The sequence below is a fragment of the Microbacterium sp. SLBN-146 genome (assembly GCF_006715145.1).
In the GTDB taxonomy this organism is placed as follows: Bacteria; Actinomycetota; Actinomycetes; order Actinomycetales; family Microbacteriaceae; genus Microbacterium.
In genome coordinates, this window is record NZ_VFMR01000001.1 from 747,533 (window position 1) to 1,670,278 (window position 922,746).

A 922,746-nucleotide genomic window follows, 5' to 3' on the forward strand; every position below is an offset into this window, starting at 1 on the left:
GACGGGCTTCCTCGGCCCGAACGGCGCGGGCAAGACGACGGCGTTGCGCATCCTGCTGGGTCTCGTGCGGTCCACCGACGGGACCGCGACGATCGGCGGGAAGCCGTACGCGAAGCTCGAACGGCCGCTCCAGACGGTGGGCGCCGTGCTCGAGGCATCCAGTTTCCACCCCGGCCGGACGGCCGCTTCTCACTTGCGGGTCTACGCCCGCGCGGCGTCGATCTCGAACGCGCGCGTCGATGACGTCCTGAACCTCGTCGGGCTCGCGGATGCCGCAGGCCGTAAGGTCGGCGGGTTCTCGCTCGGCATGCGCCAGCGCCTCGGCGTCGCGTACGCACTGCTGGGCGACCCCGGCGTCCTCGTGCTCGACGAGCCGTCCAACGGCCTCGACCCCGAAGGCATCCGCTGGATGCGCGGGTTCCTCCAGCAGCTCGCGCGCGAGGGGCGGACGGTTCTCGTCTCGTCGCATCTTCTGACGGAGATCCAGCAGACGGTCGACTCGCTCGTCATCATCGCGCGCGGGCGGCGCGTCTTCCAGGGCGGCATCGAGGACCTCGTCGATCCGTCCGAGTATGCGACGGTCGTCGACGCTCCGGATCGGGCGGCGCTCACGACGGCGCTCGCGGATGCCGACATCGCCTTCGAAGTACTCAGGTCGGGCATGACGGTGCGGGGCGTCGATCCCGTCGCCGTCGGGAAGGTGGCCGCGGACGCCGGCATCGCCCTCTCGACCCTGCAGCGGCGCGGCCCTGCGCTCGAAGAGGTGTTCCTCGAGCTCGTGAGCGGCGCACGCGTGCACGCCAGCGCGGAGGACGGCTACGTTGCAACCCCGACGGCGGTCGCGGAAGACGCGGAACCCGAGGCGGAGACCGCACCGGAGCCCGAGACCGCTGCCGAGGCGGATCCCGAGGCCGGGGCTGCGCCGGTATCCGAGGTCGCCACGGAGCCCGAGGCCGCTGCCGAGGCGGATCCCGAAGCCGCTGCGGAGCCCGAGGGAGACGCCGCTGCGGATCCCGAAGCCGAGGTCGCGGCGGAGCTCGCGGGGGAACCGGACATCGACGAAGAGCCGGCGCGCCCCGCTTTCACGGTCGCGAGCACCGGCGTCATCGACATCGTGCCGCTCGAAGCCGAAGAGGCATCCCGGCACGACCATCCTGATGACCCGGATACGCCGGAGGATGCCGACCCCGACGTCGAGCAGATCGGTGAGATCGACGAGGAACTCTCCTCCGCCGTCGACCACGATGCCCGCGAGGGAGGTGACGCGCGATGAGCCTCGTCGCTGCGACCAGGTCCGAGTCCGCCAAGCAGTTCTCGACGTCGATGTGGTGGCTGCTGGCCATCATCCTCGTCGTCTACGTCGCCTTCACGTCCGCCGCCCTCGGGTTCGCGATCGGCGGCGCCGCGACGGGCGCCTTCGGATCGGGTGACGCGATTCCTCTTCCCGAGACCGGCATCGCTGCGGCGCTCTACAGCACCGCGACGTCGGTCGGCTACGTCTTCCCGCTCCTCATCGGGACGCTCATCGTCACGGCCGAGTTCCGGCACAAGACCCTCACGCCGACGTTCCTGGCGGTACCGCGTCGAGGAGTCGTCCTGGCGGCGAAGCTCGCGGTCGGGGCATTCCTGGGCGTCATCTTCGGCGTCCTGGGGATCGTTGCGTCGGTGGGTCCCGCGGCCGGATTCCTCTCGGGGTTCGGCCTCGACACCGAGCTGACCTCGTCCGACACGTGGGCGATGCTCGCCCGCATGCTCATCGCGTTCGTCCTCTGGGTCCTCATCGGCGTCGGTGTCGGCGCACTCGTGCGCAATCAGGTCGGCGCCGTCGTGGGGGTCCTCGTCTTCACGCAGTTCGTCGAGCCGATCGTGCGGACAGCCGCGGCCTACATCGACGGTCTCGGGGATGTCGTCGCGTACCTGCCGGGAGCTGCGAGCGACGCGCTCGTGGGCGGCAGCATCTTCAGTGTCGCGATGCCGACGGGTTCCGACCCGATCGAGTGGTGGGTCGGCGGCGTCGTGCTGCTGGCCTACGCCGTCGTGATCCTCGTGCTGGGCTACCTCACGAGCTGGCGACGCGACGTCAGCTGAGCCGGATCAGCTCTAGACCGGTCAGCTCAGAGCGGGGCGGGTGCCGCGACGGGCGCGGCCACGCCGCGGGGCGGCGTCGAGGTCGGTCTCGGTGGGGTTCGGCACCGAGATCGCACCTGTTTCGGCGGCGATCTCGACGACATCGGTCGCCGTGTCGCTCGCGTCGACGCGAAGCGCCTGCACCAGCGCGAGCCCGTTGCGGGTCGTCAGCACGACGCGATCGAACTCGTCGTGTCCATCGAGGTCGATGACGACCGCGGGGCGCCGACGGCGGACGATCACGAAGTCCGACGCTCCCGCCGACTTCCAGGTGCCCATCGCGATGACACCGCGGACGTGCGTCCCCGGGCTCGGAACGCCGCGCAACCACGTCCACGCGTCGTCGACGAGCTGCACCTTGGAGACGAGAGTGCGGTCGAGGAGCACATTCCCCTTGTGGAATGACAACCGACGCTCGACACCCGACAGCGCGACTTCGAGTCGCGTCGAGTCGAGCAGCAGGGTCACCATGCGTCCAGTCTGCCAGCGCCGCGACCCCGCCCGCGGCACCGTTTGCTTACAGTGGCGCAACGATCCATGGCCCTCGGCCGCGCGCACCGATGCGAGACTGGTCGGGTGACGCTGATCGAGCCTGCCTCGACCCGACGAGTCGACCTCGTCGCGGCGATGGAGCGTGCCGCGAGCGGCGATCGACTCTCGGCCGATGAGGCCGAGGTGCTGCTCGAGGCCCGGGGCGACGACCTCGAGCAGCTTCTCGCCCTCGCCTCCGCGTCGCGCGACGCCGGGGCCGCGGCATCCGGTCGCTCCGGCGTCATCACGTATTCGCGCAAGGTATTCGTGCCGCTCACGACCCTGTGCCGCGACCGCTGCCACTACTGCATCTTCGTCGACACCCCGGGCCAGCTGCTCACGATGCACAAGCCGCTGTACATGACGCCCGAGCAGGTTCTCGCCGTCGCACGGCAGGGCGCCGCGCTGGGCTGCAAGGAAGCTCTCCTGACGCTCGGCGATCGTCCGGAGGACCGCTGGCCGCAGGCGCGCGCATGGCTCGACGAGCACGGCTACGCCTCGACGATCGACTACGTCGCCGCGATGGCGCGCCTCATCACCGCCGAAACAGGACTCCTCGCGCATGCCAACCCCGGCGTCATGACGTTCGACGAACTCACGATGCTCCGCGACACGGCTCCGTCGATGGGGATGATGCTCGAAACGACGTCCCGGCGCCTCTACGAGGAGCCCGGGCAGGTGCACTACGGCTCGCCCGACAAGGATCCGGACGTGCGGCTCGCGGTGATCGACGACGCCGGACGCGCGCGCGTCCCCTTCACGACGGGCATCCTCGTCGGAATCGGCGAGACGCTCCGCGACCGCGCGGAGTCGCTCGTGGCGCTGCGGGAGGCCCACGAACGTCACGGTCACGTGCAGGAAGTCATCGTCCAGAACTTCCGCGCGAAGCCGCGAACGGCGATGCAGTCCGCTCCGGATGCCGCGCTCCTCGAGTACATCGCGGCGGTCGCCGTTGCACGGCTCGTGCTCGGACCCGCGATGCGGATCCAGGTGCCGCCGAACCTCTCGGATGCCACAGAGCTCGAGCTTCTCGTCCGCGCGGGGGCCGACGACTGGGGCGGGGTGTCACCCCTCACGGCCGATCACGTCAACCCGGAGCGCCCGTGGCCGCACATCGACGAGCTCGCGGCGCAGACGGCGGCGCTGGGCTTCACGCTCGTCGAGCGTCTGACGGCCCACCCCGAGTACATCCGCGCGCCGGAGACCTGGCTCGCGCCTCCGATGCAGGCCCCGGTGGCGGCCCTCGCCGACCCCGCAACCGGCTGGGCCCGCACGCCCCCTCCCTCTTCGCCCTCCCCCGCCTCCCCACCCTCCCGCCCTCTCTCCCGTCGAGACACCGGGTTGTCGCCGAGCGACCCCGTCATTGCCGCAATTGACGGGGTGTCTCGGCGAGATCGCGGAGTCTCGACGAACACCGACTCGACGAACACCGACTCGGCGGGTGCCGCGCGCGTCGTGCCGGGCGGGGTGCGGAGGCTCGCGGAGGTCGCGGCGGGCGACCCGCACGCGCTCGACGACGGCGAGTGGGAGCTGTTGCTGCGCGCGACGGGGCGGGATCTCGACGCCCTCGCCGACACGGCGGACAGCGTGCGGCGCTACACGGTCGGCGAGGCGGTCAGCATCGTCGTGAACCGCAACCTGACGTCGTCGGGATTCCGCGGGGCGGGTGCCGTCGCACCCGAGGAGTTCGACCTCGACGATGTCGCCGCCATCGCCGCCGACGCGCACGCGCTCGGCGCCTCGGAGGTGTGCGTGCAGGGACTCCTGCCCCCGTCGGAGTCTCCGGAGGCGTATCTCGACATCGCGCGGGCCGTGAAGACGGCGGCCCGCGGCATCCATCTCCACGCGTATCGTCCGCAGGACGTCCGCGACCTCGCCGACCGCGCGGGTCTCGGACTCGCGGATGCCCTCGCGGCGCTCCGCGATGCCGGAGTCGACACCGTGCCCGGCACGGGGGTCAAGGTGCTGAGCGAACGCGTGCGCGCGCTCATCGCGCCGACCGATCTCGGCATCGACGCGTGGATCGACGGCATCACGGCCGCCCACCGCGCCGGGTTCCGCTCGACGAGCGTGCTGTTCTACGGCCACGTCGAGACGGCGACCGAGCGGATCGCGCATCTGCGGCGACTGCGTGAGATCCAGGACGCAACGCGCGGTTTCACCGAGTTCGTGCCGATCCCCCTCCCCGGCGCGGACGGCGGAGTGCCGCTCGTCGAAGGACGCGACGCCGTCGACGAGCACCGCGCGATGGTCGCCGTTTCGCGACTCCTCCTGACGGGGAGCATCCCCCACATCCAGATCCCGTGGACGCGCGTCGGTCGCGACACCGCCGCTGTGCTCCTCCAGTCCGGCGGCGACGACCTCGGCGGGACGCTCCTCGACGGTCGCGTGCGCCCCGCCGCGGGGATCGAGCACGGTCTCGAGCTTCCCCTAACGGATGCCGCGGCCATCGCCAAGCGCCTCTTCCGCCCCTTCCGCGTGCGCACGACCGACTACGCCAGCCGCGCCGTCCCGGCCGGCGTCGCCGGCGAGGAGGGCGCGCGATGACGCGGGTCGACGTCGCGATCGTCGGCGCCGGCTTCGCAGGAATCGGGATGGCGATGGCCCTGCGTCGTGCGGGCATCGAGTCGTTCGTCGTGCTCGAGCGCGCGGCATCCGTCGGGGGGACGTGGCGGGACAACACGTATCCGGGGATCGCGTGCGATGTCCCGAGCCACCTCTACGGCTTCGCAGCGCACCCCAACCCCGACTGGTCGGGCCTCTACGCCCGCGGCGACGAGATCCGCGGCTACCTCGAGCGGGTCGCGGAGGCCGAAGGCATCTCGCCGCGCTTCGACACGCCCCTCCTCTCCGCACGGTGGGACGAAGCCGGCGACGTGTGGCGTCTCGAGACGGGCGGCCCCGCGCCCGATGCCATCGAGGCGGAGGTCCTCGTCCTCGCGTGCGGGCGGCTCACCGAGCCGTCGATTCCCGACGTCCCCGGACTCGAGTCGTTTCCCGGCCCGCTCTTCCACTCCGCGCGCTGGAATCACGACGCGGCCCTCGCCGGCAGGCGGATCGGCGTCGTCGGCACGGGGGCCTCGGCCGTCCAGCTCGTCCCCGAGCTCGCCAGGATCGCCGACGTCACGCTGTTCCAGCGCACGCCGGCGTGGATCGTTCCGCGCCGCGCGCACGCCTACTCGTCCGAGGACCGTGCCCGCTTCGCCGCGAGCCCCGATGAACTCCTCCGCCTCCGCGTGGCGCTCAACGCGGAGGGCGAGGAGAGGTTCGCGTCGCGATCGGGCGATCCGGATGCCGCGGGCCGAGCGACCGCGGAGGCCCGCGCTCACCTCGAGTCGCACATCAGCGACCCCGTGCTCCGCGCACAGCTCACGCCGGACTACGCGTTCGGGTGCAAGCGCGTTCTGCTGTCGGACGACTTCTACCCCGCCCTCGCGAGCAGCCGCGTCCGCCTGGAGCCCTCGGCCCTCTCGGCGGTGGAGGGGGCGACGCTCGTCGCCGCGAGCGGTGCGCGCCACGAGGTCGACGCCCTCGTGCTCGCGACCGGCTTCGCTTCGACCCGTCAGCCCTACGCGGATCTCGTCCACGGCGAGTCGGGAACGCTCGCGGAGCACTGGTCGGGCGGCATGACGTCGTTCGGCTCGACCGTCGTGAGCGGGTTCCCCAACCTCTTCGTGCTCAACGGTCCCAATGCGTCGCTCGGCCATTCGTCGTCGGTCCTCATGATCGAGGAGCAGGCCGAGTACGCCGTCCGGGTCCTCGCGCGCCGCGAGGGCGTCCTCCGTGTCGATCCTGCCGCCGAGCGCGCCTACAGCGCCGAGATCGATCGGGCGGCCGCCTCGACGCCGTGGCTCACGGGCGGGTGCCGGAACTGGTACGTCGACGAGCGCACCGGACGGCTCGCGCTCCTCTGGCCGGGCACCGTCACGGCCTTCCACGACCGACTCGCCGGGGCCGACGGCTCCGAGTTCCTCCCCGCCCCCGTGAAGAGAGGCCCGTCATGACGAACGACACCATCCGATTCGGCTACAAAGCGTCCGCCGAGCAGTTCGGTCCCGCAGAGCTGACCGACCTCGCGGTCTTGGCGGAGGAGGTCGGTTTCGATTCGGTCTTCATCTCGGACCACTTCCAGCCCTGGATGCACGAAGGTGGGCACGCCCCCGCCGCGCTGCCGCTCCTCGGCGCGATGGGCGCGCGGACGTCGCGCGTTCTGCTGGGGACGTCGGTGCTGACGCCGACGTTCCGCTATCACCCCGCCGTCATCGCGCAGGCCTTCGCAACGCTCGGCGTCATGTTCCCGGGGCGCGTCATCCTCGGCGTCGGAACCGGCGAAGCTCTCAACGAAGTGACGCTCGGGCTCGACTGGCCGGAAGCACCCGAGCGATTCCAGCGGCTCAAGGAGTCGATCGCCCTCATCGAGAAGCTGTGGGAGGACGAGCGCGTCACGTTCGACGGCACCTACTACTCCGTGAAGGATGCCACGGTGTACGACCGTCCCTCGCAGAAGGTGCCGATCTACATCGGTGCGGCGGGTCCGGCTGCCACGCGCCTCGCGGGACGGATCGCCGACGGCTTCATCACGACGAGCGGCAAGCCCGAGACGCTGTACACCGAGACGCTCCTCCCCGCGCTCCACGAAGGCCTGGAGAAGGCGGGACGCGCCGCCGACGCGATCGACACCCTCATCGAGGTCAAGGTCTCGTACCATCCCGACGAGCAGACCGCGCTCGAGAAGACGCGCTTCTGGGCGCCCCTCGCCCTCTCGGCCGAGGAGAAGATGGGCATCCACGACCCGATCGAGATGCAGCGGCGCGCCGCGGAGCTCCCGATCGAGCGCGCGGCATCCCGCTTCATCGTCTCGACCGATCCGGAGGAGCACGTCGAGCGCATCGCACGCTACGTCGAGCTCGGGTTCCGCCACCTGGTCTTCCACGACCCCGGGCACGACCAGGAGGAGTTCCTCCGCACGTACGGCGAAGAGATCCTCCCCCGCCTCCGGGCGCGGTTCGGCGAGTGACGGCAGCCTGGACGGTCATCGTCCCCGTCAAGGACCCCACGCGCGGCAAGTCTCGCCTGTCGGTCGCGGGGATCGACCGCGCCCGCCTCGCGCGGGCGATCGCCCTCGACACGATCGCGGCGGCAGCGGCGTGCCCCCTCGTCGAGACCGTCGTCATCGTGGGTGACGACGGCGGGCTGGTCCTCGCGGCCCTCGACCTTCCGGGCCTGAGGTTCGTCCCCGAGGGCGACGCACGCGGACTCGACGACGCGGTCGCGATGGCCGCCGGACCGTATGAACGGATGCCGCGGGCCGCGCTCCTCGGAGATCTCCCCGCCTTGCGCTCGGCCGACCTCGCGGAGGCGCTCGAGCGCGCAGCATCCGTCGATCGTGCCGTCGTCGCCGACACGGAAGGCACGGGCTCGACCCTCGTGACCGCCGCGGCGGGCGTCGCATGGCGCTCGTCGTTCGGCGAGGGTTCGTTCGCACGGCACGTCGCCCTCGGTTGCGTCGCGGTGGACATCGACGCGGGATCGACGCTCCGGCGCGACGTCGACACGGTCGACCAGCTCGACGCCGCGACGCTGCTGGGCCTCGGGCCGCGCACCTCCGCGGAACTCGGACGACAGGAGGCCCCGGCATGACGAACGACCCGACGACCGGCCCGAGTGCCGTGCGTGTGTATCGCGGCATCCGCTTCGCCGAACCGCCCGTCGGTGATCTGCGCTGGCAGGCTCCCGTCCCGCTCGCCGGGGAGCCCGACCCCCGCAACGCGTTCGGCCCCGCCGCGCCTCAGCACCTCAACCCGCTCATCGACCTCGGCGCCGGAGCGACGCAGAGCGAGGACTGCCTCACGCTGAACGTGTGGAGTCCCGAGAGCGCCACGTCGCAGCATCCGCTCCCCGTCATGGTGTGGGTGCACGGTGGCGCCTACGCCTTCGGCGGCGCGCGCTCCCCGTCCTACGACGGAACGCTCTTGGCGCAGGACGACGTCGTGGTCGTGACGATCAACTACCGCCTCGGGGCCCTGGGATGGCTCGATCTCCCCGAGCTCGGACCGTCGAATCTGGGCCTGCGAGACGTCCTGTGCGCACTGGGCTGGGTGCGCGAGCACATCGGCGACTACGGCGGCGACCCGTCCAACGTCACGGTGTTCGGCGAGTCGGCGGGGGGCGGCATCGTGACGTCCCTCCTGACGTCTCCCGCAGCGGCCGGGCTCTTCGATGCGGCGATCGCCGAGTCCTCGCCCGCAACGACGGTCTCGTCTCGAGCCATGGGAGCCGAGGTCGCCGAACGGCTCCTCGAGGCGCTGGGTGCGACGGCGAGCGACTTGAGGACGGTCGGAACCGATCGGCTCGTCGCGGCAGCCGCGCAGGTCTTCGTGAGCGTCCCCACGGCTCATCCCGGGCATCTCGCGTGGGCGCCGACGATCGGCGACGACCTTCTCTCGGCTGACCCGGCCACGATCCTCGCGGCGGGCAAGGGGCTGGCCGTCCCACTCCTCCTCGGCACGAATCGTGACGAGGCCCATGCCTTCGCGCACAGCAAGAGTCCGCTCCTCCCCGTCGGCCCGGAAGGCCTCGCAGCCCTCTTCGCCGAAGTGCGCGACGCCCATCCCGAGGACGCGATTCCCGATCTTCCGCACGGACGACGGGCGGACCTCGAGGAAGCGACGCAGGCGAGCTTCCGGATGCCGGCCGTCTGGATCGCCGAAGGACACGGCGAGACGGCCCCGACGCACCTCTATCGCTTCGACCACGCGACGCCGATGCTCCGCGTCATCGGGCTGGGCGCCGCGCACGCGACCGAGGTGCCCTACGTGTTCGGCACGTTCGGCGTGCATCCGCACGACCCGACGCTCAAGCTCGGGGGGCACGCCGAGGCCATCCGGATCTCTGCGCGAGTCCGCGCCCGCTGGACGGGTTTCGCGCGGAACCGTTCCCCTGAGGCACCAGGCGCACCGGAATGGCCCGCCTACCGGCGTACGACGCGGTCGAGCCTCGTGATCGACGTCCACGATCGCGTCGCCGACGACCTCGACGGCCCGACCCGCACCGCGTGGGGCGACACCGTCCTCGACGTCGTCACGTAGCCGCGAGCCGCGATCCCCGAGCCGCTGAGCCCCTGAGCCGCGAGGCGACACGCCCCGAGCGAACCACTAATCCGCGAACGTACGCGGCGTATCGACTCGGACGCGCCGTGTCGTTTCGGGCGCGCGTCGAACGCGGTCAGGCGGTGAGGGCGGCTTCGGCGAGCGCTGTTGAAGCGGCGGCGTCGGTCATCCACAGGGGCACCACGACGGGGCGGATGCCGAGGGCCTCGACGGCGGAGGCGGAGGCCGCGTCCTCCTCGGCGAGGAGCCACGCGTCGAGGAGACCGTCCGCCGCACGTGCGCCGTAGTGTGCGGCGACACCCGACGACGACGTGTCGACGCCGATCGCCGTGAGACAGACGTCTGCCATGCCCCGCACGACGCGTCCGCCGATGATGGGGGACACCCCGACGACGCGCGCGTCGGTCGCGCGGAGCGCCTCGCGGATGCCGGGGACGGCGAGGATCGGGCCGATCGAGACGACGGGATTGGACGGGGCGATCAGCACGACGTCGGCGCCCCGGATCGCCTCCACGACACCGGGTGCCGGGGTCGCGGCATCCACCCCGGGATTCTCGAACGCGATCGGCTCGAGCGTCGCACGGTGACGCGTCCACCACTCCTGGAAGTGCAGCCGCTCACCGTCACGGACGACGACGTGCGTATCGACCTCGGCGTCGGTCATGGGAAGGAGGGTCGCCCCCAGGTCCCACCGGCGCGACAGCCCCGCGACGACCTGTGACGGAGTGAGGCCTTCGCGGAGCCACCCCGTACGGGCGAGGTGGGTTCCGAGGTCGAGGTCGCCGAGGGTGAACCAGGGCCACCCCGCCCCGTAGGCCTGCACCTCGTGGTGGACGCGCTCGGAGTCGCCCGTGCGACCCCATCCGCGCTGCGTGTCGTTGACGCCGGCGAGCGCGTAGAGGATCGAGTCGACGTCGGGCTGGAGACGGATGCCGGTGAGCCAGAGATCGTCGCCCGTGTTCACGACGATCGTGGCCGGCGCCTCACCGCGCGACGCGAGTGCGGAGCGCACCCCCAACGAGAAGCGGGCACCGCCCACACCGCCCGCGAGGACGACGACACGAGGTGTCACTGTCACGGCGGCGATCAGTCGTTGTCGGGACGGATCGCGCGGAACACTCCCGTGCGCGGCGCGAACTCGTCAGCAGCGTGCGGCAGCGGGAAGCGGGCGACGGCGTCGATGAGGGCATCGACGGTCTGAGTCTCGGCCACGACGTCGACGGGGAGGCCCGCACGTCGTGCGTCCTTCGCCGTCCGCGGACCGATCGCCGCGATGACGGTCGCCTCGGGGATCTCGGTGAACTGCTGCCTCACCTGTTCCGCGACGGATCCGCTCGTCACGAGGATCGCGTTGATGCGACCCGACCGGACATCGCCCGCGATGCGGTCCGTCACGGGCACTCCGACGGTGCGGTAGGCCACGACGCTGCGGACACGATGACCCGCGTCGGTGAGCATGCGCGTCAGCACCGGCTTGGCGATCTCGCTCCGGAGGGCCAGGATGTCGCGCGGCTCCGGTTCGAGGCCGATGAGCTGCTCGGCCATCCCCGCTGCGGAGTTGTCTTCGTCGGGCACGAGATCGACGCGATAGCCGACGGCGAGGAGAGCAGCGGCCGTCGTCTCGCCCACCGCCGCGACCTTCGTGTTGGCGGGGATGACGGCACGGTACGCGTACAGCACATCGACCGTCGTGGCACTCGTGACGGTGAGCCATTCGAACCGACCCGCGGCGAGATCGGCGAGCGACTCGTCCAGTGTCGCCTGGTCGTTCGTCGGGGCGAAGTTGATGAGCGGGGCGATGACGGGAGTGGCACCCTGACGACGCAGGGTCGCTGCCACGCCATCACCCCACGGGCCTCCGCGAGGGACGAGCACACGCCATCCTGCGAGTGGCTTGTCCGGGGAGGACGAAGGGGTTGTGTTCATTGAGGGTCGACTCTCGTGTGGCTCGGTCGGCCGCCCAGACGTCGAGCAGCCGATGCGCGAATGAATCGGGCTCGCGCCATCGGCAGCATCCGCTCCATTGCACTGCCTGATCCCTGAGCATACCCCTCGAATCGCCGCCGACGTTCGGCGCGTCGGGGATGACGGACCAGGTCAGCGCGTGTAAAGGCGGACGAATCCCCAGACGGCGCCACCGACGGCGACGGCCACCGTGACGACGGCCACGGCGGTCGCCGCGGGGTTCCGCCGCGAGAACGCCCTCGCTTGGGCGACCTTCTCATCGACGGCACGCGAGAACCTCCGCGGCACGTTCGCCTTGTCTTCGATGGCCGCCAGCGCGGCCTTCAGCTCGGCGCGTGCCTTCTCGACGGGATCGTCGATTCCGAGGGGCACTCCGGTACGGGGCACGGGAACGGGCGCGTCAGAATTCATCGCGCACCTCCTTGACATCCTGGGCGATCGACTGGACGGGATTCTGCGTCTTGCCGATCCGTTTGAAGCGCATGACGCCGAGGAGCGCGAAGACCGCGACGAGGAGGAGCAGAGCCACGACCACGACGAGCGACGCGAGCCAGGCGGGCCACCATGACGACAGCCCGATGATCACGAACGCGAGAAGCGCGGGGATCGTCCAGAAGAGGAAGAAGAGGGCTGCGGCGAGCCAGCCGGCGCCGACCCCCGCATCCTTCGCCGTACGCGCCACCCACGCCTTGCCGGCGTTCACCTCGGCGATGACGAGGTTGCGGATGAGTTCGGGGATTTCGCCGATCAGCGTGAAGAGGCTGTCGTCGGCGCGATCGCGGAAACCGCGCGGAGTCGTCATGTCACGCCCCACCGCGACCGTCGGCGGCCTCGGTCGCAGCCTCGTCGACGGCGTCCTTGACGGCGTTGGCGGACTTCTTCGCGGCCTGCGTCGACTTCTTCGCGGCCTTCTCGATGTCGGCGACGCTGTCTTCACCCGTCTTGATCGCCGCGTCGAGCTTCTGGCCCGGGGTGTCCTTCGACGAAACAGCCTTCGTGACCTTGACGGCGGAGTCCCAGAGCGTGCTCGGAAGCGCCATGGCGGCGGACTTCGCGAAGTCGGTCGCCTTGGAGACCTGCTTCTGAACGGGGTCGGCGTTCCAGACCTTCATCCACTGCGTTTTGATCTGCTCGTAGCGCTCGCGACCTGCGCGTGTGCCGAGGACGTATCCCACGGCGATTCCGACGACGAGTCCTGCTTTGCCCCTCATGGAGTCCCCTCACGTTCAGTGGTGCGCTGCTGACTGGTCCCAGGGTAGTCCTGTATGCCGTTGCGGTTATCCACCCTTGACATCGGCCCCCGCGCCGCGTTCACTGTGCGGGCGTCGACCCGAAAAGCGCGTGACGGCGGATCCGCTCGGCGGTGTCGACGGCATCCGGAACGACGTTGGCGAGTCCACTGCCGCTGATCCAGGCCCCCGTGACCTCGAGCCCGCCGACGCGGCGGACGGCATCCCGCGCCGCACGCCCGCGCGCGACGCCCCCGAGAGCCGAGGGCGGACCGGCGGTCACGTATCGATCGGTGCGGGCATCGACGACGCGGTCCCCGAGCTCGAGCCCGAAGGCGGAGGATGCCGCTGCCACGGCGGCCTCGACGGCTGCCTCGGGCGCACCGTCCGCGAAGTGGACCTTGAGGAGATGCCGACCCGCTCCGAGGTGCTCCGCGAGCCAGGGCCAGCGGGCCGAGCAATGCACGACCGCTGTCGCGGCTCCCGTTCCGGGGATCGCGTAGACGGACCCGCCACGAGGATGCTCGTCCAGCCTCTCGTCGTCGACGAGAAGCGTCACGACGTCGAGGATGCCGTCGCCCGCAGGCATCGCCTCGAGGCTCGGGACGTGCGGCGTCAGCACCTCGCGGGCAGCCGGCTCATCCGTCGCGACCACGACGTAGGTGGCCGGGAGGAGCTCTTCCTCCTCTCCCCCCGCGGCGCGCACCGTCCATGCGTCCGCGTGCGGAGCGAGCGTCGTGACGCGTGCGGAGGTCAGGAACCGCACACCCAGGTCGTCGGCTCGCGCGCGAAGCGCCTCGACGAGCTGGTCCATGCCACCCCGGAGGGCCTCGACGCGTGACCCGCCGGACCGCTGCGACCGCACCTGCGCGACTCCGCCCGCGAGCGAACCCGTGCGCGTGAGCGCCGTGCTGAGTCCGGGAGCCGCGTATTCGACGTCGACCTCCGCGGGAAAGAGCCCATGTCGTCCCCTCGTGAGGGGAGCGACGAGTCGATCGGCGACGCGATCGCCCATACGCCCCCGGACGAGGCGATCGAGATTGCGCTCCTGGCCGATCGTGAGGGGTGGTCGCAGACGGTCGAGGTACGCGCGCCACGCGCCGCTCCATCCGATGATGCGGCGCACCGCGGCATCCCACGGATTGGCGGGGATGCCGAGAACGGTCTCCGCCGGGAGCGGCACAGGACCCCCGGGGAGCCCCGACAGCCACGCCGGGAGCGGGTCCTCTCGCGTGACGGCACCGCCCAGCCCGAGTTCGTCGACGAGGTGGCCGACGCCCCCTCCGGCCGTGGACCAGCCGTCGGCGCCCAGGTCGATACGCGTCCCTCCGAGATCTGCGGAACGGACCGTACCCCCCAGCTCCGGACGAGCTTCGACGAGCGTCACGGGCAGGCCGACCTTCGCGCATTCGAGGGCGACGACGAGTCCCGCGATCCCGCCGCCGACCACGACGACAGGCGTCTCACGGGCCTTCTCGGCGAGGGACTCGACGGATTCAGGTTCGCTCACGTCTCCATCCTCGCGCGGCACGGCTCCGGTGGGAAACTGGACGCATGGCACTGCACATCACCGGAGACCCCGCCGCGGACGACCTGCTCACCCACGATCCGCTCGCCCTCCTCATCGGCATGCTCCTCGACCAGCAGGTCGCGATGGAAACCGCCTTCGCGGGTCCGCTCAAGATCCGCGAGCGGACCGGATCGATGGATGCCGCGACCCTCGCCGGCTACGACCCCGACGCGTTCGCCGCGGCGTTCAAGACGACACCGGCGGTCCACCGCTACCCGGGATCGATGGCGTCGCGCGTGCAGGCACTGTGCTCCGCGATCGTCGAGGACTGGGGCGGCGACGCCGCCGCGATCTGGACGCGCGACGACCCCGACGGGCCCACCGTCCTGAAGCGGCTCAAGGCGCTCCCGGGCTTCGGTGAGCAGAAGGCGAAGATCTTCCTCGCGCTCCTCGGCAAGCAGTACGGCTTCACGGGCGACGGATGGCGCGCGGCATCCGGATCCTACGGAGACGAGGGGTCGTTCCGCAGCGTCGCCGACATCGTCTCGCCCGAATCCCTCGCGAAGGTCCGCGCCTTCAAGCAGGAGATGAAGAAGCAGGCCAAGGCCTGATCAGGACGCTCACGCCCCCTTGAGACGCTCCGCGAAGAACGCGGTGAGCTCGGCGAGCGGAACGCGCTCCTGCGACATCGTGTCGCGATCGCGCACCGTCACGGCGTCGTCGTCGAGCGAATCGAAGTCGACCGTGACGCAGAACGGGGTGCCGATCTCGTCCTGGCGACGGTAGCGTCGACCGATCGCACCGGCGTCGTCGAAGTCGATGTTCCAGCCGTGCGAGCGGAGCTCGTCGGCGAGTCCGCGCGCGAGGGGGGAGAGACGTTCGTTCCGCGAGAGCGGAAGCACGGCGACCTTGACGGGAGCGAGGCGCGGGTCGAGCTTGAGCACCGTGCGGGTGTCGGTGCCGCCCTTCGCGTTCGGCGCCTCCTCCTCGTGATAGGCGTCGACGAGGAAGGCCATCATGGCGCGCGTGAGTCCGAACGACGGCTCGATGACGTACGGGATGTAGCGCTCACCCGAGGCCTGGTCGAAGAAGCTGAGGCTCTGCCCCGATGCGTCGCTGTGGCTCTTGAGGTCGTAGTCGGTGCGGTTGGCGACGCCCATGAGCTCGCCCCACTCCTTGCCGGCGAAACCGAACCGGTACTCGACATCGATCGTGCCGGCCGAATAGTGCGCGCGGTCCTCCTCGGGAACGTCGAAGCGACGCAGGTTCGCGGGGTCGACGCCCAGCTCGATGAACCAGTTCCAGCACGCCTCGACCCAGTGGTCGAACCACTCGCCGGCCTCGGCGGGCGGCGAGAAGAACTCGATCTCCATCTGCTCGAACTCGCGCGTGCGGAAGATGAAGTTGCCGGGCGTGATCTCGTTGCGGAATGCCTTGCCGACCTGGCCGACACCGAACGGCGGCTTCTTGCGGCTCGCGGTGAGGACGTTGCCGAAGTTGATGAAGATGCCCTGTGCCGTCTCGGGGCGCAGGAAGTACAGGCCGCTCTCGTCGTCGACGACGCCGAGGTATGTCTTCACGAGGCCTGAGAAGGCCTTGGGCTCGGTGTACTGGCCCTTCGTGCCGCAGTTCGGGCACGGGACGTCGGCGAGGCCGTTCTCGGCGGGACGCCCCTTGCGGGCTTCGAAGTCTTCGATGAGGTTGTCGGCGCGGAAGCGCTTGTGGCAGTGCAGGCACTCGACGAGCGGGTCGGTGAACGTCGCGACGTGACCCGAGGCCTCCCACACGCGCTTGGGGAGGATGATCGACGAGTCGAGTCCGACCATGTCGCCGCGGCCGCGCACGAACGTCTGCCACCACTGGCGGCGGATGTTCTCCTTGAGCTCCGTACCGAGGGGGCCGTAGTCCCACGCGGAACGGGATCCGCCGTAGATCTCACCGGCCTGGAAGACGAACCCGCGGTGGCGGGCGAGGGCGATGACTTTGTCGAGGCGAGACTGCTCGGCCACGGTGGCTCCAATGGTCGGGAGGGCGCGATACGCGGGGGAGGTCGGGGCCCGGTTCCGGCAGGATTCCCCTCCGGATGCCGCGGCCCACGGCATCCGTCGATTCTAGCCGTGCGGGGCTGCCGGTCGTCGCCTCACGGGGCGCGGGTCACGCGCACCACTCGGTCACCCACGACAGGATGCGGGCGCGCATCTCGGGCGATGCCGCGACCTCGACCTCGCCGGGCTCCCCGTCGAGCTCCACTTCGACGGTGAAGACCGTGCCGCGCTTGTCCTCCTGCACGACGTGGGGATCGCAGCGGGCGGGCACGATCGGAAGTGCCGTGACGACCGATCCCATGGAGCCCTCGTCGACACGCAGTCCGAGCGCCAGCGCGTCTCCCGCGGCATCCGTGCCCTCGAACATGAGGAGGTTCGTGGGCTGAATCGCCACCACGGTCGCCGTGGCGCGCCCCGTCGGTGCGATGGCCAGGTCGAGCTCTGCGGGCTGACCGGGAGGCGACGGGCGGAACGAGCGGACATCGACATGCGCGGCATCCGCGAGGCGCTCGGCCCGGCACTCGCGGTCGTGGAGCGGCGCGATGACATCGAGTAGATCGTCGACGGGAGCCTCGACGATGTCGCCGGATGCCGCGAGTTCGAGCCGCGCCGTCGGGGCACCGTCGATCGAATCGCACGCCATGCGGGGGAGCACGACGCGGATGTCGACCGTCGCGCCGGGACGGACGGTCGTCGTGCGGTCGAGGTCGGTGCGGGTCGCGGCATCCGCGAACCTGGCGTCGACGATCTCGACCGCGCCGATCTCGACGGATTCCGTCGACCCGTTGACGATCCGCACTTGGGCTTCACCCGCGGCGACGTCGGAGCGCAGCTGGATGAGCCCGACGTCGATCCCGTCGGGGAGTGCCGCGGGTGTCGCCGCAGCGCCCTGGCCTGCCGGGGCCACCGTGCACCCCGCGAGCGCCGCCGCCGTGAGGAGGATCGCAGCGGTGCGCACGACGCGGCTCGTCCTCGCTCGGAGGACGCGGCGCGGGGGCGACGGCATCGGGACTACCGGCGGATCACGTCGCGAGCGACGGTGAAGTCTTCGAGGGCGACGGGGTCGATGTCGACGCCCAGGCCGGGTCCGGTGGGCACGCGGACGTGACCGTCCTCCAGAACCGCCGGCTCGGTGACGATGTCACGGAGATAGAAGCGATCGGACGCCGAGACGTCTCCCGGGAGGGTGAAGCCGGGAAGTGCCGCGAGCGCCGCGTTCGCCGCGCGGCCGATGCCCGTCTCGAGCATTCCGCCGCACCAGACGGGAATGCCCGCGTCGCGGCACAGGTCGTGGATCGCGAGGGCCTCAAGGTAGCCGCCGACGCGTCCTGCCTTGATGTTGATGACGGATGCCGCGCCGAGCGCGAGCGCGTCGGTCGCGGCCTTGGCCGACGTGATCGACTCGTCGAGGCACACGGGCGTCGTCAGCCGCGTCGCGAGCGTCGCGTGGTCGACGAGGTCGTCCTCCTGGAGGGGCTGCTCGATGAGGAGCAGATCGAAGCGATCGAGCTCGGCGAGGGTGTCGACATCGGCGAGGGTGTACGCGGAGTTCGCGTCGACCTGGAGGGGGATCGCGCCGAATGCGTCACGCACGGCGGCGGTGTCGCCGACGTCGCGCCCGGGTTTGATCTTGATCTTGATGCGGACGTAGCCCTCGTCGAGGTAGCCGCCCACGTTCTCGACGAGGGCCGCGGGGTCGCGCTGGATGCCGACGGAGACGCCCGAGGGCACGCGGTCGCGGACAGCGCCGAGGTACTCCCCGAGCGGTCGCCCCTGGGCGCGGAGCGCGGCGTCGAGGACCGCGAGCTCGAGACCCGCCTTCGCCATCCGATGCCCTTTGAAGGGTTCGAGGATCGTGGCGACCTCTTCGGGCGCGACCGAGCCGCGGTCGAGGAGGGCGGGGCCGAAGAAGCGCAGCGCGACGTCCCACGCGCCCTGCGTGTACTCGCTCGAGTACAGCGGATCGGCCTGCGTGACGATTTCGCCCCACCCGCCGCCATCGGATGTCAGCGCACGGACGACGATGACCTCGCGCACCGACTCCGTGCCGAACGACGTCGTGAACGGGGCGACGAGCGGCACGTGCAGAACGCGGAACTCGAACCCCTCGAGGGTGACCGGTGCGGCGGGAGAGGCGATCGGCATGCCCCTCAGGCTACGCCGCGACCGAGAGCGCCCGCAGGACCGTCGCGCCGGGTTCAGACGATGACGCGGCGCGCGGTGCGGGGATCGGCGGGCTGGAACGTCGCTCGTGCGGCGTGCGGGCGCAGGCTGCGCGGCAGACGCTCCGCCTTCGGTGCGTGCGCGTGCGCTCTCGCCGCGGCGAGCCCGTGCAGCAGTTCCTCGATAACTTCGCGCATCGCGCTCTCCTCCCGTGCTTTCGCAGGAAGGGAGCGCGGAGGCTCGCGCCTGATACGTCGGCGCGGTCGTCGCGGTCGTCGGATTGGGGCGCGACCCGTCGCTTGGGGCGCGATCCGTCGCTCGGGGCGCGGAAAACCCGCCCCACGCCGCCACACCGCGCCCCGCGAGAGCGCGGGAGGGGAACGCACCGGCACTGCCGGATCGCCCGGCAACGGTCGTGGCTCCGCGAACCACGGATTGAGGCGCGATCCGTCGCTCGGGGCGCGACCCGTCGCATGGGGCGCCATCCGTCGCTCGGGGCGCGGAAAGCCCGCCCCACGCCGCCACACCGCGCCCCGCGATAGCGCGGGAGGGGAACGCACCGGCACTGCCGGATCGCCCGGCAACGGTCGTGGCTCCGCGAACCACGGATTGGGGCGCGATCCGTCGCTCGGTACACCATCCGCCGCTTGGGGCGCGACCCGTCGCTTGGGGCGCCATCCGTCGCTCGGGGCGCGGAAAGCCCGCCCCACGCCGACAGACCGCGCCCCGCGATAGCGGCACACGCCCGAAGGAGGGACCACAGCACGCACGGCGTATCGAGACCACTCCGTGATGGAAGGTCGGATCTCGATACGCGCTTGCGGCACTCCCCGATCAGCGGTGAGGGCGCAGGGCGGCCGGCGCGGGCCAGGGCAGGTGGATGCGAGTCACGGGGACGTCGATCGCACCGAAGTCGTCCGTGTGCACGACGATACGACCCGCGGTTTCCGCGCCGTCGGGAGGAATGACCTCGGCGATGCGGACACGGAGTGGCGCGGCATCCGTTCTGTCGAGCATCCACACGTCCGAGAGCCACGCCAGTCCGCCCGCTTCGAGGACCTCTTCGGCGTCGAGCCAGTCCATCGGAGCGCTCGCTTCGCGCCCGAGGAGGTCGACCGCGACCCAGTCGTCACCCTCGGGTCGGATCCATCCGAGCAGCTCACGGTCGTCGCGACGGTGCGGGATCCAGTCAGCTCCGATCACGGCACCACGGTAGTCGTCGTGCGGGGTGATCGTCACGCGGGGAGCTCGGCGTATGCCCGCACGGGGAACGTGCCGAACCCTTCGACCGCCGGCGGCGCCGCCGTGAAGCGGGCTCCCTGTGCCGGGACATCCCCGAGGCGCGTCAGGTGCTCGACGACGTGGACTCCCGCCGCGAGGAGGAGCGAGTGCGCAGGGCGCTCCCCACCCGACTGCGTGTCGTCGATGTTGACCGAGTCGATGCCGACGAGCTGCGCCCCGGCCTCGATGAGCCACTCAGCTCCCTCGCGCGTCAAGAACGGAGCATCCGTGCCGTACTCGGGAGTGCCGAACAGGCGATCCCACCCCGTGTGGAGGAGCACGGCAGCACCACGGACGTCGCGATTCTCGAACGCCTCGGCACGGATGCCACGGGCCCCGGCGTCCGACACATCCGCGAGGTGGAAGACCTCGGCCCGCAGCCCGACGAGCGTCCCGAGGTCGAGCCCCGCGAGATCGGGGCCGTCGGCGTAGCGGTGGTAGGGGCTGTCGAGGTACGTGCCGGTATTGCCGATCATCGTGATGACGTCCATCGCGAACTCGGTTCCCGGCGCGTACGCCCCACGAGAGGCCGCGCGCGTCAAGTGGGGCGTGATCGACGGCGCGGGGAGACCCGGGTAGGTGACGAGGCCGGCGCGGATGGGGTGGCTGAGGTCGACGATGCGGGTCGCCGGGCGGGGCGAGGGGTCGGGCATGCCCGTCAGCGTACGAGGACGCCCGCGACCCCGACGCCCTCCGTCGGAGATTGGCGGGAATGTCGGGCTGGATCGGCAGGAATCCTCCGATGATGGGCCGGACCTCCGACCGCGTGCGGAGAGATGTCGCGCGGCTACGGGCGGACGAGGAGGTAGCCGCGCTCGTCGTCGAAGCCGCCGATCACGAGGCCGTCGGCGAGCCCCGCGAGCACCGCGTCGCGCACGCGGCGGCGCCATGCCGCGGCATCCTCGGGCGCGGTCGCCCGGAGAGCGGCGATGTCTGCGGGGATCTCGACGGACGTCACGACGCGGTCGGGCGCGGGAGTCGGTGCGGCCGGAGCGGCGAGCGCCCACGACACCATGATGCGGTCGGTCTCGTCGCCGCGGTTGACCCCGTCGTCCATTGCGCCGTAGTGATCGACGAGATACTCGGTCGCACGCGCGCCGAGGACGCGCAGGTTGAAGTGGGCGTTGTGCGCGATGAGCGGGTCGAACGTCCACGTGATGTGGCCGACGCCGCGGGCGAGGGCCCACTCGCGCTGGTGCTGCTTCAGCATCCGCCCGAGGCCCTTGCTCTGCATCCCCGGAAGGACGCCCGTGATGTGGCTGTGCATCGAACGCGCGGACGGTTCGGCGAAGAACGCGACGGATGCGCCCACCATGCGCTCGCCGCTCCAGAGGCCGACGGCGTAGTTGCCCGAGTGGGCGAGCGCACGCAGCAGGTTGGGTGGCATCCCGGAGCGGTCGCCTCCCCAGACTTCCGACAGCACGTTCGATGCCATGAACACGTCGTCGATCGCGTCAAGCGGTCGGACCTCGATGTCTGCGGAGTCCATGTGCCCAGTTTCCCACTCCGACCCCGGGGTGTCCGAACGGCGATAGCCTCGATCAAGTGAACCGGGACGAGGACGCGCGCAGACGACTCACCCGGATGCCACGGCAGGGCGCCATCGTTGCGGTGCTCGCCCTCGCGGGGCTGGCGTCGTCGTTCATGTTCACGCTCGTCGTGCCGATCCAGTCGAAGCTGCCGGAGCTGCTCGACGCGAGCCGCGAGGATACGGCGTGGGTCGTGACGTCGACGCTCGTGGCGGCAGCCGTCGTGACACCCATCTCGGGCCGGCTCGGCGACATGTACGGCAAGCGGCGCATCGTGCTGTGGCTCGTCGCGCTCCTCATCCTCGGGTCGGTCATCGCCGCGGTCTCCCCCGGAATCGTGGGAGTCATCGTCGGCCGCACCCTCCAGGGTGCCGTGACGGGCGTCATTCCGCTCGGGATCTCGATCCTCCGCGACGTGCTGCACGAGGATCGCGTGGACTCCGCCATCGCGCTCATCAGCGCGACGCTCGGCGTCGGCGGTGCATTGGGCCTTCCCATCAGCGCGCTCATCACGGAGCGGAGCGACTGGCACCTGCTGTTCTGGGTCGCCGCCGCCCTCGGGGTCATCGTCTTCATCCTCGTCCTGTGGATCGTGCCGGTGAGCGTCCTGCGCACGGCAGGGCGCTTCGACTACATCGGCGCCGCGGGGCTCGCCGTCGGACTCGTCGGCATCCTCCTTGCGGTCTCCCGCGGCAACGAGTGGGGCTGGACGTCACCGGCCGTGCTCGCGTGCGGACTCGGCGGACTCGTCGTTCTGCTCGTCTGGGCGTGGTACGAGCTGCGGCTCGCGGAGCCGCTGCTCGACCTGCGCGTCGCGGCGCGGCCCGCTGTCCTGTTGACGAACATCGCCTCGATCGCGATGGGCTTCGCACTCTTCTCGTCGAACGTCAGCTATCCGCAGATGCTCGAGCTCCCCGTCGCGACGGGCGGATTCGGGCTATCGCTCCTGGCGGCGAGCTTCGTCGTGATGCCCGCGGGACTCGTCATGATGGTGCTCTCTCCTTTCTCTGGTCGCCTCGCCCGCACCGTCGGACCCAAGCTCCTCCTCGTCCTCGGGGCGATCGCACTCGTCGTCGCCTACGGCTTCACGCTCCTGTGGTCGTCGGAGGTATGGCACCTCGTCGTCGCGAACCTCATCATCGGCGTCGGGATCGGGTTCGGGTACGCCGCAATGCCGATGCTCATCATGCGCTCCGTGCCGCAGACCGAAACGGGGGCATCGAACGGTTTGAACGCGCTCTTCCGCTCGCTCGGCACGAGCACGGCGGCAGCCGTCATCGGTGCGGTGCTCGCGACGTACACGATCGATTTCGAGGGCACCGCGGTGCCCTCCGGAACGGCATTCCAACTCTCCTTCGTCCTGGGCGGCGCGGCCGCGCTTGCGGCACTCGTGATCGCGCTCTTCATCCCGTCCCGGCGCGACGAGCACGAGCGGCATCCGTCTCTTCCGAAATAGTCCGCGCGCGGTGAGCCGCCCACTACTCTGAGCGCATGAACGTCAGCGACGACAACGAGCCGGAGCAGGTTCCCGTCGGACCTCCCGACGGCGCGACAGCGGCAGGCGACCCGCGCTCGACGACGACGACAGGCCGTGTCGCCGCCGCGGAGAGCGGAACGGATGCCGCCGCGACGGCGGCTCCGCGTGGGGCGGGCGACGCGGACACCCGATTCTTCGGTCAGCCGTTCGCGCTCGCACACGTCTTCGGCGTCGAGATGTGGGAGCGGTTCAGCTTCTACGGCATGCAGGGAATCCTGCTGATCTACATGTACTTCTCCGTCGCGCAGGGCGGGCTGGGCATCGATCAGACGATCGCCGCGGGAATCCTGGGCGCGTACGGCGGCACCGTCTACTTGTCGACGATCCTCGGCGCATGGATCGCGGACCGCGTGCTCGGCTCGGAGCGGGTGCTGTTCTTCAGCGCCATCGTCATCATGGCGGGGCACATCGCGCTCGCGATCCTGCCGAGTGTGTGGGGCCTCGGCGTGGGTCTCATCCTCGTCGCACTTGGTTCGGGGGGACTCAAGGCCAACGCGACCTCGGTCGTGGGCACGCTGTATACCCCGCAGGATCCGAGACGGGATGCCGGCTTCTCGCTCTTCTACCTCGGTATCAACCTTGGCGCGTTCCTCGGTCCGCTCCTGACGGGTCTGCTGCAGGACAACCTCGGCTTCCACTGGGGATTCGGGCTCGCGGCGGTCGGGATGGCGATCGGCCTGATCCAGTACTCGTTCGGACGCAAGCACCTGCCCGCTGAGGCGCGGGAGGTGCCGAATCCCCTCCCCCGTTCGCGGCGGGGCACGATGATCGGCATCGCTGCGGGTGGGGTGGTTCTGCTCGTCACCCTCGTGCTCCTCGGGGTGATCCGCGCGGACAACCTCGCGGTGATCGTCATCATCGTGACGCTGGGAGCGGCCATCGCCTACTTCATCGTCATCACGTCGTCGTCCGGCGTGACGCCGACGGAGCGCTCCCGCGTCTTCAGCTTCATCCCGCTCCTGATCGTCAACGTCGGCTTCTGGTCGCTGTACCAGCAGCAGTTCACGGTGCTGACGATCTATTCGGATGAGCGCCTGAACCGCGACATCTTCGGGTGGGAGATGCCGATCCCCTGGGTCAACTCGATCAATCCGATCTTCGTCATCATCCTGTCGGGGGTGTTCGCCGCGATCTGGACGAAGCTCGGAACCCGTCAGCCCTCGACGCCGATCAAGTTCGCGCTCGGCGCGATCATCATGGGGGTTGCGTTCCTGCTCTTCCTGCCGTGGGCGAATGGTCCCGCGAACTCGACACCGCTCCTCGCGATCGTCGGCATCCTTCTCGTCTTCACGATCGCCGAGCTCTTCATCTCGCCCGTGGGACTGTCGGCCTCGACGAAGCTGGCGCCGGCGCGCTTCCACACCCAGATGGTCGCCCTGTACTTCCTCTCCGTCGCGTTGGGAACGTCCATCGCCGGATGGCTCGCGGGATACTACGACCCCACCAACGAGGTGCCGTACTTCACGATCCTCGGCTTCATCGCGATCGGACTCGGTCTGGCGATGGTGGCCGCCGTCAAACCCGTGCTCGCTCTCATGCGCGGCGTGCGATAGGACCGCACTCACTCTCCGGCCGCCCGACGCTGCAGCGCATCACGCAGACGCGACGGTGACTTCGTCGTGGGTCGCCATCGCCCCGTCGCATCCCACCAGTGCGGACCGCGCACCTCGGGCACGCCGTCTCTGACGCGGATCTCCCACCCACTCGTGTCGAGTGTGCGATGGTGCCCCCAGCACAGGGCGACACCGTTGTCGGTGTGCGTCGGACCCCCACGAGAATGCTCCTCGACGTGATGCAGTTCGCACCATTCGAAGGGGACATGGCACCCCGGAATGAGGCAGCCGCCATCGCGCAGCCCGATCGCTCGTCGCTGGTGATGGTTGAAGACCCGATCCTGAATCTCGATCGCGACGATCCGGCCGTTGTCTGCCGTGACGACACGCTCGACGGCACCCGTGCAGGCGATGTGCCGCGCGACGGCGAGGGAGACCGGCTCGCTGGATCCGCCCAGCGTCGCACCGCCACGCCCGCGAACCAGGTCGGCTTCGCGCACCGAGACGATGAGCGTCGGCGCCGCCCCACCCAGAGTGGGGAGCATGCCCGATCCGGCGACCCGCATGAGGATTGCCGCGAGCGCATCGTGCTGCTTCTGGGGGCGAGTGCGGATGTCGGCAGCAGCTTCACTCGCCGCGTCGAGTTCGTCCGCACCCGCTTCGGCGTCGTCACCGGAGTCCACGAACCGCGGCCCCGTCACCGGCACCCCGTCGACCTTGGGGTTGAGGAGCGCGTCGAACCCGCGCTGCAGCTGCTCCGCGACCTCGGGCAGAAGGTTGCCTCGGATGGGAACGAGTCCGTCGCGACGCATCCCGAGAGTCAGCCCGCGCTTGCGGAGCGCCCGCGTCTCACGCGGCTCGGCGCCGTCTTGATCGAGGTGCATCTCCCACACGAGCGCCATCGTTCGGAGGTCGTCGGCATTCGCCGGCGGCGCACCGTCGGCCCCCTCACCGCGCGCGCAGGCCGCGAGCTCTTCATCCGCTGCGAGGATGCCCGCACGCCCCGCCGGACACCCCCGAAGTACGTGGGCGACAGCAACGAGGCCATCGACGCCGACGTGCCCTGCGGCGAGCGCCGCGCGCATGTGAGGAAGCTCTGCCGGCAGCCTCTCCCCCGAACTCGGCGCGACATCTTCTCGAACGGCGCGAGCAGCCGCGAGGATGTCGCCCGCGGATCGCCGGGACACACGCGTCGCACGCTGGACGAGTTCGGCGACGGACGCGCACCCTCGTCGCGTCTCGGGCCGATCGGCATGCGGCGCGGCTGCCGATCGCTCCGCGAGCTGAGCCGCCGACTCGACCAAGATGGCCTCCGCCCACCGCAGGATCCGCGCCCCTTGGACCAGGGCGGCGACGACCTCGTCATCTGCAGAGGTCGCCAGCGCACGTTCGCCGAGCATGGGTCCGACGACATCGCCGAGCGCATCGCCCAGACGGGCGAGGGAGTCGACGAAGGTGCTCATAGGGCCCATTCTGCTCTGGGCCACCGACATTGAAGTCCCAGATCAACGTCGAGAAATGTCCCCTGTTCAAACTCCCCGAACAGGGTCGCCTGGGGAGGAGAAGACGCACCCTCGAGCGACGAAGTCCACGGCGTCGGACCATGCGCGGCATCCGTCATGCGACCGCTCGACGACCTCGTCACGGTTCCCGGAGTCGGCGACCACACGACGAACGTCGAGTGACCGGCGATGCGCCCGGTCTGCGGCATCCGTCACGACACGGCAGAATCGAGGGATGGCCGCGCCCACGTCACCGCACCTCCACGCCGATCACGCCTGCCTCATCGTGCACGGCAACGACAAGCCGGGGATCGTCGCGGCGGTGTCGGCGCTCATCACCAGGAACGGCGGCAACATCGTCGCGTTCGACCAGTACTCGGACGACCCGACGGGCGGTGCCTACTTCCAGCGCGTCGTCTTCCACCGCCCCGGACTCGACGCGGTGCTGCCCACGATCGAGGCGGATCTCGCCGAGACCCTCGGTCGGGGCTTCGATCTCGAGTGGTCGATCACCGACCAGTCCGTACCGAAGCGCATGGCGATCCTCGCGTCGAAGCAGGACCACTGCCTCCTCGACCTGCTGTGGCGGCACCGCCGCGGAGACCTCCCCGTCACGATCCCGATGGTCATCTCGAACCACACGACGGCCGCCGACGACGTACGGTCGTTCGGCGTCCCGTTCTTCCACATCCCCTCTGTCTCGGGACCGGACAAGTCGGCATCCGAGGCCGAGATCCTCAAGCTGCTCGTCGGAAACGTCGACTTCGTCGTGCTCGCCCGCTATATGCAGATCCTGTCGCCGGAATTCCTCGATGCGCTCGGAGTTCCCGTCATCAACATCCACCACTCCTTCCTTCCCGCGTTCATCGGAGCGGAGCCGTACAAGAAGGCCAAGGAGCGGGGTGTCAAGCTCATCGGCGCGACGTCGCACTACGTCACGAGCGACCTCGATGAGGGTCCGATCATCGATCAGGACACCATCCGGGTCACGCACGCCGACACCGTTCCCGAGCTCGCCCGCCGGGGCGCCGACGTCGAGCGCCAGGTCCTCTCGCGTGCCGTGCTCTGGCACGCGCAGGACCGCGTCATCCGTCACGGCAACCACACGATCGTCTTCTAGCCCGACCCTGGATGCCGAGAAGACCCCAACTGCTCTCCGCCGGCACGAAACGCAGCAGTCCGAGTCTTCTCGACGGAAAGGGCCGCGGGCGCGCAGGCTGCCGAGAAGACTCGAACTGCTCTGAACGGCCGCGAAACGCAGCGGTCTGAGTCTTTTCGGCGGGTGCGGGCCGAGCCGGCGGGTGCGGGCCGAGCCCGCGGACGGACCCCGACCCGGCGGATGTACGCCGGCCGGTGGGAGACCGTCCGCGTCAGTGCACGTACTCCATCAGGTCGACGCCGAGAACACGGAATGCGTCGTGCGCGCGCAGCCGATGCGAGACCGTGAGGTCGTCGAAGCACACGATGAGCGCATACGCCACGCCCGCGCGGGGTCCCGCGATGACACCGGCCTCGCCGCGGACGCCCCTGTCGCGGCCCGTCTTGTTCACGAACAGCAGCCCGTGCTGATCGTTCTCGTGCGAGAACGGATCGAGCCCCGTCGCGGATGCCACGAGTGAGAGGTCGTGGTTGAGGCTCAGCCACTCCGCCACCTGGGCGCTGACGGCAGGCGACACGACCTGGGAGTTCACGAGCGACGCGAACACCTGCGCCATCTCGCGAGCCGTCCCGAGCGCGAAGTGCGGCGCATCGTCGGGTCCGCGATCGTCGCGGAACCGATCGAGGAGCGCGGACTGCGCGAGTCCGAGGCTCTCGATGCGAGCACGAACGGCGGGAAGCCCCACCCGCTCGAGGAGCGCATTGGCGGCCAGGGTGTCGCCCGCGGCAGCCGTCAGCACCGCGAGGTCGGACACCGGCAATGCGGGTGCGGCGAGGTGCTGCCAGACGCCACCGAGGGACACGTCGGCGACATCGGACCGTTCGACGATCTCGAGCGGATCGAGCCGCCCCTCGTCGAACGCCGCCGCGACCTCGATGAGCAACGGCACGACCCCGAGGCCCGCGACCGGCAGGGTGACGAAATCGTCGCCGTCGAGCACCGAAACGTCTCGGTCGAGGTCCGTGACGCGCACCGAGACCTTCGCCCCGGTCCTCGCGAGTTCATCGAGCGCCGTCAGCGTCGATGTGAACGACCTGCGTCCGGCCGCCGCCCTCCGCGGCAGTCGTCGGCTGCTGCGTCGCGTCCCCCGAAGCGACTCAGCATCCCTCTGCGGCTCAGGCGGGATGCCCACGACTAGGGTTCCTTCCGATGGGGGGTCGGGGTCGGGAAGCCCCAGGTCACCAGATCGTGACGCGAGCCTCCTTGTCGAGCCACAGCTCGTCGGACTCGGTCACACCAAAGGCATCGTAGAACGCATCGACGTTCCGCACGATCTGGTTACACCGGAATTCATTGGGCGAGTGCGGGTCGATCGTGAGGAGCCGGATCGTCTCGGCGTCGCGGCCCTTCTGCTGCCAGATCTGCCCCCACGACAGCAGCACGCGCTGGATGCCCGTGAATCCGTCGATCTCCGGCGCCGGCTCTCCGCCCAGCGAGAGTTCGTAGGCGCGCAGAGCGATTCCGAGGCCACCGAGATCGCCGATGTTCTCGCCGATCGTGAGGGCGCCATTCACGGTGTATTCATCGGAAAGTCCCCGCGGCGTGAGCGCGTTGTACTGGGCGATGAGGGAGGCCGTCCGCTCTTCGAACGCTGCACGGTCCTCATCGGTCCACCAGTCGCGGAGCGACCCGTCACCGTCGAAGCGACTCCCCTGATCGTCGAAGCCGTGGCCGATCTCGTGGCCGATGACGGCGCCGATCCCTCCATAGTTGGCGGCCGCATCACGCGCGGCGTCGAAGAACGGGTACTGCAGGATGGCGGCGGGGAACACGATCTCGTTCATGAGCGGGTTGTAGTACGCGTTGACCGTCTGCGGAGTCATGTACCACTCGTCGCGATCGATCGGCTGGCCGACCTTCGCCAGCTGCCGGTCGTGCTCGTGCACGTGCGCACGGCGGACGTTCCCGATGAGGTCCGCCGCATCGATCTCGAGTGTCGAGTAGTCCTTCCACTTCACGGGGTAGCCGATCTTCGGCGTGAAGGCGTCGAGCTTCGCGAGCGCCCGCTGCCGGGTCTCCGGGCTCATCCACTCGAGGTCGGTGATGGACTGCCGGTATGCCTCGATGAGGTTCGCGACGAGTTCGTCCATCGCTTCCTTCGCCGCCGGCGGGAAGTGACGCTCGACATACACGCGCCCGATCGCCTCGCCCATCGCGGCTTCGGCGAGTCCGACGCCCCGCTTCCAGCGCTCGCGGTTGACGGGGACGCCCGTGAGCTGCGTGCCGTAGAACGAGAAGTTCTCGTCGACGAACTCGTCGGGGAGGAACGGAGCGGCGCCGTGGACGATCGCAAAGCGCAGCCATGCCTTCCAGTCGGCGAGTCGATCCTCGGTGAGGAGGCCCCCGAGCCCTTGGATGAAGCTCGGCTGGTAGACGTTGACCTCGGCGAACGCGTCGGCGTGCCCCGGCGCGACGGCGTCGAGCCACGGCTGGAGGTCGACACCCACGAGCTCCTGCACCTCGGCCCACGTCTTCAGGTTGTAGGTCGCGACGGCATCCCGGCTCTTGACGTTGTCCCAGTGGTGGGTCGCGAGCTCGGTCTCGAGCGCGAGGATGCGGTCGGCGGATGCTTCGGCGTCGGCCACTCCGGCGAGCTCGAGGATGCGATGGACGTGACCGCGGAAGGCCGTTCGCGTCGACTCGAAGCTCTCGAGGCGGTAGTAGCTCTCGTCGGGGAGTGACAGCCCGCCCTGGATGAGGAACGGCACGTACCGCTGCGGTCTTCCCGGGTCGGGCTCGATGTACAGGTGGAAGAGCCCTGCGACGCCGTCACGCTCGAGCTCTCCGACGGTGCGCAGGAGCGACGGAACGGAGTCGATCGCGTCGACCTTCTCGAGCTGGTCCGCGAGCGGGGTCGCTCCGCGTGCCGCGATGCCCTCGGTGTCCATGAAGCTCGTGTAGAGGTCGCCGATCTTGCGCGTCTCAGTGCCGTGCTCGGCGCCCTGCGCCTCCTCGACGATCGCGTGGACGTCCTTCTCGGCCTGCTCGGCGATGAGATGGAAGGAGCCCCAGCGCGCCTTGTCCTCCGGGATCTCCGTGCGATCGAGCCACGCACCGTTGACGTAGCGGAACAGATCGTCCTGCGGGCGGATGTCGGTGCTGAGCTCGTCGAGTGCGAGTCCGGACGGAAGGGCTTCAGTCATGCGATACAGGATAAGCGCCGCCACCGACGCGGGCGTCGCAGGCCCCGCCTAGCATCGAGGAGTGACCGATCGCCCCGAGACGCTCAACCGCAGCATCCTGCGACTCGCGGTCCCGGCGCTCGGTGCGCTCATCGCCGAACCGCTCTTCCTCATCGTCGATGCCGCCATGGTCGGCCACCTCGGCGTCGTCCCGCTCGCGGGCCTCGGTATCGCGTCGGCGGTGCTCCAGACGATCGTCGGCCTCATGATCTTCCTCGCGTACTCCACGACGCCGGCCGTCGCGCGGCGGTTCGGATCGGGCGATCCTTCGCGCGCCGTGTCGGTCGGCATCGACGGCATGTGGCTCGCCCTCGCGGTCGGGGCCGTGCTCGCCGTCAGCGGGTGGTTCGCCTCGCCCGCACTGGTCTCGCTCTTCGGCGCGACACCCGATGTCGCCGAGCAAGCCGAGATCTATCTGAGCCTGTCGATGTGGGGACTCCCGGCCATGCTCATCGTCTTCGCGGCGACGGGACTCCTCCGGGGCATGCAGGACACCGTGACACCCCTCTGGGTCGCAGGCGTCGGCTTCGGCGCCAACATCCTGCTCAACTGGCTCTTCATCTACGGCCTCGGGTGGGGGATCGCGGGCTCCGCCGCCGGCACGGTGGTCGCGCAGTGGGGAATGGTCGGCGCCTTCGTGATCGTGATCGGCCGTCTCGCGCGGCGCCACACGGCATCCATCCGCCCGCAACGCGAGGGCGTCACGGGATCGGCGCGCGCGGGCGTGTGGCTCCTGCTGCGGACGGTCTCGCTCCGCGTCGCCCTCCTCGCGACCGTCGGCGTCGCAACGGCACTCGGCACGGAGGAGCTGGCCGGATGGCAAGTGGCGTTCACCCTGTTCTCGACGGCCGCGTTCGCTCTCGACGCGCTCGCGATCGCGGCGCAGGCGCTCGTCGGTCGAGGGCTCGGGGCAGAGGACCAGCCGTTCGTGCGGCGGGTGCTTCGCCGCACCCTCGCCTGGGGACTCTGGTTCGGCGTGGCGGTCGGAGCTCTCATCGCCGCGTTCTCGGGCGTGCTGGGCCTCGTCTTCACGGGTGATCCGGCGCTCGCGGCCCTCGTCATGCCCGCCCTGCTCGTCCTCGCGATCGCCCAGCCCGTGTGCGGCGCCGTCTTCGTGCTCGACGGCGTCCTGATCGGCGCGGGCGACGCGAAGTACCTGGCACTCGCGGGTGCCCTCAACCTCGTGCCGTTCATCCCGGCGCTCGCCCTGGTCGCCGCCCTCCACCCGCCGGGCGCCCAGGGGCTCGCGTGGCTCGCGGTGGCGTTCTTCGGCGTCTACATGCTCGCGCGGTTCGCGACCCTCGGCTGGCGTATCCGTGGGACGGCGTGGCTCTCGGCGGGCTCATGACCTCACGCCCAGCGACGGCACCACTCGTACATGACGACGGCGGCGGCCGCTGACGCATTGATCGACCGGGTGGATCCGTACTGCGTGATCTCCACGATTCCGGATGCCGCGGCGACGGCCTCGCGCGACAGACCGGGGCCTTCCTGGCCGAACAGCAGCACGCAGCGCTCTGGCAGATCGGCATCCGGAAGAGGCTTCGAGCCCTCGACGTTGTCGACCGCGACGATCGGGAGCCCCGCGGCATCCGCCCACGCCACGAAGGCTGCGACGTCTTCATGGTGCCGCACGTGCTGGTACCTGTCGGTGACCATCGCGCCGCGGCGGTTCCAGCGGCGCTTCCCGACGATGTGGACCTCGGCCGCGAGGAACGCGTTGGCGCTGCGCACGATGGAGCCGATGTTCATGTCGTGCTGCCAGTTCTCGATCGCGACGTGGAACGGATGCCGCCGCGTATCGAGGTCGGCGACGATGGCCTCCATCGTCCAGTAGCGGTACTCGTCGACGACATTGCGGGCGTCGCCCGCCGCGAGCAGCTCCGGGTCGTAGCGCGGGTCGGTCGGCGGGTCGCCCTCCCAGGGGCCCACCCCGTGCGGCGGATTCGCGCCGGGATCGGCGGCATCTCCCGGCTCGACGTTCCCGGGCTCGACGTTCTCGGGCTCGACGTTCCCGGGCTCGTCGGAGGCGGGCTGCGCGGACTCTGTCACGCGGTCAGGCTACCCGGACGCAGCGACCGCGGCGCTCCGGCACCTCCCGGTACCCTGGGCGCGTGGCATCCCCCGCTGTCGACGACTATCTCAAGACGATCTACCACCGCACCGAGTGGCAGGACGAGCGCATCACGCCGTCGCAGCTCGCCTCCGAACTCGGACTTGCCCCCTCGAGCGTGACCGAGATGGTGCAGAAGCTCGCGGCACAGGGACTCGTCAGCCACCGCCCATACGGACCCGTCGCCCTCACCGAGAAGGGGCACCGGCGCGCCGCCGCGATCATCCGCCGCCATCGCCTCATCGAGACGTGGCTCGTGCGCGAGTTCGGCTACGCGTGGGACGAGGTTCACGATGAGGCCGAGGTCTTGGAGCACGCGATCAGCGACCGGCTTCTCGAGGGGATCGACGAGCGCCTCGGCCGACCCCGGTTCGATCCGCACGGCGACGCTATTCCGGATGCCGCGGGCCACGTCGACCGCGAACCGTTCGTGCTCCTCGCCGACGCCGCACCCGGGCACGTCGGCCGCGTCCTGCGCGTCAGCGATCGCGACCCCGACATCCTGCGTGCCGTCGAGAGCGCGGGGGTCACGGTCGGAGCCCGCGTCGTCGTCACGGACCCCGCGACACTCCACCTCGACGACGTCGTCGCGACCCTTCCCCCCGGCGCCGCGACGACGATCTGGCTCACCGCCTGACGCTCCCGGGCACTCGGCCACCCCCTCGCTCCCCTGCCCCCGGCCCGCGTCGGCCCCTCCTCGCGCGCCGCGCCAGCCGCGCGCCGCGCTGCGCCGGCCGCGGGCCGCGCTGCGCCGGCAGCTTGCCGAGAAGACGCGAAACGTCGCGGAATCCCGGGAGAACGCGCAGTCTGCGTCTTCTCGGCAGCCTGGCACCCACCCCGCGGCTGGCGCCCACCCCGCGGCTGGCGCTCGATCCCGGGCAGCGGCATCGCGGCATCCGGGCATCCCCCACGCCGAAACCGGGTACCTCGCCGAAACCCAGCCGCACACCACCCTGCCTCGGCGAAACCCGCGGTCTCGGCGCGCGACACCGCGGCCGCCCGCGGTGCGCTCGCCGAAAAGACGCGAAACGTCGCACGAACCGGCGAAAACGCGCAGTCTGCGTCTTCTCGGCACCCCGGCCCCGGCACCCGGCCCCGGCAACCCGGCCTCGGCACCCCGGCACCGGCACCCCGCCCCGGGCCCCGGCCCCGCGACGCGCGGGGTCAGGGCCAGTGGACGCCGGTGGCCTCCTCCGCGACGGTCCACAGGCGGCGGGCGATGTCGGGGTCGCGCGTGATGCGGGCGGGGGTCGCGCGACGAGGCGTGCCGTGCAGCGCGAAGCGCGGCCCCCAGAACGTGCCGCTCTCCACGCCCGCGCCGGCGAGCGCGTGCACGAGCGGGAGCGCGCCCTCCTCCTTCGACTGCGTGACGGGCGCCTGCAGATTGTCGGCGAAGCGGCCCACCTTCGACGGCTCGTTGACGCCGGCGATGCCGACCGTCCGTCCGCTCGTCGAGTACCCCGGGTGCGCCACGACGCTCGCGACGGGGATGCGCGCTGCCCGGAGCCGCCGATCCGCCTCGAGCCCGAGCGCGGTCGTCGCGACCTTCGACTGGACATAGGCGCGCCACGCGGAGTATCCCTCCGTGAGCTGCGGATCGACGGGGTTGTAGGGCGTGAGCGACGTCGACATGCTGCCGAGCCACACCATACGGCCGAGTGCCGCCGCGAGCGGGACGAGCAGCTCCCCCGCGAGCGCGAAATGTCCGAGCACGTTCGTCGCGAAGACGATCTCGTGTCCGTCGGCCGTCGTCTCCCTGCGTGACGGCGGATGGACGATTCCCGCGTTCAGGAGGAGGCCGTCGATCTTGCCCCACCCGCGGACCGTCGCCGCCGCCGCTCGGACCGAGCCCAGGTTGCTCGTGTCGAGCAGCAGGGTCTCCAACTGCTCGAGAGCGAGACCGGGCACCCGTCGACGTACGGCCGCCCGTGCTGTCGCCAGGCGATTCGGGTTGCGCCCCGTCATGACGACGCGGGCACCTGCGCGCACGAGGTGCTCCGTCGAGAAGTACCCGAGACCCGCGTTCGACCCCGTGATGAGGTACGTGCGGCCGGTGAGGTCGGGAAGGCTCCAGGCGGCTCGTGGCACGGGTTCGACGATACGCCCGCGCGCGACGATCACCGTGCGCGACGTGCGGCGATGTCGGCCGACCCCGCTAGGCTCGTCGCATGCGCACGCGCGCCGATATCGAATGCTGGCTGACCGACATGGACGGCGTGCTCGTCCACGAGAACACGCCGATCCCGGGTGCCGCGGCGCTCCTCGAGCATTGGCGCGATACGGGCACTCCGTTCCTCGTGTTGACGAACAACTCGATCTTCACTCCGCGCGACCTCTCTGCGCGGCTCCGCGCGTCGGGTCTCGTGGTGCCCGAGCAGTCGATCTGGACGTCGGCGCTCGCGACGGCCGACTTCCTGCGCAGCCAGATGCCCGGCGGCACGGCCTTCGTCATCGGAGAGGCGGGGCTCACGACGGCGCTTCACGAAGCCGGTTTCATCATGACCGAGAGCGACCCCGACTACGTCGTCGTCGGCGAGACACGCAATTACTCCTTCGAAGCCATCACGAAGGCGATCCGGTTCATCGGCGCGGGTGCGCGTTTCATCGCGACGAATCCGGATGCCACGGGCCCGTCGACCGAGGGAGTCCTCCCGGCGACCGGTGCGATCTCGGCGCTCATCACGAAGGCGACCGGGCGTGAGCCGTACGTCGTCGGCAAGCCGAACCCCATGATGTTCCGCTCGGCGCTCAACCGCATCGGGGCGCACTCCGAGACGACCGGGATGATCGGCGACCGCATGGACACGGATGTCGTCGCCGGCATCGAGGCGGGACTCCACACCGTCCTCGTTCTCACCGGCATCAGTGATGTCGCCGAGATCCAGCGCTACCCCTTCCGACCCGACGAAGTGCTCGGCTCGGTCGCCGATCTCCTCCCGTCGACCGAGGCCGAGACCGAGTTCGCGGAAGTCCTCTAGTGGGCGTGCTCGACGACGGCGAGAAGGTCGTGGCGCCGGATGCCGCGACATGGCGCGCGTGGCTCGAGGCGAACCACCGCACAGCACCCGGCGCCTGGCTCGTCCGTCCTCGCCCCGGCGCTGCCATCGAACTCGTCGCCTACGAGGACGCGATCGTGCACGCCCTGTGCTTCGGATGGATCGACGGCCCCGTCCGCACCTTCGACGAGACGACGGGAGGGTTGTGGTTCGCGCCGCGCCGACCCTCGAGCGGGTGGGCGGCGACGAACAAGGCGCGCCTCCAGCGGATCGAGGCCGAGGGGCTCATGACAGAGGCGGGGTGGCGCGCCGTCGAGGTCGCCAAGGCCAACGGCTCTTGGACGATCCTCGACAACGCCGAGGCGGGAATCGAACCCGACGACCTCGCGGCGGCGCTCGACGCCGACCCTGCCGCGCGCACCGCGTGGGATGCCTTCCCCAAGTCGACGCGCAAGCTCGGCATCACGAACGTGGATTCCGCTCGCCGGCCAGAGACGCGCGCGGCGCGGATCGCGAAGCTCGTCGCGGATGCCGCAAGAGGGGTCCGCCCGTGATCAGTCCGTTCGAGCAGACGCTTCTCTTCGCGACGACGATCGTGATCCTGTCGGGCACACTCGTGGTGTTCGCGTGGCAGTGGTGGCGCAACCGCGGCCGCGACGAGGACTGATCTCGCGTCAAGCGGTCCGGGCCAGGACGCCGCGCGCGGCGCGTTCTCCCGACCCCAGCGCTCCCTGGATCGACGGAGTGTCGCGGTGGTCGCCCGCGACGTGCAGTCCGTCGCCGAGGTGGGAGGGCGACGGCCGCTTCAGCGGCGGCGGGAGCGCGGGGAGGGCGTGTGGCAGATCGTCGCGACGCAGCAGCTCCCACGTCGCGGCATCCCTCCCCCACAGCCCCACGAGCTGGTCGCGGACGTCGCGGTGCGTCGCGGACGACGACGGCCCGAGCAGGCACGTCGCCTGCACGAGGTGGCGCCCCACCGGAGCGTACGACGGAGCGCTGAGCGACATCGCGAGCGTGTTGACGATCGGCCCGTCGGCCGTGCCGTCGAGCGTCAGGAGGGCGGAATCGGGCGGGGATTCGGCCGCGAACCACCACGTCTGAAGGCCCCTCGTCGGCGGCGGATCGAGCGGCGTGAATCGTGCGATCGTCTCGGGCCCGACGGCGACGACGACGTCCCTGGCACGCATCGCCCCCTCGCCGCGAACGGTGACTTCCCACTGCCCTCCTCGGCGCCGGAGCTTCCGTACTCGGCGGTCGAGCCGGATGTCCGCACCTGCCGCGGCCCCCCGGCGCGCGAGTTGGGCGGGAAGCGCCGCGATGCCGTGGGTGGGAACCCCCGGACGCGCACGCGCGAAGAGCCTCATGAGCAGAAGAACGTAGGAGTTCGATGTCTCCCCCGTATCGTCGGCGAGCACGCCGGACAGGAACGGTCGGAGCAGTTCGTCGCGGATCGGACCGTCGAGTCCCGCGGCATCCCACGCCTCCGCAAAGGTCGCGTCGGCGCCTGCCGTCATCGCGTGCGGCCGGACGGCGGGCGCGAGCCAGCGCAGCAGCGCACGAACCGACGCGGGCGTCACGAGTCCGCTTCCGAGCGTCGCGGGGATGAGCTGAGGATGCCGCAGCGGATGCGCGAGCGTCACGGCACCGGCCCCACGGTGCACACGCACCCCGACGGGGAAGGGCCGGAGCCCCAGCTCCGACACGTCGGCCGATGTCCGCAGTGCGGGGTAGGCGGGGTTGAGCACCTGGAAACCCCGGTCGAGGAGGAACCCGTCGACCCTGTCGGTGCGCTGGCGCCCGCCGACCCGCGACGACTCCTCGAGCACGACGACGTCGCGGCCGGCGCGCGCGAGCTCGAGCGCGCACCGAAGTCCCGCGAGCCCTGCGCCCACCACGATGACGTCGTGCGTCTGCATGCCCAGAGCCTACGAGACCTTCGCCTAGGAGACCTTCGCCGACGAGACCCTCGCGACGGTACGCTGGCGCAAGACGCCCCTGGCGGGAATGAGGACAGGATGCCGGCACGACAGGCTGTTGCGACGATCGTCGCCTCCGACGCCGTCACGAAGCTGGACGCACTCGACGTGCTCTCGCGCGTCACCGGGTCGCCGGTCGAGGGTGCGAGAACCCCGTCGCCGCGCGTGTCGCTCGGCCCCGGCGCATGGGCCCAGGTCGACATCCCCAAGTTCGGCGAGCCGCCGCCCCTCGCGATCGACGTCTTCGTCGAGGGCGACGAGAGCGACGCCCAGCGTCACGCCCTCGCTCTCGCCGAGCGGTTGCGCGCCGAGGCGGGCTGGTCGGTCCTCCCCGCTTTCGCGGTCGCCTGACGCGCGTCCTACTGCGCGTCGAGGCCGAGGTCGTCGAGGTCGACGGCGGCGAGCCACACGAGCCCTTCGGCTTCGACAGCCGCCTGCGCGCCGGTCTTGCGGTCGACGATGACGGCGACGGCGACGGGTTCGGCCCCCTCGCGGCGCAGCGCCTCGACCGCCTTGAGCGCCGACTGGCCCGTCGTCGACGTGTCTTCGACGACGACGACGCGCTTGCCCGCGACATCGGCTCCCTCGACCTGGCGGCCTCGGCCGTGGTCCTTCGGCTCCTTGCGCACGACGAAGGCGTCGAGCGGGCGGTGCGTCCGCGACGACTCGTGCATGATGGCGTTCGCGATCGGGTCGGCGCCGAGCGTCAACCCTCCGACGGCGACGATGTCGTCGACGCCGCGGATCAGGTCGAGCATGATGCGGCCGATCGCGGGGGCCGCACGATGGTCGAGCGTCAGCTTGCGCATGTCGACGTAATAGGTCGCCTGCTTCCCCGACGAGAGGGTGAAGTCGCCGTGGAACACCGCCTCGTCCTCGATGAGGGCGATGAGGTACTGGCGGTCTGCTTCGAGCTCGGGCGTCGAGGACACGGTCATGCCTGCGAGTCTATTCAGGAGCGGATGCCGCGGCATCCCTGTGTCCACCGTCGCCTCTACGCTGGAGTCCATGCGTCTGGCCACCTGGAACGTCAACTCGATCCGAGCCCGCGTCGACCGCATCGTCGACTTCGCGGTGCGAGAGCACATCGACGTGCTCGCGATGCAGGAGATCAAGTGCAAGGTCGAGCAGTTTCCGTTCGACCGGTTCGAAGAGGCGGGTTTCCACGTCGAGGCGCACGGGTTCTCGCAATGGAACGGCGTCGCGATCGCGAGCCGTGAGCCGATCACCGATGTGCGCACGTCCTTCCCCGGCATGCCCGGGTTCGCGAAAGGCCACGAGGGTCCCGACGCCCCCCAGGAGGCGCGGGCGATCGGCGCGACGATCGGCGGCGTCGAGGTGTGGAGCCTCTACGTGCCCAACGGCCGTTCGCTCGGCGATCCGCATTATTTCTACAAGCTCGACTGGCTCGCCGCACTGACCGGCTACACGCAGGAGAGCCTCGCGCAGAACCCCGATCTCGCCCTCGCGCTCGTGGGCGACTTCAACATCGCGCCGACGGATGCCGACAACGGCGATCCGACCGTCGTGCAGGGCTTCGCGACCCACGTCTCGCCGCCCGAGCGCGAGGCGTACGGTGCGCTTCTGTCTGCCGGAGTGGAAGACGTCGTGCGCCCGCTCGTGCCGACGGGCTTCACGTACTGGGACTACAAGCAGCTGCGGTTCCCCCGCAACGAGGGCATGCGCATCGACTTCATCCTCGGCTCGCACGCGCTCGCCGAAGCCGTCACGGGGGCGACGATCCACCGCAACGAGCGGAAGGGCGAAGCGCCCAGCGATCACGTGCCGGTCGTCGTCGACCTCGACCTGACGGGCGACGACGATGATGACCGCCCCATGATCTTCTAGCGGCGCGTCCCCACCCGCGCGGCCCCGTCGACACCGGGCGTCGAGACCGGGTGTTCCGCCGAACCCGGGCGGTACGCAGCCCGGTCTCGGCGAGATCCCCGGTTTCGGCGGCGCATCCGGCACGCACCCGCGCGCCGTCTACTCCGGTTCGGGGGTGCAGCCGGCGGGCTCGGAGTTGCCGCTGATCGCGAAGTCGTCGCACGTGAGGAAGTGGGGGTGGTTGATCCCGAGGAAGAGCGCACCGACGGCGACCCCCAGCACGACGACCGCGATCAACCACTTCGTGCGGCGCCGCGTCTCGGCCGCGAAGTCGGGCCACACGATGCGCACGAGCACCCAGAGGGTGAAGGGGATGCCGACGAGGACCGCCGCGAGCGCGAAGAGGTCCACGATCGCCACCGCGAGATCGGTCGTCTCGTCTTCGACGACGAAGTTGAGGAAGATCCACAGTGACGGCAGCAGGAGAAGCATCGCCCGCACGAGACGCCCACCGATCGGCTTGCGCTCGACCAGCACGAAGACGAAGGCCGCCGTCGATGCCGCCCACAGCGCCAGGATGTCGTCGAAGAAGATCTCCTGCCACGCGCCGAGGGTGAACGCCGGCCACCAGACGATGGCGGCCATGCCGACCATGACGACACCGACGGGAACGTCCCGGCGACGCTTCTCTTCGACAGCGGATACCTCGGTCACAGCCGCACGCTAGCGTGGGCCGTCGCGGCATCCGTGTTCCCACGCCGCGTCAGCCGTCTCGGTCGACGGCCTCCATGTCGCCCGTGATCGGGCTTCCCGCCGGCGCGTACCGCAGCTGCACGACGCCCCCGTCGCCGCTGATCGGCGGCTCGACGAGGCGGAGTCGGGCGGGGGTCGCGGCATCCGGGAACACTCTCTTGCCCTCACCCAGGACGACGGGATACACCCAGAGCCGGAGTTCGTCGTAGAGCTCCCGCGCGAGGAGCGTTTGGACGAGGTCGACGCTGCCGACCACATGGACCTCGGCGTGCCGGTGCCGCAGGGCTTCGACCTCGTGGCCGATGTCATCACCGATCCGCGTCGTGCCGGACCACTCGGGCTCGAATGCCCGGCGCGATGCGACGTACTTGGGCACGGCGTCGAACGTACGCCCGATGAGCCCGGCTGGACCGTCGGTGTGCTGCGGCCAGTACGCCGCGAAGATGTCGTAGGTCCGGTGGCCGAGCAGCAACGCGTCCATCGAGTGGATGTAGGCGTCGACCTGCTCGCCGACCATCGCATCGGGGATGGGAGCCTGCCATCCGCCCCACGGGAATCCGTTCGACGGGTCTTCGTCGGGTCCCCCGGGCGCCTGCGCCACGCCGTCGAGCGTCGTGAACAGGTCGATGACGATGCGTCCGCGTGCCATGGCTCCTCCTCGCCCCGACGATAGGCGTGAGGGCGTGCCGGAACAAGCGTCTCCACCCCCAGACGGATGCCGCGTGGCCGACGCCTGCGTACCGTGGAGGCATGATCGACTCATCGCCGCCGCTGCGCGCGCGCACACCGGTCACTCGTGACGGTCTCCGTGCCGACGTGTGGCTCGCGGGAGGCCTCCTCGTCGGCGCGATCCTCAGCACGGCGCTCGGCTCGGTCGCAGGGCTCTACGGCGAGGACACCCCCGGAATGGAGTGGGGCCTCCTCTACGCGGTCGGTCTGACCGTTCCCCTCGCCTTCCGTCGCCGGGCGCCGGTCATCGCGGCGGTCACGGTCGCGGTCGCGTTCTTCATCGCCGTGTCGTTCCGCATCCCCGAGGTGTACGTCGGCAACATCGCGCTGTTCATCGCCCTCTACACGGTCGGCGCGTGGGTCGACGATCGGCGCAGGGCGACGATCGTCCGCGTCTCGATCATCGTGGCGATGTTCGTCTGGCTGCTCGTGACGATGTTCCAGTCCGCCACGTCGCCCGACGACGACGGACTGTCCCGAGTCGGACTCTTCTCACCGTTCGTCGCGTTCATGCTGATGCAGCTCCTGGTCAACGTCGCGTTCTTCGCCGGCGCTTACTACATGGGTGATCGCGCGCACGTCGCCGCGCTCGAGCGCGCGGCACTGGAGGAGCGGACACGCGAGCTCGAAGCGGCTCGCGACCTTGCCGCGGCGCAGGCCGTCACTCTGGACCGCGTCCGGATCGCACGCGAACTGCACGACGTCGTCGCCCACCACGTCTCGGCGATGGGCGTACAGGCGGGGGCGGCCCGCGCGGTGCTGGAGAAGGATCCGGATGCCGCGCGCACCGCGCTCGCGGGTATCGAGGCGTCGGCGCGGTCGGCCCTCACCGACCTGCGCCAGCTGCTCGAGACCCTGCGCGAGCCCGGCGGTGAGCCGACAGAGGGGTCGACGCTGCGCCTCGACGACATCGGGTCGCTCGTAGCGCACGCGAACGAGAACGGCCTCCCCACGACGTTCACAGTCGTCGGCGCCCCTGTCGACCTTCCCGAGGTCGTGCAGGTCAACCTCTATCGCATCACCCAGGAAGCGCTCACGAACGCCCGGCGGCACAGCGGGCCCGACGCGACGGCCGACGTGCGCGTGCGGTACGGCACGGACATCGAGCTCGAGATCGTCAGCAGCGGCCGCAACACGTCATCGGGGACCCGCACGGGGCTCGGCATCGTCGGAATGCGCGAGCGCGCGGCCGCGTCGGGCGGTCGCATCGAGATCGGTCCCCGCACGCGCGGCGGGTTCCTCGTGCGCGTGAAGGTTCCCGCTCCCGCGGCGGTGCTCGCGTGAGCCCGATCCGCGTCCTCCTCGTCGATGACCACGCGGTCATGCGGGCGGGCTTCCGGATGATCCTCGAAGCGCAGGAGGACATCGAGGTCGTCGGCGAGGCGGCCGACGGTGAGGCGTCTGTCGCCGCGGCATCCGCCCTCCGCCCGGACGTGATCTGCATGGACGTTCAGATGCCGGTCCTCGACGGAATCGAGGCGACCCGCCGGATCGTCGCCGACCCCGCACTGACCGCCGCCGTCGTGATCGTGACGACCTTCGACCGCGACGACTACCTGTTCGAGGCCCTTTCGGCAGGAGCGAGCGGCTTCCTCCTCAAGAACGCCGGTCCGGAAGAGCTCGTGACGGCCGTACGGGTCGCGGCGGCCGGCGACGCCCTCCTGGCACCCGAGGTCACACGGCGGGTGATCGAGCGGTTCGCGGGGCAGCATCCCGCCTCCCCCGCGTCGTCGGCGGCGAGTCCGTCGGCCGCGCGCACGACGACCGGCGCCATCGCCGCCCCGCTCACCGACCGTGAAGAGGAAGTGCTGCGGCTCGTCGCACAGGCGATGAGCAACGCCGAGATCGCGCAGCGCCTCTACATCGGGGAGGCGACCGTCAAGACGCACGTGTCGAACATCCTGCAGAAGCTCGGGGCGAGGGACCGCGTCGCCGCCGTCGTCTACGCACACCAGCACGGCCTCGCCTGAGGCTGATCCCTCGGCGAGGCCGTGCGACGTGATGGAGTGACGAACCTGGGTCAGGCCGAGACGGGCACCCGTGCGTAGCGGTCGACGAGCGTCCCGAAGGCCTCGAGGTAGCCGACGAGGAACTCGGCCATCTGGTCGTCGGTCACTTCTCCCGTGTCGGTGAAGACACCGGGGAGGGACTGGATGTACGCCTCGGGCTGCCCGAGGGTCGGAGCGTTGTAGTGGCTCAGGATCGCCTTGAGGTGCTGCTGCGCCGCGGCCGTCCCGATCGGGCCACCGGAGGTTCCGATGACGGCGGTCGGCTTGCCGTTGAAGGAACCCTGACCCCACGGGCGCGCCGACCAGTCGAGGGCGTTCTTGAGGACGCCGGGGATCGAGCGGCTGTACTCGGGCGTCACGATGATGACACCGTCGACGTCGTCGATGGCCTGCTTGAAGTCACGCGCGACCTGCGGGAAGTCGGCATCGAAGTCCTGCGAGTAGAAGGGCAGATCCTTGATCGGGATCTCCACGAGCGTCGTGCCCTCGGGAGCCAGACGCTCGAGCGCCTTGGCGAGTCGCCGGTTGATCGACGTCGACGAGATGCTGCCGACGATGTAGCCGATGGTGCGGTCGGTCATGTGCGTTCCTCACGTGAAATGAAAGGCGTCCCCGGCGGGGACCACCGTGGACGTTCCACCGGTGTCAAGGAACCGTGTCAGCGGTCTATTCCCGCGCATAGAGTCTTCCCAGGTAACCTCGTCTCCCCCGCGAGGTGGAGAGGGCAAGACCCGCCCTGAGGGGGATGCCGCGACCCGCACCCCTCCGTAGCGTCGATGTCATGGACCACAGGAGGATCGCATGCTGACTCTGACCGGCATCACGAAGAGCTACGGCGGACGCCGCGTGCTCGACGACATCGGCTTCGACGTCCGCCCGGGGCGCCTGACGGGCTTCGTCGGCGGCAACGGAGCGGGCAAGACGACGACGATGCGCATCATCCTCGGGGTGCTCGCGAAAGACGACGGCGTCGTCGCGCTCGACGGAGCGGCCGTCACGGCCGCCGACCGGCGTTCGTTCGGGTACATGCCCGAAGAGCGGGGCCTGTACCCGAAGATGAAGGTGCTCGACCAGGTCGTCTACCTCGCACGCCTGCACGGGTTCTCGAAGTCCGACGCGACGGAGCGCGCGCGTGCACTGCTCGAGGAACTCGGCCTCGGCGAGCGCCTCGGCGACAACATCGAGACACTGTCGCTCGGAAACCAGCAGCGCGCGCAGATCGCCGCCGCCCTCGTCCACGATCCGAAGGTGCTGATCCTCGACGAGCCGTTCTCGGGTCTCGATCCGCTCGCCGTCGATGTCGTCGCGACCGTTCTGCAGCAGCGGGCAGCCGACGGAGCCTCGGTCCTCTTCTCCTCGCACCAGCTCGATGTCGTCGAGCGGCTGTGCGACGACCTCGTCATCATCGCCGGTGGAACGATCCGGGCGGCCGGCCCGCGTGACGAACTGCGAGCGCAGCACTCGAACCGTCGCTACGAGCTCGTTTCGACGGGCGACGCCGGCTGGCTCCGTGACGAGCCGGGCGTCGACGTGCACGACTTCGACGGGGGCTATGCCCTGTTCGACGTCGATTCCGACGAGACGGCGCAGCGGATCCTCCGTCGTGCCGTCGAGCAGGGAGACGTCGCGAGCTTCTCGCCGCAGCATCCGTCCCTCGCCCAGATCTTCAAGGAGGTCATCCAGTGAGCACCCTCACGACACCGGCCCGCCGCACGCAGGGGCCTGCCGCCCCCAACTTCGCTCAGAGCACGTGGCTCGTCGCCGAACGAGAGATCGGCTCGAAGCTGCGCAGCAAGTCGTTCCTCATCTCCTTCGGCATCCTTTTCGGGATCGCCCTCATCGGCGTCGTCTGGGCCGGCTTCGCGGCGGGGAACACCTCCGGCACGCCGGTCGCCGTCACGTCCGATGCGCAGCAGCTGCTGCCATCGACGGCGGGACTCGAGATCACGGAGGTGTCCGACCGCGCTGCGGCGGAAGACCTCGTGACGGCGGGCGACGTCGATCTCGCGATCGTCGGCGACTCCGCCTCCCCGACGGGGTTCACCGTCATCGCCGAGAGCGACGTCTCCTCGACCGTGCTGCTCGGACTGTCCGTCCCGCCGACCGTCGAGCTGCTCGATCCCGCGGGAGCATGGAACTTCGTCGGCTACATCGTCGCGATCGGCTTCGGGTTCGTCTTCCTCCTGTCGGCGCAGATGTTCGGCTCGACGATCGCGCAGAGCGTCGTCGAAGAGAAGCAGACGCGCGTCGTGGAGCTCCTCATCTCGGCGATCCCGACCCGCGCCCTTCTGGCCGGCAAGGTCATCGGGAACACCGTGCTCGCGATGGGTCAGATCCTCATCCTGGCGGCGATCATCGTCGTCGGTCTCACCGTCACGGGTCAGACCGAACTCCTCCAGGGCATCGGAGCGCCGATCATCTGGTTCGCGATCTTCTTCCTCTTCGGGTTCATCCTGCTCGCGGCGCTCTTCGCCGCGGCTGCCGCGATGGTCTCGCGGCAGGAGGACATCGGATCGACGACGGGCCCGCTCATCCTCCTGATCATGGCGCCGTACTTCCTCGTCATCTTCCTGTGGAACAACGCGACGGTCCTGACCGTCATGTCGTACGTGCCGTTCTCGGCTCCCGTCGGCATGCCGATGCGCCTCTTCCTGGGGCAGGCGGAGTGGTGGGAGCCGCTGCTCTCGCTCGCCATCCTGTTCGTCACGTGCATCGCCGCGATCCTCATCGGAGCGAAGATCTACGACAACTCCCTCCTGCGGATGGGCGCGCGCGTCAAGCTCATGGACGCTCTGCGCGGCTGAGCCGCGGCATCCGTCCCGGCTCTGCCGCGGCATCCGTCGAGAACCCGCGATCTCGCCGAGACTCCCCGTTGTGCGCGGTGTGCAACGGGGAGTCTCGGCGAGACTCCGGGTTCTCGACGGGTCAGGGTTCTCGACGGGTCAGGACTCGAGGACGGCGAGGACGTTGCCCGCGGGATCGCGGAACCAGGCGATCGGGGGGCCGCCGACCTCGCGGACGATGCCCTTCGAGTCGGAGGGGAACTCGTCATCCCCGTAGATCTTCGTCTGCACGCCCTTCGCGTTGAGGGCGTCCACGGCGGCGTCGATGTCGTCGACGGGGAAGTTCAGGATCGTGAAGCTCGCGGGCTCGTGGTTCGGCTTCCCGTAGATGAGGATGTGCCCTCCCGACGAGAGTCGCAGCTCGAGGAAGCCCATCTCGTTGTCGTGGACGTCGAGCTCGAGCGTGTCGCGATAGAACGTGCGCGCCGCATCGATGTCATCGACGGAGAAACCCCCGAAGGCGCGGTCGGTATCGAACATGGACGGACCTCCCGATCGTGGAGTCTCCAGCATCCGCCGATCTCCGCGCGATGTCGAGGGGGTGGAAGCTTCAGCGCTCGACGAGGATGCCGTCGGCATCGGCCCACACGTGCAGGCCAGGAGCGAAGACCACGCCCGCGATCGTGACCGGCACATCGACCTCGCCAACACCCGCCTTGGCGCTCTTGCGCGGATTCGAGCCCAGCGCCTTGATGCCGAGGTCGAGACGCGCGAGCGCCTCGCGGTCGCGGATCGCCCCGTTCACGATGATCCCGGCCCACCCGTTCTCGACCGCGGAAGCCGCGATGAGATCGCCGACGAGCGCGGACTCGAGCGACCCACCGCCGTCGACGACGAGGACGGCGCCGTGTCCGGGCGACGAGAGCACCGACTTGACGAGGGCGTTGTCGCGGTGACAGCGGACGGTGCGCACGGGCCCGTCGAACGCCGCGCGTCCGCCGAGGTCCTGGAATTGCCGCGCGACCGAATCGAGTTCTTCGCCGCGCTCGTCGTACAGGTCTGCCGTCGCGATCGTCATGCACCCACGCTACGCGGGCACGGCTCGCGGCGACGGGACAATAGACGTCTTGTCATACGTGCGCCAGTACGAGCGCGAAAGGCCCGAACGCGCCTATCGTGAAGCATGGTCCCGAGCATCCTGTCCATCGGCACGGCGGTGCCGCCGACGAGTCTGCGCCAAGACGACGTCCGCGACATGTTCGCGAGCCAACCCGGTCTGAGCCGGAGAGCCCAGCGACTCATCTTCGCCGCCTTCGAGGCCTCCGCGATCGATACTCGCCATACCGTGCTTCCGGAGCTCGCCGGTGACGCACCCGGGGGCCTCCGCGTGCGGGCCGACGGTGGCGCGCTCCTCGCCCCTCGGACGGGGGCTCGCAACGACGAGTATCGCCGGAGCGCACCCGCCCTCTTCGCCGCCGCATCTTCGCAGGCGCTGTCTCGCGCGGGTATGAGCCGCGCGGCCGTGACCCACGTCGTGACCGTCTCCTGCACGGGCCTCTACGCCCCGGGACCCGACGTCGACCTGATCCGCGACCTCGGCTTGAGCGCCGGTGTGCAGCGGTTCCACCTGGGCTTCATCGGATGCGCCGCCGCCATGCCCGCGTTGCGGCTCGCGGGCCACATCGCCGCGAGCGACCCGACAGCCGTCGTCCTCGTCGCGACGGCGGAGCTCTGTTCGCTCCACTTGCGGAGTTCGGAGGACCCGGAGCAGATCGTCGCGGCATCCGTCTTCGCCGATGGCGCCGCCGCCGTGATCGTGACGGCAGACCCGACCCATGAGGACCGCGAACGTCTCGAACTCGACGGATTCCAGACCAGGCTCCTCCCCGAAGGCGCGCAGGACATGCAGTGGATCATCGGCGACACGGGCTTCGAGATGACCCTCACGGCGCAGGTTCCGCGCCTGGTCGGCGCCCACGCCCGCGCGGCGCTCGACGGTCTCCTCGGTGGTGAGACCCCGATCGACGCGTGGGCCGTGCACCCCGGCGGTCGCAGCATCCTGGATCGCGTCGAGGCGGCTCTCGACGCACCGCAGGATGCTCTCGCCGTCTCGCGCGACGTGCTCCGCACCTACGGGAACATGTCCAGCGCCACCGTGCTCTTCGTCATCGACGAACTGTGGAGGAACGGCGTCGCCGACAACGACCGGATCGGCGCTGTCGCGTTCGGGCCGGGGCTCACCGTCGAGTCAGCGCGGCTCGTCCGGCGAGAGGGGGTCGTTGCGGCGACGCCCGTCGCCGTTTCGACCGAGAGCGGCGCGCGCGTGCGCCCCATCGAGCGCGAGACGATCCCCGGATGATCACGGCGACGCGCCTCGACCTGAGCCGACGGGACCCTGACCTCCGCGAGCTCATGGACGACCCCGCGTGCGATCCGCGGCGACTCGCGGCCACCTACGCGCGGTTCGGCGTCGTCAACCGCCTCGTCTCGGCGTGGGGGCGCGTCTATCGTCAACTCCTGCGCCCCGAGCTGCAGCGCCTCGGGCGCCCCGCCCGCGTCCTCGACCTCGGATCGGGGGGCGGGGACGTCGTCCGGCGCCTCGCGACGCTCGCGCGAGCCGACGGACTCCAGGTCACGTGGACCGGCGCCGACCCCGACCCGCGCGCGCTCGACGCCGCGCAGCGCACCTCGACACCCGGCGTCGCGTTCGTGCAAGCGACGTCGTCCGAACTCCGTCATGCGGGCGAGCGGTTCGACGCGGTCCTCTCCAACCACGTGCTGCACCATCTCGACGACGACGAGCTCCAGGTCTTCGCCGCCGACTCGCTCGCTGTGTCGACGGGCCCCGTCCTCCACGGCGACATCGCGCGCAGCGCAGGCGCCTACGGACTGTACGCCGTCGGGATCACTCCCCTCGCGCCCGGCACCTTCCTCCGGACCGACGGGCTCCGCTCCATCCGCCGCAGCTACACGCCCGCCGAGCTACAGCCCGTTCTGGGATCGGACTGGCGCGTCGAGAGCCCCGCAGCCTTCCGCCTGCTCGCAGTCGGGAGGGGCCGTGGCTGACGTCACCGTCATCGGAGCGGGGCCGGTCGGCCTGCTGCTCGCGGGACAGTTGAGCCGGGCCGGCGTCGAGGTCGAGCTGCTCGAACGCCGGCCGTCGGCATCGGCGGGCTCGCGTGCGATCGGCGTGCACGCCCCCGCCCTCGCCGCCCTCGAGCCGTCGGGCGTGACCGAGCGTCTCCTCGAACGGGCGACGCGCGTGGGGCGCGGCGAAGCCCGTTCCGCGGGTCGCGTCCTCGGCGCCGTGCGGTTCGATCGGCTGTCCGCGCGCTTCCCGTTCGTCGCGACCATCCCGCAGGCGGCAACGGAGGCAGTCCTCGCCGCGGACGCGCCGGAACCGACCCGCAGTGCGCTCGTGTCGGCCGTCCTCCCTCGCGGCGATCGCGTCGTCGTGCGGGCGGGCGTGTCGGGCTTCGTGACGGAGCGCGAGAGCCCGATCGTCGTTGTCGCGTCGGGCACCGGCGGGCGCGACCTCGTCTATCGCGACAGCGCGGCGCGTGTGCGCACGTATCCCGACCGGTATGTCATGTCGGATGCCGCGACCCCGCCCTCCGCCGACGATGAGGTCGCCGTCGTGCACCTCGATGCGGCGGGCGTCCTGGAATCGTTCCCCCTGTGGGATGGACAACGACGATTCGTCGCGTGGGATGCGCCCGACGCCGACCCCGATCCGTCGGCGCGCGTCGATCGGCTCCGCACCGCCGTCGCCGCGCGGGGCTATGACGCGAGCGGGATCAGCGAGGCGTCGGGCTTCGGCGTGCGGAGGTTCGTCGCGCCGCGCCTGCGGAACGGCCGGATCTTCACGATCGGCGACGTCGCCCACGAAGTGAGCCCTATCGGCGGACAGGGGATGAACCTCGGGTTCCTGGATGCCGCGACCCTCGCTCCTCTTCTCATCGAGTGGATCCGGACGGGCACCGCCCCCGACGCAGCGCTCGACGACTGGGAACGGCGCCGCGTGGCATCCGCACGGACCGCCGCCCGCCTCGCAACGGCCAATACGGCGCTCGGGCGTCGGCTGGGTCGCGCGGCCGACGGCGTGCGGCGAACGATCGTGCGCGCCATGCTCGCTCCGCCGATGGGCGGGGTGTTCGCCCGCGCGTACGCGATGGGCTTCGACCGCGACGCAGGCTGACGCTCGACGGAGCGTCAGGCGGCGAGCGCCGAACCCGAGGCGACGAGCTGCGCTGCGAGCAGCAGGGCCGCGCCCATGACGAGGCGGAAGAGGATGCGCCCGGGCGGACGCACAAGCGCGCGGATGACGGTGACGACCGCGACTGCGACGACACCGGTGAAGAAGATCCATGACAGGGGTGGGATCGTGCTGATGTCGCCGTCAGTCGGACCCAGCAGCACGGCGACGGCGCCGCCGACGACCGCGATCGCTGCCATCGTCGCGGAGACGCGGCCCCCGAGCCGGTGCGGGAGGCCGCGGATCCCCGTGCGCGCGTCGTCGTCGAGGTCGGGGAGGACGTTCGTGAGGTGGACGGCGGCGCCGAACGCCGCGCCCGCGATCCACGCCCACCCGGCGGCGACGGCCGGGTCGGGCGCCGAGAGCGTCGCGAGAGAGGGGAAGGCGCCGAAGCTCAGCAGGAACGGAACGATCGACGCGGACGTCGCTTTGAGCCCCGCGTTGTACGACCAGGCCGAGCCCAGGACGAGGGCGTGGAGCGCCAGCATCCGCCACCCGAGCGGTGCCGAGAGCAGGAGCGCGGCAGCGAGCGCCGTGAAGGCCGCGGACGAGGCCTGGCCGACGCGGATGTCTCCGCGGGCGATCGGCTTGTCGCGGCGTCCGACGGCGTGATCACGTACCGCGTCGAAGGCGTCGTTGGAGATGCCGACCGACAACTGACCCGCGAAGACCGCGAGCGTCAACAGCACGAGCCGCCACGCCTCGAGCGACACGGCGAGTCCGAGCGCGAGGGCGAGGGCCGACACGACGAGCGTCGGTCCCGGATGGGAAGCCCCCCACAGCCCTCGCACGATGCCCACCCTCGATGTTCTCACCCCCGCCCCCCGCCGGGCCCCGTCCGACCCGGTCCGGCGCTCGGGGTCCCGCCCCCCGTCCGCCCCGGGCGCGGGCGCGGGGTCCCACGGCATCCCGGCCTCTCTTCGCCGAAAAGACCCGAACCGCGGCTTCTAGGGCCGAACTCGCGCAGTTCGCGTCTTCTCGGCCACTACGGACAGACCCCGCGACGGATCGACCCCTCCTCGCCGAAAAGACCCGAACCGCTGATCTCGGGGTCGAAATCTCGCAGTTCGGGTCTTCTCGGCGCACCGGGGGCAGGGATGCCGCGGGGGTCAGTCCTCGACGATCTCGGCGTCGACGACGTCCTCGTCGAGGTCGGCGGGCGCCTCGCCGTCGCTCGTCAGCACGAGCGACGAGCCGTCGAGCGCGACGTCGACGCGCACGACGTCGCCATCGCGGACCGCCCCTCCGAGGATCGCCATCGCGAGACGATCCTGGATCTCGGACTGGATGAGGCGCCGCAGGGGCCGCGCACCGTACAGCGGGTCGTAGCCGCGTTCGGCGAGCCACGCGCGAGCATCCGGTGTGACGGCGAGCGTGAGACGACGATCCTTCAGACGACGCTGGAGCGCATAGACCGACAGCTCGACGATCTGGGCGAGATCGTCCTCGGTGAGCGCGTGGAAGATCACGGTGTCATCGAGCCGATTGACGAACTCGGGCCGGAACGCCTGCCGCACGAGGGCGCGCACCTGCTCGGTCTTCTGCTCGATCGACAGCGTCGGATCGATGAGGATCGGCGAGCCGAGGTTCGACGTCAGGATCAGGATGACGTTCGTGAAGTCGACCGTCCGACCCTGCCCGTCGGTGAGGCGCCCGTCGTCCATCACCTGGAGCAGCACGTCGAACACCTCGGGATGCGCCTTCTCGACCTCGTCGAGCAGGACGACCGAGTACGGACGCCGCCGCACGGCCTCCGTCAACTGGCCACCCTGCTCGTATCCGACGTAGCCCGGAGGGGCGCCGACGAGACGTGCGACGGAGTGCTTCTCGCCGTACTCCGACATGTCGATCCGCACCATGGCGTGCTCGTCGTCGAACAGGAACTCGGCGAGCGCCTTCGCCAGCTCGGTCTTGCCGACACCCGTAGGCCCCAGGAAGAGGAACGAGCCTGTCGGGCGATTCGGGTCGCTGATCCCGGCGCGCGAGCGGCGCACGGCATCCGCGACCGTCTTGACGGCTTCCTTCTGCCCGATGAGCCTCTTGCCGAGTTCCGCCTCGAGGTGCAGGAGCTTCTCGGTCTCTCCCTGCAGGAGCCGTCCGACCGGGATGCCCGTCCACGCGGCGATGACCTTCGCGATGTCCTCATCGGTCACCTGGTCGCCGACCATGCGATCGCCCGCCGTCTCGGCCTTCTCCGCCTCGATGAGGCGCCGCTCGAGCGCGGGGATCTCGGCGTACAGCAGTCGCGACGCCTTCTCGAGGTTGCCTTCGCGCTGCGCACGATCGGCGTCGATGCGCGCGGCATCCAGTTGCGTCTTGAGGTCGCCGACGAGGTTGAGCGACGCACGCTCCTCCTCCCACCGGTGCTGGAGCTCGCCCAGACGCTCCTGCTCGTCGGCGAGCATCTCACGCAGCGCCGCGAGGCGCTCCTTCGAGGCGTCGTCCTTCTCGCGCTTGAGCGCCATCTCTTCGAGCTTCAGGCGATCGACGTGCCGGCGCAGCTCGTCGATCACGAGCGGCGCGGAGTCGATCTCCATCCGCAGACGCGACGCTGCTTCGTCGATGAGGTCGATCGCCTTATCGGGAAGCTGTCTGCTCGGGATGTACCGGTGAGAGAGGGATGCCGCGGCCACCAGGGCACCGTCGGCGATCGCCACCTTGTGGTGCGCCTCGTAGCGTTCCTTGAGTCCGCGGAGGATCGCGATCGTGTCCTCGACGCTTGGTTCGCCGACGTACACCTGCTGGAAGCGGCGCTCCAGCGCGGCATCCTTCTCGATGAACTCGCGGTACTCGTCGAGCGTCGTCGCGCCGATGAGGCGCAGTTCGCCGCGCGCAAGCATGGGCTTGAGCATGTTGGATGCCGCAACGGAGCCCTCTCCGCCTCCCGCGCCCATGAGGACGTGCAACTCGTCGATGAACGTGATGATGCGGCCCTCGGACTCGGTGATCTCCTTGAGGACGCTCTTGAGCCGTTCCTCGAACTGACCGCGGTACATGGCACCCGCGACGAGCGCGGAGATGTCGAGGGTGACGAGTTCCTTGTTCTTGAGGGATTCGGCGACGTCACCCGCGACGATGCGCTGCGCGAGGCCTTCGACGACGGCCGTCTTGCCGACGCCGGGCTCGCCGATGAGGACGGGGTTGTTCTTCGTGCGGCGTGTGAGGACCTGGCTGACCCGCCTGATCTCGCTGTCGCGACCGATGACGGGATCGAGCTTGCCCTGTCGGGCACGGTCGGTGAGGTTGATGCCGAACTGTTCGAGGGGGCTTTGCTGCTCCTCCTGTCCGGGCTGGGGCTGAGCGTTCATGTGGACTCCTGAAATCTATGCGGCTAAAACTTGAGCCGTGTTGACTCAAGTTTACCAGCGACCTTCAGTTCCGTCCAGGCCCCCGCTCATGCGACCGGAACGAGCTCCGAGGCGTTCTCCCTCTCTTCGCGCGTGCAGCAGAACCGCGCGCGGTATGCCGTCGGGGTCGTGCCGAGAACACGCGTGAAGTTCTGCCGGAGCACGGCCGCCGACCCGAATCCGCATTCGTAGGCGATGCGATCCAGCCCCAGATCGGTCTTCTCGAGCAGTCGCTGCGCGTGCAGGATCCGCTGCCGCGCCAGCCAGGCCGCCGGAGTGGCTCCGAAGTCGGCCTTGAAGCGACGGGCGAACGTGCGCGGCGACATGTGCGCCTTCGCCGCGAGCTGATCGACCGTGAGATCGAGGCGGAGGTTCTCCAGCATCCAGTCGCTCACGGGAGCGAGCGACAACGACGTCACGCGCGGGAGCGGCGAATCGATGAACTGCGCCTGTCCACCATCGCGCTGAGGTGGCACGACCATGCGGCGGGCGATGCGGTTCGTCATCTCCGCACCGAGCTCCTGCCGGAGGAGGTGGAGGCACGCATCGAGCCCCGCGGCTGTGCCGGCGCTCGTGATGATGCGGCCGTCCTGCACGTAGAGGACATCGGGGTCGACGTCGACCGCGGGATACATCGCCGCCATCTTGTCGGTGTACATCCAGTGCGTCGTGGCGCGGCGTCCGTCGAGCACACCCGCCGCGGCGAGGACGAACGATCCACTGCAGACGCTCAGCACCCACGCACCGCGGTCGACGGCATCGCGCACGACGTCGAGCACACGTTCATCGGCGTGTTCCCATGACTCGCTCGGTGTGGGCGACACGACGACGAGGTCCGCTTCGTAGGCGAACGACAGGTCGGCGTCGACGTTGATCGAGAACCCCATCCTGGACGACACGGCGCCCGGCTCTGGGGTGACGATGCGGAAGTCGAAGTTCGGGATGCCGTCGGAAGACCGATCGAGCCCGAAGGCCTCGCATGCGACGCCGAACTCGAAGGGGGCGAACCCCGGCTGGACGATGCAGGCGACGGTCTTCATGTCGGCTCCTCATGGCAGTATTCGTGCGATCTATGTCCATCCTGCCAGTCGTGGCAGCTTTAACGCAAGCGTAGCGTTTCTGCCATGTTTCTCATGATCGTCATTTCAGCCCTCGCGGCCCTCGCGGTCGCCTCCACCCTCAACGCCGTGTCGCGGGACGGGTACCGTCGGGTGCCGACCGACCGCTCACGCCTCCCCTGACCCGCGCTTCGAGCCTCGGCATCCGCTCACTTGTCGCGAATGGCGGTTCGCGGCGCGCGCAGGCCGCCATTCAAGACAAGCGAGCGGGGTCAGCGGCGAACGCGGTCGTACACCTCGACCATGGCCGCGGTGCGCGATGACTGGCGGAAGCGCTCGCGGATCGTCGGATTGACGGCGACCGCGGTCCCGGACTCGAGATCGGATGCCGCGCGCCGAAGCGCTGCGGCAAGGGCGGCGACCGAGTCGTCCGCCGCGGCGGGCGCGCGATCGACATCGCCTCCGACGGCCCAGAAGCCGGACTCGAGCTCTCTCGCGAGGTCGGGGTCGCTCACGACGGACGGGGTCCCGAGAGACGCCGCCTCGAAGATCGTCATGCCCTGGGTCTCGAATCCGATCGACGTCTGCACGACGGCGTCCGCACGGCGGATGCGACGGAGCGTCTCGGCGTACGGCATCCGCCCCGCGAAGCGGACGGCCGCCCGCGGGTTCGAACGCGCCACGAAACGGCGGGCGGCCCGAAGCTGGCCCCCACCTCCGATGATCTCCACCTCCGCGTCGATACCCGACGCGGCGACCGCCTCGAGGAACGGCATCAATCTCTTCTCGGGGCTCATCCGCCCGAGCCACACGAAGCGCGGTATGCCCGCACGGTCCGGCGCGGCATCCGACAACACGTCTTCGAGCACATCGTCGTCGAGACCGTTCCAGATGACGTCGACCGACCCGCCGACCGCACGCGGCACAACCCCGTGCGCCTCGAGCCGCCGTGCGAAATGGGTCGACGGAGCCGTGACAGCGTCGGACCCCGCGGCGAGGCGACGGAGGTAGGCCCATCCGTCCGACCCGGGTGAGGATGCGGCGATCGCGCGCCGCTCCCACGCATTGAGCGCGCGGAGCACCTGCCGGGGGAAGGGGGCGGTCGCCTCGATCCCGACATCGACACGGTTGTGCATCGTGTGGACGACGGGAAGCGCATGGCGCCGCGCGAACCGGTGGCCCGTGAACGCCCCCCAGAAGTCCGCCTGCACATGGACGACATCAACGTGTCCGCGCGCGGCGATGGCGGCATCCACCCAGCGGTCCGTGCGGCGGCCCGGCCACGACAGCGAGTACTCGCGATCGAGCGTGATGGGGATGGATGGCGTATCGAGGTAGCCGGCGTCCGCTGCCGCGGCTCGGGCCCGCGACCCGTGGATCGCAGGCGCGACGATCGTGACCGTGTGGCCCGCCTTCTCGAGGAACCGGCGCTGGAGACGCATCGAGACCTGCGCACCGCCGAGCGTCTCGAGATGCTGGTCGCCGAACATCACGACGTGCACGACGTCACTCCGGCAGGGGTTCGTCGCGGTAGAGCGCTTCGAAGGTGGAGAGCGTCCGCTGGATATCGTGCACCTTGACGCCGTCGAGTGACGCTTGCTGCATGCGACGACGCTCTTCGGGAGTCTGCGTGAGCACGGTCGTCAACTTGGCCGCCAAGTCGTCCACGTCGCCCGGCTCGAACAGGTAGCCGTTCTCGCCGTCGTGGACGAGGTGCGGAAGCGCGACGGCATCGGCCGCGACGATGGGGAGGCCCGACGCCATGGCCTCCATCGTGGCGATCGACTGGAGCTCGGCGATCGAGGCGATCGCGAAGACGCTCGCGCGGGTGAGGTGTCCGCGGAGTTCCTCGTCGGACGTCCGGCCGTGGAACGTGACGCGGTCCTGCAGCCCGAGCTCGGCCGTGAGGCGCTCCAGGTTGCGCTGCTGATCGCCCTTCCCCACGACATCGAACGTCACGTCGAGGGCGGGATCGAGCTTCGTCAACGCCCGCAAGATGACATCGATCTGCTTCTCGGTCGTGAGGCGCCCCACGAAGACGATCCGGTGCGCGTCGCGCGGCGAGAAGTCGGCCGTGTAGTTGCGCGCATCGATGCCGCACGAGATGGGGATGACGTTCTCTATCGAGATGGTCGACTCCAGGAAGTCCGCCGCGCGGCGCGTCGGGGTCGTGACGGCACGCATCATGTCGAAGGTGCGCTTCGCGTCATCCCAGGCGAGCTTGACGACCACTTTGTCGAGGAACGGCGGAAGGGTCGTGAAGTCGACGACGTTCTCGGCCATGACGTGGTTCGTGGCGATCATCGGGATGCCGCGTTTCCGCGCCTCGCGCGCCAGCCCCCTCCCGATCACGATGTGCGACTGGATGTGCACGACGTCGGGCTTCACCTCGTCGAGTGTCCGACGCGCGTAGTGCTTCGACATCCATGGGAGCACGAAGGTGAGCCAGTCGTGCGGGAGATACCGCCACGCCGGCAGCCGGTGCATCGTCATCGGCTGCCCCTCGACGACCTCCGTGAACGTCCCGTGCTGGGAGTGCGTGGCGCTCGGGGCCATGACGTGCACGTCGTGACCCCGTTCGACGAGCCCCGCCGCGAGCCGCTCCGTGAATCGCGCAGCGCCGTTGACGTGCGGCAGGAAGGTGTCGGAGCCGATGAGGATCTTCAGCGGACGATGACCATCGGACGTGTTCGCCTGGCCGGGGACGGCGGGCGAATCGTCGGGCGTCGCGGGATCGGTCACGGGGAATTGCGGCCTGTCTGTGCGGCGGATCGGTGCGCGAGAGAGTGGTCGCGCGCCGCACCCCACTGTACCCGAGCACGTCTTTCGCCCCGCCGAACGCGCCCGCCTACCCTGGAGTCATGTCTCGACTGCAGGCCGATGCCGACACAGCGCTCTGGGTTCCCGTGACCACATCGCTGGGGTGGCGCGGACGCCGTCACCGCAAAGCGGCGATCCGGATGCTGCTGTCCCAGGCGAACCGCGCGATGGGAGCCGACGAACGGCCTGGAAGCGGGTTCGCGGCGTGGGCGATGAGTCAGGTGACCCCGCTCCTCATGAAGCGCGCCGCGGGACGCGTGCTCGTCTGGGTGTGGAAAGCCGACCCCGAGCTGGTCGTCGTAATGGCGCAGATACAGGAGGCGACCTCGCAGCTCCGCGCGGCGCGGGCGATGATGCCGATCGAGTACGACGACACGGAGTCCTTCCGCGGAACGTACCTGGGCGTCGGAGAGAAGCTCGCGATGCCGCTGCCGCCCGACCCGCGCACACCTCCGTTCGTGACGTACACGTGGGACACGGGGGCGCAGTTCGTGACCATCACGGCGGTCTGCGCGGACCGCGAGCGGTTCGGCCTCGTCATCGGCTCGATCGACGACCTCGCCCGCACGGTGCGCGTCGTCGACGACCTCACTGTGGGCGAAGGCCCCGAGACGCTCCGCCTCGGCCCCGCGTAGCCGCTGCGTTCCGGCATCCGCTCACTTGTCTCAAAGGGCGACCTCCGCGCCGCGGAGCCCGCCATTTGGGACAAGTGAACCGTGCGAGGCACGCGGGTCTGGCGCGGGGCGGCTGTGCGCGTCATGATGGCGGTGCCACTGCAATGCGGGAGCCGCTTTCCTGCATCCGGAAAGGGATGGTCATGGCTGAATTCCGTTACGGACCCGTCGAGCTGTACCTCGTCGGTTTCGAAGGCGAGCGCCCCGATGCCGGGACGATCGCCGCACTCGCCGAACTCCTCGAAGGCGGGCTGATCCGTCTACTGGATCTCGTCGTCATCTCGAAGGATGCCGACGGCGATGTCACCGTCACCGAGATCGAGGACGACGACTTTCCCCTCGACCTGCACGAGATCGGAATCGTGGGCGACGAGGACGTCGCGGAGCTTGCGGAGTTGGTACCGCCCGGCGGATCGGCCGTTCTCGCGGCCCTCGAACTCGCCTACGCGCGTCGCCTCGCCCAGAGCATCTCCGCTTCGGGCGCCGTCGTACTCAGCATGGAGCGGATCCCCGCTCCGATCGTCAATGCCGTCATCGATCTCGTCGACGACACCGAGGAGGAGAACTCATGATCAGAAGGATGGGACGCCCGGGGCTTCTCGGGCTCGCCGCACGGACGGCCGTCGTCGCGGGCACGGCGTCGGCGGTCTCGGGAGCGGTGTCCAACAATCAGCAGAAGAAGGCGCAGGCTCAGTACGAGCAGGAGCAGTACCAGGCCGCGCAGCAACAGGCCCAGATCGACGCCGCCGCGCAGGCCGCAGCCGCGCAGTATGCGCCCCCGGCTCCGGCCGCGCCCCCCGCCGCGCCGGCGCCGACTGGCGGCGTGGACCTCGTCGCCGAACTTCAGAAGCTCGCCGCCCTCAAGGAGGCGGGCATCCTCGACGACGCCGAGTTCGCCGCTGCGAAGGCCAAGCTCCTCGCCTGAGCGCTACCGACAAGACCCGAACTGTCGTGTGTCGTGTCGCGCGACGACAGTTCGGGTCTTTTCGGCGTCAGGGGTGGGCGACCTCGGCGGGCGCGGAATCGGTCGACGCCTCTTCGGCGTCGAGGTCTTGTGCAGCCTGCTCGAACTGCGACTGGTAGAGCCGCCAGTAGGCACCGCGCGCCGCGATGAGCTCGTCGTGCGAGCCCTTCTCGACGATGTCACCGTGCTCCATCACGAGGATGAGGTCGGCATCGCGGATCGTCGAGAGTCGGTGCGCGATGACGAACGACGTGCGCCCCTGACGCAGGAGGTTCATCGCCTGCTGCAGGAGCAGCTCCGTGCGCGTGTCGACCGAGGACGTCGCCTCGTCGAGAATCAGCGCCGACGGCTGCGCGATGAAGGCGCGCGCGATCGTGATGAGCTGCTTCTCGCCGGCCGAGACATTCGAGGCGTCCTCGTCGAGCACGGTGTCGTACCCGTCGGGCAGCGAGTGGACGAAGCGGTCCACTCGGGTCGCCGTCGCGGCGGCGATGATCTCGTCATCGGTCGCCGATTCGCGCCCATAGCGGATGTTGTCGCGGATCGTGCCGGCGAAGAGCCAGGGATCCTGCAACACCATGCCGGTGCGCGAGCGCACATCGTCGCGAGTGAGCTCGGCGATGTTCTGCCCGTCGAGCAGAATGCGTCCGCCGTCGAGTTCGTAGAACCGCATGATGAGGTTCACGAGCGTCGTCTTGCCCGCCCCCGTCGGCCCGACGATCGCGACCGTCTGGCCGGGCTCGACCCGGAACGACAGGTCGGTGATGAGCGGACGCTCCGGCGTGTACGAGAACTTGACGTGCTCGAACTCGATGACGCCGTCACCGTCGACGGGCTCGGGAGCATCCGGCGAGTCGGCCTCCTGCTCCTCCGCGTCGAGCAGCTCGAAGACGCGCTCGGCCGATGCGACTCCCGACTGCACGACAGCGGCCATCCCGCCCAGCTGCGACAGCGGCTGCGTGAACTGCTGGGAGTACTGGATGAACGCCTGCACATCGCCGAGTCGCAGTTGCCCTCCCGCGACCATGACCCCACCGAGCACCGCGATGCCGACGTACGTGAGGTTTCCGATGAAGGTCATGCCCGGCATGATGACGTTCGAGAGGAATTGAGCCCGGAAGCTCGCCTGGAAGAGCTCCTCATTCTCGGCCTCGAACTTCTCGCGCGAGTCCTTCTCACGTCCGTACACCTTGACCAGCGCATGCCCGGAGAAGGACTCCTCGACTCGCGCATTCAGCATGCCGACCTTGCGCCACTGGATGCCGAACGCCTTCTGCGACTTGGGCCCGATGACACCGAAGATGACCGCCATGAGCGGCAGCGACACGAGCGCGACGAGCGCCAGCTGCCACGAGATCGAGAACATCATGAACAGCACACCGATCACCGTCAGCACGGAGGTCAGCGCCGACGAGAGCGACTGCTGCATCGTCTGGGTGATGTTGTCGATGTCGTTCGTGACGCGCGAGATGAGGTCGCCGCGCTGCACCCTGTCGAAGTACGACAGCGGCAGACGGTTGATCTTCACCTCGACGTCTTGGCGGAGGCGCCACATCGTGCGCACCATGATGACGTTGATGACGTAGCCCTGGATCCAGCTGAGAAGCGAAGATCCCACGTAGATCGCCAGGACGGCGACGATCACCATGCGGAGGGCATCGAAGTCGACTCCCGCTCCGACGGTGAAGTCGTTCATCGCGCCGACGACGTTGGCGAAGTCGGTCTGCCCCGCGGCTTCGAGCGCCGCCACGACGTCGGCCTGCGACGTGCCCGCGGGGAACTGCTGGCCGAGGCCGGCCGAGACGGCGCCCTCGAAGATGAGGTTGGTCGCCTCGCCGAGGATCTTCGGGGCGATGACCGCCAGGACGACACCGATCGCCCCGAGGACGGACACGATCGTGAAGGCGACGGCGTGGGGCTTGAGCAGGCCGATGAGGCGCCCGAAGCTCTTGCCGAAGTCGGTCGCCTTGCCCGGCTTGACGCTGTCCCAGTCGCCGGAACTCTGGCGCGCCTGCTCTGCCAGCTCGAGTTCGAGCTGCTCTTGTTCGGTGAGGGTGTCGGGAGTGCTCATGCCTGCACCGCCAGCTGCGAGTCGACGATCTCTCGATAGGTGGGACTCGACTCGATCAGCTCCTCGTGGGTGCCGAGTCCGACCATCCGGCCGTCTTCGAGCACGACGATGCGATCGGCCTCGGTGATCGTCGACACGCGTTGGGCGACGACGATCTTCGTCACGTGGGGCAGTTCGCGCCAGAGAGCCTGACGCAAGCGGGCATCCGTCGTGAGATCGAGGGCCGAGAAGGAGTCGTCGAACACGAGGACGTCGGGCTGATGCACGATCGCGCGGGCGATCGCGAGGCGCTGGCGTTGGCCGCCCGACACGTTCGTTCCACCCTGTGCGATGCGCGCCTCGAGCTGTCCCTCCATCTCTTCGACGAAGTCGCGGCCCTGGGCGATCTCGAGAGCGGCCCACAGCTCCTCGTCGGTTGCGTCCTCACGCCCGAAGCGCAGATTGGAGGCCACGGTTCCCGAGAAGAGGAACGGGCGTTGCGGCACGAGACCGATCCCCTTCCACAGCAGATCGAGGTCGGCTTCTCGCACGTCGACCCCGCCGACGAGCACGGCTCCTGCCGTCACGTCGAAGAGGCGCGGGATGAGCGAGATGAGCGTCGTCTTGCCGGCGCCGGTCGAACCCACGACGGCGACGGTCTCACCGGGTGCGGCGTCGAACGTGATTCCCTGGAGCACGGGCGACTCCGCCCCCGGGTACGTGAACTCGGCGTCGCGGAACTGCACCGCACCGCGCGCGGGGAAATCGGTCACGGGATTCTCCGCGCGGACCAGCGTGGACTCGCTCGCGAGCACCTCGCCGATGCGCTCCGCCGACACGGCGGCCCGCGGGATCATGATGACCATGAAGCTCGCCATGAGGACACCCATGAGGATCTGGGCGATGTACTGCATGAAGGCGAAGAGCGTGCCGATCTCGATGCTCCCCTGATCGACCTCGATGCCGCCGAACCAGATGACTCCGACGACCGTGACGTTGAGCACGAGCATCGCGAGGGGGAAGAGCAGGACGAAGAGCGAGCCGACTTTGCGGCCGACGATCATGATGTCGGTGTTGGCGACACCGAACCGCTCCTCTTCGATGTCTTCGCGCACGAAGGCGCGCACGACACGGACGCCCGTGAGCTGCTCGCGCAGCACACGGTTGACGGCGTCGAGCTTCTTCTGGAACTGACGGAAGAGCGGCACCATGCGGCTCACGACGAGCAGCACCATGACGAGGAGCAGCGGCACCGCGACGGCGATCAACCAGCCGAGGCCGAGATCCTGACGCAGCGCCATGATGACTCCGCCGATCGCGAGGAGCGGCGCCGTGACGAGCATCGTCGAGCCCATCATCGCGAGCATCTGCACCTGCTGCACGTCGTTCGTGTTGCGCGTGATGAGCGAGCCGGGCCCGAAGGCCGACACCTCTCGCTCGGAGAAGGCGCTCACCTTTTCGTAGATGTCGCGGCGGATGTCACGGCCGGCCGCCATGGATGCGCGGGCCGCGAAGTAGGTCGCGATGATGGCCGCGACGATCTGGCCGAGCGAGATCACGAGCATGAGGGCGCCGGTCGACCAGATGTAGGGAATATCACCCCGCGAGACACCCTGATCGATGATGTCGGCGTTGAGCCGGGGGAGATACAGCGTTGCGACAGCCGAGGCGATCTGGAACACCAGAAGCGCGCCGAGCAGCCACCGATAGGGCTTGAGGTAGCGGAAGAGGAGTCTGCCGAGCACGGGTTCTCCAAAGCGGATCGAACGATGTGGTGATGTGCCCCGGAAGCGGGGTCCGCGAGAGCGGTTGACGAAGAGCGCACTTCAGGCTACGACCACCCGCCGACACTCGGGTCGCCGGATCCCTACGCCGAGAGCGAATCCGGCGACGCGCGCACGGCGGTATCGCCCGACAGCCACCGCAGCCAGCGGGCATCAGGGTCGCCTTCGAGCACGAGCGATCGCACGAGCAGCGTCAACGGGATCGAGAGGATCGCTCCGAGCGGCCCGATGATGAACGTCCAGAAGACGACCGAGAAGAAGCTCAGCGTGAGGCTCAGGCTGACGGCGTCACTGACGAACTTCGGCTGGATGAGCACCTGCAGCGTGACATTGACGACGCAGTAGATCGCGACCACGACGAGCATGAGCGGCCATCCGCCGACGACGAGGGCGAGGACGGCGGGTGGGATGAGGCCGAGGACGAACCCGATGTTGGGGACGAAGTTCGTCACGAACGCCAGGATGGCCCACACGACGGGCGCCGGGACCCCGAGCGCCCAGAGAGCGAGCCCGTCGATGACCGCGACGACCGCACCGAACGCCGCGTTGACGACGTAGTAGCGGCGCACCCCCGTGTTGTACGCGCGGAACCGCTCGACGGTCGGGCGGATGGAACGCCCGAGCGACGCCTCCGCACGGGAGTACCGCGCGCCGTCCGCCGCCATGAAGATGACGTACGCCAGGACGAAGAAGAAGGCCGTCAGCACGCCGAGGGCCGTGCCGCCGAAGGATGCCACGAGCGACGCGATCGTCGACGGCTCGAGGATCGAGCCCGCGGCATCCGCTGCTTCCTGATCGAGTCCCACCGACTGCAACCAGCCCACGATGCCCTCCGCCGTCGCCCGCAAATCGTCGGCGACGTCGGCGACGAGCCGCACGAACTGCGTGCCTGCGAACCACAGCAGCAGCACGAGCGCGGCGAGGATCAGGTAGGCCAGCACGATGACGGCCGTCGTGGCAGCCCAGCGTGGCCACCCTCGCTTCTCGAGAGGATGCCGGAGCGGATGGCAGATGATGACGATCACGGCGCCGAGCGCGAGCGGTCCGACGAGCTCGCGCGCCGCGGAGACGCCGGCCAGCACGACGACCGCAAGGGCGAGTCCGAGCAGCACGCGCAGCATCGGCGACAGCACGGGCGGCGCGGGGACCGGCTCCGGCCGTCTCATGGGGCGTCCCCGGTCTCGACGTTCTCGGGCGCGGATCGGGAGGCTCCGCGGCGCGGCACCAGCGGGACCGGTACGGAAGGCGCCTGCGCCACCCGCTCGACGACAGACGAGGAGATGGTCGCGACGATGAGTCCCACCAGGACTACACCGCCCGCCATGAGGACCACGGCAGCCGTCCGCCCCGGGATCGTGACGGGCACGAAGTCGCCGTAGCCCACCGTCGTGACGGTGCAGAACGCCCACCACACGGCGTCGCCGAAGCTGTCGATCGAGGCGCCCGGTGCATCTCGCTCGAACTGGAGCACAACCAGCGAGATGTACCAGATGAGCAGAAGGGCCGATCCGACACCGTAGATGAGGAGCCGCGCGCGGAGGGTCGACCCCGCTGAACGCCGGAATGCGGCGAGTCGTGTCGAGGCATCCAGGAGGCGGACGGGCCGGAGGGCGGGGACGAGCACCATCCCCAACGACACCAGATGTGCACGGAACCACGCCCCGCGCGGCCGCGACAACGCCAATCGCACGAGGTAGTCGACGACGAACATGATCCACGTGAACGCGATGATCGCCGTGGTCAGCCCCGCGAACGGCCCGCGCACATTGCCGACGACGTGGATCGTATACGTGATGAGGAACAGCAGCGCGGCGATCGTGAGCGGCCAGTACATCGCCGACGACCACCGATGGGTCGCCGCCGTCTCGCCGGGCTTCATCGTCCGCTGCGGCTGGCTCTCGTCCCGCACAGGCGCGGGTGTCTCATCCGTCACGGTCGAACTCTAGAGCGACGGCGGCGTCGCGCCTCCGAGCCTCGCCGAGCGGGCGTCAGCCCTCGGTCTCCGTGTCGATCTGGAGCGCGGAGGCGTTGCGGATGAACACGATGATCCAGCTGAAGACGAGGATGCCGGCGACGAGCTCGACCGCCGTGAGGGTGTAGTACCCGACGGCGAAGAAGATCGCCAGCACCAGGATCACGGCGATGAACACGCCGCCGAGCAGGAGGAAGACGCGCGGCATGCCCGGGATCCAGCGGTGTAGGCGGACCACGAGGACGCCGAAGGCGACGACCATCCCCGAAGCGACCGCCGTGTGGATGGCGAAATACCTGTCGACGGGGAACACGCCGACGAGGCCGAGGAAGATCCCGACGACGATGAGGCATGTCCGCACGCGTCCGATTCCGACCGGATTGCTCGTCGGGATCCCGGTCGTCGCATAGCGGGACAGCGTCGTCACGATGATGCCGGCGACGATGAGCGTCAGGTTGAAGGCGAGGGAGGAGAGGTCGTCGTTCATCCCGAGGGCGCTGAGGTTGTCCTTCCACCACAGCGGGTCGCTGGCCGTGAGCATGCTCGCGACGATCCCCTCCACGAGGAAGACGGCGAGGACGACCGCGAGCAGCTGCAGGTCCATGTGGGAGGCCGAGTAGGACACGACGTACGCCGTCACGGCGCCGACCGTGCCCGCGATGAGGATCAGAGGAAGAGCGAAGACCTCGGCGCCGATGAAGCCGCGTTCGAGGATGTCGGCGAAGAGCGTCCAAGTGAGCAGCGCGATGATCCCGTGCGCGAGGGCGAGCGCAGCGATGTCGACGACGTCCAGCACGCGAAGTCGCCTGCCGCCCCACACGGCCCAGCGCCCGCCGACGAAGGCGAGGATGCCGACGACGGCGGCGGCGATGGCCGCGAACTGACCGAGTGACCCCGGTCCCGCGATCGGTGCGTCCTGGAACCGGAACACGAGAATCGCGGCGACGCCCACGAGGACGAAGGCGGCAGCGCCCACACCGAGGGCGAGCGACTCGCGTGAGCGTTCGCTCGTTTCGACGGAGGACGCGGGAGTGTCGAGGGTGCCCACAGCCCCGAGGGTACTGCGCGCCGCGGGGTGGAGACAGACGACGATCCGTGCGCCACAATGACGGCATGTCGACACCTTCCGCCTTGACCTTCGCGGAGTCCTGGTCTGCACCGCCAACGATGGCGGCGCGGACAGCCGAAGGGCGCCTCACCCGCCAGCGCGTCGCGCGGTCCACCCTCTCGTGGCTCACGACGACGGACCGCGACCCCCTGAGCATCCTCGAACGACAGAACGCGACGCGCGTGCCCGAACTGATTCCGCTGCGCACCGAGCGGATGGCCGCGAGCCCGTTCGCGTTCTATCGCGGGACGGCTGCGCTCCAGGCCGCCGACCTCGCGCGCGACCCCCATTCGGGGATCCTCGTACCGTCCTGCGGTGACGCTCACGTCGCGAACTTCGGCTTCTACGCGTCGCCGCAGCGCACGCTCGTCTTCGACCTCAACGACTTCGACGAAGCGGCGTGGGCACCGTGGGAGTGGGATGTCAAGCGGCTCATCACGAGCATCGTGATCGGGGGACAGGCGACATCCCGGGACGAGGAGGTCGTGAGGGATGCCGCGCTCGCGGCCGTCCGAACCTACGCGCGCGCCATGGCCGCGCACGCCACGGCCAGTCCCCTGACGCGGTTCTTCGACCACTACGACGTCTCAGCCGCGGCCAGCTCGGCCGACAAGGAGACGCGCGCGGTGCTGCGCGAGGCGATGCGCGATGCGGAGAAGCGCACGGGCGACCGCGCGATGCGCAAGCTGACGGAGACGGAGCCCGGCGGACGTCACGTCTTCGTCGAGCATCCCCCCACGATGGTGCACGCGGATGACGCCGTCGAAGCGCGGCTCCGTCAGAACGTCGTGCAGTACGCGGCATCCGTCAACATCGACATCCGGATGCTCCTCACCCACTACACGGTCTCGGACATCGCCCGCCGTGTCGTCGGCGTCGGAAGCGTCGGGACGCTCTGCACTCTCGTCCTGATGCAGGACGGTGACGGGAACGCGATGGTCCTCCAGGGCAAACAGGCCAATCAGAGCGTCCTCGTGGAGTATGGCGGCATCGTTCAGCCCGAGGCCTTCACGACCTTCGTCGGCAACCACGGCGAGGGTGGGCGCGTCGTGGCGATGCAGCGCATTCTGCAGGCGGTGTCCGATCCGTTCCTCGGGCACCTGCAGGCGTATGCGGGTGACTTCTACGTGCGTCAGTTCCACGACATGAAGGGTGGCATCGACCTCGAGCAGCTCGAGGATCGCCCGTTCCGCGTCTACGCCGAGTCGTGCGCCGCCGTCCTGGCGCGCGCCCATGCGCAGTCCCCCAACGCTGCGGTCGTGGCGGGCTACATCGGCAACGGTCGTGTCATCGGCGAAGCGCTGCTGGAATGGGCGAACGCCTACGCCGCGCTCTCCCGCCAGGACTACGAGGCTTTCGTCTCGGCATCCGCCTGATCAGTCCTCGTCGACATCGTCCTGTGCGACATCGTCCTGTGCGACAGGATGCCGCGGCCGCCACACGACGATGTCGGTCGCGCGGCGGGCGCGCGCGCCGTGGCGCAGCGTGACGACGGCGCCTGTCGACCCGGCGGCGAAGACGCGGGCCCCGGGACGACGCTCGAGTTCGGCACGGACACGGTCCTCGAGGTCGCGGACGCGCAGGTGGAGATCGCGTACGCGCGCCTCGAGTTCGAGGATGCGCACGATGGCGGGGAGTCCGATTCCCTCCGCCGACATGCGTGCCACCTCGCGTAACTGCTGGACGTGCCGGAGCGAGTATCGCCGCGACCCGCCCTGCGTCCGAGCGGGAACGACGAGACCCATCCGGTCGTACTGACGGAGCGTCTGCGGGTGCATGCCGGTCAGTTCAGCGGCGACGGCGATCGCGAAGATCGGGGCGTCCTCGTCCAGATCGTCGGTCGTCATCGTTCTCACCTCCTCGTCAGCCGCGCGCCTTGGCCATGAGCTCCGCGCGCGGGTTCTCCTTCGGTTCGAGCGACTGGAACTTCTCGAGCGCTTCTCGCGCCGCGTCGTCGAGGTGCGCCGGCACCGCGACCTGGACTTCGGCGAGAAGGTCGCCCGTGCCCTTCTTCGTCTCGACGCCGCGGCCCTTCACACGGAGCACACGGCCCGACGGCGTTCCGGGTGCGACGCGGAGCTTGACGGGCTCGCCGCCGAGGGTCGGAACCTCGATCGTCGCGCCGAGCGCCGCCTCTGTGAACGTGACGGGAACTTTGACGCGTAGGTTGAGGCCCTCGCGCTCGAAGACGGGATGCGGCCGCACCGTGATCTGCACGACGATGTCGCCCTGCTCGCCGCCGTCGGGCGACGGGCGCCCGCGTCCGCGCAGGCGGATCTTCTGCCCATCGGACACCCCTGCGGGGATCTTGACCTTGAAGGGCCGACCGTCCTCGCCCTGAAGCGTGATCGTCTCGCCCTTGGTCGCCGTGAGGAAATCGATGGTCGTGCGTGCGGTCACATCCGCACCGCGCGTCGGTCCGCCGTACCCGCGGAATCCGCCCGTCGTCTGCCCGAACCGCCCGGAGCCGAATCCACCGCCGCCGCTCTGCCCGAACATCGAGAAGATGTCGTCGAAGTCCTCGGCCGACGCGTACCGTCCGCCCCCGCGACCCTGGCTGAACTGCGAGAAGACGTCCTCGAAACCGCCGGCGCTCTGGCCGCCCGCCGTGAAGCGCGCGCCCGAGCCCATCGCTCTGATCTGGTCGTACTCCGCCCGCTGCTCGGTGTCGCTCAGCACGGCGTACGCCTCGCTGATCTCCTTGAACTTGGCCTCCGCGGTGGCATCACCCTGGTTGGAATCGGGGTGGTACTGCCGCGCGAGCTTGCGGTACGTCTTCTTGAGGTCGGCGTCCGAGACGTCTTTGGAAACTCCGAGGACCTTGTAGAAGTCCTTGTCGAACCAGTCCTGACTTGCCATGGATGCCTCCTCCTGCCCTACTCGGCCGGAACGGCGACGACGACCTTGGCCGGCCGCAGTTCGACATCGCCCAGGCGGTAGCCCACCTCGACGACTTCGAGCACGACCGTCTCGGTCTGGCCGGGGGTCGGCACCTGGAAGATGGCCTCGTGCTGCTGGGGGTCGAAGGCGTCTCCCGCGGTACCGTACGCGGTCACTCCGAGCTTCGCGGCGGATGCGCGGACCTTGCCTGCGATCGCTGCGAACGGCGTGCCCTCTTCGAGGTCGCCGTGCTTCTCGGCCCGGTCGAGGTCGTCGAGCACCGGCAGGAGGCTGCGTGCCGCTTCGCCCTTCGCGCGGGCGATCTCGATCTCGCGCTGCTCTTCCGTGCGGCGACGGTAGTTCGCGTATTCGGCGGTGAGCCGCTTCAGGTCGGCGAGGTAACCCGCCGCCTCGGGCGGAAGGTCGACCGCGTCGTCGCCCGTGAGAGCGTCGTCGGTCTGGTCCGCGCCGAGGATGTCGTCGACCGTCAGGTCGTCCTGGTGCGACGCGGGGTCGGAGACGTGCGCCTCCGACCCCTCGTCGTCCGGACGGACCTCGTCGTTTCCGAAGTCCTTCTCGGTCATGTCCTACTTCTTCTCTTCCTCGTCGTCGACGACCTCGGCATCGATGACGTCCTCCTCGGGGTTCGGCACGTCGCCGTTGCCCGGGTCGGCCACCGTCGGGTCGCCCTGCTCGCCTGCCGACTGCTGCGACGCGTAGATCGCCTCGCCCAGCTGCTGCTGGCTCTGGCTCAGCTTGTCGTACGCGGTCTTGACCGCGTCGTCGTCGTCGCCGGCGAGCGCCGTCTTGAGAGCGTCGACATCACCCTGAACGGAGGCCTTGACCTCTTCGGGGAGCTTGTCGTCGTTGTCCTTGATGAGCTTCTCGATCGAGTACGCGAGCGTCTCGGCCTGGTTGCGCACTTCGGCGGCCTCGCGACGCTTCTTGTCTTCGGCGGCGTGCTCCTCGGCCTCGCGCACCATCCGCTCGATGTCGTCCTTCGCGAGCGACGAGCCGCCCGTGATGGTCATCGACTGCTCCTTGCCGGTGCCCTTGTCCTTCGCGGAGACGTGGACGATGCCGTTCGCGTCGATGTCGAAGGTGACCTCGACCTGCGGGATGCCGCGGGGCGCGGGTGCGATGCCCGTGAGCTCGAAGGTGCCCAGCGGCTTGTTGTCGCGCGTGAACTCGCGCTCGCCCTGGAAGACCTGGATCGCGACCGACGGCTGGTTGTCGTCGGCGGTCGTGAAGGTCTCGCTGCGCTTCGTGGGGATGGCGGTGTTGCGCTCGATGAGCTTCGTCATGATGCCGCCCTTGGTCTCGATGCCGAGGCTCAGGGGGGTGACGTCGATGAGGAGGACGTCCTTGCGCTCGCCCTTGAGGACGCCGGCCTGCAGGGCTGCGCCCACGGCCACGACCTCATCGGGGTTGACGCCCTTGTTGGCGTCCTTGCCGGTCTCGCGCTTGACGAGCTCCGCGACCGCCGGCATACGAGTGGAACCACCGACGAGCACGATGTGGTCGATGTCGGCGACCTTGATGCCCGCTTCTCGGATGACGTCCTCGAAGGGCTTCTTGGTGCGGTCGAGGAGGTCCTTCGTCAGGTCCTCGAACTTCGCGCGCGTGACCGTCTCGCTCAGCGACACGGGGCCGCTGTCCGTCAGCGACAGGTAAGGGAGGTTGACGCTCGTCGAAGTCGACGAGGACAGTTCCTTCTTCGCCTGCTCCGCGGCCTCCTTGAGGCGCTGCAGCGCGATCTTGTCACCCGACACGTCGACACCCGTCGTGTCCTTGAACTGCTTGATGAAGTAGTCGACGAGGCGCTGGTCCCAGTCGTCTCCACCGAGGCGGTTGTCACCGGCGGTCGAGCGCACCTGGATGGTCGAGAAGTCGTCGTCCTTGCCCACTTCGAGCAGGGAGACATCGAACGTTCCGCCACCGAGGTCGAACACGAGGATGAGCTCGTCTTCCTTGCCCTTGTCGAGGCCGTACGCGAGGGCTGCGGCCGTCGGCTCGTTGATGATGCGCAGGACGTTGAGGCCTGCGATCTCTCCGGCCTCCTTCGTGGCCTGACGCTCGGCGTCGTTGAAGTACGCCGGGACGGTGATGACGGCGTCGGTCACGGTGTCGCCCAGGTACTCCTCGGCGTCACGCTTGAGCTTCTGGAGGATGCGCGCGGAGATCTCCTGCGGCGTCCACTTCTTGCCGTCGACCTCGAAGGTCCAGTCGGTGCCCATGTGGCGCTTGACGGACGCGACCGTGCGGTCGACGTTGGTGACGGCCTGGCGCTTCGCGGTCTCGCCGACCAGCACCTCGCCGTCCTTCGTGAACGCGACGACCGACGGGGTCGTGCGGAAGCCCTCGGCGTTGGCGATGACCTTCGGCTCGCCACCCTCGAGGACGCTCACGACGGAGTTCGTCGTCCCGAGGTCGATTCCCACAGCACGTGCCATGTGTTTCTCTCCTTCTGTCTGGGCCGTGACGGATGCCGCGGCCCGAGGTGTCAGCGCAACGGGTTCGTTGCGAAAGTCGTGGCGGCTCGCACTTGAGCCGTGATGACTCAAGGCTAACGCGGCATCCCGGATCCTGTCAATTCAAACTTGATATGAATTGGCTCAACTTTCCATTCCGCGCACGATCCGCGACGTCGGAGTACCGTGAACGGAGCCGCAACGGCGCGGCCGCCCGGGCTGGGGCCCAGGGGCGCAGAAACCCGATGTTCATCGAAGGGTCGTACCGTGACGAACATGTCGCATCCCGAACACCCGTCCGTGACGCCGCCCCCGGCCACCGCCGACAGCGGTGCCGTCCCGGTCATGGGACTCGATCTGCGTGACAACACCCCGGCACCGCGCTCGACGATCTTCTCGTGGGCGCTCTGGGACTGGGCGACACAGCCGTTCAACACCGTGATCCTCACGTTCATCTTCACGGCGCTCTACCTCACGACGGAGGCGTTCCTTCCCGCCGACGTCGCCTCGCTCGCTGAGAACGACCCCACGCGGCTCGCCGCCGAGGCAGGACTCGCATCGGGACTCGGCTGGGGCACGACGATCGCGGGCGTGCTCATCCTGCTCATCGCGCCGGTCCTCGGTCAGCAGGCCGACGCGGCCGGCCGACAGAAGCTGTGGCTCGGGATCGGCACGGGAGCCCTCATCCTGTGCATGTTCGGACTCTGGTTCGTCGAGCCGACTCCCACGCTCTTCTGGCTCGGCGTGGCTCTCATCTCAGCGGGGACCGTCTTCAGCGAGATCGCCGGAGTCAACTACAACGCGATGCTCATCGGGATCGCGACGCCGAAGACGATCGGCCGCGTGTCAGGTCTCGGGTGGGGCTTCGGCTACCTCGGCGGCATCGTCGCCCTCGTCCTCGTCGTCGTGTTCTACATGTCGGACTGGTTCGGTCTGAGCGAAGAGGGCGGACTGCCGTTCCGCATCATCGCCGTCGGGTGCGCGCTCTGGGCGATCGTCTTCGCCCTACCGATCTTCTTCCGGGTCCCCGAGCCGTCTCTCGGTCGACCGGAGCGGCGCGCCGGGATCTTCCGCGCGTACGGTCTCCTCGTCCGGGACGTCGTGGGGCTCTACCGCAACCCGGGGTCGCGCCCGACGTTCTGGTTCCTCCTCGCGAGCGCCGTCTTCCGTGACGGACTCAGCGGCGTCTTCACCTTCGGCGCCATTATCGCCGGCCAGGTGTTCGGGTTCAGCTTCATCGAGCTCGTCATCTTCGGCATCGCCGCGAACCTCATCGCGGGGATCTCCACGCTCCTCGCGGGTCGCCTTGACGATCGCCTCGGTCCGAAGACGATCATCATGTTCTCACTCGGCGCCATGATCGTCGCGGGCGTCGGCGTCTTCCTTCTCGTCGATGCCGGCACCGTCGTCTTCTGGGTCGGTGGGCTTCTGCTGTGCGCCTTCGTCGGTCCTGCGCAGGCGTCGTCGCGATCCTTCCTCGCGCGAGTGACCCCCGCCGGTCGCGAGGGTGAGATCTTCGGCCTGTACGCCACGACGGGGCGCGCCGCGAGTTGGATGGCCTCGCTCCTGTGGGCGGTGCTGATCACCCTCACGGCGACGACCGCATACGGCATCCTCGGGATCGTCCTCGTTCTCGCCCTCGGCCTCGCGCTCCTCATCCCCGTGAAGGCCCCCCCGCGTATCGCCGCCTAGGAACCCGCCCGCGCTGGGTCGCCGCCCCGGTGCCGCCCACCCGCGTGCCGCCCGCCCGTGTGCCGAGAAGACCCAGACTGCTGCGAACACGCCGAAATTGCAGCAGTTCAGGTCTTCTCGCCCGGCCGGTGCCCGACTCCGCGTGCCAGCCCGCGCCGTGCCAGCCCGCGCCGTGCCGCCCCGCGCCCTGTCGGTCCGAGCCGGGTCGTCGCCGGCTACCGAGAAGACCCATACTGCTGCGAACGCGCCCGAATTGCAGCAGTTCGGGTCTTCTCGCCCTGGGGTGGGGTCCGACGTCGCAGCGGCCTTCGGCGCCGAGAAGACGCCAAACGCTCGCGCGAGGCCCGATTTCGAGCGGTTCGGGTCTTCTCGGCGTGAGGGGGTCCGGCGTCAGCGGGGGCGGGGCCAGGAGGCCGCGAGCTTGGCGAGGAGGCGTGCCAGTTCGTCGGCCTCTACCGGCGTGAAGTCGGCGAGCGCCGCTCCCACCGCCTCGACGCGGGCGCCGCGGGCCTGCGAGACGACGGCCCTGCCGGCATCCGTCAGCACGATGTCGGTGCGCCGCGCGTCCGCGGCATTCGCCTCACGACGCACATGCCCCTCGGCCACGGCGGCCTGGACGAGACGGCTCGCGCGCGGCTGATCGACGCCGATCCGCTCCGCGAGCTCCGAGACCGAGAGTGGGGCGGATGCCGCGGCGAGAGCCTCGAGCAGACGAAAGCGCGCCGCGAATCGCGCCATCGGACCGTGCTCGCCCCACTTGCCGCCGAAGGGACCGCGTCCGCCGTGCGGGCCACCGTGCTCGCCATGACCGCCGGCACCCCAGGGCCCTCCGCGCCCGGGACTGCCCGGATGCGCCCAGGGTGGCGAGCCGGCACCCGGCGATGGGCGCGGGCCGCGCAGCTGCGCGAGGGCGGCGGCGATGCGCTCGGACGGAAGCGCGGCATCCTTTTCGGTCACTTCGTCAGGATACATGCCACTTGACATGCTTCCCGATTGCATGTCACACTGCATGTGCATGTCAGGCGACATGTAAATACTCGGATCCCCCCGGATCCCACGAAAGGACTTCACATGACCACCGAGAACGCACCACACACACCGCCCCAGCGGCCACTCGGCTCCTGGCTTCGCGTCGTCGACGGACTCATCTCCGCCGAGTTCGCTGAGGCCTTCGCCGCCGAGGGCATCGACCGCCGCGACTGGATGCTGCTGAGCGTCATGGCCGGCGAGGCCGACGTCCCTCCCTTCGCGGCGAAGCTCGCTCGTCGCGGCAAGAGACTGCGCCGCCTCGAGGAACGAGGGTGGGCCTCCGAGCAGTCGGACGGCACCTGGACCCTCACCGATGAAGGCCGCCAGGCGAAGGAGCGCCTCGGCGCGATCCTCGACGGCATCCGCCAGCGCGTCGCGGGAGCCGTGTCTCCCGAGGACTTCGCCACGACGATGGCCTCACTCGAGGCGATCGCCCGCGAACTCGGCGGCGACGACCCCGACGCCCACGCATGGCGAGGCGGACGCGGCTTCGGCCGCCGCTTCGGTCACCGCGGCGCGCCCCGTTTCGAGCACGACGGACCCGGCCCGTTCGGACCAGGCCCGTTCGGACCCGGCCCGTTCGGACCCCGCCACCGGCGTGGGCACGCACCGTTCGGGCACGACGATTTCGACGTTTCGGACGGTCGGCGGTTCCGCCCCGGCCCGCACGGTCGCCGCTGCCGCAGCGAGCATGCGCACGGCCGGCCCGAGCACGCGACCGAGCACGCCTACGAGCGCGGGTTCGAAGCAGGGCTCGCCCACGGACGCAGCGCGTAGCCGCGGCATCCACACATCCCGAGGAGGGGCGTCGCGTGACAGCGGCGTCCCTCCTCTGCGTCGTGCTCGCGACTCAGCGCAGCGGGTCGCGCCCATCGTCGTCGGTCGACCGGTCCGGAACATCCGCGACGTCGCCGGTCGGCACACCACCGGGCTCGGCGTTCGCGGCATCCAGTGCGGCCCGTGTGGCCCGACGCGACGGCTGGTCGCCGACCACCGGCACAGCTGCTGTCGGGGGGTCGTTCCGCAGGCCGATGCTCCGGCCGAGGCGGCGCAGCCACGACGGTTCGTGGATCACGCCCTCCTCGGCAGGCGCCTCCACTTCGAGTCCGTAGTACTCGCCGATCTGATCGACCAGCTGGGCGCGCGCCGCACGATCGTACGCCCGCCGCTCGCGACTGAACGCGACGACCGTCGACCAGCACATGAGCAGCATGATGACGCTGAAGGGCAGGGCGATGATGATCGCCGCGGTCTGGAGAGCCTGCAGCCCTCCCGTCAGCAGGAGCGCCACGGCGAGCACGGCCGTCGCGAGCGTGAAGAACACACGTACCCACTTGCGCGGATTGATCTGCCCGCCCGTCGCGATCATGCCCATCACGAGCGCACCCGAGTCCGACGACGTGATGAAGAAGATCGTGATGAGGAGGATGACGCCGATCGTGAGCACGGGTGTCCCCGGGATGTACTCGAGCAGCTGGAACAGCGACGTGTTGAGGTCGACAGTGCCCTCGGGCGTCGTCATCGACCCCGGCTGGGTCAGCTCGAGGTAGAGCGCCGAACCGCCCAGGACGGCGAACCACAGGATCGTGATGAGGGTCGGAACGATGATGACGCCCATCACGAACTGGCGGACGGTGCGTCCGCGCGAGATGCGGGCGATGAAGATCCCGACGAAGGGTGCCCACGAGATCCACCACCCCCAGTAGAACGACGTCCATGCGGCCTGCCACTCTTCGCCCGCGGCTCCCTGGAAGGCGCTCACGTTGAACGAGAGCCCGATGAATCCCTGGATGTAGTTGCCGATCGATTGCACCCACTCGCGCAGGAGGAACTCGGTCTGGCCGAAGATCAGGAGGTAGAGCACGAGGAGCCCTGCCAGGACCAGGTTGATCGAGGAGAGCCACTTCATGCCCTTCGTGACCCCCGACAGCACCGACATCAGCACGAAGACGGTGATGACCGAGATGATGCCGATCTGCACCGGCTCGGAGGGTTCGAGGATGCCGGCCGAGTCGAGGCCCGCGCTGATCTGAAGGACACCGAGGCCGAGCGATGTCGCGACGCCGAACAGTGTGCCGACGAGCGCAACGACGTCGATCGCATTCCCCCACCCGCCGCGGACGCGCTTGCCGAGGAGAGGTTCCAAGGCCCAGCGGATCGAGATCGGGCGTTTCCGCCGATGGATCGCGTAGGCGAGGCCGAGGCCGACGACGACGTAGATCGACCAGGCCTGAACGCCCCAGTGCAGGTAGGTCTGGCTGAGGGCCGCCTGCGCGAGCTGCTCGGGCGTACCTGTCAGTCCGGGGCGCGGGGTGACGAAGTGGCTGAGGGGTTCACTGACCCCATAGAAGACGAGTCCGATACCCATGCCCGCGGCGAACAGCAGCGAGAACCACGCGCCGAGCGAGAACTCGGGCTTGTCGTCGTCGGCACCGAGGCGGATGTCGCCGAAGCGGCTGAATCCGATCGCGAGCGCGAAGACGACGAAGAAGGCCGCGATGAGCACGTAGTACCAGTTGAACGCGTTGACGATCGAGGTCTGGATCGCATCGAACGCGGCCTCGGCGGCGCTGGGCGCGAGGAGCGCGAACGCGCTGAACGCCACGACGATCACCGCTGCGGGCCAGAAGACCCACCTCTTGATCGTGCTCTTCGGTTGCGGGCTTGTGGGTGTCGCGGAATCCGCGCTCGCCGTCGTAGCCATGCCTTTCACCCTAGCGACGCCCACGACGGCGTCCCGGGTGGCGACGGATCAGCCCCCGAGCGAGCCGGAGTCCGTCGCAGCGACATCCGTGCGATGGAAGTTCATGAACGAGCGGGATGCCGTCGGGCCCCGCTGCCCCTGATAGCGGTTGCTGTAGGGGCCGGTTCCGTAGGGGTTCTCGGTGGGCGAGGTGAGGCGGAAGAAGCACAGCTGGCCGATCTTCATCCCCGGCCACAGCTTGATCGGAAGGGTAGCCACGTTCGAGAGCTCGAGCGTCACGTGGCCTGAGAAGCCCGGATCGATGAAGCCGGCCGTCGAATGGGTGAGGAGGCCGAGACGTCCGAGCGAGGACTTCCCTTCGAGGCGCGCGGCGACATCGTCGGGCAGCGTGACCTGCTCGTAGGTCGACCCAAGAACGAACTCCCCGGGGTGCAGGATGAACGGCTCGGCGGGTTCGACCTCGATGAGGTGCGTCAGCTCGGGCTGATCCTCGGCGGGGTCGATGAACGGGTACTTGTGGTTGTCGAACAGCCGGAAGTACCTGTCGAGGCGCACGTCGATGCTCGACGGTTGCACCATCGCCGGGTCGTAGGGTTCGAGGCCGATCCGTCCGGCGTCGAGTTCGAGTTTGATGTCGCGATCCGAGAGCAGCACGAGTCCAGACTAGGGCGATCGGATGCCGCCGACACCGGCCTTTGTTATGCTGGCGTCACCGCGGGGATGTAGTTCAATGGCAGAACTTCAGCTTCCCAAGCTGATAGCGCGGGTTCGATTCCCGTCATCCCCTCCATCGCCCTCGTCATCGCGCCCGTCCAGTGGTATACCTGCTGTCGGGGGAGCTTCTTCAGGGGTGAGGCTCACGTGTTCACGACAGTTCTTCACTACGACTTCGGGGCCCAGGCTGCAGCCATCGACGTGAGCGGCCGTAACGTCCACGGCGTTTCGACGGGTCTCTCCTTCGCGCCCGACGCTCAGGCGCCGGAGCGCGGAGCGGCCGTCTTCGGGCAGCCGGGAAGCAGGATCCGGACCATCACGCGCGAGCCCTTCCGCAGGCTCACCGCGCTGAAGATCGAGGCGACCGTCTTCCTCGAATCGACGGGCGCGCGCCAGAACCTCGTCGAGGGTTACCTCTCGTTCGCGTTCTACGTCAGCCCGTCAGGCGCGCTCGTCGGCACAGCTCGCGCACCGGAGAGCGCGGGAGGCGCCTGGCGCGGGATCGACAGCGTCGCGAACAGCCCCGATGGAGTCGCGCGCACCGTCCCCTTCGGCCGGTGGTGCACGCTGACGTACATCCACGACGGCTACACGAACCTGGTGCTTCTGATCGACGGTCAGCCGGTGGCGACGACCGACTCGGCGCCGGCGCCGCTCCAGACGGTGGGATGGCGCGGCGTCCACATCGGCAATTGGCCGGATGCCGATCGATTCACGCTCCGGGGCAGCGTCGGGGCGGTTCGCCTGTGGAGGTGGGATCCCTCGAGCGTCGGCAAACAGTTCGCCACGCGTCCGCTCGCACCGTGCTGGGCCGACGTGGGAAAGGCCATCAACGTCGCCGGGGCCGATCGCAAGCGTCTCGCGGCGCTCTACCGGTGCGTCATCGAGAACCAGCAGCGGGTCATCGCGATGATCCGCCGTCGGCCCGACGGACGTGAGCTCGTACGCGGCTTCGCGGAGCGGTATCGCGAGCTGTGGGCAGCGGGGAACATCGGCGGCGCCGAAATGGGCGAGCTGCTCGAGCATCTCCTGGGTGAACTGAGCCCCGACGAACGAGCAGCCTACGACCGCGCGATCAGCGCGATGTCCGACTGCCTGGCGGCTATCGAGTGGGATACCTCTCACGTCGATGCGATCGACATCGGGACGTGCGACCCGGATTTCGTGGAGTACATCCGCACGTTCTCGAAGATGGTGGAGGCGTGATCATGGCTCTCACGACCGAGCAGAAGCTCCAGTTGATCGAGGCGTACGCCCCGGTGCTGATCTTCCACCCCGACGAGACCTACGTTCCGATCAAGCCGCAGCTCTTCCTCGAGGGCAGCGCGCTGTGGAGAGTCTCGCCGACCGACGACGACAAGGCGCACTGGGGCAAGCCGGCCGTGCACGGCGAGACCTTTCCCAGGGTCGCGAACATCCCCCAGCGGGGCATCAGCCTCGACCCGGGCGCTGACGTGGAGGGCGCGTCCGACGTCGACGGCGACGGCGTGCCGGATTGGTACCTGGGGCACAAACAGGGGGACCAGATCCTGACTTACCTCATCGGCACGGAAGGTACCGAGAACTTCCTCGAGCACGGCTCCTGGATGCACGCGACCGAGGTCACGAAGGACTCCGACAACCGTCTCGCCGACATCGACGGTGCGGCAGCCCGGTGGAAAGAACTTCCGATGTCCTTCGAGCGCACGATGACCGATTGGTATCACGCCGACGTGAGCGAACCGTCGGACATCGAGCGCCTCCTACTGTCCTTCGGCGCCTCGGGAGGAGACGCGGTCGACACTTTGCGCAGGCTGCTGGGCGAGATCTGGGTGGTCTGGTACTACTTCTTCTACCCCGCGCACGAGGGCACTCTGCGGCGATGCGAGTTCTTCCTGGACGGCGGTCATGTCTCCAGCACAGAGGGTGACTGGCACGCGATCGCGGTCGTCGTGCCCCGGCCGTTGACGCTCCCCTGGGAGGCGCCGGGGAACCCCTTCCCGGATCCGAGCCACGTCGGATACAGCGCGCGCCTTCGAGGAGTGAGCAAGTACCTCACTCCCGACCTCGCGACGACCGGGATGTTCATCCGCGAATGGAAGGATGCTTCTCGCCTCGGCCTGCACCCTCGCGCGTTCGTGGCGAAGGGGTACCACAACAACCATCCGCAGCCGGGGTCGCAGCCGCCCGCCAACTTCGAGCTCCTCGGCGTTCCCGTCGAGGAGCTCGGATGCGGACTCCTCGAGTCGTTGCAGGACGTCAAGGAGGACGTCGAGGATTTCATCGACGACCTCGGAGACTTCGCGGAAGGAGCGGGTATCACGATCGCGAAAGCGGTCGCAGGCGCGAGCATCGGCGCCGGATTCCTGGGGATCGGGGCGGCTCTCGGTGCCGCAGCCGGGCTCGCCGCCGGTATCGCGGAAGCACTCGCCGGAAGCGACGACGACGATCGCCCGACTCCCGAGGAGATCGCCGCCGCCGAAGAGGAGCACGCACCGGATCGGGAAGCGGGCTACGGGACCGTCCTCGCACCGGAGGGGCTCGCGGACCCGCTGACGCAAATTCCTCGCGAGTCGGCGACCGAGATCCGACGCTGGCTCGGACCCCCCTCCGCGCGGCTCATCGACTACTCCACGCAACTGTGGTGGCCGAGCAACGACGTCCGCCCGGGCTTCGAGGGGCGCTGGGGCGTCCGCGTGACGGACGACCCCCACGATCTGCGATCGGGGCGCAAGTTCCCCGCGTTCGGCCTGGCTCTCATGAACGACCTCGCGATCGGCTTCGCGAAGCTCCACGGCTGACTGCGCGACGAAAGACGGGCTCGGCCGCGGCGATCTCTTCGTCCGTGGCGATCCGGAACGCCCCGGCTGCTTCCGTCTGCACCTCGCGGCGCCCTTGACCGCGGGTGGCGACGAGGCTCGCGGCGACGGAGACCCCGATGATCGTCGCGACGACGGCCAAGCTGAGCGTCGTCGGGATGTAGAAGACGTCGAGGAGAAGCATCTTGACGCCCACCCAGATCAGGACGAATGCGAGACCGACCTTCAGGTAGACGAAGCGGTGGATGAGGTCGGCGAGGAGGAAGTACATCGCTCGGAGTCCCAGGATCGCGAAGGCGTTGGCGGTGAACACGAGGAACGGCTCGCTCGTCACGGCGAAGATCGCGGGGATCGAGTCGACGGCGAAGATGATGTCCGTGATCTCGACGAGCACGAGCACGGCGAGCAGCGGCGTGGCGACGACGATTCCGGCCTCCCGGATGAGGAACTTCTGTCCGTGATACGCGTCGGTCATCGGGACGAAGCGGCGGAACGCCTTGAGGATCCGCGACTTCTCCGGGTGGACGTGGTCGTTGCGGGAGCGGAACATCCGCCAGCCCGTGTAGATGAGGAACGCCGCGAAGACGTACAGGATCCACGAGAAGTTCTCGATCAGCGTCGCACCGGCGGCGATGAAGATGCCCCGGAACACGAGCGCCCCGAGGACGCCGAGGAACAGCACGCGGTGCTGGTACTCGCGGGGTACGGCGAACGCCGCGAAGATGATCGCCCACACGAAGACGTTGTCGACGGCGAGCGACTTCTCGATCAGGTAGCCGGCGAAGTACTGCTGTCCGAACTCCGCACCCCAGAGCGACCAGACCAGGATGCCGAAGCCGACGCCGAACGCGACCCACACGATCGACCAGACAGCGGCCTCACGGACACCGATGACATGCGCTTTACGATGCGCGATGAGGTCGACGGCGAGCATCAGGAGGATGACCCCGAGGACAGCGAACCACGCCCACAACGGAACGTTCATGACAAAGACCTCCACGAAGATTCGTGAAGGTCTCATCGGCTCCCGGTCTCAACGACTCGAGTGCCCCGCGCACCGGGTCCCCCAGCGGGACCGTCCTGACGATGCGGAGCGAGGATTACTCCCCTTCGAAAGACATTAAACATGTGAAGCATGCTTCACGTCAAGTCGACGTCCGCCCCGTGAAGATCTAGTGGATGTCCAGCAGAGCGCGGATCAGGTCATCCACCGTGTGCGCCGCGTTCGAGGGGTGTCGGAGCGGCTTCTCCGGGTGCACGACGTAGTGATTGCGCCGTCCGCGCTTCTCGCGCTCGAGGTAACCGGCATCCTCCAGATCGTTGAGGATCGTGACGGCCGAGCGGGTCGAGATCTCGACCTTCTCGGCGATGTGCCGCACGGTGGCGTCGTTGTTCGCCGCGACGGCGAGGAGCACGTGCGCGTGATGGGTCAGGAACGTCCACTGGGCCACTCGCCCATCTTCCCAGCCCTCAGAGGACGAGCGCGAGCCAGATGAAGAACGGTATGCCGACGGTCAGGTTGACGGGGAAGGTGACGCCGAGGCTCGCCGCGAGCGGGTACGCGAGGTTCGCCTCAGGAAGTGACATGCGAACCGCCGCGGGGGCTGCGATATAGGACGCGCTCGCGCAGAGGACTCCGAGGACGGCAGCTCCTCCCGTGTCGAGTCCCGCGAACGTGCCCGTGACGACCGCTGCGGATCCGACGACGAGCGGAAAGAGGATCGCGAACGTGACGAGACCGACCGCACCGGTGCGGAGAGCTCCGAACTGCCGGGCGGCATCGATGCCGAGCGCGAGGAGGAACAGCACGAGGGCACCCCGGAAGGCGTCACCGAAGAACGGTTCGACGCCGGCGTACCCCGCCTCGCCGATCAGCGCGCCCATCACGAGGCCGCCGACGAGGAGGAGGATCGACTTGCCCGTGAGGATCTCGTGCACGGTGGCTCCCCACTTCGCATGGCGAGCGGTGTGACGACGGGCCAGCAGCAGGCCGATCAGGATGCCGGGAACCTCGAGCACCGTCAGTATGGTCGCGGCGTATCCCGGCACGGCGATCTGAGCTGATTCGAGAGCGACGATCGCGGCGGTGAAGGTCACCAACGACGTCGACCCGTAGTGGGCGGCCACCGATCCGCGATCCACGGGCCCCAGCGGCGTCAGCACGCGCAGGGCGAGGTAAGCGAGGACGGGAGTTCCGAGTCCGAACGCGATGGCGAGACCGAGAGGCACCGCGAGCGCGGCGGGATCGGTGCCCGCAAGCGCCACTCCGCCCTTCAGGCCGATCGCGAGAAGCAGGTAGATCGACAGCGCCTGCGTCATCGCGTCGGGCACCTTGAGGTCCGATCGCACGGCGACGGCCAGAACGCCCAACACGAAGGCGAGCACCGGCGCGCTCAGCAGGTTGGTCATCGCCGACGAAGCATCCATTCGCTCTCCTCAATGCATGAAGTCAAGTTCACCCATCGAAGAATACATGAAACTTACTTCACCCAATGCGGAGCGCGACAGGCGCCCACTCCCGCCTCGCAGGCACGACGAATACCGCCCGGGTCGGGCACCTCGGGGTCGGTCAGCCGCCGATCCCGACCGAGCGCGACAGGCGCGCGATCTCGTCGGCGCTGAGCTCGAGCTCCACGGCTTTCGCGGAATCCTGGATGGACTCCGCGCGACGCGCACCGGGGATCGGGATGACGTGCGGATCGAGCGCCAGCTCCCACGCCAGCACGATCTGCTGCGGGCTCACGCCGTGGTCTTCACCGACCTCGCGGAAGTCCGAGAAGCGGTCGCCGACACTCCGCGCGCCGCCGCCTGTCCCGCCGAGCGGACTCCACGGCAGGAACGCGATGTCGCGCTCCGCGCAGTACTGCAGCTCCCCGATGCTGCCCGGATGCCGCGGGGAGAACTCGTTCTGCACGCTCGCGAGATTGCCTGCGCCGAGAACCTGTTCGGCGATCTCGATCTCCTCGACGCTCGCGTTCGAGATGCCGACGGAGCGGATGAGGCCCTCCTGCTGGAGGGCCGCGAGCGTCGCCATGACCTCGCCGTAGATCATCCACCGGTCCGGCCGGTGGTACTGGTACAGCTCGATGACGTCGACACCCAGGTTCTCCATCGATGCTTCGACGGCAGCGCGAAGGTAGACGGCAGAGCCGTCGCGTCCCCAGATCTCACCCTCGCTGCGCGTGATGCCACCCTTCGTGGCGACGAGGATGCCGGAGCTGTCCCCGCTCCACGTGCGGAGCGCTTCTGCGACGATCCGCTCGTTGTGGCCCATCTGATTCCATGCGGGTGCGTAGCAGTCCGCCGTATCGATGAAGGTGACTCCCGCGTCGAGCGCGGCCTGCACGGTGGCGACGGCGTCCTCGTGCGACGGTGTCTCTTTGTCATTGTTCATCGACAGCGGCATGGCGCCGAGCCCGATCGCCGATACCTGCCGCCCCGCGAGTGTGCGCTGCTTCATGTGGCCTCCTTGCCGTCGAGTACTTCCAGCCTGCCAGGTCTGCGGGCGCGTGGGACGGGGGTGGACAGCGGCAGATGAAGGACCCGACCGCGGGGGCGCGTCACTCAGCCGGGGGCGTGCAGACCGCCTCGGCGGCGATCGAGTCGTGGAACTGCTGCGGCGTCCAGGGGAGACCAGCCTCGGGGGCGACCTGTCCGCTCGCGGCGGGCGCCTTCGAGGCGATGGCCGCCATCTCCCACGCGAGGTTGCCCGCGGGGGAGGCCCCGTTCGCGGAGTTGTTCAGCACGACGACAACCGTCAGACCGGATTCCGTATCGGAGAAGGCCGCGGTGGCGTATCCGGGGACCGTGCCGTAATTGCCGACGAGGGACCCGAAGAGCACTGCGCCACCGGCCGCGTTCATCCATGAGGGGGCGTCCTGGAAGAACGGCTTCGGGTCGGAGAACCGATCGTCGGCGAAGGCGGACGGCGTCGTGATCCCCGCGGCGAGCGCCTGGGCGTATCTGCCCAGGTCGTGCACGGTCGACACGACCCCCGAGTCGGTGTATCCGATGCTCGCCGACATCGTGGTGACGTCGAGGGGTGCGGCGCAGTTCATCGTCCCGTCTTCTCCGGGAACGGACTTCTGACCGGTGAGTGTGCCGCCGGCACCTTCCGGCGCCGCCGCCTTACCGGACGGCAGCCGGGTGCCGGTCAGTCCGAGCGGTTCGGCGATGTACTCGCGGATCAGGACCGCCGCGCGGTCGCCCATCGCGCGCTCGAGCGCGAGCCCGAGGAGCACGTAGCCGGTGTCGGTGGGGCGGTAGGCGACGCCGGGCTCCGAGACCCGCGGTTGCCCGAGGCCGTAGCTGGCGAGCTCGCGGGGGTTCCACGACCGGGCAGGATTGCTCGTCCACAGCGGGCTCAGCTGGGTCGCGTACGTGCCGATTCCCGACGTACCATCGCACAACTGCTGCAGCGTCACATCGTCGAGATCGGCGACTCCCGAAACCCACTGCGAGACCGGATCGTCGAGCTCGACGAGCCCGTCGGCGGCTGCCCGGTAGAGCAGGTCGCAGGTCATCGGACGTGTGACCTGCGCGGCCCGGAACGCCATGTCGGCGGTGACAGCAGCACCGCCGGGAGTCTGCGTGCCGAGACCCGCGACCCACGAACCGCTCCAGGGTGCCCACACCCCGACGATCGCGCCGGATGATCCCGTCGCGCCCATCGCGTGCGTGACGGCAGCCTCGAGCTGGGTCTGCGTCTCCTCGGGAAACGCTCCCTCGACCTGCGTGCGCTGGTCGATGTCGCCATCCGGCGAACCCGTGCACGCCGCGAGCGCCAACGCAGACGCGAGGGCGACAGCGATCGTCGCGGCGATCCGCCGCCGTGCGGTGCCTCGCCGCATGATCACCCCCCGATGATGGTCTGAACGATTCAAACACACACAGATCACGACAGTGTCACGGCCGACCGTACGCTGGACGATCATGACGCATATCTTCGACGACGCCGTCCGCTCCGCGGTCCTCGGTCACATGAACGACGACCACACCGACGACAACCTCCTCATCGCACGCGCCTTCGGTCAGGATGCCGCGGCTCGGAGCTCGACGATGACGGGCTTCGACGGCGACGGCGGCGACTGGTCCGTCGAGAGCGCCGAGGGTGTCGCGAGCGAGCTCCGCGTGCCGTGGCCCGGGGGCCCCATCAGCGAGCGGGCGGAGGTGCGTCGAGAGATCGTCGCCCTCTACGACGAGGCGTGCGCGCGGCTCGGGATCGAGCCACGCCCGCACGCGTGAGGTCGCGGCATCCGCCGGCGAGAAGTCGGAGTAGGTTAGGGTTCCCTAAGTCCTCTATGCTGTGAGCCATGAGCGATCTCATCCCCTTCTCGACCGCCCTCCGCGAGCGCTCCTCGAACGCCCACGCGGGCAGCGAGCACGCCGGCTTCATGGCCGACCTCGTCAAGGGCGAGGGAACCCGCGAGGACTACATCGCGCTGGTCGCCCAGCACTGGTACATCTACGAGGCTCTCGAGCGCACGGCTGAGCTGATGCGCCGCGACCCCGTGGCATCCGTCTTCATCACCGACAAGCTCACGCGGCTGCCCGCGCTCGAGGCCGACCTGGAGTTCCTCGTCGGACCCGACTGGCGCGACCGCATCGCGCCGCTGCCGACGACCCGCCGCTACGTCGACCGCATCAATGAGGTCGGGGCGACGTGGGCTGGCGGGTTCGTCGCACATCACTACACGCGGTACCTCGGCGACCTGTCGGGCGGCCTCTTCATCGGGCGCCTGATGGCCCGCCGGTTCGGCTTCGAGACGAACGGCATCGGCTTCTACGTCTTCGACGACATCGCCGACCCGAAGGCGTTCAAGGACGTGTACCGCGAGCAGCTCGATGCCGCCCCGTGGGATGCCGCGGAGCAAGACCGCATCATCGAGGAAGTCCTCCTGGCCTACCAGTTCAACACCGACCTCTTCGAGGACCTCTCCGCCGCCAAGTCGGCCTCCGCCGTCGCCTGACGCCCCCACCGCCCGCTGCCGCGCCCGCGCCCGTGCCGCGGCTATCGGGCCCCTCCGCGATGCCGGGCCGCTCCGCGACTGCCGGGCCCTTCCGCGACTGCCGGGCCCCCGCTCGCGGCGGAGACGTCCGTTCGCCGAGAAGACCCAAACCGCTGGGTTTCGAGGCCTAATCGAGCAGTTCGGGTCTTTTCGGCGGAGAGGGCCTGCCCCACCCCGGTGCTCGTCCCTCCCGCGAGAAGACCCAAACCGCCGGAATTCGACCCAGAGGCGAGCAGTTCGGGTCTTCTCGGCAGACGGGGCCCGGGCGGCGGAGGGGGCCGGGGTCAGCGGGAGGGGGGGAGTTCGGGGGTAGAGGCACGGCTGCGGACCGCGGCCATGAAGCGGCGGACGTCGCCGTCGACGCGGATGTCGCTGGGGCGGAGCGGACGCGTCAGGTAGAGGCCATCAAGGGACGTGAGGCGCGACAGCGCGACGTACGTCTGCCCGGGAGCGAAGGCGCCCGACCCGAGATCGACGATGGCGCGGTCGTACGTCTTGCCCTGCGACTTGTGGATCGTCACCGCCCACGCCAGCCGCAGGGGGAACTGCGTGAACTCCGCCACGATGTCGCGCGTGAGCGAACGGGAGCCGGGATCGTACGCGTAGCGGTACTTCTCCCACACCGCCGGCTCGACCTCGACCTCGTCGCCATCCACGTCGACACGGACGGTGCCGCCCGCGATGCGCGTCACGCGTCCGATCGTGCCGTTGACCCAGCGCGGTGGATCGGGGAAGCCGCCCCGGTCGTTGCGCAGGAACATCACCTGAGCGCCCACCTTGAGCTTCAGCTCCGGGTCGGCGGGGTACGCGGCATCCCCCCGCCCGAAGTCGCCGCTCACCTCCGCCATCGCCGTCTGCTCCCGGCCCTTGAGCGCCTCGAGGTGACGACGATTGATGCCGTTGACGATGTCGTTGCGCGTCGCGAGCGTGATGATCGGAGTCTCATCGTCGTCCGAGGGGTCGGGGGGCGTCCGCGCACCGGCGTCGTTGAGCGCCTGGGCGATATCTGCGGTGACGATCCCGTGACGGACGGCGTTGAGCATCGCCTTGAAGTCGGTATCGGACTGCCGGTGGATGTCGACGAGCTCGCGGATGTGCAGGTCGGCACCGTGACGCCCCAGGTCGATGAGCCCGTCCGCGGCCGGCTCGGCCCCGGCCCACACGTGGGCGTCGAAGAACCAGAACGACCGGTAGTGGTCCTGGACGTACCGCAGCTCGTCGCCCTTCGGCGGAACCGGCGCGAGCTGATACGGGTCTCCGAACATGACGATCTGGACTCCCCCGAACGGCTCCGACCGACGGCCGCGCGCGATGCGCAAGGACCGGTCGATCGCATCCATGAGGTCGGCGTTGACCATCGAGATCTCGTCGATGACGAGCGTCTCGATCGCGTTGAGGATCTTTCGCGTGGCATCCGTCTGCTTCTCGTCGGTCGTGCCGATGAGACCGATCGGCAGCCGGAAGAGCGAGTGGATGGTCTGGCCCTCTACGTTGAGCGCCGCGACGCCCGTCGGCGCACACACGGCGATCTGCTTGGAGGTATGCCATGCCAGGTGCTGGAGCAGCGTCGACTTTCCCGTGCCCGCGCGGCCCGTGACGAAGACATGCTCGTTAGTGTCCTCGATGAGCCGGTACAGCGCCTCCTGCTCGGCGGAGAGAGAGGGCATGGTCACCGATTCATGCTAACGAGCGGATGCCGCGGCCCGGCCACCCGCGCGGAGTTCGGGCGACACGATGTCGCCCGGCGTCGACGGGTTCTGAGCGGCACGGGGGAGATTCGTAGACTGGGACGGTGGACCAAGGGGCGGGGGACCAGGGCGCGGACGGCCGCACGGCTCTGTCCGCACTGCCCTCGGCGGCTCCTCCCGTTTCGGCGCCGCGAGCGCTGACACCCCCGCCGCGACGCGCAGGGCTCGCCCTCGACATGACGATGCTCGCGATCGTCGGTGTGCTGCTCATCGCTGCCGTGGCCGCGACGGTGGCGACGCTGTACCGCGAGGTGTACTCTCCGTCGGCCTTCGTCGAGCGCTACCTGTCGATGCTCAGCGATGGCCGCGCCGCCGAAGCGCTCGCCCTTCCGGGGGTGACGGTCGACTCGGCCGACCTGGACGCCGCGGGACTCCCCGCGTACGCGTCGGATGCCTTGCTCCGCCGCGCAGCCCTCGCCTCGCTGACCGACATCGACACCGTCACCGAGGTGGTCCAAGACGCCGTCACGCTCGTCACGGTGACTTATCGGGCGGGGAACGTCGAGGGCCAGACGACGTTCGAGGTCGCGCAGGACGGCATGATCGGTCTCGCCCCGACCTGGCGCTTCGCGACGTCGCCGCTCGCCGTCGTGGATCTCGTCGTCCGCGGGTCGATGAAGTTCGCCGTCAACGGGTTCGAGATCGACAAGAGACAGGTGTCTCCCGACGGCGCCGACGCCGATCCGCTCGCCCCGCTGGCTCTTCTCGTCTTCTCCCCCGGCCTCTACTCCGTTTCGGTCGACACGGCGATCTCGGCCAGCCCGGGCGTCGCGGTCCTGTCCGACAGCCCCTTCGCGTCGGTGCCCGTCGACCTGCAGGCCGAGCCGACGCCCGAGTTCGTCGATGTCGTCCAGACTCGCGTCGACGAGTTCCTCGCGCAGTGTGCGACGCAGGAGGTTCTGCAGCCGACGGCCTGCCCGTTCGGGTTCCTCGTTCAGGATCGGCTCGCGTCGACGCCCCGCTGGTCGATCGTGGACCAGCCCGTCGTGACGGTCGTTCCGGACGGTTCGGGATGGGCCATCCCGGCGACCGAAGCGACGGCGCGGATCGATGTCGAGATCCGGTCCCTCTTCGACGGGTCCGTCAGTACCGTGAGCGAAGACGTGCCGTTCGTGCTGACCGGCAAGATCGCGATCCTTCCGGACGGTACGGCGACGATCACGGTCGGCGGTCCCGACGGCAGATGACGGATGCCGCGGCATCCGCCCTGCTCAGCGAACCTGACGTGCGTCCTGCTCGGCGATCTCCGCGAGCCGGGCGTTGTACTCCTCGAGCTCGGCGTCGCCGGTGCGGTCCGCGTGGCGGTCACGTCGCTTCTGGATCCGCTCGTCGGAGCGACTCCACTGGACCGCGACGACGATCGCGAGGATCAGCGTCGGGATCTCGCCGACCGACCACGCGACGCCGCCGCCGACGTACTGGTCCTCGAGCGGTGTCGCGCCCCACGTGCGCCCCATCGAACCGAACCACTCGGCGACCATGAGCCCGGACTGCATCATGATCGCGATGCCGAAGAACGCGTGCATCGCCATGACGCCGATGAGAAGCAGGAGCCGGCCCGCGTAGGGCAGCCGCCACGCGACGGGATCGATGCCGATGAGCGTCAACACGAAGAGGTATCCCGTGAGCAGGAAGTGCGCGACCATCCACTCGTGGCCCAGGTGATCGTAGAGCGACCACCGGAAGAGGTCGGTGTAGTAGAAGACCCAGAGCGACCCGATGAAGAGCCCCGCTGCGATGAACGGGTTCGTGAGCACGCGCGCAACGGGTGAGTGGACGGCCCAGAGGATCCACTCGCGACCACCGCGCGTCCCGTCGTCCCGCTTGCGGATGGCGCGCGCGGCGAGCGTGACGGGCGCCCCGACGACGAGGAGCGCCGGGATCGCCATGCTCAGGAGCATGTGGCCGATCATGTGGATGCTGAAGAGGTAGTCCTGGTAGACGTTGACGGGTCCGGCGGTGACCCACAGCAGCAGGAGCAGTCCTGCCGTCCAGGAGATTCCGCGGAGCACGGGCCAGCGGTCTCCGCGCGTGCGGAGGCGCGCGAAGCCGACCCAGTAGAAGAACAGACCGAATCCGACGGCGAACGCCCAGATGAGGTCGACGTTCCACGACGTGAACCACCGTTCGAGCGTCAGTTCGGGTGGCAAGGGTGCGCCCGTGAGCACTTCGGCGGGAGTGGGGACGGGCGGAAGCGTCCTCGCGACGGGCGGGGGCGTGCGGGCGAGTGCCGCGGCGGCGCCGCTCGCGATTCCCATCAGGGCGAGCTCGAAGGCGATGAGGCCCCAGAAGACGCGTGACTGCGCGTCTTGCCGCATCCGACCGATGAGGCGCCGCCGGTACATGGCCCCCAGGGCCCCGATCAGGACGAGCGCGACGACCTTCACGATGAGGATGACACCGTAGGGCGACGCGAGCGCCGAGAGGTTCAGAAGTCCGAGTGCCGCCCGCACGGTGCCGCTGATGGCGACGACGAGGAACGCGACGAGCGCGATGCTCGAGTAGCGTTCGAGCATCGCGGCGACGGACCCGCGGTCGAGGAGCGGACGGACCAGCACGACGAGGATCAGTCCACCGAGCCAGACGGCCGCCGCGATGATGTGGATGATGAGGGCGGTCATCGCCTCGTGGTGGAACGCCTCTTCGCCGGAGTGACCCTGCGTGCCCATCGGCACGAGCGAGGCGATGGCGAGCAGCGCGATGAGGAACGTCGGCGTCCAGCTCCGGACGGCGAAGGTCAGCACGGTCAGGATCGCCGCGGCGACGGTCGTGATGAGCCACACACGCCCGACCTCGGTCTCGACGAGGAATCGACCGAGCTGCGCGCCGAACTCGGGGCCCGCGTCGAGTGCGGGGTTGAACGCGTCGACGAACGTGAGGAAGCCCGTCGTCGCCGCCGACACCGTGAAGACGGCAGCAGAGACGGATGCCGCATCGAGCGCCGTGTCGAACGATCGCTCTCCTGCCTTGAGGGTGAACAGCGCCGTCACGAGGACGCCGACGACACCCGCGGCGGAGATGTTGACGAAGAGCTTCGCGATGGGAAGACCCCACCGGGCGAAGGGCCCGGGGTCGGCGATCGCGAGCGGATCGGCACCCCCGCCGAAAAAGAGCCCCCAGACGATCGCCGCGAGCGCGGCCACGACAAGGATCGTCGGGCCGGCGGCCCGCAGGAGGCGGGGGTTCACTCCTCTACCTTATTGGGCAAGGAGAAGGGGGATGCCGCGCATTCGCGGCATCCCCCTGTCAGACCTGAGGGTCGTTACTTGACCGCTGCCTTGAGCTTCGAGCCGGCGGTGACCTTGACGCGCTTGCCCGCGGGGATCTTGATCTCTTCGCCCGTCTGCGGGTTGCGGCCCGTGCGAGCCGACGTCTCGACCTGCTCGAACGAGATCCAGCCGGGGATCGAGACCTTGCTGCCCTTGGCGACGGCCTCCGAGACGGTCGAGAAGAGCGAGTCGAGCACGCCCGAAACGGCGGCCTGGCTCTGGCCGGTTGCGCTGGCGATGCTCGCGACGAGCTCGGTCTTGGTGATGGACTTGTCAGCCATTGGGTTGTCCTCCAAGGCGGCAGGTGCGCCGCCCCTATTGCTGGGACCGGTTGGCGAACGCCCCCCGGCTGGTCGGATCGACCGCCTCGACTATAGCCAGGATCCGCGGAATTCCGCGGATTTCCGACCACATTCGGCGTCATTGCACGGCGTGTCGGGGGCGGATGTGACAAAAGGGGCCCGTGTGAACCCTCCGCGCGGCATCCGACTCACGACCTGCTCGTCGCACCCGCGACCCGACTGCCGCGTCGAGACCGGGCATCTCGCCGAGACACAGCAGCACGCAGCCCTGTTTCGGCGGGATCCTCGGTCTCGGCGATGGATGTGCCCGCACGGGGATGCAGAACGGCCCGGGGTTCCGAAGAACCCCGGGCCGTTCCTGTGCTGTGGTGCTTACCAGCTCGACTTGGTCACACCGGGGAGCTCCCCACGGTGGGCCATGTCACGGAAGCGGACACGCGAGATGCCGAACTTCGTCAGGACACCGCGCGGGCGGCCGTCGATGACGTCACGCGAACGCAGACGCACGGGCGACGCGTTGCGGGGCAGCTTCTGGAGGCCGACGCGAGCGGCTTCGCGCTCTTCGTCGGTCGAGGTCGGCGAAACGAGCGCCTTCTTCAGCTCTGCACGCTTCGCGGCGTAGCGGTCGACGACCACCTGGCGCTGCTGGTTGCGCGCGATCTTGCTCTTCTTGGCCATGCTTAGCGCTCCTCTCGGAAGTCGACGTGCTTGCGGATGACCGGGTCGTACTTCTTCAGCACGATGCGGTCGGGGTTGTTGCGGCGGTTCTTGCGCGTCACGTAGGTGTACCCCGTGCCGGCGGTCGAGCGCAGCTTGATGATCGGACGGACGTCCTGTGCTTTCTTCGCCATTAGAGCTTCACACCCTTCGCGAGGAGGTCCTTGACGACGGACTCGATGCCGCGAGCGTCGATCACCTTGATGCCCTTGGCGGACACGTTGAGCGTGATCTTACGACCGAGCGACGGGACGAAGTACGTCTTCTTCTGCACGTTCGGGTCGAAGCGGCGCTTCGTCCGGCGGTGCGAGTGCGAGATGTTGTGACCGAAGCCGGGAACTGCTCCAGTCACCTGGCACACTGCTGCCATAGTGATGTCTCCTTAGTACCGTGGAGCCGGACGGCCCCACCCAAGATCCCTTGTCTGCACCCGCGTTTCATGCACCCATTTCAGGGTGAAATGAGGGGAGCGGATACGAACTGCGTGCTGGAGTGCGCGCAGACAAAGAGTCAGTCTAGCACGGCGGTGCTCGCGGCTTCGGCGCCGCGGCCCCAACGGAAGGGCGAGACGGTCGGGTCGCCCTCGATCCAGAAGCGCCAGGGGAAGACAGCGGTGCCGGCCGTCCCCGCGACACCCACGCGGGGCCCCGCCGCGATCGCCGCGTGGGGCTCGTCCCGCAGCCAGAGACGCGCGACCGCGCCGTCCTGCGCGGACCCGTCGACGGCGTCGAGCCCGTCGTGGATCGGATGCCGCAAGCCGACCGCCGACCCGAGTCGCCCCGGGCCGCGCGCGAGCTCGCGCGGTGTGCGAGCGGTCGGACGGCGGCGGAACGCGGCATCCGTCCCTTCGACGATCTCGCCCGCCCGCAGGAGCACACCACCGGCCGTGCCGGCGGGACCGCACACGATGTTGACGCACGAGTGGATGCCGTGACTGAGGTACACGTACAGGTGTCCGGGGTCGCCCCACATCGTCGCGTTGCGCGGGGTCGGCCCCATGCGGGCGTGGGAGCCCGGATCCGCCACGGTGCCCGTGCCGCGTCCGTGGTAGGCCTCGACCTCGGTCAGCCGCACGGCGACCTCGTCGCCGTCGACGATCGTGCGCAGGATGCCGCCGAGGAGGAGAGGTGCGACGTCGACGGGGAGCGCCGCCAGCTCGGGCCGGCGAGCGGGATGAAGGCTCATCCCGGGGGGACCCGGCACCACGAGATGTCGAAGCCCGCGAGCGCCGTCACCTGTTCACCCGTCGCGATGTCGACGACGCGCGTCTCGAGGCGTTCCGGCAAGGGCATCGTGTAGCCGTCGTAGGCGTTGTCGACGGCACCCGGTGCGACGAGGAGGGCCGCGTAGCGTCCGCTCGGCGCGACGCACGTCTGTACGAGCGCGTCGGCGGGGTCGATGTCGGCGACGACGGAGTCCGTGCCGTCGTCCGCCACGTACGCGACGGTGATGCCGAGCGCGCGGACGCCGCTCTCGTCGAGCTGCACGATCGTTCGGAGCGTCCCGCCGCCCGGGACGGGGACGACGTCGCTCGGGATGCCGATGTCGGCGGTGGGCTCCACGAGAGGAGACTCCGACCCGTCGGTCAGGTCGATCACCGTGAGCGACTCGAGTCGCTCGACGATCGCCGAGGTGCCCGCGATCCCGTCGATCGCGAGCGCCGTCCCGAGGAGCGTCGCCGCGCCGCCGTCGGCGCCTGTCAGCAGGAGTGACCCGTCGAAGCCGAGCAACAGGATGCTGTTGGTGTCGGGCACGAAGCGCCAGTCGGCGATGCGGGGATCGGAGCCCTCGACCTCGATCGGCGTCGGTGTGGCATCCGGTTGCGATGCAGAGGCCGTGAAGAGCGCGCTCTCGAGGCCGCCGTCCTCGCCCAGGTCGGCATCCGTGAAGGTGTAGCCGATGGTCTCTCCCCGATCGGCGGCCTGGAGTCCCGTGATGGTCCCCTCGTCGCCCGGCAGCGGCAGCTCGCGCGCCCCGCCGCCCGCGAGGTCCGTCACGATGAGCGCAGGACGATCGTCCTCTCTCACCGACACGACGAGATGGGATGCCGTCGCCCGGAAGTCCTCGATGTGGGGATGCGTGAAGACGGGGGTCGCCGACTCCCCCTCGAGGTCGGTGCGGAAGATCGTGTCGCCGTCGGCCGTCGCCCGCTGCAGCAGGTGGAGCTCGAGAGCGGGGGTCTCGAAGGTCTCGACGACCGCGGTCTCCGGTCCTCCGCCGAGGCCCTGGAGACCCTCGATCGACACCGTGTACCGCGTCTCGTCCCAGAGCGGCAGCGCGAAGCGGATTCCGACGCTCCGCCCCGACGTGTCGACGGCGAACGGAACAGCGGGTTCGACCGTGACCTGCGACGCATCCACGGGCGCGAGAGACTGCGTCGTCGTCACGATGAGCCGTGAGCCGGATGCCGTGACGGCGGCCTCCGGATCGACCTGGACACCCGTGATGCGCGGACCCTGAATGACGCCGATCGCCGCAGCCCCGGCGCCGACGAGCGCGAGCGAGAGCGCCACGAGGCCGAGCGTCGTGAGGAACGCGCGACCGCGGCGGGCACGAGAACGCCCCCGACGAGTGTCAGTACTCATAGGGGTCACCGGGCTCGTCGATCTCGGCGATCTCGTCCGCCGAGATCGACAGGCGTCCGTCCTGCGTCGCGCGGACCGTGCCGGTCACCGTCACCCACTGGCCCGTGTCGGCAGCGGCGGCGGTCCCCCCGTCGACGGACACCGGCACGCTGGCCGACTGCGCATCGATGACGCAGTGCGTGATGACGAGCCGCGTCAGGGCGAATCCGTCGTCGCCCGGAGTCACGAAGCCCGTGAGCGTGACGGGCGTGCCGTCGAACGCGTCGGGATTCGTCGCAGTCGCGAAGACGGCAGACCACTCCCCCACGCCGAATTCCGCCGTGTCACCGGTCGTCGCAAGGCTCACGACGTCCGCGCCGGCGAAGAGGGGCGGCGCCCCGACGTCGCGCGACATCGCGAGTTCCGCGCTGAGCGAAGCGGGCGGGAGGACGAGCGTGAGGACGGCGATCCCGGATGCCGCGACTCCGCCGACGACGGTCGCGGCAACGCCGAACGGACTGAGCCGGTGGTGGTCGTGGGGGGTGGCGTGGTCGTGGTGGGTGGCAGCCGCGTGGGGCGTCGCGGCCGCGGCATCCGGTGTCGCGACGGGCACGATGTCGTGACCGTGGTCGGCCTCGGCCCCGAGCGGCAGAGCGAAGGTCGCGATCGTCCCGATGAGGATCACGACGGACATGCCGACGGCGAACCACGCCGACGAGGGGTTGATGTAGAGGGCGAGTCGGTCGGTGACCGTCAGGACGATCGTCACGACCGCGATGATCGAGGCGAGCCCGACCCCGAGCCAGCGGGTGCCGAGAGAGCGAGTGCGCGAGTCAGCCAATGAGGTTCACCACCGCTCCGATCGCGAACGCCGACAGCACGACGATGACGACGATCCCCGCGAGGGCGCGCGTCGTGAAGGTCGTGCGCAGGAGGGCGAGCATCTTGACGTCGACGAGCGGGCCGACGAGGAGGAACGCGATGAGCGAGCCCGGCGTGAACGTCGACGCGAACGAGAGCGCGAAGAACGAGTCGACGTTCGAGCAGATCGAGACGATCATCGCCAGGGCGATCATCGCGACGATCGACAGGGCGGGGTTCGACCCGATCGCGACGAGCGCCTCACGCGGCACGAGCACCTGCACGGCGCCGGCGAGGGCCGATCCGATGATGAGCGCCGGCATGACGGCGCGGAGTTCGACGACGAACTGCGCGAGGGTGCGACGCGTCTTGCCGTTCCTGCCGCCGCCCTGCTCCGCCTGTTCGAGCGAGAGGGCGCACGTGTCGCGGAAGCGGTCGGTGAGGAGGGCGTCGGGCGAGGGATGCCGCGAGTACAGCCATCCGATGAGGTTCGCGATCGCGTAGCCGCCGAGGAGGCGGGCCACGAGGATGCCGTCGTCGAAACCGAACGCCTGGTGCGTCGTGATGATGACGATGGGGTTCACGATGGGAGCCGCGATGAGGAACGTCATCGTCTCGGACACGCTGAAGCCGCGCATGAGGAGGCCTCGTGCGAAGGGCACATTGCCGCACTCGCAGACTGGGACGAGCATCCCGAGGAGCGACAGCACGGCGCGGCGCGCCCACGCGCGTCGGGGGAGCCACCGCTCGATGACGCCGGGCGGAATCCACACCTGCACGACGATCGACAGCACGACGCCGAGGGCGACGAAGGGAAGGGATTCGATCAGGACGCTGACCGCGAGCGTCAGTCCGTCCTGCGCGCGGGTGGGGAGGGATGCCGGGAAGAGCGTCGGCGCGAAGGCGTCGATGGCGAAAAGCGCCGCGACGATGGCCGCGCCCACGCCCATCCACAGCAGGGCGCGCGCCCGCGCGGATGGCCGGGGTTCGGCATCCGGTGCGGACGGACTCCGTCGGCGCGAGGCGCGCGGCGCCGACGCGAGGGTGTCAGTCCCCGGCACGCTCACGGTTCCGGGACGTGCAGGCGGCGCACAGTCCGAAGATGTCGACGACGTGCTCGGCCTCGGTGAAGCCGTTCCGCTCGGCGGTGCGGCGGGCCCAGGCCTCGACCTCGTCGGCCTCGATCTCGACCGTGAGGCCGCACGAGCGGCAGATGAGGTGGTGGTGGTGTCCGGTCGTGGAGCAGGCCCGGTAGAGCGCTTCACCCTCGGGGCTCTGCAATGAGTCGGCCTCACCGACCGTGGCGAGTCCCGCGAGGGCCCGATAGACGGTGGCGAGTCCGATGCCCGTGTTCTCGTCGCGAAGGGTGGCGTGCAGCGTCTGGGCGCTCACGAACCCGGACGCATCGGCCAGGGCCTCGCGCACGCGTTCGCGCTGCCACGTGTTTCGCTGGGCCATGCCGGGGAGTCTACCGGCGCGCGCTGGACGCCGCCCGGGAGCCGCCCCCGCGGCATCCGCCCCACCGCAGCCGCCGAGCCCGAGCCCCAGGTGCCGAGCCCGATGCCCCCGGCGCCGAACCCCAGGCGCCGCGCTGGGCCCGATGCCCCAGGCGCCGAACCCCAGGTGCCGAGGCCCAGGTGCCGAGAAGACCCGAACCGTCGAAAGTCGCGCCGGATCGCAGCAGTTTGGGTCTTCTCGGCGGAAGGGGGGCCGAGCGGACGCGGGCGGACGAGGGGCCGAGCAGACGCGGGCGGACGCTCCCTCGCCGCCGACTCGCCCAGGTGCCGAGAAGACCCGAACGGTCGAGGATCGCGCCCGATCGCAGCAGTTTGGGTCTTCTCGGCGGACGGGGGCCGAGCAGACGGGGGCGGACGCTCCCAGGAGCCGCGGGTCAGGGGGTGCGGGTGACGCGGCCCTGGCGGGAGCCGACGATGCGGCAGACGAGGTAGATCGCGAAGGAGATCGTCGTGATGTAGGGGCTGACGGGGAGCGTCCCCATGATCGCCAGAAGGATGCCGCCGACGGCCGACACCAGACCGAAGGATGCCGCCAGGACCGGCACCGCGACGGGTCCCGACGCGATGCGCATCGCCGCGGCGGCCGGCGTGACGAGAAGCGCCATCACGAGGAGCGCGCCGATGATGTGGACGCTCACCGCGACCATGAGCCCGAGGAGCAGCATGAACCCGAGCGACACCGCCGTCGTCGGCACGCCGCGCGCCGCCGCCGACTGCGGGTCGAGCGAATCGAACCGCAACGGACGCCAGATGACGAGGATGCCGATGAGGACGAACGCGCTGATGCCGATGAGCCACCCGAGCTGCGCCGTCTGCACCGACACGATCTGCCCCGTGAGAAGACTGAATCGGTTGGCACTTCGACCGTCGTAGAGCGACAGGAACAGGATGCCGAGACCCAGACCGAACGGCATCAGGACGCCGATGATCGAGTTGCGATCGCGGGCACGAGCTCCGAGCCAGCCGATGATCGCGGCGGCGATGAGCGAGCCGACGATCGAGCCCGTCACGACGTCGACGCCGATCAGGAGCGCCGCTGCAGCCCCCGCGAACGAGAGCTCGCTGATCCCGTGGACGGCGAAGGCCATGTCTCGCTGCATGACGAAGACGCCGATGAGCCCGCCGACGAGCCCGAGCACGGCCCCCGCGATGACGGAGTTCATGACGAGCGCGAGGATGTCGGCGTAGTCGGGGAGGCTGCCGAACATCGCGTCGGCGATGTCCGCCCAGTTCATGCGTGCTCCTCGTCGTGATGGTGGTGCGAAGTCTCCGCGTCGGGAGCGCCGACGACGACGAGCCGATCTCCGGCCCGCAGCACGAAGACGTGTGCGCCGTACAGATCGGTGAGGACGTCCGAGCGCAGGACGTCGACGGGCTTGCCGAGCATGAAGCGGCCGTTGGCGATGTAGAGGATGCGGTCGACCTTGCCCAGCAGGGGGTTGATGTCGTGCGTGACGAGGAGCACGGCGGCATCCGTCTCTTTGCGATGCCGTTCGAGAAGCCCGATGATCGCCTGCTGGTTCGCGAGGTCGAGACTCGTCAGTGGCTCGTCGCAGAGGAGGAGCCGCGGGTTGTCGGCGAGCGCCTGCCCGACCCGGAGCCGCTGCTGCTCGCCGCCCGACAGCACTCCGACCGGACGATCGGCGAACTCGCGCGCGCCGACCGCGTCGACGAGGGCGTCGATCCTCGCCCGGTCGCCCCGGCGCGGGAACGGGAACCCGAAGCGGTGACCGTCGACGCCGAGGGCGACGAGGTCGCGGCCGCGCAATGACGTCTCGCGGGCGAGCGGGCGCTGCTGGGGGATGTATCCGACGTGCCGGTTGCCGCGGTGGCGCACCTCGTCGCCGAGCACGCTGATCGAGCCGGCGCTTAGGTCTTCGAGACCGAGGATTGCCCGGAGGAGCGTCGTCTTGCCGGTTCCGCTGGGTCCGAGGATCGCGATGAGCTCACCGGGCTCCACCTCGAGATCGAGACCCGACCACAGTTCGCGCCCACCCCGGCGCAGCGCCGCGTCACGGATGACGAGCGGAGACGTCACCCCTCCAGGGCGCTCTCGAGCGCCTCGATGTTCGACTGCATCCACGAGAGGTAAGTCTGGCCCTCGGGGAGCGTCTCTGCGAACTCCACGACCGGAATCGACTGCGCCTCGGCGTCGTCCAGGATGGCGGTCGTCTCGGCGCCGCCCGTCTGCGAGTTCGTCACGACGACCTTCACGGTGCCACCGTTCAGGAGGTCGAGCGCTTCGAGGAGCGTCGCGGCGGGTACGTCCTGGCCCTCCTCGACGGCTTCCGTGAAGGCCCCGGGGGCGACGTTGACGAGGCCCGCGGCCGAGGTCAGGTAGAGCGGAACGGGCTCGGTCACGAAGATCTCGGTGCTGCCGTAGTCGGCGTCGAGGCTCGCGAGCGACGCCTCGAGTTCTTCGATGCCCGCCTCGAACTCCGCGAGGTTCGCCGTGAACGTCTCTGCGCTGTCGGGAGCGAGCTCCGTCAGCTCTTCGGCGATGGCCTCCGCGACGTGGACGACCGTGTGCGGGTCGTACCAGACGTGCTCGTTGAAGCCCTCGACGTGTCCGTGGTCGCCGTGATCGTGGTCGTGATCGTCACCCTCGTCGGCGTGGTCATCGTCGGCGGCCGGGGTCGCGGCATCCGCCTCGTCGTTACCCTCCTCTTCGTGGCCCTCGTTCTCGGGCCAATCGTGCGAGTATTCCGCCGCCGTGATGACGTGCGCCGTCGATCCGCTCGACTCGATGAGCGCATCGACGAACGAGTCGTAGCCGCCGCCGTTCTCGACGATCAGGTCGGCGCGCGAGATGAGGAGCTGATCCTGCGCGCTCGGCTCGAACGAGTGCGGGTCCTGCGACGCCGACGCGACGATCGACGTCACATCGACAGCGTCGCCGCCGATCGCTTCGACGATCTGCCCGTACACATTGGTGGACGCAACAACCGTGACGCGGTCGTCTCCCGGCGCATCGGTCTCGCTGCTATCGGATGCGGACGCGCAGCCGGCGAGAGCAAGAACGGATGCCGCACCGAGAGCGGCAGGAAGGAGGAGACGTCGGGATGCCATAGGCCCAGGCTACCGCGAGTGATAATCGTTCTCAAACCGGCGTGGCGGAGGCTCGAAGGCCTATCCGCCGAACTCGCCCATCGTGATGAGCGGTGTCTGGTTCACGTTGCAAGTGCGGCTGATCTCGGCCATGATCTCGTACCCGGCCGCGGTGATCGCATGACCGACCTGCCGGCCGGGATCGCTGACGACGGACTCGAGCGCCCCGAACTGCTCACGGAGCTCGGACTCTGCGTCTTCGACCAGTGCGCGGAGCCGCGGCTCGGCGCCAGCAATACGCGCAGCCCACTCGTCGGCATCAATGGCCTCGTAGTAGGTGTAGCCCATGTCGGCATTGGACAACTCGCTAGATACGGAGGCGAAGGCTTCGCAGTCTGCCTCGATGGCCGCGTCGTAGGGAAACTCTTCGGCCGAGAACGTGGGCGTCGCTGTCCAGGCGACGTCGTCCGGAAGAGTAACGCCGAGCGTATGCCCCGTCCGGTCGGTGATCGGCCAGGCGAGTGTGGTCGCTCCTTCGCACGAGCCCTCGACTTGCGCTTGTCCGAGCGCCATCGAGTCTCCGACCTCGACGTAGAACGTCGCCCCACCGGAGCATTCGAATTCGATAGCGATCGATCTCGCCCCTTCGGCGAGCGCAAAGTCGACGCCGGGATACGTGGTCGGTCCCACTCCCGACACGGTCTCGCCCTTCTCGAAGGACACCGTGCTCGGTGACTCCGTAGGCGTGCTCGAGGCCGCCGGGGCCGCATCGCCGTTCGACGTACAGGCGCTGAGAAGCAGGATGAGCGCTGTCGCACCGACGGCCAGGACCCCCTGCGGTGCGTAACCGACTCGTTCTCGTCTCCTCATGGCGGCAGCCCGGCCCTCTCGTCGCATCAGCGGGGAGTCGACGGGACACCCCGCCTACTATGTAGTCGTCTGGGGAGGGCGATTCCTTACAGGTGCGGCACGATCGTGACCTTCAACCCGTCGCAGGCCCCGAGCGATCCGGGCCGCCAAGCGCGCCAGCCGGGATGCAAGCATGGGGTGATGGACTCCACTGCACCGATGGACGAATGGCCGCAGATCGGGCGTGTCGAGGTCGAACCGGGATCTCTCGACGGACCGGGCGTCGCGCTCACAGTGCTCGCGACGGAACTCGACATCGACATCGACGAGAGCACCAGAGGCGAAGTTCCGGCTGACGGCTGGCGCGTCATTCGTCGACACCCCGAGGGTGGGGTCATGTTCGCCGCCCCTGTCTCCGCCGACCGAACGCGTTGGCACGTCGGGTCGGCGAGGCCAGGCACCTCCCAGACGTTTCACGTGAGCCCGGAACCAGAGCGACTGCGTCCCAGTCGCGCCGATCGCCGCGGTGGCCTCGTGCTGAAGTGGGCGCCGCACATGGTCGACACCGGCATTCCCGACGATTTCGTCGTTGAAGTCGTCAATGAGGGGGATGCGACGTGGTGGCCGGACGGCGACAGCTTCCACGTCGTCGGCGTGTTCACCGAGCCGGGTCGGTCCGACTTCTCCTTCGGCTGGGCGGGCATGCACCGCGACGGCGGGGTGCCACTGCGTCCGGGTGAGTACGCGCGCATGCGCGTCGACGTCAACAGCGGCGTGTGGGAAAACATCGAGCCGGGTACGTACAACGTGCAGGCGGTCCTCGTCGACCTCGGCATTCGAGCCGACCCGCCACTGACCGTCACCCTCACGAAAGACGCGATCGCGGCCCGGCGCCACCGGCATCCATCACGCCGCTCGGCGCGTGACGAGCGACGGATGATCGAGCACGACATCCAACGGCTGCACGCGATCACCCTCGCGGCAGAGTCGCTCGACATCGTCCTCGCCGCCGTCCGGGATGCGGAATCGGCCGATGATGCGGCCACCGCTCTCGCGACGGCCCTGGACTGCGACCAGGATGTGGCCCGCCTCATCGTCTCCTCGCCGCTCAGTAAGTTCAACGCGGTCAGCCGCGACAGGACCGCCCAGCGGATCGCCCAAGCCCAGCGCCGGATCGACGCTCTCTAGCGCGGCGACCCCGCGGCATCCCTCACACGGGTTCCGTCGTGCGGATGAGTCCGCAGTTCACGCACGACCACGCCACGAGGAACCGCTCGTCATCGAGGATCTCGAACCGCAACGGGTCGCCGCACGTCGGGCAATGCAGCGGGTACTCCATCCGTGCCATCACCCCGCCACCCTACGTCCGCCGCGGCATCCCGTGGCGCTCCGGGGACAGCTCCTCGGCGCGAGACTGCACCTTCCGGCCGAGGCTGCACTCTGAGCCCCCACTCTCGGCCGGAGGATGCAGTCTCGCGGACGCCCGCCCCCTGAGCCCGCAGTCTCGGCCGCAAGGTGCAGTCTCGCGGACGCCCGCCCCCCGCGCCCGCACTCTCGGCCGGAGGATGCAGTCTCGCGGAGAAGTGCCAGACGGCGGACGCCGGGCCCCGCGCGGGCCCGGCGCGGCCCGGCGCCGGGGTCAGTCCAACAACAGCGCGGGTTCCTCGAGCACCGAGGCGATGTCCGCGATGAAGCGCGAGACGCCGTCGCCGTCGACGACGCGGTGGTCGAACGACCCCGACACCGTCGTGACCCAGCGGGGGCGCACTTCACCGTCGACGACCCACGGCTTCTGACGGATCGCGCCGAGTGCCACGATGCCGACCTCGCCCGGATTGATGATCGGCGTTCCGGCATCCACGCCGAACACTCCGATGTTCGTGATCGTGATCGTGCCGCCCGACTGGTCCGCGGGCGTCGTCTTGCCCTCGCGCGCCGTGAGCGTGAGCTTCTCGAGCGCGCGGGCGAGTTCGCGGGTGTTGAGGGCCTGCGCGTCCTTGATGTTCGGCACGAGGAGGCCCCGCGGGGTCGCGGCGGCGATCCCGAGATTGACATAGTGGCGCACACGGATCTGCGCCCCCTCGTCGGAGTCGATCCAGGCCGCATTCACCATCGGCGTGCGCCGGACGGCCCAGATGACGGCGCGCGCCATGATCAGCAGCGGCGACACCTTGACGTCGGCGAAGTCGGGCGAGGACTTGAGGCGCTTGACGAGCTCCATCGTCCGCGACGCATCGACGTCGACCCACACCGACACGTGCGGGGCCGTGTAGGCGCTCGACGTCATGGCGCTCGCGGTCGCCTTGCGCACACCCTTGACGGCGATCGTCTCCTCGCGGGCCTCGTCGACAGGCGCGGATGCCGCGGCGGGAGGCGCCGCGACGGGAATCGTCTCCTCGCGCACGTCGCTCCACTCCGGGGTCTCGATGTTCCGGAAGACGGACGCCTGCGAGGCGTGCTTCATGACGTCGTCGCGCGTCACCTCTCGCGAAGGGCCGCTGGGCACGACGTCGGCGAGGTCGACCCCGAGGTCGCGGGCGAGCTTGCGGATGGGAGGCTTCGCGACGACACCGACCGACGAGCCGACGCGCTCCTCCGCGACCCGCGCCGGGTCGACCTTCTTGCGCCGCGACGTCACCTGCCCGCCCGTCCCGTAGCCGACGAGGACGGCGCCGCCGTCGTCCGCGGCGTCGGCGCCGGGCGCACCGTGCTCGGACTGCCCGACGGTCGCGGGTGCGGCGGCCGCGGCATCCGCGATCGTGATGATGGGTGCTCCGACGTTGACGGTGTCACCCTCGGCGACGAGGAGCGAGCCGACCGTGCCGCCGAAGGGCGACGGGAGTTCGACGAGCGACTTCGCCGTCTCGATCTCGACGAGCACGTCGTTGACGGCCACGGTGTCACCCGGAGCCACGCGCCAGGACACGATCTCAGCTTCGGTGAGGCCCTCGCCGACATCGGGGAGGACGAACGTCTGGGTGCTCATGGGAGCTCCTTCGTGATCAGTACGCCAGAGCGCGGTCGACCGCCTCGAGGATGCGATCGGCATCCGGGAGGTAGGTGCCCTCGAGCTTCGCGGGCGGGAAGGGCGTGTCGAGGCCCGACACGCGCAGCACGGGGGCCTCGAGGGCGTAGAAGGCCTTCTCCATGACGGTCGCCGCGACCTCGGAGCCGAGCGACGTGAAGCCCGGGGCCTCCTGTGCGTAGACCATGCGCCCCGTCCGACGGACGGAGTCGAGGATCGGGCCGTAGTCGACGGGCGACAGCGAGCGGAGGTCGACGACCTCGCACGATGTCCCCTCCGACTCGGCGAGCGCCGCGGCCTGGAGGAGCGTCGTCACCATCGCGCCGTGTCCGACGAGGGTGACGTCGGTGCCGCGGCGGACGAGGCGCGACGCGTGGAGCGGAACCGCACGCGCCTCGGTGTCGACCTCGCCCTTCTGCCAGTACTTCGCCTTGGGCTCGAGGAAGATGACGGGGTCTCGCGACTCGATCGCATCCTGGATCATCCAGTACGCGTCGTTGGGCGTCGAGGGCGACACGACCCGGAGGCCCGGCGTGTGGGTGAAGTACGCTTCGGGGCTCTCCTGGTGGTGCTCGACGGCGCCGATGTGACCGCCGTAGGGGATCCGGATGACGACGGGAAGCGACAGCGACCCCTCGTGCCGGTTGGTGAGCTTCGCGAGCTGCGTCGTGATCTGGTCGAACGCGGGGAAGACGAACCCATCGAACTGGATCTCGATGACGGGACGGAAGCCCGCCATCGCGAGACCGATCGCCGTGCCGACGATGCCGGATTCGGCGAGCGGCGTGTCCAGCACGCGCTGGGGGCCGAAGTCGGCGAGGAGTCCTTCGGTGACACGGAAGACGCCGCCGAGACGGCCGATGTCCTCTCCCATCATGAGGACGCGGTCGCTGTTCGTCATCGCCGCGCGCAGACCGGCGTTGAGCGCCTTGCTGAACGGCATGGTGGTGATGTCGCTCACGATGCGCCTCCCTCGAAGGATGCCTCGTAAGACGCGAGCCACGCGCGCTGCTCGTCGATGAGGGGATGCGGTTCGCTGTAGACGTGGTCGAAGATGAGGTCGGTCTCGATGCCGCCGAGCGCGGTCGTCCGGACCCGGACGTCCTCCGCGGTCGCGGCCGCTTCGGCGTCGACGTCGGCGAAGAAGGCCGCGGACGCGCCGCGTCCCTCGAGGTAGACGCGCATCCGGGTGATCGGGTCGCGCTCCGCCCACGAGGTCTCCTGCGCGGAAGTGCGGTACTTGGTGGGATCGTCGCTCGTCGTGTGCGCGCCCATCCGGTACGTCAACGCCTCGATCGCGCGCGGTCCGAGACCGGAGCGCGCTTCGTCGAGCGCCGTCCGCGTGACGGCGTAGCTCGCGAGCACGTCGTTGCCGTCGATCTGGATGCTCGGCATGCCGTAGCCCTCCGCGCGACGAGCAAGCGGCACGGGTGACTGCGTCGACACGGGCACGGAGATCGCCCACTGGTTGTTCTGCAGGAAGAAGACCTCGGGCGTGCGGTAGCTCGCGGCGAAGACCATCGCCTCGTGGACGTCTCCCTGGCTCGACGCTCCGTCGCCGTAGTAGACGATGACGGCTTCGTCGCGCTCGGGGTCGCCCGTGCCGCAGCGCTTGTCGAATACGAGTCCCATGCCGAAGCCCGTCGCGTGCAGCGTCTGCGCGCCGAGCACCAGGGTGTACAGGTGGGTGTTCCCGTTCTTCGGATCGGACGGATTCCATCCGCCGTGCGTGAGCCCGCGCATGAGTCGGAGGATGTCGACGGGGTCCACTCCGCGGATCTTGGTCACGACGTGCTCGCGGTACGACGGGAAGATGTGGTCCTGGCTCCGAGCCGCGCGGGCCGAGCCGACCTGAGCGGCCTCCTGACCGTAGCTCGGTGGCCACAGCGCGAGCTGGCCCTGCCGCTGCAGGTTGGTCGCCTGACGGTCGAACGCCCGGATCACCGCCATGTCGCGGTAGAGACCTTCGATCTCGCTGTCGGGGAGCGCCTCGATGAGCGGAAGGTACTGCTCGGCAGCGGGGCTCGGAGCGAAGGTGCCGTCGGCGGCGAGGACGCGCACGACACCCGGCTCCTCGGCGAGAGTCGGCTCGTCGGCCAGTTCTTCGAACGGGGTCACCGTTCTACGCTAGCCGTCGGCCGGAATGGCCTTCTGGGAGGTCGTTCACAACGGATGCCGCGATCCGTAGGACCTTCTCGACAGACTCCTCTTCGCCGACCGAGATACGGATGCCGTCTCCCGCAAAGGGCCGCACGATGATCCCGGCCGCGTCGAACGCCTCGGCGAGCGCCATCGTCTCGTGTCCCGCGGGCAGCCAGACGAAGTTCCCCTGCGCCTGTGGGACGGCCCATCCGGCATCGCGGAGGCTCGCGGCGAGCCGGTCCCGCCGCTCGGCGATGACGCTCACGCGCTCGCGGAGCGCGTCTTCCACGTCGAGGCTCGCGAGCGCGGCTTCTTCGGCCTGGGCCGTGACCGAGAGCGGGATCGCGGTGCTGCGGGCAGCGTCGAGAAGGCGCGGGTGTCCGATCGCGTAGCCGACACGAAGTCCCGCGAGTCCGAACGCCTTCGAGAACGTCCGCAGCACGACGACGTTCGGGCGCCCGGCGTTGCCGAGGACGTACATTCCGTCGACGGCGTCCGGGTCGGTCACGAACTCCGCGTACGCCTCGTCGAGGATCACGAGAACGTCGGCGGGCACGTCGGCGACGAACGCGTCGAACTCGGCCTGCGTGACGATGGGCCCCGTCGGGTTGTTGGGGCTGCACACGATGATCGCGCGCGTGCGTTCCGTGATGGCGCGGGCCATCGCGGGAAGGTCGTGGCGCGCGTCCGGCGTGAGCGGCACGTGGACGGCCGTCGCGCCCGCAACGACCGCGAGCCACGGGTAGGCCTCGAAGGAGCGCCACGCGTAGATGACCTCGTCAGCCGGACCCGCCGTCGCCTGGACGAGTTGCGCGAGGATCGCGACACTCCCCGATCCGACGTGCACGGAGTCGGCCGTGACACCGAAGCGCTCCGCGAGGCGCGCGCGCAGGCGTCCCGCCGAGGCATCCGGATACCGGTTGAAGGATGCCGCGGCCGTGACCGCCTCGACGACGCCGGGCAGCGGATCGAAAGGGTTCTCGTTGCTCGACAACTTGAAGGCGTCGGCCCCCGCCTGCTTTCCCTGCTTGTACGGGGGCAGCGCGGCGATCTCGGGCCGCACACGGATGGGGATGTCGGAGGCTTCGGTCACGACCCGAGTCTACGAGCGGGAACGGATGCCACGTCAGCGGGTTGCCGGCGATCGTCGATACCGATCTGGTATCGCGGTACCATTCTGGTATGGCCATGACCCTGCGGATTCCCGAAGAGCTCGACCGTCAGCTCGAAGAGATCGCCGCGGCCGAGCACGTCTCGAAGCACACGCTGTTGTTGCAGGCTGCGCAGCAGATCGTCGATCGACGCGAACGTCGAGCGCAGATCGCCGGCGCCGTCGATTTCGTGCTCTCGCACGACGCGGTGCTCCTCGAGCGACTCGCCGACGCGTGACGCAGTATCTGACCCTCGACGACGCGCTCCATGTGACGAGCGTCTTCGGATTCCACGTTCGGGATGCGGGGCTCCTGTCATCCGCGCTGGCCCGCCCGGCGGCGTCGATGTTCGGAGACGAGGCCTATCCGACGATCGATGGCAAGGCCGCGGCCCTGCTGGAGTCGCTTCTGCGCAACCACGCTCTCGTCGATGGGAACAAGCGCACAGGCTGGACGCTCATGGTCGCCTTCCTCTGGATCAACGGGGGGGTTCACGAGTTCGACACCGACGGCGCTTTCGACCTGATCGTCGGCATCGCTGAGGGCCGCATCGATCTGGAGACGACAGCCGCCGCGATCGCGGCACACCGCGCGGCCCGTCTGAACTGACGCACCGACCGCCGGCTTCGTCGCTGTCAATCCGTTTCGTCGGCGAACTTCGCGTGGAAGACTCCCGGTATGCGATTCATCGTCCGTGTCGTCGTCAACGCCTTCGCCATCTGGGTCGTGACCCTGATTCCCGCCCTGCAGGTGTCGGTCATCGCCTTCGCCCCCGGCGAGACGCTCCAGCTCGTGCTGACGCTCCTCCTCGTCGCGCTCATCTTCGCGCTCGTCAACACGATCATCGGCACCGTCTTGAAGGTGCTCGCGTTCCCGCTCTACATCATCACTCTCGGTCTCATCGGGTTGATCATCAACGCCTTCCTCCTGTGGCTGACGGGCTGGATCACGTCGTTCTGGGACTGGGGTCTGCGCGTCGAGAGCTTCTGGTGGGGCGTTGTGGCGGCGCTCATCATCTCGCTCATCAACTGGGTGTTCGGGATCCTGCTCCGCCCGAAGACGAAAGACTGACACCCGGCACACGCTCGGCGCCGTACTCGGTGACCTCGACCCGGGTCGCCGAGGCGAGGTCGTCGAGAACGGCGCGCACCGCATCGACCCGCGGATCGGTCGAGTCGTCGACGAGCGCGGCGGTCTCGATGTAGCTCTCGAGTGCGTGCGGACCCGGGCCCCCGGCAACGCCGGTGGGATCGTAGGTCGACCGCTCGACGACGATGCTGCCGGGCGCTCCGACGCCCGCCGCGTGCCCTCCTCCCGCGAGCGCGGCGACGGCGTCGTCGGTGTGGCGCATCGAGACGGCCAGGGTCCCGTCGCCGACGTCGGCCTCGACGGGCGAGCCGAGCGAGACGAGGGTCTGGACGTCGAAGGGTCCGTCGAGCGCGAGGTGCGCCGTGATCATCGCGCCCTGCGAATGGCCGAAGGCATGGACGGTGTCGCCCGGACGCGCTCCCGCATCCTCGAGCGCCGCGACTGTCGCCTGGTACGACGCCGACTTGCGTCCGAGGACGAGATCGGAGTTCGATGCCATGTCCCACGCTTCGCGTCCACCGACGTCGGCGGACCTCGTTCCTGAGACGTACACCGCGAACTGCGCGGTGCCGTCGCGCGAGACGTATTTCTCCACGCGGACACGACTGTCACCCGCCCCCGGCATCCGCGAGGCTGCCGACGCGAGGCTCGTCGGGGCGGACCCTGCACGCGTGGGAGCGACGGGATGCACGACGACCTCGTCGCGACCCGGCGCGAGCGTCGCGTTCTGCGGAAGCCGCCCCCACCCGCCGATGCCGACAGCCGTCGCGGCGACGATCGTGCCGAGCCCGCCGACCGCGCCGCCCACGACACCCCCGACATCGGCGATGGTCCGCCCCCACGGCCCGACCTTCTCGAGGATCTCGAGGAGGCCTCCGGCGTCCATCCCCGTCTCGGTCGCGGACCGGACGAGGTCCGAGGGCCACATGATCGTCCGCTCGAGCTCGAGGATGCGGGCCGCCTCCATCGCGTCGGGGAACTCGCGCATGAGCTCCGTACGGTGCCGCTGGATGCGGGCGGCCGAGACTCCATCGCCCGCATTCACGGCGGCGGCATGCTGCGCGTTGAGTTCGACGAGTTCGTAGACACCTGCGGCTTCGCGCAGACTTCCGGCGATCATCGTCGCGTCGGCCATCGACTCCGAAAGACGCGTCGACAGAACGGATGCCGCGCTCACGGCCCCCGCCGCGACATCGCGTTCCACGAAGAGCATGTTGTGCAGCGATCCGAGCCGATGCGCGATGGCTTCGAGACCGGCGGCGGCGGTCACGAAGCGCGCGGCGGTCATGCGCAGCGTGTCGGTGTCGACCGCGATCGCGCCGCCACCGCGGATTTCGAGATCGTCGCTCACGAGCAGCTCGTCTCGACACGCGAGTGAGCGACGGCTCGCGCCTGGACCGACTCGATGCGCGCGACCTCGGCAAGGTCGGCGAGCCGCGCGATCGACTGCGCCCACGCCTCAGCGCGCTCGTGGAAGACGGTCGCCGCCGGTGCCTGCCAGTCTGTGCCCGCCGCAATCCCGCGGGCTTCGTGCGCGGCGGCGACGAGGCGCTCCGTCAGCCCGCCGAGTTCGCGGATGACGACGTCGAGCTCCGGGGTGTAGCGGGGCGCACAGAGGGTGTCGAACGGCATGCCCCTATCGTGGGCGCGCACATCGACGGCGCGGCATCCGTTCGTCACATCTGTGAACGGATGCCGCGCCGCGACGATCTGGGGAGGAATCCCCGATCAGTTGAGCGTGAACGTGTACGTCTGCGTGTTGCCCGCGACGTCGTAGACGACGAGCGTATTGACGCCGCGCACTCCACCGAAGACGCCCGGCTTGATGAAGTTGATGTCCGACCAGGTGTTGTTGGTCAGGTCCTTCAGCTTGCCGTTGAGCGTGACCTTGTCGATCTTGCCCGCGTCGTAGAGCTTGAAGCTCACGAGGTCGTAGGTCTCGCCCGTCTTGACCGTGAACGACGAGCCCGTCTTGACCGTCGCCGTCGGCTTGACCAGGTCGGGCGCCTTCAGGTTCAAGCCGACCACGATCGGATCGTGGTCGCTCGACCGATACGCGTCCGGCGCATAGAGCGCGTCCTGCGCGGGGGCCTTGAACGACATGTCGTAGTCGATGAGGCTCGGCTCGTCGGCGTTCACGTTCCACACGGCGGCGCCGGCGACCTCACCCAGGATCGCGGAACCCGCGAGGGCGTGATCGAGCGACCCCAGCATCCCGTCGAAGATGTAGGTGTACGAGTCGTCGTCGGCCAGGTCGGTGTACCCGGCCGCGTAGAGCGCCTGCATGGGGTCCTCCTGCGCGTAGGCGTTGAGGTCGCCGAGGATGAGCTCGCGCCCCGCGCCCTGACCCGTCGGGTCGGTCGCGAGCCACGACGCGAGCGCTGTCGCGGCCTGCGTGCGCACGCCGTTGCAGTTGCCCTGCCCGTTCGGGTCGGTCGGGTCGCCGACCGCGTTGCAGTCGGATCCCTTCGACTTGAGGTGGTTGACGACGACCGTGAACGTCGCGCCGCGTGCGTCCTTGAAGCTCTGCGTGAGCCCGGGACGGTTGAAGGCGTCGAGCCAACGTGCATCCTTCGACTGATCCATCAGCTGGAAGGCGCCGACGGGCGTGACCGACGCGGGCTTGTAGAGGAGCGCCGTCGTGATGGCGTCACCCCCGATGACGCCCGTCTCGACGTAGTCGTAGACATCGCTGCCCAGCCGCGCGTTGAGCGCGTCGGTGAGGGTCGCGACCGCCGTGCCGTTGTTCTCGATCTCGATGAGCCCGAACACGTCGGCGTCGATCTCGGCGAGTGCCGTGACGATCTTCGCCTCCTGCCGTTCGAACTCGACGGCGTCGTTCGCTCCGCGCGCGTCGGGTCCCGTCAGGGTCGTGAAGTAGTTGAGCACGTTGAAGCTCGCGACCGTGAGGGCACCGGCGACCTGCGGGGCGGGCGCGCGCGGGTTGCCGACCTCGACCTCCGCGCCCTGGGTCGGCTGGATCCCCCAGGTGTCGAAGCGGTAATCGAGGACGCCCGTCGTGTCCGTCACGAGGTCGCCGCTGCGGAACAGATTCGCGAGCGTGAACTCCTGGCCGTTCGGATGGATCGCAGGGTCGGGGTTCTGGTTGCTCCGGCCGTCGTCGACCGTGATCGATTCGACGAGGTTCTTCTCGGCGAGCGCGATCGCTTCAGCGGATCCCGCGTCGTAGAGCTGCGTCGGTTGGAACTGGCGACCGAGCGTCAGCGTGATCGTGCCGAAACGGCCGAACTCGAAGGTCTCGCCGACCGCGAGCTGTTGCGGCAGCGTCACACGCATGCCCTCGAGGGCTTCGCGCTGCTCGGTCGTCGCGGGAAGCGTCAGCTCGGTGGCTGCGGGCAGCGCCGCCCCGGTGGTGCAGACCTCTACGTCGGCGAGGCGGACCTGCGTCATGCCGAACGCCTCTTCTGCCGTGCCCGCGACGCTGACCACGTCTCCGAGGCTCACCTCGGCGCCGCCCGGCGCGTAGACGAAGACCGCGTCAGACGTCGCAGGGTTGCCGTCACCGGCATCCTGCACGTAGTAGCCGTCGAAACCACCCGACTGGAAGTCGCCGACGACGGTGCCCTCGATGAGAACCGTCGACCCGGCGACGGGAGTCGTGGCGCCGGAGCCCTGGACCGATCCGATCGTGACGGGCTGCGCGTTGCAATCGGCGGCGCCTTCGCCCGGGCCCTCGGGCTCGAGCGTGAGAGCGTTGGGCGCGCCGGGGGTGTTGACGGCCTCGCCCGTGGCGAGCGTGCCCGTGAAGCCGTCGATGCCCGCGAGGTCGAAGTCGTTCCGGGTCCAGTCGGACGTCGCGTCGGTGTCGACGCCGTCGGGGATGCGGGACGCGCCCCCGGGCGCGAAGGACAGTCCGTCGTAGGCGACGCCGAGCGTCACGGTGCCGTAGGTGCGGTCGCCCGCGCCGCCGTCGTTGACGGCGACCGAGTCGACGATCTCGAAGCCGAGACCCTCGTCGATGACGCCGTCGTCGTTCGCGTCGATGTCGGAGCCCGCCGCGGGGATCGTCCCCGTGACGAGGAGGAGGCTCAGGGTGCCGTTCTCGAGAGTGTTGGCGGGGAGCTCGAGGAGCGAGCGGCCCGTGGCATCCGGTGCCGGGAAGGTGAGGACGTTGTCGACGACACCGAAGACGGGCGCATCGCCCTCGATGCCGAGGAGGGCGTAGCCGGAGAGGTCGCTCACGCCCCGCGCGAGCAGCTCGACGTACTCGACGTCGGTACCCGCGGTGGAGGCCGAGAACTCGTTGATCACGACGGACGGCTCGACGTCACCGCAGTCGGCGGTGTGGGTTCCGATCCCGTCGAACGTGTCGGTTGCGAAGCCGTCCCATTCGGATGCCGGGTCGAAGGCGTCCGAGCCGCTGGGGTCGCCCGCGCAGACGTCCGCCTGACGACGCAGCGTGTTGTCGGCCGTCGACACGAGGCCCGTGCCCCACTCCGTGCCCGGGTCGAACCCGATCTGCCCGAAGACGTCGATGAGGACGCCCCCCTTGACGAGCGCGATGGCGTCGTCGCCGTTGAACCAGCCGGCGCCGTTCGTCTGGTCGGCCGCCTCGAGGAGCACGGCGTTCGCGGAGGACTGGGCGACGACGTGGACGTCTCCGGAGGCGACGGTCCCCGTGAGGGTGATCGTGAGCCCCGCGTTGACGCCGCCGTTGAAGAAGTACTGCAGCGCGTAGCCGCCCGCCGAGAGGTCGACCGGAGCGCCCGTGCCGTTGTAGATCTCGACGGCCTTGTTGTTGGACGAGCCCTCGACGACCTCGCTCAGGAACAAGTCGGACGGCGGTTCGGCCGAAGCGGCCGGCGCGACGCCGAGAAGAGCGACCGCCGTGACGGCTGCGACGGCGAGAGCGGACGATCGAAGCGGCAGGCGCACGAGTACCTCCATCGGGACAGGCGAAGGCGGCCTTGCGGCCCCCGGGGTTCTCCACGCTAGGCGAGGTCACCGACACGCGGAAGCCCTGTAAGCGACGAACGGGTTAACTCTCACTGGTCGCGACGGACGACGCGCGCCATGATGGAACCCATGACCGCGACCGCCGTGGATCCGTTCCGCGTCGTGTTCGTCTGCACCGGGAACATCTGTCGTTCGCCGATGGCCGAGGTCGTCTTCCGCTCCTTCGCGGATACTGCGGGACTCGGCTCGCGCGTCGTATCCACGAGCGCCGGCACAGGCGACTGGCACGTGGGTGAGCAGGCCGACCGCCGCACCCTCGACGCGCTCGCGCGCCGGGGATACGACGGAGCCCGCCACCGCGCGCGCCAGTTCACGCTGACGGATTTCGCGACGAACGACCTGGTCGTGGCGCTCGATCGCAGCCACGAGCGGATCCTGCGCGGCTGGGCACGCGACGAGGCCGACGCCGACCGGATCGCCCTCCTGATGCCGTTCGACACGAACGCCGGAGCCGTCGACGTCCCCGACCCGTACTACGCCGGCGCCGGGATGTTCGACGAGGTGCTCGCTATGATCGAGAGCGCAAGCCGGGCGCTCTTCCGGCAACTCGAACCCGCGATCCGCCCGGTGGCATAGACGCCGGCATCCGGCTCGCGCTCCGAACGGGAGTTCCGTGACGTCTCTGCCTCCCCAGCCGCTCAGCCCTCTCGACGGCCGCTACCGCGCCGCCGTCTCGGGCCTCGCCGACTACCTCTCCGAGGCGGGCCTGAACCGCGCTCGCGTCGAGGTCGAGGTCGAGTGGCTCATCGCCCTCACCGACCGGTCGCTCTTCGGGACGACGCCCCTGTCCGACGGCGACAAGACGCGGCTGAGGGCTCTGTACGTCGACTTCGGTCAGGACGAGATCGACTGGCTCGCCGCGAAGGAAGCGGTCACACGCCACGACGTCAAGGCCATCGAGTACCTCGTCCGCGACCGGCTGACGACCCTGGGGCTCGACGGCATTGCCGAGCTCACGCACTTCGCCGCGACGAGCGAGGACATCAACTCCGCGTCCTATGGCCTGACGGTGAAGCGCGCCGTCGAGCGCGTGTGGCTGCCGAAGCTCCGCTCCGTCATCGAGAAGCTGCGCGGCCTCGCGATCGAACACCGGGATGCCGCGATGCTGTCGCGCACGCACGGTCAGCCGGCGACCCCCTCGACGATGGGCAAGGAGCTCGCCGTCTTCGCGTGGCGCCTCGAGCGCGTCGCCGCGCAGATCGAGGGCGGCGAGTATCTCGCGAAGTTCTCCGGCGCGACCGGCACGTGGTCGGCGCACCTCGCCGCGGAGCCGTCGGTCGACTGGCCCGAACTCTCGCGGGGGTTCATCGAGGGCCTCGGGATCGGGTTCAACGTCCTCACGACGCAGATCGAGTCGCACGACTGGCAGGTCGAGCTCTACGATCGGGCGCGGCATGCCGGTGGCATCCTGCACAATCTCGCGACGGATGTCTGGACGTACATCTCTCTCGGCTTCTTCTCGCAGATCCCCGTCGCCGGTGCGACCGGGTCGTCGACCATGCCGCACAAGATCAACCCGATCCGGTTCGAGAACGCGGAGGCGAACCTCGAGATCGCCGGGGGGCTGTTCGCGACGCTCGCCTCGACCCTCGTGACATCGCGGATGCAGCGCGACCTCACCGACTCGACGACGCAGCGCAACATCGGCGTCGCGTTCGGTCATTCGCTCCTCGCGCTCGACAACCTCGAGCGTGGCCTCGGCGAGATCTCGCTCGCGCAGCCGGTTCTCGACGCCGACCTCGATGCCAACTGGGAAGTGCTCGCCGAGGCCATCCAGACCGTCGTTCGCGCCGAGATCGCGGCGGGTCGGTCGCGGATCACCGACCCGTACGCGCTCCTGAAGGACCTCACGCGCGGCCGCCGCGTCGGCGGACCCGAACTCGCCGAGTTCGTTCGCGGACTCGACATCGGGGATGCCGCGAAGGAGCGCCTCCTCGCTCTCACGCCCGCGACCTACACGGGCCTCGCTTCGCGTCTCGTCGACGAACTCGGCTGACCCGGCCCCGCGGCGGATCCGGTCCCCGGCGCGGCCCCTCGCTGCCGCGCCGCGCTGCGCGCAGGCCCGCGCCGGGCCGGTATAGGCCGCGAGACTGCACCGTCCGGCCGAGACCGCGGCCCCAGCGTGCAGTCTCGGCCGCAAGGTGCAGTCTCACGGCCCCGCGGTCAGGCGGCTCACGGCTAGGCGGCTCGCAGGCCCAGACCGGATGCCACGCAGCCGCACACCGCACTGCCGGAGCCGTCGCCCGCGGCCGACGCCCGCGAGACTGCATCCTCCGGCCGAGACCGTGGCCCCGCAGCGCAGTCTCGGCCGCAAGGTGCAGTCTCACGGTCAGGCGGCTCGCCGCGACCGGACCGGATGCCACGCAGCCGCACACCGCACTGCCGGAGCCGTCGCCCGCGGCCGACGCCCGCGAGACTGCATCCTCCGGCCGAGACCGCGGCCCCGCAGTGCAGTCTCGGCCGCAAGGTGCAGTCTCACGGTCAGACGGTCAGGCGCTCAGGCGGCGCACGGTCAGGCGGGCGCGCAGCCTCGCGGACCCGCGGGACCGCGGTCAGGTGCGGGGTGCGGCGGGGCCGGAGGCCGTGGCATCCGGGGTTTCGGGCTCGTCGTCAACGAGAACCGGGCGATCCACGGTCTTCGTGACCTGGGCGGGGTCGACCGCGAGCAGAAGCAGGGCGACGACGACGAGCACGACGATGAACGTCACGCCCGCCACGACGGCGGCGACGACGAGCGCGCGTTCGGACTGACCCTCGAACCGCTGCTGGAAGAAGCCCATCGAGATGAGCGTCACGATGCCTGCGAACAGGGCGGAGCCGAAGGCGAGCCCGAGCAGCTGCACGGGCTTCATGAGGTCGCGACGGGTGGGGCGGTCGGTCACGCGGATTCCTTCGTGGGGGCGTCGGCCTGCGACGCGGGAGCGGTCCGCGGAGAGAAGCCCGCGATGCCGAGGTAGACGGCGACGATCGCGGCGTAGGCTCCGAAGAGACCGACGGCGATCGTGATGCCCGTGAGCGTGTAGGTCGCGTCGGCCTCTTCGATCGTGTAGTCGAGCGCGTAGCCCGGCTGGACGAGAAGAAGACCGAGGGCCAGGACGAGTCCGACGGCGCCGATGACGATCGCATCGCGCGCTTCACCGCGGGGCATGAGGGTGCGCGGCGTCCCGTCGCTCCAGGGGGCCACCTCGCCGGGTCGAACCGCCACCGTGCGCGGACGAGCGGAACGGATGCCGACGATCCCCGCGACGAGCTCGATCACGCCGGCGATGACCGCCCACGTGATGACGACCGCGAAGAACCCGATCGTCTCGCGCACGGGCCCGAGACCGCTCACCATGCCCGCGCCCACGGTCACGATCCCGAGCAGGACCGCGGGCCAGCGGACGCCTGCCGGGTACACGAGCCACACGGAGAGGAGGAGCACGAGACCCGTCGCGATCGCGAAGCCGCTGAACACCGCGAGACCGACCGCCGCCGAATGATCGGGTGAGAACGTGATCATGACCGCCGCGATCGCCGCGAACGCGGCACGCGCGAGCTGCACGTGGCGCACCTCGAAAGTGCGGGCGGAAGGAGCTGAGGTCACGGAGATTCCTGCAGAAGCGGTTCGCGGGAAACGCGAAGAGGACGACCCCATTCTAGATCGCACGCCTGAACGGTCCCTCCGCTGCCGTTCCGCGGTCACGGATGAGGCGAGGAACGATCAGGACGAGCACCACCATCGCGACCAGCTCGACGAGGGTCTGCGTCACGACGACGAGCGGCGCGAGCGGTTCCGGAAGCGCGAGCGCGAGAGGAAGCACGACGAGAGAGTTGCGCGTCGTCCCGCTGAAGACGACCGCCCTCGTCGCGGGAACGTCGAGGCGTGCCGTGCGCGCAGCGAGCGCGGCGACCGACACCGCGACGAGCACGAAGGCGACGAAGACCAGCGCGACGGGCGCGAGTCGCGCGAGCTGACCGCCGACAGCGGAGACCTGCGACGCGACGACGACGGCGAGCGTCGCCATCATGAGCGGCACCATGACGACGGATGCCACGGCGACGATCCGCCGCGCGAAGTCGACACGCCGCGCCCACGCCTGCGTCGCGGCGGCGAGCGCGAGGGGAAGGACGACGAGGAGGAGGAACGCCTCCACGAACGGGCGGGCGTCGAAGGAGGTCAGGACGTCGGGTCCTGCCATGAGCCAGAGGTAGCCCGGGAGCAGGGCGATCTGCAGCAGCATGAGGAGAGGCGTCGCGGCGAGCAGTCGTTCCCGGTCGCCCCCCGCGATCCCCGTGAAGACGACGACATAGTCGATGCACGGCGCCAGGAGGACGAGCAGGACGCCGATGAGGAGCGCGGCATCGTGGGCGACCACGCGCGAGAGCGCCCAGACGATGAGCGGCACGAGCACGAAGTTGACCACCAGGACGACGGTGATGAACCTCCCATCGCGCACGGCGCGGACGACGCGCGCGAACGGCACTCCGAGAAAGGTCGCATAAAGGAGGAGCGCCAGAATCGGGGTGATGGCGTGCTCGAGGGGCAGCGCGGCATCCGGAGCGGCGAAGCCGAACACGGCCGCGACGGCGATCGCTCCCAGGTAGAGCGCGACCTGATGCCGCTCAGCCCCGTCCGCCCAACCCGGGCCGCGCCGCGTCATGCCGCGGGGAAGATCTGGCCTATCGGCTCCCGCTTCTCGGCTTGGAAGCGGTCCTCCGTCCGGCCGCGGGCCCAATACCCCGAGATCGACACCTGGCCGCGATCGAGTCCGCGGTCGTCGAACAGTGCGCCGCGGAGAGCCTTCATCGACTCTCGCTCCCCGTGAGCGAAGACGTCGACGTGACCGTCACGCCACGCCAGTTCGCGGACGGCGGCGGCGAGGCGTCCGGGCTCGTGCGACGGATCGACGATCCAATGCACCTCGACCCCCTCGGGCCCGGCGAGTCGAAGGATCGCCTCGTCGGACTCGACCTCGATGAGCGCGGTGCCCACGGCGTCGGCGGGCAAGGCATCAAGCGCCGCCGAGATGGCCGGGACGGCGGAGAGGTCGCCGATGAAGAGGTGCCACGCGGCATCCGGATTCGGCCGATACCCGCCACCCGGACCCATGAAGCCGATACGGGCGCCGGGCTGGACGGATGCCGCCCACGGCCCCGCGAGTCCGTCGTCGCCGTGCACGACGAAGTCGATGTCGAGCGTCTGCGCCTGCCGGTCGACGTGACGGAGGGTGTAGGTGCGGGTCACGGGGTGGCCGTCGGGGTCCGTGAACTTGAGCTTGACGTACTTGTCGGTTTCGTCGCGGTCCTCGAACTGCGCGAAGCCCGCACCCCCGAGCCGGACGCGTACGAGCTCCGGGCTCAGTCGCTCGACGGAGATCACCTCGAGTTCGACGACAGGACGGGGTGCGCGGGGAGCGGTACGAGAGGAAAGGGCCACGCATCAACGCTACTCGGCACGCCAGAGCCGGAGGCCGTCGCGAGACGCGTCGAGACCGGGGGATCGGCGATCCCTGGGTGAGCGCTCCCTGAACGCGCGCGGCGGATCCGATGAGCATGGGATGCAGCAGCCACGACAACCGCCGGAGCCCCCGGCATCCGAGGAGGAGACCATGCCGAAGAAGCCGATCGACATCGCCGTGCCCGACCTGACCGGAAAGCGCGCCCTTGTGACGGGTGCGAGTGACGGCGTCGGCGTGCACATCGCGATGCGCCTCGCACGCGCGGGCGCCGAGATCCTCATGCCCGTGCGCAATCCGGAGAAAGGGAAGGCGGCGGTCGAGCGCATTCGCGACGCCGTCCCGACGGCCCAGCTCGAGCTGCGGTCGCTCGACCTGTCGTCGCTCGCCTCGGTCGCCGCTCTCGCCGACGAGCTCCTCGACGAGAGCCGACCGATCCACGTGCAGATCAACAATGCCGGGCTCATGACGCCTCCCACGCGGCACGTCACCGCCGACGGCTTCGAGCTCCAGTTCGCCACCAACCACCTCGGCCACTTCGCGCTGACGACACGGATCCTTCCGCTCCTTCGCGCGGGCAGCGCCCACGTCGTGAGCCAGGTGAGCATCGCCGCGAACTCGGGGGCCGTCAACTGGGATGACCTGTCGTGGGAGAACGGATACCGTGCGGGGAACGCCTACAGCTCGTCGAAGATCGCGCAGGGGCTCTTCGCGATGGAACTTCATCGCCGGAGCCTCGAGGGCGGGTGGGGCCTCCGCAGCAACCTGTCGCACCCCGGCATCACCCCCACGAACCTGCTCGCCGCGCAGCCGCAGGCGGGGAGGGATGCCCCGACCCGCGCCTTCCGCGTCATCACGGCACTGTCGCGTCGTGGCATCCTGGTCGGCACGCCCGAATCGGCGGCGCTTCCCGCCGTCTACGCAGCGACGCACGCTGCCGCGAAGGGCGGACACCTCTATGGCCCCAACGGGTTCCAGCACCTCGGCGGTCCGCCCGCCGAGCAGAAGCTCTACTCGCGGCTGGAGAGCGCGTCGGAGGGGCAGCGAATCTGGGACATCTCCGAGGCGCTGACCGGCGTGCACGTCGCGTAGTCACGACACCCAGGGATGGACGATCCCTTGCATCCACGGCGAACGGATCGGAGACTCAGCGCATGGACCGGACACAGCTCGCCGACTTCCTCCGCCGCCGGCGGGAGTCGCTGCAGCCCGAAGACGTCGGCCTCGCGCGAGGTCCCCGTCGCCGCACGGCGGGGCTCAGGCGCGAGGAGGTCGCCGCACTGTCGGACATGTCGGTCGACTACTACAGCCGTCTCGAGCAGCAGCGAGGGCCGCAGCCGTCGGAACAGATGCTGGCCGCGATCGCCCGCGGGCTCCGGCTGACGATCGAGGAGCGCGACCACCTCTTCCGTCTCGCCGGGCACACGGCTCCCGTGCGCGCCGATCGCGGCGACCACGTCTCGCCGGGCATGATGCGGATCCTCGACCGGCTCGCCGACACCCCCGCGCAGGTCATGACGGTCCTCGGTGAGACGCTCGTACAGACGCCGGCCGCGCGGGCGCTGTTCGGCGACGAGACCCGGTACCAGGGCATGATGCGAAGCATCGGATACCGGTGGTTCATGGATCCGAGCGTGCGAAGCGTGTACCCCGACGATGACCACGAGATCCACTCGCGCGGGTTCACGGCGGACATTCGTACGGTCTACGCGATGCAGGGAGCCCGATCCCGAGCCGGCGCGATCGTCCACCGGCTCCTCGAGGAGAGCCCGGAGTTCACGCGCATCTGGGAAGACCACGAAGTGCGCACGGGTCATGCGCGGGAGAAGCGGCTGCAGCATCCCGAAGTCGGCGTCATGCACCTGCAGTGCCAGGTCATGATCGACCCGGAGCAGGGGCAGTCGCTCCTCGTCCTCACGGCGACACCCGGCACGGAGGACGACGACAAGCTGCAGCTGCTGTCGGTGCTCGGCACCCAGCGGGTGACGTAGCGCGCTGTCACCGGTGCTCGAGACCGGCGGCTTCGCCGACGCCGAGCGGCACGCGGCCCGGTCTCGGCGGTATCCCCGGTTTCGGCGTCGTGCGATGCGGGCGTCAGTCCGGCGTGCGCAGGCGCAGCGGGACCCGCGGAAGCCAGCCGGCGACGCCGAGCAGCGCGAGCACGAGCACGAGCTGGGCCGTCCCGGTCGCGAAGTACAGATCCTGCAGGAAGGACGATCCGGCGATCATGGCCGTCTCGACGTAGATCCAGATCATGACGCCGAACCCGGCGACGGCCGTCCACAGGAGCGCCGACTCGCGCCTCGCCAGCAGGAGGACGGTCGCGAGGGTCTGCGTGCCGCCCAGGACGAGGAGCAGGATGAGCCCCGGGATCAGGAACGACGTGAAGACCCCCGAGTCGAGGAACGTCGTCGGCATGCCGAGCCCGTTGGTCGCGAGGAGGCCGATCCCGCCCGCGAGCGCAGACACGGCCTGAAACGCGGTGACGCCGACGAGCGACCAGTACGCCACCGATCGGATGCGTCGAATCCGGATGCCGGGGACAGTCGAGGCCGTCGGCACGGGCGCTGCCGCCCTCGCGCTCGTGGTCATGGCGCTTCCTTTCGTCCGATCCAGTACACGCCGGCGTCGCCTCCGCGAAGAGGGCGAAAGTCCCGCGGGTATCTGGCGGAGGATGCGGGAGCGCAGGACAATGGAGTCGTCATCGCGACGGGCGATGGCGCAGGACGTGAGCGAGGCCGACGAATGCCCGAGACTCCAGCGATGCTGCCGTCCGACCTGCCGGTCGAGGTGGCTCTGGACCGCGCGACGGGACCCCGCCGCGCCGAGGCCGAGGAGCTCCTCACGCTCTACCGCGAGCTCACGGGCGAGGAGCCCGTCGTCTGGGCCGGTCGCATCATCGGTTTCGGCGAGCACGAGTACCAGTACGAGTCTGGCTGGAGTGGCCGGTCCCCCCTGCTGTCGTTCGCGCCCGGCGCGAAGCACCACACGATCTATCTCGCGCATGACTTCTCCGAACGGTGGCCCGAACTCACCGCGCGGCTGGGGCCGCACCGGGCCAGCAAGGTCTGCCTCTACCTCACTCGACTCACGGCGGTCGATCGGGACGCCCTCCGGACGCTCCTCGAGAACACGCTCGCCGAGGCGAGGGCGCACGCGCGCTGACGCATGTACCGCCACCGGACTGCGCACCGATCGGTCAGGATCGGAGAAGCGTCCGGTCGCTCGGTCGCCGTACCGTGGCATCCGTGCAGGATATGCCTGCCGACGGAAGGAGGACGGGATGGCCGGCGGACTGTCCAAGGGGGAACGCGACGCCGTCAAGCAGCGCGCGAAGGAACTTCGAGCCCAGGAGAAGGCGGGGAAGAACCGCGAGGCCGGCACGAAGGCCGTCCTCGAAGCGATCGCGGCGCTGGGAGACGACGACAGGGCGCTCGCCGAGGGCCTCCACGACATCGTGTCGGACGTCGCACCGCACCTCGTCCCGAAGACCTATTACGGGATGCCGGGATACGCGAACTCCGACGGCAAGATCGTCGTCTTCCTGCAGCCCGCGGGCAAGTTCAAGACCCGCTACTCGACGGTGGGTTTCGAGGGGACGGCCCAGCTCGACGACGGCGACATGTGGCCGACCGCGTTCGCTCTGCTGAAGCTCACGCCGGCGACGAAGAAGCAGCTCACGGAGCTCGTACGTCGCGCCGCTCCCGCGGACGCGGATGCCGCGGCATCCTGACGGCAGTCCGGGTCACGGCGCGATTCCCCCTCGCGACGCAGCGCGTCGGGGGCACAGTGGCGACCTGAGTCCCTGGTCGGCGTGACTCGGAACCCCGAGTGTGGAAGGGGCCGCGAAAGTGGCCGTCTTCACAGAAGGGGAACACCGTCATGTCCAATCCAGAACCCGTCCGCACGAGCGAGGCGTCGCCCGCTCCGCGCCCGGCGCCGTCGTCCGTGCCCCTGTCGGCACCGCTGTACGGAACGACGCCCGGACCAGCGTGGTCACGATTCTGGCGGAAGTACGCCACGTTCGACGGGCGCGCCAGCCGAAGCGAGTTCTGGTGGGCGTGCCTCGTCCTCGCTGTCATTCACGCTTTCGTGGTCGCCATCGCGTACGTCATCGCGGGCATCGACGCCCAGCCGGCGGGAATCATGGGCGCCACGGCGATCTACGGGGTGCTGGGTCTGTGGGGGCTCGTCATCCTGATTCCGTCCCTTGCGGTGGCGGCACGCAGGCTGCACGACGCGAACCTCAGCGGCGCGTGGCTGTTCGTCCTTCTGGTTCCCGTTGTCGGATTGATCATCCTGATCTTCCTGCTCGCGCGTGAATCCCGCCCCGAGGGAGCACACTTCGACCGCGGCACGGCCTAGGCGACCCCGCGGTTAGACTCGTCCGGATCCAGCGAGCAGAGCGAGGGAAACGGACAGCGACATGACGCGGCGGGAACGAAAGATCCTGGCGTCGCTGACCCACCTCGTCCGGTCGGAGAGATCGTCGGAGTCCCTCACGGCGGTGCTGCCGGTCGTCGATGATCGACTCGCGGTCCGGATCCTCGACCTCGCGGTTCGGATCGGCGAGACGATGCTCGTCGCCGGCGCCAACGCGAGCGAAGTGACGACGACGATCGTGCGCGTCGCGGGCATCTACGGGCTGGATCCCGTCCACGTCGACGTCACGTACAACTCGATCACGGCCGCCCATCACCGGAGCGGGGCCGCCCATCCGGTCACGCTGCTGCGCGTCGTCCGCGGTTCCTCGCCCGATCACTCACGGCTCCAGCGCCTTCAGGCACTCGTCGTGTCGATCGGTGGAGGACTCGATCTGGATGCCGCGACGGAGAGCTACCGCAGTATCCGCCGCACGCCTTTCCGCTACCGTCCTTCCGTCGTGATCGGCTCGCAGGCGCTCCTCGCAGTCGGCGTCGCCGTCATGTTCGGCGGCAACTGGCTCGTGATGGTGCTCGCGTTCGTCGCCGCCGCGCTCGCTGCTCTGACGCAATTCGGGCTCGCCCGCGCGCAGGTGCCGTACTTCTTCAGCCAGATCGCCGGCGCCTTCGTGCTGACGGTCATCGCGGCGCTCTCGCCGCTTCTCCGGGCGACGGGATGGGATGCCGCCCTCGAGCTGCGGCCCACGGTCATCGTGGCATCCGGTGTCGTGCTGATGCTGGCGGGACTCACCGTCGTCGGCGCCGCCCAGGACGCCATCGACGGCTTCGCCCTCACAGCGATGGGGCGCATCCTCGAACTCATGACGCACACTCTCGGCGTCGTCCTCGGGATCCTCGCCGGCTTGGAGACCGCACGGGTGCTCGGACTGGCGATGGCTCCCCCGAGCGAGGCACTGCCCCTCGGGCCTGTGCCCCTCCAATTCCTCGGCGCTGCCCTCATCGCCGTGTCGGTGGCGATCTTCAACGGGGCCGGTGCGCGGGTCATCGTCGTCAGTGCCGCCCTGAGCCTCGTCGCGTGGCTCGTCTATCTGCTCGCTGCGCAGGTGGGCTTCGAGGTCGCGGCGGCGAGCGGGCTGGGAGCCTTCGCGGGGAGCTTCGTCGGCACCCTCGTGGCCTACCGCCTGCATGTGCCGTCGGTGGCGATCACGACGGCCGCGATCCTGCCGATGGTGCCCGGTGCCGCCGTGTTCCGGGGCCTGCTCAGCATCGTCGAATCCGGTGACAGCTCACCCTTGCTTCTGGGCGGGTTCACGATCCTCGCGGGCGCGGGCATCATCGGGGTGAGCCTCGCGGTCGGGGCGTCGCTCGGGATCTATCTGGGTCAGCCCGTGCGCGCCTCGCTCGGCGGCGTGGCACGGGCACGAGCCCGTCTGCTGCGTTAGCGCCCGGTCGCAGAGCTGCGTCGATGCCTCCGCGCGACGCGGGATGGTACCTTCATCCCCCGCGCAGCGGAAGGACTCGCCCGATGCTGCGAGGGCACGGAGACTGGATGCATGGACCACGCCAGCGACCATGAAGCCAGCGACCGGCAACTCACCGAGGAACAAGCCCACGAGCGAGCGGATCTCGACAGTGTCGTCTCGCGCGTCTCGGATCGTTTCCCGACGGTCGACCGCGAACGGGTCGAGTCGGTCGTCGATGACGAGGCGGCGCAGCTCGAGGATGCGCGCGTGCGCGACTACATCCCGGTCCTCGTCGAACACGAGGCGGTGGATCGTCTGCGCCAGGAGGCCGATCCGGTCTCGCTCGTGAAGCGTCAGACGGATGACACCGACGACGAGCCGCAGGATGGCGACGGCCGAGACCACGACCCCGCGCTCCGCCCCGAGCGAGAGGGAGCGCAGACGGACACCGCCGCCTCGGCGGGCCCCCTCCTCGGCGGGCTCCGCGGCGGCGACTGACCGACCGGCACGCCCGCATCAGGGGAGCCAGCCCCCGTCCCCGGGCGGCTCGGCGACGTCGAAGACCGCCTGCGCGAACGCGTGCGGCGCTTCAGCGGGCAGGTGATGCCCGGCATGCGCGACCTGGCGATGTTCCCAGGGGCCGTCGAAGCGGTGCGCGTACGGCGAGCCATCGGTTGCGGGAAAGTTGCCGTCAGCGGTTCCGTCCATCGTGATGGTGGGAACGGAGATGACGGGCTGCGTCGCGAGGTGTGCCTCGAGCGGTTCGTAGCGGGGCGAACCGGCCGCGAGTCCGAGCCGGTGGCGGTAGGAGTGGACGACGACATCGACATAGTCCGGGTTGTCGAAGGATGCCGCCGCCCGCGCGAGCACCTCGCCGTCGAAAGCCCATTCGGGCGAGTTGTGGCGCCAGATGACCTCTGCGATCTCACGGGCGTTGGCACGCAGGCCGGCTGTGCCGCGCTGCGTCGCGAAGTACCAGAAGTACCAGAGTCCTGCTTCGAGGTCAGGGCGCGCGGGCATCGCGGCTGCCGCGATGTCCTGGATCAGGTAGCCGTTGACCGACACGAGACCCGAGATCCTGTCGGGCCAGAGGGCGGCGACGACGCACGCCGCCCTGCCACCCCAGTCGTATCCGGCCAGGATCGGTTCTTCGAGCCCGAGAGCGTCGATGAACGCGAGAACGTCTGCCCCCAGCGCGGCCTGCTGCCCCGAGCGCGTCGCTTCGGGGTCGAGGAACCGCGTCGGTCCGTGGCCGCGCAGGTGCGGCACGAGAACGCGGAACCCGGCGTCCACGAGGAGCGGAACGACGTCGACATAACTGTGCACGTCGTAGGGGAAGCCGTGCAGGAGGACGACGGGTTCCGCCCCGGGATCTCCACGATCGAGGTAGCCGACGCTGAGCTCACCGGCATCCACAGTGCGTACGTCGAGCTGGAACGGGTTCATGAGTCCTCCGACGTGGCGCGCACCGCGCCCGCTGCCTCGACGATGATCTCGGCGACGGCGCGGGGCTGCGAGACAGAGATGGCATGCGACGCCCCCGTGACCTCACGGGTCGCACGAGCAGCGGCGCGTTCTGCGCCGGCGCGGTGCACCGCGACGGGGATGTTCAGATCCTGGTCGCCGAACACGTGCCACGACGGGATGTCCTTCCACGCCGGGCGGTCGGTGGGCAGTGGCTCGGTGAGCGCAGCTTGGGTGATGGGTCGCTGCGTCGCGCTCATGAGAGCCGCCTCCGCGGCGGGAACGTCGGCCGCGAACTGGTGCGGGAACAGCTCCGCGCGGATCGCGAACTCCGTTCCCCCATCGGCGAGCGGGTAGGCGGCGAGCGCATCTCCGAGGGTGCTGCCGGGGGCACTTCCCGACAGCTCGAACGCGGTCTGGCCGGTCTCGGGGACGAAGGCGGCGACATACACGAGTCCGACCACGGCGTGGTTGTGGGATGCAGCCTCGGTGATGACGAGTCCTCCATAGGAGTGGCCGACGAGGAGGACGGGGCCATCGACCGACGAGATGACCGCGCGGATGTAGGCGGCATCGGAGGCGACCCCGCGGAGCGGGTTGGCGGCGGCGACCACGGACATCCCTCGCTCCTGCAGGTGCGCGATGACGCCGTTCCACGATGCGGATTCGGCGAAGGCGCCGTGGACGAGGACGACGGTGGGCTGGGGCTCGGTCATGATCGTTGCTTCTTTCTGGAGAGTTGGGCGGTGGTGAGGTGGTGCTGTCAGAGATGACCGGAGGCGGACGCCCGGTGTGACGTTGACGCGTCTTTCGCTGGTGCGGTCACAGATCGCGTGGCCGCTCGGTCTCTTCTGGTGAGCGCGGGCCGCACGACCGCGCGAGCGGCACCGTCGAGCATCGGAGAGCACATGCGAATCGTCGTCATCGGAGGAACCGGCCTGATCGGAGCGCGGCTCGTGGACCAATTGCGGCGGCGCGGGCGTGAGGTCCGCGCCGCCGCCCGGTCGACGGGCGTGAACTCCTTCACAGCGGAGGGACTGGCGGAGGCGTTGACGGGCGCCGACGTCGTCGTGGACGTGTCGAACTCGTCCTACGTCGACGAAGCAGCTGCACGCGAGTTCTTCTACGCCTCGACGCTGAACCTGCTCACATACGGAGCCGCGGCAGGAGTTTCGCACCACGTGGCTCTGAGCGTCGTGGGGACCGATCGCCTGGCGCGAGCCGAAGGAGGCTACTTTCGGGCCAAGGCGTCGCAGGAAGCCTTGATTCGGGCATCGGGCCGGCCCTTCACGATCGTCCATGTCACCCAGTTCTTCGAGTTCGTCAGGAGCATCACGGGACACGCGATGCGCGGCGGCGCGGCTCACGTTCCCGATGTCCTCATCCAGCCCATGGCCGCCGACGATGTCGCTTCCGCTGTCGCGCGTGTCGCTCTCGGCGAGCCGCTGCAGCGGATGGTCGAGTTCGGTGGTCCCGAGATCTTCGATCTGCCGGACCTCGCGCGCCGTGAACTGAGGTGGACGGACGACGCCCGCGACGTCGTCGCCGATCCTCTCGCCACGTACTTCGGGTCACGGCTCGACGTCGGCGACCTCCTGCCCGCACCCGACGCGACGATCGCGCCGACCCGTCTGCATGATTGGCGCGTCGGCTCCTCCCGTGTGCTGTGGTCGGCCGACGCGCAGTCGGCTGTTCAGCCCGTCCGTTCCCCCGCGATCGAGCCGACGACGTGACGGGGCATCGTGGGCTCGGGGCGACGGGACTAGCCTTCGAGAAGGAGAGCGACATGGAACCGGATCCACTCGAGGTCTTCACCCCGCTCCGGGGCCGGCTGTTCGGCGTGGCTTACCGCATCATCGGCAGCGCCGCGGAGGCCGAGGACGTCGTGCAGGAGACCTGGCTGCGCTGGCAGCTCTGCGATCGGGCAGCCGTGCGTGAGCCGATTGCCTTCCTCATGACCGCTGCGACACGGATCTCCATCAACGTGCTGCAGAGCGCCCGAGTGCGCCGCGAGACCTACATCGGGCCGTGGCTGCCGAGCCCCGTCGACACCAGTTCCGACCCGACTCTCGGTGCGGAGCGCAGCGAGGCGCTTCATCTTGCGACGCTCATGCTGATGGAGCGCCTCACCCCCGCTGAGCGGGCGGCGTACGTCCTGCGCGAGGCCTTCGACTACCCCTATGCGAGGATCGCGGAAATCGTCGACACGACCGAGGTCGCGTCGCGGCAACTGGTGAGCCGCGCCCGCAAACACCTCACGTCGACAACGAAGCGAGAAGCCAGCCGTGAGCATCACCAGCGCTTCTTCTCCGCCTTCCTGGATGCCGCGCGTCGCGGCGATGCGAGCCGTCTCGAGGCGCTTCTCGCCTCGGATGCCGTCAACCACACCGACGGCGGGGGCGTCGTCGAGCACACGGCGCGCCGCAGCATCCTCGGTCGCGACAAGCTCGTGCGGTTCTTCTGCGGTTTCGCCGAACGGTTCCGCTTCTGGGATGACCTGGAGGTGCGAAAGATCGAGGCGAACGGACGCGAGAGCGCGCTCCTCATTCGCGACGGACGTGCGTATGCACTCGTGTCCGTCGAGGTCGGCGAGGACTCCATCGATCAGATCCTGTGGGTGATGAACCCGGCCAAGCTCTCCGAGATCGCGGAGCGGCATCACGTCGCCATCGGCTGAGTGGCCGATGCCGGACCTCGAGGTCGAGCGGTGGTACCGCCCGTGCCGGTCGGCACGGACCCGAACTGCACGCCGCACCAGGAACGCCGTCCTGCGGTTGCGCGATGCGTTGCACACGTGCGATGTCGGTGCATTGCGGAGGCTGCTGCATCCGCGTGTCTCCCTCGTGATCGACGGCGGCGGGATTCTCCCTGCGCCCGCGCACGCTGTGACAGGCGGCGTCGCCGTCACAAGGGCTCTCGTTCAGGCCATCGCCGGCGTCCCCCGGGCATCGATCGAGGAGGCGCACGTCAACGGGCAGAGCGGACTCACGCTCCGCGTAGCAGGAAGGGTCATCGCCGTGATGGGGATCGGCGTGCGCGGGCAGCGGATCCATCAGATATGGCTCATCGCGAATCCGGTGAAGCTCACCGACTGGAATCGGCCCTGAGTTCGCGGGGTCGTCACAGGCGACGACGCCATCCGGTCTTCCTGGTAGAGCGTGCCGACACGAGGCGCGCGACCTCATCGAAAGGCACGAACATGGCAAGAATCGTCGTCATCGGCGGCACGGGGCTCATCGGATCGAAGGTCGTGGCGAAGCTGACCGCGCAGGGACACGACGTCGTCGCCGCCTCACCGGCGACAGGCGTGAACAGCATCACGAATGAGGGAGTCGCCGATGCCCTCGTCGGCGCGAACGTGGTGGTCGACGTGTCCAACTCACCGTCCTTCGAAGAGAGCGACGTGATGGAGTTCTTCACCACCTCCACCACCAATCTGCTCGCCGCCGAACACGAGGCGGGAGTCGCACACCACGTCGCCCTCACGATCGTCGGTACGAATCGGCCGCAGCGCATCCCCTACTTCCGGGCCAAGACCGCTCAAGAGAAGCTCATCCGCGACTCGGGAATCGGCTTCTCCCTCGTGCATGCGACGCAGTTCTTCGAGTTCGTCGGGAGCATCGCCGACATCTCCACGGACGGTCTCACCGTCACCCTTCCGGGCGCGCTCATCCAGCCGATGGCTGCTGACGACGTCGCAACGGCCGTGAGCGACGCGGCCGGTGGCGGACCGGTCGGCGACATCGAGGTGGCGGGGCCGGAGCGGTTCGGTCTCGACGAGTTCGTCCGCCGCGGTCTCACCTTCCGAGGCGACCCGCGCACGGTCGTCCGCGACGACGATGCCCCCTACTACGGCGCGAGGATCGAGGAGCGCACGCTCATCCCCGTCGACGGTGCGCGCATCTTCGAGACCCGCCTCGACGAGTGGCTCCCCCTCAACCCGCCTCGGACGTAGCAGCGCGAAGCGCCGCGATCCGGCGGGTCAGGAACCGGCGCTCGGGATCGGACGGCGCGAGTTCGAGTGCGCGCGTGTAGTGCGCGAGAGCCTCGGCCTCCTGCCCGCAGCGGCGGAGAAGGTCTGCGCGCGTCGCGTGGAACAGGTGGTATCCGCTGAGCCGGGCGTCGTCGATGCCGTCGAGCACGACGAGCCCGGCCTCAGGACCCCGTGCGAACCCGACCGCGACCGCACGGTTCAGTTCGATCACAGGAGACGGCGAGACGCGGGCGAGTCTCGCGTAGAGTTCCGCGATCCGTTCGAAGTCGGTCGACTCCGCCGACGGGGCGGTCGCGTGGTGCTTCGCGATCTCGGCCTGCAGGCGGTAGGGGCCGGCGACCCCGTCGAAGCGTCGTCGCGCCGACTCGGATGCCGCGAGCGTCGCAACACCGGCGCCGATCAGCGTGGCATCCCACCGTCGCCGATCCTGATCGTCCATGAGCACGAGCTCGCCGTGCGCATCGAGGCGTGCCGCTGCGCGCGAGTGCTGGAACTGCATGAGTGCGAGGAGCCCGAGGACTTCAGGCAGGAGCGGCGAGTCGGACATGAGCGACGCGACGAGCCGCGTGAGCCGGATCGCGTCATCGGCCAGCGAGACGCGTATGAGTTCGGCGCTGCCCGAGTACCCCTCCGTGAAGAGGAGGTACAGCACCGACAGGACGCCGTCGGTGCGTTCGGGGAGTCGTTCGGGACCGGGCACGCGGTAGGGGATCCCCGCCTCACGGATCCGAGCCCGGGCCCGAACGAGTCTCTTCTGCATCGCGGACTCCGCCACGAGGAATGCGCGTGCGATCTCGCTCACATCGAGGCCGACGACCGTTCGGAGCGTCAGCGCGACACGCGCCTCGAGGGAGAGCGCCGGGTGGCAGCACGTGAAGATCAATCGGAGCCGGTCGTCGTCGAAGACGCCGTCCGCCGGCTCCTCCCCGGGGGCACCGAGCGACCGTGCGCGCTCTTCCGCGAGGTCCACGATCACCTCGACGGCCGCCTTGCCGGCCGCCGTGCGCTCGGTCGCCCGTCGCCGCAGGGCATCCACGGCGGCATTGCGCGCCGCCGTCGTGAGCCACGCGGCCGGGTTGTCCGGGATGCCACGCCGCCGCCACGCCGTCAGGGCGTGGGCTACGGCATCCTGGAGCGCATCCTCGGCGAGCTCCCAATCCCCGGTTCGACGGATGAGCGTCGCGACGATACGGAGCCGTTCGTCGGCGACCGCCGAGGCGAGCACGTCGCTCACCTCGGTGGCCGTCGGCAGAACCGTCATCGAGTCACTCGAACGGCCAGACAGGCCGCACCTCGACACGCCCGAACCGAGCCATCGGGTGCTTCGAGGCGATGTCGACGGCCTCGTCGAGATCGGCGACGTCGATGAGGTCGAAGCCGGCGATCCACTCCTTCGTCTCGGTGAAGGGACCGTCGGTGAGGATCGTGCGGCCGTCACGCACGGTGACCGTCGTGGCATCCGTCGGCGGACGAAGTCGGTTGCCGACTCTCGCAGCGCCGCGGCTCTCGACATCGGCCGACCACTCCTCGATGTTGTCCTCCTCGGGCACGTACTCGGGCGCGGCAGGGTCGCTGACGATGAAAAGCAGATACTCCATGGGTGTCCTCCTCTGGAAACCGTTCTTGTCAGGACGACGGATGAGATGAGCCCGGGAGGACACTCACCCGTCGAATTTCTCCCAATTGCCCTCGGAGACCACAGACGCGACGCCGTCGACGATCGAGATCGCCGTCTGCTCGTCGATCGCGTACGCGGGGCCAGGCATCTGCTCAGCCCACCGGCGTGCCCGCTCGGTCGTGTTGCCCGTCCATCCGGGGTAGTCGAGGTGGGGGAAGATCGAGAAGTCCACGACTCCGAGCGTTTCGTCGGTGCCGTCGGGCTGCCAGTCGACGAACTCGCGGCCGATCCGCGGCGTCATGACCATGCTCCCCGCGCTGACACCGACCCACACGGTCTCGTCCAGCGTGGGGATGAGGTCGGCGAGGCCGGACTCCCGCATCCAGCGCGCGAGATAGACGGCTTCGCCCCCGTCGACCAGAAGCACGTCGGCCTCGCGAACCCACGGAACCCACCGCTCTTCGCCGATGCTCGGGAGCGCCGTCAGTTCGAGCAGCCCGATGGATTTCCAGCCCAGTTCCGTCAGTCCCGTCTGCCCCTCCCACCGGCCGGCCACCGTCTTCCATACCGTCTCGGGCGTGCACATGGGCTGACCCCACTGCGCCGTGACGATGAGGAGCGCGCGGCAGTCGGCGATCGGTTTGCCGAGAAGGTCGACGAGCGTGCGACGGATGCTGTCGTTCGTGATGCCGCCGGAGGTGAGGAGGAGCTTCATCGTGTGCCTTCGCGCGTCGGTGGACTGCCAGTAGGGGCGAAGCTAACAGAACCCACCGACGTCGTCGATGGCGGCGGTTGAGGTTCGGCGATGATGGACGAGATCCCCGCATCCTGTTCCGAGGAGGACGCATGAGCGACATCCGAGACCGCACCGACGAGGTCGTCATCTCCCCCGCCGCGCTCGCGGCGGCGCTCGGTAGCGAGGCGCCTCCCGTCGTGCTCGACGTCAGGTGGCGCCTCGACCGACCGGACCGGCGCAGCGATCACGCGAGCGGACACATTCCAGGCGCCGTATACGTCGACCTCGACCACGATCTCGCCGATCACGGTGCGCCTGCGACGGAGGGCCGTCATCCCCTTCCTTCGACCGCACACCTCCAAGCGGCGGCGCGATCGTGGGGGATCTCCGAGGGCGACGCGGTCGTCGTCGCCGACGACCTCAACGGCATGTCGGCGGCGCGGGCGTGGTGGCTGCTGCGTGCAGCGGGTCTCGCGGACGTGCGCATCCTCGACGGCGGCCTGAGCGCATGGCGCGCCGCCGGGCTCCCGCTCGAGGAGGGCAGCGTCGTCCCGGTCCCCGGCGATGTCGTGCTCACGTCGGGCGCGCTTCCCACGGTGGATCTCGACGAGGTCGCCGCCTTCGCGGCATCCGGCATGCTGATCGACGCCCGCGCGAGCGAACGCTACCGCGGTGACGTCGAACCCATCGATCCCCGCGCGGGCCACATCCCGGGTGCCGTCAATCGACCGACGACCCAGAACGTCGTCGCGGGTGCGGGATTCAAGCCCGCCGCGGAGCTTCGTGCGGAGTTCGAAGCGCTCGGCGTCCGGACAGATGTGCCGACGGCGGTGTACTGCGGATCGGGCGTCACCGCCGCACACCAGATCGCGGCGCTCACGATCGCCGGATTCGATGCGGCGCTGTTCCCCGGTTCGTGGAGCCAGTGGTCGAACCATCCGGATCGCCCCGTCGCCACGGGAGACTGACGCCGCGCGCACGCGGCCGATCGCGAACGCTCAGGATGCCAGCTTCCGCAGCGCGCCGCCCTTGTGCGTCGCCCGCGCACCCGTCTTCTCCGACTCCACCAGGTAGGCAGGATCCTCGGTCGATGCCGTGAATTTCTGACCGTCGAACTCGAAGTCGGCGGTCTTCTTCTCGACGATCGATCCTCGCGTGCGTCCCTGCGACGTGTTCCAGCTGACCCGATCGCCTTTCGCCAGATCCTTCGCCATGGCGCCATCCTCTCGCTCGATGCGGACATCGTCTCCGAGCGACGGCATGGCTGTCTCGGGGTTGACAGCCTCGTACATCCGCGCGCACTCGCTTGACATGGATACCCCTGGGGGTATTCTTGTGTCATCACTTCCGCGAAAGAGGACGACATGCTGCTGGAGCGCTTCTACGACGATGACCTCGCTCAGGCGAGCTACGTGATCGGATGCCAGGCCACAGGCGAAGCCATCGTGGTCGACGCGCGCCGTGACGTGCAGATCTACCTCGACGCCGTCGCGAAGCACGGCATGCGCATCGTGGCGGTGACCGAGACGCACATCCACGCCGACTACCTGTCAGGAACGCGGGAGTTGGCGGGCGCGACCGGTGCCGCCATCCATGTCTCCGGGGAGGGAGGGCCCGACTGGCAGTACGGCTTCGATGCGAATCTGCTGCGCGACGGTGATGTCCTCACCGTCGGCAACATCCGCGTTCAGGCCCGCCACACTCCCGGCCACACGCCCGAACACCTCGCCTTCCTCGTGACCGACGGGGCGTTCGCCGACGAGCCCGGATACATGCTGTCGGGAGACTTCGTCTTCGTCGGCGACCTCGGCCGACCCGACCTGCTGGACGAAGCGGCCGGCGGGAAGAACACGCGGTTCCAAGGAGCCCAGGATCTGTTCGACAGCCTCCGGCGTGTGCTCCTCGAGCTCCCGGACCACGTGCAGATCCATCCCGCGCACGGAGCCGGGAGCGCGTGCGGCAAGGCTCTCGGTGCGATCGCGTCGACGACGGTGGGATACGAGCGTCTGCACGCGTGGTGGGGTCCCTACCTTGCCGCCGACGATCGTGACGGGTTCGTCGCGGAGCTTCTGGACGGTCAGCCCGACGCCCACGCGTACTTCGCGCGCATGAAGCGCGAGAACCGCGATGGTCCCGCGGTCCTCGGGACTCTCCCCGCGTTGCGCGAGCTCGGACCCGCCGAGACCCTGACACTGATCAGCGCCGACGAGGCGGTCTTCGTCGACACCCGCGAACCCGACTCGGTGCGGGCGGGAACACTCCCCGGAGCCTTGGCGATCCCCGCGGTCGGGAAGACGGCGATGTGGGGCGCGTGGGCGCTCGACCCCGAGCGCGAGAAGCGGCCGCTCATCCTCCTGGCCCGCGATGAGGCACAGGCAGAGGGCATCCGCGCACACCTGATCCGGGTGGGGATCGACGCGTATGCGGGGTATCTCACCGACCTCGGGTCGCTCCCCACGGTTTCCTCCGCGAGCGTGACGCCGCAGGCCGTGAGCGAACTCGATGACGTGTTCGTGGTCGACGTCCGTGAAGCGAGCGAGTACGCCGCCGGGCATGTTCCGGGGGCGACCCGGATCGGGGCGGGACGAATCCTGTGGGAGACCGATCGGCTCCCCACGGATCGCACGATCGTCACGTACTGCCAGAGCGGTGCCCGCAACATCGTCGTGAGCCAGGCGCTGCGTCGCGCTGGCATCCCGGTCGTCGAACTCGCGGGCAGCTACGCCGGCTGGGTAGACGCTCAGGCGTCGGCCGGCGCCAGGCGTGGCCTGACCCCTCGATCTCAGAACCGCAGGAAACGGAGAAGATATGTGTGCACGGGTGACGTGTGACCAGTGCGGCAAGGCGACCTGGGAGGGTTGCGGCCAGCACGTCGAAGAAGCCCTCGACGGAGTGCCGGCCGACCAGCGATGCCCGGGGCACCCCCGTGCCGCGGCGTAGTGGCGTGAACGAAACAGCGAAGGCCACGGGCCTCGAGATCGTTCAGTAGACGCATGCCTTCCACACTCGAGAGCACCGCTGGACGGTCGGTGCCTCACGACAGTGACGCGCAGAAGCGGATCTCGCACCGCTTGCGACGAGCTCGGGGTCAGCTGGATGCCGTCATCGCCGCCGTCGAGGCGAATGATCCCTGCCGTGACGTCGTCACTCAACTGGCGGCCGTCACGAGCGCGCTCAATCGAGCGGGCTTCACGATCGTCTCCACAGCGATGAAGGAGTGCCTTGCGACTCCCGAAGACTCTCGGACCGACACCGACCCGACCCCCGAAGAGATCGAGAAGCTCTTCATGATGCTCGCGTGACGCGAGCGACCAGAAGGAAAACCCATGTGTTACCCAGCGACATGCAAGAAGTGCGGCAAGGCGACCTGGAAGGGCTGCGGCCAGCACGTCGACCAGGTGATGAGGGGCGTTCCGTCGTCTCAGCGGTGCACGGGGCACGCGAACGAACCTTCGACGGGATTCTTCGCGCGTCTCTTCGGTCAGTGAGCGGAACGGTCAGGCGGAACTGCGGAACGGGCGAGAGTGAGAGTCAGGCGAGGGTGAGGAAGAGTTTCTCGAGTTCCTCTTGCGTGAGCGATTCGCTCTCGGGATCGACGATGCAGTTGCGCATGGCCGTCGCGACGATCGCGTAACCGGCACGATCGAGGGCCTTCGACACCGCGGCGAGTTGGATCACGACGTCGCGACAGTCGGCCCCGGAGTCGACGGCCGTCACGACAGCGGCGAGCTGACCCTGAGCGCGCCGCAACCTGTTCACGATCTTCCGCTGCTGCGCCGCAAGTTCGGCTTCGCGCTCGACAGCGTCTTGAACCTGTACCGAATCGGTCATCGCGGCGTCCTCCTATCGGGGACTGCCATTCTCCCACGCTTCGGATACCCCTAGGGGTAGCGCAGGCTCGCCATGACGGGGCCGTCAGAAGGGTGCAGCGTGGTTGGCGTCGACACCGGTGCCAGTGCCGGTGTGGGTGGTTTTGTCGGGTGTGGTGTCCCGGAAGACGGGGACGCGGCGTTCGGGGGGAACGAGGTATCGTCGCCCGGCAGGGGAGGTCCACTCCACCACACCCCCACTGTCAGGAACCTGCCGCAACCCCCACCCACCGTGGTGTTTCACCCGATGATGCCCCTTGCACAACGGGGCCAGATTCTTCAGCGACGTGTGCCCGCCGTGTTCCCACGCGACCGTGTGATCGATCTCACACCGTGACGCGGGAACCCCGCACCCCGGCGCCATACACCGATCCGCCCGCCACCTCACCAACCGCCGCAACGACGCTGGCGGGGTGTACCGGTCACGGCCCACCGAGAGCACCATCCCCGTCTCCGGATGCGTGAGCACCCGCATCCACTGCCCGTCCCCACCGCAGAGTTCCCGGGCGCGGGCGATCGGGATCGGACCGAACCCCTCCACCACCGCCGGATCACACCCCGCACCGGCCACCCCGGCATCATCGGCCTGCAACAACGCCACCGCGGGAACGGTGACGACCACCGACGCCCGGATCCCTCGTGAGGAGTCGGGATGCGACGACACGACCCCGTCGATCAGCAGGTCGGCGACCACATCCGCGCGCACCTGATCCAGACTCCGCGTCTCCCCCTCCCCGGTGAGGATCGTCTTCGCGATCGCCGTCACCCGGGTCTGGATCGCATGCGCCTCGACCGTCGGACCATACACATGGATCCACGACATCCCGTCCCCCTCGTGCTCCACCCACACCCGCCGACGCGCCAACGCCTCCTCCTGCCGCGCAGCCAACGTCACCACCCGGGCAGTATCGATCAGCGTCCGAAGCTTCCGGCGGAACACCCCCACCGGCTCCCCCTCCGCCAACACCAACGCCTCCCCCGCCAGCTCGTCCCGCACCCCGGGTTCCAGCTCGTCCACCCCCGTGACCAGCACCTCGACATGCCGCTCCGTGATCCGCGCCTCCCGCAACGCCACCCACACCTCCGGGTACCGGTTCACCACCGCCTCCGCCAGCCCGATCAGCCTCCCCGCCGCATGCTCCGTGATCCGCAACGCCCCCGCCAACTCCAGCCGCAACCCCCGCAACACCACATCCGTCAACACCCGCCCCGCAGCACCCGCCCGCGCGAGATGAAAATCACGCAACTCATCCACCCGCAACAACCGCTCCGCCGCGAACCCCGCCATCACCCCATCCAGATCCTGCACAACCTCCAACGGACCAGGAACCGGCCAATCCAGAACAGTAGGGTCGTCGTACATACCCCGACAGTAGAACAAACCTCCGACACTCCCCCGGCCACCCCAACACACATCCACAGGACCGAAGCGCCGAAGTGGGGCGTGTCAGAAGGGGAGTGTCAGAGGGGGGTCGCGAGACCTTCGATGACCTCGGCGTGGGGCAGCTCGGCGAGCACGCGACCCGGCAAGAAGAGTTTCGCGCCCCGGATACCCGCCCCGATGATGATCCTCGGCAGGACCGCGACCCGCGCGTCGACGAACAGACGCCACTCTTCAGGAAGACCGAGCGGTGTGATCCCGCCGAACTCCATGCCCGACATGGCCACCGCGTCGTTCATCGGAGCAAAGCTCGCCTTCTTCGCTCCGAGGAGCCGGCGGACGGTGCCGTTCACGTCGGCGCGCGTGGTCGCGAGCACGACACACGCCGCGAAGGTCGTGACGTCGCCCCGTGTTCCCGCGACGACGAGGCAGTTCGCCGAGGCATCCAGCGGCTGGTCGTACTCCGCGCAGAACGCGGCGGTCTCGGCGAGCGCGGGGTCGACGGGCGCCACCTCGATCTGCGCCGCGCTTTCGGCAGGAAGGGATGCCAGGGCTGTCACGACCGGCATCGCCAACAGGTCGAGGTGTCCCAGGACGGGTGTCAGGGTGAGCGTGCTCATCAGCTCGATTCGGTCGGCTCCGGCTCGGGCGTCGCAGAGACCTTCGCGGCTGCTGCTCCCCCCTTGGTCGGCGCGGTGTCGGCGATCCCCGCTCCGATTCCGCGGCCCACGGCCTGACCCTGGATGATCGCGGCGAGGTCGAGACCCGTCGCGGATTCGACGCTGTCGAAGACCGAACGCAGCGCTTTGGCGCTGTCTCCGCCGACGACGCTGCTGGCTCCGTCTTCGGCGCTGCCGCCGATGATCGAGACGTTCCCGATCGTCGCGTAGCCCTTGGCGAACTCGGCCATGATCGAGGGCAGCACGTCGAGGACACGCTGCGAGAGGAAGGCCTCCTGGTTCGACGCGATCGCCTCGGCTTCGGCCTCGAGCGCGCTCGCCCGGGCTTCACCTTCGGCGCGGATCGCGTCAGCCTCAGCCTGCGCACGCAGGCGTCGAGCGGATGCCTCCGCGTCGGCGAGCGAGCGCAGTGCCGCCGCTTCACCGGCAGCCTTGGCCTCGGCGGCCGCCGCTTCCCCGGCTGCGCGAGCCTTGTCGGCTTCCGCCTGCTGCTCGGCGATGCGCGTGCGCGCTTCGGCCTGCTTGACCTGCTCGATCGCGCCAGCCTCGGCAGCGCGCTCACGCGTGTAGAGCTCCGCCTGCGCGCGGGTCTCAGCCTCGTAGCGCTGGGCGTCGGCGACACGCTTGATGTCGGCATCGAGCTGCGCCTGCTTGTTCTCGGCTTGCTGCTGGAGAACGGCCTGTTCGGCCTGCGCACGTGCGAGGTACTCCGCCTGCTCCGCTTCGGCTCGCGCGCGGCCGACCCCGGCGTCGGCGTTGGCGGTGTTGGTGTCGAGTGCCGTCTGCTCGACGAGGTTGGACTCCTGGTTGGTGATGACCTTCTGGTTGATCGCGCGATCCGCGTTGGTCTGCGCGATCTCGGCCGCCTGCCGCTTCGCCTGGATCTCCGGGGCACCGAGCGACTGGATGTAGCCGACGGCATCCGTAATGCCCTTGATCTGGAAGGAATCGAGGATGAGGCCCTGCTCGGCGAGCTCCTGCGAGACGTCGGCTGCGATCTGGTCGGAGAACTTCTTGCGCTCGCGCATGAGTTCGACAACGGACAGCGTGGCCACGATGCCACGGAGCGCGCCCTCGAGCTGCTCGGTCGTGAACTGCTCGATCGCCGAGTCCTGGGAAGCGAAGCGTTCAGCCGCACGGCGAACGAACAACGGGTCGGAGCCGATCTTCACGATCGCGACGCCGTCGACGTTGAGCGTGACATTGTCGAGCGACTGCGCCTCGGCGTTCAGCGACACCTGCCGCGAGCGCAACGAGATGATCTCGTGACGCTGCGTGATCGGATTGACGAGCGACTTGCCGTTGACGATCACCGTGACCGGCGACTCCGACATCTCGGATCGACTGGATCCGTCGGCGTCGAGGATGGTGCTCTGCACCTTCTGCTTGCGCCCCGAGATCACGAGCGCTTCGTCAGCACGTGCGACCTTGATCCAGCTCCGTGCGAACAGCAGAACGATCAATCCCACGACGACAGCGGCCACGACCGCGATACCGACGATGATCAGGATGCCAACGGCTCCGGCGATCTCCATGGGCGACTCCTCCTCCATCAGGGCCACGGCCGTGTGCGGTCGCCCACCTCCACACTGCCAGATGTGAGATGCGCACGCCCATCGCCTTCCAGGGCTGTGGACGAACGGTCTCGACGGGCGGAGTCCTCAGGCTTCGGCCGAGGGCTGCGGCATCCGCCTCTCGATGACGTACATCACGGCGATCGAGACCATCGCGACAGCCGCGAGAAGGATGGTGAGCACCGCGAGTCCTTCGAAGAGGTTCCACTCGGCGAAGACACCACCGAGGATGTTGCCCAGGAGGTAGCCGGCACCCACGACCACCGAATAGACACCCATGATGAGGCCGCGGTTCTCGCGGAATTCGGAGGAGATGTCACTCAAGTGGGTGAGAGCGGCCGGAGTGAAGCCGGCCTCGAGGAACACCCCGATCAGCACGAGAGGCAACGCCACCCAGAGGGAGACTCCACGGTTGGCGAGCAGGAGGCCCACCGACGCGAGGACCGCGCCGAACACCGTCACGAACAGAGTCGGCACGGTCGGCAGCTTTCCGATGAAGAACGCCCATGCGACGATGCAGAGGCTGAAGACGAGCACGTAGATGCCCAGCACCGCCGACAGCCCCGCCTCGTTGTCTGCGAAGGCCCCGGGGAAGAGTTGGCCGGGCGCACGCTGCTCGCCGGCGAGGACGAACGTGATCTGCGACGTGACCCAGGTTCCGAGGATCGCGTTCACGGCGATCCACGCGGGGAGGAACGCGATAAGGCGCGGCTGGGCGAGCACCCGGATGCGGTCGCCCACGCTCGCCCGTTTCAGCACCGGATGCGCACCCGCGGTCGGGCGCACGAAGAGGAGCACGAGAAGCGCCGCGATGACGTAGACGCCGGCGAGCGCGACGAACGACCAGAGACCGAGCGCTCCATAGAGCAACGGTCCCGCGACAGCTCCCAGCGCGATGCCGCCCGACGATGACAGCTCGTAGAGGCTCGTCACGCGCCCGCGCCGCATCCTGTCGTCGTCGCTCGCGTCGGCGAGGAGGCCCAGCGTCGCGGGTGCCGAGATCGCCGCGCCGGCTCCGTCGAGGAGGCGCGCCGTCCCCACGATCACCACGACGAGGACGATCGACGGCGCTGCCGCGACGAGCGAGGCACCCGGCGTGATCAGGATCCCCGCCGCGGCCAGCAGCGGCGCAGCGATGAGAAACACGCGACGTCCGCGACGGTCACTGGCAGAGCCGGCGATCGGGGCCAGGACAAGCTCGGCGAGGAAGCTCACACCCGACAGCACTCCCAGCAGGAGCGCCCCCACGGGAGCGCCCTCACGGGAGAGGTCGACGAAGTACGCGCCGAGCGCGAGTGCACCCGCAGCCGAGGCGCTCCGCAACAGCAGCTGGGCGACGATGACCGCACCGGTGCCGCGGCCGGCGATGCGTGAGTTCTGTGCGGATGCCACGATCTCACCCTCCCATCGAACGGTCGTCTTAGGCCTGACGGATCCACGACTGTATCCGCGGGTTAGAATCGCGTCACGCGCGCACCCCCCGCGCCGCTGAGTGGTTCGAGGAGCACGGCCATCGACGATCACCTCCCACCCGCGTCTCGCCCATCGGATCGGGACTCCCATCGCTGATGGCGCCGGGGTCGCGCCCCGGACCCGAGCCTCGGACGTGTGGTCGACCGTCACACGCCTGATCCACATCTCACGCCCCGTGCTGTGGATCAACACGATCGGGACGGGCGTGCTCGGCATGTGGCTCACGGGCCAGCTGCTCGACGTTCAGGCCATCCCGATCATCCTGTGGCTCACGCTTCCCTTCAATCTCCTGATCTACGGCGTCAACGACATCTACGACCAGGACACCGATGCGCTCAATCCTCGAAAGGGGTCGATCGAGGGTGCCCGGATCACGCCGAACGAGGTGCGGCTGATCCTGTGGGCCGTCGCACTGACGAACGTGCCGTTCCTCGTGTACTTCGTCGTCGCGCTCCCACCGATGGCGATCGCCCTCATCCTGCTCTACACGGCCGTCTTCGTCTTCTACTCCGCCCCTCCGCTGCACTTCAAGAGACGCCCGTTCCTCGACTCGCTGAGCAACGCCGCCTACGGCCTGCCCTTGCTGATCGTCCCGGTGGCACTCGACGCTCCACCCGTGTGGCCTGCTGTCGTCGGACTGCTCACCTGGAGCGTCGCCAAGCACGCCTTCGATGCCGTGCAGGACATCGAGGAAGATCGCGAGGCGGGCATCACGACGACGGCCGTCCTGCTCGGCCCACGCAGGACCGCGATCTGGAGTGCGGCGTGGTGGCTCGCGTCGACCGTGCTGTTCGCGCTCGTCAGCATCCCCGTCGCCGCAGTGAACCTCGCGATCGCGGGCGTACTGGTCGTCTGGCTGCTCGTCCGACCGACCCCCGCGACAGGGCGACGCCTCTACCCGCTGTCGGTCGCCTTCCCCTACATCGCGGGCTCCGTGGCGAGCGGGCTCCTCCTCGCCGCGATGTTCCTCGGGATCTACCCGTGAGCCGGATCGTCGTCGTCGGGGCGGGCCTCGGCGGTCTCGCGGCATCCACGCTTCTGGCCCACGCGGGGCATCGCGTCACGCTGCTCGAGGCCGGGCCGACCGTGGGTGGAAAAAGCCGGCGTCTCGACGTCTACGGCGAGCGCATCGACACGGGTCCGTCGATCGTGACCTTCCCCGGCGTCTGGGAGGGGCTGCTGCGCCGGCTCGATGACGGGCCCCGCTCGATCGCCGGCGTCGCCGAGCTCGAGCTCGTGCGCCTTCCCGAAGTCGGCCGCTACTACTACCGGAGAGAGGAGACGTCGCTGCCGGTCGCGCCGGATCACCCGTGGTATCCGGCGTGGAAACGCTTCAGCGACCTGCACGCCCCCCTCGCCGACGACGTCACGGCGCTGCTCGTCGCCGACCCGCTCGACCGCGCGTCACTTCCGGCACTGCGGCGACTGCTCGCCGTCTACGGCCCTCGACTGAGCACACGCGCGTACCTCGACAGTCTCACGTGGCTGCCGGAGGGCCTCCGCGAGATCATCGCCATCCACACCCTCAACGCCGGAGTCTCCCCCGCCCGCACACCCGCCCTCTACGCGAGCATGCCCGCGATCATGGCGGAGACCGGTGCGTGGGTGCCGCGCGGGGGCGTGTACGAGGTCGTCCTCGCCCTCCAGCGACTCGCGGATGCCGCTGGCGTCGACGTGCGCACGGAGGAGGCCGTGACCCGGCTCGAACGAGGGCGGGTCACCACGACGCAGGGCGTGCACCACGCCGACCTCGTCGTGAGTGCGGTGGATGCCGAACGGCTCACCTCCCTTCTGGGACACACCCGCCCGCGGCGTTCTGACCGCACCCTCTCGTGCTCCGCCATCGCCGTCTACGGGGTGCTCGAGGAGCCGCTCCCGGACGACATCGCCGCACACAGCGTCATCCTTCCCACCAAGCCTGACGCGCTTCATCGGAGCCTCGGCGCCGGCGACGAGCCCGCCGACACGATGACCTTCGTCAACCACTACCGCGCGGGCGAGATCTATCCGAACGACCGCAGCACTCTCGGCATCCTGCTCACCGCCCCTGCTGACGGGCAGGAGTACACGCTCGATCACCCGTTCGTTCGCCGCGAGATCGCGCGCGCCTCGACCGTGATGGGGATGGATGCTCCGTTCACCGACGCCATGATCGACACCGTCGTGCTCGACCCGCGGTACTACGGGTCGTTCGGCGAACCACACGGTGCTCTGTACGGGACGGCACGTCCCCTGTGGATGAGCGGACCTCTCCACACGCCGGCCCACCACGACCTCCGGACGCCCTGGCTCTGGCGGGTCGGGGCCTCGGTGCACCCCGGCGGAGGCATCCCCGCTGTCATCGGCGGCGCGATGATGGTCACGCGGAAGCTGCTGTCGAAGCATCCTGCTGAGCGGAAGAGCGATCGGTCGTGATCGTCCGCGTGTCCGAAGCCCGCGTCCTGCCGGACCGCGGCGAAGAGTTCCTCGAGGCACTTCGCGCGCTCGTCGCCGAGTTCCCGGCACGATACGAGGGACTCGTCTCCCACGAGATCCTGATCGACGCCGCCGATTCGACCCGCGTCCAGTACGTCAGCCGATGGGTCGACGAGTCTGCTCTCGTGCGGTTCGCCGGCGAGAACTGGGCCGTGGACCCCGTGACCTTTCCTGAGGAGGAGAGCTACCTCACCGCGCCCCTCACGCTGCGCCATTTCGTCGTATGAGTGAGGCGGGTGCGAGGCTCCGGCGCCTGGTCATCGTGCTCGGCGATCAACTCGATCCAGAAGCGAGCGCTTTCGACGATTTCGATCCGCAGCTCGACGCTGTGTGGATGGCCGAAGTCGACGAGGAGTCGACGCACGTGTGGAGCAGCAAGCCCCGCACGGCGCTGTTCCTGGCGGCGATGCGGCATTTCGCGCGGGACCTCGAGGCGATGGGGCGAACCGTGCACTACACACGGCTCGATTCCCCCGGCACTCGGGGGAGCCTCGCTGCGCAGCTCGCCGCCGACATCGAACGCCTGCGGCCGCACGGACTCGTCATGACGGCGCCCGGAGAATGGCGGGTCCTCCAGGCGCTGCGCGACGTGGCCGCAGCATCAGATCTGCCCTTGGAGATCCGTGAGGACCGCCACTTCTTCTGCACCGTCGCGGAGTTCAGGGACCACGCCGCGGGTCGCTCGACACTGCGGATGGAGTACTTCTATCGCGAGATGCGGCGCCGGCACGGCATCCTGCTCGCCCCGGACGGCGAGCCGGAGGGCGGCTCGTGGAACTACGACGCCGACAACCGCGCGCCCTTCCCGCGGCAAGGACCCGGTCTGGTTCCCCCGCGCGCCGCGTTCGCGCCGGACGACATCACGCGCGAGGTGCTCGAGCTCGTCGAGGAGCGGTTCGCCGACCATCCCGGGTCGCTCGGCACGTTCGCGTGGCCCGTGACCCGCGACCAAGCGCTCGAGTCGCTCCGGCTGTTCATCGAGGAGCGCCTGCCGCAGTTCGGCGTCGCCCAGGACGCGATGTGGCCCGGTGAGCCGTGGCTCTGGCACGCGCACCTCTCCGCCGCCATGAACCTCAAACTCCTGCATCCGCGCGAGGTCGTGGCCGCGGCGGAGGCCGCGTATCGCGAGGGCCGAGCGCCGCTCGCATCCGTCGAGGGCTTCGTCCGGCAGATCCTAGGCTGGCGGGAGTACGTGCGCGGCGTGTACTGGACGCAGATGCCGGGATACCTGGGGCGCAATGCCCTCGAGGCGCACGAGCCCTTGCCGGACTGGTACTGGACGGGCGACACACCCATGTCGTGCCTGCAGGATGCCATCGGGACGACCCTCGAGAACGGGTACGCGCACCACATCCAGCGCCTCATGGTGACGGGGCTCTACGCGCTGCTGCTCGGCGTCGAACCGCGGGAACTGCACTCCTGGTACCTCGCCGTATACGTGGATGCCGTCGAGTGGGTCGAGCTTCCCAACACGCTCGGGATGAGCCAGTACGCCGACGGCGGTCTCCTCGGCAGCAAGCCTTACGTGGCATCCGGCAAGTACATCGACCGCATGAGCCCGTACTGCCGCACGTGTCCGTTCGACCCGGCGAAACGGATCGGCGATGACGCGTGCCCCTTCACGACCCTGTACTGGGACTTCCTGATGCGGCACGAACAGGCGATGGCCGCCAATCCGCGGATGGTGCTGCAGGTGCGCAACGTCGGTCGGATCGACGAAGACGAGCGGGCCGCGATCTCGCGACGCGCGACCGCGATCCGATCGGGCACGATCAGCCCTGAGTAGAGGCCACGTGGTGACAGCACGCGGGCACGCCGAGAAGCCTCAGCGCTTCGAGTCCGGCCGTGTCGACCTGACCGGATGCCGCGGCGAAGGCCTCGAGGTCGATGCGAGCGCCGCTCAGCCACGTGCCCTGCACGCCGATCGCACCGAGCGTCGCGGGATCGACCGTGAACGGATCGGCGTCGAGCGCGACGAGATCCGCGAGCTTGCCGGGTTCGAGCGACCCGACGTCGGAATCGGTACCCAACGCGAAGGCGGCATTGATCGTCTGTGCGGCGAGCGCCTCTTCGAGCGTCGTCGCTTGGTCCGCGCCCCGTATCGCTCCGCTCGACGTCCGCCTCGTGACGGCGGTCTGGATGTTGAGGAGAGGAGTGGGCGGACTCACGCTGCCGTCGTTGTGGAAGGACGGATGCACGCCCGCGTCGAAGGCGTCGCGGAATCGCTGCCACTCCGCCCCGATCGCGGTGTCGAACATCTGGCCGTCGAGCAGGTCGCCCCAGTAGTAGAACTGGAACGGCCCCATTGACGCGACGACGCCGAGATCGGCCATCCGGTGGAACTGGTCGTGACGCGCGCCGCCGATGTGTTCGACACGCCACCGGTGGTCGGTGTGCGTGAGGTCGTGTTTGTCGAGTGCCCGGCTGAAGGCATCCAGCACGATGTCGAGTCCGATGTCGCCGTTGACGTGGAAGGCCATCTGCCAGCCCTCTCCGGCATGCGCGTCGAGCAGACTGTCGAGCTGTGCCCTCGTGTAGTTCATCGGCTTCTGGCCGGTGACACCCGTGGGGATGCCGGCGGCCCGCGTCGCAGCCGTGTCGAGGTACGGCTCCGACATCGCGATGTTGCCCACCCACGGCGACCCATCCGCCCAGAGCTTGATGCCCTGCTTGTGCAGCATCGTCGAGGGGACCGACGACGTGAAGGGATCTCCGCAGTCCGCCTCGGTGGACATGTGGTACAGCGTGATCCGCAGCGGAGAGCTCGGCAGCGAGGCCAGCGTCTCGTACGCCTGCTTGAGCGGTGTCTTGTACGTGTGCTCGGATGTCGAGGTGATGCCGGCATTCGCCATCAGCATGTAGTACTCGACGGCGCCCTGAAGCGGCGACGTGCTCGCGGCGATCGCGTTCAGCACCGGGGCTGCGAGTGCCATCGCCGCGGGGACCTCGGTCGCACGGCCGTCGAGCGCGCCGTCCGGCAGGCGTCCGAAGAATCCGCCGACGGGATCACTGGGCGGATTCTCGATCCAGCCGAGCTTTCGCATGACCGCGGAAGTGACGTACGACGTATGTCCGGAATTGCCGAACACGAGGACGAGTCGATCGCCGAAGATCGCGTCCAGCACCGCCGCGGTGGGCTCTTCGTGCTGCTGCAGCAATCCGTCGAAGCCGAAGAACGACAGCGGAGACCCAGCATCCGTTTCGGCGATGGCCTTGTCGAAGACGGCGAGCACGTCGTTCCACGTGGGTGCGAACCACGGCGCGATCCAGTAGGCGGGATACATCGTCGCCATACCGCTCAGCACGGGATGCGAGTGGGAGTCGATGAAGCCGGGAAGGAGGCACGCGGCGCCGGAGTCTTCCACCGCGGCATCGGGGAGCGCCGCCCGGCACTCGTCGAGCGAGCCCACCGCGACGATCCGCTCGTCCCTGACCGCGATCGCTTCGGCTCGGGGCCGACCGGGATCCATCGTGATGATCGTGCCGGCGGTGAGGATGCGCTCGTTGGGCATGGTCACACTCGACCACATCCCGCACACGCGAGCAAATGTCGGCCGTCAGCGATTCGAGTAGGCCCGGTTCGGGTCAGTCGTCGACGCGGGAGTGCTCGCCGAGGCGATGCCACGCACGGTTGTGGTGGACGAGTGCGTCGCCGGCCGCGCCGGGTGAGACGTCGCGTGCGATGTGAGATTGCAGCGCGTGCGCTGCGATGACCATGGAGGTCCCCGCATCCATGCGATTGACGACGGCGCAGCGAACCCACGCGCGCACGTCGCAGTAGACGGGCTCGCCGGTGACAAGTCGCGACCACTGGGTCTTGTCGGCGAAACGATCGATACCGCTCGTCGCACCGAGCTTCGCCACCTCGAGGTCGTGCGCGTCGAGAAGGTGCACGATGACCGTCTCGGCGCGGGACAGCACGTCAGCCGCCGACGACAGCGTCGAGATCGAGAAGATGAGCAAGGGAGGTTCGGCGCTCACTGACGACACGGAGGTCGCGGTCAGCGCGACGGGACCGCTGCCGGCGTCGGCCGTGATGACGGCAACACCCGCGGGGTGTCCGCGGAACAGCGCCTTGAAGTCGTCGGGCGAGAGGCTCGAGGGCAGACCTCGCTCGCCAGCCGCGACCGGCTCTACGGCACGCACAGCTGCCGACGGATGATCGGAACTACTCACCGGTCACCTCCTCACGAACGATTCTCGTTCCCGCGCTGAGCGCGCTCAACTTGGCCAGCGCGACGTCACGGGGGAATGGTGCCATGCCGCAGTTCGTGCTGGGAACGAGTTTATCCGCGTCCACGAACTGAAGGGCCGTGCGGAGGGTGTCGGCTACCTCCTCCGGGGACTCGATCGTCTCGCTCGCGACGTCGATCGCCCCGAGCATGACCTTCTTTCCGCGGACCAGCTCGATGAGGTCCATCGGCACATGGGAGTGGTGGCTCTCCAACGAGACGATGTCGATCGAGGAGCTCTGCAGAAGAGGGAACGACTCCTCGTACTGTCGCCACTGCGATCCGAGGGTCGCTTTCCAGTCGGTGTTCGCTTTGATGCCGTAGCCGTAGCAGATGTGCACGGCTGTCTCGGCGCGCAGGCCCTCGGCCGCTCGCTCCAGCGCCGCGATCCCCCAGTCCTTCACTTCGTCGAAGAAGACGTTGAAGGACGGCTCGTCGAACTGGATGATGTCGACTCCCGCTGCTTCGAGCTCTCTCGCCTCCTGGTTGAGGATCGTCGCGAACTCCATCGCGAGCTCTTCGCGGCTCCGGTAGTGGGCGTCGTAGAGCGTGTCGACCATCGTCATCGGACCAGGGAGAGTCCATTTGATCGGACGATCGGTGGATGCGCGGAGGAACCTCGCATCGTCGACGAAGACGGGCTGCTCGCGACTGACCGACCCGACGACGGTCGGCACGCTCGCGTCGTAGCGGTTTCGGATGCGAACGGTCTCGCGCCGCTCGAAGTCGACACCGCTGAGGTGCTCGATGAAGGTCGTGACGAAGTGCTGTCGGCTCTGCTCGCCGTCACTGAGGATGTCGATGCCGCGGTTGCTCTGCTCTTGGACGGCGATCCGCAGAGCATCCCGCTTGCCCTCCCGCAACGCGTCGCCCTCGAGCTTCCAGGGGGACCAGAGCTTCTCGGGCTCCGCGAGCCACGACGGCTTGGGAAGGCTCCCGACGATCGCGGTCGGCAGGAGCGTCGGGGCGGTCGCCGAATGGCCGCCGGTCATGCGACGCGAGCGGGGTAGCCCGCCGACCATCGGGCGAGGACGTCCTTGTGCGGAGCGATGAAGTGCTCTTCCGTGTACTTTCCCTGGATCGTCGCGAGCTGGCTGCGCTCGACCCGGTCGTACTCGATCTCGGTGCGGGAACAGTCCGATGCCCCGAGGCTCGGCCGGTAGACGGCGGGGGCGGCGGAGTTCGCGTTGTAGATCTCGGGGCGGTAGATCTTCTGGAATGTCTCCATCGTGCTGATCGTGCCGATGAGCTGAAGGTTCGAGTAGTCGTTGAGCAGGTCGCCGCGGAAGTAGAACGCGAGCGGTGCCACGCTGCCGCGTGGCATGAAGTAGCGAACCTTCAGCCCCATCTTCGCGAAGTACTGATCCGTCAGCGAGTACTCGTCCTGCTGGTACTCGACGCCGAGAACCGGGTGGTGGTTCGACGTGCGGTGGTAGGTCTTGCTCGTCGAGACGCTGATGCAGATCACGGGCGGCTGCGAGAAGCGCTCCGTGTAGGCGTCGGAGTCGAGAAAGTGCTGGAACAGCCGACCGTGCAGGTCGCCGAAGTCGTCGGGAATGGCTGGTCCGTTGGCGCCGGCACCCGCCGCCGGGAGCACGACGCTGAAGTCGTAGTCGCGGACGTAGGAGGAGAAGTTGTTCCCCACGATCCCGGCGTGGCGGACGCCGGTCCACAGGTCGACGATGCGGGTGTCGAGGATCTCGAGCAGGGGGAACTCCCGATCCGCGTCGCCCGAGGTGAAGTTCAGATGCGCCGAAACGATCTCGAGTTCAACGGCGTAGCGGTCTCCGCTCGGATTGTCCCAGTGCGCCAAGTCGTTGAAGCGACGCGTGATCATCGTCAGGGCGTTGCGGAGGTTCTCCTGACGGCGGTCACCGCGTGCCAGATTGGCGAAGTTCGTCGTGATCCGCGAACCCTCCGACGGCGAGTAGTCCTCGTTGAACGGGGTGGTGGTGATGCTGAACGTGAACTCGTCCGTCATGGTGGCCAATCAGATGAGGGCCGGTACGACCTTCGGAAGTGGATGGATCCATCGTGCAGGCGGCGACGAGGTATCGGGTAACTCCCCGTAACTATGCTCGGGTATAGCATTTGCCTATGCCACAGGGTCCGAGCAGCCTCACGTTGCAGCAGCTTCGCTACTTCGTCGAGGTTGCTGCTGAGGGGTCCATCTCCGGCGCGGCAGACCTGCTCTACGTCGCCCAGCCGACTATGTCGGCGGCGATGAAGGACCTCGAGGCGCGGGTGGGACGCGCGCTCCTCGTACGTTCGGCCCGCGGAGTCACCCTCACGGCCGACGGCATCGAGTTCCTCGGATACGCACGACAGGTCGTCGAGCAAGCGGCGCTCCTCGAGCAGCGCTATCTGGATCGACCACCGTCTCGACGTCTGCTCGGGGTGTCGGCGCAGCACTACTCGTTCGCGGTCGACGCGTTCGTCCGGATGGTCAAAGCCGCGGATGCCGCCGAGTACGAGTTCTCGCTCCGTGAGACCCGCACGTGGGACATCATCGAGGATGTCCGGACGCTCCGCAGCGAGATCGGCATCCTGTACCGGAACGACTTCAACGGCAGGGTCATCGACAAGCTGCTCCGCGACTCCGGTCTCGCGTTCCGCCCGCTGTTCCTCGCCGAGCCGCACATCTTCATCTCCCGGCAGAACCCTCTCGCCCGTCGCGATGGTGCGACTCTCGACGATCTCGCGGAGCTTCCCCGACTCACATTCGATCAGGGCACGAACAACTCGTTCTACTTCGCCGAGGAGATCCTCTCCACCCTGTCGAGCGCGCGGGAGATCCGAGTGTCCGACCGCGCCACGATCTTCAATCTCATGATCGGACTGGGCGGCTACACCATCTCGACGGGCATCATCAGCGAGGAACTCGATCCCGAGATCGTCGCGATCCCGCTCGACGTCGACGAACGCATCGAGATCGGCTGGATCGACCACGCCGCCATCCCGCTCACGGACCAGGCCCAGCGCTACCTCGCCGAGGTGCGCGCGGTCGTCACCGAGTTCGACGTCGCACTGATCGATGAGGTCCCCAGCGGAGACCGCCTCATCGCGGCATCCACAGAATCGCAGCGAGTTGCGATCGAATGACCTCCTTGACGTCACCGGGGCTGTCGCGAAGGTGCAGCGTCGCCGTCATCGTGACGTGGATGATCGATGTGATGACGCGCGCAAGGGTGGCCCGCGCATCCGGATCGACGTCGGGGACCGCACGCAGGAGCTCGGCGATGGACGCCTCCAACCGCCATGCCTCCGCGAGTCCCGCGCTTCGGTGCTCCTCGCCGGGGTCGCCGAAGATCAACTCGTGCAAGTAGAGGCGACCGTTCTCGGGCTGTTCGCGCACGCAGTCGATGACGGGCGCCAGGAGTGCCATGACGGCATCCTCCGCTGACGCGCCTCTCGCTGACAGCGCTCCGGACGTCACGAGGCCGTCATCGATGGCCGTTCGGAACTTCTCGTTCTGCACCATGATGAGCAGCTCCGCCTTGCTCGCCGCGTAGCGGAACAGCGTCCCGATGGCGACGTCCGCGCGGTCGGAGACCTCCCGCGTCGTGACGCCACCCACCCCCCGTTCCGCGAAGAGCGACCGTGCCGCCTCCATGATGCGGCGACGCTTATCGGCCATGGCCCTCTCGCGCCGACCGACGCGGCCGGGTTCCTGATTCATGTCGCCCCCTTGACAAATTAAATGAGTCGACTCAGTATTGAGCTTACTCGCAGATTTCGAGATTCGCACCCGCCCTCGACGGACGGACGACAGGAGCAGAGATGACCCCGGCAGCGCACAGCAACCATGTCGCGACCTCGTTCGTCGACGCTGCGACGCAGTTCGCACGGGTCGACGGCGCACACATCGCCTACCGCGAGGTCGGATCGGGCCCTGGGCTACCGCTCGTCGCTCTCATGCATCTCGGCGGCAATCTGGATGCGTGGGATCCCGAGGTCATCGACGCGCTCGCGCACGAGCGGCGCGTCATCGTGCTCGGCTACCGCGGCGTGGGTCGATCGACCGGCCGGGTGCGGCACAGCCTCGAGGACATGGCCCGCGACGCCGTTTCCGCCGTGCGCGCACTCGGACTCCGCCGCATCGATCTCTTCGGCCTCTCGATGGGGGGCATGGTCGCCCAGGCAATGGTCGAGCAGGAGCCCGACCTGGTGGACCACCTCGTGATGTCCGGAACGGGCCCCCGGGGCGGCGAAGGTCTTACGCGGATGACGGGCGTCATGCTCCGCGGTATCGCGCGCAGCGTCGTGACAGCGCGTCCCGCGACCTCCGTCCTCTTCTTCACCCGCACCGCCGAAGGACAACGCGCCGCCGCCGCCTATCAGGGCCGGTTGAAGCGCCGACGCGCGGACCGCGACTCGGCCGTCACGCCGGGCGTCATGCGCGCGCAACTCCGCGCCGTCGCGCGTTGGGGAGCAGAGCCTCGCACGGTCGACGTGGAGACGGACACGCCTTCGCTCACCTTCCACGGCGTTGACGACATCCTCGTCCCGCCGGTCAACGCGATGCAGTTGCGTCAGACGTTCTCCGCCATCGACATCCTGACGTTTCCGGATGCCGGACATGGTGTCGTTTCGCAGCACCGCGACGTCGTGACGCGCCGCATCCAGTCCTTCCTGCGCGTCTGACGCAGGACCCACACACCTCATCCAGAACAGGAAGTCGCGACATGCGTGCATTCATCATCGACGGGTACAAGAAGCCCCTCCACGAAGCGGACGTCGCCGAGCCGACCGTGGGTCCGAACGACGTGCTGATCTCGGTCGCCGCCGCCGGCATCAACGGCCTCGACGAGCGGATCCGCACGGGAGAGTTCAAGGCGTTCCTCCCCTACCGGCCGCCGCTCACGCTGGGCCACGACGTCGCCGGGACGGTGATCCGCGTCGGCTCGCAGGTCCGTTCGTTCACGCCCGGCGACGAGGTGTTCGCCCGGCCTCGCGATCATCGGATCGGCACGTTCGCGGAACGCATCGCCGTCGACCAGGCCGATGTCGCGCGCGCGCCCTCGTCGGTCAGTGTCCTCGAGGCGGCATCCCTTCCCCTCGTCGCGCTCACCGCGTGGCAGGCCCTCGTCGAGAAGGGCGGCGTGACGGCGGGCCAGAAGGTCCTCATCCACGGCGGCGCCGGCGGTGTCGGAACGATCGCGATCCAGCTGGCGAAGCATCTCGGCGCGGAGGTCGCGACAACGGCCTCGGCGAGGAACGCGGAGTTCGTGCGGTCACTCGGCGCCGACGTCGTCATCGACTACGCGAGCCAGGACTTCTCCGAAGAGCTGTCGGGGTACGACTTCGTGCTCGACAGCCTCGGAGGCGAGAACCTCACGAAGTCGCTGCGTGTGCTGCGTGCAGGCGGGATGGCCGTCGGAATCTCCGGCCCGCCGACGCCCGCATTCGCAGAAGAGATCGGTCTGAACCCCGTTCTTCGCATCGCGATGAGCGCATTGAGTCGCAAGGTCCGCCGGCAGGCGAAGAAGCTCGGCGTCACCTACGAGTTCCTCTTCATGCGCGCCGACGGCGAGCAGCTGCGAGCGATCGCCGAGCTCGTGGATGCCGGTGCGATCCGTCCGATCGTCGGCGCCACGTACACCTTCGACGAAGCGCCGGAGGCTCTCGAGGCGCAGCACCGCGGCGGCATCCGTGGAAAGTCCGTCCTGCTGGGCGCGTGACCGCCCCTCTGCTCATTCCGCTCGGTACTCAACCTCAAAGGACACCCCTCATGAACGAATCCATCATCACCTCGTACGCCCAGGCCCCCGCGAAGACCGTCAGAGTCGGTCGGGACACCTTCGCCTATCGCGAGCTCGGACCGAAGGAGGAGATCCCCGTCGTCTTCTTCGTCCACCTCGCTGCGACGCTCGACAACTGGGACCCCCGCATCATCGACGCGATCGCGAAGACTCGTCATGTCATCACGTTCGACCAGCTGGGTGTCGGGGCATCGAGCGGCCGCGTCCCGGACACCCTCGAAGACGCCGCCGACGACGCCTACCGGTTCATCGTGGACGGTCTCGGCTATACGAAGATCGACGTGTTCTCGTTCTCCATGGGCGGGATGATCGCGCAGGACCTCGTCGTGAAGCACCCCGATCTCGTGCGGGGCCTCATCCTCACCGGTACAGGGCCGCGTGGCGGTGAAGACATGGACAAGGTCGTCGGCACGACCTACTGGGACATCTTCCGCTCGGTGATCACGCGCTCCGACCCGAAGGAGTTCCTCTTCTTCAACCGCGATGCCGAAGGCAAGAAGGCCGGCAAGGAGTTCGTCGAGCGGCTCAAGGAGCGCACCATCGACCGAGACAAGGCGATCTCCAACAAGGCGTTCAGCACGCAGCTGAAGGCGATCGTCAGATTCGGCCGCTCCGCGCCGTCCGACCTCTCGGTGATCACGTCACCGACGCTCATTGCCAACGGCGACAACGACCGGATGGTGCCGAGCAATCTCTCCGAAGACCTCCACCGCCGCATCGCCGACTCCGAGCTGATCATCTACCCGAACTCAGGCCATGGGGGGATCTTCCAGTACTGGGAGAAGTTCGCACCTGTCGCCGCGAACTTCCTCAACGACGTCCGCGGCTGACCTTCCACCCTCGAAGGTCACGATCACGAGCCGGAATTGTCGGGCTGAGGCGACGAGCGCGGCGCGATAACGAGGCAAGTGCTGGATGCGGTGGCCAGCACCCGGCCCTCGGCATCACGGATGTCGGCCTCGGCGAATGTCGCGCTGCGTCCTCGGCGCGTGACCCACCCGTGCGCCGTGACCGGCCCCGTGTCGGCGCTGAGAGGGCGCAGGAACGACACCTTGATCTCGAGACTCGTGTATCCGACGCCGGCTGGCAGGGTCGAGTGCACGGCGCATCCACAGGCCGAGTCGAGCACCGTTGCGAAGAACCCCCCGTGGATCGACCCGATCGGGTTGTAATGCGACTCGTCGGGGACTGCCGTCATCACGACGTCGCCGTCCGCGACACTCACGAACTCGAGCCCCACATGGCTGCTGATCGGGGGTGCAGGATGCCGCCCGTCGATGATCGCTTGCAACTGCTCGAGACCCGATGAGGCGAACGGTGCCCGAGCATCGCGGCTCGGAACGTCGTAGTGCAGCGTGCGCGTCCGCGCCGTCGAAACCGTCTGATCGGCCATGCCCGTTCGCTATCCGTTCTGATCGTGTGCCAGCACCGCTTCGACCTGCGTGCGGACGACCGCGAGGATGTCGTCGACGGTCGTCTCGGCCGTAGGTGCGGATGCCATCGCCACCAGCAGCCCGGACGAGATCATGCGCGCCAGGACGCCGGCATCCGCCTCGCTGCGTCCGGCGCGGGTGACGATGAGTTCCGTGAGGGTGTGCTCGGTTTCACCGACGACGCGAAGCGCCTCGGCGTGATGCTGCTCGCCCGCATCACCGAAGATCATCTCCCGCAGGTAGGTGCGGCCGTTGTCGACCTGCGTCCGGTTGCACGCGACGACCGGTGCGAGGAGCGCCATGACTCCGTCGACCGCTCCGGACGTGGCAGCGGCGGCGCTGCGGCCTTCGTCGAGGGCGCGGACGTAGTGAGCGTTCTGCACGAGGAGGAGCAGCTCCCCCTTGGTCTTGGCATAGAGGAAGAGTGTGCCCGTGCCGATATCGGCAGCGTCGGCGATCTCCTGCGTCGTGACATCGTCGACGCCACGCTCGGCGAACAGAGCGCCGGCAGCGGCGACGATGCGCTCGAGCTTCTCCTGCTTGTTCCGCTCGCGGCGACCAACGGGCGGTGACGTCACCGACATCTCGCTCCTCCCGGAATCGATCATGAGTGGCCTCGGTTATGAGCGTAGTCACTGCATGATGGGGTGTGGTTCATTCTCCCATCTCCGACCCGGTGACGACCCGCTGAGGGCACTCTGCGGCCACCCGAATACCCACTCACGGCCAATCACAGATAAGAAGAGAGCGACACGCATGACCTCACTCAACGGAGCAATCGTCCTCGTCACCGGCGCGAACGGCGGCATCGGTACTCACTTCGTGCGCGAGGCGCTCGCGCGCGGAGCGGCGAAGGTATACGCCACGGCTCGTACCCCCCGTGAGTGGGACGACGAGCGCGTCGTCACCCTGCCGCTCGACGTGACGGATGCCGCGTCGATCGACGCCGTCGTCGCGGCAGCGCCCGACGTCACGATCCTGATCAACAACGCGGGCACGTCGCCCGCGAGCTTCGGCATCCTCAACCACACCGATGACGAGATCCGCAGCAACATCGAGACGAACTTCGTCGGACCGCTCATGCTCGCGCGTGCGTACGCGCCGCTGCTGTCAGCACAGCCTGGTGAGACCGCCATCATCGACATCCACTCCGCGATGTCCTGGTTCGCCGTCGGCGGGATCTACTCGGCGACGAAAGCCGCCCTCTGGTCGGCGACGAACTCGATGCGCATCGAGCTGCACCCCGCGGGCGTGCAGGTCGTGGGAGTCCACGTGGGCTGGGTCGACACCGCGATGGCCGCGGGATCCACCGACGCGAAGCTCGACCCCGCCGTGCTCGTCGCGAAGGTTCTCGACGCCACTGAAGCGGGCGAGTACGAGGTGCTGGCCGATGAGACGTCGGTGCAGCTGAAGGCGGCGCTGTCCGGCCCGATCGAGGCGCTGTACCCGCAGCTCGCGAAGTAGGCGTACGCCGCTTCGACAAGCGCTAGGTGCCCACGTACTCCTGCCGGACAGCGCCTCGCGTGGCGATCTCGATGAACTCGGCGGCGCACTGATCTCGGCGACACAACTAGCCGAAGTCGCCAGGGGCCATGTCGGTGAAGCGGGAGAAGTGTCCCTGGAAGGCGACGGTGATCGTGTCGGTGGGGCCGTTGCGGTGCTTGGCCACGATGAGGTCGGCTTCGCCGGCCCGGGGGCTGTCCTTCTCGTAGGCAGCCTCACGGTGAAGGAGCACGACCATGTCGGCATCCTGCTCGATCGAGCCGGACTCACGGAGGTCTGACAGGGCGGGCTTCTTGTCGGAGCGCTGCTCGGCACCACGGTTCAGCTGCGACAGCGCGACAACGGGAACGCCGAGCTCCTTCGCGAGCAGCTTGAGCGCACGCGAGAACTCCGATACCTCTTGCTGGCGCGACTCGACGCGCTTTCCTGACGTCATGAGCTGGAGGTAGTCGATGACGACCATCTTGAGGCCGACGCGCTGCTTGAGTCGACGGCACTTGGCGCGGATCTCGACGAGCGTCATGTTGGGCGAGTCGTCGATATAGAGAGGCGCGTCGTTGATGCGACCGCGGGTCGCGGCGATCGTCGTCCAGTCGCGCGAGTCGAGCGTGCCCTTGCGCATCGCCTGAAGCGGGATCGCGCCCTCGGCGCTCATGAGACGCATCGCGATTTCGCTGCGACCCATCTCGAGCGAGAAGAAGATCGTCGGCATGTCGTGCTTGATGGCAGCGGAGCGCGCGAAGTCGAGCGCGAGCGTCGACTTACCCATGGCAGGACGCGCGGCGATGATGATCATCTGGCCCGGGTGGAGGCCGTTGGTGAGCTGGTCGAGTCCGCCGAACCCCGTGGGGATGCCGGTCATCTGACCGTCGCGGCCACGCGCGGCCTCGATCTCGTCGACGGCTGCATCGACCGCGATCGTGAGGGGGACGTAGTCTTCAGCCGCCTCGGCGCCGGTGACAGAGTAGATCTCGGCCTGCGCGTTGTTGACGACGTCGACGGCTTCGCCCTGACCCGAGTAGCCCATCTGCACGATGCGCGTGCCCGCCTGGACGAGTCGGCGAAGGAGCGCCCGCTCCGAGACGATCGTCGCGTAGTAGCCCGCGTTCGCCGCCGTCGGCACGATCGACGTGAGGGTGTGGAGGTAGTCGGCGCCACCCGCGCGCTGGAGCTCGCCCGTCTTGATGAGCTCGTCGGTCACGGCGACGACGTCGGTCGGCTCACCGTGCGAGTAGAGCGTGAGGATCGCTTCGAAGATCAGCTCGTGCTTCGGGATGTAGAAGTCAGGGCCGCGCAGCGTCTCGATGACATCGGCGACGGCGTCTTTCGAGAGCAGCATGCCGCCGAGCGTGCTCTGCTCGGCGAGGAAGTCGTGCGGGGGTGTGCGCTCGTGCTCGCGGGGTGCTCCTAGTCGGTCTTCGGAGATGTCTGCGATCGACATGCACCTGCCCCTTTCCGCGCGAATGCGCGCTCCCCCGACTGGACGACGACCACGCTATGGACGGGTTCCGACACCCGCAAACCAGCCTGTGGATAACGCTGTGGAGAGATTGCGGGAAACGCCGCGCAGGCTGTGAGCAAAGGGTGTGGAGAACTTCTGGGGATGACTTCGGATCAGAAGTTTATTCTGTATCTGACCGGGTCATTTTTTCCACACAGCCTGTGGATGGAGATGTGGTTGAAGTGCGTGTTGAAGGTTGCGGATGCTACGTGAGGTTGTCCACAGTTTGGGGGACAACGTGATATGCGCCGAGTGCTTCGCCGCCACGAACACCCCTAGACAAGCCCCCGACATAGGTCTAACGTGCCTTCCACCAGGCACATCACGGACGTTCAACCGAACGTGCGAAAGACGTTCATCATCTTGGGAGACGAACGTGGAGATCGCTACCTGGCGTGGGTTGAGAGTTTTCGCACGCCTCGCGTTGTGCGGCATCGTCGCCGTATTCGCCTTCGTGGCGCTCTCGCTCCTGCTCGGACCCTCCACCGCTCACGCCAGCGATGACGATGGCGACCGCCCCGGACTTCTCGGTGCGGTCACCAATGTTCTCGACGGCGCGACCGACGTCGTCGGAACCACCGTGACCGAGGTCACCTCCGTCGCGACAACGACCGTCGAGAAGGTCGTCGCCGTCGCGCCGGCTCCCGTGCAGCCGCCCGTCACCGCGGTCACCGAGGTCGTCACCACCGTTACGGCTCCTGTCAGCGACGTCGTCTCCAGCGGCGTCGTCACCACCGTCACCGAGCCGGTCGTCAGAGCCGTGACCGAGATCCCCGTCGTCGGCGATGTCGTCACCGGTCTCGGAGCGGACGATCTCATCGCCGAGGTCGGAAAGACGGTCGACACGACGCTCGAGACGGTTGTAGACGCGATCGATGAGGCGGGCGCTGCGGTCGGGTCGCCGACGCCGACCGCTCCGCTGATCCCTCTTCCTCCGCTCCCACTGCCGTCCCCGACCCACGACATCGGCCTCGACATCGACCTCGCGGACCTCGGCCCAGCGGTCAGCGCCGCGAGCCTCACGTCGCCCTCTGCGGTCGCCGCAGCTCGCGTCTGGGCCTGGACTCCTGCGGCATCCCTTCCGTCGCTGCACGCGCTCGCACAGGCGGCGCCGACAGCCTCTTCCGCCGTCACGGCACCCGCGGAGCGCTCGGGGAGTGCTCCACCCTTCAGCGGGCCGTGTGCGACGCCGACGTCATCTCTCGGATCCGGTGGTTCGGGTTCCGGTGCCTGGGCGCTTGCCGCCTTCCTTCCCCTCGTCGCTCACCGTGCCTGGGTGCGACGTGCGGGACCGAAGGACGACGACGTGCCGGCATCACCCGCTCCCTCCCACGACGTCTCCCCTGACTGAGTGAGCCTCGGTCGCCCTCGCGGCGACAGAGACTCTCGCGCGCTCTCGCGCGCACTTCACTCACTCTCTGAAGGGGAAAGACCATGAACACATTCGCAAAGCGCGCCCTGTGGGGCACGCTCTTCGCGGGCGGCATCACGCTGCTCGGCGCAGCCGCCGGCGCGAGCGCGGCGGACACGACAGGGGACGAGGGCCTGCTGTCGGGTACGCAGGCTCTGCTGAACGTCTCCGTGCCCGTCTCCATCGACGGCACGTCCGTTTCGCTGCTCGGCGACGCGACGAGCGAGGCGTCGGCCCCACCGGCGGCACCCGCTCCGGCAGCGCCTGCACCCGCCGCAGCGCCCGTCACGAGCGGAGACGACAGCGTCGGCTCCGGCTCGCAGGCGATCGTCTCGGTCGACATTCCGGTGACGATCGGCGGCAACGCCGTGTCGGTCGTCGGCGATTCGTCGTCCGAGTCTCCTGCCGCCCCGGCTGAACCGGCGCCCCCGGCTGAGCCGGCAGCACCTGCGCCGTCCACCTCGGGCGACGACGGAGTCGGGTCGGGCACGCAGGCGGTCGTTCCGGTCGCCGTGCCCATCACGGTGGGCGGTAACGCGATCTCGGTGCTCGGCGACAGCCAGTCGACGGATGCCGCGACCTCCGCCACACCGACGACCGCCGCCCCCGCGGCGACAGACGCCGGGACGTCGGGCGACGACGGGATCCTCGGTGGCAGCCAGATCGTGGCACCCGTCACCGCTCCGATCGCGGTGACCGGGAACGCCATCTCCGTGATCGGCGACAGCTCGTCCGAGGGCGCGACGACGATACCGGGCGCATCGGCTCCCGGTGGCACTGACGGCGCGTCGACGACCGGCGATGACGGGATCCTCGGCGGGACACAGGTTGTCGCGCCGATCACGGCTCCCATCGCGGCAGGCGGCAACGCCATCTCGGTCATCGGGGACAGCACGTCGACCGGTGCAGGGTCAGCGGCTCCCAGCGGTCCCGGCGCAGGCCTCGGCCTGCCCGTGACGTCGGGCGATGACGGCATCCTCGGTGGCAGCCAGATCGCGCTGCCGGTCGCCGTTCCCATCGACCTCGGCGGCAACGCCATCTCGGTCATCGGCGACAGCACGACGACAACGCCGTCCGCGGGCGACCCCGGTACCCCCGGAACCCCTGGTACGCCTGGTACGCCTGGTACGCCTGGTACGCCTGGTACCCCGGGTACGCCTGGTACCCCCGGAACCCCGGGTACGCCCGGCACGCCGGGAACGGACGGAACCTCGGCCGTCGTGGCCGGCAGCGGAAACGCGGTCGTCGGCTCACCCGCCGGTGCGCGCGTCACGGCTCTCGCCGACACGGGCCTCGAGGCCACGCTGCTGCCGCTCGCCGCGGGCGCGATCACACTGCTGATCGCGGGAGGCTTCGCCCTCCGTGCACGCCGCAAGGCGTGACGCTCGGATGACCGTGGAGTCTCGCACCGTGCCTGGCACGGGACTCCACGGTCGCCGAACGACGGATGCCGCGAACCCGAAGGTCCGCGGCATCCGTTCGCCCTCGTGAGGGCTGAGCCTTATTTGGCTGCGACCACCTGAAGCGTGATCACGGCGGTGAGGTCGTCACGAAGACGGATCGTCGCCTCGTGCTCGCCCACCGACTTGATCGGCGAGGTGATGTGGATCTTGCGCTTGTCGAGGTCGCCCAGACCGGCGGCCTTCACGGCGTCGGCGACGTCGACCGTCTTGACCGAACCGAACAGGCGACCTTCGGCGCCCGCCTTGACGGCGAGGCGCACCTTGTTGCTCTCGAGGGAGTTCTTGAGCGCCACGGCCTCTTCGTGGTCGTGGATCGCACGCGACTCGCGAGCGGCGCGAATCGACGCCACCTGCTTTTCGCCGCCACGCGACCACGCCACAGCGAAGCCCTGAGGGATGAGGTAGTTGCGGGCGTACCCGTTCTTGACCTCGATGACGTCACCGGCGCTTCCGAGCCCGGCGACCTCGTTCGTGAGAATCAGCTTTGCCATCGGATGCTCCTTAGCGGCCGGCGCCGGCGTAGGGGAGCAGAGCCATCTCGCGTGCGTTCTTGATCGCACGGGCGATGAGGCGCTGTTCCTGAACGGAGACACCAGTGATACGACGGGCGCGGATCTTGCCACGCTCCGAGATGAACTTGCGAAGAGTTGCGACGTCCTTGTAGTCGATGACGCCGACACGGATCGCCTTCGCGGGGGCAGCGTTCTTCGCGCCCTTCCGCGGCTTCCGACGATCGCCGGTTGCCTTTCCAGCCATGATTTTTCCTTAATGAAGAAGAAGTGGGATGCCGGGTGTTCCGGCCTTCTGAAGGGGGAGGGTCTCGATACGCCCGCTGCGCGGGCTACTCGACCTTGACCCGAGTCGCATCAACGCGGCTGCGCCGCGGTGATCCGCCTCGCGTCAAAACGGCGTGTCGTCGCCGTACGACGTTCCGGGCGCTGCCCAGGCGTCGCCGCCGGCAGCATTCGAGGAGGAGCCGGGCGTCGACCACGGCTCGTCGGCGACCTGCGCGGGTCGCGCCTGTCCACCTCCGCCGCCGAAGCTTCCGCCTCCACCGCCGCCACCACTGGCAGCACGCGTGACCTGAGCGGTCGCGTAACGGAGCGAGGGGCCGATTTCGTCGACCTCGAGCTCGATCGCGGTGCGGTTGTTGCCTTCGCGATCCTGGTAGCTGCGCTGCTTGAGGCGGCCGGTCGCGATGACCCGCATGCCCTTCGTCAGCGATCCGGCCACGTGCTCGGCGAACTCGCGCCACACGCTCGCGCGGAGGAACAGCGCTTCGCCGTCCTTCCACTCGTTGGCCTGACGGTCGAAGTTGCGCGGCGTCGACGCGATCGTGAAGTTCGCGACGGGCAGTCCGTTCTGCGTGTACCGCAGCTCGGGATCAGCCGTGAGGTTTCCCACGACGGTGATGATCGTCTCGCCGGCCATCGCCCTTACGCCTTCGCTGCCTTGGCCTCAGCGGCTTCGCGACGAGCAGGGGCAGCAGCCTTGCGGGCCGCCTTCTCCTCGGAGCGCTTCGCCTCGGCGGCCACCAGAGCGATCGCCTCTTCAGCGCGGAGCACCTTGGTGCGCATGATCGACTCGTTCAGCTTCAGCTGACGGTCGAGTTCCTGCGTGGCAGCGCTCGTGGCGGTGAAGTTGACGACGGCGTAGATGCCTTCGGTCTTCTTCTGGATCTCGTAAGCGAGACGGCGGCGACCCCAGATGTCGATGTTCTCGATCGTGCCACCATCGTTCGTGATGACCTTCAAGAACTTGTCGAGGTTCGGAGCGACCTGGCGCTCGTCGATCTCGGGGCTGAGGATCACCATGAGCTCGTACTGGTGAGAGTGCGTCACTGACCCACCTCCTTCGGACTAGAACGGCTGCAGGGCATTTCCCCGCAGCAGGAGGGTGTGTATGCACGTCATCCGGCTTCCAGCGCGTCGGGCGCATGCGGACAACCCTCCTATGGTACCGGAAGCCGCACGCCACCGCGATTCGGCGCCGAATCGGTCAGCGGAAGGCGCTGAGCCCGGTCAGGTGCTGGCCGAGGATGAGTGTGTGGACCTCGTCGGTGCCCTCGTACGTGCGGACCGATTCGAGGTTCGCCGCATGCCGGATCGGTGAGTGCGCCAGCAGCACGCCGTCGCCCCCGAGGATCGTCCGCGCCGTCCGGGCGATCTCGATCGCCTCACGCACGTTGTTGAGCTTGCCGAGTGAGATCTGCTCGGGCCGGAGGCTCCCGGCATCCTTGAGCCTGCCGAGGTGCAGCGCGAGCAGCGCGCCCTTCTGCAGCTCGAGCGTCATGTCGACGAGCTTCTGCTGCGTCAATTGAAAGCCCGCGATGGGCGTTCCGAACTGCTCGCGGGCAAGGGCGTGGCGGAGTGCGTCCTCGTAGCTGTCGCGTCCGGCACCGAGCGCGCCCCACACGATGCCGTACCGTGCGTCGTTGAGCGCCGAGAAGGGACCGCGCAGTCCGCGCGCGTCCGGCAGCATCGCCGAGGCGGGCAGGCGCACCCCGTCGAACCGCACGTCGCACTGCACTGAGGCGCGCATTGATCCCTTGGGTCCGAGCACGACCGCCTCGAACCCGCGAGAATCCGTCGGCACGAGGAAGCCGCGGACACCCTCGTGCGTCTGCGCCCATACGACCGCGATCTGAGCGATCGACGCGAGTCCGATCCAGCGCTTCTCGCCCGTCAGGATCCAATCGTCGCCGTCGCGCTGGGCGTAGGTCTTCATGCTCGACGGGTCGGATCCCGCGCCCGGCTCGGTGAGGGCGAAACTCCCGATCGCCTCGCCGCTCGCGAGCTGCGGCAGCCAGTCGTTCTTCTGCTCGTCGCTCCCCCAGCGGTGGATCGAGCCCATCGCGAGCGAGCCCTGCACAGAGACGAGCGTCCGCAGACCCGAGTAGCCCGCCTCGAGCTCGAGCGCAGCGAGACCGTACTCGACGGCGGTGCCCCCGGGGCATCCGTACCCGTTCAGACTCATCCCGAGCACCCCGAGCTGTCCGAGCGCCGGCACGATCTCGCGCGGGAACCAGCCGCGGTCGAACCAGTCCGCGATGTGGGGGCGGATCTCGGCGTCGACGAAGCGGCGCACACGATCGCGCACGGCACGCTCTCCATCCGAGAGCAGCGCGTCGATCCCCAAGACATCGGATGCCGCGCGCAGAGCCTCGAGGTCGTCCGTATCGTGCGCGCCGGTCATGGTCGCCTCCTCATCGAGTGGGCGCCGAGGTGCGGCATCCCTTCGTCGATTCTGCCTCCCGGTAGCGTGGTCGTGCACGAGAGGGGGATGCATGAGCGGGATGCCACGATCAGCCACGCCGTTCGACGCGCGGCCTCTCACCGAGCCGGTCGACCGTGCCGCCGTTCAGGCTTTCACCCGCCACTTGCGTGCCAACGGGATGCTCGGGAGCACGTCTGCCGCGACCGTCATCGGCATCGTCGTCGGTGTCTTCGTCGGAGGCGTCGTCCTCACGATGTTCGGCACATTCGGCGCGGTCGTGCTGTCGGCGATCGGCTCGTCGGGGGCGCCGGCATGGCTCCTCCTGCTCATCGGGTTCGTCCTCTTCCTCGTCTTCGCCGGCATTCTGACGCTCATCGGGTTCGTCGTGGTGCGCGCCGTCAGAGGAAGCGGGGTCCGCCGCTACCGCCTCGACCGCTTCGCCCGGGCCAACGGCATGACGTACCTCCCGGGGATCTCGAACCCCAGCCTTCCGGGGATGATCTTCGACATCGGCTCGTCTCGCCAATCGCTCGACCTGGTGCGTGGCACGAGCCCGCGGTTCGTCGAGTTCGCCAACTACCGCTTCACGACGGGTTCGGGCAAGAACTCGACGACCCACGAATGGGGCTACGTCGCGGTCAAGCTCGACGTGCCGCTGCCGCACATCGTGCTCGACGCCCTCGGCAACAACAGCTTCTTCGGCTCCAACCTGCCCGTGTCGTTCGGCAAGGATCAGCGGCTGAGCCTCGAGGGCGACTTCGACCGCTACTTCACGCTCTCGTGCCCCAAGGGATACGAGCGCGACGCCCTCTATCTCTTCACGCCCGACATCATGGCGCGCTTCATCGACAACGCCGCGGCCCTCGACGTCGAGATCGTCGACGACTGGCTCTTCCTGTACGCCAAGACCGACTTCTCGACGCTCAACCCCGCCGTGTGGGCGTGGCTCTTCTCCGTCGTCGGCGCGCTCCTCGACAAGCTCGCGCAGTGGGAACGCTGGCGCGACGAACGCCTCGAGTCCGAGCGCCGTGCGGCCGCGGCGCTCCCCGCCGGCGAACAGGGCGTCCCGTTCGTCGCGCCCGTGGAAGCGCTGCGGCCACCGCCCGGAGTCGCGGCCCCCGGACGGCGATTGCGTCGCGGCATCCCGTGGTGGGCGATCGTCGTCGGAGCCGTCGTGGTCGCCGCGTGGGTGCTTCCGCAGTTCCTTGGCCTGTTGTTCGCGGCGTTCGGTCCCTGAGCCCGGCGCCGCCGGGGAGCGTGGTCAGCGGAGGCCGAAGGCGGTCAGTTCGGCGTCGTCGAGCATGCGCGAACGGATGAGGAAACGCATCCCCGTCGGACCCTCGACCGAGAACCCCGCACCGCGGCCGGGCACGACGTCGATCGTGAGGTGCGTGTACTTCCAGTACTCGAACTGCGCCTCCGAGATGAAGACCTCGATGGGGTCGTCGAGTCCGACGTCAAGGGTGCCGAGGTGCACGTCCGACGGGCCCGTGAGGAACATGCCGACGGGGTAGCACATGGGTGCGCTCCCGTCGCAGCATCCGCCCGACTGGTGGAACATGAGCGGTCCGTGCTGCGCCGTGAGCTCGCGCAGCAGCGCCGCCGCGGCATCCGTCACCGCCACCCGGCTGTGGGTGTCCGTGTGATCCATGGCCCTCTCCGTCCTGTCTCTCATCCCCCACGCCCGCCCGCACGCCCGCCCGCACGACCGCCCCGCGCCCGCCCCCGCGCCCCGCCCCCTCGCCGAGCACGCTCCCCTCGCCGAGACTGCATCCTCCGGCCGAGACTGCGGCGTGCGCGTGCAGTCTCGGCCGCGAGGTGCGGTCTCGCCGGCGACGGCGGCGGGCCCGGTGGCGGATGCCGCGAGCCCGGCGCCCCGGGAAGGTCCGCGCCGCTCAGAAGAAGCCCATGGGACCTTCCGCGTACGAGACGAGGAGGTTCTTCGTCTGCTGGTAGTGCTCGAGCATCTTCAGGTGGTTCTCGCGGCCGATGCCGGACTGCTTGTATCCGCCGAAGGCCGCGTGCGCGGGGTACTGGTGGTACGTGTTCGTCCACACACGGCCGGCTTCGATCGCGCGTCCGGCACGGTACGCCGTGTCACCCAAGCGGCTCCAGACGCCGGCGCCGAGTCCGTACAGGGTGTCGTTGGCGATCGAGATGGCGTCGTCGAAGTCGTCGAACGACGTCACCGAGACGACCGGCCCGAAGATCTCCTCCTGGAAGATCCGCATGTCGTTCGTTCCCTCGAAGACCGTCGGGGCGACGTAGTAGCCGCCCGACAGCTCGCCCCCGAGGTCGACGCGCTCGCCGCCCGCGAGCAGCTTCGCACCACCCTGCTTGCCGATGTCGATGTACGACAGGATCTTCTCGAGCTGATCGTTGGATGCCTGTGCGCCGATCATCGTCGCGGGGTCGAGCGGGTTCCCCTGCACGATCTTCGAGACGCGGTCGAGACCGTCGCCGAGGAACCGATCGTAGATCGACCGCTGGATGAGGGCGCGCGAGGGGCACGTGCAGACCTCGCCCTGATTGAGCGCGAAGAACGTGAACCCCTCGAGCGCCTTGTCGTAGTAGTCGTCGTTGTCGCGCGCAACGTCTTCGAAGAAGACGTTCGCCGACTTGCCCCCCAGCTCGAGGGTCACGGGGATGAGGTTCTGCGACGCGTACTGCATGATCAGGCGGCCCGTCGTGGTCTCACCCGTGAAGGCGACCTTGCGGATGCGCTTGTGCTGAGCGAGCGGCGCACCCGCCTCGATACCGAAGCCGTTGACGATGTTGACGACGCCCGCCGGCAACAGGTCGCCGATGATGTCGAAGAGGAAGAGGATCGACGCCGGCGTCTGCTCGGCGGGCTTCATGACGACGCAGTTGCCGGCGGCGAGCGCGGGGGCGAGCTTCCACGTCGCCATGAGGATCGGGAAGTTCCAGGGGATGATCTGCCCGACGACTCCGAGCGGCTCGTGGAAGTGGTACGCGACGGTCTCTTCGTCGAGCTGGCTGAGCGATCCCTCCTGTGCACGGAGCACGCCCGCGAAGTAGCGGAAGTGGTCGACCGCGAGCGGAATGTCGGCGGCGAGGGTCTCGCGGACGGGCTTTCCGTTCTCCCACGTCTCGGCGACGGCGATCCGTTCGAGATTCGCTTCGATCCGATCGGCGATCTTGTTGAGGATGTTGGCGCGCTCGGTCGGGCTCGTCCGCTTCCACGACTCGAAGGCCTTCCACGCGACGTCGACGGCGCGGTCGATGTCCTCCACTGTGCCCCGCCCGACCTCGGTGAAGGGCTTCCCCGTGACCGGGGTGATGTTCTCGAAGTACTGCCCCTTGACGGGCTCGACGAACTCGCCGCCGATGTAGTGGCCGTACCGGGAGCGGTACTCGGCAACGGCTCCGCGCTGTCCCGGCGCTGCGTAGACGCTGGATACGCCCTCTTCCACGATGGTCATGCTGGTCTCCTTCGACGCTGGCGCGACATCCCTCGTCGCGATGCGTCGACGGTAGGCGGCGGAACGTTGCATCCTGTTGCATCCGCATGCCGCACACCTGAGGGGATCCGCGATGCTGAGGACGGATGCCGCGCGAAGGCCCTCGCGAACGCCGATCTCCTCAGTACTGCGCGTCAGTCCGCGGCATCGAGCCGCTCGATCCGCGCCACGAGACCCGCGCGCTTCGGCGAGCGCGGCGGCAGCATCGAGAGACACAGCCGCAGCAGGTCGATGTCGTCGGACGCGGCGTCCGTCTCGGCGAACGCCAGCAGGACGTCGACGGATGCCTCGGCCATGAGCGCCTCGCGAAGGCCCGTGCGCACGGTGTCGCGGAACTCCTCGACGCCCGGCGCGGTCGAGTCGGGGAGGACCTCCCCGCGGTAGGCGGCGAGCGCGACGCGGTGGGCGCCCCGGTCGAGGAGCGACAGCACGTGGTGCGCGTCGGTCTCGAGCGCGGCGGTGAGGCGGTAGGGGCGGGATGCCGGTACGAGCTGCGGCGCGGACTTCTCGAGGACCCTGCGGAGTCGCACGAGTTCGGGTCGCAGGGTGTCGACGGCCGCGGCATCCCCGTAGACGAGCTCGCCCAGGCGCTCTGCCGACAGACCCTGGCGGTGCACGGCGAGCATGAGGAGGATCTCGGCGTGCCGCGTGCCGAGCTCTGTCACCGTCTCGACCTCGGTGCCCGCGAGCTCGAGGAGAGCGCGGTCACGACCGAGGACGCGGAGCGTCGCGCGCGCGGACTCGACACGACGAGGGGTCCGCCGGCGCGGCGGCGTGCTGGCCCGTGCACGCAGCCGGGACACGAGCAGCTCCCCTTCGATCGCGCGTGCCGTCGCGTCGACGAGCAGCTGCGCCTGGGGCGTCACGGCCTCCGCGCCTCCCGTGACGTCGATGACTCCGAGGAGCCGGCGCGTTTCGGGGTCGTGGACGGGCGCCGCCGTGCAGGACCACGGCTGCACGAGCCGATTGAAGTGCTCCGCGCCCCGGATCTGCACCGAACGGCCCACGGCGATCGCCGTCCCCGGGGCCGACGTGCCGATGGCCTCCTCCGACCAGTTCGTTCCGGGGACGAAACCCATGTCGCCGGTCAGGTTCCGGATGCCGCGGTCTCCCTCTACCCAGAGCAGTCGGCCCGCGGCATCCCCCACCGCCACGACGACACCGGAGTCATCGGCGCCGCCGGGGAGGAGGAGCGTCCGGATCATCTCGATCGTGCTCGCGAGGGGATGCTCACGGCGGTAGGCGTCGAGCGCGTCGTCGCCGAGCTCGAGCGGCGGAAGCCCTTCGGCACCGACGAGCGAGGCGAGCGATCGGCGCCACGACTCGCGGACGAGGGCCCGGACGTCGAGCAGCCGGTGGTCGCTCGCATTGCCCGCGAGCAGCTCGTCGTGCGCGCGCTCGATCAGCAGGCGCGAGTCCTCGGGCGAGGCGTCGCGTCGCACAGACCAGGACGACGGCATGCTGCTCCGATCGACATCGAGGAGCCTGCGACCAGTGTAGGTCCGCCCCTCCTCTTTTCGTCGAGACTCCGGGTTGTCGCCGACCCACCCCGTTACGTGCGCGCAACAACGGGGTCTCTGGGCGACAACCCGGAGTCTCGACAGAAATGAAGAGGGGCCCGAGCCAGCGGCCCGGACCCCTCTGCGACCAGAAGGTCAGTTCAGTGTGAACGTGTAGGTCTGGGTGTTGCCCGCGACGTCGTAGACGACGAGGGTGTTCAGGCCCTGCACGGCACCGAACGTCGGCGGCTTGATGAAGTTGACATCGGACCACTGGTTGTTCGACAGGTCCTTGACCTTGCCGTTCAGCGTCACCTTGTCGATCTTCTGCGCGTCGTACAGCTTGAACGAGATCATGTCGTACGACTCACCCGTCTTCACCGTGAACGACGACCCGTCCTTGACCGTCGCGGAGGGCTTGGTCGCATCGATCGAGAACGCGAACGTTCCCGTCTGCGCGACGTTGCCCGCGAGGTCCGACGCGTTGTACTTCACCGTGTACGCACCGTCGGGCAGAGTCACGGATGCCGTGTGCGTCGCCGCCTTGGCTCCGTTCGCCGCCGTCTGGGTCGACTTGACCAGCTTTCCGTCCTTGTAGATGTTCGCGACGACGCGGTTGAGGCCGCGGTCGTCGGTGGCATCGACCTGGATGTTCAGGACCGGGAAGGGACCAGCCGTCGTCGGCGCCACGAGCGTCGCGACCGGCTTGATCTTGTCGGCCGGGACGGGCACGGGCGTTCCCTCGAGGGCACCCCAGTGGATCGCGCGGGCGATGTCGCTGAATGCGCCGACCGGGTGGTTGCGGTACGTCGGCGTCGAGCCGAAGACGAAGGCCTTCGACCCGGTCGGTCCGACCGCCGAGAACGCGGACGGCTTGCCCGCGGCATCGGCCTGCGAACGACCCGCCGACGCAGCCCAGTGGCCCGAAACGAACGGGTCCGACGCGGCGTAGGACTGCTCGACGACCGCGTTGGGTCCGAGGTTCGAGAACCACGAGAACGGCGATCCGAAGACGGTGTCCTGCGGGTAGTCGCCCAGGACGCCGTCCGCGGGCGTGTCGACCCGGCTGATGCCGTTCGATCCGCTCGTGCCCGACGTCGTCGAGGCGGTCGTGATGCCGAAGCCGTTCACGAACGTCGCGGCGGCGGAGCCGACACCCACGACGGGCTTGCCCGTTGCGAGGTAGGCCTCGACCGCGGCCCGACCGGCAGCCTGCGCCGCCGAGAAGGTGAGGTTTCCGCCCACGTACAGGACATCCACCGTCGACAGGTCGACGGCGCCCGACGTGATCGTCGCGCTCGTGACGGGCTGCAGGTCACGGAAGCCCATCTTGGTGAGGGCGTCCACGACGTCGGCCGAGCCGACGTAGCCGACCTTGACTGGCTTGAGCGCCGTCGATTCCTCGTAGGCGAGCGCGAGACCGTCGGTCGCGACGAAGTCGACGCCGTAGATGTCGGCGACGGCCGTCGCGGCGGCGTACGTCGCGGCATCCGGTCCGAGGATGATCGTTCCGTCAGCGAGCTGCGACAGCGCGACGCCCTCACCGAGCAGTTCGTTGACCGCCTGGTAATCGGCGAGACCGCGCGGCTCGAAGGACAGGTACGTTCCCGCCGCGGGGATGGACCCCGTGAGCGACGCATCCGTGACCGTCTCGAGAGCGGTCGTGGGAGCGGCATCCGTCGTCGAACCGATCGAGACCACGTCGGCACCCCACAGGAGCGCGAGGCTCCACGCGGAGATGTCGTACATGTCGGGCACGCGCTCGGAGATGTCGCTTCCCTCATCGAGAAGGACGTTGGCGAGGCCGCGCAGCGGCTGGTGCATGTCGACGTAGTACGACCCGGCGGGGTACGTCACGTCGCCCACCGTGAACGGAGCCGTGGTCTTGTCGACCTCGATGTCGTTCACGAGGAGCGCCTGCACGAGCGTTTCGGCGTCAGACGTCGAGCGCTGCGTGTCGTCGGCCGGGATGACGTAGGCACGCGGGTACTCCGCGTTGTAGACGTCGGCCTCGTTCCAGATCTCGACCCATTCGGTCGGGACGCCGGGTGCGAGGTCTTCTGCGGAGATGTCGGCGGGGATGACGACGCTCGGCTCACCGGCGAGACCGCGACGGAAGATCTCGATCTGGTTCTCGAGAAGCGCACCGCGGTGCTCCTGGACGTAGTCCGACACCGTGTCGATGACGATCTCGGCGACCTCGATGTTGATCTTCGCGCGAGCCGGCTGGTCACCGCTGCGGCCGAGGGGCAGCTCGACGGTGTTGGTGACGGCGCCCTGGTACGCGACGTACTGCGGAGCGAAGATCGGGGGCCAGTCATCCCAGCCCGCACGGATGTCGCGGTAGGGGATCTTGATGAAGCCTGTGTTGGTCGTCGTCGTGGCGCCGGTCTCGCGGTTGAGGTACGTGTTTCCGGGGATGTTCGCGGCGACGACGTTCTTCTCGATCTCGAGGGCTGTCGCGTAGGCGTGCGGCACGAACAGGTCGTACTCGTAGTTCTCACCGTGCGGGGGACCACAGGGCTCGACCTGGAGCACGTTGGTGTATCCGTGCAGGTCGATGAAGTAGGTCGGCTGCAGGACGCTCGCGAGGTCGCGCACGATCATGGCCTCGGCCGTCGCACCCGTGATGAGGTCGCGGTTCGGGTCGTAGCCGTTGACCGTTCCGCGCTGGCCGAGAGCACGACCGTCGGGGTTGTTGGTGACGGTGAAGTAGAGGCGGTTGTCGGACAGGAGCTCGCCGATGGCGGGGTCGGTGCTCGTCGCGAGATCCTCGATGTAGTTGAGGGTCGCGTCGGTGCCCTCCCACTCGTTGCCGTGGATGTTGCCGTTGTACCAGATCGGCACCTTGTAGCCGGCCTGGAGAGCCTCATCGGATGCCGCGGCAGCCGGCTCGTACTTGACCTTGTTGCGCCACGCCGTCTGCTGCGCGACCTCGGCGGCCGTCTCGGGCTCGGTCACGGTCACGAGGTAGATGTCACGGCCCTGGAAGGACTTTCCGACGACCTGCGCGGAAACGCGGTCGCTCTCGTCCATCAGGTCGTTGATGAAGGGGGCGATCTCGTCGTACGGCATGACGCCACGGGCGATCGATGCGTCGGTGGGCAGATCGGGGAAGACCGTCAGCTCGGGCTGCGTCGGGTACTGCGTCGGCATCTGGATGTACGGCGATGCGGGCCGCACGATGTCGAGGGCGGGCGGTTCGACGGCGGCGGTGGCGGGCGTCGCCACGAGTGCCGTCGTCAGGACCACGGCGCACGCGCCGAGTCCTGCGATTGTGCGTCTGAGCACGGGAACTCCGTTCGGGGGGATCGGACGGCGCGATGGAGCACGGGTGTGTCGCCGCGACGTGTGCCGGCGAGGATCATTCCTCACCGGCATCCGGGTTCGGATTTCTCGCCACAGTATCGAAGGGCGTGTTACGAGGACCAGCCCCAAAATTACGAACAGATGACGCGGCGACGGGGCAGAGTGCCCGACATCGATTTCATCCCGTGTGCATCATGCGCGTCGAAGCGGCGGTCAGGTCGCGGGCTCGAGGTTCTCCGATGCCCATGCGCCCAGCTGGTCGAGGATGGGGAGGAGCCTCTCGCCCGCTTCGGAAAGACGGTACGACACGCCGACGGGCGGCCCCGGCTCGACCGAACGCACGACGATGCCCGCGTGGGCGAGTTCGGCAAGGCGATCCGACAGCACGGCGTCGCTGATGCCGGGAACGGCCCGACGCAGACCCACGAATGTCGCCGCCGCCGTGCCGAGGGCCGACACGATCATGCCGTTCCAGCGCTTGCCGAGTACCGAGAACGCGAGCGTCACCGCAGCGTCGCACGCGCTGCGCTGCTCGTCGATGTCGGCCACCGCTCCATCGTACCCGTGCTACTCTCACCAGAGCCGCTTTGCTTTTCATAGCGACTCTTCTTTCACGATCGGAGCGTCATGTCCCTCTTCCGTCTCGATGCCAGCATCCTCCCCGCGACGTCCGCCAGCCGGTCGCTCGCCGACCTCGTCGAGGCGGAGTGGGTCACCGCGCATCCGGCCGCGTCGATCGTGCGACGCGACCTCTCCCTCGAGCCCGTGCCGGCGACAGCGTGGGCCGACGTCGTGACCTCCGGGTTCGTCGAGGATGCCGACCGCACCGAACGGCAGCGCGCCGCGCGCACCCTCGCGACGACGATCGCCGAGGAACTCGTGTCCGCCGAGGCGCTCTTGTTCGCCGTACCCCTCTATAACTACGGCGTCTCGCAGCACTTCAAGACCTGGTTCGATCTCGCCTACACAGACCCGCGCATCGATCCGCAGGGAACGGCGCTGCGTGGAAAGCCCGCGACGCTCGTCACGGTCCTCGGGGGCAACTACGCTCCTGGCACGCCGAAGGAAGGCTGGGACCACTCCACCGCGTGGCTCCGCCGTGTGCTCGCCGATGTCTGGGGACTCGATCTGCGCGTCGTCGAACGGCCGTTCACCCTCGTGGGCGTCAATCCCGCGCTGGATTCGTTCGCCGACGCGGCCTCGGTGCTCAAGCAGGGCGCCGAGGCGGACGCGCGCCGCTACGGACAGGAGATCGCGGCGCTGCGCCGCTCCGCCTGACTCAGCCGCGCGCCGCCCACCACTCGCGCAGGCGGCGTTCCGCCTCGTCGGGGCCGAGGATGCCCTCGTCGAGGCGGAGGTCCAGCAGGAACCGATACGCCTCACCGACCACCCTGCCCGGCTTGACGCCCAGAATCTCCTGGATGCGGTTGCCGTCGATCTCCGGGCGGATCGAGTTGAGCTCCTCTTGCGCCGCGAGCTCGTCGATCCGCCGTTCGATATCGTCGTAGGCCCCCGCGAGGCGCGCCGCCTTCCGGCGATTGCGGGTCGTCACGTCGGCGCGTGTGAGGATGTGCAGCCGCTCGAGTTCGTCTCCGGCGTCGCGCACATAGCGCCGCACGGCCGAGTCGGTCCATGCCCCCTCGGCGTACCCGAAGAACCGCAGGTGCTGCTCGATGAGCTGCGTGACGCTCCCGATCGTGTCGGAGTCGAACCGCAGAGCCTGCAGGCGCTTGCGGGCCAGGCGCGCACCCTTGACGTCGTGGTGGTGGAACGTCACCCCGCCGCCGGGTTCCAGCCGCCGCGTCGCGGGCTTGCCGATGTCGTGGAGGAGAGCTGCCAATCGCAAGGGCACATCGGGGCCCGAACCGGGATGCCGCGTCTGCTCCAGCTCGATCGCCTGCCGCAGCACCGTGAGCGAATGCTCGTAGACGTCCTTGTGATGGTGGTGCTCGTCGACTTCGAGCCGCAGCGCGGGCACTTCGGGCAGGAACTCCTCCATGAGACCCGTCTCGACGAGCAGACGGATGCCACGCAGCGGATCGCGCGTCTGGAGGAGGCGCACGAGCTCCGCCTGGACCCTCTCGGGACTCACGATCGCGAGGGTCGATCGCAGTTCCGCTATCGCCGTGACCGTCGGCGGGTCGACCTCGAACTCGAGCTGCGACGAGAAGCGTGCGGCCCGCAGCATCCGAAGAGGATCATCGCCGAAGCTGATCCGCGGGTCGGCGGGGGTCCGCAGCACGCCGCGGACGAGGTCCTCGACTCCCCCCGTCGGATCGACGAGCGTTCGCGCCGGAACGCGCAGCGCCATCGCATTGACGGTGAAATCCCGGCGCACGAGGTCGCCCTCGATCGTGTCGCCGAACTCGACGGTGGGCTTGCGGGTGACGCCGTCGTAGCTGTCGGCCCGGTAAGTCGTGATCTCGACCTGTTCGCCCGCTACCTTCGCCCCGATCGTGCCGAATGCGCGCCCGATGTCCCAGTGCGCCGTCGAGATCGGCTTCACGATGCGCAGGATGTCGTCGGGCCGGGCATCGGTCGTGAAGTCGAGGTCGTTCGTCACCCGGCCGAGCAGCGCGTCGCGCACGGGCCCGCCGACGATCGCGAGGTCGAAGCCCGCATCGGCGAACGCGTGAGCGAGCGTCGCGACGACGGGTGACTCGGCGAGCGCGCCGAGGCGCGCGATGCCCTCGGCCATGTTGAGCATGACGTCGAGCCTACCGAGCAGAGCCGGGCGCCCGTGTGCGGGCGGTGGCCCGCCCGGACTATGCGAAACGCAGGAACCCCGTGAAGAGGAGCTCGCGCGCGCGCGGCAGCAGGTCGTCGCGCAGCGCTCCCGCGTCGACCTCGAGCAGGTGGGCGATCGCGTCGACGAGGACTCCCACCGTGAGATCGCCGTCGCACGCGCCGACGAGCGCTGCCAGGCCCGGATCGACCGACAGCGAGCGGGCGAGCCCACCCCCCTGCCGGAGTTCGATGACGGTCGGCGCCTCGGCGCCGGGGAGCTGGTGGCGGGCCTCGGTCACATCGGGTGAGACGAGGAGGACGGATGCCGCGAGCCCTTCGTCGTCCAGCACCTCCAGCCGATCGTGGTCGGCGAGCGCGTGAGCCAGATGATCGCCGAGTCCACCTTCGGGGAGCGACTGCGGCATCCGTTCGTATCGCGACAGGGTCGGCCCACCGGACTCGGGCCGCCGGAGAAGGATGTAGCCGAAGCCGATGGCCGTGACGTCGCGGGAGGCGAAGTCGTCGAGCCACGCGTCGATGAGCGCCGCGAAGCCCGGCGTCCCCGGCAGCGTGCCGCCGTCGCGAACCCAGAGCTCGGCGTACGCCAGCGGGTCGAGCAGATCGCGCTCGATGACCCACGCATCGAGCGGAACCTCGGATCCGGCCACCCACTCGCGGACGCGGTCGAGTCCGTCGAGGCCCCCGCGGCTCTCCCAATTGCCGAGCAGTTGGGCGATCCCGCCCGGTGCGAGGTGCCTCCCGACATCCGCCACGACACGCGCGACGAGATCGTCGCCCGCGAATCCGCCGTCCCGGTACTCGTAGTGCGGCACGCCCGCGACACGCGGGGTGATGACGAACGGGGGGTTCGACGCGATGCGGTCGAAGACTTCACCGCGCACCGGGTCGAAAAGGCTCCCGTGGCGCGTCTCGATCCCGTCGATCCCGTTGAGGAGGGCGTTCAGTTGCGTGAACCGCAGAGCTCGCTGCGAGACGTCGGTCGCCACCACCCGGCCGACGTCGCGCCGCGCTCGCAGCGCCTGTATTCCGCACCCCGTGCCGATATCCAGGCCGCGGGCTGCGCGAGTCGGGACCTGGAGCGATGCGAGGGTCAGGGAGGCCCCACCCACCCCGAGCACGTGATCCTCGGGCAGGGGACCGCCGAGCGCGGACTCGTCGAGGTCACTCGCGATCCACCATTCGCCTTCACCGTGCGCGTCGGCGAAGGACTGGGGCCGCACGAGCGCCTGAGGAACGACGACGTCGTCGCGGCGGACGAGTCCCAGCGCCTCGAGCCCCTCGGATCCTGTGCGCGGCAGAGCGAGATCGACGGATGCCGCGGACTGCGGCATCCCGAGCACGAGGAGACGCCCGACAACGGCGAGCGGGTCGTCGCGGCCGTCGAGCGCACGGCGCGCGGGCGAGGGAAGCCCGTGAGCCAGCGCACGGTCGGCCGTGTCACCCCACGCCTCCCGCAGGGCGCGCGACGTGAAGTCCGCCGCTCGCAGATCGGCAGCGAGAGACAGGCAGAGGGACGCGTCGGGGCACGGCAGAGGGCGATCGGTCACCGCACCATTCAACCGCGGGCCGTCGGCATGCTCAGAGAGTCGGACCGTAGAATCGCCGACGAGTGCGGTCGCCCATCGCACAGGAGCGAAGAACCAGAACCATGACCGTGCCCCCGCTGCGAACGACCACGCGTCGGCGCCTCGCCTCGCGGCTCCTCGCGATCCTGGCGGCGTCGGCGCTCGCGACGGGACTTGCGGGGGGAGCTGCCGCGGCATCCGTCACCCCCTCCCCGACACCCACGGCAGACGTGTCGACGGGAACGACGGAGTTCACGCTCGCACCGATCCGCAACGGCATCCTCACTCCTGGCGAAGCGCTCACCACGTCGGTGACGCTCGAGAACGGGACGGCCCTCACCGTCGCCCGCACCGACGTGAGCCTCGAGCTCGGAACGAGCGCGCTCGCCGACCGCGGTCGCCTCACCGCGTGGTTGGCCGGGGATGTCGCGGGAGTCGACCTGCAGCCCGCGGGCTCGGCATCGATCGATCCCGTCGCGCCCGGCGAAACCCGGACCGCCTCGATCCTGGTGCCCCAGGACGCGCCGATCCTCACGGCACTCACGCCCGGTGTGTACCCGATCGTCGCGACCTACACCTCCGACGACGGTCCCGTCCGATCGACGAGCGTCATCGTCGTGCCCCGTGGCGACCAGCCATTCGGCGTCGGAGTCGTCGTACCGATCACGGCCGACCCCATCACGGAAGGACTCCTCACGTCGGAGGAGCTCGCGGTCCTGACGGGCGAAGACGGCGAACTGACGACACAGCTCGACGGTGTCGAGCTCACGAGCGCGATCCTCGCGGTGGATCCTGCGATCGTCGCCGCGATCCGTGTGCTCGGAACCGCTGCACCCGCCTCCGCGAGGGTCTGGCTCGAGCGCCTCGAGTCGATGCCGAACACGCGGTTCTCGCTGCAGTTCGGCGACGCCGATCCCGCCGTCCAGGTCGAGGCCGGTCTCGCGCAGCCCGTCGGACCGCTCTCGCTCGACTCCTACCTCCGCGTCGCCGACTTCCCCGCGACCCCGACACCGACCCCCACGGCGACCTCGACTCCCCCCGCGGCCTCCGAGACGTCCCCGTTCCCGCCGCTCGCGGACCTCCTCGACACGGAGGCGTCGCGCGACGCGGTCTACTGGCCCGCCGTGGCCTCGGTGACACCGGCGGCCGTCGCGGCCCTCGGCGCCGTCTCCAGCGAAGACGCGCCGCTCACCCTCGTGCCCTCGACGTCCGCGTCGACGGGAGGCGCGCGAGCCGTCGCGGGCGACGCGGGCGTGCTGGTGTACGACGCCGACGTTTCGCGCGCACTGACCGCCGCGTCATCCGTCGGTGAATCGGCGCTCCGGGCCGCCCCCCTGGCCGCAGCGAGCGGATACCTGTCGTTCGCGAGCATCGAGGCCGGCGAATCGCCCATCCTCGCGGCGATCGACAGAGGTACCGATCGGTCGTACATCGGTCTCCAGACCGCCATCGCCGCGGCGGCCGAGTACCCCGGGGCCACGACGCACTCCCTTTCAACACTGTCCGCGGGGACTCCGCGCGACGTCACGATCGCGGACGCCGCGGCACCCGAGGAACGCGTTGCGGATGCCCAGGCCCTCTTCGGCGACGAAGGCGCGATCGCGAGCTTCGCGACGATCCTCGACGACCCCACTCTCCTCACGGGACCCGAGCGCGCCCGCATCCTGCAGCTGCTCGCCGTGGGGTGGGCCACCCGGCCGGATGACGCGAGAAGCGCTGTCGCGGAGCACCGTATTGACACGCAGGAGACCCTCGACTCCGTCGCCCTCCTGCCACCCACGACCATCAACCTGTTCGCCGCGGGCGCCGGGCTTCCCTTCACGGTGCGCAACGACCTGCCGTACGCCGTCAATCTCGTGCTCTATGCAACGCCGGACGACCTGCGCCTCGGGGTGCGCCGCGCCAACGAGATCGTGGCGACACCACAGAGCAACACGCGCGTCGAAGTGCCCGTCGAGGCCCGCGTCGGGAACGGTGAAGTGACGCTCGGCCTGCAACTGCGGAGCCCGTCATTCGTCGGGATCGGACCTGCCCAGTCCGTCGACATCAACGTGCGCGCCGAATGGGAAACCGTCGGCATCGTCGTCCTGTCGGTCCTCGTCGGCGGCCTCCTCCTGCTCGGGATCCTCCGGACGGTGTTCCGCGCGCGCGCCCGCCGTCGCGCGCCGAACGATGAGGATGCCGACGCCCCGACGACCCCGGAGGATCCGACGTGAGCGGGGTCGGACGCGCGAGCATCCTGATCGGTGCGGGAACCATCGCGTCACGCTTGACGGGTCTCATCCGCACCATCGTGCTCGTCACGGTGCTCGGAGCCTTCGCGAGTCGCGCGGGTGACGCGTTCACCGTCGCCAATCAGCTCCCCAACACGATCTACGAGATCATCTCGTACGGCCTGCTCACCGCCGTCATCGTGCCCCAGATCGTCAAGGCCAGTGCGCACGCCGACGAGGGCCGCACCTTCATCTCGAAGCTCTTCACGCTGGGCACCGTCGTACTGCTCATCACGGCCGCCGTCGCCACCGTGTGCGCCCCACTCCTCGTCGAGCTCTTCGCTCCGAGGTTCAGCCCCGATCAGAAGGCCTTGGCGACGGCGATCGCCTACTGGTGCCTGCCGCAGATCTTCTTCTACGGCATGTACGCCCTCATGGGCGAGGCGCTCAACGCCCGCAAGGTCTACGGACCGTTCACGTGGGCCCCCATCGTCAACAACGTCGTCTCCATCATCGGGTTCGGCCTCATCGGGATCTTCTTCGGCACCGACCTGACCGACGTGATGGACTGGACGTCCGGGATGATCGCCGCCCTCGGCGCCACCGCCACGGGCGGCATCATCGTGCAGGCACTCGTGCTGCTGCTGTTCTGGCGGCGAACCGGCCTGCACCTGCGGCCGGACTTCCGCTGGCGCGGTGTCGGCCTCGGCGACGTCGGACGGCTCGCAGGCTGGACGTTCGCGATGGTTCTCGTCCGCACCGCCGCGGGCATCGTCCAGACGCAGGTCGTGTCGGATGCGTCGGGTGATGGCGCCTCCGCGTTCGCCATGGCCAACGCGTGGCTCGTCTTCATGCTCCCCTATTCCGTCATCGTCGTCTCGATCGGTACGCCCTACTTCACGCGGCTCGCCGAACACGCGCAGGGCGGCCGCCACGACGAAGTGAAGACAGACCTCTCGGCAAGCATCCGTGTGACGGGGATGCTCATCACGATCGCCGCCGCCGCGCTCATCGTCGCCGCAGTCCCCGCGACACGCGTCTTCGTCAACAGCGACGACCACGCCGTCGACGCCGCGCCCGTGCTTGTGGCCTACCTTCTCGGACTCATTCCCCTCTCGATCCTGTTCGTCGTGCAGCGCGCTTTCTACGCGTACGACGACACTCGGACCCCGTTCATCTTCACGGTCGTGCAGTGCGTCCTGTTCGTCGGACTCATCCTCGCGGCGCAGGCGTTCCTCCCCCTCGACCAGCTCGCGGCAGGCGTCGCGCTCGGGCAATCGTTCGCGACACTCGTGCAGGTTGTCATCGCAACGGTGCTCCTCCGTCGCCGGCTCGGAAGCCTCGGGATCCGTTCGTGGTTCGTCGCGTACGCGCGGTTCATCGTCGCCGCCCTCCCCGCCGCGGCAGCGGGATGGCTCACCTTCGAGCTCCTCGGAGGCGTCGACGGGTGGACGGTCTCCGACAAGCTCTTCGGCGCGATCGGAACCGCGATCATCGGTGCCGTCGCGTTCGCGGTCTATCTCGGCGTCCTCGCTCTTCTGCGCGCTCCCGAGCTCAGTCCCGTCATGGCGCTGGTGCGACGGATGCTCCCTGGTCGGGGTTGACACGCAGGCCCCGGGCCGCGGAATGCCCCGCGATTACCATGTGTTAAGGAAGACAGCGGATGCTGGAGCAACCGCAATCGAAAAGGAGTTCTCGTGCGTCACACCATCATCATCGGCTCGGGCCCTGCGGGGTATACGGCGGCGATCTACGCGGCGCGCGCCAACCTCGAGCCGCTCGTGATCGCAAGCTCGGTCGAGGCCGGCGGTGAGCTCATGAACACGACCGAGGTCGAGAACTTCCCCGGCTTCCCCGAAGCGATCATGGGTCCCGACCTGATGACCAAGATGCAAGAGCAGGCCGAGCGCTTCGGCACCGAGGTGCTCTACGACGACGTCGTCTCGCTCGACCTCGACGGACCCGTCAAGCGCGTGACGCTCGGCTCCGGCGCCGTCCACGAGGCATCCTCCCTTGTCTTCGCGACGGGATCCGCGCACCGCAAGATCGGTATCGAGGGCGAAGAACGCCTCTCCGGCCGTGGAGTGTCGTACTGCGCGACGTGTGACGGCTTCTTCTTCCGCGAGCGCGTCATCGCGGTCGTCGGCGGCGGAGACTCGGCGATGGAGGAGGCGACGTTCCTCACGAAGTTCGCCTCCAAGGTCTATGTCATCCACCGCCGCGACGAGCTGCGTGCGTCGAAGATCATGCAGGAGCGCGCGTTCAACAACGAGAAGATCGAGTTCGTGTGGAACAGCGAGGTCATCGATGTCACGGGTGAGGACGCCGTTTCGGGTCTCGTTCTGCGCGACACGGTCGACGGCTCCGAGCGTGAACTCGCTGTCGACGGGCTTTTCGTCGCGATCGGCAACGACCCGCGCACGCATCTCGTCCACGGCAAGCTCGATCTGACGCCCGAAGGCACGGTCTGGGTCGACGGTCGCTCGTCGCGCACGTCGGTGCCGGGTGTCTTCGCCGCGGGCGACGTCATCGACCCCACCTACCGTCAGGCCGTCACCGCTGCTGGCAGTGGAACCGTCGCCGCACTGGACGTCGAGCACTATCTCGCCGCCCTCGGTGAGGCCGGCGAGCCGGCTCCCGACGCGGCCGAGATCGACGGGCTCCCCGAGGTCGACGCCGCCTGACGAGGAACAATCCGAGTGCATTCCGCGTTCGGATCTGCAGAGACTACCCAACGAAGGAGACTGACATGACTGCCAAGGCGACAACTTCGGCCACGTGGGAGCAAGACGTGCTCCAGGCTGAGGGACCCGTGCTCGTGGACTTCTGGGCTGCGTGGTGCGGACCGTGTCGCATGGTCGCGCCTGTGCTCGATGAGATCCAGGCCGAGAACCCCGAGAAGATCACGGTCCTGAAGCTCAACGTCGACGAGAACCCCGACCTCGCGATGAAGTACCAGATCACCTCCATCCCCGCGATGAAGGTGTTCAACAAGGGCCAGGTCGAGACAACCATCATCGGCGCCAAGCCGAAGTACGCTCTCGAGAAGGACCTCGCCGCATACATCGGCTGATCCGACCACAGATTTCGCCCCGCTGACTTTTTCCTGGTCAGCGGGGCTTTCTGTTGTTCAGGAGGCGTCGACCCGGACCGTCGCGTCCCACCGACGATGGGTATTCGCTTCACCGAGCAGACGCCAGACGGCTTCGGTCAGCTCGGGATAGTCGAGCGAGATCTGCCGTAGGACGCGGTAGTGGCGCGAAGCCGTCGGCCGCGAACCACCGTTCGCCGCGATGTTCTCTGCGCGCAACGTGAAGACCACGAGTTCGTCGACCGTGGGGAGGTCCTCCATGAAGTCCCAGGGGTCTTCACCGGCTCGCAAGCGCTCCGCGATCAAGACGGAGAGTTCGTCCGTCGCTTCGGCGCGGAGCAGCTCGAGGCTGGCTCGCCGCCGCGGCATCCGGTCGTCGTTCGTCACCATTCCAGCGTACGACGATCGCGACGCTCGGGCTCCGATCGCGACGGGGTTCACGCCGATCCGTAGCCCGTTTCGCCGATCTCGTCGAGAATCCGATTGAGATCCTGGATGCTTGCGAAGTCGATGCTGATCTGGCCTTTTCTCGCCGTCAGAGCGATGCGAACGCGGGTGTTGAGCCGATCCCCGAGCCGTTCGGCGACGTCGTCGAGGTGCGCGCGGCGTGCGCCCGGCTGCGGCTTCGGAGCTCGAGTGCCACCGGCATCCGGCGCCTTCGACGCGGCCTCCGCGGCGCGCACCGAGAGGTCTTCGTTGACGATCTTGTCGGCCAGGCGCTGCATGGCATCGACATCCTCGAGCGACAGGATGGCTCGGGCGTGACCCGCGGACAGCACACCCGCGGCGACTCGCTGCTGCACCGGAACCGGGAGCTTGAGGAGTCGGATGGTATTGCTGATCTGCGGACGTGATCGACCGATACGGCTCGCGAGTTCCTCTTGAGTGATGCCGAAATCTTCGAGCAGCTGCTGATAGGCCGACGCCTCTTCGAGGGGGTTGAGCTGCGATCGGTGCAGGTTCTCGAGCAGTGCGTCACGGAGCAGGTTCTCGTCGGACGTCTCGCGAACCACCGCGGGGATGGAGTCGAGTCCTGCCTCGCGCGCGGCTCGGGTCCGGCGCTCACCCATGATGAGCTCGTACGTCCCCTCCCCTGTGTCGCGGACGACGACCGGCTGGAGGACACCGAACTCGCGCACGCTGTGAACGAGCTCGGCGAGGTCGTCAGCATCGAAGTTGGTGCGGGGCTGGCGCGGATTCGGCACGATCGTGTGCGGATCGATGTGCACGAGCCGGGCACCGGGGACCGCGACGAGGTCTTCGACCGGTGCGGCCGACTCGGTCGCTGTAGCATCCGTGCCTGAGGCGTCGCTCTCGCTCCGGGAGAAGAAGACGTCCGCGGGTCGCGCCTCCGTCGTCTCGCTCGTCGGGATGAGGGCGCCGATTCCACGGCCTAGACCTGTGCGCTTGGCCATCAGGAGTGTCCTTCGTTCTGCGGCGCACTCTCGCGCCGGATGATCTCGACAGCGGCCTCGCGATAGGCGACGGCGCCGGCCGACTGCCCATCGTAGGCGATGACCGTCTGCCCGAAACTCGGCGCTTCTGATACGCGCACTGATCGGGGAATGACCGTTGCCAGCACCTCGTTCGGGAAGTGCTCCCGCACCTCCTCAGCCACTTGCTGCGCGAGGCGCGTGCGCCCGTCGTACATCGTGAGCATGATCGTGGAGAGGTGAAGACGCGGATTGAGGTGCTTCTGGATCATTCCGACCGTGCCGAGGAGTTGGCTCAGTCCTTCCAGCGCGTAGTACTCGCACTGGATGGGGATCAACAACTCTGTGGCCGCCGCGAAGGCGTTGATCGTCAGGAGTCCGAGGGACGGCGGGCAGTCGATCAGCACATAGTCGAGATGATGCTCTCCGCTGTCGAGATACGCGTCGAGCGCGGTGCGCAGGCGGTGTTCCCGTGCGACCTGCGAGACGAGCTCGATCTCGGCACCCGCAAGGTGGATCGTGCTCGGGGCGCAGAGCAGATTCGGTGACTCTGGGCTCGTCTGAATGATGTCAGTGAGAGGGAAATCGTCGATCAAGACGTCGTAGATGCTGGGAATGTCGGCGGTGTGGGGGACTCCGAGCGCTGTTGAGGCATTCCCCTGCGGGTCGAGATCGATCACGAGCACACGGGCCCCGACGGATGCCAGCGCGGCTGCGAGATTCACGGTCGTCGTGGTCTTTCCCACGCCGCCCTTCTGATTCGAGACAGTCAGCACGCGCGTCCGTCCCGACAGCTCGACGTCTGCACTCTCTAGCGCGCGTCGTCGGGCGGAGAGGTCCGCGAGTTCGCGGGCGATGGGCGAGTCCTCGAAAGAAGGAGATGACACCGCCACCGGTTCTTCAGGATGTTCCACGTGAAACGGCTCTCCTGCATTTCGTCGGACGTCATCTTCTACTCTACCCGCGGCCACCGACCCCGCTTCCCCTCGCAGGCCTCGATGCCCGCTCCGCGCTCCTGAACCCCCGACAGCGCCCCCGCTGATCGAGTAGGCGGCACAGCCGCCGTATCGAGATCCCTCGTCCCACGCACCGTTTCACGTGAAACACTCCCGCGCTCCTCGACCACTGTTAGCATTCCCGCTGATCGAGTAGGCGGCACAGCCGCCGTATCGAGATCCCAACCCACGTCCTCGCACCGTTCCACGAGAAACGCTCCCGCGCTCCTCGACCACTGTTAGCATTCCCGCTGATCGAGTAGGCGGCACAGCCGCCGTATCGAGATCCCCCGCCCCGCGCGCTACCAAGGTTCCGACGTGTCGCTCCACCGCTTTCGAGCCAGTGGAGCGAGTAGCTCCGGACGCCCCTTCACCAGCGCGAGCCGCTTCGCTCGACCCCATCCCTGCACTTGCTTCTCACGGCGATAGGCGTCATCAACCCTCAAGAACTCCTCGCTATAGAGAAGCCGAACCGGGAGGCGGGAGCGTGTGTACAGCGAACCCTCACCCGCTTGATGTTGATTCAGTCGTCGTTGCAGATCGAGCGTGCTTCCCACGTAGAGCGAACGATCACGGCACTCGAGGATGTACATGTACGGCATACCAACGAGTGTTGCCGCGAAGACCAGTGGAGGGAGCCCATTCCTGCGCAAACTGGGGGGAACTGCACTGAACCGATGAGTTGGGGAGGAGGCATCGGTGGGAGGGTCTCGATACGCGCTACGCGCTACTCGACCACCGGTAACGTCCCGCTGATCGAGTAGGCGCACAGCCGCCGTATCGAGATCCCCCGCGCGAGCCCCGCGCAGGTCTCGATACGCGCTGCGCGCTACTCGACCACCGGTAACGTCCCGCTGATCGAGTAGGCGGCACCGCCGCCGTATCGAAATCCACCCGCCGGCTCCACGCAAGTCTCGATACGCGCTGCGCGCTACTCGACCACCGGTGACGTCCCGCTGATCGAGTAGGCGGCGCAGCCGCCGTATCGAGATCGCCCCACGAGCCCCGCGCAGGTCTCGATACGCGCTCCGCGCTACTCGACCACCGGTAACGTCCCGCTGATCGAGTAGGCGGCACAGCCGCCGTATCGAAATACGAACCCATGTCCACGCACCGTTTCACGTGAAACACTCGCCGGATCCACGCGCGGGTCTCGATACGCGCTTCGCGCTACTCGACCACCGGAGAGGCGGAGGAGCCACCGTATCGAGAGCCACCGGGAAGGCCTCGCGATCGGGAAGGCCGGACCGGCCTCGAGAAATCCGGCCGGACGGATGGAGCGTCAGCGGACGGTGGCGCGGAAGACGCGAGTGGGTTCGGCCAGCAGATCTGCTCCGACGATCTCTACTCGGGCATCAGTGACCTTGAAACGGCGAAGCTGCTTTTCGGCATTCTCGATCTCGGCCGCGACAGACGCGCCCTTCAGCAGGATCAGCTCACCTCCGTCGCGAACTAGAGGAGCTGTGATGGGCACGAGTGTCCGTAGCGCGCTCACCGCGCGGGCCGTGACTGCGTCGAAGACCGGACCACCCGTCCACTCCTCGCCGCGCATCCGCACAATCTCGACATTGTCCAGGGAAAGGTCTTCGGCTTGCTCGGACAGCCAAGCCACACGGCGTTCCATGGGTTCGATCAACACGAACTCGACGTCGGGACGAGCGATTGCGAGGACGAGCCCCGGCAATCCCGCACCAGAGCCGATATCGGCAACGCGGCCAGAGAAGAGAGGTGCGACGACAGCACTATTGAGGATGTGTCGCGTCCACAGGCGGGCGGGTTCGAGGGGGCCGATGAGCCCACGCTCTTCGCCATGTCGTCCCAGCGCACGCGCGAACGCCCGCGCTCGCTCGATCTGGTCGCCGAAGATGATGGATGCAACATCCGGTTCGTCTTCGATCGACGGAAGAGCCTCAGCCACGTTCGAAGTGTTTCACGTGAAACGTCACGCGCGACGAATGACCGTGTGCCGGTCAGCACCTTCGCCGTATGACTCCGACACGTATCCACGGTCAGCGACAACGTCGTGGACGAGCTTCCGCTCGTAACTCGACATCGCAGGCAGGGAGGCCTGCGACGCGCCTTCCTTGATCCGCTCGATTGCACGATCGACGAGAACCTCCAGCTGGCGCTGGCGCGTGTCGCGTGACCCGCCCACGTCGAGGATGAGACGGGAGAAGCGACCACTCTTCGTCTGCACGGCGATGCGAGTCAGTTCCTGCAGCGCCTGGACCGTATCCGGGTTCGCGAGCAGGTCGACAGAACCATCTTCCGGTGGCTCGACAGAGACGTACGCGCGTCCACCACGAACATCGAGTGTCAGATCACCGTCGATATCGGCGATATCGAGCAGACCCTCGATGAAGTCCGCGGCGAAATCACCCTCCTGCTCGAGCTGCTCGACAGTCGCGACCTCGCGCTCGGGGCGCTGGTCCGTCGTGTCCACATCGTGGGTCGTGCTCATATCTGTCCTCTAGTCACTGATGATTCGGGGGATGTCGCGGGCCAGGCCGCTGATCGGAGCAGTCCGATCAGCGAGGCGTGGGACCGCCTGCATCCGGCTTCTTCTGTGGTCCTGGCGCACCGCCGGGCGTCCCGGTAGGCCGCTGTCCCGACTTCTTGGCTCGCTGCTTGCCCACCGGCTGCTGGCGCTTGGGCGCAGCTGCCTTTGCACGCTCCGCCTCTTCGAGGAGACGCTGCTGCTCCGCCTGGTACTTCTCCATCGGAACGACCTTGCCCGACGAGTCGATCGCCTTGCCCTTGCGAGCGAGGCGCTCCTCGCGGGCCTTCGCCGCGTCCGACCCGGGGGTGGGCATCTCGCGGATGACGAGGAACTGCTGACCCATCGTCCAGAGGTTGGAGACGAACCAGTAGATGACGACGCCGAGCGGGAAGAAGACACCCGAGAAGACGAAGGCGAACGGCAGCACCCAGAGCATGATCTTCTGCATCTGGTACGCCTGGCCGGTCTTGGCCTCGGGGGAGAGGTTCTTCGAGATGATCTGCAGCTGTGTGAAGAACTGCGACAGGATCATCAGAACGACGAGTGCGAGAAGAATGACGATCGCGACGACGTTGTTGCTCTCGAACGCGTTGATCAGAGTCTCGTGCAATGACGCGACGCCGAAGAGCTTCGCGTCGTAGAACTGCTGCGTGAGCTCCGCGTTGAGGAGTCCGACTCCGCCGATCCCTGCGGTCGCGTGTCGCGTCACATCGTTCAGCACGCTGAAGAGCGCGAAGAAGACGGGCATCTGGACGAGGAGCGGCAGACAGCTCGACACGGGAGTCGTCCCGTGCTTCTTATACAGCGCCATCGTCTCGCGGCTCATCGCCTCACGAGACAGCTGATCACGCTTGCCGCGGTACTTCTCCTGAACTTTTCGCAGTTCAGGAGCGATTTCCATCATCTTACGCTGGCTCTTGATCTGCCGAACGAAGAGCGGGATCATCGCGGAGCGGACGACGATCACGAGGCCGACGATCGCGAGGACCCAGGTCAGACCGTCAGCCGGCGAGAATCCGATCGCGGTGAAGAGCCAGTGCCATCCGACCAGCACCATCTCGACGAGCCACTTCAGAGGCCACAGGATGGTGCCGATGAGGTCGAAACCGCCACCGGAGGGCGCCGGGGCCGGCGTCGAGGAGAGCAAGAGATCCATCTGAAGGATCAGTCCTTTCGAGTGGAGGCTGGGACGACGAAGCCGTGCGACGTCAGCCCGTGCCGGAAGTGCTCATGAGGTGGGACGTCGTCGACGCCGCCGACGGCCCACGGATGACACCGGGCGAGTCGAGCGGCGGTGAGTGCCGCGCCCTTGATCGCCCCGTGTTGCTGTACTGCCCCGACGGCGTACGCCGAGCAGGAGGGAAAGTACTTGCAGACGTCGCCGTACATCGGCGAGATCGTCGCACGGTAACCATGGAGGAACCCGAGGACGAGGTTGCGAGGGAGGAGCGGAGCTGCACGCAGCACATCGGATGCGTCGAGGTGGTCCTCACCACGGGCGTAAGACGGGAGGACGCTCATGCCGCGGCCCTCTGTGAAAGGCAGCGCGTGACTTCGGCCCGCAACTCTGCGAAATCGACCGAACCTGCACCGGGGAGCGCGCGGATGACGATGTCGACGCCGGGCCGGACATCATTCAAGGATTCGGCGCACACGGCCTTGAGTCTGCGACGGACCGTGTTGCGTACCACTGCGCCCCCCACCTGACGACTGACGATGAAGCCGAAGCGAGTCGGGCGATCCTCCACCGAAGATGTCACGTAGGTGACGGTGTGAGAACCGGCACAACGTCGTCCCCGACGGACAGCGGCCTTATAGTCCGCTCCGCGGGTGAGTCGGTTCGGCCTCGCCAGCACCGGCCTGGGTTCAGGCCGAGAGCTCGGTGCGGCCCTTGGCGCGGCGAGCCGCCAGGATGCCGCGACCGGCGCGGGTGCGCATACGTGCGCGGAAACCGTGCTTCTTGGCACGACGACGGTTGTTGGGCTGGAACGTGCGCTTGCTCATGAGATCACTCCGGATGAGATGTCTGCGGATTCACGTACCCGAAGACGACGATGAGGGGACCGCCCAAAGGGCATAAGTCAACCGACTAAGGCTACGTCGAGACGGCGAAGAACTCAAACCGGAACCACGGGGCGGGCATTATGCACAGCCGCCGGGCTCGGGCCTGGCAATGACACGCCGCACATGCCTACAGTGGAGTTTGCTCCCGAGACCCGTGCTGACTAGCGTGTCTCCGGCAGTTATCCACAGGCTACGCGCGGCGACACCGCGGCATCCGTGGGATTCATCGAGACCCGGGGGGGCCATGTCAGCGCACGATCATCCGGATGTTCCCATCTGGGCAGCCGTGCTGGACGCCCTCCGCACCGACGATCGCGTGACCCCGCAGCTCGAAGGGTTCCTCAACCTCGCTGTCCCGCAGGGGGTCATGGGCGGAACGCTCTACCTCGACGTTCCGAACGATCTCACCGCTGCGCAGATCAACAAGCGGATGCGCACGCCGATCCTCGAGGCCATCGCGACTGCCTCCCCGGATGGCGAAGTCACGGGTCTGCGCGTCGTCGTCAACCCCGAGCTGATCGACGCGCATCTGACTGCTCCCATCCCCGTCCAGGATGTGCACGCGCCGGCCGGGCCGAGCCTCAATCCCTCGATGATGAGGTCCCCGATCGAGGATTCCACCGAATCCTCTCCCGTCATTCAGCGCAGCGACACTCGCCTCAATCCCAAGTACACGTTCGACAACTTCGTCATCGGCCAATCGAACAGGTTCGCCCATGCCGCAGCGGTCGCGGTCGCCGAAGCACCTGCCAAGGCGTACAACCCGCTCTTCGTCTACGGAGATTCCGGACTCGGGAAGACCCACCTGCTGCACGCCATCGGCGACTACGCCATCAGCCTCTACGCCGGAATCAAAGTCCGGTACGTCTCGAGCGAAGAGTTCACGAACGACTTCATCAACTCGATCGCCAACAACCGCGGTTCTGCCTTCCAGGCGCGCTACCGCGACGTCGACATCCTCCTGATCGACGACATCCAGTTCCTGCAGGGTCGTGCCGAGACGCAAGAGGCGTTCTTCCACACCTTCAACACGCTGCACGACCACGACAAGCAGGTCGTCATCACGAGCGACGTGCCGCCCAAGCATCTGACGGGCTTCGAGGACCGCATGCGCAGCCGGTTCGAGTGGGGCCTCATCACCGACGTCCAGGCGCCCGACCTCGAGACGCGCATCGCGATCCTCCGAAAGAAGGCGCAGTCCGAGCGACTTCACATCCCCGACGAGGTGCTCGAGTACATCGCGACCGTCGTCTCCTCGAATATCCGCGAACTCGAGGGCGCTCTCATCCGTGTGTCCGCGTTCGCGAGTTTGAACCGTTCGACACTCGACATGTCGCTCGCTCAGACCGTGCTGCGCGACATCGTCGATCAGGACGAGGCCAACGTCATCTCGCCGACCGACATCATCACTGCGACCGCAGGCTACTTCAAGCTCACCGTCGACGATCTCTACGGTTCGAGCAGGTCGCAGTCCATCGCCACGGCTCGACAGATCGCGATGTATCTCTGCCGCGAGCGGACGAGTCTCTCACTGCCCAAGATCGGTCAGCTCTTCGGAAATCGCGACCACACGACCGTCATGTACGCGTACAAGAAGATCAGTGAGCTCATGAAAGAGCGTCGGTCGATCTACAACCAAGTCTCCGAGATCACGGCGCAACTGGGTCGCAACGGCCGCTGAACCTTCCTCCGACCCGCAGATGCAGCCAGCGGGACATATGCCTCGGCGCGAGCTTGACAGAGCCGCCCCGGAGGCCTCATCATGCGCAGTCTCCACAGTGTGGATAACTTGTGGATAACTTGTCGTCGCTCTGCGCGGATTGTGAAGAGAAGCCGGATGCCTGTGGACGAGTCGGTGAACTCCGGATGGACCGCGTCGTCAACTCACGACGTCATCCGCAGCCGCTCCACAACTCACACGCGTGTAGTTCCCATGTCCGGTCAGGTATCCACCGACTTATCCACAGATTCCACAGGCGTTAACACCATGACAGAGAACTATTACTTTGAATCCCGATCCGATGACCTTCTCGTGGAGAACCGAATGACAGGTCGGATCTGGCGAGAATCGGCAGGGGCACTAGCATGAGTACTCCCAGCCCGATGTCAAGGGAGCATTCGTGAAGTTCCACGTCAATCGCGATGTGTTCAGCGAGGCCGTGTCGTTCGTCGTCAAGCTCCTCCCGCAGCGCAACCCGCAGCCGATCCTGGCCGGTGTGCTCATCGAGGCGACGGACGCCGGCCTGTCGCTGTCAGCGTTCGACTACGAAGCCTCTGCTCGAACCACCATCGAGGCGACGGTCGACGATCCCGGCACGATCCTCGTGCACGGACGCCTGCTCTCGGACATCGCGAGCCGCCTCCCCAACGCTCCCATCCAGATCGAGGTCGATGAAGATGGCGGCATTCTGCTGTCATGCGGCTCGGCCCGATTCACGCTGTCGTCGATGCCGGTGCAGGAATACCCCGCGATTCCCGAAGTGACCGGCGACTCGGGCGTGGTTCCCGCCGAGGACTTCGCGACGGCGATCGCACAGGTCGCGTTCGCGGCATCCCGCGACGACGTCACGCCGGTCCTCACCGGTGTGCAGCTCGAGGTCACGGGAACGAGCCTGAGCCTCGTTGCGACCGACCGTTATCGCGTGGCGCTCCGCGAGATCCCGTGGGATGGCGGATCGACGGCATCCGACGAGACCATGACGGCACTCGTCCCGGCACGCACGCTGACCGAGGTCGGCAAGACGTTCGCCCACGGTGGCGACATCAAGGTCGCCTTCTCGGGAACCGGCGATCGCGAGATCATCGCCTTCACGGCGGGCAACAAGACGGTGACGTCGCTGCTGATCAAGGGCAACTTCCCGCCCGTGCGGCGACTTTTCCCCGAGGCCACCGAGCACCACGCTGTCGTGAACACGGCGGAGTTGGCCGAAGCGGTCCGTCGCGTCTCGCTCGTTCTCGACCGTTCGGCCCCCCTGCGATTCACGTTCACGACGGATGCCGTGTCGATGGACGCGTCGGGCACCGAACAGGCGCGGGCTTCGGAGTCCGTCGATGCGCACCTCGTGGGCGAGGACGTCACTCTCGGCCTCAACCCGCAGTATCTGCTCGAGTCGCTCGGCGCCGTCCGCAGCGAGTTCGCTCGCATCACCTTCACGTCGAGCGAGAATGCGAACAAGCTCAGCCCGGTGCTCGTGACACCTCAGACGTCGGTCGACAAGGCCGGGTCCGATTCGTTCAAGTACCTTCTCCAGCCCAACCTTCTTCTGCGTTGAACCGACTGCGGCTGTCATGAGCCGCTGTCGGTGCGTCCGATTAGGCTGACCCGGTGATCGTGGAGCACCTGAGCCTTGTCGACTTCCGCAACTATGCGGTTGCCGAGGTCGGGCTCACGGCTGGTCCGAACGTCTTCGTGGGTCGCAACGGACAGGGCAAGACGAATCTCGCGGAAGGCATCGCGTTCTTCGCGACGCTCGGATCACATCGCGTGTCGACCGATGCGCCGATGGTGAAGGACGGTGCGGATGCTGCGATCCTCCGCACCCGCCTGGCCCATGGCGATCGACGGGTGCTACTCGAAGCGCAGATCAACAGGCAGGGGTCCAACAAGGCTCGCGTGAACGGGTCGCCCGTCAAGCCCTCGGAACTGCCCCGTTTCGCACACGTCGTGCTCTTCGCCCCGGAAGATCTGCAGATCGTGCGCGGCGACCCTTCTTCACGCCGTCGCTTCGTCGACCAGTTGCTGGGTCAGCGGGCTCCACGGCTCTCAGGAGTCATGGCCGACTACGACCGTGTGCTCAAGCAGCGCAATGCGCTGCTCAAATCGGCGCGCGCACGGGGAGTGCGCGGCGACTCCCTCTCGACCCTCGACGTCTGGGATGAGAAGCTCGTCTTTCTGGGTTCCGAGTTGATCCGTGCCCGGCTCGCGCTCGCCGATGACCTGCGATCACCGCTCGCCGAGGCGTATACGGCGATCGCGGGAGCGGACCACAGCCCGGAGGTCGAATGGTCCCTGTCGATTCGCGGCGCAGACCCGGAAGAAGGCGTCGCCGGCGCGGCATCCGATGTCGTCTCCCCTTCGATCGACGAAGAATTCCGCGCAGCACTCGCCGACCGTCGGAACACGGAACTCGATCGCGGTCTCACGCTCGTCGGGCCGCATCGTGACGATCTCGTCCTGCGGGTCCGCGGCCTTCCGGTGAAGGGCTACGCCTCGCACGGCGAATCGTGGTCGGTCGCGCTCTCGCTGAGGCTGGCTTCGGCTGAACTCCTCCGGTCCGAATCGATGCTGGGCGACCCCGTGCTGATCCTGGACGACGTCTTCGCCGAGCTCGATGTCGATCGTCGCGCACGCTTGGCCACTCTCTCATCGGGGTACGAGCAGGTCGTCGTGACCGCTGCCGTCGAGGCGGATGTGCCTGACGGACTCAGAGCGAGGATCGTGCGTGTCGAGTCGGGTCGCATTATCGACGCCGATGAGCCCGCGACCACCGGGGGTGTCGTCCATGACTGAGGGGAGAGGGCCGGCCGACATTCCCGAGACCGTTGCGACGTACCTCCGTCTGCGCGGACTCGAGCCCTCCGCGCGCACGTTCCGACGCAAGCGCCGCCGGGCGGTCGACGATGAGAACGCCCCCTTCGCTCCCGGCCGAGACCCGCATGGCGTCGGCGATGTACTCGCCACACTGACGCGCGAAGCGGGGTGGGACCCACAACTCGCCCGCGAAGACGTCGTGCGTGCGTGGGACGAAGTGGCCGGCGCCGACACCGCTCAGCACACACGTCCCGTCGCCTTCCAGGACGGGACACTCACGGTCCAGGCCGACTCGACGGCGTGGGCCAAGCAGCTGCAACTCATGCGCGCGCACATCCTCTCCGAGATCGTCCGTCGCTACCCCGAAGCGGGCGTCAAGACCATCCGCTTCTTGGGACCGGACGTTCCCTCTTGGAAATGGGGCCCCAGAACGATTCCAGGCCGCGGTCCGCGCGATACCTACGGCTGACCCACCCCTGCGGTCATCCCGCCGCATTTCCGCGCGCTACAGGCGCGTAGAGCAGACGCGGGCGACGCGAAGCCGATAGACTGTCTAGGTCCTCGAATACCTATCTGGAGCGCCGAGAAACCTATGACGTCAGACATTCCCGAGAGCGTTCCGGAAGAGACCGCACAGGCTGCGGCACCGCATGAGAAGACCCCGGGCGAATACGGAGCCGACGAGATTCAGGTCCTCGAGGGACTCGAGGCGGTGCGCAAGCGCCCCGGCATGTACATCGGGTCGACCGGCCCTCGCGGTCTCCACCACCTCGTCTACGAGATCGTCGACAACTCCGTCGACGAGGCGCTCGCCGGGTACTGCGACACGATCATCGTGACGATCCTCCCCGACGGTGCCGTTCGAGTGATCGACAACGGTCGCGGTATCCCCGTCGACATGCACCGTACCGAGGGGAAGTCCACGGTCGAGGTCGTCCTGACGGTCCTCCATGCCGGTGGAAAGTTCGGAGGCGGCGGCTACGCCGTCTCGGGTGGCCTGCACGGTGTCGGTTCGTCCGTCGTGAACGCGCTTTCGACGCGCCTCGAGGTCGAGGTCAAGCGTCAGGGATACGTCTGGCGCCAGTCGTACCGCGACGGCGGCATCCCCCAGGCGCCGCTCGAGCGTGCGGAGGAGTCGACCGAGACCGGCACGACGATCACGTTCTGGCCGGACCCGGCGATTTTCGAGAGCGTCGACTTTGACTACGACACTCTCCGCACTCGCTTCCAGCAGATGGCGTTCCTCAACAAGGGGCTCCGCATCGACCTTCGCGACGAGCGTCCCGACTCGGCCTTCGAGGCCGAGACCGAACCGGGTGAGGTCGTCCTGCAGCAGCCGAACGACAGCTATTTGTATGAGCGCGGTCTCGTCGACTACGTCGAGTACCTCAACCTCGTCCGCAAGGCGGAGCACGTCAACGACGAGGTCATCGCGTTCGAGTCGGAAGACACCGACCGCAAGATCGCTCTCGAAGTGGCCATGCAGTGGACGACGGGGTACACCGAGAACGTCTTCACCTACGCCAACACGATCAACACGCATGAGGGCGGGACCCACGAAGAAGGTTTCCGGGCGGCGCTGACGACACTCGTCAACAAGTACGCACGCGCCCAGAGCCTGCTCAAGGACAAGGACGAGAACCTCTCGGGCGACGACGTCCGCGAGGGACTCACCGCCGTACTCTCGGTCAAGCTGTCCGAGCCCCAGTTCGAGGGTCAGACGAAGACCAAGCTCGGCAACACCGAGGCGAAGGCCTTCGTGCAGAAGGTCGTGGGCGACCAGCTCGGCGATTGGTTCAACCGCAATCCCGTCCAGGCGAAGAACGTCGTGCGGAAGGCGATCGATGCGGCGACCGCGAGGCTGGCGGCGAGAAAGGCGCGCGAGACCGCTCGTCGTAAGAGCGTCTTCGAGTCGGCCGCGATGCCGGACAAGCTCAAGGACTGCACGTCGAAGGATCCCTCGATCAGCGAGATCTTCCTCGTCGAGGGTGACTCGGCCGGCGGCTCCGCCGTCCAGGGTCGCGACCCTCACACGCAGGCGATCCTGGCTCTCCGGGGCAAGATCCTCAACGTCGAGCGGGCGCGGCTGGACCGTGCGCTCGGCAACAAGGAAGTCCAGGCGATGATCTCGGCTTTCGGCACGGGCATCGGCGAAGAGTTCGACATCGGAAAGGCGCGGTATCACAAGATCGTCCTGATGGCGGATGCCGATGTCGACGGCCAGCACATCACGACGCTCCTGCTGACGATGCTGTTCCGCTACATGCGCGGACTCATCGAGGCCGGATTCGTCTACCTCGCGCAGCCTCCCCTGTACCGGCTGAAGTGGTCGAACTCGCCCCACGAGTACGTCTTCAGCGATCGCGAACGCGACGCGCTTCTCGCTGACGGCCTGGCATCCGGAAAGCGGATCCCGAAGGACAACAGCGTCCAGCGCTACAAGGGTCTCGGCGAGATGAACGCCAAGGAGCTGTGGGAGACGACCATGGATCCCGAGACCCGCACGCTCAAGCAGGTGACGATCGACGACGCGGCGGCAGCCGATGAGATCTTCACGATCCTCATGGGCGAGGACGTCGAGTCGCGCCGTGGGTTCATCCAACGCAACGCCAAAGACGTCCGCTTCCTCGACATCTGACTCCGGCCTTCGCCGCACGTCGACTACGCAGAACTGAGAGAACATGGCTGACGAAGAACGCCCCGAGCCGGTCCCGCACAACCACGGTCATATCGACCAGGTCGACCTCCAGTCCGAGATGCAGCGGAGCTATCTCGACTACGCGATGAGTGTCATCGTCGGCCGTGCGCTCCCCGACGTTCGTGATGGATTGAAGCCCGTCCACCGTCGTGTCATCTACGGCATGTACGACGGCGGGTTCCGCCCCGACAAGTCGTTCTCGAAGTGCGCTCGCGTCGTCGGCGAGGTCATGGGTCAGTACCACCCGCACGGAGACTCGCCGATCTACGACGCTCTCGTGCGTCTCGTTCAGCCGTGGTCGCTGCGCTATCCGCTGGCGCTCGGCCAGGGCAACTTCGGTTCGCCGGGAAACCAGGGCGCGGCCGCACCCCGCTACACCGAGACCAAGATGGCTCCCCTCGCGCTCGAGATGGTGCGCGACATCGAAGAGGAGACCGTCAACTTCCAGGACAACTACGACGGGCAGACCCAGGAGCCGACGGTCCTCCCCGCTCGTTTCCCCAACCTCCTCGTCAACGGATCGGTCGGTATCGCGGTCGGTATGGCGACCAACATCCCGCCCCACAACCTCCGCGAGGTGGCTGCCGGTGCTCTGTGGGCTCTGGAGAACCCGGATGCCACGAAGGAGGAGCTGCTCGACGCGCTCCTCGAGCGGATCCCGGGGCCCGACTTCCCCACCGCCGCGCAGATCCTCGGCACGAAGGGGATCAAGGAGGCCTATCGCACGGGCCGCGGCTCCATCACGATGCGGGCCGTCGTCAACATCGAGGAGATCCAGGGCCGCACGTGCCTCGTGATCACCGAACTGCCGTACCAGGTCAACCCCGACAACGTCGCGGTCAAGATCAGCGACCTCGCACGCGAGGGCAAGATCACCGGCATCGCGGACATCCGCGACGAGACGTCGGACCGGACGGGTCAGCGCCTTGTCATCGTGCTCAAGCGCGACGCCGTTGCGAAGGTCGTCCTCAACAACCTGTACAAGCACACGCAGCTGCAGGACAACTTCGGCGCGAACATGCTCGCGATCGTCGACGGCGTCCCGCGGACACTCCCCCTCGACGGATTCATCTCGCACTGGATCGATCACCAGATCGAGGTCATCGTCCGCCGGACGACGTATCGCCTGCGCGAGGCCGAGAAGCGCATGCACATTCTGCGCGGCTACCTCAAGGCGCTCGACGCGCTCGACGAGGTCATCGCGCTCATCCGTCGCTCTCCGACGGTCGACGAAGCGCGCGAAGGGCTCAAGTCGCTCCTCGACGTCGACGATCGTCAGGCGACCGCGATCCTCGACATGCAGCTGCGCCGGCTCGCGGCCCTCGAGCGGCAGAAGCTGCTCGACGAAGCGACCGAGCTCGAGGCTCGTATCGAGGACTTCAAAGACATCCTGGCCAAGCCGGGTCGTCAGCGCACGATCATCCACGAAGAGCTGACGGGGATCGTCGACCGGTTCGGCGACGATCGCCGCACCCAGATCCTCCCGGGCTACGACGGTGACATGTCGGTCGAAGACCTCATCCCCGAAGAGGAGATGGTCGTCACCGTCACGCGCGACGGCTACGTCAAGCGGACGCGCAGCGACCACTATCGTTCGCAGCATCGCGGAGGCAAGGGCGTGCGAGGGGCGCAACTGCGCGCCGACGACGTCGTCGAGCACTTCTTCGTCACGACGACGCACCACTGGCTGCTGTTCTTCACGACGAAGGGCCGCGTCTACCGGGCGAAGACGTACGAGATCGCCGAGGCCGGGCGCGACGCGAAGGGTCAGCACGTCGCGAACCTGCTCGCGCTTCAGCCCGACGAGGAGATCGCGCAGATCCTCGACATCCGCGACTACAGCGTCGCCACCTACCTCGTGCTCGCCACGCGCGCGGGTCTCGTCAAGAAGACGCGCCTGGAGGAGTACGACACCAACCGTCAGGGCGGGATCATCGCGATCAAGCTCCGGTCGGACGACGCCGAGTCCGACGATGACGACGCGGATGTCGCGGGCTCGGACGAGCTCGTGAGTGCGCTGCTCGTCGACGAGGGCGATGACATCCTCCTCATCAGCCGGCGAGGGATGTCGCTGCGCTTCTCTGCGACCGACGGAGCACTCCGCCCGATGGGCCGGTCGACCTCGGGTGTCAAGGGAATGTCCTTCCGAGAGGGAGACAGCCTGCTCTCGGCATCCGTCGCTCGAGACGACGCGTTCGTGTTCATCGTGACCGAGGGCGGCTACGCGAAGCGCACGGCTGTCGACCAGTATCGCGTGCAGAGTCGTGGCGGTCTGGGCATCAAGGTGGCCAAGCTCAACGAGGATCGAGGGGTTCTCGCGGGCGGTCTGATCGTGTCGGACGACGACGAGGTCTTGGTGGTTCTTGCCAGCGGCAAGGTGGTACGCTCTGCCGTGGCCGAGGTCCCAGCCAAGGGTCGCGACACCATGGGTGTCGTTTTCGCCCGCCCCGACGACGACGATCGCATCCTTGCGATCGCTCGGAACGGTGAGCGTGGGATCACCGAGGCGGTTGACGCAGAATCGGCCACAGAGCCCGCCGACGGGCCCTCCCCCGAGACCCCCGAAGAGAGTGTTGACGCATGAGTACGGTAGCCGACAAGCTCGCCCGGAAGTCCACGCAACGTTCGAGCGCGAAGCAGGTCCGCCTGCGGCTCGTCTACATCGACTTCTGGTCCGCTGTGAAGCTGTCCTTCCTCGCGGCCATCGCCGTCGCGGTCGTGACGGTCGTGTCGTTCGTGCTGATCTTCTTCATCGTCGACCTGACGGGTCTCATCGACCGCGCGGACGAGTTCTTCGCGGGCTTCTCGGACGGCAGCTTCCTGCTGTCGCAGTTCGTGAGCCTGCCGCAGGTGCTCGCCTTCTCGGCAATCGTCGCGATCCTCAATCTCGTGGTCGTGACGGTGCTCGGTGCGGTCATGGCGGGGATCTACAACCTCGCGGTGAAGGTGACGGGCGGACTGCTCGTCGGCTTCACATCCAACTAGCTCCGAGGCGCCCGACCCGATTCGTGAAAACGGCCGGGAGTCGGGTAAAGTCTTGGAGGTTGACGGCGCACAGCAGCGTCGAAACGGGGCTATAGCTCAGGCGGTTAGAGCGCTTCACTGATAATGAAGAGGTCCCAGGTTCAAGTCCTGGTAGCCCCACTCCCGTTTCCGGGGCCTTAGCTCAGTTGGTAGAGCGCCTGCTTTGCAAGCAGGATGTCAGGAGTTCGAATCTCCTAGGCTCCACATCATTTCGTGAAGATCTTGAAAGCCGACTCGGTGATCAGAACGGCAGATTCTGCGCGCCTGGCGGGGCGATGAGGATGCCGGTGATCTTGCCCGTTCCGTTGTACGCGATGCGCCCGATCCACTCACCGGCTTCATGGCGGAGGGTCGTCTGAACGATCGCGCCCGTGCTCAGGTGTCGATTCAGGAACTTGCTGACAGTCGTCGTTCCGTCTGGCGTCTGAACCGTCGCGTCGGTACAGGCCTCGAGAGTGCCCGAGTCCTCGACGACGTTGCTCCACACCCGCATGAGCGTCCGCTTGCTCAGCGCACGGGCGCAGGTATAGGTCATGTGCGTCCGCACGGCGTCGTAGTCGCCGGCATCCAGACTCTGAAAGACCGTACTCGTGCGATCGACCAGATCGATCACCTGCTGCGACATAAGCTCCCCTTCATTCTGATGACCGAACCGCTTGAACGCGGCCTGGCGACTGACGCCGAGTGCATCGCCGATCGATTGCCAAGACACCCCGCGGGCATGCGCTCCCCGTACCAGTTCGTGCAGACGCTCCCGGGAACGTCGAGCCAACTCGTCAGCATCCCGAATCGACGTGATGTCGTCGGATGCTGCCGCGGAATCCAGCTCGATCCTTGCGGCGAGATCGGCCAGCGTGAGTTTCCTCCGGGAAGCCGAATCGTCCATGGCTCGAGACTAGAAGGCCGATGTGTGAGTGTCAACCACAGGATGACATTCACATTTCCGGTCTGGTCCCTTCCGTCGCATCCAGACGATCGTCTATCCCCGGTTAGGGTGGAGCATGGACATGAGGGTCGCCGCGTACGCGATCATCGTCGATGACGACGAGAGACTGCTGCTGGCACGGTGGATCGAGGGGCGACGCGCCGCATGGACGCTTCCTGGCGGGGGGCTCGAGGCCGGCGAAGACCCGGAGGTCGCCGTCCGTCGCGAGGTTCGTGAGGAGACCGGGTACAAGGTCGTCGTCGAGGAGCTGCTCGGCATCCACTCGCGCGTCATTCCGGGGTCGGCCAGGATCACGGCATCCGTCGAACCCCTGCACACCCTCAGGATCGTCTACCGTGCTCGCGTGTCGGGCGGAAGCCTGCGGAACGAGCGGAACGGATCGACCGACAGGGCCGACTGGTTCACGCGTGACGCGGTGCGCGAGTTGCAGCGCGTCAAACTCGTCGACATCGGTCTCGAAATGGCCGGCATCGCCTGATCGACCCACCCCGAGCCGGGGTCCGCCGATTGGGGCGCGCGTTGTCGCCTCGGGGCGCGGATTGTGCGCCCCGCGCATCAGATTGCGCCCCGACCCGTGGCATCCGTCGGGACCGTTCGAATGAGCACCGGATCGCGAGTGGGGCGCGGCTTGAGTCGGTGGGGCGTGCTCCGCGCTGTCGGGGCGTGGATTAAGCGCCCCGAGCGACGGATCGCGCCCCGTGCCGCACGGCGAGAGGTGCCCGAGGGTCAGATCGCGCCCCGACCCGTGGCATCCGTCTCGGGACGGTTCGAAGGAGCACCGGATCGCGAGTGGGGCGCGGTTTGAGCGGGTGGGGCGTGTTGCGCGCTGTCGGGGCGTGGGTTACGCGCCCCGAGCGACGGATCGCGCCCCGTGCCGCACGGCGAGAGCTCCCGGGCGACGGATCGCGCCCCGCGCCGCATGGCGCCGGGGCGCGGCGCCTGAGTTAGCTGGCGTCCTGCGAGATGTCGGCGACCGTCGCGCCGAAGGCGGCGATGAGGGCGTCGGCGTCGACGAAGAGACTGTAGCCGTGCGCGCCGGCACCCATGGCGATGCGCTGCCCCACGATGCGCTCGTCGGCGTAGACGGGCCACCCGCCATCGGCGCCGATCGGCACGATGGTGCCCCGCTCGTAGCCGGTTGCGGCCAGCGCGCGCTCCGCATCGGGGAACTGAAGCTTGTTCACGCCCACGACGGCGCGCAACTTCGCCCACGAGATCGCGCGGTCCCCGGGCACGAGAGCGAACAAGTATGTGTCGTCGCTGCGCTTGACGACGAGCGTCTTGACGATGTCCGCCGGCTGCAGGCCGAGGAGCGCGGCTGCTTCGGCGAGACTGTTCGCCGCCGGGCGCTCTTTCAGCTCGATCTCGAGCCCGAGCGCCGCGGCGGCGTTCCTTACGCGTGAAAGGGGATCAGGCATCCGGTGCGCGCAGCGGGTCGTCCGCCACCCACAGCTCGTCGTCCGCGCGAAGCGTCTGCCAGGCGGCGTAGAGAACACCCGCCGCCGCGACGGCTCCGAGGATGATGGCGATGACACCGCCGGCACCCATGCCCTTGCGCTGCGGCTCGGGGATGGCCGAGGACAGCTTGCGGGTGACCGACTTGGCGTACTTGTCGGCCTTTTTCGAGTACTTCGATGCGTCGGGGAGCGAGAAGCCGCGACCCGCGGCGAACCGCTGACGGGTCTCGTTCGCGGCATCCCACGCTGACAGAGCGGTACCGACGACCACACCCGTCGCGGGAACGATGTTCTTCTCGAGCACGTGCTTGGACGCCTTGACACTGCGGTCGACGTAAGGCGCGGCGTACTTCTCGTACGTGGCCTGCACCTGCGGGCCGACCTGCTCACGGCCGAAGTTGCCGAGCTGACGGCTCGCCTCGCGAGCGACGTGCGCCGCCTCGCCGACGAGTACCTGCTGCGATTCCCACAGGGCGTTGGCCTGCGACTGAAGCTTGCGGAGTTCCTTCTTGCGCTTGCGGCTGAGGCTCACGGGGCCCTCCCTCTCGACGGGGTCGGTGATTCACCCCATCTTGCCAGACGGCAACGGCTGCAGAGGGAAGGGTTGCTGAGATCTCTGCGAGAATGTAAGACATGCCTCAGCACACAGCCGTCGCCACGATCCACACCAACCACGGCGACATCCTCGTCAACCTCTACGGCGACCACGCGCCGCGGACGGTCAAGAACTTCATCGGACTTTCGGACGGCTCGGGCGAATGGACGGACCCCGCCACCGGCAAGCCCGGCGAGGGCCCCCTCTACAACGGCGTGATCTTCCACCGCATCATCCCCGGCTTCATGATCCAGGGCGGAGACCCCCTCGGTCAGGGCACGGGCGGCCCCGGATACAACTTCAACGACGAGATCAGCCCGGAGCTCACCTTCGCCGAGCCCTACAAGCTCGCCATGGCGAACGCGGGCCTGCGCCGTAACGCGATCACCGGCAAGGCCGAGGGCACCAACGGCTCCCAGTTCTTCATCACGACCGACCCGACGCCGTGGCTGCAGGGCAAGCACACGATCTTCGGCGACGTCGTCGACGCCGACTCCCGCGCCGTCGTCGACGCGATCGCGTCCGTGCCCACGGCGGCGGGCGACCGACCCGTCGAGCCGGTCGTCATCGAGTCGATCGACATCGCGACGGTCTGAACCGCCGCTTCCCGTGACCACGGCGGACTTCGCGCGCAACCGCGACAACTTCTGCTACCGGCATCCCGACCGGCAGAGCTTCGTGCTGTGCCAGCGGTGCCTGCGGACGATCTGCCCGGAGTGCCAGACGCCCGCCGCGGTGGGCGTCGTCTGTCCCGAGTGCATGAAGGAGCAGCGGTCGTCGCAGACGAACGCGCAGAAGAAGGCGGAGCGACGCTGGGCGCGCTCGCGGCCCGTCGTCGTGAGTGATGCACGGCCGCTCGCGACGTACGCCATCATCGGCATCACGGCGCTCGTGTACATCGTGACGCTCATTCCCGGATTCGGGCGCACCGTCGAGAGCGCGCTGATGTTCTGGGCGCCCGCGCTCTATCCCCCGCTCACGGGAACCTTCGAGCCGTGGCGTCTGCTGAGCGTCTCGCTCGTGCACTCCGGCATCTGGCACATCGCGCTGAATATGCTGGCGCTTCTGCTCATCGGACGAAGTCTCGAGCCCCTGCTCGGTCGCTGGCGATTCGTCGCTCTCTACCTTCTCAGTACGCTCGGCGGTTCGGTCGCCGTGACGCTCCTGTCGTTCGGTACTCCCGTCGTGGGTGCATCGGGGGCGATCTTCGGCCTCTTCGGGGCGCTCATCGTGATCGGTCGACACATCGGGGCCAACATCGCCGGCATCGCGGTCGTGCTGGCGATCAACCTCGCGATCGGCTTCATACCGGGCTTCAACGTGTCGTGGCAGGCACACGTCGGCGGACTCGTCGTCGGAGTCATCGTCGGCTTCATCTTCACGCGCACGCGCGCGACGAGCCAGCGGAAGCTTCAGATCGCGCTGTTGATCGCGACAGGAGTCGGACTCGTGGCGCTTCTCGCGATTCCCGTGTTCACGGTGCTACCGGCGTACGCCGTCTGAGTTATCCACAGGTTCATCCACAGGTGGGGATGAATTACACGGGTGTTGTTCGGTGTCGGATGCCGCGGCTCAGCGCCAGCGCGTCGTCATCAAGAACCCGACGAAGGCGATGCCGAAACCGACCACGAGGTTCCACCCGCCGATACCCGGAATGGGCCACTGCTGGTTGCTGAGGTAAAAGACGAGCACCCACGCGAGTCCGATGAGCATGAGCCCGAGCATGATGGGCTTGAACCACACGGGATTCGGGGCTGCTTCGCCTTCTGCGCGCTCGATCATCGCGTCGTCATCTTTGCCGGGTCTCGCCATGCAAGCATTGTAGCCGCCGGGGTGGTCCATCGAAGAACTGCCAGCGGTGCCACAGCCTGGCATCACTAGAATCGGCCCGTGGAGAAGCTGGCTGGTGTCGACGCGGGGGGCTCTGCCGCCCTGCGATCGCGTTCGCGTCCCCGGCGGCGCGTCTCCGTTCTGGGCGTGATCGGCGAACTGCTCATCACCGCCGGTGTCATCACGCTCCTGTACGTCGTGTGGCAGCTCTGGGTGGGCGATCTCATCTACGGAGCACAGCGTTTCGCCGAGAGCGAGGAGCGCTCGCAGCAGTGGGCCCAGGAGTACGTTCCTCCCGCCGCGACGCCCGACGCGGAAACGGAGCCGGCGACGGTCGAGCCGGTGGCGCTCCCGGAACCCGCCGACGCCGAGGTGTTCGGCATCATGCGCATTCCGCGTTTCGGTGCCGACTACTCGTTCGACATCGCAGGTGGCGTCACGCGTGCGCGGACCCTCGACCCCATCGGCGTCGGCCACTACCCCGGAACGTCGATGCCCGGCCAGACCGGCAACTTCGCCCTCGCGGCGCATCGGACGACGTGGGGTGCACCGTTCAACCGCATCGCCGAACTCCGCATCGGCGACCCCATCGTGGTCGAGACCCCCAATGGCTGGTACACCTACCGATTCCGGACGCTCGAGTACGTGACACCCGATGAGGTCGACGTCCTCCAGCCCGTGCCGCAGGCAGTGGGTGTCGAAGCGGGCTCGCGCTACATCACCCTCACGAGCTGCAGTCCGATGTTCTCGATGGCGGAGCGCATCGTCGCCTACGGTGTCTTCGACTCCTACACTCCCCGCGGAGCCGGGCCCCCGGCATCCTTGACGGAGGGCATCTGATGTACGGCGCACTCTGGCGCGTTCTCCCCGGCCCCTGGTGGGTGCGGGTCTTCATCCTGCTCGTGCTCATCGCTGCCGTTCTCTACGGCCTGCTCTTCTACGCGTTTCCGTGGGTGAGCGAGTTCGTCAACCCGCAAGAGGTTACTGTCGAATGACGGGATGCCGCGGCATCCTCGTCGTCGACAACCACGACAGTTTCGTCCACACCCTCATCGCCTATCTGACGCAGCTCGGCGCCGAGACCGACATCGTCGAGGCCGATGCGATCAGCGACCCGATCGCCGAGATCGCGCCGTACCGGGGCGTGCTCGTATCGCCCGGTCCCGGAACACCCCGCGACGCGGGCGCGTCGGTCGAGGTCGTCCGTGCGGCCGCGAAGCTGGGTACTCCCCTGCTCGGCGTATGCCTCGGGCACCAGGCCATCGCGGAGGCATTCGGCGGAACCGTATCGCACGCCCCCGAGCTGATGCACGGGATGACCTCGACCGTCCACCACGACGGGTCAGCGCTCTACAGCGGCCTGCCGCAACCTTTCACGGCGACGCGGTATCACTCGCTTGCGATCGTGCCGGAGTCGATGCCCGCGGTGCTGCGCGTCACGAGCCGCACCGACTCGGGTGTCGTCATGGGGATCGAGCACCGGACCGAGCGGATCGTCGGCGTACAGTTCCACCCGGAGAGCGTGCTCACCGAGGGAGGCCACCGTCTGCTCGGCAACTGGCTGCAGAGCGTCGGCTACGAGGATGCCGCATCCATCGGGGCCGCGCTGCGTCCCTGATCAGGGATCCATCGCCGATCAGGGAGCGCCCGAGCAGTAGACGAGCGTGATCGCCGAGAGGATCGGGACATCGCCCGGTGGAAGCGACTGGGAACGCACCGTCGGAGGGTCGTCCGCCGCGCACCCGGGATCTTCCTGGGCCGTCACGGTGAGTCCGTCCGCCTCCAACTGCCGCGTCGCGGCGTCGATCGTGAAGCCGGTCACATCGTTGATCGTGACGCGACCCGAGGCGACGACGAGATTCACGGCCGTGCCCTTGGGAATCTCGGCGTCGGCGCGTTGATCCGCGGACAGGACGGTGCCCCCGGCGATCTGCGCGTCGTTCCGCTGCGTGATGAGACCGAGAGAGAGCCCCGCCGCTTCGAGCGCTTGCGCCGCGGCATCCTGACTCAGTCCTTCGAGAACGGGGACCGTCGACAGCTCCTGGCCCGTCGACACGTAGACACGGATCTCCTGCTCGGGGGTCACCGACTCCCCCGCGGGCGGGTCGGTGCGAATGACGTTCCCCACTGCGACGTCGGCGTTCGCCTCGTCGAGGCGGCGCGAGAGAAGGTCTTCTTCACCGAGCTCCTGCGCGGCGCGCTCGTACGTCATGCCGCTCACGTCGGGGACGATCCGCGCGATCGACGGCACGTCACCGCCGTCGGGACGAATCGTCAGCACCCAGAACAGCACGGCTGCCAGGAGGACCGCGAGGAGCGCGACCCCCGACCAGATCCACGCGACGGGCGGCCCGGACTGGGTGCGCTTCATCGTCGTGTCGGTGCTCAGCTGCCGCAGCGATCGGGCGGTCTCCGCCGCCTGGCGCGGGTTGGGACCGTAGAGCTCGCTCGTGAGCGCCGACACCTGACGCTTCGTCGGGGGCCTGCCGTCGATCGTGGCGTCGAGCGACTCGCGGAACGACGCAGCGTCCTGATAGCGCTGGAACGGGTCCTTCGCGAGAGCACGGAGCGCGACGGCATCCAACGCACGGGGGACCGTCTCGTTGATCTCCGACGGCGGGAGGGGTGCTTCGCTGACGTGCTGATACGCCACGGCGACGGGCGACTCTCCGCGGAACGGCGTGCGTCCGGCGAGGAGCTCGTACAGCACGACGCCCGCGGAGTACAGGTCGGCACGGGCATCGACCGGTTCGCCCTTGGCCTGCTCGGGCGAGAAGTACGCCGCCGTCCCGAGGATCGCGGTCGTCTCCGCGACGGTGGACGAGCCGTCCGACACGGCGCGCGCGATGCCGAAGTCCATGACCTTGATCTGGCCCGCGTCAGTGACCATGACGTTGCCGGGCTTGATGTCGCGGTGGACGACACCGGCGCGGTGGGAGTACTCGAGTGCTTCGAGGATGCCGTCGACATAGCGCACGGCCTCGGTGACCGGGACGGGCCCGTCGGAGATGATGTCCTTCAGGAGGCGGCCCTTGACGAGCTCCATCACGATGTACGGAACCGCACGGACGGAGCCGTCGGGCTGTGTCTCGCTGTCTTCGCCGGCGTCGTAGACGCGCACGATCGTGGGGTGGGCCATGCGCGACGCTGCCTGCGCCTCGAGACGGAACCTCGTGCGGAAAGCGTTGTCGCTCGCGAGATCGCGATCGAGCACCTTGATGGCGACGTCGCGACCGAGCGTCACGTCGTAGCCACGATAGACACTCGCCATGCCGCCGCGACCGATGAGCTCATCGACGCGATAGCGCCCTGACAGGACGCGCGGTTCAGCAGACACTTCACTCCCTGCGTTGGACCTCCCGAAAGCCTAACCGAGGCAGGCTGGGAGACCCGTCAGGGCGTCGCGCCCGGCGTCGGCGTCGAGGGCGGCTGGGGTGCCGCCTCGATCGGTGCGTTGGCCTCACCGGACGCTCCGCTGGTGCGTTCGCCCGCCGTTCCACCCGAGCACGTCACCGTGTACGTCACGATGAGCGCCTGGCCGGCAGAACCGGTCACCTGCACCTCGGCGGTGCGATCGTTGGCGCCGAAAGCCGCCGTGGACTGACCCGTCGAGGGGAATACGCCCTGCGTCACAGTGAACTGGAACGCGCTGACGCTTCCGGTACCGGACGGGCACGAGTATCCGTCCCATCCGATCTGGACCGTGCCACCCGCCTGCGGCGTTCCCGTGATGCGGGGGGCCGCCGGCTGGGGCATCTCGACCTGGCCGGCGTAGTGCGTCAGGTTGATGATCGTGCCCTTCGGCACGTTGCCCGTTGGGTCGACGCTGTAGATGAGGCCTTCGCTCTCGGGGTTCGGTGCGGCGTCGCCGGCGACACAGCTCGCGCCGAGCTCGAGAGCATCGAGCTTCGCGGATGCCGCCGTGCAGTCCAGTCCCTCGAACTCGGATGCCACGACGTTGGCCGTCGTCGGTGTCGGGCTCGGGGTGTCGGTCTGCGTCCGCGACGGCGTGCCGGACGGCGTCGTCGGGTCGGGGTCGGGACTCTGGTTCCCGAAGATCGCCCAGAGCGATCCCGCGAGGACGATGACGAGCAGTGCGATGAGGGCGATGAGCGGCCACGTCCAGGGACTGCGCTTGCGCTTGGGCTCCTCGTCGACCGGTTCGCCGTCGGCCGGCACGTCGGCGGGAGCCGTCAGCAGCCTCGTGGCCGCCGACGTGTCGGCACCCTGGAGGAGCTGCGTCATGTCATCGGCCGTGGCGGTGCCCGCCGCGATGGCGGGAACGGCAGCCGCTGCCGCTGCGAGGTCTCCGCGACGCAGCGCCGAGGCGGCGCGCGCGACGGCCGCAGCCGACGCGGGCCGGTCCTCGGGCTTCTTGGCGATCATCGCCATCACGAGGTTCTGCACGGGGACCGCGACCGTCGGGGGCAGCGGAGGTGCCGTGTCGTTGATCTGCGCCATCGCGATCGCGACCTGCGACTCGCCCGTGAACGGACGCTTGCCCGCGAGGCACTCGTACGCGACGATGCCGAGCGAGTACGTGTCTGTCGCGGGGGATGCCGGGTGCCCCGACGCCTGCTCGGGCGACAGGTACTGCACGGTCCCCATCACCTGACCGGTCGCCGTGAGCGGAACCTGGTCGGCGATGCGGGCGATGCCGAAGTCGGTGATCTTGACCCGACCATCCGGAGTGATCAGGAGGTTTCCGGGCTTGATGTCGCGATGCACGAGACCGGCCGCGTGTGCGGCCTGGAGCGCGGCGGACGTCTGGGCGACGATGTCGAGGGTCTTGTCGGTCGACAGAGCCCCATCGCGCTCGAGGATCGTCGACAACGCCTCGCCGGGCACGAGCTCCATCACGAGGAACGCGCTGCCGTTCTCCTCGCCGTAGTCGAAGACACTCGCGATGCCCTCGTGGTTGACGAGTGCCGCGTGCCGCGCCTCCGCGCGGAATCGCTCGAGGAACCCGGGGTCCCCCATGTACTCGTCCTTGAGGATCTTGATGGCCACGGTCCGTCCGATGACGTGGTCCGTGGCTTCCCACACCTCGCCCATACCGCCGATCGCAATACGCGAATCAAGCTCGTAACGGCCGCCGAAGGTCACACCTTGCGTCGGTCTCATCTGCCCAGCACCGCCTCCATGACCTTCTTCGCGATCGGGGCGGCGATTGCGCCTCCGCTTCCCGACTGTCCTTGTCCGCCGCCGTCTTCCACAACGACGGCCACCGCGACCTGCGGGTCGTCAGCGGGGGCGAAGCCCGTGAACCACAGTGAATAGGGGTCAGACCCGTTCTCCGCGGTGCCGGTCTTTCCCGCTACCTGGACGCCGTCTATTCTTGCACCGCTCGCGACGCCGTTACTGACATTGGCAACCATCATGGCGACAAGCTCCTCTGCAAGGTCCTCGTCCAGGGCACGTCCGTACTCGGTGTTCTCGAACACCTGCTGCACGGACAGGTCGGGTCCGATCACACGATCGACCATACGGGGGTTCATGACGACGCCTTCGTTGGCGATACCGGCCGACACCATCGCCATCTGGAGAGGCGTCGCCGTCACCCGGCCCTGACCGAATCCGGTGAGGGCCGTCTGCGCGGCATCGAGCGCCCGCGGGTCGTCGGCGTTGGGCGGGTAGCTCGACGGCGTCGACACGAGCGGCGTCTGGAACGACGTGTTGAAGCCGTACTTCTCGGCTTCCGTCCGGATGACCTCGTCGCCCAGCTCCGCGGCGAGTTCGGCGAACGGGATGTTGCAGCTGAGGCGGAGCGCATCCGCGATCGTCACCGTCTCGCCTTCACCGCAAGTGCCGCCGGAAGCATTCCGGATCGTCGTGGACGTTCCCGGCAGCTGATACGAGCCGGGGTTGGGGAGCGTGGAGGCGGGCGTGTAGTCGCCCGAGGCGAGGGCCGCGGATGCGACGACGAGCTTGAACGTCGACCCGGGAGGGTTGAGGTCTCCGGCGATCGCGCGGTTCGAGAGCGGCTTCGCGGCATCCGCCAGCAGGGCCGCCTCGGCGGCGTTGACCTCGTCGACATTGTGCGAGGCGAGGAGGTTCGTGTCGTAGCTCGGACTCGTGACGAGAGCCAGGATGCGACCCGTCGCGGGCTCGATCGCGACGACGCCGCCCTGAAGGCCCTGCATCGCGTCGAACGCCGCCTGCTGGACGTCGCGATCCACCGAGAGGACGATGTCGGACCCGCGTGGCGGCTGACCCGAGAGGATCCGGTCGATGCGAGACAGGAACTGGGAGCTGGCGGTGCCGCTCAGCTCTTGGTTCATCGCCGACTCGATCCCGGTCGCGGACCCCAGCACGGGGTTGATGTAGCCGGTCACGGGCGCCCACATCTCGGCATCCGTGTACACGCGCTGCCAGCTGTAGAGATCGTTCGACGGGACGGACGACGCGATAGCCGACCCGCTTGCGATGATCGCGCCACGCTGCACCTCGTACGAGTCGTAGAGCGCGCGACGATTCTCCGGGTTGTCGGCGAGGGCGTCGGCCTGGACGACCTGGATCCAGCTCGTCGAGGCGAACAGGCCCATGAACATCAGCAGCATGATGATGCTGAGCCGGCGGAGCTCTTTCGTCACAGGGAGCACCTCCTCGGGACGCGGGTGGGACGTGTCATCCGATCACCACCCGGGGTCGCGAGCGGACGGCGTCGGAGACGCGCAGCAGGATCGCCACGATGATCCAGTTCGCGATGAGCGAGGAGCCACCCGCCGCGAGGAAAGGCGTCGTGAGGCCCGTCAGCGGGATGAGACGCGTGACGCCGCCCACCATGATGAAGACTTGGAGGGCGATCGTGAACGACAGGCCGACGGCGAGGAGCTTGCCGAAGTCGTCTTGTCCTGCAAGACCGATCCGGATGCCGCGGCTCGTGAACACCATGTAGAGGCAGAGGATCGCGAAGACGCCGACGAGCCCGAGCTCCTCGCCGAGGGCGGGGAGGATGTAGTCGCTCTCGGCGACCGGCGTCAGATACGGCCGACCCTGCCCGAGCCCCGTGCCGATGAGTCCGCCCTGCGCGAGTCCGAAGATGCCCGCGACGAGCTGGAAGCTCGAGTTGTCCATCAGGTCGGGATTGAAAGCGTCCAGCCAGATCGTGAAGCGCTCGCCGACGTAGGGAAGCACGCGCGAGGCGAGGAACGCCCCCGCACCGACGAGGACGACGCCGATGAGGACCCAGCTCGTCTTGCCGGTCGCGACATAGAGCATCGCGACGAACATGCCGAAGATGAGGAGCCCCGTGCCGAGGTCGCGCTGCATGACGATGATGCCGAGCGAGATGAGCCAGAGCACGAGCAGCGGCCCGAGTTCGCGGGCTCGCGGCCACGTCATCCCGAGGAAGCGCGTGCCCACGGAGGAGAGGCTCTCGCGCGTGCGGACGAGGTATCCCGCGAAGAAGATCGCCAGGCAGATCTTGGCCAGTTCACCCGGTTGGAACGTGAAGAAGCCCACGTCGACCCAGACGTCCGCGTTCCCTCCGGCGCTCAGCCCGGGGATGACGGGAAGGATCAGCAGCAGGATCGCGACGAAACCGAAGATGTAGGTGTAGCGGAAGAGGACGCGGTAGTTCCGCAGCGTCATGACGACGACGATCGCGAGCACGATCGCGATGGCGGCCCACGCGAGCTGGCGTGTCGAGAACGCATCCCACCCGTGGCGGTCGCGGGCGAGATCGAGGCGATAGATCATCGCGAGCCCGAGACCCGTCAGGATCGTGCCGATCGGCACGACGAACGGGTCGGCATCGCGCGCGACGAGCCGCAGGACGATGTGGAGCGCGATGACGAGGGCGGAGAGTCCGCCGCAGTAGATGAGGAACGTCGGCTCGATGGCGTCGATCGCGCCGAGCTGGACGAGGGCGATCGCCGAGCCGTTGATGAGGAAGGCGAAGAGGAGCAGTCCCAGCTCGCGGTTGCGCTGCGTCTGCGGAACACGGATGCGGCGAAGAGCGCGAAGGACCGCGGTGTCGGCGGCGACGGCCTGAGTATCGGCGGCCATGGCTCACCCCCCTCCCGATTCGGCGATGGTGGTCACGATGTCACGAGCACCCTGCAAGGAATCTGCGGACAGCGTCTGCTCGACGCGCTGGCGCGTGAATTCGGACAGCGAGTCCAGCGGGATTCCCGTGTCCTCATAGACGTCCGACAGCGGGAAAGGACCGATGCTCTGCTGGATGCCACGGAAGATCACGACCGTGTCGTCGTCGGCTCCGACGTAGAAGCGCGTCTGCGTCAACTGGTATCCGCCGAACACCGCGGCCGCGAGGAGGCCGATCACGAGGATGAAGCCGACGATCCAGCCGATGCGCCGACGTCGCGCGCGTCGATGGTCCTCTTCGATGAGCTCCTCGAGGAACTCCGCGGCGGGCTCGAAGTGTGTCGGCTCGTTGGCCGCCTGACGGTTCGGGTGGAGCCAGCTGGTGCGTCCGGGCCGGGCGGCGGGCACCTCGACGCCGAGGGGCGTGGAGGCGGACCCGACGATCGTGGGCGTGCCGGAGAAGAGCGGATGCTGACCCCCGACGTCGACGAGCACGATCGTCACGTTGTCGGGCGCACCGCCGTCGAGTGCCTGCTTGAGCAGCTGGTCGGCCGTGCGACCGGGGGCGAGCCCCGCGCCGAGGGTCTTGGCGGTGTGGGGGTCGTCGACGACGCCCGAGAGACCGTCCGAGCACAGGAGCCACCGGTCACCCGGCTGCGTCGGCATGATGAAGGTGTCGAGTTCGGGATCCGCGTCCATGTCGCCCAGCACGCGCATGAGCACGGACCGTCGCGGGTGGTAGCGGGCTTCCTCGGGGGTGATGCGGCCGGAGTCCACGAGTCGCTGCACGAACGTGTGGTCGGTCGTGATCTGTGTCAGGGCGTCGTCGCGGTAGAGGTAGATCCGGGAATCGCCGATGTGGGCGATGACGGCGTAGTCGTCGACCATGACGAGAGCGCTGACCGTCGTGCCCATCCCGGCGAGCTCGGGGCGGACGTGAACCGTCTCGATGAGGTCGCCCGCCGTGTCGGTGATGGCGTCGCGGAGCGCCCGCTCGGCTTCCGACGGCGACGTGAAGGGCTGATCGACGCTCTCGAGCCGCGTGACCGCGAGACTCGATGCGACGTCACCGCCGGCGTGCCCGCCCATGCCGTCGGCGACGACGAACAGGTTCGATCCGGCGTATCCGGAGTCCTGATTGTTGGAGCGGACCTTGCCGGTATGCGATATCGCGACGCTCGAACCCTGGAAGACCATACGGGAGGGACTACTTCCGCAGCTCGAACGTCGTCGCGCCGACCTTGATCGGTGCGCCGAGGGTGATCGGGACCGGGGAAGCGACGCGAACACCGTCGTGCCATGTGCCGTTCGTCGAGTCGAGGTCCTGCAGCATCCACTGGTCGCCCCACAGCACGAGGCGCGCGTGATGACTCGAGGTGTAGTCGTCGCGCACGACGAGGCCCGACTCGCTCGAGCGTCCGATCGTGAGGGGTTCGCTTCCGAGCGGAAGCTCGAGCCCCGCCTTGGGGCCGCTCGTGATGACGATGCGGGATGCGGTCGCGGTCGTCGCGGGACCGCCGGCGGGCTCTGCCTTGGGCGGCACGGGGGCCGTCGCGCGCGGAGGCGTCGCGGGTGAGGGAGCGGGCACAGGCGCCGGCGCTCCGGCGGCGGCCGCTTCGGGCATCTTCCTGACCTTCACGCCGAACAGGTCGGCGCGCAGCGAGTAGACGATGGCGAAGACGAAGAACCACAGCAGCAGCAGGAAGCCGATGCGCAAGAGGAGCAGGGTCAGTTCGCTCGTCACGGAAGCGGTCCCTGCTCTCGGATGTCGAATGCGCGCGTCGCGTCGGCGGCGGGCATCGTGGGGGTCGGGGGAGTCGTCTGCGGGACGATGCGGAAGACGATGTTCGTGCGCCCGATCGTCACGGTCGAGTCCGGCGCGAGCGGCGCCTCTGTGACCTTACGCCCATTCAGCTGCGTGCCGTTGGTCGATTTCATGTCGCGCACCATGGCGCGCTCGCCGTCCCACAGGATCTCGACGTGGCGTCGGCTCGTGCCGGCATCCGAGATCGTGATGTCGGCATCGCTCCCGCGACCGATGACCGTCCGCGACTTCGTCAGCGGGTGGCGCTTCCCCTCGACATCGACGACGCCCCGCCACGCGACGCGCCCCTGGGCCGTCGACGACTCGATCCGGAGCGTCCCCGTCGACTGCTGCGTGTCGCGGACGATCCCGATCGTGACGGGTCCTGCGAACGAGTACCCCTGCTGCTTCGCGTGCTTCTGCACGAGCGTGTGGAGCTCATCGCCGAGCGTCTCGCCGAGCGTCGCCATCTTGTCGTCATCGGCGGGCGACAGGTGCACCGTGAAGGTGTTCGGCGCGAGAATGCGGTCGCGGCTGACCACGGCAGCCTTCTTGTCGAGCTCGCTGCGCAGGGCGGATGCGATCTCGACGGGCTGGATACCGCTGCGGAAGGTCTTCGCGAACGCGCTGTTCACAGCGCGCTCGAGACTCTTCTCGAAGCTGTCAAGTAGTCCCACGGAGCTCCTCAGAGGGGGGTGCCTGGTCTGCTACATGCTAATTGCACAGACTGGGGGTACCGAGAACTGCGTCGACTTCGTTGCGATTCCGCCGCTCGGCAGCCCCGTGATATCCTCGCCAGGTTGAGTTCTGCGGCATCCTGCGTGCCGTGACTCGCGCGAGTGGCGGAATAGGCAGACGCGCTGGCTTCAGGTGCCAGTGCCCGAAAGGGCGTGGGGGTTCAACTCCCCCCTCGCGCACAGCGACGAAAACCCCCGACCTGGGACACCCAGGCCGGGGGTTTTTCGTGCGCCCGGCCGCTGTCCCGGGTGCTGTACCGGGCGACCGGATCGCCGAGACCGGGGGTTGTGCCGAGACCGGGCGGTGTGCGGCCCTGTCTCGGCGAAGTGCCCGGTCTCGGCGGCGCGAACGGGATGCCGCGGCGACCCGGATGCTACGCGGTGAGGCGCGGGTAGTCGGTGTAGCCCTCGGCGGTCGGGCCGTAGAACGTGCGGGCGTCGGGCTCGTTCTCGGGGTGTCCGCCCTGCCAGCGCGCGACGAGGTCGGGGTTGGCGATAAGTGCGCGGCCGACGGCGACGGCATCCGCATGCTGCGAGTCGATGAGGCTCATGGCCTCATCGCGCGTGGCTCTGAGACACGCGGCGGCGACGATGTCCTGAAACCAGACACCCCTCGCGCACAGCATCGATGAGACGGCGCAGCGAAGGTGCTGGTGGATGCCGCCCCGGGGCTTCACGGCCTGCGGGTGAATACGGATGCGGCGAGTCCCTGAGTATCCAGTTCTGTCCGCTCGCGGGTCAGCCAAGGGGACAGTCAGGCTGAGCGGAGTAACTCACCGTCCGCAAAGTATCGCGCGTGAGTCTTCATCAGCGTCTCGATGGAGTCGCTGTTCAGCGACGCGATTTCCCAATCTGGGTCCACTCGCTCTGCTTCGAGCTCGAATCGAAGCAGCAACGCACGACGATGGCCGTCCTCGCCGGAGAACTCGTGGACGCGGTACCGCCCGCTAGGCCGGTGGTACTCGACGACGAATCCAGGCATCGTTCAACCCTTCTCACGCACGGTACGGAACTGATCGTGAATCGCCACGAGCTGGCGCTTCATCTCACCCTCGCTTCTGACGTAATCATTCCATGTTACGTCGAGGGTGTCGCGGAGCTCTTCAGCACTGCGGAATTGCCCTCTGCGCTCGAGGTCTTCAGCGATCAGACGTCCCCGGGCCATACGGTTGCGGGCTTCCTCCGCTTCGGAGATGGCATTCGTCGAAACATACTGCAGCGTCTCGACGATCGTGCGCTCCATCCCACCGTCTGGGAGTACGCCGTAACGTATATCGCGCCCGATTAAGTCAGCTGCTGCTTCATAGGCGTTCGCCCATGCCCCCTGCATGTGGGTTCGAACCTGCACTTCGACGCGCACCGGCAGTCTCAACCAGAGGTGTACCGCTCTGTAGCCACTGTGCGGTGTCGCGCGCAGGTCCTTGAGGCTGTTCTCATCATGACCGTAGAAGCCCAGGATCGTGCGCGCAACTGCGTCCTGCTCATCCAGCGACATCTCCGCTTCGAAACGTACGCCCGCGACATCCTGCACTGAAGGCAGAGGTGTCCCTTTGTCACGTTGCAGCTTGTCGCGCAGGGTGTCGATCGTTTTGGCCCGCGACGTGATTTCCCACTGGCGATCACCCAGGAGTGGTGTCCAATCGAGGGCGCTAATGTCCTTCTGAACCTGCGCGGCGACCTCGTTGTACCACAGCATGACCTCCGTGTAAGCCGGCAGGTTCGGCGGCGGCTCAGTTCGTTCCCGGAGATGTCGACTCAAGTTCTTGAGCTGGTTGGAGGACCAGGGACAGTCGAACATAGTCGAAACAGTAGCCAACAGTGGCGACATGGGTGGGTCTCGCGACCCGGATGCTACGCGGTGAGGCGCGGGTAGTCGGTGTAGCCCTCGGCGGTCGGGCCGTAGAACGTGCGGGCGTCGGGCTCGTTCTCGGGGTGTCCGCCCTGCCAGCGCGCGACGAGGTCGGGGTTGGCGATGAGTGCGCGGCCGACGGCGACGGCATCCGCGTGCTGCGAGTCGATGAGGCTCATGGCCTCATCGCGCGTGGTCACGCGGCCGAAGCCGGAGTTCGCGATGAACGGCGCTCCCATGCGGCGCCGGATCGTCTGCACGAGCTCTCCCTCGGGATCGGAGTGCAGCACGCTGAGGTAGGCGACGCCGAGCGGCGCGAGGGCATCGGCGAGAGCGGAGTACGTCGCGGCGACGTCGGCGGCATCCGTCTCGAGCGCTCCCTGGATGTTGTGCGCCGGCGACAGGCGCAGGCCGACGCGGGCGGCGCCGATCTCGTCCGCGACGGCGCGCACGACCTCGACGACGAAACGGATCCGGTTCTCGGGCGAACCGCCGTACTCGTCTTCTCGAGTGTTGGATGCCGGGGAGAGGAACTGGTGCAGGAGGTAGCCGTTCGCCCCGTGCAGCTCGATGCCGTCCATCCCCGCGTCGATGGCGTTGCGAGCCGCCGTGACGAACTCGTCGCGGATGACGGGCAACTCCTCGGTCGTGAGAGCGTGCGGAACAGGGAACGGCTGCTTGCCGTCGCGGAGCGTCCGCACCTCGGCGTCGATCGCGAGAGCGCTCGGCGCGACGACGCGACGGCCACCGTTGATACCCGGGTGCGTGACGCGGCCGCCGTTCATGACCTGCATCACGATGTGGCCGCCCGCCGCGTGCACGGCGTCGGCGACGCGACGCCATCCCGCGATCTGCTCCGCCGTGACGATGCCGGGCTGGCCGACGAACGCCTGCGATTCGAAGCTGGGGTACGTGCCCTCCGTGACGAGGAGCCCCGTGCTGGCGCGCTGCGCGTAGTACTCGACGAGCAGATCGTTGGGGATCCCCGATTCGCCCGCTCGCGTTCGTGTGAGCGGCGCCATCACCACCCTGTTCTTCAGCTCGATGTCGCCGAGGGAAACGGGGGAGAACAGGTCCATGCGGAGGAAGGCCTTTCGTGAGGGAACTGTGACGCCAACTCCCCCGCCCCGCGACCTATTCCGGTTCAGTACCCGTCGAGCGCAGGAAGCAGGGCATAGACGACCTCTTCCGCGTCGCGATCCAGACCGGGGGCGAAAACCGAGGCGCGCGACACCTCCGTGAAGCCGTTGCGCTCCAGCACCGCGATCGCGGCGCCGTTATGAGCAGCGACGCGAGCGAAGAGCGGGCGATCCGGTTCGTGCGACACGAGGATCCGCAGCGCCTCCGTCGCGATGCCGCGTCCCCGTGCGTGCCGCGTGAGCCACAGCGTGACCTCGCGATCCTCCTCGACGGGGAAGGCGACGGCGGTGCCGGCGAACCCGCCGTCCTCCGTCACGACCGTGAAGCGGACGCCGTCAGCCGCACGTTCGCGCTGAATCCATGCCTCGAACTCATCGCGCTGGTCGGGATGCTGCGCCGTGAACGCCGCGAGCTCGATCGCCTCGCGATCGCGCAACATCTCGAAGATCGCGTCGAGGTCGTCGTCGTCGAGTTCACGCAGTTCGATGTGTCCCACGAGCCCCACGCTACTCATGAAGAAACCCGAGATGAAGTCGCATGACGACACCCCTGGCGTGGAGGCGCCGGAGCGGTAGAGTAGGGGCGCCGCGCAGCGCGCGGCATATCCGGGGGGATCCGTCGACGCCCGGGCTTTGAGCTCCGCTCGGCCCGGGCGTCCGATGGGCCGGCGTGTTCGGGAAGTGAACGGTGCGGCGCGTCAGCCGAGAGCATCGACGACCGCCGCACGTCGCTGCGGATGCGTCTGCGTCGTGTCATTCCACACATGAGTCATGCGGTCGCGTCCGAAAGCGGTCCAGCCTGGATGGCCCGTCCTGGCGAACGCGACCCACGCGGCGTGCATGTCATGGGCGAGCGCCGTCGGCGCGTCGGGCCCACTCAGACGGAGGGCTTCCTCGTCATCGAGGTTGTCGAACGCGAAGGCGATCTCGAGGGCGTGGGCGGCACGGAGATCCCGGATGGGACTCGGCCAGGCGAACTCGTAGACGTACGTCGGTGCGCGTCGGGACCGCGCAAGACGCGTCGCGGGCGCGCGCAGGATCTTGTCGGTGAGGAGCTGACCGACGACTTCGCCGGGCGATGCCTCCGGGAGTGCCCGTCGCGCGGCTCGGGCCGCGCGTTCGGGGATCCGCAGGACACGGCGTGCGAGCCACGCCTTGACGGGACCGATCTCGGCGATCGCGGCGGGAGTGAGCCACAGACGGTACTCATCGGTGTTCGTCCCGATGAGGATCGGCACCTCGGCCTCGACGAGAGCAGCGTCCGGACTCGTGGGGAGCGACGCGGGGTCGATCGCGAGGGCGAAGCCCGGGCTGCCCCTGAGCGGCGAGGACCCGGCGGCGATCTCGGACCGCGCGCGGAGGAGCTCGTCCGGCGGGATGCGGGCGAACGCTTCGCGCGTCGCCGGGATGCCCAGCCGTTCGGCGATGGCATCGGATGCGCGACGCGCCTTCTTCTCCGTCGACGCTTCCAGCGGACCCGATTGGATGATCGCACCCGCGACGAGAGCGCGCGACGCGGGTCGGGCGACGAGCGCTGCGACCAGCGCGCCACCCGCGGACTCACCCATGAGCGTGATGCGCGAGGGGTCTCCGCCGAATGCGGCGATCTCGCGGTACACCCACTCGAGCGCGAAGGCGACATCGAGGAGGCCGAGATTCCTGGGCGCGCCGTCGAGCACGCTGAAGCCCTCGACGCCGAGCCGGTAGTTGGCGGAGACGAAGACGACGCCGTCGCGGGCGAAGGTCGTGCCGTCGTATCCCGACTGAGCGGATGTGCCGCGCTCGAGGGCTCCGCCGTGGAGCCAGAGGATGACCGGCGCAGGCCGGGCCGCGGCATCCGTCGGCGACCACACGTTGACCGTCAGCACGTCGTCGCCCTCGATCACGGGACACGTGAGAAGCTCACCGAGCTCTCCGCGGTACGGCGACTGCGGTGCCGTCGGGCCGAAGTCGAGCGCCGGACGCACGCCTTCCCACGCGTCCACCCGTTCGGGAGCGGCGAAGCGACGCGGCCCGACGGGCGGTGCGGCGAACGGGATGCCCCGGAAGCGATCGATCCCGCCGGCACGGATGCCGCGGAGCATCCCCGTGGTGATGTCGACCTGCACGCTCTCGGACGTGTCGGCGATGGGAGCGGAGGGACGGGCCATGTCTCATTGTCGCCCGATTGAGGCATTCGAGAGCCGTGTCGGCAAAGCAACGTTTGTGTCACCATTCCGTGATCTCCCTCGATGCCCGTCCACGGCTTTGGCTAGCGTGATAGGCGACTCGCGTACGTGGCGCGGGCACCGCAAGGAACGGCATTTCATGAGCACGCAGGGCACTGTCAAGTGGTTCAACTCGGAGAAGGGCTTCGGCTTCATCGCCCCCGACGAAGGTGGCGCTGACGTCTTCGCGCACTACTCCGCGATCCAGGCGGGCGGCTACCGCTCGCTCGAGGAGAACCAGCGCGTCGAGTTCGAGATCGCGCAGGGGCCGAAGGGCCTCCAGGCGGAGAACATCCGCCCCGTCTGATCAGCGAGCGTGGTGCGGCTGCGGTCGCACCACGCTGTGCCTGTCAGTCGCGGTCTCCCCGGACCAACTCCAGTCCCGCGCCTGCGAACTGTCGCAGCGTCGCGTCGGGCAGGAACGCGCGCGTGAGACCGGCACCGATGCGGGTGAGATCGCTCTCGTCGCGGAACAAGAGGTACATCGTCTCGTAGCGCGGGTGGAACTTCTCCTTGAAGCGGTGGAGCGACCGGAAGCCGTACACGGGCTCGAGGATCTCGGCCATCCGATCGGACAAGGCGGCGATGGCGCCGCCGTCCTCGGGATAGTCGTGGGTCAGTGGCGCACCCGAGAGAGACATGATCTCAGCGCCCTCTTCGGAGAACTGCTTCGCGGACGACCCGATGAGGAACTCCATCACGGGTCCGAATCCGCCTTCGCGGCGACGCATGAGGTCGAGCGTCCAGCCGCGAACCTCGCCGTCGCCTCCGTAGACGGGGAGCCACGACAGGAACCCGTCGATGTCGCCCTGCGGAGAGATCGCGAGGGCGATGCGCACTTCGGGGTCCTGCGCTTCCGTGAGGGTTCCCAGGGTGAAGCCCATCTCGGGCAGACCCTTGTCTCCGACCCACATCTCCGAGATCGCGCGCAGCTGCTGCTGGATGCCCCAGGGCTCATCCTTCAGTCGCGTGAGCCGGAACGTCATCTCCTCGCGCCCCGCGCGATTGAGCGACGTGCGGACGGCACCCCACGCTTTTCCCGTGAACGCGAGGCCGGGTAGGTCGACGATCGTGTCGTCGGCGACGATGATGCTCCGCCATCCCTCCGGCACCGCGGCCTTCGTGGCATCCCCTGCGCTGAAGAAGCAGGGTACGAGACCCGCCGTCTCGGCGGCGGTGATGAACTCGCGGACGCTCTCGGCACGGGATGCCGCGGGCCCGAGCGGATCCGCGAGGGCGAGGGCCACGCCCGCCCGGCGCTGGTAGGCGACGATCCCCTGGCTCGTGCGGGCGTAACTGTTGCCGTCCCACGTCGTCATCCACGACAGGGTGCCGCCGCCGTCGCTTCGGATGAGGGCCTTCACGTCGTCGAGCGTCGGCGGAGGCGGTGATCCGATCGCCGAGCGTCGTCGTGATCGGAAAGCACCACGCACCCGCACGAGGTAGATGAGGAGCAAGGACCACAGCACGCCACTCGCGAGGACGAGCTCCGACTCGACATCGATGACCCCTTCGATCTGCGCTTGCGTCGCGATGATGAGGATGACGAGGACGAGTGCACCGGTGAGGATGTTGAGGCCTGCGAGCACGATGCTGAGGATCCATGCCCAGCGGCGCCCGAGAAGCAGGTGTCGAGCGAGGACGGCGATGATCAGCACGTCGATCGCGACGTCGACGATGCTGCCGGCGGTCGGCTCGGTGTCTCCGAACGGACCCGTCGTGGGGACGATGGCCGTGATGATCTCGGTGACGCCGAGAGCGGCGATCGCGACGAAGGCCACGAGGCGCTGCTCCCGGACCGTCTGACGCTCGAGTCGCAGCGATCGGTCGATGAAGAGGACGAGCAGGACTGCGTAGACGTGCTCGAGATCGGCGAGGGCTCCCCAGAAGAGCATCGCGATGAAGACAAAGGCGAGGAGGACCAGCCACGCGCGGACCCGCCACGGTGCGACGAAGAGGCCGACCGCCGCGGCGATGCAGGCCATCGTTCCGCCCGATGCTCCCACGTCGAGTGCAGCGGCCTGCGTCTGCGCCCATCCCCACGACGAGACGAACGACAGCACCCACAGCGTGAGCGCCGACGCGAAGATCGCGAACAGCTGGCCGATCCAGAAATAGAGGAGTGCGACGCGCGTGCCGCGGCGGAACTCGAGATACGCCATCCCCGCGAAGCTCGCGATCGTGAAGACGTAGACGAAGGGTTCGGCGACGAAGAACGTCCCCGTGATGACGGTCCACCACCGGCCCTCGCTGAGTGCGGGGAGACCGTACGCGACGACCTCGAACGCGGGCGAGTCCCGGAAGGGCATCCACAACCCGGCCCAGACGACGCCCACGATCAGAACGAGGACGACGAGGATCAGCGTCGCGGGGATCCTCCGCACGACTCCCGCGAAGAGGTGAGGGGCGCGGGTGCGATGCTCGGCCATGCGTTCACGATAGCGAGCGCCGCCCGAATCACGTTCCCGGCATGCGGTCGTGATGCGCGAGCGCCTCCGCGTCCTCGGCATCCCGACGGGCCCGCCGCGCGGCGTCGAGGGCGGCGACAGGGTCGCCCTCCTGTCGCGCACGGGCGAGCTCCTCCTGCGCCGAGAGAAGTCGTGCGCGCGCATCGGCGCCGACGCGGGCATGCGCGAGGGCCGTCTCGGCGCGGGCGAGCGCTCCGCGCGCTGCCGCGAGCGTTCCGGGGAGCGCCGTGCGCGCACCACGCAAGCGCTGCTGGGCGGTCAGGGCGTCGCCGAGGGCGAAGTCGAGGCGGTCGCGAAGGCGCGCGATGGCATCGACCGTACGAGTCGGGCGGGCCGCGGCATCCGCTTCCAGGTTCGTGAGCGCCCGGTCGATCTCGCGCAGCTCGGTCCCCAGCCGCGTCGCGGCGTCGGCGTCCAGCTGCACACGCGTCGTCAGGGCGGAACGCACGGCGGCGCGTGCCGCCTCGAACTCCGCGGGCACGGCGAGAGCGGCCTGGGTCACGAGGCGATGGGCTTCTTCCAGCGTGCGCGCGTCGCCCTCGGCCTGCCGGAGGGATCGTTCGGCATCCGCAAGATCCCCGAGAGCGGATCGCGACGGGTCTTTCGCGTGCGCCTCGGCGCGGGAGAGAAGTCGATCCGCTTCGTCGAGCTCGTTCGCCGCCGACCGCGCGGCTCGAGCCGCGGCATCCCATTCCTCGTGTGCGAACCGCGACGAGAGCTCGGCCACGAGCGCGTCGGAGTCGCCCATCGATGCACGCACACGCGCGAGCCGTTCGCGCGCCGCAGCGACCTGCGTCGCCGCCGAGACGTTCTCGCGCACCCAGGCGTCGTGCTCGGCGCGCGCCTTCGCGATGAGCGCGAGCGCGTCTTCCGAGCGCTTCGTGATGCGCTGCGCGTTCCGACGGACGTCGTCGGGCACGGCATCCGTCTCGTCCAGGGTGCGGTACTCGCCGAACGAGGCGTCGCGCACGCGCTGCGCCGTGAGCCGGGCGCGGCGGAGCGACGTGGGTGCCCCTCCGCCGTACAGCGCGCCGGACAGTCCGATTTCGAGATCGAGCTCTGCCACCGCGTCGTCGAGCCGGACGAGGCTCGCCCCGGCGTTCTCACGAGCCGTGGTCGCCGCCGCACGGGCCTTCGGCGAGCGGCGCGCGCGACGGAGGGCCCACAGTCCCGCGAGCGCGAGGAGCGCGGCGATTCCGAAGACGATCGCCGCCGGCACGACCCAGTCGAGGATCGCGGCTCGGTCGTCAGGCATCGGGGTCTTCCACCAGCAGCAGCGCCTCGAGCTCGGCGGCCGTACTCACCGCCGCCGCGGCACCGTCGGCCTCGTGCGGCCAGCTGAAGCCCCAGCGCACGAAGATCACCGGCACGCCGTGGACGGCGCCGCCGTCGATGTCGTGGTGGCGGTCACCGATGAGGACCGGTCTGCTCGTGTCGACTCCCGCCGCCTCGAGGCGACGGAGCGCTTCACCGACGATCTCTGCCTTCGACGCGAGCGTCCGCTCGTCGGGCGTCGCACCCACGAGGGTGATGAAGTCGTCGGTCAGTCCGAAGTGCTTCATCAGCTCGACGACCTGTACTTCGGGCTTCGACGATGCGGTCGCCTGCGGGATGCCGGCTGCCGCGACCTTCGAGATGATGTCTGCCACCCCGGGGAAGAGCTTGGCGCCCGTCGTGAAGCCCTCCTGCTTGCCGAGCGCGCGGTAGAACGCGACGGCGTCGGCGGACTCTTCGGGCGACATGCCGACATTCGCCTGGAACGAGTCGAACTGCGGCGGTCCGATCCAGTGCGCGAGCTCGCTGCGCACGGGCGCCTTCTTGCCGAAGTGCTCGAGTGTGACCGTCAGCCGGTGAAGGATGCCGTCGGACGCATCCACGATGGTGCCGTCGACGTCCCACAGAATGCAGGTCCATGCAGAGCGGTGGGGCATGACACAAGCCTATGCGGCGGCGGGAGCCGAGCCCTGCGTCAGAACAGTCGCGGCGCGCCCGACTCGACGCCCTTCATGCCGTCGTAGTCGAGCGTCACACAGCGGATTCCGCGATCGGTCGCCAAGACACGCGCCTGCGGCTTGATCTCCTGCGCGGCGAAGACGCCGGTCACGGGCGCGAGATGCGGGTCGCGCGAAAGCAGCTGAAGATAGCGCGTGAGCTGCTCGACGCCGTCGATGTCGCCGCGGCGTTTCACCTCCACGGCGATCGTCCCGCCGGCGGGGTCGCGCAGCAGGAGGTCGACGGGTCCGATCGCGGTCGGGAACTCCCGGCGGACGAGCGTGAGTCCGTCGCCGATGACGTCGACCTGCTCGGCAAGGAGGCGCTGCAGGTCGGCCTCGACGCCATCCTTCTGCAGTCCCGGATCGACGCCGAGCTCGTGCTGCGAGTCGTGGAGGATCTCGTAGATCCGCACGAGGAGCGCATCGCCCGTCTTCGCGTGGGTGACGCGCCAGTGCGCGATGACGCCGGCTGACGCGGACTCGTCGTCGGGAGCCTCGACCTCGAGACGGCACGGGGGGCTCATCCAGTTGAGGGGTTTGTACGACCCGCCGTCGGAGTGGACGAGCAGCGACCCGTCGCCCTTGTGCACGAGCAGTCGCGTGGCGAGGGGGAGATGCGCGTTGAGTCGACCCGTGTAGTCGACGGAGCAGCGGGCGATGACGAGTCTCACCGGTCGAGCCTAACGTCGAGCCGAGCGGCTCTCGCTCAGTGCTCGCCCGGGTGCCCCGCGCCGACCTTCGAGCCGGCGATCGGCTTGGCGGCGCCCGAGGCGAGGCCCGAGAGGGCGATGAGCACGACGAGGATCCAGAGCGTCGGCAGCAGTCCGACCTGGTGGCTGACCCAGCCGAGGACAGGAGGCCCGCAGAGGAACGCGATGTAGCCGATCGTGGCGGCAGCGCTGACGGATGCCGCGGCGCGGGCCGGGTCGTCGGCGGCCGCCGACATGCCGAGCGGGAATCCGAGCGACGCGCCGATTCCCCAGAACGCGACACCGACGAGAGCGAGCGGGAGGTTCGGAGCAAGGATGAAGAGCACGAGGCCGCCGCTCGCGGCGATCGCGAGGACGCGGAGGGTCCAGACGCGGCCGAAGCGATCGACGATCGGGCCTCCGATCGCTCGCACGACGGTCATCGCGATCGAGAACACGGTCAGCGCGATCGCTCCCTGCGCCTCCGTGCCGTCGTGACCGTCGACGACGGCGAGGGGGAGCCAGTCATTGGCGCCGCCCTCGGCGAACGCCATGCCGAGCATGATGACGCCGATGAAGTAGATGCGAGGTTCGCGCCAGACGCGAAGCGCCTCGATGAACTTCTCGCGCCGGGTGATGGCGGAGTCGCCGGGCTGGGGATCGTCGACCGTCTCGCGGTTCGGCACGGAACGCACGGCGACCGCTCCGAGGATGATGACGATCACTCCGATCGACCAGAGGTGAGGGCCCACGCCGATCTGCCACGCCGCCATCGCGACACCGATCCCCGCGCCGGCAACAGTCCCGAGGCTGAAGAGCGCGTGGAAGAGCGGCATCATCGTCTTGCCGATCGCCTGCTCGTTCGCGGCGCCCTCGACGTTCATCATGATGTCGGTGATCGCCAGGCCCATCCCCATGAGCGCCAGACCGACCGCCGTGAGTGCGTAGGACGGGACCGCGTCGGCACCGAAACCGACGATCCCGATCCCGATCCCGAAGGTCGCCAGGCTCATGAGCATGCCGATGCGTGCTCCCCAGCGAACGAGGATGAGATTCGCCAGCGAGAGGCCTATGACCGAGGCCGCGCCCGAGATGAAGAGCAGGATGCCGAGCTGGAAGTCGTTGATGTCGAGGTTGACCTTCACGGCGGGGATGCGCGAAGCCCAGCTCGCGAAGCCGATGCCGGTCGCGAGGAAGATGGCGAAGATCGCGTTGCGCCACCGCACGATCTGGCTCCGGGTGAGGGTCTCCTGCATGATGCACAGCGTATCGAATCGATTCGACACGGGCAAACGGCCTGGGTTACGATCATCACGTCATGAGCACGCGCCGGGCGACCATCTCCGACGTCGCGCGCGAGGCCGGAGTCTCGCCGTCGACGGCGTCCGTCGTTTTCAGCGGCAAGACGCCCGTCTCTGATGCCACGCGTGAGCGTGTGCGCGCCGCCGCGGCATCCCTCGGGTACACCGGTCCCGATCCGCGCGCCGCGTCGCTTCGCACGGGCCGATCGGGGATCGTCGGTGTGGTCTTCGAAGAGCATCTGGGACGAGCGTTCCTCGATCCCGTCAAGACACTCATGATGGACGGGCTCGCCGATGCGGTCGCGCCGCTCGGCGCGGGACTGCTCCTTCTGCGCGACGACGCCGCGATCGACGGCGCCCCCACCCTGACCACCGCGCCCATCGACGCCGCCGTCCTCATCGGTTGCAGCGGACTGCTGCGCGAATCGCTCGATGCCGTGAGGTCGCGCGGCATCCCCGTCGTCGTCATCGAGGGCGATGCCGGTCCTGACATCCCGCGCATCGGGCTCGACAACCGTGAGGCGCAGCGGCAGGCGGCCCGTCACCTGCGGGCGCTCGGGCACACCGATGTCACGATCGTGACCCTCCCGGTGCGCAGCGGGTGGAAGCGCGGGTGGATTCCCGATCGGGCCGTGATCGGCGTCGACGTCACGAGGGATCGACTGGCGGGTGCACGAGACGTCTTCCCGGATGCCGCAGCCTTCGCCGCAGAGGCGAGCTCGATCGACGAGGGGCTGGCGGCGGGCAGGGTGCTGTTCGCGGATCCGGCACGGCGCCCGACGGCTGTCATCGCGCAGAGCGATCTGCTCGCAGCGGGCGTCCTCCGGGCAGCGCAGGAGGCAGGGCTCCGCATCCCCGACGACGTCAGCATCACGGGTTTCGACGGCATCGTCGTCGACGGGCTCGCCCCGTACACGCTCACGACGCTCGTGCAGCCCGCGACCGAGAAGGGCCGCGCCGCGGGCGCCGCCGTCGCCGCGATGCTCGAGGGACAGGACGCGGCATCCCTCCAGTTCACGTCCACGTTCCGTGAGGGCGATACGACCGGAGCGCCGCCTTCGCCCCGGTAGACTCATAGCTCACACCCTGATCGCCCGAGCCGCCTGCGTGAGCACACGGCCGACGACCTAGAGGAGGCCGCTCATGCTGGTCCTCCTCGCCGCGTTCGGAATCGTCCCGATCCTGCTCCCGTGGCTCGCCCACAGGATCGGGCCGCGCGTCTTCACGGTCGCTGCGATCCTCCCGGCCATCGCTTTCGTTCACGCCGCGATCCAGACGCCGCTCGTTCTGGCGGCGAACATTCCGTTCGAGGCATTCAACTGGATCGCGCCCCTCGGCATCGAACTGTCGATGCGCATGGACACGCTGTCGTGGCTCATGACGCTCATCGTCACGGGTGTCGGCGCGCTCGTCATGCTCTACTGCCGCTGGTACTTCGCGGGTAAGACGGAAGGCCTCGCGCAGTTCTCGGCCGTCCTCCTCGCCTTCGCCGGTGCGATGTACGGACTCGTCCTCACCGACGACCTGGTCGTCCTCGTGATGTTCTGGGAACTCACGAGCGTCCTCTCATATCTGCTCATCGGCTACTACAACAAGCGCGCTGCCAGCCGTCGTGCGGCTCTCCAGGCTCTCCTCGTGACGACGCTCGGCGGACTCGTCATGCTCATCGGCGTCGTACTGCTCGTCGTCGACACGGGCACCTCGAGCATCTCCCTGATGCTCGCTGAAGCACCGACGGGTCCCGTCGTGGATGCCGCACTCGTCCTCCTGCTCGTCGGCGCGCTCAGCAAGTCGGCGATCTTCCCCTTCCACTTCTGGCTGCCTGGCGCCATGGCCGCCCCCACGCCCGTCAGCGCCTACCTCCACGCCGCCGCGATGGTGAAGGCCGGCATCTATCTCATCGCGCGTTTCGCCCCGATCTTCGCGCTCGCTCCCACGTGGCGTCCGATCGTGATCGGGCTCGGCGTCTTCACGATGCTGCTCGGCGGACTCCAGGCCCTCCGCGAGACCGACCTCAAGCGCATCCTCGCGTTCGGCACGGTCAGTCAGCTCGGCATGCTCACGGTCGTTCTGGGATACGGCACGCGGGATGCCGCGCTCGCCGGCCTCGCGCTCCTCCTCAGCCACGCTCTCTTCAAGTCGGCGCTCTTCCTCGTCGTCGGCATCATCGACCGACAGCTGTCGACGCGCGACATCCGTGAACTCAGCGGAGTGGGACGGCAGGCCCCGACGATCGCCGTCCTCTCGACGGTCGCGATCGCGTCGATGATCGGCATCATCCCCACGATCGGGTGGGTGGCGAAGGAAGGCACTCTCGCGGCGCTCTTGCATGACGCCGAGGGCGGCGCGGCGTGGGGGATCGTCGCGCTGATCGGCATCGCCCTCGGCTCGGTCCTCACCGCCGCCTACGGCATCCGCTTCATCTGGGGCGCGTTCTGGACGAAGCGCGACGCCGACGGAGCGCCGGTCGCCGCGACCGAGTGGCCTGATCCGCCCCTCGGATTCATCCTGGCCCCCGCGCTCCTCGCCGCCCTCTCGCTTGCGGCCGGGTTCGCAGCGCCCTGGCTCGACACGGCCTTCGCGACCTATGCGGACACCGCGCCGGTGGCGAGCCCCGGCGTCCCCGCCCCCGAGTATCCGGGCTACCTCTCGCTCTGGCACGGCTTCGAACCCGCCCTCTTCATCTCCCTCGGCTCGATCGCCCTGGGTGTGCTGGTCTTCTGGCTCACCCGCACGCGGGCGCCGCGCCGGCTGGCATCCTTCACGGCATCCGATGTCTACAATGCGACGCTCCGTGCCGTCGCGCGCCTGGCCGTCGTGACCACGAGCCTCACGCAGCGAGGATCGCTCCCGGTCTATGTCGGAACGATCTTCGTGGTGTTCGTCACGGCGGAGGCGACAGCCCTCATCATGGGCGGGCACTGGGTCGTCGACATCGCCGGATGGCACACCCCGATGCAGCTCGTCGTCGCACCCATCATGATCGCCGCGGGGATCGTGGCGGTGCGCGCGCGCAAGCGCTACACGGGGGTCGTCCTGGTGTCGGTCACCGGTCTCGGGATGGTCTTGCTCTTCGCCACGAGCGGCGCGCCCGACCTGGCCGTGACGCAAGTGCTCATCGAGACCGTCACCCTCGTGGCGTTCGCTCTGGTTCTTCGTCGGATTCCTTCCCGCATGGGCGAGCACAACGCCTCGGTCGCCCCCGTCGCCCGCGCCGTGCTCGGCGCCGCCGTCGGTGTGACGATGGCCTTCGTCGCCCTTGTCGCGACGGGCGCACGCGTCGCCGAGCCCATCTCGGAACGCTTCCCCGAGCTCGCCTACGAGATCGGGCACGGCAAGAACGTCGTCAACGTCGCGCTCGTCGACATCCGCGGCTGGGACACGATGGGCGAGCTCTCGGTGCTCATCCTCGCCGCGACGGGCGTCGCCTCGCTCGTCTTCGTCACGCACCGCGCCGACACGCTGTCGAGGTTCAACGCGTTGCCCACGGGCGCGACCCGCAACCGGCGCGTGCTGGTGGAGACCTCCGACGGCCTGCGGCAGCGGGACGACGCGACGGGCAGCGGCCGGACCGCGTGGCTCGTCGGCGGTCAGCGCGTTCGACCCGAGAACCGATCGATCGTCCTCGAAGTCGTCGTGCGGATCCTGTTCCACTCGATCATCGTCGTGTCGCTCTACCTGCTCTTCGCCGGCCACAACCTTCCGGGTGGCGGGTTCGCCGGCGGACTCGTGGCGGGAATGGCGCTCGTCATGCGCTACATCGCGGGAGGCCGCTACGAACTCGGCGCCGCGGCGCCCACGGATGCCGGACGCCTCCTCGGAGTCGGCATGTCCATCGCCGTCGCCTGCGCGATCGTGCCCCTCTTCTTCGGCGCCGCTCCGCTGACGAGCGACTTCATCGAAGGTGAGCTCCCCATCCTCGGCCACGTCGAGTTCGTCTCTTCCACTCTCTTCGACATCGGCGTCTACCTCGTCGTCATCGGACTCGTCCTCGATGTTCTCCGAAGCCTGGGCGCCGAAGTCGACCGCCAGGCGCAAGAGCTCCGCACGCGGGGGGTGAGCACGCGATGAACGTGTCGCTCGTCCTGATCATCATCATGGCCGTGCTCTTCGCGTGCGGCGTCTACGCGATGCTCGAGCGCAGCCTCACTCGCGTCCTCATCGGATTCCTGCTCCTCGGCAACGCCGCAAACCTCCTCCTGCTGATCGTCATGGGCCGGCCCGGCATCGCCCCCTTCTACGGGGCCGGCGAGTCCGAGGACATGTCCGATCCGCTGCCGCAAGCGCTCACGCTCACCGCCATCGTCATCACGTTCGCCGTGTCGGCGTTCCTCCTCGCCCTGATCTACCGGTCCTGGCAGCTCGGGCAGGCCGACACTGTCGAGGACGACGAGGCGGATGCCGCGGTCCGGGCCCGGTCGACCGCGTCGGAAGACGTCATGGACGACGAGACCGAGATCGAAGACGAAGACGACGACGTCACGACCGACTTCGTCGGCCTCGCGACCGCGCCGATCACCGTGCTCGGCAGCCGCGATCTCTCGTCGCTCCGCGACGACGCACCCGTCGACCGCCCGCGATCCTCCGAGGACCGGCCGAAAGCGGGTGAGGACTCATGAGCGCGCTCGTTCCGCTCCTCGTCACCCTCCCGCTCCTCGGCGCCGCCATCGCGCTCATCGCCGGTCGTCATCGCCGCACGCAGGTCGCCGTGTCGATCACGACGCTGACCGTCGTGTTCATCATCGCCGCGGTCCTGCTGTGGGCGGTGGACGGGAGCAACGAGGCGCTCGCCGTCTCGGTCGGCGGCTGGCCGATCCCGTTCGGCATCATCCTCTACGTCGACCGGCTCGCGGCGCTCCTCGTGCTGGTCTCGAGCCTCGTGCTTCTCGCGGTTCTTCTGTTCTCGGTGGGGCAGGGCGCCGCGGACGGCGACGACGACACACCGGTCTCGATCTTCCACCCGACCTACCTCATCCTCGCGGCCGGCATCTTCAATGCGTTCATCGCGGGTGATCTGTTCAATCTGTACGTCGGGTTCGAGATCCTCCTCGTCGCGTCGTACGTCCTCATCACCCTCGGATCGACGGAGTCGCGGATCCGCGCGGGCGTCATCTACATCGTCGTGTCGCTCGTGTCATCGATCCTGTTCCTCGCGGCGATCGCGATGATCTACGGCGCCCTCGGCACGGTCAACATCGTGCAGATCTCGCAGCGCATGGACGAGCTGCCGCAGGAGACCCAGCTCGTCCTGCACCTGATGCTGCTTCTCGCTTTCGCGATCAAGGCCGCTGTCTTCCCGCTGTCCTTCTGGCTCCCCGACTCCTATCCGACTGCTCCTGCCCCCGTCACGGCCGTCTTCGCCGGTTTGCTGACCAAGGTCGGCGTCTACGCGATGATCCGCACCGAGACGGAGATGTTCCTCGACAACGACGTGAACTTCCTCCTGCTCATCGTCGCGGTCGCAACGATGATCGTGGGGGTGCTCGGCGCGCTCGCGCAGGCCGAGCTGAAACGCATCCTGTCCTTCACGCTGGTGAGCCATATCGGCTACATGGTCTTCGGGCTCGCGATAGCGACACCCGCCGCGATCGGCGCGACCATCTACTACATGGTCCACCACATCGTCGTGCAGACGACCCTGTTCCTCGCGGTCGGACTCATCGAGCGACGAGCCGGGAGCACGTCGATCCTCCGGGTCAAGGGACTCATGCGCGCGGCACCCGTGATCGCGATCCTGTACTTCATTCCGGCGATCAATCTCGGCGGCCTGCCACCCTTCTCCGGGTTCATCGGCAAGTACGCGCTGTTCGACGCCGCCGCCGAAGTGGGCACGCCCATCATGATGGTCCTCATCGTCGCGGGTGTCGTCACATCGCTCCTGACGCTCTACGCCCTCATGCGCGCGTGGAACCTCGCTTTCTGGCGAGAGGAGGACGACTCGGCCGAGACCGAGGCGCGCATCTCGTACCTCGGCGACGCGCCGGCTGCCGCGGTGGAGACCGAGCGTCGTGTCATCCCGAAGATCATGACGGCGGCGACCGCAGGGATGGTGGGCGTCACGGTGGCCCTCACGGTGTTCGCCGGACCGCTCTACGAGGTGTGTGAGCGAATCGGTGCGGCGCTCCTCGAACCCGTGACTCTCGTCCAGCTGCAGGGGGAGGTCGAGCCGTGAGCCCCGACTCCCGCCCCGCGACGTTCTTCGCTCAGCTGTGGCGCCAGCTTCCGTTCTTCCTCTGGCTCGTGGCGTTGTGGATGCTGCTGTGGGGGCAGTTCACGTGGCTCGCATTCCTCACGGGTGTCGGCATCGCGATCTTCGTGACGCGTGTCTACCGTCTCCCGCCCGTCGATCTCTCGGGCCGCGTGAACCTCTGGTGGGGGACGGTCTTCATCGTCAGCTTCATCCTCGCCCTCGTGCGCGGTTCGCTCCTCGTCGCGTGGCAGGTGATCGACCCGCGGTCGCGGCCCGTCAATTCGATCATCGCCGTGCAGTTGCGCACCGATGACGACCTCATCATGACGCACACCGCCGTGACGGCCTCGCTCATCCCGGGGTCCCTCCTGATCGAGGCCGATCGGGCGCGCCGCATCATCTACCTCCACGTGATCGGCGCATCGACGGCGGAGGAAGTGGAGGCGCAGCGCAAAGCGGTGCTCGGCTGGGAAGCCAGGATCGTCCGGGCTGTCGGCTCGAAGGCGCAGCTCGAGATCATCAGGCGCGCCACAGTGGATACGCCGCGGCAGGGGGGCGCGCCGGTATGAGCTTCCTTCTGATCGTCATCTACACCGTCTTCGCCGTGGCCGCGCTGCTGACGATGTGGCGGATCTTCGTCGGGCCCTCGATCCTCGACCGGGTCGTGGCATCCGATGTCCTGCTGACGCTCGTGCTCTGCGTCCTGGGTGCGGAGATGGCGATCAACCAGCACACGCGTTCCTTGCCGGCCATGCTCGTCATCGCCGCGATCGGCGTTTTCGGCTCCATCTCGATCGCCCGTTTCGTGGCGAGACGGGACAACAACGAACAATGAACCTTCTCGCTCTCACGGTCCTGATGACGGATGCCGGCTGGACGGAGCCCGATGTCGACTCCTGGATCGATCTCGTCGCCGGAATCCTGATCCTGATCGGCGCGCTGTTGTGCTTGACGGCGGCGATCGGTCTGCTGCGCTTCACCGATGTGCCGACCCGCTTGCACGCCGCGACGAAGCCTCAGGTTCTCGGACTCATCCTGATCTGCCTCGCCGTCGCACTGTCGTTGCGGACGTGGCCCGTCGTCGCCTTCCTCGTCCCCGTCGTGCTGATCCAACTCGCGACGGCGCCGCTCTCCGCCCACATGATCGGGCGCCAGGCCTACCGCAACGGCACGATCGCGGAGCGCTCGCTCTACGTCGACGAGCTCGCCGACTCCCAGCGCACCCCACCCGCCGCCGGCGGATGACCCCTCGCTCCGGCGCCCCGCGCGGGGCCGATCCCCGGTGTGCCGGGCACCTCGGGTGGGGTCGGTCCCCTGTGTGCCGGGCGCCTCGGGTGGGGTCCCCTGTGTGCCGAGCGTCGGGTGGGGGGCGACCTCGGCGGACGGGGGGGCGAACGCGCGCGGGGTGACTGCGGCGGGGTCAGCCGGCGGGGGTGAGAGTGAGAGTGTGGGTGGCCGCGTCAGTCACGGCGTCGGGTGAGAAAGCCCACGGGGTGAGGTTGACGGCCTGCCAGTCCGCGGTCTGGTCGACGTAGTTGGGATGGAACGTGTGCCCGCTCGCACCGGTCAGATGGTTCCAGCGTGACGCGTCGAAGTCGGCGAGGTCCACGACCATCCGCATGGACGGCACCGTCACGGTCGCGAGATCGCCGCCGATGTCCCACCCGGTCGCATTGACGACGGACGAACCGCCGCCCACCGGATACGGACCACGGTTGAAGAGCATCTCGATCGGAGCGATCCCCGACGACCCGAAGGTGTCGCTGCGCAGCGGCAGGGCGTGCAGCGAGCCCCAGTTCCAGCGCGCGAGATTGTCGCCCTGCATCGCGGCGAGACGGTCGTAGGCCTCCGACGCCGTCCGCTCGAGCATCGCATCGCGACCCGAGACGTCGAGCCCGCCGTTGGACCACCACGGCGACGACGCCTCCTGCAGCAGCTCGTCGACGAGGAGGAAGAGGCGTCCCTGATCCGTCGTGGGAGCCGGATCCTCGCGCCCCCGCACGAACAGATTCTGCACGAGCTCGTCCCACAGCACGTTCGCGTAGGCCGCGGCAGGCGAGCCCGCATCGTTCTGCGCGTCCCAGGATCGCAGCAGCTCCAGCGCGGCATCCGGACCCTGACGGCCCGTGTGGATGTCGACGAAGGATGCCGCGAGTCGCCGCCCCATGTGGAACTCGTTGTCGGCCTGGATGTCCCGCATGTCGTCGATCGTGAGCGGACCTCGCGCCGCCTTCCGCTCGATCAGGTCGACGATCCGCGCGGCCCTCCACCCGTAGTCCCAATCGCGGGTCAGGAAATACGGATAGTCGGGGCCGACGACGGCGTTGTTGGCCGTGACGATGTAGCCCTCGGGGGGATTGAGCACGACGGGCAGTTCTTCGAAGGGGATGAAGCCCTGCCAGTCGTACGCGGAGTCCCATCCGGGCTGGGGCAGCCACCCGTCTCCCGCGCCGCGGATCGGGAGCTTGCCCGGCGTCTGGTAGCCGATGTTCCCGTCCACGTCGGCGTAGACGAGGTTCTGCGCCGGAACATCGAAGAGCGACGCGGCATACCGGAAGTCATCGAAGTCTTGCGCGACGTTGAGGGCGAAGACCGCCGACGCCGTCGTGCCGGGGGAGAGGGCCGTCCACTTGAGGCTCACGGCGTACTCGCCCGCCGGGGCGTCTCCCGTGCCGGGCGGCGGGTCGTCGGCGATCGCGGTGTAGTCGTCGGCGAGGCCTGACACGATCGGTCCGTTCGACGTCTCGCGGACGACGAGTTCGACATCGTCGCCGCCCGCCACGACGAGGCTCTCGGTCCGCTCCTCGAGGGGCTGGAGCTCGCCGTCCCGCCAGTACGCGTCGCCCTCGATCTTCTCGACGTAGAGATCTGCGACATCGGTCGTGAGGTTCGTGAAACCCCACGCGATGCGGTCATTGTGGCCGATGATGACGCCGGGGACTCCCGAGAACCCGAAGCCCGCGACATCGAAGGCGCAGTCGCTCGTCACCGCGCGACACCTCAGGCCGATCTGGTGCCAGACGCTCGGCAGCGCAGCACCCAGGTGCGGATCGTTGGCGAGCAGCGGCATCCCGGTCTCTGTCAGGTCGCCCGAGACGACCCAGGAGTTGGAACCGATTCCCTCACCGGCACCGCCGAGCAGCGCGCTCGCCGCCTCCACGACCCCGTCGACCTCCGTCCACTCGATCGATGCGGGCACGGCCTCGGCGTCGCCGGGATCCTCCGTCGCCGTGCCCAGGTCGGGGACGTCGGAGATCGTCGGCACGATGACGGGATTGGTGTCGAAAGGGTACTCCGGGTACAGCGCCCCGAGCTCGTCCGCGCCGAGGTCCGTTGCGAGGAGGGCGCGCTGCGTCTCTTCCTCGAGGTTCGAGCGGAGGTCCCATGCCATGGCCTTGAGCCACGCGACCGAGTCGGCAGGCGACCACGGCTCGATCTCGTAGTCACCGTTCTGCAGGCCGAGCACGGCGTACTCGAACGACGCGTCGGCACCGGTGTTCTCGGCGAGGTAGGCGTTCACCCCATCGGCGTAGGCGTCGTAGTAGGCCCGGGTCGTCGCGTCGAGGGCCGCCACCTCCTCCTCGGCGATCTCACGCCAGCCGAGTGTGCGCAGGAAGGCGTCCGTACCGAGCTGCGATTCGCCGAAGATCTCGGAAAGCCTCCCGCTCGTGACGTGTCGTCGGAAGTCCATCTCCCAGAATCGATCCTGCGCGTGGACGTAGCCCTGGGCGAAGAACAGGTCGTCAGTGGTGTCGGCTGTGATGACGGGGATGCCGAGCTCGTCGCGTTCGACCGTGACGTCCGACGCGAGCCCATCCACGGCGATCGATCCCTCGAGCTGGGGGAAGGATCGCTGGATCGTGTACACGACGAAGCCGGCCGCGATGAGCGCGACGACGACGAACCCGACGAAGACGCTGTATGCCGTGAGGCCGATGATGCGACCGCGAGAGCGCGCGCGGACCGGAGGCTCGGGTGAGGCGTCGGATTCCTTCGTCATCGAAGGCCTTTCAGAGCGGAAGCACGCAGAACCCAGTGCCATGCACAGTGATCCGCGGTGTCGCTGTTCGGGTCAGCGCCACCGTGTGATCGTAACCCCTGAAGGTGCCTCAGTCGGTGCCGAGATCGAACGCGGATGCCTCGTTCGCGGCATCCGTCGCGTCGGCAAGCTCTTCGCGCTCGACGTCGAAGGGGGCAGCGTGGCCCGTGATCTCGCCCGACTCGCCCGCGTGCACGCGTCCGACGAGCTCGCCCGTCGCACCGCCGAGGAGACCCATCCCCGCGTACTGCTCGAGCCGCGCCCGCGAGTCGGCGATGTCGAGGTTGCGCATCGTGAGCTGACCGATGCGGTCGGTGGGACCGAACGCGGCATCCCCGACCCGTTCCATCGAGAGCTTCTCGGGCGAGTAGGACATGCCCGTCGCCGAGGTGTCGACGATCGTCCAGTCGTCGCCGCGCCGCAGCCGCAACGTGACGGTTCCCGTGATCGTCGACCCGACCCACTTCTGAATCGACTCGCGCAGCATGAGCGACTGCGGCTCGAGCCAGCGCCCCTCGTACATGAGCCTTCCGAGTCGGCGGCCCTGCTCGTGATACGTCGCGAGGGTGTCTTCGTTGAGGATGCTGTTGACCAGACGCTCGTAGGCGATGAACAGCAGCGCCATTCCCGGCGCCTCGTAGATGCCGCGGGACTTCGCCTCGATGATGCGGTTCTCGATCTGGTCGCTCATGCCGAGCCCGTGCCGACCACCGATGCGGTTCGCCTCGAAGACGAGGGCCACGGGGTCGGTGAACTCGACGCCGTTCAGCGCGACGGGGCGTCCTCGATCGAACGTGACCGTGACGTCCTCCGTCGCGATCTCGACCGACGGGTCCCAGTACTTGACGCCCATGATCGGTTCGACGGTCTCGAGGGAGACGTCGAGGTGCTCGAGCGTCTTGGCCTCGTGCGTCGCGCCCCAGATGTTGGCATCCGTCGAATACGCCTTCTCGACGGAGTCGCGGTAGGGGAAACCGTGCGCGACGAGCCACTCGCTCATCTCGGTGCGACCGCCGAGTTCGGTCACGAAGTCGGCGTCGAGCCAGGGCTTGTAGATGCGCAGCGCCGGGTTCGCGAGCAGGCCGTAGCGGTAGAACCGCTCGATGTCGTTGCCCTTGTAGGTCGATCCGTCGCCCCAGATGTCGACGCCGTCTTCCTTCATGGCGCGAACGAGGAGCGTTCCGGTCACGGCGCGGCCCAGAGGTGTGGTGTTGAAGTACGTCTTGCCGCCCGAGCGGATGTGGAACGCGCCGCACGCGAGGGCGACGAACCCTTCCTCGACGAGGGCGGTCTTGCAGTCGACGAGGCGTGCGACCTCGGCGCCGTACTCGAGGGCGCGGCCGGGGATCGCTTCGATGTCGTCTTCGTCGGGCTGTCCGAGGTCACCCGTATAGGTGCAGGGAACGGCGCCCTTGTCGCGCATCCACGCGACGGCGACGGAGGTGTCCAGTCCTCCCGAGAAGGCGATGCCGATGCGCTCGCCGACGGGCAGGGACTGAAGGACCTTGGACATGCCCTCGATTCTAGTGACCCGCCCCGACCCCGCCGTTCCGGGGCGCCGGTGCCCCGCGGCGTGCCGTCGTGCCCCCCGCGACATCCGCGGCATCCGCCGCATCCGCCATTCGCCGAGAAGACGCGAAACGTCGGGTCGGGGCTCGGGAGGGAGCAGTTCGGGTCTTCTCGGCGGATCGACGTCCGGGTCGAGCGCGCAGGCCGGGGTCCGGCGGAAGCCGGGGCGGGGTCAGGGGAGGGCGATGCCGGTGATCGTGACGGGGGATGCCGGGGGGCCGTCGCCCGCGCCACCCTCAGCGCCCTCGGCGGCGATCGCCTGCACGGCCTCGAGTCCCTCGGGCGACAGTTCGCCGAAGACCGTGTACGACGGCGGCAGAGGGGTGTCTTCGTAGACGAGGAAGAACTGCGAGCCGTTGGTGTCGGGCCCTGCGTTGGCCATCGCGACGGTGCCGGCGGGGTAGGTCTCGGTGCCGTCGAGCTCGTCGGCGTAGCTGTAGCCGGGTCCGCCCATGCCCGTGCCCGACGGGTCGCCGCACTGCAGCACGAAGATCCCCTCGGTCGTCAGGCGATGGCAGGGGGAGTCGTCGTAGTAGCCCTGCTCGGCGAGCGAGACGAAGCTCCCGACGGTGCACGGTGTGCGATCTCCGTCGAGCGTCATCGGGATGTCGCCGGCCGAGGTCTGCAGCGTCGCTTCGACGACGCCCGACACCTCGGCGGACGGGAACTCCACGTCGCGCACGCCGCCGGCGCTCTCGACGTACTCGCATCCGGATGCCGCGGCGTCACCGCTCGGAGTCGACTCGGGCGAGCCGCCGCTCGCACACCCCGCGAGCAGCGAGACGGTCAGGAGGAGGAGAGGAACGGCAGTCAGACGCAGGCGCACCCGTCCAGGGTAGGCGATGCGGCGAGCGCGTTCCGCACGGTCGTGGTCGCTACTCCACCGGCGGAGCGAAGCGCGGGTCGTCGACCTCGTCGTCGGCTCGCTTGTTCTCGCGGGAACGGCCGACCCACACGACGAACGCGCCCACGGCGACGATCCCGGCCGCGATGCAGACGATGTAGATCGACACTCCGACGAAGCCGTTCTCGAAGTTGTGGGGATCGAGGAACGGATACGGATACCACCACGGGTTGCCGCTCGCCGGCGCCGTGATGAACGGAGCGCGCACGAGCGTGTAGACGACCCACACGATCGGATAGACGGCGATGATCCCGACCGAGCTCCACGCCAGTCCGCGCCGCTTGGGAGCGAGGAAGAGGTCGGCCAGCATCACGACCGGGATGACGACGTGCAGAACCTCGTTCGACCACGGGACCGTCGAGCCCTGGTCGAGCTGGATCCCACGCAACAGGGTGTTGTAGACGACCCCCGTGATCACCATGTAGGTGGTGACGGATGCCAGGAGCACGGCGTACCACCGCGGTTCGACGATGACGCCGCGTCCGGGACCCAGCGTCCAGATCGCTCCCACCGCGAGGACGATGGCCGCGAGGAGGTTCGACTGGATCGTGAAGTAGCTGAGGAAGTTCGTCACGACCGTCGGGATGTCGCCCGCGTAGGCAGTCGTGGCCTCCGCCGCGAGCCCGACGGTGCGCAGGAGTTGCGCGACGATCGCCGCGACTCCCAGTGCGGCGGCGGCGAGCCGCACGATCGACCAGATCACGGACCACACGGGCGAGCGCTGCATGCGCTCACCTTAGCGGCGTGTCCGACCACGGTCGTAGACTCCGCGGTGTGACACGCTTCCTCGACCTCGCCGACCCGTCCTTCGACGTCACGTCCGACGTCGTGCACGCGGCGCGCGAGGAGCGGTGGTACGCCGAAACTCCCTACGGCTGGGCCGTCCTCCGGTACGAAGAGGGACAAGCGATCCTCAAGGACCGTCGCTTCCAGCAGGGCAACGCGCGATGGCCCGAGCAGAACGGCATCCACGACGGACCGTGGGCGCAGTGGTGGGGTGAGACGCTGCTGAGCATCGAGGGTCAAGACCATCTGCGGCTTCGTCGCCTTCTCGGGCCGGCATTCCGCAGCCGTGCGATCGAGGCGATGCGGCCGCGGTTCCAAGCGCTCGCGAACGAGCTGATCGATCAGTTCGCCCCGCGCGGCCATGTCGAGTTCGTGTCGGAGTTCGCCGAGCCGTACGCCTCGCGGATCCTCTGCATGCTGCTGGGGCTCCCCGACGAGGAGTGGCCCGCCGTCGCGCACTGGGCCGACGACCTGGGCAAGTCGTTCGGCATCAACGTCGCGCACGACCTGCCGCGCATCGAAGCGGCGCTCGAAGGACTCTCGGGCTACATCGACGACGTCATCGCCGACCGGCGTGAGCACCCGCAGGACGACCTTGTCACGACGCTCCTCCAGGCGCACGACGAGGATGACGCCCTCACGGCACGAGAGCTGAGTGTGAGCCTCGTCTTCCTCGCGTTCGCGGGGATGGAGACGACCCGCAATCAGCTCGGGCTCGCGCTGCAGACGCTCCTCGCGCATCCCGATCAGTGGGCGTTGCTCGCGAAGCATCCGGAGCTCGGCGGAACCGCCGTCGAAGAAGTGATGCGCGTCAACCCGACGGTCACGTGGGTGACGCGCGAGGCCATCGAAGACGTCGAGCTGGAAGGTCTGCATGTTCCTCGCGGCGGCATCGTGCAGGTTCTCTCGCACGCGGCGGGCACGGATCCGCGAGCGATGGGCGATGACGCGGGCTTCGACATCACGGTCGAGCATCGCCCTCTGCACAGCGGGTTCGGCGGCGGTGCCCACCACTGCCTCGGCCACTTCGTCGCGCGCACCGACATGAGTGTCGCGCTGCCGCTTCTCGCCGCGCGCATGCCTGACGCCGTCGCCGACGGCCCGGGGGAGTGGCTCCCGGTCTCGGGCAACACGGGACCCGTACGCTTCCCGATCCGTTTCACCCCGGGACGTTGATACGGACGCCGTCGAGACGGGCGTCGATAGGATGGGGTGTAGCCGTACGACAACGGGGGAGTAGCCCATGCCAGGCATCGTGATCGTCGGAGTCCAGTGGGGAGACGAGGGCAAAGGCAAGGCCACCGATCTTCTCGGCGACCGCACCGACTGGGTCGTCAAGTTCAACGGCGGCAACAACGCCGGCCACACGGTTGTGATCGGCAACGAGAAGTATGCGCTGCACCTTCTCCCCTCCGGCATCCTGTCGCCGGGCGTCAACGCCGTCATCGGCAACGGCGTCGTCGTGGATCTCGAGGTGCTCTTCAACGAGCTCGAGGCGCTCAACGCCCGCGGCCTCGACACGTCGCGCTTGAAGATCAGCGCCAACGCCCACCTCATCACGCAGTATCACCGCACGCTCGACAAGGTCACCGAGCGATTCCTGGGAAAGCGTCAGATCGGCACGACAGGGCGCGGCATCGGACCCGCCTACGCCGACAAGATCAACCGCGTCGGCATCCGTGTGCAAGACCTCTTCGACGAGAACATCCTGCGCCAGAAGGTCGAGGGTGCGCTCGAGCAGAAGAACCACCTGCTCGTGAAGGTCTTCAACCGCCGGTCCATCACGTGCGACGAGATCGTCGACGACCTGCTGTCGTACGCCGAGAGGCTGCGTCCCATGGTCGCCGACACGTCACTCCTCCTGAACGACGCCCTGGATGCCGGTGAGGTCGTCGTCTTCGAAGGCGGCCAGGCGACGATGCTCGACGTCGACCACGGCACGTATCCGTTCGTGACGTCGTCGTCGGCGACGGCGGGCGGCGCGGCGACCGGCGCGGGTGTGGGCCCGAACCGCCTCGACCGGATCGTCGGCATCGTGAAGGCGTACACGACGCGCGTCGGGTCGGGTCCGTTCCCGACCGAGCTCTTCGACGATCAGGGCGAGTGGCTGCGTTCGCGCGGTTTCGAGTTCGGCACGACGACGGGACGTCCGCGCCGCGTCGGCTGGTACGACGCGCCCATCACGCGCTACGCGACACGCATCAACGGCATCACCGACCTCGTGCTGACGAAGCTCGACATCCTCACGGGCCTCGATCAGGTGCCCGTGTGCGTCGCGTACGACGTCGACGGCGTCCGCTTCGACGAAGTTCCGGTCAATCAGTCGGACTTCCACCACGCCAAGCCCATCCTCGAGTACCTGCCCGGCTGGAAGCAGGACATCTCGGGGGCGCGCACCTTCGAGGATCTGCCGCTCGAGGCGCAGGACTACGTGCTCACGCTCGAAGCGATGAGCGGCACGCGCATCTCGGTGATCGGTGTCGGTCCGGCCCGCGACGCCGTCATCGTGCGTCACGACCTCGTGGACTGATGCGCTCCCTCGGCAGCGACGTGCGATGAGGTTCCTTCTCGGCGGGTACACCGCCGACATGGACGGGTCTGCCGACGGCATCGGGATGCTGCTCGCCGGTGCCGCCGACGATCATCTCGCGGGCGGTCCGCTGGGCTTCACCGGCCCGGTCGCGCGTGCCGATTCGCCGTCGTGGCTGTCGCGGCATCCATCCCTCGACGTCATCTACGCGGCGCTCGAAGGGCGCGGGGCCGTCCAGGCATTCCGACGCACGGGCGACGCCGCGTACGTCGCGCTCGGAGCGCCGGTCGAGGTGGGCGAGTCGCCCTGCCACGTCGCCGTGGCACCCAGCGGCGCGGCGATCATCGCGAGCTGCTGGGGCGATGGCCGGGTCGTGCGAATGCCGCTCGACGCCGCGGGGCGCCCGCATTCGCCGGTGGCGTTGGCGGCGGTGGGTTCGGACGGGACGGATGCCGCTGAGCAGCCCGGCATCGACCTGGGAGCGGCGGCACGGGCCTTGCGCGCAGCGGTCGGTGACGAGTTCTCGCACCTCGTGCCGGCGTACGACGAGGAGCCGGTCGCGGCTCCTGCCGCGGGTGAGCAGAAGGCGCGGAGCTCGCGCGCTCATCAGACCATCGCGTTGCCTGGCGGGGTGTTCGCGACGACGGATCCAGGCCTCGATCTCGTGCGTTTCTGGCGTTCGGAGGGTGACCGGATGCTCCCGGCTCCCGCGCTCGAACTGCCGCGGGGGACCGGTCCCCGACACATGGTGTGGCACCCCAGTGGGCACTTGTACGTCGTGACCGAGGCCTCGTGCGAGGTGTACGTGCTCGCGTGGAGCGCCCCGGCGCGGTCGTGGCATATCGTCAGCGCGAGTGCCGTTGGTCCGACCCTGTCGACGGATGCCGCGGCGGAGATCGCCCCGTCGCGAGACGCCGAGTTCGTCTACGTCGGTGTCCGTGGCAGCAACACGATCTCGACTCTCCGCGTGCGCGAGGGCGGCGCAAGACTCGATCCCGTCGCGCTGTCCGACGCGGGCGTCGACTGGCCCCGGCATCACGTCGTGGTGCGCGACACGCTCCTCGTCGCGGGCCAGCGCTCCGACGAGGTCGCGTCGCTCACGCTCGACGACCGCACGGGAGTCCCCGGCCGCGTCCGCTTCCGCACTTCCGCGCCGTCCCCGACCTGCATCCTCCCCCTCGCCTGACGCCGTCCGGGAGAGCCGGACCCCCTCCTGCCGAGAAGACCCAAACCGTTCGATTTCGCGGCTCATCCTCGCAGTTCGGGTCGTCTCGGCATCCTGTTGCTCGGCTCCCGGGGGCTCGGCTCCCGAGAGCGCGGCTCCCGGCGGACGGGACGGGGAACCTAGACCTTGGCGTCTTGGCGGGGGATGAAGACCTGCTTGATGATCAGGAGGATGGATGCCGTGACGGGCACCGCGATGAGGGCGCCGAGGAGTCCGAGCAGCGTTCCGCCGATGAGGGCACCGATCACGACGAGGGAGCCGGGGATCGAGATCGCCTTGCTCATGACCCTCGGCGTGATCACGTACGCCTCGATCTGGATGTACACCAGGTAGGCGAGTCCGAAGACGAGCGCCGCGACCGGACTCGTGAACAGCGCGAGGACCGTACCGAAGATCCAGTACAGCACCGGACCGACCAACGGGATGATCGTGATCACGAAGGCCAGAACGCCCATGAGCAGCGGGAACGGCAGCCCCAGGAACAGGTGCAGGAGGAACGCGACGATCGAGTTGAAGAACGCGAGCACCACCATGCCCATGAGGTAGCTGCCGACCGAATCCGTGATCTGGTTCGTCATCTCGCGGACCTTGACGCGGTTCCGCGCCGGGGCGAACTGCGTGAGCGCGACCTTGATCGAGGGGAGCGACGCGACGAAGTACAGCGTCAGCACCACGACGATGAGGCCGCCCGAGATCGCCGTCGCGATCCCCGCACCGACGCGGAGGAGACCGCCCGAGATCGCCGCGATATTGGCGGGGTTGGTGATGAAGGTCTGCAGGTCGGTCACGAGCGTCCCCAGCCCGTCGCCGAAGATCCCCTCGAGCCAGTGGAAGAAGTCGGTCTGCTGGAAGCTGCTGATCGTGCCCGGCAGCGACGTGACGAACGCGGTGATCTGCTCGATCAGCGTCGGAACGACGAGCCACAGCAGCCCGATGAGGATCACACCGAAGGTGAAGAAGACGATCACGATCGCCCAGGGCCGCTTCACCTTGCGTCGTTCGATCCACTTCAGGACGGGGTCGAGCCCGAGCGCCGCGAACATCGCCAGCGCGATGTAGATGAGCACTGTCGCGATGTTGCTGATCGCGAGCCCGAGGAGCAGCGCGGCGAGACCGCCGAGCGTCAAGAGGAATCCGGCCCCGAACGGCGAATTGAGAGTCGCCCAGAAGGTGCGGGATGCCGGGGCCTCGCCCGACCGGACGGCGACGGCATCGGGCACTGTCTCACCGGGTATCGCCTCGACCCCGGACGAGGAAGGGGGCGTGGAGTCCTGCGGGGCGTCGCTCATGGCTCACACTCTAGGGCCGCGCGGCTCGCGACATCAGCAGCGCTCCTCACGAAGACGTCGCGATAAAGTCGAGCCATGAGCGAGGAAGACCCGATCAAGACTCTCCATCGGCTGCGCAGCAGTATCGACAACGTGGATGCTGCGCTCATCTTCTTGCTGGCTGAGCGGTTCAAGTGCACGAAACAGGTCGGAGAGCTCAAGGCGGAGCATGGGATGCCGGCTTCCGACCCTCCTCGTGAGGAGCAGCAGGTCGCCCGCCTGCGAACGCTCGCAGAAGACGCCGACCTGGATCCCGCTTTCGCGGAGAAGTGGTTCAACTTCGTCGTCGCCGAGGTCATCCGTCACCACGCGGAGGCGGCCGACGGGCGCTGATGCGCCTCGCCGGCCGCGCCGCGGCATCCGCTACGGTGTCGCTCTCCGGAGCGTCAGGTAGCTGATCGCGGCGAGCACCGCGCCGACCAGCAGACCCCAGAGGGCGAGCCCGAACGCGCCCTGCACAGTGATCCACGTGGCGACCTCGCCCCACACCTCGAGCCGCGTCACGAGGAAGACGAACCCGACGAGCACGAGTCCCAGCGCGACGAGGACGACGGTGAGCCAGAGCGTCCCGAAGCGCTTGAACAACGTGGCCGCCCAGAACCCGACGAGGAAGAACATCAGCGCGATGACGAAGTACACGAAGCCCGCCGCGAGCGGCCCGCGCTCCCAGATCCAGTCGAGATAGAAGAAGTAGCCGTTGATGCCGTAGCCGTTCGTGGCCTGCTCGATGAGCCCTCCGATCACGAAGATGACCGCGAGCATCGCGGCGGTGGAGATCGCGGCGAGGAGAGTTCCGAGGTAGAACTCCCGGCGCGTCACACTCATCGCCTGCGAGAAGGGGAACGTCATCGTGAGCGATTGGACGCCGACCCACAGGAAGTACCACAGCGGTGCTTGCGATCCGCCGCCGACCTTCGGTCCGTCGAAGGGGATCATCCAGAAGATCAGGATGCTGAGGACCAACGATCCGACCAGCACCAGCAGCGGCACCCAGATGTAGGTCTGCTTGTTGACGAACTGCATACGGACGACATTGAGCGTGCGGCTCATCGGAGTGCTCCTTCGTCGATCGCGGGAGAGGGCGTAGCCGCGTGCTGCGTCGTGCGCACGATGAGCTGCTGCAGGGAGACGGGGGCGACGTCGAGCCCCGCGGTCGCGAGTCGCTCGTGGTCGGCTGCGCTGAGGGCCCCGAGGACGGTGACCGACGAGACGCGGCCGAGGCTCTCGCGGTGGATGACTTCGCGTCCCGCCACGAAGGCGTCGACGGCCGCGGAGTCGCCCACGATGTTCGCGGCGCGGTTCCTCACGGCATCCGTCTCTTCGTCCATGATGATCCGCCCCCGGTCGATCACGAGGACGCGCTCGATGAGGTTGGACACCTCGTCGATGAGGTGGCTCGAGAGGAGGATGGTCCGGGGATGCTCCGCATAGTCCTCGAGGAGCCGGTCGTAGAAGATCTGACGAGCGACCGCATCGAGCCCCAGGTACGGCTCGTCGAAGAACGTGATCTCGGCGCGTGCGGCGAGGCCGATGATGACGCCGACGGCCGAGAGCTGGCCGCGGGAGAGCTTCTTGATCGTCTTCTTCGTCGGAAGCTGGAACTCGTCGATGAGCTGGTCGGCGAGATCCTGGTTCCAGTGCGGGAAGAACAGCCGTGCGGACCGGAAGGCGTGGCGTGGAGTCGCGTCATCCGGATACTTCTGGCTCTCTCGCACGAAGCACATCCGCTGGAGGATCCGCGCATTCTCGTACGGGTGCCCGCCGAAGACGCGCACGTCTCCGGACGTGGCGAAGTTCTGGGCCGTCAGGATGGACATGACGGTCGTCTTGCCGGCGCCGTTCCGTCCGAGCAGGCCGTAGATCGTGTTCTCCTCGATCGAGAAGCTCACGTCATCGACGGCGAGAGTGTCGCGGTAGCGCTTGGTGAGGTTCTTCACCTCGATCACGCTGGTCATCGTGGGGTTCCTTCCGTGTCGTCTGTTGCCGTCATCGCCGCGCGGTGGCGGATCAGACGTGCGAGGTCGTCGGGGCCGAGTCCGATCGTGCGGGCCTCGGCGAGGAGCGGGTCGAGGTAGCGCTCGGCGAATGCCGCGCGCCGTTCTCCCATAAGGAGTTCGCGAGCACCGGATGCCACGAACATCCCGATCCCGCGGCGTTTGTAGAGCACGCCCTTGTCGACGAGCATGGATACCCCTTTCGCCGCTGTCGCGGGGTTGATGCGATAGAACGCGGCCAGTTCGTTCGTCGACGGCGCTCGCGATTCTTCCGCGAGGCTGCCGTCGATGATCGACTCCTCGACGCTTTCCGCGATCTGGAGGAAGAGCGCTCGGCCTTCTTCGATCACACTCCACCGCTTCCCTGGTTCATTACTTGACTAACTAACCATGCAACACGAACGGGATCCCTGTCAAGCACTGCGATCGGCCGATGTGTGGCGCTCCCGAGGATCACGCGAGGTTTTGTGTTCGCCGAGAAGTCTCGGTAACGTGCCCCGGGGCTTCGGCCCAACGATCGACCAGTCCGCGACCGCCGCGCATGTCATAGGGACCCTGCGGTGGGCGTACGGTCGACGGTCTAGGCGACGGACCCGATGTGTGTCGCCGCAGCGCTGCGACCCGAGTTCTCGGACTCGCGGGCGTGCCGTCAGGATCGTCACCCGGGCGTAACCGATGTCAAGACGCGTGCCGCGCGTCGACGGAGGCCAAGCACGTGACCACCACCGCACCCGACGTCATCCCTGCCGTCGAAGCGAAGAACCTCTACAAGGTCTTCGGCCGAAACCCGAGGGATGCCGTGACACGCCTGAAGGCCGGCGAGAGTCGCGACCAGGTTCGAGACGCCGGCACGGCCGCCGTCATCGACGCGAGCTTCAGCGTCGCACCCGGCGAGATCTTCGTCATCATGGGCCTCTCCGGTTCGGGAAAGTCGACCGTGATCCGGATGCTCAACGGTCTCCACGACGCGACGGCGGGATCGATCACGCTGCAAGGCGACTCAGTCACCGATACCGCCGCGGGACGCCTGCGTGACCTCCGCCGCGATCGCGTCTCGATGGTCTTCCAGCACTTCGCGCTTCTGCCGCACCGGACCGTCGCCGCCAACGTCGCCTATCCGCTCGAGCTTCGCGGCGTCGGTAAAGCCGAGCGTGAGGCCAAGGCAGCCGAGATCCTCGAGCTCGTCGGACTGACGGGCTGGGGCGACAAGCTCCCCTCGGCACTCTCGGGTGGCATGCAGCAGCGCGTCGGCATCGCACGAGCGCTCGCCGCCGACACCGACATCCTGCTCATGGACGAAGCCTTCAGCGCGCTCGACCCTCTCATCCGACGAGAGATGCAGGAGCAGCTTCTCGAGCTGCAGGCGAAGCTCGAGAAGACGATCGTGTTCATCACCCACGATCTCAACGAGGCGATGTTCCTCGGCGATCGCATCGCCGTCATGCGCGACGGCCGCATCGTGCAGGTGGGAACCCCGGAGGACATCCTCACGGATCCCGCGAACGACTACGTCGAGCAGTTCGTTCAGGATGTCGACCGCGCCCGCGTGCTCACCGCGGCGAACGTCATGGAGCATCCCCGTCCCGTCATCACCGAGACCTCCGGGCCTCGCGCGGCGCTGCGACTCATGCGGGATGCCTTCACGTCGGCCGCCTACGTCGTGTCGCGCGACCGGCGACTCCTCGGCGTCGTCAGTGACCGCGATGCCATCGGACTCGTCCGGAAGGGCGAGCGCTCCCTCGCGTCGGCGATCCGACGTGCTCCGCAGAGCGTCCGTGAGGACGAGATCCTCATGAACCTCTTCATCCCTGCCGTGGAATCGCCGCTCCCGCTCGCGGTCACCGACGCCGATGAACGTCTCGTCGGCGTCATCCCCCGTGTCACGCTGCTCGCGGCGCTCGGGCCCGGCCCGGGAGCCACGGGCGAGATCGCGATCCCCGTTCACCCCGTTCCGGCGACGGAGATCGACGAGGTCCTCGCCGTCTTCCCGGACGCTTCCCACGCCGAGGAGGTGCGCTGATGGAGGACTTCCGCATCCCGATCGGTGAATGGGTCGACAGCGGTGTCCGCTGGGTCCGCGACAACTTCGACGGGTTCTTCGACCTCGTCACGATGATCGTCCGCTTCCTCGTCGACGGGCTCGCCGACACGCTGATCGCGATTCCCGTCCCTCTCGCGATCGTGCTCTTCGCGCTCATCGGATGGGTCGTCCGGTCGTGGCAGATGGCCGTGGGGACGGCGCTGACATTCACGTTGATCGTCGCGATGGACCTTTGGGTTCCGTCGATGGAGACGCTCTCGCTCGTCCTCATCGCCACGATCGTGGCCGTCGCGATCGCCATCCCCCTCGGCATCTGGGCCGCGCGCAACGACACCGTGAGCGCCATCGTGAAGCCGGTCCTCGACTTCATGCAGACGATGCCCGGCTTCGTCTACCTCATCCCCGTCATCACGTTCTTCAGCATCGGCGTCGTTCCCGGCGTCGTCGCGACCGTCATCTTCGCGCTGCCGCCGGGCGTGCGCCTGACGGAGCTCGGCATCCGGGGAGTGGATGCCGAGACGGTCGAGGCGGGGCAGGCCTTCGGCGCCAAGCCGGGGCAGATCCTCCGCGGCATCCAGTTGCCCCTCGCCCTCCCCACGATCATGGCCGGCGTCAACCAGGTCATCATGCTGGCACTGTCGATGGCCGTCCTCGCCGGATTCGTCGGCGCGGACGGGCTCGGCAAGATCGTCGTGCAGTCGGTCTCGTCGGCACGGTTGGCGATCGGCGTCGAGGCCGGTCTCGCGGTCGTCATCATCGCCGTCTACCTCGATCGTGTCACGGCCGCCCTCGGGAGCCGTGCCGACTATCCCTCGTCGCTCCGGGCCGTTCTGGGCCGTCGGCGCGGGATGCAGAACACGACATCGCCGGAGTCGTCCTCATCGGGCGACGACGGCACAGACTCGCCGGAGCCGCTCGACGCGGCAGCGGCGACGCAGCGGGCGCGAGCCTTCTGAACCGGCGGCGCGCCCCGGCGTGCCGCTCACACCAAGAGAAATACGCAACCGAGTGACGACATACGCAAAGGAAGACATCACATGAACAAGCGACACCTCACCGGCATCCTCGCGATCGGCGCCGCAGCAACGCTGACGCTCGCGGGCTGCGCCGGTTCCGACGACAACGGCGGCGACACGGGCGGCGACGCGTCGGCCGCGACGTGCGACACGATCACGCTCGGCTTCCTTCCCTCGTGGACGGACGGCCTGAGCACGGCGTACCTGCTGGAGAACCAGCTCGAGAAGCTCGGCTACACGGTCGAGATGGAGACCCTGACAGAGGCGGGCCCCCTCTACACGGGTCTCGCGCAGGGCGACGTCGACATCTACCCGTCGGCATGGCCTGAGCTCACCCACGCGTCCTACATGGACGAGTTCGGCGACTCGATCGAAGACCTCGGCGCCTACTACGACAACGCGAAGCTGACGATCGCCGTCCCGAGCTACGTCGACATCGACTCGATCGAAGACCTCGTCGGCCAGGCCGACCGCTTCGACGGTCGCATCGTGGGCATCGAGCCCGGCGCGGGCCTGACGGCGCAGACGCAGGACAGCATGATCCCCGAGTACGGCCTGGACGGCGAGTACGAACTGCTGACCTCGTCGACGGCAGCGATGCTCACGGAGCTCGACAACGCCATCGCGGCGCAGGAAGACATCGTCGTGACGCTGTGGCGTCCGTTCTGGGCAAACGACGCCTATGACGTCAAGGACCTCGAAGACCCGCGCGGTGCGATGGGCGAGCCCGAGGCGCTGCACTTCCTCGGCACCGACGGCTTCTCGGACCGGTGTGCCGACGCCGCGGACCTGATCGCCGGCATCCAGCTCGACGACGCCCAGTACGGCTCGCTCGAGGACATGGTCGTGAACGAGTACGGCGAGGGTCGCGAGGCCGAGGCCGTCGAGGCCTGGATCGCGGAGAACCCCGAGGCGTTCGACACGATCGTCACCGACTGACGCGATCATAGCCCCGTTCGGGGCTCAGTCCGGCCGACCGGGGCGTGCAGTTCGCGCCCCGGTCGGCCGTTTCGCGCCCCGAAGCGCGGTGTCAGGAGGCGGGATCGCGACGGATGCCGGGGGCCGGGGCCTTGCGCGCGGGGACCGGCCACGGATCGGCATTCGGCGCCGGCGGCGGTGTCGTCGACGGCGGTGCTGCGGAGGGAGCTGCCGTGGTCGGCGCGGGCGTCGAGGGCGCCGGGGTCGAGGACGCCGGGGTCGCGGCATCCGTCTTCTCGGGTCCCGACCCGGACGCCGATCCCGACCCTGGAGCGAGCTCGAGGGCGACCTGCGTCTCGAGGACCTCGATCGCGTCGTCCGACAGGGCGATGAGCCCGTCGAGCTCCTCGCGCACGCGGCGATAGGCGACCTGCCGCTCGGCGGGCGTCGCGGCCTGGTCGATCGCGATCGACAGGAGCTGCTTCGCCGTGTCGAGACGCTTGCGCTCGGCCTCGGTGAAGCTCGAGTCCTTGAGGCGTCGCGCGTCGCGCTCGGCGACGTCGAAGGCGACCTCGTAGTCGACCACGGCGTTGCGGTACTCGCTGAGCTGCTCCGCCGTCAGCCTCGCCTTCGGCGACGCCGGACGCAAGCCGTCGGCAATGCGCTGCGCGCGGAGGAAAGCGGCCGTCAGCGGCTGGCGGCCGTCGCTCATGGCCGGGAAGGCGATGAGCTTCGCGACGTCGAGCTCGTAGTCGAGCCAGCGCGCGGTGACGGCGTCATGCGTCGCGAAGAGCTTCGCGAGCTGCGATGCGTGGGACTCCGTGGCATCGGATGCCGCGGGCGCGACCGCCGGCCGGGATGCGGCTTTGATCGCGCTCTTGGCCTGCAGGATCTCGAGCCGCTGGCGATGCCGCCGTTTGGCGTTCCGTTCCCAGGCCTTGCCGATTCCGCTCGAGATGCCGATGACTCCTGCGCCGAGCGGGAAGATCAGCCACCAATAGTCTTGCCACAGCTCAAGGAACACCGGATCCACGTGACGAGCCTACTCAGGCGCCGGGAGCGGTGCCGGGGCGCGACGTCCGGCTCGGGACCGGCCACACCGGAGCAGTGCGCTCGTCACGCGCCGACGCGCGCGGCGTCCCCGGCGGTGTGACGGGCCGCGCAGCGGGAGGAGCTGCAACAGGACGCAACCGTGCCGACGCGCGGGCCGCAGCCGCCGCGGCCCTCCGTGCAGACGCCTCGGCCGTCGCGAACGTCTCCGCGAGCACCTCGATCGACTTGCGGTACGCGACGAACTCCTCCGGGCGGACAGCAGCCTTGACCGACGCAGGCCGCCAGCGGTGCGCTTCGCTCTGGGCGCGCAGGAACGCCAGCGTGTCCGGATGCTGCGCGTCGCTCATCTGCGGATAGGCGAGCACGAGCGCGGCATCCGTCTCATACGCGAGCCAGCGCGCCGTGACTTCGTCGTGGGCGTGCATGAGCTTCTCGATGGGAAGCTCGGCATCGCGCGTCCGCGCGACGAGACCCGCCTGAACAGCCTTGACCCGCGTACGGGCGGCACGAAGAAGCAGCACGGCATCGCGCTGGGCCTGCTTGGCCTGCTGGAGCGCGCGCTTCGCGTCGGGGACGCTCGGCACGCCGGCGACGGCGCGGCCACGGTGGGCTTGCGCTGTCTGCACCTGCGCGAGCGCGGCGCGGACGTTGGCTTTCGCCGTGAGGGAATCGCGGTATGCCAGTTGGGCTTCGTGCCGCGCGGCATCCAGTTCGAGTCGTCGTGCGCGACGAGGATTCTTCGTGATCACGGCGTAGCCCACCCCTCCGGCGCCGAGTGAGGCCGGAGCGATCCACCAGAAGTCCATGACGAACGCGAGGAGCGGCTCCACTCTTCGATGCTAACCGCGGATGCTCCGTGCTGTCCTGCGCGTTAGCCGCATCTCGATACAGCGCTGCGCGCCACTCGATGACCGGAGGGGCGCTTCGCGCCGCGACTAACCGCATCTCGATACGGCGCTGCGCGCCACTCGATGACCGGGTCGGGCGCTCCGCGCCGACTAACCGAAGAGGAGGGCGAAGACCGTCGCGCCGCCGCCGACGAGGATGAGCGAGACGATGACGACCCACGCCACGATCCGGATGCGCTTCTGACGCGTTTCGCTGTAGACCCCGTACTCTTCGTCGTCGCTCATGCGCCCAGCCTAGACCTGGCCCTCCGACACGATCTCGCCGAACGCGGCGGGGAGTGTCGCGGTCGACAGTCCGCGCAGTTCGCTCAACGGCAGCGTGAAGAGACCCTGGACTTCGAGCGACGGCTCAGCGTCATCCGACGCGGCATCCGTCACACCGATCCGCAAGACGGGGTACCCGCGTCCTTCGCAGAGTCCGCGGAACTTGACATCGTCTTCGCGGGGGACCGACACGATGACACGGCCCGTCGATTCGGAGAACAGCGCCGTCGCGGCATCCACGCCGTCACGCTCGAGGATCTCGTTGAGCCACACGCGCGCACCGACGCCGAAGCGCAGGACGCTCTCGGCCAGTGCCTGTGCGAGCCCGCCGGAGGAGAGGTCGTGCGCGCTCGCGATGAGCGACTGCTGCGACCCCGCGTGGATGAGCTCGGCGAGCTTCCGCTCCTGCCCGAGGTCGACCGCAGGGGGACGACCGCCGAGGTGTCCGTGGATCGTGCCCGCCCACTGCGACCCGCTGAGCTCCGTGGCCGTGACGCCGAGCAGGTAGATGTTGTCGCCGGCATCCTGCCATCCCGACGGGATGCGGCGGGCGACGTCGTCGATGATCCCGAGGACACCCACGACGGGCGTCGGGAAGATGGGCTGGTCGCCCGTCTGGTTGTAGAACGAGACGTTGCCGCCCGTGACGGGGACACCCAGCTCGAGGCACGCGTCGGAGAGTCCCTCGACGGCCTGCGAGAACTGCCACATGACCTCGGGGTTCTCGGGGCTGCCGAAGTTGAGGCAATCGGTGACGGCGGTCGGCACCGCGCCTGTGACGGCGACGTTGCGGTAGGCCTCGGCGAGAGCGAGCCGCGAGCCCTCGTACGGGTCGAGCTGGCAGAAGCGGCTGTTGCAGTCGGTCGCGATCGCGAAGCCCAGGCCCGAGTTCTCGTCGACGCGGATCATGCCCGCATCGTCGGGGAAGGCGAGGGCCGTGTTGCCGAGCACGTAGTAGTCGTACTGGTTGGTGACCCAGGAGGTGTCGGCGAGATTGGGACTCGCGACGAGCTGCGTGAACTGCGTGCGTAGCGTCTCGGCGTCGTTCGCGCGGGGAAGGGCGGATGCCGAGTCCTCGCGGAGCGCGTCGATCCACGTCGGGTAGGCGACGGGACGCTCGTAGACGGGGCCGTCGACGGCGACCGTCGAGGGGTCGACGTTGACGATCTCTTCGCCGTGCCAGAAGATCTGCAGACGGCCGTCACCCGTGACCTCGCCGAGGACGCTCGTCTCGACGTCCCACTTTCCGACGACGGCGAGGAAGTCGTCGAGCTTCTCGGGCGCGACGATCGCCATCATGCGCTCCTGGCTCTCGCTCATGAGGATCTCCTCGGGCGTGAGCGACGGGTCGCGCAGCAGCACGTTCTCGAGGTCGACGCGCATGCCCGAGCCGCCGTTCGCGGCGAGTTCGCTCGTCGCGCAGGAGATGCCCGCAGCCCCGAGGTCCTGGATCGCCTCGACGAGCTCGTCGCGGTACAGCTCGAGGCAGCACTCGATGAGCACCTTCTCGGCGAACGGGTCGCCGACCTGGACGGCAGGACGCTTCGTGGGTCCGCCGTCGGCGAAGGTGTCGGATGCCAGGATCGAGGCACCGCCGATGCCGTCGCCGCCCGTGCGGGCTCCGAACAGCACGACCTTGTTGCCGGCGCCGGTCGCGTTGGCGAGCTTGAGGTCTTCGTGCCGCAGGACGCCGACCGCGAGGGCGTTGACGAGGGGGTTGCCCTGGTAGACGGCGTCGAACACCGTCTCGCCGCCGATGTTCGGCAGGCCCAGGCAGTTGCCGTAGAACGAGATGCCCGAGACGACGCCGTGCACGACGCGCGCCGTGTCGGGGTTGTCGATCGCGCCGAAGCGGAGCTGATCCATGACGGCGACGGGACGCGCGCCCATCGAGATGATGTCGCGGACGATGCCGCCGATCCCGGTCGCAGCGCCCTGGAACGGCTCGATGTAGCTCGGGTGGTTGTGCGACTCCACCTTGAACGTGACCGCCCAGCCCTCGCCGATGTCGACGACGCCGGCGTTCTGGCCCATGCCGACCATGAGGCGCGTCTTCATCTCGTCGGAGACCTTCTGCCCGAACTGGCGCAGGTAGATCTTGCTCGACTTGTACGAGCAGTGCTCGCTCCACATGACGGAGTACATCGCCAGCTCGCCCGACGTGGGGCGGCGGCCGAGGATCTCGCGGATCTTCGCGTACTCGTCATCCTTGAGTCCGAGCGCCCCGTAGGGCTGCTCCTTCTCAGGGGTCGCGACGGCGTTCTCGACGGTGTCGGCGAGGGAACGCGCGACAGAAGCCGGGGAAGAAGAGGTGGTCATGCGGCTGAGCTCCAAGATCGCGGGCGCCGGACAGGCCAAGTCTAGTTGCGCGGCGGAGGGGCGTGTATCGGATGCCGGTGAGCGTCCTCTTCCCTCGTGGAGCCGCCGCCCGTGCGGTCCGAATGGAGGATCTCATGACTCGACGACTCAGCCGCCGCTCCCGCTCCGCCCGTCGGGGTGTCGCGCCGGTCGCCGTGCTTGCGGCGGCGGCGATGTGCGTCATCGCGGTGCCTGCCGCGGCATCCGATACCGATGATGAGCACGTGCTCTGGCCCTTCGTCTGTTCCGTCGACGGGGTGTGCCTCGCGATGACAGCGACGCTGGCTGATTCTGACGGTGACGGCATCGTCGACATCGACGAAGAGGTCCTCGGCACGGACCTGTCCGCTGCCGCCAGCGCACCTCGCGTCGAGGAGCTCGTCTCCGTCGTGGGGAAGGGAGCGCTGCCTTCGTTCGAGATGGGATTCTCGGAGGTCATCGTGATCCCGGAGACCCTGCCCGACGGCACGCGGCTCGTCCCCGAAGGACCGTCTGCCGGCCGCGAGTCGACGCTCGCGCGCCTGGGGATCGACGAGTCGGTGCTCAAGGGCTTCGGTCTCGACGTACCAGGGGGATTCGCCGTCGATTCCGTACTGGGTGCTCTCGGGATCACGCTCGGCAAGGACGGTCGCCCGGTCAAGAAGGAGGGATCGCCGGTCGGCAAGCGGATCGGCGGAGTCGGCGTCGGTGAGATCTCGCAGGAGAAGGACGGCCCTGACATGGGCGACCAGCCCGCCTTCGGAACGGATCGCAACGGAGGGGCGGACACGGCGAAGACGCTCGGCCAGCGTGCGTACGAACTCTTCTTCGGGCCGGACAAGAAGAGCGATCCGCCGAAGGGCGGCGCGGACGGCGGCGTTGATGGGGGCACCGACGCGCCGAAGAAGCTCACAACCGGAGACGAGGGCAACGTCGTGCTGCCCCTCACGGCGGAGGACATGGATCGGGCGCTCGCGAAGCTCGGCTTCGACAAGACGCCGGTTCAGGACGATCCGAAGGTCGCGCCAGACATCGCGGGAGTGGACCTCAATCCTCGGCGCACGGTCATCCTCGTCGTCGATCCTGAGCCGTCGGAGCGGTTCCAGAGCCTCTTGAAGATCGTGCTCACGACGCCGAACCCCGAGAACCCCGCCGACCGCAACACCAACTTCGGCCCCGGCGGTGGCCTGCTGACGGGCGTCGTCCCCGACTCGGCCTGGCCGAAGGCGTAGCGCCATCCGCCCGCCGAATCGGCACGCCCACCCGCCGAGAAGACCCGAACCGTCGAGTTTTCGGCTCGTCGGCGGGCAGTTCGGGTCTTCTTGCCGCAGAACGAGCAGTTCGGGACTTCTCGGCGGAATGGGGACCGGCTCTAGGCTGGAGGGTGTGACCGGAACGTCTTCGCAGTCGATCTTTCAGGTGCGCCTCGGGTGGGGAGGCGCGGGGCTCGAGGGGCTCGCGGCGGCTCCCGTCGTCGTGATCGTCGACGCGATCGGGACGGCCGATGACCTCGTGGCGCGGGCTGTCGCGCTGCCGCATCGACCCGTCGTGTTCGCCGGCTCGCTCCGCAACGCGACGGCCACGGCGAAGGCCGCGTACGACGTCCAGATCGACTCGGGCGACCGCACGGCGATCAACCTCGTTCTCGTGGGCGATGACGGATGCTTCGCCGTCGAGGACTATCTCGCGGCGGGTGCGATCAGCGACGCGCTCACGCAACTCGGCATCGACCACTCCGCACCCGATGTGGCGGTCGCGGCGGAGGGATTCCGCGCCCTCACGCGGGCGCTCACGCACCTGCTCTCGGCCAGCGCATCGGGACTCGCGCTCGCCGAAGCGGGTCGGCGCGCCGACGTGAAAGCGGCCGCAGCTCTCGACGCCGAGACCGAGGCCACCCGCGTCGACGCCTGAGCCGACCTCGCGAGGCTACCGCGCGGCGACGACCTGGCGCTTCGACGAGATGACGCCGGTGTCGAAGCCCGCGAGGTGAAGCCCGCCGTGGAAGCGCGCATGCTCGATCTTGATGCAGCGGTCCATGACGACCTCGAGCCCGGCCGCCTCCGCGATGGCCGCAGCCTCCTCGTTCCACGAGCCGAGCTGCAGCCACAGCGCCTTCGCGCCGACCGCGACCGCCTCGCGTGCGACGCCGGGCAGATCGGCATCCTTGCGGAACACATCGACGATGTCGGGGACGACGGGAAGATCGGCCAGTGACGCGTACGCCTTGTGCCCGAGGATCTCGTCGGCGCGCGGATTGACGAAGTAGACGTCGTACGGCGAGCTCGACAGCAGGTAGGTCCCGACGAAGTAGCTCGCCCGAGCGGGATTGTCGGAGGCGCCCACGATCGCGACGGACGTCGCGCGGCGGAGGAGTCCGAGCCGCGCCGGCGCATTCGGACTCTGCCACGTGCGGTCACCCCCGGCGGCATCCGTCTGCGGGATCGGAAGCGCGCACGCGTCGGCGGGCTCGGGTGCGGGAATGGTGCACGAGTCGCTCATCGCTGCTCTCCTGTCGCGAGGGTGAGGGCCTGATCGAGATCCCACAGGATGTCCTCGGGATCTTCCAGCCCCACGGAGATCCGGATGAGGTCGGCGGGAACGCCCGCTGCGTCGAGCTGCGCGGGTGTCAGCTGCTGGTGCGTCGTCGACGCGGGATGGATCACGAGCGTCCGCGCGTCGCCGATGTTGGCGAGGTGGCTCGCCAACTGCAGCGACTCGATGACCTTCTCGCCGGTCGCGCGAGCGGCCTGGAGGCGCTCCTCGTCCGATCCGAAGTCGCCCGAAGGACGCACGCCGAAGGCGAAGACCGATCCAGGACCGAGCGGAAGGTACTTCTGGGCACGTTCCTGGTGCGGGTGGCCTTCGAGTCCCGCCCACGTGACGAACGAGACGCGCGGGTCGTTCGCGAGCCATTCCGCGACGACGCGCGCGTTCGCGATGTGCGCGTCGATCCGCTGCGGAAGCGTCTCGACGCCCTGCAGCAGGTTGAAGGCGGACTGCGGGCTGAGCGAGGGTCCGATGTCGCGCAGCTGCTCGGTGCGGAGCTTCGTGAGGAAGCCGTACTCGCCGAAGTTGTCCCACCAGCGGATGCCGCCGTAGGACTCGACCGGCTCCGTCATCGACGGGAACTTGCCGTTGCCCCAGTTGAACGTTCCCGCCTCGACGACGATGCCGCCGAGCGTCGTGCCGTGGCCCCCGAGGAACTTCGTGACGGAATGGATGACGATGTCCGCACCGTGCTCGATCGGTCGGGCGAGGTAGGGGGTCGCGAGCGTCGAGTCGACGACGAGCGGGATGCCGGCGTCGTGCGCGACGGCGGCGAGGCCTTCGATGTCGGCGATCTCACCACCCGGGTTGCCGATCATCTCGACGTAGAGCACCTTCGTGTTGGCGCGGATGGCCTTGCGGAACTCCTCGGGATCGGAGCTCGCGACGAACGTCGTGTCGACGCCGAACCGCCGCAGCGTCACATCGAGCTGCGTCACGGTTCCGCCGTAGAGCTGCGCCGACGCGACGATGTGGTCGCCCTGGCCGACGAGGGCGGCGAACGTGATGAACTCGGCCGACATGCCGCTGGCCGTCGCGACCGCGCCGATGCCGCCCTCGAGCGACGCGAGGCGCTCTTCCAGGGCGGCGACCGTCGGGTTGCCGATGCGCGAGTAGATGTTGCCGTACTTCTGCAGGGCGAAGAGGTTCGCGGCATCCTTCGCGCTGTCGAAGACGAACGACGTCGTCTGGTAGATCGGCACGGCGCGCGCGCCCGTCGCCGCGTCGGGTGTTCCACCCGCGTGGAGGGCTCGGGTGCGGAACCCGAACTGGTGCTCGCTCATGTCGTCTCCTTCTGTCGGGCCACGCGGACGGCTTCTCGCACGCCGTCGACGGCCCAGGGGTTCTGCAAGCTGGTGGTGTCGCCGAGCGCGTCGCCCTGCCACAGCTGCGCCAGCAGCCGCCGCAGGATCTTGCCTGACCGGGTCTTCGGCAGCTCCGGCACGCGCACGATGATCTTGGGTTTCGCAATCGGCCCGATGTCTCGCGCGACCTGCGCACGAAGCTCATCGTGGTCGGCTGCACCTGCCGCACCGTCGACGACGAATGCGGCGACGGCGTGGCCGGTCAGGGGATCGGCGATTCCCGTCACGCCGGCTTCGCCGACAGCCGGATGCGCCACGAGCGACGACTCTATCTCGATCGTCGAGAGGCGGTGGCCCGAGACGTTCACGACGTCGTCGAGGCGTCCGAGGATCCAGATGTACCCGTCGGCGTCGATCGTGGCGCCGTCGCCGGCGACGTAATAGCCGCCGTGCTCGCCGTGACCCGCGAAGGGAGCCCAGTACGAATCGCGGTACCGGAGCGGATCGCCCCACACGGTGCGTGCCATGCCCGGCCACGGGCGGCGCGCGACGAGGGTGCCCGAGCGTCCGGGGGCGACGGGTTCGCCGCGCTCGTCGACGACGGCCATGTCGATGCCCGGAAGCGCCACGGTCGCCGAGCCGGGCTTGAGCGTCGTGACGCCCGGGAGTGGTGCGATCATCGCGGCGCCCGTCTCGGACTGCCACCACGTGTCGACGACGGGTGTCTCATCGCGCCCGAAGTTGCGGCGGAACCAGACCCAGGCCTCCGGATTGATCGCTTCGCCGACGGTGCCGAGAAGACGGATGCTGGACAGGTCGTGCCCCGCCGGGAGGTCGTCGCCGAACCACGTCATGAACGTTCGGATGAGCGTGGGAGCCGTGTAGTAGACCGTCACGCCGTACCGTTCGATGATCTCGAGGTGCCGTTCGCGGTTCGGGGCATCGGGGGTGCCCTCGTAGATGACCTGCGTCAGTCCGTTCGAGAGCGGTCCGTAGATCTCGTACGTGTGGGCCGTGACCCATGCGAGGTCGGCCGTGCACCAGTGCACGTCATCGGGCTTCGCGTCGAAGTGCGCCCAGTGCGCCCAGCTCGCGTGCGTCAGGTATCCGCCGGAGGTGTGCACGAGGCCCTTGGGCTTTCCCGTCGTTCCCGAGGTGTAGATGATGAAGAGCGGATGCTCGGAGTCGAACGCCTGCGGATCGTGTGTGTCCGGCTGTGTGTCGATCGCTTCGTGCCACCAAACATCGCGCCCTTCCGTCCACGCGATGTCCTGGCCGGTGCGTCGCACGACGAGCACGTGCTCCAGTGCCGGAAGGTCGGCGGCCGCGATGTCGGCGGCCGACTTGACCTCCACCTGACGGCCGCGGCGGCTCTGGCCGTCTGTCGTGACGAGGAGCTTCGCGCCGGTGTCCTCGAGACGGAAGCGCACGGCCTCGGCCGAGAAGCCTCCGAAGACGAGCGAGTGCACGGCGCCGATCCGCGCGCACGCCAGGGCGATCACGACGGTCTCGATGAGCACGGGGAGGTAGACGACGACACGGTCCCCGGGGCCGATGCCGAGAGCCGTGAGTCCGTTCGCGGCGCGCGCGACGCGGCGCTGCAGGTCTTCGTACGTGACGGCGGTGCGGTCGCCGGGCTCGCCCTCGAAGTGCAGAGCCACCTTCTCGCCGCGGCCCGCCTCGACGTGGCGGTCGACGCAGTTGACGGCGACGTTGAGCCTGCCGCCGTCGAACCACGTCGCCTTCGGCACGGTCAGTCCCTCGGGACCCTCCACGGGCGGCGACCAGGTGTGCGCCGTGTGCCACGGCTCTGCCCAGTCGAGACGCTCGGCCGCCCGCTCCCAGAAACCGATCGGGTCTGCGTTGGCGGTGGCGTAGACCGAATCGTCGACGTTCGCCTGGGCGGCGAACGTCGCGGGCGCGGGAAAGGTGCGCGACTCGCCGAGGCGCGCTTCTTCTGTCACAGCCACCGCTTCAGCACCGCCCGTTCGAACAGCACCAGGATGCCGTTCGTGATCGTGCCGAGGAGCGCCAGGAGGACGATCGCCAGGATGATGCGGTCGAGTCGTCCGGTGGTCTGCGAGTCGCTCAGCATCCATCCAAGACCCATCGAGGCGCCGAGGAGTTCCGCCGCGACGAGGAACAGCCACGCCTGCGCAAGCCCGAGACGCAACCCCGAGACCACGGAGGGGACGACGGCGGGCAGCTGGACCGTGCGGAAGAGCGACCAGCCGCGCAGTCCGAAGGTGCGCCCGGCCTCGACGAGGTGCGGATCCACGTGCCGCAACGCGTCGGCCACCGTCGTGTAGACGGGGAAGAAGGCGCCGATCGCGATGAGCGTGATCTTCGACTCCTCGCCGACGTGCAGCCACAGGATGAGGAGGGGCACCCACGCGAGCGACGGCACGGCGCGAAGTGCCACGAGGATCGGGGCGAACAGGACGTTGCCCGCGCGCGAGAGCCCGACGATCGCCGCGAAAGCGAGCGCGATGATCGTTCCGAAGAGGAAGCCGATGAAGACGCGCTGCACAGAGATCGCGATGTGCAGCCAGAGTTCGCCGCGTTCGATGAGCTCGACGGCGGCTTCGACGACCGAGATCGGCGGAGGAAGCAGGTACGGCGGGACGATTCCTGTCGTCGTGACGACCTGCCACGCCGTGAGGATGACGAGCGGTACGAGGAATCCGCCCGCGATCTTCACCGACGTACGCGACCACAGGGGCGTTCGCTGTTGCGCGGCCGCCCCTGTGGTCGTGGTGGTGTTCGAGGTCACTCGGTCGCCTTCTCCGCGAAGTCGCTGAAGACGATGCTCGCGATCGCGTCGTCGACGGACTGCTGACCGCCCTGGACGTCGCCGGACTCGACGATGACCGGCGCGATCGTTTCGAGGACGGCGATCTGCGCGTCTCCGGGAACGCCTGAGACGTCGAGATTCGAGCGCTCGGTGATGACGGTGCGGGCGACCTCGATGTCGATCGAGGCGGCGTCGGCGAGAAGCTGGGCCAGCTCCTCGGGGTTCTCCAGAGCCCAGACGCGCGCCTCTTCGTAGGCGTCGACGACGACCTGCGCGACATCCGCGTGGTTCTCGATGAAGTCCTCGGTCGCGTTGAGGAAGCCGTACGTGTTGAAGTCGACGTTGCGGTAAATGAGCTTCGCCCCCGACTCGACCTCGGCAGCCGCCATGATCGGGTCGAGCCCCGCCCAGGCCTGCACCGAACCGCCCTCGAGGAGTGCGCGACCGTCGGCGTGCTGGACGTTCTGCACCTCGACGTCGTCGATCGTGAGGCCCGCCTCGCCGAGCGCCTGGAGCAGGAAGAAGTAGGGGTCGGTGCCCTTGGTCGCGGCGACCGAGGTGCCCGCGAGTTCGGAGACCTCGGTGATCTCGCTGTCCGCACCCACCACGATGGCCGACCACTCGGGCTGCGAGTAGATGTCGATGACCTTGATGGGGGAGCCGTTCGCGCGAGCCAGCAGGGCCGCCGAGCCCGCCGTCGAACCGACGTCGATCGCTCCCGAGCGCAGGAGTTCGTTGGCCTTGTTGCTTCCGGCGGACTGCAGCCACTCGACCGTGACGGAGTCGCCGAGCGCCTCTTCGATGAGTCCCTGGTCCTTCACGACGAGGCTCAGCGGGTTGTACGTCGCCCAATCGAGCGACAGCTCGGCCGTCGACCACTCACTGCCCTCGCTCGCGCCGGAGTCGCCCGCGGCGGCGTTCTCACCCTGAACGCATCCGGTCATGACGAGGGTCATCGTGCCCGCGACGGCGACAGCAGCGGTGATTCGTCTGGCGAGGGTGTTCATGCGTTCTCCTTGGTGGTGGTCTTGTGTACGCCGAGCCCGTCGAGCAGGCTCGCGCGAAGGTCGGTGAAGCTGCGGGCGCCGCGGTCTCGCGGGCGGGTGCTGGGCACGGAGACGAAGCGGCCGATCGAGCCGGTCGCGCGGCGCCCGTCGCCCTCGGCACCCGGCACGGCCTCGTGCGTGCTCGCGCGCCCGAGGGCCCCGAGGCCGGAGGAGGATCCGAGCGCCACGACCTTGGCGCGTGGCCGGTCGGGCTCCGTCTGCGCGGCCTGCAGATTGCGCAGCATCAGAACGTGATCGGCGAGGTACAGGGCTTCTTCGACGTCGTGCGTGACGAGCACGATCGTCGTCGGCTGCGCGCGATGGATGTCGAGGAGCAGGTCGTGCATCTTGAGCCGCGTGAGCGCGTCGAGGGCGCCGAACGGCTCGTCGAGCAGCAGCACGCGCGGGCTCCGAGCGAGGGCGCGGGCGAGCGACGCACGCTGGGCCATCCCGCCCGACACTTCACGCGGACGCTGCGTCGCTGCATGGGTGAGGCCGACGAGTTCGAGGAGCTCAGACACGCGATCCTTCGCCGCGCGACCGCGGACTCCGTGGGGCAGGCCGAGCGCGACGTTCTGCGCGATCGTGCGCCACGGCAGCAGGCGCGGTTCTTGGAACGCGATGGCGGTGGAGTCGTCGTGCGCGTGCACCTCTTCGCCGTCGAGCCTGATCGTGCCCGCGGTGGGGGAGTCGAGTCCGCCGATCAGTCGGAGCAGCGTCGACTTGCCGCATCCCGACGGCCCGACGACGGCGATGATCTCGCCGGGCGTCACGTCGAGGCTCAAGCCCTGCAGGACGGTGCGCGGCCCCTCCTTCGTCGTGAAGGTGCGCTCGACGTCGACAACCTGCACGCCGGCGGCGGGCACGCGCGTCAGGACGTCGATCTGTTCGGGCATACCCCCCAGCTTGGGCAGGTGGTGTGGCGCGACAAAGTCCGGCGTAACGAAACGACGCAGTTGCCCACGGGGTTGACGTGAACAACGAAACTGTATAACTCAAATCGCGAAAACAGCGGGCGAAATTTGCGAAGATCGGATAGGGTCGACTTCTGTACCAACAGGTCGCGCGCTCTGGAGTCACCACCGCGCACGTTCCCAGAAAGCGAGCCCCATGTCTCAGGAGATCCACGCCGACATCGCCATCATCGGAGGCGGGGTCGGAGGCGTCTCGGCAGCACTGGCTGCGCTCCAGGCGGGTCGCTCTGTCGTCATGACCGAATCGACAGCCTGGCTCGGGGGGCAGCTCACGAGTCAGCTCGTACCGTCGGACGAGCATCACTTCATCGAAGACACCGGCGCGAACCGCAGCTACCGCCACTTCCGAACCGTGTTGCGCGACTTCTATAGGAATCACTTCCCGCTCACGCCCGAGGCTGCTGCCGACCAGCACCTCAACCCGGGCGCGGGGTGGGTGACCCCGCTGTCCGTCGATCCGCGAGTGATCGTCGCCGTCATCGACGACATGCTCTTGCCGTATCGGATGAATGGACAGCTCACCGTCCTGATGGGCGTCGAGCCGGTCGCCGCCTCCACGGACGGCGACATCATCACCTCCGTGACGGTTCGGGGCGTCCACGACGGGGGAGAGACGATCGTCACTGGCGTGTACTTCCTCGACGCGACCGAACTCGGCGACCTTCTCGAACTCGGCGGCGTAGAGCATGTGAGCGGTCGCGAGGCGAGGGATCAGACGGGCGAGCCCAACGCGGCCCTCACCGCGGATCCGACGGACATGCAGAGCGTCACGTGGTGCTTCGCGGTCGATCACATCGACGGCGGTGACTTCACCATCGACAAGCCCGCATCGTACGAGCGGCATGTGGCATGGTCGCCCGCGCATCGCCACGGGCTTCCCGTCCTCGACTTCCGCGCCAACGTGAATCCCGATGGAACCGCGCGGAGGACCTGGCGTCTCGACGTCAATGCAGACGACGACCCCTTCGCGATCGATCTCGATCACCGCCACATGGGGCCGGCCCCGGACTTGTGGACCTATCGGCGGATCGCGGCGCGCCGTCAGTTCCGCGAGGGATACATCCCCAGCGACATCACCATCGTCAACTGGCCGATGAACGACTACGTCGGCGGCCCGCTGTTCGGAGTCGCGGATGCGGCCGAGCATTGGCGTGAGTCCAAGGAGCTGGCGAAGTCTCTGCTCTATTGGCTGCAGACCGAGGCTCCTCGACCTGACGGCGGCACGGGATGGCCGGGCCTCCGCCTGCGCCCCGACGTCGCAGGCACGCAGGACGGGTTCGCCATGATGCCGTACATCCGGGAGTCGCGCCGCATCCTCGCGCTGCGCACCATCGTCGAGCAGGACGTCTCGGCCACGATCCGAGGAGATCGGGGCGCGGAGCACTATCCGGATACCGTGGGCACCGGCCATTACTACTGGATCGACCGGCATCCGAGCACCCGCGGCACGCTGTGGCTCGGCGACATTCCGCATCCGTTCGAGATCCCGCTTTCGGCCCTGATTCCTCGCCGCGTACGCAATCTTCTTCCCGCGTGCAAGAACATCGGCACGACGCAGATCACCAACGGGTGCTACCGCCTGCACCCTGTGGAGTGGAGCATCGGAGAAGCCGCGGGCGCGCTCGTCGCGTACTGCCTCGCGGAGCGCACGGAGCCCCACGCCGTTGCGGGCGAGCCTGCGCGGCTCGCCGCGTTCCAGCATCACCTCGAAGGTCGTGGCGTGCAGCTGAGGTGGCCGGAAGGAATGCTCTGGGCTGCAGGTCCGGACGCCGAGCACTTCGAAGAGGTGCGCAAGTAGACGGCGGAGATTCGCGAGAACGGCATCGGTTCTGACGGGAACGATCCCCTAAACTGAGCGGCGGCAGGGAAGGTCTCATGCCCAAGTCGAGGGGTCAGGCGACGATGAGCCGTACACGCGGTCCCAGCATGGCTGAGGTCGCCGAGCTCGCCGGGGTATCGATCTCGACCGTCTCCAAGGTCGCGAACGGCGGCAGCGACGTCGGAGAGGCGACGCGCGCCCGCGTCGCGGAGATTCTCCAAAGCAGCCAGTATGTGCCTCGACGTAAGCGCAAGACTCCGCCCACGGTCACCATCCTGGTGCGGGCGATCCCGATGTCGACGAACGTGGAATTCCTGGCCGGGGCGCTCGCCGAAGCTCAAAAGCAGGGCATCCAGATCTCGCTCGTGCAGCACGGGGACAACGACCCTGAAGACGACTGGCTCGAGCAGTTCACTCCGCGAGTTACACGCGCGGTCATCGCCCTGAGCTCTGCCTTGAGCATCGATCAGCAGAAGCAGCTCGAGGCACAAGGCGTTCCCCTCGTCGTCGTGTATCCGCGCGACACCGCCAATCTCGGTGCTCCCAGCGTCGGAGCTGCAGACTGGGCCGGAGGGGTGAATGCCGCGAAGCATCTCATCGAGCTGGGCCACCGTCGTATCGCCATGCTCGCGGGTCCGGAGGACACGCTCGTCGCGCGGGCCCGGCTCTCGGGCTTCCGGGATGCCCTCGACGAGGCGAAGATCCCTGTCGATCCTGCACTCGTCGTGCCGGGAACCTTCGACTACGACGCGGGTGTGAGCCAGGCCCGGAACGTGCTCACTTTGGACGACCGGCCGACGGCGATCTTCGCCGCGAGCGATCGACAGGCGATGGGAGCGATCGAGGCGGCTCGGCAACTGGGCCTACGCGTTCCCGAGGATGTCAGTGTCATCGGATTCGACAATCTCGCGGCAGCGTCGATGACCTCGCCGCCGCTGACGACGATCGCCCAGCCGCTGGCGGAGATGGGCGCCGTTGCCGTGACCATGGCTCTCGCACTCATCGAGAATCGGCCGCTGGTGAGCCGCGACGCCGTCCTCGCGACGTCGATCGTCGTGCGGGGCTCCACCGCCGCGCCTCCCCGCCCGTAACCTGCGTCGGTCCGACCGGGACCGGTCAGTGCCACGCGTCGTCGCGCCGGTCTGCGCGTTCGCGGTATGAGCGGCGAACACACTCTCACGGGCACCTCATCCGCCGCGCAGCGTATCGACGCGCGCTGTTACGAAAGTATCGTAAAACCGGTGTGGAAAATCCCGAGAATTTGTATTGCTACTTTCGCGAACGTGATCTAGGCTCGCCGTGAGCGCATCCGAAGCGCCGTCCGTCACGACGGACGAAACACAGCAACATCGGTCCGAAGGAGAATCGTGAGGAAGATCAAGCCCATCGCGGTGGTGCTCGGAGCAGGCCTGGCCATTGCCCTGGCCGGATGCTCGGGAACGTCCGCCCCGGCCGAGGAAGGTCCGGTCGATCTCACGATGACGATCTGGTCGGCCAACGAGAACCACCTCGCACTGTTCAACGAGATCGGGGAGGCCTACGTCGCAGCCAATCCCGAGACCGTCTCCTCGGTGACGTTCGAGACGCTCAGCGGGGACTATCTCACCGCGCTCACGACGCAGATCGCCGGGGGAGACACACCTGACCTCGCGTGGATTCCCGAGGCCAACGGCAAGCAGTTCGTCGAAAGCGGAGTGCTCTACCCGCTGAGCCCGGCGCTCGAGGCCGCAGACGGTTACGACATCGGCGATCTCATCCCGGGCGCGATGGAGCGGTGGAGCGCCGATGACGAGGTCTTCGCCTACCCCTTCTCGAATAGCCCCTTCGGTATGTATGTCAACCGCGGACTGGTGGATGCCGCTGGGCTCGAGCAGCCGAGCGCCCTCGTCGACGAAGGCGAATGGACCTGGGACGCAGCGGCGGAGATCGCCGCTGCGGCATCAGCGCAGGCCGGCGATGGTGTGGGCCCGATCATGTTCCCGCAAGGCAATCGACCCGACGTCGCCTGGGACAATCTGAGCACTGTCTGGACCGGGTGGGGCGCGCAGCCGTGGAGCTCCGACGGAGCGACGTGCGAGTTCACGAGCCCCGAGATGAGTGATGCGTTGCAGTGGTACAACGACGCGATCTACGAGCAGTCGGCATTCGTGAAGCCGGGCGAGACATTCGACTTCAACTCCGGCGGTGCCGTCATGATGACCGCGCAGCTCAGCGCGTCCGGGGCGATCGATCCGGCGATGGAATGGGACTTCCTGCCTCTGCCTGACGGGCCCGCCGGCCCCTCTGGTGCCGTGGGCCAGGCCGGGATCGGAGTCATCGCGAAGAGCGAGCACCCTGAGGCGGCAGCCGACTTCCTCGCCTACTTCACCAACCCGGAGAACTCGGCCAAGCTCGCTCAGTTCTTCCCGCCGCCGCGTGAGTCGTTGCTCACCCTCGAGACGTTCGCGCAGGCCGCACCCGCGATCAAGCCCGAAGACGTCCAGCGCACCATCATCGATGTCGTGCCGAACGCTCAGATCAAGGCGCCGCATGCGAACATGAGCAGCATCGCTCCGCTGGTGCAGACGGCCTTCGATGCGCTGTGGATGCCGGATGCTGATGTCGCAGCCGTGACGACGGACATCTGCGAGCAGATCACCCCCCTCCTCGAAGGCTGAGCAGGGATTGTCGATGACGTCGGTCAATCGTGCGGTCGCTGCGGTGAAACCTCACCGCGGCGGCCGCCCCACGGATGCGAAGAGTCAACCTCGGGCCGGTGATCCTTCCGGCACGTTCCGGCGGCAGCGAAAGTTCCCCGAGGCGCACATCGGACTCGCCTTCGTGTCTCCGATGGTGATCGGCGTCATCGTGCTCTGCCTCATCCCCTTCATCTCGGTGATCTGGTACAGCCTCCATGACTGGGACGTCTTCACCGGATCGTTCGAGTTCATCGGGCTGGGCAACTACGCGCGGCTCGTGAACGACGCGGTCGCCGCGAAGTCTCTGGGTGTCACAGGGCTGTTCATGGCCACGCTGATGATCGTGAACATCGTGCTCGCGATGCTCTTGGCGCTCCTGGTGAACCAGCGTCTCCGAGGCGTCAGCGCCTTCCGCGCGATCTACTTCGCGCCCGTCGTGGTTGCGGTTGTCGCTTGGGTCATCATCTGGCAGTTCCTCCTCGCCTCCAACGGCGGAATCAACGGCTTCCTCGCCATGGTGGGGGTCGAAGGCCCGAACTGGCTGCGGGATCCGAACACCGCACTGTACGCCGTGGTCATCGTCCAGGTGTTCAAGGGCGTCGGCATGAACATGGTCCTGTTTCTGGCGGCCCTGCAGGGTGTTCCGTCCGAGCTCAAAGAGGCTGCGCGCATCGACGGCGCAAGCAACTGGCGGATCTTCTGGTCGGTCGTCTTGCCGATGCTGTCGCCGACTCTGCTGCTCGTGATGATCCTCACCTCGATCGGAGCGCTCGATGTCTTCGCGCCGATTCAGGTGCTCACTCAGGGCGGACCCAGCAACTCGACCCTCGTCCTCTCGTACTACATGTACCAGACCGCATTCGAGCGGCAGGACTTCGGCTACGGCAGCACTCTCGGAGTCGTTCTCTTCGTCATCGTGCTGGCGCTGACGGCAGTGCAGTGGCGACTGCGAAAGGTATGGGTCCACGATGAAGTCTGAGGCGCCCACGGTGGTGAACCCGTCACGCACTGCCGCACTCCCGCCGCCGACGGTACCCCCGCTCCGATCGAAACGTCCTCCTCGGAGCCTGACGTCGCAGCAGTACCGAGTGCGATCACGCACATCCAAGGCGGTGCTCTATGTCCTTCTCGTCGTCGCGGCGATCCCGTTCATCTACCCGATCCTGTGGATGGTCTTCTCGTCCTTCAAGCCTGCAAGCGAGATCTTCGCCGTTCCGCCCCGTCTGCTGCCCGATCGGTGGACGCTGGATGCCTGGCCGAAAGTCTTCACGGAGAACCCCTTCCTCCAGCAGTACGCCAACTCGCTCTACATCGCCGTCGTCGTCACCTTGCTCACGATCGTGGTGGCCGCGCTCGCGGGCTACGCCTTCGCTCGGATCCGCTTCCCGTTCGCGGGAGGTTTGTTCCTCCTGCTGCTGTCGGGAATGATGCTGCCGCCGGAGGTCACCGTGATCCCCATCTTTCGATGGGCGAGTGATCTGGGCCTCATCGACACCCATTGGCCCCTCATCCTCCTTCCGGTCTTCGGCTCCGGCGGAATCGTCGCGACATTCGTCTTCCGCCAGTTCTTCCTCGGGCTCCCCGCGGAGATCGAGGAGGCAGCGAGACTCGACGGGCTCGGCCGGCTGCAGATCTTCTGGCGCATCGCCATGCCGCTTGCCGGCCCGGCGATCGCCACCGTCGCGATCCTCCAGTTCCTGAAGTCGTTCAACACCTATTTCGAAGCGCTGATCTTCTTGAAGACGCCGGAGATGCTGACCGTGGGTGTCGGACTCACGCGATACCAGGACATGTACGGCGAACCCATGTGGAGCACCCAGCTCGCGGCGACGACGCTCACGGTCATACCCATGCTCATCGTCTTCCTCTTCGCCCAGCGTCAGTTCGTCGAGAGCCTCTCGCGGACCGGACTCAAGTAGCCCTACAGGAGGTATCGGAGCCATGCTTCGCACACAGGATCTCGGCGGAGCGTGGACGCTTCGAGTCGATCCGGAAGGTCCGTCCGACCTGAGCCCGCAGGCGGAAGCGCTCGTCGGGCAGGACATCCCGGCCACCGTGCCGGGGGCTGTCCATGCGGATCTGCTGGAGGCTGGCCTCATCCTGGATCCGAACCTCGACGCCAACGAGCTTGTCGTCGCCTGGGTCGGTCGCGCGGACTGGATTCTCACCCGCACTCTGCCCCCGTTCGTCGACGACGCGGAGCGCACCGATCTCGTGTTCGACGGTGTCGACACCGTTGCGAGGATCGAGCTCGATGGCAGGGAGGTCGGCGCGACGCGCAACATGCACCGCCGGTACCGCTTCGATGTGACCGAGACTGCTCGCAGCGCGAGTTCACTCGCACTGCACTTCACATCGGCATACACCGAGGCAGAGCGCGTGGAAGCAGCGCTCGGCACCCGCCCGAACTCCTACTATCCCGAGCCGTTCAACTTCCTGAGGAAGATGGCGTGCAGTTTCGGGTGGGACTGGGGGCTCACCCTCGTCACGGCGGGTGTCTGGCGTGGTGCGCGGCTCGAGTCATGGAGCACGGCGCGCATCGCCGAGTTGAGGCCTCTGACCGACTTCGATGGCACGACGGGAACGCTTTCCCTGCATGTCGAGATCGAGCGCACCGAGCGAGGTCGCGATCACGACATCGACCTCGTGGTTCGCATCGCAGACATCGAGACGGTCGTGCGTGTGAAGACCGGTCGGGGAGACGTCGTCGTCGACATCGAGGTGGACGGGGCCGTCCCGTGGAACCCTCGCGGCTACGGCGATCCTCATCTGTACGCTCTCGACGTGACGCTGCGCGACGGCGATGACATCCTGGACTCGCGGTCGACCCGGGTGGGCTTCCGGCGCATCGAACTCGACCGGTCGCCTGACGCGTCAGGCACGCGGTTCACCTTCGCGATCAATGGGACACCCGTCTTCATCAAGGGCGTCAACTGGATTCCCGAAAGCGTCCTGCCGGGCACGCTCTCGCGCTCTGACTATGCGCGGCGGCTGGCTCAGGCCCGTGACGCGAACGTGAACTTCGTGCGCGTCTGGGGCGGCGGCATTTACGAGAGCGACGACTTCTACGACATCTGCGACGAACAGGGCATCCTCGTCTGGCAGGACTTCCTCTTCTCATGCGCGGCGTACCCCGAGGAGGAGCCGATCCGGTCCGAGGTTCTCGCGGAAGCGCGTGACAACGTCAGTCGCCTTGCCGGACACCCCAGCCTGATCCTCTGGAACGGCAACAACGAGAACCTGTGGTTGCACGAAGAGAAGAACTGGGCAGATATGGAGGGCGGGACTCTCACGTGGGGCGAGCGCTACTATCGCGAGTGGCTGCCGGAGATCGTCGCGGAACTCGACCCCTCCCGTCCGTATTCGGCGGGTAGTCCGTGGTCGGGGAGCTGGGTCCACCATCCCAACGATCCGGATCACGAGACGATGCACTCGTGGGAGGTCTGGAACGAAGTCGACTATGTGGACTACCGGACCACGCGACCGCGCTTCATGGCGGAGTTCGGATGGCAGTCCCCGCCGGCGTGGCGAACGCTGCGTGATGCGATCAGCGATGATCCGCTCGCGCCTGACTCTCCCGGTGTCCTCCACCACCAGAAGGCGGAGGACGGCAATGGCAAGCTCGCGCGAGGCATCGCACGTCACCTTCCCGAGCCGGCATCTTTCGACGCGTGGCACTATCTCGCGCAGCTGACGCAGGTGGAGGCGGTGACGACCGGCATCCGTCACTGGCGATCGTCCTGGCCGCACACGGCGGGGGCTGTCGTGTGGCAGCTCAACGACCTCTGGCCCGTCACCTCTTGGGCGGCGATCGATGGCGCTGGGCGCCTCAAGCCGCTCTACTTCGCCCTGCGCGACACCTTCGCCGACCGCATCCTGACGATCGAGCCGCATCAGGACGATCTCGTTCTGCACGTCGTCAACGACACGGACCACGATTGGGATGCGACGGTGACACTCACGAGGATCGACACTTCCGGACGAATTCTCGCGGAGCAGATCACCTCCACGACCGTCCCCCTGCGCTCGGTTGGTGCGGTCGCCCTCACCCCCGCCCTGACGGCCTTCGGCCCCTCCCGTGGCGAACTCATCGTGGCGGATGCGGGCGGCAGGCGTGCCTACTGGTGGGATGCCGACCCGAAGGACCTTCCACTTGCGCAGACGAACGAGACGATCGACGTCATGAGCGTGGCCGACGGTCTGGAGATCACGGTCGTGGCGCGCGAGGTCCTGCGGGGCGTGCTCGTGCAGCCGGATCGCATCCATCCTGAGGCGACGGTCGACCGGGGATTCCAGACTCTGCTTCCCGGGGAGTCCGCCACCTTCCGCGTGCACTGTCCTGACGTGCTCTCTGCCGAGTCGGTTCACGCGCCCTACGTCGTCACCCATCTGGATGCCGTCCTGAGAGAGAACGAGCCTCCCCCCGGCTCGTGAGCGAAAGATCACCTATGCGAGTGGCCATCGCGATCGATCTGGGCGGTACGAAGGTCGAAGCGGCCGTGGTCGACGGCTGCGGTGCCGTCGTGGAGGGCTCTCGAGCGCGGTCCGAAACCGGACCTCGCTCAGACCACACGAGCCTCGGCCGAGCGATCACGTCCGTCCTCGACCATGCGGCGCGGCACGTGCCTCGTGGCGCGACGGTCGAGGGTGTCGGCGTGGGGAGTGCGGGCCCGCTGGATGCCGTGCGCGGAACCGTATCCCCGCTGAACATGCCCCGCGCCCGAACGTTCCCGATCGTCGACGTCGTCCGTGCGACGTTGCCTGACAACCTCGCCGCTGGGCGTGTGGAGCTGGCCCTCGACGGCTTGTGCATCGCGCTTGCGGAGCATTGGCTGGGTGCGGGGCGTGACAATGACACCATGCTCGGGATGGTCGTCTCCACGGGAATCGGGGGAGGGATCATCACGCGTTCCGGGCCGATACTCGGAGGCACCGGCAATGGTGGGCACATCGGGCAGATCGAAGTGGCGGGATTCACCCCGGCCGGCGTCCACGGGCTCGATGCGACGGTGGAGCGGATCGCGAGCGGCCCGAACATCGTTCGGTGGGCGCGAGCACAGGGCTGGACCGGACAGACGGGAACTGATCTCGGTGCATCGTATGCCGCCGGAGATCTCATCGCTGTGCGTGCAGTTCGGCGCAGCGCCGCTGCGGTCGGTGCGGCCGTCGCATCCGCAGCGGCGCTTCTCGACATCGACGTCGTCGTCATCGGCGGTGGCTTCGCCGGGGTCTCATCCGACTACATCGATCTCGTACGCGAGGCACGCGATTCGTCGGCGGCGTACCCGTTCCTCAGCAGATCGCAGATCTTCCGGGCTCGGCTCGGCCGTGACAGCCCGCTCGTCGGTGCCGCCAAGCTCGTCCTGTAGCCGTCTTTGCTCGTTCAGAGGATGAGAAATGGGGCGGTGAGCCGGCTTTCCGGCCACCGCCCCATCTCTCGAACTCAGTTGAGCGTGAATGTGTAGGTCCGCGTGTTGCCCGCGACGTCGTGCACCGTCATCGTGTTGACACCGGCGACTGCGCCGAACATACCGGGAGTGATGAAGTTGACGTCCGACCACGCGTCGTCCGTCAGATTCTTCACGGTGCCGTTCAGAACGACTCGATCGATCTTCTGCGCGTCGAACAGTTTGAACGAGATGATCTCGTACGAGTCGCCCGTCTGCACGGTGTATCGCGCGCCCGACTTGATCGTTGCGGTCGGCTTCGTCGAATCGGTCGTGAACCCGAACGTCTGCGTCTCAGCGACATTGCCCGCCAGGTCATGAGCCGTGTACTGCAGCGTGTATGAACCATCGGGCAGCACGATCGTTGCCGTGTGAGTCGCGGACGTGGCGCCCGATGCCGCAGTCTGGGTCGACTCGACCAGTGCGCCGGCTTCGTCGTAGACATCAGCCACAATCTTCGCGAGCCCCGCTTCGTCGCTCGCTTCGATGATCGGAGTGAAGACGGAGAACGGTCCGTGCGCCGTCGGAGATGTGAGGCGCACCTCCGGAGGCCGAGTGTCGGTCACTCGAGCGGGGACCTGGAGCTCGCCATCCTCGGACTTCGCGCCGAAGGAGTCTCGCGCGCTGAAGTTGATCCTGACCGCCTCGGTACCCGGCACCTCGAACGGACCCGTGTAGGTCACGAAACGCCCGCCATTGATCGTGTAGCCGAAGTTCGCGATCGTCGCGGTTCCGAACGGCTGGGCGGACAGGGTGACAGTCCGGCCCGACACCGAGCCGCTGACGGTCGGTGCGCGATGCGCCTCCGGCGGGTCGCACGAGAGCGGATCGTCGACGTTGGGCGTGGCACGGAACCAGTGGAACGCGGCGGGGATCTCCGCGATCTCTGCCGTGCTGCGCGCTGCACCGAGCCCGATGGTCGTCGGGGCGAGGGCAGCCGTCTCGATCGGCTGACCGAGCTTGAGGAACTCGCGTCCGTCCGTCGACAACGACGCCGTGATGAACTCGCCGTTGTTGGTCAGGCGCAGCCAGACCCGATCTCCCGCGGTGTCTCCGGGGAAGTACGCGTCCTGCCAGACCCAGGTGTTGAAGCGGTCGACGTTGTCCTTCTTCCACGTGAAGTCGAACCGCAACTGGAAAGCCTCGCCACCCTGACGCGCCCACCCGAAGACGGCCCGTGCGTTGTTGCGGTCATCGCGGTGCAGGAAGAGACCCGCCTGCTGGTGGATCTGCGTCGGGTTGAACTCGAGCTCCGTCGTGTACTCCCACGTCTGTCCGACGGGCAGCTGCTGACGCACGGTCGGTGCGCGACCGAAGTTCGTCGTCGTCGCGACGGCCGTGTCGAGGACGAGCGCCCCGTCTTCGAGGCGTGGGCTGTCCGTCGTCCCGCCCACGGTGGTCCACTGGTCTCCCAGGGTCGTAGCCTCGAACTCATCCGATCCGGCCGCCTGGCACTGTTCGTACATGGGGTCGAAGGGCCGGGCGTTGAGCGGGTCGCGCACTCCGTCGGGATCGAGCACCGCGTGGAAGATCGTGGTGTGGCTGCGAACACCCGCCTCGTAGAACATGTGGGTCTTGCCGTCATGCTCGATGATTCGCGGAGACGACGACCGACCCGCCTCGGGCGGCACGACATCGGGAACGTACAGCACCTCGGTGTCGCCGTACGAGCGCAGGTTCTCGTCGACCCGCTTGGCGAAGATCTTCCCCACGCTTCCATGGAAGAGTACGTAGTTGCGACCGTCGTACTGCCAGAAGCCGGAGGGCGCAATGTTCGGGCCGGTCACGACGTTGGGCTCGGCGACCCAACCCGATCGCGGCTCCCAGCTGATGCCGTCGTGGGAGACCGCGAGGCCTACTCGCCGAGTGTTGTCGCGATCGTTGACCATGAAGTACTGGGCCCAGGCGTATCCGCGGACATCCGATGCCGGGTTATCCACCTCCGGGTTGGCGAAGACGCGACCGTAGGAGACCTCCGAGGAGTTCTGGCCGAACATAGAGGTGGTCATGATGACGTCGCCGTAATCGAAGTTGACCCCGTCATCACTGGTTGCGTAGCGACTGGTGGTGTTCTCGCCGTGGAAGTACATGACGATCTTGTCGAGGTCCTCGTTGTAGATGACATCGGCTGCGGCGACGTGGGAGACGTCGTAGTGCGGCTCCCACGTGTTCGTCACGATGGGGTTGTCCCGATAGAACGTCCACGGACCGTCGAGCGAGTCGGAGTACATCAGGTTGATACCGCCCGGGTTGTCGTGCGGTCCGAAGTAGAAGTACCACTCGCCCAGCGGATCGTCGAGGTACTTCCCGGCGTGGAAGATCGTGGGGAAGATGTACTCCTTCGTCGGGTTCCATGTTTCGGTCGTCAGCGGATCGATGATCGGACCTGTCGAGGTGAAGATCGGCAGATCATCCCCGTCCGGGTCGGCGGTAGACGCCTGAGCCGCACTCGTCCCCGACAGCACTAAAGCGACGGCGACGGCGACGGCGGCACAGCGAGAACGCAGTGACATGTCAACTCCCTTGTTGGGGGCATTCGGGCGATGCCCGGTGCCCGCGGTGCAGCCCAGGCTACTGAGAGCCGATAGTTTCGTCCACTATTCGCGCGAAAACAATCAATAGATCGCGCGAAACATGACGAAAGTTAATCTGATACTTAGGTCGGAACCGCAGAGCTCGCGTCGTTGCTGGGGCCTGCGCACCGTCGACCCCAGCGGAAGGAACGATGTCGAGGTCGTGCCGGTCTCTTGGCCTGCAATCGTGTCCGCGGTGCTACCGCCGCGCCACCGCCAGCACGGCCTCGACAGCGGCGGACGGCGAGCCGTGAAAGGCCGGACCGTGTCCGGGAAGCACCCACTCGGCGTCGAGATCCGCGATGCGTGCGAGTGAGGCGAGCGCCTCGGCGGGGTCGTCGGTGAACGGCGCGGGGCCGGGACCCGTGCGACCCGTCAGCACGTGTCGTGTGGTGAGGGCATCACCCACGAAGACGGCGCGTGCGAGGGGAGAGAAGACGGCGACGCTTCCGGGGGAGTGTCCGGGCATGCTGATCACTCGAGGGCGACCCGGGAGGTTCAGCTCGTCGCCGTCGGCGACCTCGTGCACCTCGGTGAGCCATTGAGGCCGCATTCCCTTGCGGATGCCGTATGCGGCGAAGCGCAGCAATGGCCCCACGCGCACGCGCCCCATTGCCGTCTTCGGCTTCTCGCCCCCGCGGGCGCGATCGGCATCGGCGGCGTGCACGAAGACCGGGACGCCGTTCTCGCGACGGAGGCGCTCGGCGAAACCGACGTGGTCGCTGTCGCCGTGCGTGAGGATGACGCCGCGGATGTCGTCGAGCGTCCGGCCGATCAGGTCCAGCTCTCGTTCGAGGTCGGCGTACAGGCCCGGCAGGCCCGCGTCGACGAGGGTGATGCCGTCGGGGGTGACGATGAGGTACGCGGCGACGATGTCGTTGCCGATGCGGTGGAGCGACGGTGTGAGTCTCATGGCGAGCCCTTCATCAGGATGGCTACGAACATTAGCTATGATAGCTTACATCCATAGCCATGGGAGGGATCATGCCGACACCGGAGAGAACGTCACTCGGCGAGATCGTCGACGCGGCGGGACGCCTGCTCGAATCGGGCGGCGTTGCGGCCGTCACGATGCAGGCCGTCGCGCAGGCGGTCGGTGTGAAGGCGCCGTCGCTGTACAAGCGCGTGCGGGATCGCGAGACGCTCCTGGGTCTCGTCGGGGGTGCCGCAGCTGCCGACCTGACGCGTCGTCTGGGTGAGGCATCCGGACGACTCGCCGACCTGCTCCTCGCTTTTCGACGTTTCGGGCGCGAGCGACCGGAGTCATTCCGCCTGCTGTTCACCACCCTGGTGGATGCCGAGCAGCTCGCGGCGACGAGCGCGCCGGTGCTGCGCGCCACCGCGGCTGCCGTCGGACCTGACCACGCTCTGGATGCCGCGCGGCTGCTGACGGCGTGGGCGACGGGGTTCGTCACGATGGAGCTCGCGGGGGCCTTCCGTCTCGGCGGTGATCTCGACGACGCCTACGCCTACGGCATCGCCCACCTCGTGGGCTCTCTCCTGCCCGAGCGAGAGCCCGAAGGTCGGTCGGTCCCGACGTGACTCAGATGTCGGAGAAGTCGTTGGCGGGTGCCGAAAGGCGGGAGACCGTGTCGCCTGTGAAGCCGAGGTCGACGTACAGGACTCCCGCGGAGCCGACGCGGCACAGTGACTGGGTGTCAGGCGCCTCCTCCAGCTGGAGGGCGAGGGAGTCGCTCTTGCCATCTTCGTCGCCGTCGTAGCTGCAGAGTTCGACAGCGCACGCACATAGGTGTTGTCGCCTCGGCATCCGAGTGCTAACGTGCAACCAAATGGTTGCATATCAGGAGCTCAGCGATGTCGAGATCGACCGCGTCTTCCAGGCGTTTGCGGATGCCACGCGACGCGACATCCTCCGACGCACGATCGCGGGTGAACTGTCGATCTCGGTGCTCGCCGCCGACTACGACATGTCGTTCGCGGCGGTGCAGAAACACGTCTCGGTTCTCGAGGCGGCGCAGCTCATCGTCAAGCGCGCCGAGGGCCGCGAGCGTCTTGTCCGGGCGGATCCGAACATGATCGCCCGAGCCCGCGCGCTGCTCGCCCGGTATGAAGAACTCTGGCGTCAGCGGATCGACCGCCTCGATGCCCTCCTCGCGGAGACCCCCGACCCCCCACGACCCACCGACCCCACGCCAGAAGGAGCATGACAATGCCTGTCACCGATGTCACCACCGATCCCGAAGCGCTCACGATGACCCTGACCGCCGACTTCGCGGCACCCGTCGACCGCCTCTGGTCGGTCTTCACCGATCCGCGCCAGCTCGAGCGCTTCTGGGGCCCGCCCGGATGGCCCTCGACGTTCTCGTCGTTCGACTTCACGGTCGGCGGGCGGGCGAACTATTACATGACCGGCCCACGCGGAGAGATCGGTGGCGGCACATGGGAGTTCATCGAGATCGATCCGTCATCGTCGTTCGCGGTGCTCGATGCCTTCGCGGATGAGGAAGGAAACCCCTCGACCGATATGCCGGCGAGCCGCATGGTCTTCGCGTTCGAATCGACTCCCGAAGGATCACGACTCCGCAGCACGACGTACTTCGCCTCGGCCGAGGCGCTCGAGCAGCTCGTCGGCATGGGAATGGTCGAGGGCGCGACGATGGCGATGGGACAGCTCGACCGTGTCCTCGAAGGACTCCGCGCCTACGCGCAGGGCAAGGGCACGCAGGTCGAACTCCTCGACGACACGCACGTGCGGGTCACACGCCTCATCGAAGGGCCGATCGACCTTGTCTGGCGTGCACACCAGGAGCCCGAACTGCTCCGCCAATGGATGCTCGGGCCCGACGGATGGCGCATGTCGGTGTGCGATGTCGACCCTTCGGTCGGCGGCCGATACCAGTACACGTGGGAGCCCGTCGGTGACACCGAGGGCGAGCCGTTCGGGTTCGACGGCGAAACGCTCGTCTCCGAGCCACCGCGCCGCGCCGTGACGACGGAGCACATGACGGGCACCGACTTCCCCTCGACGCTCAACGATCTGAGCCTCTATGAAGAGGACGGCGCGACGCTCATCACGCTCCTCATCGAGTACCCCGACAAGGAGACTCGCGACATGGTCCTCGCGACAGGCATGACCGACGGCATGGAAGCGAGCTACGCGCGCCTCGAGCGCGAACTCATCCCCGCGTGATCTCACATCGTAGGGCTGCGGGGTGACGGCATCCCGCGGCCCTACGATGAGGGCGTGGATTTCTCCTTCGCCTTCACTCCCGACCTCATCGCCGTCTTCCTGACGCTCTTCGTGCTCGAGGTCGTGCTGGGGGTCGACAACGTCATCTTCATCTCGATCCTCGCCTCGAAGCTCCCCAAGGAGCAGCAGGCGAAGGCACGTAATCTCGGGCTCACGCTCGCGATGCTCATGCGCGTCATCCTGGTCCTCTTCGCCGGCTGGATCATCACCCTGAAGGACGACGTCGTCACCCTCTTCGGGATGGGGTTCTCGGTCAAGGACTTCATCCTGATCGCGGGCGGGCTCTTCCTCGTCTACAAGGCCGTGACCGAGATCCATCACAAGCTCGAGGGCTCCGAAGAAGAGCACGGCGGCGGCGGACGCAAGGCGATCACGTTCGGATCGGTCATCACGCAGATCCTCATCCTCGACCTCGTGTTCTCGCTCGACTCGGTGATCACCGCCGTCGGCATGACCGAGAACCTCATCGTCATCATCACGGTCGTCGTCTTGGCCTTCGGGATCATGCTCTTCGCTGCGCGCTTCATCTTCGCGTTCGTCAACAACCACCCGACGGTGAAGATGCTGGCGCTGGCGTTCCTCATGCTGATCGGTGTGTTCCTCATCGCCGAGGGCTTCGGCATCAAAATCGACAAGGCGCTCATCTACGCGCCGATGGCCTTCGCGATCCTCGTCGAGGCACTCAACCTCATCTACGCGTCGCGCAAGGCGAAGCGCGAGAGCAAGCGTCGGAATGCGGTGCAGCTGCGGCCGCAGTACCCCGACGTCGACGAGTCGGTCGCCGTCGCTGCGGCGCTGTCGAAGGATCCCACGTCTGGTTCTGTCGGACTCTCCCGCAAGCCGGTCGCGGGCGACGCTCCCGTGGGCGAAGAACGCCACGGGCTGGGCTGAGCGTCGGGGTCAGCGGTCGGTGCCGAGCCGCGTGAACGGACGGGCGTTCGTCGCGGCGAGGGCGTCGTAGGACTCGCGCCTCCCCACGTGGTGCGACGGGCGGCGGTGGGAGCGAGCGTCGATGGGGCAGGCATGACAGCCATCGTGCGCCGGAGCGAGACGGCCGGAGTCGACCCTGACGGAATCCGCACGGCTGCCGCCCGAATTCTCACGGGATCCGTTCGTAGAGGGTGCCGCCCGTTGCAATGTCGGGTGATCGGTGGAACTCGTGTGAGCTCGTCAGACGACAGCGCTTGGCCGGCTGCCACGCGTCGAGGACGAACCGGTAGCCCGGCGCGGGGAGACGCGGAGTGAGGATCCTTCCGAATAGGTTCGCCTGTCCCAGGACGATGAGGACCCGCCTGCGCTCCAACAGTGAGCAGTCCTAGCCGTCGAGGACGAGGCGATAGCCCATGCCCTGCTCGGTGAGGAGGTGCACGGGCATGCTCGGCGATACTTCGAGCTTCTTCCGCAGCTGCGACATGTACAGCCGCAGGTATCCGGAGTCGCTCACCTGATCGGTGCCCCAGATCTCCTTCAACAGCGTCTGCCGCGTCACGAGGCTCCCCGGATTGCGGGCGAGGAACTCCAGCATCCGCCATTCGGTCGGCGTGAGGTGCACGGGCTGACCGCCGCGGCGCACGGTCTTGGTCGCCAGGTCGATCTCGACATCGCCGAACGCGACGAGAGGGTCGGAGACGGATGACGCCGCACGCCTGCCGAGCGCGCGCAGTCGTGCGAGCAGCTCGTCGATCTGGAAGGGCTTCGTGACGTAGTCGTCTGCTCCCGCGTCGAGCGCATCGACCTTGTCCGCCGACCCGGTCCGGCCCGAGACGACGATGATCGGGGCATCCGTCCAGCCTCGGAGCGCCTCGATGACCCGCATGCCGTCGAGTCGCGGCATCCCCAGATCGACCATGACGACATCGGGATGCTCCTTGGCGGCCAGCGCGATGGCCGCCGCGCCGTCGGGGGCGGCCACGACGGTGTACCCGTGGGCTGCGAGCGTGATGCGCAGCGCGCGCACGAGCTGCGGGTCGTCGTCGGCGACGAGGATCTTCATGCGGTGACCTCCGTGGCGGACTCCCGATACTCCGGCGCATCGCCGGCGACGGCAAGGGCGATGACCATCGTGAGGCCACCACCCGGGGTGTCCTCAGGGGTCAACGTACCGCCCATTCCCTCGGTGAAGCCGCGCGAGAGCGCGAGGCCGAGGCCGAGACCCGTCGTGTTGTCGCTGTCGCCCAGGCGTTGGAAGGGCGAGAACATGTCGTCCCGTCGCTCTTGTGGCACGCCGGCACCGCGATCGGCGATGCGGATCTGAGCCGTTCCGCCGAGCCGACTCGTCGACACGAGCACCCGCGCGTCGTCGGGGCTGTGACGCTGCGCGTTCGTGAGGACGTTCACGAGAACCCTCTGGAGGAGGACGGGATCAGCCATCACGGGCGGCAGGTCGGGGTCCAGTGCGAGCTCGACGTCGTCGGGTCCGAGCCCGAGCTCGTCGAGCGCCGCCAGCACGCAGCCTGCCATGTCGACAGGTGACAGCGACACGGCCAGCACACCCGCTTCCACGCGGCTGACGTCGAGCAGGTCGGTGACGAGGGCGGTCAGAGTCGCGAGGCTCTCGTCGGCCGTCGCGAGAAGCTCTTCACGATCGGATGCCGACAGCTCGAGGCCTGCGGCGCGGAGCCCTCCGATCGCGGCAACCGCTGCCGCGAGCGGACGCCGTAGGTCGTGGCTGACCGCCGAGAGCAGTGCGGAGCGCACTTGGTCCGTCTCGGCAAGAGCGTCCGCCTCGCGGGCTGTCGCGGTCAGATCGGTGTGCTCGAGCGCTGCGGAGAGCTGGGCGGCGATCGCATCGACGAGCCGGCGGTCGGAGGCATCCAGTGTCTTTCCGTGCAGCTCCAGCACGGCGCGGGGGGTCGTGCCGGGAGGGCCGACCTGGATGGCTTCGAAGGCGCCGCCGCGAACCGGCTCACCGTCGACCGCCAGGATGTCGCCGTCGGCGCCGACGAGCCGTACTCCTGCGAGACCGAGCGATTCGCGCGTCCGGTTGATCATTGCCGGGAGCGCGCTCTCGCCGCGCAGGACGGAGCCCGCGACCGTCGCCAGCAGGTCGGATTCAGCCGCGGAACGCCGCGCCATGCGGGCGGCGCGTGCGGCGCGGTCCACGACGAAGCTGACCAAGACGGCGATCACGACGTAGAGCGCCAGCGCCCACGCGTTGCGGGGATCGGAGATGGTGACGGTGTAGAACGGGTCGACGAAGAAGAAGTTGAGCGTGAGTCCCGACATGACGGCGGCGAAGAGGGCGGGCCAGATGCCGCCGACGAGCGCGACGAGCACGACGAGCAGCTGATACCCGAGCACGTCCGTCGTGATCGTGTCCTCCGTGCGGATCGACACGAGCAGCCACGTGAGGAGCGGTCCCGCGGCGAGGGCGAGCGCGAAGCCCAGGAGCCGCCGCTTGACGCTCAGCGCGCCCCCGGACAGACGAGGGAGCGTCAGTCCGCCGGCCGACGCGTGCGTCACGATATGCACGTCGATGTCGCCTGACTCGCGGATGACGGTCGCGCCGATGCCCGGGCCCGTGAACGCGGCGGCGAACCGGCCGCGACGACTGACGCCGATGACGAGCTGCGTCGCATTGACCGACCGCGCGAAGTCGACGAGTGCGCGGGGCACGTCGTCACCGACGACCTGGTGGTAGGTGCCGCCGAGAGATTCCACGAGCGCCCGCTGCGCCGCGAGCGCTCCGGGGCTCCCCATCCGCAGGCCGTCCTGCGTCGAGACGTGCACGGCGAGGAGCTCGCCGCCGGCCGACCGCGCGGCGATCCGAGCGCCGCGGCGCAGCAGCGTCTCTCCCTCGGGGCCACCCGTGAGGGCGACGACGACACGCTCGCGCGCCTGCCACGTGCCCTCGATGCCGTGCTCGGCCCGGTACGCCTTGAGCGCGCTGTCGACCTCGTCGGCGAGCCACAGGAGCGCGAGTTCGCGGAGGGCTGTCAGGTTCCCGAGGCGGAAGTAGTTCGACAACGCCGCATCGACGCGTTCGGCCGGGTAGACCGACCCCGCCGAGAGGCGATCCCGCAACGATTGCGGTGCAAGATCGATCACTTCGATCTGATCGGCGCCGCGGACGACGGCATCCGGAATCGTCTCTCGCTGCGCGACACCCGTGATCTGCTCCACGACGTCGTTGAGCGACTCGATGTGCTGCACGTTGACGGTCGTGACGACGTCGATCCCCGCGTCGAGCAGTTCGTCGACGTCTTGCCAGCGCTTGGCATTGCGCGAACCGGGGACATTGGTGTGCGCGAGTTCGTCGACGAGGGCGATCGTGGGGTGCCGTTCGAGCACGGCATCCACATCCATCTCGGTGAGGGCGACACCGCGATGCGTGACGTGCAGGCGCGGAATGAGCGGGAGCCCCTCCAGCATCGCCGCGGTTGCCGCACGCCCGTGCGTCTCGACGACGGCGACGACGACATCGACCCCGTCGCCGAGCAGTCGCTTGCCCTCTTCGAGCATCTCGTAGGTCTTGCCGACGCCGGGTGCCGCTCCCAGGAGCACCCTGAGCCGCCCGCGCTTCATGACCTCACCCTACGTCCGGTCGCGGCGCACACGACGGGTCACTCCGCCGCGTCGAGGGCGAGGTTGAGTTCGAGCACGTTGACTCGCGGCTCGCCGAGATAGCCGAGGTCTCGCGTTTCGGTGTGCGCTGCGACGAGATCGCGCACGACGTTCTCGTCGAGGCCGCGCTCGGCCGCCACTCTCGGCACCTGGAGCTGGGCGTAGGCGGGGCTGATGTGGGGGTCGAGTCCCGAGGCCGAGGCGGTCAGCGCGTCCGCGGGGATGTCGGACGGGTCGACCCCTTCGAACGCCGCGATCGCGGCTCGTCGGTCCTCGATCGCCGAGATGAGATCGGCGTTCTCCGGGCCCCAGTTCGATCCGCTCGAAGCACCGCCGTCGTAGCCGTCGCCGGCCGCGGACGGGCGCGACTGGAAGTACTCGGGGAGCGGGTCCCCCTCCGCGTCGGTGAAGGACTGTCCGATGAGGGAGCTGCCGACGGTCTCGCCGGCCGCGTTCTGCACCGTCGATCCATTCGCCTGCCAGGGAAGGAGAAGCTGCCCGATCCCCGTAATGAGGGCCGTGTATCCGATGCCGAGCACGAGGGTGAAGACGAGCATCGCGCGAACGGCGACGCTCGTCGTGCGGAGGGTGGTGCGGGCTGAAGTGGCCATGTGCGTATCTCCAGGAGCGGGCTCAGAAGCCCGGGATGAGGCTCACGACGAGGTCGATGAGCTTGATGCCGATGAAGGGGGCGATGACGCCGCCGAGTCCGTAGATCAGGAGGTTCCTGCTCAGGACGCTCGACGCGCTCGCGGCGCGATAAGCGACACCGCGGAGCGCCAGTGGGATGAGGAAGACGATGACGATCGCGTTGAAGATGATCGCGCTCGTGACCGCCGAGGCCGGCGAGGACAGCTGCATGATGTTGAGCGCTGCGAGGCCCGGGAAGATCCCCATGAACATCGCGGGGATGATCGCGAAGTACTTCGCGATGTCGTTCGCCAGTGAGAAGGTCGTAAGGGCGCCGCGCGTGATCAGGAGCTGCTTGCCGATACTGACGATGTCGATGAGCTTCGTGGGATCGCTGTCGAGGTCGACCATGTTGCCGGCCTCTTTCGCCGCCGACGTGCCGGTGTTCATCGCGACGCCGACATCGGCCTGCGCGAGGGCGGGAGCGTCGTTCGTTCCGTCGCCCGTCATCGCGACGAGCTTGCCGCCTGCCTGCTCACGCGTGATGAGGGCGAGCTTGTCTTCGGGCGTCGCCTCGGCGAGGTAGTCGTCGACGCCCGCCTCCTTCGCGATGGCCGCGGCGGTCAGCGGGTTGTCGCCCGTGATCATGACGGTGCGGATGCCCATGGCGCGCAGCTCCGAGAAGCGCTCGCGGAGCCCCTCCTTGACGACGTCTTTGAGGTGCACGACACCGAGCAGCCGGCCCTCCGCGGACTCTTGCCCGCGCGCGGGGCGGAGCGTCGCGACGACGAGGGGAGTGCCGCCCGACTGGGCCACGGCATCCGCCTCACTCGTGATCTGCGCCCGCGTGCTCGCTGCGATGAGTGCGCCCTCGGCATCGAGCCACGCCAGCACAGCCGATCCTGCACCCTTCCGGAGCTGCGTGCCGTCGGTGAGGTCCAGTCCCGACATGCGGGTCTGAGCCGTGAACGGCACGACGGTCGCATCCGGATCGTCGGCGTCGTTTGACACGTGGATGCCGCGGCCCGCCGCCAGCTCGACCACCGACACGCCCTCGGGGGTCGGGTCGGCGAGCGACGAGAGGGCGGCAGCGCGCGCGAGGTCGTCGTCATGGACGCCGGGCATCGCGAGGAACTCGGTCGCACGGCGATTGCCGTACGTGATGGTGCCCGTCTTGTCGAGGAGCAGCGTCGTGACATCCCCCGCCGCTTCGACGGCGCGTCCCGACATCGCCAGCACGTTGCGCTGAACGAGCCGGTCCATGCCGGCGATGCCGATGGCCGAGAGGAGAGCCCCGATCGTCGTGGGGATGAGGCACACGAGGAGCGCGACGAGCACGGGGATCGACACGGGCGATGCCGCGTACGACGCGATCGGGTTGAGGGTCAGCACGACGACCACGAAGACGACCGAGAGGCTCGACAGGAGGATGCTCAGCGCGATCTCGTTCGGTGTCTTCTGACGCGCCGCTCCCTCGACGAGAGCGATCATGCGGTCGACGAACGTCTCGCCGGGCTTCGACGTGATGCGCACGACGATGCGATCCGACAAGACCCGAGTGCCACCCGTGACAGCCGATCGGTCACCGCCCGATTCGCGGACGACGGGCGCGGACTCGCCCGTGATCGCCGACTCGTCGACGGTCGCGATCCCCGAGACGATGTCACCGTCGCCGGGGATCAGCTCGCCCGCCTCGACGACGACGACATCTCCGAGGCGCAGATCGCTCGAGGAGACCTCCGCCACTGCGGCGCGGACTGCCGCGGCATCCGTGTGTGCGTCATAGCCGTCGATGCGGCGCGCGATCGTGCTGGTGCGCGTCTTTCGGAGCGACGCGGCCTGGGCCTTCCCACGGCCTTCGGCGACGGCCTCGGCGACGTTGGCGAAGAGGACCGTGAGCCACAGCCACACGGCGATGCCCCACGTGAAGCCGACGGGAACCGGGGTTCCGCCCGAGGCTTCGGGGCCTCCGAGGAACGGCTCGGCGATCGCGATGGCTGTCGTGAGCGCGGCGCCCACCCAGACCAGGAACATGACGGGATTGCGCCAGAGCGCCCTCGGGTCGAGCTTGCGCACGGCTCCCGGAAGGGCTCGGACGAGCTGCGCGGCGCTGAATGCCCGGGCGGGAGTGGAGACGGTTGTCGTGGACATGATCAGAGGAGACCTTCCGCCAGGGGACCCAGCGTGAGAACGGGAAAGTAGGTGAGGGCGGTGATGACGATTGCGACGACCGCGAGCAGGCCGACGAACTGCGGCCGGTGGGTCGGCAGCGTGCCGACGCTCGAGGGGATGCGCTCCTGCGCCGCCAGTGAGCCGGCCAGCGCGAGCACGAGCACGATCGGAATGAACCGGCCGAGCAGCATCGCGACGCCGAGCGCCGTGTTGAGCCAGGGCGTATTGGCCGTGAGCCCCGCGAAGGCGGAGCCGTTGTTGTTGGCCGCCGACGTGAAGGCGTAGAGCACTTCGGAGAGCCCGTGGATGCCGGGATTCCAGATCGAGACGGTTTCGACATCGGAGCGGATGCCGGGGATCGCGAAGCTCAGCGCCGTCCCCGTGAGCACGAGGATCGGGGTGACGAGGATGTACAGGCTCGCGAGCTTGATCTCGCGGGGTCCGATCTTCTTGCCCAGGTACTCGGGCGTGCGCCCGATCAGCAGGCCTCCGACGAACACGGCGATGACGGCGAGCACGAGCATTCCGTAGAGCCCTGCCCCCACTCCGCCGGGCGCGATCTCGCCGAGCATCATGTTGATCATCGGGATCATGCCGCCGAGCGCCGTGTACGAGTCGTGCATCGAGTTGACAGCGCCCGTCGACGTGAGGGTCGTCGCCCCCGCGAAGAGCGTCGAGCCGAAGATGCCGTAGCGCACCTCCTTGCCTTCCATCGCACCACCCGCGAGCTGCGGGGCGGTCCCGAGGCCGAGGGACTCGAGCCATGTGATGGCCGTGATCGACACGAGGAAGATCGTCGCCATGACCGCGAGCACGGCGTACCCCTGGCGGTTGTCGCCGACGATCTTGCCGAAGGCTCGCGGCATCGCGAACGGGATCGCCAGGAGCAACAGGATCTCGAGCACGTTCGTCCACGGTGCGGGGTTCTCGAACGGATGCGACGAGTTGACGTTGAAGAAGCCGCCCCCGTTCGTACCGAGTTCTTTGATCGCCTCTTGTGAGGCGACTGGCCCGCCCGGCAGCACCTGCGTGCCTCCCGAGAGAGTGTCGATCGTCGTGAAGCCGTTGACGTTCTGCACGACGCCGCCGACGAGGAGGGCGATGGCGGAGACGATCGCGAGCGGCAGCAGGATCCGGACGACCCCGCGAGTCAGGTCGACCCAGAAGTTGCCGATCGTCGTGGAGCCACGGCGTGCGAACCCGCGGACGAGTGCGATCGCGACGGCGATGCCGACGGCCGCCGAGACGAAGTTCTGCACGGCGAGCCCCGCAAGCTGGACGGTGTAGCCCAGGGTGAGCTCGGGGGAGTAGGACTGCCAGTTCGTGTTCGTGACGAAAGAGATGGCCGTGTTGAACGCGAGGCCCTCCGGGACTGCGGGAAGTCCGAGTGAGGAGGGGAGCACCGCCTGGAAGCGCTGCAGTGCGTAGACGAAGAGCACGCCGACCACGGAGAAGATCAGGACGCCACGGGCATAGGCCTGCCAGGTCTGTTCGGAGGCCGGGTCGACGCCCACGAGGCGGTACATGCCTCGCTCGACCCGCCAGTCGCGCCGGGAGGTGTAGACCCAGGCGATGGCGTCGCCGAGAGGACGGTAGAGGAGGGCGAGGATCAGCAGGACCGTCGCGATCTGGAGGACGCCCGTCCAGATCGTCGCTGCGTCGAGACCCATCAGAACTTCTCCGGGCGCACGAGCGCGACGAGCAGGTAGACGACGGCGGCGATCGCGAGGACGGCGGCGATGAGGGAGAAAACGATCACGGCCGCTCCCGTCCGTTCTGAGCCTCACGGGGAGCCGCGGTGCGGGCGGGAGGACCCAGCCGTTCGACTCCCTTGACGATCAGCGCGACCACCGCGAAGAGGAGCAGCGCCGCAAGGACGTAGATGACATCGAGCATGATGTCGATGCAACCGCTCGCGGAGGGCTCCGCCCGCGATCCTTACGGAATCCGCACGCGCATCGCGTGAGGCCTCACGGTTTCCGCACGAGCGTGCGGATGCCTGACACCACGAGCACCCCGGCAAGCAGGCCGAGCACGATCATCGTGGCCACCGACCACCACGTGGAGCCCTGCCGTTCCCAGTTATCCACAAGTTCTCCTGAGCCCTTCAAGAGCGCATCTATGAGTGCGTACTCTAAGCGGACCTGCCGACACCGTGCCGACAGGGCGAGAGGAAACGCATACGATGCCGCACACTCTGATGATCGGGACCGCGCGAATCCTCATCGCTGGGATTCTCCTCAGCACGGTGGCGTCGCTCGTCGCCTGCTCGGCTTCCGCAGATGAGTCGTGCGCGGGGTCGCTCGATCAACACTTCGGGGAGTCGCTGGCGGCACTCTCGGACTGCATCGATGAAGAATCGACACTGGTAATCCAGGACGTCAGCCCTCTTGTCGGGGAAGCGGCATCGTTCAGAGACGACGAAAGTCGACAGAACTGGATCGTCGTGGCCGGGTGCAGCAGTGACGAAGACTGGCGCACAGCTGAAACTGTCGAGGTCGCGGTTATACCCAGGCCCCATTCGCTAGACGAAGCGGACTTCACAGACATCCTCGTTTGCGCATGGTGACGCGCGCCCGCTCACCGCGTCCGCGGCGGCGTGAACCGTGTAATGAGCTCTTGGAGCGTGGGATCTTTCACGAGCCACAGCATCGTCAGGTACGTCGCAGCGAACGTCGTCGCGATGAGAACCGCGGTCGCGGCTGCGGTGAGCTGGTTCGTCATGGCCCATCCCTCCAGACTCGGTCCGACGAGCCAGATTCCCAGCGTGCCCCCGAGAGCCGAGGCCGGAAGAGTCGCGACTGCCACTCGTGCGGCGGTGTGCATCAAGCTACGGAGGGCGAGGGGCCCAAGTTTGCGGCGAAGCAACAGATATCCCGCTGTTGCCTGAACTGTTGTTCCGATTGACTGAGCGAGCGCTACCCCGGCTGCGATCATCTCCGGTCGGACCAAGAGCGGAACCAGAAGGGTGGCGGTGACGAGAACCACCGCCTGAACGCACGCGTAGATGAAAGGCGTTCTGGCGTCCCCCACCGCGTAGAACGCTCTTTGCACGAGGAGCAGCAGGGCGAACGGGACCAGGCCAACCAGGTATGCCGCGAGCACCATCGACATCGCCTGGACTGAGTCGCGGCCCTCCGTCAGTACTCGGCCGATCGGCACAGATACGAGCAGCATGGCGAGAGTTGCGCCTGTCATCGCGATGACGAGCATCCGGGTCCCGGAGGTGATCAGCTGCACGAACTCATGCGTGTTTCCCGACGCCCCGAGTTCGCTGAGGCGAGTGAAGTAGACGGTCGTGATCGAGACCGCGACGACGGAGTAGGGCAGCATGAACAGCAGCCATGCGGTGGATGTTGCGAACAGTGAAGCGCCGGCGCCACTGGCAAGGGCTGTCACACGAGATTGGACGATGCCTAACACCTGTCCGAGCACGACGATTGCAAATGTCCACCCCGCGATCTGGGGCATTCCGGATAGATGCACTTCTCTCCAGCGGAAGTCTGGCCGAAAGCGCAGGCGTGCGCGTCGCCATGCAACGACCAGCACTCCCGCCTGACCTGCCACGCCGAGGGTCGTCGTCCCGGCGAGCAGGGCGACCATGAGAGGGGTCCAGTCTCCGACGTTCCCTGTTCCGTCCGGAAAAACGCCGAAGATGATTGCGAACGTCCCGAGGCCCGCCAGTGAAATGACGTTGTTGATGAGCGGCGCCCAAGCGGCGGGCGCGAACTGGCGCCGTGCGTTGAGCACCTCACCCAGGAGCGAGAACACTCCGTAGAACAGAATCTGCGGAAGGCACCAGACGGCGAAAGCCACGGCCAGCTCGAGCTGAGCCGAGCCCCAGCTCGCCGTATAGATCCGCACGAGCCAGGGGGCAAGTAAGAGCGCGACGACGGTCGTCACAGCGAGAAGTGACAATCCCAACGTGAGAACTCGATTGATGTGTGCTTCGCCACCATCGGGATGGGTGTGGGAGCGCACTACCTGCGGGACGAGGATCGCCGCGAAGACGCCGCTGGAGATGAGCCAGTAGACGTTGTTGGGAAGTTGATTCGCGACCGCGAATGCATCGGCTGCCTCGCTCCCCACTGCTCCCAGGATCCACGCGAGCAGAACCGTCCGGAGAAAGCCGAGCACTCGTGACGCGACTGTCCCCGAGCCGAGATGAACTCCACCGCGCAGCAGCGATCCCGCCGATCTCACGCATGTCCCCTATTCGGTCAGCAGAAGCGGTATCCGCCGAAGGCGGTCGTTGCTTGGTCGTGCACTTCCTTGCCGGGTGCGACCGCGAGGCACAGTCCTCGTCGGGCTCCTCCCCTGAGGATGAATTCGATTCGCCTCTTTACTGATCCGCAGTTGTAGACCTTCGCGCCGTACAGGGCGGAAATCCACCAGTACCAGGGCCCGCTGCTGTACTGGACCCCCAGGGAACAGCCAGCCGCCTTGACCGCCAGTGCCGCAGGTACCTGCGCTGCCGACGCGGCCGAAGGTGGGAAAACCACAAGACTCCCCGCCAAGGCGAAGCCGACGGCTATGGCGGTCGTCCGACAACGAAGTGAGGACGATATGCGGTGCATGGTGACTCCGATCTGTAAGTGGCATCTGCCGGAGACCACCAAAGTCGGCGTGCGGCGCACCGACCAGCACATGAGGGTGCTGGTCGGGATGTGCGAATGCGGCTACCTGGATCGTGGATCCTGTTCCCCAGCCAGCGGACGTGTCGTCAGCAGGACGGACGGGTCAACCTGCAGCGCTGCCGCCACACGCAAGAGCGTGTCGAGGGTCGGATTGGCTCTCTGTCTCACGCCTGGGCCGATTCGTTCAAGGCGTCTGTAGGTGTACACGGCGATGCCGGCCCGGTACGCCACTTCTTCCTGGGTGAGTCGGCGGAGCTGCCGAACTTCTCTAAGCCGTCGACTGAAGAGCACGGCGGGGCGCCACGTTTCGGGTGGAAACTGTCCGGTCTCGAAGCCGTTGGCACGGTGAACGTAGTTGCCCATGGCCTCAGAGACCTGAGTGAGTCCTCGCTCATTTGCGAGACCGAACACATAAGTGCGGTCGCCGGTTGCTCGCAACGCCACGCGACTCCGCTGCCCCGCCCATGCAGCGCTTCACGTTCACGGCTTCCGCACGAGCGCGCGGATGCCTGACACCACGAGCACCACCGCGAGCACTCCGAGAACGATCATCGTAGCCACCGACCACCACGCGATCGGGCCCGTTGCGAGGCTCGCGACGATCGCGACGGCACCGGCCGCGATCGCGAACATCCACCACGCGGAACCCCGCTCGTTCTGGTTATCCACAGATTCTCCTCTCGCCCGAATGACTCATTTATGAGTGCTTACTATAAGCGGACCTGCCGACATCGCCCCCGGCAGGACGAGAGGGACAACCACGATGTCGCAGACGCACTCCGAGCCGAAGATCGAGCCGCACATCGCGCGCGCTGTCCACGAGTGGATCTCCGGTCGGCGAGAGCATCACGCGCGGTTCTTCTTCGCATCGACGGGTGAAGCAGCATCCGCGGTCAGCCCACGTGTGGGTCCGCGCGACGTCCTCCTCAGGCCCGAGCCCGCTGGGCACGAAGCAGGGCGCGGGCTCGTCATCGGATACCAGGGGTGCTTCGCTGAACTCGGCGACGAGCTCACCGTTTCGGGCCAGACGATCGAGTTGCAGGACTACATCGCGGCCGCCTTCGTCGATGTGCTCGGACCCACCGTCGTCCGGTTCGTCGACATCGACGGATGGCGGGCGTTCCTCGACGACGCCGAGATCGCACGCGAGAGCGGGATCCTCCCCCCGCAGCTGCGCGACCCACGGATGCAGCTCGCTGATCGGACCGCGCTTCTCGACCCCTTCGGCGTCGCGCCAGCGGACTCGTTCGCGATCGGCGATGACGGACGAGTGACCTTCGGAGCACAGGGTGCCGACCTCGGGACCGCGGACGACCCCGCGACGTTCGAGGTCGAAGTTCCGCGCCTCGCCGCGTTCGCGGGAGTCGTGCCGCTCGCCGAGCTCACGGAGGCGCTGAAGGAACGGGTGTGGCTCCCGCGGCTCCTCGCGCTCGCTGAGCTGCGTCGTGCTCTTCCCGCGGATCTGTCCTCCGCCCCCGTCAGCGGATTCGGTCGCGTGCTCGTCGATGATGGCGGGGCGGACGCGTTCCCGCAGACGCTCGATCCCTTCGTGCTGTCCTCGGGTGGTTCTGCCCCCGTGCTCGCTGATCCGGTGACGCGACGTCAGTTCCGTCTGTCGGAAGAGACCGCACGCGTCGTCGAAATCGTCCAGACATCGTCATCTTCCGAGCGGGCCACCCAGCGGATCGCCGCGGAGTGCGGGATCGCCATGTCCGCGGCGGAGCGACTGCGTACCCAGGCGGTCGAGGCGCTGTCGGTCCATCACGGCGTCGTCGGATCAGCGGCATGACGCAGACCGAGCGCATCTGGACGTCACTCCTCCCCGCCGACAGCACGTTCGACCGCGCCCGCATCGCGGTCTCCGCCCGGGATCGGCACGTGACGTACGCCGACGGAACCACGCGACTGTGCGCGACGAGCGGTCTGTGGAACGTGCCGCTCGGCTACGGCAACGCCGCTGTGTCCGAGGCCGTCGAACGGGCGACCCGGGATGCCTCGTATCTCTCGCTCTTCCGCGCACCGCACCGACTCGCGGCGGACGCGGCGGATGCGCTCGTCGGTCTCGCGGGACCCAAGACCTATGAGCGCGTCATCTTCTCGACGTCGGGTGGCGCGGCGAACGACGCCATGATGAAGCTCGTCCGCCAATACGGGGCCGTCGCCGGTCACGCCCGACGGACGGTCGTGGTCGGGCTCACGGGGAGCTATCACGGCACGATGTACGGCAGCCACGCGCTGAGCGGAGACGCGTTGCTGCAACCGCTCTACGCGCTGGACCGCCGCGGCATCCGTCACATCGCCCATGACGACGGCGGTGAGCAGCTCGAACTTCTTCTCCACCGCGAGGGTGATCGGGTCGCGGCTGTCGTTCTGGAGCCCGTGCTCGGGAGCGGAGCCGTGCCCCTCGACCCGGCGTTCCTGCGGCGGCTCGCGTCGCTGCGTGATCGATACGGATTCCTGATCGTGGCCGACGAGGTCGCGACGGGATTCGGTCGGACAGGGCCTCTCTTCGCGAGCGAAGCGTGGCCCGTACCGCCCGACGTTCTTGTGGTGTCGAAGGCACTCACCAACGGCGCCACGGCAGCGGCCGCGCTCCTCGTCGGGCCGACCGTGACGCGGGCCTTCATTCGTTCCCGCGCGACGTTCGCCCATGCCGAAACGCAGGCCGGAACCCCCGTGGCGTCCGCAGCAACCCTCGCTGTCATCGACGAGCTGGAACGCCTGCCACCGCTGACGATCGCGCGGCTGGGCGACCGGCTCGCCGATTTGGCCGACGCGCTCGTGCGCGACGGGTACGCGAAGCGCTGGTCGGGACGCGGGTGCTTCATCGGGATCCGCCTCGTGAATGCCGACGGGTCGGACCTGACTGCCGAGGGAATCGGTGACCTCGTCGCGCGGATCGCCGGTGAGGGCGTGCTCGTCCACCCCGGACCCAGCACGATTCAGCTGATCCCCGCCTACGCCTTCACGGCAGAGGAGCTCGCCGTCCTCGACGGGGCTATCCGTCGCGGCATCGACGCCTGGCGCGAAGACGCCGCATGATGTCCGCAACCGTGATCCACGCCGCCGTCGGCCACACCGCCGAGACGTTGCGGACGTTGTGCCACGCGCGCCGCACGGCCGTCGTGTTCGACCACGGAGTCCCGGGAGCCACGGAGCGGGTTCGGGAAGTGTCGCCGTCGCTGGCCCTGCCGCTCGGCTCGGATCGAGACGCGCGGGGTATCGGGCTTCTGGCGGAGCGCCTCCGTCGGCATGCGCCGGCCGTCATCGTCGCGGTCGGCGGCGGGACGACGATTGACGCCGTCAAGCTCGCCGCGCTCGCCTGCCGCGACGAAGCGTTGTTCGCGTACGCCCTGCGCAGTGCCGACCAGCGTGCGCTGACGCTCCTCCCGAGAGCGATGTCGCCCGCGCCGCAGGTGATCGCCGTGCCGACGACGACGGGGACGTCATCCGAGGTCAACTCCGTCGCCGTGGTCGACACCCGCGGAGGACGCCGCCTGGTCGTGGGCGACCAACTGCGCCCCGCGCACGCCGTCATCGACGGGGAAGCGCTGCTCTCGCTTCCCGAAGCAGCCGTCCGCGAAGGCTGCCTCGAGGCGCTCCTGCGCGTCGCCGGGCGAGCGACGGGAACCCGGGTCGCGTCCGCCGTGGCCATCGACCTAGCGACGGCCCTCGCGCGCGCGGGCGATGACGACCTCGGGGGAGCCGACACGCGGCTCCGCGCTGCGCAGCTCGGAGCCGCGACGCAGAGCCCGGCGCTCGGCATCCCCGCGGCGTTCTCGATGAAGCACTGGTACCTCGCCAACGAAGTGTCGTTCGTCCTGCAGACCCGCAAGATCCCCGCGACGGCGGCTGTCCTCCCCGCCGTCTGGGGCCGTATCGAAAGTGGCGACGACCGGTGGGGCAGAAGCGAGGGCCTGCGAAGTCTCTGGCGCCCGGTCGCCGATGCCATCGGCCTGCCGCACGGGCCGGTCGACGGCATCCATGCGCTCCTCCATCGGTGGCGGATCCCGATCGCACCGGCACCCACCTCAGCCGACATCACGCGCATCGCCGAAGCGACGGAAAACGCGTGGGGACTCGGCCGGCCACCACTGAGGGGAATCGACCGTGCCGAGATCTCCCGCGTTCTCCAAGACGCCGTGTGGGCATCACGCGGACCCATCGGCTCACGACGAGAGGAGGTGATGACGATATGACGGCCATCGCAACGACGCTCCAGTTCGAAGAACTCGACCAACTCGAGGCACCCAGCTGGGACAGCTTCTACCAGGGTCTGCTCGCAGGGATCGCGGTCGTCGGCATCGTGGTCGCGGCGACCTAGCCGCGGGCGCACGATCCGCACTCGAGGAAGGAAAGGGGGTGAGCATGCAGAACGCATCAACGCTCGAGTTCGTCGAACTGGAGGAGATGTCGGTGCCGGACGACGGCTGGGACTGGTTCCGAGGATTCAGCTACGGAGTCGCGCTCGGACTGATCGTCCTTTCCGCGACCTGACGCCACGGGTGAATCACCCCACGAGAGACAAGGAATCACGAGATGGAACACCTGACGCTCCAGTTCGAGGAGCTCGATCCGCTCGACGCGCCGATGGAGTGGTGGCAGCACGCCTCCTACATCATCGCCGCGATCGGCGGCCTCGTCGCGATCGCGACATAGCGATCGTGTGATCGGGTGCGGGCGCCCGCGCGGCGTCCGCACCCCCGACAGAAGGCACTCGATGGAAGAGACACTCACGACATCACTCCGCGCACGATTGGCACGCGAGGGCGCGTACCCCCGCACGGAAGACCTGTACTCCGCAGAGGGAGCGCGGTTCTACGACGACCTGGTCGGCGGCGATCGCAGCGAGGTGCGGGAGTTCGTCGCCCTCGCGCGGGCGTGCCACGGCCGGGTACTGGATCTCGCCGCCGGAGGCGGGCGGATCACACTTCCGCTCTTGTCGATCCGGAAAGCCGTCACGGCCCTCGACCTGTCGTTCGGAATGCTCGACCTGCTCAGGCAAGCCGCGCCCGCGAACGCCGACCTCGAGGTCGTGCACGCCGACATGCGCGACTTCCGCATCGATCAGCGATTCGATCTCATCGTCCTCGGTGCGACCTCCATCACGCTTCTGGACCCCGACGGTCGCCGCCGCCTCTTCGACAGCGTGCGACACCACCTCGCCCCCGATGGACGCTTCGCGCTCTCAGTCGCCGGCTTCGTGGCGGCGCAGGAACTCCAGCGCACTGCCGACCACACGATTGCGGTGACGCGAGCGGGCCGGAACGCCACGTACCTGTCCTCGCAAGAGGTTGTGGCGGGGGGATCCGAGCGGATCGTCAACTTCGTCGAGCTCAACGACGGTCTCATCGGGCCGATCTTCACGACACGACTCCAGATCCTCGACGATGCGACGATCTCCCGCGAACTCGTCGACGCCGGGTTCGAACCATCGATCGTGCACCCCGTGCGCACGCCGGGTCTCCGTCCCGGCGACGGCATCGTCATCCTGGAGTCGTCGTGGCAGCGCTGACCCTCGACTCCCGTCCCCGACTGGCTGACACCGTCGCCTTCGAGGAGTCCGCCGCCGGCGACGGGCAGTGGATCGTCCTGGCATCCGACGTGCCCGTCTCGCGCGTGTCGCGTCCCGTCGTCGACCTGCTCCGTTCACTGGATGGGCGAACTCCCGTGCGAGACCTGCAGAGTCGCCACGACTCGGCGTCGTCGCCAACGGAGTTTCTCGCGCTCGTGCGCAGATTCGAGGGGCGCGGACTCATCGCGGGTGCCGAGCGCCGCCCTCCCGGCCGCTTCTCCTACCGCCCTCCGCTCACGGTCCAGCTCGCGTCGCTCGGCGCGCCCGCTCTCTTCTCACGCCTCGAAAGGCTCCGCCGCCGTCTCCTCCGTGGATGGATGCTGACTCCCATCGCCGTCCTCATCGTGCTCGGTGCCGCAGCGCTCGCCGTACAGGCGCCGACCGTCCTCGCACTGCTGACCCGGCCGCTCCCCGTGTCGAGCTTCCTCGCCGTCGTCGCGGTTCTCGTTGCTGCGACGTTCGCGCACGAGGCAGCCCACGGCATGACACTCGCCGGATATGGGGTCCTGCCCCGTCGCGCCGGCGTCATGCTCTTCTATCTCAGCCCCGCGTTCTTCGTCGACGTGACGAACGGCTGGAGACTCGCAGACCGCCGAGGGAGGGTCGCCGTCGCGCTCGCCGGCCCGGCCGTAAACGCAGCTCTCGCCTCAGCCGCAGCGCTCGTGGCGGCGATCCCGGGCATGGATGACACCGTCCGCGATGCCCTCCTGATCCTCGCGACCGCGTCGTGGTCGATCGTGCTCGTCAATCTCATCCCGTTCGTCCGCTTCGACGGGTACTTGGCATTGATGAGCGCCCTCGACATCCCGAACCTGCGAACCTCGGCAATCCACGACGTCCGCGACACGACGGGGCGCGTGCTGTTCGGGTCGTCGCGACAGCCGCGTCGATTGCCACAGGCGTGGGTTCTGCCGTTCGGTGTCATGAGCGTCGTCACCCCGCTCCTGCTCATCGCGCTCGCGCTGGATCGGATCATCCGGGCACTCTCGGGGGGAGGACCCGGGGGCGCCTGGGCGATTCTCGCGCTGGCGTTCATAGTCGCCGTCGGTGTGACCGCCGCGCTCGTCAAGGCCGTCCGCCACCTCTTCCGAACGGGCGCGCGCCCGTGGCGCGTGATCCTCGTCGGCACACCGATCGTGGCGGTGGCCGTCTGCGCAGGATTCATCATCCCCGTGCAGACGACCCTCACGACGGGTTTCGTCACGAGCGACGCCTCCCTCCGACTCGTCGTCCCCGGTGCGGTTGTGCCCGACATCGCACCGGGGACGGCGGTGACTCTCTACGAACAGGGGATGCTGGGCCGTCGAGCCATCGCGCAGGCGGTCGTCACGGCGCGATCCGACGCCCCGACCTCCGTGCCTCTCGGCGCGGTGTACCCGTTTGACGCGCCCGGAGTCGTCCTGGACGGGCGGACGATCGCCGAGGCCCGATTCGTCGGCGCCCGCCCGTCTTCCGACTCGGTCGGGATCGCCGTCATCCCGACCGGCCGGACGTCGGCGTGGGGCGCGCTGTGGAGCGCCACGGTGCTGCAGCCGCTGACGACCATCGGTGTCGGTGCACCCGCAGATTCGCAATGACGACAACGCAGGGAAAGGACCACGGAATGTCAGAACACCCCCCGATCGAGGTCCAGGGGCTCACGAAGGACTACGGCAGACGCCGCGTCGTCGACGATGTCAGCTTCTCGGTGGAGCGAGGACGGATCGTCGGTCTCTTGGGGCCCAACGGCGCTGGCAAGTCGACAACTCTGCGGGCGATCGTCGGACTCGTGGCACCGACCGCCGGAGTCGCGCGCATCGACGGGGTGCCGTTCCGTCAGCTCGTGCATCCCGCGGCGCACGTGGGCGTGCAGATGGACGACTTCGGCTTCGAGGCCGGTCTCACGGCGCGTCGCCATCTCGAGATCACGCGACTCATGGTCGGCGCGCCACCGGCACGCGTCGACGAAGTGCTGGAGGACGTCGGGCTCGCACTCGACGGGCACCGCCGCATCGCGACCTTCTCGACAGGGATGACGCAGCGGCTCGGACTCGCGACTGCCCTGCTGGCACGTCCTCGCACGCTCATCCTCGATGAGCCCGCCAACGGACTCGACCCCGAGGGCATTCGCTGGTTGCGGGGCTTCCTTCGCACCTTCGCCCGTCGAGGCGGCGCCGTGCTGGTCTCGAGCCACCAGCTGTCCGAGATCCAGCAGACCGCGGACGACGTCGTCGTGCTGCGTCGCCGCGTGCTGTTCGCGGGAGAGCTGGACGAGCTCCTCGACGTAGGAGCGTCCCTCGAGGACACCTACTTCCGGCTCCTCGACGGACAGGCCGCCGCGTGACGGGGGCGATCCGGGCCGAGATCGTCCGGTCGGTGAGCGGGTTGACCCTGCTCGCACTCATCGGGCTCGCGGCCCTCGTGCCCGTCGTGGTGCTGACGTCGGGCGGCGATGCGACTGCCGCAGCTCGAGACCTCCCCGCCGCCCAGGCCACGCTGCGACTCGTCGCACCGCTCGGCTGGAGCTTTGTCGCCGCAGGATTCGCCGGCGCGTACACGGTCACTCGCGAGCAGTACTACGGTTCCCTCGACCGGACGACGCTGATGGTCGGTCGACGCCGTGCGCTCGTCGCCAAGTCGCTCGGCGGAGCTGTGACCGCAACGCTGCTGACCGCGATGCTCTGCGCGGCATGGTGTGTCGCGATGGCGGCGCTTCTCTCGGCGAACGGGAGCTCGTTCGTCCTGTCACCCGACGTCGGCGGGGCCCTCGCGGGCTCCCTCGGCGGTGCAGTGCTCGGCGCGATCGGCGGCTGCGCTGTCGGGTGGATCGTCCGCAACTACTACGCGGCCGCCGCGATCGTGCTCGGCGGACCTCTCGCGTTCGAGCTGCTTCTCCTGAGCACGAATCCCGACGTCGTACGGTGGTCACCGGGACTCGCGATCGCGGCGATCGCCGTGCCTGGATACCGCGACGTCCTGCTCGACCGACCCGCCGCCGTCGTCGTGGCACTCGCGTGGATCGTGGGGGTTTCGGCGGTCGCGTTCCTCACGGCGGAGCGGCGTACGCGGTGACCGCTGCCCTGCGCTCGCGGGTCGCCGCGCTCCCGACCGACCTCGTCCTCGCCGGCTTCGTCGTCGCGTGCTTCGTGCTCGCGGCATCCATCGCCCTCTCAATCCCCGAGGGACTCGGCAATGCTCCGGATGCCGTGAAGGAGACGTTCCGCGCGACGCTCGTGACCCCGGCCGTCCTCATGACGATCCTCGTATCGGCCCTCTACGCGGGGTTCGACTACACGCTCGCCCTCCGACGTGGCGTCGTCGTGCGCGAGACGACGGCGCAGCGCCGGGGTGCGGTGCTGGCAGCGCGCGCTCTTCTCGCGGGCGGGGGCGGTGCCGTCGTCGGACTCGCGTGCGGTGCAGGGACCCTCGTCGCGGGCGGTGTCGCGGGCGCCGGATGGACGCCGGCGCCCTCCCTCCTCGGGAGTGCCGCCGTCGCCGGGGCGCTCGCGGCATCCTGGGGGTTTGCGATCGGCGTGATCGTCCGCCACCACCTCGTCGCGCTGTTCGTCGTCCCCGCTTCGCTCGGTGTCGCCGTCCCGTTCGCGTCGCTCGTGCCTGGGGCTGCGAGCATCCTGCCTCTCCCCACCCTCCTCGGAGCGGTCGGGGTGGATGCCGGCACGCTCGGATTCGCGGCCGACATCGCGGCGGTGCCGCTTGTCGCGGGCTGGATCATCCTCGGGCTCGGCGTGGCCGTCGTCCGGTTCGTCTCGCGAGACGTGACGTGAGGGTCAGGCGCGGGCGAGCGCGTCCTCGAGGGCGACCCAGGCGAGCATCGCGCACTTCACGCGGGCGACGTAGCGCGAGACGCCCGAGAGCGCCGCGGCATCGAGATACACGTCCTCGTCGAGGGGGATCTCGCCGCGAGAGCGAAGCGCGGTGCGGAAGCCGTCGATGAGGGCGACGGCCTCGCCGCGTGGCATCCCTTCGACGAGCTCCGTCAGCATCGATGCCGACGCCTGCGAGACGGAGCAGCCGGCGCCCTCCCATGTGACGTCGCGGATGGTGTCGCCGTCCGACGACACCCGCACCCGGAGCGTCACGTCATCGCCGCAGACGGGGTTGTGCTGGTGCGACGTCGCCGTCCGGCCTTCTTCGTCGGCGAGGTGTTTGCCGCGCGGACGCTTCGAGTGGTCCAGCAGCAGCTCTTGATACAGGGCTTCGAGGCTCATGACCGGCCCCCCGTCGCTCCGACGCCGAAGAACGGACGCACGCCCTCGACCGCGTCGAGGAAGACGTCGACCTCGTCGTCGGTCGTGAAGACGCTCGTCGACGCCCGCACCGAGGCCGTCAGGCCGAATCGTGCGTGCAGCGGCTTCGCGCAGTGGTGTCCGACGCGCACCGCGACTCCGCGGTCGTCGAGGAACTGACCGACGTCGTGCGCGTGGACGCCGTCGACGTCGAACGACGCGATCCCGATGCGTTCGGCATCGGCATCACCCAGAAGGCGCACGCCGTCGATCCGGCGCAGCCCCTCCATCATCCGGACGCCCAACCGACGCTCGTGCTCGTGCACGCCCGCCATCCCGAGCGCATCGAGATAGCGGGCCGCGGCCGCGAGCCCGATGGCCTGCGAAACCGGCTGCGTGCCCGCTTCGAACTTCTGCGGCGCGGGGAGGAAGCCCGCTTCGTCGAGCGTGACGGTCGTCACCATCGAGCCGCCCGTCAGGAAGGGGGGCAGCGCATCGAGAACGTCGGATCGGCCGACGAGCGCACCCACTCCGTACGGCCCGAGCATCTTGTGGCCCGAGAACGCCGCGAGGTCGACGCCGAGCGCTGCGAAGTCGAACGGCAGATGCGGCACGGATTGGCACGCGTCGAGAACCGTCAGCGCGCCCACCTCCCGCGCGAGTGCGACGAGCTCCGAGACCGGATTCACGATTCCCAGCACGTTCGACACGTGCGAGAACGCGACGACGCGCGTGCGCCCGGTGATGACGGATACCGCTGCCTCGAGGTCGAGCGTGCCGTCGTCGCGCACGGGGATGTGCTTCAGAACCGCCCCCGTGCGTGCCGCGAGCTCCTGCCACGGGATGAGGTTCGCATGGTGCTCGGACTCCGTCACGACCAGTTCGTCGCCGGGGGCGAGGGCGAAACGGGCGCTCGAGGGTGCGCCGCGTCCCGCGGTCGCGTTGCCGATCGCGTAGGCCACGAGGTTGAGGGCTGCCGTCGCGCCGCTCGTCCAGACGAACTCCTCCGGCTGGGCACCCACGAAACGCGACACCGTCGCCCGCGCGTCTTCGAAGAGCTCCGTCGCCTCGCCGGCAAGCGTGTGCGCGCCACGGTGCACGGCGGAGTTGGCCCGCGTCAGAAAGTCGATCTCGGCGTCGAGGACACTCGTCGGTTTCTGGCTCGTCGCGCCCGAATCGAGGTAGACGAGAGGCGAGCCGTGCACCGTCTGCGACAGGATCGGGAAGTCGCCGCGCACGGCGGTGACATCGAAGACGGGGGCGGTGGTGCTCACCCCTCCAGGCTACGCGTCCCCAGGGTTTCCGGCGCCGGCCGGCCCCCGCGGTCGTCACCGGGCAGCGGTCGCGAACGGCGCCCGTAGACGAGCTCCGACGAGTCCAGCAGCCAGGGCACAAGGGTGATGCTGACACCGTGCACGAGCATCAGCTGCTGCGCGATCCGCCGCGACCGCCGGTTGTGCAAAAGGTTCTCCCACCAGTGGCCGACGATGTACTGCGGCAGGTAGACGGTGACCACCGCCGCACCGTGCTTCTCGCGGTACTTCTTGATGAAGCTCGCGACAGGCGCCGCGTACGACCGATACGGCGACTCGACGATGACGAGGTCCATCGGGATCCGATGCTCCTCCCACTGCCTCTGCAGGGCCGTCGCCTCGGCCTCCGTCACCGCGACGTGCAGCGCGAGCGCCTTCTGGTGCTTGGCCGCGAGCGCATAGTCGATCGCCTTGATGACGGGCTTCTGCAACCTGTTGACGAGAACGATCGCGAGGTCGCCGTTCGATCCGAAGTGGGTCGAGTCGTCCACCTCGATCTCGTGCTCGACATCTCGGTAGTACCGGTTGACCCCGATCATGAGCGTTGCGAGGACGGGAATGGCGAGGAAGACGAGCCACGCACCGTGAGTGAACTTCGTGACGGTGACGATGAGGAGGACGAACACCGTCATCGCGGCGCCGATCGAGTTGATGACGAGGCCGGTTCGGGCCGAGCGGCGTTCATACAGCGCGGCCGACTGGGCCGCGGCATCCGCAGTGAGCGTCTTCAGATTGCGCAGCGTGCGGCGCCAATGCCTGACCATCCCGATCTGTCCCAGCGAGAACGAGACGAAGACGCCGATGATGTACAGCTGGATCAGGGTCGTGAGGTTCGCCTGATAGACGACGAGCACGATGATGGCGCCGATGCCGAGGATGATCATGCCGTTCGAGAAGACCAGTCGATCGCCGCGTGTGTTGAGCGCTTTGGGAGCGTACCCGTCGCGTGCGAGCACCGAGCCGAGCAGCGGGAACCCGTTGAACGCCGTGTTCGCCGCGAGGAGCAGGACGCACGCCGTGGCCGCCTGGATCAGGAAGAACGGTATAGATCCCGCCCCGAACGTCGCGGCGGCGATCTGCGCCATGAGGCTCGGCTGCGGCTGATTCGCGCAGTCGAAGCCGATGAGGTTGCAGGGGTTCTCCGCGTAATGCACTCCCGACAGGAGTCCGAGAGCCGTGAGCCCCGCGAACAGCACGATCGCGATCCCGCCCATCAGCACGAGCGTCATCTGGGCGTTGCGGATCTTCGGCTTGCGGAAGGCGGGGACGCCGTTCGAAACGGCCTCGACGCCGGTCAGCGCGGAACAGCCGCTCGAGAACGCCCGCAGGATCAGCAGGATGACGGCCGCCTGCGTGAGTTCCTCACCCTGCACGGCGAACTCCGCGCTCGACGCCACGGGCGGATCGCCCATCAGTGTGCGGGTCAGCCCCACGACGATCATGACGGCAACCGAGCCGATGAAGACGTAGGTCGGAATCGCGAAAGCGAACGACGCCTCGCGCACTCCGCGGAGGTTGACGAGAACGATGAGGATGACGAATCCCACCGCGAGTTCGATCCGGCCGGGATTCAGCTCCGGGATCGCGGAGATGATGTTGTCGACTCCCGAGGCCACCGAGACGGCGACCGTCAGCACGTAGTCGACGAGGAGCGCGGAAGCGACGACGACACCGGGCACTTCGCCCAGGTTCGTGCGGGCGACTTCGTAGTCGCCGCCTCCCGACGGGTACGCCTTGATGAGCTGGCGATAGCTCGCGACGACGACGACGAGGAGCAGCACGACGGCGCCCGCGACCCACGGACTGAAGGCGAGGAACGCCGTGCCGCCGATCAGCAGGATCATGAGGAGCTCCTGCGGCGCATAGGCGACGGAGCTGAGCGCGTCGGACGCGAAGATCGGGAGCGCGCGCTTCTTCGGCAGCAGCTGCTCGTCGAGTTCCTCCGACGTCAGAGGGTCGCCCAGGATCAGGCGTTTCGCTCGAGGAGGCTGGTCGGCTTCCTCGCGAGGTTCATAGGTCACGGCGGGCGATGTTACTCGTATGGAAACCGTGAGGATGCGCATCCTTACGGAATCTTTACACCTGCACGCCCACTGCCAGACTGGACGGGTGGACCGCATCACACCGGGCATCATCGCCGTCTTCGTCGGCGCGGTCGCAGGATTCGCGCTCTTCGTGCCGTTCGTCGCTGCGAGCTATCGCCGTCGCGGCGGACTCCGTTTCGGTCGCCTCGTGCTGTGGGCCTCGGCGCTCGTCTACTTCTGGGCGATCTGGGCGTACACGCTCCTCCCGCTCCCCGAGGCGGACTCGATCCGCTGCGTCGGCTCGAACCTCGATCTCTTCGAGCTCGTCAACGACATCGGCGGGGCACTCGGACGGCCGGGGCCGGCTCTCACGGATCCCGCCGTGCTGCAGCTCCTGCTGAACGTCCTGCTCTTCATGCCGCTCGGCTTCTTCATCCGGGTGCTGGCGGGACGCGGCATCCTGGTGGCGCTCGCCGTCGGTCTCGGAGTCTCGGCCCTCATCGAGACGACGCAGCTCACCGGCGTGTGGGGACTGTACTCATGCGCCTACCGGGTGTTCGACGTCGACGACATGCTGACCAACACGACCGGCGCCGTCCTCGGGTCGCTTCTCGCGCTCTTCGTTCCCGCTCGGCACCGTGGATCGGGAAAGTCGGCGGATGCCGCGGAACCCCGGCCCGTCACGCGAGGTCGCCGCGCCTTGGCGATGCTGTGCGACATCATCGCCTTCTCGCTCGTGTCCGCGACGGCCGGTGTCGCGACCCAGCTCGTGCTGGAGGCGGTCGGTCGCGGCGATCTCGTCCTCGAGGCCGAGCTGTCGAGCATTCTGGGGACACTCGTCCCTGCGGGGCTGTGGCTCGTCGTCATCCTCGCGAGCGGACGATCGGTCGGCGACCTCGCCGTCCAGCTCCGCTACCGCGGCGGTCCCGTCCCGACCTGGCTCGCGCGGCCCCTGCGCTGGGCGGGCGGCATCAGCGGCTACGTGCTGCTCGGAGCCCTGCCGACCCCGTGGAGCCTCGCGGGTCTGCTCTTCGGACTCGCGACGTTCGTGCTGCTGTTCACGACATCCGCGGGGCGCGGGCTCCCCGGCATCCTGTCGGGCATGTCGCTCACCGACGCGCGCGAGGGCTCCTCAGGAGATCAGTCGAGGAACTCGCGGGCAGCGACGACGAGCGCCTCGACGCCGACCTCGAGCGTCGGGTGGAGCACGGGCGCGAAGAACGGCGAGTGATTCGTGGGGATGTCGCGCGCGATCGTCCCCGACGCGAGGGCGGCGGCGTAGATCGCCGGGTCGACTCCGCCCCAGAACCAGAACACGAGCGGGACGCCCGCTTCTCGCGCGAACCAGGACACGTCCTCGCTGCCGGTGAACATGCCGGGATCGACGACCGTGCCCTCGCCGAACGCCGCGTCGAACGCGAGGGTCAGTCGTGCCGTCGAGTGGACGTCGTTGATCGTCGGCGGGAGCGAGTGGTCGATCGTGATCGTCGGCTCCTGCTCGGCCCCGGACGCCTGCGCTTCCGCGCGCACGACGCGCTCGACCTTCTCGAGGACGCTCGCGCGAGCCTCGTCGTCGGGGTAGCGCAGGCTCAGCTCAAGCTTCGCCTCGGCGGGGATGATGTTGTTCTTGAGTCCCGCGTGGATCGATCCGACCGTCACGACCGCGACATCGCGGGGGTCGACCTCGCGCGACACGATCGTCTGGAGGCGCATGACCGTCGCCGCCGCCATGACGACGGGGTCGATCGTGGAGTGGGGACGGGATCCGTGCCCGCCTCGGCCCAGGAGGGTGACGGTCAGTCCGTCGGATGCCGCCATCTGCGTGCCGCTGCGCACGCCGATCGTTCCGGCGGGGAGGGGCGTCACGTGCTGGCCGAGCACGATGTCGGGCCGGGGGAACCGGTCGAGGACGCCGTCGGCGATCATCGCCTGCGATCCGGCCCCGTACTCTTCGGCGGGCTGGAACACCGCCACGATCGTGCCCGACCATTCGTCCTTCGTGTTGACGAGCGTCTCGAGGGCGCCGAGGAGCGCCGTAACGTGCATGTCGTGCCCGCACGCGTGCATGACGGGGACGTCGGTGCCCGACGGGTCGATGCCGCGTGCCGTCGACGCGTAGGCGAGGCCCGTGCGTTCCTCGACGGGGAGCCCGTCCATGTCGGCGCGGAGCCAGACGACGGGTCCGTCACCGTTGCGGATGACGCTTGCGATGCCGGTGCGCCCGATCTGCTCCTCGAACTCGATGCCGAGCGCCGTCAGGTGCTGCGTCACGATCCCCGCGGTCCGCGTCTCCTGGAAGGACAGTTCCGGATGCCGGTGCAGGTCGGTGTACAGCGCCTCGAGGTCGATTCCCATACTCCCGAGCCTACCCAGGGCGGCTGGCGCCCCTCCGATCCCGGAGTTTCCGCCGAGGGTCGGCCGCCGGAAGGCGGGGCCGCCGGAAGTCCGGCCTCCGTCAGTCCGGCGCCCCCGGAAGGCCTGGCCCCTCTTCGCCGAGAAGACCCGAACTGCGAGCTTGCGGCCCAAATCGCGACCGTTCGGGTCTTCTCGGCAACCCGGGCGCCGGCCCGAGTCGGGACCAGGGCGGCGGCGCGGGCGCGATGTCAGCGGCGCGAGGTGGAAGCGCGGACGACGAGGTCGTAGGGGAGGCGGCCGGGCTCGTGTGGGAGGCCGGGGCGTTCGAGCTCGTCGAGGATGGCGTCGGCGGCGCGCTCGCCCTGGCCGCGCGGGAACTGGTCGACGGTCGTGAGGCGGAAGAACTCGCCCAGCTCGTGTCCGTCGATGCCGACGACCGAGATGTCCTCGGGGACGCGGTAGCCCAGCTCCCGTGCCGCGAGGAGCGCACCGATCGCCATTTCATCGGATGCCGCGAAGATCGCCGTCGGTCGCTCACCCGGACGCCCGAGCAACTGCTTGGCCGCGCGGAATCCGCCCTCGATCGTGAAGTCGGCAGGCTCGAACAAGGCGGGGTGGACCGGGATGCCGGCATCCGCCAGTGCCAACTCGAATCCCTGCCGCCGACGTGTCGGGATGTGGAAGTCGATGTCGAACTCGGGGCTCGCCCCGATGTGCGCGATCGCTCGGTGCCCCAACGAGATGAGGTGCTCCGTCGCCAGGCGGGCGACGGCGACGTCGTCGACGGTCAGCGTCGACAGGCGCGGGTTGGGTCCTCCGATCGCGATGACCGGGAGGCCCAGCTCGGCCAGACGGGCCGTTTCCTCATCGCCCAACTCGATCGAGATCGCGATGACCCCGTCGACCCGCTGGCGTCGCAGGAACGTCTCGAACACTTCGAGACGTTCCGCGCGATCGGCGCTCAGGCTGTACAGCGTGATGTCGAACCCTCGGCGCATGAGTGCGGAAGCGATCCCGCTGAGCACCGTGGAGAAGAACCAGCGGTCGATGAACGGCACGAGCACGCCGATGTTCCGCGTGCGGCCGGACGCGAGGCTCGACGCCGACGCCGAGACGACGTAGCCGAGCCCCTTCGCCGCAGCCTCGACGCGTTGGCGCGCTGAGTCGGAGACGTTGCCGCGTCCGCTCAGCGCGCGTGACACCGTCGCCGTCGAGACGCCCGCGAGGCGCGCGACCTCGTCGATGCTGACCACGGTGCCACCTCTCTCGGCTCGGTCGGCGTATCAGTCCGCGGCGAGCCAGACGGCAGTGTCGGCCGGGAGCATCCCGCCGGCCACCGGTCCGCTCGCAGCGATCACATTACCGGCGGGAAGCGCGACCGGCTGATCGCCGACGTTCGCGACGACCGTCACGTCGCCGTTGCGGAACGCCACGACGTCGTCGGCGTATCCGTCGATCCACGCGAGATCGCCGGACCCGAGGCTGTGCGCCTTGCGTGCCGAGAGCAGCGCGCGGTACAGCGACAGCGTCGATTCGGGGTCGGACACCTGCTCGTCACGTGCGAGATCGGCCCACTCCGCGGGCTGCGGCAGCCACGACGCTCCACTCGGGCTGAACCCGTAGGCGGGCGCGTCATGCGTCCACGGGATGGGCACGCGGCATCCGTCACGACCGTAGCGCTCGCCCTGCGTGCGGAACCAGGTCGGGTCCTGACGTGCATCGCCCGGGATGTCGATGACCTCGGGCAGGCCGAGCTCTTCGCCCTGATACACGTACGCCGAGCCGGGGAGGGCCAGCATGAGCGTCGTCGCCGCGCGCGCCCGGCGCAGACCGACCTCGGGGATGGGCTTGCCGGGGGAGTCGGGGCCGATGCCGTGACCCTGCGGATTCTCGGCGGTCAACGCGAGCCGTGAAGCGTGCCGCACCACATCGTGGTTGGAGAGCACCCACGTGCTCGGAGCCCCGACGGCGTGATACGCCGCGAGCGACTGGTCGATGACGGTGCGGAGCTCGTCGGCATCCCATCCCGTCTCGAGGTAGGCGAAGTTGAACGCCTGGTGCATCTCGTCGTGTCGCACCCACAGCGCCGTCTTCTCGGGAGTCGGCAGCCACGCTTCGGCTGCCAGGACGCGGTCACCGGCGTACTCGGCGAGGAGAGCGTGCCAATCGCGGTAGATGTCGTGAACGCCGTCCTGGCCCCAATACGGCACGTCGTCTTCGCCGCCGCCCATCGAGTCGGCGTCCGCCGGCGGGGTGTAGTCGGGAAGGCCCTCGGCCTTGACGAGGCCGTGCGCGACGTCGACGCGGAATCCGTCGACCCCGCGATCGAGCCAGAAGCGGAGGATCGAGCGGAACTCGTCGCGGACGATCTCGTTGGACCAGTCGAAGTCGGGCTGCGAGGCGTCGAAGATGTGGAGGTACCACTGTCCGGGCGTGCCGTCGCTTTCCGCGATCCGCGTCCACGCCGGACCGCCGAAAACGGATTCCCAGTTGTTGGGCGGGAGTTCGCCGTTCTCGCCCTGGCCGTCGCGGAACATGTAACGCGCGCGCTCGGCGCTGCCGGGTCCTGCCGCGAGCGCCTCCTGGAACCACACGTGTTGGTCGGACGAGTGGTTGGGGACGAGGTCGACGATGACGCGGATGCCACGACCGTGCGCCGCAGCGAGCATGTCGTCGAAGTCGGCGAGGGTGCCGAAGAGGGGGTCGACGTCGCGGTAGTCGGCGACGTCGTAGCCGGCGTCCTTCTGCGGCGAGCGCTGGAACGGGCTCAACCAGATCGCATCGATGCCGAGGTCGGCGAGGTCGTCGAGATGCGCGGTGACACCGGGAAGGTCGCCGATTCCGTCGCCGGAGCTGTCGGCGAAGGAGCGCGGGTAGATCTGATAGATGACGGCGGTGCGCCACCATTCGGCTCCCGGGGAGGCGAGGATCACGTCGGTGCGCTCGGAAGTGTCGGTGGAAGTCATCGCCCCAGGATACTGGAAGCGCTTACAGGCGCCTTCGTGCTCTGTGGACGACGGTAGCGTGAACGGGTGACCACCGCCCTCGCACGCGCTCAATCGCTCATCGGCACGATTCCCGACTACCCCGAGCCCGGTGTGCTCTTCCGCGACATCACTCCGCTGCTCGCGGATGCGGAAGCGCTCGAGACGGTCATCGACGCGATGATCTCGCCGTATGCCGGCCAGTTCGACGTCGTCGCGGGAATCGAAGCGCGGGGGTTCCTGCTTGCGGGTGCCGTCGCGACCACCGCCCGGGTCGGCTTGGTGCCCATCCGGAAGGCGGGGAAGCTGCCGCGGCCGGCGGCGTCCGTGTCGTATTCGCTCGAGTACGGCACAGCCGTCATCGAGGCCCACGACGACATCGCGCCCGGCACCCGCGTGCTACTCGTGGACGACGTGCTCGCGACGGGGGGAACGCTGCGCGCCGCGCACGAACTCGTCCCCGCGCTCGGTGGGATCGTCGTGGCCACGAGCGTGCTGATGGAGCTCGAGGCGCTCGGCGGACGCTCACTCGTTCCCGACGTGCACGCTCTCTTCACGGTGTGACAGCATCCGGTCGATCTCGCCCACGGCGTCACGACCGGCACGGTTGGCTCCGACCGTCGACTGCGACGGCCCGAAGCCGATGAGGTGCACGCGCGGATCGTCCGCGACGCGGGTGCGACGCATCTCCACGCCGCCGAGCGGTCCGCGCAGTTCGAGGGCGTCGAGGTGGGAGATCGCGGGACGGAACCCGGTCGCCCAGAGGATCACGTCGACGGGCGTCAGCGTGCCATCGGCTTCACGCACGCCCGTCGGCTCGATCGCCGTGAACATGGGACGACGCGCGAGCGCGCCGCGATCTCTCGCAGCGATCGCGTACGGCGTCCACGCGAGGCCCGTGTAGCTCACGACGCTCTGCGACGGACGTCCCGCTTCGACGTCGGCGGTGACCCGCCCGATGACGGCCCGGCCCGTCGTCTCCGGTTGGAACTCTCCCTCGATGAAGCGGGGTTCGCGTCGCGTGTACCAGAACGTCGTGGCGTGGCGCGAGATCTCCTCGAGCTGTTGCACGGCGGAGATGCCTCCACCTACGACGGCGACACGCTGGCCCGCGAACTCGTCGGCCGACACGTAGTCGCGCGTGTGCAGCTGGCGTCCGCGGAAGGTCTCCGCCCCGGGGTAGTCGGGGAGCACGGGATTGGTCCACGTTCCGGTCGCGTTGATGACTGCCTCGGTGCGCCACGTGCCGCGATCGGTCGTGACGATGAGCGGGCCGTGCGGGTCGTCGTCGGCCCTGCGCACGGCCGTCACGAGGACCGGGCGGAGGATCGGGAAGTCGAATTCGCGCTCGTACGCGGCGAAGTGCCGGGGAACGGCATCGCGACTTGCCTCGAGGGAGTCGACGGGAGGGGCGGGTGAGCCGGGAAGCCCGAAGATGCCGTTGACGGTCGACATCGTGAGCGACTCCCAGCGGTGCTGCCACGCCCCGCCGGGAGCTGATGCCGCATCGAGCATGACGAAGGAACGAGCATCGGATGCCGCTGCCTCCAGCGCGCTCGCGAAGCCGCGCCGCTGCAGGTGGTAGGCCGCGGACAGGCCCGCCTGCCCGGCACCGATGACGACGACCGTTGCGGTGCGCTGTCCTTCGTCCACGGCTGCGCTCACATCGTGACGACGAGCTTGCCGCTCACGTGGCCCGTGCGCAGCGCGGCGACGGCGTCGTTCACCTGGGCGAGCGGGAACGTCGCCTGGATCGGGACCCGCAGAGTGCCGGCGGCGATCCGCGCCGCGACGTCGTCGAGCGCACCAGCATCCGCGTCGGCGCCCCCTGTCACGATCGTGCCCTCGGGTGCGTTCGGCCCGGCGGCGATGGTCGCGATCCGTGCCGGAGCGACGCCCAGTTCGAGCGCCGCGAGCGCCGTGTCGGTGCCGTGGAGGTCGAGTGCTGCATCCACCCCGTCGGGTGCGGCTTCGCGCACGCGGTCGACGAGGCCCTCGCCGTGCGCGACGGGGATCGCGCCGAGGTCGGAGACGAACTCGAAGTTGGCGGGGGAGGCCGTGCCGATGACTGTCGCTCCCGCCGCGACGGCGAGTTGGATCGCGAAGACGCCGACACCGCCTGCTGCCCCGCCGATCAGCACCGTGTCGCCGTCGGAGATCCCGACCGCGTGGAGCGCCGCGGCAGCCGTGCGGCCGGCGACCGCGAGGGTCGCGGCGGTGATGTCGTCGACCTCGTCGGGTGTCGATGCCAGGGTGTCCGATCCGAGCGTCACGACCGTGTGCTCGCCCATCGCGCGGCCTCGCGCGCCACCGAAGACGCGGTGTCCTACTGCGTATCCCGTGACACCCTCGCCGACCTCGTCGATCTCGCCTGCGAAGTCGTTGCCGAAGCCTCCGGGGACCTGGACGCCATACCGTTCGGAGACCTGCGGATAGACGGCGATCTTCCAGTCGACGGGATTGAGCCCCGCCGCGTGGACGCGGACCCGGAGCTGACCGGGCCCGGCATGGAGATCGTCGCGGTCGACGATCTCGAGGAGGAAGGGGTCGGCGTGTTCGTTGAGGCGCGCGTAGAGACTCATGCCTCTTTCGACGCTCGACAGCGCCGTGGCATTCCCGTGCTCATCCCGATCCTTCACATTCCTGATCGGGAATGAACCTCGATATGCCGCTACTCCTCGCCGTCGATGACGACGTTGAGGGGCTCCTGTCCCGCGAGCATCCGTTCGATCTGCGTCCGCACGAGCTTCGCGATCCGCGGTCGCATGGCGCTCGACGCTCCACCCACGTGCGGTGCGATGAGCGTTCCGGGTGCGGACCACAGGGGGTGGTCGCCGGGCAACGGCTCGGGCTCGGTCACATCCAGCGCCGCCCGCAGTCGCCCCGCCTGCAGTTCCGAGACGAGCGCATCCGTGTCCACGAGGGTGCCCCGTCCGACGTTGACCACGAGAGCCGCGTCGGGGAGGGCCGCCAAGAACTCCGCGTCGACGAGGTGCTGAGTGGCATCCCCGCCGGGAAGAGTGAGGATGACGATCTCCGCCGTCGGGAGGAGGGTCGGCAGGTCGTCGAGCGTGTGGACTTCGACGCCGCCCTCGATGCGCGCTCGTGTCGCGACGGCCGTCACGTGCGTCTCGAACGGCGCAAGGCGCGCGGCGACGGCCTTCCCGACACCGCCGAAACCGAGGACGAGCACATTCCGGTCGGCGAGGCTGTCGGCTGCGACGGGATGCCAGGCCCGCGCGTCCTGCGATCGGACGAAGGACGGAAGCTGGCGCTGGGACGCCAGAACGAGAGCGAGCGCCAGCTCGGCGGTGGAGGCCTCGTGCACCGACGCGGCGTTCGCGAACGGGAGGCCGGGAGGGAGCAGCTCGGCGACGCCTTCGTATCCGATCGACTGGCCCTGCACGAGCCCGACGTCGACGCCCTTCAGACGTTCGAGCACGCGCGACATCGACATGTAGGGCGGGACGACGAGATCGAACCGCTCGCGGGGCGACGGGGAGTCCATCGGCCACACGACGAGGTCGACCCCGTCGGGGAGCGGCTGCAGATCCGCGGCGAGCTCTTCCGAAGGAACGCTGACGACGAGATGAGTCACCCGACCCACGCTATCGTCGTGCACCTCGCGCGGGGCCGACGGCAGGGTTACGCTCGCGTCGAGCGGCGCGTGTCGCAGGGGGAGAGGGGCACATGGTTCCCGAGATCAACTACTGGGCGGTTCTCATCGCGACCGCGTCGAGCATGGTCGTGGGGTCGATCTGGTACACCCCGAAGGTCTTCGGCACCCGCTGGGCGCGTTTGGCCAAGGTGGACATGGGCCGACCGGCATCCAGTGCGACGATCGCCATCGTCGTGACCGTCCTCGTGAGCTTCGCGACAGCGTGGGTGCTCGCGGGTTCGACGGCGATCGCGTGGCACTTCTACGGCGGCGGATACCTGTGGACTGCGATCGTGACGGCCGTGACCCTGTGGGCCGGGTTCACGGCGGCACGCTTCATCACGCATGACGCCTTCGAGGGCCGTCCGTCGTCGCTCACCGTCCTCAACATCGCGCACGAACTCGTCACGGTTCTCGTGATGGCGATCATCATCGGAGTCTGGCCCCCCGCGGGCACCGTCTGACGCGTCGCCCGGGACGCGGCATCCCGCGCGAGACTGCATCCCGCGGCCGAGGCAGCACGCTGAGGCCGCAGTCTCGGCCGGAGGATGCAGTCTCGCGGTCGGGAGGGTTCGGGCGGCGCGGCGAACGGGCGCGGCGGGCGGGTCAGGCCGCCGCGGCGACGACGGAGGCGATCGCCGAGGTGAAGAACGGGAGGCCGTCGATCCCCGAGCGCATCGCGGCGGGGGTGTTCGGACCGAAGCCCTCTTCGACGGCGTGCTCGGGATGCGGCATGAGTCCGACGACGTTGCCGCGCTCGTTGGTGAGTCCCGCGATGTCGCGGAGCGAGCCGTTGGGGTTCACTCCGAGGTAGCGGAACGCGACGAGTCCCTCGCCCTCGAGGCGATCCAGCTCGGACTCCGCCGCGACGTATCCGCCGTCGGCGTTCTTCAGCGGGATCACGATCTCCTGGCCGTCGGCGAAGTCGCTCGTCCACGCCGTCGACGCGTTCTCGACCCGCAGCCGCTGGTCACGGCGGATGAACTGCTGATGCGCATTGCGGATCAGGCCGCCCGGCAGCAGGTGCGCTTCGACGAGCATCTGGAATCCGTTGCAGATACCGAGGACGGGCATTCCGGATGCCGCGGCATCCTTCACTTCGGACATGATCGGCGCGAGCGCGGCGATCGCGCCCGCCCGCAGGTAGTCGCCGTAGCTGAACCCTCCGGGAAGCACGAGCGCGTCGACACCCTCGAGGTCGTGCGAGCCGTGCCATAGAGCGACCGGCTCGCCGCCCGCGACGCGGATCGCGCGCTGCGCATCGCGGTCGTCGAGCGAACCGGGGAAGGTGATGACCCCGATCCGGGCGGTCATTCCACGACCTCGATGCCGACGACGTCTTCGATCACGGAGTTCGACAGGATCTCCTCGGCGACCTTGCGGGCCGTCGCGAGCGTCGCCTCGTCGACCTCGCCTTCGACGGCGAGTTCGAAGCGCTTGCCGATGCGGACACCCGTGAAGGCGTCGACGCCCAGACGTGAGAACGCTCCGGCGACGGCCTTCCCCTGCGGGTCCAGCAGTTCGGCCTTGGGCATGACGTCGACGACGATGGTGGGCATGGAAAGGCTCCGGAATGTCGCGGGCGGGGTATCCCGGACAGTCTACGGGCCTCGACGATCCGCGCCGGCGATTCCATCGTGACGTAACCGTGATCATTTCGTGGGAGCGCTCCCTTGATTTCGTGGGAGCGATCCCATAGCGTTGCCGTCACCATCGTGGGAGCGGTCCCACGAGAAGATTCGGATGCTGGGTCGTCCGACTCGAACCTGCACAGCAACACCCTTACGACACAAAGGAGTGACAGTGAATTCACGCGCCTTCAGAAAGGCCACGGTCGCGGTCGCGGCCCTCTCGGCCACGGCAATCGCCCTCGCCGGCTGCGCAACGGGGGGCGGGAGCGGCGACGCTTCCGCAGACCCCGACGGCGAGATCACCCTGACCCTCGCGACCTTCAACAACTTCGGCTACACGGACGAACTCCTCCAGGAGTACATGGACGAGAACCCGAACGTGAAGATCGTCCACAACAAGGCCGCGGAGTCGGGTGACGCGCGGGCCAACTACTTCCAGAAGCTCGGCAAGGAAGGCCTCGCCGACGTCGAGGCCGTCGAGATCGACTGGTTCGCCGAGGCGATGCAGTACTCCGACCTCCTCGCCGAAGTTCCCGACAGCGCGAAGGGCCGCTGGCTCGACTGGAAGGAAGCCGGCGCGACCGACGCGGACGGCCGTCTCGTGGGCTTCGGCACCGACATCGGCCCGCAGGCGATCTGCTACCGCGCCGACCTCTTCGAGGCCGCGGGCCTCCCGTCGACCCCCGACGAGGTCGCGACGCTGTTCGACGGCGATTGGGACAACTTCTTCGACATCGCCGATCAGTACAAGGCCGCCACGGGGAAGCCCATGATCGACGCGGCCAACTCGGTGCTCCAGGGCATCGTCAACCAGATGGAGTACACGTACACCGAGCCCGACGGCACCGTCATCGCGACGGAGAACCCCGAGATCGAGGACGCATACAACCTCGTCGTCGAGCGCGCGGTTCCCAACTCGGCCTACTCGGGCCAGTGGTCGGACGACTGGAACGCGTCGATGGCCAACGGCGAGTTCGCCACGATGCTCTGCCCGGGCTGGATGCTCGGCATCATCTCCGGCAACGCTCCCGACGTCTCGGGCTGGGAAGTCGCGAACGTCTTCCCCGGCGGTGGCGCCAACTGGGGCGGCTCGTACCTGACGGTCCCGGCGAACGGAAAGAACGTCGACGCGGCTCTTGCGCTCGCCGACTGGCTGACCGCTCCCGAGCAGCAGGCGAAGACCTTCATCGAGGCGGGTCAGTTCCCCAGCGCGATCGAAGCGCAGAGCGACCCGGCGGTCACGGACTCCACCAACGAGTTCTTCAACAACGCCCCGACCGGTCAGATCTTCGCCGAGCGGTCCGAGGCGATCACCGTCACCCCGTTCAAGGACGCGAACTACTTCAAGTACCACGACGCGCTCCAGAACGCAGTGAACCGCGTGTTCGACGGCACGGAAGACCAGACGACGTCCTGGAACACCTGGGTCGCCGAGGTCGAAGCCTTCTGATGATCCGAGGGGTGCGGGTCGCGACCGTGCGACCCGCACCCCTCGGCATCCCGATCTCGATTCGGAGCCTCCCGTGACATCGACTGTTACCCGCCCCACGACGTCCGGCCCGGCCGACCGGCCCACCCCCGAGCGCGCGCCCCGCGTGCTGTCCTTCGGGCAGAAGCTCAGCCGCTGGGACGTCAAGGTCTCGCCCTATCTCTACATCTCGCCGTTCTTCATCCTGTTCGCGATCGTCGGACTCTTCCCGATCGTGTTCACGGCGATCATCTCGTTCCAGGAATGGGACCTCGTCCGCAACTCCGGCACCTTCGTCGGGCTCGACCAGTACATCTGGATCCTCAACGACCCGAAGTTCTGGACGGCGCTGCGGAACACCTTCAGCATCTTCCTGCTCTCGACCATCCCGCAGCTGCTGCTGGCGATCTTCATCGCGGCGATGCTCGACCGCAACATCCGCGCGAAGACCTTCTGGCGCATGAGCGTGCTGCTGCCCTACGTCATGGCGCCCGTCGCGGTCGCCCTCATCTTCAGCAACATGTTCGGCGACAACCACGGACTCGTGAACAACATCCTGTCGAACATCGGACTCGAGCCCATTCCGTGGCACAAGGACCCGTTCTGGAGTCACGTCGCCATCGCGACGATGGTCAACTTCCGCTGGACCGGATACAACGCCCTCATCCTTCTCGCGGCGATGCAGGCTGTTCCCCGCGAGTACTACGAAGCGGCCACCGTCGACGGCGCCAATGCCTTCCGCCAGTTCATCAGCATCACGCTGCCGTCGCTGCGACCCACCCTCATCTTCGTCGTCATCACGTCGACGATCGGCGGGCTCCAGATCTTCGACGAGCCGCGGATGTTCGACAACACGGGTCAGGGTGGCGCGGCCCAGCAGTGGCTGACGATCACGCTGTACCTCTACAACATCGGTTGGGGCGAGTTCAACTTCGGCCGGGCCGCGGCCCTCGCGTGGATCCTTTTCATCATCATCCTCGTGATCGGCCTTCTCAATCTGCTCATCACCCGCCGTCTCGTGCGCGACGACGGCGGTCGCGGAGTCGTCCGTCCGCGTCGACGCCGGAAGGGAGTCCAGTCGTGAGCGCTGTCAGCACGCCACCACTCGCGATCGTCGAGGAGAACCTCCCCAACGATCGGCGCCGCCGTCGCGGAGAACGCACGACCCGCATCCGCGGTGTGCGCGCCGGATTCTGGGTCTACATGGGCCTCGCGGTCGTCATCGTCTCGGCGATCTTCCCCTACTACTGGTCGTTCCTGATCGGGTCGGGGGATGCCTCGACCATCAACGACCCCGACATGTCATGGCTGCCCGGCGGCAACTTCATCGACAACGCCCTGTCGGTCATGAACGACCCCGCCGTCAACTTCTGGCTCGCGCTGTGGAACTCGATCTTCAGCTCGACGGTCATCGCGGCATCCGTCGTCGTGTTCTCGACACTCGCGGGCTGGGCCTTCGCGAAGCTGCGCTTCAAGGGCGGAAAGTGGCTGCTCGCGTTCGTCGTCGCGACGATGGCGGTGCCGATGCAGCTCGGTGTCGTGCCGCTCTACATCCTCTTCGCCGATCTCGGCTGGACGGGGACGATCGGGGCGGTCATCGTGCCGGCGCTCACGAGCGCTTTCGGGGTGTTCTGGATGACGCAGTACCTCAGCCAGACCGTGCCCGATGAGCTCATCGAGGCCGCGCGCGTCGATGGCGCGTCGATGCTCCGGACGTTCTGGACCGTCGGTGTCGTCGCGGCGCGTCCGGCAGCGGCGATGCTCTTCCTCTTCACGTTCGTCGGCGCCTGGAACCAGTTCTTCTGGCCGTTCATCGTGCTCGACCGACAGAGCCCGACACTCCCCGTTGCGCTGTCGCTCCTGCAGGCGAACTACTTCGTCGACTACTCGGTCGTTCTCGCGGGCGTGCTCCTCGCGACGATCCCGCTCCTGCTGCTTTTCGTCTTCGCAGGCAAGCAACTCGTGAGCGGCATCATGGCCGGCGCAGTGAAGGGCTGATAAGACATGATCACAGCATCTCGAGAGGACTCTGCCCGAATGAGCACCACCGCCGAGCGCCCGTTCCCGTCGAACTTCCTGTTCGGCGCGGCGACGGCCGCCTTCCAGATCGAGGGCGCGGCCTTCGAAGACGGCCGACGGGCCTCGATCTGGGACACGTTCGCCCGCGTGCCGGGCGCCGTCATCAACGCCGACAACGGTGACGTCGCCTGCGACCACTACCACCTGTACCGCGACGACGTCGCACTGATGAAGGACATGGGCCTTCAGACGTACCGCTTCTCGACGTCGTGGTCGCGCGTGCGCCCCGACGGCGGAGCCGTCAACGCGCTGGGCCTGGACTTCTACAAGCGCCTGGTGGACGAACTCCTCGCCGCCGACATCCTGCCCTGGCTGACCCTGTACCACTGGGACCTTCCGCAGGCGCTGCAGGATCGCGGCGGATGGACGGTCCGCGACACGGCCGAGCGGTTCACGGAGTACGCCCTCACGATGCACGACGCCCTCGGTGACCGCGTCAACGTGTGGACGACGCTCAACGAGCCCTGGTGCTCGTCGTTCCTGAGCTACACGGCGGGACTCCACGCACCGGGGCACTACAGCATGCGCGAGGGGCTCCTGGCATCCCATCACCTGCTGCTCGGCCATGGGCAGGTCGTGCAGGAACTCCGCAGCCGCGACGCCTCCCTCGACCTCGGCATCACGCTCAACTTCACCGTTGCCGACCCCGCGGATCCGCAGAATCCCGCCGACGTCGACGCTGCGCGGCGCCTCGACGGCCAGCACAACCGCTGGTTCCTCGATCCCGTCTTCCGCGGGAGCTACCCGGCCGACATCGTGGAGGACTTCCGCGCGAAGGATGCCGCCGCCGTCGAGGCCTTCGAAGCGGCCGTCCTCCCGGGCGATCTCGACACGATCTCCGCGCACATCGATGCGCTCGGCGTGAACTACTACCACGGCGACCTCGTGAGCGCGGAGCCTCCCGCGAACCCGCCGAAGGGCGGCGACGCCCCGACCGATCGACGCGGAGAATCGCCCTTCCCTGCAGGATCGGGTCACCCGAACGAGCGGGGACTCGCTCGCACATCGATGAACTGGGAGGTGCAGTTCGACGGACTCCGGCGCCTGCTCTCCCGCGTGTGGACCGAGTACGCCCAGCCGGTCGGCACCGTCCTGTACGTGACGGAGAACGGCGCGGCGTACGACGACGAGCTCGTCGAGATCGACGGCGAGAAGCGGGTCCCGGATGCCGAGCGGGTCGACTTCCTGCGCGGACACCTGGGAGCGGTGCTGGATGCCGCCGAGTCGGGCGTCGACGTCCGCGGCTACTTCTACTGGTCGTTGCTCGACAACTTCGAGTGGGCGTGGGGATACGAGAAGCGGTTCGGTATCGTTCGAGTGGACTACGACACGCAGGAGCGGGTCGTCAAGGACAGCGGACGCGAGTACTCGCGCATCATCGCGGCGCGGGCGATCGACCTCGATCCCGCTCCCTCGGCGGTGTAGCGAACTCAGACGCCGGTCCGGGAAGGGCACGAAGCAATGGACACGGTGCGGGGTTCCGTCACGATCGAAGAGGTCGCTGCGGCGGCGGGAGTCTCACGGTCGACGGTGTCGCGCGTCGTCAACGGGTCGACGGCGGTGAGTCCGGAGGCGCTCGACTCCGTCAAGCGCGCCATCGCCGAACTCAACTACGTGCCGAACCGCGCCGCGCGGTCGCTCGCGAGTCGTCAAACGCATGCGATCGCGCTCATCGTGCCCGAAGACACGACGCGCTTCTTCGGCGACCCCTTCTTCGCCGCGATCGTGTCGGGGATCAACGCGCGTCTGAGTCGCTCCGACTATGTGCTGAACCTCTTCATCGCGAACGACGATCCCGGTGACAAGACGACGAGCTATGTCCGCAGCGGCGCGGTGGACGGCGCCGTCATCGTGTCGCACCACACGAGCGACACCTTCATCGACCGGATCGCCGCGGCCGTTCCGGTCGTCTATGGCGGTCGTCCCGTGCGGGAGCGCGAACGCGACTATTACGTCGACGTCGACAACGCGCGGGGCGCGCACGATGCCACCGTCTATCTCATCGAGCGCGGTCGCCGACGGATCGCGACGATCACGGGGCCCGTCACGATGCCGGCGGGCGTCGACCGACTCCAGGGATTCCGCGAGGCGCTGACTGCTTGGGGGCTCACGGAGGTCGCTGCCGAGGACGGCAACTTCACGGCCGACGGCGGGGCCTCGGCCATGCGTCGCATCCTGGATCGCGGCGAGATGCCCGATGCGATCTTCGTCGCGAGCGACCTCATGGCGCGCGGCGCCCTCAACGTGCTCGCGGCGAAGGGCATCCGCGTGCCCGAGGACATCGCGGTCATCGGCTTCGACGACTCACCCGTCGCGACGTCGGTCTCACCGCAGCTCACGACGATGCGGCAGCCCTCGTTCGCGCAGGGCGAGCGGATGGCCAGCATCCTGCTCGATCTCCTGGCGGGCCAGCACCCCCGCCACGTCACGATCCTCGAGACCGAGCTCATCGTCCGCGACTCCGTCTGAGGCGCTACGTCGCACCGCGCGTGTCGTTTCGGGCGCCGAGCGGCGAGACGACACGGGCCGCGCGAGGCGATACGGGGCCTGCGTTCACCACGTGCCGTCTGGCACGGCGTGTGTCGTCTCGGCGCCGGTGAGCGGATGCCGGTGAGCGGATGCCGGTGAGTGGATGCTGCTGCGGCGGTCAGCCGACGGGGTCGCCGCCCAGGGGGCCGACGGCGGGGATCGGTCCGCCGTCATCGGCGCCCGTGCGGCGCCACCGCGCGATCGCGTTGCCGAGGTGGTAGATGAGGAGCGCGGCGGCCGAGCCGACGACGATCGCGCCGAGTTGGAAGTCGCCCCACTGCATCGTGAATCCGGCGATCGCGATGACGAGCGCGACGGCGCCCGTGTACTGGTTGACGGGGCGTGAGAAGTCCACCCGGTTGTCGACCCAGATCTTGATGCCGATGATGCCGATGAGCCCGTAGAGCGCCGTCGTGACACCGCCGAGCACGCCCGGCGGGATCGAATTGAAGATCGCCCCGATCTTCGGCGACATCGCGAGGAGGATCGCCACGATGCCCGCGACCCAGTACGCCGCCGTCGAGTAGACGCGCGTCGCCGCCATGACGCCGATGTTCTCGCCGTAGGTCGTCGTGCCCGAACCGCCGAAGAACCCCGCGAGGGTCGTCGCGGCGCCGTCGGCGATGAGCGCGCGTCCCGTGTGCTCGTTGGCCGACGGATCCGTCATCGTCGCGACGCCGCGCACGTGACCGACGTTCTCGGCGATGAGCACGAGCACGACGGGCAGGAACATCGCGATCGCCGACCATGTGCCGGGCTTACCGAAGTCGGCGATGTGGAACTCGGGGAAGCCCAGCCATGCGGCCTCGGCGACTGCCGTGAAGTCGACCTCCTGGAAGATCAGCGCCGCCGCGTAGCCGACGATGACGCCGAGGAAGATCGAGATGCGGCCGAGGAACCCGCGGAACAGGACGCTGAACAGCACGACAGCCGCGAGCGTGATCGTCGCCGTCGTCGGCTGCTGCTGGAAGTTCGTCCACGCGACGGGGGCGAGGTTGAAGCCGATGAGCGCGACGATCGCGCCCGCGACGACGGGTGGCATGAGGCGATCGATCCAGCCGAGGCCCGCGAACTGCACGATGAATCCGACCGCGGCGAGGAGCACTCCGACGGCGACGATACCCGCGAGGGCGGAACCCATCCCCGCAGAGGCGGTCGCCGCTGTGACCGGAGCGATGAAGGCGAACGACGATCCCAGGTACGAGGGGAGCTTGTTGCGCGTGATGAGCAGAAACAGGATCGTGCCGATGCCCGAGAAGAGCAGCGTCGTCGACACGGGGAAGCCCGTGAGCACGGGAACGAGGAATGTCGCCCCGAACATCGCGATGACGTGCTGCGCGCCGATCGCGATCGTCGCGGGCCAATTGAGGCGTTCGCCCGGGGCGACCACTTTTCCGGGTTCGACGGTCCGACCGTTGCCGTGCAGGGACCACAGAGGCATGCCCGCTCCTTGTGCTGGGGGAATGATGCAGGCATCACCCTAGCGAGGGCAAGGGTTTGCGATGAACGCCCCGCTCCGAAAGGGTGGGGGATGCCGTTGCCCCGGGCCGCGGCATCCCTCGGCATAGCGATGTACGGAGACGATGTGACTGAACCAGCCCTGCCGCCCCAACCGATGGCCGCCCCCAGCAACGATGCCGCCCTCCAGGTGACCGGACTCCATAAGCGCTTCGGTGAGAAGGTCGCCGTCGACGGCATCAGCCTCACGGTTCCCACGGGCTCCTTCTACGGTCTCGTCGGCCCCAACGGGGCGGGGAAGACGACGACGCTCTCGATGGCGACGGGGCTTCTCGTGCCCGACGCCGGGCAGGCGACCGTGCACGGCGTCGACGTGTGGCGCGAGCCCGTCAAGGCGAAGGCGATGCTCGGCAACCTCGCCGACGGCGTCAAGCTCTTCGACCGCCTGACGGGCGAGCAGGTCGTGACGTACAACGGCCTCCTCTTCGGGTTGCCCCAGGAGGAGGTCGCGCGTCGCACGCAGGACCTCCTCGCGCTCCTGGACATGACGGATGCCGCGGGCACGATGGTCGTCGACTACTCGGCCGGCATGACGAAGAAGATCGCGCTGGCATGTGCGCTCGTGCACGCACCACGCCTTCTCGTGCTGGACGAGCCCTTCGAGTCGGTCGACCCCGTCTCGGCGGCGAACATCCAGGACATCCTCGTCGGCTACGTGCGCTCGGGTGGGACCGTCATCGTCTCGAGCCACTCGATGGACCTCGTGCAGCGCATGTGCGATCACGTCGCGATCATCGGCGCGGGCAAGCTCCTCGTCGCCGGAACAGTCGACGAGGTCCGTGCCGGGCAGTCGCTCCAGGACCGCTTCGTCGACCTCGTCGGAGGCCGCCGCCACACGGAAGGGCCGGAATGGTTGCGACACTCCTGAAGCTGCGCTTCCGCGTCCTGGGCAATCAGCTCGCGCGAAGCCCCTGGCAGCTGGTCGGATTCATCTTCGGCGCCCTCTACGGTCTCGGCGTGCTCGCGGGCGTGCTCATCGGGCTGTTCTTCCTCGGGTCGGCGGACCTCGCGACCGCCGGTCTCGTCATCACGGGTGTCGGTTCGCTCGTGACCCTCGGATGGGTGCTGGGGCCGCTCTTCGTCTTCGGTGTGGATACGACTCTCGACCCCAGCCGACTTCTCGTCTTCCCCATGCCGCTCGGGCGCATGATGGTCGCGCTCGCGCTCGCCGGGGTGACCGGCATCCCGGGCATCATCACGTCTGTCGCCGCGCTCGGCACGCTCATCACCTGGGCGCACTGGCCGATCGCCATCATCGCGGCGATCGTCTGCATTCCGCTGGCCGTCTTCACGGCGGTCGTCGCGTCTCGGGCGATGGCCTCACTCGCGTCGGGTCTCGGCGGCAAACGGCGATTCCGCGAGGCATCCGGCATCCTCGTCTTCATCCCGCTCATGCTCGCCGGCCCCATCATCGCCGGCGTCGCGACGGGCTTCGCGCTCAACCTCGACACCGTCACGGTCGTGGTCCGTGTGCTCGGGTGGACGCCGATCGGCGCCGCGTGGGCCGTCCCGGCCGACGTCGCCGGCGGCGACTGGCTCGCCGCGGGAGCGAAGTTCGTCATCGCGCTCGCGACGCTCGCGCTCCTGTGGGCGCTCTGGCGTTGGTCCCTCGCGGAGTCGCTCACGAGCCCGCATCAGTCGTCTGCCGCGGCGGTCGAGCCGGGGAAGCTCGGGCTGTTCGGACGCGTCCCCACAGGACCCGCCGGCGCGATCTTCGCGCGCTCGCTCACCTACTGGCTCCGCGATCCGAGGTACCTCCGCCAGCTCATCGTGGTCCCGCTCGTGCCCGTCCTGATCTGGTTCTACGCCCGCGACGGCGATGTGCTCTCGGCCCTCGGGTTCACCGCGCCGTTCGTCGCCTTCCTCTTCGGCATCGCGCTCTACGCCGACATCTCGTACGACGGCACGGCGTTCGGAACCGAGGTCGCGACGGGTGCGCCCGGCCGAGCCGACCGGATCGGACGCGTGCTCGCGGCATCCGTCATCGCCGTCCCCCTCACTCTCGTCGCGGCGATCGTGCCGTTCGCCCTGTCGGGCGAGTGGACGCGGTTCCCCGGTGTCCTCGGGATGTCGCTCGGTCTGCTGCTCACGTCGTACGGGGTGTGCGCCGTCACCTCGGCGCGCATCGTCGTGCCGGTCCCGGCATCGGGCGACAGCGCCTTCAAGCGCGTCCCCGGAACGACGCTGCTTCAGGGGCTCAGCGTGTTCGCCGTCTGGGGCGTCGCGCTTCTGCTCGCGTCGCCGTCGATCGTCGTCGGGCTCATCGGGTTCTTCACGGAGAGCGCGATGCTGAACTGGATCGCGCTTGCGGCGGGCCTCGTGCTGGGAGCCGTCTTGCTCTTCGTCGGAATCAGCGTGGGAGGACGGATGCTCGACCGCACGGGACCCGTGCTGCTCTCGCGCCTCAAGGCGATGAAAAACGCCTGATCGGCGCGGGCGATGAAAAATGCCTTATCGGCGCGGGCGATGAAGAACGCCTGATCAGGCGCCCGTCAGGCGCTCGAGCAGCTCGCGGTAGCGGGCACTCGTGCGCTCGACGATCTCGGTCGGAAGTGCGGGGGGCTCGCCGGTCTTGTCCCACTCGGCGGCGAGCCAGTCGCGCACGATCTGCTTGTCGAAGCTCGCCATCCGCTCGGTCGGCGTCGTGCCGACAGCCCAGGCCGCGGCATCCCAGTAGCGCGACGAATCGCTCGTGAGCACTTCGTCGGCGAGAGTCATGACGCCCTCGTCGTCGAGGCCGAACTCGAACTTCGTGTCGGCGAGGATGAGCCCGTGCGCTTCGGCGGCGCGGGCGGCGCGCTCGTAGATCTCGAGCGAGAGGTCGCGCAGCTCTTCGGCCCGTTCGGCGCCGACGATCTCGACCGTCTGATCGAACGAGATGTTCTCGTCGTGCTCGCCCATCGGAGCCTTGAACGCGGGCGTGAAGATGGGCGCGGGCAGACGGTCGCCGTTGCCGAGTCCGGCGGGAAGCCGGATGCCGCAGACGGTGCCGTCCGCCTGGTACTCGGCCCAGCCGGAACCCGTGAGGTAGCCGCGCACGACGCACTCGATGGGCTGCATGTCGAGGCTCCGCACGATCATCGCCCGGCCGGTCACGGCGTCGGGGATGAGGCTGACGGCCTCGTCGCCCACGAGCACGTGGTCAGCGGCGAGGTGGTTCGGGATGCCGCGTCCGCCGTCGGCGCCCGCGAGCTGGTCGAACCACCACAGGCTCAAGGTCGTCAGGAGCACGCCCTTGTCGGGGATGCCCGGCGACAGCACGTGGTCGAACGCGCTCACGCGGTCGCTCGCGACGACGAGAAGGTGCGGCGCGGATGCCGTGTCTCGGGCGTCGTCCGGGAGGTAGAGGTCGCGCACCTTGCCCGAATAGACGTGGCGCCATCCGGCGAGATCGAAGGCGGGGTCGGGGGAGTCCGTCACCCGCCCCATCATTCCAGACGCTTTGCCCCGACCTCGCGAGAGCTGTATAGTCCACGTGGACTAGTCGAGATGGAGTGATCGTGAAGGACGCCGTCGCGCGGCTGACGCCACTCGCCCTCATGGTGCTCGCGCTTCTGAAAGAGGGCGACATGCACCCCTACGAGATGATCCGTCTTCTGCGGGAGCGACGCGTCGATCGACTCGTCTCCATCACCAACGGCACGATGTACCACACGGTCGCGCGGCTCGACCGGGCCGGGCTCCTCGCCGAAGTCGGCGTCGACCGCGACGGCAACCGCCCCGAGCGCACGACGTACTCCCTGACGGATGCCGGTGCCGAGGCCGTCACGGAATGGGTGCGCCGCGAACTACCCCGTATCGACCGGCCCGAGCCGTTCCGCGTCGCACTCGCCGAAGCCCACAACCTCGACCGCGCCGAAGCGGTCTCGCTCCTCCGGCAGCGGCTCACGCTGCTCGCCGCAAAGCACGTCGCGCTCGGCGAGGGGCATCGGGGTGCCCGCGAGAAGGGCGTCCCCGCCCAGTACCTGCTCGAGGTCGACCGCGACGAGGAGCTCACGGGCGCCGATGTCGCGTGGCTCGAACGACTCATCCAGCGACTCGACGACCCCGACTTCGCGTGGGGTCCCGAGGCCGCACCATCCGAACGCTATCTCTCCCAACGAAAGGCGGCTCGGCGATGACCGATGCTTCCACCGGCTCCGTGACCGCACCTCGCCGCGCGGCATCCGCACAGAACACGCCCCGGAGCGCCTGGCCCGCGCTGTGGGCACTCGTCATCGGCTTCTTCATGATCCTCGTCGACACGACGATCGTGTCGGTCGCCAACCCCGCCATCAAGGCGGCGCTCGACCCCGACACGAACAACCTCGACAACGTCGTGTGGGTCACGTCGGCGTATCTGCTCGCCTACGCCGTGCCCCTCCTCATCACGGGGCGACTCGGCGACCGGTTCGGCCCCAAGAACATCTACCTCGTCGGTCTCGCGATCTTCACCCTCGCCTCGCTCGGCTGCGGGCTGTCCCCGACGCTCGGCGCCCTCATCGCCTTCCGCGCCGTGCAGGGGATCGGCGCCGCGCTCATGACCCCGCAGACGATGGCCGTCATCACGCGCACCTTCCCGCCGAACCAGCGCGGTGCGGCCATGGGCCTGTGGGGTGCCACCTCGGGTGTCGCGATGCTCGTCGGCCCGCTCGCGGGCGGCCTTCTCGTCGACGGCTTCGGGTGGGAGTGGATCTTCTTCGTCAACCTCCCCGTCGGTGTCATCGGCTTCGTGCTCGCCTGGATCCTCGTCCCTCGGCTCGAGAAGCATCCGCACCGCTTCGACCTCGTGGGCGTCGTCCTCAGCGCGGTCGCGCTCTTCTTGATCGTCTTCGGACTGCAGGAGGCCCAGACGTACGACTGGGGCGTCATCTGGGGACCCGTCACGGTGTGGGGGCTCATCCTCGTCGGGATCGCGGTGCTCGGTCTGTTCATCTGGCAGCAGTTCCGCACGAAGAGCGAGCCGCTCGTGCCGATGGCGCTCTTCCGCGACCGCAACTTCTCGGTCGCGAACCTCGGCATCGCGGCGGTCGGCTTCACTGTCACGAGCATGTCGCTGCCGCTCATGTTCTTCATCCAGCTCGCGCGAGGTCTGACGCCGACGGAGTCGGCGCTCCTCCTCGTGCCGATGGCGGTCGCCGCGGGCGTGCTGTCGCCGATCGCAGGGCGCTGGATCGACCGCACCGACCCTCGCGTCCTCCTGGTGCCGGGCCTTCTGCTCGTCGCCGGATCGCTCGTCCTGTACTCGGTGTTCATGAACCTCGACACCCCGATCTGGGCGTTCCTCATACCGTCGCTCATCATGGGCATCGGCAACGCCGGAATGTGGGGCCCGCTCGCGACGACCGCGACACGGAACCTCTCCCCGCGGCAGGCGGGCGCGGGCGCGGGCATCTACAACACGACGCGCACGATCGGGTCGGTCCTCGGGTCGGCCGCGATCGCCGCGTTCATGCAGGCGCGCCTCGAGGCGAACCTTCCCGGGGCCGGCGACGGCGGGTTCGAGGCAGGTCAGCTTCCCGACGTCGTCGCAGGACCCTTCGCGACGGCGATGGCGCAGACCATCCTGCTTCCCGCCGCCGTGATGCTCGTCGGAGTCGTCGCGGTGCTCTTCCTGCGTCGACCGACTCCTTCGACAGCGGCGTGGGAGGCTCCTGTCCGCACCGAGTGACGCGCGTTTCTGAGGAGATCCGCGATGGTGAGGGGATGCTGGGGTCGAGAACGTCCTCGGGAACGCGGATCTCCTCAGAAGCGCGGGCCCCGGGCAGGCTGAAATGCGCAGGATAGGCGCTCTCGCGGCATCCCGCGACCCCCTCACCCGTTGCAGGGGCTCGTCCGTAGCGTCGACGGCATGGATCTACGCAGAGGACGTATCCCCGCGGCGCTCGCCGCCCTCGCACTGACGGCCACGGCGGCAGCCGGATGCAGCCCGACGGCCGACGATGGGGCGCCGTCGCCCTCGTTCACCTCTCCATCGCCCTCACCGAGTCCGACATCGACGTATGCCGTACCGGACACGATCGAGGGCGAGATCGCCCGAGCCGTCTTCACTCCCGACGGCGGCACCGACGACTCACCGATGGTGCAGAGCATCGTGAGCGACGCGGTGGCGGCGGACGTGCTGTTCACCGTGCGGGGCCAATGCGTCGGAGACGGCGTCGACTACACGCTCATCACCGCGAACGTCGGCGACTCCGGGCGCGAGCTGCTGTCCGGCACGCTCGAGTGCGGAGTCGAGGACGACCTTCCGGCCCAATCGTCGGCGTACGAAGGGCTCGTGCAGGTCATGCTCGGGTCGACCGACGACGTCGACGCCGCGTGGGTCGCCGTCGTCCCGGCATCCTGACAGGGCACGATCGTGAGGGCATCCGCGATCGTGAGGACGTTTCGCCGCGGAGTCTCCTCAGGAGCGCCGATCTCCTCAGGATGACGGCGGAGTCAGTCCTCGACGACGCGGGCCGCGATGTCGTTCCGGTGCTGACCGCCCTCGAGCGTGATCGCGTCGACGGCGAGGTAGACGCGCTCGCGTGCTTCACGGAAGGTCGACCCGACCGCGACGACATTGAGCACGCGGCCCCCCGTCGCGATGAGCCCGTCGGCGGATGCGGCTGTGGCGGCGTGCGCGAGGTGCACACCGTCGACGGATGCCGCGGCCGCCAGCCCCGCGAGAGGGCGCCCCGTCACGGGTGACTCGGGGTATCCCTCGCTCGCGATGACGACCGTGACCGCGACGTCGTCGGAGAAGGACGGGGCCGCTTGATCCTCGAGGTGTCCGGATGCCGCGGCCAGCAGCAGCTCGGACAGAGGCTCGACGAGCCGCGGCAGCACGACCTGGGTCTCGGGGTCGCCGAAGCGCGCGTTGAACTCGATGACCTTGATGCCCTCGTCGGTGAGGATGAGGCCCGCGTAGAGAAGCCCGATGAAAGGCGTGCCCTCGGAGTCGAGCTGCCGGATGACGGGCTGGGCGACATCCCGCGTGACGGCCTCGACGAACGCCTCTTCACTGCCGAAGCGGTCGGCGAGCCAGGGGAGCGGGGAGTAGGCGCCCATGCCGCCCGTGTTGGGGCCGTCATCGCCGTCGCGGAGGCGCTTGTAATCCTGAGCGGGGCTCAGGGCGACGACGTAGTCGCCATCGCTCAGGAAGAAGAGGGACACCTCGGGGCCCGCGAGGAACTCCTCGATGAGGACCGGCCCGCTCGGGAGATACGTGTCGGCGTGCGCGAGGGCCGCTTCGCGGTCGGAGGTCACGATGACGCCCTTGCCGGCGGCCAGACCGTCGGCCTTCACGACGTGAGGCGCGCCGAACTCCTCGAGCGCCGCCTCGACCTCGGCGCGCGTATGGGCGCGCGTCGCGCCGCCGGTGGGCACGCCCGCGGCATCCATGATCCGCTTCGCGAACGTCTTCGATCCCTCGAGCTGCGCAGCGGCCTTGCCGGGGCCGAAGACCGGGATGCCGCGCTCGCGGAGCGCGTCGGCGACGCCGGAGACGAGCGGGGCCTCGGGCCCGATGACGACGAGGTCGACCGCGTTCTCGTTCGCGAACGACGTGACGGCGCCGGGATCGTTCGCGTCGAGGTCGACGAGCGTCGCGTCGGCGGCGATGCCGGCGTTGCCCGGGGCGGCGAAGATCTCGTGCGAGTTCTCCTCCGAACGGAGGGCGAGGATGATGGCGTGCTCGCGCGCGCCGGAGCCGAGGACGAGGATTCTCACCCGCCCAGCCTACCGAGGGGTGACGGTGCGCTTACGGTGGAGGCATGCCCCGCAGGATCACGACGGACGAGGGCCGCGCCGCCCTCGCGGCTGTGCGCGGCGGTTCCGAGGTACGGACCGATGTCGCCACGGCCGTGCGGTACCTGCTGCAGCTCCTCGCCGAGAAGGCGCCCGGGCACACCGTCGAGATGCGCGTGCCCCCGTTCGGCGCCGTGCAGGTCGTCGACGGTCCGCGTCACACCCGCGGCACGCCGCCCAACGTCGTCGAGACCGACTCCGCGACGTGGATCGCGCTGGCCCTCGGCGAAGAGCACTGGGCGGACGCTGCGGCGTCGGGCCGCATCGCGGCGTCAGGCACCCGCGCCAACCTCTCCGACCTCCTCCCCCTCCGCCCCTGACCCCTCCCCTTCTTCGTCGAGACACCGGCATCTCGACGAGACACCCCGTCGTTTGCGCACAACAACGGGGTGTCTCGGCGACATCGCGGTTAGTCGACGAGGGGAGGGGCGGCGCGAGTGCGGCGGCGGGCGAGCGCGACGAGCGTGACGACGGTGGCGGCCACGAGTAGCAGCGCGAGGAGGAGCGTCCAGGGGACGGCGAGCAGCGTGTAGTCGTGGACGACGGATGCCAGGCCGCGGGCTCCGATGCCGATCGCCTCCGGCTCGACGACGACCGATCCCGAGACCCATCCCCATGGCGCCATCGGAAGCTCACGCTCGACCTCGATCGTGGACCCCGGGATGATCTCGGGCAGGAGCGCCGGCTCGTCCGTCGTGCCGAAGGCGCCGAAAGGTCCCGCGGCGGCAGAGGCGTCCACGCCGGTCACGAGCGTGTTCCCCGCGTTCGTCACGCGGTAGGCCAGCACGACGGCGCCCGGCTCGAAGGGGTTCCACGATGCCCGGTAGCTCGCGGCGACATCGGTCACCTCGACGGCGGGGGCGAGTTCGCCCGAGACGCGCACCGTGATGCGGGTCGCGAGGCGCCGGTCGACGTCGACGGTTGCCGTCCCGCCGCCGCGGAACGACGTGATGAGACCCGCCGAGTGGTCGCCGGGAGCGGCATCCGCGGGAACCGTCACGGTGAACCCGACATCCGCCTGCGCACCCGGCGCGAGGGAGAGCTGCGGCATGTCGACCTCGACCCACGTGCCGGCGTCGACCGACGGGGTCTCGCTCGTGTGGAGGTCGATGTTGCCCGTCGGTGTCGTGAACGCGTCGGCCGCGTAGACCGCGAGATCGAGCGGCGTCGTGCCCGTGTTCGTCACGCGCATCACGTCGGTGTAACTCCCGCCGGGATCGGCGACGTACGAGAAGTTGGCGCGGTCGGTCCCGTGTACGCCGTCGACGGTTTCGACGGTCCACGCGACAGCCGGGGTGGCGTCGTCGGCTGCCGAGGCGTGCGCGAGAGGTGAGAGGAGGGATGCCGCGACGGCCGCGGCGACGGGGAGGAGGCGGCGCATGTGGTCTGCTTTCGGGAGCATAGGGGCGAGCGGAAGGGATGCCGCGGCGGACCGCGCGAGGGGGCCCGACGCCTGCGCGCCGAGCCCCCGTGAGTGCGATCGTGCTTACTGGACGGCGGTCAGGGTGAGCGTTGTCGTGTAGTCGCCCGCGGCGGTCGCGCCGGGGATGACGAGCGACAGCGCCGCACCGACCGTCGCGCTCGTGGCCGCGGTCGAGCTCGCGAGGACGCTCGCGCTGCCGAGGCCCGTGCCGCCGACCTGCGTCGAGGTGACCGCGGAGCCCGCCGTCGCGGTGCCCGAGACGACGCTCGGCGTCCACCCGAGGAAGCCGGCGCTGAACGAGCCGGTCGCCGAGGCGAAGTCGGTGACCTGTCCCGAGATGCTCCAGCCGTACGGGGTCGTGCCGCCCGCGCGGGTGTCGGTCACGACGACGTCGTTGAGAGCTCCGGTCGCGACGAAGTTCGCGCCGTCGGCGGTCGCGGTGCCCAGGTCGACGGCCGATTCGGTCGCCCACGCCCAACCGAACGAGCCGCTCGGCTCTTCGGGGGCCTCCGGCACCTCGACGGTGATGTCACCGGCATCCGATGCCGGCTCCTCGGTCTCGGCGACGGTGAAGGCGATGTCCATGGGCAGCGCGGGCTTCAGGTCCTGGTTGCCGCCGCAGCCCGTCGAGTAGAAGTGCGACGCGACGGACGCGCCGGCGGAGTTGCCTACGAGGGTTTCGACGAACTCGGCAGGCCACGCACCGGCGAGGCTCGGGGCCGTGCACGTGAGGGTCTGGTTCTGGACGACGGCGGCGTCGAGGACCACGCCCTCGAAGTCGGGGCTCAGACGGAAGCCGTCCTCGTCCAGACCGCTGATCGACCCGGCGCTGAAGGTCGCGAGGGTCACGCGGCCGAACGCGGCCGCCTCGAACGGGTTGCCGCTCATGTCGGTGCCCGCGCCGATCGTGAAGTCGAACGTCAGCTCGCCGGACCCGTCTGCGGCGACCACGAGCTGCGGGTCGGAGTAGATCTCGTTGGGCGCGTTGTAGATCGCGGGGTACGCGTTGACGGTGTACGAACCGTCCCACGAGAGCTCCGCCGCACCGGTCTCGGGGTCGACCGTCCCCGTGCCAGCGCTGAACTTCACGGCGTTCGGGTTCGCTCCGCTGCGGGCGTTGGCGGGGAAGGACGTCGCGGGGAAGACAGGTGTGACGTACTCCGTCTGCGTCGCGCCGGCGAGGTACGTCACGTCGCCGGTGAGGTCCTTGAACGTCCAGGGCCCGAAGATGCCCTGTTGCGCATAGCCGTTGAGGCCCCACGTGAGGGTCGCGTCGTCGACGTCGGCTGCAGCCGCCTGCGCGGGGGCGGCGAACGCGAGGCCGCTCAAAGCGAGCGCGGTGACGGCTCCCGCGGCGGCGAGAAGCCGCATCCTGCGATGTGCCGTATCAGTGCGTGAATGCACGGTGAATCCCTTTCGGATCGGTTCAGGTGGATCCGACATCGTCCGTTTCATGAGGTGACGACGTCGGTTAGGGTTACCTTAGTTACGGCCAGCGAAGTTAAGCAAGGCTTACCTAACTTGAGTCGAGGAGTCTCCATGCGTTGCCCTGTCCGCCGCGCCCTGCGCGGCATCGCGATCGTGCTGGCGGTCGGACTCTCCGTGACGGGATGCCACGCCGCCGCCCTTCGCACCGATGCCCTGGCCTCCGCGACCCCGGCGCTCGCGGACGTCTCGCCTCTCGACGACCCGCGGTCGTGGGAGGGTCCGAGCTCGGCCGTCGCGGCATCCGCCTCACTCGACCCTGTCGGCGGCGGCGCTCCGCAGCTTCCCGCAACCGTGACCGACGCGCAGGGCACCGTCGTGACCGTGACGGACACGTCGCGCATCCTCGCGCTGGACATCTACGGGTCGCTGTCGCGCATCGTTTTCGAGCTCGACCTCGGCGGCAACGTCGTCGGGCGCGACATCTCGAGCGGCTTCCCCGAGATCTCCGATCGGCCGCTCGTGACGCAGAACGGACACGACCTCAACGCCGAGGCCATCCTCGAGCTCGAGCCGACCGTCATCCTGACCGACACGAGCCTGGGCCCTTGGGACACGATCCTGCAGATGCGCGAGATCGGGATCCCCGTCGTCGTCGTCGACTCGCATCGCTCGATCGACGGCATCGGCGGGCTCATCGGACAGGTCGCCTCCGCCCTGGGCGTCGCCGATCGCGGGGCGCAGCTCGCGGAGCGCACGGCCTCCGAGGTCGCCGCGAAGGTCGCGCAGATCGCCGAGGTCGCGCCATCCGCCCCCGAAGACCGACTCAGGATGCTGTTCCTCTACGTCCGCGGACAATCCGGCGTCTACTACCTCTTCGGCGAGGAATCCGGCGCCGACACCCTCATCGAAGCGCTCGGCGGCATCGACGTCGCCGGCGAGAACGGCTGGATCGGCATGCGCCCGCTGACGGCGGAGGCGCTCGTCGCGGCGAACCCCGACGTCATCCTCATGATGACGAAGGGCCTCGAATCGGTCGGCGGCGTCGAGGGTCTCGTCGAGCACATCCCCGCCGTCGCGCAGACGTCGGCAGGACAACGCGAGCGCATCGTCGACATGTCCGACTCGACGATTCTGAGCTTCGGCCCCGACACCGCATCCGTGCTCGACGCGCTCGCCGTCGCGCTCTACGCACCTGAGGAGGCATCGCGATGACGCGGATACTCGTCCGGGCGGCCGCCGTCGTGGCATCCGTCCTGCTGGCTGCGACCGTGGCCGCGCTCCCCGCCCATGCGGCGGCGGGGGTCGTCGTGTCTGGTCCGGAGGGAACGGCCGTCGCCGACCCCGACTACGCGACCGAGCTGACCGTGCGCGGCAGCGGGTTCCAGTCGATCACGAACGGCTTCGGCGGGGTCTACGTGCTGTTCGGGTGGGTCGACGACCCGCAGGGAGCGTCGTGGAAGCCGAGCAGCGGCGGCGTCGTGGGCGAGGACTTCCGGTACGTGCCCGATTCGGAGTCGCAGGACAATCAGGGCTTCCAGCGCTTCGTCGCCTTCCCCGGCAGCGAGACCGAGCAGGCCGCGCACGCCGTCATGGCCGCCGACGGCTCGTGGACCGTGTCGATGGTCGTGCCGGGCGCCGTGTTCGAGAGCCGCGACCGCTCGGGCAACCTGTCGAGCGTCGACTGCCGCGACGTCACGTGCGGCATCATCACGATCGGCGCGCACGGCGTCAAGAATGCCAACAACGAGACGTTCACGCCGATCTCGTTCGCGACGGCGGGTGCGGCGACAGGCGAGACGGATGCCGCAGCCGCTCCTGCGACCGCGGCGATCGGTGCCCTCCGCGTCGGCCTCACGAGCACGACCGTCGACGCCGGCACCTCGATCGCGTTCACGGGACAGGGGTTCACGCCCGGCGAGCAGATCGTCGCGACCCTCGACAACGGGCTCGTCTCCGTCGGTCCGCTCGCCGCGGGCGCACAGGGCGAGGTCGCGGGGGTGCTCCCCGTGCCGCGGGACGTGCGCGGCGGAACCCATCTCGTGACGCTCACGGGCGCGGCATCCGGGGGTGTTGCAGAGACGCAAGTGACGATCGTCGTCGCCGACACCCTGACGCCGGCCGTCGCCGGGTCGGAGACGCCGATGTGGCTCTTCGTCGTGCTCGCATCGAGCGTCGTGCTGGCGTTCGGGCTGATCGTTGCGAGTGTCGTCGTGTCGCTTCGGCGCGGGCTCGTGCGGCGTCGCGCGCGCCGCACGGCGTTGGCCGGGCGCGCACCGGTCGTGGCAGGAGGGGGTTCGTGAGGCGCGCCACGGCGGCCACCGCCGCGTGCGGAGCGCTCCTTCTCCTCGCGTTCCTCGCGCCGTCCGGAGCGATCGCGGCGGATGTCGAGGAACCCGGCGAGATCCGGGTGACGGTGCCCGAGCGCGGGCCCTCCGAGGGTGACGTGATCGACGACGCGCAGTTCCGGTGGGGGCTCAATGCCGAGTCCGGCGCCGGGGCGTACGCCGGCGGTTGCAACTTCCTCAGCGCCGGGCGCGCGGGAGACACGGGTCGCGGGGGAGTCGTGTGGACCGAGCAACACGGCCTCTACCGCTCTGTCGCCGGCGACGTGCGGATCGAGAAGCCGAACTTCGCGGGCGAGTACGACCTCGCGACGTGGGCCAACCGCTGCCTCGACCCGGCGGGGAACGCCGTCTCCGCGGCATCCGTCACGTCGACGAGCGGCAATCAGGTCGTCATCGACGGCGGCAGGGGGGTTCGCGCAGACGACGGGAGCATTGAGATCCGCTGGAGCGGCGCGTTCACGGTCGTCTTCTACGGCGGCATGACGTACTGGAGTGCGTCCGATCCCGTCCTGACGCTCGACGCGCGCGGCAACGGGCGGGTGACGGCGACCGCGAGCGGTTTCGGAGCGTCGATGGAGGATCTGTCGAAGTGGGAGGCGCTGCCCGAGCGGCAGATCGTCCTCGCCGAGGTGCGGGGTGCCGCGACCGGTTCGTCGGGCGGATTCGCGACGGAGCCGCTCTACATCGGCGTCGAGGTGTCAGGAGTCGGGCAGGTGGCACGGGATGCCGCGAACTCGGCGTACTGGGGTTCGTTCCCGGCATCCTTCGTCGAGTACCAGAAGCTGACGGGCCAGGCCGGGTACTGGGTCACGACGGGCGGTCTCCGTGATCGTGCGAAGCCGGCGTCGACGCTGTACATCAGCTACGACGCCGCGGCGCCGATCGCCGTGACGCCTCCGGCGGCGGCCAGCGGTGCGGATCCTGCGCCGAGCAACGCGATCCGCACCCGGCCGGTCGCCGCTTCCGCGCCGGCCCCTGCGATCGCGCCGGGCGTGCCGGTGTTCCCGCTCGCCGACACCGCGACGCTCCTTCCACAGGGTGAGGCCCTCATTCCCGGAGCCGCCGCGTTCGGCGCGAACCCGGTCGTGTTGCCGCTCCTCGGTACAGCCGCGGCGCTGAGCCTCGCGATCCTCGCCGTCCTCAACCTCATGCAGGCCTTCCCCTGGCAGCGCCCCGGCACCTGACCCCCTCGCCAGACCCCTCCTTTCTTTCGTCGACAAACCCTCGTGTCGCCGAGGCACCCCGTCGTTTGCGCGCAAGAACGGGGTGGGTCGACGAGATCGCGGTTTCTCGACGAAAGAGGCGAGGGGGGCGGGGGAAGGGGGAGGGGGAGGGGGAGGGGGACGTGGGTCAGCGGCGGGGGGTCACGAGGGGGATGCCCGTCGTGGGGTGAGGGAAGACGTCGACGGGCTGGTCGTAGACCTGCTCGATGCGCTCGGCCGTCAGGACGTCGGCGGGGGCGCCCGTCGCCACGACGCGGCCTGCCGAGAGCAGCGTGACGCGGTCGGCCGACGACAGGGCGGCGTTGAGGTCGTGCAGCACGACCGCGACCGCCGCTCCCTCGCGGGCGCGGCGCCGGGCGATCGCCAGCACGTCCTCCTGGTGCTTGAGATCGAGGGCCGCCGTCGGCTCGTCCAGGAGCAGGATGCCGGTGGCTTGAGCCAGCACGCGAGCGAGCGCCACCCGTGCGCGCTCACCGCCGGACAGCGAAGGGATCGTGCGCTGGGCGAGGCCCGTGACATCCGTGTCGTCCATGGCCTTCCGGATCATTGCGTCGTCGTCCTCCTCCTGCGGTGTGCGCCGCCACGGCGCCCGCCCCATCTCGACGACCTGCGTCACCGTGAACGGGAAGGTCACGGCGTTCTGCTGCAAGAGGACTGCGCGCAGGCGGGCGAGGTCGCGCGCGTGGTAGTCGCCGATCACGCGGCCGTCGAGGAGCGCCTCTCCTGAAGTGGCGGCGACGTCGCCCGCGAGCACGCCGAAGAGCGTCGACTTGCCCGCGCCGTTCGGACCGACGAGGGCGTGCACCTCGCCGTCGTGCACCTCGACCGACGCGTCCTCGAGGATCGCGCGGCGCGAACCGTCGGGCACGACCGTGACCGCTCGGGCTTCCAGACGGATGCTCATCCCCAGCCTCCCGCCCGGCGGCGCGTCCGAACGAGGAGCCACAGGAAGAAGGGTCCGCCGACGAGGGCCGTGAGCATCCCGATCGGAAGATCGGCCATCGGTACGGCAGTTCGCGCGATGAGATCGGCGAGGGCGATCAGCAGCGCACCGCCGAGCGTCGAGGTCACCATGAGGGGAAGGTGCGCCGGGCCGATCGCCATGCGCATGAGGTGCGGCACGACGAGGCCGACGAAGCCGATGATCCCCGCGAACGCGACCGCCGCGCACACGAGCAGGGCCACCGTGACGATGACGACGACGCGGAGCAGCTCGACGCGCACACCGAGGTGTCGCGCCGTGCGCTCGCCGAGGGCGAAGAGATCGAGGCGGCGCGAGACGGCGAAAGCGATGACGGTTCCGACCAGGACGAGCGGCGCGACAACGGCGATGTTCTGCCACAGCGCGCCGTTGAGGCTCCCGAGCTGCCAGAACACGATCTGCTCGCGCGTCGCGGTCGTGCCGAGGAACGTCATGAACGCGAGGCCCGCCCCCGCGATGGCGTTGACCGCGATGCCCGTGAGGAGGAGCGTCACGACCTCCGTCCGTCCGCCTGACCGGCTCACGAAGTAGACGGCGAAGACGGCGGCGAGACCCCCGACGAAAGCCCACGCGGGCGTCGCCCACATGCCGGCGGCCGTGATCCCGAGCGTGATGCTCGCCGCGGCGCCGAGCGCCGCACCCGACGAGACGCCGACGACAGCGGCATCCGCCAGCGGATTGCCGAAGATCGCCTGCATCAGGACGCCCGACACCGCGAGCGCCGCCCCGACGAGCAGGCCGAGCACAACGCGGGGGAGTCGGATCTCCATGACGACGCCGGCCGCCGTCGGGGCGGCGGGGGCGAGATCCGTATCGATTCCGAGGGAGTGCAACAGGATGCCGAGGACTTCGGCGGGCGCGAGGGGATACTGCCCGATGCCGAGCGACACGACGACGGTCACGACGAGGGCGAGCGCGAGGAGGACGCTCAGCACGACGAAGCGAGGCGTGCGCGCTGTCGAGGGAGTGGGGACGACGACCTCGCTCGTCATGACGTCGCGCTGGCCGTGGGCGAGTCGGCCGGGGCGTAGACGGCACGCGCGAGCGCACGGATGATGTCGGCCGAGCGCGGCCCGAAGCTCAGGATCGCGGTGTCGGCCATGTCGACGACGCGTCGGTGGATGCCAGCGGGGGTCTGTGCGATCGCGGGGATGGTCTCGATGAGCCCGTCGATCCCGCCGACGGACGCGAGCCCGTCGGTCATCATGACGAGCACGTCAGGGCGCGCGGCGACGAGCGCCTCCGCCGTGAGGGGCTTCATGCCCTCCCAGCCGATCTCGCTCGCGACATCGACCCCGCCGACGGCCTCGATGAGCGAATCGGCACCGGAGTCGCGACCGAAGATGTAGTACACGTTGGCGCTGCCCCGCACGTAGAGGAAGAGCATGCGCGGGCGGTCGGCCGCGGCATCCGGAATCACCTCGGCGATCTCTGCCGTCGCTGCGTCGATGTCGGCGTCGAGCTGCGCGATGAGCGCTTCTCCGCGAGCGGGCGCACCGAGGGCCGTGGCGATCTCGGTCACGAGTTCGTCGGTCGTGTCGAGCCGACGGTCCGACGAGATGACGACGACGGCGACACCAGCGTCGCGCAGCTGCTGGCGCACTTCTTTCGGGCCGATCGTCGTGTCGGTAAGCATGATCGTGGGGGCGATCTCGAGGATCGCTTCGGCGTTGAGCGTATGACCCGTTTTCGTGACGACGGGGAGGTCATCCGTGCCGGCGAAGTCGGTCGACGAGTCGCGGCCGACGACCTGATCGCCGAACCCGAGGGCGAACACGGTCGCAGCGATCGTGCCGGAGATGTCGACCGGCAGGATGCGCGATGTGTCGGCCACCTCGACGGTCCGGCCCTCGGCATCCGTCAGTGTCACGGGCAGGACGGGTGTCGACGTGTCGGCGACGACGTCGACCGCGCGCGTGGGAAGGCACGCGGTCGACGGCCCTTCGACCGCGCGAGGGTCTGGGGCGAGGTCGAGCTCGGCCAGCGCGACGCTCGCCGAGGGGCAGTCTGCATCGACGGGAGCGGTGCCGACAGCCCCCGCCGCGGCGCATCCCGTGAGCACGAGGGCAGCTGTGGCGAGGAGGGCGAGGGCGCGTGCAGACCGCATGAGGTGAGGCTAACCTTAACTTGACGATGACCGGGAAAACCGCGTACGTTCGAGGCGAGTTTAGGTTAGGCAACCCTCAAACTCGAATCCACCCGATCGCAGAGACGCGCCGGCAGCGTGCCCTCGCGCGTGTGCCGGACGACCCCGGAGACCTTGTGCACACCCACCCCGTCCTCGACCGTGGCAGAGCTGCCGTCGCGACACTCCTCGCCCTCCTTCTCCTCGTCGCCGGTGCGATCACTGCTCCGCCCGCTCATGCGGCCGGGCCTCTGATCTCGGCGAGCGAGGCACCCCGAGCGGGCGGCGCGATCACGGTCACGGGAACGGGATTCTCGACCGACGCGCCCGGCATCTACGTCGGGTACGGTCCGGCGACCGCGACCGGGTTCTACGCGGAAGGCAGCTCCGACGCCGTCTACGTCGCGGTCGGCAACCCCGAAGGCGGTGCGAGCGGTGCGCGCACGGCGCCCATGAACCCCGACGGATCGTTCTCGGTGACCCTCACGATTCCGGCTCACACCGACGGGGTCGCGTACGCCGCGTTCACGTCGAAGGCGCACGGCCAGGGTTTCGCCGACCCGAGCCAGAACGCCTCGACCGCCATCGCGTGGGAGCCGCCTCCCGCGGCGGAGCCCGAGCCCACGGTGTCCCCGGAGCCCACGGTGTCCCCGGAGCCGACGGCGTCGCCGGAAGCCACGGAATCCCCATCGCCCGAGCCGACGGCATCCCCGTCGCCGACGGCGTCGCCCGAGCCCGTCTTCGAGCCGGCGATCGAGGTGTTCCGTGCGGATGGCACGACGCCGGTGTCCGGATACATCGAGGTCGGCGAGACGGTCGTCGTGAAGGGCACGGGCTTCGATCCCGCCTCGAACGTCGGCGGCCGTGGCGTTCCGATTCCGTCGACGCTCCCCCAGGGCACTTACGTCGTGTTCGGTCAGTTCGCGGAGCAGTGGCAGCCGTCGACGGGAGCGGCATCCAGCGCTCGGAAGGTCGTCTCGCAGAAGTGGGCGCTCGCCGAGAGCGTCCTGAACCAGGTTCCCGCCCAGTATCAGAACGCGATCCGCGCGCAGTGGACGGACATCGCTCCCGACGGTTCGTTCACGACGACGCTCACAGCGACGGAGGCCGCGGCTCCCATCGACGGCGGTTCGTACGGCGTCTACACGTACGGCGCCGGTGGGGTCTCCAATGCCGACCAGGAGATCTCGTTCCCCCTCGAATTCGCTCCCGTGTTCGAGCCCGCGATCGAGGTGTTCCGCGCCGACGGCACGACGCCCGTCACGGGAACGGTCGATGCGGGTGAGACGCTCGTCGTGAAGGGAACGGGTTTCGATCCCGCCTCGAACGTCGGCGGCCGTGGCGTCCCCATTCCCGCGAACCTCCCGCAGGGCACTTATGTCGTGTTCGGGCACTTCGCGGAGCAGTGGCAGCCGTCGACCGGCGCGGCGTCGGCCAACCGCAAGGTGGGCTCGCAGAAGTGGGCGCTCGCCGAGAGGGTGCTGAACCAGGTTCCCGTGCAGTATCAGAGCGCGATCCGCGCGCAGTGGACCGACGTTTCCGTCGATGGCTCCTTTACGACGACGCTGACGGCGACCGTGCCCGCGACGCTCGTCGACGGCGGACGGTTCGGGATCTACACGTACGGCGCGGGCGGTGTGACCAACAGCGAGCAGGAGCTCTTCGCGCCCCTCTCCATGACGCCTGTCTTCGAGCCCGAGATCGAGGTCTTCCGCGCGGATGGCACGACGCCCGTCACGGGAACGGTCGAGCCGGGTGAATCGCTCGTCGTGAAGGGAACGGGCTTCGACCCCGCCTCGAACGTCGGAGGCCGTGGCATCCCGATTCCCGCGAACCTCCCGCAGGGCACCTATGTCGTCTTCGGGCACTTCGCGGACCAGTGGCAGCCGTCGACAGGTGCCGCATCCAGCACCCGGAAGGCGATCTCGCAGAAGTGGGCGCTCGCCGAGAGCGTGCTCGATCAGGTGCCGACGCAGTACCAGGCCGCGATCCGGAGCCAGTGGACGGACATCTCCGCAGACGGCTCGTTCACGACGACGCTGACGGCATCCGAGACGGATGCTCCGATTCTCGGCGGTTCGTACGGCGTCTACACCTACGGCGCGGGGGGCGTGTCCAACACCGCTCAGGAGCTCTCCGTTCCGCTCGCGTTCGCGGAAGCGCCGGATGGTCCGACGCTCGACATCGCGATCGAAGACGTCTCCCGGGCCGACGGAGCGAGCATCGCGGTGCGCGGCGCTGAGTTCGGCGCGATCCCCGGTGCCTATGTCGCGATGATCGAGAAGGGCACGGAATCCGCGGTCAGCGGCAGCGGCGGGTACGTCGCGATGCAGTACGTGCGGACGATCCTCGCGGGTGCGTTCGCGGTCGAGCTGCAGGCGGCGACCGCTGACCTCGACCCCGAGAAGCAGTACGAGGTCATCGCGTGGGCGCAGCACACGAACCCCGGTCCCGACACGATCTACACGCGCGCAGACGTCGAGTTCACGGATGCGCAGTGGGACGTGCTTCGCCCCGGTACGACGCCGACCCCGACCCCGACCCCCACGCCGACCCCGGTCCCGACACAGCCGCAGACGACGGTCGGAGCGGGGAAGCTGAGCTGGGCCGTGTCGTCGAGGTTCACGAACTACATCACGGGCATCGCGAACGGCTCCGTCGCGACCTTCGGCGGCGCGACGCGTAGCAGCGGGCTCTTCCAGTTCGGCCAGGCCGAGGGATCGACCTTCGACCCTGCGACCGGCGTGGGAACCGTGTCCTATCTGGGCGGCGTGCGCTTCACGGGACACGGCGGCATCCTCGACGTCACGATCTCGAACCCGCAGATCCGCGTCACGTCGCCGACGAGCGCCGGACTCTACGTCACGAGCGGTGGCTCCCAAGTGCGGTTCGCCGACCTCGACCTCGCGGCAGCCGCACGCAGCGGCGCGGGCGGGGAAGTGACCTTCACGGGTGTCCCCGCGACCCTCACATCCGCGGGCCTTTCGCAGGTGTTCGGCGGCACCTCGACGACGCTCGATCCCGTGACCTTCACGATCGGCGCTGCCGGGGCTGCGCCCGCCGGCGCATCGGGAACGGTCGCCTCTGCACAGCAGGCGTCGGTCTCCCGCGCGGCGAACGTGCCGGCGACGCCGCCAGCGACTACGGGGATCACCCTCGACGACGCGACCCTCGCGGCGCTGCAAGCGGGAGAGCCCGCCGAAGTGTCGGCGTCGGGGTTCCAGCCGAACGAGGAAGACATCCTGGTCGTCGTCTACTCGACCCCCGTCGTCCTCGCGACGGTCTCGGCGGATGCCACAGGCACAGCCACGTGGACCGGCTCCCTGCCCGCGACGCTCGCCGACGGCGAGCACACCCTGACGTTCCAGGGATCGGTGGATCGCGGCATCCGGTTCACCCTCGCCCGCGCGGCGGCCACGCTCGACGGCTGCGTCGTGACAGACGCGAGCCTCTCGTGGGGCCTCAAGGAGTCGTTCCGCACCTACATCGAGGGGATCGCGGCCGGCGGCTGGGAGCTCACCGACGTCGTGTACGAGTACCCGCAGTTCGTCTGGTCGGGCGGGACCGGCTCCGTCGACTCCGACACCCGGACGGGCCTCGTGACCTACGGCGGGGTGATCCGCTTCACGGGCCACGGGGGAGCGCTCGACACGACCCTCTCCAACGCACGGATCGAGCTCGCGGGCGGCACGGGCTACGTCGTCGTCGACATCGCCGGCACGACGCAGGACGGGGCCGCCGTCGAACAGGAGGGCGTGCGCTTCGCCGAGTTCGCCCTCCCGGACCTCGAGATCACCGACGCCGGACTCGTGCTCGACGCTCTTCCCGCGACCTTGACGGATGCCGGTGCCTCAGCCTTCGGCACCTACCCGGCAGGCGAGGAGCTCGATGCCGTCTCGGCTGTCCTCCCCGTCGACGCCGCGTGCGGTGAGCCGGTCGCGGCGATCACCGACGACGAGCCTGTCGCCGAGGCCGCGGAGTCCCAGCCCCTCGCGAGCGAGCCCGTCTCCGACGCATCCGCGTGGCCCTGGGCGATCGGCGGCATCGCGCTGCTCCTCGCGGTCGGAGCCGCAGCGTGGATCGTGGTGGCGCGCCGACGTGCCGTCCACGCGGGCGACAACGACTGACGGATCGGATGGCCCCGGCCCTCACGCGAGGGACCGGGGCCATCCGGCGCGCGAAGTGGGACAATGGGGGTATGGCCGACACGGCGCACGTCCCGCAGGAACCCGAGTCAGCGGCATCCGGTTCCCCCTCCCAGCCGCACGTCTCCGACCGCATCGAGGTCGTCCAGGTGCGGCGGGCACCCAAGTTCTCCGTCTTCCTCGCGCTCGGCGCGGCGCTCGGGCTCGTGGTCGCGATGATTCTGACGTTCGCGTTCCAGGGCACGACGGACGAAAGCCCGAACACGGGACTCATCTACACGCAGGGCCAGGTCTTCGGCTTCCTCGCGCTCATCTGCATCCCGGTGGGGCTCGCCCTCGCGGGGACGGTGGCGGTCATCCTCGACCGCCGTTCGTCGCGGCACATGCGCGATGTGACGGTCGACCACGAATCCGTGCACGGAGAGTAGCGACTACGCGAGCTCCGCGATGATCGGATGGATCGCCGCGTCGAACGCCGCGATGTCACCCCGGAGACCGTCGGTGACGGCGATCGTGAGAGTTCCGATCCACCAGACGCCGCGCTGAGCGAGTGGCAGCACCTGCACGTTGAGCTCGAACGAATGCGCGCGCCTGCCCACGAGCCGTTCATGCTCGGCGATCGCCGAGGCATACGCGCGGTAGGCGGTCCCGGAGCCCGAGCCGACATCGCGTCGATATCGTGCGTGGGCCGCACGGGCGTAGGCGACGGCGTCGGCCGCGAAGGGCGCGACCGCGGCGCGCAACTCGTCCGCCCCCTCGGCCGGCAGCGCGAGCAGGGTCTCGAACCCGTCGACGAGGTCGAGCGGCACCGGCGACGGATGCGCCTGCGGCTCGACCGTCATCTCCCAGAACCCGCGCCACTGGCGCGCGAGCACGTCGCCTTCGGCCGACTCGGCCGGCGGCGCGGAAGGGACGTTCCGCAACGGCGGCAGCTCATCAGGATGCCGGATGCCGAGCACCTGGCGGAGGTAGAGCGCGAGCAGCACCGCCTGACCCGCGTCCTCGCGTACCAGCCACTCCGGCGTCCCGCCCATGGCGCCCATTGTAGGGCGGGCCTCCCGGCCCCGCTTCTGCGCCGGTCGGGGCGATCGCCCGGTGTGTGGGCGGTAGGCTGGGGGCCGTGGCATCCCACGCATCCCCAGCTTCTGATCCGTACGCTCTCGCGGGCGTCGACACGGCAGCAGGTGACCGTGCCGTCGAACTGATGAAGTCGGCCGTCCGGCGCACCCACGGCCCCGAAGTCCTCGGGGGAGTCGGCGGCTTCGCCGGACTCTTCGACGCTGCGATCTTCAAGAGCTACGACAAGCCGCTGCTCGCGACGAGCACCGACGGCGTGGGCACCAAGGTCGCGATCGCACAGGCGATCGACAAGCACGACACGATCGGGCTCGACCTCGTCGGCATGGTCGTCGACGACATCGTGGTCGTCGGAGCCAAGCCGCTCTTCATGACCGACTACATCGCGTGCGGCAAGGTCGTCCCCGAACGGATCGCCGACATCGTCCGCGGCATCGCGCAGGGCGCCCACGAGACCGGCACGGCTCTGGTCGGTGGTGAGACCGCCGAGCATCCCGGACTTCTCGGCCAGAACGACTACGACGTCGCGGGCGCCGCGACCGGCATCGTCGAGGCCGACGCCGTCTTGGGTGCCGAGCGAGTGCGCGACGGTGACGTCGTCCTGGCGCTCGCCTCGAGCGGCCTCCACTCCAACGGCTACTCGCTCGTGCGGCACATCGTCGCCGGGGCCGGGATCCAGTACGGCGACAACGCCGCCGACTTCGGCGCGACGTGGGGCGAGGTCCTCCTCGAGCCGACGCGCCTCTACACGCAGCCGCTCCTTCGCGTCATCGCCGGGAACGACGGCGGCATCCACGCCCTCAGCCACGTCACCGGCGGGGGGATCGCGGCCAACCTCGCGCGCGTCCTGCCGCAGGACACGTGGGTCGAGGTCGACCGCTCCACCTGGTCGCCGCCGCCGGTCTTCCGCGTGCTGGCAGACCTCGGCGAGCTCGATCTGACCGCGACGGAAGGCACATGGAACCTGGGCATCGGGTTCCTCGCGATCGTCGATCAGCGGGTGGCGGATGCCGCGGCATCCGCTCTCGCGAGCGAGGGCATCGCCACCTGGCAGGTCGGTGTCGTCCACTCCGGGGCGCGTCCGGCAGGAGACTTCGAGCAGGGGGCGAAGGGCGTCGACGGCGGCGCCGTCCGCCTCGTCGGCACCTACAGCGAGAACGCAGGAGCACAGTAACCCCCCATGTGCGGCATCGTCGGAATGGTCGGGCAGGGCCCGATCAACCAGGAGATCTATGACGCCCTGCTGCTGCTGCAGCACCGAGGACAGGACTCGACGGGCATCGCGACCGCCGAGCGGAGCGGGACCTTCCACCTCGCCAAGGCGAAGGGGCAGGTGCGCGAAGCGTTCCGCACGCGCGACATGCGTGCTCTCCTGGGCGAGATCGGGCTCGGTCACGTCCGCTACGCCACGAAGGGCGCCGCATCGAACGAAGAAGAGGCGCAGCCCTTCTACGTCAACGCGCCGTACGGGATCGTCCTCGTCCACAACGGCAACCTGACGAACACGCGGGAGCTGACGCAGGAGCTCTTCCGCAACGACCGTCGTCACCTCAACACGTCGAGCGACACCGAGCTGCTCGTCAACGTCCTCGCCAACGAGCTCCAGTCGGCGATCTCGGGCGTGGAGCTCGAGCCCACGCAGATCTTCGAGGCCGTGTCGCGGGTCCACGAGCGGGTCGAGGGATCGTACGCGACCATCGCGCTCATCGCCGGATACGGTCTGCTTGCGTTCCGCGATCCGTTCGGCATCCGCCCTCTCATCATCGGCACGCGGAAGGCCGAGTCCGGCGGTTACGAGTGGGTGGTGGCATCCGAATCGCTCGTGCTCGAGAACGCCGGGTTCGAGGTCGTCCGCGACGTCCTCCCCGGTGAGGCGGTCTTCATCGACCTCGACGGGCACCTCCATACGAAGCAGTGCGCGGCCGATCCGAAGCTCGCGCCGTGCTCGTTCGAGTACGTCTACCTTGCGCGTCCCGACTCGATCATGAACGGCATCGCCGTGTACGAGTCGCGGCTTCGCATGGGCGACCGGCTCGCCGACACGATCGCGAAGTACACGCCGCCCGAGGCGATCGACGTCGTGATGCCCATCCCCGATTCGTCGAGACCCGCCGCGATGCAGGTCGCGCGCAAGCTCGGCGTCGAGTACCGCGAGGGCTTCTACAAGAACCGCTACGTCGGACGGACCTTCATCATGCCGGGCCAAGCGGTGCGCAAGAAGAGCGTGCGCCAGAAGCTCAATGCGATGTCGAGCGAGTTCAAGGGCAAGAACGTGCTGCTCATCGACGACTCGATCGTGCGTGGCACGACGTCCAAGGAGATCATCCAGATGGCGCGGGATGCCGGCGCCAAGAGCGTGACGTTCGCGTCGGCGGCGCCGCCCGTGAGGTACCCGCACGTGTACGGCATCAACATGCCCTCGCGGCACGAGCTCGTCGCGCACGGGCGGACGATCCCCGAGATCGCCGAGGAGCTCGGCGCCGACTACCTCGTCTACCAGGAGGTCGAGGATCTGAAGGCGGCGATCCTCGAGGGCTCCGACGTGGATGACCTCGACATGAGCTGCTTCGACGGCCGCTACATCACCGGCACCGTGTCTCCCGAGTACCTCGAGTGGGTAGAAGGCTCGCAGGAGAGCTGACTCCGCCGACGGCGTCCCGCCGCGGCATCCCGGACGCCGTACTTCCCGACGCCGTACTTCCGGCCGCCGTACTTCCGGGCCGCCGTACTTCCGCCGAGAAGACCCGAACCGCACGGTTTCGGCGGCTCCGTCGACGTTATGCGTCTTCTCGGCGAACCGGGGGCCGGCGCCGCGTGCTGCGATGGCCGACGTCGATCACGGCCGAGAAGACCCGAACTGCGCCTACGAGGCTGATATCGCAGCGGTGTGGGTCTTTTCGCTAAGAGGGGGTCGAGACTGCGCAGACGCCGGAGGGTACGACGAACCTCCCGGCGACGTGGCGCGCGGGAGACCGGGGCGCGACGAAGGTCGCGTGACCGTGGGGTCGGTCAGGTCTTCGGGTACGAGTACGTGTCTTCTTCTTCGTCGTCCTCGACCGCCCACTTGTCGACGTACTGCTCGTCGTCGTGGTGACCGAGTTCGCGCTCCAGAGCGGAGTAGTTCACGCTCGGGCTGTACGACTTGAGTTCACGGGCGATCTTCGTGTGTTTCGCCTTCTGACGGCCACGCCCCATATGCGAGACCCCCTCATTTCTGAGTGGCAGGCTGGTTCGCGAGCCCGCCGCAACGGCATCCGGTAGAACGACCGGGAAGAGTAGCATTCAGAATAACATGCGAGCCCCCGTAGACCGGCGGCTCACCAGCGGCGCCGCGCGGCGCGGGAGGCGGATGCTTATGGCTGAGACAGCGACAGGTTCCCATGGCGCAGATGCATCCGACGATGCCTTCCACGGTGCCGTCATCGCGGGCGTCATTCCCGGCCAGTCGCCGCGGGTGATGAAAGAGGGAGCGCGCTACGCGAAGCTCTTCGGCGCGCCGCTCGTCATCGTCCACGTCGACGTGACCCGTTTCGTCACGTACGAGGATCCCGACGGGTACGTTCACTCCGCTCCCATCGACATCGACCTGTCGTCCGGTGAGACGGCGCTCGAAGACGTGCGCGCCTCTGCATCCGCTCTGCTGGAGAAGTCCGATCTCGTGTGGACCGTCCGCCAGCTCGTGGGAGACCCCGCGCTCGCCATGAAGCATCTCGCCGAACAGCTCGACGCCAAGCTGCTCGTCGTCGGCACGCGCAAGCGGGGGATCGGCGAGTCGATCCGCGAGTTCTTCACGGGCTCGGTCGCCGCGCGCCTCGCGCACCGCCAGGCCCGACCGATCCTCGTCGTGCCCCTGGGCGAACCCGTGAGCGACGACGAGGAGATCTGGCCGGCCTGACGACCTCAGCCGCGCAGTTCGCGGACGATCGCCTTCATGGCATCGTCGAGCGCGTTCTCCAGGTCGTCGACGACGGATGCCGCAAGCTCGCCGCCTCGCGCGACGAAGGTGCGCAGGTCGCTGCGCACGCTCGCGCGGAACTGGCTCACGAGCGCATCGGCGCGGTGCAGCTGCTCACGGCTTCGTACGCGTGCGTCGTCGGATGCCGACGGCGGAGCCGCGCTCGCCTGCGCGCGCTCGTCGCGGCTCGATGCGGCGAGATCGGCCCGGAGGCTCTTCATCGCTTCGCGGACGCTGCCGCGCACTTCCTCCGCGATGAGGCGGACACTGTCGGCGAGTCCGGCCTCGATCCCCTCGAGGTCGGCGGCGCGGGATGCCACTTCGGCTCGGCCCGCTTCGGTGATCTCGTAGACGGTCTTGCGGCCGTCGACGGACTTCGTGACGAGGCCCTCCTCTTCGAGCTTCGCCAAGCGCGGGTAGACCGTGCCGGCACTCGGGGTATACGTTCCACCCGTGCGATCGGAGAGCGCCTGCATGATGTCGTACCCGTGGCGGGGGCCCTCATCGAGGAGGTTCAGGAGATAAAGGCGCAGATCGCCGTGCGAGAAGACCGGGGTCATCACCATTCCTCCTCGTCGATGGCGCCTGCCGGCGGTGCGTCGGTGACGCCGACACCGCGCCGCAAGACCGTGACGTCACCGGAGACCGTGTGCACGCGCACATCGACGAAGGTGCCGCTCAGCTCGCCCGCGGCGCCGCTGTAGTTCGTCGTCGGCCCGGTGCCGTGGCCCGAGCGCACGACGCCGTCGATCTGGACGTGTCCGCTGGCGCTTCGCACGACGAAGTTGGCCGGGAGGCCGTCGTCGAGCCGCATCGCCGCATTGCCGGAGACGGTGTTGAGGCCGATCGACCGGATCGGGCCGCGCGCGTCGACGAGGACGCTGCCGGAGACCGAGTCGACCGTCGCCTTGCGCACGGTCCCCGTCACGGCGACGTCGCCCGAGACGCTGTTGGCATTGAGTGCTCCGTCGAGCTCGCGCACCTGCACGTCGCCCGAGACGGCATTGACCGTGAGGTCGCCGCCGAGCCCGTCGACGATGATGTCGCCGGAGACGGTGTTGAGGGTCGCCGACGTCTGAAGTCCCGAGACGAGCGCGCTCGCCGACACGACTCCCAGAGTGAGTGCGACCGCACGGGGAACAGCGACGCTGATCTCCGCCTTCGGGCCGCCCGCGGTGAAGTTGCGGAACACCTCGAGGAAGTTGTCCCAGCGAAGTTGCGGGTGGTCGATCTCGACCGCGTCGCCGTTCACCTCGATGCGAAGATCCTTGATCGTGACGCCGTGGACTTCGATGCGGGCGCCCGGCTCATCGTGGGCAACGACGTCGATCTGTCCGCCGATGAGTCCCACTTTGAGTGTGCGGACGTCCTCGATGTCGATGACGCGCGTCTCGCCCGGGTGGACGACCCATTTCTCGTAGCTCATGTCTCCTCCTGACCTGATGGACTACTCGCGATATATCGCGTGCGTCACTCTAACACGATATATCGCGTTCTGGTCAAGAAGCATCCCGGGATGGCGCTTGACATTGACGCAACGTCAACCTCTACCGTCGTACGCATGAACACAACGTCCGTCGCCGACCAGCAGGAGTGGTCGATCCAGGAGATCGCGCGGTTGACCGGCACCACGAGCCGCACGTTGCGTCACTACGACGACATCGGTCTGCTCCCGCCGTCGAGCACCGGACGCAACGGATACCGCCACTACGACGCCGCAGCGCTCCTGCGGCTCCAGCGGATCCTTCTCCTGCGCGACCTGGGGCTCGGTCTTCCTGCGATCGGCGAGGTGCTCTCGCGCCATCGATCGGAGGCGGAGGCCCTCGAGCGGCATCTCGAGTGGCTGCGGGGAGAACAGACACGGCTGGCGCGTCAGATCGCGTCTGTCGAATCGACGATCACGGCTGTGAGAGGAGGTGAACGACTTATGGCAGAGAAGATGTTCGACGGCTTCGACCACACCGCATACAAGGCGGAGGTGGAGGAGCGGTGGGGTGCTGACGCGTATGGCACCGCCGATCGGTGGTGGCGCGGACTGAGCCGAGACGACCGATCCGCGTTCCAGGAGCGCGGGAGCGCGCTGTCACGCGACTGGATCGCGGCGGCGGAGAGCGCTCAGGCGCCGGATGGCCCGGAGGCGCAAGCCCTGGCGGAGCGCCACGTCCAGTGGCTCGCATCCGCCCCGGGCACACCGAGGGGCGCTGATCTCGCCGGATACCTCACGGGTCTCGGCGACATGTATGTCGCAGATCAGCGCTTCGGCGCGCATTATGCGACGCGCCACGGGGGGACCGAAGGTGCCGGGTTCGTCCGCGACGCGTTGCGCGTCTACGCGGAGCGGAATCTCCAGGACGGATGAAAAGACGGATGCCGCGACCCGGGGAGTGGGTCGCGGCATCCCGCTGTTGCGCGCCACCGCCTGGACACGGTGGCGCCGGCTCAGACGCGTCGGCTACCGCTGATGAGACGGAACAACAGGGCGATCAGGGCGATCACACCGACGATCAGTGCGACCCAGAGCAGCCAGCTGAGGGCTTCGCCGAGTCCTCCGACGATCGCGAGCACGATGGCGACGACGATGATGATGATCAACGCGATGTTCATGGAAGTCCTCCTTTGATAAGCGATGCGTGCGAACGCACCGCACACCGCACGGGTGGTTCACACAGGTTTCCACGGCGGCCTGCTCGCGGCACAGGGCTTGCGCACCGTGATGACAAGGTGCTAGGTGAGCGGTGCGTTGCGCCATCCGTCACTCCTGTCAAGCCCCTCATCGTGGTGCGGAGCGCGGATTACGTTCGCACTCGAAGGAGGATGCCATGCCCGGAGGAAGAGGCTCCAACAGTCTGAAGGATCCGGCTCTGTACGAGGAGTTGCGCGAGGACGGAGCGTCGAAGGAGAAGGCCGCACGTATCTCGAACGCGGCTGCCCGTGACGGGCGCGCGACGGTCGGCAAGCGTGGCGGCAAGGCCGGCGACTACGAGGACTGGACGGTCGCGGAGCTGCGCGGGCGTGCCAAGGAGCTCGGCATCTCGGGGTACTCCGGAAAGCGCAAGAGCGAACTCATCTTGATGTTGCGCGACCACTGATGGCGAGGCTCTCGCGCGTCTCACCGGGCACGGCTCCAGGCATCAAGCGCGTCCGCGCCGGGTCGGGTTTCCGCTACCTCTGCCCCGACGGCGGCGCAGTGCACGAGGGGGACCGCGAACGGATCAACGACCTCGTCATCCCGCCCGCGTGGCAGGACGTGTGGATCTGCGCCGACCCCGAGGGGCACATCCAAGCGGTCGGCACCGATACGGCAGGACGTCGGCAGTACCTCTACCATCCGCTGTGGCGACAGCGCCGCGACCGCGGAAAGTTCGCCCGTTCACTCGCGCTCGCCGGCGTGCTCCCGGCTGCTCGTCGACGCGTCACCGTCGCTCTGCGGCGTGACGAACTCGACAAGGATCGCGTTCTGGCCACCGCGTTCCGTCTGCTGGACACGGTGGCACCCCGCGTCGGTTCGGCGAGGTACTTCGAGCGCCACGGAAGCCGCGGCCTGACGACGCTGCAGCGCAGGGACGTGTCCGTCGACGGGCCCCTCGTGGCCCTGTCCTTCCCGGGCAAGAGCGGACAGCGGGCGAGCCTGCAGGTCGAGGACCATGACCTCGCGCGTGTCGTCACGGAGCTGTCGCAGGGTCGCGCCGGAGCGCATCTCCTGGCCTACCGCGACGGCCGCAGTCGGGTGGCACTCCGTCCGCCCGACGTCAACGCGTACGTCCGAGAGATCACGGGCGGATCCTTCACCGCGAAGGACTTTCGGACGCTCCACGGCACGGCCATCGCCGCGCAGACCCTGGCCCGCCACGGGCCCGCCGCAACGGAGAAGGAGCGGCGGGAGGCCGAGAGGGCAGCTGTCGCGGCGACGGCGGAGGTGCTCGGCAACACCGTCGCCGTGGCGCGCGCGAGCTACGTGGACCCCCGGATCTTCGCGCGCTACGCGAAGGGCGATGTGATCGATCTCTCCCTCGAGCCCGTGTCGGGGCTCCGGCTGCTCCTCGCGTCGCGCGAGCGCTGACGGCCGCGGCATCCCTCCACAGCTTTCGTTTGTCGGCGGTGTCCCAGGGAGCACCGTGGAATACTGAGGTTCGATACACGTCCGTATCGTCGCGGCAGCGACAGCACTCGCAGCGGCCGCGGCATCCCTTCACCGTCCTCAAAGGCAGCCGTGTCGAACCTCGCCGTTCTGAGCCTGCGCAACCGCGCCCTCATCGCTCTCATCACGATCGTCGCGGCGATCTTCGGAGGCATCGCGCTCACAAGCCTCAAGCAGGAACTCATCCCGTCGATCGAGTTCCCCGCCCTCATCGTCGTCTCGAGCTACCCGGGCGCGTCGCCCGAGGTCGTCAACAACGACGTGTCGAGCCCCATCGAAGCGGCGATCCAGGGGGTGCCGGGCCTCGAAACGAGCACGGCGACCAGCACGACGAACGCGTCGATCGTGCAGGCGTCGTTCACCTACGGCACCGATCTCGCGACCGCCGAGCAGAAGATGACGCAGGCCATCAACCGGATCTCGAGCCAGCTGCCCGACGGGGTCGAGCCGAACGTGCTCTCGGCGAGCATCGATGACTTCCCCGTGATCCAGGTCGCGGTGTCGGGATACGACGACGCCGAGGCGATCCAGGCCCAGCTCGAGTCCACGGTCATCCCCGATCTCGAAGACGTCGACGGCGTCAACGCCGCCGAGATCGTCGGTGGGATCGGTCAGCGCATCACGATCACGCCCGACGAGGCGCGGCTGGCCGAGACGGGCTTCTCGCAGCAGTCGATCCGCGACGCGCTCGACCAGAACGGCGTGCTGTTCCCCGGCGGCCAGATCACCGAGAACGACGAGACGCTGACGGTGCAGACGGGCACCAAGATCACGGACGTCGGCGAGTTGTCGGCCCTCCCGCTCGTGCCGACGGATGCCGCGCAGTTCGGCTCCGGCCTCGTGACGATCGCCGACGTCGCCACCGTCGAGCAGACGCAGGATCCGGTGACCTCGATCTCACGCGTCGACGGTGAGCCCGCGCTCACGATCGCCGTGACCAAGCTCCCCGCCGCCAACACCGTCGACGTCTCGCAGGGCGTCCTCGCGGTGCTCCCCGACCTGGAGACGAGTCTCGAGGGGGCCGAGTTCACCGTCGTCTTCGACCAGGCGCCCTATATCCAGGACTCGATCGAGACCCTCGCCGTCGAGGGCATGCTGGGTCTCGTCTTCGCGGTCCTGGTGATCCTCGTGTTCCTCCTGTCGGTGCGATCCACACTCGTCACGGCGATCTCGATCCCCACGAGCGTGCTCATCACCTTCATCGGGATCCAGGCCTTCGGCTATTCGCTCAACATCCTGACCCTCGGTGCCCTCACGATCGCGATCGGTCGCGTCGTCGACGACTCCATCGTCGTGATCGAGAACATCAAGCGGCACTACGTCGGCGACGCCGACAAAAAGGCGTCGATCCTCCTTGCCGTGCGCGAGGTCGCGACGGCGATCACGTCGTCGACCATCACGACCGTGGCCGTCTTCCTGCCGATCGCCTTCGTCGGCGATATCACGGGCGAGCTGTTCCGGCCCTTCGCTCTCACCATCACGATCGCCATGGTGGCGTCCCTCTTCGTCGCGCTCACGATCGTCCCCGTGCTCGCGTACTGGTTCCTTCGGCCCGGCAAGCCGATCCTCGATTCCGAGGGCCGCGTCATCGACCCCGAGCAGCCCGATGCGCCGCCGAGCCGACTGCAGAAGGGGTACCTCCCGATCCTCGGCTGGACGCTCCGCCACTCCTGGGTGACGCTGCTCATCGCCGTCCTCGTGCTGGGCGGGACCGTTCTCGCGGCTCCCTTCATGAAGACGAACTTCCTCGGCGACTCCGGGCAGAACACCTTCACGATGACGCAGACGATCGGTGCCGCTCCGAGCCTCGACGCCGAGTCGGCCGCGGCCGAGACGGTCGAGGCCGCGCTTGCCGACGTCGACGGCATCGAGACGGTGCAGGTCTCGATCGGATCAAGCGGATCGGCCTTGCGCGACGCCTTCTCGGGCGGCGGCAGCGGCATCACGTACTCGATCACGACCGACCCCGACGCCGATCAGGTGCAGCTGCGCGAAGACGTTCAGCAGGCCGTCGCCGACCTCGACGACGTCGGCGAGATCACGATCGCGGCATCCGGCGGAGGGTTCGGCTCGACCGACATCGCGATCGACGTGACGGCACCCGACTCGCAGACGCTGCGGGAGGCGTCGGATGCCGTCGTGGCGGCCGTCACGGGCAAGGAGGGCGTCGGCCAGGTGTCGAGCAACCTCTCCGCGTCGCTCCCCTACATCGCCGTCGAGGTGGACCGCGATCGGGCGGCCGCCCTGGGCCTCTCCGAGGTCGCGGTCGGCGCGCTCGTCTCGAACACGATGCAGCCGCAGCGGATCGGGTCCGTCGAGATCGACGACACGGCCCTCACGGTCTACCTCGCGGCTTCGCAGACGCCCGCGACGCTCGACGAACTCCGTGCCTTGACGGTCCCGTCGGCGACGGGACCCATCCCTCTGTCCGACGTCGCGACGGTCGAAGAGAGCGAGGGCCCGACGTCGATCACGACGCAGCGCGGCCAGCGCACGGCGACCGTCACCGTGACCCCCTCGACCGACGACCTGGCGACGGCATCCGCCTCGGTGACGACGGCGCTCGAAGATGCCGAGCTGCCTGCCTCTGCCGACGCGGCGCTCGGCGGTGTCGTGACACAGCAGAGCGATGCGTTCACGCAGCTCGGGCTGGCACTTCTCGCGGCGATCCTGATCGTCTACATCGTCATGGTCGCGACCTTCAAGTCGCTCCGCCAGCCGCTTCTGCTGCTCGTCTCGGTGCCGTTCGCCGCGACGGGAGCGATCCTGCTGCAGATCGCGACGGGGGTTCCGCTCGGCGTCGCGTCGCTCATCGGCGTCCTGATGCTCATCGGCATCGTCGTCACGAACGCGATCGTCCTCATCGACCTCGTCAACCATTACCGCGAGAAGGGTCTGTCGACCCACGACGCGACGGTCGCGGGAGGGTCCCGACGACTTCGCCCGATCCTCATGACGGCACTCGCCACGATCTTCGCGCTCACTCCCATGGCGCTCGGAATCACGGGACACGGCGGCTTCATCTCGCAGCCTCTCGCGATCGTCGTCATCGGCGGACTCGTCTCGTCGACCGTACTGACGCTTCTCGTGCTCCCGACGCTCTTCAACCTCGTCGAGGGTGCGAAAGAGCGCCGCATCGAGCGCCGGGCGCGCAGGGCGGGGTCGGCCGATGGGTCGTCAGAAGCGTCGGGAACCGGTGAGGCAGTCGACCGGGTCGACGCGCCTCGAGTTCCTGAGACCCGCCGCGAGCTGCGTCGACGCGAGGCCGCAGCAGCGGCGGGCGTCGCCGTGCTCGAGCGCGACGAGACGGACGTCACGGATGAATCGACGATTGCGGCTGAGTCCGCGGTCACCGACGAGCCGGCGGGCGCCGACGAGGTCGCGGACGCCACGGATGCCGAGGAGCATGCGGATGGCGAGGAGCTCACGGATGCCGAGGAGCACGCGGATGCCGAGGAGCTCACGGATGCCGTGGTCACCGAGGAGCCCGTGGCGACCGACGAGTCCGTCACACAGACGGACGAGACGCTCGATGGCGTCGCCGGCGACGAGCACGCTGAGACCGTCCAGACCGAAGACGTCGAGCCAGAGCCGGACGAGGCCGCGGAGCAACTCGACTCCGCGACCGAGGATGACGAGGACGGGCACCACCACCGCAGTGAATGACGACCGTCCCTGACCTCGGGGTCGGGGACGTCAGGCGCCGCGTTGGAGCCAGGGGCGGAGCATCCGTGTCACCCATGGCAGAACGAGATACGTCATGACGGGTGTCAGCAGGATCGTGGCGAGCAGGATCCGCAGGACGAGCGGCCAGTCGGTGAAGCCCGGGAGGAAGCCCAGCGCCCACGAGGCCAGGAGGTTGGTCGGGAAGAAGCCGAGCCAGATCGTTATCGCCTGTTTCCACCGGGGCGGCGCGATAACCGGACGCTGGATCGGGCCCGTCGCGGGCGGACCAGCGCTACCTGCAGTTCCCGCTTCGACGTGCGTCGCGAAAGGTGCGTCGAACCACCCCTCGATACCCGTGCGGCGTTCGCTGCGGACCTCGCTCGCGAACGCGCGCCCCGAATCGAGCCACCAGGCGCGAGGCGAGGATTGTTCCCACGCCTCGAGCGTCGGGATGTCGCGGAACCGGTAGAGCATGTACCAGAGGTCGCTGCCCTCTCCCGCGCGGACCCATCCGGAACCGAGGAAGCCCGTGAAACCCGCGGCGAGATCCGTACCGGCTTGCATCCAGCTCGTGGCTTCAGCAGTGCGGGTCGGGTCGATCCGTCGTTCAATCGCGACGGTGATGGGATGCGGCTGGGGGTCGTCTGGCATTCCTTCATTGTGGATCGTGCAGATGACGTGGATGTTGCCGGCACCCGGCCGAAGGCGCGGGGCACGCGGAGAAGCCAGACACCCATCGTCGAGAACGCCACTGCTTCATAGGACGCGAGCGTGATGACGCCGGCGATCAGAAGCACCATGCCCGACACGAGGATCACGACGCCGACGACGGCGAAACGGCGGTAGCGGACGGCGAGCAGTCGGCAGCCGACGCTCGACGAGACGAGAGAGAGGAAAGACAGGACCAGTCCGATGGCGGCCATGTCGTGCATGGGCGGGCTCACGGGGATCGGGATCAGGCCGACCATCATCAAGTGCGCGCCGGCCGAAGCAACGGAGATCCGCATCCAGGTGATTCGCCGTACACCGATGTTCTTGGGCAGATCGACCCCGATGACGGCACCGTACGCCACGAGGATCGCGCCCGACGTCATGACCGTGGTGTTGAAGGCGCGTGCGGAGAAGTCGTGAAAGGTGCCGAGCTGCGAGAAGTGCAGCGTCCACCACATGGAGTCCTTGGTCGTGAGGATCGCGATCAGGACCCCGATGACCAGCGCCCCGGTCGCGAGCGAGCCGAGGCGGTGCGTTGCGCCTGCGGGCGACTGGCGGGCAGGCGGGTATGACGAAGTCGCTGAGGGGCGTGCCCTCGCCTCCGCGGGTTGGGAGAGGCGCAGAAGATGTTCCACAGGCGCAATCATGGTCATACGAGGTCACCGTCGAGTTAACGGCAACCACCCACGACGAGTTGACCCGCCCTCCCCAGGCCGGCTCGTCGTAGAGAGCGTCGCCGGTGGCTACAAGAACTCCCCAGCTTTGACGGCACTCACCGACACAGCTAAGGGTAGCGCAGTCAGACTCGACAGCGAACGGTGTTCTCCCAGCGGTGGCGCGGTATCTTGGCACAGTCGGCTCTGGACGACGCTGCGTGCATGACACGAGCGAAGACTTTGTGAGTCCCAGGGGCCGATGGTGAGTGCCGTCCGGCACACATGACCATCACTGTGAATGGCCCCCGGCCGAAGATCCGCCCGGGTCGTCCCCGCCTGCGCGCGGGCGCTGTTCTCGTGCGAGAACTTTCGGAGAGACCATGAGTCCCAAGAACAAGAAGCCGGCCGGTGGCCGCGCCGGCAAGAACTTCGAGCCCCGCTACGGCGAGAAGAAGACGAGTTACCACGACCGCACGAAGCGATCGGATGCCGGTGGCCGACCCGCCGCACAGAAGCCGGGCAGCAAGAGCCCCGGCCACCGCGGCTATCGTGCCGAGTCGGAGGAAGCTCCCGCGAAGCGCCGCTGGACGGCTCAAGAGCGCGCCGGTCGCGATGAGGCCCGCGGCATCCGCACCAATGGACGTGTCGATCGGCCCCGTGTCGATCGGCCCCGTGTCGACGGCGCTGACCGGCCGCGTCGCGCGGATGGTCCGCGTTCGGACGAGCGTTCGGGTTCGTACGGCCGCCCCGACCGCGGCTACGGCGGACGTGGCGCCGATCGCGCTCGGACCGACCGGGATGCCCGGCCGACCCGTCGGGACGTCGACGCACCCCGCGGTGCCCGTCCCCCGCGCGAGGATCGCGTCACCCGCATGGACCGCGTCGACCGCGACGACCGCCGGACGTTCGGTGATGCGCGTCCGTCCTACCGCCCTGAAGAGCGCCGTGGGTCGGGATTCGACCGCACCGCCCGCAACGGCGATCGCCCCCGCCGCGATGACGACCGTTCGCGTTCGTTCTCGCGTGACGACCGGGCTCCCCGCCGTGATGACGACCGGGCGCCGCGTCGAGACGACCGGGCGCCGCGTCGTGACGATGACCGCTCGCGCTCGTTCTCGCGTGATGACCGTGCGCCGCGTCGAGATGACCGGGCGCCGCGTCGTGACGACCGTGCTCCTCGCCGTGATGACCGTGCGCCGCGTCGGGATGACCGTGCGTCGCAGCGCGACGGTGGGCGTCCGGGCCGTTCGGACTGGAACGCCGCCCCCGTCCGCGATCGCTCCTACGAGCAGCAGGCCGACGTCGTCCACGAGCGTCTGCAGGCGCAGGCGGTGCAAGCCGCCGACGTCGCGGACGTGACGTTCGGCGACCTCGGACTCGGCGAGAACATCGTCCGGACGCTCGCCGACCTCGGTGCGACCGCGCCGTTCGCCATCCAGGCCTCGACGATCCCCGTGATCCTCGACGGCAAGGATGTGCTCGCGCGCGGACGCACCGGATCGGGAAAGACCATCGCCTTCGGCGCGCCGCTCGTCGAGAGCATCCTGCGTGCACAGGGCGGCCAGCGCCGAGAGTTCGGACGCCGCCCCCGGGCATTGATCCTCGCCCCCACGCGCGAACTCGCCCTCCAGATCGACCGGACGATCCAGCCGATCGCCCGCAGTGTGGGTCTCTTCACGACCCAGATCTACGGCGGCGTCCCGCAGGGTCGACAGGTCGGCGCACTGCGGAAGGGCGTCGACATCATCATCGGAACGCCCGGTCGCATCGAGGATCTCGTCGAGCAGCGCAAGCTCGACCTGTCCGACATCCGCATCGTTGTGCTCGATGAAGCCGATCACATGTGCGACCTCGGATTCCTCGAGCCGGTCCAGCGCATTCTGCGCCTGACGGCGGACGGCGCGCAGAAGCTGCTGTTCTCGGCGACGCTCGACCGCGAGGTGGCTGCGCTCGTCGACGAGTTCCTCGTCGAGCCCGCTGTGCACGAAGTCGCCGGTGAGGATCAGGACTCGGGCACGATCGAGCACCGCGTCTTGGTCATCGATCACCGCGACAAGGCCGAGATCCTGACGTCGCTCGTCGATCGCGAGGGGAAAACCCTCGTCTTCGCGCGGACTCGTGCGTACGCCGAGATGCTCGCGGAGCAGTTCGACGACGCGGGGATCCACGCCGTCGCGCTCCACGGCGACCTCAATCAGGCCAAACGCACGCGCAACCTCGAGCGGCTGACGTCTGGTCGCGTGAACGTGCTCGTCGCGACGGATGTCGCCGCCCGTGGCATCCATGTCGATGACATCGACCTCGTGATCCAGGCCGACGCCCCCGACGAGTACAAGACCTACCTGCACCGTTCGGGCCGAACGGGCCGTGCGGGCCGCTCTGGCACGGTCGTTTCCCTCGTGACCCGGCAGCGTCGTCGGCGGATGACGGAGCTCCTCGAGCGCGCGGAGATCGACGCCCCCTTCGACGACGTCCGCGTGGGCGACGACCTCATCGAGGAGATCTCGGGCCGCCAGGTCGACCCCACCGCCTGAACGCCACCCGCCCCCGCCCCCGCCACCCGCCACCCGCCTGACCGCGAGACTGCACCCTCCGGCCGAAACTGCACCCACGCCGTGCTGTCTCGGCCGGAGGGTGCAGTCTCGAGGACACGGGTGGCCGGAGGCTGCAGTCTCGCGGGCACGGGCTGGCCCGGTCCGGCCGACGCGGCCCGTGACAGCCTGGGCCCGAGACTGCACTCTCCGGCCGAGACTGCACCCACGTCGTGCTGTCTCGGCTGGGAGGTGCAGTCTCGCAGGCGTGGGTGGTCGGGAGGTGCTGTCTCGGTCGGGAGGTGCAGTCTCGCGGACGCGGGTGGCCGGAGGGTGCAGTCTCGCGCCGGCTCGCGCCGGACCGAGCGGACCGAGGCGGGTGGCAGCGCGGCGGGTCAGAACAGCATCGCGGGGGCATCCTGCGGAGGGCGGACGGCTGCCCGGCCGCGTGAGGTCGTGATAACTGTGGCGGCGGTGTTCGCCCGTGACGCCAGGCCCGGCACGGCAGACCGCCGCGGCGCGTCTTCTTCTTCGTGGCCGTCGAGGCGGTGCACCCGCAGCAGCGGACGGACGCGCTTGGCGAGCCACGACCGGTAGGCCTTCGGGGCCGTCGCCGACATCCCCGGGTAGAGGCCTCGATACGACGAGACGAGTTCGGGATGCTCGCGCTCGATCCACCGCAGGAACCACTCCTTCGCACCAGGGCGGAGGTGCAAGGCGCCGTAGACGACGCGCACCGCGCCGGCATCCTTGATGCGCCGGAGCGCATCGTCGATCGCGGCGACCGAATCGGTCAGGTGCGGGATGATCGGCATGAGGAAGACCGTGACACGGAAGCCCGCCTCGGTCGCGGCCCGCACGGTCTCGAGTCGTGCGGTGGCAGACGGCGTTCCGGGCTCGATGGCCTTCTGCAGGGCGTCGTCGAACACCGCGATCGACATCGCGAGGGAGACGGGGACGGATGCCGCGGCATCGGCGAGCATCGGCAGATCCCGCCGCATCATCGTTCCCTTCGTGAGGATCGAGAACGGAGTGCCGGAGTCCGTCAGCGCGGACACGATGCCGGGCATAAGCCGGTACCGGCCCTCGGCCCGCTGATACGGGTCGGTGTTGGTCCCGAGCATCACCGGATCGCGCTGCCACGCGCCCCGCGCGAGCTCGCGGCGGAGCACCTCGGCGACATTGACCTTGACGACGATCTGCGAGTCGAAGTCGCGGCCCGCGTCGAGTTCGAGGTATTCGTGCGTCCCCCGAGCAAAGCAGTACGAACATGCGTGACTGCATCCGCGGTAGGGATTCACGGTCCAGTCGAAGGGCATCGCGGATGCCGACGGCACGTGGTTCAGCGCGGTCTTGCACAGCACTTCGTGGAACGTCATGTCGGCGAACTCGGGCGTCGTGACCGAACGCACGAGACCGTTCAGGTGCTCGAGGCCGGGGAGGGCCGCGGCATCCGGAACGCCCAACTGCTGACCTTGCCAACGCATACCATCAGGGGAACAGATATTCGACTCTATGTCAAGACGGTGACGCGTCAGCATCGTACACAGAACTCTTGTGAGAGTGCTCTCATGGCATTCGGAGGCCGGATCAGGAGAGAATGGACTCGATGCCGGTACCCGAGCCGTCTGCGCTGCCTCCGTTCCGTCGTGCCCGCCCTGCGATGCACGACGTGGTCGTCGATGGCACCTCCGAGCCCGCGGCACCCGTCACTCGGCGCGCGCTGCGGCAGGCGCGCGACGCCGAGACGCCGATGGCCACCCCCGCGATCTTCCGTCCGCCGCCGCCCCCGCTCGTCTACGCCGACCCGCATCCGGTGCCGCTCATCCCCGGCCGTGAACGCCGCCGCAGCCCCGCGCGACACGCCCGGGTCCGCCGCTTCGCGCGCCTCGCGCCTGTCGTCGCGATCGCCGCCGCGAGCAGTCTCGTCCTCGGGTCGGCTTCAATCGTGACGGCGGCGATGGCCCCTGCGCCCGCCCCGATCGTCGCCGAGTCTCCGCGCGAAGTTCCGACGTTCGACGTCACCATCCAGGCGCCGTCGACGCTCATGGGTCCCGTCCTCGGCCCGACCGCGGGGTCGACCGGCACGGTCCCCGCCGCCGGCGCCGTCGACGACCCGTGTTCCCTTCCGGCTGTGACCGACGCGCTCGCGACGGGAGATGAGGCGGCCGTCATCGCCGCGATGGACGGACCGGACGGATTCCGCGCCAAGGTCGCGACGGGGCTCGCACCCTGCGTGCGCCTCGACGATCCCGCGCGGACGTGGGTCGTCGTCGACAAACTGCGCCCGTACACGCCCGTCGACTACGCTCCCGCGGAGCTCGCGGCACCCGCGTCGGTGCCGAACGTCTACGGCGAGGTTCTGCGGACCGACGCGGCGGCCGCCCTGACCGCGCTCGCGGACGGGGCTCGCGCCGCGGGCGCCGGCGAGCTCGGACTCGGCAGCGGCTTCCGCTCGTACGCGACACAGGCCGCGAACTACGAGGGTCATGTCGCAACGAAGGGCCTCGAACAGGCCGATCTCGTGAGTGCCCGGCCGGGCCACAGCGAGCACCAGTCGGGCCTCGCGGCAGACGTCGTGCCCTGCGCAGACGTGTGCGGAACGATCGACGACCTCGCGGCGTCGCCGCAGGGTGCGTGGGTCGCCGAGCACGCATGGGAGTACGGCTGGATCGTCCGCTACGAAGAAGGCGCGACGTCCGAGACGGGATTCCTCCCCGAGCCGTGGCACCTCCGCTACGTCGGACCCGAACTCGCTCGCGCGTACCACGAGGGTGGTTGGCACTCGCTCGAAGCGTTCTTCGGCTTGCCCGAGGCGCCGCACTACGACGGCTGAGGCCGGGCTGGAGGCATCCCACAAATCCCGAGACTCAGTTCCGCGGATCGTGGGATGGAATGCCACATCGGTGTCCGGTATCCCGTCTCGGTGACTAGACTCGCCAACGGCGATGAGGCCTACGGCCCCGCCGGAGATCCACGGGAAAGGACGCAGCTCATGGAGCGCGACATCTACGACGAGGACCACGAGGCGTTCCGCGACGTCGTCAAGGAGTTCATCAAGCGATACGTCACGAACGAAGCCATCGAGCGGTGGGATGCCGCGGGCGAGATCGACCGCGACACGATGCGCGCCGCGGGAGACGCCGGCATCATCGGACTCTCCGTCCCGGACGAGTTCGGCGGTGCCGGGATGCTCCAGGACTATCGCTTCCGTGCCGTCGTCAACGAGGAGATCATCCTCGCCGGCGCCGGTTCGCTGGCGGGTGCCTTCGGCATTCAGGACGATCTCGCCGTGCCGTACCTCGTGCACATGGGGACGCCCGAGCAGAAGCAGAAGTGGCTGCCCGGAATGGCGACGGGTGAGGTGCTGGGCGCCCTCGCGATGACCGAGCCGGGCGCCGGGTCCGACCTCCGCGGCATCAAGACGACCGCGAAGAAGGTCGACGGCGGCTACATCGTCAACGGCGCGAAGACGTTCATCTCGTCGGGCAAGACCGCCGACATCGTCGTGACCTTCGTCAAGACGGGCGAGGGGACGCGGCCCGACGCCTTCAGCCTGTTGATCCTCGAGAATGGCATGGAGGGCTTCGACCACGGCAAGAAGCTCAACAAGATGGGCTTCCACGGCCACGACACCGCCGAGCTCTCGTTCAGCGACGTCTTCGTGCCCGAGGCGAACCTCATCGGCGGCAAGGAAGGGCTGGGCTTCGTCCAGCTCATGATGAACCTCCCGCTCGAGCGCCTGTCGATCGGCGTCGCGGGAGCCGCCGCTGCTGCCGCCGCCCTCACGTGGACGATCACGTACACGAAGGAGCGCGAGGCGTTCGGCGAGCGCATCATCGACTTCCAGAACACGCGCTTCCGCCTCGCCGACGTCGCGACGACCGTCGACGCCCTGTGGGCCTACATCGACCGCGCCCTGCTGGCCTACAAGGACGGCAAGCTGTCGGCCGAAGAGGCGGCCAAGGTCAAGTTCTGGGCGACCGAGCGCGAGTGGGACGTGCTCGACACGTGCGTGCAGCTCTTCGGCGGCTACGGCTACATCACGGAGTACCCGATCGCCCGCGCGTTCCTCGACGCGCGCGTCCACCGCATCTACGGCGGCACGAACGAGATCATGCGCGAGATCGTCGGCCGGCAGCTCGCCGGCAAGCGGTAGTCAGCAGGCCGCGTGACGTGCTCGCGTCGTATCGCGGTTCAGAATTCAGTCTGCACGATGGTGCTACGCGGCTCCGCACGCGACATTACGGGTGTGCACTTGCGGGTGGCCAGGCGCGCAGACTGAATTCTGAACGCCGACCGCGCGACACCGGCGCGCATTACACGTCGCGTCGCCGCGCGAGCCGGGCGACGCCGGTGCGGCGCAGGCGGTCGGCGATGACGATGCCGAGCCAGGTGCCTCCGAGGCAGCTCGCGAGGGTCAGGGCGAAGAACGCGATCTGAAGCGCCAGCGGGAACGTCCACAGGTCGAAGGATGCCGCGGCGAAGATCGGGTACGCGACGCCGACGACGACCGCGCCGGCGTAGTGCATCCACGTGTACCAGCGACGGTAGAGCGTCACGAGGAACGGGAGTTCCGGGAACAGCGCCCACCACAGCGTCGTGCCCACGGCGCCGATCGTGAAGAAGGGCGCCAGCACGAGCCCCGAGATGAGTCCGACGAGGAGTCCCGCGAAGGGGCGGCGGAGGAGCCGGAGGGCGACGACGGCGGGCATGAGCCACACCCCCGCGATCGCGACGGACACGACCGGCAGCGTCACGAAGAGCACCGACGAGAGCACCCACGCACCGCCGAGGACGATGCTCGCGGCGACCCCGATCGCCGCGCACGTGAGGAGGTACGCGGTCGAGACGCTGTTCATCCCTCGGCGTGCAGGAGTCCGCGTGCCCGCGACGGAGCCCGGATCCTCGGGACCCGCGTAGCCGCTCACGCGTGAGCCTCCGCACCTGCGGTCTGCGACTTCGGCGTCGGTGATGCGGCGCCGATCCGCCAATAGCCGCAGAAGCTGACGAGGTTCTTGTCCACTCCGCGCTCCGCGATGAGGTGTCGACGGGCTCCCGTCGGAAGGGCCTGCTCCCCGACGATGTACGCGTGGACGTCGCTGCCGGGGAACTCCTTCGACGACAGGCCCGTCAGGGCGGCGAGCGCGGGTTCGCCGGGCTTCGCCGCGGCATCCCGGACGATCCAGCGCACATCGATGCCCGCGGGACGCGCGAAGTCGAGGGCGTCGGCGGCGTCCGGAATCTCGATGATCGCGAGACCCGTCGCCGTCTCGGGAAGCGATGCGCAGATCGACGACACGGCGGGGAGCCCGGTCTCATCGGCGATGAGCAGTACCCGCTCCGTGCCGCGCTCGGGGTTGAAGGCGAGTCCCTCGTCGATCAGGACGACGCTCTCGCCCGGTTCGCACGTCTCGGCCCATCGGGAGGCGGGCCCCGCGGTTCCCTCGGCGGCCGATCCGTGCAGGACGAAGTCGACGTCGAGTTCGGCGCCGCGCGTCCCGTCGGCCGGCCGGTACTGGCGGACCGAGTAGTTGCGCATGACGGGCCGCACGCCGTCGGGGATGCGCAGATACTTCAGGTAGCCGAAGAGCTTGTTGGCCTTCGCGGGCAGCCGGTCGAGGCCCTCGTCGCCGCCTAGGGGCAAGAAGATGCGGAACCACTGGTCGAAGCCCATCGGCCGGAACCTGTCGATCTCGCCGCCGCCGAGTGTCACGCGCATCCAGTGCGGAGAGAGCCGTTCGGTGCGCAGGACGCGCGCGTGCACGAGCTCCTGGGTCTCGGGCTTCACGAGCCGGCTGGCCTGCGCCATGAGCGGTCCTTTCGAGGTGGGGGAGAGAGGATGCCGCGACGCGGCGTCACGCGAGACCCCAGGGGAAGAGGGGGACGAGGATCGCAGTCGAGACGACGAGGAAGCCTGCGACGAAAACGGTGTCGCGCACGCGCCACGACACGAGGTGGCGTTCCGTGCGGTCGGGATGGGCGCCGAAGGCGCGGGCGTCCATCGCGAGGGCGACGCGCTCGGCATGACGGATGGCGCCCGCCATGAGCGGGACGACGTAGCCGAACCAGCGCCCGATCGCGGCGAACGGTCCGCGCCCGCCGTGCGATCCGCGGACGCGGTGGGCCTGCCGGATGACGTCGAGCTCGTGGCGGAAGCGCGGGACGAACCGGAACGCCGCGAGGGCGGTGTACCCGATGCGATAGGGCACGCGCAGCTGCTGCACGGTCGACCTGACGAGGTCGGGACCCGTCGTGGAGAGGCCCGCGATGAGCGTCAGTCCCACGATCGCGGAGATGCGAAGGCCCGTCGCGAATCCGATCTCGAGTGCGCCGGCGTACATCGTCCAGCCGCCGATCCGCCAGGCGACGGCCGTCTCGTCGACGAGCGATGCGTCGGTCCACAGCGCGAACCCCAGCCCGATGACGACGGCGGCGGCGGGAAGCGCGACGAGGACCGCGGCGAGCAGTCTCGTGAAGCTCACACCCACGAGGAGGAGCACGTACGCGAGCGCCAGGAAGGCGGCCGGGGTCGCGGCATCCCGAACGAAGATCAGGAGTGCGATCACGGGAAGCGGGGCGAAGAGCTTCGCGAGCGGGTTCAGTCCGTAGAGGAATCGCGACGAGGGGATACGCGAGCGGTCGGCGTACGGGTCGATGGTCGTCAGGCTCGCCGTCGTCACGGGGCACCCCCCGACGGCAGGTCTGCGAGGCGGACGACGTTCGCGAGTTCCGGATGCCGTGTCAGACCCGCGAGCGCTCGCCGGAGCGGTGGGGTCCGGAGCCCCGCCTCGCGGATGAACTCTTCGTCGGCGAACACGTCGCTCGTCGTTCCTTCGCGGAGCACACGGCCGTCACGCATGACGACGACCCGATCGGCGTATTCGGTGACGAGCTGCATGTCGTGCGTCACGACGATGATGGTCGTGCCGTCGGTGTTGAGCTCCTTCAGAAGCGCGAGGAGTTCGTCTGCGCGCGCTCGATCCTGCCCGAACGTCGGTTCGTCGAGGGCGAGGACGGGAGCGCCCGCGACGAGCGCAGTTCCCACCGAGAGGCGCCGCTTCTGTCCGCCCGAGAGGAGGAACGGGTGGGAGTCGGCCTTGTCACGCAGTCCGAAACGGTCGAGGAGCGTCATCGTCCGCGCGCGGACCTCATCTTCCGCGAGTCCTTGACGCCGCAGGCCGTGGGCGATCTCGTCGAAGACGGAATGCGCGATGAATTGGTGCTCGGGATTCTGGAACACGAACCCGATGCGTGAAGCGAGGGTGCGGGCATCCGCTCGTCCGACATCGATCGTCCCGAGCCGGACCGTGCCGCGCGGCGCGGGGACGACGCCCGCGAGCGCCTGCAGCAGTGTCGTCTTGCCCGCGCCGTTGGCGCCCACGATCGCGACGAAGTCGCCGTCCGCGACGTCGAGGTCGATCCCGTGCAGCACGTCGGTGCGTCCCCGTCGGACCCGCAGGCCCCGCACGGCGATGAGTGGCGTCCGCTCGCGCACCACGGTCGGAGAATCGGCCTTTTGTCGGACGATATCGCCCGCATCCTCCGACATCGGCGCGATCGTCCGACCGGGAACGGATGCCGCGGCCTCGAGCGCCGTCGTGAGTTCGGCCGGTGTGAGGGGAAGCGGCTCGAGCGCGTAGCCCGCGCGGCGTAGGCGGAGCGCCGCGAGCGTCGAGACGGGAAGCCACACACCCATGTCGTGCAGCTCGTCGGCGCGCTGGCGCAGCACGGCGTCGACGGGGCCGTCCGCCGCGACGCGGCCCGCGTGATCGAGGACGACGACACGGTCGACGAAGCCGACGGCGGCGTCGAGGTTGTGCTCGACGAGGAGGATCGCCCGGTCACCCGCAGCGACGAGCTCGGCGAGCGCCGCGTACACCTCCTCGATCCCGCGGGGGTCGAGGTTGGCGGTGGGCTCGTCGAGCACGAGGAGGGGGGATCCCATCGCGAGTGCGCACGCGATGGCGAGGCGCTGCCGCCCTCCGCCCGACAGACGGTCGGGGTTCTCGGCGCGGCGCTCCCACAGGCCCACACGGCGCAGGGCGTCCTCCGCCCGCGCGAGGACGTCGACCACCGGCATCCGCAGGTTCTCCGGACCGAACGCGACTTCGTCGAGGAGCGTGCCGGTCACGAGCTGCGCATCGGGGTCCTGGAAGACCATCGCGACGTGGGGGGACAGCTCAGCGACCGTCGACGTCGTCGTCCGGAGCCCCGCGACCTCGACGGATCCCGAGAGCTCCGCGGGGATGGCGTGCGGGATGAGCCCGTTGAGAGCCAACGTCAGCGTCGACTTGCCCGACCCGCTCGGGCCGAGGAGCAGGACGACTTCGCCCGGCGCGATGTCGAAGGTCGCGCCGGCCGGGATCGCGGCATCCGTCCCCTCGTACCGGATCGCGAGGTCACGCACCCGCACGAGCGGAGCGCCGACCGTCGCGGCGGTGACGGGGGAGTCACGCTCGGGTGCGGTCACGGTGGGTCCTGATCGAGAGGGGCGGCTGATCGAGTCGGGCGAGGCCGACCGAGCCGGTCAGCCTTACCTAACTTAGCCGACCCTAATCAGCGGGGCGACGGACGCGTGCCGGCCCGCGCGACGCCGGCTCGGCGCAGGCCCGCACCGATCGCGAGGCCGACGGCGGTCCACGCGACGGGACCCAGGACGGCGATCACGAGGTAGACGATCTGCGCCCACGGCAGCATCGCGCTGAGGTTGGCGGCGAAGAACACCGCCGCCGCGACGATGAGTCCGATGACGACCGCCGAGACGAAGAAGCGCCACGCGGCCCAGGTGCGATAGCGGACGACGGCCGCGACGAGTTCCTGGATGCCGCCGAACAGCACGGCCGTACCGAGGAACTGCGCCGCGTAGATCGGGGCGATCGCACTCGAGACGAGTGCCGCGAGCAGGTGCGCCGCGAGCGCGACCCACGGCAGGCGCAGGGTCTCCTGCGCGACGATGCCGGGCAGTACGTGCACGCCCAGGACGAGGCCGTAGACGAGAGGAAGGCTCGTCAGGACGGGGATCGTGATCCAGCCTGCGATGCCTCCGAGCAGTCCCGTCGCCACGCCGATGGCGGCGCAGACGAGCAGAACGCGCGTCGAGAGGACGGGGGGACGGGCCACGGTCCGATCGTACTGGCGTCAGACGCGCCGACGGCGACGCGTGAGCCGCACTGCCGGCAGCGGCGGAGCGGGGATGCGCTCGGGACCGTGATCGACGACCGTGCCGAATCGCGCCGCTCCCGCTTCCCAGGCCTCGCGCGCCTCGGCGATCTCTTCGTGCGAGCGCCCCACGAAGTTCCACCACATCACGATGTCGTCCTCGAACGGCTCTCCGCCGAGGAGGAAGACGGTCGCCTCGTCGTCGGATTCGACGGTGATCGACGCGCGGCGGATGCCGAGGTAGAGGAGGTGCCGACGGTCGAGGGATGCCAGGGGCTCGGCTGTCTCGGCATCCTCCAGGTCTTCACCTGTCAGGACCCGCACGGTTCCCGTGACGCCGACGAGCGCGTACTCCCAGTCCTCGCGCAGGGGGATCGTGACGCGGGACCCGGCGGGGATGCGGATCTCGGCGCCGACGATGGGCGTGTGCACCGTCGCGGGAGAACGGTGCCCCGCGAACTCGCCGACCACGAGGGTCGCCTCGGCGCCGCCGGGAATGCCGACGACGGGCAGGTCGTCGTGCCGCTCGAACTCCGGCGGGCCGTGGCGCCGCGTCTCGGGCAGGGCGATCCACAGTTGCAGCGCATCGAGGGGGATCGGGGCATCGCCGACCGAGTACTCGGAGTGCGAGATCCCTGCACCGCTCGTCATGATGTTGAGCACTCCGCGCCGCACCGTGACGTCGCTGCCGACGGAGTCGCGATGGCGCACTTCGCCGATGAAGGGCCACGTGACCGTCTGCAGACCGATGTGCGGATGCGGCTCGACGCGCATGAGGGTGTCCTGCGGACCGAACCGGTCGAGGAAGCACCAGGCTCCGACGAGCGGAAGGTCGCGCTGCGGCAGCGCGCGGTGCACCTCCATCGCCCGCACGCCGCCGAGCGGAACCTCCCGCGACTCCAGCAGGAGCGCGCGGGGCCCGTCGCATGCGGCGGGGGTCTCCGCGGCGACGGCGGAGTCGGAGTCGAGGCGCGTCATGACGTCAGGACGTGGACGGCCAGGCCACCGTCAGGCCGGGCACGTCGTTCTCGCCGAGCCACTTCGCCACGACGGGGCAGTAGGGGACGACGGTCTCGTCGCGGGATGCGGCATCCGTCATCGCCTCTTCGATCAGGATGCCGGCGAGCCCGCGTCCGCGGAAGGCCGGGTCGATCTCGGTGTGCGGGAACGTGTGGCGACCCCGGGAATCGACGCGGAACTCCGTGAATCCCGCGAGCACGTCGCCCACGTGGATCTCGTACCGCTCGTGCTCATCGTCGCGCGTCACCGTTGGTTCCGCGTCCGTGTTCGTCGCGGGACTCTGATCTGTCATGGCCGCATCCTCTCGTCGCCCTCTCCAACGTACGCGGCGCCGATACTCTTCCGCGAGGGCCGCGCGACCCCCGGGTCGGGCAGACTCGACGGGTGACCCTTCTCTCTCTCGTCGACGGCGCCGACCCCGATGCCGTCTACGACGCGTTCGTGGAGTGGGCCTCCGGACGCGGTCTCGCCCTGTATCCGGCGCAGGACGAAGCGGTCATGGAACTCGTCTCGGGGGCCAACGTCGTCCTCTCGACGCCGACGGGCACGGGAAAGTCCCTCGTCGCGGTCGCCGCCCACGCGGCATCCCTCGCCCGTGGCGGCCGGACGTACTACACGGCCCCCATCAAGGCCCTCGTCAGCGAGAAGTTCTTCGCGCTGACCGAGATCTTCGGTGCCGAGAATGTCGGCATGGTGACGGGCGACTCCGCGGTGAACCCCGACGCGCCCATCGTGTGCTGCACCGCCGAGATCCTCGCGAACATCGCGCTCCGGCAAGGGGCGGATGCCGCGATCGACCAGGTCGTGATGGACGAGTTCCACTACTACGGCGACCCGGAACGAGGATGGGCGTGGCAGGTGCCGCTCCTCCTCCTCGAGCGCGCGCAGTTCCTTCTCATGTCGGCGACCCTCGGCGACGTCACGCCGATCGCGGAAGACCTCACGCGTCGTACAGGCCGCCCCACGGCGCTCGTGACGGGGGTCGAACGGCCCGTGCCCCTCCACTTCTCCTACTCTCGCGAGCCCGTGCAGGAGGTCGTGCAGAAACTCCTCGACGACCGCGAGATCCCCATCTACATCGTGCACTTCTCGCAGGCGGCGGCCCTCGAACGGGCGCAGGCGCTCATCAACACCAAGATCGCGTCGCGGGAGCAGCGCGACGCGATCGCCGAGGCGATCGGCGGCTTCCGCTTCACGACGGGCTTCGGCAAGACGCTCTCGCGCCTCGTCCGCGCGGGCATCGGCGTGCACCACGCGGGCATGCTGCCGCGCTACCGGCGCCTCGTCGAGACCCTCGCGCAGCGCGGCCTGCTGAAGGTCATCTGCGGTACCGACACGCTCGGCGTCGGCATCAACGTGCCGATCCGCACCGTCATCGTCACGGCCCTGGCGAAGTTCGACGGGGAGCGGATGCGGCAGCTCAGCGCCCGCGAGTTCCACCAGGTCGCCGGCCGCGCCGGCCGCGCCGGGTATGACACGTACGGAAACGTCATCGTGATGGCGCCGGAGTGGGAGATCGAGAACGCCGTCGCGCTCCGCAAGGCGGGCGACGACGCGGCCAAGCGCAAGAAGATCGTGCGGAAGAAGGCCCCGCAGGGTGTCGTCAACTGGGGTGAGGGATCGTACGAACGCCTCATCGCGGCATCCCCCGAACCGCTCGTACCGCACCTGCAGCTCACCGCAGCGATGCTCATCAACATCATCGGGCGCGGGGGCGACGTCTTCGCCAACGTCCGCTCGCTCGTGTTCGACAACCACGAGCCGCGTGCTCGTCAGTACGAACTCGCCCGGCGGGCGATCGCGATCTACCGCACGCTCGTGACGGCCGGGATCGTGCAGTCGTCCGGCACGTTCGACGACAGCGGCGCACCGCGGATCTTCCTGACGGTCGACCTGCAGCCGAACTTCGCGCTCAACCAGCCTCTCTCGCCGTTCGCCCTCGCCGCCATCGGTCTGCTCGAGCCGGACGACGCGGTCGGGGGCGGGATCGGCACGGGCCACTACGCCCTCGACGTCGTGAGCATCATCGAAGCGACCCTCGACGATCCGCGCGCGATCCTCTCTCAGCAGGAGTACCGCGCCCGTGGCGAGGCCGTGGGGGCCATGAAGCGCGAGGGCATCGAGTACGACGAGCGGATGGCCCTCCTCGAGGACATCACGTACCCGAAGCCTCTCGAAGAGCTGCTCGCGCAGGCTTTCGAGACGTTCGCGTCGTCGCAGCCGTGGGTGCGCGACTTCGAGCTGTCGCCCAAGTCGGTCGTCCGCGACATGTACGAGCGGGCGATGTCGTTCGCCGAGTTCGTGTCGTTCTACCAGCTGTCGCGGAGCGAGGGCCTCGTCCTGCGCTACCTCTCGGATGCCTACCGCGCGGTGCGACAGACGGTGCCCGCCGAGGCCCGCACGACAGAGCTCGACGACATCGTCGAGTGGCTCGGTGAACTCGTGCGGCAGGTCGACTCGTCGCTCGTGGACGAGTGGGCGGCCCTCATCGACCCCGCCGCCGCGACCGACGAACCCGTCGTCCCGCCCGCGCCCCCGTCGATCCTCACCAATCGGCGGGCGTTCACGGTGCTCGTGCGCAACGAGCTCTTCCGGCGCATCCAGCTCGCGGCTCAGCAGGACGACGACGCCCTCGTCGCCCTCGACCCCGACATCGACTGGCCCGAGCGCCTCGACGCGTACTACGACGACCACGACGTCATCCTCACGGGCGGCTCCGCCCGCTCTCCGCGCCTGTGCGCGATCGACGAGTCGGGCGAGGGCGTATGGCGGGTCGAGCAGACGATCGACGATCCCGCGGGCGACCACGACTGGCGCATCCGCGCGGAGGTCGACCTCGCGGCATCTGTCGAAGAGGGAACCGCCATCGTCCGCGTGACCGACGTCGTCCGCCTCTAGCACCACCCTCCCGCGCGAGGCCGGGGCCCGGGTCTTCTCGGCGGGGGAGCCGGGGTTCCGCGGCGGCCGGTGCGGCTAGGCTCGCCGCGAGCGCGCCGGTGGAGGCCGCAGAGCGGAGCAGTCGCACATGTGCACGAGTTTCCCGCTGAGAGCGGATGACGGGAGCGCCCGCGACGCAGGGGGCGGTGTCCGCCAGCCGTGACGACGTACCTCGCCTTTCTGCGTGCGATCAACCTGGGATCGAAGCGGGTGTTCCCGAAGGACGACATCCGCCGGGTCGTGACGGATGCCGGTTTCGCCGGCGTGCAGACGCACATCAACACCGGAAACGTGCGATTCGACTCCGCCATGCGCTCTCGGGCACGCATCGAGGAGGCGCTCGAGCGCGCATTCTCCGCCGACCGCGGCTTCGACGTGCCGACGATCGTCTTCTCGACGGCCGAGTTCGCCTCGATCGCATCGGATGCCGCGGAGCTCGCCGCCGCACGACCCGGCCTCGCGCGGCACTACGTGTACTTGCTCAAGGAGGAGCCGCCGACCTCGATCGCGCACGAGATCGAGGCGACGTCGTCGGAAGCCGGCGAGATGATCGTGCGCGGACGCGCCGCTCACGCCCTGCTCGGTGAGGGCTACCAGGACGGTGTCGTCGATCCCCTCCGTGCCGCCAAGCTCCTGGGTGTCGCGACGAATCGGAACGCCACGGTGATCGCCGCGCTCGCGGCGAAGTGGTGCTGAGGGGCCGGCTCGCGGCATCCCTCCTCCACAGTTCCCGCGACGCGGTCACGGACGTCGGTGGGGCTGATTACGCTGGAGTGATGGCCTCCCTCCCGCACGACGACCCGTACGCGGACCTCGTGTGGGACCCCGACGAGCTGGCCCCGCCGCCCGAGTTCGATGAGCCACCGTTCGCCCCCGATTCCGGGGTGTCTCCGGCGGCGGAACCCGTCGCGGCCGCCTTCGCAGGCACACCGCGCCATGCCTTCACGGGGGCGGATCCCGCTGTCGTGCTCAAGCAGGTCTTCGGATACGACGAGTTCCGGGGCGACCAGAGGGAGATCGTCCAGCACGTCATCGGGGGCGGCGACGCCGTCGTGCTCATGCCGACGGGTGGCGGCAAGAGCGTCACGTACCAGGTGCCGGCGCTCGTGCGACCGGGAACAGGGCTCGTCATCAGCCCGCTCATCGCCCTCATGCACGACCAGGTCGACGCGCTCCTCGCGAACGGCGTGCGGGCGGCGTATCTCAACTCGACGCAGTCGCCGACCGAGCGCGCATCGGTCGAGCAGGCGTATCTGACGGGTGAGCTCGACGTTCTCTACGTCGCCCCCGAGCGTCTGTCGGGGGCCGCCACGACGAAGCTCCTGCAACGAGGGCAGCTGAGTGTCATCGCCATCGACGAGGCGCACTGTGTGTCGCAGTGGGGGCACGACTTCCGTCCCGACTACCTCGCCCTCGGCGATCTCGACGAGCGGTTCCCGGGCGTTCCGCGCATGGCACTGACCGCGACGGCGACGCGAGAGACGCATCGCGAACTCACGCAGCGTCTGCGGCTTCCCGATGCCCGGCACTTCGTCGCGAGCTTCGACCGTCCGAACATCCAGTACCGCATCGAAGCCAAGGTCGACCCGCGGCGACAGCTCGTCGCGTTCATCAAGGCGCAGCCCGAGGGCTCCGCCGGGATCGTCTACGCACTCAGCCGCAAGACGGTCGAGCAGACGGCGGAGTTCCTGTCCGGGCAGGGGATCGACGCGTTGCCGTATCACGCGGGCCTTCCGTCCGATGTGCGGGCGGCGAACCAGTCGAGGTTCCTGCGCGACGACGGCGTCGTGATGGTCGCGACGATCGCCTTCGGCACGGGGATCGACAAGCCCGACGTGCGGTTCGTCGGGCACATCGATTTGCCGAAATCGGTCGAGGGGTACTACCAGGAGACCGGCCGCGCGGGCCGCGATGGACTGCCGTCCGTCGCGTGGATGGCATATGGACTCGGCGATGTCGTCCAGCAGCGCAGGCTGATCGACCAGAGTCCCGGTGATCGCGCCTTCAAGATGCGGCTGGGGCAGCATCTCGACGCGATGCTCGCGCTGTGTGAGACCGTGGGATGCCGCAGGCAGAACCTTCTCGGATACTTCGGCGAACCGTCGCAGCCGTGCGGCAACTGCGACACGTGCATCGAAGCACCCGACACGTGGGACGGTCTCGTTCCCGCGCAGAAGCTGCTCTCGACCATCGTCCGGCTCCAGCGCGAGCGGGGTCAGGCTTTCGGCGCGGGGCACCTCATCGACATCCTCCGCGGCGCGAGCACCGACCGCATCCGCCAGCAGGGGCACGACAAGCTCTCGACCTATGGCCTCGGGGCCGACCTCTCCGATCAGGATTGGCGCAGTGTCATCCGTCAGCTTCTCGCGCGGGGCATCCTCGTGGCGCAGGGCGAGTACGGCACGCTCGCGTTGGGCGAGCCGGGCGCCGACGTTCTGCGCGGTGAGGCCGCAGTTCCGCTGCGGCGCGATGTGCTCGGTCGTGGCGCCGGGCCGGCACGGCTGCGCAAGTCCTCCGCGCCCGAGCAGGTCGGCGAAGGCGACCGCGACCTCTTCGAGGCGCTCCGCGCGTGGCGTGCGGGGGTGTCGCGTGAGCTCGGCGTCCCGGCGTACATCGTGTTCGGCGACGCGACGCTCCGTGCGCTCGCCGAGAAGCGTCCGACATCCCTCGCCGACCTCGACGGCGTGACCGGCATCGGTGCCAAGAAGCGCGAGGCCTACGGCGAAGCTGTGCTCGAGGTCGTCGCCGCGGCATCCTGACCCGGCTCCCGTACGCGCCCCCCTTCGCCGAGAAGACCCAAACGGTCGCGGGTGCCGCGGATAGCCGACGTTCCGCGTCTTCTCGGCGGACGGGGCCGGGGCTCGACAGTGCGGGGCCGGGCGGGAGGTGTCGGTTGGGCACAACGCCGGGCGAGGACGGGGCGCCACTCGATTGTCGGGAACGTCTAACCAGTTCGTGATCGGCTTGTGGGACACCTACCGTCGGTAGTGACTTTCCTGTCCGCACACCGAGGGGTGCCCCATGGCCGACGCCGCAGTCCGTCCGAAGAAGCCAGCTACGAACAAGCGCACGCCGGCGGGTGGCGCGCCCACTGCCGCGCACAGCGCCGCCGAGACGGCCGATGCGCGGATCGACGTCGACGCCGTCACCGACCTGCTGCTCGGCACCTGGGCCGATACGCGTCGTGAGGCTCGCGAGATGATCAAGGACCCCGCGTTCTGGCGCGTCGACGGGATGCCGATGGCCGAGCATCGCGAGCGTGTCCTGTCGCAGCTGCACCTCCTCGTGCAGCACGGCGGATCGCAGCGGGCCTTCCCCAAGGAGTACGGCGGGCTCGATGACAACGGCGCCAACCTCGCGGGCTTCATGGAGCTCGTGCTGGCCGACCCGAGCCTCCAGATCAAGTCGGGAGTCCAGTGGGGGCTGTTCGGCTCGGCCGTCTACCAGCTCGGTACCGAGAAGCACCACGCCGAGTGGCTTCCCGGGATCATCGACCTGACCATTCCCGGCGCCTTCGCGATGACCGAGACGGGGCACGGATCCGATGTCGCGGCCATCGGCACGACGGCGACCTACGATCCCGAGACCGAGGAGTTCGTCATCCACACGCCCTTCCGCGGTGCGTGGAAGGACTACCTCGGGAACGCGGCGCTGCACGGCAAAGCCGCGACGGTGTTCGCGCAGCTCATCACCGGCGGCGTCAACTACGGCGTCCACTGCTTCTTCGTTCCGCTCCGCGATGACGAGGGCAACTTCCTCCCCGGCATCGGCGGGGAGGACGACGGCGTCAAGGGCGGCTTGAACGGCATCGACAACGGCCGGCTGCACTTCGACCAGGTGCGCGTGCCGCGGTTCAACCTCCTCGACCGCTATGGTCAGGTCGCCGCCGACGGCAGTTACACGAGCGACATCGACAGCCCGGGTCGCCGCTTCTTCACGATGCTCGGTGCGCTCGTCCAGGGCCGGGTCTCGCTCGACGGTGCCGCCACGACGGGGACCGCGCTCGCGCTCTACATCGCCCTCACCTACGCGAACCAGCGTCGTCAGTTCGATTCGGGAGCCGGCACCGACGAGATCGTGCTGCTCGACTACGGCAAGCACCAGCGCCGGCTTCTTCCCCTCCTCGCGCAGAACTATGCGCAGTTCTTCTCCAACGACGAGCTCCTCAAGAAGTTCGACGACGTCTTCAGCGGTCGTGGCGACACTCCGGAAGCCCGCGAAGACCTCGAGACGCTCGCGGCGGCGCTCAAGCCTCTCTCGACGTGGAACGCGCTGAGCACGATCCAGGAGGCGCGCGAGGCGTGCGGCGGCTCCGGCTTCCTCGCCGAGAACCGCATGGTGGGCCTCCATCAGGACCTCGACGTCTACGTCACGTTCGAGGGCGACAACAACGTGCTCCTGCAGCTCGTGGGCAAGCGTCTCCTGTCCGACTACGCGAAGCAGTTCAAGGGCAAGGATGCCGCGGCCCTCGCGCGCTACGCCGTCGGCCACACCGCGGGCAAGGTCTTCCACGGCGCCGGTCTGCGCCAGCTCGGCCAGGCCGTCACCGATCTGGGCTCGACCGCCCGCTCGGTCGAACTCGGACTCCGCGCCGACCAGCAGCAGGAGCTCCTAACGGAGCGCGTGCAGCAGATGGTCGCCGATGTCGCGGGAGCGCTGCGCCCGGCATCCAAGCTCTCGCCCGGCGAAGCGGCGAAGGTTTTCAACCTGCATCAGGCGGAGCTCATCGAAGCGGCGAGGGCGCACGGCGAACTGCTCCAGTGGGAGGCCTTCACCGACGGGCTGGACCGCGTCGAGGACGCGGGTACGCGGCAGGTGCTCACGTGGCTCCGCGACCTCTTCGGGTTGCACCTCATCGAGAAGCACCTCGCGTGGTACCTCATCCACGGCCGTCTGTCGACGCAGCGTGCGGCGGCGGTCTCGCGCTACATCGACCGGCTCACCGCGCGGCTTCGCCCGCACGCACAGGACCTCGTCGATGCGTACGGATTCGCTCCCGAGCACGTGCGCGCACCGATCGCTTCGGGTGCCGAGCAGGCCCGCCAGGACGAGGCGCGCGACTATTACGCAGCGCTGCACGCCTCGGGCGACGCCCCGGTGTCGGAGAAGTCTCTCAAGAAGCGCTGACCCCGCGGCATCCGGGTGCCACGGACGCCACCCGCCGCGAGACTGCATCTTCCGGCCGAGACCGCAGGCGCAGACCGCTGCGTCGGCCGGAAGGTGCAGTGTCGCCGTCAATGGGGGGGCGGTGCCGCGGTCAGTGCGGGGTGGTGCGGGTAGCCCGGGTCGCGTAGGTGAACGAGCCGGCGTAGGCGAAGACGTCGCCGAGGAGGGGCATCCGCACCCGCACGTCGACGTGCTGTCGGGAGTCCCGCCACGCCTCGTCGACCGTGACGGTCGCGAAGCGGGGGAGAGGAAACCGCAGACGCCCGATGCGGAGGGCGAGGTGCTCAGACGTCATCCTCAGTCCGCCGTCTTCCACGTCGAGGCGGAACGTCGCCTCGAGCAGGCCGCCGCGTCCGATGCGGTCGACGATGCGATCGCCCCGTGCCGCCATCATGTCCTGCATCGTGCGCGTCCGGTCGCGGAGATGGAAGGACCGGATGCCGCGCAGAGCCCCCTGCGCATCGCCGGTGTTCACGACGGTGAAGGCGACATCACGCTCGTACTCCGGGAACAGGATGTGCAGGCGCGCCAAGACAGCGAAGACCGGCCAGAGCCCACGGCGTCGGAGGCCCGCGGCCGCGAAGGTGCCGTGGCCCACGCCCTCGGTGCCGGGCGGCAGGGCGCCGAAATAGTCCGTCAGGCGGGGATCGAGATCGCCGAACCTCGGGCCGAGCACCCGCTCGTAGACCGAGGTCGAAGGACGCATGCCATTCACGGTACCCTAAACTGAACACGTTCAGTCAGGAGTCCTCATGGCCGGGAAACGACGCGCCGTCATCGCGGGAGCGTCCGGATTCATCGGGCGTCACCTCGTCGAGGCCTTCACCGAGGACGGGTACGAGGTCACGACGATCGGCAGGCGCGGGAAGGCGACCTGGTCGGATCCCGCATCGATCGCGCGCGCCGTCGACGGTGCCGAGGTCCTCGTCAACCTCGCAGGCAAGTCCGTCAACTGCCGCTACAACGACGCCAACCGCAACGAGGTGTACCGCTCGCGGATCGCGACGACCGCTGCGCTGCGGACAGCCGTCGCGGCAGCCGAGCATCCGCCCGCTGTCTGGTTCAACGCGTCGACGGCGACCATCTACCGGCATGAGATGGACGAACCGCACACGGAGGCGGACGGTGTGCTCGGCACGGGCTTCTCCGTCGATGTCGCCCGCAACTGGGAGCGGGAGTTCTTCGCCGGTGACCTCCCTGGAACCCGCCGCGTCGCGCTCCGGATGGCCATCGTCCTCGGAGACGGCCCCGCGACGAATCTGCTCGCGCTCCTCGCGCGTACCGGGCTCGGCGGCCCGCACCTCGACGGATGGTGGCCGCAGCACCGCCGCTATCGCGGCATCGGCCCGACGCCGACGGGGGACGGTCGTGCGCCCCACTACGACACGCGCGGGCGCCAGCGGTTCAGCTGGATCCACGTCGACGATGTCGTGGGGGCAGTCAGGTTCCTCCGCGAGAGGAACGACATCGCCGGCGTCGTCAACCTCGCGAGCCCCCACCCCTCCGACAACCGGACCCTCATGAGGACGCTGCGCCGCATCGTGGGCGCCCCGTTCGGACTTCCCATCCGGCGCTGGATGCTGGAGCCCGCGATGTGGGTCGTCCGCACCGAACCCGAGCTCGTGCTGAAGAGCCGCTGGGTCGTGCCCGGTGTCTTGACGGCGTCGGGATACCGTTTCGCGCACCCCCGCCTCGACGACGCTCTGCGGCTGGCCGTCTCGCCGCGACAGCGTGTCGGAGCCCGCACCTAGGCTGAGCGCGTGAATCACGACGTACGGATCGGTCCCGACGAGATCGCGCGGTGCGCGTGGGTCGGAGACGATGCCGAGTACCAGCGCTACCACGACGAGGAGTGGGGCCGTCCGCTCCACGGCGATCAGAAGCTCTTCGAGAAGATGGCGCTCGAGGGATTCCAGGCAGGTCTGTCGTGGATCACGATCCTGCGCAAGCGCCCGCGCTTCCGAGAGGTCTTCGAAGGCTTCGATCCCCGGGTCGTCGCCGAGTTCTCCGATGACGACGTGGAACGACTCATGACGGATGCCGGGATCATCCGCAACCGCGCGAAGATCCAGGCCACGATCTCCAACGCCCGCATCGTCCGCGACCTCGCGCCGGGAGAGCTCGATGCCTTCATGTGGTCGTTCGCACCTCCTTCTCGACCGCGGCCCACCTCGTTCGCCGAGGTGCCGGCGACGACGGCGGAGTCCGATGCCATGAGCAAGGCGCTGCGCGCCCGTGGCTTCCGCTTCGTCGGCTCGACGACGATGTACGCGCTCATGCAGTCGGCAGGCATGGTGGACGACCACGTCGAGGGCTGCTGGCGCGCGAGCTGATGCCGAGGCATCCGTCATGGTGAATACTCCCCATCGGCAGCCGGGGGTTCTCGCCCCTAGGCTCGCAACAGCAAGGGGGGAACCATGGCCGACGTCGATCTCGATCTGACGGCGATCCGACTCGCGAAGACGCGGGTCGAGAACGCACTCACGACGTTCTCCGGAGCCGAGCGGGTGGGCGACGACCTCGCCGACCTGACCGGCGAGCATCGCCTTGCCGGCACCGTGCGCGACTTCGCGGGCAACTGGGACTACAACCGCGGCAAGCTCGAAGAGCAGCTCACCGCGGTCCGCGACTGGCTCGCGGCGATCGACGAGACCTACACCGAACTGGATGCCGCGATGGCCGAGCCCGGGGGTGACGGGCCGTGAGTTCGGGGTTGGCGGTCGAGTTCGAAGACGTCTTCTGGGGGCGCCCCGCCGAGCTCGAGACGCGCGCGAGGGGACTTCAGGCCACCGCCGACGCCATCGACCGTGCCGCCGACGCGCTGCTCGACCTCGTCGACGGACAGCGCAGTGAGGCGACCGACGAGGTCACCGTCGCGGCGGAGGAAGCCTCGGCGGGACTCCGCCGCGCCCGCCGGCGTTACGCGGGCACGGCCACGGCGCTCACGACCTTCGCCGTCGACCTCGCCCCGCTGCAGGCGCGCGCCCGCACGGCCGTCGAGGACGCCGACTTCCATCAGGATCGCGTCTACCGACTCGAGCGGGAGGTCTACGACCTCGAGGGCGACGTCCTGCGCGCGGATGCGGCCGGTGACCCGACGGCGAGCATCGACGACGACCTGTGGAACGCGCGGAACGGTCTGTCGCACTCGATGGGCGAGGTCGCGGCGGCGCGGACGACCCTCCACGACGTGCGTCGGCTCATCGGCGAGGCAGCGGACCGCGCCATCCGTGCCATCGAAACCGCGATCGAACACGGGGCGGACTCGTTCGGCGACAACTGGAATCAGTTCTGGGAGGGGGTCGGCGACTTCTTCGAGATGGTCGGCGAGTGGGCCTCGGGGGTGCTCGCGGTCGTCGTCGACGCCCTCATGGAGGCGCTCAGCGCGCTCGTCTCGGTGCTCGTCGTGCTGGCCCTGCTGCTCGTCGCCGCACTCGTCCTCGGACTCGTCTTCGCGACCTTCGGGCTCATCGGTCTTCTGCTCCTCGGGGGAGCGCTCGCGACCCTCATCCTCGCCGTCGGGATCGCCGAGACTCTCCGCAGCCCCCAGCGGCAGCGCGCGCAGACGGAGTCGACGGCCCCCACGGGGGATGCCGCGACGGATGCCGCCAACGACGCGCTCGAAGCGCGCGACTACCAGGGGATCATGGCGGATCTCGCCGAGCAGGACGCCCGCGGCGGCGAGGGCAAGACCGAGATCCGGGTCGTCGCGATCCGTGATGCGGCGGGGAACATCGTTTCGTGGCGCATCCAGCTCCCCAGCACGCAGAACTGGAGCCTGACGAACTCGGACGGCGCGCTCAACGACGCGCGCGCCGACGTCATGCTGTCGATGTTCCCGGGCGTCCCGACGCAGTACGAGCAGGCGGTGTGGGACGCCATGACGGAGGCGGGGGTCTTCGAGAGCGAAGCGCCGATCATGTTCACGGGCTGGTCGCTCGGCGGCATGATGGCCGGCGATCTCGCCACCGACCCCCGCGTCGCCGACCGCGTCGAGTCGGTCTTCAGCGCCGGATCCGCCATCGACAAGCACTACAGCGCGATGCCGCCCGGAGTTCGTGTCACGCAGATCAACAATGGCATCGACCCCGTGCACACGCTCGAGTTCCTCGGTCTCGACCCGATCGATTCGCTCCGTCACCTCGACCCGGACTGGCAGACGTACCGTCCGCTCACGTGGCCGATGCACGACGCGGGAATGTATGGTGCAGAAGCAGAGCGCTACCTGCCCGAACCGCGCCCCGGCGACGAGATCTTCTTCGCCGCGGAAGGTTCCGGCAGCTACGAGGAGGTCTACGTTGCGCAGTACACGCGGGGGTCATAGAGCCGGCACGGTGGTGCGCATCGCGACGGTCACGGCGGTTGTCGTCGGGGCGCTGAGCCTCGTCGGCTGCGCTGCCGATCCCGATCTCGCGCCCTTGGAGTCGCGGCTCGCCGAGATCCCGGGGGTCAACGGAGCCTTCACGTGGGTCACCCATTCGGGTGCGCCCTGGAACACGCAGGTCCAGGTGCTGCTGTTCGTCGACGAACCGACCGAGGGCGGTCTCGTCGACGCCGTTCGCGGTGCCGCGCCCGCCATCGTGGATGACGCCGCTGCGTCGCAGCATCCTGTCGGCATCTGGTTCGTCGACGGCGACCGCGCCGACTACGCGGACAGAGACGCAGCCTCGGCCGACGCCATGGCGATCTTCCCCTCGGTCTTCGAGACGCTCGGACTGAACGGCAGCGGCGGGCGGATGCTCACGGTGTCGTCCGATGACATCGAGCGGATCGCGGGCGGGCAGTGACGGATGCCGCGGGACAGAAGCACCCGCCGCGGCTGACCTTCCAGCTTCCCGGGCGTTGGCTCGCGGTCGACCCCCGCGACGAGGCCGCAGCTTTCGCGGAGGTGGACGTCGTCGTGCGCGACGTCGTCGGACCGGCAGACGACGCCGTTCTCGCGCGGCGCCGCCTCCGGGATCAGTTCCGACGAGCTGTCGTGGCCGCGCGCGCTGCGGGAGCGCACGGGATGTTCCTCTGCCTCGAGATCGTGCCGGACCTCGCCACTCCGGCATCCCTTACAGTTCATGCCCCCGAGGGCATGCGCATGACGCCCGCGATCGGAACGACCCCGACCGCCGTGCTTGCGACGCTGGAGGAGAGCTTCCGCACGCTCGAGACGGACGGCATCGACACGGCGCAACGACTCGACGGGCCGCGGGCGAGCATGCTGCGTCTGGAACGGCTGCGCGAGGAGCGCGTCGAGGAAGATGGCGTCTGGGCTGTCTCGACGAGCCTCGAGGTCGACTACTGGTTCGCCGTTCCCGGGTCGAAGCAGGTCGTGCTGGCGAGCTTCGCGACCCCGCTCGGCGAGATCCGCGGCGCGATGCGGAACCTGTTCGACTCGATCGCGCTCGCGGCGGCGTTCGAGACGGAATGACGGCGGGCGCCCAGCGTGTGATCGCAGGCTAAGCCCGACGGGGGCGTGCGAACCGGGTCGTGAAACCGGGATGCCCGAGCGGCATGGCGAGGATGGAGTCGGGGCTGCGCCGGGCGAGGTCGGCGAAGCCCCGGTCGGTCAGGAGTCCGTCGTCGAGACCGAGGAGATCGCCTGCGACGAGAGGCCAGGGCTCGTGTTCGTTGGCGGCCCAGGTGGTGCGCCCGAGGTGTCGTTCGTGGAAGCCCCAGCGCGCCGTGAGGAAGCGCGAGAGTTCGGTGTCGACAGGTTCGTCGCCGACCGCGACACGGATGCGCGTGCCCGGCCCGGCTGCGCGGCCGTCGAGGTCTCGGCGGCGCGAGCGGTACTCGATCGCGCTGGCGGCGCGATCGATCCTGCGTCCGATCGCGGCCCACCGGTAGGGCAGGCCGAAGATCACACGTGCGGCGAGCACCGGGATGAGATGCTCCGCTTCGAGGGTCAGGAAGACGACTCCGCGCCGACCCTCGGCGTCGATGCCGTAGGTGCGGACATTGATCTCGTTGAACGTTCCGACGAGCGGCACCGCCGGGAGCGGCAGGAACCGGAACCGCGATAGCTCGAAAGGCACGAGGCCGATCCACGCGGAGCCGTCGAAGATGTCAGGGCGAACGCCCGGAGGCAGCAGCGGCGCAACCCGCGCGGCATCCACTCGCCAATGCAGGAAGATCGCCGAACTCCACGTCTGGGAGATGACGGCGCGCCCGGGCAGCGCGGGGGCATCGCGGTCGAAGGGCATGCGACGATTCTCCCGCGGTCACCACGGCGGGCGGGTCAGTCCTGGGGCGGACGTCGCATCCGCTTGACGTCGGTGCGGTGCTTCTTCGCTGTCAGACGTCGTTCCTTCGAGCCGCGCGTCGGCTTCGTCGGGCGGCGAGTCGGGGCTGGCGGCCGAAGGGCGTCCGCCACGATGGCGGCCAATCGGGCCCGGGCGGCGTCGCGGTTCCGCAGCTGTGCGCGGTGCTCGGATGCCACGATGGTGAGGACGCCATCGACGAGGCGAGTGCGCAGGCGCTCGAGGAGCCGTTCGCGCTGGTGCGAGGAGAGGGCGGCCGAGCCCGCGGCATCCCAGACGAGTTCGACCCGCGAGTCAGCGGTGTTGACGCCCTGCCCGCCAGGTCCGGAGGAGCGCGAAAACCGCCACGACAGCTCGGACTCGGGGATCGTGAGGCGCGCATCGACCTGGAGGCCGGGTCGGTGGGGTGCGGGCATGCCCCCATCCTCGCCGACGGGCCGAGCGCCGCGGCGGTTGACCTGTGATGAGTGATGCGTGATGCTTGATGCATGCGTACGACTCTGACGATCGACGACGACGTCCTCGCAGCGGCGAAGCAGTTCGCGGATGCCCGGGGCATCACCCTCGGCGACGCCATCTCGCAGCTCGCCCGCGCGACGCTCACCGAGCGGCGCCGGTTCGGGACGCGGAACGGCATCGTCCTCCTCCCCGCTCCGCCGACCGCGGGGAACGCGTCGCTGGACGAGGTCAATGCGCTGCGGGACGACCCCTCGTGACCGCGCACCTCCTCGACGTCAATGTCGTCATCGCGCTCATCGACCCGCACCACGTGCATCACGACCGCGCGCACCGGTGGTTCGCCGCACGCGAGCCCGACGCCTGGCACACGAGTCCGTCCGTGCAGAACGGAGCCGTGCGGGTCGTCAGCCATCCCAAGTACCCGAACACGCAGCCCGCGCCCATCGTGCTCGCGAGCCTCGCGAGCCTCGTCGCCCAGCCCGGCCACGCGTTCCTGCCCGATTCGGTCAGCCTCCTCGACGCCTCGGTGCACACGGAGCGGCTGCTCGCGAGTTCGCAGGTGACCGACACGTACCTGCTTCACCTCGCGGCATCCAACGACGCGCTCCTCGCGACGTTCGACACGCGGATCGTCACGGCGACCGTGCCATCCGGTGCCGCCGTCGTCTTCCCAATCCCCTGAACCACCTGCCCCGGCGCCCCGGTTTGGGGCGCTATCCGTCGTGTTGGGGCGCGGAAGGTGCGCCCCGCTGGGATGGAATGCGCCCGGTGCCCGGGTTTGGGGCGCTGTTTGTCGTGTTGGGGCGCGGAGAGTGCGCCCCGCTGGGTCGGACTGCGCCCATCACGGACGACGCGTGCCGGGCAGCGCCCCGTTGGGATGGAATGCGCCCCATCGCGGGTGCGTGTCCCGGGCGGGGCGTGCCCCGGGGTTGGGGCGCTGTTTGTCGTGTGGGGGCGCGGAAGGTGCGCCCCGCGGGGTCAGAGTGCGCCCCGTCGCGGGGCCCGGTGCCGGGCAGCGCCCGGTGCCCCGGTTTGGGGCGCTATTTGCCGTGTTGGGGCGCGGAAGGTGCGCCCCGCGGTGTCGGACTGCGCCCCATCGCAGACGGCGGGTGTCGGGCAGCGCACCGCTGGGATGGAATGTGCCCCTCGGGGTCAGAGTGCGCCCCGTCGCGGACGGCGAGTGCCGGGCAGCGTCCGGTGTCCTGGTTTGGGGCGCTGTTTGCCGTGTTGGGGCCCGGAAAGCGCGCCCCGCGTAGACGGGGTGCGCCCCATTGCGAACGACGGGTGTCGGGCAGCGCCCCGCTGGGATGGAGTGCGCCCCATCGCGCTGCGGGGCCCGGTGCCCTGGTGTGGGGCGCCGTTCGCCGTGTTGGGGCGCGGAACGTGCGCCCCGCTGGGTCGGACTGCGCCCCATGGCGGGCGGGCGCGGAGGCGGGGCGAGGGAAGTGCGCCCCGCGGGGACGGGGGTGCGCTCCGCGGGGGCGGGGTCAGCCCCACCGCGCGCGAGGAGAGCACGATTCAGGAAGCAGGATGTCCGCGTTCGGGTGCACAATGTAGCGTCGCACCGATCCGAGGGGGAGCATGTCCGACGAAGCAGTCACGCACATCGCCGATTCGCACGAGGTCATCCGTGTCGTCGGAGCCCGCGAGAACAACTTGAAGGACGTCAGCGTCGAGATCCCCAAACGCCGACTGACCGTGTTCACAGGGGTGTCGGGATCGGGGAAGTCCTCGCTCGTCTTCGCCACGATCGCCAACGAGTCGCAGCGGCTCATCAACGAGACGTACCCGACGTTCGTCCAGCAGTTCATGGGCCAGCTCAATCGCCCCGAGGTCGACGCGCTCGAGAACGTGAGCCCCGCGATCATCGTCGATCAGGAACGGATGGGCTCGAACTCCCGTTCCACAGTCGGCACGGCGACCGATGCTCACGCGATGCTGCGGATCCTCTTCAGCCGGCTCGGTGACCCGCATGTCGGTTCACCGCAGGCGTTCTCCTTCAACATCCCTTCCGTCAAGGGTGCCGGTGCCGTCGAGATCCAGGTCGGCAAGAACAAGGGCAAGAAGGAGCGGCGCTCGTTCGAGATCACGGGCGGGATGTGCCCGAACTGCGAGGGTCTCGGCGAAGTGAGCGATATCGACCTCGACGAGCTCTATGACAAGACCAAGTCGCTCGCCGACGGAGCCATCACGATCCCGGGCTACAGCGTCGACGGATGGATGGTGAAGGGATACACCGAGTCGGGCTTCGTCGATCCGAAGAAGCCCATCCAGGACTACACCGAACAGGAGCGGGACGACTTCCTCTACAAAGAGCCCGTCAAGGTCAAGATGGCGGGCATCAACATGACCTACGAGGGGCTCGTCCCCAAGATCACGAAGTCGATGCTCCAGAAGGATCGCGACTCACTTCAGCCTCACGTTCGCGCGTTCGTCGACCGTGCGGTCAAGTTCATGCCGTGTCCGGAATGCGACGGGTCACGCCTCAACGAGGGTGCCCGGTCGTCGAAGATCAAGGGTGTCAACATCGCGGATGCCGCGGCGATGCAGATCACGGATCTCGCGGCGTGGCTGCGGACGGTCGACGATCCCTCGGTCGCTCCGCTCATGCAGAGCCTCCGCGAAACGATCGACTCGTTCGTCGACATCGGCCTCGGCTATCTGTCGCTCGATCGTGCTTCCGGAACGCTGTCGGGAGGGGAAGCGCAGCGCACCAAGATGATCCGCCACCTCCGCTCGCCACTGACGGACATCTCGTACGTCTTCGATGAGCCGACAGCGGGCCTGCACCCGCACGACATCCAGCGGATGAACGCGCTCCTTCTGCAGCTGCGCGACAAGGGCAACACGGTCCTCGTCGTCGAGCACAAGCCCGAGGTCATCGAGATCGCCGATCACATCGTCGACCTCGGACCCGGGGCAGGCCGCGCGGGAGGCGAGATCCAGTACACGGGTGACGTCGACGGGCTTCGTGCGTCGGCCACGATCACGGGCAGGCACCTCGATCATCGCGCGCGGCTGAAGGACTCGTCACGCGCTGCCACCGGCGCGCTCGAGATCCGCGGCGCCACACAGCACAACCTGAAGAGCGTCGACGTCGACATCCCGCTGGGCATCCTGACTGTCGTGACGGGCGTCGCCGGGTCGGGAAAGTCGTCGCTCATCCACGGCAACGTCCCCGCCTTCGACGACGTCGTGGTCGTCGACCAGTCGCCGATCAAGGGGTCGCGCAGGTCGAGCCCAGCGACCTACACGGGACTGCTCGACACCATCCGGGCGGCGTTCGCGAAGGCCAACGGCGTCAAGCCGGGACTCTTCAGCGCGAACTCCGAGGGCGCCTGTCCGGCGTGCAAGGGTCTGGGCGTCATCGTCACGACCCTCGGGTTCACCCAGACGGTCGAGACACTCTGCGAGCTGTGCGACGGAACCGGTTTCAGCGACGACGTGCTGGAGTACGAGCTCGACGGCAAGAACATCGCCGAAGTCCTCGGGATGTCGGCGACGGAGGCGGCGCAGTTCTTCACGAAGGGACCGGCGCACACGACCCTCAGTCGCATGATCGACGTGGGGCTCGGCTACATCACGCTCGGACAGGCGCTCAACACTCTCTCCGGCGGTGAGCGTCAGCGGCTCAAGCTCGCGATCTCGATGGCGAAGAAGGGTGCCGTCTACGTCCTCGACGAGCCGACGACGGGGCTCCACCTCGCCGATGTCGACAATCTGCTGGCGCTCCTGGATCGACTCGTCGAAGCGGGCAACTCCGTCATCGTGATCGAGCATCACCAGGCCGTCATGGCACATGCCGACTGGATCATCGACATCGGGCCGGGGGCCGGACGAGACGGCGGCGAGATCGTCTTCCAGGGGCCGCCAGCCGACCTCGTGGCATCCGCAGACACGCTCACGGCCCGGCACCTGAAGGACTACGTCGGCCGCTGAGAATGGGGGAATGTCCCCATCCCGCGCAACTTCCGGCCTGATCGGCGGAGGTTACGCTTGTCGCACCGCATGCAGTGAGCGCCCGGGCTGTCCGGGACCCGACGCTTCGCCGATACGCGCCTGGGGGAGGCCGAGTCCGAATGACGTCGTTCGCGTGGCTCCGCGCGCGCCCCAAGGCGCTCGCTTCCGCGAGTGTCCTGACCGCGTCGGCGGTCGCGATCGCGACGATGGCGTTCGTGTACGAGGGGTTCCCGACGACGGAGGTGGATCTCCACGACGGTGGCGTGTGGGTGACGAAGCAGTCGGCGCTGATGGTGGGGCACTTCAATCACGAGTCCCGCGTGCTCGACGGGGCGCTCCGCACGACGAGTGACGACTACGACATCATCCAGTCGGGCGAGACGGTCCTTCTCCATGACCGCACGGATGCCAGCCTGACGGCCGTCGATCCGGCCATGGTGGTTTTGACGGATGCCGCGACCACTCCTGTCGATGCCGATGTGCAGCTCGGCGGCGAGACCGTCGCGCTCCTCGACCGGGAGTCCGGCGATGTGTGGGTCGTGCCCGCGCAGGCGGCGTCGTCGTTCCAGGTGCAGGGCACCGATCCGACGGCATCCCTCGGGCCGGGCGCGGCGATCGCCGTCGGGGTCGACGGGACGACCTACGGGGTGTCGCCGTCGACGAGCGAGCTCGTCACGATCCGCGCGGGCGACGACGGCGAGGCGGCGGAGCCCACCGTGAGCACGCTCCCCGGCGTCGACGAGTCGAGTGAGGTGAGTGTGTCGGCGGTGGGGTCGACGGCGGTGGTGTTGGATGCCGCGTCGGGTCGTGTGTTGTCGTCGGCGGGACTCTCCGCTGAGGTTGAGCAGGGTCAAACCGGTGTGTTGCAGGTTCCGTCGGTGGAGTCTGATGCGGTGTTGGTGGCGACGTCGGGGTCGTTGGTGCGGGTGCCGTTGGATGGGTCGGAGCCGGTGGGGGTGTCGTCGGGGGCGCAGGGGGATCCGGCTGCTCCGGTGCGGTTGAACGGGTGTTCGTATGCGGCGTGGTCGGGGTCGGCGAAGTTCGTCCGCGATTGTGTGGGCGAGGCGGATGATCTGAGTGCGGATATCGAGGGTGTGACGCCGGAGTCGGTGTTGCGGTTCCGGGTGAACCGGGATGTTGTCGTGTTGAACGACATCGTCGGTGGGGCTGCGTGGATGGCCAGCGACAGTCTGCAGCGGATCGATAACTGGAACGATGTGACTCCTCCGGAGGGGGAGACGGAGGAGGACGAGCAGACGACGGAGGAGTCGGTGGAGACGACTCTTCCGGAGCGGACGGAGCAGAACACGGCCCCGATCGCCAACGACGACGACTTCGGTGTCCGCCCGGGCCGCACGACGGTCCTTCCGGTCCTCGACAACGACAGCGACGCGGACGGCGACGTCCTCACCGTGACTTTGCCGAACGGCGACCCCGGGTTGGGGACCGTGCAGCCGATCAACAACGGTGCCGGCCTTCAGATCGCCGTCCCGGAAGATGCGACCGGGTCTGATTCCTTCCTCTACGAAGTGAACGACGGCCGAGGGGGGACGGACACCGCGACGACCCGACTCACGGTTCACGGCTGGGATGTCAACTCGGCGCCGGTGCAGAAGCGTGTGACGGCGGTGACGGTGGAGTCCGGTGGGACGGTGTCGTACAACGTGCTGCCGGATTGGATCGATCCGGACGGCGACGACGTGTTCCTCGCGAGCGTTGTCCCTGCTCCGGGCGATGAGGCGGATTTCACGTCGGATGGTCGGATCACATATCGCGCGATCGGGGGAACGCAGGGTCGCAAGGATGTCGTAGTCCTGGTGTCCGATGGCAACGAGGTGACCGAGGGGATCGTGCGGTTCGACGTGCGTCCGGTGGGGTCGACGGTGCCGGTGACCAACGCGGATCATGTCGTGGTGCGGGCGGGGCAGACGGTGACGGTGTCACCGCTCGCGAACGACACCAGCTCGGGCCGGGAGCCGCTGAGGCTGACGCGGGTCGATGAGGTGGCGGGAGCGACGATCGTCCCGGACTTCGCGAACAAGACGTTCTCCTTCACGTCCGACGCGCCGGGCACGTACTACGTGCAGTACCTCGCGTCGGCGGGCGCGAACGGTGTTCCGGGTCTCGTGCGGGTGGATGTCCTGGCGGATAGTGACACCGACCGGGATCCGATCGCGGTCCGCGATGTCGCGCTCCTTCCTTCGGGTGGGGACGTGTTGGTGAACGTGCTGGCGAACGACAGTGACCCCGCCGGCGGCATCCTGGTCGTGCAGTCCGTCACGGTCGAACCCAACAGCGGCATCGCCGTCTCGGTCCTCAACCACGAAACCCTCCGCATCACCGATCAAGCGGCGCTCGGGGAGCAAGTGCGCATCACGTATCGCATCTCGAACGGCGCGCGGCAGGCGGCGGGCGAGGTCGTCGTCATTCCGGTGCCGGCGCCGTCGCAATTGCGCCCCCCCGTCGCGAACGACGACCAGGTCATCGTCCGCGCGGGTGACATCGTGACCATCCCCGTGCTCGACAACGACTACCACCCGAACGGCGACACGATTCATGTCGCTCCTGATCTGGTGCCCCCTCTCCTCGACCCCGCGAAGGGCGAGGTCTTCGTCTCGGAAGACACGCTGCGGTTCAAGGCGGGGAGCGAGCCGGGCACGGCGTATGCGACGTACGAGGTCTTCGACTCGGCGGGTCAGAAGGATGCCGGATACGTCACGATCCAGATCCTCCCCGTCAACGAGGAGACGAACACCGCGCCGCGTCCGCGCGACCTCACCGCCCGCGTCCTCAACGGATCCAAGGTCAAGATCGCCATTCCGCTCGACGGCATCGATCCCGACGGCGACTCCGTGGAGCTCGTCGGTGTCGCGAGCGCCCCGAAGAAGGGGCGCATCACCGAGACCGGATCGAACTTCCTCGTCTACGAGTCGTTCGACGAATCGGCGGGGCTCGACTCGTTCACGTATCGCGTCCGCGACCGGCTCGGGCTCGAGGCGACGGCCCCGATCCGCGTCGGCATCGCCCCGCCCGAGGCGGTGAACCAGGCGCCGTACGCGGTGAAGGATTCCGTCATCATGCGTCCGGGGCGCTCGGTGGCGGTCCCCGTCACGGCGAACGACTCCGATCCCGATGGAGACGAGTTCGGCCTCGTCCGCGATGGGTTGATCCTCCCGGACGTTCCGGGACTGGAGGCGGTGGTTCAGGGCCAGCGGGTCGTGGTGACCTCGCCGGATGAGCCGGTGGAGACGAGCCTGCAGTACACGATTCGCGACGCACGCGGTGCGGAGGCGAAGGCGGTCTTGCAGATCACGGTCGCCGATGACGTGCCGTTGCAGCGTCCGATCGCGCGCGATGACCGGGTGCAGCCGGCTGACATCGAGGACGACCAGGTCGACGTCGAGGTCCTCGCCAACGACGAAGACCCGGATGGCACGAAGGACGCCCTCACGGTGAGCGTCGCCGGCGACACCGCACGCGTCCTCGATGACGGAACCGTGCGCGTGACCCTCAGCGATGAGCGGCAGCTCCTGACGTACACGATCACGGATCAGGACGGGCTCGCGGCATCCGCGTTCATCGTCGTCCCCGGTCTGGGCTCCCTTCCGCCGACGATCACGGGGACCGGCGCGATCGAGGTGAAGAGCGGCGAGACGATCGAGATCCCGCTCGCGGAATACGTCCGCGCGGGGGCTGGCAAGAGCGTCGTGGTCACCGAAGCGCAGAAGGTGCAGGCGTCGTTCTCCAACGGAGCCAACCTGGTCAAGGATCAGCGGACCCTCGTCTACACGTCCGCCGCCGGGTACTTCGGTCCCGATGCCCTCACGTTCGAAGTGACGGATGGTACGGGACCCGACGACCCCGCCGGCATCAAGGCGACGCTCTCGCTCGCGATCACCGTCCTTCCGCCCGACAATCAGCAACCGTCCTTCACGAGCGGACAGGTGGACGTCGCTCCCGGTGAGGACCCCGCAACGCTCGATCTCCGCGCACTGACGACGGATCCCGACCCCGGTGACCTCGAGCGCCTGCAGTTCCAGCTCGTCGGCAGCGCGCCGCAGGGGATCTCGGCATCCATCGATGGCGGAGCGCTTCGAGCGAGCGCCGGTGCCGGCACACCCAAGGGCACGACCGCGACGCTCACCGTGCGCGTGACGGATGGCGAGACGGAGCCCGTCGAGGGGACGGTGACCGTCCGCGTGACGGCATCGACACGTCCTCTCCCCACCGCCAACGATGACACGATCGCGGAGGCCCCGCAGGGGAGGGCCGTCACGGTCCCCGTCCTCGCGAACGACTTCAACCCCTTCCCCGAGACGCCGCTCACCGTGACGACCGCCATCGTCGAGACCGGTCAGGGCACCGCCGCGGTCGCGGGTGACCAGGTGCGTGTGACTCCCGACGCGAACTTCTTCGGGACGATGGTCGTGCGGTATCGCGTGCAGGATGCCACCGGCGACGCGGACCGCGAAGTGGAAGGCCGCATCCGGCTCACGGTGCAGGGTCGTCCGGATGCGCCGGGGACGCCGACGGTGTCGAGTGTGCAGGATCGAACGGTGGTGTTGTCGTGGTCGCCGCCGCCGAACAATGGCGCGGAGATCACGGGCTACACGGTGCGGTCGCTGGCGGGGAACTACACCAAGGCGTGTGTGGCGACGACGTGCACGTTGGATGGTTTGACGAACAACGTGGAGTACAACTTCGTGGTTGTTGCGACGAATCGGGTGGGGGATTCGGAGGCGTCGGCGCCGTCGGAGACGGCTCGGCCGGATGCGCGTCCGGATACGCCGAATCCGCCGACGTTGCAGTTCGGTGATCGGAGTTTGCAGGTGGCGTGGGTGACGCCGTCGACGCCGGGTTCTCCGGTGGAGTCGTTCACGCTGGAGATCTCTCCCGCGCCGCCGTCGGGGATCACGCAGAAGACGAATGTGACGGGCAACTCCCTGACCTGGGAGGGCCTGGAGAACGGCACGAACTATCAGGTGCGGGTGCGGGCGCATAACCGTGCGCCGGATCCGTCGAGCTGGAGCGCGTACTCGGCGGGCATGGTCCCCGCCGCACCGCCGTCGGCCGCGGCAGCACCCACCACGACCCGCCTGCAACCGGTCGGGACGCAGGCGCAGATGCAGGTGAACTGGACGCCTCCCGCCGCGAACGGCGATGCGATCTCCGGCTACCGCCTGAACGTCATTCGTGGCGGCTCGCTCGTGCGCACGGTTCCGGTCCCGGCTGGGCAGACGAGCCAGGCGCTGTCGATCGACGCATCGACGTCGGACTACACGTTCACGGTCGCGGCGCAGAACAAGGCCGGGTGGGGTGCCGACAGCGCCCCGTCGGCCCCGCGCCGGGCCTTCACGCCTCCCGGCGCCCCGACCAACGTGCAGGCGACGACCCCCGCGAACGACAGTCGCATCGTCGTCACCTACGGCGAGGCGCCGGGCAACGGCGCGAACCCGAGCGAGCTCCGCTACGAGTACAACGTCGGTGGCGGTTGGCGCGGCGATTGGGACGGCCGCACGATCGTGTCCGGCATCGCGAACAACAACACGTACACCGTCCAGGTCCGGGCCTACACGCAGCTCGACGGCGTGCGTTACGACGGTGCGGCTTCGTCGGCATCCAACAGCGCGGCGCCCTATGGTCCGATCGGGCAGCCGGGAGCGTCGGCATCCGCCAGCGGCACGAACATCACCTTCAACTGGTCGGCCCCGGCGCGGAACGGTCGCGACATCGTGAAGATGGAGATCGCGATCGACGGGGTCACGGGCTGGAAGACGGTCGCTGCGAGCGGCAGCGAAACCCACGACGTCGGGTACTCGCAGAGCCGCGCGATCCAGGTGCGGGCCACGGATGCCGCGGGTCAGGTCTCGACGAACTCGGCCTCGGCCCGATCCGCAGATCCGCCGCAGCCCCGCGCGTGGCCGAGCAAGGGATCGAGCGCCGTCGGTCAGTACCGATGCAGCGACCCGTCGTGCGCGTACGCCGTCCTGAACGTCTCGAACTTCCCCGCGGGCGACTACACCCTGTCGTGCAACGGAACCGGTCCGTGGGGAGGCCAGTGGGGCGCGAGCGTATATTCCGTTCCGGCCAACGGGTCCATCCAGCTCAACTGCTACTTCGGCGACCCGGGCGAGGAATTCTGGATCCTCATTCACGGCCGGGGTGAGTCAGAACGTATTCGCTGGTACTAGAGGGTGAAGAGACGGGTGGGGGAATATCCCCATACCCGCAGGTTCATACCACTCTTCGCGTCGGGTTACGCTTGTCGGACTAGATCCCACAATGAGCGCCCGGACAGGTCCGGGACCCGACGCTTCAGAGAACGTGCCTGGGGGAGGCCGAGTTCATATGACGTCGTTCGCTTGGTTGCGTGCGCGCCCGAAGGCGCTGGCCTCTGCCGGCATCGTCTCGGCGACCGCGGTCGCTCTCACCACGATGGCGTTCGTGTACGAGGGTTTTCCGACGACGGAGGTGGATCTCCACGACGGTGGCGTGTGGGTGACGAAGCAGTCGGCGCTGATGGTGGGGCACTTCAATCACGAGTCTCGCGTGCTCGATGGGGCGCTCCGCACGACGAGCGACGACTACGACATCGTGCAGTCGGGCGAGACGGTGCTCGTCCACAACCGCACCGACGCGAGTCTGACGACGATCGATCCCGCTCTCGTCGTCCTGACGGATGCCGCGGACCTTCCCGCCGACGCCGATGTCCAGCTCGGCGGCGGCACGATCGCCGTCCTCGACCGCGAGTCCGGCGACGCGTGGGTCTTGCCTGCGGCCGCCGCGGGCGCCTTCGAGGTGCAGGGCACGGATCCGACCATGTCGCTCGGTCGCGGTGCCGCGATCGCGGTGGGAACCGACGGAACGGCCTACGGAGTGTCGCCCTCGGACGGGGAGCTTCTGACGATCGAGCTCGACGAGGGCGACGAGGCCCGTGAACCGTCTCGCACGAGCCTCGAGGGTGTCGATGAGACCAGTGAGGTGAGTGTGTCGGCGGTGGGGTCGACGGCGGTGGTGTTGGATGCCGCGTCGGGTCGTGTGTTGTCGTCGGCGGGACTCTCCGCTGAGGTTGAGCAGGGTCAAACCGGTGTGTTGCAGGTTCCGTCGGCGGAGTCTGATGCGGTGTTGGTGGCGACGTCGGGGTCGTTGGTGCGGGTGCCGTTGGATGGGTCGGAGCCGGTGGGGGTGTCGTCGGGGGCGCAGGGGGATCCGGCTGCTCCGGTGCGGTTGAACGGGTGTTCGTATGCGGCGTGGTCGGGGTCGGCGAAGTTCGTCCGCGATTGTGTGGGCGAGGCGGATGATCTGAGTGCGGATATCGAGGGTGTGACGCCGGAGTCGGTGTTGCGGTTCCGGGTGAACCGGGATGTTGTCGTGTTGAACGACATTGTCGGTGGGGCTGCGTGGATGGCCAGCGACAGTCTGCAGCGGATCGATAACTGGAACGATGTGACTCCTCCGGAGGGGGAGACGGAGGAGGACGAGCAGACGACGGAGGAGTCGGTGGAGACGACTCTTCCGGAGCGGACGGAGCAGAACACGGCCCCGATCGCCAACGACGACGACTTCGGTGTTCGCCCGGGCCGCACGACGGTTCTTCCGGTGCTCGACAACGACTCCGACGCGGACGGCGATGTCCTCACGGTCACGCTTCCCGATGGGGATCCCGGCCTCGGTGTCGTCCAGCCCGTGAACAACGGGGCAGGTCTGCAGATCGCGGTGCCCGAGAACGCATCGGGGAGCGACTCCTTCGTCTATGAGGTCGATGACGGCCGAGGCGGAACCGATCAGGCCACCGTGCGGATGTCTGTGCGCGGGTGGGATGTCAACTCGGCGCCGGTGCAGAAGCGTGTGACGGCGGTGACGGTGGAGTCCGGTGGGACGGTGTCGTACAACGTGCTGCCGGATTGGATCGATCCGGACGGCGACGACGTGTTCCTGGCGTCGGTGGTGCCTGCTCCGGGCGATGAGGCGGATTTCACGTCGGATGGTCGGATCACATACCGGGCGATCGGGGGGACGCAGGGCCGCAAGGATGTCGTGATCCTGGTGTCGGATGGCAACGAGGTGACCGAGGGGGTCGTGCGGTTCGATGTGCGTCCGGTGGGGTCGACGGTGCCGGTGACGAACGCGGATCATGTCGTGGTGCGGGCGGGGCAGACGGTGACGGTGTCGCCGCTCGCCAACGACACCAGTTCGGGTCGGGAGCCGCTGAGGCTGACGCGGGTCGATGAGGTGGCGGGGGCGACGATCGTCCCGGACTTCGCGAACAAGACGTTCTCCTTCACCTCTGACGCGCCGGGCACGTACTACGTGCAGTACCTCGCGTCGGCGGGTGCGAACGGGGTTCCGGGCCTGGTGCGCGTGGATGTGCTGGCCGACAGTGACACCGACCGGGATCCGATCGCGGTCCGTGATGTCGCGCTCCTTCCTTCGGGTGGGGATGTGCTGGTGAACGTGCTGGCCAATGACAGTGACCCGGCTGGTGGCATCCTCGTGGTCCAGTCCGTCACGGTCGAACCCAACAGCGGCATCGCCGTGTCCGTCCTCAACCACGAAACCCTCCGCATCACCGACCAGGGCGCGTTGTCACAGCAGGTGCGGATCAGCTACCGGATCTCCAACGGGTCGCGCCAGGCCGAAGGCGAGGTCATCGTCATTCCGGTACCGGCGCCGTCGCAATTGCGCCCGCCGGTCGCGAACGACGACCAGGTCATCGTCCGCGCGGGTGACATCGTCACGATCCCCGTGCTCGACAACGACTACCACCCCAATGGCGACACGATCCACGTCGCTCCCGATCTGGTGCCGCCTCTCATCGAGCCCGAGGACGGAGAGATCTTCGTCTCCGAAGACACCTTGCGCTTCAAGGCGGGCGACGAACCCGGAACCGTCTACGCGACCTACGAGGTCTACGACACGGCGGGTCAGAAGGATGCCGGATACGTCACGATCCAGATCCTCCCGATCAACGAGGAGACGAACACCGCTCCCCGCCCGCGTGACCTGACGGCGCGTGTGTTGAACGGGTCGCGCGTCAAGATCGCGATCCCGCTCGACGGAATCGACCCCGACGGTGACTCGGTCGAGCTCGTCGGCATCGCCACCCCGCCGAAGAAGGGGCGCATCAGTGAGACGGGGGCGAACTTCCTCGTCTACGAGGCCTTCGACGATGCCGCGGGCCTCGACACCTTCAGCTACCGTGTGCGCGACCGCTTCGGTAAGGAGGCCACCGCGCCCGTGCGGGTCGGCATCGCCCCGGCCGAAGCGGTCAATCAGGCGCCGTATGCGGTCAAGGATTCCGTCATCATGCGTCCGGGGCGCTCCGTGGCGGTGCCGGTGACGGCGAACGACTCCGATCCCGATGGGGATGAGTTCGGTCTCGTCCGCGATGGGCTGGTCCTCCCGGATGTTCCGGGACTGGAGGCGGTGGTTCAGGGCCAGCGGGTCGTGGTGACCTCGCCGGACGAGCCGGTGGAGACGAGCCTGCAGTACACGATCCGCGACGCACGCGGTGCGGAGGCGAAGGCGGTTTTGCAGATCACGGTCGCCGATGACGTGCCGTTGCAGCGTCCGATCGCGCGCGATGACCGGGTGCAGCCGGCTGACATCGAGGACGACCAGGTCGACGTCGAGGTCCTCGCCAACGACGAAGACCCGGATGGCACGAAGGACGCCCTCACGGTGAGCGTCGCCGGCGACACCGCACGCGTCCTCGACGACGGCCGGATCCGCGTCACCCTGATCGACGCGCAGCAGCTCCTCACCTACACGATCACGGATGAGGACGGCCTGACGGCATCCGCGTTCCTGTTCGTTCCCGGGCTCACGACGATTCCGCCGACACTCATCAGCGATCGCACGATCGAGGTCGCCAGCGGTGAGACGATCGACGTCCCGCTCGCGGAGTACGTCCGCGCGGGGGCTGGCAAGAGCGTCGTGGTCACCGAGGCGGCCAAGGTCCAGTCATCCTTCTCGAACGGCGCGAGCCTCGTCAAGGACCAGACGACCCTCACCTACACGTCCGCCGACGGGTACTTCGGCCCCGACGCGCTCACGTTCGAAGTGACGGACGGCACGGGACCCGACGACCCCGCCGGTATCAAGGCGACGCTCACGATCCCCATCACGGTGCTTCCCCCCGACAACCAGCAGCCGACGTTCACGAACGGTCAGGTGGACGTCGCGCCCGGCGAAGACCCTGCATCGCTCGACCTCCTCGCGCTCACGACCGACCCCGACCCCGGCGACCTCGACGGCATGAGCTTTGCCATCGTCGGCGGCGTGGCGCAGGGGCTCTCGGCATCCATCGAGGGCGGGACGCTGCGTGCCAGCGCCGCGGCGAACACCCCCAAGGGCACGACGGCGACCGTCACGGTGCGCGTCTCGGATGGTGAGACGGAGCCGGTCGAGGGCGTCGTGACGCTGCGCGTCATCGGTTCGACGAGGCCGCTCGCGACGGCGAACGACGATGTCGTGCCGGAGGCTCCGCAGGGGCGCACCGTCGACGTCGCGGTGCTCGCGAACGACTTCAATCCCTTCCCCGAGACACCGCTGAAGATCGTCACGGCGCGTGTCGAGACGGGGCAGGGCGCCGTCGACATCGCGGGTGACCGGCTGAGCATCACGCCGGGCGCCGACTTCTTCGGCACCCTCGTCGTGCGCTACCGCGTGCAGGATGCCACGGGCGACCCCGACCGTGAGGTCGAGGGCCGTGTGAACGTGACGGTGCAGGGTCGTCCGGATGCGCCGGGGACGCCGACGGTGTCGAGTGTGCAGGATCGGACGGTGGTGTTGTCGTGGTCGCCGCCGCCGAACAATGGTGCGGAGATCACGGGCTACACGGTGCGGTCGCTGGCGGGCGGGTACTCGAAGGCGTGTGTGGCGACGACGTGCACGTTGGATGGTTTGACGAACAACGTGGAGTACAACTTCGTGGTTGTTGCGACGAATCGGGCGGGGGATTCGGAGGCGTCGGCGCCGTCGGAGACCGCGCGTCCGGATGCGCGTCCGGACACGCCCAACCCGCCGACGCTGCAGTTCGGCGATCGGAGCCTGCAGGTGGCGTGGGTGACGCCGTCGACGCCGGGTTCTCCGGTGGAGTCGTTCACGCTGGAGATCTCTCCCGCGCCGCCGTCGGGGATCACGCAGAAGACGAATGTGACGGGCAACTCCCTGACCTGGGAGGGCCTGGAGAACGGCACGAACTATCAGGTGCGGGTGCGGGCGCATAACCGTGCGCCGGATCCGTCGAGCTGGAGCGCGTATTCGGCGGGCATGGTCCCCGCGGCGCCGCCGTCGGCCGCGGCAGCACCCACGACGACCCGCATCGACTCCGTCGGGACGCAGGCGCAGATGCAGGTGAACTGGACGCCTCCGGCCGCGAACGGCGATGCGATCTCGGGCTACCGCCTGAACGTCATCCAGGGCGGCACCGTGCGCAACACGATCCCGGTCGCGGCGGGACAGACCTCGCAGGCCGTCACGGTGCAGACCTCCACGTCGGACTACACGTTTACGGTCGCGGCGCAGAACAAGGCCGGGTGGGGTGCCGACAGCGCACCCTCCGCCCCACGCCGCGCGTTCACACCTCCCGGCGCTCCGACCAACGTCTCGGCGACCGAGGGCAACAACACCGTCGCCGTGACGTACACGCCGGGCGCTGCCAACGGAGCCAACGCGAACGAGATCCGCTACGAGTACTCCGTCAACGGCGGCGGATGGCGCAACGACTGGGACGGCCGGACGATCGGGAACGGTCAGGTCAACAACAACGGGTCCTACTCGGTTCGTGTGCGGGCGGTTGCGACAGCCGACGGCTCGACGTACCAGAGCGATCCGTCGGCCGCGTCGAACACCGTCGCACCGTACGGTCCCATCGGCAACCCGACCGCGGACGCAAGCCGCAATGACCGCACGATCACGTTCAGCTGGACCTCCCCGGCGAGGAACGGCCGCGACATCACGACGCAGATCCGAATCGACGGTGGCGGATGGACGACCGTGGCGGCGAGGGACACCATTCGCCGCGACTACGGCTACTCCGAGACCCACACCATCGAGGTGCGCACGACGGCGGCGGGACAGACCACGACGGCGTCGGCACAGGCCCGCACGGTCGACGCGCCGCCGCCCCCGCAGCCGAAGGCGTGGGTGACCCGCGGAGGGTCGGCCGTCGGCCAGCCGAACTGCGGCTCCGCGGCCTGCGCCTTCTTCGTCGTCAACACGCAGAACTTCCCCGCCGGCGACTATCAGGTCACCTGCTACAGCAGCCGCAGCGGAGCGTTCGCGACGACGCGCGTCACGTCCATTCCCGCCAACGGCTCGCGCGAGCTCGGCTGCTACTACGGCTACGCCGGTGACCAGGTCTGGGTCGGGATCAGCGGCACGCAGTACGAGAGACGCTCCTGGTAGCGGCATCCGCTTCAACAGAAAGACACCGAACATGACAATGACTCCGGAACAGGCGACCTGGTTCGAGGGCACCTTCACGCGCCTGGTCGACAACGTGGACCGAGCCATCATGGGCAAGCGCGAGGTCGTGGGCCTCGTGCTGTCGGCGATGCTCGCCGAGGGCCACGTCCTCCTCGAGGATGCGCCGGGAACCGGCAAGACGAGTCTCGCCAAGGCGCTCGCGGCGACCGTGCAGGGCACGAGCGCCCGCATCCAGTTCACGCCCGACCTGCTGCCGTCCGACGTCACGGGCGTCACGATCTACGACCAGGCCAACCACCGGTTCGAGTTCCACAAGGGCCCCGTCTTCGCCTCGATCGTGCTCGCGGACGAGATCAACCGCGCATCGCCCAAGACGCAGTCGGCGCTCCTCGAGGTCATGGAGGAGTCCCGTGTGACCGTCGACGGTGTGACGCACGAGGCCGGTCGCCCCTTCCTCGTCATCGCGACGCAGAACCCGATCGAGCAGGCGGGCACGTACAAGCTGCCCGAAGCGCAGCTCGACCGCTTCCTCATCAAGACCTCGATCGGATACCCCGACCTGGAGATCGCCGAGCGGATCCTCGGCGGCGCGGCCGACCGCAACCCGTCGTCGCACCTCCCCGCGATCATCACGACCGGTGCCGTCGCCGACATGGCCGACCTCGCCGCGACGGCGCACGTCGAGCCGGCGGTCCTCCGCTACACGGCGCAGCTCGCCGAGGCCACGCGCACCGACCCGGCGACGCGTCTCGGTGTCTCGGTCCGAGGATCGATCGCCATCATCCGCCTCGCCCGCGTCTGGGCCGCGTCGCAGGGCCGCCACTTCGTGACGCCCGACGACATCAAGACGCTCGCGGCGCCCGCGTGGACGCACCGCATCGTCATGGACCCCGAAGCGGAGTTCTCCGGCACGACCGCCGCGACCGTCATCGCGCGCACGCTCGAGACCGTCGCGGCACCGCAGGCGAGGTCCGCGGCCTGATGACGGCGGAGGCACTCGGATCGGGCGCTCCCTCGGTGGAGCGACGGGAACGCGCGCAGGGGATGGCCCTGCGCGCGTGGGCGCGCGCGCGCGGCATCCTGTCGGTCATCCGTCCCCTCGCCTGGGTGCTCATCGTCGCCGCCATCGTCCTGTGGATCACGGGCCAGACGCTCGGCTGGTGGGAACTGACCGTCACGGCCGTCGTCATCGCGACCGTCGTGGCCCTCTGCGCTTTCTTCCTCATCGGCCGGACCGCCTACGACGTGACGCTCGACCTCAATCGCACGCGTGTCGTCGTCGGTGAACGTGCCGTCGGCGCGCTGACGCTCGCGAACACGAGCTCGCGCGCGATCCTCCCCTCGCGCGTCGTCCTCCCCGTGGGGTCCGGGCGTGGTGTGTTCACCGTCCGGCGTCTCCCCGCGGGCGAGACCGCCGAGGAGCTGTTCGCGATTCCGACGCAGCGTCGAGGCGTGCTCAAGGTGGGTCCCGTGAGCGTCGTCCGCGGCGATCCGCTCGGCGCCTTCGAGCGCGTGCATCGGCGCGACCAGCCCGTCGACCTCTTCGTCCACCCGCGGACCGTCCTCTTCGACGGCCAGTCGCTCGGGTTCCTCCGCGATCTGGAGGGACTTCCCGCGACCGACCTGTCGCGCGATGACGTGTCGTTCCACGCCCTGCGCGAGTATCAGCCCGGCGACGACCTACGCCACGTGCACTGGAAGTCGACGGCGCGCATCGGCGAGATGATGGTGCGGCAGTACGAAGAGACGCGGCGATCGCACTTCGTCATCGCCCTGTCCCGCAGCGCCGCCGACTACCGCAACGCCGACGAGTTCGAGCTCGCGATCTCGGCGGCGGGGTCGATCGGCCTGCGGGCGCTCCGCGACTCGCAGCGCGTCGAGGTGCGCGTCCAGGGGCGGGAGCTCCCCGCGGCCACGGGCAAGCAGTTCCTCGACTCGCTCTCGGCGGTCGAGCACTCGCGGCCCCGCCAGGGCGGGATCGTGGAGCTCTCCGGCGTCGTGGCCGCGACCCTCCCGACCGCGAGTGTCGTCGTCCTGGTGGCGGGAAGCGCGGTGGAGGCCGCGACGCTGCGGATCGCGTGCGCCCGGCTCCCGTTCGGTGCGCGTGCCCTCGCGATCGTCGCCGAGGCGGGCGCGACCCCGTCGCTCCGTCGGATCGGCGATGCCGACGTCATCACGATCGGGGCGCTCGACCAGCTCCCCGCCGCGCTTCGGAAGGTGCTCGCATGACCGCCGACGCACAGCATGGACGCGAGGGACTCGAGCTCCGCCGGTGGGTGCTCGACCTGTCCGCCGTGGCCCTCCTCCTCGCTGTCCCCATCGCAGGCTTCTGGCCCACCTTCGCTTCGGGCGCGTACCTCGTCGCCGCGATCGGCGGGGCGCTCCTCGGCATCGCGATCGCCGTCGCGGGGACGCTCTGGCGCTGGGGCGTGCTTCTCCTCGCCGGCGCGACGGTGCTCGTGTACTTCCTCTTCGGCGGCGCGCTCGCTCTTCCCCACACGACCGTCGTCGGTGTCGTGCCGACGCTCGACACGCTGCAGCAGCTCGCTCTCGGGTCGGTGACGTCATGGAAGCAGCTCCTCACGACGGTCGCTCCCGTCGCGGCATCCGATGGCCATCTCGTCGTGCCGTTCCTCCTCACCCTCGTCTCGGCGGTCCTGACGGCGAGCCTCGCGCTGCGTCTGTCGCGCCCGGCGTGGGCGCTCATCCCGGTCGCGGTGTTCCTCGCGCTGCAGATCGCGATCGGCACGTCGGAGCCCGCTGTTCCCGTCGTGCAGGGCGTCGTCTTCGCCGTCGTCGCGGTCGTGTGGCTCTCGGTGCGCGGCTCGTGGGAGCACGGCGGCGCGGCGCACTCGATCGGCGGCGGCGACGAGCAGGCCTCCCGTGGCGCGGCACCTCGACGGGTCCTCCTCGGCGCGGGCGTCGTGGCGGTCGCCGTCGTCGTCGGCGTCACGACGAGTGCCGTCGCGGCCCCCGACGCACCGCGGTACGTCCTGCGCGACGTCGTGATCCCGCCCTTCGACATCCGTCAGTACCCGAGCCCCCTGCAGAGCTTCCGCGCCCTCGTCCGCGACGACGCCGCCGAGTCGCTCTTCCGTGTCTCGGGACTTCCCGAAGAGGCGCGCGTCCGCGTCGCGGCGATGGACGCCTACAGCGGCACCGTGTACAACGTGTCCGACGAAGGGGCTGGTTCGTCGAGCGCCTTCCGTCCCGTGCGCGGCGAGATGTCTCAGGACGCCGAAGGCACCCCCGTCACACTCCGCTTCGACATCGATGCGTGGAACGCGGTCTGGATGCCGGAGGCCGGTGCCGTGACGGATGTCGTCTTCGACGGGGAGAACGCCGACGAACTGCGGCGAACCGCCCACTACAACGAGTCGACCGGTACGGGCGTCGTGACGTCGCGACTGACCCAGGGCGACGGCTACACGCTCGACACGATCCTCCCTGTCTCGCCGAGCGACGAGCGCCTCGCCGACGAGGCCTTCGCCCCCCTCAAGCTGCCCCGCCAGGAGGGCGTTCCCCAGGAATTCGCCGACATCGCCTCGAAGGCCGTCGCGGACGCGGCGACCCCGATCGAGCAGGCGCGTGCCCTGGAGAGCTTCCTGGCGGAGGGAGGCTTCTTCAGCCACGGACTCGAGGGCGAGGTGATCTCGCGCGCGGGCCACGGTGCCGAGCGGATCACGACGCTCCTCGGCGGCGATCAGATGGTCGGCGACGACGAGCAGTATGCGACGGCGATGGCGCTTCTGGCGCGTGAGATCGGCATTCCGGCGCGCGTCGTCATGGGGTTCTACCCCGACGAGGATGCCGCGGGGGAGGCCGTCTTCGAGGCGACCGGCGACACGCTCCACGCGTGGGTCGAGGTCGCCTTCGAGAATGCCGGGTGGGTCACGTTCGACCCCACCCCGCCCGAAGACAAGCTGCCGAACGACCAGACGACGAAGCCGCGCGCCGACCCCAAGCCGCAGGTGCTCCAGCCGCCGCCGCCCGAGCAGGAGCCTGTCGACCTTCCGCTCACGGTTCCGGACGACCGTGAGAGCGAAGACGAGAACGATGCCGGAAACGGACTCCTCGGCACGATCCTGCTGATCACCGTGAGCGTTCTCGGTCTGCTCGCGCTCCTGGCTTCGCCGTTCATCGTGATCGGCCTGCTCAAGGCCGCGCGCCGTCGCCGTCGTCGTGAGGCGGAGCGTGCATCCGACCGCATCAGCGGCGGCTGGGACGAGCTCGTCGACCGTGCCGTCGACTTCGGGACACCCGTCCGCGAGGGCGCGACCCGCCAGGAGGATGCCGCTGTCGTCGGCGATGCCTTCGAGGAGACGCGCGTCGTCACGCTCGCCCGTCGGGCCGACCAGGAGGTGTTCGGACCGAGCGATCCTTCGCCGGAGGACGTCGAGGAGTTCTGGCGTCAGGTCGACGAGATCGTCGGCGGAATGGCGACGCGGCGCTCGCCCTGGCAGCGCCTGCGGGCCAGACTGAGTCTGCGCTCCCTGCTGGCCGGCACGAAGCTCGCGCTGGCACCGCGCACCCCGAAACGCACACCGCGGGCCGCCAAGGACGACGCCCCCGAGGAATCGGAGACCGAATGAGCCAGCCGACCACCGCCTCCGCGCAGGTCAGCGCCGCGCCCGCGTCGCTCGGTCGTCGCGCCGGCGCCTACCTGATCGACCTCGCGATCAGCACCGTCGTCCTCGTCGTCGCCGCTGTCATCGGCGTCGCCGTCGCGCAGCCCGCGGGCATCCGCGACGATGCCGCTCTCGCGATGGCGATCCTCGCCGTCTACGGAGTCGTCGCCCTCATCGGGCTCGTCTGGGTCGTCGTGTACACGTGGATGCAGGGCGGCCGCGGATCCGTCGGCCAGCGTCTCGTGCGGATCCGTCTCGCGGACGCGGAAAACTCGGCGCCCATCGGCTTCGGCCGGGCCCTGCTGCGCAACCTCATCTGGGGCCTCGCCGCGTACGTCATCGTCGGCTACTTCTCCGTGCTCTTCGATTCGTCGGGGAGGCGTCAGGGCTGGCACGACAAGGTCGCGAACACGCTGGTCGTGAACACGACGGATGCCGGGGGGCGCGGCTCCACGTCGGCACCGGCCGCCGCCGCGCAGTTGCCTTCCGCCGCAGCGCAGGCGACGGCGACCGCCGTGGCATCCGCTCTGCCCCCCGTTCCCGGGAGCGCCCCCGTCTTCCCCGGTGCGGCCGCGTTCGCGCCGCCCGCGTTCCCGGCACCCGCGACGGGAGTGCCGCCGGTGCCTCCGCTGCCGATGCCTTCGCAGCCCGTGTCGCCCCCGCCCGTGTCGCCGCAGTCCGTGTCTCCGGTGCAGAGCCCGGAGCCGTCGCGTTCCGCGCCGACGGGACCCGGCGCGATGATCTCGAGTGTCCCGGGCATCACGATCGACCCGGAGCCCGCGGCATCCCGGACACCGACTGCCCCCGTCGCCGCTCCCGCACCGGCCGCTCCGCTCTCGCCTCCGCAGGTGTCGGCGCCCCCCGCACCCCGGGCTGAAGCGGCGCCGGCGACGGACGAACTCGACATCGACGAGACGCGCGCCGCTGCTCCTGCCCCGGCCACCGCCCCCGCGGCGAGCCGCGAACTGACCGTGCTGTCGTGGGACGACGGCACGCGGACAGCCGTCTATACGCGGACGCTGTTCGGTCGGAATCCGGCACGCGAGGACGGTGCCGTCGTCGCATCGATCCGCGACGAAACGCTCTCGCTCTCCAAGACGCACTTCGAGATCGGACCCGCCGCCGACGGCGTCTACGTGCTCGACCGGCATTCCACCAACGGCACGACGCTCGTGCGCGGAGGGGGACGCCAGCAACTCGTCGCAGGAACGCGGACGACCCTCGTGGCAGGTGACGTGCTGGAGTTCGGTGATCGCCGCGCCACCGTGGGGGAGCGATCATGAACCCGCCGCTCATCGAGGTCGTCTCCGGCTCCGCGACGGATGCGGGGCTTCGCCGGCGCATCAACGAGGATTCACACATCGCGAGTTCCCCCGTCTTCCTCGTCGCTGACGGGATGGGCGGACACCAGGCGGGCGAAGTCGCGTCTGCCGCCGTCATCGCCGCATTCGCGGAGCTCGTCGGGGGTCCGTCGACGTCGACGATGCGCGACGTGCGTCAGGCGCTCGAGCGGGCCCGCCATCGCGTCGCGGATCTGCCCCTCGCGGCGGAGGGCGCGGGAACGACCCTGACGGGTGTCGTGCTCGCCGACGTCGACGGCGTCGGATGCTGGCTCACGCTCAACGTCGGCGATTCGCGCACCTACCTCCTGAGCGAAGGTGAACTGGAGCAGATCAGCGTCGACCACTCGCTCGTGCAGGAGCTCATCGACAGCGGCGAACTGGATCCCGTCGCCGCCGCCTCCGACACGCGGCGCAACGTCATCACGCGCGCGATCGGCGGCGGCAGCAACGCCGAGGCCGACTACTGGGTCATCCCCGCGCAGCCGGGTGACCGGGTGCTCGTCTGCTCCGACGGCCTCACGGGTGAACTCGGACGGGGGCGGATCGACGCCATCCTCCAGACCGAGGCCGACCCGCAAGCCGCCGCCACGCGGCTCGTCCATGAAGCCATGCTGCACGGTGGACGCGATAACATCACCGCGATCGTCGTCGATGCCGTCGCCGTTCACACACGAGAGAACATCGCCCCCCACGATGTCGACGATGTCGACGAAGACACCCGACCGCGCGTCGGGGCAGGAGGGGATCGTTCATGATCGTCGGTCGATACGCACCGGGACGACGCCAAGCCGTCGTGACCGATCACGGGGTCGTCGTCGTCGGGGCCGACGTGCCTCTCACGCTCCTCGAGCGTGTCTGGCTTCAAGCTGCCGCCGGACGCGGCCTTCCCGCCGTGCTCGAGGCGCTCACGGGGGCGTTCGGCACGTCGCTCGCCGCGATCCCGCCGTTCGCGGTCGCTCTGCAGGAGTCGACGGGCGTGCGCGTCGTGGTGCGCGGTCCATTCGAGATCGACGTCGAGACGACGTCGGGTGTCGAGTCGTTGTCCGGCTCGGGTGTCACGACGTGGACCGAGCGGAGCCTTCCCGGTGTGCGCCGCGTATCGATCCTCGACGGCACCGAGGGCGGCGTCGCGGAGTATCCCATCTGCGACGGCATCGTGCTCGTGTCGGCGATCCGTGTCGACTTCGGTGATGAGGCGGATGCCGTCGGCCCCGCGTCCGTGTCGTCGCCGGTGTCCGTCGTCTCGGCTGCGCCTGCGGTCGAGCCGTCGGACGTCGAGGATCCGCTGGCGGGGGAGGACACGATTCCCCTGACCGCGGTCGAGGACGAGATTGACGGTGCGGAGGACGCGGACGCGGCGCCCGAAGGCGCGGGCGAGGCTGCGCCAGAACCGGAGCCGGAACCGGAACCAGAACCGGAACCAGAGCCGGAGCCGGAGCCGGAACCAGAACCAGAGCCGGCACCTGCCGCGCCGGCCCCCACCACGCCGGGGCTCATCGACTCCGCGACGGTTCTGACCGCGGCGGGAGCCGACACCCTCCTGCCGGGCGACTCCACGTTCGCGCGGGCATCCTCTCCGTCGACCGGGGCTGATGCGGCATCCGTCATCGACAACGAACTGGCCGCGACGATCGCGCGTCCCACCCCCGCTTCCACCCCGGCGGACGGCGACCACGACGGTGCGACGATCTCGCTCGCGGAAGCGCGCCGTCTTCGCGGCGGTGTGTCGGATTCCGCACCTCCGCCGCTCGCGCCGCCGCGCCCGCCCGCTCCCGGCCGTGTGCGCCTGTCGACGGGACAGGTGCTCCTGCTGGATCGCACCGTGGTCATCGGGCGTCGACCGCGATCCACCCGTGTCGTCGGCACCGACCTTCCGCACCTCGTCGCCGTCGAGAGCCCCGAGCAGGACATCTCGCGCAGTCACGTGGAGCTGCGGGCCGAAGGCGACAGCATCGTGGCGACCGATCTGCACACGACGAACGGCACGACGCTGCATCGTCCGGGCGCCGACCCCGTACGGCTCCATCCCGGTGAGGCGACCGTCGTCGTCGCGGGAGACCTCCTCGATCTCGGCGACGGCGTGACCGTGGCGATCGAGGACCTCGGATGAGCGCCAAGCGCGTCCCGATGACGCCGCCGGACCTGCCCGGCTTCACCTACCTCGACGTGCTCGGGTCGGGCGGTTTCGCCGACGTCTATCTCTACGAGCAGCAGCTTCCTCGGCGCCGCGTGGCCGTCAAGGTGCTCCTGACGGAGCGGATGTCGACCGGCGCCGTCGACGAGTTCGCCGCCGAGGCCAACGTCATGGCGATGCTGTCGACGCATCCCGCGATCGTGACGATCTACCAGGCCGGCGTCGCGGGCGACGGTCGGCCGTACCTCGTGATGGAGTACTGCCCGAAACCGAACCTGCAGGTGCGATACAAGCGCGAGCCGTTCTCGGTCGCCGAGTCGCTCCGGATCGGTGTGCAGGTGTCGGCGGCCGTCGAGACGGCTCACCGTGCGGGGGTCCTCCACCGTGACATCAAGCCGGCCAACATCCTCGTCACGGAGTACAACCGTCCCGCGCTGACCGACTTCGGAATCGCCTCGACGACGGCCGCGGCGGCCGAGTCGGCGGGTCTGTCCATCCCCTGGTCGCCGCCGGAATCCTTCGCAGACGTCCCGCGGTCTGATCCGCGGTCCGACGTCTACGCGCTCGGAGCCACCGTCTACACGCTGCTTGCCGGACGCTCGCCGTTCGAGTTCCCGGGCGAGCGGAACACGGGCGCCGACCTGATCCAGCGCATCGAGACCGCCGCGTTGCCGCCTCTCGCTCGCGCCGACGCGCCGACGTCGCTGCGCTGGGTGCTCGAACGCGCGACGGCGAAGAACAGCGCCGACCGGTACGAGTCGGCGCTCGCCTTCGCACGAGCGCTGCAGAAGGTGCAGATCGAGCTCTCGCACTCCGTCACGCCGATCGACATCCTCGACGACGCGCTGCCCGAGGACGACATCGAAACGGACGACGGCGACGGGCTCACGCGCGTGCGAGGGGTCGTCAGCATCGATCCCGAGACGTCGCCCGCGGCAGGTCTCACGCGTCCCTCGGCGACAACGGCACCCGCCTCGCCGCGGTTCGATTCGTCACCCGCCCCGTTGGAGACGGTGGTCCGCCCCGACGCTCTCGACCAGACGGTCCTCCGCCCTCCGGCGGCGCCGGCATCCGACCCGTTCGAGACGGTTCCGAGGGAGCGGGTCTCCGCGGCATCCGTCGCCCCGACCGAGACGGAACCCGCGCGGCCGGCCTCTCCCGAGCTCCCTCCGCCGCCGGAGGCGCGCACGGGGCCCGCGGTCGAGGCCCCGTCGTCCGCGCCACCTGCCGTGGCGCCCGCGCGGCGATCGCGTCGGACCGCGGTGACGTGGTCGCTCGTCGGAGGAGGCCTTGCCGTCATCGCGGCGGTCATCGTGGGCGTTTCGCTTCCCGGCATCCTGGCGGGAGGAGACCCCACCCCGCCACCGCCCGACACGACGGCCGTTCCGCTCGATCCCGTGTCGCCGCTCGTCCCGGCACCGGAAGCGCTCACGGGCGTCGCCGGCGCGGAAGGCGTGACGTTCACCTGGACGCACCCCGACCCTCAGGACGGCGACCACTTCCTGTGGGCGGTCGATGCGGCCGGCGGAGAGGCGGCGTTCGAGAGCACGACGGAGACGTCGGTCACGGTCCCCGCGGACCCGTCGGGGCGCACGTGCATCGAGGTGCTGACGGCGCGGTCGAACGGGCAGTCCTCGGAGTCGGTCACGGGGTGCGCTCCATGACCGGCGAGTTGACGGTCGAGTTCGCCGGCGAGGTGTTCGCGGTTTCGCCGGACGACGTCTTCACGGTGGGTCGCGAAGGGGATCTGTCGATCGACGACAACCTGTTCCTCCACCGCAACTTCCTCACGATCGAGAACATCGAGGGGCTCTGGCTGCTCTCGAACGTCGGAAGTCGCCTGTCGGCGACCGTGACGGACTCGGGCGGGCGCGTGCAGGCGTGGCTCGCACCCGGTGCCCGTCTGCCGCTCGTCTTCGCATCGACATCCGTCATCTTCAGCGCGGGTCCGACGACCTACGAGCTCACGGTCACGTCGACGGCACCCACGTTCCACGAGAATCTGCGGATCGACGAGACGGGTGACGACGGCCTGTCGACGATCGGCGACGTCCCCCTGACGCTCAGCCAGAAGCTCATGATCCTCGCGCTCGCCGAGCCCGTGCTGCGCCGGGAGGGTTCGGGGATGAGCGAGCTGCCGACGTCGGGCCAGGCGGCCGAGCGGCTGGGGTGGACTCTGACGCGCTTCAACCGCAAGCTGGACAACGTCTGCGACAAGCTCGACCGCATCGGCGTCCCCGGCATGCGCGGCGGAGTGCGCTCGTATGCGACCAACCGCCGCGTGCGTCTGGTCGAGCATGCGATCGCAGCCCGCCTCGTCACGCGCGACGACCTCCCCCTCCTCGACGACGTCACCCTCCTCGCCGACCCCCGCGGCCCGTCCCCCGACGACGAGTAACCCCCCTCTCCGCCGAGAAGACCCAAACCGTCGCTCGGCGGCCGGTTTCGGAGCAGTTCGGGTCTGTTCGGCGTGATGGCCCCGACGGATGCTGGAAGGTCGAGCCCCGTTGCGGGCCCCGTGCCGATTCGGCGAGAAGACGCAAAGTGCTGCGCCGAGGCCGACATTGCAGCAGTTCGGGTCTTCTCGGCGGAAGGGGCGGCGGCGGAAGGGGCGGCGGCGAAGCGGGCCGTCGGCGAAGCGGGGCCGCCGAAGGAAGGGGGGAGGGGATGCCTCAGCGGCCCGAGTCGTAGAGGTGGCGGCCGCCGTGGCTCAGGACCTTCACGACGACGCCGCGGCTGTGGAGCTCCGCGACCGTCCGGGTCTCTTCGTCGATGTCGCGGCCGAGCGCGTGGACATTGGCGACGACGAGAACGTCGCCGCGGTCGAGGCGTCCGAACAAGCGCACGAGGCGCTCCTCCCACGACTCGAGCGTCTCAGGGGACGGATGACGGAAGCCCTCGATCGGCACGCCGAAACGCGACAACAGGTTGCGCTGTTCGACGACCGGCGGCATGTCGTCACGCGACACGACGAGTCCGACGAGGCGCGAGCCCTCGGGCCGGGCGAGCCACCAATCGCGATCGACACGCAGTTCCGTGAAGCACTCGGGACACTCCGCAGCGGGATGCGGGACGGGAATCGCGCCCGTGTCGAGGACCGGATCGGCGTCGCGCGTCGTCGCGGCATCCGTCGCTTCCGTCATGTCCTGCTCCTTCGACCCGTCTATTGTCGCCCATGAACGTGCGGCCGGGCGACGGTTGTCACTCCGCGTCGAGGCGCAGGCGCAGGCTCAGCTCGTCGGCATCCAATTCGGCCAGAGCGTGGCGCAGGGCAGCCGTGCTGTACGTTCCGTCGGACGAGATCTCGACCAGCCGCGTGCGCATCGCCTCGATCAGCAGAAGCCGCACTTCGAGCACGTCTCGCGCTCGCGCCGTCGTCTCCTCGTCGGGCGGCGTCGTCAACCGCGAACCCACCCGCTCGACGAACTCCGCCGGGAACTCGCTGCCGTCCAGACGCGTCAGCCCCCCGCGGTGAAGAGCGGATGCCGCGGCAACCCGGAGCTCCTCATCGATGCGCTTCTGGTCGGCCTGGTCGACGATGTCCTCGTCGCCGCCGTCCAGGCGCAGCGCCCGGACGACCCACGGCAGAGTGAACCCCTGAAGCGCGAGACTCCCGACCGCGACGAGGAACGCGACGAAGATCAGCAGCGGCCGCTCCGTCGTCTCGCGGGGGAGCGTCTGGGCGGCGGCGAGCGTCACGACGCCCCGCATCCCCGCCCACGCGATGATCGAGCCGTGCTTCCACCCGAGCGGCGAGGCCTGGTAGTAGTCGAGGTCCGCGAAAGCGCGGGCGAGCCGCCGCCGCGCGCCCGAGACGCGCTTCTCGTGCAGCGCGGGACTGCCCCGGCGATCTTCGGGCGACGACTGGGCGAACTCGTCGATGCGCGCCTCGAAGACTTCGAGCCGCTCGCGCTCCTTCGTGCGCGCGCGTCTCGACTGGATCCACACGAGCATCGACACCCACGCTCCGCGCACGACCAACACGATCCCGAGCGCCGCCGCGGCGAGCCACAGCCCGTGCCAGATGCCGTGGTCGCTGCCGAGATTCGCGTCGAGGATCGACTTGAGTTCGAGCCCCATCAGGAGGAAGACGGCGCCCTCCAGCACCAGTTCGACGGTCCGCCAGTTGAGTTCGTCCGACAGTCGCTGCTCGGGAGTGAAGCGGCGTGCGGCACCCTGACCGACGACGATTCCCGCGACGACGGATGCCACGAGTCCCGACCCGCCGAGCTCCTCCGTGGGCAGGTAGGCCGCGAAGGGGACGACGAAGCCGATCGCGGTGTTGGCTGCCGAATGGCGCACGAGCGCACGGAGCCGCAGCGCCAGATATCCCGTGAGGGCGCCGATCACGACGGCGATGACGGCGCCCCACACGAAGGCGCCGACGAACGTCCCCGGCGAGAATCCGCCTCCCGCGGCGACGCCCGCGACGGCGACGCGCAGGATGATGAGCGACGTCGCGTCGTTGAGCAGGCTTTCGCCCTCGAGAAGCGTCGTGACGCGCCGGGATATCCCGAGTCGCTTCACGATCGACGTCGCGACGGCGTCGGTGGGGCTCAGGATGGCGCCGAGCGCCAGGGCGAGGAGGAAGGGCAGGCTCGGGATGACCGCCATGAAGAAGAACGCGAGAGCGACCGCCGTCAAGAGCACCAGCACGACGGACAGTCCCGCGATCGGCCGGAAGTCCCGCCGGAACTCGATCGCCGGCAACGAGACCGCCGCCGAGTAGAGCAGGGGAGGCAGGACTCCCACGAGGATGATCTCCGGATCGATCTCGGGCACGTCGACGAAGGGGAGGAGGCTCACTCCGAGCCCGAGGAGCATGAGGAGCAGAGGTCCGGCGATGTTGAGCCGCGGGCCGATCGACGTGGCGACCGCGATGACGACGATGCCGAGGATGACGAGGACGAGGGGATCGATCATCGCCGCCCCCTCGGATCCTGCTGCGGGGTTCCCGGCTCGACGACGGAGAGCGGCGAAGTCATGGCACTGAGCCTATTGCCGACGCGGAGGGCCTATTGCCCCGTGCGGATGCCGGGAGCACGACTCCGATCTGCCGCGTGACCGCACGATTTCCCGGCCGTGAGGTCTGCGGCGCGATACCGTGAGGCATGACCTTCAACGACAACGCGCGCGTCGGGGGGAATACCGCCAAACGGCGCGGCGCCGGCGTCGCCGTGGCCGGCGGTGGGCTCGTCGGAATCGGGGCGATCGCCGTGCTGCTCCTGAACCTCTTCACGGGGCAGGACTTCTCCAGCATCCTGAGCGGGGGCGGCGTTCCCGGAGGCAGCTCGTCCGAGGGGACCGTCATCGAGAACTGCGAGACGGGTGCCGATGCGAACGAGCGCGATGATTGCCGCCTGGCTGCGGCATCCGTCGCGATCGACCAGTTCTGGCAGCAGAACGTGCAGGATTATCGCGCCCCGCAGCTCATCATCGTCGACGGTCAGACCCCGACGCGATGCGGCACGGCGTCGAACGCGACGGGTCCCTTCTACTGCCCACCCGAAGAGACGGTCTATGTCGACCCCACCTTCTTCGGCCTCCTGCGAGAGCGCTTCGGCGCGTCGGCCGGTCCGCTCGCCCAGCTCTACGTGCTCGCGCACGAGTACGGACATCACGTGCAACAGATCGTCGGCATCATGGACAGCTACCCCAACAACGGCACGGGCCCCGAGAGCAACGGTGTGCGGACGGAGCTGCAGGCCGACTGCTTCGCGGGAGCATGGGTGGGCGACATGACGGAGCAGGTCGACGAGAACGGCACTCCCTTCCTGCAGGCGCCGACCGACGCGGAGATCCGTGACGCGCTGGATGCCGCGGGCACGGTCGGAGACGACCACATCCAGGAGTCGCAGGGTGGCTTCGCCAATCCTGAAACGTGGACGCACGGGTCGAGCGAACAGCGCCAACGCTGGTTCCATGCCGGATACGAAGGCGGTGTGGACGTGTGCGACACGTTCGCGCGAGGAGTCCAGCTGTGAGCGGTCCAGCACACCTCGACGAGATCCTGTACCCCGCGATCGAACCCTACGAGACCGGTGAGCTCATCGCCGGGGAGGGGAATCGCCTCTACTGGGAGCAGTCGGGCAACCCCGACGGGAAGCCCGTCGTCTTCCTGCACGGTGGGCCGGGAGCCGGAACATCGACGTGGCACCGGCGCTTCTTCGATCCCGAGCGCTACCGGATCATCCTGTTCGACCAGCGCGGATGCGGACGCTCGACGCCGCACGCGAGCGATCCGTCCGCCGATCTGCGACACAACACGACGTGGCACCTGGTCGCGGACATCGAGCTGCTCCGCCGGAACTTCGGCATCGATCGATGGCAGGTCTTCGGCGGGTCATGGGGGAGTGCGCTCGCGCTCGCGTACGCGCAGTCGCATCCCGACGTCGTGTCGGAGCTCATCGTCCGCGGCGTCTTCACGTTGCGCAGGTCCGAACTGGAGTGGTTCTACGAGGGTGGGGCCTCGGCGGTGTTCCCCGACGAATGGGAGGAGTTCATCGCCCCCATTCCCGTGCTCGAGCGCGGGCACCTCATCGAGGCCTACCATCGGCGCCTCGTGGACCCCGACCCTGCCGTGCACGTGCCTGCCGGCATCGCGTGGTCGAAGTGGGAGGCATCGACGCTCACGCTCCGTCCTGACCCCGACCTCGTCGCCGGGATGACGGAGCCTGTCGCCGCGACGGCCTTCGCCCGGATCGAGAACCACTACTTCCTCCACGGCGGATGGTTCGACGAAGGGCAGCTGATCGCGAAGGCCGGCGTGCTCCGCGACATCCCCGGAACGATCGTCCAAGGTCGCTACGACATGTGCACGCCCGCCATGACGGCGTGGGATCTTCACCGCGCATGGCCGGAGGCCGAGTTCGTGATGGTTCCGGATGCCGGTCACGCGGCCTTCGAACCGGGGATCGCCCATGCCCTCCGCGCCGCGACGGATCGGTTCGCCGACGGCGAGTGAGTTATCCACAGGCGTTCTGATCGCCGGGATCGACGGAGTGTACAATCCGTGACGTATAGACGTGCGTCTAGTATCGTGCGTCTGCACTGTCGAGTCTGGGGGGACGACGCATGAGTGGAGTTCTACGCGAAGCGGTCGGTGGCGTCGTCGACGTCGACCCGCGCGTGACGGAAGAGTGGATCGCTGCGCTCGACGGGCGGAGTCCGGCGGCGCAGGGGCTCATCGAGCACGCGCGCGCACACCCGGGCCGCGTCATCGGCACGGCGCCGATTCCGGGCAGGGTGGATCCGGCGCACGCCCGCGCCACGGCATCCGTCCTGACGGTCGCTCTCGGCGACGTGCGCCTGTCTTCGGGACGTGGAGGAGCGGCGTCGTGGTCGATCCCCGCGTCCGAGGAGCCGTCCGTGCTCTTCGTCGCACCGTTGCGCGGTCGGCTTCGCGTACGCCGGGGCGACCAGGTCGTGCTGCTCGCTCCGCCCTCGGTGGGCTTCGTCACGGATGATATGGACGTCGTGATCGACGGCTCGGGAGACGAGGTCCAGTTGCTCGTCGCGATGGTTCCCGTGGAGCGGATGCGAGGGCTGGCGCGCGAGCTCGCGCTGCGAGGGCCGACGATGTCGGCGTCGTCACCCGAACAGCGCGCGACGATCTCGTACCTCGGCACCCTGCTTATCGCGGGTCTCGTCGACGAGCAACCCCCGTCGAGCGGATGCGACGACACCGTGGCGACCCTCGTCAGCGCTCTCGCCGAGTCGACCCTCGCCGCTGCGGGACGACGATCACGGGCCACGGAAGTGCGCCAGGCGGCGCTGCGGAGCATCGACAGGCACCACCGGGAATCGACGTTCGGAGTCGACGAGATCGCGCGCGAACTCCATATGTCGCGCCGGCAGCTCTACCGGGCCTTCCCCGATGCGGGCGGGATCGCCGGGATGATCGCCCAGCGACGCCTCCAGACCGCCGAGCGCCTCATGCGCGATCAGCCCGGCCTGCAGTTGAGCGAAGTGGCGGCGCGTTCGGGCTTCTCGACGCCGGGGGTCATGCGCGGTCACTTCCGTCGCGTCTTCGGCACCACTCCGGGGCGTCATCGCGACGGCGGTCAGGAACGCGAAAGCAGCGTCATGAGCGCTATGCCGATGTCGCTCGTCGAAGAGTGAGGCGCTCTCGATCACGGAGTCGTCTGTGCGCGGAGGTGCTCGCCGGCCTCGAGCCACGGGGCGAGGCCCCTGTCGGTGAGGTCTCGGAGCACATCCTCGGAGTCGGCGACGCCGATCGAGTGCAAGACGGCGTGGGCAAGGCGGAGGGGTGGCGTGTCGGGGCGATCCGGCGTTCGCGCCCGAACGATCCACGATCCGATCATGCTCGCGAGGATGTCCTCCGCGGCCTGTCCGACGTCGGTGTCCGAAGCGATCTCACCGTCGATGCGTGCTTCGTCGAGCGAAGCGGCGTACGCCGTGATGAGGTCGTCGAAGACCCTCGGCACCTCGAACGGGAGCGCACCGGACATCACGATGAGCGACGTGCCCGCCGTGAACACCGGGTCGGTGCGTCCCCGCGACGTCGTGCGTGCCAGCAGCGTGAGCAGGGCGCGGATGCCGCGCAACCCGTCGTCCGCCACACCGGTCCGAAGCTCCCCGTGCGTGTGCTCCATCGAGGTGAAGAGCGCCAGCGCAACATCGCGCTTCGAGGGGAAGTGGTAGGCGAGCGAGCCCTTCGTCATCCCCAGTCGCGCAGCGATCGACGACAGTGAGGCCCCCGCGTATCCATGGAGGCGGATCTCTGCTGCGGCGGCGCGCAACAGTCGCTCGCGGGTCTCAGCCGGGGACGGGCGTGGCACGATATCTCCTTCGTCCCCCCACGCCAGCGTAGGTCACGCGCGAGGTCGCCGGTGTCACGGCCGGCGGTCTCCTGCGATGAGTGCCGCCGCGACCTCGCCGACCACGATCGCCGCCGCGTTCGTGTGACCGCGGATGAGCGTCGGCATGACGGAGGCATCGGCCACACGCAGCCCGGTCACACCCCGCACGCGGAGGTCGGGAGTCACGACGGACTCGGCATCCTCCCCCATCCGCGCAGTCCCGACGGGGTGGTAGAGGGTGTGCGAGTAGCGGCGAAGGGCCAGTTCTGCGCGCTCGCCGGGCGTCATCGACTCGCCCCCGGCCGGCTGGACCCACCCCGCGGTGGTGACGGTGCGCAGCGCATCCGTATCGATCAGGCGCTCGCACGCGGCGAGACCCGCCAGCATCGTCGCCTCATCGACGCCCTCGGCATCGCTCAGGTAGGCGGGATCGATGAGCGGCTGCGCGTGCGGGTCGGACGAGCCCAGGCGGATCGTTCCGCGGCTCCGGGGGCGCAGGAGGATCGCACCGACCGTGACGCCCTCGGCCGGCGGAGGTGCGAGACCTTCGCCGACGTAGGGCACGGGGGCGAAGATGATCTCGATGTCGGGCAGGTCCGGTGGTGCGCCGACGCGATCCGCGACGGACGTCCGGAGGAATCCGCACGCTTCCCCCACGTTCGAGGTCAGCATCCCGCGGCGGGACGCCAGGTAGCGCGCGAGCTGGACGACGGACTCCGCGCCGAACAGCGTCCCCCCGCGTGCGGCAGGCGCGAGGCCCGCGACGAGGTGGTCCTGAAGGTTGGCGCCGACGCCGGGCGCGTCGACGAGCGCCGCGATGCCGTGCTCGGCGAGGTGGTCGGCGGGCCCGATCCCGGAGAGCATGAGCAGGTGCGGAGTGTTGATGGCTCCGCCGCACAGGATCACTTCGCGGTGCGCACGCACGTGGCGTGTGATTCCGGCGACCTCGACGTAGACGCCGGTGGCCCGCGGAGCATCCGTTCCCGAGAAGGTGACACGGCGCACATGCGCGTTCGTCAGGATGCGCAGGTTCCGACGCCCGCGCGCGGGCCGGAGATAGGTGTCGGCGGTCGACGCACGCGCGCCCCGGCGCTGCGACACCATCGTCTGCGAGAACCCCTGCCCTTCGGGAAGGTTGGCGGGCGTGACGTGGTGGCCCGCCTCGCGCGCGGCCTCGAGGAACGCGCGCGTGTGCGGCCGCGGATCGCGCTGGTTCTCGACCGCCTGGGTCTCCTCGGTGCGCAGGAAGTACGGAGCAAGCGCCTCCCACGACCAGGTGGGGCCGGCCACGTCCGCCCACTCGTCGTAGTCGGCCGCGAATCCGCGTACCCACATCATGGCGTTGAGCGACGACGATCCGCCGAGGGTCTTGCCACGCGGCCAATAGATCGTCCGCCCGTCGAGCGTCGCCTGGGGGACCGTGTCGTAGTTCCAGTCGTACGCGCTGCGGAAGAGCTTCGAGAACGCCGCGGGAACGTGCAGTTCCAGCGCGCGGTCGGGTGGTCCCGCTTCGAGCAGCAGGACCGTCACGCCCGGGTCCTCGCTCAGCCGGGCCGCGAGGGCCGCCCCCGACGAACCCGCCCCGACGACGACGTAATCGGCGTCGAGAAGCGAACGCCGGCTCATGCGCGGAATGCCTGGACGAGCGTCGCGGCGAGTGCGACCTTGTCGCCGTTCATCCGGAATCGGGTGAGCCCTTCGCTGACGACGGCTCCCGTCTTCGACGTCACGAACCACGGCGGCTTCGGGAGGACCGACCACTGGTCGAAGGTTCGTGAGCGCAGCACGGTCGAGATCGATCGCGGGAACGGGCGGAACGGGCCGCGCACGATCGATCGCTCGACGTGGTCGAGGAGGAGGGCGTTGTGGACGATGCCGATGCCGCTCTCCACGTCGCCGATCGTCGAACCGGGGAAGCCGCCCCACGTCATCGTGGGGGTGATGAAGACGAGCGCCGTCCACGCGTTGACGGCGATGGAGCCGTACCGCAGGTCGGCGAGGGCTCGTTCGAACCCGTCGCCGAGAGCCTGTTCCGTCACGGGGTCGATCAGGAGGTTCGCCCCCAGCGTGCCGGCGAGCTTCTCGTTCGCGTGCGCGACGGCCGTGTCGAGGAATTCCTGGCCGTTGCCGGGCAGTGAGACGACGCCGAGGACGGGGGCGAAGTACTCGGTCGTCTCGATCTCGGACGGATCGTCGTCGGGGCCGATCTCGACGAGCGCACGCGTGCCGTCGGCGCACCAGACGGCGTCGGGATAGTCGGATGCCGCCGCGGCGAGGCTCTCGTCACCGCGCGGGTACCACACCGGTCGCCGGGGTGCAGCAGCGTAGGCGCGGCGAAGTTCGGAGAGGAACGCATCGCGCTGCGGCCAATCGCGGGAGAGCAGGACGGTCTGACCGGCGATGCAGTTGTGGCCGCTGTTCTGGAGCCGCATCGTGACGATGTGCTCGGCGTGATAGCGCAGGTCGGCATCCGACCAGGCGCCGGGCACGACGATGATCGGCGACACCCCGCCGAGCTCGGCCGTAATCGGCTTCTGCAGGAGTGGACGGTTCTCGTTCCGTCGCCGTGTCGTCGCGGCCTTCTGCGCGGCGGTCCCACGCGAAGGACCCCACACGATCGTGTCGAACGTCGAGGCGGCGCCCGTGATGTGGACGTGGGCGATGTCGGGATGCTGCGTCACGTAGCCGCCCACGTCTCCTCCGCCGCGGATGATACGGAGGAAACCCGGTTCGATGAGCGGTGCGAGCGCCCGCTCGAAGATCGGCTCGAGGGTGTCTTGCGTCGGGTTGACCTTGAGGAGGACGACCCGGTTGTGCGCGAGAAGTTCGTAGAGCACGTCGAGCACAGGGATTGCCGTGACGTTTCCGGCGCCGAGCACGAGGCCGATGCCCTGCGACGTCGTCGGTGTGAGCTGGGCGAGTCCCGCGTCGCGGCGGGCCGCGGCATCCGTCACTCCCGGCTCGAACCACACCTCGCCCGAGTATCCGGACAGGAGGAGGTCGTCGATCGCACTGAGAGGGAAGACCTGGGCGCGGCGGCGGTCGCCCGGAGCGGGCTCGGTCGGGATGCCCTCGAGCGGGCTGTCGCCGCGGGCGAGCGTCAGCAGCGTACGGCGGTACGCCTCGAGTGCGACGAGCGTCGCGTAGGGACCGGCGAGCCACTCTTCTCCGAGGAGCGGATGCCGCGGGTCGAGGCCCTTCGACTGGCCGGCGGCGAGTGCCCATTCCTCGGCGACCTCGGCCACGGCGGTGTGCAGGCCGTCGAGGAGCTTCGCCCGCTGCGCGAGCGTGAGGTGGACCCAGGATGCTGCGCCGGTCGCGAGCTCGCCGATGGCGGTGTCGATCGGTGCGCGCTGTTCGTCGGTCAGTGTCGAGGCTGGCTGCGTGGCTGCGGGCACGGCGCTCTCCTTCGTGCGGGAGGTCAAGTCTAGGCGCGCACCACCCCCCCGCGGTCGGTCGGCCTTCGTCCTGCCGGTCGGCCCTCGTCCTGCCGAGAAGACCCGAACTGCGCGGTTTCGGCCCTGAGGTCAGCGGTTTGGGTCTTCTCGCCGACGGGGAGTCCTCCGTCACCGCGGTATACCCGACGGCTCGGCGGGACTCACCCCGCTTCGGAGGGTCGGCCTCCGTCCTGCCGAGAAGACCCGAACTGCGCGGTTTCGGCCCCGAGATGAGCGGTTTGGGTCTTCTCGGCGACTGGAGCGTCGACCGGCGACTGGCGCGTCGACCGGCGACTGGAGCGTCGACCGGCGGCTCGAGCGTCGACCGGCGGGGGAGGGACTGCGGAGGGGGAAGCCGCTGCGGGAGTGCGCGCTACGCGAGCTCGGCGCGGAGGGCGTCGGCGACGGAGCGGAGGCCTGCGAGCGTCTCGGCGAACGACGTCGACAGAGGGGAGAGCCCGATGCGCAGGCCGTGGGGGTCGCGGTAGTCGGGAATGACGTCCTCGGCCCACAGGCGTGCTGTCACGGCCCGCATCGCGGGGTGCGAGAGAGTGATATGCCCTCCGCGGAATACCGCATCGCGCGGGGAGGCCACCGTCACGCCGAGCGGTGCGAGCGTGGCATCCGTCACTGCGATGGCGAACTCCGTGAGCGATACCGACTTCTCCCGTATCGCGTCGATACCCACTTCGTCGATCATCGCGAGCGTGTCCTGCATCGCGAGCATCCCAACGATCGGCGGCGTGCCGGAGAGGAAGCGCCGCATACCCTCGGCGGGGCGGTACTCCGGACCCATCGCGAAGACGTCCGCCGTTCCCATCCACCCCTGGATCGGCTGGGCGAGTGTCTCCTGATGCCGTTTCGCGACGTACGCGAACGCGGGCGAGCCGGGCCCGCCGTTGAGGTACTTGTAGGTGCATCCGACCGCGAGGTCGAAGCCCCAGTCATCCGCTTCGACCGGGACGGAGCCGGCGGAATGACACAGGTCCCACATCACGAGGGCGCCCGCGTCCTGTGCGATACGGGTCAGCTCAGGCGCATCGGCGAGGTGTCCGGATCGGTACGCGACCTGCGACAGCACCACGACGGCGGTCTCCGGACCCACGACCGAAGAGAGCGACTCCGCCGTGACGCCCGCCGAAAGATCGACGTCGATCCAGCGCACACGTCCGCCGCGCTCCCGGGCGATCCCGTCGACGAGGTAGCGGTCGGTCGGGAAGTTGTCGCGGTCGACGACGATCTCGACACGCGTGGGATCCAACGCCTTCTGCGCGTCGAACGCCGCACGGATGAGCTTGTAGAGCAGCACCGTCGTGGAGTCGCCGACGACGGTCTGTCCGGCAGCAGCTCCGATCGCGGTGCGCCCGATCTCGTCGCCGATCGTGAATGGCAGCTGCATCCACGACTCGTCCCATCCGCGGATGAGCCGGCCGCCCCACTCCTCCGTTGCGAACCGCGCGAGACGCTCGACGGAAGCCCGTGGCGGACGCCCGAGCGAATTGCCGTCGAAGTAGACGATCGAGCTCTCGCTGCCGACGAAACGGTCGCGCATCGACCGCAGCGGATCGGCCTCGTCGAGAGCGGATGCCGCGGCGCCGAGGTCGGGGGACGAGTCAGTCTTCATCGTGGACGAGCTCCTCGGTCAGCACGACGGTGGCACCGGCCAGCCAGGCAGGAAGACCGTCGGGGGTGGTGGGCGGGATGCCCGGGATGAACGTCGCGAAGGCTCCCGTGCCGGCGTCGAGCGGCCACGGATCGGTGAGAGTCGCGATGAGCGCCGGGCCCTGGATGCCCGCGTCGTGGAGTGCCCGGAGTTCGTTCTCGTTGACGCCGACCGGCAGGTCGCCGTTGCCGAGATCCGTTCCGTACAGGACGGTTCCGCCGGCCGCCGCGAACCGGGCGAGGTTCGCCGTCGCGTATCCGCTCGCGACCGGGTCGTCGCGGTGGATGTCGAGTGTTGAGATCCACCGCTGACCGGATGCCGCCGCAGCGGCGATCATGCGGGGGCCGAGCTCCTCCGTGAACGGCGCATGCGCGAGAGCGTCGACGCCCGTCCGCAGGGCGAGTCGCGGCATCCCTTCGCCTTCGACGTGTGCGACGACGGGAAGGGACCGGTCGTGAGCCGCCGTGACGATCGCCTCGAGGACCTCACGATCGAAGACGGGTCCCGCGGACGAGTTGAGCGCGACCTTGATGGCGCTCGCTCCGAACGACGCCTGTTCGGCGACCGCCGTCGCGGCGCCACCCGGCTCACCCTCATGCGTGGAGGCGCTCGACACCTCGTGGATCGTGCCGGCGGGGGCCCAGGAGCGCCCCGTCGGGTAGCCTCCGGGCGCCGTGAGGAACGCACCCGCATAGGCGCGCCGGGGCACGGCACGTCGCGGCGTGCGCGCGAGCATGGCGGGATCGCCGCCGAGATCGAGCACGCACGCAATCCCGCCCGCGGTGAGCGCGCGGTCGTCGATGAGGTGCAGGTGGACGTGATGGTCGGTGAAGGACGGCAGGGAGACACCGCGCTCGCCGGTCAGCCCCTTCCGGCATGCGAAAGCCGTCGGACCGAGGAGTGCGGCGAGTTCGAGCGGGTCGGTCACAGCTTGGTCCTCACGGCGAACAGCTCGGGGAAGAACGTGAGCTGCAGGGCGCGTTGCAGGAACGTGACGCCGCTCGAGCCGCCCGTGCCCGTCTTGTGCCCGATGATGCGCTCGACGGTCTTGAGGTGACGGAATCGCCAGAGCTGGAAGTTGTCCTCGAGGTCGACGAGTTCCTCGCACGTCTCGTAGGCCGCCCAGTGCCCCTGCGGGTCGGTGTAGATCTCGGTGAAGACGGGGACGAGCTCGGACGCGAAGGTCCAAGCCTGGGTCACGTCGCGGTCGAGGACGGCGTCGGGAATCGGATAGCCGAGCCGGGCCAGGTGTCGGAGGAACTCGTCGTACAGGCTCGGCGCCTCGAGTGCCGAGGAGACGAGCGCGTGCGCTGCGGGATCGCCCTCGAAGACGCGGAGCATCCCGGCGTTCTTGTTGCCGAGGGTGAATTCGATCGCGCGGTACTGCGCCGACTGGAATCCGCTCGAGTTGCCGAGCACATCGCGGAACTGCACGTATTCGGCGGGAGTCAGGGTCGCTAGGACGGACCACTGCTCGGTGAGCGTCTTCTGGATGTGCTTGACCCGCGCGACGCACTTGAGGGCCGGCGCGAGCTGATCGGCGCGGAGGAAGGTCCGGGCGGCATCCAGTTCGTGAAGCACGAGCTTGAGCCAGAGCTCCGTCGTCTGGTGCTGGATGATGAACAGCAGCTCGTCGTGGTGCTCCGGCTCGCTGAGCGGCCGCTGGGCGGACAGCAGCGTCTCGAGGTCGAGGTAGCCGCCGTAGCTCATGCGATCGGTGAAGTCGGTGACGACCGTTCCTTCGATCGTTCGGGTGTTTCGTTCGACGCCGTCGGTCACGTAACGAGGGTAGTCCCCTCCCGCGCCCGCCCCTGCGGGGCTGGGGGACAATGGAGGTATGACTTCCGACTCCACCATCACGATGTTCGGCGCCCAGTGGTGCGGCGATTGCCGGCGCACCAAGAAGCAGCTGGACGATCTCGGCATCGAGTACCGCTACGTCGACCTCGAGGCGGATCCGGCCGCCGCCGATGTCGCGCGCGAGATCTCAGGGCGCACGAACATCCCCGTGGTCACCTACCCCGACGCGACGCACCACGTCGAGCCCTCCAACGCCGACGTCGAGGCCAAGCTCCGCGAGCTCTCCCTCATCTGACCGGATGCCGCGGCCCCGTGCCCTGGCGGGAGTCCCGCGCCCTCGCCGGGGTCTCGCGCCCTCGCCGGGGTCTCGCGCCTGAGCCCTGAGCCCCTCCGCGAGAAGACCCGAACTGCTGGCCCTCGGGCGCGTTTCGAGCAGTTCGGGTCTTTTCGGCAGATGGGCGCTGGGTCAGCGCGCGGTCGGCGGTTGGCGGTCGGCGGCCGAGGCTCGGTCGGAGGTGACCGCCGAGGCTCGGGATGGGGTGGCCGTCAGCGGCGGCCGAGGCCTCGGTAGGTCCACCCGGCGGCGCGCCAGCGGGCAGGGTCGTAGCTGTTGCGGGCGTCGACGATCTGCGGGCGTGCGACGAGAGGCAGGACCACGGCGGGGTCGAGGTGGCGGTACTCGTCCCACTCGGTCACGAGCACGACGACCTCGGCATCCGTCACCGTGTCTTCGAACGACTCGCGGTAGTCGAGCTGCGGGTGGCGCGCGCGGGCGTTCTCGATCGCCGCGGGGTCGGTGACCCGAACGTCCGCGCCGAGACCCTTGAGGCGCACGGCGACGTCGAGCGCCGGGGAGTCGCGCACATCGTCCGAGTGCGGTTTGAAGGCGAGGCCGAGGACGGCCACCACTTTCCCGTGGGGTTCGCCGTCGAGCGCGTCGATGACGTGGTCGACGACACGCTGGCGGCGGCGGAGATTGATCGCGTCGACCTCCTTGAGGAACGCGACCGACTCGGCACGCCCGAGCTCTTCCGCGCGAGCGGTGAACGCGCGGATGTCCTTCGGCAGGCACCCGCCGCCGAATCCGACGCCGGCTCCGAGGAATCGCTTGCCGATCCGGTCGTCGTGACCGATCGCCTCAGCGAGCTGCACGACGTCGGCGCCGGTGACCTCGGCGATCTCGGCCATCGCGTTGATGAATGAGATCTTCGTCGCGAGGAAGGCGTTCGCCGACACCTTGACGAGCTCAGCTGTCGCGAAGTCCGTCACGATGAGGGGCGTATCGAGCGCCAGCACGGGCGCATACGCCTCGCGGAGTGCGGCTTCGGCGGTCGTGGCATCCGTCGGCTCGGGGGGCAGACCGAAAACGAGTCGGTCGGGCGTGAGTGAGTCTTTGACGGCCCACCCTTCGCGCAGGAACTCCGGGTTCCACGCGATCACCGCACCGGAGTCGCCCATCTTCTCCGCGAGGCGGGTCGCCGTCCCGACCGGCACCGTCGACTTGCCGGCGATGACGTCGCCGGGGTTCGTGTACGGCAGGAGCGAGTCGATCGCCGAATCCACGAACGTCAGGTCGGCGGCCGTACCGCCTCGCACCTGTGGTGTGCCGACGGCGATGAAGTGGATGGTGCTCCCGGCTGCTTCGGCCATGTCGGTCGAGAACCGCAGCCGCCCCGTGGCGACGTGCGCCTGGAGAAGCTCGGGCAGACCCGGCTCGAAGAACGGCGCTTCGCCGCGCGTGAGCGCCGCGATCTTGCCGGGGTCGACGTCGATACCGACGACCTCGTGGCCGAGTTCGGCCATAGCCGCCGCGTGCACGGCGCCGAGGTAGCCGCATCCGATGACAGAGATTCGCATGAATTCCTTTCCCGTCCCCCGGGACCATCATTCCGGTTCGCGGGACCTCTCCGTGCCACCTGAGTGAACATCGTGTAACGGATGGCGTGCGCAGCCGAAGTGTCCCCATGCGACGATGGGTGCTGCACGACCCGCATGAAGGAAAAGTCCCATCGAACTGTCGATCATCGTCCCGACGTACAACGAGGCGCCCAATGTCGCTGAGCTCGTGCGGAGAATCACGGATGCCACGCGCGGCATCGAGTGCGAGGTCGTGTTCGTCGACGACAGTACGGATGCCACCCCCGACGTCGTGCGTGAGGTGGCGGCTTCCTCCGTGGTCCCGGTCCGCCTGATCCACCGCGAGGCCCCTGTCGGGGGACTCGGCGGTGCTGTGCTGGAAGGTCTCGCATCGGCCTCCTCCGATGTGTGCATCGTGATGGACGGCGACTTGCAACATCCGCCCGAGAAGGTCGCGGAGATGCTCGATCGCTTCGGCAAGGGGGACGTCGATGTCGTGATCGCGTCTCGGTACGCGGGAGGCGGGACGGCGCACGGGCTCGCGGATCGCACGCGGGTGTTCGTGTCGAACCTGTCGACGATGGTGACGAAGGCGATGTTCCCCGTGAAGCTGCGGGATGTCACCGATCCGATGACGGGCTTCTTCCTGCTCGACAGACGTGCTCTCGACGTCGAGGGGCTCAAGCCGCGCGGGTTCAAGATCCTTCTGGAGATGCTCGCCCGGAAGAATCTGCGAATCGCGGAGATCCCCTTCGACTTCGCCGATCGTCACGCGGGTGCGTCGAAGGCATCGCTGCGGCAGGGCATCCACTTCGCCACCCAATTGACGATGCTGCGGTTCGGCAAGATGTCGCTGTTCGCCGTCGTGGGTGCCTTCGGCGCGGTGGCGAACATCCTGATCGTCTGGGCGCTGACGGCGCTCCATGTCGACTATGTGATCGCGGCGATCATCGCGTCCGAAGTGACCATCATCACGAACTTCCTGTTGATCGAGCGATTCGTCTTCCACGACATGAGGGGCGCCGCCTCGGGCGGGTGGGTGAGGTTTGCGAAGTCCTTCGCCTTCAACAACGCCGAAGCGCTCATTCGCATCCCGATCCTCGCGCTGATGGTGGAGTCGTGGCATATCTCCGCCGTCCTGGCGACGGCGATCACCCTGGCGGTCGCGTTCATCGTCCGGTTCGTCTTCCATTCGCTCGTCGTTTACGCACCGCGCAAGGAGGAGCCCTCGCGGGCGCGTCGCATCATCGACGACATCGACGAGCAGGTCACCGCCCCCGGCGAGCTGTAGGCACACTCCCGCCGCCGCCGTTCGCGCGTCAGGCAGCGGCGGGTGCCGCGGTTCTCCACTCGGGTCGATCAGGTGGCGGAGGAGGACTCCAGATCCAGGCCCACGCTGGCCTGTCGATCAAGGGCGTCGCGGCGATCCCCGCACCGGGTGGTCCGTTCAGGATGAACGGCCCGGTGCCTTCGCGTGTGATTTTCCATCCGTTGTTGTGGAGCAGCATGTGGTGGTGCCGGCAGAGCAGGATGCCGCGATCGACATCGGTTCGTCCTTCGTCGGCCTGCCAGTGATCGCAGTGATGGGCTTCGCAGTACGACGGAGGTCGCGTGCACCCTGGCCACCGGCATCCGCCGTCGCGCAGCGCGAGCATGAGGCGCTGCGCCCTGCCGAAGAGCCGCTGCTCGCGACCGAGATCGAGGGGGTTTCCCGTGCGGTCGAACTCGGCACGTACGACGCCCGATTCGCACACGGCACGGTCGACGACGGATCCGGGAACGGCGTCTCCGCGGTCTTCCGTGTAGCCCGTTGCGCGCATCCTGCCGAACGCATCGCGCGGACCCGCGGGGTCGTGGACGACGACGAGTCGGACGCCGGGCTGTCGAGTCCCGAACACGTCCTCCGCCGAGGCGACCGCCCCCGCGCGGATGACGTCGAACATGAGGTCGTACGCGAGCTGATCGTTCGATCGTCCGTCGGTCTCGAGTGATGCGGCCGCCGCCTTCTCTTCCGAGTCGACGAACCGCGGACCACCGCGCCGCGGCCGCAGCGCCGAGTCGATGATCGACCGCACCCACGCCGCAGCGTCGTCATCGAAGACGAAATGCCCGTGGTGCTGACCGTTGCGATCACTCCACAGTCGGAACGAACGAGCCTCATAACGCTCGGCGAAGCGCATCTCGGCCCCGGCAGGATCGAGAGCATCGCGGACGGCACGCGCACGAGCTCTGAGTTCTTCGACCGGAAGACCCTGCGCCTCGCCGACCAACTGTGCGGCCGCGATCGACCACACGTCGTTCGCATCGCTCGCGGCGTCGACGGGCGGCTCACCGAGTCCGCCGCGGATGGCGTCATGCTGATCCAGCGTGATCCCGCCCGAGAGGAGCGCGCGCCGCAGGGGTTCGTGCCACGGCGCGGCCTCCGGAGGGACCCCCGCATCGCCGGCGTCCGCTTGCACGATTGCAGCCGAGTCGGCTTCTTCCACGGGAGCCGTCGAGGGGAGAAGCGACTCGCCGACCTGGACGGCCCTGCGCGCAGCCGCGGCCGTACTCCCGGTGATCGACTGGATCATCGCGGCCGGAGTCCGGTGGCCCCGCTTGCTCGCGAGCCCCTGATATCCGCGGTCTCGATGCGATCGGCGGGCAGCAACTCCGGCGGCGATGACGCCGAGCCGGTCGAGGCAGGTCCGTACTGCGGCCACGTGCTCGAGAACCGCGACGAGGTTATCATCGTCTATCTGTTCGATGACATGGACGAGCTGATCGGTCTCAATATCCAATGCTCGCATGGCGTGTAAGCGACCAACGTGTCGCTCAAGCTCTGCCAGGAATGTCATACCCTCATCATGTCAAGAACCACCGACATTAGAATGTAGATCCACGCAATCTGTGGATAACCCGCGTGCGAGAGCGCCCTACTCCGGCGCGAGCACTCCGCCGGACTCGAGGTAGCGCTCGCCCGACTCGGGGCAGACCCAGACGCCGTCGGCGTCCGCGACGAGCGGCTTCCCCACACGTCCGACCCACCCGATGCGCCGTGCGGGAACCCCCACGACGAGGGCGTAGTCGGGCACGTCCTTCGCGACGACCGCCCCCGCCGCCACGAGCGCCCACGCGCCGATCGTGACCGGCGCGATGCAGACGGCGCGCGCTCCGATCGACGCTCCCGTGCCGATCGTGACGCCGACGGCATGCCAGTCGTCGGCGCTCTTGAGGGTGACGTCGGGGTTGACGGCGCGCGGGAACTCGTCGTTCGTCAGCACGGCCGCGGGTCCGATGAAGACACCGTCGCCGAGGCGCGCGGGTTCGTACACGAGCGCGTAGTTCTGGATCTTGCACGAGTCGCCGAGCACGACGTCGGGTCCGATGTAGGCGCCGCGGCCGATATTGCAGTCCGCACCGAGGCGCGCGCCCTCGCGTACCTGCGCGAGGTGCCAGACCCGCGTGCGTGGTCCGAGGTGCGCGGAGTCGGCGACATCAGCGCTCGGCTGGACGACGGGTGCGTCGGTCATGGTGTGTCCTCGCGTGCGTGTGGCGTCCTTATGATGAACCGCGGGGGAGGTCGCGGACGTGACTCAGTATGGCGTGATCGGTGCCGGAATCGTCGGTCTCGCGGTGGCGCGTGCGCTGACTCAGCGAGGTCACGACGTCGTGGTCTTCGAGAAGGAGGACAGGGTCGCCGCCCACCAGACGGGCCACAACTCCGGCGTCGTGCACGCCGGCATCTACTACGCGCCGGGCTCCCTCAAGGCAGAGTTGTGCGCGAAGGGCCGTGTCGCGACCCGCGACTACTGTCTCGAGCGGGGTCTGCCCTACCGCGAGGTCGGCAAGCTCGTCATCGCTGTCGACGAGTCCGAGCTGCCCGCCCTCGCAGGGCTCGAGAAGAAGGCCACGGCGAACGGCGTACCCGGACTCGCGCGGGTCGACGAGAGCGGCATCCGCGACATCGAGCCGGCTGCCACGGGAGTCGGCGCCCTGCACTCGCCGCACACGGCCGTCGTCGACTACGTCGCGATCGCGGAGGAAATGGCGAAGGACGTGACGGATGCCGGAGGCGAGGTCCTGCTCGGTGCGGAGGTCACCGGCATCCGTGTCCAGGGCGACCGGGTGACGATCGAGACGCCGCGGGCGACGCGGACAGTCGATCGGCTGGTCGTGTGCGCAGGCCTGCAGTCGGATGCCGTCGCGAAACTCGTCGGCGCCGACCCGTCGCCCCGCATCCTGCCGTTCCGTGGCGAGTACTGGGAGTTGGATCCCGCGCGCGCCGACCTCGTGCGCGGCATGATCTACCCGGTGCCCGACCCCCGATTCCCGTTCCTCGGTGTGCATTTCACACGTGGGTTTGACGATCATGTTCACGTCGGACCCAACGCTGTGCCCGCCCTGGCTCGCGAGGGGTACCGCTGGCGCGATGTCTCGTTCGGCGACACGTGGGCCTCGCTGACGTGGCCGGGAGCTCTGCCGCTCGCGCGACAGCACTGGCGCATGGGCGTATACGAGACGTGGGGGTCGGTTTCGAAGTCGGCCTACTACCGCCGCGCGCGGAAGTTCGTCCCGGAGCTGCGCCTCGAAGACCTGACGCGCAAGACGGCCGCGGGCGTCCGGGCGCAGGCGTGGGGGCGAGACGGCGCGCTCCTCGACGACTTCGCGATCGACACTGTCGGCCCCGTGACGCTCCTCCGCAACGCGCCTTCGCCCGCGGCGACCTCATCCATGGCGATCGCGGAGTATCTGCTCGACCGGCTGTGACTCCTTCCTTGTGGAAATCCTGAGGAAACGGGTCTTCTCTTCCGCTTCGTCGTGTGGATAGGATCACGGGTGGGGACGACTGAGGTCGCCGCGCCTTTGGGGAAATCGGCGCGGGTGGATCTTGTTCCTGGTCGCGGAGGGGTCTGCGGTCGAGGCTAAACCCGCTACGTCGGCGGGGACTGGGGAATCATGACGAACGTCACGTGGGGTATTGACGGATCTGCTGCACGGCGCTCGCGCCGGACACGGTGGGCGGCGATGCTCGGCATCTTCGCGCTCGTCGCGACGCTCTTCGTCGCGCTCGACGCGCCCGTCGCGGCGCAGGGCGCGAGCGAATGCGGCCCGAACATCAACAAGATCGTGTGCGAGAACCAGAAGCCGGGCACCGATCCCGAAGAGTGGGACATCACGGGCGCGGGGGATTCGTCGATCCAGGGCTTCGCGACCGACATCTCCGTCAACGTCGGCTCGACGATCGACTTCAAGATCGACACGGATGCCACGAACTACACGATCGACATCTACCGCACCGGCTGGTATCAGGGACTCGGCGCTCGCCACATCGCGAGCGTGACGCCCTCGGCGGCGCTGCCGCAGAACCAGCCCGAGTGCATCTCCGACCTCGCAACCGAACTGTACGACTGCGGCACGTGGAACGTGTCGGCATCCTGGAACGTGCCGTCGAACGCCGTCTCGGGCGTGTACATCGCGAGCCTTCGCCGCACCGACACGGGTGGCCAGAGCCACATCACGTTCATCGTCCGGGAGGACGGCAACACGTCGGACGTCCTCTTCCAGACCTCCGACCCGACGTGGCACGCTTACAACACGTACGGCGGCTCGGACTTCTACCAGGGCGCCGGCAACGGTCGCGCCTACAAGATCAGCTACAACCGTCCTTTCGCGACACGTGGGCACGAGAGCGGACGAGACTTCTACTTCAGCTCCGAGTACGCGACGGTCCGATTCCTGGAGCGCAACGGCTACGACATGAGCTACATCGCCGGCGTGGACACCGACCGGCGCGGTGGCGAACTCCTCAATCACAACGTGTTCCTGTCCGTCGGTCACGACGAGTATTGGTCGGGCGCACAGCGGGCCAACATCGAGGCGGCTCGGGATGCCGGTGTGAACCTCCAGTTCCTCACGGGCAACGAGGGGTACTGGCGAACCCGCTACGAGGCCTCCACGACGGGGGCGAACGGCGATCACCGCACACTCGTCTCGTACAAGGAGACGTGGGGCAACTCGACCAACCGCGGTGGCGGCAAGATCGACGCCTCGAGCCCCGAGTGGACGGGCACGTGGCGTGACCCGCGCTTCGCTCCTCAGTCGCAAGGCGGCGGACTGCCGGAGAACGCCGTCACGGGCACCATGTACTTCGTCAACCACGACGACCTTCCCCTCACCGTGAACGCCGACGAGGGCAAGTACCGTCTCTGGCGCAATACGGGTCTGGACTCCCTCGCCTCGGGAGCCAAGGCGGAGCTCGCCCCGCACACCGTCGGGTACGAGTCGAACGAAGTCTCCGACAACGGGTTCAGTCCCGCGGGCCTCATCAAGCTGTCCACCACCGTCGGGCCGACGCCGCAGTACCTCACCGACTACGGAAACACCGTCGTGGAGGGAACGACGCAGCACCACGTGACGCTCTACCGCGCACCCAGTACGGCGCTCGTGTTCTCGGCCGCGAGCATCCAGTGGGGCTGGGGTCTCGACGAAACGCACGACGGCAACGGCGCGCCCGCGGATTCCCGCATGCAGCAAGCGCAGGTCAACCTCCTCGCCGACATGGACGCGCAGCCGGGGTCGCTCATGCAGGGGCTCGTGCCGGCGACCAAGACCACTGACGCGACACCCCCGAGTGTGACGATCACGTCGCCGACGGCGGGTGCCACCGTCGCGCACGGCTCGACCGTCACGGTCACCGGAACAGCATCCGACGTCGGCGGCCGTGTCGCCGGAGTCGAGGTGTCGACCGACGGCGGGACGGTCTGGCGCACCGCGACCGGGACGACGTCGTGGACCTACACAGGCATTCAGCAGGGCATCGGATCCACGCAGATCCTCGTCCGCGCGACCGACGACAGTGCGAACTACTCGACGACCCCCGCGAGCCGCAGCATCACCGTCGCGGGGCCGTACACGGCTTTCGGCGGAATGACACCGGAGAGCGCGTCGACGGATGACGCGCAGGCGGTCGAACTCGGCCTGAAGTTCTCGGTGGCGGTGGATGGCGAAGCCACGGGAGTCCGCTTCTACAAGGGGCCGGCCAACGGCGGCACCCACGTCGGTTCGCTCTGGAACTCCGCCGGAACGCGTCTCGCAACCGTCACCTTCACGAACGAGTCGGCATCGGGATGGCAGACCGCAAGCTTCGCCTCGCCCGTCGACCTCATCGCGGGGCAGACGTACACCGTGTCCTACACGGCACCGCAGGGCGGATACGCCATGGCGGCGCGCTTCTGGCCGTATGACGCCCGCCCGTCGGCTCCCGTCCAGGTCGCCTCGGGTGTCGGATCGGCAGCTCCGGGCGTCTACGGCGCGGCGGGGACGTTCCCGGCGTCGGCCTACAACGAGTCGAACTACTTCGTCGACGTCGTCTTCGAGTCCGCCGCGGAGTCGCCGCTGCGCATCCAGAGCCGCACGCCCGCCGTCTCGGCGACCGGCGTCGGACTGAGCGCACCCGTCACGGTGACCTTCACGAGGGATGCTGCGCCGAGCTCGGTCTCTCTGACCGTGGCCGAGCAGGGCGGCGCGAACGCCGCCGGAACGACGACTTACAACGCCGCGACCCGGACGGCCACGTTCACGCCGAGCGCAGCGTATGCACCCTCGACGATCTACACCGTCACTCCGGCGGCGACCGACACGCAGGGGATCGCGCTCGTCGAGGGATCCTCGTGGTCCTTCACGACGAAGGAGCCCGATCAGTCGCTCGGCGAGTGCCCGTGCACGATCTTCCCGGAGTCGCGCATCCCGACGATCGCCTCGGCGAACGACACCGCGCTCGTGACGCTCGGCACACGATTCGAGGTCTCCACCCCCGGAACGATCCGCGGCGTCAAGTTCTACAAGGGTTCCCTCAACACAGGAGTCCATCAGGGCTCCCTGTGGAAGGCCGACGGAACTCGCCTTGCGACGATCGCTTTCACGAACGAGTCCGCCACTGGGTGGCAGACGGCGTACTTCGCGACGCCGGTGCCCGTCGAGCCGGGCGTCCAATACATTGCGGGATACCTGGCGCCTTTCGGCGGCTACGCCGCGACGGGCGGAGCGTTCGCGAGCGCCGCCTATGAGCGGACTCCCTTCACGGTTCCTGTCAACGGCGGTGCTTTCACCTACTCCGATGGGTTCCCGGGCACGTCCTCGACGACCGACTACGGCGTGGACGTCGTCTTCGCGCCGCTGAGCGACTCTCCGACCATCGTCACCCAGACGCCCGCGTCAGGAGCGACGGGGGTGGGGGTCAGCTCGACGATCTCGGCGACGTTCTCGACGGCGATCGCCGGTGGATTCACCGGGACCGTCCTCGCTGACGGAAGCGCCGTCGCGGGGACGTGGACGAGGACGACGGGGAACACCGTCGCCCAGTTCACTCCCTCGGCTCCGCTTCCGCGCGGCGTCCAGGTCACGGTCTCGCTCAGCGGGATCGCGAGCGTCGGCGGAACCAGCGGCCCTGCCGTTGACTGGTCCTTCACGACGGTCCCGGCGTCCGCTGATGGGTCGGTGAGCCTGCTCGAAGGCCAGACCCCGGTCACGTCCACGACGGACACGGGGGCTGTGGAGCTCGGCATGGCGTTCACGTCCTCCGTGCCCGGACAGGTGCGTGCCATCCGCTTCTTCAAGGCATCGGGCAACACCGGCATCCACACGGGTTCGCTGTGGGGACCGTCGGGGACCCGGCTGGCGCAGGTGACGTTCGTCGGAGAGAGCGCATCCGGATGGCAGCGTGCCGTCCTCAGCACTCCCGTCGACATCGCGGCGGGCGCCGTCTACACGGTGTCGTACCACGCACCCCAGGGGAACTACTCGTTCACGTCGAGTGCCTTCGCGTCTCCCATGACGAACGGTCCCTTGACGGCGGTCTCACCCGACAACGGTCGTTTCCGCTACGGTTCGGGCGGCGTGCGGCCGACGGAGAGCTGGAACTCCACGAACTACTTCGTCGACGTCGAGTTCATGCCGACCGCCGAGGATCCGACGGTCATCGCGACCGAGCCGGCTTCGGGCGCGACAGGTGCCAGCGCGAGCGCGAACATCACGGCGACGTTCGACCGTGCCGTTGCGGAGTCCTCCGTGAGCGTCGAGGTGTCGACGGCAGCAGGAGCGGCGGTCGCCGGCGCGACGACCTACAACGCGACGAACCGACGCGTGACGTTCGATCCGACCTCGGCGCTCGCTGCGGACACGCCGTACACGGCGACGGTGAAGATCGACGGAAACGTCGTGTCCTCGTGGGGATTCCGCACGGCCGCCGAGGGCTCGACGGTTCAGACTCAGACGATCTTCGGGTCGGAGGCGCCGGAACTCGCGGCCGCCGATGACACGTCCGCCGTCGAAGTGGGGACGGCGTTCCAGGTCTCTGAAGCGGGCACGGCGACGGCGGTGCGGTTCTTCAAGGCCGCCACGAACACGGGTGTCCATCGCGGAACGCTCTGGTCCGAGACGGGAACCGTGCTCGCGCAGGTCGACTTCGCCGACGAGACGGCATCGGGATGGCAGCGGATGGAGTTCTCCCAGCCGGTCGAGCTCGAGCCCGGAGTCACGTACACGGTCTCGGTCTTCAACCCGAACGGTCGCTACTCGGTCACGTCGGGGTACTTCGCGACGCCGAAGATCAGCGGCAAGATCACCGCGCCGGCGCTCACGAACGGCCGGTTCTTCTACGGCGGATCTGGCGGGTTCCCCGTCGATTCGTGGGGCTCCTCGGCGTACTTCGTCGATGCGGAGATCGAGTTCTCGTCGACGACGACAGCGGCACCCGCTGTCACGACGACGACCCCCGCAGCATCCGCCACGAATGTGGCACCGGACACCGCGGTGATCTCGGCCACTCTCACGGACGCCACGTCGGCGACGATCAGCGTCACCGACGACGGTGCGCCGGTCGACGGCTCGTCGACGTTCACCGCGACGAGCGGTGTCGTGACGTTCACGCCCGCCGCGGCGCTCGCGCGGGGAAAGACCTACATCGTCACCGTCGCCGCCGACGGCAGCGCGGTGCCGGGAGGATCGTGGAGTTTCGCGACGACCCCCTCCGTCGCACTCCAGTCGACGACGCCTTCGGCCGGTGCGACGAGTGTGAACCCGGCCTCCGTGTCGATCTCGGCGACACTCGCCAACGCGTCGGCCGCGTCGATCGCGCTCGTCGACGGGACGACACCCGTCGAGGGCTCCTCGAGCTTCACGGCCCCAACGGGCACCGTCGTCTTCACTCCGACCGCCGTCCTGGGGCGCGGCAAGACCTATACGGTCACCGTGACCGCCGACGGCGCGGCGGTTCCGCAAGGCTCGTGGAGCTTCACGACGACGCCCGCTGCGAGCCTCACGGCCACGACCCCTGCCGCCTCCGCGACCAACGTGGACCCCGCGACGGCGAGCATCACGGCGACTCTCACGAACGCGGCAGCCGGAGCGATCGCGGTGACGTCGAACGGCAGCGCCGTCGCCGGCACATCGAGCTTCAACTCGGCCACCGGCGTCGTGACCTTCACTCCGTCGGCAGCTCTCGTCCGCGCCCGCACCTACTCGGCCACGGTGACCGCCGACGGCCAGGCCGTCTCGGGGGGCACGTGGACGTTCACGACGATTCCGAACCCCGCGATCTCGGCACGGACGCCCGCTGCGTCGGCGACGCGCGTCGTCCCCGGCACGCCTATCACCGCGACGATCACGAATGCGACGACAGCCGTGCTCACGATGACCTCGAACGGGTCCAACGTTGCGGGCACCTCGTCCTTCAACGCGACCACGGGCGTGGCGACCTTCACTCCGGCCGCGACGCTCGCGTGGAACCGTACCTACAGCGTCACGGCGACGGCGAACGGCGCCGCGCTTTCGGGCGGCACATGGAGCTTCACGACCACGCCTCAGGCGACGCGCACAGCGATCAGTCCGGCTTCCGGCGCGACGAACGTCAACCCGGCGACGGCGACGATCTCGGCGACCCTCAGCAACGCCGTCACGGCGACGCTCGCGCTCAAGCAGGGGACGACCGACGTCGCGGGCACATCCGCGTACAACACCTCGACGGGCGTCGTGACCTTCACACCTGCCGTGACGCTGGACTGGACCAAGGTCTACACCGCGACGGTCACCGCGAACAACGCCGCCGTCGCGAATGGGACGTGGTCGTTCACGACGATGGCAAAGCCTGATCAGGTGAGCATGTTCACGACCGGCACGCCGGCGAACGCCAACGCGAGCGCGGGCTCGACGGTGCAGACGGGAACGCGGTTCCGCGCGAGCGTCCCGGGCGTCGTGACGACCATCCGCTTCTACAAGGGGACCCAGAACACGGGCACGCACACCGGCTATCTGCGCACGACGAGCGGCACGATCCTCGGTCAGGTGACGTTCACGGGCGAGAGCTCATCGGGGTGGCAGTCGGCGGTCCTCTCGACGCCCGTCCGGCTCACGCCGGGCACCGAGTATCGCGTGACGTTGTATGCGAGCTCCGGTCGGTACTCGACGACGCAGAACGCGTTCACGAGTCCCGTCACCTACGGCCCGCTGACGGCCTTGGGAGGAGTGTCGGGCTTCGGCACGAGCGCTCCCACGAGCACCGTCACGAGCAACTTCTGGGTGGACGTCGTCTTCGACCCTGACAATTGATGACATCGGGAAGCTTCGAGCAGTAACGTTTGCCGAGCAGGGCAGACGAACCAAGGGGGGAATTCGGCGTGTCTTCACGACGGAGAATCGCGGTCATCGGCGCGGGGTACTGGGGACCGAACCTCGCGCGCAACTTCCGCGCGAGCACGGATTGGGAACTCGCCTACATCTGCGACCTCGACACGGAGCGCGCGCAGCGTGTCGCTGACAGCGTCGGCGGCGTGCCCGTCACGGCATCCCTCGACGAGGTGCTCGCCGATTCTTCCGTCGATGCGGTCGCGATCGCGACGCCTGCACGGACGCACCACCCGATCGCTCTCGCCGCGCTCGATGCGGGCAAGCACGTCATCGTGGAGAAGCCGCTCGCCGACACGCGGGCGAAAGGCGTCGAGATGGTCGAGCGTGCGCGCGAGCGCGGCCTCGTCCTGATGACGGATCACACGTTCTGCTATACGCCGGCCGTGCTGAAGATCCGCGAACTCATCGCCGACGGATACCTGGGCGACATCCTCTTCGTCGACAGTGTCCGGATCAACCTGGGCCTCATTCAGCCGGATGTCGACGTCTTCTGGGATCTCGCTCCGCACGACCTCTCGATCCTCGACTTCGTGCTGCCAGGCGGCCTCGACGTCACGTCCGTCGCCGCGCAGGGCGCTGACCCCCTCAAGACCGGGAAGTCGTGCATCGGCTACCTCACCATCCCGCTCAGGAGCGGGGGCATCGCCCACGTCCACGTCAACTGGCTGAGCCCCACCAAGATCCGCCAGATGGTCATCGGCGGCACGAAGCGGACCCTCGTGTGGGACGACCTCAACCCCCAGCAGCGTGTCAGCGTCTATGACCGCGGCGTCGACCTCGCGCTGCAGTCGAAGGAGACCGCCGACAGCCAGGCGTCGAACGTGTCGTACCGCCTCGGTGACACCTGGGCGCCCGCGCTTCCCGAACAAGAAGCGCTCGCGAACGTCGCGGCCGAGTTCGCCGCCGCCATCCGCGAAGACCGCGCGGCCCGTACGAGTGGCGAGTCGGGACTCCGCGTCCTCTCGGTGCTCGAAGCCGTTGCCCTCAGCCAACAGGTGCACGGTGCGCCCGCGCCCGTCGCCACAGAGATCTAAGCAAGGAAGAAGCACGCGATGACAAACCTGGAAGGCACGACCGTTCTGGTGACGGGAGGGGCCGGCACGATCGGCTCGACTCTCGTCGACCAGCTCCTCGACGCGGGAGTGGAACGCATCGATGTGCTCGACAACCTCGTGAGGGGCCGCCGGGCCAACCTCGACGACGCGCTCGCGAGCGGGCGCGTCGAACTCATCGACGGCGACGTCCGTGATGCGAAGCTCGTCGACGACCTCACCGCGGGGAAGGACGTCGTCTTCCATCAGGCGGCGATCCGCATCACGCAGTGCGCCGAGGAGCCGCGGCTCGCGCTCGAAGTGCTCGTCGACGGAACGTTCAACGTCGTCGAGTCGGCTGCGAAGCACAAGGTCACGAAGCTCATCGCGGCATCGAGCGCATCGGTCTACGGCATGGCGGAGGAGTTCCCGACGACCGAGCGCCACCACCACGAGAACAACGACACGATCTACGGCGCGGCGAAGACCTTCAACGAGGGTCTCGTCCGCAGCTTCCGTGCGATGCAGGGCCTCGACTACGTGCTGCTCCGGTACTTCAACGTCTACGGTCCGCGGATGGACGTCCACGGCGTCTACACCGAAGTGCTCGTGCGCTGGATGGAGCGGATCGCCGACGGCAAACCCCCGCTCATCTTCGGAGACGGTCAGCAGACGATGGACTTCGTGTGTGTCCCGGACATCGCGCGGGCCAACGTCCTCGCGGCGCAGAGCGACATCGTGGAGGGCACCTACAACATCGCGAGCGGCACCGAGACGAGTCTCCTCGAGCTCGCGGAGGCTCTTCTCCGCGTCATGGGATCGGACCTCGGCGTCGAGCACGGTCCCGAGCGCGCCGTCAACGGCGTCGCGCGACGGCTCGCCGACACGTCGGCCGCGAAGCGGGACTTCGGGTTCGAGGCGACGATCGGCCTCGAGGAAGGTCTGCGTCAGCTCGTCGAGTGGTGGGCACCCCTCCGCGACGAGATCGCGGCGGGCAGGACGGTCGCGGCATCATGAGCGAGCGCATCAACGTCATGGTCCCCTGGCTCGGTCAGGAGGAGGCCGACGCCGTCGCGGAGGCCATCGCGAGCGGCTGGGTGGCTCAGGGTCCCCGGGTCACGCGCTTCGAGAGCGAGTTCGCCGCGTCCGTCCAGGCCGAGTACGCCGTTGCGACGACGAGCTGCACGACCGCGCTCCACCTCGCTCTGATCGTCGCGGGCATCGGCGAGGGCGACGATGTCGTCATCCCCTCCTTTTCCTTCGTCGCCACGACGAACGCCGTCCGCTATGTCGGGGCGAACCCCGTCTTCGCCGACGTCGATCCCGTCACGGGCAATGTCACGAAGGACACGGTCGCCGTCGCGCTGACACCCGCGACCCGCGCCGTCATCGCCGTCGACCAGGGCGGCGTCCCGGTCGACATCGACGGCATCCGCGAGGTCACCGACCAGCTCAGCATCGTGGTCATCGAGGATGCCGCATGCGGCGCCGGCTCCACATACAAGGGGCGACCGGTGGGCGCCGGCGCCGAGATCGCGGCGTGGTCGTTCCACCCTCGCAAGCTCCTCACGACGGGTGAGGGCGGAATGCTCACGACCGCACGCAAGGACTGGGCCGACCGTGCGCGGCACCTGCGCGAGCACGCGATGAGCGTGTCGGCGGCGGATCGCCACGCGTCCGTCCTGCCGCCGGCCGAGGAGTACACCGAGGTCGGATACAACTACCGCATGACCGACCTGCAGGCGGCCGTGGGGATCGTCCAGCTCGGCAGGCTCCCCGCCATCGTCGAGAAGCGGCGTGAGATCGCGGCGCGCTACCAGGCTGCGATCGCTGAGATCCCGGGCCTCCGGGCCGTTGCCGATCCCGCGCACGGCACGAGCAACTTCCAGTCGTTCTGGGTCGAGGTCGGAGACGGCTATCCGACCGACCGTGATGGCCTTCTCGAGGCACTCGCGCATGCCGACATCTCGGCGCGTCGGGGGATCATGGCGGCGCACCGCCAGCCGCCGTACCGCGACCTGACGCCGAAGAACGGCCTGCCCGTGACGGAGCATCTCACCGATGCGACCCTGATCCTTCCGGTGTTCCACCAGTTCACGGACGAGCAGCAGGATCGCGTCATCGCGGTCCTCCGCAATCCGGGTGGTGCATCGGAGTGACCGACGGACTGCTCCTGGTGGGGGCGAGCGGTCTGGCGAGAGAAGTGCTGGCAGCGGGGATCACGGGTGTCGTCGGCATCCTCGATGACGACGTCGACCTTCACGGGAGCGACGTCGGCGGTGTGCCCGTCGTGGACACGATCGAGGATGCCGCACACCGAGGGGAACAGCTGCTCGTCTGCGTCGGACCGAGTCGAGGACGCCGGTCCGTCGTCCGTCGGCTCCGCGATCTCGGAGTGTCGGACGACCGTTTCGCGACGTTCGTCGCGCGGTCGGCGCGCATCGGTTCGACGAGCGACATTGGGCGCGGCAGCATCCTTCTCGATAGTGTCGTCGTGACCGCGGATGCGCGCATCGGGGAACACGTGGTCGTCATGCCGAACTGCACCATCACGCACGACGACATTCTCGAGGACTTCGTGACGCTCGCCGCCGGGGTCGCGCTCGGGGGGAGCGTCCGCGTGCGGCGTGCCGCATACATCGGGATGAACGCGTCCGTCAGGCAGGGTGTCGAGGTCGGCAAGAAGTCGACCATCGGCATGGGGTCGGTCGTTCTTCGGAACGTGCCGGAAGAGCAGACGTGGGCTGGGGTGCCCGCGCGCATCTTGGGGGTAGACGATTGAGCACTGAGGTTCCTTTCCTCGATCTCGCCGCGCAGCAGGCGGAGATCGCCGACGAGGTCCTGCCCGTCTGGGCGGCGCAGTTGGGCTCGGCGGGATTCATCGGGGGTCCCGAGGTCGCCGCGTTCGAGCAGGAGTACGCCGATTACATCGGGGTCGAGCACGTCGTCGGTGTCTCCAACGGCACGGATGCGCTCGAACTGGCGTTCCGCGCCGTCGGCGTGGGCCCGGGCGACGAAGTCGTGATGCCGGCGAACACCTTCATCGCGACGGCCGAGGCGACGTCGCGGATCGGTGCCGTGCCGGTCTTCGTCGACGTCGACGACGAGTACCTCCTCATCGATCCGGATGCGCTGGAGTCGGCCATCACGGAGCGCACGAAGGCGATCGCTCCCGTGCACCTCTTCGGTCAGACGGCTCCGCTCGAGCACGTTCTCCCTATCGCCGAGCGTCACGGGATCGCGCTCGTCGAGGATGCCGCGCAGTCCCAGGGCGCCTCGGGTCCCGCCGGCCGGGCCGGTGCTGTGGGTCGTGTCTCGGGAACAAGCTTCTACCCCGGGAAGAACCTCGGCGCCGCGGGTGACGCCGGTGCGGTCATGACGAACGACGGCGACATCGCCGCGCTCATCCGCAACCTCGCCGCTCACGGAAGCTCGGTCAAGTACGTCCACGATCACATCGGGATGAACGCGCGACTGGATGCCGTCCAGGCGACCGTGCTCCGCGCGAAGCTCCGCCGGCTCGAAGGCTGGAACGTGCGTCGACGCGAGGCAGCGGACCGCTACGCCGCGCTCCTGGCCGACCTCGACGGCGTGCGACTGCCGCCCGTGCGGCCGGGCAACGAGGACGTCTGGCACCTCTATGTCGTCCGGGTGGAAGAGCGCGAGCGCATCATGGCATCGCTCGCCGCCGCCGGGATCGGTGCCGGGATCCACTACCCGACGCCCGTGCACCTCACGGAGGCGTACGCGAGTCTCGGGTATCGCCGCGGGCAGTTCCCCGTCGCGGAGGCGGCCGCCGACCGCATCCTTTCGCTGCCGATGTTCCCCCACCTCACCGAGGGACAGCAGGCGCGAGTGGCGGACGCGCTCTCGATGGCCGTTCGCGTGACCGCCTGACGGCCATGAGATCCCACGTCGAGCCTCTGCGCACTCGGGGACCGCGCCCCACCGTCACCGTCGTCATCCCGCACTACAACTACGGCGACTATCTCCCGACGGCGGTCGAATCCGCGCTCGCGCAGCCGGGCCTCGACGTGGACGTCATCATCGTCGACGACTGTTCGTCCGACGGGAGCACGGAGGTCGCGCGCCGTATCGCCGACGAGCACGACGCCGTCACGCTCGTCGCGCACGAGACCAACATGCGGCACATCGGCACGTACAACGACGGCCTGTCGCGAGCGACAGGAACGTACGTCGTGCTCCTGTCGGCCGATGACGCACTGACGCGAGGCAGCCTCACCCGATCCGTCGCCCTCATGGAGGCCAACCCCTCGGTGGGTCTCGTGTACGGGAACGTCCGCGATGTCGTCGATCACGCGGATCTGGAGTCGGACCGGATCCCGAGCTGGCCCGGTGCGCGGGAATCCTGGAGCGTCTGGACCGGCGAGGAGTGGCTGCGGCGCGTGTCCCAGACGGGACGGAACCTCATCACGAACCCCGAGGTCGTCATGCGCCGGGATGTGCTCGACAGCATCGGCGGTTACGATGCGCGGTTCCCGCACTCGGCCGACCTGTTCCTGTGGTTGCGGGCAGCAGCGCGCGCCGACGTCGGACGAGTCAACGGCACGGTGCAGGCGTTCTACCGCGTCCACGGCAGCAACATGCACGCGACGGAGTTCGGCGGCCTGCTCGATGACTACGAGGCGGTGCACCGGACCTACGAGGCCTTCTTCGACGAAGACGGCGCACTGCTCGATGCGCCGGAACGCCTGCGGCGTGGAGCGCGGAGGGCCATGGCCCGCGAAGCAGAGCGGCGCACGGTGCTCCTCGGCGCGCAGCATTCGCCGGAGTCGGTCGACCGGCTCCTCGCGTTCGCCGAGACCGTCGACCCGTCGGCCGGACGATCCGTCGCGGCTTATCGACTCCTCCACCGCCGAGGGCTTCGCCGCGTCGCGACGGCCGCCGAGAAGCTGCGCTGGCGCGTGCGCCACCACCGTGAACTGAGGTATGGCTGGTGAGTTCACCCGATCCGCAGAGCAATTCGCTCGGAGATCAGGCGGTGAGCGCCGTCCTCTGGACGGCGACCCAGAAGTGGCTCGCGAGGATCGGCGGTTTCGTCACGATCGCCATCTTGACGCGACTCCTGACGCCGGAGGACTTCGGTGTCGTCGCCGCCGCGACGGCGATCCTCCCCGTGACTTATCTCCTCGCAGATCTGGGCTTCTCGACGTACGTCGTGCAGGCGAAGGACGTGGACCGGCGGATGCTCAGCACCGCCTTCTGGTTCTCCCTCGCGGTGAGCATCGTCCTCGCGGCTGGACTCGTCGCGGCAGCCCCCGTTCTTGCGGCGATCTTCGGGAGTCCGGAGTCCGCCGATGTCCTCCGCGTGCTCGCACTCCTTGTCGTCCTCACCGCCATGAGCGCCGTTTCGACGGCTCTCCTGCGGCGCAGTATGCGATTCCGCGCGCTCGCCCTGCAGTCCTTCGTCGCGAGTCTCGTCGGTCAGATCGTTGCGATCGTCCTCGCCCTGACCGGTTTCGGCGTGTGGGCCCTCGTCGCGCAGATGCTCATCGTGCAGTTCATCATGTCGGTCTGCGCCCTCGTGCTGGCCGGATGGGTGCCCGGACTGCGCCTGTCGAAGAGCGAGCTCTCGGCGATGGCGTCGTTCGGATCCCGTGTCATCGGAGCCGACCTCGTGGGCGTGCTGCGGCAGTGGGCGGAGTACGCGATCATCGCCAATCTCCTGGGCACCGCCGCCCTCGGCTACCTGAACATCGCGCAGCGACTCGTGCAGATCGCTCAGGATGTCACGGCGGCGGCCATCATGCCGGTCTCGACCGTTGTCTTCTCCAAGATCAGGACGGAATCCGAACGCCTGACGAGCGGGTACTTCCGGTCGCTCGGACTCACCTACGCGACGATCATCCCGGTCATGGTCTTCCTCGCCGTCACGGGACCCGACCTCGTCCCCTTCCTCTTCGGGGAGGGGTGGACGCAGAGCGTCGTGCCTTCTCAGATCCTCGCCGTCACGAGCATCCTCGTCATGGTGGCTGTGCTCGATCACGGACTCTTCTACGGCACGGGGCGGCCCGGTAGCTGGCTTGCGTTCTCGATCATCGTGGACGTCACGACCGTCGTCGTCGCGCTGTTCACGGCACAGCACGGGCTCGTCGCATGGAGTGTCGGCTTTCTCTCCATCGCCGTCGTCTCGACGATCGTGCGATGGCCGCTCGTGGCCCGGCTCATCGGAACACCCGTCGCCCGAATCGCGGGCGTCTCCGCGCGGGCGGCCGCCTGCGCCGCGCTCGCCGCGGGCGCCGGTATCCTCGTGTTCATCCTCGCGGCGCCGTGGCCTCCGGTCCTGACCCTGACCGCGGCGGGACTCGCCGTCGTCGCCGGTCACCTCGTGGGGATGAGACTTTTCATGCGCAGTCATCTCGCGGCCGTCATCCACCTGGTCCGCCGGCGGCTGCGGCGCTCCGGCACTCTCAAGGACGGGAACACCTGATGCCCGCTTCGACCATCGTCGCGCTCCACGAGCTGCTCGACGCCTCCGCGATCGCCGCGCCGGATCGCCCCGCGCTGACGTACAAGGACGTCACCCTCACGTATGCGCAGACGCGTGCCGCGGCGGTCGCCGCGGCGGCGCAGTTCGCGGAACTCGGTGTCGCCCGAGGCGACCGCATCGCGATCTACCTCGAGAAGAGGCTCGAGACGGTCGTCGCGATGTTCGGGGCGTCTCTCGTCGGAGGGATGTTCGTCCCGATCAACCACGTCTTCAAGGCGACGCAAGTGGGGCATGTCCTCGAGGATTCCGGGGCACGGGTCCTCGTGACGTCCGCGGATCGGCTGTCGCAGCTGGAGCGGATCCTTCCCGGCACCGATGTCACCGACGTCATCCTCGTCGGCGACGCACCCGTGCCCGCGGCGTCCGATGTCCGGACGCAGCCGTGGAGTGACGCGAGCCCGACGGCAGCGCTCCCGTCCGTCCCGACGATCGATCTCGACCCCGCCGCCATCCTCTACACCTCGGGCAGCACAGGGCGTCCGAAAGGCGTCGTGCTGAGCCATCGCAACCTGATTGTCGGCGCGCAGAGCGTCAGCAGCTATCTGGGCAACACCGCGGACGACGTCATCCTCAGCGTGCTCCCCCTGAGCTTCGACGCGGGGCTCAGCCAGGTCACGACGTCGTTCGCGGTCGGAGCCCACTGCGTCCTCATGAACTACCTGCTGCCGCGCGAGGTCGCGAAGATGTGCGCCAAGCACGGTGTCACGGGCATCACGTGCGTCCCCCCGCTCTGGCTCCAGCTCGCCGACATCCCGTGGCCCGAAAAAGTCGCAGCGAACATCCGCTACTGGGCGAACACGGGCGGACGGATGCCGCGCTCCACGCTCGACCGCCTGCGCGAGAACTTTCCGCACGCCCAGCCGTTCCTCATGTACGGACTGACCGAGGCCTTCCGCTCGACCTATCTCGAACCCGACCAGGTGGATGCGCGTCCCGACTCGATCGGCAAGGCGATCCCGAATGCGGAAGTGCTCGTCCTGCGCCCGGACGGCAGCGAGTGCGGACCCGGTGAGGACGGCGAACTCGTTCACCGCGGAGCGCTCGTCGCCCTCGGCTACTGGAACGATCCGGAGCGCACGGCGGAGCGGTTCCGGCTCATCCCGCGTCCGGACCAGCCGTGGCGGACGCCCGAAATGGCCGTGTGGTCGGGTGACACCGTTCGGCGTGACGAAGACGGCTACCTCTACTTCGTCGGGCGTCGCGACGAGATGATCAAGACATCGGGATACCGCGTGAGCCCGACCGAGATCGAGGAGGCGGCGTTCGCGACGGGACTCGTGCGCGACGTCGTGGCCTTCGGCATCGAGGATGCCTCGATCGGGCAACGGATCGTCCTCGTGGCGTCGCCGACCGGCGAGACCCTCGACGTCGACGGCCTCGTGGGCCTCTTGCGCAAGAGTCTGCCGCTGTACATGGTCCCGAGTCACGTCAGTGCGCGCGCCGATCTGCCGCGCTCACCGAACGGCAAGTACGACCGCAAGATGATCAGATCGGAGTGGTCGGCATGAACTCTCGTGAGCACATCGACGGGTTCGGCACTGTCGACGGCCAACTGGCGGTCGGCGGAATGCCGCTCGATCGGCTCGCCGCGCGCGTCGGCTCGACGCCCTTCTTCGCCTACGACCGGGCCTTGCTGGATGCGCGCATCGATGCGCTCCGCGCCGCGCTCCCCGACCGACTCGAGCTGAGCTTCGCGATGAAGGCGAACCCCATGCCTGCGATCGTGCATCACCTCGCGACGCGTGTCGATCGGATCGACGTCGCGTCCGCCCTCGAGATGCAGACGGCTCTCGACTCGACGATCCGTGCGGACCGCGTCAGTTTCGCGGGACCGGGCAAGGTGGCCGCCGAGATCCGGCAGGCAGTCGCGGCCGGCATCATCGTCGAGGTCGAGTCGACCACCGAGATCCGGCGGGTCATCGCTGCCGGCGACGACCTCGGGATCACGCCGACGATCGCTGTCCGCGTCAATCCCGATTTCGCCGTCAAGGGATCCGGGATGCGTATGGGGGGTGGTGCCCAGCAGTTCGGCATCGACGCGGAAGACGTCCCTGCCGTCCTGCGCCAGTACGCGGGCGACGTGGACATCCTCGGCTTCCACGTGTTCGCGGGCTCGCAGAACCTCAACGCCGGCATCCTCACGGAAGCGCAGACGAAGACCGTGGATCTCGTGAGCGCGCTCGCGGATCACCTCCCCTACGACGTGCGCTACGTCAATCTCGGCGGTGGGTTCGGCATCCCGTACACCGCCAAGGATCGCCCGCTCGATCTCGAGGCCGTGGGATCGGGCCTGCACGGCCTCGTCGACGGCCCCCTCCGTGAGCGGTTCCCGCACGCGAGTCCCGTCATCGAACTCGGACGCTACATCGTCGGCGAGTGCGGCATCTACGTCACGAGGGTCGTCGACCGCAAGATCTCGCGCGGCAAGACCTTTCTCGTCGTCGATGGTGGGATGCACCACCAGCTCGCCGCCTCCGGCAACTTCGGGCAGGCCATCCGTCGCAACTACCCTCTTGCCGTCGGCAACCGGGTCGACGCGGCCGACGAGGGCGGCGTCAACGTCGTGGGATGCCTCTGCACGCCGCTCGACCTTCTGGGTGACGACGTCGAACTGCCTCCCGCCGACATCGACGACCTCATCGTCATCTTCCAAGCCGGCGCCTACGGGTTGACGGCGAGTCCCACCGCATTCCTCGGACATCCGGCGCCCGCCGAAGTCCTCGTCTGACAGGAGCCCCCATGACCTCTCACGCCGATGCCGTTCGCGACGTTCTCATCGAGACGCTCGAGCTGCAGCAGACGCCCGCCGATCTGACCACCGAGACGGCTCTTTTCGGTTCGCTTCCCGAACTCGACTCGTTCGGCGTCGTCACGCTCGTCGGCGCGCTCGAGGACCGCTTCGACATCACCATCGAGGACGACGAGTTCGGTGCCGAGCTCTTCGAGACGGTCGGGACGCTCGTCGCCTTCGTCGAAGAGAAGACGGCGGGCTGACACCGCTACCACTCGACGAGTGCGAGCTCGCTGTAGAGGTAGTCGACGGCGTCGGCGGTGCCGTGGTCTCCGCGGAACATCTTGACCCGCGGGTTCTTCAGGACGCGGCCCCGGTGAGGCTCGAACCCCAGTGCGTGCGAGTCCATGAGTGTGAAGGGGAGTCCCCTTCGAGCGAAGTGCGCGCCGACAGCACCCCACGACCGCTCTAGGAGGGTCCGGTCGCCGCCAGTGAAGAGGGGTGATGCGAAGAGCCTCAGCCTCTTCCTGCGATCCACGCGATACATGACGTACGCGTAATCGTCACCCTTCGTCACGACGACGTGTCGCGCCGCGGGCGCGGAGGCGTGGTCCCGGTAGACGACGGCGTCTCGTCCGCGCAGCGTCGACGCGATCCGAGCAGGATCGTCCGACACCGACACCGACACCGACACCGACGCGAAGGACAGCGGAAGGTTGACCGCGAGCTTCGCTGTGGCGGGGATGCGTGAGAACCCGAGACGCTCGTTCATCGCGACGACGTTCCCGCTGGGGGAGAGGTCCGTGAAAAGAAGCCCCTTCTGTTTCAGCAGCGCGCGGACCAACCTCAGCGAGTGCATACGAAAGGACTCTTGTACGCAGAAGGCCGCGAGGTTGCACACGTCGACGGTGCCGGTGGCCGTGTTCCGCGACGAGTAGACCGCGGCGTAGGCGCCGACGATCTCCCCGTCCGCGCGCAGGAGAAATCCGCGATTCGGGCCGGGTGCACCCCAGGGCGGATCAAGCAGGGTGGCCCACGCAGCAGAACTCACCGCGGGGTTGAGTTCGCGATGAAGGAAGTCGGCCACCTCGGCGACGTGCTCGCCTGAGATCTCGGAGATGGCGATGCGCGGCGCAGCCCGCGGTGGTGTCGGATCGGTCATGCGCTCGCTGCTCCCTCCGGCTCGATTCCGCCACGAGCCGCGCGCAGGATGGCGGCGTGCTCGGCGGCCATGACGTCCGCGGTGTCGGGGAGCTCATCGCCCGCGCGCGTCCCTCTGGGTGGGATCTGGGCGAGTGCGACAGCCGCGCGCGCGAACTCCTGCGCGTTCGGTTGCGTGCGCGACGACCTGCGGGCTCGCCGCACGGCCGCATCGCTGACGGCCGCCGCGTCCCCTGACGGATTGGGGATCATCGACGATCCCGGAGCGGCAGTCCTGACGAGCTCCGCCGCCCCGCCCATCTCGCTCAGGATGATCGGGACACCCGCGCTGACCGCCTCCGTTGCAGCGACAGGCCAGCCTTCGAAGAAGGAGTTGAGGAGGAACCCGTCGGCGGCGCGCAGCAACGTCGAGGCATCCGAGTTTCCGAGGAAATGGATCCGGTCGCCCTGCGGATGCTCGTCACGCAGCGCTTCGGCCCGCCGGAGTTCGGCCCAGTCCGAAGGGTCGCCCGCGAAGACGAGGCGGCTCGGCCGCTCCGCGTGAGCGAGGTAGCGGAGGAAGGAGGCGGTCGTTCCCGCGATGTTCTTCTGCGAGTCGTAGCGGGCCAAGCAGACGAAGACGACGTCGTCGTCGACCGGGACGCCGATGGCCGTGCTGAGCCGCGCCCTGGCCGCTTCGCGGGTCGGCAGTGCCGCGAGATCCAGGGGTGGCGCGCCGTTGGGGACGACGACGATCTTCGCGGCGGCCTCGGGCGGAACTCGATCGGCGTGAAACCTCCTGACGACGTCGCTCACGGCGATCGAGGCCTGAGCGTGCGTCATGAGTTCCTGTACGGTCCTCCACTTCGCGCGCGTGTAGTGGATCTCGGTGTTGTGGAGCGCCACGACAAGCGGGATTCCGCTCGTGAGTGCGGCCTCCTCCAGATATCGGGGTGCGCTGTGGAGTTCGACGACGTCCGGGCTCACGGCGTCCAGCGCCGCGAGCGCTTCCGCCATCGTCGAAACGGATTCGACGCGCACTCCCGCATCCCGGAGGCGCGCCGCTCGCCTGCCCTCTCCGCGGCACAGGATGACGGGTGTCACGCCGTGAGCGGCGAGGGCGCCCGCGAGCATCTCGATGACCGAGCCGATGCCGCCGATGTCGAGATGATCCGTCAGAAGGGCGCATGTGACGGCTGTCATGTCCGACGCTGCGCGGGTTTTCGTCGACGACCCCTGCGCGACGGGTGAGTCGCGGGGGATGGCCGCCAGAGGACGCCGGAGGAGTTTCGCTGTCGTGGGATGCACGTAGCCGTACCGCACGCGAGGAGGAAGGAGATCCGTCAGCGTGACGACGGTGCCGTAGAGACGGGCGCGCAGCGACGCGGAGACGCGCGTCCGCGCGCGGCCCGGCCGCTGCGGAGCGCTCGGCATGGTCTGCGTCACGACGACGATGTGCCGGTCCGCGCGCCGACGGGCAGCAGACCCGCGAACGGTCGGTTCCGTGTCGTGGGCCACAGTGCTCTCAAGTCGTCTGCATCGAGTCCGATGAACGCCCACAGACCGGTGTCACGGGAGTGGCCGATGACGTGGGGGACGCCCTCGAGCGGGGCCAGCTGGGTCAGGGCGACGTCGTCGAGGCCGGAGATGAGGAGCAGTTCGTCCTCGGAGCGGCGCGCGAGCTCGCTGCGCGCTTCCGCTGCGGTCATGACGTCGACGCGGAAGTCCCGGCCGAAGCGATCGAGACCACCTGCGGGGAACGCGAGCTCGCCGTCCGTCGCCACGTCGATGACGCGCAGTGCACGCTTCCCCGCGATCTCGGCCGCCTCGTCGACGATGAGTCTCACGTCTGCCAGCACGACGGACCGGTGCCCGACAGTTCGCTCGACGCTGCCGGCACGGAGGGACTCGCCCAGCCAGACGGCGGCGCCGCGACCCCGACGCAGTCCGTCCATGATCGGCGACGGCCCCCGCGTGCTGTGCACGATGCCGCACGTCGTGTGGATCGGCAGCAGTTCGGGATAGGTGTCGCCGACATGGCGATGGGCCTCGTCGAGGCGGGCCAGATTCGTCGTGAGGCTGTTGTGCGTGATGGGGACGTCCATCGCGACCGCGCGCCGTCCCGCGCGCCGGACTCGGAGGCAGTACTCCACGGCGTAAGCGTGCCAGGCCAGGATGGGCGTCTCTGCGAGCGGCTCCCGGAGCACGTCTTCGCGGGTGATCATGAAGAGCACTTCGTCGAGGGTCTCGATGTCCCGAGGCGCGGGCGCGGATTCCCCGATCTGGACGACGCGGTCCCGGATGCGGCCGATCACCTCGTGGCGGCCGTCGATCCCTACCGACCCGAGGATGCCGATCGACGGATCGCGAAGCAACGTCGCCGCCGCGCGCTCGATGGCGGGAAGCGAGTGCAGGACCACATCCTGATGGACGAAGACGACGACGTCGTTCTTGGCAAGACGCGCGCCGTGATTGAGCGCGCCGCCGGCGGTCGAGAACTGACCCTCCCGATTGTCGATGGGGATGAGCTCGGAGGAGGCGGCATCGGGGTGCCCTGCGTCGAACGACGCCTGCAGGCACGAGGCGAGGACGGAAGGCTCGTTGAAGACGCAGACGATCGAGACGGGCACCCGGTCCGCGTGACCTGGACCGTCTGCGGTGTCGCCGGTCGATGCGTGCTCGTCGTAGTGCGATGTCACGATTAGTTCCCCAGCAGTTCAATGGACGGACCGGTGGTCGGCAGAGAATTGACCAGCGCGCGGACCGCGTGATAAACAACCCACATCCTACGTGCACCACAGGTGACCGGTCACTCCTGATTATGCGCACGCATGAGAAGGTGCCAATGTCGCTCCCCCGGGCGTGAGAAGCACCTCATATTGACCGATCGTACGAACGCTCCAACCTATGCTGGCCAGATCCCCCCAATCTGAAGGACTTTCTACGAATGCGACCCCAGACGCAATCCCCTGCGCCCCTCTCCCGGCGGTTCATCGCCGGCGCCATAGCCCTCGTTCTCGCCGTGACCGGAGTCGTTCTGACGACGTCGAATCGCGCGGAAGCGGCCGGGCCCGTCACGATCTGGGGCGACTCCGTCCCGTCCCGCGTCGCCCTCGACGACGACAAGCAGGCGGTGACGCTCGGCACCCGATTCACCGTCGCGACGAACGGCAACGCGAGCGGCATCCGGTTCTACAAGGTGAGCGGAGTGACCGGCACTCACACCGGCACGCTCCACTCCTCCGACGGCCGCGTGCTCGCGACCGTTCGCTTCCAGAACGAGACGGCCTCGGGATGGCAGAAGGCTGACTTCGCGGCTCCTGTCGCGCTCAAGGCAGGTCAGACCTACGTCGTGTCCTACCGCGTCCCCGCGGGCGGACGCTACGCCGCCACGACGAACCACAGCGCGAAGTCGACGACCACGGCGCTGAGCGTCGGGGCGAGTACGTCCGGCGTCTACACCTACACGTCGTCGACACGGGTTCCCACCCTCACGTGGCAGTCGAGCCAGTACTGGGTCGACATCACCTTCACACCGGGAACGACGGTCACCGCCCCACTGCCCTCGGCGACGCCGTCGGCGAGCCCCACGCGCACGGCGACCCCCACGCCGACTCCGACTCCGACGCGTACGGCGACCCCCACGCCGACGCCGACTCCGACGCGTACGGCGACCCCCACGCCGACGCCGACTCCGACGCGTACGGCGACCCCCACGCCGACTCCGACGACGCCACCCGCGACGACCACTCCCGGCGCATTCCCCACGCGTGAGTCGGCGGGCCTCCCCGCGGGCTGGACGCCGAAGCAGACGGTCACGGGCGACTACTGGGTGCGGCAGGCCGGTGCCGTCGTCGAAGATCTGCGCATCACGAACGGCACGATCTACGTCGACGCCCCCAACGTGACGCTCCGTCGTATCGATGCGGTCGGGTCTCGAGTGAGCAACGGTCACGGCGCGAGCTGTGTCTCAGGGCTCACCGTCCAGGACTCGGACTTCACCAAGAACGGCACGTCGCGCTCTTCGGACCAGCCCGTCATCGGCCACGGTGGCTACACCGCGCGTAACGTCATGATCGACGGAGTTCCCGAGGGCCTCCGGGTCGGAGGATCCGACATCAACTGCGGTCCCGTGGCGGTGTACGACTCCTACGTCCGCGTGGTGTCGCCCGACATCTGCGACGACTGGCACGGCGACGCGCTCCAGGGCTACGGCGGCTCGCACGTCACGATCCGCAACTCGACGATGCTCATGGCCGTCGAGCGCAACTGCTGGGGCACGGCGCCGTTCTTCTATCCCCACAGCCAGGGCAACACCTCGGTCGACATCGACGGGCTCCTCGTCGGCGGCGGCGGGTATCCGTTCCGCAACGGCATGCCCGGGCCGATCAAGAACCTGAACGTCGTCAACAACAGCTGGGTCTACGGCCCCGTCGACGTCCGCTGCTCCGTCGTGCAGGGATGGCAGGCCAATGTCGTCACCGTCAACGCGCAGGGCGTCGTGACACCGGTCAGACCGATCGCCTGCACGGGCCAAGGAAACTGATCCCCTCGTGAAGAAGCCCGGTTCGATGAACCGGGCTTCTTCCCTGTCCAGGCAGGGATTCAGGTAGTACCAGGCCATCGCTAGTACCCTGTCGCCTGGGGGAGGTTGCAGTGACCATCAGGGAATTGCTGGGTGTGGTGCTGCGCCGCTGGTACGTCGTCGTGATCGTCGTGCTCTGCGCGGCGCTGGCGACGTTCGCGTTCATGCGCGACGGCGGCAGTTACACGACGCGCACGCTCGTGACGTTCATGCTCCCCGAGAAGACGATCTTCGCCCCCGGCAACGGGCTCGACGACGCCAGCGTCATCGGCTTCGCGGGCTCTGTCGCACAAGAGCTCAACGAAGGAAAGGCGCCTCGACGCTACTCCGAGGACGGTGCGCCGCTCTACGGCGCCGGCGCACGCGAACAGACTCTCGTGACCTTGGCCAACGCGGGCAATCAGTGGGTCGCCAGCTACCTCCGCGCCGAGATCGAGATCCAGATCGTCGGACGAACCGAGGAAGAGGTCACGGTGCGTCAAGCCGAGATGATCGACCGTGCGCTTCAGGTGACGGACAGCCAGCAGGACATGCTCGGCATCCCCGAAGAGTCGCGTATCTCGGCATCCGTCGTTCCTCTCTCACTCCAAGTGGAGCACGTCGCTCCCAACCGGATGCAGCAGATCCTCGCCGCTGCCGCGATGCTCGCCGCCAGCGTGCTCGTGGGCTTCTGGCTGAGCGTCGCGCTGGATCGGACACTCCGGCGGCCGCGGGCTCGCCGGACGGCATCGGCGCTCACCGCGACGCCGGCGAAGGGAATTGCATCGTGAATGTAGTCGGGACTCTCCGCGGACTCCTGCGGCGCTGGTACATCGTCGTGCCGGGCATCCTCCTCGCCGCGGGCGCTGCTTTCGGCGCGTGGCAGGTCGTTTCTCCGGGCTACGAGCGCAGCGCGACGCAGCTGCTCCTGCCCGGGGCCGAATCGCTCCCCGAGAATGCAAACCCCTTCCTCTTCCTCGGCGGACTCTCCAATGCGGCGGATGTCCTCGTCCGCGCCGTCTCGTCCGAGAACGTCATGAATGCCGCCCTGGACGGGTACACGGGAGTCGACGTCGAGGTGTCGCGCGACGGATCGACGGCGGGACCCGTCGTGCTGATCACCGTGACCGCCGAGACAGACGCCGATGCCGAGGCGGTGCTGGGCACGCTCGTCGACGAGACCGTCGTGCAGCTCGAGCAGATGCAGGAGCGCGAGAACGTCCAGACCGTCAATCGGATCACTGTCGTACCGATCACGGTGGACGACCAGAGCACGCTTCAACAGCGTGATCGCCTCGTGGCAGCGGCAGCAGCGGGGGTGGGAGTGCTCGCCCTCAGCATCGTCCTCGCGGCGCTCCTCGACGGTCTGACTCTGCAGCGCCGACGCCGCGCAAGCCAGGCGACGAGCGCAGAGTCCGACGTCGACGAGCCGGTCGCGTCGTCCGACGGCGGACCGGCCGACGACAGGGGCCCCGGCGGCGAGGGCCTCGGATTCGACCCGACCCCGGATGCGGGCGAGCGCGAGTCGGTCATGTCCGATCCGCTGCCGCCGACGCAGGAAACTCCGATCGTCCGGTCCGGTGGCTCGTCCCGCCACCGCCGGGGAGCCCGGCGTACGGCGTCGGACCGCGTTACTGCGTCGACGGACGATGCACCCGCGGCGAGGAGCGTGCGCGCGGACACACTCGACCCCGACACGGAGTCGACCGACCCGGCCCGATGAAGCGTCCGAGATGACATCCACCTCCCTCCCCCAGCCGATGCCGGCTCTCCGGCACCGGGGGATCATCGATCGGAACGGCGCCGATGCCGTGACGATGCTGACCATCTATCTGGTCCTGCTGTTCGCCATCCCGTCGAGCCTCACGATCACGGCACTGGGGTCGCTCGGGCGACCTTCCGTCCTGTGGGGACTCATCATGCTGGCGTGGTGGGCGCTCGTGCGACTTCAGGCGTCGTCTTTCGACGTGCGCGCCATCCGTCAGCCGGTGCGATTCGCGCTCGGCGCGTTCGTCGTCGTGATCCTCGTGAGCTTCGCGGCTGCTCTCCTCCGGGGACAGCCCTCCGATCAGATCGGTCCGGCCGTGACAGGGGTCATCCGCGTCCTCTCCTGGTCGGGGGTTCTTCTCGTGGCGCTCGACGGTGTCCGCACGATGGACGCCCTTGTTCGCATCGTCCGTCGGATCGGGATCGGTGCGGGCCTCCTGGCGATCCTCGGGGTCGCTCAGTTCATCACGGGTCAACCTCTCATCGACTTCTTCGGCTCGCTCCCGGGTGTCTCCGGCGCGGACGCGATCGTCGCGTCACGTGGCGGTGTGGCACGAGTCCCGGGTACCGCCACGCATCCCCTCGAGTTCGCCACGGTTCTCAACGCCGCGCTGCCGCTCGTCATCGCGGCGGCCGTGTCGCACGGCTTCCGGTGGGGCACGCATCGCGGCGGCATGCTGTGGTGGGTGCCCGTGGCGCTGATCGCGGTTTCGTCGTTCATCGGGGTCTCGAGGTCGGCGATCATCGGGTTCGCTGTGGCGGCAGTCACGATGATCCCCGTGCTGCCGCGCAAGTACCGACTCGCCGTGATCCTGGGCGGAGGAGCTCTGCTCGCCGTGGTCGTCGTCGCCGTACCGGGGTTGCTCGCCACGACACTCAATCTCTTCGCGGGAGCGAGCGACGACCCGAGCACGCAGTCGAGAACGGGCGCGCTCGAGCGTGCGCCGGAGTTCATCGCCAACTCGCCGCTCGTCGGCGTCGGGTTCGGCACGTTCCTTCCGCGGTACTACATCTTCGACAACCAGTGGGTGCTCGCGACGATCGAATTGGGCTTCCTCGGGGTGCTCGCACTCGCGGGAATCGTCGGGTCCGCCATCTGGAGCGCTCTTCGGGCGCGTCGCCAGTCCGACCAGCCGGGCGTCGAGCTGCTCGGCTATGCGCTGGGCGCCTCCCTGTTCAACATCACGGTGCTCTTCCTCTTCTTCGACGGATTGTCGTTCCCGATGTCGGCGGGGATGCTGTTCCTGCTCGCGGGACTATGTGGAAGCATCCGCACGATCGGCGCGAACGACAAAGCCCATGCGACGCAGAACCGCTCGCTCGCGGGGAGTGTTCTTCCCGAGGACGCCTGACCTCAGGCGCGCACGCCCCCGAGCCATTCCGGACCCGGGCGTTCGCGCCACCGTCGACGGCTCACGAGGTCGCGCAGCGCTGCTCTGCTCGTCGCTTTGCCGAGCATCGCCCGTGACGCCTCGCGACCCACGGTCGCGAGCCAGAAGGCGGATGCCGCGACGGGGCCGCGGCGCCGGGCGAAAAGGCGGACGCGGTTCATCACGAGCAGTGACCACTGGCGCGGCGACCCTGCAGAGCCGCCCTCGAGGTGGACGGCGACGGCCGCCGGCTGGTACAGGGTGAGGAAGCCGTTGTCGCGTGCCCGCAGGTCGTACTCCGTCTCCTCGGAGTACAGGAAGTACGACTCGTCCCAATCGCCGCACGCCCGCGCGCACGCGCGGCCGATGAGCTGCGTTGACCCCTCGGCCCAATCCGTGGGTCGCGCGGAGTCGTAGAGCGCCGGGTCGGTGACGATCTCACCGAGTGCGGGGACCCGTCCGACGCGCTCCGCCCCCGCGACGGCGTCCGCCCATGCGCGCAGCACCGTCGGCTCACGACGCATGGACCAGATCGTTTCGTTCTTGGCATCGAGAAGGCGCGGAACGACGATGCCGACGGTGTCGGAGAGGCTCGCGTAGAGCGTCGCCATGCACCCCGCCGTGAGTCGCACATCCGCGTTCAGGATGAGGTACGCATCCTGGTCTCCCGCTCCGCGGATCGCCGCGTTGACGCCGGCCGCGTACCCGAGGTTCGCCCCGGTCTCGATGACGATCGCGCTCGGTGCGAGTCGCCGCACGGTTGCCACCGTGTCGTCCGACGAGGCGTTGTCGGCCACCACGAGCGTCCACTCGGTGCCGTCGCCACCCGCGGCGAGCGACGCAACGAGATCCTCGATGAGATCCGCACTGTTGTATGTGACGACGCAGATGCCGATTCGGGGAGCAGTCATCGCGCACCTTCCTTGTGCCAGCATGGGGGGATGCCGCCAACCGACCGCCGACGGACGTGGGTGCTCGTCGCCCTCGGCGCATACGTCCTCGCGGTCGCGCTCGTCGTCCTGACGCCGGTGTCGTACGAGGGCGTCATCCACGCGATCAGTGACCTTGCGCGCGACGGACTGGGCATCGACTGGTTCGGCTCCGGCTGGATCGAGTTCGCCGCGAACATCGCGATGTTCGTGCCGCTGGGATTCCTGCTGACACTCCTCTTCCGCCACCACTGGTACGGCGTCGCGATCGCTCTCGCGCTGTCGGCGCTCGTCGAGATCGCCCAGATCGTGATTCCGTCCCGCCAGCCGAGCGTGCGCGACATCGTGGCGAACGTGCTCGGTGCGGCCATCGGCGCGGTGCTCGCCTGGCTGCTCGTCGTGCGCCGCGAGAAGAAGCGCGCGACGGCCGAGGTCGAGTCCTGAGCGCTCATCCGCGCACCACCGATGGCGACCACGCATGCTCGATGAAGACCTCGGGTTCGCCTTCGCCGTCGGCCGCGAGGGCCCAGACGTCGGTGTCTCCGGCGACCCCGTCTCGCGGCATCCCGTACAGGATCGTGTCGTCGTCGAGCCACGCGATCTGATCGTCGACGCTTCGCTCCTCTCCGAGGAGCATGACCTCGCCCGAGGCGAGATCCATGATGGCGGGCGTCCAGTGGACGCTGGCTCCCGTGCCGGCCGTCGTCGCCTTGAAGGCGATCCGCGTCCCATCCGGTGACAGGGAGGGACACTCGACGCCCTCAGCGACGGCGGTGAGTGTGCGCGTCGCGGTGTCGCCTCGCACGAGATAGTGGATGCCGGACGAGGTGAGTCCCGCTGTCGCGTAGAAGGTGGTGTCGTCGAGGAACGTCACGCCCCAGAAGTTGCGGTCGACGGGTGCCGCCGGCGCCCCGTCGATGATCAAGGTCCATTCCTCGAGGTTGCCGAAGTCCTCGCCGTCGTCGCCACGGATGACGGTCTCGGTCGAGAACCCGATCGTCGCGTACGAATGCCCCGTCACGAAGGCGGTCGTCGCGATGCGCGTTCCGTCTGAGGAGATGCGCGTCCGGCTCGGGATACCGGGGAGGGGCCACTCCTCGATCGCCTGCCCGTCATTCGCGTACAGGGTCGCGTGATAGCTCGGTGCGATGCCTCGCTCGGTCTTCAGACACATGAACTCCGCGGGAGTCGCGTCGACTCGATCGCACACATGCTCCGTCACGGCACGAGCGCCGGCGGGGTCGGAGAGCGGGACGCTCGCGACATGCCCGTAGCCCTGCCCTGATGCCGTGTTGCGGAAGACGACGCGATCGCCCTCGGCCCAATCCGCTGGTACGGCGGTTTCCACGTCGCTGGGGGCGCTCTGCCGAGCTTGGTACTGCTGCCACGCCACGACGCCCCCGGCCGCGACGCCGCCGAGCGCGAGGATCGAGATGATCGCGATGAGCAGCCATTTCGCGCGGTAGGTCACGGAGCACCCCGATCGGCGATGAAGGGTCGCAGAAGGATCGCGACAGCGGGGATGGCGACCAGAAGAACGCCCGCCACGATGAGGACCGAGGCCTCGCGCCCGACGGCGAACCACAGGAACCCGAAGCCGACGGCCGAGAAGAAGCGGGAGATCGCGACAACCGTCTGAGCCGCTCCGATCCCGGTGGCATGCGTCTCGGGCGTCGTGAGCTGCGCTGCGAGAGCAGAGAGCACGCCGTCGGTCGCGGCGTAGAAAGCCCCCAGGAACACGAGGCACAGGATCGTCGCGGCGATGTCCGCGATCGGCAGCGCCGCGACAACGTACGCGGCGAGGAGCCCGACGTGCCCCCAGACGAAGACGCGTGCGCGACCGATGCGGTCGGCGAGGCGTCCGAGCGGGATGGCGAGCGCGAGGAACGCGACGTTCGTTCCGACGTAGAGGAGCGGGAACCACTGCGCGGCGAAGTCACTGCGGGCTTGCAGCACGAGATAGACGAAGCCATCGCCGATCGTGAGGAGTCCGAGGATCCCGGCGGCCGCGAGGACGCGCCGCATCGGCCCCTTCGTGACGACTCCCCAATCGAAGCGGCGTTTCGGCGCGGCGTCCGTCTCGTCCTTCTTCGCCTGTGCGCGCGCCCGCACATTGGGGACGACGAAGGCGAGGATCGCCACCCCGATCGTGGCGAAGGCGAGCGACATCGCGAAGACCGTCTGGTACCCGTCGGGAATCGCGAGCAGGATGAGGAAGGCGAACAGGGGACCGATCGCGGCGCCGATGTTGTCGAGCGTCCGATGGACCCCGAAGGATGTTCCGAGGTTGTCCGGGCGCGACGCCAGGGTGATGAGTGAATCTCGCGGTGCCGTCCGGATCCCCTTGCCGATGCGGTCCGCCGTGATGACGGCGATGAGCGCACCGAACCCGGTCCAGAACAGCAGCCCGACGCGCGCGATCGCCGCGAGTCCGTACCCGACGAAGGCGACCCACTTCGGCTGATCCACGCGGTCCGACGTGTATCCGGCACCGATGCGGACGAGCGCGCTGACACCCTGGTAGATGCCGTCGAGGAATCCGAAAGCGATCGTCGACAGTCCGAGGAACCCGGTGATGTAGAGGGGCAGGATCGCCGACACGGATTCCGACGAGATGTCGGTGAGCATCGAGACGACGCCGAGCGTGATGACGGTCGAGGACACCGTCCGGATGCCGCGTGGAGCGCGTCGACCGTCGGTTCGTGCGCCGACGACTCCGTCGCCGGCACCGTCGCCGTCGTCCTCTGGCTTCGGCTTGTTCGAGAAGGAGATGTACACGAATTCACTCCGTCCGGAGCACGCCGTGGACCATGTAGACGGTGCCCGTACCCGATGCCGGGGTGAAAGCGAGCGAGACGGCGGTGAACGCGTTCGCCGAGGACACGATGGCATCGTCGCCGGCGGGCGAGTCGATCAAGCCGAGGCGGCCCCACAGGTCGCGGAAGTGTGCTTCGACATCGTCCTGTGCCGCATCCGTCCGCGCGACGAGGTCGACCTGCATCGTCGTGCCCTCCGTCGCGATGCTGCTGCTGAGCACTTCGGAGCCGGGGGCGGGGGCCATCACGTCGGCCGGGAAGCCGGCGACGAGCTCTCCCTCTGCAGAGGCGGACGCGGGGAGCGGGGCTGTGACCAGCGGCGATGCCGTGGGGATCGGGGGAATCCGATCGGATGTCGCGTCCGGAGCGGGCGACTGCACTTCGCTCCCGTCGGCGGGGCTTGCACCGGGGTTCGGACCCGACGTCGCGGTCGACGTCGGATCCGAAGAGGCCTCCGGGCTCGATCCCGATGACACGAGTAGTGAGATGACGATCGCCACTCCCACGATGATCGCGGCGCCCACCGCCAAGATCGCGATGAGCATTCCTCGCGTCAGGCCCGACCGTCGGGCCGCGTCCGTCGGTGTCACCTCAGGCTCCGTCATGATCCACTTCCCTGTTCCCGCTCCCGCGCCGCGCAGCGGCCGATCAGCGCAGCCTCTTCACGAGGCTCTTCGCGTAGTTGACGGCCGACTCAGCCCGTCCGCCTCCGGCGACGATTCGTGCGATCGAATCCGGCGTATCGGTGGCCGTCACGCTGTAGCGGGCTTGCAGCCACGACGTCCGTCGTGACGGATGGCGGTCGCTCGTGTAGACGTGCGCATAGCCGCGGTCCCGGAGGGCGGCGAGTGTCCGTCTGTCATACCGTCCGAGGGGCAGCGCCGCCGTTGTCACGGCCGCCCCGCTGGCGTCCTCGAGCGCCCGTCGCGCCTCGACGAACTCTCGCGTCTCCTCCGCCGGAGACAGACCCCGCCAGGGAATGTGGCCCCAGCCGTGGTTTCCGATGAGCATGCCGTGACGTCGCAGCGACTCGAGATCGTCCGCAGAGAGGCTCGCGTCATCGTCGAGGCGTCCGGCGAGCGCGAAGAACGTCGCGTCGAGCCCTCGTTCGTCGAGGGCGGGGAGGGCGACATCCGCGTCGGAGCGGTTCCCGTCGTCGAAGCTGATCTCCACGTCGGCATGCGCGGCGATCACGTCGAGAACGTGGCGGAAGACCGACTCGGCCATCCAGTACTTCGCCTCGCCCGGTTCTCGCTCGGTGCGGCATACCCCGATTCCGTGAAAGCAGATGTGGACCGTCATGAGCGCGCCCCCGATTCGCGTGCGTTCGTCGTGCGGGTCGTCTCGTCGCGTCCCCATGCATCGGCGGACGGGCGGGTGCGGCGAGCCAACGCCCCCGCGAGCGCGGTGAGGGCGACGTACGGCACGGCGGCGAAGACGAGCCAGGGGTTCGGGAGCACGACGTCGCGCAGCCACGACCATCGGTCGGAACGTCGGACGGCGACGTTCAGTTCGCCGGCGGTCGCCGCCTCGCGCATCTCGGCGTTGCCGCGGCGCACGCGGACCAGGCGATTGAGCAGTGCGCGGGTGGTCCGAGGTGCTTCGACCGTCACGACGACGTCGGTTGCTTCCGCACGCTCGGCAGGGGTGAACTGCGAATCCAGGAAGAGGTCATCGGCGACCATGGCGGGAAACTGCGCGAAGCGGGCTCGTCCGGACTGCGATACCGCGATCATCCCGCGACCGAACAACCCCGTGCGGAAGACGGGGAGGCGCTCGTTGATCGCCGAGTACGCCTTGACGAGGACGGGGCTCCCGGCTGTCGCCAGTCGGCGACGAGGAACGGCGGCGAGGGCTCCCGACTCGAGAAGGCCGACGAGCGAGGAGACCGATCCTCGGGGGACGCGGATGTCGGCATCGAGGTAGATCCGCGGGAAGGTCGTGGCGACGGCGTCCGCCGCATTGAGCGCTGCGGCCTTCCCCGGCTCCGCGCGGTCGATCGTCGTGACCCCGCGCTGCTGGGCTACCTCGACCGTCCGGTCACGGCACGCGTTGGCGCTCACGATGATGTTCTCGGCCGCGACGCCCTCGGAGAGGAGCGCGTCGAGACACGCGCCGATGACGCTCTCCTCGTTGTACGCGGCGATGACGACGCTGACATCGACGATGTCCGGCCGAGACGAGGTCGTCATGAATGCTGCTCCGGCTCGGAACTGCGCGTGAGGAGGTAGGCATCGAGCGCGGCCTCGTCAGCGAGGTCGACGTAGCGACGGCCCTGCGCGTCGGTCGCGGAGGGTGTCGCGTCGTCGAGAACGGCCGGACCCGGACGGTGGAACCCCGTCACCGCGTCGAAGACGCCCACGTAGGCCTCGGCCTGCGGCCTCCAGTCGAGCACGTCGCTCACCCGCGCCCGACCGGCTTTGGCAAGTGCAAGACGTTCGGCCGGGTCATCGATGAGGCGTTCGACGAGGTCCGCGAATGCGCCGACGTCTCCTGACGGGGCGTAGACGACCGTGTCGGCGCCGGAGACTCGTGTCTCGGCAAGGTCGAAGGACACGGCGGGGAGTGCATACGACATGTACTCCATCGTCTTGTTCATCGTCGAGACGTCGTTCAGCGGGGTTTTGAGGTCGGGGCACAACCCGATGTCGGCGCTGCTCAAGTGCTCAGCGAGGGCGACCCGATCGACGCGGCCCGTGAAGCGGACGTGTCCGTTCAGGCCGAGTTCCGTGGTCTGCTTCTTGAGGTCTTCGAGGCAGTCGCCGAACCCGAGAAGGACCGCCTTGACGTTGGCTCGTCCACGTTTGTGGACGAGTTCGTCCATCACGAGCAGAACTTGGTCGATGCCGTCCTGCGGGCCCATGATGCCGACGTACGCGAGGCGGATCTCGTCGGCGGGCCGCGGGTGCGCCGGATAGATCGGGCGCATCTTGCGTGTGTCGGGGCCGCTGCGCACGACGGTGACATCGTCGGGGTTCCGGCCGCCGCGCGTCACGGCCTTCGCCTTGTACGACTCATTGGTCGAGATGATGTGGTCGGCGGCACGGAACGAGCGGCGCTCGAGCCACAGCAGGGCGCGGTACTCGAGCTTGCGCAGGAGTCCGGTGGGCTCCCCGAACCGCGAGCGGAACAGCTCGGGATTGAGATCGTGGTGGTCGAAGACGAACGAGACGCGCCGAGCGCGCCACAGCAGCGCGAGCAGCCAGTAGGTGTCCGGCGGATTGCACGCCTGCAGGACGTTGAAGCGTCCCGAACGACGCTGGACACGAAGGGTGAGGAGGGCTGTGCGGATCCAGCTGTAGGCGAACTCCCACGCGAAGCCGATGAGACCTCGTGCTTCCGGAGCCGGGGCGTACGTGTAGATGTCGACGCCGTCGATGCGGTGGAAGGAGGGGTCGCCCGGCCCCTTCGGACAGATCACGCTGACCCGGTAGCCGCGGGCGATGAGAGCCTGGCACTCCAGCCATACGCGACGATCGAGCGGGACCGGCAGATTCTGCACGATGATCAGGACGTGCGGCGACGTCGGCCGTGCGGCGCGTGCGTGCTTCTTCCCCATGATTCTCCTGCCCCCCGCAGGCTTACCGTGATCGAGACGGCTCAGGCGATGTCTGATACTTCCCCGCGACACCCGGGAGAGATGCACTCTTCCGGCAACCCGGCAGCGTACGTCTCCGTGCGCGTTGCGTCGCTGGGGTACACGTTAGCGTGACGCCCTCGAATGGAACGACCGCGTGGCGGAGCCTTGGGAACCCCGCCACGCGGCCGCGTCTGTAGAGGTCAGTAGGCGCCGGCCCCGCTGGGCGCCACCATGACCTTCGCTGTGCGCCACATGATCATGAGATCGCTCATGATCGACCAGTTCTCGACGTAGCGGAGGTCGAGCCGGACGCTCTCCTCCCACGAGAGGTCGCTGCGGCCCGAAACCTGCCAGAGGCCCGTGATGCCGGGCTTGATGAAGAGGCGGCGGTACACCTTGCCGTCGTACTCGCGCACTTCGCGGGGGAGCGGTGGCCGCGGGCCTACGACGCTCATGTCGCCGCGCAGCACGTTCCAGAACTGCGGCAGCTCGTCGATCGAGTACTTGCGCAGGATCGCTCCGATGCGCGTGACGCGCGGGTCCTTCTTCATCTTGAACAGGACGCCGTTGCCCTCGTTCTGCGCCTGGAGCTTCGCGAGCTGCTCCTCGGCGTCGATGCGCATCGTGCGGAACTTGAGGATGCCGAATTCCTGACCGTCGCGCCCGATGCGGGTCTGGCGGAAGAAGACCGGGCCCCGGTCGTCGAGCTTGATGAGGAGTCCGATGATCGGCATGACGACGAGAGCGATCGGGATCATCACCAGGCCCGCGAAGACGATGTCGACGGCGCGCTTGAGGGCGTGCTGGCCACCCTCGAACTCGGGGATCTGCACCTTGATGAGCGGAAGGCCGTCGAGCGGCTGCAGCGAGATGCGGGGCCCGGCGACGTCGGCGATGCGGCTCGAGATGACGAGTTCGGATGCCGTGCCCTCGAGCTCCCAGCTGAGGCGCTTGATGAACTCGGGGTCGTCGTCGGGGCGGTTCGCCACGATGATCGAGTCGGCCCCGAGCGCGCGGGCGTGGACGGCGACGGAGCTCATGGGTCCGAGCACGTCGTAGGCGATGCCGTTCGCGACGATCCGTTCGCGCGAGCCGTCCGAGGGTGCCGTGCCGACGATCGTGTAGTCGAGGGATCCGCTTTCGCTCAGGGTCCGCAGCACGTACTCGATGTCGTCGCGGGTGCCCGTCACGATCGCGCGCTTCGAGTAGAGGCCGTACGCACGCTGGCGGTGGAGCCACTTGCGCCACGACCAGCGGCCGGCGAGAAGCGCGACAGTGCCGACGGGCAGCGCGATCAGGAGGTCGAAGCGCAGTTGCTGCCACTGGAAGACCAGGAACAGCACCGCGAGGAATCCGAACGTGTACGCCGAGGCGTGCGCGACCCGCTTGTATTCGCTCGTGCCCGAGCCGAGGACCTCAGAGTCGCGGGTGCGGCCCAGCGACAGCATCAGCAGCCACGTCGAGGCCGTGACGCCCGCGACCATCCAGGCCCCGGCTGAGACGTTGGTCACGAGCATCATGACGCCCACGACGGATGCCACGACGGCGGCAACGAGAACGGCATCCGTGATGCGCAGACGACGCGCGAAGCGGCGCTCCCACTGCCTGCGGCGCTCGAGCGCCGGCTCGACCCGAGGGACGAGCGTCAGGACGGGCTTCGTGTCGACCGCCCGAGGTGCCGAGATCGGCGCCGAAGAGATCGGCGCGTCGAAGTCGATGAGCGTGCCCGCGCTCAGGTTGATCGCGCTCACGATGCATCGCCGCCAAAGCGCGCATCGCTACGCAGGGCATCCCCAAATGCCATTGCCAAAATGTCCCCAGTGTTGTGCTGCGCACGTCTTCCCGGACGTGGCGCAATCCCCAGTGCGCAATCGTGAAGCCCCAGCTCCACTCGGCACCGCATCCCACTGCAGCGCCACGCGCATTCGTCATGCTACATCTCCGCCGCCCTGGCGGAAAGAGAAACTTCCTCCGGTTTCCGTGAAGTTCGGCTCAGGTTCTTCTGAGGCCGAGAAGGTGCCGCGTCTGGCGTGCGATTCATCAGAATCGCCACTCCACTCCGGCTCGCCGCGCGGACCGCACAGCGCCGTGGACCGAGTACCCGGCATCGAGCCGATGCGCGAGGTCCTCGTACTGGTCGGCCACGTCGTCCCACCGGAACGCTGACGCCGCCCGCTCGCGCACCTCGTCCGACATCCGGCGAACACTCTCGCCGTTCTGCTCGACCGACTCGATGCAGCGCGCGAGCTCTCGCGTGTTCCCGAACAGCCACGCGTGGCCGTCGAGGACCTCGCGGTTGAACTCGACGTCGTACGCGATCACGGCCGTCCGCGCCCCCATCGCCCGCAGGAGCGACGGGTTGGTTCCTCCGACGGAGTGCCCGTGGATATACGTGTGCGCGTGTGCGTAGAGGGCGTCGAGCGCCGCCTGGTCGTCGACCCTGCCCAGCATCACGATGCGATCGTCGGCGGATGCCACGGCGTGCACCGCCTGTGTGTATTCGGCGCTGTACGGCGCTGCGCCCACCACGACGAGCTTCCGGCGAGAGCCGCTCTCGTGGAATCCCTGCACGATCTCGAGCACATGGTTCTCGGGCTCGAAACGCGCGACGACGAGATGGTAGCCGCCGGGCTCGAGGTCCCACGCGCGGATCGGGTCGTGCGGGACATCGTCGATCAGGGGCGCCCCGTACCGGATGAGCTCCGTCGGAGCGTCGAACTGGTGAAGGTAGTAGTCCGCGATCCCCGGTGCGTCCGCGATCAGGGCGTCAGCCGTGCGGACACCCTGCTGTTCGGCCCAGCGATAGTAGGCGCGGCCGCGTGGTCCCCACTTCGACCGCCGCCACTCGAGCCCGTCCATGTGAAGGGCGACGGGGATGCCGCGCCACCGCAGCAGCGGCAGGAAGGGGGAGTTGGCGGCGTTGAAGACGAAGGCGACGTCGGGTCGGTCCCGGCCGACGGCGTGAAGAGCCGACACGGCGGTGTGCGAGAGCGTCTCGAGTTGCTTCTGCGGCACCGCCGGCAGGTGGACGATCCGCATTCCGAGGTACTCGCTCCTGCGGTCTTCGGCGCCCCTCGTATAGACGACGACGTCGTGGCCGCGCTCGGCGAGACGCTTTCCCACCTCCTCGACGGCGGTTTCGAATCCTCCGTACGCGGCGGGCACGCCGCGCGTGCCGATCATCGCGATCGACAGCGTTCGGGTGCCCCTCCCACGGGGGCGCTGGCGCGTCGGAGACGCGCGGGTGTCATCGATCACCACGTCGCACTGCTCTCTTCGGGGGTCGGTTCCCCCGCTCGGTCTCTCGCCGGGGTTCGGGGCCCCGTCCGAGGTTGCGGAAGCGTCGGGTCTTCCGCGTGATCTCGTCGGGCTTTCGGGGGCCCGGCTGAGTCTGCGGAAGCTTCGGGTCTCCCGCTCGATCTGTGCCCAGCCTATATTTGTGGGCACGGATCAGTGCAAGGGGTTGTGAATCAGTTTGATGAAATGCGTGTTACAGAACGCGCAGGCGGGGCCGCCGTCATCCGATCAGATTGATGAGCGCGGGCAGGCCCATTCCGTAATTGATTCGTACGGTCGGTAGTGCGAGCTTGTCAGTGCCGATCGTGACGTAGCCCGGCTCGATCGTGCGCGCCATCTCCCAGCCCGCTTGGCGCAGGCCCTCCTTGGCCGTGTCGTTGTAGTGGCCGTACGGGTAGGCCATGACCTCCTTGACGCCCAGGACTCCCGCCGACGTCTCCATGTCGGCGACGATCTCGGGAACGCTCCAGTTGACGATGCGGCCGTCGCCGTTGGCCCCGGCCTGATGCATGTCGTGCGTGTGCGAGCGCCGCAGGACGTAGGGCGACGGGGCCGGATCCTGGCGGTAGGCGGTGATCATGAAGGAGGTGGAGAGCACCTTGTACTTGTCGACGACGGGGACCGCGAGGTCGAACCACGTCTGGTCCGCGTCGTCGTCGGTCACGATGACGGAGTGGGTGGGGAGGAAGAGACGCCCGTCGATGAAGGCACTCAGCTCATCCCACGTCGGCAGGTAGAACCCCGTCGTCGCGATGTGGTTCATGTGCGCGTCGAAGTCGCCGATGTACGCATAGTTGCCGCGGAGCCACCCGGCCTCGCCCTCGGGCTTCGCCGTGAACTGGTGGTACATGAGGATCGGGATCCGCGCGTTCTCCGCCGCGTTCTCTTCCGGCGTCTTCCACGCACCGTGGAGCGTGATCTGCTGATCGGTGCAGGCGACCATGTCGGCGCCGTTCACCCGGCCGGCAATGGCGGACCCCGCGGCATCCTCCGGGGTCGTGTACCAGCCGGCGAAGACCCGGCCGTCGCTCGCCGGGATCGGAAGTCCCGCGTAGAGCGTCCCCTGCGTCTGCAGCTGGGGCGCATCCGTCACACCCTCGCCCGCGAACGTCACGACGCATGCGGCGGGATCGTCGGTCGACGCGAGCAACTGCTCCTGCGGGGTCAGCGGCGTCGGTGTGGGCGATGGTGTCGCCGGGGCCGGTGTCGCGGTCTCTCCGACCGCCACGGATGCCGTCGTCGGTACGCTCGCCCGCGACATGGCGAAGGCGGCAGCGGCACCGCCGACGAGCACGGTTGCAGACACGATGATGGCGATGACGGCGCTGCGGCGGCGACGACGTGAGGTCGCGCGGGCGGCGCGTCTGCCGGAGCGAGACGTCGACACGGCCATATTCAACCAGTACCGGCGGGTGGCGCGCGGCAGGGCGCGTCATGCCGCCATGACGAGGACCGCGCAAAGAGTGGCCGCGGCCGGCCGGTGGGTACCGGCCGGCCGCGGCTTGTTGTCGAACTGTTGTCAGTCGACGGGGAACAGCGACACCGTCAGGGCGCCGGAGTAGGTGCCCGGGTCGGTGTTGACGGGCAGGTGCAGGAAGAGGCCCGCACCCAGCGTCGCCGAACCCATACGACCGTCGGCGGTCGCGTGAGCGAGGCGCGACGTCCGGGCAAGGCCCTGGCCTCCGTCGAGCTCGACGACCGACTCAGGACCGGCGGCAAGGCCCGCACGCGGGGTCTTGACGACGGGCGACCAACCGAGGTTGGCGGCCTCGACCGATCCGCCGACGGAGGTGAGGTCCGTCGAGCGGCCCGCGACTGCCCAGCCGCCGTCGCCGGCCTGGCGGGCGTTGCGCGAGTCGGTGACCGTGAGGTCGGGCAGTTCACCTTCGAACACGAACCGGTCTCCCGCGTTCTCGGCCTGCGACAGCGAGACGCCGTCACCGAAGTCGGCGACCGTGAGGGCCAGCGACCCGTCCGCAGCCTGCGGGACGGTTGCCTCGACCGGGATGGACCCGCCCGAGAGCTTGCCGGCGAGGGCGATGAGCGCGTTGGACGCGTCGGTGCCTTCGCCTGCTGCTTCGGCGGCCTTCGCGAGGGCGGCGAGGGTGGCCGGCTCGTTGAGCGGGTCGGCGGACAGCTCCTCTGCGAGGGCGATCTGCAGACGCGTCTCGGCGAGCGCGTCACCGGTCAGCGTGCCGGCACGCTCGGCCTGGTCCACGAGAGCCTTCGCCAGAGCGAAGCTCGGCTCGTGCTCGAAGTGGGCCTGACCCTGAACGTTCGTCTGCGTCGAGGAGACCTCGGCGGCAGCGGCAAGCTCGTTCTCGGTCAGGAAGGCGCTCGGCGTGAGCTTGAACGAGTCGAACCCGCGCGTCAGCTCCGAACCGTAGATGTTGCCGTTGTACCAGTACGTCGACCAGAAGCCGCCGCTCGCGTTGGCCGTGGCGCTGATCGGGCCGCGGTCGAAGAAGGCGATCTCCTTCGGGTTGGCGCTGTCGGTGAAGTCGAACACCGACATGCCGCCCTGATACCAGGCCTGGACCATGATGTCGCGACCCGGAACCGGCACGAGCGAACCGTTGTGAGCGACACAGTTCTCACGGTTCGTCTGGACGTTCGGGATCTTGTAGTAGCTCGCGAACTTCAGCTTGCCGTCGACGATGTCGAAGATGCCGTTGGCTCCCCAGTTCGACTGGTGGATCGGCTGGCAGTACGCACCGCCGCCGCCGCCCCACTCGTCGGTGAAGATGACCTTGGTGCCGTCGTTGTTGAACGTCGCCGAGTGCCAGTACGAGAAGTTCGGGTCGGCGACCGCGTCGATCCGCTTCGGGTTGGCCGGGTCGCTGATGTCGATCAGGATGCCGTTGCCCTGGCAGGCGCCGGCGGCGAGACCGATCTCGGGGTACACCGTGATGTCGTGGCACGCGTTGGTGTTCGGGCTCGGCGAGTAGTTCGCCCCCGACGGGTGACGCGGGCTCTCGGCGGTCGGGCCGTTCTGGAGACCGTCGACGCGACCCGTCGTGGCATCCGCGAACAGACGCGACTCCGTCACGACCGCAGCCGCTGCCGGGTTCGCGACGGGAACCTTGATGACCTCGATGCGCCAGCGCGAGGGGTTCGCTGCCTCGGCGGTCTCGTTGCTGCATCCGGCGAGCTGCTCGGCCGAGCGGACGCCCGCCGTGCCCGAGACGTAGATGTAGATGTTCTCGGTGTCATCCGGGTCCTGCAGCACCGTGTGCGTGTGCGAGCCACGGCAGGTCTGCACGGCGGCGACCTGGACGGGGTTCGTCACGTTGCTGATGTCGAAGACGCGGACGCCGCGGAAGACGGGCGCCGATGAGCCGGGCACGCAGTCCAAGCGAGCGGCTGTCGACTCGACCGACATGAAGAGGAGGTTGCCGACGACGGAGACGTCGTTCTGGCTACCCGGACAGTTCAGGATGCTGACCAGCTCGGGGGCGCTCGGGTTCGAGACGTCGTAGAACTGGATGCCGTTGTAGTTGCCCACGATGGCCATGTCGTCCTTGAACGCGATGTCCGAGTTCGTGCTGAGGCCCGCGGTCTTCTGCAGCGTGGCGAGGTGCTCGACACCGCTGGCTGCGACTCCGGCGTCGTAGAGACCAGCGGACAGGCCCTCGCGTGGATCGGTGGGCATCGGGTCGGCGACGGCGGTTGTCGCCGACATCATCGAGATCCCGAGGAAGACGGCGCCTGCGGCTGCAAGCGTGCGCGTCCTCCACCGCGATCTCGGGGTGGTGAGTGTACTCATAGGGTTGTGCCCTTCTCGTTACGTCATCATCGATGTGTCAGGTTGTTTCTATGGGCGAAGCGCAGAATGGTTGAGGGTTGATCGACCGATTCCACACATCGCATACTTCACGGATATTGAGTTGTATGTAGTGGAATCTATAGGTTTGCTGAGAACCAGCGCTACAGGGGCGTTAAATCTACGTTTCCGAGCACACTTAATCGGTGGTTTCGCGCATGATGGACCGCGGGAGACCCACCCGAGAGGCACCACCATGGCGAAACCTGCCCGGCACGTCCGGCTTTTGATCGCGAGCGTCGCAGCGGCGATGGCCCTGGGGCTGACGGCGTGCACGAGCGAGCCCGAAGCATCCGCTCCGCTTCCCACGGTTCCCGTCATCCAGCCCGGCGCCCCCGGAGAGCCCAACCGCACGCTCTCGCCCGAAGAGGCGGCCGCGATGACCGACGCGCCCTATGTAGAGGCAGACGTCGCCTTCATGCGCGACATGCTCCACCACCACTCGCAAGCGCTCGTGATGACGGGATACGTCGAAGAGCGCACCACGAACGAGAAGATCCGGCTTCTCGCCGAGCGCATGGATCTCAGCCAGACCGCCGAGATGGACCTCATGGAGTCGTGGCTGCAGCAACGCGGCGAGCCCGTGCGCGACCCCGACAGCCAGCACGGCGAGCACAATGCTGACATGCCGGGACTGCTGAGCGACGACGAGCTCGCGGCACTCGAGGCCGCGAGCGGTGCCGCGTTCGACAAGCTCTTCCTCACCTCGATGATGAAGCACCACCAGGGTGCGATCACGATGGTCAACGAGCTGTACGCGGCGGGTGGCGGTCAGGACACCGAGCTCGACATCATGGCCGGACACATCCACGCCGATCAGAACATCGAGATCTCCCGCATGCAGGAGATGCTCGCCGCCATGCGCTGACCCCGAACTCCGGTTCGGGGCGCGGGAGGACCCGGTAGCGGGGCCGCCGGCGTGGGGCGCGTGTTGCCGGGATGGGGCGCGTGTTGCCGGCATGGGGCGCGTGTTGCCCTGCCGGGGCGCGGGGCCGCCGGTGTGGGGCGCGTGTTGCGCTGTCGGGGCGTGCTTTGTGCGCCCCGGCAAGACGGAGTGCGCCCCGGATGCCGAGGAGTAGGTCGCCCGGTTTGGGGCGAGTGCTGTCGCGTTGGGCGCGGGGCCGCCAGCTTGGGGCGCGTGTTGCGCTGTCGGGGCGTGTGTCGCCCTGCGGGGGCGTGCTTTGTGCGCCCCGGGGGACGGAGTGCGCCCCGGATGCCGAGACGGCGGTCACCGGCTTTGGGCGAGTGCTGTCGGGCTGAGGCGTCGATTGTCGTTCTGGGGCGGGCACGACGCCCCCTACTCCCCGCTTGGGGCGGGTGCCGTCGTGCCTGGGCGCGGCTTGTGCGCCCCGGCGGGATGGGGTGCGCCCCGGGGACGGAGTGCGCCTCTGCGGGACGAGGAGCCTGGAGTGTCGGCCGCCCGGCTTGGGCCGTGCTGACGTTCTGGGGCGGGCACGACGTCCCCACTCCCCGCTTGGGGCGCGTGGCATCCCGCCGGGGCGCGGAAAGTGCGCCCCGGCGGGATAGAGTGCGCCCCCGGTGTCGGGCGACGCGCCCTACGAGCGGTTGGGCTCCTCGGATGCCACGGGTTCCTCCGCCTGCGCGGGCTCTTCGGATGCCGCGGGCTCCTCCGCCTGCGGGGGTTCCTGGGCAGCGACGGCGTCGCGGGTCGCGGCGGCCTCCTCGGCAGCGACGGCCGCTTCGGCACCGGCGACCGACGCCGCAGAGGCGGCAGTCGTACCGGCATCCGTTGTCGATGCCGCTCCTGCGCCCACGACGCTCGCGGCCGTGGCAGCGGCGACGGCCGCGTCGATCTTCGCCTGCGTGCGGCTCTCGGAACGCTTGCGCGACCACACGATGAAGGTGATGAGCGCGGCGAGGATGACCAGGATGACGAGCTGCGACCACGGGATCGTCCATGCGGTGAACGACGTCGTCGTGGGCGTCAGCTCGGTCGTCACGGGGTCGTCGCTGCCCACGATGGTCGGAGTGGCCGTGACCTCTCCGAAGGTCATGAAGACCGGCCAGACCGTGAAGGTCTCGGTCACGCTCGTGGACTGACGGGGGAGGATCTCGCGGGCCTCGCCGGTGGCGCCGGCGAGCGCGATGTCGAAGAGCGCGGTGACATCCGTTGACGTCGTCGCACCGAGGCGGACATTGCCGTTGTTGGCGAGGTCGTAGGTGACCTCGAGGGTTCCCGGCGCGAAGGGGTTCCAGTTCGGGTGGAACGTCGTGGTGAAGTTCTCCGGGGTGACGTTCGCGACGACCTCGCCGGTGACGCGGAGGTGCGCGCGCACGCCGACGCGCGTCGTGAACTGCACGGGGGAGTCGCCGGCCTGCAGCAGCTCCGCGACGATCCCCGCGGGGTGGTCGCCGGGCGAGGCATCGGCGGGCACGGATATCTGGACGGGGACCGTGAGCGTCCCGCCCGCGGGGATCTCCACCTGGTATCCACCCGACTCCTCGGGGGTGAGGTCGGCGAGCGGCCCGAGCGTAATCCATGACCCGCCGTCGGTGGGGGCCTCTTCCGCCGGGATGAGGTCAAAGTTGCCGTCGTCGGTGACGACGCCGTCGCTCGCGTAGATGCGGAACAGCGCGGGACGTGCGGAGAAGTTGGTGACGACGACCTGGTCGGCCACCGTCGCGCCCGGATCCAAACGGTGACGCAGGGACACGCGACCGTCGGGACCGTCCGCTCCGCCGGGTGCGATCGCCCACGTCGTCGAATCGGTGGGGGCGGGAGTCGGAGTCTCCTCGTCGGCGGGAGCGCCGGCGAAGACGACCGTCGGCGCAGGAACGGCCGGTGTTGCGTACGCGGTGGCCGCGGGGCCGGCGAGGAGCGCGGCAGCGGCGAGGACGGCGAGGGGGGAGAGCGCGCGTCGATGACCCATGAAATTCATCCTGTCAAACAAAAGGGGGCGCGGCCGACCGGTGGGTACCGGCCGGCCGCGCCTTGTTGTCGAACTGTTGTCAGTCGACGGGGAACAGCGACACCGTCAGGGCGCCGGAGTAGGTGCCCGGGTCGGTGTTGACGGGCAGGTGCAGGAAGAGGCCCGCACCCAGCGTCGCCGAACCCATACGGCCGTCGGTGGTCGCATCGGCGAGGCGCGAGGTCAGCGAGAGACCCGTTCCTCCGTCGAGCTCGACGACCGACTCAGGACCGGCGGCAAGGCCCGCGCGCGGGGTCTTGACGACGGGCGACCAACCGAGGTTGGCGGCCGAGACGGCACCTTCGATGGACGTGAGGTCCGTCGAGCGGCCCGCGACTGCCCAGCCGCCGTCGCCGGCCTGGCGGGCGTTGCGCGAGTCGGTGACCGTGAGGTCGGGCAGTTCGCCCTCGAACACGAACCGGTCTCCCGCGTTCTCGGCCTGCGACAGCGAGACGCCGTCACCGAAGTCGGCGACCGTGAGGGCCAGCGATCCGTCCGGAGCCTGGGGCACTGTCGCCTCGACGGGGATCGAACCACCGGACAGCTTGCCGGCGAGGGCGATGAGCGCGTTGGACGCGTCGGTGCCTTCGCCTGCTGCTTCGGCGGCCTTCGCGAGGGCGGCGAGGGTGGCCGGCTCGTTGAGCGGGTCGGCGGACAGCTCCTCTGCGAGGGCGATCTGCAGACGCGTCTCGGCGAGCGCGTCACCGGTCAGCGTGCCGGCACGCTCGGCCTGGTCCACGAGAGCCTTCGCCAGAGCGAAGCTCGGCTCGTGCTCGAAGTGGGCCTGACCCTGAACGTTCGTGTACTCGGCCGTCACTTCCTCGGCGGCTGCGATCTCGTTCGCCGTCAGGAACTCGCTCGGCTGCAGTGCGAGGCTGTCGAAGCCGCGACCGATCTCGTTACCGAAGATCGCGCCGTTGTACCAGTACGTCGACCAGTAGCCCGAGAGGACGAGCGCGGTCGGGCTCATGGGGCCACGGTCGAAGAAGGCGATCTCCTTCGGGTTGGCGCTGTCGGTGAAGTCGAACACCGAGAGACCACCCTGGTACCAGGCCTGGACCATGATGTCGCGACCCGGAACCGGCACGAGCGAACCGTTGTGAGCGACACAGTTCTCCTGAGCCGTCTGCGGCGCGGGCATCTTGTAGTAGCTCTTGAACTGCAGCTTGCCGTCGACGATGTCGAAGATCGCGTTCGCGCCCCAGTTCAGCGGGTCGGTCGCGCGGCAGCGAGCACCGGAACCGCCACCCCACTCGTCGGTGAAGACGACCTTCGTGCCGTCGTTCGAGAACGTGGCCGAGTGCCAGTACGCGAAGCGCGGGTCGGTGACCGCGTCGATGCGCTTGGGGTCGGCGGGGTTGCTGATGTCGATCAGGACACCGTTGCCCTCACACGCACCGGCCGCGAGACCGATCTCGGGGTAGGCGGTGATGTCGTGGCACGCGTCGGTGGCCGACGTCGACTGGAGGCCCTCACCGTGGCTGCCGCCAGGCCAGAGACCCGCGGGGCTGCCGGTCGCGGCATCCGTGAAGAGGCGAGCCTTGTTGACGACCTCGGCAGCTGCCGGGTTGGCGAGCGGAACCTTGATGACCTCGACGAGGAAGCGCGATCCGAGGACCGGGTTGCCGTTCTCGTCGAGCTGCGATGCCACGGTGTTGCCGCTGCGGTCGGTGCAGCCGCCGGGGACGTTCGTCGTCGTGGTACGCACGCCCGAAGTGCCCGAGACGTAGATGTACACGTTGTCGGGGTCGTCAGCGTCCTCGACGACGGTGTGCGTGTGCGAACCGCGGCACGTCTGGACGCCCGTCACCTGCACGGGAGCGAGGATGTTGCTGATGTCGAAGATGCGCACACCGCGGAAGTTCTGCGGGTCGGTGGCAGCAGCGGCCGGCGACGAGGCACAGTCAAGGCGTCCGGGGGAGGACTCGACCGACATGAACAGCAGGTTGCCGTAGACGGAGACGTCGCCCTGTCCACCCGGACACACGAATGTTCCCTTCAGCTCCGGCGCTGCCGAGTTGCTGATGTCGTAGACCTGGAATCCGTTGTAGTTGCCCGAGATGGCGTAGTTGCCCGTGAAGGCGAGGTCGGAGTTGTAGTTGTTGAATGCCTCGGACTTGGGCGTCGTCGACATCAGCTCGATGTTCTTCGCAGCCTGGCCTGCGTCGAAGACGCCGGCCGACAGCCCGACGCGGGGGTCGACGTCGACCGTGTCCGCGCTCGCTGCCATGGAAGTGGCGGAGACCATCGAGACGCCGAGGGCGATGGCCCCTACGGCGGCGAACGCGCGCGTCTTCCAGCGCGCGCGCTCAGGTGATCGGGTGTACATAGAGGTATGCCCTTCTTGGTTCTGATTTCTGTTGCTCATCAGCGATTTGTCAGGATCTAGTGAAGGTTGAAGTGCATTCGGCTGAACTTCGAGAAGCTGGTCGGAGCACTTCGCTTACAACGGAAATATGCAGTTGTATGGTGAGGAATCTATACGTTCCCTGAAAATTTGCTAGTCCCCTGCCTGTAACGCTTATGTTTCGGATGCCGCGAAACGTCTAGGTATCGCGCAAGATGGACCGACCACACCCGAGAGGTTCCACCCATGTCGACAGCGACGAAGCTTGCGGCTCTGGGGGCCGCTGCACTGCTCGCGATCAGCCTCGCCGGCTGCACCGGCGCTCCGGAGCAGCCCGTCCTTCCCACTGCGCCCGTCGTGCAGCTAGGTGGACCGGGCGAGCCCAACCGCACCCTGTCCCCGGAGGAGGCGGCCCAACTGACCGCTCCGCCCTACGTCCAGCAGGACGTGGACTTCATCCGCGACATGCTCCATCACCACTCGCAGGCGATCGTCATGACGGGGTACGTCGATGAGCGCACCGACAACGAGAGCGTCCAGTTGCTCGCCGAGCGCATGTCGATCGGGCAGGAGCAGGAGATGGAGTACATGGAGCGGTGGCTGCAAGAGCGGGGTGAGCCCGTGCGCGACCCCGATCAGGCCCACGGCGAGCACAACATGAGCATGCCGGGTCTGCTCACCGACGCCGAGCTCGCCGACCTCGAGGCCGCGCGCGGCGACGACTTCGACCGGCTGTTCCTCGAGTACATGATCAAGCACCACACGGGAGCCGTGTCGATGGTGACGACGCTCTACGCCGAGGGGGGCGGGAATGAAACGCCCATCGACACGATCGCGCGCGAGATCGAGGCGGATCAGAACATCGAGATCATCCGTATGAACGAGATGCTCGCCGAGATGTCGTGATGTCGTCCCGTGTCGCGTGTCGGCGCGGGCCGCTACGCTGGCGCCCATGACGACACTCGTCCTCACGATCGTCGGGGCAGACCGAGCGGGCCTCGTCGCAGAAGTGGCCGACATCATCGCCCACCATGGCGGCAACTGGGAACGAAGCGAGCTGGCCGAGCTGTCGGGCGCATTCGCGGGGATCGTCGAGGTGTTCGCCCCCGCAGACCGTGCCGACGAGCTGCGATCGGCGCTCGACGTGCTTGAGGGAATTCTGACCGTCGCCGTCCATCATGCGGCCGAGACGGGCCCTGACGACGCGGTACAGCGGGTCGTCCTCGAGGTGATCGGCAACGACCATCCGGGCATCGTCCGAGAGATCACGGGAGTCCTGCGGGAGCACGGGCTGTCGATCGACCGCATGACGACGGAGACGCGTGACGCGGCGATGTCGGGCGGGCGCCTGTTCGAAGCATCCGTCGTGGCGAGGGTCACGGCATCCGTCGATCTCGACGCCGTCTCCACGGAGCTCGAGCGACTCGCGGCGGAGATCCGCGTCGACGTGACTTTCGCCGGCTGACGGTCGGCCGAGACACGCGGTTCGGCCCTATCGCGTGGGTGTCCGACGACCTAGAGTCGAGGTGACCCGACTTCTGGGGCGTCGGATCCGGCTTTTTTGCGCGCGCCGCGGGTCACGGCCCCTGATCGCGAGCGTTCCCCGCCGCCGCGGTCAGGGGCCCGGACGACTGTTTCGGGTGGACAGCGGCGCCGCCCTCATGCGAGCCTGATCCCAGGCCATCGCTCTCAGAGGTAGTGCCGCAGAGATGTCCCCAGCATCGAGTCCGTCCCCAGCGGGCGTCCGGCACCCGGGCATGGCTCAGGTCGTCCCGGTCGAGCAGCGCCAACTGCTCGACCGGGACGCCCGCCAGAATGGCGGGAAGTTCTGCGACCCCCAGGCCCCCAGTCCTCCCCAGCAGGGCCTGTCTCTGCGGATCCGCCAAGATCCCCCAGCGCATCGAACTGGGCCCTGAGAAAAAGCTAGCGTGTCCCCCATCCGGCGGACAACCATTTGAGCGACTCTTGAGCGAGTGCTGAGGTTCCCTTCGAAGCGGGTCGCCGTTGGGGCCATCGAGCCCCACGCGCACTGTGGATAACCGTGAGTCATCCACAGCTTCTCGCCCCCGGTCCTTCGACCCGCATGTCGCTCAATACGCTGACCGGCGGGCGGACCGCGCGGAGTTGACGCGCCGACGCCTGCTCAGCGCAGCGCGTGACGTCGTGCTGCGATCGTGCGGTCGAGGCCAGGGGTGGCAGCCCCCAGCCTCGACCTCGTCCCACGCAAGAGATGAGACCTGAGAGAGGTACCGCATGCCCAGGCATGGAACTGAGGAGAGCCTACTGAGAAGACCCGGCGCGAGGCACGTGAGGCATCGGCGCAGGCGTCGGATGCTCGCGGGCCGCTGGCGCCGAGCCGTGGCGGCAGTCGTCACGGCTGCGGCGTTGTCCGTGAGCGGGATCGCCGGCGTCTCAGCCGCGAACGCGGCCGCGCAAGGGCCCGGGTTCGGCACGTGGCCCTCGAGTTCGATCGGCTGGGAAGGCGGCGTCGTCGCCCCCGACGGCTCCATCGCGTATTGCTTCGAGCCGGGCCATTCGAATCCGACGGGTTCGACGACGGATGGCGGGGTGCAGGGCGCGCTGACCTCCACGACACCCTTCGGATCGAACACCGTGACCGGTGACACCCTCGCCCGGATCAACCGCGTCGTGACCGAGTACGGGCAGTCGTGGGACAACGTGCAGGCTTCCGCGGTGTCCTTCGTGGTCAAGCACCTCGCGAACCCCGAAGCCATGTATCGGTCATCGGGGTGGAACGGCTCGCGCGACCTCAACGGCTTCATCAACTGGAAGCTCGTCAGGACCGTGGGCTCGGCGACGGTTTCCGCGATCCAGTCGCGTGCTCAGGAGATCCTGAGCGCCACCGAGGGAACGACCGCGGGTGCGGCGGGAGCGGGCACGGGTTCGGTCAGCTTCTCGATCGACCCTGCGAACAACTACGACGGCACGGCGACCGTGCGGCTGTCGCCCGCGTCGGCGATCGCGAGCGTCGACCTAGTGAACGGGGTCTTCGTCGACACGGGCACCTCGTCGATGGCGGGTCTCCGTGACGGGCAGAATGTGCGCGTTCGCGGTGTGCCGCCGAGCGACGACGGGTCCGGGTACCGGATCTCGGCCACGGGACGCGCCGACGTGACGTCGGGGTTCGCGGGCAACGTGCGGGTGTGGCGCACATCGGGGCAGCAGGGGGTCGCGGGACCCGGTGAGCGCGCCGGCGGAGGATTCGCCATCGCCGGAGAAGACGCGGCGGATCGCTCGGTCACCTTCCAGCCGGTCGTCACGACGCTCACCGGCCGGATCACTCCCGACGGAAAGCTCGTCGACACCCTGACTTTCGCGACCGCGCCCGACGCGGGAGGACTCGACAACCGCTGGCCCACGAAGAGCGACGGCACGGCATTCGAGGTGGCCTTCGAGGTCACTGCCTACGGACCGTTGGCCGCGGCACCGGCACTGTCGGACGACCCGCCGCCCGGAGCTCCCGAGGTCGCGACGGTCGCGGTGCTGTCGGGGCCTGAGGGTCCTGCCGCGAGTGCCGTGGCAGAGTTCGCGGGTCTCGTCCCTGGCGGTATCTACACCTTCGTTGCGACCTACGACGCTGAGGCGACTCCCGCTCCGACACGCGCTTTCATCGCCGACGACTACGCGTGGCGGCATGGATTCGGCATGGCGGACGAGACGACGGTCGTGCCCATGGACCTCGACCTGTCCTCGCAGATCGGATCGAGCACGGTCCCGTTGAGCGGGCCGTCCACCGACACGGTCATCGTGGAGAACCGCGGCGTGTGGTTGGAGCGCGAGGGTGCGCCCATCGGCGTGACGCTGCGCGGCGACTACCTCTATGTGCCGGCGAAGGAAGATGGATCGGCCCCCGCGCCCTCCGATGTTCTGCCGCCCGGTGCCCGCGTGGTCGCGACCCGATACCTCGAGGTCGACGCCCCGGGCGCCTACGAGATCGACGATCCTCCCATCGCAGTCGCGTCGGGCGCGGGCTACATGACGTGGCGATGGTCGCTTCAGCGCGCCGACCAGCCCGCCGAGACCGCCGACTGGGTGAGGGAAGAGTTCGAGCAGTACGTCGACCCGACTCAGACGCAGGAGATTCTGCAGCCCGAGATCTCGACGAAGGCGCAGGCGGGGACGGTTCCGGATGACACGGCATCGGATACGGCCATCGTCGGCGGCACTCTTCCCGCGAACGGGGCGGTCGTGACGTTCGAAGCCTTCGACGTGCCCACGGAGGCGCCGGAGGATCTCGCGGATGTCTGCGTCGAGGAGAACCTCGTGTTCTCCGACGCCGACACCGGCCAGACGATCACGCAGCCCGGCGAATACCCGGGTCCGGAGATGACGACGTCGACGTACGCGAAGACACTGTGGGTCGAGTCGCTCTGGTCGGTTCCCGTCGACGGTGAGGAACCAGAGCTCATCGCGCGCGGGCAGTGCGGCATCCTCCAGGAGACGACGTTCACCGTCGACGTCACGACGCAGATCCGCACCGCCGGCTCGGCAGCGAAGGTCGAGGTCGGAGACACGATCTGGGATACGTCCGAAACGCGTGGTTGGGTGCCCGAAGGAGGACGCCACGAGTACCACGTCTTTGCCTGGCAAGGCAGCACACCGGTCTGCGACGACACGACGCTCATCGGAACGGTCGAGTCGACGCACGGGACGCTCGAGGGCGGCCTGTACCCCGACGACCAGCCACTCGTCGAGGAGAGTGAGCCGCTCGTGGTGCCCGCCTCGGCGCGGGGCGGGTCGATCGGGTTCATCGAGCACCTCGTCGATGAGAGCGGGCGGACGATCTCCAAGGGAGAGTGCGGCGACGACACCGAGACCGCTCGGGTCGCGGGGCTGCCCCTCGCTGCGACGGGAGGCGGAGACGTGCCCCTCTGGGTGCCCGTGGCCGGTGGCGCGGCGCTGGCCGTCGGTGTCAGCGTCGTGATCGCCGGGGCACTCCGGCGCAGGGCGAGGTCAGACGAGGGATGACGAAGGAGTCGGGGCGGGTGCGTGGCATCCGTCCCGGCTTCTTCCGTGTCACGCGTCGGCGACGAAAGTCCCCTGGTGGTAGCGGAGTCGAGGCTTCCCCTCGAAGAGGACCCATATCGACGCGTGCCAACTGGCGCGTTCGCGGCCCTCGACGCGGAACGTCGCGAGCACCACGTCCGGCGCGATGCCCTGCACGTCCCACTCGTCGGTGCGGGGCGTGGGGCGGTCGCTCTCCTGCAGGAGCGCCGCGATGATGTCCGCGCGGTTCCAGCGTCGGCCAGACCGTCCGACCTCCTCGAAGTCGGGATGCAGCAACTCCGCCAACCGCTCCGCGTCGTGGCGGGTGGCGGATGTGAGGAGCTCCTCCTCGGCCGCGCGTACGTCCGCTGCATCCATGCCCTCAAGTGTGCCCGCCTGCGCGGCGGTTCGCCGCTCCGCCCTCCCGGGCGACTCGGGGCGCAATCCGTCGTTCGGGGCGCACTATTCGCGCCCCGAGGTGATGGACAGCGCCCCGAGCAGCGCCGACCTCAGTCACCGCCGGCACCCTGACGGACCCGAAGACGGGACCCAGGTCGCTTGTCGCGACCTCCTGTCATCCACGAGTGTGTTCTCAGTGCGGGCCTTCTGGCTGCGCCGTCCCCCCGGGGAAGAGGAGATCATGACCCAGAATGCCGTCGCGCGAATGTCGCGACTCTCGGCGATAACCGCCCTCGCCCTCTCGGTCCTGGTGATCGCGGGGTGTGCGAGCGGTGCGACGGGGGGCGCCGGACAGGAGAGCAGCTCCGCGCCCTCAGCCTCCGCCATCCGTCCGGCCGCCCCGGAGGGTGAGCTCTCCGCCGACCTCCAAGCCCGGCTCCAGGACGCCCTCGAACAGGTCATGACCGAGTACGACGTGCCGGGCGCTGCGGCCGGAGTCTGGATTCCCGGCGAGGGGTCGTGGACGACGGCCGCTGGCCTGGCGAACATCGAGGACGACCTCGCCGTGACGACCGATATGGTCTGGCCGATCCGCAGCATCACGAAGTCGTACACCGTCACGCTCCTCCTGACGTTGGCCGACGAAGGCGCGCTGAGTCTCGACGATACGCTCGACCAGTACGTCGACGGGGTCACCGACGGTGATCAGATCACCCTCCTCCAGCTGGCGAACATGTCCAGCGGCAACGCAGAGTACGTCGGCGATGAGTTCATCGAGGACTACGCGGTCGACCCGACGAAGATCTACACACTCGACGAGTTGAACGCCTTCGTGCTCGGCAAGCCCGCACAGTTCGCGCCCGGCAGCCAGTATCTCTATACGAACTCGAACACGAACCTGCTCGGGGCGGTGATCGAGGAGGTCACGGGTCAGTCCTACGCCGAGGCGCTCCAGGAGCGCATCCTGACTCCCCTCGGGCAGAGCCGAACCACCTACATCACGGATGTCACCGACTGGGCCGAGCCGCATCCCGTCGGATACGTCGCGGTCGACGGCGCCCTGGAGCCGCGGGTCGAGAACGCCTCGATCCTCGGTGCCGCGGGCTCGCTGTTCTCGACGCTCGAAGACGGCCGAGTATGGGCCGAAGTCCTCGCGACCGGCGCTCTGCTGGAGCCTGAGACGCAGGAACTGCGACGCATCGGACACCCGATCCCCAAACCGCCCTACGACCGCTATGCCGTCGGCATGGGCGAAACGAACGGATGGTGGGGGCACAACGGCGAAGGTGTCGGCTTCACGGCTGCGACCTTCCACAACATCGACACGGGCGTCAGCATCGTCGTCTACATGAACGAATCAGACCTGCCCGACGTGCATCCCGCCGACACGGCTTTCCGGGCGCTCGCCGAGGTTCTCGCGACAGGAGAGGGCCGATGAGTCCGATGAGAGTGTCACGCAAAGCTGCCGTCCTGGCGATCATCGCCGTTGCGGCGCTGACCGTCGGCTGCACCGTCACCTCGGACGACGAGTCCGAGGTGACGGGGATCCCCGGTCTTCCCGACGAGGCGCTCGAGGTGATGAACCAGGATCAGTACGCCTCGGGGCGGTGGCTCATCTCCGTCGAAGACCTCGACACCGGCGAGGTTCTCATCGATCTCGACGGCGACAAGATGGCGGAGCCCGGCTCGTTCGTCAAGACCTACAGCGCGGGCGCCGCGTGGGTGAAATGGGGGCCGGACCACACCGTCACGACGCCCGTGAAGCAATCGGGGTCCGTCGAGAATGGCGTCTTGACCGGCGATCTCGTGCTCGTCGGTCAGGGCGACCTGACGATGGGTGGTCGAACGAAGGATGACGGCACCGTCGACTTCGCGAACCTCGACCACAACGACGCGAATCCGCTTCCCGGTGCGACCCTGACACCGCAAGACCCGCTCACGGGGCTGGACGATCTCGCCGCCCAGGTGCGAGCTGCCGGCATCACGATGGTCGACGGTGACGTCGTGATCGACGACCGGCTCTTCACGGGCACGCTCGCGGGGAAGCCTGTCACTCCGACGATCATCAACCAGAACCTTCTCGACATCCTGGTCACACCAAGTGCCGAGGGGGAGAGCGCGACGGCAGAGCTCACCCCCGCCGTCTCGCCGTGGAAGCTCGACAATCGGGTGCGCACCATCGGCCCGGACGAAGAGGCCAAGCTGGGAAACCCCGAGATCTCTTCCGACGATCCGTTCACGATCGTCATCTCCGGCACGGTCAACGCCGATGCCGATCCGGCGCTCAAGGTGTGGGAGGTCGACGACACGGCGAGCTTCGCCCGCACCGCCTTCATCGAGGCGCTCGCCCGCACGGGAGTGACCGTCACGGCCGACCCCGTCACGCCCAACGCGGCCGATCGGCTCCCCGCCGTTGCGGCGGTCGAGGCGCTTCCCGCCGTCGCCGAGCTCGAATCCCTGCCTCTCTCCGAGGAGGTCACCTACGTCATGAAGATCAGCTACAACCGCGGCGCCCAGACGCTCATCTGCCGGTTGGCTGCCGACGCCGGCGAGACGGACTGCAACAAGGGCATGCGGATCTCTCAGAAGATCTGGGCAGACGAGGGACTCGACACCCTCGGGGCATCGCTCGTCGACGGGTCCGGACTCGAGGGCAACCTCATCACTCCCGCCAATGCCGTGCAGATCCAATCCCTCATGGCCGAGCGGCCCGACGCGGACGGGTGGCGTGACACGATGCCCATCCTGGGGGTGGACGGCTCGCTCGCCGACGTCCAGACGGACAGTCCCGCCGCCGGCAAGGTCTTCGCGAAGACCGGCACGCTCGCGGGGAGCGACACGTTCAACGACCGGCTTCGACTGAGCACCAAGACGCTCGGGGGAGTCATGGACACCGCCGGCGGTCGCCACCTGGCGTTCACGATCATCGTCAATCAGGGCTTCTATCCCGGTCTCGAGGGTGTCTTCGAAGCGAACGACGACGTCGGCAAGGTCGCCGCCCTCATCCAGCAGGCATACTGAACCGTGACATCGCAGACGTCCGTCTTCCCGCTCAGCGATCCGAGTCCGCGGCGCTTGCAGGGTGGCCGCGTGGGGTCCCTCGAGTTCGCACTGATCTTCATCTGCGTCCTCTCCGGAGTCGCCGGCGCCATCGTGATTTCGGTGGGTGCGGCGGTGACCGAGAACCTCGTTCCCCTCGTGCAGTTCGTCGCGCTCTTCTGGGTATGGGTCGCGGCGGGAGTGTGCGCGTGGTGGCGGAGACCGACGAACGGGATCGGCGGCCTGCTCCTGATCGGTGGGCTCTCGATCCTGCTCGTGAGCACGGGCGCTTTGGACACCCCGTTCTTCAACGTCATCAACGCGGTCTTCGCGAGCAGCCCGCTGTCCGTGACGGTGCACCTTCTCCTCGCGTTCCCCTCGGGGCGCGTACGAGGACGACTGTCGATCTTGGCCGTCATCCTCGGCTACGTCACCTCCATCGGGTTCGACACGGCGCGAGCGCTCGCCACGGGAACAGACGCGTTCGAGCTGCTGTCCTTCGCCCAGAGCTCCCTGGGCCTCGCGGTCATGATCATGACGGCGATCGTGCTCGTGCGGCGGCTCCTGAGGGCGGATGCCGCGCACCGGCGCATCCTCCTGCCCCTCTTCACCTACGGTGCCCTCGCGGCGCTGGCTCTGCCGACGATCGCGAACGTCCTCTTCCCGCTGGGTGTCGACCCGATCCTCATCCTCTGGCTGCAGGGAGTGCTGCTCGCGGGCATCCCGATCGCCTTCCTGATCGGCGTCCTCCTGGGCGGCTTCACCCGAACGACACCTCTCGAAGCACTGAGCGAGTGGCTCGCGCTCCGCGGAGCCAGCCGTCCCGCGGTTGCTCGGGCTCTTGCGACGACCCTCGGCGACAGCACGCTGCGCGTCGCCTATTGGGATGCCGGGGCGAATCGCTTCGTCGATGAGAACGGCCTCGAGGTGACCGATGTCCGGTCGGACCCTGCACGCGGGTGGCTGCACGTGCGGGTCGACGACGACCTCGTGGGGGCGATCGACTACGACGCGCGGATGATCGCCGAGCCGTGGCCGGTGCGCCGCGCGGCGGGGGTTCTCGCGATCGCGATGGATCGAGAACGTGTGACCGCCCAGCTGCTCAGGACCAATGAGGCTCTGCTCCTCTCCCGCGTGCGAATCGTCGAAGCGGCGGACCGCGAGCGCTTCCGCATCGCACGGGATCTCCACGACGGCCTCCAGATGCAGCTCGTGCTGCTGGCGATAGAGGCGCAGAACATCGCGAACCTGCCCGCCGAGGCGAGTACCGTCGCTCCCGCCGAGAACCTCCGTCGCGGCATCGACGTCGCGGCGGCCGATCTGCGGCGGCTCGTGCACGACGTCCTGCCGGCCGCCCTGCTCGAGCAGGGCTTCATCGCCGCGACGGAGGATCTCGTGGACCGTCTGCCGATCACCGCGACATTCCACGCGCAGGTCGAGGAGTCGGCGATCGCGACGTCGACAGCGCACACTGCCTACTTCATCCTTGCCGAGGCCCTCTCCAATGTCGTCAAGCATGCGCGGGCATCCGCCGTGCAGGTGCGCGTCACGCAGGGGAGCGATCGCCTCGTCCTCGAGGTCGAAGACGACGGCGTCGGGGGCGCCCGGATGGAGTCGGGGACGGGCCTGAGAGGTCTCGCCGACCGGGTCGATGCTCTGCGCGGCTCGATCGACATCCGCTCCGACAGCGGTCGGGGCACGAGTGTGAGAGTGGAGTTGCCATGCGGGTCGTGATCGGCGAAGACGAAGTGCTGCTGCGTGAGGGGATCGCGCATGTCCTGGCCAGTGACGGGTTCCAGGTGCTCGCGAGCGTGACCGACGCCGTTCAGCTCGAACGCGAGGTGCAGCGGCATTCTCCCGATCTCGTGGTCACCGACATTCGGATGCCACCGAGCTACACCGACGAGGGTCTCGCGGCGGCCATCCGCATCCGACGCTCGCGTCCCGATATCGGCGTCGTCGTCGTCTCGCAGCATGTGCAGCGGAGGTACGCCGTCGAACTCCTCGACGGCGGAGGCGGATTCGGGTATCTCCTCAAGCAGCGGATCGCCGATGTGCGCACGTTCACGACCGACATCCGTCGCGTCGCTGCGGGAGGGACGGCCCTCGACCCCGAGGTCGTGTCGGTGCTCGTCGCGCGGGCGAGCCGTGGCGACTCTCCCGTGGGCCGCCTCACGCCCCGCCAGATCGAGGTGCTGGGTCTCATGGCCGAGGGGCGCAGCAACGCGGCGATCGCCGCTCAGCTCGTGCTGACCGAGAAGGCGGTCGTTCAGCACACGTCGAACATCTACGACGCGCTCGGTCTGCCGGTGGATGCCGACGACCACCGCCGTGTTCTCGCTGTCATCCGGTATCTGCAGGCGGCCGTGCCGTCGCCACGCTGAGACACCGCGCGCTGAGAGGGCCCGGCGCCGTTCACCCGCGCCGGGCCCTGCTCGTGGCGATCTCCGTCAGTCGCCGTACATGAGGTCGATCAGGCCCTTGGCGATGATGGGTGCCGGCGGTCGGCCATCGGCGGCCGGAGCGAGCGTCGTCCAGACGACGACGGTCATCTCGGTCTCGGGGTCGTAGCCCATGAAGGAGTTGTAGCCCGGAAGCGAACCGATGTGGCCGTAGAACGTGCCCATCCGCGCGAGGCCCCAGCCGTAGTCGCCGCCCTGTCCGTTCGGCTCGACGCTGTCGAGTCGCGCCTGCTGCATCTCGTCGCTCAGCAGTCCTCCACCGCCGAGTGCCTCCACCCAGGTCGCAAGATCGGATGCCGTCGAGATTCCGGCACCGGCAGCCGATGTCCACGACGGGTTGGCGTTCGTGTGGTCCGTGGGCAGCAGCTCGCCCGCTGCGGCCTTCGCGAGGTCTTCCTCGGAGAGGGAGGGCTCGGTCATCGTGTCGACGTTGTTCGAGAACATGTAGCCGTGCGGGTACGGCGCCGGGAGCGACGTATCGGTCGCGACGGGGTACGACGTCTCGGTGAGTCCGAGCGGCTCGATCAGGCGCTCCTGGACGATCTCGTCCATCGGCTTTCCCTCGATGTCTTCGGCGATCAACCCGAGCAGCACCGTGTTGGTGTTCGAGTACTCGTAGCCCTCGCCGGGTGCGAAGTACACGGGCTCGGCGAGTCCCATCGCGACGAGCTCTTCCGGATCCCAGACGCGATCGGGCGTCTCATCCAGCGCCGTGTTGAGTTCGAGCGTCGTCGTGTAGTTGTGCAGACCGCTGCGCATGTTGAGCAGCTGGGCGATCGTGATGTTGTCGCCGTTGGGCACATCGGGTCGATACATCGACACGGGATCGTCGAGGGCGATCTTCCCCTCCTCGACGAGCTGCAGAATGACCGTGCCCGTCCATGTCTTGGTGTTCGAGCCAATTCGGATGTGGTCGTCCAGCGTGACGGGCGTCGTGCCGTTCCATTCCGTCACCCCGTACGCAGAGGTGATCTCCTCGTCGGGAGTGCGGATGAGCATGACGGCTCCGGGGACGAGCATCTCCTCTGCCGTCTCCTCGAACGTCGCGACGAGCGCGTCCGCGTCGAGGGCCGTGCCCGCGGCATCCGGAGTCGCACTCGGTGTGGCTGTGTCCGCCGCGGGGGCCGCGCAGCCCGCGAGCGCGAGCGTCGACACCAGAACCGCGGCAGCCGCGATGCGCGGCATCCGTGATGTGCTCGGAAGAGCCGAGCTCTCGATCTTCGTCCTACTGGCCACGACATTTCCTCCTCGACCCGCACAGGCGCGCGGCATCCGTTTCAGTCTTCCGGGCGACGAGTGTTCCGACCATGGACGCAGGTCCCCTATCCCGCACACACGAGTGCGCGTGCCGAGATCGACTCGACACGCGCACTCGTGTGTGTGGGGACCGGGGTGTCAGGTCCTTCGCGGACGCCGGCTGAGGTTCCTGCGGAGCACCAGTAGTCCGGCTCCGAGCAGGGCTGCCGTCGCGGCCATGCCGGCGAGCAGGACGTCCGGCGTGGACCCTGTCGCCGCGAGCGAGCGGGCCGACGCCGCGGCGGGCGTGACCGCCGTCACGGTGCCGAGCGGGAGTCCCGTTGCCGGATCCGTCGGAACGCGGGCCCCGAGCTCGCCGCCGATGAACGGTGCGTTCCGGACCGTGTACTCCCACTCGCGGTCGGCGGCAGGAAGATCGGCGTACACGTTCGGCAGCTCGAAGTAGCGCGAGCCGTCGAAGACGATGATCGTCCCCTCCGTGTGCACCATCGGCGGAGTCGCCTCGAGCCACCCCGTCATGTGCGGAGGAATCGGGATCTTGTAGGACTTCGCGGTCGTGGTCGAGCTCGTCGTCGACCGGCTCCAGCTCGACTTCACGCTCGCCGAGACCTTGCCGATGAAGTACTGCTGCTCGAAGGCGAACGTGTACTCCTGCCCGCCGGTCACGGTGACCGATTCGGTTCCGCTGATCGAGTACGTCGACTCGGTCTGCACCTCCGTCGTGTTGTTGTAGCGCGCGGATACGACGCGTCCCTTGCCCACCGTGTCGGTGACGGACGCGAGGGCATATCCGCAGTGCGAGACGTCGGTGCCCGAGCAGTGGGCCGCGAGGAGCGTCTTCTGCTGGAGCGGATTCGTGACGACGGTCATGGGACGACGCACGACTTCGTAGGTGAACTCGTGGTTCCCTCGGTAGTCGAGCTCTCTCCCACCCAGGAACTTGCAGTCATAGGGTGACGCGAGTTCGGGGATCTGCTGATCGATCGGGTTCGCCGCCTTCCGTGGATCTCCGTCGTAGACCGCGCACGTGTTGTTCCAGCTGAAGCTCGCTCCGCGGACCGTCTGGATGTAGCCGGCGATGTAGAACTGCGTCGGTGTTCCGTTCTCGGCGATCCGGTAGACGAACGCCGTCGTCGCGGCGCTGCCGTTGATGAGGGCGACATCGCCGCGGCGCAGCACGACGTTGAATGACGTCGACGAGTTCTCCGCCACTGTCGGCGTGCCGTCGATGTGATACGGCAGCTCGGGCTCGAAGGTCCCCTCGACCAGCGAGACGGGTCCGGACGTCTTGAGGATGCCCCAGGCTTCGGCATCGCGGTTCATCGAGATGTCGAACCGGATCTTGGCGTTCGGGAACCCCTGCGTGTAGTGCGTCGAGCACACGAATTGCGTCGCGGGCTGGCCACCGGCATCCGGATCGCCCTCGAAGACGGTGCACTCGCCGTAGTAGGTGCTGCCCGATTCATACACCCGCGTCGCGACCCAGAACCCCGACGGAGCGCCGAGCTGATCGATGCGGTACGCCGTGCTCAGGTCGATGCCCGTCGAGCCCGACTCTCCGTAGGTGCCGAAGACGCTGTAGATGTCGTTCGCCGCCCCGGTCACCTGGGCGGGCAACGCCGACGGAGTGCCCCGCGTCGTGTTGCGTACATGGCCTTCAGCGAGCTCGAGGCGGTCGAGGTTGTAGCTGACCCAGATCCTGCCCGTCGACTGCGCAGCCGCGACGTCGTCCTCGGCTGCAGCGACGACCTCGTCTCTCGCGGCTTCCGTCTCAAGGGACTCTGGTGCTTGTTCGGGCACCTCTTCCGCGGGTGCCGCCGCCGCGGGCGCGTCGTTCGCGGGCGTGTCCGGCGTCGGCTCTTCTGCAGCCGGAGTGTCGGGGGTGCCGGCTTCCGTCCCACCGGAAGCCCCTTCCGCGACGGGCTCGGTCGTTGTCGTGTCGAGCACCGCAGCGGACGCTGCGACCCCTCCGCTCAGCGCAATGGTCGCAGCCATCGTGACTGCCCCCACCGTCAGCACTAGCTTTCTCAACATCTCGTATCGTCCCTTTCGCGGCTGCACCACGCGGTCCGCGATTCGGATCTCGCACATGGCTCGCGCTGACGCGATTGCCGCTCTTCCATGCTCGGAGGGCGCCGATCCAGCCACCATGGGCCTACGTCGCCTATCCGGCAGGCCCTGGTCGCGATCCTGAGGAGATCCGCGATTCTGAGGGCGGATGCCGCGTGAGCGACCTCACCCTCGCGGATCTCCTCAGAACCGCGGGGCCGCCGCGGCATCCCGGGACCTTCGACCCGCCACACCGACAGCGGAGGGTTCACGCTGGCGGTATGTCCTCCTCGAGACCCGTCGCGGGGTTTCTCCTGCGCGTGACGATCGCGCATGTCGTCACGTACTTCGTGGTGGGCCTCATCGCGGCCGCCGTCATCGACTACGCCGACCTGTTCACCCAGCCCGTCATCCGGGATTTCATGCGCCCGTTCGGATCCGTCGCGGTGATCGTCGGTCCGCTTCTTCAAGTAGTGCGGGGCCTTCTCATCGCGGCGGTGCTGCTCCCCTTCCGCGCGGTGATCGCGGCGGGGCGAGGGTGGCTCTGGCTGTGGCTGCTGTTCCTCGGCATCGGGATCCTCTCGACACCCGCAGCCGCGCCGGGTTCGTTGGAGGGCGCCGTCTACAGTCAGCTTCCCTGGTGGTATCACCTGCTCGGGATGCCGGAGATGCTCGTGCAGACGCTGGCGTTCAGCGCCCTCGTGCACCTCATTGCACGGCATCCGACGGGGGTGTTCGCGGCGCTGCCACCCGTGTTCGAACGGATCCTGCGTGCACTCGTCGTCGCGTGCTTCTCGTTCATCGGCTACGCCGCCGTCTCGGTCGTCTTCGCGCTCGCCGTCGGGGCGCCGATCGGCGCGGCAGAGAATTTGTCGCCCGCGGTTCAGGGCATCTTCGTCCTGCCGTTCCTCGTGAACGGCGTCATCGCCTTCTTTGCGGCCGCTGAACATGCACCTCGCCGACGGCTCGCTGCGGCGGCGATCTCGTACGGAGCGGGGGCCATCAGCATCCTGAGCTACCAAGCGATCGTGTTCGGCAGCGCCGACCTCGTCTACGGACTCGTCGCACCCGTTCTCCCCGCCGTCATCCTGTGGCTCGTCACGGCGCACAGACGCGGTTCAGGGAGCGTCCCCACCGATGCGGACGTGGAAAGCGCCCAGCACGCCCGCCCGGCGCGCTGAGGAGATCCGCAATTCTGAGGACGGATGCCGCGAAAAGCTCCTCAGCTTCGCGGATCTCCTCAGAATCGCTACGCGCGTCGCGCGCGAGGTGCGCCGATTCCCAGCATCCGTGCGAAGAGCGCGTGCAGCGGCGACACCAGCACCATGAGGAAGAGCGCCGAATATCCGATCGCCGGGACAGCGATGGCAACGACGAGCGCCACCAGGAACATGACGGTCGTGAGGACGTCGGCGAGGAGGCCTCGGCGCATTCCCCGGTCGGGGATCCGGTGAAGGCTCGGGTGCGCGCGCAGGTACAGGCGCGCGGCGCCCAGCGTGATGCAGGTGAGCGCCATCGTACCGATGTAGATGATCAACTGGAGATCGTCCTGCGCCACCTGGCCGGTGAGGGCGGTGGCGACGGGGAGCCAGGCGATCGTCAGCATCCACGCGACGGTGATCCACAGCAGCGTGTCGGTGACGCGTTCCACGAGCGCGAAGAGCCGGTGGTGGCTGATCCAGAAGTTCGCGATCAGAGCGAAGCTCAAGACGAACAGCAGGATCGAGTCGAGGTTGCCCGAGAGCCAGTCCCACGTCGAGTCACCCGCGCTCGACGCGTCGCCGATCGTATTGATCAGAGGCAGGACGAGCAGCGTCATGGCGATCGCGACGACGGCGTCGGTGAAGGATTTCAGCCGTTCGGCCTTCACCGGCGTGTGACCGTCGACCTCGGCATCCGTCGTGTCGGTCTCGTCCTTCGGTGCGGCCACTGAGACATCCCCTCACTACAGGCGTCTTGCCCGCGTGGGATCAGTCTGGCGTGCTCCTCCGCTCTCCGCCCGGATCGCACTGCAACCCGATCGGTTGGGGGGCGGCGGCGCTCGGAGAGTCCGAACGCCGCCGGGCGCCTCAGTACTTGGCCGACTGCCCACCATCGATCGGGATGACCGTTGCGTTCACGTACGACGCGTCGTCGGACAGGAGAAAGGCGACGACGGCCGCGATCTCGGGGGCCTCTCCGTAGCGCTTCGTGGGGTTCGCCTGGATGAACTGCTCGGCGGCCTGGCGCGGGTTCTCGGCGTCGAGCTGCTTCATCGAGTTCTCCACCATCGGGGTCCAGATCGCTCCGGGAGCGATGGCGTTGACGCGCACACCGAACTCGCCGTACTCCACTGCGGAGTTGCGGGTGAGGCCCACGACGCCGTGCTTCGCAGCCGCGTAGCCCGACTGGCGTCCGATTCCGCGGATCCCGCCGACGCTCGCGGTGTTCACGACGGTGCCGCTGCCCTGCTCGCGCATGACCTTCAGAACCTTCTCGAGTCCGAGAAACACGCCCCGCAGGTTGATCGAGACGACCCGGTCGAACTCGTCGGCCGAGAAGTCCTCCGTGAGGTTCTGTCGGCCTTCGATGCCGGCGTTGTTGAAGAACCCGTCGATGCGGCCGAAGTTCGAGAGCGTCTCATCGACGTAGCGCTGAGTGCCGTCTTCGCTCGAGACGTCGGCGACGACGGTCAGGAGCGTGGCCTCGGGTGCGGCCTCGCGAACGGCATCCACCGTGGCCTGGAGCCCGGCTTCGGACACATCGACGAGCGACAGGTTCGCACCTTCGGAAGCCAACCGGACCGCCGTCGCTCGGCCGAGGCCGGAACCGGCTCCCGTGATGAGGACAGTGCGGTCAGTGAATCGTGCAGTCATATCTCTCGCCTTTCGTATCGAGACACCCAGCACGTTCAGCTCATGACCGGATGCCTCATCTCTGTGCTTCCTCCAGAGGGCAACGACACGGGCCTGCGACGAATTCCGATGCGGAAGCGTATCTCAGCGCGCAGCGACCCGCAGCGCCGGGATCCTCTCGTCCGCTCCGCGAATAACGAAGGCGACGCTCACGAGCGCGAGCACGATGGCAGCGATCTCGATGACGCCACCGAGGGCGAAGAAGGGGCCGGGCGTGCCGCGTCCGAGGGCGAAGGTCGAGAAGTCCCACAGGCCGTGGAGGACCATGGCCCAGATCAGGCTGCCCGTGACGCGGCGCAGGATGTAGAAGATCGTTCCGGCGCCGAAGGCCAGCGCGACCTGTTGCACGGTGGAGCCGATCGGTGCACCGCTGAGTGCGTTGACCAAGTGCATGATTCCGAACAACGCGGAGGTGAGGAACCAGACCCATACCTCGGACAGTCGGTTCCGCAAGCCGACGAGCAGGAGGCCACGAGTGGCCAGTTCTTCCGTGAAGCCGACGAGCAGCAGAACGACGGATGCCGCGAGGAAGGCCGCGTCGTAAGAGCTCCAGTCGACCGAGGCGAGGTTCACGATCAGAGCGACACCCATGATCGCCGGTGCGATGATCGGCCACTTGTGCCCTGACCGGTGGCGGTCGAACAGGGCAGGGCGCCACCAGCCGAGCAGAGTCGTGGTGATCGCGAGGAGGATGGCCCCGGCGATCAGTGAAAGGCCCGCGCCGAGGAAGAGGTTGCTTCCGCTCTCGCCGAGGTCGGTGTAGGGAATCCCCGTGAGTTGCTGCACGGTGAAGACCACAGCAACGTAGGCGAGGTAGATGACGATGCCGATCCACACGCGGGGCTGGACACGGTACTGATCCGCGGGGGTCGTCGTCATTCGCGGGGTCTCCATGCCGTCACGCCTCATCCTTTTCGGTGTCCTCGGCGGGGGTGTCGTGGGCCTCCACTTCGCCGAGGAGATCCTTCAAACCGAGCCCGCCGACAGCCTGCGCCTCGACCTCGAGAGTGGTTCCCGTCGTCGTGTCGGTCAGCCCGATCACCTGAACCGTGCCGCGACGACGCTTCGTGACCTCAAGGTTCGCGCGTTCGATGTGGGCGACGGGGTGGAGGTTCTTCCAGCCGCCGACGAGCCCTGTGCTCCGTCGTCCGAGCACGTAGAGTCGCGCGGGGGAGAGGGCGAGCACGAGGGACGGATAGCTCCCCTTCGACGCCGCGTTCACCCGCTCACCGATCATTCCGCCGGCAACGCCCCATGCCATGGTGTTGCTGCCGCCGCCCGCGACGCCGGCGGCAGCCCCGAGCACCCCGGCGAACGTCGAACCTCGGGGCATCACGACGGCGACATCGACGATCTCGTCATCGGGAATCGCTGCTTGGGCGCCCTCGCGCGCGTGCTCTTCTCTGGACATCGGTGACTTCCCCTCGGATCGGCCGACAACCGGGGTGGTCGGACTGTGCTTGGCCCGACAATACTGGAGATCGAGACACTTCTGAGCAACTTCGAAGGAACGCGGCAGAGAACTTTTCACGGTGTCTCCCCGCCCGCGTAGTTCGAGCCGGCCGCCTGCTTGAATGAACGGGGGCGAGATCACGTGGACGCGATGGCACAGGCGCGGGCGATGGAGTTTCTTGGGCGCTTCAACGACGATCTGACGCGTGTTTTCGACGAGGCGCTGGGCACGCAGTGGGCCGAGATCGAGGAGATGACGGCGATCAGCGCGGTGGCGTCCCTTCCCGCGGTGACAACGCGCGAGCTGGCCGAGCTCGCCCGCGTGAATCGACGGGCGGTCTCGCGCATGGTCGCTCGAATGAGCGCGGACGGCCTGGTGTCGTGCCGCCCCTCCGATCTGGACAGGCGTGCGGTCGCCCTCTCGTTGACCGATCTCGGTGCACGACGCGCGAGGGTGCTGGAGGTCTCGATCATCGAGTTCTTCCGAGACAACAAGGCCATCGCGCTGGAGATCAGTGCGGGATTGGGGTCGAATCGCTTCGCGCCCGCGACGTCCGCGTCAGCCGAGCCCATGGAGCTCCTGAGAAGAGTGTGTGAGGCCGGCGTCTCTCTCGTGCGCTTCATGCCCGATGCGGCGAGTCAAGGTCGGCTCGCCGCGCGGCAGCGAGCAGCCCTCGTGCAGGTCGTGACAGGCGGGCGCGTCCGACCGGGTGATCTGACTTCCTCTCTCGGCGTATCCCGGGGCGGAGTGGCGTACATCGTCGACCAGCTCTGCGCCAAGGGATACGTGGTCCGCCGCCGGGGCGCACTGGCGGAAGACCGCCGTGCCGTCATCCTCGAGGCGACGGATGCCGGCGCGGCAGCCGTTCACGCGGTCATGAGTGGCATCCATGAGCAGCGCGAGATGCTCGCCGACCTCTTCTTCGAGATTGCGCAGTGGCGCCCGGACACGGTCGGCGCGGAGCGGGCCTCGGAGGCGTTCAGCGAGTCGGCCGCCCGGCATTCCTGAGCAGGTCGGCCGTCGCTTCGTCGAGTCGAGGTACCTCATCCACGGGGACGGCGAGTGCCTGCAATGCGCGGCTGAGATAGTTCCGCACGGATGCAGCAAGCGTGATGTCGACGATCTGCCGGTCCGAGAAACCCACCTCACGCAGCGCCGCGCTGTCGTCGTCCGTCATCGACGCGGAGTCGGTCGAGAGTCGGTAGGCATAGTCGAACACGGCGATATCCGTTGCCGGCAGCACTCCTTCCGCCTCACCGTTCAGCAGCAGCCTCAGCTGGTCGGCGTCGAGTATTCCGGAGTCGAGCGTCTTGCGGCCGTGGGCGAGCAGGCAGTGTCGCGATGCCAGGCCCTGGGCCGCGCCGAGAGTGGCCATCTCGTAGGTGCGGAGTCCGATCGAGGGGACGATCGTGCGCACGAGTGCCTCGAAGGCGAGGTACGCCTCGGGGTTGACGGCCATCGCGCGGGTGTGGGCGAAGACGAATCCGTCGGCGGCGAGATCGTCGGCGTAGATCTCCGCGACGAGGCCCTCGGCGGTGTCGGGCGATGGGGTGGCGATGATCACGGCATCCTCCTCCGAGGCGGTATGCGGGGATGCCGCACACCTTAGGGCCACCGCGGAGGAAAAGCGATACGCGCGAGATGACCCGGCACAGGATGGTGTGCCTCTCACCAGGGCAAAGCAAAACCCCCGCCATGTAGAAGCTAGGCGAGGGTTTCTGGGATGACTGTAACGGTCATCCTTGTGGCTCCGACGGGCGTCGATCCCGTGACCTCACGATTTTCAGTCGTGCGCTCTACCAACTGAGCTACAGAGCCGCACGGCGTCCGAAGATGCCGTGTCCTAGACGAAAGCCCCTCCGAGAAGGGGCTGTCGCTCGGAGCGACCCTGACGGGACTTGAACCCGCGACCTCCGCCGTGACAGGGCGGCACGCTAACCAACTGCGCTACAGGGCCATGCGTATTCAGTTATGTGTGCGGAGTGGTGACCCCAACGGGATTCGAACCCGTGCTACCGCCGTGAAAGGGCGGCGTCCTAGGCCGCTAAACGATGGGGCCGAGTGAACCCGCGGGCCGAGACCCGGCGCTCACGCTTACCGACGCTCAAGCATACGAGATCCCCGACCAATGTGCCAATCGAGGGCGCGGCGGCGGGGAAAGCGGCATCCGTCGAGACAAACTGGCGGGTGCGCCGACGAGCCGCGGCGGGCAGACTGAATGTACGGATACCCGTTGCGCATGTGAAGCATGTTGCTAGTGTGAACAGGGTTGAGTACGCGACAGGAGACTGAAGTGCACCCCGAGCAGGTTGATGAGGAGTGCGGCTGCGCGCCGTCTGCGCGCGAACGCCGACGACTCTGGCCGTCCTCGGTCTCTCGCCGCACGGCCCTCGGCCTCGGCGTTCTCGGTCTCGCCGCCGCGGGTGGTCTTGCCGGCCCGCTCGTGGCTCCCGCGTTCGCAGCGACCTATCCGTCATGGCCCGACGTCGAGAAGGCCAAGGCCAACGAGGCCGCGAAAGCCGCCGAGGTGAAGCGCATCGAGGGCCTCATCCAGGCGCTCACCGACGACGTCGCGCTCAAGCAGCAGCTCGCGGAGCAGGCCGCCGACGAACTGTTCATCGCTCAGCAGGAGTACAACGAGGCCGCCTATCGCACGCAGCAGCTCCAGGCGGAGGCCGACGCGCAGGCCGCGACCGCCGCCGGTGCCGCGGAGAAGGCCGGCCGCGTCGCCGCGCAGCTCTACCGCAACGGCGGTGACGACACGTCACTCGAGCTGTTCTTCGCGGGCTCCGCGGCATCCGCCGACGATCTCCTCGCCCGCCTCGGCACCCTCGACAAGCTCTTCGAGCGCAACAGCGACGTGTACGCGCAGGCCGTGACCGCTCGGGATGCCGCGCAGACGACAACCGATCTTGCGGAGGTGCAGCGCCAGGAGCGCGATCGCCTGCAGAAGGTCGCCGAAGAGAAGATGGCCGCTGCGCAAGCCGCGGCCGACGCCGCCGCGGCAGCCCTCGCCGCGCAGGAGCAGTACCTCGGCACGCTCGAGGCCCAGCTCGCGGCCCTCAAGGACACGACCGCCAAGACCGTCGCCGACTATCAGGAAGGCGAGCGCATCCGCATCGAGAACGAGCGACGCGCGCGCGAAGAAGCCGAACGCAAAGCCCGTGAGGAAGCCGCCGCCATCGGCAACAGTGGCGGCGGGGGCGGCGGGGGGAGCTCCGGCGGCGGTGGCGGTTCGGGCGGCGGAGCTGTCGTCGGCAGCGGCTGGGCGCGTCCGTCCAGCGGTCGTTTCACGTCGGGTTACGGCCCCCGCTCGACGCAGTGCGGCCCCCAGGGCTGCGCGAGCAGCTGGCACCTCGGCACCGACATGGCGGCGGGCTGCGGCGCGGGCATCTACGCGGCAGCAGCGGGCACGGTCTCGATGGCCCAGGTCTACAGCGGCTACGGGAACTACGTCCGCATCGAACATGGCGGCGGCATCGCGACCGGCTATGCGCACGCCTCGCAGCTCCTCGTCAGCCGCGGACAGTGGGTCAACGCAGGTCAGCTCATCGCCCGCGAAGGCCAGACGGGCCGGTCGTTCGGCTGCCACCTCCACTTCGAGGTCTACACGCCGAGCGGCACGACGAACCCGCAGAACTTCATGGCGGCGCGCGGCGTCTGGCTGTAAGCCCCTCGGCAGAGACGACGAAGGCGGATGCCGCGAAGCATCCGCCTTCGTGAAGACTCGCGTCAGAGCGTGTTGGGCGACTCGCCCTCACCCTGCGTCTTGGTCTGGCCCTCGTGCTCGTCGAAGCGCTCGAATGCCTCGGTCACGAGACGCTCCGCCTCGGCGGCGTTCGCCCACTCGTCGACCTTGACCCACTTGCCGGGCTCGAGGTCCTTGTAGTGCTCGAAGAAGTGGTTGATCTCACCCTTCGTCCACTCGTCGAGGTCGTCGACGTCCTGCACGTGCGACCAGCGGGGGTCCTTCGCCAGCACGGCCACGACCTTGTCGTCGCCACCTGCCTCATCGCTCATCTTGAGCACGGCGACGGGACGCACCTTCGCCAGCACGCCGGGGTACAGGTCGCGGTCGAGCAGCAGGAGCACGTCGAGCGGGTCGCCGTCCTCGCCGAGCGTGTTCTCGAAGAAGCCGTAGTTTGCGGGGTAGCCCATCGGGGTGAACAGCACGCGGTCGAGGAACACGCGGCCGGTGCCGTGGTCGACCTCGTACTTCACGCGGCTGCCGCGGGGGATCTCGATGACGGCGTCGTACGCGCCCATTCTGCTGCTCCTTAGGTAGACGGATGCCGCCGACCAGCCTAGTCGCGGGCGCTCGGCGTTCAGTATTCAGTCTGGGCTGATGCCGCAGTCCCGTCGGCCCGCGGAAATCAGGGCCTGCCGCCCGGGGTGCCCACCGCGCAGACTGAATGTTGAACACGGATCGCCCGATACCGTGGACGGATGACCGACCTCCGCCCCGGCCTCGACCCCGCCGTCGCGGAGGTGCGTCGCGCCGTGCGCCGCGCGCTCGCACCGCTCCCGCCGGGATCGATCGTCCTCGTCGGGCTCTCGGGCGGCGCCGACTCGCTCGCCCTCGCGGCAGCGACGGCCTTCGAGGCGCCGAAGCTCGGGCTGCGTCCCGCCTCCCTCACCGTCGACCACGGCCTGCAGGAACAGTCGGCCGACATCGCCGCCGCGACGGCCCGCGCGGCCACGGCCCTCGGTCTCGATGCGCTCGTCGTCCGGGTCGAGGTCGGTGACGCCGGGGGGCCGGAGGCGGCGGCCCGGGATGCCCGCTACCGCGTCCTCCGCGACGCCGCGCGCGACACCGGCGCAGCCGCCGTCCTCGTCGGTCACACGCTCGACGATCAGGCAGAGACCGTGCTGCTCGGCCTCGCCCGCGGAGCCGGCGGCACGAGCCTGCAGGGGATGGCCGCGGCATCCGATCTCGAAGGCGTTCCGCTGCTGCGCCCCCTTCTCGAGGTGCGACGGACGACGACGCGCGCCGCCTGCGCGGCGGAAGGCCTCGAGCCGTGGGACGACCCGCACAACCTCGATCCCCGGTTCGCGCGCGTGCGTGTGCGGGAGCGCGTGCTGCCCGTGCTCGAGGCTGAACTCGGTCCCGGCGTCGCGGAAGCGCTCGCCCGGACTGCTGCGCAGCTGCGCGAAGACGCCGAGGCCTTCGACGAGATGATCGGCGAGACGATCGAGGACATCGTCGAACCGGCCGAAGCGGGGATCGCCGTCTCGGTTGCCGCGCTCGCCGCCAATCCGGCCGCGCTTCGGCACCGCATCATCCGACACGTCGTCGCCGCCGAGTTCCACGAGAGCCTCACGCGTTCCCAGACGCTCGAGGTCGCCCGCCTTGTGACGGACTGGAACGGTCAGGGACCGATCGATCTGCCGGGATGCCGTGCCCGGCGCGAGGCAGGCCGGCTCGTTTTCGTCGCGCGGTCCTGAGCGCGTCGCCGCGGAGCGGCCGCACGTAGACTTCTGCCATGCGGGCCTCCGACATCCAGAACGACCTGACCGACGTCCTCGTCACCGAGGAGCAGATCCGCGCGAAGCTCGATGAGATCGCCGCGCGCGTCGCGGAGGATTACGCCGGGAAAGACCTCCTGCTCGTGGGCGTGCTCAAGGGCGCGATCATGGTGATGGCCGACTTCTCGCGGGCGCTGCCGATGAGTGCCGCGATGGACTGGATGGCCGTCTCCTCGTACGGCACCGGGACGAAGTCGAGCGGCGTCGTCCAGATCCGGAAGGACCTCGACACCGACCTCCACGGCAAGCACGTCCTGATCGTCGAGGACATCATCGACTCGGGCCTGACGCTCAGCTGGCTGCTCGAGAACTTCGAGTCGCGGGGCGCGGCATCCATCGAGGTCTTCGCACTCCTTCGCAAGCCGGATGCCGCCAAGGTCGAGGTGCGATCCAAGTACGTCGGGTTCGACATCCCGAACGAGTTCGTGGTCGGCTACGGGCTCGACTACGCGGAGCAGTACCGCAACCTCCGCGATGTCGCGGTGCTCGCGCCGCACGTCTACTCCTGACGGATCGCGTGTGCCCGCGTACGCCGTGGGCGAATGCACAGACTGACCATAGGCCGCCCGTTATACCCTGAACGCACTGTCTCGCGGGCCCTGCGCCTCTGGGCGGTTCGTTCGACGAAAGGGTTCGGCGCTCGCCGTCACCATGTTCAAGAAGCTCACTCGCAATCCCTTCGTGTACGTCGTACTCATCGGCGTGCTGCTCATCGTGGGCTTCATGCTCATCTCGAGCCTCGGCGGCGCGAAGCAGATCTCGACGCAGGAGGGGCTCGAGCTCCTCAAGGGCAGCACGGTCACCGAGGTCACCAACACCGACGGTGACCAGCGCGTCGACATGACTCTCTCCTCGCCCTACGAGGGTGCGTCCGAAGTGCAGTTCTATTACGTCTCCGCTCGTGCGACCGAGGTCGTGGATGCGGTGAACGCCGCCGCACCGGAGGACGGCTTCAACGACGCCGTCCCGCGTGCGACGTGGTTCGACGGCTTCCTCTCCCTTCTTCTGCCGATCCTGCTGCTCGGCCTGCTCTTCTGGTTCTTGATGTCGAGCGCCCAGGGCGGCGGCTCGAAGGTCATGCAGTTCGGCAAGTCTCGCGCCAAGCTCGTGACGAAGGAGATGCCGCAGGTCACGTTCCAGGATGTCGCCGGGTCGGACGAGGCGATCGAGGAACTGCAGGAGATCAAGGACTTCCTGAAGGACCCCGCCAAGTTCCAGGCGGTCGGTGCCCGCATCCCGAAGGGCGTGCTCCTGTACGGCCCTCCCGGAACGGGCAAGACGCTCCTCGCTCGCGCCGTCGCGGGTGAGGCCGGTGTCCCCTTCTACTCGATCTCGGGTTCGGACTTCGTGGAGATGTTCGTCGGCGTCGGCGCGAGCCGTGTGCGCGACCTCTTCAACCAGGCGAAGGAGACGTCGCCCGCGATCATCTTCATCGACGAGATCGACGCCGTCGGTCGTCACCGCGGCGCCGGCATGGGCGGCGGACACGACGAGCGCGAGCAGACGCTCAACCAGATGCTCGTCGAGATGGACGGATTCGACCCGAAGGTCAACGTCATCGTGATCGCGGCGACGAACCGTCCCGACATCCTCGACCCCGCTCTTCTGCGTCCCGGTCGCTTCGACCGTCAGATCGGTGTGGATGCCCCCGATCTCAAGGGCCGGCAGAAGATCCTCGAAGTGCACGGTCGCGGCAAGCCGCTCGCCGACGGGGTCGACCTCGAAGTCGTCGCCCGCAAGACGCCCGGTTTCACGGGTGCCGACCTCGCAAACGTCCTCAACGAGGCCGCCCTGCTGACGGCGCGCTCGAACGCGCAGCTCATCGACAACCGTGCCCTCGACGAGGCCATCGACCGTGTCCTCGCGGGTCCGCAGCGTCGGACGCGCGTCATGAAGGACAAGGAGAAGCTCATCACGGCGTACCACGAGGGCGGACACGCGCTCGCGGCGGCGGCGATGAACCACACCGACCCCGTGACGAAGGTGACGATCCTCCCGCGCGGCAAGGCTCTCGGCTACACGATGGTGCTGCCGCTCGACGACAAGTACTCCATCACCCGCAACGAACTGCAGGACCAGCTGGCGTACGCCATGGGCGGGCGCGTCGCCGAGGAGATCGTCTTCCACGACCCCACGACGGGCGCCTCGAACGACATCGAGAAGGCGACGGGCATCGCCCGCAAGATGGTCACCGAGTACGGCATGACGATGGACGTCGGACCCGTCAAGCTCGGCCAGTCGTCGGGTGAGGTCTTCATGGGCCGCGACATGGGTCACGGGCGCGAGTACTCCGAGCGGGTCGCCGAACGGGTGGACCAGCAGGTGCGCGGGCTCATCGAGCAGGCGCACAACGAGGCGTACGAGGTCATCAACGCCAACCGTGACGTGCTCGACAAGCTCGCCCTGGAGCTCCTCGAGAAGGAGACCCTGGATCACCTCGAGCTCGCCGAGATCTTCAAGGACGTCAAGCGCCTCCCGCCGCGGCCGCAGTGGCTCTCGAGCGAGCAGCGTCCGGTGTCCGAGTTGCCTCCCGTCGCGGTTCCTCAGCGTCGTGAAGAGGCGGGACTCGCGGCATCCGTCGAGGCCGAGGCTCCCGCAGCCGAGAAGGCGGCGGTGCGTCGCCCGTCCGGACAGGCGCGCCCCGCGACCGCGTAGGCTCGGCGCGTGGCCGTCGATCGTGAGCGCGTCGCGGCGCTCGTCCGTGAACTCCTCGAAGCAATCGGGGAGGATCCCGCTCGACCGGGCCTGCGGATGACCCCGGAGCGGGTCGCTGATGCATACTCCGAGTTCTTCTCGGGGGTGGGGGTGGATGCCGCGGCCCCCCTCGCCCACACGATCTCGGTCTCGCGTGGGCCCGCCCCCGACACGCTCCCCTCGGGCGCGGTCGTGCTGCGCGGCATCCGATTCCGGTCGGTGTGCGAGCACCATCTGCTCCCGTTCCGCGGTCGTGCACACATCGCGTATCTTCCGGGGGAGCAGGTCGTCGGACTCGGCGCCCTCCCCAAGGTCGTCGACGTGCTCGCGTCGAGGCCTCAGGTGCAGGAGCGTCTGGGCGAACAGGTCGCCGACACGATCGCGTCGTCGCTCGACGCGCGGGGAGTCCTCGTTGTGCTCGAGGCGACCCACGAGTGCGTCACGATGCGGGGAGATCAGCAGTCCGACTCGTCGACCGTGACGATCGCTGCGCGCGGCGAGTTGGCAGAACCGGCCGCGCGTGCCGAGATCATCGCGCTTCTGGTTGCGGCGCGACCCGCTTTCGACACGGGTGACGGCCGATGACCCTCGTGATGGGGATCGTCAATGTCACGCCCGACTCCTTCAGCGACGGCGGCCGTTTCGTCGACCCGGATGCCGCGATCGCGCACGGCATGAGGCTCACGGCTGCCGGCGCCGATCTCGTCGATGTCGGGGGCGAGTCGACGCGGCCCGGCGCCGTGCGGGTCGAGCCGCAGATCGAGCGTGACCGCATCCTCCCGGTGATCGCCGAGCTTGCTCGCGCGGGTGTCGTCGTGAGCGTCGACACCATGAACGCCTCGACCGCGGTCGCCGCCGTCGAGGCCGGGGCGCGGATCGTCAACGACGTCTCGGGCGGTCTCGCCGACCCCGACCTCCTCCCGGCCGTCGCCGCGACGGATGCCGAGCTCGTGGTCGGACACTGGCGCGGACCGTCCGCCGATATGTACGCGAACGCGCAGTACGACGATGTCGTGGTCGAGGTGATCTCCGAGCTCGAAGCGCGCGTCGTCGCGGCTGCCGCGGCGGGAATCCCGCCCGCTCGACTGATCGTCGACCCGGGTATCGGCTTCGGCAAGCGCGCAGAGCAGAACTGGGCCGTGCTCCGCGGTCTCGATCGGATCGTGGGGGCGGGGCGTCGGGTGCTCGTGGGAACGAGCCGCAAGCGGATGCTCGCCGAGGTGCTCACCGTAGGCGAGGAGTCCGCCGGAGATGTGAGCGAGTCCCGGCGCGATCTCGCGACCGCCGTGGCGAGCGTGCTCGCGTGGCAGGCGGGGGCATGGGCAGTGCGCGTGCACGACGTCGCCGCGACGCGCGATGCGCTGAAGGTCGCCGGATGCTGGGAAGGGGAGCCGCGATGGACCGCGTCGACGAGATCACTCTGACGGGCGTTCGCGCCTTCGGTCGCCACGGTGTTTTCGCCCACGAGCGAGAGGACGGACAGGAGTTCGTCGTCGATGTCACGCTCGGTGTGTCGACTGTCCGCGCGGCTTCGACCGACGACGTCGTCGACACGGTGCACTACGGCGAGGTCGCCGAGCGGATCGTCGAGATCGTCGGCGGTGAGCCCGTGAACCTCATCGAGACGCTCGCCGTCCGCATCGCCGAGGATCTGCTGCGCCGCGACGCCGTGCTCTCCGTCGCCGTGACGGTGCACAAGCCATCGGCGCCGATCACGGTGCCGTTCCACGACGTCGCCGTGACAGTGCATCGCCGCAGTGTCGCTTCGACGACAAAGGAGGACTCCCGATGAGCCGCAACCTCGCCCAGGGGATCGAGGGCGGGCCGTCGCGCGATGCGAAGACCCCCGTCGATGCCGTCATCGCGCTCGGTTCCAACGTCGGCGATCGCGCCGCGACTCTTCGCGCCGCGCTCGAAGACCTCGCGCGTCTCCCGCTCGTCGTAGAGGTGAAGGCTTCGACAGCCGTCGTGTCGATCGCCGTCACCCCCGAGGGGCCCGACGAAGAGGCTCCGGCGTACCTCAACGCGGTCGCCATCCTCTCGACGCGCCTCGCGCCGTCGGTCCTGCTCGACTACCTCCATGCCATCGAGAACCGGCACGGCCGCGTGCGTCGCGAGCGGTGGGGCGACCGCACCCTCGACCTCGACCTCATCGCGTACGCCGATGTCACGAGCGACGACCCCGACCTCGAGTTGCCGCATCCACGTGCCGCTGAACGCGACTTCGTGCTCGAGCCGTGGCTCGCGGTCGATCCTGATGCGACCCTCCCCGGTCACGGGCGCGTCGACGCGCTGCTCGCCCGCCTGCGAGGATCCGAGTGAAGCGCACCCGCCCCAGCGTCCTCATCATCGCCGGGCTCGCCGGTGTCGCGGCAGGCTTCCTCCTCGATCAGGTCCTCACGAGCATGGGACGGTCGACCTTCACGCCCGCCGTCACTCTTCCGATCCTCCTCCTGTTGCTGGGCCTGCTCGTCGTGGCGCTGGCGATCCCCATCCGCCGTGCGACGAAGGGGACCGCGGGCGTCGTGGTCAATCCGTTCCGGGCCGTGCGCGTCGCCGCGCTGGCGAAGGCGTCGAGCATCGTCGGCGCGGTGTTCGGCGGTGCGGCCGCCGGCCTCGGGCTGTTCCTCGTGACTCGACCCGTCGTGCCGTCGATAGGCTCGACGGGTACCGTCATCGCGACGGTCGTCTGCGGTGCGGGTCTCGTCGCCGCGGGTCTCGTGGCGGAGCATTTGTGCACGATCCGAAAGGACGACGATGACGAACACCCCGGTCCCGACGACGCCGGATTCGAGCGACCCCGCCGTTGATGGAACGGACGGCGTCCTCGACGCGGGCACCTTCGATCGGATCAAGGAGCCGCGGGCGGAGAATCGTCTTCCCCTGGGCGACGGCACGTGGCATCAGCTCGCACGCCAGTACGTCTGGGTGCAGCTGATCTCGAGCGGGATCATCGCCGTGCTCGTCGTGGCCGCCACGCTCGTGCTGACCCTCGTGCTGGGGCAGATGTGGGCGTGGATCCCCGGCGGAATCATGACGGTGATCATGGTGTGGACGATAGCGATCACTCCGCGCCAGGCCCGGTCGTACGGCTACCAGCTGCGGCAGGACGACCTCGTCTTCCGGCGCGGAATCCTCTGGCAGCGCGTCGTGGCCGTGCCGTACGGACGGATGCAGCTCGTCGACATCACTCACGGGCCCCTCGACCGCGGGTTCGGGATCGCGCAGCTCAAGCTCGTGACCGCGGCCGCGACGACCGGTGTGACGATCCCGGGTCTTCGCCAAGAGGCTGCGGAGCGTCTGCGTGACACTCTCGTCGATGTGGCAGAAACCCGCCGGACCGGACTGTGAGCAGCATCCCCACCGGCTCCGAGGCTGCGCCGCCGCCCGAGCTCGTCCGATCGCATCTCAGCGACGGCGAATGGCATCGGCTTCACCCGTTGACGCCGTTCCTGCGCGGCGGATTCGCTCTCGTCGTCGTGGCGGGCATCGTCATCACGAATTTCCGTGACCGGCTGATCGAACTGTTCGTCCCCGAGCTGCGCGAGTACGCCGAGTACCCGGGTGATCCGCTCGACTGGGTGCTCGCGAACAACCTCATCCTCGTCGCGCTCCTCGCCGTCCTCGGAATCGTCCTCGTCCTCATCGGCGTCTTCTACATTTCGTGGCGCTTCCACACGTTCCGGATCACGGGCGACGATGTCGAGGTGCGAAGCGGCGTCCTGTTCCGCACGCATCGCCGCGCGCCCCTCGATCGCGTTCAAGGGGTCAACCTCACGCGGCCCATGGTCGCGCGACTCTTCGGCGCCGCGAAGCTCGAGGTCGTCGGCGCGGGAGCCGATGGGAACGTCAAGCTCGAGTACCTCTCGACAGGCAATGCCGAAGCCGTTCGGGCCGACATCCTGCGTCTCGCCTCGGGCGCCCAACTGGGCTCGGCGCAGGCGCAGGCGGAAGGCCCGCGCTCGCGGGTGTCGGCTGCGGCATCCGTCGTCTCTGCCGGGATCACGGGGATCATCGAAGGCGCCGAGGGTCCCGTCGCGGAGCCCGAGTCCGTCGTGCACATCCCGCTGGGCCGCCTCATCGGGTCTCGACTCCTCAGCGGTGCGACGGTGGGGCTGCTCTTCGCGATCGGCGCCATCGTCGTCGGGTCGATCGTCGGCACCCCGTGGATCCTCTTCGGCATGGTGCCGGCCGTCCTCGGTTTCGGCGCGTACTGGGTCTCGAGCATCACGAAGTCGCTCCGCTATTCGATCGCGCCGACTTCGAGCGGAGTCCGCATCACTTTCGGACTCTTCACGACGACGACCGAGATCCTCCCGCCCGGCAGAATCCACGCCGTGGAGGTCTCGCAGTCCGTGCTCTGGCGCCGATTCGGATGGTGGACGATCACCGTCAACCGTTTGTCCGGTCGCAGCGCCACCGATCCCGACGCCGACCAGTTCGCCACGGTGCTCCCGGTCGGTACGCGCGCAGATGTGGAGCGAGTGCTGCGGCTCATGCTGCCCGGGATGCCCGACGACCAATGGCCGGTCGTCTTCGAGCACGGCCTGCTCGGCCCCGCCGCTCATGATCCGTACACGAACACGCCGCAGCGCGCCCGGTGGCTGCGTCCGCTGTCGTGGCGTCGCAACGGCTTCGACCTCAGCGCGCACGCCCTGTTCGTGCGTCGTGGTTTCATCTGGCGCAAGCTCGGCATCTTCCCCCTCGCGCGACTTCAGAGCGTCGGGCTCACGCAGGGGCCCATCGATCGATCCCTCGGCGTCGCGAACCTTCATCCGCACACGATCACCGGCCCGGTCTCGGGGATCCTCGGCATCATCGATCGGGAAGCCGCACTCGCCGCCTTCGAACGAGTCGCGGCGAGCGTTGTCGCCGCGGTCGCCGGGGATCGGTCCCACCGCTGGGCGGAGACCACTGCGGATGCCGATACGGAGGAAGGTGCCGAAGAACCCGTCTCCGAGGCTGCGCCTGCCACGCACCGGACGGCTCCCGACGATCTGTCCGGCTCGAGCGCATCGCCGTTCTTGCTGCCACCGCCCCCCGTCGAGACGCCGTCCACCCCACCACCTTCTCCCCGGACTCTGCCCGACGGTGAGGTCGCGCCCGAGACGCGGAGGGACCCGTCGTGAACCGCGACGGACGACTCGGCGTCGGTGTCATCGGTGCCGGTCGTGTCGGCCCCGTCGTCGCGCTTGCACTCGCGGGCGCGGGCCACGCGATCGTCGGCATCACCCACGGCTCCGACGACGCCCGGATCGAGGCGCTTCTTCCGGGCGTCCCCCTTCTCGACGCCCTCGAAGTCGTCCGCCGCAGCGAACTCGTCGTGATCGCCGTGCCGCACGCGCAGCTCGCGGGGCTCGTCGCAGGACTCGCGGACATCGGCGCGTGGGCGCCGGGCCAGCTCGTGCTGCACACGGATCCGGCTGAAGGGGTCGGCGTCCTCGGGCCGGCCGTCTCGGGTGGAGCCATCCCCCTCGCAGTGCATCCCGCCATCGCCTTCACGGGCACGTCGATAGACCTGCGGCGTCTTGCGGGGGCGTTCGCCGCGGTGACGGCGCCGACGCCGGTTCTGCCCATCGCGCAGGCGCTCGCGGTCGAGCTCGGATGTGAGCCCGTCGTGGTCGCCGAGGCCGATCGCGCGGCATACGCCGAGGCGATCGTCACCGCGACGACGTTCTCGCGATCGATCGTCGAGCAATCCACGCGCCTCCTCGCGGAGATCGGTGTCGAGAGCCCGGGGTCCTACCTGTCTGCGCTCGTGCACGCGACGATCGATGACGCGTTGACCTCTGCCGGGACGTTCCCGCCTGCGATCGAGTTGCCGACGGAGGAGGGCTCCGCGTGACCGCGGGATCACGGCATCCATCGTCCTGACCCATCGTCGTCGACCGCGGATCGGCCACGGCCCGGGTGGCGCGCGCCGATAGACTTGGGGGCGATTGTGCGAGGAGCCGACCCCATGAGCGACACCCCCGAGACCGCCGAGGTCGATGACGTCTTCGAACAGAAGGCTGTCCGCCTGGCCAAGCGCGAGCGGCTCATCGAGGAGCGGTCGGACGCCGCGGGCGGAGCGTATCCCGTGTCGGTTCCCGTCACCGACACGATCCCCGATGTCCGCGCGCGCTTCGGTGAGCTCGAGGCAGGCGACGAGACCGGGGTCACCGTCGCGGTCGCGGGTCGCGTCGTCTTCAGCCGCAACACGGGCAAGCTCTGCTTCGCGACGCTTCAGGCAGGCGACGGCAGCCGCATCCAGGCCATGGTTTCTCTCGCCGCGGTGGGCGAGGAGTCGCTGCAGGCCTGGAAGGAGCTCGTCGACCTCGGCGATCACGTCTTCGTCGCGGGCGAGGTCATCTCGAGTCGCCGCGGCGAGCTGTCGATCATGGTCTCCGAGTGGCAGATCGCGGCGAAGGCGATCCTGCCGCTCCCGAACCTGTACACCGAGCTCAGCGAAGAGAGCCGGGTGCGCAGCCGCTACCTCGACCTCATCGCTCGTGATCGTGCGCGCGAGACGGTCATCGCTCGGGCGAAGGTGAACGCGAGCCTGCGGGCCACGTTCGCCGGTCACGACTTCATCGAGGTCGAGACGCCCATGCTGCAGGTGCAGCACGGCGGGGCGTCGGCTCGGCCGTTCGTGACGCATTCGAACGCCTTCGACGCCGAGCTCTACTTGCGGATTGCGCCCGAGCTTTTCCTCAAGCGCGCCGTGGTGGGCGGCATCGATCGGGTGTTCGAGATCAACCGCAACTTCCGCAACGAGGGGGCGGACTCGACCCACAGCCCCGAGTTCGCGATGCTCGAGGCCTACCAGTCGTACAGCGACTACAACGGCATCGCCGACCTGACGCAGGAACTCGTGCAGAACGCGGCGCGCGCCGTGGCGGGGTCGACGACCGTCGTCTGGGCGGACGGCACGGAGTACGACCTCGGCGGCGAGTGGGAACGCCTCTCGATGTACGGTTCGCTCTCGGCGGCATCCGGGCGCGACATCACCCCGGAGACGACGCTCGATGTGCTCGTGGCTTTCGCCGAGGAGTCCGGTGTCGAGGTTCCCGCCCACGCGACCCACGGAAAGCTCGTCGAAGAGCTGTGGGAGCACTTCGTCAAGCCCGGTCTCACCAAGCCGACCTTCGTGATGGACTTTCCCGTCGACACGAGTCCGCTCGTGCGCGAGCACCGCAGTGTTGCGGGCGTCGTCGAGAAGTGGGACCTGTACGTGCGAGGCTTCGAGTTGGCGACCGGTTATTCCGAGCTCGTCGACCCCGTCATCCAGCGAGAGAGATTCGTCGAGCAGGCGAAGCTCGCTGCACGCGGCGACGACGAGGCGATGCGCATCGATGAGGAGTTCCTCCGTGCGCTCGAGCACGGCATGCCCCCCACGGGCGGGATGGGCATGGGAATCGACCGACTTCTCATGGCGATCACCGGTCTCGGCATTCGCGAGACGATTCTCTTCCCCCTCGTGAAGTAGTCGGGAGCTTCTTCCGGCGTTCATGACCTCTGGAACGCCCAATCGGGAAGGTGGCCCGCCGAGACGAACGACATGACGATCTCGGCGAGCCCGTGCTCGGGCTCTTCTTCACACGCTCGCTCGGCGTACACCGCGGCGTGGGTGGACCTCCCGAGCGCCCATGCGATCCAGGCCGACGTGGCGAACGGGCCCGCTGCCTTGCCCTCGGGTGCAGCGGCAGCGATCCGTCGCACGATCTCCAGTGCGCGCAGGAGTCGACGAGGATCGGGCCGGCCACCCTCTCCCCACATGTTCATCGCGATATGGGGTGGATAGTCTTCGCCGTCCTCCCAGCGGAGTTGGGCATCGAGCGCCTCGTCGCCGGCGGAGAACCCGCGGCACCACTGGACCAGTGCGATGTCGCGGAGTGCCGGGCGTGCGAGGCACCATGTCAGCGTCGCCGCATCGAAGGGACTCAGGGCTTCGGCATTCCAATCGAGCACTCTCTCGAAGAGATCGGGAAGATCGTCGAGCGCGCACACCGCCGACAGTGCCCGCGGGTCGGTCGGACGCGCTGGATCGTCGGCCGGATCGTCGTCGGAAGCCCCGCAGACGACGCGAATGGCATCCTCGAGCGCGGTCAGGGCGTCGGCCAACGCCTCACGCTCGGTCGGGCCGATCAGCGGTAGTTCCGACCCCGACGCCTGATCGGCGTCGAGAGCATCCGGTGCTCGCTCGCCCGCGAGATGAGGGTGTCGCTCGTCATCGCCGAATCGGCCCCACATCGTCGGCGTGCTCCACAGCGTGTCGACGACCGCGAGGCCGCAGGCGTCGGAGCGGCTCTCCAACGCCGCGACGTAACGGCCGTGCGTGTCGGCGTCTTCCGACCAGACGGTGATCGCGACGGCATCGACGTTCGAGACTCGGCATGCCATTCCGACGACCGTCGCGGCGAGGCGGTCGACGTCGGCAGCGGTTGCGGGCAGGTCGTAGCGCACGGCGCCGAGAGTGCGGCTGCCGGAGAACGGGACCATAACGAGGCTGTCCCGCGGGTGGAATCCCAGCAGATGCGGGACCAGGGCGAGGAACTCCGCCGCGTTCGCGGCCTTCACGGTTTTCGTCATGGGAAGAGCGTGGCTCGCGGGATACGTCGGCGAGCGCCGCTCTGCGATACCGGTGGAATCTCGGGTGGGAGCCCCGCCCTGGGGAGGCGTCGATGCGGGCGGGTATCCTGGAGACATGGAGAGTTACTGGGTCGCGGTGCTGTGGTCGCTGCTTCCCACCGTCGTGGTGAGCCTTCTGTTCTTCTTCGTCCTGCGCAGCGTCGTCCGCGCCGACCGGAACGAGCGGAAGAAGTACGCGCGGATCGAGGCGCAGGAACGCGCGAAGCTCGGGCTTCCGCCCCGCTCCGACGACGGTCCCGCTGCACCGGCAGCGCCGCGTCCCTGACCCCCACTACGCTGGGCAGAACGCCGGGCAGAAGAGGGGGGACCATGCAGCTGAGCATCACGTTCGACTGGACATGGCTCGTCATCGTCCTCTTCATCGTCGACCTTGCGGTGCGCGTGACAGCCGTCATCGTCGTGCCGCGCAATCGTCGTCCCACGGCTGCGATGGCCTGGCTCCTGGCGATCTACTTCATTCCCCTCGTCGGGGTGTTCCTCTTCCTCTTGATCGGAAACCCGCGTCTTCCGCGGAAGCGCCGCAAGAAGCAGGAGCAGATCAACCAATACATCAGTGAGACGAGCGAGAACCTCGACTTCGGAACGCTGCGTCCGCACGCACCGCAGTGGTTCACCTCGCTCGTGACGCTCAACCGCAACCTGGGCGCCATGCCCCTCGCGGGTGACAACGCAGCGCACCTCATCTCGGATTATCAAGCGAGCCTCGACGCCATGGCCGATGAGATCCGCGCGGCGAAGCGTTACGTCCACGTCGAGTTCTACATCCTGCAGTCCGACGCATCGACCGACAACTTCTTCCGCGCGCTCGAAGAGGTCTGCGCCCGCGGAGTCGTCGTGCGCGTGCTCCTCGACCACTGGGCGAACCGCGGAAAGCCGTTCTACAAGGCCACGACCCGGCGTCTCGACGCGATGGGGGCGCATTGGCGGCTCATGCTCCCCGTCCAGCCGTTCAAGCGCAAGTACCAGCGACCCGACCTCCGCAACCACCGGAAGCTCCTCGTCGTCGACGGGCTCGTCGCGTTCACGGGATCCCAGAACGTGACCGACTCGACCTACAACCTCCCGAAGAACATCCGGAGGGGCCTGCACTGGGTCGATCTGATGGCGCGGATCGAAGGCCCCGTCGTGGCATCCGTCAACGCCGTCTTCCTCAGCGACTGGTATAGCGAGACCGACGAAGTGCTCACCGACGAGATCGACCTGTTCGACGTGAAGTCGGGGCCGGGAGACCTGGACTGCCAGATCGTGCCGTCGGGCCCTGGGTTCGAGTTCCAGAACAACCTCAAGCTGTTCGCGGGTCTTCTGTACGCCGCGCAACGCAAGATCATCATCGTCAGCCCCTACTTCGTGCCCGACGAGGCACTGCTGCTCGGCATCACCACGGCGTGCCAGCGCGGCATCCACGTCGAGCTCTTCGTCTCCGAAGAGGGGGATCAGGCCCTCGTCTATCACGCGCAGCGCAGCTACTACGAAGCGCTCCTGCGGGCGGGCGTCAAGATCTGGATGTACCAGAGGCCGTACATCCTCCACTCCAAGTCGATGACGATCGACGACGAGGTCGCGATCATCGGGTCGAGCAACATGGACATGCGCTCGTTCGGTCTCAACCTCGAGATCTCGATGCTCGTGCGCGGCGAGGAGTTCGTGCGTCAGATGCGCGACGTCGAGCAGCAGTACCGTCACCTCAGCCGCGAACTGACGCTCGACGAATGGCGGCAGCAACCCCTTCGATCGACTGTGCTCGATAACCTCGCTCGCCTCACCTCTGCGCTTCAGTAGGTCCCGCGCCCGGTCTGTTCGCAGGCATTCGTGACGAGGGTGTTATCGAGTCCTCTGAGATTATCTGCGCGGGTGCGACACCATAGGGGGGACGGATGCCGCGGCATCCTGTTCTTGCTCTGCCACCGATCGAAGGCTCGCCATGAACCGCTCCGCACGCACCGCACTTTCCGCTCTTGCCGTCGCACTGCTCGCCGCGGGAACGCTCGCCGGGTGCGCGACGGCGACCGATCGGGCCGGATCCGGAACGCCGAGCGACTCGTCGCAGCCGGACACCGAACTCGCGACCGACCTCGAGCTGGAGGCCGCGTGGCTCGATAGCGGCCGCATGATCGGGATCATCTCCCAGGGAAGCTCGACGTGTGTGCCGACCGCAGGTGACGTGTCGTTCGCGAACGGTGTCATCGAGGTCGAGTTCGTCGAGCCGGAGGCGGACACCCCGTGCACGCGCGACCTCGTGCCCCGCGTGACGCTCGTCGCGACGCCCGAGGGGGTCGACCCGACGCAGGATGTCGAGATCCGCGTGACCGGCGACGGCTATGTCGGCGACACCGACCTGGACGGCGTCGCGGGCCTCGCGCTCGGCGGTGAGACCGATTACCAGCCCTCGGCCGGATGGGCCGATGACGACGACATCGTCATCCTCACGTGGGGCTCTTCGAGCTGCGTGCCCGTCATCGAGTCCGTCGAGGCAACGTCGGCGACCGAGGCCACCGTGACGTTCGTCACTCCGCCCGCCGACCAGGTGTGCACGATGGACATGGCCCCTCGCGGCGTCGTGGCCCAGATCCCCGACCTCGACGACGACGGTGAGACCTTCGTGATCCTTCAGGGCGCCGAGTTCGACAACGTACGCGTTCCGATCATCGGCAACGACTGATCCCACCGCGCGCGCCGCGCGACCGCGCCGCGCGCGACGCAGGTTCACTTGTCTTGAATGGCGGCCTTCGCGGTCGGCACGCAGCCTTTTGCGACAAGTGAACGGATGATGCCCGTGTACGCGCGCCGAAAGGGTGCCCGTCGCCGGAGCCGCCCTCCGCTCACTTGTCTCGAACGGCGACTTCTCGGCGCACCACCTCGCCATTTGCGACAAGTGAGGCGCGTGAATCGGGGGGCACGCGCGCCTGTGGAGAGCGGAAGTTGTCCACCGATGCGGGCACCGGGCCACCGCAGGGGTCGGCAGGATGCCACCCTTCTCGGGTGAGGCCCCGACCACTTCCCGATGAGATCGTTGTTCCGTTCTCCGTGGCATCCGCTCGAGCCAATGCCCTCTCCCGGTCGCGGTTGCGCGCTTCGGACTTGACGGCACCGTTCCACGGGATGCGCACCCACACCGGTCGATCGGGCGATGAGTGCGAGGCATCCGTGCTCCGGCGCGTCGGGGAGTACGCCGTTCGGATGCCGTCGACGCAGTTCTTCTGCCTCGTGTCGGCCTGCGTCCTTTGGAATGCACCCCTCCCGCCGTCGGCCTTCTTCACCCTCGCGGACGACGGCACCTGGAAGGACCGTCCGCTCGATGTCGGGGTGACTCTGCCTGCTCGCGCTCCGCGTTGCGACGGCGTGCGGGGGCGGTCGGTGAATCCCGGGTGGGCTGACGTCGTCGAGCATCCGCTGTCGGGCCTTCCCTTGACGAGTCCTGCCTCGACGTGGGCGATGATGGGCCAGTTCCTCGCGGACGACGACCTCATCGCGCTGGGGGATGCCATGGTCCGCGAACCGATGCATCCGGATGACCCTCCCGCGCTCGCGAGTCTCGCGGCACTCGACACGGCGATCGCGGTAGGCCGGCGCCCCGGCATCCCACGCCTCAGGGAGGCATTGCCCTTCATCCGGACGCGATCGCGCTCGCGCCAGGAGACTCGGCTGCGGCTCGCACTGACCCGCGATGCTCGTCTGCCCGAGCCGTCGCTCAACTGGCCTGTGTACATCGACGAGGTCGTGGTGGCGTTGATCGACGTGGCCTACCCGCGCGTGCGGGTGGGCTTCGAGTACGAGGGTGAGCAGCACCTGACGGATGCCGCGCAATGGGCGAAGGACATTCGTCGCTACGAGATGCTCGCCGATCTCGGCTGGCGGATCATCCGCGTCACGAAGTCCGACCTCGATCTGGAGCGGACGGCCTTCATCCGGCGGGCGCGCGCCGCCGTCGCAGCATCCGTCCGCGCAGCCGACGCGTAGCTCCCAGGTCGCGCATCGGGCTGTGGCTCCCGCTCACTTGTCTCAAAGGGCGGGGTGTGGGCGGACGGAGTCGCCATTTGCGACAAGTAAGCGAAGAGAGGCGTGCCGCCCGTGCGCTCACTTGTCTTGCATGGTGGGTTGGGTCGCGGCGGAGTCGCCATTCGCGACAAGTGAGCGGAGGGATGGGCGCGCGGGAGAAGGAGCGCGGGCGTCTGCTCACTTGTCTTGAATGGGGGGTTGGGTCGCGGCGAGGTCGCCTTTTGCGACAAGTGAGCGGAGGGGCGGCGTCAGTGGCCGTCGGCGCGGACGAGGAGGTCGCCGATCTCGCAGTCGAGGGCGCGGCAGATGGCAGACAGAGTCGAGTAGCGGATGGCGCGAGCCCGGTCGTTCTTGAGCACCGAGAGGTTCACGACCGACACCCCTACGAGCTCCGACAGGCGGGTGAGGGTCATGCCGCGCTCGGCGAGCAGCTCGTCGAGGCGGCAGTGGACTCCGCTGGGTCCGTCGTCGTCGGGGTCGACGGGAGTCATACGAGACCCGCCGTGTCACGCTCGAGCCGTGCGCCGTAGCGGAAGACCGCGGCCAGAGCGGCGAGGGCGAGGGCTGCGCCGAACGGCCACATCTGCACGGTCAGATTGTAGGTCGCGACGGCGCCCGTCGCGTCGGGGTCTGCCGACGAGGGAAATACCTCGAGAGCGGCGAGTCCGCGGCCGACGCCCGTCGCCAGATCACCGGCGATGCCTCCGACCAGGATCACGATCGCCGTCACGAGCAGCGTGCGGCTCGTGACCCGCGCGAATGCTGCGCCGCGAAGGAGCTGGAAGCAGATGACCCCGATTGCGGCGGCGGGGGTTGCAATGAGCAGCGCGCCGATGAACTGCCCCGTCGCGAGGAGCGCGCGCGTTCCGAACGGCAGGCCGACGATCGACGCGTTCACCTCGCCCACGCTCGCGCATTCCAGGTAGGTGGTTGCGTCACTCACACGCGTCGATCCGCACGCGACGCCCTCATTCCACGGCACCGAGACGGGGAGGTCGTCCACCCAGACGGTGCCTCCTGTGAGCGTCTGCGCGATCGCGAACGGCGTCGCGATCACGAAGAGCGCGACCCACACCGCCGAGATCGCGAGGGCGGAATCGATGAGGACCGTCGTGCTCCGCCGCCAGCGCGCGATGAGCACGACAACCCCCACGATCGCCGCGACGATCAGGAGATACAGGCCGATCGACCACAGGGCCCCGGCGAGGTCGGATGTACTGGTGCTCATCAGACGAGTCCCTTCGTGTCGCTCTGGAGCTTCACTCCGTAGCTGAAGACGATCGACAGCGCGAGGACGCCGATCCCCGCGAGGAGCACGGTCGGGTCGAAGGTGAACCCGACGACGAAGACGTCTCCCGCGATCGGGTTGAGCTCGTCGGCCGCCATCATGCGCCCGAGTCCGCCGAGTCCGACCGAGAGGATGCTGCCGATGAGGAGCGCCGCACCGGCGATCTGCGTCGCGGTGATGAGGGCACGGTGGAACGGGCGGCGCCACATCAGCAGGAGGAGGAAGAAGACGACGGCGGCGATCGTCACCGCTGCCGTCAGCGCACCGAAGAGGACACCGAGCCCGAGGAGCCAGCGCGCCGCGTCGCTGAGTCCCGTCGCCACGACCCAGGAGGACTCGAACGTCGCGGACGAGATCGTGGCTCCGGCATCCGTCGTCCCCGAGGCCGGGAGATCGGTGAACGTCAGCAATGAGACGGACGTCTCGTCGTTCGCGATGAGGACGAGTTGGCGGACGGCGGGAAGCAGCAGCGCCAAGCCGATCACGGCGGCGGCGGACATCAGGAGGATGAGGATGCCCCGCTCCATGCCTTTCGAGACGGGGGTGGGTGGCGTATCGCGTTGCATGAGTCCAGCTCCTTATCGATCATCGTTACTATCGATAAGCGTTAACATAACGATTCTCGATACGGTTGGCAAGCACGCCCGCTCTGGCCGCGGTATGCCCACGGCGAACACGGGCATGCGGTCCCCGGGCCCTCGTTACCCTCGTGTGTAGACGCGATCAGAGCGTCTGGCCGGAGGTATGGAGATGTTCGAGAGATTCACGGATCGCGCCCGACGCGTGGTTGTGCTCGCCCAAGAAGAGGCGAAGATGCTCAACCACAACTACATCGGCACCGAGCACATCCTGCTCGGGCTGATCCACGAGGGGGAAGGTGTCGCCGCCAAGGCGCTCGAATCCCTCGGTATCTCGCTCGACGCCGTGCGCGAGCAGGTCCAGGACATCATCGGCCAGGGACAGCAGCAGCCGACGGGTCATATCCCGTTCACGCCGCGCGCGAAGAAGGTCCTCGAGCTGTCTCTGCGTGAAGCGCTGCAGCTCGGCCACAACTACATCGGCACGGAGCACATCCTGCTGGGACTCATCCGCGAGGGTGAGGGCGTCGCCGCACAGGTGCTCGTCAAGCTCGGCGCAGACCTCAACAAGGTGCGTCAGCAGGTCATCCAGCTCCTCAGCGGCTACCAGGGCAAGGAGCCCGCGGGTGTCGCGGCCGGCGCCGGCGAGCAGCAGGCGCAGGGTGCACAGGGCGGTTCGGCCGTCCTCGACCAGTTCGGACGGAACCTCACGCAGGCGGCGCGCGACAACAAGCTCGACCCCGTGATCGGGCGCGAGAAGGAGATCGAGCGGGTCATGCAGATCCTCTCGCGTCGCTCCAAGAACAACCCCGTCCTCATCGGCGAGCCCGGTGTCGGAAAGACCGCCGTCGTCGAGGGTCTCGCGCAGGCGATCGTCAAGAACGACGTCCCCGAGACGCTCAAGGACAAGCAGGTCTACTCGCTCGACCTCGGGTCGCTCATCGCCGGGTCCCGCTACCGCGGTGACTTTGAGGAGCGCCTCAAGAAGGTCACGAAGGAGATCCGCACGCGCGGTGACATCATCGTCTTCATCGATGAGATCCACACGCTCGTGGGTGCGGGAGCCGCCGAGGGCGCGATCGACGCGGCCTCCATCCTCAAGCCCCTCCTCGCGCGCGGTGAGCTCCAGACGATCGGTGCCACGACGCTCGACGAGTACCGGAAGCACTTCGAGAAGGATGCCGCGCTCGAGCGCCGCTTCCAGCCGATCCAGGTCGCCGAGCCGAGCCTTCCCCACGCGATCAACATCCTCAAAGGGCTGCGCGACCGCTACGAGGCGCACCACAAGGTGCAGATCACGGATGGCGCGATCGTCGCGGCGGCGAACCTGGCCGACCGCTACATCTCCGACCGGTTCCTGCCCGACAAGGCGATCGACCTGATCGATGAGGCGGGTGCGCGCCTGCGGCTCAGCATCCTCTCGAGCCCGCCGGAGCTGCGCGAGTTCGACGAGAAGATCGCGAACGTGCGCCAGAGCAAGGAGCAGGCGTCGGAGGACCAGGACTTCGAGAAGGCGGCATCGCTGCGTGACGAGGAGAAGTCGCTCCTCGCCGAGCGCCTGCGCCTCGAGAAGCAGTGGAAGTCGGGCGACGTCGCGACGCACGCCGTCGTCGACGAGGGCCTGATCGCCGAAGTGCTCGCCCAGGCCACCGGCATCCCCGTCTTCAAGCTGACGGAGGAGGAGTCGAGCCGTCTCGTCTTCATGGAGAAGGCGCTCCACCAGCGCGTCGTCGGTCAGGAAGAGGCGATCGCCGCGCTCTCCAAGACGATCCGCCGCCAGCGCGCGGGGCTCAAAGACCCCAAGCGTCCGTCGGGCTCGTTCATCTTCGCCGGCCCCACGGGCGTCGGAAAGACCGAGCTCGCCAAGGCGCTCGCCGAGTTCCTCTTCGACGACGAGGCCGCTCTGATCTCGCTCGACATGTCGGAGTTCGGTGAGAAGCACACTGTTTCGCGCCTGTTCGGTGCCCCTCCCGGATTCGTCGGGTTCGAAGAGGGCGGTCAGCTCACCGAGAAGGTGCGCCGGAAGCCGTTCTCGGTCGTGCTCTTCGACGAGATCGAGAAGGCTCACCCCGACATCTTCAACTCGCTCCTGCAGATCCTCGAAGAGGGTCGCCTGACCGACGGTCAGGGGCGCGTCATCGACTTCAAGAACACCGTCATCATCATGACGACCAACCTGGGTTCGTCGGCGATCGCCGGTGGTCCCGTTGGGTTCCAGGTCGAGGGCAATGCCGCGACGAGCTACGAGCGCATGAAGGGCAAGGTCGACGAGGAGCTCAAGCGCAACTTCAAGCCCGAGTTCCTCAACCGCCTCGACGACGTCATCGTCTTCCCGCAGCTGTCGAAGGATGAACTGCGCCAGATCGTGGGCCTCTTCACGAAGCGCCTCGGCGACCGCCTGCTCGACCGCGACATGACGCTCGAGCTGTCGGATGCCGCGAAGGACAAGCTCATCGAGATCGGGTTCGACCCGACGCTCGGCGCGCGGCCCCTTCGCCGTGCGATGCAGCGCGAGGTCGAGGATCGTCTCAGTGAGAAGATCCTGCACGGCGAGCTCAACGCGGGAGACCACGTGAAGGTCGATGTCGAGAACGGCGAGTTCGCTTTCGAGCACGGCCCGCGCGGCGACCGGGTTGCGGTCGGAGCGCTGACCTCGGGTGACATCGCGACGACTCCGGATCTCGCCGCCAACAGCTGATCCACACCTCTCGCGAGGTCGCGAACGAAGAGCGGATGCCACGTGGCATCCGCTCTTCGTTCTTATCGGCGTCCGCCGCTAGCTCGAGACGGGCCGGAGCGACGCGATGTAGTCGAGCTTGTCGAGTACGCGCGGGGCGATGACGAAGGGGTACAGGTCGTCTTTCCCGAGTGAGCGATTCACGAGGTTGAGCGCGCGTGCGAGCGGCATCCACACTTCGGTGACGAGATCGCGGAAGCGCTCCCGTCCGACGAGCTCGACGGGGGCGACGAGGCCGGATTCGACGGCCGTCTCGATCGTGTCGCAGATGTGGAGGTAGTGCGCCCACGTCTCGGCGAAGTCTTCGTAGGGGTGCATCGTCGCGTAGGCTGAGATGTAGTGCTCCGGCCAGTCGCTGGGCGGACCCTCCGCGTAGTGGCGGTCGACGGATGCCGCGTAGTCAGTCGTCTCGTCACCGAACAGTTCTCGCGCACGGGAGCGCCGGGCCTCGTCGTCGCTCCGCTCCACGAGCTGCCACTCGAAGTAGTGGCCGACCTCGTGACGGAAGTGGCCGAGCATCGTGCGATACGGCTCGTCGAGCTGTCGCCGCACGCGTTCCCGATGCGAGTCGTCTCCCTCTGCGAGGTCGATCGTGATGACCCCGTCGGCGTGGGCGATCATGACGTCGGCCGCGGTCGACGAGAGCAGATCGAAGGCGAGTCCGTTCACGGCATCCGTCGTCTTGCCCACGACGGGAAAGCCGAGCGCATCCAGGTCGGCGATCAGGTGCCGTTTCGCCCGCTCGGCGACGGGGAAGTTGCGGATGCCGGCGGCGTCGGCGTCGTTGGGCCGCGTGCGGGTGAGGTCGCAGCTCTCGCACTGACCCCCCTCGAGGCGTGCGAGCCATGTGCATCCCGACAACGAGAGGTTCCTGCACACGTGCCAGATCCACCCCTCGGCGTCGACGTAGACACCGCGGGCGTCGACCGGCACGATCGCGCGTTCACCGCGCGAGTAGCCGAGGGCCGTCCCGCACGAGACGCACACCGAGTTCTCGAAATAGAGGGGATTGCCGCAGACGCGACAGCGGTAGGCCTTCATTCGGCGATCCTGTCACACGCGGGCGCTTGCGGCGGTGGGTGGTGGTCAGGAGGGGATGCTGATAGCGGGATCGGCGACGGGCGCGACATCGACCGACACCCGCAGCGTCGACTTCTTCGCCTTCGTGAAGATGATGCCCTTGACCGGCGACACATCGCCGTAGTCCCGACCCCAGGCGACCGTGACGTAGCGATCGTTGGCCCACTGGTCGTTGGTGGGGTCGATCGCGAGCCACTCGTCGCTTGCGGGCAGCCAGACGGCGAGCCACGCGTGCGATGCGTCGGCGCCGACGACACGGTCGGTGCCCGCCGTCGTCCTCGTCGCGAGATAGCCGCTGACGTAGCGGGCCGCGACGCCGTGCCCGCGCAGGCACGCGAGAGCGAGGTGGGCGAAGTCCTGACAGACGCCCGCGCGCGTGCGCATGACGTCGGCGACGGTGCTCGTGACCGTGGTCGCGGTGCTGTCGTAGGCGAAGTCGGCGTGGATGCGGTGCATGAGGTCGGTGACCGCCTCGCCGAGCGGGCGACCCGGGGTGAGGGATGCCGCGGCGTACTGTGTCGCCTCGTCGACGTGTGCGGCACGCGGTGACGGGAGGGCGAACTCGGTCGCCGCCCATGCGCCGGGAGCGCGGGGGTCGAGGAGCGGCCGCGCGGTCTCCCATGGTGCGCCGAGCGCCTCGGCATCGTAGGCGGGCGCGGTCACGTCGACGTCGCTCGTCGCCTCGATCACGAGTGAGGAATGCGGCTCCGTGAGATGGAAGTACGTGGTCGCGTTGCCGTAGTGGTCGACGTCACGGTGCAGGTCTCCTGGCTCGGGGGAGACCTCGACATCGCTCGCCGAAACGTCCTGCCACGGCAGCATGCGCGGCACGAGGTGGAAGAGCCCCACGCTGTCCTGGACGGCGCCGCTGTACGTGTAGGTCGTGCGGTGCGAGACCCGATACCTCATGCCGTCGCTCCTCTCTCTTCGATGAGGGAGAGGTCGGACAGCGGCACGGGTGGCGGTCCGCTCGCGAAGTGCTGGTGGGTGATGGCGTTGCCGAGATGCTGCAACTGCGTCGTCGTGTCGGCGAGGAAAGCGGCCAGGTGCTCACGGCGCCCGTTCGAGCCCGCCACGAGGTCGACGACGTCCGTCGCGTCGAGAGCGGTCTCGAGGTGCTCCAGGAGTCGCTCGGCGCGCGTCGAACCCGTGGATGCCGGCATGGCGGCGAGGTGGCGGCGCACTTCGGCGAGCGCGAACGCGAGCGAACGCGGGTTGTCGCCGTCGAGCAGCAGGAGCTCGAGAGTGTCGGCGGGGCGGACGGTGCCTCGGAACCGGCGTCGATGCGTCACAGCGCTCTCGGCGCTCGTGAGCACCGCATCGAGCACGTCTCGCTCGACGCGCGGCGAGCGACGGTCGACGGTCGTCGCGGCGAGCAGGTGGCACACCTGCAGGGATCGCTCGAGGAAGCGACCCGCTTCGATCATGTGCCAGCCTTCGTCGCGGATCATGTTCGCCGTGACCCCGTAGAGGGACAGGAGCGCCGTGAGCATGCGGGAGGCCGACTCCGCCGACCGGTGCGCGCGGGGCGAGGCGTGGAGCGCCCGGACGGCGCGGTCGATGTTCGAGAACACGCGCCATGTGTCGACGGACAGCTGGTCGCGGACACCCTCGAAGGATTCCCGCAGGCGAGCGACGGAGTGCGCGGCCGATCCGCCGCGCGTGCGATCGAGGAGAAGCGAGCGGAACTCCGCCTCGGGATCGTCGGACCGGAAACCTGCGAGCCGGCGCAGCGTCGCGAGCAGGACGCGGATGCTCTCGTCGGACCCGCGTGCGGCTGCGCTTCCGAGGTTGTCGAGCTGCTGGTGGGTGACGAGGACGAGTCGGAGGAGGTCTTCCGCGCGTTCGGCGTAACGCCCCGCCCAGAACATGTCGGCGAGCGCGCGCGGACCGAGTGAGGGAACCGTCCGGGCCAGGTCGATGGGGGCGATGTCGGGAAGACCCTGATCGGGGTCGGCCCCATCGGCCTTGAGGACCCAGACGTCCTTCGTCGTCGGCGCCCCGTGCGCATCCTCCCGCACCGAGGCCAGCCCGCCCACGAGGGGGCGGTAGGCCGAGCGGTAGCGCAGCGTGAAGGCGCGGAGGACGACGGGGCGCGCGTCCGCGCGCGCGTCCTTGTTCCACACAGGGACGTGGGAGAGCGGGAGGAGATCCTGACCCACGAACCGGTGCGGTTCCGCCAGGATCCGCGCGGTCAGTTCCGCGGCATCGAGTCCTGCCATCGTGGCGCGCGACTGGTCGATGGGGCGGACCATGAGGTCCGGGTCGCCCTCGGCGACACGCGAGAGGACGGTCGCCCGCGCATCGGGGTCACCGCACCACGCCGTCGTGACGGAGGGGAGGCGGAGCTGCTCGCCGAGGAGCAGTTCGCACGCGACGGGCATGAACGGGAGGAGGGCGGGGTTCTCGAGGACGCCCGCGCCGAGTCCGTTGACGAGTCGCACACGTCCGCGGCGGACGGCTTCCGTGAGACCAGCGACGCCCAGTCGGCTGTCCGAGCGCAGTTCGAGCGGGTCGCACCATTCGGCGTCCACGCGTCGCAGGATGACGTCGACCCGTTCCGTGGGGACCTTTTTCGGCCACCCCGACGGCTTCATCCATACCCAGCCGTCGCGGACGACGAGGTCGCTCCCCTGCACGAGCGGGAAGCCGAGGGCGTTGGCGAGGAAGGCCTGATCGAATGCCGTCTCGGAGTGCGTTCCCGGCGTGAGGATGACGACGCGCGGGTCGGCTGCGAGGTCGTCCGCGGCACTTAGGAGCGTTTCGCGGAGCGCCGCGAAGTACGGTTCCATCCGGTGCAGGTCGTCTTCGTGGTACAGATCGGTCAGCACCTGCGAGATGACGCGCCGGTTCTGCATCGCGTAGCCGAGGCCGGACGGTGCCTGCACGCGATCGGCGAGGACGCGCCACTCGCCGTCGGCGTCGCGGCCGAGGTCGGTCCCCGACAGCAGGAGCGGTTGGCGCGTGGCGGCGCTCGGCCGGGCGAGGGGGCGTGCGAACCCCGAATGGCCGAAGATGACCGACGCGGGGATCACGCCGGACGACAGGAGCCGCTGCGGCCCGTACAGGTCGGCGAGCACGGCATTGAGGAGCTCGGCCCGCTGGGCGAGGCCGACTTCGAGGCGGCTCCAGTCCGCGGCATCCAGAACGAGGGGGACGGGATCGAGCTGCCACGGCTGCGAGCCGGTCCCACGGTCGACGTACGTGACGCCTTCGTCCGCGAGGAAGCGCATGATCTCGCCGTCGACGCGGCGGAGCTCGTCGGGCGTGAGGGCGAGAGCGAGGGAGGCCATCGCGCGCCATGCGGGGCGGAGGCCTCCGTCGGGCATGACGACCTCGTCGTAGCGCAGCGCGTCGCCGAGCGTGACCGCCGCGGTGCCGGGCGCGTCGAACGGCAGTGTCGGCTGTGACACTGCCGTGGCGTAGTCGCGCAGCACGCTCACTCTTGCGGCACTCTCCTCAGGTCAAGTGTGCGGGGATAGTCCGCGCTCGCGGCGCGGCGTCCTGCGGCTCTCGCGGCAGCGACATCGAACGCGCCGGCCGTATGCCCCCGTGGTTCGAAGCGGGCCGATCGTCGGGCTTCGGCCTCGTTGGCATTGACCGGCGGATGCTCGTAGGAGCGACCTCCGGGATGTACCACATGGTACGTGGCTCCGCCGAGGCTCGTCGCCGACGGAATGTCGACGATGTCGAACGTGAGAGGGGCGTGCACCTCGATCGACGGATGCAGCGCCGACCACGGCTGCCATGCGCGATAGCGGACGCCCGCGTAGTACTCGCCGGGGTGTCCCGTCGACGTGAGTGGCACCTCGACGCCGTTGCACGCCACGAGGTGACGCGCGGGGTCGATGCCGTGCACTTTGATCTGCATCCGTTCGACGGAGGAATCGACGTAGCGCGAAGTGCCGCCCGCCGTCGCCTCCTCCCCGAGGACGTGCCACGGTTCGATCGCCTGGCGGAGTTCGAGTTCGATCGTCTCGCCGCCCGCGCTCGACGCGAAGCCCGTCCATCCGCCCTCCCCGAGGTCGGGGCGGGTCACGGTCGATCCCGGTGTCGCGCTGATGCGCGTCATCCCGATCCGCGGGAAGCGGAACTCGGTGAAGGAGTCGAGCCAGGTCTCTTCGAACGGGATGCCGTGCGCCCGCAGATCCGAGACGACCTCGGCGATGTCGCGGACGGCGCCGTGGGGCAGCAGGAAGTCCTCGTGGAGCGTCGTCCCCCACCGCACGAGGGGAGCCGTCAACGGCTTCTCCCAGAACATCGCGACGAGACTCCGCACGAGGAGCGCCTGCACGAGGGCGAGTTCGGGGTGCGGCGGCATCTCGAACCCGCGCAGTTCGAGGAGCCCCAGGCGTCCGCGGGAGGAATCGGGACTGTAGAGCTTGTCGATGCAGAACTCGGCGCGGTGGGTGTTGCCCGTCAGGTCGGTGAGGAGGTGGCGGAGCGCTCGGTCCACAACCCACGGCGACGGGTCCTCGGTGCCCTCGCGAGTGAGTCGGCGCACTTCCTGCAGCGCGATCTCCATCTCGTACACCGCCTCGGGACGCCCTTCGTCGAAGCGCGGGGCTTGACTCGTCGGCCCGATGAAGCGTCCCGAGAAGAGATAGGAGAGGGCCGGATGCCGCTGCCAGTACGTCACGAGGCTCGCGAGCAGGTCGGGGCGCCGCAGGAGCGGGGAATCGATCGGCTCGACGCCGCCGAGCGTCAGGTGGTTGCCGCCGCCCGTTCCCGTGTGCGTCCCGTCGAGGTCGAACTTCTCCGTCGCGAGCCGCGCCGACCGTGCTTCGTCGTAGAGCGTGAAGGTGAGATCGCGCTGCGCCCGCCACGACGCCGTCGGCTGCACGTTGACCTCGATGACGCCGGGATCGGGCGTGACGCTGAGCTGTGCGAGCCGTGGGTCCGGCGGCGGGCCGTACCCCTCCAGGACGACGGCGGTCGACGTGTCCGTCGCGGCGGTCTCGACGAGCCGCAGCAGGTCTGCGTAGTCGGCGAGCTCGTCGGTCGGCGGGAGGAACACGTGCACGTGCCCGTCGCGGGCCTCGAACGTCAGCGCCGTCGTCGGAGCACCCTCGGGATCGGCGACGGAGACGGAAGGGATGCCGTGTCGCAGGGGCGCCCCCGCCTGGAGGTACGACGGCTCGCCCGTCCACTCGGGGTCCTTCCATGCGACGGAATCCAGCGGGAGTCGGAGCCCGACGGCGCTCGTTCCGGGGATCAGGACGAGCCGCCCGCGGCGGAACCGCCACGCGGGGCTCGTCCACTCTCCGACCGGGACGAGGGGGAGGACCCACCCCGTCGGCTCGGTCACCTCCGCGTCGAGGGCTGCGGCGTCGATGCCCGCCGCGTCGTCGATGCCGGGGCGAGGGCCCTCCGGCGTGCGGAGATCGGCGGCGAGGGCCGCGAGTGGATCCTCGAAAGCGGGAAGCGCGTGCGCGGGCGGGAGGCCCAGGAGCTCCGCCGTGCGCCGCGCGAGGGCGTTCGCGCGGGCAGGTGCCGTCGCGGCATCCGGCGCATCCGCCCACGGGTCGGCGAACAGCGACGCGTCCTGCCACAGCGGCTCGCCGTCGGTGCGCCACTGCAGGGCGATGTTCCAGCGGGGGAGCGGTTCGCCCGGGTACCACTTGCCCTGGCCGCGGTGCACGACGCCGCCGAGCGCATACGTCTCACGCAAGCGCTCGGCCAGGACGTTGGCGAGTTCGCGCTTGCGGGGACCGTCGGCGTCGGTGTTCCACTCCGCGCTCGTGGCGTCGTCGAGCGCGACGAACGTGGGCTCGCCGCCCATCGTGAGGCGCACGTCGCCGGCGCGGAGGCGCGCGTCGACGGCCTCGCCCACGGCATCGATGCGCTCCCACTGCTGCGGCGTGTAGGGCTTCGTCGTGCGCGGATCCTCGTGGATGCGGCGCACCTCGTTGTGGAACGTGAACTGGACGGAGGTGGGCTCGGTCGCCCCTTCGATCGGTGCGGCGCTGGCGGGGTGCGGGGTCGCCGACAGCGGAATGTGCCCCTCGCCCGCGAACAGCGCGCTCGTGGGGTCGAGGCCGACCCAGCCTGCCCCGGGGACGAAGACCTCAGCCCACGCGTGGAGGTCGGTGAAGTCGTTCTCGGGCCCGCTCGGCCCATCGATCGCCTTCTGGTCCGAGGCGAGCTGCACGAGGTATCCCGAGACGAAACGGGCCGCCAGGCCGTATTGGCGAAGGAGGCTCACGAGGAGCCATGCGCTGTCGCGGCACGATCCGATCCCGAGCGCGAGCGTCTCATCGGGGGTTTGGACCCCCGTCTCCATCCGCACGCTGTAGGCGACGGTGCGGTTGACGGCGCTGTTGAGGTCGGCGAGGAACCGCACCGTCGGCACGCCGTCAGCGGGAAGCGGCGGGAGTGCCGAGCGCCACTGGGAGGCGGCGACGCTGTCATCGACGGGACGGAGATAGGGTGCGAGATCGGTCGCCAGGTCGCCCGCGTACGCGAACGGGAAACGCTCGGCGTAATCCTCGATGAAGAAGTCGAGCGGATTGACGACCATCATGTCGGCGACGAGCCCGACCTTGATCTCCAGTCGACTCACGCGCTCGGGGAAGACGATCCGCGCGAGCCAATTGCCGAAAGGATCCTGCTGCCAGTTGAGGAAGTGCTCCTTCGGCGAGATATCCAATGAGTACGCCTCGATCGGCGTGCGCGCGTGAGGGGCGGGCCGCAGGCGCACGACGTGGGGGGCGACGGCGACGGGGCGGTCGAACTCGTACGCCGTGTAGTGCTCCAGTGCGACTTTGATCGACATGAACACAGCTTGGCCTGATCCTGTTGCGAACGGGTTACGACCGACCCGTGTCGTCGGCGCAGGCTCATGTCGTCGGCGTTAGGGTTGTGCGATGACCGACGCCGCCTTCACTGTCCGTGCGGCCCGTGCCGCCGACGTGCGCGGCATCCGCGACCTGCTCGAGCCGTATGTGCAGCGGCGCATCTTGCTGGGCAAGGATCTCGTCGTCCTCTACGAAGCGCTGCAGCAGTTCGTCGTCGCCGAAGACGCGCACGGCCGGCTCATCGGCTGTGGCGCGCTCCACGTCATCTGGGAGGACCTGGGAGAGGTGCGGACCCTCATCGTCGTCGACGAATGGCTGCACCACGGTGTGGGTCGTGCCATCGTCGATGCTCTCGAGGCGAACGCGCGGCAGCTCGGACTCGCGCGCCTGTTCTGCCTCACCTTCGAAGTCGACTTCTTCCTGCGACGCGGATTCTCGCCGATCGGCGAGCAGGTCGTCGATCCCGACGTCTACTCGCAGCTCATCCGGAGCCCCGACGAGGGCGTCGCGGAGTTCCTCGATCTGGCGCACGTCAAGCCGAACACCCTCGGCAACACCCGCATGCTCAAGAACCTCTGACGACGGCACGGGCGCGCCGCCCGGACGTGCGCGCAAGCGGTGCTTACCCTGGAGGCATGAGCGGCACGAATCCGCGCCGGCGGCACTCCCCGGCGGTCTACCGACGGCGCCGTCTCGTGCTGCTCATCGCCGTCATCGCCGTCGTGGCGATCGTCTGGCTGCTCATCGCGCAGCCCTGGAGTGGCAGTGCGAGCGACCGTCGGTCGCAGTCCGAGAACGCCCCGACACAGCAGGCGGCGACCGAGCTCCCGATTCCCGGGGCCGCAGCGCAGACGCCCCAGGCCGAGCCCGCGCCCGACGCGGAGCCCACCGAGACCACGTCGCTCCCGACGCCGTCCGCTGTCGTGTGCGCGCCCGAGGACATCCTCGTCGAAGCGCTGAGCGACCAGGACTCCTACGGTTCGGGTCAGAACCCGCAACTCTCGATCCGACTGACGAACGAGGGTGAAGAGGACTGCACGCTCAACGTCGGAACATCGACCCAGGTGTTCACGATCGCGAGCGGCAGCGACACGTGGTGGCGATCGACCGACTGCCAGACCGAGCCGAGCGACATGCCCGTCCTCCTCGCCGCGGGTCAAGCGGTGACGAGCACGGCACCGCTCGTCTGGGACCGCACGCGGTCCTCGACGACGACGTGCGACGACCCGAATCGCGAGTCGGCACCCGGTGGAGGAGCCTCGTACCACCTGAGTGTCGAAATCGGTGGAATTTCTTCTTCGCAGTCGAAGCAGCTTCTCCTATACTGAAACGGTTCCCTGGCGAAGCGCCCGCAATCCGTGTGCCCGACGACGTCGTCGCCATCAGAGAAGTCACAGGATCTGTCCCCCGAACGGGGGACAGACTTACTGGCGCGCGCTCGCGTATCCTTGGCATAGCTCCCGTTGCGTCGAGCGGCACGTTGTCCCCAGCAATGTCTCGTCCCCCAGCGAGTAGTCGTTTCGGCAATCGCATCCGGTGAGCGTGTGTGGCCCTCTCTGGGTCGGCCCCGGCCAGGGCCGACCCGAGGGGGCCAGATTTGTCTTCTGCGGTCCGTCAGGACCCGTCGCCGAAGACCTTCTTCTCCATCGCGTCGTAGCCCTCGGCCTGAGGGTCGCCGTGCAGGCCGCCCGAGATCGCGTACTCCTCCTCGGGTGACAGGACGAGCCGATTCCGGCCGTACACGGCAAAGCCCACGAAGATGATGGCGTAGACGACGATGATCGCGACGATCGCAAGCCAGAAGGCCGAGTTGAAGAGCAGACCGAGGAAGACGATCGCCGCGATGACGGCGGCGGAGTAGGCGCCGAAGAGCCCCCACGGGCTCTTGTACGGTCGCGCGGCGTTCGGGAACTTCTTGCGCAGCACGATGAAGGACACCATCTGCAGGAAGTAGGCGAGCACCGCTCCCCACACCGCGATGTTGAGGACGATGGCACCCGCGGGGCTGGCGTCGCCTCCCGCGGCCTGCACGATCACCAGGGCGAGGAAGCCGAGGATCGCTCCGAACACGAGCGCGACCCACGGCGTCTTGCTCTTGCCGGTGAGTGACAGCCAGCGCGGGTAGTAACCGGCCCGCGACAGCGAGTACATGTTGCGGCCGTAGGCGAACATGATGCCCATGAGCGAGGCGAGAAGTCCGATGAGCGCGAGGAGCGCGAGGATCGCCGCCGCCTGGTCGCCGACCATCGCGCGGAAGCCGTCCAGCAAGGGCTCGACGGACGCGCCCGTCGCCTCGGACCCGAGGACCCCCGTGTTGAGGAAGAGCACGATGAGACCCGTCGCGATGAGCGTTCCGCGTGCCCAGAGGCCCGCGCGGGGAATGTCCCGTGCCGGTTCGTGCGACTCCTCCGCGGCGAGGGGGAGCTCCTCGATGCCGAGGAAGAACCACATCGCGAAGGGGAGTGCGAGCAGGATCGACCAGACGCCGAACGGGAGGAACGTCGATGCGCCCGCAGCCTCGGGGTCGGGGGCGATGTCCCACAGGGCATCCCAGCTGAACGCTCCCGTGACGATCGCCATGACGCCGAACACGACGATGATGGCGATCGAGATGATCGAGACGATGATCGCGAAGCGGAACGAGATGGCGGCGCCGGCGGCATTGAGTGCGATGAACGCGGCGTAGAGGATGATCCACCACAGGAAGGGCGGGAGGCTCACGCCTGTCAGCAGGAAGAGCGCCGAATCGGCGTACTGCCCGGAGAAGTAGACGACGACGGCGGTCGTCGCGACGTACTCGATCGTCTCGGCGAGGCCCGTCGCGAGGCCGCCCCACGGGCCCATCGCCGAGCGCGCGAACGAGTACGCGCCGCCCGTGTGTGGCATGGCAGCGGCCATCTCTCCGATGGAGAAGGTGAGTCCGTAGTACATCAGCACGAGGACGGCGAAGGCGATCAGCATCCCGCCGAAGCCCGCGAACCCGATGCCGAAGTTCCAGCCCGAGAAGTCGCCCGAGATGACGGCGGCGACCGCGAGGCCCCAGAGGCCCCAGACACCGGCAGAACGTTTGAGCCCGCGCTTCTCGAAGTACTCCTTGCCGGCGCGCGTATAGGTCGCTCCGGCGACCTTCGCTGAGTCGTTGCTCGTCTGGGACATTGATCCTCCGTGCATCGGGTGGAGCGATGGAAGCGTGGTTGCCGATGATTGTGAACCCTATTGGTGGGTTGTGTCTACCTTTGGAAGCGATTCCGTGGTTACAGTGGAGCGCAAACGCGCACCCCCGCGCGATGGATCGAAGGAGAGACGGATGCCGGGAAACCTCACCGTCGACGAACTGCACGCCGCGATCGACGGTGGCGAGATCGACACCGTCGTCGTCGCGTTCGCCGACGCGCAGGGCCGCCTCGTCGGCAAGCGCGTGTCCGCACGCCTCTTCCGAGAGGAAGTGCTCCCGCACGGTGCCGAGGCCTGCAACTACCTCCTGTCGGTCGACGTCGACATGAACACCGTCGACGGCTACGCGATGTCGAGCTGGGAGACCGGCTACGGCGACATGATGCTGCTTCCGGATGCGGCGACCCTCCGCCGCATCCCCTGGCTCCCGGGGTCCGCTCTCGTGATCGCCGATCTCGCATGGGAGAGCGGAGCCCGGGTCGCGCAGTCGCCCCGCGCCATCCTCCAGACGCAGCGCGACCGGCTCGCCGAGCGCGGACTCGTGGCGTACTCCGGGACGGAGCTCGAGTTCCTCGTGTTCGACGACACCTATCGCGAAGCCTGGGCCAAGGGATACACGAACCTCCGCCCATCGACGGACTACAACGTCGACTACGATCTGCTCGCATCCGGTCGCCTCGAACCGCTGCTGCGCGACATCCGCCTGTCGATGGATGCCGCGGGCCTCTACACCGAGGGCGTCAAAGGCGAGTGCAACCTCGGTCAGCAGGAGATCGCCTTCCGGTATGCGGAAGCGCTCGAGACCGCCGACCAGCACGCCATCTATAAGAACGGCGCCAAGGCGATCGCCGAGAACCACGGCAAGGCGCTCACCTTCATGGCGAAGTTCAACGAGCGCGAGGGCAACAGCTGCCACATCCACCTCTCCGTGCGCGGCGACGACGGTGCAGCGGTCATGGCGGGCGACGAACCGCACGGCTTCAGCCCGCTCATGGAGCACTGGATCGCCGGCATCCTTGCAACCCTTCGTGAGTTCACGCTCCTCTACGCCCCCAACATCAACTCGTACAAGAGGTTCGCGAAGGGATCGTTCGCGCCGACCGGCATCGCGTGGGGCATCGACAACCGCACGTGCGCGCTCCGCGTCATCGGGCGAGGACACTCGCTTCGGGTCGAGAACCGCGTCCCCGGCGGCGATGTGAACCCCTACCTCGCGATCTCGGCGATCATGGCGGGTGGTCTCCACGGCATCGAGCACGAGCTCCCCCTGCCCGACGCCCTCACGGGGAATGCGTACACGTCGGGCGTCGACCACCTCCCCACGACGCTGCGCGAGGCGGCACGACTCTTCGACGAGTCCGCGATCGCTCGCGCGGCCTTCGGCGACGACGTCGTCGAGCACTATCTCAACCAGGCGCGCATCGAGGTCGAGGCCTACGACGCCGCCGTGACCGACTGGGAGCGGGTGCGTGGCTTTGAGCGTCTCTGATCTCGATACGCCCCCTGCGGGGTCTACTCGATCACCAGTCGGCATGCCCCCTGCGGGGGCCGGCGGATCACCACACCGTCCCGTGATCGGGTTGACGACGTATCTGGAGCAGGCGAAGCAAGGCGTGTGGGACGTGCGCGCCGCCTTCCTGCCGGAGCAGTACTTCGACTCGGTGACCGCCGCGGGAGGGATCGCCGTGCTCCTTCCGCCGCAGCCGGGCCCCGAGGAGGCCGCCGGTCCCGTCCTCGACGGACTCGACGGACTCATCCTGACGGGCGGACTCGACGTCCAGCCCGAGCTCTACGGCGCCGAGCGGCACCCCCTCACCGACCCGGCGCGCCCCGACCGCGACGCGTGGGAGCTCGCGCTCCTTCGCGGTGCAGAAGCGCGGCGGCTTCCCGTCCTGGCGATCTGCCGCGGCCTGCAGCTCGTCAACGTCGCGCGCGGCGGCACCCTGCACCAGCACCTTCCCGAAGCGCTCGGCACGGAGCGGTTCCGCATCGGCGGTGGTGTCTTCGCGACCAACACCGTCGCGGTCGACGAAGGCACGAAGCTCGCGGAGCTCATCGGAGCCGGAGACTTCCAGGTCCACAGCTACCACCACCAGGGCGTCGACAGGCTCGGCGATGGGCTCGTCGCGACGGCGCACACCGACGACGGCCTCGTGCAGGCCTTCGAGTCGACGGGGGAGGGGTACCTCGTCGGGGTGCAGTGGCATCCCGAGGAGAACCGCGAAGATCGGCGCCTGTTCGCGGGACTCGTCGCCGAGGCATCCGTTTACTCCACGCGATCGGCGGTACGGGCATGACATCCTTCACCCTCATCAACCCCGCGACGGGGCGCGAGTTCCGGGAGGTGCCGCGCGCGAGCGTCGAAGAGACGGATGCCGCGATCGCCCGCGCCGTCGTCGCGCAACGTTCGTGGGCGGCGCTTCCTCCCGTCGCGCGCGCCGACGCGCTGCGCTCCTTCGCGCGCGTCGTCGAACAGCACGTCGAGGAGCTCGCGCAGCTCGAGGTGCTCAATTCGGGGCACCCCATCGGCTCGGCGCGATGGGAAGCCTCTCACGTCGCGCAGGTGCTGAACTTCTCGGCGGGCGCACCCGAGCGGCTGAGCGGCCAGCAGATCCCCGTCGCCGGCGGCCTCGATGTCACGTTCCACGAGCCCTACGGCGTCGTCGGGATCATCGTCCCGTGGAACTTCCCCATGACGATCGCATCGTGGGGATTCGCACCCGCGCTCGCCGCCGGCAACGCCGTCGTGCTCAAGCCCGCCGAGCTCACGCCGCTCACGGCTCTCCGGCTGGGAGAGATCGCCCTCGAGGCGGGACTCCCCGAAGGACTCTTCGAGATCGTCACGGGGTCTGGTTCCGTCGTCGGCCAGCGGTTCGTCACCCACCCCGACGTGCGGTCGGTCGTCTTCACGGGATCGACCGAGGTCGGCACCGACGTCGCCGCGGGGTGCGCGCGCCAGCTCAAGCCCGTCACGCTCGAACTCGGGGGCAAGTCAGCGAACATCGTGTTCGACGACGCCGACCTCGAGAAGGCGGCCGCCGCCGCACCCGGTGCCGTCTTCGACAACGCGGGGCAGGACTGCTGCGCGCGCAGCCGCATCCTCGTGCAGCGCTCCGTGTACGACCGGTTCCTCGAGCTGCTCGAACCGGCCGTCGCCGCCTGGCGCGTGGGAGATCCGTCGCACGACGACACCGACATGGGGCCGCTCATCTCGGCGTCGCACCGCGCGAACGTCGAGGGGTTCCTCGAGGGCACAGACATCGCGTTCCGCGGTGCCGCGCCCGACGGAGACGGATTCTGGTTCGCGCCCGCCGTCGTGCTCGCCCAGCCCGACGACCGCATCGCGAAGGAGGAGGTCTTCGGGCCCGTCGTCGCGGTGCTGCCGTTCGACGATGAAGCCGACGGCATCCGCCTTGCCAACGACACGATCTACGGTCTCGCCGGCTCCATCTGGACCGAGAATCTCTCGCGCGCCGTCCGCGTCTCGCGCGCGGTCAAGAGCGGTGTGCTGTCGGTCAACTCGCACTCCTCGGTGCGGTACTGGACCCCGTTCGGCGGCATGAAGGCCTCCGGCCTCGGTCGCGAACTCGGCCCCGACGCCGCCGAGCACTTCACCGAGACGAAGAACGTCTTCTTCGCCACCGACTGACCCCGAACTGTGCACGACACCCGAGGAGAACCATGGATCTGACCCAGCGACTCAAGGACCGCGTGGCGATCGTCACCGGCGGCGCGTCCGGCATCGGACTCGCCACCGCGCGACGCTTCGCCGCCGAAGGCGCCCGCGTCGTCATCGCCGACCTCGACCCCGAGGCGGGCGAGCGAGCGGCGCTCGAGCTCGACGGCATCTACCGTCCCGTGGACGTCGCCGACGAGGCATCCGTCAATCTCCTCTTCGACTCGGTCGCCGGCGACCTCGGTGGGGTTGACATCGCCTTCAACAACGCCGGGATCTCGCCCGCCGACGACGACTCGATCGAGACGACCGAGCTGCCGGCATGGGAACGGGTGCAGGACGTCAACCTCAAGAGCGTCTATCTGTGCTCGCGGGCGGCATTGCGGCACATGGTGCCGGCGGGCAAGGGCTCGATCATCAACACCGCGTCCTTCGTCGCTCTGCTCGGATCGGCGACCTCGCAGATCTCCTACACGGCGTCGAAGGGCGGCGTGCTCGCACTGACGCGGGAACTCGGCGTGCAGTTCGCGCGGCAGGGCATCCGGGTCAACGCCCTCTGCCCCGGTCCCGTCAACACGCCGCTCCTGCAGGAGCTCTTCGCGAAGGACCCCGAGCGCGCGCAGCGCCGGCTCATCCACGTGCCGATGGGGCGCTTCGCCGAGCCGGAGGAGCTCGCGGCGGCCGTCGCCTTCCTCGCCTCCGACGACGCGTCGTTCATCACGGCGACAGCCTTCGTCGTCGACGGAGGCATCACCAACGCCTACGTCACGCCGATGTGAGTCGCTCGCAGTGTTCAGAATTCAGTCTGCGCGCACGACGGTCGTCTCCCCGCCCGCGGATTCGCGCGGCCGGGCCGCGGAGCCGCCGCCGTGCAGACTGAATTCCGAACGGGAATGAGGTGAGAGCGTGAGCGAGCAGTCTCTGCCCGAGCTGCGGCGGGCGGTCTACCGACCAGTCCGCGAGGGGAACGCACTCGAAGACACGACGGCGCGGATCGTGCAGACGATCCGCCTCGGCGTCGTCGCCCCCGGCGAAACGCTGCCTCCCGAGCGGGAGCTTGCCGTCATGTACGCCGTGAGCCGCGACACCGTCCGCGAGGCGTTGCGTGAGCTCGCCGACGCCGGGTACCTCGAGCGTCGGCGCGGGCGGTACGGCGGCACGTTCGTCGCCGATCCGCTCCCGCAGTCGGAGCATCCGTCGGCAGTCGGGGCGGTCGAACTCGACGACGTGCTGGGGCTTCGGCGCGTGCTCGAAGCCGGGGCGGCGCGTGCAGCGGCGGGCCGGGCGCTCGACGCGACGGTGCGTGAGGGGCTGTGGGCTCGGCACGAAGCAGCGGCGGCGGCGTCCGAGAGCGACTACCGCAGACTCGACTCGCTCCTGCACCTCACGATCTCCGAGATCGCCGGCATCCCCTCACTCGTCGCGCTCGTCGCGGAGAATCGCGCGCAGGTGAACGCGTGGCTCGACACGTTCCCGCTGCTGCCGCGCAACATCGAGCACTCCAACGCCCAGCACGAGCGGATCGTCTCGGCGATCCTCGCCGGAAGGGCGGATGCCGCGGAGTCCGCCGTCCTCGATCACCTGGCCGGATCCGAGGCGCTCCTGCGCGGATTCCTCGGCTGACCGCCACGCGCGACGCGCGGGAGGGCCCGACTACGCTGGTCGGATGGCCGGCAAGAAGCGCTCGAAGAAGGACTCGCTCGAGTTCCGGAACGTCCAGCTCGCTGACGCACTCCAGACGCAGGACATGGCAGCGGTTGCGTTCGCCCTCCGCCACGGTCCGACCGTCGTCCCGCTCATGAAGCCAGGCGCACGCGACAACCCGCTCGACGTGGGCGAAGTGTGGACGTACCGCGACCCGAACACGGGCGACGTGGCGCTTCTGCTGTTCAGTGATGCCGCCAACAAGCCCGCGGCGCTGCCGCCGGCTGTCGCGCTGCAATCCCCGGCCGCGCTGCGTGCACTTCTCGGAGCTCATCGGGAAGAGATCACGACGGTGTTCTTCGACATCGCCGGGCCTCACCCGCTGCAGGCGTCGCCCGATGACCTGATCGCGGCGCTCGACGCGTAGCGATCGGCGCTCAGAACCCGGGTGCCTCGTCGCCGGGCTTCGCCCGCACCCGCAGACGGACGTCGGACAGGGCGCCCGACAGCGTGCCGGAGCGATTGTCGATGACGTCGGTGTAGCCGAGCCGCTTCGCTTCGGATCGCCGCTGCGGAGCCTGCGTCACGGGTCGCACCTCTCCCGTGAGGCTCAACTCACCGACGGCCGCAAGATGACGCGGCGTCGCCTGATTGCGAACGGACCCGGCGACGGCGATCGCGATGGCGAGGTCGGCCGCGGGTTCGGTGAATCGCACACCTCCGACGGTCGAGACGTAGACGTCTTGATCGCTCGTCTTGATGCCGGCGCGTCGCTCCAGCACCGCGAGCACCATCGCGACGCGGGCGCTGTCGACGCCGTTGACGATCCGCCTCGGGTTGGGGGAACTCGAGGCGATCGTGAGGGCCTGCACCTCGACGGGAAGTGCGCGCCGCCCTTCGAGGGAGATCGCGATGCACGTGCCCGGTTCGGGATCGCCATGACCGAGGAACAGTGCACTCGGGTCGGGGACCTCGGCGATGCCCGCGCCCGTCATGTCGAAGCACCCGACCTCGTCGGTCGGGCCGAACCTGTTCTTGAGCGCCCGCACGAAGCGGAGCGACGTCTGGCGGTCGCCTTCGAAGTGGCAGACGACATCGACGAGGTGTTCGAGAATGCGGGGTCCGGCGATCGTGCCGTCTTTCGTCACGTGCCCGACGATGATGGTCGGGATGCCGCGATCCTTCGCGATCCGGATGAGGGTCGCCGCGACTTCGCGCACCTGCGACGGGTGCCCCGCCATGCCGTCGGACATCGCCGAGGACACCGTCTGGACCGAATCGACGATGAGGAGCTGCGGCTCGACCTGGTCGACGTGGCCGAGGATCGTCGCGAGGTCGGTCTCGCTCGCGAGATAGAGCTCATCGTGGAGCGCGTTGGTGCGCTCGGCGCGCAGCCGCACCTGCGCCGTCGACTCCTCGGCGCTCGCGTAGAGCACGCGCCGCCCTGCGCGGGCCGACTGCGCCGCGACCTCGAGCAGCAGGGTGGATTTGCCGACACCGGGCTCGCCCGAGAGGAGGATCGCCGCGCCCGGCACGACACCTCCGCCGAGCACGCGGTCGAACTCGCCGACCCCCGTCGTGCGGCGCGGCGCGTCGGTCGTGTCGAGCTGCGTGATGGGGCGTGCGACGCGCGTCGCGCCCGGTGCCACGGGAGCGACCGATCGCGTGATCCCGGTCTGCTCTGCGGCCTCGACGACCGTTCCCCACTGCTGGCACTCGCCGCAGCGGCCCACCCAGCGCAGCGTCGTCCATCCGCATTCGGTGCACCGGTATGGTGCGGTCTGCGCGGGACGACGTGAGGCCATGTCCTCAGCGTACGTCGGGGTTCGGACACCGCGGCGGTGTGCGCCGCGGCATCCGCTCACCTCATGCGCGAAGCGAACTCGCGACGTCTCGCAGCGCCGCCGCCGACGCGTGGAACAGCTCGAGTTCGTGCGCGTCGAACTGCGTCTCGCGGATCGGCACGGCGCCCTTCGCGCTCACGATCGACGGGACCGACAGCGCGACGCCGTCGACACCGTGGAAGTCGCGCAGCACGGGGGAGACGGGCATGACGGCGTGCTCGTCGTTGAGGATCGCCTCGATGATGCGGGCACTCGACAGGCCGATCGCGTAGTTCGTCGCGCCCTTCCCCTGAATCACCTTGTATGCCGCGTCGCGGACGTCGATCGCGATCTGGTCGAGCTCGTCCTTCGTCATGCGGGGGTGGCCTTCGCTCTCCCAGTCGAGGATCGGCACGGTTCCGATCGTCGCCTTCGACCACAGCGGGAACTCCGTGTCTCCGTGCTCGCCGACGATGTAGGCGTGCACGCTCGAGGTCGAGACCCCCGCGCGCTGGCCGAGCTTCCATCGCAGCCGCGACGTGTCGAGGACCGTCCCGGAGGCGAAGATCCGCTCGGGGGGAAGGTCGGTCGCCTCCTGCGCGAGAACCGTCAGCACGTCGCACGGGTTCGTGACGATGACGTACACGGCGTCGGGCGCGGCGCTCAGGAGCTGCGGCATCATCGACGTCATGATGCGGGCGTTGACCCCCGCGAGCTCGATGCGCGTCTGGCCGGGGTTCTGCTTCGCGCCCGCCGTGATGACGACGACGTGCGAGCCCTCCACGACCGACAGGTCGCTCCCGCCGATGATGTCGCTCGACCCCGTGAACTGCGTTCCGTGCGCGAGGTCGAGCACTTCCGCCTCGGCCTTCTCGGTCGCGATGTCGTAGAGCGCGACGTGCCGGGCCGAGCCGCGGATGAGGGCGGCGTAGGCCGCGCTCGAGCCGACGCTCCCGGCGCCGACGATGGTGACTTTCGAGTTCTCGATGACTGCCATGGGATCAGTCTGGCAGTGTGCGGATGCCGCGGGCCAGGCTCCCCGCCGGAACAAATCCCGCGGCGGGGCCGTGGCAGGTCAAGACTCCGAGGGAGCGACCTCGCGGGCGGGGTTGCGGATGCCGAGGAACGACACGATCCCGCCCGCGATCATGAGTCCGGCCGTCGCGATCGCGGCCCGATGGAAGCCGTCGAGATCGAGGCTTCCGCCGATGATGGTCGCGAGGAGGGCGATCGCGATGAGGCCCGCGATGCGCGAGACGGCGTTGTTGACGGCCGACGCGATTCCCGACCGCTCGGTCTCGATCGCCCCGAGGATCGCCGATGTGAGGGGCGCGACCGTGATCGACAGGCCGAGACCCATCACGATCATGCTCGGGAGCACCTGCCACCAGTACGAGAACTCCGGGGACACCGTCAGGAGGAGGAGTGACGCAACACCCATGAGGAGGGGGCCGACCGTCATGAACAGGCGGGGTCCCCAGCGGCCGGCGAGCGCTCCGGCCCGCGAGCTGAGCAGCACCATGAGGATCGTGATCGGAAGGCTCGCGAGGCCTGCCAGCGTCGCGGTCAGGCCCGCGCCCTGCTGCAGGTAGACCGCGACCACGAAGCCGTTGAGCGAGAGGGCGCCGTAGACGAAGAGGGTGGCGACGTTGCCCGTCCAGAAGTTGCGGACGCGGAAGAGGTCGAGAGGCAGGATCGGCTCCGCGACGGTGCGCTGCCGGAGGAGGAAGGCCCCGAACATGAGGACGCCTGCGGTCATCGGCGCCCAGATCGCCGGCGACGCCCAACCGAGGTGGGGCTGCTCGATGAGGGCGAAGACCATCGCCCCGAGGCCGAGCGTGCAGAGGATCGCGCCGAGCCAATCGATCGAGGCGTCGGGGCGACGGAGGTCGCGCACCTTCGCTCGTGCCATGAGCCAGAAAGTCAGGGCGATCGGCAGGACGTTGATGAGGAACGCGAACCGCCAGGAGAGGTAGTCGGTGAAGACGCCGCCGATGACGGGTCCGACGATCAGGGCGCCCGTCGTGAGCGCCGTCCACGTGCCGATCGCACGAGCCTGTGCCGGGCCGTGGAAGGTGGAGGTCAGGAGGGCGAGTGAGCTCGGGACGAGGAAGGCGCCGGCCGCACCCTGGAGTGCGCGGGCGACGATGAGGAACTCGGGCGACGGGGCGGCGGCGATCGCGATCGAGGCGATGCCGAAACCGATGAGGCCGATGCGGAGCACCAGCATCCGTCCGTACGCGTCGCTGACGGAACCCGCCACCAGGATGAGCGCGCCGAGCGTGATGAGGTAGGCGTCGACGACCCACTGCTGCGTCGTGAGCCCGCCGCCGAGTTCGCGTTCGATCGCGGGGAGCGCGACATTGACGACGGTTCCGTCGAGGAAGGCGACGAAGGATGCCAGCACGGCGATCGCGAGCACGAGTCGCTGATTCGTCGAGCTGCGCGGGATCGGCGAGCTCATGCACTCACGGTAGCGCTGAATCGACGCGGTAAGGGGGGACTGCCGACGTCCTCGCGGGCGGGATGCGCCACCCCCCGCAAGATCACCGACCTCCTTGCCGATGTCGTGCCTGCGATCGCTGTCTCGGTGCCGATTCGCGGCATCCGTCGGGGTGTCGTAAACTACCCCACGGTGACGTGTCCGAGCGGCCGAAGGTGCAACTCTCGAAAAGTTGTGTAGGGTAACCCCCTACCGTGGGTTCAAATCCCACCGTCACCGCCATGAAAACCCCTGTTTATCAGGGGTTTTCTTATTGCGGCGCGCCGCGAGAGTTCAGCCTCCCGTCGACGCCCTCACGATCAGTTCCGGCTGGAAGACGGTCTGGCGCGGGATGCTGTCGGGGTCGGCCGCCTCCTCCAACAGGATCCGCAAGGCCGTGCGCCCGATCATGCGGCTCGGCTGACGCAGCGACGAGAGCGGCACAGCAGCGGCTGCGGCGAACGGGATGTCGTCGAAGCCGATCATCTCGATCTCGCCCGGCACGAGAAGCCTGCCGTCGATCTTCAGGGACTGCAGAAGACCCAGCGCGATGAGGTCGTTCCCCGCGAAGATGGCATCCGGCCACTCATGACGGGGTCGTTCGACGATGCGGAGACCCGCCGCCACTCCCTCGGCAACGGTCGTCGCGCTGGTCGGATGGACCTCGATGTCGACGTGCGTGGATGCGTTGTCGGCCGCGGCGCGTGCACCAGCGAGGCGGTCGGTCATCTGCCGCACATCGAACGGGCCACCGACGAATGCGATGCGACGATGCCCGCGAGCGATGAGGTGCTCAGCGGCCAGCCTGCCGCCCAGCACGCTGTCGACGGAGACGGATGAGAACTTGCCGTCTCCACTGAAACGATCGACCAGGACCGCGGCGATGCCACGCGCTCGCAGCCGAGTCAAACGCGCCGTGACGTCGCCGTGCGGAGCGATGAGGACGCCGCGCACCTGCTGCTCCTCGAAGAGGTCGAGGTAGACCGCCTGGCGCTGCGGGTCTTCGTCAGTATTGCCGTGGAGAACTGCGATGCCGCCCTGCGATGCCTCGTCTTCCGCCCCGCGGACGACATCGTTGAAGAACGGGTTCGTCCCGTCCAGCACGATGAAACCGACCGTCGAGCTGATCCCGGCCCGCAGCTTCCGCGCAGCGTCGTTGCGCACGTAGCCGAGCTGCTCGATCGCGTTGTTCACCCGTGACACAGAGTCGGCCGACACTTCCCGCGGCCTGTTCAGGACGTTCGAGACCGTGCCCACCGAGACCCCCGCGAGTTGCGCGACGTCGCGAATGCTGGCGGGCACTGCATCTCCATTCCCGGTGAACGTTGCGATTCGGCCACTCGGTCGACAGCGACTTGACCGGACTGCAAGACATACATAGAGTAAGCGTGAATCGAATCTGAATCGATTCACTTTCTTCAGTTTACCTCAAGGGGGAGGCTCGGCGCCGTGACTACAGCCGACAATGACGCAGGCCAGCCTGCCCTGATCCTTTCACGCGTCGTGAAGTCCTTCGGAGCAGTGGTCGCTCTGCGATCGGGGAGTCTGACGCTCCACCGAGGCTCGATCCACGCGCTGATCGGTGAGAACGGTGCGGGCAAGTCCACACTCGTCAAGATCATCGCCGGACTTTACCGCCGCGACTCCGGGGAGTTCCTCCTCGAGGGAACGTCCGTCGACTTCACGAGTACGGCGCAGTCCAAGGCTGCGGGCATTGCCGTGATCTACCAGGAGCCGACGCTCTTCCCCGACCTCTCTGTCACCGAGAACATCTTCATGGGACGGCAGCCGACCAACAAGATCGGCCGGATCGACCGGAAGGCGATGCGCACCGAGGCGACCGAGATCTTCCAGCGTCTGGGTGTCGGCCTCGATCCGGACCGCATCACCGAAGGTCTGTCGATCGCCGATCAGCAGATCATCGAGATCGCCAAGGCCATCTCGCTCGACGCCAAGGTCCTCATCATGGATGAGCCGACCGCGGCACTGTCCGGCGTGGAGGTCGAGCGCCTGTTCGCCGTCGCCCGGAGCCTGCGTGACGAAGGTCGTGCGCTGCTGTTCATTTCGCACCGCTTCGACGAGGTCTTCGCGCTGTGCGACACGGTCACGGTGATGCGCGACGGCTCCTATGTCGATACGACGGCCATCGTGGATACGACGGTCGACGACCTCGTGCGTCAGATGGTCGGCCGCGATGTCACCGAACTCTTCCCGAAGCTGCCCGCCACCGTGGGGGACGTCGTCCTCACGGTCGATCAACTCACCCGCAAGGGGGTCTTCCGAGACATCTCCTTCGAACTGCGTGCGGGGGAGATCGTCGGACTCGCCGGCCTCGTCGGCGCAGGACGCAGCGAAGTCGCTCGCGCGATCTTCGGCGTCGACGTCTACGAGTCCGGATCCGTCACGCTGCACGGCTCGCCGCTGCCGAAGGGCAACCCGCAGAAGGCGACGGCGCGCGGAGTTGCGCTCGTACCGGAGGACCGGCGCAAGCAGGGCCTCGTCTTGGAAGAGGGTGTCGCACGGAACATCACTCTCGCTATCCGGAAGAAGCTCTCGAAGTGGGGACTCATCTGGAACGGCGCCGAGAACTCGGCGGCCAAGGTGTGGGCGAGCCGGCTCGAGGTCAAGACCGCTGCGCTGGATGCCGAGACGGGGACGCTCTCCGGCGGCAACCAGCAGAAGGTCGTCCTCGGCAAGTGGCTCGCGACCGAGCCGACGGTTCTCATCGTCGACGAGCCGACTCGGGGCATCGACGTCGGCACCAAGTCCGAGGTGCACCGTCTCCTCAGTGAACTGGCTCAGCAGGGCCTCGCGATCCTCATGATCTCGTCCGAACTCCCGGAGGTGCTCGGCATGGCCGATCGTGTTCTGGTCATGCGCGAAGGCCGTCTCACGGGCGAGTTCTCCCGCGCGGAGGCGACACCGGAAGCCGTCATGTACGCGGCAACGGCGGATGCGGAGGCGGCAGCGTGAGCACGACCGTCACCGCGCCCCCCGCGAAGCCCGGGTCCAGCGCAGCTGCGCGAATCGTCCGCAGCGTCGCGACCGCCCGCGAGACGGGCATCGCCATCGCCCTCGTCCTCGTGGTCGTCGCGGCCACCGCGGCGAACCCCAACTTCCTGTTCTCCAACGACGGCTTCCGCGACCTCCTCCTGACGCCCTCGCTCCTGCTGCTCGTCGCAGTGGGCCAGGCCTTCGTGATCATCACGCGCAACGTCGATCTGTCCGTCGGATCGATAGTGGGGCTCACGGCCTACCTGACGGGTCGGCTTTTCATCGACTTCGAAGGCGTTCCCGTCATCGTGGTCTTCCTCGGCGGCATCCTGCTGGGCGGGCTCCTCGGCGCCATCAACGGTCTGCTCGTTGCGTGGGCGAAGGTTCCGGCGCTCGTCATCACCCTCGGCACGCTCTATATCTACCGCGGCATCAACGTCGCCTGGACAGGCTCCGACCGGATCAACGCATCCGACCTGCCGCGCGACTTCCGCGGACTCGGGACGGACCAGCTTCTCGGCATCCCGGTGCTGACCATCATCGCGGTCGTCGTCCTCATCGCCGCCGCCTGGTACCTCCGGAACATCCGCGGGGGGCGCGAGTTCTACGCGATCGGCTCCGATCCCGCGGCGGCCCACCTCTACGGCCTCAAGGTCAACCAGCGGATCATCACGGCGTTCATCCTTTCGGGTGCCCTGTCGGGACTTGCCGGCGTTCTGTACGCCGCGCGCTACGGGACTGTCAGCTCGGCCGCCGGCACCGGCTGGGAACTGCAGGCGATCGGAGCGGCCGTGATCGGCGGCGTGGCGATCTCAGGCGGCGTCGGCACGGTGTGGGGTGCCGCGATCGGGGCGTTCCTCCTCCTGACGATCAACCGGGCTCTGCCGATCCTCGGCATCGATGACTTCTGGCAGCGGGCCGTGGTCGGCATCCTCATCCTCGGATCGATCGTTCTCGACCGTGTGCTCGCCGTCAGGCAACACAAGCGACTCATCGCACAAAGGGAGGTGGGTCGATGACCGCCATCGCAACCGAGACCGTACCGGTCCGGCTCTATCAGGCACACAGTCGCCCGCTGTGGAGGCGCATCCTCATCACGCGCGAATCGGCGATCATCGCCCTCCTCGCGATCGTGATCGTCGTGGCGCTCATCGCGGTGCCCAACTTCGACAGCCCGCTGACTGTCACGTATCTGCTCCGAGACATCGCGCCGATCCTTCTGATCGCTCTGCCGATGACGCTCATCATCATCACGGAGGAGATCGACCTGTCGGTCGCTTCGATCGTGGGTCTGTCGTCGGTCATCACGGGGATCCTGACGCAGGCGGGACTGCCGTTCCCCCTCGCCGCCCTCCTGGCGATCCTGGTCGGCACCGTCGCGGGAGCGTTCAACGGCTTCCTCGTCACCGTCGTCGGGCTTCCGTCGCTCGCCGTGACGATCGGCACCTTGGCCCTTTTCCGCGGCATCGCGGTGGGCCTCCTCGGAACGACCGCGATCACGGACTTCCCGGAGGAGTGGACGGACCTCGCGAAAGCGAACATCCCGGGCACTCCGATTCCGATGATCATCGTGCCGTTCGTCGTGCTCGCGATCGTCTTCGCGATCCTGCTGCACTTCACGCCGTTCGGGCGGTCGCTCTACGCGATCGGCCTGAACAAAGAGGCGGCGCACTTCTCCGGCATCGACGTCGGACGCACGAAGTTCGTGATGTTCGTGATGTCGGGCGCCGTGTCGGGCTTCGCCGGCGTCTACTTCACGCTGCTCTACTCGAACGCGCGCGGCGACAACGCCATGGGCATGGAGCTGCAGGTCATCGCCGCGGTGCTGCTCGGCGGCGTGTCCATCTTCGGCGGACGAGGTGCCCTGCACGGCGTCATCGCCGGTGTCCTGCTCATCGGAACCCTCGGGAGCGCTCTGCGCCTCGCGGGAGTCACGAGCGACATCATCAACGTCATCACCGGCGTGCTCTTGATCCTGTCGGTGGTGTCCGCAAGCCTCCTCGCCTGGCTGCACACGAGGCAGACCGCAGCGATCGGGAAGCGAAGAGGCAAGCGCGTCGCCGAACGGGCGGCAGCCGGGAACCCGACCCGTTAGCACTACCCACAACCCTGCGAGGCTCCTCGCACCAAGGAAGGAAACAATGATGTTCGGAATGAAGCGCACGCGGCGCGCAGGTGTCGCGACCGCTCTGGCCCTGGGTGTTGCCCTCGTCGCAGCCGGCTGCGCCGGTGGTGGCAGCGGCAGCCCGTCGGATGGCGGCGACGGTGGAGACGCCGGCGGCGATGTCTCGATCGTGATGCTGCCGAAGAACCTCGGTAACCCGTACTTCGACACCTCGACCGGTGGTGCGGAGGAAGCCGTCGCCGAGATCGGTGGCACGTTCGAAGAGGTCGGTCCGTCGGAGGCGTCGCCGACGTCGCAGGTGCAGTACATCCAGACCGCTGCTCAGCAGGGCGCGGGTGGACTCATCGTCTCGGCCAACGACCCGTCGGCGATCTGCGACGCGCTGGATGAAGCACGCAGCGCGGGCGTGAAGGTCGTCACGTTCGACTCGGACACGAACCCCGAGTGCCGTGACCTCTTCATCAACCAGGCGACGAGCGAGGGCATCGCGAAGATCCAGGTCGACCTGATCGCCGAGCAGATCGGTGGCGCGGGGCAGATCGCGATCCTCTCGGCGTCGGCGAATGCGACGAACCAGAACGCGTGGATCGAGCTGATGGAAGAGGAGCTCGCTGCATCGCACCCCGACATCGAGCTCGTCGAGGTCGCGTACGGCGACGACGACGACCAGACCTCGTTCGACAAGACCGCCGCGCTCCTGCAGACGTACCCCGAGCTGAAGGGCATCGTTTCGCCCACGACGGTCGGTATTGCTGCGGCAGCACGCTACCTGTCGACGTCGGAGTACAAGGGCACGGTCGCGCTGACCGGTCTCGGCACCCCGAACCAGATGCGTGAGTACGTCGAAGACGGTACCGTGACCGCGTTCGCGCTGTGGAACCCGGCAGACCTCGGCTACCTCGCCGCGTTCGCGACCGCCGCGCTGATCAATGGTGACATCACCGGCGCCGAGGGCGACACGTTCGAGGCAGGCAAGCTCGGCTCGTACGAGGTCGGCGCCGACGGCACCGTCCTCCTCGGAGACCCCTACGTCTTCGACGCGGAGAACATCGGAGACTTCGACTTCTAAGTCGGAGACTTCACGAGAGCCCCGATCGCACGGCTGCGGTCGGGGCTCTCGTTTCGTCTGCTGCGGGGCGTGCGCGCCTCGCCTACTTGATCGAGCCTCGTGTGACGCCCGAGATCACCCATCGCTGCGAGAAGATGTAGACGATGAGCAGGGGTGCCATCGCCATCAGGTACGACGCGAAGGCGACCGTGTAGTCGGTGTTGAACTGCCCCTGGAAGACGTACTGGGCGAGTGGCAGAGTCCGTGCCGACGGTTCCGTCAGGACGACGAGCGGCATGATGAAGTCGTTCCACGCCCACACGCACGTGAGGATGCCGACGGTCGCGTTCATCGGCATGAGGAGCGGGAATATCACCGAGCGGAACACACGCCATGTCGACGCTCCGTCGATACGGGCCGCCTCTTCGAGTTCGATGGGGATCGATCGGATGTAGGCGGTGTAGATGAAGATGTTCAGCGACAGGCCGTAGATCGTGTAGAGCAGGATCATGCCGACCTGGTTGTCCAGCCCGAGGATCGAGGTCTGCTTCACCAGCGGCAGCATGATGATCGGGAACGGAATGAACAGCGCTGCGAGCAGATAGAAGAAGACGCCCTTGAAGAACGGCCGGTGGATGTTGCGGGCCAGAGCGTAGGCGACGACCGAGCTCGTCAGCAGCGTGAACACGACCGAGCCCACGGTGATGAACGCCGTGTTCGCCAGGGCCTGTGGGAAGTCGGTCCGCGTCCACGCTTCTGCGAAGTTCTCCCAGCGGATCGGGTTGGGCAGCTCGAAGCCGGTCCCGGCGGTCAGTTGGTCGGGCGTCTTGAGGGCGACCACGACGGCGAGATAGAGCGGGATCAGCACGGTCAGCGAGCAGACGGCGATGAGCGCTGTCGCCCACCAGTTGGTCTTGCGGGTGTCGTCGTCACCCTCCTTGCGGCGACGGCGGCGTCGCACTGCGGTGGCAGCGAGCTCGTTCTCGAGCTGGGGGGCGGTGTTGGTCATGCTGGTCATCAGAAGTCGGCCTCTCTGCGCTGAAGGACCCGGAACTGGAAGAGGGAGACGATCGTGATCACGATGAAGAAGATCACGGCGTTGGCTGTCTGGTAGGCGAACTCGCCACCCGAGAATCCGCCGCGGAAGATGAGCAGTGTCACCGACTCGGTGGAGGTCCCCGGACCTCCGTTGGTGAGCGCGACGATCGGATCGAACACCTGCAGGAACCCTTTGAGGCTCAGCACGACGTTGATCGTGAAGAACGCCCCGATGAGCGGGAAGGTGATCGAGCGGAATGTGCGCCACGGGCTTGCGCCGTCCAGTGACGATGCCTCGTACAGCTCCGCGGGAATCGTCTGCAGTCCGGAGAGGTAGATGATGATCGCGAACGCGCACGACTGCCACACGGCGAGTGCGACGATCGCCGTCCATGCCCACGTCTCGTTGGTGAGGATGTTGTCGGCGAACAACGGCACGCCGGCGAGGATCTTCGGCAGCGAGTTCGAGAAGAAGAACTGGAACACGTACCCGATGACGAGGATCGCCAGGATGTAGGGCACGAAGTAGACACCGCGCCAGAAGTTGCGGGCCTTGATCTTCGCGTTGAGGCCCATGGCGATCGCGAGTGAGAAGGCGTTCGTCAGGATCGTCGCGACGATCGCGAAGAGGAAGGAGAACCCGTACGCCTGCAGGACGCGGTCGTCGCGGAACAGGTTGACGTAGTTCGACAGTCCGACGAAGTTCCACGCGCCGTAGCCCGCGTAGTTCGTGAAGCTGAAGAAGACGCCGACGATGACAGGCACGGTGTGGAATGCGGCGAAGGCGATGACGGCGGGCCAGACCATCCAGTAGTAGGCGGACGGCGCCCTTTTGGCTTCCGTGCGAATCCGCGGCGCCCGTTGGGGGACGGCCTTGCTCGGGGTGCTGCTTCGCACCGCCTGCGTGATGGTCATCGCTCTTCTCCTGTCGTAACCGGGATGGTGCGGGCGGCGACCTTGCGCCACTCGTTGTCGAGTGCCGCGAGGGCGGACTGCGTGTCGCCGTTGAAGAGGAACTCCTGGACGGTGGGAGTGAGGGGGATGCTGGGCGGCACCTGGTGGTCGATGAAGCCCGTGATGCGGCCCTCGTCGAAGTACGGCTTCACCGACTGCAGCGCGGGATCGTCGCTGAGCTCAGCGCCTTTGACGGAGGGCACCATGTTCTGGGACGCCGCGAACTTCTCGATGACATCCGGGCTGAAGGCGTAGTCGATGAAGCGCATGGCGGCCTCTTCCTTGGGGTTGTCTTTGCCCATCGTGAAGACGACGTCGACACCCGACACCAGCAGGCGATCGTCCGGATCGTCCGTCGTTGGGTACGGGAAGATCCCCATCTCGATATCGGGGTTGACCTGTGTGATGGGGTTGGTGGCCCAGATTCCCTGCAGGAGCATCGCCGCTTCGCCGTTCGCGAAGGCGGCGTTGCCGTCGTCGTACGTGCGGCCCCGGTACCCGTCCTGCATGTAGGAGAACAGTTCGTACTGCTGGTCCATCGCCTCGACGAAGTTCTTCTCGAACGACACCTCAGAGTCGGGGCCGACGTTCTCGCCCTCTTCGCGCATCTTGTCGAAGAAGTCGTCTTGCGCCGGGTACGCGCCGAGCGCGTTCCACGACGGCATCGCTGTCCAGGAGTCGGCCAGCGTTCCATAGAACGGGGTGATCCCGGCGTCGACGAGGGCGTCGCAGACGGCGATGAACTCGTCCCACGTCTCGGGGACTTCCAGGCCCTGCTCTTCGAACATCGCGGTGTTGTAGATGACGCCGTTGGCGTTGTTGACATAGCCGAGGCCGTTGACCTCATCGCCGTAGGTGCCGAGGTCGGCGAGGATGTCCTGAACCGCCGGATTTATGGTCTCCAGCACGGGATCGTCGCTGAAGTCGCGGAACACGCCGGCTTCGGCGAGGCGGCCGAAGTTGCCGTTGGCGTTCAGGGTGATGATGTCGGGCACGCGGTCCTTCACCAGGAGCGTGCGGATGAGGGTGTCGGCATCGGCGACTTGGTTCTGCACGATCCGGATGTCGGGGTTGTCGGCTTCGAAGTCGGCGATCATCTGATCGAAGTCTTCGAGCGCCTCACCCTTGAACTGGAAGAAGTTCAAGGTGGTGATGCCATTGCCGGAATCCGACGCGCACCCGCCCAGTGCGACGGTCACCCCCGCGACGGCGAGTACCGCCGAGATCCGTCTGATCGATTCTGCTCGTTTCGACATGTGCGCCTCCTTGCGCTGGTGGTGCGGGTTGTTCAGACCGCCGTCAACTCCACGACGGCGGCATGCTGGGGGTCCTGAACGGGGGGACGCAGCCCGACGACGGCGAGCTCGCGACCGGTGAGTACCGTCCGGTGCTGTGCCCATTCGAGGGCGGACTGCCCGGCCTCACGGCCGGAGCTCAGGAGCGACACGAGATAGCTGCGATCGAGATCGAGTCCCGGCAGCCGCACCCGCCCGGCGGGGTACGCGGCGGATGTCGAGATCTGCGTGATCGTGAACACGGCGGAAGCCGAGTCTGCCGAGACAACGCCGCGAACATCGATCGCGGCGTCCGAGACATCGCCGTGGACGACACGCCCGTTCGCGATGAGCGGTCGCAAGCGCTTGCTGAGCGCCACCCATCCGGCCACCTCGTCCCGCGATGCGTCGTCGATCGCGGTGAGGTCCCACTCGATGCCGAAGTGGCCGAAGAGCGCCACGGCGCCGCTGAGATCGAGGTCCACCGTGCGGCCGGACGAGTGCACCGTGGGGGTCGTGAGATGCATGCCCATCATTTCGGGCGGCACCACGATCCCGGTGTATCGCTGGTTGGCGAGGCGCTCGAGCGGGTCGAGGCTGTCGCTCGTCCAGATCCGGTCGGTGCGGTCCAGGATGCCGAGGTCTACACGTGCGCCGCCGGAGGCGCAGCTCTCGATCTCCAGCCCTGCGTGTGAGGACTTCAGCTCGTCGAGAAGTCGGTACAGCGCGAGCGTCTGGGCACGGACACGTGCCGAGCCGGCCGGGCCGCTCGCGGCATCCACGAGATCGCGATTGTGATCCCACTTGAGGTAGGCGATCGGGTACTCGTCGAGCAGGGCGTGCAGCCGATCGGCGATGTACGAGTAGGCATCCGGATGCGACAGGTCGAGAACCTGCTGCTGCCGGGCGGAAGGCGGGAGGCTCATGCGCCCCCGCAGAATCCAGTCGGGATGCGCCCGGGCGAGGTCGCTGTCGGGATTGATCATCTCCGGCTCGACCCAGAGGCCGAACTCCATGCCCAGCGCCGTGACAGTGTCGACGAGCGGATGGAGTCCGTCGGGCCACACATCCGCATCGACGAACCAGTCGCCGAGTCCCGCAGTGTCATCGCGACGACCACGGAACCATCCGTCGTCGAGGACGAACCTCTCGACGCCGACTGCCGCGGCAGCATCCGCCAATGCCGTGAGCTTCTCGAGGCGATGATCGAAGTACACGGCCTCCCACGTGTTGAGGGTCACGGGACGAGCGCGACGGGGATGCTGCGGTCGGCGGCGCCACTCGTCGTGGAAGCGGTGCGAGAGCTCGGAGAGCCCGTCGCCCCACGATCCGATGACCCACGGCGTCGTGTACGACCCGCCGGGCTCGAGGATCAGCTCACCCGCGGTGAGGAGCTCTCCGCCGAGGAGGAACGACTCGCCCGTGTTCACGCGCTCGGCGAGGACGCGGTGATTGCCGCTCCACGCGACGTGGATGCCGTGCACGATGCCGGTTTCGAAGCCGAAACCTTGGCGGCCGACCGCGAGCAGCAGGCTGGCGTCCGCGCCGGGTCGTCCGCGTCTGCTTTCTCGAAGATGGGTCCCGATCGTCAGCTCACGACGCTGCGGGTGCCGCTCCCGCAGGTGGTGGCCCGTCGTATCGAGCACTTCCGTGGAGTCCCATGGGGTGGGGAATGCCAGCCCGAGAGAGTTCACTGTGTACGCGGTGTCGCCGACATTGCGCAGCGTGGCCCGCTGGTGGAACAGGCCCGCCGCGCCGACGCGGAGTTCGAGCTGGAGGCGGAGCCCCACTTCGTCCTCGGAGAACGAGAGGAGTGCGTGGTCGTCATTGCTCTGAACACCCTCGAGCTCGAATCGCACACTGACGCCGTCGCCGCTGCGGTGCCCCTCGAGCCCAGGGGTGCCGAACCAGCCGTCCGCAGCTGTCGAGATCAGACCGAGGCGCGAAGTTCTGTCGAGGCCGCCTGAGACGCGCTGCGGGCGAGCGGCCACGCACAGTGACGCGAGCGCGGCGGGTGAGGCCGGTGCCAGCTCTTCGCCCCAGTGGACGATCGCGGCGGCCGTCAGATCGATGGCGACACTCGTTCCGCCGCGCCGCAGGTGCAGCACGTCGGAAGTGAGGACGGTCTCTGGTTCGGGTAGGGGCTCCACGTCGACACCCCGATCGCTCAGATGCATGAATTAGTTCTAGCACGGAAATAATTAAGACCGCAAGTAGTCTTCTGGCGACGATTCCGCCGGAGTGGATGAGGACTTCGTGCCAGAATGAAAGCAATACCTGCGGGGGTGCCGATGTTGACCGAGAGCGAATCCGCGCTCGCACGTGCGGTGCTGATCCATGGCCCGATCTCGCGGCGCTCCCTCACCTCACGTCTGGGTCTCTCGCCGGCCAGCTTGACCAGGCTGGCGAAGCCGTTCCTCGACCGCGGGATCCTCGTCGAGCAAGGGGAGACGCAGGACGGATCCGTCGGTCGGCCGACGAGGCCTTTGGACATCGCCCCGGATCTCGGTGTCTTCATCGGTGTGAAGCTGACCGGCGACCGCGTCTACGCGGCACTCACCGATGTCAGGGCCCGCCTGCTCGCGACGTCGGAAGCACCTATCGAGAAGCGCGATCCCGAAGCCGTCGTGGCCGCAGTGGAGAAGGCCATCGACTCCTTCGGCACTGCACGGCCCAACGGCATCGGCGTCAGTATCGGAGGGGTCGTCTCCGACGGCGTCGTCGAGTTCGCCCCCTTCCTCGGGTGGCAGGACGTGGACTTCGCCGCTGCCCTCTCGCAGCGCACCAACGCTCCCGTCACGGTGGAGAACGACCTCGTCGCGCTCGCCGAGGCGGAGCGATGGTTCGGGCTCGGGCGAGGAATCGATGGCTTCTCCGTGATCACCATCGGTGAAGGAATCGGCTATGCGCTCGTCGTCCACGGCGAGGTCGTCCGATCGCGGGAGGCCGGCGTGGGGCTCGGTGGTCATCTTCCACTGGCCGCGACAGGCCCCTTGTGTGCCGAGGGGCATCGCGGGTGCGCCCAGGCGCTGCTCACCTCCGGGTCGATCGCAGCGCAAGTGTCCGGTGCTCTGCAGCGACCCGTCGAGTACGACGAGGTGCTGAAGCTCGCGAGCGAGGGCAATCCCGCCGCACGCGCAGTGACGGGTGCCGCCGCGGATGCGCTCGGCCGATTCGTGGCGCTCGCCGCCAATCTCACGATGCAGCCCGCCGTGGTGCTCGCCGGCGACGGCGTCGCCCTGTTCGCGCTCGAAGAGTCTCGAGTGCGAGCGGCGATCGCCGCCGACCGCGATCCGCGCGCCGATCCGATCGCGATCTACGTTGACGACTCGAGCTTCACTGCCTGGGCGCGTGGGGCTGCGGCGGTCGCGATCCAGGCGGCCGTCGCCGGACTGACCCTCGATCCCTGACCACGCCGTTCTGATCAGCGAGGCAGGGTCCCGCTCGTCGACTGAACATCGTGCGTATATTCGAGTATCGATGTCGGAAGGGGTGTCTAGAGTTGGATCATGCATTCGAACGATCTCGTGGGGTTCACCGATGGTGACACGGCGATCCTGGCAGAGGTGGTTTCCGAGGTCGAGAAGACGCAGGCGGTCATCGCCGCTGCGCAGGCGGCCCAGACGCGGGCGCTGGCACGCGCGGGTGAGGTCGCTCGTCGGCAGGCAGCGCGGAGTCACGCGAGTGTCCGGGTGCATGACATGGCGTTGCGGGGGATCGCGGCGGAGGTCGCGGGAGTGCTGCGGGTGACCGACCGGTCGGTGCAACGCCAGATCGGTGATGCGACGACGCTGGTCGAGGATTATCCGCAGACATTGGACGCGTGGGAGGCGGGGGCGATCACGCGCGGCCACGTGCGGGTGATCGTGGAGGCGGGGGCACCGTTGCCGCCCGAGGCACGTCCGGGGTTCGAGGGGGAGGCGTTGCGGCGGTGCGAGGCCGAGACTCCCGGCCGGGTGCAGGGGGAGTTGCGGTTGTTGGCCGAGCGGCTGCACCCTCGCACCCTCGCCGAGCGTCATGTCGAGGCGCGGGAGACGCGGGGTGTGCGGGTGGTGCCGGTGGGGGATGGGATGTCCGACCTGTGCGCGACGGTCCCGTCACTGCTGGCGGATGCGATCTACGACCGCCTCACCCAGCAAGCGCGAAGCATCGTGGACGTGCGGGGGCAGGCCGCGGTCGACGCCCGCGCCGCGGCCGGTGGGAATGAGGATGCCGACGACACGGCCGCGATGTCGCGGCTCGAGCTCGTCGCGTCGGACAGGCGCACGATGGACCAACTGCGGGCGGATCTACTCACCGACATGCTCCTCACCTCCGCGCCCGGTGCTGATCCGACCCGCACCGACGACGGCCCCGGCACCCTCGGCGCGATCCGCGCGAAAGTGCAGGTCGTGGTGCCGGTGCTGACCCTCCTGGGTCGTGATGACGCACCTACGGATCTCGTCGGGCACGCCCCCATCGACCCCGCCACCGCCCGCGAACTCGCGGGGGCGACCCGGTCACCCCTGGAGCGGATCCTGACCCACCCGGTCACGGGGGCGGTGCTGCACGTCGACACGTATCAGCGGACCGCGGCGATCGACCGGTACCTCCGCGCCCGCGACCAGCACTGCCGGTTCCCCGGATGCCGGCTCCCCGCCATCCGATGCGAAGTGGATCACACGATCGACGCGGCCCACGGGGGTCCCACCGACGTCCGAAACCTCGCCCACTTGTGTCAACGACACCACAGCATGAAGCAATTCACCGCCTGGAAAGTCACACAACTCCCCGGCGGCATCCTGCACTGGACCTCACCCCTCGGCAAAGACACCCTCGACCACCCACCCTCACTCGGCGTCCACTTCCGACCCAGCGACGACCCCGCCGACACGGACAATCCACCACCGAACGAACCACCCCAAAGCGCCGCGCCCTTCTGACGGTGGTTTCCGCGTCGAACTCTCTGGTCTCTCACCGACGTCGCTGTGCCCTGACGTGCGCGGGATGATGCCCAGCCGCTGCGCGGTGCCGTCAGACCTGTTCGTCGTGCCCGGCCGATCGGGCTTCGAGATACGCGCACAGCTCGGCTGCGACGGAGAGCTCGGCGGCGAGCCCCTGGAGTTCGAAGCTCGAAAGGACGGTGGTGTCTTCGGAAGGTTCGAGGGTGACGCGCCACCGCGCCTCGCCCACCGACAACGGCTCCATATAGATCGACATCGTGGAACCCTTCAAGGGGACGATCACGAGACCCGTATCCGCGCCCTCCGAACCGTCCTGCACAACGACGTTGATGAGATCGCCGGCTTCGCGAGCGTTTCGGAAGTCGGCCAACCAGCCTTCTAGCGTGTCTCTGCTGCGAAAGACCATGGGCGCTCCCTCTGCTGAGATTGCGGGTGGGTTCGTCGATCCATTGTCCTCGATAGATCGACGAAGCAACGATGGATGAGCGAGGTGTGGCCCCTTAGATGCGGTCGAAGCCGTCGAAATCGGGGTCGTAGTGGTGGGCATCGGCGAGGTCCGACACGTCGTCGGCGTTGGCCCGCTCCGTCGGATAGAAGCGGTGCGCCTTCAGATCGGCGACGGCCTCCGAGAAGTTCGGCTCGTCGCCATCCCACTCGGTCGGGGCGGACAACACGTCATTGCCGACGCCGATGACGAGTTCAGCCTCGCCGACGGACCGCGACGACTCCACGACGATCGGGATGCGCACCGCCTCGGCATCGCCGAACTTCGCGACCGCGGCCGTCAGCGTCACGAGCGCATCGGCGACGTCAGCGGTCGTCAACACGGTCTGTCCTGCATAAGTCACACAACGCATGTCCCCATTCTCGCCAGAGCGTCTGTGTCGCTCGGGCCGCTTGCAGATCCTCCGCCGATGGGCTACTCGCCCCGGTTCGACGCGCCCGACCGCACCGGGACGAGTCCTCGCGCGGGATCGGTGAAGACCTCGCGATCCACACGAGGAGATCAATGTGACGACGTCGACCACACAGAGCTTCCTGTCGGAGTGCGGTCTGGGGCACCTGCCTCCCGCGATCCGCGACCGCGTCTCCCGCGGTATCCGTGACGAACTCGCCACGCGCGTCGGTCGTGCTCTCGCCCGCGAGCTGAACGACCAGCAGATCGCGCAGTTCCGGCAGCTCCACGATCGCGAGCGAGACGCGGTCGTGGCGTGGGTCCAGGAGAACCGACCGGGTTTCGCTGACGACCCGCTTCTCGACCGAATCGCCGCACGTTTCTCCGCCGACGCTCCTCGGCTGGTCGTGCTGGCCGAATACGCGGCCCGGACGTGGCTGCGTGAGCACTGCCCGGGTCGCCGCGAGGTCGTCCGCACCGAGATCGCCGCTCTCCGTGACGAGATCATGCGCGACCCCTCACGCTTCGTGCCGTCCGACGCCTCACCGAGCCGACCGAATGCCTACACGACGCCGCAGCGGGATCGGTGAACGAGGCGACAGGGAGAGGAGCCCCCATGTTCGACCGCACCCGCACCCCCGCCCCCGCTGATGGAGGCACAGACGTCACGACCGAGACAGGCCCGCAGGGCACGGTCGTGCAGCTCGCGAACCCGCCGAGGCGGCGCGCCCGCCTCGATCCGGGCCAGTCGCAGCTCCGCGCGCAGCAGGCGGCGGAACGTGCCATCTCCACGGGAGCTCTGGATGACGCCGGGATCGAGGCGACGATCGGCGAGCTGCCCTACGAGGCATCGCGGGCCGCTCAGGCGGAGGTCGAGAAGGCGGCCATCGCATCGGAGCGCGCCGAAGCGGAGGCCGCCGCCGCGACCGTCCTCGAAGCGGCTCGCCGCGGCGAGCACGTCGCTCCCGAGCCGCATGGGGCCGCGAAGACGGCGGCAGGGCTCGCCGCGGAGATGGCCCGCACCCGTGCGCACGCCGACCGTGCGCGGGCCGCGCACGACGCCGCGTCGCGTGTGCTCGAAGGGACGGAGCGCATGCCCGACGGCACGAAGCGCCCCGGGCTGCCGATCGCGCCGGGAACGGAGCGCTTCGGCTGGCACATCGTCGCGACGATCGTCGCAGGCGTCCTGCCGGTGCTGATCCCGCTCATCGTGGAGGGCTCGGCCGTCGCCGGCAATATGCGGGCCTACCTGCGCGCCGACGACTCGGACTGGATGCTGCCGCTCGTCATCGCGGTCATCAGCGTCGGCATCCTCACGATCGTGCCCTACCTGATCGGGATCACGATCAACAAGGTCGTCCACGGCAAGAGCTTGCCGATGTGGCACGGGATCGTCGCGGGAGGCGCGGCCCTCATGTGGATCGCCGTCGGTGTCACCCTCGCCGTCGTGCGCGTGAGCGTCGACCGCGCGGAGGCGATCCGGGTGGCGGAGGAGAACCGCCTGCGGTCGATCGAGAGCGCACAGGCCCTCGGCACGGCATCCGCGGATGTCCCCCCTATCGATCCGAACGCCGTCTTCGAGCCGATTCTGCCGACGATCTTCTGGATCGCCGTGTTCGTCGGCTTCGGTGTCGCGCTCGTCCTGTGGGAAGTGACCTTCTACAACCCCGCGCGCCTGCAGGAGTTGCGCACCCGCGCCGTCGTGCACGCGGCAGACGGTCGTGTCGTCGACCTCGTCGACCGCACGGCGCTCCTCGAGGGGTCGATCGAGCTGCAGCGCGTCGTCAACATGCAGAGCCTCCGCATGTGGGATGCCGAGCACGACGCGATCGATGCAGCAGCCGCGTGGGACGTCGCCGTTCACCACGGGGAACTGGCGTTGGCCGCGGCGGATCCGGCGGTGCCCCTCGCGATCGAGCGGCACAAGGCGACTCTCGCCGCGCGTCGCTCCGCGGACGCCGAGCGGCGCGCCGCGGACGCCGAGACGGCCGGGGGTGACGCGTGATGCGGTTCTTCGCATGGTTCTTCCGGGCGCGCTCCGACACCTTCCTGCGGTGCCGCCACTGCGAGGGTCGCGTCGCACCGTGCCCCCGCTGCCGCGGCGCCTGGCGCGGGTCGGCGTGCGCCTGCGGCATCGGCTTCCTGTGCGACGGATGCGGACGCCACTGGGCGTGACCTCCTCCGCACCCGACATGACCGGTCCCTCCAGCGGGATCGGTCATGTCCCTGAACACGGCGATTCGACGAAAGGACCCGCCATGCTTTCCACGTCCCGCTCCTCCCGTCTCGCGCTTCTCGTCGCGGCGCTCGCCGTGGCGGCTCCCGCCGTCGCGGCGTGCGCGCCTGCGGCATCCGAGGCCTCGATGACCGACGACATCGGAGTGGTCCTCGCCCCGACGATGGGGGGATCGGCGCTCGCGCCTGCCGACCTCGACGTCGCCCTCGACCTCCTGGATGAGGAAGGCGATCACCTCATCGCCGTCGTGGCGGACGGTGAACCGTCCGTCGTCGTCGACATCACGCTCCCCGAACTGCCCGGCAACGGCAAGGAGCGTGAGGCGTGGCTCGCGCAGTTCCGCTCCGATGCGCGCACCGCGCTCCTCGAGAAGCGCGCATCCGAGCCCGAGGTCGACCTCACCGAAGCGATCGCGCTCACGGCGTCCGCCTTCCGGGCCGACACCCGGCGCACCCTCGTCGTCTACTCGTCGGGTCTGTCGACCGCGGGCGCGCTCAGCATGCTCGACGGACGCCTCTATGCCGAGCCGTCCGATCTCGTCGCGCACGCTGCGCAGAGCGGCATCCCCCGACTCGACGCCGTCTCGGTGCGGATGCCCACGCTGGGGGTCGTGACGGATCCGCAGCCGGCGCTGTCGACGAGCGCCCGGCAGGCTCTCGTCGACATCTGGACGACGTACTTCCGCACGGCGCAGGCGACCGACGTGCGCCTCGAGTCGACGAGCCTTCTGGCCCGTCCGTTCGACGGCGAGGCGCTCCCTCTCGTGACTCCGGTCGCCGTCGAGCGGCCGCAGCCTCTCGCGGCAGCCGACTGCCGCCAGTTGCTCGGCGACGCATCCGTCGGGTTCGCGGCCGGCAGCGCCGAGCTCGTGGATCCGGACGCTGCACGCGCGCTCGTCGCGGGCGTCGTCGACCGCCTGTCGGCCTGCCCGGGGGTCTACCGCGTGGAAGGGTCGGCGAGCTCCGAAGGCCTCGCCGACACGAACCAGGCGCTTTCGGCCGATCGCGCGCACGCCGTCGCGGCACTCCTCGCCGCCGAGAGCGGCACCCCTCTTTCCGAGATGAATGTCACCGGCTGGGGAACGACGTGGCCGTGCCGTGTTCCGGACATGGATGCCGCGGGAGCGCTCATCCTGTCGGCGGCGATCGCCAACCGCACGGTCGTCGTCAGCAAGGGCGAGCCGTCGGCATCCCCGTCGTGCTGAGAGCGGGATCGGTGAAAGTCACAGACACACAGCGAAAGGAGCCAGAGATGGCACGCACCGTCACGATCGGGTCTACGGGGTACGAGGCGGTCTGCCCCGTGCCGCGCGAAGGCATCGGGTTCTGGGAAGCCATGGCGCTGACCGTCCGCGGCTGGATCGACGCCCGCGCCAACCGGGGCGTCCCCGATGGTGCGCACACCCACTCGCTGCACCGCCTGCAGTCCGCACACCGTCGCCGCGAAGCGGAAGCCGTGCGTCGGATCGACGAGGCGCTGTCGGCGGTGGATCGCGCACTCGCGCCGCTCGAGGTCGTCCTCGCCGCGTCACCGGGCGTCGTTCCGGAGATCCCGACCAGCGCGGACCTCGCCCGACTCGACGACGCCGAACGCGCCCAGTGGGCAGCGCGCGTCCGGTCGGGGCACGCGGCCCACGCGCAGGCCCGCGCCGACGAATCCCGGCGCGCGGCAGCCGAGGTCGAGGCGGCCGTCCTCCGGTCCGTCCGCGAGGCGCTCGCCGTGGAGGGGCGCGATGTCCTCCGGCAGTGGCGCGAGGCCTACGCCATGCGCGCCGCCCGGTACACACGTGCACGCTTCGGGCGTCGCGGCGCGGCGCTCGGAGAGGCGCCCGAGGTCGCCGCCTACCTCTCCCACGAAGCTCCCACGGTGAACAGGAGGGCGGCATGACGCCGGCGACATCGACGGCCGTGTCCGTGCTCGAAGCGGATGCGCTCGTCCGGGAGCGGGCACCCCATCTCCGGGCAGCGGAGGCTGAACGTTCCCTCGTGCGCACGATCGCGGAGTGGCCCGCCGGTGCAGGAGTGGACGTGGTTCTGCGCGCGGATCAGCGCAGCGGGCGCGTCCGGCTCACGGCGGCTCCCTTCGGCCCCGTCCCCGCGACATGGGACCGCGACGTGGCGCGTGCGTGGGAGCCGGTCGTCGCCGCCACGCGCCGCACGCGGAGCGTGCCCTCCCTCGGAGGCTCCCCGCGAGCGGCCGAGCTCGTGCGGGATCCCGCGCGATCACGCCGTTCGATCGAGGAGCCGCTCTTCCGCGACGTCGTCTTCCCGCTCGGTGCGGCGGCCGTGGCATGGCCGCTGCCCGCACGGGAGCCCGCCGCCGAAGCACTGACGGCAGTGTCGGGCATGCCGGGCGGCTTCGTGCGCACACTCATCGCCGCACCGACGCCGATCGAGCACGCCATGCTCCTCGATGAGCTGCGCGAGACGTGGGATCGTACGGCGCACCCCGACCTCGATGCCTACCTCGGCACGCCGGTCAGGCTGCGCACGATCGTCGGCGTGCGCGGGGGCGGCGGGCTCGCGCCCCTCCGTGGGGCGGTGCGTTCGTGGGGGACGGCACTCCTCCTGAGGGATCTCGACGGCGACGAATGGACCGCGATCGATTCCGCGCCGGGAGAGGCGCTCGCGGGACACATCCGACCGCAGGGCTGGGCACTCGCGGCGCTTCGCCTCCCCGCGACGGAACGGGGGGATGCCGGGATGGCGTCTCGCCCTCGTGCCATCGCCGAGCGTCCCATCGATCCCGTGCGGGGGACGGTGTCCGACGGGGTCGCACTCGGAACCGCGCGGACGGCCGCGGGACGCCGCGTCCGTGTCCTCGTCGAGCCGGCCGATCTGTGTCGGCACCTCTTCGTGAGCGGCCAGAGCGGCTCGGGCAAGACGACGTTCCTGACGTCCCTCGTCGCCGACCTGTCCCGCGCGGGGGTCGGCTTCACGCTCCTCGAGCATCACGGGTCGGGGGTGGATGCCGCGCTCGGGGCGCTCGCTCCCGCGTCGGCCGAGCGAGCCGTCGTGGTGCGGCACGGGCGCCCGGACGGCGCCGTGCTCAACCTCTTCGACGAGAGCGACCCGGATCGGCGCGAGCAACTCGTGTCGGAGTTCGTCGATCTCATCCAGCAGATCTTCGACCGTCACGGGCAGGGCATCGTCGGCCCTCGATGGCGCCGCTGGTTCACGCTGCTGTGCGACGGCGTCTCGACAGCCTTCGGGTCCGAGGCGACCCTCCTCCATGTGCTGTCGATCGCGTCGGATCCCGAGCGCGTCGGACGACTCGCGAACGCCGTCGCAGAGACGGATCCCGATCTCGCTCGTCGCCTGCGACGTGAGATCGCCGACCTCCGCGGCGATGAGGCGGTCACGCTGCCCGCGTGGGCGATCTCGAAGCTGCAGCCGCTCATCGGGCAGCGCGCGATGCGCGGCATCGTCGGGCATGCGCAGGACTCGGTCGACGTCACTCGCCTGATCGACCGGGGCGGGTCGCTGCTCGTGGATCTCGGCGCGCCGACGCTCGGGTCGGGCTCGGCGCGCATGCTGGGAGCCCTCTGGCTGCTCAAGCACTGGGTCGCCATGGGCCGCCGCACGCGCCGGGACCGGCCGCACATCGTCATCGTCGACGAAGCGCACCTCCTGACCTTCGGGGCATTGCCTGCGCTTCTTGCCGAGGCGCGCAAGTTCGGGATGGGAGTCGTCATCGCCACCCAGAGCATGACGGGCCTCGCCCCCGAGCTGCAGTCGGGCATCGAGGCCAACGTGGGCAGCCACATCTCGTTCCGGCTCGGGCTGCACACGGCCCCGGCGTCGTCGGTGCGCCTGGACGGCTGGCCCGTCGACGAGCTCGTCCGACTGCCCGACCTGCGCGCCGCGGCGACACTCATCCGCCGCGGCGTCCCGACGGAGCCGTTCCTGCTCACCGTCCGACGACCGGAAGTCGACGCCGCGGCTCGCGCGCAAGCCGCGGACATCGATCGGCGATGCGCCGATCTCTGGCGGCGACGCCACTCGGGGCCGCCCGTGACCGACCGCGATGTCGATGCGGCGCTCGCGGCACCGTCGCCGCCGTCCTTGCCGAACGTCGACGAGTGGCTCGCGCACGGGCCGGGGCGCCCGATCCGCCGGCGAGCGTGAGGCGGGCCGCTAACGTGGCCTCGGAGGTGTGCCCATGAAGCTTCGCCTGGTGCTCGTCGAGGGTGCGTTCGACGATGCCGTGCTGCGCGACGTCGTCGTGAACGCCGACCCCGACGCGACGCTCGGGGAGGTCGCCGCCGCGCTCGCGGGCGACGACGACCACCCCATGACCCTGGCCGTCGTCCACGACGACGATGAACTCGCACTTCCGGCGTCCCAGCGTCTCGGCGACGACATGCTCGCGCAGGGGTCTCGGGTCCGGCTCGTACCGGCGGCCGAATCCGCCGCACACCGCCGCGTCGGGTCGCTCACACTCGTGCGCGGCTCGTGGAACGCTCCCGGTCGTGAACTCCCTCTCGTCGAAGGGCTCACGACGATCGGCACGGACGAGGCGAACGACATCGTCCTCCAGGACGCGAGCGCGGCACCGCGGCACGCCCGGTTGTTCGCGGGCGGCACGATCGAGCTGTTCGACCTCGATTCCGGCATCCCGACGGAGGTCGACGGCGACCGTGTCGAACGCGTCGCGGTCCACGGCACGGCGACGGTCACGTTCGGTGAAACCGAGATCTTGGTGCGCGATCAGAGAGTCTCCGGCGCGCAGCGCACGGGGCCGCGCGAGATCGTCCGTCCGCCGCGCCTCGTTCCCCGCTTCGTCCCACGCCGCTTCGCACCGCCGACGGACGACGACGAACTGCTCTCGGTGGCTGCCGAGATCGAGCGGCGCGCGGGCGAGCAGCGAACGGCCGCCCTCGCCGAGTGGCCCGCGCCCGACACGATCGCGCAAGAGGTCCTCGCGGGTCAGCCACTGCTGTGGACGCGGCGCCCGCAGCATTCGTCGTTCGCGGGAGTGCGAGTCGGGGTGGCCGACGGGGCGCGCGAAGACGAACTCCTGCCGGCCGTCTCCACCGACCCGCGCGCGCAGGCGTGGAACGATCTCGACGAACGCACGGCGCGCGTCGAGGGGCTGCCCGCCAGCATCGCTCTTCCCGAGGTCGGGTCGGTCGGCATCATCGGCGCGGAGCAGCAGGTGGGCCCCGTCGTCAACGCCATGGTCATGCAGCTCGCGGCGCTCCACGCCCCCGATGATCTTGCCGTCGCCGCGATCGTTCGCAAGCATCAGTCCGCCGAGCTCGATTGGCTCAAGTGGCTTCCGCACGCGTGGAACGAGGGCGGATGGCTGGGGGACGCGCCGCGCCTCGTGACAGCGCGCGCCGCGGCGGATGCCCTCCTCGCGGCCATCGAATCCGCCGAGGTGCGCGAGGGGCGGATGGTCGTGCTCATCGTCTCGGCTGACGCGCCCGTCGATCGGTCGCGCCTCCTGCGGCTCGCCGAGCACGGTGCGGCACGCGGCATCCATATCATCTGGACCGTCGACGAGTGGAACCGCGTGCCGGGAGCGTGTGGTGCCGCGATCCGCACCGAACCCGAGACTCTGAGCCTCGTTTCCGACGGGTACGAGCGCCCACTGCGGCTTGACCGTGTGAGCGGAGCCGAGGCGCGGCGGGTCGCACTGGAACTGGCCGGGACGAGGGATGCCGCGAGCGAGCGCGCCGCCGTGCCGCCCCCGGAGTCGATAGATCTCGTGGGAATGGTGGGCCGCGCGGCCGCATCCTCGCCCCACGCGATCGCGGGGCGCTGGGATGCCGCCGGGGCGCGGGGAAGCGCGGGCACGCGGGGATTCCGGGCCATCGTCGGATCTACGGGTTCGCGGCCGCTCCAGATCGACCTGCGGAACGCTGTGACGATCATCGGTGGAGCATCCGGCTCCGGAAGGTCGGAGCTCGTGCGGTCGTGGGTTCTCAGCCTCGCACTGAGCTACGGGCCCGATCAGCTCAGCATCCTCTTGATCGATCCCTTCGGCGGGGCAGCGCGCGGGCTGGAACGGCTTCCGCACGTCATCAACAACATCGTGTTCCCCGACGCGGTCACACTCACGCGCGTTGAGAAGATCCTGCGTCTGCAGCTGCCTGCTCACGGCGAACATGGGCCCGAGTGGCTGTCTTGGGTGTCGCGGAGCAGGAAGCGCCTCCTCGTTGTGGTCCAGAACGCTGATGCCCTGGAGGACGCGCTTCCCGGCTCGCTCGAGAAGCTCACCGACCTCGCAACCCGAGGCATGCACCTCGTGGTCGAGACACAACGGCCGACCGCGCTGCCTGAATCCGTCCTCCGGGCAGCGCGCGTGCGCATCGCGCTGCGCACGAACGACGAAGACGAGAGTCGACTGCTCATCGGCAGCGACGACGCTGCCTTGATCGATGTTCGTCGACCCGGCAGAGCCATCGTCGCGTCGGCGGGACAGCGCGAGGAGTTCCAGGTCGCCTCGGTCGGAGGTTCCGTCCTGGCCGATGGTGCGGTCGTCTCGGCGGTGGCCGCGGGGCTCGGCTTCGGCGAGGAGATCCCGCTCCATCCGGATGCTGAAGAGGAGAACGACGAGGCGACGGTCATCCGGTCGTCGACGGACGCGGACGAGATTGTCGCGTCGATCGTCAGGGCCGCAGAGCTCGTACCCGGGGCCATCCCGATCTACCGCCTCCCGTCCGAATTGGAAGAGCGCTACGGCGTGCTTCGGCTGTCGACGCGCGACGACAGGGCGCTGGCCATCGGAGTGGTCGACGACCTCGCATCCTGCCGTCTGAGCCCCGCGACATTCCGTCCGGACGAGCACGGACACATCGTCGTGTACGGGCCCCAGGGCACGGGTAAGACAACGGTTCTCCATACCCTCGCCGTTGCTGCGGGCCTCACTCCCGACGGCGTCCCCGTCGAGGTGTACGGGATCGGCGAGTCGCTCCGCCCCCTCGACGGCCTCGCGCACGTCGGGGCGATCGTCGGCATGGACGACCGCTATCGGGTACTGCGGCTTCTCCGGATGCTCGTGTCGCGAATCCGGGATCGGCAGGCACAGCTCAGAGCGCTGCAGCACACCTTCGCCGAATCCCGTCGCCCCGGTCTGATGAGCGCTCCGCTCGCTCGGATCCTCCTGCTCGTGGACGTCGCCGATCCGATGAAAGAGCTCATCTTCGAGAAGGGCGACATCCCAGATCTCTGGCGTCGGATCCTTGCCGAAGGGCGCGCCGTCGGTATCCATGTCGCCATCTCCTGGGAGGGTCCATCGCCGCATCCCGATCTGCGTCGCCACATCCCCAGCGTCTTGCGTCTGGGGTCTGCGGCGTACGACGGGGGCGAGATGATCCCGTCACGACTGCGCGAGCCCATCCCCGTCGGTCGTGGGTCCTGGGAGGGGTCGCTCGTCCAGGTCGCGACTCTCGGGGGCGACATGGGCCTCGGAGCCACCACGGCCATGCATCGGTTGGCCCAGCGCCAGCGGGAGCTCGGGGCGAATGAGGCAGCCGCCGTTCCTGAGTTGCCCGATCCGCTCTCGCCCGACCTCCTGCCGGAGGAGGTGGACGGACGTCCCGTCCTCGGGCTCTCTGTCATCGAGGTCGAGCCCGTGGGATTCTCTGCGCACGGTATTCTTCCCGTCTTGGGGCCGACGGCGCGGGATCGTGCGGAGTGTCTCGCTGCCCTCGCGTTGGCTCTTCGGCGGGCTGGTGACGAGCGCGAGCGCGTCCTCGTGACGGGGCCGCGGGGGCTGCTGGACGCTCACCGACACCTGTTCGCCGAGGTGACCTCGTCGGCGGATCGCGTCAAGGAGCTGTTGGATCCGTCGCAGCCCTCGCGACCGGTCGTCTTCGTCGAGCAGGCCGCGCTCACCCGTCCCGTCGATTCGGCCTTCGACGCCGTGATGGCGGCGCGGGAGCGGGAGGGGGATGCCCTCGACGATGAGCAGTTCGTCGTCATCACACCCTCGCGCTTGTCTTCCGTGAGCTGGATGGGCGCGGTCAGGGAGCAGCAGCGCGCCCTCTTCATCCGCCCTGAGCGCTTCGACACGGAGACGGCGTTGGGCGTCACTGTGCCGGCGGTGCTTCAGCAGGCGCCCATGCGGGGGTACTGGATCGATGGCGAGACAGCCGTCGTCGTGCAGCTGCCTGTGCTGCCCGAAACCGACAAGCCGACCTTCGTGGCCGATGCCGCGACGATCGGTCTCGGGCACACCGCCGTCCGTGACGAGCTCGACGAGCGCTCAGTCGCCAGTCTCGACGTGCCGCCCCCGCCGCCCCCGCCCCCAGCAGGCCCCGTCGCGCCCTCCACCGGCGTAGCGCCGGGCGGTACCGACCGCGAAGCGTGGCTCGTAGGACTCATCGACGAACGGTTCGCCGACTACGACGCGACGCCGACGAGCCGTGTCCTCGATGAGCTCTACGTGCTCATCGGCGCGCTGAAGGTCGCCGGTCTGGAAGACGCGTACGAGGCGATGCGCCGACGCCTGTCGGTCGTCGTCAAGCGCAACGCAGACTCCGCGACGACCGAATAGCGCACTGCGGCCAGCGTCATACGCCGATCGAGGTGCGGCTGCGCACACCGACGCCGAAGCGGGACTTCGCGGATGCCAGTGCGGCCCGGAGCGCGAAGTCTCCGCGCGGCGCGACGACGGCGGGTGCAGCCCCGAGCCGGATGCCGTGATCCCCGACGATGCGCCACGCCGTGGATGCCGCGAGGGCGAGAGCCGTGGCATCCTCGAGCGGTTCTTGGTCGTCGTCGGTGGGGAGGGGGGTTCCGCTCGGATCCGCCATGGCGTACGTCCCCACGCTTCGCGCGTCGAGCACGAGATCGGCCAGGAGCCGGTCGTCGCCCACCTCGAAGGCGAGTCGGAACGCTGTGATGCGCGCTTCGTGGGCGATGTTCTCCGACCACGCGAGTCGGTCGGTCGTGCCTCTCAGCTCGTAGCGGCCGGCGTCGAGCGCGAGCGCCGCGGGGATTGCGATGTCGGCGGCGCGGTGTCGCAATCGCTGCGCGGCGACCCCCTCGCGGCGCGTCGCGGCGCGCGCCCACATGTCCGCCCGATCGATCTCGCTGCGTGCTGCGTCGGCGACGAGGGCGAGGTCCATGTACAGGTCGAAGGCCCGGCCGAACCGGCGGTCGGCCGCGTCGCGATGACCCTCCAGGCCGTCGATGACGGCGATCCTGCGTTCGGCATCGGCGACGCCGCGCCCATCGTCGATCCGGCGGGAGAGGACGAGAGCAGATTCTAGAGCCGTGCGCGCTTCGGCCAGTCGGCCCAGGCGGACGAGCAGATCGCCCGTGAGAAGGTCGCACTCCGCGGCACGATCGGCGAGCGCTGCTGGGTCGATCGCCCGGCGGATGCCGCGGTAGGCGTCCACGGCCTCGGCCAGGCGGCCGATCGCGACGAGCGACAGCGCCGACTCGAACTGGCAGCGCAGTTCGCCGACAGAGTCGCCGAGCCGGCGATACGCGCGCGCCGCCTTGGTGAGGCACTCCCGGGCGTCGCGCTCGTGGTGCTGCATCCTGCGGTAGGTGAGGGCGAGCTCGAAATCGATCCTCGCGACGTCCGCCCACTCGCGTCGCGTCGCGAAGCGAGTACGCGCCGTGCTCAGGGCCGCGATGCTCTCGTCGAATCGGCCGAGTTCGCGCACCGACAGAGCACGGTCGACATCGATCGCCGGCCGATGTGGGTCATTCTCGGGCAGGAGACCCAGGAGGTCGTCGAATCGATGAACGGCCTCGCGATGGCGGTTTCTGGCCGCCGACAAGAGGGCCTGCTCCCACCTCACGCTGGAGGCGTCCGTGGAGACCGTGTCGCTCTCCGAGAGGCGAGCCGCCTCTCGGAGGGCCTCGTCGGCGGCATCGAACCACCCGAGTCGTGCACGTGCTCGGCCCTGCGCGAGGCGCGCCGTCGCCAACGGCATCGGCACGCCGCGTGCCGACCGCATCTCGACGAGCTCGTCGAGAACCGCGAGAGCGTCCGCCCATTCCGATGCGGCGAGCAGTTCTTGCCCGCGCCGCCAGAGTTCGTCCTCGCGATCGAGCCCCAGGTCGCGCGGCGGTGCGACGTCGTCGGGCAGCATCCCGGAAATCTCGGTCAGGACATCGACGAGATCCTGCATGCGAGCAGGACGGTCGGCGGGATCGTCGGCGAGCGCGGGGTGGAGGATCTGCCGGACCGTGTCCGGTACGACCGCGCGCGCGAGCTGCTGCTGCGGATGCAGCGTCGCGGGACGCGGGCTCTGGCCCGTCAGAAGAGTGAGAAGCGTCGCGGCGAACGAGTACACATCGCTGCGTGTGCTCAGCCGTCCCGTCGGCGAGAGGGCTTCCGGCGGAGCCCACGGGACGGAGTAGCCGACCGCTCTCGCGAGAGGATCGCTCGCGAGTGTCGCGGCGCTGCCGAAGTCGATGAGCGTCAGCGAGCCGCTCTTCTCGCTGCACAGGACGTTCGCGGGCTTGATGTCGCCGTGCAGGATGCCCTGAGCATGGACCGCGGCCAGGATGCCACCGAGCTCGACCCCGATCGCGACGGTTTCGCGTGCCGAGAGAGGCCCGCCCTGGACGCGCTCGCTGAGGGGGACGCCCCCGTGATCGAAGACGGCGTACGGCCGTCCGTCTGCGGCGCGTCCCGAGTGGAGTGTGTGCGCGATGCCGGGGTGCGTGATCGAGCTCGTGATCCCCACCTCGTCATCGAGGATCCGTGCATCGATGCCGCGCCGCAGGACTTTGATCGCGACCGGGCGAGGAGGGGAGAGCTGCCGGTACAGGTGGACGTCGCTCGAACCGCCTCCGCCGATGCGTCGCACGAACCGGTAGCCGTCGACGAGGGGAGGCGGGGGCGGCGCCGCACTCTCCTTGCCGCGCGACTCACCGGGAACCGGGGGCGCCGCGGGTGCCTCGCCCGAGCTCGCGCTCTTCTGGCCGAGGAGTGCGTCGAGAAGACTCCACTCCTCCCCGTCGCTCTCGTCGGCGACGGGAGTGCGCACCACCTCCGGGGGGCGCTTCTCACCGAGCGAGTTCCCGCGGGAGGCGCGCGACCTGGGCACGACGGTGTCCTCGGTCGAGGGAGGCTCGGGCGATGCCATGATCGAATTATCGTCCGAACCGAGCAAGGATGCGCAGCCTCATGTCCCGACCGACGCTGATCTACTACAGCGAGGATGCCGGCGACGTCTACGGATTCTGGCAGTGGGTCGACGGGCGACGCTCGGAGCCGCGGTCGTTCCGCATCGATCGTGCGACGCTGACGCCGCTGCTTCGGGAGCTGCGCGAAGCTCTGCCCACGGCGCTTCCGGGCGAGAGCGTCGTATCGGCGATCCGGCGGATGCGCACCGTGGGATCGCTCACCTCCCGTTCGCGGGAGCGCATCCTTGCCCGCACGCTCAGCGAGACGCTCATCCCCCCGGCGCTCGCGGCTGAACTGGGAGAAGAGTTCGCGGCGACGGGCACGACGGCGCTCCTGCGCATGCTGCCGGCACCGTCCCTCGCGGCGGTGCCGTGGGAGGCGCTCCTCGTCGGCGACGATGCGCGTCCTCGGCGACTCGTCGAACTCGTCGACATCGTGGCGGATGCTCCGCTCGGCGTGCACGCCGGACGGTCGCGGTTGCCCGAGCCGTGGAGCGACGCCGTCGCGTCCAGACCGAGCGTGCACATCGTGGATCCCGGAGCGCCCTCCGCGAGCTCAGGGAGTGCGCGGCGCGTGGGTGCCGTGCTGGCGCCGTCGCAGCGTCGCGCGATCGCCGAGCGGCATCCCGCGGCGCGACTCGTCTCGACGCGCGCCGTCACGCGCAGTGACCTGTCCGCACAGCTTCGTGCTCATCCGGCGCCTTCGCGACTGTTCTACATCGGTCACGTCGTCAGTCCCGGCCGCGCATCCGGGGCGACCTCCCTGCTCCTCAGCGACGACGAGTCCATGTACGGGGTGCTCCCGGTGTACGGGGGTCGCCGACCGTTCAGCGCACTGGACGCGCTCGAGGGCACGATGTTCGCCGACCGGCGGCTCGCCGACGCGGGTCTCGACGGCGACGATGCCGCGCTCGCCTGGCCGACGGGTCGTCGAGAAGCTCTTCCCGGGCCGGACATCTGGCCGATGCCGCCCCGTGTCGCGCTCATCGCGTGCACGTCGGGCGGCGACCTCGAGCACGCGGAGCCGTTCGGCCTCGCCATCGCGTTCATCAATGCCGGGGCCGAGATCGTGACGGCCTCGCGCTGGGCCCTCCCCACCGACCTGGCTTTCCGCGACAGCGAGGCGTTCCGGCCGGACATAGACCCGCAACCCCTGCTCGACATGGCGCTCGCCGTCGACAGCGCTCATGTCGCACCGGATCCTGTCGCGGCCATCGCGTCGTGGCAGCGGGAGCGCGCCGCCGAGTGGGACTCGCGGGATGACGCGGCGGATTGGCTGTCCCCCGTGACCTGGGCCGCCCTCACGACCTTCTCGGCACCGGCACGCAGCGTCCTGCCGCTCACGGCCGATGAGGCCTCTCAGATCGCCGCAGACGACTGACTAGACTGGGCGCGCCCGTTCGGGTGACACCGTGCGGGTGGGAGGAGAGCGATGCCTGTCGTCCTCTCGCATGTGCTCGCCCGGTCGTGGTCATCGATGCCCGACGACGTCCTCCGGTGCCGGTTGATGACGACGGGTGGACTGCCGAGCAAGTCGATACGCGAGGGCTTCCTTCTCGCTCTGCTCCAGGATGCCGGCATCCGGATCGTCCAGAAGGAGTTGGCGGGCCGATCCACGAGCCTCATCGACGACAGGCTCGGCGACGACATCGTCCGGGGCCTCGTCGACCATCGTGATCGCATCGTGCAGTACACGCGCTGGGTCGAGGCCCTCGACGCGATCCGCGACCGTCGCGTCGTGAAAGCCGAGACGGTGCATCGGCTCGCGCGAGACAGTGAGCGGACGGAATCCGGCGCGATCAGCGCGGAGGATCGGGCCGCCCGCGCACGCGCCCTCATCGCGGATGCCACGTCGGATGGCGCTGTGCTGTCTGCGGAGAGCTTCCAGGCGCTGTGGAGGGATGCCGCGGCGCGCGACGACCTCGAGGCGATCCTCGAACGCGCGTGGTCCGAACGAGCCGTGACCGACACGGTGTCGACGATGTTGCGCGAATACGGGAACTTCCTCATCGCGTGTGCGGTCGATCCGTCCGCCGACGGGGAGTCCCGAGCGGCGGCCGATCAGGCCGCCGACGACCTGTGGGACGTGATCCTCGATCGACCGGTCGAGTTCGGAAGCGCCGACGCGCGCCGTCACCATCTCTCGGAGCACGTCGCACCTCGCATGCCCCCACTCGTGCAGACCGGCGCGGGGTCGAACGGTCACGGCGGCTTCTTCCCCGTCGACCGTGGCATCTCGGAGCGCATCGACCGTCTGCTGCGAGGAGCCGGCGCGCGGATGGGGCTCGGGGGAGATGCGCGCGCGGTCGCTGTCACCGTGGTGGAGGCGTCCGCGCAGCCCCTCGGGCTGCCGCACGATTGGGCGGACAAGATCATGGCGATCGGTCAGGTCGCCTCCTCCCTCATGACCTTCGATCCGCAGAGTCCCGCGGAGGACCGCCGATTCGTCGCGCGGCTCGAGGGGGGACAGCATCGCATCGCCCGCAGTTGGCGTCTCGCGGTGGCCCGGGCCCGCGCGATCGGCCACCTCGCACACACCGACGACGCGATGGCGTTCTTCCAGTCGCCCGGCGATTACTACGCGGGTCGGTTGTGGACGAGGGTCCTCCGGAGGACCCTCGTCTCTCAGGATCCGCCGTCGGCACGGGAAGTGTGGGACCTCGTCTACGGAGCCTTCGTGTCGGCACGGTCCGAACTGACCAACGTCGCGGGAATCGTCGAGACGACCAGCATCGACTCCTCGGTTCCGCAGAGGCGCTCGGGAGCCGCGTCGGCTCCGCTCCCCGGCCGATCGGCAGTCGACGATGTCCTGCAGACGGCGATCCACGAGCGCGGTGCGCGCGAGGTCATCGAGTTCTGGAACGCCGTCGCCCAGCTCCCCCCTCGCACACTCGCGCCCGCGGACCTCGTCGCGCAGTGGGAGGGTTACGTCCGGGCCGAGCGGGATCGACACGTCGTGGCGACGCCGCTCGCCGGTCCCGATGAGTTCTCCGTGCCGTTCGAGGCGGCGCGGGCGTGGCTTGCGTTCCGTGGGCCGCTCGACATTCCACCGGCCAGCGGGATCGGTGAAGAGGATGCTGCTCAGCGCCGCTCCGAGCAGCATCCTGAGCATCGAGCTCTCGGCGTCTCCCGCGACGAGGTCGCCGATCGAGGATGGAGTGAAACCGCATGACCGTTCTGACTCTGCGCCGCCATGGCGTTTCCACGATCGTGGAGCCCGAGCGTTCCGCGCGCGTCGACGACATCACGACGGTGCGGCTCGGGCTCTCGGGGGGCGCGCTCGTCTTCGATGTGACCGACGCCGATTCCCTTCCCCGCGTCGAGGTCTTCGATATCGACGCCGCGTCCTGGTGGCTCTTCTCCGTGTACGGCTACGCAGCGGCGGAGCGCATCGTGGAGTTCGCTCACGCCGCAGACGACGGGCACGAGGAGCCCGCGGCCGAGGAGCTGGCCGGTGAGCGCGGCCCACGCCTCGACTCCCTCCTCCGGCTTGCGCTCGCACTGTGGATGCGACGCTGGTGGCCGACCCCGTCTGCCGCTGTCCCCGAACTGACGGAGTGGCTGCTCGACGCCGAAGCGGGGGTCCTCGCCGACGATCTCGAGATCGCTCTCGACCGCGACCGCGCTCTCGCCGAGCGCCTGCTCGCCCCGCATCTCGAGCGGATGGCGGCGAACCTCGCCGCCCACGATGCTCGTCTCGACGCGAGCCCCGTCGACGCGCGTATCGACCAGGTCCTCCGGGCGGCCGCCGCCGTCGCGCTCGATGTCGTCGACCCCGCTGAACCCGGTTTCGACGGACTCGACGCGATCGACCGGGCGGTCCGGCATGCCGACGACCTGACGACGCGACTGCGATCGGGACTCGCCGACGACGACGCGCTCGCCGCGGCGATCGACGCCATCGTGAACGCCGGTCTCGAATCCAGCGAACCCGGCGAGGAACACGAGATCTATGCGCTCGCCGCGGGAGACGATGACGAGGGGTCGCTCGTCCAGCGCGGATCTGCCCCCGTCGACCCTCGCGCTGTCGCGCCGCGCATCCTGTCGACGGCCGATGACGCGATCGTCTGGGAAGTGCATGCGACGGCGGGAGGCCTGCGATGCGACGTCACCGTGCAGACGTCGCCCGCAGCGGAACTGGCGAAGATCGGCCGGTTCTTCGCGCGCGTCGATCAGGACGGTTCGTCCTCCGTCGTCGCGCTGCAGCGACTCGGCGGGCAGCTGCACGGAGAAGTGTGGCTCGATGCCTCGATCGGAGATCGCTCGCTCGTGGTCACCGTGTATGACGGGATCGACGGATTCGACGGCGTCGCCCCGCGTTCCGCCGATCTGCGCGCCCGCGAGCGAGACGCGATCGCGCGCATCATCGGCGCGCGAGCCCGCGTCGCGTCGGCGGGACCACAGGACGGATGGCAGGGACCGTTCGCCGCTGAACTGGGCGCGTCGGCGAAGGTCCCGCTGCAGTGACGGCGGAAGCCTTCTTCGACGCCGAGAACGTCTTCTACGGACTCAATGCGCGTCAGCGTCCCGCGGAAGAGCCGCTCACCATCCAGGAGTCCCTCTTCGGGGCGGTCGAGGGAACGACACGAGCGGGTGACCTGCGAACGCTTCTGCGTGTCGTCGACCTCATCGTCGACTGGTTCGAACGGGAGTCCGGCACGACTCTCACGCGCATCGACACCTATGGCAAGCCGCAGGATCCTGCCGTCATCGCTCTCTTGAGTGCTCTCAGCGCCGACGACGACACCTTCGCGCGCGTCCTCGGCAGTCAGATCATCGAGCCGCGCGTCGATCGCAACATGCTGCTCGCCGTCTTCCGGCGACGGGGGACGACCGTCGTCCATCACTCGGTCGGCGTCGAGAAGCATGCCGCGGAGACGGTCATGGTCGAGGAGCTCCGTGTCCGACTCGCGTCACCGGACCGGGTCGGGACGTACCTTCTGGGAGGCGAGGACCACGACGCGCTGTTCCCCGCGGATCACCTCAGTGTCGCTGACCCCGGTGTCGAGTTCTGGTTCGTCGTGCCGGTCGGGAGCGCCGCGTGGCGCCGCGCGCATCGGTTGGGTAGCTATCGACACCTGGACGAACGCAGATTCGCCGCCATCGGCGAGATCATCGCGGCCGCCGCCGTCGCTCATGGCGCACCGCTGGATGCTGAGCGGGATGCGGACCGTCGGCGGATCACCGCGACGATCGCGCGGGCGCAGCGCGATGCACGCGCCGTCGATGACGACGGCGTTCCCGATCATGTCGGGGAGCGACTGGCCGCACTGATCGGAGTCCATGAGGCAGCCCTCGCCCATACGGCCGTCGGGTCCTCCCGCTGGCGTGAAGGCATCGGAGATGTGTGGCTGCAAGACGCGGTCGATCGGCATATGAGCTCCGTCGCGGGCGAGAGTGAGCTCGCTGCGATGCGACGGTCGGGGATCGCGGGAGGTCGCGCCGCGCAACTCGTGCGCCAGTGCGGCATCCTTCAAATCCAGTCCGACGAAGCCGGTTCCGGATCCGCGGCGCTCCTGGCCTACCTCTCCCGGATGAATGCGGTGTTCGGCTACACGACGGCGATCTCCGCCCTCGCGACGGTCGTTCTGCGATCGTCTGCTGCCTGACCGCCCGCCCGGTAGAGGACGGGGGCGTCGGGTGCGCGCCCCCCGCAGCGCGCACCCGACGTCGGGTCAGGAGCCGGAGAGCGGCGCCCCGCAGCCGACGCACGTGCGATTGGCGACGTTGTTCTTCGTGCCGCACGTCGCGCACGTGCGCGCTTCCTTCTGGGCCTTGTCCATGTTCCACCTCCCTCGATCGGTGTCGTAAGAGACACCGATCCCGCTGACAGGACCGCTGACCTGCTACCGGTGCGGTGCGGTGCGGTGAGAGTGTGCCGATCAATCGCCCGGCGATCGCCGCAGAGTGAAAATGTCTATCCTCTCAACGATGTAACCGCCGCGCCTCTCGATCCGGGCAGAAGCGACGCAGAGCCCCTGTGATGTCGAGGAATCTAATTACTCTTGACAAACAACAAAAGCCGTCGATACCGTCAGCGTAACGCTGTCAGTGTCGACCGAAGGATGATCGACGCCGGAGCGCCAAGTGACCATCGACATCCAGGAGCACATGGTGCACAGAGCAGTCCATCACCCGCGCAACAGAACCAGGGCGACCGCCCTCGCGACGACGATCGCCGTCGTCGCGGGGCTCGCCCTGCCTGCCTTGTGGGGCAACCCAGCGGCGGCGCAGACCGCCCCGACCGAAACGAGCGCGGCGCTCGCCGCGGAAGCCGCCCCCGACTATCGAGTCCTCGTCTTCTCGAAAACGGCCGGTTTTCGACACGGATCGATTGCGCCCGCGAACACGCTGATCGCCGACCTCGCGGAAGAGAACAACTTCGAAGCCGTCTTCACCGAGGACTCGAGCGTCTTCGGTCCCGACAACGCCGAGGAGCTCGCGCAGTTCGATGCGGTCGTCTTCAACTCGACCACGGGGGATGTCCTCACGGGTGAGCAGCAGACCACCTTCGAGGAGTACATCCGGGGAGGCGGCGGCTTCGCCGGCATCCACGCGGCGAGCGACACCGAGTACGACTGGTCCTTCTACGGGGGCCTCGTCGGCGGATACTTCAACGGACACCCTGCACCCCAGCAGGCGACGGTGAAGATCGAAGACAAGGTCAACCCGTCGACGGCCCATCTGACCGGCGACACCTGGGTGCTCGAGGACGAGTGGTACAACTTCCGCAACTTCACGCGCGACAACGTGCACGTCCTGCTCTCGCTCGACGAGAAGTCGTACACGGGCGGGTCGATGGGCTTCGACCACCCCATCGCGTGGTGTCAGGCCGACTATGAAGGCGGGCGCTCGTGGTACACGGGACTCGGGCACATCGAGTCGAACTACCTGATCCCGGCCTTCCGCCAGCACGTGCTCGGTGGCATCGAGATCGCCGCGGGCGTCGTGCCCTCCGGCTGCTCGGCCACGCAGAGCGAGAACTACGAGAAGATCACGCTCGACGACAACACGCAGAACCCGATGGCGATGGACATCGCGCCTGACGGCACCGTGTTCTTCGCCGAGCGCAACGGACGTCTCCAGCAGATCGACCCCGCAACGCGCTCCACGTCGACCGCGCTGACGCTCTCGGTCACTCAGGCCAACGAGGACGGACTTCTCGGCGTCGTTCTGGACCCCGACTTCTCCACGAACGGCTGGGTGTACCTGTACTACGCACCCAACGACGTCGGTGCGGACGGTCCGCACAACCGCCTCTCGCGATTCACCTACGACTTCGCGTCCAAGACGGCGGCGGCGTCGAGCGAGAAGATCCTGCTCAAGGTCACGACACAGCGCAACACCTGCTGCCACGCGGGTGGCGACATGCTGTTCGACAACGACGGCAACCTGATCCTCGCAACGGGCGACAACACGAACCCGTTCGAGTCCGACGGATACGCGCCGATCGACGAGCGCACCGGCCGTGCGGACTACGACGCACAGCGGACGTCGGCCAACACGAACGATCTGCGCGGCAAGGTGCTGCGGATCACGCCTCAGGCCGACGGCACGTACACCGTGCCCACGGGCAACCTGTTCGCCGAAGCATCCGACACGCAGAGCAAGACGCGTCCCGAGATCTACGCCATGGGATTCCGCAACCCGTTCCGCATCGGACTGGACCCCGCGACGAACCACCTCTTCGTGGCTGACTACGGTCCGGACGCGGGGTCGGCGAACGCCAACCGCGGCCCGGGCGGCACCGTCGAGTGGAACATCGTCGACGAACCGGGCAACTACGGCTGGCCGCTGTGCGTCGGGATCAAGTGCTACCGCGACTACAACTTCGCCTCGGGCGTCTCTGGTGCTGCCTTCAACCCGGCTGCTCCCGTCAACGACAGCCCGAACAACACCGGCCTGACGAACCTGCCCCCTGTGATCCAGCCGGAGTGGTGGACGGAGAACGGCCTGGCCGCTCTCTACCCCGAGATCGGCGGAAGCGGCGCGCCCATGGGCGGGCCGGTCTACCGGTACGACCCCGACCTCGAGTCCGACGTCAAGTGGCCCGAGTACTGGGATGGCAAGGCCATCTTCGGTGAGTGGAACCAGGGTCGTCAGTACTCGATCCAGCTCGACGAGGAGACCGGAACCGAGATCGTCGACATCAACCGGATCCTTCCTGGCATCTTCGATGGCGGTGGTGAGTGGCACCGTTCGATGGACTTCGAGTTCGGCCCGGACGGCGCGCTCTACGTCATCGACTGGGGTTCGAGCTTCGGAGGCTCCACTGCCGACTCCGGTGTGTACCGGATCGACTACGTGCAGGGGAACCCGTCACCGATCGCACGCGCATCGGCCGATGTCACCAACGGTCCTGCCGAGACGCTGACGGTCAACTTCAGCTCGGCCGGGACGCGACACCCGCTCGCCCTCGACTACACGTTGGAGTGGAACTTCGGTGACGGCTCCGCGACATCGAGCGAGGCCAACCCGACCCACACCTACAACGGTGCGGGCGCGTACACGGCGCAGCTGACGGTCACCGACACCCTGGGCAGCACGGCTGTGGCCAACGTCCAGATCATCGTCGGAAACGCGGTGCCCACGGTGACGATCACCTTCCCGGAACAGGGTGGGTTCTTCGAGTGGGGTGACCAGGTCCTCTACGAGGTCACGGTCGACGATCCGGATGCATCCGGCCCCATCGACTGCTCGAAGGTCACTGTCGTCGCAGCGCTCGGACACGATTCGCACAATCACGACTTCGGCGAGCAGCACGGCTGCCAGGGAAGCATCCAGACGATCCGCGACGCCGGCCACGGCCTCGAAGCGAACCTCTTCTGGGTGATCAACGTGAACTACGTCGACGACGGCGGCGCCGCAGGCGTCCCGCTCACCGGATTCGGCACGAACATCCTCAACCCGAAGTACTTCCAGGCGGAGTACTTCGACGAGACGGGTCGCGTCGGCGGAACCGGCGGGGACAGCGATGGCGTTCTCACCGAGACGACGGGCGACTCCGCGGGTGGCGGACTCAACCTCAGCTACGTCGAGGTGAACGACTGGTGGTCCTACGAGCCGATCAACCTGACCGGAATCGATTCGGTCTCGTTGCGACTCGCGAAGGGCACGGCCGGGGACGGGACGATCGAGGCGCGCTGGAACTCGCCGACGGGACCCGCGTTGGGCACCGTGACGTTCCAGCCGACGAACGGCTCGGACGGACAGCCTGCGTGGCAGAGCTACCGCGACTTCAGCATGCCGCTCGACACCGCGGTCACGGAAGGAGAGACGGGAACCCTGTACTTCGTCCTGACCTCGGGTGGAGTGAACGTCAACTACCTGGTGTTCGAGGGAGACGGTGTCCAGACGAATGCCGCTCCCACGGGTGAGCTGACCGTCGACACCACGGGTGGAGAAGCTCCTGTGGCCGTCGCCGCCTCCGTGTCCGCCACGGACCCGGACGGTGACTCCGCGCTCCTGACGTATCAGTGGGATGCCGGCACGGGTGACGGCTTCGTCGCCGGAACGTCGGAGTTCTCCTACGAGTACACCGAAGCCGGCACCTACGGGCTCAAGGTTCGTGTCACCGACGAAGGCGGCGCGTACCGCGAATTCAGCGAGTCGATCAGGGTGACCGCACCGCCGATCGGAGTCTGCCTGAACGGACGTTCGGACGGGTTCGACGGGACGTCGCTGGACACCCAGCGCTGGAGCCAGTCGGTGCGCGTGAACCAGGAGGCCCAGGTGGCCGACGGCTACCTGACCGTCCCCGCATCGCGGACCGATATCCACGGGAACGGAGGCTCGACCCCGAACATCATCCTTCAGGAGATGCCGGAAGGTGCCTTCACCGCGACCGCGAAGATCGAGTTCCCGGCACGTGTGCAGTACCAGCAGGCCGGAATCACGATCTACGGCGACGACGACAACTACGTCAAGGTCGTCCTCCAGGGTCGCGCCGGTTCGGAGAGCGCAGCGAATCGCATCGTCCAGTTCTTGAAGGAGGACAACGCGACGCCGGTCGAGTACAACACCGCTCAGCTGGGCGCGGAGTTCCCCGACACGTTCTACGTGCGACTCGTCAGCGACGGCACGACTCTGACGGCGCAGTACTCGGCGGACGGAGTGACGTTCACGTCGATGGCGGAGACGTTCACGATGAGCGGCATCGAGAACCCGAAGCTGGGTCTGCTTACCCTGGGGTCGACGTCGACGATCGCGGGAACCTACCCGATCACGAACGCCAAGTACGACTGGTTCCACGTGACGCCCGACGACACGGCGACAGCCGCGACGCCGAACGATCAGTTCGACGGAGCCGAGCTGGACTCCTGCCGCTGGACCGTCGTGAACGAGGATGCCGATGGCTACCGCGTCGCGGACGGGCAACTGCAGATCGACACGACTCCGTTCGACATCTACAGCACCGATACCGGGGTGACGAACTTCATCGTTCAGCCTCAGCCGGGTGCCGACTGGGTCGTGGAGACGAAGGTGGACGGCTCGCAGCTCGATCGTCGCTATCAGCAGGGTGGGCTCATCCTCTATGGCGATGAGCAGAACTACGTGAAGCTCGACATCCTCGCCACCAACGAGGCAGGGCAGGCGATCGCTCGCAACATCGAAATGCGCAGCGAGATCGGCAACACGGTGCAGAACCCGCAGCCGAACGCCCCGGCGCCGGCTGACGGGATCGTCTGGCTGCGCCTCCAGAAGAGCGGTTCGACCTTCACGGGCTCGTACAGCTCCGACGGCGTCACGTGGACGCAGATCTCGGAGACGGTGTCGAACACGGCGCTGGATGCTGCGCAGATCGGTGTCTACGCGCTGGGCAACCCTGCCCAGGGCCAGGTGTCGAACACGGCGTCCTTCGACTACTTCACGGTGGTCGAGGACGAGCTCGAGGTCACGGCGGCAGTGGACCCCGCCGCTCCCAACGGAGCGAACGGCTGGTACACGAGCGGCGTGACCGTCTCGGTCGACGCTCAGGGTGGCAGCGGGACTCTGTACCGCGAGTACAACCTGGACGGCGCTGGGTGGGTCGAGTACACGGCTCCTGTCGCGGTGACGGACGACGGCGAGCACGAGCTCGAGTACCGCGCGTCGACGTCGGACGGAGGGTCTGCCGAAGCGCAGTCCGTCTCGTTCAAGATCGATGGGACAGCTCCCGTCGCGACCGCAACGGTCGTCGCGGACGAGTCCGATCCCACGGTCAGGTCGCTCGAGCTGGAGGCGGACGACCCGACGAGCGGTGTCGGATCCATCGAGTACCGCATCGACGGCGGCGAGTGGACGGCCTACACCGCCCCCGCGGCGCTGGATGCCAGTGCGCACGTCGTCGAGTACCGCTCGACCGACAACGCGGGCAACACGAGCGAGGTCGCGAGCATCGATGTACCGGAGGGCCGCGTGCCGCTGGACGTCACGGTCGCAGCCAGCGTTCGCTGCATGGGCGGAAAGGCGTTCCTCACGGTCCAGGCGAAGAACAACGAGGACGTGCCGGTGTCGATCACCTTCGACACCGAGTACGCCACGAAGTCGTTCGCCAACGTGGCATCGGGGAAGAACGCCGTCCACGCCTTCACGACACGTCTCGTGAACCTGCCGGCGGGAACCGCCACGGTCACCATGACAGCGGATGTGAACGGTAAGACCGTCACAGACACGGTCGAGGTGGGATACGCCGCTCACTCCTGCGGCTGAGTGATGAGGGGGTGGCCTGGATGATCCAGGTCACCCCCTTCTCAGGAGTTCAGACACGTTTCCGGCGGGATGCCGCCGATCACAGAGAAAGAGAACGAGATGGGTAAGAGAGAGATCGTCGCGCGGTGCGCGATGCTCGCCGCGGGTGTGGCTGTTCTGGCGGGAGCTGCGACTGCGGCGACGGCCGCCGAGCAGGATGAAGACATCGACGTCACCGTCCAGATCGCCGAGATCGACGAGCCGGGGGCGCTCGCGATGAGCGTTGCAGGTTCGTCGGTGGCACTCACCGAGAACGGTTCGACGTCGACGGTGCGCCAGTTCACCGGTTCGTTGCCGACGGTGACGATCACGGACACCCGAACGGCGGACGAGATCCCCGAGGGTGCCTTCTGGTACGTCCTGGGATCTGCGTCATCCTTCACGGGAGACGGCGGCCAGCCGGAGATCTCGGCCGCGAACCTCGGCTGGGCGCCCGAACTGCTCGATGGCGGGGAGTCGGGTCTGGTGTCCGAGGGCGATCCGGTCGAGACGGTGCTCGACGAAGGCCCGAACAACGTCGGCCTTGTCGATCGGGAGCTTCTTGCGATGGCGGCGGATTCCGGGATGCTCGCGGAGGAGGGAGCGTGGACCGTGACGGCCGACCTCTTCCTCCGCACCCCCTCCACCGTCGTGCCGGGCTCGTATGCATCGGTGCTGACGCTTTCCCTGTTCGAGTGACCCTCCGGGGCGGGGGTGGTCTTCCACCCTCGCCCCACCCGAATACTCCGTTCGTGAGACGGACGCGACGACGAGATCCGAAAGTGAAGACATGAGTTTCCTGACACGTAACGTGAATCTGCGACGCGCGGCTGTCGCGATCATGATCGCCGTCGCGACGGCGTTCGCGTTCGTGCTCTCAGCTGCACCCGCGCAGGCTCACCATGGAAAGATCGACGCGCAGGTCGCCCACGACGGGCTCGGCGGGGTGTACGTGACGTTCATCTACATCGAAGACGGTCACCCGGTCGACGCGCTGCTGACGGCGACCGTCGAGGGGCGATCCAGCAGCGGGGAGGTCGTTGAGCCGATCGCGCTGTCTTCGGCGAGTCAGGGCGTCGGCATCTGGGAGACGCCCGCCGGCTCCTTTCCCGCGGGACAGTGGGAGATCACGGTGCGCATCACCGATCCGGTCGCGTTCGAGAAGAGCATGCCGATCGAGATCTCGGTCGCCGATGTCGTCGAGGACGACCACGATGAGCCCGCCGCGTCGGACGCCCTCTCGGCTCCCACGGCGAGTGCCACGACCCCCGGTGATCCCGGCATGGGCGTCTGGCTGGGCGTGGGGATCGGTGCGGTCGTGGCTACCGCGATCGTCGTTGCGGTGCGGATGTCGCGCAAGCGGACGCCTGCCTCAGCCCAGTGATGTTGAACCCGCAACTATGTGTTGACTAACAACAAATAATCTCAGTACGCTCTGAGCGTCATGGGTGGCCGAACGGCCGCGAGTCGCGCTCGAGGAAGAGCAGCGGAACGAGGAGAACATGCCGCAGGCGATCGTCACAGAGGTCCCGTCGACCAAGTGGGAGGCGAGGTCGATCGTCAGACCGGCCCGCGGAGTGGCGCCTTTGCTGCCGGAGTTCGGCGAGACCCGAGCTCGCCCGACCTGGAACGCGTATCGGGACCTCGTGGGAGGCTTCGTGGCCCGCTATCCCCAGCCATCCGGCCAGTAAGACCCTTCCGCTCCCGGAGCTGGATCGACGATCGTCTGAGGTGTCATCGCGCGTGACGCGGCACGGAACATTCGGCTCAGACGACAACAATTGCGAGTAGCATCAAGATCGCAGACAGCTCACGCCTCCGCTCCCTTGACCGCAGGCACGCAGGAGTGACCGGGAGGGTGGATGAAGGACACGGCCGACGGCGGCGCGCGTGCCGGATCCCGCGGCAGCAATCTGGAGGACCTTCGGCGTCAGAACCTCGGCGCGGTGCTCTCGCTCGTGCACGCCAATCGGTCGATCACGCGCGCCGAAATCACTCACGCGACCGGATTGAATCGCTCCACGGTCGCGACGATCGTCGCCGAACTCGAGTCGCTCGAGCTCGTCACGGTCTCGCAGCCCGTCGACACGAAGCGCGTCGGTCGCCCCAGTACGATCGTCGGCCCGTCGGAGCGGCACATCGCGGTGGCTCTGAACCCCGATACGGATGCCATCACCATCGGCGTCGTCGCGATGGGCGGGCGGGTGCTCCGAGAGTTCCGCTTCGACATGGAGCAGTCGCCCAGCGCCACGCAGACCGTGAGCACGCTCAAAGCCCTGCTTCGCGGGCTGGAGCTGTCTCATCGCGGATCCGTGCTCGGCATCGGCATCGCCGTTCCGGGGCTCGTCGGGGCGCGTGACGGGATCGTGCGGGTCGCTCCCCACCTCGACTGGCGCGACGAGCCGCTCGTCGAGATGGTCGTGACGGCGACGGGGATACCCGCGTGGGCGGCCAACGACGCGACGTGCGGCGTCGTGGCGGAAGGGCAATTCGGCGAGGGTGCCGGCGAGGAGAACGTCGTCTACCTGAACGGCGGTTCGGGTGGCATCGGTGGCGGAGCCATCGTCGGGGGGCAGCTTCTCACCGGTCAAGGCGGATTCAGCGGCGAACTCGGACACACCCTGGTGAACTCGGACGGACTCAGATGCCACTGCGGGGCGGTGGGATGCTTGGAGACCGAGGTCAACCGCAACGATCTCCTGGCCGCCGTCGGGCTCGAGACCGCCACGAACGCGCAATTGGAAGATCGGCTGCGCACCCTCTACCTCACCGACCCGAACGTCACCGCCGTCGTCGACCGTCAGCTGGAGTTCCTCGGCATCGCTCTTCGGAACTTCGTCAACACCTTCAATCCGGGGATCGTCGTGCTCGGAGGATTCCTCGCGTCTGTGCGGAACGCCACCGGCGGCGCCCTGCAGGAGGCCGTCGAGCACTCCGCGCTCCCGGGTCCTGCCTCGGAAGTGCGGATCGTCTCCTCGACGCTCGAGGACAACCTCTTGATCGGTGCGGGTGAACTCGTCTTCCAGGCTGTGCTGCGAGACCCGACCTCGGTAGCCGTTCACGACCAATCGAACGAGCGCCGACCAGAGCCCCTGGCTGCGGGCTGATCGATCCCGCTCGCGCGGGGGCGTTCGCCTCGCAGGCGCCTCGGCCTCAGCCGCGCCCGCCGGGTCGGGCGAATCGCTGTTGGAGGAGGACGGCGACGACGATGATGACGCCCTTGGCGACGGCTTGGACGGAGGAGGTGAGGTTGTTTTGGACGAAGACGTTGGTGAGGGTGGCGAAGATGAGGACGCCGAAGACGGTGCCGACGATGGTGCCGCGGCCGCCGATGAGGAGTGTTCCGCCGACGACGACGGCGGCGATGGCGTCGAGTTCGTAGAGGAGGCCGTGGGTGGAGGTTCCGGCGGTGGTGCGGCCGAGGATCATGACGGCGGCGATGCCGGCGGTGAGGCCGGCGATGGCGTAGAGCCACATGGTGTGGCGTTTGACGTTGATGCCGGCGAGGCGTGCGGCTTCGCGGTTGCCGCCGATGGCGACGGTGCGTCGTCCGAAGGTGGTGCGGTTGAGGACGATCCAGCCGAGGATGGAGACGATCGCGAAGATCCAGATGAGGATGTCGACGCCGAGGAGGTTGGTGTTCATGAAGTCGATGAAGTCGCGGCTGTTGACGACGAGGGTGCGGCGTTCGGCGAGGATTTCGGCGAGGCCGCGTGCGGCGACGAGCATGGCGAGGGTGGCCATGAAGGCGACGACGTTGCCGTAGGCGATGACGATGCCGTTGATGAGGCCGGCGGCGACGCCGACGGCGAGGGCGATGAGGATCATGAAGATCCAGTGGGTGTCGCGGACGACGTCTTGGATGACGGCGAGGGTGGCTGCGACGGAGGCGAGGCCCATGACGGCTCCGACGGAGAGGTCGATGCCGCCGGCGATGATGACGAGTGTCATGCCGATGGAGATGACGCCGATGATGGAGGCCTGGCGGAGGATCGTGAGGAGGTTGGAGACGCCGAGGAAGCTGTCTCCTGCTGTCACGGCGCCCACGATGATCAGGAGGATGAGCGCGGCGACGAGACCGAAGTTGCGGCCGACCGGGCCGGACAGCACCCGGCGCACGGCGGACTGCGGCTCGGTCACGAGCGTCGCCGTGGTGGTGGGAGGGGACGCCGACAGCTCACCGGGTTCCGTTTTCGTCTGCTCGCTCACGCGGCAGCTCCTTTCATGACGAGTTCGAGCACGCCGTGCTCATCGATTTCGGATGCCGGCAGCGTGTCGAGCACACGTCCGTCGGCGACGACCAGCACGGTGTCGGCGAGGCCGAGCACCTCTTCGATCTCGCTCGAGACGATCACGATCGCGTTGCCATCCGCTGCCAGTCGGCGGATGAGGGCGTAGATCTCCGCTCGGGCACCGACGTCGACGCCGCGCGTCGGCTCGTCGAGCAGCAGAACACGCGTCCCATGGACCAGCCATCGGGCGAGCAGGATCTTCTGCTGGTTCCCTCCGGAGAGCGTGATCGCGGGGCGGTCGGGGTCGGCCGGGCGGAGATCGAGAGCCGTGATCTGCTCGGCCGCCGCCTTCCGCTCGGCACGGGTGTCCACCCACCCTGCGCGCGCGAATCGCGGAAGCGACGAGAGAGTGACGTTGACGTAGATGGGCTCGTCGAGGACGAGACCCTGCGACTTCCGCTCCTCCGGTGACAGTCCCATTCCCGCCTTCACCGCCGCGATCACCGAGCCTCGTTTGAGGGGCGCGCCCGCGATGGACACCCGACCCCCCGTGGATCGACGTGCGCCGTAGACGGTTTCGAGGATCTCCGACCTTCCGGACCCGACGAGTCCCGCCAGACCGACGATCTCGCCGGCCCTGACCGTGAACGACACATCCGAGAACACGCCCTCGAGTTCGAGGCCCTCGACATCGAGGACCACGGGGGAGCCGCCGGGCACGGGAACCGCGGGCGGGAAGACGTTCTCGACCGCTCGTCCCGTCATGAGCCGGATGAGCTCGGATGTCGGAGTATCGCCGACGGGCAAGCCGTGAGCCATGCTCCGTCCGTCCTTGATGACCGTGATCCGGTCGCCGATCTGTCGGATCTCCTCGAGCCGGTGAGTGATGTAGACGACGGCGATTCCCGCACTCGTGAGCTCGCGCACGACGGCGAAGAGGTTCTTGACCTCCTCCGAGTCGAGGACCGCTGAAGGCTCGTCCATGATGATGAGCTTGATGTCGTGCGAGAGCGCCCGTGCCATGCTCACGATCTGCTTGTTGGCCGCGCTGAGGGTGCCGACCTCGGTGCGGGGCGATATCGCGCTGTGTCCCAGCCGCTTCATGAGCTCGCGCGCTTGCTTGTATGCCCTCCCTCGGCGTGTGAAACCGCCCCGGGAGAGCTCGTGTCCGAGGAAGATGTTCTCTGCGACGGTCAACCCGTCGACGACGTCGAGCTCTTGGTACATCGTGGCGATGCCGAGTTCGATCGCCGCCTGCGGATCGGGGATCGTCACCGAGTCGCCCATCCACAGGATCTGGCCCTCGTCAGGCTGATGAACGCCCGCGAGCGTCTTGATGAGAGTCGACTTCCCGGCGCCGTTCTGTCCGAGGATGCAGTGCACTTCGCCGGCCCGGATGTCGAGACTGACGTCCTTCAGCGCGCGGACGCCGGCAAAGGACTTCTTCAGGCCTTTCACGTCCAGAAGAACCGGCTGCTCGACTTTGATCATGCTCGCAACATATAGCCTCCGTGCGCTGCACACAACACGAACTGTGCCGCGAAAGATCGTTCTGATGACGTCTTGCTTAGCCCTCTGTCCGTGTCTAGACAACGATCTGAGTCATTGCTATGGTGCCCCTGGCCGTTATTTGATGTCACTACAAACAAACGCGCCGATGGTGATGCGGCACCCGACTCACCTGCACTCACACCTCAAGGGAGAGAAACATGGCACGGAATCACAAGCTCGCGACGCGCGCGCTGTTCGGTGTGGGGGCGTCTGTCCTCGCCATCGGCCTTCTCGCCGGCTGCACCAGTGGTGCGACGGAGGAGGAGGTCGTCGATCAGGGCACGACGAGCGAGGAGAATGCGGAGGCTGGTGAGACGGTCGTCATCGGCTTCTCGGGTCCTGCTGCCGATCATGGTTGGCTCGGTGCGATCAACTCGGGTGCTCTTGCCGCTGCGGAGAGCTTCGACGATGTCGAGCTGCGTCAGGCGGAGGGGACGAACGACGCCAACGCGCAGATCGCCGCGGTGGAGACGTTCATCAACGAGGGCGTGGACGCGATCGTTCTGCTCCCCACTGATGGTGCGGCGCTCACCGAGGTGGCGATCAAGGCGATGGAGGCGGGGATTCCCGTCGTGAACGTCGACCGTGAGTTCTCCAGCCCGTTCGCTGCGCGCGCCACGATCCTCGGTGACAACTACGGCATGGGTGTTTCGGCGGGTACGTATTTCTGCGAGCAGTTCGGTGACAACCCTGACGCGGTCATCGCGGAGATCGCCGGGATCGACTCGCTGCCCCTCACGCAGGACCGTTCGGCGGGCTTCGCGGACGCGCTCAGCGACTGCGGCCTCGAGGTCGGCCCGCGTGTGGCGGCGGACTTCACTGTTGCCGGTGGTGAGGCTGTCACGTCGCAGCTGCTGTCGGCCAACCCGCAGATCGATGGCATCTGGAACCACGACGACGACCAGGGCATCGGTGTGCTGGCTGCGATCAACGCGGCCGGTCGTGACGAGTTCATCATGATGGGCGGCGCGGGGAGCCGTAACGCGATGGAAGCCATCGAGGCCGACGACTCGGTCCTGAAGGCGACCGTCATCTACCCCTCGACGCAGGCCGCTGACGGTATCGCGCTGGCACGCCTCATCGCCCAGGGCAAGACGATGAGCGACCTCATCACCCCGTCGGTCCCGAACCGGATCGTGCTCGACGCTCCCGTCGTCACGAAGGACAACGTCGCCGACTTCATCGGCCTCTCGTTCGATTCCTGACGACACACCACCGGGGCGTCCGTCCATCCGGGCGGGCGCCCCGTTGCCCTATCCACGAGAGGATCTCGCGATGACAGACTCACCCCGCGATCGCCCGCTGCGCGTCGCCATGATCGGCCACGGCTTCATGGGCGCAGCCCACTCCCAAGGGTGGCGCGTCGCCCCCCGATTCTTCGAGCTCGCTCTCACGCCCAGGATGCAGGTGGTCGCCGGCCGTGACGAGGCGGCTGTCGAGCGCGCTGCGGCGAAATGGGGATGGGCGGAGTCCTCGGGCGATTGGCGCGAGGTGATCGAGCGCGATGACATCGACGTCGTCGACATCGTGACCACGGGAGACTCTCACGCCGAGATCGCCGTCGCGGCGCTCGAAGCCGGCAAGCACGTGCTGTGCGAGAAGCCCTTGGCCAACACCGTCGCCGAGGCCGAGGTCATGGCTGCGGCGGCAACCGCGGCCGCGGAACGCGGCGTCCGCTCGATGGTCGGATTCACCTATCGGCGCGCACCGGCGGCCACCTTCGCGCGTGACCTCATCGGGGCCGGCCGCATCGGAGAGATCCGGCAGGTGCGGGCCGCCTACCGTCAGGACTGGCTCCGCGACGAATCCGGTCCCATGACGTGGAGGCTCGAGAAGGACCGGGCGGGATCTGGGGCGCTCGGTGACATCGGCGCCCACGCGATAGATCTCGCCGAGTACATGACGGGCCTCCGCCTCGACGGCGTCTCGGGGACGATCGACACCATCGTGACGGAGCGCCCCCTGCTCGGTGAGAAGGTGGGGCTTTCCGGAACCGCCTCCAACGAGCTGGGCCGGGTCACCGTCGACGACATCGCGGTCTTCACCGGCCGGTTCGCGGTCGAGAGCGGGTTCCGTCCGATCGGGACGTTCGAGGCGACGCGATTCGCGACCGGTCGCAAGAACGCACTGACCATCGAGATCTCAGGCTCTCGTGGTGCGATCGCGTTCGACCTCGAGCGTCTCAACGAACTGGAGATCTTCGACGCGAACGACCCCGAGCTCGAACAGGGCTTCCGTCGCGTCCTGGTCACCGAGCCCGGCCATCCCTATCTCGCTCCGTGGTGGCCAGCGGGCCACATGCTGGGCTACGAGCACGGCTTCTCCCACCAGGTCGTCGACTTCGTGTCCGCGATCAGCGAGGGCGTCGCCCCCACCCCGTCGTTCTCCGATGGTCTGCACCTGCAGCGTGTCCTCGATGCCGTCGAGCGGAGTTCGGCGGCCGACGCGCGGTGGACGCCCGTCGGCTGACGTTCCACATCACGACAAGACAATCCAGCAGAGGAGAACACGCCATGACGCGACCGATCACGCTTTTCACCGGTCAGTGGGCCGACCTGCCGTTCGAGGAGGTTGCGCGCCTGGCAGGCGAGTGGGGATATGACGGCCTCGAGATCGCCTGCTGGGGGGACCACATCGATGTCTCACGATGGGACGACGCCGAATACGTCCAGTCGCGGCGGGACATTCTGGCCCGCAACGGACTTGCCGTCCATGCCATCTCGAACCATCTGACGGGTCAGGCGGTGTGCGACGATCCGATCGATGAGCGCCACCGCGACATCCTGTCGGACCGGGTGTGGGGCGACGGCGATCCTGAAGGCGTCCGGCGCCGCGCTGCAGAGGACATGAAGAACACGGCCCGCTTCGCCGCGAAGCTCGGCGTCAAAACCGTCAACGGGTTCACCGGGTCGGCGACCTGGAAGGCCGTGGCGATGTTCCCCCCGGCCTCTGACGAGTGGATCGCCGCCGGGTACGACGACTTCGCCGCACGGTGGAATCCGATCCTCGACGTGTTCGAGGAGGTCGGTGTGCGGTTCGCCCTCGAGGTCCACCCGAGCGAGATCGCCTACGACTACTGGACCGCGAAAGCGGCGCTGCACGCGATCAATCGGCCGGACGTGTTCGGGTTCAATTTCGACCCGTCGCACTTCATGTGGCAGCAACTGGATCCGGTGGCATTCGTGCTCGACTTCGCCGATCACATCTTCCACGTCCACGTGAAGGAGTCGATCACGAACCTCGATGGCCGCAACGGGGTTCTCGGCTCTCATCTGCCGTGGGCCAACCCGCGGAGAGGGTGGACCTTCGTATCGACCGGGCATGGTGCTGTGCCCTGGGAACCGCTATTCCGCGCGCTCAACGCGATCGGATACGACGGACCCACCAGCGTCGAGTGGGAGGACGCGGGTATGGATCGGCTCATCGGTGCCCCGGAAGCTCTTGCTTTCGTACGCAAGCTGAACGAGATCACACCCCCGGCCGCGTCGTTCGATGCGGCGTTCAGCAGCAACTGAGTCCCGACGGGTCCGCCTCGGGACCGTGCGCGATGACGAGGCACCGGAGGGTGGCCGATGACGGATGTGACGAGAGCCGATTCTCCGAGCTCGACGCTCGGCGCGACCATCGATGATGTGCGGCGCCAGAACCTCGCGCAGGTACTGCGACTCGTTCACCGCGACGGCGCCCTCTCGCGCGCAGAGATCACCCGTGCCACCGGACTCAATCGTTCGACGATCGGCGGCCTCGTCGCGGAGCTCGGCCGACGCGGACTCATCGTCGAGCAGCCATCGACGAGTACTCGAAAGGTCGGTCGGCCCAGCCCGTCGGTCGCTGCGTCGGACCGGGCGATCGCGATCGCGGTCAACCCCGAGGTCGACGCGATAGATGTCGCTCTCGTCGGACTCAGCGGACGCATCCTCCACCGAGTGGTTCACCGAACCGAGCGCCCCCCGACCGAGGGGGAGTTCGTGAAGGTGGTCAGCGCGCTCATCCCGGGGATGAGCCCCACCGGGGGCGAGGCCTCGATCCTCGGGGTCGGGATCGCGCTTCCCGGGCTCGTGCGCGAGACCGACGGGTCCGTCATCCTCGCTCCGCACCTGGGATGGCGGGACGTGCCCCTTGCGGAGCTCGTGGAGGAAGCGACCGGCTTGCGGACGGTGGTCGGCAACGACGCCAACTGCGGAGTGGTCGCCGAGAGCACCTTCGGGGCCGGGCGCGGCGACGGCGTCATCATCTCCCTCAACGGCGGTGCGAGCGGCATCGGCGGGGGCATCGTGATCAACGGCCGATTGATCGCGGGTCAGGGCGGCAACGCGGGCGAGTTCGGCCATACCTCGGTATCGACCCGCGGACCGCGGTGCCACTGCGGCGCGACGGGCTGTCTGGAGGCGGAAGTCCGCCGCGCTAGGTTCCTCGCTGCCGCAGGGCTCGACGATGTCGAGCCCTCGCTCGTGACCAGGGCGATGGAACTCGCGTGGCTGTGCCCGACGTCCGCCGGAGGGCGGGAGATCGACAGGCAGGTCTCATGTCTGGCCATCGCGCTGCGCTCCATCGTCAACATCTTCAACCCCCGCACGGTGATTCTCGGGGGCTACCTCGCGCAGCTGCTCTCCGTCGTCGGTGAATCCGAGATCCGGGCGCGTACGCGCCCGGTCCTTCCGGGCGGTTCCGACGAACCGATGCTCGTGAAGCCGGACCTCGACGATGGGCTGCTCCTCATCGGCGCCGCGGAGCTCGTCTTCGGTCGAGTGCTCGGCGACCCGACCGTCGTTCCGACTCGTCGGTTGGACACGGTCGGCGCTCGCCGAGATCTCGCCGCGCCGCCGACCGTCAGTCCTCCCTGCTGAGATTCTCCGGAAAGCCCGACAGGCTGCGAGGGACGTCAGCGGTGGCGGTACGACTGGCCCGCCTGACCGAACACCTGCATCCGCTCGGCGACCATCTGCTGCATCGCGACGCGGCCCCGCGACCCGTAGAGCGCCGGGTCGCATCCGATGCCGTCCTCATCGAGGTAGGTGCGCACCGCGGCCGCGTGCGCCATGTGCGAGTCCATTCCCTGATTGATCTTGCGGATGCCGAGCTTGGTCGAGCGGGCCTTCTCGGATTCCGGCACGCCCCATGACTCGGGGAGCTTCCCGCCGTGGGCGTTGATGATCTCGCGGAGGTCGGCCGGCAGCGACGAGGAGCCGTGCATGACGAGGTGCGTCGACGGGACGCGATTCGCGATCTCTTCGATGAGGTCCATGCGCAGCACCGTGCCGTCGGGCGGGCTGGTGAACTTGTAGGCGCCGTGCGACGTTCCGATCGCGACGGCGAGCGCGTCGACGCCGGTCTCGGCGACGAAGCGCTCGGCTTCGTCGGGGTCGGCCAGCACGATCTCCTTGTTGCTCGCACCGCCGTCTTCCGAGCCGCCGATCGTGCCGAGCTCGCCTTCGACGGACACACCGTGGGCGTGAGCGTGCTCGACGACGCGACGTGTGACGGCGACGTTCTCCTCGAAGGTGGCGGGGGTCACGTGGTCGTCGCGCATGCTGCCATCGATCATGACGCTTGTGAAGCCCGCCGCGATGGCGCGGGCGCAGTCGTCGTAGGTGGCTCCGTGGTCGAGATGGAGGACGACGGGCACGTCGGGGTAGTGGGCGATGAGGTTCACGAGAGCCTCCCAGAACAGTTCGTCGCGACCGTGCGTCGACGCTCCGGCGATCGTCTGCACGATGACGGGCGAGTCCGTCTCCGCAGCGGCGTCCAGGACGGCTTCGGCCTGAGCGAGATCGGTGACGTTGAACGCCCCGACTCCGTAACTTCCCGCGCGTGCAGCGTCGAGTGCGGCGGTGAGAGTGATGAGAGCCACGGGCTCGTCCTCCGTTCATAGGCCCGTCGAAGGTGACGGGCGGATTTTCTGACAACGGTAGACAGACTAGGTTGCGGGTGTTACTTTGTCCATCGTTAGACAGAAACGACGTCGTTTCCGAACGTCGAAGAGGATGGTGTCAGCACATGCGAGACGAACTGCTTCTGGGCATCGACCTGGGCACCTCGTCGATCAAGGCGAACGCGATCGACCGGCACGGTCGGTCGATCGGGATCGGCGTGGCTCCCACGCCCTTCGCGGCCGGTGCGCACGGCGTCGAGATGTCGACCGAGGCGCTCTTCCTCGCCATCCGATCGGCGATCGCCGACCTCGGTGTCCTCGCATCGCGGATCGTCGCCGTCGGCGTCGCGAGCATGGGGGAGACGGGCACGATCATCCGTGCCGACGGACCCACGAACCTCCCGCTCGTCGCGTGGCACGACGAACGCGGCACGGAGATCGTCGACGAGCTCGTCCAGACTTTCGGCGCAGAGGAGATCCGTCGCCGTACGGGTCGACAGGCGCGCAGCGTCACGAGCATCGCGAAGCTCGGCTGGCTGCTGCGCAACGGCTACGAGTCCGGCGGCACCTGGACGGGCGTCGCGGGTCTCACCGTCTGGCGGTTCACCGGTGTCCTGGCCCAGGAGCAGTCCCTCGCCGCGACGAGCGGCGCCTTCAATCCCGTCACGGCGGAGTACGACCGCGAGATCCTCGCGTCTCTCGGCCTCGACTCGCTCGTGTGGGCGCCCGCGCGCGTCGCGGGGACGAACCTCGGCCGTGTCTCGCCCGAGGGCGCTCGCTGGAGCGGCCTGCGTGCCGGCATCCCCGTGACGATCGCGGGGCACGACCACCCCGTGGGTGTCATCGGCGCCGGCGGGGACCGCACGGAGGTCATCGACTCGATGGGGACGGGGGAGCCCCTCGTGGTGTCGTGGGATGCGTCGTCCCCCACGAAGCGCGACCACCCGAGCTGGCCGGACCAGCTGGGCGACCTCACCATCACGGCGTGGCCCGGGACGGCCCGGCACATGCTGCTGTGGGAGACGCTCCGTCCCGGTCTTGCTCTGCGCAACCTGCAGCGCGCCCTCCGGGTCGACCGCGACGACATCGAGTTCTCGGCCATCCGCGTGGACGCGCAGCCGCTCGACCTCCCCTCACTCGTCGCGATGCAGGACGGCGACATCCCCGCCGCCGTGCTCGCGCTCCCTGCGGAAGAAGCCTGGGCCTCGACGCTCGAGGGGTACGCGGCAGCATCCGCCGATGCCGAGATCCGCCTGCGCGCCATCTCGGACGTCGCGGGACAGACACTCCTCATCGGCGGCGGCCTGCGCAGCCGCCGATGGGTCGAGGCCAAGCTTCGCCGCGCGGAGCACCCCGTCGCGATGGCCGAGGAGCGCGAGGCCGTGTCGCGCGGCGCGGCACTCCTCGCGGGAGTCGCGGGAGGATGGTGGGCGCCGGAGGAGTATCCGCCGGCCGACACGATCCCCCTCTCCGGCGCCGAGTCCTTCGTCGAGGGCATCGGGGGTCGTGCATGAGCCGATCCTCACGCCGTCGAAAGGTTTCCTGCATGCGTGCGTCCTCGCGATCCGGGTGGCCCTCATGACCGAGTCGTCCTCGCGTCCCGGCCTCCGCCCGCCCGCCCGCCTCGTCGACCTCGCCCGGCACGCCGGCGTGTCGACCAAGACCGTGTCGCGCGTGCTGAACGGCGAAGCCTATGTCGCCGAAGCGATGCGCGAGCGTGTCATGGCCGCCGTCGCCGAGCTCGCCTACGTGGGCGACGCCGCTGCGACGGGACTGCGGACCAAGCGGTCGGGGTTCATCGGCCTCATCATCCCCGACGTCCGCAACGGCTTCTTCGCGCTCCTGACGCGCGCGATCGAGGAGCGCCTCGCTCCGACGTCTCCCACTCTCCTGCTGGGTGACTCGGATGAAGAGCCCGATCAGGAAGAGCGCTACCTCCGCACGTTCCGTCAGCAGCGCGTGGACGGCCTCATCATCCTTCCGAGCGGCGCGCCGAGCCTCCCGGACGCCGTGTCCGAGATCCCCACCGTCATCGTCGATCGCACCGTGCCCTCCGTGGCATCCACCGCCGACCACGTCCTGGCGGACAACAGTCGCGCCGCGCGGCGCCTCGTCGAGCACCTCGTCAAGCACCATGGGCTGACGCAGGTCGTGCTCGTCGCCGGAAACACGCGCGTGTCGAACGTCTCCGATCGCGAGAAGGGCTACCTCCGGGTCATGGAGGAGGCGGGTCTCGAGACGCACGTCACGGCGGGGCACGCGACCCCGGATGACGCGGCGGCCGGTGCGATCGAGATCTTCCGGACCCTCACTCCGCCGTTCGGCGTGTTCGCGACCAACAACCGGATGTTCTGGGGTGCGATGGCCGCCGTCGCGCGGCTCGGACTCCACGTGCCCCGCGACGTTCTCGTGACGACGATCGACTCCATCGGCGAGGCGACCGTCACGGGCCTCAAGCCGACGCAGGGCGTGATCCCCGTGCAGACCGTCGCGGCCAAGGCGATGCGCCTGCTCGCCGAGCGTACGCAGGACCCGACCCTCCCACCGCGCCACGAGTCCGTCGACATCGACATCGAATTCGGCACGACGTGCGGATGCATCCCGCTCACGACGCCGCTCATGATGGGCGCGATCCCACCCCAGAAGCTCCCGTCGGCGACAGACGGGTAAGAGAGAGGGCTGACCGCAGTTGAGCCGGAAGCCAACACTGCGATCAGCCCCGCACGTCGCACCAGAAGTACCCGATCACATCCTCAAAGGAGAGAACAATGGCAAGAACTACCCGGATGCGGACCGTTGGAGCGGCCGCCGCGACGGTCGCCATCCTAGCGTTGACGCTCACAGCGTGTTCCGATTCCGCCAGCCCCGGCGCATCGGGCGACGCGGGCGACGCAGGGGGTGGCGCGGACACCAACAAGATCGCGTTCGTCATCAAGCCGCTCGACAACACGTACTTCGGCGCGATGGCCGAGGGCGCCCAGGCGGCCGCCGACGAAGCGGGCGTCGAGCTCATGATCGTCGCGGCCGAGAACGTCACGGACGACTCCGGTCAGGCGACGAAGCTCAACGCGCTCGTGAACGCCGGCTACGGATGCTACGTCGTCAACCCGACGAGCCAGACCAACCTCCTGACGGGGCTTGTTCCCGTCTCGCAGGCGGGCACCCCGATCGTGAACCTCGACCTGCCGATCGACCTCGACGCCGCCGCGGATGCGGGGGTCGAGATCACGACGTACGTCGGCACCAACAACGAGACCGCCGGAGCCGCGGGTGGCGAGGCCATGCTGGATCTCGTCGACGAGGGCTCGCAGGTCGCCCTCATCGGCGGCCTCGTGGCCGACCCGGGCAACATCGCTCGCCTCGCGGGCTTCGAGTCGGCCGTCGAGGGCAAGCTCGAGATCACGCAGACGGTCGCGGCCGACTTCGACAAGGCCAAGGCCAAGAGCGCCGCCGCGACGATCCTCATCGCGAACCCCGACATCAAGGGCTTCTTCACACCGTCGGGCGATATGGCGATGGGCATCCAGCAGGCCGTCGAAGAGGCGGGCAAGACCGGTGAGGTCGCCGTCGTCGGCATCGACGGTACGCAGGACCAGCTTGCCGACATCGTGGCAGGCGGTCAGCCGGCCGCAATCGAGCAGTTCCCGTACCTCATGGGTGTGCAGTCGGTCCAGGCGTGCATCGCCGCGATGGCGGGGACCGACATCCCGTCCACCGTCGAGACGCCCGTCCTGATCGTCACCGCCGAGAACGCGCAGGCCGCGCTCGACGCCTTCCCGGCACCGCCCGAGGGCTTCGACGTTCCCAACCCGTTCGAGTAAACAACCTCCCGGATCGGGGATCCTCACTCATGACCACCCACGCACCCACGCAAGAGCGGCCGAAGGCCGACACCCGACTCGTCGAGGCCAGACGCGCGCTCGGCTCCGAAGAGACGTGGATGAAGCTCGCGGCACCCGTCGCGCTCATCCTGCTGACCGTCGTCTTCGGTCTGCTGAACCCGCGATTCCTGTCGTGGCCGAGCATCTCGACGATGCTCGCCGACTCGGCGATCCCGATCCTCCTGGCGCTCGGCGCGACCTTCGCGGTCTCGCTCGCCGGCATCGATCTGTCGCTCGCCGCGACGGTCGCGCTCGGAAGCGTCACGATGGCGACCGCGTACCAGAGCGGCATGCCGCTCATCGTGTGCTGCGCCATCGCGTTGATGACGGGCTTGGCGGTGGGAGCGGTGAACGGCACGTTCATCGGATGGGTGAGGATCCCCGACTTCATCGTGACGCTGGGCTCGCTCAGCGTCGTGATGGGGCTCAGCCTCATCATTTCGCAGGGGAAGCCCGTCGCGATCCCCGAGCGGGCGCTGACCGCCTTGAGCACCGTGAGCCTTGCCGGCATCCGGGTGAACTTCCTCATCGCGATCGCTGTCGCGATCATCCTGCACATCGTATTGTTCCGTACGCGCTTCGGCACGCACCTTCTCGCCGTCGGCGACAACGCCGATGCCGCGAAGGCGATGGGTCTGAAGGTGCCGCGCATCAAGCTCGCCGGCTACATGATCTGCGGCGGTATGGGCGGTCTCGCCGCGATCATGCTGACGTCCTACATCGGGTCGAGCCAGCCGGCGACCAACACCGACTATCTCCTGAAGGCGATCGCGGCCGTCGTCCTGGGCGGTGTGAGCCTCTTCGGTGGCCGCGCCACGATCTACGGGCCCGTCATCGGCGCGATCCTGCTGACGTTCCTGCAGTCCGGCCTGACCCTGCTCGGGGTGAGCGCCTTCTACTCCCCGCTGGTGATCGGCATCGTCGTCATCGCGGCAGCGACGCTCATGAGGGGGCGCAAGTGATCCAGCACGCGAACGAGAAGATCGTCGTCGAGGACATCCACAAGTCGTTCGGCAACGTGCACGCCCTCAAGGGTGCGTCCCTCACGATCAGGGCCGGTGAGATCACGGCGATCGTCGGCGACAACGGTGCGGGGAAGTCGACGCTCGTCAAATGCCTCACGGGCCTGTACACACCGGACGAGGGCGAGATCCGCATCGACGGCGAGCCCGTGCGCTTCACGTCGCCGCGCGATGCGCGCGAGAAGGGCATCGAGACGGTCTACCAGGACCTCGCCCTCAGCGACCAGTTGAGCGTCTGGCAGAACATGTACATGGATCGCGAGCTCGTCCGTGGCATCCCCGGCTTCAAATTCCTTGCCCGCAAGGAGATGAAGGAGCGCGCGGCGGAGCTGATCTCCGACCTCGCCGTCAACGTCCCGGGGGTGACGCGCCCGGTCAAGCGGCTGTCGGGAGGGCAGCGTCAGGCCGTCGCGATCGCGCGAGGAGTCATGTGGGCGAGGAACATGATCATCCTCGATGAGCCCACCGCTGCGCTCGGACTCAACGAGACGGCACAGGTCGAGGCGCTCATCAGACGCGTCGTCGAGGGCGGCAAGACGGTCCTCGTCGTCTCGCACAACTTCGAGCAGGTCAAGCGACTTTCGCAGCAGGTGTGGGTCATGCGGGGTGGCCGCGTCGTCGGCGGCACGCGCACCGAGAACGTCTCGGGTGAACAGCTCGTCGGCATGGTCACGGGAGCCATCCGCACGCCCTAGCCCGCCCCCCCTGTGTCGAGACCCCGGTTACTCGCCGACCCACCCCGTAAATGCGCGCGTATAACGGGGTGGGTCGGCGAGAACCCGGTGAGTCGACGTGGAGTGTCGCGGCGTGCCTCGCGGGGAGATCGCGATGGTCAGTGCGGGCGGGAGGGGGTTTCGGGGATGTCCACGATGCGTTCCTCGCCGATGACCGGCTGCACGGCGCCGCCGGACGCCGTGGCGAGCATGTCGTGCAGGGATGACACGGAGGCCGGCGGCACCCATGCCTCGAGCGTCGCGCGCGTCTCGAAGGCCGTGTCGCCGAGCACGGCGTCCGAGCGCGCGGTCCAGTCGCGCAAGAGGTTGTCGAAGCGTCCAGCCTCGGCGTGGCTCACCTCGATGCTCACCCGGACGAGGGACCGGCGCTGAACGACGCGGGCGAGGTCGAGCGCCTCGGACACAGAGGTGGAGTATGCCCGCACGAGACCGCCGGCCCCGAGCTTCACACCCCCGAAGTAGCGGCTGACGACCGCGACGACGTCCGTGAGCCCGCGGCGGCGCAGCACCTCCAGCATCGGGACTCCCGCAGTTCCGGAGGGCTCGCCGTCGTCGGAGGAGCGCGCCTGGTCGGCGAGCAGCCCGGTCACCATCGCAGAGCAATGGTGTCGCGCATCCCACCACCGCTTGCGTTCCGCGGCGATGACCGCGTCGGCTTCGGCGACGGAGGATACCGGTTCGACACGAGCGAGGAAGCGCGACTTGCGCTCCACGAACTCGTGCTCGACGCCGACCGCGATCGTGGCGGGGTGCGTCGGGGCCATCCCGTCACGATACCCGCGTGCACGCGCCTCAGAGCAGCGCGCGCAGTCCGTCTACGAGCGGCGTCGTCGGCCGCCCGATGAGCCGGGACAGGGTGCCGTCGGTGTCGCCGAGGGCCCCAGCGCGGATGCCGGCATCGAGCGCCACGACGAAGCCGGCGGTCCCGGCATCGAGCCCTGCGGCCGCGAGAGCGGCGGCGTGCTCCTCGGGAGAGAGCGCGTGGTACGTCACGTCGCGACCGAGCACCTCCCCCGCTGCCTGGGCCAGTTCCGCGTACGTCCAGGCGACGTCGCCGCCGAGCTCGTACACCTGTCCGATGTGGTTCTCGCCCATCAGGATCACGGCTGCGGCATCGGCGAAATCGGCTCTGCTGGCGGACGCCACGCGCCCTTCGCCCGCGCTCGCGGCGATGATCCCGGTCTCCGCCGCCCTCGCGAGGTCCGCGGCGTAGTTCTCCGTGTACCAGTTGTTGCGGAGGATGACGGCAGGGAGGCCCGCGGCGGCGATCGCCTCTTCCGTGGCCTTGTGCTCGGGGGCCAGCACGAGATCACTCGTGGTCGCTTTCGGGGCGCTCGTGTAGACGAACTTCGCAACTCCGGCAGCGGAGGCCGCGTCGATGACGGACTGATGCTGCGCGGTGCGGCGGCCGACCTCGGAGCTGGAGATGAGGAGCACCTGGTCGACGCCCTCCATGGCGGCGGCGATCGTGTCGGGTCGTGTGTAGTCGAGCGGAATGACCGTGAGGCCCTGCGCCGCGAGATCATCGCCCTTCGACATGTCGCGGACGCCGGCGACCAGATTCTGCGGTGCGGTGCCGCGCGCGAGGAGACGGGCGATGACGTGGCGGCCGAGGTGCCCGTTGGCACCGGTGATGAGGATGGTCATGAGGTTCCCTTCGTGAACGGACACGGGAATCAACGCTCGACGCGACCACATACCTTCCAAAGGGCAGATACCCACTTTCAGGTAAGGTACCCACATGGCGGTTAGTTATGCGGAGATCCGAGCCGAAAGTCCCGGAGTTTTTTCCGAGGGATGCGAAACACGTGTCGTTCTCGACCACGTCATGAGCAAGTGGGGTGTGCTCGTCCTCTCGACCCTGTCTGACGGGACGTATCGGTGGGGTGAGTTGCGGCGAGACGTGTCGGGCATCAGCGAGAAGATGCTCGCCTCGACGCTCAAAACCCTGAGCGCCGACGGCCTGGTGAACCGGAGATCCTTCCCCACGGTGCCTCCGCACGTCGAGTACAGCCTGACGCCACTGGGTCGTGAGCTGATGGATCGCATGCTGCCGCTGATGGAGTGGATTTCGGAGAACGCGCAGGAGATGGTGACGCGCGACGGCCGATGACATGCGTGCGTCGTGACAGCGCGCCCCATCCGAGGCGTGGTCGGCGACGAAGATGGAGTATGCGTCGCTCTCGTCCTCTCCTCGCGCTGATCGGACTCGTCGCCGCCGCGCTCGGGATGAGTGCGTGCGCGCCTCTTCCCGCGCCGGGGCCTCCCGAGGGTACGGGGCCGCTCGTGGCGTTCTACGGCGATTCGTACACGCTCGGGACAGGGGCGAGTGAGCCCGCGAAGCGGTGGTCGTCGATCATCAGCGCCGAACGGGGATGGCGTGAGTTCAACCCGAGCGTCAACGGACTGGGATTCGTCAACAACCGCCGCATCGTCGGGGAAGGCGACCTTCCGGACCAGATCATCGCGCAGAACCCCGACATCGTCTTCATCACGATGGGACTGAACGACAACTTCAGCTTCGATCGCGGCCCCGACCGCGTGCGCGCCGCGATCCGCGACGACTTCGCCCGGCTTCACGGCGCGCTGCCGCGGGCGCGATTCATCGTCGTCGAACCCTTCTGGTACACCGACGGGCGCCCGGCGTCCGTGGACACGATCATCGGATGGGTCCGCGAAGAAGCCGCCGCGATCGGGGCGGACTGGATTCCGGATGCCAGCCGGTGGCTCGACGGCCACTACGCCGACGACCTCGACAGCTGGATGGCATCCGACGGGCTGCATCCCGACGACGAGGGCTACGCGGAGATGGCCGTGCGGATGAACGACGCGCTCGCACGGCTCGACCCGCCGCTGTGAGTCGTCTCGAGATCGTTTACACCTGAGAAACACAGCAACCACCTCATGAAATGTGCAGTCCCTAGCGTCAGCGCTGGAACGAATGAGTTCCTCCCCCCGAATGCAGGAAGAGGACCGCCGTGCAGGCACCCAGGTCCGCGCGCTGGCGCGCGCTCGCCACCATCCCGATCATCATCGGACTGCTCCTTCCCACCGCACCCGCCATCGCCGCGCCCCTCGTGGTCGAGGCGGCGGCACCGTCTGTCACTTCGGTGCAGGCCGCGCTCGACGCAGGGCAGCTCCCCGATCCGCTCGACCGGGGGCCGTACAGCCCCGCCACGATCCAGGAGACGAAGCTCGGTCTCGTCGACCTGCAGGAGCCGAACGCCTCGGGCGGAGCCCCCACGGCGGGAACCTCCGCAGCACCTGAATCGATCGAGATTCGCGGCGCCCTCTACCACCCGGCCGATCGCAGCCAGCCCTCGCCGCTCGTCGTCCTCGTGCACGGCAACCACGGCTCGTGCGACGTGAACGGCAACACGCAGATCCTCCTGTGCACGCAGTTCAAGCGCAACGAGGCGGGATACGCCTACCTCGGCGAGAACCTCGCGAGCTGGGGGTACACCGTCTTCTCGGTGTCGCAGGACCAGCTCATGATGCGTCAGGACGGCACCTCCGGCCGCGGCATGCACCAGCGCCGCCTCATGATCGCCGCCACGCTCGACGCCCTCACAGCGGCGAACGCGCCCGGCGGCCTCCCCGTCGACGAGCACACCACGATCGGCACGACGCTCTCCGGCAAGCTCGACATGACGCGCATCGGGCTCATGGGCCACTCGCGCGGCGGCGACGCCGTGACGAGCTTCATCGACTACAACCGCATCCGCACGGACGGGCCGCGCTACCCCCTGCGCGGCGTCATCGCGCTCGCGCCCGTCGACTACGAGCGGAAGGCGCCGTACGGCACCCCGTTCATGTCGATCCTCCCGTGGTGCGACGGCGACGTCTCCAACCTCCAAGGTGCGCGCTTCTTCGAGCGCAGCCAGTACGTCAACGGCGGCAACCCCTTCCCCTCGATCCAGGTCTCGCACCTCGGCGCCAACCACAACTGGTACAACACGGTGTGGTTCGCGGACGGTCAGGACGGCAACTCCAACCGCGACCCCGCCTGCGGCGACTCGCGTCCCGGAAACAGCAACAACGTCGCCCCCACCAACCACCGTCTGAGCGGGGCGGCGAGCTACGACCCCTGGTCGTACGTCATCGACAACAGCGACACCTACAACCCCCTCGTGAACACGAAGATCTCGGGCGACCCCGCTCGTATGGGTGCACAGGAGAAGCTCGGTCTCGCGACGATGTCCGCCTTCTTCCGCCGCTATGTCGGTGGCGAGGGAGCCTTCGAGCCCTACATGACGGGTGAGCTGACGACGACCGAGTCGCACGCGCAGGTGCCCGCCTCGGCGTGCCCCGACATCACCGAGGGCGACCGCGCGATCGACTGCGCCGACCGCGTCTCGACGTCGTACTTCGCTCCTTCGAACGAGCGGGTCGACCTCATCCGCCCCGAGGTCGAGAACCCGCTGACGCTCAACGCGGTCGGCGGCGCGCTCTCGGGCACCGGCTTCGCCAACCCCTACCCCGACAACGGCGGCGTGACCCCGCGTCCGGTTCCCACGACGGGATACGACTGGTGCAACCCCGAGCCCGACCAGTTCACCCCGAGCTACCTCGGGATGACGGGCCGCCCGACCGGAGCGAAGGCGTGCCCGCTGCCCAACCCCGACGAGGTCGGCGGCCAGGCGTCGACGCGTGAGAGCTCGCCCATCAACCACTCCTACGGACGCCAGCTGGCGCTCGCCTGGGAGTCGGGCCAGCAGGCGACGCTCACGGCGCAGATCCCCGCGGCATCCAGCGACATGAGCGGACTGAAGGCGCTCGCACTCAACGCCGACGTGAACTTCTTCGACGCGCGGAACCCCGGCTACACGGTGCGCACGGGTGACCAGGCTCCTGTGCCCGATGTGCTGTTCAACCCCGCGGCATCCACTCAGGACTTCAAGATCGTCTTGACGGACCGCGAGGGCAACGAGGCGTCGGTCAACGCGGGCGACCCCCGCTGGGGCAACGCATTGCACATGTCGACGGGCAACCGCACGCCGGCGACGCACATCGTGCTCGAGCAGATCCGCGTGCCGCTGAGCGAGTTCGCCGCGCAGGGCGTCGACATCACGGCGCTCGCGCAGCTCGACCTGCGCTTCGGCACCGAGGGCACTCCCGCCTCCGGCTCGATCCAGCTGGCCGACGTGCGTTTCCAGGAAGCGGCCACGGACGCGCCGCTCATCCTCTCGGATGGGACGAGCCTCAACCAGGGCGCGGGCTTCGGCCTTCCCGCCTCGGGTCCGAGCCCCGTCGCGTTCCTCGAGCAGACGGATATCACCCCCGGTGAGCTGTCGCTGCCCGACACCGTCGCCAACCCCGCCTCGAACACGACATGGGTCGTCGACAACGACCGCGTCGAGTGCCCCAACGCGAACTTCACGTCCATCCAGCAGGCGATCGACTTCTCATCGCCGTGGGACACGATCGTGATCTGCGATGGCGTGTACCAGGAGCGTTCGACGCCGATCAACAGCGCCCGCGTGCCGGTCGCGGCCGGTGCCATGAACGGTCTGACGATCAACAAGCCGCTCCTCATCAAGGGAACCGGCGCCGACAAGGTGACGATCATGCCCGATCAGAGCATCGCCGACCTCGCAGGTGGGACCCCGTACCTGCGTGACGGTGGCGGCAACGTCATCACCGTGTCGCGTCAGTCGCTCGGGTCGACCGACACCAACGAGATGTTCGTCGACATCTCCGGTGTCACGATCACGTCGGGCTCGACGTGGGCCGAGGCGGGCATCGCCTACCTCAACACGGCCGGCCGCATCTCGGAGAGCGTCATCGGGCCGCTGCGCACCGCGACGACTCCGGAAGAGGCCGCTGCCCACCCGCACGGCTGGGGCGTCATCAAGACGAACTTCCTCCAGGGCGCGGGCAACGGCACCGTGGAGTCCGAGCTCACGGTCGCGAACAGCGTCGTCAGCGGATACCAAGCGGGTGGCATCCTGTTCGACGGCGCTCGCGGTGCCGACGACAGCGAGTCGATCCTCACGCGCGCCGGCATCAAGCACCACGGTTACGTCACGGACACGGTCGTCGCCGGATCGCCCAGCACCCTGTACACCCAGGTGGGCGTGCGGTACTCGGCGGGTGTGGACGGATTCGTCGGATCGAGCCGCATCACGGGCAACGGGTTCGCGGCGGCTCCGACCTCCGCGGTCGGCGTCGAGCTGCGCGACTCGGGTGTCGTCGAGGTGCGCGACTCGGTCGTGACTGGAAACGGAGTCGCTGTCGCGAACCGCGACATCACGGGAACCGCGCCGCGCACCGACCAGCCGGTGACGGTGCGGGCGAGCCTCGTCGACGGGCTGTCGCAGGACGGCTCGACGATCACGGTGCTCGACCCGGCCGCCGTCGAACCGGCCGGTGTCCCCTCGGCCGTCGGCGCCATCGTGGACGCGGCTCCCATGGGCCAGGTCGTCGAGCCGGAAGATGGTATCGAGATCGAGTCCGGCACGACGCTCGCACCGATCGTGCGGGCGAAGGACGACTTCGCCGTCCGCTCCGTCACGCTTCTCGCCAACGGCGAAGAGGTCGGCACGAGCGGCACCTCGCCCTACGCCTTCTCGTGGACGGCGACGGACGCGCAGAAGGGCACGACGGTGGCGCTCACGGCGGTCGTCGTGGATGCCGCCGGTCAGGCGACGACGACGGAGCCGGTCACGGTGAAGGTCGCGGCAGATCCCGAGCCCGAGGAGCCGGGCACGGAAGAACCGGGCACGGAAGAGCCGGTGCTGACGCTCTCGACCGACGTCGTGCAGGCGGGTGACTCGCTCACGGTGAGCGGTATCCGGTTCGAGGCGAGCACGGCCCTCCGGGTCGAGCTGCACTCCACTCCGGTGGTGCTGCGGGGAGGCGGTGACGGATGCCGCGGGCGCCTTCAGCACCGAGGTGACCATCCCGGCATCGACGACCGCGGGCGCACACACGATCCGCGTCTTCGACGGCGGAGTCGAGATCGCACGGGTGGATCTGACCGTCACAGCCGTGCCCGGCTCGCCGCTCGCTGTCACGGGTGGTGTGCTGTGGACGACGGGCATCGTGATCGGAGCGCTGCTCCTGATCGTGGGTGCCGCGATCATCGTCCTGCGCCGACGGATGCAGGCGGTGCGCACGCACTGATCGAGACGCCGATGGGGTGGGGGACGAGTGTCCTCCACCCCATCGGCGTTCCCGGACCCGGCCGCTTCTGCGGACGATCGACCTGGTTCGATTTATCACCGTTGATCGGCGGAAAGAAAAGGATCCCGGAGTGAGGTGACCTTGACCGGCGCGATTCGTTACCGGTAACTTAACCCCGTTAGCGCTCACAACGCACGGACAACGGGTGGCCCACAAGGATCTTGGCACCTGGCCCGAAGCCGAGGGCACGTGACGTCGCGCGCAACTGTGTGACCGGTCGGTCGCACGAACCACCAACGAGGAGGTTGGATTGTTCACCACACCGCGAAGAAGACGCCGGGACGGCGCACGGAAGCCGCTGATGGCAGCGCTCTCCGTCGCGACAGCCGGCGCACTGATGCTGGGAGCCGTCAGCCCCGCACAGGCCGTCGACGATTTCGGGCTGGGAGACCCCGTGCTCGAGCTGCTGTTCGAGGACTCGGTCGCCGACAGCAGCCCACTCGCCCACCCGACGGCACTCAAGGGCCACAACGGCAGCACGACCCTCAACCACACGTACATCGACGGCGCCAAGCCCGGAACCAAGGGCCTGAAGCTCGGCGGCAACACGTTCCTCGACCTCGGCACGGCGAGCGAGCTCGTGCCCGCAAATCTGACGCTGTCGTTCTGGTTCAACCCGACCCAATCCATGGGGTCCGGCGAACAGCTCATCTCGTGGAACAAGCGCGCCTATAACAGCGACGGATGGTACGTCTCGTCCGTCAGCGCGACCAACCCCCTGCTCTTCTCCTTCGGTGCGGGCACCGGACTGCCGCATGAGGTGCGCGCGGCATCGACCGACCGTGCCGGATTCTTCCCCGTCGGACAGTGGACGCACATCACGGCCACCTACAACAGCACGACGAAGGAGTTCGGTCTCTACCGCAACGGTGTGAAGGTCACCACGAGCATCCAGACGGCGACCAACGCCACGTCGACGGGTGTCATCAAGGAAGCCACGCCGGCCCTTCCGAAGACGATCGGATACAACGGTCCCAACTACAACGGCGGCTACCTGACGAGCGCGCTCGACGACTACCGCCTCTACACGGGCACGGCCGACCTCGCCGGGATCGTGGCACTCTACGAAGACGGCGGCGGTCAGGTCGACCGCGCCGCTCTCGCCGCCGCGGCCGCCGAGACCCTCACGGTCCCGTCCGTCGCGACGTCCAACCTCGTCCTGCCGACGACGGCGTCCAACGGCTCCCGCGTCGTGTGGAGCTCCGACACCCCGGAGGTGATCGGTGAGGACGGCACCCTGGTCCGTCCCGAAGCAGGCGACGAGGACGTGACCGTGACGCTCACGGCGCGCGTGTCCTACGTCGGCGGACCCTCGACGGAGCGCATCTTCGAGGTCGTGGTCCCCGCGGACATCAAGCCGATCGAGGACACGGGTCTCGAGGACGTCGAGCTCGTCGACGACTACCTCGTGAACGCCCAGCAGAAGGAGATCGAGTACCTCCAGAGCCTCGACCCCGAGCGCTACCTGCACTGGTTCCGTGTCACGGCGAACACCTACAAGCCGGGCACGTTCCCGATCAGCACGACGAGCTATCCCGGGTGGGAGAACGGCTCTGTGACGTGGAACTTCCGCGGTCACTCCTTCGGGCACTATATGTCAGCGCTCGCGATGAACTACGCGAACACCGATGATGCCGAGACGAAGGCGGAGCTGCTCGCGGATCTGGAGAGCATCGTCTATGGTCTCCGTGACGTCCAGGCCAGCTACGACGGCACGTCGCGCGCCGGCTATCTCGGACCGTTCCGTGACTCGGCGCTCGACGCGGTCGAGGGTCGTGGTACCTCCGACGACCAGGTCATCGTCCCCTACTACAACCTCCACAAGGTGCTCGCGGGCCTCCTCGACGCCTACGAGTACGTGCCGGGACCGATCGGTGCGGCAGCACTCGATGTGGCGGAAGGCTTCGGCGAGTACATGCACGGTCGTGTCTCGACGCTGACCAATACCGCAACGCTCCTCGGAACCGAATACGGCGGCATGAACGAGGCGCTCTACGAGCTCTTCGACGTGTCGGGTGGCAACCCGCACTTCAAGGTCGCCGCTGAGGGCTTCGACGAGGTCTCGCTCTTCCAGTCGCTCGCCAACGGCCAGGACGTCCTCGCGGGGCGCCACGCCAACACGACCATCCCGAAGTTCATCGGCGCGCTGAAGCGGTACACCGTGTTCACGCAGAACCCCGAGTACTACGAGATGCTCACGGCGACCGAGAAGACGAACCTCGGGATGTACCTGACGGCAGCGCAGAACTTCTTCGACATCGTCGTCGACCATCACACGTATGTGACGGGCGCGAACAGTCAGTCGGAGCACTTCCGTGCACCGGACACCCTGTGGCGCTATGCGACTCAGCAGGGGTCGACGGGCAATCCGCAGACAGCCGAGACGTGCAACGAGTACAACATGCTCAAGCTCGCCCGCGAGCTGTTCAAGGTGACGCAGGACGTGCGGTACATGCACTACTACGAGAACACGTTCATCAACACGATCCTGTCCTCGCAGAACCCGGACACGGGCATGAGCATGTACTTCAACCCGATGGCGCCCGGCTACTACAAGGTCTACGGGCCGACGCCGGATCAGTCGCAGCTGTTCTGGTGCTGCGTCGGAACGGGTATGGAGAACTTCTCCAAGCTCGCTGACACGCTGTACTTCTCGCGCGACAAGACCGTCTGGGTGAACCTGTACTTCAGCTCGACGTACGACCACACCGACAGCAACATGCGGATCACGCAGGAGGCGAACTTCCCCAACGACGACACCGTGAACATCTCGGTGGCGGCGATCACGGGTGAGTCTCTCGCCGAAGGCGCGACGCTGCGGCTGCGGGTTCCCGACTGGGTGGCCGGTGACCCCGTGCTCGTCGTCAACGGCGAGACGGTCTCGCCGCGGATCTCGGGCGGATACATCGTGCTCGACGACGTCGCCGCGGGTGACAGCATCCAGCTGACGACGCCCATGGAGGTCGTGGCCTACGACACCGCCGACAACGCGGACTTCGTGGCGTTCAAGTACGGTCCCGTCGTCCTCAGCGCCGATCTCGGCACGGAGAACATGACCGGCTGGGGCAGCGTCGGAGTGAGCGTGCGCATCGCGCTCGCGCCCTCGAACGCCGTCCAGCAGTCGATCACGGTCGCGACTCCGACGACGCAGGCGTGGTACGACAACGTCGCCGCGAACGTCGAGCGCATCGAGGACAACGCCGAGGGCGAGGTTCAGTTCCGGCTGAACGACACCCGCGACGGCGAAGAGCTCGTGTACACGCCGCACTACTCCCAGCACGGGAACCGGTACGGCATCTACATGAACTTCGAGGTCCCCGACTCCGCGGCATCCCAGCAGGCGATCCTCGAGGAGAAGCAGCGCCTCCGCGCGTCCGAGCGGTTCATCGACACTCTCACCACGTTCGACAACAACAACGGTGAAGCGGCGAAGAACCTGAAGACGTCGGGCAACACGAGCGTCGGTGTGCACAACGGTCGTCAGTACCGTCACGGCAACTCGGGCGCGTGGTTCAGCTACGACATGGCGGTCGACCCGTCGGAGGCGGCCAACTACCTGGAGACGACGTACTTCTCCGGTGACAACGGCCGGAGCTTCCAGGTGTACCTCAACGACGAGCTGTTCAAGACGCAGCAGATCACGAACGCCGCCGGCAGCGGGGTGTTCTACGAGGTGCGCGACCAGATCCCCGCCAAGTACCTGGCCGCGGAGAACGTGCGGTACAAGGTCGACGCGAACGGTCAGCCCGTGCTCGACGAGAACGGCGATCGCATCCCCGTCATCACCGTGCGCTACCAGTCGACAGGGAGCTTCGTCGGAGGTGTGTTCGGCGTGTCCACGTCGCGCCCCGCCGAGTACAGCACCGCGTCGACGCTCTCCGCACTCTCGGTGGAAGGCGGCACGCTCGCGCCCGAGTTCGATCGGGACACGACGTCGTACGTCGTCAGCGTTCCGGCCGGGAGCACGTCGGTGTCGTTCCGTGCGACGCCGAACGTTCCCAGCGGCCTCGTGAAGTTCGGCGACATCCTCGTCGACGACACGCAGCCACGGACGGTCGAGCTCGAGCCCGGTGTCGAGAAGACCCTGACGATCAACTCGATCGCACAGGATCACGTCACCACGACGGCCTACACCGTCGTGGTGCGCGAGGAGGTCGCCGCGGCGCTCGATGTCGAAACGACCGTCTCGAAGCGCTGCATCGCCGGAAAGCTGATCCTGACGGTCCACGTGACCAACGTCAACGACGTGCCCGTCCGGGTCGCGCTCGGCTCGGCGTTCGGTGACAAGACCTGGGCGCAGCTCGCGCCGGGGAAGAGCGCGGCGCAAGCGTTCACCACGCGCCAGGCGTCGATCGCCGCGGGCAGCATGACGATCGATCTCTCGGGTTCGATCGGCGGCGAGGAGGTGACGAGCAGCCACACCGTCGAGTACTCGGCGATGAGCTGCCTGGCCAGCTGACAATGGGGTGGGATGCCGGTGACTCCACCGGCATCCCACCCCTTCCCTTCTCCGCACCCGAGCGACCCGAGAGATCCCGTGGCACAACGACGTCAGACGAAGTTGAGACCGCGCTCGCCGATTCCCGGCGGCACGAGCTCCACACTCCCCGCCCCGCCCCGTCGTCCCGCGCAGTCGCTGCGCGCGGGTCGGGTGGTGGCGGGTGTCGCGTCGGTGCTCGTGCTCATCGGCATCGTGCTGCTGACGCAGCAGTTCTTCCGCGATCCGCTGCCGTCCCGATTGCAGGACGGCCTGACGCTCGCGGTCAGCGTGCTCATCGAGTCGTTGCCGTTCGTCATCCTCGGCATCCTGCTCTCCGTCGTGATCCAGGTGTGGGTCCCGCCCACCGTCATCGAGCGGATGCTCCCGAAACGCGCCTGGGCGCGGCGTGCCGTGCTCTCGCTCCTCGGGATGCTCATCCCCGTCTGCGAGTGCGGCAACGTCCCGTTCGCGCGCGGCCTCATGATGCGCGGACTCAGCGTGCCCGACACCCTCACCTTCCTCATCGCCGCGCCGATCGTCAATCCGATCGTCATCCTCACGACGCACCAGGCGTTCGGCTGGGACGACGGCATCCTCGTCGCGCGTCTTGTCGGTGGATACCTCATCGCGAACCTCATCGGGTGGCTCTACAGCCGCCACCCCGACCCCGCGTCGCTCCTCACCCCCCGCTTCCGCGAAGCATGCGACGCCGTCGATGCTGACTCTCGTGAGACCCGCGCCTATCGGTCGGTTCGCCAGATGGTCGTCGAACTGCGGGCCATCATGCCGGCCCTCGTGATCGGTTCCGCCATCGCCGGCGCCGTCCAGGTGCTCATCCCGCGAGATGTGCTCCTCGCGATCGGAAGCGATCCGATCCTCTCGATCTTCGCGATGATCGCCCTCGCGCTCGTCGTGGCGATCTGCTCCAACGTCGACGCGTTCTTCGCGCTGTCCTTCGCTTCCGCCTTCACACCGGGCTCGATCGTCGCGTTCCTCCTCGTCGGTCCCCTCATCGACGTGAAGATGCTCGCGCTCATGCGCACGACGTTCCGCGGGCGGGTGCTCCTCGGCATCGTCGCCGTCGTCATCCCCGCGGCGTTCGTGATCGGGACGGCGGTGAACCTCTTTGCGTGATCTCTGGGAGCGCTGGCTCGGGGTCGGCATCGCCGGTGCCCTGGCCGTCCTCACGCTCGTCCTCGCGCTGACGGGCCAACTCGACCTCTACATCAACCCCGCCAACGCGTGGTTCGCCGTCGCGATGTCGGTGATCGCGCTCGTCGTCGTGGCGGCCTCCTTCGGCATCCGACGCGGTGCGGAGCGTGCGCACGACCACGACCACGACCATGAAACCGATCACGAGGATGCCGGGGCGGTGAGCACTCGTCGGAACGGCGTGGGCCTCGTGACGGCCGCCGGCGGCGTGCTGGCGTCGCTCGTGACCGTCGCCGCGCTCGTCGTGCATCCGAACGTCCTGTCCGTCGATCTCGCCATCGCGCGGACCTCGACCTCCCCGACGCTCTTCGGAGGGGAGGAGGTCGTCTTGCTCGCCCAGTCCGGAGATACCGCGAACTTCGGCGTGCCCGACTGGTCGACCGTCTTCGCGACCGCGACGGCCCCCGAGCAGTTCGTCGGCGACGCCGTCGACCTGACCGGTTTCATCGCGCCCAACCCCGACGATCCCGACGCCTTCCTCCTCACGAGGCTCGTCATCACCCACTGCGTGATCGACGCGCAACCGGCGACGCTGCCCGTCGTCGAGGCCGGATGGGCGGGCGACCACGAGGTGGGGCAGTGGGTCGAGGTCGAAGGGACGGTGGCATCCGACGGTGGTCGCCTCGTCGTCCGTCCGACGGCCGTCACGCCGGTCGACGTGCCGGAGGATCCGTATGAGTACTGAGTCCTCCGTCCGCCGTCGGTGGTCATTCCTCGCCGTCTTCGTCGCCTCCGTCGGCGCCCTCCTGCTCGTCGCCGTCCTGGGGGCAGGAGCGAGTGTGGCACAGGGGCCGCGCGTCACGGCTGTGCTCGCCGACCCCGTCGCCGCGGCAGGCACGAGCGGTTCGCGGGTCATCTTCACCGCGAATCAGCCGCTCGCCGCGGTGGACGCGGAACAGGTCACCGTGGATCCGATCGTCCCCTTCACCGTCGACACGTCGGGCCGGAGCGTCGGCGTGCGCTTCAGCGAGCCGCTCGCAGACGGATCGCGCTACACGATCACGATCGACGGCGTCTCCGGACTGTCCGGCACCGCCACGTCGCGGTTCGAAACCGTCGTGGACACGCCTCCCGTCGAGGTCTACATGCTCGAACGCTCCGACTCGGAAGACGATCGCATCTACCGTGCGGGCTTCGAGGACGACGAGCGGGTCACGGTCTTCGAGCATCCTCGCATCGAGGACTTCCGGCAGTCGCCGCGGGGGCTCGTGGTGTCGACGACCAACGACCAGGGTGACTCCGATCTCTTCATCGTCCCGGTCGACGGTCGCGAAGCGGTGGAGGTGAAGCTGCCGGGCGTCGGGCGGCTGTCGCGTCTGCAACTGTCGGATTCGGGAGATCGCATCGCCTACACCTGGACCGATCCCGCGATCGAAGGTCTGCCGGCACGTGACTCCGTGGTCTACCTCTCCTCCACGGCCAGCCCGGAAGCTACACCGTCGCGGCTCGATCTCGGCGGCGCCGATCCCCGCATCGACGACTTCCGGTTCGTCCAGGGAACGCGCTCCCTCCTCCTCATCACGCGGGGCAAAGACCTCCTCCTCGCCGACACGGTGACCGGCGGAGAGCCCACGCGCCTCGGGCAGGCGACGCTGATCGACGAGGTCGCCCGCGACGAGCCGATCGCGGTCGTGCGCACGGAGGAGGGTCCCGAGGAGGTCGACCTCCGGACCGGTGACCGAACGCCTCTCGCCGTCGATCACCCCGAGTACGGCAGGCCGTTCGCCGCCGAGAAGGTCGTCGGTCGTGGCATCCTCTCGACCTATCTCGCGATCGACGAGGGAGGCAGCCTCTCGCGTCAGACACTCGTGCTGGCGAACGGTTCCGGTTCGGAGAGGCTCGTCGCGGACGTGCCCGTGTCGGATGCCGTGATCCAGGTCTGCGCAGCACCGAGCGGACGCTTCGTGGCCGTCACCGTCGCGCCGGACATCGCGACGAACACGGTCGACGACGCTGTTCTGGCGATGCCCCGCGAGATGGTGACGCGGGTCATCCCGCTCGAGGACGGCGATCCCCGCGAACTCCCCGGCTTCGCGATCTCCTGGTGTCGGGGCCCCGCCTCCTAGCATCCGTCGACACCCCGGTCACTCGCCGACCGACCCCGTTATTGCGCGCACATAACGGGGTGAGTCGGCGAGAACCCGGTGAGTCGACGGGAAGAGGCTCGGCGGGGACCTGACGTCGCGGGACCCGGCGGGGGCGTGGCGCTATCCTCGGGTCAATGGAAGACGACGAGGTCTACGCGCAGAACGCGATCCGCTGGGCGATGACGCACCTCGGATCGACGGCCTACGCGACACGGTGCCTCGCTTTCGTCGAGGACGCCATCGAACGGTCGAACGAACTCGAGATGTTCGGTGGCGACGACGCCGCCGAATCCGCCCGGATCTACGGTGCCGCGGCCAACTCGGGCACCCCGCCCGTCGGCGCACTGGTCTTCTACGACAGTGTCGGCGACATGCTCGGAGAGCGGCGGAATTGGGGGCACGTGGGGCTCAGCCTCGGTGATGGCCGCGTCATCCACGCGTGGGACCGCGTTCGCATCGACGATCACATCGCGCTCGCGTCGATCACCCCCGCTCCCGGATGGGAACCCCTTGCTCCGGCGGGCTGGACTCCGCTTCATCGAGCCCTCGAAGATCGCGTGCCCAAGGTCTATCCTCCCGACCAGGATGCCGCAGCGACCGCCCGGGCGATGCAGGCACAGCGCTTCCGCGCCTGATCCCCCGCCCGCGCTGCTCTCGCCGACACTCCGGCTTCTCGGCGAGCGACCCCGTTGTTGCGCGCAATCGACGGGGTGACTCGGCGAGAACCCGGGGAGTCGGCGAATGGGGACGCGGGCGGCAGGGGTCAGCCTGCGCGGCAGTCCGCACGGGACGGGACCAAGGGCCCGGAGCCGGCGCGTCGGCGCGCGCACAGTGGAAGCAGTCCCGCCGTGCACGTCGACGAGAGAAGGGCCACGCGATGAGCGCACTGCCGCATGTTCACCGTTCCCTGGCGGTGATCCTCGCAACCGGCATCCTCACGCTGGGTGCTGGCTCGGCCGCGTTCGCCGCGACTGAAGTCCCCCATGCCGACGTCACCGCCACGGTGCAGGACGGTGAGGGCCCGCAGTTCTATACGGGTGCCTTCGTCGACGTATCGGGGGATGTCGACGGCGACGTCTACGCTGCCGGGCAGAGCGTCACCGTCAGCGGAGACGTGACGGGCGATGTCATCGCGGCGGCCCAGACGATCACCATCACCGGGACGGTCGAGGGGAACGTCCGTCTCGCGGCGCAGGATGTCACGATCACGGGAGACATCTCTCGAAGCGGGACGATCTTCGCCGCGACCGTGACGGTCGGCGACGCGGGTTCGATCGAGAGCGACCTCGTCGCAGCCGCCGGCAGGATCCGCATCGCGGGAGACATCGGGCGCGACATGTTCGTCAGCGTGGACCGTCTGTCCATCGACGGGACCGTCGGGGGAGACCTGACGTACACGAGCGACAACGACGCTCGCATCGCCGACGGAGCCGTGGATGGCACGGTGGAGCGGATCGAGCCGCCCCAGGCTCCCCGCACCGAAGTGTCGCCCGCGGCCGTCTTCGTCGGCTGGCTGCTCGGAGCGATCTACGCGCTCGTCGCGCTCAGCCTCCTCACCCTGTTCGCCGGGCTGCTTTTCCCGCGCTGGTTGGACCGTGTGACCGACCACCTCGTCCCCTCGCCGTGGAAGGCGCTCCTCGTCGGGTTCATCGCGGCGATCGCCGTGCCCCCGGCGCTGTTCGTCCTGGGCATCACGATCGTCGGCGCGCCCCTGGCGCTCGCGGGTGTCGTCGTCTGGACCGTCATGGTCCTCGCGACCTTCGTGTTCAGCGCGCACTATCTCGGGCGCCTCGTCCTCCGCGGCACGCAGCACCCGGTCGTCAGGTCGCTCGTCGGGGGAGTCATCCTCATCGTCGCCCTGCAGATCCCGTGGCTGAACATCCTCGTCTGGCTCGCGATGGTGTTCTTCGGGCTCGGTGCGCAACTCCTCGAGATCCACCGCCTGCGCCCCTGGCGCGTCTCCAGGGCGGTAGAGCCGAGGCCGCGGACCGAGGATGCCGCATCCCCGCCAGCAACGGAAAGCGCGGCGCCCGCGTCGGCGACGTCGTGACTCGGGAGGTCTACGCCACTCGCTGCGTCGCGACGTAGACGGTGTTCGACGAAGCCGTCCCCGTCAGGCGGTTGTCGAAGGTGACGACGTGGGCCGTGGCATCCATGACCGAGGTCAGGGTCGACAGGAACTCTTCGTCGGGCGGGTCATCCGACCAGAGCGCGAAGACTCCGCGCTCGCTCAGGTGTCGCGTGAGGGATCCCAGGCCGGCGGCCGTGTAGAGATCGGCGTGACTGGGGTCGAGTGTGTGGCGGGGCGAGTGATCGACATCGAGCAGGATGGCGTCGTACGCCGGAGCACCGGGTCGGGGCATCCGCCTCATGACGTCGAAGAAGTCGTCGTGCACGAGTGTCGCTCGTCCGTCGTCGACGATCGATGCCGAGACCGGGAGGAGGCGCCGCTCATGCCAGCCGATCACGGCCGGGAGCGCGTCGATGACGTCGAGCCGCCGCACTCGCTCGTCGAGGAGAGCCGTCGCCGCGGTGTACCCGAGGCCCAGGCCGCCCACGAGAACGTTGAGTCCGTCCCCCTCGACCGAGGCGAGCCCCAGCGTCGCGAGCTCCTCTTCGGCCACGGTGAAAAGGCTCGACATGAGGTACTCGTCGCCGAGCTTCACCTCGTAGATCTGCTCGTCGGTCTCGGGGTCGGTGCGTCTGCGGAGGGTCAGTTCTCCCATCCGCGTCGGCTGCCAGTCGAGCTCCTCGAACCGCGCGATCATGGTGCCTCCCCTCGCCCCTCTGTCGTCCATCCTCCCACCCACTCCGGAGGGCGCCCGGCGATGCTGAGGAGACCGGCGATACTGCGGGCGCCTGGTGCCCGAGCACCCTCAGGTCTGCGGATCTCCTCACAACCGCGCGGTCAGTCTTCTTGCGCGCTCACGGCATGTACGAGCCACCGTTGACGTGGAACACCTGACCCGTCACGTGCGCGAGCGTGTCGGACGCGAAGAGCGCGATGACGCGGCCCATCTCGTCGGCGCGCCCCGCACGGCCGAGAGGGATGGTCGAGATGAGCGCATCCATCGACGCGTCGTCATGGGCCGAGCGGGGCTGTGCCGTGTCGGTGAGACCCGGGGCGACCGCATTCACCCGGATGCCATGGGGAGCAAGCTCGAGCGCCAGTGAGCGCGTGAGCGAGACGACGCCCCCTTTGCTCGCCGCGTAGTGGGAGCCGTGGGGCTGCCCGCGAACCGCGGACGACGCGAGGTTGATGATGGATCCGCCGCCCTGCGCCGCCATGAGCCGGGCGGCGGCCTGGCTCGTGAACGCGACAGCGGTGAGGTTCACACTCATCACGGCGTTCCATTCGTCCTCCGTCATCTCGAGGAACGCCCGGCGGGGAAAGATCCCCGCATTGTTGACGAGGACATCCACGCGCCCCCATGCGTCCGCCACGCGCGACACCATCGCCCGGATCTCCGTGACGGACGACACGTCGGCGCGGATCGGCAGTGCACGCCTCCCGCGATCGCGGACCTCTTGCGCGACCTCGGCGGCGCCCTGTTCGTCTGAGAGGTAGTTCACCGCAACGTCGAAACCGCTGTCAGCGAGCGCGAGCGCGGCCTCGCGACCGATTCCCTGCTGAGCGCCCGTCACGAGCGCTGTTCTCTGCGCCGTCATGCGTGCTCACCTTCCGGCGTGCCCAGGAGGCTGGACAGGATGGGCCGCCATCGCGTGCGGGAGTCGATTCCTCCCTCGATCAGCTGGCGCGCGATTCGGGAGAATTCCGGTGCGCGATGCGCCGTCAACTGCGAGATCTTTCCCACGAGCTGATCCGCGCTCATCGGCCGGCCGGGCTCACCGATGGCGCTCAGGCATTCGGCGGCTTCCCTGCGTCCGTCGTCGAACACGAGAGTGACACGCGCCGGCCGGTCGTGCGGATAGGGCGGCAGCGGCTCGAAAGAGTGGATTCGGACGAGGCTGCGAAGGCGCGCGACCGCGGGATGCGAGATCCAGGACTGCGAGTACACCTCCGGATCGGTGCGTCCGGCGACCAAGGTGGCGGCGACGACATGGGGGAGGGAGAACTTGCCGCCCAAGCTCGTCGTGGGATGCGCATCGCCGAGCTCGATGCCGAGGGGATGCGTCGCGACGTCGATCGCCGCGATCCGCGCGACATCGAGGTGCTGCGCATCGGGGGAGGCGAGTGCAGACGCCGCTTCGATGGCGGAGTGCGTGTACTGGCAGGCCGCGTAGACCTTGTGATATCCGTCTTCCACAGCCCATGCGGCATCGTCGGCCCGTGCGCCGGTAGTCATGTCCGCGAGCGCGTCGGTGTCGGCGTCGATGCCTGCGAGCGTCGCGTCGGCGGCGAGGAAGCCCAGCCCCGCGCCCGCTGCCGCCCAGAGGTTGCGCGCGAGAATGCCGTCGTGGGCGAGTCGGTAGTCGCCCCGCGGAGCCAGTGTCGCGGCGACATCGACCGCCTTCACGACCATCGCGGGGTCGCGCGTGCGGAGCCAGACGAGGGTCGTGGCGGCGCCGATGGGGGAGAGGTAGGAGTGCGGGTGCACGGCCCGCGCACGCGGGGGATCGATGTGCCGCGCGATGGTCGCGACGACTTCGTACCCGACTGTGATCGCCTCGAGAAGATCCTGGAGAGTGCGATCCTCCGCTTCGCACTCGGCCATCGCCGCGGGAACGGTGTAGAGACCGCCGTGGCACCCGGCCCGGCGGTAGCCCTCGTCGAGCTCGTCCCATCCCGCGAGGAGCCCGTTCTTCTGGGCCGCGACGATGCGGGAGTCGGATCCGCCGCTCACGATCGTGGCCTCCCCTCCGGAGGACGTGGACGCCGTCGCGAAAGCGCTGGCCCGTGGGTCATCGGCGCCGCTCAGCATCGCGGCGACATCGTCGACGAGGATGCGTGCAGCGTAGGGGGCGAGTCGCGTCTCGGACGCTGCCCCCAGGGCTCGGCCTCGGAGCGAAGCGCGCCACGAGTCGCGGTGCAAAGCAGAGTCGGTCATGTCGGCCCCTTTGTTACGAATCGGAAAATTCCGTCCGGAACTCTTGACTGCGCAATCGTTCTTTCTGTCTAATCAGTCTAGAAGAACGATTGCGCAGGAGGAACCATTGAAAGTCGGGCTACTAGCGACGGGCGGCACTATCGCGTCGCGCCACGACGATCGCGGCGCGCTCGTCCCCGTGCTGCGCGGTGAGGCGCTGCTCGGCGGCATACGCCTGCACCCCGCATTGGAGGTGCAGGTCGTCGACCTCGAACCGGTCGCGAGCTACGCCACGACTCTCACGGCGATGGTCGACGTCGTCCTGCATGTGCGCGCCCTGCTCGAGACGGGATGCGAGGGCGTCGTCGTGACTCACGGCACGGACACGCTCGAGGAGATGGCGTTTCTCACCTCGATGCTTCTGCCCCTCGACGCACGGGTCGCATTGACCGGTGCGCAGCGCCCCGCGGGGGAAGCGGACACGGATGCTCTGAGGAACCTCGCGGATGCCTTCGCCGCGGTACGAGAAGGCCTGCCCGTCTCGGTCGTGATCGGTGGGCTCGCCATCGCTGGTGCGGAGGCCCGGAAGACGCACAGCTCTGCCATCGACGCCTTCTCCGGAGGGGCCGCAGGAGCGATCGCCCTCATCGACGATGACGAGGTGATCAGGCTGTCGCGTCCCTATCGAGGCGCCGTGTTCGCCGGCGTCGATCGGCCGATCGTCCCTCGCGTGGACATCGTGAAGTCGGGCGCGGGCACCAACGCCGATCACATCGACGCTTCCGTGCGGGGCGGTGCGGCTGGCATCGTGCTGGAAGCCATGGGTCGCGGCAACACGAGTCCGTCCGTGACGGCGGCGGTCGAGCGCGCCGTGCGTGCCGGAGTCGTCGTGCTCATCACATCCCGTACAGGTGCGGGGCTCGTGCGTCCCGCGTACGGAGTGGGGGGCGGCGCCGACCTCCGCGACGCCGGAGCGCTCTTCGCGGGCGACCTCACGACCTCACGAGCGCGCGTCGCCCTCTCGCTCGCGATCGGCCAGTCGGATGCGGAGTCGGTCGAAGAACTCGTCACCCGGACGTGGAAGGTGGTGCCCGATGCGTGCTGACGGTGTCGTCCTCACTCGATTCGGTGGGCCCGAGGTCCTCGACGTGACATCCATCGACATTCCCGAGCCGGGGCCGGGGGAGGTTCTCGTGCGCGTCACGGCCGTCTCCCTCAACCACCTCGATCTGGAGATCCGCGCCGGTGTCTCTCGCCTTCCCATCGACCTCCCGCACGTGCTCGGACGAGAGGTCGTCGGAGAAGTCGTCGCCGCCGCGGATGCGGACTCGCCGTGGTCGGCGGGAGACCGTGTTCTCGTGCTTCCGCATGTCGTGTGCGGTCGGTGCCGGAACTGCCTCACGGGTGCCGCCAACATCTGCCTGCGCGGCTGGATGCCCGGCATCCACGGCTGGGGTGGAAACGCGGAACTCATGATCGCGCCGAGTCGAGGAATCGTCGCTGCCCCGGACCTCGACCCAGTCATCACCGCCGCGCTCCCGATCTCGTTCGGCACCGCGTGGCGTGCGCTCCATGGAACGGCGCACGTCTCCACCGGAGAGTGGGTCGTCGTCGCGGGAGCGGGCGGTGCGCTGGGGCACGCCTGCCTTCAAGTCGCCGCCTTGGCCGGCGCCCGTCCCATCGCGCTCGTGCGTGATCCCGCCCGCGCGGACTTCGTTCGCCGCTGTGGAGCCGAGGAAGTGGTCGTCACGAGCGAGGCCGACTGGCCGGAGCGCGTGCGCACGATCACGGGCTCACGAGGCGCGGATGTCATCGTCGACCATGTCGGGGGCGCGAACTTCGAGGGAAGCATCCGCGCACTCGCCGATCGTGGGCGCCTCGTCGTGGCCGGCGGTCACGGGGGCGAGTTCCCGCAGCTCGATGTCGTCGACGTGTTCCGGCGAGAGCTGCGGATCCTCGGTGTCCGCAGTCAGCGCCCCGACGACATCGAGGCCGTTCTCGGGCTCGCCGTCGAAGGCCGGCTCACCCCGCACATCGCCGAGACGATGGCGCTGAAAGATGTCCGAGCGGCGCACGATCTCGTCGCCAGCCGCTCCACGACGGGGAAGGTCGTGCTGCAGCCCTGAGGCGGCACCGATCTCACAACGAGGAAGAAGGAAGCGAATGACCCACATCGGCGGACCCGACCGCGACTTCATCGGATACGGTCAGCACGCCCCGCAGATCGAGTGGCCCAACGGTGCTCGCGTCGCCGTGAGCCTGTGCATGAACTACGAGGAAGGGGCGGAGCGCAGCATCCTCGACGGGGATGAGCGCAATGAGTGGGTCGGTGAGATCAGCTACACGCCCGAAGATCAGACGGCACGCGATCTGTCGCAGGAGTCGGTCTACGAGTACGGGAGTCGTGCAGGCATCTGGCGTCTCATGCGCCTCTTCGATCGCACCGAGACGCGCGTCACGTTCTACGCCGCAGCGCAGGCGCTGCAGCGCAACCCTGCCCTCGCTCGGCAGATCATCCCGGCAGGGCACGAGGTGTCCGGTCACGGGCTCCGATGGGTCGAGCCGACGTCTTCGACACGTGAGCAGGAGCGCGACGACATCGCCCGCGCCGTCGAGATCATCGAGGAGACGACGGGGGAGGCTCCGAGAGGGTGGTACTCGCGCTACGCGCCGTCCGTCAACACCCGAGAGCTCCTCATCGAGCACGGCGGCTTCTCCTATGACTCCGACGCGTACAACGACGACATTCCCTACTGGGTGATGGTCAAGGGGAAACGGCACCTGGTCGTGCCGTACACCCACACCTACAACGACGGCCGGTTCGCGTTCACGCCGGGATACAGCCACCCCGGGGACTTCTTCGAGAACTGCCGACGCGGCATCCAGTACCTCATCGACGAGGGCGAGACACACCCCCGGATGATGTCGATCGGGCTGCACGCCCGCCTCGTCGGACAGGCAGGTCGCACCTCAGCGCTTGCCGATCTCATCGAATGGGCCAACTCCACCGGAGCGGTCTGGTTCGCCCGCCGCGGCGACATCGCCGACTGGTTCACAGCCAACTACAGCGACACACCCACACTTGGAGGTGGTTCCTGATGCGCGTCGAAATCGACGGGATCAGCAAGTCCTACACCGACTCTGCCGGCAACCCGCTCCCCGTGGTCGGAGGTCTGAGTGCCTCCATCGAGCAGGGTGAGTTCGTCTGCATCATCGGACCCAGCGGATGCGGGAAGTCGACGCTGCTGGGGATGCTCGGCGGTCTGCTCCCACCGGATGCCGGAGTGATCCGGTTCTCGGGTACGCGCACCGCGACAGGCGAGATGACCTCGATCGTCTGGCAGGACTATGCGCTCATCCCCTGGCGTTCGATCATCGACAACGTCGCCTTCGGTCTCGAGGTGCGCGGCGTTCCGAAGCCCGAACGCAAGAAGACCGCGCAGAGCTATCTGGAGACGATGGGGATCGGTGCCTTCGCGGATGCTCGGCCGAAGCAGCTGTCGGGGGGAATGCGTCAGCGTGCGGGGATCGCGCGCGCACTCGCAAGCGATCCCGAAGTGCTCCTCATGGACGAGCCGTTCGCTGCCGTCGACGCGCAGACTCGGACGCTGCTTCAGGAAGAGCTTCTGGCGGTGTGGGAGAAGCACCGCAAGACGGTCATCTTCATCACCCACGGAATCGAGGAGGCTCTGCTTCTCGCGGACCGCGTCCTCGTCCTCAGCGGTCGTCCAACGCGTGTCGTCGAAGACCTGAAAGTCCCCTTCGCCCGTCCGCGGACCGCCGACATCGCGCAGACGCCTGTCTTCGCAGAGCTGAAGCAGCACCTGTGGGAGCGCCTTCGCGACGCGACGCGCGCTGCCGAGTGGGCAGAAGTGGAAGGGGCAACGTCATGACACTCAGCGAAACCGCTCAGCCGACCGTCGTCGAATACGGTCCGAACAAGCGCGCCCAGCGGGGGCCGAGCAAGGCGTTCCGCGCGATGGCCAGCCCCCTCGGCAGCCTCGTACCGGTCGTCGTGATCCTGACGCTGTGGCAGATCGGCTCGATGCTCGGACTCATCGATCGCACGTTCTTCCCGCCGCCGCTCGATTGCTTCGCAGCGCTCGTCAACCTCCTCGTCGAGGGCGACCTCCTCGTGAACATCTGGATCACGGTTCAGCGCGTCCTGTCCGGCTTCGCGCTGGGGGTCATCCCCGCCGTCATCGTGGGCATCACGATGGGACTCCTCCCCTGGGCGCGCGTCGTGATCGACCCCGTCATCTCGATCCTGTATCCGATCCCGGCCGTCGCGCTGCTTCCCCTGCTCTTGGTGATCTTCGGCACGGGCAGCACGCCGATCGTGGTCCTCGCGGGGATCATCTCCTTCTTCCCCACAGCCGTGAACTCGATGGCCGGGGTGCTGCAGAACGACAAGCGCCTGTCCCAGATGGGACGGAACATGGGCGCCTCCCAGCGACAGCTGCTCTGGAAGATCATCCTGCCCGGTGCGCTGCCGTCGATCTTCGCCGGCATCCGCCTCTCTGCCGGACTGGCGCTCTTGGGCGTCATCGCCGGTGAATTCCTCGCCGGATCCGACGGAATCGGCTCTCTCACGTGGCAGTACTGGCAGGTGTACCAGATCACCAACATGTACGCGACGCTCGCCGTGATCGCGGCAATGGGCTTCACCCTCACCACCGTGACGCTGCGGATTCAGCGTCGCTACTTCAACTGGACGGAAGGCACCTCATGAAACTCAGGAAGTCACTGGCCCTCGTCGTCGCGACGGGCCTGCTCTTCGGCACCGCCGCCTGCAGCAGCGGATCATCGGAGCCCGCCGCGAGCGGCTCCGGCGAGCCGGACCAGGTCGCGGTCAACTCGCTCAACATCGTCGGTATGGGACCGCTGTTCATCGCGGAGGAGAAGGGGTTCTTCGAAGAGCAGGGCATCGAGAACTCCTACACCGACGCCGACATCTACGCGCAGATGGCGGTACAGAGCCAGGGCAACGTCGACGTCAACATCCCCGGTCTCGGTGGTGCGTTCTTCAACGCGATCAACCAGAACCTCAACCTCGTCGCCGTCGCCGACCGCAACCAGTACACCTGCACGGCGGACAGCCTTCTCGTCGTCCGGACCGAGCAGTACGACGCGGGCATCGACTCCGTCGCCGAGCTGGCGGGCAAGAACGTCGCAATCCTCGCCCGCGGTTCTTCGACGGAGTACTGGCTGAGTCGCGCGCTCGCCGAGGAAGGCCTCACGATCGACGACCTCGGTGCGCTCACGACGCTCGGATACCCCGACATCGCGAACGCGCTCAAGACGGGTGCTGTCGACGCCGGGTTCCTGGCCCAGCCGATCGGCTACGGCGTCCTGGCCGACGGCACCGCCAAGCGACTGCTCGCCACGTACGAGATCGTGCCCGACGAGCAGCAGGGACTCATCACGATGTCGACGAAGTTCATCGAGGAGCGCGGCGACGTCGCGACGCGGTGGATGGTGGCGTGGCTCGAAGGAGTGCGTTACTACATGGACCCCGCCAACCGTGACGAGGTCGTGCAGATCATCGCCGAGAGCACGAGCGTCCCGGTCGAGACCGTCGACGCGCTGTACGGCACCGACCAGTGGCCCTACATGAACCCGAACGGCGAGGTCGACACCGAGACCGCCATGAACGAAGACGGCGCCTGGCTCGTCGAGAACGGCATCGTCGAGTCGCTCCCGGCCGTCGACAAGTGGTACGACGAGTCTGTCGTGGCATCCGCACTCGAGATCGTCGGCGAAGTCGACAACGAGCGCACCTGCAGCGATGTCACGCGGTTGGACGTCCCGTGATCGGATCGACCAACAAGGTCGTCGCTGCGCTGGAAGGGGGTGGGGTCGCCCTCGGCAGCCTCACCCTCCTCCAGGAGCCTGCCATCGGCGAGATCCTCGGCCAGTGCGGCTACGACTTCCTCATTATCGATACCGAGCACGCCGGCGCGGACGAGCAGACGGTGCTGGCCATGGTGCGGGGCTCGCAGGCGGTGGGACTCACGCCGCTCGTGCGGCTGCGCAACGCCGACCCGAAGCAGATCCTGTGGGCGCTCGACACAGGGGCGGGCGGAATCGTCATGCCGACGGTCGAGTCCGGCGAGGCCGCGCGGGCACTTGTCGAGGCGGCCTACTACCCGCCTCGCGGGCGCCGGACGGTATGTTCCGCCTCTCGTGCGGCAGGTCACGGGACTGCGCGCCGGGATTTCGGCCGCTACCTCGAGTGGGCGTCGGCGAACGTCGTGACGATCGCTCTCGTCGAGACCCGACGTGGGATGGAGGCTCTCGACGACATCCTCAGCTCTGGTATCGACGTCGTCATGCTCGGCCGCGCCGATCTGTCCCTCGACATGGGATTCGGCTACGCCCCGTGGCATCCGGAGGTCGTCGCGGCATCCGAACTCGTCGTCGAGAAGGCGCTCGAGGCGGGAGTCGTGCCGGGTGTTCTGGCCTACTCGCCCGCGGAAGCGAAAGAGTGGATGGACCGTGGAGTGCGCTTCGTGGCGTACTCGCAGCCCGAGATGATCCTGAGCGACGTCTATCAGCGGGGCATCTCCGAGATCCGCGGGGAGAGCGTGTGACACTTCTTGTGACCGGCGGTGCCAATGGCATCGGAGCGGCGATCGTGGAGCAGGCCCGAGACCGCGGCGAGCACGTCATCAGCCTCGATCTGGAGAGCGGTGTGGATGCTGCCGATCCCGCCGCCGTCCGAGCGTTCCTCGACAGCGGCCCCGTGCCGACCCGCGTGGCACACATCGCGGGAGTCGTGGGCAAGGGCGGCATCGACGAGATCGGACTCGACGAATGGGACCGGGTCATCCGGGCCAACCTCACGAGCGCGTTCGTCGTGATGAGCGAGGTCGTGCCGCGGATGGCGGACGCGGGCGGTGGTGCGGTCGTCCTCATGAGCAGCCTCAACGCGCGCGACGGCGGCACGACCATGTCGGGCGCGGCATATGCATCGGCGAAGGCCGGCGTTCTGGGGCTCATGCGCCATATCGCCGTCCAGTGGGGTACGCGGAACGTCCGCGCGAACGGCATCGCGCCGGGTCCCGTCCGGACACGCATCCACGACCGCCTCGACGACGCGCAACGGGCCGGTATCCTCGCCAAGATGCCGTTGCCACGAGTGGCCGAGCCGCAGGAGATCGCGGAGATGGTGCTGTTCCTCCTGTCGGATGCGTGTGCCTCGGTGACGGGGACGACTTTCGATGTGAACGGTGGCAGCCACCTCAATTGAGATCGGGACACGATGAAGAGAGCCACTCTGCGTGACGTCGCTCTGGCGAGCGGCGTTCATGTATCCACGGTCTCGCGCATCCTGCGTGGCGATTCGGAGCGAGTCCGACCCGACACGATCGTCCGCGTACGGGCGCACGCCGACGCGCTGGGCTACAGCGCCGACCGATGGGCGGCGAGCCTCCGCAGCGGGCGGACCAATCTCATCGGCATGCTGGTTCCGCGGATCACCGACATCGTCCTCGCGACGGTCTTCGAGGCCTTCGAGGAGGAAGCGGCGCGAAACGGATATCTCGTTCTCGTGGCCAGCACATGGGATGCCGCGGATCGTCGCGCTGCGGCCCTCGCACGCTTCGTCTCCCAGCGCGTCGACGGAATCGTCATCGGGGATTCCCGCTTGAACGATGACGAGGTCGAGGACTTCGCGAGGTCGGGCCCGCCGGTGCTCCTCATCAGCCGCCGCACCGCCGACCTCCCCTTCGTGACCGGCGACGACTACGGCGGCGGCGCACAAGCCGGTCACCACATCGCCGATGTCGGCGCGAAGTCGGCCCGTGTCATCGCCGGCCCTGACTACGCGAGCACGTCACGCGATCGTGTCGCCGGATTCTCCGACGCCTTCCTGGGCCGGGGCGACGGTCGTCACGTGGAGGTGCTTCCGGCGGGGTTCGACCTCGACAGCGGACGACGGGCGATGGAACGCGTCATCGAAGCGGGCGTCCCTGACGCGGTGTTCGTCGTGAACGACTTCGCCGCTATCGGTGCGATGTCGACGCTGCATCGCGCGGGAATCGTCCCCGGCCGCGACATCGCCGTCGTCGGCTACAACGACATCCCCATCAGCGCGCAGCTACCTGTCCCCTTGAGCTCGGTGCGCGCGGACCTGTCGGCGATGGGCCGGACCGCGTTCCAGAGCATGCGTTCCCTGATCGACACGAAGACCACCGAGAGCGTCTTCGTCGAGACGAAGCTCGTCGTCCGCGAGTCCAGCAGTCTGAGTCCCGCGCGCTGACAGGTCGCATCACGGAGGGCGCCCGGCGATGCTGAGGAGATCGGCGATTCTGAGGGCGCCTGGCGCCCGAGCATCCTCAGGTCTGCGGATCTCCTCAGAACCGCGGGGTCAGTCTTCCTGCGCGGCGAAGAACTCGATGAGGGCGTCCGAGATCAGGGCGTGGGCCTCGTCGTTCGAGATCGTGCTGGGGGAGTCGCCGGGCTGATCGCCGTAGTCGCCGAACTGCGCGTGATTGACGCCGTCGAGTTCGACGTAGATCGTGTCCGGGGGCATGAGGCTCCGCGCATCCTCGAAGGAATCGAGCGAGAGCACGCCGTCCCGCGTTCCCGTGATCGAAAGTGCTGACAGGTCGTCGCGCCCGCTCAGATCCCCGAACGCGCAGTACGAGGCGAAGAGGACGAGGGCCGTCACCGCGGCATCCTCCGCATACGAGCAGGCCTTCACTCCGCCCGCGCTGTGCCCTCCGACGGCCCACGCCTCGACCTCCGGCGCGGCCGCGGTGAACTCGGACAGGTCCCGCCACTCGATGATCGCGAGGTTGAGGATCGGGCGGACGATGACGACGGTGACGCCCGCCGCGGCCAGATCGCGGAACGTCGAGACATAGGCTTTCGGCTCCACCTTCGCGCCGGCGAGGAACACCAAGCCCTGTTCCGACTCGCCGCCGGCGGGGGACATGACGACGAGGTTGTCGTCGCCGCCGAGGGAGATGCGGTCGTCCGTCTCTGCCGCGGCGAGTCCGTCGGGGGCTGCGGGGTAGGTGATGTTCGTCCAGACGAGGAACGTCACGATCGCGGCGGCGATCAGACCCAGGATGCTGAAACCGGCGATCCGGATGACGCGGCGGGCGCGGGAGCGCCGGCGACGCGGTTCGGGTTCGTGAGCGGGTTCGGGAACGATCGCGTCCGGGTCTTGCGTCATTGACCGGACTCTACCGGTGTCGGCGCGTCGTCGGAGCGCACCTGTAGGAACTCGAGCACGAAGCCCGCGATGAGGCTCGTGATGACGACGAGCACGACATCTCCGAACCCGAGGGGGCGGAGGGCGAAGAGCCACAGCACCGCGAGGACCGCGATCAGAACGCGCACCAGGATGCGATTGCGACCGAGCCATCGACCGAATCCGCCGGTGTCGAGACCGCGCTCGGCGAGCTGGCCACGTGCCGAGTCGTTGAGCGACTCGACGGTCGCGCGCGTGCGCATCGCGGCACGGGAGCGACCCATGAGCCAGCCCGTGAGGGCGATCACGACACCCAGGAGCGCGATGACCCACGCCGTCTGCGCCATGTCGCCCACGAGCTGGCGGTAGATCACGTCGAGGGCCGAAGGAGACAGATCGAGGTTGCCCGCGACCATCGTCATCGCGGCAGCTCCCACCGAAAGGGTCACCGCCAGCGTCGCTCCGCCGATCGCGAACCCCGCCCCGGTCCCGAGGACGGCGGTGCTCCGTCGCCGTGCGAGCGCGATTCCGAGCGCGAAGAGCCCCAGCGTGAGGACGGGCAGCCACCAGCCGACGGCGGATGCGAGGGCGTACGACGTGCGGATCGTCGTGAGGGTCTCGCCGGATCCGATGATGACGACCCGGTCCACGGCCGGGATGAGCTCGGCGACCCCGACGCCCTGGTCGACGAGGCGCTGCTTGACCTCGTCGACGATCGGACCGAGGCTGATGCCCGCGCCGTCCGCCGTCAGGACGACGATGCCGCCCCCGTCGGAGGTCGACGCCAGGGTGAGCGCGCGGTGAGCCCCGCGGACGGCCGTCGCCCAGACGTCCGAGAACGCGTCGGACTCCACGACGGTGGTGACGGTCCGCTCGACGAGGCCGTCGAGACCGCTTGCGATGGGAGCTTCGAGGAGTCGAAGGGCGGCGGAGGCTCGCGGGCCGAGGCCGAGCTCGGAGATCCCGTCGATCGCTTCGGCTGTCAGGGCGTCGAAGTCGACTTGCGCACGGATGCCGTCCATGGCCTCATCGATCACAAGACCCTGCACCGCGGGGTCGTCGACGAGCGGCGCGAGCGTCTGGACGAAGGCATCCTCTTCGACCAACTGCACGCGCGCCCACGCCGCTGCGATCGAGACGGGCACGAGGATCGCGGCGATCACGATGACGAGGGCGGAAAGCACCGCTCGCCATCGTCCGCGTGAGGGCGGTCGTCGCGTCGTCTCGAGGAGCCGGGCGTTCTCCGCTTCGAGCTCTTCGATCTTCGCCTGGAGAAGTGCTGTCGGGTCTGCGGTGTCAGCCATCTCGTGATGCCCCGTTCGGTCGCGTCAGACCACGCCGGACTCTCGCCCGGCCCTGATGAGGCCCATTATGGCCCGAAGCGGCGGATCCGGTCAGGGGTGAAGATCATGCGGACGAGCTCCGTGTCGCTCCAGTCCTCGATGACATCCGGATGCCAGTAGCGCTTCGACAGCCGCGTCGCGAGTTCCTGGGCGCCGTCGTCGTGCAGGGTCACGACGCCCTCCGCTGCCACCCACTGCTCCATCTCGCCGACGGGAGCGGTCACGAGGAGCGATGCGCGCGGGTCGACAGCGAGCCTGCGCAGCCGCGTCGTTCCGGCGACGGAGAACATCTCGATCGTGGCATCCTCACCCAGCGCGAACCACACCGGCCGGGGTGCGGGCACGCGATCTCCCGAAGACATGGCGGTGAAGATCGCGTACAACGGCCGCGACAGCAACGCGATGTCGGACGCACTGAATGTCGGGATGCTCGCGGCCATCCGCCCACTCTACTTTCACCCCCGTGTTCCCCTCCCCCCTCCGCCGAGAAGACCCGAACTGCTCGCTTGCGCCTCGAAAACGAGCAGTCCGGGTCTTCTCGGGAGGTGGGGCCGGCCTCCGCGTACCGCCGAGGCCGATCCCCGAGAAGACGCGAACTGTTGGCCCGGAGCCCGAAAGTGCGCAGTTCGGGTCTTCTCGGCGGAAGGGGGGCGGGCTGGGATCGGGTGAAGGACGGGCGACGGAGTCGGGCGACGGAGTATGGCGACGGAGTGTGGCGGCGTGTCGGGCGAGCGGGGCGCCCCGGAGCGGCTTACCTGAGTCGGTGAGAAGGATGCGGCGGAACGGATGGTGGGCTGCGGTGGTGGAGTCGGTCGACTCCCGACTGTGGCCCGTGCCGGTCGTGGCGGTGGTCGCCGCGGTGATCCTCGGCATCGCACTTCCGCGGATCGACCTCCTCATCGACGCGAGTCTGCCGACCGCCGTCGACTCGATCGTCTTCAACGGTGGCGCTGACACCGCGCGCTCGGTGCTCTCCTCGATCGCGGGGTCCCTCATCACCGCGACGTCGCTGACCTTCTCGCTGACCGTCGTCGCGCTGCAGCTTGCGAGCAGCCAGGCCTCACCGCGCGTCCTGCGCCTCTTCGCCCGCGACCGACAGGTGCACTGGACGCTCGCCGTCTTCCTCGGCACGTTCGCCTACTCGATCACCGTGCTCAGGTCGGTGCGATCGTCCACGGAGGACATTCCCGAGTTCATTCCGCGCGTCGCCGTGACGGTCGCGTTCGGTCTCACCCTCCTGAGCGTCATCATGCTCGTCTTCTTCCTCGCCCACCTCGCCGCTCAGCTGCGAGTCGAGACGATGCTGAAAGACATCCACGCCGAAACGGACAGATCTATCGACCGGCTGGGCGAGAGGAACGCGTCGGCGCCGGCCTTCACGGGTCCCGTCGATATCCCCGCTGACCGGCACATCGTCCGCGCCACGTCGAGCGGCTTCGTCACGGCACACGATCACCCGCGACTCATGCGCCTCGCGGTCGAGAACGCGATCGTGATCCAGGAACACAAGCGCGTCGGCGAGAACGTCGTCGCGGGGACCCCTCTGGCGCTCTGGTGGAGCATTGATCCGGCGCGGCCGGTCGACGATGTCGACAGCCTCGACGGAGGCATCCGCGACGCCTATGCCATCGGCTACGAACGCACGTCGGCCGAAGACATCGGGCACGGCGTTCAGCAGATCCTCGACATCGGACTCCGCGCCCTCTCGGCGGGCGTCAACGACCCGACGACGGCCGTGAATGCGTTGGGGCACCTCACCGCCGTGACAGCGCGGATGATCGCGATGCCACCTCTCCCGGCCGCGCTCGCCGACCGGGAAGGTCGCCTCTGCATCCTGACGCTCTCGCCGAGCGCGGCTGATCATGTCGATGCGGCGCTCTCGCCCCTGCGCCACTACTGCACCGACCACCCTGCTGTCGTGACGCGTTTCGTTCAGGCAGTCGACGAGCTCTTTCACCTCTCGGACGATCCGGGTGTGACGACAGCGCTGATGGGTCAGCTCGATGCGTTGGCGGACCAGCTGCGCGTCCGGGACGAGGATCCCGCCTCCACGAGCCAGCTCCTCGCCATGATCACGCGCGTACGGCATGACCGGGGAAGCGTGACCATCGACTAGTCGCGCCGTGTCATCCGCTGCCACAGGTCGCGGAGGAGCTGCACCGCCTTCGCGAACATCGTGTCGTCTCGCGGGGGAAGGTCTTCGCCGCGTCTCAGGAGGGCGCCGCGTTCTTCCGTGACCCGCGTCGAGCGCGCGACTCTCTCGCTCGCGGTCGTGTCCCGCGGGGGCAGCTGCAGGTGCTTCTCGGCGCGGATCCCGGCCTGGAGCTGTCGGCCGCGTTCCAGTTCGGCGTTGAACTCGGCGCCGAAGAGGAGCGCGAGGTTCACCAGGAAGAGCCAGAGCAAGAAGATCACGACGCCCGCGAGTGCGCCGAAGGTGCGGTTGTAGCTGGCGAAAGCTGAGACATAGAACGCGAATCCGGCGGATGCCACGCCGAGGAGCACGATCGCCAGGATGGCACCGAGGCCGAGCCACCGGAACCGGGGCTGCTGCAGGTTGGAGGTGCCCTTGTAGAGCACCGCCGTCATCGCGATGACAGCCGCTGCGAGGAGCGGCCACTTGGCGACGTCCCACACGAGGAGCGCCGTCTCGCCGATGTCGAACAGGTCTCCGATTCCCCGGGCGACGGGGCCGGAGAGCGCCACGACACCCACGACGATCGTCGCCAGCACGATGAGCAGGATCGTCAGCGCGAGCTGCGCAGGCTTTCGCTTCCAATAGGGTCGTCCCTCGGTGATGCCGTAGATGCGGTTGAGCGCGCGGCCGAACGCTCCGACGTAGAGCGACGCCGACCACACGGCCGTCGCGATGGCGACGATGAGAGTGAGCCCCGCCCCCGAGGCTCCCGCGATCTCGGTGAGCGGACCCCGGATCGTCTCGACCACGGGGGTGGGTGCCACCTGGTCGACGAGGGAGAGGAGTCGTTCGAGCACCCGCTCGCTGTCGCCGACGATGCCGACCACGGCGACGATAGCGAGGCCGGCGGGGAAGAAAGAGAGCACGGCGAAGAAGGTGAGACCGGCGGCGGCATCCGCGCAGTGGTCGGAGATGAACTCTTGTATCGTCCGGCGCACGACATAGGACCACGTCTGCGGCCGAATCTGCGTCGGACGAGTCGCCTTGGCCTCCTCCGTGGCATCCATCTCACCCCTCGCCCTCCGCGCGTCGCATCCCGCCCCTGTGCCCGAGCCACTCTGCCCGAGAAGACCCAAACTGCTGGCTTGAGCCGCGAAAGGCGACGGTTCGGGTCTTCTCGGCGTTCGTAGTCGACGTTATCTCGCGGGATCCGTTCGCGGTTCGTAATCCCCGGGGGCTGTCGACGCGAGGCGGGCTGGCTACCGTGGTGTCAGTTGGCCGATTCGGCCCTGACGAGGGGATACAAGATGCGCGCGCGATACACCGGGACTGCGGTGGTCCTCCTCGGGATGCTCGCACTGACAGCGTGCGCAGGGCCGATGACGGATGCCACGGCGGACGCCCCGAGCTCCTCGCCCAGCGCGAGCGCCTCCATGATGGAAGAGTCCGACGAGATGGCCGAAGCGACCCCCGAGATGCAAGCACCTGTCGCCGACGGTGCTTACGTCGACTACACCGACGGCATCATCGAGCAGACGGCGGGACCGAAGGCGCTGTTCTTCCACGCGTCATGGTGCCCCAACTGCCGGCAGCTCGACGAGGAACTCGTCGCCGAGGGTGCGCCCGACGGACTCACCGTCTTCAAGGTCGACTACGACTCGCGAACCGACCTGCGCCAGAAGTACGGCGTCACGCTGCAGACGACCGTCGTCTTCGTCGATGATGCCGGAGAAGCGATCTCGAGCAGCGTCCTCTACGACGATCCGTCGATCGCCTCGCTCGTCGCGGCGATCCCGTGACACTGTCTCGACCGCACAAGACCCCGGAGGGCTGAGCCGTGTGGGCGACGCTGGGCCTGAGTGTGGCTGCCGGCATCCTGACGGTCGCGGCGCCGTGCGTCCTGCCGCTTCTGCCGGTCGTCGTGGGTGGCACGATCGCCGGCGGAGGCGACGAGCGTCGCGCGCGCTGGCGGCCGTTCGTCATCGCGGGCTCTCTCGCGGTGAGCGTCGTGCTGTTCACCCTCCTCCTCAAAGCGTCCACCGCGTTGCTCGGCGTGCCGCCTCAGGTGTGGCAGGTCATCTCGGGCGGGATCCTCATCGTGCTCGGTGTCGACCTCGTCTTCCCGACGCTGTGGGACCGCCTGTCGTCGGCGCTTCGTCTGCAGTCCCGCAGCGGCGACATGCTCAATCGGTCGATGTCGCGGCAGAGCGTCGGGGGTGACATCCTCACCGGTGCCGCGCTGGGTCCCGTGTTCTCGAGCTGCAGTCCGACGTATGCGCTCATCATCGCCACGATCCTGCCGGTCTCGTTCGCCGAGGGTGTTCTGAACATCGTGGCCTATGCCCTCGGGCTGGCCGGGATGCTCCTCCTCATCGCCCTCCTCGGACGCAGGCTCGTCGCGTGGCTCGGCTGGATGTCGAACCCGAACGGCTGGTTCCGACGGGTGATCGGCGTCGTCTTCGTCCTCGTCGGGATCATGGTCGTCACGGGGTTCGACAAGCAGCTGCAGACCTGGATCCTCGACGCGGGCCTCTACGACCCGATCGCCCGGCTCGAGGAGATCCTCGGCGCGGGCTGATCCGCGATGGGCACCGTCAGTTCGAACCGGCAGCCTCCGGGAACGTTCTGCGCCGTGACCGAGCCCCCGTGCGCCACGGCGATCCCGCGGACGATCGCGAGCCCGAGGCCGGCGCCGCTCGAGCGCAGCGAGTCAGCCGCGGTCGCCGGGATCTGCGGAGTCCGCGCCGCCGCTCCCCGCCAGCCGGGATCGAAGATGCGGTCGAGATCCTCTTCGTGGATGCCCTCTCCGGCATCCACGATCGCGATGCATGCCCCGTCCGGCACGCGCGACGTCGCGACGGTGATCGGCGCTCCCTGGGGTGTGTGCTGCACGGCGTTGACGAGCAGGTTCGACACGGCGCGGGAAAGCTGCCGCGGGTCGGCGAGCACCGTGAGGTCGTCGTCTGCCGGGTCGATGCGGATCTCGCGCCCGTCCGAGACGGCTCGGAGATCCGCGACGGCGTCGGAGATGACGTCGTAGAGCGTGATCTCCTGCAGGGACAGTCGGAGAGCGCCCGAGTCGATCTTGGAGAGTTCGAAGAGGTCGTCCACCAGTGCGGACAAACGTGCGACCTGCTCGCGCATCTGTCGGTGATATCGGCTTGGATCGCTTGCGAGGTCGTCCTCCAGTGCCTCGGCCATCGACATGATCCCCGCGAGCGGCGTCCGCAGATCGTGCGCGATCCACGCGACGAGTTCGCGCCGGGACTCGTCCATGCGCTGCTCCCGATCGCGGGACTCCGCGAGCCTCGTGCTCGTCGCTAAGAGCTCTCTGGCAAGTGCGTCGAACTCGGCACTCGACTGACGTCCCACGGCGTCGAGCCGTTCCCCCGCACCGATGCGGCGCGCCGCGCGAGACAGGCTGCGGGTATTGCGTACGACGACGGCGCCGAGCCCTGCCACGAGAGCGAGCGAGGCGGTCCCTGATATCGCGGCGACGTTGACCGCGACGGTGAGGTCGTGGGCCGAGAGGTACATCATCCAGGATGCCGCGACCATGCTCAGCACGACCGAGAGGAGCGAGGCGAAGACCAGGACGCACACCTGGACGATCAGCGAGGAGCGCCGCAGTGCAAGGAGGACGAGAACGGATGCTCCGCCGACGGCCGCGGTGATCGCGAGCGACAGCCCCGCGACCTGCAGGAGTTCAGGCCAGCTCATCGGTGTCCTCGGAGATATCGAGGCGGTAGCCGACGCCCCACACGGTCATGAGCATGACGGGGTGGGACAGGTCGGGCTCGATCTTCTCGCGGAGGCGCCGGACATGCACGGTCACCGTCGACAGATCTCCGTGCGTCCACCCCCAGACGGCGGACAGCAGCTCTTCGCGGCTGAACGCCTGATTCGGATGCTTCACGAGGAACGCGAGGAGGTCGAACTCCCGGACGGTGAGTGCGAGCGCGCGCCCGTGGAGGTGCGCGATGCGGGCGGCGGAGTCGATGCGGAACGGGCCGCGCTCGACCGCGGATTCAGGTGCGAACGGCGTGAGCGATCTTCGCAGCACGGACTGCACCCGCAGGACCAGCTCTCGCGGCGAGAAGGGCTTGGTGAGGTAGTCGTCGGCGCCGGCTTCGAGACCGCGGATGCGGTCCTCCTCGCTTCCGAGCGCCGTCAACAGGATGATCGGCGTGGCGCTCGTCCGCCGGATGCGCCGCGACACCTCGACGCCGTCGATGCCGGGGAGCATGCGATCGAGGACGATCAGGTCGGGCGAGATGCGCACTGCCGCGTCGATCGCTGCGAATCCGTCCGCGGCGTGATCGACGACGAACCCCGCCGCGCGCAGATACTGCGCAGCCACCTCGGCGACCGTGACGTCGTCATCCACGACGAGGACCCGGCGATCGACCAGGTCGGCATTGGCGATCGCTCGTGCCGGTTCCGGGATCACGCACTCAGGGTACGCGCGGTGGACGCTCGCGGTCGCGACCTCGCGACATCCGTTCCGGTTTCGTAAGACCTTGTGCTCTGTTACCGGTATCACTACGGTGTGCAGGGAACGGGATGCCGGAGCGCCCCCCACCGCATCCGTTCGACCACCCAGCGCAAAGGAGTGCTTCGTGATGACTGTGCCCGCAGCAAGACGCGCAGGGCGGTGGACGACCTCGATCGCCATCGGTGTCCTCGCCAGCGCCCTCGCCCTCTCCGCCGTGACGGCAGCTTCGGCGGCCGATCCTGAGACGCGTCTGAAGGACACGGCGCCGTTCCGTGTCGGCGTCGCGATCGACCAGCGCGAGACGAGCGGTGACCCCGGACGCGTCGTGACAGAGCACTTCGACCAGGTCACGGCTGAGAACCACATGAAACCCGACGCGTGGTACGACGGGCAGCGGACGCTCCGCATCCATCCGCAAGCCGCCGCGATCGTGGACTTCGCGGACGAGCGGGGTCTCGACGTCTACGGCCACACGCTCGTGTGGCACAACCAGACGCCCGCGTGGTTCTTCCAGACGGCCTCGGGGCAGCCGCTGTCGACGAGCGACGCGGATCGTTCGATCCTCCGCGAGCGCATGCGCACGCACATCTTCGGCGTCGCACGACTGCTCTCCGAACGCGACGGACTCTTCGGTGCGGGCAACCCGCTCACGGCGTTCGATGTCGTGAACGAAGTCATCAGCGACGGGCCGGAGGCCGATGGCCTCCGTCGGAGCGAGTGGTACCGCGTCCTGGGCGAGGAGTTCATCGACCTCGCGTTCCGCTACGCGGACGAGGCATTCAACGAGACCTACGCGGCACCGGACACCGATCGCCCGGTCGTTCTCTTCATCAACGACTACAGCACCGAATGGGATGCCAAGCGCGCCCGGTATCTCGCGCTCGTGGATCGCCTTCTGGCGCGAGGGGTGCCCGTCGACGGCGTAGGACACCAGTTCCACGTCAGCATGTCGCTGAACGTCGCTGCCCTCGCCCGCGCGATCGACGCGTTCGCGGATCGACCCGTGACGCAGGCCGTCACGGAGTTCGACGTCCCCACCGGTACGCCCGTGACGACCGCCGCGCTCGACGCGCAGGGCGCGTACTACCGAGCGGCGTTCGAGGTGTTCCACGCGCGCAAGGACCACCTGTACTCCGTGAGCGTATGGGGCCTCAATGATTCGCGCAGCTGGCGTGCGGCCGACGGGGCACCCTTGATGTTCTTCGACGATCTGACAGCCAAACCCGCCCTCGTCGGAGCGCTCGCGGCGGCGCCCGCGCCCGCTGTCGCCGTCGCGGCCTCGTCTCGCTGCGTCGGCGGGCGGGTCGTCCTCGTCGTGACGTCGACGAACCTCGCAGACGCGGCGAAGACCTTGCAGACATCCTCGGCCTTCGGGGGCCGTGACTTCTCGGATGTCGCGAGCGGCCGAAGCGTCGCGCACGCTCTCTCGACGCGTGCTGTCTCCATCCCGGCGGGTGGCGTGACGGTGACTGCGGAAGGGGGAGCGACCGTATCGGCGCTCTACCCGGCTGTGACGTGCTCCGCTGCCGCGCCCCGCTGAACGGCCGTTCGACGTGTCGGACGGGACGATCTACAACGTAGGTGATAAATCGCTGCAAGGGGTTGCATCCACGTGACTGTTAACGGTAACACTTAAGAGATTCCGAGGTCATTCATATGACCTTCACGCGGAAACCACGATACGAAGGAGTATCACCGAATGCCCGAAACCTCGACCGCACCCGCGTCGCGCACAGTGAGATGGGTCGTCTTCGCAGCGGCCGCATCGCTGTGCCTCGGGGTCGTCGCACCGACGCCCGCGACGGCTGAGCCGATCGACGACGTGACCGAAGGTCTCGTTCATCACTTCCCGCTCGACGAGACCTCCGGAACCGTTCTGGCGAACACCGGATCGGCAGGTGCCGCGGCCAACGCGAGCATCGTCAACGCCGACAATGTCGAGCTGACCGGCGAGGGAGTGCGTTTCAACCCGGAGGAGTACGCCTACTCGCTCGCGGGCGGATACGCGCAGCTTCCGAACGACCTCACGGCCGGGATGACAAACGTCACGATCGACTACGACATCTGGATCGATCCCGCAAACGTCGGCGAGCACCAGATCTGGAGCCTCGGCAACAAGACGTCCTGCGACGCCACGACGGGTCAGCAGGGCCAGCTGTTCTCCTCGAACACGCAGCGCCTCCGTGTCGGGGCGGGCAACGTCAACGTCCAGCAGAACCGCGTGCGTCTGCCCGAGGGTGTCTGGAAGCACGTCACCTATACGCAGGCGCTGAACGAGAACGGCACGAGCTGGACGGGCACCCTCTTCGTCGACGGCGTGCAGCACGCCCAGGCGACGAACATCACGACGGCTCCGTCCGTCAATGCCGCCGGAACGAACTGCAACTACCTCGCGCGGTCGCAGAACCCCGGCAACTACGCCTTCCGTGGCACGCTGTCCGACTTCCGCGTCTATGACCGGGCGCTCAGCACGGGCGAGATCACGCAGCGCGCGCACACGGGCAACGAGACGGGTGTGCAGGAGGATGCCGCGGCGATCGACCTCGGACTCACGTCGGCGGTTGTGGAGAACCTCGAGCTGCCCAAGACGGGCTCCGTCGCGGGATCGACGATCACGTGGTCGACGTCCGACCCGTCGGTCATCGACGTCGTGACGCCGCCCGCGGCCAACAGTGCGCGCAAGGTCCCGATCCGCGGTGTCATCACGAGGCCCGCGCTCGGCCAGCCCGACGCGACCGCCGTCCTGACGGCCACGCTCCGCAAGGGCTCCGATTCGCAGACCGTGCGGGAGATCCCCATCACGGTGAAGGCCGAGATGGGCACGACGGAGTCCGTCGCCCGCGACACGCTCGAGCTCGAGCTGCACTCCATCGACAGCATCCGGGGCAACATCGACCTTCCTTCGACGGGAACCTGGGGCTCCACGATCACGTGGGAGTCGACCACCGAGGCCATCTCTGCCACGGGTGAGGTCACGCGGCCGTCCTACGGTCACGAGGAGATCTCGGCGACGCTCACGGCGACGATCACGAAGGACGGGGAGTCGCTCACGAAGTCGTTCGACGTCGTCGTCGAGCCGCTTCCTCGCGAGGAAGAGATGGAGCGATACTTCCTCGGCTACTTCAAGGGAGAGGGGCAGGCGGACGGCGAGCAGATCATGTTCGCGACCTCCAACGGCAACACGGCCCTCGACTGGACAGGCCTCACGGGCGGAATGCCGTCGCTCGTCTCGCAGCTCGGCGACCAGGGTCTGCGCGACCCGCACATCGTCCGCTCGCCCGACGGTGACACGTTCTACATGATCGCGACCGACCTCAACTGGTACGACCAGGGCGGATACGCCATCAACGACACCCAGTACATCGAGGTGTTCGAGTCGAACGACCTCGTGAACTGGACGCCGCAACGCCACGTCAAGGTGGCTCCCGACAACGCCGGCAACGCGTTCGCTCCCGAGTCGCTGTGGGTCGACGAGATCGGCGCCTACGCCGTCTTCTGGGCGCAGTCGCTGTGGAACGACCCGATCAACCGCACGGGTCAGGGCAACGCGCAGATGTGGTACAACATCACGCGCGATTTCCAGACCTTCTCGGAGCCGAAGGTCTGGCAGAACCCCGCGCCGCTGTCGCGCATCGACACCACGGCGATCAAGGTCGGCGACACGTACTACCGCGTCACCAAGAACGAGGCGGGCAACGCGGGGTCGGACCTCTTCTCTGAGAAGAACACCGACTTCCTCGACAGCGACATCAACGCGTGGGAGCTCATCGCTCCGGCGCTCGGACGCACGACGTGGCAGGCGAACGCCGGCTACGAGGGTCCCGTCATCTTCGAGGCCAACCCGGGTGACACCGCATGCCCCGGTCAGTTCTACCTGTGGGGCGACCGCTACACCAACGGCGGCGGGTACCAGGCGGCGTGCGAGGCGAACATCGAGGCCCCGACGTGGCAGCCCAAGGCGATCACGATGACCAACGCGGGCGTCCAGCGCCCCCGCCACGGCACCGTGATCCCGCTGACGCTGCGCGAGTGGAACAACATCCGCGGCATCCCGAACAGCGACGTCGACACCACGACCGAGGTCTCGGTCGACGACGTCACCGTGGGCGAAGCCGCGGTTGCCACGGCATCCGTGACGGCTGCCGACACGTTCGAGACCGGCGGTCAGGTGCGCTTCTCGCTCGGCGAGTGGTCGCAGACCGCGTACCTCGAGAACGGTGAGGCGTCGGTGACGCTGCCGGCCGACCTCGAGGTCGGGGCGCAGGAGATCACGGCCGAGTTCCTGGGCCACGACATCCTGCTCGCGTCGGATGCCACGGCATCCTTCGAGGTCGCTCCGAGCGTGGCCGCATCGGTCACGGTGACGAGCCGCTGCATCGCAGGCAAGGTGCTCCTCACGGTCGTGACGAAAAACGACGACGCGCGCCCGCTGACCGCCACGATCGAGACCGCCTTCGGAAAGCGCGAGAGCGTGTCGATCGCCGCCGGGAAGAGCGCCGCGCACGCGTTCACGACCCGGATGTCGTCGGTCCCCGCGGGGTCGGTGACGGTATCGGTCACGGCTGCCGGGGACTCCGGCACCGATGACGCCGTGTACGTGACGGAGCATCGCCCTCTGTCCTGCACGTCCTGAGGAGACGGGGCGCGGGAGTTTCCCCCCTCCCGCGCCCCGTCCTCCGTCCCCTCATGACACCCGAACAAGACCGGAGGCGCCTTACCGAGAGTTAGCGCTCACATAACGATGTGAGCCCACGTCCCACCCCATGAGAAACAGCGCTCCGACGACGGAGCAGAAAAGACGGCGAGGGAGCCGAAACATGATGGAACAGACACCGGTCACAGCGCGACCGCAGTCGGGAGGGCGACGCTTCCGGCGACGCGCCCTGGCAGCTCTCACGGCGGGGGCGGTGGTGGGGGCGATGCTCCTGCCCGCCGCGCAATCCGCCGTCGCGGCGGAGGACTGGAATCCCGACTCCGGGTACACCTCCACCGACAACGGCGACGGCACGTATCGCGTACCGCTCATGAACGCCGACGTCCCCGATGTCTCGGTCGAGCGGATCCCCGCGTCCGAGAACGACGAGGGCCGCGACCTCTATTACATGATCAGCACGACGATGCACCTGAGCCCCGGTGCCCCCATCATGAAGTCCTACGACCTCGTGAACTGGGAGATCGTCAACTACGTCTTCAACCGCGCCGACATCAGCGACTCGTTTTCGCTGCGCAACGGCCAGACCTCTTACGGTCAGGGTCAGTGGGCGTCGTCGATCCGCTATCACGACGGCCTCTGGTACGTCGCGTTCAACACGAACAACCTCGGGGGCTCCTACCTCTACACGACCGACGACATCGACGACGGCACGTGGGATCGCATCAAGCTCCCCGGCACGTACCACGACCCGTCGCTCTTCTTCGATCTCGACGGCACGCCCTACATCTTCTACGGCTCGGGTTCGACGAGCGCGGTGCGCCTGAGCGCCGACTTCACGACGGTCCTCCAGACCTACAACCAGATCATCCGCCCGGCCGACTACCCCGGTGCTCCCGTCGGCGGCCTCTTCGAGGGCGCGCAGGTCACCTACATCGACGGCAAGTACTACATCGTGATCATCACGTGGCCGTCGGGACAGGGCCGCCAGGTCGTGCTGTTCCGTTCGGACCACCTGCTCGGACGCTATGCGACCGAAGACGGATCGAACCCCTACGAGGCGAAGGGCGTTCTCAACTCCAACGGCTTCGCCCAGGGCAGCCTTGTTCCGATCGAGCAGGAGGACGGCGAGCTCAACTACTGGGGCATGTTCTTCCGCGACACGTTCCCGATCGGCCGCATCCCTGCCCTCATCCCCGCGACGTGGGGCGAAGACGGATGGCCGGTGTTCGGCAACAACGGCAGCGTGCCCCTCAACGGCTCGTTCGCCAAGCCGATCCAGCTGAGTCCTGAGGAGGAACTCCTCGAGCGTCAGAAGAGCATCGTCGTCTCGGACGACTTCGCCAACGACGCGCCCCACCGGTCCTACATGGACGAGATCTGGGAGATCCCGGCCGGACCCGACATCGACGAGTCCCTGCTGGGCGTCGAGCTCATCGAGAACGGCGGCTTCGAGAACGGCACCGCGGGCTGGATCGTGAACGACACGGCGACGCTCGCAACGACGACGGATGCCGCAACGGGCACCGCTGCGGCGCAGGTCACGGCGCGGCAGACGACAGGCTCCGGTCCGGCTCAGGTCGTTTCGGGCAAGGTGCAGCACAACGTCACGTACGACATCACGGCGCGCGTCAAGTACGAGAACCCTGCGAGCCCCGCGACGAAGCAGTTCTTCGTGACCGCGCGCTACGGCTCGAGCACCTTCACCAACCTGGCGTCGGTGACGGCGCAGCGCGGCCAGTGGGCGACCATCACGGGATCCTTCACGGTGCCGGCGTCGCAGAACCTCGACACGATGCGCATCTTCGTCGAGACCCCGTGGACCGCGTCGCCCCAGACAGCCCCTGACACGCACCTCATGGACTTCAAGGTCGATGACGTGTCGCTCAAGGGCCGTTCGATCCCCGCGGGGCCGCACCCCGATGAGATCGCACCGACCGACTCGCGCCTGGACATCCAGTGGGAGTGGAACCACGCTCCCGACAACCGCTACTGGTCGCTGACCGACCGCGACGGTTGGCTGCGACTGACCAACGGCACGACGGTCACCGGTGAGTTCCGCCACTACAAGCTCGCGAACGACGACGAGCTCACGTGGCTGGAAGAGACGCGCAACACGCTGTCGCAGCGCACGTTCGGCCCGAGCCAGTCGGCCGAGACGAAGCTCGACATCAGCGGCATGAAGAACGGGGATGTCGCGGGTCTCGCGGCCTACAACCGGAACTTCTCCTACGTCGCCGTCAAGCGTGTCAACGGGGTCAACACGGTCGGTGTCGTCAACCGCTCGCTGCCCTTCACGGCAGCGATCGATCAGGCGGCGATCGAGACGTTCATCCCCGGGACGACGGCCAACCTCGGCACCGCGACCGAAGTCCACCTCAAGGCGGACCTCGACTTCGCGAACCCGACGGGTCAGCTGTGGACGACGTTCTACTACAGCCTCGACGGCCTCACGTGGAACCAGCTCGGCAACCGCGTCGGTCCGCAGGCGCTCGATGGGGCGCTGTCGCACTTCATGGGCCACCGCGTGGGTCTGTTCACGTATGCGACGCAGGAGACGGGCGGTCACGTCGACTTCGACCACTACCTGCTGAGCAAGGTGCGGACGGCCCAGAACCTGCCGCTCGACACGTCTGACCTCGACGCCGCCATCGCGCACGCGCAGGGCCTCGACGCGTCGGACTACCCGGCCGAGAGCTGGACGGCGATGCAGAAGGAACTCACGAAGGCCGTCTCGGCCCGCGCGGGTCAGTTCGGGTCGCAGAACCAGGTCGACGCTCCCGAACGTGCGCTCAGCCTCGAACTGGCACGACTGGGAGTCGCGAAGCTCGACGAACCCTCGCTCGCCGTCACGATGTCGACCACCACGCGTTGCGTGGCCGGCAAGGTCGTGCTCGCGGTCCAGGTGAAGAACGAGGACGAGGTCCCCGTCAGCGTCGAGATCGAGACCGACTTCGGAAAGAAGACCGTGGCTGTGGCAGCCGGCAAGGCGTCCGCGCACGCGTTCACGACGCGCGCCGTGTCCGTCCCTGCCGGTGACGTCACCGCCACGGTGTCGGCGACCGTCGACGGAGAACCCGTCACGGTGAACGTCGAAAGCCCCTACGAGCCGCGCAGCTGCAGCTGATGCGGACCGCCGGGAGCGCCCGATGACGGCGCTCCCGGCGCCCCGAGTGCCCATCCCCATCACTCACACCCCATAAGAAGGAGAGAACGTGCAACCACACGAAAAGCGACGGACCCGAATCCGGGCCGTCGCGATGGCAGCAGCAGGCGTGCTGCTCGCGGCGGGAATCGCCGTCACAGCACCGGCGAACGCAGCCGACGAAGAGCTCATCGTCAACGGTGGCTTCGAGAGCGGCGTGCAGCCGTGGTTCCCGAACAACGGCAACGCCACTGACGGCGCGACGTTGAACGTCACCACCGACGCCTACTCCGGCAGCTCGGCGATCCGGGTCACGGGCCGCACGACGACCGGTTCCGGTCCGATGCAGGACCTGTCGGGCAAGGTGCAGGCAGGGCAGACCTACACGGTCAAGGCCCGCGTCAAGTACGACAACCCGGAGAGCCCTGCGACGAAGCAGTTCTTCATCACGATGCACTACGGCGGCGGGACATACACGAACCTCGCCAGCACGACCCCGGCGCGCGGCGCATGGGGCTCGATCAACGCGACGTTCACCATCCCGGCCAGCCAGAACGTCACGACGGCCCGCATCTTCGTCGAGACGCCCTGGACCGCGTCGCCCCAGGATGCCCCGAACACCCACCTCATGGACTTCGTCGTCGATGACGTCTCGGTGATCGGAACGCCTCCGCCCCCGCCGCCCTCGAAGACCGTCGAGGTCGTCGGCAAGCTCCCCGGTGAGCACAACCCGCTCATGGGGCACAAGTTCGGAGCCGACGGCTACGGATTCGTGCACGAGGGTCGCGTGTACATGTACATGACGAACGACACGCAGGGATACGCCCCGGACCCCGTCACGGGCATCTCGCCGTCGATCAACTACGGCAACATCAACCAGATCACGCTGATCTCGTCGACCGACCTCGTCAACTGGGTCGATCACGGTGAGGTCCAGGTCGCAGGATCGACCGGCGTCGCGCCGTTCACGAACAACTCGTGGGCGCCCGGCATGGCGAGCAAGGTCGTCAACGGTCAGGAGAAGTTCTTCCTGTACTACGCCAACGGTGGTGGATCGAGCAACGTGATCACCGGTGACTCGCCCATCGGTCCGTGGACGAGCCAGCGTACGAGCACGCTCATCAACGGCAGCACCCCCGGTGCCGCCGGTGTCAGCTGGCTCTTCGACCCGGCTCCGCTCGTGGACGATGACGGAAAGGCGTACCTCTACTTCGGTGGTGGCCCCGCCTCGACGAGCTTCCCCGCTGCCGAGCGCTTCAACAACCCGAAGAACATCCGCGTGATCGAGCTCGGCGACGACATGGTGTCGACGCAGGGCACGGCGGCAGTCGTCGACGCGCCCGTCGCGTTCGAGGCGGCGCAGGTGTTCAAGCGCGGCGAGAAGTACTACCTGTCCTACTCGTCGCACTTCGGCGGAAACGACTTCGGCGGCAGCCAGACGCCGGCTCCGGGCTACCCCGGTGGCGGTCAGATCGGCTACATGATGTCGGATGACCCGATGTCGTGGCCGAAGGAGACCTACGCCGGTGTCATGTTCCCGAACCAGTCGCAGTTCTTCGGAACCGGGACCGGCGGCAACAACCACCAGTCGGTGTTCGAGTACGAGGGCAAGTACTACTTCACGTACCACGCCCCCACGCTCAACAAGCGGATCAACGGCAACACGACGCAGGGTTACCGCAGCGCCCACATCCAGGAGCTCACGTTCAAGGAAGACGGCACGGTCAACCAGGTGGTCGGCACGTACGCCGGAGTCGACCAGGTTCGCGACTTCGACCCGTTCCGCACGTTCGAGGCGGAGACGCTCGGATGGACGAAGGGCATCGCGACGGCGAAGATCGACGGCGCATCGACCGAGTTCGGTGCAGGCACGCCGAACCTCGTCGTGAAGGACATCGACAACGGTGACTGGACCGGTCTGTCGTCGGTCGCCTTCGGCGACAACGGCGCCCAGTCGGTGACCGTCAAGGTGAAGCCGCTGCAGACCGGCGGCCAGATCCAGGTGCGCGCGGGAAGCGAAGACGGTCAGGTTCTCGGCACCATTCCGGTGACCGGTACCGTCGGCCAGTGGACCGAGCTGACGGCCGACCTCGAAGGTGCAACGGGGACGCACGACGTCTTCTTCACCTACAGCGGCCCGGCCGGCGATCTGTTCGAGCTCGACACGTGGGCCTTCACGGAGGCGTCCGCTGCACCGCAGCTCGACGTCACCGCGTCGGCGTCGCTCCGCTGTGTCGCAGGCAAGGCGATCGTCGCCGTCACGGTTACTAACAACGACGAGGCCGCGGCTGCGGTCGAGATCTCGTCGATGTACGGGTCCAAGACGGTCGCATCCGTCGCACCGGGCAAGGCCTCGAGCCACGCGTTCACGACGCGTCTCGCGAACCTGCCGGCGGGGGAGATCTCGGTCTCCGCTTCCGCGACGGTCGGCGGCGAGCTGGTCGGGTCCGACGTAACCGCGTCGTACCCGGCGCGTAGCTGCGGCTGAGCAGTTCCCCCGGGGGCGGGATTCGTCCCGCCCCCGGGATTCCTCTCCGGAATCTTGTGAGCACTGCGTGTTCGCGGTAACATGAACGCGCGTCGCCTGACCACAAATCCCGGGCCAGACACAATGCGACGACCGGACTGTCCGGTGGTCTTGCGTTCCGATCGACGTAGGTGTCGATCGGAGAAAAGGAGTCATACAATGAAGTTTTCCCAGGGGCTGTCAGCCCGTATCGCCGTCGCCGCGGCGGGGAGCCTCGTGCTCGCGGGCGCAGCTGGAGCAGCGTTCGCCGCAGACCCGTACGGTGACGAGAACGTCGACGTCAACGTCGAGATCTCGCCGCTCGTCGAGCCCGGCTCGCTGAGCCTCACGGTCGCGGGCACGTCGTCGACGCTGACGGAGGTCGCTTCGGGCGATGCCGAACTCCGACAGTTCGACGGCGAACTGCCTGTCGTGACCGTCACCGACACGCGTACCGCCGATGAGATCGGCGCGGACCGCTTCTGGTACGTCCTCGGCCAGTCGACCGACTTCGTCGGCTCGAACGGTCAGCCCAACATCTCCGCGGGCAACCTCGGATGGACGCCGGACCTCGTCGACGACGCCGGCGACGGTCTTGTCATCCTGGGAGACCAGGTCGACACCGTCGAGGACACCGGTCCGAACGCGGTCGGACTGGTCGACCAGGAGTTCCTGTACTCGGCGTTCGACTCGGCGGCGCTCGTCGAGGCCGGCGGTACGTCGTGGTCGGCGACGGCCGGACTGTTCCTCAAGACGGGCATCGATGTCGCCCCCGGTTCGTACCAGTCGACCCTGACCCTCTCGCTCTTCGAGGACGTCTACGAAGACTGACCGGTAGCCTTCTCCTCGCGGGAAGACACCCTCTGAGAACCGGGGTCCTCACAGACCCCGGTTCTCGGCATCCGGCCTCGATTCGAAACTGGTGATGCGAGCATGCACAAGAGCGCCTCTCGATCGGCACACATCGTCGCGTGGGCGACCATGGGGTTGCTGGCGTTGCTCTCGGTGTTCCCTGCGAATGCGGCGACGGCAGACGACGCCGCCGACATCACCTGGTCGGTCACTCCGGCGACGGAGGCCGGTCCCGACCAGCGAGGCGTCATCCAGCAGGAACTCGATCCCGGTGCGACGGCAAACGACTACTTCGCCGTCCGCAACCTCAGCCGCATCGAGGTCACCTTCAGCCTCAGCGCGGCCGACGGGTACTACACCGACACCGGCCGGTTCAACATGCTCCCCTCCGACCAGGAGTCGGTGGATGCCGGCACCTGGATCGAGCTTCCCGACACCGTGACGGTCGGACCCAACGAGACCGTCGTCGTGCCGTTCACGATGACGGTTCCCGACGACGCGATCCCCGGCGATCACGCGGCCGGGATCGCGGCATCCGTCCTCTCCACCGGGACAGATGCGGGCGGGTCGTCCGTCGGCGTCGAGAGCCGTGTCGGTTTCCGGGTCCTGACCCGGGTGACGGGCGACATCGTGCCGGCCGTCGAGGTCGCCCAGGTCGAGACATCGTACGCGACATCGTGGAACCCGTTCCGGCCCGGTGCGGGGTCGGTGACCTACGAAGTGCGCAACACCGGCAACGCGAGCGTCATCGTGGCCGGCGTCGTGAGCGCAGGAACCGGTTCCGCCGAGTTCCCGGGGGCCGACGAGCCGCGGCAAGAGCTTCTCCCCGGCGAGAGTCGCCGGTTCACCACTGTCGTGACCGACGTGTGGCCGACGTTCATCGCTCCCGTGTCGGTCGCGCTGGCGCCGACGGCATACGACTTCGGTGGCGATCCCGTCGCCATCGATCCCCTCGTCGCCGATGCGACGATGTGGGCCATCCCGATCCCGCAGCTGATCGTGCTGCTCGGTATCGGACTCATCCTGGCGGCGATGTTCTGGGGCCGCCGACGCTCACGCCGCAAGCTCGAGGCGGCACTCGCGGTGGCACGCGAAGAAGGAATGGCGGCGGCAATGCAGACGCCTGCCACAAGCTCCATGGTTCTGGGGAACCATCCGACTGAAGAAAGCAAGGACAGTTCATGAGTTTCCCCATTTCGCTCCGTCCGGGTGACGTCGACGGTGACGCCGTCGTCGTCGACGTCGACATCACGCCGATGCCGACGCCGACGCTCTCCCCGACGCCCAGTCCGTCGCCGACGAGCGGTGGAACTCCCGATTGGCTCGCCGTGACCGGCATGGAGCCAGGGTGGATGCTGCTGGCGGCCGCGGCCGTCCTGATCGCGGTGGGTGTCGTCTTCACGCTGCGTCACCGGCTCCGCACGCGCGGCCGCGCCGACGACTGACACCTCGCCGTTCACTTGTCGTGAATGGCGGGGTGGGATGCCGCGAAGTCGCCCTTTGCGACAAGTGAGCCGGCTGGCGGGTAGGCGTCGCGGTCCCGTTCACTTGTCGTGGATGGTGGGGTGGGATGCGGTGGGGTCGCCGTTCGGGACAGGTGAAGTGGGGTGTGGATAGTTTCGGGTGGGTGTCGGTGGGGGTCGCTAACCTTGGAACATGCATTCGAAGCGGCTGGTGGTCTTCACCGACGGTGACGCGGCGATCCTCGCCGACGTTGTTGCCGAGGTGCAGAAGACGCAGGCGGTTATCGCCGCCGCGCAGGCCGTGCAAACCCGGGCGCTCGCCCGGGCCGGGGACCTTGCTCGCACCCAGGCGGTACGCAGCCGCCGGAACGTGCGTGATCACGACATGGCGTTACGGGGGATCGCCGCTGAAGTCGCCGGGGTGATGAGACTCGCGGACCGGTCGGTGCAACGTCAGATCGGGGATGCGCTGAACCTCGTCGAGGAGTACCCGCAGACGGTGGACGCGTGGGAGGCCGGGGAGATCACCCGCGGGCACGTGCGAGTGATCGTGGAGGCGGGAGCACCGTTGCCGCCGGAGGCGCGTGCCGGGTTCGAACACGAGGCGCTGCGACGGTGCGAGGGGCAGACCCCCGGCCGGGTGCAAGGCGAACTGCGGTTGCTGGCTGAACGGCTGCACCCTCGCACGCTGGCCGAGCGGCACGTCGAGGCGTGCGAGACGCGTTCGGTGCGTGTGATCCCGGTCGGGGATGGGATGTCCGACCTGTGCGCGACGGTCCCGTCACTGTTGGCGGATGCGATCTATGACCGGCTCACCCAACAAGCGCGGAGCATTGTGGATGTGCGGGGACAGGCTGCCGCCGACGCGCGCGCTGCGAATCAGGCGCCCGGTGGCGGCGGAACGGACGGTGGGGAGGACTCCGAAGCAGTGTCGCGGCTTGAGGTGATCGGATCGGACACGCGCACGATGGACCAGTTGCGGGCGGATCTGCTCACCGACATGCTCCTCACCACCCAACCCGGCGCTGACCCCACCCGCACCGACGACGGACCCGGAGCTTTGGGTGCGATCCGCGCGAAGGTGCAGGTCGTCGTGCCGGTCCTCACCCTCCTCGGTCGTGATGACGCGGCGGCGGATCTCGTCGGGCACGCCCCCATCGACCCCGCCACCGCCCGGGAACTGGCCGGCGCGACCCGGTCACCCCTGGAGCGGATCCTCACCCACCCCGTGACGGGGGCGGTGCTGCACGTCGACACGTATCAGCGGACCGCGGCGATCGACCGGTACCTGCGGGCCCGGGATCAGCACTGCCGATTCCCCGGATGCCGGCTCCCCGCCATCCGATGCGAGGTGGATCACACGATAGACGCCGCCCACGGAGGTCCCACGCGGGTCGAGAACCTCGCGCACCTGTGTCAACGACACCACAGCATGAAGCAGTTCACCGCCTGGAGGGTGACACAACTCCCCGGCGGGGTGCTCCAGTGGACCTCACCCCTCGGCAGGGACACCCTCGACCACCCACCCTCACTCGGCGTCCACTTCCGCCCCACCGGCGACTCCGGCGACACCGACGACCCACCCGACGCCGAAGGCCAACCCGACACCGACGACTCACCGCCGACGGCGTCAGGCCATACTCGAGCGCCGTTCTGACGCAGCACCGTTCTGACACAGCACCGTTCTGACACAGCACCGTTCTGACACAGCACCGCTCCGACACAGCACCGCTCCGACACAGCACGTTCTGACGTGCGTTGTCGAGGGCTTCGCGCGTCGCGCCGCCACCGGGGACTGCTCGCGCTTTCGGGAATCTCCCAGCACCGCTGCTCTCGGACAGGCGCATCCTGGAAGAGTGACCGTGACGAACCCGGCGAGCGAATACGAGGCTCTCGTGCATATCGTCGAGCGGATCGCCTGGCGTTTCCCCGAGGTTCCCGAGAGTCAGCTGTTCGACATGGTCGCCGAGGAACTCGTCAGGTTCGACCGTGCACGGCTTCGCGCCTACGTTCCCGCGATCGTCGAGGGGAACGTCCTGCGTGCGCTCCGTGCGAGAGAGGCGACTGCGCTCGCGAGCTGAGTCCGCTCAGCGCTTGCCTTTCAGGCGGGCCTTGGCTTCCTTCTCGATCAGCACCGGCACGAAGTCGCGGACCTTCGCGGACTCGAACGAGGCGCGCGCGTGCTCGATCGCCGCTCCGATCTCCGCGTCGCTCGCATCGGGGAATCGCTCGCGGAGACGCCCGTGGATCTCCGCGATCGCTTTGCCCTCGTCGACCGGCTTGTCTTCGCGCACTGTCGTCTCTCCTCGACCGCGGAGCAGGAACCTCCGCTTCGGGCAGACTCTACTCGCCTCGGGTGGAGGAGAGCACCCATCGCGACGTCACCGCCACCGTGCGACCACGGTGACGGTGACGACGGCAACCGATGTCAGCCGCGGGGGCCGAGCCAAAGCGTGCTTTCGCCCGGAACAATGAGCGCGGCGTCGCCGGTGCTCGCGAGCAGCGGGTCGGCGTCGGACCCGGTCACCGTGTAGGGCTCCCCGCCGAAGTTCGTCACGACCTCCCACCCGTTCGGCCGCCGGTAGCGCAGCACGTCGGGACGCCCGGTCGGGATCCACTCGAGCTGTTCAGCGGTCTGGAGACGCTCGCGCAGAGTGAGAGCCCGTCGGTAGAGCCGCAGCGTCGAGGTGGGGTCCTGTTCGGCAACGTCGACGGCGAGGTCGCCGAACCACGCGGGTTGCGGGAGGTGCGGCCTCCCCGCGCCGAATCCGAAGGATGCCTCCGACGACACCCACGGCAGCGGCACGCGGCATCCGTCCCGCCCATAGTCCTCACCGCCGGTGCGGAAGAACGTCGGGTCCTGCCTCTCCCCGTCGGGGATCTCGGCGACCTCGTGCAGTCCGAGTTCTTCGCCCTGGTAGAGGTACGCCGATCCGGGAAGACCGAGCATGAAGAGCGTGGCCGCTCGTCCGCGACGGAGACCCGCTTCCGCGTCCAGTGCCGCGGGGTCACCGCCTCCGCGCACCCACTCGGTTCCGTGCTTGACGGCGGGGCGGCCGTCCTCGCGCCGCTCGGGCCGCGCGAGGCCGTAGCGGGTCGCGTGGCGCACGACATCGTGGTTGGACAGGACCCACGTGCTCGACGAGCCCGACTCGGCGGCGAGCGCGAGGTTGTCCGCCACGATGCGGCGGAACATGCCGGCGTCGAAGTCCGCTTCGAGAAGATCGAAGTTGAACGCCTGACCGAGGCTCTCCGGGCTCGCGTAGAGCGGGATGCGCGACGGGTCGACCCATGCCTCCGCGACCGCCGTGCGCGGGGGGTCGTACTCATTGAGCACGGCGCGCCACTGGGCGTAGACCTCGTGCACGTCATCCCGATCGATGAGAGGGTGGTGACCGTCGCGCGGCAGTGCATCGAGCGTCGCGCGCGACGGCAGCGGATCGGTCAGGTCCTTCGTGAGCATGTGGGCGACATCGATCCGGAACCCGTCGACCCCGCGGTCCGCCCAGAAGCGCAGCGTTGTGACGAAGTCCGCGCGCACGTCGGGGTGGTCCCAGTTGAGATCGGGCTGCTCGGGCGCGAAGTTGTGCAGGTACCACTGCCCGTCGGCAACGCGTCGCCAGGCGGGTCCGCCGAAAGCCGACTCCCAGTCGGCGGGAGGTTCGGAACCGTCCGGGCCCGTCCCCTCGCGGAAGATGTACCGCTCCCTGGCCGGGGCCCCCCGACCCGCGGCCAGGGCCTCCTGGAACCAGAGGTGCTGGTCGGAGGTGTGGTTGGGCACGATGTCGACGACGACACGGATGCCGCGGGCGTGCAGCGCGGCCACCATGTCGTCGAAGTCGTCGAGCGTGCCCAGGCGCGGGTCGACGTTGCGGTAGTCGGCGACGTCGTATCCGCCGTCGGCGAGAGCCGAGGGGTAGAACGGGCTCAGCCAGACGGCGTCGATGCCGAGCTCCGCGAGGTAGTCGGCGCGCGACGTGATGCCCGGGATGTCGCCGAGCCCGTCGCCGTTCGCGTCGGCGAAGCTGCGGGGATAGATCTGGTACACGGCGGCCTGACGCCACCAGGGCGGTACCTCCTCCTCGTCGGGGCGGGTGAGAGGCGAGACATCGACGGTCGTCATTGCGGGAGGTTCTCCTATTCGTGGTGGATGGATGCCGTGGTGGATGGATGCCGTGGTGGTTGCGGATGCCGCGTCAGCCCTTGACCGCACCCTGCGTGACGCCCTCCATGACCCATCGCTGGGTGAAGAGGTAGACGACGATGGCGGGCGCCATGGCCATCAGGTACGACGCGAACGAGACGTTGTAGTTGTTGCTGAACTGGGTCTGGAAGATGCTCTGCACGACGGGGAGCGTCTGGAGTGCGGGGTCGGACGTGATGAGCGACGGCATCATGAAGTCGTTCCACGACGCGAGGAACGCGAAGATCCCCACGGTGGCGCTCATCGGCGCGAGCAGCGGGAAGATGAGTTTCCAGAACGTCTGCCAGGTCGACGCGCCGTCGATGCGCGCGCTCTCCTCGAGCTCAGCCGGGATCGACCGCAGGAACGCCGTGAAGAGAAGGATGCTGAAGCTCAGCTGGAACATGATGTGCAGGATCGTGACGCCGACGGGGTTGTCGAGGCCGACGAGTCCCGTCAGCTGGATCTGGGGGAGCGCGACGACCGGGAAGGGCAGGAACATCGCGGCGAGCAGATAGAAGAACGACCAGCGGAAGAGTCGGCGATCCCAGTTGCGTGAGATGGCGAACGACGCGAAGGCCGCGAGCACGATCGTCCCTGCCACGGTTCCCGCCGTGACGAGGACCGAGATGGTGAACGCGACGGGGAAGTCCGTGAGGTTCCACGCCGTCACGAATCCGTCGATGCTGAACGGTGCCGGCAGCGAGAAGGCGTTCCCGTCGACGGCCTGGCTCTGCGTCTTGAAGGCGGTGACGATCGTGACGTACAGCGGGATCAGCACCGTGACGGCGCAGAGGATCAGGATGATCGTGGTCGACCAGCTGGGTCGGCCGTTCGACGGACGAGCGGTGCGCCGGCGAGCGCGGCGATCTTCGAGGGTGACGGTGGCATCCACGTCATCGACGACGAGGGCGGGCTGAACAGTCATCAGAACGCGTTCCTTCCACGAGTGATCCGGAGTTGGATCAGGGAGATGACGATGACGATCACGAAGAAGACGGTCGCGTTGGCCATCTGGTAGGCGTAGTCGCCGCTCGTGAAGCCCGTCACGATCGTCATCGCAATCGATCGGGTCGAGGTTCCCGGGCCGCCGTTGGTGAGGCCGACGATGATGTCGTAGGCGTTGAGAAAGTTCTTGAAGCCGAGGATGACGTTGATGACGACGTACCCGGCGACGAGGGGGACGGTGATCCGCAGCAGCTGCTGCGTCTTGTTGGCGCCGTCGAGGTCTGCGGCCTCATACACGTCTCCCGGGATGGAGAGCAGGCCCGCGATGTAGATCAGGAGCGTTCCCGGGATGGCCTGCCAGGCGGTGACGATGACGATGGCTACCCAGGCGAGGTCGGGATTGGCGAGGATGCTCTCGCTCAACCATCCGATTCCCCAGGCCTGTCCCAGTGAGGGGACGGAGGTGGAGAAGAGGAAGTTGAAGACGAAGGCGATGATGATGCCGGAGATGACCATCGGGATGACGAAGATCGTCCGCAGCCCGGTCGTGAATCGGATGCGGGACGTCAGGCCGACCGCGAGGAGGAACGCGATCACGTTGACGAGGATGACCGTCACGAGAGCGAACCCGAAGGTGAAGAGGTAGCTCTGCAGGATCGCGGGGTCGGAAAACATCGCGACGTAGTTGATGAGTCCGACGAACTCCCAGTCGCCGAACCCGATCGAGTTCGTGAAGCTGAAGAAGATGCCGATGAGCGCCGGCACCGTGATGCACAGGGTGAAGAGGATGAGGCTCGGCAGAAGGAAGAGGTAGTAGACGCCCTCGACCTTCCGCCGCCTCCGCGGAGCCGTGCTGCCTGGTGCTGTTCTGCGTCCGCCGCGGGGGGCGGCCGACGTCGTCAGCGTCGCCGTCGTCGTTGCCATTCGTCTGCCTGCTCTCTGTTCTCGTGATCGTCGCGGTCTATTGGCGAAGGGCCAGTCGGGCCCAATCGGCATCCATCACGCGCAGCGTCGATTCGACGTCGGCTCCGAGGGCAACGGCCTGCATGTAGTTCTCGGTCGGGATCGTGAGGGGGATCGCCTTCGACGCACCCTGATAGAACCGCGCCTCGTCGAAGTACTCCTTCATGCCGAGAATGCGCGGGTCGGTCACGGGCGCGGCATCCGTCGTCGTGCCGTAGCCCAGTTGCGCCGCGTTGTAGGCGTCCATCACATCGGGCTGGAAGAGGTACGACAGGAACGACCGCGCGGCCTCCTTGTGCCGGGATGCCTCGGGGATCCAGGCGGCGAGGTCGATGTTCACGCGGACTTCGAGGTCGGCCGGATCGTCGGTCATCGGGAGCGGGAAGGTTCCGAGCTCGAGGTCGGGGTTCGTCTTGGCGATCTCGCCGAACGCCCACGGGCCCTGGAGGTACATCGCGGCCTCGCCCTGCGCGAAGGCCAGGTTGCCGTCTCCGTAGCCTCGACTTGCGGCATCCGCGTTGGTGTAGTTCTCCGCGAGTTCCTGCATACGGGTCGTCGGCTCGCCCAGCGTCTTCTCGAACGAGACATCGGAGTCGGGTCCGACCTCGGTGCCGAGTTCGTTCATCTCGTCGTAGAACGCGGCGACGTCGACCATGCCGCCGACGGAGTAGTCGAACCACCCCTGCGCGACGGTCCACGGGTCCTTGAAGGTGCCGTAGAAGGGGTCGATGCCGGCCTCCTGGAAGGCCTCGCACGCGGCGATGAGCTCGTCCCACGTCTGTGGAACCTCGACGCCGAGCGACTCGAAGATCTCCACGTTGTAGATGACCGAGGCGGCCATGACCGAGTAGGGGAGCACGCTCGTGCGGCCGGGGTAGGTCGCGTACTGGTCGACGAGATCCTGCACTTCGGGAAGGATCCGATCGGCTTCGGGCATGTCCGACAGGTCGCTCAGGGCGCCGCGCTCCATGAAGCGCGCCATCTCCATGTTGTAGTTGAGGAGACCGAGGTCCGGGGGATTGTTGCGGAGGAACCCCGCTTGCAGGTTGGACGACGTGTCGAGAACGACCCGCACGTCACTCTGCGACGAGTTGTACTGCGAGATGAGGTCGCGGAAATAGGGGATGGCCTCGGGCTTGCTCAGGTGGAACCGCACGGTCTCGGCGCCCCGGGCGCCTGCGGTCGCGCATCCTGCGAAGGTCGTCGCTGCCACCGCCATGCCGAGCACGGCCGAGAGCAGCCGTGTACGTCGTCGAAGTTCAGGCACGTCGTCGTCCTTTCATCCGTCATCGGAGTATTTTGGTTCGAAGACTAAATTTTGTAACCGAATCAAATGGTGTTCGACCATAATGCAACAAGAGACCAGGGAGGTCAAGAGGATGTTCGACCCCGGCGAGGAGGCGCGCAGATCCGGCCGCGCGAGCGTGGATGCGATCCTCCAGTTCGCGTGGGACGCCGAAACGTTCACCTCCAACGACGCGATGCCCGTCGTGGGACTCACGCGATCGACGACGATCGAGGCGATCGACGAGCTCATCGCGCGCGGCCTCGTCCACGAACTCTCCAATGCCCGGGCGGGCGGCGAGTATCGCAAGGGACGCCCCGCCCGCCGGTTCGCGTTCCGCGCCGATGCGGGGGTCGTCGTGGGGGTGGATGCCGGGCGGGCGCACATCGTCGCGATGGTGGCCGACCTGCGCGGCCGCGTCCTCCATTCGGCGACGAGCGAACCCGGCGAGGACCACGACTCCGTCGACGAGCGGCGGGAGGCGGTGGAGTCCGCCATCGACGACGCGCTGATCGCTGCGGGGGTGTCGCGGGCCGACGTCGTCGCGGTCTGCCTCGGGGTTCCCGCGCCCGTCGATCGCTCAGGTCGATCGCCGCGACATCGTGACGGCTTCTGGGATCGGATGAACCCCGGCTTGATCGATCTCGTCGCCGAATGGGCGCCGGTCGTGCGGGTCGAGAACGACGCGTCGCTCACGGCGGTCGCCGAAGGGAGCGTGGGGGCAGCTGTGGGTTGCCGCGACTTCGTCGCGCTCCTGGCCGGCATGCGGCTCGGCGCCGGGATCGTCGTGGACGGCGCACTCTTGCGGGGCACGCACGGCGGCGCGGGTGAAATGGTCGCGTTCGACAACGTCGTCGGTGTCGGAGAGGTCGGGGGCATCGGCTATCGCATCGGTGAATGGGTGCGCGAAGCGGTCGCGGCGGGCGACATCCTGCCCGGACATCCGTTGGCTCGAGGTGGCATCACGGTGGACACTCCGCGCAGGGTGCTGCAGCTCGCGCGCGAGGGCGACGTCTCGGCGCAGGGCATCGTCGAAAGGGCGGGGTCGATGGTGGCGCGCGTGGCCGGCGTCTTCGGCAGCATCCTGGACAGTGAGCGGATCGTCGTCTCGGGCGCGGTGTCCGATGACATCGAGGACGTCCTCGTCGTTGCTCGGCGGCTGCTTCCGACGGAGCTCGATCTGCCCGCACCGCACCTGGTCGCCTCCCCTCTCGGCGCCGAGGTGGTGGCGGTCGGCGCGGTGGCCGCGGCGGTGGAGTCCGCTCGTCGCGGCATCCTCGCCCTGGCTTCCATGTCCGTGCCGGCGAGCGTCTAGGTCACCTCGCCCCGCGCGTCCGGCGACGCAGAGGCGGGCGAGCGGGGATGGGGTTCGGCCGCCGACCTGACCGCGGGACGACGGCGCGGCCATGTTCCATCGCGGCGTCGAGGACCTCTTTGAGGGTCGTGTACGTCTGCACTCCACCCCCGCCGCGCACCCAGGCGACCTCGTACTCGCCCGTGCCGCGGAGCTCGATGTAGGCCACGATGCTGTCGGCGTCGCTGGGGTCGAAAGCGCGGTCGCACAGACGCCACGCGGTGCGGTTGAGCGCGTGGACGATGAGCCGGTGTTCCGCGTCGGACTCGATCGTCATGAGGCAAGCCTCTGTCACATTCGCTGTCTCCTGAAGGGGGTTGACAAGGCGATCGCGGTGAATCGCAACCAAATATACAACGTGAGAAATTGCACCTTGACAGGCCTGCGCGTGACGGCCAGTGTGGTGAAGAGATGGATGTACGACGTTGTAAATCCGCTTCGGGATTCTCGTTGTCGTGCACACGATGAGAGGAAATCGAAGGTGAGAGAGACCCAATCAAGACGGCGTCGCCGTCATCGCCGTACGTGGACCGCACTGGTTACAGCGGTCGTCGTGGGAGCGGGGTCGCTTCTCGCGGCGCAGCCCGCCACCGCGGCGGACGACCCGTGGGTGGCGGAAGTGCCCAACCCGTTCCCCGACCTGTACCGCTTCACGGTTCCCAATGCCGCGATTCAGCCGGCGACGGGCATCACCGGGACGGTCGTCGCCGTGGAAGGCAACTTCGCGCCCGGGAAGACCTGGACGACGCTCAACATGGGGTCGAGCGGAGGGAACTGGACGTCGACGATCGGCCCCCTCGATCCCGGCCTCTACTACTACCAGTACACCGCGCGGCCGGCATGGAATCAGGATGCCGTCGCCTTCCGCAACCCGGCGAGCCCGCAGCAGGTCACGTCGAAGCCGGCATGGAACACGCTCTTTGTGCCGGGTCCGGGTGCCGAGTGGTTGGCGGACGTGCCGTCGGGCGGTGAGCTGCAGGAGATCACGTACGAGAGCACGGTCGCGGACGCGGATCGCTCGGCACTCGTATGGACTCCGCCGAGCTACGACGAAGACCGCGAGGAGCCCTATCCCGTGCTCTACCTCCTGCCGGATCAGGGGCGGAGCTATCGCGAGTGGACGGAGCTCGGGCGGCTGAAGCAGATCCTCGACAATCTCGCCGTGGAGGGCGACATCGAGCCGATGGTCGTCGTCATGGGCGACGGTGATTCGACCGACGCGCGCGTGGAGGTGCTGGACAACATCGTTCCGGCCGCCGAGGACGGATTCAACGTCTCCGACGATCCGGCGGATCGTGCGATCGCCGGCATCGGGCGCGGCGCGTCGCAAGCGCTGACCCTGCTCCTGACCGACACGGGTGAGTTCTCGCAGGTCGGGTCGTTCTCGGGACGACTGGTCAGCAGCGTCAGTGCGACCAAGGCTGCGCAGATCAACGACGCGACGGACCTCATCCGGATCTACGCGGGCAACGTCACCGACCCCGCCTATGGCTCCACGGTCAGCCTCGTCGACAAGTTCGCCGCCGCGGGGGTCGAGTTCCAGTCGGACGGCTCCGACCCCGAAACCGGCGGCACGTGGGACACGTGGCAGAAGAGCCTTCACGACTTCGCCCAGCGACTGTTCCAGGCGGACGGTGACGCAGGACCGAGTGAGGGCCATCTTCCGTTCACGCCGCACTCCCTTCCGGCGCCGGGGACGACGCCGACGCCGTGGGTCGACGAGAACGGTGTCGTGACCTTCGAGACCGGCGCGGAGTTCGCCGATGCGAACAACGTCACGGTCTGGGGCAACTTCGGACCGTCCGGCAGTTGGCCGAGGACGCCCATGGTCAAGCAGCCCGATGGACGCTGGCGGCTCACGATCCCGCTCGAGGGCGGCTCCTACTACTACAAGTTCGTCGTGGAGGGCTCCGATCGCAAGGACGCGAGCAACCCGACGAGCGTCACCTCGGAGCCGAACTGGAGCACGTTCTTCGTGCCGGGAGACACTCTTCGCGGTCGCTATACGGGCGATGTCCCTGAGGGCGAGCGCGGAGCGGTCTCGATCATGTCGTACACGAGCACGGCGAACAGTCAGGAGCGTTCGGCGTACGTGTGGACGCCACCCGGGTACGACCCGGAGCGCCAGGATGCATACCCCGTCTTCTATCTCCAGCACGGCGGTGGGCAGACCTGGACCGACTGGATCGAGGTGGGGCGCGCGGCGCAGATCCTCGACAACCACTACCGCAACGGCGACATCGTTCCGATGGTGGTCGTGATGGCCAACGGCAACGGGGTCAACTTCCCGAACGAGATCCGTACGCGGATCGTTCCGGCCGCGGAAGCCTCGTACAACGTCAGCGACGATCCCGAGGACCGTGCCCTCGCGGGCCTGTCGATGGGGTCGGGTGCCGCCCTCAGCACGCTGTGGGCCGCGCCGGGCGAGTTCGCCTACATCTCCGGATTCTCGGCGTTCGGCAGTGTGCCGGGCAACGCGGATGTCGAGGCCATCAACGCCGGGACCACACTGCTGCGCATCTACACCGGCGACGTACAGGACTTCACGTACCAGAACACGCTGAGTCTCATCGCGTCGATGGAGAACCGCGGAGTCGAGCACGAGTTCGCTCCCGTGATCCCCGGTCCGCACAGCTGGGACGTCTGGCAGAAGGCGCTCATCGACCTCCTCCCACGGTTGTTCACGGCCGACACGAGCGCGGGCATTCCGCTGGAAGCCGTCATCCCGGAGGGTGAGAACGGCGTCCTCGCCGTGTCGGTGGCCGACTTCGGTGAGCTCGTGTCCTTCTCGTCCCCCGAGAACGTCGGAGATCGCCTGCGGATGACCACGATGCTGCCGGAGGTGACGATCACGGATTCGCGGACGGCGCAGCAGGCCGGCGTCGGTGGATGGTCGGTGAGCGGTCACGCCGATGCCTTCACCTCGGCGGGTCAGACTCTGACGGCGGATCACCTCGGGTGGACGCCCCAGCTGCTGACGCCGCGTCCTGGTCTGTCGGCGGGCGCGCCGGTGGAAACGATTCTCGACGGCGGTCCGGGGCTCGAGGCGCCGGCCGATCTGGGGTCGGCGACGGCCGAAGGGCGCTTCGGCACCGCGACGTTCGGAGCGGACCTCGAGCTGGAGGTGCCGGTCGGCACGCAGCCCGGCACGTACTCCGGGCTGCTCATGGTGTCGCTCTTCCCCATCGACTGACGACCGTCGAGGAAAGGAGCGCGGTCGGCCGGAACTCTCCTCCCGGCCGACCGTGCTTCACTCTGCCCGGTGGAGTGCACCTGCGAGATCCAGTGACCCAAGTACAACGTTGAAGAGCAACGTTGTAATTTCCTGTACCGTACTCGTGTGCGAGACGAAGGAGTGCCATATGCTGACCGCTGACACGTGGCCCATCGCCGCCGCGATGCTCCCGCAGGGAAACGCCGATCCGCTCGGGCCGGGCTCGGCGCCCAGCGAGCGATGGCTCGCGGACCTGACCGAGGTCGCCGGGGCGGGATTCGACCTCGTCGATCTCACCGACTCGTGGATCCACTACGGCGATCTCACTGCGCGGCAGCTCGAAGACCTCAAGTCCGCGCTCACGCAGGCCGGCGTCGGAGCCGCGAGCATGTCGGCGATCCGGCAGAGCATCATCGACGAAGAGCGCGGCGAGCAGCACCTGGCCTACCTCCACCGCTGCATCGACGCGGCGGCCTTCCTCGGCGCGGGCGTTCTCTCGGTCGGTCTCCATCGTGCGCTCACCCCCGAGCAGTCGGCTCAGCTCTGGTTCTGGACGGCACCCGGGCACCGGGATCCCGACGGCGATGTCGACGCCTGGGCCCGCGCAGTGCACGGTTTCCGCGAGCTGGGCGCGCACGCGAGCGATGTCGGACTCCTTCTCTCGCTCGAGATGTACGAGGACACCTACCTCGGGACGGCGGCATCCGCCGTGCGACTCGTGGAGGAGATCGGCGACGATGCCGTCGGACTCAACCCGGACATCGGCAACCTCGTCCGGCTCGCCCGTCCGGTCGAAGGGTGGCGCGAGCTTCTCGAGGCGACCCTCCCGTACGCGAACTTCTGGCACGTCAAGAACTACGCCAGGTACGAGGATGCCGCGGCGGGGCTCGCGTGGGCGGTGCCGACGTACCTCGAAGCCGGTGTCATCGACTACCGCACGGCGATCAAGATCGCGCTCGCGAACGGTTTCCAGGGCGTCATCTGCACGGAGCACTACGGGGGCGACGGACTCAGCATGAGTGCTGCCAATCGCGACTATCTGCGCCAACGCGTGCTCCCCAGAGGACCCGTGAGTCTGGGGGAGAGTCGTGTGCGGCAGGCGGGGCCGAGGCGGGAGATCTCCTCGTGACACGGATCTTGACAGACCCTGACACCTTCGTCGCGCGGTCCCTCGACGGCTTCGTGCGCGCGCACGCCGACGAGGTCGCCGCCGTCGACGGCGGTGTCGTGAGAGCTGCTCCGCTTGCGCCGGGCACGGTCGCGGTCCTGATCGGCGGGGGTTCGGGGCACTACCCCGCCTTCGCCGGATACGTCGGCGCCGGAATGGCCGCCGGCGCCATCTGCGGGAACATCTTCACCTCCCCGTCGACGGCGCAGGCGCTGCGGGTCGCGCACGCCGCCGAGGCGGGGGGCGGCGTGCTCTTCACGTACGGCAACTACGCGGGCGACGTCATCCACTTCGGCGAAGCCGCGCGCCGGCTGCGCGCCGAAGGGATCGACGCGCGCACGGTCCTCATCACCGACGACATCGCCAGCGCCCCCCGCGACGCGGTCCAGGAGCGTCGGGGGATCGCGGGGATCGTGAGCGTGTTCCATCTCGCCGGCGCTGCCGCCGAACGCGGTGACGACCTCGACGAGGTCGAGCGGATCGCGCGTCTCGCGAACGACCGCACGTTCACCCACGGGGTCGCCTTCGCGGGGTGCACGATGCCCGGTGCCGAGCACCCGCTGTTCGAGGTGCCGCCGGGCATGATGTCGATCGGCCTCGGCATCCACGGCGAACCGGGGGTGCGCGATGTCCCGATGCAGTCGGCACCGGATCTCGCACGCACGCTCATCGGCCCGCTCCTCGAGGAACGACCCGGCGACGCGTCGCGCGTCGTCGTGCTCGTCAACGGACTCGGCGCGGTCGCGTATGAAGAGCTGTACCTGCTCTACGCCGAGGTCGAAGACGTGCTCCATGACGAGGGTGTCCCCATCGCGGACGCCGTCGTCGGAGACCTCGTCACGAGCCTCGACATGGCCGGGGTGTCGCTGACGTTCCTCTGGCTCGACGACGAACTCGAGGAGCTGTGGCGGTCACCTGCGTCGGCGCCGGCCTTCCGGAGAGGATCGGCTGCTCCTTCCACGGAAGGTCCGGGCAGTCGTGACAGGACGAGACCTCGCAGGGCGCCATCGACGGGCGACGTCGCCCAGGTCGACGCGGCTGTCGTCGTCTTGCCGGCGTCACGGGACGCGGCGCGGACCGCACGCCGGGCACTCGAGACGGCACGCCAGGTGATCGCCGTCCACGCGGGCGAGCTCGGGGAACTCGACGCGATCGCGGGCGACGGCGACCACGGCGTCGGCATGCTCCGTGGTCTCACGGCTGCGGTCTCCGCTGCGGGTCGGCTCCCCGACGACAGCAGCCTGTCGGCCGTCCTCACCGCGGCCGGCGACGACTGGGCAGAAGTGGCGGGAGGAACGTCGGGCGCGCTGTGGGGCGCGGCACTCGCATCCTTCGGTGAGTCGCTCGATGCCGACGCCGACTACTCACTCACGGGCGTCGCCCGAGCCGTGACGCGGTCGAGGGAGCGGATCGTCGAGCTCGGTGGCGCGAATCCCGGCGACAAGACGATGATCGACGCGCTGATCCCCTTCGAGGCGGCGCTCGCCGCGGCGGGTTCGTCGGGTTCGTCGGGTTCGTCTCTAGGTGCCGCCCTCGCCGTCGCGGCGCGTGCGGCGGCGGAAGCCGCCGCAGCGACGGCCGACCTCACGCCGCGTCGGGGCCGTGCGCGGCCGCTCGCCGAACGCAGCATGGGACACCCGGATCCGGGGGCGACGTCGTTCTCGATCATCGTCGACGCGCTCGCGCGTCGCAGCGAAACGAAGGGCTGAAGCACCATGGGATGGCGGATCGTGGTCGGCGCGGACGACGCGGGACTCGCGTACAAAGACGCACTCACGCAGTACCTCCGGGCCGACCCGCGCGTCTCGGAGGTCGTCGACGTCGGCGTCGCAGCGGGCGAGGCCACGCCCTACCCGAACGTCGCGATCGCCGCGGCGCAGCGCGTGGCATCCGGTGAGTCCGATCGCGCCCTCCTCGTATGCGGCACGGGACTCGGCGTCGCGATCACGGCGAACAAGGTGCGCGGGATCCGGGCGGTGACGGCGCACGACAGCTATTCCGTCGAGCGGTCGGTGCTGAGCAACGACGCGCAAGTGCTCACCTTCGGTGCGCGGGTCATCGGATTGGAGCTCGCGAAGAAGCTCGTCTCGGAGTGGCTGAGCCACCGGTTCGATCCGGAGTCGGCGTCCGCGGCCAAAGTGCGCCTCATCGACGACTACGAAGGAGAAGCATCGTGACATCTCACACGGCCGTCGTCGGCTCGGGATACATGGGCGGCGGCATCGCGCAGGTGCTGGCGCTCTCCGGGAGGAACGTCGCGCTCGCCGACGTCGACGCGGATACCGCCGCGGCCAGTCGCCGACGGATCATCGCCGAGGCCGACGACTACGCCTCTCGCGGGCTGTTCCCGGCCGACGCCGCGTCTCGCATCGCGGAGCGCGTGCGCGCCGCCGAGTCGATCGAGGATGCCGTCGCCTCGGCGGGCGTCGTGGAGGAGGCCGTCCCGGAGATCCTCGAGCTCAAGAGCGAGACCCTGAGCCGCATCAGCGCGGCCTGCGCGCCGGACGCGATCATCGGCAGCAACACCTCGACGATCGCGATCGGCGTGTTGGCAGAGGCGGTCCACCTCCCCGAGCGCTTCCTCGGAGTGCACTTCAGCAATCCGGCACCCTTCATCCCCGGCGTAGAGGTCATTCCTCACGAGACCACGCGCAAGGATGTCGTCGAGGCCGTCGTGACGCTCCTCGGTGAGTGCGGCAAGACGGGCGTGCCGATCAAGGATGTGACGGGCTTCGTGCTCAACAGGCTGCAGTACGCCCTGTTCGGGGAAGCATCCCGTCTCGTCGAAGAAGGAGTCGCGACCGCCGAGCAGGTCGACCTCATCACGCGCACGACATTCGGTTTCCGCCTGCCGTTCTTCGGCCCGTTCGCCATCGCGGACATCGCAGGATTGGACGTCTACCGGTTCTGCTACGGCTCGCTCCACGACGCGTACCCGGATCGCTACACCGCTCCGGCGTCGCTCGTCGAACACGTCGAGCGCGGAGAGAAGGGCGTCAAGACCGGTCGCGGGTACCTCGCGACTCCCACGGAGCGCACGGGAGACCTGACGGCCTATCGTGACGAGGCCTACGCCGCACTCGCGGCGCTGCTCGCTCGCCTCGGCCCGCCACCCGTCGCGTATTGACGCGTTCCGTTCGTCCGCTCGCCCCACACTCCACCGAAAGACACGCGTGATCACAGCACACCTGACCATCGACCCGCACTTCACCGTCGGGCCCGTCAACCGGCGCCTTTTCGGGGCTTTCGTCGAGCACCTCGGCCGGTGCGTCTACGACGGCATCTACGAGCCGGGCCATCCCTCGGCCGACGGCGCGGGATTCCGCGGCGACGTGATCGACCTCGTTCGCGAGCTCGGTGTCTCGACGATCCGGTACCCCGGCGGCAACTTCGTCTCGGGGTACCGGTGGGAGGACGGGGTCGGACCGCGTGGTGAGCGACCGCGCCGGCTCGACCTCGCGTGGCATTCGACGGAGACGAACGAGATCGGATTGAACGAGTTCGTCGACTGGGCGCGGATCGTCGGCAGCGAGGTGATGTACGCCGTCAATCTCGGCACCCGCGGAATCCAGGAAGCGCTGGACGTCCTCGAGTACGCCAACATCCCGTCGGGAACCCGCCTGTCCGACGCGCGCATCGCCCACGGGTCTGCCGAGCCGCACGACATCCGGATGTGGTGCCTGGGCAACGAGATGGACGGACCGTGGCAGCTCGGTCACGGCACGGCGCTCGAATACGGACAGCTCGCGTCGAAGACCGCGCGGGCGATGCGGCAGGTCGACCCCGATCTGGAGTTCGTGGCATGTGGCAGCTCGGGGGCTCAGATGCCGACCTTCGGTGAGTGGGAGCGGATCGTCCTGGAGCAGACCTACGACGACGTCGACTACATCTCCTGCCACGCCTACTACGAGCCGAAGGACGGCGACTACGAGAGCTTCCTCGCCTCGGCTGTCGACATGGACCGTTTCATCGACGATGTCGTCGCCACCGCAGACCACGTCAAGGCCGTGCGGCACAGCGACAAGACCATCGACATCTCGTTCGATGAGTGGAACATCTGGTACCAGTCGCGCTACAACGACGTCGAGAAGATCACGGATCCCCGCGAGTGGCCGGTCGCTCCGCGCCTGCTGGAGGACGCGTACTCGGTCATCGACGCGGTCGTCTTCGGCAATCTGCTGATCTCGCTGCTGCGCCATGCCGATCGCGTGACGTCCGCGAGCCTCGCGCAGCTCGTCAACGTCATCGCCCCCATCATGACCGAGCCCGGCGGACAGGCCTGGCGCCAGACGACGTTCTTCCCCTTCGCGATCACGTCCGAGCTCGCCCGCGGTGCCGCCCTCGAGCTCAAGCTCGACGTGGCGACCTATCCCACCGCCGAGTACGGCGACGTGCCCCTCGTGGACGCGGTCGCGACGCACGACGAGGACGGTCGGCGCACCGCCGTCTTCGCCGTCAACCGCAGCCTCACGGAAGAGGCGACGCTCACGATCGACAGCACGACGCTCGGCGGTCTCACGGTGACATCGGCGGTGACGCTGAGTGACGACGACATCCACGCCGCGAACACTCTGGAGGATCCCGAGCGGGTCGCACCCCGCCACAACACGTCTGCTCGACGCGACGGCGATGCCGTCGTCATCACGCTGCCGCCTGTTTCGTGGACGGCGATCTCACTCGAGTAGGACGGGCGCCCACGTCGAGCGGGCGATCCGTCAGAGGAACCGAGCGAGGAACTCGTTGACGAAGACGCCGCGCGGATCGAGCTCTTCGCGGAGAGCGAGGAAGTCTCCCCATCGCGGGTAGAGGTGTGCGACGCGATCGACGGTGCCGTCGAGGTCGAACAGCTTGCCCCAGTGCGGCCGAGCATCGAAACCCGCGAGGGCGTCCTCGATGCGGGGGAGCGCCCGGCTGACGGCATCCTGATCCGGCTTCCACGTGAAATGGATGCCGATGACGTCGGTGTCGTACGCGGGCGACAACCACAGCCCATCGGCCGCGACCGTGCGGATCTCGCACACCTGGAGGAGGGGCGAGACAAGCCCGGTGAGGCTCCGGATGGCCTGGATCGCGTCGATGGCGTGACGGCGGGGGACGAGGTACTCGCTCTGCAGCTCCTCGCCGTTGGACGGTGTGAACTCGAGCTTGAAGTGAGGAAGGCGCGCGAGCCACGGTCCCGGCTGGGACAGCTGCTCCGTGCAGGACTCCGCCGAGATCCCTTCGAGAGGATGCACGGGCTCGCGGGCCTCCTGCTCGGTCGTGAGGAAGCCGGGAAGCTGCGCCGGCGCATCGAGGCGGCGCTTCACCCAGAGCTGGTCGATCGTGTCGGGATCGCGCCACGTCGTGAACATCGACGTGCTGTATCCCGACGACGTCACCGCCCCGAGGTCATCGAGCACGGCGTCGAGGGGGATGCCGCGATACACCGTCTGGGCGACGTCGAAGCTCGGCTCGATCGCCAGCTCGAGTCGCGTGACGACCCCGAGCGCGCCGAGGGACACGACCGCGCCGTCGAAGCGGGAGTCGCCCTCGCGCAGCTCGACGACGTCTCCTGATGCCGTGACGAACTCGACTCCCCTGACGGCGGAGGCGAGCGAGCCCACGGCATCCCCCGACCCGTGCGTTCCCGTCGCAACCGCACCGGCGATCGAGATGTGCGGCAGCGACGCGAGGTTCGACAGCGCCCAGCCCTCGGCGTCGAGTCCGCGCGCGAGTTCTCCGTACCGCATCCCGCCCGAGACACGGACGCGCTTCGCGGCTGCGTCGATCTCGATCCGGGCAGAGAGGCCCGCCATCGAGACATGTGTCCCCGTCGTGTCGGCGATCGCGTTGAAGCTATGGCGGGAGCCGACCGCCTTCGCGGCATCCGCGTGCGACAGGATGCCGCGCAGCTCGTCGATGCTCGTCGGCTCGACAAACCGGGAGAATCCGTATCGCAGGTTTCCCGACCAGTTGCGGTCGATGCGGGGCGCAGCTGTCACGGATCGAGCGTATCCGACGGGGGAGGACGATCGGCGGGAGATAGCTAGGCTGGTTAGCCGGAATTAGCCGTAGCGGCGCGGAGAACTAGTTTGGCCCACGTGGGAAAACTGCACTACGGCGGGCACCAGCGCACGTTCGACATCGACGATCGCCTGCTCTCCCATCTGCGTATCGTCTTCATGAACAAGCTGCGCCGAGCCGAGCCGTTCATGTTCCACCACTCCGACGCCGCCGGCACGACGAGCCTGTGGATCCACCCGGCCGTCTCGCTCGTCTTCCACTTCTACGGCGGACGCCCCGCGGAGATCAACCGCATGTGGGTCGAGCAGCTCATGCACGAGGCCAACAGTTCAGGCGGGCTGAAGGCGGCTCCCGAACCGACTGCCTCGATGGCCGGCGTCGGGGCTAACGGCACTCACGCTCGACTGCGGAAGTGACCTGATCGAGGAAGTGCGACAGCACCGCGGCATCCTCGGCCGACAGTCGCTCGGCAAGCCGGCGGATGTGGGTCGTGAGGGGGTCGAAGTCCTCCAGGTCGGCGTTGCGGTCGAGTGGCACGACGAACTTGCTCCGGCCGTCGTCGGGGTTCTTCGTGAACGTGACGAGACCGCCTTGGCGGAGGCCGTGGAGGATGCCGGCCATCGACGCCGTCGAAACGCCGACGTGCTCGGCGATGTCGGTCGGCGTGATGGGGCGGGATTCGTCCGCGCTGTCGTAGATGAAACGCATCGCCGCGCGGGCGGTCTCGCTGGGGCCGCACTGCGTCTGGCGTCTCCGTGACAGGCGGGCTTCCGCGACCCGCAGGCGCTCGACGGCGCGCGCGGCTTCATCCTTCGTGGCGGTAGCCGATTCCTTCGTCGCGGTAGTCGACATCGTGACCTGTTCCCTTCACGCGGAGGTCTGTGGAGCGAGTGTCTCATGCAGGGCAAGGGTCAGCTCGGCGGCGATGTCGCGCGCCAGGAAGCCGAGCCCCTCGCGGTCCGTGAGCCGGTCGCCCGCGCGAGCGTGGACCCATGCTCCCCAGGCCGCCGCCGCAGCGGGCTCCAGGCCCCGCGCCGCCATGCCCGCGATCGCCCCCGCAAGGACGTCGCCAGAGCCGGATGTCCCGAGTCCGGGCCCGCCCGCGGCGATCCGCCATGAGTTCCCGACGGCGTCCACGATGTCGCCGTAGCAGTTCACGACCGCGTCGTAGCGCTCGGCCACATCGCCGAGGTCGGCGATCCGGTCGTCGCCGAGGTCACGGCCGAGCAGGATCGCCGTCTCCTCGGTGTTGGGGTTCAGGATGAGCCGATCGGGGAGCATCGTGCGGTCGACATCGGGAAGGATGCCGAGGGCGTACGCGTCCAGGACGAGGGTTCGCGGCTCGCACTCCGCAACCCGCGTCAGCGTCGCGCGGGTCTCGCCGGGATCGTCGAACCCCGGGCCGACGAGGACGGCGTCCGCGCGTGCGATCTCGTCGCGGACGACGCGGGACAGTGGCTCCGTGGAGTCGTCGGGAAGCGCGAAGACCGCGGCCTCTGGGATGACAGCGCCCAGCTGCGCGTCCACCGACTTCGGGACGACGACTCCCAGCCGGCCCGCGCCGACCCGGAGCGACGCCTCGCCCGCCAGCACGACGGCTCCCGGCGTCCGCCTCGACCCGCCGACGACGATGATCCGTCCTCTGCTCTTCTTGGACTCACCGGGGTCGGGAAGCCCCCACGCACGCAGCGTGGACGGCGTGATCGTCTCACTCCGGTTCGACATCGGGGCTCCCCGGGTGCGCCGTCACATCTGCGCCCTCGACCTGGAGATGCGCGACGTTCGAAAATTCGACGAGACCCCAACCGTCGGACGATCTCTCGAGGTGCGTGACGGAGGCATTGAGCACGGTGCGCGATGCCGCGAACTCGAGGAGCTGAGACTCGTCGAGGGGAAGGAGGAGCGACAGGATCAGCATCACGACGGCGTCGTGCGCGACGATCAGGGCCGACTCCTCATGGCGCGCCTCCGCATCAGCGAGGAAGGACCTCAGTCGCAGTGCGACGTCGGCCCACGACTCACCGCCGGGCGGGCGATGGTAGTACTTGCCGAGGTGGCGGCGGCGCTCGGCCTCTTCGGGATGACGCCGCGCCACGCCCGTGCGGGTGAGCAGATCGAGGATCCCCAACTCGCGATCGCGGAGGCGCTCATCGATGAAGACGGAAGCGTCGGTGTCCCGTCCGGAAGCGTCGAGCCCGATCGCGAGCGTCTCGCGCGCACGCAGATACGGAGACGCGTAGAAGGCCTCGATCCCATCGCCGTGCCGAGCGAGCCAGTGGCCGAGGGCGGCGGCCTGTTCCCTCCCCGTCGACGACAGGGGGACGTCTGCGTCGCGCACGTCGATGGGGATGACCTCGACACCGTCGCGCTCCGCCCTCGTCGCGGCGACGTTCGCGATGCTCTCTCCGTGCCTCACGAGCCACAGTCTCGTGAGCATCATCGCCCGCCCACGTCCGCGGCGCCCGGCGACGTCCGGAAGCCCGTCAGTTTGTGCGTACCGTCGCACCACGGCTTGATCGCAGAGACGCCGCACCGGCACAGCGCGACAGTTCGGCGCGGCTGGCGGATCGGCTCCCCGTGCTCGTCGATGAGGACCGCCTCCCCGCGGACGATGAGGGGTCCGTCGGGGTACGCCGTGATGGTCGTGGGGCGGGGCTCCATCACATGGCCTCGCGCGCCCGCAGCGAGCTGCGGCCATCCTGCCAGGCCGCCAGGATGTGCTCGCCCACGCGCGCGTCGTAGGCGAGGCATGCGGCGGCGCCGAACACGATGTCGGCGAGCAGCGCGGGCTCGTCCTCGGCGAGAGCACCCGCCAGATCGTGGCCTGCGATCTGCTCGTGGACGGCGTCGGCTTCGACGTGCTCGTCGAAGTACGCGGTGACCTCATCGCCGAAGCCGAGGCGGCGGAACCCGTCGCCGTACATGCGGTTGGGGATCGACGAGGTCATCTCGAACGCCGCGAGGTGACCGACGATGGCGCCCCGTAGTCGCGCGTGCAGGCCGAAGAAGGACATGAGGTTGTGGGACGCGAGCGTGACAGCCGGTACGGCGTTCAGGTAGACGCCGTACGCGTCGTCGAGGCCGACGCCGCGGACCGTCCGCGCGAACATCGTGGCGTGGACGCGCGCGGGGTCACCCCCGCCGTACTCGTCGGACTGGATCTCGACGAGTGCGGCCTTGGCCCGGCCCGTCAGTCGCGGGATCGCCCACGAGTGCGGGTCGGCTTCACGCAGCGTGTAGATCGTGCGATGGATGAGGAATTCCCGCACCTGCTCGAGGGTCGCCGACTTCGCGACGAACCGCGACAGGCTCGGCCCGGGCTCGGGTGCCGTCAGTGCGAAGAGGAGTTCGGCGACGGCGGGTGCGGACGCTTCTGGGAGCTCCGGCAGATCGACGTCCCGGCGGATCTGCTCCTCGAACGCGCGCTCCAGGACGGCACGCGCCGCGAGCAGATGCGGATCCCACTCGCGGTCGGCGGCTCCGACACCGGCGTCCTGAAGCGATCCGTAGTGCAGGGAGTACAGCAGGAAGAGAGCGAGCTGCACGTCCTCGTCGCGCGAGACGTCGGTGCTCTCCGCGACGGCGCGCGCGGCGAGGCGGACGAGCGAATCTTCGGGGCCGTCGACGAGAGCGTCCAGAACCGCGCGGCTGAGCGGGCCGCGGGAATCCGCGATGGTCGAGCGTCGATCGAGCGGGACGGCTAGCGTCATTTGGGCTCCTCCTCGTGCCGGTGCACACCAGATTGTGCGTCAGCGTTCCCGCCTACACAGGAGGGTTGCGCCATGCGTGTGCCCGCGCTACACCCGGCGGTCTAGCGGCGACGTCGGGGCCCGTCAACCGCCTCGCGATCATCGAACCCGCCGTGACAAGCTGGAGGCTCGTCGCGATGAGGGGAGTCCCATGGCCAGGAACACGCGATTCCTCCACTGCTCACCGGACGACGTCTTCCGGGTCTTCCGCGACGCCTGGCTCTACCCCTCGTGGGTCGTCGGAGCCTCCCGCATGCGCGACGTCGACGACGCATGGCCGGCGGTCGGCAGCAGGCTCCACCACTCGTTCGGGGTCTGGCCGCTCGTGATCGACGACGTCACCGAGGTCGTGGACTGGTCGCCGTCGCACCGCTTCGCGATGCGCGCGAAAGGGTGGCCGATCGGCGAGGCGGGGATCGTCATCGACGTCAAGCCGCGCGGGGACGGCTGCGTCGTGCGCATCCAGGAAGAAGCCGTGCGGGGCCCGGGCCACTGGGTTCCCCGCGTGATCTTCGATCCGCTCATGCGGTGGCGGAACGCCGAGACACTCCATCGCCTCGCCTACCTCGCCGAAGGCATGGCCGCCCGTGCTGTCGAGCCCACGACCGCCGATCGAGAGAGGGACTGACGGATGCCGCAGGCGAGCGCCCGATCCGACCTCGACGCCGTCGTGGTCGGCGCCGGACCGAATGGGCTCGCGGCGGCCGTCACGCTCGCACGCGCCGGTCTGCGCGTCATCGTCTTCGAGGCATCGGACGAGATCGGTGGTGGAACCGCGACGCGGGAGCTGACGCTTCCCGGGTTCCGTCACGACGTCTGCTCCGCGGTTCATCCGCTCGCCTTCGAGTCGCGCTTCTTCCGGGAGTTCGGACTGCGCGAGCGGATCCCGTTCGTGCTGCCCGAGGTCTCCTACGCGCATCCGCTCGACGGTGGACGGGCCGGGATCGCCTACCGTGACCTCGCACGCACGGCAGAGGCACTCGGACGCGACGGCCGTTCGTACGAGGCGCTCATGCGCCCGCTCGTCCAGCGCGCAGGACGCGTCGCAGCCTTCACGGGGTCGCCCCTCGTGCGGATCCCCGACGATCCCGTCACGGCGGCGCTCTTCGCGCTCAGGTCGGCCGAGCAGGGGTCGTTCCTGTGGAACACGCGATTCACCGAGGACGTCGCGCCCGCCATGCTGACAGGCGTCTCCGCGCACGCGATCCTGCCGCTCCCGAGCATCCCGGCCGCCGGCGCGGGACTCGCGCTCACCGCCTACGCGCACGGTCGCGGCTGGCCCATCCCCCTCGGTGGCAGCCAGTCGATCGCCGATGCGCTCGCGGATGATCTCCGCGCGCACGGCGGTGAGATCGTGACGGGGACGCGCATCCGGGACCTCGACGAGCTGCCGCGCGCCCGCGCGACGCTCCTCGACGTCACGCCGCACGCCCTCGTGCGGATGGCGGGGAAGGGTCTCCCGGATCGGTACCGCCGCGCACTCACGCGCTTCCGGTACGGCAACGCGGCGGCGAAGGTCGACTTCGCGCTCAGCGCGCCCGTGCCGTGGAGCGATCCGCGCGTCGGCGAGGCGGCGGCCGTTCACGTGGGCGGCTCACGCGCCGAGCTCGCGGCGGGGGAGCGCGAGGTCGCGAGGGGTCGGATGCCCGACTCGCCCTACGTGCTGGCGTCGCAGCCGACGACGTGGGACCCGGGTCGTGCGCCGGAGGGTGCGCACACGCTCTGGACGTACACGCACGTTCCGGCCGGGTCCGACGTCGATCGGGCCGACGCCGTCATCGCGCAGATCGAGCGCTTCGCGCCGGGGTTCCGCGACACGATCCTCGCCGTCTCGTCGCGTACGGCGATGGACCTCGATCAGCACAACCCCAACTATCCGCTCGGCGACATCGCCGCCGGCGCCCCTGACCTGTGGCAGCTCGCCCGTCGGCCCATCCTGAGCCCGCGCCCGTGGCGCACACCCGTGGCCGGACTGTACCTGAGCTCGGCCTCGACCGCCCCCGGTCCGGGCGTGCACGGCCTCGCCGGGTGGTACGCAGCGCTCACGGCGCTCGAGGAGCGCTTCGGCACCCGCATCCGTCCCGATCTCTCCCCGCACGCCTGACCCCGCGGAGCGCCTCGCCCTTTGAGACGAGCGAGCTGGGGGTTGCGGCATCCGCTATTCAGTGTCACTATGTACCGGTAGTTAGCAACACTGAGTAGTAGGGATGCCATGGGCAAGCAGGCCACGGAGATGCTGAAGGGCGTGCTCGAGGGGATCGTCCTCGCGGTCCTCGCCCAGCGTGCGGCATACGGATACGAGATCACGTCGTGGCTCCGAGACGAGGGGTTCGCCGACATCGCCGAGGGCACGGTCTACGCGCTCCTCGTGCGGATCGAGCAGCGCGGACTCGTCGACGTCGAGAAGGTCCCCTCCGAGAAGGGCCCTCCGCGCAAGGTGTACTCGCTCAACGAGCAGGGGTGCGAGTACTTGAACGAGTTCTGGAGGACGTGGAGCTTCCTCTCAGAGCGACTGGAGCAGCTCCGCGAAGGGAAGAACTGACATGGCGCCGAAGTGGATCGAGGTCCTCACCGGATCGCTCGAGCAGAAGAAGCAGTGGCGGGCCTACAAGGCGCGCGTGGCCGGGTTCCCGAGCCCCTACCGAGAGAGCGTCGATGCGATCGAACGCTATCTCCTGTACGCGGGCGGCTCCGACACCGAGAGCATGATGACGATGCTCGACGACCTCGCCGATCTGTTCGAGCGCGCAGCCGCCGACGGCACTCCCGTGCACGACATCGTCGGTGACGACGCCGTCGAGTTCGTCGAGACGTTCAAGAGCAACTACGGCATCGGCGCATGGATCGCCAAAGAGCAGAACCGGCTCCGCGACGCGATCGGGCAGGCCGAGAAGGAGCAGTCGTGACCGAGGCGGCCATCCATGTCCAGGGCGTCGAGAAGTCGTTCGGCGCGCTCCACGTCCTCCGCGGCGTCGACCTCGACGTCGCGCGGGGCACGATCTTCGCGCTCCTCGGCTCGAACGGCGCGGGAAAGACGACTCTCGTGCGCATCCTCTCGACGCTCGCGAAAGCCGATGCCGGGACGGTCGCCGTTCACGGCTTCGACGTCGGTGCGCAGGCCGCCGAGGTGCGGCGGTCGATCAGCCTCACGGGCCAGTTCGCGGCCGTCGACGAGATCCTCACCGGGCGCGAGAACCTCGTGCTGGTGGCGCGGCTCCGCCACCTCGACGACCCTGGCCGCATCGCGGACGGTCTGCTGCGGCGCTTCGCGCTGACGGATGCCGCGAACCGTCGTGCCGGGACGTATTCGGGAGGCATGCGCCGTCGGCTCGACATCGCGATGAGCCTCATCGGGGACCCGCCGGTGATCTTCCTCGACGAGCCGACGACGGGACTCGATCCCGAGGGTCGCATCGACGTCTGGAACGCCATCAGGGAGCTCGCAGCGGGCGGTACGACCGTCCTCCTGACGACCCAGTACCTCGACGAGGCCGAGCAGCTCGCCGATCGGATCGCCATCCTCCACGAAGGGCGGATCATCGTGAACGGCACCCTCGCCGAGCTGAAGGCCCTCCTCCCGCCGGCGAAGGTCGAGTACGTCGAGAAGCAGCCGACGCTCGAGGAGATCTTCCTCGCCCTCATCGGCACCGACAAGAAGGAGGTCGCGTGATGACCGCGCACGTCGTCGGCGACACGACCGTCCTCACCGGCAGGTCGCTGCGTCACATCCTCCGCAGCCCCGACACGATCGTCACGACCGCCGTCATGCCGATCGCCATCATGCTCCTGTTCGTCTTCGTCTTCGGGGGTGCGATCGAGACCGGGGCGATGCCCTACGTGGACTATCTGCTCCCCGGCATCCTGCTCATCACGATCGCTTCGGGGATCGCCTACACGTCGTATCGGTTGTTCCTCGACCTGCAGGGCGGGGTGTTCGAGCGGTTCCAGTCGATGCCGATCGTGCGATCGAGCATCCTGTGGGCGCACGTCCTGACGTCGCTCGTGGCGAATCTCGTCTCGCTCGCCATCGTCGTCGGCGTCGCGCTCCTCCTCGGGTTCCGCACCGGTGCGGGTGTGCTCGCGTGGCTCGCGGTGTTCGGCATCCTCGTCCTCTTCACGCTCGCGCTGACGTGGGTCGCCGTCATCGCAGGGCTCTCGGCCTCGACCGTCGACGGCGCCAGCGCGTTCTCGTATCCGCTCATCTTCCTGCCGTTCCTCAGCTCGGCCTTCGTGCCGACCGACACGATGCCCGCGCCCGTCGCGTGGTTCGCCGAGAACCAGCCGGTGACCCCGATCGTCGACACGATCCGCGCGCTCTTCGCGGGGGATCCCGTGGGCGGCGCCATCTGGGTCGCGCTGGCGTGGTGCGTCGGCATCCTCGTCGCGGCCTACCTCGTCGCGAACCTGGTCTACCGCCGCCGCTTCCGCTGACGGGTGGCGCTCCGCCCCGGCTCTCCGCCTCCGCTCTCCGCCTCCGCTCTCCGCCTCCGCTCTCCGCCTCCGCTCTCCGCCTCCGCTCTCCGCCTCCGCTCTCCGCCTCCGCTCTCCGCCTCCGCTCTCCGCCTCCGCTCATTTGTCGCAAATGGTGGCCCCCGCGGCGTGGACCTCGCCCTTTGCGACAAGTGAACTGGTGGAGAGGTGCGAGCGGCGCGGGCCACGGGTAGGTGAGTGCGCGGGTGAACGCGTGCTCGGCCATACTGGGGGCGGGGGAGAGAGGAACGGCGCGGTGTCGGATGCCACGATGATCGCGATCGTCGACGACCACGAGCTCATCGCCCTCGCCATCCAGGGGATCCTCGCCGACACGGACGGCCTGGCGTTCGCGCGACACGCGCCCACCGTCTCTGCCCTCGTATCCCGCCCGCGCGATGCGGACATCGTGCTGCTGGACCTCAGCCTCCGCGACGGGAGCAGCCCCGCCGAGAACGTCGAGGCTTTGCGCGAGTGGGGTGCCGCGGTCGTCGTGCTGACCTCGGCGGAAGATCCCTACCTCGTCCGCGAGGCCGCGCGCACCGCCGCGGAGGGGCTCTTGCGCAAGTCCGCGCGGAGCGAGGTGCTGCGCGCCTCGCTGCTCGACGCGGCACGAGGACGGCTGGCGGTCAGCCCCGAGTGGGCCTCAGCGCTCGACACCGACCCGCTCATGGATGCCGCTCCCCTGACCGACCGGGAGCGACAGGTGCTCTCCCTCTACGCCTCCGGCTTGGGGGCGAAGCAGGTCGCGAGCCGGCTGTACGTCAGCGAGAACACGGTCGACGATCACCTTCGCCGCATCCGGAGTATCTATCAGCAGATCGGTCGGCCGGCGGCGACGAAGATCGACCTGTATCGGCGGGGCGTGGAGGACGGCTTCCTGCCGGGACCGACGCGTGGCTGACGTCGGGGGGACGGAGCTCGTCAGTCGGCGCGTCCTCGCCGTCACGGCGGCCTGCATCGTGGTCGTCATCGCTCTCGCCGCACCCCCCATGACCGGCGGCGGTGCGACGCTCCCCGACTGGTACATCGCCCTCGTCGGCACGGTCGTCGTCCTGGTCGTCGCCGTCGGCGTGCTCGCACCGTGGCTGAACATCCGGATGCTCCGCGTCGGCGCCGGCATCGGGGCGGCCGGATACCTTCTCGCGGTGATGGGCTTCACCGCGGCCATCCCCTTCACCGTCTCGCTCGAACGCGTGCCGTGGATGCTCTCGACGGTCGGACTGGGGTCGGGCCTCGCGCTTCTGGCCGGCGGGGTGCCGTTCGCGAGCTTCACCCTCGTCTACGGCGCGGTCATGGGCTTCTCGTACCGCCTGCTGTTCGGCGGACTCGACCTTGACGGTATCGTCAACGACCTGCAGAGCGTCATGACCGCTGCGGTCGGATGCTTGCTCGTCGCGCGCCTTCTCGACGTGAGCAGATCGACCGACCGTGCGCGGGCGACGGAGGCCGAGGCGAGCGCACGTGCAGCAGCCGAGCGAGGGCGACTGGCCGCGCGCAGCCGCGCCGCGGCGCTCGTGCACGACGAAGTGCTCGCGACTCTGACGATCGCTGCGACGACGGGGGCGGCGGCATCCATGATCCCGCGCGGCGCGGTGTCTCATCAGGCGGCGAAGGCGCGGACACTCGTCGAGCAGCTCGATCGGGAGGGCGCGTCGCCCGTGGGCGAGTTGCGCGCGCGGCTCGAGGCGCTCACGACGGCAGCGGATGCCGAACTCGACGTCGCACTCGCGTCGACCGTCGAACCGACCCCCGCCGCCGAGGAGGCGTTGCTCGCGGCGGTCCGCCAAGCGCTCGACAACAGCGTCCGGCATGCGGGTGCGGGGGCGACCCGGCGCGTTTCGCTGCGCGCGACGGCGGACGGCATCACGATCGAGGTCGTCGACGACGGGTGCGGGTTCGACCCAGATGCCGTCCCTCGGGACCGGCTCGGGATCGCGACGAGCGTGCTGCGCCGTGTCCGGGACGTGCCGGGCGGGGTCGCGTCGGTCCGGAGCGCCCCCGGTCAAGGGACCGTCGTCTCGGTCGGGTGGGCTCCGTGGCGTGGGACGCCCGCAGGCTCTCCGACCCGGACGCGACCCCTCCGCGGTGTCGTCATCGCGACGGTCGCCGTCTTCGTCGTGACCCAGGGAGCTGCCGCGACGGCGGCCGCGCTCGCCGGACCCGTCTGGTGGACTCCGCCGATCTTGCTCCTCGCTCTTCTCGTGCTCGGGGCGGTGCTCCGCGGCGCCGCACGGCCGGTGCCGTCGGCGCGGGTCGCCGGTCTGATCGCTCTCGGCGCCGTCGCCGTCGCTGTCGCCGGCGCGGCCGTCAGCCCCTACGGCTTCGGCGCGTGGTGGTTCGTCGCCGCGTCGGCGTTCGTGCTCGCCTTCCTCGCACTCTCGGGGCGACCGCTCATCGCTGTGATCGCGCAGTCCGCCACAGCTGTCCTGCTCCTGGCGATCGTGGGGGTACGAGACGACGACCTCGTCACCCTCGGCTATGCGATCACACGGCCTCTCCTGATCGTCGCCGTCTCGGTCGCCGTGTCGATCGTCATCGCCCGGCTCCTGCGCCGCAGGCGCCTTCTCGATACGCAGACCATCGCTGACGCGGGGATGCAGGCATGGGATGCTGCGGCTCGGGCGGAGCTCGCCCACGGCGCGACGATGCTGCGCGCGAGGGTCGTCCCCGTCCTGAACCGCCTCGCCGACGACGACCCGCTGGACGAACACGACCGCAGTGCCTGCGCGAGTCTGGAGGGGCAGCTGCGCGACGAGTACCGCGCGGGGGTCCTCGTCCGAGACCCCCTCGACGCCGCCGTCCGCGCGGCCCGCGCGCGCGGGGTGGACGTCGTCCTCCTCGACGACGGCGACGGATCGGCATCCGACGTGCTCGTCGACGAGGTCGCCCGGTGGATGGCACCGCTCGTCGACGGCGCGCGTCAGCGCGTGCTCGGACGGCTCCTCCCCGCCGGGCGGTCGACGATCGCGACGATCGTGACGGATGACGAAACCACCCTTTTCCGGGGTCGGGACGACCTTCCCGCGTAGCCGGCGATCCCTAGTGTTTCCGAAGGAGCTCGATCGATCGCACGCCGCAGGGGTCACGCCTCCGACGGTGCACTCGCCTGCACCTCAGGCGGCGTCCTGACGGTGTCGATCACGAGCGACGGAGAAGCCTCTGCAGACGTGGAGACCGCACCCCCCCTACGGCGGTCTCCACGTCTGCAGTGCCGTGACCGAGGGAAGGACCCGCCCAGGTGAAGATCGTCGCCGACCTCGCTCCGGAGACGGTGGGGAGCTGGATGCCCGAAGCCGCCGTCATCTCCCTTCTCGTCGCCTCGTCGGTGTGGCTCCTCCTCCGCCGGCGCCGCCGAGAAGACGGAGCACCCGCGGACGCGCCGCGCACGACGGGAGACACCGAGGCCTGAGGAGACCGTGCTCGGTTCACTTGGCGCGAATGGTGGCCTCCGCGGCATCCACCTCGCCCTGTGGGACAAGTGAAGGTGAGACCGTGCTCGGTTCAGTTGGCGCGAATGGTGGCCTCCGCGGCATCCACCTCGCCCTTTGGGACAAGTGAAGGTGAGACCGTGCTCGGTTCAGTTGGCGCGAATGGTGGCCTCCGCGGCATCCACCTCGCCCTGTGGGACAAGCGAAGGTGAGACAAAGGAGGCGGGGAGGGCGCTGAGTTGGAGCACGGCCCACGGGCTCAAGGTCATCGGCGCCGACTGCGCGACGGCGACGAGGGCGTCGAGCGGCACCCACGCCCACTCCATGACCTCTTCCGGATTCGGCCGCGGGTCGGAGCGAATGCGCGCGACGAAGACGGGGCAGATCTCGTTCTCGACGATGCCGCTGCTGTCGACCGCGCGATAGCGGAAGTCGGGGAGGACGGGCTCGAGCGTCTCGATCTCGAGGCCGAGTTCTTCTCGCATGCGCCGAATGACGGCGTCTTCGACCGACTCGCCCGGCGCGGGATGCCCGCAGCACGTGTTCGTCCACACACCGGGCCAGGCCTTCTTCGACAGCGCACGACGCGTGATGAGCGTGCGGCCCTCGTCGTCCACGACGTAGCACGAGAACGCGAAGTGCAGCGGCGTCTCGGTCGTGTGCACGTCGGACTTCAGCGCCGTGCCGATCGCGTGTCCGGCGTCATCGGCGAGCACAACGAGTTCGGGTCCGCTCATCAGGTCACTTTAGCCCGACTCCCGAGAGCCGACAGCACGAGGTCGCGCACGTCGACCGCGGCGATGCTGTCGTCCGCGTCGTCGAGGAGGGTCGCGTCGGAGGAGATCAGCACGGGAGCGTCCTGCGTCGAATCCGGAAGACGCCCGTGCGTCCCGCGGACGCACGACGGATCGAGGGGAACGGTCGACATCGCGTAACGCAGGCCGAGCTTCTTCTTCACGAGGTTCGCCGCGGCCTTCGCCTTCGCGAGGCGGTCGGCCGGGTTCCAGAAGAGCTCCGCGGGGTCGTATCCCGGCTTCCGGTGGATGTCGACGCCGCGCGCGAACTCGGGCGCGCGGTCGTCATCGAGCCAGTAGTAGTAGGTGAACCATGCGCCGGGTTCCGCGACGACGACGAGCTCGCCGGAGCGTTCGTGGTCGAGGTCGTACCGCGCCTGCGCTTCACGGTCGAGCACTTCGTCGACGCCCTCGAGGCCGCGCAGCAGGTCGGCCACACGGGGGATGTCGGCGCTGTCGGGCACGTACACGTGCGCGACCTGGTGGTCGGCGACGGCGAACGCGCGGGACGTCCACGGGTCGAGCTGTTCCTTCCCCTGCTGCACGTACACCTCGAGCAGGCCTTCGCGGCGCAGCATCCGGTTGATGTCGACGGGGCGATCGGCGTTCTCGATGCCGTACTCGCTGAGCGCGACGATCGTGTAACCCTCCGCGCGTGCGTCCTCGATGAGCGGCACGAGTGCGCGATCGAGCGCGGCGGCGGCGCGGTCGGCCTCGGGAGCGGTCGGTCCGAAACGCTGGAGGTCGTAGTCGAGGTGGGGGAGGTACGCCATGACGAGATCGGATGCCGCGGGCCCGAAGCGGCCCGACAGGAGCCCGCGCGTCGCGTTGATGATCCACTCCGTCGATGCGAGGGATGCCGTCGGCCCCCAGTACTGGAAGAGGGGGAACTCGCCGAAGGCGCCCGTGAGCTCGTCGTGGAGGCTCTCGGGCCGGACGTACGCGTCGGGGCTCTTGCGTCCGTCGGCGTGGTAGATCGGGCGCGGGGTCACCGTGACGTCGGTCGTCGCGCCCATCGCGTACCACCAGCCGACGTTGGTGGCCGTGAACCCGGGCGAGCGGCGACGGGCGGTCTCCCAGATCTTCTCGCCCTGCACGAGGCGGTTGTGCTGGCGCCAGAGGAGCGGCTCGCCGAGGTCGCGGAAATGCCAGCCGTTGCCGACGATGCCGTGCTCGCGGGGCATCGTGCCCGTGAGGATCGTCGACTGCACGCTGCACGTGACGGCGGGGAGGATCGTCTCGAGCCCCACGGTGCGCCCGCTGTCGCCGAGTGCCCGCAGGTTCGGCATCGAGGCCAGTGCGCGTGGCGTCAGCCCGACGACGTCGAGGAGGAGGACGCGGCTCATGACGCCACCGCCCCGACGCGGGATTCGAGGGCGTGTGCGAGGTGATCGCGCGCCCAGCTCAGCTCGGCGGCGATCCCCTCGACCAGGGTCGGCGGACGGAGAGAAGCCGGGAGGACGGTCCACGTGTACGTCTCGACGTCGAGGTGCGCTTCGTCACCGTGCGGTGCGTCGAGGACGGCCGAGACGGCGGCGAGCAGCACCTCGGTCGTCGCCCGGAGGGGAGGGGCGGGGGTCGCGTGGAGGGGGATGTGCACGTGCACCCGCCACGGCCGGTCGGTCGGCCACGCGGCATCCGGGGCCAGCACGTCACCGAGGTCGTCGGCGGCCCACGTGCGGGCGTCGCTCGCGTGGCCGCGCGCCCGCACCTGGTGCACGTAGCGCGCTTCGGCGAAGGGGGCGAGCGCGTCGGCGGCGCCGGGGAGGCTCGGGTCGGGAAGCTCGAGGGCGACGGAGGCCTGCACCTTCACGATCCGGACGCCCGACGCCGTCGCGATGCCGACCGCTTCGCCGGGGTCGGCGAAGGAGACGGCGAGATGGCACGTGTCGAGACAGAGCCCGAGGAGTCCGTCCGCGACGAGGTGGGGGCGGGCGCCGAGCCACGCTGCGACATCGGCGACGTCGTCGAGGATGCACCCCGGCTCCGGCTCGATCCCCACTCGGATCACCCGGCCCGTGCGGGCGCGGAGCTCGAGGAGATGCGCCACGAGCCGTGCGAGCTGCGCCTCGGCGGCGGCGTCGGCCGCGGCATCCCACTCCGTCCGCCATCCGAGGGGCAGCGTCGAGATGCTCCCGTCGCCGCCCTCGCCGCCCTGGCCGCCCTCGGGAAGGAGATAGGCGAGTAGCGTCGCGCAGTCCATCGTGTAGCGGAGGCGCTCGGCCGTCGTCCAATCGGGACGGTAGACCGCGAGCTTCACGACGTCGTCGTGGAAACCGCGGTACGGGAAGGCGTTGATCGTGCGGAAGGTAAGTCCGTTCCGGTCGAGCGCGGCGCGGAGGCGCTCGCGGGCATCGGCGTCGGTCGCGAGCTGCGCAGCCGTCTCGGCGGGGATCCACAGCCCCACGCCGAGGGTGTCGAGGCCCGCGGCCCGCCGGATGGGACCCGCGTGCAGATCGAGCTGCGCGATGATCCCCTCGAGGTCTTCCGCGGGATGGACGTTCGTGCAGTACGACAGCTCCATCACGCCTCCCTCCGCGACGCCATGCCGCGCAGCACCGAATTGCCCTCGAACGTGTCGGGGCCCTGCTGCGCCGGCTCGAAACCCGGTACGGGCGTGAGGTCGAGGCGTCCCGACTGGCCGTAGAACTCGACGGGGTTGCGCCACAGCACACGATCGACGTCGTCCTCGGTGAAGCCGGCCTCGAGCATCGCGTATCCGGTCTTCGCGGTCTTGAGGGGATCCGACCGGCCCCAGTCGGCGGCGGAGTTGACGATGATGCGGTCGAGGCCCAGGCGCTGCATGATCGCGACGACGCGATGCTCGTCCATCTTCGTGTCGGGGTAGATCGAGAAGCCCATCCAGGCGCCCGCCTCGGCGACCATGTCGACGCACGTCTCGTTGAGGTGATCGACGAGGACCATCCCGAACGGCAGTCCCGATTCGGCGACGACGTCGAGTGTGCGGCGCGTGCCGGTCACCTTGTCGCGATGCGGCGTGTGCACGAGGGCGGGTAGCGCGAACTCGATCGCGAGGGCGAGGTGCTGACGCAGCACGTCGTCCTCCTCCGGCGTCATCGAGTCGTACCCCGTCTCGCCGACGGCGACGACGCCGTCCTTCGCGAGGTAGCGGGGGAGGTGGCCCATGACCTCGCGGCAGCGGGCGTCGTTCGCCTCCTTGGGGTTGAGCGCGATCGTGGAGTGGTGGCGGATCCCGAACTGCGACGCGCGGAACCTCTCCCACCCCAGCAGGGCGTCGAAGTAGTCGAGGAACGAGCCGACGTGCGTGCGGGGCTGGCCGAGCCAGAAGGCCGGCTCGACGAGCGCGCGGACGCCCGCGGCGTACATCGACTCGTAGTCGTCCGTCGTGCGCGACGTCATGTGGATGTGCGGATCGAAGATGCGCATGTCACTCCTGGGGAACGGTGTCGATGAGTCGGATGTCGTCGGGGATGCTGCGACCCGCCGCACGCCGCTCCTCGGCGTATCGCGAGGCCATGGCGGCCAGCTCTGCGTCGCGGCGCTCGTCGAGTCCGCGGACGATCGAGAGCGGGACGCCCATGAATACGAGCTTCAGCACTCCATGGCGCCAGCCGTGGTCGTCGAGGTGCCGCGCCGTGAACGCTCCCATTGCCGAGGCGACGAGCGCCGGGTCGTTCGTGCGGAGCGCGTCGCGAGCGAGATCGAGGCCCGTCTCGCGCCATGCGGGGGTGAGGTCCGCGTCGGCGAGCGCGTCGAATCCGCGCAGCACGCCCCGGCGCTCGGCGTTGTCGCCGTACTCGTAGAGCGCCCGCACGACCGACGGATCGGCGCCGCCCGCGTGGAGGGCCTCGACGAGCGCGGCGCGGGCGGCGTCGTCGGTCGTGCCGGCGTACCCGTGCGGGTCGTCAGGGGAGAGCGGATCGCGGCCGACGGCGCGGCCGGCCTCCGCGAACAGCCGCGGTGCGCGCGTCGGGTCGGCGGTCACGGATGCGACGGCCTCGACCGTCCACGGATGCCGGGCCGGCATCGCGGCGCGGGCCGCGGCATCCCACGCGGCGATGCTCGCGCCCGCGAGGCGGGGCGCGTCGTGCGAGTGGCGGGGGAGTTCGACGGCGGCGACCCCCGTGTAGCCGATCTCGCGCAGGGTCTCGATCGCCGCGACGAGGTCGAGATCGCCCGTTCCGAGCTCGAGGTGCTCGTGGACGCCGGGCTTCATGTCGTCGACCTGCACGTTGCGCAGAAGCTTGCCGGCCTGGCGGAGTGCGCCGACGACGCCCTCGGGTTCGACGGCGACGCAGTGACCGAGGTCGACCGTGATGCCGACGGATGCCGGTGCCCCGACCTCATCGCGAAGGCGCAGTGCATCGGACACCGTTTCGACGAGCATCCCCGGTTCGGGTTCGATCGACAGCGTCACGCCGCGCTCCTCCGCGATCGGAACGAGGGCGGCGAGGCGCTCGACGAGGAGCGTCCAGGCGGTGTCGTCGTCGACGTCGTCGTCGGGCACGACGCCGCTCCACAGCGAGACGCAGTCCGCATCGAGCACTGCGGCGATCTCGATCGCGCGAGCGAGGAACGCCATCCGGGGCTCGGCATCGCGGTCGACGAGCGTCGGCCGGTGCTTGTGCCACGGGTCGAGGAGGTAACGGGTGCCGGTCTCGACGACGACCCGCAGGCCGCGCGCCCGGAGATCGGCCGCGAGCTCTTCGGTGCGCGTGCGCCAGTCATCGGCGAAGGGATCGAGGTGCGGATGGCCGAGCGTGAGAGCGACCGCGCGGTAGCCGCACCCCTGGATGACGTCCAGGGCGTCATCCAGCGTGTGGTCGGCGAAGCCGTTCGTCCCGTACCCCAGGACCCAGGCGTCGGTGGTCATGTGACGTCTCCCTTCGTGCGAGCGCGACCGAGGATCCCGAGGAGCCCTCCGATCGCGAGGAGCGCCGCTGTCACCGCCGTCGACCCCGCGCGCGCGGCGAGCGCGAGTTGGAGCGGCACCATGCCGCGGATCCCGGCGCGCGTCGCGGTGCGCGCCGTGGCAGCATCGGGACTGCGGACGGCGTCGATCTGCGCGGGGAGCACGGCCGCGGCGTACCCTGCCGCGCCGAGGAGGGCAGCGGGGGTCGCCGCACCGAACGGCACAGCACCGAAAGACACAGCCACCGCGGTCGCGCCCATCGCGGTTGCCGTGGCTGCGGCGACGGGAACGGTGGTCCCGTTCACCTCGCCGCGCGACATGAGGGTCACGGCTGCGGTGTGGGCGGCCATGAGTCCCGCGGGGAAGAGGCCCCCGCGCCATCCCGGACCGGCCGCCCCCATCACGACGTTCAGCCCGCGGCAGACGGCCATGACGGCGGGGCCCGCGGGAGACGCCTTCGCGGCGAGGTCGTAGGTCCAGACGGATGCCGCGAGGCCGAGCGCCGTGACGCCGGCCGCCCTGCCCGCGAGGAAGGCGAATCCGACGCCGGCGGCGGTGAGCGCCGCGCCGAGACCGAGGGCCGTCGCACGTGAGACGCGGCCCGAGGGGATCGGGCGCTCGGGTCGTTCGACGGCGTCGAGGTCGGCATCGGAGTAGTCGTTGAGCGCCATGCCCGCGGCGTACAGGCACGCCGACGCGGCCGCGAGGGGCACGGCGCGGCCGCCGACGGCACCCCGGGCCGAAACGGCACCGACGAGCGGATCGCCGAGCGCCGTGAGGGCTGCGGGTGCGCGGACGAGGTCGAGGAGGTCGCCGACGCGCGTCATCGCGCTGCGATCGGCTGTCGTTCCGACGCCCCCCGCGCCGCCGTCATGCGAGCCGTCGCGAAGACTCCCGTGCGCTCCACCCAGCTCACGAACTGAGCGGTCTGCTCGGCGAACGCGTGCACGTCGCTGCCCCACGGGTCCTTGAAGAAGCACCCGAGCTCTGCGACGGCACCGGCCTGACCGGCATCCGTCGCGAGGGCGAGACTGCGCACGAGATCGAGCACGAGCGGGGCGGCGAGCGTCGAGTCGTAGGCGCTCCACGTCGTCTGCAGCGTGATCCGGCTCCCGAGGAACCCGACGGCGTGGACGTGGTCCCACGCCGTCTTGATGTCGCCGAGATCGGGGACGTTGTCGATGTGGAGGGGCGCGACGACGTCGTCGCCGACGAGGGCGTGGAGGCCCCGGTTCTTGGAGGCGAGCTTCGACCGCACCGCTTCGGGGTCGGCGAGGGTCGCGCCGTCACCGCCGCCGAGCAGGTTGGCGCCGGCCCACGAGAGCACCTTGAGTCCGCGTGCTGTGAACATGGGAGCCAGCACCGTGCGGAGGAGCGTCTCGCCCGTCTTGCCGTCCTGGCCCGCGAACGGGAGGCCTGCCGCGACGGCACGAGCCTGGAGGACGGGAAGGGTGAGGCCCGCCGAGGGCGTGAATCCCGCGTACGCTGCGCCGGCCTGGATCGCCGCTGCGGCAGCGAGGGAGCTGGCCGGGAGGACCGTCGCGCCCGGCGTCGAGAGCGCTTCGCGGAGAGCATCCTCGGAGTGGAAGGCGGGGTGGTCGGCGGGGAGGGGTTCTGTCGATGAGACGTCGACGACGACGACGAGCCGCAGCCCGTGCCGGTCGCGGAAGGCGGCGATGTCGGATGCTGCGCGGTCGATGTCGTCCTGTTGGGTCGGTCCGCCCACGCGAGCGGGCCGGATGTCGGCATCCGTCTCGTGGAGATCGGCGGCGACGGCCTCGACGAGCGCGCGGGGGAACATTCCGCCCGACGCGAGTGCCGTCGCCTTCTCGACGAGGGGCGTCGTGGATATGTCGTGGCCGCCGATGACGATGTCGGCGAACGGGGTGAACGGCACATCGGTGAAGCGTTCGTCGACGGTCGTGAGACCCCACGGCTCCACGATGCCGCGCGCCATCGCGTGAAGTCCCGTCGCGGCGGTCGTCGCGAGCGACCCTCGTGCGCCGACGAACCAGGCGCCGATGCGGCCGAGATCCTGGGGTTTTGACTCATCTTGCATGGGCGGGTCCTTCTGAAGTCGTAGCTGTCGCGTCACTGCGGGGCGAACGATCCGAGCGTCGTCGCTCTGGAACGACTTTAGGGGGGATATGCCTGCCTCACAACAGAAGGGTGCCTAACTTCCGCTAGAAGTCGCACGTGCGACGGCAGGAAGTGTGCCGCTCGCGTTGCGTAAGTCCAGGCCATCCTGCAAAACGCAATCCGCACACTCATTTGTCTCGAATGGTGAGGTGTGGCCCATGATGACCGCCGTTCGAGACAAGCGAGCGGGGGAGGCCTCCGCTCACTTGTCCCAAAGGGCGAGGTCGGGGCGGGCGAGGTCGCCATGTGCGACAAGTGAACCTCGGAGGGCGGCGCCCCGCCATCCCCGCTCACTCGTCTCAAAGGGTGGGGTGAGAAGGGGTGAAGTCGCCCTTCGGGGCAAGTGAGCGGAGAGGGAAGGCGATGAAGTCACGGATGAGAGAAGGCTGGGAACGCGGGCGGGACGGTGTGGCACGATGCTCGTGATGGACGATGGCGCCGACGAAGAACTGCAGCGACTGCGGGCCCGTGCCTACGGACCCGACGCAGACATCGACGGCGATCCCGAGGCGATGGCGCGCCTCGCCGAGCTCGAGCAGCTGAGGCAGCAGGACCCGCCCGCCACACCGCCCGACGCGTCGGAGGCTGTCCTGCGGCATCCTGATCGCGGCGATGTCGTCGCGGGAGCCGAGGGAAGGACGGATGCCGCTGACGCGCCGCCTTCCGCCGCGATTCCTGGCGACGGCGAAGCGCCGGGGGAGCAGCCCGATGGCGGGGGAGACGAGCCCGAGGGTGCGGCGAGCGCCGACCCGCGCGCGGTGCGACGGCAGCGATGGAAGAGACGTGCCGGCTGGGGCGCGTCGATCGCTGCGACGGCCCTCATCACGGCGGCCGCGACAACCGCCGTCACCTTTCCGCTCACGCCGCTGAGTCCCGTTCCGCGCGATGTCGACGTGCAGCAGGTTGCGACCCTCCTCGTCGACGAGGACTTCGTCGTCCCGAGCGCCTTCGGAGAGGACCTCGGCGACGCATACGGCTTCGAGCCCTTCGCGGGCTTGCGCGCCATCACCGTCGAGCGGGGGTGGGCCAATCCCGGCACCGACGGGTGTCTCATCGTCGTCTCCGACCGACTGGGGCGCGGCGGACAGGAGTTCATCGAGGGGCCGCTGTACTTCGGATGCTCCGCCGGTCCTTTCCCGTCGGCGGTCAACCTGCGCGTGACGCCGGATTCCCCACGCGGCCTGCGCGACGCCTATCCCGAGGGCACGTCCCTGCAGTTCCTGCACGACGGATCGCGCATCGCCGTCTTCGTCACCGGCTGACGGTTCCGCCGCGGATCGGCAGGCTGACGCGGATGCACGCGTCCGGCTCCTCCGACGACACGACGAGCACGCCGTCCTCGACGCCCACGCGGCCGGGGCCGACAAGACGGGCGCCCTCGATGTCGAGCCGCGCAGTGTCCATCCGCAGCGGCACGCGGGCCCCGGGCTCGGCGGAGGCGAACGCGTGCGCCCAGCCGGGGGTCGTCGTCCACCGCACGAACGGTTCGTCCGAGGCCACCGCGATCGCCGGATCGAGGGGGCGCGAACCGAAGACCGCTTCTCCGTGCAGGTCGTTCCAGGCGCCCAGATGCTCGAGCGTGCTCCGCTGGGATGCGGGGACGTCTCCCGCTGCCGTCGGCCCGATGTTCAGCAGGAGGTTGCCTCCGCGGGAGACGACGTCGACGAAGTGTCGGACCGCCTCGGGTCCCGTCATCGACGTCGCGGCATCCTCGATCCGGTTGTATCCGAACGAGAACCCGATGCCGCGCGTGTTCTCCCACTTCTCCGCACCCTCGCTGCGCGCACCCTGTGCGTACTCGCTTGTGCGGAAGTCCCAGTGCGTGAGCCCGAATCTGTCGTTCACGACCCCGTCCGGCACGCGCTCGTAGTAGGCCGCGAAAAGCTCGACGAGACTCTTGCCGCCCGGCTCTTTCCCGGCATCCGGCCAATCGATGTCGCCCCACAGGAGCGCCGGCCGATACCGCTCGATGAGGTCGGCGACCTGATCGAAGGCGTAGTCGGCGTACGCGCGTCCGCGGGGCACGAGGTCACCCTCGATCGGACCCGCGATCGCTCGCGTCGGCGCCGCATGCCAATCGAGACCTCCCGAGTAGTACACGCCGAACCGGATGCCGCGGCTCTCCGCCGCGGTGCGGAACTCCTCGACGAGGTCGCGGCGCGGACCGCGGCGCACCGTATTGCGGTCGCCCGTGCCGGGCGCATCCCACAGCGTGACACCGTCGTGGTGCTTCGTCGTCGGCACGACGTAGCGCGCTCCGCTGCGCGCGACGAGGTCGAGCATGGCGCCCGCGTCGAACCGCTCGGCACGCCACGCGTCGAGGAGGTCGTCGTACGGCGCCCCACCGAATCGTTCGGCGTGGTGGAGCGCTGCGGGACTCCCGGCGATGCGGATGGTGTTGAAGTACCACTCGGCGTAGGGGTTGTGGGCGAACCAGTAGGCATCGTCGTCGACCGTGCCGAGCGCTCCGATCGGCTCGGCCCACGCCGGCACCGAATACGGTCCCCAGTGCACGAAGATCCCGAGCTTCGCGTCGTCGTACCACGACGGGACGGGGCGCTCGAATCGCCGGTACAGAGGAGGACGGACGGGGTCGTCGACGAACATGGCCATGGCGACTCCTTCTCACGGGTCGGTCAGCGGCGTACGCGGATCAGCGGGAGAGGACGCCTGCCGTCGTGACGGTATCACTCCTCCGATGTCTCACGAGGTTCGGGCGGTGGCCAGGTGGCGAGCTCTTCGAGCGCCCAGGTGGCCCAGGCGATGACGTGGTCGGCCTGACCGAGCAGGAACGTCTCGACGAGGTCCGCATCGCGCCGGCTCTCGGCGGAGCCGTCGTCGGTCGTGTCGGGATCGGCGCGCGCCGTGAGGAGAGCACGTCGCGCGAGCGCCTGATCCCTCGTGAGCTCCAAGGTGCGACGCAGGTCCTCTCGGCGTCCCTGCGCGGCGAACACGACCCGTGCGCCGGCCTCGAACTGGAGCGCGGGGGGCCGCACGGGTCGGCTCAGCCACTGCGCGAGTACACTGCGGCCGGCATCCGTGATGGCGTAGACCGTGCGTGAGCGCTCGCCGGTCTTCTCGGCTCGGCCCACGACGAGGTGGCGCTCGCGCAGTCGCTTGAGGGTGTTGTAGCGCTGACGATCGGTCGTCGGCCATACCGGATCGAGGCCGCGACCCACCTGCTCGGCAAGCTGGTAGGCCGTCCAGTCGTGCGTCGCGAGGAGACCGAGGACGATGTAGGAGGATGTCGTCAGCGCGCGCTCGGTCATGGCGCGCTTCCCCTCTCGACGTCCCGTGGGGGCCGTGCGATCCATGAAACGTCCAGCATCGAGCGGCCTATACTGCCGATTGCAGTAGTCATCGCGTCGCCGTCGGCCTCCTTGCAGGGGGGATCTGTGAGAGTCACCGGCGCGGGCGCGTGATGGGAACGTCGTCCGAACCGCGCTGACGCTGGGGGCAGCCTCGGGGAGGCGACGGGACCTCGAGTCCTCGTCGCCGCCCCGAGTACCGCGGAACCGGCGTTCATCGCGTCACCGGATCATCCCTCCACGAGGTCGGCGACGCCGCGCAGGATCTGTGCGATGGCGGCGTCCCGGCTGCGCGACCCCGATCGCGCAGGTGCGCCCTCCGTCGTCGCCGCGCCGGAGGCGACACCCGGCGCGATGTCCGTAGGACTTCCCTCGGGCGCATCACCCGCGAACGCCGACGCGAGGAACGGGAGATCGCCCCGGGGCGCGACGCCCGTGAACAGCGGATCCTGTCGCCGGGAGTCGAATCCCTCCGTGATGATCTCGGCGAAGCGCGCGTTGGACACGCGTCCGATGTGAGCCGCGATGAGCGGAGCGACGTGCTTCGTGAAGTCCCCCTGTCCGTTCGTCTCCCACGCCAGCTGCGTCGGCAAGCACGCCGCGAACTGCACTTCGAGCTGCGCTGTCGGCGTCGGTTCCGGTTCCGGCGTCACGGGATCCGTCTCGGAGGCGCGCACGAGTGAGAGCGCCTGCTTGCGACCGTTCGGCGCGTCGGCGCCCCGCGCGATCCGGAACTTCGCGACCTCGCCCGGTGTGAGCTCGACGCTTCGTCCGACGGAGACGACGTCGTCGGAGACGTCGCGGTTGCTCCCGCCCGAGTGGCACGAATCGAAGAAGATCGTGACGGAGACCCCGTCGGGGATGAGGTCCCACAGCAGGCCCAGGTCATCGTCGAGGATCAGCGCGCCGCTGCGGAAGTCGACGGGACAGATCGCCTCGTCCTGGCGGTCGTCTTCGTCGCCGTCGAGATCCGGCGCGTGCGTCCCATGCCCCGCGTACTGCACGACGAGGATGTCGCCCTCACGGGCATTCGTGACGAGCTGGTAGATCGAGCCGAGGATCATCTGGCGGGTCGCGTCGCGGTCGGTGAGCGACGTCGCGGTGAAGCCCGCGTCCTCGAGGACCGACGCCCACAGTCGCGAGTCGGCCACGGCACCGTGGAGGCGGTCGCCCTCACGCGGATAGGCGTCGATACCGATGCACAGGGCCCGGAGGGTCGTCGAGCCCCGGGAGCCGTCGCCCGTATCGTCGGGCTCCGGCCACAGGTCGACGCCGCGGGAGCTGCTCGGGAAGGGATGCTTCGCGACGTCGGCGCCGGGCGCGATGCGCAGCAGCGTGCTCTCCATCGTGGGAGCGTCGTCGTCGAATCCGCCGTGCGATATCGCCGTGCTCGCATCCGGGCGGGGTTTGCGGTTCGGAGTAAGGACGAGATCGCCGCGCGGACCGGCGAGGAAGCCCATCACCTCGGGGTCGTCTTCGATGTCCTTCGCGAGACCCAGGATCGGTGTGCCGCGGACGGACTCGAACGAGGCGGAGACAAGGTAGAGGAGCGACTTGCCGTAGATCCTGAAGCAGTTGTCCTCTCGCTCCGCGGCATCCGTCATCGTGAAGATCGTGAGGTTGCCGATCTTGTCCGCGACCGGCAGCAGCTTCTTCTTGAAGGTGTCGATGCGGACGGCGGGTGCGAGGAAGGTGACGGTCTGGAAGCCCGGGACTCCTTCTTCGAGCGCTGCGGGGATGAGGTGCGAATGGAAGATCGACCCGGCGCTGTGACCGACGGCATGGATGCTCACCCTGTCGCCGTTGACGCCCTGGTTGCGCGGCCCCTGCGCCTGCATCCATTCGGAGAGCTTCCGCACGAAGATCCTGGCTCCGCCGTTGTCGTCGCTCGACGCCGCCGCGTCGAGCTTCATGTCGAGCCATACGTGCTCTCCGCCGAGCGCACGCGCGCCGATCTCGATGGCGCGATCCTTCGCCTCGTCGAAGAACCCGCGGCTGCCGCCGGCGACGAATCGACCGATGGCGTCCCAGATCGCCGATGCCGCTCCCGTCTTCCAGACGAAGTGGATGGGGTAGACGCCGTTGGCCTTGAGCCAGGCGACCTGCCGCTCCGCCGTCGCGAATCCCGCCTCCTCATCGACGAGACCACCGTGTGCGTAGAGCACGATGGGCACGTGCGCGCCCCGCCGGGAGCGGATGAACGCCGGCAGGTGCGTCGAGAAGATCGCGTCGATGTCGGCCTCGACAGTGGCGAAATCCGCTTCGCTGCGAGGATCGGGCGTGGGCTCGCGGTCGAGTCGCCCATCGGTCAGGGTGATGACGTGGGGCTTCAGGGCCTTCAGCTGTGTGCGGGTGAGTCGCGGTGCCCGCGGCTCTGCGGGTGGGGCGACGGCGGGAGCGGTGTTCACGGGTGGGCCTTTCTGGCGGACGGCTGGTGTGGTCTCGGCGAGGGATCAGACGGGGACGACGTGTGCGCGGGGATGCGCGTAGGCGACATAGGCGAGCGCCGTGAGGTCGGCGTTCGCGAGCGCCTTGCGACGGGCGAGGACCACCGCGCCGGCGACATCGGTGAAGGACAGGGCGTCGTAGAAGTCGCGGACGAACTGACTCGCCGCCTCATCGTCGATCGCCCACGAGCATCCGATCAACAGGCCCACGCCGCCGCGGAGGAACGCTTCGGGGAATCCTCCGAGGCCCGGTGCCGACGTGTCCATCCGGCCGACGTCGCACGCGTTGAGGAAGACCATGCCGCGACTGTCTGCGGCACCCACCATCTGCAGGTCGGGGAGGATCTCCCGCAGCTCGGATGCCGAGTAGCTCGACCCTTGCGGCGGCGTGCCGCTCCGACGGTAGTTCGCGAACAGGAGGCGTTGATCGGGAGGATCGGCGATCCAGACGCCGTGTCCGCCGAAGTGCAGCAGGTCGAACCCCTCGGAGATGACCTTCGACATCGCCGTCGCATCTCCCGGTCGCACGGCCTTGGCACGGAACACCCGCCGCACGAGCGTCGCTTCGGTCGCGGAGAACGTGAGGCTGAGCCCGCTGTCGCGGTAGGACGGGCACAGGTACTTCGCTCGCGTGCCCGCGATCTCGATCCGGGTCGGCAGCGCCGTGTTGTAGACCCAGCGCGTCGCACCCCGCATGCCGAGGAAGCCGTCGATGCTGAGGGGCTGCGCGTTCGCCGATCGATCGGGATCGCTGACGTAGACGAGCTCCCACGGCACGTCGAATTCGCCCGTCGTCTGCACGACGAGGCTGTCGAGCCGATCGCGGTGCGTCCACAGCAGGCGCCGCACGCGCAGGGGGAGGAGCTGGCGCGACAGCTCCACGCCGATCGCGCGAAGTTCGTGCAGCGCGACGTCGACGCGCGTCGGCACGTCGCCGCTCCGATCCTCCTCGAGGCGGGTGCGGAGGGCGTCGATACGCGCATAGGTGCTCGCGATGACGGCCGCCTTGTCGAGACCGCGCACGACAGCGCGCTCCTGATCGTCGCCGATCTGCACGGCGACATCGAGGGTCGAGCGTCCGCGCGACGTGGACTCGTCGATCCGCAGGACGGGCAGGACGAGGACGTCGGACTCGGGGTCGCGCGCGTCGGTCGTCGCCGTCGCCCGCTCGCCCCCTGTTCCTCCCCCGATCCGCGTCGTGAGGCGGAGCGTCGCGAGGGGTGTCTCGCTGCGCTGGCGCACGACGATGGACACTTCGCCCGGTCCGTCGTCCGTCGCCTCGAGGCGGAATCTGCGACGAGCGGCTCTTGTCGCCAGCAGACGGACGGTGCGCGTCGCTCTTCCGGATGCCAGACGGTAGCCGCGCACAGAGATGCTCACGGTGAGAGGGAGGCGTTCTGCGACGGCGATGATACGTCGATCGGCCGCGAACCCGGGGGTCGTGACGATCTCGCTGCGGCTCAGGAGGACATCGAGCGTCACGACGTCCCCCACCAACGCCGTCCGGGGCATCTCGGCGGCGATGTGGGCCGTCGTCTTCTCCTCGTCCCCGGTCGGTTGTTCGGAAGCCTCCGGGGCCGGGGCAGGGGTCGGGGCCGGGGCAGGGGGTGGAGATGGGGCTGGAGGTGGAGGTGCGGGTGCGGCGGCGTCGGGAAGCGGCACACGCGACCCGCTCGGCTGTCTCGCGCCGACGTCCGCGTCCCCGGGCTCGTCAGGGAAGTGCTCGACAGGCAAGTGCTCGGGGAACTCCGCTTCGACAGGGAGGTGCTCGGGGAACTCCGCTTCGACAGGGAAGTGCTCGGCCTCTTCCGCTCCTTGCGTTTCGACGGCAGCGCCGAAGCCCGGCGGTCCGCCGAACCAGTCCAGACCCGTCGTGACGGCGGCTTCGTCCCTCAGCTCGAGGACGTGGACGGATGCCGCGCCTTCGCCGGTTTCGAAGACCCATTGCCCCCCGGCATCCGTCGCCCAGGCGGGGATCGCGAATGTCATCGCCGTCGTCCGGACGACAGCGAGGAGACGCGTCGCTTCGCGGGGAGTGTCGATCACGAGGGTGACGGCGTCGCCGGAACGGTCCGTCCGCACGACCTCGAAGGTCACGAGGACCGTTGCGTCGACGAGCCACGGGAGTCCGAGCTGCAGGAGCGTCCATGCGTGTGACGTCGGCACGTGCACGAGTGCCGGTCCGTCGATCGCGATCGTGACGGCTCCGACCTGCTGCGGCGACTCCGTTGGAACGCGCATCGGCGTCTTCCCCACTGTCCCAGTGGCCGCCGATTCTGCCCGGACGCGGTGGCCTGACCGCATCATAGGGGCGCAGCGCTTGGCGCGCCAGAGCCTCGGCGGTCGGTTGCGACACCCCTGAACACATAAGATCAGGGCTGGGCCTGTTTCAGAGGACCCGCTGCCACGTGTCCCCAGCACGCAGATCAGGCCGTCCCCCAGCGGTCGGCGGCGGCATGGCAGGCCTTACGTGCCCCCTCGAGTTGTTCAGCGCCAACTGATCAACTCGAGGGGGTCACCAGACAGCGTCCCAGTCGCTGTCTGAAAGCCGTCGTGAACCCCGCCAGAGGTACAGTGATCCCCAACGTGCAACGTGACCGGTTCCCCCAGGACGCCGGCCAGCCCCAGCTGCTCTGACGACACTACATCTTGAAGCCATGTCCACCAAATGGTGGACATGGCCTTTTTTGTGACATGTTTTCGAACGCCTGTCGACGCGCTGAGGAATGGCCGGTCGAGGCCGATTCGTCACCGCCCGGCCGACTGTTCGCGTGCCGTTCCTCCCGCACCTGTAATCTGTGCGCCGCAGGTCGATCGATGCGTCGCGATCCACGGACCGCACGACGAGGAGGAGGGGGACATGGCCTTCGTACCGGACGCCTCCGTGCAAGAGACTTTCGATCGCGCCGACGCGGCGCCCCCGGCGCGCACGCTCGTCGACATCTTGCGGGCGACCGCCGCGCAGCATCCTGAGGCGTCCGCGCTCGAGGATGCCGCGGGGGCACTGAGCTATCGGGAGCTTCTCGCCGCCGTGTGGCGCACCGCGGCGCGCCTGCATGAGAACGGCGTGCGTGTGGGCGACCGTATCGGCGTCCGGATGCCGTCGGGCGACCGCGAGCTGTACATCGCGATCCTCGGCATCATCGCCGCGGGAGCCGCGTACGTCCCGGTCGACGCCGACGACCCTCAGGAGCGTGCAGATCTCGTCTTCGGGGAAGCGCGAGTGCGCGGTGTCATCGGAGCGGCGGGGGTGTATCGCGACTCTTCGGGCGACGAACGCCCGGGACTCTTCGCGGGTGCGCCGCCCCACCCGAATACGAGTGCCCTCCCCATCGTCGCCCCACCGGGTGTCGACGACGACGCCTGGATCATCTTCACGTCGGGATCCACCGGCGTTCCGAAGGGCGTCGCCGTGACGCACCGATCGGCGGCGGCGTTCGTCGACGCCGAGGCGAGGCTCTTCCTGCAGGACGCACCGCTCGGACCCGGCGACCGCGTCCTGGCGGGGCTGTCCGTCGCGTTCGACGCCTCCTGTGAGGAGATGTGGCTCGCGTGGCGCCACGGGGCGTGCCTCGTGCCTGCCCCTCGAGCGCTCGTGCGCTCGGGGGAGGACCTCGGGCCGTGGCTCGTCGGCCACGGGATCACGGTCGTCTCGACCGTCCCGACGCTCGCGGCCCTGTGGCCGCAGGATGCCATCGAGAACATCCGGCTGCTCATCTTCGGCGGCGAGGCGCTGCCGCCGGAGCTCGCGGCCCGGCTCGTCGCGGACGAGCGCGAGGTGTGGAACACCTACGGCCCGACCGAGGCGACGGTCGTCGCGTGCGCCGCTCGAATGGACGGCACGACCCCCGTGCGCATCGGCCTGCCGTTGGACGGCTGGGCGCTCGCCGTCGTCGATTCCGAGGGGCAGCGGGTCGCCGACGGCGACGTGGGCGAGCTCATCATCGGCGGTGTGGGGCTCGCACGCTACCTCGATCCCGCGAAGGACGCCGAGAAGTACGCGCCGTACCCCACGCTCGGGTGGGACCGCGCGTATCGGTCGGGCGACCTCGTGCGCGCGGATCCCGAGGGGCTCGTCTTCCAGGGACGCGCCGACGACCAGGTGAAGATCGGCGGTCGTCGCATCGAGCTCGGCGAGATCGAGTCGGCGCTGCAGTCGCTCACATCGGTCTCTGCGGCGACGGTGGTCGTGCAGAAGACGGATGCCGGAGTGTCCCTCCTCGTCGGCTATGTCGTCCCTGCCGACGGGTTCGACCGCACGCGCGCGCGGCGCGAACTCTCCGACGTGCTGCCCGCGCCGCTCATCCCTCTCCTCGCCGTCATGGACGATCTGCCCGTCCGGACGTCCGGCAAGGTCGACAAGGCGGCGCTGCCGTGGCCGCTCGAGTCCTCCGACGGCGACTCGAACCTCAGCGGTACGGCGGCGTGGCTCGCCGAGCAGTGGGCTGCCGTCCTCGGGACCCGCCCCGTCGACGAGCGATCGGACTTCTTCGAGCTCGGGGGCGGATCCCTCGCGGCAGCGCAGCTGGTGTCGCGCATCCGCGCCCGTGCACCGGAGTTCACGATGGCCGACGTGTACGACCTCCCGCGCCTGCGTCAGATGGCCGATGCCGTCGAAGCGGCGGGCGAGGAGGCGCCGACCAACTTCACGCGGGCGACTCCCACCCCGCGCGTCATGCAGTGGGTGCAGACGCTCGCCGGCATCCCGCTGTTCATCCTGAGCGGCGCGCGCTGGGTCGTGTGGCTCCTCACCGCCAGCTGGATCCTGCAGTCCCTCCCCGGGTTCTCCTTCCTGCCGGAGGCGCCGGCGTGGCTCGTCGTGACAGGTCTTCTCGTCTTCGCGACGCCGTTCGGACGCATGGCGCTGACGGCGGGCCTCGCGCGACTGCTCCTGGCCGGCGTCCGGCCCGGCGACTACGCGCGCGGGGGCGGTGTGCACCTGCGGCTCTGGCTCGCCGAGCAGGTGTCGCGCCAGATCGACCCCGTCGGCCTCGCGGGTGCCCCATGGATCGCCGTCTATGCGCGCGTCCTCGGGGCGAAGATCGGCCGCGGCGTCGACCTCCATACGCTTCCGCCCGTCACGGGGATGCTCGAAGTCGGATCGGGAGCCGCCATCGAACCCGAGGTCGACCTGACGGGATATTGGATCGACGGTGACACGGTCCGCATCGGCGGCATCCGGATCGGTGCGGGCGCGACCGTCGGGGCGCGATCGACCCTCGCGCCGGGCACGAAGATCGGCCGCGACGCCGAGATCGCGCCGGGATCCGCCGTCTTCGGACGCGTGCGGGCCGGTCAACGCTGGGCCGGGTCGCCCGCCGTGCGCGTCGGGGGCCGCTCGACGCCCCTCGCGCCGACGGCGCCGCCCAAGCGCCTCCGCTGGCTGTGGGCGTACGGCATCTCCTCGACCCTCCTCGGGCTTCTTCCGATCCTGTCCTTCGCGCTCGGTGGTCTCGTCCTCGCGCAGGGCTTCCGCGGCGCGGAATCGCTCTCGCAGGCGATCCCGGGGGCGCTCGTCATGCTCGTGCCCGCGACCCTCACGGTGGGTGTCGCGTTCGCGGGATCCGTCGTTCTCCTCGTGCGGCTGCTGTCGATCGGGCTCGTCGAGGGGATCCACCCCGTCCACGGTCGCATCGCCTGGCAGGCGTGGTCGACCGAGCGACTTCTGGACTCCGCCCGGACGATTCTCTTCCCGCTCTACTCGAGTCTCTTCACGCCCATCTGGCTCCGGATGCTGGGTGCCACCGTCGGACGTGAGGTCGAGGCATCCACCGTCCTTCTCCTTCCCTCGATGACGACGATCGACGACGGCGCCTTCCTCGCCGACGACACGATGGTCGGAACGTACGAACTGGGTGGGGGATGGATGCGCCTCGGCCACGCCCGGATCGGCAAGCGCGCCTTCCTCGGCAATTCCGGCATGGCATCCGCCGGCCATCGCGTGCCCAAGGACGGACTCGTCGCCGTGCTGTCCGTCGCGCCCGCGAAATCGAAGGCGGGATCGTCGTGGCTCGGTTCGCCCGCCGTGCGGCTGCGCCGCGTCGTGAACGACTCCGATCTCGAACGCACCTACCGGCCGCGCGCGGGACTTCGCGTCGCGCGTGCGCTGTGGGAACTGTGCCGCATCGTGCCGGTCGTCGTGACGTGCGCGATCGGCCTCGGCGTCGTCTTCGCTCTCGCGTGGCTCGTCGAAGCGGCGAACCTCGGCGTCGCGATCCTCCTCTCCGGCGCCGTCCTCCTCGCGGCGGGGGCGCTCGCGGCGGGCATCACGACCGTCGCGAAATGGGCGTTCGTGGGCGTCATCCGTCCCGGCGAGCATCCGCTCTGGTCGAGCTTCGTCTGGCGTACCGAAGTGTCCGACACGTTCACCGAGATGGTGGCGGCGCCGTGGTTCGCCAACTCCGCCGCCGGGACGCCCGCCCTCGCGCTGTGGCTGCGCTCGCTCGGCGCGAAGATCGGCACGGGGGTCTGGACGGACAGCTACTGGCTGCCCGAACCTGACCTCGTGACCCTCGGCGACGGCGCGACGGTCAACCGTGGATGTGTCGTTCAGACGCATCTGTTCCATGATCGAGTCATGAGCATCGACACGGTGACCCTCGAGCCGGGGGCGACTCTCGGCCCGCACAGCGTCATCCTCCCCGCTGCGACGATCGGATCCGACGCGACCGTCGGTCCCGCCTCGCTCGTCATGCGAGGCGAGTCGGTGCCGGTGGGAAGCCGCTGGAGCGGCAACCCCATCGGCCCCTGGCGGGCGGTGAAGGTCCGGGCGTATCAGACGACCGTCGAGTGATGGTCGACGACTACACGCCTCAGGCGGGCGACGCCCGCATCCGGATCGAGCACTACGACCTGACGCTCGACTACAAGGTCTCGACGAATCGCCTCAGTGCCACTGTCGTCCTGCGCGGGCGTGCCACCGAGGCGACGCCCGGCTTCGGTCTCGACCTCGTGGGGCTTCGTGCGAGCAAGGTCACGGTCGCGGGCGATCCGCGCGCGTCGTTCGCGCAGACCGACCGCAAGCTCAAGGTGCGCCTCGGTGCGCCGCTCGCGGCGGGCGAGGCCTTCGAGGTGACGGTCGTCTACGCGGGCGCTCCTCGTCCGCGGCGGACCCGCTGGGGCACGATCGGATGGGAGGAGCTCGAGGACGGGCTGCTCGTGGCATCCCAGCCCACAGGGGCCCCGACATGGTTCCCCTGCAACGATCTGCCCTCGGACAAGGCCACCTACCGCCTCGAGATCGCGACCGACGCCGCCTACACCGTCGTTGCGGGAGACCTCTCCTCGTGCGTCACGCGCGGCGGCAAGCGCGTGTGGGTCTTCGAGCGCGAGGTTCCCACGGCGCCTTATCTCGTGACCCTCCAGATCGGGCGGTACACGCACGAGTCGCGTCCGCTCGGTCGCGTGCGCGGCGACCTGTACTACCCCAAGCCGATGTCGGCCCGCGTGGCCTCCGACTTCGCGCCCCTCGAACGCATGATGGGTGTCTTCGAGGATGCCTTCGGCCCCTACCCGTTCGACGACTACTCCGTCGTCGTGACGGCCGACGATCTCGAGATCCCGCTCGAGGCGCAGGCGATGGCGGTCTTCGGGTCGAACCACATCGACGGCGTCGGGGGACTCCAGCGCCTCATCGCGCACGAACTCGCACACCAGTGGTTCGGGAACAGCGTCGGCGTCGCCCGCTGGCGCGACATCTGGCTCAACGAAGGTTTCGCCTGCTACGCCGAATGGATCTGGTCGGAGCGATCGGGAGGACCCTCGGCGCACGCGAAAGCGCTCGGGCACCACGCGAGCCTCACCGAACCGCCCCAGGACATCCGCATCGGCGATCCGGGGCCGGCGCTCATGTTCGACGACCGCGTCTACAAGCGCGGGGCGCTCGCGCTCCACGCCCTGCGCCTGACGGTCGGCGATGCCGCATTCTTCGGGACGCTGCGGGAGTGGACCGCCCGGTATCGCGGTGTCACGGCGACGACCGCGGACTTCGTGGCGCTCGCGGAAGAGGTCTCGGGACACCGGCTCCAGACGCTGTTCGCGGAGTGGCTGGAGGATCTGCGGCTGCCCCGGCTCCCGGCATCCACCCTCACCGACGCGGCGGTGCCCCCGACAGCTGCCATCGAGACCCTTCGGCAACAGCGAGGCTGACGACGAAACCGCTGGGGCGATCCAGCGTTGTGACGACGAAGCCCGGTGGGGAGGTCGTGCGGAGGGAGTTCGGGAGCGGACCCGGGCGTGCTTCCAGCACGACCGTCGAGGGGGCGATCCGGATGCCGCGCCCCGTCGCCTTCAGCACCGCTTCGATGCGGGTCCACCCCGTGAGGTCGGGAGCGGGGGCGGGCTCGAAGAGGGCCGCGAGATCGCCGATGTCACGGTCGGCGGGCTCGACATCGATGCCGACGGATGCCGCATGTTCCTCCCGCACGGCCGCTCCCACGGTGAGCGATCCGGTGTAGGAGAGGCTCACCGCGATCGGCTCACGGGCCACTCGGGGGACGCCGTGCTCGTGCGACCCGCACTCGGGGCAGAGCCTCGAGATGCCGGCATCCGCGCGACCGCCGACCTCGCGGACGAGGGCGCGCAGCAGGTCGTCGCCCGCGCGACGGGCCGTCGGCGCGCCGGGCATCGCGCGCTCCGACCACCCCACGACGACGGGTCCGTACCGGGCGATCTCCACGCCGCCCAGGCTAGCGACCGACCCTCCGTCAGACCTGCCGGCGGTGTCGGTTCCGTCGGGACACCAGCACCGCGCCAGCCGCGGCGAGCAGGATGCCGACGAGTCCGAGCCAGAGCCAGGCGCCGCCGTCCGTGCCGGTCGTGGCGAGGTCGCCGCCGGATGCGGTGCCTTCCCCGTTGCCGCCCGCACCCGCGCCGCCGTCCGTGCCGGATCCGCCGTCGCCGCCCTCGGCGTCACTGACCGCGTTCATGCGCACGAGCAGGCCGTCTCCGCTCGACGTACCGCCGAGGAGCACCGCGCGGAGCTCGTGCGTGCCCTCCTCTTCGGGGACGTACGTGAACGATGCCACCGAGGTGCCGTCGGCGCGGACGCCGCGCATCGTGGTGACGGCCACGACCTCGCCGTCGGCCGGGTCGCCGTCGTACACGACGACCGTCTGGTGGTCGCGGGAATCCTCCGGGCCGTCAGCCCGAAGCAGGACCGTGGTCGCGTGACCCGCCGTGACGGTGGGGGCCGCGGAGTCGCCGGTGAGGTGCAGCGTGGCCTCGTCGCGGGTGAGCACACCCGCCCCGACGAGGCTCGGGGTGGTCGGTTCGGCGGAAGCGACGGCAGCCCGAGCGGCGGAAGCCGATTCGGTCTCCGGCACATCGGACGCGGGGTACACCGAGACCAGGCCGTAGCCCTGGTTGTTCTGCCCGCACGTGAGGGTCTCGGGGTCGCCGGTCATCGGATCGATGAGCTCGGCCTCGTCTTGGACGGAGCTCGACGGGCAGATCGTCGCGGGAGTCCCCGCCCACTCGTGGATCTCGGTCACGCTGTCGTCCTGGTCCAGCACGACGAACACCCGGTAGTTCTGCGCGCCGCCCGATTCCGACCCGACCGCGGTCCACTGCGGCGACGACACCGTCACGCTCGACTGCGGGTCGATGCGGTCGACGGTGGTGCGGCCGATCGAGATCGGGTCGCCGGTCACCTTCAGTCCGTTGGCATCGACCGGCACCGCCATGAAGTCGACCGTGAGCTCTTCGCCCATCGAGGCGAGGCTGTAGTTCGACACCTCGACGTCGAACACGACGGGGTCGCCCACCCCCGGGCCCGACGCGTAGACGGCGCCCGAGGTGGTCGCCTCGTCGCTGTACGGCATCCGCGCGGTGAAGCCGCGGATCTCCTGCCGGGATGCCAGCGGGTTCCACTCGGGCACACCGAGATACTCGATCTGGTCGTAGGTGAGGATGCTCGCGTAGGGCAGGTTGAGCGCGGGGTCGGCGTTCACTCCGTAATTGGTCAGCCACCATTCGCGCGATTCGGCGTCAGCGGTGAGATCCACTCCGTACGACACTCGCGGAGCCCCGTCGTTGCCGTAGAAGTAGGCGGCACCGACGGCGTAGCCCCGGTTGCTGTCGACCTCGGGCACCTCGATGCCGAACGTGCTCGCGTGGGAGTTGTCGGTCTGACCGGTGCTGCTGTCGGTGAAGGTCTGGTTCGTGTTGAAGCCGATGCCGAGCTGGAGACCGAGCTTGAGCGACTCGAACGGCACCTTCACTTTCGCCGAGGCCGATCCCTTGGCATCGAAGCCCAAGTTCCAGCCCGACGACGACTTCTCCGACGACCCCGTCCCCGTGGTCTGCGACACGTCGAGCGTCTCGGTGGAGGACGTGCCCCCGATGACGAACTGGTCGTTCACGAGCGGTGCGTCCGACGTCTGCGTCGTGCCGTTCGCGTCGGTGTAGGTGAACGGTCCGACGTCGGTCAGCGGCACCTTGCCGTTCACGAGCTGCGGGTACGAGAGAGCGTTGCCGTTCTGCCACGCGGGCTCGAAGAAGTCGAAGGACTTGCCGGAGCCGAACACCGGCACCGGGTCGCCGGGGACCACGACGTCCCAGAAGCCGTAGCATCCGGTGTCGCAGCCCGACGTCGCGGCATCCGTGCGCCCCCACGTCTCGACCGAGAGCACGGGGTAGCGGTACACCCGGTAGTCCTGCACGATCGCGTTGACGATGTCGTCGTCCTGCGTCTTCTGGTTGATCGTCTTCGACTGCGACGATCCGAGGGACTGGAGCGACGTACGGATCTTCTCCCACGCGCCGCCGATCTTCGCGGCGATGTCGGCGCTGACCTTCGTCTTCTCGAGGAAGGGGACGCCGAACTTCGCGGTCCCGGAGATGTCGATGAGGCCCGTCAGGTCGTAGGTCTGGTTGGACTCCTGCGATGTGCCGTTCTGGTACGAGACGCTGCTGGAGTCGCCCATCGTCAGCGAGAAGTCCTGGTTGCGCGAGATGTTGACGAACCCGCCGTTCAGCCAGTCGGAGTGCGCGGGCGGCTGACCGGCGACCAGGCTGAGCTTGACGAGCTCCTCCACGGTGAAGACGAGCGGGTCGCCGAGCACGAGGCTCGCCCCCGCGGGGTCGTAGGCGGTCACCTGCCACCCGGGCCGGGTGAGGGTGCTGCCGTTGCTCGGCGCCACAGCGAGCTGCTGCACGGCGGGCGCCTGTCCGGGCTCGATGGGCTGCACGAGCGTCACTGCGTTGCCCGTACCGCTCCCGCCGACCGCCGAGACCGCGATGCCCCACGAGGCGTTGTCGGCGCCGCCGGCGTTCGCGAAGCCTCCCACGGCGAGCGTGACGCCGCCGCTTCCGGCCACCTGCGGGACGCGGACGGCCTCCGGGAACACGCGTGACGCCGTGCTCTGGCCCTCGTACGCGGCCAGCACGTCGACCCACGTGCCGCCGGTGTCCTCCCACGTGACGGCGACCTGACGGATGCCGGAGCCCGCGAGCTGCGCCTGGAACTGACCCGTCTCCACGCGCACGCGCGCCGCGAGGCCGGCGCCGTCGGCGAGCGGGACGGCTCCGGCGCCGAGCCCGGTTACCGACTCCCTGCCGCCGGTCGCGACGCCGTCGGTCACGGCGATCGACGCCGTCCACAGCGTCGGTTCGTTGCCCGAGGAGGAGTTCGCCCCGGCCCACGCGATCTCCTGCACGCCGTCGCCGTCGAGGTCGGCCACGCCCGCGTCGGCCGAGTACGACGCCCCGGAGGGGGCGGGTATGCCGAGTGAGACGGGCGACCCGACGAGCTCGAGTGCGCGCGCGCCATCGGGGGTCACGCTGTAGCGGGCGACGAGGGCGAAGACGCCGCTCGTCGTCGCGTAGGTGGCGACGATCTCGGCGATCCCGTCGCCGTCGAGGTCGGCGAGGTTCACGGCGATCGGGGAGTACTCGCCACCGGATGCAGCCGAGCCGATGTTCTGTCCCGTCTCGAGCGTCGAGACGAGCAGGGCGTTCTCATCGGCGTTGTAGTCGACGACGCTCAGCAGCAGCTCACCCTCGGCGGCGTGCGCGACCACCGCCTCGTCGCGCGGCAGCACGTTGGCGTCGCGCGCGTTGTCGACGTCGCCGACCGCGAGGTCGAACGGGTAGTCCGCGCGGTCCTCCGCGGGGAGCGACACGGCTGCCGGGATGGGGGTCGACTGCTGGACCTTCCGCCACTGCCATCCCCAGGAGAAGAACTCGTTCTCCTGAACCTGGTAGTTCAGGCTCGCCTGGCCTTCCGCCTGCTGCGTGCTGATGCCGCCATCCGCCCACATCCAGCCGCGGTCTCCGACGCTGTACAGGTTGTAGCCGGGGCCGAAGCCGTCGGGGAGCTCGCGCACCTGCCAGAGCTGGCGCTTGATCGTGCTGTCGCACACATCGGTCTCGAGGAACGTGAAGTTCGCGTCGAGACCGCCGACGGTGAGGCATGCACCGTCATTGCGGTTGACGAGCTGGAATTGCGGCAGCCCCTCCGGGCCCTCACCCTGTCCGAGCACCGTCCACTGCTGCTGGCTCTCGGGGTTGCCGAGGTCGGGCACGCCCCGCACCTGCATCGGGTTGAACCCGATCGTCGGGGTGTTCGTGAGGGCGGCGACACCGCTCGGCGGGGTCGTGTACTCCAGCACGTCACGGGGGCTGATGACGTAGGTCTCACCCGTCACGGGTTGGTCGACCGGCGCGGCGAGCGTCGTGGCCCCAGCGGAGTAGCCGGCCGCGTCGCCCGGGGAGGCGAGCTGGAGCATCGGCCCTGAGCCGCTCGACCCCTGCCCGACCAGGTCGAGTTCGAGGGTGCGCTCGACGAACGCCGCGGTGATCCGCCCGGCATCCGTCACGCCCGACGGCACGATCATGGGACGCTGCCCGAGGCTCGGCTGCGGCTCGTCGCCCCGCACGTCACCCGTCAGCGTGGTGCCTTCGGCGTTCGTCACGCGCTCGAACACGACGCCGCTCGTCGGGTCGGAGAGGAGCAGCGCGTCGCTCGCGACCGCCTCGCGTTCGCCGCTGAAGGCATCGACCGGGAACTCCGCGCCCGCCGCGACATCGAACTCCTCGATGGCGGGGAGCGAGACCGCTGCCCCCGGCTGGGCGACGACGCCGAGGCTGACGACCAGTGCGATCGCGGCGGTCAAGACGACGGCGCGACGATGCGCGCGGCCAACGTTGGCAGGCATGGGGGATCCCTCAGACAGTCAGGCGAGTAACCGGAAGCGTCGTGCGGGGGTCAATGTAGCAGTACGACCTATGCCGGACGCGTCATATGTCGCGCCTCCCTTTTCAGGTGGCGTCGAGCGTGCGGCGAAGGTACTTCGGAGCCTGGGTGAACCACGCTTCGATGACGAGCTCTGCCAGGTGGTCCGGGTCTATCTCCGCCATGCGGAAGGCGACCTTCGGTTCGCTCCAGCGCGTCGTGCTGCGGAGGAAGACCTCCGGTGCCATGTCGAGGAGGGCGAGCGAATCGAGAGGATCTGCCACCTTGACCGCGACCACGAGTTCGGACGCGATGATGGCACGCATATCGTCGGGGATGCTCGGCCAAGGGTGGCACTCCCACGCGAACAGTCGGTTGCGCACGAACCATGCACGGCCCCCGGTCATGCGTCGTTCCTCCGTCCCCGGGAGCGCTGCTGCGATCCGGGACACGTCCTCGAGCGTCGGCACGGCCCCAGCGTAGGCCGCCCCGCGGACACCGCCACAGGGGAGTGCGGACGCCCGCGCTATCGGACCGGCGGCGGGTCGCGCGAGATGAGCCCATCGAGCACGACCGTGAGGATGTCTCGCGCGAGCGCGTCGCGGTCGACGGGTCCTCCAGGGCGGTACCACTCGACGACGGAGTTGATCATGCCGAAGATGAGACGGGTTGCGATCGCCGCGTCGACGTCGGAGCGCACCCAGCCTTCGGACTGCGCGTCGGAGACGAGCGATGCCACGCGCGCGTCGAACACGCGGCGGCGCTCGAGGGCGGCCTGTTCGGTCGGACTGTTGCCCCGCACCCGCAGCAGCAGCGTCACCTCGGGCAGGTGATCGATGAGGACCGCGACGGCGCCGTGAACGACCGCGCGCAGTCGCTCTGCAGCGGATGCCTCGGCGGTCTGTGCCGCGTCGAGGGAGGCTTCGAGTGCCGTCAGCGCCGAGTCCAGCGCGAGCGCGAGCAGCTGTTCCTTCGAGGTGAAGTGGTGGTAGAGGGCGGACTTCGTGAGGCCGAGCCGCTGGGCGAGATCGGCGACGGATGTCGCGTCGTACCCCTGCTCGTTGAACAGCTGCACCGCGACGGCGAGCACTTGATCCCGGTCGTACCCGGGTCGTCCCCGGCGCGCTCCCGTCGCCTCACTCATCACCCGCACAGTCTGACACCTCCTTCCTTTCTCGCCGAGATCCCGTGATCTCGCCGAGCCACCCCGTCATTGCGCGCACACAACGGGGTGGGTTGGCGAGATCGCGGAGTCTCGACGAGAAAGGGGGGAGGGGAGTTGAAGGGGAGGGGAGTTGAGGGGGGAGGGGGCGGTCTGGCATGATTACTGAACGATCGGTTGGGAATTGAGACTGGCCGGGAGACCCCGCGACGGCGCGGGGGACGGAAGGGGATGACGGATGCCCGAGGCCTACCTCGTCGGAGGAGTGCGGACACCCATCGGGCGCTACGGCGGCGCGCTCGCGGGCGTGCGACCGGACGACCTCGCCGCCCTCGTCGTGGGGGAGGCCGTCCGTCGGAGCGGTGCCCCGGTCGACGCCATCGAAGAGGTCTACCTCGGCGCCGCCAATCAGGCCGGAGAGGACAACCGCAACGTCGCCCGGATGGCCGTCCTGCTCGCCGGCCTTCCGGACTCCGTCCCCGGCATCACCGTCAACCGGCTCTGCGCGTCGGGGATGTCGGCCGTCGCCCTCGCCGCGCAGGCGATCCGCGCCCACGACGCCGACCTGCTCCTGGCGGGCGGCGTCGAGTCCATGACCCGCGCCCCCTGGGTGCAGGCGAAGCCCGATCGCGCCTGGGCCAAGCCCGGCCAGGCCTTCGACACATCGATCGGCTGGCGTTTCACCAACCCCCGGCTGGCCGCCCGCGACAAGGCGACGTTCTCGATGCCCGAGACGGCGGAAGAGGTCGCCCGCATCGGCGGGATCTCGAGAGCGGATGCCGATGCCTTCGCGCTGCGGAGCCATGAGCAGGCGATCGCGGCGATCGACGCGGGCAGGCTCGCGCCCGAGATCGTCGGCGTTCCGACGCCCTCGGGCGACGTCACCGCCGACGAAGGGCCTCGGCGCGACACGACGCTCGAGGCGCTCGCGCGCCTGCGGCCCGTCGTCGCAGGCGGCTCGGTCGTCACGGCCGGCAACTCCAGTTCTCTCAACGACGGCGCCTCCGCTGTCATGGTCGCGAGCGAGGATGCCGTCGCCCGTCACGGGCTGACTCCGCGAGCGCGCGTCGTGGCCGCGGCATCCGCTGCTCTCGCCCCCGAGATCATGGGCCTCGGGCCCGTCCCGGCGACGGAGAAGGCGCTCGCGAAAGCGGGCCTCACGATCGCGGATATCGGCGCCGTCGAGCTCAACGAGGCCTTCGCGACGCAGTCGCTCGCGTCGATCCGGCGGCTGGGGCTCGATCCCGCGATCGTCAACGCCGACGGCGGTGCGATCGCTCTCGGTCACCCCTTGGGGTCGAGCGGATGCCGCCTGCTCGTGACGCTCCTCGGTCGCATGGAGCGCGAGAACGTGCGCTTCGGCCTCGCGACGATGTGCGTCGGCGTGGGCCAGGGGACGGCGATGATCCTGGAGCGGATCGATGCCTGAGCCCCTCGTCCCTGAGCCGCTCATCGTCGAACGCCACGCGGACCGCGTCGTCGCGACGCTCGACCGTCCCGAGACGCGCAATGCGATCGATCAGGCCACGATCGATGCCCTGCACGAGCTGTGCGCCGAGCTCGAGGCCGAGCCGCGCCTGCTCGTGCTGACGGGGGCCGGAGGGGTCTTCGCCTCGGGTGCCGACATCGCGGAGCTCAAGGAGCGCACGGCGGCCGACGCGCGCGCCGGCATCAACACGTCCGCGTTCCGGCGGATCCGCGCGCTGCCGATGCCGGTGATCGCCGCGATTGACGGCTACGCGCTCGGCGGCGGCGCGGAACTCGCGTACGCGGCCGACCTTCGCATCGCCACGCCCGCCGTCAAGATCGGCAACCCCGAGACGGGCCTCGGCATCATCGCCGCCGCCGGTGCGACGTGGCGCCTCCCGCAGATCGTCGGCGAGGCGCGCGCGGCGGAGATGTTGCTCACGGGGCGCATCCTCGATGCGGATACGGCGCTCGCGTGGGGCCTGGTGTCGGCGATCCACCCGGCCGACGAGCTGCTCGCGGCGGCCCACGCGCTCGCGGACCGCATCGCCGCGAACGACCCGCTCGCAACGCGCCACACCAAGTCGGCGCTGCTCACTCCGCCCGAGGCGCACCCCGCGATCGAGCTCGAGCTGCAGGCCGAGCTCTTCGAGAGCCCCGAGAAGCACCGGCGCATGGCGGCGTTCCTGGAACGGAGGCGGCGATGAGCCATCGGAGCGTCCCCCCGCACGTCGGCGTGCTGGGCGGCGGGCGCATGGGGGCCGGCATCGCGCACGCGTTCCTCCTCGCCGGCTCGCACGTCACCGTCGTGGAGCGGGACCGTTCGCAGGCGGATGCCGCGGCGGCACGTGTCCGCGAGAACCTGAGCCGCTCGATCGAGCGTGACGCGACGACCCGCGCGCTCGCCGAGTTCGATGACGCACTCGTCGTCGCGACCGCGTCGGAGGCGTTCGCGGAGTGCGATCTCGTGGTCGAGGCGGTTCCCGAAGATCGCGCCCTCAAGCTCGAGGCACTCCGGGGGGTCGCGGCGTCCGTGTCTCCCGAGACCGTGATCGCAACGAACACGTCCTCCATCTCGATCGACGACCTCGCCGCGGGGATCCCCGGTCCCGACCGCTTCCTGGGCCTGCACTTCTTCAACCCCGTGCCCGCGTCGCGTCTCGTCGAAGTCGTCATGGGCGCCGCGACCGGACGGCAGCTCGAGGCCACCGCGCGCGGGTGGGTCGAGGCGATCGGGAAGACCGCCGTCGTCGTCCGCGATGCGCCCGGCTTCGCGTCGAGTCGCCTGGGCGTCGCGCTCGGGCTCGAAGCGATCCGGATGCTCGAAGAGGGCGTCGCGAGCGCCGTGGACATCGACGCGGCGATGGAGCTCGGGTACCGGCATCCCGTCGGTCCGCTCCGCACGACCGACATCATCGGGCTCGACGTGCGGCTCGGCATCGCCGAAGAGCTGCACGCGGCGCTCGGCGACCGATTCGAACCCCCCGCGCTGCTGCGCCGCATGGTGGCCGAGGGCCGCCTCGGCCGCAAGAGCGGTCGCGGCTTCTACGAATGGAGCGAGTGATGAACGAGATCCTTCCGAGCTATCTGCAGGATGCGTGGTGGACGCCCTCCGATACCGCCGACGCGACGGTCGTCCGCGACGCGTCGACGGGCGAGCCGGTCGCGCGGGTCAGCACGTCGGGGATCGATCTCGCGGGAGCGATCGCCCACGCGCGCTCCGTCGGTCAGCGCTCGCTCGGCGCACTGACGTTCCACCAGCGCGCGATGCTGCTGAAGCAGTTCGCCGTCGTCCTCTCGGAGCGCAAGCAGGAGCTGTACGACCTCTCGAAGCGGTCGGGGGCGACGCAGCGCGATTCGCTCAGCGATGTCGACGGAGGCATCGGCGTGCTCTTCACGTACTCCTCGAAGGGGCGGCGCGAGCTGCCGAACGCCCGCGTCTTCGTCGACGGTCCGGCCGAGCCGCTCTCGAAGGACGGCACATTCCTCGGCAGGCATATCTTCACGCGGCTCCCCGGCGTCGCCGTCCAGATCAACGCCTTCAACTTCCCGATGTGGGGCGCTCTGGAGAAGTTCGCCCCGGCGTTCCTCGCCGGAGTGCCGTCGATCATCAAGCCTGCGACCCCCACGGCGTATGTCGCGGAAGCCTGGGTGCGCATCCTCGTCGAGTCCGGGCTCCTTCCCGACGGCACACTGCAGCTCGTGAGCGGCCGTGTGCCCGGACTCTTCGAGAATCTCCGCCTCGGCGACCTCGTGGGCTTCACGGGAAGCGCCTCGACCGCCGAGCGTCTGCGCGATCAGGCGCCGCAGGGCGTCCGGTTCACGAGCGAGACCGACTCGATCAACGCCTCCGTCCTCGGTCCCGATGCCGTGCCCGGCACGCCGGAGTTCGACGCGTACGTGAAGCAGCTCCTCGTCGAGCTCACGACCAAGGCGGGGCAGAAGTGCACGGCCATCCGTCGCGCGATCGTCCCCGCAGCCACCGTGGACGCTCTCGTCGAGGCCCTTCGCGCGAAGATCGCGGAGCGCGTCGTGATCGGCGATCCGCACGCCGACGGTGTCACGATGGGTCCCGTCGTCTCTGTCGAGCAGCGGGACGACGTCCTCGCGCAAGTGAAGCGATTGACGGATGCCGGTGGCTCGATCCTCCTCGGCTCGATCGAACCCCCCGAGGTCGTGCGCGCGGACGGCACCCGCGGAGACGCTCCCGACGGCGCCTTCCTCGCTCCGATCCTCGTCGGCTTCGCGGACACGACCGCCGATGCCGTGCACGAGATCGAGGCCTTCGGTCCCGTCGCGAGCGTCCTGGCGTACGAGACGCTCGCGGAGGCGGCCGACCTCGTCGATCGCGGCGGCGGTTCGCTCGTGACGAGCGTCGCGACGAACGACCCCGGCGTCGCGGTCGAGCTCATGTCGCGGATCGGCGCGTACAACGGCCGCGTGCTGTTCCTCAGTCGTGACAACGTCCGCACCTCGACGGGCCACGGTGCTCCCGTGCCGCACCTCGTGCACGGCGGACCCGGCCGCGCGGGCGGCGGGGAGGAGCTCGGCGGCATCCGGGCGGTCCTCCACCACATGCAGCGGACGGCCGTGCAGGGCTCGCCCGAGATGCTGACGGCGCTCACGGGTGTGTGGCACGAGGGGGCCGCGTCGGAGGCCGGAGGACGGCATCCGTTCCGGAAGTCCCTCGCGGAGCTGCGGATCGGCGACCAGGTCGCGTCGGCCTCGCGGGCCGTCTCACTCGACGACATCGAGACGTTCGCGCACTTCACGGGTGACACCTTCTACGCGCACATGGACGAGGAGTCGGCGGCCGCGAACCCGTTCTTCCCCGGACGCGTCGCGCACGGCTACCTGCTCGTCTCGTGGGCCGCCGGTCTCTTCGTGGATCCCGAGCCGGGTCCCGTGCTGGCCAACTACGGTCTGGAGAACCTGCGGTTCGTGACGCCCGTCTCACCCGACGACGAGATCCGCGTCGTGCTGACGGCGAAGCAGATCACGCCGCGCGAGACGGACGAGTACGGCGAAGTGCGGTGGGATGCCGTCATCCGCAATCAGCGTGACGAGCTCGTCGCGTCGTACGACGTGCTGACCCTCGTCGCGAAAGAGTCCGCGAAGGAGTCCGCGGAGGCGGCGCCGTGACCACCCTCCGCCGGATGCTGCGCGAGGACCGCACCTTCGCGGCGTTCGGCATGCGGCTCGAGGTCGACGAACCCGGCCGCGCCGTGCTCAGCATGGTCGTCCGCGACGACATGACGAACGGCTTCGCCATCACGCACGGGGGGATCGTTTTCGCGCTCGCCGACACCGCCTTCGCCGTCGCGTGCAACGAGGACGAGCGCGTGACGGTCGCGGCGGGCGCCGACATCACGTTCCTCCGGTCGACGCGCGCCGGTGACACGCTCCGCGCGACGGCGGTGCGCCGCATCCGGACCGGCCGAACCGGTCTCTACGACGTCACGGTCACGGATGCCGGGGGAGAGGTCGTGGCGGAGTTCCGCGGCCGCTCGCTCGCGACCGACCGGGTTGTCGGTGCGGCGACGAGCGCCTAGAATACTGACCGAACGTTCTGTTATTAGGAGTCGACGATGACTGCACCCGATCTGTCCGCCGTGGATGCGGCCGAGGAGCTCGCGGCGTTCGACGCCCTCGTGGCCGCCGAGCAGCGGATCGAGCCGCGCGACTGGATGCCCGACGCGTACCGCAAGACCCTCATCCGGCAGATCTCCCAGCACGCGCACTCCGAGATCATCGGCATGCAGCCCGAGGGCAACTGGATCACTCGCGCCCCGAGCCTCAAGCGCAAGGCGATCCTCATGGCCAAGGTGCAGGACGAGGCCGGACACGGGCTCTACCTCTACTCCGCCGCGCAGACGCTCGGCATCACGCGTGACGAGATGACCCAGCAGCTCATCGACGGCAAAGCGAAGTACTCGTCGATCTTCAACTACCCGACGCCGACGTGGGCCGACATGGGAGCGATCGGGTGGCTCGTCGACGGTGCCGCGATCTGCAACCAGGTGCCGCTGTGCCGCGCATCGTACGGCCCGTACGGTCGCGCGATGGTGCGCATCTGCAAAGAGGAGTCCTTCCACCAGCGGCAGGGGTTCGAGATCCTCCTGACGCTCATGCGGGGGACCCCCGCGCAGCGGGCCATGGCGCAGGAGTCGATCGACCGCTGGTACTGGCCGTCTCTCATGATGTTCGGGCCGCCCGACGACCAGTCGCCCAATTCGGCGCAGTCCATGACATGGAAGATCAAGCGGTTCTCCAACGACGAGCTGCGTCAGCGATTCGTCGGGATGCTCGTGCCCCAGGCCGAGATCCTCGGGGTCACGCTCCCCGATCCGAACCTGCGCTGGAACGAGGACGAGCAGCGCTACGACATGAGCGAGATCGACTGGACGGAGTTCTTCGAGGTGCTCGCGGGGCGGGGCCCGATGAACGCCGTACGTCTCCAGAACCGCCGCGCGGCGCACGAGGACGGCGCGTGGGTGCGGGAGGCAGCGGCCGCGTACGCCGCGAAGCGCGCGGCGCAGACCGAGAGGGAGGTCGCGTGATGGCGACCCCGGGAGGATCCGACCGCGAGACGTGGCCCCTGTGGGAGGTCTTCGTGCGCGCAGGCCGTGGGCTCTCGCACGTGCACGCGGGATCGCTCCATGCGCCGGATGCCGACATGGCGCTGCGGAACGCGCGCGATCTCTACACGCGGCGCGGCGAAGGCACGTCGGTGTGGGTCGTCCCGGCCGATGCCATCACGACGAGCGACCCCGGCTCGAAGGGCGCCTTCTTCGAGAGCCCCGCGGGCAAGAACTACCGTCACGCGGTCTACTACACCGCCTCCGAGGGGGTGCCGCACCTATGAGCGACGTCGACCTCCACGGAGACGTGACCGTCGAACGGGTGACGCTGTCGGCCGAGCTCGCGGGCGGCGAGGGAGTCGCGACGCCCGACGCTGCCGAGTACGCCCTGTGGCTCGGCGACGACTCGCTCATCCTCGCGCAGCAGCTGAGCGCGTGGATCGCGCGTGCGCCCGAACTCGAAGAGGACGTCGCGCTCGCCAACATCGCCCTCGACCTCCTGGGGCACGCGCGCTCGCTCCTGCGCTACGCCGGCACGGCCGACGGGCGGACCGAGGACGATCTCGCCTACTGGCGCGACGAGCCCGGGTTCCGCAGCGCCTGGCTCTTCGAGCAGCCCAACGGCGACTTCGCCCAGACGATCGCGCGCCAGCTCGTGGCATCCGCCTATCTCTTCGAGCTGTACACGGCCCTGCAGTCCTCGAGTGACGAGACTCTCGCCGCGATCGCCGCGAAGGCCGTGAAAGAGGTCGACTACCACCGCGACCACGCGATCCAATGGACGCTCCGCCTCGCGGGCGGTACCGACGAGTCGCGGCGGCGGATGCTCCGTGCCGTCTCGGATGTGTGGCCGTACGTCGACGAGCTCTTCCGTGACGAACCCCTGCTCGATCGTCTCGAGGGCGTCGCCGTGCGCCCGTCGACCCTGCGCGGCGCCTTCGACGCCGTGATCGATGCCGTCTTCGCGGAAGCCTCGCTCGACGTCCCGACGGGGTTCGTCTCGTCGGGAGGAGGGCGCCGCGGAAGCCACTTCTCGACGCTCGGCTACCTCCTCGCCGAGATGCAGGTGCTCGCCCGTCAGCACCCGGGGGCGACATGGTGACGGATGCCTGGAGGATCGCGGCGAGCGTGCTCGACCCGGAGGTGCCCGCCCTCACGATCGAAGACCTCGGAGTGCTCCGCGCCGTCGAGGTCGACGGTGCGCACGTCGCCGTCACGATCACGCCGACCTACTCGGGGTGCCCCGCGATGGATGTCATCCGCGAAGACCTCGTGCTCGCGCTCGGCGCGGCGGGATACTCCGATGTCGACGTCCGCCTCGTGCTGAGCCCCGCCTGGACGACGGACTGGATGACGGATGCCGGCAAGCGCAAGCTCACGGCGTTCGGCATCGCGCCGCCCACGGGTCGCGCTTCCGCCGGACCCATCCGGGTGCAGCTGGGCGTCAAGTGCCCGCAGTGCGGGTCGCTCGATACGCGGGAGATCTCGCGCTTCGGGTCGACGTCGTGCAAGGCCCTGTGGGAGTGCCGCGCGTGCCTCGAGCCCTTCGACCACTTCCGGGCGCACTGATGTCCGGGCTGGCGGGCACGGGGGCGGCCGTCCGCCGTCGCGGGCGCTTCCACACACTCGCTGTGACGGCCGTGCGGCCCCTCACCGACGACGCCGTCGAGGTGACGTTCCGTGTGCCCGACGACCTGCACGGCGAGTTCGACTACTTCGCAGGGCAGCACGTGGCGCTCCGCACCCGCCTCGACGGACAGGAGGTGCGTCGGTCGTACTCGCTCTGCCGGCCCCCGTCGCCCGGAAGCGTGTCGGTCGCCATCAAGCGCGATCTGGGCGGACGGTTCTCGACGTGGGCGCAGACCGAACTGCATCCCGGTGACGAGATCGACGTCATGAGCCCGCAGGGCACCTTCACGTCGGGTCTCGCCGACCTCGAAGGCGCCCACGTCGCGGGGATCGCCGCCGGTTCGGGGATCACACCGCTCATGGCGCTCGCCGCGACGGTGCTCGCCGGGTCGGAGACCTCGCGCTTCACCCTCGTCTTCACCAATCGCTCGACGCCCGACGTCATGTTCCTCGAGGAGCTCGCCGACCTCAAGGACCGCTACCCGACGCGCCTCGCGCTTCACCACGTGCTCTCCCGAGAGCAGCGATCGGCGCCGCTCCTCTCCGGTCGTATCGACGAGGCGCGCCTCCGCCGCATCCTCGACGCGCTCGTCCTTCCCGAGACGGTCGACGAGTGGTTCCTCTGCGGTCCGTTCGACCTCGTGCAGCTGTGCCGCGACACGCTCGCCGACATCGGTGTCGATGCGGCCCACGTGCGGTTCGAGCTGTTCACGACGGGCGAGCCGGGCTCCGAACGCCCTGACTCCGGGCGCCCTGTCGTCGTGCGGGCCGACGAGCCCGTGCGGCAGATCGAGTTCTCTCTCGACGGCCAGTCCTCGACGGTCGAGAGTCCCGTGAGCGCGCACGAGTCGATCCTCAACGCGGCCCTCCGGGTGCGCGGCGACGTTCCCTTCGCGTGCTCGGGCGGTGTGTGCGGCACGTGCCGCGCCCGACTCGTCACGGGCGCCGTCACGATGACCGAGAACTACGCTCTCGAGCCCGACGAGCTCGAGCGCGGGTACGTGCTGACGTGCCAGTCCCACCCGACGACGGACCGCGTCGTCGTCGACTACGACGGATGACGGGATGCCGCGGCGCGCGGCCCCGCCGGAGGAGACCATGATCGACCTGACCTTCGAGGGCGCGGTCGCCCACATCGCGCTCGACAACCCGGCGAAGCTCAACGCCCTCGACGAAGCCGCGCTGCGCGAACTCGATGCGGCGTACGCCGAGGCTGCGGCATCCGGATCCCGCGCTCTCGTCCTGAGCGGCCGCGGTCGCGCGTTCTGCGCAGGACGCGACATCTCGGGGGTCGATCCGCGCGACGACGACGTCCTGGGCTACCTCGGCGGGATCGTGACGCCGCTCCTGCGCCGCATGGCGGCCTTTCCCGCGCCCACCTTCGCGGCAGCGCACGGCGCGTGTCTCGGGGTCGGGCTCGGACTCCTCATCGCGACCGACGTCGTCTACGTCGCCGACCGCGCGAAGATCGGCTCGCCCTTCGCGGCGCTCGGCGCAACACTCGACTCCGGCGGGCACGCGCTCTTCTTCGAGCGGCTCGGCGCGCACAAGACGCTCGACCTCATCTACACGGGGCGGCTCATGTCGGGAACCGAAGCGGTCGAGTCGGGCCTCTTCTCGCGCGTCTTCCCCGCGGAGGACGTGCTCGGTGTGACCCTCGAAGCCGCTGAGCGCGCGGCATCCGGAGCGACGTCCGCCTTCCTCGCGAGCAAGCAGCTCATCGCACGCATCCGCGACGAACGCCTCGCACTGTGGGAGTCGATCGACGTCGAGAACGCTGCGCAAGCGGCGCTCTGCGACACCGACGACTATCGCGAAGGCTTCGCCGCCTTCCAGGAGAAGCGCCCCCCGCACTTCACGGGCCGCTGACCCGCCCGCTGGGGCCCCGCCCGCTTCTTCCGCTCACTTGTCGCGAATGGCGGCCTGCGCGCGGCCGACCCCGCCTTTTGAGACAAGTGAGCGGGGAAGGGGAGAGGGATGCTGCGGCCGGAGCGCCGGATGATCGGGAGCGCGCGATGATCGGGAGCGCGAGATGATATCGAGCTGCGGACGGCTCGACAAGCCCCGGCGGACGCCACGGAACTCGCCATAGCTTCTCCCTGCACCCACAGCGAAGGAGAGACGGCCATGCGTTCTCAGGTCCCCGGCAGGCGGGAGCGCGACGGCGCGACCGACGCGCACGACGATGACACGCGCGAGACTCCGACGCTCGCCTGGGAGCTCGTCGACCTAGAGCGGTATGAAGTGCGCGTGGGGAACGCGGTGCTCGGATACATCGAAGTCGTCGCCCCCGTCTTCGTCGTCTCCCTCGGATGCCGGTTCGCCAAGGCCGTCGAGATCGCCCAGGTGCATGCCTTCGACGAGGCCGTCGAGCGACTGTTCGCGGCATCCCTCATCGGCCATGCACAGAATTCGTCTGGGTCATGACCATCAGGGAGACCTCCTACGATGACGACATGGAGACAATCAAGGCGTGGCCGGGTTCGCCCTATCCGCTGGGCGCGACATTCGACGGCAGCGGCACCAACTTCGCCTTGTTCAGCGAGGGAGCAGACAGAGTCGAACTCTGCCTCTTCGACGACGACGGCACCGAGACGCGCATCGAACTGGTCGATGTCGACGCGTACGTCTGGCACGCGTATCTGCCGAACGTGCTTCCGGGGCAGCTCTACGGCTACCGGGTGTACGGAGCCTACGAGCCCGAGAACGGACTGAGGTTCAACCCAAACAAGCTTCTCCTCGACCCGTACGCGAAGGCCGTCGACGGCGAGATCGAGTGGGGCCAGTCGCTCTTCGGGTACACCTTCGGTGACCCCGACTCGCGCAACGACGACGACTCGGCCGCCGAGATGATGAAGGGCGTCGTCGTCAACCCGTTCTTCGACTGGTCGGGAGACCGACAGCCGAAGACCCCCTACGCCGAGTCGTTCATCTACGAGGCGCACGTCAAGGGCCTCACCAAGCTCAACGAGCACATTCCCGAGGAGATCCGCGGCACGTACAGCGGGCTCTCCCACCCCGCGGTCATCGACCACCTGAAGAAGCTCGGCGTGACTGCCATCGAGCTCATGCCCGTGCACCAGTTCGTCAACGACTCGACCCTCCAGGACAAGGGGCTGTCGAACTACTGGGGCTACAACACGATCGGCTTCTTCGCGCCGCAGAACACGTATGCTTCAGCGGGCCAGCGCGGCCAGCAGGTCCAGGAGTTCAAGGGGATGGTGCGCGCCCTTCACGCGGCGGGCATCGAGGTCATCCTCGACGTCGTCTACAACCACACCGCCGAGGGCAACCACATGGGCCCGATGCTCTCGATGCGCGGCATCGACAACGCCGCGTACTACCGCCTCGAGGACGACGACAAGCGGTACTACACCGACTACACGGGCACGGGAAACAGTCTCAACGTCGGCAATCCGCACGCGCTTCAACTCATCATGGACTCGCTCCGCTACTGGGTCCTCGAGATGCACGTCGACGGCTTCCGCTTCGACCTCGCGTCGACACTCGCGCGCGAGTTCTACGACGTCGACCGCCTCGCGGCGTTCTTCGAGCTCGTGCAGCAGGATCCGGTGGTCTCGCAGGTCAAGCTCATCGCCGAGCCGTGGGACGTCGGCCCCGGGGGATACCAGGTGGGCAACTTCCCGCCCCAGTGGACCGAGTGGAACGGCAAGTACCGCGACACCGTCCGCGACTTCTGGCGCGGTGAGCCGGCGACGCTCGGCGAGTTCGCGTCGCGGCTGACCGGTTCGGCGGATCTGTACGAGCACTCGGGCCGCCGCCCCGTGGCATCCATCAACTTCATCACCGCGCACGACGGCTTCACGCTGCGCGATCTCGTGTCCTACAACGAGAAGCACAACGAGGACAACGGCGAGGACAACAACGACGGCGAGTCCCACAACCGTTCCGACAATCACGGCGTCGAGGGACCGACGGACGATCCCGATGTGCTCACGGTGCGGGCGCGGCAGCAGCGCAACTTCATCGCGACGCTGCTCCTGTCGCAGGGCGTGCCGATGCTGTCCCACGGTGACGAGTTGGGACGCACGCAGGGCGGCAACAACAACGGCTACGCGCAGGACAACGAGATCACGTGGATCGACTGGAGTTCGGCCGACCAGCCGCTCGTGGAGTTCACCGCCGCGCTCGCGCGACTGCGTCACGACCACCCGATCTTCCGACGCAGCCGCTTCTTCGACGGTCACCCCGTGAAGCGCGAAGAGGGTGCACCGATTCCCGACATCGTGTGGCTGCGGCCCGACGGCACTGTCATGCAGCCCGAAGACTGGGGCTCGGGCTTCGGTCGCGCGATCGGGGTCTTCCTCAACGGGCAGGGCATCCGGGAGCGCGACCGCCGGGGTGAGCCGATCACCGACAAGAGCTTCATCGTGCTGTTCAACGCCGGTGACGAATCGATCGACTTCACGATCCCCGCCGACGAGTACAGCCCCAAGTGGGACGTTCTCGTCGATACGGCAGGCGTCCTCGCGGACACCGACCCCGTCGAGCCGGGCGAATCGGTCGAGATCCAGGCGCGCGCGCTCGTGGTCCTTCGCCAGCACGACGTGCCCGAGCCCGAGCCCGACCACTCGGTGGCCGCGTCGCTCCTCGCTCTGGCCGATGCCGATGTCCCAGCGCAGACCCCGAAGATCGAACTCGGCAAGTAGCGGAAGGGCAGACGCCGTGGCAGATCGTCCGCAGTCCACCTATCGCCTGCAGATCAGGAGTGGCTTCACGCTCGATGACGCGGCGTCCGTCGTTCCCTACCTCGCCGATCTCGGCGTCTCGTGGGTGTACCTGTCGCCGATCCTCGCGGCGACCTCCGGCTCTGACCACGGCTACGACGTCGTCGACACGGGCCGCGTCGACGAGGCACGGGGCGGACCGGAGGCGCTGTCGCGGCTCGCGGCGGCCGCGCGGGCGGCGGGGCTCGGCATCCTGATCGACATCGTCCCCAACCACATGGGGGTCAGCGCTCCGCGCGAGAACGCATGGTGGTGGGACGTGCTGCGACTCGGGCGCGGCTCCCGCTTCGCCGACTTCTTCGACATCGATTGGGACTTCGGCGGCGGACGAGTGCGGATGCCGCTGCTCGGCGGCCCGCTCGACGAGATCCTCGAACGGGGTGAAGTCACGGTCGATCCGACCCCGGCTGACGACGCGCCCGACGGCGTCCTGCGCTACTTCGACCACGTTCTCCCTCTCGCGCCGGGTTCGCTCGACGCGGGAAGCGACATCGACGGCGTGCTCGCACGCCAGAACTTCGAGCTGCGCTTCTGGAAGGACGAGGCCGCCGACCTCAACTACCGCCGGTTCTTCGGTGTGACGACCCTCGCGGGCGTCCGGATCGAGGATCCGCGCGTCTTCGACGAGACCCACCGCGAGATCCTCCGGTGGGTGCGCGAAGGGCTCGCCGACGGACTCCGCGTCGATCATCCCGACGGTCTCCTCGATCCGGGTGCCTACTTCGACCGCCTCGCGTCGGCCCTGCGCGACGCCCGTGGCACCGACGAGGATCCCTATGTCCTCATCGAGAAGATCCTCGAGCATGGCGAACGGCTGCCGTCGTGGTGGCGCACCGACGGGACGACGGGATACGACGCGCTCGCCGAGATCGACCGTGTGCTCATCGATCCGGCCGGTGAAGCGCCCCTCGACACGCTCGACGAGCGCCTTCGTGCCGAGACGGAGCTCGCGCCGGCGCTCGACTGGCACGACCTCATCCATGACACGAAGCGGATGATCGCCGACACGATCCAGGTGTCCGAGATCCGTCGGCTCGTACGCGAACTGCCGGAGGCGATGCCGGATGCCGAGGACGCGCTCGCGGAGCTGCTCGCGTGCTTCCCCGTCTACCGCTCCTACCTCCCGGCGGGCCGTGAACAGCTCGACGCCGCCGTCGCCGAGGCATCGGTCCGGCGCCCCGAGCTCGCCGACACGATCGCGCGCCTGGGAGTCGTGCTCGCCGATCCGTCGGAGCCGGTCGCGCGAAGATTCCAGCAGACGACGGGCCCCGTCATGGCGAAGGGCGTCGAGGACACCGCGTTCTACCGCTACACGCGCCTCGGGGGACTGACCGAGGTCGGCGGCGATCCGTCCGTCTTCGCCCTCGACGTCGACGCGTTCCACGGGGTCCAGCGCGAGCGGCTCGCCTCGTGGCCGACCGCCATGACGACCCTCTCGACGCACGACACGAAGCGCGGCGAAGACGTGCGGGCACGGCTCGCGGTGCTGTCCGAGATCCCGGAGCGCTGGGCCGACGTGCTCGGCGAGCTTCGAGCCGTGGCATCCACGGGTCACGGTCCTTTCGACAACCTCCTGTGGCAGGCGATCGTGGGCGCGTGGCCCGCAAGCCCCGAGCGCCTCCACGCCTACGCCGAGAAGGCTGCGCGCGAAGCGGCCGAAGCGACCGGCTGGTGGGACCCGGATCCCGACTTCGAGAAGGCCATGGCAGGGGTCGTGGATGCCGCGGCGGGTGAGGCCAGACCGCTCGTCGAGGCCTTCGTCGCCGAGATCCAGGCCGCGGGATGGTCGAACGGGCTCTCCGCGAAGCTGCTGCAGCTGACCGGGCCGGGCGTTCCCGATGTGTACCAGGGCTCGGAGTGGTGGGAGCAGTCCCTCGTCGACCCCGACAACCGCCGGCCTGTCGACTTCGCCGCGCGAGCGGAGATGCTGGCCCGCATCGATGCCGACGCCGCTCGTGGCATCCTTCCCCCCGTCGACGGCACCGCCGCCGCGAAGCTCCTCGTCACCGCGCGGGCCCTGCGGCTGCGGCGCGAGAGGCCGGAGTCGTTCCGCCGGTACTTGCCGCTGACGGCGGTGGGCCCCGCGTCGGCGCATGTCGTCGCGGTCGATCGCGGCGGGGTGACGGCGGTCGCGACACGCCTTCCGATCGGCCTCGAGCGAGACGGCGGATGGCGGGACACCGTGCTGCTCCGCCCCGACCGTGCGGCCGTGGACGTGCTCACTGGCCGCACCTACGGCGGAGAGATCGCGCTCGCCGACCTGCTGTCGACCTATCCCGTCGCGCTTCTCGTGGAGGATTCATGATCGAGGTGTGGGCGCCGCGCGCCGACCGTGTCCGTCTTCGCCGCGCAGCCGGCGACATCGAGCTCTCGGCGGGTGGGGACGGGTGGTGGTCGGCTGCCGTCACGCTCGCCGACGGCGAACGGTACGGCTTCGTCCTCGGCGACGGAGACGACGTGCGTCCCGATCCCCGGTCACGGCGCCAGCCCGACGGCGTGCACGAGTCTTCTGCCGCGTTCGATCCGTCGGCGTTTGACTGGACGGATGCCGCGTGGACCGGCCGTCAGCTCGCGGGTGGACTCATCTACGAGCTCCACATCGGCACGTTCACCCCGGAGGGCACCCTCGACTCCGCGATCGCTCGGCTCGACCACCTCGTCGACCTGGGCGTCACGCACGTCGAGCTGCTCCCCGTCAACGGTTTCAACGGCACGTGGAACTGGGGCTACGACGGCGTGCTCTGGTACACGGTGCACGAAGCCTACGGCGGACCGGTCGCGTACCAGCGCTTCGTCGACGCGGCGCACGCGAAGGGCCTCGCGGTCATCCAGGACGTCGTCCACAATCACCTCGGTCCGAGTGGCAACTACCTGCCCGAGTTCGGGCCCTACCTGCGCGACGGTCAGCGCAACACGTGGGGCGACTCCATCAATCTCGACGAGCCCGCCGTCCGCGAGTTCATCCTCGGCAACGCGCTCATGTGGATGCACGACTACCATCTCGACGGACTGCGGCTCGATGCCGTCCACGCCCTCCGTGACGATGAGACTCCGCACCTCCTCCAGGAGATCGCGACGCGTACCGATGCCCTCTCGGCGCACCTCGGAAGGCCGTTGACGCTCATCGCCGAGTCCGACATGAACGACCCTCGCCTGATCCTGCCGCGTGAGGCCGGGGGGTACGGCCTGACGGCGCAGTGGTCCGACGACTGGCATCACGCCGTCCACGTCGCCCTGACGGGCGAGACGGTCGGCTATTACGCCGACTTCGCGGCCGCCGAAGCGTTCCCGAAGGTGTCGGAGGACGGATTCTTCCACGACGGCACCTACTCGTCGTTCCGCGGGCGGGATCACGGAGCTCCGATCCCCGACGGCGTGCCGGCGTGGCGACTCGTGACCTTCGCTCAGGACCACGACCAGATCGGCAACCGTGCGGCCGGCGATCGGCTCAGCCAGTCGCTCTCGCCGGGGCGGCTCGCGGTCGCTGCCGTGCTGACCCTCACATCGCCCGGAACCCCGATGCTCTTCATGGGCGAGGAATGGGGGGCCTCCACGCCCTGGCAGTTCTTCACGTCGCATCCCGAACCCGAGCTGGGGGAGGCGACGGCGAAGGGTCGCATCGCCGAGTTCGAGCGCATGGGCTGGGATCGCGACCAGGTTCCCGATCCGCAGGATCCTGAGACGTTCCAGCGCTCGAAGCTCGATTGGTCTGAAGCGGATGCCGGTGACCACGCGCGCCTGCTCGCGTTGTACCGCGATCTGGCACGGCTCCGTCGCGAGCGCCCCGAGCTGACCGACCCGGCCTTCGGCGCGGCATCCGTCGGGGGAGGGCCGAAGCCCGACGAGCGAACCTTCGTCCTGCGGCGAGGGGATGTGACGGTCCTCGCGAACCTCTCACCGGACGAGGTCTCGTTCGAGCTCGACGCCGACGCCGACGTGCTGCTCCTGTCGACCGACTCCGGCGTGCGGCTCGTCGGCGGGGTCGTCACGCTCCCGCCCGAGACCGCCGCGATCACCGGCCCGTAGGCGCGGCGCGCCTTCCGCGCGCTTCGCGCTTGGCTTCCGCGCGCTTCGCGCTCGCCCATCCCCGTTCACTTGTCTCAAATGGTGGCCTCTCCACGCGCAAGGTCGCCCTTTGAGACAAGTGAGCGCGGGCTCTTTCCGCTCACTTGTCTTGAATGGTGGGATGCGGCGTCCTGAGGCCGCCCTTCGCGACAAGTGAGCGGCAGTCCCGGAGCCGCGGCGGGTGAGGCCGAGAGTGATCTTCACCGCGCGTCAATGCGCGATAGAGGATGTCACGCTCGTACACAGCCCACTTCTGCATACGTTCTGAAGCATGGGCGTAAAGTCGATGACTGGCACCTCCGAACGAGCCGTGTCTCGTAGTCTGGGATCGCGCACCACGCTCGGAAGGACGAGGGTTGCGGAGCTCCCCGATGCCAGGTCGCCGGAACCGCCTAGCGGAGTCGGGTGCACACGCCCCCAAATATGCATGAGGTACCTCCGTGCCTGCGCGGCAACTATCGTCGTAGCGACACTCACCTTTGCCGCAAGTGGGTGTGCACTGAGCGAAGGATCGCAGACCGAGGGCATTGACGAATTGTTCTGGTCCGAGGCTGCGGCGGATGCACGCGCTGAGTGTCTTCGTGATCGTGGCTGGGACGTCACGCAGGAAGATGAAGCCATCATCGCGGAGGTCTCGCCAGACCGTGAGGCGCTCTATCAGCGAGACGGCGTTGCGTGCATTGCACAGGTCGGTCGGGATCCGGATGCAGAGCTGACCGCACCCGAGATGGACAACGTGTTCTCTTGGTACATGGAGATTGCCGATTGCCTTGAAGCGAGAGGCTACTCTGTGCCGACGCGACCGACCGAGCAGGCTTTCCTCGACATGTACGACACAGACCCCTGGATTCCCTGGATCGAGCTGGATGGTCTCCAGCTGTCTCGGGCAGAGGCGCAATGCCCTGCTCTACAGCGCCCGCGAGCCTGACCAGGGAGCGGCGACGATCCGTGGTCCCTGGCGGGCCTTGAGTGAGAGATACGGTCGGACCCTGCGCGCCTCGGCGTGCTCTCGTTCACTTGTCGCAAAAGGCGACGTGCACGCCTCCGGGCCCGCCACACGCGACGAGTGAGCCAGACCGGTGCCAGTTCACTTGTCTCGAATGGCGGGATGCCGCGGCGTGAGGCCGCACTTTGCGACAAGTGAGCTCAACCCGAGGTCAGCGGGTCAGCGGGTCAGGATGAGCGCGTCTCCCTGGCCGCCGCCTCCGCAGAGCGCGACGGCCGCCGTGCCACCGCCGCGGCGCACGAGCTCGTGCACGGCGTGGACGACGAGGCGGTTGCCGGAGGCGCCGATCGGGTGGCCGATCGCGATCCCGCCACCGTGGGGGTTGACGACGTCGTCGGACAGGCCGAGTTCGCGCTGCGAGCGAGCGACGACGGCTCCGAAGGCCTCGTTGATCTCGACGATGTCGAGGTCGCCCGCCGCGATGCCCTGCTTCGCGAGCGCCTTCTCGATCGCCCGCGCGGGCTGCGCGTGCAGCGAGTTGTCGGGCCCTGCGACCTGGCCGGACGCGCCGACGACCGCGAGGATCTCCCACCCGTTCTCATCGGCGTGCGCGCGCGTCGTGAGGACGACGGCGGATGCTCCGTCCGAGATCTGCGACGCGTTCCCGGCCGTGATCGAGCCGTCCTTCGCGAAGGCCGGGCGCAGTCCCGCGAGCGTTTCGACGGTCGTCTCGGGGCGCACACCCTCGTCCTTCGTGACGACGATCGGGTCGCCCTTCCGCTGCGGGATCTCGACGGGCACGATCTCAGCCTCGAAGAGGCCCGCATCGTGCGCGGCGGCGGCGCGCTGGTGGGAGCGGGCGGCGACGGCATCCTGCATCTCCCGCGTGATCTCGAAGCGCTCGTTGTGGCGTTCCGTCGACGCGCCCATGCTCTCGGCGTCGTAGACATCCGTCAGCCCGTCGTACGCCATGTGGTCGAGCACCTCGACCGAGCCGTACGACCAGCCCTCGCGTGAGCCCATGAGCAGGTGCGGCGCGCGCGTCATCGACTCCATGCCGGCGGCGACGACGACCGTGGCATCGCCGAGGCGCAGCATCCGGGCTCCGTCGATGATCGCCGTGAGCCCCGACAGACACACCTTGTTGATGCTGCCCGCGTGGACGTCCCACCCGATGCCCGCGCCGATCGAGGCTTGGCGTGCGGGGTTCTGCCCCGACCCCGCCGCGAGCACCTGTCCGACGAGGACGGCGTCGACAGCGGATGCCGGGATGCCGCCCTTCTCGAGCGCGCCCTTGATCGCGAGCGAGCCGAGCTGCGGCGCGGTGAGTGAGGAGAGCTGGCCCCTGAGGCGGCCCTGCGGAGTGCGCGCGGCGGCGATGATGACGACGTCGTCGGTGTTCATGTGTCGATCCTTTCAGGGACGCGGAGAGGAGGTTCGGTGGCGGCGATGACCTCGTCGACCGTGACGCCAGGCGCGGTCTCGACGAGCACGAGTCCGGCATCCGTCACGTCGATGACCGCAAGGTCGGTGATGATGCGATCGACGACTCCGCGACCGGTGAGGGGGAGGGAGCACTCGTTCACGATCTTCGCCGAGCCGTCGCGAGCGACATGTTCCATGAGCACGATGACTTTCGCGGCCCCGTGCACGAGATCCATCGCGCCGCCGGGCCCCTTGACCATCTTTCCCGGGATCATCCAGTTCGCGAGGTCCCCGGTGGCCGAGACCTGCATCGCTCCGAGGATCGCGGCGTCGATCTTGCCGCCGCGGATCATGCCGAAGCTCGCGGCGGAGTCGAAGAACGCCGCGCCGGGGAGGGTCGTGACGGTCTCCTTGCCGGCGTTGATGAGGTCGGGGTCGACGTTCTCCTCTTTCGGGTACGGGCCGACGCCGAGGATGCCGTTCTCGGACTGCAGCACGACCGTGACGCCGTCCGGGACGTAATTCGGCACGAGGGTCGGCAGGCCGATACCGAGGTTGACGTACGAACCGTCTGCCAGTTCGCGCGCTGCGCGGGCGGCCATCTCGTTGCGGGTCAGCGCCATGTCAGCTCTCCTCTGTTCGGGCGTCCGCGGCAGGGCGGACGGTGCGCCGCTCGATGCGCTTCTCGATGTCCGTGCCGACCTCGATCATCCGATGCACGTAGATGCCGGGGAGGTGGATGCTGTCGGGGTCGAGCTCACCCGGTTCGACGAGCTGCTCGACCTGCGCGATGCACACGCGTCCGGCCATCGCGGCGAGCGGGTTGAAGTTCCGCGCGGCCTTGTTGAAGACGAGGTTGCCGTGCCGATCGCCGCGCAGGGCGTGGACGAGCGAGAAGTCCGTCACGATGGCCTCTTCCAGCACGTACTCGCGCGGCTCGCCCGTCATGTGGAACGTGCGGACGTCTTTCGCGGGCGAGGCGACGGCGATCCCGCCCGACCCGTCGTAGCGGCGGGGGAGGCCGCCCTCGGCGACCTGGGTGCCGACGCCCGTCTGCGTGTAGAAGGCGGCGATTCCCGACCCGCCCGCGCGGAGCTTCTCGGCGAGCGTTCCCTGGGGGGTGAGTTCGAGTTCGAGCTCGCCCGAGAGGAACTGGCGCTCGAACTCCTTGTTCTCGCCGACGTACGACGACGTCATCTTCCGGATCCGCTGCGCGTTCAGCAGGATTCCGAGTCCCCAGTCGTCGACGCCGCAGTTGTTGCTGACGATGCTGAGGTCTCGCGTGCCCTGCGCGAGCAGGGCTTCGATGAGGGCGATGGGATTGCCCGAGAGGCCGAACCCGCCGACGGCGAGCGATGCGCCGTCGGGGATGTCGGAGACGGCCTCGGCCGCCGATCCCCAGGTCTTGTCGATCACGTGTGCTCCTTCGCGCCGCCGGTACGCCTCCAGTCTGGAAGGGGCCGGGATGCCGCGACACCGTGCCTGTTGCCATGTGGACCTCCCGACGCGTACTGTCCATATGGTGGACACGTCGACTATCCCGGGAGCGCAAGCGGTCGCGCGGGCGGCGCGCATCCTGCGGCTCGTGTCGCAGGGCGGCGACGAGGGGATGCCGGTCGTCGAGCTCGCCCAGCGCGCCGACCTCACACGGCCGACGACCCACCGTCTGCTGCAGGCGCTCCGTCACGAAGGGCTCGTCGACCAGGACGAGCGGACGGGGCGCTGGACCGCAGGCCCCGAGCTCTATCTCATGGGCCAGGCCGCGGCATCCCGCTATGACATCACCGCGATCGCGCGTGACATCGTGCGTTCGCTCGCCGTGCGGACCGAGGAGAGTGCGTTCCTCTCCGTCCGCCGCGGCGACGAGACGGTGTGCCTGCTGCGCGAAGAGGGGAGTTTTCCGATCCGCTCGTTCGTGCTGTCGGAAGGCGTGCGGTTCCCGCTCGGCGTGGCGTCGGCGGGCCTCGCGATCCTGGCGTTCCTGCCACCCCACGATGTGGACGCCTACTTCGAGCGGCATCCGAATCTCGCGACCGAGTGGGGCGCCGCGCACGGCGAGGCGAGGCTGCGCACGCGTCTGCGCGAGACGCACGAGACCGGCTACGCCGTGAATCCCGGGCTGATCGTCGAGGGCAGCTACGGCATCGGTGCTGCCGTCTTCACGCGCGAGGGGCATCCGCAGTGGGCGCTGAGCCTCACGGGCGTGCAGTTCCGCTTCGGACCCGATCGCCTCGCGGAGCTCGGTCGCACGCTCCTCGCCCACGCGCACCAGCTCTCGTCGCGGATCGCGGCGTCGGGCCGCGGGTAGCGTGGACGGCATGGCGATCGTCGTGATGGGTGTCTCCGGCGCGGGGAAGTCCACGATCGCGGCGGCCATCGCCCGCGAGATCGGAGGCATCTTCCTCGACGCCGACGACCTGCACCCGCCGGCGAACGTTGCGAAGATGACCGCGGGCATCCCGCTTACGGACGAGGATCGGATGCCGTGGCTCGTGCTCTGCGGCGAGGCCCTCGTGCATGAGCTCGAGCGCGGCGGGGTCCCGGTGCTGGCGTGCTCGGCGCTCCGGCGGCGCTACCGCGACGCCATCCGTGCCGTCGCGCCTGACACGTACTTCGTCGAACTCGACGGCTCGCCAGAGCTCCTTGCGGCGCGTGTGTCCGGGCGGGAGGGGCACTTCATGCCTCCCGCGCTCCTTACCTCGCAGCTGCAGACGCTCGAATCGCTCGGCTCCGATGAGTCGGGAGTCGTCGTCGATGTCGCGCTGGACCCGTCGCAGATCGCCGAAGCGGCCGTCGCGGCGTGGCGCCGGTCAGTTCCGGAACCGGCCTACACAGAGGAGTGAGCATGGCGACCTACGATCTCGACCGCACGACGGTCGGCGAGCTGCTCGACGACCCGCGCGCCCGAGCCATCATCGACGAGCTCGTTCCCGGCATGAGCGACCACCCGATGGTCGGCTTCGCGCGCGGCATGCCCGCGGCATCCGTCCTGCAGATGGCGGGCGGACGGGTCGATCCCGCGACGCTGGAGCAGCTGAAGAGCCGGATCGCTGCGCTCTGACCTACGACCTTTACACGGCTGCTGTGGCGTCTTTCTTGACGACCACTGTCGTGCCCGTCTGCGGGGACGGAACCGGCGTTGTCTGAAGCAGGATCGCACCGGCGAGAACGATCGCGATTGCGGGGAGGATGCCGAGGCCGGGCATGCTGTCTGCAGTGACCCAGCCCTGCCAGAAGAAGCCGGGATCGATGAGCGGGTTGACGACGGCAATGACGGCAACGGCGGCCAGGGCGCTTCGACGCACGCGCCTGCCGAGGGTCCACACTGCCGCCGTCGCGGCAACGCTCAGCAGCAGCCCGGCCGCCCAGATCGGCAGGGAGTCGTCGATGCTTGCCGCGCTCATCGCGTCGAGACACTGCGTGGTGTAGGGCAAGCGATCAGTGACGTCGACGACCAGTGAGTCGCTGCACGCGGACCACCACATGAGTCGGTCAGCGCTCCGCACCAGACCGAGCCCGAGGAGCGCTGCGCCGAGCACTCGTGTCAGTACGATTCCCCATCGCTGCGTCATGGCGTGATGCTACCTCTCCGAGGGCGTGAGCCGGATGCGTTCATGTCAGCAGTAGTTCCCGTTTTTGAGCGTGATCGAGGCGCCGAAGTTGTCGATCTTGTACCAGACGCCGCTGCTGTACTTCGAGTTGTAGTACTTGGACTGGACTGAACCGGACGCACCGCCGAAAATCGCGATGCACTTGCCGTACGGAACAAAGACGGCATCCCAGTCGTAGTAGCGGCCGCTGGAATCCTTGAACTGGTTTGAAGACGTCCCGTTCTTGATCGACTGTTGAACACCCGACGCTGTCCCGAGCACAGTTTGGCCCGGGCTGGGCGAGAAGTTGGTCCGGATCAGGAACGAGCTCGACGCCATGTTCGCCCAGATGCTGCCACAGGCGTCGGTCTTCGTGTTGGTGGTGCACCGAGCGTCGCCCGCGTAGGCCGGGGCTCCGACGCCGACAAGCGCTGAGGCAAGCGTGATTGTCGCGACGACGAGAACCGGTTGTCTGCCCGACCGCCTCGAACCGCTCCCCCGGGCCATCGAATGTCGGCCAGTGGTGGTGACGCTCATTGTGGATCCCCGATCGGTACTGACAACGTGCTGACACACTTGGTCAGGCGCTCGCGACCCACGAGACGTTGTCCAGTCCGATCTAGTGGGGCGCGTTCTCTTCACCAACGGGCGTGGCGGTGAGCCACGCGGGCAGGCGTTCCTGAAATCACCTGCAAGCTCACCCGAGCCGCAGTGCGAGACCCGCCCCGCCTCGTATCCCGTTCTGCTCGTCTGGTTCGGGGATGGCGGTCCTGATGCCGCGACTCAACCCACGAATTGCAGTCCGAGGACGGCCAACTTGACCGACACGGCCCCGGCAGTTGCGAGTATGAGCCGGCACAAGGCCAGTGCGGCAGCGAGCAACCGCCGGTGCTCCGTAGTTGTTGCCGTTGTCGAGTGTCTCCCGGCGGTGATGCCCGGCGTGGTGATTGTTCCTATCTAGAGCGCATCGAGAGATTCGTCCATGATGGGAGACGTATCGACACGCGCTACGACGTCTTGGACTCGATCGCAAGCGAACGGGGGTGGGACTACTGGTGGAGACGCTGGAACAATCGGACCGGGCCTCTGCGGCGCGGAAGTCGCCGCTTTCGTATGAACTCACACTCGTTCTCGTGTGGGGCGTCGTCACGACACTCGTGCTCATCCTCAGACTGCCGGCGCTGGCGATTGCCCTCGTGAATCTCGTGTGGGTCACTGTGGCGGCCTACACCCGGCACTGGAAGGCGGCGGCCATCATTGGTGGGGTCGGGTTCGGCATCGCCGGGCTCATCGCCGTATTGACGATCTCGATCGCATAGCGGCTCAGGGGTGTCCGCCGTCAGCGACCCCGCCACCAGAACCGACGTCGGCGTGCGGGTGTTCCATCCGTCTCCACCGCTGCTGCTGCTGCGCGAGTCGCCCGACGCTCGTGCCAGGCCGCGACCTCGGCGTCGACGTCGCGCGTCGGCGTCACGACGGGCGGACCGCCGAGCAACTGTCGACGGGCTTCGACGACCCGACGGTTGAAGTCGTCGAGATGCTCGCGCACGTCGGACTCGCGTGACAGTGCGTCGAGGCGCTCCTCCAGCTCGGCGCTTTCGACCCGCAGCATGATGGCGGGCGGTCCGAGTCCCGTCAGCTGCTCCTGCTGGATCTTGCGTCGGATCCACCAGTCGGGGTCGTGGCTCGCGCCGAGGTTCGGGATGGGTTTGCCCGCCCCCGGCAGGTCGTCGAAGTCTCCGCGACGGATCGCTTGCTGGATCGCCGTCTCGACGTAGGCGGCGCGCTCCTGCCGTGTCGGCGGGCGTGCCGGTTCGTCTGCGGCGTCGCCGGAAGCATCCTCGCCATCGCGCTCCTGACGGTAGCGCGCGGCGGCGAGGCGAGGGTCTTCCGTCATCCGACCTGATCGCGCCAGCTGTGCTGCGGGTCGTAGCCGAGCAACCGGCGTGCCTTGTCGATGGACAGCAGAGTCTCGTGGTCGCCGACCTCGCGCGTGACCGGCACATTCGGGAAGACCTCGGCGATGAGCTCCGAGTTGGGGCGCGACATGACGGTGTCGGGCGACGCGATGATGAACTGATCGAAGCCCGCCGGGGCGACCTCGAGCGCGCGCTGCACGGCGTGCGCGCCGTCGCGAGCATCGATGTAGCCCCACAGGTTCCACTTGCGCACCATCGGGTCGGCATCGAACGACGGGAACTCCGCGTAGTCCTCCGGCACCATGACGTTCGAGAAGCGCAGAGCCGTGATCGACAGCTGGGGATGCCACCGCACGAGCTCGACCGCGAGTCGTTCCTCGAGCGTCTTGACGAGCGAGTAGACGGACTCCGGACGCGGCGCGTACTCCTCGTCGACCGGGATGTAGGGCGGTGGCGCGTCGAAGGGCAGACCCAGGACGGTCTCGCTCGATGCGTAGACGATCCGGTCGATGCCGAGGCGGATGGCGGCGTGGAAGACGTTGAAGGTCGCCGTCATGTTGTTGTGGAACGTCGCGACATCGCTTCGGATGCCGGGGGCCGGGATCGCGCCGAGGTGGACGACCGCATCGACACCGTCGTGACGATCGTTCACACCGCCGAGAGCGTCGATGACCTGGCCATAGTCGGTGAGGTCGACCTGGACGAAGTCGGGCCCGCGTGTGCCGACCATGTCGAGGCCGATGACGTCGATGCCGTTAGCGCGGAGTTCCCGGGCGACGACGGTTCCGAGCTTGCCGGTGGAGCCGGTGAGAGCGATTCGCATACCTCCAGCGTGCCACGGACGTGAGCCCGAGGGGGCGGATCTTGACTTTCAGCCTTCTTTCAGGATGCCGCTGAGACGCGCGGAATTCCGGGGGAGATCCCTCTCCGCCGACGCGAGATCGTGCCCTCGAGGCGGGTGTGGTGCCAATCCGATCCCGCGGGCTTCCCGGATGACCCCACGTGCGACCGCCAACGTCGTACACCAACGTCACGAAGGAGACATCTCATGCGTACGAACAAGACCCGCATCTTCACCCTCGCGACCGCCGGAGCCGGCGCCGCCGCTCTCGCCGTTGCCGGATTCGCCCTTCCCGCGAGTGCCGACGAGCGCGCTCCCCAGAACGACACCACCTCGGCCTACACGGAGCTCGCGGGGTCGGTCGACGCCTTCCAGGAGTCGTTCCAGACCTGGATCGGCGACATCGCGGCAGGCAACACCCTCGGCAACGTCGGTGTCGACGGTGGCCTCGTGAATGTCGGCGACGTCGCCAACGGCCCGATCCTCTCCGGCAACGATGTCCCCGTCGTCTCGGGCAACGACGTGAGCGCTCCGATCGGTTCGGGCAACGACATCGCCGTCGACGCTCCCGTCGGCTCGGGTAACGAGGTCGGCAACGGCACCGAGGTCGGCAACGGCACGGAGGTCGGCAACGGCAGCGGCAACGGCAACGTCGTGGGCTCGGGCAATGACACCGGCATCTCGGTGGGTGACATCGGAGCAGACGTCGACGACCTCGTAGGCGACATCTCGGGCGACGTCGACAGCACGCTCAACGGCATCCTCGGCGGTCTGCGAGGCTGACGCACTTCTCACATGGTGAAAGGAGGACCCGTCCACAGGGACGGGTCCTCCTTTGTCGTTCCGATGAGGGCGGGGGTAGAGGGTCGCCGGGTACGGTCCGCGAGCGTCGCGGGTCCCGTTCGCGCCGGCGATGCGCTGTCGCTGTGGATTCCCCTCACCCAGGCGTTCACTTGTCTTGAATGGTGGGGTGGGATGCCGCGGGGTCGCCCTTTGCGACAAGTGAAGCGCTCCGCTATTCCCGCGTCGCAGCCGCGTTCGTTTGTCTTGAATGGTGGGGTGGAGTACCGCGAAGTCGCCGTTTGCGACAGGTGAGCCCCGGGGGTAGATCGCGATTGAGTTCACTTGTCGTGAATGGCGGGGTGGGATGCCGCGGTGTCGCCGTTTGCGACAATCGAGCCCCGTGGGTGGGTCTCGATTACGTTCACTTGTCGCGGATGGTGGGGTGGGATGCGGTGGGGTCGCCGTTTGTGACAAGTGGAGTTGGGGTGTGGATAGTTTCGGGTGGGTGTCGGTGGGGGTCGCTAACCTTGGAACATGCATTCGAAGCGGCTGGTGGTCTTCACCGACGGTGACGCGGCGATCCTCGCCGACGTTGTTGCCGAGGTGCAGAAGACGCAGGCGGTTATCGCCGCCGCGCAGGCCGCGCAAACCCGGGCGCTCGCCCGGGCCGGGGACCTTGCTCGCACCCAGGCGGTACGCAGCCGTCGGAACGTGCGTGATCACGACATGGCGTTGCGGGGGATCGCCGCTGAAGTCGCCGGGGCGATGAGACTCGCCGACCGGTCGGTGCAACGCCAGATCGGGGATGCGCTGAACCTCGTCGAGGAGTACCCGCAGACAGTGGACGCATGGGAGGCCGGGGAGATCACCCGCGGGCACGTGCGAGCGATCGTGGAGGCGGGAGCACCGTTGCCGCCGGAGGCGCGTGCCGGGTTCGAACACGAGGCGTTACGGCGGTGCGAGGGGCAAACCCCCGGCCGGGTGCAAGGCGAGCTGCGGTTGCTGGCCGAGCGGCTGCACCCCCGGACGCTCGCCGAGCGGCACGTCGAGGCGTGCGAGACGCGTTCGGTGCGGGTGATCCCGGTGGGGGATGGGATGTCGGACCTGTGTGCGACGGTCCCGTCACTGTTGGCGGACGCGATCTATGACCGGCTCACCCAACAAGCGCGGAGCATCACCGACGTGCGCGCGCAGGCTGCCGCCGACGCCCGCGCGGCGGCCGGTGAGATCGGCGACGACGCGGCCGACAGTGACACTGACGCGATGTCGCGGCTTGAGGTGATCGCGTCGGACACGCGCACGATGGACCACCTGCGGGCGGATCTGCTCACCGACATGCTCCTCACCACCCAACCCGGTGCGGACCCGACCCGCACCGACGACGGACCCGGAGCTTTGGGTGCGATCCGTGCGAAGGTGCAGGTCGTGGTGCCGGTCCTGACCCTCCTGGGTCGTGATGACGCGGCGGCGGATCTCGTCGGGCACGCCCCCATCGACCCGGCCACCGCCCGGGAACTCGCCGGTTCCACCCGGTCACCCCTGGAGCGGATCCTGACCCACCCGGTGACGGGGGCGGTGCTGCATGTCGACACGTATCAGCGGACCGCGGCGATCGACCGGTACCTGCGCGCCCGCGATCAGCACTGCCGGTTCCCCGGATGCCGGCTCCCGGCCATCCGATGCGAAGTCGACCACACGATAGACGCGGCCCTCGGGGGTTCCACCGACGTCCGCAACCTCGCGCACCTGTGTCAACGACACCACAGCATGAAACAGTTCACCGCCTGGAGGGTGAAACAACTCCCCGGCGGGGTACTCCAGTGGACCTCCCCCCTCGGACACCACACCCTCGACCACCCACCATCCCTCGGCGTGCACTTCCGCCCCACCGGCGACCCCGCCGAGACGGAAGATCCACCACCGAACGCACCGCCCGCGACAACCGCACCATTCTGACGGTCGCTCTTGGCGATGCCCCTGCCTGCTGGCCGAAGCCGACGTCAAGCCGGAGCAACACGGGCGCGCCGAGTCGACCCCGCGCCCGCAGCGCTGCACGGGGCCGCTCCGGCGCGCGGAATCAACGCCGCGCACGAAGTGCTGCCCGGGGCCGCTCTGGCGCGCCGAATCAACGCCGCGCACGAAGTGCTGCCTGGGGCCGCTCCCTCACTCGGCAGACGGGATCCAGATCCGCATCGTCGACGGGCCACGCTCGCCCCACTCGTGGTACGCGACGAGGGGCACCTCGACGCCGTCAGCCAGCGGCTCGTCCGTCGTGGATCGATAGGGCCACCCGGTGTCCGTCGACACGCGCTGCGCGATCCGCACCCACACACGACCGTCGCGCTCCGCGGGCGGGCTCGACACGTCCACGACAGCGTCGCTGACATCCCCCCCGAGGTCGACGGACTCCAGGGCCAGCACCTCCGGGCCGCGCTCTACCGCGACCGACGAGCGAACCGCGTCGATACGCGTGTCGGGGCGTGTGAACCGCGGCTGCATCGGCAGATCCAGGATCACGGCGTCGCCGGCGGCGAACACGCGCTTCACGTCCACCTGCCCCGGGGACACGGTACGTTCCTCGGCATCTCCCGCGGCGGGCTCGATACGCACCATCGCGCTTGACGCCCACGACGGCACGCGAAGGCCGAGCGTCCACTCTCCCTCCGAGCGCGCCACGACGCGCACGCGGCCGTCGCGCGGATAGTCCGTCTCGACGTCGAACGCGACCACCCGTCCGTCGGGGAGGGTCGTCGTGATCGACGCGGGGACGTACTGATGCAGCTGAACCCCCGTGTCATCCGCTGTCGCAACGTACGCGTCGAGACTCGCGAGCGTTCGCGCGACGTTCGGCGGACAGCACGAGACGTCGAACCACGGGGCACGCAATGCCGACCCGGCGCGGGGCGAGGTCGCCGATGGGTCGACGGGCGCCCCCGCCTCGCGCTGGTGCAGCGTATTGGCGTAGAAGAACGCGCGTCCGTCTGCGCTGGGCGAGGTCGCCACGACGTTGTACAGCGTGCGCTCGATGAGGTCGGCGTAACGGGGATCTCCGTCGTTGAGGAGCATCCGCCACGAGAACATGATCGATCCCACGCCCGCGCACGTCTCCGAGTAGGCCCGGTCGGGCGGAAGCTCCCAATCGAAGCCGAAGGCCTCGTCCTGGTGGTGGGAGCCCTGCCCACCCGTGATGTAGGTGCGGCGTGCGACGGTCCGACTCCACTGGCGGCGGAGGGCGTTCAGCAGTTCGTCGTCGTGGGACTCCACGGCGACATCGACCGATCCGGCGGCGAGGTAGTTCGCCCGCACGGCGTGGCCTCGGAGCACTTCGGCCTCACGCACGGAGACGTCGTCCTGGTAGTACTCGCGGCCCCACTCGATGTCGCGGAGCGTTCCCCGCCCGTGGCGTTCGACGAACAGCCGAGCCTGTGCGAGATAGCGCTCGTCGCCCGTGACGCGCGACAGCTCGGCGAGTCCGAGTTCGATCTCGGCGTGACCGCAGATGGCCGATCGTCCGTCCGGGCCGAACTCCCGGCAGACGAGGTCGGCCGCGGCGCGGGCGACGGGGAGGAGTCCGTCGTCCGCGCCGGGACGTGTGCGCTCGCGGGCGACCGCAGCCTGGAACAGGTGGCCGAGGCAGTACAGCTCGTGGCCCCACTCGAGGTTCGACCACCGGGGCTCTTGACCGGGGTGCCCGAAGTTGGTGTTGAGATACCCGTCGGAGTCCTGCGCCGCCGCGACTCGGGCGACGACGGCCCGAAACGTTTTATCGAGCTCGGCATCGTCCGTCCGTCCTATTTCCCAGGCAAGCGCCTCGAGGTACTTGTAGGTCTCGGAGTCGGAGAATTCGCGTCCGCGCCGCCCTGTCGGGAGCGTCCCCGCCGCGGCGAGGTCGAAGTTCGGGAGCCAGCCTTCGGACTCCAGGCGTCCGCCGATGTGGGCGAGGGTGTTCCGGGCGTTGACGTCTTGCCGCTCGCCCCAGAAGCCTCCCGTGATGCGCACCTCGTGCTGACCGAGGGGCCGCAGGCGCCCCCTCCCGGGGATTGCGGGCGCCTGCGGCGCCGGTGTGGTGATCTGCATTGTCATCCCTTGAACGCTCCCGACATGAATCCACGGACGTAGTGGCGCTGCAACACGAGGAACAGCACGACACACGGCAGCGCCAGCACGACGACACCGGCCTCTGTCGCGCCGTAGTCGATGACGCCCATCACCTGGCCGCGGAGGTTCGCCACGGCGAGCGGAAGCGTCATCCGGTTCGTGTCGCTGATGAGGATGAGTGGCGCGATGAAGTCGTTCCAAGCGGTGAGGAACGCGAAGAGGCCGACGGTGATGAGGCCGGGCTTCACGGCGGGCAGCAGTACACGCCACAGGGCGCTGAAGCTGTTGCATCCGTCGACGAGCGCCGCTTCGTCCATCTCCTTCGGAATGGACTCGAAGGAGATCCGCATCATGAACATCGAGAACGGCAGCTGGAACATCGTCAGCACGAGCGCGACCCCGACGAGCGAGTTGTTGAGGCCGATCGCATTGAGGATCACGTAGAGCGGGATCAGCAGCGTCGCGTACGGAACCATCAGGATCGCCAGCACGAGGAGGAACAGGAGGTTCTTCCCGGGGAAGTGGAAGCGCGCGAACGCATACCCGCCGAAGAACGACGTCGCGAGCGTCAGCACCACGGTGAGGAGCGACACGAAGAGGGAGTTGCCGAGGTAGACCCAGATGCCGGCCTGGAAATTGGCGAGGGAGATGTAGTTGCCGAATCCCCACCCGTCCGTCTGGGCCGATCCAGCCTGCGGACTGAACGACGAGATGGTCGTCCAGACGAGGGGGTAGAGGAAGATGATGGCGAGGGCGCCCGTCATGACGACGAAGGGCAGTCCCATGACGACGCGACCCGTGTCGCGCCGGCGTCGCGGCGTCCCACTCAGATGCGGGGCGACGATCGTTCGCGTCGATGACGTTTCGGTGGCTGTCGCGGTCATGTCAGGACTCCTCGGGGCGGCGGAAGGCGCGCAACTGCACGACGTTGATGACGATGAGCGCGAGCAGGACGATGACCGACAGGGCGGCGGCGATTCCGAGGCTGTTCTGCCCCTGGAAAGCGACGTTGTAGATGAGCTGGACGATCGTCATGGTGCTGTTGTCGGGCCCGCCCTTGGTCAGGATGTAGAACTGGTCGAAGGCGAGAAGCGACCCCGTGACGCACAGCACGATCGTCAATGCGAAGGTCGGACGCAGGAGCGGCACGGTGATGTATCGGAAGGTCTGCCACCGGGAGGCGCCGTCGATGCGGGCAGCCTCGAAGACGTCATCGGGGATGCCCTGGAGGCCGACGAGCATGAGCAGCATGTAGAAGCCCGCGTACCGCCACACGATGAGGAAGACCGTCGACCAGAGCGCCCCTTCGGGGGTACCAAGGAACGTGATGCCCCACGACTCCATGAGGCCCGCGAAGGGGCCGGCGAACGGGGAATACAGCACGTAGAAGAGGAGCGACGCGGAGGCGAGACCGAGGGCGCTTGGAACGAGGAACGACGTCCGCAGGAACCCCTTCCACCTCGTCGACTCCTGCACGAGGAGTGCGAGCCCCAGGCCGAGGCCGATGAGGAGAACCGTCGTGATGACGGTGTAGAGCAGGGTGAAGCGGATCGAATCCCAGAAGAGACGGTGGTTGACCGCGTCGACGTAGTTCTCGGGGAAGTTCCATCCCATGTTCCCGCGCAGGAGCGGCCAGTCCGATCCCGACATCTGCAGCACGAGCACGAGCGGGATGAGGAACAGCGCGATGACGAACAGCGCGGTCGGGGCGGCATAGAGCCAGCCCTGCAGCGGGCCGCCGAGCGGGCTCCGGCTGGGGCGCGGGGGGCGTACCCGCCGCGTAGCGGTCGTGAGGGCCACGTCGCTCCTTCGAGATGAGGGGTGGGATGCGGCGGGGGCGCGTCGGATGCCGACACGCCCCCGCCGGGGATCGATCACTGGCTGAGGACGTCCGTGATGGCGTCGTTGTCCGCGTCGATGTTCTCCGCGTCGCCCATGACGGCATCGCGGATGAGCGTCAGCCACGGGCTGCCGGGAGCGTTGAACGCCTGCTGGAACTGCAGCGCGACGGGAGTGTCGCCTTCGCTCGCGACCTCGTTGATCGTGACGAGACGGGGGTCCTCCGCGGCGTATTCGTTGTTGGCGAGATCGGAGCGCGAGACGGCGTTGCCGTCCTTCGCGAGCACCTGCACCTGCGCCTCGTCCGACATCATCCACGCGAGGAAGTTCCACGCCTGGGCCGAGAGGTCCGAGTCCTTCGAGATGCCGATGCCGTCTCCTCCGACGAACGTCGAGACACCTCCATCGACGCCGGGAAGGCCGGCGACGCCCGCGTCGAACTCGAGCGCCGAGAGGAGGGTCGCGGGGTACGGCATGATGCCGACGTTGCCCTCCTGGAAGCCGGCGACCCACGTCGCGCCCGTCTCTTCCGCCGAACCGGGTGCGACCGCTCCGCCGTCGTAGAGGCCCTTCCACGTGGAGTAGACCTCTTTGGCCGTGTCGGATGCCAGAAGCGACTCGGTGCCGTCCTCGTTCATCACCTGGTCGCCCGATGCCCAGATGCTCGGGAACCACGTGAAGACGAGGCATCCGCCGCAGTTGAGTCCCGCGGATGTTCCCGAGACGCCCGGCTTGCCGAGATCCTGCACGGCCTGCGCCGCCTCGGCGAACTCGGCGAGGGTCTCGGGTGCCTTCTCGGGGTCGAGGCCCGCCTCGGCGAAGAGCTCCTTGTTCCACATGAGCATCGACAGGTCCAGGACGAACGGAAGCACGTGCTCCTGGCCGTCATAGGTCCCCGCCGCGAGGTGGCCCTTGTTGATCGTGTCCTTGAAGTCCAGGCCGTCGATCTGCTCCGTGATGTCGGTGAACAGGCCCTGCTGCACCCAGTTGGGCACGTAGACGATGTCGGCGGCGAACAGGTCGGGGAGGCCGCCGGAGCCGGCAGCGGCTCCCACCTTCGCGACATAGTCGTCGTTGGGAACGACCGTCAGCTCGACCTGGTTCTCGTGGCTGTCGTTGTAGGCCTCGACCAGGAGCTTCGCCTGACGCTCGAGCGGCGCGCGTGTCCACAGGGTGAGCGTCGAGCCGTCGTCGATGCCCTCAGCGGGAATCGACTCGGCCGGTGCGGGGCTGTCTCCTCCGCCGCCGGCGCAGGCTGCGAGGCTGCCGATGAGGGCGCCCGCTGTGACGAATGCGGTGGCCGCGCGTAGTGCGGCACGTCGTCGGGTGGTGATCATGCAACTGTCTCCTCTGGCTCTTCTTCGAGCGGATGTCGCTGGACGGGTCGGCATCGCTGCGAGTGGGGTGCGCTGGAATGCCGAAATCGGCGAAATCCATTTCGGGCAAGTTATCGTGGCAAGTGAGCAAGCGTCAAGTAGTGTCTCCGATAACGTTTGAGCACCGAGAGAGGTGAGGGTCGTGGCAACGAGCGAGAACGCGTCGCGAGCGGCAACGTTGAGCGATGTCGCGCGGCGTGCCGGCGTCTCGATCGCAACCGCGTCGAAGGCGCTGAACGACCGAAGCGACGTCGCGGTCGCGACCCGTCAACGGGTGCTGCAGGCGGCTGAGGAACTGTCGTTCACACCGAACGCGATGGCCAAGGGACTCCTCGCCGGACGCACGGGAACCGTCGGCCTCCTCACGAGCGACCTCGAAGGTCGTTTCATGATCCCGATCCTGATGGGTGCCGAGGATGCCTTCGGTGCGGGGCAGATCAACGTCTTCCTGTGCGATGCCCGCGGCGATGCCATCCGCGAGCAGCACCATCTGCGCGCACTGCTGAGCCGTCGAGTCGACGGGATCATCGTGGTGGGGCGCCAGACCGACCCGCGACCTTCCCTCGGGCAGGGGCTCCCCGTCCCCGTGGTCTACGCCTACGCGCCCTCCGACGATCCGCGTGACCTCTCGCTGACCCCCGACAACTACTCCGGCGGCCGCCTCGCGGTGGAGCACCTGATCTCGTGCGGACGCCGACGGATCGCGCTCATCACGGGCGATCCCGCCTACGCCGCCGCGCAGGATCGCATCGCGGGCGCCCGCGCGGGACTCGACGCGGCGGGCCTCGAGCTCGTCGGCGAACCGATGTTCTCGGAGTGGACGGAGCACTGGGGGCGGGCGGCCGCAGCGATGCTGCTCGAGCGGCATCCCGATGTCGACGCGATCTTCTGCGGCTCCGACCAGATCGCCCGCGGCGCTCTCGACACCGCGCGGGACTTCAATCGCAGCGTGCCCGACGACCTCGCGATCATCGGGTACGACAACTGGGAGGTCCTCGCGACCAACTCGCGCCCGCAGCTCACGAGCATCGACGCGAACCTCCAGCAGCTCGGTCGGCAGGCCGCCCAGCGCGTTTTCGATGCGATCGACGGCGTCGACATCGGCCAGGGCAACCACCACCTCCCCGTGCGTCTCGTCATCCGCGGCTCGACGATCCCTCGCCGCTGACCCTCCCGCTCACTCGTCGCAAATGGCGGCGTGACCGCCAAGCATCCCGCCATTTTTGCGACAAGTGAGCCGGGTGGTCCTCGGTCGGTGCGCGGGTGTTGGTTGCTTCCTCGGGCGTTCGCTTGTCTCGAATGGCGGCGTGACCTCCGAGCATCCCGCCCTTTGCGACAAGTGAGCGTGGGGCGTATGCCGCGGGGAAGGGCGCCGCGGGGCGGGATGCCGCGGTGAGGGATGCCGCAGCGCGGGGCGCCGCGGTGAGGGATGCCGGGGGAGAGATGCCGAGCTGCGCGAGGAGGCACGGCGCAGCGCGTAGCGCGTGCGGGCTCGAGTGCGCAAGGGGTTTCGCTTCGGAGCACTGTGTTTCGATACCGGTAACACGAAATCTCCGAAAACCATTGCGCTGATGCTATGTCACTGCTTTACTGGGCGCCGACTCGAATTTCCGGCCACCCGACCCCTGTGTACCGTGCCGCCGAGTCATCCGTTCCCCCAATGGAGAGGATGGGCGATGACGCCTATGACCAGGAGAAGAGCGGCCGCTGCAGCGACAATCTGCGCGCTGACGGCAGCCACACTCACATTCGTGCCGACGAGTGCATTCGGAGCCCCCGTCCCGGGCAACGAATCCGACATCGGTGTGTACACGAACGGTGAGACCGACACGATGGACATCGGTGATCCGACGTACACCAATCTCGCCGAAGTCGAGCAGAAACTTGCCACGGGCGTGGATTGGACGGCGGACAGCATGCACGATGCCATCTTCGAGAAGGACCTCGCGGCGGGCGGCACCGACTACTACCTCGACCGCATCCTCGGTGTGACGGGGACGGCGAACAACGCCGTGCTCCAGACCCGCGGTCGCTCGCTGTACATGCGTGGCGGAAGCACGTGGGGCGTCATGGGCTTCGCGGGCTCCGCGTTCGCGGGCGGCCCGAACAACCTCGGATCGTTCTACTCGGTCGTCGTGCCGGGTCAGACCGTCTCGGAGGTCGGCGCTCAGCGCTTCAACGCTCCGAGCCACGCGACGTCGCGCTACACGATCGGCTCGACGGGCGTCGTCGCCGACATGCGCAAGTTCATCACGTACGACAACGTCGCCGTGACGACGATCGCGTTCCAGAACCCCGGCTCCGCGGCACAGACCTTCACGGTGCGGGCGTCCTCCCCGCTCGCGACGGGCGCGGGTGACGGAGCAGACGAGCTCATCGGCAGCCGCACGATCACGAGCGGCTCGAACAACGGGCTCAACGACACGGCGTGGTCGCAGATCGACATCGCGCTGAAGGCACCCGGGTTCACCCGCTCGGGTTCGAACCTGGATCGCGAGATCACGGTCCCCGCGGGCGAGACGGTCGAGCTGTCGGTCGTCGGCGCGCTCTACAGCGACGGGATGCCCGACGGTGCCGAGGAGCTCCAGACGTACGCGGGCCTTACCCCGGCGGAGGCGTTCCGCACCGGCGTGACCGACTTCAACCGCCGCTGGGCGCAGGACATCCCCTACATCGATGTGCCCGACCCGGCCATCGAGAAGGCGATCGTCTACCGCTGGTGGGGCGAGCGGTACAACTCGCTCGACACGAACGAATCCGGCTACGTCTACCAGTACCCGACGACGATCGAGGGCGTGAACCTGTACCAGAACTCGGTCGTGCTGACGCAGCCGATGCACCTGCAGGACACGAAGTGGATCCGGAACCCCTACCTCGCGTACGGCCAGATCCTCAACGTCGGCGAGCTCTCGGGATCGTCGGCCTTCCTCGACAGCCCGGGTCACACGAGCTGGAACAACCACTACTCGCAGTACCTCGGCACAGCGGGTCTCGAGGCCTACAACGTCTACGGCGGCGGTCCCGAGATCGCGGAGCGGTTCGCCTCGTACTTCGAAGGCGACGGCGTCGGCCAGCTCGAGCACTACGACGGCAACGACGACAAGCTCATCGCGTACGACACCAACTACATGCCCGGCAATGACTCGGATGCCATCACGTTCGGCTACCCGCGCGTCAACGCCTCGGCACCGGGCGCACGGACCATCGAGCGTCCCGAGTCGGCGTACGTGTGGGGCGCGTTCGACGCGGCCGCGAAGCTCTACGAGCAGGCCGGAGCCGATGAGGCGAAGGTCGCCGAGATGCAGACGGCGGCGGACGAGATCCAGACCGCTGTCCTCGATCGCCTGTGGAGCGAGGAGATGCGGATGTTCCTCGCGGGCACGTCGCACGGCGCCCAGGCTGCCGCGTCGTCGGGCTCGGGAACGAACCCGCTGAGCGCCGCCGAGCGCGACCTCATCCCCGCGAAGGAGTCGAATCTCTACGACATCTACTCCGAGGGACTCATCCCCAAGGAGGATGCCGAGACCTACGTCGACGGCTTCCGTTTCCTCCGCTACGGCGACAACTTCCCGATCTTCCCCTTCTATACCGCGAACCAGTACGACCGCGCGAAATTCGGGATCGGCGGGTCGAACAACTTCTCGAACATCAACTTCACGGTGCAGTATCGCGCCGTGCGGGCGGCGCTTCGCGACTACGACCCGGAGCAGAAGTACATCACTCCGGAGTACGCCGCGAAGCTCCTCGACTGGATGGCGTGGAGCATCTACCCCAACGGCGATGCGCGCGTCGCGAACCAGTCCGAGTACTACTCGAACTGGAACCCCACGACGAAGACGTTCAACCGCAACAACCCGAACCACGTGATGCTCGGCAACATGAACTACATCTACGTGGAGGACATGGGCGGTATGCGTCCCCGCGCGGACGACAAGATCGAGCTGTGGCCCATCGACCTCGGCTACGACAACTTCATGGTCAACAACCTGCGCTACCACGGCAAGGACCTCACGATCGTCTGGGATCGGGACGGCTCGGAGTACGGTCTCGGCGCTGGTTACAGCCTCTTCATCGACGGTGAGCGCAAGGCTACGGCCAACGGCCTCGGCCGGTTCGTCTACGATCCGGCGAGCAACGCGATCGTCGAGTCCGACGAGGGCCTCGACGTCGCGATCGTCTCGGACGAGGGTGCAGACGTGCCCGCGGCCGTCGACACCCCGATCGGCGACGAGCGCGTCGTGTCGTACCTGAAGACGGCGGGCATCGACCTCGAAGAGGATGCCGCGAACCTCGCGACCGGTGCCGAGCTGTCGTCGTCGGCGACCCAGCAGGGAGCGCGCCCGACCCCGTGGCGCAACTTCCACACCCCCGGGTGGGGCAGCGGCCAGATGAACTTCGCGCCGGGTGCCATCGCCGAGACGGAGCGGCCCGTGTCGCTCGACGCCGTCACGGACGGTACGACCGTCAACGAGCCCTACTGGGGTAACTACGGCACGGAGGGGAACAGCGGCTACGTGGATCTCGACTTCGGTTCGCCGCAGTCGTTCGACAACGTGAAGGTGTGGTTCGTCAGCGATCGTCAGGCGGGTGGATACCGCGAGCCGCAGGGCTACTCGATCCAGGTGCAGAACGAGGCGGGCGAGTGGGTCACCGTGCCCGACGCCTTCAAGGCGCCGAAGATCCCCGGCCCGAAGTTCAACGAGGCGCTCTTCGAGACCGTCACTGCGAGCAAGGTGCGCGTCGCGTTCACGAACACCCCGTCGTTCTGGACGGCCATCTCGGAGATCCAGGTCTTCGATTCAGGCCGCGAGGTTCCCGAGGTCGTCAACGACGCCCCGGTGGTGACGGCGCGGGCGGACCGCTCGAGCGACGGAAACGTCTCGACGACCCTCATCGGCACCGTGGAAGATGACGGCATCCCCGAGTCCGGCACTCTGTCCTACGGATGGTCGACGGTGTCGGCGCCCGAGGGTGCAGGCGTCATCTTCTCCGACGCGGGCGCACTGCGGACGACCGTGACGGGTACCGTCGCCGGCGACTACGTGTTCCGCCTCGAGGCGACCGACGGTGAGCTCACGACGTCTCGCGACGTCGAGGTCGAGCTCGTCGAGAAGGCGACCTCTGCCGAGTACGGCGCCATCGCGGCCATCTCGTCGAGCGGCGTCGCATCGTGGGAGAACCAGAACCGCGTGAACGAGGCCACGACGCCGGCGAGCTCGAGCCCCGGGGCCGGGAACGGCTGGGGCACGTGGGGCCAGACCCTCAACGGCACGTCCGAGGCGAACGCGGCATGGCTGCGCTACACGTGGCAGTCGCCCGTCCGTGTCAGCTCGACGGAGATCTACTGGTACGACGACAACGGCGGCACGCGGATGCCGCGCAGCGACGGCTACGTGATCGAGTACTCCAACGACGGCACGAGCTGGACGCCCGTGACCCTCGCAGGCGGCTCGACCTATGCCGCCGCGCTCACCCGGAACGCCTACAACCGCCTCGAGTTCGAGCCGGTCGAAGCGAGCCAGCTGCGCATCCGCATCACGGGCCTGCAGGGCAACCCCGGAGGTACGGGTGTGCTGCGGTGGCGGGTCAACGGCGAGACGGTCGAGTCGGTGGATGCGCCCGTCGTCATCCGCACGGTCGTGGGAGAGATCCCCGAACTGCCCGCCGAGCTGGACGTCGTGTTCGCAAGCGGAACGCGGGGCTCCGTGCCCTTCACGTGGCAGGCGATCACGGCCGATCAGGTCGACGAGACCAACGTCGAACCGTTCGTCGTCTACGGCACGAACACGGCGTACGGTCTGATCGCTCAGGCGCAGATCTACGTGCGGCCGGAGAACTCGCAGGGCGGTATCTCCATCCAGGGAGCGCAGCAGTTCGAGCAGACCGTCGAGGTCGGCGAACAGCCGTGGCTTCCCGAGCGGGTTGCGGTGTCGTACAACGACGGCTCGCGCGACAACCGTGCGATCGGTGTCGACTGGAACTTCGACGAGTCCGTCGTGAACACGCCCGGCGTGTACACGATCGTCGGGGACCTCGTCCTCCCGGAGTACGTGAGCACGGCGGGCACGACGACGACGACGCTCACGCTGACGGTCGGCGACGGTGTCGCTCCGGGACCGAAGCTCTCGGTCGCGACGAGCACGCGGTGCGTGGCGGGCAAGGTCCAGCTGATCGTCACGCCGACGAACGAGCACGACGGACCCGTCACGCTCGCCGTCACGACGGACTACGGCACCAAGCAGGTCGTCGCAGTCCAGGCAGGTAAGAAGAGCAGCTACGCCTTCTCCACGCGCAGCGCTTCGGTCACTGCCGGTGAGGTCTCCGTGACCTCGACCGCGGACTCCGGCTCCACCACGGTGGACGCCGAGTACGCGGCCAAGTCCTGCGGCTAGTCCGTAGGCAAGGAGGCGGCGACGGTCATCGCGTCGCCGCCTCCTCCCCATCTGTTTCATCCATCCGTTCATCCACCCCGCCGCATCGTCGCGGCGACACGCCCCGAGGAGGGGACACTGTGGTCTGGAAACCGAGAAAACTGACGTCCGGCATCGCCGCCGTCGCAGCGGGGATTCTGCTCGCGTCACTGGCGCAGGCGCCCGCGATGGCCGCGACCGAGAATCCGATCATCAGCGACGGCAGCGTCTACTCCGCCGATCCGACGCTGCTCGCCGTCGACGACACGCTCTATCTGCATGCGGGCCGCGACGAGGCGGGGCCCACCACCAACGACTTCATCATGAACGAGTGGCAGGCCTTCTCGACGACCGACGTCGACGGGGGTTCGTGGGAGCACCACCCGTCCCTCATGCGTCCCGAGGCCGTCTTTGCTTGGGCGACTCCGGGTCGGGCCTACGCGGGGCAGGTCGTGGAAGGCGCCGACGGCCGCTTCTACTGGTACGTCCCGGTCCACGAGGCGGCGAGCACGGCATCCGACAAGTTCGGCATCGGCGTCGCCGTGTCCGACACCCCGCTCGGTCCCTGGACCGACCACGCGGGCGGGCCGATCGTGTCGCAGCGGATCCTGAGCAACGACGCCCACAACATCGATCCGACCGTCCTCGTCGACGACGGTCGCGTCTACATGTACTGGGGCAGCTTCGGACGCCTCATGGCGATCGAGCTCCAGAGCGACATGAAGACCCTCATCGGGTCGCCGACGTCGATCTCGAGCGGCGTCACCGGCTTCTTCGAAGCGGCCTGGCTCTTCGAGCGCAACGACACCTATTACCTCGCGTACGCCGCGAACAATGCGGGGCCGACGAGCACGTGCACGCCGGCGAACTACCACGCGTGCATCGCCTACTCGACGGCATCCTCGCCCATGGGGCCGTGGACGTTCCGTGGTCGGATCCTCGCGCCGGTGTCGTCCACGACGAGCCACCCCGCGATCGCCGAGTTCCAGGGCGAGTGGTACCTGGCATATCACACCGCTGATGCGGTGGGCGGCAACCACTTCCGCCGTTCGGTGGCGATCGATCATCTCGAGTGGGACGACACGCAGACACCCGCCCGCATCCTTCCCGTCACGACGACGCCGATCAAGGAAGCCGACCTGACGCCCCGATCGAACGTCGCGCCCTGGGCGACGTCCTCGGCATCGAACGAGCCCATCCCGACGCAGTACTGGATCAAGGCGCTCAACGACGAGATCATCCGCCCCAACCCGCTGCCGCCGGACATGTGGGGCAGCTGGACGGCCAACCGACCCGCCCAGCAGTGGCTCCAGTACACGTGGGACGCCCCCGTCCGCGTCGAGAGTGCGCGCATCAAGTTCTGGCGCGATGCGGCCCCGGGCACCGGCAACGGCGTCTCCAACCCGAGCTCGTGGGTCCTGCAGTACTGGGATGCCGGTGAGTGGAAGGACGTTCCGAATGCGAGCGGCTATCCCACCTCGACGACCGCTGTCCACGAGGTGACCTTCGACGCTGTCACGACCTCGCGCCTGCGTGCCGTCCTCAACGCGTCGCCGAACGCCGCCACCCCGCCGTCGTACTCGGCGCTCGCCGTCGAGGAGTGGGAAGTGCACGCCGCGCAGCCCGACAGCGTCGGGGCCGTCCAGATCGAGACCGACAAGGGGATCGCCCCCGATCTGCCCGAGACGGTCTCGCTCGCCTATGGCGAGGACACCATCGATGCCCCCGTCCGCTGGGACGAGGTCGACCCGGCCGATTACGCCGCTGCAGGAACCTTCACGGTGAGCGGATTCGTCGAGGGCTATGCCGCGGGAACCGTCTCGGCATCCGTGACGGTGCGCGGAGACGACCAGTGGCGCGTCAACCTCGCCGAAGCGGGTGCGGCGACTGCCGACTCGACGGCTGCAGGATCGTCTCTCGCGGCGCTCAACGACGGTGAGATCGTCTACAGCGGAACCGCGCACCCGTCGTGGGTGTCGGCGACCGAGGGTGACACCCACTGGGCGGGCTACACGTGGGACGAGACTGTTCTCGTCGATGCCGTCGCGGCCCACTTCTGGACAGGTGCCGGCACGACCCTTCCCGAGGCCTGGAAGGTGCAGACCCGAACCGACGGCGAATGGACCGACGTCGCAGGCGTCGAGGAGTTCCCGATCCGCAACGGCGAGCCGAGCACCGTCTCGTTCGAGGCCGTGCAGGCCACCGGCATCCGTGTCGTCATGACCGCCGCGGCATCCTCGACCGTCGGGCTCGGCGAGCTCGAGGTGTTCGGCGAGACGCTCGACACGACGGCTCCCGAGGTCGCCCTCACGGCGAACGGCGTTGCGGGAGCGAACGGCTGGTTCGTCTCGCCCGTGACCGTCCGTGCGACGGCGATGGACGACCGCGACCTGCGCACCCGCATCGACCTCGCCGTCGGTGAGGGGGAGTGGCAGCAGAACGCCAACGCCCGCTTCGCCGAAACGACCGTCTCGACGGACGGGCAGCATGTCGTCCGCGCTCGTGCGACGGATGCCGCGGGCAACACGTCACCCGAGGGGTCGACGACCGTCCGCATCGATGCGACCGCGCCGACGGTGAGCGGAACGCTCGACGTCGACGCGCGAACCGTCAGTGCCGCTGCGGCGGATGCCGGTTCGGGTGTCGCTTCCATCGAGTACGCGATCGACGCCCCGACCGGGTGGGCCGCGTACAGCGCGCCCGTCCAGATCGACGACGAACGGCGCACCGTGTACCTCCGGGCGAAAGACGCCGCGGGCAACGTGTCGAGCCTCGCAACCGTGACGGTTCCGCTCTCTCCCGACGCTCCGCTCTCGGGCAACATCGCCCCTATCGCGACGGCGACCGCGTCGTACACGTCATCGTGGAACAGCGTCACGGCCGTCAACGACGGCGCGCTCACGGGCGCCTCGTGGGGGACCTGGCCGAACGTCGGCGAGCAGTGGGTGCAGCTCGAATGGGATCGCATCGTGACGGTCGACCGTGCCGGCATCCTGTTCTTCCGCGACTCTGCGGACTCTGCCAACGTGGGGGTCATCCCGCCGCGAGAGTGGAAGCTGCAGTACGTCGACCTCTCGAGCGGTCAATGGCGCGACGTCGAGGCGAGCGGTGCCTACGGCCGGTCGTCGACGGCGATCAACGAGGTCGCATTCGCTCCCGTGACGACGACGAAGCTCCGTGCCGTCATGCAGGCGTGGGGTGCGGCCAGCGCCGGCGGATCCAGCGGCATCCTCGAGTTCGAAGCGTGGGCCGCCGAGGCTGCCCCCGCGATCGACGTCGACGTGACCGTGTCGACCCGCTGCGTCGCATCGAAGGTCGTCCTCGTGACGACTGCGGCGAACAACGGCGAGACGCCCGTCACGGTGGAGCTGCGCACGCCCTACGGCACGAAGACCGTCACGGGCATCGCCGCGGATGCGCGCTCCAGCAACGCCTTCACGACGCGCACGGCAACCATGGCCGGCGGTGAGGTGACCGCCGTGGTCACCGCCGTCGTGGACGGCGAGACCGTCACCCGAGAGTACGTCGTGCCGTATGACGCCCGCACCTGCTGACCGCGCGCGCGCACGTCACCGACCATGAATCGAAAGGATCAACGATGACCGAAGAGACCATGTCAGGCCTCAGCCGTCGCAGAGTGCTCGGCGGCGGACTGGCGCTCGCGGGCGCCGTCGCCGCGGCGAGCGTCCTCGACCCGCGCGGCGCGCAGGCGGCGGGAGCAGCCTTCCGCGTCGCCGGGCCGACGAACTCCGCGCTCGCCGTCCGCGCCTCCCAGACCGTCGTCTACCCGGAGGCGTGGAGCGTACAGCCCTTCCCCCTGTCGTCGGTGAAGCTGGGCCAGAGCGTCTTCACACGCGCGCTCGAACAGCACCTCGTGCTCTACCGCGCTTACTCCGTCGACAAGATCCTCGCGGTGTTCCGGCGCAACGCGGGTCTGTCCACCAACGGAGCGACTCCCCCCGGCGGTTGGGAGGAGTACGGTCCCAACCCCGACCTGCAGCGCTGGGGGCCGCGCGAGTACGTGCGCGGCCAGAACACCGCGGGCGCGGGAGGATGCCTCCGCGGGCACTACGGCGGCCACTTCCTCAGCGGTGTGTCGATGGCGTATGCCTCGACGGGCGAGGTCGCGCTCCTCAACAAGGTCAACGCGATCGTCGACGGGCTGGAGGAGTGCCGTGCGGCGCTCGCCGCCCAGGAGTACGAGGGGGCACCGCGCTATTCGCATCCGGGATTCCTCTCGGCCTACGGCGAGTGGCAGTTCTCGGCGCTCGAGGAGTTCGCGCCCTACGGCGAGATCTGGGCGCCGTACTACACACTGCACAAGATCCTCGCGGGCCTTCTCGACGCGCACGCGCTCGCCGGGAACACGAAGGCGCTCGCGCTCGCCGAGGGCATCGGGCACTGGGTGTACAGCCGCCTCTCGACCTGCACGTCGGCGCAGCTCGCGCGCATGTGGGGCTCCTACATCGCCGGCGAGTACGGGGGCATGAACGAAGTGCTCGTCGAGCTCTACTGGCGCTCGAGCGATACCGCGAAGCGCGAGTTCCTCGACGCCGCGCACCTGTTCACGCTGCACACGCTCGTCGACGCGTGCGCCGCGGGAACGGACACGCTCAACGGCAAGCACGCGAACCAGCACATCCCGCAGTTCCCGGGTTACATCAAGCTCGCGGCCGAGACAGGCGACGAGCACTTCCTCGACGCCTCGAAGGGCTTCTTCGACATGGTCGTGCCCGGCCGCTCGTACGCTCACGGCGGGACGGGCGAGGGAGAGCTCTGGGGTCCGCCGAACACCGTCGCGGGCGATATCGGTCCACGGAACGCCGAGTCCTGCGCGGCGTACAACATGCTCAAGGTGGCGAGTCAGCTCTTCTTCAACGAGCAGAACCCGAAGTACATGGACTACTTCGAGCGGACGGTGCTCAACCACATCCTCGGCGGGCGCCGCAATCAGGAATCGACGTCGGGACCCGAGAACCTGTACATGTTCCCGGTCCAGCCGGGGGCGCGCAAGGAGTACGGGAACGGCAACATCGGCACGTGTTGCGGCGGCACGGGGCTCGAGAGCCACGTCAAGTACCAGGAGGGCATCTACTTTCGGTCGGCCGACCAGACGGAGCTGTACGTGAACCTGTACATCGCGTCGACCCTCGACTGGGAGGAGACGGGGCTCGTGCTCGAGCAGGTGTCGTCCTACCCCGAGTCGGACACGTCGACGCTCACCGTCCGCACGGCACCCTCCGGTCCGCTCACGGTGCACCTGCGCGTGCCGTCGTGGTCATCCGGCGTCGAGATCGAGGTCAACGGCGCCGCCGCGGACGTCGACATCGAGCCGGGAACCTATGCCGCCGTCACGCGCGACTGGTCCACCGGCGACACGATCACGGTGCGCATCCCGCTCGCCGTGCGCGTCGAGTCGGCGATCGATCGCCCGGACATCCAGGCGCTCCTGTACGGACCCGTCGTCCTGACGGCGACGAGCTCGTCCACGAGCTACCTCAAGGTGTCGCTCGCGGACCGGCTCAACCTGAGCGGCAACGTGTCGCGCGGCATCGCGAAGACGCCCGCGAACGTCTTCACGATCGGGTCGCAGTCCTACGAGCCCGCGTACAACGGGCGAGACGTCGGGTACCACATGTACTTCCAGCGCACCGAACCCTCGGTCACCTTCGCGGGCGCGGACGCCGGGGTCGCGAACCCGCGGCGATCCGGGAAGACGCTTCTCGACGAGGTCTGGGACCACGCGCCCTTCGCGAGCCGGTCGGCGTTCCTGGGTGTCGTGGGGCAGGTCACCGCCTCCTACGTGGCGGCCGGACTCCTCACGGCGCGCAACCGCCAGAAGATCCTCCTCGCCGCCGGTCGGGCGCCGATCGATGGGAGCAACTGACATGTCGATGACTCAGGAGAAGGCCATGCCCACGCGAACGAACGGTGGATCCCGTGTGAGGAGAGCCGCCGTTGCCGTGGTCGCAGCCGTCGCGCTCGCCGTCACGGGGGCGATCGCCCTGCCTGCCGGCGCCGTCGACGAGCCGATCAACGTCGCACTGGCATCCGGTGAGAACGCCCCCACGACGGAGGTCAGCTATGTCCCGGCGTGGAACTCGGCCGCGGCGCTGAACAACGGCGTCGTCGGGCCGACGAACACGCTCTCGGCGATGTGGGGAACGTGGGGTGCGCCGGGCAATCCGACGCAGGACACCGCCACGTACACGTGGGAGCAGCCCGTCACGGTGAGCTCCTCGAAGCTGTACTTGTGGCAGAACCACTTGACCCCGGGCGGCGATTCCGGTGTCATGATCCCGTCGGCGTGGAAGGTCGAGTACCGCACCACCGCGGGCGAGTGGGCCCCGGTCACGGGCGCGGACCTGACGTATCCGCTGCCCGTGCTCGACACCGCAGCGCCCATCGCGTCGCTTCCCGTCGTGCAGGCGGACTTCGATGCCGTCACGACGACGGCGGTCCGCCTCACTCTGGATCGCGTCGTGTTCCAGAGTCAGCGCAAAGCCACGAGCGTCATCGAGTGGGAGGTCTGGGGCGTCAACGCACCGATCGAGGAGCCTGAGCCCGAGGACCCGAACGCCTTCATCGACGCACAGGCCGTGGCCGTGCGCACCGTCACGGGCACCGCTCCGATGCTCCCCGGCAATGTCTGGGTGATCGGCGAGAACGGTCCGCTGCGCTACGTCGATGTCGAGTGGGCCGGTGTCGCGCCCGCGAGCTACGCGTCGCCGGGACAGTTCGAAGTCGTCGGCGATCCCGCCGGCTACGACGGACAGACGGTGAGCGCAACGGTGTTCGTCGCCGACACGCTGTCGACCGCGATCGAGAGCGTCGACTACACAGCGACCATCACGACTCCCGGCGTCGAGCCGGTGCTTCCCGACACCGTCCGCGCGACATTCGAGGACGGCACGGCGAGCAGCGGCGTCGACGTGGAGTGGGATGCCGTCGCACCGTCTGCCTACGCGGATATCGATGCGATCTTCGATGTCGAGGGGGCCGTCGACGGCTATGAACCGGGAGCTGTCGCGACGGTCTTCGTCGTCGAGCCGCTCGATCAGACGAAGCCGATCGTGTCGGTCTCGTTCGACGCCGCGCCGCAGGGGAGCGGGTGGTACACGACCGCTCCGACCGTGACGATCACGGCGGAGCCGACCGCGAGCCCCGTCGTCGGGATCGAGTACAGCCTCGACGGCGAGACCTGGGCGGCATACACGGAACCGTTCGTCGTATCGGCACAGGGCGAGGTCAGCGTCATGGCGCGGGCGACGAGCGAAGACGATGCCGTCGGCGAAGCATCCGAGACCATCAAGGTCGACACGATGGCACCCGAGACCGGTGTCGACTGGGTCGTCGTGGACGGCACGTCCGTCACCGTCACCCTCACGCCGACCGATGCGGAGCCCGGCTCGGGCGTCACGCGGACGGTGTGGTCGGACGGTCCCGATGCCTCGCCGACCGGTGAGCTCAACAACATGTATGCGACGTACGAGGAACCGTTCTCGGTCCAGCTGACCGAAGCGCCGCGATACGTGCACGTGCAGGCTCAGGATGCCGCGGGCAACGTCGAGGAGTACGTGACGATCGAGCTCCCGACGCTCAGTGCCGAGGCGCTGGATCTGGAGCCGACGGTCACGCAGCGTTGCATCGCCGGGAAGGCGTATGTCGCGGTTTCGGTGAAGAATGCGGATGATGTCGCGGCGATGGTGGAGATCGATACGCCGTACGGGTCGAAGACCTACGCGGCTGTCGCGGCGGGTCGGACGGTGTCGGTGGCGTTCGCGTCGCGCGCTCCGAGCATCGGTGCGGGCGAGGTCGAGGTGACCGGTACCGCTGGTGAGCTCGGCTACGCCGGCACGGTGGAGTACGACGCGCACAGCTGCCGCTGACGCGTCCCTCGGAAGGGCCCGTGGTCTTCGGACTGCGGGCCCTTCCGCGTGCTCTCGCGCCTGCCATGCGCGCTGCCGCGCCCGCGCGTCGCGACGCCCTGGTCCGTGAGACTGCACCTTCCGGACGAGACTGCGCTCCGACGGTGCTGTCTCGGCCGGAGGATGCAGTCTCGCGGCGGGGACGAGAGCTCTCGAGGCGAGCGGGGCGAGCGGGGCTCCGGGGCGAGCGGGGCGCCGGGAGGGGGGACGGGATGCGGGGGAGGGCTGCCGGGGCCGAGGGATGCCGGGGTGCCGGGGTGCCGGGATGCGGAAGGGCCCCGGCGGAGGAATCCACCGGGGCCCTGAGCTGTCGCGGGCGTCAGGCCCGCGGCATCCGATCGATCAGCCGCACGAGCGCGCCGTGTAGGCGGCGCTGACGGTGCCGGTCGCGTCGCCCGACGTGACGTCGACGACGACCTGTCCGCCGGCGATGCTCGCTGCGCGGGTCGTGAAGGCGTACGAGGCCGACTTTCCGGCGGCGATCGTCGCGGACTTCGTGCCGAAGGCCGTCTCGACCTCGACCTGCGCGGCATCCGCCCCGCCATTCGTGATCTTCGCGACCAGGACGACCTTGCCGGCGAGGCAGCGCGTCTCGGTGGTCACCTCGACCTCGATCGCGGCCTCGACCGTGACCGTCGCCTCGACGGGCATGCGCGAGTCGTCCTGAGCGATGCCCGAGACGGTGAACGTTCCCGCTTCGGCGTAGCTCGACGGATCCACGTCCTCCCAGAGGACGTCGACCGTCTGCTGCGAGCCGTCCGCCTTCGTGAGTGCGGCCTTCGGCAGCACCGGTGCGACACCGGCATCCGTCGTGACGTCCATCGCCCCGACCGAGGCCACGGCGATCGACGGCGCGTACGCCTCGAGAACCTTCTGGTACTCGGCACGCGTGACGGGGATCACCGTGCCGTGGCGCGGCTTTCCTCCGTCGGCGTTCTGCGGGAGTCCCTGACGGAGCTTCGCACCCACCGGCTGCCAGGCGTTGCCGTCGTTGATGTTGTTCGTCCCGAACGGGATGTAGTAGTTCGGGCCGCCGTGGTAGTTCGGCTGGTCGATGAAGAGGAACCAGTCGAGCCCGTTCACGTCGCCTTCGTTCGCGGCGAAGATGTTGGCACCCTCACCGCTCGTGAAGGTTCCGCCCGGCTCGCCGTTGGGAAGGCCGCTCGCGACCCGATCCTTGACGAGCGTCCACTGGTCGGCTGCGCCGGTCGCCCCGGGCAGGGTGCCCGTGATGGTCGCGAGCAGGTCGGTCGACTTCTCGTGACGGATCGTCATGCTCGCCTCGTCCTTCGTGAAGCGGTGGTAGACGCCGTCGACCTCTGCGACCGTCGAGTCGATCAGGCCGAGGCCTGCTCCGCGACGCACGTCGATCCAGATCTGCGGGTCCGAGAAGGTCACGAAGTCGTCGGTCGTCGCGTACATCATGCGGTTGTACGTGACGGCCGTGCGGTCTGCCGCGTTGGTGGTCGGGTAGAGGTTCGAGGCCCAGAAGACCACGAACGTGTCCAGCTCGTCGCTCCAGAACGCCTCGGGAGCCCACGTGTTGCCCGCGAAGTCGCTCGAGACCTTGACGTGACGCTGCTCAGACCACGTGACGAGGTCGTCCGACTCCCACACCTCGATGTACTTCGAGCCCGAGATCTGCGCCGTCGTGAACCCGCCGGCGAGCCCCGCGACCTTCAGGTCGGTGGCGATCATGTAGAACTTGTCGCCTTCGGGTGCGCGGATGATGTACGGGTCGCGAAGACCCTCCGTGCCGACCGTCGAGGTGAAGATGGGCTGTCCTGCGTTCAGCGTGTTCCAGCTGAGAGCGTCGTTGCCCTTGGATGCCGCGATGCTGACGCGCTCGGCTCCGTCGCCCTCACCGGTGAAGAACGTCCAGAAGTACGCCTCCGTCTTGTCGGTGCCACCCGGCATGGGCTGGATCCGCGCCGAGAACGTCCGGCTGCCCGAGGCTGCCCCGTTCGCGGCGGTCGCCGTGAGTTCGACCGTGACCGGCTCCGAACCGGCGGCGGGACGCTCGATGTCCACGGTGCGCGCGTTCTCGCGAACGCCGGTGCGGAGCGACGCGTAGTCGGACCCCGCCGCGGCGACCGTCCAGGTGATCGTCGACCCGAGTGCTCCGACAGCCGGCACCGAGAAGTTGGTGCGGATGTTGTCGAGGTTCATGATCTCGATCGCCGCGAGGTCCCGTTCGACCTCTTCGGCATCCGTGAGCTGCTGCGGCACGACGACGGTGTAGGTCTGCGTGCGGCTCTCGGCCCCGACGGTGAACGTCGCGGTCAGCGTCACGGTGGCATCCCCTGCGCCGGCAGCCGGGCGGGTGACCGCCGCGGTCGTGCCGGAGACCGAGATCGCCGCGTTGTCGGATGCCCACGAGACGGCTGCGCCGGCGCTCGTGACGGGAACCGAGAAGTTCGCGGTCGCGGTCGACGGCACCGACACGGCGGCGACGGCGCGGTCGAGTGCCTGACCCGCGTAGAGCGACTGGATGTCGGTCGCGCTCAGAGCGGTGTCGTACACGGCGAAGTCGTCGATGAGGCCGCTCCAGCTCGTGTCGTTGTAGACCGAGCGGCCGAGGCTCGCCACGAGGGTGCCCTGGAAGTCGGCGACGCTGCGCGCGATCGCGGTCTGAGCGATCTGTGCACCGTTGATGTACGTCGTCAACTGGCCGGTCGTTCCGTTGATGACCGTCGTGTAGAGGTTCAGTCCGGCCGGCGTCCGTGCGCCGACCGTGGCGGAGTTCGTCCCTCCCGCGCCCACTTCGGTGGTCCAGGGAGAGCCCGCGCTGACCGAGTTCGTGACGACGGACTTGACGTACCCGCTCGGGTTCGACGGGTTGAGGAGCCAGTACTCGGGCGGGATGTTGCCGCTCGCGGGCTGGATGCCGATGAACGCCGCAGCGGTGTTCGCGGGGCCCGTGCGCGGCGAGAGCCACGTCGAGATCGTGAGGTCCTTCTTGCCCGCGAGGGGGGCGCTGGGAACTTCGACATAGGCCGCGGTGCCGCGCGCGCCACCGGGGAGCGACAGGCTTCCGTCGGCGACGGATCCGCCGCTCTGGCGCAGCGTTGCGTTGTGGCCGTTGCCGCTCGAGTCGGCGATCGTCGTGCCGTCTGCCGTGTCGAACGAGTAATGGATGAGCGGTTCGCCCGCGACGGCGGCGTTGGCGGCCGTGGGGACGACGGTGCCGGCGAGCGCGAGTGCGACGGCCGTGGTGACTGCCGCGCTCGAGGTGAGGAATCGGGTTCGGGTTCGGGTGCGCGGTCTCATGCGCGGCTTCCTTGCTCTCGTCGATGTGCGACGAGGCGTCCCTTCGCTCAGGCCGCGAGGCCGAAGCGGACAGTTGTGCGTCATCGCGCAATCGTTCGGCCGCTCACGCGGCCGACGGACATGAATGTTACCGGGAACATCCCAGTGTGATCAAGGTACGTCGGCCTACGCGCTGCTGTCAAGAAATCGCTACCGGAAACCGGGGGGAACGCTTTCCCACTCTTGCGCGGGGAGCGATTCCCGGTAATGTGAGCGATAACACGCTGAACGACGATGTCCAGTCACTTGATGGAGAGTGGAATGAGAGTGTTTTCTCGAGCCCGACGGTCTGCCGTCGCCGCTGTCGCCGCAGGGGCGATGATCTTCGGAATGGGCGCCGTCACGGCGCACGCTGCTCCGCCGGACGAGGGCCTCCTCGCGGAGTACCTGTTCACGCAGACGTCGGGAACGACCGTCGCGAACTCCGCGGAGGGCGCGACGCTCGGACCCGCAACCGTCCGCAACCTCCAGCCGACGGACTGGACCGGCACCGCCCTCACGATGCGCGGCGGTGCGAAGACCTCGAACGGGAACTGGGTCGAGCTTCCGCAGAACATCCTCTCCGGTAAGACGTCCGCGACCATCACAGCCGAAGTGAAGGCATCCGCCGCGATGCTGAGCGGCTTCCATTTCTTGTGGAACGTCGGCAACGACTCCTCCGCCACGGAGTACCTCTTCGCTTCACTCAACTGCGCGTCGGGTCGTTCCCCGCTCGTCGGGATCAAGTCGGGCGGGGTCGAGCAGCTCGCGCAGTCGACCTCGTGCGGCATCACGGCGGGTCAATGGGTCAACGTCACCTCCGTCGTCGACGGGGCGAGTGGCACGGCCTCCCTCTATATCGACGGAATCCGCACGGCGCAGGCACCCGTCGCCTTCACGCCGGCCGACGTCCTGAACCAGTCGCTCAACACGATCGGGCGCGCGCCGTGGCCGGATCCGCTCTTCCAGGGCGCGATCTCATCGTTCCGCGTCTATGACCGCGCGCTCTCGGCCGCCGAGGTCGCGGAGGTGTCGGCCGAGGACGCGCAGGCGAACGCGGCCGAGCTGCAGGGCCAGGCGCAGGCGATCCTCACGGGACTTGCGCTGACCGACCGCGAGACGTCGAGCGACATCGATCTCCCCACCGCGAACGGCCGCGTCACCTGGACGTCGAGCAACCCCGACGTCGTTGCGACGAACGGGCTCGTGATGCCGCCGCTCGCCGGTCAGCAGGCGATCCCCGTCCAGCTGACGGCGACGGCATCCATCCGCGGCATCACCGCGAGCAGCACGATCACCGTCACGGTGCTCCCCTCGACGGAGACCCCGTCCGAACGCATCGAGCGTCTCGCGCAGCGCTTCGTCATCCCCTCGATCGTGCGCTCGGGTGCGGCGCTTCCCGCGGCCCCCGCCGGCACCGAGGTCACCGTGACCGGCGCGACGGGTGGAATCGAGGTTGATGAGGCGATCACGTCGGGCTCGAGCGAGCCCCTCGATGGGGGGATCACGGTCGCCGTCAGCGACGCGTCGACGGGAGCGAGTGTCGAGCGACGCTTCGCCGTCCGTGTCCTCCCGGCCACGTCGCCGCAGATCATCGCCTACAACAGGAACCCGACGTCGGTCGCGGAGGCGAACAACGCCGATGTCGCGTTGAGCATGCATCTCGCGCTCGAGTCAGCAGACGGGTGGATGCCGCTCAACGAGAACTACGGCATCTTCTTCCCGCGGACCTCCACGCCGATCCCGGCGAACGGCCCGAGCGACGGGCTTCTCCGGAGCCTCCGGAACCCCCACGTGTTCTACCAGGAGGATGGGTCGTTCGGCATCGTGGCGACCCGGACGTTGCGGAACGGGGGAGTGGAGAACCTGCAGTCGAGCAGTCTCCTCTACGCCCGCAGCGCCGACCTCCTGTCGTACGAGGAGGTCGGGATGATCGACCTCGGCGTCACGAGCGGCGTCAACGACCCTGCCGTCGTCTGGGATTCCGCCTCCGAACGCTACGTCGTGAGCTGGACCTCGGATGCCGGCGTCGCGTTCTTCACGACGTTCGGAGACCTCGCCGATCCGGCGACTCGCGGGCCTGTCCAACGTGGCGCGATCACCGCGACCGAAGGCGTTGACGACCCCGGCATCCCGAACTTCGCGACCGGCAATGCGCTCGTCGTGTCATCCCCGGTCGCCGATGCGCTGTCCGTCCGGTTCGGCCGGATCGTCAACACGGGTGTCGCGGATCTCGAGGACGTCGAGATCGCCGCGGGTGACGAGCTCGCCGCGGCGGATCTTCCGCAGCGTGCGGAACTGTCCTACAACGACGGTTCGACGTCGACCCGGGCGATCGCCTGGGATGCCGGCTCCCTCGACGCCGTCGACACCTCGACGCCCGGCACCTACGAGGTCACGGGCACGATCGCAGCGCCCGAGTACGCGACGCCGTTCGCCGACGAGCGCGCCGACCCGTCGGTGTTCCGCTACGACTGGAACGGTCAGCAGAAGTTCCTCATGATCGCCACGGAGGACATCTACGGCGGCAACATCAATCCGCAGGGCGGCGCGCACATGCCGATCCGTATCGCCGATCGCATCGAGGACCTCTCGGACGAGGCGATCGCAGCGGGCCGCAACGTCGAGATCGACCTCTTGCGCCGCGGTGACACCGACGCCGACGGCGCAGTGATGACGGGATGCTTCTGGGCGCCCGAGTACCACGTCATCGGCGGAAAGCTGTCGATCCTGTTCATGCCCTGCTACAACGGCACGAACGGCCAACCCGACATGTGGACGGGGCGCGCGAGCATCATCCAGTTGAAGCAGGATGCACAGGGTGCGGACCTCGATCCCGCGGTGCCGGCGAACTGGACGAAGCCGCAGAAGGTGCTCCGCAGCGGCGGCGGCGCTCTGAACCCCGTGCAGGGCATCTCGCTCGACATGACGTACCTCGAAGACTCCGGCCAGTCGTACTACATCTGGCAGCAGCTCGGCTCGCTGTACATCGCGAGGATGGACCCGTCGAACCCGACTCGGCTGACGTCGGAGCCGGTGCGGATCCTCGCGCCCGAGTACGCGTGGGACAACGTCATCGCGGAAGGCCCGAACGTGTATGCCCGCGACGGCGTGCTGAACCTCATCTACTCCGGATCGACGGTCGGCGACACCTATACGACGGGTCTCGCGACGGCGATCGCGGGGGAGGGGGTCGATCTGACGTCACCCGCCGCGTGGACGAAGCTCAACTACCCCATCCAGAAGTCGGGTGTCTTCAACGGTGCGTGGCAGCTCGGGACGGGACACGGCATGTGGTCGCACGACGAAGACGACAATCTGCTCTACGTCTTCCACGCGCGCACCGACAACAGAGGGCTGAGCGGACGGGACATGTTCGTCCGCCGCGTCCACTGGGCTTCGGACGGACTGCCGATCTTCGACATGGAATCGGACGAGGAAGTTGCGCCGGAGAACCGCGAGGTCTCCGTGACAGTGACCGTGACCCCCGTGGCCGCCCCCGTGCTCGATGCGTCGGCGACCGTCACGGCCCGGTGTATCGGGGGCAAGGTGGTGCAGATCCTCACCGTCAAGAACGGCGAGGACGTCCCCGTGACGATGACGGCGACGGGGCCCTACGGGACGAAGGCCTTCGGCTCCGTCGCCGCAGGCAAGAGCATGTCGGCGTCGTTCACGACGAGGCAGGCTGCGATCGCCGCGGGAACCATGACCCTGACCGCTTCTGCCACCGTCGACGGGGCTCCTGTCACCGCGACGATCGATGCGGCGTTCCCCGCCGCATCCTGCGGCTGAGACCCGGGGTCGAGCGGTGCAGGACATACCGCTCGGCCCCGCACCAGCGTCCGCTGCCGCGCTCTGTGGCGGGGCTTCGGGTGCCAGCGGGGAGCAGTCGTCCCGAGGAAGAGAAGTTCGTCACCGAAAAGCTTATCGAAAGGGTTGTTCTCGGTAACCGTTATCGCTAACATCATCTCGAGCCCGTCGATCCACAGTCGGATCCAGAGCAAAGGTGCATGATGCTCGCTACGTCGAACCTCCCCCCGTGGGGGAATCTCGAGGTGCTGCACGTCGATCCGCACCGCCCTGCCCTGCGCGCGGACGAGCACGGAGCACTCCGCGCACCGTGTGACAGCACGTCGTTGAGGGGAACGTCCCGCATTCGCCGGGGTTCCCGCGAGACCCGACGATCGGACGGTCCGATCGCTCGCGAGTTCGGTACGGCAGGAATGCCGGCCGGGGATAGGAGACAGAAGCAATGAACAAGAAGGGCTTCATCGCCCGCGCCGCGGTCGGCGCAATCGGCGGTGCACTTCTGCTCGGTGGTGCCGGTGCGGCTCTCGCCGACGAGGTCGACGACCAGGATGTCGACGTCGCCGTCAGCATCGAGGCGCTCGAACCGGTCGGTGCGCTCACGATGAGCGTCGCCCCCGGCAGCGCGACCCTCGAGGAGGTCGAGTCCACGGACCCCGACATCCGTCAGTTCGATGGCGTCCTGCCGACGGTGACGGTCACAGACGACCGCGAAGAGGTCCCCACCGATGTCGGATGGTACGTCACGGGTCAGTCGAGCGCTCTGACCGCCGCGGGCGGACTGACGATCCCGGCTGGGCACCTCGGCTGGGTGCCGGCGATTCTCACCGAGGAAGGCAACGGCGAAGTCGCCGTGGGCCCCGAGGTCGACACCGTCCTCGACGAAGGACCGAACAATGTCGGTCTTGTCAGCCAGGAGCTTCTGGCGCTCGTGACGATCGATTCCGGTGACGCCGCGACCGTCGGTACGTGGCAGGCGAACGCTAACCTGTTCCTCAAGACGCCGGTCGACATCGCCCCCGGTGACTACTCCGGCACCATCACCCTCACGCTGTGGGAAAACGCGCTGCAGTAAATTCGTCCGCGCTCTTCTCCTGCTCGTCATGAAACCGGGTCGGGGCCGCCACGGGTGGCCCCGACCCTGACATATCTGGAACCCACGTGTTTGATCTCCCCCGTCGACCCCGCCCGATGCCGCGCGCCGTGGCGACGTTCATCGCGTTGGTGATGATCGTCCTCTCCGTCGGGTGGACATCCACCGCGGCGCGTGCGGCGGCCGACGACGACGCCGAAGTACGTTGGTCGGTCGTCCCCGCCGACGAATCGGGACCGGACGGACGCCGAGCGGTCGAGATCGACGTCGACCCCGGTGAGGTCGTCGAAGACCACTTCGCCGTGCGCAACATCGGCAAGGACGAAGTCGTCTTCAGCCTGACGGCGGCCGACGGGTTCTACAACGCCAACGGCCGCTTCGACATCCTCGCTGCCGACCAGGAGTCGGTCGCCGCGGGCACCTGGATCTCGGTGCCCGAGACGGTCACGGTCCCGGGCGGCGAAACCGTCGTGGTCCCGTTCACGATCACCGTCCCCGATCGCGCCGAGCCCGGCGATCATGCTGCCGGCATCACGGCATCCGTCCTCTCTGTCAAAGAGGCGGAGGACGGCACGAGCGTCGGGGTCGAGAGTCGCATCGGATTCCGTGTCCTCACGCGCGTCACGGGCGAGATCACACCATCGGCGGCCCTCGCGGCCGTATCCGGCGACTACGACACCTCGTGGAATCCGCTCCGCCCCGGACGACAGACCGTCACTTTCGACGTCGTCAACGAGGGCAACACCCGACTGCTCGCGGAGGGCACCGTCTCGGCGGGCGGTCAGAGCGTGGCCTTCCCCGCCGAGGGCGAGTCCGCGCAAGAACTGCTGCCCGGCGACACGCGCACGATCAGCGTCGAAATCGATGACGTATGGCCGTTCTTCCTGGTCCCGACGACGGTCACCCTTACTCCGACCGTCCTGACGATGACGGATGCCACCGAATCCCTGGCCCCTGTTTCGGCCGATGTCATCGTCTGGGCCGTGCCCTGGCCGCAGCTCATCCTGCTGGCCGGCATCCTGCTCGTCGTGGGCGCGATCCTGTGGGGGCGTCTCCGCTCGCGGCGTCGCCTCACGGCCCTCATCGAGGGTGTGCGCGAAGAAGCTCGCAAGGAGGGCCGCGAAGAGGCCCGCACGGAGTCCACGACCGCGAGTGCGTCATGACCCGGGTGGGCAAGACGACCAGCGTGTCGACCGAAACCATCGACGAGTCGCCTCGCGAACGAGGGGTGGTCTCCCGCACGAGGCCCCGCACCCCCTACGCTGTGGTGAACGATGCCCGCGTTCCGGTGATGGGGGGGCTGGCCTTCGGGCCGTCGACATCACTTCGAGGTCTGGTCGGTCGTCGCAGGATCGAGCGGGGTGGCATCAGATGACCGAAGTAAGCCGAGGCTGGCAACGGCCGAGTATTTACGACGTTGCAAAGCACGCGGGCGTTTCGCACATGACGGTGTCGCGCGTGCTCAACGACCATCCCAACATCAGGGAGTCGACGCGCGAGCGTGTGCTCCTCGCGATCGACGAGATGAACTACACGCGCAGTTCGATCGCACGGGCTCTCGCGACGCGCAGGGCCATGCGGATCGGCGTCGTGGTGGACAGCCCCGTTCAATACGGCCCCAACAGCACGCTCCGCGCACTCGAGAGTGCCGCCCGCGAAGTCGGATACGCGATCAGCGCCTTCTCGATCTCGGAAGACGATGAGTCGCAGATCGACGCGGGCGTCGTGGAACTGGTCACACAGGGGGTGGATGCGCTCTGCGTGATCGCGCCGCGGGCCTCGTCGCTCGACATGCTGCGTCAGCAGACCACGGGACTCCCCACGATCGTCATCAAGGCCGAGCCGGATGCCACGTGGCATACCGCAGCCGTCGATCAGCGCCTCGGTGCGAAGCTCGCCGTCGATCACCTCATCGGACTGGGGCACCGCTCGATCGCACACCTCGCCGGACCGCTCGACTGGTACGACGCGCGTGAGCGCGAGCAGGGCTGGCGCGAGGCGCTCACCAGCGCCGGGCTGCCCAGCGGGCCGGCGATCAACGGCGACTGGACATCGGACTACGGCTACGAGTTCGGGCGCACCTTCGACTTCGGAGATGTCACGGCGGTCTTCGCGTCCAACGACCAGATGGCACTCGGACTCACGCATGGCCTCCACGAGCGCGGTCTGCGCGTTCCCGACGACATCAGCGTCGTGGGGTTCGACGATCTTCCCGATTCGCGCCACTTCCTTCCGCCGCTCACGACGGTGCGGCAGGACTTCGGCGCGCTGGGCTCCCTCGCGCTGCAGCTCATCATCTCCGCCATCGAGGGCGAAGAGGGTGCGCAGCACGACGTCATCGCGCCCATCCTGATCGCGCGCGCGTCGACGTCCGCACCGCGCGCGTGACATCCGGTGAACGACCCTGTCGTTCGCGGTAACGGTCAAATAACGAATTTCTCTTGGGGAGTTGCGCGAACCGATTGTTAGCGCGCACAATGGCTTGACACACCCGAGGGTGTCCCGCGAGGGGCACGCCCACTTCTCTCCAACGAAGCGCGTCGGAGAGTCTCAAGGAGGAGATCACATGGCAAACAAGAAGCGCATGCTCAGCATGATCGGCTTCGTCGGCGCGGGGGCGCTCGCCCTCGGTCTTGCCGGCTGCGCGAGCGGCGGCGACGACGCGGGCGGAGACACCGGTGGCGACACCGGCGGCGACCTCATCACGGTCGGATTCGTCGCGGTCGGCCCCGAGGGCGGATGGCGCAACGCGAACGAGCAGGCCGTCAAGGACGCCTTCACCGAAGAGGCCGGCTACGAGCTCAAGTACGCTCCCGCCGCCAGCCCCAGCGACCAGAAGTCGCAGCTCGACGCATTCTCGACGTTCGTCAACGACGAGGTCGACGTCATCCTGCTGACCGCGACCGAGGCATCCGGTTGGGAAGACTCGCTCGAGCTCGCCCAGGAGGCCGAGATCCCCGTCATCCTCCTCGACCGTGGTGTCGACGCGAGCGAAGACCTCTACGTGACCCGCATCGCCCCCGACAACTTCCAGGTCGCGGCTTCGGTCGGCGCATGGGCTGTCGAGACGTTCCCCGAGGGCGCGAACTACTACGTGCTCGAGGGCGTCCCGGGTCTCTCGGTCGTCAACGAGCGCAACGAGGGCTTCGACTCCGAGGTTGCTGACGCCGCAGGCTTCAACAAGGTCGGCGCGCAGACGGCCAACTGGAAGACCGACGAGGGCAAGTCGGTCACCGAGACCGTCCTCAAAGCGAACAACAACGACATCCAGTTCATCTTCGCTCAGAACGACGAGATGGGCATCGGCGCGGCTCAGGCCGTCGAGGCTGCCGGCCTCGTCCCCGGAACCGACGTCAAGATCGCCACGATCGATGGCACCACCGGTGCACTCGAGGCGCTCGCCGCGGGCCAGCTGAGCTTCGTCGCCCAGTACAACCCGTTCTTCGGCGACATCGCCGTGGACGTCGTCGAGAAGGCGCTCGCCGGTGAGACGGTCGAGTCGACCATCATCGTCGACAGCGCGACGTTCGACTCGCCCGAGGCGGGCGAGACGGCACTGGCCGACGGCCAGGGCTTCTGAGCTCGAACGGCTGACACCATCACCACCTGACGGAGCGGGGATCGCCGCGATCGGCGATCCCCGCTTCCGTCGACTCTCACCCGAAACCGCAATACACGAGGAAGTTCGTCAGTGATGACCGAATCCCCCCCGATCGTCGAAGTCCGCGACGCATCGATCACGTTCCCCGGCGTCAAAGCACTCGACGAAGTAAACTTCCGGCTTCTCCCGGGCGAAGTACACACCCTCATGGGTGAGAACGGTGCCGGAAAGTCGACGCTGATCAAGGCCCTCACGGGTGTCTACCAGATCGACTCCGGCGACATCTTCGTCTTCGGCGAGAAGCGCCATCTCACGGGTACCGCCTCCGCTCAGGCCGCCGGCATCTCGACGGTGTACCAGGAGGTCAACCTCTGCACCAACCTCACCATCGGTGAGAACGTGATGCTCGGCCACGAAGTGCGCGGCCCGTTCGGCATCAACTGGCGCAAGACCCACGCGCAGGCGAAGGACGCCCTCTCCCGCATGGGACTCGGACATCTCGACACGCGTGCCCCTCTTTCTTCCATCTCGATCGCCTTGCAGCAGCTCGTCGCGATCAGCCGCGCGATGGTCACCGACTCGAAGGTCCTCATCCTCGATGAGCCGACGTCGAGCCTGGACGCCGCCGAGGTCGAGGTGCTGTTCACAGTCATGCGGCGACTCCGCGATCAGGGTGTCGCGATCCTCTTCGTCTCGCACTTCCTCGATCAGGTCTACGCGATCAGCGACCGGATCACGGTGCTGCGGAACGGGCAGTTCGTCGGCGAGTACCTGAAGCGTGAGCTGGACCGGACCGCGCTCATCTCCAAGATGATCGGCAAGGACTTCGAGACGCTGCGCGCTCTCGGCTCCAACCGTCAGGTCGACGTGCGCGACCGCAGCGAGACCCCCGTGTACGCGGCCGACGATCTCGGTCGCAAGGGCGCGCTGGCGCCGACCGACATCGAGATCCACCGCGGCGAGGTCGTCGGCTTCGCCGGACTCCTCGGCGCGGGTCGCACCGAGCTCGCGCGTCTCATCTTCGGCGCGGATCGCGCCGACTCCGGCACCGTGCGGATCAAGGGCAAGAAGACCGGCATCACGTCGCCCGTCGCCGGCCTCGCCCAGCACATCGCCTACTCGACCGAGAACCGCCGCGATGACGGCATCATCGGCGACCTGAGCGTGCGCGAGAACATCATGCTCGCCGTCCAGGCCAAGCGCGGCTGGCTCCGCCGTGTTCCCGCTCGCGAGGTCGATCAGCTCGTCAAGACCTACATGGAGCGGTTCAGCGTGCGCCCCAACGACCCCGATCGTCCGATCCGGCTCCTCTCGGGCGGAAACCAGCAGAAGGTGCTTCTGGGCCGCTGGCTCGCCACCGAGCCCGACCTGCTGCTGCTCGACGAGCCCACGCGCGGCATCGATGTCGGCGCGAAGGCCGACATCCAGGAGGCCGTCGCGGAGCTCGCCGAGGGCGGCATGGGCGTCGTGTTCATCTCCTCCGAACTCGAAGAGGTCGTGCGTCTCTCGGAGCGCATCGTGATCCTGAAGGACCACGAGAAGGTCGGCGAGGTCGTCAACGGCCCCGACGTGACGGCCGAGAGCATCGTGTCGATCATCGCGGCCGAAACCGACGTGAAGGCCGAAGCCCGCGTCGAGAAGACCGAAGGAGAGATCTGAGATGGCCTTCGTCAAGACCCTCATCCGCACACCCTGGTTCTGGGGCATCGTGGGCATCGCACTGCTCCTGACCCTGAACGTGATCAAGGACCCCACGTACCTGCGGATCGGCGTCAACTCGACGACCGGACTCCTCGCAGGAAACGTGCTGGACATCCTGCGCGTCTCGGCGCCGATCATCATGATCGCGCTCGGTATGACGTTCGTCATCGCGACGAAGGGCATCGACCTCTCGGTCGGCTCCATCATGGCGGTCGGCGGCGCGGCAGCCATGGAGACGCTGCGGGCCGTCGAGGGACAGAACGCCGTCGGCGCGATGTTCACCGCGATCGGGGTGGCGCTCCTCATCGGTGCACTGCTCGGTCTCGTCAACGGTGTTCTTGTCGCTGTCGTCGGCCTGCAGCCCTTCATCAGCACGCTCGTGATGATGCTCGCGGCGCGCGGCATCGCCCGCGTCATCACGGGGGGCCAGAACACCAACGCGACCAACGCGCCGTTCCGCGAGATCTCCAACGGTCAGATCTTCGGGCTGCCCACGAGCTTCGTGCTCGCGATCGTGATCGTCGTGGTCGTGTCCCTCATCATGCGGCGCACGGCCCTCGGCCTCATGATCGAGTCGATCGGCATCAACCCCGCCGCGAGCCGCCTCGCCGGCATCCGTCCGCGGCCCATCCTCATCACCGTCTACGTCCTCTCCGCCATCCTCGCGGCGACGGGCGGGCTCTTCACGGTGTCGGAGGTGATGACGGTCGACGTCTCGGGCACCGGCTACCAGATGGAGCTCGACGCGATCCTGGCCGTCGTCATCGGCGGGACGTCGCTCGCGGGCGGCAAGTTCTCGATCCTCGGCTCGACGGTCGGCGCGCTCCTGATCGCGACGCTCAACAAGACGGTCCTGTTCCTCGGGGTCTCCGCGGCGGCGACACCCGCCTTCAAGGCGATCGTGATCGTCGTGCTCGTCCTGCTGCAGTCCGAACGCGTGAGGAACTACGTCCTCCAACTCGGACGCCGCCGTTCCCGTAAGGAGGTCGTCGCGTGAGCGCGCCCGTCTCGTCACCCGCCCTCGGCGCCGAGAGCCCGGTTCAGACCGCGCTCGGGCGCGTATGGGGCCGGAGCCAATCGATCATCCCGACCCTCGCGGCCGTCGTGCTGCTCATCGCGATGCTCGTGTACGCCGAGATCGCGTACGGCCGGGTCTTCCACGCCGGAACGATGTCGAGCCTTCTCGTCAGCTTCGCGCCGACGATCATCCTCGCGGTCGGGATGACGATCGTCATCCTGTCGGGCGGTATCGACCTGTCGGTCGGCGCCGTCGTGGCATTCACCTCTGTCGCGGGCGTCATGCTCATGAACATCGGCATCAACGGATGGCTGTCGATCTTCCTCATGATCGGGTTCGGCGCCCTCTTCGGCCTCGTGTCGGGCATCCTGATCCAGTACTTCAACGTGCAACCCTTCATCGCGACGCTCGCGATGATGTTCCTCGCGCGCGGTCTGGCATCGATCCTTTCGACGGTTCCCGTCCAGGCACCCGAGGACGCCCCGATCCTGCTGCTCGGCACGGACTTCAAGATCATCGATGGACCGAAGGTCAACGACCTCGTCCTGACACCCGGGTTCTTCATCGCCGTGCTCGTCGTGCTGGGAGCCTTCTTCTTCCTCCACCGCACCCGCATGGGACGCACTGTCTACGGGATCGGCGGCGCGGAGTCGTCTGCGCAGCTGATGGGTCTTCCCGTCGCGCGGACGCGCGTCTGGATCTACGTCCTCAGCGGCTCGCTGGCGGGTCTCGCGGCGGTCGTCTACACGGCCGAGGTCGGCGGCAAGGCGCAGAACGTGACGGGCATCGGATGGGAGCTCGACGCCATCGCGGCCGTCGTCATCGGTGGCACGCTCCTCACGGGCGGCGCGGGCTATGTCCTCGGCTCCGTCGTCGGGTCGCTCGTCCTCGCCTCGCTCTGGATGATCATCACGAAGGACGGCACGATCCGCCCCGAGTATCTGACGATCATCACCGGTGGCATCCTGCTCGTCTTCGTCCTCCTGCAGCGCGTCCTGACGGCGCGACGCAGACGATGACCGCTTCCGCCGACACCGAACAGACGAGAGACACGTTCATGACCGCGGATTCCGCGCACTTCACCCCAGAGCTCCAGGCAGCGATCGACGCCGTCCGCGAGGACGTCGCGACACTGCACGGCGAACTCGTCCGCTACAACCTGATCGTGTGGACGGGCGGCAACGTCTCCGGCCGCGTGCCGGGAGCGGACCTGTTCGTGATCAAGCCCTCGGGCGTGTCGTACGACGACCTCGCGCCCGAGAACATGATCCTGTGCGACCTCGACGGGAACGTCGTCCCGGGAACACCGGGGAGCGATCGATCGCCGTCGAGCGACACAGCCGCCCACGCCTACGTGTACCGGAACATGCCCGAGGTCGGTGGCGTCGTGCACACGCATTCGACGTTCGCCGTCGCATGGGCCGCGCGCGGCGAGGAGATCCCGTGCGTCATCACGGCGATGGCCGACGAGTTCGGCGGTCCCATCCCGATCGGTCCGTTCGCCATCATCGGTGACGACTCGATCGGCCGGGGGATCGTCGAGACGCTCACCGGTCACCGCTCGCGTGCCGTACTCATGCAGAACCACGGTCCGTTCACAATCGGGGTCTCGGCGAAGGATGCCGTGAAGGCCGCCGTCATGGTGGAGGACGTCGCTCGGACGGTCCACTACGCCCGTGAGGCGGGCGAGCTCATCCCGATCCCGCCCGAGGCGATCGACAAGCTGTACGACCGGTACCAGAACGTCTACGGCCAGGCGTCGGACGCCCGCCGCGATGCGGAGGACGAGCGATGAGCGCCGAGGCGATCCGCGCGGGTCGCACGGCTCTCGGCGTGGAGTTCGGATCGACCCGCATCAAGGCGTGCCTCGTCGACCTCGACGATCCGTCGCGTGTCCTGGCGGTCGGCTCGCACGCGTGGGAGAACCGACTGCAGGACCGCAACTGGACGTATGCGCTCGACGACGTCTGGAGCGGACTCCAGGCGGCGTACGCGGCACTCGCGGAAGAGGCCGAGCGCACCTACGGCGTCGTTCCCGAGACGTTCGGGTCGATCGGCATCTCGGCCATGATGCACGGCTACCTCGCGTTCGACCAGGACGGCGAGCTGCTGACGCCCTTCCGCACCTGGCGGAACACGTCGACCGAGCGCGCCGCGGGGGTGCTGTCCCAGTTGTTCGGCACGAACATCCCGTTGCGCTGGTCGATCGCGCACCTGTACCAGGCGGTGCTCAACGAGGAGGATCACCTCCCGGACGTGCACTTCCTGACGACGCTCGCCGGCTACGTCCACTGGCGTCTCACCGGCCGCACCGTCCTCGGTGTCGGCGATGCTTCGGGCATGTTCCCCATCGATGCCACCACCCACGACTACGACGCCGGGATGCTGGAGAAGTTCGACCGCCTCGTGTCCGAGCGCGCGCACGGCCTCGACGTCGCGGCTCTCCTGCCCGAGGTCCTCGTCGCGGGCGCCCCCGCCGGTGAACTGACAGCCGAAGGCGCCGCGCTGCTCGACCCGAGCGGCACGCTCCGCCCGGGTGTGCTGTTCTGCCCGCCCGAAGGTGACGCGGGAACCGGCATGGTCGCGACGAACTCCGTCGCCCCGCGCACGGGGAACGTGAGCGCCGGCACGAGCATCTTCGCGATGGTCGTCCTCGAGCATCCTCTGCAGTCGGCGCACGACGAACTCGACCTCGTGACGACCCCCGCCGGCGACCCCGTCGCGATGGTGCACTGCAACAACGGCGCGAGCGAGCTCGCCGCGTGGGTCGGGCTCTTCGAGCGTTTCGTCGAGATCGCCGGTGGCGATCTGAACAGCGATGAGATCTTCGAGGCGCTCTTCCGCGAAGCGCTCGACGGCGACCCCGACGCGGGCGGGCTCCTGGCCTACAACCATCTGTCCGGCGAACCGATCGCGCGACTCTCCGAGGGGCGGCCGCTCGTCGTCCGCACTCCCGACAGCCGCTTCACGCTCGCGAACTTCATGCGCGCTCAGCTCTACGGTGTCTTCGGCACTCTCGCGCTGGGCATGCGCGTCCTCGAAGCCGAAGGCGTCGCGCTCGATCGCATGTTCGCGCACGGCGGCGTCTTCCGCACGGCGGGAGTCGCGCAGCGCTTCCTGGCGGGCGCGCTCGGCGCCCCCGTGTCGATCGCCGAGACGGCATCCGAGGGAGGCGCATGGGGCATCGCCGTCCTGGCGGCCTACGCCGCCGACGCGTCCGACGCCGACCTGGACGACTACCTCCGCGACCGAGTCTTCGCGCATGCCGGATTCGAGTCCATGGATCCCGACCCGGAGGACGTACCCGGCTTCGCCGCGTACCTCGCCCGGTACCGCGCGGGTCTCGCCATCGAACGCGCCGCGATCACCGCGAAATTGTGACGCCAGCCACCACCACCTTGCTAGACCTGAAGGAAAGCACGACATGACCCGCACGCCCCTCTCCACCTCGCTCGGCGCCTACGAGGTGTGGTTCGTCACCGGCAGCCAGAACCTGTACGGCGAGGAGACCCTCCGTCAGGTCGCCGAGCAGTCCCAGGCTGTCGCCGCCGCTCTGACGGACCTGCCGGTGAAGACCGTGTGGAAGCCCGTGCTGAAGGACTCGGATTCGATCCGTCGTTTGGCTCTGGAGGCGAACTCGCGTGACGATGTGATCGGTGTGATCGCGTGGATGCACACGTTCAGCCCGGCGAAGATGTGGATCTCGGGTCTGGACGCGTTGCAGAAGCCGCTCCTGCACCTGCACACGCAGGCGAACGTCGAGCTCCCGTGGGGTGATATCGACTTCGATTTCATGAACCTGAACCAGGCCGCGCACGGTGACCGGGAGTTCGGGTACATCCAGACCCGTCTGGGGGTCGCGCGGAAGACGGTCGTCGGTCATGTTTCCAACCCGACGGTCCTCGGCCAGATCGAGGATTGGCAGCGTGCCGCGGCGGGGTGGGCTGCGGTCCGGACGCTGAAGCTCGCCCGGTTCGGTGACAACATGCGGTACGTCGCTGTCACCGAGGGGGATAAGACCGAGGCGGAGATCCGTTTCGGTGTGCAGGTGAACACGTGGGGTGTCAATGAGCTCGCGGATGCTGTCGCGGCGGCATCCGATGCGCAGATTGACGCGCTCGTCGAAGAGTACGTCGCGTCCTACGACGTCGCCCCCGAGCTCCTCCCCGGCGGGGAGCGCCACCAGTCGCTGCGTGACGGGGCGGCGATCGAGGTCGGGCTGCGGTCGTTCCTCGAAGAGGGCGGCTTCGGCGCCTTCACCACAAGCTTCGAAGACCTCGGCGCGCTGACACAGCTCCCCGGCCTCGCCGTGCAGCGGCTCATGGCCGAGGGATACGGATTCGGTGCCGAAGGCGACTGGAAGACCGCGATCCTTGTCCGGGTCGCGAACGTCATGGGCGCGGGTCTCCCCGGTGGAGCGAGCCTCATGGAGGACTACACCTACGACCTCGTCCCCGGCTCCGAGCGCATCCTCGGCGCCCACATGCTCGAGGTCTCCCCGTCGCTGACGACGGCCAAGCCGCGCCTCGAAGTCCACGAGCTCGGCATCGGCGGGAAAGCCGACCCGGTCCGCCTGGTGTTCACCGCTGACGCGGGTCCCGCGCTCGTCGTCGCGATGAGCGACATGCGCGACCGCTTCCGCCTCGTCGCGAACGTCGTCGAGAACGTCGACGCACCCGACCTCCCCAAGCTCCCCGTGGGACGCGCCGTATGGAAGCCGGCCCCCGACTTCGCCACGAGCGCCGCCTGCTGGCTCATCGCGGGTGCCGCTCACCACACCGTCATGACCACCGCCGTGGGCATCGAGGTCTTCCGCGACTTCGCCGACATCGCCAAGACGGAACTCGTCGTCATCGACGAGGACACCACCGTCCGCGGGTTCCAGCACGAACTCCGCTGGAACCAGGCCTACTACCGCCTCGCCCAGGGCCTCTGAGCCTCCGGCATCCCCACAACTGAACAGCACGAGCCGAAACAGAACAGCAGTACCCGACACCAGCAGTACCCGACACCAGCAGTACCCGACACCAGTAGTACCCAAAGGCGACGCGCACCGTCCGGCCGTCGTCGCCACCCGAAAACAAAGGATGCTCGATGATGAGACAACGCTCGACCGTTTCTCCGACCGGATCGGTTCGGCGCCGCACGCGCCGCACGATCGCGGCATCGGTGGCCGGTGCCCTCGCCGTCTCGACGCTGGGACTCTCAGCGCCGCTGACCGCGGTCGCCGCCGAGGTGCCCGCGCCGTCCGCCCACTACGACATGTCGCACTCGGGCACGAGCCTGATCGACGTCTCGGGCAATGGCCGCAACGCCACCCTCACGTCGTTCACGAACGACTCGTTCGTCAACGTGGGCGGCGACGACGTCCTGCGCTTCAAGGCAGACGGCTACGCAGCGCTGCCGCAGGGCCTCATCACGGGTGCCGACAACAACTTCACCGTCGAGTACACGGTGACGACCCAGACGTCGGCGAACCACTTCGGATGGGTCATCGGCGACGGCGTGGGCCCGTGGAACACGACGCAGCTCGGCAACCACATCTTCCTGAGCCCGCGCTCCGCGCAGGGCGGGTACACCAACCAGGTGCTGTCGGCCATCCGTGTGAAGTCCGGCACCGACAACGGCGAGACCCGGATGCCCGCAGGGGGAGGCCTGAACCCGGGCTTCACAACGCTCACGATGGTCGGAAACGGCCAGACGCTCACGGTCTACCGCGACGGCACTGTCATCTCGACGCTGACGCACACGCGTGCGCTGAGCTCGATCATCCCGAGCGGAAGCGTTCTCGGATACCTCGGACGCTCGCTCTACCAGGGCGACGCGCTCCTGCGTGCCGACGTGTCGGACGTGAAGTTCTGGGACGTCGCGCTCACGGCTGACGAAGTCACCTCGAGCATGCCGACCGCCGCGCAGAAGACCGCTGCGACGGAGGGCATCATCCGGCTCGACCTGACGCCCACGATGCTCGGAGCGAACCCGTCGCTCGCCCAGGTGTCGACGAACCTGACGCTCCCAGCGACGCTCAACGGCATCTCGCTCGTCTGGACGAGCTCGAACACCGACGTCGTCTCGACGACGGGCGTCATCTCCCGCTCGATCACACAGGACACCCCCGTGACGCTCACCGCTACGACGGGCCTCGGCACGACCGTGACGTTCGACGTGATCGTCAAGGCACCGAACGTGTCGAGCGACCTCGATGCGATCTCGCTCTCGGAGCGCACGACCGAGCACCTTCCGCTCGTCACGAAGGGCGCGGTCAACGGCGCGGCCATCACGTGGACGTCGTCCGACCCGGCTCTCGTGACGGGAACGGATGCCGCGTACACGGCTCCCGCGGTCGGCGCGGCCGACCCGTTCGCCGGCGGCGGACTCGTCACGCGTCCCGCCTACGGCGAGGGTGACCGTGAGGTCACGCTGACGGCGCGCGCGACGCTCAACGGTCAGACCGCCGAGCGCTCGTTCGAGGTCACGATCGCCGAGGAGGGCCGCTGGGCCCCCGACGCCGGATACGCGGCCGCGTACTTCAAGTCCGACAGCGACGAGAAGATCTACCAGGCGGCATCCGACGGGAACGACTTCTTCACGTTCTCGCCGGTCAACGGCGGCAACCCCGTCATCACGTCGACGACCGACACGCGAGGACTGCGCGATCCGTACATCCTCCGTTCGAAGGACGGCGACAAGTACTACATGATCGCGACCGACCTCTGCATCAGCTGCGGAACCGGTTGGGGACCTGCGCAGTCGAACGGCAGCCTGAAGATCAACGTGTGGGAGTCCACCGACCTCGTCAACTGGGAGCGCACCAACGGTGTGAACTCGGGCATCACGGTCAACCAGCCCGAGGCCGGCATGACGTGGGCACCCGAGGCGTACTGGGACGACGCTCTGCAGTCCTACGTCGTGCACTTCTCGTCGCGCCTGTACTCCGACGCGACCCACACGAACGGCGACAACCTCCACGCCCGGGTCTTCTACGTGCTCACGCGCGACTTCAAGACCTTCACGTACCCGCCGACCGAGTGGCAGAACACCGGATACGCACGTATCGACTCCACGATCCAGAAGATCGGCGACTACTACTACCGCTTCACGAAGAACGAAGAGGGTGGCGCCGCCGACGGCCTGGAGATCGGCAAGGACATCTTCCTCGAGCGCTCCAAGGTGCTGACGGCACCGACGACGCGCTCGGACTGGAACGCCGATCCCGAGACGACGTGGCAGCTGACCGACACGTACATGACGCGCCTGGAGACCAACCAGGTCGGTGAGGGGCCGCAGATCGTCAAGCTCAACGAGGGCGACCCCAACAACACCGTCGACAACGACGGTTACGTCTTCCTCGTCGACAACTTCGGCGCGGGCGGCTACCGAGCGTTCGTCACAACGGGCGAGGACATCGCGACCAGCAGCCAGAGCGATCGTCTGTCGCGTCGCGACGACTGGAACGTCCGTCCCGTCGGTGGACTCCCGGCGAGCCCGCGTCACGGCTCGTTCGTCAACGTCACTCAGTCGGTTCTCGACGCGATGAAGGGCTGGACCGAGGTCGCGGCCGTCGACTCCACGACGGAGCTGACCGCCGAGGGTCGGACGGCATCTGCCGAGGTCACGGCAGAGGACGGCGGCGAGGTCGTCGGCACGGTGACGTTCTCGGGCGGCGACTGGAGCCAGACCGTTGCGCTCGAGGACCGCGTCGCGAGCGTTCAGGTTCCTGCGGGCGTCGGCTCGGTCACCGCGACGTACGACGGCTACACCGATGGGCTCGTGAGCACGTCGGCGTCGTCGGCCGTGTCGTTCGGGCTCGAGCTCACGGCCTCCGCAACGACGCGCTGCGTCATCGGAAAGGTCATCGAGGTCGTCACGGTCACCAACAGTGACGACGTGGCCGCGACGGTGACGATCGCCGGAGCGTACGGCTCGAAGACCGTCACGATCGCCGCGGGCAAGAGCTACTCGGCATCGTTCACGACGCGTCTCGCATCGATCACGGCGGACACCGTGTCCATCACGGGCCAGGCCTCCGACGGGCGCACGCACGCGTCCACGGTGACGGTCGCCGCGAAGAGCTGCAGCTAGCACGACAGGTGAAGGGCCCACGGCTTCGGGCGTGGGCCCTTCACCATGCCGCAGCATCCAGAACCCGATTGGCACGTCTCCTCGTTCCGCAACTACTGTGAAACCGCTCACACACGACACCCAGGGAATCCGACTCGCATGGCACGCACACCTCTCTCCGGCACTCAGCACGCACTCCGGGCGGGCGACTACGAAGCCGTCATCGCGAGCGTCGGAGCCTCGCTCCGGTCATTGACCTATGGCGGTCGCGATCTGGTCGTGCCGTTCGACGCCGACGTCGTGCGTCCGTCCTACCGCGGCGCGACGCTCGCTCCGTGGCCGAACCGCATCGTCGACGGCACATATTCGTTCGGCGGCCGCGACTTCGAGCTGGCCTTGACGGAGCCCACGCGCGGGCACGCTCTGCACGGCCTCGCAGGATGGCTCGACTTCGATGCCGTCGACAAGGGGCCCGACCACGTGACGTTGGAGGCCGTCGTCGAACCGCAGACGGCCTACCCGTGGCGGATCGTCGTGACGACGACGTTCGAGCTCGGCCCCGACGGGCTCACTCAGACCGTGACGGCGCGCAACGAGTCGACCGAAGCCGCACCGTGGGGGACGGGACCGCACCCCTACCTCGTGGCCGGCGAGGGCACTCTCGACGAGTGGATCCTCGAACTCCCCGCCGCGCAGGTTCTCGCGGTGACCGACGACCGGCTGTCCCCGATCGATCTCGAGCCCGTGGGGCAGGACGATCCGGCTCGCTTCGACTTCCGCGAGCCGCGCGCCATCGGTTCCGTCGAGATCGACCACGCCTTCACGGGCCTGAGCCGTGATGCCGATGGCGTCGCGACAGTGCGTGTGACGGATGCCGCAGGTCGCGGTGTCTCGATGACGTGGGATGCCGCGTGCCCGTGGGTGCAGATCCACACGGCTGACAAGCCCGTCCCCGCAGAAAGCCGGCTGGGGCTCGCGGTCGAGCCCATGACATGCGCTCCCGACGCGTTCAACGCCGCGCGGTACTCCTACGACGCGGGACTCATCGTGATCGAGCCGGAGCAGTCGGCCACGGCCTCCTGGTGCATCGCCGCGATCGGCTGAGCAACCGGTCCGTCCGTCTGTCCGTCCGCTCGCGCGTCAGCGCGGGTGATGCCCGGGATCGATGATCCCGTGAGAGCCGTGGTCCGGCGCCAGTCGTCCGGCTTCCGTCGCTCCGAGTGCGGGGGTGACCGCGCCCGCGACGACGACCGCGGCGATCAGCAGTACCGAGAGGCGCGGGGGAGCGGCATCCTTCTCCATCCGTAGCCGCCGCCCGCATCCGAGTGCGACGGACAGCAGCAGCGCGCACGCGAGGGCTGACGCGGCGACGCTCGTCCGTGCGGGATCGGCGAGCAGGGCGGCGACGACGGCGACAACGCCGCCGATCGCCGCGGCGATCGCTGTACGCGGTGCGGGGAGGGATCCGCGTACGAGCGCCGCTGCTCCCCAGGCGAGAGCGGCCGCGGCGATCACGAGGAGCGGCACGGCGAGGATGATGTCGCCGTGAGTCGCTGCGGAGGCGCCCAGCGCGCAGGCGAGGAGGCCGGCTCCCCACGCTGCGACGGCAGCCCAGGCCGGCGTGGAGGACCGGCCGACCCGGCTCTCCACACCGGCTGGCACCTCTGCCGGACGTGCTGTCTCGCTGAGGAGGGGCATCGGCTGCTCAGGCGGTCCGGGTGTTCGCCGTGACGCCGCGCTCGGCTGCCAGTCCGATGCCGAGGAGGACGACCGCGCTCGCGAGGTGCAGGAAGTGGTCGAAGGTGTTCAGCGCGAGAACGTTGAGCGCCGACCCGGCCAGGAAGAAGCCCACGATGCCGAGCAGCAGGTACGCCGCGCCCACGATGATGTTGACGGTCCGTGCCGCGACGACGGAGACCAGCCCCGCGACCAGAAGCGCTGCGCCGATCAGAAGGTGCGCGATGTTGTGCAGCGGGTTCACCTCGAAGATCCCGAGGAGCAGGCCACCCTCGGTCGCGAAGAAGCCGACACCTCCCGTGACGGTGAATCCGAGCACTCCGACGAGGAGATAGACGGCGCCGAAGATGGTGGCGGTGAGACGGTTGACTGACGATCGCATGGCGAAACCTCCTGGGATATGCACGACGGTGGGTCGTGTCTGTCAGATGCTTCGTCGCGATCCTCGGATCGGTTTGGGCGGCACGTAAATGAACGACGCCCGTCCGGACATGAGTCCGAACGGGCGTCTTTTCCGCGAGCAGATCCGCGAGCGATGGCGAGAATGGCACCGGCCCCCCGGTCGGGGCGATCCTCAGCCGCGCAGCACTCACTGCCCGATGTCGCGCGTCGTCACCCCACGAGCTCCTCGAGTTCTCTCCAGGCTCCCGCGGATCGGCGAACGCCGCACCACAGATGTCGCGATCAGTTGTCGCGCAGCTCTTCCTTGATCTCGTTGCGAGCCTTGACGGAGTCGCGCTCGGCTTGCGCCTTCTTGACCTCGGCGTCGGCTTCTGCCTCGGCGCGCTTCACCTCGCCCTCGGCTTTCGCTTCGTCGACCTTGTCGCTGATCCGGTCGGTCGTGTCTTCCCACGTGTCCTTGACCTTGTCGCCGACGGCCTCAGCCGTCTTCTTGGCGTCGTCGAGAAAACCCATGATGTTCCCCTTTCCAGATTTCTGCATTTCGAGATTAGGTGGGTGTGTGGATGAAGAGGAGGGGGTTGCGCCGCGGGGGCCGCGTTGATACGCACGCCGGGCGCCCGTTCGGCCCTAAGCTGACCGCATGCTCGATGCGAACACGATCACCTCCGGGGCCGACCTCACCGCGGCCTACAGCGTTTCGGGCGTTTTTGCCCTCATTTGGTACGTCCTCGTCGCCGTCGCCTTGTGGAAGGTCTTCAGCAAGGCGGGGTATCCCGGCATCCTCGCGATCATTCCGATCGTGAACGTCTTCTTCCTGGTCAAGATCGCGGGATACTCCGCGTGGCTCGGCCTGCTGTACCTCATCCCGATCGTCGGCTGGATCTTCTCGATCGTCGTTGCCGTCCGCGTTGGCCGGGGCTTCGGTAAGGGGGGAGCATGGTCGTTCTTCCTTCTGTGGCTCTTGGCGTTCATCGGATACTTCATCCTCGGCTTCGGCAAGGCGACGTACTCGAAGCCCGAGTGACGCTGCCCACCTCTCATCGAGGGCGGTGATGGTCGCCGCGAACGATACCCTCGATATGGAGGTGCGAATTCGTGGGCAAGACCGCAGACGCCATCGCCGAGGGTGTCTCGATCGCCTTCGCAGCGGCACGGCTGTCCGTCCGCAACCGCATCCTCGTCGAGACGATCGCCAACGGTGAGCTCTTCGATGCCGAACGCTTCGGTCCGTACGCTCGTGAGACCCTCCTGGCGCTCGCTGCCGAGCAGGAAGCGGCGGCGGATCTCGCCAAAAAGCAGCGTAAGAAGGCGTGGGGCAAGTTCACCGACCCCGACGGCACGCACGACTACCGCGACAGGGACACCCGCAACCTGCGCAAGCGTCATCGGCAGTACACGGGTGTCGCCAAGGCGTTGCGCGCGCGGGCGGATGATCCCGACGAGATCCGCGCGCTCGTCGAGGCGTCGCGGGATGCCGCATGGGGTGACGTCGAGGCGAACCTGCAGCGCCGTCTGACCGTCGAGGGGATGCGTCCCGATCTCGATCCTGACTACGAGCGCATGCGCGCGGCTCGTATGCAGTCCCTGCGCCTCGTCGACATTCCGCGCCTCGCAGCGCACCGACGCAACGCCGCGAAGGCCTCGGACGGCCCCGATTCGCGCACGCCCTAGGCGTGGGGTATTCTGGACGCTGGTCCGCGCGAGTGTGACCATGCGCCCGTAGCTCAATGGATAGAGCATCTGACTACGGATCAGAAGGTTGGGAGTTCGAGTCTCTTCGGGCGCACACTGTGTTGAGACAGTACCTACGAAGGCCCGCGGTCACCCGCGGGCCTTCGTGTTTCCCAGCGCGTGTGGCCGTCCGTTAGCCGTCCTCCGGTTCTCCGTCCGCGAGACTGCATCCTCCGTTCTCCGGCCGGTGAGACTGCACGTGCCGGCCGAGAGTGCACACGCGCGCCGCTGTCTCGGCCGTGAGGTGCAGTCTCGCGGCTGTCGTGGCGGTGGTGACGGATGCTACGGCCCGAGGCGCGAGGTCACAGTCCCTCGACCCGGGGTGGTGAACGGTATGGCATGCCCATTAACTCGCGGCGGCATGCCTAGGGGTGAAGGCCGGATGAAGAATCAACCCCGAACGGTCCTCATTCGATTCTGGACCGTTCGCTCTCGATCGATCTGGGGTCGACTCGAGCCACGTACGGGGGAGGGCCTCGGACGTCGACTCATTGCGGGCCCGTTACCGCAGGGGGGATTCTGCGCATGCTTCACGAACCCGTCATGCTCCCGAGGACGTCGGCGATACTGCCGCGCACGAGCCGCTACTGGCTGGTGCGCGAGCGCACCGTCGCGGCGATCAGGGCAGCGCTCGACAATCAACTCGTCATCGTCCGCGCACACCGTGGCGCCGGCAAATCGGTCGCCGTGCGTCACCTCGCCGATACGCTGCGCGAGGAGGGGCGGAGCGTTCGCTTCCTCTCGTGCAGTGCGTCCGAGCCCGAGGGATTCACCGCGGCGCTCCGGGCGGCTTTCGGCATCGACGTCGCTGCCGCGGCGACGGAACATGATGCCGCTGATCGCGACGGTGTCCTCATCGTCGATGACGTGGAACTGACCGCCGCCGACGAGGAGGCGCTCATCGAGCTGCTGTCGACGACACCCGGCCTTACCGTCGTGCTCACCGCTCGGCATCGGACGGGTCTCGAGCGTACGAGCGTCGCCGTGCGCGTCGACACCCACCTGGTCGACCCCGGCCTGCTGTCGTTCGATGCCGACGACGTCGCGGCCCTCCTCGCGCAGTGCGGAATCACCGCGTCGGAGGCGGACGCCTCGGCCCTGGGGGCAGAGCTGGACGGCCATGCGGGCGCGATCCACCTCGCGGCGACAGCGCTGAGGTTGAGGGGCGTATCGTCGCCGCAGCCGCGCGACATCTCGCACGCCGTCGACCACGCGCTGAGCGAATTCGCGGAACTGTGCCGGGGCGCGCTGGACGCAACAGGTATCGCCGATCCGGCGCTGCTGTTCGTTGCTCCGTACCTGACCAAGCAGGCGGTGGAGGTCCTCTGCGGCGTGACAGCGGAGCAATCGGTCCGCGCTCTCCACGCGCTCGAGTCAGCAGGTCTTGGAGAGTGCTCGGACTTCACAGACGGGTCGCGATTCCGCCCGCTGCCGCTCCTCCGGGTCGCGTTGTGGAGTCGAAGCGCGACCGATGTCCGCTTCGGCGCGGGCATCGATGCGCTCGTCACCTTCCTCGCGAACGAGGGCGATCCAGATGCCGCATGCGACGTCGCCATCTCGGCGGGACGCTGGCCGGCGCTCATGCAGGTCGTCTCCGACTTCTTCGAGCAGCTCGTCGAGGAGGACCCCGCGAACGTCCGGCACCTGCTCCGCACGATCCCGGCGAACGAGTTCGACGGCAACCTCGAGCTCGCGATGCGCGCCGTCCTTCTCGACCTCGACGGTGAGGCGAGCAGAATGCGCCTCGGCCAGTTGGAACGACTCGCGCGTTCGCTGCCGGCAATCGCGCCCGGGGCGTCCCTCCTCGAGACCGTTCGCGGACTCACGCTGCACACGATCACGCGGCGACGCCTCGGTCAGTTCGGCAGAGCGGCAGAGGCGGCGGATCGGCTGGTGGATCCCGTCGCGCGGATCGACATCGACAGCGCTCCCGAGCTCGGAGCCGCGTCGGCCCTGGCGCTCTATGAGAGCGGTCTGTCGCTCATGCATCTCCGTCGCGTGCGCGAGGCGCGATGGCGGTTCGCCGACGTCCGTCGCCGTGTCCCGGGTTCTCGAGTCGACGCGGACGCGACGGCCTCGCTGGCACTCCTCTCGCTGCTCAACGGCGAAGTCGGCGAGGCGGCCGTGCTTCTCGCGGACGCTCGACCCGACGCCGCCGCGACGCCGGTCATGCACGTCGCTCGCGCATTCCTCTTGATCGAGCGCGATGAGACGGCCGAGGCTCTCTCGATCCTGGACGAGCTCGACCGGACCGCCCCCTTCAGCGAATACTGGGTCGTCGCGCTGGCGCTTCGGGCGTGGGTGAAGCTGTTCGAGGGCGAACCCCAGGCTGCGCTCGCCGTCATCGCTCAGGTGCAGGCTCAGGCGTCGTTCGCATCGGTGTCACCGCTCTTCGGGAGCTTTCTTCAGTCCGTTCGCTCCGATGCGCTGGTCGCGGCGCGCCAAGCACCGTCTGCGCTCGTCGTCTCACGGGCACCCGAGTTCGCCGGCGAGACGACAGCCGCCTCGTTGAGCCGAGCTCTTCTGCAGTCGGGTAACGACGCGCAGGTGACGTGGCTCGCGAGCCAGCGCCTCTCGAAGAACGCGCCGTCTCCGCGGGTGAAGCTCGAGCTCCTGCTCGTGCGTGCGTGCGCGTGCGTGCACCTCGGTCAGGATGCCGAGGCTCTCGCCTCCCTCGTGAACGCCGAAGCGGTCACCCGCGAGCACGACGTGCATGTGCCCTGGCGGCTGATCGCCGACGACGATCGCGATCGTCTGCGCAGCCTGGCCCCACCGTCGGTGATGGCGATGCTGGATGCCGACCCCTCGGGCTTCCGCGGGACCCTCGCGCTTCCCCGCCTTTCACGTCGCGAGCGAATGGTGCTCGCCAAGCTGCGCACAGGCGGCTCGGTCGCGCAGATCGCGAAGGACCTCATGGTGTCGTCCAACACCGTCAAGACGCAGCTGCGCAGCATCTACCGCAAGCTCGGCGTCAGCAGCCGCTCCGAAGCCGTGCGGGCCGCGTTGGAGTGGGGGATTCTGCAGGAATCCGGGCAGTTGAGGCGGACGCAGTGATGGCACGACCGACCGTAGAACGAGGCGATCACCGTCGCCTCGACATCCAGGGGCTCCGAACGATCGCCGTCCTGGCGGTGCTCTTCGAGCACGTGCTCGGCTACCCCGCGGGCGGCTTCGTCGGCGTCGACGTCTTCTTCGTCATCAGCGGCTTCCTGATCACCGGCATTTTGCTGCGCCAGCTCGACCGCACGGGTCGAGTGTCGTTCTCGGACTTCTACCGCAAGCGGATTCGCCGCATCATGCCCGCGGCGCTCCTGGTGCTCGTCGTGACGGTCATCGCCGCGAGGCTGATCTTCAACGTCGCGCGATCGACGACGACATTCTGGGATGCCGTGTGGTCAGCGTTCTTCGCCGTGAACTGGCGCTTCGCGAGCGTGTCGACGGACTACTTCGCAGCGGAAGGACCGGTGTCTCCGCTTCAGCACTACTGGTCGCTGTCGGTCGAGGAGCAGTTCTACCTCGTCTGGCCTGTCGTGCTCGCCCTCGTCGGCCTCGCGGCGGCGCGCCGACGGCACGCGGTCGCCTTCGCGGCGATCGCCGTGATCAGCGCCGGCTCACTCGCCTGGGCGTTCTGGGAGTCGGCGACGGCACCGAGCGTCGCCTACTTCTCGACGCTGACACGCGCGTGGGAGCTCGGCCTGGGCGCGATGATCGCTCTGACGGTGCCGCTGTGGAGCAGGATTCCGGCGTGGCTCCGGCCCGTGCTCGCGTGGATCGGGCTCGCCGGCATCGGTCTCTCGTTGTGGGTGACGACAGAGGCAGGCTTCCCCGCACCCGGCGCGATCCTCCCGGTGGTGTCGACGGCCCTCGTCCTCGCGGCGGGCGTGGGTGGACAGAGCAGATGGCTGTGGCCACTGACGAACCCCGTGTCGGTGTACATCGGCAACATTTCGTACTCGCTCTACCTCTGGCACTTCCCGGTCTTCACCTTCGGCGCGATCCTTCTCGCCCGGCCGGCGGAGAGCCTCGGGATGCCCTGGCTCATTCCGGTCGCGACGATCGCGGGCGGCTTCGTCCTCGCGATCCTGAGCTACCACTTCGTCGAGCAGCCGGTGCTGCGCTCTCGGTGGCTGCTCGGCCCGGGTCGAGGTCGTCGTGCGCGCGTTGCGCCGCGGCACCTGGTTCTGCTCGGCATCAGTGTCACGACGCTCGCGCTGGTCGCGGCGGCCGTGACCGTGGATCGCGTGTCCCCGGCCGCATCGAGCGCCCCGCAATCCCTCCCTACCGCGGCCCCGGGCGAGGGTGAGGAGGGCGCAGAGTCGGCCGCCCTGACGGAGCTGCAGAAGCAGATCGAGGCCGCCCTCTCCGCCACGGAGTGGCCCGCAGACCTTCATCCGACCCTCGATACGGTCTCGCAGGAGGAGCTTCCGGGCAATACGGCCGCGTGTGGCGGCGCGGTGCTCCCCGAGGACCCGGCTTTCTGCACGTTCGGCGATCCCGATGCACCGAAGACCGCCGTTCTCGTCGGCGATTCGATAGCCCAGATGTACGTTCCGGCGCTCGCCGAAGTGTTCGGCACGGGCGAGTGGAAGCTGCGCGTCACGTCGATGTACGCCTGCCCCTTCATCGCGATGGACGTCGGAAGCCTCGAGGGGCGGATCGATCTGTGTCGCACGCGGAAGGACAGGGAGGTGCAGATCGTCCAGGAGACCCAGCCTGATCTCGTCATCATCGGCAACACCTACTGGCGGGCGAGTGACGAGAGCGGCACAAAGGCCGCGATGACCGACTGGGATGCCGCGTTCCGCGCTTCGCTCGACCAGATCAAGGGATCGGCGAAGGCACTGCTCGCGCTCCCTCCGCCGGTACCCGACAAAGTCATCACCGACTGCATGACGAGCGTGTCGACGCCCGCCGATTGCATCAGCTCGATGAACAGTACGGATTGGGCCGAGATGGCCAATCTGCAGAAGTCGGCGATCGAGGATGTCGGCGGGGTTTTCATCGACAACCGCGCATGGTTCTGCAACGCGGACGGGTTGTGCCCGCCGATCGTGGGGTCGATTCTCGTCAAGAAAGACCAGGCGCACATCACGGCCGACTACGCGCGGTTCATCACGCCGGTCATCCGCGATGACATCACGGCGACGGGCCTCCTCGAGGGTGCTGCCCCCGCGGAAGGGTGAGACATGCGCGCCGGGGTTGTAGGACGACCTCGGCGCGCATCCCGCTGTCGGAGGCCGCAACCGAGCGTGCTTCAGGCGGGCGTCTCGACCCGTGTGAGGAGCCCTGCCGTCGCGAGCGTCTCGCAGCACTCGTGGAGGGGTCGCAGGTGTGTGCCGGCATCCTCATCGCCGTCGTCGGGATGCAGAAGTGCCGCGGCCTCTTCGCTGGTCACGGCGCCGAGAACCCACTCCCAGGCGAGGGCGCCGATGCCCGCGAGACGCCAGACTCGGCAGTCGCGGAGGTCGACGACGTAGCGCGTCTCATCGTCGACCACCGTCGCCGTGTACTCGGCGGGCGCGTAGGCGCTCGGATCGGGGGCACGGTCGAGGGCTGTCATGGCCGGCCCATCACTCTCCCTCGCGTTCGATCGCTGACGAGAGGCCGAGGGCGTCGTCGAGGAGGGTCGAGAGCCGCATCGAGTAGGCCGTCGTGAGGTGGCCGCCGTCGGCGAGGACGAGTGTCTCGTCGACGACCGCGGGACACGTTCCCTCGCGGCAGAACCAGTCGACGGTGTCGATGAAGGTCACCCGCGCACCGTCGATAGCCGCCGCCTCCGCTGCGGTCTTCTCTTCCCAGACGTCGCCCGGCGCCCTCTCGCACGACCCCGTGCCGGTCAGCCGAGTGGCGCACGACATCACGGGTGTCGTCTCGGGGGGTGATGACAAGATGGCGAGCCGAGCGCCCGTCCTGGCGGTGAGGTCGTCCGCGCTTTCCTGCACGCCCTGTCGCCAGAGTGCGGACGCCGCCTCCCTGCCGTGCTCTTCACTGAGACGCTCGTACGATCCGAGTGCGCCGCTCAGGACGATCAGCTGCGGATCGAGTGCGACCGCGATATCGAAGGCCTCGTGGCGAGCCGCATCGCACTCCGCGCCGAACTCCGCGCGCCCCGTGCGGTCGGCCACCGTCACGACGAACGGAGGGCAACTCTGGACCGTGAGGCTCACGACGCGCCACGAGTCGTCGGCAGCCGCGACGATGCCGGGCAGCCAGCTCGCGGCGATGGAGTCGCCGATGACGACGAGCGTCGGGGAGTCGGGTGAGCCCTCGAACACGCAGGTCAGTGACGCGGCGTCCGTGGCGGCGATGACGTCCGCGGGCTTCGTCAGGCATGCCCGTCGCGCGGCGAACTGCGCAGCGCTGACGGATGCCCACGCCGTGTCCAGCGCTTCGGAGGGCGCCTCCGGCTGGAGGAGCGCTCGGTCGATGGCGTCGTCGAGCTGCTGTTGCGTCTCGAACGGCGGGTGCGCCGTGGCATCCGATGTCAGTTCCGGCGTCTCGATCCACGACGACGGACCCGCGATCTGCGTGAGGCTGAGCGCACCCACGATGCCGAGCGTCGCAATGCCCCACCCGAAGTGGAGCCCTCGTGAACCTCGATCGGCGACGCGGCCCGCTCGATCACGGAACGGCACCTCGACGAACCGGTATGTGGCGTAGGCGAACGGTCCGAGCAGCGCGAGGCTCACCCAGATTCCGACGGCGCCGGGCCAGAGCGCCGTCGCGATGATGAGCAGGGGGAAGTGCCACAGGTACAGCGAGTACGAGATGTCGCCGATGAAGGTCAGCGGCCGCAGACGCAGCGGCGCGAGCACCCGAGCGGGATTCGCGGTCTCGCCGGCGGCGATGAGCGCCGCCGTGCCGAGGACGACCGGCAGTGCGGCCGGCGCGGGGAAGCCCATCCGGCCGTCCACGAGCAGAACGGAGGCGGCCACCACGATCGCGCCGATGATCGCGAGCGCCGTCGACAGGGCGGGACGCACGCGCACTCGGAACAGCAGGATCGCGAGCGTCACGCCGATACCGAGTTCCCACGCGCGAGACTCGAACGAGAAGTACGCCCACGCTGGGCGCTCGGCGCTCTCGACCAGCGCGATCGCGAGCGAAGCGATGGTGGCCGTGGCGGCGATGACGCCCGCCCAGCGTCGCAGCCGGGGCCATCCAGCAAGGGCGCAGAGCGCGAAGGTCAGGGGCCACACGGCATAGAACTGCTCCTCGACCGACAGCGACCAGTAGTGCTGCAGGGGGGATGCCTGCGCGAACCCCGCGAAGTAGTCGGTGCCGAGTCGTGCTGCGCGCCAGTTCTCGACCGAGAGGACGGATGCCAGCCCGTCCATGGCGATCTGGGTCGCCCGAGGCAGGAAGAAGACGACGGCGCTGACGACGACGGTCACCGTGACGACGAGTGCTCCCGCGGGGAAGAGCCTCCCGAGCCTGCGGACGACGAACGCGCGGAGCGAGACGACGCCGTCCCGCTCCGCTTCGCGCAGGAGACTCAGCGTGATGACGAACCCGGAGACGACGAAGAACACGTCGACCCCGAGGAAACCGCCCACCGGCACCTCGAACGCGTGACCCGCGACCACAAGCAGGACAGCGATCGCTCGGAGCCCTTGGATATGCGGGCGACGTGTCGCATGAGCAGGAGTGACGACTTCGGGCACGGTCTTCCTTCGGGGGTGTCGTCAGTCCTACGTCATCCCGTCCGGGTGCGTCGGCATCGCGGCGACCGCGGGCCGTGTGGAGTACGCGGACGATTCACCCCATGGCTCAGCCGGGCCGCCGTGGGAGGGCCGGTGCCGGTCACCCTCCTCGGTGCGCGGGCACGCCGCAGGCGAGAGGCCCGAGAAGTGCATCGTGAGAGGGACGACAGCATCCGCATGGCGTGACTCTGAAGCGCTCCCTGCGGATGCTGCCCTCTCCGCCGTCGGCGCCTGCCTTCTGCGGGAACTCGATTCCGTCGACGAGGAGAGCTCCATGGTGAACCGGCTGATGACAAGCGACGTCCAGGATGATGCGCGGGGTGAAATCTCGCGACTTCGCGTACTGCACGTCCTGGACAGCTCGGGACTCGGCGGCGCTCAGCGGGTCGCGATGACGCTGGTGGAGTGGCTGAGGGATCTCGGGGTCGATACCGCCGTCGTCGCGCCCGACGGCGCCATCCTCGACGGAGCCGGCGACCTCCGGCAGTTTCCGTCGAAAGGGCGCCCGGGCTTCGGTGAGATCAGTGCCGCGATCGACGCGTTCCGACCGACCGTCCTGCATGCCCATCAGCGTCGCGAGGCGCTCGTCGCGGGGATCGCGGGCCGGATGCGTGGCATCCCGACCGTCGAGCACGCGCACACGGTGCTCCCGGGGCATCGTCACCGTGGTCTGTCGTTCCGCTCGCGTCGGATCTATGCCGTGAGCCCCGACGTCGCGCGCATGGTCGTCGACGACTACCGTGCGTCCGCCGAGCGCGTGCGTGTGATCCCGAACATCGGTGCCGTGCCGGTGGCGACCGAGGCGCCGGGCCCGTCGTACCGTCTCGTGCTTCCCGATGTGCCGTGGGAGATCCTCGGAATCGGGCGGATGACGGAGCAGAAGAATCCGCTGCGATTCGTGTCGGTCGTCGCCCGGCTCAACCGCATCCGTCCCGTGCACGCCCGCTGGATCGGGGAGGGGCCGCTGCTGAGCCCCGCGCGGCGACTCGCCGCTGTGCTCGGCGCTCCCGTCGACTTCGTGGGGCGCTCGGTGCAGATCGCTGAAGAGCTCGACGGCGTCGATGCGCTACTCATGACATCGGAGTGGGAGGGGCTGCCGCTTGCAGCGCTCGAGGCCTACGCGCGCGGGCGCGTCGTGTTCGCGACGGAGTCGTCGCGCGTGCCGGCACCGGAGGCGCTCCGTGCGCGCTACATCGTCGATGACGGGACGACCGACGAAGACTTCGCGCGCCGCATCGCCGACACCCTGTCGGTCGCCGACGGCGTGGCATCCGACTCCGTCGCGGTGCACGCGGATGCCGCTCGGCGCGCAGACCTCGATGGTCTCTTCGCGCCGATCCTGGCCGACTACCGCGACCTGTCGTCGAGAGGGCGCGTGTGAGTCTCGACCTCCTCGTGGTCGCCGCCGCCGTTGCGACGCTGGCACTCGTCGCACTCGCGATCCTCGCGCCGACCGATCGCGCGCGGGCGTTGGCGCTCGTCGGCTCGGTGGTGCTCGTCGTCAGCGTCGCGCAGAACAGTGCGCCGTCCATGCTCCGCAACGGCGCCTACGTGCTGGGGATCGCGGTCCTCGTGCTCGCCGAGCTGCGCAGTTCACGCCGCGCCCGGGGAAGCGCGCCCCTCGTCGCCGCGATCGCTGGCTGGTGGGGACTCGTCCTGCTCGTCGTCGCGCTGACCCAGTCCTACAACGTCTCCGCCCTCCTGCTGCAGGCCGCGTTCGTGCTGACGATGGTGTGGTCGATCTCACGGGCGACATCTATCGACCTGTCGTGGCTCGTCACGTCGGTCCTCGTGCTCGCGGCGGCGCAGACGGTGCTCGGCGTGGCGGAGGTGTTCGGCGGCGTCGAGCCCGTGTGGGGGTACCGCGGCGGGCTCGAGCGCGAGAACCCTTTCCAGACGGATCTCGTGCGCGCGCAGGGCACGATGGGCCATCCGATCGTCTTGGGATACCTCGAGGGACTCGCCGTCGTTCTCGCCTGGGCGAACCCCTTCCGGCTCCGCCAGGCCGTGCGCCTCCCGTTGCTCGGCGCAGCCGTGGTCGGGGTCGTGCTCTCGGGCACGCGAAGCGCCGTCCTCGTCGCTGCCATCGCGATCACCGCGCACATCGTGCTGCGTCTCGACGCTTTCCGCCTCCTCCGTGGCCTGTTCCTTCTGCTCGCGGCGGCCGTTCTCGTCGCCGTACTCGACTTCGGTCTCACGCAGCTCGCGCTCGACACGATCGACTCGGGGTCGTGGGTGCACCGCCTGGGGTCGCTGCAGGCCGTTCCGAACCTGCTCGGACGGGAGGGGTGGGAGCTGTGGTGGGGGAGCGGCTACGGCAGTGAGCGCGAGCTGTTCTCGCGCGGCTACATCGTGCTGACCTACGGCCTGCCGGTCGTCGACAACTTCTTCGTCTATCTCCTCGGCACGACGGGCATCGTCGGACTGGCGCTGACGCTCGCGATCCTCGTGTTCGCGTTCCTTCGCGGGCAGCGGTACATCAAGGCAGCCGTCATCTACGTGACGGGCATGTTCTTCTCGTTCGACACGACCGTGTGGTTCTCCTCGGGTGTGCTCATGTTCGTCGTGCTGGCCATCGCCGCATCACACCAGGGCGGCGGAGAGGCGGGGCGCCAGGTGGTGCGACGCGGTCGTCGTGACGCGCGAGGTGTGAGGGGCGGGGTGACGCCTACGCCGGTCGAACACCGGGAAGTCGCGGAGCAGCCTCAGACGGTGGAGACAGTGCCCGCACACTGAACGTCGATCGAGCGCATTCGCCTCGCGTCACCTCCGCACGTGGATGGGGTTCAGCCATGGCCATTTTCGGCAACGCACTGACGGGGTGGCATCTCGTCATCGTGCTCGTCGTCGTCGTTCTGTTGTTCGGGGCTACGCGGCTCCCGGCGCTCGCCGGCAGCATCGGCAAGTCCATCCGGATTCTGAAGAAGGAGGCGAAGGCGGATGCTGCTCAGGACGACGATGAATCCTCGCCGGCTCTCCAGTCGGACACGACGGATGCCGCATCCCTGAAGCCGCACCAGACGGTCTGAACCGATGGAGACGCAGAGTGCCGCTTCGCGGCTCCCTCTGGCAGACCAGCTGCGTGAGGCACGCAGTCTGCTGCTCATCTGCGGCGCGGCGTTCGCTGCGACAGCGATCGCCGGGGTGGCGTACTCGGGCCTCATCGTGGCGACGGATGCGGCATGGGTCGCGAACGACGTCGATGCCCTGCTCCCTGTCACCGTGTGCGTCGAGTTGTCCTTCCTCGCCGCGGTCGCGATCGTCATCCTCAATCTCGGAGGCGTCGTCAGCGCTCGTGCCGTCATCCGCCCGTGGCCGATCCTCGCCGCGGTGATCCTCATCGCTGCCGCGATCGTCGCTTCTTCGGCCGGAGTCGTGATCGCGCTCTTGAGCCTCGCGCCGATCGCGCTTCTCTACGGCGCCGCGTGGTTGTCGTGCGCCCTCCACGATCACCGCGTCGAGCGCGGCACCGTCGCGCGACGGCCGTGACGGGAGTCGGCTTCCGGCCCGAGGTCCAGGCGCTCCGCGCGCTCGCGGTGATGATGGTCGTCGTCAATCACCTCTGGCCCGCGCAACTGCCGGGAGGATTCGCCGGCGTCGATGTGTTCTTCGTCATCAGCGGGTTCCTCATCACAGGCCATCTGACTCGGGAACTGGTCGCGACAGGACGCATGGATCTGCCGAGCTTCTGGAGCCGCCGCGTGCGCCGTCTGCTCCCCGCGGCGCTCGCTGTCCTCGCCGCGTGCCTCGTCCTCACTCTCGGCATGCTTCCGTCGTCGATGTGGCGTGAGAATCTGGGACAGATCGTCGCGAGCACCTTCTACGTCGAGAACTGGGTCCTCGTGGCATCCTCGACGGACTACTTCGCCGCCGAGGATGCTGCGACGACCGTCCAGCACTATTGGTCGCTCTCCGTCGAGGAGCAGTTCTACCTCGTCTGGCCTCTCATGCTCGTCGTGGCTGTGTGGCTCGCGACCCGGAGCAGCGGGCCCCGCGGGTCGCAGAGGCGTCGCGCGATCGTGACGTCCATCGCGATCGTCGGACTGGTCTCACTTGCCGCGAGTATCGTCTTCGCCGGAATCCCGGGGGGCGGCGGGTACTTCTCGACGGTGACGCGGGTCTGGGAGTTCATGGCGGGCGCCGCACTCGTCTTCCTCCCCACGCTGACGCGGTGGCCTGCCTGGGTCGCGGTCATGGCCGGATGGCTCGGGGTCGCCGTCATCGTCGCATGCGCGTTCGGGCTGCGCGGAGCGACGGACTACCCGGGTGTCGTGGCGCTCCTGCCGGTCGTCGGCACCGTGCTCGTGATCGCTGGGGGTTCTCCGCTGTCGCGCTGGTCCATTTCCTCGATCGCTCGCCGTCGCAGCGTGCGGTACCTCGGAGACATCTCGTACTCGCTCTATCTCTGGCACTGGCCTCTCATCGTCGCGGCACCCTTCGCGCTCGTCGCAGCGGGCGGCTTCGCATCGTGGTGGCAGCGAGCGCTCGTCCTCGCACTCAGCGTCGTGCTGGCGGGGCTCACGAAGCGCTATGTCGAGGAGCGCTTCCGTCGCGCGCCCGCGGGCGTCCCTCGCACGACCGCGAACCGGCGAGCTCTGATCTTGCCGTTGGCAGCGGGAGTCGTGATGCTCGCCGCTGCCGGCACGGTCATGACAGTCGTCGTCACGCCCCGCGCGCACGCCGTGGAGCAGGCGTTCGACGCGCTGCGCGAAGACGGATGCCTCGGTGCCGACGCCGTCGTGAACGGCTGTGACGACCCGTTCGGCACGGGTCCATCGCTCGATCCGATGCTTGCCGCCGCAGACCGGGTGCCGGTGTGCGGCTCTTCGCTCGGACGCCCCGCCGCGGGGGAGACGGCCGCGACGTGCGTGTACGGCGATGCTGCCACGAGGCCTGTCATCGCGGTCGTCGGCGACTCGCACGCGCAGATCATCGCGTACTACACCGCCCGCTGGGCGCTCGAGCACGGGTACGCCGTGAGAGAGTTCACATCGCCCGCATGCCCCGTCATCGCGAGGCAGGAGCTGGCGTTCCCTCACGCGAATCGTGCGACGACGGCGGAGTCCGTCGACAGCTGGGAGGCGTGTCGTCAGACGGCTGAGGGCGTGCTGTCGGAGGTCGCGGAGGACCAGGGGATCGTCGGAGTCGTCGTGACGAACGCGACGCGGACGTACATCGATCAGGAGGCCCCGGACCGAAGCATCCTGGCATTCGATGTCGCGGAGCGCGCGCTTCGAGAGCTGTCTCGTGACGACCGCCCGGTGCTCGTGGTTCGCGATGTGCCCGGGCTCGACTTCGACCAGGGAACCGCGCCGCAGTGCCTTGCGCAGCACCCGGACGACGTCTCCGCGTGCGCGGCACCGCGTGCCGACGTGACGCTCGCAGACGACCCGATGGTTGAGGCCGCGGACCGTGTCGGAGCAGCCACACTCGATCTCAGCGACTTCTTCTGCGACGCAGCGCTCTGCTATCCGGCGGTGGGAGGCGTCATCGCCTACTGGGACAGAGCGCATCTGACCCGCACGATGGCCGACACGCTCGAGCCCGCGATCGACGACGCGCTCGAAGAGGCGTTCGGGTGACGTAGCGGATGAGTGCGCGCCGCGGTTGCCTGCGCTCGTCGGGGGGTGCGAACTCGATCGCGACCGAGCAGATCTATCGTCGGGGGATCGTTGCACATATGCGTGCTGCATGGTCGCAGTCGCGGGGGAAAGGGGCCGCATGTCGGATGCGGGGGAATCGCTGGATGCTGGGGCATCGGCGCACGATCCGGGTACCAGTCGTATCTCACGACGCCGGGTCCTGACGGGTGCCGCGCTCGCGGTGCCTGCGATCGTTCTGACGACGGCGCTGCCGGCGCGAGCCAGCTCTTCCGATGGAATGGTGCCGATCGTGAAGCTGCGGGTCGACCCCGACTTCGCCGCCGAGAACGCGGCACAGTACGACCCCGTCACGAACACGAACCGGGGGCCGATCGCTGTCTACGTGCGCGTGCGGTACGACCAGGGCGTTGTGTGGTGGCCTGAGCCCGACCCTTCGCCCGCGATCGTGCCGTGGACGGTTTCTGTCACCGGCCCGTTGGGTTCCACGACGTTGAGCGGCTCGGTGAGCATCGCGCTGGGCGGCTATGCACAGCACCTCGAGTGGTATCCGTCCGCGACGGGCTTCCCCGTGCCGCCAGGGCTGTATCAGTTCACGCTCACGATCTTCGGCACGGGAGGGTCAGCGAGCTCCACGACGACGTTGACGATCGCATAGGCGTGCTGGCTAGGCGAGGACTTGATCTTGCCGCCCCGCCAATGCGTTCGCGGCGCGTCAGAGTGTGATTCGCATCACCTGGTGCGTTCCCGCATCAGTCACGTAGAGCGCGCCTCCGCCGTAGCACACTCCTCGGGGGTTACTGAAGATGCCGCTTGTCGGGGTGATGGTAGAGACCACGCCTTGGGGTGTTACGCGGCGAACACACCTATTGAGCGCGTCAGTGACGTAGAGATTGCCCTCGTCATCGACGCAGAGGTCGGCAGGTCCGTTGAAGCTGGCCTGACTGGCCGCGCCGTCCGCATAACCGGCTATCCCGGACCCTGCGAAGGTCGATACCTCGCCACTCGGCGAGATCTTGCGTACGACGTGATTCGTGTCGGCGACGTAGAGATTGCCGTCCGGAGTTCCGACGATGCCTACCGGGAATCTGAAGCGGGCGGATGACCCGGTCGCGTCGACGTAGCCAGCCTGACCAGCCGAGCCTGCCAACGTCGTGACAACACCGGCCGTCGTGACGCGGCGAATCGTGTGATTCTGTGCGTCTGCCACGTAGAGATGACCGTCTGCCCCCATGGTGACGGACCGCGGTTCATAGAACCGTGCAGTCTGGCCGGTGCCGTCAACTGAACCCGCCGCTGCTCCACCTGCGAGCGTCGTTACGGTGGACGACGCTCGGTTGAGGAATCGAATGGCGTTGTTCGAGTCGTCCGCAACGTAGACGTTGGCTGCGGCGTCCATGAGGACATCGGTGGGCGCTTGGAAGGAGGACCCCGCGAACGACCCATTCAAGAGAGTCTGAACGCCGTTTCCCGCGAATGTCGTGACGTTGGCGGCGGGATCGATTGTTCGGATCCTGTGGTTGAAGGCGTCCGCGACGTACAGCCAGCCGCTTGGCGAGACGGCGATTCCCCACGGCGTGCTGAATTTCGCCACCGAGCCGGCACCGTTCGCGAACCCCGCTCCGCCGCTCCCTGCGAAGACGACCGTCGACAGTGCTCCCACCGAAAGTCCTGCTGTCGAGCTCAGCGGCCCCGAGAGAGCGGTGAGCGCGGCGGGTCCGATCGCGGAGGTTCCGGCCCCTGCGGAAACCGTGGTCGAGAACACTCCCGACGAATCCGTCGTACCGTTTGGCGCCGCTACCGTGATCGAGCCGGAGGGGGACAGGGCGACCGGCTGGCCCGCCCACGGCTGCCCGTGCGAGTCCAGAACCGTCACCGTGACTGTCGTCGAACTACCCCTCGACACCACCGGGCTCGAAATGCTGATCGACAGGGCGGAGTCTCCGGAGGTCGCGCGGGCGGGCACAGCCGTCGTCAGCATGATCGCGGGAACGGCGATCGCCGAGCCGATGAGCACTTGCCTGCGATTGAGGTCGGAGGTAGTGGCAGTGGACTCTGGCATGGCTGTGATCGTCCTCGAGGTCTCGGCACGGTCGGGGGTATCCGTGGCACACGAAACTCTCCACTCCTGGGGGTCCCGCGCCGGTACGGAAGGGTGCGAACGCCGCGGCAGCGAGCGACGGAATTCATCCCGCGCATCGCCCGGACCGGCTCCGAAGACGCTGACTATTCCGTCCGGCCCGGGCTATACCAGTTCACCCTCATAATCTTCGGCGATGGGAGGGTCAGTAGTCGTCGCGTCGGCTTTCTAGGGCACCTCGAGGTAGTCGGTCACGTAGGCCGAGATCAACGAAGAGAACGAGTGCTGTTCCAGAGCTACGATCTTCCGACCGGTGACGGCAAGAGTGCTGTTCGCGCTGATCGGTGTCCACGGCTCTCCGCCGTTGCCGCTGTTGCCGAGTTGAGCATCTCCGTTGTAGGACCACGACCGGAACGTGCCATCCGTCATCTCGACGTAGGCGTTGCGCGACGACGCTCCGATGTTCTTCGATCCAGACGCGATAACAGTGGCCGGGGTTGAGCGGTTGCTGCTGCTGTTGTTGCCGACCATCCCGTAGTGGCGCGTGCCCGACTCGCTTGAGTCATTGGCTCCCCATGCTCTGACCGAATCTCCCACGAGTGCGTATGCCGTCCGGTATGCGGCGACGATCTGGGTAGTGCCAGACGCCGACCCCAGCCCGCTGACGGTGACGGGCACGTTGCTGTTGCTTGTGCTTCCGTTGCCGAGTTGACCATATCCGCCCGCACCCCACGCCCGAACCTCTCCGCTCGAGAGCAAGGCGTAGCCGGTATTCTGATTCGCCGTGATCTTGTCGACCCCACTGCTCAGCCCGGATACGTTCACGGGAGTGTAGGAGTCGCCCCATGTCGAATTGCCCAGTTGACCTTCCGGCCCCCGTCCCCACGCCATCACTCCATTAGCACTCGTGACTACGTAGGCTCCTCCGCCGTGGGCGGCGACTGCCTTCACATTGGAGCCCAGGCCGGCCTTCTTGACCGGATTGGTCCTGCTTCCGCCCAGTCCGTCGATGCCGTCGGCGCTACCCCATGCATAGACATCTCCGCCGACAGTAAGGGCGTAGCCGGAGTCATCACCCGCAGCGATCTGCGCGATCTTGATCCCGTTCGTTTCGAACCAGGCGATCTTGGTCGGAATGGATCGATCGCTGGTGTCTCCAACGCCGAGTTGGCCGCCGTTGTTCTTGCCGACGGACCAGACGCTGCCGTCTTCGAGGAGGAAGTAGGTGAAGTAGCCGGGGGTGCCGTCGTAAAGTCCGCCGCTAACAACCTGTGTGATGGGGGACGGGAACACGCGGAGAGGTTGTGTGAGAGCAGATCGGTTGTTGGTGTCGCCGACTCCCATCTGCCACGTGTTGTTGTAACCGACGATGAGCGCGTTAGCGCCCAGGACGAGTGCGCTGGCGGTGGCTGTCGTGGATGCGGGTCCGGATGCCGTGAGAGTGGCGGTCGCACCTGGCTTGCTCCACGTGTTCGGGGTGAGGGTGACACTGGCGACGCCGGAGGCATTGGTCGTTGCGGTGACCGAGTTGTAGGTTCCGTCGATACCTGCCTTCGAGAAGGTGATGGTCTGCCCGCTGATGCCGACGTTCGAGGCGTTCTTGAGCGTCGCGGTGACCGTGTTCGCTGCCCCCGCGGTGATCTGCGCCGCGGTGGCGAGCGTAAGAGTCACACCGCCGGTGACGGTGGTCGTGTCCGTGGAGGTGAGCGGGCCCGAGGTTGCTGTAACCGTGATCGTGGCGCCGTTGGCGGTGAAGGAATCGACGTTGAGCGTGGTGGCGTACTGCCCGGCGCTGTCCGTCGTGCCGGTCGTCGAAGCAAGGGTCGCGCCGCTCGGTCCGGTGACGACGAGCGTGACAGTTTGACCCGCCCAGCCGAGGCCCTGTGAGTTGAGGACGGTCGCCGTCACGTTCGACGAGCCGCCCGCAGTGACGGTAGTCCCGGCGATGTCGACGCTCAGCGCCGAGTCGGCAGAGGTCGCGTGCGCGGGTACCGCGGTCGTCAGCATGATCGCGGGAACGGCGATCGCCGAACCGACGAGCAGTTGCCTGCGGTCGAGACCGGGCGCGTCTGGAGTGAAATCTGGCATGGCTGTTACCGTCCTCAACGTCGGGTGCCCACGGTGGGGTTATGTCCGTGGCGCACGTCAGCATCCGCGCTCGGGGAGATCGTCGCGAAGCCTCCCGCACGAACTCCGCGGCTCTGCGCGAGAGATTTCATCCCGCGATTCGCCTCACGCGGTCGCGCTCGCCCTCACCGTCCCGCCTGCGAGACGAATCGCATGGCAGACCACAGAGCGGCGGGCGCGTGACGGATGCCGCGCACCCAGCGCCGCGCATAGCCGCGCACGAGCGCCGTCGTATCGAGCGAGGCCTGGGGGAGGCCGTCCTTGACGATCGTCGTCCGCGGGGGTGCGAAGAGGCGACGAAGGGAGACACCGTGCCGCCGATAGGTGCCGTCGAAGAGCAGCACGAATCGACGCGCCAGCGGGTCGAGGAGCCGCAGACGCCATTCGCGTGATGGCTCGCGCCACTGCACACCTTCCGCCAAGCCCGTCGTGAGCAGAGGCTCGAGGAACGGCCGCGCGCACGCGAGTGCGCCAAGCTCCTCCGCCCGCTCGATGAGTGCGCGGGGCTCGATCGGCGCGACGTGGCGCGACAGTGCCACGAGGTCGGCGCGGTGCCGCGACACCCGGGGGTTGCGCAGGTCGTGCAGGGCGAGGGTCAGCACGGTGTCGATCTCATCCGTTACCCACACGCGTCCGTCTGCGACCTCCGCCTCGACTCGGTGCGCCCACAGGGCCTCGAACACATCGGCATCCGGCCGTTCGAAACCGGGGAAGCGGAAGTGCACGTCGAGGTCGCACGGCCAGTGCGGATGCGTCAGCGACAACGAGTGCGGCGGGAAGGCGAGCTCGTCGTCGTCCGCGGGACGTGCATGCCACCCCATGCCGTTGAGCGCCCCGATGAGCGCGTCGAATCTCGTGGGCTCCGCCATGACATCGACATCGGCGCCCCTCCACGCCTCCCGCATCCCTATGCGCGCCGCGGCGAGACCTTTGACCACGACGATCCGCGCGTCGCTCAGATCGGCTGCGTGCCGGACGACGGCGTGGGCGAGCTGCAACGCCACACCCGACGGAAGCGGCGCGACGTGCTGCGACGACTCCGGAGCGGAAGCGCTCGCTCGCTCGCCTCCACCGGTCACGCGAGGTGGGATCGCTCAGCGGGGGCGTCGTTCATCTCGTCGCTGGGCGCGATCGTCGGGGGATTGCGTCGCGTCCGCCGCGGGAGGTCTTCGGGCCGCAGGTTCGTCGTGTTGGCGATGGGCGGAGCCTGCGGCGGGGGAGCGTCGTCCTCGACCTTGGGCCTCTGCGTCGGGGTGTAGTAGGCCTTCTGGCCGTAGTAGCCGTAGTACTGGGCGTCCGCACCTCGTTCCGGTACACGGTTCAGGACGACCCCGAGGATCTTGCCGCCCACCCGGTGCACGGCCCCGACGGCACGCTGGAGCTGGTCCTGTGTGCTCGACGCGGCATCCACCGTCATGATGACGCCGTCGGCGATCGTCGAGAGCACGGCGCCGTCGGTCACTGCGAGAAGAGGCGGAGCATCCAACACGACGAAGGCGCCCGTGCGCCGGAGCGAGTCGAGGAACTCGCGCATCGCGTTCGAGCCGAGCAACTCGCTCGGATTCGGTGGGGTCGGCCCCGACGTGAATACCGTGAGGTCGAGGTTGCCGGGCACGCGCTGTGCCACGTCGGCGGGGGTGGCCCGCCCTGCGAGCACATCGGTCAGCCCGACAGCCCCCTCCTTCTCGTAGATCGTCGCGATCATGGGTTTGCGGAGATCGCAGTCGACGACGATGACAGGACGACCGGATGCCGCGACGGCATCCGCGAGGTTCGCCGCGACCGTCGACTTGCCCTCACCCGGCGACGCGCTCACGACGACGACGACGGAGGGCGGGTCGTCGATGCTGACGTACGCGAGGTTCGTGCGCAGCTCGCGGATGCCCTCCGTGATGGCGAAGTGCGACCTTCGGGCAGGCCCGCTGAGGGGGGAGACGGCGGTCGCGAGGCGACGGCCCGCGTCGAACGGCTCGTAGCGGATGAGCGTGCCGATCACCGCGACGCCCGCGGTCTTCTCGACCGTCTCCACCGATCGGACGCGACGATCGAGCGTATTGCGCACGAGCATGAAGATGCCGGCGGCGACCAACCCGACGACACCGCCCACGACGAGCGCCGAGAAGATGTTCGGACTCGACGGCGCCGTCGGCGTCGTCGCGGCGGCGAGGGGGACGAACGATGTCGCCTGCGTGCGGATCGTGCCCTCGGGCACCTCGAGTTCCTCGACACGCTGCGACATCGCCGCGATCCACGCGTCGGCCAGCACGCGCGCCGCTTCGGGCGTCGACGCGGAGGCGCTGATCTGGATGAGCGAGCTGTCGTCGGCGAGATACGGGGTGGTCGCGGCCAGGAGCGATCCGGGTGAACTCGAACCGATCGCCTCAGCGACCGATTCGGCGACGGCCTGCGACTTGGCGAGCTCGACGTACGTCTTCGCCTTCGACTTCGCGAGGTTCTCGGCGGCGAGGGCGAGGCCCGCGTCGCCGCCACCCGTCGTCTGGACGACCCCCGTCGCGACGGAGGTCCAGACGCGAGGCTGCGTCAGCGTCCAGAGGGCCGCGATCGCGATGCAGATGAGAAGGATGCCGAGCGCGCCGACCCAGTAGGCGCGAACGGCGCGGAGGAACTCCCGCAGATCGAGCGTCGGGGTGATCTGCTCGTCGACTGTCGATGCCATGGGTCTCGCGTCCCTCCCCGGGGATATCACTGCCAAATCCTCCCTACCCTGCTCGTTTCCGTGGGGCGGGTCGTCGAGGTGGCGGTGTTTACGGGAGCGTCGCCGACAACGATCACCCTGCTGGTCACCGCGCCGTCCTCGCACGTGTCGCCTTCGTGACGGGCCGTGCCGCGGCATCCCGTTCCGTCGGAGCAATGCCGTGCGGGTGAGGTGAGACCCCCTACGTCGATCGAAGGTGGGTGAACCGAGGCGCGAAGCTGCGTCGCTTCGGGTGGCGTGGTGCCACGATTGCCGCCATCAACGCAGCGGCGGCAGCAGCCAGACTCCGCCGGTGGACGAACCGGATCAGCTCGAGGTCGTGGCGCTCGGCGCGCGCATCGTCGTCCGGATCGAAGGGGACGGCGCCGCCGGAGTCATCGACGACCTCCGTGAGCGATGGCGCCGCTGCCTCCACGACGATCCGGATGCCACGGCCCGGACGCTGACCTACCGTCTCGGTCCGGATGGCTCCCTGCACGCTGACGCGCTGCGGCATCGCATCACGGTCGACGTCACCGCCGCTGCCCTCGACGAGTGCCGCGGCGACCTCTTGACCCTTCACGCCGCCGGGCTCGAAGACAGCGACGTCGCCTACTGCTTCGTGGGGCCCTCGGGCGCGGGAAAGTCGACACTGGCTTCGCGGCTCGGTCGTGAACTCGGCTACGCGGGCGACGAGGCGGTCGGCGTCGACGATGACGGTCGGCTCATCGCGTTCCCCAAACCGCTGTCGCTCCGCTCATCGGGCGCGCACGACAAGCAGCAGGTCGGGCCGGATGCCCTTGGTCTGCGTCCGGCGTCAGGGGGGCTCCCCATCGCTGGGGTGTTCGTCCTCGATCGGCAGACGGATGCCGCGGAGGAGCCGGCTACAGCGCCCCTCGGGCTCGTCGACGCCGTCGTCGCGCTCGCACGCCAGAGCTCCTACCTTCCCCAGCTCGATCGCCCTCTCCAGAGGGTGGCGACGCTCATCCACCGCCACGGCGCCCACCGCCTGACCTACGGCGAGAGCGCCGACGTGCTGAGCGTCGTCCGCGAGGCCGTCGCGCAGCCGACCCGGGACGAGAGGTGGGAGTGGTCGGTGCCCATCGACACGGCGCTGTCGCCCGCGGCCCCGGGAGAGCCCGCCGTGCGACGCGTAGATGTGCGGGACGCGATCGAGGATGCCGACGGCACGGTGGTGCTCCTCGACGGAACCGATCTCCAGGTGCTCTCGCCCCTCGGCTCGCTCATCTGGCGCCTCACGGCCGACTGGACACGCATCGACGACATCGAGCAGGAGATCGCCCGCATGACGGGCGCAGACCCCTCGGCGTCGGAGATGGTGCGAGAGCGGCTCGCCGAGTTGGTCGCGAGCGATCTGCTCGAAATGCGCGACTGATGCGCGCGGCTCGAGGCGGGGGTGGGCGAGTCTCGATGCGCGATTCGGGTGAGAAGCGCGGTGATCCGTCGATCCTCTTCTTGATCGACACGTCGTCTCTGTGGCCTCGAGATCTCGCAGATCACGAACGACTTCTCCCGGTTTTCACCCGCGTCCCGCGGGAACGGGCCCCACTGTCGGCCATCGGCGACGGACGTACTTTTCCCGAGCGTCGCCCCGCGACCTCCGATATCGGCGGCGACGCACGAGTCGAGGTGACCACATGGCTATGACGCGACGCGAGTTGCGCACGCTGCGCACCGAGCCGGGTGCGGACGTGTCTCCGAGCGAGGTGACGCCACCGCACGCGACGGTTCTCGTCGTGTGCACCGGCAACCTCGTGCGCTCGCCGTTCCTGGCTCATCTGTTCGCGAGCCTCGGCCTCGACGACATGAGCTTCGTGAGCGCCGGCGTGAGGGCTGTCGACGGGATGCCGGCATCCACCCGCGTACAAGAACTGGCGCGCGAGTACGGACTCGATCTGTCGGAGCACCGAGCACGCCGTCTCGACGAGTACTCGGTCGCCGGCGCATCGACCGTCGTGTGCGCAGCTCGCGAGCACAAGAAGGACGTGCTGCGCATCGACCCCACGAATCTCCACCGCGTCTTCACGCTGCGGGAGATCAGTCGTGCGGCAGAAGAGCTGGGCGACCTCGACCCCGCGACGTCGCCCGTCGCGCGGTGGGACGCGCTCGTCGAGCACGCGGCAGCCCATCGTCGCTCTGCGGACGATGATGACATCCCCGACCCGTATCGACTCGGCGATCGCGACTGGTGGGAATTCGAGAAGGCCGCGCTGGGAGCGGCGCTCCCCGTCCTGCGTCAGCTCGTGGGGGCGGAGTCATGACCCTCCTCACGGCGCACGACGCGCTCTCGGCGATCGAGCAGCGGTTCGGGGACCGGCAGTCCACCCACTCTCCGGGCGGTGTCCCGGCCCGGCGGCGACGGACCTGGCGAGCCGTGTGGGTCACCCTCGCGGTCCTTGCGGCGCTGCTGCTGGCGGCCGTCGTGCTGGTGTGGTTCCTCGTCGGATCGGTCGTCTCGGCCGTCACGGTGCTCCCGGACGACGAGATCTTCCCCGCGGCATCCGGTCGTCCGAGCGCCGCCGCCGTCGCACCCGACACCAACATCCTGATCCTCGGCACCGATTCGCGCGCAGGACTCGGCGATGCGGAAGACCTGCAGGACGGCACGGCGACGGGCCAGCGCTCCGACACCATGATGCTCGTCAACATCGCCGGCGATGGATCGGGCGCCGCGGTCATTTCGCTCATGCGCGACTCGTGGGTGTCGATCCCCGGGCACGGTGAAGCCAAACTCAATGCGGCGATGTCGTGGGGAGGTCTTCCCCTCGCGGTCGAGACTGTCGAATCGCTCCTCGGCCAGCGGATCGATCACGTCGCGGTCGTCGACTTCGAAGGCTTCGCCGACATCTCCGAAGCTCTCGGCGGCGTCCCCGTGGAGTCGCCGATCGCCTTCGACAGCCTCAACATGAAGGGCTACAGCTTCACGCACGGCGAGAACATCGTCGAAGGGGATCGTGCCCTCGCATTCGTACGGGAGCGCTATGCGTTCGCCGACGGCGACTACCAGCGCGTGCGCAATCAGCGTTCGTTCCTCGAGGGAGCGTTCTCGCGACTCCGCGATGTCAGTGGACGCTTCGACGCGCTCCGCCTGAACGCCGCGCTGCGAGCGACGGCGTCCCATCTCACGGTCGACGCGGGCGTCACCCTCCCGTGGATGGTCGAGGTCGGCACCGCCGTCGCGCAGTTGCCGGACGACCGGATCGTCTCATTCACCCTCCCGACGACGGGGACCGGCACGAGCGCTGACGGCCAGTCGATCGTCGTCGTCGACGACGCGCTCACGGCGCAGTTGGTCGAGCAGCTGAGTTCGGGCGACGTCATCGGGTTTGCGCGCGACAACCAGTTGACGGGGGCGGACTCGTGACGACGCATGATCTCGGTGTTCCGCAGACGTCCGTGCCGCAGCCGGTTGCGTCCTCGTCGGCCGGCACGCACAGGGGCATCGCGCGCCCGACCATCGCGACCCGCCTGACCATCGCGACTCGCCCGACCCGGAGGGTCAACGGATACTCGGCGTTCCTCACGTGGGCGCCGCTCATCGGCGACGCGATCTGCCTGCTCATCGCGACCTTCGCGGTGCAGTTCGTCCGGTTCGGCTCCGACGGCGGCGGCAAGGTCGACATCGGAATCGACATCGTCGACTACCGCGTCTTCTCGCTCATCGTCGTCGCGTGCTGGCTCTCGGCGATCGTGCTCGTCGGAAGCGGGCGCGTGAGCACGAGTCCCGTCGGCGGCGACCTGCGTACGGTCCTCGTCGCGACGGAGATCACATTCCTCGGCACGGCGGTCGCGGCACTCGTGCTGCAGTCGGAGTTCTCGCGCGTCTTCGTACTCGTCGCTTTCCCGCTCGGCGCCGCGCTTCTCCTCATCGAGAGACTCGTGTGGTCGGCATGGCTGCGACGGCGTCGTGCGCAGGGTGCGTTCCCCGTGCGGATCCTCGCGGTCGGGTCGACGGCGACGGCCTCGGAGCTCGCGGGGGAGTGGGGGCGGACACCGCACGTGGGTGCTCAGGTCGTCGGTTCGTGCGACAGTCCGACATCGGTCGCCGCCGTCGCGGAGCAGGCGCGGGCCCTCGATGTCTCGCTCGTCGTCATCACGACCGAGAGTCGGGCCGACCCGCGCTACATCGAGGACCTTGCCTGGAGCCTCAAGGGGAGCGGTGCCCACCTCGCGATCTCGACGAACGTCGGGGTGATCTCGTCGTCGCGCATGGAGGTCGTCTCACTCGGGTCGCATCCCTTCGTCGCACTGGCCTACCCGCAACTGTCGCTCTCCAAACGGCTCGCCAAGCGATGCTTCGACGTCCTCTGCTCCGCGCTCGGATTGCTCGTTCTCAGCCCCGTACTGCTGGCGCTCGCCTTCGCGATCCGTCTCGATTCGCCGGGCGCCGCCCTCTACGCCCAGACCCGCACGGGGCGAGACGGCGAACCGTTCCGCATGCTCAAGTTCCGTTCGATGGTGACCGGCGCCGACGCGATGGTCACCGACCTCGCGCACCTCGACGAGGGCTCCGGCCCGATGTTCAAGATCCCCGAAGACCCGCGGATCACCCGGATCGGACGCCTCCTCCGCCGATGGTCGATCGACGAGCTGCCGCAGCTGGTCAACGTTCTGCGCGGAGACATGAGCCTCGTCGGGCCACGCCCCGCGCTGCCGACCGAAGTCGACGCGTACACGGATCGCGACCGTCGACGCCTGAACGTCCGCCCGGGGCTCACGGGGCTCTGGCAAGTGTCCGGCCGCGCGGACCTCCCCTGGGAAGAGGGGGTGGGACTCGACCTCTCCTACGTCGAGAACTGGAGCCTCACGGGCGATCTCGTCGTCCTGCTCCGCACCGTCGGCGCCGTCGTCTCGCACCGAGGAGCGTACTGATGTCCCAGATCGAGACCTACGAACTCGTCGGCGGATGGCCCCACGTGTTCGGGCAGCCCCTCTTCGCGGGCGACGACCGCATGCTGATGGAAGTCGTCGATCAACTCGCAGACGGCGGCTCCCTCCACCTCGTCATCACTCCCAACGTCGACCAGCTGCTCCTCGCAGAGAAGGACGACGAGCTCCAGGCGCTCTTCGCCGAGGCATCCCTGCTCCTGACCGACGGCGCGCCGCTCGCGGGACTCGCGCGGCTCCTCGGCGCGCCGTCGCCACCGCGTCACACGGGTGCCGATCTCCTCCCCGCCGTCGCCGACCACGCGCGCGGGTCGAAGAAGACGGTCGCGATCACGGGAGGTCGGGCGGACGTCACGTCGACGGCGGCGAAGAGCCTGCGTGAACGGTTCCCCGGGGCCGAGGTCGTCGCAGTGCCGTTCCCGGATGCGAGCGACGACGATCCTGCCTCTCAGGAGCGCGTCATCGAGGAGCTGCGTCGACTGCGTCCTCACTACGTGTTCGTGTGCCTCGGCTTTCCCAAGCAGGAGAACTGGGTCGTCGCGCACCTCGCCGAGCTTCCCCCCGCGGTCTATGTCGGGGCAGGAGCCGCCGTCGACTTCGCGGCGGGTACCGTCACGCGCGCTCCCGCACTCGTGCGCCGCTGGGGCCTCGAATGGCTGTGGCGCCTCGCGTCGGAGCCGCGCCGACTCGCCCACCGTTATCTCGTCCGTGGTCCCGGCTTCCTCCGTGTGGCTGCGAGAGCGTGGCGCCTCAACCGTCGGCAGGCATGACCGCGGCGCCCGATCCGCCGGTCGCGCTCGTCACCTGCCTGCATTTTCCCGGGAGTCGTCTGGCAGGCGCGATCGCGCGTCTCGAGGACACGTCCCCGCACGTCAGCGAGATCGTCGTCGTTCTCGACGGCGTGACCGATGACGAGCGGCGCGAGATCCTCGAGTGGGCGCCGCTCCTCCCGAAGGTGCGCATCCTGCAGCCGCGCTCGCCTCTCGGGGTCGCGAACGCCCGCAACCTCGCCCTCGCCGCCGTGACAAGCGAGTACGTCTGGTTCGTTGACGACGACGACGAATGGGTGCCGGATGCCGCACGCGTCGTCGCCGACTCGCTCGCGGACGGGTACGACGTCATCGCATTCCGTGCCCGCTATCGCGACCATCCCGACTCCGCCGGGCGGGTCGTCGACGGCGTCGACGAGTCCCGCGGAACGACCGCGCGGGAAGCGCGACGGATGCTGCTGGACGGGACGCTCCAGGGCTTCCTGTGGTCGAAGCTCTTCGCCCGGCGCGTCCTCGGGACCGATCCGTTCCCCGATCTGTCCTCGCAGAGCGATGTCGTCGGCGTCGCGCGCGCACTCGCCCGCAGTCACCGCCTCCGCCTCCGACCCGAAGAGCTGTACACGTACGTCAATCGCCCGGGCTCCATCACGCGCACGTCGGCCTTGCGCCTGCAGAACCTCGCTCGCGCGAGCGATCTCGTCGTGGAGGCGCTGGCCGATGATGCCGACCCGGCCGAGACCGACCACTTCCGTGCGTGGTTCTCGTGTAGCGGCACCGTCCGCACCGTCGCCCGGCAGCGCGTACCTCTCCGCGAGGCGATGCCGGCACTCCGCGACGCACAGCGGTCGGCTCGCCTCCTCGCGCGCCGCGGCGTGAGGGGTGACGGTGCGCGTATGCGACTCGAGCTCGCTGCGCTGCGGCTCGATCCCCGCGTGGCAGTGATTCTCGGACGATTCGCCTACGCCCTCCTCGACGCTCGGCGTGCGTTTCGTCGGCGCGCATCATGAGGATGCCGTCGCGGCCGACCGTCGTGCGCCTGGCGGGCTTCGTCGTCATGCCCGCCGCGGGCGTGCTCGTGCCTCTGGCCGCCCTGCCGGCGATCGGCTCGCTCGGCGCCGCGACGCTCCTCGGCGTCTTCTATGCCCAGGCTGTCGGCGCGGCGGGCGCCGTCGTCGTCGAGCTCGGCTGGGGACTCAGCGGCACGCAACGCGTTGCGCGTCAGGCCGTCCGCAACAGTCGACAGCTCGTCGCTCTGTCGACGCTCACGAAGCTCGTCACGGCCGTACCCGTCCTCGTCGTCGCCATGATCGTGATGCTGCTCTTCGCGCCCTCGAAGGAGCCGGCGTTCCTCGTCATCGCGGCAAGCGGCATCCTCGCGAGCGTCAATGTCACGTGGGTGCTCATCGGGTTCGGCCGCCCATGGACCGTCTTCGCGGTCGATACGATCCCGCGTGCCGTCGCGACCCTCATCGCGGCGACCGCCATCTGGCTCGGCGGATCGCTCTGGTGGTACGCCGGCGCGATGCTGGCCGCGACGACAGCGTCTGCCGCTGCGGGTCTCGTCGTCCTTCGCGTCGAGCGGGCGCACTTCGCACGGCTCCGCACGCGGCACGTCATCCGCGCCCTGTGGGCCCAGTCGCGAGCCCTCACTGGGCGGTCGATCAGCGCGCTGTACATCGCCCTTCCGATCACCCTCGTCACTGCCGTGGCGCCGAGCGGCGTCGCCGAGTCGTTCGCGGCGGCCGAGCGGATGCAGCGCATGGCGCTCACGGGACTGCAGGCGTTCCCCAACTGGATGCAGGCCCGCGTCGGAAGGGTCGTCGACCCCGCCCGACGGCGTCGGACCGCCGTCACGTCGATCTGGATGAACACGTCCGTCGGCGCGGTCGGGGGAGTCGTCTTCACGCTCCTCGCACCCTGGGCGTCGACCTTCATCTACGCCGGTGCCGTCGAGCTCACCCTTGCGCAGTCGGCGCTCGGCGGCATCCTGATCGTCGTCGTCTCGGCATCCCGTGCGGTGGGGTCGATCGCCCTGGTCGCTGTCGACCGCATCGAAGGGGTCGCATGGAGCGCGCTGCTCGGCGCCGTCGTGGGTGTGCCGCTGCTTCTCCTGCTCCCCGTCGCGCTGGGCGCTCCCGGGGCGCAGGTCGCCGAGATCGTCGCCGAGGTCGGCGTATTGGCCGTTCAGGTGGGATTTCTCGCGGGCGCGTTGCGGGCCCGCGATCGGAGGGAAGGAACGTGATGTCGAAGAACAGTGGGACGGTCTTCTACTTCCGGGTCGAGGACCCCGGCTACCCGAGGAACGCGCGGATACGCGGGTATCTCGCGCGCAGGAGGTGGGATGTCCGCGTACACCGGCGAGCGGCGCGGACACGTCGCTTCCGCGCTCTCCGTGACGCGCGCGCCGCCTTCCGGGGAGCCCGGACGGCGGATGTCGTCGTCGTGTCCGAGATCTCGATCCCGTTCGTGCCCGTCGCGTGGCTCGCGGCACGGATGTTCCGCACTCCGCTGGCCGTCGACGGGTTCGTCAGCAAGTACGAGACCGATGTCGAAGACGGCGGACGCCACGACCCGAAGAGCTTCGGCGCACGGTACCGGGCATTCATCGACCGGTTCGCCGTCCGAAAGCCCGACGTCTACTTCGTCGACACACGCGTGCGGCGCGCGCAGATCCTCCGGCGCTACCCCGACGCCCACGTCCTGTCCCTCCCCGTCGGTGCTCCCGCCTGGGCCCGAGCGCGCGCGTGGAAGCCTGTAGAAGACGGGATGCTGCGCGTCCTCTTCTACGGGTCCTTCCTCCCCCTGCACGGCGTGCCCGTCATCGTGCGCTCGCTCGTCTTCGCGCCCTCCGTGCGCCTCACCCTGGTCGGCACGGAGGATCACCCGGGGGGCACGGAGGACATGAGGATGCTCGCGCGAGAGCTCGGAGTGGAAGAGCGCACGCGGTTCCTCCCGACCGTGCCGCAAGAGGAGCTGGCTGACATCATCGCCGCGCACGACGTCGTGCTCGGCCTCTTCGGCGGTTCTGCGAAGGCGGGAAGCGTCATCGCCAACAAGGTGTGGCAGGGACTCGCGTGCGGTCGCGTCGTCGTGACCCGCGAGAGCTCGGCGCTCGACGAACTCGCCCCGCTCGCCGCGGGCCAGTTGCGTACCGTTCCCCCCGGCGATTCCGCCGCCCTCGCGGCATCCCTCGAAAAGATCGCCGATTCCGTCGGCTCGTTGCCGTGGCACGAGTGGTCCAAGACGGCCGAACGGCTCGAACGCTACGTCGACAGCGAGTTCGCCGCTCTCGATACCGCCCTGACCGACCGGCGAGCGGGTTGGTCCGTGCGACCACGGATCGGCCTTCGATAGGCATGAAGACCCTTGCGGTGGGTATGCGCGACGGGCAGTATGCGCATGCGCTGCGTGATACCGCGGGTGAATCCCCGGCCCGGAACCGTCGTCTGCGCGAACTTCCCCCCGAAGCATCTCTCCTCAAGAGATAGGACTGCCTTCATGCTCAGTGCTCTGGGACCGGCTCTCATCGTCGCCGCCGCTCCGGTGGTCACGATCATCGCGCTCTCTCTCGCCGTGTCCGCCAAATCCTCCGCCGCCGTCATGGGATTCGCGATCGGCCGGGCGGCCGCCATCGCGGCCGCGACGCTCGGCTTCGCCGCCCTCTCAGCGGCGATCGCGCCGGATCCCGACGTGCTGCGCCGGGTGGCGAGCATCGTCGAACTCGCCCTCGCCCTGTTCCTCATCGTCGTCGCGCTGTGGGCGTGGCTCCGTCCCCATCAGGACATGGTGGAACCGGGATGGATGCGCCGGATCGAAGGGTTCGGCTGGCGTTCCGGTCTCGTGCTGGGCGCTGTCATCTGGCTGGGAAATCCCAAAATCCTCGTCACGGTCATGCTGACGGGGATGCTGCTCGGGGCGCAGTCCTTCGCGACAGCGGCGGGAAGCACGGTGTTCTTCGTCCTCGTCGGGTCTGCGCCACTCCTTGCGCTGGCGGCCGCTCGGGTCGTCGCCGGCCGATCTCGAAAGGACGCGTTCGAACGTATGCATCGGTGGGTTCTGGAGAACAGCTGGCTCGTCCTGGCGGTCGTCTCGCTGCTCGTCGCGGTGCTCCTCATCGTCGACGCCGTCACGGGTTTGCGCGCGTGATCCCCGACCTTCCGGCATACGGCACAATGGGTGCGGGCCAGCTCGAGCCCGCAGACGCAGCGACCCCGGTCCCCACGAGAGCGTCGCTCATCCTCGAAAGCGAACAGATGACTGTGCTCATCCGTGAGGAAGAAGTACGCCGAACCGTGGAACTGATCCGGTCCGGGATCGACGTCGAGGTCACGGGTCCCTGGGCCGGAGGCGTCTCGGATCTCGTGAACGCCGTCCGTCGCCGTCTCGAGGCGCAAGGATTCTCCCTCGTGACGGTCGCCGCAAGACCGGGGTTCGCATCGATGAACTTCGCGGCGCTGCGCTTCTCGCTGCCCGAAGTGTTCCAGGCGACGAGTGAGCCGGCCGTCGTCGTGGACCGGCTCTCTCGCATGCTGTCGGCGGACGAGGCGGCCGTCGTCGTGCTCGAGAACGCCGACCACCTCGACCCGTTCAGCCTGCAGGCCGTGACGGAGTCGGTGCGCCGGTCGCGGGCGCGACTGCTGGCATCCCTCTCGTCCATGAGTGCCCAGCCGCCGCGGCTCCTGCTCGATCGGCCGCTCCTTCGCGAGTCGCTCCGCCCGCTGTCGTACCTCGACGTCGAAGACCTGCTCGATGCCCGCAGCAAGAACCCCATCGATCCGATGCTCGTGCGGCGGATCTACCTCGACTCCGGTGGCAACGCCCAGATCGCGACCGCCCTGTTTGAGGTGGGAGTGCGCAGCGGCGCGATCCACGCCCCGCAAGGCACCTGGACATTGCACGCCTCCGATTTGTGGGATCCGTCGCTTGCCGCGCTCGTCGAACAGTCGCTCAGTCACCTGGGTCTCCAGGCGCGCGCATGCCTCCGGCTCGCGGTGCTCGCTCCCGCCGACAGCGCGACGCTCATCGAGGCACATGGAGCCGCAGCCGTCGAGGAGCTTGTGCTCGAAGGGCTCCTGCACGTCGACGAGGGGCGGCCCGCGTTCGTCTCGCCGCCGATCGTCGTCTCCTACCTTCGTTCCCGTTCCGCGGCGGGCGCCCGCCCCGAGTCCGGCACGCACGATCGCATGAGCGATCGCGGTTGGAGGCAGCGGCTGGGACAGCAACTGGATGCTGCGAGCAGCGAGGTCCTCGCGAGCGCGCGCGAGCGATTTGCGGGTCACCCGGGAGCCGCGACCGCCACGGCGCTCGTCCGGGCGCTGTGGAGCGCGGGAGCGAGCTACGCCGAGGCCGAGGAGCTCATCCGCTCGGTGCCGCCGTCTCCTGATGAGCCCGCCGCCGAGTTCACGCTGCAACTGCTCCACGCGCGCTGGCTCGCGTTCGGGGTCGGTGAGGTCGACCGTGCCCTCGAGCTGCTCACGCGTGCCGAGGAGGGCGGAGGACCGTACGCTGCGGACGCATCTGCCCACCGGGTGCTCGTCGGAGCCTGGGCGAGAGGGATCCCGGATGCCGCCGTCGCCTGGGCGCGAGAGGTCGCCGCCGCTCCGGCATCCGACTACCTCCCGGTCACCCGCGTGTCGATCGCGAACCTGCTGATGCAGGCCGGGTGGCCGCTGTCAGCGCTCGAAATCGTCGGGGACGTGATTCCCGATGACCCCGAGGCGGCATCCGTCTGGGTCTTCACGCGGGTGAGCGCTCTCCTCGCGATCGACGAGTACGACGCGGCCGTCGCGCTCGCCGAACACCACGTGTCCGTGGGAGTGCGCAAGCTCGACCGGAAACAGTTGTTCGCGGCATCCTATGGTCTGATTCAGGCGCGCATGTACATGGGTCAGTGGGAGAAGGCGCGGGAGCTCGCGGAGAACATCCAGATCGCAGGACGACCGAATCTGCTGCTGCTCCATGTCCAGCGGATGGCCCGTGGTGTCCAGGCGGTCGTCGCGGCGGAGCAGGGTCGCGTCGGAACTCCCGACTCCGGCCTCGTCACAGCACCCTCCGACGCGCTGCCGTACGCTGTCGCCCAGCCGGGGATCCAGGAGACGATCGAGCGCATCGCGGCGCAGCGCTACGACAACATCGCGATGTTCCTCCTCCCCGCGGCCCGTTCGGCCGACGAAGCGGGCAGCCGCTACGCCGCCTCGTACCTCGCCGCGTATGCGCTCGCGCTCGATCCGTCCGAGGCGACGATCGCGGCGATCTCGGGTTTCACCACGACCAGCGAGCTGACGGCGTTCGACAACTTCCTCGCGTACATGCGACCCCTCGTCGAACGGCCCGCCGAAGTGATCTCGGGCACCGTTTCGATGGTCGCTCGGGGGACGTTCTCGTACCTCGCGATCATCGGAACCGTTCGGAGAGCCAAATCGATGGAGGGCGCCAAGCGCGACGCGCTCATGCGCGAGGCGTTCGCCATGAGCCGACGCCTGTCGGTCGTCTTCCCGCGCAAGGTGGCCGATGCGCCGGACACCGAAACCGAGCCTCTCTCGCCGCGAGAGCGGCAGATCGCTCGGCTGGCAGGCCGACTGTCGAACGCGCAGATCGCCGAGCGCTTGGGGATCAGCAAGCGGACCGTCGACCACCACGTATCGAACGCCCTCAAGAAGACCGGCGTCGCGTCGCGCCACGAACTCGCGGCGCGCATCGGGACGGGCTGACACAGGAATCCGGGCGCGGAGGGGGTGTGGACGGGAGATTCCCGCCCACACCCGTGTTCGTCCCGGCTGTGGGGTGCAGCCCGACCGCTGGGTACGGCGACGAACAGTTCGAAGGAGTTCTCCTCCGTGCAGTGCCCGCGGGCACTCTCCGGCATGCTCTCGATCGCCTGCCGGAGGTCTGAGATTCCTCCGCGATCGCCGGTGCCGCGATCGCTTGGTGTCGATGATCGTGCCCGCGCGTCGCGGCGCGAACGGCCCCCACCTCCATCGCGGTGATCGGTCCCGGCAAGTTCATCCTCTTCGTCACCTTCCGGCTCGCCGCATGGGTCCGGACCCCGGGTCCTCCGAGCCCATCCACCGCGAGACTGCATCCTCCGGCCGAGACAGCGGCCCCCGCGTGCAGTCTCGGCCGGCAGCTGCGGTTTCGCGGTGAGTCACAGTCTTGTGAGCGGTAACAGATACCGGTAACGTGGGCGGCACTGATCGATCGCCGACGATTCAGATCTGGGAGGACGTGCGATGACGCAAGGTGTTGTTCGAAGAGTGGTAGCTGTCGTAGCGACAGTGGCACTCGGTTTGGGAGGCGCGGTCGCTCTGGCGCAACCGGCCACAGCGGCGGCGACGATGGTCGCCCATTATCCGCTCGACGAGACGTCCGGCACGGTTGCCGTCGATGCCTCGGGCGCGGGCCGCAACGCAACCTATGTCGGGGGAGCAACGCTCACCGGCGGCGAAGGAGTGCGGCTCGACGGCGTGGACGACCACGTGAAGCTCCCCAACAACATCCTCGCGGGCCTGACGTCGATCACGATCAGCGCCGAGGTCCTCATCCGCGCGAGCCAGGCGACTCCCTACTTCATCTACGGACTCGGCAACACCGATTCCGGCGGTGTCGGCAACGGCTACCTCTTCTCGAGCGGCAACGCATACCGGACGTCGATCGCGACGGGCAACTGGTCGACCGAGCAGACGACCTCGAGCGGCGCGAACCTCACGCGCGACGTGTGGAAGACCATCACGTACACGCTCGACGACGCCTCCAACACGGCACGCGTCTACCTCGACGGCGTCCAGGTCGCCCAGAACAGCAACGTGACGATCACCCCCGGATCCATCGGCGGCGGCGTCACGACGGCCAACTACCTCGGTCGCTCCGTCTACAACGCCGACCGCACTCTCGCCGGCAGCCTCCGTGACGTCCGCATCTACGACTCGGCGCTGACGGCTCCCGAGGTCGCGGCGCTCCACCCGACCGACGCGACCAAGCTCGCCCGCGACGCCGCCACGCTCTCGCTCGGCGATCTGTCGGCCGTCACCGGCAACGTCACGCTTCCCGCGACCGCGGTGAACGGCTCCAGCATCACGTGGGCCTCGAGCGCCCCCGGCACGATCTCTGCTTCCGGCGTCGTGACGCGTCCCGCGAGCGGACAGCCGAACGCCACCGTCACGCTGACGGCGACCCTCACCCGGGGAGGCGAGACCGCGACGCGCACGTTCGATGCGACGGTCCTCGCGATGCCGGGCGACGAGGTTCTCGCGCAGGCCGACCTCGATGCGATCGTGATCCCGGATGCCACCGGCATCCGTGGCAACATCACGCTCCCGTCCACCGGTTCGGTCAACGGCACGTCGATCTCGTGGACGGCATCTCCCGCGGGCATCATCACGACCGCACCGGAGGGTCGCAAGGCCGCCGGCGTCGTCACGCGCCCCGCGACCGACACGCAAGTGACCCTCACCGCGACGGTGCCCGGCACGCCGGCATCCCGAGCGATCACCGTCACCGTGCTCGCCGCTCCTCAGGGACTCGACACCGACTACACGGCGGGCTACCTCTGGACGCACTTCGAGGCGCAGGGTGGCTACGAGAAGATCTTCTTCGGACACAGCGAGGACGGCCTCCACTGGTCGAAGCTCAACGACAACTCGCCGATCCTGGCGAACCTCGGCGGCGACCTCGGTGTCCGCGACCCTCACCTCGTCCGCTCCGCGGAGGGTGACAAGTACTGGATCATCGGCACCGACCTGCACGCCGAAGGCGGCGGTGCGGGAGGTTCCGGCTGGGACCAGCTCAACGCGAGCAAGAACATCGTCGTGTGGGAGTCCACCGACCTCGTCAACTGGAGCGATCAGCGGATCGTCTTCGCGGGCTTCGAGCACGCCGGAAACGTCTGGGCGCCCGAGTCGATCTACAACGAGGAGACCGGCGAGTACTACGTCTACTGGTCGGCGCGTGACCGCCGCGAGAACGAGACGCCCGACTGGGCGCTGCGCGTCTACCTCACCAAGACCCGCGACTTCGTGACGTTCACGGAGCCCGAGGTGTGGGCGTCGCTCAACGCGCAGGGTGACGGCCAGACCGGCCCGAACATCATCGACTCGACGATCGCGAAGGAAGGCGACACCTACTACCGGTTCTCCACGTCGGACTGGTGGACGGTCGTCGACACGTCGACGAGCCTCGACGGCCCCTGGACGACCGTCATCGCACGTGACCAGGCGGCATCGTTCGGTCTCAAGGCACGCATGGAGGGCCACACGGTCTACCAGCTGCCCGACGGTCGCTGGGCGGTCATGGGTGACGACGGCGGCTACTACGCCCACACGGCGAACACCCTCGCGAGCCTGCAGTTCACGCAGCTGAGCGTCGGTGCGGGTGCCAACCAGTACTCGTTCGAGCAGCGGTTCCGCCACGGATCCGTGCTGCGTCTGTCGGCTGCCGAGGAAGAGCGTCTGCTCGAGGCCTACGGCGACGAGCCGGTCGACCCGGTGGACCCCGAAGAGCCGCAGGTCGGTCCCATCGCGGAGTACACCTTCGACGACGGGACGCTCGCGGACTCCGTGGGCAACGCCGACCTGACGGCATCCGGAACCGCTGCTGTCGCGACGGATGCCGAGAAGGGAAGCGCCCTGCGTCTGACCGGAGCGACGAACGGATACGCCTCGTTCCCGACCGGGATGTTCGACGGTCGCGACACGATGACGGTCTCCATGGACATGAAGTCGGAGCTGTCGAGCGGCAACTTCTTCAACTTCACGTTCGGGAAGGACACGACCGACTACTACTTCCTCCGCACCCGCGGCGGTGACGTGCGCAGCGCGATCACGCAGGCGTCGTGGCAGAGCGAGTCGGCCGTGACCGGCTCGGTCACGACGGGTCAGTGGCACCGCTACGACGTCGTGTTCGAGGACAACCGCATGACGGTGTACGTCGACGGCGTCAAGCTCGGCGAGAACACGTCGCTGTCGGCGAAGGTCAGCGACCTCGGCGAAGACCTCGTCGCGTACCTCGGACGCTCGATGTACTCGGGCGACCGGTTCGCGCAGGCGTGGTACGACAACGTGCGGGTCTACAACCGGGCGCTGTCGCAGGCAGAGGTGCTCGCGAACGCCGGCGTCGAGGACCAGCTCCTCGAGGTCTCGCTCGCGCAGCCCGACGCGCTCAAGGTCGCTCCGATCGTCGACGCGGACGACTACAGCGTCGTCCTGCCCGTCGTGAAGGGCACGGATGTCACCGCTCTCGCGCCGACGTTCACGACAGTCGAGGGCGCGACCGTGTCGCCTGCCAGCGGAACGGTCGTCGATCTGACCGACCCGGTCGAGTACACCCTGACGACGCCCTCGGGCGACGAGGTGACGTGGACGTTCGAAGCCCGGGTCGTCAACAGCCCGGTGCTCGAGGGTCTCTACGCCGACCCCAACATCGCGGTCTTCGGTGACACGTACTACATCTACGCCACCACCGACGGGTTCCCCGGCTGGGGTGGCAACGAGTTCTACGTGTGGAAGTCGAAGAACCTCGTCGACTGGGAGCGCGCCGCCGAGCCGTTCCTGAAGCTCGACGGCGCCAACGGCAACGTGCCGTGGGCGACGGGTAACGCATGGGCCCCGACGATCATCGAGCGCGACGGGAAGTACTATTTCTACTTCTCGGGCCACAACGCGAGCCTCAACCGCAAGACGATCGGTGTCGCCGTGGCGGACAGCCCCGAAGGCCCCTTCGTGGCGCAGCCCACCGCGATGATCCTCAACAACGAGGCCGTCACGTCGGGCCAGGCGATCGACCCGGCGGCGTTCCACGACCCGGTGAGCGGCAAGTGGTACCTCGGGTGGGGCAACGGCAGCCCCGTGCTGGCCGAGCTCAACGACGACATGGTCTCGATCAAGGCGGGGACGTTCCAGCGGATCAACGGTCTGACCGACTTCCGCGAGGGCGTGTTCTTCAACTACCGCAATGGTCTGTACCACCTGACGTACTCGATCGACGACACCGGTTCGGAGAACTACCGTGTCGGTTACGCGACGTCGACGAGCATGAACGGTCCGTGGACCTACCGCGGTGTCATCCTCCAGAAGGACCTGTCACTCGGGATCAAGGGGCCGGCGCACAGCTCGATCATCAACGTGCCGGGCACCGACGACTGGTACATCGCGTACCACCGCTTCGCGATCCCGAACGGCAACGGCACCAACCGCGAGACGACGATCGACAAGATCGAGTTCGGCGAGGACGGTCTCATCAAGACCATCGTCCCGACCCTCGAGAGCGTCGCTCCGCAGACGATCGAACTCGGCCCCGAGATCGAGGTCACGACCACGACGCGATGCATCGCCGGCAAGGCGTACCTCGTCGTCCAGGCCAAGAACCTCGATGACTCGCCCGTGTCGATCGAGCTGACCACGGTGTACGGCAGCAAGACGTACGCCACGGTCCAGCCGGGCAAGGCGGTGTCGTCCGCGATGGCCACACGCACGGTGGCGTTCGCGAGCGGATCGCTGACCGCGACGGCGACGTCTGCCACGGGCTCCACGACGGAGACCGTGACGTACAACGCCTTCTCGTGCGGATGACAGTGATCTGCTAGCGGCATGAACGATGCGGCGACGGATGCTTCGGCTCCGTCGCCGCATCGCTTTCTCCCCGAGGGGGGATCGGCCCCTCAGGCGTCGGCGCGGACGGCGTAGACGACACGGTTGTCGACGTACGAGTCGGCGCCGCGGTCGTAGACACCGCCGCACGTGATGAGGCGCAGTTCGTCGTGGGGGACCGCCCCGAAGACTTGCGCGGTGGGGAAAGCGGACTTGGGATAGTCGGCGGTCTCCGTCACGACATAGCTGTGCACCGTGCCCGCGGCATCCGTGATCTCGACCGCGTCTCCCGGGACGAGATCGCGCAACCGCATGAAGACGGCGACGCCCGTGGGTGAATCGACGTGTCCCGCGATGACGAGCGGACCGTGACCGCCCGGGCGTCCGCCACCCGTGAACCACCCCACGTCGTCATAGTCGGACGGCACCTCCATCGACCCGTCGGCGGCGATGCCGAGGTCGATGAGCGGCTCATCGAGGCCGATCGCCGGGAGCGTCACGCGGGCGGGGGCGACCCCGAGGGGGAGCGGCGCGATCGTGGCTGTCGGGGTGGGGGATGCCGTCACCGACGGCGCCGTCGTGACGGTCGGTCGCGGCGTCGACTCCGGCGCGGCGTCGGCGACGGAGCCGCACCCCGTGAGGATCAGCGCGGCGGTGATCGTCAGCGCACCCGCGGTGCGCGGCACCCGCCCGGAGGAGAGCGGATGCCGCGCGGCTCGCGGAGCGGGGATCACCGGCTCGCAGTCTGCCGACGTCGGTGCAGGACGACCGCGGTTCCCACCGTGAGGCCGACGACGCCGAGCGCGGCAGCACTCAGTCCGAGGGCGTCGGAGGTTCCACCGGCCGTGCCGCCCGCACCCGTGTCGACACCGCCGACGGGGACGGCGGTCAGCTGGCCGCGGACAACGCCGGCGGCATAGTCGACGGTGTGGGAGTCGCCCGTGAATCCGGCCGGGTTCGCCTCGATCTGAGCGAGCGAGAAGCCGTCGCCCGTGTCGGCGCCGTTCGCCTCGATGCCCGTCGTGAACGGCCCCTGGAGGCATCCCGACGACGTGCGCGGGCCGTCGCCGACGGGTGCGGGGTTGGGGAAGGCGATGCGCGGCGGTCCGGGCTGGCCCGCGGCGGCCTCGTGGATGTGGGTGGCTGTCCGGGCGGGGCTCTGGTAGTCGCCGCTCACTCCCTCGAGGCGGATGTCGTAGCAGATGATCTCGAGGTCGGAGTTGATCCGGAACGTGAACGTTCCCGATGCCCCGGGCTGGCCGGGTGTTGCGACGCCGTCGTTGTTGACGACCTGGTCGGGCGTCGCCATCACAGTGAACGCGCTCGTGAAGCTCGACGGTTCGGCGACCTCGGTATCTGCGTAAGCCGGTGCTCCGATCGCGAGCAGTCCGACCGACGCGAGCGCGCCGATCGTGATCGGACGGGCGATTGTCTTCTTCGTCATTTCCTCGGTCCTTTCCACGGGGACGCGGACGCATCCGTTACGGGGTTCTACGCCGCGGCATCCGTCTTCGTTCATCTCGCCCGCAGATCGCCGGTCGATGAACGTCGGGGGGCGTGCGGACGTATGCCCTGACGACGGATGGTCCGCGAGGATCACTAGCCTGTGAGGGAGGGCGGACGCGATGGCGGAGGTCGCTCGAGGACGTGGGGGGAACCGGATGGGTCCGGAGCCGGGCGAGGTCGTCGCCTTCGACGCGTCACGCGCGTTCGATGAGAACGGCAGCGCGCTTCTCGGCTTCGCCATGAACGCCCTGCGCGACAGGCCGCTCGCGGAGGATTGCGTGCAGGAGACCTTCCTCCGCGCCTGGCGGTCGCGCGATCGGTACGACGGCACGCGCGCGTCGGAGCGCACGTGGTTGTTCTCGATCGCGCGGAACGTCGTCACGGATGCTCTCCGTGCGCGGGCGCGGCTGCCGCGCATCGGCGACGACACGGAGCTCGAGACGCGGACGGCCGACGCCATCGACCCCCTCGAGCGACTCGGCATCCTCGAAGGGCTCGCCCGCTTGAGCGAACCGCACCGGACCGCCGTCGTGGCGGTCCACATCGAGGGCCGCAGCTACCAGGAGCTCTCGGATGCGACGGGCGTTCCCGTCGCGACTTGGCGTACACGCGCGTACCACGCCCTCCGGGCGCTGCGCGGACATCTCGAAGGGACGGAGGCGCAGGATGAACACTCCTGACGACCGCATCGCGGAACTCATCGCGGCAGCCCTCGCGGGTGAGCTCACTCCGAGCGAATCGGCGGAGTTCGATCGGCTGCGACGGGACCATCCGCGCATCGACGACGAGCTCCGCGAGCTCGGCATCGTGTCCGACCGGCTCCGCCGCGGCGATGTCGTCTGGACGACACCGCGCGACGCCGACGCCCTGCGAGAGCGCGTGCTGTCATCGCTCCCTGCCGTCGATGCACCCGCCATCGACGCTCGCGCGGGGGCGGCGCCGGTGACCGTCACGCCGGTGAGGCCTCGTCCGCGCCGGTGGATCACGCCCCTCGTCGGGGCGGCATGCCTCGCGGCGGGTCTCGTCATCGGGCTCGGGGTGCCGGGTCTCACGAATCAGCCGCCCTCGGGTCCGCCCGGAACGCTCGGCGCGGTCGAGCCCCTTCAGGTGCGCGATGATCTCGACGGCATCGACGTCGAGGCGGAACTCGTCGCCCACACGTGGGGCACGGAGGCCATTCTCGAAGCGACGGGACTCGATGTGGGCGCGACGTACGCCGTCGTGTTCATCGGGGCGGACGGCAGCGAGTTCTCGGCGGGCGAGATCCTCGGGTCGGAGGTGCCGATCCTCTGCCGCATGAACGCCGCCGTGATGCGCGGTGACACGGTCCGCTTCGAGCTGAGGGACGCCGCCGCCGAGGTCATCGCGCACGCCGACCTCCCGGAGGCCTGAAGAGCGGGGATCCGATTCGGCGACGCTTCCGAACAACTCCCGACCGCGCAGACACCTGCGCGCCGACACCGTCATCGGTGACAGGAGGAGAACGTGAGCACTCGCATTCGACGTGGGCGATTCGTCGCGGCATCCGCGCTCGCCGGCCTCGTGAGCGGACTCGTCTTCCTGGCGGTGGCGGAGCTCGTCGCGCTCGTCGTCGCCCGCGAAGCGAGCCCCATCCTCGCGGTGGGGTCGTTCGTCATCGACATCGTGCCGCAGCCGCTCAAAGAGTTCGCGATCGAGACCTTCGGGGAGGCCGACAAGATCGCGCTCCTCGTGGGCCTCGGCATCGCCGTCGCCGTGGCGTCGGCCGTCGCCGGCATCCTGGAACTCGTCCGTCCTCCGCTCGGCGTCGTCGCCCTCGGGATCGCGGGAGTCCTGTCGACGGCCGCCATCGTGACGCGTGCGGGGGTGACGCCGTTGGCGTTCGCGCCGCCCGTGCTGGGTGCGATCGGGGGTGCCGTCATCCTCGTGCTCCTCAGCCGCCGCCTCCGTGCGTGGCGAAACGGGGCTGTCGCGCCGACCGAGTCGGAGGTCGAAACGGATGCCGAGACGCAGGTCGATGCTGACACGACCCCCGCCCCGCGAAACCTGGACCGACGTCGCTTCTTCGCCCTCGCAGCCATCGCGGGGGCTTCGGCCCTCATCGTGGGGATCACGGCGCGCGCCGTGAGCGTCGCGACCTCGTCGGTCGAAGCCGTCCGGAAGGCGCTGCGCCTCCCCGCACCGAAGTCGACCGTGATGGTGCCCGCGGGTGCCGAGTTCGACATCCCCGGCCTCACGCCGCTCTTCACTCCGCCCGAGGACTTCTACCGGGTCGACACGGCGCTGACCGTCCCGACGATCGACCCCAACACGTGGCGGCTCGTCGTGGACGGCATGGTCGATCAGCGCATCGAGCTGAGCTTCGACGACCTCGTGAACATGGGTCTCGACGAGTACTCGATCACCCTGACCTGCGTGTCGAACGAAGTGGGCGGCAACCTCGTCGGCAATGCCAAGTGGCTGGGCGTGCCCGTCCGCGACATCCTCAGGATGGCCGGACCCCAGTCGGGCGCCGACATGGTGCTGTCGCGCAGCGTCGACGGCTTCACGGCCAGTACGCCGCTGACATCGCTCACCGACGACGGTCTCGATGCGATCCTCGCGGTCGGGATGAACGGCGAGCCGCTCCCGCTCGAGCGCGGCTTCCCCGTCCGCATGATCGTGCCGGGGCTCTACGGCTACGTGTCGGCGACGAAGTGGCTCAGCGAGCTCAAGGTCACGACGTTCGCGCAGGACGAGGCGTACTGGACCCCTCGCGGGTACAGCGCCGAGGCGCCCATCAAGTTCTCCTCGCGCGTCGACACCCCCAAGATCGGCGCTCCCGTCGCCGCGGGACGCATCCCCATCGCGGGCGTCGCGTGGGCCCAGGCGGTCGGCATCGAGCGGGTCGAAGTTCAGATCGACGACGGCGACTGGCAGTCGGCGACGCTGTCGGAGGCGGTCAACGACACGACGTGGGTGCAGTGGATGGTGGAGTGGGATGCCACTCCCGGAACGCACTACGTCGCGGTGCGGGCCGTCAACAAGAACGGCGACCTTCAGATCGAGGAGCGCGCGCCGATCGCCCCCAACGGATCCTCCGGCTGGCAGCGGTCGCTCATCACGGTCACCTGACGACGTAGCCTGGTGGGGTGAGCGCCTACGTATCGGCGTTCGAGCTGTTCTCCATCGGCGTAGGACCCTCGAGCTCCCACACGGTCGGTCCCATGCGGGCCGCCCTCGACTTCGCCGTGCGCCTGCGCGAAGGGGGCGTGCTCGATCACGTGCAGCGCGTCACCTGCACGCTGTACGGCTCTCTCGGTGCGACCGGTATCGGCCACGGCACCCCCGACGCCGTCGTCGCGGGGCTCATGGGCCTCGAACCCGAGACCGTCGACCCCGACCTCGTGCGCGCCGCGTGGACGGCTTGGCCCGAGGGCCGCGCACTCCGGGTCGCAGGGTCGCACGACGTGCCGTTCTCGAAGTCCGACATCGCCTTCGTCCCGCGCACGCGGCTTCCCGGTCACCCGAACGGGATGATCCTCGAGGCGTGGGGTTCACCGGACGCCGGTCCGCCGAGGGATGCCGCGCCGTCGCTCGTCCGCGAGACGGGGAGTGCTGCGGCATCCGTGGCATCACCGTCACCCGTCGACGATGATGCGCTCATCCTGCGGGAGACCTACTACTCGGTGGGCGGTGGCTTCATCCGCCGCGAGGGCGAGCCGCCGCGCGTACAGGCGCACGCCTACCCCCTGGACTTCTCGAGCGCCGAGGGGCTGCTCGCGCTCTGCGACGAGCGCAACATCACGATCGCGGAAGCCGCCCGCATCAACGAGGAGGCGCTGCGGAGCGACGACGAGATCGCCCGGGGACTCGACGCGATCTGGGATGCCATGGCGGGATGCGTCGATGCGGGGCTCCGCGCTGACGGGGTGCTCCCCGGCATCCTCAAGGTCAAGCGGCGTGCGGGTGCGATCCGGGAGCAGCTCGACGAGGCCGAGGCGACGGGGCGTCGGGAACTCCCGGGTGAATGGCTCGGCGCGTTCGCACTGGCGGTCAACGAGGAGAACGCCGCGGGTGGGAGGGTCGTGACGGCACCGACCAATGGCGCGGCGGGAATCGTGCCGGCCGTCGCGATGTACTGGTGGCGGTTCCTCGCCGACTCCGGACTCGGTGCGGGCAACGCGGTCACGCCCTATGGTGAGCTCGTCGGGAGTGCGCTCCTCGGCTTCCACCCGCCGGAGCCCGAGCTCGCGGAGGGTTCCCCCGCAGCGCTCGCAGAAGCGAACCGTCGACGTGGCATCCGCAGATTCCTCCTGACGGCGACGGCACTCGGGTCACTGTTCAAAGCGAATGCCTCGATCTCGGGTGCCGAAGGCGGATGCCAGGCGGAGGTCGGGTCGGCGTGCGCGATGGCGGCGGGGGGCCTGACAGCCGTCATGGGCGGGACGAACCGGCAGATCGAGAACGCCGCGGAGATCGCGATGGAGCACCACCTCGGCCTCACGTGCGATCCCGTCGGAGGGCTCGTTCAGATCCCGTGCATCGAGCGGAATGCGATCGCCGCGTCCACCGCCGTGACCGCCGCGCGGCTCGCGCTGCGCGGGGACGGCTCGCACTTCGTCTCACTCGATGCCGTCGTGGAGACCATGCGGCAGACCGGGATCGACATGTCGACGAAGTACAAGGAGACGAGCGAGGGCGGTCTCGCGGTGAACGTCATCGAGTGCTGACCTGCACCTGAAAATTCGCTCGATGTCATTAGCACTCGATAGGGGAGAGTGCTAATCTAGCGGCAGGTTGAGTCGACTCGACTCAACCCCACAACACTTCGACATCGAGGAGGACACCATGGCAACCTACGACCCCTTCCGTGACCTCGACCGTCTCGCGTCGAGCCTGTTCGACACGCGCCGCGGCCCGCGCCGCATGCCGATGGATCTCTATCGCGACGGCGACCACTACGTGCTCACCGCTGATCTCCCGGGCATCGATCCGGGCTCGGTCGACGTCGACGTCGACGGCCAGCTGCTGACGATCCGCGCCGAGCGCACGCTCTCGACCGGAGACGGTGTGACGTGGATCACTCGCGAGCGCGAGGCGGCCAGCTTCCTGCGTCAGCTCAACCTGGGCCAGGGAGTCGACACCGATCGCATCTCGGCGAGCTACACCAACGGCGTGCTGAGCGTCACGATCCCCGTGAGCGAGAAGGCGAAGCCGCGCAAGATCCAGGTCACGTCCCACGCCGGTGACGCGGTCATCGAGGCGCACGAGTCGAGCGAGGAGCCGCGACTCGTCGAACAGTGATCGGGGACACTGCCCGAATCGAGGATCACACGTGGAGCCACCGGCGCGGCGCCGGTGGCTCCACGGCGTTCGGCGGCGGGCGCGATAGGTCGGACGGGTATGATCTCCTCACCCGAAACGTCCGGCCCGAACCGGATGCCCCCCATCACCTGACGGCGCAGTGTTCCTGACCTGGCCCGACGGACGTCCGCAAGGATGCCCATGAACGACCCGTTCTCCGTGCCCGAACGCGAGATCACCGAACCTGTATCCCTCACTCTTCCCGACGGTCGACTCGATCGACGTGCCGTCGGGTGGGCGCGGAAATCGCTCGTCGACACCGCCGCCATCGGCCGAAGTCGCTGGGGCCGGAACAAGCGCTGGGAGTACTGGAACGTCGCCACCCCGTCACACGTCCTCGCCGCGACGGTGTCGTCGCTCGACTATGCGGCCGTGCACGAAGTGTGGGTCTTCGATCGCGCATCGGAACGCTCGTGGGGGCGAAGTGCGACGGTCGTCCCTTCGCGCGGCGTGCACTTGCCGGCATCACTCGACGCTGGTCCGGCGCGCGCTCGAACGCGCTCGCTCGAGATCGACATCGAGCCCGTCGACGGAGGGACGCGCGTTCGCGCGGCGGCACCCGACGTCGCGTTCGACGTCGTCGCGGCGGCACCGGCCGGTCACGAGCGACTCGGTGTCGTGGTTCCGTGGTCGGATACGCGGTTCCAGTACACCGTCAAGGACGTCGCGCGTCCGGCATCCGGCACGGTCACGATCGCGGGAGAGACCTTCGACGTTCCGAAGGGACGCTCGTGGGCCGTTCTCGACCACGGGCGCGGGCGGTGGCCGTATGACGTGCGGTGGAACTGGGGTGCGGGGGGAGGTCGCTCCTACGGCCGGGTCATCGGCATCCAACTGGGCGGGCGATGGACCGAGGGTACGGGTGTCAGCGAGAACGCCTTCTTCGTCGACGGTCGGATGCACAAGATCCACGGCGAGGTGGGGTGGGATTACGACATGGAACAGTGGCGTCGTCCGTGGGTCGTTGCGGGCGGTGGGCTCGAGGCATCCTTCGAGCCCTTCTATGACAAGGTCTCCCGCACGAATCTCGGTATCGTCGCGAACTCGACCGACCAGTGCTTCGGATACTGGAGCGGCACGTTCCGGACGGTGGAGGGCGACGCGATCCCCTTCGATCACGTCTTCGGCTTCGCCGAGGAGGTCCACAACCGCTGGTGACTCGGTCGCTACAGTGGAGACGTCGATCCGCACCGAGAGGATACGCATGTCGTTCCAGGCTTACCTCGACAACATCGAGGCGAAGACGGGGGTCACTCCTCGCGAGTTCGTGGATCTCGCGGCGCAGAAGGGCTTCGGTCCCGGCACGAAGGCGGGCGAGATCATCGCGTGGCTCGGCGCGGATTACGGCTTGGGGCGCGGACATGCGATGGCGCTCGTGCACGTCATCACGAAGGGGCCGAAGATCGACGCGAAGCACGTCGGTTCGGGTGGCACCCACGCCGATGCCTCCGACACGCTCTGGCTCGATGGCCGGGCGTCCAATCCCGCGAACAGCTGAGCTCAGCCGCGGTTCAGCACCCCTTCGGTGGGGAGGAACGCAGCTTCGCGGTCAACGCGCGCAGTTGAGCGAGCTCTTCGTCGCTGAGGAACGACATGCGCTGTGCGATGGATGTACCGTGCGCCGTCGCGATCCGGCGGAATGCCGCGTCGCCCGCATCCGTCGCCGTGACGAGCGCCCCGCGCCCGTCCTCGGGGTCGGCGCACTTCGAGACGAGTCCGCGCGCGACCATCCGGTCGACGAGGCGAGAGACGCTCGGCTGGCTGATGAGCATGTTGGCAGTGACTTCGCGCAGTCGTGCGGTGCGGTTTCGGCCGCGGGTGACCGTCAGAAGGACGTCGTACTCGGCTTGGGACAGGCCGGTGTCGTCGAAGTCGCAGCGGATCTCCTCGAAGACCTCGTGCTGCGCGCGGAACAGACTCTCCCATGCCGAAATGGCCAGCCGGCGATCAGTCATGGAGCAAGAGTACGTCCCACCTGACGGATCTAGGCTGTTCGCATGGTCTGTGGCACGAGAGCGCTCACGGTTCGACTCGTCGCGGTGCTCCTCTCCGTCTTCGCGATCCTTCTCTTCGGGCCCACGATCGGCGCGAGTGCGGCGTCGGCATCTGCCGATGTGGACGATTTCACGTTCGAGAGCCTCGACGTCGAGTACGAGCTGTCGAGAGCGGAGGACGGCACGAGCACACTCCACGTGCGGGAGACGTTCGTTGCCGTCTTCCCCGAGTACGACCAGAACCGCGGGATGCGACGCGTCATCCCGGACTTCTACCAGGGCGCGCCGCTGCATCCCGAACTTCTCTCGATCACGGATGGAGCGGGTGAGGAGCGGGCCTCCGGGACCGATTCCGACGAGGGGATGTTCTCGATGACGTCGCGCGCGGATGACTTTGTGCACGGGCGGCAGACCTACGTCTTCGAGTACACCCTCCACAACGTGACGCGGTACTTCGCCGACACGGGCGTCGACGAGTTCTACTGGGACGTCACGGGCACCGATTGGCGGCAGCCGTTCGGCCGCACATCGATGCGGCTGGAGGTCGATGACGCCCTCGCGGACGCGCTGACGGGTGCAGCATCCTGCTATGTCGGATCGCAGGGCGCGACGGACACGTGCGAGATCCAGGAGGATTCCGGAGCGGTCGTCGCGACGACGGGTCCGCTCGCCCCGTACGAGACGATGACGGTCGCGGTCGCCTTCGCGGCGGGCACCTTCACGCCGTTCGACTCGTCGTACTTCGCGTCGCCGTGGGGATGGCTCCAGGCCGTCGCGGGCGTCGGCGCGATCGGGGCGCTCGTCAGCGCGATCGTGGTGCGTCGCCGATATCTGCGCGACGATCCGGGACGTCCGACGATCATCGCGGAGTACACCCCTCCGCGGGAAGTGGATGCCCTCGAGAGCGCCGTGCTGCTCGGGCTCGTGACGAAGGCCATCCCCGCGGAAGTCCTCGAGCAGGCCGTCGTCGGCAGCATCCGGATTCTCGAGGGAACCCCCGGACGGTGGAGTTCGCGCGCTCCGCTGATGGCCGAGCTCGTCGATCCGTCTCGCGCCGACGGCGACGGGCGAATGCTGCTCGAGGGGCTCTTTCCCGAGGGGCGGCCGGGGGAGCAGTTCGAGTTCGGTCGCACCGACACTCGGTTCTCGACAGCGGCGCAGAAGATCCTCAAGGCGGCGAACGCGGAACTCGATCGCCGGGGGATGCGCCGGCCCGTCTCCGGGCGTGTTCGCGTGTGGCCGATCCTCGCGGCGGTCCTCGCGGGCGGTGCGGCCTTCCCGCTCGGGCTCGCGGCGCTGAGTGCCGGCGTTCACGCAGCGGTTCCGATCATCGTCATGGTGGCGGGGCTGCTCGTGGCGATCACGGCGATCGGGCTCGTGTCGAGGCGACCGCTGACGTCACGCGGTGCCGAGACTCGCGACCACCTCGCAGGTCTGAAGATCTTCATCGAGTGGGCCGAAGCCGACCGCATACGGATGCTCCAGTCGCCCCTCGGGGCCGAGCGCGTGCCGGTCGATACGGGCGATACGCGCGAGATGCTGCGACTGTACGAGTCGCTGTTGCCGTACGCGGTCGTGTTCGGCCAGGAGAAGGAGTGGGCGGAGCAGCTCGCGGTACTGTACGGCTCGGACTCGCCGGGCTGGTACAGCGGAACGAGCGGGTTCACCGCGTCGTCCTTCGCCGCAGGCATCTCGACCCTCTCGGCATCGACGTCTTCCTCGTCGTCCACGTCAGGCGGTTCGAGCGGTGGCGGGTCGGCCGGTGGCGGCGGAGGTGGCGGCGGAGGCGGGGGCGTCTGACCCGCACCCGTCGCGCCGTCGTCTGGTCCGCTCGCGCTGCAGGTGAGCAGACCCGCGGGCGCGTAGCCATGCGCCGGAGCGGTCGATGTGCGAAGGCGCTCGCACTTCAGGCACGCCGTCCGTCATACGTACCGCCCATCCACTCGTCTCCAACGTGCGGTGATGATGCCAACAGAGGAGCATGCCGTTGTCGGTATGAGTCGGACCGCCTCTCGAATGCTCGAGGGCATGATGGACCTCGCACCAGAACGCGGGGACGTGGCATCCCGGGATGACACACCCTCCGTCCCGCGCCATGATCGCCCTCCGTTGGTGGGCGGTGAACACCCGATGGGGTGATCCGAGCGAGATGATCCGCCCGGTTTCGTCGTACACGGCGTGCTGCGTACCGCCCGCGCAGGCGATCTGGCGGGCGACCCGGGCGGGCAGCGGCTGGTCGGTGCCGTCGATGAAGGCAACGCCTGATTGCGTCTCGAGGTCTTCGGCGCTGATGGTCACGAGCAGCGTCGGGGCGGCTCCGCCCAACGTCGGCGTCTCGGCGGCGCGGGCTGCGACGGCGAGCACGCTCGCGAGCACGTCGTGCTGCTTCTGGGAACGCGTACGCAGATCATGGCTCGGCTCGGCATCGTCGGACGACATCGCCTCCGAATCGACGAAGACCGGCCCCCTCGTGGCATCGCTCGTCCGGTCGGCGACCCGCGGAGACAGATGAGCATGGATCAGCTGCTGAAGCTGAGCGGCGACGTCGGGGAGGAGCTCGCCGCGGAGCGGCACGAGCCCGTCGCGCACGCGCCCGAGCACGAGCCCCCGGCGTCGTTCGGCACGTTCGTACTCGGGCAGTACTCCATCGGGATCGAGCGCGAGCGACCAGACGCGCGCCTGGACCAGCGTCGACTCGGCGTCGAGTCCAGCCGTGTCGGGGGTGCCGACCGCATCGGCGACCAGGGCCTCCTCTGCGGCTGCCAATCCCGCGGGGTGGCAGCGCTCAACGATCGGCCCGAGTGTCGTCGTGATGACCGCGACCGTGTCGAGCCCGACGAGCCCGTCGTCGAGTGCCGCTCGCAGGCGGGGGAACGGCGCCGGAACGACGTCGCCCGTGAGCGAGGTCGTCGACGCGATCGGCCGGGCTGCTCGCGTGCGGTGACGCGCCGTCGTCGTTCGGATGCCGGTGAGGCTCGTGAGCAACTCGACTGCGGACCCGCATCCCATTCGTTCGCACAGCCTCGCGGCTCCGCGCTCGGGTCGGCAACGGTCGTCGACCTCGCTCGCGACGATGAGCCGTGCGGCGTCGACACGTCGGCCGAGCGACTCGACGAGACGCACGAACTCCACGAGCTGGGCGTCCGTCATCGCTCGCGCGTCGTCGTTCGCGAGCGCAGGTGACAGCAGATCAGCGAGATGCCGCTCGATCTCGGGGAGCCGCCGCAGGAGGGCATCCGCTCGTTCTGTCATGTCCCCAGTCTGCCCAGGGGTTCCGACATTCCAACCGACACAAAACCCAGGTCAGGGACCTATTGTGGATAACCCTTCCGCGCTCTCGCCTGGGGAGGAACCGATGAACTCCCGCACCGTGGGCAGGCGCTCGGCACAGAGTAAGGGCCGGTCGGAGAGGCTCCCGACCGGCCCTTGTCCCTTGCACCAAGAGTGTCCTGCAATCACATGCCGGTAGCTGCCACAGCAAAACAACTACCGTTCCTGAACTCTATAACGACAAGGTAACGAAAGGGAAGAGGTGAGCGTTATCTTTTCGTGATTTGAGTTCCGCTGTCCGCTGCGCCGGGAACGATCGCGGGTGGGTTGTGCACAATTAAATTGCGTGCAACACTAATTCCGTGGCGACAACACGAAGCGGGAACGTCCGCGCGATCGATGAGATGGTCTGCTTCTCGCTCTACGCCGCGAGCCGCGCGACGACGCAGGCCTATCGACGAATCCTCGCGCCATGGGGCCTGACGTACCCGCAGTACCTCGTGCTCGTGGAGCTGTGGGAGCGCGACCCCCGGACGGTCGGTGAGCTCGGCGATGACCTGGCGCTGGACTCGGGCACGCTCTCGCCGCTCCTCTCGCGACTCGAGAAGGCCGGTCATGTCGTGCGTGAGCGGGTGAGCGAAGATGCGCGAGTCGTGTCGGTGCGCCTGACCGAGCGGGGACGGCGTCTGCGCGCCGAATTGGCGCACGTCGCTGGCGAGTTGGTGCGTTGCAGTGCCCTCTCGGCATCGAACGCCCGTGCCCTGCTGGCCGAGCTGCACGCCTACACCGATGCGTTGGATGCGTCGCTGAAATCCGCGTCCGCCTGACCCGGCCCCCGGCATCCGAATTCCCCCGATCCGCACGACAGAAGGAAGTTCACCATGGAAATTCTCTACACCGCCGAGGCTCTTGCCACTGGAGATGGCCGCAATGGCCACGTGGCGACGATCGACGGGATGCTTGCTGCCGACGTTCGCGTGCCGAAAGAGATGGGTGGTTCGGGTGATGCCCTCAACCCCGAACTGCTGTTCGCCGCGGGGTATGCGGCCTGCTTCCACAGCGCTCTTCTGAGCGTGGCCCGCCGTGAGAAGGTGGCTCTGCACGACACGAGCGTGGGCGCGCGCGTCGGCATCGGCTCGAACGGTGAGGGTGGGTTCGGGCTGGCCGTCGAACTCGAGGTGGTCATCCCCGATGTTCCCGCCGAGCAGGCGCAGGCGCTCGCGGATGCCGCGCATCTGATCTGCCCGTATTCGAACGCGACGCGGGGCAACATCGAGGTCGTCGTTCGCGTCGTCGAGGACTGAGAGAGCCTCACCAAGGTAGGTGAAGGCCCGGTCGGTACGTTCGTCCGACCGGGCCTTTTCCGAGAATCTGTCGTTGCGCGTCGCGGTGTCGGGCCGTGGGGATGCGTCCGCGACCAAGCCGGACCGAGCGTGGAGTGTCAACCCCCCTACCAAAACGCCGGGATTCCGGCCCATCGCGGGTGCGCCGCTGTTAGCGTCCTCACATGACGGCAGCATCCTCGCAGGGCGGCGTCTCTGCGGTCGAGGTGACCGCGGGCGGCCGCGGTGTCGTTCGGGTGTTCCTCGGGGTCGGCGTTCTGAACCTCGCAGCCTGCCTTGGCGTCTGCCTCGCTCTGGGACTCCCGACACCCGCCCTGATCACCTGTGCGGGAGCCTTCGTCGTCGCGTTGTCGGCCGCCGCGGTGTTCCTCCGCAGAAGCCACCCGCACGCTCGACTGGGCCTGGCCAACGTCATCACGCTTGCGCGGCTGTCGATGGTGACGGTGCTGCTCGGCATCCTGATCGCCGGGGGCGCAGAGCCGTGGTTCGTGATCGCCCTCGGTGTCGTCGCGCTCAGCCTCGACGGCGTGGACGGGTACGCCGCCCGCAAGCAGGGTCTCGCATCACGGTTCGGGGCATCCTTCGACATGGAGGTCGACTCGGCCTTCGCCCTCGTGCTGTCTCTGCTCGCGGCGACCGGCCCGGCGGGCCCGATCGCGATCCTGCTGGGGCTGCCGCGTTACCTGTACGGCCTCGCCGCCGTCGCTCTGCCGTGGCTGAACGGCGAGCTCGCACCGCGCTTCAGCCGCAAGGTCGTGTGCGTCGTGCAGCTCGTCGCCCTCATCGCGCTGCAGCTTCCGTTCCTCGGGATGCCGGTGGCGCTCGCCATCGTGATCGTCACCGCGGGCGCGCTGGCGTGGTCATTCGGCATCGACACGGTCGCGCTCCACCGAGGCCGTCGGCAATCGGCGTCATGAACCCCGCACGTCGCTCCCGCGCGGTCGTCCTGCGGGTGGTGCAGATCGCGGTGACGGCGGGGCTCCTCCTCCTCGTCTGGCGCCTGGCCGACGGGGCGGATGCCGTGAGCATCCTCGTTGCGGCGAATCCCGCCTTGCTCGTCCTGGCGGTGGCGCTCCTCATCCTGCACACGGTCTTCGGCGCGCTGCGCTGGCGGGTGACGGCGGCGCCGCTCGGCATCGACCTCACCCGCAGACGCGCCGTCGCGGAGTACTTCCTCGCACAGCTGGCCAACACGGCCCTTCCCGGCGGAGTCCTCGGCGATGCGGGCCGCGCCGCGCGTTCGCGCCACCACGCCGGACTCGGCCGCGCCGCGGGCGCCGTCGTGCTCGAGCGGGCGATCGGGCAGCTCGCCCTGCTCGTCGTGCTGAGTGTCGCGTTCGTCATGACGCTCGCCCTGCCGAGCAGCATCACCTGGCCGCCGGGGGTCGAGATCGGCCTCGCCGTCGCGTTGTCGATCGCCTGGACCGTCACCCTCGTCGCCGCCGTCGCGGCACGCCGATCGTCCCCGGACACACGGGGGAGGCTCACGCGGGTGTTCGCGGGCATCCGCACCTCGGTCGCGGCGCCGGGGGTGGCGATGCGCCAGGTGCTCCTCAGCGCAGGCACCACTGTCAGCCTGCTCTCGGCGTTCGCGTGCTGCGCGCTGGCCGTCGGTGCGCCCATGTCGCCACTCGCCGTCGCCGCTGTCGTCCCCGTCGTGCTGTTCGCGATGCTGCTGCCGGTGTCGATCGGCGGATGGGGTGTGCGGGAGGGGGCCGCGGTGGCCCTGCTGCCGATCGCGGGCCTGAGCGGCGCGCAGTCGCTGGCGGCGAGTGTGGCGTTCGGCGTCTGCGCGCTTACGTCCGCGCTGCCGGGTTTCGCCGCCGTCTGGTCGTCGAGACATTCCCCCTCCCGCGGCGCCGTGGCAGGCTCGACTGCACGAGAGTCATCGCATCCTTCACTCATCGCCCCGGCAGAGGAGCCGTCATGACCATCCCTCCCACCTTCACCCGCCGCGCGCTGCTCGGCGCGGGCCTCATCGGAGCGGTCGGCCTCGCGGCAGCCGCGTGCAGCACGCCTTCCCCGTCGCCGTCGGGCGGCCGGGCCGCGCCGCGCGACGTCGCCCTCCAGCTGTCCTGGCTGCACTCGGCACAGTTCGCCGGAAGCTACATCGCCCTCGACCGCGGGTGGTGGAGCGCTGAGGGTCTCAACGTCGAGCTCCTGCAGGGCGGGCCGAACGCGCCGGTCGAACCGCCGGTCGTCTCGGGTGCGGCACTCATCGGCATCTCGGCTGCCGACTACACGGCGGCCGCCGTGGCCGAAGGAGCGCCTTTCAAGATCCTCGGCGTGGCGATGCAGAAGAATCCCTTCGTGATCGCGTCGCTCCCCGACCGACCGGTCAACGCCCCCGGTGACATGGAGGGGATGAAGATCGGGATGGCCGTCGCGAACACCCCGGTGCTCGAGACCCTGTGCACACTCAACGGCGTCGACATCGAGGCGATCGAGATCATCCCGACGCAGTATTCGGCGCAGCCGCTTCTCGCGGGCGAGGTCGACTGCCTGCTCTGCTGGGAGACCGACCTTCCGGTCGCGATGGCCACGCAGGGCGTCGACAGCGTCACGATGCTCATGGCCGATTACGGCTACTCGGTGCACTCGCAGACGTACATCGCCACCGAGGACAGCCTCGCGAATCGACGCGACGACCTCATCGCCCTCATGGCCGGCGAAGTGCGGGGGTGGGAGGCGTACCGCGAGGACACCGCCGCGGCCGCGCAGCTCACGATCGACATGTTCCCGGATGCCGGACTCGACCTCGAGACCGAGACGCTCAAGGCTGAGCGCCAGGTGCCGCTGATGTTCTCGGCGGTGACCGATGAGAACGGATTCGGCTGGTGGACCGACGAGTCCGTCCAGCAGAACATCGAGACGCTCGCGCTGCTCGGCCAGACCGTCGACGCCGACCTGTGGGATCGGTCGATCCTGGAACAGATCCATGGCGGCTGACGACGCCGATCCCGGCGTCGGTCCACCCGGGGTCGAGGTCGTCGCCGCGGCCAAGACATACCCGGACGGCACGGAGGCGCTCTCGCCGCTGGACGCCGTCTTCGAAGCCGGTCGGACGACTGCCCTCGTCGGTCCGTCAGGATGCGGCAAGTCGACGTTGCTTCGCATGATCGCCGGCCTCGAGCAGCCGTCAGGCGGCACCGTGACGATCGGCGGCGCGGCACCGGCGACCGTTGCGGCCCGAGGCGAGCTCGCGATCGCCTTCCAGGATCCGTCGTTGCTTCCCTGGCGGACGGTGCGGAAGAACATCGCACTCGCGCTGTCGCTGGCCCGCGCGCCGATCGACACGGTGAGGATCGATGAACTCGTCGACCTCGTCGGGCTCGGCGGATTCGGCGACGCTCGTCCGGCCGCGCTGTCGGGCGGGATGCGCCAGCGCGCGGCGATCGCGCGCGCCCTCGTGACCCGGCCGCGTCTCCTCCTGTTGGACGAGCCCTTCGGTGCCGTCGACGAGCTGACCCGTCAGGACCTCGTGGAGGAACTCCCGCCCCTGTGGCGTGAGCGTGGGACGACGACGCTCCTCGTGACGCATTCCATCACCGAAGCCGTGCGTCTGGCTGATCGCATCCTCGTGCTGAGCCCCCGGCCGGCGCGTATCGTCGCCGACATCGCCGTCGACCTTCCGCAGCCGCGCCCACACGCCGTCGCGCGGTCGGACGCCTTCCGCGCGATCGTCGACGAAGTGACGACGGCGCTCGAGCGGTCGCGGTCGCGGCGGGCGACGGCATCCGGTCGCGCGCACCGGGACGACGCACCGGATGCTGCGTCGTCGAGCACGCCGGCATGACGCAGACGCTCGCCCCGACCGCCCCCCGGGCCACGGTTCCCCGGCGGCGATTCGAGATCGCCCTCGCCCTCGTCGCGCTGATCGCGGTGTGGGAGCTCGCTGCACGACTCCTGACGGGCGCGTACGTCCTGGCCGCACCGAGCGAGGTCGTCGTGGCGATCGTCGACAACGCGGCTCTGCTCGGCCGTGCCCTCGCCGCGACCGGGCAGGCTGCCCTGGCGGGCTTCGTGATCGGGAATCTCGCGGCGGTGGCGTTGGCTGCTCTGGCGGTGCTGGTGCCGCGGGCAGAGCGCGTGGTCACCGTCGTCGCGCTCGTGGTGTTCTGCCTGCCGCTCGTGGCGACCGGGCCGGTGCTGCGGGTCCTGCTCGGCCCCGGCGACGGCCCCGCGATCGCGCTCGCCGCCCTCGCGGTCTACTACACGACGATGATCCCGGTGCTGGTGGGCCTGCGCGCGGTGCCTGCCGGGTGGTTCGACCTGGTCCACAGCTACGGGCGCGGTGAAGCGGCGGCCCTGCGCTACGTGAGGGCGAGGGCGAGCGTCCCGTACCTGGTCGCGGGACTGCAGATCGCCGCTCCCGCCGCGTTCCTCGGCGCGATGGTGGGGGAGTTCACCGGCGCGGAGAGCGGGCTGGGGGTCCTCACGATCCGCGCCTCGCGCGACCTCGACATCGAGCTCACGTGGGCCCTCGCGACCGTCGCGACGATCGTGTCGGTCGTGGCCTACGCCGTCATCGGCGCGATCGGTCGACGAGTGACGACCGAAGAGCCGCCGATCATCCTCGCCCACGCCCGCCCGCCGGCCTCCCGGCGGAACCGCCTGCGCAGCGCGCTGAGCACAACGCTCTGGTTCATCGTCGTGATCGTCGTGCTCTGGTGGGGCGGCATCATCGTCACAGGTCTCAATCCGTTCTTCGCCCGCACGCCGGTCGACGTCATCCGCATCCTGGCGGGAGTCGACGACGGCGGGGCTGTGCGTGACGAGCTCCTCGGTGCGCTCGCAGAGACGGCGGCGCTGGCGATCCCCGGCTATCTCGCGGGACTCGCCGCAGGCGCGGGTCTGGCGATCCTGCTGATCCTCGCACCGCGCGCCGAAGCGGTGGGGATGCCGATCGCCATCGCCCTGCGCGCGGTGCCCATCGTCACGACAGCGCCCCTCGTCGTGCTGCTGCTCGGACGGGGACCGGTCGGGGGAATCACGCTCGTGGCCGTCATGGTGTTCTTCCCGACCCTGGTCTCGTGCCTGCAGGGTCTGCGGCAAGCACCCGGCAACGCTCTGGACGTCCTGCGCAGCTACGCCGCCCCGACGCGGACGCAGCTCGTCCGCGTGCGGATCCCCGCGATGCTGCCTGCCTTCTTCGCCGCAGCGCGGATGAGCGTACCGGCCGCCGTGCTGGCGGTGACGGTCGTCGAATGGCTCGCGACCGGAAGCGGCATAGGGAGCCTCATGGCCCTCGCCGCGTCGCGCTCGGGGTACGACACGCTCGCGGGCGCCGTGGTGCTCGTGACGGCGCTGTCGGCACTCGGGTACGCCGCGGTGGGCGCGATCGAGACGCGAGTGCTGCGGGTCTACGCGCCGGAGCAGCAAGCGTGAGGCGCGCGGTCTTCGCGATCCCGGGCGACCTCGACACCGTCACGGGCGGCTACTTGTACGAGAAGCGCCTTCTCGAGGGACTGCGGGCCGTCGGTACCGACACCGCGCACCTGCGGCTCGGCGGCTCGTTCCCCGACCCCTCGCCCGCCGATCATGCGCACGCCGCACGTGTTCTCGACGCGATCGATCCGCAGACGCCGATCATCCTCGACGGCTTCGTCTTCGGATCGATGGAACCGGCCACCCTTGCGAGCCTCCGCGCCCCGTTCGTCGGGATGGTGCACCATCCGCTCGCCCGCGAAGAAGGGCTGTCCGAGGAGCGGCGCGCGCACCTGCTGCGCACCGAGCGGGGGAATGTCGCACTCGCCGCGGCGATCCTCGTCCCCAGCCCGCACACGGCTCGGATCCTCGTCGAGGAGTACGACGCCGATCCTGACCGGGTCATCGTCGCGCGGCCCGGCACCGACAGGGTCGCCGCCCTCCGCGAGCCGTCGCATCCGCCCCTCATCCTGTCGATCGGCATCCAGCATCCGCGCAAAGGACACGATGTGCTGCTGCGCGCCCTGGCCCGCATGACCGACCTGCCGTGGACCGCGGTCGTCGTCGGAGCGGAGTGGGATGCCGCGCACGCGGCCGATCTGCGCGCGCTGCGCGACGACCTCGGTCTCGAGGGCCGCGTCCGCCTCGCGGGCCTCGTGGCGGCACACGAACGAGACGCGCTGTACCGCTCGGCGAGCGTCTTCGCCCTCGCAACGCGGTACGAGGGATACGGGCTCGTGTTCGACGAGGCCCTGTCCTGGGGGCTACCCGTCGTCTCGTGCCGCACAGGGGCGGTGCCCGACACCGTGCCACCCGACGCCGGCATCCTGGTCCCACCCGACGATCCCGTCGCCTTCGCCGAGGCTCTCCGCACGGTGCTCGGCGACTCGCAGCGACGGGCCGCGCTCGCAGCCGCCGCGTCGGTCGCCGGCGCGCGGCTTCCGGGGTGGCTCGACACGGCCCGAACGGCCCAGGCGGTGCTCGACCGCCTCGCGTGGGCCGGGCGGCGCGGGTGTCGTGGCGCGCATGTCGATGGCTCTACGCTGGGCGCGTGAGGCGAACCCGGACCCCCCGATCCTGGGAGGTCGACCTCGGTGTCGGCGTCGCCTACGGGCAGGAGAAACCGTCATGACCACACCATCGAGACACGTCGCGTCGCTCCTCCATGGCGACGTCGTGCACGCCGACGACAATGGCTCGATCACGCGGCTCACCGCCGACCAGTTCCCCATCCTCGAGCGTCTGTCCATCAAGCGTCTCGTCCTCGAGCCGCGCGCCGTGCGCGAGCCCCACTGGCATGCCAACGCCAACGAGCTCGCCTACTGCGTGACGGGCCGCGTGCTCGTCTCGGTGCTCGACAACGGGTCGGTGTTCTCGTCATTCGTCGTCTCCGCGGGGCAGATGTTCCACATCGACAGCGGCAGTCTCCACCACCTCGAGAACATCGGCGACGACACGGCGGAGTTGATCATCGCGTTCAGCCACGAGCAGCCGGAGGACTTCGCCCTCAGCAGCGCGTTCGGGGCGATGACCGACGCGGTGCTCGGCAACACCTACGGGCTGCCATCCACGTCGTTTCGGGGCTTCTCCCATTCCGTCGCGCCGCGCAGCATCGTCCAGCGGGAGGGGGCGGAGTCGCCCGGGTTCGACGCGCAGCGAAACGACCCGCATCGGTTCGATGTCGAGGCGATGGGCGCGCCGGTCGATTCCCCTGTCGGTTCCGCCCGCACCGCGCGACAGCAGTTCTGGCCCGCCCTGAAGAACCTCTCCATGTACTCGCTGCGCATCTCCGAGGACGGGATGCGCGAGCCGCACTGGCATCCGATCACGGCAGAGATGGGCTACATCCACAAGGGACGTGCCCGAATGACGATCCTCGATCCCGACGGGACCGTCGATACGTACGAGCTGGGCCCCGGCGACGTCTACTTCATCCCGCGGGCGTACCCGCACCACATCGAGGACATCGGCGACGACGAGATCCACTTCCTCATCTTCTTCGACCAGCCCACACCCGGCGACGTCGGCTTCCGGGCCTCCGCATCGGCCTACAGTCGCGCCGTCCTCTCGGCGGCGTTCGGCGTTGCACAGGAGGAGCTTCCCGATTTCCCCGTGACCGCGGAGGATCCGCTCGTCGTCGAGAGGATCAACCCGGTAGACCCTGTGTGACGACCTCGATCGGCACGTCGAAGGGGCGGTCAGTCCTCGCCGCGCTCGAGCAGCAGCTTCGCCCGCGCCAGACCGGCCGCGAGGGTCGACCGTGCGGACTCGGCGACGACAGGTTCGACCAGACGGAGCATGCCGCCGGGGCGGGCCTGGATGACAGCGGCCACGCGGCATCCGATCGCGATCGGCGTCATTTCGAAGCGCAGTCGTGTCGGCATCGTTCCCGACGTGCTCGTCGCGGCCATCGTCTGCGGAGCGACGAATTCGGTCACATTCCAGTCGAACTCGATCTCTTGCCCCATGACGCGCATGCGGGTGCGGATGCGACTGCCCTCCGTAACCGGCGGTGCGCTCAGGAGTCGCTCCGACAGCACCGACCGATCCCACTCCGCGCGGCGATCCGGGTCGGTGAGGAAGGCGAACACCGTCGCAGGTGGGCGGGCGATGTCGACGCTCTCGGCGATCTCGAACATGGTCCTCCTCAGCGCTTCAGCACACCTTCGCACATCCCGCCCGGCCGGACCTGCCCGCGCGACCGCTTCAGCGCGCCGGATTCGCGTAGCGTTCGGCGAGGGTTGCGAACGCGGAGGCGAGCTCGGGCGGGCCGACGACCTCCATCGGCACGTCGAATCTGCCGAACACCGCGGCGAGGGACACCCACGACCACGAACCCGCTTCGAGGATGCAGCGGTGCTCGTCGATCGCCGTCACGGTGCCGTCGCCGGTGAACGGGCGCACGCGGCTGGCGGGCAGGTCGAGGACGACGCTGCCCCGGCAGGGCCACGCATTGACCTCAGAGCCTTTGAATCGGGCGGAGACGAACTCGTCGACGTCGCCACCCGGGACCGTGCGCGGAATGAAACGGGGGCCGTGGGGGAGGCGCGGATGGATGCGATCGACTCTGTAGAGGCGCCACTCCTCGCGGTCGAGCTCCCACGCGACGAGGTACCACTGGCCGTGCGACGTGACCAGATGGTGCGGTTCGACACGGCGCGAGCGCGGCGGGTCTTCGTCTCGGGCGCCGGAAGAGTCTGGGTCTGCGTAGTCGAATCTCACGACCTCGTGATCGCGGATCGTGTTCGCGAGCGTCACGAGAACCTCGAGCGACACCTCAGGGGGAGTCGCCTCGCCCGGGCGGCCGATGACGGTGACCTCGAGCGCGTCGAGGCGGTGCCGGAGCCGCGAGGGCATCACCTGGCGGATCGTGCCGAGAGCGCGGATGGCGGCTTCTTCGATGCCCGCTCCGATTGCCGGGGCCGCTCGCAGCGCGATAGCGACGGCGACGGTCTGGTCGTCATCGAACAGCAGCGGGGGGAGCTCGGCGCCCGCGTCGAGGCGGTACCCGCCGTCCGGACCCATCGTCGCCCGGATGTTGTACCCCATCTCCCGCAGGCGGTCGATGTCTCGCCGCACGGTGCGGTCGCTGATGTTCAGCCGTGTCGCCAGGAGGGATCCCGGCCAGTCCCGGCGGGTCTGCAGCAACGACAGCAGATGAAGCAATCGCGCTGTCGTCGTCACGTCCTTCACTCTAGAAGTGGTCTAGGACAAGAACCGACCTATACGGATGGAACGGTGGGATGCAGCGGGCCGATCGGCCCCACCTTCTCAAGGAGCAGAGATGACCATCCAGACGACAACCCACCTCAACTTCCGCGGCGATGCGCGACAGGCCCTCGAGTTCTACCAGTCCGTCTTCGGGGGGCACGCCGTCATCAACACGTACGCGGATCTCGGGATGCCGGCAGAACAGCCCGGTGCGGACAAGGTCGTCTTCGGCCTCGTCGCCGCAGACAACGGCTTCCGAGTGATGGGCTACGACATCCCCGGACAGACCCGGGGAGGAGTCGCCGGGGGCGGGTCGACCCACCGCGAGGACAATGCCACGATCACCGATCAGGCGCTCTTCGTCTCGCTCGGTTCGGACAGTCTCGACGAGCTCCAGGGCCACTGGGACGCCCTCGCCGTCGACGCCACGATCATCGAGCCGCTCGCCGCATCCGCGTGGAGTGCCGGCTTCGGTATGCTCACCGACCGCTTCGGTGTCACGTGGAGTGCGAGCGTCAGCGGTTCCTGATCGAACTCGGTGGGGCTGCAGCGACGGTGTCGGGAGGGGAGCGGGCGTCGCCCCATCCCGATTCTGGCTTGACGCGTGTCGGCGCAGCCCCCTACCGTTCGGTTCATGGGACAAAACGATGGTCCGGAGCGCGGATCCGACCTCAACGGCGTCACGCGTGCGGGTGAGATCCTCTTCGCCTTCACCCGTGAGCGTCCCGAAATGGGACTCACTCGCCTCGCTTCCGAAGTCGGGCTGAGCAAGGCGACCGTCCACCGCGTGGCCCAAACGCTCGTCTCGCTCGGACTGCTCGAGCAGAGCGAGCAGACGCGGGCCTATCGTCTGGGGGTGCGGATCATGCGCCTGGCCGATGTCGTCGCCTCCTCGCTCGACATCCGCAAAGAGGCCCGGTCGGCACTGCGTCACCTGCGCGAGCAGACGGGGGAGACCGTCTATCTGATGCTCTTGCGGGACAACGCCGCTGCGTGCGCGGAGCGCATCGAGGGGTGGCATCCGATGCGCGATCTCTCGACTCCTCCCGGCACCGTCGTTCCCCTGCACGTCGGTGCGAGCGGAAGTGCGATCCTCGGCGTCCTCGACGCGGACGCGCTCGATGCCGCCGTCTCCGGTCTGGACCCGGAACGCGAAGCCGCCGTCCGGCGCCGAGTTGCCTTCGCCCGCGAGCACGGCTATGCCGTTGCCCGAGGAGACGTGTCGCAAGGTGTGGGGGCCATCGCCGTCGCATTGCGCGACGAGTCGGGGGCACCCGTCGGTGCCGTGAGCCTGGGTGGGCTCCTCGAGCGCGTCGAAGCGGCTGAGACGCAACTCGCCGCGTCCGTGAGCGCGACCGCGGCCGCCGTCACCTCCGCCATGGGGTGGAGCTGACGGAACCCTGACGGCGCCTTCTCTCCTGGCCGGCGAGGAGGGTCTTCGGCGTGCCCGGATTCGGCGGATACGCCGTCCGCCGACGCTCGACGTCGTAACACGAATGTCATACATCGCGTATTGACCGATGCGGGGCGTCGGCCTTAGCCTCTGGTTCAGAAAGAGAAACACTGGTTCGCACAGTGAACCGGTATCCGAAAGTCGGAGCCGAAACCGACGCCGTTCTCGGAGCTTTCTCGCCCGACGAGCCTGACCGGGTGACTGCACCACCCGCGGCACCCGCCGCACCCGACATCGAATGTGAAAGGAGTCGAGCCATGAAGAAGCAGATGTGGTTCGCGCCCGTCGTCCTCGCTACGGCTGTCCTGCTGCTCAGCGCATGCAGTGGTCCGGACGAAGACGTCGCGGCACCCAGCGCCGAGGCCGGCGCTGTGCCGGAGGCGATCGCCGCGATCGCCGAGCAGGGTCGACAGGAGATCTCCGCCTGGCCCGGTCCGACAGACAGCCCGCAGGCGGACGGGACGGCGCTGTCCGTCGTCGTCGTGCCCTGCGGAATGGCGACCGAGGGATGCAAGCGCCAGGCGGAGGGCTTCATCGAGGCCGCCGACGCCCTCGGATGGGAGACGACCCTCGTCGACCCGAAGGGCGACCCCTCGCTGGACAACGCCGCCATCGACCAGGCCATCACGCAGGACGCGGACGCTGTGTTCCTCGTCTCCATCGACCCCGACATCGTCGCCGGCGCGCTCGAACGTGCTCGTGACGCGGGCATCTTCGTCGTCGCCTCCGCGACAGACAACACGACGGGACTCGATCACGAGGTGTCCCTCCACGGAGACGAGGAAGGCCGGATGCTCGCGGCGCAGATCGTCGTGGAGACGGGCGGCGACGCGAAGGTCGCGATGTTCACGGGCAACGAGTTCAAGACCGTCGTCAAGCGCGTCGAAGGCAGCAAAGAGGTCTTCGCCGACTGCTCCGGATGCGAAATCGTGGCGGAGCAGGACATCTCGCAGACCGCGGGCGGTCCCGATCTCGTCTCGCTCGTGCAGAGCACGATCCAGGCCCACCCCGACGTGAACGTCCTGTGGGCTCCGTACGACGCCGCCGCCACCGACATGGTCCAGGCGGTCCAGCAGTCGGGCCGCGATGACGTCATGGTCGCGTCGTTCAACGGCAACCTGCAGAACCTCGAGTTCATCCGCTCCGGCGCACCGCAGAAGATCGTGGTCGGCGAGGCGCTCGAGTGGGTCGGTTGGGCGGGCGCCGATGCGGTCCTGCGACTGAGCCAGGGCGCTCCGATGGTCGAGGACGACGGTGTTCCCGCTCGCATCCTGACCGCCGACAACCTGCCCGAGCAGGGCACGGCCTGGACCGGCGACTACGACTTCCGCTCGGAGTACAGCCGCATGTGGGGCATCGGCTGACGTCGCCCCTCGTCCGGTCGGGGAGGGCGCGTGCGTCCTCCCCGACCCCGAAGCAAGGAACTCCCATGGATGCTGCCATCGAGGTCAGGAACATCTCGAAGACCTTCGGCGCCCAGCGTGCGCTCGATGACGTCACCGTCTCGTTCGGCGCCGGACGCGTCACGGCCCTTCTCGGGCAGAACGGCTCCGGCAAGTCGACTCTCATCAAGATCCTCTCCGGCTTCTACACCCCCGACCCCGGCGTCGGCGAGGTCTTCGTGAAGGGTGAGCCGCTTCCCCTTCCCGCCCACCCTCGCCACGTCCACTCGCTCGGGGTGAGATTCCTCCACCAGGACCTCGCGATCGTGCCGGCCATGTCGGTCAGCGACAACTTCGCGCTGACGGAGCGCTTCACCGGTGTCGTGCGCGCCGGACTCATCTCCCAGCGGCACCAGGATGCTCGTGTCACGGACACCCTCGATCGCTTGGGCGTCGACGTCGACCCGTCGACGCTCATGAACCAGCTCGCCCCCGCGCAGCAGACCATGGTCGCGATCGCCCGCGCCTTCTTCGAAGCCGAGCGGCCGACGATCTTCCTCGACGAGCCGACCGCCTCCCTGCCCGAGTCGGAGGTGCAGAAAGTGCTCGGCGCGCTGCGCGCCGCCGTCGCCGAGGGCGCCTCGATCGTCTACGTCTCTCACCGCCTCGACGAGGTCAGACAGATCGCCGACGATCTCGTGATCCTCCGTGACGGTCGCCTCGTGACCCACACGCCGAACGCGGGACACTCCACGGGCGACCTCATCGAGCTCGTACTCGGCCGGGCGGCACCGGTCGTCTCCCACGAGCGCTCGAGTGTCGAGCGCCCCACCGTCATGGCGGTCGAAGACCTTCGAGGTCCGCGCCTCCAGGGCGTCTCGTTCGACGTCGGTCGCGGTGAGATCCTCGGGATCACCGGCCTCATCGGATGCGGACGCTCCGAGCTCGCCCGCATGCTCGCGGGCGCGCAGGCTCCGACGGCGGGAAGCCTGGCGCTCGACGGCGAGCGATATGCGCCGCGGTCGCCCCGGCACGCACGTCGTCGCGGCGTCGGCTACGTCCCGCAGGATCGCAGAGCCGAAGGCGCCGTCACGGGAATGACGGTCGCGGAGAACGCGACGCTCAGCGTGCTCCACAGCGTCAGCGACGCGGGCTTCGTCAATCGGCGCAAGGAAGACGACCTCGCCCGCACCCTCGTGGAGCGGTTCGGGGTTCGTCCCCCCATCCCCTCCGCGCCGATCGACGATCTCAGCGGCGGCAATCAGCAGAAGGTCGTCTTCGCCCGCAATGCCGCCCTCGATCTGTCCGTCCTCGTGCTCGACGAGCCGACACAGGGCATCGACATCGGCGCACGCAGCGAGATCGCCGGCATCTGTCGCGAACTCGCCGCGACGGGAATCTCCCTCGTCGTCGCGTCGACCGACTTCGACGAACTCGCATCACTGTGCGATCGGGTCCTCGTGCTCGATCGCGGACGACTCGTCGACGAGGTCAGCGGGTCCGACATCACCGTCGAACGCCTCACGTCGTCCAGCTTCTCTCCACCGTCACCCGAATCCTCGTCAGGAGCCCTCTCATGACCACTACGGCCACTCCTGCCGCCACGCGCGGCACCGGCCGCCGCATCGCACAGCAGGCGGTGGGCAACTACGCCATCGTCATCTTCCTGCTCGTGCTCATCGCCGTCTTCTCGATGGTGGCGCCCACCCTCTTCCCCACCTGGTCGAACTTCCAGGCCATCGCCAACAATCAAGCCGTCCCGGCGATCCTCGCGCTCGCCGTCATCCTGCCGCTCGCGGCGGGGGAGTTCGACCTGTCCGTCGGAGCGACCCTCGGCTTCACGTCGGTCCTGACGGCGTGGGCCTCGATCGGCGGTGTGCCTCTCGTGCCGGCCATTCTCCTCGGCATCGGCGCCGGCGCAATCATCGGCGCCGTGAACGCCTTCCTCGTCGTGAAGGTGCGCGTCAGCGCATTCATCGCGACGCTCGGCATGGGCACCCTCCTGTCGGGCGGCAATCTCCTCCTGACGAACGGGTCGGTGCTCTTCGAGGGGATCGACGAGGGTCTCACCGTGATCGCGCGCAGCCGCTTCCTCGGTCTGCCGCTGACGTTCTACTACCTCATCGTGATCGCCTTGATCCTGTGGCTGCTGCTCGAGCGCACGCCCTTCGGCCGCTACCTCGCAGCGACGGGACTCGGCCGCGCACCTGCGCGCCTGGCAGGCGTGCCGACCAACGCGTACCTCGCGATCGCGTTCATCGGGGCGGGGGCGCTCGCCGGCGTCGCCGGTGTGCTCCAGACCGGGACCGTCGGCTCCGCGAGCCCGAGCACGGGTCCCGCGTTCCTGCTCCCCGCCTACGCCGCGGCGTTCCTCGGGGCCACCACGATCCGTCGCGGAAGGTTCAACGTGTGGGGCACGATGGTCGGCGTCCTCGTGCTGGCGGTCGGCGTTTCGGGTCTCAACCTCCTGGGCGCGCCGTTCTGGGTGGCGCCTGTTTTCAACGGGCTGGCTCTTCTGCTGGCCGTCTCCTTCGCCGCCATTCTGGCCGGCCGTGGCCGGAGAGGATCCGCCGGTGCCTGAGTCGCGTATCGCCACCGCCATCCGCGAGGCGGGGGGCACCATCCTGCTCCCCGGTGTCGGAACCCCTCTCGAAGCCCTTGCCGCGCAGAGCGCCGGCGCCACGGCCGCGTACGTCAGCGGATACGCGACGGCCGCGTGGCGACACGGCCTTCCCGACATCGGAATCATCGCCCTGGCCGAGATCACCGAGTCGTTGCGGGCTGTCACCGCCGTCGTCGACATCCCCGTCATCGTCGACGCAGACACGGGCTACGGCGACGTCGTCAACGTCGCGCGGGCCGTCGAACGCCTCGAGTCCTCGGGTGCTGCCGGCATCCAGTTGGAAGACCAGACGTGGCCCAAGCGCTGCGGGCATCTGCGGGGCAAGTCCGTCGAGCCGACCGACGTCATGGTGCGGAAGATCCGTGCCGCGGTGCGCGCCCGCGCAGATGCGGGCACGCTCATCGTCGCCCGCACCGATGCGCGGGCACCGTACGGCATCGCGGAAGCGATCGACCGTGCTCGGCGCTACCACGACGCGGGCGCCGATGCACTGTTCATCGACGCGCCCGAGAGCGAAGCGGAAGTGGAGCAGATCGCGCGGGAGGTCCCCGGCATCCTCGTGGCCAACATGTCGGAATCGGGGCTGACGCCCATGCTCTCTCGCGAGAGGTTCGCCGAGCTCGGCTACGGCATCGTGCTGTACCCGACGTCGTCGCTCCGGATCGCATCGGATGTCTTCGTCCGCTTCTTCCGCGATCTTCTGGCCGACGGTGACAGCTCCGCGTGGGTCGGGCAGATGTCCACCCTCGGCACCCTCAACTCGCTCGTCGGCATCGAGGCGGCGGAGCATCTCGAGGCGGCCGTCCTCGGTGAGGTCGGCCAGTGACCGTCGCGGAGGGGATCCTCGAGGGAGCCGTCGACCTCCACCGGCACGGGTATCCGGAGATCTCCGATGATCTGCGCACCCCTGTGTCCGATGTCGACGACGTCACGACGTGCCGGGATGCGGGGATGCGCGGGGTCGTGCTCAAATCTCACGTATGGCCGACCATCGGGCGCGCGCAGATGGTGGCCCGGGCCGTCGAGGGGATCGCGGTGATCCCCTCGATCACCCTCAACCGCTTCGCGGGCGGCATCACGCCCGACATCGTGGAGATGGCCGTCAAGCAGGGCGCTGGTGTCGTGTTCCTCCCGACCGTGAGCGCGGCGAGCGACCTGGCCCGCGGGGGGATCTCGGCACGGATCGCCGGCGTCATCGATCGCTTCGATCCGGCTCGCGAGAGCGGTACGCGGATCCTCACGGATGACGGCGACCTCACGGCGGACACCGCGGATCTGCTCGACGTGCTCGACGACTTCCCCGTCCTCGTCTACTCGGGGCACGTCAGCACGACCGAGACGATCGCTCTCCTGAAGACCGGCAGGCTGAGCGATCGCTACGTCTTCGCGCATCCCGACAGCCATTCGATCGGGGCCCGCGCCGACGAGATGGTCGAGGCCGCCCGCCTCGGCGCCTTCGTCGAGATCTGCGCCCTCGGCGCGTACCCGCAGATCGGACGCGTCACCCACGCCGACCTGGCCGGGATGGTGCGGCTCGTCGGCGCAGAACGGTGCGTCGCGACATCCGACTACTTCTTCGACTGGAGCCCGTCCTCCAGCACGATGCTGCAGGACCTCGCCGACGGGCTCGCCGATGCCGGTCTGTCACGCCGCGAGCTGGAGCTGATCTTCCGGGACAACCCGGCACACCTCGTACACAATCACCTCTGACACCCTGACCCCGAAAGGAGCGACGATGCGCCGAATGACTCCCGAGGACATCACCACCCTCTCCACTGAACTGGGCTTCCCCATCTCCGCCGCCGACGCGGAGCGATTCCAGGCATTGACCGACTACATGATCGACACGGTCGACCGCTTCGACGACGTCGCGCGTGCGCAGGCGAAGCCCGCTGCGCCGCGGCGCGACCCCGGACGTCGACCCGCGCGCGACGAAGACCCGCTGAACGCCGTCCTCCGGGTCGTCGACGTCGCCGAGCCGGCTGCGTCGGGCGTGCTCGACGGGCTGAACGTCGTCATGAAGGACAACATCCCCGTCGCGGGGGTTCCCATGAGCATGGGATCGGATGTCCTGACGGACTTCGTGCCGTCGGAGGATGCCGAGCTGACGCGCAGGGTGCTCGCGGCGGGCGGACGGATCGTCGCGACGACGAACATGGAGGCGTTCGCGTTCTCCGGTGGTGGCGAGACCTCAGGCCACGGACGCGTCGAGAACCCCTTCGATCGCGCTCGTACGGCGTCGGGGTCGTCGACGGGATCGGCCGTGGCGCTGTGGTACGACGGCGTCGATCTGGCGTGGGGGACGGACACGGGCGGGTCATGCCGCATCCCGGCCTCGTGGAGCGGCGTCCTGGGCCTCAAGCCGACACACGGACTCGTGCCGTTCAGCGGCATCCCGACGTCGGACTGGCGGTTCGACCACGCGGGGCCGCTCGCCCGCAGCGTCGAGATCATGGCGCGCGGAATGGATGCGGTCGTCTCGCCCGTCGTCTACGACGATGCCGAGTACGACGCCCCCGCGCGCATCGAGCGACCCGAGTACGCCGCCGAGGTGGCTGCGACCGGCCCCGACCTCACGGGTGTCCGGATCGGTCTCGTCCGTCAGGGCTTCCGTGCGGCCGACGATCCGGATGCCGCGGAGGGCACGCTCGAGACGGCGGACGCCGTCCGCGCCGCCGCCGAACGTTTCGCCGCGCTCGGGGCCGAGGTCGTCGACGTCGATCTGGACGTGCTCGCCGAGGGCGGCGACGTCATGTTCGCCGCGATGCTCGAGTCGGCGACCGCCGCGACCTTCGGGTGGCCCACCGCCTACCACTGGCTCGCGGAGTCTTCACCGGAGTTCGCGGCGGCGCTCTCGACGTCGCTCGCGACCCGGGGCGACCACCTGCCGGACAACTTCAAGGCCGTGCTCATGGTCGGGACCTACCTCAACCGGCAGCGCGGCGGTGAAGTCGGAGCGCGCGCGCACCAGCTCGCCGCGGGCATGCGCGCCGACGTCGACGCGGCGCTCGAGGGTGTCGACGTGCTCATGATGCCGACGACGTCGCACACGCCCTTCCTCGCCCGCGACGACGTCGACGGGGTCGAGCGGTCGCTGCGGGGCTGGGGCATGATGCACAACGTCCCGCTTTTCAACCTCACCGGCCACCCCGCGATCAGCATGCCCGCCGCCGAGTCCGACGGGCTCCCGGTCGGCGTCATGGCGGTCGCTCGACGCCACGACGACGTGCGGCTGCTGACCCTCGCCCGTGCCTACGAGCTCGGTCACGGGTGGTCCTTGCAGGACGCTCCGTTCGACTGGACGCAGCCCACGACCTTCGCGAAGGGGCAGTGATGGATGCCACGGCGGTGACCGACCTCGTCGCCCGGATCGAGCGCGATCGAGGCGTCGTCCACCCCAACCTCGAGATCGCGTCGAGGCAGAGCCCGGATGCCCTCGCGCAGTTCCACGCGTCGTACATGCACGCCGTGCACGAGAACGACGTGCTGCCGCGCGCGACGAAGGAGCTCATCATGATCGCCGCCGACGCGGCGGTGTACTTCACCTACGGCCTGAAGTTCCACATGGGCGAGGCGCTTCGTCACGGCGCGACGCGCGAGGAGATCGTCAACGCGCTCGAGCTCGCGGGGCTCGTGGGCGGCTTCCACGTTCCGATGATGGCCTTCCCGCTCCTGGAAGAGGTCCTTGCGACCGACGAGTTCGCGCATCTCGCACGGACGGATGCCGGATGAAGGCCGGACTCTTCCTCACGAACGAGCACACGGCTCCCGCAGACCTGTCGGCGCACCTCGGCCAGCAGTTCGACATGACGAGGGCCGTCGCAGAAGCAGGCTGGGACTCGATCTTCACGGGACAGCACTTCATCACGGAGGGGACGCAGCGCCTCCAGCCCCTGCCGTTCCTCGCGCGACTGGCTGCGGAGGCGCCCGGCCTCACGTTCGGGACCGGCATCCACCTCTGGACGCTGGGAAACCCCGTGGCGATGGCCGAGGAGTTCGCGACGCTCGACGTCATCACGGGCGGAAAGACCGTCGCGGGCCTCGGTCTCGGCTACCGTCCCGAGGAATTCGCCGCCTTCGGCGTCGACCGTCCCTCGCGCGTCAAGCGGTTCGAGCGCAGCCTCGACATCGCCCGTCGACTCTGGCGCGGCGAAGCGGTCGACGCGGACGAGCCCTGGTGCCGGCTGGAAGGGGCGACGATCGGAACGCCACCTGTCGCCGGCGACATCCCGGTGTGGATCGGTGGCACGAGCGACCCCGCCGTACGCCGTGCGGGGCGGCTCTCGGAGGGATGGATCCTCAACCCGGCCGCGCCGAGTGAGACGATCGCGCGACAGGCCGCGCTCTACCGCGAGACCTCCGTCGAGCAGGGCAACGGCCGGGGGTGGATCGCGGCGTTCCGCGAGGTGTTCTGCGCCTCGACGAACGAGCAGGCCCGCGCGCAGGCGCTGCCTTATCTCGAGAAGAAGTACGGCCGCTATGCCGCGTGGGGCCAGGACGACGGGCATCCCGATCATCAGGCCCTCACGGGAGAGGCCGACACCGTCGGCCGGGGCCGCTTCATCGTGGGCGACCCCGAGCACTGCCGGACGGAGCTCGCCCGCTTCCGTGACGAGATCGGCGTCGACGAGTTCATCTACCGGACCGAGTGGCCCGACATGCCCGCCGAGTCGGCGTACTCGTCGCTGGACCTGCTCATCAGAGAGGTGGTGCCCGCGCTGTGAGAATCCGCGGAGCAATTCTGGATGCCGAAGGCGCGCCCCGCCCATACGGCGCGTCGATGCCGTTGCGGCTCGCCGAGATCGACCTCGATCCGCCGGGCCCGGGCGAGATCCTCGTGCGCATCGAAGCGGCGGGGCTCTGCCACTCGGACCTCTCGGTCATCAATGGCGACCGTTCGCGTCCCCTCCCCATGCTGCTGGGGCATGAAGCATCCGGTCGGGTCGTCGAACGCGGTCCGGACGTCGACGACCTCGAGGTCGGTGACCGCGTCGTCATGACGTTCCTCCCGCGCTGCGGCGAGTGCGCCGCGTGCGCGAGCGACGGCCGCATCCCCTGCCAGCGGGGGAGCGCGTCGAACACGGCGGGCACATTGCTGTCGGGTGAGCGCCGTCTCCACGAGAACGGCCGCGATCTGCAGCACCATCTGGGAGTATCCGCCTTCGCGACGGCGGCGGTCGTCGACCGGCGTTCTGTCGTCCGGGTCGATGGCGACGTGCCCCCCGATGTCGCGGCACTCCTCGGATGCGCCATCTTGACGGGAGGCGGCGCCGTTCTCAACGCCGCACCTCCCGCGCCCGGCGACCGTGTCTGCGTCGTGGGACTCGGGGGCGTCGGGATGGCGGCGCTTCTGACGGCCTGCGCGCTCGACGACATCGAGGTGATCGGCGTGGACTTCGACGAGGGAAAGCGTGCGACGGCTCTCGAGCTCGGCGCGGCGCGCGTGTACACGCCGGACGAGGCGCGCGAAGCGGGCGTGCGAGCGGAGGTCGTCGTCGAGGCTGCGGGCGTTGCGGCGGCTTTCGAGATGGCGCTGGTCCTGACGGCGCCGGGGGGCACGACGGTGACGGTCGGCCTTCCGCATCCGGATGCGCGAGTGTCGGTGAGTCCGCTCCTGCTCGTCGCGGAGGGGCGGCACATCGTCGGCAGCTATCTCGGCTCCGCCGTCCCTGAGCGCGACATCCCCCGCTACGTCGAGCTGTGGCGCAGCGGCAGGCTCCCGATCGACCGACTCATCTCGGCGCACCGCGACCTGTCGGACATCAACGCGGGCATGGACGAGTTGGCCGAGGGCCGATCCATCCGCCAGATCATCGATTTCCCGGTCGAGGGGATCGGATCATGAGCGTCGTGCGGTTCGGGCTGAAGGCGTCGGCGGAGCAGTTCGCGCCCCGCGAGCTCGTCGAGATCGCGGTCGAGGCCGAAGCGGCCGGATTCGACAGCGTGACCGTCAGCGACCACTTCCAACCGTGGCGTCACACGGGCGGACACGCCCCCTTCGCCCTGGCATGGATGGCCGCCGTCGGAGAGCGGACGTCGTCGCTGACCCTGGGCACGTCGGTCCTCACTCCCTCGTTCCGCTACAACCCGGCAGTGCTCGCGCAGGCCTTCGGGACGATGGGATGCCTCTTCCCGGGGCGCATCTTCCTCGGGGTGGGCACGGGTGAGGCGCTCAACGAGGTCGCATCGGGGTGGGAGGGGCCCTGGCCGGCGTTCCGCGAGCGCTTCGCTCGGCTGCGCGAGGCCGTCGATCTCATGCGCCTGCTGTGGAGCGAGGATCGCGTGACCCTCGACGGCGAGTACTACTCGGTCCGAGATGCCACCGTGTACGACCGGCCCGAGCGACCCGTGCCGATCTACGTCGCGGCGGGCGGGCCTGTCGTCGCCCGCTACGCCGGCCGCGCGGGGGACGGCTTCATCTGCACGTCCGGCAAGGGGATGCCCCTCTACACCGACGAGCTTCAGCCTGCCGTCACCGAGGGCGCGCGTGCCGCCGGTCGCGATCCGGAATCGGTCGAGCGGATGATCGAGATCAAGGTTTCGTACGACACCGACCCCGAGCGCGCGCTCGAGAACACGCGGTTCTGGGCGCCCCTGTCGCTGTCGAAGGAGCAGAAGCACGATCTGACGGACCCCGTCGAGATGGAGAAGGCGGCGGATGCTCTGTCGATCGAACAGATCGCGTCGCGATGGATCGTCGGCTCGGATCCCGAGCAGGTCGCGGCGGGCATCCGGCAGTACATCGAGGCGGGCTTCACGCACCTCGTCTTCCACGCGCCCGGATTCGACCAGCGACGGTTCATGGCGCAGTTCTCCCGCGACGTGTTGCCTCTCCTCGCGGAGAGCGGGGACTGACCTTCGGACGGCGACGCCTCGCCCATGCCGGAGCCGGAGACCGTCAGGATGCCCACGGCTCGAACCCGTACGCTGGCGGCGTGACGACAGAGAACGACTCCCGTGCACCCCTGAGCGACCGCCCGTGGCTGAGCGCCTACGCCGACGGCGTGCCCCACGACATCGAACCCGTCGCCGAGACGCTCGTCGGAATGCTCGAGGCGTCCGTCGCCCGCTACGGCGATCAGGTCGCGCTGGAGTTCTTCGGCGAACGCACGACCTACGCCGAACTGGGTGAGCAGGTGTCGCGCGCGGCAAACGCCCTCCGCAAGCTCGGCGTCGAGGCCGGCGACCGGGTCGCGCTCGTGCTGCCGAACTGTCCGCAGCACGTCGTGGCGTTCTACGCGGCCCTGCGCATCGGTGCGATCGTCGTGGAGCACAACCCGCTCTATACGCCGCGGGAGCTCCGGCACCAGTTCGAGGTGCACGAGGCCGTCGTCGCGATCGTGTGGGACAAGGTCGCAGACGTCGTCGCCGACTTCCCGCGCGACATCGCTCCCGCCGCCATCGTGGCCGTCGACCTGACGGATGCCATGCCGTGGACGACCCGCGCGGCTCTCCGCCTCCCGGTCGCCCGCGCCCGCGAATCCCGCGCGGCCCTGACGGCGAAGCCGACCGCCAAGGGCGTGCTCGAGTGGGCGGCGTTCGCACGCGCGCGCCGCCTGTCGCGCAAGCATCCTTCTCCCACCCTCGACGACATCGCGCTCCTCCAGCTGACGAGCGGCACGACGGGAACCCCCAAAGCGGCGATCCTGTCGCATCGGAACCTCCGCTCCAACGCTGCGCAGGGTCGGGCGTGGGTCCCGGGTCTTCGCGAGGGCGAAGAGACCTTCTACGCCGTTCTCCCGATGTTCCACGCCTATGGGCTGACCCTGTGCCTCACGTTCGCGATCTCGATCGGCGCGCGTGTCGTCCTCTTCCCGAAGTTCGATGTCGAACTCGTCGTCGCGGCGGCGAAGAAGAGCCCGCCGACCTTCCTCCCGGGCGTCCCGCCCATCTACGACGCGCTGTCGCGCGCGACGACCCGCAAGGGCGTCGACCTCTCGAGCATCCGCTTCGCCATTTCGGGCGCGATGAGCCTTCCCGTCGCGACCGTCGCGCGCTGGGAGGAGGCGACCGGCGGCCTCCTCGTCGAGGGGTACGGGATGACGGAGACCTCGCCCGTCGCCCTCGGAAACCCCATCGGACACACACGGCGGCCCGGCACCGTCGGCGTGCCCTTCCCCAGCACCGAGATCCGTGTCGTCGACCCCGACGACCCGTCGCAGGACCGCGCGCTCGGCGAGTCGGGGGAGCTCCTCATCCGGGGTCCGCAGGTGTTCCAGGGGTACTGGCGGCGACCCGACGAGACTGCCGCCGTGCTCCTCCAGGACGGATGGCTCCGGACGGGTGACATCGTGACGGTGTCGGACGACGGCTTCGTGACCGTCATCGACCGCGTCAAGGAGCTCATCATCACGGGCGGCTTCAACGTCAGTCCGACCGAGGTCGAGCAGATCCTGACGCAGCATCCCGACGTCACCGCGGCGGCCGTCGTCGGCCTCCCGCGCTCTTCGGGTGGCGAAGACGTCGTCGCGGCCGTCGTCGTCAGCGACGGGGCCGTGTTCGACTCCGATGCGCTCAGGGACTTCTGCCGCGGACACCTCGCCGCCTACAAGGTGCCCAAGCGCATCGTCGAGGTCGACGACCTCCCGCGCTCGCAGATCGGCAAGGTCCTCCGCCGCTCGGTCCGGGACCAGCTGCTGGCGCGCTGACCCGGCCCGGCGGGCGGTGGCTCAGCCCTCTGGTCAGTCGGGGCGGCGGCGCTCGATGAGGACGGTGTCCCTCCACTGACCGGCCCACGGACCGTAGGTCATGAAGGCGATGCGCTCTCTCTGCCCGACCCGGCGGAAACCGGCCCGTTCGTGGAGTGCGAGGCTCGCGACGTTCTCGGGGAAAACGCTCGACTGGATGGTCCAGATCCCGTCGTCGTCGGCCGCGCGAAGGAAGGCCGCGAGAAGCAGCGCGCCGACGCCCCGGCCGCGTGCGGAATCCGCGACGTACACGGAGTGCTCGACGACACCGCGGTAGACGTCACGTGCGGAGATGCGGGATGCCGCGACCCATCCCGCGAGGATTCCGTCGTCGTCGACCGCGACGAGTCGTCCCGTCGTGATCTTGCCGGCGTCGAAGGTCGACCAGTCCGAGGGCGGCTCGGATTCGAACGTCGCGTTCCCGGTCGCGATGCCCTGGCGGTAGACGGCTTCAACGGCGGGCCAGTCATCGGCCCCCATGGGCCGCACGTGCATCGTCATTGCCGGAGGGCTCGGGATGCCTGCTCGAGGGCGTCGCTCACGACCCGGTAGTACGCCCAGCGGCCGCGCTGCTCGCGTGTCGCCAAGCCCGCCTCGACGAGGAGCTTCATGTGGTGCGACACCGTCGGCTGGGAGAGTCCGACGGGGTCGGTGAGGTCGCAGATGCACGCTTCTCCACCTTCGGAGGCGGCGATGAGTGAGAGGAGCCGCACGCGGGTCGGGTCGCCGAGCGCCTTGAACGTGTGCGCGATGCGCTCCGCCTCGCCGGGCGTGAGGACTCCGTCGGTGACCGGCGTGCAGCATCCCGAGTCTTCCGTGGTGAGCAGAGGGAGCGGAACGGGCATGCGACGATTCTTGCACGTCGTATTGACATTCGTCGATAGATCGAACAAGGTCGATGCATCGAGCTTTGTCGATCTGTAGGGAGAGCCGCATGGAGAGCACGTTGCCCGTCGTCGTCATCGGAGCAGGCCCGCAGGGTCTCGCCGCCGCGGCGCACCTCGTCGAACGCGGCGTCCCCATCGTCGTGCTCGAGGCCGGGGACGGTCCGGCGGCGGCTGTCGCGGAGTGGAGTCACGTGCGACTCTTCTCCGGATGGTCGGAGCTGATCGATGCGGCATCCGCTCGGCTCCTGCAGCCCACGGGCTGGACGGCACCGACCGAGGGATACCCCACGGGCGCGCAGTGGATCTCGCGCTACCTCGCCCCGCTCGCGGACGTGCTCGGTGATCGCATCCGGTACGGAGCGCGGGTCGTCGGCGTATCGCGGCTCGGACGAGACCGGACGATCGACGCCGACCGCGGCACGCAGCCGTTCACGGTGCACGTCGAGTCGGCGGACGGCGACGAGTATCGCGTACACGCTCGCGCGGTCATCGATGCATCCGGCACCTGGGCGTCGCCCAACCCCGCAGGCGCCGACGGCATGCCGGCGCTGGGGGAGCGAGCATCCGCTGATCTCCTCACCTACCGCATTCCGGATGCCCGTGAGCGGGAGGCCTACGAGGGAAAGCACACGGTCGTGATCGGATCCGGCCACTCCGCCATCACCGCCGTCATGACTTTGGCGAGGATGGCACGGCGCGATCCCGCCACGACGGTGACGTGGTGCCTGCGCCGGGCGACGGCCGACAACGCCTTCGGCGGCGGTGAGGCCGACGAGTTGCCCGCCCGCGGCGCGCTGGGCACGAAGGTGAAGGCGCTCGTTGATGCCGGTCTCGTCGCGCTCGAAACGGGGTTCCGGGTCGAGCGGGTCGCGCGTCGCTCCGACGGTGTCACGCTCGTCGCCGAGGACAGCCGCACGCTCGAGGCGGACCGCGTCGTCGTGCTGACGGGGTTCCGTCCCGACCTGTCGTTCCTGTCGGAGATGCGCCTCGAGCTCGATCCGACGCTGCAGGCGCCGACCCGCATCGCCTCCGAAGTCGATCCGAACGTGCACTCGTGCGGCACGGTCGCCGCGACGGGAGCCGCCGACCTCACGCATCCCGAACCGGACTTCTACATCGTGGGCGCGAAGTCGTACGGCCGCGCCCCGACCTTCCTCGCGCTGACGGGCTACGAGCAGGTCCGGAGCGTCGTCGCCGAGCTGGCGGGCGATCACGCCGCCGCGCGACGCGTCGAGCTCGTCCTGCCGGAGACCGGCGTCTGCGGAGGCGCGGGGGCGTTCGACGGCGCCGGGTCTTTCGACGGCGCGGGCGGAGCATGCTGCGCGCCACCCGCGCAGGTTCTGCAGATCGGACGCGCCCCCGCCGCCGTCTGACGAGCGTCGTCGCGACGGAGTCAGCAGTCCGGCGCGAAGTTCTCACAACGGTCCTCCACGCGGTGAGAGGAGGAGGTAACGCAACGCGTTCATGGCGGTCGTTCCGGGGAAACACCACGGCTCTAGCGTCGAGGCACGCACCACGAACCGGAAGCTCCATCCCGCCCCGCCGCTCGGAGGAACACGATGTCGTACGTCAAGCCAGCTGAACTGATCGGAACCGTCGTCGACGCGGGAGCGTCGAAAGTCCTGCTCTCCACACGGGACACGCTGATCCGCGCCATCATGGGCGGCGCGCTCCTGTCGCTCGCGGCGGCCTTCGCGGTGACCGTTTCGGTGACGACCGGCGTGCCGCTCTTGGGTGCACTGCTGTTTCCGATCGGATTCATCATGCTGTATCTCCTCGGCTTCGATCTGCTCACCGGTGTCTTCGTGCTGACGCCGCTCGCGTGGCTCGACAGACGACCGGGAGTGACGGTCGGCGGAATCCTGCGCAATTGGGGACTGGTCTTCGTCGGCAACTTCATCGGGGCATTCACCGTCGCTATCCTCATGGCGGTCGTCGTGACCTACGGCTTCTCCGTGCCGCCGAACGAGGTCGGCGAAGCGATCGGCCACATCGGCGAAGGACGCACGGTCGGCTATGCCGAGCACGGGTTGGCAGGCATGCTCACGCTCTTCATCCGCGGCGTGCTGTGCAACTGGATGGTCGCGACCGGCGTCGTGCTCTCGATGGTGTCGAAGAGCGTGCCCGGCAAGATCATCGCGATGTGGATGCCCATCATGCTCTTCTTCTTCATGGGCTTCGAACACTCGATCGTCAACATGTTCCTCTTCCCCTCCGGGCTGCTCCTCGGGGGCGACTTCACGATCATGGACTATCTCATCTGGAACGAGATTCCGACGGTCGTGGGCAACCTCGTCGGCGGGCTGCTCTTCGTCGGACTGCCGCTGTACTTCACCTACGGCCGGTCCACGTCGCCCCGCGCGCCGCGGCGGAGTCGGCGGTCGGGCACCCCGGCAGTGACGGCGACCGGTGGTGCGGGCCAGGCGGCTCCCGCCACGACGGACAGTGCACCCGCGGCCCCCCTCGTCGACGCCCCCGTCGGCGTCTGAAGGACACTCCGATGGGTTCCGTTGTTCGCAGATCGAAACACGGCGCTGACGACGCGGCAACACCGCGCACCTACCGTGAAACCGTGAGCTCCATCGGCACCGACGTCCGCGACGTCGTCGTGGTAGGAGCGGGGATGGTCGCGCACAGGTTCGTCGAGAGTCTCCTGAGTCGAGCGGATGCCTCATGGCGGATCACGGTGATCGGCGAAGAGGCGAGGCACCCGTATGACCGCGTGGGACTGACCTCCTTCTTCGCCGGCGCCTCCGCCGACGACCTCACGCTCGCGACCTCCTGGCTCGAGGACGATCGCGTGCGATTTCTGCGGGGCGATGCCGTCGCATCGATCGACCGCGCCGCTCGGCGGGTGACCACGCGCTCGGGACGATCCGTCGCTTACGACCATCTCGTGCTCGCCACCGGCTCGTACGCGGCTCGACCGGCCATCGACGGGCACGACCTTCCCGGATGCTTCGTCTACCGCACACTCGACGATGTCGAGCACCTCGCGCAGTTCGTCCGCAGACGCGCCGCAGAGCTCGGACGGCCACTCGTGGGTGCCGTCATCGGCGGGGGACTGCTGGGACTCGAAGCGGCCGGCGCGCTGCAGGTCCTCGACGTGGGGTGCACCGTGGTGCAGTCCTCGGATCGTCTCATGTCGGCTCAACTGGATCGTCCCGCAGGCGATGCTCTTCGCCGACTCATCGAGAGCCATGGCATCAGGGTGCGGACGGACTGCGTCACGACGCGCCTCGACCCCGACCGTACCGGCCAGGTCGCGGGACTCGAGTTCCGCGACGGGAGCTATGAAAGCGTCGACGTCGTCGTCTTCACCGTCGGGGTGCGTCCTCGCGACGAGCTCGCGCGGTCAGCCGGCCTCGGAGTCGACGCTCGGGGAGGGGTCGTCATCGACGCCGGGACCGCCACATCTGACGCGCACATCTTCGCGATCGGGGAGGTCGCGAGCTACGCGGGAGCCAGTGTCGGCCTCGTCGCACCGGGGTATGCGATGGCCGAGGTCGCCGCGACGCGCATCCTCGGCGGCGAGGCGGAGTTCGCGGGGTATGACCTGTCGACGAAGCTGAAGCTCTCGGGGGTCGACGTCGCGAGCTTCGGAGATGCGTTCGCGCAGACCCCCGGTGCGTTGGACGTCGTCTACGCGGACCCGGTGGCCGGTGTCTACAAGAAGCTCGTCGTCTCGGACGACGCCAAGACGCTTCTGGGTGGCATCCTCGTGGGCGATGCGTCGGCGTACGGCTCGCTGAGACCCCTCGTCGGCAGCGCTCTGGGCGGCGATCCCGTCGCCTACCTCCTCCCGGAAGGCGACAACGCCTCGTCCCGCGGTGAACTGCCGGACGAAGCGCTCGTCTGCTCGTGCAACAGCGTGACGGCCGGTGCCATCCGTTGTGCCGTGCGCGACCACGGATGCACCGACACGACAGCAGTCGCAGCGTGCACGACAGCCGGGGCGGCGTGCGGCTCCTGCGTGTCGACGATCAAGAAGATCGTCGACAGCGAGCTGATGAAGACCGGCGCCGTCGTGAGCACGGCGCTGTGCGAGCACTTCGACATGTCTCGTCGCCAGCTCTTCGACGCTGTGCGGGTCTCGGGGCTGGTGACCTTCAGCGCCGTCATCGACCGCTTCGGCAGCGGGCGGGGCTGCGACATCTGCAAGCCGGTGCTCGCCAGCATCCTGTCGACACTCACGGGAAAGCACGTGCTCGACGGGGAGAATGCAGGGCTCCAGGACACGAATGATCACGTCATGGCGAACCTGCAGAAGGATGGCAGCTACTCCGTCGTCCCGCGCATCCCCGGCGGCGAGATCACGCCGGACGGGCTCCTCGTCATCGCCGAGGTCGCCCGCGACTTCGGCCTCTACACGAAGATCACGGGCGGCCAGCGCATCGACATGTTCGGCGCGCGGCTCGAGCAGCTTCCCGACATCTGGCGCCGCCTCGTCGACGCGGGCTTCGAATCCGGGCACGCCTACGGCAAATCTCTGCGCACGGTCAAGTCGTGTGTGGGATCGACGTGGTGCCGATACGGGGTGCAGGACGCGGTGGGTATGGCCGTCGCCCTCGAACTGCGCTACCGCGGTCTGCGGTCGCCGCACAAGATCAAGCTCGGCGTTTCCGGCTGTGCTCGTGAGTGCGCCGAGGCGCGAGGCAAGGACGTCGGCGTCATCGCGACCGACGCAGGCTGGAACATGTACGTCGGCGGCAACGGCGGCTTCACTCCCCGTCACGCCGTGCTGCTGGCCGAAGGGCTCAGTGACGACGCACTGCTCACGGCGATCGATCGCTTCCTGATGTACTACGTGTTCACGGCCGATCGGTTGCAGCGCACCGCGCCGTGGTTCGCCGATCTCGAAGGTGGCATCGATGGTCTTCGGGAGGTCATCTTCGACGACAGCCTCGGGATCTGCGGCGATCTCGACGCGGCGATGGCTCGCCACGTCGAGGGCTACGAGGATGAGTGGAAGGCCACGCTCGACGATCCCGAGAAGCTCCGTCGATTCGCGTCGTTCGTCAACGCCCCGACGACGCCGGATCCGGCCCTCGCCTACACGGCGGAGCGGGGTCAGCCGCGGCCTGCCACTGAGGCGGAGCGTGCCGATCCTCGGGTGCTCATCGCCGGCACGACCCTGGAGGTGCGCCGGTGACTCTCGTGCAGCAGCAGCCCGCGGAGGCGAGGACGGCGCACAGCGCATGGGTGCGCGTGTGCGCTGTCGCCGATCTCGAAACCGAGCGAGGTCGTGCAGCTCTCGTCGGCGACGTGCAGATCGCGCTCTTCCTTCTGCACTCGGGTCGAGTGCACGCGGTGTCGAACCTCGATCCCTACAGCGGTGCGCACGTCATCTCGCGCGGCATCGTCGGTACGAGGCAGGACGTTCCGACCGTGGCATCCCCCATGTACAAGCAGGTGTTCGACTTGCGCACGGGAGTGTGCATCGATCCGCGAGGCAAGGACCCGCAGATGCTGCAGGTGTGGCCCGCCGCCGTCGATGACGGGCACGTGCTGATCCGGATGGAGGGAGCGCGATGACGACGATGCTCGGGGTCTCGCTGACGGGACGTCGCGTGGTCATGGTCGGAGGCGGAGCCGTCTCCGCGCGGCGCCTCGCCCGCTTTCTCGCTGACGGCGCCGACGTCGTGGTCGTGGCGCCGGAACTCATCGACGGTATGCGTGAACTCGTCGAGGCTCACGGCGTGGACTGGTACCCGCGAAGGGTGCGCGAGTCCGACCTCGACGAGGCGTGGCTCACTCACACCGCGACCGGTGACGCGCGTGTGGATGCCGCGGTCGCGGGCTGGTGCGAGCGTCGCCGCATCCTGTGCGTCAACGCGTCCGACGGTGCCCACGGCAGCGCGCGCCTCGCGGCCGAGAGCCGCGCCGGTGATGTCGTCGTCGGCGTCGTGTCGGACACCGGTGTCGACCCGGGGCGGGCAGCTCGCGTGCGGGATGCCGTCGCTGCCCGTCTGCGCGACGGTTCGCTGCCCCTCCGACGTCGTCGCCGACAGGGCTCTGGGCGCGTCGATCTCGTCGGCGGCGGTCCGGGTCCCATCGACCTCATGACGGTTCGTGGGCGCAGGCTGCTCGCTGAAGCCGACGTCGTCGTCGCCGACCGGCTCGGCCCGACCGATGTGCTGACCGAACTGGAAGACGGCGTCGAGGTCATCGACGTCGGCAAGCGTCCCGGGCACCATCAGATGACGCAGGACCAGATCAACGCGCTCATCGTCGAGCTCGCGCTGGAGGGCAAGCGTGTCGTTCGGCTGAAGGGCGGCGATCCCTTCGTGTACGGGCGTGGCGGTGAAGAGGTTGCCGCGTGCCTCGCGGCAGGCGTCGCCGTCGAGGTCGTGCCAGGCCTCACGAGCGTCGTTTCGGTGCCGCAGGCAGCGGGCATCCCCGTGACTCACCGTGGTGTCTCGGCGGGAGTCCATGTCGTCAACGGTCAGGCCGAGATCACGGCGTCGACGCTCGCAGCACTTGCGGACGACTCCGTCACCACCGTCGTGCTCATGGGTGTCGCGGCGCTCCCTCGGCTTGTCGAGGCCGCGCGCACCGCGGGCGTGTGCGCCGATCGGCCGATGGCCATCATCGAACGCGGACACACTCCGACGCAGCGCACGACGCGGTCGACGCTCGCCAGGGTCGTGGAGGATGCGGCGAGGGCAGACGTGCGCAATCCTGCCGTCATTGTGATCGGCGATGTCACCCGAGCCGATCTCCTGATGTCCGTTCCCGAAATGGCAGGTGATCCCGCTCTTTGACCGACCCGACCCGCCCCGCACTCTCGGCCGCACTCGCCGGTACGTCGATCGTCATCGCTGTCGATAGACGGTCGTCCGAGCTCGCTGCCGCGCTCGAGAGGCATGGAGCGCTCGTGCGCCACGCGCCGGCACTCACGATCGTCCCCCACATCGATGACGAAGCGCTCATCTCGGCGACGCGCGCCCTCATCCAGACCCGTCCGGACGTCGTCGTCGCTACGACAGGGGTGGGATTTCGCGGGTGGATGGAGACGGCCGAAGAAGCAGGGATGCTCGACGAGCTGTACGCTGCGCTCGCGGGCGCTCAGATCGTGGCGCGCGGTCCGAAGGCGCGGGGCGCGATCCAGCAGGCGGGTCTCTCAGCCGACTGGGTGGCGGAGTCGGAGACCTCAGCCGAGCTCGGTGAATTCCTCCTCGCGGAGGGACTGGCCGGGCGGCGCGTCGCGGTACAACATCACGGTTCTGGGGCGGACGGCCTGGACGACCTCTTCGCGGCCGCAGGCGCTGACGTGGTGAGCCTCACGGTCTACCGGTGGGGGCCGCCGCCCGACCCGGCGCTCGTCTCCCGTTCGGTCATCGCGACGGCGCACGGGGAGGTGGATGCCGTGCTGTTCACGTCCGCTCCGGGAGCTGCGGGATGGCTGGCTGCAGCGGAAGAGTGCGGCGTTCGCGAGCGGATCGTCGAGCTGTCGTCGATGCGGCGGCTCTTGCTCGCGGCCGTCGGGCCCATCACCGCCGCACCGCTTGCCGAAGTAGGAGCGAAGGTTCTCGTCGCCGAGCGCGGGCGACTCGGGTCCCTCGTGCGCGGCGTCGTGACCCACTTCGGAGGAGGTCACGCGCCATCCCTGCAGACCGGGTCGGGCCGCCTCGAGCTGCGCAGCACGGGCGCGCTGCTCAACGGGTCGATCGTTCCCCTGTCTCCGTCGGGGAACGCGGTGCTCCGTGCACTGTTCGACGCGGCAGGGGGCGTCGTCTCGCGCCCGGAGCTGCAGTCCGTCCTTCCGCGGTCGATCGAAAATGCCCACGCCGTCGATGTCGCCGTCGGACGATTGAGGGAGGCGCTCGGTGACCCGCGGCTGATCCGCACGGTCGTCAAACGCGGGTACCGACTCGATGTCGTCGAATCGGGGCTCGACGCGACGGAGCAGGAGTCGTGAGCACGACGCTTGTCGCCTGCTCCCACGGCACGAACTCCTCGGCGGGTCGCCTCGCGGTGACGACGCTCGTGGAGGGAGTGGCCGCCCTCCTTCCCGACGTGCGAGTGCGCGAGGCGTTCGTCGACGTGCAGGATCCCCACGTCGCCGAGGTCGTCGATGCTGCGCTCGCCTCGGGGACGGCTGTCGTGGTGCCGCTGCTGCTCTCCACCGGGTATCACACGAAGGTCGACATCGCTCGGGCTGTCGGTGCGCATCCGGGGCGGGCCGCGGCGACGCGGGGTCTCGGTCCGCATCCTCTGCTGACGGACATCCTGTGTGATCGACTGCGGGACGTCGGTCTCGTGCAGACGGATGCCGTCGTACTGGCCGCCGCGGGGTCGAGCGATCCCGAGGCGGCTGTCGATACGCGCGCGACGGCCGCGGATCTCGCACGACGCCTCGATCGGCCCGTCACGGTGGGTTTCGCCGCCGGTGCGGGGCCCGACATCGGCACGGCGGTCAGTGAAGCGCGTTCGCGGGGAGCGTCTCGCGTCGTCGTTGCCAGCTACGTCCTGGCCCCGGGCTACTTCGCCGACCTCATCGCACGCAGCGGTGCCGATGTGGCGACGATGCCGCTCGCGCCAGACTCGCGCTTGGCGGAGATCGTCGCTCAGCGGTTCCGTGACTCACCGGGGCGCCATCACCTGTAACGAGCAGCCGTACGTCAGCCCGCTGACGCTGCCGTCCGGCCGTCGGCGAATCGCGCCCGTGCGCGGTCGTGCCGGCGAGGAACGTCCACCCGCTCGGTCGCGAGGGAGAGGCCCATGGACGGCGTCCCGACATACATCGACTCGGCGGTGTCGACGAGGAACGTCTCGTGCCAGACGCCGACGGCGCCGGGCGCTTTGCGGGCGGCCTTGTTGAAGCGGGTCCACGCCGGCCGGTGTTCCTGCGTGGGAGAGGAGGCATACGCGTAGAGCTTCTCGACCGACGACCAGTACTGCACGACGTAGGGTCCGCGGGCCCCGACGAGAAGAGCGTGCCCGAGGAGACCCGAGTCGGGATCAGTGCTGAGCTCGCGCAGCATCCGGGGCATCGCCATGAAGGCGGGACCCCACAGATCGGGCCGCCACCACTTGTTGATCGTCATTCCGATGTGGAAGACGACGAGTTCTCCGTCGTACTTGTGGGTCATGCGCCCCGGGTCGATCGTGGACATCGCCTCGCTCCTTGATGGATAGTGCTGCTATCTAGTGTTGGATAGTATCACTATCGAGTCAAGAGGTGAGTGGATGCGGATTTCGGAACTGTCGGCCGCGAGCAGTGTGCCGGTGGCGACCATCAAGTACTACCTGCGCGAGAGACTCCTTCCCGAGGGGCGGCGTTCCTCGGCGACGCAGGCGACGTACGGTGACGCCCACGTCGCGAGGCTCGGGGTGATCCGAGCTCTCGTCGACTCCGGGGTCGGGATCGCCGGGGTGCGCAAGGTGATCGCCGTCCTCGACGATCCGCCCGACGATCCGTACGAGATCCTGGGTGCCGCGAACGGCGCCGTCACGCCGGAGGCGCCCGACGACATCGACCTCGGCGCGGCGAGCGCTCTCATCGACAGGATGGGCGGCGATGCCGATGCGTGCTTTCCCGAGCAAGTCGCGGCGGTCGCCCACGCGCTGGCGACACTCGAGCGGGCCGGCTTCGTCGTTCCTCCCGACGTCATGACGGCCTACCTCAGGGGGCTCACGTCGATGGCGGATGCGGAGCTCGCCGCCACACCCATCGACTCGCCGGAGGAGTCGGTGCGCTACGTCGTGCTCGGCACGGTGCTCGTCGAGCCCCTCATCCTCGCCCTCCGTCGCGTCGCGGAGCAGATCGCCGCCGCCCGCCAATTCGGCGCCCGCCGCTGACCACGGCCCCGGGCTGCGGCATCCGGACCCGCCATCCCCGGGCGCACGCCCCCTCGGATCGGCGTGCGGGCTGAGTGGCTCCTGCGGGTTGCCGAGAAGACGCGAACTGCTGGCAACCGGCCGGAAATCGTGCAGTTCAGGTCTTCTCGGCGGATGGGTGCCGGGGTGGGCGGCCGCTGCGGGTTGACGCTGCGGGTTGCCGAGAAGACGCGAACTGCGCGTTGCTGGCCCAAGACGGGACAGTTCGGGTCTTCTCGGCGATGGGCGAGGGGCGATGGGCGAGGGGCGATCGGCGATAGGAGATGGGCTATGGGCGGTGCGCGGGGGGTTTACATGGGGCGTGCGGGGTGCCGCAAGCGGTTGCAGGCGGCGACGCCATCGGTTTTGATCGACGAACGATCCAATCCGATGGCGCGAGCCTGACGAACGAGACGTGAGAGCTCGCGCGCCGCGCGCGGCCACGGCGACGAGAGGGCACGATGGGCATCGCGACCACACTGCGGCGGTTCGAATTGGACACCCGACCTATCCATCCCGACACGAGGCGGGCGCTGGACCGGCGGTGGGCGGAGCTCCCCGAGCACGCGAAGACCCCGAACCAGCTGCTGGGACGCTGCGCCGTCGGATGCGAGGGGACGCACGGCGTCTTCCCCAAGTGCAACCTCACCTGCTCGCCCTGCTACCACTCGGCCGACGCCAACAAAGTGCGCATCGACGGCGACCACACGGTCGACAACGTCAAGACGCAGATGGCGCTCCTGCGCGAGATCCGCGGGCCCCGCGCACACGCGCAGCTCATCGGCGGTGAAGTGAGTCTCCTCTCCGCCGAGGACCACGCGCAGGCGCTCCTCGCGATGCGCGCCGTCGGCCGCGAGCCGATGTCGATGACCCACGGCGATTTCGACTACGACTACCTGCTCGACACGGTTCTCGACGCCGACGGTCGTCCGCGCTTCGACAAAGTGTCCTTCGCCGCCCACTTCGACTCGCTCATGCGTGGACGCCGCGGTGCTGTCCGTCCGCGCAACGAAGCCGAGCTCAATCCGTTCCGCGAGCGGTTCGGGCAGATGTTCGTCGACCTCAAGCGCGACCACGGCGTCAACAGCTACCTCGCGCACAACATGACGGTCACTCCGTCGAACGTCGACGAGGTCGAGCAGGTCACTCGGGACGTCCTGGAGATGCCGTTCGACATGATGTCTTTCCAGCCGGCGGCGTTCATCGGCGACGACCGGCGGTGGCGCGAAGACTTCGGCGAGGTGACGATCGACGCCGTCTGGGAGCGCATCGAAAAGGGCGTCGGGCAGAAGCTTCCATGGCAGGCGACGCAGTTCGGCGACCCGCGCTGCAACCGTTCGACAGTCGGCGTGCGGGTGGGCGGAACGTTCGCGCCTCTCCTCGATGCCGACGACCCGAAGGACATCGCGGCGCGCGACCGCTTCCTCGACCACTTCGGAGGGATGATCTTCGGCGATGTCCCCAAGGGGATCCTCGCCGTCAAGGTGCTGCGCGCGATCGCGGCGCACCCCGGTGACATCCCGCCCCTCATCGGTCTCGCGAGTCGCGTGCTGCGTCGTGCTGGGGGGCTCCGCCGCGTCGTCCGTGCCGCACGCCGTGGCAAGGTCTCGTTCAAGACGTTCGTGATCCATAACTTCATGGATGCCGAGCAGGTCGCACCCGCGTGGGACCTCATGGAGAAGGGCATCGTCGCCGAGGATCCGCTGCTGAAGGAGACGCAGGAGCGCCTCGGTGCGTGCATGTACGCGATGTCGCATCCCGAGGACGGCCGGCTCGTGCCGGCGTGCGTGCAGCACTCGGTGCTCGATCCGATCGAGAACGTCGAGCTCCGCCGCATCCTGCCGCTGCCGACCCCGCGGGACGGGATCGCGCCGCAGGTCGTCGCGCGTCCTTCGGGGCTGACGGCTGTCCGCTCGACGGGGTCGAAGGCTCCCGCCGCGACCTGAACGCGACCTCCGCGAGCTCCGCGAGCTCCGCGATACCCCGACCTCGACTCGCCGAGAAGACGCAAACTGCGCGAAATCGCCGCGGAGACGAGCGGTTGGGGTCTTCTCGGCGGGTTGGCGTGCGGGATTCCGCGTCAGCGCGCCACGACGTGGACCGCGGCGAGGGGGATCGCGACGGCGACGCGCTCTCCGGGCGTGCGGGGCAGGGTCGTCGACGTCTCGGCGTGAAGACGGATGCCGCCGCGGCAGCTCACCACGACGTCGGTGCGCGCCCCGGCGGAAGACACCGCCTCCACGACCCCCTCGACCCTGACGACGTCGGCCGCGAGGGGCGCATCGGCGTCGGCGAGCGAGAGATCCTCCTGGCGGACGACGAGGATACCGTCGCCCTGAGCGGTCCCGTCCGGAACGGGAAGGGCACCGAGTTCGCTGTGATGGATGCCGGTGCGCACCGTGCCCGCGACCTCATTGCGCCCACCCATGAGCTGAGCGACGCGCCGTGTGCGGGGCCGACGGTACGCATCGGCGACCGAGCTCTCGTGGAGGAGCACACCGTGCTCCATGAGGGCGATCCGGTCAGCGACCCGCGACGCCTCATCGCGATCGTGCGTCACGAGGACGATCGTCGGTGAGACTGCGCGCCGGACGGCGTCGAGGAGGTCGTGCATGTCGCCGCGCAACGCGGGATCGAGCGCGCTGAACGGCTCGTCCAGGAGCAGGACGGCGGGCTCAGCAGCCAGGGCGCGCGCGATCGCGACGCGCTGCTCCTGCCCGCCCGAGAGCTCACCCACGCGGCGGTCGCCGAACCCGCCCAGCTGGACCATCTCGAGGTAGGTGTCGGCCCGCCCGCGCGCGGCGCCCTTCGGCATCCCTGCGACGCGGTCGGCGAACGCGACGTTGTCCCGCACCGAGAGGTGGGGGAACAGCAGCGAGCGTTGGAAGACCATGCCGACGCCGCGTCTCTCGGCGACGATCCCGCCGACGTCGACGCCGCCGATGCGCACGTCGCCCGCGTCGGGGTCCTCGAGGCCTGCGACGACGCGGAGCAGCGTGCTCTTCCCCGATCCGCTGGGGCCGAGGACGGCGGTGCACGTGCCGGCGGCGACCGTCAGCGACAGGTCGTCGAGGGCGTGTGGTCCGCCGCCGGGAAAGCTCTTGGTCAGGCGGTTCAGGGCGAGTTCGGCGCTCACGCGATGACTCCATCTCGGGAAAGGCGACGGGATGCCGCGACGCGACGCTCACGCGTGACGGGAGGCCTGCGGCCCAGCGACAGGGTCGCGACGAGCAGCAGGATCGGGGGCACGATCGCCGAGAGGGACATGACCGCGACCGCCGCGTCGTTGCCGACGCCCGCGGCGGCACCCGCGACGACGAGCGGGAGGGTGACGATCTCACCGCCCCCGACGATGACGGTGACGATGTAATCGCTCCAGGCGACGAGGAACGCCAGAAACGCCGCGCGCGCGAGAGCGGGGGCGATCATCGGCAGCTGCACACGACGCAGCACGTGCCGGCGGGTCGCGCCGAGCAGCCGGGCTTCCTCCTCGTACGAGAGGTCGTAGGCGCCGTAGGCCGTGCGCATGACGAACGTCGTATAGGGCAGCGCGAGAACGACGAGGACGACGACGACCCCGACGACGGGCGGCACGTACGCGCGCAGGAGAACGACGTTGACGCCGAGCACGGCGGCGAAGGGCGGAAGGGCGATCGGAGCGAGCAGGAGCGCGGAGACGACGCGCGGGAAGGGGACCGACCCGTAGGTCAAGGCGCGCGCGGCGAGGGCCCCGAGCGGTGTCGCGATGAGTGCGACGACGAGACCGAGAAGTGCCGAGTGGGCGAAGGCGGGCAGCATCCCGAACCCGAGCGCCGACGCGACGCCATCCCACCCCCATGCGGTCGGAAGTGCCGACGGAAACGACCACGCGTCGGCGAAAGACCAGAGGACGAGGGGAAGGAAGGGGAGCGCGAACCACACGACGAGGAGGAGCGTCACCGCGACGCGCATGACGCGTCCGGCGCCGCGGGATCGCGACAGGGCTCCGCCGCTCGTGCCCGTCATCGCCACGCCGCCGTCCGTCGAAGCGTCGCGAACGCGAGACCCACGACGAGGAGCGCGATCGCCGATGTCACGACGGCGACGGCCGCTGCTTCGGGCCGCGAATCGAGCGACACCCCCTGGAAGAGCCGAACCGCCAGGACGGGGAGCGGCTCGGGGTACGTCCGCCCGAGCAGCCAGGCCACTTCGTACGACCCCAGCGCGTAGACGAAGCTGATGGCCCCCGAGATGACGATCGAGGGAGCCGTCAGCGGCAGGAGTACGTGCCGGAACCGTCGCCACCTCCCCGCGCCGAGGAGCGCCGCCGTCTCGTCGTAGGTGGCGACGCGCGTCGCGAGCGTTCCCGTCACGACGAGCGCGACGAAGGCGGACTCCTTCCAGGCGAACTCCGCGATGACCGCCGCCCACCACGGGCCGCCCACCAACGCGGGCCATGCCTCGGACGAGATGCCGAGGAGGCGCGGGAGGACGCCGGCATCCGCGAGCAGGAGTCCGATCGTCGCGGCCCCGATGAGGTGCGGAACCGTCACGGTCACCGCTCCGATCGCCCCCACGATCCGCCCCCCGAGTCGCCCGGAAACGATCACGATCGCGGCAGCCGTTCCCACGACGACGGCGATGAGCGTCGACGCCGCCGCGATCCAGAGCGAGACGCCGACCGCCGCGAGCAGATCGTCGGGATGCGCGGAGTAGGCGTCGAGGCTCGGTGTCGCAGGCCCGACGACCGGCAGGAGCCCGACGGACTGCAGAACCGCCGCCCCGAGTCCACCGCCCACGACGACCACCGTCACGAGCACGGCCGGAAGGACGAGCAGGACGCTCCGTCGACGCTCGGCTGTGTCTCCCGGACGGCGGGCGACGGGGGCGAAGCTCATCGCGTCAGGACGTTCGTGCGCCAGCCCTCGTCGAGTGCGGGCACCCATTCCGCCGACAGCTCGCCGTGCGCGTTGCGCGAGAGCACGTCGTATCCGGGCACGACGGGCGACTGCGGCAACTCATCGAAGAGCGCGCGATCTTCGGCATCCAGTCCCTCGATGTCGAGGACGGTGAACTGTCCCCACACGTCCGGATGGGCCTTCGCGACCTGCTGCTCGACGGAGAGGGCAACATTGGCGACGACCATCGCACCGGCCACCGCGTCGGAGTTCGCGGGAAGCCCCAGGAAGCTCGCGTTCCCCACCGTGCCGTCCTCGAGCGGAAGCACCGTCGTCCCGGGCGGGTAGGTGCCGTCGGCGACGAGGTCGGTCAGCGTCGCGGGACCGTACGTCATCATGAGGTCGATCTGCCGATCGGCGAAGAGCTGGCCGAGCTCGGCCTCGTTGGCGGGGTACGTGTCGCCGCCGCGCCACAGACTCGGGGCGAGGGCCGCAAGCCGGTCGTAGAGCGCGGGCGTCAGCTCGTCGAAGGCGTCGTCGGAGTAGGCCGCGGGCACCTCGTCGGCGCCGCCCGAGACGCTCGCGAGCACTTCGCGCACGAACACCGATCCCGTGAAGTCGGGCGGGGCCGGATAGGTGAAGCGGCCCGGGTTCTCCTCAGCCCACTCGAGCACGCCCTCGAGGGTCGTTGGGGGGTCGGGGATCGCGTCGGCGTTGTAGGCGAGCGTGAACTGCGCCTTGTGCCACGGGGCCTCGCATCCGTCCACGGGCGTCCCGAAGTCGGATTCGAGGAGCGGATCGTCGGAGTCGGTGTTCGCCATCTCGGGGAGGACGTCCGTCCATCCGCAGAGCCACGCGTCGGCTTCGCGTCCCGTCCGGAAGTTGTCGCCGTTGACCCAGATGAGATCGACCGTGCCGTCGGCGCGACCGGCCTGCAGCTCGGTGAAGACGCGGTTGAGTGCGTCGCGCGTGTCGGTGACGGGAACCCGCTCGAGTGTCACGCCGAACTCGGCGACAGCGGGTGCGAGCACGTCGTCGACGTACGCGTTCCCCTGATCGTCGCCGCCGTACATCCACAGCTGGACGGTCTGTCCCTCCGCGTCGTCGATGACGGCGTTCCAGTTGTCGTACGACACCGGATTCGTTGCGGGCGAGGAGCACCCGGCCAGTACGAGGAGCGGAAGCGCGAGTCCGGCGGACAGGGCGCGCAGGGGTCGGGGGCGGATGCTGCTCACGGAACTCCTCTGGGGCAGGCGATCCGTCTGGAACGCGCTGGACTAGGGTATGGGAGACCGGAGGGGATGCCGTGGAGCTTGACAACCCGGACCCGCAACCGGTCCTGACGAAGACCTCGGCGATCACTCGCCTCGTCCTTCTCCTTCTTTTCGTCGCCCTCGCCGCAGCGGTTGGGTTTTTTCTCGCGCCGTCCGATGTCGACGCGATCAGGGCATGGGCAGCCGACATCGGCTGGGGCGGTGCCGTGCTCTTCTTGTTCGGGTACGCCGCGCTCACCCTGACCCCCGTGCCGAAGAACCTCCTGGGGATTGCCGCGGGTGTCGTGTGGGGCTTCGGCATCGCGCTCGTGCTCGTCTACGTGGGAGCCCTCATCGGCGCGGCCGCGTCGTTCGTCATCGGTCGCCTGCTGGGACGCGAAGCCGTCGAGCGCCTCACGGGCGCGCGCATCGCCCGCCTCGACGATCTCCTCGCCCGTCGTGGCTTCCTCGCTGTGCTGGGCGTCCGGCTCGTCCCGGTCATCCCGTTCACGCTCATCAACTACGGCGCCGGGCTCACCTCGGTGCGCACGCGCGACTACGCGCTCGGGACGGCGATCGGCATCCTGCCCGGATCTGCCGCCTACGTCGCGCTCGGCGCGTTCGGTTTCGAGTTCGGGCCGCCCTTCTGGATCGCGCTCACGGTGCTCGGAGTTCTGGCGCTCGCGGGTGTCGTGGCCGCCGCCGTGCTGCAGCGGCGCAAGCGCGTCGACGAAGCAGGCGCGGATGCTTGACCGGTCGCTCCGCGCTGTTCTCGCCCGCCCGCTCGAGGCCGTCGCAGGGGCCCTCGACCGGCCCGGGATCACTCCCGACGGGCTGACTCTCACGGGCCTCGTCCTCGGTCTCGGGTCTGCCGTCGCCGCCGCCTTCCAGCTGTGGTGGGTCGCGCTCGCCCTGTGGCTCGTGTCGCGGATCGCGGACGGGCTCGACGGCACGCTCGCCCGCCGTCGACGGGCCGCCGAGGTCGCGGCGGGGCGCGCCGCTCCCGCATCCCACGCCGGCGGGTTCCTCGACATCACGGCCGACTTCGTCGTCTACGGAGCGACCGTCCTCGGTGTCGCGATCGGCGCGACGGCGGAATTCTCGGCACCCTGGTGGCCGTTCCTCGTCGTGCTGCTGGCCTACTACATCAACGGCACGGCGTTCCTGGCGTTCTCGTCGATCGCCGAGCGGTCGGGCCGCACGATCGACGATGGGCGCTCTCTGTCGTTCCTCGGCAGAATCGCCGAGGGCACCGAAACGATCGCGGTGCACGCCCTCTGGCTCATCCTGCCGTTCTGGGCGTGGCAGATCGCGATCGTGTGGGCGGCCTTCGTCGGCGTCAGTGCGCTGCAGCGCATCGTCGCGGGATACCGCGCGCTGCGCTGAGGCCGTCGCTCACCCCCATCGGCGGTGCACGGCCGCGAGCAGACGGATCGCGGCGCCCACGATGCCCGTCCGAAGACCCCGCTGTGCCTCTTTCACGACGGCGTTCCACCCCGCGTCGGAGTAGGTCGGGTAGGCGTGCGTCGTCGTTGCGAGTCGGCGGACGTCGAGTCCCGCCCGGACAGCCGTCGTGTACTCGGCGAGCGACTCGCCCGCTCTCGGGCCGATGATGCTGGCGCCCGTCACACGACCTCGGCGGTCCACGACGATGCTCGTGCGGCCGGCGGTGTCTGACTCGCTGATCGCACGGTCGACGTGCGCATGATCCTGGACGAGGACGCGCATGCCGAGGGCGTGCGCATCGCCCGGCGCGACACCGACGGCGCCGACCTCGGGTGATGTGAACGTCACGCGTGGGACGACGTCGAGGTCGGCCTTGCGCGAAAGGCCCAGCACGGCGTTCGTGGCAGCCGTGCTCCCGAACACCCCCGCCGTATGGGTGAAGCGCGGGAGCGGCGTGACGTCGCCGGCGGCCCGGACATGCGGATTGGACGTGCGGAGGGCGGCATCCACGGCGACGGATCCGCCATCGTCGAGACGGATGCCGGCCGAATCGAGCCCGAGGTCGGCCGACGCCACTCGGCGGCCGAGAGCAGCCAGCATCCGATCGAAGCCGACCTCGCTCCCGTCGGACAGGCGCGCGACCCCGCCGGAGGCCGCGGGCTCGAACGCGTCGGCGGTCGCGTTCAGCCGCACGTCGACGCCGTCGGCTCGGAGGGCCGTGAGGACGAGGGCGCTCGCCGCGGGCTCCTCTTTCGGCAGGAGGCGCGGGCCCCGGTGGACGAGCGTGACGGCACTGCCGAGGCGCGCCATCGCCTGCGCGAGTTCGCAGCCGATCGCTCCGCCGCCGAGCACGAGGAACCGCGCAGGAAGGTCTTCCAGCTCCCAGAAGGTCTCGTTCGTGAGGATCTCCACCGCGCCCGCCCCCGGCACGTCGGGCAGCACGGGTGAGCTCCCCGTCGCGAGGACGGCATCCCGGAACCGGATGCGGCCGCCGTCCACGACGAGCGACCGTTCGCCGTCGAAGCGCGCGCGACCCGCGAGGGTGTGGATGCCGTCACGCGTGAGGGCGTCGGGCGAGTCGACCGGCTCGATCGTGCGGATCGCTTCGCGGACGTGCGCCATGACGGCGGAGAAGTCGACGGTGACGTCGTCGACGTGGACGCCCACGCGACCGCTCGTGCGCGCCGTGTGCGCCGCGTGGGCTGCCGCGATGAGGGCCTTCGAGGGGACGCAACCGGTGTGCAGGCACTCGCCGCCGAACCGGCCCGACTCGATCAGGAGAACCCGCGCGCCCAGCACGGCGGCGCTGCGTGCCGCGACGAGTCCGGCGCTCCCGGCGCCGATCACGACGAGGTCCCACGTCGTGGCGGCGGCTTCCCGCGCCGTGAGTGTGCGTCCGGGGCGGCGATGCGAAGCGGTCATGCCGGAAGCCTAGAGTGGTCCGGGGACGGGGGGCCGGATGGCGACGCTGCTGAAGCGCTATGGCGCGGGCGCGCGGTGGTACGACGTCCTGTCGGGGGAGCGCTGGATCTACGGCGCCGGACGCGCAGCGGGCATGGATCTCCTGGCTCCTCAGCGCGACGAGGTCGTCGTCGATCTCGGGTGCGGAACCGGCTTGAACTTCCCGGCCCTCGCGGACGCCGTGGGCCCCGAGGGACTCGTGGTGGGTATCGACCGCAGCGGCGACATGCTCGCGATGGCCGAGCGCCGCATCGACGCTCACGGATGGCGGGACCGCGTACGGCTTGTGACGGCGGATGCCGCGACGCTGGATCCCGCGCTGGTCGGCGACGTCATCGCGGCCGAACGCGGACGCAGGCACGCCGACGCGCTCCTCACGACCTACGCCCTCAGCGTCATCGACGAGCGCGAGGAGGCGTGGCGGCGCGCCCGCTCGCTCCTGCGCATCGGCGGGCGCGCGTGCGTCGTCGACATGCAGCCGCCGACAGGACGCTGGCGGATCCTCTCGCCGCTCGCACGGCTCGCGTGCGCCGCGGGCGGCTCCGACATCCGCTCGCGCGCGTGGCGACTCGTCGAGCAGGATGCTGCACCGGGCAGCATCCGACGGACCGAGCGCAAAGGCGGCCACATCGTCGCGCTAGCGGGAGTGTTGTCGCCCGGCCCGCGAGAAGACCCGAACTGCGAGATTTCGGCTCCCTAGCGTGCGGTTTGAGTCTTCTCGCGGGTCGGAGCCCGACACGGCGCGGACGCCGAGGGATTACGCGAGGTCGACGAGCTCGGCGCTGCGCTGCCACAGCGCTTCGGCGAGGGCGGCGTCGGTCGCCTGCGGATTGATCTTGTCGGTCCGCTTCTTCCGGTCGTAGTACTCGCCCGAGATCCACGTGGCATCCGGCGTGCCCTCGATGAACCACACGAGATTCTCGCCGCCCTTGTCGGTGCCGATGAGGAAGATCTTGCCGAGGAAGCCCCGGTAGACGACGCGCATGCGGCTCGTCGTATCGGCGGCGAAGTTCGTCCGCACGGTTCCCGGGTGGAACGCGACCGACGAGATCCCTTCCGCGTGGAACTTGGCGTGCAGGCTCTTCGTGAAGAGGATGTTCGCGAGCTTGGCGTCTCCGTAGGCCTTGTTGGCGCTGAACGCGCGGTGGTTGTCGAGGTCGTCGAGCGAGAGGTGCGCGAAGAGCCGGTTCGCGACGCTCGACGTGTTGATGATCGCCGCGCGAGCTCGGCAAAGCTCCGGCATGAGGAGGTTCGTCAGCAGGAAGGGGGCGAGGTGGTTGACCTGGAACGTCTTCTCGTAGCCGTCGAAGGTCGGGGTCCGGTCGCCGAAGATCCCGCCCGCGTTGTTGGCGAGCACGTGGATGCCGTCGGGTCCGGCTGCATCCCGCAGCTGCTCCGCGAGCGCGCGCACGTCGTCGAGGCGCGCGAAGTCCGCGACGAAGGGCTCCGCACCGGTGTCGCGCGCGACCGTCTCGGTCTTCGTCCGGTCGCGCCCGACGACGAGAAGCCGGTGCCCGGCCGGTGCGAGTTGCCGGGCGGCCGCCGCTCCGATCCCGTCGGAGGCGCCCGTGATGACGATGGTCTTCGGGGTCATGGTCTCTCCTGGGTGTCGCGGAGCTGCGCTCCGTAGACGGCGGCCTGTGTTCGGCGTTCCATGCCCATCTTGCGAAGGAGCGCGGTGACGTTGTTCTTGACGGTCTTCTCGCTGAGGAACAGTCGCTCGGCGATCTGTCGATTCGACATCCCGTCGGCGATCAAGAGCAGCACGTCCCGTTCGCGGGGCGTGAGTTCTTCGAAGAGCCCGGGGTCGGCGGCATCCGGAGTCGACGCACCGGCGGCTTCGTCGACGAGTTCGCTCAGACGCTCGATGTCGTCGGCATCGAGGGATGCCGCGTCTTCGGGCCGCACGACGACGACGGCCGTCCCCGGCTCTCCCGAGGGGAGCACGAGCGCCTCGCCCGAACCGGGGACGCGCGTCAGGACGTTGCGCGGAACGACGGTGACGTCGCCCGCGCGGACAGCCGTCGTGAGGGGATGGTCGGCCGGGAGCCGCTGCAGGGGGACGGTGCTCGGGGCGTCGAAGACGAGCGACCGGTCGACGTCGACGCGCGCCCGAACGGCGAACTCGGCGCGGGCGAGATCGGGCAGCGCTCCGAGGAGAATGCCGATCGCGTCGTCCGGCGAGGCGGCGGCGCGGACATCGGCTTTCGCCTGGGCCCAGCGCTCGCGCTGGCGCGTGGCCTCGTACGTGCGCGCCTTGTCCAGGGCGATCCCCGCCGTCGCGGCGAGAGCGTGGAGCAGCTCGATGTCGTCGTCGCTCCAGTGCCCGGCGGGCGGGCCGGTGACCGCCAGGTGCGCGAAGACTTCGCCTCGCACCGACAGGGGGACGTCGACGGTCTCTCCCGCGGGATCGGAGGAGGTGGGGTGGGAGCTGCGTGCCTCGATCGGAGGGCCCGGATCGCCCTGGACGCGGGCGGAGGCGGAGGCGGCACCCGTGAGCTCGAGTGCCGACGCCGTGAGTCGTGTCAGCACCGACCGCACGTGGAGGTGCCCCACGACGGCGGCATTCACCTTCAGGAGGCGGCGCAGCCTCACCTCGATGTCGGCCATCGCCGTCTGCCACCTCTCGAAAAGCCTCCGGACAGTCTACGAGGGGCCGGGACCAGCGCTGCACGAGGGCTCTTCCATGTGGTCAGACCACATGGAAGGATGGAGGCAGGGAGAGCGTCCTCCCCCCGGAGGGCCGTCCTCGTGACGAAGGGAACACCATGTCTCGGACAGTTGTCATCACCGGATCGGCGAGCGGAATCGGCAAGGCGACGGCAGAGCTTCTCAGTGATCGCGGCTATCGCGTCATCGGAGTCGACATCGCCCACGCGGATGTCGAGGTCGATCTCACGACGGCTGACGGGAGGGCGGCGCTCGTATCGGGTGTCACCGACCTTTCGGGCGGCACCGTCGACGCCGTCATCGCCAACGCCGGCCTCGCATCGCCGACCGTCGCGACGGCCGCCGTCAACTACTTCGGCGCGGTGGCGACCCTGACGGGACTGCGTCCGCTCCTCGCCGAGTCGCCGTCTCCCCGCGCTGTCGCGACGGCATCCATGGCGTCCCTGTATCCGCCCGACGAGGCGCTGCTCGACGCGTTCCTCGCCGACGACGAAGACGCGGCACTCGCGCGCGCGGCCGCGCTCGCAGGCGGGACACCGGAGGAGGCGAACCTCATCTACGGGACATCGAAGCGTGCGCTCGCCCGCTGGGTGCGGCGCCACGCGCCGACGCCGGAATGGGCGGGTGCCGGGATCGCGCTCAACGCCGTTGCGCCGGGAGTCGTCTCGACCCCGATGACCGCCGACCTCACGACGACCGACGAGGCGAAGGCCGCGCTCCTCCAGATGGTCCCGATGCCCCTCAACGGCATCTTCGGGCCCCGCGATGTCGCCGAGCTCATGGCGTTCCTCGTGAGCGTCGAGAACGCGCACCTCTGCGGCCAGGTCGTCTTCATCGACGGGGGGTCCGACGCCGTCATCCGCGGCGACTCGACCTGGTGACACGGCCTCGGGATGCGCCCTCCCCGGACGAAACCCTCGCGTGAAGCGGCCCTCTTCTGGCATCCTCACGAGGAGGGATCGGCGCCGCCGTCGAACTCGCAGACGGTAGCGCTATCTGGGGAGGGTGCCCGTGTTCCTCGGCCTCATGCTGGCGTTCGCCGGCGAGACGATCTTCGGGATCGTCGTGGATCGGGTGTCCAACAGAGCCACGGATGCCGCCGTCAAGGCCATCACGACGCGTTTGGGCAACGGCCGCATCCGGCTCCCGGAGAACCACGACATCGAGCGTGCCCACCGCGAGAGCACGCGATTCGCGTTCGAGTACCTCATCGCGCAGGCACTCCCGAAGCTCGAGGGCGAGCCGTCCGCGTCACGCTCGCTCTTCAGCCGCGCGATCCTCGCCCGCCCGCCGGCGACGGCGGGGTTCGGTGCGGCCGAGCCCCGCTCTGTCCTCGAATGGTGCCGCAGTCTCGAGCGCCTGCTCGAGGACGACGACTGGATCGACGGCTGGAGCGCTGATCCGCTCGCGCTTCACGCGCTCGAGAGCGTCGCGGCGGCGAAGATCGACGGCGACCTCTTGGATGCCTTCCACGAAAGCGCCCTCGGTGCGCTCCGGGAGTCGCGGCTTCCCCCCGTCCCGGCCCTCATCGACGAGGCGGTGCGACACGGCTGGTCGGCGGTCGATCCGCGAACCGATGCCATCGAACAGATCACCCTGTACGGGGCCTACTGCCTGAGGTTCCAGGCGCTCATCGCCCACGACAGCGTTCTCGCGCAGAAGGTCGAGATGAACAGCCGCGCGGCGCTCGCCGATCGGCTCGATACCCTCGCGGCATCCGCAGCATTCGATCCCGATGTCGTGCGCGACGCCGTCCGCAACGAAGTCGGGCCCGCCTCTGCGCTTCTCGTCGAGCACCTCGAGAGCATCGAGCGGGCCGTCGAGCGCGTCGCCGTCGAGATCGATGCGCTCTCGGCGCTCCTGGCCGACGTCGACCGCACGACCCGGCGCACGGAGTCCGTCGCGATCGACATCAAGCTCGAGGTCGCGCAGCACGGCGAGATCCTTCGCCGTCTCGCGGTCTGGGCGGATGCCTCGACGACACCGGCGATGTCGGGCACGGGCGCTGCCGACGGCGAACCCATCGACGTCGAGGCCCTTCTGGCCGAGCTCGCACTCCGACTCGGCGAGTCCACCGCCACGATGCCGCACGTCGGCATCGACCTCGCCACCGATCAGTCCGCCGTCGACGCGATGCCGCTCGCGCGGCGCCGGACGGACGGCAAGGCGCCCGACGCGATGACCGTCGGGTCGCTCGATCGGGGGGAGAGCTTCGTCCTGACGGGAGGTCCCGGCACCGGCAAGTCGACGATCCTCCAGTGGCTCGTGCGCCGCGAGCTCGTCGAGCCGTCCGGAGTCCCCGTCTATGTTCTGTGCCGCACCCTTCCGGACGCCGTGCTCGACGGCTCCACCGACCTGCTCGGTGCGCTCGTGGAGAACGCGGCGAGTGCGATCCCCGACCTGCCCGGTCGGGAGCGGGCGGCGCTGCGGGAGCGAATGGTCGACGATCTCGTGACGGGTCGAGCCCTCCTCGCCCTGGACGGCCTCAACGAGATCGCCGACGGGGCGCGACGCTCGCAGTTCACGGCGCGCCTCACGTCAACGCTCTCGGAACGCTCTCGCGTCGTCGTGACGACACGGGAGCCCGGCTCCGAGGGTGCGGTCATGCGTCTCGCTGAGCGTCTTGCGCGTCTCTCGGGCGAAGGAGGACTCGGCCGGCGACCTTCGCGCCAGTACTCGATCGCAAGCCTCGACGGCGCGGCGCAGCGTGCGCTCCTGGATGCGTGGGCGGATGCCGATCCGGACCGCGCCGAACTGTACGCGGGCCTTCGCGACGCGCTGGCGGCCGGCGGTGCGTCAGCGGGCCTGGCCGACACTGTCTTCGCCCTCTCGCTGCTGGTGGAGGAGATGGATGCGGGCGGCCGGCTCCCGGACAAGCTGCGCGAGCTCTATCGGAAGATCCTGGAACGCACCATCGAGCGAGAACGCGACGTCACTCCGCCTCTCAGGGTCGACGAGGTCTTCCCGCGGCTCGAACACGTCGCACTGGGTATGGCCCGGCGCGGCATCGTGGAGGTGGCGGAGTCGGACATCGCCGCGATGCTGCGCCGCTTCGATGCCCTCGAGCTGGACGATTTCCCTTCGGTCGCGCCCCGTCGCACGCCCTACGCGTTCCTCGCCGCCGTCCTGTCGACGGGCCTGCTCGTCGACGTCGGCGACGGGCCACGACGGCGCGGTATCCCGCAACGCATGTTCGCGTTCTTCCACCAGTCGTTCCAGGGGTACTTCGCCGGACGCGCAATCGTGCACCGCTGGGCCGAAAGCGGCCGCGCGGTCGACGACGTCCGCGACGTCGTCGGCCCCTCCTTCGATGGGAGCGACCTCCCGCCCCAGTGGATGGAGACGCTGCCGCACGTGATCGACGCGGCCGAGTCAGCGAGCCTCGACGCGCGCTGGTTCGGTGTCGAGCCCGCGGCATCCGTCGACGAGCTCCTGTCGGTCTTCATCACCCGCCCCTCGGGCGACACATCGCAGGGGACGCTCGACGTTCTCGGGGTGGGGCTCACGGGTCTCGCGTCGGCGAGTCCGCTCACGGTGTCGCCCGAGGTCTCCCACCGCCTGATCGAGACGGCAGTGGATGCGCTCGAGGGAGCCCGTCGGCCAGCGGGATGGTCCGAGGCCATCCGAAGGCTACTCGCGTCGCCGTGGCGTGACGACGTCATCGGGATCCTGCGCGGTGCCGACAGTCGCCCGGCGAGGAACTGGGCCGCGGGTCTCTCGGAGCACATCTTTCGGGCCGATCTGCCGCTCGATGACGTCTCGCGTCTTCTCGCGACGAGTCTGCAGCGCGCGCTGACAGCGCAGACCGATATCCGGCGGAGCGAGGCGCTCCTTGAGATCGTCGAACTCGCCTTCCGCGCCCACGGGACGCTCGGGGGCGCGGAAACCCCCGACGCGATCCAGCCGGCCGGCGTCGGCGGTCTCGCCGCCGAAGACAAGGCGACGGTGTGGGATGCGCTCATCGGGTTGCATACCGGGGGCGCCGACCCGAGACTCGTCGCTTGGGCGCTCGTGTGGATGTCCGGCGCCCGCACACCTGTCGGCGATGTCGACGGACTCTCGCTGCGGCACCGCGAGTGGGTTGCGGAGCGGATCCTCGCGCTCGTCGAGGATCCGGTGGCCGACGCGAGCATCGTCGCCGATGTCTCGCTCCTCGCGGTGCTCCCGTGGGGCGGGATGACTTCCGCGTATGCCCAGGCGGACTGGGTCTACCACTGGGCGGTCGTCGCCGACGGCGCGGTTCCGCGCCGAGCGATGCCACCGCTCTCGGGCGGCATCGACGAGCCGCTCGCATCCGTGCTGGTCGGGTTGCTCGGGAAACTGCCGCCGTGGGCTGCGGGGTGGGTGGCGATCGCCGCGTCGCGAGCCGGTTCGCGCGATGCCGCCCTGGTGGATCCGCTGTGGGCGGTCGTCGTCGACCAGCAGGAGTGGGACGCGGTGCGCGACGAGGCGTGGTTCACGCTCCTGGGGATCGGAGGGGAGCGCGTGGCATCCCTTCTCCGCGCCGCCATCGCCGCGGAGGACGAGTTCGTGCAGTTGCGTGGCGCGATCGGGACCGTCGCGATCGCGAGCGTGCCGGAGCTGGTCGCACTCGCGGAACCGTGGGAGCACTACGACGACGCCTACGTCTTCGCCCTCTACGGTCACGACGACCCGCGGGGCCCCGAGGAGGCGCGACGGCTCGCGCGGGAGCATCCGGATGCCGCGCACCGCGCCCGCATCGCGGATGCGATCGCTCGCGCGGACACCGCCTGGGCCGACGCCTGACGAGGCCGCGGCGGTTCACGCGGGCGGCTGGGCCGTTCCTCTCACGCCCGTGATGGCCGCCTCCACGACGGCCGCCGCGAGCGCGTCGATGACCGGCTCGGGCTGCCAGCGCACGGGTCCGTGGACGGCGATGTCGGCGAACCCGTGGACGGATGACCAGCACGCCCACTCGGCGAGGGGTCGGCGGGCAGGATCGAGGGCGCCCGCGGCGACCATTCCGTCGAGCGTGTCCATCAGCAGCCGGAAGGGCGCCACGACCTCATCGTCGAGTGTCACGATGCCGTCGTTGGCCTGCGTGTCCTGCGTGAAGAACGCCAGCTCGAACCATCCGCGCTCTTCTCGTGCGAAGTCGATGTAGGCGAGGCCGACCCGGCGGAGCCGCTCGATCGACGCTTCGGCGGGGCCGAGGCCCGGGGGCGTGTTCGCGACCCGGTCAGAGATCGCGCGCGCGAGGGCGAGCTGCGACCGGCCGGCGACCGTCCGGACGAGATCGTCGCGGTCGGCGAAGTGGCGGTAGGCAGCGTTCGGAGCGACGCCGACGGCCCGCGTCACCTCACGGAGCGTGACGGCGGAGGGCCCGCCCTCGCGGGCGCGGGAGAGGCCCTCGGCGATGAGCGCTTCCTTGAGGTCGCCGTGGTGATACGTCCGCGCCTCGCTCAAACCGTTGCGTGCCCTTCTCAGAGTGTGTACGGTGTCCACATCAGATGTGAACGGTGTCCACATCGAGGATAGCCCACCGTCCCGCGAGCACCCGCCCAGCCCGAGGAGTGTCATGACGACCGAGCACACGTCAGCGCTGCCGGGGGCGCGCACGCTGCGCAACTTCTACCAGGTGCTCGTCAACACGGCCGTCGCGAACGTCACGTCCAGCTATCTGTGGTGGGCGCTCACGTTCTGGGCGTATCTCGAGACACGCTCCGTGCTCGCGACGGCGATCATCGGCGGCTCGTACATGCTGCTCGTCGCGGTCTTCGGCGTCGGCTTCGGCGTCCTCGTCGACCGCATGAAGAAGAAGGCCGTCATGGTGCTCTCGAGCATGGTGACCCTCATCGCCTACCTCCTCGCCGGCGCGCTCTACCTCTCCTTCCCCGAGTCCGTGCTCGTCAACTGGGGTGGACCGTGGTTCTGGGTCTTCGCGGGGGTGATCCTCATCGGCGGCGTCGTGGAGAACCTCCGCAACATCGCTCTGTCGACGACCGTCACGCTGCTCGTTCCCGCCGACCGCCGCGACCGCGCGAACGGCCTCGTCGGCGCCGTCCACGGCATCGCCTTCATGGTGACGAGCGTCTTCTCGGGACTCTCGATCGGTCTCCTCGGCATGGGCTGGACGGTCGTCATCGCGATCGTCGCGACGGGCCTCGCGCTCGTCCACCTGCTCTTCGTCCCGATTCCCGAACGTGGCATCGCGCACGTCGAGGGAGGTCCCGCCCGCGCGGGTTTCCGTGGTGTCATCCCCGCCGTCGTCGCGGTGCCGGGCCTTCTCGCCCTCATCCTGTTCTCGACGTTCAACAACCTCGTCGGGGGCGTCTTCATGGCGCTCATGGACCCCTATGGCCTGACGCTCTTCGACGTCGAGATCTGGGGGATCGTGCTGGGCATCACGAGCTTCGGATTCATCATCGGCGGCGCCCTCGTGGCGAAGTTCGGGCTGGGCAAGAACCCCGTGCGCACACTCCTCCTCGTCAACATCGGCATCGCCCTGCTCGGCATGACCTTCGCGATCCGCGAAGTGTGGTGGCTCTACGCCCTCGGCATCCTCGTCTTCATGTGCCTCATGCCGATCGCGGAGGCCTCGGAGCAGACCATCGTGCAGCGCGTCGTCCCGTTCGAGAAGCAGGGGAGGGTCTTCGGCTTCGCCGCGAGCATCGAGTCGGCCGCCGCCCCCGTCTCCTCCTTCCTCGTGGGGCCCATCGCGCAGTTCTGGCTGATCCCGTACATGCAGACCGATGCCGGCAGTGCGACGTGGGGCTGGCTGCTCGGCGCGGGCGAGGCGCGGGGCATCGCGCTCGCCTTCGTCGGTGCGAGCGCCCTGCTCCTCGTCGTCGTGCTGCTCGCCTTCGTCTCGAAGCCGTATCGCGCGCTGTCGCGGGCCTATGCCGAGGCGCCGCCGTCGATCGAGGCGGAGGCCGAGCACGAGGGCCGGAGCGGGGATACGGGCGCGGCATCCGCGATCTCGGATGCGGGGGACGACCTCAGATCGAGCGTGCGATAGCGCGCGGGACGGAGAAGAAGAGATGACGGATGCCACGGCACTCCCGCCGATCGTTGATCAGGCCACCTGGCGGCGCGAGCTCGACGCCCTGCGCGTGCGCGAGAAGGCCGCGACGCGCGAGCTCGATGCCATCGCGGCGCAGCGCCGCCGGCTCCCCATGGTCGAGCTGCCCGACTACACCCTCGTGGGACCCGATGGGCCCGTGCGTCTCGTCGACGTCTTCGAAGGGCGCTCGCAGCTCATCGTCTACAACCACATGTGGTCGCCCGGAAAAGAGTGGCAGTGCGGCGGGTGCACCGGATTCACGTCGCAGTACACGCGTCTGGACTTCCTCGAGCGGTACGACGCGCGTTTCGTGATCGTCACGCAGGGCACGATCGACGAGGCGCTCGCGTATCGCGAGAAGGTCGGGAACCGCATGGACTGGTACTCGACGGCCGACAGCCCGTTCGGTGAGGACATGGGTGCCCCCCTGGGCGGCGGCTTCGCCGTCAACGTCTTCCTGCGCGACGGCGACACCGTCTACCGCACGTGGCACACCGACGGTCGAGGGACCGAGCAGCTGAGCCACGAGTTCCCGCTCATCGACCTTCTGCCGTGGGGCCGGCAGGAGGAATGGCAGGACTCGCCGGTCGGATGGCCGAGCCGGCCCACCTACGAAGGGTGGTTTGACTCGCCCGACATCGCCCGGTTGTACGGGGCCGCACCAGTCTGACGCGCGTCACCCGTCGAGGAGGCTCTGCCACCCGGGTGCGTCGGCGTGCTCGAACACGAGGTTCGTCTCGGTGTGCGCGACGGCGGGGTGGCCCGTCAGGTACGTCAGGACGAACTCGCGCAGCTCGTCGGCGTCGCGCGCCAGGACGTGGAGGAGGAAGTCGTCGGCGCCCGCCATGTGGAAGAGGCCCATGACGCCAGGGTAAGAGGGGGCTGCGCGCCGGAACGCCTCGATCTCGGCGCGCGCGTGCTTGACGAGCCGGATGGCGATGAGCGCCTGGACGGTCGCTCCGATGCGCGACGTATCGAACTCGGCGCGGTAGCCGCGGATGACGCCTTCGCGCTGCAGGCGGCGCAGGCGCAGCGAGACCGTGGACTCCGCGACACAGAGGGCTGAGGCGAGGGCAGCGCCCGACGCGCGGGCGTTCTCGGACAGGGCGCGCAGAAGCGCGCGATCCGTTCCATCGAGCTCGATCTTTCGTGCCATGGAGGCGAGGTTTCCCTTCTTCTTTCGCAGAACCTTCGATGATTCAGCATCCACAGATGCCATCCTTGAACGATGATTGCAGACGATGCCAGGATCTGTTGATCTGAGCATATGCAGCATGAGCAACACCACTGGGAGACCCGCGCCGTCCACGGAGGAAACGCGGGCCTCCGCGACGCCGGTTCGCACGTTCCGCCCATCGATCTGTCGACGACCTTCCCTCTTCCCGACGTCGAGCGCGGCGGGCAGTCCTACGAAGAGCTGGCCGGGGGCGGCGACCTCCCGCGAGAAGGGAGCGCCGTCTACCAGCGTCTGTGGCAGCCCGGTGTCGCCCGCTTCGAAGAGGCGCTCGCCGATCTCGAGGGAGCGGACGGCTCGGTCGCCTTCGCGAGCGGGATGGCCGCGCTCACGGCGTGCCTCATCGCGACCGTCTCGGCGGGGAAGCCGCACGTCGTCGCGGTGCGTCCCCTCTACGGCGGCACCGACCACGTCCTGGAGAGCGGTCTGCTCGGCACCGAGGTCAGCTGGACGACTCCCGACGACATCGCTCGGCACCTCCGGCCCGACACGGGCCTCGTGATCGTGGAGACCCCCGCCAATCCGACGCTCGAGCTCGTCGACATCGCCGCCGTCGCGGTTCAGGCGGGCGATGTTCCCGTGCTCGTCGACAACACGTTCGCCACTCCCGTCCTGCAGCGCCCGATCGAACACGGCGCGACGCTCGTGCTGCACAGTGCGACGAAGTACCTCGGTGGTCACGGCGACGTCATGGGCGGGGTCATCGCGGGCCCGCGCGACTGGGTCGAGCGGCTGCGGCGGGTCCGCGCGCTGACGGGGGCGCTGCTGCATCCGTTCGCCGCGTACCTCCTGCACCGCGGTCTTCGGACGCTCGCCGTTCGCGTGCGTGCGCAGCAGGAGACGGCGGGCATCCTCGCGGAGCGCATGAGCGCGCACGACGCCGTCGCCCGTGTGTTCTACCCCGGCCTCCCCGGGCAGGATCCGCGCGGACTCCTCGGGCGCCAGCTCGCGGGGCCCGGCGCGATCATCGCGATCGATCTCGCGGGCGGATACGACGCCGCGGCCCGCTTCACGGAAGCCTGCGACCTCGTCACCCACGCCGTCTCTCTCGGCGGAGTGGACTCGCTCGTGCAGCATCCGGCATCCCTCACCCACCGTCCTGTCGCGGGTGAAGCCAAGCCCGGCGCGGGAATCGTGCGGCTGTCGATCGGACTGGAGCACGTCGACGATCTCGCCGCCGATCTCTTCCGCGCTCTCGACGCGGCGCAGTCCCTCACGCCTGCCGCATCGGTCGTAGAGTTCCCGAGCGACGTCGTCGAGCACGCGTAGGCACGGCCGGCCGACGGAGGCCGCGGCTCAGCGCAGCGCGAGGGCGGCTCAGCGCAGTGCGAGGGCGGCAGCGCCGACGAGGGGGCCGCGGCCGTCGAGACCGGATGCCACGATCCGCACGCGCTTCGCGTAGGAGAACACCGTGCTCGCGTCGGCCGACGCCCGCACGAGATCCAGGTAGTCGGGAGCGACGGCGGCGAACCCGCCCGCGATGACGGCGACATCGAGGTCGAGGAGCGTCGAGGTGCTCGCGATGGCTTCGCCGACGGCACCGGCCGAACGGCGGACGGCGGCGACCGCGATCGGGTCGCCCGCGCCGTATGCCTCCGCGAGGGCCTCGCCCGTGTCACCGTGCCACCCCTGCGATCGCGCCCACACGACCGACGACGGGCCGGAAGCGATCGCTTCGAGCGTCCCGACTGTCGCGGGTTCGGACTCGCTCCGTCCGCGGAGGCGCGTCTGGCCGAGGTGGCCCGCGTTTCCCGAGACGCCGGTCACCGGCATCCCGTCGATGATGAGCCCGCCGCCGACGCCCGTCGATACGACCATCGCGAGCGCATTGCGCGCCCCCCGGGCGGCACCGAAAGCATGCTCGGCGAGAGCGATGCACGTGCCGTCGAGTGCCAGGCGCACGGGCGCGTCGACGAGCCCCCGGACGAGCGTCACGAGCGGGAGGCCTTCGGCGGCGGGGAGGTTGAGGGGTGATGCGGTTCCCGCGACGAGGTCGACGGGCCCCGCCGAGCCGATCCCCGCGCCGACGAGCCGGTCAGACGTGCGGCGGGCGGACAGGGCGGATGCCGCGACCCGCCCCACGGCGTCGAGGATCTCGTCGGCGCTGCGCTCGCGGCCCGTCGGCGCACGATGCACGCTCTCGGTCCTCACGTCGCCGTCGGCGGTGACGAGTCCGGCCTCCACCTTCGTGCCGCCGAGGTCGACCGCGAGGACGACCCGATCGCCGTCGGCGTCGGCGTCGTCGCGGAGGGGATGCTGCACTGCGGTCATCCGCGCATCCTCCCATGCTCGCGTCTTCGCGTCGATCTCGACGCCGTTCGACGAGGGGGAGGAGCAAGATGGAGACATGCTGAACATCCCCACCGTGACACTCAACGACGGCCAGTGGTTCCCCGAGCTCGGTCTCGGCACCTACAAGCTCACGGGCGACGACGGCATCGCCGCGATGGTCGCCGCAACGGAAGCGGGTTACCGACTGCTCGACACGGCCGTCAACTACGGCAACGAGCGGGAGGTCGGCGAAGCGGTGCGACGGAGCGGCCTCGATCGCAACGAGCTCCTCGTGACCTCGAAGGTCCCCGGCAGGCACCATGGGCGGCAGGAGTCCGTGCGCAGCATCGAGGAGTCGCTCGCGACCCTGGGGCTCGATCGCATCGACCTGCAGCTCATCCACTGGCCCAACCCGAGCGTCGGAAAGTGGCTCGAGACGTGGGAAGGCCTGATCGAGGCGCGCGAGAAGGGACTCGTGAGGTCGATCGGCGTCTCGAACTTCACTCCGGAGATGCTCACGCGCCTCATCGACGAGACGGGCGTCACTCCCGCCGTCAACCAGGTCGAACTGCACCCGTACTTCCCGCAGGGGGAGCTCCGCGCCTTCCACGCCGAGCACGGCATCCGCACGGAGAGCTGGAGCCCGCTCGCGCGCCGTTCGGAACTCCTCACGGAGGACGTCATCGGCGAGATCGCGGCCGCGCACGATGTGACGCCGACGCGCGTCGTCCTGCGCTGGCATGTCGAGCTCGACGCGACCCCGATCCCGAAGTCGGCCGACCCCGAGCGTCAGCGCGAGAACGCCGACGTCTTCGACTTCGCGCTCACCCCCGCCGAGATCGACGCCATCTCGGCGCTCGAGCGGGGGCGGCTGTGGGACGGCGACCCGAACCACCACGAGGAGATGTAGCTCACACGTTCGGGAGAGCGTCGAGCCACTCGGCGAACGTCTGACGTCCGATCTGGGCGTCGGGGCCCGGTAGGAGAGCGCCGCGGCGCATCGCGCGCCCGATCGCGCCCGGCAGGGGCACCGGCGGAAGCCAGCCGCGGTGCCCGATCGCGCGAGCGTAGGCGCGCACCATCGCGGCGAGGCTCTCCTCCCGCGGCCCCGCCAGGTCGGGAGCCCGCCCCTGCGGCCCCGCCTCCGCGAGCGCGACAAGCCGCTCGGCGACTTCGCGGGCCGCGATCGGCTGCACGCGACCGCCCGGGGCGACATGCAGACCGCCGACGACGGCGCGCGCGAACACCTGCGCGGAGAACTCGTGGAACTGCGTCGTGCGCTGGAGCGTCCACGGCACGTCGCCCTCGGCGATGATCCGCTCCTGGGCGAGCTTCCCCGCGTAGTACTCCTCGGGCGCGGCATCCACGTTGACGATCGACACCGCGACGTGATGCGACACCCCCGCGCGACGTTCCGCCGCGAGAAGCGACCTCGTCGCACCGGCGAAGAAGCCGATGACCTCTTCCGTCGACGTCGCCGACGGATTCGACATGTCGATGACGACCTCGGCGCCCGTGATCGCCCGTCGAAGTCCCGCCCCCGACAGAAGATCGACGCCGTGCTCGCGCGTGAGAAGGACGACGTCGTGCCCGTTCTCGCGTGCGACGTCGACGACGTGCGTGCCGGAAATGCCCGTGCCACCTGCGACGGCGATCCTCATGAGCGCACCGCGTCGTGCACATCCGTCGCCGCCAACCCGTGTCGCACGATCGAGAGTCTAGGGCGGGCCCGTTGCCCGCCACCCGGTGAGGAGGCGGCGATGGCGGTGGCGGTGGCGATTCTCATGAGGTGTTCCTCCACGGTCGGTGATGACTGTCACTTCACCGACGATGCAGGCGACGGGAACGTGAGGCTCACGATCCGGACGGCTACGTCGTCGGTGGGGGAGGAGTGGATACTGTGCTCGAAGGGAACCTCCGCATGACCGACGACCTCGACCCGCGCGCGCTCGACGCCGAGCGGCATCAGCTCCTGGGGCTCGCCTACCGCATGCTCGGCACGGTCGCCGACGCGGAGGATGCCGTCCAAGAGACGTATGCGCGCTGGTACCGGATGCCGGAGGCCGAGCGCGCTGCGATCCGCTCTCCCGGCGCGTGGCTGACACGCGTCGCGAGCCGCGTCTGCCTCGACATGCTGGGCTCCGCGCGCGCTCGGCGGGAGAGGTATGTGGGTGAGTGGCTCCCCGAACCCGTGCCGGGTGAGACTCCGTTCGGCGGTGCGGCTGCGGCATCCGACCCCCTCGACCGCGTGACGCTCGACGACTCGGTCTCGACGGCGCTCCTCGTCGTGCTCGAGTCACTGACCCCCGCGCAGCGGGTCGCGTTCGTGCTCCACGACGTGTTCGGGATGCCGTTCGCCGAGATCGCCGCCTCCGTGGGACGCTCGGTCGAGGCGACGCGCCAGCTCGCGTCGCAGGCGCGCACGCAGGTCCGCGAGCGGCGAGCAGGGGCGGCGAGCCGCGCGACGCACGATGCGCTCGCGCAGGCGTTCGCCGCTGCATGCGCGACAGGGGACGTCACGGCCCTCGTCGCCGTCCTCGACCCCGACGTCGTGCTCCGCGCCGACGGGGGAGGCCACGTGTCGGCCGCGCGACGCCCCGTCGTCGGCGCAGACCGGGTCGCGCGGTTCATGCTCGGCATTCCGCGACTCGCGCCCGCCGCTCAGGTAACGCCGACCCTCACTCCTGACGGACTCGGGTTCGCGGTCACTCTCGACGGCGCACCGCACAGCGTCATCACACTCGGCGTGCGCGGCGAGCGCATCACCGATGTGTGGATCATGCGCAACCCCGAGAAGCTCAGCCGGTGGGGCTGAACCTCTCTCGCCGGATCATGCGCTCAGCAGGAGCGAGGGATCGGTAGGCGATGTCGTGACTTCGCACGCGTCGATCCACCGGCGCACACGGCCGTCGGGCGCGACCAGGATCCCCGTCGTCTGCGGGGCGCGCGCGATCCAGGCGAGATCGTCGAACCCGGCGACGACGCCCGCCGTCGCCCACACGTCGGCATCCGTGAGGGTCTCTGCGATGACAGTGGCCGACTCGGCGCTCGTTGCGGGACGCCCCGTGCGCGGGTCGAGAATGTGCTCTCCGCGCTCGGCGGTTCCCGATGTCGCGATGCCGGCGTCTCGCACGGTGACTGTCGCGAGAACACGGGACCGGTCGCGGGGGTCGACGATCCCGACGTTCCAGTTCCAGTCCGCGTGATCGGAGGTGAACACCCTCACGTCGCCTCCGACACCGATGGCCGCCGCAACCGCCTCGCCCCTCTCGGTCAGCGGGTGCAGATGCCTCTGTGCCGCCCGCTCGACTCCCCAGCCCTTCACGAGACCCGTCGGGTCGAAGCCGCCTCTCCACGACGCGGTGAACAGGCCGCCGGTCTGCCGCTCGGCGCGCAGACACGCGGCCTCGACTTCGCGGACGAGGGGGTCAGCCTCGCCGGGGAGCAGCTCCCCGCGCCGGATGCGCGACACGTCGGAGTCGGGCAGGTAGGGCGAGAAGATGCGATCGATCTGCCGCAGGTCGGCGACGCAGGCGTCGGCGGCGCGGTCGGCAGCGGCTTCCGAGCATCCGACGAGATGCACGCTCACGATCGTCCCCAAGACGTCAGCCGTGCGCACGATCCGGTTCACGATTGCGCCTGATCGATCGCGCTCTGGAGAGAGTCGAGATAGCCCCGGCTCGTGAACGTCGCACCCGACACCATGTCGATGTCGGAGCTCTGGGCCGAGAGGGTCTCCGAGACGAGCACCGGCAGTGCGCGTTCGTTGATCTGGCGGTCGCGGCCGTTGCCATCGGGATACTCGAGGACCTGCACGTCCGTGATCGCGCCGCCGGACACCGTGACCTCCACCTGCACCGGACCGTACCGGGTGCTCGCCGCCCCACCGGTGTACGTCCCGTCGGCGAGGGTGCTCGTGCCGGTGCCGTCCGTCGTGCCGGAGGAGATCGTGCCGGTGCCGTCCGCCGCGCCGGAGGAGGTCGCGCCGGCACTCGTGGTGGATCCCGACGCGGCGGCCGGTGCGAGGTCGGCGCTCGACGCCGCGACCGCTTCGTGCGAGGTGCGGTAGCCGAACAGCAGCACGACACCGCTGATCGTCGCGAGAAGGCCGAACAGGATCTTCTTCATGATGTCTCCGTGACCGTTCGAGTGCTGTCAGATCGAGAAGGACTCGGTATGGATGCGGGATGCCGGCAGCCCTGCCGTGCGCAGGTCGCCGCAGACGGCATCCATCCATGCGGCAGGACCGCAGACGAACGCGTCGTAGTCCTCGAGGTCGGGTGCGACGTGGCGGAAGACGTCGGGCCCGCTCCAGGCAGCGTGCGTCGCGGGCAGCCACGGCGCCCCCGTGCTCGCCCGATGACCCGGGAGGCCGACGTGGACGACGCCGCGCGTGCGGACGAGGTCAGCGACGGCATCGCGGCGGAGGGCCTCGTCCGGACTCGAGTCGCGGACGATCAGCGTCGCCTCACCCGGGGCGTAGGCCTCCGACTCGAGCAGCGCCACGAGGGGAGCGACGCCCGCCCCGGCGCCGATCATGAGCAGCTTCGCTCCCGTCCGCCGGTCACCCGTCATCCCGCCGTAGGGGCCTTCGATCAGCACGCGCGTGCCGCTCGCGAGGGTCGACAGACGAGACGTGCCGTCTCCGACGATGCGAGCCGAGATCATCAGCTCGTCATTCCGCGGGGCTGCGGCGAGGGAGAGGGGATGTCCCCGTGACCAGCCCGGGCCGTCGAGAAAGCGCCACACCAGGAACTGTCCCGGGCGCGCGCCGAGCCGGCTCACGTCGCGCCCGCGCATCCGCACGCTCACGCCGCTCGTTCCGTCGGGACGCACCTCCGCGACGCGGAGGTCGTGGCGGATCGAACGCCACAGCGGCACCGCGATCCGGAAGACGATGACCGATGCTGCTGCGGTCACCCACAGCATCCACCAGTACGCCGTCGCGGCGGGCGACGAGAGGAAGTCGGCTCCCGTCCACAGCTGATGCGGCACCGCGAGGCCCACGCCGAGGTAGGCGTACAGGTGCAGCAGATGCCATGACTCGTACCGCAGCTTCCGCCGCGCGCGGCGGATCGACGTCACCGTGACGAGGACGAGGAGTCCCGTGCCGGCCGTCGCGAGGAGCATCCCCGGGTAGTCCCAGACGAATTCCCACAGCTGTGTCAGTGGATCCAGTCCCGCTGCGACGGCGTAGCCGGCGACGAGCAGTGCGATGTGCGCCAGCAGCAGGGTGAACGACCAGAAGCCGACGAGGCGATGCATCCGGGTGATCGCATCCCGGCCGAATCCGCGCTCGAAGAGCGGCACGCGGGCCATCAGCAGGACTTGGTAGAGCAGGAGATTGGAGGCCACGAGCCCCGTCAGCCTTCCCGCGCTGTCGAGGGCCTCAGCGGGGCCGCCGGCAAGTGCATCGACTCCGCCGCCGGCGACCCACAGGAACACGACGAAGAGGCTCGTGGCCCACAGCGCGAGGATCGCTCCGAAGCGCCACAGACCGGGGGCGAGTCGAGACCGTCGCCGTACCGCGGTCGGTCGGACTCGCGCCGGCGGCACCAGCGTCACCATGACCTCGCCTCCCATCCGCCGTCGAGGCTCTACGAGTCGGAGTCCGGCGTGTCCGTACCCGAGCCGTCGTCGCCATCGTCGGTGTCGGAGCCCTCGTCATCGCGTCCCGGCCGCGTCCCGGGGGCGCCCGGCTGCACGCCCTGTCCCCGATCGGAGCCGTCTCCGCGGCCCGGCACACCACCGCCGGGCATTCCGCCCTCCGGCGCGTCGCCGTCGTCCCACGGGGCGACGCCGGGGCCGCCGTTCTCGGCGAATCCGGACCGGGCCATCGACGCTCCCGAGGCGGCGACCCACCCGGCGCCGAACCCGCCGCCGAGCAGGAGAACCGCGACGAGGGATGCCGCCGCGACGCGTGCGCCTGTGCGCTTCCACAGCGGTCGGTGCTCGGTCGCTCCCGCGGGCTGCGTCGGCTGCGTCGGCTGGAGGGGGAGCGTCGCGGCGGCAGGCTCCGCCGACGGTGCAGGGGGAGCGTCCGCGGCTTCGGGCGTCGCGGGAGCGGCACCGCCGTCGGCGGGCGTTTCAGCAGGGATCTTGTCGTTGTTGTCGGACATGCCGTCAGCGTCGCGGGCGGATTCAAAGGGAGCGCCAAGAACCGGGTCTTCCCAGTGACCTCATAGCGTCGCCTGGTGCACCACTCAGTCGGGTGCTTCTCGCGTCGCGCGCCCGAGGGGGAGCGTCAACAGGAACGTCGTCCCCGCCGCCGACGTCTCTTCGACCTCGACGCTGCCCCCGAACCTCATCGCGACGTCTCGCACCAGCGCGAGTCCGAGGCCGAATCCGGGCCTCTCGCGCGTATCCGCGGCGCGCGCGAAGCGCTCGAAGAGCCGGTCCGGGTCGATCCCGCGGATCCCGGGCCCGTGGTCTCGCACGCGGAGCTCGATCGTCTGGCCGGCCCTGCGCGCATCGATCCGCACCGCCGTCGTCGCGGGGGCGTACCGCACCGCGTTGTCCAGCAGCGCCACGAGAGCGCGGCGAAGTGCTCGGCGGTCGGCGGCGGCGATGAGTCCCCGCGGTGCATCCTGCTCGATCCGGATGCCGCCCGCCTCGGCCACCGGGCGGATGATGTCGGTGGCATCCTCGATCGCATCGACGACGTCGACCCACGCCGCCGTGTCCTGTGCGCGGCTCCCCGCAGCTTCCGCCGCCGTCAGGAGATCGGTCAGGACGTCGTCCAGCACCGCAGCATCGCGTCGCAGGTCGCGAAGCGCTCCCGTGACATCGCCCCCGCGCTCGGCGCGATGCTCCGCGAGCTGGATCCGGCTCGTCAAGGTCGTGAGAGGCGTCCGCAGCTCGTGGCTCGCATCCGCCACGAACGCGCGCTGCACCTCGAGGGCTTCCGCGAGAGGCGCAGCAGCGCGGCGCGCGACGTACCACGCGATCACCCCGAGCGCGATGACCCCGATGACTCCCAGAGCGATGGCGATGGGCAGCGCATCATCGAGGTCGACGACCCGGCCGAGTTCATCGCCGTCGCCCGGGCGAGGAGGGCGCCGGTCGGGGCGTGACGTGGCGATCAAGGCCGCAATGCTCACGACCGTGATGATCGTGAGGATCGCCGCCGAGGCTCCGCCGACCCACAGCCCCGCACGCACCGCCGACCTCTGGACGCGACGGCGGTCAGCGGCGATGGCGGCGTGGGCGCGTCCGCTCATGTCGGCTGGCCCGCGCGGTATCCCCGCGCCCGTACCGTCTCGATGATCTCGGGACTGGACTTGCGGCGGACGTAATGCACGTAGGTGTCGACAGTCGCTCCCGAGCCGCCCGGGAACACCGACGCGAGGATCTCGTTGCGAGAGAAGACATGCTCCGGACTCGACGTCAGCAGTTCGAGGAGGTCCGTCTCGGCACGCGTGAGGCTCACACGCCCCTCCGCGGGGCCGTACAGAGCCTGTGCCTGCGGAGTGAAGACCCACGCGCCGATCTCGCGCCGCTCTCCCGCGCTGCGATTGCGACGCAGCGCTCGCAGCCGTGCGAGAAGCTCGGCGAAGTCGAAAGGCTTGACGAGATAGTCGTCGGCACCGCCGTCCAGACCGCTCACGCGATCCTCGACCGCACCCAACGCCGTCAGCATGAGAGCCGGAGTGGAGATGCGGGCCGTGCGGACCGCGGTGAGGAACTCGACACCCGACATGCCAGGAAGGCGGCGATCCACGAGCAGCACGTCGTAGCGCTCGCCGAGCGCGCGACGCAACGCCGTCTCGCCGGAGTCGGCGCGGTCGATCTCGTAGTCGTCCTCGAGCATCTCGATGACGATCTCGGCGATCTCCTGCTCATCCTCGACGTAGAGGAGCCGCGGCTTTCCCGTGCGTTCCGCCCTGCTCGCTGCCGTCACGCGCTCAGTATGTCAGCGGCAACCCGCGGTGGCGCTGTGAGATCGTCGCGCTGCGACGAGGCTCAGAGTCGGGCGCCGTCGTCGTCGCGGTTCTCGAGACCGACGCCCCGGCCGCGCCACGACTCGTAGGCGATGAGCCATCCGATCGAGACGACGCCCGCGAGGAGGATCCCGAGCCAGACGTTGCCCCAGACGAGACCGAACAGGATCCCGAGGGTGAACATGAGTGCAGTGCCGAAGGCCCAGCCGGTGTGTCCGCGCTGCCAGCCGCCTCGTCTCGTCGCCATGCTGCTCAGCCTAGGGGGTCGGTCTTGACGTGCGGGAAAAGATGACGCTATCGTCGCAGAGCTGTGCCGCCGGCACGGCAGCACGAGGTGAACCGAAAGGGCGACGGATGCGCGCGTATCGCGAACTCCGCTTCTCGCCGGTCCTGGGCAATCAGCCCATGGACCGCGACGAGTCGACCCTTCCGGCGCCGGTCGTGTAGCAGCATCCGCTCTTCACGCCCCGCACCGCTCAGGTCCGGGGCGTTTCCTCGTTTGCGGGGGATGCCGTGGGCCCGAGGTCACCGCTTCACCGCGCCCAGGGAAGAACATCCCGGGGCGCACACGCAAGGAAAGAGATCATGGAGAGGCTCTCCAACCGGCTGCTCTCGTGGGCGAGCTTGATCGACGAGAAGACCGTCGAGCAGGCACGTACGTCGAGCCGCATGCCGTTCATCCACCCGCACCTGGCGCTCATGCCCGATGCCCACCTCGGAAAGGGGGCAACGGTCGGGTCGGTCATCCCGACGCTCGGTGCCATCATGCCCGCCGCCGTCGGTGTCGACATCGGATGCGGGATGATCGCCGTTCGCACGCAGTTCACGAGGTCGCAGCTTCCGTCCGACCTCGCGCCGCTGCGTGAGCAGATCGAGCGGGCGATCCCGCTCTCGGCCGGTCGCGACAACCGGAAGATCGTCGCCACCGCCGAGCCGCGCGTCGCCGAGCTCGAGCTGCTCGCCGAGAAGGCCGAGTTCGACCCGGAGACGTACGCGGGACGCTGGCGCCTGCAGCTCGGCTCGCTCGGATCGGGCAACCACTTCATCGAGGTGTCCGTCGACGAGCTCGATCGGGTGTGGATGTTCCTCCACTCCGGATCGCGGGGTGTCGGCAACAAGATCGCGACGCATCACATCGCGGTGGCCCAGCGCCTCGCGAAGCAGTGGTGGATCGAGCTGCCCGACCCCGATCTCGCGTACCTCGTCGAGGGGACGCCAGAGTTCCGGCGCTACATCCGGGAGCTCCGGTGGGCGCAGCACTTCGCCCTCCTCAACCGCGAGGAGATGATGGACCGCGTCGCACGGCAGGTGTCGGAGTTCCTCGGTGAGACCGTCGTCGAGCATGAGCGGATCAACTGCCACCACAACTTCACGGAGTCCGAGAAGCACTTCGGAAAGCAGGTGTGGGTGTCGCGGAAGGGTGCCATTCAGGCGGATGCCGGACGGCCGGGCCTCATCCCCGGCTCGATGGGGACCGCGTCGTACGTCGTCGAGGGCCTCGGCAATCCGCTGTCGCTCAACTCGTCGCCGCACGGGGCGGGTCGCGAGTACTCGCGCTCGGCTGCCCGGCGCACCTTCTCGCACGAGCAGCTGCGTGAGGCGATGGTCGGCATCGAGTTCCGCGACACCGACGCGTTCATCGACGAGATCCCTCAGGCCTACAAGCCGATCGATCGCGTCATGGCCGACGCCGGCGACCTTGTGGCGATCCGGCACACGCTGCGTCAGCTCGTGAACGTCAAGGGCGACTGACCCGCTCGGTGGGTGGGTGGTGCGGGTGCACCACCCACCACTGATCGAGTGCCGGGGCGCCCCCACCGCTGATCGAGTACCGGGGCGCCCCCACCGCTGATCGAGTACCGGGGCGCCCCCACCGCTGATCGAGTAGCGCGAAGCGCGTATCGAGATCCGCCCCACGATCGGACCGCACCCCCGTCGCGACGCGTCAGCGCTCCCGATGATCCTCGGGGTGAAGCCGAGCGCCCCGCCGAGGTTCTCGGACGCCGCTCGCCTCGATGAGACGGATGACCCGCTGGCGGTGCCCGGCCCACGGGGCGAGGAGCTCCAGCATCCCGTCGTCGTCGACGCGGTGCCCTGTCAGGGCGTATCCGACCTCGTGTGCGAGGTGGTAGTCGAAGACGCTCACGGCGTCCGGGTCGCCGAAGGCGCGGATGCGGGCCTCGGCGCTCGTCCAGAGGCCGACGCCCCGAAGGCTCGTGAAGACGCGATCGCGCTCGTCACCCGAGACCGCGGCCGTCGCCGCTCGGACGATCGACTCGCCCGCGCGCGCGGCCGCGACGATCGTCCGGGATTGCGGGGGTTCGAGACCGGCTCGGTGCCACGCCCACGAGGGGATGCGTCGCCAGCCATCGATCGTGGGCGGCGCGAACATCGGGCGAGGGGTCGGCCCGGGGGCTCGCTCGCCGTGCCACGTGACGATGCGCCGCCACGCGCCGAATGCCTGCATGCCGGTGACCTTCTGCTCGAAGATCGAGCTCACGAGCGCGTCGAACACGAGGTCGGTGCGTCCGATGCGCAGATCGGGATTGCGGTGGTGGGCGTCGGCGATGAGCGGATGCCGCGAGGGGTCGAAGCCCGTCGCGTCGTCGTTCGCTCCGCACAGTGCGGGGAGCTGGTCGAGTGCCCACTCAGCACCCGGACCCCACGCGGCGGCGCGGACGGTGCCACCCGCGCTCTGGCGGAGCGCCAGTGTCGCGACCCCGAGAGGGGTCGTGCTGGCGCGCCAGATGACGGCGCCGGCCGTCGTCATGGTGGGGTCGTCGGCTCCGCGGCGCTGATACAGCACCGTCCGTCGGAGATCGACGGCGTAGCCGAGTCGGTACTCGACCTCGCGAGGCCGCCCATGGACCGGCCGAGAATCGCGGACGGCGCCCGCCCGCTCGTTGCCCTCTGCCGCTCGAGCACCCAGCGGGGCGATCCTCGTGAGCGACATGGTCATCCGTTCACTGTACGCCGGGCTCGCCGGCATCCGCCCGGATCACGGCCGCAACGGCGCTCACCTCGATGAGGGCGCCCGGCACGGTGAGTCCCGCAACGCGTGCAGCCGTCACGAGCGGCGGTGCGCCGTCACGGGCGAGCGTGGGGGCGATGGCTCCGTAGGCCGCGCCGAGGTCGGCATCCGCATCGATCAGCACGGTCCACGAGATGACGTCGTCGAGCGTCGCGCCGGCCGCCTTGAGTGCGGTGATCGCGTTCTCGACGGCTCTCACGGCCTGGGACGCGACATCGGCGGCGACGACGTGGCCGGTCGCGTCGACGCCGTTCTGGCCGCCGATGTAGATCGTCGTCGCACCGGGCGGGACGATCGCGACGTGACTGTATGCGGGGCTCGCGACGAGCCCCTCGGGCTTGAGCAAGGTGATGGTCATGGCGGCATCCTTCCCCGCGCCTCCGACATCCCCTCGTTCACTTGTCGCGAATGGTGGGTGCGGGTGCGGGCAGGTCGCCCTTTGAGGCAAGTGAACGAACCGGGCGGCGGACCTCCCGACCGCGGAGTTCGGCAGAACCTCGCGGCGCGGGGAGACCCTGGTCGCGGAAGGGCGGGCGGGTCAGAAGCGGTCGGGCGAAGGAGTGCCGTGGCCGTAGCGGATGGAGACGTCGGCGTGGCGGTCGAAGCGGTAGCCGATGCCGCGGACGGTGCGCACGATGTCTTCGTAGCGGCCGAGCTTCGCGCGGAGGCGGCGCACGTGCACGTCGATCGTGCGCTCGCCGGGAGCCTCGTCGTCGGTCGATCCCTGCCAGAGCGATGAGACGAGCTCGGCACGCTCGATCGTGCGTCCTTCGCGCAGGACGAGGTACTGCAGCAGCTCGAACTCCTTGAACGTGAACGCCGCCGATTCGCCGTCGATGAGGACGCGCTTGCGTGAGATGTCGACGACGACGCCGCCCGGGGCACGGTCTTCCTCCGCGGACTCCTCCTGCTTCGTGCGGGCGACGGCCGACGGCTCGTGCAGCGCGAGGCGCACGACGTCGACGTCGCGGCCACCCGCCGCGACGGGGGCGAGCGCGACGGTCGCGTACGTCTCGGCGGTGGGTGCGAGCTCGCTGAGCGTGCGGCGGAGGGCCTCGACGATCGTGCCGAGCGAGACCCCGGATGCCGCGACCTTCGCCTCATCGAAGCCGACGTACAGAGCGAATCCGCGGGGGGTCGTGCCGGCGGGGAGATGACGCGCGGGGGCCTCGGGTGCTGCCGCGGGCGCCGGAGCGGCGGTCTCGACGGGGGAGGTCACAGCGCGGAGGTGGCGGGCCGGGCGGGCGTCGGCCGTGGGACGTTCGAGGAGAGCGGTGTTCGACATGATGATGGTCCTTGCGGAAGTGAACCCGGGCGATGCGCCGAGAGCGGGTTCGGTGGGTGCTGCGATGCTGCCCCTGCGGGGCGGGTGAGAAGCATCAGGACTCGCGTGATCGACGCGGTGTCCGGTGCTTCGGGGGCCCGATCATCGGCTCGACGGAGAGGTGCGAGCGGCGAGGATCCGAAGGCCCGGCGGGTATCACCGAGTCAGCGGCACATTCGACAACACATGGCAACGTGACCGGCCATCATCATGCCGGTCGTCCCGTTCGCCTCCAGGGCGGACAGAGAGCGTGCGTTGTCAGTCATGCGCCCGATTATGTCGGAGTGCGTCGGAGTGCGTCAAATCATGTCGTCGGGCAGTCCGCTGTGTGACGAAATATGACGACGGCGATCGGTGGCGCGCATCCCGCGGCATCCGAATTGTTGTCGGATGCCACAAACCTCTTGCGCTCTGCGACGTTTCGTCGTAACGTCTCCGTCGAAGCGTTTCCGCGAAGCGCTTCGATCATCGAACTTGTGACGGACGAAGAGGTCGGCATGGCGAACATCACCGAAGTGGCGGAAGCCGCGGGTGTCTCCATCAGCACCGTGTCGTACGCCCTCAGCGGCAAGCGACCGGTCTCGGTCGACACGCGCCGTCGTATCGAAGAAGCCGTCGCGGCACTGGGATACAGCCCGAATGCGGGGGCGCGGATGCTCGCGGGTCGGCGGACGCAGATCTTCGCGCTCACCGAACCGCTGCGGAGCGACACGCACGCTCCCACCCACATGCAGTTCGTCCTCGCGACGGCGATCGCCGCACGGCGCCACGACTACGACATCCTCCTCCTCACCGACGAAGAGGCGCAGGCGGGGATGCGCCGGGTCGCTTCCAACGGCCTGGTCGACGCGATCCTCGTGCTCGACGTCGCCCCCGACGACCCGCGGGTGGCGCTGGCTCGGCAGATCCCGACTCCGACGGTGTTCATCGGCATCCCGAACGACAACGCGGGACTCGTGTGCGTCGACCTCGACTTCGAGGCCGCCGTGAAGCAGGCGGTGGATCTCCTCGCCGATGCGGGCCACGCCTCGATCGGACTCGTCGGACAGGCCGAGACGGCGTACGCGAAATCCAACTTCCCACCGCGCGTGCGAGCGGGCTTCCTCGATCGTGCCGCGGAGCGCGGCGTCGCGGCGGGCCACGGCACGTCGGGCGGCAAGATCGCCAGCCGCACCGCGGCGCGCAAGACGGCGGGGGCACTTCTCGACGGGGGAGCCACGGCGCTCATCCTGCACTGCACGGAAGAGGCGCACGGCTCGGTGCTCGCCCTCATCGCGGAGCGCGGTCTGCGCGTTCCCGAGGACGTCTCGGTCATCAGTGTCGGTGCGTCCTTCGACACGGCCGTCCTCTCGACCCCCCTCGACGTGATCCCGCTCGTGCCCGAGGCCTCGTGCGATCTCGCCGTGTCCCTCGCCGTGCAGGCGCTCGACGAGGATCCGCCCGAACCCGGGCTCCGTCTCGTTCCGCCGACCTTCGTGTCGCGCGGCTCGATCGCCGCCCCTCCGGGGGCCTCCGTCTGACGCCGAGGCTGCGACCATCCGCTTTCGCACGACCGCAGTCGAAGCGCTTCGATAACTCCATATCCCGCACCACACCCGCACCAGACCAACGCAGGTCACCAGGAAAGGAATGCCACCGATGGCACGAATCACACGCACGCACACCCGACGCGGCCTCGCCGCGATCGGGGCTCTCACGGTGGGCGCCCTTGCGCTCGCCGGCTGCTCCGGCGGCTCCGGCGGCGGAAGCGACAGCAACACGCTCAAGCTCTGGCACTACGAAGGCGCCGACAGCGCCATGGGCAAGGCGTGGGCCGAAGCCATCAAGATCTTCGAAGACGAGACGGGTGCGACGGTCGAGTTCGAGGAGAAGTCCTTCGAGCAGATCCAGAAGACCGCGAGCCAGGTCCTCGACACGGATGCCGCGCCCGACCTCATGGAGTTCAACAAGGGCAACGCGACGGCGGGCTTCCTCGCCTCGACGGGCCTCATCGCCGACATCGGCGACGCCGTGGAAGAGTACGGCTGGGCCGACAAGCTCGCGCCCTCGCTCCAGACGACCGCGAAGTACTCCGACGCCGGCGTCATGGGCGGCGACACCTGGTACGGCATCCCGAACTACGGCGAGTTCGTCGGCGTCTACTACAACCTCGACGCCTTCGAGGCTGCGGGCCTCGAGATCCCCACGACGTACGACGAGTTCATCGCGGTGCTCGACGCCTTCGTCGCGCAGGGTGTCACCCCTCTCGCCGAGGCCGGTGCCGAGTACCCGCTCGGACAACTCTGGTACCAGCTCGCCCTGACGCAGGCCGACCGCCAGTTCGTCAACGACTACCAGCTGTACGAGAACCCGGTCGACTGGCAGGGTCCCGAGCTCACGTACGCGACCGAGACGCTGCAGGACTACGTCGACGCCGGCTACATCGCCTCCGACGTCTCGTCGATCAAGGCAGAGGATGCCGGTGTCTCGTGGATCAACGGCACATCGCCCATCTTCGTCTCGGGCTCCTGGTGGTTCGGCCGGTTCACCGCCGAGGCCACCGACTTCGACTGGACGATGACGGCCTTCCCCGAGAGCGACCTGTCGCTCGGTTCGTCGGGCAACCTGTGGGTCGTTCCCGAGAACGCCGCCAACAAGGAGCTCGCGTACGAGTTCATCGACATCACGATGCGTCCCGAGATCCAGGCGATCATCGGCAACAACGGCGGCGTCCCCGTCGCGGCCGACCCGGCCGACATCACGGATGAGAAGAGCAAGCTCCTCATCGAGACGTTCAACGGGATCCTCGACGCCGACGGACTGTCGTTCTACCCCGACTGGCCCGCACCCGGGTTCTACGACGTCATCGTGCAGGAGCTCCAGGGTCTCGTCACGGGCGTTCAGGATGCCGCGACGACGAACGACAACCTCGGCGTCCAGTACGACGAGGGCACGGCCGAGTTCCGCGGCTGACCCGAGTGGCTCACCGGGCGGGGCGGCATCCCCGGATGACCGCCCCGCCCTCCACAGGAAGACCCCATCATGGCTCTCACGACACGTGAACCGCGCGCGAAGCGCGCCAAGCTCCCTCCCGAGGAGCCGTCGATCCCGCAGCGCGGGGGCGGTACCGCGGGGTACTGGATGTACCTGCTGCCGGGGTTCGTCCTGCTCATCGTCATCGTCATCGTCCCGCTCGTGTGGAACGTGTACCTCACGTTCACCTCGTGGCGCGGCGTCCGCGATCCCGAGTTCATCGGCCTCGACAACTGGACCAAGCTGCTCACCGACAGCGACTTCTGGACGTCGTTCGCGAACTCCGTATGGATGGTGCTCGCGATGGTCGTCGTGCCGACGATCATCGGCCTCATCGTCGCGGCCCTCCTCTTCGACGTCGTGGGACGCAAGTTCGGCGGCCGCGTGGGGAGCTTCCTGCGGGCCACGTACTATCTGCCGCAGATCCTCCCCGTCGCCGTCGCCGGCATCGTCATCGGGTGGATCGTCCGTCCGGGGTCGGACGGTGCGCTCAACCAGATCCTGGGGGCGGTCGGCATCGGTCCCGTCGATTGGCTCGGCCAGATGCCGTCGGCGCTCATCGTCCTGATGGTCGTGCTCGTGTGGGTGCAGATCGGCTACCCCGTCGTCATCTTCATGGCGGCGCTCCAGCGCGTCGACCCGGAGCTGTACGAAGCCGCCGAGCTCGACGGCGCGAACTGGTTCCAGCGCTTCTCCGCCATCACGATGACGATCATCCGGCCGGAGATCTTCGTCGTGACGCTCACGTCGACGATCGCGGCGCTCAAGGTCTTCGGGCCCGTCTACGTCATTACGCGTGGTGGCCCCGCCGGTGCGACCCTCGTGCCCGCGTACTACGCCTACCAGGAGTTCTTCACGAAGCGGAACGTCGGCTACGGCGCGACGATCGCGACGGTGCTGACGATCCTCGTCGTCATCGTCTCGATCATCTTCATCCGCGTGCAGAACTCGCTCGAGCGCAAGGAAAGGGCGGGACTCTGATGGCCGTCGGCACTGTGGACGCCCCCCTCGCGACGCGCGACGCGGGCACGAAGCCCCCCAAGGCGCCGCGGGCGCGCGGCGGCATGACGAAGAAGCGCGGCGTCGACTGGCTGTTCCTCGCCCTCGTGATCGTGGGCGCACTCCTCGTGCTGGCGCCGTTCTACCTCGTCCTGGTGAACTCCTTCAAATCCCCCGTCGACTACGCCACGTCGGGGCCCCTCGCCTTCCCGCAGGAGCTGGACTTCACCGGCATCGCGAAGTTCTGGGAGCGCGTCAACTTCCCCGAGAAGGTCTGGAACTCGATCTTCATCTCGGGCGTCGTCGCGGTGCTCGCGGTGCTCATCTCGATGCTCAACGCCTTCGCGATCGGCATCGGCCGGGTGCGGGGACGCTCGTGGATCGTCCTGCTGTTCCTCCTGGCGAACCTCCTCCCGCAGGAGGCCCTCCTCTACCCGCTGTACTACATGTTCAAAGAGGTCGGCCTCTACGACAACGTCTGGTCGGTCATCATCGTCTTCACGGTCGTGCAGGCCGCGTTCGGCACGTATCTCCTCTCGGCGGTGTACGGCACGTTCCCCAAGGAGATCCTCGAAGCCGCCTCGATCGACGGCGCGGGGCGCTGGAAGATCCTGTGGCGGGTCGTCTTCCCGATCAGCCGCCCGACCCTGTCGGTGCTGCTCATCTTCTTCTTCATCTGGACGTGGAACGAGTTCCTCATCCCGCTGACGTTCCTCGCCTCGAACGCGAACCAGACGGTCCCGGTCGCGATCAGCGTCCTCCAGGGCGACCGACTCATGGACGTCACGACGACGAGCGCGTCGGCCCTCCTCGGCATCATCCCCACGCTCATCTTCTTCCTCATCTTCCAGCGCACGCTGACACGCGGCATCACGGCAGGAGCAGTCAAGTAATGAAGTTCACCGACGGGTTCTGGCAACTGCGTCCCGGCGTCACGGCACTGTACGCACAGGAGGCGTACGACATCTGGCCGACGGATTCCACGGCGGACGGCCCCGGCATCGTCGTGACGGCTCCGACGTCCGTCATCGCCAAGCGCGGCGACACGCTCAATCGGCCCGTCCTCACCACGACGCTGTCCTCGCCGATGGAAGGCGTCGTGCGCGTGCGCATCGCTCACCACGAGGGCGGATCGTGGCACGGCGGCTTCGACCTGCCGGGCGCTGCCGAGGGCGGTGCGGGGACGATCGCCGCGACCGAAGACGGGGGAGTGCTCGAGACCGGACCCCTCACGGCGCGCATCGCGCCGGGGGCGCCGTGGGACCTCTCGTTCGAGGTCGAGGGGAGCCGGGTCACGGGGAGCGGCCACAAGGCGCAGGGGTACATCCAGCTCACCGACGACGCGCAGGTCGACTCCGGCATCGTGGGCAACGCCCGCGCCGGGACGGCCGCGCCCCGACCGCACGCGTTCGTACACGAGCAGCTCGACCTCGGCGTCGGAGAGCTCGTGTACGGCCTGGGCGAGCGGTTCGGCCCGCTCGTGAAGAACGGACAGTCCGTCGAGATCTGGAACGCCGACGGCGGCACGTCGAGCGAGCAGGCCTACAAGAGCATCCCCTTCCACCTCTCCAACCGGGGCTACGGCGTCCTCGTCAACGACCCGGGTCACGTGTCGTACGAGATCGGTTCGGAGGCCGTCGAGCGGGTGCAGTTCTCCGTCCCGGGTGAAGTGCTGGAGTACTTCGTCATCGCGGGCCCCACCTCCAAGGACGTGCTCTCGCGCTACACGGCGCTCACCGGCCGGCCGCCCGTCGTGCCCGCGTGGTCGTACGGCCTCTGGCTGTCGACGTCGTTCACGACCGACTACGACGAAGAGACCGTCACGTCGTTCATCGACGAGATGGCCGCGCGCGAACTCCCCGTATCGGTCTTCCACTTCGACTGCTTCTGGATGCGCGAATTCAACTGGTGCGACTTCGAATGGGACCCCCGCACCTTCCCGGATCCCGATGGCATGCTCGCGCGCCTTCACGAGAAGGATCTTCGCGTCTGCGTGTGGATCAACCCCTACATCGGCCAGCGTTCGCCGCTCTTCCGCGAAGCGGCAGATCAGGGGTTCCTCGTGACGCGCCCCGACGGATCGGTCTGGCAGTGGGATCTCTGGCAGGCCGGGATGGGTCTCGTCGACTTCACGAACCCCGACGCGACCGCGTGGTACCAGGGACATCTCCGCCGACTCATCGCCCAGGGTGTGGACTGCTTCAAGACCGACTTCGGCGAGCGGATCCCCCTCGAGGTCGACTACTTCGACGGGTCCGACCCGTCGCGCATGCACAACCTCTACACGCAGCTGTACAACAAGGCCGTCCATGACGTCCTCGTCGAGACGCGCGGCGAAGGCGATGCCGTGCTCTTCGCGCGCTCGGCCACGGCGGGTGGGCAGTCGATGCCCGTGCACTGGGGCGGCGACTCGACGTCGACCTTCGCCTCGATGGCCGAGACGCTCCGCGGAGGACTCTCGCTGGCCCTCAGCGGCTTCGCCTTCTGGAGCCACGACATCGGCGGATTCGAGGGCACACCGGATGCCGCGGTCTACAAGCGCTGGACGGCGTTCGGCCTGCTCGGCTCGCACTCCCGCTTCCACGGGTCGCAGTCCTATCGCGTGCCGTGGATGTTCGACGAAGAAGCCGTCGAGGTCACGCGCGTCTTCACGCACCTGAAGATGCGGTTGATGCCCTACCTCTATCGTGTGGGGCTCGACGCGGCGGCATCCGGTGTCCCGCTCCTGCGGCCGATGCCGCTGGAGTTCCCCGACGACCCCGCCGTCGCGTACCTCGACCGCCAGTACATGCTCGGATCGGAACTGCTCGTCGCGCCCGTCTTCACCGAGACAGGAGAGGTCGAGTTCTATCTGCCCGACGGCCCGTGGACGTCGCTCCTGACGGGCGAGACGATCGAGGGAGGCCGGTGGGTGCGCGAGACGCACGGTTTCGACTCGCTGCCCCTGTACGCTCGGGCGGGCGCGGTGATCCCCTGGGGTGTGCGTTCCGACCGACCTGATTACGACTATCTCGACGGGCTGACGATCCGGGTGTTCCCCGGCGGCGCCGGCACGAGGGACATCGTCGTGACGACCCCCGAGGGCGTCTCCGAGACGTTCTCGGTCGATCTCTCCGAGGTGACGAAATGACGCAGGGAAACTCCGACTACCGCGACTCGGGTCTCGTGTTCCCTCCGGGCTTCACGTTCGGCTCGGCGACCGCGTCCTATCAGGTGGAGGGCGCGGCATCCGAAGACGGCCGTCTCCCCTCCATCTGGGACACCTTCAGCAAGACCCCCGGCAAGGTCTGGAACGGCGACACGGGCGACGTCGCGTGCGATCACTACCACCGGTGGGAGTCCGACCTCGACCTCATGAAGGACCTCGGCCTCGGGGCCTACCGCTTCTCGATCGCGTGGCCCCGCGTCATCCCCACGGGAACGGGCGAGATCAATCAGGCGGGCATCGACTTCTACTCGCGTCTCGTCGACGGCCTCCTCGAACGGGGCATCGAGCCCGTCGCGACGCTGTACCACTGGGACCTGCCGCAGCCGCTCGAAGACGCGGGCGGCTGGCCCGCGCGAGCGACGGCCGATGCGTTCGAGCGCTACGCCGAAGTGATGGGGACGGCGCTCGGCGACCGCGTGCACACGTGGACGACGCTCAACGAACCGTGGTGCTCGGCGTATCTCGGGTACGGGCAGGGCGGTCACGCACCGGGTCGCCACGAACCGGATGCCGCGCTCGCCGCCGTCCATCACCTCAATCTCGCGCACGGGCGAGCCCTCCAGGCGCTCCGCGCGACGTCGACGGGGACGCCGGAGTATTCCGTGACGCTCAACTTCCACGTCCTCCGCGGTGTCGGCGACGGTGCGGCCGAGGCGATGCGCCGGATCGACGCCCTGGCCAATCGCGCCTTCACGGGGCCGATGCTGCACGGCGAATACCCCGCCGATCTGCTCGAGGACACGGCATCCGTCACGGACTGGTCGTTCGTGCACGACGACGATCTCGCCGCCATCCACCAGCCGATCGACGTCCTCGGCGTCAACTACTACTCGACGGCCACCGTGCGACTGTGGGACGGCGTCTCGCCCAAGCAGATGAACGACGGGCACAAGGGCGCGGCGGGTGGCACGGCATGGCCGGGCAGCGACCAGGCCGTCGAGTTCGTCGAGCAGCCGGGCCCGCACACGGCGATGGGCTGGAACATCGCGCCCGAGGGCCTCGAAGAGCTCCTCATGGCGTTGTCGGCGGAGTTCCCGCAGCAACCGCTCATGGTGACCGAGAACGGCGCCGCGTTCGACGACGTCGTCGCGGCCGACGGCTCGGTCCCCGACCCCGAACGCCTCGACTACCTCCGACGCCACTTCAGCGCGGCGCACCGGGCGATGCAGCGCGGTGTCGACCTCCGCGGCTACTTCGTGTGGTCGCTCCTGGACAACTTCGAGTGGGGCTACGGCTACGCCAAGCGGTTCGGCATCGTGCGGGTCGACTTCGACTCGCTCGAGCGCACCATCAAGGACAGCGGCCGCTGGTACTCGGAGCTCGCGCGCTCCGGCGTCCTCCCGGAGTGAGGGTTCGCGGCAAACGTTCGGCGTTCCGCGCGTCCGGGCTCGGCTAGACGGGTTTAGCCTGTCGGGGTGACCGAGCTGCACTTCACCCACGAGACGGATGCTTCGCGCTACACGCTCCACAGAGGCGACGACCTCGTGAGCGTCCTCGACTACCGCGACGACGGCCGAACGGTGGCCATGACGCGGGCCTATACGGTGCCGACCTTCCGTGGTCACGGCTACGCCGGCGAGGTCGTCGAGCGGGCCGTCGCCGAGCTCGAGCGGGCGGGTGACCGGACGGTCATCCCGGTGTGCTGGTACGTCGCCGACTGGTTCTCCGCGCACCCCGACCGCAGCGGCATCCTGGCCGAGCGCCGCTCCGCGTAGCCCCACGCGCCATCGCGGCACCGACCCCTAAGCTGGCCGCGTGCACATGGAAGACGTCTTCACCATCGTCGCGATCGGCTTCGAGGCGATCGGCGCCGTCGTGATGGTCGTCGGGTTCGTCATCGCCGTCGTGCTGGGAGCGCGCGCGATCGGGCGGGGCGACGGCGGCCGCGCCGCGTTCCAGGTGCTGCGCACGACGCTCGGCTCGGCGATCCTCCTGGGCCTCGAAGTGCTCGTCGCCGCCGACCTCATCCGCACGATCACCTCGAAGCCCTCGATCGAGGACGCGCTCATTCTCGGGCTCATCGTTCTCATCCGAACAGTTCTGTCGATCTCCATCCAGATCGAGATCGAGGGCGTCCTGCCCTGGCGGCGCGCGCTGCTCACGAGCGGCGGGCAGCTTCTCGGCGAAGCGGTCGCGCGCGATCGCGACGCATCGGCATCGGCGCGCGCGACTCCCTAGACACCGCTACCGGGGGGTGCTGTCGTTGTCAACGGGGTGCGCCCGCCGGGGTCGTCGCGGCAAGCTGGATACGACGAAAGGAATCGGCCATGGAGCGCGATCTTCCCGAGGGCGTTATCGACGCCGACCCGCCCGGCGGCTGGGAGCAGACGCACGACGGCGAGGCGAGCGAACAGAATGCGGATGCCGCAGGATCGCCCGAGCTCGCGGACGATCCCGACGCCGAGGGCCTTCTGTCCGACACGGCGCTCGCACCCGACGACCCGGCCGCCGGCGAGCAGGCGCGGCAGGGAGCGGACCCCGATATGAGCACAGACCGAGGAGAGGAACCCTGATGAGCACGACGGGCAACGAGTTCGAGCAGCAGGACGGGACAGACCAGGACGTGACGGGCCAGGCGCAGTCCGGCCTGGGGGACTCGCCCGCCGCCGAAGCGGCGGCCAGTGCCGATCACCACGGTCAGGACGGCGCGCGCGACACGCTCACGGCGGGTCAGGCGCAGGCCGAGATGAGCGGTGCGGCGGAGCAGAGCCTTCCCGCGATGTCGCAGAACAACGCGTCCGACGCCGACAAGGTCGCCGGGATCGTCGCCCAGACGCGCACCGATGTCTCGCACCTCGGGCGCGACGAGGTCGTGCGGGTCCTCGCTCAGCGGTTCGACCAGACCGGCGTCACCGTCTCCGACGACGAGCTGCAGGAGCTCGCCGATCAGGTGACGGCAGACGACAGGGGCTGAGGGGCTCAGTTCTCGAGTGAGAACTCGACGATCGCGCGGGCCGCGGGCGCGGCGTCTCTGATCATCGTCTCGTGGCCGTGGCCGCGGATCTCGACCAGGCGCGCGTCGGGGATGTCGTCGGCGACCCTTACGCACCACGCGTGCGGAGAGACGACGTCGTTCTCGCCGCGGATGACGAGCGTCGGCACTGTGACCCGGTCGAGCACCACTTCGGGCCGGTGGGCCAGCATCGCGCGGTACTTGCCGCGAAGGCGCGGCCCGGCCCGCACGTATTCGCGGGCGCCGCGGAGGATGACGCGGGGCTTCTCGACCGCGAGATCCTTCACGAGACGCCACAGCTGTGCGCGGGCGCTGCGCGCCGTCGGGTCCGTCGACGGACCGAGCATGACGAGGGCCTGGACGACGTCGGGATGCCGCACCGCGACCTCGAGGGCGACCTGGGCGCCCATCGAGTGCCCCACGACGACGGCGGGGCGGTCGACCTCTGCGCGGAGGTAGGCGCCGACGAGGTCGGCCATCCGCTCGATCGTGAGGATCCTCGCGGGCTCGGGGGCGTCGCCGTAGCCGGGGAGGTCGACGGCGATGACGCGACCCGTGCCGATGAGGCCCTCCGTCAGGCCGCTGAAGACCGAGCGCCCCATCCCGATACCGTGGATGAGCAGGAAGACGCCGCGACCCGATCCGCGGCGTTCGGCGACGAGTGTCGCGCCCGCGTGCGTGAACTCCTCGACGTGCATGAGACCCAGCGTAGGACGGTCGTCGCATCGCTCTCGGCGAACCCTCCGCGGGTCTCCGCGTGCATGTCGGAGGTGCCGCCTACCGTGTGTGGCATGCGCATCCTGCACACTTCGGACTGGCACATCGGGCGGTCGTTCCACGGCAACTCGACGCTCGACGCGCTGTCGACCGTGCTCGGTGCCCTCGTGCGTCAGGTGCGCGACAACGACGTCGACGTCGTCATCGTCGCGGGCGACGTCTTCGACTCCGCCGTGCCGGCCGCCGCCTGCTACACGCTCCTCTCTGACGTGCTGGGCGCGATCGCCGATGCCGGTGCCTCCGTCGTCGTCACGAGCGGAAACCACGACTCCGCCGCTCGGCTCGGGTTCACCTCGGCGCTCCTGCGCGAGGGCATCCATGTCGTGACGGACCCTCTCTCGGTCGGCACACCGGTCACGTTCACCGATGAGCACGGACCCGTGCACGTCTACGGCATCCCCTTCCTCGAGCCCGGGATGGTGCGTCACCACTGGCCCGAGGCCGAGCTCCGGACGCACGCGCAGACCCTCGACCACGCGATGGGCCTCGTGCGCGCCGACCTCGGCACGCGCGGGGGGCGTTCCGTCGCGGTCGCCCACTGCTTCGCCGCGGGCGTGAGCGCGACGCCGCTCCTCGAACGCGACATCCAGCAGGGCGGGCTCGACATCGTGCCGCTGTCCGTCTTCGACGGGCCGGACTATGTCGCGCTGGGACACATCCACGGGCGTCAGCAGCTCGCCCCGCATATCCGTTATGCGGGGGCTCCCGTGCACTACAGCTTCAGCGAGGGTGACAAGCCCCGCGGGTCGTGGCTCGTCGAGATGGATGCCGCGGGCGTCGCCTCCGTCGACTGGCTCGAGCTCCCCGTTCCGCGGCGGCTCGTGACGCTTCGGGGTCGGCTCGATGACCTCCTGACCGCGGCGGAGTACGATGCCCACGTCGATGACTGGGTGTGTGCCGTCCTGACCGATGACACTCCGCAGCTCGAACCCATGCGCAAGCTCCGCGCGCGGTTCCCGTACGCCGCGAAGATCGAGCTCTCGCCCGCGAAGCGTCACGCGGGTGACGCCGTGACCTACGCGGAGCGCGTGGCGGGAGCCGAGACCGACCAGGAGCTCATCGCCCGGTTCCTCGCGCACGTGCGTGCCGGACGCGGGCCGAGCGAGCGCGAGCGCGAGCTCATCGACGACGTCATCTCGGCGTCGCGCGTCTCGGAGCTCAGCGCGTGAAGATCCATCGGCTTGAGATCGAGGGGTTCGGTCCGTTCCGCGATCGCCAGTGCGTCGACTTCGACGCCGTCGCGCACGACGGCGTCTTCCTGATCGCGGGAAAGACGGGTGCCGGCAAGTCGAGCATCCTCGACGCCATCTGCTTCGCGCTGTACGCCGACATCCCGCGCTACGACGACGGCGACCGCCGCGTCCGCAGCGATCATGCCGCACTCGATGAGCCCACCCGCGTCGTGCTGGAGTTCACGAACGGAGACCGCCGTCTGCGGGTCGAGCGCGTGCCGTCCTACGAGCGCGCGAAGAAGAGCGGCACGGGAACGACCGTGAGCGCCGCGCAGGCACGGCTGAGCGAGTTCATCGACGGTGCCTGGGTCGACATCGCCGCCCGCTCCGTCGACGTCGCGAACGAGCTCGCCGACGTTCTGCGCGTCACGAAGGCGCAGTTCCTGCAGGTGATCCTCCTCGCGCAGGGCCGGTTCGCCGAGTTCCTGCACGCGCGCAACGACGACCGTCAGCGGCTCCTTCGCACGCTCTTCGGCTCTCATCGCTTCAGCGACTACGAAGCCCTGCTCGACGCGCGACGCAAGGAGGTCGCGGAGACCCTCGAGTTCGAGCGTCGCGCGCTCCTCCTGCAGCTCGAGACGGCCGAGCAGCTTCTCGTCGATGCCGGTGTCGAGGTCGATCCCGACGCCGACGAAGACGCGCGTCGCGAGGCAATCGGAACAGCGAGTCTCCACGCCGCCCACGAGAGCGAGATCGCGGCCGCCGATGAGAGGGCCCTGCGCGACGCGCGTGACGCCGCCGACGCGACGTATGCGCTCGTGCGACGCCAGCGCGAAAGTCAGGAGCGTCGCGATCGTGCGCGAGCGGGTCTCGCCGCCCTCGAAGCACGCATTCCCGAGATCGAGCGAGCTCGATCCGAGCTCGCTCAGGCCGTGCAGGCCGAGGCCCTTCGCGGGATCCTCGCGTCGGAGCAGCGGGTGACGGTGAGCGCCGACGACGCCGAGGCTGCCGTCGAGGCGGCCCGCGCGGCGTGGCACGCCGCGGGCGAGCGCGCGGCGGACGACCACGAGGCCCGAATCGCCGAGCTCGCCGCCGTAGCGGGTGCGCTAGGCGAGGCACTCCGTGCCGAGGAAGCCCTGCCCGAACTCCGCGATGCTGCCGCGACGGCCGACACGGCCCTCGCGCGGATCGCTGCGCGCCGTGACGAGCACGCGACGCGCCGCGCGGCGCTCCCCGAGACGATCGCGGGTCACCTCGAACGGGTCGCCGCGGCGGCAGCGCGGGCGGAAGGACGCGACGCGGCGACAGCGCGGGTCGCCGAGCGTCACCATCGCCTCGGCGCGGCTCGTGAGGCGACGACGCTCGCCGACTCGCTTCGTGCGGCCGAGGCGGCGGCGCTTTCCGCGGGTCGCGCGCTGACGGTGGCCTCCGCGACGCTCGATGACCTGCGCGAGCGCCGATTCCGCGACCACGCCGGTGAGCTGGCCGAGACCCTCGTCGACGGCGAACCCTGCATGGTCTGCGGAGCGGTCGAGCATCCGTTCCCGGCCGCGCGTGGCGACGACCCCGTCACGCCGGACGACATCGATGCGGCGACGGCGGCGAAGGACGCGGCGATCGAGACGGATGCCGCGGCAGCCGTGGCGCTCCGGTCGGCGCGCGCCGCGCACGCCGACGCCGCCGCGCGCGCGGGCGGGCTCGACGTCGCAGCGGCGGAAGACGAGCTGGCCCTCGCTCTCGCGGAAGAGTCCGACGCGGATGCGGCAGCGCGCGAGCGCGACGAGCAGGAGGCGCTCCGTGCGGCCGCCGTCGCCCGGCTCGCGGTCATCGAAGACGAGCTTGCGGCGCTCGATCTGGAACTCCAGGCGGCTGACAGGGCCCGTGTGCGCGCGCAGGACGCCCTCGCGGCGGCGACAGACGAGGTCGAGCGCGCTCGTGGAGACCACCCGTCGGTTGCCGAGAGGCTCGCTGCCGTGACGCATCGCCTCGCTCTCGGTCGCAGGCGTGCCGCCGCCGAGAGCACGCTGTCGGAGCGGCGCGCGGCAGCGGCTGCCGCGACGCGCGAGGTCGACAGCGCGCTCGAACGCTCGAGCTTCGCCGATCGCGACGCGGCGCGAGCAGCCCTCCGCGACGACGCCGCTCGGGCCGCCCTCGACGCGACGGTGCGTGAGCACGAGGCCGATCTCGTGTCGCACCGCGGAACGCTCATGGACCTCGAACTCGAGGCGCTCCCAGAGGAGCCGATCGACCCGATCGGCGCGGCGATCGAGCTCGCGGAGGCGACGGAGCGCTGGCGGGCTGCGGTCGATCGACACGTGCGGCTCCGCGGCTATGCGGGTCAGCTGGCGGTGGCATCCGGTGCGGCCGACGCCGCACACGACCTCATCGCCGAGCGCGCGGGCGAGGCCGCCGTCATCACGGAACTCGCGAACGCCGTCGCGGGGCGCGCGCCCAACACGAAGAAGATGGATCTCGAGACCTTCGTGCTCGCCGCTGAACTCGAGAAGATCGTCGCCGCCGCCAACACGCGACTCACCGAGATGACCGACGGACGCTATCTGCTCCAGCACTCCGACGCGCTCGCGGCGCACGGCAGAGCGTCCGGGCTCGGGCTCGCCGTCATGGACCTCCACACGGGCCACTCGCGCCCCGTGCAGTCGCTCTCGGGTGGCGAGACCTTCCTTGCATCCCTCGCCCTGGCGCTGGGCCTCGCGCAGGTCGTCACCGCCGAGGCGGGGGGCGTGCGCCTCGACACGCTCTTCATCGACGAGGGCTTCGGTTCACTCGACCGCGACACCCTCGACATCGCCATGCGCACGCTCGACGAGCTGCGCGTCGGCGGGCGCACCGTCGGGGTCATCAGCCACGTCGAGGCGATGCAGGCCGACCTGCCGGCGGGCATCGTCGTCGAAGCGACTCCCGAAGGTCCGAGCGTCATCCGGCAGGCGGTCGCCGCCTACGCGTAATGCCCGCGCGGGCGGTCGACGTCAGTCGGCCAGGTGCTCCTGCGCGGCCGAATGCACGACGTCGTAGAACTCCGCTGCCTGTTCGGGTGTGAAGGCACCGCCGCTCGACTGAGCGAGCACCTCGACCATCGCGTCGCGTCCGGCGTCGCCCGCGAGGAGGCTGCCCTCGCCCATCGAGATGAGGGCATCGTCGGGGAAGGCGGTCTCCATCAGCTCGAGCGTGATGGCCGGGTCGATCTCCTGGAACAGCGTCAGCAGCTCGGGCCGGACTTCGGCGAGGAAGGCCTCTTCACCACCGGCGGTGGCGGATCCCCCCTCGGACTGTTCGACTCCGGGAGGGAGACCTTCCGAGCCCGAGTCCCAGCCGGCTGTCCCCAGGCCGATGATGACGATCGACCAGATGATCGCACCGATCCATACGCCGCTGCCGAGGACGGACACGACGATGGCACCGATTCCGAAGCCCTTGCCGCCCTGCTTTTTGTTCGCGAGCGTCACGATCCCGAGGATGAGCGCGACGAGCAGGAGGAGACCGCCGACGAGGGCGAGCACGAGGGATACCCACATCATGGGGATGAAAGCGACCGACGCGAGGACGACACCGAGGATCGCGAGTCCGAGGGACACCCATCCGAGCGTCTTCGGCCGCGTGTCGGGGCCGCTGGGCTGCGGCGTCGGGGCAGCGTACCCGGCGGCCGGGGAACCGTACGGAGCGGGCTGCTGCGCGTACGCGCTCGGGGGCGCGTACTGCGGGTAGGCCGCCGTCGGCTGGGGGGCAGGCGGCGGGTAGGCCGCCGTCTGCTGGTCGTCCTGACCGTACGCCGGATTCTCGGTCGCATACGCCGCGGGCATCTCGGGAACCGGCGGATACGCTGCCGTGGGCTGCGCGTCGCTCGACTCATCGGGCACCGGAGTGGTGCCCTTCGGGGTGGGCTCTTCGGGGTGGGACATGTTTCCTCGCTCGGCGTCGTGGTGGACACGCGCCCCGGCCGGATCGCCGCGAGTCCGCAGACCCGACGATTCCGAGCGACCACGCTGCGTGTCTAGGCTATCCCTATGAACAAGAACACCCTCTGGACGATCCTCGGCGTCATCGTCGCGATCGTCATCGCCTGGTTCCTCGTGAACATCCTCTTCTCGGTGCTCGCGTTCATCTTCAAGCTGCTGATCGTCGCCGTCGTCGCCGTCATCGTGTTCTTCCTCCTGCGCGGAGTCTTCGCCCGCGGGCGGGAATGACGTCACGGGATGCCGCGGCGTGCGGCATCCCGTCGGTCAGACGCCGTACTCGGCTCGGACGACCTCGCGCAGCTGCGCGCTGCACGCGGCCACCGTTTCGCGCCAATCCGTGATCGCATCGTCCTGAGCCCGGTCCGACACCGATTTCAGGACGCGGATAGGGACACCGAACTGCTGCGCCACCCAGATGTAGGCGTAGGTCTCCATGTCGACGAGGCCCGCACCGAGTCCCCGCACCACCTCGACCGATTCGGCGCCGTCGACGAAGTGGTCGCCCGTCGCGATCGTGACCCCGTCGCGGGCCGTGTCCACTCGGCCGGGGAGTGAGATGTGCTGTCCCACGACGCCGTCGAGATCGACGACATCGTGCTGGATCGCGGCCGCGATCTCGTACACCTCGGATTCGAGTGCCGGATCGATCGCGCCGGCCGTTCCGACGACGAGGATCTCTTCGTAGTCGGCGGCGTCGAGAGCGCGCGTCAGCGCGTAGGCGGCCTTGAGCTTTCCCGGTCCCGTGACCAGACGGGTGAAGCCGGGAAGGTCGGCGGGGAAGGCGGTCAATTCGGAGTCGAGCGCGGCGACGAGGAGTTTCACTGGATCATTGTCGCAAACCCCCGAGGCTGCACGAGGGTTAGCCTGAATCCGATGACTTCCTCAGCTGCGCCGGCCACCGCCGCGATCCCGCTATCGAGTGCCGCGCGCTGGCGCGCATTCTGGGTGTGCGTCGCCGTCGCGGCCATCACGATCATGGACCTGACGAAGGTCAACGTCGCGCTGCCGTCGATCGGTGAGGTCCTCGACGCGGGATCGACCGAGCTGCAGCTCATCGTGTCCGGCTTCGTCCTCACCTTCGGCCTCGCGCTCGTGCCGGCGGGGCGCCTCGGCGACCAGAGGTCGCGTCGCGTGCTGTTCGTCATCGGACTCTCGCTCTACACGCTCACGAGCATCCTCTGCGCGACCGCCCCGAATGCGACGGTGCTGCTCGTCGCGCGACTCCTGCAGGGCGTCGCCGCCGGCATCCAGATGCCCCAAGTGCTCGGAATGGCCCAGGAACTCTTCCAGGGCAAGGAGCGCGGCCGCGCGTTCGGTCTCTTCGGCGCGACGATCGGCGTTGCGACGGCGTTCGGTCCGACGCTCGGGGGCCTCCTCATCGCGATCGGCGGTCCGACCGACGGGTGGCGTCTCATCTTCTGGATGAACGTGCCGCTGTGCCTCATCGCGATCGCCCTCGTGCTGTGGCTCCTCCCCGCGACCCGCACGCGGTCTTCGCGTCGCATCCAGCTCGACCCCGTGGGCTTGCTCCTCTTCGGCGCATCCGTCGTCGCGTTCATGTGGCCGTTCCTCTTCACGACCGGTGCCCCCACCGACAATCCGGCCCGCTGGTGGCTTCTCGTCGTCTTCGCGCTCTTCGCCTCCGCGTTCCTCGCGTGGGAGCGCCGCTACGCCGCCCGCGGTGGTTCTCCGCTCGTGCCGCTCCCGCTCTTCCGAGTCGCGTCGTACCGCAACGGCACGATCCTCCAAGCCGCCTACTTCGCCGCCGCCCCCGCGCTGTTCCTCACGACGACGCTGTTCCTGCAGACGGGCCTCGGGCTCGAGCCCGTGTACGCGGGCATGGTGTCGATCGGGTTCGCGCTCTCGAGCGCCATCGCGTCGTGGGTCGGCGGAAACCTCGTCGGGCGCTACGGCCGCCCCGTCGTCGTGTGGGGACTCGTCGGCATCCTCGCGTGTGTCGGAGGCCTCGTCCTCACCGCGGTGTACGCCGACCCGGCGTGGACGCCCTACGTCATGGCGGGCGTCATGGTCATCGGCGGATTCGGCGGCGGCCTCGTGATCGCTCCGAACCAGACGCTCACTCTCGCCGAGATCCCCGTCAAGCAGGGTGGCGTCGCGGGCTCGGTCGGTCAGCTCGGCCAGCGCATCGGCACGGCGGTCGGAACGGCGGTCGCGCTGTCGCTCTTCTACGCGACGATCTACCGCGAGACGGGCGCGAACGACGACCTCGTCGTCTACCACGACGCGTATGCGTTCGGGATGCTGTCGGTCGCGCTTTTCCTCGGAATCGCCTTCATCGTGTCGATCCTCGATTTGAGAGAGCGTCGCAAGGGGCAGTCGGAGGATGCCGAGGCCGCAGGGCTACGCGGGGACGTCGCGCCGTCGCAGTAGTGCGAAGGCGCCGCCTGCGAAAACGGCGGCGGCCGCGAGGGGCAGTGCCAGCGCCCACGGATCGATGGGCTCGATCGGCACGGCCGGCACATGCCGCAGAGGGCTGACGTCCTGCAGCCATTCGGGAAGACCCAGGAGGTCGCCGAACTGGCCGAGGACGAGGCCCACGGCGAGGAGGCCCCACCCGAGCGCGATCGTCTCGCGGGGAACCGTGGCGAACGCGAGCGCCGTGAGCGTCACGAAGACGGCCCCCGCGGGGAGGAAGACGCCCACGGCGGCGAGTGACTCGGGGATCCGCTCCGCGCCTCCACCGGTCGCGGCGAGGCTCATGCCGGCCGCGAATCCGCCCGTGATCGCGACGATGATCATCGCCCCGATCGCCACCACGAGCTGTCGTCCGAGCCATCCACCGCGGGGGAGAGGGGTCGAGAGCAGGAGCTCGGCGCGCCCC

General features: G+C 68.7%; 800 protein-coding genes, 9 tRNA genes and 2 pseudogenes (2 of these 811 only partly in view). 448 read left to right on the forward strand and 363 right to left on the reverse strand.

Annotated elements, in window-relative coordinates:
• Positions 1-1,273, forward strand: the 3' portion of a protein-coding gene (locus FBY39_RS03130; protein WP_141930204.1) for an ABC transporter ATP-binding protein. It extends 101 nt beyond the left edge of the window; only the last 1,273 of its 1,374 coding nucleotides appear in the window; the start codon falls outside the window, past its left edge; the stop codon is at positions 1,271-1,273.
• The gene (locus FBY39_RS03135; protein ID WP_141930205.1) at positions 1,270-2,088 is read left to right on the forward strand and encodes an ABC transporter permease; all 819 of its coding nucleotides are present in this window, start codon (positions 1,270-1,272) and stop codon (positions 2,086-2,088) included. The genes FBY39_RS03130 and FBY39_RS03135 overlap by 4 nt, the downstream gene beginning before the upstream one ends.
• Positions 2,089-2,109: 21 nt before the next feature.
• Here FBY39_RS03135 and FBY39_RS03140 read toward each other — a convergent pair whose 3' ends face one another.
• Entirely contained in the window at positions 2,110-2,598 is a 489-nt protein-coding gene (locus FBY39_RS03140; RefSeq protein ID WP_260837416.1) for a hypothetical protein, read from the reverse strand.
• A gap of 105 nt (positions 2,599-2,703) precedes the next feature.
• On the opposite strand from FBY39_RS03140, the gene cofG reads away from it, so the two are divergent.
• From cofG to FBY39_RS03165, 5 genes are read left to right on the forward strand one after another with little or no spacing between them, the layout of a single operon-like run.
• Positions 2,704-5,205 (forward strand): 7,8-didemethyl-8-hydroxy-5-deazariboflavin synthase CofG, encoded by a 2,502-nt coding sequence (gene cofG, locus FBY39_RS03145; RefSeq protein ID WP_260837417.1) that lies wholly within the window; start codon positions 2,704-2,706, stop codon positions 5,203-5,205.
• Positions 5,202-6,662: an NAD(P)/FAD-dependent oxidoreductase gene (locus FBY39_RS03150; protein WP_141930207.1), complete on the forward strand. Its 1,461-nt coding sequence runs from the start codon at positions 5,202-5,204 to the stop codon at positions 6,660-6,662. The genes cofG and FBY39_RS03150 overlap by 4 nt, the downstream gene beginning before the upstream one ends.
• Entirely contained in the window at positions 6,659-7,675 is a 1,017-nt protein-coding gene (gene fgd, locus FBY39_RS03155) for a glucose-6-phosphate dehydrogenase (coenzyme-F420) (protein WP_141930208.1), read from the forward strand. Before FBY39_RS03150 ends, fgd (FBY39_RS03155) begins: the two co-directional genes overlap by 4 nt.
• Positions 7,672-8,298, forward strand: a complete 627-nt coding sequence (gene cofC, locus FBY39_RS03160; protein ID WP_141930209.1) for a 2-phospho-L-lactate guanylyltransferase — start codon at positions 7,672-7,674, stop codon at positions 8,296-8,298. The genes fgd (FBY39_RS03155) and cofC overlap by 4 nt, the downstream gene beginning before the upstream one ends.
• Complete coding sequence (locus FBY39_RS03165) at positions 8,295-9,746, forward strand: carboxylesterase/lipase family protein (protein WP_141930210.1); 1,452 nt, start codon at positions 8,295-8,297, stop codon at positions 9,744-9,746. The genes cofC and FBY39_RS03165 overlap by 4 nt, the downstream gene beginning before the upstream one ends.
• A 136-nt stretch (positions 9,747-9,882) precedes the next feature.
• Here FBY39_RS03165 and cofD read toward each other — a convergent pair whose 3' ends face one another.
• The 6 genes from cofD to FBY39_RS03195 form a co-directional block, all read right to left on the reverse strand.
• Positions 9,883-10,845, reverse strand: coding sequence for a 2-phospho-L-lactate transferase (cofD, locus tag FBY39_RS03170; RefSeq protein ID WP_141930211.1), 963 nt, complete (start codon positions 10,843-10,845; stop codon positions 9,883-9,885).
• An 8-nt stretch (positions 10,846-10,853) separates the two neighbouring features.
• Positions 10,854-11,693, reverse strand: coding sequence for a uroporphyrinogen-III synthase (locus FBY39_RS03175; RefSeq protein WP_141930212.1), 840 nt, complete (start codon positions 11,691-11,693; stop codon positions 10,854-10,856).
• Positions 11,694-11,864: 171 nt separating this feature from the next.
• On the reverse strand, positions 11,865-12,143 hold the full coding sequence (locus FBY39_RS03180; protein ID WP_141930213.1) for a hypothetical protein: 279 nt from the start codon (positions 12,141-12,143) through the stop codon (positions 11,865-11,867).
• Positions 12,133-12,534 carry a phage holin family protein gene (locus tag FBY39_RS03185; protein WP_141930214.1) on the reverse strand — a complete coding sequence of 134 codons (402 nt, stop codon included), beginning with the start codon at positions 12,532-12,534 and terminating at the stop codon, positions 12,133-12,135. Before FBY39_RS03185 ends, FBY39_RS03180 begins: the two co-directional genes overlap by 11 nt.
• A 1-nt stretch (position 12,535) precedes the next feature.
• On the reverse strand, positions 12,536-12,943 hold the full coding sequence (locus FBY39_RS03190; RefSeq protein WP_141930215.1) for a hypothetical protein: 408 nt from the start codon (positions 12,941-12,943) through the stop codon (positions 12,536-12,538).
• Between the two features lie 100 nt (positions 12,944-13,043).
• On the reverse strand, positions 13,044-14,471 hold the full coding sequence (locus FBY39_RS03195; protein WP_141930216.1) for an NAD(P)/FAD-dependent oxidoreductase: 1,428 nt from the start codon (positions 14,469-14,471) through the stop codon (positions 13,044-13,046).
• 44 nt (positions 14,472-14,515) lie between these two features.
• Here FBY39_RS03195 and FBY39_RS03200 point away from each other — a divergent pair, with 44 nt between their 5' ends.
• On the forward strand, positions 14,516-15,082 hold the full coding sequence (locus FBY39_RS03200; RefSeq protein ID WP_141930217.1) for an HhH-GPD-type base excision DNA repair protein: 567 nt from the start codon (positions 14,516-14,518) through the stop codon (positions 15,080-15,082).
• A gap of 9 nt (positions 15,083-15,091) precedes the next feature.
• Here the strand turns inward: FBY39_RS03200 and FBY39_RS03205 are convergent, their stop codons facing one another.
• The 7 genes from FBY39_RS03205 to FBY39_RS03230 form a co-directional block, all read right to left on the reverse strand.
• Positions 15,092-16,480: a glycine--tRNA ligase gene (locus FBY39_RS03205; protein ID WP_141930218.1), complete on the reverse strand. Its 1,389-nt coding sequence runs from the start codon at positions 16,478-16,480 to the stop codon at positions 15,092-15,094.
• A 145-nt stretch (positions 16,481-16,625) separates the two neighbouring features.
• Entirely contained in the window at positions 16,626-17,474 is an 849-nt protein-coding gene (locus FBY39_RS03210) for a hypothetical protein (RefSeq protein ID WP_141930219.1), read from the reverse strand.
• A 53-nt stretch (positions 17,475-17,527) separates the two neighbouring features.
• Positions 17,528-18,661, reverse strand: a complete 1,134-nt coding sequence (menC, locus tag FBY39_RS03215; RefSeq protein WP_141930220.1) for an o-succinylbenzoate synthase — start codon at positions 18,659-18,661, stop codon at positions 17,528-17,530.
• A 53-nt stretch (positions 18,662-18,714) separates the two neighbouring features.
• Positions 18,715-18,876 carry a hypothetical protein gene (locus tag FBY39_RS16345; RefSeq protein WP_160132915.1) on the reverse strand — a complete coding sequence of 54 codons (162 nt, stop codon included), beginning with the start codon at positions 18,874-18,876 and terminating at the stop codon, positions 18,715-18,717.
• A gap of 637 nt (positions 18,877-19,513) precedes the next feature.
• A complete protein-coding gene (locus tag FBY39_RS03220; protein WP_141930221.1) occupies positions 19,514-19,882 on the reverse strand; it encodes a hypothetical protein in 369 nt (122 codons plus the stop codon).
• Between the two features lie 32 nt (positions 19,883-19,914).
• Positions 19,915-20,613: a cyclase family protein gene (locus FBY39_RS03225; RefSeq protein ID WP_141930222.1), complete on the reverse strand. Its 699-nt coding sequence runs from the start codon at positions 20,611-20,613 to the stop codon at positions 19,915-19,917.
• A 134-nt stretch (positions 20,614-20,747) separates the two neighbouring features.
• The gene (locus FBY39_RS03230; protein ID WP_141930223.1) at positions 20,748-21,449 is read right to left on the reverse strand and encodes a GNAT family N-acetyltransferase; all 702 of its coding nucleotides are present in this window, start codon (positions 21,447-21,449) and stop codon (positions 20,748-20,750) included.
• A gap of 95 nt (positions 21,450-21,544) precedes the next feature.
• Between FBY39_RS03230 and FBY39_RS03235 the strand changes: the two genes are divergently transcribed.
• On the forward strand, positions 21,545-22,945 hold the full coding sequence (locus tag FBY39_RS03235; RefSeq protein ID WP_141933842.1) for an MFS transporter: 1,401 nt from the start codon (positions 21,545-21,547) through the stop codon (positions 22,943-22,945).
• 35 nt (positions 22,946-22,980) lie between these two features.
• Positions 22,981-24,579 (forward strand): peptide MFS transporter, encoded by a 1,599-nt coding sequence (locus FBY39_RS03240; RefSeq protein WP_141930224.1) that lies wholly within the window; start codon positions 22,981-22,983, stop codon positions 24,577-24,579.
• Positions 24,580-24,587: 8 nt separating this feature from the next.
• Here FBY39_RS03240 and FBY39_RS03245 read toward each other — a convergent pair whose 3' ends face one another.
• Complete coding sequence (locus tag FBY39_RS03245; RefSeq protein ID WP_141930225.1) at positions 24,588-26,042, reverse strand: HNH endonuclease signature motif containing protein; 1,455 nt, start codon at positions 26,040-26,042, stop codon at positions 24,588-24,590.
• A gap of 274 nt (positions 26,043-26,316) precedes the next feature.
• On the opposite strand from FBY39_RS03245, the gene purU reads away from it, so the two are divergent.
• Positions 26,317-27,201: a formyltetrahydrofolate deformylase gene (purU, locus tag FBY39_RS03250; protein WP_141930226.1), complete on the forward strand. Its 885-nt coding sequence runs from the start codon at positions 26,317-26,319 to the stop codon at positions 27,199-27,201.
• A gap of 250 nt (positions 27,202-27,451) precedes the next feature.
• On the opposite strand, the gene FBY39_RS03255 is transcribed toward purU, so the two are convergent.
• Both FBY39_RS03255 and FBY39_RS03260 read right to left on the reverse strand, forming a co-directional pair.
• Positions 27,452-28,372 carry a serine hydrolase gene (locus FBY39_RS03255; RefSeq protein ID WP_260837418.1) on the reverse strand — a complete coding sequence of 307 codons (921 nt, stop codon included), beginning with the start codon at positions 28,370-28,372 and terminating at the stop codon, positions 27,452-27,454.
• Between the two features lie 46 nt (positions 28,373-28,418).
• On the reverse strand, positions 28,419-30,383 hold the full coding sequence (locus FBY39_RS03260) for a M13 family metallopeptidase (RefSeq protein ID WP_141930228.1): 1,965 nt from the start codon (positions 30,381-30,383) through the stop codon (positions 28,419-28,421).
• Positions 30,384-30,444: 61 nt separating this feature from the next.
• Between FBY39_RS03260 and FBY39_RS03265 the strand changes: the two genes are divergently transcribed.
• Positions 30,445-31,770: an MATE family efflux transporter gene (locus FBY39_RS03265; protein ID WP_141930229.1), complete on the forward strand. Its 1,326-nt coding sequence runs from the start codon at positions 30,445-30,447 to the stop codon at positions 31,768-31,770.
• A gap of 2 nt (positions 31,771-31,772) precedes the next feature.
• Here FBY39_RS03265 and FBY39_RS03270 read toward each other — a convergent pair whose 3' ends face one another.
• Positions 31,773-32,354 carry an RNA methyltransferase gene (locus FBY39_RS03270; protein WP_186336989.1) on the reverse strand — a complete coding sequence of 194 codons (582 nt, stop codon included), beginning with the start codon at positions 32,352-32,354 and terminating at the stop codon, positions 31,773-31,775.
• 182 nt (positions 32,355-32,536) lie between these two features.
• On the opposite strand from FBY39_RS03270, the gene FBY39_RS03275 reads away from it, so the two are divergent.
• Entirely contained in the window at positions 32,537-33,172 is a 636-nt protein-coding gene (locus FBY39_RS03275; RefSeq protein ID WP_141930231.1) for a metal-dependent transcriptional regulator, read from the forward strand.
• A 527-nt stretch (positions 33,173-33,699) separates the two neighbouring features.
• On the opposite strand, the gene FBY39_RS03280 is transcribed toward FBY39_RS03275, so the two are convergent.
• A complete protein-coding gene (locus FBY39_RS03280; protein WP_141930232.1) occupies positions 33,700-34,623 on the reverse strand; it encodes an SDR family NAD(P)-dependent oxidoreductase in 924 nt (307 codons plus the stop codon).
• Positions 34,624-34,703: 80 nt separating this feature from the next.
• Between FBY39_RS03280 and FBY39_RS03285 the strand changes: the two genes are divergently transcribed.
• Together FBY39_RS03285 and FBY39_RS03290 are read left to right on the forward strand one after the other, a co-directional pair.
• Positions 34,704-35,513, forward strand: a complete 810-nt coding sequence (locus tag FBY39_RS03285) for an HAD-IIA family hydrolase (protein ID WP_141930233.1) — start codon at positions 34,704-34,706, stop codon at positions 35,511-35,513.
• A gap of 5 nt (positions 35,514-35,518) precedes the next feature.
• Positions 35,519-36,085, forward strand: coding sequence for a YdeI family protein (locus FBY39_RS03290; protein WP_260837419.1), 567 nt, complete (start codon positions 35,519-35,521; stop codon positions 36,083-36,085).
• 120 nt (positions 36,086-36,205) lie between these two features.
• On the opposite strand, the gene FBY39_RS03295 is transcribed toward FBY39_RS03290, so the two are convergent.
• Positions 36,206-37,447 carry an FAD-dependent oxidoreductase gene (locus FBY39_RS03295; RefSeq protein ID WP_141930235.1) on the reverse strand — a complete coding sequence of 414 codons (1,242 nt, stop codon included), beginning with the start codon at positions 37,445-37,447 and terminating at the stop codon, positions 36,206-36,208.
• Between the two features lie 99 nt (positions 37,448-37,546).
• Between FBY39_RS03295 and FBY39_RS03300 the strand changes: the two genes are divergently transcribed.
• The gene (locus FBY39_RS03300) at positions 37,547-37,858 is read left to right on the forward strand and encodes a hypothetical protein (RefSeq protein WP_141930236.1); all 312 of its coding nucleotides are present in this window, start codon (positions 37,547-37,549) and stop codon (positions 37,856-37,858) included.
• Positions 37,859-37,866: 8 nt separating this feature from the next.
• Here FBY39_RS03300 and pyrE read toward each other — a convergent pair whose 3' ends face one another.
• Positions 37,867-38,445, reverse strand: a complete 579-nt coding sequence (pyrE, locus tag FBY39_RS03305; protein WP_141930237.1) for an orotate phosphoribosyltransferase — start codon at positions 38,443-38,445, stop codon at positions 37,867-37,869.
• A 70-nt stretch (positions 38,446-38,515) separates the two neighbouring features.
• Between pyrE and FBY39_RS03310 the strand changes: the two genes are divergently transcribed.
• Positions 38,516-39,355 carry an exodeoxyribonuclease III gene (locus FBY39_RS03310; protein WP_141930238.1) on the forward strand — a complete coding sequence of 280 codons (840 nt, stop codon included), beginning with the start codon at positions 38,516-38,518 and terminating at the stop codon, positions 39,353-39,355.
• Positions 39,356-39,493: 138 nt separating this feature from the next.
• Here the strand turns inward: FBY39_RS03310 and FBY39_RS03315 are convergent, their stop codons facing one another.
• Positions 39,494-40,048: a hypothetical protein gene (locus FBY39_RS03315; protein ID WP_141930239.1), complete on the reverse strand. Its 555-nt coding sequence runs from the start codon at positions 40,046-40,048 to the stop codon at positions 39,494-39,496.
• A 49-nt stretch (positions 40,049-40,097) separates the two neighbouring features.
• Positions 40,098-40,736, reverse strand: a complete 639-nt coding sequence (locus tag FBY39_RS03320) for a dihydrofolate reductase family protein (RefSeq protein WP_141930240.1) — start codon at positions 40,734-40,736, stop codon at positions 40,098-40,100.
• A gap of 101 nt (positions 40,737-40,837) precedes the next feature.
• Here FBY39_RS03320 and FBY39_RS03325 point away from each other — a divergent pair, with 101 nt between their 5' ends.
• A complete protein-coding gene (locus FBY39_RS03325) occupies positions 40,838-42,100 on the forward strand; it encodes a sensor histidine kinase (protein ID WP_141930241.1) in 1,263 nt (420 codons plus the stop codon).
• Between the two features lie 38 nt (positions 42,101-42,138).
• Positions 42,139-42,786, forward strand: coding sequence for a response regulator (locus tag FBY39_RS03330; RefSeq protein ID WP_396652295.1), 648 nt, complete (start codon positions 42,139-42,141; stop codon positions 42,784-42,786).
• 50 nt (positions 42,787-42,836) lie between these two features.
• On the opposite strand, the gene FBY39_RS03335 is transcribed toward FBY39_RS03330, so the two are convergent.
• Positions 42,837-43,406: an NADPH-dependent FMN reductase gene (locus FBY39_RS03335; protein WP_141930243.1), complete on the reverse strand. Its 570-nt coding sequence runs from the start codon at positions 43,404-43,406 to the stop codon at positions 42,837-42,839.
• A 220-nt stretch (positions 43,407-43,626) separates the two neighbouring features.
• Here FBY39_RS03335 and FBY39_RS03340 point away from each other — a divergent pair, with 220 nt between their 5' ends.
• Positions 43,627-44,511 (forward strand): ABC transporter ATP-binding protein, encoded by an 885-nt coding sequence (locus tag FBY39_RS03340; protein ID WP_141930244.1) that lies wholly within the window; start codon positions 43,627-43,629, stop codon positions 44,509-44,511.
• Positions 44,508-45,629 carry an ABC transporter permease gene (locus tag FBY39_RS03345; RefSeq protein ID WP_141930245.1) on the forward strand — a complete coding sequence of 374 codons (1,122 nt, stop codon included), beginning with the start codon at positions 44,508-44,510 and terminating at the stop codon, positions 45,627-45,629. Before FBY39_RS03340 ends, FBY39_RS03345 begins: the two co-directional genes overlap by 4 nt.
• A gap of 138 nt (positions 45,630-45,767) precedes the next feature.
• Here the strand turns inward: FBY39_RS03345 and FBY39_RS03350 are convergent, their stop codons facing one another.
• On the reverse strand, positions 45,768-46,148 hold the full coding sequence (locus FBY39_RS03350; protein ID WP_141930246.1) for a VOC family protein: 381 nt from the start codon (positions 46,146-46,148) through the stop codon (positions 45,768-45,770).
• A 70-nt stretch (positions 46,149-46,218) separates the two neighbouring features.
• Entirely contained in the window at positions 46,219-46,686 is a 468-nt protein-coding gene (gene rraA / locus FBY39_RS03355) for a ribonuclease E activity regulator RraA (RefSeq protein ID WP_141930247.1), read from the reverse strand.
• 105 nt (positions 46,687-46,791) lie between these two features.
• Between rraA and FBY39_RS03360 the strand changes: the two genes are divergently transcribed.
• From FBY39_RS03360 to FBY39_RS03370, 3 genes are read left to right on the forward strand one after another with little or no spacing between them, the layout of a single operon-like run.
• Entirely contained in the window at positions 46,792-47,967 is a 1,176-nt protein-coding gene (locus FBY39_RS03360; RefSeq protein WP_141930248.1) for a type III polyketide synthase, read from the forward strand.
• Complete coding sequence (locus FBY39_RS03365) at positions 47,964-48,674, forward strand: methyltransferase domain-containing protein (RefSeq protein WP_141930249.1); 711 nt, start codon at positions 47,964-47,966, stop codon at positions 48,672-48,674. Before FBY39_RS03360 ends, FBY39_RS03365 begins: the two co-directional genes overlap by 4 nt.
• Positions 48,667-49,806 carry an NAD(P)/FAD-dependent oxidoreductase gene (locus tag FBY39_RS03370; protein ID WP_141930250.1) on the forward strand — a complete coding sequence of 380 codons (1,140 nt, stop codon included), beginning with the start codon at positions 48,667-48,669 and terminating at the stop codon, positions 49,804-49,806. Before FBY39_RS03365 ends, FBY39_RS03370 begins: the two co-directional genes overlap by 8 nt.
• Positions 49,807-49,820: 14 nt before the next feature.
• Here FBY39_RS03370 and FBY39_RS03375 read toward each other — a convergent pair whose 3' ends face one another.
• From FBY39_RS03375 to FBY39_RS03395, 5 genes are all read right to left on the reverse strand, one after another.
• A complete protein-coding gene (locus FBY39_RS03375; RefSeq protein WP_260837420.1) occupies positions 49,821-50,654 on the reverse strand; it encodes a UbiA family prenyltransferase in 834 nt (277 codons plus the stop codon).
• Positions 50,655-50,972: 318 nt separating this feature from the next.
• Entirely contained in the window at positions 50,973-53,171 is a 2,199-nt protein-coding gene (locus FBY39_RS03380; protein ID WP_141930252.1) for an ATP-dependent Clp protease ATP-binding subunit, read from the reverse strand.
• Positions 53,172-53,257: 86 nt separating this feature from the next.
• Positions 53,258-54,250 carry a GlxA family transcriptional regulator gene (locus FBY39_RS03385; RefSeq protein ID WP_141930253.1) on the reverse strand — a complete coding sequence of 331 codons (993 nt, stop codon included), beginning with the start codon at positions 54,248-54,250 and terminating at the stop codon, positions 53,258-53,260.
• Between the two features lie 290 nt (positions 54,251-54,540).
• Positions 54,541-55,770 carry a glycosyltransferase gene (locus FBY39_RS03390; protein WP_141930254.1) on the reverse strand — a complete coding sequence of 410 codons (1,230 nt, stop codon included), beginning with the start codon at positions 55,768-55,770 and terminating at the stop codon, positions 54,541-54,543.
• Between the two features lie 4 nt (positions 55,771-55,774).
• Positions 55,775-57,010, reverse strand: coding sequence for a glycosyltransferase (locus FBY39_RS03395; protein WP_141930255.1), 1,236 nt, complete (start codon positions 57,008-57,010; stop codon positions 55,775-55,777).
• 119 nt (positions 57,011-57,129) lie between these two features.
• On the opposite strand from FBY39_RS03395, the gene FBY39_RS03400 reads away from it, so the two are divergent.
• From FBY39_RS03400 to FBY39_RS03410, 3 genes are all read left to right on the forward strand, one after another.
• Entirely contained in the window at positions 57,130-57,723 is a 594-nt protein-coding gene (locus tag FBY39_RS03400; protein ID WP_141930256.1) for a hypothetical protein, read from the forward strand.
• Between the two features lie 182 nt (positions 57,724-57,905).
• Entirely contained in the window at positions 57,906-58,334 is a 429-nt protein-coding gene (locus tag FBY39_RS03405) for a DUF6325 family protein (protein ID WP_260837421.1), read from the forward strand.
• On the forward strand, positions 58,331-58,687 hold the full coding sequence (locus FBY39_RS03410) for an SHOCT domain-containing protein (protein WP_260837422.1): 357 nt from the start codon (positions 58,331-58,333) through the stop codon (positions 58,685-58,687). The genes FBY39_RS03405 and FBY39_RS03410 overlap by 4 nt, the downstream gene beginning before the upstream one ends.
• Before the next feature lie 67 nt (positions 58,688-58,754).
• Here FBY39_RS03410 and FBY39_RS03415 read toward each other — a convergent pair whose 3' ends face one another.
• The 5 genes from FBY39_RS03415 to FBY39_RS03435 form a co-directional block, all read right to left on the reverse strand.
• Entirely contained in the window at positions 58,755-60,797 is a 2,043-nt protein-coding gene (locus tag FBY39_RS03415; RefSeq protein ID WP_141930258.1) for an ABC transporter ATP-binding protein, read from the reverse strand.
• The gene (locus tag FBY39_RS03420) at positions 60,794-62,521 is read right to left on the reverse strand and encodes an ABC transporter ATP-binding protein (protein WP_141930259.1); all 1,728 of its coding nucleotides are present in this window, start codon (positions 62,519-62,521) and stop codon (positions 60,794-60,796) included. Before FBY39_RS03420 ends, FBY39_RS03415 begins: the two co-directional genes overlap by 4 nt.
• 122 nt (positions 62,522-62,643) lie before the next feature.
• Entirely contained in the window at positions 62,644-63,726 is a 1,083-nt protein-coding gene (locus FBY39_RS03425) for an AI-2E family transporter (protein ID WP_141930260.1), read from the reverse strand.
• Positions 63,723-64,493 (reverse strand): potassium channel family protein, encoded by a 771-nt coding sequence (locus tag FBY39_RS03430; RefSeq protein ID WP_141930261.1) that lies wholly within the window; start codon positions 64,491-64,493, stop codon positions 63,723-63,725. The genes FBY39_RS03425 and FBY39_RS03430 overlap by 4 nt, the downstream gene beginning before the upstream one ends.
• A gap of 55 nt (positions 64,494-64,548) precedes the next feature.
• Positions 64,549-65,580, reverse strand: coding sequence for a DUF998 domain-containing protein (locus tag FBY39_RS03435; protein ID WP_141930262.1), 1,032 nt, complete (start codon positions 65,578-65,580; stop codon positions 64,549-64,551).
• A gap of 65 nt (positions 65,581-65,645) precedes the next feature.
• On the opposite strand from FBY39_RS03435, the gene FBY39_RS03440 reads away from it, so the two are divergent.
• A complete protein-coding gene (locus FBY39_RS03440) occupies positions 65,646-67,016 on the forward strand; it encodes a DUF2252 domain-containing protein (protein ID WP_141930263.1) in 1,371 nt (456 codons plus the stop codon).
• Here the strand turns inward: FBY39_RS03440 and FBY39_RS03445 are convergent, their stop codons facing one another.
• From FBY39_RS03445 to dnaK, 4 genes are read right to left on the reverse strand one after another with little or no spacing between them, the layout of a single operon-like run.
• Positions 67,017-67,487 (reverse strand): heat shock protein transcriptional repressor HspR, encoded by a 471-nt coding sequence (locus FBY39_RS03445; RefSeq protein ID WP_141930264.1) that lies wholly within the window; start codon positions 67,485-67,487, stop codon positions 67,017-67,019.
• A gap of 16 nt (positions 67,488-67,503) precedes the next feature.
• Positions 67,504-68,499 carry a DnaJ C-terminal domain-containing protein gene (locus FBY39_RS03450; protein ID WP_141930265.1) on the reverse strand — a complete coding sequence of 332 codons (996 nt, stop codon included), beginning with the start codon at positions 68,497-68,499 and terminating at the stop codon, positions 67,504-67,506.
• Positions 68,500-68,516: 17 nt separating this feature from the next.
• Positions 68,517-69,104: a nucleotide exchange factor GrpE gene (locus FBY39_RS03455; protein WP_141930266.1), complete on the reverse strand. Its 588-nt coding sequence runs from the start codon at positions 69,102-69,104 to the stop codon at positions 68,517-68,519.
• A 3-nt stretch (positions 69,105-69,107) separates the two neighbouring features.
• Entirely contained in the window at positions 69,108-70,973 is a 1,866-nt protein-coding gene (gene dnaK / locus FBY39_RS03460) for a molecular chaperone DnaK (protein WP_141930267.1), read from the reverse strand.
• Positions 70,974-71,267: 294 nt separating this feature from the next.
• Here dnaK and FBY39_RS03465 point away from each other — a divergent pair, with 294 nt between their 5' ends.
• Positions 71,268-72,683, forward strand: coding sequence for an MFS transporter (locus FBY39_RS03465; protein WP_141933846.1), 1,416 nt, complete (start codon positions 71,268-71,270; stop codon positions 72,681-72,683).
• 390 nt (positions 72,684-73,073) lie between these two features.
• Here the strand turns inward: FBY39_RS03465 and FBY39_RS03470 are convergent, their stop codons facing one another.
• On the reverse strand, positions 73,074-73,640 hold the full coding sequence (locus FBY39_RS03470; protein WP_260837423.1) for a MarR family winged helix-turn-helix transcriptional regulator: 567 nt from the start codon (positions 73,638-73,640) through the stop codon (positions 73,074-73,076).
• Positions 73,641-73,754: 114 nt separating this feature from the next.
• Here FBY39_RS03470 and FBY39_RS03475 point away from each other — a divergent pair, with 114 nt between their 5' ends.
• Positions 73,755-74,489, forward strand: a complete 735-nt coding sequence (locus FBY39_RS03475) for a hypothetical protein (protein WP_141930269.1) — start codon at positions 73,755-73,757, stop codon at positions 74,487-74,489.
• A 73-nt stretch (positions 74,490-74,562) separates the two neighbouring features.
• On the opposite strand, the gene FBY39_RS03480 is transcribed toward FBY39_RS03475, so the two are convergent.
• Both FBY39_RS03480 and dcd read right to left on the reverse strand, forming a co-directional pair.
• Complete coding sequence (locus tag FBY39_RS03480; protein WP_141930270.1) at positions 74,563-76,416, reverse strand: BCCT family transporter; 1,854 nt, start codon at positions 76,414-76,416, stop codon at positions 74,563-74,565.
• Positions 76,417-76,464: 48 nt separating this feature from the next.
• Positions 76,465-77,070: a dCTP deaminase gene (gene dcd / locus FBY39_RS03485; protein ID WP_141930271.1), complete on the reverse strand. Its 606-nt coding sequence runs from the start codon at positions 77,068-77,070 to the stop codon at positions 76,465-76,467.
• Positions 77,071-77,132: 62 nt separating this feature from the next.
• Here dcd and FBY39_RS03490 point away from each other — a divergent pair.
• The 3 genes from FBY39_RS03490 to FBY39_RS03500 all read left to right on the forward strand — a co-directional run bounded on the left by FBY39_RS03490 (position 77,133) and on the right by FBY39_RS03500 (position 79,910).
• Positions 77,133-77,206 (forward strand) — tRNA-Gly (locus tag FBY39_RS03490).
• A 71-nt stretch (positions 77,207-77,277) separates the two neighbouring features.
• Positions 77,278-78,336, forward strand: a complete 1,059-nt coding sequence (locus FBY39_RS03495; protein WP_141930272.1) for a LamG domain-containing protein — start codon at positions 77,278-77,280, stop codon at positions 78,334-78,336.
• Between the two features lie 2 nt (positions 78,337-78,338).
• Positions 78,339-79,910: a hypothetical protein gene (locus FBY39_RS03500; protein WP_141930273.1), complete on the forward strand. Its 1,572-nt coding sequence runs from the start codon at positions 78,339-78,341 to the stop codon at positions 79,908-79,910.
• On the opposite strand, the gene FBY39_RS03505 is transcribed toward FBY39_RS03500, so the two are convergent.
• The 5 genes from FBY39_RS03505 to FBY39_RS03525 all read right to left on the reverse strand — a co-directional run bounded on the left by FBY39_RS03505 (position 79,867) and on the right by FBY39_RS03525 (position 84,778).
• On the reverse strand, positions 79,867-80,913 hold the full coding sequence (locus FBY39_RS03505; RefSeq protein ID WP_141930274.1) for a TerC family protein: 1,047 nt from the start codon (positions 80,911-80,913) through the stop codon (positions 79,867-79,869). The two genes, FBY39_RS03500 and FBY39_RS03505, sit on opposite strands and share 44 nt — an antisense overlap.
• A 187-nt stretch (positions 80,914-81,100) precedes the next feature.
• A complete protein-coding gene (locus tag FBY39_RS03510; protein WP_141930275.1) occupies positions 81,101-81,379 on the reverse strand; it encodes a helix-turn-helix domain-containing protein in 279 nt (92 codons plus the stop codon).
• 19 nt (positions 81,380-81,398) lie between these two features.
• Positions 81,399-82,355: a sodium-dependent bicarbonate transport family permease gene (locus FBY39_RS03515; RefSeq protein ID WP_141930276.1), complete on the reverse strand. Its 957-nt coding sequence runs from the start codon at positions 82,353-82,355 to the stop codon at positions 81,399-81,401.
• Between the two features lie 142 nt (positions 82,356-82,497).
• A complete protein-coding gene (locus tag FBY39_RS03520) occupies positions 82,498-83,388 on the reverse strand; it encodes an aldo/keto reductase (RefSeq protein WP_141930277.1) in 891 nt (296 codons plus the stop codon).
• Positions 83,389-83,488: 100 nt separating this feature from the next.
• Complete coding sequence (locus FBY39_RS03525) at positions 83,489-84,778, reverse strand: serine hydrolase (protein WP_141933848.1); 1,290 nt, start codon at positions 84,776-84,778, stop codon at positions 83,489-83,491.
• 82 nt (positions 84,779-84,860) lie between these two features.
• On the opposite strand from FBY39_RS03525, the gene FBY39_RS03530 reads away from it, so the two are divergent.
• Together FBY39_RS03530 and FBY39_RS03535 are read left to right on the forward strand one after the other, a co-directional pair.
• Entirely contained in the window at positions 84,861-85,172 is a 312-nt protein-coding gene (locus FBY39_RS03530; protein ID WP_141930278.1) for a DUF2470 domain-containing protein, read from the forward strand.
• 68 nt (positions 85,173-85,240) lie between these two features.
• Positions 85,241-85,897: a heme oxygenase (biliverdin-producing) gene (locus tag FBY39_RS03535; RefSeq protein ID WP_141930279.1), complete on the forward strand. Its 657-nt coding sequence runs from the start codon at positions 85,241-85,243 to the stop codon at positions 85,895-85,897.
• Positions 85,898-86,220: 323 nt separating this feature from the next.
• Here FBY39_RS03535 and FBY39_RS03540 read toward each other — a convergent pair whose 3' ends face one another.
• Complete coding sequence (locus FBY39_RS03540) at positions 86,221-87,609, reverse strand: ATP-dependent RecD-like DNA helicase (protein ID WP_396652241.1); 1,389 nt, start codon at positions 87,607-87,609, stop codon at positions 86,221-86,223.
• Between the two features lie 119 nt (positions 87,610-87,728).
• Between FBY39_RS03540 and FBY39_RS03545 the strand changes: the two genes are divergently transcribed.
• Entirely contained in the window at positions 87,729-88,871 is a 1,143-nt protein-coding gene (locus FBY39_RS03545; protein WP_396652242.1) for a hypothetical protein, read from the forward strand.
• A gap of 24 nt (positions 88,872-88,895) precedes the next feature.
• Here the strand turns inward: FBY39_RS03545 and FBY39_RS03550 are convergent, their stop codons facing one another.
• The 14 genes from FBY39_RS03550 to FBY39_RS03615 all read right to left on the reverse strand — a co-directional run bounded on the left by FBY39_RS03550 (position 88,896) and on the right by FBY39_RS03615 (position 100,832).
• On the reverse strand, positions 88,896-90,872 hold the full coding sequence (locus FBY39_RS03550; protein ID WP_141930280.1) for a cytochrome c oxidase assembly protein: 1,977 nt from the start codon (positions 90,870-90,872) through the stop codon (positions 88,896-88,898).
• Between the two features lie 74 nt (positions 90,873-90,946).
• Positions 90,947-91,234: an HU family DNA-binding protein gene (locus FBY39_RS03555; protein WP_141930281.1), complete on the reverse strand. Its 288-nt coding sequence runs from the start codon at positions 91,232-91,234 to the stop codon at positions 90,947-90,949.
• Positions 91,235-91,627: 393 nt separating this feature from the next.
• Entirely contained in the window at positions 91,628-91,933 is a 306-nt protein-coding gene (gene rpsN / locus FBY39_RS03560; RefSeq protein ID WP_141930282.1) for a 30S ribosomal protein S14, read from the reverse strand.
• A gap of 2 nt (positions 91,934-91,935) precedes the next feature.
• Complete coding sequence (rpmG, locus tag FBY39_RS03565) at positions 91,936-92,106, reverse strand: 50S ribosomal protein L33 (protein ID WP_018173550.1); 171 nt, start codon at positions 92,104-92,106, stop codon at positions 91,936-91,938.
• The gene (rpmB, locus tag FBY39_RS03570; protein WP_018187658.1) at positions 92,106-92,342 is read right to left on the reverse strand and encodes a 50S ribosomal protein L28; all 237 of its coding nucleotides are present in this window, start codon (positions 92,340-92,342) and stop codon (positions 92,106-92,108) included. Before rpmB ends, rpmG begins: the two co-directional genes overlap by 1 nt.
• A gap of 140 nt (positions 92,343-92,482) precedes the next feature.
• Positions 92,483-93,157 (reverse strand): DNA-3-methyladenine glycosylase, encoded by a 675-nt coding sequence (locus tag FBY39_RS03575; RefSeq protein WP_141930283.1) that lies wholly within the window; start codon positions 93,155-93,157, stop codon positions 92,483-92,485.
• Positions 93,154-94,557, reverse strand: coding sequence for a hypothetical protein (locus tag FBY39_RS03580; RefSeq protein ID WP_141930284.1), 1,404 nt, complete (start codon positions 94,555-94,557; stop codon positions 93,154-93,156). The genes FBY39_RS03575 and FBY39_RS03580 overlap by 4 nt, the downstream gene beginning before the upstream one ends.
• The gene (locus FBY39_RS03585; protein ID WP_141930285.1) at positions 94,547-95,377 is read right to left on the reverse strand and encodes a TIGR03943 family putative permease subunit; all 831 of its coding nucleotides are present in this window, start codon (positions 95,375-95,377) and stop codon (positions 94,547-94,549) included. The genes FBY39_RS03580 and FBY39_RS03585 overlap by 11 nt, the downstream gene beginning before the upstream one ends.
• Complete coding sequence (locus tag FBY39_RS03590; RefSeq protein ID WP_141933854.1) at positions 95,370-96,347, reverse strand: permease; 978 nt, start codon at positions 96,345-96,347, stop codon at positions 95,370-95,372. The genes FBY39_RS03585 and FBY39_RS03590 overlap by 8 nt, the downstream gene beginning before the upstream one ends.
• A gap of 97 nt (positions 96,348-96,444) precedes the next feature.
• The gene (locus FBY39_RS03595) at positions 96,445-96,855 is read right to left on the reverse strand and encodes a Fur family transcriptional regulator (protein ID WP_141930286.1); all 411 of its coding nucleotides are present in this window, start codon (positions 96,853-96,855) and stop codon (positions 96,445-96,447) included.
• A 433-nt stretch (positions 96,856-97,288) separates the two neighbouring features.
• A complete protein-coding gene (locus FBY39_RS03600; protein ID WP_141930287.1) occupies positions 97,289-98,149 on the reverse strand; it encodes a metal ABC transporter permease in 861 nt (286 codons plus the stop codon).
• Positions 98,146-98,952 carry a metal ABC transporter ATP-binding protein gene (locus FBY39_RS03605; protein WP_141930288.1) on the reverse strand — a complete coding sequence of 269 codons (807 nt, stop codon included), beginning with the start codon at positions 98,950-98,952 and terminating at the stop codon, positions 98,146-98,148. Before FBY39_RS03605 ends, FBY39_RS03600 begins: the two co-directional genes overlap by 4 nt.
• Positions 98,949-99,983, reverse strand: a complete 1,035-nt coding sequence (locus FBY39_RS03610) for a metal ABC transporter solute-binding protein, Zn/Mn family (RefSeq protein WP_141930289.1) — start codon at positions 99,981-99,983, stop codon at positions 98,949-98,951. Before FBY39_RS03610 ends, FBY39_RS03605 begins: the two co-directional genes overlap by 4 nt.
• A gap of 60 nt (positions 99,984-100,043) precedes the next feature.
• The gene (locus FBY39_RS03615; RefSeq protein ID WP_141930290.1) at positions 100,044-100,832 is read right to left on the reverse strand and encodes a hypothetical protein; all 789 of its coding nucleotides are present in this window, start codon (positions 100,830-100,832) and stop codon (positions 100,044-100,046) included.
• Between the two features lie 180 nt (positions 100,833-101,012).
• Here FBY39_RS03615 and FBY39_RS03620 point away from each other — a divergent pair, with 180 nt between their 5' ends.
• Positions 101,013-101,999 (forward strand): hypothetical protein, encoded by a 987-nt coding sequence (locus FBY39_RS03620; RefSeq protein ID WP_141930291.1) that lies wholly within the window; start codon positions 101,013-101,015, stop codon positions 101,997-101,999.
• Positions 102,000-102,021: 22 nt separating this feature from the next.
• On the opposite strand, the gene FBY39_RS16350 is transcribed toward FBY39_RS03620, so the two are convergent.
• The 5 genes from FBY39_RS16350 to FBY39_RS03640 all read right to left on the reverse strand — a co-directional run bounded on the left by FBY39_RS16350 (position 102,022) and on the right by FBY39_RS03640 (position 107,071).
• Positions 102,022-102,162 carry a hypothetical protein gene (locus FBY39_RS16350; protein ID WP_160132919.1) on the reverse strand — a complete coding sequence of 47 codons (141 nt, stop codon included), beginning with the start codon at positions 102,160-102,162 and terminating at the stop codon, positions 102,022-102,024.
• Between the two features lie 288 nt (positions 102,163-102,450).
• On the reverse strand, positions 102,451-103,797 hold the full coding sequence (locus FBY39_RS03625; RefSeq protein ID WP_141930292.1) for a dihydrolipoamide acetyltransferase family protein: 1,347 nt from the start codon (positions 103,795-103,797) through the stop codon (positions 102,451-102,453).
• Positions 103,798-103,813: 16 nt separating this feature from the next.
• Positions 103,814-104,779, reverse strand: coding sequence for an alpha-ketoacid dehydrogenase subunit beta (locus tag FBY39_RS03630; RefSeq protein WP_141933856.1), 966 nt, complete (start codon positions 104,777-104,779; stop codon positions 103,814-103,816).
• 14 nt (positions 104,780-104,793) lie between these two features.
• Positions 104,794-105,954, reverse strand: a complete 1,161-nt coding sequence (locus FBY39_RS03635; RefSeq protein ID WP_260837424.1) for a thiamine pyrophosphate-dependent enzyme — start codon at positions 105,952-105,954, stop codon at positions 104,794-104,796.
• Between the two features lie 4 nt (positions 105,955-105,958).
• On the reverse strand, positions 105,959-107,071 hold the full coding sequence (locus FBY39_RS03640; RefSeq protein WP_141930293.1) for a histidinol-phosphate transaminase: 1,113 nt from the start codon (positions 107,069-107,071) through the stop codon (positions 105,959-105,961).
• A gap of 89 nt (positions 107,072-107,160) precedes the next feature.
• Between FBY39_RS03640 and FBY39_RS03645 the strand changes: the two genes are divergently transcribed.
• From FBY39_RS03645 to FBY39_RS03655, 3 genes are all read left to right on the forward strand, one after another.
• Positions 107,161-107,367: a ribbon-helix-helix domain-containing protein gene (locus tag FBY39_RS03645; RefSeq protein ID WP_260837425.1), complete on the forward strand. Its 207-nt coding sequence runs from the start codon at positions 107,161-107,163 to the stop codon at positions 107,365-107,367.
• Positions 107,364-107,738 carry a type II toxin-antitoxin system death-on-curing family toxin gene (locus FBY39_RS03650; protein WP_141930294.1) on the forward strand — a complete coding sequence of 125 codons (375 nt, stop codon included), beginning with the start codon at positions 107,364-107,366 and terminating at the stop codon, positions 107,736-107,738. Before FBY39_RS03645 ends, FBY39_RS03650 begins: the two co-directional genes overlap by 4 nt.
• Positions 107,739-107,807: 69 nt before the next feature.
• Positions 107,808-108,200 carry a phage holin family protein gene (locus FBY39_RS03655; RefSeq protein WP_141930295.1) on the forward strand — a complete coding sequence of 131 codons (393 nt, stop codon included), beginning with the start codon at positions 107,808-107,810 and terminating at the stop codon, positions 108,198-108,200.
• Here FBY39_RS03655 and FBY39_RS03660 read toward each other — a convergent pair.
• The 3 genes from FBY39_RS03660 to FBY39_RS03670 form a co-directional block, all read right to left on the reverse strand.
• On the reverse strand, positions 108,154-109,569 hold the full coding sequence (locus FBY39_RS03660) for a hypothetical protein (RefSeq protein ID WP_141930296.1): 1,416 nt from the start codon (positions 109,567-109,569) through the stop codon (positions 108,154-108,156). The genes FBY39_RS03655 and FBY39_RS03660 overlap by 47 nt on opposite strands.
• A complete protein-coding gene (locus FBY39_RS03665; RefSeq protein ID WP_141930297.1) occupies positions 109,566-109,850 on the reverse strand; it encodes a hypothetical protein in 285 nt (94 codons plus the stop codon). The genes FBY39_RS03660 and FBY39_RS03665 overlap by 4 nt, the downstream gene beginning before the upstream one ends.
• A 96-nt stretch (positions 109,851-109,946) precedes the next feature.
• Complete coding sequence (locus FBY39_RS03670; RefSeq protein WP_260837426.1) at positions 109,947-113,126, reverse strand: ExeM/NucH family extracellular endonuclease; 3,180 nt, start codon at positions 113,124-113,126, stop codon at positions 109,947-109,949.
• Between the two features lie 138 nt (positions 113,127-113,264).
• Between FBY39_RS03670 and FBY39_RS03675 the strand changes: the two genes are divergently transcribed.
• On the forward strand, positions 113,265-113,771 hold the full coding sequence (locus FBY39_RS03675; RefSeq protein WP_141930298.1) for a low molecular weight protein-tyrosine-phosphatase: 507 nt from the start codon (positions 113,265-113,267) through the stop codon (positions 113,769-113,771).
• Positions 113,772-113,808: 37 nt separating this feature from the next.
• A complete protein-coding gene (gene purB / locus FBY39_RS03680; protein WP_141930299.1) occupies positions 113,809-115,191 on the forward strand; it encodes an adenylosuccinate lyase in 1,383 nt (460 codons plus the stop codon).
• A gap of 556 nt (positions 115,192-115,747) precedes the next feature.
• Here purB and FBY39_RS03685 read toward each other — a convergent pair.
• The 4 genes from FBY39_RS03685 to FBY39_RS03700 are packed head-to-tail and all read right to left on the reverse strand — an operon-like array spanning position 115,748 to position 118,614.
• The gene (locus FBY39_RS03685) at positions 115,748-116,077 is read right to left on the reverse strand and encodes an amino acid transporter (RefSeq protein ID WP_396652245.1); all 330 of its coding nucleotides are present in this window, start codon (positions 116,075-116,077) and stop codon (positions 115,748-115,750) included.
• Positions 116,074-116,781, reverse strand: a complete 708-nt coding sequence (locus FBY39_RS03690) for an acyl-CoA synthetase (RefSeq protein ID WP_141930300.1) — start codon at positions 116,779-116,781, stop codon at positions 116,074-116,076. Before FBY39_RS03690 ends, FBY39_RS03685 begins: the two co-directional genes overlap by 4 nt.
• A 52-nt stretch (positions 116,782-116,833) precedes the next feature.
• Positions 116,834-117,838, reverse strand: coding sequence for a bile acid:sodium symporter (locus FBY39_RS03695; RefSeq protein ID WP_141930301.1), 1,005 nt, complete (start codon positions 117,836-117,838; stop codon positions 116,834-116,836).
• Positions 117,835-118,614 carry a siderophore-interacting protein gene (locus FBY39_RS03700; RefSeq protein WP_141930302.1) on the reverse strand — a complete coding sequence of 260 codons (780 nt, stop codon included), beginning with the start codon at positions 118,612-118,614 and terminating at the stop codon, positions 117,835-117,837. Before FBY39_RS03700 ends, FBY39_RS03695 begins: the two co-directional genes overlap by 4 nt.
• 172 nt (positions 118,615-118,786) lie before the next feature.
• Here FBY39_RS03700 and FBY39_RS03705 point away from each other — a divergent pair, with 172 nt between their 5' ends.
• Complete coding sequence (locus tag FBY39_RS03705) at positions 118,787-119,725, forward strand: SDR family oxidoreductase (protein WP_141930303.1); 939 nt, start codon at positions 118,787-118,789, stop codon at positions 119,723-119,725.
• A 62-nt stretch (positions 119,726-119,787) separates the two neighbouring features.
• Entirely contained in the window at positions 119,788-120,624 is an 837-nt protein-coding gene (locus FBY39_RS03710; RefSeq protein WP_141930304.1) for a helix-turn-helix transcriptional regulator, read from the forward strand.
• Positions 120,625-120,727: 103 nt separating this feature from the next.
• Here FBY39_RS03710 and FBY39_RS03715 read toward each other — a convergent pair whose 3' ends face one another.
• On the reverse strand, positions 120,728-121,225 hold the full coding sequence (locus FBY39_RS03715; protein ID WP_141930305.1) for a hypothetical protein: 498 nt from the start codon (positions 121,223-121,225) through the stop codon (positions 120,728-120,730).
• Positions 121,226-121,396: 171 nt separating this feature from the next.
• Between FBY39_RS03715 and FBY39_RS03720 the strand changes: the two genes are divergently transcribed.
• From FBY39_RS03720 to FBY39_RS03740, 5 genes are all read left to right on the forward strand, one after another.
• Positions 121,397-121,798: a DUF1801 domain-containing protein gene (locus FBY39_RS03720; RefSeq protein ID WP_260837427.1), complete on the forward strand. Its 402-nt coding sequence runs from the start codon at positions 121,397-121,399 to the stop codon at positions 121,796-121,798.
• Between the two features lie 118 nt (positions 121,799-121,916).
• Positions 121,917-122,366 carry an iron chaperone gene (locus tag FBY39_RS03725; RefSeq protein WP_141930307.1) on the forward strand — a complete coding sequence of 150 codons (450 nt, stop codon included), beginning with the start codon at positions 121,917-121,919 and terminating at the stop codon, positions 122,364-122,366.
• A gap of 149 nt (positions 122,367-122,515) precedes the next feature.
• Positions 122,516-122,998, forward strand: a complete 483-nt coding sequence (locus FBY39_RS03730) for a DUF805 domain-containing protein (protein ID WP_141930308.1) — start codon at positions 122,516-122,518, stop codon at positions 122,996-122,998.
• A 61-nt stretch (positions 122,999-123,059) separates the two neighbouring features.
• Positions 123,060-124,457, forward strand: a complete 1,398-nt coding sequence (locus FBY39_RS03735) for a threonine/serine exporter ThrE family protein (RefSeq protein WP_141930309.1) — start codon at positions 123,060-123,062, stop codon at positions 124,455-124,457.
• Between the two features lie 111 nt (positions 124,458-124,568).
• Complete coding sequence (locus FBY39_RS03740) at positions 124,569-124,976, forward strand: three-helix bundle dimerization domain-containing protein (RefSeq protein WP_141930310.1); 408 nt, start codon at positions 124,569-124,571, stop codon at positions 124,974-124,976.
• Positions 124,977-124,994: 18 nt separating this feature from the next.
• On the opposite strand, the gene FBY39_RS03745 is transcribed toward FBY39_RS03740, so the two are convergent.
• Together FBY39_RS03745 and FBY39_RS03750 are read right to left on the reverse strand one after the other, a co-directional pair.
• Positions 124,995-125,924 (reverse strand): alpha/beta fold hydrolase, encoded by a 930-nt coding sequence (locus FBY39_RS03745; RefSeq protein ID WP_141930311.1) that lies wholly within the window; start codon positions 125,922-125,924, stop codon positions 124,995-124,997.
• Complete coding sequence (locus tag FBY39_RS03750) at positions 125,921-126,658, reverse strand: alpha/beta fold hydrolase (protein ID WP_141930312.1); 738 nt, start codon at positions 126,656-126,658, stop codon at positions 125,921-125,923. Before FBY39_RS03750 ends, FBY39_RS03745 begins: the two co-directional genes overlap by 4 nt.
• 192 nt (positions 126,659-126,850) lie before the next feature.
• Here FBY39_RS03750 and FBY39_RS03755 point away from each other — a divergent pair, with 192 nt between their 5' ends.
• From FBY39_RS03755 to FBY39_RS03770, 4 genes are all read left to right on the forward strand, one after another.
• Entirely contained in the window at positions 126,851-127,675 is an 825-nt protein-coding gene (locus tag FBY39_RS03755; protein ID WP_141930313.1) for an SDR family oxidoreductase, read from the forward strand.
• A 53-nt stretch (positions 127,676-127,728) separates the two neighbouring features.
• Positions 127,729-128,619 carry an RNA polymerase sigma-70 factor gene (locus FBY39_RS03760; protein ID WP_141930314.1) on the forward strand — a complete coding sequence of 297 codons (891 nt, stop codon included), beginning with the start codon at positions 127,729-127,731 and terminating at the stop codon, positions 128,617-128,619.
• 7 nt (positions 128,620-128,626) lie between these two features.
• Positions 128,627-129,049: a hypothetical protein gene (locus tag FBY39_RS03765; protein ID WP_141930315.1), complete on the forward strand. Its 423-nt coding sequence runs from the start codon at positions 128,627-128,629 to the stop codon at positions 129,047-129,049.
• A gap of 92 nt (positions 129,050-129,141) precedes the next feature.
• Positions 129,142-129,897: an SDR family oxidoreductase gene (locus FBY39_RS03770; protein ID WP_141930316.1), complete on the forward strand. Its 756-nt coding sequence runs from the start codon at positions 129,142-129,144 to the stop codon at positions 129,895-129,897.
• Here the strand turns inward: FBY39_RS03770 and FBY39_RS03775 are convergent.
• The 3 genes from FBY39_RS03775 to FBY39_RS03785 all read right to left on the reverse strand — a co-directional run bounded on the left by FBY39_RS03775 (position 129,878) and on the right by FBY39_RS03785 (position 132,269).
• Positions 129,878-131,197 carry an RNA polymerase sigma factor gene (locus FBY39_RS03775; RefSeq protein WP_141930317.1) on the reverse strand — a complete coding sequence of 440 codons (1,320 nt, stop codon included), beginning with the start codon at positions 131,195-131,197 and terminating at the stop codon, positions 129,878-129,880. The genes FBY39_RS03770 and FBY39_RS03775 overlap by 20 nt on opposite strands.
• Before the next feature lie 4 nt (positions 131,198-131,201).
• The gene (locus FBY39_RS03780) at positions 131,202-131,534 is read right to left on the reverse strand and encodes a YciI family protein (protein ID WP_141930318.1); all 333 of its coding nucleotides are present in this window, start codon (positions 131,532-131,534) and stop codon (positions 131,202-131,204) included.
• A 63-nt stretch (positions 131,535-131,597) separates the two neighbouring features.
• On the reverse strand, positions 131,598-132,269 hold the full coding sequence (locus FBY39_RS03785; RefSeq protein ID WP_141930319.1) for a Type 1 glutamine amidotransferase-like domain-containing protein: 672 nt from the start codon (positions 132,267-132,269) through the stop codon (positions 131,598-131,600).
• Positions 132,270-132,400: 131 nt separating this feature from the next.
• Here FBY39_RS03785 and FBY39_RS03790 point away from each other — a divergent pair, with 131 nt between their 5' ends.
• Positions 132,401-133,258, forward strand: coding sequence for a sulfurtransferase (locus FBY39_RS03790; protein WP_141930320.1), 858 nt, complete (start codon positions 132,401-132,403; stop codon positions 133,256-133,258).
• A 30-nt stretch (positions 133,259-133,288) separates the two neighbouring features.
• Here FBY39_RS03790 and FBY39_RS03795 read toward each other — a convergent pair whose 3' ends face one another.
• On the reverse strand, positions 133,289-133,603 hold the full coding sequence (locus FBY39_RS03795; RefSeq protein ID WP_396652248.1) for a DUF2945 domain-containing protein: 315 nt from the start codon (positions 133,601-133,603) through the stop codon (positions 133,289-133,291).
• Between the two features lie 51 nt (positions 133,604-133,654).
• Between FBY39_RS03795 and FBY39_RS03800 the strand changes: the two genes are divergently transcribed.
• Together FBY39_RS03800 and FBY39_RS03805 are read left to right on the forward strand one after the other, a co-directional pair.
• Positions 133,655-135,121, forward strand: a complete 1,467-nt coding sequence (locus tag FBY39_RS03800) for a rhodanese-like domain-containing protein (RefSeq protein WP_141930321.1) — start codon at positions 133,655-133,657, stop codon at positions 135,119-135,121.
• Positions 135,122-135,283: 162 nt separating this feature from the next.
• Entirely contained in the window at positions 135,284-135,592 is a 309-nt protein-coding gene (locus FBY39_RS03805; protein ID WP_141930322.1) for a metal-sensitive transcriptional regulator, read from the forward strand.
• A 229-nt stretch (positions 135,593-135,821) separates the two neighbouring features.
• Here the strand turns inward: FBY39_RS03805 and FBY39_RS03810 are convergent, their stop codons facing one another.
• The 5 genes from FBY39_RS03810 to FBY39_RS03830 all read right to left on the reverse strand — a co-directional run bounded on the left by FBY39_RS03810 (position 135,822) and on the right by FBY39_RS03830 (position 141,186).
• A complete protein-coding gene (locus FBY39_RS03810; protein WP_141930323.1) occupies positions 135,822-136,121 on the reverse strand; it encodes a metal-sensitive transcriptional regulator in 300 nt (99 codons plus the stop codon).
• Positions 136,122-136,205: 84 nt separating this feature from the next.
• Positions 136,206-137,522, reverse strand: a complete 1,317-nt coding sequence (locus FBY39_RS03815) for an HNH endonuclease signature motif containing protein (RefSeq protein ID WP_141930324.1) — start codon at positions 137,520-137,522, stop codon at positions 136,206-136,208.
• A gap of 98 nt (positions 137,523-137,620) precedes the next feature.
• Positions 137,621-138,160, reverse strand: a complete 540-nt coding sequence (locus FBY39_RS03820) for a YbaK/EbsC family protein (protein ID WP_141930325.1) — start codon at positions 138,158-138,160, stop codon at positions 137,621-137,623.
• Positions 138,160-139,755, reverse strand: a complete 1,596-nt coding sequence (locus FBY39_RS03825; RefSeq protein ID WP_141930326.1) for an SPFH domain-containing protein — start codon at positions 139,753-139,755, stop codon at positions 138,160-138,162. Before FBY39_RS03825 ends, FBY39_RS03820 begins: the two co-directional genes overlap by 1 nt.
• A gap of 126 nt (positions 139,756-139,881) precedes the next feature.
• A complete protein-coding gene (locus tag FBY39_RS03830; RefSeq protein ID WP_160132921.1) occupies positions 139,882-141,186 on the reverse strand; it encodes an MFS transporter in 1,305 nt (434 codons plus the stop codon).
• A 214-nt stretch (positions 141,187-141,400) separates the two neighbouring features.
• On the opposite strand from FBY39_RS03830, the gene FBY39_RS03835 reads away from it, so the two are divergent.
• The 4 genes from FBY39_RS03835 to FBY39_RS03850 are packed head-to-tail and all read left to right on the forward strand — an operon-like array spanning position 141,401 to position 145,528.
• The gene (locus FBY39_RS03835) at positions 141,401-142,252 is read left to right on the forward strand and encodes a UbiA family prenyltransferase (protein ID WP_141930328.1); all 852 of its coding nucleotides are present in this window, start codon (positions 141,401-141,403) and stop codon (positions 142,250-142,252) included.
• A complete protein-coding gene (locus tag FBY39_RS03840; RefSeq protein ID WP_141930329.1) occupies positions 142,249-143,682 on the forward strand; it encodes an NAD(P)/FAD-dependent oxidoreductase in 1,434 nt (477 codons plus the stop codon). Before FBY39_RS03835 ends, FBY39_RS03840 begins: the two co-directional genes overlap by 4 nt.
• On the forward strand, positions 143,679-143,969 hold the full coding sequence (locus FBY39_RS03845) for a putative quinol monooxygenase (protein WP_141930330.1): 291 nt from the start codon (positions 143,679-143,681) through the stop codon (positions 143,967-143,969). Before FBY39_RS03840 ends, FBY39_RS03845 begins: the two co-directional genes overlap by 4 nt.
• On the forward strand, positions 143,966-145,528 hold the full coding sequence (locus tag FBY39_RS03850) for a cryptochrome/photolyase family protein (protein WP_141930332.1): 1,563 nt from the start codon (positions 143,966-143,968) through the stop codon (positions 145,526-145,528). The genes FBY39_RS03845 and FBY39_RS03850 overlap by 4 nt, the downstream gene beginning before the upstream one ends.
• Here FBY39_RS03850 and FBY39_RS03855 read toward each other — a convergent pair.
• The 4 genes from FBY39_RS03855 to FBY39_RS03870 form a co-directional block, all read right to left on the reverse strand.
• A complete protein-coding gene (locus tag FBY39_RS03855) occupies positions 145,515-147,254 on the reverse strand; it encodes an amidohydrolase (protein ID WP_222115654.1) in 1,740 nt (579 codons plus the stop codon). The two genes, FBY39_RS03850 and FBY39_RS03855, sit on opposite strands and share 14 nt — an antisense overlap.
• Positions 147,255-147,327: 73 nt before the next feature.
• Positions 147,328-147,888, reverse strand: coding sequence for a flavin reductase family protein (locus tag FBY39_RS03860; protein ID WP_141933870.1), 561 nt, complete (start codon positions 147,886-147,888; stop codon positions 147,328-147,330).
• Between the two features lie 22 nt (positions 147,889-147,910).
• Positions 147,911-148,966 carry a methionine synthase gene (locus tag FBY39_RS03865; RefSeq protein ID WP_141930334.1) on the reverse strand — a complete coding sequence of 352 codons (1,056 nt, stop codon included), beginning with the start codon at positions 148,964-148,966 and terminating at the stop codon, positions 147,911-147,913.
• On the reverse strand, positions 148,963-149,955 hold the full coding sequence (locus FBY39_RS03870) for a DUF1852 domain-containing protein (RefSeq protein WP_141930336.1): 993 nt from the start codon (positions 149,953-149,955) through the stop codon (positions 148,963-148,965). The genes FBY39_RS03865 and FBY39_RS03870 overlap by 4 nt, the downstream gene beginning before the upstream one ends.
• Before the next feature lie 116 nt (positions 149,956-150,071).
• Between FBY39_RS03870 and FBY39_RS03875 the strand changes: the two genes are divergently transcribed.
• A complete protein-coding gene (locus tag FBY39_RS03875; protein ID WP_141930338.1) occupies positions 150,072-151,076 on the forward strand; it encodes a LysR family transcriptional regulator in 1,005 nt (334 codons plus the stop codon).
• On the opposite strand, the gene FBY39_RS03880 is transcribed toward FBY39_RS03875, so the two are convergent.
• The gene (locus tag FBY39_RS03880) at positions 151,033-151,653 is read right to left on the reverse strand and encodes a TetR/AcrR family transcriptional regulator (protein ID WP_141930340.1); all 621 of its coding nucleotides are present in this window, start codon (positions 151,651-151,653) and stop codon (positions 151,033-151,035) included. The genes FBY39_RS03875 and FBY39_RS03880 overlap by 44 nt on opposite strands.
• Before the next feature lie 101 nt (positions 151,654-151,754).
• Here FBY39_RS03880 and FBY39_RS03885 point away from each other — a divergent pair, with 101 nt between their 5' ends.
• Genes FBY39_RS03885 through FBY39_RS03895 form a run of 3 tightly spaced genes read left to right on the forward strand, consistent with a single transcriptional unit; the run spans position 151,755 to position 154,566 of the window.
• On the forward strand, positions 151,755-152,618 hold the full coding sequence (locus FBY39_RS03885; RefSeq protein WP_141930342.1) for an alpha/beta fold hydrolase: 864 nt from the start codon (positions 151,755-151,757) through the stop codon (positions 152,616-152,618).
• A 41-nt stretch (positions 152,619-152,659) separates the two neighbouring features.
• A complete protein-coding gene (locus FBY39_RS03890; RefSeq protein ID WP_141930344.1) occupies positions 152,660-153,655 on the forward strand; it encodes an NADP-dependent oxidoreductase in 996 nt (331 codons plus the stop codon).
• Positions 153,656-153,705: 50 nt separating this feature from the next.
• Positions 153,706-154,566 carry an alpha/beta fold hydrolase gene (locus FBY39_RS03895; RefSeq protein WP_141930346.1) on the forward strand — a complete coding sequence of 287 codons (861 nt, stop codon included), beginning with the start codon at positions 153,706-153,708 and terminating at the stop codon, positions 154,564-154,566.
• 23 nt (positions 154,567-154,589) lie between these two features.
• On the opposite strand, the gene FBY39_RS03900 is transcribed toward FBY39_RS03895, so the two are convergent.
• On the reverse strand, positions 154,590-155,129 hold the full coding sequence (locus FBY39_RS03900) for a PaaI family thioesterase (RefSeq protein WP_141930347.1): 540 nt from the start codon (positions 155,127-155,129) through the stop codon (positions 154,590-154,592).
• 9 nt (positions 155,130-155,138) lie between these two features.
• Positions 155,139-155,753: a TetR/AcrR family transcriptional regulator gene (locus FBY39_RS03905; RefSeq protein WP_141930349.1), complete on the reverse strand. Its 615-nt coding sequence runs from the start codon at positions 155,751-155,753 to the stop codon at positions 155,139-155,141.
• Positions 155,754-155,925: 172 nt separating this feature from the next.
• Here FBY39_RS03905 and FBY39_RS03910 point away from each other — a divergent pair, with 172 nt between their 5' ends.
• Positions 155,926-156,633 (forward strand): SDR family oxidoreductase, encoded by a 708-nt coding sequence (locus FBY39_RS03910; protein ID WP_141930351.1) that lies wholly within the window; start codon positions 155,926-155,928, stop codon positions 156,631-156,633.
• Positions 156,634-156,739: 106 nt separating this feature from the next.
• On the opposite strand, the gene dnaB is transcribed toward FBY39_RS03910, so the two are convergent.
• Positions 156,740-158,113 carry a replicative DNA helicase gene (gene dnaB / locus FBY39_RS03915; protein ID WP_141930354.1) on the reverse strand — a complete coding sequence of 458 codons (1,374 nt, stop codon included), beginning with the start codon at positions 158,111-158,113 and terminating at the stop codon, positions 156,740-156,742.
• 436 nt (positions 158,114-158,549) lie between these two features.
• Here dnaB and FBY39_RS03920 point away from each other — a divergent pair, with 436 nt between their 5' ends.
• Together FBY39_RS03920 and FBY39_RS03925 are read left to right on the forward strand one after the other, a co-directional pair.
• Positions 158,550-159,524, forward strand: coding sequence for a hypothetical protein (locus FBY39_RS03920; RefSeq protein ID WP_141930356.1), 975 nt, complete (start codon positions 158,550-158,552; stop codon positions 159,522-159,524).
• A gap of 83 nt (positions 159,525-159,607) precedes the next feature.
• Positions 159,608-160,966 (forward strand): chaplin family protein, encoded by a 1,359-nt coding sequence (locus FBY39_RS03925; RefSeq protein ID WP_141930358.1) that lies wholly within the window; start codon positions 159,608-159,610, stop codon positions 160,964-160,966.
• A 119-nt stretch (positions 160,967-161,085) separates the two neighbouring features.
• On the opposite strand, the gene rplI is transcribed toward FBY39_RS03925, so the two are convergent.
• From rplI to FBY39_RS03950, 5 genes are all read right to left on the reverse strand, one after another.
• Positions 161,086-161,538: a 50S ribosomal protein L9 gene (gene rplI / locus FBY39_RS03930; protein WP_141930360.1), complete on the reverse strand. Its 453-nt coding sequence runs from the start codon at positions 161,536-161,538 to the stop codon at positions 161,086-161,088.
• Positions 161,539-161,548: 10 nt separating this feature from the next.
• On the reverse strand, positions 161,549-161,803 hold the full coding sequence (rpsR, locus tag FBY39_RS03935) for a 30S ribosomal protein S18 (protein WP_013584646.1): 255 nt from the start codon (positions 161,801-161,803) through the stop codon (positions 161,549-161,551).
• A gap of 144 nt (positions 161,804-161,947) precedes the next feature.
• On the reverse strand, positions 161,948-162,478 hold the full coding sequence (locus FBY39_RS03940; RefSeq protein ID WP_141930362.1) for a single-stranded DNA-binding protein: 531 nt from the start codon (positions 162,476-162,478) through the stop codon (positions 161,948-161,950).
• A gap of 5 nt (positions 162,479-162,483) precedes the next feature.
• Positions 162,484-162,861 carry a 30S ribosomal protein S6 gene (rpsF, locus tag FBY39_RS03945; RefSeq protein ID WP_141933872.1) on the reverse strand — a complete coding sequence of 126 codons (378 nt, stop codon included), beginning with the start codon at positions 162,859-162,861 and terminating at the stop codon, positions 162,484-162,486.
• 184 nt (positions 162,862-163,045) lie between these two features.
• Positions 163,046-164,242: an acyl-CoA dehydrogenase family protein gene (locus FBY39_RS03950; RefSeq protein WP_141930364.1), complete on the reverse strand. Its 1,197-nt coding sequence runs from the start codon at positions 164,240-164,242 to the stop codon at positions 163,046-163,048.
• A gap of 100 nt (positions 164,243-164,342) precedes the next feature.
• On the opposite strand from FBY39_RS03950, the gene FBY39_RS03955 reads away from it, so the two are divergent.
• Positions 164,343-165,500 carry a hypothetical protein gene (locus FBY39_RS03955; protein ID WP_141933874.1) on the forward strand — a complete coding sequence of 386 codons (1,158 nt, stop codon included), beginning with the start codon at positions 164,343-164,345 and terminating at the stop codon, positions 165,498-165,500.
• Positions 165,501-165,524: 24 nt separating this feature from the next.
• Here FBY39_RS03955 and FBY39_RS03960 read toward each other — a convergent pair whose 3' ends face one another.
• The 5 genes from FBY39_RS03960 to FBY39_RS03980 form a co-directional block, all read right to left on the reverse strand.
• Positions 165,525-165,914: a DUF779 domain-containing protein gene (locus tag FBY39_RS03960; protein WP_141930366.1), complete on the reverse strand. Its 390-nt coding sequence runs from the start codon at positions 165,912-165,914 to the stop codon at positions 165,525-165,527.
• A 244-nt stretch (positions 165,915-166,158) separates the two neighbouring features.
• Positions 166,159-167,706, reverse strand: a complete 1,548-nt coding sequence (locus tag FBY39_RS03965) for an aldehyde dehydrogenase family protein (RefSeq protein ID WP_141930368.1) — start codon at positions 167,704-167,706, stop codon at positions 166,159-166,161.
• A 173-nt stretch (positions 167,707-167,879) separates the two neighbouring features.
• Entirely contained in the window at positions 167,880-169,205 is a 1,326-nt protein-coding gene (locus FBY39_RS03970) for a GAF domain-containing protein (RefSeq protein ID WP_141930370.1), read from the reverse strand.
• Positions 169,206-169,400: 195 nt separating this feature from the next.
• Positions 169,401-172,535 carry a M14 family zinc carboxypeptidase gene (locus FBY39_RS03975; protein WP_260837428.1) on the reverse strand — a complete coding sequence of 1,045 codons (3,135 nt, stop codon included), beginning with the start codon at positions 172,533-172,535 and terminating at the stop codon, positions 169,401-169,403.
• A gap of 231 nt (positions 172,536-172,766) precedes the next feature.
• Positions 172,767-173,102, reverse strand: a complete 336-nt coding sequence (locus FBY39_RS03980; RefSeq protein WP_141930373.1) for a helix-turn-helix domain-containing protein — start codon at positions 173,100-173,102, stop codon at positions 172,767-172,769.
• 78 nt (positions 173,103-173,180) lie between these two features.
• On the opposite strand from FBY39_RS03980, the gene FBY39_RS03985 reads away from it, so the two are divergent.
• Complete coding sequence (locus FBY39_RS03985; RefSeq protein ID WP_141930375.1) at positions 173,181-173,831, forward strand: FMN-dependent NADH-azoreductase; 651 nt, start codon at positions 173,181-173,183, stop codon at positions 173,829-173,831.
• Between the two features lies 1 nt (position 173,832).
• On the opposite strand, the gene FBY39_RS03990 is transcribed toward FBY39_RS03985, so the two are convergent.
• On the reverse strand, positions 173,833-175,260 hold the full coding sequence (locus tag FBY39_RS03990; RefSeq protein WP_141930377.1) for a CCA tRNA nucleotidyltransferase: 1,428 nt from the start codon (positions 175,258-175,260) through the stop codon (positions 173,833-173,835).
• 58 nt (positions 175,261-175,318) lie between these two features.
• The gene (locus tag FBY39_RS03995) at positions 175,319-176,848 is read right to left on the reverse strand and encodes a methyltransferase (protein ID WP_260837429.1); all 1,530 of its coding nucleotides are present in this window, start codon (positions 176,846-176,848) and stop codon (positions 175,319-175,321) included.
• A 101-nt stretch (positions 176,849-176,949) separates the two neighbouring features.
• Between FBY39_RS03995 and FBY39_RS16355 the strand changes: the two genes are divergently transcribed.
• The 4 genes from FBY39_RS16355 to trxA all read left to right on the forward strand — a co-directional run bounded on the left by FBY39_RS16355 (position 176,950) and on the right by trxA (position 182,152).
• Positions 176,950-179,082, forward strand: a complete 2,133-nt coding sequence (locus FBY39_RS16355; protein WP_160132923.1) for a DUF6049 family protein — start codon at positions 176,950-176,952, stop codon at positions 179,080-179,082.
• On the forward strand, positions 179,079-180,683 hold the full coding sequence (murJ, locus tag FBY39_RS04005; protein WP_141930381.1) for a murein biosynthesis integral membrane protein MurJ: 1,605 nt from the start codon (positions 179,079-179,081) through the stop codon (positions 180,681-180,683). The genes FBY39_RS16355 and murJ (FBY39_RS04005) overlap by 4 nt, the downstream gene beginning before the upstream one ends.
• A 93-nt stretch (positions 180,684-180,776) precedes the next feature.
• On the forward strand, positions 180,777-181,763 hold the full coding sequence (gene trxB / locus FBY39_RS04010; RefSeq protein ID WP_141930383.1) for a thioredoxin-disulfide reductase: 987 nt from the start codon (positions 180,777-180,779) through the stop codon (positions 181,761-181,763).
• 65 nt (positions 181,764-181,828) lie between these two features.
• Positions 181,829-182,152 carry a thioredoxin gene (gene trxA / locus FBY39_RS04015; RefSeq protein WP_141930385.1) on the forward strand — a complete coding sequence of 108 codons (324 nt, stop codon included), beginning with the start codon at positions 181,829-181,831 and terminating at the stop codon, positions 182,150-182,152.
• Between the two features lie 57 nt (positions 182,153-182,209).
• On the opposite strand, the gene FBY39_RS04020 is transcribed toward trxA, so the two are convergent.
• The 10 genes from FBY39_RS04020 to rpmH all read right to left on the reverse strand — a co-directional run bounded on the left by FBY39_RS04020 (position 182,210) and on the right by rpmH (position 189,102).
• Positions 182,210-182,539, reverse strand: a complete 330-nt coding sequence (locus FBY39_RS04020) for a tryptophan synthase subunit alpha (RefSeq protein WP_396652296.1) — start codon at positions 182,537-182,539, stop codon at positions 182,210-182,212.
• Between the two features lie 68 nt (positions 182,540-182,607).
• Complete coding sequence (locus tag FBY39_RS04025; RefSeq protein WP_141930389.1) at positions 182,608-183,585, reverse strand: ParB/RepB/Spo0J family partition protein; 978 nt, start codon at positions 183,583-183,585, stop codon at positions 182,608-182,610.
• On the reverse strand, positions 183,585-184,490 hold the full coding sequence (locus tag FBY39_RS04030; RefSeq protein WP_186336916.1) for a ParA family protein: 906 nt from the start codon (positions 184,488-184,490) through the stop codon (positions 183,585-183,587). The genes FBY39_RS04025 and FBY39_RS04030 overlap by 1 nt, the downstream gene beginning before the upstream one ends.
• Before the next feature lie 410 nt (positions 184,491-184,900).
• On the reverse strand, positions 184,901-185,200 hold the full coding sequence (locus tag FBY39_RS04035; RefSeq protein WP_141930393.1) for a GIY-YIG nuclease family protein: 300 nt from the start codon (positions 185,198-185,200) through the stop codon (positions 184,901-184,903).
• A 680-nt stretch (positions 185,201-185,880) separates the two neighbouring features.
• Entirely contained in the window at positions 185,881-186,516 is a 636-nt protein-coding gene (gene rsmG / locus FBY39_RS04040) for a 16S rRNA (guanine(527)-N(7))-methyltransferase RsmG (protein WP_141930395.1), read from the reverse strand.
• A 24-nt stretch (positions 186,517-186,540) separates the two neighbouring features.
• Positions 186,541-187,059 (reverse strand): R3H domain-containing nucleic acid-binding protein, encoded by a 519-nt coding sequence (locus FBY39_RS04045; protein ID WP_141930397.1) that lies wholly within the window; start codon positions 187,057-187,059, stop codon positions 186,541-186,543.
• A gap of 67 nt (positions 187,060-187,126) precedes the next feature.
• Positions 187,127-188,254 (reverse strand): membrane protein insertase YidC, encoded by a 1,128-nt coding sequence (gene yidC / locus FBY39_RS04050; RefSeq protein ID WP_141930398.1) that lies wholly within the window; start codon positions 188,252-188,254, stop codon positions 187,127-187,129.
• Between the two features lie 8 nt (positions 188,255-188,262).
• Positions 188,263-188,619 (reverse strand): membrane protein insertion efficiency factor YidD, encoded by a 357-nt coding sequence (gene yidD / locus FBY39_RS04055; RefSeq protein ID WP_141930400.1) that lies wholly within the window; start codon positions 188,617-188,619, stop codon positions 188,263-188,265.
• A complete protein-coding gene (gene rnpA, locus FBY39_RS04060; protein WP_141930403.1) occupies positions 188,616-188,954 on the reverse strand; it encodes a ribonuclease P protein component in 339 nt (112 codons plus the stop codon). Before rnpA ends, yidD begins: the two co-directional genes overlap by 4 nt.
• A gap of 10 nt (positions 188,955-188,964) precedes the next feature.
• Positions 188,965-189,102 carry a 50S ribosomal protein L34 gene (gene rpmH / locus FBY39_RS04065; protein WP_013584598.1) on the reverse strand — a complete coding sequence of 46 codons (138 nt, stop codon included), beginning with the start codon at positions 189,100-189,102 and terminating at the stop codon, positions 188,965-188,967.
• A gap of 304 nt (positions 189,103-189,406) precedes the next feature.
• Between rpmH and dnaA the strand changes: the two genes are divergently transcribed.
• From dnaA to FBY39_RS04110, 9 genes are all read left to right on the forward strand, one after another.
• The gene (gene dnaA / locus FBY39_RS04070; protein WP_141930405.1) at positions 189,407-190,843 is read left to right on the forward strand and encodes a chromosomal replication initiator protein DnaA; all 1,437 of its coding nucleotides are present in this window, start codon (positions 189,407-189,409) and stop codon (positions 190,841-190,843) included.
• A gap of 439 nt (positions 190,844-191,282) precedes the next feature.
• Positions 191,283-192,434, forward strand: a complete 1,152-nt coding sequence (gene dnaN / locus FBY39_RS04075) for a DNA polymerase III subunit beta (protein ID WP_141930407.1) — start codon at positions 191,283-191,285, stop codon at positions 192,432-192,434.
• A gap of 53 nt (positions 192,435-192,487) precedes the next feature.
• Complete coding sequence (gene recF, locus FBY39_RS04080) at positions 192,488-193,672, forward strand: DNA replication/repair protein RecF (RefSeq protein WP_141930409.1); 1,185 nt, start codon at positions 192,488-192,490, stop codon at positions 193,670-193,672.
• Positions 193,665-194,162, forward strand: a complete 498-nt coding sequence (locus FBY39_RS04085) for a DUF721 domain-containing protein (protein WP_141930411.1) — start codon at positions 193,665-193,667, stop codon at positions 194,160-194,162. Before recF ends, FBY39_RS04085 begins: the two co-directional genes overlap by 8 nt.
• 123 nt (positions 194,163-194,285) lie before the next feature.
• On the forward strand, positions 194,286-196,331 hold the full coding sequence (gene gyrB, locus FBY39_RS04090; protein ID WP_141930412.1) for a DNA topoisomerase (ATP-hydrolyzing) subunit B: 2,046 nt from the start codon (positions 194,286-194,288) through the stop codon (positions 196,329-196,331).
• 43 nt (positions 196,332-196,374) lie between these two features.
• Positions 196,375-198,975, forward strand: coding sequence for a DNA gyrase subunit A (gene gyrA, locus FBY39_RS04095; protein WP_141930414.1), 2,601 nt, complete (start codon positions 196,375-196,377; stop codon positions 198,973-198,975).
• Positions 198,972-199,376 (forward strand): DUF3566 domain-containing protein, encoded by a 405-nt coding sequence (locus FBY39_RS04100; RefSeq protein WP_141930416.1) that lies wholly within the window; start codon positions 198,972-198,974, stop codon positions 199,374-199,376. Before gyrA ends, FBY39_RS04100 begins: the two co-directional genes overlap by 4 nt.
• An 85-nt stretch (positions 199,377-199,461) precedes the next feature.
• A tRNA-Ile gene (locus tag FBY39_RS04105) sits at positions 199,462-199,535 on the forward strand.
• Between the two features lie 11 nt (positions 199,536-199,546).
• Positions 199,547-199,619, forward strand: a tRNA-Ala gene (locus FBY39_RS04110).
• A 37-nt stretch (positions 199,620-199,656) separates the two neighbouring features.
• On the opposite strand, the gene FBY39_RS04115 is transcribed toward FBY39_RS04110, so the two are convergent.
• Positions 199,657-200,301 carry a hypothetical protein gene (locus tag FBY39_RS04115; protein WP_141930418.1) on the reverse strand — a complete coding sequence of 215 codons (645 nt, stop codon included), beginning with the start codon at positions 200,299-200,301 and terminating at the stop codon, positions 199,657-199,659.
• Between the two features lie 115 nt (positions 200,302-200,416).
• Between FBY39_RS04115 and FBY39_RS04120 the strand changes: the two genes are divergently transcribed.
• Complete coding sequence (locus tag FBY39_RS04120; RefSeq protein WP_141930420.1) at positions 200,417-200,839, forward strand: NUDIX hydrolase; 423 nt, start codon at positions 200,417-200,419, stop codon at positions 200,837-200,839.
• A 466-nt stretch (positions 200,840-201,305) separates the two neighbouring features.
• Here FBY39_RS04120 and FBY39_RS04125 read toward each other — a convergent pair whose 3' ends face one another.
• Together FBY39_RS04125 and FBY39_RS04130 are read right to left on the reverse strand one after the other, a co-directional pair.
• Complete coding sequence (locus FBY39_RS04125) at positions 201,306-201,779, reverse strand: aminoacyl-tRNA deacylase (protein ID WP_141930422.1); 474 nt, start codon at positions 201,777-201,779, stop codon at positions 201,306-201,308.
• Entirely contained in the window at positions 201,772-202,350 is a 579-nt protein-coding gene (locus FBY39_RS04130) for a DNA helicase (RefSeq protein WP_141930424.1), read from the reverse strand. Before FBY39_RS04130 ends, FBY39_RS04125 begins: the two co-directional genes overlap by 8 nt.
• 101 nt (positions 202,351-202,451) lie before the next feature.
• Between FBY39_RS04130 and FBY39_RS04135 the strand changes: the two genes are divergently transcribed.
• Positions 202,452-203,009 carry a peptidylprolyl isomerase gene (locus tag FBY39_RS04135; protein WP_141930426.1) on the forward strand — a complete coding sequence of 186 codons (558 nt, stop codon included), beginning with the start codon at positions 202,452-202,454 and terminating at the stop codon, positions 203,007-203,009.
• 13 nt (positions 203,010-203,022) lie between these two features.
• Positions 203,023-203,916, forward strand: coding sequence for a rhomboid family intramembrane serine protease (locus FBY39_RS04140; RefSeq protein WP_141930428.1), 894 nt, complete (start codon positions 203,023-203,025; stop codon positions 203,914-203,916).
• 69 nt (positions 203,917-203,985) lie between these two features.
• Here FBY39_RS04140 and FBY39_RS04145 read toward each other — a convergent pair whose 3' ends face one another.
• Entirely contained in the window at positions 203,986-204,225 is a 240-nt protein-coding gene (locus FBY39_RS04145; protein WP_141930429.1) for a cell division protein CrgA, read from the reverse strand.
• A 78-nt stretch (positions 204,226-204,303) separates the two neighbouring features.
• Between FBY39_RS04145 and FBY39_RS04150 the strand changes: the two genes are divergently transcribed.
• The 3 genes from FBY39_RS04150 to FBY39_RS04155 are packed head-to-tail and all read left to right on the forward strand — an operon-like array spanning position 204,304 to position 205,861.
• Positions 204,304-205,083 carry a class E sortase gene (locus tag FBY39_RS04150; RefSeq protein ID WP_260837431.1) on the forward strand — a complete coding sequence of 260 codons (780 nt, stop codon included), beginning with the start codon at positions 204,304-204,306 and terminating at the stop codon, positions 205,081-205,083.
• On the forward strand, positions 205,083-205,238 hold the full coding sequence (locus tag FBY39_RS16510; RefSeq protein WP_179520388.1) for a hypothetical protein: 156 nt from the start codon (positions 205,083-205,085) through the stop codon (positions 205,236-205,238). The genes FBY39_RS04150 and FBY39_RS16510 overlap by 1 nt, the downstream gene beginning before the upstream one ends.
• Positions 205,235-205,861 carry an aminodeoxychorismate/anthranilate synthase component II gene (locus FBY39_RS04155; protein ID WP_141930431.1) on the forward strand — a complete coding sequence of 209 codons (627 nt, stop codon included), beginning with the start codon at positions 205,235-205,237 and terminating at the stop codon, positions 205,859-205,861. Before FBY39_RS16510 ends, FBY39_RS04155 begins: the two co-directional genes overlap by 4 nt.
• A gap of 18 nt (positions 205,862-205,879) precedes the next feature.
• Here the strand turns inward: FBY39_RS04155 and pknB are convergent, their stop codons facing one another.
• Genes pknB through FBY39_RS04190 form a run of 7 tightly spaced genes read right to left on the reverse strand, consistent with a single transcriptional unit; the run spans position 205,880 to position 214,773 of the window.
• On the reverse strand, positions 205,880-207,580 hold the full coding sequence (gene pknB, locus FBY39_RS04160) for a Stk1 family PASTA domain-containing Ser/Thr kinase (protein ID WP_141930432.1): 1,701 nt from the start codon (positions 207,578-207,580) through the stop codon (positions 205,880-205,882).
• Between the two features lie 56 nt (positions 207,581-207,636).
• On the reverse strand, positions 207,637-209,367 hold the full coding sequence (locus tag FBY39_RS04165) for a protein kinase domain-containing protein (RefSeq protein ID WP_141930434.1): 1,731 nt from the start codon (positions 209,365-209,367) through the stop codon (positions 207,637-207,639).
• The gene (locus tag FBY39_RS04170) at positions 209,364-210,836 is read right to left on the reverse strand and encodes a penicillin-binding protein 2 (protein WP_141930436.1); all 1,473 of its coding nucleotides are present in this window, start codon (positions 210,834-210,836) and stop codon (positions 209,364-209,366) included. The genes FBY39_RS04165 and FBY39_RS04170 overlap by 4 nt, the downstream gene beginning before the upstream one ends.
• A gap of 34 nt (positions 210,837-210,870) precedes the next feature.
• Complete coding sequence (locus FBY39_RS04175) at positions 210,871-212,253, reverse strand: FtsW/RodA/SpoVE family cell cycle protein (protein WP_141930438.1); 1,383 nt, start codon at positions 212,251-212,253, stop codon at positions 210,871-210,873.
• A 3-nt stretch (positions 212,254-212,256) separates the two neighbouring features.
• Positions 212,257-213,489, reverse strand: coding sequence for a PP2C family serine/threonine-protein phosphatase (locus tag FBY39_RS04180; protein ID WP_141930440.1), 1,233 nt, complete (start codon positions 213,487-213,489; stop codon positions 212,257-212,259).
• A gap of 10 nt (positions 213,490-213,499) precedes the next feature.
• Positions 213,500-214,036 (reverse strand): FHA domain-containing protein, encoded by a 537-nt coding sequence (locus tag FBY39_RS04185; protein ID WP_141930442.1) that lies wholly within the window; start codon positions 214,034-214,036, stop codon positions 213,500-213,502.
• The gene (locus FBY39_RS04190; RefSeq protein WP_141930444.1) at positions 214,033-214,773 is read right to left on the reverse strand and encodes a DUF3662 and FHA domain-containing protein; all 741 of its coding nucleotides are present in this window, start codon (positions 214,771-214,773) and stop codon (positions 214,033-214,035) included. Before FBY39_RS04190 ends, FBY39_RS04185 begins: the two co-directional genes overlap by 4 nt.
• Positions 214,774-214,929: 156 nt before the next feature.
• Here FBY39_RS04190 and FBY39_RS04195 point away from each other — a divergent pair.
• Positions 214,930-215,013: transfer RNA gene (locus tag FBY39_RS04195), tRNA-Leu, on the forward strand.
• Positions 215,014-215,207: 194 nt separating this feature from the next.
• Here FBY39_RS04195 and FBY39_RS16775 read toward each other — a convergent pair.
• The 6 genes from FBY39_RS16775 to FBY39_RS04225 all read right to left on the reverse strand — a co-directional run bounded on the left by FBY39_RS16775 (position 215,208) and on the right by FBY39_RS04225 (position 219,971).
• Positions 215,208-215,384, reverse strand: a complete 177-nt coding sequence (locus tag FBY39_RS16775) for a hypothetical protein (protein WP_396652249.1) — start codon at positions 215,382-215,384, stop codon at positions 215,208-215,210.
• Between the two features lie 203 nt (positions 215,385-215,587).
• A complete protein-coding gene (locus tag FBY39_RS04205; protein WP_141930448.1) occupies positions 215,588-215,815 on the reverse strand; it encodes a hypothetical protein in 228 nt (75 codons plus the stop codon).
• A gap of 3 nt (positions 215,816-215,818) precedes the next feature.
• On the reverse strand, positions 215,819-216,529 hold the full coding sequence (locus FBY39_RS04210) for a RelA/SpoT domain-containing protein (protein ID WP_160132925.1): 711 nt from the start codon (positions 216,527-216,529) through the stop codon (positions 215,819-215,821).
• A gap of 155 nt (positions 216,530-216,684) precedes the next feature.
• The gene (locus tag FBY39_RS04215) at positions 216,685-217,761 is read right to left on the reverse strand and encodes an alkene reductase (RefSeq protein WP_141930452.1); all 1,077 of its coding nucleotides are present in this window, start codon (positions 217,759-217,761) and stop codon (positions 216,685-216,687) included.
• Between the two features lie 65 nt (positions 217,762-217,826).
• Entirely contained in the window at positions 217,827-218,336 is a 510-nt protein-coding gene (locus tag FBY39_RS04220; RefSeq protein ID WP_260837433.1) for a GNAT family N-acetyltransferase, read from the reverse strand.
• 183 nt (positions 218,337-218,519) lie between these two features.
• Positions 218,520-219,971 (reverse strand): carboxylesterase/lipase family protein, encoded by a 1,452-nt coding sequence (locus FBY39_RS04225; RefSeq protein ID WP_141930454.1) that lies wholly within the window; start codon positions 219,969-219,971, stop codon positions 218,520-218,522.
• Between the two features lie 157 nt (positions 219,972-220,128).
• On the opposite strand from FBY39_RS04225, the gene FBY39_RS04230 reads away from it, so the two are divergent.
• A complete protein-coding gene (locus tag FBY39_RS04230) occupies positions 220,129-220,335 on the forward strand; it encodes a cold-shock protein (protein WP_141930456.1) in 207 nt (68 codons plus the stop codon).
• Positions 220,336-220,378: 43 nt separating this feature from the next.
• Here FBY39_RS04230 and FBY39_RS04235 read toward each other — a convergent pair whose 3' ends face one another.
• The 5 genes from FBY39_RS04235 to FBY39_RS04255 are packed head-to-tail and all read right to left on the reverse strand — an operon-like array spanning position 220,379 to position 226,435.
• Entirely contained in the window at positions 220,379-222,457 is a 2,079-nt protein-coding gene (locus tag FBY39_RS04235) for a bifunctional lysylphosphatidylglycerol flippase/synthetase MprF (RefSeq protein WP_141930458.1), read from the reverse strand.
• A 28-nt stretch (positions 222,458-222,485) separates the two neighbouring features.
• Positions 222,486-223,751 (reverse strand): hypothetical protein, encoded by a 1,266-nt coding sequence (locus FBY39_RS04240; RefSeq protein WP_141930460.1) that lies wholly within the window; start codon positions 223,749-223,751, stop codon positions 222,486-222,488.
• Positions 223,744-224,427 (reverse strand): HAD hydrolase-like protein, encoded by a 684-nt coding sequence (locus FBY39_RS04245; protein WP_141930462.1) that lies wholly within the window; start codon positions 224,425-224,427, stop codon positions 223,744-223,746. The genes FBY39_RS04240 and FBY39_RS04245 overlap by 8 nt, the downstream gene beginning before the upstream one ends.
• A gap of 38 nt (positions 224,428-224,465) precedes the next feature.
• Positions 224,466-225,161, reverse strand: a complete 696-nt coding sequence (gene nucS / locus FBY39_RS04250) for an endonuclease NucS (RefSeq protein WP_141930464.1) — start codon at positions 225,159-225,161, stop codon at positions 224,466-224,468.
• 35 nt (positions 225,162-225,196) lie between these two features.
• Positions 225,197-226,435 carry an MFS transporter gene (locus tag FBY39_RS04255; RefSeq protein WP_141930466.1) on the reverse strand — a complete coding sequence of 413 codons (1,239 nt, stop codon included), beginning with the start codon at positions 226,433-226,435 and terminating at the stop codon, positions 225,197-225,199.
• A gap of 62 nt (positions 226,436-226,497) precedes the next feature.
• Between FBY39_RS04255 and FBY39_RS04260 the strand changes: the two genes are divergently transcribed.
• The 7 genes from FBY39_RS04260 to mnhG all read left to right on the forward strand — a co-directional run bounded on the left by FBY39_RS04260 (position 226,498) and on the right by mnhG (position 233,915).
• Positions 226,498-227,550, forward strand: coding sequence for a LacI family DNA-binding transcriptional regulator (locus FBY39_RS04260; RefSeq protein WP_141930468.1), 1,053 nt, complete (start codon positions 226,498-226,500; stop codon positions 227,548-227,550).
• 73 nt (positions 227,551-227,623) lie between these two features.
• A complete protein-coding gene (locus tag FBY39_RS04265; protein ID WP_141930470.1) occupies positions 227,624-230,551 on the forward strand; it encodes a Na+/H+ antiporter subunit A in 2,928 nt (975 codons plus the stop codon).
• Entirely contained in the window at positions 230,548-231,099 is a 552-nt protein-coding gene (locus FBY39_RS04270) for a Na(+)/H(+) antiporter subunit C (protein WP_141930472.1), read from the forward strand. Before FBY39_RS04265 ends, FBY39_RS04270 begins: the two co-directional genes overlap by 4 nt.
• Positions 231,096-232,652 (forward strand): Na+/H+ antiporter subunit D, encoded by a 1,557-nt coding sequence (locus FBY39_RS04275; protein WP_141930474.1) that lies wholly within the window; start codon positions 231,096-231,098, stop codon positions 232,650-232,652. Before FBY39_RS04270 ends, FBY39_RS04275 begins: the two co-directional genes overlap by 4 nt.
• Positions 232,649-233,239, forward strand: coding sequence for a Na+/H+ antiporter subunit E (locus FBY39_RS04280; protein WP_260837434.1), 591 nt, complete (start codon positions 232,649-232,651; stop codon positions 233,237-233,239). The genes FBY39_RS04275 and FBY39_RS04280 overlap by 4 nt, the downstream gene beginning before the upstream one ends.
• The gene (locus tag FBY39_RS04285) at positions 233,236-233,505 is read left to right on the forward strand and encodes a monovalent cation/H+ antiporter complex subunit F (RefSeq protein WP_141930476.1); all 270 of its coding nucleotides are present in this window, start codon (positions 233,236-233,238) and stop codon (positions 233,503-233,505) included. The genes FBY39_RS04280 and FBY39_RS04285 overlap by 4 nt, the downstream gene beginning before the upstream one ends.
• 23 nt (positions 233,506-233,528) lie before the next feature.
• On the forward strand, positions 233,529-233,915 hold the full coding sequence (gene mnhG, locus FBY39_RS04290; protein WP_141933884.1) for a monovalent cation/H(+) antiporter subunit G: 387 nt from the start codon (positions 233,529-233,531) through the stop codon (positions 233,913-233,915).
• Between the two features lie 175 nt (positions 233,916-234,090).
• Here the strand turns inward: mnhG and FBY39_RS04295 are convergent, their stop codons facing one another.
• The 4 genes from FBY39_RS04295 to FBY39_RS04310 all read right to left on the reverse strand — a co-directional run bounded on the left by FBY39_RS04295 (position 234,091) and on the right by FBY39_RS04310 (position 239,909).
• The gene (locus FBY39_RS04295) at positions 234,091-236,670 is read right to left on the reverse strand and encodes a penicillin acylase family protein (RefSeq protein ID WP_141930477.1); all 2,580 of its coding nucleotides are present in this window, start codon (positions 236,668-236,670) and stop codon (positions 234,091-234,093) included.
• 109 nt (positions 236,671-236,779) lie between these two features.
• Positions 236,780-238,222: an argininosuccinate synthase gene (argG, locus tag FBY39_RS04300; protein ID WP_141930479.1), complete on the reverse strand. Its 1,443-nt coding sequence runs from the start codon at positions 238,220-238,222 to the stop codon at positions 236,780-236,782.
• A gap of 228 nt (positions 238,223-238,450) precedes the next feature.
• On the reverse strand, positions 238,451-239,104 hold the full coding sequence (locus tag FBY39_RS04305; protein WP_260837435.1) for a peptidylprolyl isomerase: 654 nt from the start codon (positions 239,102-239,104) through the stop codon (positions 238,451-238,453).
• A 49-nt stretch (positions 239,105-239,153) separates the two neighbouring features.
• Positions 239,154-239,909, reverse strand: coding sequence for a Pr6Pr family membrane protein (locus FBY39_RS04310; protein WP_141930483.1), 756 nt, complete (start codon positions 239,907-239,909; stop codon positions 239,154-239,156).
• A gap of 47 nt (positions 239,910-239,956) precedes the next feature.
• Here FBY39_RS04310 and FBY39_RS04315 point away from each other — a divergent pair, with 47 nt between their 5' ends.
• The 3 genes from FBY39_RS04315 (at position 239,957) to FBY39_RS04325 (ending at position 243,684) form a co-directional block, all read left to right on the forward strand.
• Complete coding sequence (locus tag FBY39_RS04315; RefSeq protein ID WP_141930485.1) at positions 239,957-241,144, forward strand: cytochrome P450; 1,188 nt, start codon at positions 239,957-239,959, stop codon at positions 241,142-241,144.
• A 67-nt stretch (positions 241,145-241,211) separates the two neighbouring features.
• Entirely contained in the window at positions 241,212-242,498 is a 1,287-nt protein-coding gene (locus FBY39_RS04320) for an adenylosuccinate synthase (protein ID WP_141930487.1), read from the forward strand.
• 25 nt (positions 242,499-242,523) lie between these two features.
• On the forward strand, positions 242,524-243,684 hold the full coding sequence (locus tag FBY39_RS04325) for a beta-propeller fold lactonase family protein (protein ID WP_141930489.1): 1,161 nt from the start codon (positions 242,524-242,526) through the stop codon (positions 243,682-243,684).
• 158 nt (positions 243,685-243,842) lie between these two features.
• Here the strand turns inward: FBY39_RS04325 and FBY39_RS04330 are convergent, their stop codons facing one another.
• Positions 243,843-245,012, reverse strand: a complete 1,170-nt coding sequence (locus tag FBY39_RS04330; protein ID WP_141930490.1) for an AI-2E family transporter — start codon at positions 245,010-245,012, stop codon at positions 243,843-243,845.
• A 75-nt stretch (positions 245,013-245,087) separates the two neighbouring features.
• Between FBY39_RS04330 and FBY39_RS04335 the strand changes: the two genes are divergently transcribed.
• Positions 245,088-245,384: a chorismate mutase gene (locus tag FBY39_RS04335; RefSeq protein WP_141930492.1), complete on the forward strand. Its 297-nt coding sequence runs from the start codon at positions 245,088-245,090 to the stop codon at positions 245,382-245,384.
• Between the two features lie 30 nt (positions 245,385-245,414).
• On the opposite strand, the gene FBY39_RS04340 is transcribed toward FBY39_RS04335, so the two are convergent.
• The 3 genes from FBY39_RS04340 to FBY39_RS04350 are packed head-to-tail and all read right to left on the reverse strand — an operon-like array spanning position 245,415 to position 247,395.
• The gene (locus FBY39_RS04340) at positions 245,415-246,101 is read right to left on the reverse strand and encodes a hypothetical protein (protein WP_141930494.1); all 687 of its coding nucleotides are present in this window, start codon (positions 246,099-246,101) and stop codon (positions 245,415-245,417) included.
• Positions 246,098-247,006, reverse strand: coding sequence for an ABC transporter ATP-binding protein (locus FBY39_RS04345; RefSeq protein ID WP_141930496.1), 909 nt, complete (start codon positions 247,004-247,006; stop codon positions 246,098-246,100). Before FBY39_RS04345 ends, FBY39_RS04340 begins: the two co-directional genes overlap by 4 nt.
• Complete coding sequence (locus tag FBY39_RS04350) at positions 247,003-247,395, reverse strand: GntR family transcriptional regulator (protein ID WP_141930498.1); 393 nt, start codon at positions 247,393-247,395, stop codon at positions 247,003-247,005. Before FBY39_RS04350 ends, FBY39_RS04345 begins: the two co-directional genes overlap by 4 nt.
• A gap of 365 nt (positions 247,396-247,760) precedes the next feature.
• Here FBY39_RS04350 and FBY39_RS04355 point away from each other — a divergent pair, with 365 nt between their 5' ends.
• The 3 genes from FBY39_RS04355 to FBY39_RS04365 all read left to right on the forward strand — a co-directional run bounded on the left by FBY39_RS04355 (position 247,761) and on the right by FBY39_RS04365 (position 251,041).
• Entirely contained in the window at positions 247,761-249,065 is a 1,305-nt protein-coding gene (locus FBY39_RS04355; protein WP_260837436.1) for a glycine betaine/L-proline ABC transporter ATP-binding protein, read from the forward strand.
• Positions 249,065-250,042, forward strand: a complete 978-nt coding sequence (locus tag FBY39_RS04360; protein ID WP_141930500.1) for a proline/glycine betaine ABC transporter permease — start codon at positions 249,065-249,067, stop codon at positions 250,040-250,042. The genes FBY39_RS04355 and FBY39_RS04360 overlap by 1 nt, the downstream gene beginning before the upstream one ends.
• A gap of 81 nt (positions 250,043-250,123) precedes the next feature.
• Positions 250,124-251,041, forward strand: a complete 918-nt coding sequence (locus tag FBY39_RS04365) for a glycine betaine ABC transporter substrate-binding protein (protein ID WP_141930502.1) — start codon at positions 250,124-250,126, stop codon at positions 251,039-251,041.
• Between the two features lie 91 nt (positions 251,042-251,132).
• Here FBY39_RS04365 and FBY39_RS04370 read toward each other — a convergent pair whose 3' ends face one another.
• From FBY39_RS04370 to purL, 4 genes are all read right to left on the reverse strand, one after another.
• A complete protein-coding gene (locus tag FBY39_RS04370; RefSeq protein WP_141930504.1) occupies positions 251,133-252,053 on the reverse strand; it encodes a hypothetical protein in 921 nt (306 codons plus the stop codon).
• Positions 252,054-252,066: 13 nt separating this feature from the next.
• Entirely contained in the window at positions 252,067-252,903 is an 837-nt protein-coding gene (locus tag FBY39_RS04375) for a hypothetical protein (RefSeq protein WP_141930506.1), read from the reverse strand.
• A 168-nt stretch (positions 252,904-253,071) separates the two neighbouring features.
• Positions 253,072-253,206: a hypothetical protein gene (locus tag FBY39_RS16645; protein WP_260837437.1), complete on the reverse strand. Its 135-nt coding sequence runs from the start codon at positions 253,204-253,206 to the stop codon at positions 253,072-253,074.
• A 9-nt stretch (positions 253,207-253,215) separates the two neighbouring features.
• On the reverse strand, positions 253,216-255,564 hold the full coding sequence (purL, locus tag FBY39_RS04380; RefSeq protein ID WP_141930508.1) for a phosphoribosylformylglycinamidine synthase subunit PurL: 2,349 nt from the start codon (positions 255,562-255,564) through the stop codon (positions 253,216-253,218).
• Positions 255,565-255,698: 134 nt separating this feature from the next.
• Between purL and FBY39_RS04385 the strand changes: the two genes are divergently transcribed.
• Together FBY39_RS04385 and FBY39_RS04390 are read left to right on the forward strand one after the other, a co-directional pair.
• A complete protein-coding gene (locus tag FBY39_RS04385; RefSeq protein WP_141930510.1) occupies positions 255,699-256,814 on the forward strand; it encodes a hypothetical protein in 1,116 nt (371 codons plus the stop codon).
• Positions 256,815-256,968: 154 nt separating this feature from the next.
• The gene (locus FBY39_RS04390) at positions 256,969-257,493 is read left to right on the forward strand and encodes a 2-phosphosulfolactate phosphatase (protein WP_260837438.1); all 525 of its coding nucleotides are present in this window, start codon (positions 256,969-256,971) and stop codon (positions 257,491-257,493) included.
• A gap of 15 nt (positions 257,494-257,508) precedes the next feature.
• On the opposite strand, the gene FBY39_RS04395 is transcribed toward FBY39_RS04390, so the two are convergent.
• From FBY39_RS04395 to FBY39_RS04420, 6 genes are read right to left on the reverse strand one after another with little or no spacing between them, the layout of a single operon-like run.
• The gene (locus tag FBY39_RS04395; protein ID WP_141930514.1) at positions 257,509-258,081 is read right to left on the reverse strand and encodes a CoA-binding protein; all 573 of its coding nucleotides are present in this window, start codon (positions 258,079-258,081) and stop codon (positions 257,509-257,511) included.
• The gene (locus tag FBY39_RS04400; protein WP_141930516.1) at positions 258,078-259,412 is read right to left on the reverse strand and encodes an O-acetylhomoserine aminocarboxypropyltransferase/cysteine synthase family protein; all 1,335 of its coding nucleotides are present in this window, start codon (positions 259,410-259,412) and stop codon (positions 258,078-258,080) included. The genes FBY39_RS04395 and FBY39_RS04400 overlap by 4 nt, the downstream gene beginning before the upstream one ends.
• Positions 259,409-261,403, reverse strand: a complete 1,995-nt coding sequence (acs, locus tag FBY39_RS04405; RefSeq protein ID WP_260837439.1) for an acetate--CoA ligase — start codon at positions 261,401-261,403, stop codon at positions 259,409-259,411. The genes FBY39_RS04400 and acs overlap by 4 nt, the downstream gene beginning before the upstream one ends.
• The gene (locus FBY39_RS16650; RefSeq protein WP_141930520.1) at positions 261,394-262,206 is read right to left on the reverse strand and encodes an ABC transporter permease; all 813 of its coding nucleotides are present in this window, start codon (positions 262,204-262,206) and stop codon (positions 261,394-261,396) included. Before FBY39_RS16650 ends, acs begins: the two co-directional genes overlap by 10 nt.
• Positions 262,203-263,234, reverse strand: coding sequence for an aliphatic sulfonate ABC transporter substrate-binding protein (locus FBY39_RS04415; RefSeq protein ID WP_141930522.1), 1,032 nt, complete (start codon positions 263,232-263,234; stop codon positions 262,203-262,205). The genes FBY39_RS16650 and FBY39_RS04415 overlap by 4 nt, the downstream gene beginning before the upstream one ends.
• The gene (locus FBY39_RS04420) at positions 263,231-264,169 is read right to left on the reverse strand and encodes an ABC transporter ATP-binding protein (RefSeq protein WP_141930524.1); all 939 of its coding nucleotides are present in this window, start codon (positions 264,167-264,169) and stop codon (positions 263,231-263,233) included. The genes FBY39_RS04415 and FBY39_RS04420 overlap by 4 nt, the downstream gene beginning before the upstream one ends.
• A 214-nt stretch (positions 264,170-264,383) precedes the next feature.
• Between FBY39_RS04420 and FBY39_RS04425 the strand changes: the two genes are divergently transcribed.
• The 7 genes from FBY39_RS04425 to FBY39_RS04455 all read left to right on the forward strand — a co-directional run bounded on the left by FBY39_RS04425 (position 264,384) and on the right by FBY39_RS04455 (position 274,113).
• Complete coding sequence (locus FBY39_RS04425; RefSeq protein WP_141930526.1) at positions 264,384-266,045, forward strand: FAD-dependent oxidoreductase; 1,662 nt, start codon at positions 264,384-264,386, stop codon at positions 266,043-266,045.
• 77 nt (positions 266,046-266,122) lie between these two features.
• A complete protein-coding gene (locus FBY39_RS04430) occupies positions 266,123-267,157 on the forward strand; it encodes a LacI family DNA-binding transcriptional regulator (RefSeq protein ID WP_141930528.1) in 1,035 nt (344 codons plus the stop codon).
• A 276-nt stretch (positions 267,158-267,433) separates the two neighbouring features.
• Complete coding sequence (locus FBY39_RS04435; RefSeq protein WP_260837440.1) at positions 267,434-268,723, forward strand: ABC transporter substrate-binding protein; 1,290 nt, start codon at positions 267,434-267,436, stop codon at positions 268,721-268,723.
• Positions 268,724-268,736: 13 nt separating this feature from the next.
• The gene (locus FBY39_RS04440; protein ID WP_141930530.1) at positions 268,737-269,723 is read left to right on the forward strand and encodes a carbohydrate ABC transporter permease; all 987 of its coding nucleotides are present in this window, start codon (positions 268,737-268,739) and stop codon (positions 269,721-269,723) included.
• A gap of 109 nt (positions 269,724-269,832) precedes the next feature.
• Positions 269,833-270,663 carry a carbohydrate ABC transporter permease gene (locus tag FBY39_RS04445; RefSeq protein WP_260837441.1) on the forward strand — a complete coding sequence of 277 codons (831 nt, stop codon included), beginning with the start codon at positions 269,833-269,835 and terminating at the stop codon, positions 270,661-270,663.
• A 22-nt stretch (positions 270,664-270,685) separates the two neighbouring features.
• Positions 270,686-273,178 (forward strand): glycosyl hydrolase 2 galactose-binding domain-containing protein, encoded by a 2,493-nt coding sequence (locus tag FBY39_RS04450; RefSeq protein WP_141930533.1) that lies wholly within the window; start codon positions 270,686-270,688, stop codon positions 273,176-273,178.
• Between the two features lie 14 nt (positions 273,179-273,192).
• Positions 273,193-274,113, forward strand: coding sequence for an ROK family protein (locus tag FBY39_RS04455; protein ID WP_141930535.1), 921 nt, complete (start codon positions 273,193-273,195; stop codon positions 274,111-274,113).
• A 74-nt stretch (positions 274,114-274,187) separates the two neighbouring features.
• On the opposite strand, the gene FBY39_RS04460 is transcribed toward FBY39_RS04455, so the two are convergent.
• Together FBY39_RS04460 and FBY39_RS04465 are read right to left on the reverse strand one after the other, a co-directional pair.
• Positions 274,188-276,704 (reverse strand): hypothetical protein, encoded by a 2,517-nt coding sequence (locus tag FBY39_RS04460; RefSeq protein WP_141930537.1) that lies wholly within the window; start codon positions 276,702-276,704, stop codon positions 274,188-274,190.
• 259 nt (positions 276,705-276,963) lie between these two features.
• Positions 276,964-277,677, reverse strand: a complete 714-nt coding sequence (locus FBY39_RS04465) for an MBL fold metallo-hydrolase (protein WP_141930539.1) — start codon at positions 277,675-277,677, stop codon at positions 276,964-276,966.
• Positions 277,678-277,748: 71 nt separating this feature from the next.
• Here FBY39_RS04465 and FBY39_RS04470 point away from each other — a divergent pair, with 71 nt between their 5' ends.
• Positions 277,749-278,306, forward strand: a complete 558-nt coding sequence (locus FBY39_RS04470) for a TetR/AcrR family transcriptional regulator (protein ID WP_141930541.1) — start codon at positions 277,749-277,751, stop codon at positions 278,304-278,306.
• 1 nt (position 278,307) lies between these two features.
• On the opposite strand, the gene FBY39_RS04475 is transcribed toward FBY39_RS04470, so the two are convergent.
• Positions 278,308-278,532 carry a hypothetical protein gene (locus FBY39_RS04475; RefSeq protein WP_141930543.1) on the reverse strand — a complete coding sequence of 75 codons (225 nt, stop codon included), beginning with the start codon at positions 278,530-278,532 and terminating at the stop codon, positions 278,308-278,310.
• 22 nt (positions 278,533-278,554) lie between these two features.
• Between FBY39_RS04475 and FBY39_RS04480 the strand changes: the two genes are divergently transcribed.
• From FBY39_RS04480 to FBY39_RS04490, 3 genes are read left to right on the forward strand one after another with little or no spacing between them, the layout of a single operon-like run.
• Positions 278,555-278,932, forward strand: a complete 378-nt coding sequence (locus FBY39_RS04480) for a helix-turn-helix transcriptional regulator (RefSeq protein ID WP_141930545.1) — start codon at positions 278,555-278,557, stop codon at positions 278,930-278,932.
• Between the two features lie 2 nt (positions 278,933-278,934).
• Entirely contained in the window at positions 278,935-279,915 is a 981-nt protein-coding gene (locus FBY39_RS04485) for an SRPBCC family protein (RefSeq protein ID WP_141930547.1), read from the forward strand.
• A gap of 54 nt (positions 279,916-279,969) precedes the next feature.
• Positions 279,970-280,866 carry a TerC family protein gene (locus FBY39_RS04490; protein ID WP_141930550.1) on the forward strand — a complete coding sequence of 299 codons (897 nt, stop codon included), beginning with the start codon at positions 279,970-279,972 and terminating at the stop codon, positions 280,864-280,866.
• A 208-nt stretch (positions 280,867-281,074) separates the two neighbouring features.
• Here the strand turns inward: FBY39_RS04490 and FBY39_RS16575 are convergent, their stop codons facing one another.
• Genes FBY39_RS16575 through FBY39_RS16360 form a run of 8 tightly spaced genes read right to left on the reverse strand, consistent with a single transcriptional unit; the run spans position 281,075 to position 289,236 of the window.
• On the reverse strand, positions 281,075-281,278 hold the full coding sequence (locus tag FBY39_RS16575; protein ID WP_141930552.1) for a hypothetical protein: 204 nt from the start codon (positions 281,276-281,278) through the stop codon (positions 281,075-281,077).
• Between the two features lie 12 nt (positions 281,279-281,290).
• Positions 281,291-281,968, reverse strand: coding sequence for a response regulator (locus tag FBY39_RS04500; protein ID WP_141930553.1), 678 nt, complete (start codon positions 281,966-281,968; stop codon positions 281,291-281,293).
• Positions 281,965-284,499 carry a DUF4118 domain-containing protein gene (locus FBY39_RS04505; RefSeq protein ID WP_141930555.1) on the reverse strand — a complete coding sequence of 845 codons (2,535 nt, stop codon included), beginning with the start codon at positions 284,497-284,499 and terminating at the stop codon, positions 281,965-281,967. The genes FBY39_RS04500 and FBY39_RS04505 overlap by 4 nt, the downstream gene beginning before the upstream one ends.
• A 38-nt stretch (positions 284,500-284,537) precedes the next feature.
• Entirely contained in the window at positions 284,538-285,149 is a 612-nt protein-coding gene (kdpC, locus tag FBY39_RS04510; RefSeq protein ID WP_141930558.1) for a potassium-transporting ATPase subunit KdpC, read from the reverse strand.
• Between the two features lie 22 nt (positions 285,150-285,171).
• Complete coding sequence (gene kdpB, locus FBY39_RS04515; RefSeq protein ID WP_141930559.1) at positions 285,172-287,319, reverse strand: potassium-transporting ATPase subunit KdpB; 2,148 nt, start codon at positions 287,317-287,319, stop codon at positions 285,172-285,174.
• A 2-nt stretch (positions 287,320-287,321) separates the two neighbouring features.
• Positions 287,322-289,010: a potassium-transporting ATPase subunit KdpA gene (gene kdpA / locus FBY39_RS04520; RefSeq protein ID WP_141930561.1), complete on the reverse strand. Its 1,689-nt coding sequence runs from the start codon at positions 289,008-289,010 to the stop codon at positions 287,322-287,324.
• Positions 289,010-289,099: a potassium-transporting ATPase subunit F gene (locus FBY39_RS04525; RefSeq protein WP_141930563.1), complete on the reverse strand. Its 90-nt coding sequence runs from the start codon at positions 289,097-289,099 to the stop codon at positions 289,010-289,012. The genes kdpA and FBY39_RS04525 overlap by 1 nt, the downstream gene beginning before the upstream one ends.
• On the reverse strand, positions 289,096-289,236 hold the full coding sequence (locus FBY39_RS16360) for a hypothetical protein (protein WP_160132929.1): 141 nt from the start codon (positions 289,234-289,236) through the stop codon (positions 289,096-289,098). Before FBY39_RS16360 ends, FBY39_RS04525 begins: the two co-directional genes overlap by 4 nt.
• A gap of 289 nt (positions 289,237-289,525) precedes the next feature.
• Here FBY39_RS16360 and FBY39_RS04530 point away from each other — a divergent pair, with 289 nt between their 5' ends.
• Positions 289,526-289,909, forward strand: a complete 384-nt coding sequence (locus FBY39_RS04530; protein ID WP_141930566.1) for a hypothetical protein — start codon at positions 289,526-289,528, stop codon at positions 289,907-289,909.
• 11 nt (positions 289,910-289,920) lie between these two features.
• Here FBY39_RS04530 and murJ (FBY39_RS04535) read toward each other — a convergent pair whose 3' ends face one another.
• The 3 genes from murJ (FBY39_RS04535) to FBY39_RS04545 all read right to left on the reverse strand — a co-directional run bounded on the left by murJ (FBY39_RS04535) (position 289,921) and on the right by FBY39_RS04545 (position 292,646).
• A complete protein-coding gene (murJ, locus tag FBY39_RS04535; protein ID WP_141930568.1) occupies positions 289,921-291,543 on the reverse strand; it encodes a murein biosynthesis integral membrane protein MurJ in 1,623 nt (540 codons plus the stop codon).
• 476 nt (positions 291,544-292,019) lie between these two features.
• Complete coding sequence (locus FBY39_RS16825) at positions 292,020-292,340, reverse strand: helix-turn-helix transcriptional regulator (protein ID WP_141930570.1); 321 nt, start codon at positions 292,338-292,340, stop codon at positions 292,020-292,022.
• A 117-nt stretch (positions 292,341-292,457) separates the two neighbouring features.
• Positions 292,458-292,646, reverse strand: a complete 189-nt coding sequence (locus tag FBY39_RS04545) for a hypothetical protein (protein WP_141930572.1) — start codon at positions 292,644-292,646, stop codon at positions 292,458-292,460.
• A gap of 94 nt (positions 292,647-292,740) precedes the next feature.
• Here FBY39_RS04545 and mpaB point away from each other — a divergent pair, with 94 nt between their 5' ends.
• From mpaB to FBY39_RS04585, 11 genes are all read left to right on the forward strand, one after another.
• Positions 292,741-293,766: a daptide biosynthesis RiPP recognition protein gene (gene mpaB / locus FBY39_RS04550; protein WP_141930574.1), complete on the forward strand. Its 1,026-nt coding sequence runs from the start codon at positions 292,741-292,743 to the stop codon at positions 293,764-293,766.
• The gene (gene mpaD, locus FBY39_RS04555) at positions 293,763-295,019 is read left to right on the forward strand and encodes a daptide-type RiPP biosynthesis aminotransferase (RefSeq protein WP_141930575.1); all 1,257 of its coding nucleotides are present in this window, start codon (positions 293,763-293,765) and stop codon (positions 295,017-295,019) included. Before mpaB ends, mpaD begins: the two co-directional genes overlap by 4 nt.
• Positions 295,016-296,176, forward strand: coding sequence for an iron-containing alcohol dehydrogenase (locus FBY39_RS04560; RefSeq protein WP_141930577.1), 1,161 nt, complete (start codon positions 295,016-295,018; stop codon positions 296,174-296,176). Before mpaD ends, FBY39_RS04560 begins: the two co-directional genes overlap by 4 nt.
• A complete protein-coding gene (gene mpaA1, locus FBY39_RS16655) occupies positions 296,173-296,301 on the forward strand; it encodes an MpaA1 family daptide-type RiPP (RefSeq protein ID WP_260837442.1) in 129 nt (42 codons plus the stop codon). Before FBY39_RS04560 ends, mpaA1 begins: the two co-directional genes overlap by 4 nt.
• Before the next feature lie 44 nt (positions 296,302-296,345).
• Complete coding sequence (mpaA2, locus tag FBY39_RS16660; protein WP_260837443.1) at positions 296,346-296,474, forward strand: MpaA2 family daptide-type RiPP; 129 nt, start codon at positions 296,346-296,348, stop codon at positions 296,472-296,474.
• Between the two features lie 42 nt (positions 296,475-296,516).
• Positions 296,517-296,636: an MpaA3 family daptide-type RiPP gene (gene mpaA3, locus FBY39_RS16780; protein ID WP_313901683.1), complete on the forward strand. Its 120-nt coding sequence runs from the start codon at positions 296,517-296,519 to the stop codon at positions 296,634-296,636.
• Positions 296,637-296,697: 61 nt separating this feature from the next.
• The gene (mpaM, locus tag FBY39_RS04565) at positions 296,698-297,492 is read left to right on the forward strand and encodes a daptide-type RiPP biosynthesis methyltransferase (protein ID WP_141930578.1); all 795 of its coding nucleotides are present in this window, start codon (positions 296,698-296,700) and stop codon (positions 297,490-297,492) included.
• Positions 297,480-299,129, forward strand: coding sequence for a daptide biosynthesis intramembrane metalloprotease (mpaP, locus tag FBY39_RS04570; RefSeq protein WP_141930580.1), 1,650 nt, complete (start codon positions 297,480-297,482; stop codon positions 299,127-299,129). The genes mpaM and mpaP overlap by 13 nt, the downstream gene beginning before the upstream one ends.
• Positions 299,130-299,155: 26 nt before the next feature.
• Complete coding sequence (locus tag FBY39_RS04575) at positions 299,156-299,875, forward strand: ABC transporter ATP-binding protein (RefSeq protein ID WP_141930582.1); 720 nt, start codon at positions 299,156-299,158, stop codon at positions 299,873-299,875.
• 32 nt (positions 299,876-299,907) lie between these two features.
• Positions 299,908-300,603, forward strand: coding sequence for an ABC transporter permease (locus tag FBY39_RS04580; protein WP_160132931.1), 696 nt, complete (start codon positions 299,908-299,910; stop codon positions 300,601-300,603).
• Positions 300,600-301,316, forward strand: a complete 717-nt coding sequence (locus tag FBY39_RS04585; protein ID WP_141930586.1) for a hypothetical protein — start codon at positions 300,600-300,602, stop codon at positions 301,314-301,316. Before FBY39_RS04580 ends, FBY39_RS04585 begins: the two co-directional genes overlap by 4 nt.
• Before the next feature lie 3 nt (positions 301,317-301,319).
• Here FBY39_RS04585 and sufU read toward each other — a convergent pair whose 3' ends face one another.
• From sufU to FBY39_RS04600, 3 genes are read right to left on the reverse strand one after another with little or no spacing between them, the layout of a single operon-like run.
• Positions 301,320-301,760: a Fe-S cluster assembly sulfur transfer protein SufU gene (gene sufU / locus FBY39_RS04590; RefSeq protein ID WP_141930588.1), complete on the reverse strand. Its 441-nt coding sequence runs from the start codon at positions 301,758-301,760 to the stop codon at positions 301,320-301,322.
• Complete coding sequence (locus FBY39_RS04595) at positions 301,757-303,052, reverse strand: aminotransferase class V-fold PLP-dependent enzyme (RefSeq protein ID WP_141930589.1); 1,296 nt, start codon at positions 303,050-303,052, stop codon at positions 301,757-301,759. Before FBY39_RS04595 ends, sufU begins: the two co-directional genes overlap by 4 nt.
• Positions 303,049-305,154 (reverse strand): APC family permease, encoded by a 2,106-nt coding sequence (locus FBY39_RS04600; RefSeq protein ID WP_141930591.1) that lies wholly within the window; start codon positions 305,152-305,154, stop codon positions 303,049-303,051. The genes FBY39_RS04595 and FBY39_RS04600 overlap by 4 nt, the downstream gene beginning before the upstream one ends.
• A 46-nt stretch (positions 305,155-305,200) precedes the next feature.
• Between FBY39_RS04600 and FBY39_RS04605 the strand changes: the two genes are divergently transcribed.
• Positions 305,201-306,346, forward strand: coding sequence for a VanZ family protein (locus FBY39_RS04605; protein WP_260837444.1), 1,146 nt, complete (start codon positions 305,201-305,203; stop codon positions 306,344-306,346).
• On the opposite strand, the gene FBY39_RS04610 is transcribed toward FBY39_RS04605, so the two are convergent.
• The 3 genes from FBY39_RS04610 to FBY39_RS04620 all read right to left on the reverse strand — a co-directional run bounded on the left by FBY39_RS04610 (position 306,256) and on the right by FBY39_RS04620 (position 310,436).
• Entirely contained in the window at positions 306,256-307,470 is a 1,215-nt protein-coding gene (locus tag FBY39_RS04610; protein ID WP_141930593.1) for an amidohydrolase, read from the reverse strand. The two genes, FBY39_RS04605 and FBY39_RS04610, sit on opposite strands and share 91 nt — an antisense overlap.
• A 248-nt stretch (positions 307,471-307,718) precedes the next feature.
• Positions 307,719-308,723 carry a LacI family DNA-binding transcriptional regulator gene (locus FBY39_RS04615; protein WP_141930594.1) on the reverse strand — a complete coding sequence of 335 codons (1,005 nt, stop codon included), beginning with the start codon at positions 308,721-308,723 and terminating at the stop codon, positions 307,719-307,721.
• A gap of 30 nt (positions 308,724-308,753) precedes the next feature.
• Positions 308,754-310,436, reverse strand: coding sequence for a glycoside hydrolase family 13 protein (locus FBY39_RS04620; RefSeq protein WP_141930596.1), 1,683 nt, complete (start codon positions 310,434-310,436; stop codon positions 308,754-308,756).
• Positions 310,437-310,502: 66 nt separating this feature from the next.
• Between FBY39_RS04620 and FBY39_RS04625 the strand changes: the two genes are divergently transcribed.
• Complete coding sequence (locus tag FBY39_RS04625) at positions 310,503-311,018, forward strand: adenine phosphoribosyltransferase (RefSeq protein ID WP_141930597.1); 516 nt, start codon at positions 310,503-310,505, stop codon at positions 311,016-311,018.
• Here the strand turns inward: FBY39_RS04625 and FBY39_RS04630 are convergent.
• From FBY39_RS04630 to FBY39_RS04640, 3 genes are all read right to left on the reverse strand, one after another.
• Entirely contained in the window at positions 310,980-312,107 is a 1,128-nt protein-coding gene (locus tag FBY39_RS04630; RefSeq protein WP_141930599.1) for an NAD(P)-binding domain-containing protein, read from the reverse strand. The genes FBY39_RS04625 and FBY39_RS04630 overlap by 39 nt on opposite strands.
• Before the next feature lie 8 nt (positions 312,108-312,115).
• Positions 312,116-313,036 (reverse strand): NADP-dependent oxidoreductase, encoded by a 921-nt coding sequence (locus FBY39_RS04635; RefSeq protein ID WP_141930601.1) that lies wholly within the window; start codon positions 313,034-313,036, stop codon positions 312,116-312,118.
• An 89-nt stretch (positions 313,037-313,125) separates the two neighbouring features.
• The gene (locus FBY39_RS04640) at positions 313,126-314,052 is read right to left on the reverse strand and encodes a 2-hydroxyacid dehydrogenase (RefSeq protein ID WP_141930602.1); all 927 of its coding nucleotides are present in this window, start codon (positions 314,050-314,052) and stop codon (positions 313,126-313,128) included.
• Positions 314,053-314,144: 92 nt separating this feature from the next.
• On the opposite strand from FBY39_RS04640, the gene FBY39_RS04645 reads away from it, so the two are divergent.
• A complete protein-coding gene (locus FBY39_RS04645; protein ID WP_141930604.1) occupies positions 314,145-314,576 on the forward strand; it encodes a DUF1761 domain-containing protein in 432 nt (143 codons plus the stop codon).
• A gap of 142 nt (positions 314,577-314,718) precedes the next feature.
• Here the strand turns inward: FBY39_RS04645 and purQ are convergent, their stop codons facing one another.
• Together purQ and FBY39_RS04655 are read right to left on the reverse strand one after the other, a co-directional pair.
• Complete coding sequence (gene purQ / locus FBY39_RS04650; RefSeq protein WP_141930606.1) at positions 314,719-315,426, reverse strand: phosphoribosylformylglycinamidine synthase subunit PurQ; 708 nt, start codon at positions 315,424-315,426, stop codon at positions 314,719-314,721.
• Positions 315,423-315,671, reverse strand: a complete 249-nt coding sequence (locus FBY39_RS04655; RefSeq protein ID WP_141930608.1) for a phosphoribosylformylglycinamidine synthase subunit PurS — start codon at positions 315,669-315,671, stop codon at positions 315,423-315,425. Before FBY39_RS04655 ends, purQ begins: the two co-directional genes overlap by 4 nt.
• A gap of 244 nt (positions 315,672-315,915) precedes the next feature.
• Between FBY39_RS04655 and FBY39_RS04660 the strand changes: the two genes are divergently transcribed.
• From FBY39_RS04660 to FBY39_RS04680, 5 genes are all read left to right on the forward strand, one after another.
• Positions 315,916-317,193: an ABC transporter substrate-binding protein gene (locus FBY39_RS04660; RefSeq protein ID WP_141930609.1), complete on the forward strand. Its 1,278-nt coding sequence runs from the start codon at positions 315,916-315,918 to the stop codon at positions 317,191-317,193.
• 73 nt (positions 317,194-317,266) lie between these two features.
• Positions 317,267-318,295: a carbohydrate ABC transporter permease gene (locus FBY39_RS04665; protein WP_141930611.1), complete on the forward strand. Its 1,029-nt coding sequence runs from the start codon at positions 317,267-317,269 to the stop codon at positions 318,293-318,295.
• On the forward strand, positions 318,292-319,209 hold the full coding sequence (locus tag FBY39_RS04670) for a carbohydrate ABC transporter permease (protein ID WP_141930613.1): 918 nt from the start codon (positions 318,292-318,294) through the stop codon (positions 319,207-319,209). Before FBY39_RS04665 ends, FBY39_RS04670 begins: the two co-directional genes overlap by 4 nt.
• A gap of 39 nt (positions 319,210-319,248) precedes the next feature.
• A complete protein-coding gene (locus tag FBY39_RS04675; RefSeq protein WP_141930614.1) occupies positions 319,249-320,715 on the forward strand; it encodes a GH1 family beta-glucosidase in 1,467 nt (488 codons plus the stop codon).
• A 36-nt stretch (positions 320,716-320,751) separates the two neighbouring features.
• On the forward strand, positions 320,752-321,759 hold the full coding sequence (locus FBY39_RS04680; RefSeq protein ID WP_141930616.1) for a LacI family DNA-binding transcriptional regulator: 1,008 nt from the start codon (positions 320,752-320,754) through the stop codon (positions 321,757-321,759).
• Between the two features lie 178 nt (positions 321,760-321,937).
• On the opposite strand, the gene FBY39_RS04685 is transcribed toward FBY39_RS04680, so the two are convergent.
• Entirely contained in the window at positions 321,938-323,260 is a 1,323-nt protein-coding gene (locus tag FBY39_RS04685) for a uracil-xanthine permease family protein (RefSeq protein ID WP_141930617.1), read from the reverse strand.
• A gap of 174 nt (positions 323,261-323,434) precedes the next feature.
• On the opposite strand from FBY39_RS04685, the gene FBY39_RS04690 reads away from it, so the two are divergent.
• Together FBY39_RS04690 and FBY39_RS04695 are read left to right on the forward strand one after the other, a co-directional pair.
• Entirely contained in the window at positions 323,435-324,205 is a 771-nt protein-coding gene (locus tag FBY39_RS04690; RefSeq protein ID WP_141933892.1) for an ABC transporter ATP-binding protein, read from the forward strand.
• Positions 324,187-325,764 carry a hypothetical protein gene (locus tag FBY39_RS04695; RefSeq protein ID WP_141930619.1) on the forward strand — a complete coding sequence of 526 codons (1,578 nt, stop codon included), beginning with the start codon at positions 324,187-324,189 and terminating at the stop codon, positions 325,762-325,764. The genes FBY39_RS04690 and FBY39_RS04695 overlap by 19 nt, the downstream gene beginning before the upstream one ends.
• A gap of 54 nt (positions 325,765-325,818) precedes the next feature.
• On the opposite strand, the gene FBY39_RS04700 is transcribed toward FBY39_RS04695, so the two are convergent.
• Positions 325,819-326,766, reverse strand: a complete 948-nt coding sequence (locus FBY39_RS04700) for a phosphoribosylaminoimidazolesuccinocarboxamide synthase (protein WP_141933894.1) — start codon at positions 326,764-326,766, stop codon at positions 325,819-325,821.
• A 65-nt stretch (positions 326,767-326,831) separates the two neighbouring features.
• On the opposite strand from FBY39_RS04700, the gene FBY39_RS04705 reads away from it, so the two are divergent.
• The 3 genes from FBY39_RS04705 (at position 326,832) to FBY39_RS04715 (ending at position 329,662) form a co-directional block, all read left to right on the forward strand.
• Positions 326,832-327,458 (forward strand): PadR family transcriptional regulator, encoded by a 627-nt coding sequence (locus FBY39_RS04705; RefSeq protein ID WP_313901684.1) that lies wholly within the window; start codon positions 326,832-326,834, stop codon positions 327,456-327,458.
• Positions 327,455-328,987 carry a DHA2 family efflux MFS transporter permease subunit gene (locus FBY39_RS04710; RefSeq protein ID WP_141930620.1) on the forward strand — a complete coding sequence of 511 codons (1,533 nt, stop codon included), beginning with the start codon at positions 327,455-327,457 and terminating at the stop codon, positions 328,985-328,987. Before FBY39_RS04705 ends, FBY39_RS04710 begins: the two co-directional genes overlap by 4 nt.
• A gap of 180 nt (positions 328,988-329,167) precedes the next feature.
• Positions 329,168-329,662, forward strand: a complete 495-nt coding sequence (locus FBY39_RS04715; protein WP_141930622.1) for a hypothetical protein — start codon at positions 329,168-329,170, stop codon at positions 329,660-329,662.
• A gap of 92 nt (positions 329,663-329,754) precedes the next feature.
• On the opposite strand, the gene purD is transcribed toward FBY39_RS04715, so the two are convergent.
• Positions 329,755-331,026 carry a phosphoribosylamine--glycine ligase gene (gene purD / locus FBY39_RS04720; RefSeq protein ID WP_141930624.1) on the reverse strand — a complete coding sequence of 424 codons (1,272 nt, stop codon included), beginning with the start codon at positions 331,024-331,026 and terminating at the stop codon, positions 329,755-329,757.
• A 44-nt stretch (positions 331,027-331,070) separates the two neighbouring features.
• Here purD and FBY39_RS04725 point away from each other — a divergent pair, with 44 nt between their 5' ends.
• A complete protein-coding gene (locus FBY39_RS04725) occupies positions 331,071-331,424 on the forward strand; it encodes a sterol carrier family protein (RefSeq protein WP_141930626.1) in 354 nt (117 codons plus the stop codon).
• Between the two features lie 89 nt (positions 331,425-331,513).
• Here the strand turns inward: FBY39_RS04725 and FBY39_RS04730 are convergent, their stop codons facing one another.
• Together FBY39_RS04730 and FBY39_RS04735 are read right to left on the reverse strand one after the other, a co-directional pair.
• Positions 331,514-332,485: a WxL protein peptidoglycan domain-containing protein gene (locus FBY39_RS04730; protein WP_160132933.1), complete on the reverse strand. Its 972-nt coding sequence runs from the start codon at positions 332,483-332,485 to the stop codon at positions 331,514-331,516.
• A 105-nt stretch (positions 332,486-332,590) separates the two neighbouring features.
• Positions 332,591-333,931 (reverse strand): hypothetical protein, encoded by a 1,341-nt coding sequence (locus FBY39_RS04735; RefSeq protein WP_222115658.1) that lies wholly within the window; start codon positions 333,929-333,931, stop codon positions 332,591-332,593.
• 135 nt (positions 333,932-334,066) lie between these two features.
• On the opposite strand from FBY39_RS04735, the gene FBY39_RS04740 reads away from it, so the two are divergent.
• The 3 genes from FBY39_RS04740 to FBY39_RS04750 are packed head-to-tail and all read left to right on the forward strand — an operon-like array spanning position 334,067 to position 337,484.
• Positions 334,067-335,167, forward strand: coding sequence for a hemin ABC transporter substrate-binding protein (locus tag FBY39_RS04740; protein ID WP_141930630.1), 1,101 nt, complete (start codon positions 334,067-334,069; stop codon positions 335,165-335,167).
• Complete coding sequence (locus FBY39_RS04745) at positions 335,164-336,255, forward strand: hypothetical protein (protein WP_141930632.1); 1,092 nt, start codon at positions 335,164-335,166, stop codon at positions 336,253-336,255. The genes FBY39_RS04740 and FBY39_RS04745 overlap by 4 nt, the downstream gene beginning before the upstream one ends.
• Positions 336,252-337,484 (forward strand): hypothetical protein, encoded by a 1,233-nt coding sequence (locus FBY39_RS04750; protein WP_141930634.1) that lies wholly within the window; start codon positions 336,252-336,254, stop codon positions 337,482-337,484. Before FBY39_RS04745 ends, FBY39_RS04750 begins: the two co-directional genes overlap by 4 nt.
• Before the next feature lie 166 nt (positions 337,485-337,650).
• On the opposite strand, the gene FBY39_RS04755 is transcribed toward FBY39_RS04750, so the two are convergent.
• From FBY39_RS04755 to FBY39_RS04765, 3 genes are read right to left on the reverse strand one after another with little or no spacing between them, the layout of a single operon-like run.
• Positions 337,651-338,427: a heme ABC transporter ATP-binding protein gene (locus FBY39_RS04755; RefSeq protein WP_141930636.1), complete on the reverse strand. Its 777-nt coding sequence runs from the start codon at positions 338,425-338,427 to the stop codon at positions 337,651-337,653.
• A complete protein-coding gene (locus FBY39_RS04760; protein ID WP_141930638.1) occupies positions 338,424-339,497 on the reverse strand; it encodes an iron ABC transporter permease in 1,074 nt (357 codons plus the stop codon). Before FBY39_RS04760 ends, FBY39_RS04755 begins: the two co-directional genes overlap by 4 nt.
• Positions 339,494-340,612: a hemin ABC transporter substrate-binding protein gene (locus FBY39_RS04765; RefSeq protein ID WP_141930640.1), complete on the reverse strand. Its 1,119-nt coding sequence runs from the start codon at positions 340,610-340,612 to the stop codon at positions 339,494-339,496. The genes FBY39_RS04760 and FBY39_RS04765 overlap by 4 nt, the downstream gene beginning before the upstream one ends.
• 131 nt (positions 340,613-340,743) lie before the next feature.
• Here FBY39_RS04765 and FBY39_RS04770 point away from each other — a divergent pair, with 131 nt between their 5' ends.
• A complete protein-coding gene (locus FBY39_RS04770; protein ID WP_141930642.1) occupies positions 340,744-344,757 on the forward strand; it encodes an HtaA domain-containing protein in 4,014 nt (1,337 codons plus the stop codon).
• Positions 344,758-344,828: 71 nt separating this feature from the next.
• Complete coding sequence (locus FBY39_RS04775; protein WP_260837445.1) at positions 344,829-345,203, forward strand: potassium transporter Trk; 375 nt, start codon at positions 344,829-344,831, stop codon at positions 345,201-345,203.
• A 3-nt stretch (positions 345,204-345,206) separates the two neighbouring features.
• Here the strand turns inward: FBY39_RS04775 and FBY39_RS04780 are convergent, their stop codons facing one another.
• On the reverse strand, positions 345,207-345,809 hold the full coding sequence (locus FBY39_RS04780; RefSeq protein ID WP_141930643.1) for a zinc-binding alcohol dehydrogenase: 603 nt from the start codon (positions 345,807-345,809) through the stop codon (positions 345,207-345,209).
• Between the two features lie 86 nt (positions 345,810-345,895).
• Between FBY39_RS04780 and purM the strand changes: the two genes are divergently transcribed.
• Both purM and purF read left to right on the forward strand, forming a co-directional pair.
• Positions 345,896-347,026 carry a phosphoribosylformylglycinamidine cyclo-ligase gene (purM, locus tag FBY39_RS04785; RefSeq protein WP_141930645.1) on the forward strand — a complete coding sequence of 377 codons (1,131 nt, stop codon included), beginning with the start codon at positions 345,896-345,898 and terminating at the stop codon, positions 347,024-347,026.
• A 6-nt stretch (positions 347,027-347,032) separates the two neighbouring features.
• Positions 347,033-348,493, forward strand: coding sequence for an amidophosphoribosyltransferase (purF, locus tag FBY39_RS04790; protein WP_141930647.1), 1,461 nt, complete (start codon positions 347,033-347,035; stop codon positions 348,491-348,493).
• 368 nt (positions 348,494-348,861) lie between these two features.
• Here purF and FBY39_RS04795 read toward each other — a convergent pair whose 3' ends face one another.
• Positions 348,862-349,047, reverse strand: coding sequence for a DUF3073 domain-containing protein (locus FBY39_RS04795; RefSeq protein WP_141930648.1), 186 nt, complete (start codon positions 349,045-349,047; stop codon positions 348,862-348,864).
• Positions 349,048-349,207: 160 nt separating this feature from the next.
• On the opposite strand from FBY39_RS04795, the gene FBY39_RS04800 reads away from it, so the two are divergent.
• Positions 349,208-349,747 carry a universal stress protein gene (locus tag FBY39_RS04800; protein ID WP_141930650.1) on the forward strand — a complete coding sequence of 180 codons (540 nt, stop codon included), beginning with the start codon at positions 349,208-349,210 and terminating at the stop codon, positions 349,745-349,747.
• Positions 349,748-349,752: 5 nt separating this feature from the next.
• Here FBY39_RS04800 and FBY39_RS04805 read toward each other — a convergent pair whose 3' ends face one another.
• Both FBY39_RS04805 and FBY39_RS04810 read right to left on the reverse strand, forming a co-directional pair.
• Positions 349,753-350,367 (reverse strand): PadR family transcriptional regulator, encoded by a 615-nt coding sequence (locus FBY39_RS04805; protein ID WP_141930652.1) that lies wholly within the window; start codon positions 350,365-350,367, stop codon positions 349,753-349,755.
• Positions 350,367-351,233 (reverse strand): DUF4097 family beta strand repeat-containing protein, encoded by an 867-nt coding sequence (locus FBY39_RS04810; protein WP_141930653.1) that lies wholly within the window; start codon positions 351,231-351,233, stop codon positions 350,367-350,369. Before FBY39_RS04810 ends, FBY39_RS04805 begins: the two co-directional genes overlap by 1 nt.
• Positions 351,234-351,368: 135 nt before the next feature.
• Here FBY39_RS04810 and FBY39_RS04815 point away from each other — a divergent pair, with 135 nt between their 5' ends.
• Complete coding sequence (locus FBY39_RS04815; protein ID WP_141930655.1) at positions 351,369-352,166, forward strand: TipAS antibiotic-recognition domain-containing protein; 798 nt, start codon at positions 351,369-351,371, stop codon at positions 352,164-352,166.
• A gap of 80 nt (positions 352,167-352,246) precedes the next feature.
• Here FBY39_RS04815 and FBY39_RS16515 read toward each other — a convergent pair whose 3' ends face one another.
• Positions 352,247-352,411: a hypothetical protein gene (locus FBY39_RS16515; protein ID WP_186336918.1), complete on the reverse strand. Its 165-nt coding sequence runs from the start codon at positions 352,409-352,411 to the stop codon at positions 352,247-352,249.
• Between the two features lie 215 nt (positions 352,412-352,626).
• Between FBY39_RS16515 and FBY39_RS04820 the strand changes: the two genes are divergently transcribed.
• The 3 genes from FBY39_RS04820 (at position 352,627) to FBY39_RS04830 (ending at position 357,611) form a co-directional block, all read left to right on the forward strand.
• Positions 352,627-352,896, forward strand: coding sequence for a Rho termination factor N-terminal domain-containing protein (locus FBY39_RS04820; RefSeq protein WP_141930657.1), 270 nt, complete (start codon positions 352,627-352,629; stop codon positions 352,894-352,896).
• Positions 352,896-353,867 (forward strand): DNA topoisomerase IB, encoded by a 972-nt coding sequence (locus FBY39_RS04825; RefSeq protein ID WP_141930658.1) that lies wholly within the window; start codon positions 352,896-352,898, stop codon positions 353,865-353,867. Before FBY39_RS04820 ends, FBY39_RS04825 begins: the two co-directional genes overlap by 1 nt.
• A 150-nt stretch (positions 353,868-354,017) precedes the next feature.
• Positions 354,018-357,611 (forward strand): efflux RND transporter permease subunit, encoded by a 3,594-nt coding sequence (locus tag FBY39_RS04830; RefSeq protein WP_260837446.1) that lies wholly within the window; start codon positions 354,018-354,020, stop codon positions 357,609-357,611.
• Positions 357,612-357,641: 30 nt separating this feature from the next.
• Here the strand turns inward: FBY39_RS04830 and FBY39_RS04835 are convergent, their stop codons facing one another.
• Positions 357,642-358,262 (reverse strand): antibiotic biosynthesis monooxygenase, encoded by a 621-nt coding sequence (locus FBY39_RS04835; RefSeq protein ID WP_141930660.1) that lies wholly within the window; start codon positions 358,260-358,262, stop codon positions 357,642-357,644.
• Between the two features lie 261 nt (positions 358,263-358,523).
• On the opposite strand from FBY39_RS04835, the gene FBY39_RS16580 reads away from it, so the two are divergent.
• Together FBY39_RS16580 and FBY39_RS04845 are read left to right on the forward strand one after the other, a co-directional pair.
• A complete protein-coding gene (locus FBY39_RS16580) occupies positions 358,524-358,742 on the forward strand; it encodes a hypothetical protein (protein WP_141930661.1) in 219 nt (72 codons plus the stop codon).
• A 616-nt stretch (positions 358,743-359,358) separates the two neighbouring features.
• A complete protein-coding gene (locus FBY39_RS04845; RefSeq protein WP_141930663.1) occupies positions 359,359-361,512 on the forward strand; it encodes a DEAD/DEAH box helicase in 2,154 nt (717 codons plus the stop codon).
• Between the two features lie 392 nt (positions 361,513-361,904).
• On the opposite strand, the gene FBY39_RS04850 is transcribed toward FBY39_RS04845, so the two are convergent.
• Positions 361,905-362,996 carry an Rv2578c family radical SAM protein gene (locus FBY39_RS04850; protein ID WP_141930665.1) on the reverse strand — a complete coding sequence of 364 codons (1,092 nt, stop codon included), beginning with the start codon at positions 362,994-362,996 and terminating at the stop codon, positions 361,905-361,907.
• A gap of 122 nt (positions 362,997-363,118) precedes the next feature.
• Between FBY39_RS04850 and FBY39_RS04855 the strand changes: the two genes are divergently transcribed.
• Entirely contained in the window at positions 363,119-364,345 is a 1,227-nt protein-coding gene (locus FBY39_RS04855) for a M15 family metallopeptidase (RefSeq protein ID WP_160132935.1), read from the forward strand.
• A gap of 159 nt (positions 364,346-364,504) precedes the next feature.
• Complete coding sequence (locus tag FBY39_RS04860) at positions 364,505-365,668, forward strand: acyl-CoA dehydrogenase family protein (protein ID WP_141933902.1); 1,164 nt, start codon at positions 364,505-364,507, stop codon at positions 365,666-365,668.
• 160 nt (positions 365,669-365,828) lie between these two features.
• Here the strand turns inward: FBY39_RS04860 and FBY39_RS04865 are convergent, their stop codons facing one another.
• From FBY39_RS04865 to FBY39_RS04895, 7 genes and pseudogenes are all read right to left on the reverse strand, one after another.
• Positions 365,829-366,440: an ECF transporter S component gene (locus FBY39_RS04865; RefSeq protein WP_260837447.1), complete on the reverse strand. Its 612-nt coding sequence runs from the start codon at positions 366,438-366,440 to the stop codon at positions 365,829-365,831.
• Entirely contained in the window at positions 366,437-367,321 is an 885-nt protein-coding gene (locus FBY39_RS04870) for a siderophore-interacting protein (protein WP_141930669.1), read from the reverse strand. The genes FBY39_RS04865 and FBY39_RS04870 overlap by 4 nt, the downstream gene beginning before the upstream one ends.
• 46 nt (positions 367,322-367,367) lie before the next feature.
• Positions 367,368-368,192, reverse strand: coding sequence for an energy-coupling factor transporter transmembrane component T (locus FBY39_RS04875; protein ID WP_186336919.1), 825 nt, complete (start codon positions 368,190-368,192; stop codon positions 367,368-367,370).
• Positions 368,189-369,982 carry an ABC transporter ATP-binding protein gene (locus FBY39_RS04880; RefSeq protein ID WP_141930670.1) on the reverse strand — a complete coding sequence of 598 codons (1,794 nt, stop codon included), beginning with the start codon at positions 369,980-369,982 and terminating at the stop codon, positions 368,189-368,191. The genes FBY39_RS04875 and FBY39_RS04880 overlap by 4 nt, the downstream gene beginning before the upstream one ends.
• 86 nt (positions 369,983-370,068) lie before the next feature.
• Entirely contained in the window at positions 370,069-370,632 is a 564-nt protein-coding gene (locus FBY39_RS04885) for an ECF transporter S component (protein WP_141930672.1), read from the reverse strand.
• Positions 370,633-370,650: 18 nt separating this feature from the next.
• Complete coding sequence (locus tag FBY39_RS04890) at positions 370,651-371,649, reverse strand: pirin family protein (protein WP_141930674.1); 999 nt, start codon at positions 371,647-371,649, stop codon at positions 370,651-370,653.
• A gap of 4 nt (positions 371,650-371,653) precedes the next feature.
• Positions 371,654-372,067: pseudogene (locus FBY39_RS04895) on the reverse strand (GNAT family N-acetyltransferase); the annotation flags it as partial.
• 8 nt (positions 372,068-372,075) lie between these two features.
• Here FBY39_RS04895 and FBY39_RS04900 point away from each other — a divergent pair.
• The 4 genes from FBY39_RS04900 (at position 372,076) to FBY39_RS04915 (ending at position 379,755) form a co-directional block, all read left to right on the forward strand.
• Complete coding sequence (locus FBY39_RS04900) at positions 372,076-374,589, forward strand: RNA helicase (protein ID WP_141930675.1); 2,514 nt, start codon at positions 372,076-372,078, stop codon at positions 374,587-374,589.
• 198 nt (positions 374,590-374,787) lie between these two features.
• Entirely contained in the window at positions 374,788-375,324 is a 537-nt protein-coding gene (locus FBY39_RS04905; RefSeq protein WP_141930677.1) for a DUF1697 domain-containing protein, read from the forward strand.
• An 80-nt stretch (positions 375,325-375,404) separates the two neighbouring features.
• The gene (gene recQ / locus FBY39_RS04910) at positions 375,405-377,387 is read left to right on the forward strand and encodes a DNA helicase RecQ (protein ID WP_141930679.1); all 1,983 of its coding nucleotides are present in this window, start codon (positions 375,405-375,407) and stop codon (positions 377,385-377,387) included.
• Positions 377,388-377,649: 262 nt separating this feature from the next.
• The gene (locus FBY39_RS04915; protein ID WP_141930681.1) at positions 377,650-379,755 is read left to right on the forward strand and encodes an acyl-CoA dehydrogenase; all 2,106 of its coding nucleotides are present in this window, start codon (positions 377,650-377,652) and stop codon (positions 379,753-379,755) included.
• Positions 379,756-379,885: 130 nt separating this feature from the next.
• On the opposite strand, the gene FBY39_RS04920 is transcribed toward FBY39_RS04915, so the two are convergent.
• On the reverse strand, positions 379,886-380,500 hold the full coding sequence (locus FBY39_RS04920; protein WP_141930682.1) for a DUF4166 domain-containing protein: 615 nt from the start codon (positions 380,498-380,500) through the stop codon (positions 379,886-379,888).
• 46 nt (positions 380,501-380,546) lie between these two features.
• Here FBY39_RS04920 and FBY39_RS04925 point away from each other — a divergent pair, with 46 nt between their 5' ends.
• From FBY39_RS04925 to FBY39_RS04950, 6 genes are all read left to right on the forward strand, one after another.
• Positions 380,547-381,545 carry an epimerase gene (locus FBY39_RS04925; RefSeq protein ID WP_141930684.1) on the forward strand — a complete coding sequence of 333 codons (999 nt, stop codon included), beginning with the start codon at positions 380,547-380,549 and terminating at the stop codon, positions 381,543-381,545.
• A 9-nt stretch (positions 381,546-381,554) separates the two neighbouring features.
• Positions 381,555-382,127 (forward strand): DNA-3-methyladenine glycosylase I, encoded by a 573-nt coding sequence (locus FBY39_RS04930; protein ID WP_141930686.1) that lies wholly within the window; start codon positions 381,555-381,557, stop codon positions 382,125-382,127.
• 84 nt (positions 382,128-382,211) lie between these two features.
• Positions 382,212-382,499 carry a hypothetical protein gene (locus FBY39_RS04935; protein WP_141930688.1) on the forward strand — a complete coding sequence of 96 codons (288 nt, stop codon included), beginning with the start codon at positions 382,212-382,214 and terminating at the stop codon, positions 382,497-382,499.
• On the forward strand, positions 382,496-384,118 hold the full coding sequence (locus tag FBY39_RS04940) for a hypothetical protein (protein ID WP_141930691.1): 1,623 nt from the start codon (positions 382,496-382,498) through the stop codon (positions 384,116-384,118). The genes FBY39_RS04935 and FBY39_RS04940 overlap by 4 nt, the downstream gene beginning before the upstream one ends.
• Before the next feature lie 10 nt (positions 384,119-384,128).
• Positions 384,129-384,581 (forward strand): hypothetical protein, encoded by a 453-nt coding sequence (locus FBY39_RS04945; RefSeq protein ID WP_260837448.1) that lies wholly within the window; start codon positions 384,129-384,131, stop codon positions 384,579-384,581.
• Positions 384,578-385,213: a hypothetical protein gene (locus FBY39_RS04950; protein ID WP_141930695.1), complete on the forward strand. Its 636-nt coding sequence runs from the start codon at positions 384,578-384,580 to the stop codon at positions 385,211-385,213. Before FBY39_RS04945 ends, FBY39_RS04950 begins: the two co-directional genes overlap by 4 nt.
• 28 nt (positions 385,214-385,241) lie before the next feature.
• Here the strand turns inward: FBY39_RS04950 and FBY39_RS04955 are convergent, their stop codons facing one another.
• Both FBY39_RS04955 and arfB read right to left on the reverse strand, forming a co-directional pair.
• The gene (locus FBY39_RS04955) at positions 385,242-385,988 is read right to left on the reverse strand and encodes a YqjF family protein (protein WP_141930697.1); all 747 of its coding nucleotides are present in this window, start codon (positions 385,986-385,988) and stop codon (positions 385,242-385,244) included.
• 35 nt (positions 385,989-386,023) lie between these two features.
• Positions 386,024-386,461, reverse strand: coding sequence for an alternative ribosome rescue aminoacyl-tRNA hydrolase ArfB (gene arfB / locus FBY39_RS04960; protein WP_141930698.1), 438 nt, complete (start codon positions 386,459-386,461; stop codon positions 386,024-386,026).
• Between the two features lie 72 nt (positions 386,462-386,533).
• On the opposite strand from arfB, the gene FBY39_RS04965 reads away from it, so the two are divergent.
• The 13 genes from FBY39_RS04965 (at position 386,534) to FBY39_RS05025 (ending at position 413,399) form a co-directional block, all read left to right on the forward strand.
• The gene (locus FBY39_RS04965) at positions 386,534-386,761 is read left to right on the forward strand and encodes a CopG family transcriptional regulator (RefSeq protein WP_141930700.1); all 228 of its coding nucleotides are present in this window, start codon (positions 386,534-386,536) and stop codon (positions 386,759-386,761) included.
• Positions 386,758-387,186, forward strand: a complete 429-nt coding sequence (locus FBY39_RS04970) for a TA system VapC family ribonuclease toxin (protein ID WP_141930702.1) — start codon at positions 386,758-386,760, stop codon at positions 387,184-387,186. The genes FBY39_RS04965 and FBY39_RS04970 overlap by 4 nt, the downstream gene beginning before the upstream one ends.
• Before the next feature lie 899 nt (positions 387,187-388,085).
• Positions 388,086-390,443: an excinuclease ABC subunit UvrA gene (locus FBY39_RS04975; protein ID WP_141930704.1), complete on the forward strand. Its 2,358-nt coding sequence runs from the start codon at positions 388,086-388,088 to the stop codon at positions 390,441-390,443.
• A 140-nt stretch (positions 390,444-390,583) separates the two neighbouring features.
• Entirely contained in the window at positions 390,584-396,655 is a 6,072-nt protein-coding gene (locus FBY39_RS04980; protein ID WP_141930706.1) for an Ig-like domain-containing protein, read from the forward strand.
• Between the two features lie 157 nt (positions 396,656-396,812).
• Positions 396,813-402,875 carry an Ig-like domain-containing protein gene (locus FBY39_RS04985; RefSeq protein WP_141930708.1) on the forward strand — a complete coding sequence of 2,021 codons (6,063 nt, stop codon included), beginning with the start codon at positions 396,813-396,815 and terminating at the stop codon, positions 402,873-402,875.
• Positions 402,876-402,906: 31 nt separating this feature from the next.
• Complete coding sequence (locus FBY39_RS04990) at positions 402,907-403,878, forward strand: MoxR family ATPase (protein WP_141930709.1); 972 nt, start codon at positions 402,907-402,909, stop codon at positions 403,876-403,878.
• On the forward strand, positions 403,878-405,125 hold the full coding sequence (locus FBY39_RS04995; protein WP_141930711.1) for a DUF58 domain-containing protein: 1,248 nt from the start codon (positions 403,878-403,880) through the stop codon (positions 405,123-405,125). The genes FBY39_RS04990 and FBY39_RS04995 overlap by 1 nt, the downstream gene beginning before the upstream one ends.
• On the forward strand, positions 405,122-407,488 hold the full coding sequence (locus FBY39_RS05000; protein ID WP_141930713.1) for a transglutaminase domain-containing protein: 2,367 nt from the start codon (positions 405,122-405,124) through the stop codon (positions 407,486-407,488). Before FBY39_RS04995 ends, FBY39_RS05000 begins: the two co-directional genes overlap by 4 nt.
• Complete coding sequence (locus FBY39_RS05005) at positions 407,485-408,807, forward strand: RDD family protein (RefSeq protein WP_141930715.1); 1,323 nt, start codon at positions 407,485-407,487, stop codon at positions 408,805-408,807. Before FBY39_RS05000 ends, FBY39_RS05005 begins: the two co-directional genes overlap by 4 nt.
• Positions 408,804-409,622: a PP2C family serine/threonine-protein phosphatase gene (locus tag FBY39_RS05010; RefSeq protein WP_141930716.1), complete on the forward strand. Its 819-nt coding sequence runs from the start codon at positions 408,804-408,806 to the stop codon at positions 409,620-409,622. Before FBY39_RS05005 ends, FBY39_RS05010 begins: the two co-directional genes overlap by 4 nt.
• The gene (locus FBY39_RS05015) at positions 409,619-410,977 is read left to right on the forward strand and encodes an FHA domain-containing protein (protein ID WP_141930719.1); all 1,359 of its coding nucleotides are present in this window, start codon (positions 409,619-409,621) and stop codon (positions 410,975-410,977) included. Before FBY39_RS05010 ends, FBY39_RS05015 begins: the two co-directional genes overlap by 4 nt.
• Positions 410,974-412,665 (forward strand): serine/threonine-protein kinase, encoded by a 1,692-nt coding sequence (locus FBY39_RS05020; RefSeq protein ID WP_141930721.1) that lies wholly within the window; start codon positions 410,974-410,976, stop codon positions 412,663-412,665. The genes FBY39_RS05015 and FBY39_RS05020 overlap by 4 nt, the downstream gene beginning before the upstream one ends.
• The gene (locus FBY39_RS05025; protein WP_141930723.1) at positions 412,662-413,399 is read left to right on the forward strand and encodes a hypothetical protein; all 738 of its coding nucleotides are present in this window, start codon (positions 412,662-412,664) and stop codon (positions 413,397-413,399) included. The genes FBY39_RS05020 and FBY39_RS05025 overlap by 4 nt, the downstream gene beginning before the upstream one ends.
• Positions 413,400-413,673: 274 nt before the next feature.
• Here the strand turns inward: FBY39_RS05025 and FBY39_RS05030 are convergent, their stop codons facing one another.
• Positions 413,674-414,144: a recombinase family protein gene (locus tag FBY39_RS05030; RefSeq protein ID WP_141930725.1), complete on the reverse strand. Its 471-nt coding sequence runs from the start codon at positions 414,142-414,144 to the stop codon at positions 413,674-413,676.
• Positions 414,145-414,202: 58 nt separating this feature from the next.
• Positions 414,203-415,924, reverse strand: coding sequence for a sodium:proton antiporter (locus FBY39_RS05035; RefSeq protein ID WP_141930726.1), 1,722 nt, complete (start codon positions 415,922-415,924; stop codon positions 414,203-414,205).
• A gap of 188 nt (positions 415,925-416,112) precedes the next feature.
• Between FBY39_RS05035 and FBY39_RS05040 the strand changes: the two genes are divergently transcribed.
• The 3 genes from FBY39_RS05040 to FBY39_RS05050 all read left to right on the forward strand — a co-directional run bounded on the left by FBY39_RS05040 (position 416,113) and on the right by FBY39_RS05050 (position 419,122).
• Positions 416,113-416,985, forward strand: coding sequence for a neutral zinc metallopeptidase (locus tag FBY39_RS05040; protein WP_141930728.1), 873 nt, complete (start codon positions 416,113-416,115; stop codon positions 416,983-416,985).
• Positions 416,982-417,965 (forward strand): prolyl aminopeptidase, encoded by a 984-nt coding sequence (gene pip, locus FBY39_RS05045; RefSeq protein WP_141930729.1) that lies wholly within the window; start codon positions 416,982-416,984, stop codon positions 417,963-417,965. Before FBY39_RS05040 ends, pip begins: the two co-directional genes overlap by 4 nt.
• Before the next feature lie 110 nt (positions 417,966-418,075).
• Entirely contained in the window at positions 418,076-419,122 is a 1,047-nt protein-coding gene (locus FBY39_RS05050; protein WP_141930731.1) for a helix-turn-helix domain-containing protein, read from the forward strand.
• 11 nt (positions 419,123-419,133) lie between these two features.
• On the opposite strand, the gene FBY39_RS05055 is transcribed toward FBY39_RS05050, so the two are convergent.
• From FBY39_RS05055 to kynA, 6 genes are all read right to left on the reverse strand, one after another.
• Positions 419,134-419,802, reverse strand: coding sequence for a TetR/AcrR family transcriptional regulator (locus FBY39_RS05055; protein WP_160132937.1), 669 nt, complete (start codon positions 419,800-419,802; stop codon positions 419,134-419,136).
• Positions 419,803-419,856: 54 nt separating this feature from the next.
• Positions 419,857-421,449, reverse strand: coding sequence for a GMC family oxidoreductase (locus FBY39_RS05060; RefSeq protein WP_141930734.1), 1,593 nt, complete (start codon positions 421,447-421,449; stop codon positions 419,857-419,859).
• Positions 421,446-423,221 carry an aldehyde dehydrogenase family protein gene (locus FBY39_RS05065; RefSeq protein ID WP_141930736.1) on the reverse strand — a complete coding sequence of 592 codons (1,776 nt, stop codon included), beginning with the start codon at positions 423,219-423,221 and terminating at the stop codon, positions 421,446-421,448. The genes FBY39_RS05060 and FBY39_RS05065 overlap by 4 nt, the downstream gene beginning before the upstream one ends.
• A gap of 412 nt (positions 423,222-423,633) precedes the next feature.
• Positions 423,634-424,884, reverse strand: a complete 1,251-nt coding sequence (locus FBY39_RS05070; RefSeq protein ID WP_141930738.1) for a kynureninase — start codon at positions 424,882-424,884, stop codon at positions 423,634-423,636.
• The gene (locus FBY39_RS05075; RefSeq protein WP_141930740.1) at positions 424,874-425,851 is read right to left on the reverse strand and encodes a hypothetical protein; all 978 of its coding nucleotides are present in this window, start codon (positions 425,849-425,851) and stop codon (positions 424,874-424,876) included. Before FBY39_RS05075 ends, FBY39_RS05070 begins: the two co-directional genes overlap by 11 nt.
• Entirely contained in the window at positions 425,848-426,702 is an 855-nt protein-coding gene (gene kynA, locus FBY39_RS05080) for a tryptophan 2,3-dioxygenase (protein WP_260837449.1), read from the reverse strand. The genes FBY39_RS05075 and kynA overlap by 4 nt, the downstream gene beginning before the upstream one ends.
• Before the next feature lie 58 nt (positions 426,703-426,760).
• Between kynA and FBY39_RS05085 the strand changes: the two genes are divergently transcribed.
• Positions 426,761-427,018: a glutaredoxin domain-containing protein gene (locus FBY39_RS05085; protein ID WP_141930744.1), complete on the forward strand. Its 258-nt coding sequence runs from the start codon at positions 426,761-426,763 to the stop codon at positions 427,016-427,018.
• 251 nt (positions 427,019-427,269) lie between these two features.
• On the opposite strand, the gene FBY39_RS05090 is transcribed toward FBY39_RS05085, so the two are convergent.
• Positions 427,270-428,580: a UDP-glucose/GDP-mannose dehydrogenase family protein gene (locus tag FBY39_RS05090; RefSeq protein ID WP_141930746.1), complete on the reverse strand. Its 1,311-nt coding sequence runs from the start codon at positions 428,578-428,580 to the stop codon at positions 427,270-427,272.
• Between the two features lie 151 nt (positions 428,581-428,731).
• On the opposite strand from FBY39_RS05090, the gene FBY39_RS05095 reads away from it, so the two are divergent.
• On the forward strand, positions 428,732-429,871 hold the full coding sequence (locus FBY39_RS05095) for a glycosyltransferase family 2 protein (protein WP_141930747.1): 1,140 nt from the start codon (positions 428,732-428,734) through the stop codon (positions 429,869-429,871).
• A gap of 28 nt (positions 429,872-429,899) precedes the next feature.
• On the opposite strand, the gene FBY39_RS05100 is transcribed toward FBY39_RS05095, so the two are convergent.
• Positions 429,900-431,282 carry an HNH endonuclease signature motif containing protein gene (locus FBY39_RS05100; RefSeq protein ID WP_260838050.1) on the reverse strand — a complete coding sequence of 461 codons (1,383 nt, stop codon included), beginning with the start codon at positions 431,280-431,282 and terminating at the stop codon, positions 429,900-429,902.
• Between FBY39_RS05100 and FBY39_RS16665 the strand changes: the two genes are divergently transcribed.
• Positions 431,211-431,378, forward strand: a complete 168-nt coding sequence (locus FBY39_RS16665) for a hypothetical protein (RefSeq protein ID WP_260838079.1) — start codon at positions 431,211-431,213, stop codon at positions 431,376-431,378. The two genes, FBY39_RS05100 and FBY39_RS16665, sit on opposite strands and share 72 nt — an antisense overlap.
• A 117-nt stretch (positions 431,379-431,495) precedes the next feature.
• On the opposite strand, the gene FBY39_RS05105 is transcribed toward FBY39_RS16665, so the two are convergent.
• The gene (locus FBY39_RS05105) at positions 431,496-432,092 is read right to left on the reverse strand and encodes an acyltransferase (RefSeq protein WP_141930751.1); all 597 of its coding nucleotides are present in this window, start codon (positions 432,090-432,092) and stop codon (positions 431,496-431,498) included.
• 58 nt (positions 432,093-432,150) lie between these two features.
• Between FBY39_RS05105 and lhgO the strand changes: the two genes are divergently transcribed.
• From lhgO to FBY39_RS05165, 12 genes are all read left to right on the forward strand, one after another.
• Positions 432,151-433,329 carry an L-2-hydroxyglutarate oxidase gene (gene lhgO / locus FBY39_RS05110; protein WP_222115659.1) on the forward strand — a complete coding sequence of 393 codons (1,179 nt, stop codon included), beginning with the start codon at positions 432,151-432,153 and terminating at the stop codon, positions 433,327-433,329.
• A gap of 189 nt (positions 433,330-433,518) precedes the next feature.
• Positions 433,519-440,166: a DUF4082 domain-containing protein gene (locus tag FBY39_RS05115; RefSeq protein WP_141930753.1), complete on the forward strand. Its 6,648-nt coding sequence runs from the start codon at positions 433,519-433,521 to the stop codon at positions 440,164-440,166.
• Positions 440,167-440,234: 68 nt separating this feature from the next.
• Complete coding sequence (locus FBY39_RS05120) at positions 440,235-441,278, forward strand: Gfo/Idh/MocA family protein (RefSeq protein ID WP_141930755.1); 1,044 nt, start codon at positions 440,235-440,237, stop codon at positions 441,276-441,278.
• Between the two features lie 18 nt (positions 441,279-441,296).
• Complete coding sequence (locus FBY39_RS05125) at positions 441,297-442,292, forward strand: NAD-dependent epimerase/dehydratase family protein (RefSeq protein WP_141930757.1); 996 nt, start codon at positions 441,297-441,299, stop codon at positions 442,290-442,292.
• Positions 442,289-443,434: a DegT/DnrJ/EryC1/StrS aminotransferase family protein gene (locus tag FBY39_RS05130; protein WP_260837450.1), complete on the forward strand. Its 1,146-nt coding sequence runs from the start codon at positions 442,289-442,291 to the stop codon at positions 443,432-443,434. The genes FBY39_RS05125 and FBY39_RS05130 overlap by 4 nt, the downstream gene beginning before the upstream one ends.
• Positions 443,431-444,057, forward strand: a complete 627-nt coding sequence (locus tag FBY39_RS05135) for a NeuD/PglB/VioB family sugar acetyltransferase (protein WP_141930758.1) — start codon at positions 443,431-443,433, stop codon at positions 444,055-444,057. Before FBY39_RS05130 ends, FBY39_RS05135 begins: the two co-directional genes overlap by 4 nt.
• Positions 444,054-445,172, forward strand: a complete 1,119-nt coding sequence (locus FBY39_RS05140; protein ID WP_141930760.1) for a DegT/DnrJ/EryC1/StrS aminotransferase family protein — start codon at positions 444,054-444,056, stop codon at positions 445,170-445,172. The genes FBY39_RS05135 and FBY39_RS05140 overlap by 4 nt, the downstream gene beginning before the upstream one ends.
• A gap of 5 nt (positions 445,173-445,177) precedes the next feature.
• Positions 445,178-446,236 carry a glycosyltransferase gene (locus FBY39_RS05145; RefSeq protein ID WP_141930762.1) on the forward strand — a complete coding sequence of 353 codons (1,059 nt, stop codon included), beginning with the start codon at positions 445,178-445,180 and terminating at the stop codon, positions 446,234-446,236.
• Positions 446,233-447,726, forward strand: coding sequence for a lipopolysaccharide biosynthesis protein (locus FBY39_RS05150; RefSeq protein ID WP_160132941.1), 1,494 nt, complete (start codon positions 446,233-446,235; stop codon positions 447,724-447,726). The genes FBY39_RS05145 and FBY39_RS05150 overlap by 4 nt, the downstream gene beginning before the upstream one ends.
• Positions 447,726-449,294, forward strand: coding sequence for an acyl-CoA ligase (AMP-forming), exosortase A system-associated (locus tag FBY39_RS05155; RefSeq protein WP_141930765.1), 1,569 nt, complete (start codon positions 447,726-447,728; stop codon positions 449,292-449,294). Before FBY39_RS05150 ends, FBY39_RS05155 begins: the two co-directional genes overlap by 1 nt.
• Positions 449,291-450,514 (forward strand): pyridoxal-dependent decarboxylase, exosortase A system-associated, encoded by a 1,224-nt coding sequence (locus FBY39_RS05160; RefSeq protein ID WP_141930766.1) that lies wholly within the window; start codon positions 449,291-449,293, stop codon positions 450,512-450,514. The genes FBY39_RS05155 and FBY39_RS05160 overlap by 4 nt, the downstream gene beginning before the upstream one ends.
• Positions 450,515-450,525: 11 nt before the next feature.
• Positions 450,526-450,780, forward strand: a complete 255-nt coding sequence (locus tag FBY39_RS05165; protein WP_141930768.1) for an acyl carrier protein — start codon at positions 450,526-450,528, stop codon at positions 450,778-450,780.
• Positions 450,781-450,785: 5 nt separating this feature from the next.
• On the opposite strand, the gene FBY39_RS05170 is transcribed toward FBY39_RS05165, so the two are convergent.
• The 3 genes from FBY39_RS05170 to FBY39_RS05180 are packed head-to-tail and all read right to left on the reverse strand — an operon-like array spanning position 450,786 to position 454,356.
• Entirely contained in the window at positions 450,786-451,679 is an 894-nt protein-coding gene (locus FBY39_RS05170) for a hypothetical protein (RefSeq protein WP_141930769.1), read from the reverse strand.
• Entirely contained in the window at positions 451,676-453,103 is a 1,428-nt protein-coding gene (locus FBY39_RS05175; RefSeq protein WP_141930771.1) for a glycosyltransferase family 4 protein, read from the reverse strand. Before FBY39_RS05175 ends, FBY39_RS05170 begins: the two co-directional genes overlap by 4 nt.
• The gene (locus tag FBY39_RS05180) at positions 453,100-454,356 is read right to left on the reverse strand and encodes a glycosyltransferase (RefSeq protein ID WP_141930773.1); all 1,257 of its coding nucleotides are present in this window, start codon (positions 454,354-454,356) and stop codon (positions 453,100-453,102) included. The genes FBY39_RS05175 and FBY39_RS05180 overlap by 4 nt, the downstream gene beginning before the upstream one ends.
• Before the next feature lie 323 nt (positions 454,357-454,679).
• On the opposite strand from FBY39_RS05180, the gene FBY39_RS16785 reads away from it, so the two are divergent.
• The 4 genes from FBY39_RS16785 to FBY39_RS05195 all read left to right on the forward strand — a co-directional run bounded on the left by FBY39_RS16785 (position 454,680) and on the right by FBY39_RS05195 (position 459,340).
• Positions 454,680-456,203 carry a DUF4082 domain-containing protein gene (locus FBY39_RS16785; protein WP_160132943.1) on the forward strand — a complete coding sequence of 508 codons (1,524 nt, stop codon included), beginning with the start codon at positions 454,680-454,682 and terminating at the stop codon, positions 456,201-456,203.
• A 110-nt stretch (positions 456,204-456,313) separates the two neighbouring features.
• Complete coding sequence (locus FBY39_RS05190; protein WP_141930776.1) at positions 456,314-457,012, forward strand: hypothetical protein; 699 nt, start codon at positions 456,314-456,316, stop codon at positions 457,010-457,012.
• Positions 457,009-457,944, forward strand: coding sequence for a hypothetical protein (locus tag FBY39_RS16365; protein ID WP_160132945.1), 936 nt, complete (start codon positions 457,009-457,011; stop codon positions 457,942-457,944). The genes FBY39_RS05190 and FBY39_RS16365 overlap by 4 nt, the downstream gene beginning before the upstream one ends.
• 10 nt (positions 457,945-457,954) lie before the next feature.
• The gene (locus tag FBY39_RS05195; protein WP_160132947.1) at positions 457,955-459,340 is read left to right on the forward strand and encodes an O-antigen ligase; all 1,386 of its coding nucleotides are present in this window, start codon (positions 457,955-457,957) and stop codon (positions 459,338-459,340) included.
• A gap of 2 nt (positions 459,341-459,342) precedes the next feature.
• On the opposite strand, the gene FBY39_RS05200 is transcribed toward FBY39_RS05195, so the two are convergent.
• A complete protein-coding gene (locus tag FBY39_RS05200) occupies positions 459,343-460,269 on the reverse strand; it encodes a glycosyltransferase family 2 protein (RefSeq protein WP_141930780.1) in 927 nt (308 codons plus the stop codon).
• 30 nt (positions 460,270-460,299) lie between these two features.
• Here FBY39_RS05200 and FBY39_RS05205 point away from each other — a divergent pair, with 30 nt between their 5' ends.
• Positions 460,300-460,731 (forward strand): VanZ family protein, encoded by a 432-nt coding sequence (locus FBY39_RS05205; protein WP_141930781.1) that lies wholly within the window; start codon positions 460,300-460,302, stop codon positions 460,729-460,731.
• A gap of 4 nt (positions 460,732-460,735) precedes the next feature.
• On the opposite strand, the gene FBY39_RS05210 is transcribed toward FBY39_RS05205, so the two are convergent.
• The 10 genes from FBY39_RS05210 to FBY39_RS05255 form a co-directional block, all read right to left on the reverse strand.
• Positions 460,736-461,758, reverse strand: a complete 1,023-nt coding sequence (locus FBY39_RS05210) for a hypothetical protein (RefSeq protein WP_260837451.1) — start codon at positions 461,756-461,758, stop codon at positions 460,736-460,738.
• Positions 461,755-463,065 carry an MFS transporter gene (locus FBY39_RS05215; protein ID WP_260837452.1) on the reverse strand — a complete coding sequence of 437 codons (1,311 nt, stop codon included), beginning with the start codon at positions 463,063-463,065 and terminating at the stop codon, positions 461,755-461,757. The genes FBY39_RS05210 and FBY39_RS05215 overlap by 4 nt, the downstream gene beginning before the upstream one ends.
• A gap of 4 nt (positions 463,066-463,069) precedes the next feature.
• A complete protein-coding gene (locus FBY39_RS05220) occupies positions 463,070-463,708 on the reverse strand; it encodes a hypothetical protein (RefSeq protein ID WP_141930785.1) in 639 nt (212 codons plus the stop codon).
• A gap of 43 nt (positions 463,709-463,751) precedes the next feature.
• Positions 463,752-464,405, reverse strand: a complete 654-nt coding sequence (locus FBY39_RS05225; RefSeq protein ID WP_141930787.1) for a polysaccharide deacetylase family protein — start codon at positions 464,403-464,405, stop codon at positions 463,752-463,754.
• Positions 464,402-465,295, reverse strand: coding sequence for a glycosyltransferase family 2 protein (locus FBY39_RS05230; RefSeq protein ID WP_141930788.1), 894 nt, complete (start codon positions 465,293-465,295; stop codon positions 464,402-464,404). Before FBY39_RS05230 ends, FBY39_RS05225 begins: the two co-directional genes overlap by 4 nt.
• On the reverse strand, positions 465,292-466,662 hold the full coding sequence (locus FBY39_RS05235) for a glycosyltransferase family 4 protein (RefSeq protein ID WP_141930790.1): 1,371 nt from the start codon (positions 466,660-466,662) through the stop codon (positions 465,292-465,294). The genes FBY39_RS05230 and FBY39_RS05235 overlap by 4 nt, the downstream gene beginning before the upstream one ends.
• 221 nt (positions 466,663-466,883) lie before the next feature.
• Positions 466,884-468,434 (reverse strand): sugar transferase, encoded by a 1,551-nt coding sequence (locus tag FBY39_RS05240; RefSeq protein ID WP_260837453.1) that lies wholly within the window; start codon positions 468,432-468,434, stop codon positions 466,884-466,886.
• A 289-nt stretch (positions 468,435-468,723) separates the two neighbouring features.
• The gene (locus tag FBY39_RS05245; protein ID WP_141933915.1) at positions 468,724-469,866 is read right to left on the reverse strand and encodes a glycosyltransferase; all 1,143 of its coding nucleotides are present in this window, start codon (positions 469,864-469,866) and stop codon (positions 468,724-468,726) included.
• 334 nt (positions 469,867-470,200) lie between these two features.
• A complete protein-coding gene (locus tag FBY39_RS05250) occupies positions 470,201-471,367 on the reverse strand; it encodes a polysaccharide deacetylase family protein (RefSeq protein ID WP_260837454.1) in 1,167 nt (388 codons plus the stop codon).
• A gap of 132 nt (positions 471,368-471,499) precedes the next feature.
• Positions 471,500-473,746, reverse strand: a complete 2,247-nt coding sequence (locus FBY39_RS05255) for an LVIVD repeat-containing protein (RefSeq protein WP_160132949.1) — start codon at positions 473,744-473,746, stop codon at positions 471,500-471,502.
• A gap of 253 nt (positions 473,747-473,999) precedes the next feature.
• Here FBY39_RS05255 and FBY39_RS05260 point away from each other — a divergent pair, with 253 nt between their 5' ends.
• Entirely contained in the window at positions 474,000-474,671 is a 672-nt protein-coding gene (locus tag FBY39_RS05260) for a DUF305 domain-containing protein (protein WP_141930793.1), read from the forward strand.
• Positions 474,672-475,359: 688 nt separating this feature from the next.
• Here FBY39_RS05260 and FBY39_RS05265 read toward each other — a convergent pair.
• Both FBY39_RS05265 and FBY39_RS05270 read right to left on the reverse strand, forming a co-directional pair.
• Positions 475,360-476,694 carry a hypothetical protein gene (locus tag FBY39_RS05265; protein ID WP_141930795.1) on the reverse strand — a complete coding sequence of 445 codons (1,335 nt, stop codon included), beginning with the start codon at positions 476,692-476,694 and terminating at the stop codon, positions 475,360-475,362.
• Positions 476,695-476,773: 79 nt separating this feature from the next.
• Positions 476,774-479,062 carry an LVIVD repeat-containing protein gene (locus tag FBY39_RS05270; protein ID WP_141930797.1) on the reverse strand — a complete coding sequence of 763 codons (2,289 nt, stop codon included), beginning with the start codon at positions 479,060-479,062 and terminating at the stop codon, positions 476,774-476,776.
• A 264-nt stretch (positions 479,063-479,326) separates the two neighbouring features.
• Between FBY39_RS05270 and FBY39_RS05275 the strand changes: the two genes are divergently transcribed.
• From FBY39_RS05275 to FBY39_RS05285, 3 genes are all read left to right on the forward strand, one after another.
• A complete protein-coding gene (locus FBY39_RS05275; protein WP_141930799.1) occupies positions 479,327-479,986 on the forward strand; it encodes a DUF305 domain-containing protein in 660 nt (219 codons plus the stop codon).
• 46 nt (positions 479,987-480,032) lie between these two features.
• Positions 480,033-480,545, forward strand: coding sequence for a glycine cleavage system protein R (locus tag FBY39_RS05280; RefSeq protein ID WP_141930801.1), 513 nt, complete (start codon positions 480,033-480,035; stop codon positions 480,543-480,545).
• Positions 480,546-481,411: 866 nt separating this feature from the next.
• Positions 481,412-484,069: a hypothetical protein gene (locus FBY39_RS05285; RefSeq protein WP_141930803.1), complete on the forward strand. Its 2,658-nt coding sequence runs from the start codon at positions 481,412-481,414 to the stop codon at positions 484,067-484,069.
• 48 nt (positions 484,070-484,117) lie between these two features.
• Here the strand turns inward: FBY39_RS05285 and FBY39_RS05290 are convergent, their stop codons facing one another.
• On the reverse strand, positions 484,118-484,465 hold the full coding sequence (locus FBY39_RS05290; protein ID WP_141930804.1) for a DUF4440 domain-containing protein: 348 nt from the start codon (positions 484,463-484,465) through the stop codon (positions 484,118-484,120).
• A gap of 262 nt (positions 484,466-484,727) precedes the next feature.
• Between FBY39_RS05290 and FBY39_RS05295 the strand changes: the two genes are divergently transcribed.
• The 4 genes from FBY39_RS05295 to FBY39_RS05310 are packed head-to-tail and all read left to right on the forward strand — an operon-like array spanning position 484,728 to position 489,909.
• A complete protein-coding gene (locus FBY39_RS05295; protein ID WP_160132951.1) occupies positions 484,728-485,924 on the forward strand; it encodes a serine hydrolase in 1,197 nt (398 codons plus the stop codon).
• Positions 485,921-487,507, forward strand: coding sequence for a D-alanyl-D-alanine carboxypeptidase/D-alanyl-D-alanine-endopeptidase (gene dacB, locus FBY39_RS05300; protein ID WP_141930807.1), 1,587 nt, complete (start codon positions 485,921-485,923; stop codon positions 487,505-487,507). Before FBY39_RS05295 ends, dacB begins: the two co-directional genes overlap by 4 nt.
• Positions 487,508-487,510: 3 nt before the next feature.
• Positions 487,511-489,259: a sensor histidine kinase gene (locus tag FBY39_RS05305; RefSeq protein WP_141930810.1), complete on the forward strand. Its 1,749-nt coding sequence runs from the start codon at positions 487,511-487,513 to the stop codon at positions 489,257-489,259.
• Complete coding sequence (locus FBY39_RS05310; RefSeq protein WP_141930812.1) at positions 489,247-489,909, forward strand: response regulator transcription factor; 663 nt, start codon at positions 489,247-489,249, stop codon at positions 489,907-489,909. Before FBY39_RS05305 ends, FBY39_RS05310 begins: the two co-directional genes overlap by 13 nt.
• Positions 489,910-489,975: 66 nt before the next feature.
• On the opposite strand, the gene FBY39_RS05315 is transcribed toward FBY39_RS05310, so the two are convergent.
• Entirely contained in the window at positions 489,976-491,223 is a 1,248-nt protein-coding gene (locus FBY39_RS05315; RefSeq protein ID WP_260837455.1) for a serine hydrolase, read from the reverse strand.
• A 159-nt stretch (positions 491,224-491,382) separates the two neighbouring features.
• Positions 491,383-493,239: a hypothetical protein gene (locus FBY39_RS05320; RefSeq protein WP_141930814.1), complete on the reverse strand. Its 1,857-nt coding sequence runs from the start codon at positions 493,237-493,239 to the stop codon at positions 491,383-491,385.
• A gap of 335 nt (positions 493,240-493,574) precedes the next feature.
• On the opposite strand from FBY39_RS05320, the gene FBY39_RS05325 reads away from it, so the two are divergent.
• Positions 493,575-494,474 (forward strand): hypothetical protein, encoded by a 900-nt coding sequence (locus FBY39_RS05325; RefSeq protein ID WP_141930816.1) that lies wholly within the window; start codon positions 493,575-493,577, stop codon positions 494,472-494,474.
• 68 nt (positions 494,475-494,542) lie between these two features.
• Here FBY39_RS05325 and FBY39_RS05330 read toward each other — a convergent pair whose 3' ends face one another.
• From FBY39_RS05330 to FBY39_RS05345, 4 genes are all read right to left on the reverse strand, one after another.
• Positions 494,543-495,223: a TMEM175 family protein gene (locus FBY39_RS05330; protein WP_141930818.1), complete on the reverse strand. Its 681-nt coding sequence runs from the start codon at positions 495,221-495,223 to the stop codon at positions 494,543-494,545.
• A gap of 139 nt (positions 495,224-495,362) precedes the next feature.
• Positions 495,363-496,148, reverse strand: coding sequence for a glucose 1-dehydrogenase (locus FBY39_RS05335; RefSeq protein ID WP_141930820.1), 786 nt, complete (start codon positions 496,146-496,148; stop codon positions 495,363-495,365).
• Positions 496,149-496,271: 123 nt separating this feature from the next.
• Positions 496,272-497,081 carry a CPBP family intramembrane glutamic endopeptidase gene (locus FBY39_RS05340; RefSeq protein ID WP_260837456.1) on the reverse strand — a complete coding sequence of 270 codons (810 nt, stop codon included), beginning with the start codon at positions 497,079-497,081 and terminating at the stop codon, positions 496,272-496,274.
• 4 nt (positions 497,082-497,085) lie between these two features.
• Positions 497,086-497,598, reverse strand: a complete 513-nt coding sequence (locus FBY39_RS05345; protein ID WP_141930821.1) for a hypothetical protein — start codon at positions 497,596-497,598, stop codon at positions 497,086-497,088.
• A gap of 210 nt (positions 497,599-497,808) precedes the next feature.
• On the opposite strand from FBY39_RS05345, the gene FBY39_RS16370 reads away from it, so the two are divergent.
• On the forward strand, positions 497,809-498,648 hold the full coding sequence (locus FBY39_RS16370; RefSeq protein WP_186336920.1) for a MarR family winged helix-turn-helix transcriptional regulator: 840 nt from the start codon (positions 497,809-497,811) through the stop codon (positions 498,646-498,648).
• Here the strand turns inward: FBY39_RS16370 and FBY39_RS05355 are convergent.
• The 4 genes from FBY39_RS05355 to FBY39_RS05370 all read right to left on the reverse strand — a co-directional run bounded on the left by FBY39_RS05355 (position 498,620) and on the right by FBY39_RS05370 (position 499,699).
• Positions 498,620-499,204, reverse strand: coding sequence for a carboxymuconolactone decarboxylase family protein (locus FBY39_RS05355; RefSeq protein ID WP_186336921.1), 585 nt, complete (start codon positions 499,202-499,204; stop codon positions 498,620-498,622). The genes FBY39_RS16370 and FBY39_RS05355 overlap by 29 nt on opposite strands.
• Positions 499,205-499,385: 181 nt before the next feature.
• Positions 499,386-499,458 (reverse strand) — tRNA-Phe (locus FBY39_RS05360).
• 65 nt (positions 499,459-499,523) lie between these two features.
• Positions 499,524-499,597, reverse strand: a tRNA-Asp gene (locus FBY39_RS05365).
• Between the two features lie 26 nt (positions 499,598-499,623).
• Positions 499,624-499,699 (reverse strand) — tRNA-Glu (locus FBY39_RS05370).
• A gap of 210 nt (positions 499,700-499,909) precedes the next feature.
• Here FBY39_RS05370 and FBY39_RS05375 point away from each other — a divergent pair.
• A complete protein-coding gene (locus FBY39_RS05375; protein ID WP_141930823.1) occupies positions 499,910-501,310 on the forward strand; it encodes a M23 family metallopeptidase in 1,401 nt (466 codons plus the stop codon).
• Between the two features lie 62 nt (positions 501,311-501,372).
• On the opposite strand, the gene FBY39_RS05380 is transcribed toward FBY39_RS05375, so the two are convergent.
• Positions 501,373-501,906 carry an inorganic diphosphatase gene (locus FBY39_RS05380; protein ID WP_141930825.1) on the reverse strand — a complete coding sequence of 178 codons (534 nt, stop codon included), beginning with the start codon at positions 501,904-501,906 and terminating at the stop codon, positions 501,373-501,375.
• A 180-nt stretch (positions 501,907-502,086) separates the two neighbouring features.
• Here FBY39_RS05380 and tilS point away from each other — a divergent pair, with 180 nt between their 5' ends.
• The 12 genes from tilS (at position 502,087) to lysS (ending at position 513,328) form a co-directional block, all read left to right on the forward strand.
• The gene (tilS, locus tag FBY39_RS05385) at positions 502,087-503,085 is read left to right on the forward strand and encodes a tRNA lysidine(34) synthetase TilS (protein ID WP_141930827.1); all 999 of its coding nucleotides are present in this window, start codon (positions 502,087-502,089) and stop codon (positions 503,083-503,085) included.
• A gap of 38 nt (positions 503,086-503,123) precedes the next feature.
• Entirely contained in the window at positions 503,124-503,675 is a 552-nt protein-coding gene (gene hpt, locus FBY39_RS05390; RefSeq protein WP_141930829.1) for a hypoxanthine phosphoribosyltransferase, read from the forward strand.
• Positions 503,676-503,817: 142 nt separating this feature from the next.
• A complete protein-coding gene (gene ftsH, locus FBY39_RS05395; RefSeq protein WP_141930832.1) occupies positions 503,818-505,821 on the forward strand; it encodes an ATP-dependent zinc metalloprotease FtsH in 2,004 nt (667 codons plus the stop codon).
• Positions 505,822-505,830: 9 nt separating this feature from the next.
• Positions 505,831-506,445, forward strand: coding sequence for a GTP cyclohydrolase I (folE, locus tag FBY39_RS05400; RefSeq protein WP_141930834.1), 615 nt, complete (start codon positions 505,831-505,833; stop codon positions 506,443-506,445).
• Positions 506,442-507,284 carry a dihydropteroate synthase gene (gene folP, locus FBY39_RS05405; protein ID WP_141930836.1) on the forward strand — a complete coding sequence of 281 codons (843 nt, stop codon included), beginning with the start codon at positions 506,442-506,444 and terminating at the stop codon, positions 507,282-507,284. The genes folE and folP overlap by 4 nt, the downstream gene beginning before the upstream one ends.
• Entirely contained in the window at positions 507,257-507,652 is a 396-nt protein-coding gene (folB, locus tag FBY39_RS05410; protein ID WP_141930838.1) for a dihydroneopterin aldolase, read from the forward strand. The genes folP and folB overlap by 28 nt, the downstream gene beginning before the upstream one ends.
• The gene (gene folK / locus FBY39_RS05415; protein WP_141930840.1) at positions 507,649-508,182 is read left to right on the forward strand and encodes a 2-amino-4-hydroxy-6-hydroxymethyldihydropteridine diphosphokinase; all 534 of its coding nucleotides are present in this window, start codon (positions 507,649-507,651) and stop codon (positions 508,180-508,182) included. Before folB ends, folK begins: the two co-directional genes overlap by 4 nt.
• Positions 508,179-508,670, forward strand: coding sequence for a DUF3180 family protein (locus tag FBY39_RS05420; protein ID WP_141930842.1), 492 nt, complete (start codon positions 508,179-508,181; stop codon positions 508,668-508,670). Before folK ends, FBY39_RS05420 begins: the two co-directional genes overlap by 4 nt.
• Entirely contained in the window at positions 508,618-509,211 is a 594-nt protein-coding gene (locus FBY39_RS05425; protein WP_141930844.1) for a PH domain-containing protein, read from the forward strand. Before FBY39_RS05420 ends, FBY39_RS05425 begins: the two co-directional genes overlap by 53 nt.
• A complete protein-coding gene (locus tag FBY39_RS05430) occupies positions 509,208-510,989 on the forward strand; it encodes a PH domain-containing protein (RefSeq protein ID WP_260837457.1) in 1,782 nt (593 codons plus the stop codon). The genes FBY39_RS05425 and FBY39_RS05430 overlap by 4 nt, the downstream gene beginning before the upstream one ends.
• The gene (locus tag FBY39_RS05435; protein WP_141930846.1) at positions 510,986-511,705 is read left to right on the forward strand and encodes a DUF2520 domain-containing protein; all 720 of its coding nucleotides are present in this window, start codon (positions 510,986-510,988) and stop codon (positions 511,703-511,705) included. Before FBY39_RS05430 ends, FBY39_RS05435 begins: the two co-directional genes overlap by 4 nt.
• Positions 511,706-511,819: 114 nt before the next feature.
• On the forward strand, positions 511,820-513,328 hold the full coding sequence (lysS, locus tag FBY39_RS05440) for a lysine--tRNA ligase (protein ID WP_141930848.1): 1,509 nt from the start codon (positions 511,820-511,822) through the stop codon (positions 513,326-513,328).
• A gap of 20 nt (positions 513,329-513,348) precedes the next feature.
• Here lysS and FBY39_RS05445 read toward each other — a convergent pair whose 3' ends face one another.
• Positions 513,349-514,431 carry a DUF4192 family protein gene (locus FBY39_RS05445; protein ID WP_141930850.1) on the reverse strand — a complete coding sequence of 361 codons (1,083 nt, stop codon included), beginning with the start codon at positions 514,429-514,431 and terminating at the stop codon, positions 513,349-513,351.
• A gap of 115 nt (positions 514,432-514,546) precedes the next feature.
• Between FBY39_RS05445 and FBY39_RS05450 the strand changes: the two genes are divergently transcribed.
• The 4 genes from FBY39_RS05450 to FBY39_RS05465 all read left to right on the forward strand — a co-directional run bounded on the left by FBY39_RS05450 (position 514,547) and on the right by FBY39_RS05465 (position 518,448).
• A complete protein-coding gene (locus FBY39_RS05450; RefSeq protein WP_141930851.1) occupies positions 514,547-514,756 on the forward strand; it encodes a hypothetical protein in 210 nt (69 codons plus the stop codon).
• A 44-nt stretch (positions 514,757-514,800) separates the two neighbouring features.
• Positions 514,801-516,270, forward strand: a complete 1,470-nt coding sequence (cls, locus tag FBY39_RS05455; protein WP_141930853.1) for a cardiolipin synthase — start codon at positions 514,801-514,803, stop codon at positions 516,268-516,270.
• 142 nt (positions 516,271-516,412) lie between these two features.
• Positions 516,413-517,150: a hypothetical protein gene (locus tag FBY39_RS05460; protein ID WP_141930855.1), complete on the forward strand. Its 738-nt coding sequence runs from the start codon at positions 516,413-516,415 to the stop codon at positions 517,148-517,150.
• A gap of 440 nt (positions 517,151-517,590) precedes the next feature.
• Positions 517,591-518,448, forward strand: coding sequence for a hypothetical protein (locus FBY39_RS05465; protein ID WP_186336922.1), 858 nt, complete (start codon positions 517,591-517,593; stop codon positions 518,446-518,448).
• 287 nt (positions 518,449-518,735) lie between these two features.
• Here FBY39_RS05465 and FBY39_RS05470 read toward each other — a convergent pair whose 3' ends face one another.
• The 3 genes from FBY39_RS05470 to FBY39_RS05480 are packed head-to-tail and all read right to left on the reverse strand — an operon-like array spanning position 518,736 to position 520,341.
• The gene (locus FBY39_RS05470) at positions 518,736-518,978 is read right to left on the reverse strand and encodes a helix-turn-helix transcriptional regulator (RefSeq protein WP_141930857.1); all 243 of its coding nucleotides are present in this window, start codon (positions 518,976-518,978) and stop codon (positions 518,736-518,738) included.
• Positions 518,975-519,715: a hypothetical protein gene (locus tag FBY39_RS05475; protein ID WP_141930859.1), complete on the reverse strand. Its 741-nt coding sequence runs from the start codon at positions 519,713-519,715 to the stop codon at positions 518,975-518,977. The genes FBY39_RS05470 and FBY39_RS05475 overlap by 4 nt, the downstream gene beginning before the upstream one ends.
• Positions 519,715-520,341, reverse strand: a complete 627-nt coding sequence (locus FBY39_RS05480) for a hypothetical protein (protein WP_141930861.1) — start codon at positions 520,339-520,341, stop codon at positions 519,715-519,717. Before FBY39_RS05480 ends, FBY39_RS05475 begins: the two co-directional genes overlap by 1 nt.
• A 184-nt stretch (positions 520,342-520,525) precedes the next feature.
• Between FBY39_RS05480 and FBY39_RS05485 the strand changes: the two genes are divergently transcribed.
• The gene (locus tag FBY39_RS05485; RefSeq protein ID WP_141930863.1) at positions 520,526-523,051 is read left to right on the forward strand and encodes an ATP-dependent Clp protease ATP-binding subunit; all 2,526 of its coding nucleotides are present in this window, start codon (positions 520,526-520,528) and stop codon (positions 523,049-523,051) included.
• A gap of 78 nt (positions 523,052-523,129) precedes the next feature.
• Here the strand turns inward: FBY39_RS05485 and FBY39_RS05490 are convergent, their stop codons facing one another.
• From FBY39_RS05490 to FBY39_RS05505, 4 genes are read right to left on the reverse strand one after another with little or no spacing between them, the layout of a single operon-like run.
• Positions 523,130-524,131 carry a putative zinc-binding metallopeptidase gene (locus FBY39_RS05490; RefSeq protein WP_141930865.1) on the reverse strand — a complete coding sequence of 334 codons (1,002 nt, stop codon included), beginning with the start codon at positions 524,129-524,131 and terminating at the stop codon, positions 523,130-523,132.
• Positions 524,132-524,176: 45 nt separating this feature from the next.
• Positions 524,177-525,079 carry a transglutaminase family protein gene (locus FBY39_RS05495; RefSeq protein ID WP_141930867.1) on the reverse strand — a complete coding sequence of 301 codons (903 nt, stop codon included), beginning with the start codon at positions 525,077-525,079 and terminating at the stop codon, positions 524,177-524,179.
• Positions 525,076-527,613, reverse strand: coding sequence for a circularly permuted type 2 ATP-grasp protein (locus tag FBY39_RS05500; RefSeq protein WP_141930868.1), 2,538 nt, complete (start codon positions 527,611-527,613; stop codon positions 525,076-525,078). The genes FBY39_RS05495 and FBY39_RS05500 overlap by 4 nt, the downstream gene beginning before the upstream one ends.
• Positions 527,610-530,945, reverse strand: coding sequence for a DUF2126 domain-containing protein (locus tag FBY39_RS05505; RefSeq protein WP_141930870.1), 3,336 nt, complete (start codon positions 530,943-530,945; stop codon positions 527,610-527,612). The genes FBY39_RS05500 and FBY39_RS05505 overlap by 4 nt, the downstream gene beginning before the upstream one ends.
• A 91-nt stretch (positions 530,946-531,036) precedes the next feature.
• Here FBY39_RS05505 and FBY39_RS05510 point away from each other — a divergent pair, with 91 nt between their 5' ends.
• Both FBY39_RS05510 and FBY39_RS05515 read left to right on the forward strand, forming a co-directional pair.
• Positions 531,037-531,546, forward strand: coding sequence for an amino-acid N-acetyltransferase (locus FBY39_RS05510; RefSeq protein ID WP_141930872.1), 510 nt, complete (start codon positions 531,037-531,039; stop codon positions 531,544-531,546).
• Between the two features lie 56 nt (positions 531,547-531,602).
• Positions 531,603-532,295: a hypothetical protein gene (locus tag FBY39_RS05515; RefSeq protein WP_141930874.1), complete on the forward strand. Its 693-nt coding sequence runs from the start codon at positions 531,603-531,605 to the stop codon at positions 532,293-532,295.
• A 286-nt stretch (positions 532,296-532,581) separates the two neighbouring features.
• Here the strand turns inward: FBY39_RS05515 and FBY39_RS05520 are convergent, their stop codons facing one another.
• Entirely contained in the window at positions 532,582-534,123 is a 1,542-nt protein-coding gene (locus FBY39_RS05520) for an amino acid permease (protein WP_141930876.1), read from the reverse strand.
• 151 nt (positions 534,124-534,274) lie between these two features.
• On the opposite strand from FBY39_RS05520, the gene FBY39_RS05525 reads away from it, so the two are divergent.
• The 6 genes from FBY39_RS05525 to FBY39_RS05550 all read left to right on the forward strand — a co-directional run bounded on the left by FBY39_RS05525 (position 534,275) and on the right by FBY39_RS05550 (position 539,888).
• A complete protein-coding gene (locus tag FBY39_RS05525; RefSeq protein WP_141930878.1) occupies positions 534,275-535,630 on the forward strand; it encodes a glutamine synthetase family protein in 1,356 nt (451 codons plus the stop codon).
• Positions 535,631-535,673: 43 nt separating this feature from the next.
• Entirely contained in the window at positions 535,674-536,438 is a 765-nt protein-coding gene (locus FBY39_RS05530) for a gamma-glutamyl-gamma-aminobutyrate hydrolase family protein (RefSeq protein ID WP_141930879.1), read from the forward strand.
• The gene (locus tag FBY39_RS05535) at positions 536,435-537,790 is read left to right on the forward strand and encodes an aldehyde dehydrogenase (RefSeq protein ID WP_141930882.1); all 1,356 of its coding nucleotides are present in this window, start codon (positions 536,435-536,437) and stop codon (positions 537,788-537,790) included. The genes FBY39_RS05530 and FBY39_RS05535 overlap by 4 nt, the downstream gene beginning before the upstream one ends.
• Positions 537,791-537,822: 32 nt before the next feature.
• Positions 537,823-538,596 (forward strand): 3-oxoacyl-ACP reductase, encoded by a 774-nt coding sequence (locus tag FBY39_RS05540; protein WP_141930884.1) that lies wholly within the window; start codon positions 537,823-537,825, stop codon positions 538,594-538,596.
• Between the two features lie 127 nt (positions 538,597-538,723).
• Positions 538,724-539,440 (forward strand): FadR/GntR family transcriptional regulator, encoded by a 717-nt coding sequence (locus FBY39_RS05545; RefSeq protein ID WP_141930886.1) that lies wholly within the window; start codon positions 538,724-538,726, stop codon positions 539,438-539,440.
• Positions 539,441-539,483: 43 nt separating this feature from the next.
• On the forward strand, positions 539,484-539,888 hold the full coding sequence (locus FBY39_RS05550) for a dehydrogenase (protein ID WP_141930888.1): 405 nt from the start codon (positions 539,484-539,486) through the stop codon (positions 539,886-539,888).
• 10 nt (positions 539,889-539,898) lie between these two features.
• Here the strand turns inward: FBY39_RS05550 and radA are convergent, their stop codons facing one another.
• From radA to FBY39_RS05565, 3 genes are all read right to left on the reverse strand, one after another.
• Positions 539,899-541,266, reverse strand: a complete 1,368-nt coding sequence (radA, locus tag FBY39_RS05555; RefSeq protein ID WP_141930889.1) for a DNA repair protein RadA — start codon at positions 541,264-541,266, stop codon at positions 539,899-539,901.
• A gap of 61 nt (positions 541,267-541,327) precedes the next feature.
• Entirely contained in the window at positions 541,328-542,281 is a 954-nt protein-coding gene (locus FBY39_RS05560) for an L-lactate dehydrogenase (RefSeq protein WP_141930891.1), read from the reverse strand.
• 78 nt (positions 542,282-542,359) lie between these two features.
• The gene (locus FBY39_RS05565; protein ID WP_141930893.1) at positions 542,360-543,748 is read right to left on the reverse strand and encodes an MFS transporter; all 1,389 of its coding nucleotides are present in this window, start codon (positions 543,746-543,748) and stop codon (positions 542,360-542,362) included.
• Between the two features lie 170 nt (positions 543,749-543,918).
• On the opposite strand from FBY39_RS05565, the gene FBY39_RS05570 reads away from it, so the two are divergent.
• Positions 543,919-544,009 (forward strand) — tRNA-Ser (locus FBY39_RS05570).
• A gap of 51 nt (positions 544,010-544,060) precedes the next feature.
• On the opposite strand, the gene FBY39_RS05575 is transcribed toward FBY39_RS05570, so the two are convergent.
• A complete protein-coding gene (locus FBY39_RS05575; RefSeq protein WP_141930895.1) occupies positions 544,061-545,068 on the reverse strand; it encodes a LacI family DNA-binding transcriptional regulator in 1,008 nt (335 codons plus the stop codon).
• A gap of 147 nt (positions 545,069-545,215) precedes the next feature.
• Here FBY39_RS05575 and FBY39_RS05580 point away from each other — a divergent pair, with 147 nt between their 5' ends.
• The 4 genes from FBY39_RS05580 to rhaS are packed head-to-tail and all read left to right on the forward strand — an operon-like array spanning position 545,216 to position 549,954.
• Positions 545,216-546,739 (forward strand): sugar ABC transporter ATP-binding protein, encoded by a 1,524-nt coding sequence (locus FBY39_RS05580; RefSeq protein WP_141930896.1) that lies wholly within the window; start codon positions 545,216-545,218, stop codon positions 546,737-546,739.
• A complete protein-coding gene (locus FBY39_RS05585; protein WP_141930898.1) occupies positions 546,736-547,779 on the forward strand; it encodes an ABC transporter permease in 1,044 nt (347 codons plus the stop codon). Before FBY39_RS05580 ends, FBY39_RS05585 begins: the two co-directional genes overlap by 4 nt.
• Complete coding sequence (locus tag FBY39_RS05590; RefSeq protein WP_141930900.1) at positions 547,776-548,855, forward strand: ABC transporter permease; 1,080 nt, start codon at positions 547,776-547,778, stop codon at positions 548,853-548,855. The genes FBY39_RS05585 and FBY39_RS05590 overlap by 4 nt, the downstream gene beginning before the upstream one ends.
• Positions 548,856-548,904: 49 nt before the next feature.
• Positions 548,905-549,954: a rhamnose ABC transporter substrate-binding protein gene (rhaS, locus tag FBY39_RS05595; protein ID WP_141933925.1), complete on the forward strand. Its 1,050-nt coding sequence runs from the start codon at positions 548,905-548,907 to the stop codon at positions 549,952-549,954.
• An 82-nt stretch (positions 549,955-550,036) separates the two neighbouring features.
• Here rhaS and FBY39_RS05600 read toward each other — a convergent pair whose 3' ends face one another.
• Genes FBY39_RS05600 through FBY39_RS05615 form a run of 4 tightly spaced genes read right to left on the reverse strand, consistent with a single transcriptional unit; the run spans position 550,037 to position 555,376 of the window.
• Entirely contained in the window at positions 550,037-550,951 is a 915-nt protein-coding gene (locus tag FBY39_RS05600) for a carbohydrate ABC transporter permease (RefSeq protein ID WP_141930902.1), read from the reverse strand.
• Entirely contained in the window at positions 550,951-551,886 is a 936-nt protein-coding gene (locus FBY39_RS05605; protein WP_141930904.1) for a carbohydrate ABC transporter permease, read from the reverse strand. The genes FBY39_RS05600 and FBY39_RS05605 overlap by 1 nt, the downstream gene beginning before the upstream one ends.
• A complete protein-coding gene (locus tag FBY39_RS05610) occupies positions 551,883-553,181 on the reverse strand; it encodes an ABC transporter substrate-binding protein (RefSeq protein WP_141930906.1) in 1,299 nt (432 codons plus the stop codon). The genes FBY39_RS05605 and FBY39_RS05610 overlap by 4 nt, the downstream gene beginning before the upstream one ends.
• Positions 553,182-553,213: 32 nt before the next feature.
• Positions 553,214-555,376, reverse strand: a complete 2,163-nt coding sequence (locus FBY39_RS05615) for an alpha-galactosidase (RefSeq protein WP_141930908.1) — start codon at positions 555,374-555,376, stop codon at positions 553,214-553,216.
• Positions 555,377-555,592: 216 nt separating this feature from the next.
• Between FBY39_RS05615 and FBY39_RS05620 the strand changes: the two genes are divergently transcribed.
• Positions 555,593-556,609 carry an ROK family protein gene (locus tag FBY39_RS05620; RefSeq protein WP_260837458.1) on the forward strand — a complete coding sequence of 339 codons (1,017 nt, stop codon included), beginning with the start codon at positions 555,593-555,595 and terminating at the stop codon, positions 556,607-556,609.
• 99 nt (positions 556,610-556,708) lie between these two features.
• A complete protein-coding gene (locus tag FBY39_RS05625) occupies positions 556,709-558,121 on the forward strand; it encodes an HNH endonuclease signature motif containing protein (protein ID WP_141930914.1) in 1,413 nt (470 codons plus the stop codon).
• A gap of 91 nt (positions 558,122-558,212) precedes the next feature.
• Here the strand turns inward: FBY39_RS05625 and FBY39_RS05630 are convergent, their stop codons facing one another.
• Both FBY39_RS05630 and FBY39_RS05635 read right to left on the reverse strand, forming a co-directional pair.
• Positions 558,213-558,512 carry a hypothetical protein gene (locus tag FBY39_RS05630; RefSeq protein ID WP_260837459.1) on the reverse strand — a complete coding sequence of 100 codons (300 nt, stop codon included), beginning with the start codon at positions 558,510-558,512 and terminating at the stop codon, positions 558,213-558,215.
• 130 nt (positions 558,513-558,642) lie between these two features.
• Positions 558,643-558,999 carry a hypothetical protein gene (locus FBY39_RS05635; RefSeq protein ID WP_141930916.1) on the reverse strand — a complete coding sequence of 119 codons (357 nt, stop codon included), beginning with the start codon at positions 558,997-558,999 and terminating at the stop codon, positions 558,643-558,645.
• Positions 559,000-559,153: 154 nt separating this feature from the next.
• Here FBY39_RS05635 and FBY39_RS05640 point away from each other — a divergent pair, with 154 nt between their 5' ends.
• From FBY39_RS05640 to FBY39_RS05660, 6 genes are all read left to right on the forward strand, one after another.
• Positions 559,154-559,627 (forward strand): DUF5663 domain-containing protein, encoded by a 474-nt coding sequence (locus FBY39_RS05640; protein ID WP_141930917.1) that lies wholly within the window; start codon positions 559,154-559,156, stop codon positions 559,625-559,627.
• Positions 559,628-559,653: 26 nt separating this feature from the next.
• A complete protein-coding gene (locus FBY39_RS16375) occupies positions 559,654-561,042 on the forward strand; it encodes a hypothetical protein (protein WP_160132955.1) in 1,389 nt (462 codons plus the stop codon).
• A gap of 253 nt (positions 561,043-561,295) precedes the next feature.
• Positions 561,296-562,477: an OmpA family protein gene (locus tag FBY39_RS05645; RefSeq protein WP_160132957.1), complete on the forward strand. Its 1,182-nt coding sequence runs from the start codon at positions 561,296-561,298 to the stop codon at positions 562,475-562,477.
• 47 nt (positions 562,478-562,524) lie between these two features.
• Entirely contained in the window at positions 562,525-563,160 is a 636-nt protein-coding gene (locus tag FBY39_RS05650) for a hypothetical protein (protein ID WP_141930922.1), read from the forward strand.
• Positions 563,157-565,400, forward strand: coding sequence for an ATP-binding protein (locus FBY39_RS05655; protein ID WP_141930924.1), 2,244 nt, complete (start codon positions 563,157-563,159; stop codon positions 565,398-565,400). Before FBY39_RS05650 ends, FBY39_RS05655 begins: the two co-directional genes overlap by 4 nt.
• 34 nt (positions 565,401-565,434) lie before the next feature.
• Positions 565,435-569,778: an FtsK/SpoIIIE domain-containing protein gene (locus tag FBY39_RS05660; protein ID WP_141930925.1), complete on the forward strand. Its 4,344-nt coding sequence runs from the start codon at positions 565,435-565,437 to the stop codon at positions 569,776-569,778.
• A 16-nt stretch (positions 569,779-569,794) separates the two neighbouring features.
• Here FBY39_RS05660 and FBY39_RS05665 read toward each other — a convergent pair whose 3' ends face one another.
• Positions 569,795-572,332, reverse strand: a complete 2,538-nt coding sequence (locus FBY39_RS05665; protein ID WP_141930927.1) for a protein kinase domain-containing protein — start codon at positions 572,330-572,332, stop codon at positions 569,795-569,797.
• 41 nt (positions 572,333-572,373) lie between these two features.
• Between FBY39_RS05665 and FBY39_RS05670 the strand changes: the two genes are divergently transcribed.
• From FBY39_RS05670 to FBY39_RS05705, 8 genes are all read left to right on the forward strand, one after another.
• Entirely contained in the window at positions 572,374-573,753 is a 1,380-nt protein-coding gene (locus FBY39_RS05670) for a CHAT domain-containing protein (RefSeq protein ID WP_160132959.1), read from the forward strand.
• Between the two features lie 51 nt (positions 573,754-573,804).
• On the forward strand, positions 573,805-575,544 hold the full coding sequence (locus tag FBY39_RS05675; RefSeq protein WP_141930930.1) for a hypothetical protein: 1,740 nt from the start codon (positions 573,805-573,807) through the stop codon (positions 575,542-575,544).
• Entirely contained in the window at positions 575,541-576,839 is a 1,299-nt protein-coding gene (locus FBY39_RS05680; protein WP_141930932.1) for a hypothetical protein, read from the forward strand. The genes FBY39_RS05675 and FBY39_RS05680 overlap by 4 nt, the downstream gene beginning before the upstream one ends.
• Positions 576,836-577,981 carry a hypothetical protein gene (locus tag FBY39_RS05685; RefSeq protein WP_141930934.1) on the forward strand — a complete coding sequence of 382 codons (1,146 nt, stop codon included), beginning with the start codon at positions 576,836-576,838 and terminating at the stop codon, positions 577,979-577,981. The genes FBY39_RS05680 and FBY39_RS05685 overlap by 4 nt, the downstream gene beginning before the upstream one ends.
• Positions 577,982-578,459: 478 nt before the next feature.
• Complete coding sequence (locus FBY39_RS16790; protein WP_141930935.1) at positions 578,460-584,063, forward strand: ThuA domain-containing protein; 5,604 nt, start codon at positions 578,460-578,462, stop codon at positions 584,061-584,063.
• A 99-nt stretch (positions 584,064-584,162) separates the two neighbouring features.
• Positions 584,163-584,780, forward strand: a complete 618-nt coding sequence (locus FBY39_RS05695; RefSeq protein ID WP_222115660.1) for a hypothetical protein — start codon at positions 584,163-584,165, stop codon at positions 584,778-584,780.
• A gap of 91 nt (positions 584,781-584,871) precedes the next feature.
• On the forward strand, positions 584,872-585,465 hold the full coding sequence (locus FBY39_RS05700; protein WP_141930937.1) for a hypothetical protein: 594 nt from the start codon (positions 584,872-584,874) through the stop codon (positions 585,463-585,465).
• 478 nt (positions 585,466-585,943) lie between these two features.
• Positions 585,944-587,188, forward strand: coding sequence for an ROK family transcriptional regulator (locus tag FBY39_RS05705; protein WP_141930939.1), 1,245 nt, complete (start codon positions 585,944-585,946; stop codon positions 587,186-587,188).
• Between the two features lie 46 nt (positions 587,189-587,234).
• Here the strand turns inward: FBY39_RS05705 and FBY39_RS05710 are convergent, their stop codons facing one another.
• Together FBY39_RS05710 and FBY39_RS05715 are read right to left on the reverse strand one after the other, a co-directional pair.
• Positions 587,235-588,290, reverse strand: coding sequence for an ABC transporter permease (locus FBY39_RS05710; protein WP_141930941.1), 1,056 nt, complete (start codon positions 588,288-588,290; stop codon positions 587,235-587,237).
• The gene (locus FBY39_RS05715) at positions 588,287-589,804 is read right to left on the reverse strand and encodes a sugar ABC transporter ATP-binding protein (RefSeq protein ID WP_186336923.1); all 1,518 of its coding nucleotides are present in this window, start codon (positions 589,802-589,804) and stop codon (positions 588,287-588,289) included. The genes FBY39_RS05710 and FBY39_RS05715 overlap by 4 nt, the downstream gene beginning before the upstream one ends.
• Before the next feature lie 218 nt (positions 589,805-590,022).
• Here FBY39_RS05715 and FBY39_RS05720 point away from each other — a divergent pair, with 218 nt between their 5' ends.
• From FBY39_RS05720 to FBY39_RS05735, 4 genes are all read left to right on the forward strand, one after another.
• A complete protein-coding gene (locus tag FBY39_RS05720) occupies positions 590,023-591,069 on the forward strand; it encodes a substrate-binding domain-containing protein (RefSeq protein WP_141930943.1) in 1,047 nt (348 codons plus the stop codon).
• A gap of 70 nt (positions 591,070-591,139) precedes the next feature.
• Positions 591,140-592,333 (forward strand): Gfo/Idh/MocA family protein, encoded by a 1,194-nt coding sequence (locus FBY39_RS05725; RefSeq protein WP_260837460.1) that lies wholly within the window; start codon positions 591,140-591,142, stop codon positions 592,331-592,333.
• A 44-nt stretch (positions 592,334-592,377) separates the two neighbouring features.
• Positions 592,378-593,379 (forward strand): sugar phosphate isomerase/epimerase, encoded by a 1,002-nt coding sequence (locus FBY39_RS05730; RefSeq protein ID WP_141930945.1) that lies wholly within the window; start codon positions 592,378-592,380, stop codon positions 593,377-593,379.
• A gap of 57 nt (positions 593,380-593,436) precedes the next feature.
• Positions 593,437-594,711: an ROK family transcriptional regulator gene (locus FBY39_RS05735; protein WP_141930947.1), complete on the forward strand. Its 1,275-nt coding sequence runs from the start codon at positions 593,437-593,439 to the stop codon at positions 594,709-594,711.
• Between the two features lie 35 nt (positions 594,712-594,746).
• Here the strand turns inward: FBY39_RS05735 and FBY39_RS05740 are convergent, their stop codons facing one another.
• Positions 594,747-595,715 carry a ketose-bisphosphate aldolase gene (locus FBY39_RS05740; protein ID WP_141930949.1) on the reverse strand — a complete coding sequence of 323 codons (969 nt, stop codon included), beginning with the start codon at positions 595,713-595,715 and terminating at the stop codon, positions 594,747-594,749.
• A 146-nt stretch (positions 595,716-595,861) separates the two neighbouring features.
• On the opposite strand from FBY39_RS05740, the gene FBY39_RS05745 reads away from it, so the two are divergent.
• From FBY39_RS05745 to FBY39_RS05765, 5 genes are all read left to right on the forward strand, one after another.
• The gene (locus tag FBY39_RS05745; protein WP_141930951.1) at positions 595,862-597,250 is read left to right on the forward strand and encodes an FGGY family carbohydrate kinase; all 1,389 of its coding nucleotides are present in this window, start codon (positions 595,862-595,864) and stop codon (positions 597,248-597,250) included.
• A 64-nt stretch (positions 597,251-597,314) separates the two neighbouring features.
• The gene (locus FBY39_RS05750; protein WP_160132961.1) at positions 597,315-598,406 is read left to right on the forward strand and encodes a LacI family DNA-binding transcriptional regulator; all 1,092 of its coding nucleotides are present in this window, start codon (positions 597,315-597,317) and stop codon (positions 598,404-598,406) included.
• 98 nt (positions 598,407-598,504) lie between these two features.
• Positions 598,505-599,557 (forward strand): substrate-binding domain-containing protein, encoded by a 1,053-nt coding sequence (locus tag FBY39_RS05755; protein ID WP_141930955.1) that lies wholly within the window; start codon positions 598,505-598,507, stop codon positions 599,555-599,557.
• Positions 599,558-599,586: 29 nt separating this feature from the next.
• Positions 599,587-600,579, forward strand: coding sequence for an ABC transporter permease (locus tag FBY39_RS05760; RefSeq protein WP_141930957.1), 993 nt, complete (start codon positions 599,587-599,589; stop codon positions 600,577-600,579).
• Positions 600,576-601,334 carry an ATP-binding cassette domain-containing protein gene (locus FBY39_RS05765; protein ID WP_186336924.1) on the forward strand — a complete coding sequence of 253 codons (759 nt, stop codon included), beginning with the start codon at positions 600,576-600,578 and terminating at the stop codon, positions 601,332-601,334. The genes FBY39_RS05760 and FBY39_RS05765 overlap by 4 nt, the downstream gene beginning before the upstream one ends.
• Positions 601,335-601,471: 137 nt before the next feature.
• Here FBY39_RS05765 and FBY39_RS05770 read toward each other — a convergent pair whose 3' ends face one another.
• The gene (locus tag FBY39_RS05770) at positions 601,472-602,137 is read right to left on the reverse strand and encodes a YigZ family protein (RefSeq protein ID WP_141930959.1); all 666 of its coding nucleotides are present in this window, start codon (positions 602,135-602,137) and stop codon (positions 601,472-601,474) included.
• Positions 602,138-602,165: 28 nt separating this feature from the next.
• Positions 602,166-603,020: an SDR family oxidoreductase gene (locus tag FBY39_RS05775; protein ID WP_141930960.1), complete on the reverse strand. Its 855-nt coding sequence runs from the start codon at positions 603,018-603,020 to the stop codon at positions 602,166-602,168.
• 94 nt (positions 603,021-603,114) lie between these two features.
• On the opposite strand from FBY39_RS05775, the gene FBY39_RS05780 reads away from it, so the two are divergent.
• The 9 genes from FBY39_RS05780 (at position 603,115) to FBY39_RS05820 (ending at position 618,387) form a co-directional block, all read left to right on the forward strand.
• Positions 603,115-603,486: a helix-turn-helix domain-containing protein gene (locus FBY39_RS05780; protein WP_141930962.1), complete on the forward strand. Its 372-nt coding sequence runs from the start codon at positions 603,115-603,117 to the stop codon at positions 603,484-603,486.
• 59 nt (positions 603,487-603,545) lie between these two features.
• On the forward strand, positions 603,546-604,232 hold the full coding sequence (locus FBY39_RS05785; RefSeq protein ID WP_141930964.1) for an SGNH/GDSL hydrolase family protein: 687 nt from the start codon (positions 603,546-603,548) through the stop codon (positions 604,230-604,232).
• Positions 604,233-604,351: 119 nt separating this feature from the next.
• A complete protein-coding gene (locus tag FBY39_RS05790) occupies positions 604,352-608,632 on the forward strand; it encodes an Ig-like domain-containing protein (protein WP_222115661.1) in 4,281 nt (1,426 codons plus the stop codon).
• Between the two features lie 227 nt (positions 608,633-608,859).
• Positions 608,860-613,017, forward strand: a complete 4,158-nt coding sequence (locus FBY39_RS05795) for a beta-L-arabinofuranosidase domain-containing protein (RefSeq protein ID WP_141930966.1) — start codon at positions 608,860-608,862, stop codon at positions 613,015-613,017.
• Positions 613,018-613,209: 192 nt separating this feature from the next.
• A complete protein-coding gene (locus FBY39_RS05800; RefSeq protein WP_396652297.1) occupies positions 613,210-614,172 on the forward strand; it encodes a permease in 963 nt (320 codons plus the stop codon).
• A complete protein-coding gene (locus tag FBY39_RS05805) occupies positions 614,165-614,935 on the forward strand; it encodes a TIGR03943 family putative permease subunit (RefSeq protein WP_141930970.1) in 771 nt (256 codons plus the stop codon). The genes FBY39_RS05800 and FBY39_RS05805 overlap by 8 nt, the downstream gene beginning before the upstream one ends.
• Entirely contained in the window at positions 614,925-616,316 is a 1,392-nt protein-coding gene (locus FBY39_RS05810) for an Ig-like domain-containing protein (protein ID WP_141930971.1), read from the forward strand. Before FBY39_RS05805 ends, FBY39_RS05810 begins: the two co-directional genes overlap by 11 nt.
• A 155-nt stretch (positions 616,317-616,471) precedes the next feature.
• A complete protein-coding gene (locus FBY39_RS05815; protein WP_141930973.1) occupies positions 616,472-616,972 on the forward strand; it encodes an NlpC/P60 family protein in 501 nt (166 codons plus the stop codon).
• A gap of 242 nt (positions 616,973-617,214) precedes the next feature.
• Positions 617,215-618,387, forward strand: coding sequence for a polymer-forming cytoskeletal protein (locus FBY39_RS05820; RefSeq protein WP_141930975.1), 1,173 nt, complete (start codon positions 617,215-617,217; stop codon positions 618,385-618,387).
• A gap of 10 nt (positions 618,388-618,397) precedes the next feature.
• Here the strand turns inward: FBY39_RS05820 and FBY39_RS05825 are convergent, their stop codons facing one another.
• The 3 genes from FBY39_RS05825 to FBY39_RS05835 all read right to left on the reverse strand — a co-directional run bounded on the left by FBY39_RS05825 (position 618,398) and on the right by FBY39_RS05835 (position 621,346).
• Positions 618,398-619,105, reverse strand: a complete 708-nt coding sequence (locus tag FBY39_RS05825) for a spermidine synthase (protein WP_141930977.1) — start codon at positions 619,103-619,105, stop codon at positions 618,398-618,400.
• 157 nt (positions 619,106-619,262) lie between these two features.
• Positions 619,263-620,006, reverse strand: a complete 744-nt coding sequence (locus FBY39_RS05830) for an SDR family NAD(P)-dependent oxidoreductase (protein WP_141930979.1) — start codon at positions 620,004-620,006, stop codon at positions 619,263-619,265.
• Entirely contained in the window at positions 620,003-621,346 is a 1,344-nt protein-coding gene (locus FBY39_RS05835; RefSeq protein WP_141930981.1) for an MmgE/PrpD family protein, read from the reverse strand. The genes FBY39_RS05830 and FBY39_RS05835 overlap by 4 nt, the downstream gene beginning before the upstream one ends.
• Positions 621,347-621,452: 106 nt before the next feature.
• On the opposite strand from FBY39_RS05835, the gene FBY39_RS05840 reads away from it, so the two are divergent.
• The 9 genes from FBY39_RS05840 to FBY39_RS05880 are packed head-to-tail and all read left to right on the forward strand — an operon-like array spanning position 621,453 to position 629,588.
• Positions 621,453-622,430, forward strand: a complete 978-nt coding sequence (locus tag FBY39_RS05840) for an asparaginase (protein WP_160132963.1) — start codon at positions 621,453-621,455, stop codon at positions 622,428-622,430.
• Positions 622,420-623,451 (forward strand): zinc-binding dehydrogenase, encoded by a 1,032-nt coding sequence (locus FBY39_RS05845; protein ID WP_160132965.1) that lies wholly within the window; start codon positions 622,420-622,422, stop codon positions 623,449-623,451. Before FBY39_RS05840 ends, FBY39_RS05845 begins: the two co-directional genes overlap by 11 nt.
• Positions 623,452-623,488: 37 nt before the next feature.
• Positions 623,489-624,424 carry a polysaccharide deacetylase family protein gene (locus FBY39_RS05850; protein ID WP_141930987.1) on the forward strand — a complete coding sequence of 312 codons (936 nt, stop codon included), beginning with the start codon at positions 623,489-623,491 and terminating at the stop codon, positions 624,422-624,424.
• Positions 624,424-625,218: an ABC transporter ATP-binding protein gene (locus tag FBY39_RS05855; protein WP_141930989.1), complete on the forward strand. Its 795-nt coding sequence runs from the start codon at positions 624,424-624,426 to the stop codon at positions 625,216-625,218. The genes FBY39_RS05850 and FBY39_RS05855 overlap by 1 nt, the downstream gene beginning before the upstream one ends.
• Positions 625,215-626,057, forward strand: coding sequence for an ABC transporter permease (locus FBY39_RS05860; RefSeq protein ID WP_141930991.1), 843 nt, complete (start codon positions 625,215-625,217; stop codon positions 626,055-626,057). The genes FBY39_RS05855 and FBY39_RS05860 overlap by 4 nt, the downstream gene beginning before the upstream one ends.
• On the forward strand, positions 626,054-627,139 hold the full coding sequence (locus tag FBY39_RS05865; protein WP_141930993.1) for an ABC transporter substrate-binding protein: 1,086 nt from the start codon (positions 626,054-626,056) through the stop codon (positions 627,137-627,139). Before FBY39_RS05860 ends, FBY39_RS05865 begins: the two co-directional genes overlap by 4 nt.
• Entirely contained in the window at positions 627,136-627,918 is a 783-nt protein-coding gene (locus tag FBY39_RS05870; RefSeq protein WP_160132967.1) for an HpcH/HpaI aldolase/citrate lyase family protein, read from the forward strand. Before FBY39_RS05865 ends, FBY39_RS05870 begins: the two co-directional genes overlap by 4 nt.
• Positions 627,915-628,577, forward strand: a complete 663-nt coding sequence (locus FBY39_RS05875; protein WP_160132969.1) for an SDR family NAD(P)-dependent oxidoreductase — start codon at positions 627,915-627,917, stop codon at positions 628,575-628,577. Before FBY39_RS05870 ends, FBY39_RS05875 begins: the two co-directional genes overlap by 4 nt.
• 12 nt (positions 628,578-628,589) lie before the next feature.
• Positions 628,590-629,588: a LacI family DNA-binding transcriptional regulator gene (locus FBY39_RS05880; protein ID WP_141930998.1), complete on the forward strand. Its 999-nt coding sequence runs from the start codon at positions 628,590-628,592 to the stop codon at positions 629,586-629,588.
• Between the two features lie 108 nt (positions 629,589-629,696).
• Here FBY39_RS05880 and FBY39_RS05885 read toward each other — a convergent pair whose 3' ends face one another.
• From FBY39_RS05885 to FBY39_RS05890, 3 genes are all read right to left on the reverse strand, one after another.
• Positions 629,697-630,509 carry an alpha/beta hydrolase gene (locus FBY39_RS05885; protein WP_160132971.1) on the reverse strand — a complete coding sequence of 271 codons (813 nt, stop codon included), beginning with the start codon at positions 630,507-630,509 and terminating at the stop codon, positions 629,697-629,699.
• A complete protein-coding gene (locus FBY39_RS16380; protein WP_160132973.1) occupies positions 630,506-631,831 on the reverse strand; it encodes a hypothetical protein in 1,326 nt (441 codons plus the stop codon). Before FBY39_RS16380 ends, FBY39_RS05885 begins: the two co-directional genes overlap by 4 nt.
• Before the next feature lie 65 nt (positions 631,832-631,896).
• Positions 631,897-632,310, reverse strand: coding sequence for a pyridoxamine 5'-phosphate oxidase family protein (locus tag FBY39_RS05890; protein ID WP_141931002.1), 414 nt, complete (start codon positions 632,308-632,310; stop codon positions 631,897-631,899).
• 332 nt (positions 632,311-632,642) lie between these two features.
• Here FBY39_RS05890 and FBY39_RS05895 point away from each other — a divergent pair, with 332 nt between their 5' ends.
• Positions 632,643-633,986 carry a DUF2254 domain-containing protein gene (locus FBY39_RS05895; protein WP_260838055.1) on the forward strand — a complete coding sequence of 448 codons (1,344 nt, stop codon included), beginning with the start codon at positions 632,643-632,645 and terminating at the stop codon, positions 633,984-633,986.
• Here the strand turns inward: FBY39_RS05895 and FBY39_RS05900 are convergent.
• Positions 633,983-635,071 carry a YihY/virulence factor BrkB family protein gene (locus tag FBY39_RS05900; RefSeq protein ID WP_141931005.1) on the reverse strand — a complete coding sequence of 363 codons (1,089 nt, stop codon included), beginning with the start codon at positions 635,069-635,071 and terminating at the stop codon, positions 633,983-633,985. The genes FBY39_RS05895 and FBY39_RS05900 overlap by 4 nt on opposite strands.
• A 207-nt stretch (positions 635,072-635,278) precedes the next feature.
• Between FBY39_RS05900 and FBY39_RS05905 the strand changes: the two genes are divergently transcribed.
• Both FBY39_RS05905 and FBY39_RS05910 read left to right on the forward strand, forming a co-directional pair.
• Entirely contained in the window at positions 635,279-635,803 is a 525-nt protein-coding gene (locus FBY39_RS05905; protein WP_141931007.1) for a thioredoxin family protein, read from the forward strand.
• Between the two features lie 38 nt (positions 635,804-635,841).
• On the forward strand, positions 635,842-636,582 hold the full coding sequence (locus FBY39_RS05910; RefSeq protein WP_141931009.1) for a cytochrome c biogenesis CcdA family protein: 741 nt from the start codon (positions 635,842-635,844) through the stop codon (positions 636,580-636,582).
• On the opposite strand, the gene FBY39_RS05915 is transcribed toward FBY39_RS05910, so the two are convergent.
• Together FBY39_RS05915 and FBY39_RS05920 are read right to left on the reverse strand one after the other, a co-directional pair.
• Positions 636,537-637,724 (reverse strand): sensor histidine kinase KdpD, encoded by a 1,188-nt coding sequence (locus tag FBY39_RS05915; protein WP_141931011.1) that lies wholly within the window; start codon positions 637,722-637,724, stop codon positions 636,537-636,539. The two genes, FBY39_RS05910 and FBY39_RS05915, sit on opposite strands and share 46 nt — an antisense overlap.
• Positions 637,711-638,451 (reverse strand): response regulator transcription factor, encoded by a 741-nt coding sequence (locus FBY39_RS05920; protein WP_260838056.1) that lies wholly within the window; start codon positions 638,449-638,451, stop codon positions 637,711-637,713. Before FBY39_RS05920 ends, FBY39_RS05915 begins: the two co-directional genes overlap by 14 nt.
• A gap of 175 nt (positions 638,452-638,626) precedes the next feature.
• Here FBY39_RS05920 and FBY39_RS05925 point away from each other — a divergent pair, with 175 nt between their 5' ends.
• From FBY39_RS05925 to FBY39_RS05965, 9 genes are all read left to right on the forward strand, one after another.
• On the forward strand, positions 638,627-640,039 hold the full coding sequence (locus FBY39_RS05925; protein ID WP_260838057.1) for an endo-1,4-beta-xylanase: 1,413 nt from the start codon (positions 638,627-638,629) through the stop codon (positions 640,037-640,039).
• Positions 640,040-640,198: 159 nt separating this feature from the next.
• The gene (locus FBY39_RS05930; protein WP_141931016.1) at positions 640,199-643,132 is read left to right on the forward strand and encodes an immunoglobulin-like domain-containing protein; all 2,934 of its coding nucleotides are present in this window, start codon (positions 640,199-640,201) and stop codon (positions 643,130-643,132) included.
• Between the two features lie 184 nt (positions 643,133-643,316).
• Positions 643,317-646,277, forward strand: coding sequence for a family 43 glycosylhydrolase (locus FBY39_RS05935; protein WP_222115663.1), 2,961 nt, complete (start codon positions 643,317-643,319; stop codon positions 646,275-646,277).
• 88 nt (positions 646,278-646,365) lie between these two features.
• Positions 646,366-648,783 carry a family 43 glycosylhydrolase gene (locus FBY39_RS05940; RefSeq protein WP_141931018.1) on the forward strand — a complete coding sequence of 806 codons (2,418 nt, stop codon included), beginning with the start codon at positions 646,366-646,368 and terminating at the stop codon, positions 648,781-648,783.
• A gap of 198 nt (positions 648,784-648,981) precedes the next feature.
• On the forward strand, positions 648,982-649,632 hold the full coding sequence (locus tag FBY39_RS05945) for a hypothetical protein (RefSeq protein ID WP_141931020.1): 651 nt from the start codon (positions 648,982-648,984) through the stop codon (positions 649,630-649,632).
• A 102-nt stretch (positions 649,633-649,734) separates the two neighbouring features.
• Complete coding sequence (locus FBY39_RS05950) at positions 649,735-650,838, forward strand: WxL protein peptidoglycan domain-containing protein (RefSeq protein WP_141931022.1); 1,104 nt, start codon at positions 649,735-649,737, stop codon at positions 650,836-650,838.
• Entirely contained in the window at positions 650,835-651,098 is a 264-nt protein-coding gene (locus FBY39_RS05955; RefSeq protein WP_141931024.1) for a hypothetical protein, read from the forward strand. The genes FBY39_RS05950 and FBY39_RS05955 overlap by 4 nt, the downstream gene beginning before the upstream one ends.
• A 211-nt stretch (positions 651,099-651,309) precedes the next feature.
• Positions 651,310-652,773, forward strand: coding sequence for an HNH endonuclease signature motif containing protein (locus tag FBY39_RS05960; protein WP_141931026.1), 1,464 nt, complete (start codon positions 651,310-651,312; stop codon positions 652,771-652,773).
• A 199-nt stretch (positions 652,774-652,972) separates the two neighbouring features.
• Positions 652,973-653,197 carry a three-helix bundle dimerization domain-containing protein gene (locus tag FBY39_RS05965; RefSeq protein ID WP_141931028.1) on the forward strand — a complete coding sequence of 75 codons (225 nt, stop codon included), beginning with the start codon at positions 652,973-652,975 and terminating at the stop codon, positions 653,195-653,197.
• 6 nt (positions 653,198-653,203) lie between these two features.
• Here the strand turns inward: FBY39_RS05965 and FBY39_RS05970 are convergent, their stop codons facing one another.
• The 5 genes from FBY39_RS05970 to FBY39_RS05990 all read right to left on the reverse strand — a co-directional run bounded on the left by FBY39_RS05970 (position 653,204) and on the right by FBY39_RS05990 (position 658,429).
• Positions 653,204-653,410, reverse strand: a complete 207-nt coding sequence (locus FBY39_RS05970) for a three-helix bundle dimerization domain-containing protein (protein WP_141931030.1) — start codon at positions 653,408-653,410, stop codon at positions 653,204-653,206.
• Positions 653,411-653,544: 134 nt separating this feature from the next.
• A complete protein-coding gene (locus tag FBY39_RS05975; protein WP_141931032.1) occupies positions 653,545-655,239 on the reverse strand; it encodes a glycoside hydrolase family 13 protein in 1,695 nt (564 codons plus the stop codon).
• Between the two features lie 73 nt (positions 655,240-655,312).
• Positions 655,313-656,227, reverse strand: a complete 915-nt coding sequence (locus tag FBY39_RS05980) for a carbohydrate ABC transporter permease (RefSeq protein ID WP_141931033.1) — start codon at positions 656,225-656,227, stop codon at positions 655,313-655,315.
• Positions 656,227-657,171, reverse strand: coding sequence for a carbohydrate ABC transporter permease (locus FBY39_RS05985; protein WP_141931035.1), 945 nt, complete (start codon positions 657,169-657,171; stop codon positions 656,227-656,229). The genes FBY39_RS05980 and FBY39_RS05985 overlap by 1 nt, the downstream gene beginning before the upstream one ends.
• A 37-nt stretch (positions 657,172-657,208) precedes the next feature.
• On the reverse strand, positions 657,209-658,429 hold the full coding sequence (locus FBY39_RS05990; protein ID WP_141933939.1) for an ABC transporter substrate-binding protein: 1,221 nt from the start codon (positions 658,427-658,429) through the stop codon (positions 657,209-657,211).
• Positions 658,430-658,589: 160 nt separating this feature from the next.
• On the opposite strand from FBY39_RS05990, the gene FBY39_RS05995 reads away from it, so the two are divergent.
• On the forward strand, positions 658,590-659,810 hold the full coding sequence (locus tag FBY39_RS05995; protein ID WP_141931037.1) for an ROK family protein: 1,221 nt from the start codon (positions 658,590-658,592) through the stop codon (positions 659,808-659,810).
• 1 nt (position 659,811) lies between these two features.
• Here FBY39_RS05995 and FBY39_RS06000 read toward each other — a convergent pair whose 3' ends face one another.
• A complete protein-coding gene (locus FBY39_RS06000; protein ID WP_141931039.1) occupies positions 659,812-660,126 on the reverse strand; it encodes a hypothetical protein in 315 nt (104 codons plus the stop codon).
• Between the two features lie 204 nt (positions 660,127-660,330).
• Here FBY39_RS06000 and FBY39_RS06005 point away from each other — a divergent pair, with 204 nt between their 5' ends.
• From FBY39_RS06005 to FBY39_RS06030, 6 genes are all read left to right on the forward strand, one after another.
• On the forward strand, positions 660,331-663,042 hold the full coding sequence (locus FBY39_RS06005) for an alpha/beta hydrolase-fold protein (protein ID WP_222115664.1): 2,712 nt from the start codon (positions 660,331-660,333) through the stop codon (positions 663,040-663,042).
• Between the two features lie 169 nt (positions 663,043-663,211).
• Positions 663,212-664,192 carry a sugar phosphate isomerase/epimerase gene (locus FBY39_RS06010; protein WP_141931043.1) on the forward strand — a complete coding sequence of 327 codons (981 nt, stop codon included), beginning with the start codon at positions 663,212-663,214 and terminating at the stop codon, positions 664,190-664,192.
• A gap of 8 nt (positions 664,193-664,200) precedes the next feature.
• A complete protein-coding gene (locus FBY39_RS06015; protein ID WP_313901685.1) occupies positions 664,201-665,940 on the forward strand; it encodes a dihydroxyacetone kinase family protein in 1,740 nt (579 codons plus the stop codon).
• A 6-nt stretch (positions 665,941-665,946) separates the two neighbouring features.
• The gene (locus FBY39_RS06020; RefSeq protein WP_141931047.1) at positions 665,947-666,408 is read left to right on the forward strand and encodes a ribose-5-phosphate isomerase; all 462 of its coding nucleotides are present in this window, start codon (positions 665,947-665,949) and stop codon (positions 666,406-666,408) included.
• Positions 666,402-667,358 (forward strand): 3-hydroxyacyl-CoA dehydrogenase family protein, encoded by a 957-nt coding sequence (locus FBY39_RS06025; protein ID WP_141933941.1) that lies wholly within the window; start codon positions 666,402-666,404, stop codon positions 667,356-667,358. Before FBY39_RS06020 ends, FBY39_RS06025 begins: the two co-directional genes overlap by 7 nt.
• A gap of 46 nt (positions 667,359-667,404) precedes the next feature.
• Positions 667,405-668,916, forward strand: coding sequence for an alpha-N-arabinofuranosidase (locus FBY39_RS06030; protein WP_141931049.1), 1,512 nt, complete (start codon positions 667,405-667,407; stop codon positions 668,914-668,916).
• A gap of 30 nt (positions 668,917-668,946) precedes the next feature.
• Here the strand turns inward: FBY39_RS06030 and FBY39_RS06035 are convergent, their stop codons facing one another.
• Positions 668,947-670,212 (reverse strand): FAD-binding protein, encoded by a 1,266-nt coding sequence (locus FBY39_RS06035; protein ID WP_260837461.1) that lies wholly within the window; start codon positions 670,210-670,212, stop codon positions 668,947-668,949.
• A 99-nt stretch (positions 670,213-670,311) separates the two neighbouring features.
• On the opposite strand from FBY39_RS06035, the gene FBY39_RS06040 reads away from it, so the two are divergent.
• The gene (locus tag FBY39_RS06040; protein ID WP_186336925.1) at positions 670,312-670,650 is read left to right on the forward strand and encodes an ATP-dependent DNA ligase; all 339 of its coding nucleotides are present in this window, start codon (positions 670,312-670,314) and stop codon (positions 670,648-670,650) included.
• Here the strand turns inward: FBY39_RS06040 and FBY39_RS06045 are convergent.
• Genes FBY39_RS06045 through FBY39_RS06065 form a run of 5 tightly spaced genes read right to left on the reverse strand, consistent with a single transcriptional unit; the run spans position 670,619 to position 673,944 of the window.
• Positions 670,619-671,086, reverse strand: coding sequence for a MarR family winged helix-turn-helix transcriptional regulator (locus FBY39_RS06045; protein ID WP_141931051.1), 468 nt, complete (start codon positions 671,084-671,086; stop codon positions 670,619-670,621). The two genes, FBY39_RS06040 and FBY39_RS06045, sit on opposite strands and share 32 nt — an antisense overlap.
• Positions 671,087-671,101: 15 nt before the next feature.
• The gene (locus FBY39_RS06050) at positions 671,102-671,959 is read right to left on the reverse strand and encodes an NAD(P)H-hydrate dehydratase (RefSeq protein ID WP_141931053.1); all 858 of its coding nucleotides are present in this window, start codon (positions 671,957-671,959) and stop codon (positions 671,102-671,104) included.
• Positions 671,943-672,674: a histidine phosphatase family protein gene (locus FBY39_RS06055; protein ID WP_141931055.1), complete on the reverse strand. Its 732-nt coding sequence runs from the start codon at positions 672,672-672,674 to the stop codon at positions 671,943-671,945. Before FBY39_RS06055 ends, FBY39_RS06050 begins: the two co-directional genes overlap by 17 nt.
• On the reverse strand, positions 672,671-672,895 hold the full coding sequence (locus FBY39_RS06060) for a CDGSH iron-sulfur domain-containing protein (RefSeq protein WP_141931057.1): 225 nt from the start codon (positions 672,893-672,895) through the stop codon (positions 672,671-672,673). The genes FBY39_RS06055 and FBY39_RS06060 overlap by 4 nt, the downstream gene beginning before the upstream one ends.
• Positions 672,895-673,944: an iron-containing redox enzyme family protein gene (locus FBY39_RS06065; RefSeq protein WP_141931058.1), complete on the reverse strand. Its 1,050-nt coding sequence runs from the start codon at positions 673,942-673,944 to the stop codon at positions 672,895-672,897. Before FBY39_RS06065 ends, FBY39_RS06060 begins: the two co-directional genes overlap by 1 nt.
• Positions 673,945-674,134: 190 nt before the next feature.
• Here FBY39_RS06065 and FBY39_RS06070 point away from each other — a divergent pair, with 190 nt between their 5' ends.
• The 9 genes from FBY39_RS06070 (at position 674,135) to FBY39_RS16385 (ending at position 681,865) form a co-directional block, all read left to right on the forward strand.
• On the forward strand, positions 674,135-674,611 hold the full coding sequence (locus tag FBY39_RS06070; RefSeq protein WP_141931060.1) for an SRPBCC family protein: 477 nt from the start codon (positions 674,135-674,137) through the stop codon (positions 674,609-674,611).
• A gap of 3 nt (positions 674,612-674,614) precedes the next feature.
• Positions 674,615-676,087, forward strand: coding sequence for an NAD(P)/FAD-dependent oxidoreductase (locus tag FBY39_RS06075; RefSeq protein ID WP_141931062.1), 1,473 nt, complete (start codon positions 674,615-674,617; stop codon positions 676,085-676,087).
• Positions 676,088-676,195: 108 nt separating this feature from the next.
• Entirely contained in the window at positions 676,196-676,525 is a 330-nt protein-coding gene (locus FBY39_RS06080) for a PadR family transcriptional regulator (protein ID WP_141931064.1), read from the forward strand.
• Position 676,526: 1 nt separating this feature from the next.
• Positions 676,527-676,889, forward strand: a complete 363-nt coding sequence (locus tag FBY39_RS06085) for a DUF1048 domain-containing protein (RefSeq protein WP_141931066.1) — start codon at positions 676,527-676,529, stop codon at positions 676,887-676,889.
• Positions 676,886-677,653 (forward strand): ABC transporter ATP-binding protein, encoded by a 768-nt coding sequence (locus FBY39_RS06090; RefSeq protein ID WP_260837462.1) that lies wholly within the window; start codon positions 676,886-676,888, stop codon positions 677,651-677,653. The genes FBY39_RS06085 and FBY39_RS06090 overlap by 4 nt, the downstream gene beginning before the upstream one ends.
• The gene (locus FBY39_RS06095; protein ID WP_141931070.1) at positions 677,653-678,414 is read left to right on the forward strand and encodes an ABC transporter permease; all 762 of its coding nucleotides are present in this window, start codon (positions 677,653-677,655) and stop codon (positions 678,412-678,414) included. Before FBY39_RS06090 ends, FBY39_RS06095 begins: the two co-directional genes overlap by 1 nt.
• A gap of 295 nt (positions 678,415-678,709) precedes the next feature.
• Positions 678,710-679,357: a response regulator transcription factor gene (locus FBY39_RS06100; protein WP_260837463.1), complete on the forward strand. Its 648-nt coding sequence runs from the start codon at positions 678,710-678,712 to the stop codon at positions 679,355-679,357.
• The gene (locus FBY39_RS06105; protein WP_141931072.1) at positions 679,350-681,485 is read left to right on the forward strand and encodes an ATP-binding protein; all 2,136 of its coding nucleotides are present in this window, start codon (positions 679,350-679,352) and stop codon (positions 681,483-681,485) included. The genes FBY39_RS06100 and FBY39_RS06105 overlap by 8 nt, the downstream gene beginning before the upstream one ends.
• A 209-nt stretch (positions 681,486-681,694) precedes the next feature.
• Positions 681,695-681,865, forward strand: coding sequence for a hypothetical protein (locus FBY39_RS16385; protein WP_160132977.1), 171 nt, complete (start codon positions 681,695-681,697; stop codon positions 681,863-681,865).
• A gap of 168 nt (positions 681,866-682,033) precedes the next feature.
• Here FBY39_RS16385 and idi read toward each other — a convergent pair whose 3' ends face one another.
• The 7 genes from idi to FBY39_RS06140 are packed head-to-tail and all read right to left on the reverse strand — an operon-like array spanning position 682,034 to position 689,631.
• The gene (gene idi / locus FBY39_RS06110) at positions 682,034-682,621 is read right to left on the reverse strand and encodes an isopentenyl-diphosphate Delta-isomerase (protein ID WP_141931074.1); all 588 of its coding nucleotides are present in this window, start codon (positions 682,619-682,621) and stop codon (positions 682,034-682,036) included.
• The gene (locus FBY39_RS06115; RefSeq protein WP_141931076.1) at positions 682,621-684,024 is read right to left on the reverse strand and encodes an alkaline phosphatase family protein; all 1,404 of its coding nucleotides are present in this window, start codon (positions 684,022-684,024) and stop codon (positions 682,621-682,623) included. The genes idi and FBY39_RS06115 overlap by 1 nt, the downstream gene beginning before the upstream one ends.
• A complete protein-coding gene (gene eboE / locus FBY39_RS06120) occupies positions 684,021-685,202 on the reverse strand; it encodes a metabolite traffic protein EboE (protein ID WP_141931079.1) in 1,182 nt (393 codons plus the stop codon). Before eboE ends, FBY39_RS06115 begins: the two co-directional genes overlap by 4 nt.
• On the reverse strand, positions 685,202-686,086 hold the full coding sequence (locus FBY39_RS06125) for a TatD family hydrolase (protein WP_141931081.1): 885 nt from the start codon (positions 686,084-686,086) through the stop codon (positions 685,202-685,204). The genes eboE and FBY39_RS06125 overlap by 1 nt, the downstream gene beginning before the upstream one ends.
• A gap of 1 nt (position 686,087) precedes the next feature.
• Positions 686,088-687,533 (reverse strand): EboA domain-containing protein, encoded by a 1,446-nt coding sequence (locus tag FBY39_RS06130; RefSeq protein WP_141931083.1) that lies wholly within the window; start codon positions 687,531-687,533, stop codon positions 686,088-686,090.
• Positions 687,530-688,399, reverse strand: a complete 870-nt coding sequence (locus FBY39_RS06135; protein WP_141931085.1) for an SCO3242 family prenyltransferase — start codon at positions 688,397-688,399, stop codon at positions 687,530-687,532. Before FBY39_RS06135 ends, FBY39_RS06130 begins: the two co-directional genes overlap by 4 nt.
• The gene (locus tag FBY39_RS06140) at positions 688,396-689,631 is read right to left on the reverse strand and encodes an inositol-3-phosphate synthase (protein ID WP_141931087.1); all 1,236 of its coding nucleotides are present in this window, start codon (positions 689,629-689,631) and stop codon (positions 688,396-688,398) included. Before FBY39_RS06140 ends, FBY39_RS06135 begins: the two co-directional genes overlap by 4 nt.
• A 505-nt stretch (positions 689,632-690,136) precedes the next feature.
• On the opposite strand from FBY39_RS06140, the gene FBY39_RS06145 reads away from it, so the two are divergent.
• Positions 690,137-690,973, forward strand: a complete 837-nt coding sequence (locus FBY39_RS06145) for a hypothetical protein (protein WP_141931089.1) — start codon at positions 690,137-690,139, stop codon at positions 690,971-690,973.
• Here the strand turns inward: FBY39_RS06145 and FBY39_RS06150 are convergent.
• The 4 genes from FBY39_RS06150 to FBY39_RS06165 form a co-directional block, all read right to left on the reverse strand.
• Entirely contained in the window at positions 690,963-692,324 is a 1,362-nt protein-coding gene (locus FBY39_RS06150) for an alpha-L-fucosidase (RefSeq protein WP_141931091.1), read from the reverse strand. The two genes, FBY39_RS06145 and FBY39_RS06150, sit on opposite strands and share 11 nt — an antisense overlap.
• Positions 692,325-692,398: 74 nt before the next feature.
• Positions 692,399-692,980 (reverse strand): PadR family transcriptional regulator, encoded by a 582-nt coding sequence (locus FBY39_RS06155; RefSeq protein ID WP_160132979.1) that lies wholly within the window; start codon positions 692,978-692,980, stop codon positions 692,399-692,401.
• Positions 692,981-693,249: 269 nt separating this feature from the next.
• Entirely contained in the window at positions 693,250-695,427 is a 2,178-nt protein-coding gene (locus tag FBY39_RS06160; protein ID WP_141931095.1) for a caspase family protein, read from the reverse strand.
• 45 nt (positions 695,428-695,472) lie between these two features.
• Positions 695,473-697,707 (reverse strand): CHAT domain-containing protein, encoded by a 2,235-nt coding sequence (locus FBY39_RS06165; protein WP_141931097.1) that lies wholly within the window; start codon positions 697,705-697,707, stop codon positions 695,473-695,475.
• A gap of 619 nt (positions 697,708-698,326) precedes the next feature.
• Here FBY39_RS06165 and FBY39_RS06170 point away from each other — a divergent pair.
• Both FBY39_RS06170 and FBY39_RS06175 read left to right on the forward strand, forming a co-directional pair.
• The gene (locus FBY39_RS06170; RefSeq protein ID WP_141931099.1) at positions 698,327-702,259 is read left to right on the forward strand and encodes a Pls/PosA family non-ribosomal peptide synthetase; all 3,933 of its coding nucleotides are present in this window, start codon (positions 698,327-698,329) and stop codon (positions 702,257-702,259) included.
• Positions 702,259-703,614, forward strand: a complete 1,356-nt coding sequence (locus tag FBY39_RS06175; protein WP_141931101.1) for a M1 family metallopeptidase — start codon at positions 702,259-702,261, stop codon at positions 703,612-703,614. Before FBY39_RS06170 ends, FBY39_RS06175 begins: the two co-directional genes overlap by 1 nt.
• On the opposite strand, the gene FBY39_RS06180 is transcribed toward FBY39_RS06175, so the two are convergent.
• From FBY39_RS06180 to FBY39_RS06195, 4 genes are all read right to left on the reverse strand, one after another.
• Positions 703,553-704,143: a 4'-phosphopantetheinyl transferase superfamily protein gene (locus FBY39_RS06180; RefSeq protein ID WP_141931103.1), complete on the reverse strand. Its 591-nt coding sequence runs from the start codon at positions 704,141-704,143 to the stop codon at positions 703,553-703,555. The two genes, FBY39_RS06175 and FBY39_RS06180, sit on opposite strands and share 62 nt — an antisense overlap.
• 28 nt (positions 704,144-704,171) lie before the next feature.
• A complete protein-coding gene (locus FBY39_RS06185) occupies positions 704,172-708,623 on the reverse strand; it encodes a hypothetical protein (RefSeq protein ID WP_141931105.1) in 4,452 nt (1,483 codons plus the stop codon).
• 103 nt (positions 708,624-708,726) lie between these two features.
• Positions 708,727-709,110 (reverse strand): hypothetical protein, encoded by a 384-nt coding sequence (locus tag FBY39_RS06190; RefSeq protein WP_141931107.1) that lies wholly within the window; start codon positions 709,108-709,110, stop codon positions 708,727-708,729.
• 56 nt (positions 709,111-709,166) lie between these two features.
• Positions 709,167-709,784 carry a TetR/AcrR family transcriptional regulator gene (locus FBY39_RS06195; protein ID WP_141933949.1) on the reverse strand — a complete coding sequence of 206 codons (618 nt, stop codon included), beginning with the start codon at positions 709,782-709,784 and terminating at the stop codon, positions 709,167-709,169.
• Between the two features lie 256 nt (positions 709,785-710,040).
• Here FBY39_RS06195 and FBY39_RS06200 point away from each other — a divergent pair, with 256 nt between their 5' ends.
• The 16 genes from FBY39_RS06200 (at position 710,041) to FBY39_RS06275 (ending at position 727,720) form a co-directional block, all read left to right on the forward strand.
• Positions 710,041-711,231 carry an acetyl-CoA C-acyltransferase gene (locus FBY39_RS06200; RefSeq protein ID WP_141931109.1) on the forward strand — a complete coding sequence of 397 codons (1,191 nt, stop codon included), beginning with the start codon at positions 710,041-710,043 and terminating at the stop codon, positions 711,229-711,231.
• On the forward strand, positions 711,224-711,976 hold the full coding sequence (locus FBY39_RS06205; protein WP_141931111.1) for an enoyl-CoA hydratase/isomerase family protein: 753 nt from the start codon (positions 711,224-711,226) through the stop codon (positions 711,974-711,976). Before FBY39_RS06200 ends, FBY39_RS06205 begins: the two co-directional genes overlap by 8 nt.
• On the forward strand, positions 711,973-712,833 hold the full coding sequence (locus FBY39_RS06210; RefSeq protein WP_141931113.1) for a 3-hydroxyacyl-CoA dehydrogenase family protein: 861 nt from the start codon (positions 711,973-711,975) through the stop codon (positions 712,831-712,833). Before FBY39_RS06205 ends, FBY39_RS06210 begins: the two co-directional genes overlap by 4 nt.
• Positions 712,833-714,911, forward strand: a complete 2,079-nt coding sequence (paaZ, locus tag FBY39_RS06215) for a phenylacetic acid degradation bifunctional protein PaaZ (protein ID WP_141931115.1) — start codon at positions 712,833-712,835, stop codon at positions 714,909-714,911. Before FBY39_RS06210 ends, paaZ begins: the two co-directional genes overlap by 1 nt.
• Positions 714,908-715,321, forward strand: a complete 414-nt coding sequence (gene paaI, locus FBY39_RS06220) for a hydroxyphenylacetyl-CoA thioesterase PaaI (RefSeq protein ID WP_260837464.1) — start codon at positions 714,908-714,910, stop codon at positions 715,319-715,321. The genes paaZ and paaI overlap by 4 nt, the downstream gene beginning before the upstream one ends.
• Before the next feature lie 36 nt (positions 715,322-715,357).
• Positions 715,358-716,329 (forward strand): 1,2-phenylacetyl-CoA epoxidase subunit PaaA, encoded by a 972-nt coding sequence (gene paaA / locus FBY39_RS06225; RefSeq protein WP_141931117.1) that lies wholly within the window; start codon positions 715,358-715,360, stop codon positions 716,327-716,329.
• Positions 716,329-716,634, forward strand: coding sequence for a 1,2-phenylacetyl-CoA epoxidase subunit PaaB (gene paaB / locus FBY39_RS06230; protein WP_141933953.1), 306 nt, complete (start codon positions 716,329-716,331; stop codon positions 716,632-716,634). The genes paaA and paaB overlap by 1 nt, the downstream gene beginning before the upstream one ends.
• Positions 716,631-717,452 (forward strand): 1,2-phenylacetyl-CoA epoxidase subunit PaaC, encoded by an 822-nt coding sequence (gene paaC / locus FBY39_RS06235; protein ID WP_141931118.1) that lies wholly within the window; start codon positions 716,631-716,633, stop codon positions 717,450-717,452. Before paaB ends, paaC begins: the two co-directional genes overlap by 4 nt.
• A complete protein-coding gene (gene paaD / locus FBY39_RS06240) occupies positions 717,446-717,919 on the forward strand; it encodes a 1,2-phenylacetyl-CoA epoxidase subunit PaaD (protein ID WP_141931120.1) in 474 nt (157 codons plus the stop codon). The genes paaC and paaD overlap by 7 nt, the downstream gene beginning before the upstream one ends.
• Complete coding sequence (gene paaE, locus FBY39_RS06245; RefSeq protein ID WP_141931122.1) at positions 717,919-719,040, forward strand: 1,2-phenylacetyl-CoA epoxidase subunit PaaE; 1,122 nt, start codon at positions 717,919-717,921, stop codon at positions 719,038-719,040. The genes paaD and paaE overlap by 1 nt, the downstream gene beginning before the upstream one ends.
• 37 nt (positions 719,041-719,077) lie before the next feature.
• Positions 719,078-719,848 carry an enoyl-CoA hydratase/isomerase family protein gene (locus FBY39_RS06250; protein ID WP_141931124.1) on the forward strand — a complete coding sequence of 257 codons (771 nt, stop codon included), beginning with the start codon at positions 719,078-719,080 and terminating at the stop codon, positions 719,846-719,848.
• A gap of 258 nt (positions 719,849-720,106) precedes the next feature.
• Complete coding sequence (locus tag FBY39_RS06255) at positions 720,107-720,406, forward strand: hypothetical protein (RefSeq protein ID WP_141931126.1); 300 nt, start codon at positions 720,107-720,109, stop codon at positions 720,404-720,406.
• A 38-nt stretch (positions 720,407-720,444) separates the two neighbouring features.
• On the forward strand, positions 720,445-722,649 hold the full coding sequence (glgX, locus tag FBY39_RS06260; protein WP_141933955.1) for a glycogen debranching protein GlgX: 2,205 nt from the start codon (positions 720,445-720,447) through the stop codon (positions 722,647-722,649).
• Entirely contained in the window at positions 722,609-725,032 is a 2,424-nt protein-coding gene (gene treY / locus FBY39_RS06265) for a malto-oligosyltrehalose synthase (RefSeq protein ID WP_141931129.1), read from the forward strand. The genes glgX and treY overlap by 41 nt, the downstream gene beginning before the upstream one ends.
• The gene (gene treZ / locus FBY39_RS06270; protein WP_141931131.1) at positions 725,029-726,753 is read left to right on the forward strand and encodes a malto-oligosyltrehalose trehalohydrolase; all 1,725 of its coding nucleotides are present in this window, start codon (positions 725,029-725,031) and stop codon (positions 726,751-726,753) included. Before treY ends, treZ begins: the two co-directional genes overlap by 4 nt.
• A gap of 466 nt (positions 726,754-727,219) precedes the next feature.
• Entirely contained in the window at positions 727,220-727,720 is a 501-nt protein-coding gene (locus tag FBY39_RS06275; RefSeq protein WP_141931132.1) for a hypothetical protein, read from the forward strand.
• A gap of 237 nt (positions 727,721-727,957) precedes the next feature.
• On the opposite strand, the gene FBY39_RS06280 is transcribed toward FBY39_RS06275, so the two are convergent.
• The 3 genes from FBY39_RS06280 to FBY39_RS06290 are packed head-to-tail and all read right to left on the reverse strand — an operon-like array spanning position 727,958 to position 730,579.
• Positions 727,958-729,142 carry an acetyl-CoA C-acetyltransferase gene (locus FBY39_RS06280; protein ID WP_141931134.1) on the reverse strand — a complete coding sequence of 395 codons (1,185 nt, stop codon included), beginning with the start codon at positions 729,140-729,142 and terminating at the stop codon, positions 727,958-727,960.
• Complete coding sequence (locus FBY39_RS06285) at positions 729,139-729,786, reverse strand: CoA transferase subunit B (protein ID WP_141931136.1); 648 nt, start codon at positions 729,784-729,786, stop codon at positions 729,139-729,141. The genes FBY39_RS06280 and FBY39_RS06285 overlap by 4 nt, the downstream gene beginning before the upstream one ends.
• Position 729,787: 1 nt before the next feature.
• The gene (locus FBY39_RS06290) at positions 729,788-730,579 is read right to left on the reverse strand and encodes a CoA transferase subunit A (RefSeq protein ID WP_141931138.1); all 792 of its coding nucleotides are present in this window, start codon (positions 730,577-730,579) and stop codon (positions 729,788-729,790) included.
• 103 nt (positions 730,580-730,682) lie between these two features.
• Between FBY39_RS06290 and FBY39_RS06295 the strand changes: the two genes are divergently transcribed.
• The 3 genes from FBY39_RS06295 to FBY39_RS06305 are packed head-to-tail and all read left to right on the forward strand — an operon-like array spanning position 730,683 to position 732,224.
• Positions 730,683-731,471 carry an IclR family transcriptional regulator gene (locus FBY39_RS06295; RefSeq protein WP_186336926.1) on the forward strand — a complete coding sequence of 263 codons (789 nt, stop codon included), beginning with the start codon at positions 730,683-730,685 and terminating at the stop codon, positions 731,469-731,471.
• 10 nt (positions 731,472-731,481) lie between these two features.
• A complete protein-coding gene (locus FBY39_RS06300) occupies positions 731,482-732,006 on the forward strand; it encodes a gluconokinase (RefSeq protein ID WP_186336927.1) in 525 nt (174 codons plus the stop codon).
• A 2-nt stretch (positions 732,007-732,008) separates the two neighbouring features.
• Positions 732,009-732,224: a hypothetical protein gene (locus tag FBY39_RS06305; RefSeq protein ID WP_141931144.1), complete on the forward strand. Its 216-nt coding sequence runs from the start codon at positions 732,009-732,011 to the stop codon at positions 732,222-732,224.
• A gap of 10 nt (positions 732,225-732,234) precedes the next feature.
• On the opposite strand, the gene FBY39_RS06310 is transcribed toward FBY39_RS06305, so the two are convergent.
• On the reverse strand, positions 732,235-732,735 hold the full coding sequence (locus FBY39_RS06310) for a hypothetical protein (RefSeq protein WP_141931146.1): 501 nt from the start codon (positions 732,733-732,735) through the stop codon (positions 732,235-732,237).
• Positions 732,736-732,780: 45 nt separating this feature from the next.
• Positions 732,781-733,290, reverse strand: coding sequence for a hypothetical protein (locus FBY39_RS06315; protein ID WP_141931148.1), 510 nt, complete (start codon positions 733,288-733,290; stop codon positions 732,781-732,783).
• Positions 733,291-733,808: 518 nt separating this feature from the next.
• Between FBY39_RS06315 and FBY39_RS06320 the strand changes: the two genes are divergently transcribed.
• Positions 733,809-734,072 (forward strand): hypothetical protein, encoded by a 264-nt coding sequence (locus FBY39_RS06320; protein WP_141931150.1) that lies wholly within the window; start codon positions 733,809-733,811, stop codon positions 734,070-734,072.
• Positions 734,073-734,092: 20 nt separating this feature from the next.
• Here FBY39_RS06320 and FBY39_RS06325 read toward each other — a convergent pair whose 3' ends face one another.
• On the reverse strand, positions 734,093-734,650 hold the full coding sequence (locus FBY39_RS06325; RefSeq protein ID WP_141931151.1) for a DUF1992 domain-containing protein: 558 nt from the start codon (positions 734,648-734,650) through the stop codon (positions 734,093-734,095).
• On the reverse strand, positions 734,647-735,495 hold the full coding sequence (locus FBY39_RS06330) for an NAD(P)-dependent oxidoreductase (RefSeq protein ID WP_141931153.1): 849 nt from the start codon (positions 735,493-735,495) through the stop codon (positions 734,647-734,649). Before FBY39_RS06330 ends, FBY39_RS06325 begins: the two co-directional genes overlap by 4 nt.
• Before the next feature lie 225 nt (positions 735,496-735,720).
• On the opposite strand from FBY39_RS06330, the gene FBY39_RS06335 reads away from it, so the two are divergent.
• Together FBY39_RS06335 and FBY39_RS06340 are read left to right on the forward strand one after the other, a co-directional pair.
• Positions 735,721-736,296 (forward strand): hypothetical protein, encoded by a 576-nt coding sequence (locus tag FBY39_RS06335; RefSeq protein WP_141931155.1) that lies wholly within the window; start codon positions 735,721-735,723, stop codon positions 736,294-736,296.
• 534 nt (positions 736,297-736,830) lie between these two features.
• Positions 736,831-738,252: an HNH endonuclease signature motif containing protein gene (locus FBY39_RS06340; RefSeq protein WP_141931157.1), complete on the forward strand. Its 1,422-nt coding sequence runs from the start codon at positions 736,831-736,833 to the stop codon at positions 738,250-738,252.
• A gap of 207 nt (positions 738,253-738,459) precedes the next feature.
• On the opposite strand, the gene FBY39_RS06345 is transcribed toward FBY39_RS06340, so the two are convergent.
• The 4 genes from FBY39_RS06345 to FBY39_RS06360 all read right to left on the reverse strand — a co-directional run bounded on the left by FBY39_RS06345 (position 738,460) and on the right by FBY39_RS06360 (position 743,570).
• On the reverse strand, positions 738,460-740,379 hold the full coding sequence (locus FBY39_RS06345; RefSeq protein WP_222115665.1) for a glycoside hydrolase family 127 protein: 1,920 nt from the start codon (positions 740,377-740,379) through the stop codon (positions 738,460-738,462).
• Positions 740,376-741,278, reverse strand: a complete 903-nt coding sequence (locus FBY39_RS06350) for a carbohydrate ABC transporter permease (RefSeq protein WP_141931159.1) — start codon at positions 741,276-741,278, stop codon at positions 740,376-740,378. The genes FBY39_RS06345 and FBY39_RS06350 overlap by 4 nt, the downstream gene beginning before the upstream one ends.
• A 1-nt stretch (position 741,279) precedes the next feature.
• On the reverse strand, positions 741,280-742,194 hold the full coding sequence (locus tag FBY39_RS06355; RefSeq protein ID WP_141931161.1) for a carbohydrate ABC transporter permease: 915 nt from the start codon (positions 742,192-742,194) through the stop codon (positions 741,280-741,282).
• A 74-nt stretch (positions 742,195-742,268) separates the two neighbouring features.
• On the reverse strand, positions 742,269-743,570 hold the full coding sequence (locus FBY39_RS06360; protein ID WP_141931162.1) for a sugar ABC transporter substrate-binding protein: 1,302 nt from the start codon (positions 743,568-743,570) through the stop codon (positions 742,269-742,271).
• Between the two features lie 181 nt (positions 743,571-743,751).
• Here FBY39_RS06360 and FBY39_RS06365 point away from each other — a divergent pair, with 181 nt between their 5' ends.
• From FBY39_RS06365 to FBY39_RS06385, 5 genes are all read left to right on the forward strand, one after another.
• A complete protein-coding gene (locus tag FBY39_RS06365) occupies positions 743,752-744,777 on the forward strand; it encodes a LacI family DNA-binding transcriptional regulator (protein ID WP_141931164.1) in 1,026 nt (341 codons plus the stop codon).
• A gap of 583 nt (positions 744,778-745,360) precedes the next feature.
• Positions 745,361-750,001 (forward strand): discoidin domain-containing protein, encoded by a 4,641-nt coding sequence (locus FBY39_RS06370; RefSeq protein WP_260837466.1) that lies wholly within the window; start codon positions 745,361-745,363, stop codon positions 749,999-750,001.
• A gap of 119 nt (positions 750,002-750,120) precedes the next feature.
• Entirely contained in the window at positions 750,121-753,573 is a 3,453-nt protein-coding gene (locus FBY39_RS16390) for a family 43 glycosylhydrolase (RefSeq protein WP_160132980.1), read from the forward strand.
• Between the two features lie 44 nt (positions 753,574-753,617).
• Positions 753,618-755,906: a glycoside hydrolase family 127 protein gene (locus tag FBY39_RS06380; protein ID WP_141931167.1), complete on the forward strand. Its 2,289-nt coding sequence runs from the start codon at positions 753,618-753,620 to the stop codon at positions 755,904-755,906.
• A 25-nt stretch (positions 755,907-755,931) separates the two neighbouring features.
• Positions 755,932-757,908 carry an OmpL47-type beta-barrel domain-containing protein gene (locus tag FBY39_RS06385; RefSeq protein ID WP_222115666.1) on the forward strand — a complete coding sequence of 659 codons (1,977 nt, stop codon included), beginning with the start codon at positions 755,932-755,934 and terminating at the stop codon, positions 757,906-757,908.
• A gap of 381 nt (positions 757,909-758,289) precedes the next feature.
• Here FBY39_RS06385 and FBY39_RS06390 read toward each other — a convergent pair whose 3' ends face one another.
• Positions 758,290-761,217, reverse strand: a complete 2,928-nt coding sequence (locus tag FBY39_RS06390; protein WP_160132985.1) for an immunoglobulin-like domain-containing protein — start codon at positions 761,215-761,217, stop codon at positions 758,290-758,292.
• Positions 761,218-761,517: 300 nt separating this feature from the next.
• On the opposite strand from FBY39_RS06390, the gene FBY39_RS06395 reads away from it, so the two are divergent.
• From FBY39_RS06395 to FBY39_RS06455, 13 genes are all read left to right on the forward strand, one after another.
• The gene (locus FBY39_RS06395; RefSeq protein WP_160132987.1) at positions 761,518-765,027 is read left to right on the forward strand and encodes a family 43 glycosylhydrolase; all 3,510 of its coding nucleotides are present in this window, start codon (positions 761,518-761,520) and stop codon (positions 765,025-765,027) included.
• Positions 765,028-765,487: 460 nt separating this feature from the next.
• Positions 765,488-766,117 (forward strand): hypothetical protein, encoded by a 630-nt coding sequence (locus FBY39_RS06400; RefSeq protein ID WP_141931175.1) that lies wholly within the window; start codon positions 765,488-765,490, stop codon positions 766,115-766,117.
• 128 nt (positions 766,118-766,245) lie between these two features.
• Entirely contained in the window at positions 766,246-767,298 is a 1,053-nt protein-coding gene (locus tag FBY39_RS06405; RefSeq protein ID WP_260837467.1) for a DUF916 domain-containing protein, read from the forward strand.
• A 208-nt stretch (positions 767,299-767,506) separates the two neighbouring features.
• Complete coding sequence (locus FBY39_RS06410; RefSeq protein ID WP_141931179.1) at positions 767,507-768,523, forward strand: LacI family DNA-binding transcriptional regulator; 1,017 nt, start codon at positions 767,507-767,509, stop codon at positions 768,521-768,523.
• A 178-nt stretch (positions 768,524-768,701) separates the two neighbouring features.
• The gene (locus tag FBY39_RS06415) at positions 768,702-769,715 is read left to right on the forward strand and encodes an ABC transporter substrate-binding protein (RefSeq protein ID WP_141931182.1); all 1,014 of its coding nucleotides are present in this window, start codon (positions 768,702-768,704) and stop codon (positions 769,713-769,715) included.
• Positions 769,716-769,829: 114 nt separating this feature from the next.
• Positions 769,830-771,395: a sugar ABC transporter ATP-binding protein gene (locus FBY39_RS06420; protein ID WP_186336928.1), complete on the forward strand. Its 1,566-nt coding sequence runs from the start codon at positions 769,830-769,832 to the stop codon at positions 771,393-771,395.
• Between the two features lies 1 nt (position 771,396).
• Positions 771,397-772,434 carry an ABC transporter permease gene (locus FBY39_RS06425; protein WP_141931187.1) on the forward strand — a complete coding sequence of 346 codons (1,038 nt, stop codon included), beginning with the start codon at positions 771,397-771,399 and terminating at the stop codon, positions 772,432-772,434.
• Positions 772,431-773,474: an ABC transporter permease gene (locus FBY39_RS06430; RefSeq protein ID WP_141931189.1), complete on the forward strand. Its 1,044-nt coding sequence runs from the start codon at positions 772,431-772,433 to the stop codon at positions 773,472-773,474. Before FBY39_RS06425 ends, FBY39_RS06430 begins: the two co-directional genes overlap by 4 nt.
• A gap of 38 nt (positions 773,475-773,512) precedes the next feature.
• A complete protein-coding gene (locus tag FBY39_RS06435; protein WP_141931191.1) occupies positions 773,513-774,250 on the forward strand; it encodes an L-ribulose-5-phosphate 4-epimerase in 738 nt (245 codons plus the stop codon).
• Entirely contained in the window at positions 774,247-775,836 is a 1,590-nt protein-coding gene (locus tag FBY39_RS06440) for a xylulokinase (RefSeq protein ID WP_141931193.1), read from the forward strand. The genes FBY39_RS06435 and FBY39_RS06440 overlap by 4 nt, the downstream gene beginning before the upstream one ends.
• 43 nt (positions 775,837-775,879) lie before the next feature.
• Entirely contained in the window at positions 775,880-777,391 is a 1,512-nt protein-coding gene (gene araA, locus FBY39_RS06445; RefSeq protein ID WP_141931195.1) for an L-arabinose isomerase, read from the forward strand.
• 158 nt (positions 777,392-777,549) lie between these two features.
• Positions 777,550-780,537 carry an immunoglobulin-like domain-containing protein gene (locus FBY39_RS06450; protein ID WP_260837468.1) on the forward strand — a complete coding sequence of 996 codons (2,988 nt, stop codon included), beginning with the start codon at positions 777,550-777,552 and terminating at the stop codon, positions 780,535-780,537.
• A 138-nt stretch (positions 780,538-780,675) separates the two neighbouring features.
• Positions 780,676-781,620, forward strand: coding sequence for an aldose 1-epimerase family protein (locus FBY39_RS06455; protein WP_141931196.1), 945 nt, complete (start codon positions 780,676-780,678; stop codon positions 781,618-781,620).
• A 36-nt stretch (positions 781,621-781,656) separates the two neighbouring features.
• Here FBY39_RS06455 and FBY39_RS06460 read toward each other — a convergent pair whose 3' ends face one another.
• From FBY39_RS06460 to FBY39_RS06470, 3 genes are all read right to left on the reverse strand, one after another.
• A complete protein-coding gene (locus tag FBY39_RS06460) occupies positions 781,657-782,166 on the reverse strand; it encodes a hypothetical protein (RefSeq protein ID WP_160132989.1) in 510 nt (169 codons plus the stop codon).
• A 55-nt stretch (positions 782,167-782,221) separates the two neighbouring features.
• A complete protein-coding gene (locus tag FBY39_RS06465) occupies positions 782,222-782,635 on the reverse strand; it encodes a DUF4383 domain-containing protein (RefSeq protein ID WP_141931200.1) in 414 nt (137 codons plus the stop codon).
• A 302-nt stretch (positions 782,636-782,937) separates the two neighbouring features.
• Positions 782,938-783,168: a hypothetical protein gene (locus tag FBY39_RS06470; RefSeq protein ID WP_141931202.1), complete on the reverse strand. Its 231-nt coding sequence runs from the start codon at positions 783,166-783,168 to the stop codon at positions 782,938-782,940.
• Between the two features lie 127 nt (positions 783,169-783,295).
• Between FBY39_RS06470 and FBY39_RS06475 the strand changes: the two genes are divergently transcribed.
• From FBY39_RS06475 to FBY39_RS06495, 5 genes are all read left to right on the forward strand, one after another.
• Positions 783,296-783,679, forward strand: coding sequence for a DUF5684 domain-containing protein (locus FBY39_RS06475; protein WP_141931204.1), 384 nt, complete (start codon positions 783,296-783,298; stop codon positions 783,677-783,679).
• 71 nt (positions 783,680-783,750) lie between these two features.
• Positions 783,751-784,326 (forward strand): asparagine synthase, encoded by a 576-nt coding sequence (locus FBY39_RS06480; RefSeq protein ID WP_141931206.1) that lies wholly within the window; start codon positions 783,751-783,753, stop codon positions 784,324-784,326.
• A 42-nt stretch (positions 784,327-784,368) separates the two neighbouring features.
• Positions 784,369-784,441: transfer RNA gene (locus tag FBY39_RS06485), tRNA-Arg, on the forward strand.
• A gap of 470 nt (positions 784,442-784,911) precedes the next feature.
• Positions 784,912-787,440, forward strand: a complete 2,529-nt coding sequence (locus FBY39_RS16795) for a LuxR C-terminal-related transcriptional regulator (protein WP_141931208.1) — start codon at positions 784,912-784,914, stop codon at positions 787,438-787,440.
• A complete protein-coding gene (locus tag FBY39_RS06495) occupies positions 787,440-789,569 on the forward strand; it encodes an acyltransferase family protein (protein WP_141931209.1) in 2,130 nt (709 codons plus the stop codon). The genes FBY39_RS16795 and FBY39_RS06495 overlap by 1 nt, the downstream gene beginning before the upstream one ends.
• Positions 789,570-789,640: 71 nt before the next feature.
• Here FBY39_RS06495 and FBY39_RS06500 read toward each other — a convergent pair whose 3' ends face one another.
• The gene (locus tag FBY39_RS06500) at positions 789,641-789,946 is read right to left on the reverse strand and encodes a hypothetical protein (protein ID WP_141931210.1); all 306 of its coding nucleotides are present in this window, start codon (positions 789,944-789,946) and stop codon (positions 789,641-789,643) included.
• Positions 789,947-789,956: 10 nt separating this feature from the next.
• Complete coding sequence (locus FBY39_RS06505; RefSeq protein WP_141931211.1) at positions 789,957-792,050, reverse strand: acyltransferase family protein; 2,094 nt, start codon at positions 792,048-792,050, stop codon at positions 789,957-789,959.
• A gap of 193 nt (positions 792,051-792,243) precedes the next feature.
• Here FBY39_RS06505 and FBY39_RS06510 point away from each other — a divergent pair, with 193 nt between their 5' ends.
• The 6 genes from FBY39_RS06510 (at position 792,244) to FBY39_RS06530 (ending at position 798,347) form a co-directional block, all read left to right on the forward strand.
• Positions 792,244-793,470: a glycosyltransferase gene (locus FBY39_RS06510; RefSeq protein ID WP_141931212.1), complete on the forward strand. Its 1,227-nt coding sequence runs from the start codon at positions 792,244-792,246 to the stop codon at positions 793,468-793,470.
• Entirely contained in the window at positions 793,467-794,825 is a 1,359-nt protein-coding gene (locus tag FBY39_RS06515) for a hypothetical protein (protein ID WP_141931213.1), read from the forward strand. The genes FBY39_RS06510 and FBY39_RS06515 overlap by 4 nt, the downstream gene beginning before the upstream one ends.
• A 56-nt stretch (positions 794,826-794,881) precedes the next feature.
• Positions 794,882-795,118, forward strand: a complete 237-nt coding sequence (tatA, locus tag FBY39_RS06520) for a twin-arginine translocase TatA/TatE family subunit (RefSeq protein ID WP_222115667.1) — start codon at positions 794,882-794,884, stop codon at positions 795,116-795,118.
• 4 nt (positions 795,119-795,122) lie between these two features.
• Positions 795,123-795,578, forward strand: a complete 456-nt coding sequence (locus FBY39_RS16400) for a hypothetical protein (RefSeq protein ID WP_160132991.1) — start codon at positions 795,123-795,125, stop codon at positions 795,576-795,578.
• Positions 795,575-797,671 carry an acyltransferase family protein gene (locus FBY39_RS06525; RefSeq protein WP_160132993.1) on the forward strand — a complete coding sequence of 699 codons (2,097 nt, stop codon included), beginning with the start codon at positions 795,575-795,577 and terminating at the stop codon, positions 797,669-797,671. The genes FBY39_RS16400 and FBY39_RS06525 overlap by 4 nt, the downstream gene beginning before the upstream one ends.
• Before the next feature lie 109 nt (positions 797,672-797,780).
• Positions 797,781-798,347 carry a hypothetical protein gene (locus tag FBY39_RS06530; RefSeq protein ID WP_141931215.1) on the forward strand — a complete coding sequence of 189 codons (567 nt, stop codon included), beginning with the start codon at positions 797,781-797,783 and terminating at the stop codon, positions 798,345-798,347.
• A gap of 57 nt (positions 798,348-798,404) precedes the next feature.
• Here FBY39_RS06530 and FBY39_RS06535 read toward each other — a convergent pair whose 3' ends face one another.
• From FBY39_RS06535 to FBY39_RS06550, 5 genes and pseudogenes are all read right to left on the reverse strand, one after another.
• Positions 798,405-799,352 (reverse strand): hypothetical protein, encoded by a 948-nt coding sequence (locus tag FBY39_RS06535; RefSeq protein ID WP_260837469.1) that lies wholly within the window; start codon positions 799,350-799,352, stop codon positions 798,405-798,407.
• A 90-nt stretch (positions 799,353-799,442) separates the two neighbouring features.
• A pseudogene (locus FBY39_RS16830) lies at positions 799,443-799,751 on the reverse strand (Ig-like domain-containing protein); the annotation flags it as partial.
• A gap of 246 nt (positions 799,752-799,997) precedes the next feature.
• The gene (locus FBY39_RS06540; RefSeq protein WP_141931218.1) at positions 799,998-801,857 is read right to left on the reverse strand and encodes a hypothetical protein; all 1,860 of its coding nucleotides are present in this window, start codon (positions 801,855-801,857) and stop codon (positions 799,998-800,000) included.
• A gap of 164 nt (positions 801,858-802,021) precedes the next feature.
• Positions 802,022-802,975 carry a nucleotidyltransferase family protein gene (locus FBY39_RS06545; protein ID WP_160132996.1) on the reverse strand — a complete coding sequence of 318 codons (954 nt, stop codon included), beginning with the start codon at positions 802,973-802,975 and terminating at the stop codon, positions 802,022-802,024.
• Complete coding sequence (locus FBY39_RS06550; protein WP_160132999.1) at positions 802,972-804,573, reverse strand: polysaccharide biosynthesis tyrosine autokinase; 1,602 nt, start codon at positions 804,571-804,573, stop codon at positions 802,972-802,974. The genes FBY39_RS06545 and FBY39_RS06550 overlap by 4 nt, the downstream gene beginning before the upstream one ends.
• A gap of 331 nt (positions 804,574-804,904) precedes the next feature.
• On the opposite strand from FBY39_RS06550, the gene FBY39_RS06555 reads away from it, so the two are divergent.
• The 11 genes from FBY39_RS06555 (at position 804,905) to FBY39_RS06600 (ending at position 821,830) form a co-directional block, all read left to right on the forward strand.
• Positions 804,905-805,987 carry an ATP-binding protein gene (locus FBY39_RS06555; protein ID WP_141931223.1) on the forward strand — a complete coding sequence of 361 codons (1,083 nt, stop codon included), beginning with the start codon at positions 804,905-804,907 and terminating at the stop codon, positions 805,985-805,987.
• 262 nt (positions 805,988-806,249) lie between these two features.
• Positions 806,250-806,873 carry a hypothetical protein gene (locus FBY39_RS06560; RefSeq protein WP_141931225.1) on the forward strand — a complete coding sequence of 208 codons (624 nt, stop codon included), beginning with the start codon at positions 806,250-806,252 and terminating at the stop codon, positions 806,871-806,873.
• The gene (locus FBY39_RS06565) at positions 806,870-807,976 is read left to right on the forward strand and encodes an LCP family protein (protein WP_141931227.1); all 1,107 of its coding nucleotides are present in this window, start codon (positions 806,870-806,872) and stop codon (positions 807,974-807,976) included. Before FBY39_RS06560 ends, FBY39_RS06565 begins: the two co-directional genes overlap by 4 nt.
• Positions 807,973-809,484, forward strand: coding sequence for a sugar transferase (locus FBY39_RS06570; protein ID WP_141931229.1), 1,512 nt, complete (start codon positions 807,973-807,975; stop codon positions 809,482-809,484). Before FBY39_RS06565 ends, FBY39_RS06570 begins: the two co-directional genes overlap by 4 nt.
• Complete coding sequence (locus FBY39_RS06575) at positions 809,484-810,269, forward strand: WecB/TagA/CpsF family glycosyltransferase (protein ID WP_141931231.1); 786 nt, start codon at positions 809,484-809,486, stop codon at positions 810,267-810,269. Before FBY39_RS06570 ends, FBY39_RS06575 begins: the two co-directional genes overlap by 1 nt.
• Positions 810,266-811,276: a glycosyltransferase gene (locus tag FBY39_RS06580; RefSeq protein ID WP_160133001.1), complete on the forward strand. Its 1,011-nt coding sequence runs from the start codon at positions 810,266-810,268 to the stop codon at positions 811,274-811,276. Before FBY39_RS06575 ends, FBY39_RS06580 begins: the two co-directional genes overlap by 4 nt.
• Positions 811,273-812,511, forward strand: a complete 1,239-nt coding sequence (locus tag FBY39_RS16405) for a hypothetical protein (RefSeq protein ID WP_160133003.1) — start codon at positions 811,273-811,275, stop codon at positions 812,509-812,511. Before FBY39_RS06580 ends, FBY39_RS16405 begins: the two co-directional genes overlap by 4 nt.
• Positions 812,511-813,623, forward strand: coding sequence for a glycosyltransferase (locus tag FBY39_RS06585; RefSeq protein ID WP_160133005.1), 1,113 nt, complete (start codon positions 812,511-812,513; stop codon positions 813,621-813,623). Before FBY39_RS16405 ends, FBY39_RS06585 begins: the two co-directional genes overlap by 1 nt.
• A gap of 144 nt (positions 813,624-813,767) precedes the next feature.
• Positions 813,768-814,415 (forward strand): GAP family protein, encoded by a 648-nt coding sequence (locus tag FBY39_RS06590; protein ID WP_160133007.1) that lies wholly within the window; start codon positions 813,768-813,770, stop codon positions 814,413-814,415.
• 146 nt (positions 814,416-814,561) lie between these two features.
• Positions 814,562-816,979 (forward strand): LuxR C-terminal-related transcriptional regulator, encoded by a 2,418-nt coding sequence (locus tag FBY39_RS06595; protein WP_160133009.1) that lies wholly within the window; start codon positions 814,562-814,564, stop codon positions 816,977-816,979.
• Positions 816,980-817,603: 624 nt separating this feature from the next.
• The gene (locus FBY39_RS06600) at positions 817,604-821,830 is read left to right on the forward strand and encodes a family 43 glycosylhydrolase (RefSeq protein ID WP_222115668.1); all 4,227 of its coding nucleotides are present in this window, start codon (positions 817,604-817,606) and stop codon (positions 821,828-821,830) included.
• 89 nt (positions 821,831-821,919) lie between these two features.
• Here FBY39_RS06600 and FBY39_RS06605 read toward each other — a convergent pair whose 3' ends face one another.
• Positions 821,920-822,582, reverse strand: coding sequence for a class F sortase (locus tag FBY39_RS06605; protein WP_260837470.1), 663 nt, complete (start codon positions 822,580-822,582; stop codon positions 821,920-821,922).
• Complete coding sequence (locus FBY39_RS06610; protein WP_141931242.1) at positions 822,579-823,292, reverse strand: CHRD domain-containing protein; 714 nt, start codon at positions 823,290-823,292, stop codon at positions 822,579-822,581. The genes FBY39_RS06605 and FBY39_RS06610 overlap by 4 nt, the downstream gene beginning before the upstream one ends.
• 217 nt (positions 823,293-823,509) lie before the next feature.
• Between FBY39_RS06610 and FBY39_RS06615 the strand changes: the two genes are divergently transcribed.
• From FBY39_RS06615 to FBY39_RS06645, 7 genes are all read left to right on the forward strand, one after another.
• Positions 823,510-824,034 (forward strand): RNA polymerase sigma factor, encoded by a 525-nt coding sequence (locus FBY39_RS06615; protein WP_260837471.1) that lies wholly within the window; start codon positions 823,510-823,512, stop codon positions 824,032-824,034.
• The gene (locus FBY39_RS06620; RefSeq protein WP_141931246.1) at positions 824,021-824,746 is read left to right on the forward strand and encodes a hypothetical protein; all 726 of its coding nucleotides are present in this window, start codon (positions 824,021-824,023) and stop codon (positions 824,744-824,746) included. The genes FBY39_RS06615 and FBY39_RS06620 overlap by 14 nt, the downstream gene beginning before the upstream one ends.
• Before the next feature lie 93 nt (positions 824,747-824,839).
• Positions 824,840-826,447, forward strand: a complete 1,608-nt coding sequence (locus FBY39_RS06625; RefSeq protein ID WP_141931248.1) for a molybdopterin-dependent oxidoreductase — start codon at positions 824,840-824,842, stop codon at positions 826,445-826,447.
• A 17-nt stretch (positions 826,448-826,464) separates the two neighbouring features.
• The gene (locus tag FBY39_RS06630; protein WP_141931250.1) at positions 826,465-828,045 is read left to right on the forward strand and encodes an L-serine ammonia-lyase, iron-sulfur-dependent, subunit alpha; all 1,581 of its coding nucleotides are present in this window, start codon (positions 826,465-826,467) and stop codon (positions 828,043-828,045) included.
• 118 nt (positions 828,046-828,163) lie between these two features.
• Positions 828,164-828,619 carry an Hsp20/alpha crystallin family protein gene (locus FBY39_RS06635; RefSeq protein WP_141931252.1) on the forward strand — a complete coding sequence of 152 codons (456 nt, stop codon included), beginning with the start codon at positions 828,164-828,166 and terminating at the stop codon, positions 828,617-828,619.
• A gap of 201 nt (positions 828,620-828,820) precedes the next feature.
• Entirely contained in the window at positions 828,821-829,837 is a 1,017-nt protein-coding gene (locus tag FBY39_RS06640; RefSeq protein ID WP_141931254.1) for a DUF2804 domain-containing protein, read from the forward strand.
• Between the two features lie 46 nt (positions 829,838-829,883).
• On the forward strand, positions 829,884-830,177 hold the full coding sequence (locus FBY39_RS06645) for a DUF4287 domain-containing protein (protein WP_141931256.1): 294 nt from the start codon (positions 829,884-829,886) through the stop codon (positions 830,175-830,177).
• Positions 830,178-830,190: 13 nt separating this feature from the next.
• Here the strand turns inward: FBY39_RS06645 and FBY39_RS06650 are convergent, their stop codons facing one another.
• Entirely contained in the window at positions 830,191-830,634 is a 444-nt protein-coding gene (locus FBY39_RS06650) for a MarR family winged helix-turn-helix transcriptional regulator (RefSeq protein ID WP_141931258.1), read from the reverse strand.
• A 42-nt stretch (positions 830,635-830,676) separates the two neighbouring features.
• Here FBY39_RS06650 and FBY39_RS06655 point away from each other — a divergent pair, with 42 nt between their 5' ends.
• A complete protein-coding gene (locus FBY39_RS06655; protein ID WP_141931260.1) occupies positions 830,677-832,473 on the forward strand; it encodes a DUF2207 domain-containing protein in 1,797 nt (598 codons plus the stop codon).
• Here FBY39_RS06655 and FBY39_RS06660 read toward each other — a convergent pair.
• Positions 832,405-833,925, reverse strand: coding sequence for an HNH endonuclease signature motif containing protein (locus FBY39_RS06660; RefSeq protein WP_141931263.1), 1,521 nt, complete (start codon positions 833,923-833,925; stop codon positions 832,405-832,407). The genes FBY39_RS06655 and FBY39_RS06660 overlap by 69 nt on opposite strands.
• Before the next feature lie 380 nt (positions 833,926-834,305).
• On the opposite strand from FBY39_RS06660, the gene FBY39_RS06665 reads away from it, so the two are divergent.
• The 9 genes from FBY39_RS06665 (at position 834,306) to FBY39_RS06705 (ending at position 842,882) form a co-directional block, all read left to right on the forward strand.
• The gene (locus tag FBY39_RS06665) at positions 834,306-834,770 is read left to right on the forward strand and encodes a MarR family winged helix-turn-helix transcriptional regulator (protein WP_396652254.1); all 465 of its coding nucleotides are present in this window, start codon (positions 834,306-834,308) and stop codon (positions 834,768-834,770) included.
• A 54-nt stretch (positions 834,771-834,824) separates the two neighbouring features.
• Positions 834,825-835,247: an organic hydroperoxide resistance protein gene (locus FBY39_RS06670; RefSeq protein ID WP_141931265.1), complete on the forward strand. Its 423-nt coding sequence runs from the start codon at positions 834,825-834,827 to the stop codon at positions 835,245-835,247.
• Positions 835,248-835,450: 203 nt separating this feature from the next.
• Positions 835,451-836,203, forward strand: a complete 753-nt coding sequence (locus tag FBY39_RS06675; RefSeq protein ID WP_141931267.1) for a CDP-alcohol phosphatidyltransferase family protein — start codon at positions 835,451-835,453, stop codon at positions 836,201-836,203.
• Positions 836,200-837,216 carry a lysylphosphatidylglycerol synthase transmembrane domain-containing protein gene (locus tag FBY39_RS06680; RefSeq protein ID WP_141931269.1) on the forward strand — a complete coding sequence of 339 codons (1,017 nt, stop codon included), beginning with the start codon at positions 836,200-836,202 and terminating at the stop codon, positions 837,214-837,216. Before FBY39_RS06675 ends, FBY39_RS06680 begins: the two co-directional genes overlap by 4 nt.
• Positions 837,213-838,235 carry an ABC transporter substrate-binding protein gene (locus FBY39_RS06685; RefSeq protein WP_141931271.1) on the forward strand — a complete coding sequence of 341 codons (1,023 nt, stop codon included), beginning with the start codon at positions 837,213-837,215 and terminating at the stop codon, positions 838,233-838,235. The genes FBY39_RS06680 and FBY39_RS06685 overlap by 4 nt, the downstream gene beginning before the upstream one ends.
• Positions 838,225-839,082, forward strand: coding sequence for an ABC transporter ATP-binding protein (locus tag FBY39_RS06690; protein WP_141931273.1), 858 nt, complete (start codon positions 838,225-838,227; stop codon positions 839,080-839,082). Before FBY39_RS06685 ends, FBY39_RS06690 begins: the two co-directional genes overlap by 11 nt.
• Positions 839,079-840,674 carry an ABC transporter permease gene (locus FBY39_RS06695; RefSeq protein ID WP_141931275.1) on the forward strand — a complete coding sequence of 532 codons (1,596 nt, stop codon included), beginning with the start codon at positions 839,079-839,081 and terminating at the stop codon, positions 840,672-840,674. The genes FBY39_RS06690 and FBY39_RS06695 overlap by 4 nt, the downstream gene beginning before the upstream one ends.
• On the forward strand, positions 840,671-841,768 hold the full coding sequence (locus FBY39_RS06700) for a glycosyltransferase family 4 protein (protein ID WP_186337032.1): 1,098 nt from the start codon (positions 840,671-840,673) through the stop codon (positions 841,766-841,768). Before FBY39_RS06695 ends, FBY39_RS06700 begins: the two co-directional genes overlap by 4 nt.
• A 73-nt stretch (positions 841,769-841,841) precedes the next feature.
• Positions 841,842-842,882, forward strand: a complete 1,041-nt coding sequence (locus tag FBY39_RS06705) for a cupin domain-containing protein (RefSeq protein WP_141931279.1) — start codon at positions 841,842-841,844, stop codon at positions 842,880-842,882.
• Between the two features lie 29 nt (positions 842,883-842,911).
• On the opposite strand, the gene FBY39_RS06710 is transcribed toward FBY39_RS06705, so the two are convergent.
• Together FBY39_RS06710 and FBY39_RS06715 are read right to left on the reverse strand one after the other, a co-directional pair.
• On the reverse strand, positions 842,912-843,352 hold the full coding sequence (locus tag FBY39_RS06710) for an SRPBCC family protein (protein WP_141931281.1): 441 nt from the start codon (positions 843,350-843,352) through the stop codon (positions 842,912-842,914).
• Positions 843,353-843,419: 67 nt separating this feature from the next.
• Positions 843,420-844,397 (reverse strand): YafY family protein, encoded by a 978-nt coding sequence (locus FBY39_RS06715; protein ID WP_141931283.1) that lies wholly within the window; start codon positions 844,395-844,397, stop codon positions 843,420-843,422.
• 100 nt (positions 844,398-844,497) lie between these two features.
• On the opposite strand from FBY39_RS06715, the gene FBY39_RS06720 reads away from it, so the two are divergent.
• The 13 genes from FBY39_RS06720 to FBY39_RS06780 all read left to right on the forward strand — a co-directional run bounded on the left by FBY39_RS06720 (position 844,498) and on the right by FBY39_RS06780 (position 858,530).
• On the forward strand, positions 844,498-844,953 hold the full coding sequence (locus FBY39_RS06720) for a VOC family protein (RefSeq protein ID WP_141931285.1): 456 nt from the start codon (positions 844,498-844,500) through the stop codon (positions 844,951-844,953).
• Between the two features lie 105 nt (positions 844,954-845,058).
• On the forward strand, positions 845,059-845,817 hold the full coding sequence (locus FBY39_RS06725) for an IclR family transcriptional regulator (RefSeq protein WP_141931287.1): 759 nt from the start codon (positions 845,059-845,061) through the stop codon (positions 845,815-845,817).
• 317 nt (positions 845,818-846,134) lie between these two features.
• Entirely contained in the window at positions 846,135-847,241 is a 1,107-nt protein-coding gene (locus FBY39_RS06730; RefSeq protein ID WP_141931289.1) for a sugar ABC transporter substrate-binding protein, read from the forward strand.
• Positions 847,242-847,306: 65 nt separating this feature from the next.
• Complete coding sequence (locus tag FBY39_RS06735) at positions 847,307-848,839, forward strand: sugar ABC transporter ATP-binding protein (protein ID WP_141931291.1); 1,533 nt, start codon at positions 847,307-847,309, stop codon at positions 848,837-848,839.
• Positions 848,836-849,840 carry an ABC transporter permease gene (locus FBY39_RS06740; RefSeq protein ID WP_141931293.1) on the forward strand — a complete coding sequence of 335 codons (1,005 nt, stop codon included), beginning with the start codon at positions 848,836-848,838 and terminating at the stop codon, positions 849,838-849,840. The genes FBY39_RS06735 and FBY39_RS06740 overlap by 4 nt, the downstream gene beginning before the upstream one ends.
• Positions 849,833-850,708 (forward strand): oxaloacetate decarboxylase, encoded by an 876-nt coding sequence (locus FBY39_RS06745; protein WP_160133013.1) that lies wholly within the window; start codon positions 849,833-849,835, stop codon positions 850,706-850,708. The genes FBY39_RS06740 and FBY39_RS06745 overlap by 8 nt, the downstream gene beginning before the upstream one ends.
• On the forward strand, positions 850,705-851,592 hold the full coding sequence (locus FBY39_RS06750) for a DUF6282 family protein (protein WP_141931296.1): 888 nt from the start codon (positions 850,705-850,707) through the stop codon (positions 851,590-851,592). Before FBY39_RS06745 ends, FBY39_RS06750 begins: the two co-directional genes overlap by 4 nt.
• A gap of 25 nt (positions 851,593-851,617) precedes the next feature.
• The gene (locus FBY39_RS06755) at positions 851,618-853,216 is read left to right on the forward strand and encodes an amidase family protein (RefSeq protein ID WP_141931298.1); all 1,599 of its coding nucleotides are present in this window, start codon (positions 851,618-851,620) and stop codon (positions 853,214-853,216) included.
• Positions 853,216-853,614 carry a carboxymuconolactone decarboxylase family protein gene (locus FBY39_RS06760; protein WP_141931300.1) on the forward strand — a complete coding sequence of 133 codons (399 nt, stop codon included), beginning with the start codon at positions 853,216-853,218 and terminating at the stop codon, positions 853,612-853,614. Before FBY39_RS06755 ends, FBY39_RS06760 begins: the two co-directional genes overlap by 1 nt.
• A complete protein-coding gene (locus tag FBY39_RS06765; RefSeq protein WP_141931302.1) occupies positions 853,611-854,606 on the forward strand; it encodes an LLM class flavin-dependent oxidoreductase in 996 nt (331 codons plus the stop codon). The genes FBY39_RS06760 and FBY39_RS06765 overlap by 4 nt, the downstream gene beginning before the upstream one ends.
• Entirely contained in the window at positions 854,603-855,727 is a 1,125-nt protein-coding gene (locus tag FBY39_RS06770; protein ID WP_186336929.1) for an alcohol dehydrogenase catalytic domain-containing protein, read from the forward strand. The genes FBY39_RS06765 and FBY39_RS06770 overlap by 4 nt, the downstream gene beginning before the upstream one ends.
• A complete protein-coding gene (gene fgd / locus FBY39_RS06775; protein WP_141931306.1) occupies positions 855,724-856,737 on the forward strand; it encodes a glucose-6-phosphate dehydrogenase (coenzyme-F420) in 1,014 nt (337 codons plus the stop codon). Before FBY39_RS06770 ends, fgd (FBY39_RS06775) begins: the two co-directional genes overlap by 4 nt.
• An 80-nt stretch (positions 856,738-856,817) precedes the next feature.
• Complete coding sequence (locus FBY39_RS06780) at positions 856,818-858,530, forward strand: long-chain-fatty-acid--CoA ligase (protein ID WP_141931308.1); 1,713 nt, start codon at positions 856,818-856,820, stop codon at positions 858,528-858,530.
• Positions 858,531-858,563: 33 nt separating this feature from the next.
• Here FBY39_RS06780 and FBY39_RS06785 read toward each other — a convergent pair whose 3' ends face one another.
• Both FBY39_RS06785 and FBY39_RS06790 read right to left on the reverse strand, forming a co-directional pair.
• The gene (locus tag FBY39_RS06785) at positions 858,564-859,064 is read right to left on the reverse strand and encodes a GNAT family N-acetyltransferase (RefSeq protein ID WP_396652298.1); all 501 of its coding nucleotides are present in this window, start codon (positions 859,062-859,064) and stop codon (positions 858,564-858,566) included.
• Between the two features lie 2 nt (positions 859,065-859,066).
• A complete protein-coding gene (locus tag FBY39_RS06790; RefSeq protein ID WP_141931313.1) occupies positions 859,067-859,414 on the reverse strand; it encodes a helix-turn-helix transcriptional regulator in 348 nt (115 codons plus the stop codon).
• Between the two features lie 89 nt (positions 859,415-859,503).
• On the opposite strand from FBY39_RS06790, the gene FBY39_RS06795 reads away from it, so the two are divergent.
• From FBY39_RS06795 to FBY39_RS06825, 7 genes are all read left to right on the forward strand, one after another.
• Complete coding sequence (locus FBY39_RS06795) at positions 859,504-860,829, forward strand: FAD-dependent oxidoreductase (RefSeq protein WP_141931315.1); 1,326 nt, start codon at positions 859,504-859,506, stop codon at positions 860,827-860,829.
• Positions 860,830-861,015: 186 nt separating this feature from the next.
• Complete coding sequence (locus tag FBY39_RS06800; protein ID WP_141931316.1) at positions 861,016-861,945, forward strand: formate/nitrite transporter family protein; 930 nt, start codon at positions 861,016-861,018, stop codon at positions 861,943-861,945.
• Between the two features lie 11 nt (positions 861,946-861,956).
• Positions 861,957-864,608, forward strand: coding sequence for a nitrite reductase large subunit NirB (nirB, locus tag FBY39_RS06805; RefSeq protein ID WP_141931319.1), 2,652 nt, complete (start codon positions 861,957-861,959; stop codon positions 864,606-864,608).
• The gene (nirD, locus tag FBY39_RS06810) at positions 864,605-864,991 is read left to right on the forward strand and encodes a nitrite reductase small subunit NirD (protein WP_260837472.1); all 387 of its coding nucleotides are present in this window, start codon (positions 864,605-864,607) and stop codon (positions 864,989-864,991) included. The genes nirB and nirD overlap by 4 nt, the downstream gene beginning before the upstream one ends.
• Positions 864,988-866,220, forward strand: a complete 1,233-nt coding sequence (gene cobA, locus FBY39_RS06815; RefSeq protein ID WP_141931320.1) for a uroporphyrinogen-III C-methyltransferase — start codon at positions 864,988-864,990, stop codon at positions 866,218-866,220. Before nirD ends, cobA begins: the two co-directional genes overlap by 4 nt.
• Positions 866,217-867,377 (forward strand): uroporphyrinogen-III synthase, encoded by a 1,161-nt coding sequence (locus FBY39_RS06820; RefSeq protein ID WP_141931322.1) that lies wholly within the window; start codon positions 866,217-866,219, stop codon positions 867,375-867,377. Before cobA ends, FBY39_RS06820 begins: the two co-directional genes overlap by 4 nt.
• Positions 867,374-868,066, forward strand: coding sequence for a sirohydrochlorin chelatase (locus tag FBY39_RS06825; protein WP_141931324.1), 693 nt, complete (start codon positions 867,374-867,376; stop codon positions 868,064-868,066). Before FBY39_RS06820 ends, FBY39_RS06825 begins: the two co-directional genes overlap by 4 nt.
• Positions 868,067-868,080: 14 nt before the next feature.
• On the opposite strand, the gene FBY39_RS06830 is transcribed toward FBY39_RS06825, so the two are convergent.
• Positions 868,081-868,575: a DUF4188 domain-containing protein gene (locus tag FBY39_RS06830; protein WP_141931326.1), complete on the reverse strand. Its 495-nt coding sequence runs from the start codon at positions 868,573-868,575 to the stop codon at positions 868,081-868,083.
• Between the two features lie 73 nt (positions 868,576-868,648).
• Here FBY39_RS06830 and FBY39_RS06835 point away from each other — a divergent pair, with 73 nt between their 5' ends.
• Both FBY39_RS06835 and FBY39_RS06840 read left to right on the forward strand, forming a co-directional pair.
• Positions 868,649-869,260 carry a MerR family transcriptional regulator gene (locus FBY39_RS06835; protein ID WP_141931328.1) on the forward strand — a complete coding sequence of 204 codons (612 nt, stop codon included), beginning with the start codon at positions 868,649-868,651 and terminating at the stop codon, positions 869,258-869,260.
• Positions 869,261-869,739: 479 nt separating this feature from the next.
• A complete protein-coding gene (locus FBY39_RS06840; protein WP_186336930.1) occupies positions 869,740-871,224 on the forward strand; it encodes a radical SAM domain-containing protein in 1,485 nt (494 codons plus the stop codon).
• Between the two features lie 134 nt (positions 871,225-871,358).
• On the opposite strand, the gene FBY39_RS06845 is transcribed toward FBY39_RS06840, so the two are convergent.
• From FBY39_RS06845 to FBY39_RS06860, 4 genes are read right to left on the reverse strand one after another with little or no spacing between them, the layout of a single operon-like run.
• Positions 871,359-872,414, reverse strand: coding sequence for an ABC transporter ATP-binding protein (locus FBY39_RS06845; protein ID WP_141931329.1), 1,056 nt, complete (start codon positions 872,412-872,414; stop codon positions 871,359-871,361).
• Positions 872,411-873,283: an ABC transporter permease gene (locus FBY39_RS06850; RefSeq protein WP_141933971.1), complete on the reverse strand. Its 873-nt coding sequence runs from the start codon at positions 873,281-873,283 to the stop codon at positions 872,411-872,413. The genes FBY39_RS06845 and FBY39_RS06850 overlap by 4 nt, the downstream gene beginning before the upstream one ends.
• Positions 873,280-874,155, reverse strand: a complete 876-nt coding sequence (locus FBY39_RS06855) for an ABC transporter permease (RefSeq protein ID WP_141931330.1) — start codon at positions 874,153-874,155, stop codon at positions 873,280-873,282. Before FBY39_RS06855 ends, FBY39_RS06850 begins: the two co-directional genes overlap by 4 nt.
• Entirely contained in the window at positions 874,152-875,390 is a 1,239-nt protein-coding gene (locus FBY39_RS06860; protein ID WP_222115669.1) for an ABC transporter substrate-binding protein, read from the reverse strand. The genes FBY39_RS06855 and FBY39_RS06860 overlap by 4 nt, the downstream gene beginning before the upstream one ends.
• 71 nt (positions 875,391-875,461) lie before the next feature.
• Here FBY39_RS06860 and FBY39_RS06865 point away from each other — a divergent pair, with 71 nt between their 5' ends.
• Complete coding sequence (locus tag FBY39_RS06865; protein ID WP_160133015.1) at positions 875,462-876,160, forward strand: TVP38/TMEM64 family protein; 699 nt, start codon at positions 875,462-875,464, stop codon at positions 876,158-876,160.
• Positions 876,153-876,794: a CDP-alcohol phosphatidyltransferase family protein gene (locus tag FBY39_RS06870; RefSeq protein WP_141931333.1), complete on the forward strand. Its 642-nt coding sequence runs from the start codon at positions 876,153-876,155 to the stop codon at positions 876,792-876,794. The genes FBY39_RS06865 and FBY39_RS06870 overlap by 8 nt, the downstream gene beginning before the upstream one ends.
• 9 nt (positions 876,795-876,803) lie before the next feature.
• On the opposite strand, the gene FBY39_RS06875 is transcribed toward FBY39_RS06870, so the two are convergent.
• On the reverse strand, positions 876,804-878,276 hold the full coding sequence (locus FBY39_RS06875; protein WP_141931335.1) for an NAD(P)/FAD-dependent oxidoreductase: 1,473 nt from the start codon (positions 878,274-878,276) through the stop codon (positions 876,804-876,806).
• Between the two features lie 37 nt (positions 878,277-878,313).
• On the opposite strand from FBY39_RS06875, the gene FBY39_RS06880 reads away from it, so the two are divergent.
• On the forward strand, positions 878,314-879,015 hold the full coding sequence (locus FBY39_RS06880) for a class I SAM-dependent methyltransferase (RefSeq protein WP_141931336.1): 702 nt from the start codon (positions 878,314-878,316) through the stop codon (positions 879,013-879,015).
• A 57-nt stretch (positions 879,016-879,072) separates the two neighbouring features.
• Here FBY39_RS06880 and FBY39_RS06885 read toward each other — a convergent pair whose 3' ends face one another.
• Positions 879,073-879,909, reverse strand: a complete 837-nt coding sequence (locus tag FBY39_RS06885; RefSeq protein WP_141931338.1) for an SDR family NAD(P)-dependent oxidoreductase — start codon at positions 879,907-879,909, stop codon at positions 879,073-879,075.
• Complete coding sequence (locus FBY39_RS16835) at positions 879,906-880,925, reverse strand: LuxR C-terminal-related transcriptional regulator (RefSeq protein ID WP_222115670.1); 1,020 nt, start codon at positions 880,923-880,925, stop codon at positions 879,906-879,908. Before FBY39_RS16835 ends, FBY39_RS06885 begins: the two co-directional genes overlap by 4 nt.
• 158 nt (positions 880,926-881,083) lie before the next feature.
• Here FBY39_RS16835 and FBY39_RS06895 point away from each other — a divergent pair, with 158 nt between their 5' ends.
• Together FBY39_RS06895 and FBY39_RS06900 are read left to right on the forward strand one after the other, a co-directional pair.
• Positions 881,084-881,866 carry an SDR family oxidoreductase gene (locus FBY39_RS06895; RefSeq protein WP_141931341.1) on the forward strand — a complete coding sequence of 261 codons (783 nt, stop codon included), beginning with the start codon at positions 881,084-881,086 and terminating at the stop codon, positions 881,864-881,866.
• Between the two features lie 124 nt (positions 881,867-881,990).
• Positions 881,991-885,752 carry an NACHT domain-containing NTPase gene (locus tag FBY39_RS06900; protein WP_222115671.1) on the forward strand — a complete coding sequence of 1,254 codons (3,762 nt, stop codon included), beginning with the start codon at positions 881,991-881,993 and terminating at the stop codon, positions 885,750-885,752.
• Positions 885,753-885,767: 15 nt separating this feature from the next.
• Here the strand turns inward: FBY39_RS06900 and FBY39_RS06905 are convergent, their stop codons facing one another.
• On the reverse strand, positions 885,768-886,412 hold the full coding sequence (locus tag FBY39_RS06905; RefSeq protein WP_260837473.1) for a TetR/AcrR family transcriptional regulator: 645 nt from the start codon (positions 886,410-886,412) through the stop codon (positions 885,768-885,770).
• 112 nt (positions 886,413-886,524) lie between these two features.
• Here FBY39_RS06905 and FBY39_RS06910 point away from each other — a divergent pair, with 112 nt between their 5' ends.
• Positions 886,525-887,964 (forward strand): MFS transporter, encoded by a 1,440-nt coding sequence (locus FBY39_RS06910; protein ID WP_141931347.1) that lies wholly within the window; start codon positions 886,525-886,527, stop codon positions 887,962-887,964.
• 22 nt (positions 887,965-887,986) lie between these two features.
• Positions 887,987-888,679, forward strand: a complete 693-nt coding sequence (locus tag FBY39_RS06915) for a DUF899 family protein (RefSeq protein WP_141931350.1) — start codon at positions 887,987-887,989, stop codon at positions 888,677-888,679.
• A gap of 6 nt (positions 888,680-888,685) precedes the next feature.
• On the opposite strand, the gene FBY39_RS06920 is transcribed toward FBY39_RS06915, so the two are convergent.
• Positions 888,686-889,165, reverse strand: coding sequence for an Lrp/AsnC family transcriptional regulator (locus FBY39_RS06920; RefSeq protein WP_141931352.1), 480 nt, complete (start codon positions 889,163-889,165; stop codon positions 888,686-888,688).
• A gap of 111 nt (positions 889,166-889,276) precedes the next feature.
• Here FBY39_RS06920 and FBY39_RS06925 point away from each other — a divergent pair, with 111 nt between their 5' ends.
• A complete protein-coding gene (locus FBY39_RS06925) occupies positions 889,277-890,512 on the forward strand; it encodes a PLP-dependent aspartate aminotransferase family protein (protein ID WP_141931354.1) in 1,236 nt (411 codons plus the stop codon).
• A gap of 48 nt (positions 890,513-890,560) precedes the next feature.
• Here the strand turns inward: FBY39_RS06925 and FBY39_RS06930 are convergent, their stop codons facing one another.
• Positions 890,561-891,514: an ROK family protein gene (locus FBY39_RS06930; RefSeq protein ID WP_141931356.1), complete on the reverse strand. Its 954-nt coding sequence runs from the start codon at positions 891,512-891,514 to the stop codon at positions 890,561-890,563.
• A gap of 76 nt (positions 891,515-891,590) precedes the next feature.
• Between FBY39_RS06930 and FBY39_RS06935 the strand changes: the two genes are divergently transcribed.
• Complete coding sequence (locus FBY39_RS06935) at positions 891,591-892,424, forward strand: aldo/keto reductase (protein WP_141931358.1); 834 nt, start codon at positions 891,591-891,593, stop codon at positions 892,422-892,424.
• Between the two features lies 1 nt (position 892,425).
• On the opposite strand, the gene FBY39_RS06940 is transcribed toward FBY39_RS06935, so the two are convergent.
• Positions 892,426-893,175, reverse strand: coding sequence for an SDR family oxidoreductase (locus tag FBY39_RS06940; protein ID WP_141931360.1), 750 nt, complete (start codon positions 893,173-893,175; stop codon positions 892,426-892,428).
• Between the two features lie 99 nt (positions 893,176-893,274).
• On the opposite strand from FBY39_RS06940, the gene FBY39_RS16590 reads away from it, so the two are divergent.
• Positions 893,275-893,439, forward strand: a complete 165-nt coding sequence (locus tag FBY39_RS16590) for a hypothetical protein (RefSeq protein WP_222115672.1) — start codon at positions 893,275-893,277, stop codon at positions 893,437-893,439.
• Positions 893,436-894,329 carry an RNA polymerase sigma factor SigJ gene (gene sigJ, locus FBY39_RS06945; protein WP_141931363.1) on the forward strand — a complete coding sequence of 298 codons (894 nt, stop codon included), beginning with the start codon at positions 893,436-893,438 and terminating at the stop codon, positions 894,327-894,329. The genes FBY39_RS16590 and sigJ overlap by 4 nt, the downstream gene beginning before the upstream one ends.
• A gap of 15 nt (positions 894,330-894,344) precedes the next feature.
• Here the strand turns inward: sigJ and FBY39_RS06950 are convergent, their stop codons facing one another.
• From FBY39_RS06950 to FBY39_RS06980, 7 genes are all read right to left on the reverse strand, one after another.
• Complete coding sequence (locus FBY39_RS06950) at positions 894,345-895,145, reverse strand: FAD:protein FMN transferase (protein WP_260837474.1); 801 nt, start codon at positions 895,143-895,145, stop codon at positions 894,345-894,347.
• Positions 895,142-895,642 carry an FMN-binding protein gene (locus FBY39_RS06955; protein ID WP_141931365.1) on the reverse strand — a complete coding sequence of 167 codons (501 nt, stop codon included), beginning with the start codon at positions 895,640-895,642 and terminating at the stop codon, positions 895,142-895,144. The genes FBY39_RS06950 and FBY39_RS06955 overlap by 4 nt, the downstream gene beginning before the upstream one ends.
• 27 nt (positions 895,643-895,669) lie before the next feature.
• A complete protein-coding gene (locus FBY39_RS06960) occupies positions 895,670-897,082 on the reverse strand; it encodes a ferric reductase-like transmembrane domain-containing protein (protein ID WP_141931367.1) in 1,413 nt (470 codons plus the stop codon).
• 29 nt (positions 897,083-897,111) lie between these two features.
• The gene (locus FBY39_RS06965) at positions 897,112-897,633 is read right to left on the reverse strand and encodes a hypothetical protein (protein WP_141931369.1); all 522 of its coding nucleotides are present in this window, start codon (positions 897,631-897,633) and stop codon (positions 897,112-897,114) included.
• Between the two features lie 84 nt (positions 897,634-897,717).
• Positions 897,718-898,734 carry a sensor histidine kinase KdpD gene (locus FBY39_RS06970; protein WP_141931372.1) on the reverse strand — a complete coding sequence of 339 codons (1,017 nt, stop codon included), beginning with the start codon at positions 898,732-898,734 and terminating at the stop codon, positions 897,718-897,720.
• Entirely contained in the window at positions 898,731-899,414 is a 684-nt protein-coding gene (locus FBY39_RS06975) for a response regulator transcription factor (protein ID WP_260837475.1), read from the reverse strand. The genes FBY39_RS06970 and FBY39_RS06975 overlap by 4 nt, the downstream gene beginning before the upstream one ends.
• A gap of 62 nt (positions 899,415-899,476) precedes the next feature.
• Positions 899,477-899,701: a hypothetical protein gene (locus FBY39_RS06980; protein ID WP_141931373.1), complete on the reverse strand. Its 225-nt coding sequence runs from the start codon at positions 899,699-899,701 to the stop codon at positions 899,477-899,479.
• A 338-nt stretch (positions 899,702-900,039) separates the two neighbouring features.
• On the opposite strand from FBY39_RS06980, the gene FBY39_RS06985 reads away from it, so the two are divergent.
• Entirely contained in the window at positions 900,040-901,206 is a 1,167-nt protein-coding gene (locus FBY39_RS06985) for an RtcB family protein (RefSeq protein WP_141931375.1), read from the forward strand.
• A gap of 193 nt (positions 901,207-901,399) precedes the next feature.
• Here the strand turns inward: FBY39_RS06985 and FBY39_RS06990 are convergent, their stop codons facing one another.
• The 3 genes from FBY39_RS06990 to FBY39_RS07000 form a co-directional block, all read right to left on the reverse strand.
• Positions 901,400-902,413 carry a DNA-3-methyladenine glycosylase gene (locus FBY39_RS06990; protein ID WP_141931378.1) on the reverse strand — a complete coding sequence of 338 codons (1,014 nt, stop codon included), beginning with the start codon at positions 902,411-902,413 and terminating at the stop codon, positions 901,400-901,402.
• Between the two features lie 4 nt (positions 902,414-902,417).
• Entirely contained in the window at positions 902,418-902,843 is a 426-nt protein-coding gene (locus FBY39_RS06995) for a RidA family protein (protein ID WP_141931380.1), read from the reverse strand.
• A gap of 180 nt (positions 902,844-903,023) precedes the next feature.
• Positions 903,024-903,770: a winged helix-turn-helix domain-containing protein gene (locus tag FBY39_RS07000; protein WP_141931382.1), complete on the reverse strand. Its 747-nt coding sequence runs from the start codon at positions 903,768-903,770 to the stop codon at positions 903,024-903,026.
• 377 nt (positions 903,771-904,147) lie between these two features.
• Here FBY39_RS07000 and FBY39_RS07005 point away from each other — a divergent pair, with 377 nt between their 5' ends.
• The 10 genes from FBY39_RS07005 to FBY39_RS16695 all read left to right on the forward strand — a co-directional run bounded on the left by FBY39_RS07005 (position 904,148) and on the right by FBY39_RS16695 (position 913,942).
• Positions 904,148-905,329 (forward strand): LacI family DNA-binding transcriptional regulator, encoded by a 1,182-nt coding sequence (locus FBY39_RS07005; protein WP_260837476.1) that lies wholly within the window; start codon positions 904,148-904,150, stop codon positions 905,327-905,329.
• Between the two features lie 118 nt (positions 905,330-905,447).
• Positions 905,448-906,761, forward strand: coding sequence for an ABC transporter substrate-binding protein (locus FBY39_RS07010; protein WP_141931384.1), 1,314 nt, complete (start codon positions 905,448-905,450; stop codon positions 906,759-906,761).
• Positions 906,762-906,830: 69 nt separating this feature from the next.
• Positions 906,831-907,802 carry a carbohydrate ABC transporter permease gene (locus tag FBY39_RS07015; protein WP_141931385.1) on the forward strand — a complete coding sequence of 324 codons (972 nt, stop codon included), beginning with the start codon at positions 906,831-906,833 and terminating at the stop codon, positions 907,800-907,802.
• A complete protein-coding gene (locus FBY39_RS07020) occupies positions 907,802-908,713 on the forward strand; it encodes a carbohydrate ABC transporter permease (protein ID WP_396652255.1) in 912 nt (303 codons plus the stop codon). Before FBY39_RS07015 ends, FBY39_RS07020 begins: the two co-directional genes overlap by 1 nt.
• Positions 908,713-910,950, forward strand: coding sequence for an alpha-xylosidase (yicI, locus tag FBY39_RS07025; RefSeq protein WP_141931387.1), 2,238 nt, complete (start codon positions 908,713-908,715; stop codon positions 910,948-910,950). Before FBY39_RS07020 ends, yicI begins: the two co-directional genes overlap by 1 nt.
• Complete coding sequence (locus tag FBY39_RS07030; protein WP_141931389.1) at positions 910,947-912,377, forward strand: glycoside hydrolase family 1 protein; 1,431 nt, start codon at positions 910,947-910,949, stop codon at positions 912,375-912,377. The genes yicI and FBY39_RS07030 overlap by 4 nt, the downstream gene beginning before the upstream one ends.
• Positions 912,378-912,443: 66 nt before the next feature.
• Positions 912,444-912,743 (forward strand): GNAT family N-acetyltransferase, encoded by a 300-nt coding sequence (locus FBY39_RS07035; protein ID WP_141931391.1) that lies wholly within the window; start codon positions 912,444-912,446, stop codon positions 912,741-912,743.
• A 46-nt stretch (positions 912,744-912,789) separates the two neighbouring features.
• Positions 912,790-913,206 (forward strand): DUF1622 domain-containing protein, encoded by a 417-nt coding sequence (locus FBY39_RS07040; protein ID WP_222115707.1) that lies wholly within the window; start codon positions 912,790-912,792, stop codon positions 913,204-913,206.
• Positions 913,207-913,295: 89 nt separating this feature from the next.
• Positions 913,296-913,541, forward strand: a complete 246-nt coding sequence (locus FBY39_RS07045; protein WP_141931395.1) for a hypothetical protein — start codon at positions 913,296-913,298, stop codon at positions 913,539-913,541.
• Complete coding sequence (locus tag FBY39_RS16695) at positions 913,541-913,942, forward strand: hypothetical protein (protein ID WP_260837477.1); 402 nt, start codon at positions 913,541-913,543, stop codon at positions 913,940-913,942. Before FBY39_RS07045 ends, FBY39_RS16695 begins: the two co-directional genes overlap by 1 nt.
• Positions 913,943-913,947: 5 nt before the next feature.
• Here FBY39_RS16695 and FBY39_RS07055 read toward each other — a convergent pair whose 3' ends face one another.
• Positions 913,948-914,679, reverse strand: a complete 732-nt coding sequence (locus FBY39_RS07055; protein ID WP_141931396.1) for an alpha/beta fold hydrolase — start codon at positions 914,677-914,679, stop codon at positions 913,948-913,950.
• Positions 914,680-914,772: 93 nt separating this feature from the next.
• On the opposite strand from FBY39_RS07055, the gene FBY39_RS07060 reads away from it, so the two are divergent.
• Both FBY39_RS07060 and FBY39_RS07065 read left to right on the forward strand, forming a co-directional pair.
• Positions 914,773-915,927: an exonuclease SbcCD subunit D gene (locus FBY39_RS07060; RefSeq protein ID WP_141931398.1), complete on the forward strand. Its 1,155-nt coding sequence runs from the start codon at positions 914,773-914,775 to the stop codon at positions 915,925-915,927.
• Positions 915,924-918,896 carry an AAA family ATPase gene (locus FBY39_RS07065; RefSeq protein WP_141931400.1) on the forward strand — a complete coding sequence of 991 codons (2,973 nt, stop codon included), beginning with the start codon at positions 915,924-915,926 and terminating at the stop codon, positions 918,894-918,896. The genes FBY39_RS07060 and FBY39_RS07065 overlap by 4 nt, the downstream gene beginning before the upstream one ends.
• Before the next feature lie 21 nt (positions 918,897-918,917).
• Here the strand turns inward: FBY39_RS07065 and FBY39_RS07070 are convergent, their stop codons facing one another.
• Complete coding sequence (locus tag FBY39_RS07070) at positions 918,918-919,847, reverse strand: hypothetical protein (protein ID WP_141931402.1); 930 nt, start codon at positions 919,845-919,847, stop codon at positions 918,918-918,920.
• Positions 919,848-919,952: 105 nt separating this feature from the next.
• Here FBY39_RS07070 and FBY39_RS07075 point away from each other — a divergent pair, with 105 nt between their 5' ends.
• Complete coding sequence (locus tag FBY39_RS07075) at positions 919,953-920,132, forward strand: hypothetical protein (protein ID WP_141931404.1); 180 nt, start codon at positions 919,953-919,955, stop codon at positions 920,130-920,132.
• Between the two features lie 36 nt (positions 920,133-920,168).
• Here FBY39_RS07075 and FBY39_RS07080 read toward each other — a convergent pair whose 3' ends face one another.
• Positions 920,169-920,726: a nucleoside phosphorylase gene (locus tag FBY39_RS07080; protein ID WP_141931406.1), complete on the reverse strand. Its 558-nt coding sequence runs from the start codon at positions 920,724-920,726 to the stop codon at positions 920,169-920,171.
• 51 nt (positions 920,727-920,777) lie between these two features.
• On the opposite strand from FBY39_RS07080, the gene FBY39_RS07085 reads away from it, so the two are divergent.
• The gene (locus FBY39_RS07085) at positions 920,778-922,295 is read left to right on the forward strand and encodes an MFS transporter (RefSeq protein WP_141931408.1); all 1,518 of its coding nucleotides are present in this window, start codon (positions 920,778-920,780) and stop codon (positions 922,293-922,295) included.
• Here the strand turns inward: FBY39_RS07085 and FBY39_RS07090 are convergent.
• On the reverse strand, positions 922,266-922,746 hold the final stretch of the coding sequence (locus tag FBY39_RS07090) for an ABC transporter permease (RefSeq protein ID WP_141931409.1). Its footprint extends 1,124 nt past the window's final position; the window shows 481 of its 1,605 coding nt (coding positions 1,125-1,605); the start codon falls outside the window, past its right edge; the stop codon is at positions 922,266-922,268. The two genes, FBY39_RS07085 and FBY39_RS07090, sit on opposite strands and share 30 nt — an antisense overlap.

Bases quoted from the DNA above. Each gene is read 5' to 3' on its own strand.
- FBY39_RS06125 (WP_141931081.1), bottom strand. From the start codon at position 686,086: ATGCGCATCTTCGATCCGCACATCCACATGACGTCGCGCACGACGGAC.
- FBY39_RS03610 (WP_141930289.1), bottom strand. From the start codon at position 99,983: ATGGCATCCCGACGTCTCCTCCTTCCTGCCGCTCTCGGTGCGGCATCC.
- FBY39_RS04760 (WP_141930638.1), bottom strand. From the start codon at position 339,497: ATGACGAGCGAGGTCGTCGTCCCCACTCCCTCGACAGCGCGCACGCCT.
- FBY39_RS04775 (WP_260837445.1), top strand. From the start codon at position 344,829: ATGGCCGACACGGCGCACGTCCCGCAGGAACCCGAGTCAGCGGCATCC.
- FBY39_RS04420 (WP_141930524.1), bottom strand. From the start codon at position 264,169: ATGCCCGAACAGATCGACGTCCTGACGCGCGTGCCCGCCGCCGGCGTG.
- FBY39_RS03405 (WP_260837421.1), top strand. From the start codon at position 57,906: ATGGCTGAATTCCGTTACGGACCCGTCGAGCTGTACCTCGTCGGTTTC.
- FBY39_RS06060 (WP_141931057.1), bottom strand. From the start codon at position 672,895: ATGGAGCCCCGCCCCACGACCATCACGGCGTACCCCGACGGACCCCTC.
- FBY39_RS05230 (WP_141930788.1), bottom strand. From the start codon at position 465,295: ATGACGACCTCGTCTCGGCCGGACATCGTCGATGTCAGCGTCGTCATC.
- FBY39_RS06010 (WP_141931043.1), top strand. From the start codon at position 663,212: ATGCTGACCGCTGACACGTGGCCCATCGCCGCCGCGATGCTCCCGCAG.
- FBY39_RS03530 (WP_141930278.1), top strand. From the start codon at position 84,861: ATGACGCATATCTTCGACGACGCCGTCCGCTCCGCGGTCCTCGGTCAC.
- FBY39_RS04285 (WP_141930476.1), top strand. From the start codon at position 233,236: ATGAGCTTCCTTCTGATCGTCATCTACACCGTCTTCGCCGTGGCCGCG.
- FBY39_RS06340 (WP_141931157.1), top strand. From the start codon at position 736,831: ATGCATTCGAAGCGGCTGGTGGTCTTCACCGACGGTGACGCGGCGATC.
- FBY39_RS05485 (WP_141930863.1), top strand. From the start codon at position 520,526: ATGTTCGAGAGATTCACGGATCGCGCCCGACGCGTGGTTGTGCTCGCC.
- FBY39_RS04155 (WP_141930431.1), top strand. From the start codon at position 205,235: ATGACGGGATGCCGCGGCATCCTCGTCGTCGACAACCACGACAGTTTC.
- kdpC (WP_141930558.1), bottom strand. From the start codon at position 285,149: ATGGCCACTTCAGCCCGCACCACCCTCCGCACGACGAGCGTCGCCGTT.
- FBY39_RS05000 (WP_141930713.1), top strand. From the start codon at position 405,122: ATGACCGCCGACGCACAGCATGGACGCGAGGGACTCGAGCTCCGCCGG.
- FBY39_RS04825 (WP_141930658.1), top strand. From the start codon at position 352,896: ATGGCGAGGCTCTCGCGCGTCTCACCGGGCACGGCTCCAGGCATCAAG.
- FBY39_RS03340 (WP_141930244.1), top strand. From the start codon at position 43,627: ATGCTGACTCTGACCGGCATCACGAAGAGCTACGGCGGACGCCGCGTG.
- FBY39_RS03805 (WP_141930322.1), top strand. From the start codon at position 135,284: ATGCCTTCCACACTCGAGAGCACCGCTGGACGGTCGGTGCCTCACGAC.
- FBY39_RS05105 (WP_141930751.1), bottom strand. From the start codon at position 432,092: ATGACCGACGCACCCGTCGTCCAGCCGAGCGCTGATGTCGCCGACTCC.
- FBY39_RS06965 (WP_141931369.1), bottom strand. From the start codon at position 897,633: ATGTCCGACAACAACGACAAGATCCCTGCTGAAACGCCCGCCGACGGC.
- FBY39_RS04180 (WP_141930440.1), bottom strand. From the start codon at position 213,489: ATGGTCTTCCAGGGTTCGAGCGTCGCGATATCGCATACCGGCAAGGTC.
- FBY39_RS06800 (WP_141931316.1), top strand. From the start codon at position 861,016: ATGTCGTACGTCAAGCCAGCTGAACTGATCGGAACCGTCGTCGACGCG.
- sigJ (WP_141931363.1), top strand. From the start codon at position 893,436: ATGACCGACGACCTCGACCCGCGCGCGCTCGACGCCGAGCGGCATCAG.
- FBY39_RS03645 (WP_260837425.1), top strand. From the start codon at position 107,161: ATGGCCATGACCCTGCGGATTCCCGAAGAGCTCGACCGTCAGCTCGAA.
- FBY39_RS04530 (WP_141930566.1), top strand. From the start codon at position 289,526: ATGCCGCACACTCTGATGATCGGGACCGCGCGAATCCTCATCGCTGGG.
- FBY39_RS04335 (WP_141930492.1), top strand. From the start codon at position 245,088: ATGAGCGAGGAAGACCCGATCAAGACTCTCCATCGGCTGCGCAGCAGT.
- FBY39_RS03890 (WP_141930344.1), top strand. From the start codon at position 152,660: ATGCGTGCATTCATCATCGACGGGTACAAGAAGCCCCTCCACGAAGCG.
- FBY39_RS05680 (WP_141930932.1), top strand. From the start codon at position 575,541: ATGACCGTTCTGACTCTGCGCCGCCATGGCGTTTCCACGATCGTGGAG.
- paaC (WP_141931118.1), top strand. From the start codon at position 716,631: ATGAGCGACGTCGACCTCCACGGAGACGTGACCGTCGAACGGGTGACG.
- FBY39_RS05015 (WP_141930719.1), top strand. From the start codon at position 409,619: ATGATCGTCGGTCGATACGCACCGGGACGACGCCAAGCCGTCGTGACC.
- FBY39_RS05275 (WP_141930799.1), top strand. From the start codon at position 479,327: ATGTCGACAGCGACGAAGCTTGCGGCTCTGGGGGCCGCTGCACTGCTC.
- FBY39_RS04480 (WP_141930545.1), top strand. From the start codon at position 278,555: ATGGTTGCATATCAGGAGCTCAGCGATGTCGAGATCGACCGCGTCTTC.
- FBY39_RS05990 (WP_141933939.1), bottom strand. From the start codon at position 658,429: ATGGCGGTGGCAGCGACGACCTTCGCAGGATGCGCGACCGCAGGCGCC.
- FBY39_RS03190 (WP_141930215.1), bottom strand. From the start codon at position 12,943: ATGAGGGGCAAAGCAGGACTCGTCGTCGGAATCGCCGTGGGATACGTC.
- FBY39_RS06475 (WP_141931204.1), top strand. From the start codon at position 783,296: ATGCTCGATGCGAACACGATCACCTCCGGGGCCGACCTCACCGCGGCC.
- FBY39_RS05085 (WP_141930744.1), top strand. From the start codon at position 426,761: ATGACTTCCGACTCCACCATCACGATGTTCGGCGCCCAGTGGTGCGGC.
- FBY39_RS06660 (WP_141931263.1), bottom strand. From the start codon at position 833,925: ATGACAGAACGAGCGGATGCCCTCCTGCGGCGGCTCCCCGAGATCGAG.
- FBY39_RS04765 (WP_141930640.1), bottom strand. From the start codon at position 340,612: ATGCGGTCTGCACGCGCCCTCGCCCTCCTCGCCACAGCTGCCCTCGTG.
- FBY39_RS05945 (WP_141931020.1), top strand. From the start codon at position 648,982: ATGAAGTTTTCCCAGGGGCTGTCAGCCCGTATCGCCGTCGCCGCGGCG.
- kdpA (WP_141930561.1), bottom strand. From the start codon at position 289,010: ATGGGTCTCGACGCAGCGACGATCTGGACGGGCGTCCTCCAGATCGCG.
- FBY39_RS06085 (WP_141931066.1), top strand. From the start codon at position 676,527: ATGGCGCCGAAGTGGATCGAGGTCCTCACCGGATCGCTCGAGCAGAAG.
- FBY39_RS05310 (WP_141930812.1), top strand. From the start codon at position 489,247: ATGCGGGTCGTGATCGGCGAAGACGAAGTGCTGCTGCGTGAGGGGATC.
- FBY39_RS03200 (WP_141930217.1), top strand. From the start codon at position 14,516: ATGGCACTGCACATCACCGGAGACCCCGCCGCGGACGACCTGCTCACC.
- FBY39_RS05730 (WP_141930945.1), top strand. From the start codon at position 592,378: ATGACGCGACCGATCACGCTTTTCACCGGTCAGTGGGCCGACCTGCCG.
- FBY39_RS16775 (WP_396652249.1), bottom strand. From the start codon at position 215,384: ATGAGCCTCATCGACTCGCAGCATGCGGATGCCGTCGCCGTCGGCCGC.
- FBY39_RS06610 (WP_141931242.1), bottom strand. From the start codon at position 823,292: ATGACGAAGAAGACAATCGCCCGTCCGATCACGATCGGCGCGCTCGCG.
- FBY39_RS05750 (WP_160132961.1), top strand. From the start codon at position 597,315: ATGACCGAGTCGTCCTCGCGTCCCGGCCTCCGCCCGCCCGCCCGCCTC.
- FBY39_RS04685 (WP_141930617.1), bottom strand. From the start codon at position 323,260: ATGCCTCTGTGGTCCCTGCACGGCAACGGTCGGACCGTCGAACCCGGA.
- araA (WP_141931195.1), top strand. From the start codon at position 775,880: ATGACCCGCACGCCCCTCTCCACCTCGCTCGGCGCCTACGAGGTGTGG.
- FBY39_RS06960 (WP_141931367.1), bottom strand. From the start codon at position 897,082: ATGGTGACGCTGGTGCCGCCGGCGCGAGTCCGACCGACCGCGGTACGG.
- FBY39_RS05285 (WP_141930803.1), top strand. From the start codon at position 481,412: ATGCTCGCGGGCCGCTGGCGCCGAGCCGTGGCGGCAGTCGTCACGGCT.
- mpaA2 (WP_260837443.1), top strand. From the start codon at position 296,346: ATGCAGAACGCATCAACGCTCGAGTTCGTCGAACTGGAGGAGATGTCG.
- yicI (WP_141931387.1), top strand. From the start codon at position 908,713: ATGAAGTTCACCGACGGGTTCTGGCAACTGCGTCCCGGCGTCACGGCA.
- FBY39_RS04330 (WP_141930490.1), bottom strand. From the start codon at position 245,012: ATGAGCGACGCCCCGCAGGACTCCACGCCCCCTTCCTCGTCCGGGGTC.
- FBY39_RS04230 (WP_141930456.1), top strand. From the start codon at position 220,129: ATGAGCACGCAGGGCACTGTCAAGTGGTTCAACTCGGAGAAGGGCTTC.
- FBY39_RS04455 (WP_141930535.1), top strand. From the start codon at position 273,193: ATGCGAGTGGCCATCGCGATCGATCTGGGCGGTACGAAGGTCGAAGCG.
- FBY39_RS04805 (WP_141930652.1), bottom strand. From the start codon at position 350,367: ATGACCCCGGTCTTCTCGCACGGCGATCTGCGCCTTTATCTCCTGAAC.
- FBY39_RS05225 (WP_141930787.1), bottom strand. From the start codon at position 464,405: ATGACGGTCCACATCTGCTTTCACGGAATCGGGGTATGCCGCACCGAG.
- FBY39_RS03655 (WP_141930295.1), top strand. From the start codon at position 107,808: ATGCGATTCATCGTCCGTGTCGTCGTCAACGCCTTCGCCATCTGGGTC.
- hpt (WP_141930829.1), top strand. From the start codon at position 503,124: ATGCGGGCCTCCGACATCCAGAACGACCTGACCGACGTCCTCGTCACC.
- FBY39_RS06830 (WP_141931326.1), bottom strand. From the start codon at position 868,575: ATGTCCACGATCGACCCGGGGCGCATGACCCACAAGTACGACGGAGAA.
- FBY39_RS16510 (WP_179520388.1), top strand. From the start codon at position 205,083: ATGTACGGCGCACTCTGGCGCGTTCTCCCCGGCCCCTGGTGGGTGCGG.
- FBY39_RS05655 (WP_141930924.1), top strand. From the start codon at position 563,157: ATGACGCCGGCGACATCGACGGCCGTGTCCGTGCTCGAAGCGGATGCG.
- FBY39_RS04815 (WP_141930655.1), top strand. From the start codon at position 351,369: ATGAACACAACGTCCGTCGCCGACCAGCAGGAGTGGTCGATCCAGGAG.
- FBY39_RS03135 (WP_141930205.1), top strand. From the start codon at position 1,270: ATGAGCCTCGTCGCTGCGACCAGGTCCGAGTCCGCCAAGCAGTTCTCG.
- FBY39_RS04620 (WP_141930596.1), bottom strand. From the start codon at position 310,436: ATGACTTCCACCGACACTTCCGAGCGCACCGACGTGATCCTCGCCTCC.
- FBY39_RS03360 (WP_141930248.1), top strand. From the start codon at position 46,792: ATGGTCCCGAGCATCCTGTCCATCGGCACGGCGGTGCCGCCGACGAGT.
- FBY39_RS06730 (WP_141931289.1), top strand. From the start codon at position 846,135: ATGAAGAAGCAGATGTGGTTCGCGCCCGTCGTCCTCGCTACGGCTGTC.
- dnaA (WP_141930405.1), top strand. From the start codon at position 189,407: ATGTCAGCGCACGATCATCCGGATGTTCCCATCTGGGCAGCCGTGCTG.
- FBY39_RS05290 (WP_141930804.1), bottom strand. From the start codon at position 484,465: ATGGATGCAGCGGACGTACGCGCGGCCGAGGAGGAGCTCCTCACATCC.
- FBY39_RS03140 (WP_260837416.1), bottom strand. From the start codon at position 2,598: ATGGTGACCCTGCTGCTCGACTCGACGCGACTCGAAGTCGCGCTGTCG.
- FBY39_RS05090 (WP_141930746.1), bottom strand. From the start codon at position 428,580: ATGCGAATCTCTGTCATCGGATGCGGCTACCTCGGCGCCGTGCACGCG.
- FBY39_RS04345 (WP_141930496.1), bottom strand. From the start codon at position 247,006: ATGACCAGCGTGATCGAGGTGAAGAACCTCACCAAGCGCTACCGCGAC.
- FBY39_RS03620 (WP_141930291.1), top strand. From the start codon at position 101,013: ATGGACTCCACTGCACCGATGGACGAATGGCCGCAGATCGGGCGTGTC.
- FBY39_RS04360 (WP_141930500.1), top strand. From the start codon at position 249,065: ATGGAGGACTTCCGCATCCCGATCGGTGAATGGGTCGACAGCGGTGTC.
- FBY39_RS04920 (WP_141930682.1), bottom strand. From the start codon at position 380,500: ATGCGTCCTTCGACCTCGGTCTACGAGCGGGTGCTCGGCCCGAGGTTC.
- FBY39_RS06550 (WP_160132999.1), bottom strand. From the start codon at position 804,573: ATGGCATCGACAGTCGACGAGCAGATCACCCCGACGCTCGATCTGCGG.
- FBY39_RS03615 (WP_141930290.1), bottom strand. From the start codon at position 100,832: ATGAGGAGACGAGAACGAGTCGGTTACGCACCGCAGGGGGTCCTGGCC.
- FBY39_RS05130 (WP_260837450.1), top strand. From the start codon at position 442,289: ATGAGCGAGCGCATCAACGTCATGGTCCCCTGGCTCGGTCAGGAGGAG.
- FBY39_RS06650 (WP_141931258.1), bottom strand. From the start codon at position 830,634: ATGACTGATCGCCGGCTGGCCATTTCGGCATGGGAGAGTCTGTTCCGC.
- FBY39_RS06285 (WP_141931136.1), bottom strand. From the start codon at position 729,786: ATGGCGCTGACCCGCAACGAGATGGCCGCCCGCGCAGCGCGCGAACTG.
- FBY39_RS04855 (WP_160132935.1), top strand. From the start codon at position 363,119: ATGCCGGTACCCGAGCCGTCTGCGCTGCCTCCGTTCCGTCGTGCCCGC.
- FBY39_RS06645 (WP_141931256.1), top strand. From the start codon at position 829,884: ATGTCGTTCCAGGCTTACCTCGACAACATCGAGGCGAAGACGGGGGTC.
- eboE (WP_141931079.1), bottom strand. From the start codon at position 685,202: ATGGAGCTGTCGTACTGCACGAACGTCCATCCCGCGGAAGACCTCGAG.
- FBY39_RS16360 (WP_160132929.1), bottom strand. From the start codon at position 289,236: ATGCTCGATGTCATCTACGTCCTTGCGGCGCTGCTCCTCTTCGCGGTG.
- FBY39_RS03175 (WP_141930212.1), bottom strand. From the start codon at position 11,693: ATGAACACAACCCCTTCGTCCTCCCCGGACAAGCCACTCGCAGGATGG.
- FBY39_RS03445 (WP_141930264.1), bottom strand. From the start codon at position 67,487: ATGACGACCGACGATCTGGACGAGGACGCCCCGATCTTCGCGATCGCC.
- purF (WP_141930647.1), top strand. From the start codon at position 347,033: ATGTGCGGCATCGTCGGAATGGTCGGGCAGGGCCCGATCAACCAGGAG.
- FBY39_RS04725 (WP_141930626.1), top strand. From the start codon at position 331,071: ATGCCCCGCAGGATCACGACGGACGAGGGCCGCGCCGCCCTCGCGGCT.
- FBY39_RS04460 (WP_141930537.1), bottom strand. From the start codon at position 276,704: ATGTCACTGCGTTCTCGCTGTGCCGCCGTCGCCGTCGCCGTCGCTTTA.
- FBY39_RS03740 (WP_141930310.1), top strand. From the start codon at position 124,569: ATGGACCACGCCAGCGACCATGAAGCCAGCGACCGGCAACTCACCGAG.
- FBY39_RS03230 (WP_141930223.1), bottom strand. From the start codon at position 21,449: ATGGACTCCGCAGACATCGAGGTCCGACCGCTTGACGCGATCGACGAC.
- FBY39_RS06635 (WP_141931252.1), top strand. From the start codon at position 828,164: ATGGCAACCTACGACCCCTTCCGTGACCTCGACCGTCTCGCGTCGAGC.
- FBY39_RS05450 (WP_141930851.1), top strand. From the start codon at position 514,547: ATGGAGAGTTACTGGGTCGCGGTGCTGTGGTCGCTGCTTCCCACCGTC.
- FBY39_RS04260 (WP_141930468.1), top strand. From the start codon at position 226,498: ATGAGCACGCGCCGGGCGACCATCTCCGACGTCGCGCGCGAGGCCGGA.
- FBY39_RS07015 (WP_141931385.1), top strand. From the start codon at position 906,831: ATGGCTCTCACGACACGTGAACCGCGCGCGAAGCGCGCCAAGCTCCCT.
- FBY39_RS06255 (WP_141931126.1), top strand. From the start codon at position 720,107: ATGCGTTCTCAGGTCCCCGGCAGGCGGGAGCGCGACGGCGCGACCGAC.
- FBY39_RS03465 (WP_141933846.1), top strand. From the start codon at position 71,268: ATGTCGCATCCCGAACACCCGTCCGTGACGCCGCCCCCGGCCACCGCC.
- FBY39_RS05735 (WP_141930947.1), top strand. From the start codon at position 593,437: ATGACGGATGTGACGAGAGCCGATTCTCCGAGCTCGACGCTCGGCGCG.
- FBY39_RS05705 (WP_141930939.1), top strand. From the start codon at position 585,944: ATGAAGGACACGGCCGACGGCGGCGCGCGTGCCGGATCCCGCGGCAGC.
- FBY39_RS16380 (WP_160132973.1), bottom strand. From the start codon at position 631,831: ATGGCTGACACCGCAGACCCGACAGCACTTCTCCAGGCGAAGATCGAA.
- FBY39_RS06600 (WP_222115668.1), top strand. From the start codon at position 817,604: ATGGTCGCCCATTATCCGCTCGACGAGACGTCCGGCACGGTTGCCGTC.
- FBY39_RS04385 (WP_141930510.1), top strand. From the start codon at position 255,699: ATGACTCGACGACTCAGCCGCCGCTCCCGCTCCGCCCGTCGGGGTGTC.
- FBY39_RS03785 (WP_141930319.1), bottom strand. From the start codon at position 132,269: ATGAAGCTCCTCCTCACCTCCGGCGGCATCACGAACGACAGCATCCGT.
- FBY39_RS06970 (WP_141931372.1), bottom strand. From the start codon at position 898,734: ATGAGCGGACGCGCCCACGCCGCCATCGCCGCTGACCGCCGTCGCGTC.
- FBY39_RS05020 (WP_141930721.1), top strand. From the start codon at position 410,974: ATGAGCGCCAAGCGCGTCCCGATGACGCCGCCGGACCTGCCCGGCTTC.
- FBY39_RS03670 (WP_260837426.1), bottom strand. From the start codon at position 113,126: ATGGAGGTACTCGTGCGCCTGCCGCTTCGATCGTCCGCTCTCGCCGTC.
- FBY39_RS04485 (WP_141930547.1), top strand. From the start codon at position 278,935: ATGCCTGTCACCGATGTCACCACCGATCCCGAAGCGCTCACGATGACC.
- FBY39_RS04695 (WP_141930619.1), top strand. From the start codon at position 324,187: ATGGTTGCGACACTCCTGAAGCTGCGCTTCCGCGTCCTGGGCAATCAG.
- FBY39_RS04265 (WP_141930470.1), top strand. From the start codon at position 227,624: ATGCTGGTCCTCCTCGCCGCGTTCGGAATCGTCCCGATCCTGCTCCCG.
- rpsF (WP_141933872.1), bottom strand. From the start codon at position 162,861: ATGGTGATCCTCAGCCCCGAGATCGACGAGCGCCAGGTCGCTCCGAAC.
- FBY39_RS04990 (WP_141930709.1), top strand. From the start codon at position 402,907: ATGACAATGACTCCGGAACAGGCGACCTGGTTCGAGGGCACCTTCACG.
- FBY39_RS03970 (WP_141930370.1), bottom strand. From the start codon at position 169,205: ATGCCGTCGTCCTGGTCTGTGCGACGCGACGCCTCGCCCGAGGACTCG.
- FBY39_RS04560 (WP_141930577.1), top strand. From the start codon at position 295,016: ATGATGTCCGCAACCGTGATCCACGCCGCCGTCGGCCACACCGCCGAG.
- FBY39_RS05645 (WP_160132957.1), top strand. From the start codon at position 561,296: ATGCTTTCCACGTCCCGCTCCTCCCGTCTCGCGCTTCTCGTCGCGGCG.
- FBY39_RS04220 (WP_260837433.1), bottom strand. From the start codon at position 218,336: ATGAGTAGCGTGGGGCTCGTGGGACACATCGAACTGCGTGAACTCGAC.
- radA (WP_141930889.1), bottom strand. From the start codon at position 541,266: ATGGCCTCACGTCGTCCCGCGCAGACCGCACCATACCGGTGCACCGAA.
- FBY39_RS05530 (WP_141930879.1), top strand. From the start codon at position 535,674: ATGCCCCCTGCGGGGGCCGGCGGATCACCACACCGTCCCGTGATCGGG.
- FBY39_RS05715 (WP_186336923.1), bottom strand. From the start codon at position 589,804: ATGATCAAAGTCGAGCAGCCGGTTCTTCTGGACGTGAAAGGCCTGAAG.
- FBY39_RS05510 (WP_141930872.1), top strand. From the start codon at position 531,037: ATGACCGACGCCGCCTTCACTGTCCGTGCGGCCCGTGCCGCCGACGTG.
- FBY39_RS05935 (WP_222115663.1), top strand. From the start codon at position 643,317: ATGATGGAACAGACACCGGTCACAGCGCGACCGCAGTCGGGAGGGCGA.
- FBY39_RS07075 (WP_141931404.1), top strand. From the start codon at position 919,953: ATGAACAAGAACACCCTCTGGACGATCCTCGGCGTCATCGTCGCGATC.
- FBY39_RS04430 (WP_141930528.1), top strand. From the start codon at position 266,123: ATGCCCAAGTCGAGGGGTCAGGCGACGATGAGCCGTACACGCGGTCCC.
- FBY39_RS03730 (WP_141930308.1), top strand. From the start codon at position 122,516: ATGTCCAATCCAGAACCCGTCCGCACGAGCGAGGCGTCGCCCGCTCCG.
- FBY39_RS16370 (WP_186336920.1), top strand. From the start codon at position 497,809: ATGGAGTTTCTTGGGCGCTTCAACGACGATCTGACGCGTGTTTTCGAC.
- FBY39_RS06740 (WP_141931293.1), top strand. From the start codon at position 848,836: ATGACCACTACGGCCACTCCTGCCGCCACGCGCGGCACCGGCCGCCGC.
- FBY39_RS03675 (WP_141930298.1), top strand. From the start codon at position 113,265: ATGACCGCGACCGCCGTGGATCCGTTCCGCGTCGTGTTCGTCTGCACC.
- FBY39_RS07010 (WP_141931384.1), top strand. From the start codon at position 905,448: ATGGCACGAATCACACGCACGCACACCCGACGCGGCCTCGCCGCGATC.
- FBY39_RS05650 (WP_141930922.1), top strand. From the start codon at position 562,525: ATGGCACGCACCGTCACGATCGGGTCTACGGGGTACGAGGCGGTCTGC.
- idi (WP_141931074.1), bottom strand. From the start codon at position 682,621: ATGAGCGGACCCGAACTCGTTGTGCTCGCCGATGACGCCGGACACGCG.
- FBY39_RS06300 (WP_186336927.1), top strand. From the start codon at position 731,482: ATGGCGATCGTCGTGATGGGTGTCTCCGGCGCGGGGAAGTCCACGATC.
- FBY39_RS05245 (WP_141933915.1), bottom strand. From the start codon at position 469,866: ATGATCGGCACGCGCGGCGTGCCCGCCGCGTACGGAGGATTCGAAACC.
- FBY39_RS05835 (WP_141930981.1), bottom strand. From the start codon at position 621,346: ATGACCGACTCTGCTTTGCACCGCGACTCGTGGCGCGCTTCGCTCCGA.
- FBY39_RS04145 (WP_141930429.1), bottom strand. From the start codon at position 204,225: ATGGCGAGACCCGGCAAAGATGACGACGCGATGATCGAGCGCGCAGAA.
- FBY39_RS06045 (WP_141931051.1), bottom strand. From the start codon at position 671,086: ATGTCGACTACCGCGACGAAGGAATCGGCTACCGCCACGAAGGATGAA.
- FBY39_RS05160 (WP_141930766.1), top strand. From the start codon at position 449,291: ATGAACTCTCGTGAGCACATCGACGGGTTCGGCACTGTCGACGGCCAA.
- FBY39_RS05380 (WP_141930825.1), bottom strand. From the start codon at position 501,906: ATGGGCGCGTACGACGCCGTCATCGAGATCCCCCGCGGCAGCCGCGTG.
- FBY39_RS05915 (WP_141931011.1), bottom strand. From the start codon at position 637,724: ATGAGCTGGCCTGAACTCCTGCAGGTCGCGGGGCTGTCGCTCGCGATC.
- FBY39_RS03150 (WP_141930207.1), top strand. From the start codon at position 5,202: ATGACGCGGGTCGACGTCGCGATCGTCGGCGCCGGCTTCGCAGGAATC.
- FBY39_RS06840 (WP_186336930.1), top strand. From the start codon at position 869,740: ATGGGCATCGCGACCACACTGCGGCGGTTCGAATTGGACACCCGACCT.
- FBY39_RS05955 (WP_141931024.1), top strand. From the start codon at position 650,835: ATGAGTTTCCCCATTTCGCTCCGTCCGGGTGACGTCGACGGTGACGCC.
- FBY39_RS05860 (WP_141930991.1), top strand. From the start codon at position 625,215: ATGACACTCAGCGAAACCGCTCAGCCGACCGTCGTCGAATACGGTCCG.
- FBY39_RS03555 (WP_141930281.1), bottom strand. From the start codon at position 91,234: ATGGCTGACAAGTCCATCACCAAGACCGAGCTCGTCGCGAGCATCGCC.
- FBY39_RS16515 (WP_186336918.1), bottom strand. From the start codon at position 352,411: ATGAACATCGCGTTGATCATCATCATCGTCGTCGCCATCGTGCTCGCG.
- FBY39_RS05145 (WP_141930762.1), top strand. From the start codon at position 445,178: ATGAGATCCCACGTCGAGCCTCTGCGCACTCGGGGACCGCGCCCCACC.
- FBY39_RS03985 (WP_141930375.1), top strand. From the start codon at position 173,181: ATGTCCCTCTTCCGTCTCGATGCCAGCATCCTCCCCGCGACGTCCGCC.
- FBY39_RS05005 (WP_141930715.1), top strand. From the start codon at position 407,485: ATGAGCCAGCCGACCACCGCCTCCGCGCAGGTCAGCGCCGCGCCCGCG.
- FBY39_RS03780 (WP_141930318.1), bottom strand. From the start codon at position 131,534: ATGGAGTATCTGCTTTTCATCGTCAGCGACCCTGCCGCGCCCGAGTAC.
- FBY39_RS04610 (WP_141930593.1), bottom strand. From the start codon at position 307,470: ATGGGAATCGACCTCGAGGCGCTGTACACCGACCTGCACCGGCATCCG.
- mnhG (WP_141933884.1), top strand. From the start codon at position 233,529: ATGACGGATGCCGGCTGGACGGAGCCCGATGTCGACTCCTGGATCGAT.
- FBY39_RS06915 (WP_141931350.1), top strand. From the start codon at position 887,987: ATGACGGATGCCACGGCACTCCCGCCGATCGTTGATCAGGCCACCTGG.
- FBY39_RS05615 (WP_141930908.1), bottom strand. From the start codon at position 555,376: ATGCATCTGAGCGATCGGGGTGTCGACGTGGAGCCCCTACCCGAACCA.
- FBY39_RS04890 (WP_141930674.1), bottom strand. From the start codon at position 371,649: ATGACGCGCCTCGACTCCGACTCCGCCGTCGCCGCGGAGACCCCCGCC.
- FBY39_RS06695 (WP_141931275.1), top strand. From the start codon at position 839,079: ATGACGCAGACGCTCGCCCCGACCGCCCCCCGGGCCACGGTTCCCCGG.
- FBY39_RS04325 (WP_141930489.1), top strand. From the start codon at position 242,524: ATGAGGTTCCTTCTCGGCGGGTACACCGCCGACATGGACGGGTCTGCC.
- FBY39_RS04860 (WP_141933902.1), top strand. From the start codon at position 364,505: ATGGAGCGCGACATCTACGACGAGGACCACGAGGCGTTCCGCGACGTC.
- FBY39_RS06210 (WP_141931113.1), top strand. From the start codon at position 711,973: ATGAGCCATCGGAGCGTCCCCCCGCACGTCGGCGTGCTGGGCGGCGGG.
- FBY39_RS16355 (WP_160132923.1), top strand. From the start codon at position 176,950: ATGACCGTGCCCCCGCTGCGAACGACCACGCGTCGGCGCCTCGCCTCG.
- FBY39_RS05030 (WP_141930725.1), bottom strand. From the start codon at position 414,144: ATGACGGAAGCGACGGATGCCGCGACGACGCGCGACGCCGATCCGGTC.
- FBY39_RS03575 (WP_141930283.1), bottom strand. From the start codon at position 93,157: ATGAGCCTTCATCCCGCTCGCCGGCCCGAGCTGGCGGCGCTCCCCGTC.
- FBY39_RS03810 (WP_141930323.1), bottom strand. From the start codon at position 136,121: ATGACCGATTCGGTACAGGTTCAAGACGCTGTCGAGCGCGAAGCCGAA.
- FBY39_RS04655 (WP_141930608.1), bottom strand. From the start codon at position 315,671: ATGCCCACCATCGTCGTCGACGTCATGCCCAAGGCCGAACTGCTGGAC.
- FBY39_RS06935 (WP_141931358.1), top strand. From the start codon at position 891,591: ATGCTGAACATCCCCACCGTGACACTCAACGACGGCCAGTGGTTCCCC.
- FBY39_RS05520 (WP_141930876.1), bottom strand. From the start codon at position 534,123: ATGTCCCAGACGAGCAACGACTCAGCGAAGGTCGCCGGAGCGACCTAT.
- FBY39_RS06765 (WP_141931302.1), top strand. From the start codon at position 853,611: ATGAAGGCCGGACTCTTCCTCACGAACGAGCACACGGCTCCCGCAGAC.
- FBY39_RS06020 (WP_141931047.1), top strand. From the start codon at position 665,947: ATGGGATGGCGGATCGTGGTCGGCGCGGACGACGCGGGACTCGCGTAC.
- FBY39_RS05280 (WP_141930801.1), top strand. From the start codon at position 480,033: ATGACGACACTCGTCCTCACGATCGTCGGGGCAGACCGAGCGGGCCTC.
- FBY39_RS05200 (WP_141930780.1), bottom strand. From the start codon at position 460,269: ATGACTGCTCCCCGAATCGGCATCTGCGTCGTCACATACAACAGTGCG.
- FBY39_RS05830 (WP_141930979.1), bottom strand. From the start codon at position 620,006: ATGACGGCGCAGAGAACAGCGCTCGTGACGGGCGCTCAGCAGGGAATC.
- FBY39_RS06690 (WP_141931273.1), top strand. From the start codon at position 838,225: ATGGCGGCTGACGACGCCGATCCCGGCGTCGGTCCACCCGGGGTCGAG.
- FBY39_RS06835 (WP_141931328.1), top strand. From the start codon at position 868,649: ATGCGGATTTCGGAACTGTCGGCCGCGAGCAGTGTGCCGGTGGCGACC.
- FBY39_RS05270 (WP_141930797.1), bottom strand. From the start codon at position 479,062: ATGTACACCCGATCACCTGAGCGCGCGCGCTGGAAGACGCGCGCGTTC.
- FBY39_RS05060 (WP_141930734.1), bottom strand. From the start codon at position 421,449: ATGAGCCGGCGTTCGCTTCTCGACGCCGATTACGTCGTCGTCGGGGCG.
- FBY39_RS05220 (WP_141930785.1), bottom strand. From the start codon at position 463,708: ATGACGGAGCCTGAGGTGACACCGACGGACGCGGCCCGACGGTCGGGC.
- FBY39_RS05550 (WP_141930888.1), top strand. From the start codon at position 539,484: ATGGCCGGCAAGAAGCGCTCGAAGAAGGACTCGCTCGAGTTCCGGAAC.
- rpmH (WP_013584598.1), bottom strand. From the start codon at position 189,102: ATGAGCAAGCGCACGTTCCAGCCCAACAACCGTCGTCGTGCCAAGAAG.
- FBY39_RS05755 (WP_141930955.1), top strand. From the start codon at position 598,505: ATGGCAAGAACTACCCGGATGCGGACCGTTGGAGCGGCCGCCGCGACG.
- FBY39_RS06725 (WP_141931287.1), top strand. From the start codon at position 845,059: ATGGGACAAAACGATGGTCCGGAGCGCGGATCCGACCTCAACGGCGTC.
- FBY39_RS06425 (WP_141931187.1), top strand. From the start codon at position 771,397: ATGGCCTTCGTCAAGACCCTCATCCGCACACCCTGGTTCTGGGGCATC.
- FBY39_RS05235 (WP_141930790.1), bottom strand. From the start codon at position 466,662: ATGGGGAAGAAGCACGCACGCGCCGCACGGCCGACGTCGCCGCACGTC.
- FBY39_RS05475 (WP_141930859.1), bottom strand. From the start codon at position 519,715: ATGAGCACCAGTACATCCGACCTCGCCGGGGCCCTGTGGTCGATCGGC.
- FBY39_RS04710 (WP_141930620.1), top strand. From the start codon at position 327,455: ATGACCGATGCTTCCACCGGCTCCGTGACCGCACCTCGCCGCGCGGCA.
- FBY39_RS04020 (WP_396652296.1), bottom strand. From the start codon at position 182,539: ATGCCGCGGCGGCGAGCCAGCCTCGAGCTGCTCCGCGCCGAAGCGACG.
- FBY39_RS06675 (WP_141931267.1), top strand. From the start codon at position 835,451: ATGACGGCAGCATCCTCGCAGGGCGGCGTCTCTGCGGTCGAGGTGACC.
- ftsH (WP_141930832.1), top strand. From the start codon at position 503,818: ATGTTCAAGAAGCTCACTCGCAATCCCTTCGTGTACGTCGTACTCATC.
- FBY39_RS07030 (WP_141931389.1), top strand. From the start codon at position 910,947: ATGACGCAGGGAAACTCCGACTACCGCGACTCGGGTCTCGTGTTCCCT.
- folB (WP_141930838.1), top strand. From the start codon at position 507,257: ATGGACCGCGTCGACGAGATCACTCTGACGGGCGTTCGCGCCTTCGGT.
- FBY39_RS03225 (WP_141930222.1), bottom strand. From the start codon at position 20,613: ATGCCCGACCCCTCGCCCCGCCCGGCGACCCGCATCGTCGACCTCAGC.
- FBY39_RS04215 (WP_141930452.1), bottom strand. From the start codon at position 217,761: ATGGACCTGTTCTCCCCCGTTTCCCTCGGCGACATCGAGCTGAAGAAC.
- FBY39_RS03625 (WP_141930292.1), bottom strand. From the start codon at position 103,797: ATGAGCACCCAGACGTTCGTCCTCCCCGATGTCGGCGAGGGCCTCACC.
- FBY39_RS04310 (WP_141930483.1), bottom strand. From the start codon at position 239,909: ATGCAGCGCTCGCCCGTGTGGTCCGTGATCTGGTCGATCGTGCGGCTC.
- FBY39_RS05540 (WP_141930884.1), top strand. From the start codon at position 537,823: ATGGATCTGACCCAGCGACTCAAGGACCGCGTGGCGATCGTCACCGGC.
- FBY39_RS06200 (WP_141931109.1), top strand. From the start codon at position 710,041: ATGCCCGAGGCCTACCTCGTCGGAGGAGTGCGGACACCCATCGGGCGC.
- FBY39_RS06195 (WP_141933949.1), bottom strand. From the start codon at position 709,784: ATGAGTGAGGCGACGGGAGCGCGCCGGGGACGACCCGGGTACGACCGG.
- FBY39_RS04320 (WP_141930487.1), top strand. From the start codon at position 241,212: ATGCCAGGCATCGTGATCGTCGGAGTCCAGTGGGGAGACGAGGGCAAA.
- FBY39_RS05155 (WP_141930765.1), top strand. From the start codon at position 447,726: ATGCCCGCTTCGACCATCGTCGCGCTCCACGAGCTGCTCGACGCCTCC.
- FBY39_RS04755 (WP_141930636.1), bottom strand. From the start codon at position 338,427: ATGAGCATCCGTCTGGAAGCCCGAGCGGTCACGGTCGTGCCCGACGGT.
- dnaK (WP_141930267.1), bottom strand. From the start codon at position 70,973: ATGGCACGTGCTGTGGGAATCGACCTCGGGACGACGAACTCCGTCGTG.
- FBY39_RS03795 (WP_396652248.1), bottom strand. From the start codon at position 133,603: ATGTCAAGCGAGTGCGCGCGGATGTACGAGGCTGTCAACCCCGAGACA.
- FBY39_RS07045 (WP_141931395.1), top strand. From the start codon at position 913,296: ATGGAGCGCGATCTTCCCGAGGGCGTTATCGACGCCGACCCGCCCGGC.
- FBY39_RS05505 (WP_141930870.1), bottom strand. From the start codon at position 530,945: ATGTCGATCAAAGTCGCACTGGAGCACTACACGGCGTACGAGTTCGAC.
- FBY39_RS16375 (WP_160132955.1), top strand. From the start codon at position 559,654: ATGTTCGACCGCACCCGCACCCCCGCCCCCGCTGATGGAGGCACAGAC.
- FBY39_RS06710 (WP_141931281.1), bottom strand. From the start codon at position 843,352: ATGTTCGAGATCGCCGAGAGCGTCGACATCGCCCGCCCACCTGCGACG.
- FBY39_RS07085 (WP_141931408.1), top strand. From the start codon at position 920,778: ATGACTTCCTCAGCTGCGCCGGCCACCGCCGCGATCCCGCTATCGAGT.
- FBY39_RS03480 (WP_141930270.1), bottom strand. From the start codon at position 76,416: ATGGCTACGACGGCGAGCGCGGATTCCGCGACACCCACAAGCCCGCAA.
- FBY39_RS03425 (WP_141930260.1), bottom strand. From the start codon at position 63,726: ATGAGACGGCCGGAGCCGGTCCCCGCGCCGCCCGTGCTGTCGCCGATG.
- FBY39_RS06310 (WP_141931146.1), bottom strand. From the start codon at position 732,735: ATGACGCAGCGATGGGGAATCGTACTGACACGAGTGCTCGGCGCAGCG.
- FBY39_RS06470 (WP_141931202.1), bottom strand. From the start codon at position 783,168: ATGGGTTTTCTCGACGACGCCAAGAAGACGGCTGAGGCCGTCGGCGAC.
- FBY39_RS06250 (WP_141931124.1), top strand. From the start codon at position 719,078: ATGATCGACCTGACCTTCGAGGGCGCGGTCGCCCACATCGCGCTCGAC.
- FBY39_RS06450 (WP_260837468.1), top strand. From the start codon at position 777,550: ATGATGAGACAACGCTCGACCGTTTCTCCGACCGGATCGGTTCGGCGC.
- FBY39_RS05665 (WP_141930927.1), bottom strand. From the start codon at position 572,332: ATGGCATCGCCCGAGCCTCCCTCGACCGAGGACACCGTCGTGCCCAGG.
- FBY39_RS05195 (WP_160132947.1), top strand. From the start codon at position 457,955: ATGACATCCACCTCCCTCCCCCAGCCGATGCCGGCTCTCCGGCACCGG.
- FBY39_RS06305 (WP_141931144.1), top strand. From the start codon at position 732,009: ATGGCGACCTACGATCTCGACCGCACGACGGTCGGCGAGCTGCTCGAC.
- trxA (WP_141930385.1), top strand. From the start codon at position 181,829: ATGACTGCCAAGGCGACAACTTCGGCCACGTGGGAGCAAGACGTGCTC.
- FBY39_RS06620 (WP_141931246.1), top strand. From the start codon at position 824,021: ATGAACACTCCTGACGACCGCATCGCGGAACTCATCGCGGCAGCCCTC.
- dnaB (WP_141930354.1), bottom strand. From the start codon at position 158,113: ATGTCGATCGCAGACATCTCCGAAGACCGACTAGGAGCACCCCGCGAG.
- FBY39_RS04025 (WP_141930389.1), bottom strand. From the start codon at position 183,585: ATGGCCAAGCGCACAGGTCTAGGCCGTGGAATCGGCGCCCTCATCCCG.
- FBY39_RS05295 (WP_160132951.1), top strand. From the start codon at position 484,728: ATGACCCAGAATGCCGTCGCGCGAATGTCGCGACTCTCGGCGATAACC.
- recQ (WP_141930679.1), top strand. From the start codon at position 375,405: ATGGCCTCCCTCCCGCACGACGACCCGTACGCGGACCTCGTGTGGGAC.
- FBY39_RS04850 (WP_141930665.1), bottom strand. From the start codon at position 362,996: ATGCGTTGGCAAGGTCAGCAGTTGGGCGTTCCGGATGCCGCGGCCCTC.
- FBY39_RS05660 (WP_141930925.1), top strand. From the start codon at position 565,435: ATGAAGCTTCGCCTGGTGCTCGTCGAGGGTGCGTTCGACGATGCCGTG.
- FBY39_RS04165 (WP_141930434.1), bottom strand. From the start codon at position 209,367: ATGAGACCGACGCAAGGTGTGACCTTCGGCGGCCGTTACGAGCTTGAT.
- FBY39_RS06760 (WP_141931300.1), top strand. From the start codon at position 853,216: ATGGATGCCACGGCGGTGACCGACCTCGTCGCCCGGATCGAGCGCGAT.
- FBY39_RS04175 (WP_141930438.1), bottom strand. From the start codon at position 212,253: ATGGCCGCCGATACTCAGGCCGTCGCCGCCGACACCGCGGTCCTTCGC.
- FBY39_RS05635 (WP_141930916.1), bottom strand. From the start codon at position 558,999: ATGCGTTGTGTGACTTATGCAGGACAGACCGTGTTGACGACCGCTGAC.
- FBY39_RS05610 (WP_141930906.1), bottom strand. From the start codon at position 553,181: ATGTCGAAACGAGCAGAATCGATCAGACGGATCTCGGCGGTACTCGCC.
- FBY39_RS05930 (WP_141931016.1), top strand. From the start codon at position 640,199: ATGCCCGAAACCTCGACCGCACCCGCGTCGCGCACAGTGAGATGGGTC.
- FBY39_RS06360 (WP_141931162.1), bottom strand. From the start codon at position 743,570: ATGATCACCACCCGACGACGTGCCGCACTACGCGCGGCCACCGCATTC.
- FBY39_RS05560 (WP_141930891.1), bottom strand. From the start codon at position 542,281: ATGGCAGTCATCGAGAACTCGAAAGTCACCATCGTCGGCGCCGGGAGC.
- FBY39_RS03705 (WP_141930303.1), top strand. From the start codon at position 118,787: ATGCCGAAGAAGCCGATCGACATCGCCGTGCCCGACCTGACCGGAAAG.
- FBY39_RS07005 (WP_260837476.1), top strand. From the start codon at position 904,148: ATGACGACGGCGATCGGTGGCGCGCATCCCGCGGCATCCGAATTGTTG.
- FBY39_RS05895 (WP_260838055.1), top strand. From the start codon at position 632,643: ATGCGGCGGAACGGATGGTGGGCTGCGGTGGTGGAGTCGGTCGACTCC.
- FBY39_RS05960 (WP_141931026.1), top strand. From the start codon at position 651,310: ATGCATTCGAAGCGGCTGGTGGTCTTCACCGACGGTGACGCGGCGATC.
- FBY39_RS06885 (WP_141931338.1), bottom strand. From the start codon at position 879,909: ATGACCCCGAAGACCATCGTCATCACGGGCGCCTCCGACGGGATCGGA.
- FBY39_RS03415 (WP_141930258.1), bottom strand. From the start codon at position 60,797: ATGAGCACTCCCGACACCCTCACCGAACAAGAGCAGCTCGAACTCGAG.
- FBY39_RS05845 (WP_160132965.1), top strand. From the start codon at position 622,420: ATGCGTGCTGACGGTGTCGTCCTCACTCGATTCGGTGGGCCCGAGGTC.
- FBY39_RS05070 (WP_141930738.1), bottom strand. From the start codon at position 424,884: ATGAAGACTGACTCGTCCCCCGACCTCGGCGCCGCGGCATCCGCTCTC.
- rhaS (WP_141933925.1), top strand. From the start codon at position 548,905: ATGTTCGGAATGAAGCGCACGCGGCGCGCAGGTGTCGCGACCGCTCTG.
- FBY39_RS06785 (WP_396652298.1), bottom strand. From the start codon at position 859,064: ATGCACGTGCGGCCCATGGGGGCCGATGACTGGCCCGCCGTTGAAGCC.
- FBY39_RS03300 (WP_141930236.1), top strand. From the start codon at position 37,547: ATGCCGGCACGACAGGCTGTTGCGACGATCGTCGCCTCCGACGCCGTC.
- FBY39_RS04795 (WP_141930648.1), bottom strand. From the start codon at position 349,047: ATGGGGCGTGGCCGTCAGAAGGCGAAACACACGAAGATCGCCCGTGAA.
- FBY39_RS03885 (WP_141930342.1), top strand. From the start codon at position 151,755: ATGACCCCGGCAGCGCACAGCAACCATGTCGCGACCTCGTTCGTCGAC.
- FBY39_RS05720 (WP_141930943.1), top strand. From the start codon at position 590,023: ATGGCACGGAATCACAAGCTCGCGACGCGCGCGCTGTTCGGTGTGGGG.
- FBY39_RS06995 (WP_141931380.1), bottom strand. From the start codon at position 902,843: ATGACCATCACCTTGCTCAAGCCCGAGGGGCTCGTCGCGAGCCCCGCA.
- FBY39_RS05745 (WP_141930951.1), top strand. From the start codon at position 595,862: ATGCGAGACGAACTGCTTCTGGGCATCGACCTGGGCACCTCGTCGATC.
- FBY39_RS03505 (WP_141930274.1), bottom strand. From the start codon at position 80,913: ATGAACGTTCCGTTGTGGGCGTGGTTCGCTGTCCTCGGGGTCATCCTC.
- FBY39_RS05815 (WP_141930973.1), top strand. From the start codon at position 616,472: ATGGAAGACGACGAGGTCTACGCGCAGAACGCGATCCGCTGGGCGATG.
- menC (WP_141930220.1), bottom strand. From the start codon at position 18,661: ATGCCGATCGCCTCTCCCGCCGCACCGGTCACCCTCGAGGGGTTCGAG.
- FBY39_RS04965 (WP_141930700.1), top strand. From the start codon at position 386,534: ATGCGTACGACTCTGACGATCGACGACGACGTCCTCGCAGCGGCGAAG.
- FBY39_RS03365 (WP_141930249.1), top strand. From the start codon at position 47,964: ATGATCACGGCGACGCGCCTCGACCTGAGCCGACGGGACCCTGACCTC.
- FBY39_RS04470 (WP_141930541.1), top strand. From the start codon at position 277,749: ATGCCGACACCGGAGAGAACGTCACTCGGCGAGATCGTCGACGCGGCG.
- FBY39_RS03775 (WP_141930317.1), bottom strand. From the start codon at position 131,197: ATGACGGTTCTGCCGACGGCCACCGAGGTGAGCGACGTGCTCGCCTCG.
- FBY39_RS05325 (WP_141930816.1), top strand. From the start codon at position 493,575: ATGTCCTCCTCGAGACCCGTCGCGGGGTTTCTCCTGCGCGTGACGATC.
- pyrE (WP_141930237.1), bottom strand. From the start codon at position 38,445: ATGACCGTGTCCTCGACGCCCGAGCTCGAAGCAGACCGCCAGTACCTC.
- FBY39_RS04465 (WP_141930539.1), bottom strand. From the start codon at position 277,677: ATGAGACTCACACCGTCGCTCCACCGCATCGGCAACGACATCGTCGCC.
- FBY39_RS05465 (WP_186336922.1), top strand. From the start codon at position 517,591: ATGCGCACCCACACCGGTCGATCGGGCGATGAGTGCGAGGCATCCGTG.
- FBY39_RS04505 (WP_141930555.1), bottom strand. From the start codon at position 284,499: ATGAAGCGCGGGCGGCTCAGGGTGCTCCTGGGAGCGGCACCCGGCGTC.
- FBY39_RS05010 (WP_141930716.1), top strand. From the start codon at position 408,804: ATGAACCCGCCGCTCATCGAGGTCGTCTCCGGCTCCGCGACGGATGCG.
- FBY39_RS06395 (WP_160132987.1), top strand. From the start codon at position 761,518: ATGAGAGTGTTTTCTCGAGCCCGACGGTCTGCCGTCGCCGCTGTCGCC.
- FBY39_RS03455 (WP_141930266.1), bottom strand. From the start codon at position 69,104: ATGACCGAGAAGGACTTCGGAAACGACGAGGTCCGTCCGGACGACGAG.
- FBY39_RS03500 (WP_141930273.1), top strand. From the start codon at position 78,339: ATGGCTCTCACGACCGAGCAGAAGCTCCAGTTGATCGAGGCGTACGCC.
- FBY39_RS05825 (WP_141930977.1), bottom strand. From the start codon at position 619,105: ATGATCGCGCGGTTCGAGGAGCTCGACTGGCAGCCGACGCGGATGGGA.
- FBY39_RS16665 (WP_260838079.1), top strand. From the start codon at position 431,211: ATGCGATCGGCGGGCAGCAACTCCGGCGGCGATGACGCCGAGCCGGTC.
- FBY39_RS06165 (WP_141931097.1), bottom strand. From the start codon at position 697,707: ATGCGCGTTCCAACGGAGTCGCCGCAGCAGGTCGGAGCCGTCACGATC.
- FBY39_RS05480 (WP_141930861.1), bottom strand. From the start codon at position 520,341: ATGCAACGCGATACGCCACCCACCCCCGTCTCGAAAGGCATGGAGCGG.
- FBY39_RS05810 (WP_141930971.1), top strand. From the start codon at position 614,925: ATGAGTACTGAGTCCTCCGTCCGCCGTCGGTGGTCATTCCTCGCCGTC.
- FBY39_RS06720 (WP_141931285.1), top strand. From the start codon at position 844,498: ATGACCATCCAGACGACAACCCACCTCAACTTCCGCGGCGATGCGCGA.
- FBY39_RS03765 (WP_141930315.1), top strand. From the start codon at position 128,627: ATGCCGGACCTCGAGGTCGAGCGGTGGTACCGCCCGTGCCGGTCGGCA.
- FBY39_RS05265 (WP_141930795.1), bottom strand. From the start codon at position 476,694: ATGGGTCATCGACGCGCGCTCTCCCCCCTCGCCGTCCTCGCCGCTGCC.
- FBY39_RS05125 (WP_141930757.1), top strand. From the start codon at position 441,297: ATGACAAACCTGGAAGGCACGACCGTTCTGGTGACGGGAGGGGCCGGC.
- FBY39_RS06335 (WP_141931155.1), top strand. From the start codon at position 735,721: ATGCGTACGAACAAGACCCGCATCTTCACCCTCGCGACCGCCGGAGCC.
- FBY39_RS04245 (WP_141930462.1), bottom strand. From the start codon at position 224,427: ATGCCCCACCGCTCTGCATGGACCTGCATTCTGTGGGACGTCGACGGC.
- FBY39_RS16400 (WP_160132991.1), top strand. From the start codon at position 795,123: ATGGAGACGCAGAGTGCCGCTTCGCGGCTCCCTCTGGCAGACCAGCTG.
- FBY39_RS03240 (WP_141930224.1), top strand. From the start codon at position 22,981: ATGAACGTCAGCGACGACAACGAGCCGGAGCAGGTTCCCGTCGGACCT.
- cobA (WP_141931320.1), top strand. From the start codon at position 864,988: ATGACGACGATGCTCGGGGTCTCGCTGACGGGACGTCGCGTGGTCATG.
- FBY39_RS06150 (WP_141931091.1), bottom strand. From the start codon at position 692,324: ATGGCCATGTTCGTCGACGACCCCGTCCGTCCTCCTCTGTACCGGCGA.
- FBY39_RS04925 (WP_141930684.1), top strand. From the start codon at position 380,547: ATGGCCGGGAAACGACGCGCCGTCATCGCGGGAGCGTCCGGATTCATC.
- FBY39_RS03960 (WP_141930366.1), bottom strand. From the start codon at position 165,914: ATGGATCACACGGACACCCACAGCCGGGTGGCGGTGACGGATGCCGCG.
- rplI (WP_141930360.1), bottom strand. From the start codon at position 161,538: ATGGCAAAGCTGATTCTCACGAACGAGGTCGCCGGGCTCGGAAGCGCC.
- FBY39_RS03815 (WP_141930324.1), bottom strand. From the start codon at position 137,522: ATGTACGACGACCCTACTGTTCTGGATTGGCCGGTTCCTGGTCCGTTG.
- FBY39_RS04995 (WP_141930711.1), top strand. From the start codon at position 403,878: ATGACGGCGGAGGCACTCGGATCGGGCGCTCCCTCGGTGGAGCGACGG.
- FBY39_RS03325 (WP_141930241.1), top strand. From the start codon at position 40,838: ATGATCGACTCATCGCCGCCGCTGCGCGCGCGCACACCGGTCACTCGT.
- FBY39_RS04085 (WP_141930411.1), top strand. From the start codon at position 193,665: ATGACTGAGGGGAGAGGGCCGGCCGACATTCCCGAGACCGTTGCGACG.
- FBY39_RS03665 (WP_141930297.1), bottom strand. From the start codon at position 109,850: ATGCCGTTCGACACCCTCTGTGCGCCCCGCTACACCCCGGAGCTCGAC.
- FBY39_RS05980 (WP_141931033.1), bottom strand. From the start codon at position 656,227: ATGACTGTTCAGCCCGCCCTCGTCGTCGATGACGTGGATGCCACCGTC.
- FBY39_RS07020 (WP_396652255.1), top strand. From the start codon at position 907,802: ATGGCCGTCGGCACTGTGGACGCCCCCCTCGCGACGCGCGACGCGGGC.
- FBY39_RS04600 (WP_141930591.1), bottom strand. From the start codon at position 305,154: ATGCGCATCCTCACGGTTTCCATACGAGTAACATCGCCCGCCGTGACC.
- FBY39_RS06400 (WP_141931175.1), top strand. From the start codon at position 765,488: ATGAACAAGAAGGGCTTCATCGCCCGCGCCGCGGTCGGCGCAATCGGC.
- FBY39_RS06980 (WP_141931373.1), bottom strand. From the start codon at position 899,701: ATGGCGACGAGACGAGGCGGCTGGCAGCGCGGACACACCGGCTGGGCC.
- FBY39_RS05785 (WP_141930964.1), top strand. From the start codon at position 603,546: ATGCGTCGCTCTCGTCCTCTCCTCGCGCTGATCGGACTCGTCGCCGCC.
- FBY39_RS04120 (WP_141930420.1), top strand. From the start codon at position 200,417: ATGGACATGAGGGTCGCCGCGTACGCGATCATCGTCGATGACGACGAG.
- FBY39_RS06790 (WP_141931313.1), bottom strand. From the start codon at position 859,414: ATGCCCGTTCCGCTCCCTCTGCTCACCACGGAAGACTCGGGATGCTGC.
- FBY39_RS06080 (WP_141931064.1), top strand. From the start codon at position 676,196: ATGGGCAAGCAGGCCACGGAGATGCTGAAGGGCGTGCTCGAGGGGATC.
- FBY39_RS05675 (WP_141930930.1), top strand. From the start codon at position 573,805: ATGCCTGTCGTCCTCTCGCATGTGCTCGCCCGGTCGTGGTCATCGATG.
- mpaA1 (WP_260837442.1), top strand. From the start codon at position 296,173: ATGACGGCCATCGCAACGACGCTCCAGTTCGAAGAACTCGACCAACTC.
- FBY39_RS06565 (WP_141931227.1), top strand. From the start codon at position 806,870: ATGACCCTCCTCACGGCGCACGACGCGCTCTCGGCGATCGAGCAGCGG.
- paaA (WP_141931117.1), top strand. From the start codon at position 715,358: ATGACTGCACCCGATCTGTCCGCCGTGGATGCGGCCGAGGAGCTCGCG.
- FBY39_RS03535 (WP_141930279.1), top strand. From the start codon at position 85,241: ATGAGCGATCTCATCCCCTTCTCGACCGCCCTCCGCGAGCGCTCCTCG.
- paaE (WP_141931122.1), top strand. From the start codon at position 717,919: ATGTCCGGGCTGGCGGGCACGGGGGCGGCCGTCCGCCGTCGCGGGCGC.
- FBY39_RS16405 (WP_160133003.1), top strand. From the start codon at position 811,273: ATGAGGATGCCGTCGCGGCCGACCGTCGTGCGCCTGGCGGGCTTCGTC.
- FBY39_RS04440 (WP_141930530.1), top strand. From the start codon at position 268,737: ATGACGTCGGTCAATCGTGCGGTCGCTGCGGTGAAACCTCACCGCGGC.
- FBY39_RS06870 (WP_141931333.1), top strand. From the start codon at position 876,153: ATGCTTGACCGGTCGCTCCGCGCTGTTCTCGCCCGCCCGCTCGAGGCC.
- FBY39_RS03900 (WP_141930347.1), bottom strand. From the start codon at position 155,129: ATGGCCGATCAGACGGTTTCGACGGCGCGGACGCGCACGCTGCACTAC.
- FBY39_RS06850 (WP_141933971.1), bottom strand. From the start codon at position 873,283: ATGACGGGCACGAGCGGCGGAGCCCTGTCGCGATCCCGCGGCGCCGGA.
- mpaD (WP_141930575.1), top strand. From the start codon at position 293,763: ATGACGCAGACCGAGCGCATCTGGACGTCACTCCTCCCCGCCGACAGC.
- arfB (WP_141930698.1), bottom strand. From the start codon at position 386,461: ATGCCCGCACCCCACCGACCCGGCCTCCAGGTCGATGCGCGCCTCACG.
- FBY39_RS04210 (WP_160132925.1), bottom strand. From the start codon at position 216,529: ATGCTGTGGTACAACGAGGTCGCCGCGCAGGTTCAGAAGGACATTAGC.
- FBY39_RS06205 (WP_141931111.1), top strand. From the start codon at position 711,224: ATGCCTGAGCCCCTCGTCCCTGAGCCGCTCATCGTCGAACGCCACGCG.
- FBY39_RS05425 (WP_141930844.1), top strand. From the start codon at position 508,618: ATGACGAACACCCCGGTCCCGACGACGCCGGATTCGAGCGACCCCGCC.
- FBY39_RS03295 (WP_141930235.1), bottom strand. From the start codon at position 37,447: ATGCAGACGCACGACGTCATCGTGGTGGGCGCAGGGCTCGCGGGACTT.
- tatA (WP_222115667.1), top strand. From the start codon at position 794,882: ATGGCCATTTTCGGCAACGCACTGACGGGGTGGCATCTCGTCATCGTG.
- rpmG (WP_018173550.1), bottom strand. From the start codon at position 92,106: ATGGCGAAGAAAGCACAGGACGTCCGTCCGATCATCAAGCTGCGCTCG.
- FBY39_RS06055 (WP_141931055.1), bottom strand. From the start codon at position 672,674: ATGATGCTCACGAGACTGTGGCTCGTGAGGCACGGAGAGAGCATCGCG.
- FBY39_RS03630 (WP_141933856.1), bottom strand. From the start codon at position 104,779: ATGCCGTTCAGCAAGGCGCTCAACGCCGGTCTGCGCGCGGCGATGACG.
- FBY39_RS05760 (WP_141930957.1), top strand. From the start codon at position 599,587: ATGACCACCCACGCACCCACGCAAGAGCGGCCGAAGGCCGACACCCGA.
- FBY39_RS04045 (WP_141930397.1), bottom strand. From the start codon at position 187,059: ATGAGCACGACCCACGATGTGGACACGACGGACCAGCGCCCCGAGCGC.
- FBY39_RS04425 (WP_141930526.1), top strand. From the start codon at position 264,384: ATGTCTCAGGAGATCCACGCCGACATCGCCATCATCGGAGGCGGGGTC.
- FBY39_RS03180 (WP_141930213.1), bottom strand. From the start codon at position 12,143: ATGAATTCTGACGCGCCCGTTCCCGTGCCCCGTACCGGAGTGCCCCTC.
- FBY39_RS05975 (WP_141931032.1), bottom strand. From the start codon at position 655,239: ATGACGACCGTCGATGTCTCGCCTCTCACCCGCCCCGACGAGGAGGAG.
- FBY39_RS05525 (WP_141930878.1), top strand. From the start codon at position 534,275: ATGCCGGGAAACCTCACCGTCGACGAACTGCACGCCGCGATCGACGGT.
- FBY39_RS16590 (WP_222115672.1), top strand. From the start codon at position 893,275: ATGGCGGTGGCGGTGGCGATTCTCATGAGGTGTTCCTCCACGGTCGGT.
- yidC (WP_141930398.1), bottom strand. From the start codon at position 188,254: ATGGATCTCTTGCTCTCCTCGACGCCGGCCCCGGCGCCCTCCGGTGGC.
- FBY39_RS03720 (WP_260837427.1), top strand. From the start codon at position 121,397: ATGCTGCCGTCCGACCTGCCGGTCGAGGTGGCTCTGGACCGCGCGACG.
- FBY39_RS06140 (WP_141931087.1), bottom strand. From the start codon at position 689,631: ATGCAAGATGAGTCAAAACCCCAGGATCTCGGCCGCATCGGCGCCTGG.
- FBY39_RS06315 (WP_141931148.1), bottom strand. From the start codon at position 733,290: ATGAGCGTCACCACCACTGGCCGACATTCGATGGCCCGGGGGAGCGGT.
- FBY39_RS06875 (WP_141931335.1), bottom strand. From the start codon at position 878,276: ATGACCGCTTCGCATCGCCGCCCCGGACGCACACTCACGGCGCGGGAA.
- FBY39_RS06170 (WP_141931099.1), top strand. From the start codon at position 698,327: ATGGCCTTCGTACCGGACGCCTCCGTGCAAGAGACTTTCGATCGCGCC.
- FBY39_RS04980 (WP_141930706.1), top strand. From the start codon at position 390,584: ATGACGTCGTTCGCGTGGCTCCGCGCGCGCCCCAAGGCGCTCGCTTCC.
- FBY39_RS05115 (WP_141930753.1), top strand. From the start codon at position 433,519: ATGACGAACGTCACGTGGGGTATTGACGGATCTGCTGCACGGCGCTCG.
- FBY39_RS05040 (WP_141930728.1), top strand. From the start codon at position 416,113: ATGACCTTCAACGACAACGCGCGCGTCGGGGGGAATACCGCCAAACGG.
- FBY39_RS04575 (WP_141930582.1), top strand. From the start codon at position 299,156: ATGTCAGAACACCCCCCGATCGAGGTCCAGGGGCTCACGAAGGACTAC.
- FBY39_RS05345 (WP_141930821.1), bottom strand. From the start codon at position 497,598: ATGTCCAGAGAAGAGCACGCGCGCGAGGGCGCCCAAGCAGCGATTCCC.
- FBY39_RS03725 (WP_141930307.1), top strand. From the start codon at position 121,917: ATGGCCGGCGGACTGTCCAAGGGGGAACGCGACGCCGTCAAGCAGCGC.
- FBY39_RS04295 (WP_141930477.1), bottom strand. From the start codon at position 236,670: ATGACGAAGGAATCCGACGCCTCACCCGAGCCTCCGGTCCGCGCGCGC.
- FBY39_RS06070 (WP_141931060.1), top strand. From the start codon at position 674,135: ATGGCCAGGAACACGCGATTCCTCCACTGCTCACCGGACGACGTCTTC.
- FBY39_RS05170 (WP_141930769.1), bottom strand. From the start codon at position 451,679: ATGACCGATCCGACACCACCGCGGGCTGCGCCGCGCATCGCCATCTCC.
- FBY39_RS06795 (WP_141931315.1), top strand. From the start codon at position 859,504: ATGGAGAGCACGTTGCCCGTCGTCGTCATCGGAGCAGGCCCGCAGGGT.
- FBY39_RS06465 (WP_141931200.1), bottom strand. From the start codon at position 782,635: ATGCGATCGTCAGTCAACCGTCTCACCGCCACCATCTTCGGCGCCGTC.
- FBY39_RS06295 (WP_186336926.1), top strand. From the start codon at position 730,683: ATGGTGGACACGTCGACTATCCCGGGAGCGCAAGCGGTCGCGCGGGCG.
- FBY39_RS07055 (WP_141931396.1), bottom strand. From the start codon at position 914,679: ATGCACGTCGAGGAGTTCACGCACGCGGGCGCGACACTCGTCGCCGAA.
- FBY39_RS04240 (WP_141930460.1), bottom strand. From the start codon at position 223,751: ATGCCTGACGACCGAGCCGCGATCCTCGACTGGGTCGTGCCGGCGGCG.
- FBY39_RS04500 (WP_141930553.1), bottom strand. From the start codon at position 281,968: ATGAAGATCCTCGTCGCCGACGACGACCCGCAGCTCGTGCGCGCGCTG.
- FBY39_RS03715 (WP_141930305.1), bottom strand. From the start codon at position 121,225: ATGACCACGAGCGCGAGGGCGGCAGCGCCCGTGCCGACGGCCTCGACT.
- FBY39_RS06350 (WP_141931159.1), bottom strand. From the start codon at position 741,278: ATGACCGCGACAGCCACCGAAACGTCATCGACGCGAACGATCGTCGCC.
- FBY39_RS06000 (WP_141931039.1), bottom strand. From the start codon at position 660,126: ATGACGATCGAGTCCGACGCGGAACACCGGCTCATCGTCCACGCGCTC.
- FBY39_RS05855 (WP_141930989.1), top strand. From the start codon at position 624,424: ATGCGCGTCGAAATCGACGGGATCAGCAAGTCCTACACCGACTCTGCC.
- FBY39_RS03245 (WP_141930225.1), bottom strand. From the start codon at position 26,042: ATGAGCACCTTCGTCGACTCCCTCGCCCGTCTGGGCGATGCGCTCGGC.
- FBY39_RS03770 (WP_141930316.1), top strand. From the start codon at position 129,142: ATGGCAAGAATCGTCGTCATCGGCGGCACGGGGCTCATCGGATCGAAG.
- FBY39_RS06590 (WP_160133007.1), top strand. From the start codon at position 813,768: ATGCTCAGTGCTCTGGGACCGGCTCTCATCGTCGCCGCCGCTCCGGTG.
- FBY39_RS16695 (WP_260837477.1), top strand. From the start codon at position 913,541: ATGAGCACGACGGGCAACGAGTTCGAGCAGCAGGACGGGACAGACCAG.
- FBY39_RS05770 (WP_141930959.1), bottom strand. From the start codon at position 602,137: ATGGCCCCGACGCACCCCGCCACGATCGCGGTCGGCGTCGAGCACGAG.
- treZ (WP_141931131.1), top strand. From the start codon at position 725,029: ATGATCGAGGTGTGGGCGCCGCGCGCCGACCGTGTCCGTCTTCGCCGC.
- argG (WP_141930479.1), bottom strand. From the start codon at position 238,222: ATGTCCAAGGTCCTTCAGTCCCTGCCCGTCGGCGAGCGCATCGGCATC.
- FBY39_RS04985 (WP_141930708.1), top strand. From the start codon at position 396,813: ATGACGTCGTTCGCTTGGTTGCGTGCGCGCCCGAAGGCGCTGGCCTCT.
- FBY39_RS06560 (WP_141931225.1), top strand. From the start codon at position 806,250: ATGGCTATGACGCGACGCGAGTTGCGCACGCTGCGCACCGAGCCGGGT.
- FBY39_RS05880 (WP_141930998.1), top strand. From the start codon at position 628,590: ATGAAGAGAGCCACTCTGCGTGACGTCGCTCTGGCGAGCGGCGTTCAT.
- FBY39_RS03870 (WP_141930336.1), bottom strand. From the start codon at position 149,955: ATGACGGACGAGTTCACGTTCAGCATCACCACCACCCCGTTCAACGAG.
- FBY39_RS03800 (WP_141930321.1), top strand. From the start codon at position 133,655: ATGCTGCTGGAGCGCTTCTACGACGATGACCTCGCTCAGGCGAGCTAC.
- FBY39_RS06330 (WP_141931153.1), bottom strand. From the start codon at position 735,495: ATGCGAATCGCTCTCACCGGCTCCACCGGCAAGCTCGGAACCGTCGTC.
- FBY39_RS06755 (WP_141931298.1), top strand. From the start codon at position 851,618: ATGCGCCGAATGACTCCCGAGGACATCACCACCCTCTCCACTGAACTG.
- FBY39_RS03735 (WP_141930309.1), top strand. From the start codon at position 123,060: ATGACGCGGCGGGAACGAAAGATCCTGGCGTCGCTGACCCACCTCGTC.
- FBY39_RS03285 (WP_141930233.1), top strand. From the start codon at position 34,704: ATGCGCACGCGCGCCGATATCGAATGCTGGCTGACCGACATGGACGGC.
- FBY39_RS03335 (WP_141930243.1), bottom strand. From the start codon at position 43,406: ATGACCGACCGCACCATCGGCTACATCGTCGGCAGCATCTCGTCGACG.
- FBY39_RS06500 (WP_141931210.1), bottom strand. From the start codon at position 789,946: ATGACAGCCCTCGACCGTGCCCCCGATCCGAGCGCCTACGCGCCCGCC.
- FBY39_RS04800 (WP_141930650.1), top strand. From the start codon at position 349,208: ATGGCTGAGACAGCGACAGGTTCCCATGGCGCAGATGCATCCGACGAT.
- FBY39_RS05695 (WP_222115660.1), top strand. From the start codon at position 584,163: ATGGGTAAGAGAGAGATCGTCGCGCGGTGCGCGATGCTCGCCGCGGGT.
- purL (WP_141930508.1), bottom strand. From the start codon at position 255,564: ATGACCACCTCTTCTTCCCCGGCTTCTGTCGCGCGTTCCCTCGCCGAC.
- FBY39_RS06345 (WP_222115665.1), bottom strand. From the start codon at position 740,379: ATGACAATGCAGATCACCACACCGGCGCCGCAGGCGCCCGCAATCCCC.
- FBY39_RS04270 (WP_141930472.1), top strand. From the start codon at position 230,548: ATGAACGTGTCGCTCGTCCTGATCATCATCATGGCCGTGCTCTTCGCG.
- FBY39_RS04275 (WP_141930474.1), top strand. From the start codon at position 231,096: ATGAGCGCGCTCGTTCCGCTCCTCGTCACCCTCCCGCTCCTCGGCGCC.
- FBY39_RS05470 (WP_141930857.1), bottom strand. From the start codon at position 518,978: ATGACTCCCGTCGACCCCGACGACGACGGACCCAGCGGAGTCCACTGC.
- FBY39_RS03310 (WP_141930238.1), top strand. From the start codon at position 38,516: ATGCGTCTGGCCACCTGGAACGTCAACTCGATCCGAGCCCGCGTCGAC.
- FBY39_RS04475 (WP_141930543.1), bottom strand. From the start codon at position 278,532: ATGCCGAGGCGACAACACCTATGTGCGTGCGCTGTCGAACTCTGCAGC.
- FBY39_RS05260 (WP_141930793.1), top strand. From the start codon at position 474,000: ATGGCGAAACCTGCCCGGCACGTCCGGCTTTTGATCGCGAGCGTCGCA.
- FBY39_RS03525 (WP_141933848.1), bottom strand. From the start codon at position 84,778: ATGCGGCGAGGCACCGCACGGCGGCGGATCGCCGCGACGATCGCTGTC.
- FBY39_RS03410 (WP_260837422.1), top strand. From the start codon at position 58,331: ATGATCAGAAGGATGGGACGCCCGGGGCTTCTCGGGCTCGCCGCACGG.
- FBY39_RS05725 (WP_260837460.1), top strand. From the start codon at position 591,140: ATGACAGACTCACCCCGCGATCGCCCGCTGCGCGTCGCCATGATCGGC.
- FBY39_RS06925 (WP_141931354.1), top strand. From the start codon at position 889,277: ATGCAGCATGAGCAACACCACTGGGAGACCCGCGCCGTCCACGGAGGA.
- FBY39_RS06390 (WP_160132985.1), bottom strand. From the start codon at position 761,217: ATGAGACCGCGCACCCGAACCCGAACCCGATTCCTCACCTCGAGCGCG.
- FBY39_RS04935 (WP_141930688.1), top strand. From the start codon at position 382,212: ATGGCCGACGTCGATCTCGATCTGACGGCGATCCGACTCGCGAAGACG.
- FBY39_RS06145 (WP_141931089.1), top strand. From the start codon at position 690,137: ATGGACGATGGCGCCGACGAAGAACTGCAGCGACTGCGGGCCCGTGCC.
- FBY39_RS06920 (WP_141931352.1), bottom strand. From the start codon at position 889,165: ATGGCACGAAAGATCGAGCTCGATGGAACGGATCGCGCGCTTCTGCGC.
- FBY39_RS03450 (WP_141930265.1), bottom strand. From the start codon at position 68,499: ATGGCAAGTCAGGACTGGTTCGACAAGGACTTCTACAAGGTCCTCGGA.
- FBY39_RS05925 (WP_260838057.1), top strand. From the start codon at position 638,627: ATGACTGTGCCCGCAGCAAGACGCGCAGGGCGGTGGACGACCTCGATC.
- FBY39_RS04835 (WP_141930660.1), bottom strand. From the start codon at position 358,262: ATGCCAGACGACCCCCAGCCGCATCCCATCACCGTCGCGATTGAACGA.
- FBY39_RS05670 (WP_160132959.1), top strand. From the start codon at position 572,374: ATGTCCCGACCGACGCTGATCTACTACAGCGAGGATGCCGGCGACGTC.
- fgd (WP_141930208.1), top strand. From the start codon at position 6,659: ATGACGAACGACACCATCCGATTCGGCTACAAAGCGTCCGCCGAGCAG.
- FBY39_RS05775 (WP_141930960.1), bottom strand. From the start codon at position 603,020: ATGACCATCCTCATCACCGGTGCCAACGGGCACCTCGGCCGCCACGTC.
- fgd (WP_141931306.1), top strand. From the start codon at position 855,724: ATGAGCGTCGTGCGGTTCGGGCTGAAGGCGTCGGCGGAGCAGTTCGCG.
- FBY39_RS06990 (WP_141931378.1), bottom strand. From the start codon at position 902,413: ATGACCATGTCGCTCACGAGGATCGCCCCGCTGGGTGCTCGAGCGGCA.
- FBY39_RS06185 (WP_141931105.1), bottom strand. From the start codon at position 708,623: ATGCCTGCCAACGTTGGCCGCGCGCATCGTCGCGCCGTCGTCTTGACC.
- gyrB (WP_141930412.1), top strand. From the start codon at position 194,286: ATGACGTCAGACATTCCCGAGAGCGTTCCGGAAGAGACCGCACAGGCT.
- FBY39_RS05950 (WP_141931022.1), top strand. From the start codon at position 649,735: ATGCACAAGAGCGCCTCTCGATCGGCACACATCGTCGCGTGGGCGACC.
- FBY39_RS04035 (WP_141930393.1), bottom strand. From the start codon at position 185,200: ATGCCGTACATGTACATCCTCGAGTGCCGTGATCGTTCGCTCTACGTG.
- FBY39_RS06175 (WP_141931101.1), top strand. From the start codon at position 702,259: ATGGTCGACGACTACACGCCTCAGGCGGGCGACGCCCGCATCCGGATC.
- FBY39_RS04740 (WP_141930630.1), top strand. From the start codon at position 334,067: ATGCGTTGCCCTGTCCGCCGCGCCCTGCGCGGCATCGCGATCGTGCTG.
- FBY39_RS06115 (WP_141931076.1), bottom strand. From the start codon at position 684,024: ATGAGCCGCGTCCTCCTCCTCGACGTCGTCGGGCTGACGCCACGCGCA.
- FBY39_RS03940 (WP_141930362.1), bottom strand. From the start codon at position 162,478: ATGGCCGGCGAGACGATCATCACCGTCGTGGGAAACCTCACGGCTGAT.
- FBY39_RS04255 (WP_141930466.1), bottom strand. From the start codon at position 226,435: ATGCAGGAGACCCTCACCCGGAGCCAGATCGTGCGGTGGCGCAACGCG.
- FBY39_RS03760 (WP_141930314.1), top strand. From the start codon at position 127,729: ATGGAACCGGATCCACTCGAGGTCTTCACCCCGCTCCGGGGCCGGCTG.
- FBY39_RS03850 (WP_141930332.1), top strand. From the start codon at position 143,966: ATGAGTGAGGCGGGTGCGAGGCTCCGGCGCCTGGTCATCGTGCTCGGC.
- FBY39_RS04915 (WP_141930681.1), top strand. From the start codon at position 377,650: ATGGCCGACGCCGCAGTCCGTCCGAAGAAGCCAGCTACGAACAAGCGC.
- FBY39_RS04205 (WP_141930448.1), bottom strand. From the start codon at position 215,815: ATGCCTGGATTCGTCGTCGAGTACCACCGGCCTAGCGGGCGGTACCGC.
- FBY39_RS07040 (WP_222115707.1), top strand. From the start codon at position 912,790: ATGGAAGACGTCTTCACCATCGTCGCGATCGGCTTCGAGGCGATCGGC.
- FBY39_RS03965 (WP_141930368.1), bottom strand. From the start codon at position 167,706: ATGACCATCGTGGAAGAGGGCGTATCCAGCGTCTACGCAGCGCCGGGA.
- FBY39_RS03185 (WP_141930214.1), bottom strand. From the start codon at position 12,534: ATGACGACTCCGCGCGGTTTCCGCGATCGCGCCGACGACAGCCTCTTC.
- FBY39_RS05340 (WP_260837456.1), bottom strand. From the start codon at position 497,081: ATGGAGACCCCGCGAATGACGACGACCCCCGCGGATCAGTACCGTGTC.
- FBY39_RS04400 (WP_141930516.1), bottom strand. From the start codon at position 259,412: ATGAGCGAGCACCAGTTCGGGTTCCGCACCCGAGCCCTCCACGCGGGT.
- FBY39_RS06705 (WP_141931279.1), top strand. From the start codon at position 841,842: ATGACCACACCATCGAGACACGTCGCGTCGCTCCTCCATGGCGACGTC.
- FBY39_RS06455 (WP_141931196.1), top strand. From the start codon at position 780,676: ATGGCACGCACACCTCTCTCCGGCACTCAGCACGCACTCCGGGCGGGC.
- FBY39_RS06435 (WP_141931191.1), top strand. From the start codon at position 773,513: ATGACCGCGGATTCCGCGCACTTCACCCCAGAGCTCCAGGCAGCGATC.
- FBY39_RS03710 (WP_141930304.1), top strand. From the start codon at position 119,788: ATGGACCGGACACAGCTCGCCGACTTCCTCCGCCGCCGGCGGGAGTCG.
- FBY39_RS03855 (WP_222115654.1), bottom strand. From the start codon at position 147,254: ATGCCCAACGAGCGCATCCTCACCGCCGGCACGATCATCACGATGGAT.
- FBY39_RS05335 (WP_141930820.1), bottom strand. From the start codon at position 496,148: ATGACTGCACGATTCACTGACCGCACTGTCCTCATCACGGGAGCCGGT.
- FBY39_RS04100 (WP_141930416.1), top strand. From the start codon at position 198,972: ATGAGTACGGTAGCCGACAAGCTCGCCCGGAAGTCCACGCAACGTTCG.
- FBY39_RS04675 (WP_141930614.1), top strand. From the start codon at position 319,249: ATGAGCACCACCGCCGAGCGCCCGTTCCCGTCGAACTTCCTGTTCGGC.
- FBY39_RS06940 (WP_141931360.1), bottom strand. From the start codon at position 893,175: ATGAGGATCGCCGTCGCAGGTGGCACGGGCATTTCCGGCACGCACGTC.
- FBY39_RS06685 (WP_141931271.1), top strand. From the start codon at position 837,213: ATGACCATCCCTCCCACCTTCACCCGCCGCGCGCTGCTCGGCGCGGGC.
- FBY39_RS04715 (WP_141930622.1), top strand. From the start codon at position 329,168: ATGGATCTACGCAGAGGACGTATCCCCGCGGCGCTCGCCGCCCTCGCA.
- FBY39_RS06655 (WP_141931260.1), top strand. From the start codon at position 830,677: ATGGTCTGTGGCACGAGAGCGCTCACGGTTCGACTCGTCGCGGTGCTC.
- FBY39_RS05515 (WP_141930874.1), top strand. From the start codon at position 531,603: ATGAGCGGCACGAATCCGCGCCGGCGGCACTCCCCGGCGGTCTACCGA.
- mpaA3 (WP_313901683.1), top strand. From the start codon at position 296,517: ATGGAACACCTGACGCTCCAGTTCGAGGAGCTCGATCCGCTCGACGCG.
- FBY39_RS03165 (WP_141930210.1), top strand. From the start codon at position 8,295: ATGACGAACGACCCGACGACCGGCCCGAGTGCCGTGCGTGTGTATCGC.
- FBY39_RS05820 (WP_141930975.1), top strand. From the start codon at position 617,215: ATGAGCGCACTGCCGCATGTTCACCGTTCCCTGGCGGTGATCCTCGCA.
- FBY39_RS05565 (WP_141930893.1), bottom strand. From the start codon at position 543,748: ATGAGCTCGCCGATCCCGCGCAGCTCGACGAATCAGCGACTCGTGCTC.
- rpsR (WP_013584646.1), bottom strand. From the start codon at position 161,803: ATGGCTGGAAAGGCAACCGGCGATCGTCGGAAGCCGCGGAAGGGCGCG.
- FBY39_RS03385 (WP_141930253.1), bottom strand. From the start codon at position 54,250: ATGAAGACCGTCGCCTGCATCGTCCAGCCGGGGTTCGCCCCCTTCGAG.
- FBY39_RS04235 (WP_141930458.1), bottom strand. From the start codon at position 222,457: ATGGCCGAGCATCGCACCCGCGCCCCTCACCTCTTCGCGGGAGTCGTG.
- sufU (WP_141930588.1), bottom strand. From the start codon at position 301,760: ATGAGCCTCGAAGCCCTGTATCAAGAGCTGCTGCTGGACCACTCGAAG.
- FBY39_RS04690 (WP_141933892.1), top strand. From the start codon at position 323,435: ATGGCCGCCCCCAGCAACGATGCCGCCCTCCAGGTGACCGGACTCCAT.
- FBY39_RS06155 (WP_160132979.1), bottom strand. From the start codon at position 692,980: ATGACCGAGCGCGCGCTGACGACATCCTCCTACATCGTCCTCGGTCTC.
- FBY39_RS07000 (WP_141931382.1), bottom strand. From the start codon at position 903,770: ATGTCGAACACCGCTCTCCTCGAACGTCCCACGGCCGACGCCCGCCCG.
- FBY39_RS04870 (WP_141930669.1), bottom strand. From the start codon at position 367,321: ATGGCGCAGGCCAGCCGGCTCGTGAAGCCCGAGACCCAGGAGCTCGTG.
- FBY39_RS05050 (WP_141930731.1), top strand. From the start codon at position 418,076: ATGAGTGGAGTTCTACGCGAAGCGGTCGGTGGCGTCGTCGACGTCGAC.
- FBY39_RS03350 (WP_141930246.1), bottom strand. From the start codon at position 46,148: ATGTTCGATACCGACCGCGCCTTCGGGGGTTTCTCCGTCGATGACATC.
- FBY39_RS05600 (WP_141930902.1), bottom strand. From the start codon at position 550,951: ATGACCAGCATGACCAACACCGCCCCCCAGCTCGAGAACGAGCTCGCT.
- FBY39_RS16580 (WP_141930661.1), top strand. From the start codon at position 358,524: ATGGCGGCCATGTCGTGCATGGGCGGGCTCACGGGGATCGGGATCAGG.
- FBY39_RS03990 (WP_141930377.1), bottom strand. From the start codon at position 175,260: ATGCTCAACATGGCCGAGGGCATCGCGCGCCTCGGCGCGCTCGCCGAG.
- FBY39_RS05025 (WP_141930723.1), top strand. From the start codon at position 412,662: ATGACCGGCGAGTTGACGGTCGAGTTCGCCGGCGAGGTGTTCGCGGTT.
- FBY39_RS03595 (WP_141930286.1), bottom strand. From the start codon at position 96,855: ATGGCCCAGCGAAACACGTGGCAGCGCGAACGCGTGCGCGAGGCCCTG.
- FBY39_RS03865 (WP_141930334.1), bottom strand. From the start codon at position 148,966: ATGACCGGCGGCCATTCGGCGACCGCCCCGACGCTCCTGCCGACCGCG.
- FBY39_RS06640 (WP_141931254.1), top strand. From the start codon at position 828,821: ATGAACGACCCGTTCTCCGTGCCCGAACGCGAGATCACCGAACCTGTA.
- FBY39_RS06410 (WP_141931179.1), top strand. From the start codon at position 767,507: ATGACCGAAGTAAGCCGAGGCTGGCAACGGCCGAGTATTTACGACGTT.
- FBY39_RS03440 (WP_141930263.1), top strand. From the start codon at position 65,646: ATGTCGACACCTTCCGCCTTGACCTTCGCGGAGTCCTGGTCTGCACCG.
- tilS (WP_141930827.1), top strand. From the start codon at position 502,087: ATGACCGACCTCCGCCCCGGCCTCGACCCCGCCGTCGCGGAGGTGCGT.
- FBY39_RS06325 (WP_141931151.1), bottom strand. From the start codon at position 734,650: ATGACGGAAGACCCTCGCCTCGCCGCCGCGCGCTACCGTCAGGAGCGC.
- FBY39_RS06855 (WP_141931330.1), bottom strand. From the start codon at position 874,155: ATGAGCTTCGCCCCCGTCGCCCGCCGTCCGGGAGACACAGCCGAGCGT.
- FBY39_RS06420 (WP_186336928.1), top strand. From the start codon at position 769,830: ATGACCGAATCCCCCCCGATCGTCGAAGTCCGCGACGCATCGATCACG.
- FBY39_RS06880 (WP_141931336.1), top strand. From the start codon at position 878,314: ATGGCGACGCTGCTGAAGCGCTATGGCGCGGGCGCGCGGTGGTACGAC.
- FBY39_RS04780 (WP_141930643.1), bottom strand. From the start codon at position 345,809: ATGGGCGGGACGCCGGAGTGGCTGGTACGCGAGGACGCGGGTCAGGCG.
- FBY39_RS16645 (WP_260837437.1), bottom strand. From the start codon at position 253,206: ATGAGCGACGACGAAGAGTACGGGGTCTACAGCGAAACGCGTCAGAAG.
- FBY39_RS03825 (WP_141930326.1), bottom strand. From the start codon at position 139,755: ATGGAGATCGCCGGAGCCGTTGGCATCCTGATCATCGTCGGTATCGCG.
- FBY39_RS05490 (WP_141930865.1), bottom strand. From the start codon at position 524,131: ATGAAGGCCTACCGCTGTCGCGTCTGCGGCAATCCCCTCTATTTCGAG.
- FBY39_RS05780 (WP_141930962.1), top strand. From the start codon at position 603,115: ATGGCGGTTAGTTATGCGGAGATCCGAGCCGAAAGTCCCGGAGTTTTT.
- FBY39_RS03910 (WP_141930351.1), top strand. From the start codon at position 155,926: ATGACCTCACTCAACGGAGCAATCGTCCTCGTCACCGGCGCGAACGGC.
- kdpB (WP_141930559.1), bottom strand. From the start codon at position 287,319: ATGTCCACGACAACCGTCTCCACTCCCGCCCGGGCATTCAGCGCCGCG.
- FBY39_RS16345 (WP_160132915.1), bottom strand. From the start codon at position 18,876: ATGCGCGAAGTTATCGAGGAACTGCTGCACGGGCTCGCCGCGGCGAGA.
- FBY39_RS06385 (WP_222115666.1), top strand. From the start codon at position 755,932: ATGCCCACGCGAACGAACGGTGGATCCCGTGTGAGGAGAGCCGCCGTT.
- FBY39_RS06580 (WP_160133001.1), top strand. From the start codon at position 810,266: ATGACCGCGGCGCCCGATCCGCCGGTCGCGCTCGTCACCTGCCTGCAT.
- FBY39_RS03820 (WP_141930325.1), bottom strand. From the start codon at position 138,160: ATGAGCACGCTCACCCTGACACCCGTCCTGGGACACCTCGACCTGTTG.
- FBY39_RS04745 (WP_141930632.1), top strand. From the start codon at position 335,164: ATGACGCGGATACTCGTCCGGGCGGCCGCCGTCGTGGCATCCGTCCTG.
- FBY39_RS05865 (WP_141930993.1), top strand. From the start codon at position 626,054: ATGAAACTCAGGAAGTCACTGGCCCTCGTCGTCGCGACGGGCCTGCTC.
- FBY39_RS05590 (WP_141930900.1), top strand. From the start codon at position 547,776: ATGACCGCCATCGCAACCGAGACCGTACCGGTCCGGCTCTATCAGGCA.
- FBY39_RS03330 (WP_396652295.1), top strand. From the start codon at position 42,139: ATGCGGGCGGGCTTCCGGATGATCCTCGAAGCGCAGGAGGACATCGAG.
- FBY39_RS03880 (WP_141930340.1), bottom strand. From the start codon at position 151,653: ATGAATCAGGAACCCGGCCGCGTCGGTCGGCGCGAGAGGGCCATGGCC.
- FBY39_RS06540 (WP_141931218.1), bottom strand. From the start codon at position 801,857: ATGCCAGATTTCACTCCAGACGCGCCCGGTCTCGACCGCAGGCAACTG.
- FBY39_RS06415 (WP_141931182.1), top strand. From the start codon at position 768,702: ATGGCAAACAAGAAGCGCATGCTCAGCATGATCGGCTTCGTCGGCGCG.
- FBY39_RS06095 (WP_141931070.1), top strand. From the start codon at position 677,653: ATGACCGCGCACGTCGTCGGCGACACGACCGTCCTCACCGGCAGGTCG.
- FBY39_RS03875 (WP_141930338.1), top strand. From the start codon at position 150,072: ATGCCACAGGGTCCGAGCAGCCTCACGTTGCAGCAGCTTCGCTACTTC.
- FBY39_RS03895 (WP_141930346.1), top strand. From the start codon at position 153,706: ATGAACGAATCCATCATCACCTCGTACGCCCAGGCCCCCGCGAAGACC.
- FBY39_RS06680 (WP_141931269.1), top strand. From the start codon at position 836,200: ATGAACCCCGCACGTCGCTCCCGCGCGGTCGTCCTGCGGGTGGTGCAG.
- mpaM (WP_141930578.1), top strand. From the start codon at position 296,698: ATGGAAGAGACACTCACGACATCACTCCGCGCACGATTGGCACGCGAG.
- FBY39_RS04135 (WP_141930426.1), top strand. From the start codon at position 202,452: ATGCCTCAGCACACAGCCGTCGCCACGATCCACACCAACCACGGCGAC.
- FBY39_RS05255 (WP_160132949.1), bottom strand. From the start codon at position 473,746: ATGAGTACACTCACCACCCCGAGATCGCGGTGGAGGACGCGCACGCTT.
- FBY39_RS05495 (WP_141930867.1), bottom strand. From the start codon at position 525,079: ATGAGGTATCGGGTCTCGCACCGCACGACCTACACGTACAGCGGCGCC.
- FBY39_RS03380 (WP_141930252.1), bottom strand. From the start codon at position 53,171: ATGAACGCTCAGCCCCAGCCCGGACAGGAGGAGCAGCAAAGCCCCCTC.
- FBY39_RS05625 (WP_141930914.1), top strand. From the start codon at position 556,709: ATGCATTCGAACGATCTCGTGGGGTTCACCGATGGTGACACGGCGATC.
- FBY39_RS03925 (WP_141930358.1), top strand. From the start codon at position 159,608: ATGAACACATTCGCAAAGCGCGCCCTGTGGGGCACGCTCTTCGCGGGC.
- nirB (WP_141931319.1), top strand. From the start codon at position 861,957: ATGGGTTCCGTTGTTCGCAGATCGAAACACGGCGCTGACGACGCGGCA.
- FBY39_RS04645 (WP_141930604.1), top strand. From the start codon at position 314,145: ATGGTTCCCGAGATCAACTACTGGGCGGTTCTCATCGCGACCGCGTCG.
- FBY39_RS06670 (WP_141931265.1), top strand. From the start codon at position 834,825: ATGGAAATTCTCTACACCGCCGAGGCTCTTGCCACTGGAGATGGCCGC.
- FBY39_RS06275 (WP_141931132.1), top strand. From the start codon at position 727,220: ATGAGGTACCTCCGTGCCTGCGCGGCAACTATCGTCGTAGCGACACTC.
- FBY39_RS03745 (WP_141930311.1), bottom strand. From the start codon at position 125,924: ATGAACCCGTTCCAGCTCGACGTACGCACTGTGGATGCCGGTGAGCTC.
- FBY39_RS06615 (WP_260837471.1), top strand. From the start codon at position 823,510: ATGGGTCCGGAGCCGGGCGAGGTCGTCGCCTTCGACGCGTCACGCGCG.
- dacB (WP_141930807.1), top strand. From the start codon at position 485,921: ATGAGTCCGATGAGAGTGTCACGCAAAGCTGCCGTCCTGGCGATCATC.
- FBY39_RS05850 (WP_141930987.1), top strand. From the start codon at position 623,489: ATGACCCACATCGGCGGACCCGACCGCGACTTCATCGGATACGGTCAG.
- folP (WP_141930836.1), top strand. From the start codon at position 506,442: ATGACCCTCGTGATGGGGATCGTCAATGTCACGCCCGACTCCTTCAGC.
- FBY39_RS04340 (WP_141930494.1), bottom strand. From the start codon at position 246,101: ATGAGCCGCACGCTCAATGTCGTCCGTATGCAGTTCGTCAACAAGCAG.
- FBY39_RS06930 (WP_141931356.1), bottom strand. From the start codon at position 891,514: ATGACCGCAGTGCAGCATCCCCTCCGCGACGACGCCGACGCCGACGGC.
- FBY39_RS06955 (WP_141931365.1), bottom strand. From the start codon at position 895,642: ATGAAGAAGATCCTGTTCGGCCTTCTCGCGACGATCAGCGGTGTCGTG.
- rraA (WP_141930247.1), bottom strand. From the start codon at position 46,686: ATGACGATCGCGACGGCAGACCTGTACGACGAGCGCGGCGAAGAACTC.
- FBY39_RS04680 (WP_141930616.1), top strand. From the start codon at position 320,752: ATGGACACGGTGCGGGGTTCCGTCACGATCGAAGAGGTCGCTGCGGCG.
- FBY39_RS03905 (WP_141930349.1), bottom strand. From the start codon at position 155,753: ATGTCGGTGACGTCACCGCCCGTTGGTCGCCGCGAGCGGAACAAGCAG.
- FBY39_RS06440 (WP_141931193.1), top strand. From the start codon at position 774,247: ATGAGCGCCGAGGCGATCCGCGCGGGTCGCACGGCTCTCGGCGTGGAG.
- FBY39_RS05320 (WP_141930814.1), bottom strand. From the start codon at position 493,239: ATGGCTGCGACCATTGCGCTGAGCGGAGGGGTCGCAGCGTCCGCTGCG.
- FBY39_RS05165 (WP_141930768.1), top strand. From the start codon at position 450,526: ATGACCTCTCACGCCGATGCCGTTCGCGACGTTCTCATCGAGACGCTC.
- lysS (WP_141930848.1), top strand. From the start codon at position 511,820: ATGAGCGACACCCCCGAGACCGCCGAGGTCGATGACGTCTTCGAACAG.
- FBY39_RS03515 (WP_141930276.1), bottom strand. From the start codon at position 82,355: ATGGATGCTTCGTCGGCGATGACCAACCTGCTGAGCGCGCCGGTGCTC.
- FBY39_RS03260 (WP_141930228.1), bottom strand. From the start codon at position 30,383: ATGACTGAAGCCCTTCCGTCCGGACTCGCACTCGACGAGCTCAGCACC.
- paaZ (WP_141931115.1), top strand. From the start codon at position 712,833: ATGAACGAGATCCTTCCGAGCTATCTGCAGGATGCGTGGTGGACGCCC.
- purU (WP_141930226.1), top strand. From the start codon at position 26,317: ATGGCCGCGCCCACGTCACCGCACCTCCACGCCGATCACGCCTGCCTC.
- FBY39_RS04450 (WP_141930533.1), top strand. From the start codon at position 270,686: ATGCTTCGCACACAGGATCTCGGCGGAGCGTGGACGCTTCGAGTCGAT.
- FBY39_RS04415 (WP_141930522.1), bottom strand. From the start codon at position 263,234: ATGAACACCCTCGCCAGACGAATCACCGCTGCTGTCGCCGTCGCGGGC.
- FBY39_RS05445 (WP_141930850.1), bottom strand. From the start codon at position 514,431: ATGACGAAAACCGTGAAGGCCGCGAACGCGGCGGAGTTCCTCGCCCTG.
- FBY39_RS03320 (WP_141930240.1), bottom strand. From the start codon at position 40,736: ATGGCACGCGGACGCATCGTCATCGACCTGTTCACGACGCTCGACGGC.
- FBY39_RS05205 (WP_141930781.1), top strand. From the start codon at position 460,300: ATGCCGCCAACCGACCGCCGACGGACGTGGGTGCTCGTCGCCCTCGGC.
- FBY39_RS04845 (WP_141930663.1), top strand. From the start codon at position 359,359: ATGAGTCCCAAGAACAAGAAGCCGGCCGGTGGCCGCGCCGGCAAGAAC.
- FBY39_RS05535 (WP_141930882.1), top strand. From the start codon at position 536,435: ATGACATCCTTCACCCTCATCAACCCCGCGACGGGGCGCGAGTTCCGG.
- FBY39_RS04635 (WP_141930601.1), bottom strand. From the start codon at position 313,036: ATGAGTCTCTACGCGCGCCTCAACGAACACGCCGACCCCTTCCTCCTC.
- FBY39_RS05985 (WP_141931035.1), bottom strand. From the start codon at position 657,171: ATGGCAACGACGACGGCGACGCTGACGACGTCGGCCGCCCCCCGCGGC.
- FBY39_RS06910 (WP_141931347.1), top strand. From the start codon at position 886,525: ATGACGACCGAGCACACGTCAGCGCTGCCGGGGGCGCGCACGCTGCGC.
- FBY39_RS07070 (WP_141931402.1), bottom strand. From the start codon at position 919,847: ATGTCCCACCCCGAAGAGCCCACCCCGAAGGGCACCACTCCGGTGCCC.
- FBY39_RS04820 (WP_141930657.1), top strand. From the start codon at position 352,627: ATGCCCGGAGGAAGAGGCTCCAACAGTCTGAAGGATCCGGCTCTGTAC.
- FBY39_RS04225 (WP_141930454.1), bottom strand. From the start codon at position 219,971: ATGGCCCGTCCCTCCGCTCCCATCGCCGACACGTCCGAGAGCGTGCAG.
- FBY39_RS04395 (WP_141930514.1), bottom strand. From the start codon at position 258,081: ATGAGCGACTCGTGCACCATTCCCGCACCCGAGCCCGCCGACGCGTGC.
- FBY39_RS07060 (WP_141931398.1), top strand. From the start codon at position 914,773: ATGCGCATCCTGCACACTTCGGACTGGCACATCGGGCGGTCGTTCCAC.
- FBY39_RS06735 (WP_141931291.1), top strand. From the start codon at position 847,307: ATGGATGCTGCCATCGAGGTCAGGAACATCTCGAAGACCTTCGGCGCC.
- FBY39_RS06575 (WP_141931231.1), top strand. From the start codon at position 809,484: ATGTCCCAGATCGAGACCTACGAACTCGTCGGCGGATGGCCCCACGTG.
- FBY39_RS06380 (WP_141931167.1), top strand. From the start codon at position 753,618: ATGACCGAAGAGACCATGTCAGGCCTCAGCCGTCGCAGAGTGCTCGGC.
- FBY39_RS06280 (WP_141931134.1), bottom strand. From the start codon at position 729,142: ATGAACACCGACGACGTCGTCATCATCGCCGCCGCGCGCACTCCGCAG.
- FBY39_RS06075 (WP_141931062.1), top strand. From the start codon at position 674,615: ATGCCGCAGGCGAGCGCCCGATCCGACCTCGACGCCGTCGTGGTCGGC.
- FBY39_RS06050 (WP_141931053.1), bottom strand. From the start codon at position 671,959: ATGTCGAACCGGAGTGAGACGATCACGCCGTCCACGCTGCGTGCGTGG.
- FBY39_RS05605 (WP_141930904.1), bottom strand. From the start codon at position 551,886: ATGACCATCACGCAGGCGGTGCGAAGCAGCACCCCGAGCAAGGCCGTC.
- FBY39_RS03235 (WP_141933842.1), top strand. From the start codon at position 21,545: ATGCCACGGCAGGGCGCCATCGTTGCGGTGCTCGCCCTCGCGGGGCTG.
- FBY39_RS05890 (WP_141931002.1), bottom strand. From the start codon at position 632,310: ATGGCCGCGAGCATCCCGACATTCAGTGCGTCCGACATCGCGTTGCTG.
- FBY39_RS16795 (WP_141931208.1), top strand. From the start codon at position 784,912: ATGCTTCACGAACCCGTCATGCTCCCGAGGACGTCGGCGATACTGCCG.
- FBY39_RS06495 (WP_141931209.1), top strand. From the start codon at position 787,440: ATGGCACGACCGACCGTAGAACGAGGCGATCACCGTCGCCTCGACATC.
- FBY39_RS05885 (WP_160132971.1), bottom strand. From the start codon at position 630,509: ATGACGCAAGACCCGGACGCGATCGTTCCCGAACCCGCTCACGAACCC.
- FBY39_RS04810 (WP_141930653.1), bottom strand. From the start codon at position 351,233: ATGAGCTACGAGAAATGGGTCGTCCACCCGGGCGAGACGCGCGTCATC.
- rpsN (WP_141930282.1), bottom strand. From the start codon at position 91,933: ATGGCCAAGAAGAGCAAGATCGCGCGCAACCAGCAGCGCCAGGTGGTC.
- FBY39_RS06585 (WP_160133005.1), top strand. From the start codon at position 812,511: ATGTCGAAGAACAGTGGGACGGTCTTCTACTTCCGGGTCGAGGACCCC.
- purQ (WP_141930606.1), bottom strand. From the start codon at position 315,426: ATGACCGCCCGGATCGGGGTCATCACCTTCCCCGGTTCGCTCGACGAC.
- FBY39_RS06135 (WP_141931085.1), bottom strand. From the start codon at position 688,399: ATGACGCGCGTCGGCGACCTCCTCGACCTCGTCCGCGCACCCGCAGCC.
- FBY39_RS03580 (WP_141930284.1), bottom strand. From the start codon at position 94,557: ATGAGTACTGACACTCGTCGGGGGCGTTCTCGTGCCCGCCGCGGTCGC.
- FBY39_RS03695 (WP_141930301.1), bottom strand. From the start codon at position 117,838: ATGACGCGGCGCGGCCCGGGTTGGGCGGACGGGGCTGAGCGGCATCAG.
- FBY39_RS04115 (WP_141930418.1), bottom strand. From the start codon at position 200,301: ATGGACGATTCGGCTTCCCGGAGGAAACTCACGCTGGCCGATCTCGCC.
- folK (WP_141930840.1), top strand. From the start codon at position 507,649: ATGAGCCGCAACCTCGCCCAGGGGATCGAGGGCGGGCCGTCGCGCGAT.
- FBY39_RS06065 (WP_141931058.1), bottom strand. From the start codon at position 673,944: ATGACGCTAGCCGTCCCGCTCGATCGACGCTCGACCATCGCGGATTCC.
- FBY39_RS05035 (WP_141930726.1), bottom strand. From the start codon at position 415,924: ATGATCGATCCCCTCGTCCTCGTCATCCTCGGCATCGTCGTCATCGCG.
- FBY39_RS03750 (WP_141930312.1), bottom strand. From the start codon at position 126,658: ATGACCGAGCCCCAGCCCACCGTCGTCCTCGTCCACGGCGCCTTCGCC.
- FBY39_RS06895 (WP_141931341.1), top strand. From the start codon at position 881,084: ATGTCTCGGACAGTTGTCATCACCGGATCGGCGAGCGGAATCGGCAAG.
- FBY39_RS06985 (WP_141931375.1), top strand. From the start codon at position 900,040: ATGGAGAGGCTCTCCAACCGGCTGCTCTCGTGGGCGAGCTTGATCGAC.
- paaD (WP_141931120.1), top strand. From the start codon at position 717,446: ATGGTGACGGATGCCTGGAGGATCGCGGCGAGCGTGCTCGACCCGGAG.
- gyrA (WP_141930414.1), top strand. From the start codon at position 196,375: ATGGCTGACGAAGAACGCCCCGAGCCGGTCCCGCACAACCACGGTCAT.
- FBY39_RS16835 (WP_222115670.1), bottom strand. From the start codon at position 880,925: ATGGCCGACATCGAGGTGAGGCTGCGCCGCCTCCTGAAGGTGAATGCC.
- paaB (WP_141933953.1), top strand. From the start codon at position 716,329: ATGGCGACCCCGGGAGGATCCGACCGCGAGACGTGGCCCCTGTGGGAG.
- FBY39_RS16825 (WP_141930570.1), bottom strand. From the start codon at position 292,340: ATGGGCAACTACGTTCACCGTGCCAACGGCTTCGAGACCGGACAGTTT.
- treY (WP_141931129.1), top strand. From the start codon at position 722,609: ATGTCCCAGCGCAGACCCCGAAGATCGAACTCGGCAAGTAGCGGAAGG.
- FBY39_RS03400 (WP_141930256.1), top strand. From the start codon at position 57,130: ATGTCTCGACTGCAGGCCGATGCCGACACAGCGCTCTGGGTTCCCGTG.
- FBY39_RS04700 (WP_141933894.1), bottom strand. From the start codon at position 326,766: ATGGGGCGGGTGACGGACTCCCCCGACCCCGCCTTCGATCTCGCCGGA.
- FBY39_RS03600 (WP_141930287.1), bottom strand. From the start codon at position 98,149: ATGAACTGGGCGGACATCGCCGACGCGATGTTCGGCAGCCTCCCCGAC.
- FBY39_RS03790 (WP_141930320.1), top strand. From the start codon at position 132,401: ATGAGCGACATCCGAGACCGCACCGACGAGGTCGTCATCTCCCCCGCC.
- FBY39_RS04730 (WP_160132933.1), bottom strand. From the start codon at position 332,485: ATGCGCCGCCTCCTCCCCGTCGCCGCGGCCGTCGCGGCATCCCTCCTC.
- FBY39_RS05460 (WP_141930855.1), top strand. From the start codon at position 516,413: ATGAACCGCTCCGCACGCACCGCACTTTCCGCTCTTGCCGTCGCACTG.
- FBY39_RS05995 (WP_141931037.1), top strand. From the start codon at position 658,590: ATGTTCGACCCCGGCGAGGAGGCGCGCAGATCCGGCCGCGCGAGCGTG.
- FBY39_RS04365 (WP_141930502.1), top strand. From the start codon at position 250,124: ATGAACAAGCGACACCTCACCGGCATCCTCGCGATCGGCGCCGCAGCA.
- mpaB (WP_141930574.1), top strand. From the start codon at position 292,741: ATGTCGCAGACGCACTCCGAGCCGAAGATCGAGCCGCACATCGCGCGC.
- FBY39_RS03475 (WP_141930269.1), top strand. From the start codon at position 73,755: ATGACCACCGAGAACGCACCACACACACCGCCCCAGCGGCCACTCGGC.
- FBY39_RS03955 (WP_141933874.1), top strand. From the start codon at position 164,343: ATGCCACGATCAGCCACGCCGTTCGACGCGCGGCCTCTCACCGAGCCG.
- yidD (WP_141930400.1), bottom strand. From the start codon at position 188,619: ATGAGCGTCCTCCCGTCTTACGCCCGTGGTGAGGACCACCTCGACGCA.
- FBY39_RS06530 (WP_141931215.1), top strand. From the start codon at position 797,781: ATGGTCGCAGTCGCGGGGGAAAGGGGCCGCATGTCGGATGCGGGGGAA.
- FBY39_RS03590 (WP_141933854.1), bottom strand. From the start codon at position 96,347: ATGGGCGTGGGCGCGGCCATCGTCGCGGCGCTTTTCGCCATCGACGCC.
- FBY39_RS04125 (WP_141930422.1), bottom strand. From the start codon at position 201,779: ATGCCTGATCCCCTTTCACGCGTAAGGAACGCCGCCGCGGCGCTCGGG.
- cls (WP_141930853.1), top strand. From the start codon at position 514,801: ATGCAGCTGAGCATCACGTTCGACTGGACATGGCTCGTCATCGTCCTC.
- FBY39_RS03755 (WP_141930313.1), top strand. From the start codon at position 126,851: ATGCGAATCGTCGTCATCGGAGGAACCGGCCTGATCGGAGCGCGGCTC.
- rpmB (WP_018187658.1), bottom strand. From the start codon at position 92,342: ATGGCAGCAGTGTGCCAGGTGACTGGAGCAGTTCCCGGCTTCGGTCAC.
- FBY39_RS04975 (WP_141930704.1), top strand. From the start codon at position 388,086: ATGTCCGACGAAGCAGTCACGCACATCGCCGATTCGCACGAGGTCATC.
- FBY39_RS05900 (WP_141931005.1), bottom strand. From the start codon at position 635,071: ATGGATGCCACGGAGGAGGCCAAGGCGACTCGTCCGACGCAGATTCGG.
- FBY39_RS05700 (WP_141930937.1), top strand. From the start codon at position 584,872: ATGAGTTTCCTGACACGTAACGTGAATCTGCGACGCGCGGCTGTCGCG.
- FBY39_RS04955 (WP_141930697.1), bottom strand. From the start codon at position 385,988: ATGCCCTTCGACCGCGATGCCCCCGCGCTGCCCGGGCGCGCCGTCATC.
- FBY39_RS05795 (WP_141930966.1), top strand. From the start codon at position 608,860: ATGGCAGCGCTCTCCGTCGCGACAGCCGGCGCACTGATGCTGGGAGCC.
- FBY39_RS03520 (WP_141930277.1), bottom strand. From the start codon at position 83,388: ATGAAGCAGCGCACACTCGCGGGGCGGCAGGTATCGGCGATCGGGCTC.
- FBY39_RS03950 (WP_141930364.1), bottom strand. From the start codon at position 164,242: ATGACCGGCGCGCACGATACGGACGACCTCGAGGCTCTGCGCGCGGCA.
- FBY39_RS06130 (WP_141931083.1), bottom strand. From the start codon at position 687,533: ATGACCACCGACGCCTGGGTCCTGGGGTACGGGACGAACGGCTTCGCC.